803 protein-coding genes, 4 tRNA genes and 35 pseudogenes (2 of these 842 cut by a window edge) are annotated in these 922,746 nt (G+C 65.2%); 378 read left to right on the top strand and 464 right to left on the bottom strand.

The window, feature by feature from the left end:
- Positions 1 to 131, top strand: partial view of an alpha/beta hydrolase gene (locus JQT59_RS16525; RefSeq protein ID WP_213577004.1) — the 3' end only. The gene continues 823 nt to the left of window position 1, outside the view; only the last 131 of its 954 coding nucleotides appear in the window; the start codon falls outside the window, past its left edge; the stop codon is at positions 129 to 131.
- Between the two features lie 62 nt (positions 132 to 193).
- On the opposite strand, the gene JQT59_RS16520 is transcribed toward JQT59_RS16525, so the two are convergent.
- Positions 194 to 1,402, bottom strand: coding sequence for a saccharopine dehydrogenase family protein (locus JQT59_RS16520; protein WP_213577003.1), 1,209 nt, complete (start codon positions 1,400 to 1,402; stop codon positions 194 to 196).
- Positions 1,403 to 1,577: 175 nt separating this feature from the next.
- Here JQT59_RS16520 and JQT59_RS16515 point away from each other — a divergent pair.
- A protein-coding gene (locus JQT59_RS16515; RefSeq protein WP_213577791.1) for an IS3 family transposase occupies positions 1,578 to 2,809 on the top strand; the annotation gives its coding sequence in 2 pieces (ribosomal slippage) (positions 1,578 to 1,899 and positions 1,899 to 2,809; 1,233 coding nt in all).
- A gap of 110 nt (positions 2,810 to 2,919) precedes the next feature.
- On the opposite strand, the gene JQT59_RS16510 is transcribed toward JQT59_RS16515, so the two are convergent.
- From JQT59_RS16510 to JQT59_RS16500, 3 genes are all read right to left on the bottom strand, one after another.
- Positions 2,920 to 3,750 (bottom strand): alpha/beta fold hydrolase, encoded by an 831-nt coding sequence (locus tag JQT59_RS16510; RefSeq protein WP_213577002.1) that lies wholly within the window; start codon positions 3,748 to 3,750, stop codon positions 2,920 to 2,922.
- On the bottom strand, positions 3,747 to 5,282 hold the full coding sequence (locus tag JQT59_RS16505; protein WP_213577001.1) for a flavin-containing monooxygenase: 1,536 nt from the start codon (positions 5,280 to 5,282) through the stop codon (positions 3,747 to 3,749). The genes JQT59_RS16510 and JQT59_RS16505 overlap by 4 nt, the downstream gene beginning before the upstream one ends.
- 153 nt (positions 5,283 to 5,435) lie before the next feature.
- Positions 5,436 to 6,728: an NADH:flavin oxidoreductase/NADH oxidase family protein gene (locus JQT59_RS16500; protein ID WP_213577000.1), complete on the bottom strand. Its 1,293-nt coding sequence runs from the start codon at positions 6,726 to 6,728 to the stop codon at positions 5,436 to 5,438.
- A 107-nt stretch (positions 6,729 to 6,835) separates the two neighbouring features.
- On the opposite strand from JQT59_RS16500, the gene JQT59_RS16495 reads away from it, so the two are divergent.
- Positions 6,836 to 7,444 carry a TetR/AcrR family transcriptional regulator gene (locus JQT59_RS16495; protein WP_213576999.1) on the top strand — a complete coding sequence of 203 codons (609 nt, stop codon included), beginning with the start codon at positions 6,836 to 6,838 and terminating at the stop codon, positions 7,442 to 7,444.
- Between the two features lie 240 nt (positions 7,445 to 7,684).
- Here the strand turns inward: JQT59_RS16495 and JQT59_RS16490 are convergent, their stop codons facing one another.
- The 6 genes and pseudogenes from JQT59_RS16490 to JQT59_RS16465 form a co-directional block, all read right to left on the bottom strand.
- On the bottom strand, positions 7,685 to 8,329 hold the full coding sequence (locus tag JQT59_RS16490) for a maleylpyruvate isomerase family mycothiol-dependent enzyme (RefSeq protein ID WP_213576998.1): 645 nt from the start codon (positions 8,327 to 8,329) through the stop codon (positions 7,685 to 7,687).
- A 270-nt stretch (positions 8,330 to 8,599) separates the two neighbouring features.
- Complete coding sequence (locus JQT59_RS16485; RefSeq protein WP_249354488.1) at positions 8,600 to 9,571, bottom strand: AMP-binding protein; 972 nt, start codon at positions 9,569 to 9,571, stop codon at positions 8,600 to 8,602.
- The gene (locus JQT59_RS16480) at positions 9,568 to 9,783 is read right to left on the bottom strand and encodes a hypothetical protein (RefSeq protein WP_213576997.1); all 216 of its coding nucleotides are present in this window, start codon (positions 9,781 to 9,783) and stop codon (positions 9,568 to 9,570) included. Before JQT59_RS16480 ends, JQT59_RS16485 begins: the two co-directional genes overlap by 4 nt.
- Positions 9,780 to 10,612, bottom strand: a pseudogene (locus tag JQT59_RS16475) (SDR family NAD(P)-dependent oxidoreductase). Before JQT59_RS16475 ends, JQT59_RS16480 begins: the two are co-directional and overlap by 4 nt.
- A complete protein-coding gene (locus JQT59_RS16470; RefSeq protein ID WP_213576996.1) occupies positions 10,609 to 11,550 on the bottom strand; it encodes an alpha/beta hydrolase fold domain-containing protein in 942 nt (313 codons plus the stop codon). The pseudogene JQT59_RS16475 and the gene JQT59_RS16470 overlap by 4 nt, the downstream one beginning before the upstream one ends.
- Positions 11,547 to 13,034, bottom strand: coding sequence for a flavin-containing monooxygenase (locus JQT59_RS16465; RefSeq protein WP_213576995.1), 1,488 nt, complete (start codon positions 13,032 to 13,034; stop codon positions 11,547 to 11,549). Before JQT59_RS16465 ends, JQT59_RS16470 begins: the two co-directional genes overlap by 4 nt.
- A gap of 131 nt (positions 13,035 to 13,165) precedes the next feature.
- Between JQT59_RS16465 and JQT59_RS16460 the strand changes: the two genes are divergently transcribed.
- Positions 13,166 to 14,206, top strand: a complete 1,041-nt coding sequence (locus JQT59_RS16460; RefSeq protein ID WP_213576994.1) for an AraC family transcriptional regulator — start codon at positions 13,166 to 13,168, stop codon at positions 14,204 to 14,206.
- 156 nt (positions 14,207 to 14,362) lie between these two features.
- Here the strand turns inward: JQT59_RS16460 and JQT59_RS16455 are convergent.
- From JQT59_RS16455 to JQT59_RS16435, 5 genes and pseudogenes are all read right to left on the bottom strand, one after another.
- Positions 14,363 to 14,704, bottom strand: a pseudogene (locus JQT59_RS16455) (Lsr2 dimerization domain-containing protein); the annotation flags it as partial.
- A 198-nt stretch (positions 14,705 to 14,902) separates the two neighbouring features.
- Positions 14,903 to 15,472: a dihydrofolate reductase family protein gene (locus JQT59_RS16450; protein ID WP_213576993.1), complete on the bottom strand. Its 570-nt coding sequence runs from the start codon at positions 15,470 to 15,472 to the stop codon at positions 14,903 to 14,905.
- A gap of 163 nt (positions 15,473 to 15,635) precedes the next feature.
- Positions 15,636 to 16,820, bottom strand: a complete 1,185-nt coding sequence (locus JQT59_RS16445) for a hemerythrin domain-containing protein (RefSeq protein ID WP_213576992.1) — start codon at positions 16,818 to 16,820, stop codon at positions 15,636 to 15,638.
- Positions 16,821 to 16,850: 30 nt separating this feature from the next.
- On the bottom strand, positions 16,851 to 17,510 hold the full coding sequence (locus JQT59_RS16440) for a TetR/AcrR family transcriptional regulator (protein WP_213576991.1): 660 nt from the start codon (positions 17,508 to 17,510) through the stop codon (positions 16,851 to 16,853).
- A 101-nt stretch (positions 17,511 to 17,611) separates the two neighbouring features.
- The gene (locus JQT59_RS16435; RefSeq protein ID WP_213576990.1) at positions 17,612 to 18,538 is read right to left on the bottom strand and encodes a LysR family transcriptional regulator; all 927 of its coding nucleotides are present in this window, start codon (positions 18,536 to 18,538) and stop codon (positions 17,612 to 17,614) included.
- 139 nt (positions 18,539 to 18,677) lie between these two features.
- On the opposite strand from JQT59_RS16435, the gene JQT59_RS16430 reads away from it, so the two are divergent.
- Positions 18,678 to 20,063, top strand: a complete 1,386-nt coding sequence (locus JQT59_RS16430) for an SLC13 family permease (RefSeq protein ID WP_213576989.1) — start codon at positions 18,678 to 18,680, stop codon at positions 20,061 to 20,063.
- 100 nt (positions 20,064 to 20,163) lie between these two features.
- On the top strand, positions 20,164 to 21,300 hold the full coding sequence (locus tag JQT59_RS16425) for a PrpF domain-containing protein (protein WP_249354481.1): 1,137 nt from the start codon (positions 20,164 to 20,166) through the stop codon (positions 21,298 to 21,300).
- A gap of 228 nt (positions 21,301 to 21,528) precedes the next feature.
- On the opposite strand, the gene JQT59_RS16420 is transcribed toward JQT59_RS16425, so the two are convergent.
- The 4 genes from JQT59_RS16420 to JQT59_RS16405 all read right to left on the bottom strand — a co-directional run bounded on the left by JQT59_RS16420 (position 21,529) and on the right by JQT59_RS16405 (position 25,090).
- Positions 21,529 to 22,419 (bottom strand): alpha/beta fold hydrolase, encoded by an 891-nt coding sequence (locus JQT59_RS16420; protein ID WP_213576988.1) that lies wholly within the window; start codon positions 22,417 to 22,419, stop codon positions 21,529 to 21,531.
- Between the two features lie 74 nt (positions 22,420 to 22,493).
- Positions 22,494 to 23,234: an SDR family oxidoreductase gene (locus JQT59_RS16415; RefSeq protein WP_213576987.1), complete on the bottom strand. Its 741-nt coding sequence runs from the start codon at positions 23,232 to 23,234 to the stop codon at positions 22,494 to 22,496.
- Between the two features lie 159 nt (positions 23,235 to 23,393).
- Complete coding sequence (locus tag JQT59_RS16410; protein ID WP_213576986.1) at positions 23,394 to 24,410, bottom strand: MerR family transcriptional regulator; 1,017 nt, start codon at positions 24,408 to 24,410, stop codon at positions 23,394 to 23,396.
- Positions 24,411 to 24,424: 14 nt separating this feature from the next.
- Positions 24,425 to 25,090: a HEAT repeat domain-containing protein gene (locus JQT59_RS16405; protein ID WP_213576985.1), complete on the bottom strand. Its 666-nt coding sequence runs from the start codon at positions 25,088 to 25,090 to the stop codon at positions 24,425 to 24,427.
- Between the two features lie 205 nt (positions 25,091 to 25,295).
- Here JQT59_RS16405 and JQT59_RS16400 point away from each other — a divergent pair, with 205 nt between their 5' ends.
- Entirely contained in the window at positions 25,296 to 25,940 is a 645-nt protein-coding gene (locus JQT59_RS16400; RefSeq protein ID WP_213576984.1) for a dihydrofolate reductase family protein, read from the top strand.
- Here the strand turns inward: JQT59_RS16400 and JQT59_RS16395 are convergent, their stop codons facing one another.
- Positions 25,941 to 27,026 carry a helix-turn-helix transcriptional regulator gene (locus tag JQT59_RS16395; RefSeq protein ID WP_213576983.1) on the bottom strand — a complete coding sequence of 362 codons (1,086 nt, stop codon included), beginning with the start codon at positions 27,024 to 27,026 and terminating at the stop codon, positions 25,941 to 25,943.
- 87 nt (positions 27,027 to 27,113) lie between these two features.
- On the opposite strand from JQT59_RS16395, the gene JQT59_RS16390 reads away from it, so the two are divergent.
- The 5 genes from JQT59_RS16390 to JQT59_RS16370 all read left to right on the top strand — a co-directional run bounded on the left by JQT59_RS16390 (position 27,114) and on the right by JQT59_RS16370 (position 30,446).
- Positions 27,114 to 27,578, top strand: coding sequence for a cupin domain-containing protein (locus tag JQT59_RS16390; protein WP_213576982.1), 465 nt, complete (start codon positions 27,114 to 27,116; stop codon positions 27,576 to 27,578).
- Positions 27,575 to 27,979, top strand: coding sequence for a DUF1304 domain-containing protein (locus JQT59_RS16385; protein WP_109332199.1), 405 nt, complete (start codon positions 27,575 to 27,577; stop codon positions 27,977 to 27,979). Before JQT59_RS16390 ends, JQT59_RS16385 begins: the two co-directional genes overlap by 4 nt.
- 80 nt (positions 27,980 to 28,059) lie before the next feature.
- On the top strand, positions 28,060 to 28,926 hold the full coding sequence (locus tag JQT59_RS16380) for an alpha/beta hydrolase family protein (RefSeq protein WP_213576981.1): 867 nt from the start codon (positions 28,060 to 28,062) through the stop codon (positions 28,924 to 28,926).
- Between the two features lie 332 nt (positions 28,927 to 29,258).
- A complete protein-coding gene (locus JQT59_RS16375; RefSeq protein WP_213576980.1) occupies positions 29,259 to 30,098 on the top strand; it encodes a GAF and ANTAR domain-containing protein in 840 nt (279 codons plus the stop codon).
- A 177-nt stretch (positions 30,099 to 30,275) separates the two neighbouring features.
- A complete protein-coding gene (locus JQT59_RS16370) occupies positions 30,276 to 30,446 on the top strand; it encodes a hypothetical protein (RefSeq protein WP_201453441.1) in 171 nt (56 codons plus the stop codon).
- Between the two features lie 33 nt (positions 30,447 to 30,479).
- Here the strand turns inward: JQT59_RS16370 and JQT59_RS16365 are convergent, their stop codons facing one another.
- From JQT59_RS16365 to ychF, 3 genes are all read right to left on the bottom strand, one after another.
- A complete protein-coding gene (locus tag JQT59_RS16365; RefSeq protein ID WP_213576979.1) occupies positions 30,480 to 31,394 on the bottom strand; it encodes an exodeoxyribonuclease III in 915 nt (304 codons plus the stop codon).
- Positions 31,395 to 31,521: 127 nt separating this feature from the next.
- Entirely contained in the window at positions 31,522 to 33,174 is a 1,653-nt protein-coding gene (locus JQT59_RS16360; RefSeq protein WP_213576978.1) for a DUF5677 domain-containing protein, read from the bottom strand.
- 389 nt (positions 33,175 to 33,563) lie between these two features.
- Positions 33,564 to 34,643: a redox-regulated ATPase YchF gene (gene ychF, locus JQT59_RS16355; protein ID WP_109332205.1), complete on the bottom strand. Its 1,080-nt coding sequence runs from the start codon at positions 34,641 to 34,643 to the stop codon at positions 33,564 to 33,566.
- Between the two features lie 267 nt (positions 34,644 to 34,910).
- Between ychF and JQT59_RS37100 the strand changes: the two are divergent.
- The 8 genes and pseudogenes from JQT59_RS37100 to JQT59_RS37065 all read left to right on the top strand — a co-directional run.
- A pseudogene (locus tag JQT59_RS37100) lies at positions 34,911 to 46,757 on the top strand (amino acid adenylation domain-containing protein); the annotation flags it as partial.
- 41 nt (positions 46,758 to 46,798) lie between these two features.
- Positions 46,799 to 47,128, top strand: coding sequence for a condensation domain-containing protein (locus JQT59_RS37725; protein WP_283254090.1), 330 nt, complete (start codon positions 46,799 to 46,801; stop codon positions 47,126 to 47,128).
- A pseudogene (locus JQT59_RS37720) lies at positions 47,092 to 50,091 on the top strand (non-ribosomal peptide synthetase); the annotation flags it as partial. The gene JQT59_RS37725 and the pseudogene JQT59_RS37720, both read left to right, overlap by 37 nt.
- Positions 49,974 to 50,468 (top strand): annotated as a pseudogene (locus tag JQT59_RS38410) (hypothetical protein); the annotation flags it as partial. The pseudogenes JQT59_RS37720 and JQT59_RS38410, both read left to right, overlap by 118 nt.
- Before the next feature lie 83 nt (positions 50,469 to 50,551).
- Positions 50,552 to 54,616: pseudogene (locus JQT59_RS37715) on the top strand (amino acid adenylation domain-containing protein); the annotation flags it as partial.
- A gap of 41 nt (positions 54,617 to 54,657) precedes the next feature.
- Complete coding sequence (locus JQT59_RS37075) at positions 54,658 to 58,545, top strand: non-ribosomal peptide synthetase (RefSeq protein ID WP_502939854.1); 3,888 nt, start codon at positions 54,658 to 54,660, stop codon at positions 58,543 to 58,545.
- Positions 58,476 to 60,557, top strand: a pseudogene (locus JQT59_RS37070) (non-ribosomal peptide synthetase); the annotation flags it as partial. The gene JQT59_RS37075 and the pseudogene JQT59_RS37070, both read left to right, overlap by 70 nt.
- A 3-nt stretch (positions 60,558 to 60,560) precedes the next feature.
- Positions 60,561 to 61,817, top strand: a complete 1,257-nt coding sequence (locus JQT59_RS37065; RefSeq protein WP_249354621.1) for an alpha/beta fold hydrolase — start codon at positions 60,561 to 60,563, stop codon at positions 61,815 to 61,817.
- Here JQT59_RS37065 and JQT59_RS16345 read toward each other — a convergent pair.
- The 3 genes from JQT59_RS16345 to JQT59_RS16335 all read right to left on the bottom strand — a co-directional run bounded on the left by JQT59_RS16345 (position 61,724) and on the right by JQT59_RS16335 (position 66,370).
- Complete coding sequence (locus JQT59_RS16345) at positions 61,724 to 64,744, bottom strand: non-ribosomal peptide synthetase (RefSeq protein WP_213576977.1); 3,021 nt, start codon at positions 64,742 to 64,744, stop codon at positions 61,724 to 61,726. The genes JQT59_RS37065 and JQT59_RS16345 overlap by 94 nt on opposite strands.
- A gap of 85 nt (positions 64,745 to 64,829) precedes the next feature.
- Positions 64,830 to 65,660 (bottom strand): SDR family oxidoreductase, encoded by an 831-nt coding sequence (locus JQT59_RS16340; protein ID WP_213576976.1) that lies wholly within the window; start codon positions 65,658 to 65,660, stop codon positions 64,830 to 64,832.
- Complete coding sequence (locus JQT59_RS16335; RefSeq protein WP_213576975.1) at positions 65,657 to 66,370, bottom strand: thioesterase II family protein; 714 nt, start codon at positions 66,368 to 66,370, stop codon at positions 65,657 to 65,659. The genes JQT59_RS16340 and JQT59_RS16335 overlap by 4 nt, the downstream gene beginning before the upstream one ends.
- 261 nt (positions 66,371 to 66,631) lie before the next feature.
- Between JQT59_RS16335 and JQT59_RS16330 the strand changes: the two genes are divergently transcribed.
- The 3 genes from JQT59_RS16330 to JQT59_RS16320 all read left to right on the top strand — a co-directional run bounded on the left by JQT59_RS16330 (position 66,632) and on the right by JQT59_RS16320 (position 70,494).
- Positions 66,632 to 68,935: a carbon starvation CstA family protein gene (locus JQT59_RS16330; RefSeq protein WP_213576974.1), complete on the top strand. Its 2,304-nt coding sequence runs from the start codon at positions 66,632 to 66,634 to the stop codon at positions 68,933 to 68,935.
- Positions 68,925 to 69,119 carry a YbdD/YjiX family protein gene (locus tag JQT59_RS16325; protein WP_159925256.1) on the top strand — a complete coding sequence of 65 codons (195 nt, stop codon included), beginning with the start codon at positions 68,925 to 68,927 and terminating at the stop codon, positions 69,117 to 69,119. The genes JQT59_RS16330 and JQT59_RS16325 overlap by 11 nt, the downstream gene beginning before the upstream one ends.
- 133 nt (positions 69,120 to 69,252) lie before the next feature.
- Positions 69,253 to 70,494: an AI-2E family transporter gene (locus tag JQT59_RS16320; RefSeq protein ID WP_213576973.1), complete on the top strand. Its 1,242-nt coding sequence runs from the start codon at positions 69,253 to 69,255 to the stop codon at positions 70,492 to 70,494.
- A 7-nt stretch (positions 70,495 to 70,501) separates the two neighbouring features.
- On the opposite strand, the gene JQT59_RS16315 is transcribed toward JQT59_RS16320, so the two are convergent.
- Entirely contained in the window at positions 70,502 to 73,483 is a 2,982-nt protein-coding gene (locus tag JQT59_RS16315) for an AAA family ATPase (RefSeq protein ID WP_213576972.1), read from the bottom strand.
- Positions 73,480 to 74,664, bottom strand: coding sequence for an exonuclease SbcCD subunit D (locus tag JQT59_RS16310; RefSeq protein WP_213576971.1), 1,185 nt, complete (start codon positions 74,662 to 74,664; stop codon positions 73,480 to 73,482). The genes JQT59_RS16315 and JQT59_RS16310 overlap by 4 nt, the downstream gene beginning before the upstream one ends.
- 196 nt (positions 74,665 to 74,860) lie before the next feature.
- Here JQT59_RS16310 and JQT59_RS16305 point away from each other — a divergent pair, with 196 nt between their 5' ends.
- On the top strand, positions 74,861 to 75,736 hold the full coding sequence (locus tag JQT59_RS16305) for a DUF6542 domain-containing protein (protein ID WP_213576970.1): 876 nt from the start codon (positions 74,861 to 74,863) through the stop codon (positions 75,734 to 75,736).
- Positions 75,737 to 75,757: 21 nt separating this feature from the next.
- Here the strand turns inward: JQT59_RS16305 and JQT59_RS16300 are convergent, their stop codons facing one another.
- Positions 75,758 to 76,765: a 4-hydroxy-3-methylbut-2-enyl diphosphate reductase gene (locus JQT59_RS16300; protein ID WP_109332216.1), complete on the bottom strand. Its 1,008-nt coding sequence runs from the start codon at positions 76,763 to 76,765 to the stop codon at positions 75,758 to 75,760.
- 142 nt (positions 76,766 to 76,907) lie between these two features.
- Here JQT59_RS16300 and JQT59_RS16295 point away from each other — a divergent pair, with 142 nt between their 5' ends.
- The 3 genes from JQT59_RS16295 to JQT59_RS16285 are packed head-to-tail and all read left to right on the top strand — an operon-like array spanning position 76,908 to position 79,012.
- The gene (locus JQT59_RS16295) at positions 76,908 to 77,528 is read left to right on the top strand and encodes a lipid droplet-associated protein (protein WP_213576969.1); all 621 of its coding nucleotides are present in this window, start codon (positions 76,908 to 76,910) and stop codon (positions 77,526 to 77,528) included.
- Positions 77,525 to 78,781: an exodeoxyribonuclease VII large subunit gene (xseA, locus tag JQT59_RS16290; RefSeq protein WP_213576968.1), complete on the top strand. Its 1,257-nt coding sequence runs from the start codon at positions 77,525 to 77,527 to the stop codon at positions 78,779 to 78,781. The genes JQT59_RS16295 and xseA overlap by 4 nt, the downstream gene beginning before the upstream one ends.
- A gap of 3 nt (positions 78,782 to 78,784) precedes the next feature.
- Entirely contained in the window at positions 78,785 to 79,012 is a 228-nt protein-coding gene (locus JQT59_RS16285) for an exodeoxyribonuclease VII small subunit (protein ID WP_213576967.1), read from the top strand.
- Positions 79,013 to 79,026: 14 nt separating this feature from the next.
- Here JQT59_RS16285 and JQT59_RS16280 read toward each other — a convergent pair whose 3' ends face one another.
- A complete protein-coding gene (locus JQT59_RS16280) occupies positions 79,027 to 79,596 on the bottom strand; it encodes a DUF4245 domain-containing protein (RefSeq protein ID WP_213576966.1) in 570 nt (189 codons plus the stop codon).
- Positions 79,597 to 79,788: 192 nt separating this feature from the next.
- On the opposite strand from JQT59_RS16280, the gene glpX reads away from it, so the two are divergent.
- Positions 79,789 to 80,829, top strand: coding sequence for a class II fructose-bisphosphatase (gene glpX / locus JQT59_RS16275; protein ID WP_213576965.1), 1,041 nt, complete (start codon positions 79,789 to 79,791; stop codon positions 80,827 to 80,829).
- A 92-nt stretch (positions 80,830 to 80,921) separates the two neighbouring features.
- Positions 80,922 to 82,325, top strand: coding sequence for a class II fumarate hydratase (locus JQT59_RS16270; protein ID WP_213576964.1), 1,404 nt, complete (start codon positions 80,922 to 80,924; stop codon positions 82,323 to 82,325).
- 64 nt (positions 82,326 to 82,389) lie between these two features.
- On the opposite strand, the gene JQT59_RS16265 is transcribed toward JQT59_RS16270, so the two are convergent.
- Positions 82,390 to 83,247 (bottom strand): acyl-ACP desaturase, encoded by an 858-nt coding sequence (locus JQT59_RS16265; RefSeq protein WP_213576963.1) that lies wholly within the window; start codon positions 83,245 to 83,247, stop codon positions 82,390 to 82,392.
- Between the two features lie 166 nt (positions 83,248 to 83,413).
- Between JQT59_RS16265 and JQT59_RS16260 the strand changes: the two genes are divergently transcribed.
- Both JQT59_RS16260 and JQT59_RS16255 read left to right on the top strand, forming a co-directional pair.
- A complete protein-coding gene (locus JQT59_RS16260; protein ID WP_159925234.1) occupies positions 83,414 to 85,018 on the top strand; it encodes a serine hydrolase in 1,605 nt (534 codons plus the stop codon).
- Between the two features lie 23 nt (positions 85,019 to 85,041).
- Entirely contained in the window at positions 85,042 to 85,473 is a 432-nt protein-coding gene (locus tag JQT59_RS16255) for a limonene-1,2-epoxide hydrolase family protein (protein WP_213576962.1), read from the top strand.
- 91 nt (positions 85,474 to 85,564) lie between these two features.
- Here JQT59_RS16255 and phoH2 read toward each other — a convergent pair whose 3' ends face one another.
- The 3 genes from phoH2 to JQT59_RS16240 all read right to left on the bottom strand — a co-directional run bounded on the left by phoH2 (position 85,565) and on the right by JQT59_RS16240 (position 89,828).
- Positions 85,565 to 86,932 carry an RNA 5'-3' helicase PhoH2 gene (phoH2, locus tag JQT59_RS16250; protein WP_109332225.1) on the bottom strand — a complete coding sequence of 456 codons (1,368 nt, stop codon included), beginning with the start codon at positions 86,930 to 86,932 and terminating at the stop codon, positions 85,565 to 85,567.
- Between the two features lie 314 nt (positions 86,933 to 87,246).
- Complete coding sequence (gene glyA / locus JQT59_RS16245) at positions 87,247 to 88,542, bottom strand: serine hydroxymethyltransferase (RefSeq protein ID WP_213576961.1); 1,296 nt, start codon at positions 88,540 to 88,542, stop codon at positions 87,247 to 87,249.
- An 80-nt stretch (positions 88,543 to 88,622) separates the two neighbouring features.
- Positions 88,623 to 89,828, bottom strand: coding sequence for a DUF885 domain-containing protein (locus JQT59_RS16240; RefSeq protein WP_213576960.1), 1,206 nt, complete (start codon positions 89,826 to 89,828; stop codon positions 88,623 to 88,625).
- 169 nt (positions 89,829 to 89,997) lie between these two features.
- On the opposite strand from JQT59_RS16240, the gene coaA reads away from it, so the two are divergent.
- Positions 89,998 to 90,930, top strand: coding sequence for a type I pantothenate kinase (gene coaA, locus JQT59_RS16235; RefSeq protein WP_213576959.1), 933 nt, complete (start codon positions 89,998 to 90,000; stop codon positions 90,928 to 90,930).
- A gap of 12 nt (positions 90,931 to 90,942) precedes the next feature.
- Here coaA and JQT59_RS16230 read toward each other — a convergent pair whose 3' ends face one another.
- Positions 90,943 to 91,710: an isoprenyl transferase gene (locus JQT59_RS16230; protein WP_159925226.1), complete on the bottom strand. Its 768-nt coding sequence runs from the start codon at positions 91,708 to 91,710 to the stop codon at positions 90,943 to 90,945.
- Between the two features lie 161 nt (positions 91,711 to 91,871).
- Between JQT59_RS16230 and trhA the strand changes: the two genes are divergently transcribed.
- On the top strand, positions 91,872 to 92,543 hold the full coding sequence (gene trhA, locus JQT59_RS16225; RefSeq protein WP_213576958.1) for a PAQR family membrane homeostasis protein TrhA: 672 nt from the start codon (positions 91,872 to 91,874) through the stop codon (positions 92,541 to 92,543).
- Here trhA and JQT59_RS16220 read toward each other — a convergent pair whose 3' ends face one another.
- The 3 genes from JQT59_RS16220 to mca are packed head-to-tail and all read right to left on the bottom strand — an operon-like array spanning position 92,544 to position 95,772.
- A complete protein-coding gene (locus JQT59_RS16220; protein WP_213576957.1) occupies positions 92,544 to 94,559 on the bottom strand; it encodes a thioredoxin domain-containing protein in 2,016 nt (671 codons plus the stop codon).
- A 17-nt stretch (positions 94,560 to 94,576) separates the two neighbouring features.
- Entirely contained in the window at positions 94,577 to 94,894 is a 318-nt protein-coding gene (locus JQT59_RS16215) for a hypothetical protein (protein WP_284708783.1), read from the bottom strand.
- A complete protein-coding gene (mca, locus tag JQT59_RS16210) occupies positions 94,894 to 95,772 on the bottom strand; it encodes a mycothiol conjugate amidase Mca (protein ID WP_109335268.1) in 879 nt (292 codons plus the stop codon). The genes JQT59_RS16215 and mca overlap by 1 nt, the downstream gene beginning before the upstream one ends.
- Positions 95,773 to 95,965: 193 nt before the next feature.
- Between mca and JQT59_RS16205 the strand changes: the two genes are divergently transcribed.
- On the top strand, positions 95,966 to 96,391 hold the full coding sequence (locus JQT59_RS16205; protein WP_109332242.1) for a DUF4307 domain-containing protein: 426 nt from the start codon (positions 95,966 to 95,968) through the stop codon (positions 96,389 to 96,391).
- Positions 96,392 to 96,618: 227 nt separating this feature from the next.
- Complete coding sequence (gene greA / locus JQT59_RS16200; protein ID WP_005238978.1) at positions 96,619 to 97,113, top strand: transcription elongation factor GreA; 495 nt, start codon at positions 96,619 to 96,621, stop codon at positions 97,111 to 97,113.
- 75 nt (positions 97,114 to 97,188) lie between these two features.
- Here the strand turns inward: greA and JQT59_RS16195 are convergent, their stop codons facing one another.
- A complete protein-coding gene (locus JQT59_RS16195; RefSeq protein WP_213576956.1) occupies positions 97,189 to 98,553 on the bottom strand; it encodes a C40 family peptidase in 1,365 nt (454 codons plus the stop codon).
- A 254-nt stretch (positions 98,554 to 98,807) separates the two neighbouring features.
- Here JQT59_RS16195 and JQT59_RS16190 point away from each other — a divergent pair, with 254 nt between their 5' ends.
- Together JQT59_RS16190 and JQT59_RS16185 are read left to right on the top strand one after the other, a co-directional pair.
- Positions 98,808 to 98,999: a hypothetical protein gene (locus tag JQT59_RS16190; RefSeq protein WP_109332244.1), complete on the top strand. Its 192-nt coding sequence runs from the start codon at positions 98,808 to 98,810 to the stop codon at positions 98,997 to 98,999.
- A gap of 22 nt (positions 99,000 to 99,021) precedes the next feature.
- The gene (locus JQT59_RS16185) at positions 99,022 to 99,789 is read left to right on the top strand and encodes an FAD:protein FMN transferase (protein WP_213576955.1); all 768 of its coding nucleotides are present in this window, start codon (positions 99,022 to 99,024) and stop codon (positions 99,787 to 99,789) included.
- A gap of 8 nt (positions 99,790 to 99,797) precedes the next feature.
- Here the strand turns inward: JQT59_RS16185 and ilvA are convergent, their stop codons facing one another.
- The 4 genes from ilvA to JQT59_RS16165 all read right to left on the bottom strand — a co-directional run bounded on the left by ilvA (position 99,798) and on the right by JQT59_RS16165 (position 104,272).
- Positions 99,798 to 101,030 (bottom strand): threonine ammonia-lyase, encoded by a 1,233-nt coding sequence (gene ilvA / locus JQT59_RS16180; RefSeq protein ID WP_213576954.1) that lies wholly within the window; start codon positions 101,028 to 101,030, stop codon positions 99,798 to 99,800.
- Between the two features lie 72 nt (positions 101,031 to 101,102).
- Entirely contained in the window at positions 101,103 to 102,275 is a 1,173-nt protein-coding gene (locus JQT59_RS16175) for a cystathionine gamma-synthase (protein WP_109332247.1), read from the bottom strand.
- Between the two features lie 21 nt (positions 102,276 to 102,296).
- Positions 102,297 to 102,818 carry a hypothetical protein gene (locus tag JQT59_RS16170; protein WP_213576953.1) on the bottom strand — a complete coding sequence of 174 codons (522 nt, stop codon included), beginning with the start codon at positions 102,816 to 102,818 and terminating at the stop codon, positions 102,297 to 102,299.
- Positions 102,819 to 102,886: 68 nt separating this feature from the next.
- On the bottom strand, positions 102,887 to 104,272 hold the full coding sequence (locus tag JQT59_RS16165) for a cystathionine beta-synthase (protein ID WP_109332248.1): 1,386 nt from the start codon (positions 104,270 to 104,272) through the stop codon (positions 102,887 to 102,889).
- 135 nt (positions 104,273 to 104,407) lie between these two features.
- Between JQT59_RS16165 and JQT59_RS16160 the strand changes: the two genes are divergently transcribed.
- Together JQT59_RS16160 and JQT59_RS16155 are read left to right on the top strand one after the other, a co-directional pair.
- On the top strand, positions 104,408 to 105,430 hold the full coding sequence (locus JQT59_RS16160; protein WP_213576952.1) for an SGNH/GDSL hydrolase family protein: 1,023 nt from the start codon (positions 104,408 to 104,410) through the stop codon (positions 105,428 to 105,430).
- Positions 105,431 to 105,538: 108 nt separating this feature from the next.
- On the top strand, positions 105,539 to 106,756 hold the full coding sequence (locus JQT59_RS16155; RefSeq protein WP_109332250.1) for an acetyl-CoA C-acetyltransferase: 1,218 nt from the start codon (positions 105,539 to 105,541) through the stop codon (positions 106,754 to 106,756).
- Between the two features lie 66 nt (positions 106,757 to 106,822).
- On the opposite strand, the gene JQT59_RS16150 is transcribed toward JQT59_RS16155, so the two are convergent.
- The 3 genes from JQT59_RS16150 to JQT59_RS16140 all read right to left on the bottom strand — a co-directional run bounded on the left by JQT59_RS16150 (position 106,823) and on the right by JQT59_RS16140 (position 109,679).
- The gene (locus tag JQT59_RS16150; RefSeq protein WP_213576951.1) at positions 106,823 to 107,677 is read right to left on the bottom strand and encodes a Bax inhibitor-1/YccA family protein; all 855 of its coding nucleotides are present in this window, start codon (positions 107,675 to 107,677) and stop codon (positions 106,823 to 106,825) included.
- A gap of 165 nt (positions 107,678 to 107,842) precedes the next feature.
- The gene (locus JQT59_RS16145; protein ID WP_213576950.1) at positions 107,843 to 108,970 is read right to left on the bottom strand and encodes a class I SAM-dependent methyltransferase; all 1,128 of its coding nucleotides are present in this window, start codon (positions 108,968 to 108,970) and stop codon (positions 107,843 to 107,845) included.
- Position 108,971: 1 nt separating this feature from the next.
- Positions 108,972 to 109,679 carry a nitroreductase gene (locus tag JQT59_RS16140; protein ID WP_213576949.1) on the bottom strand — a complete coding sequence of 236 codons (708 nt, stop codon included), beginning with the start codon at positions 109,677 to 109,679 and terminating at the stop codon, positions 108,972 to 108,974.
- A gap of 99 nt (positions 109,680 to 109,778) precedes the next feature.
- Between JQT59_RS16140 and JQT59_RS16135 the strand changes: the two genes are divergently transcribed.
- The 3 genes from JQT59_RS16135 to JQT59_RS16125 all read left to right on the top strand — a co-directional run bounded on the left by JQT59_RS16135 (position 109,779) and on the right by JQT59_RS16125 (position 114,749).
- A complete protein-coding gene (locus JQT59_RS16135; protein WP_283254089.1) occupies positions 109,779 to 113,276 on the top strand; it encodes a serine/threonine-protein kinase in 3,498 nt (1,165 codons plus the stop codon).
- A 46-nt stretch (positions 113,277 to 113,322) separates the two neighbouring features.
- Positions 113,323 to 113,763 carry a Fur family transcriptional regulator gene (locus JQT59_RS16130; RefSeq protein WP_213576947.1) on the top strand — a complete coding sequence of 147 codons (441 nt, stop codon included), beginning with the start codon at positions 113,323 to 113,325 and terminating at the stop codon, positions 113,761 to 113,763.
- 116 nt (positions 113,764 to 113,879) lie between these two features.
- Entirely contained in the window at positions 113,880 to 114,749 is an 870-nt protein-coding gene (locus JQT59_RS16125; protein ID WP_213576946.1) for a class II glutamine amidotransferase, read from the top strand.
- 11 nt (positions 114,750 to 114,760) lie between these two features.
- On the opposite strand, the gene JQT59_RS16120 is transcribed toward JQT59_RS16125, so the two are convergent.
- The gene (locus JQT59_RS16120) at positions 114,761 to 115,066 is read right to left on the bottom strand and encodes a hypothetical protein (RefSeq protein ID WP_109332254.1); all 306 of its coding nucleotides are present in this window, start codon (positions 115,064 to 115,066) and stop codon (positions 114,761 to 114,763) included.
- Positions 115,067 to 115,200: 134 nt separating this feature from the next.
- The gene (locus JQT59_RS16115) at positions 115,201 to 115,995 is read right to left on the bottom strand and encodes an Rv1352/Rv1906c domain-containing protein (protein WP_213576945.1); all 795 of its coding nucleotides are present in this window, start codon (positions 115,993 to 115,995) and stop codon (positions 115,201 to 115,203) included.
- Positions 115,996 to 116,148: 153 nt separating this feature from the next.
- On the opposite strand from JQT59_RS16115, the gene JQT59_RS16110 reads away from it, so the two are divergent.
- The 3 genes from JQT59_RS16110 (at position 116,149) to JQT59_RS16100 (ending at position 118,613) form a co-directional block, all read left to right on the top strand.
- The gene (locus JQT59_RS16110; RefSeq protein ID WP_213576944.1) at positions 116,149 to 116,586 is read left to right on the top strand and encodes a hypothetical protein; all 438 of its coding nucleotides are present in this window, start codon (positions 116,149 to 116,151) and stop codon (positions 116,584 to 116,586) included.
- A 123-nt stretch (positions 116,587 to 116,709) separates the two neighbouring features.
- Positions 116,710 to 117,081, top strand: a complete 372-nt coding sequence (locus tag JQT59_RS16105) for a hypothetical protein (protein WP_213576943.1) — start codon at positions 116,710 to 116,712, stop codon at positions 117,079 to 117,081.
- A gap of 245 nt (positions 117,082 to 117,326) precedes the next feature.
- Complete coding sequence (locus JQT59_RS16100) at positions 117,327 to 118,613, top strand: competence/damage-inducible protein A (RefSeq protein ID WP_213576942.1); 1,287 nt, start codon at positions 117,327 to 117,329, stop codon at positions 118,611 to 118,613.
- Between the two features lie 119 nt (positions 118,614 to 118,732).
- On the opposite strand, the gene JQT59_RS16095 is transcribed toward JQT59_RS16100, so the two are convergent.
- The 6 genes from JQT59_RS16095 to JQT59_RS16070 form a co-directional block, all read right to left on the bottom strand.
- Positions 118,733 to 118,809 (bottom strand) — tRNA-Leu (locus JQT59_RS16095).
- A gap of 49 nt (positions 118,810 to 118,858) precedes the next feature.
- Positions 118,859 to 119,803 carry a Ppx/GppA phosphatase family protein gene (locus JQT59_RS16090; RefSeq protein WP_213576941.1) on the bottom strand — a complete coding sequence of 315 codons (945 nt, stop codon included), beginning with the start codon at positions 119,801 to 119,803 and terminating at the stop codon, positions 118,859 to 118,861.
- The gene (locus tag JQT59_RS16085; protein WP_213576940.1) at positions 119,800 to 120,354 is read right to left on the bottom strand and encodes a DUF501 domain-containing protein; all 555 of its coding nucleotides are present in this window, start codon (positions 120,352 to 120,354) and stop codon (positions 119,800 to 119,802) included. Before JQT59_RS16085 ends, JQT59_RS16090 begins: the two co-directional genes overlap by 4 nt.
- On the bottom strand, positions 120,351 to 121,076 hold the full coding sequence (locus JQT59_RS16080; protein ID WP_213576939.1) for an FtsB family cell division protein: 726 nt from the start codon (positions 121,074 to 121,076) through the stop codon (positions 120,351 to 120,353). The genes JQT59_RS16085 and JQT59_RS16080 overlap by 4 nt, the downstream gene beginning before the upstream one ends.
- A gap of 33 nt (positions 121,077 to 121,109) precedes the next feature.
- Positions 121,110 to 122,396 carry a phosphopyruvate hydratase gene (gene eno, locus JQT59_RS16075; RefSeq protein ID WP_159925184.1) on the bottom strand — a complete coding sequence of 429 codons (1,287 nt, stop codon included), beginning with the start codon at positions 122,394 to 122,396 and terminating at the stop codon, positions 121,110 to 121,112.
- Positions 122,397 to 122,581: 185 nt separating this feature from the next.
- Positions 122,582 to 123,352, bottom strand: coding sequence for a lytic transglycosylase domain-containing protein (locus tag JQT59_RS16070; protein WP_109335274.1), 771 nt, complete (start codon positions 123,350 to 123,352; stop codon positions 122,582 to 122,584).
- A 198-nt stretch (positions 123,353 to 123,550) separates the two neighbouring features.
- Between JQT59_RS16070 and JQT59_RS16065 the strand changes: the two genes are divergently transcribed.
- Complete coding sequence (locus JQT59_RS16065) at positions 123,551 to 124,525, top strand: hypothetical protein (protein WP_213576938.1); 975 nt, start codon at positions 123,551 to 123,553, stop codon at positions 124,523 to 124,525.
- 17 nt (positions 124,526 to 124,542) lie between these two features.
- On the opposite strand, the gene JQT59_RS16060 is transcribed toward JQT59_RS16065, so the two are convergent.
- The 9 genes from JQT59_RS16060 to JQT59_RS16020 all read right to left on the bottom strand — a co-directional run bounded on the left by JQT59_RS16060 (position 124,543) and on the right by JQT59_RS16020 (position 136,708).
- On the bottom strand, positions 124,543 to 125,409 hold the full coding sequence (locus JQT59_RS16060; protein ID WP_213576937.1) for a nucleoside triphosphate pyrophosphohydrolase: 867 nt from the start codon (positions 125,407 to 125,409) through the stop codon (positions 124,543 to 124,545).
- Positions 125,410 to 125,413: 4 nt separating this feature from the next.
- Entirely contained in the window at positions 125,414 to 129,064 is a 3,651-nt protein-coding gene (gene mfd / locus JQT59_RS16055) for a transcription-repair coupling factor (RefSeq protein ID WP_213576936.1), read from the bottom strand.
- Positions 129,065 to 129,209: 145 nt separating this feature from the next.
- Positions 129,210 to 131,054: a sensor domain-containing phosphodiesterase gene (locus JQT59_RS16050; protein ID WP_213576935.1), complete on the bottom strand. Its 1,845-nt coding sequence runs from the start codon at positions 131,052 to 131,054 to the stop codon at positions 129,210 to 129,212.
- A gap of 11 nt (positions 131,055 to 131,065) precedes the next feature.
- Positions 131,066 to 133,201, bottom strand: coding sequence for an Rv1355c family protein (locus JQT59_RS16045; protein ID WP_213576934.1), 2,136 nt, complete (start codon positions 133,199 to 133,201; stop codon positions 131,066 to 131,068).
- Positions 133,198 to 133,968, bottom strand: coding sequence for a hypothetical protein (locus tag JQT59_RS16040; protein ID WP_213576933.1), 771 nt, complete (start codon positions 133,966 to 133,968; stop codon positions 133,198 to 133,200). Before JQT59_RS16040 ends, JQT59_RS16045 begins: the two co-directional genes overlap by 4 nt.
- Positions 133,969 to 134,174: 206 nt before the next feature.
- On the bottom strand, positions 134,175 to 134,600 hold the full coding sequence (locus tag JQT59_RS16035) for a hypothetical protein (protein ID WP_109332284.1): 426 nt from the start codon (positions 134,598 to 134,600) through the stop codon (positions 134,175 to 134,177).
- Between the two features lie 7 nt (positions 134,601 to 134,607).
- Positions 134,608 to 135,060 carry a GyrI-like domain-containing protein gene (locus JQT59_RS16030; RefSeq protein WP_109332285.1) on the bottom strand — a complete coding sequence of 151 codons (453 nt, stop codon included), beginning with the start codon at positions 135,058 to 135,060 and terminating at the stop codon, positions 134,608 to 134,610.
- Between the two features lie 277 nt (positions 135,061 to 135,337).
- A complete protein-coding gene (locus JQT59_RS16025; protein WP_213576932.1) occupies positions 135,338 to 135,979 on the bottom strand; it encodes a ScbR family autoregulator-binding transcription factor in 642 nt (213 codons plus the stop codon).
- 114 nt (positions 135,980 to 136,093) lie between these two features.
- A complete protein-coding gene (locus JQT59_RS16020) occupies positions 136,094 to 136,708 on the bottom strand; it encodes a TetR/AcrR family transcriptional regulator (RefSeq protein ID WP_230990262.1) in 615 nt (204 codons plus the stop codon).
- A 238-nt stretch (positions 136,709 to 136,946) separates the two neighbouring features.
- On the opposite strand from JQT59_RS16020, the gene JQT59_RS16015 reads away from it, so the two are divergent.
- From JQT59_RS16015 to JQT59_RS15995, 5 genes are all read left to right on the top strand, one after another.
- A tRNA-Gln gene (locus tag JQT59_RS16015) sits at positions 136,947 to 137,017 on the top strand.
- A gap of 78 nt (positions 137,018 to 137,095) precedes the next feature.
- Positions 137,096 to 138,595 carry a bifunctional UDP-N-acetylglucosamine diphosphorylase/glucosamine-1-phosphate N-acetyltransferase GlmU gene (glmU, locus tag JQT59_RS16010; RefSeq protein WP_213576930.1) on the top strand — a complete coding sequence of 500 codons (1,500 nt, stop codon included), beginning with the start codon at positions 137,096 to 137,098 and terminating at the stop codon, positions 138,593 to 138,595.
- Positions 138,592 to 139,572, top strand: coding sequence for a ribose-phosphate diphosphokinase (locus tag JQT59_RS16005; protein ID WP_109332289.1), 981 nt, complete (start codon positions 138,592 to 138,594; stop codon positions 139,570 to 139,572). The genes glmU and JQT59_RS16005 overlap by 4 nt, the downstream gene beginning before the upstream one ends.
- A 70-nt stretch (positions 139,573 to 139,642) precedes the next feature.
- The gene (locus JQT59_RS16000; RefSeq protein WP_213576929.1) at positions 139,643 to 140,278 is read left to right on the top strand and encodes a DUF2461 domain-containing protein; all 636 of its coding nucleotides are present in this window, start codon (positions 139,643 to 139,645) and stop codon (positions 140,276 to 140,278) included.
- A gap of 153 nt (positions 140,279 to 140,431) precedes the next feature.
- A complete protein-coding gene (locus JQT59_RS15995) occupies positions 140,432 to 141,106 on the top strand; it encodes a hypothetical protein (protein WP_204164797.1) in 675 nt (224 codons plus the stop codon).
- Between the two features lie 132 nt (positions 141,107 to 141,238).
- Here the strand turns inward: JQT59_RS15995 and JQT59_RS15990 are convergent, their stop codons facing one another.
- The gene (locus tag JQT59_RS15990) at positions 141,239 to 142,726 is read right to left on the bottom strand and encodes an MFS transporter (protein ID WP_213576928.1); all 1,488 of its coding nucleotides are present in this window, start codon (positions 142,724 to 142,726) and stop codon (positions 141,239 to 141,241) included.
- Positions 142,727 to 142,836: 110 nt separating this feature from the next.
- Between JQT59_RS15990 and JQT59_RS15985 the strand changes: the two genes are divergently transcribed.
- Positions 142,837 to 143,448, top strand: coding sequence for a TetR/AcrR family transcriptional regulator (locus tag JQT59_RS15985; protein WP_213576927.1), 612 nt, complete (start codon positions 142,837 to 142,839; stop codon positions 143,446 to 143,448).
- A 67-nt stretch (positions 143,449 to 143,515) separates the two neighbouring features.
- Here the strand turns inward: JQT59_RS15985 and JQT59_RS15980 are convergent, their stop codons facing one another.
- From JQT59_RS15980 to JQT59_RS15965, 4 genes are all read right to left on the bottom strand, one after another.
- Positions 143,516 to 143,824: a hypothetical protein gene (locus JQT59_RS15980; RefSeq protein ID WP_213576926.1), complete on the bottom strand. Its 309-nt coding sequence runs from the start codon at positions 143,822 to 143,824 to the stop codon at positions 143,516 to 143,518.
- Between the two features lie 200 nt (positions 143,825 to 144,024).
- Positions 144,025 to 144,855, bottom strand: a complete 831-nt coding sequence (locus JQT59_RS15975) for an MBL fold metallo-hydrolase (RefSeq protein ID WP_213576925.1) — start codon at positions 144,853 to 144,855, stop codon at positions 144,025 to 144,027.
- 76 nt (positions 144,856 to 144,931) lie between these two features.
- On the bottom strand, positions 144,932 to 146,653 hold the full coding sequence (locus tag JQT59_RS15970) for an acyl-CoA dehydrogenase family protein (protein WP_213576924.1): 1,722 nt from the start codon (positions 146,651 to 146,653) through the stop codon (positions 144,932 to 144,934).
- Between the two features lie 13 nt (positions 146,654 to 146,666).
- Complete coding sequence (locus JQT59_RS15965) at positions 146,667 to 147,449, bottom strand: SDR family oxidoreductase (protein WP_213576923.1); 783 nt, start codon at positions 147,447 to 147,449, stop codon at positions 146,667 to 146,669.
- A 244-nt stretch (positions 147,450 to 147,693) separates the two neighbouring features.
- Here JQT59_RS15965 and JQT59_RS15960 point away from each other — a divergent pair, with 244 nt between their 5' ends.
- The gene (locus JQT59_RS15960) at positions 147,694 to 148,542 is read left to right on the top strand and encodes an enoyl-CoA hydratase/isomerase family protein (RefSeq protein WP_213576922.1); all 849 of its coding nucleotides are present in this window, start codon (positions 147,694 to 147,696) and stop codon (positions 148,540 to 148,542) included.
- A gap of 63 nt (positions 148,543 to 148,605) precedes the next feature.
- Here JQT59_RS15960 and JQT59_RS15955 read toward each other — a convergent pair whose 3' ends face one another.
- Entirely contained in the window at positions 148,606 to 149,589 is a 984-nt protein-coding gene (locus JQT59_RS15955) for a zinc-dependent alcohol dehydrogenase family protein (protein ID WP_213576921.1), read from the bottom strand.
- Between the two features lie 398 nt (positions 149,590 to 149,987).
- On the opposite strand from JQT59_RS15955, the gene JQT59_RS15950 reads away from it, so the two are divergent.
- A complete protein-coding gene (locus JQT59_RS15950; protein ID WP_213576920.1) occupies positions 149,988 to 150,773 on the top strand; it encodes a crotonase/enoyl-CoA hydratase family protein in 786 nt (261 codons plus the stop codon).
- Positions 150,774 to 151,102: 329 nt separating this feature from the next.
- On the top strand, positions 151,103 to 152,008 hold the full coding sequence (locus tag JQT59_RS15940; RefSeq protein ID WP_213576916.1) for an alpha/beta hydrolase: 906 nt from the start codon (positions 151,103 to 151,105) through the stop codon (positions 152,006 to 152,008).
- Here the strand turns inward: JQT59_RS15940 and JQT59_RS37060 are convergent.
- Positions 151,936 to 152,235 (bottom strand): hypothetical protein, encoded by a 300-nt coding sequence (locus tag JQT59_RS37060; RefSeq protein WP_249354698.1) that lies wholly within the window; start codon positions 152,233 to 152,235, stop codon positions 151,936 to 151,938. The two genes, JQT59_RS15940 and JQT59_RS37060, sit on opposite strands and share 73 nt — an antisense overlap.
- Between JQT59_RS37060 and JQT59_RS15935 the strand changes: the two are divergent.
- The 4 genes and pseudogenes from JQT59_RS15935 (at position 152,168) to JQT59_RS37055 (ending at position 155,488) form a co-directional block, all read left to right on the top strand.
- A pseudogene (locus JQT59_RS15935) lies at positions 152,168 to 152,955 on the top strand (MBL fold metallo-hydrolase). The gene JQT59_RS37060 and the pseudogene JQT59_RS15935 overlap by 68 nt on opposite strands.
- A gap of 40 nt (positions 152,956 to 152,995) precedes the next feature.
- Positions 152,996 to 154,468 carry a class I adenylate-forming enzyme family protein gene (locus JQT59_RS15930; protein WP_213576919.1) on the top strand — a complete coding sequence of 491 codons (1,473 nt, stop codon included), beginning with the start codon at positions 152,996 to 152,998 and terminating at the stop codon, positions 154,466 to 154,468.
- A gap of 122 nt (positions 154,469 to 154,590) precedes the next feature.
- Positions 154,591 to 155,280: an LLM class flavin-dependent oxidoreductase gene (locus JQT59_RS15925; RefSeq protein WP_249354470.1), complete on the top strand. Its 690-nt coding sequence runs from the start codon at positions 154,591 to 154,593 to the stop codon at positions 155,278 to 155,280.
- Positions 155,255 to 155,488, top strand: coding sequence for a hypothetical protein (locus tag JQT59_RS37055; RefSeq protein ID WP_249354468.1), 234 nt, complete (start codon positions 155,255 to 155,257; stop codon positions 155,486 to 155,488). The genes JQT59_RS15925 and JQT59_RS37055 overlap by 26 nt, the downstream gene beginning before the upstream one ends.
- Before the next feature lie 116 nt (positions 155,489 to 155,604).
- Here JQT59_RS37055 and JQT59_RS15920 read toward each other — a convergent pair whose 3' ends face one another.
- On the bottom strand, positions 155,605 to 157,626 hold the full coding sequence (locus JQT59_RS15920; protein ID WP_213576918.1) for an NADPH-dependent 2,4-dienoyl-CoA reductase: 2,022 nt from the start codon (positions 157,624 to 157,626) through the stop codon (positions 155,605 to 155,607).
- A gap of 143 nt (positions 157,627 to 157,769) precedes the next feature.
- Between JQT59_RS15920 and JQT59_RS15915 the strand changes: the two genes are divergently transcribed.
- Positions 157,770 to 158,315 carry a PadR family transcriptional regulator gene (locus tag JQT59_RS15915; protein ID WP_213576917.1) on the top strand — a complete coding sequence of 182 codons (546 nt, stop codon included), beginning with the start codon at positions 157,770 to 157,772 and terminating at the stop codon, positions 158,313 to 158,315.
- 162 nt (positions 158,316 to 158,477) lie between these two features.
- Positions 158,478 to 159,383: an alpha/beta hydrolase gene (locus JQT59_RS15910; protein ID WP_213576916.1), complete on the top strand. Its 906-nt coding sequence runs from the start codon at positions 158,478 to 158,480 to the stop codon at positions 159,381 to 159,383.
- On the opposite strand, the gene JQT59_RS37050 is transcribed toward JQT59_RS15910, so the two are convergent.
- Positions 159,311 to 159,610, bottom strand: coding sequence for a hypothetical protein (locus tag JQT59_RS37050; protein WP_249354698.1), 300 nt, complete (start codon positions 159,608 to 159,610; stop codon positions 159,311 to 159,313). The genes JQT59_RS15910 and JQT59_RS37050 overlap by 73 nt on opposite strands.
- Between JQT59_RS37050 and JQT59_RS15905 the strand changes: the two are divergent.
- The 8 genes and pseudogenes from JQT59_RS15905 to JQT59_RS15870 all read left to right on the top strand — a co-directional run bounded on the left by JQT59_RS15905 (position 159,543) and on the right by JQT59_RS15870 (position 168,010).
- Positions 159,543 to 160,330, top strand: a pseudogene (locus JQT59_RS15905) (MBL fold metallo-hydrolase). The gene JQT59_RS37050 and the pseudogene JQT59_RS15905 sit on opposite strands and share 68 nt — an antisense overlap.
- A 150-nt stretch (positions 160,331 to 160,480) precedes the next feature.
- Positions 160,481 to 161,125 (top strand): hypothetical protein, encoded by a 645-nt coding sequence (locus JQT59_RS15900; protein ID WP_249354466.1) that lies wholly within the window; start codon positions 160,481 to 160,483, stop codon positions 161,123 to 161,125.
- Between the two features lie 7 nt (positions 161,126 to 161,132).
- Positions 161,133 to 161,666 (top strand): hypothetical protein, encoded by a 534-nt coding sequence (locus JQT59_RS15895; protein WP_213576915.1) that lies wholly within the window; start codon positions 161,133 to 161,135, stop codon positions 161,664 to 161,666.
- A gap of 209 nt (positions 161,667 to 161,875) precedes the next feature.
- Positions 161,876 to 162,382 carry a hypothetical protein gene (locus JQT59_RS15890; RefSeq protein WP_213576914.1) on the top strand — a complete coding sequence of 169 codons (507 nt, stop codon included), beginning with the start codon at positions 161,876 to 161,878 and terminating at the stop codon, positions 162,380 to 162,382.
- Positions 162,382 to 163,044: a hypothetical protein gene (locus JQT59_RS15885; protein WP_213576913.1), complete on the top strand. Its 663-nt coding sequence runs from the start codon at positions 162,382 to 162,384 to the stop codon at positions 163,042 to 163,044. Before JQT59_RS15890 ends, JQT59_RS15885 begins: the two co-directional genes overlap by 1 nt.
- Positions 163,045 to 163,082: 38 nt before the next feature.
- The gene (locus JQT59_RS15880) at positions 163,083 to 163,628 is read left to right on the top strand and encodes a hypothetical protein (RefSeq protein WP_213576912.1); all 546 of its coding nucleotides are present in this window, start codon (positions 163,083 to 163,085) and stop codon (positions 163,626 to 163,628) included.
- A gap of 229 nt (positions 163,629 to 163,857) precedes the next feature.
- Complete coding sequence (locus JQT59_RS15875; RefSeq protein ID WP_213576911.1) at positions 163,858 to 167,172, top strand: protein kinase domain-containing protein; 3,315 nt, start codon at positions 163,858 to 163,860, stop codon at positions 167,170 to 167,172.
- A gap of 106 nt (positions 167,173 to 167,278) precedes the next feature.
- Positions 167,279 to 168,010, top strand: a complete 732-nt coding sequence (locus JQT59_RS15870; RefSeq protein ID WP_213576910.1) for a TetR/AcrR family transcriptional regulator — start codon at positions 167,279 to 167,281, stop codon at positions 168,008 to 168,010.
- Between the two features lie 59 nt (positions 168,011 to 168,069).
- Here the strand turns inward: JQT59_RS15870 and JQT59_RS15865 are convergent, their stop codons facing one another.
- The 10 genes from JQT59_RS15865 to JQT59_RS15820 all read right to left on the bottom strand — a co-directional run bounded on the left by JQT59_RS15865 (position 168,070) and on the right by JQT59_RS15820 (position 175,966).
- Positions 168,070 to 169,290 (bottom strand): AraC family transcriptional regulator, encoded by a 1,221-nt coding sequence (locus JQT59_RS15865; protein WP_249354465.1) that lies wholly within the window; start codon positions 169,288 to 169,290, stop codon positions 168,070 to 168,072.
- A gap of 406 nt (positions 169,291 to 169,696) precedes the next feature.
- A complete protein-coding gene (locus tag JQT59_RS38035; RefSeq protein ID WP_349307026.1) occupies positions 169,697 to 169,861 on the bottom strand; it encodes a hypothetical protein in 165 nt (54 codons plus the stop codon).
- Positions 169,862 to 169,993: 132 nt separating this feature from the next.
- Positions 169,994 to 170,305, bottom strand: a complete 312-nt coding sequence (gene ppnP, locus JQT59_RS15855; protein ID WP_213576909.1) for a pyrimidine/purine nucleoside phosphorylase — start codon at positions 170,303 to 170,305, stop codon at positions 169,994 to 169,996.
- A gap of 281 nt (positions 170,306 to 170,586) precedes the next feature.
- Entirely contained in the window at positions 170,587 to 170,994 is a 408-nt protein-coding gene (locus tag JQT59_RS15850; RefSeq protein ID WP_213576908.1) for an SCP2 sterol-binding domain-containing protein, read from the bottom strand.
- A gap of 202 nt (positions 170,995 to 171,196) precedes the next feature.
- A complete protein-coding gene (locus JQT59_RS15845; RefSeq protein ID WP_249354463.1) occupies positions 171,197 to 171,397 on the bottom strand; it encodes a hypothetical protein in 201 nt (66 codons plus the stop codon).
- Positions 171,398 to 171,672: 275 nt separating this feature from the next.
- Entirely contained in the window at positions 171,673 to 172,704 is a 1,032-nt protein-coding gene (locus JQT59_RS15840) for an AraC family transcriptional regulator (RefSeq protein ID WP_249354461.1), read from the bottom strand.
- A gap of 34 nt (positions 172,705 to 172,738) precedes the next feature.
- A complete protein-coding gene (locus JQT59_RS15835; protein WP_213576906.1) occupies positions 172,739 to 173,143 on the bottom strand; it encodes an SCP2 sterol-binding domain-containing protein in 405 nt (134 codons plus the stop codon).
- Positions 173,144 to 173,301: 158 nt separating this feature from the next.
- A complete protein-coding gene (locus JQT59_RS15830) occupies positions 173,302 to 173,778 on the bottom strand; it encodes a tautomerase family protein (protein ID WP_349307025.1) in 477 nt (158 codons plus the stop codon).
- A 329-nt stretch (positions 173,779 to 174,107) separates the two neighbouring features.
- A complete protein-coding gene (locus tag JQT59_RS15825; protein ID WP_349307024.1) occupies positions 174,108 to 175,232 on the bottom strand; it encodes an NADH:flavin oxidoreductase in 1,125 nt (374 codons plus the stop codon).
- Between the two features lie 137 nt (positions 175,233 to 175,369).
- Complete coding sequence (locus tag JQT59_RS15820; protein ID WP_213576904.1) at positions 175,370 to 175,966, bottom strand: CGNR zinc finger domain-containing protein; 597 nt, start codon at positions 175,964 to 175,966, stop codon at positions 175,370 to 175,372.
- 320 nt (positions 175,967 to 176,286) lie between these two features.
- Here JQT59_RS15820 and JQT59_RS15815 point away from each other — a divergent pair, with 320 nt between their 5' ends.
- From JQT59_RS15815 to JQT59_RS15785, 7 genes are all read left to right on the top strand, one after another.
- Positions 176,287 to 177,012 carry an enoyl-CoA hydratase/isomerase family protein gene (locus tag JQT59_RS15815; RefSeq protein WP_213576903.1) on the top strand — a complete coding sequence of 242 codons (726 nt, stop codon included), beginning with the start codon at positions 176,287 to 176,289 and terminating at the stop codon, positions 177,010 to 177,012.
- A 213-nt stretch (positions 177,013 to 177,225) separates the two neighbouring features.
- Positions 177,226 to 178,035: a crotonase/enoyl-CoA hydratase family protein gene (locus JQT59_RS15810; protein WP_213576902.1), complete on the top strand. Its 810-nt coding sequence runs from the start codon at positions 177,226 to 177,228 to the stop codon at positions 178,033 to 178,035.
- Between the two features lie 56 nt (positions 178,036 to 178,091).
- Positions 178,092 to 179,276, top strand: coding sequence for an acetyl-CoA C-acyltransferase (locus JQT59_RS15805; protein WP_213576901.1), 1,185 nt, complete (start codon positions 178,092 to 178,094; stop codon positions 179,274 to 179,276).
- Between the two features lie 301 nt (positions 179,277 to 179,577).
- Positions 179,578 to 180,129: a TetR/AcrR family transcriptional regulator gene (locus JQT59_RS15800; protein WP_502939853.1), complete on the top strand. Its 552-nt coding sequence runs from the start codon at positions 179,578 to 179,580 to the stop codon at positions 180,127 to 180,129.
- 148 nt (positions 180,130 to 180,277) lie between these two features.
- Entirely contained in the window at positions 180,278 to 181,501 is a 1,224-nt protein-coding gene (locus tag JQT59_RS15795; RefSeq protein ID WP_213576899.1) for a cytochrome P450, read from the top strand.
- Positions 181,498 to 182,085: a TetR/AcrR family transcriptional regulator gene (locus tag JQT59_RS15790; protein WP_213576898.1), complete on the top strand. Its 588-nt coding sequence runs from the start codon at positions 181,498 to 181,500 to the stop codon at positions 182,083 to 182,085. The genes JQT59_RS15795 and JQT59_RS15790 overlap by 4 nt, the downstream gene beginning before the upstream one ends.
- 141 nt (positions 182,086 to 182,226) lie before the next feature.
- The gene (locus JQT59_RS15785; protein WP_213576897.1) at positions 182,227 to 183,114 is read left to right on the top strand and encodes a cyclase family protein; all 888 of its coding nucleotides are present in this window, start codon (positions 182,227 to 182,229) and stop codon (positions 183,112 to 183,114) included.
- 9 nt (positions 183,115 to 183,123) lie between these two features.
- Here JQT59_RS15785 and JQT59_RS15780 read toward each other — a convergent pair whose 3' ends face one another.
- The 5 genes from JQT59_RS15780 to egtA all read right to left on the bottom strand — a co-directional run bounded on the left by JQT59_RS15780 (position 183,124) and on the right by egtA (position 188,630).
- Positions 183,124 to 184,317: a PQQ-dependent sugar dehydrogenase gene (locus tag JQT59_RS15780; protein WP_213576896.1), complete on the bottom strand. Its 1,194-nt coding sequence runs from the start codon at positions 184,315 to 184,317 to the stop codon at positions 183,124 to 183,126.
- 72 nt (positions 184,318 to 184,389) lie between these two features.
- Positions 184,390 to 185,364 carry an L-histidine N(alpha)-methyltransferase gene (gene egtD / locus JQT59_RS15775; protein WP_213576895.1) on the bottom strand — a complete coding sequence of 325 codons (975 nt, stop codon included), beginning with the start codon at positions 185,362 to 185,364 and terminating at the stop codon, positions 184,390 to 184,392.
- Positions 185,364 to 186,107 (bottom strand): ergothioneine biosynthesis protein EgtC, encoded by a 744-nt coding sequence (egtC, locus tag JQT59_RS15770; protein ID WP_213576894.1) that lies wholly within the window; start codon positions 186,105 to 186,107, stop codon positions 185,364 to 185,366. Before egtC ends, egtD begins: the two co-directional genes overlap by 1 nt.
- Before the next feature lies 1 nt (position 186,108).
- On the bottom strand, positions 186,109 to 187,413 hold the full coding sequence (gene egtB / locus JQT59_RS15765; protein WP_213576893.1) for an ergothioneine biosynthesis protein EgtB: 1,305 nt from the start codon (positions 187,411 to 187,413) through the stop codon (positions 186,109 to 186,111).
- The gene (egtA, locus tag JQT59_RS15760) at positions 187,413 to 188,630 is read right to left on the bottom strand and encodes an ergothioneine biosynthesis glutamate--cysteine ligase EgtA (RefSeq protein ID WP_213576892.1); all 1,218 of its coding nucleotides are present in this window, start codon (positions 188,628 to 188,630) and stop codon (positions 187,413 to 187,415) included. The genes egtB and egtA overlap by 1 nt, the downstream gene beginning before the upstream one ends.
- Before the next feature lie 145 nt (positions 188,631 to 188,775).
- On the opposite strand from egtA, the gene JQT59_RS15755 reads away from it, so the two are divergent.
- The 3 genes from JQT59_RS15755 to JQT59_RS15745 all read left to right on the top strand — a co-directional run bounded on the left by JQT59_RS15755 (position 188,776) and on the right by JQT59_RS15745 (position 192,005).
- The gene (locus JQT59_RS15755) at positions 188,776 to 189,951 is read left to right on the top strand and encodes an aminotransferase class V-fold PLP-dependent enzyme (protein WP_213576891.1); all 1,176 of its coding nucleotides are present in this window, start codon (positions 188,776 to 188,778) and stop codon (positions 189,949 to 189,951) included.
- Positions 189,952 to 190,011: 60 nt separating this feature from the next.
- Positions 190,012 to 190,416 carry a PPOX class F420-dependent oxidoreductase gene (locus tag JQT59_RS15750; protein WP_109332424.1) on the top strand — a complete coding sequence of 135 codons (405 nt, stop codon included), beginning with the start codon at positions 190,012 to 190,014 and terminating at the stop codon, positions 190,414 to 190,416.
- A 116-nt stretch (positions 190,417 to 190,532) separates the two neighbouring features.
- Positions 190,533 to 192,005 (top strand): FAD-dependent oxidoreductase, encoded by a 1,473-nt coding sequence (locus JQT59_RS15745; protein WP_213576890.1) that lies wholly within the window; start codon positions 190,533 to 190,535, stop codon positions 192,003 to 192,005.
- Here JQT59_RS15745 and JQT59_RS15740 read toward each other — a convergent pair.
- Positions 192,002 to 193,228 (bottom strand): GAF domain-containing protein, encoded by a 1,227-nt coding sequence (locus JQT59_RS15740; RefSeq protein WP_208960883.1) that lies wholly within the window; start codon positions 193,226 to 193,228, stop codon positions 192,002 to 192,004. The two genes, JQT59_RS15745 and JQT59_RS15740, sit on opposite strands and share 4 nt — an antisense overlap.
- A 288-nt stretch (positions 193,229 to 193,516) precedes the next feature.
- On the opposite strand from JQT59_RS15740, the gene JQT59_RS15735 reads away from it, so the two are divergent.
- Both JQT59_RS15735 and pth read left to right on the top strand, forming a co-directional pair.
- Positions 193,517 to 194,131, top strand: a complete 615-nt coding sequence (locus JQT59_RS15735) for a 50S ribosomal protein L25/general stress protein Ctc (protein WP_109332428.1) — start codon at positions 193,517 to 193,519, stop codon at positions 194,129 to 194,131.
- Positions 194,132 to 194,236: 105 nt separating this feature from the next.
- Positions 194,237 to 194,809 (top strand): aminoacyl-tRNA hydrolase, encoded by a 573-nt coding sequence (gene pth, locus JQT59_RS15730; protein WP_109332429.1) that lies wholly within the window; start codon positions 194,237 to 194,239, stop codon positions 194,807 to 194,809.
- A 62-nt stretch (positions 194,810 to 194,871) separates the two neighbouring features.
- Here the strand turns inward: pth and JQT59_RS15725 are convergent, their stop codons facing one another.
- Positions 194,872 to 196,506, bottom strand: coding sequence for a fatty acyl-AMP ligase (locus JQT59_RS15725; protein WP_213576889.1), 1,635 nt, complete (start codon positions 196,504 to 196,506; stop codon positions 194,872 to 194,874).
- Positions 196,507 to 196,725: 219 nt separating this feature from the next.
- On the opposite strand from JQT59_RS15725, the gene JQT59_RS15720 reads away from it, so the two are divergent.
- Both JQT59_RS15720 and JQT59_RS15715 read left to right on the top strand, forming a co-directional pair.
- Positions 196,726 to 198,429 carry a peptide chain release factor 3 gene (locus tag JQT59_RS15720; RefSeq protein WP_109332431.1) on the top strand — a complete coding sequence of 568 codons (1,704 nt, stop codon included), beginning with the start codon at positions 196,726 to 196,728 and terminating at the stop codon, positions 198,427 to 198,429.
- 119 nt (positions 198,430 to 198,548) lie between these two features.
- Positions 198,549 to 199,046 carry a hypothetical protein gene (locus tag JQT59_RS15715; protein ID WP_213576888.1) on the top strand — a complete coding sequence of 166 codons (498 nt, stop codon included), beginning with the start codon at positions 198,549 to 198,551 and terminating at the stop codon, positions 199,044 to 199,046.
- A gap of 22 nt (positions 199,047 to 199,068) precedes the next feature.
- Here the strand turns inward: JQT59_RS15715 and JQT59_RS15710 are convergent, their stop codons facing one another.
- The 3 genes from JQT59_RS15710 to JQT59_RS15700 are packed head-to-tail and all read right to left on the bottom strand — an operon-like array spanning position 199,069 to position 200,704.
- Positions 199,069 to 199,767: a pyridoxine/pyridoxamine 5'-phosphate oxidase gene (locus JQT59_RS15710; RefSeq protein ID WP_213576887.1), complete on the bottom strand. Its 699-nt coding sequence runs from the start codon at positions 199,765 to 199,767 to the stop codon at positions 199,069 to 199,071.
- Positions 199,768 to 199,794: 27 nt separating this feature from the next.
- Positions 199,795 to 200,187, bottom strand: coding sequence for a VOC family protein (locus JQT59_RS15705; RefSeq protein ID WP_213576886.1), 393 nt, complete (start codon positions 200,185 to 200,187; stop codon positions 199,795 to 199,797).
- Between the two features lie 40 nt (positions 200,188 to 200,227).
- Positions 200,228 to 200,704, bottom strand: coding sequence for a nuclear transport factor 2 family protein (locus JQT59_RS15700; protein ID WP_213576885.1), 477 nt, complete (start codon positions 200,702 to 200,704; stop codon positions 200,228 to 200,230).
- 307 nt (positions 200,705 to 201,011) lie between these two features.
- Between JQT59_RS15700 and JQT59_RS15695 the strand changes: the two genes are divergently transcribed.
- The gene (locus tag JQT59_RS15695; protein WP_213576884.1) at positions 201,012 to 202,523 is read left to right on the top strand and encodes an acetyl-CoA acetyltransferase; all 1,512 of its coding nucleotides are present in this window, start codon (positions 201,012 to 201,014) and stop codon (positions 202,521 to 202,523) included.
- On the opposite strand, the gene JQT59_RS15690 is transcribed toward JQT59_RS15695, so the two are convergent.
- From JQT59_RS15690 to JQT59_RS15650, 9 genes are all read right to left on the bottom strand, one after another.
- Positions 202,520 to 204,304, bottom strand: coding sequence for an ABC-F family ATP-binding cassette domain-containing protein (locus JQT59_RS15690; RefSeq protein WP_213576883.1), 1,785 nt, complete (start codon positions 204,302 to 204,304; stop codon positions 202,520 to 202,522). The genes JQT59_RS15695 and JQT59_RS15690 overlap by 4 nt on opposite strands.
- The gene (locus tag JQT59_RS15685; RefSeq protein WP_213576882.1) at positions 204,304 to 205,239 is read right to left on the bottom strand and encodes a 4-(cytidine 5'-diphospho)-2-C-methyl-D-erythritol kinase; all 936 of its coding nucleotides are present in this window, start codon (positions 205,237 to 205,239) and stop codon (positions 204,304 to 204,306) included. The genes JQT59_RS15690 and JQT59_RS15685 overlap by 1 nt, the downstream gene beginning before the upstream one ends.
- A gap of 62 nt (positions 205,240 to 205,301) precedes the next feature.
- Entirely contained in the window at positions 205,302 to 205,955 is a 654-nt protein-coding gene (locus JQT59_RS15680; protein ID WP_213576881.1) for an urease accessory protein UreD, read from the bottom strand.
- Positions 205,955 to 206,644 (bottom strand): urease accessory protein UreG, encoded by a 690-nt coding sequence (ureG, locus tag JQT59_RS15675; protein ID WP_213576880.1) that lies wholly within the window; start codon positions 206,642 to 206,644, stop codon positions 205,955 to 205,957. The genes JQT59_RS15680 and ureG overlap by 1 nt, the downstream gene beginning before the upstream one ends.
- Before the next feature lie 51 nt (positions 206,645 to 206,695).
- Complete coding sequence (locus JQT59_RS15670) at positions 206,696 to 207,328, bottom strand: urease accessory protein UreF (protein WP_213576879.1); 633 nt, start codon at positions 207,326 to 207,328, stop codon at positions 206,696 to 206,698.
- Entirely contained in the window at positions 207,328 to 209,049 is a 1,722-nt protein-coding gene (locus JQT59_RS15665) for an urease subunit alpha (protein ID WP_213576878.1), read from the bottom strand. The genes JQT59_RS15670 and JQT59_RS15665 overlap by 1 nt, the downstream gene beginning before the upstream one ends.
- The gene (locus JQT59_RS15660) at positions 209,046 to 209,360 is read right to left on the bottom strand and encodes an urease subunit beta (RefSeq protein WP_109332442.1); all 315 of its coding nucleotides are present in this window, start codon (positions 209,358 to 209,360) and stop codon (positions 209,046 to 209,048) included. Before JQT59_RS15660 ends, JQT59_RS15665 begins: the two co-directional genes overlap by 4 nt.
- A gap of 8 nt (positions 209,361 to 209,368) precedes the next feature.
- Complete coding sequence (locus JQT59_RS15655; protein WP_159925067.1) at positions 209,369 to 209,671, bottom strand: urease subunit gamma; 303 nt, start codon at positions 209,669 to 209,671, stop codon at positions 209,369 to 209,371.
- A gap of 141 nt (positions 209,672 to 209,812) precedes the next feature.
- Entirely contained in the window at positions 209,813 to 210,706 is an 894-nt protein-coding gene (locus JQT59_RS15650; RefSeq protein ID WP_213576877.1) for a YdcF family protein, read from the bottom strand.
- Positions 210,707 to 210,880: 174 nt separating this feature from the next.
- Here JQT59_RS15650 and JQT59_RS15645 point away from each other — a divergent pair, with 174 nt between their 5' ends.
- Positions 210,881 to 211,849, top strand: coding sequence for a helix-turn-helix transcriptional regulator (locus JQT59_RS15645; protein WP_213576876.1), 969 nt, complete (start codon positions 210,881 to 210,883; stop codon positions 211,847 to 211,849).
- 105 nt (positions 211,850 to 211,954) lie between these two features.
- Positions 211,955 to 212,383 carry a hypothetical protein gene (locus JQT59_RS15640; RefSeq protein WP_213576875.1) on the top strand — a complete coding sequence of 143 codons (429 nt, stop codon included), beginning with the start codon at positions 211,955 to 211,957 and terminating at the stop codon, positions 212,381 to 212,383.
- Between the two features lie 87 nt (positions 212,384 to 212,470).
- Here the strand turns inward: JQT59_RS15640 and JQT59_RS15635 are convergent, their stop codons facing one another.
- From JQT59_RS15635 to JQT59_RS15620, 4 genes are all read right to left on the bottom strand, one after another.
- Complete coding sequence (locus JQT59_RS15635; protein ID WP_109332503.1) at positions 212,471 to 212,674, bottom strand: cold-shock protein; 204 nt, start codon at positions 212,672 to 212,674, stop codon at positions 212,471 to 212,473.
- A gap of 317 nt (positions 212,675 to 212,991) precedes the next feature.
- A complete protein-coding gene (gene rsmA / locus JQT59_RS15630) occupies positions 212,992 to 213,897 on the bottom strand; it encodes a 16S rRNA (adenine(1518)-N(6)/adenine(1519)-N(6))-dimethyltransferase RsmA (RefSeq protein ID WP_159925059.1) in 906 nt (301 codons plus the stop codon).
- A gap of 10 nt (positions 213,898 to 213,907) precedes the next feature.
- Complete coding sequence (locus JQT59_RS15625) at positions 213,908 to 215,035, bottom strand: resuscitation-promoting factor (protein ID WP_213576874.1); 1,128 nt, start codon at positions 215,033 to 215,035, stop codon at positions 213,908 to 213,910.
- A 27-nt stretch (positions 215,036 to 215,062) separates the two neighbouring features.
- Positions 215,063 to 216,178: a resuscitation-promoting factor gene (locus JQT59_RS15620; RefSeq protein WP_213576873.1), complete on the bottom strand. Its 1,116-nt coding sequence runs from the start codon at positions 216,176 to 216,178 to the stop codon at positions 215,063 to 215,065.
- A 286-nt stretch (positions 216,179 to 216,464) separates the two neighbouring features.
- On the opposite strand from JQT59_RS15620, the gene JQT59_RS15615 reads away from it, so the two are divergent.
- On the top strand, positions 216,465 to 217,910 hold the full coding sequence (locus tag JQT59_RS15615; RefSeq protein ID WP_213576872.1) for an amino acid ABC transporter substrate-binding protein/permease: 1,446 nt from the start codon (positions 216,465 to 216,467) through the stop codon (positions 217,908 to 217,910).
- Positions 217,907 to 218,671: an amino acid ABC transporter ATP-binding protein gene (locus tag JQT59_RS15610; RefSeq protein ID WP_109332513.1), complete on the top strand. Its 765-nt coding sequence runs from the start codon at positions 217,907 to 217,909 to the stop codon at positions 218,669 to 218,671. Before JQT59_RS15615 ends, JQT59_RS15610 begins: the two co-directional genes overlap by 4 nt.
- Before the next feature lie 51 nt (positions 218,672 to 218,722).
- Here JQT59_RS15610 and JQT59_RS15605 read toward each other — a convergent pair whose 3' ends face one another.
- Positions 218,723 to 219,163 carry a DoxX family protein gene (locus JQT59_RS15605; RefSeq protein ID WP_159925049.1) on the bottom strand — a complete coding sequence of 147 codons (441 nt, stop codon included), beginning with the start codon at positions 219,161 to 219,163 and terminating at the stop codon, positions 218,723 to 218,725.
- 135 nt (positions 219,164 to 219,298) lie between these two features.
- A complete protein-coding gene (locus JQT59_RS15600; protein ID WP_213576871.1) occupies positions 219,299 to 220,141 on the bottom strand; it encodes a TatD family hydrolase in 843 nt (280 codons plus the stop codon).
- A gap of 123 nt (positions 220,142 to 220,264) precedes the next feature.
- On the opposite strand from JQT59_RS15600, the gene metG reads away from it, so the two are divergent.
- Together metG and JQT59_RS15590 are read left to right on the top strand one after the other, a co-directional pair.
- The gene (metG, locus tag JQT59_RS15595) at positions 220,265 to 221,824 is read left to right on the top strand and encodes a methionine--tRNA ligase (RefSeq protein ID WP_213576870.1); all 1,560 of its coding nucleotides are present in this window, start codon (positions 220,265 to 220,267) and stop codon (positions 221,822 to 221,824) included.
- Positions 221,825 to 221,945: 121 nt separating this feature from the next.
- Positions 221,946 to 223,145 (top strand): DUF2786 domain-containing protein, encoded by a 1,200-nt coding sequence (locus tag JQT59_RS15590; RefSeq protein WP_213576869.1) that lies wholly within the window; start codon positions 221,946 to 221,948, stop codon positions 223,143 to 223,145.
- A 19-nt stretch (positions 223,146 to 223,164) separates the two neighbouring features.
- On the opposite strand, the gene rsmI is transcribed toward JQT59_RS15590, so the two are convergent.
- On the bottom strand, positions 223,165 to 223,995 hold the full coding sequence (gene rsmI / locus JQT59_RS15585; protein ID WP_213576868.1) for a 16S rRNA (cytidine(1402)-2'-O)-methyltransferase: 831 nt from the start codon (positions 223,993 to 223,995) through the stop codon (positions 223,165 to 223,167).
- Positions 223,996 to 224,024: 29 nt separating this feature from the next.
- Between rsmI and JQT59_RS15580 the strand changes: the two genes are divergently transcribed.
- Positions 224,025 to 225,578: a dolichyl-phosphate-mannose--protein mannosyltransferase gene (locus JQT59_RS15580; protein WP_213577780.1), complete on the top strand. Its 1,554-nt coding sequence runs from the start codon at positions 224,025 to 224,027 to the stop codon at positions 225,576 to 225,578.
- On the opposite strand, the gene JQT59_RS15575 is transcribed toward JQT59_RS15580, so the two are convergent.
- From JQT59_RS15575 to JQT59_RS15560, 4 genes are all read right to left on the bottom strand, one after another.
- Positions 225,561 to 227,234 (bottom strand): BCCT family transporter, encoded by a 1,674-nt coding sequence (locus JQT59_RS15575; RefSeq protein WP_213576867.1) that lies wholly within the window; start codon positions 227,232 to 227,234, stop codon positions 225,561 to 225,563. The two genes, JQT59_RS15580 and JQT59_RS15575, sit on opposite strands and share 18 nt — an antisense overlap.
- An 85-nt stretch (positions 227,235 to 227,319) precedes the next feature.
- Positions 227,320 to 227,751 carry a DoxX family protein gene (locus tag JQT59_RS15570; protein ID WP_208960814.1) on the bottom strand — a complete coding sequence of 144 codons (432 nt, stop codon included), beginning with the start codon at positions 227,749 to 227,751 and terminating at the stop codon, positions 227,320 to 227,322.
- 47 nt (positions 227,752 to 227,798) lie between these two features.
- Positions 227,799 to 228,173 (bottom strand): GntR family transcriptional regulator, encoded by a 375-nt coding sequence (locus JQT59_RS15565; protein ID WP_159925034.1) that lies wholly within the window; start codon positions 228,171 to 228,173, stop codon positions 227,799 to 227,801.
- A 78-nt stretch (positions 228,174 to 228,251) separates the two neighbouring features.
- Entirely contained in the window at positions 228,252 to 228,935 is a 684-nt protein-coding gene (locus JQT59_RS15560) for an NAD(P)H-binding protein (protein WP_213576866.1), read from the bottom strand.
- A gap of 125 nt (positions 228,936 to 229,060) precedes the next feature.
- On the opposite strand from JQT59_RS15560, the gene arsC reads away from it, so the two are divergent.
- Positions 229,061 to 229,408, top strand: a complete 348-nt coding sequence (gene arsC / locus JQT59_RS15555; RefSeq protein WP_397518008.1) for an arsenate reductase (glutaredoxin) — start codon at positions 229,061 to 229,063, stop codon at positions 229,406 to 229,408.
- A gap of 66 nt (positions 229,409 to 229,474) precedes the next feature.
- Here the strand turns inward: arsC and arcA are convergent, their stop codons facing one another.
- Positions 229,475 to 230,692 carry an arginine deiminase gene (arcA, locus tag JQT59_RS15550; RefSeq protein ID WP_213576865.1) on the bottom strand — a complete coding sequence of 406 codons (1,218 nt, stop codon included), beginning with the start codon at positions 230,690 to 230,692 and terminating at the stop codon, positions 229,475 to 229,477.
- Between the two features lie 105 nt (positions 230,693 to 230,797).
- Here arcA and JQT59_RS15545 point away from each other — a divergent pair, with 105 nt between their 5' ends.
- On the top strand, positions 230,798 to 231,319 hold the full coding sequence (locus JQT59_RS15545) for a heme-binding beta-barrel domain-containing protein (RefSeq protein WP_109332531.1): 522 nt from the start codon (positions 230,798 to 230,800) through the stop codon (positions 231,317 to 231,319).
- Between the two features lie 42 nt (positions 231,320 to 231,361).
- Complete coding sequence (soxR, locus tag JQT59_RS15540) at positions 231,362 to 231,832, top strand: redox-sensitive transcriptional activator SoxR (RefSeq protein WP_109332532.1); 471 nt, start codon at positions 231,362 to 231,364, stop codon at positions 231,830 to 231,832.
- 8 nt (positions 231,833 to 231,840) lie between these two features.
- Here soxR and JQT59_RS15535 read toward each other — a convergent pair whose 3' ends face one another.
- On the bottom strand, positions 231,841 to 232,335 hold the full coding sequence (locus tag JQT59_RS15535; RefSeq protein ID WP_159925029.1) for a DUF2505 domain-containing protein: 495 nt from the start codon (positions 232,333 to 232,335) through the stop codon (positions 231,841 to 231,843).
- A gap of 159 nt (positions 232,336 to 232,494) precedes the next feature.
- Between JQT59_RS15535 and JQT59_RS15530 the strand changes: the two genes are divergently transcribed.
- The 6 genes from JQT59_RS15530 (at position 232,495) to JQT59_RS15505 (ending at position 241,516) form a co-directional block, all read left to right on the top strand.
- Positions 232,495 to 233,949 carry a wax ester/triacylglycerol synthase domain-containing protein gene (locus tag JQT59_RS15530; RefSeq protein ID WP_213576864.1) on the top strand — a complete coding sequence of 485 codons (1,455 nt, stop codon included), beginning with the start codon at positions 232,495 to 232,497 and terminating at the stop codon, positions 233,947 to 233,949.
- Positions 233,950 to 233,966: 17 nt separating this feature from the next.
- Positions 233,967 to 236,222: a glycerol-3-phosphate 1-O-acyltransferase gene (locus JQT59_RS15525; protein ID WP_213576863.1), complete on the top strand. Its 2,256-nt coding sequence runs from the start codon at positions 233,967 to 233,969 to the stop codon at positions 236,220 to 236,222.
- Complete coding sequence (locus JQT59_RS15520) at positions 236,223 to 237,656, top strand: HAD-IB family hydrolase (protein WP_208960808.1); 1,434 nt, start codon at positions 236,223 to 236,225, stop codon at positions 237,654 to 237,656.
- A gap of 105 nt (positions 237,657 to 237,761) precedes the next feature.
- Positions 237,762 to 238,166, top strand: coding sequence for a YciI family protein (locus JQT59_RS15515; protein ID WP_159925025.1), 405 nt, complete (start codon positions 237,762 to 237,764; stop codon positions 238,164 to 238,166).
- Positions 238,167 to 238,178: 12 nt separating this feature from the next.
- Positions 238,179 to 239,402, top strand: a complete 1,224-nt coding sequence (locus JQT59_RS15510; protein WP_213576862.1) for an RNA polymerase sigma factor — start codon at positions 238,179 to 238,181, stop codon at positions 239,400 to 239,402.
- An 80-nt stretch (positions 239,403 to 239,482) separates the two neighbouring features.
- Complete coding sequence (locus tag JQT59_RS15505) at positions 239,483 to 241,516, top strand: ABC transporter ATP-binding protein (protein WP_213576861.1); 2,034 nt, start codon at positions 239,483 to 239,485, stop codon at positions 241,514 to 241,516.
- Positions 241,517 to 241,519: 3 nt separating this feature from the next.
- Here JQT59_RS15505 and JQT59_RS15500 read toward each other — a convergent pair whose 3' ends face one another.
- Positions 241,520 to 242,359, bottom strand: a complete 840-nt coding sequence (locus JQT59_RS15500; RefSeq protein ID WP_213576860.1) for an SDR family oxidoreductase — start codon at positions 242,357 to 242,359, stop codon at positions 241,520 to 241,522.
- 148 nt (positions 242,360 to 242,507) lie between these two features.
- Positions 242,508 to 242,651 carry a hypothetical protein gene (locus tag JQT59_RS15495; RefSeq protein ID WP_201453670.1) on the bottom strand — a complete coding sequence of 48 codons (144 nt, stop codon included), beginning with the start codon at positions 242,649 to 242,651 and terminating at the stop codon, positions 242,508 to 242,510.
- 647 nt (positions 242,652 to 243,298) lie between these two features.
- On the opposite strand from JQT59_RS15495, the gene JQT59_RS15490 reads away from it, so the two are divergent.
- From JQT59_RS15490 to JQT59_RS15480, 3 genes are all read left to right on the top strand, one after another.
- Complete coding sequence (locus JQT59_RS15490) at positions 243,299 to 243,715, top strand: helix-turn-helix domain-containing protein (protein ID WP_109332570.1); 417 nt, start codon at positions 243,299 to 243,301, stop codon at positions 243,713 to 243,715.
- A 177-nt stretch (positions 243,716 to 243,892) separates the two neighbouring features.
- A complete protein-coding gene (locus JQT59_RS15485; RefSeq protein WP_213576859.1) occupies positions 243,893 to 245,311 on the top strand; it encodes a glucose-6-phosphate dehydrogenase in 1,419 nt (472 codons plus the stop codon).
- Positions 245,312 to 245,355: 44 nt separating this feature from the next.
- Complete coding sequence (locus JQT59_RS15480) at positions 245,356 to 245,601, top strand: DUF2630 family protein (RefSeq protein WP_213576858.1); 246 nt, start codon at positions 245,356 to 245,358, stop codon at positions 245,599 to 245,601.
- 6 nt (positions 245,602 to 245,607) lie between these two features.
- On the opposite strand, the gene JQT59_RS15475 is transcribed toward JQT59_RS15480, so the two are convergent.
- The 9 genes from JQT59_RS15475 to JQT59_RS15435 form a co-directional block, all read right to left on the bottom strand.
- Positions 245,608 to 246,624 carry a hypothetical protein gene (locus JQT59_RS15475; protein ID WP_213576857.1) on the bottom strand — a complete coding sequence of 339 codons (1,017 nt, stop codon included), beginning with the start codon at positions 246,622 to 246,624 and terminating at the stop codon, positions 245,608 to 245,610.
- Positions 246,624 to 247,124, bottom strand: a complete 501-nt coding sequence (locus tag JQT59_RS15470) for an ImmA/IrrE family metallo-endopeptidase (RefSeq protein WP_213576856.1) — start codon at positions 247,122 to 247,124, stop codon at positions 246,624 to 246,626. Before JQT59_RS15470 ends, JQT59_RS15475 begins: the two co-directional genes overlap by 1 nt.
- Positions 247,125 to 247,126: 2 nt before the next feature.
- Positions 247,127 to 248,023, bottom strand: a complete 897-nt coding sequence (locus JQT59_RS15465) for a cell surface protein (RefSeq protein WP_249354458.1) — start codon at positions 248,021 to 248,023, stop codon at positions 247,127 to 247,129.
- Positions 248,024 to 248,256: 233 nt separating this feature from the next.
- Entirely contained in the window at positions 248,257 to 248,457 is a 201-nt protein-coding gene (locus JQT59_RS15460) for a hypothetical protein (protein WP_213576855.1), read from the bottom strand.
- 348 nt (positions 248,458 to 248,805) lie between these two features.
- Positions 248,806 to 248,881: transfer RNA gene (locus JQT59_RS15455), tRNA-Ala, on the bottom strand.
- Positions 248,882 to 248,979: 98 nt separating this feature from the next.
- Complete coding sequence (sepX, locus tag JQT59_RS15450; protein ID WP_213576854.1) at positions 248,980 to 249,720, bottom strand: divisome protein SepX/GlpR; 741 nt, start codon at positions 249,718 to 249,720, stop codon at positions 248,980 to 248,982.
- A gap of 275 nt (positions 249,721 to 249,995) precedes the next feature.
- Positions 249,996 to 250,631 carry a GNAT family N-acetyltransferase gene (locus JQT59_RS15445; protein ID WP_109332585.1) on the bottom strand — a complete coding sequence of 212 codons (636 nt, stop codon included), beginning with the start codon at positions 250,629 to 250,631 and terminating at the stop codon, positions 249,996 to 249,998.
- Positions 250,628 to 251,887: a molybdotransferase-like divisome protein Glp gene (gene glp / locus JQT59_RS15440; RefSeq protein ID WP_213576853.1), complete on the bottom strand. Its 1,260-nt coding sequence runs from the start codon at positions 251,885 to 251,887 to the stop codon at positions 250,628 to 250,630. The genes JQT59_RS15445 and glp overlap by 4 nt, the downstream gene beginning before the upstream one ends.
- 22 nt (positions 251,888 to 251,909) lie before the next feature.
- On the bottom strand, positions 251,910 to 252,830 hold the full coding sequence (locus tag JQT59_RS15435) for a UTP--glucose-1-phosphate uridylyltransferase (RefSeq protein WP_213576852.1): 921 nt from the start codon (positions 252,828 to 252,830) through the stop codon (positions 251,910 to 251,912).
- A gap of 107 nt (positions 252,831 to 252,937) precedes the next feature.
- Between JQT59_RS15435 and JQT59_RS15430 the strand changes: the two genes are divergently transcribed.
- The 4 genes from JQT59_RS15430 to mscL all read left to right on the top strand — a co-directional run bounded on the left by JQT59_RS15430 (position 252,938) and on the right by mscL (position 255,293).
- Positions 252,938 to 253,549: a 5-formyltetrahydrofolate cyclo-ligase gene (locus JQT59_RS15430; RefSeq protein WP_213576851.1), complete on the top strand. Its 612-nt coding sequence runs from the start codon at positions 252,938 to 252,940 to the stop codon at positions 253,547 to 253,549.
- An 81-nt stretch (positions 253,550 to 253,630) separates the two neighbouring features.
- On the top strand, positions 253,631 to 253,939 hold the full coding sequence (locus JQT59_RS15425) for an FmdB family zinc ribbon protein (RefSeq protein WP_109332591.1): 309 nt from the start codon (positions 253,631 to 253,633) through the stop codon (positions 253,937 to 253,939).
- A gap of 98 nt (positions 253,940 to 254,037) precedes the next feature.
- On the top strand, positions 254,038 to 254,742 hold the full coding sequence (locus tag JQT59_RS15420; RefSeq protein ID WP_213576850.1) for an SAF domain-containing protein: 705 nt from the start codon (positions 254,038 to 254,040) through the stop codon (positions 254,740 to 254,742).
- A gap of 83 nt (positions 254,743 to 254,825) precedes the next feature.
- Positions 254,826 to 255,293: a large conductance mechanosensitive channel protein MscL gene (gene mscL, locus JQT59_RS15415; RefSeq protein ID WP_213576849.1), complete on the top strand. Its 468-nt coding sequence runs from the start codon at positions 254,826 to 254,828 to the stop codon at positions 255,291 to 255,293.
- Positions 255,294 to 255,369: 76 nt separating this feature from the next.
- Here mscL and JQT59_RS15410 read toward each other — a convergent pair whose 3' ends face one another.
- The 12 genes from JQT59_RS15410 to mrf form a co-directional block, all read right to left on the bottom strand.
- A complete protein-coding gene (locus JQT59_RS15410) occupies positions 255,370 to 256,071 on the bottom strand; it encodes an MspA family porin (protein ID WP_109332599.1) in 702 nt (233 codons plus the stop codon).
- A 66-nt stretch (positions 256,072 to 256,137) separates the two neighbouring features.
- Complete coding sequence (locus JQT59_RS15405; protein ID WP_213576848.1) at positions 256,138 to 256,758, bottom strand: MspA family porin; 621 nt, start codon at positions 256,756 to 256,758, stop codon at positions 256,138 to 256,140.
- 252 nt (positions 256,759 to 257,010) lie between these two features.
- Positions 257,011 to 257,712, bottom strand: a complete 702-nt coding sequence (locus tag JQT59_RS15400) for an MspA family porin (RefSeq protein WP_109332599.1) — start codon at positions 257,710 to 257,712, stop codon at positions 257,011 to 257,013.
- 66 nt (positions 257,713 to 257,778) lie between these two features.
- The gene (locus JQT59_RS15395) at positions 257,779 to 258,399 is read right to left on the bottom strand and encodes an MspA family porin (RefSeq protein WP_109332600.1); all 621 of its coding nucleotides are present in this window, start codon (positions 258,397 to 258,399) and stop codon (positions 257,779 to 257,781) included.
- Positions 258,400 to 259,203: 804 nt separating this feature from the next.
- A complete protein-coding gene (locus JQT59_RS15390; RefSeq protein ID WP_109335291.1) occupies positions 259,204 to 259,764 on the bottom strand; it encodes a MogA/MoaB family molybdenum cofactor biosynthesis protein in 561 nt (186 codons plus the stop codon).
- Positions 259,764 to 261,194, bottom strand: a complete 1,431-nt coding sequence (locus JQT59_RS15385) for a S1C family serine protease (protein WP_213576847.1) — start codon at positions 261,192 to 261,194, stop codon at positions 259,764 to 259,766. Before JQT59_RS15385 ends, JQT59_RS15390 begins: the two co-directional genes overlap by 1 nt.
- A gap of 125 nt (positions 261,195 to 261,319) precedes the next feature.
- Positions 261,320 to 262,798, bottom strand: coding sequence for a sensor histidine kinase (locus JQT59_RS15380; protein WP_213576846.1), 1,479 nt, complete (start codon positions 262,796 to 262,798; stop codon positions 261,320 to 261,322).
- Positions 262,798 to 263,484 (bottom strand): response regulator transcription factor, encoded by a 687-nt coding sequence (locus JQT59_RS15375; RefSeq protein ID WP_213576845.1) that lies wholly within the window; start codon positions 263,482 to 263,484, stop codon positions 262,798 to 262,800. Before JQT59_RS15375 ends, JQT59_RS15380 begins: the two co-directional genes overlap by 1 nt.
- A 65-nt stretch (positions 263,485 to 263,549) precedes the next feature.
- Positions 263,550 to 264,158 (bottom strand): trimeric intracellular cation channel family protein, encoded by a 609-nt coding sequence (locus JQT59_RS15370; RefSeq protein WP_213576844.1) that lies wholly within the window; start codon positions 264,156 to 264,158, stop codon positions 263,550 to 263,552.
- 53 nt (positions 264,159 to 264,211) lie between these two features.
- Positions 264,212 to 264,385, bottom strand: a complete 174-nt coding sequence (gene rpmF, locus JQT59_RS15365) for a 50S ribosomal protein L32 (protein WP_109332604.1) — start codon at positions 264,383 to 264,385, stop codon at positions 264,212 to 264,214.
- A 61-nt stretch (positions 264,386 to 264,446) separates the two neighbouring features.
- Complete coding sequence (locus JQT59_RS15360) at positions 264,447 to 264,701, bottom strand: type B 50S ribosomal protein L31 (RefSeq protein WP_109332605.1); 255 nt, start codon at positions 264,699 to 264,701, stop codon at positions 264,447 to 264,449.
- Positions 264,698 to 265,960, bottom strand: coding sequence for a ribosome hibernation factor-recruiting GTPase MRF (gene mrf / locus JQT59_RS15355; protein ID WP_213576843.1), 1,263 nt, complete (start codon positions 265,958 to 265,960; stop codon positions 264,698 to 264,700). The genes JQT59_RS15360 and mrf overlap by 4 nt, the downstream gene beginning before the upstream one ends.
- A 109-nt stretch (positions 265,961 to 266,069) precedes the next feature.
- Here mrf and rpmB point away from each other — a divergent pair, with 109 nt between their 5' ends.
- Genes rpmB through rpsR form a run of 4 tightly spaced genes read left to right on the top strand, consistent with a single transcriptional unit; the run spans position 266,070 to position 267,052 of the window.
- Positions 266,070 to 266,306 (top strand): 50S ribosomal protein L28, encoded by a 237-nt coding sequence (gene rpmB, locus JQT59_RS15350; RefSeq protein WP_109332618.1) that lies wholly within the window; start codon positions 266,070 to 266,072, stop codon positions 266,304 to 266,306.
- Positions 266,306 to 266,470 carry a 50S ribosomal protein L33 gene (rpmG, locus tag JQT59_RS15345; protein WP_109332619.1) on the top strand — a complete coding sequence of 55 codons (165 nt, stop codon included), beginning with the start codon at positions 266,306 to 266,308 and terminating at the stop codon, positions 266,468 to 266,470. The genes rpmB and rpmG overlap by 1 nt, the downstream gene beginning before the upstream one ends.
- Before the next feature lie 12 nt (positions 266,471 to 266,482).
- Positions 266,483 to 266,788: a 30S ribosomal protein S14 gene (gene rpsN, locus JQT59_RS15340; RefSeq protein ID WP_109332620.1), complete on the top strand. Its 306-nt coding sequence runs from the start codon at positions 266,483 to 266,485 to the stop codon at positions 266,786 to 266,788.
- Positions 266,789 to 266,797: 9 nt separating this feature from the next.
- Positions 266,798 to 267,052, top strand: a complete 255-nt coding sequence (rpsR, locus tag JQT59_RS15335; protein ID WP_005238639.1) for a 30S ribosomal protein S18 — start codon at positions 266,798 to 266,800, stop codon at positions 267,050 to 267,052.
- Positions 267,053 to 267,124: 72 nt separating this feature from the next.
- Here rpsR and JQT59_RS15330 read toward each other — a convergent pair whose 3' ends face one another.
- From JQT59_RS15330 to JQT59_RS15320, 3 genes are all read right to left on the bottom strand, one after another.
- Entirely contained in the window at positions 267,125 to 267,745 is a 621-nt protein-coding gene (locus JQT59_RS15330; RefSeq protein ID WP_213576842.1) for a DUF305 domain-containing protein, read from the bottom strand.
- A 75-nt stretch (positions 267,746 to 267,820) separates the two neighbouring features.
- Entirely contained in the window at positions 267,821 to 268,216 is a 396-nt protein-coding gene (locus JQT59_RS15325; RefSeq protein ID WP_213576841.1) for a DUF6153 family protein, read from the bottom strand.
- 75 nt (positions 268,217 to 268,291) lie between these two features.
- On the bottom strand, positions 268,292 to 269,338 hold the full coding sequence (locus JQT59_RS15320; protein ID WP_213576840.1) for a serine hydrolase domain-containing protein: 1,047 nt from the start codon (positions 269,336 to 269,338) through the stop codon (positions 268,292 to 268,294).
- A 141-nt stretch (positions 269,339 to 269,479) separates the two neighbouring features.
- On the opposite strand from JQT59_RS15320, the gene JQT59_RS15315 reads away from it, so the two are divergent.
- The 5 genes from JQT59_RS15315 (at position 269,480) to JQT59_RS15295 (ending at position 276,794) form a co-directional block, all read left to right on the top strand.
- Positions 269,480 to 270,406: an AEC family transporter gene (locus JQT59_RS15315; RefSeq protein WP_213576839.1), complete on the top strand. Its 927-nt coding sequence runs from the start codon at positions 269,480 to 269,482 to the stop codon at positions 270,404 to 270,406.
- Positions 270,407 to 270,423: 17 nt separating this feature from the next.
- Positions 270,424 to 270,888: a hypothetical protein gene (locus tag JQT59_RS15310; protein ID WP_109332631.1), complete on the top strand. Its 465-nt coding sequence runs from the start codon at positions 270,424 to 270,426 to the stop codon at positions 270,886 to 270,888.
- A gap of 4 nt (positions 270,889 to 270,892) precedes the next feature.
- The gene (locus tag JQT59_RS15305) at positions 270,893 to 272,053 is read left to right on the top strand and encodes an MFS transporter (RefSeq protein WP_213576838.1); all 1,161 of its coding nucleotides are present in this window, start codon (positions 270,893 to 270,895) and stop codon (positions 272,051 to 272,053) included.
- Positions 272,054 to 272,202: 149 nt separating this feature from the next.
- Positions 272,203 to 275,382, top strand: a complete 3,180-nt coding sequence (locus JQT59_RS15300) for an NAD-glutamate dehydrogenase domain-containing protein (RefSeq protein WP_213576837.1) — start codon at positions 272,203 to 272,205, stop codon at positions 275,380 to 275,382.
- Between the two features lie 50 nt (positions 275,383 to 275,432).
- Positions 275,433 to 276,794 carry a flavin monoamine oxidase family protein gene (locus tag JQT59_RS15295; RefSeq protein ID WP_213576836.1) on the top strand — a complete coding sequence of 454 codons (1,362 nt, stop codon included), beginning with the start codon at positions 275,433 to 275,435 and terminating at the stop codon, positions 276,792 to 276,794.
- A 24-nt stretch (positions 276,795 to 276,818) separates the two neighbouring features.
- On the opposite strand, the gene JQT59_RS15290 is transcribed toward JQT59_RS15295, so the two are convergent.
- Positions 276,819 to 278,345 (bottom strand): PucR family transcriptional regulator, encoded by a 1,527-nt coding sequence (locus tag JQT59_RS15290; protein WP_213576835.1) that lies wholly within the window; start codon positions 278,343 to 278,345, stop codon positions 276,819 to 276,821.
- 301 nt (positions 278,346 to 278,646) lie between these two features.
- On the opposite strand from JQT59_RS15290, the gene JQT59_RS15285 reads away from it, so the two are divergent.
- From JQT59_RS15285 to JQT59_RS15255, 7 genes and pseudogenes are all read left to right on the top strand, one after another.
- A complete protein-coding gene (locus JQT59_RS15285) occupies positions 278,647 to 279,897 on the top strand; it encodes an MFS transporter (protein ID WP_249354456.1) in 1,251 nt (416 codons plus the stop codon).
- Between the two features lie 26 nt (positions 279,898 to 279,923).
- The gene (locus JQT59_RS15280; RefSeq protein ID WP_213576834.1) at positions 279,924 to 281,561 is read left to right on the top strand and encodes an amidohydrolase; all 1,638 of its coding nucleotides are present in this window, start codon (positions 279,924 to 279,926) and stop codon (positions 281,559 to 281,561) included.
- A gap of 156 nt (positions 281,562 to 281,717) precedes the next feature.
- On the top strand, positions 281,718 to 283,148 hold the full coding sequence (locus tag JQT59_RS15275; RefSeq protein WP_213576833.1) for a gamma-aminobutyraldehyde dehydrogenase: 1,431 nt from the start codon (positions 281,718 to 281,720) through the stop codon (positions 283,146 to 283,148).
- Between the two features lie 52 nt (positions 283,149 to 283,200).
- Positions 283,201 to 284,541, top strand: a complete 1,341-nt coding sequence (gene gabT / locus JQT59_RS15270) for a 4-aminobutyrate--2-oxoglutarate transaminase (protein WP_213576832.1) — start codon at positions 283,201 to 283,203, stop codon at positions 284,539 to 284,541.
- A gap of 81 nt (positions 284,542 to 284,622) precedes the next feature.
- Positions 284,623 to 286,076 (top strand): annotated as a pseudogene (locus tag JQT59_RS15265) (NAD-dependent succinate-semialdehyde dehydrogenase).
- A 32-nt stretch (positions 286,077 to 286,108) separates the two neighbouring features.
- Positions 286,109 to 286,990, top strand: coding sequence for a universal stress protein (locus JQT59_RS15260; protein WP_213576831.1), 882 nt, complete (start codon positions 286,109 to 286,111; stop codon positions 286,988 to 286,990).
- 55 nt (positions 286,991 to 287,045) lie between these two features.
- Positions 287,046 to 288,620 carry an APC family permease gene (locus JQT59_RS15255; protein ID WP_213576830.1) on the top strand — a complete coding sequence of 525 codons (1,575 nt, stop codon included), beginning with the start codon at positions 287,046 to 287,048 and terminating at the stop codon, positions 288,618 to 288,620.
- Here the strand turns inward: JQT59_RS15255 and JQT59_RS15250 are convergent.
- On the bottom strand, positions 288,547 to 289,191 hold the full coding sequence (locus JQT59_RS15250; protein WP_213576829.1) for a TetR/AcrR family transcriptional regulator C-terminal domain-containing protein: 645 nt from the start codon (positions 289,189 to 289,191) through the stop codon (positions 288,547 to 288,549). The genes JQT59_RS15255 and JQT59_RS15250 overlap by 74 nt on opposite strands.
- Positions 289,192 to 289,354: 163 nt before the next feature.
- On the opposite strand from JQT59_RS15250, the gene JQT59_RS15245 reads away from it, so the two are divergent.
- Together JQT59_RS15245 and JQT59_RS15240 are read left to right on the top strand one after the other, a co-directional pair.
- Complete coding sequence (locus JQT59_RS15245) at positions 289,355 to 290,344, top strand: nitrilase-related carbon-nitrogen hydrolase (RefSeq protein WP_213576828.1); 990 nt, start codon at positions 289,355 to 289,357, stop codon at positions 290,342 to 290,344.
- Positions 290,344 to 291,366, top strand: a complete 1,023-nt coding sequence (locus JQT59_RS15240) for an agmatine deiminase family protein (protein WP_213576827.1) — start codon at positions 290,344 to 290,346, stop codon at positions 291,364 to 291,366. The genes JQT59_RS15245 and JQT59_RS15240 overlap by 1 nt, the downstream gene beginning before the upstream one ends.
- 66 nt (positions 291,367 to 291,432) lie before the next feature.
- Here the strand turns inward: JQT59_RS15240 and katG are convergent, their stop codons facing one another.
- From katG to JQT59_RS15215, 5 genes are all read right to left on the bottom strand, one after another.
- Entirely contained in the window at positions 291,433 to 293,691 is a 2,259-nt protein-coding gene (gene katG / locus JQT59_RS15235; RefSeq protein ID WP_213576826.1) for a catalase/peroxidase HPI, read from the bottom strand.
- Positions 293,692 to 293,739: 48 nt separating this feature from the next.
- Positions 293,740 to 294,159, bottom strand: coding sequence for a Fur family transcriptional regulator (locus JQT59_RS15230; RefSeq protein WP_213577774.1), 420 nt, complete (start codon positions 294,157 to 294,159; stop codon positions 293,740 to 293,742).
- Between the two features lie 254 nt (positions 294,160 to 294,413).
- Positions 294,414 to 295,535: an aromatic ring-hydroxylating oxygenase subunit alpha gene (locus tag JQT59_RS15225; RefSeq protein WP_213576825.1), complete on the bottom strand. Its 1,122-nt coding sequence runs from the start codon at positions 295,533 to 295,535 to the stop codon at positions 294,414 to 294,416.
- A 65-nt stretch (positions 295,536 to 295,600) separates the two neighbouring features.
- The gene (locus JQT59_RS15220; protein WP_213576824.1) at positions 295,601 to 296,764 is read right to left on the bottom strand and encodes an NAD(P)/FAD-dependent oxidoreductase; all 1,164 of its coding nucleotides are present in this window, start codon (positions 296,762 to 296,764) and stop codon (positions 295,601 to 295,603) included.
- On the bottom strand, positions 296,761 to 297,123 hold the full coding sequence (locus tag JQT59_RS15215; protein WP_213576823.1) for a bifunctional 3-phenylpropionate/cinnamic acid dioxygenase ferredoxin subunit: 363 nt from the start codon (positions 297,121 to 297,123) through the stop codon (positions 296,761 to 296,763). The genes JQT59_RS15220 and JQT59_RS15215 overlap by 4 nt, the downstream gene beginning before the upstream one ends.
- Positions 297,124 to 297,682: 559 nt before the next feature.
- Between JQT59_RS15215 and JQT59_RS15210 the strand changes: the two genes are divergently transcribed.
- Positions 297,683 to 298,540: a bifunctional methylenetetrahydrofolate dehydrogenase/methenyltetrahydrofolate cyclohydrolase gene (locus JQT59_RS15210; RefSeq protein WP_109335297.1), complete on the top strand. Its 858-nt coding sequence runs from the start codon at positions 297,683 to 297,685 to the stop codon at positions 298,538 to 298,540.
- A gap of 45 nt (positions 298,541 to 298,585) precedes the next feature.
- Here JQT59_RS15210 and JQT59_RS15205 read toward each other — a convergent pair whose 3' ends face one another.
- Entirely contained in the window at positions 298,586 to 299,389 is an 804-nt protein-coding gene (locus JQT59_RS15205) for an IclR family transcriptional regulator (protein ID WP_213576822.1), read from the bottom strand.
- A 691-nt stretch (positions 299,390 to 300,080) separates the two neighbouring features.
- Here JQT59_RS15205 and JQT59_RS15200 point away from each other — a divergent pair.
- Both JQT59_RS15200 and JQT59_RS37040 read left to right on the top strand, forming a co-directional pair.
- The gene (locus JQT59_RS15200; protein ID WP_249354614.1) at positions 300,081 to 301,658 is read left to right on the top strand and encodes a BCCT family transporter; all 1,578 of its coding nucleotides are present in this window, start codon (positions 300,081 to 300,083) and stop codon (positions 301,656 to 301,658) included.
- A gap of 127 nt (positions 301,659 to 301,785) precedes the next feature.
- Positions 301,786 to 302,073 (top strand): annotated as a pseudogene (locus JQT59_RS37040) (WhiB family transcriptional regulator); the annotation flags it as partial.
- Positions 302,074 to 302,192: 119 nt separating this feature from the next.
- On the opposite strand, the pseudogene JQT59_RS37035 reads toward JQT59_RS37040, so the two are convergent.
- Positions 302,193 to 302,282 (bottom strand): annotated as a pseudogene (locus JQT59_RS37035) (RidA family protein); the annotation flags it as partial.
- Between the two features lie 245 nt (positions 302,283 to 302,527).
- Between JQT59_RS37035 and JQT59_RS15190 the strand changes: the two are divergent.
- Both JQT59_RS15190 and JQT59_RS15185 read left to right on the top strand, forming a co-directional pair.
- Positions 302,528 to 304,990 (top strand): GcvT family protein, encoded by a 2,463-nt coding sequence (locus JQT59_RS15190; RefSeq protein WP_213576821.1) that lies wholly within the window; start codon positions 302,528 to 302,530, stop codon positions 304,988 to 304,990.
- A gap of 111 nt (positions 304,991 to 305,101) precedes the next feature.
- Positions 305,102 to 305,743 carry a cyclodeaminase/cyclohydrolase family protein gene (locus tag JQT59_RS15185; RefSeq protein ID WP_213576820.1) on the top strand — a complete coding sequence of 214 codons (642 nt, stop codon included), beginning with the start codon at positions 305,102 to 305,104 and terminating at the stop codon, positions 305,741 to 305,743.
- A gap of 59 nt (positions 305,744 to 305,802) precedes the next feature.
- Here JQT59_RS15185 and JQT59_RS15180 read toward each other — a convergent pair whose 3' ends face one another.
- Positions 305,803 to 306,468: a GntR family transcriptional regulator gene (locus JQT59_RS15180; protein WP_502939826.1), complete on the bottom strand. Its 666-nt coding sequence runs from the start codon at positions 306,466 to 306,468 to the stop codon at positions 305,803 to 305,805.
- A gap of 212 nt (positions 306,469 to 306,680) precedes the next feature.
- On the opposite strand from JQT59_RS15180, the gene purU reads away from it, so the two are divergent.
- Together purU and JQT59_RS15170 are read left to right on the top strand one after the other, a co-directional pair.
- Positions 306,681 to 307,529 carry a formyltetrahydrofolate deformylase gene (gene purU, locus JQT59_RS15175; protein WP_213576819.1) on the top strand — a complete coding sequence of 283 codons (849 nt, stop codon included), beginning with the start codon at positions 306,681 to 306,683 and terminating at the stop codon, positions 307,527 to 307,529.
- A 102-nt stretch (positions 307,530 to 307,631) separates the two neighbouring features.
- On the top strand, positions 307,632 to 307,805 hold the full coding sequence (locus JQT59_RS15170; protein ID WP_213576818.1) for a hypothetical protein: 174 nt from the start codon (positions 307,632 to 307,634) through the stop codon (positions 307,803 to 307,805).
- Positions 307,806 to 307,972: 167 nt separating this feature from the next.
- Here the strand turns inward: JQT59_RS15170 and JQT59_RS15165 are convergent, their stop codons facing one another.
- From JQT59_RS15165 to JQT59_RS15155, 3 genes are all read right to left on the bottom strand, one after another.
- Positions 307,973 to 308,221, bottom strand: coding sequence for a hypothetical protein (locus JQT59_RS15165; RefSeq protein ID WP_213576817.1), 249 nt, complete (start codon positions 308,219 to 308,221; stop codon positions 307,973 to 307,975).
- A gap of 12 nt (positions 308,222 to 308,233) precedes the next feature.
- Complete coding sequence (locus JQT59_RS15160) at positions 308,234 to 308,842, bottom strand: 5-formyltetrahydrofolate cyclo-ligase (RefSeq protein WP_213576816.1); 609 nt, start codon at positions 308,840 to 308,842, stop codon at positions 308,234 to 308,236.
- 98 nt (positions 308,843 to 308,940) lie between these two features.
- Positions 308,941 to 309,612, bottom strand: coding sequence for a GntR family transcriptional regulator (locus JQT59_RS15155; RefSeq protein WP_213576815.1), 672 nt, complete (start codon positions 309,610 to 309,612; stop codon positions 308,941 to 308,943).
- 128 nt (positions 309,613 to 309,740) lie between these two features.
- Here JQT59_RS15155 and glyA (JQT59_RS15150) point away from each other — a divergent pair, with 128 nt between their 5' ends.
- The 6 genes from glyA (JQT59_RS15150) to folP all read left to right on the top strand — a co-directional run bounded on the left by glyA (JQT59_RS15150) (position 309,741) and on the right by folP (position 316,992).
- A complete protein-coding gene (gene glyA / locus JQT59_RS15150; protein ID WP_502939851.1) occupies positions 309,741 to 311,060 on the top strand; it encodes a serine hydroxymethyltransferase in 1,320 nt (439 codons plus the stop codon).
- Positions 311,057 to 312,292, top strand: coding sequence for a sarcosine oxidase subunit beta family protein (locus tag JQT59_RS15145; RefSeq protein WP_213576814.1), 1,236 nt, complete (start codon positions 311,057 to 311,059; stop codon positions 312,290 to 312,292). The genes glyA (JQT59_RS15150) and JQT59_RS15145 overlap by 4 nt, the downstream gene beginning before the upstream one ends.
- A 34-nt stretch (positions 312,293 to 312,326) precedes the next feature.
- Positions 312,327 to 312,605, top strand: a complete 279-nt coding sequence (locus tag JQT59_RS15140) for a sarcosine oxidase subunit delta (RefSeq protein WP_109332682.1) — start codon at positions 312,327 to 312,329, stop codon at positions 312,603 to 312,605.
- Positions 312,602 to 315,466 (top strand): 2Fe-2S iron-sulfur cluster-binding protein, encoded by a 2,865-nt coding sequence (locus JQT59_RS15135; protein WP_213576813.1) that lies wholly within the window; start codon positions 312,602 to 312,604, stop codon positions 315,464 to 315,466. The genes JQT59_RS15140 and JQT59_RS15135 overlap by 4 nt, the downstream gene beginning before the upstream one ends.
- Positions 315,459 to 316,052 carry a sarcosine oxidase subunit gamma gene (locus JQT59_RS15130; RefSeq protein WP_213576812.1) on the top strand — a complete coding sequence of 198 codons (594 nt, stop codon included), beginning with the start codon at positions 315,459 to 315,461 and terminating at the stop codon, positions 316,050 to 316,052. Before JQT59_RS15135 ends, JQT59_RS15130 begins: the two co-directional genes overlap by 8 nt.
- 73 nt (positions 316,053 to 316,125) lie before the next feature.
- The gene (gene folP / locus JQT59_RS15125; RefSeq protein ID WP_213576811.1) at positions 316,126 to 316,992 is read left to right on the top strand and encodes a dihydropteroate synthase; all 867 of its coding nucleotides are present in this window, start codon (positions 316,126 to 316,128) and stop codon (positions 316,990 to 316,992) included.
- Between the two features lie 100 nt (positions 316,993 to 317,092).
- On the opposite strand, the gene pabB is transcribed toward folP, so the two are convergent.
- On the bottom strand, positions 317,093 to 319,183 hold the full coding sequence (gene pabB / locus JQT59_RS15120; protein ID WP_213576810.1) for an aminodeoxychorismate synthase component I: 2,091 nt from the start codon (positions 319,181 to 319,183) through the stop codon (positions 317,093 to 317,095).
- A 500-nt stretch (positions 319,184 to 319,683) separates the two neighbouring features.
- Between pabB and JQT59_RS15115 the strand changes: the two genes are divergently transcribed.
- From JQT59_RS15115 to JQT59_RS15100, 4 genes are all read left to right on the top strand, one after another.
- A complete protein-coding gene (locus tag JQT59_RS15115; protein WP_213576809.1) occupies positions 319,684 to 320,097 on the top strand; it encodes a glycine cleavage system protein H in 414 nt (137 codons plus the stop codon).
- A gap of 72 nt (positions 320,098 to 320,169) precedes the next feature.
- Complete coding sequence (locus JQT59_RS15110; RefSeq protein WP_213576808.1) at positions 320,170 to 321,552, top strand: L-serine ammonia-lyase; 1,383 nt, start codon at positions 320,170 to 320,172, stop codon at positions 321,550 to 321,552.
- Positions 321,553 to 321,741: 189 nt separating this feature from the next.
- Complete coding sequence (locus JQT59_RS15105; protein ID WP_213576807.1) at positions 321,742 to 322,527, top strand: hypothetical protein; 786 nt, start codon at positions 321,742 to 321,744, stop codon at positions 322,525 to 322,527.
- 141 nt (positions 322,528 to 322,668) lie between these two features.
- Positions 322,669 to 326,148, top strand: coding sequence for a serine/threonine-protein kinase (locus tag JQT59_RS15100; RefSeq protein ID WP_213577766.1), 3,480 nt, complete (start codon positions 322,669 to 322,671; stop codon positions 326,146 to 326,148).
- Between the two features lie 53 nt (positions 326,149 to 326,201).
- On the opposite strand, the gene JQT59_RS15095 is transcribed toward JQT59_RS15100, so the two are convergent.
- The 3 genes from JQT59_RS15095 to JQT59_RS15085 form a co-directional block, all read right to left on the bottom strand.
- Positions 326,202 to 328,175, bottom strand: coding sequence for a vWA domain-containing protein (locus JQT59_RS15095; protein WP_213576806.1), 1,974 nt, complete (start codon positions 328,173 to 328,175; stop codon positions 326,202 to 326,204).
- Positions 328,175 to 329,560 carry an ATP-binding protein gene (locus JQT59_RS15090; RefSeq protein WP_109335301.1) on the bottom strand — a complete coding sequence of 462 codons (1,386 nt, stop codon included), beginning with the start codon at positions 329,558 to 329,560 and terminating at the stop codon, positions 328,175 to 328,177. Before JQT59_RS15090 ends, JQT59_RS15095 begins: the two co-directional genes overlap by 1 nt.
- A gap of 76 nt (positions 329,561 to 329,636) precedes the next feature.
- Positions 329,637 to 329,954, bottom strand: a complete 318-nt coding sequence (locus JQT59_RS15085) for a hypothetical protein (RefSeq protein WP_213576805.1) — start codon at positions 329,952 to 329,954, stop codon at positions 329,637 to 329,639.
- Positions 329,955 to 330,144: 190 nt separating this feature from the next.
- Between JQT59_RS15085 and JQT59_RS15080 the strand changes: the two genes are divergently transcribed.
- Positions 330,145 to 331,113, top strand: coding sequence for an alpha/beta hydrolase family protein (locus tag JQT59_RS15080; RefSeq protein ID WP_213576804.1), 969 nt, complete (start codon positions 330,145 to 330,147; stop codon positions 331,111 to 331,113).
- Here the strand turns inward: JQT59_RS15080 and JQT59_RS15075 are convergent, their stop codons facing one another.
- Positions 331,114 to 332,307 carry an N-acetylmuramoyl-L-alanine amidase gene (locus JQT59_RS15075; protein ID WP_213576803.1) on the bottom strand — a complete coding sequence of 398 codons (1,194 nt, stop codon included), beginning with the start codon at positions 332,305 to 332,307 and terminating at the stop codon, positions 331,114 to 331,116.
- Positions 332,308 to 332,790: 483 nt separating this feature from the next.
- On the opposite strand from JQT59_RS15075, the gene JQT59_RS15070 reads away from it, so the two are divergent.
- The gene (locus JQT59_RS15070) at positions 332,791 to 333,024 is read left to right on the top strand and encodes a hypothetical protein (protein WP_159924921.1); all 234 of its coding nucleotides are present in this window, start codon (positions 332,791 to 332,793) and stop codon (positions 333,022 to 333,024) included.
- Between the two features lie 55 nt (positions 333,025 to 333,079).
- Here the strand turns inward: JQT59_RS15070 and purH are convergent, their stop codons facing one another.
- From purH to JQT59_RS15050, 4 genes are all read right to left on the bottom strand, one after another.
- Complete coding sequence (gene purH, locus JQT59_RS15065; RefSeq protein ID WP_159924919.1) at positions 333,080 to 334,636, bottom strand: bifunctional phosphoribosylaminoimidazolecarboxamide formyltransferase/IMP cyclohydrolase; 1,557 nt, start codon at positions 334,634 to 334,636, stop codon at positions 333,080 to 333,082.
- Positions 334,629 to 335,312 (bottom strand): phosphoribosylglycinamide formyltransferase, encoded by a 684-nt coding sequence (purN, locus tag JQT59_RS15060; RefSeq protein WP_213576802.1) that lies wholly within the window; start codon positions 335,310 to 335,312, stop codon positions 334,629 to 334,631. The genes purH and purN overlap by 8 nt, the downstream gene beginning before the upstream one ends.
- A gap of 53 nt (positions 335,313 to 335,365) precedes the next feature.
- Positions 335,366 to 336,886: a cell division protein PerM gene (locus JQT59_RS15055; RefSeq protein WP_213577764.1), complete on the bottom strand. Its 1,521-nt coding sequence runs from the start codon at positions 336,884 to 336,886 to the stop codon at positions 335,366 to 335,368.
- Positions 336,887 to 337,000: 114 nt separating this feature from the next.
- Entirely contained in the window at positions 337,001 to 338,092 is a 1,092-nt protein-coding gene (locus tag JQT59_RS15050) for a DUF5336 domain-containing protein (protein WP_213576801.1), read from the bottom strand.
- A 126-nt stretch (positions 338,093 to 338,218) separates the two neighbouring features.
- On the opposite strand from JQT59_RS15050, the gene JQT59_RS15045 reads away from it, so the two are divergent.
- Entirely contained in the window at positions 338,219 to 338,845 is a 627-nt protein-coding gene (locus JQT59_RS15045; protein WP_213576800.1) for an IMPACT family protein, read from the top strand.
- Positions 338,846 to 338,904: 59 nt separating this feature from the next.
- Here JQT59_RS15045 and sucD read toward each other — a convergent pair whose 3' ends face one another.
- From sucD to JQT59_RS15030, 3 genes are all read right to left on the bottom strand, one after another.
- Positions 338,905 to 339,807, bottom strand: a complete 903-nt coding sequence (sucD, locus tag JQT59_RS15040) for a succinate--CoA ligase subunit alpha (RefSeq protein ID WP_015889388.1) — start codon at positions 339,805 to 339,807, stop codon at positions 338,905 to 338,907.
- A gap of 16 nt (positions 339,808 to 339,823) precedes the next feature.
- Positions 339,824 to 340,993, bottom strand: coding sequence for an ADP-forming succinate--CoA ligase subunit beta (gene sucC / locus JQT59_RS15035; RefSeq protein WP_109332700.1), 1,170 nt, complete (start codon positions 340,991 to 340,993; stop codon positions 339,824 to 339,826).
- Positions 340,994 to 341,161: 168 nt separating this feature from the next.
- Positions 341,162 to 343,141 carry a hypothetical protein gene (locus JQT59_RS15030; protein ID WP_213576799.1) on the bottom strand — a complete coding sequence of 660 codons (1,980 nt, stop codon included), beginning with the start codon at positions 343,139 to 343,141 and terminating at the stop codon, positions 341,162 to 341,164.
- Positions 343,142 to 343,373: 232 nt separating this feature from the next.
- Between JQT59_RS15030 and JQT59_RS15025 the strand changes: the two genes are divergently transcribed.
- A complete protein-coding gene (locus JQT59_RS15025) occupies positions 343,374 to 344,468 on the top strand; it encodes a M23 family metallopeptidase (RefSeq protein WP_213576798.1) in 1,095 nt (364 codons plus the stop codon).
- Positions 344,469 to 344,548: 80 nt separating this feature from the next.
- Here JQT59_RS15025 and pcrA read toward each other — a convergent pair whose 3' ends face one another.
- Positions 344,549 to 347,032 (bottom strand): DNA helicase PcrA, encoded by a 2,484-nt coding sequence (gene pcrA / locus JQT59_RS15020; protein ID WP_213576797.1) that lies wholly within the window; start codon positions 347,030 to 347,032, stop codon positions 344,549 to 344,551.
- Between the two features lie 273 nt (positions 347,033 to 347,305).
- Here pcrA and JQT59_RS15015 point away from each other — a divergent pair, with 273 nt between their 5' ends.
- Positions 347,306 to 347,602, top strand: coding sequence for a chorismate mutase (locus JQT59_RS15015; RefSeq protein WP_109332711.1), 297 nt, complete (start codon positions 347,306 to 347,308; stop codon positions 347,600 to 347,602).
- A gap of 131 nt (positions 347,603 to 347,733) precedes the next feature.
- Here the strand turns inward: JQT59_RS15015 and JQT59_RS15010 are convergent, their stop codons facing one another.
- Entirely contained in the window at positions 347,734 to 349,188 is a 1,455-nt protein-coding gene (locus tag JQT59_RS15010; protein WP_213576796.1) for an NAD-dependent succinate-semialdehyde dehydrogenase, read from the bottom strand.
- 69 nt (positions 349,189 to 349,257) lie between these two features.
- On the opposite strand from JQT59_RS15010, the gene pgi reads away from it, so the two are divergent.
- The gene (gene pgi, locus JQT59_RS15005; protein WP_213576795.1) at positions 349,258 to 350,910 is read left to right on the top strand and encodes a glucose-6-phosphate isomerase; all 1,653 of its coding nucleotides are present in this window, start codon (positions 349,258 to 349,260) and stop codon (positions 350,908 to 350,910) included.
- A 20-nt stretch (positions 350,911 to 350,930) separates the two neighbouring features.
- Here the strand turns inward: pgi and JQT59_RS15000 are convergent, their stop codons facing one another.
- Entirely contained in the window at positions 350,931 to 351,710 is a 780-nt protein-coding gene (locus JQT59_RS15000) for an FAD:protein FMN transferase (RefSeq protein ID WP_213576794.1), read from the bottom strand.
- 104 nt (positions 351,711 to 351,814) lie between these two features.
- On the opposite strand from JQT59_RS15000, the gene JQT59_RS14995 reads away from it, so the two are divergent.
- The gene (locus JQT59_RS14995; protein ID WP_213576793.1) at positions 351,815 to 353,074 is read left to right on the top strand and encodes a hypothetical protein; all 1,260 of its coding nucleotides are present in this window, start codon (positions 351,815 to 351,817) and stop codon (positions 353,072 to 353,074) included.
- 19 nt (positions 353,075 to 353,093) lie between these two features.
- On the opposite strand, the gene JQT59_RS14990 is transcribed toward JQT59_RS14995, so the two are convergent.
- Both JQT59_RS14990 and JQT59_RS14985 read right to left on the bottom strand, forming a co-directional pair.
- Entirely contained in the window at positions 353,094 to 354,443 is a 1,350-nt protein-coding gene (locus JQT59_RS14990) for an NAD(P)/FAD-dependent oxidoreductase (protein WP_213576792.1), read from the bottom strand.
- A 45-nt stretch (positions 354,444 to 354,488) separates the two neighbouring features.
- The gene (locus tag JQT59_RS14985) at positions 354,489 to 355,241 is read right to left on the bottom strand and encodes an SDR family oxidoreductase (RefSeq protein ID WP_213576791.1); all 753 of its coding nucleotides are present in this window, start codon (positions 355,239 to 355,241) and stop codon (positions 354,489 to 354,491) included.
- A gap of 85 nt (positions 355,242 to 355,326) precedes the next feature.
- On the opposite strand from JQT59_RS14985, the gene JQT59_RS14980 reads away from it, so the two are divergent.
- The 4 genes from JQT59_RS14980 (at position 355,327) to JQT59_RS14965 (ending at position 360,893) form a co-directional block, all read left to right on the top strand.
- Complete coding sequence (locus tag JQT59_RS14980) at positions 355,327 to 356,760, top strand: dihydrolipoyl dehydrogenase family protein (protein WP_213576790.1); 1,434 nt, start codon at positions 355,327 to 355,329, stop codon at positions 356,758 to 356,760.
- A 64-nt stretch (positions 356,761 to 356,824) separates the two neighbouring features.
- A complete protein-coding gene (locus JQT59_RS14975) occupies positions 356,825 to 358,387 on the top strand; it encodes a carboxylesterase/lipase family protein (protein ID WP_109332716.1) in 1,563 nt (520 codons plus the stop codon).
- Positions 358,384 to 359,853 carry a carboxylesterase/lipase family protein gene (locus JQT59_RS14970; protein ID WP_213576789.1) on the top strand — a complete coding sequence of 490 codons (1,470 nt, stop codon included), beginning with the start codon at positions 358,384 to 358,386 and terminating at the stop codon, positions 359,851 to 359,853. Before JQT59_RS14975 ends, JQT59_RS14970 begins: the two co-directional genes overlap by 4 nt.
- 128 nt (positions 359,854 to 359,981) lie before the next feature.
- Positions 359,982 to 360,893 carry an SDR family oxidoreductase gene (locus tag JQT59_RS14965; protein ID WP_213576788.1) on the top strand — a complete coding sequence of 304 codons (912 nt, stop codon included), beginning with the start codon at positions 359,982 to 359,984 and terminating at the stop codon, positions 360,891 to 360,893.
- A gap of 14 nt (positions 360,894 to 360,907) precedes the next feature.
- Here the strand turns inward: JQT59_RS14965 and JQT59_RS14960 are convergent, their stop codons facing one another.
- Positions 360,908 to 361,288, bottom strand: a complete 381-nt coding sequence (locus tag JQT59_RS14960) for a VOC family protein (RefSeq protein WP_213576787.1) — start codon at positions 361,286 to 361,288, stop codon at positions 360,908 to 360,910.
- 144 nt (positions 361,289 to 361,432) lie between these two features.
- Between JQT59_RS14960 and JQT59_RS14955 the strand changes: the two are divergent.
- Positions 361,433 to 362,529: pseudogene (locus JQT59_RS14955) on the top strand (CaiB/BaiF CoA transferase family protein).
- 43 nt (positions 362,530 to 362,572) lie between these two features.
- On the opposite strand, the gene yczR reads toward JQT59_RS14955, so the two are convergent.
- Positions 362,573 to 364,057, bottom strand: a complete 1,485-nt coding sequence (gene yczR / locus JQT59_RS14950; protein WP_213576786.1) for a MocR-like transcription factor YczR — start codon at positions 364,055 to 364,057, stop codon at positions 362,573 to 362,575.
- Between the two features lie 62 nt (positions 364,058 to 364,119).
- Here yczR and JQT59_RS14945 point away from each other — a divergent pair, with 62 nt between their 5' ends.
- Positions 364,120 to 364,380: a hypothetical protein gene (locus JQT59_RS14945; RefSeq protein WP_213578391.1), complete on the top strand. Its 261-nt coding sequence runs from the start codon at positions 364,120 to 364,122 to the stop codon at positions 364,378 to 364,380.
- Here the strand turns inward: JQT59_RS14945 and JQT59_RS14940 are convergent.
- Positions 364,349 to 365,887 carry an alkaline phosphatase D family protein gene (locus JQT59_RS14940; protein ID WP_213576785.1) on the bottom strand — a complete coding sequence of 513 codons (1,539 nt, stop codon included), beginning with the start codon at positions 365,885 to 365,887 and terminating at the stop codon, positions 364,349 to 364,351. The genes JQT59_RS14945 and JQT59_RS14940 overlap by 32 nt on opposite strands.
- A gap of 32 nt (positions 365,888 to 365,919) precedes the next feature.
- On the opposite strand from JQT59_RS14940, the gene JQT59_RS14935 reads away from it, so the two are divergent.
- Complete coding sequence (locus JQT59_RS14935) at positions 365,920 to 366,513, top strand: methylated-DNA--[protein]-cysteine S-methyltransferase (protein WP_204164811.1); 594 nt, start codon at positions 365,920 to 365,922, stop codon at positions 366,511 to 366,513.
- A 92-nt stretch (positions 366,514 to 366,605) separates the two neighbouring features.
- Here the strand turns inward: JQT59_RS14935 and JQT59_RS14930 are convergent, their stop codons facing one another.
- Complete coding sequence (locus tag JQT59_RS14930) at positions 366,606 to 367,895, bottom strand: adenylosuccinate synthase (RefSeq protein ID WP_109332728.1); 1,290 nt, start codon at positions 367,893 to 367,895, stop codon at positions 366,606 to 366,608.
- Positions 367,896 to 368,123: 228 nt separating this feature from the next.
- On the opposite strand from JQT59_RS14930, the gene JQT59_RS14925 reads away from it, so the two are divergent.
- Together JQT59_RS14925 and JQT59_RS14920 are read left to right on the top strand one after the other, a co-directional pair.
- On the top strand, positions 368,124 to 368,777 hold the full coding sequence (locus JQT59_RS14925) for a hypothetical protein (RefSeq protein WP_213577762.1): 654 nt from the start codon (positions 368,124 to 368,126) through the stop codon (positions 368,775 to 368,777).
- Positions 368,774 to 369,550 carry a site-2 protease family protein gene (locus JQT59_RS14920; RefSeq protein WP_213576784.1) on the top strand — a complete coding sequence of 259 codons (777 nt, stop codon included), beginning with the start codon at positions 368,774 to 368,776 and terminating at the stop codon, positions 369,548 to 369,550. Before JQT59_RS14925 ends, JQT59_RS14920 begins: the two co-directional genes overlap by 4 nt.
- A 44-nt stretch (positions 369,551 to 369,594) precedes the next feature.
- On the opposite strand, the gene JQT59_RS14915 is transcribed toward JQT59_RS14920, so the two are convergent.
- A complete protein-coding gene (locus JQT59_RS14915) occupies positions 369,595 to 370,098 on the bottom strand; it encodes a winged helix-turn-helix transcriptional regulator (RefSeq protein WP_213576783.1) in 504 nt (167 codons plus the stop codon).
- 53 nt (positions 370,099 to 370,151) lie between these two features.
- Here JQT59_RS14915 and JQT59_RS14910 point away from each other — a divergent pair, with 53 nt between their 5' ends.
- From JQT59_RS14910 to JQT59_RS14900, 3 genes are read left to right on the top strand one after another with little or no spacing between them, the layout of a single operon-like run.
- Complete coding sequence (locus JQT59_RS14910; RefSeq protein WP_213576782.1) at positions 370,152 to 371,558, top strand: MFS transporter; 1,407 nt, start codon at positions 370,152 to 370,154, stop codon at positions 371,556 to 371,558.
- Positions 371,555 to 372,322: an acyl-CoA thioesterase gene (locus JQT59_RS14905; RefSeq protein WP_213576781.1), complete on the top strand. Its 768-nt coding sequence runs from the start codon at positions 371,555 to 371,557 to the stop codon at positions 372,320 to 372,322. Before JQT59_RS14910 ends, JQT59_RS14905 begins: the two co-directional genes overlap by 4 nt.
- 41 nt (positions 372,323 to 372,363) lie before the next feature.
- Positions 372,364 to 373,533, top strand: a complete 1,170-nt coding sequence (locus tag JQT59_RS14900; RefSeq protein WP_213576780.1) for a thiolase family protein — start codon at positions 372,364 to 372,366, stop codon at positions 373,531 to 373,533.
- 15 nt (positions 373,534 to 373,548) lie between these two features.
- Here the strand turns inward: JQT59_RS14900 and JQT59_RS14895 are convergent, their stop codons facing one another.
- On the bottom strand, positions 373,549 to 374,505 hold the full coding sequence (locus tag JQT59_RS14895; protein ID WP_213576779.1) for a helix-turn-helix transcriptional regulator: 957 nt from the start codon (positions 374,503 to 374,505) through the stop codon (positions 373,549 to 373,551).
- 63 nt (positions 374,506 to 374,568) lie between these two features.
- Between JQT59_RS14895 and JQT59_RS14890 the strand changes: the two genes are divergently transcribed.
- Positions 374,569 to 375,030 (top strand): pyridoxamine 5'-phosphate oxidase family protein, encoded by a 462-nt coding sequence (locus JQT59_RS14890; RefSeq protein ID WP_213576778.1) that lies wholly within the window; start codon positions 374,569 to 374,571, stop codon positions 375,028 to 375,030.
- A 3-nt stretch (positions 375,031 to 375,033) separates the two neighbouring features.
- Here the strand turns inward: JQT59_RS14890 and JQT59_RS14885 are convergent, their stop codons facing one another.
- The 3 genes from JQT59_RS14885 to JQT59_RS14875 form a co-directional block, all read right to left on the bottom strand.
- Positions 375,034 to 375,441, bottom strand: a complete 408-nt coding sequence (locus JQT59_RS14885) for a hypothetical protein (protein WP_213576777.1) — start codon at positions 375,439 to 375,441, stop codon at positions 375,034 to 375,036.
- Between the two features lie 106 nt (positions 375,442 to 375,547).
- Positions 375,548 to 376,474 (bottom strand): cation diffusion facilitator family transporter, encoded by a 927-nt coding sequence (locus JQT59_RS14880; RefSeq protein WP_213576776.1) that lies wholly within the window; start codon positions 376,472 to 376,474, stop codon positions 375,548 to 375,550.
- A 75-nt stretch (positions 376,475 to 376,549) separates the two neighbouring features.
- A complete protein-coding gene (locus JQT59_RS14875; protein ID WP_397517715.1) occupies positions 376,550 to 376,738 on the bottom strand; it encodes a hypothetical protein in 189 nt (62 codons plus the stop codon).
- On the opposite strand from JQT59_RS14875, the gene JQT59_RS38030 reads away from it, so the two are divergent.
- The gene (locus tag JQT59_RS38030) at positions 376,700 to 376,855 is read left to right on the top strand and encodes a hypothetical protein (RefSeq protein ID WP_317745997.1); all 156 of its coding nucleotides are present in this window, start codon (positions 376,700 to 376,702) and stop codon (positions 376,853 to 376,855) included. The genes JQT59_RS14875 and JQT59_RS38030 overlap by 39 nt on opposite strands.
- Positions 376,856 to 376,859: 4 nt before the next feature.
- Here the strand turns inward: JQT59_RS38030 and JQT59_RS14870 are convergent, their stop codons facing one another.
- Positions 376,860 to 377,927, bottom strand: a complete 1,068-nt coding sequence (locus JQT59_RS14870; protein WP_213576775.1) for an FUSC family protein — start codon at positions 377,925 to 377,927, stop codon at positions 376,860 to 376,862.
- Between the two features lie 64 nt (positions 377,928 to 377,991).
- Positions 377,992 to 378,408: a DUF3151 domain-containing protein gene (locus JQT59_RS14865; protein ID WP_109332741.1), complete on the bottom strand. Its 417-nt coding sequence runs from the start codon at positions 378,406 to 378,408 to the stop codon at positions 377,992 to 377,994.
- Positions 378,409 to 378,545: 137 nt separating this feature from the next.
- Between JQT59_RS14865 and JQT59_RS14860 the strand changes: the two genes are divergently transcribed.
- On the top strand, positions 378,546 to 379,688 hold the full coding sequence (locus JQT59_RS14860) for an Rv0361 family membrane protein (RefSeq protein WP_213576774.1): 1,143 nt from the start codon (positions 378,546 to 378,548) through the stop codon (positions 379,686 to 379,688).
- Between the two features lie 59 nt (positions 379,689 to 379,747).
- Here JQT59_RS14860 and fbaA read toward each other — a convergent pair whose 3' ends face one another.
- Positions 379,748 to 380,782, bottom strand: a complete 1,035-nt coding sequence (gene fbaA / locus JQT59_RS14855) for a class II fructose-bisphosphate aldolase (protein ID WP_213576773.1) — start codon at positions 380,780 to 380,782, stop codon at positions 379,748 to 379,750.
- 249 nt (positions 380,783 to 381,031) lie between these two features.
- Here fbaA and JQT59_RS14850 point away from each other — a divergent pair, with 249 nt between their 5' ends.
- Positions 381,032 to 381,715 (top strand): VTT domain-containing protein, encoded by a 684-nt coding sequence (locus JQT59_RS14850; protein WP_249354612.1) that lies wholly within the window; start codon positions 381,032 to 381,034, stop codon positions 381,713 to 381,715.
- Positions 381,716 to 381,740: 25 nt separating this feature from the next.
- A complete protein-coding gene (locus JQT59_RS14845) occupies positions 381,741 to 382,406 on the top strand; it encodes a DedA family protein (RefSeq protein ID WP_213576771.1) in 666 nt (221 codons plus the stop codon).
- On the opposite strand, the gene JQT59_RS14840 is transcribed toward JQT59_RS14845, so the two are convergent.
- The 6 genes from JQT59_RS14840 to JQT59_RS14815 all read right to left on the bottom strand — a co-directional run bounded on the left by JQT59_RS14840 (position 382,403) and on the right by JQT59_RS14815 (position 388,609).
- Positions 382,403 to 383,533, bottom strand: coding sequence for a GTP-binding protein (locus JQT59_RS14840; protein WP_213576770.1), 1,131 nt, complete (start codon positions 383,531 to 383,533; stop codon positions 382,403 to 382,405). The genes JQT59_RS14845 and JQT59_RS14840 overlap by 4 nt on opposite strands.
- 109 nt (positions 383,534 to 383,642) lie before the next feature.
- Positions 383,643 to 384,632, bottom strand: a complete 990-nt coding sequence (locus JQT59_RS14835; RefSeq protein WP_213576769.1) for an IS481-like element ISRhosp6 family transposase — start codon at positions 384,630 to 384,632, stop codon at positions 383,643 to 383,645.
- Between the two features lie 107 nt (positions 384,633 to 384,739).
- Positions 384,740 to 386,095: an LLM class flavin-dependent oxidoreductase gene (locus tag JQT59_RS14830; protein WP_213576768.1), complete on the bottom strand. Its 1,356-nt coding sequence runs from the start codon at positions 386,093 to 386,095 to the stop codon at positions 384,740 to 384,742.
- 64 nt (positions 386,096 to 386,159) lie between these two features.
- Entirely contained in the window at positions 386,160 to 387,275 is a 1,116-nt protein-coding gene (locus JQT59_RS14825; protein ID WP_213576767.1) for a glycoside hydrolase family 76 protein, read from the bottom strand.
- A 34-nt stretch (positions 387,276 to 387,309) separates the two neighbouring features.
- The gene (locus JQT59_RS14820; protein ID WP_213576766.1) at positions 387,310 to 388,008 is read right to left on the bottom strand and encodes a TrmH family RNA methyltransferase; all 699 of its coding nucleotides are present in this window, start codon (positions 388,006 to 388,008) and stop codon (positions 387,310 to 387,312) included.
- A gap of 4 nt (positions 388,009 to 388,012) precedes the next feature.
- Positions 388,013 to 388,609, bottom strand: a complete 597-nt coding sequence (locus JQT59_RS14815; RefSeq protein WP_213576765.1) for a DUF6636 domain-containing protein — start codon at positions 388,607 to 388,609, stop codon at positions 388,013 to 388,015.
- A gap of 101 nt (positions 388,610 to 388,710) precedes the next feature.
- Here JQT59_RS14815 and JQT59_RS14810 point away from each other — a divergent pair, with 101 nt between their 5' ends.
- Positions 388,711 to 389,157 (top strand): hypothetical protein, encoded by a 447-nt coding sequence (locus JQT59_RS14810; protein WP_208960733.1) that lies wholly within the window; start codon positions 388,711 to 388,713, stop codon positions 389,155 to 389,157.
- Here JQT59_RS14810 and JQT59_RS14805 read toward each other — a convergent pair.
- On the bottom strand, positions 389,141 to 389,848 hold the full coding sequence (locus JQT59_RS14805; RefSeq protein WP_213577760.1) for a lysoplasmalogenase family protein: 708 nt from the start codon (positions 389,846 to 389,848) through the stop codon (positions 389,141 to 389,143). The two genes, JQT59_RS14810 and JQT59_RS14805, sit on opposite strands and share 17 nt — an antisense overlap.
- Before the next feature lie 137 nt (positions 389,849 to 389,985).
- On the opposite strand from JQT59_RS14805, the gene JQT59_RS14800 reads away from it, so the two are divergent.
- Positions 389,986 to 390,627 carry a ScbR family autoregulator-binding transcription factor gene (locus JQT59_RS14800; RefSeq protein ID WP_159924838.1) on the top strand — a complete coding sequence of 214 codons (642 nt, stop codon included), beginning with the start codon at positions 389,986 to 389,988 and terminating at the stop codon, positions 390,625 to 390,627.
- A gap of 259 nt (positions 390,628 to 390,886) precedes the next feature.
- On the opposite strand, the gene JQT59_RS14795 is transcribed toward JQT59_RS14800, so the two are convergent.
- From JQT59_RS14795 to JQT59_RS14785, 3 genes are all read right to left on the bottom strand, one after another.
- Positions 390,887 to 391,087 carry a DUF6186 family protein gene (locus JQT59_RS14795; protein WP_213576764.1) on the bottom strand — a complete coding sequence of 67 codons (201 nt, stop codon included), beginning with the start codon at positions 391,085 to 391,087 and terminating at the stop codon, positions 390,887 to 390,889.
- 1 nt (position 391,088) lies between these two features.
- On the bottom strand, positions 391,089 to 391,523 hold the full coding sequence (locus JQT59_RS14790; protein ID WP_213576763.1) for a hypothetical protein: 435 nt from the start codon (positions 391,521 to 391,523) through the stop codon (positions 391,089 to 391,091).
- 118 nt (positions 391,524 to 391,641) lie between these two features.
- Positions 391,642 to 392,154, bottom strand: coding sequence for a DnaJ family domain-containing protein (locus JQT59_RS14785; RefSeq protein ID WP_213576762.1), 513 nt, complete (start codon positions 392,152 to 392,154; stop codon positions 391,642 to 391,644).
- 223 nt (positions 392,155 to 392,377) lie between these two features.
- Between JQT59_RS14785 and JQT59_RS14780 the strand changes: the two genes are divergently transcribed.
- The 6 genes from JQT59_RS14780 (at position 392,378) to JQT59_RS14755 (ending at position 397,169) form a co-directional block, all read left to right on the top strand.
- Positions 392,378 to 392,581, top strand: a complete 204-nt coding sequence (locus JQT59_RS14780; RefSeq protein WP_213578390.1) for a hypothetical protein — start codon at positions 392,378 to 392,380, stop codon at positions 392,579 to 392,581.
- Positions 392,488 to 394,008 carry a SulP family inorganic anion transporter gene (locus JQT59_RS14775; RefSeq protein ID WP_213576761.1) on the top strand — a complete coding sequence of 507 codons (1,521 nt, stop codon included), beginning with the start codon at positions 392,488 to 392,490 and terminating at the stop codon, positions 394,006 to 394,008. Before JQT59_RS14780 ends, JQT59_RS14775 begins: the two co-directional genes overlap by 94 nt.
- A 40-nt stretch (positions 394,009 to 394,048) precedes the next feature.
- Positions 394,049 to 394,459, top strand: a complete 411-nt coding sequence (locus tag JQT59_RS14770; protein ID WP_213576760.1) for a MerR family transcriptional regulator — start codon at positions 394,049 to 394,051, stop codon at positions 394,457 to 394,459.
- Between the two features lie 87 nt (positions 394,460 to 394,546).
- The gene (locus tag JQT59_RS14765) at positions 394,547 to 394,993 is read left to right on the top strand and encodes a DUF4190 domain-containing protein (protein WP_213577758.1); all 447 of its coding nucleotides are present in this window, start codon (positions 394,547 to 394,549) and stop codon (positions 394,991 to 394,993) included.
- Between the two features lie 179 nt (positions 394,994 to 395,172).
- Complete coding sequence (locus JQT59_RS14760; protein WP_213576759.1) at positions 395,173 to 396,717, top strand: flavin-containing monooxygenase; 1,545 nt, start codon at positions 395,173 to 395,175, stop codon at positions 396,715 to 396,717.
- Positions 396,714 to 397,169, top strand: a complete 456-nt coding sequence (locus JQT59_RS14755) for an SRPBCC family protein (RefSeq protein WP_213576758.1) — start codon at positions 396,714 to 396,716, stop codon at positions 397,167 to 397,169. The genes JQT59_RS14760 and JQT59_RS14755 overlap by 4 nt, the downstream gene beginning before the upstream one ends.
- A gap of 75 nt (positions 397,170 to 397,244) precedes the next feature.
- On the opposite strand, the gene JQT59_RS14750 is transcribed toward JQT59_RS14755, so the two are convergent.
- A complete protein-coding gene (locus JQT59_RS14750) occupies positions 397,245 to 401,123 on the bottom strand; it encodes an nSTAND1 domain-containing NTPase (protein WP_213576757.1) in 3,879 nt (1,292 codons plus the stop codon).
- A 359-nt stretch (positions 401,124 to 401,482) separates the two neighbouring features.
- Here JQT59_RS14750 and JQT59_RS14745 point away from each other — a divergent pair, with 359 nt between their 5' ends.
- On the top strand, positions 401,483 to 401,899 hold the full coding sequence (locus tag JQT59_RS14745) for a hypothetical protein (protein WP_213576756.1): 417 nt from the start codon (positions 401,483 to 401,485) through the stop codon (positions 401,897 to 401,899).
- Entirely contained in the window at positions 401,899 to 403,305 is a 1,407-nt protein-coding gene (locus JQT59_RS14740; protein WP_502939824.1) for a condensation domain-containing protein, read from the top strand. Before JQT59_RS14745 ends, JQT59_RS14740 begins: the two co-directional genes overlap by 1 nt.
- Positions 403,306 to 403,374: 69 nt before the next feature.
- On the opposite strand, the gene pyrE is transcribed toward JQT59_RS14740, so the two are convergent.
- From pyrE to JQT59_RS14710, 6 genes are all read right to left on the bottom strand, one after another.
- Entirely contained in the window at positions 403,375 to 403,908 is a 534-nt protein-coding gene (gene pyrE / locus JQT59_RS14735) for an orotate phosphoribosyltransferase (protein ID WP_213576754.1), read from the bottom strand.
- A gap of 20 nt (positions 403,909 to 403,928) precedes the next feature.
- Entirely contained in the window at positions 403,929 to 404,756 is an 828-nt protein-coding gene (locus JQT59_RS14730; protein WP_213576753.1) for an SDR family NAD(P)-dependent oxidoreductase, read from the bottom strand.
- Between the two features lie 67 nt (positions 404,757 to 404,823).
- A complete protein-coding gene (locus JQT59_RS14725) occupies positions 404,824 to 405,606 on the bottom strand; it encodes a TtfA family protein (protein ID WP_249354610.1) in 783 nt (260 codons plus the stop codon).
- Between the two features lie 95 nt (positions 405,607 to 405,701).
- Positions 405,702 to 406,583 carry a DUF5666 domain-containing protein gene (locus JQT59_RS14720; protein ID WP_213576751.1) on the bottom strand — a complete coding sequence of 294 codons (882 nt, stop codon included), beginning with the start codon at positions 406,581 to 406,583 and terminating at the stop codon, positions 405,702 to 405,704.
- Positions 406,584 to 406,756: 173 nt separating this feature from the next.
- Complete coding sequence (gene clpB / locus JQT59_RS14715) at positions 406,757 to 409,309, bottom strand: ATP-dependent chaperone ClpB (protein WP_213576750.1); 2,553 nt, start codon at positions 409,307 to 409,309, stop codon at positions 406,757 to 406,759.
- Positions 409,310 to 409,457: 148 nt separating this feature from the next.
- Positions 409,458 to 410,444 (bottom strand): alpha/beta hydrolase, encoded by a 987-nt coding sequence (locus JQT59_RS14710; RefSeq protein WP_249354608.1) that lies wholly within the window; start codon positions 410,442 to 410,444, stop codon positions 409,458 to 409,460.
- Between the two features lie 306 nt (positions 410,445 to 410,750).
- Here JQT59_RS14710 and JQT59_RS14705 point away from each other — a divergent pair, with 306 nt between their 5' ends.
- Entirely contained in the window at positions 410,751 to 411,902 is a 1,152-nt protein-coding gene (locus JQT59_RS14705; RefSeq protein WP_159927470.1) for a globin domain-containing protein, read from the top strand.
- A gap of 67 nt (positions 411,903 to 411,969) precedes the next feature.
- Positions 411,970 to 412,722, top strand: a complete 753-nt coding sequence (locus JQT59_RS14700) for an FAD-binding oxidoreductase (RefSeq protein WP_213576748.1) — start codon at positions 411,970 to 411,972, stop codon at positions 412,720 to 412,722.
- Between the two features lie 10 nt (positions 412,723 to 412,732).
- On the opposite strand, the gene JQT59_RS14695 is transcribed toward JQT59_RS14700, so the two are convergent.
- Together JQT59_RS14695 and JQT59_RS14690 are read right to left on the bottom strand one after the other, a co-directional pair.
- Positions 412,733 to 413,896: a globin domain-containing protein gene (locus JQT59_RS14695; RefSeq protein WP_159924812.1), complete on the bottom strand. Its 1,164-nt coding sequence runs from the start codon at positions 413,894 to 413,896 to the stop codon at positions 412,733 to 412,735.
- A gap of 111 nt (positions 413,897 to 414,007) precedes the next feature.
- Positions 414,008 to 415,585: an AMP-binding protein gene (locus JQT59_RS14690; protein WP_213576747.1), complete on the bottom strand. Its 1,578-nt coding sequence runs from the start codon at positions 415,583 to 415,585 to the stop codon at positions 414,008 to 414,010.
- A 194-nt stretch (positions 415,586 to 415,779) separates the two neighbouring features.
- Between JQT59_RS14690 and JQT59_RS14685 the strand changes: the two genes are divergently transcribed.
- The 5 genes from JQT59_RS14685 (at position 415,780) to JQT59_RS14665 (ending at position 420,103) form a co-directional block, all read left to right on the top strand.
- The gene (locus JQT59_RS14685) at positions 415,780 to 416,253 is read left to right on the top strand and encodes a CinA family protein (protein ID WP_159924808.1); all 474 of its coding nucleotides are present in this window, start codon (positions 415,780 to 415,782) and stop codon (positions 416,251 to 416,253) included.
- Between the two features lie 84 nt (positions 416,254 to 416,337).
- A complete protein-coding gene (locus JQT59_RS14680) occupies positions 416,338 to 416,745 on the top strand; it encodes a ChaB family protein (RefSeq protein ID WP_213576746.1) in 408 nt (135 codons plus the stop codon).
- Positions 416,742 to 417,923 (top strand): zinc-dependent alcohol dehydrogenase, encoded by a 1,182-nt coding sequence (locus JQT59_RS14675; RefSeq protein WP_213576745.1) that lies wholly within the window; start codon positions 416,742 to 416,744, stop codon positions 417,921 to 417,923. The genes JQT59_RS14680 and JQT59_RS14675 overlap by 4 nt, the downstream gene beginning before the upstream one ends.
- A 100-nt stretch (positions 417,924 to 418,023) precedes the next feature.
- A complete protein-coding gene (locus JQT59_RS14670; RefSeq protein ID WP_213576744.1) occupies positions 418,024 to 419,517 on the top strand; it encodes an FAD-dependent oxidoreductase in 1,494 nt (497 codons plus the stop codon).
- 22 nt (positions 419,518 to 419,539) lie between these two features.
- Positions 419,540 to 420,103: a type 1 glutamine amidotransferase domain-containing protein gene (locus tag JQT59_RS14665; protein WP_109332788.1), complete on the top strand. Its 564-nt coding sequence runs from the start codon at positions 419,540 to 419,542 to the stop codon at positions 420,101 to 420,103.
- Here the strand turns inward: JQT59_RS14665 and JQT59_RS14660 are convergent, their stop codons facing one another.
- The 3 genes from JQT59_RS14660 to JQT59_RS14650 all read right to left on the bottom strand — a co-directional run bounded on the left by JQT59_RS14660 (position 420,104) and on the right by JQT59_RS14650 (position 422,492).
- Positions 420,104 to 420,580, bottom strand: a complete 477-nt coding sequence (locus tag JQT59_RS14660; protein WP_109332789.1) for a DUF4383 domain-containing protein — start codon at positions 420,578 to 420,580, stop codon at positions 420,104 to 420,106.
- Positions 420,581 to 420,667: 87 nt separating this feature from the next.
- Complete coding sequence (locus tag JQT59_RS14655) at positions 420,668 to 421,855, bottom strand: sensor histidine kinase (protein WP_213576743.1); 1,188 nt, start codon at positions 421,853 to 421,855, stop codon at positions 420,668 to 420,670.
- A 1-nt stretch (position 421,856) separates the two neighbouring features.
- Complete coding sequence (locus JQT59_RS14650) at positions 421,857 to 422,492, bottom strand: response regulator (protein ID WP_213576742.1); 636 nt, start codon at positions 422,490 to 422,492, stop codon at positions 421,857 to 421,859.
- A gap of 254 nt (positions 422,493 to 422,746) precedes the next feature.
- Here JQT59_RS14650 and JQT59_RS14645 point away from each other — a divergent pair, with 254 nt between their 5' ends.
- Together JQT59_RS14645 and JQT59_RS14640 are read left to right on the top strand one after the other, a co-directional pair.
- Positions 422,747 to 423,223: a hypothetical protein gene (locus JQT59_RS14645; protein ID WP_213576741.1), complete on the top strand. Its 477-nt coding sequence runs from the start codon at positions 422,747 to 422,749 to the stop codon at positions 423,221 to 423,223.
- A gap of 59 nt (positions 423,224 to 423,282) precedes the next feature.
- On the top strand, positions 423,283 to 423,429 hold the full coding sequence (locus tag JQT59_RS14640) for a hypothetical protein (RefSeq protein ID WP_213576740.1): 147 nt from the start codon (positions 423,283 to 423,285) through the stop codon (positions 423,427 to 423,429).
- A gap of 31 nt (positions 423,430 to 423,460) precedes the next feature.
- Here JQT59_RS14640 and JQT59_RS14635 read toward each other — a convergent pair whose 3' ends face one another.
- Genes JQT59_RS14635 through dnaK form a run of 4 tightly spaced genes read right to left on the bottom strand, consistent with a single transcriptional unit; the run spans position 423,461 to position 427,554 of the window.
- On the bottom strand, positions 423,461 to 423,868 hold the full coding sequence (locus JQT59_RS14635) for a heat shock protein transcriptional repressor HspR (RefSeq protein WP_109332794.1): 408 nt from the start codon (positions 423,866 to 423,868) through the stop codon (positions 423,461 to 423,463).
- Entirely contained in the window at positions 423,868 to 425,040 is a 1,173-nt protein-coding gene (gene dnaJ, locus JQT59_RS14630) for a molecular chaperone DnaJ (RefSeq protein ID WP_109332797.1), read from the bottom strand. The genes JQT59_RS14635 and dnaJ overlap by 1 nt, the downstream gene beginning before the upstream one ends.
- A gap of 22 nt (positions 425,041 to 425,062) precedes the next feature.
- Complete coding sequence (gene grpE, locus JQT59_RS14625; protein ID WP_213576739.1) at positions 425,063 to 425,713, bottom strand: nucleotide exchange factor GrpE; 651 nt, start codon at positions 425,711 to 425,713, stop codon at positions 425,063 to 425,065.
- The gene (gene dnaK / locus JQT59_RS14620) at positions 425,710 to 427,554 is read right to left on the bottom strand and encodes a molecular chaperone DnaK (RefSeq protein WP_213576738.1); all 1,845 of its coding nucleotides are present in this window, start codon (positions 427,552 to 427,554) and stop codon (positions 425,710 to 425,712) included. The genes grpE and dnaK overlap by 4 nt, the downstream gene beginning before the upstream one ends.
- Positions 427,555 to 427,822: 268 nt before the next feature.
- Here dnaK and JQT59_RS14615 point away from each other — a divergent pair, with 268 nt between their 5' ends.
- Positions 427,823 to 428,107 (top strand): hypothetical protein, encoded by a 285-nt coding sequence (locus JQT59_RS14615; protein WP_213576737.1) that lies wholly within the window; start codon positions 427,823 to 427,825, stop codon positions 428,105 to 428,107.
- Between the two features lie 81 nt (positions 428,108 to 428,188).
- A complete protein-coding gene (locus JQT59_RS14610) occupies positions 428,189 to 428,755 on the top strand; it encodes a hypothetical protein (protein WP_213576736.1) in 567 nt (188 codons plus the stop codon).
- 6 nt (positions 428,756 to 428,761) lie between these two features.
- Here JQT59_RS14610 and JQT59_RS14605 read toward each other — a convergent pair whose 3' ends face one another.
- Complete coding sequence (locus JQT59_RS14605; RefSeq protein ID WP_213576735.1) at positions 428,762 to 429,022, bottom strand: hypothetical protein; 261 nt, start codon at positions 429,020 to 429,022, stop codon at positions 428,762 to 428,764.
- Positions 429,023 to 429,109: 87 nt separating this feature from the next.
- On the bottom strand, positions 429,110 to 429,433 hold the full coding sequence (locus JQT59_RS14600; RefSeq protein ID WP_213576734.1) for a cupredoxin domain-containing protein: 324 nt from the start codon (positions 429,431 to 429,433) through the stop codon (positions 429,110 to 429,112).
- A gap of 352 nt (positions 429,434 to 429,785) precedes the next feature.
- Between JQT59_RS14600 and JQT59_RS14595 the strand changes: the two genes are divergently transcribed.
- From JQT59_RS14595 to JQT59_RS14580, 4 genes are all read left to right on the top strand, one after another.
- Positions 429,786 to 430,328 (top strand): DinB family protein, encoded by a 543-nt coding sequence (locus JQT59_RS14595; protein WP_213576733.1) that lies wholly within the window; start codon positions 429,786 to 429,788, stop codon positions 430,326 to 430,328.
- Between the two features lie 111 nt (positions 430,329 to 430,439).
- Complete coding sequence (galT, locus tag JQT59_RS14590; protein ID WP_213576732.1) at positions 430,440 to 431,606, top strand: galactose-1-phosphate uridylyltransferase; 1,167 nt, start codon at positions 430,440 to 430,442, stop codon at positions 431,604 to 431,606.
- Positions 431,603 to 432,796 (top strand): galactokinase, encoded by a 1,194-nt coding sequence (gene galK / locus JQT59_RS14585; protein WP_213576731.1) that lies wholly within the window; start codon positions 431,603 to 431,605, stop codon positions 432,794 to 432,796. Before galT ends, galK begins: the two co-directional genes overlap by 4 nt.
- A 110-nt stretch (positions 432,797 to 432,906) precedes the next feature.
- Complete coding sequence (locus JQT59_RS14580) at positions 432,907 to 434,226, top strand: DUF2252 domain-containing protein (protein WP_208960713.1); 1,320 nt, start codon at positions 432,907 to 432,909, stop codon at positions 434,224 to 434,226.
- Between the two features lie 4 nt (positions 434,227 to 434,230).
- Here JQT59_RS14580 and JQT59_RS14575 read toward each other — a convergent pair whose 3' ends face one another.
- The 3 genes from JQT59_RS14575 to JQT59_RS14565 form a co-directional block, all read right to left on the bottom strand.
- A complete protein-coding gene (locus tag JQT59_RS14575) occupies positions 434,231 to 435,727 on the bottom strand; it encodes a dynamin family protein (RefSeq protein WP_213576730.1) in 1,497 nt (498 codons plus the stop codon).
- The gene (locus tag JQT59_RS14570) at positions 435,724 to 437,523 is read right to left on the bottom strand and encodes a dynamin family protein (protein WP_213577756.1); all 1,800 of its coding nucleotides are present in this window, start codon (positions 437,521 to 437,523) and stop codon (positions 435,724 to 435,726) included. The genes JQT59_RS14575 and JQT59_RS14570 overlap by 4 nt, the downstream gene beginning before the upstream one ends.
- Positions 437,524 to 437,787: 264 nt before the next feature.
- Positions 437,788 to 441,753: an IniB N-terminal domain-containing protein gene (locus JQT59_RS14565; RefSeq protein WP_213576729.1), complete on the bottom strand. Its 3,966-nt coding sequence runs from the start codon at positions 441,751 to 441,753 to the stop codon at positions 437,788 to 437,790.
- A 410-nt stretch (positions 441,754 to 442,163) separates the two neighbouring features.
- On the opposite strand from JQT59_RS14565, the gene JQT59_RS14560 reads away from it, so the two are divergent.
- The 5 genes from JQT59_RS14560 to JQT59_RS14540 all read left to right on the top strand — a co-directional run bounded on the left by JQT59_RS14560 (position 442,164) and on the right by JQT59_RS14540 (position 450,249).
- Positions 442,164 to 443,972, top strand: coding sequence for an Hsp70 family protein (locus tag JQT59_RS14560; RefSeq protein ID WP_213576728.1), 1,809 nt, complete (start codon positions 442,164 to 442,166; stop codon positions 443,970 to 443,972).
- Between the two features lie 9 nt (positions 443,973 to 443,981).
- Positions 443,982 to 445,943, top strand: coding sequence for a LuxR C-terminal-related transcriptional regulator (locus JQT59_RS14555; RefSeq protein ID WP_213576727.1), 1,962 nt, complete (start codon positions 443,982 to 443,984; stop codon positions 445,941 to 445,943).
- A 170-nt stretch (positions 445,944 to 446,113) separates the two neighbouring features.
- The gene (locus JQT59_RS14550) at positions 446,114 to 447,256 is read left to right on the top strand and encodes a hypothetical protein (protein ID WP_213576726.1); all 1,143 of its coding nucleotides are present in this window, start codon (positions 446,114 to 446,116) and stop codon (positions 447,254 to 447,256) included.
- 112 nt (positions 447,257 to 447,368) lie between these two features.
- Positions 447,369 to 448,688, top strand: a complete 1,320-nt coding sequence (locus tag JQT59_RS14545; protein ID WP_213576725.1) for a S1 family peptidase — start codon at positions 447,369 to 447,371, stop codon at positions 448,686 to 448,688.
- A 250-nt stretch (positions 448,689 to 448,938) separates the two neighbouring features.
- On the top strand, positions 448,939 to 450,249 hold the full coding sequence (locus tag JQT59_RS14540) for a S1 family peptidase (protein ID WP_213576724.1): 1,311 nt from the start codon (positions 448,939 to 448,941) through the stop codon (positions 450,247 to 450,249).
- Positions 450,250 to 450,383: 134 nt separating this feature from the next.
- Here the strand turns inward: JQT59_RS14540 and JQT59_RS14535 are convergent, their stop codons facing one another.
- The 4 genes from JQT59_RS14535 to JQT59_RS14520 form a co-directional block, all read right to left on the bottom strand.
- Positions 450,384 to 451,079, bottom strand: a complete 696-nt coding sequence (locus JQT59_RS14535; RefSeq protein WP_213576723.1) for a DUF8020 domain-containing protein — start codon at positions 451,077 to 451,079, stop codon at positions 450,384 to 450,386.
- Positions 451,076 to 451,825 (bottom strand): DUF8020 domain-containing protein, encoded by a 750-nt coding sequence (locus JQT59_RS14530; protein ID WP_213576722.1) that lies wholly within the window; start codon positions 451,823 to 451,825, stop codon positions 451,076 to 451,078. The genes JQT59_RS14535 and JQT59_RS14530 overlap by 4 nt, the downstream gene beginning before the upstream one ends.
- A gap of 169 nt (positions 451,826 to 451,994) precedes the next feature.
- Positions 451,995 to 452,678, bottom strand: coding sequence for a DUF8020 domain-containing protein (locus tag JQT59_RS14525; RefSeq protein ID WP_213576721.1), 684 nt, complete (start codon positions 452,676 to 452,678; stop codon positions 451,995 to 451,997).
- Between the two features lie 300 nt (positions 452,679 to 452,978).
- Entirely contained in the window at positions 452,979 to 453,413 is a 435-nt protein-coding gene (locus JQT59_RS14520) for a hypothetical protein (protein WP_213576720.1), read from the bottom strand.
- Positions 453,414 to 454,062: 649 nt separating this feature from the next.
- Here JQT59_RS14520 and JQT59_RS14515 point away from each other — a divergent pair.
- The 3 genes from JQT59_RS14515 to JQT59_RS14505 all read left to right on the top strand — a co-directional run bounded on the left by JQT59_RS14515 (position 454,063) and on the right by JQT59_RS14505 (position 458,053).
- The gene (locus JQT59_RS14515; RefSeq protein ID WP_213576719.1) at positions 454,063 to 457,335 is read left to right on the top strand and encodes a (Fe-S)-binding protein; all 3,273 of its coding nucleotides are present in this window, start codon (positions 454,063 to 454,065) and stop codon (positions 457,333 to 457,335) included.
- Positions 457,336 to 457,463: 128 nt separating this feature from the next.
- Positions 457,464 to 457,703, top strand: coding sequence for a metallothionein (locus JQT59_RS14510; protein ID WP_109332862.1), 240 nt, complete (start codon positions 457,464 to 457,466; stop codon positions 457,701 to 457,703).
- Positions 457,700 to 458,053: a hypothetical protein gene (locus JQT59_RS14505; protein WP_213576718.1), complete on the top strand. Its 354-nt coding sequence runs from the start codon at positions 457,700 to 457,702 to the stop codon at positions 458,051 to 458,053. Before JQT59_RS14510 ends, JQT59_RS14505 begins: the two co-directional genes overlap by 4 nt.
- Before the next feature lie 12 nt (positions 458,054 to 458,065).
- Here JQT59_RS14505 and JQT59_RS14500 read toward each other — a convergent pair whose 3' ends face one another.
- Together JQT59_RS14500 and JQT59_RS14495 are read right to left on the bottom strand one after the other, a co-directional pair.
- Positions 458,066 to 460,018 carry a S9 family peptidase gene (locus JQT59_RS14500; protein ID WP_213576717.1) on the bottom strand — a complete coding sequence of 651 codons (1,953 nt, stop codon included), beginning with the start codon at positions 460,016 to 460,018 and terminating at the stop codon, positions 458,066 to 458,068.
- Between the two features lie 24 nt (positions 460,019 to 460,042).
- Complete coding sequence (locus tag JQT59_RS14495; RefSeq protein WP_213576716.1) at positions 460,043 to 461,443, bottom strand: carotenoid oxygenase family protein; 1,401 nt, start codon at positions 461,441 to 461,443, stop codon at positions 460,043 to 460,045.
- Between the two features lie 162 nt (positions 461,444 to 461,605).
- On the opposite strand from JQT59_RS14495, the gene JQT59_RS14490 reads away from it, so the two are divergent.
- From JQT59_RS14490 to JQT59_RS14480, 3 genes are read left to right on the top strand one after another with little or no spacing between them, the layout of a single operon-like run.
- Positions 461,606 to 462,868, top strand: a complete 1,263-nt coding sequence (locus JQT59_RS14490; protein WP_109332866.1) for a pyridoxal phosphate-dependent aminotransferase — start codon at positions 461,606 to 461,608, stop codon at positions 462,866 to 462,868.
- 55 nt (positions 462,869 to 462,923) lie between these two features.
- Positions 462,924 to 463,643: a helix-turn-helix domain-containing protein gene (locus JQT59_RS14485; RefSeq protein ID WP_213576715.1), complete on the top strand. Its 720-nt coding sequence runs from the start codon at positions 462,924 to 462,926 to the stop codon at positions 463,641 to 463,643.
- Positions 463,640 to 464,053, top strand: coding sequence for a hypothetical protein (locus JQT59_RS14480; protein WP_213576714.1), 414 nt, complete (start codon positions 463,640 to 463,642; stop codon positions 464,051 to 464,053). The genes JQT59_RS14485 and JQT59_RS14480 overlap by 4 nt, the downstream gene beginning before the upstream one ends.
- A 16-nt stretch (positions 464,054 to 464,069) precedes the next feature.
- On the opposite strand, the gene JQT59_RS14475 is transcribed toward JQT59_RS14480, so the two are convergent.
- Positions 464,070 to 465,287 (bottom strand): MAB_1171c family putative transporter, encoded by a 1,218-nt coding sequence (locus JQT59_RS14475; RefSeq protein ID WP_249354449.1) that lies wholly within the window; start codon positions 465,285 to 465,287, stop codon positions 464,070 to 464,072.
- Complete coding sequence (locus tag JQT59_RS14470; protein WP_213576713.1) at positions 465,250 to 465,765, bottom strand: hypothetical protein; 516 nt, start codon at positions 465,763 to 465,765, stop codon at positions 465,250 to 465,252. The genes JQT59_RS14475 and JQT59_RS14470 overlap by 38 nt, the downstream gene beginning before the upstream one ends.
- 510 nt (positions 465,766 to 466,275) lie before the next feature.
- Between JQT59_RS14470 and JQT59_RS14465 the strand changes: the two genes are divergently transcribed.
- Complete coding sequence (locus JQT59_RS14465; RefSeq protein ID WP_213576712.1) at positions 466,276 to 467,598, top strand: YibE/F family protein; 1,323 nt, start codon at positions 466,276 to 466,278, stop codon at positions 467,596 to 467,598.
- Between the two features lie 8 nt (positions 467,599 to 467,606).
- Here the strand turns inward: JQT59_RS14465 and JQT59_RS14460 are convergent, their stop codons facing one another.
- The 4 genes from JQT59_RS14460 to JQT59_RS14445 form a co-directional block, all read right to left on the bottom strand.
- Entirely contained in the window at positions 467,607 to 467,831 is a 225-nt protein-coding gene (locus JQT59_RS14460; protein WP_213576711.1) for a hypothetical protein, read from the bottom strand.
- A gap of 124 nt (positions 467,832 to 467,955) precedes the next feature.
- Positions 467,956 to 469,440, bottom strand: a complete 1,485-nt coding sequence (locus JQT59_RS14455) for a DUF7159 family protein (protein ID WP_213576710.1) — start codon at positions 469,438 to 469,440, stop codon at positions 467,956 to 467,958.
- 125 nt (positions 469,441 to 469,565) lie between these two features.
- A complete protein-coding gene (locus JQT59_RS14450) occupies positions 469,566 to 470,525 on the bottom strand; it encodes an esterase/lipase family protein (protein ID WP_213576709.1) in 960 nt (319 codons plus the stop codon).
- 31 nt (positions 470,526 to 470,556) lie between these two features.
- Entirely contained in the window at positions 470,557 to 471,879 is a 1,323-nt protein-coding gene (locus JQT59_RS14445) for a UDP-glucose dehydrogenase family protein (RefSeq protein WP_213576708.1), read from the bottom strand.
- A gap of 105 nt (positions 471,880 to 471,984) precedes the next feature.
- Between JQT59_RS14445 and JQT59_RS14440 the strand changes: the two genes are divergently transcribed.
- Complete coding sequence (locus tag JQT59_RS14440) at positions 471,985 to 472,506, top strand: arsenate reductase/protein-tyrosine-phosphatase family protein (protein ID WP_109332878.1); 522 nt, start codon at positions 471,985 to 471,987, stop codon at positions 472,504 to 472,506.
- On the opposite strand, the gene JQT59_RS14435 is transcribed toward JQT59_RS14440, so the two are convergent.
- Both JQT59_RS14435 and JQT59_RS14430 read right to left on the bottom strand, forming a co-directional pair.
- Positions 472,500 to 474,155 (bottom strand): tyrosine-protein kinase domain-containing protein, encoded by a 1,656-nt coding sequence (locus JQT59_RS14435; protein WP_213576707.1) that lies wholly within the window; start codon positions 474,153 to 474,155, stop codon positions 472,500 to 472,502. The genes JQT59_RS14440 and JQT59_RS14435 overlap by 7 nt on opposite strands.
- Positions 474,156 to 474,264: 109 nt before the next feature.
- Complete coding sequence (locus tag JQT59_RS14430; protein WP_249354447.1) at positions 474,265 to 496,476, bottom strand: non-ribosomal peptide synthase/polyketide synthase; 22,212 nt, start codon at positions 496,474 to 496,476, stop codon at positions 474,265 to 474,267.
- 232 nt (positions 496,477 to 496,708) lie between these two features.
- On the opposite strand from JQT59_RS14430, the gene JQT59_RS14425 reads away from it, so the two are divergent.
- Positions 496,709 to 498,574, top strand: coding sequence for a DUF4012 domain-containing protein (locus JQT59_RS14425; RefSeq protein WP_213576705.1), 1,866 nt, complete (start codon positions 496,709 to 496,711; stop codon positions 498,572 to 498,574).
- Positions 498,575 to 498,685: 111 nt separating this feature from the next.
- Positions 498,686 to 499,129: an LbetaH domain-containing protein gene (locus JQT59_RS14420; RefSeq protein ID WP_213576704.1), complete on the top strand. Its 444-nt coding sequence runs from the start codon at positions 498,686 to 498,688 to the stop codon at positions 499,127 to 499,129.
- Positions 499,130 to 499,394: 265 nt separating this feature from the next.
- Here JQT59_RS14420 and JQT59_RS14415 read toward each other — a convergent pair whose 3' ends face one another.
- The 15 genes from JQT59_RS14415 to JQT59_RS14345 all read right to left on the bottom strand — a co-directional run bounded on the left by JQT59_RS14415 (position 499,395) and on the right by JQT59_RS14345 (position 515,703).
- Positions 499,395 to 499,964 (bottom strand): YdcF family protein, encoded by a 570-nt coding sequence (locus tag JQT59_RS14415; RefSeq protein WP_213576703.1) that lies wholly within the window; start codon positions 499,962 to 499,964, stop codon positions 499,395 to 499,397.
- A gap of 39 nt (positions 499,965 to 500,003) precedes the next feature.
- Complete coding sequence (gene rfbA / locus JQT59_RS14410; RefSeq protein ID WP_213576702.1) at positions 500,004 to 500,873, bottom strand: glucose-1-phosphate thymidylyltransferase RfbA; 870 nt, start codon at positions 500,871 to 500,873, stop codon at positions 500,004 to 500,006.
- Positions 500,874 to 500,897: 24 nt separating this feature from the next.
- Positions 500,898 to 501,512 (bottom strand): dTDP-4-dehydrorhamnose 3,5-epimerase family protein, encoded by a 615-nt coding sequence (locus JQT59_RS14405; RefSeq protein WP_213576701.1) that lies wholly within the window; start codon positions 501,510 to 501,512, stop codon positions 500,898 to 500,900.
- A complete protein-coding gene (gene rfbB / locus JQT59_RS14400) occupies positions 501,513 to 502,508 on the bottom strand; it encodes a dTDP-glucose 4,6-dehydratase (RefSeq protein ID WP_213576700.1) in 996 nt (331 codons plus the stop codon).
- Positions 502,508 to 503,827 (bottom strand): UDP-glucose dehydrogenase family protein, encoded by a 1,320-nt coding sequence (locus JQT59_RS14395; protein ID WP_213577753.1) that lies wholly within the window; start codon positions 503,825 to 503,827, stop codon positions 502,508 to 502,510. Before JQT59_RS14395 ends, rfbB begins: the two co-directional genes overlap by 1 nt.
- A 161-nt stretch (positions 503,828 to 503,988) precedes the next feature.
- Positions 503,989 to 505,095, bottom strand: a complete 1,107-nt coding sequence (locus JQT59_RS14390) for an acyltransferase family protein (protein ID WP_213576699.1) — start codon at positions 505,093 to 505,095, stop codon at positions 503,989 to 503,991.
- On the bottom strand, positions 505,076 to 506,245 hold the full coding sequence (locus JQT59_RS14385; RefSeq protein WP_213576698.1) for a polysaccharide biosynthesis protein: 1,170 nt from the start codon (positions 506,243 to 506,245) through the stop codon (positions 505,076 to 505,078). The genes JQT59_RS14390 and JQT59_RS14385 overlap by 20 nt, the downstream gene beginning before the upstream one ends.
- A 110-nt stretch (positions 506,246 to 506,355) precedes the next feature.
- Positions 506,356 to 507,390, bottom strand: a complete 1,035-nt coding sequence (locus JQT59_RS14380; protein WP_213576697.1) for a nitroreductase family protein — start codon at positions 507,388 to 507,390, stop codon at positions 506,356 to 506,358.
- A gap of 9 nt (positions 507,391 to 507,399) precedes the next feature.
- Positions 507,400 to 508,746: an O-antigen ligase family protein gene (locus JQT59_RS14375; RefSeq protein WP_213576696.1), complete on the bottom strand. Its 1,347-nt coding sequence runs from the start codon at positions 508,744 to 508,746 to the stop codon at positions 507,400 to 507,402.
- 139 nt (positions 508,747 to 508,885) lie between these two features.
- Positions 508,886 to 510,034 carry a polysaccharide pyruvyl transferase family protein gene (locus tag JQT59_RS14370; RefSeq protein ID WP_249354445.1) on the bottom strand — a complete coding sequence of 383 codons (1,149 nt, stop codon included), beginning with the start codon at positions 510,032 to 510,034 and terminating at the stop codon, positions 508,886 to 508,888.
- A 56-nt stretch (positions 510,035 to 510,090) separates the two neighbouring features.
- On the bottom strand, positions 510,091 to 510,993 hold the full coding sequence (locus JQT59_RS14365) for a glycosyltransferase family 2 protein (protein WP_213576695.1): 903 nt from the start codon (positions 510,991 to 510,993) through the stop codon (positions 510,091 to 510,093).
- Positions 510,990 to 511,853 (bottom strand): glycosyltransferase family A protein, encoded by an 864-nt coding sequence (locus tag JQT59_RS14360; protein WP_213576694.1) that lies wholly within the window; start codon positions 511,851 to 511,853, stop codon positions 510,990 to 510,992. The genes JQT59_RS14365 and JQT59_RS14360 overlap by 4 nt, the downstream gene beginning before the upstream one ends.
- Positions 511,850 to 512,605 carry a WecB/TagA/CpsF family glycosyltransferase gene (locus JQT59_RS38405; RefSeq protein ID WP_213576693.1) on the bottom strand — a complete coding sequence of 252 codons (756 nt, stop codon included), beginning with the start codon at positions 512,603 to 512,605 and terminating at the stop codon, positions 511,850 to 511,852. The genes JQT59_RS14360 and JQT59_RS38405 overlap by 4 nt, the downstream gene beginning before the upstream one ends.
- Positions 512,606 to 512,743: 138 nt before the next feature.
- Complete coding sequence (locus JQT59_RS14350) at positions 512,744 to 514,264, bottom strand: sugar transferase (RefSeq protein ID WP_213576692.1); 1,521 nt, start codon at positions 514,262 to 514,264, stop codon at positions 512,744 to 512,746.
- A gap of 1,067 nt (positions 514,265 to 515,331) precedes the next feature.
- Entirely contained in the window at positions 515,332 to 515,703 is a 372-nt protein-coding gene (locus tag JQT59_RS14345) for a hypothetical protein (protein ID WP_213576691.1), read from the bottom strand.
- A gap of 445 nt (positions 515,704 to 516,148) precedes the next feature.
- Between JQT59_RS14345 and JQT59_RS14340 the strand changes: the two genes are divergently transcribed.
- The gene (locus tag JQT59_RS14340; protein ID WP_249354443.1) at positions 516,149 to 516,652 is read left to right on the top strand and encodes a hypothetical protein; all 504 of its coding nucleotides are present in this window, start codon (positions 516,149 to 516,151) and stop codon (positions 516,650 to 516,652) included.
- A 595-nt stretch (positions 516,653 to 517,247) separates the two neighbouring features.
- The gene (locus JQT59_RS14335) at positions 517,248 to 518,435 is read left to right on the top strand and encodes a TerC family protein (RefSeq protein ID WP_213576690.1); all 1,188 of its coding nucleotides are present in this window, start codon (positions 517,248 to 517,250) and stop codon (positions 518,433 to 518,435) included.
- A gap of 127 nt (positions 518,436 to 518,562) precedes the next feature.
- Here the strand turns inward: JQT59_RS14335 and JQT59_RS14330 are convergent, their stop codons facing one another.
- Both JQT59_RS14330 and JQT59_RS14325 read right to left on the bottom strand, forming a co-directional pair.
- A complete protein-coding gene (locus tag JQT59_RS14330; protein ID WP_213576689.1) occupies positions 518,563 to 519,006 on the bottom strand; it encodes an SPW repeat protein in 444 nt (147 codons plus the stop codon).
- Between the two features lie 96 nt (positions 519,007 to 519,102).
- Positions 519,103 to 519,459, bottom strand: a complete 357-nt coding sequence (locus tag JQT59_RS14325) for a hypothetical protein (protein ID WP_213576688.1) — start codon at positions 519,457 to 519,459, stop codon at positions 519,103 to 519,105.
- A gap of 307 nt (positions 519,460 to 519,766) precedes the next feature.
- Here JQT59_RS14325 and JQT59_RS14320 point away from each other — a divergent pair, with 307 nt between their 5' ends.
- The gene (locus tag JQT59_RS14320) at positions 519,767 to 520,372 is read left to right on the top strand and encodes a hypothetical protein (protein WP_249354441.1); all 606 of its coding nucleotides are present in this window, start codon (positions 519,767 to 519,769) and stop codon (positions 520,370 to 520,372) included.
- A gap of 180 nt (positions 520,373 to 520,552) precedes the next feature.
- On the opposite strand, the gene JQT59_RS37030 is transcribed toward JQT59_RS14320, so the two are convergent.
- Together JQT59_RS37030 and JQT59_RS37025 are read right to left on the bottom strand one after the other, a co-directional pair.
- Positions 520,553 to 520,783: a hypothetical protein gene (locus JQT59_RS37030; protein WP_249354439.1), complete on the bottom strand. Its 231-nt coding sequence runs from the start codon at positions 520,781 to 520,783 to the stop codon at positions 520,553 to 520,555.
- Complete coding sequence (locus JQT59_RS37025) at positions 520,780 to 521,046, bottom strand: hypothetical protein (protein WP_249354437.1); 267 nt, start codon at positions 521,044 to 521,046, stop codon at positions 520,780 to 520,782. Before JQT59_RS37025 ends, JQT59_RS37030 begins: the two co-directional genes overlap by 4 nt.
- A 171-nt stretch (positions 521,047 to 521,217) precedes the next feature.
- On the opposite strand from JQT59_RS37025, the gene JQT59_RS14310 reads away from it, so the two are divergent.
- From JQT59_RS14310 to JQT59_RS14285, 7 genes are all read left to right on the top strand, one after another.
- Entirely contained in the window at positions 521,218 to 521,943 is a 726-nt protein-coding gene (locus JQT59_RS14310; RefSeq protein ID WP_213576687.1) for an HAD family hydrolase, read from the top strand.
- A 2-nt stretch (positions 521,944 to 521,945) separates the two neighbouring features.
- Positions 521,946 to 524,288 carry a glycoside hydrolase family 65 protein gene (locus JQT59_RS14305; protein WP_213576686.1) on the top strand — a complete coding sequence of 781 codons (2,343 nt, stop codon included), beginning with the start codon at positions 521,946 to 521,948 and terminating at the stop codon, positions 524,286 to 524,288.
- A gap of 167 nt (positions 524,289 to 524,455) precedes the next feature.
- A complete protein-coding gene (locus JQT59_RS14300; RefSeq protein WP_213576685.1) occupies positions 524,456 to 526,441 on the top strand; it encodes a hypothetical protein in 1,986 nt (661 codons plus the stop codon).
- Positions 526,438 to 527,373 carry a hypothetical protein gene (locus tag JQT59_RS37020; protein WP_249354435.1) on the top strand — a complete coding sequence of 312 codons (936 nt, stop codon included), beginning with the start codon at positions 526,438 to 526,440 and terminating at the stop codon, positions 527,371 to 527,373. The genes JQT59_RS14300 and JQT59_RS37020 overlap by 4 nt, the downstream gene beginning before the upstream one ends.
- A complete protein-coding gene (locus JQT59_RS37015) occupies positions 527,370 to 527,909 on the top strand; it encodes a hypothetical protein (protein WP_249354433.1) in 540 nt (179 codons plus the stop codon). Before JQT59_RS37020 ends, JQT59_RS37015 begins: the two co-directional genes overlap by 4 nt.
- Positions 527,903 to 529,411: a glycosyltransferase gene (locus JQT59_RS14290; RefSeq protein WP_213576684.1), complete on the top strand. Its 1,509-nt coding sequence runs from the start codon at positions 527,903 to 527,905 to the stop codon at positions 529,409 to 529,411. Before JQT59_RS37015 ends, JQT59_RS14290 begins: the two co-directional genes overlap by 7 nt.
- Positions 529,408 to 531,045: an ArnT family glycosyltransferase gene (locus tag JQT59_RS14285; RefSeq protein ID WP_213576683.1), complete on the top strand. Its 1,638-nt coding sequence runs from the start codon at positions 529,408 to 529,410 to the stop codon at positions 531,043 to 531,045. Before JQT59_RS14290 ends, JQT59_RS14285 begins: the two co-directional genes overlap by 4 nt.
- Before the next feature lie 5 nt (positions 531,046 to 531,050).
- On the opposite strand, the gene JQT59_RS14280 is transcribed toward JQT59_RS14285, so the two are convergent.
- The gene (locus JQT59_RS14280) at positions 531,051 to 532,133 is read right to left on the bottom strand and encodes a beta-mannosidase (protein ID WP_213576682.1); all 1,083 of its coding nucleotides are present in this window, start codon (positions 532,131 to 532,133) and stop codon (positions 531,051 to 531,053) included.
- Positions 532,134 to 532,239: 106 nt separating this feature from the next.
- Between JQT59_RS14280 and JQT59_RS14275 the strand changes: the two genes are divergently transcribed.
- The gene (locus JQT59_RS14275; protein ID WP_213577745.1) at positions 532,240 to 533,070 is read left to right on the top strand and encodes a sulfurtransferase; all 831 of its coding nucleotides are present in this window, start codon (positions 532,240 to 532,242) and stop codon (positions 533,068 to 533,070) included.
- Positions 533,071 to 533,428: 358 nt separating this feature from the next.
- Here the strand turns inward: JQT59_RS14275 and JQT59_RS14270 are convergent, their stop codons facing one another.
- Both JQT59_RS14270 and dapA (JQT59_RS14265) read right to left on the bottom strand, forming a co-directional pair.
- The gene (locus JQT59_RS14270) at positions 533,429 to 534,457 is read right to left on the bottom strand and encodes a helix-turn-helix domain-containing protein (RefSeq protein WP_213576681.1); all 1,029 of its coding nucleotides are present in this window, start codon (positions 534,455 to 534,457) and stop codon (positions 533,429 to 533,431) included.
- A gap of 241 nt (positions 534,458 to 534,698) precedes the next feature.
- Complete coding sequence (gene dapA, locus JQT59_RS14265; RefSeq protein WP_213576680.1) at positions 534,699 to 535,595, bottom strand: 4-hydroxy-tetrahydrodipicolinate synthase; 897 nt, start codon at positions 535,593 to 535,595, stop codon at positions 534,699 to 534,701.
- Positions 535,596 to 535,665: 70 nt separating this feature from the next.
- Between dapA (JQT59_RS14265) and JQT59_RS14260 the strand changes: the two genes are divergently transcribed.
- Positions 535,666 to 536,661 (top strand): LysR family transcriptional regulator, encoded by a 996-nt coding sequence (locus JQT59_RS14260; RefSeq protein ID WP_213576679.1) that lies wholly within the window; start codon positions 535,666 to 535,668, stop codon positions 536,659 to 536,661.
- A 435-nt stretch (positions 536,662 to 537,096) separates the two neighbouring features.
- Here the strand turns inward: JQT59_RS14260 and JQT59_RS14255 are convergent, their stop codons facing one another.
- The 9 genes from JQT59_RS14255 to JQT59_RS14215 all read right to left on the bottom strand — a co-directional run bounded on the left by JQT59_RS14255 (position 537,097) and on the right by JQT59_RS14215 (position 545,316).
- A complete protein-coding gene (locus tag JQT59_RS14255; RefSeq protein ID WP_249354431.1) occupies positions 537,097 to 537,678 on the bottom strand; it encodes a haloacid dehalogenase type II in 582 nt (193 codons plus the stop codon).
- Positions 537,679 to 538,056: 378 nt separating this feature from the next.
- Entirely contained in the window at positions 538,057 to 538,776 is a 720-nt protein-coding gene (locus JQT59_RS14250) for a maleylpyruvate isomerase family mycothiol-dependent enzyme (RefSeq protein WP_213576678.1), read from the bottom strand.
- A 5-nt stretch (positions 538,777 to 538,781) separates the two neighbouring features.
- Positions 538,782 to 539,609, bottom strand: a complete 828-nt coding sequence (locus JQT59_RS14245) for a fumarylacetoacetate hydrolase family protein (RefSeq protein WP_213576677.1) — start codon at positions 539,607 to 539,609, stop codon at positions 538,782 to 538,784.
- A gap of 7 nt (positions 539,610 to 539,616) precedes the next feature.
- Positions 539,617 to 540,687, bottom strand: coding sequence for a cupin domain-containing protein (locus JQT59_RS14240; protein WP_213576676.1), 1,071 nt, complete (start codon positions 540,685 to 540,687; stop codon positions 539,617 to 539,619).
- 210 nt (positions 540,688 to 540,897) lie between these two features.
- Positions 540,898 to 541,740, bottom strand: a complete 843-nt coding sequence (locus JQT59_RS14235) for an alpha/beta fold hydrolase (RefSeq protein WP_213576675.1) — start codon at positions 541,738 to 541,740, stop codon at positions 540,898 to 540,900.
- Positions 541,741 to 541,832: 92 nt separating this feature from the next.
- Positions 541,833 to 542,972 (bottom strand): cupin domain-containing protein, encoded by a 1,140-nt coding sequence (locus JQT59_RS14230; RefSeq protein WP_213576674.1) that lies wholly within the window; start codon positions 542,970 to 542,972, stop codon positions 541,833 to 541,835.
- A 52-nt stretch (positions 542,973 to 543,024) separates the two neighbouring features.
- Positions 543,025 to 544,008 carry a quinone oxidoreductase family protein gene (locus JQT59_RS14225; RefSeq protein WP_213576673.1) on the bottom strand — a complete coding sequence of 328 codons (984 nt, stop codon included), beginning with the start codon at positions 544,006 to 544,008 and terminating at the stop codon, positions 543,025 to 543,027.
- 100 nt (positions 544,009 to 544,108) lie between these two features.
- Positions 544,109 to 544,522 carry a nuclear transport factor 2 family protein gene (locus JQT59_RS14220; RefSeq protein ID WP_213576672.1) on the bottom strand — a complete coding sequence of 138 codons (414 nt, stop codon included), beginning with the start codon at positions 544,520 to 544,522 and terminating at the stop codon, positions 544,109 to 544,111.
- Between the two features lie 41 nt (positions 544,523 to 544,563).
- Positions 544,564 to 545,316 carry an SDR family NAD(P)-dependent oxidoreductase gene (locus JQT59_RS14215; protein WP_213576671.1) on the bottom strand — a complete coding sequence of 251 codons (753 nt, stop codon included), beginning with the start codon at positions 545,314 to 545,316 and terminating at the stop codon, positions 544,564 to 544,566.
- Positions 545,317 to 545,868: 552 nt separating this feature from the next.
- On the opposite strand from JQT59_RS14215, the gene JQT59_RS14210 reads away from it, so the two are divergent.
- The 5 genes from JQT59_RS14210 (at position 545,869) to JQT59_RS14190 (ending at position 551,312) form a co-directional block, all read left to right on the top strand.
- Entirely contained in the window at positions 545,869 to 547,554 is a 1,686-nt protein-coding gene (locus JQT59_RS14210; protein ID WP_213576670.1) for a flavin-containing monooxygenase, read from the top strand.
- 204 nt (positions 547,555 to 547,758) lie between these two features.
- Positions 547,759 to 548,874: a cytochrome P450 gene (locus tag JQT59_RS14205; RefSeq protein ID WP_213576669.1), complete on the top strand. Its 1,116-nt coding sequence runs from the start codon at positions 547,759 to 547,761 to the stop codon at positions 548,872 to 548,874.
- Between the two features lie 8 nt (positions 548,875 to 548,882).
- Positions 548,883 to 549,083: a ferredoxin gene (locus JQT59_RS14200; protein WP_141472752.1), complete on the top strand. Its 201-nt coding sequence runs from the start codon at positions 548,883 to 548,885 to the stop codon at positions 549,081 to 549,083.
- Positions 549,080 to 550,249, top strand: coding sequence for an NAD(P)/FAD-dependent oxidoreductase (locus tag JQT59_RS14195; RefSeq protein ID WP_213576668.1), 1,170 nt, complete (start codon positions 549,080 to 549,082; stop codon positions 550,247 to 550,249). Before JQT59_RS14200 ends, JQT59_RS14195 begins: the two co-directional genes overlap by 4 nt.
- Positions 550,250 to 550,505: 256 nt before the next feature.
- On the top strand, positions 550,506 to 551,312 hold the full coding sequence (locus JQT59_RS14190; RefSeq protein WP_213576667.1) for an alpha/beta fold hydrolase: 807 nt from the start codon (positions 550,506 to 550,508) through the stop codon (positions 551,310 to 551,312).
- A gap of 902 nt (positions 551,313 to 552,214) precedes the next feature.
- On the opposite strand, the pseudogene JQT59_RS37010 reads toward JQT59_RS14190, so the two are convergent.
- A pseudogene (locus tag JQT59_RS37010) lies at positions 552,215 to 552,860 on the bottom strand (serine/threonine-protein kinase); the annotation flags it as partial.
- 142 nt (positions 552,861 to 553,002) lie between these two features.
- Positions 553,003 to 553,764 (bottom strand): IclR family transcriptional regulator, encoded by a 762-nt coding sequence (locus JQT59_RS14180; protein ID WP_213576666.1) that lies wholly within the window; start codon positions 553,762 to 553,764, stop codon positions 553,003 to 553,005.
- A 640-nt stretch (positions 553,765 to 554,404) separates the two neighbouring features.
- Here JQT59_RS14180 and JQT59_RS14175 point away from each other — a divergent pair.
- Positions 554,405 to 556,702 carry a LuxR C-terminal-related transcriptional regulator gene (locus tag JQT59_RS14175; protein WP_213577741.1) on the top strand — a complete coding sequence of 766 codons (2,298 nt, stop codon included), beginning with the start codon at positions 554,405 to 554,407 and terminating at the stop codon, positions 556,700 to 556,702.
- Positions 556,703 to 557,268: 566 nt separating this feature from the next.
- Here the strand turns inward: JQT59_RS14175 and JQT59_RS14170 are convergent.
- The 4 genes from JQT59_RS14170 to JQT59_RS14160 form a co-directional block, all read right to left on the bottom strand.
- Positions 557,269 to 557,643, bottom strand: a complete 375-nt coding sequence (locus JQT59_RS14170; protein WP_213576665.1) for a transposase — start codon at positions 557,641 to 557,643, stop codon at positions 557,269 to 557,271.
- Between the two features lie 65 nt (positions 557,644 to 557,708).
- The gene (locus JQT59_RS37005; protein ID WP_249354427.1) at positions 557,709 to 557,954 is read right to left on the bottom strand and encodes a hypothetical protein; all 246 of its coding nucleotides are present in this window, start codon (positions 557,952 to 557,954) and stop codon (positions 557,709 to 557,711) included.
- A 78-nt stretch (positions 557,955 to 558,032) separates the two neighbouring features.
- Positions 558,033 to 558,104: a lipase family protein gene (locus tag JQT59_RS37000; protein ID WP_249354606.1), complete on the bottom strand. Its 72-nt coding sequence runs from the start codon at positions 558,102 to 558,104 to the stop codon at positions 558,033 to 558,035.
- Positions 558,105 to 558,296: 192 nt separating this feature from the next.
- Positions 558,297 to 558,638 carry a hypothetical protein gene (locus tag JQT59_RS14160; RefSeq protein ID WP_249354425.1) on the bottom strand — a complete coding sequence of 114 codons (342 nt, stop codon included), beginning with the start codon at positions 558,636 to 558,638 and terminating at the stop codon, positions 558,297 to 558,299.
- Positions 558,639 to 558,932: 294 nt separating this feature from the next.
- On the opposite strand from JQT59_RS14160, the pseudogene JQT59_RS14155 reads away from it, so the two are divergent.
- Positions 558,933 to 559,061: pseudogene (locus tag JQT59_RS14155) on the top strand (ABC transporter permease); the annotation flags it as partial.
- 10 nt (positions 559,062 to 559,071) lie between these two features.
- Here JQT59_RS14155 and JQT59_RS14150 read toward each other — a convergent pair.
- The 7 genes and pseudogenes from JQT59_RS14150 to JQT59_RS37705 form a co-directional block, all read right to left on the bottom strand.
- Positions 559,072 to 559,500 carry an ester cyclase gene (locus JQT59_RS14150; RefSeq protein ID WP_213576664.1) on the bottom strand — a complete coding sequence of 143 codons (429 nt, stop codon included), beginning with the start codon at positions 559,498 to 559,500 and terminating at the stop codon, positions 559,072 to 559,074.
- 379 nt (positions 559,501 to 559,879) lie between these two features.
- A complete protein-coding gene (locus JQT59_RS14145) occupies positions 559,880 to 560,191 on the bottom strand; it encodes a cold shock domain-containing protein (RefSeq protein WP_213576663.1) in 312 nt (103 codons plus the stop codon).
- A 287-nt stretch (positions 560,192 to 560,478) separates the two neighbouring features.
- Positions 560,479 to 561,003, bottom strand: a complete 525-nt coding sequence (locus JQT59_RS14140) for an ATP-binding cassette domain-containing protein (protein ID WP_213576662.1) — start codon at positions 561,001 to 561,003, stop codon at positions 560,479 to 560,481.
- Positions 561,004 to 561,304: 301 nt separating this feature from the next.
- Positions 561,305 to 561,812, bottom strand: a pseudogene (locus JQT59_RS14135) (cupin domain-containing protein).
- A 431-nt stretch (positions 561,813 to 562,243) separates the two neighbouring features.
- A complete protein-coding gene (locus JQT59_RS14130) occupies positions 562,244 to 562,390 on the bottom strand; it encodes a hypothetical protein (RefSeq protein ID WP_213576661.1) in 147 nt (48 codons plus the stop codon).
- A gap of 720 nt (positions 562,391 to 563,110) precedes the next feature.
- Complete coding sequence (locus JQT59_RS14125; protein WP_213576660.1) at positions 563,111 to 563,398, bottom strand: hypothetical protein; 288 nt, start codon at positions 563,396 to 563,398, stop codon at positions 563,111 to 563,113.
- A 6-nt stretch (positions 563,399 to 563,404) separates the two neighbouring features.
- Positions 563,405 to 563,893: a hypothetical protein gene (locus JQT59_RS37705; protein ID WP_283254069.1), complete on the bottom strand. Its 489-nt coding sequence runs from the start codon at positions 563,891 to 563,893 to the stop codon at positions 563,405 to 563,407.
- Positions 563,894 to 564,381: 488 nt separating this feature from the next.
- On the opposite strand from JQT59_RS37705, the gene JQT59_RS14115 reads away from it, so the two are divergent.
- Positions 564,382 to 565,032 (top strand): FHA domain-containing protein, encoded by a 651-nt coding sequence (locus JQT59_RS14115; RefSeq protein WP_213576659.1) that lies wholly within the window; start codon positions 564,382 to 564,384, stop codon positions 565,030 to 565,032.
- A 651-nt stretch (positions 565,033 to 565,683) separates the two neighbouring features.
- Positions 565,684 to 565,977, top strand: coding sequence for a DUF4193 domain-containing protein (locus JQT59_RS14110; RefSeq protein ID WP_213576658.1), 294 nt, complete (start codon positions 565,684 to 565,686; stop codon positions 565,975 to 565,977).
- A gap of 122 nt (positions 565,978 to 566,099) precedes the next feature.
- On the opposite strand, the gene JQT59_RS14105 is transcribed toward JQT59_RS14110, so the two are convergent.
- The gene (locus JQT59_RS14105) at positions 566,100 to 566,417 is read right to left on the bottom strand and encodes a hypothetical protein (protein WP_213576657.1); all 318 of its coding nucleotides are present in this window, start codon (positions 566,415 to 566,417) and stop codon (positions 566,100 to 566,102) included.
- A gap of 229 nt (positions 566,418 to 566,646) precedes the next feature.
- On the opposite strand from JQT59_RS14105, the gene JQT59_RS14100 reads away from it, so the two are divergent.
- From JQT59_RS14100 to JQT59_RS14090, 3 genes are all read left to right on the top strand, one after another.
- Positions 566,647 to 567,243: a hypothetical protein gene (locus tag JQT59_RS14100; RefSeq protein ID WP_213576656.1), complete on the top strand. Its 597-nt coding sequence runs from the start codon at positions 566,647 to 566,649 to the stop codon at positions 567,241 to 567,243.
- Between the two features lie 4 nt (positions 567,244 to 567,247).
- A complete protein-coding gene (locus tag JQT59_RS14095) occupies positions 567,248 to 567,895 on the top strand; it encodes an RES family NAD+ phosphorylase (protein WP_249354421.1) in 648 nt (215 codons plus the stop codon).
- A 309-nt stretch (positions 567,896 to 568,204) separates the two neighbouring features.
- Positions 568,205 to 568,588, top strand: coding sequence for a hypothetical protein (locus JQT59_RS14090; protein ID WP_213576655.1), 384 nt, complete (start codon positions 568,205 to 568,207; stop codon positions 568,586 to 568,588).
- Positions 568,589 to 569,361: 773 nt separating this feature from the next.
- Here the strand turns inward: JQT59_RS14090 and JQT59_RS38400 are convergent.
- The 8 genes and pseudogenes from JQT59_RS38400 to JQT59_RS14050 all read right to left on the bottom strand — a co-directional run bounded on the left by JQT59_RS38400 (position 569,362) and on the right by JQT59_RS14050 (position 574,108).
- Positions 569,362 to 569,550, bottom strand: a complete 189-nt coding sequence (locus JQT59_RS38400; RefSeq protein WP_213576654.1) for a hypothetical protein — start codon at positions 569,548 to 569,550, stop codon at positions 569,362 to 569,364.
- 5 nt (positions 569,551 to 569,555) lie between these two features.
- Positions 569,556 to 570,794, bottom strand: a complete 1,239-nt coding sequence (locus tag JQT59_RS14080) for an Lsr2 family DNA-binding protein (RefSeq protein WP_249354419.1) — start codon at positions 570,792 to 570,794, stop codon at positions 569,556 to 569,558.
- A gap of 290 nt (positions 570,795 to 571,084) precedes the next feature.
- Entirely contained in the window at positions 571,085 to 571,252 is a 168-nt protein-coding gene (locus JQT59_RS14075) for a hypothetical protein (protein ID WP_213576652.1), read from the bottom strand.
- A gap of 295 nt (positions 571,253 to 571,547) precedes the next feature.
- Positions 571,548 to 572,264, bottom strand: a complete 717-nt coding sequence (locus tag JQT59_RS38395) for a transposase (protein ID WP_502939821.1) — start codon at positions 572,262 to 572,264, stop codon at positions 571,548 to 571,550.
- A complete protein-coding gene (locus JQT59_RS14065; protein ID WP_213578388.1) occupies positions 572,149 to 572,439 on the bottom strand; it encodes a hypothetical protein in 291 nt (96 codons plus the stop codon). The genes JQT59_RS38395 and JQT59_RS14065 overlap by 116 nt, the downstream gene beginning before the upstream one ends.
- The gene (locus JQT59_RS38390) at positions 572,361 to 572,534 is read right to left on the bottom strand and encodes a transposase (RefSeq protein WP_397517955.1); all 174 of its coding nucleotides are present in this window, start codon (positions 572,532 to 572,534) and stop codon (positions 572,361 to 572,363) included. Before JQT59_RS38390 ends, JQT59_RS14065 begins: the two co-directional genes overlap by 79 nt.
- Before the next feature lie 139 nt (positions 572,535 to 572,673).
- A pseudogene (locus JQT59_RS14055) lies at positions 572,674 to 573,576 on the bottom strand (LuxR C-terminal-related transcriptional regulator); the annotation flags it as partial.
- A 16-nt stretch (positions 573,577 to 573,592) separates the two neighbouring features.
- Positions 573,593 to 574,108 carry a transposase gene (locus JQT59_RS14050; RefSeq protein WP_249354417.1) on the bottom strand — a complete coding sequence of 172 codons (516 nt, stop codon included), beginning with the start codon at positions 574,106 to 574,108 and terminating at the stop codon, positions 573,593 to 573,595.
- Positions 574,109 to 574,639: 531 nt separating this feature from the next.
- On the opposite strand from JQT59_RS14050, the gene JQT59_RS14045 reads away from it, so the two are divergent.
- From JQT59_RS14045 to JQT59_RS14030, 4 genes are read left to right on the top strand one after another with little or no spacing between them, the layout of a single operon-like run.
- The gene (locus tag JQT59_RS14045; protein ID WP_283254088.1) at positions 574,640 to 575,356 is read left to right on the top strand and encodes an amino acid ABC transporter ATP-binding protein; all 717 of its coding nucleotides are present in this window, start codon (positions 574,640 to 574,642) and stop codon (positions 575,354 to 575,356) included.
- A 35-nt stretch (positions 575,357 to 575,391) separates the two neighbouring features.
- A complete protein-coding gene (locus tag JQT59_RS14040) occupies positions 575,392 to 576,279 on the top strand; it encodes a glutamate ABC transporter substrate-binding protein (RefSeq protein WP_213576649.1) in 888 nt (295 codons plus the stop codon).
- Positions 576,280 to 576,308: 29 nt separating this feature from the next.
- Positions 576,309 to 576,956, top strand: a complete 648-nt coding sequence (locus JQT59_RS14035) for an amino acid ABC transporter permease (RefSeq protein ID WP_213576648.1) — start codon at positions 576,309 to 576,311, stop codon at positions 576,954 to 576,956.
- Positions 576,953 to 577,780: an amino acid ABC transporter permease gene (locus tag JQT59_RS14030; protein WP_213576647.1), complete on the top strand. Its 828-nt coding sequence runs from the start codon at positions 576,953 to 576,955 to the stop codon at positions 577,778 to 577,780. The genes JQT59_RS14035 and JQT59_RS14030 overlap by 4 nt, the downstream gene beginning before the upstream one ends.
- A gap of 174 nt (positions 577,781 to 577,954) precedes the next feature.
- Here JQT59_RS14030 and JQT59_RS14025 read toward each other — a convergent pair whose 3' ends face one another.
- A complete protein-coding gene (locus JQT59_RS14025; protein ID WP_213576646.1) occupies positions 577,955 to 578,737 on the bottom strand; it encodes an IclR family transcriptional regulator in 783 nt (260 codons plus the stop codon).
- Positions 578,738 to 578,945: 208 nt separating this feature from the next.
- Here JQT59_RS14025 and JQT59_RS14020 point away from each other — a divergent pair, with 208 nt between their 5' ends.
- The 4 genes from JQT59_RS14020 to JQT59_RS14005 are packed head-to-tail and all read left to right on the top strand — an operon-like array spanning position 578,946 to position 582,322.
- A complete protein-coding gene (locus JQT59_RS14020; protein ID WP_213576645.1) occupies positions 578,946 to 580,136 on the top strand; it encodes a CaiB/BaiF CoA transferase family protein in 1,191 nt (396 codons plus the stop codon).
- Positions 580,133 to 581,002 carry a citryl-CoA lyase gene (locus tag JQT59_RS14015; RefSeq protein WP_213576644.1) on the top strand — a complete coding sequence of 290 codons (870 nt, stop codon included), beginning with the start codon at positions 580,133 to 580,135 and terminating at the stop codon, positions 581,000 to 581,002. The genes JQT59_RS14020 and JQT59_RS14015 overlap by 4 nt, the downstream gene beginning before the upstream one ends.
- Positions 580,989 to 581,951, top strand: a complete 963-nt coding sequence (locus JQT59_RS14010; RefSeq protein ID WP_213576643.1) for a cyclase family protein — start codon at positions 580,989 to 580,991, stop codon at positions 581,949 to 581,951. The genes JQT59_RS14015 and JQT59_RS14010 overlap by 14 nt, the downstream gene beginning before the upstream one ends.
- Entirely contained in the window at positions 581,948 to 582,322 is a 375-nt protein-coding gene (locus tag JQT59_RS14005) for a PaaI family thioesterase (protein WP_213576642.1), read from the top strand. The genes JQT59_RS14010 and JQT59_RS14005 overlap by 4 nt, the downstream gene beginning before the upstream one ends.
- Before the next feature lie 269 nt (positions 582,323 to 582,591).
- Here JQT59_RS14005 and JQT59_RS36990 read toward each other — a convergent pair.
- From JQT59_RS36990 to JQT59_RS13895, 23 genes and pseudogenes are all read right to left on the bottom strand, one after another.
- Positions 582,592 to 582,922, bottom strand: a pseudogene (locus JQT59_RS36990) (alpha/beta fold hydrolase); the annotation flags it as partial.
- A 370-nt stretch (positions 582,923 to 583,292) separates the two neighbouring features.
- Positions 583,293 to 586,184, bottom strand: coding sequence for an AMP-binding protein (locus JQT59_RS14000; protein ID WP_213576641.1), 2,892 nt, complete (start codon positions 586,182 to 586,184; stop codon positions 583,293 to 583,295).
- Entirely contained in the window at positions 586,181 to 587,125 is a 945-nt protein-coding gene (locus tag JQT59_RS13995) for an alpha/beta fold hydrolase (protein WP_213576640.1), read from the bottom strand. The genes JQT59_RS14000 and JQT59_RS13995 overlap by 4 nt, the downstream gene beginning before the upstream one ends.
- Before the next feature lie 68 nt (positions 587,126 to 587,193).
- Positions 587,194 to 589,002 carry an AMP-dependent synthetase/ligase gene (locus JQT59_RS13990; RefSeq protein ID WP_213576639.1) on the bottom strand — a complete coding sequence of 603 codons (1,809 nt, stop codon included), beginning with the start codon at positions 589,000 to 589,002 and terminating at the stop codon, positions 587,194 to 587,196.
- Between the two features lie 184 nt (positions 589,003 to 589,186).
- Complete coding sequence (locus JQT59_RS13985) at positions 589,187 to 589,981, bottom strand: Rv1363c family protein (protein ID WP_213576638.1); 795 nt, start codon at positions 589,979 to 589,981, stop codon at positions 589,187 to 589,189.
- Complete coding sequence (locus tag JQT59_RS13980) at positions 589,978 to 590,670, bottom strand: Rv1363c family protein (RefSeq protein WP_213576637.1); 693 nt, start codon at positions 590,668 to 590,670, stop codon at positions 589,978 to 589,980. Before JQT59_RS13980 ends, JQT59_RS13985 begins: the two co-directional genes overlap by 4 nt.
- A 33-nt stretch (positions 590,671 to 590,703) precedes the next feature.
- Positions 590,704 to 591,264 (bottom strand): hypothetical protein, encoded by a 561-nt coding sequence (locus JQT59_RS13975; RefSeq protein WP_213576636.1) that lies wholly within the window; start codon positions 591,262 to 591,264, stop codon positions 590,704 to 590,706.
- Complete coding sequence (locus tag JQT59_RS13970; protein ID WP_213576635.1) at positions 591,261 to 591,947, bottom strand: Rv1363c family protein; 687 nt, start codon at positions 591,945 to 591,947, stop codon at positions 591,261 to 591,263. Before JQT59_RS13970 ends, JQT59_RS13975 begins: the two co-directional genes overlap by 4 nt.
- A gap of 2 nt (positions 591,948 to 591,949) precedes the next feature.
- Positions 591,950 to 593,383 carry an MCE family protein gene (locus JQT59_RS13965; protein WP_213576634.1) on the bottom strand — a complete coding sequence of 478 codons (1,434 nt, stop codon included), beginning with the start codon at positions 593,381 to 593,383 and terminating at the stop codon, positions 591,950 to 591,952.
- Positions 593,380 to 594,528 (bottom strand): MCE family protein, encoded by a 1,149-nt coding sequence (locus JQT59_RS13960; RefSeq protein ID WP_213576633.1) that lies wholly within the window; start codon positions 594,526 to 594,528, stop codon positions 593,380 to 593,382. Before JQT59_RS13960 ends, JQT59_RS13965 begins: the two co-directional genes overlap by 4 nt.
- Positions 594,525 to 595,793, bottom strand: a complete 1,269-nt coding sequence (locus JQT59_RS13955) for an MCE family protein (protein ID WP_249354414.1) — start codon at positions 595,791 to 595,793, stop codon at positions 594,525 to 594,527. The genes JQT59_RS13960 and JQT59_RS13955 overlap by 4 nt, the downstream gene beginning before the upstream one ends.
- Before the next feature lie 12 nt (positions 595,794 to 595,805).
- On the bottom strand, positions 595,806 to 597,029 hold the full coding sequence (locus tag JQT59_RS13950) for an MCE family protein (RefSeq protein ID WP_213576631.1): 1,224 nt from the start codon (positions 597,027 to 597,029) through the stop codon (positions 595,806 to 595,808).
- On the bottom strand, positions 597,026 to 598,048 hold the full coding sequence (locus tag JQT59_RS13945; RefSeq protein ID WP_213576630.1) for an MCE family protein: 1,023 nt from the start codon (positions 598,046 to 598,048) through the stop codon (positions 597,026 to 597,028). Before JQT59_RS13945 ends, JQT59_RS13950 begins: the two co-directional genes overlap by 4 nt.
- Complete coding sequence (locus JQT59_RS13940; RefSeq protein ID WP_249354412.1) at positions 598,045 to 599,190, bottom strand: MCE family protein; 1,146 nt, start codon at positions 599,188 to 599,190, stop codon at positions 598,045 to 598,047. Before JQT59_RS13940 ends, JQT59_RS13945 begins: the two co-directional genes overlap by 4 nt.
- 74 nt (positions 599,191 to 599,264) lie before the next feature.
- Entirely contained in the window at positions 599,265 to 600,125 is an 861-nt protein-coding gene (locus tag JQT59_RS13935) for an MlaE family ABC transporter permease (RefSeq protein WP_213576628.1), read from the bottom strand.
- A 5-nt stretch (positions 600,126 to 600,130) separates the two neighbouring features.
- Positions 600,131 to 600,922, bottom strand: coding sequence for an MlaE family ABC transporter permease (locus JQT59_RS13930; RefSeq protein ID WP_213576627.1), 792 nt, complete (start codon positions 600,920 to 600,922; stop codon positions 600,131 to 600,133).
- Between the two features lie 112 nt (positions 600,923 to 601,034).
- A complete protein-coding gene (locus JQT59_RS13925) occupies positions 601,035 to 602,444 on the bottom strand; it encodes an aldehyde dehydrogenase family protein (protein ID WP_213576626.1) in 1,410 nt (469 codons plus the stop codon).
- Positions 602,441 to 604,411 (bottom strand): flavin-containing monooxygenase, encoded by a 1,971-nt coding sequence (locus JQT59_RS13920; protein WP_249354411.1) that lies wholly within the window; start codon positions 604,409 to 604,411, stop codon positions 602,441 to 602,443. The genes JQT59_RS13925 and JQT59_RS13920 overlap by 4 nt, the downstream gene beginning before the upstream one ends.
- A gap of 180 nt (positions 604,412 to 604,591) precedes the next feature.
- Positions 604,592 to 605,686: an oxidoreductase family protein gene (locus tag JQT59_RS13915; protein WP_213576624.1), complete on the bottom strand. Its 1,095-nt coding sequence runs from the start codon at positions 605,684 to 605,686 to the stop codon at positions 604,592 to 604,594.
- 155 nt (positions 605,687 to 605,841) lie between these two features.
- On the bottom strand, positions 605,842 to 607,143 hold the full coding sequence (locus JQT59_RS13910; protein WP_213576623.1) for a TetR/AcrR family transcriptional regulator: 1,302 nt from the start codon (positions 607,141 to 607,143) through the stop codon (positions 605,842 to 605,844).
- 15 nt (positions 607,144 to 607,158) lie between these two features.
- The gene (locus JQT59_RS13905) at positions 607,159 to 608,019 is read right to left on the bottom strand and encodes an alpha/beta fold hydrolase (RefSeq protein ID WP_213576622.1); all 861 of its coding nucleotides are present in this window, start codon (positions 608,017 to 608,019) and stop codon (positions 607,159 to 607,161) included.
- 113 nt (positions 608,020 to 608,132) lie between these two features.
- The gene (locus JQT59_RS13900; RefSeq protein ID WP_213576621.1) at positions 608,133 to 610,340 is read right to left on the bottom strand and encodes a 3-hydroxyacyl-CoA dehydrogenase NAD-binding domain-containing protein; all 2,208 of its coding nucleotides are present in this window, start codon (positions 610,338 to 610,340) and stop codon (positions 608,133 to 608,135) included.
- A gap of 22 nt (positions 610,341 to 610,362) precedes the next feature.
- Entirely contained in the window at positions 610,363 to 611,589 is a 1,227-nt protein-coding gene (locus tag JQT59_RS13895; RefSeq protein ID WP_213576620.1) for an acetyl-CoA C-acetyltransferase, read from the bottom strand.
- Between the two features lie 352 nt (positions 611,590 to 611,941).
- Between JQT59_RS13895 and JQT59_RS13890 the strand changes: the two genes are divergently transcribed.
- Together JQT59_RS13890 and JQT59_RS13885 are read left to right on the top strand one after the other, a co-directional pair.
- On the top strand, positions 611,942 to 612,982 hold the full coding sequence (locus JQT59_RS13890; protein ID WP_213576619.1) for an ABC transporter ATP-binding protein: 1,041 nt from the start codon (positions 611,942 to 611,944) through the stop codon (positions 612,980 to 612,982).
- The gene (locus tag JQT59_RS13885; RefSeq protein WP_213576618.1) at positions 612,972 to 614,300 is read left to right on the top strand and encodes a C40 family peptidase; all 1,329 of its coding nucleotides are present in this window, start codon (positions 612,972 to 612,974) and stop codon (positions 614,298 to 614,300) included. Before JQT59_RS13890 ends, JQT59_RS13885 begins: the two co-directional genes overlap by 11 nt.
- Before the next feature lie 5 nt (positions 614,301 to 614,305).
- Here JQT59_RS13885 and JQT59_RS13880 read toward each other — a convergent pair whose 3' ends face one another.
- Positions 614,306 to 615,010: a nitroreductase gene (locus JQT59_RS13880; RefSeq protein ID WP_213576617.1), complete on the bottom strand. Its 705-nt coding sequence runs from the start codon at positions 615,008 to 615,010 to the stop codon at positions 614,306 to 614,308.
- 215 nt (positions 615,011 to 615,225) lie between these two features.
- Here JQT59_RS13880 and JQT59_RS13875 point away from each other — a divergent pair, with 215 nt between their 5' ends.
- Both JQT59_RS13875 and JQT59_RS13870 read left to right on the top strand, forming a co-directional pair.
- Entirely contained in the window at positions 615,226 to 616,539 is a 1,314-nt protein-coding gene (locus JQT59_RS13875) for an oxygenase MpaB family protein (protein WP_213576616.1), read from the top strand.
- Position 616,540: 1 nt separating this feature from the next.
- Positions 616,541 to 617,692, top strand: a complete 1,152-nt coding sequence (locus tag JQT59_RS13870; protein WP_213576615.1) for a CaiB/BaiF CoA transferase family protein — start codon at positions 616,541 to 616,543, stop codon at positions 617,690 to 617,692.
- Between the two features lie 61 nt (positions 617,693 to 617,753).
- On the opposite strand, the gene JQT59_RS13865 is transcribed toward JQT59_RS13870, so the two are convergent.
- Together JQT59_RS13865 and JQT59_RS13860 are read right to left on the bottom strand one after the other, a co-directional pair.
- Entirely contained in the window at positions 617,754 to 618,893 is a 1,140-nt protein-coding gene (locus JQT59_RS13865; RefSeq protein WP_213576614.1) for an acyl-CoA dehydrogenase family protein, read from the bottom strand.
- 2 nt (positions 618,894 to 618,895) lie between these two features.
- The gene (locus JQT59_RS13860) at positions 618,896 to 620,065 is read right to left on the bottom strand and encodes an acyl-CoA dehydrogenase family protein (protein ID WP_213576613.1); all 1,170 of its coding nucleotides are present in this window, start codon (positions 620,063 to 620,065) and stop codon (positions 618,896 to 618,898) included.
- Between the two features lie 182 nt (positions 620,066 to 620,247).
- On the opposite strand from JQT59_RS13860, the gene JQT59_RS13855 reads away from it, so the two are divergent.
- The 3 genes from JQT59_RS13855 to JQT59_RS13845 all read left to right on the top strand — a co-directional run bounded on the left by JQT59_RS13855 (position 620,248) and on the right by JQT59_RS13845 (position 623,205).
- Entirely contained in the window at positions 620,248 to 621,024 is a 777-nt protein-coding gene (locus JQT59_RS13855; protein WP_213576612.1) for an enoyl-CoA hydratase, read from the top strand.
- A gap of 308 nt (positions 621,025 to 621,332) precedes the next feature.
- Complete coding sequence (locus tag JQT59_RS13850; protein WP_213576611.1) at positions 621,333 to 621,584, top strand: hypothetical protein; 252 nt, start codon at positions 621,333 to 621,335, stop codon at positions 621,582 to 621,584.
- Positions 621,585 to 623,055: 1,471 nt separating this feature from the next.
- Positions 623,056 to 623,205 carry a hypothetical protein gene (locus tag JQT59_RS13845; protein ID WP_213576610.1) on the top strand — a complete coding sequence of 50 codons (150 nt, stop codon included), beginning with the start codon at positions 623,056 to 623,058 and terminating at the stop codon, positions 623,203 to 623,205.
- Here JQT59_RS13845 and JQT59_RS13840 read toward each other — a convergent pair.
- The 13 genes and pseudogenes from JQT59_RS13840 to JQT59_RS13780 all read right to left on the bottom strand — a co-directional run bounded on the left by JQT59_RS13840 (position 623,186) and on the right by JQT59_RS13780 (position 634,566).
- Complete coding sequence (locus JQT59_RS13840) at positions 623,186 to 624,496, bottom strand: cytochrome P450 (RefSeq protein WP_213576609.1); 1,311 nt, start codon at positions 624,494 to 624,496, stop codon at positions 623,186 to 623,188. The genes JQT59_RS13845 and JQT59_RS13840 overlap by 20 nt on opposite strands.
- Before the next feature lie 271 nt (positions 624,497 to 624,767).
- Positions 624,768 to 625,115, bottom strand: coding sequence for a hypothetical protein (locus tag JQT59_RS13835; protein ID WP_213576608.1), 348 nt, complete (start codon positions 625,113 to 625,115; stop codon positions 624,768 to 624,770).
- Between the two features lie 142 nt (positions 625,116 to 625,257).
- Positions 625,258 to 626,023, bottom strand: a pseudogene (locus JQT59_RS13830) (alpha/beta fold hydrolase); the annotation flags it as partial.
- A gap of 68 nt (positions 626,024 to 626,091) precedes the next feature.
- Entirely contained in the window at positions 626,092 to 626,940 is an 849-nt protein-coding gene (gene catA / locus JQT59_RS13825; protein WP_213576607.1) for a catechol 1,2-dioxygenase, read from the bottom strand.
- Positions 626,941 to 627,128: 188 nt separating this feature from the next.
- The gene (locus JQT59_RS13820) at positions 627,129 to 628,334 is read right to left on the bottom strand and encodes an FAD-dependent oxidoreductase (protein WP_213576606.1); all 1,206 of its coding nucleotides are present in this window, start codon (positions 628,332 to 628,334) and stop codon (positions 627,129 to 627,131) included.
- A gap of 135 nt (positions 628,335 to 628,469) precedes the next feature.
- The gene (locus tag JQT59_RS13815) at positions 628,470 to 629,096 is read right to left on the bottom strand and encodes an isochorismatase family protein (RefSeq protein WP_213576605.1); all 627 of its coding nucleotides are present in this window, start codon (positions 629,094 to 629,096) and stop codon (positions 628,470 to 628,472) included.
- A gap of 42 nt (positions 629,097 to 629,138) precedes the next feature.
- A complete protein-coding gene (locus JQT59_RS13810) occupies positions 629,139 to 630,059 on the bottom strand; it encodes a VOC family protein (protein ID WP_213576604.1) in 921 nt (306 codons plus the stop codon).
- A gap of 59 nt (positions 630,060 to 630,118) precedes the next feature.
- Entirely contained in the window at positions 630,119 to 631,225 is a 1,107-nt protein-coding gene (locus JQT59_RS13805) for a zinc-binding dehydrogenase (protein ID WP_249354410.1), read from the bottom strand.
- Positions 631,222 to 632,115 (bottom strand): fumarylacetoacetate hydrolase family protein, encoded by an 894-nt coding sequence (locus JQT59_RS13800; protein WP_213576603.1) that lies wholly within the window; start codon positions 632,113 to 632,115, stop codon positions 631,222 to 631,224. The genes JQT59_RS13805 and JQT59_RS13800 overlap by 4 nt, the downstream gene beginning before the upstream one ends.
- Before the next feature lie 98 nt (positions 632,116 to 632,213).
- Complete coding sequence (locus JQT59_RS13795) at positions 632,214 to 632,960, bottom strand: SDR family NAD(P)-dependent oxidoreductase (RefSeq protein ID WP_213576602.1); 747 nt, start codon at positions 632,958 to 632,960, stop codon at positions 632,214 to 632,216.
- Positions 632,961 to 632,983: 23 nt separating this feature from the next.
- Complete coding sequence (locus JQT59_RS13790; protein ID WP_213576601.1) at positions 632,984 to 633,739, bottom strand: SDR family NAD(P)-dependent oxidoreductase; 756 nt, start codon at positions 633,737 to 633,739, stop codon at positions 632,984 to 632,986.
- Complete coding sequence (locus JQT59_RS13785; RefSeq protein ID WP_213576600.1) at positions 633,732 to 634,097, bottom strand: nuclear transport factor 2 family protein; 366 nt, start codon at positions 634,095 to 634,097, stop codon at positions 633,732 to 633,734. Before JQT59_RS13785 ends, JQT59_RS13790 begins: the two co-directional genes overlap by 8 nt.
- 10 nt (positions 634,098 to 634,107) lie before the next feature.
- Positions 634,108 to 634,566: an SRPBCC family protein gene (locus JQT59_RS13780; RefSeq protein WP_213576599.1), complete on the bottom strand. Its 459-nt coding sequence runs from the start codon at positions 634,564 to 634,566 to the stop codon at positions 634,108 to 634,110.
- 340 nt (positions 634,567 to 634,906) lie between these two features.
- On the opposite strand from JQT59_RS13780, the gene JQT59_RS13775 reads away from it, so the two are divergent.
- Positions 634,907 to 635,656 (top strand): GntR family transcriptional regulator, encoded by a 750-nt coding sequence (locus JQT59_RS13775; protein ID WP_213576598.1) that lies wholly within the window; start codon positions 634,907 to 634,909, stop codon positions 635,654 to 635,656.
- A 127-nt stretch (positions 635,657 to 635,783) separates the two neighbouring features.
- Here the strand turns inward: JQT59_RS13775 and JQT59_RS13770 are convergent, their stop codons facing one another.
- From JQT59_RS13770 to JQT59_RS13755, 4 genes and pseudogenes are all read right to left on the bottom strand, one after another.
- Entirely contained in the window at positions 635,784 to 636,560 is a 777-nt protein-coding gene (locus JQT59_RS13770; RefSeq protein ID WP_213576597.1) for a VOC family protein, read from the bottom strand.
- A 359-nt stretch (positions 636,561 to 636,919) separates the two neighbouring features.
- The gene (locus JQT59_RS13765; protein WP_213576596.1) at positions 636,920 to 637,063 is read right to left on the bottom strand and encodes a hypothetical protein; all 144 of its coding nucleotides are present in this window, start codon (positions 637,061 to 637,063) and stop codon (positions 636,920 to 636,922) included.
- Between the two features lie 42 nt (positions 637,064 to 637,105).
- Positions 637,106 to 637,963, bottom strand: a pseudogene (locus tag JQT59_RS13760) (IS630 family transposase); the annotation flags it as partial.
- Between the two features lie 295 nt (positions 637,964 to 638,258).
- Positions 638,259 to 639,191, bottom strand: coding sequence for an NADP-dependent oxidoreductase (locus JQT59_RS13755; RefSeq protein ID WP_213576595.1), 933 nt, complete (start codon positions 639,189 to 639,191; stop codon positions 638,259 to 638,261).
- An 89-nt stretch (positions 639,192 to 639,280) separates the two neighbouring features.
- Between JQT59_RS13755 and JQT59_RS13750 the strand changes: the two genes are divergently transcribed.
- On the top strand, positions 639,281 to 639,778 hold the full coding sequence (locus JQT59_RS13750) for a MarR family winged helix-turn-helix transcriptional regulator (protein WP_213576594.1): 498 nt from the start codon (positions 639,281 to 639,283) through the stop codon (positions 639,776 to 639,778).
- On the opposite strand, the gene JQT59_RS13745 is transcribed toward JQT59_RS13750, so the two are convergent.
- Positions 639,775 to 640,056 (bottom strand): hypothetical protein, encoded by a 282-nt coding sequence (locus JQT59_RS13745; protein WP_213576593.1) that lies wholly within the window; start codon positions 640,054 to 640,056, stop codon positions 639,775 to 639,777. The two genes, JQT59_RS13750 and JQT59_RS13745, sit on opposite strands and share 4 nt — an antisense overlap.
- A gap of 194 nt (positions 640,057 to 640,250) precedes the next feature.
- Between JQT59_RS13745 and JQT59_RS13740 the strand changes: the two genes are divergently transcribed.
- The 3 genes and pseudogenes from JQT59_RS13740 to JQT59_RS13730 all read left to right on the top strand — a co-directional run.
- Positions 640,251 to 640,592: a hypothetical protein gene (locus JQT59_RS13740; protein ID WP_249354409.1), complete on the top strand. Its 342-nt coding sequence runs from the start codon at positions 640,251 to 640,253 to the stop codon at positions 640,590 to 640,592.
- 511 nt (positions 640,593 to 641,103) lie between these two features.
- Positions 641,104 to 642,326 (top strand): annotated as a pseudogene (locus tag JQT59_RS13735) (IS256 family transposase).
- A 230-nt stretch (positions 642,327 to 642,556) separates the two neighbouring features.
- Positions 642,557 to 642,733, top strand: a pseudogene (locus tag JQT59_RS13730) (Lsr2 dimerization domain-containing protein); the annotation flags it as partial.
- Positions 642,734 to 643,095: 362 nt separating this feature from the next.
- Here JQT59_RS13730 and JQT59_RS13725 read toward each other — a convergent pair.
- A complete protein-coding gene (locus JQT59_RS13725; RefSeq protein ID WP_213576592.1) occupies positions 643,096 to 643,473 on the bottom strand; it encodes a hypothetical protein in 378 nt (125 codons plus the stop codon).
- Between the two features lie 154 nt (positions 643,474 to 643,627).
- Here JQT59_RS13725 and JQT59_RS13720 point away from each other — a divergent pair, with 154 nt between their 5' ends.
- Positions 643,628 to 644,638: a hypothetical protein gene (locus JQT59_RS13720; protein WP_213576591.1), complete on the top strand. Its 1,011-nt coding sequence runs from the start codon at positions 643,628 to 643,630 to the stop codon at positions 644,636 to 644,638.
- A 147-nt stretch (positions 644,639 to 644,785) separates the two neighbouring features.
- Here the strand turns inward: JQT59_RS13720 and JQT59_RS13715 are convergent, their stop codons facing one another.
- Positions 644,786 to 645,715, bottom strand: coding sequence for an alpha/beta hydrolase (locus tag JQT59_RS13715; protein WP_213576590.1), 930 nt, complete (start codon positions 645,713 to 645,715; stop codon positions 644,786 to 644,788).
- Between the two features lie 125 nt (positions 645,716 to 645,840).
- On the opposite strand from JQT59_RS13715, the gene JQT59_RS13710 reads away from it, so the two are divergent.
- Both JQT59_RS13710 and JQT59_RS36985 read left to right on the top strand, forming a co-directional pair.
- Positions 645,841 to 646,392: a TetR/AcrR family transcriptional regulator gene (locus JQT59_RS13710; protein ID WP_213576589.1), complete on the top strand. Its 552-nt coding sequence runs from the start codon at positions 645,841 to 645,843 to the stop codon at positions 646,390 to 646,392.
- 431 nt (positions 646,393 to 646,823) lie between these two features.
- A complete protein-coding gene (locus JQT59_RS36985) occupies positions 646,824 to 647,051 on the top strand; it encodes an RGCVC family protein (protein WP_317745852.1) in 228 nt (75 codons plus the stop codon).
- Positions 647,052 to 647,341: 290 nt separating this feature from the next.
- On the opposite strand, the gene JQT59_RS13700 is transcribed toward JQT59_RS36985, so the two are convergent.
- The 5 genes from JQT59_RS13700 to JQT59_RS13680 form a co-directional block, all read right to left on the bottom strand.
- Positions 647,342 to 648,088: a class I SAM-dependent methyltransferase gene (locus JQT59_RS13700; protein ID WP_249354406.1), complete on the bottom strand. Its 747-nt coding sequence runs from the start codon at positions 648,086 to 648,088 to the stop codon at positions 647,342 to 647,344.
- A gap of 614 nt (positions 648,089 to 648,702) precedes the next feature.
- Positions 648,703 to 649,341 carry a hypothetical protein gene (locus JQT59_RS13695; protein WP_213576587.1) on the bottom strand — a complete coding sequence of 213 codons (639 nt, stop codon included), beginning with the start codon at positions 649,339 to 649,341 and terminating at the stop codon, positions 648,703 to 648,705.
- Positions 649,342 to 649,488: 147 nt separating this feature from the next.
- Positions 649,489 to 650,433: a fumarylacetoacetate hydrolase family protein gene (locus tag JQT59_RS13690; RefSeq protein ID WP_213576586.1), complete on the bottom strand. Its 945-nt coding sequence runs from the start codon at positions 650,431 to 650,433 to the stop codon at positions 649,489 to 649,491.
- On the bottom strand, positions 650,430 to 651,212 hold the full coding sequence (locus JQT59_RS13685; RefSeq protein WP_213576585.1) for a cyclase family protein: 783 nt from the start codon (positions 651,210 to 651,212) through the stop codon (positions 650,430 to 650,432). The genes JQT59_RS13690 and JQT59_RS13685 overlap by 4 nt, the downstream gene beginning before the upstream one ends.
- An 89-nt stretch (positions 651,213 to 651,301) precedes the next feature.
- Entirely contained in the window at positions 651,302 to 653,065 is a 1,764-nt protein-coding gene (locus JQT59_RS13680; protein ID WP_249354404.1) for a CocE/NonD family hydrolase, read from the bottom strand.
- Positions 653,066 to 653,231: 166 nt separating this feature from the next.
- Between JQT59_RS13680 and JQT59_RS13675 the strand changes: the two genes are divergently transcribed.
- The 3 genes from JQT59_RS13675 to JQT59_RS13665 all read left to right on the top strand — a co-directional run bounded on the left by JQT59_RS13675 (position 653,232) and on the right by JQT59_RS13665 (position 656,712).
- A complete protein-coding gene (locus tag JQT59_RS13675; protein WP_213576584.1) occupies positions 653,232 to 653,840 on the top strand; it encodes a TetR/AcrR family transcriptional regulator in 609 nt (202 codons plus the stop codon).
- A 425-nt stretch (positions 653,841 to 654,265) separates the two neighbouring features.
- Positions 654,266 to 654,775 (top strand): MarR family winged helix-turn-helix transcriptional regulator, encoded by a 510-nt coding sequence (locus JQT59_RS13670; RefSeq protein ID WP_213576583.1) that lies wholly within the window; start codon positions 654,266 to 654,268, stop codon positions 654,773 to 654,775.
- Positions 654,772 to 656,712, top strand: coding sequence for an MDR family MFS transporter (locus JQT59_RS13665; RefSeq protein ID WP_397517720.1), 1,941 nt, complete (start codon positions 654,772 to 654,774; stop codon positions 656,710 to 656,712). The genes JQT59_RS13670 and JQT59_RS13665 overlap by 4 nt, the downstream gene beginning before the upstream one ends.
- Before the next feature lie 19 nt (positions 656,713 to 656,731).
- Here JQT59_RS13665 and JQT59_RS13660 read toward each other — a convergent pair whose 3' ends face one another.
- Both JQT59_RS13660 and JQT59_RS13655 read right to left on the bottom strand, forming a co-directional pair.
- Positions 656,732 to 657,796, bottom strand: coding sequence for an IS110 family RNA-guided transposase (locus JQT59_RS13660; protein WP_213573165.1), 1,065 nt, complete (start codon positions 657,794 to 657,796; stop codon positions 656,732 to 656,734).
- A 280-nt stretch (positions 657,797 to 658,076) separates the two neighbouring features.
- Positions 658,077 to 659,492 (bottom strand): alkaline phosphatase PhoX, encoded by a 1,416-nt coding sequence (locus tag JQT59_RS13655; RefSeq protein WP_213576582.1) that lies wholly within the window; start codon positions 659,490 to 659,492, stop codon positions 658,077 to 658,079.
- A gap of 143 nt (positions 659,493 to 659,635) precedes the next feature.
- On the opposite strand from JQT59_RS13655, the gene JQT59_RS13650 reads away from it, so the two are divergent.
- The 3 genes from JQT59_RS13650 to JQT59_RS13640 all read left to right on the top strand — a co-directional run bounded on the left by JQT59_RS13650 (position 659,636) and on the right by JQT59_RS13640 (position 661,486).
- Positions 659,636 to 659,953 carry an ArsR/SmtB family transcription factor gene (locus JQT59_RS13650; protein WP_213576581.1) on the top strand — a complete coding sequence of 106 codons (318 nt, stop codon included), beginning with the start codon at positions 659,636 to 659,638 and terminating at the stop codon, positions 659,951 to 659,953.
- Positions 659,950 to 660,444, top strand: a complete 495-nt coding sequence (locus JQT59_RS13645; protein ID WP_213576580.1) for an SRPBCC family protein — start codon at positions 659,950 to 659,952, stop codon at positions 660,442 to 660,444. Before JQT59_RS13650 ends, JQT59_RS13645 begins: the two co-directional genes overlap by 4 nt.
- A 61-nt stretch (positions 660,445 to 660,505) precedes the next feature.
- The gene (locus tag JQT59_RS13640) at positions 660,506 to 661,486 is read left to right on the top strand and encodes a sigma-70 family RNA polymerase sigma factor (protein ID WP_213576579.1); all 981 of its coding nucleotides are present in this window, start codon (positions 660,506 to 660,508) and stop codon (positions 661,484 to 661,486) included.
- Positions 661,487 to 661,489: 3 nt separating this feature from the next.
- Here the strand turns inward: JQT59_RS13640 and JQT59_RS13635 are convergent, their stop codons facing one another.
- Together JQT59_RS13635 and JQT59_RS13630 are read right to left on the bottom strand one after the other, a co-directional pair.
- On the bottom strand, positions 661,490 to 661,894 hold the full coding sequence (locus JQT59_RS13635; protein WP_109332955.1) for a VOC family protein: 405 nt from the start codon (positions 661,892 to 661,894) through the stop codon (positions 661,490 to 661,492).
- 97 nt (positions 661,895 to 661,991) lie between these two features.
- Positions 661,992 to 662,663: a type 1 glutamine amidotransferase gene (locus JQT59_RS13630; RefSeq protein ID WP_213576578.1), complete on the bottom strand. Its 672-nt coding sequence runs from the start codon at positions 662,661 to 662,663 to the stop codon at positions 661,992 to 661,994.
- Between the two features lie 325 nt (positions 662,664 to 662,988).
- On the opposite strand from JQT59_RS13630, the gene JQT59_RS13625 reads away from it, so the two are divergent.
- Entirely contained in the window at positions 662,989 to 664,383 is a 1,395-nt protein-coding gene (locus JQT59_RS13625) for a WS/DGAT/MGAT family O-acyltransferase (protein WP_213576577.1), read from the top strand.
- 4 nt (positions 664,384 to 664,387) lie between these two features.
- Here the strand turns inward: JQT59_RS13625 and JQT59_RS13620 are convergent, their stop codons facing one another.
- Positions 664,388 to 664,684 carry an Rdx family protein gene (locus JQT59_RS13620; RefSeq protein WP_213576576.1) on the bottom strand — a complete coding sequence of 99 codons (297 nt, stop codon included), beginning with the start codon at positions 664,682 to 664,684 and terminating at the stop codon, positions 664,388 to 664,390.
- 373 nt (positions 664,685 to 665,057) lie between these two features.
- Here JQT59_RS13620 and JQT59_RS13615 point away from each other — a divergent pair, with 373 nt between their 5' ends.
- Entirely contained in the window at positions 665,058 to 665,234 is a 177-nt protein-coding gene (locus tag JQT59_RS13615; RefSeq protein WP_162603283.1) for a hypothetical protein, read from the top strand.
- Positions 665,235 to 665,347: 113 nt separating this feature from the next.
- Here JQT59_RS13615 and JQT59_RS13610 read toward each other — a convergent pair whose 3' ends face one another.
- The 6 genes from JQT59_RS13610 to JQT59_RS13585 all read right to left on the bottom strand — a co-directional run bounded on the left by JQT59_RS13610 (position 665,348) and on the right by JQT59_RS13585 (position 670,844).
- Complete coding sequence (locus JQT59_RS13610; protein ID WP_213576575.1) at positions 665,348 to 665,971, bottom strand: sigma-70 family RNA polymerase sigma factor; 624 nt, start codon at positions 665,969 to 665,971, stop codon at positions 665,348 to 665,350.
- A 478-nt stretch (positions 665,972 to 666,449) separates the two neighbouring features.
- Complete coding sequence (locus tag JQT59_RS13605) at positions 666,450 to 667,262, bottom strand: ABC transporter permease (protein ID WP_213576574.1); 813 nt, start codon at positions 667,260 to 667,262, stop codon at positions 666,450 to 666,452.
- A complete protein-coding gene (locus tag JQT59_RS13600) occupies positions 667,259 to 668,188 on the bottom strand; it encodes an ATP-binding cassette domain-containing protein (protein ID WP_213576573.1) in 930 nt (309 codons plus the stop codon). Before JQT59_RS13600 ends, JQT59_RS13605 begins: the two co-directional genes overlap by 4 nt.
- Before the next feature lie 169 nt (positions 668,189 to 668,357).
- Entirely contained in the window at positions 668,358 to 668,948 is a 591-nt protein-coding gene (locus JQT59_RS13595) for an ATPase (protein WP_213576572.1), read from the bottom strand.
- A complete protein-coding gene (locus JQT59_RS13590) occupies positions 668,945 to 669,328 on the bottom strand; it encodes a TA system antitoxin ParD family protein (protein ID WP_213576571.1) in 384 nt (127 codons plus the stop codon). The genes JQT59_RS13595 and JQT59_RS13590 overlap by 4 nt, the downstream gene beginning before the upstream one ends.
- Positions 669,329 to 669,512: 184 nt before the next feature.
- Positions 669,513 to 670,844 (bottom strand): NAD(P)-binding domain-containing protein, encoded by a 1,332-nt coding sequence (locus tag JQT59_RS13585; RefSeq protein WP_213576570.1) that lies wholly within the window; start codon positions 670,842 to 670,844, stop codon positions 669,513 to 669,515.
- Positions 670,845 to 670,946: 102 nt separating this feature from the next.
- On the opposite strand from JQT59_RS13585, the gene JQT59_RS13580 reads away from it, so the two are divergent.
- Both JQT59_RS13580 and JQT59_RS13575 read left to right on the top strand, forming a co-directional pair.
- Positions 670,947 to 671,810 carry a helix-turn-helix domain-containing GNAT family N-acetyltransferase gene (locus JQT59_RS13580; protein WP_213576569.1) on the top strand — a complete coding sequence of 288 codons (864 nt, stop codon included), beginning with the start codon at positions 670,947 to 670,949 and terminating at the stop codon, positions 671,808 to 671,810.
- Between the two features lie 215 nt (positions 671,811 to 672,025).
- On the top strand, positions 672,026 to 672,991 hold the full coding sequence (locus tag JQT59_RS13575) for an arsenic resistance protein (protein ID WP_213577727.1): 966 nt from the start codon (positions 672,026 to 672,028) through the stop codon (positions 672,989 to 672,991).
- 42 nt (positions 672,992 to 673,033) lie between these two features.
- Here JQT59_RS13575 and JQT59_RS13570 read toward each other — a convergent pair whose 3' ends face one another.
- Positions 673,034 to 673,735 carry a cation diffusion facilitator family transporter gene (locus tag JQT59_RS13570; RefSeq protein ID WP_213576568.1) on the bottom strand — a complete coding sequence of 234 codons (702 nt, stop codon included), beginning with the start codon at positions 673,733 to 673,735 and terminating at the stop codon, positions 673,034 to 673,036.
- Positions 673,735 to 674,052 (bottom strand): ArsR/SmtB family transcription factor, encoded by a 318-nt coding sequence (locus tag JQT59_RS13565; protein ID WP_397517731.1) that lies wholly within the window; start codon positions 674,050 to 674,052, stop codon positions 673,735 to 673,737. The genes JQT59_RS13570 and JQT59_RS13565 overlap by 1 nt, the downstream gene beginning before the upstream one ends.
- A gap of 115 nt (positions 674,053 to 674,167) precedes the next feature.
- Between JQT59_RS13565 and JQT59_RS13560 the strand changes: the two genes are divergently transcribed.
- The 4 genes and pseudogenes from JQT59_RS13560 to JQT59_RS13545 form a co-directional block, all read left to right on the top strand.
- Positions 674,168 to 674,557, top strand: a complete 390-nt coding sequence (locus tag JQT59_RS13560) for an ArsR/SmtB family transcription factor (RefSeq protein WP_213576566.1) — start codon at positions 674,168 to 674,170, stop codon at positions 674,555 to 674,557.
- Positions 674,554 to 675,666, top strand: coding sequence for an ACR3 family arsenite efflux transporter (gene arsB / locus JQT59_RS13555; RefSeq protein WP_213576565.1), 1,113 nt, complete (start codon positions 674,554 to 674,556; stop codon positions 675,664 to 675,666). Before JQT59_RS13560 ends, arsB begins: the two co-directional genes overlap by 4 nt.
- 29 nt (positions 675,667 to 675,695) lie before the next feature.
- Complete coding sequence (locus tag JQT59_RS13550; RefSeq protein WP_213576564.1) at positions 675,696 to 676,106, top strand: arsenate reductase ArsC; 411 nt, start codon at positions 675,696 to 675,698, stop codon at positions 676,104 to 676,106.
- Between the two features lie 15 nt (positions 676,107 to 676,121).
- Positions 676,122 to 676,502 (top strand): annotated as a pseudogene (locus tag JQT59_RS13545) (arsenate-mycothiol transferase ArsC); the annotation flags it as partial.
- 483 nt (positions 676,503 to 676,985) lie between these two features.
- Here JQT59_RS13545 and JQT59_RS13540 read toward each other — a convergent pair.
- The 7 genes from JQT59_RS13540 to JQT59_RS13515 all read right to left on the bottom strand — a co-directional run bounded on the left by JQT59_RS13540 (position 676,986) and on the right by JQT59_RS13515 (position 681,955).
- On the bottom strand, positions 676,986 to 678,116 hold the full coding sequence (locus JQT59_RS13540) for a Gfo/Idh/MocA family protein (RefSeq protein WP_213576563.1): 1,131 nt from the start codon (positions 678,114 to 678,116) through the stop codon (positions 676,986 to 676,988).
- Positions 678,113 to 678,901, bottom strand: a complete 789-nt coding sequence (locus JQT59_RS13535) for an HpcH/HpaI aldolase family protein (RefSeq protein WP_213576562.1) — start codon at positions 678,899 to 678,901, stop codon at positions 678,113 to 678,115. The genes JQT59_RS13540 and JQT59_RS13535 overlap by 4 nt, the downstream gene beginning before the upstream one ends.
- The gene (locus tag JQT59_RS13530) at positions 678,898 to 679,668 is read right to left on the bottom strand and encodes an aldolase/citrate lyase family protein (RefSeq protein ID WP_213576561.1); all 771 of its coding nucleotides are present in this window, start codon (positions 679,666 to 679,668) and stop codon (positions 678,898 to 678,900) included. Before JQT59_RS13530 ends, JQT59_RS13535 begins: the two co-directional genes overlap by 4 nt.
- 24 nt (positions 679,669 to 679,692) lie before the next feature.
- A complete protein-coding gene (locus JQT59_RS13525; protein WP_213576560.1) occupies positions 679,693 to 680,505 on the bottom strand; it encodes a phytanoyl-CoA dioxygenase family protein in 813 nt (270 codons plus the stop codon).
- Positions 680,506 to 680,525: 20 nt separating this feature from the next.
- Positions 680,526 to 680,912: a VOC family protein gene (locus tag JQT59_RS13520; protein WP_213576559.1), complete on the bottom strand. Its 387-nt coding sequence runs from the start codon at positions 680,910 to 680,912 to the stop codon at positions 680,526 to 680,528.
- 238 nt (positions 680,913 to 681,150) lie between these two features.
- Complete coding sequence (locus tag JQT59_RS37700) at positions 681,151 to 681,282, bottom strand: hypothetical protein (protein WP_283254067.1); 132 nt, start codon at positions 681,280 to 681,282, stop codon at positions 681,151 to 681,153.
- A 4-nt stretch (positions 681,283 to 681,286) separates the two neighbouring features.
- Positions 681,287 to 681,955: an IS3 family transposase gene (locus tag JQT59_RS13515; protein ID WP_213576558.1), complete on the bottom strand. Its 669-nt coding sequence runs from the start codon at positions 681,953 to 681,955 to the stop codon at positions 681,287 to 681,289.
- A 286-nt stretch (positions 681,956 to 682,241) separates the two neighbouring features.
- Between JQT59_RS13515 and JQT59_RS36980 the strand changes: the two genes are divergently transcribed.
- Positions 682,242 to 682,613 (top strand): IS110 family transposase, encoded by a 372-nt coding sequence (locus JQT59_RS36980; protein WP_249354592.1) that lies wholly within the window; start codon positions 682,242 to 682,244, stop codon positions 682,611 to 682,613.
- 327 nt (positions 682,614 to 682,940) lie between these two features.
- Positions 682,941 to 683,297: a transposase gene (locus JQT59_RS36975; protein ID WP_249354600.1), complete on the top strand. Its 357-nt coding sequence runs from the start codon at positions 682,941 to 682,943 to the stop codon at positions 683,295 to 683,297.
- Here the strand turns inward: JQT59_RS36975 and JQT59_RS38385 are convergent.
- The 11 genes from JQT59_RS38385 to JQT59_RS13450 all read right to left on the bottom strand — a co-directional run bounded on the left by JQT59_RS38385 (position 683,276) and on the right by JQT59_RS13450 (position 696,901).
- A complete protein-coding gene (locus JQT59_RS38385) occupies positions 683,276 to 683,530 on the bottom strand; it encodes a transposase (protein ID WP_213576557.1) in 255 nt (84 codons plus the stop codon). The genes JQT59_RS36975 and JQT59_RS38385 overlap by 22 nt on opposite strands.
- A 101-nt stretch (positions 683,531 to 683,631) precedes the next feature.
- Positions 683,632 to 684,776 (bottom strand): IS3 family transposase gene (locus JQT59_RS13500; protein ID WP_213576556.1). Its coding sequence is split into 2 segments (ribosomal slippage): positions 683,632 to 684,509 and positions 684,509 to 684,776, totalling 1,146 coding nucleotides; the frame shifts between segments, so codons are not numbered across the junction.
- Positions 684,777 to 685,307: 531 nt separating this feature from the next.
- Positions 685,308 to 685,502, bottom strand: a complete 195-nt coding sequence (locus JQT59_RS13495; RefSeq protein WP_213576555.1) for a ferredoxin — start codon at positions 685,500 to 685,502, stop codon at positions 685,308 to 685,310.
- A 57-nt stretch (positions 685,503 to 685,559) separates the two neighbouring features.
- On the bottom strand, positions 685,560 to 686,774 hold the full coding sequence (locus JQT59_RS13490; RefSeq protein WP_213576554.1) for a cytochrome P450: 1,215 nt from the start codon (positions 686,772 to 686,774) through the stop codon (positions 685,560 to 685,562).
- Positions 686,775 to 687,105: 331 nt separating this feature from the next.
- Positions 687,106 to 688,500: an MFS transporter gene (locus tag JQT59_RS13485; RefSeq protein WP_283254087.1), complete on the bottom strand. Its 1,395-nt coding sequence runs from the start codon at positions 688,498 to 688,500 to the stop codon at positions 687,106 to 687,108.
- A 181-nt stretch (positions 688,501 to 688,681) separates the two neighbouring features.
- Entirely contained in the window at positions 688,682 to 689,413 is a 732-nt protein-coding gene (locus tag JQT59_RS13480; protein ID WP_213576552.1) for an ABC transporter ATP-binding protein, read from the bottom strand.
- Positions 689,382 to 691,142, bottom strand: coding sequence for a branched-chain amino acid ABC transporter ATP-binding protein/permease (locus JQT59_RS13475; RefSeq protein WP_213576551.1), 1,761 nt, complete (start codon positions 691,140 to 691,142; stop codon positions 689,382 to 689,384). The genes JQT59_RS13480 and JQT59_RS13475 overlap by 32 nt, the downstream gene beginning before the upstream one ends.
- Positions 691,143 to 691,160: 18 nt before the next feature.
- Positions 691,161 to 692,051 (bottom strand): branched-chain amino acid ABC transporter permease, encoded by an 891-nt coding sequence (locus tag JQT59_RS13470; RefSeq protein ID WP_213576550.1) that lies wholly within the window; start codon positions 692,049 to 692,051, stop codon positions 691,161 to 691,163.
- Between the two features lie 41 nt (positions 692,052 to 692,092).
- Complete coding sequence (locus JQT59_RS13465; protein ID WP_213576549.1) at positions 692,093 to 693,268, bottom strand: ABC transporter substrate-binding protein; 1,176 nt, start codon at positions 693,266 to 693,268, stop codon at positions 692,093 to 692,095.
- Positions 693,269 to 694,373: 1,105 nt separating this feature from the next.
- On the bottom strand, positions 694,374 to 695,177 hold the full coding sequence (locus tag JQT59_RS13455) for an HpcH/HpaI aldolase family protein (protein WP_213576548.1): 804 nt from the start codon (positions 695,175 to 695,177) through the stop codon (positions 694,374 to 694,376).
- On the bottom strand, positions 695,177 to 696,901 hold the full coding sequence (locus tag JQT59_RS13450) for a helix-turn-helix domain-containing protein (RefSeq protein ID WP_213576547.1): 1,725 nt from the start codon (positions 696,899 to 696,901) through the stop codon (positions 695,177 to 695,179). The genes JQT59_RS13455 and JQT59_RS13450 overlap by 1 nt, the downstream gene beginning before the upstream one ends.
- A gap of 167 nt (positions 696,902 to 697,068) precedes the next feature.
- Between JQT59_RS13450 and JQT59_RS13445 the strand changes: the two genes are divergently transcribed.
- From JQT59_RS13445 to JQT59_RS13410, 8 genes are all read left to right on the top strand, one after another.
- Positions 697,069 to 698,259, top strand: coding sequence for an FAD binding domain-containing protein (locus tag JQT59_RS13445; protein ID WP_213576546.1), 1,191 nt, complete (start codon positions 697,069 to 697,071; stop codon positions 698,257 to 698,259).
- Positions 698,260 to 699,150: 891 nt separating this feature from the next.
- The gene (locus tag JQT59_RS13440; protein WP_249354400.1) at positions 699,151 to 700,269 is read left to right on the top strand and encodes a thiamine pyrophosphate-dependent enzyme; all 1,119 of its coding nucleotides are present in this window, start codon (positions 699,151 to 699,153) and stop codon (positions 700,267 to 700,269) included.
- The gene (locus tag JQT59_RS13435; protein WP_213576545.1) at positions 700,266 to 701,285 is read left to right on the top strand and encodes an alpha-ketoacid dehydrogenase subunit beta; all 1,020 of its coding nucleotides are present in this window, start codon (positions 700,266 to 700,268) and stop codon (positions 701,283 to 701,285) included. Before JQT59_RS13440 ends, JQT59_RS13435 begins: the two co-directional genes overlap by 4 nt.
- 41 nt (positions 701,286 to 701,326) lie before the next feature.
- A complete protein-coding gene (locus JQT59_RS13430) occupies positions 701,327 to 702,664 on the top strand; it encodes a dihydrolipoamide acetyltransferase family protein (RefSeq protein WP_213576544.1) in 1,338 nt (445 codons plus the stop codon).
- Positions 702,665 to 702,785: 121 nt separating this feature from the next.
- The gene (lpdA, locus tag JQT59_RS13425; protein ID WP_213576543.1) at positions 702,786 to 704,171 is read left to right on the top strand and encodes a dihydrolipoyl dehydrogenase; all 1,386 of its coding nucleotides are present in this window, start codon (positions 702,786 to 702,788) and stop codon (positions 704,169 to 704,171) included.
- A 625-nt stretch (positions 704,172 to 704,796) separates the two neighbouring features.
- Positions 704,797 to 705,084, top strand: coding sequence for a hypothetical protein (locus JQT59_RS13420; RefSeq protein WP_213576542.1), 288 nt, complete (start codon positions 704,797 to 704,799; stop codon positions 705,082 to 705,084).
- Between the two features lies 1 nt (position 705,085).
- Positions 705,086 to 705,298, top strand: a complete 213-nt coding sequence (locus JQT59_RS13415) for a hypothetical protein (protein ID WP_213576541.1) — start codon at positions 705,086 to 705,088, stop codon at positions 705,296 to 705,298.
- Positions 705,299 to 705,437: 139 nt separating this feature from the next.
- On the top strand, positions 705,438 to 706,508 hold the full coding sequence (locus JQT59_RS13410) for an IS1634 family transposase (RefSeq protein WP_213576540.1): 1,071 nt from the start codon (positions 705,438 to 705,440) through the stop codon (positions 706,506 to 706,508).
- A gap of 410 nt (positions 706,509 to 706,918) precedes the next feature.
- On the opposite strand, the gene JQT59_RS13405 is transcribed toward JQT59_RS13410, so the two are convergent.
- The 8 genes from JQT59_RS13405 to JQT59_RS13370 form a co-directional block, all read right to left on the bottom strand.
- Entirely contained in the window at positions 706,919 to 708,127 is a 1,209-nt protein-coding gene (locus JQT59_RS13405; RefSeq protein WP_213576539.1) for a cytochrome P450, read from the bottom strand.
- Complete coding sequence (locus JQT59_RS38380) at positions 708,124 to 708,393, bottom strand: ferredoxin (RefSeq protein ID WP_213576538.1); 270 nt, start codon at positions 708,391 to 708,393, stop codon at positions 708,124 to 708,126. Before JQT59_RS38380 ends, JQT59_RS13405 begins: the two co-directional genes overlap by 4 nt.
- Before the next feature lie 350 nt (positions 708,394 to 708,743).
- Positions 708,744 to 709,931, bottom strand: a complete 1,188-nt coding sequence (locus tag JQT59_RS13395; RefSeq protein WP_213576537.1) for a sugar ABC transporter substrate-binding protein — start codon at positions 709,929 to 709,931, stop codon at positions 708,744 to 708,746.
- A 1,009-nt stretch (positions 709,932 to 710,940) separates the two neighbouring features.
- The gene (locus tag JQT59_RS13390; RefSeq protein WP_213576536.1) at positions 710,941 to 712,521 is read right to left on the bottom strand and encodes a sugar ABC transporter ATP-binding protein; all 1,581 of its coding nucleotides are present in this window, start codon (positions 712,519 to 712,521) and stop codon (positions 710,941 to 710,943) included.
- Positions 712,518 to 713,606, bottom strand: a complete 1,089-nt coding sequence (locus JQT59_RS13385) for an ABC transporter permease (RefSeq protein ID WP_213576535.1) — start codon at positions 713,604 to 713,606, stop codon at positions 712,518 to 712,520. The genes JQT59_RS13390 and JQT59_RS13385 overlap by 4 nt, the downstream gene beginning before the upstream one ends.
- 209 nt (positions 713,607 to 713,815) lie before the next feature.
- Complete coding sequence (locus JQT59_RS13380; protein ID WP_213576534.1) at positions 713,816 to 715,012, bottom strand: sugar ABC transporter substrate-binding protein; 1,197 nt, start codon at positions 715,010 to 715,012, stop codon at positions 713,816 to 713,818.
- Between the two features lies 1 nt (position 715,013).
- Positions 715,014 to 716,615: a GMC family oxidoreductase gene (locus tag JQT59_RS13375; RefSeq protein WP_213576533.1), complete on the bottom strand. Its 1,602-nt coding sequence runs from the start codon at positions 716,613 to 716,615 to the stop codon at positions 715,014 to 715,016.
- Between the two features lie 237 nt (positions 716,616 to 716,852).
- On the bottom strand, positions 716,853 to 718,328 hold the full coding sequence (locus JQT59_RS13370) for an aldehyde dehydrogenase family protein (RefSeq protein ID WP_249354398.1): 1,476 nt from the start codon (positions 718,326 to 718,328) through the stop codon (positions 716,853 to 716,855).
- Between the two features lie 478 nt (positions 718,329 to 718,806).
- On the opposite strand from JQT59_RS13370, the gene JQT59_RS13365 reads away from it, so the two are divergent.
- The 3 genes and pseudogenes from JQT59_RS13365 to JQT59_RS13355 all read left to right on the top strand — a co-directional run.
- Entirely contained in the window at positions 718,807 to 719,637 is an 831-nt protein-coding gene (locus JQT59_RS13365) for a phytanoyl-CoA dioxygenase family protein (RefSeq protein ID WP_213576532.1), read from the top strand.
- Positions 719,638 to 719,861: 224 nt separating this feature from the next.
- A complete protein-coding gene (locus JQT59_RS38375; RefSeq protein ID WP_249354396.1) occupies positions 719,862 to 720,425 on the top strand; it encodes a helix-turn-helix domain-containing protein in 564 nt (187 codons plus the stop codon).
- 924 nt (positions 720,426 to 721,349) lie between these two features.
- Positions 721,350 to 721,653, top strand: a pseudogene (locus tag JQT59_RS13355) (transposase); the annotation flags it as partial.
- A 118-nt stretch (positions 721,654 to 721,771) separates the two neighbouring features.
- Here the strand turns inward: JQT59_RS13355 and JQT59_RS36960 are convergent.
- Positions 721,772 to 721,951, bottom strand: a complete 180-nt coding sequence (locus tag JQT59_RS36960) for a hypothetical protein (RefSeq protein ID WP_249354394.1) — start codon at positions 721,949 to 721,951, stop codon at positions 721,772 to 721,774.
- A 105-nt stretch (positions 721,952 to 722,056) separates the two neighbouring features.
- Positions 722,057 to 722,308, bottom strand: coding sequence for a hypothetical protein (locus tag JQT59_RS36955; RefSeq protein WP_249354392.1), 252 nt, complete (start codon positions 722,306 to 722,308; stop codon positions 722,057 to 722,059).
- 87 nt (positions 722,309 to 722,395) lie between these two features.
- Here JQT59_RS36955 and JQT59_RS36950 point away from each other — a divergent pair, with 87 nt between their 5' ends.
- The gene (locus tag JQT59_RS36950; protein WP_249354390.1) at positions 722,396 to 722,620 is read left to right on the top strand and encodes a hypothetical protein; all 225 of its coding nucleotides are present in this window, start codon (positions 722,396 to 722,398) and stop codon (positions 722,618 to 722,620) included.
- Between the two features lie 307 nt (positions 722,621 to 722,927).
- Here the strand turns inward: JQT59_RS36950 and JQT59_RS13340 are convergent, their stop codons facing one another.
- The 8 genes and pseudogenes from JQT59_RS13340 to JQT59_RS13305 form a co-directional block, all read right to left on the bottom strand.
- Positions 722,928 to 724,145 carry a cytochrome P450 gene (locus JQT59_RS13340; protein ID WP_213576531.1) on the bottom strand — a complete coding sequence of 406 codons (1,218 nt, stop codon included), beginning with the start codon at positions 724,143 to 724,145 and terminating at the stop codon, positions 722,928 to 722,930.
- Between the two features lie 368 nt (positions 724,146 to 724,513).
- Positions 724,514 to 725,506 (bottom strand): bile acid:sodium symporter family protein, encoded by a 993-nt coding sequence (locus tag JQT59_RS13335; protein WP_213576530.1) that lies wholly within the window; start codon positions 725,504 to 725,506, stop codon positions 724,514 to 724,516.
- A 97-nt stretch (positions 725,507 to 725,603) separates the two neighbouring features.
- Positions 725,604 to 726,392 carry an SDR family NAD(P)-dependent oxidoreductase gene (locus JQT59_RS13330; RefSeq protein WP_213576529.1) on the bottom strand — a complete coding sequence of 263 codons (789 nt, stop codon included), beginning with the start codon at positions 726,390 to 726,392 and terminating at the stop codon, positions 725,604 to 725,606.
- Positions 726,393 to 727,083: 691 nt separating this feature from the next.
- Positions 727,084 to 727,774 (bottom strand): annotated as a pseudogene (locus JQT59_RS38370) (IS110 family transposase).
- Between the two features lie 256 nt (positions 727,775 to 728,030).
- Positions 728,031 to 729,116, bottom strand: coding sequence for an aldo/keto reductase (locus JQT59_RS13320; protein ID WP_283254086.1), 1,086 nt, complete (start codon positions 729,114 to 729,116; stop codon positions 728,031 to 728,033).
- Positions 729,117 to 729,228: 112 nt separating this feature from the next.
- Complete coding sequence (locus JQT59_RS13315) at positions 729,229 to 730,419, bottom strand: NAD(P)/FAD-dependent oxidoreductase (RefSeq protein ID WP_213576527.1); 1,191 nt, start codon at positions 730,417 to 730,419, stop codon at positions 729,229 to 729,231.
- The gene (locus tag JQT59_RS13310; RefSeq protein WP_213576526.1) at positions 730,416 to 730,634 is read right to left on the bottom strand and encodes a ferredoxin; all 219 of its coding nucleotides are present in this window, start codon (positions 730,632 to 730,634) and stop codon (positions 730,416 to 730,418) included. Before JQT59_RS13310 ends, JQT59_RS13315 begins: the two co-directional genes overlap by 4 nt.
- 1,145 nt (positions 730,635 to 731,779) lie before the next feature.
- Positions 731,780 to 732,682 (bottom strand): HpcH/HpaI aldolase/citrate lyase family protein, encoded by a 903-nt coding sequence (locus JQT59_RS13305; protein WP_213576525.1) that lies wholly within the window; start codon positions 732,680 to 732,682, stop codon positions 731,780 to 731,782.
- A gap of 278 nt (positions 732,683 to 732,960) precedes the next feature.
- Here JQT59_RS13305 and JQT59_RS13300 point away from each other — a divergent pair.
- Positions 732,961 to 733,276, top strand: a pseudogene (locus tag JQT59_RS13300) (transposase); the annotation flags it as partial.
- Here the strand turns inward: JQT59_RS13300 and JQT59_RS13295 are convergent.
- Positions 733,275 to 733,370: pseudogene (locus JQT59_RS13295) on the bottom strand (transposase); the annotation flags it as partial. The pseudogenes JQT59_RS13300 and JQT59_RS13295 overlap by 2 nt on opposite strands.
- Positions 733,371 to 734,142: 772 nt before the next feature.
- Here JQT59_RS13295 and JQT59_RS13290 point away from each other — a divergent pair.
- The gene (locus JQT59_RS13290) at positions 734,143 to 734,454 is read left to right on the top strand and encodes a hypothetical protein (RefSeq protein ID WP_249354386.1); all 312 of its coding nucleotides are present in this window, start codon (positions 734,143 to 734,145) and stop codon (positions 734,452 to 734,454) included.
- A gap of 347 nt (positions 734,455 to 734,801) precedes the next feature.
- Positions 734,802 to 735,296 (top strand): annotated as a pseudogene (locus JQT59_RS13285) (serine/threonine-protein kinase); the annotation flags it as partial.
- A gap of 260 nt (positions 735,297 to 735,556) precedes the next feature.
- Here the strand turns inward: JQT59_RS13285 and JQT59_RS13280 are convergent.
- On the bottom strand, positions 735,557 to 736,330 hold the full coding sequence (locus tag JQT59_RS13280) for an alpha/beta hydrolase family protein (RefSeq protein WP_213576524.1): 774 nt from the start codon (positions 736,328 to 736,330) through the stop codon (positions 735,557 to 735,559).
- Positions 736,331 to 736,479: 149 nt separating this feature from the next.
- Here JQT59_RS13280 and JQT59_RS13275 point away from each other — a divergent pair, with 149 nt between their 5' ends.
- Positions 736,480 to 737,679, top strand: a complete 1,200-nt coding sequence (locus JQT59_RS13275) for a Fic family protein (RefSeq protein ID WP_213576523.1) — start codon at positions 736,480 to 736,482, stop codon at positions 737,677 to 737,679.
- Positions 737,680 to 737,904: 225 nt separating this feature from the next.
- Here JQT59_RS13275 and JQT59_RS13270 read toward each other — a convergent pair whose 3' ends face one another.
- The 3 genes from JQT59_RS13270 to JQT59_RS13260 all read right to left on the bottom strand — a co-directional run bounded on the left by JQT59_RS13270 (position 737,905) and on the right by JQT59_RS13260 (position 741,054).
- The gene (locus JQT59_RS13270; protein WP_213576522.1) at positions 737,905 to 738,804 is read right to left on the bottom strand and encodes an alpha/beta fold hydrolase; all 900 of its coding nucleotides are present in this window, start codon (positions 738,802 to 738,804) and stop codon (positions 737,905 to 737,907) included.
- A 133-nt stretch (positions 738,805 to 738,937) separates the two neighbouring features.
- Complete coding sequence (locus tag JQT59_RS13265) at positions 738,938 to 739,582, bottom strand: TetR/AcrR family transcriptional regulator (RefSeq protein WP_213576521.1); 645 nt, start codon at positions 739,580 to 739,582, stop codon at positions 738,938 to 738,940.
- Complete coding sequence (locus JQT59_RS13260; RefSeq protein ID WP_213576520.1) at positions 739,579 to 741,054, bottom strand: MFS transporter; 1,476 nt, start codon at positions 741,052 to 741,054, stop codon at positions 739,579 to 739,581. Before JQT59_RS13260 ends, JQT59_RS13265 begins: the two co-directional genes overlap by 4 nt.
- 269 nt (positions 741,055 to 741,323) lie before the next feature.
- Between JQT59_RS13260 and JQT59_RS13255 the strand changes: the two genes are divergently transcribed.
- The 4 genes from JQT59_RS13255 to JQT59_RS13240 all read left to right on the top strand — a co-directional run bounded on the left by JQT59_RS13255 (position 741,324) and on the right by JQT59_RS13240 (position 747,810).
- Positions 741,324 to 741,479 (top strand): hypothetical protein, encoded by a 156-nt coding sequence (locus JQT59_RS13255; protein ID WP_249354384.1) that lies wholly within the window; start codon positions 741,324 to 741,326, stop codon positions 741,477 to 741,479.
- A gap of 217 nt (positions 741,480 to 741,696) precedes the next feature.
- Positions 741,697 to 744,567, top strand: a complete 2,871-nt coding sequence (locus JQT59_RS13250; protein ID WP_213576519.1) for a WD40 domain-containing protein — start codon at positions 741,697 to 741,699, stop codon at positions 744,565 to 744,567.
- Positions 744,568 to 744,709: 142 nt separating this feature from the next.
- Positions 744,710 to 745,135 carry a RipA family octameric membrane protein gene (locus JQT59_RS13245; RefSeq protein WP_249354381.1) on the top strand — a complete coding sequence of 142 codons (426 nt, stop codon included), beginning with the start codon at positions 744,710 to 744,712 and terminating at the stop codon, positions 745,133 to 745,135.
- A 77-nt stretch (positions 745,136 to 745,212) separates the two neighbouring features.
- Positions 745,213 to 747,810, top strand: coding sequence for a LuxR family transcriptional regulator (locus JQT59_RS13240; RefSeq protein ID WP_213576517.1), 2,598 nt, complete (start codon positions 745,213 to 745,215; stop codon positions 747,808 to 747,810).
- Here JQT59_RS13240 and JQT59_RS13235 read toward each other — a convergent pair.
- The 6 genes from JQT59_RS13235 to JQT59_RS13210 all read right to left on the bottom strand — a co-directional run bounded on the left by JQT59_RS13235 (position 747,807) and on the right by JQT59_RS13210 (position 762,944).
- Positions 747,807 to 750,374: a LuxR C-terminal-related transcriptional regulator gene (locus tag JQT59_RS13235; RefSeq protein WP_213576516.1), complete on the bottom strand. Its 2,568-nt coding sequence runs from the start codon at positions 750,372 to 750,374 to the stop codon at positions 747,807 to 747,809. The two genes, JQT59_RS13240 and JQT59_RS13235, sit on opposite strands and share 4 nt — an antisense overlap.
- A gap of 79 nt (positions 750,375 to 750,453) precedes the next feature.
- Positions 750,454 to 753,573 carry a DUF4185 domain-containing protein gene (locus JQT59_RS13230; RefSeq protein WP_213576515.1) on the bottom strand — a complete coding sequence of 1,040 codons (3,120 nt, stop codon included), beginning with the start codon at positions 753,571 to 753,573 and terminating at the stop codon, positions 750,454 to 750,456.
- Between the two features lie 163 nt (positions 753,574 to 753,736).
- Positions 753,737 to 755,773 carry a DNA/RNA non-specific endonuclease gene (locus tag JQT59_RS13225; RefSeq protein WP_249354380.1) on the bottom strand — a complete coding sequence of 679 codons (2,037 nt, stop codon included), beginning with the start codon at positions 755,771 to 755,773 and terminating at the stop codon, positions 753,737 to 753,739.
- Positions 755,774 to 755,844: 71 nt separating this feature from the next.
- The gene (locus tag JQT59_RS13220; RefSeq protein WP_213576514.1) at positions 755,845 to 758,814 is read right to left on the bottom strand and encodes a CHAT domain-containing protein; all 2,970 of its coding nucleotides are present in this window, start codon (positions 758,812 to 758,814) and stop codon (positions 755,845 to 755,847) included.
- Between the two features lie 12 nt (positions 758,815 to 758,826).
- On the bottom strand, positions 758,827 to 760,230 hold the full coding sequence (locus JQT59_RS13215) for a lipase/acyltransferase domain-containing protein (RefSeq protein WP_213576513.1): 1,404 nt from the start codon (positions 760,228 to 760,230) through the stop codon (positions 758,827 to 758,829).
- Between the two features lie 83 nt (positions 760,231 to 760,313).
- Positions 760,314 to 762,944 (bottom strand): helix-turn-helix transcriptional regulator, encoded by a 2,631-nt coding sequence (locus tag JQT59_RS13210; protein ID WP_213576512.1) that lies wholly within the window; start codon positions 762,942 to 762,944, stop codon positions 760,314 to 760,316.
- Positions 762,945 to 763,142: 198 nt separating this feature from the next.
- Between JQT59_RS13210 and JQT59_RS13205 the strand changes: the two genes are divergently transcribed.
- Positions 763,143 to 763,565, top strand: coding sequence for a hypothetical protein (locus tag JQT59_RS13205; protein WP_213576511.1), 423 nt, complete (start codon positions 763,143 to 763,145; stop codon positions 763,563 to 763,565).
- 13 nt (positions 763,566 to 763,578) lie between these two features.
- On the opposite strand, the gene dcd is transcribed toward JQT59_RS13205, so the two are convergent.
- Both dcd and JQT59_RS13195 read right to left on the bottom strand, forming a co-directional pair.
- The gene (gene dcd, locus JQT59_RS13200; RefSeq protein ID WP_109333019.1) at positions 763,579 to 764,148 is read right to left on the bottom strand and encodes a dCTP deaminase; all 570 of its coding nucleotides are present in this window, start codon (positions 764,146 to 764,148) and stop codon (positions 763,579 to 763,581) included.
- 17 nt (positions 764,149 to 764,165) lie between these two features.
- Positions 764,166 to 764,813, bottom strand: a complete 648-nt coding sequence (locus JQT59_RS13195; RefSeq protein ID WP_213576510.1) for a TetR/AcrR family transcriptional regulator — start codon at positions 764,811 to 764,813, stop codon at positions 764,166 to 764,168.
- An 86-nt stretch (positions 764,814 to 764,899) separates the two neighbouring features.
- Here JQT59_RS13195 and JQT59_RS13190 point away from each other — a divergent pair, with 86 nt between their 5' ends.
- Positions 764,900 to 765,724, top strand: a complete 825-nt coding sequence (locus JQT59_RS13190; protein WP_213576509.1) for an oxygenase MpaB family protein — start codon at positions 764,900 to 764,902, stop codon at positions 765,722 to 765,724.
- A 96-nt stretch (positions 765,725 to 765,820) separates the two neighbouring features.
- Positions 765,821 to 765,894, top strand: a tRNA-Gly gene (locus tag JQT59_RS13185).
- 205 nt (positions 765,895 to 766,099) lie between these two features.
- On the opposite strand, the gene JQT59_RS38010 is transcribed toward JQT59_RS13185, so the two are convergent.
- Together JQT59_RS38010 and JQT59_RS13175 are read right to left on the bottom strand one after the other, a co-directional pair.
- Positions 766,100 to 766,270 carry an aldehyde dehydrogenase family protein gene (locus JQT59_RS38010; RefSeq protein WP_349307018.1) on the bottom strand — a complete coding sequence of 57 codons (171 nt, stop codon included), beginning with the start codon at positions 766,268 to 766,270 and terminating at the stop codon, positions 766,100 to 766,102.
- 382 nt (positions 766,271 to 766,652) lie between these two features.
- A complete protein-coding gene (locus tag JQT59_RS13175; protein ID WP_213576508.1) occupies positions 766,653 to 767,345 on the bottom strand; it encodes an SDR family NAD(P)-dependent oxidoreductase in 693 nt (230 codons plus the stop codon).
- Between the two features lie 132 nt (positions 767,346 to 767,477).
- On the opposite strand from JQT59_RS13175, the gene JQT59_RS13170 reads away from it, so the two are divergent.
- From JQT59_RS13170 to JQT59_RS13135, 8 genes are all read left to right on the top strand, one after another.
- A complete protein-coding gene (locus JQT59_RS13170; RefSeq protein WP_213576507.1) occupies positions 767,478 to 768,371 on the top strand; it encodes a LysR family transcriptional regulator in 894 nt (297 codons plus the stop codon).
- Positions 768,372 to 768,524: 153 nt separating this feature from the next.
- Positions 768,525 to 769,889: an MFS transporter gene (locus tag JQT59_RS13165; protein WP_213576506.1), complete on the top strand. Its 1,365-nt coding sequence runs from the start codon at positions 768,525 to 768,527 to the stop codon at positions 769,887 to 769,889.
- A 29-nt stretch (positions 769,890 to 769,918) separates the two neighbouring features.
- Positions 769,919 to 770,821, top strand: coding sequence for a shikimate dehydrogenase (locus JQT59_RS13160; RefSeq protein WP_213576505.1), 903 nt, complete (start codon positions 769,919 to 769,921; stop codon positions 770,819 to 770,821).
- Positions 770,818 to 772,767 carry an oxidoreductase gene (locus JQT59_RS13155; RefSeq protein WP_213576504.1) on the top strand — a complete coding sequence of 650 codons (1,950 nt, stop codon included), beginning with the start codon at positions 770,818 to 770,820 and terminating at the stop codon, positions 772,765 to 772,767. The genes JQT59_RS13160 and JQT59_RS13155 overlap by 4 nt, the downstream gene beginning before the upstream one ends.
- The gene (locus tag JQT59_RS13150) at positions 772,764 to 773,561 is read left to right on the top strand and encodes an aldo/keto reductase (protein WP_213576503.1); all 798 of its coding nucleotides are present in this window, start codon (positions 772,764 to 772,766) and stop codon (positions 773,559 to 773,561) included. Before JQT59_RS13155 ends, JQT59_RS13150 begins: the two co-directional genes overlap by 4 nt.
- Positions 773,561 to 774,658 (top strand): Gfo/Idh/MocA family protein, encoded by a 1,098-nt coding sequence (locus tag JQT59_RS13145; protein ID WP_213576502.1) that lies wholly within the window; start codon positions 773,561 to 773,563, stop codon positions 774,656 to 774,658. The genes JQT59_RS13150 and JQT59_RS13145 overlap by 1 nt, the downstream gene beginning before the upstream one ends.
- A complete protein-coding gene (locus JQT59_RS13140) occupies positions 774,655 to 776,379 on the top strand; it encodes an FAD-dependent oxidoreductase (protein WP_213576501.1) in 1,725 nt (574 codons plus the stop codon). Before JQT59_RS13145 ends, JQT59_RS13140 begins: the two co-directional genes overlap by 4 nt.
- Positions 776,376 to 777,203: a sugar phosphate isomerase/epimerase family protein gene (locus JQT59_RS13135; RefSeq protein WP_213576500.1), complete on the top strand. Its 828-nt coding sequence runs from the start codon at positions 776,376 to 776,378 to the stop codon at positions 777,201 to 777,203. The genes JQT59_RS13140 and JQT59_RS13135 overlap by 4 nt, the downstream gene beginning before the upstream one ends.
- A 704-nt stretch (positions 777,204 to 777,907) precedes the next feature.
- Here the strand turns inward: JQT59_RS13135 and JQT59_RS13130 are convergent.
- The gene (locus JQT59_RS13130; RefSeq protein WP_213576499.1) at positions 777,908 to 778,267 is read right to left on the bottom strand and encodes a hypothetical protein; all 360 of its coding nucleotides are present in this window, start codon (positions 778,265 to 778,267) and stop codon (positions 777,908 to 777,910) included.
- 392 nt (positions 778,268 to 778,659) lie between these two features.
- On the opposite strand from JQT59_RS13130, the gene JQT59_RS13125 reads away from it, so the two are divergent.
- The 3 genes from JQT59_RS13125 to JQT59_RS13115 all read left to right on the top strand — a co-directional run bounded on the left by JQT59_RS13125 (position 778,660) and on the right by JQT59_RS13115 (position 781,160).
- Complete coding sequence (locus JQT59_RS13125; protein WP_213576498.1) at positions 778,660 to 779,286, top strand: nucleotidyltransferase domain-containing protein; 627 nt, start codon at positions 778,660 to 778,662, stop codon at positions 779,284 to 779,286.
- The gene (locus JQT59_RS13120) at positions 779,286 to 779,693 is read left to right on the top strand and encodes a hypothetical protein (RefSeq protein WP_213576497.1); all 408 of its coding nucleotides are present in this window, start codon (positions 779,286 to 779,288) and stop codon (positions 779,691 to 779,693) included. The genes JQT59_RS13125 and JQT59_RS13120 overlap by 1 nt, the downstream gene beginning before the upstream one ends.
- Positions 779,694 to 780,128: 435 nt before the next feature.
- The gene (locus tag JQT59_RS13115) at positions 780,129 to 781,160 is read left to right on the top strand and encodes a patatin-like phospholipase family protein (RefSeq protein ID WP_213576496.1); all 1,032 of its coding nucleotides are present in this window, start codon (positions 780,129 to 780,131) and stop codon (positions 781,158 to 781,160) included.
- A gap of 56 nt (positions 781,161 to 781,216) precedes the next feature.
- Here the strand turns inward: JQT59_RS13115 and JQT59_RS13110 are convergent, their stop codons facing one another.
- On the bottom strand, positions 781,217 to 781,990 hold the full coding sequence (locus JQT59_RS13110; RefSeq protein WP_349307017.1) for a TetR/AcrR family transcriptional regulator: 774 nt from the start codon (positions 781,988 to 781,990) through the stop codon (positions 781,217 to 781,219).
- A gap of 43 nt (positions 781,991 to 782,033) precedes the next feature.
- Positions 782,034 to 782,519: a hypothetical protein gene (locus JQT59_RS13105; RefSeq protein WP_213576495.1), complete on the bottom strand. Its 486-nt coding sequence runs from the start codon at positions 782,517 to 782,519 to the stop codon at positions 782,034 to 782,036.
- Between the two features lie 900 nt (positions 782,520 to 783,419).
- Here JQT59_RS13105 and JQT59_RS13100 point away from each other — a divergent pair.
- From JQT59_RS13100 to JQT59_RS13085, 4 genes are all read left to right on the top strand, one after another.
- The gene (locus tag JQT59_RS13100) at positions 783,420 to 784,637 is read left to right on the top strand and encodes an acyl-CoA dehydrogenase family protein (RefSeq protein WP_213576494.1); all 1,218 of its coding nucleotides are present in this window, start codon (positions 783,420 to 783,422) and stop codon (positions 784,635 to 784,637) included.
- Positions 784,638 to 784,683: 46 nt separating this feature from the next.
- Positions 784,684 to 785,763, top strand: coding sequence for a maleylacetate reductase (locus tag JQT59_RS13095; RefSeq protein ID WP_249354379.1), 1,080 nt, complete (start codon positions 784,684 to 784,686; stop codon positions 785,761 to 785,763).
- 35 nt (positions 785,764 to 785,798) lie between these two features.
- Entirely contained in the window at positions 785,799 to 786,722 is a 924-nt protein-coding gene (locus tag JQT59_RS13090; protein ID WP_213576493.1) for a hydroxyquinol 1,2-dioxygenase, read from the top strand.
- Between the two features lie 370 nt (positions 786,723 to 787,092).
- On the top strand, positions 787,093 to 787,503 hold the full coding sequence (locus JQT59_RS13085; RefSeq protein ID WP_213576492.1) for a hypothetical protein: 411 nt from the start codon (positions 787,093 to 787,095) through the stop codon (positions 787,501 to 787,503).
- A gap of 35 nt (positions 787,504 to 787,538) precedes the next feature.
- Here JQT59_RS13085 and JQT59_RS13080 read toward each other — a convergent pair whose 3' ends face one another.
- The 3 genes and pseudogenes from JQT59_RS13080 to JQT59_RS13075 all read right to left on the bottom strand — a co-directional run bounded on the left by JQT59_RS13080 (position 787,539) and on the right by JQT59_RS13075 (position 789,598).
- Entirely contained in the window at positions 787,539 to 788,222 is a 684-nt protein-coding gene (locus tag JQT59_RS13080) for a zinc-binding dehydrogenase (RefSeq protein ID WP_502939850.1), read from the bottom strand.
- Between the two features lie 9 nt (positions 788,223 to 788,231).
- A pseudogene (locus JQT59_RS38005) lies at positions 788,232 to 788,559 on the bottom strand (alcohol dehydrogenase catalytic domain-containing protein); the annotation flags it as partial.
- 394 nt (positions 788,560 to 788,953) lie between these two features.
- Positions 788,954 to 789,598 carry a TetR/AcrR family transcriptional regulator gene (locus tag JQT59_RS13075; protein WP_213576491.1) on the bottom strand — a complete coding sequence of 215 codons (645 nt, stop codon included), beginning with the start codon at positions 789,596 to 789,598 and terminating at the stop codon, positions 788,954 to 788,956.
- A 157-nt stretch (positions 789,599 to 789,755) separates the two neighbouring features.
- Between JQT59_RS13075 and JQT59_RS13070 the strand changes: the two genes are divergently transcribed.
- From JQT59_RS13070 to JQT59_RS13050, 5 genes are all read left to right on the top strand, one after another.
- Positions 789,756 to 790,343, top strand: coding sequence for a flavin reductase family protein (locus JQT59_RS13070; RefSeq protein ID WP_213576490.1), 588 nt, complete (start codon positions 789,756 to 789,758; stop codon positions 790,341 to 790,343).
- 16 nt (positions 790,344 to 790,359) lie between these two features.
- A complete protein-coding gene (locus JQT59_RS13065; protein WP_213576489.1) occupies positions 790,360 to 791,628 on the top strand; it encodes an LLM class flavin-dependent oxidoreductase in 1,269 nt (422 codons plus the stop codon).
- Positions 791,625 to 792,437 carry an alpha/beta fold hydrolase gene (locus JQT59_RS13060; RefSeq protein WP_213576488.1) on the top strand — a complete coding sequence of 271 codons (813 nt, stop codon included), beginning with the start codon at positions 791,625 to 791,627 and terminating at the stop codon, positions 792,435 to 792,437. Before JQT59_RS13065 ends, JQT59_RS13060 begins: the two co-directional genes overlap by 4 nt.
- A gap of 129 nt (positions 792,438 to 792,566) precedes the next feature.
- Positions 792,567 to 794,195 carry an AMP-binding protein gene (locus JQT59_RS13055; protein WP_213577716.1) on the top strand — a complete coding sequence of 543 codons (1,629 nt, stop codon included), beginning with the start codon at positions 792,567 to 792,569 and terminating at the stop codon, positions 794,193 to 794,195.
- A gap of 139 nt (positions 794,196 to 794,334) precedes the next feature.
- The gene (locus JQT59_RS13050; RefSeq protein WP_213576487.1) at positions 794,335 to 795,360 is read left to right on the top strand and encodes a helix-turn-helix domain-containing protein; all 1,026 of its coding nucleotides are present in this window, start codon (positions 794,335 to 794,337) and stop codon (positions 795,358 to 795,360) included.
- Between the two features lie 664 nt (positions 795,361 to 796,024).
- Here the strand turns inward: JQT59_RS13050 and JQT59_RS13045 are convergent.
- The 4 genes from JQT59_RS13045 to JQT59_RS13030 all read right to left on the bottom strand — a co-directional run bounded on the left by JQT59_RS13045 (position 796,025) and on the right by JQT59_RS13030 (position 798,963).
- A complete protein-coding gene (locus JQT59_RS13045) occupies positions 796,025 to 797,275 on the bottom strand; it encodes an NAD(P)/FAD-dependent oxidoreductase (RefSeq protein ID WP_213576486.1) in 1,251 nt (416 codons plus the stop codon).
- Positions 797,272 to 797,466, bottom strand: coding sequence for a ferredoxin (locus tag JQT59_RS13040; protein WP_213576485.1), 195 nt, complete (start codon positions 797,464 to 797,466; stop codon positions 797,272 to 797,274). Before JQT59_RS13040 ends, JQT59_RS13045 begins: the two co-directional genes overlap by 4 nt.
- A 20-nt stretch (positions 797,467 to 797,486) precedes the next feature.
- Positions 797,487 to 798,674: a cytochrome P450 gene (locus JQT59_RS13035; RefSeq protein WP_213576484.1), complete on the bottom strand. Its 1,188-nt coding sequence runs from the start codon at positions 798,672 to 798,674 to the stop codon at positions 797,487 to 797,489.
- Between the two features lie 142 nt (positions 798,675 to 798,816).
- On the bottom strand, positions 798,817 to 798,963 hold the full coding sequence (locus JQT59_RS13030) for a hypothetical protein (protein ID WP_213576483.1): 147 nt from the start codon (positions 798,961 to 798,963) through the stop codon (positions 798,817 to 798,819).
- 1,064 nt (positions 798,964 to 800,027) lie between these two features.
- Between JQT59_RS13030 and JQT59_RS13025 the strand changes: the two genes are divergently transcribed.
- The 3 genes from JQT59_RS13025 (at position 800,028) to JQT59_RS13015 (ending at position 804,190) form a co-directional block, all read left to right on the top strand.
- On the top strand, positions 800,028 to 800,402 hold the full coding sequence (locus JQT59_RS13025) for a hypothetical protein (protein WP_213576482.1): 375 nt from the start codon (positions 800,028 to 800,030) through the stop codon (positions 800,400 to 800,402).
- 683 nt (positions 800,403 to 801,085) lie between these two features.
- Positions 801,086 to 802,870: a S8 family peptidase gene (locus JQT59_RS13020; RefSeq protein ID WP_213576481.1), complete on the top strand. Its 1,785-nt coding sequence runs from the start codon at positions 801,086 to 801,088 to the stop codon at positions 802,868 to 802,870.
- 12 nt (positions 802,871 to 802,882) lie between these two features.
- Entirely contained in the window at positions 802,883 to 804,190 is a 1,308-nt protein-coding gene (locus JQT59_RS13015; RefSeq protein ID WP_213576480.1) for an alpha/beta fold hydrolase, read from the top strand.
- A gap of 57 nt (positions 804,191 to 804,247) precedes the next feature.
- Here the strand turns inward: JQT59_RS13015 and JQT59_RS13010 are convergent, their stop codons facing one another.
- The 3 genes from JQT59_RS13010 to JQT59_RS13000 form a co-directional block, all read right to left on the bottom strand.
- Positions 804,248 to 804,610, bottom strand: coding sequence for a PH domain-containing protein (locus JQT59_RS13010; protein WP_213576479.1), 363 nt, complete (start codon positions 804,608 to 804,610; stop codon positions 804,248 to 804,250).
- A gap of 56 nt (positions 804,611 to 804,666) precedes the next feature.
- Complete coding sequence (locus JQT59_RS13005; RefSeq protein WP_213576478.1) at positions 804,667 to 805,488, bottom strand: class II glutamine amidotransferase; 822 nt, start codon at positions 805,486 to 805,488, stop codon at positions 804,667 to 804,669.
- A 152-nt stretch (positions 805,489 to 805,640) separates the two neighbouring features.
- A complete protein-coding gene (locus tag JQT59_RS13000; RefSeq protein WP_213576477.1) occupies positions 805,641 to 806,651 on the bottom strand; it encodes an AraC family transcriptional regulator in 1,011 nt (336 codons plus the stop codon).
- A gap of 202 nt (positions 806,652 to 806,853) precedes the next feature.
- On the opposite strand from JQT59_RS13000, the gene JQT59_RS12995 reads away from it, so the two are divergent.
- The 11 genes from JQT59_RS12995 to JQT59_RS12945 all read left to right on the top strand — a co-directional run bounded on the left by JQT59_RS12995 (position 806,854) and on the right by JQT59_RS12945 (position 817,983).
- Entirely contained in the window at positions 806,854 to 807,828 is a 975-nt protein-coding gene (locus tag JQT59_RS12995; protein ID WP_213576476.1) for a quinone oxidoreductase family protein, read from the top strand.
- A 34-nt stretch (positions 807,829 to 807,862) separates the two neighbouring features.
- Positions 807,863 to 808,777, top strand: a complete 915-nt coding sequence (locus tag JQT59_RS12990; RefSeq protein WP_502939818.1) for a TauD/TfdA dioxygenase family protein — start codon at positions 807,863 to 807,865, stop codon at positions 808,775 to 808,777.
- 48 nt (positions 808,778 to 808,825) lie between these two features.
- The gene (locus tag JQT59_RS12985) at positions 808,826 to 809,878 is read left to right on the top strand and encodes a beta-keto acid cleavage family enzyme (protein WP_213576475.1); all 1,053 of its coding nucleotides are present in this window, start codon (positions 808,826 to 808,828) and stop codon (positions 809,876 to 809,878) included.
- 106 nt (positions 809,879 to 809,984) lie between these two features.
- The gene (locus tag JQT59_RS12980; RefSeq protein WP_213576474.1) at positions 809,985 to 811,316 is read left to right on the top strand and encodes an MFS transporter; all 1,332 of its coding nucleotides are present in this window, start codon (positions 809,985 to 809,987) and stop codon (positions 811,314 to 811,316) included.
- A 27-nt stretch (positions 811,317 to 811,343) separates the two neighbouring features.
- Positions 811,344 to 811,952 carry an RBBP9/YdeN family alpha/beta hydrolase gene (locus JQT59_RS12975; RefSeq protein WP_213576473.1) on the top strand — a complete coding sequence of 203 codons (609 nt, stop codon included), beginning with the start codon at positions 811,344 to 811,346 and terminating at the stop codon, positions 811,950 to 811,952.
- The gene (locus JQT59_RS12970) at positions 811,949 to 812,707 is read left to right on the top strand and encodes a CoA transferase subunit A (protein ID WP_213576472.1); all 759 of its coding nucleotides are present in this window, start codon (positions 811,949 to 811,951) and stop codon (positions 812,705 to 812,707) included. Before JQT59_RS12975 ends, JQT59_RS12970 begins: the two co-directional genes overlap by 4 nt.
- 1 nt (position 812,708) lies before the next feature.
- Positions 812,709 to 813,356 (top strand): CoA transferase subunit B, encoded by a 648-nt coding sequence (locus tag JQT59_RS12965; RefSeq protein ID WP_213576471.1) that lies wholly within the window; start codon positions 812,709 to 812,711, stop codon positions 813,354 to 813,356.
- Positions 813,357 to 813,391: 35 nt separating this feature from the next.
- Positions 813,392 to 814,963: a long-chain-fatty-acid--CoA ligase gene (locus tag JQT59_RS12960; protein WP_213576470.1), complete on the top strand. Its 1,572-nt coding sequence runs from the start codon at positions 813,392 to 813,394 to the stop codon at positions 814,961 to 814,963.
- A gap of 16 nt (positions 814,964 to 814,979) precedes the next feature.
- Positions 814,980 to 816,677, top strand: coding sequence for a PHA/PHB synthase family protein (locus JQT59_RS12955; protein WP_213576469.1), 1,698 nt, complete (start codon positions 814,980 to 814,982; stop codon positions 816,675 to 816,677).
- Between the two features lie 26 nt (positions 816,678 to 816,703).
- Positions 816,704 to 817,162, top strand: coding sequence for a MaoC family dehydratase (locus JQT59_RS12950; RefSeq protein WP_213576468.1), 459 nt, complete (start codon positions 816,704 to 816,706; stop codon positions 817,160 to 817,162).
- Positions 817,153 to 817,983, top strand: coding sequence for an alpha/beta fold hydrolase (locus JQT59_RS12945; RefSeq protein ID WP_213576467.1), 831 nt, complete (start codon positions 817,153 to 817,155; stop codon positions 817,981 to 817,983). Before JQT59_RS12950 ends, JQT59_RS12945 begins: the two co-directional genes overlap by 10 nt.
- A 21-nt stretch (positions 817,984 to 818,004) precedes the next feature.
- Here the strand turns inward: JQT59_RS12945 and JQT59_RS12940 are convergent, their stop codons facing one another.
- The 5 genes from JQT59_RS12940 to JQT59_RS12920 form a co-directional block, all read right to left on the bottom strand.
- The gene (locus JQT59_RS12940) at positions 818,005 to 819,720 is read right to left on the bottom strand and encodes an alpha/beta hydrolase (protein ID WP_213576466.1); all 1,716 of its coding nucleotides are present in this window, start codon (positions 819,718 to 819,720) and stop codon (positions 818,005 to 818,007) included.
- A 151-nt stretch (positions 819,721 to 819,871) separates the two neighbouring features.
- Entirely contained in the window at positions 819,872 to 820,249 is a 378-nt protein-coding gene (locus tag JQT59_RS12935) for an SHOCT domain-containing protein (protein WP_213576465.1), read from the bottom strand.
- Between the two features lie 30 nt (positions 820,250 to 820,279).
- Positions 820,280 to 820,561, bottom strand: a complete 282-nt coding sequence (locus JQT59_RS12930; RefSeq protein ID WP_213576464.1) for an SHOCT domain-containing protein — start codon at positions 820,559 to 820,561, stop codon at positions 820,280 to 820,282.
- 33 nt (positions 820,562 to 820,594) lie between these two features.
- The gene (locus tag JQT59_RS12925; protein WP_213576463.1) at positions 820,595 to 821,047 is read right to left on the bottom strand and encodes a DUF6325 family protein; all 453 of its coding nucleotides are present in this window, start codon (positions 821,045 to 821,047) and stop codon (positions 820,595 to 820,597) included.
- An 80-nt stretch (positions 821,048 to 821,127) separates the two neighbouring features.
- Positions 821,128 to 823,161: a phage holin family protein gene (locus JQT59_RS12920; protein ID WP_213576462.1), complete on the bottom strand. Its 2,034-nt coding sequence runs from the start codon at positions 823,159 to 823,161 to the stop codon at positions 821,128 to 821,130.
- Positions 823,162 to 823,195: 34 nt separating this feature from the next.
- Here JQT59_RS12920 and JQT59_RS12915 point away from each other — a divergent pair, with 34 nt between their 5' ends.
- Positions 823,196 to 824,017, top strand: a complete 822-nt coding sequence (locus JQT59_RS12915) for an MBL fold metallo-hydrolase (protein ID WP_213576461.1) — start codon at positions 823,196 to 823,198, stop codon at positions 824,015 to 824,017.
- 78 nt (positions 824,018 to 824,095) lie between these two features.
- Here the strand turns inward: JQT59_RS12915 and JQT59_RS12910 are convergent, their stop codons facing one another.
- The 3 genes from JQT59_RS12910 to JQT59_RS12900 all read right to left on the bottom strand — a co-directional run bounded on the left by JQT59_RS12910 (position 824,096) and on the right by JQT59_RS12900 (position 825,711).
- Positions 824,096 to 824,605, bottom strand: coding sequence for a DUF7144 family membrane protein (locus JQT59_RS12910; RefSeq protein WP_249354376.1), 510 nt, complete (start codon positions 824,603 to 824,605; stop codon positions 824,096 to 824,098).
- Positions 824,606 to 824,731: 126 nt separating this feature from the next.
- The gene (locus tag JQT59_RS12905; protein ID WP_213576460.1) at positions 824,732 to 825,067 is read right to left on the bottom strand and encodes a three-helix bundle dimerization domain-containing protein; all 336 of its coding nucleotides are present in this window, start codon (positions 825,065 to 825,067) and stop codon (positions 824,732 to 824,734) included.
- 155 nt (positions 825,068 to 825,222) lie between these two features.
- Entirely contained in the window at positions 825,223 to 825,711 is a 489-nt protein-coding gene (locus JQT59_RS12900) for a hypothetical protein (RefSeq protein WP_213576459.1), read from the bottom strand.
- A 177-nt stretch (positions 825,712 to 825,888) separates the two neighbouring features.
- On the opposite strand from JQT59_RS12900, the gene JQT59_RS12895 reads away from it, so the two are divergent.
- On the top strand, positions 825,889 to 827,361 hold the full coding sequence (locus JQT59_RS12895) for a CYTH and CHAD domain-containing protein (protein ID WP_213576458.1): 1,473 nt from the start codon (positions 825,889 to 825,891) through the stop codon (positions 827,359 to 827,361).
- Positions 827,362 to 827,428: 67 nt separating this feature from the next.
- On the opposite strand, the gene JQT59_RS12890 is transcribed toward JQT59_RS12895, so the two are convergent.
- From JQT59_RS12890 to JQT59_RS12880, 3 genes are all read right to left on the bottom strand, one after another.
- Positions 827,429 to 827,833 carry a DUF7144 family membrane protein gene (locus JQT59_RS12890; protein WP_213576457.1) on the bottom strand — a complete coding sequence of 135 codons (405 nt, stop codon included), beginning with the start codon at positions 827,831 to 827,833 and terminating at the stop codon, positions 827,429 to 827,431.
- A 130-nt stretch (positions 827,834 to 827,963) separates the two neighbouring features.
- Entirely contained in the window at positions 827,964 to 829,292 is a 1,329-nt protein-coding gene (locus JQT59_RS12885) for a diacylglycerol kinase family protein (protein WP_213576456.1), read from the bottom strand.
- Positions 829,289 to 830,719, bottom strand: a complete 1,431-nt coding sequence (locus tag JQT59_RS12880) for a DUF2252 domain-containing protein (protein WP_213576455.1) — start codon at positions 830,717 to 830,719, stop codon at positions 829,289 to 829,291. Before JQT59_RS12880 ends, JQT59_RS12885 begins: the two co-directional genes overlap by 4 nt.
- Positions 830,720 to 830,959: 240 nt before the next feature.
- On the opposite strand from JQT59_RS12880, the gene JQT59_RS12875 reads away from it, so the two are divergent.
- The 6 genes from JQT59_RS12875 to JQT59_RS12850 all read left to right on the top strand — a co-directional run bounded on the left by JQT59_RS12875 (position 830,960) and on the right by JQT59_RS12850 (position 838,709).
- Positions 830,960 to 831,358, top strand: coding sequence for a DUF7144 family membrane protein (locus tag JQT59_RS12875; protein ID WP_213577712.1), 399 nt, complete (start codon positions 830,960 to 830,962; stop codon positions 831,356 to 831,358).
- A gap of 6 nt (positions 831,359 to 831,364) precedes the next feature.
- The gene (locus JQT59_RS12870) at positions 831,365 to 832,774 is read left to right on the top strand and encodes a hypothetical protein (RefSeq protein ID WP_213576454.1); all 1,410 of its coding nucleotides are present in this window, start codon (positions 831,365 to 831,367) and stop codon (positions 832,772 to 832,774) included.
- A gap of 161 nt (positions 832,775 to 832,935) precedes the next feature.
- Positions 832,936 to 833,334: a DUF7144 family membrane protein gene (locus JQT59_RS12865; RefSeq protein WP_213576453.1), complete on the top strand. Its 399-nt coding sequence runs from the start codon at positions 832,936 to 832,938 to the stop codon at positions 833,332 to 833,334.
- Between the two features lie 24 nt (positions 833,335 to 833,358).
- On the top strand, positions 833,359 to 834,201 hold the full coding sequence (ppk2, locus tag JQT59_RS12860) for a polyphosphate kinase 2 (protein WP_213576452.1): 843 nt from the start codon (positions 833,359 to 833,361) through the stop codon (positions 834,199 to 834,201).
- Between the two features lie 28 nt (positions 834,202 to 834,229).
- Positions 834,230 to 836,983 carry a cation-translocating P-type ATPase gene (locus tag JQT59_RS12855; protein WP_213576451.1) on the top strand — a complete coding sequence of 918 codons (2,754 nt, stop codon included), beginning with the start codon at positions 834,230 to 834,232 and terminating at the stop codon, positions 836,981 to 836,983.
- A 10-nt stretch (positions 836,984 to 836,993) separates the two neighbouring features.
- Positions 836,994 to 838,709 carry a SulP family inorganic anion transporter gene (locus JQT59_RS12850; protein WP_213576450.1) on the top strand — a complete coding sequence of 572 codons (1,716 nt, stop codon included), beginning with the start codon at positions 836,994 to 836,996 and terminating at the stop codon, positions 838,707 to 838,709.
- A 36-nt stretch (positions 838,710 to 838,745) separates the two neighbouring features.
- Here the strand turns inward: JQT59_RS12850 and JQT59_RS12845 are convergent.
- The 3 genes and pseudogenes from JQT59_RS12845 to JQT59_RS12835 all read right to left on the bottom strand — a co-directional run.
- A pseudogene (locus tag JQT59_RS12845) lies at positions 838,746 to 840,524 on the bottom strand (glycoside hydrolase family 15 protein); the annotation flags it as partial.
- A 242-nt stretch (positions 840,525 to 840,766) separates the two neighbouring features.
- The gene (locus JQT59_RS12840) at positions 840,767 to 842,371 is read right to left on the bottom strand and encodes an MFS transporter (RefSeq protein ID WP_213576448.1); all 1,605 of its coding nucleotides are present in this window, start codon (positions 842,369 to 842,371) and stop codon (positions 840,767 to 840,769) included.
- 29 nt (positions 842,372 to 842,400) lie between these two features.
- Positions 842,401 to 842,814 carry a DUF7144 family membrane protein gene (locus JQT59_RS12835; RefSeq protein WP_213576447.1) on the bottom strand — a complete coding sequence of 138 codons (414 nt, stop codon included), beginning with the start codon at positions 842,812 to 842,814 and terminating at the stop codon, positions 842,401 to 842,403.
- A gap of 242 nt (positions 842,815 to 843,056) precedes the next feature.
- On the opposite strand from JQT59_RS12835, the gene JQT59_RS12830 reads away from it, so the two are divergent.
- Positions 843,057 to 844,490, top strand: a complete 1,434-nt coding sequence (locus JQT59_RS12830) for an MFS transporter (RefSeq protein ID WP_213576446.1) — start codon at positions 843,057 to 843,059, stop codon at positions 844,488 to 844,490.
- Between the two features lie 127 nt (positions 844,491 to 844,617).
- Here JQT59_RS12830 and JQT59_RS12825 read toward each other — a convergent pair whose 3' ends face one another.
- The 4 genes from JQT59_RS12825 to JQT59_RS12810 all read right to left on the bottom strand — a co-directional run bounded on the left by JQT59_RS12825 (position 844,618) and on the right by JQT59_RS12810 (position 847,560).
- Positions 844,618 to 845,187: a hypothetical protein gene (locus JQT59_RS12825; RefSeq protein WP_213576445.1), complete on the bottom strand. Its 570-nt coding sequence runs from the start codon at positions 845,185 to 845,187 to the stop codon at positions 844,618 to 844,620.
- On the bottom strand, positions 845,187 to 845,945 hold the full coding sequence (locus tag JQT59_RS12820) for a ParA family protein (RefSeq protein ID WP_213576444.1): 759 nt from the start codon (positions 845,943 to 845,945) through the stop codon (positions 845,187 to 845,189). The genes JQT59_RS12825 and JQT59_RS12820 overlap by 1 nt, the downstream gene beginning before the upstream one ends.
- 170 nt (positions 845,946 to 846,115) lie before the next feature.
- Positions 846,116 to 846,367: a hypothetical protein gene (locus JQT59_RS12815; RefSeq protein ID WP_249354375.1), complete on the bottom strand. Its 252-nt coding sequence runs from the start codon at positions 846,365 to 846,367 to the stop codon at positions 846,116 to 846,118.
- Between the two features lie 137 nt (positions 846,368 to 846,504).
- A complete protein-coding gene (locus JQT59_RS12810; protein ID WP_213576443.1) occupies positions 846,505 to 847,560 on the bottom strand; it encodes a C45 family autoproteolytic acyltransferase/hydrolase in 1,056 nt (351 codons plus the stop codon).
- Positions 847,561 to 847,775: 215 nt separating this feature from the next.
- On the opposite strand from JQT59_RS12810, the gene JQT59_RS12805 reads away from it, so the two are divergent.
- A complete protein-coding gene (locus JQT59_RS12805; RefSeq protein WP_213576442.1) occupies positions 847,776 to 849,242 on the top strand; it encodes an aminotransferase class I/II-fold pyridoxal phosphate-dependent enzyme in 1,467 nt (488 codons plus the stop codon).
- 128 nt (positions 849,243 to 849,370) lie between these two features.
- On the opposite strand, the gene JQT59_RS12800 is transcribed toward JQT59_RS12805, so the two are convergent.
- Together JQT59_RS12800 and JQT59_RS12795 are read right to left on the bottom strand one after the other, a co-directional pair.
- Positions 849,371 to 850,393, bottom strand: a complete 1,023-nt coding sequence (locus JQT59_RS12800; RefSeq protein WP_213576441.1) for an NAD-dependent epimerase/dehydratase family protein — start codon at positions 850,391 to 850,393, stop codon at positions 849,371 to 849,373.
- A gap of 103 nt (positions 850,394 to 850,496) precedes the next feature.
- Entirely contained in the window at positions 850,497 to 851,744 is a 1,248-nt protein-coding gene (locus tag JQT59_RS12795) for an MFS transporter (protein ID WP_349307015.1), read from the bottom strand.
- A 357-nt stretch (positions 851,745 to 852,101) separates the two neighbouring features.
- Here JQT59_RS12795 and JQT59_RS12790 point away from each other — a divergent pair, with 357 nt between their 5' ends.
- From JQT59_RS12790 to JQT59_RS38000, 3 genes and pseudogenes are all read left to right on the top strand, one after another.
- Positions 852,102 to 852,920: an SDR family NAD(P)-dependent oxidoreductase gene (locus tag JQT59_RS12790; protein ID WP_213576439.1), complete on the top strand. Its 819-nt coding sequence runs from the start codon at positions 852,102 to 852,104 to the stop codon at positions 852,918 to 852,920.
- A gap of 137 nt (positions 852,921 to 853,057) precedes the next feature.
- Positions 853,058 to 853,378, top strand: coding sequence for an MmgE/PrpD family protein (locus tag JQT59_RS38365; RefSeq protein WP_213576438.1), 321 nt, complete (start codon positions 853,058 to 853,060; stop codon positions 853,376 to 853,378).
- A 20-nt stretch (positions 853,379 to 853,398) separates the two neighbouring features.
- A pseudogene (locus JQT59_RS38000) lies at positions 853,399 to 853,590 on the top strand (hypothetical protein); the annotation flags it as partial.
- On the opposite strand, the gene JQT59_RS36925 reads toward JQT59_RS38000, so the two are convergent.
- Positions 853,584 to 854,174: an FAD-dependent oxidoreductase gene (locus JQT59_RS36925; RefSeq protein WP_283254065.1), complete on the bottom strand. Its 591-nt coding sequence runs from the start codon at positions 854,172 to 854,174 to the stop codon at positions 853,584 to 853,586. The pseudogene JQT59_RS38000 and the gene JQT59_RS36925 sit on opposite strands and share 7 nt — an antisense overlap.
- A 16-nt stretch (positions 854,175 to 854,190) precedes the next feature.
- On the opposite strand from JQT59_RS36925, the gene JQT59_RS12770 reads away from it, so the two are divergent.
- From JQT59_RS12770 to JQT59_RS12760, 3 genes are all read left to right on the top strand, one after another.
- Positions 854,191 to 854,331, top strand: coding sequence for a hypothetical protein (locus JQT59_RS12770; protein WP_213576436.1), 141 nt, complete (start codon positions 854,191 to 854,193; stop codon positions 854,329 to 854,331).
- 232 nt (positions 854,332 to 854,563) lie between these two features.
- Positions 854,564 to 855,070 carry a hypothetical protein gene (locus JQT59_RS12765; protein WP_159924251.1) on the top strand — a complete coding sequence of 169 codons (507 nt, stop codon included), beginning with the start codon at positions 854,564 to 854,566 and terminating at the stop codon, positions 855,068 to 855,070.
- A gap of 211 nt (positions 855,071 to 855,281) precedes the next feature.
- On the top strand, positions 855,282 to 856,472 hold the full coding sequence (locus JQT59_RS12760) for a lipase family protein (protein WP_502939816.1): 1,191 nt from the start codon (positions 855,282 to 855,284) through the stop codon (positions 856,470 to 856,472).
- A 53-nt stretch (positions 856,473 to 856,525) separates the two neighbouring features.
- On the opposite strand, the gene JQT59_RS12755 is transcribed toward JQT59_RS12760, so the two are convergent.
- On the bottom strand, positions 856,526 to 857,083 hold the full coding sequence (locus tag JQT59_RS12755; protein WP_213576435.1) for a TetR/AcrR family transcriptional regulator: 558 nt from the start codon (positions 857,081 to 857,083) through the stop codon (positions 856,526 to 856,528).
- 101 nt (positions 857,084 to 857,184) lie between these two features.
- Between JQT59_RS12755 and JQT59_RS12750 the strand changes: the two genes are divergently transcribed.
- A complete protein-coding gene (locus JQT59_RS12750; RefSeq protein WP_213576434.1) occupies positions 857,185 to 858,024 on the top strand; it encodes an alpha/beta fold hydrolase in 840 nt (279 codons plus the stop codon).
- Positions 858,025 to 858,175: 151 nt separating this feature from the next.
- On the opposite strand, the gene JQT59_RS12745 is transcribed toward JQT59_RS12750, so the two are convergent.
- The 7 genes from JQT59_RS12745 to JQT59_RS12715 all read right to left on the bottom strand — a co-directional run bounded on the left by JQT59_RS12745 (position 858,176) and on the right by JQT59_RS12715 (position 865,129).
- The gene (locus JQT59_RS12745; protein WP_213576433.1) at positions 858,176 to 858,874 is read right to left on the bottom strand and encodes a type 1 glutamine amidotransferase domain-containing protein; all 699 of its coding nucleotides are present in this window, start codon (positions 858,872 to 858,874) and stop codon (positions 858,176 to 858,178) included.
- Between the two features lie 228 nt (positions 858,875 to 859,102).
- Positions 859,103 to 860,677, bottom strand: coding sequence for an AMP-binding protein (locus tag JQT59_RS12740; protein WP_249354373.1), 1,575 nt, complete (start codon positions 860,675 to 860,677; stop codon positions 859,103 to 859,105).
- Complete coding sequence (locus JQT59_RS12735; protein WP_502939849.1) at positions 860,674 to 861,930, bottom strand: bifunctional 3,4-dihydroxy-2-butanone-4-phosphate synthase/GTP cyclohydrolase II; 1,257 nt, start codon at positions 861,928 to 861,930, stop codon at positions 860,674 to 860,676. The genes JQT59_RS12740 and JQT59_RS12735 overlap by 4 nt, the downstream gene beginning before the upstream one ends.
- Positions 861,930 to 862,442, bottom strand: a complete 513-nt coding sequence (locus JQT59_RS12730; protein WP_213576432.1) for a flavin reductase family protein — start codon at positions 862,440 to 862,442, stop codon at positions 861,930 to 861,932. Before JQT59_RS12730 ends, JQT59_RS12735 begins: the two co-directional genes overlap by 1 nt.
- Positions 862,443 to 862,461: 19 nt before the next feature.
- Positions 862,462 to 863,298 (bottom strand): fumarylacetoacetate hydrolase family protein, encoded by an 837-nt coding sequence (locus JQT59_RS12725; RefSeq protein ID WP_213576431.1) that lies wholly within the window; start codon positions 863,296 to 863,298, stop codon positions 862,462 to 862,464.
- Positions 863,298 to 864,227, bottom strand: a complete 930-nt coding sequence (gene dapA / locus JQT59_RS12720) for a 4-hydroxy-tetrahydrodipicolinate synthase (RefSeq protein WP_213576430.1) — start codon at positions 864,225 to 864,227, stop codon at positions 863,298 to 863,300. Before dapA (JQT59_RS12720) ends, JQT59_RS12725 begins: the two co-directional genes overlap by 1 nt.
- Positions 864,224 to 865,129 carry an ornithine cyclodeaminase family protein gene (locus JQT59_RS12715; protein ID WP_249354369.1) on the bottom strand — a complete coding sequence of 302 codons (906 nt, stop codon included), beginning with the start codon at positions 865,127 to 865,129 and terminating at the stop codon, positions 864,224 to 864,226. The genes dapA (JQT59_RS12720) and JQT59_RS12715 overlap by 4 nt, the downstream gene beginning before the upstream one ends.
- 231 nt (positions 865,130 to 865,360) lie before the next feature.
- Between JQT59_RS12715 and JQT59_RS12710 the strand changes: the two genes are divergently transcribed.
- Complete coding sequence (locus JQT59_RS12710) at positions 865,361 to 866,269, top strand: LysR family transcriptional regulator (protein WP_213576428.1); 909 nt, start codon at positions 865,361 to 865,363, stop codon at positions 866,267 to 866,269.
- A gap of 16 nt (positions 866,270 to 866,285) precedes the next feature.
- On the opposite strand, the gene JQT59_RS12705 is transcribed toward JQT59_RS12710, so the two are convergent.
- Positions 866,286 to 867,431: an LLM class flavin-dependent oxidoreductase gene (locus JQT59_RS12705; RefSeq protein WP_213576427.1), complete on the bottom strand. Its 1,146-nt coding sequence runs from the start codon at positions 867,429 to 867,431 to the stop codon at positions 866,286 to 866,288.
- Between the two features lie 277 nt (positions 867,432 to 867,708).
- On the opposite strand from JQT59_RS12705, the gene JQT59_RS12700 reads away from it, so the two are divergent.
- The 7 genes from JQT59_RS12700 (at position 867,709) to JQT59_RS12670 (ending at position 875,491) form a co-directional block, all read left to right on the top strand.
- Entirely contained in the window at positions 867,709 to 868,890 is a 1,182-nt protein-coding gene (locus JQT59_RS12700; RefSeq protein ID WP_213576426.1) for a cytochrome P450, read from the top strand.
- A 6-nt stretch (positions 868,891 to 868,896) separates the two neighbouring features.
- Positions 868,897 to 869,100 (top strand): ferredoxin, encoded by a 204-nt coding sequence (locus JQT59_RS12695; RefSeq protein ID WP_213576425.1) that lies wholly within the window; start codon positions 868,897 to 868,899, stop codon positions 869,098 to 869,100.
- 2 nt (positions 869,101 to 869,102) lie between these two features.
- On the top strand, positions 869,103 to 870,302 hold the full coding sequence (locus JQT59_RS12690; RefSeq protein ID WP_213576424.1) for an NAD(P)/FAD-dependent oxidoreductase: 1,200 nt from the start codon (positions 869,103 to 869,105) through the stop codon (positions 870,300 to 870,302).
- A gap of 13 nt (positions 870,303 to 870,315) precedes the next feature.
- Positions 870,316 to 871,689 (top strand): MFS transporter, encoded by a 1,374-nt coding sequence (locus JQT59_RS12685; protein ID WP_213576423.1) that lies wholly within the window; start codon positions 870,316 to 870,318, stop codon positions 871,687 to 871,689.
- Positions 871,686 to 872,786: a cupin domain-containing protein gene (locus JQT59_RS12680; RefSeq protein WP_213576422.1), complete on the top strand. Its 1,101-nt coding sequence runs from the start codon at positions 871,686 to 871,688 to the stop codon at positions 872,784 to 872,786. Before JQT59_RS12685 ends, JQT59_RS12680 begins: the two co-directional genes overlap by 4 nt.
- A 499-nt stretch (positions 872,787 to 873,285) precedes the next feature.
- The gene (locus tag JQT59_RS12675; protein ID WP_213576421.1) at positions 873,286 to 874,530 is read left to right on the top strand and encodes a cytochrome P450; all 1,245 of its coding nucleotides are present in this window, start codon (positions 873,286 to 873,288) and stop codon (positions 874,528 to 874,530) included.
- 4 nt (positions 874,531 to 874,534) lie between these two features.
- On the top strand, positions 874,535 to 875,491 hold the full coding sequence (locus JQT59_RS12670) for a PDR/VanB family oxidoreductase (RefSeq protein WP_213576420.1): 957 nt from the start codon (positions 874,535 to 874,537) through the stop codon (positions 875,489 to 875,491).
- A gap of 50 nt (positions 875,492 to 875,541) precedes the next feature.
- Here JQT59_RS12670 and JQT59_RS12665 read toward each other — a convergent pair whose 3' ends face one another.
- Positions 875,542 to 876,300 (bottom strand): IclR family transcriptional regulator, encoded by a 759-nt coding sequence (locus JQT59_RS12665; RefSeq protein WP_249354367.1) that lies wholly within the window; start codon positions 876,298 to 876,300, stop codon positions 875,542 to 875,544.
- 163 nt (positions 876,301 to 876,463) lie between these two features.
- Between JQT59_RS12665 and JQT59_RS12660 the strand changes: the two genes are divergently transcribed.
- The 3 genes from JQT59_RS12660 (at position 876,464) to JQT59_RS12650 (ending at position 879,483) form a co-directional block, all read left to right on the top strand.
- Positions 876,464 to 877,615 (top strand): acyl-CoA dehydrogenase family protein, encoded by a 1,152-nt coding sequence (locus JQT59_RS12660; protein WP_213576418.1) that lies wholly within the window; start codon positions 876,464 to 876,466, stop codon positions 877,613 to 877,615.
- Entirely contained in the window at positions 877,615 to 878,640 is a 1,026-nt protein-coding gene (locus JQT59_RS12655) for an acyl-CoA dehydrogenase family protein (RefSeq protein ID WP_213576417.1), read from the top strand. The genes JQT59_RS12660 and JQT59_RS12655 overlap by 1 nt, the downstream gene beginning before the upstream one ends.
- Before the next feature lie 63 nt (positions 878,641 to 878,703).
- Positions 878,704 to 879,483, top strand: coding sequence for an enoyl-CoA hydratase/isomerase family protein (locus JQT59_RS12650; protein WP_213576416.1), 780 nt, complete (start codon positions 878,704 to 878,706; stop codon positions 879,481 to 879,483).
- Between the two features lie 25 nt (positions 879,484 to 879,508).
- Here the strand turns inward: JQT59_RS12650 and JQT59_RS12645 are convergent, their stop codons facing one another.
- Positions 879,509 to 880,669, bottom strand: coding sequence for a glycerate kinase (locus JQT59_RS12645; protein WP_213576415.1), 1,161 nt, complete (start codon positions 880,667 to 880,669; stop codon positions 879,509 to 879,511).
- 237 nt (positions 880,670 to 880,906) lie between these two features.
- On the bottom strand, positions 880,907 to 881,584 hold the full coding sequence (locus JQT59_RS12640; protein WP_249354365.1) for a formylglycine-generating enzyme family protein: 678 nt from the start codon (positions 881,582 to 881,584) through the stop codon (positions 880,907 to 880,909).
- Positions 881,585 to 881,963: 379 nt separating this feature from the next.
- On the opposite strand from JQT59_RS12640, the gene JQT59_RS12635 reads away from it, so the two are divergent.
- Entirely contained in the window at positions 881,964 to 882,950 is a 987-nt protein-coding gene (locus JQT59_RS12635) for an ATP-binding cassette domain-containing protein (protein WP_213576414.1), read from the top strand.
- Positions 882,947 to 883,804 (top strand): ABC transporter permease, encoded by an 858-nt coding sequence (locus JQT59_RS12630; protein ID WP_109333217.1) that lies wholly within the window; start codon positions 882,947 to 882,949, stop codon positions 883,802 to 883,804. Before JQT59_RS12635 ends, JQT59_RS12630 begins: the two co-directional genes overlap by 4 nt.
- Before the next feature lie 16 nt (positions 883,805 to 883,820).
- On the opposite strand, the gene JQT59_RS12625 is transcribed toward JQT59_RS12630, so the two are convergent.
- Positions 883,821 to 884,885 (bottom strand): enoyl-CoA hydratase/isomerase family protein, encoded by a 1,065-nt coding sequence (locus JQT59_RS12625; protein ID WP_213576413.1) that lies wholly within the window; start codon positions 884,883 to 884,885, stop codon positions 883,821 to 883,823.
- A gap of 69 nt (positions 884,886 to 884,954) precedes the next feature.
- Here JQT59_RS12625 and JQT59_RS12620 point away from each other — a divergent pair, with 69 nt between their 5' ends.
- From JQT59_RS12620 to JQT59_RS12590, 7 genes are all read left to right on the top strand, one after another.
- Positions 884,955 to 886,205, top strand: coding sequence for a CoA transferase (locus JQT59_RS12620; RefSeq protein WP_249354364.1), 1,251 nt, complete (start codon positions 884,955 to 884,957; stop codon positions 886,203 to 886,205).
- On the top strand, positions 886,202 to 887,626 hold the full coding sequence (locus tag JQT59_RS12615) for an amidohydrolase family protein (protein ID WP_213576412.1): 1,425 nt from the start codon (positions 886,202 to 886,204) through the stop codon (positions 887,624 to 887,626). Before JQT59_RS12620 ends, JQT59_RS12615 begins: the two co-directional genes overlap by 4 nt.
- 59 nt (positions 887,627 to 887,685) lie before the next feature.
- Positions 887,686 to 888,081 (top strand): DUF1801 domain-containing protein, encoded by a 396-nt coding sequence (locus JQT59_RS12610; RefSeq protein WP_213576411.1) that lies wholly within the window; start codon positions 887,686 to 887,688, stop codon positions 888,079 to 888,081.
- Between the two features lie 46 nt (positions 888,082 to 888,127).
- Entirely contained in the window at positions 888,128 to 889,099 is a 972-nt protein-coding gene (gene ligD / locus JQT59_RS12605; RefSeq protein ID WP_213576410.1) for a non-homologous end-joining DNA ligase, read from the top strand.
- Positions 889,100 to 889,189: 90 nt separating this feature from the next.
- On the top strand, positions 889,190 to 889,507 hold the full coding sequence (locus JQT59_RS12600; RefSeq protein WP_213576409.1) for an ArsR/SmtB family transcription factor: 318 nt from the start codon (positions 889,190 to 889,192) through the stop codon (positions 889,505 to 889,507).
- Positions 889,504 to 890,067: an SRPBCC family protein gene (locus tag JQT59_RS12595; protein WP_213576408.1), complete on the top strand. Its 564-nt coding sequence runs from the start codon at positions 889,504 to 889,506 to the stop codon at positions 890,065 to 890,067. Before JQT59_RS12600 ends, JQT59_RS12595 begins: the two co-directional genes overlap by 4 nt.
- Positions 890,068 to 890,107: 40 nt before the next feature.
- On the top strand, positions 890,108 to 890,455 hold the full coding sequence (locus JQT59_RS12590; protein WP_109335346.1) for a VOC family protein: 348 nt from the start codon (positions 890,108 to 890,110) through the stop codon (positions 890,453 to 890,455).
- A gap of 7 nt (positions 890,456 to 890,462) precedes the next feature.
- On the opposite strand, the gene JQT59_RS12585 is transcribed toward JQT59_RS12590, so the two are convergent.
- Both JQT59_RS12585 and arfB read right to left on the bottom strand, forming a co-directional pair.
- Positions 890,463 to 890,942, bottom strand: a complete 480-nt coding sequence (locus JQT59_RS12585; protein ID WP_213576407.1) for a sigma factor-like helix-turn-helix DNA-binding protein — start codon at positions 890,940 to 890,942, stop codon at positions 890,463 to 890,465.
- Between the two features lie 71 nt (positions 890,943 to 891,013).
- A complete protein-coding gene (arfB, locus tag JQT59_RS12580) occupies positions 891,014 to 891,475 on the bottom strand; it encodes an alternative ribosome rescue aminoacyl-tRNA hydrolase ArfB (protein ID WP_213576406.1) in 462 nt (153 codons plus the stop codon).
- Between the two features lie 137 nt (positions 891,476 to 891,612).
- On the opposite strand from arfB, the gene JQT59_RS12575 reads away from it, so the two are divergent.
- Entirely contained in the window at positions 891,613 to 892,677 is a 1,065-nt protein-coding gene (locus tag JQT59_RS12575; protein ID WP_213576405.1) for a GmrSD restriction endonuclease domain-containing protein, read from the top strand.
- Between the two features lie 126 nt (positions 892,678 to 892,803).
- Complete coding sequence (locus tag JQT59_RS12570; protein WP_201453408.1) at positions 892,804 to 893,091, top strand: LuxR C-terminal-related transcriptional regulator; 288 nt, start codon at positions 892,804 to 892,806, stop codon at positions 893,089 to 893,091.
- Positions 893,092 to 893,094: 3 nt separating this feature from the next.
- Here the strand turns inward: JQT59_RS12570 and JQT59_RS12565 are convergent, their stop codons facing one another.
- The gene (locus JQT59_RS12565; protein ID WP_213576404.1) at positions 893,095 to 894,381 is read right to left on the bottom strand and encodes a lactate 2-monooxygenase; all 1,287 of its coding nucleotides are present in this window, start codon (positions 894,379 to 894,381) and stop codon (positions 893,095 to 893,097) included.
- A gap of 503 nt (positions 894,382 to 894,884) precedes the next feature.
- Between JQT59_RS12565 and JQT59_RS12560 the strand changes: the two genes are divergently transcribed.
- The gene (locus tag JQT59_RS12560; RefSeq protein ID WP_213576403.1) at positions 894,885 to 895,919 is read left to right on the top strand and encodes a hypothetical protein; all 1,035 of its coding nucleotides are present in this window, start codon (positions 894,885 to 894,887) and stop codon (positions 895,917 to 895,919) included.
- Between the two features lie 189 nt (positions 895,920 to 896,108).
- Positions 896,109 to 896,438 carry a hypothetical protein gene (locus tag JQT59_RS12555; protein WP_213576402.1) on the top strand — a complete coding sequence of 110 codons (330 nt, stop codon included), beginning with the start codon at positions 896,109 to 896,111 and terminating at the stop codon, positions 896,436 to 896,438.
- On the opposite strand, the gene JQT59_RS12550 is transcribed toward JQT59_RS12555, so the two are convergent.
- Positions 896,393 to 896,845 carry a hypothetical protein gene (locus tag JQT59_RS12550; protein ID WP_213576401.1) on the bottom strand — a complete coding sequence of 151 codons (453 nt, stop codon included), beginning with the start codon at positions 896,843 to 896,845 and terminating at the stop codon, positions 896,393 to 896,395. The genes JQT59_RS12555 and JQT59_RS12550 overlap by 46 nt on opposite strands.
- A 587-nt stretch (positions 896,846 to 897,432) precedes the next feature.
- On the opposite strand from JQT59_RS12550, the gene JQT59_RS12545 reads away from it, so the two are divergent.
- The 4 genes and pseudogenes from JQT59_RS12545 to JQT59_RS12530 all read left to right on the top strand — a co-directional run bounded on the left by JQT59_RS12545 (position 897,433) and on the right by JQT59_RS12530 (position 900,494).
- Positions 897,433 to 898,080, top strand: coding sequence for a hypothetical protein (locus JQT59_RS12545; protein ID WP_213576400.1), 648 nt, complete (start codon positions 897,433 to 897,435; stop codon positions 898,078 to 898,080).
- Entirely contained in the window at positions 898,080 to 898,721 is a 642-nt protein-coding gene (locus JQT59_RS12540) for an RES family NAD+ phosphorylase (RefSeq protein ID WP_213576399.1), read from the top strand. The genes JQT59_RS12545 and JQT59_RS12540 overlap by 1 nt, the downstream gene beginning before the upstream one ends.
- A 508-nt stretch (positions 898,722 to 899,229) precedes the next feature.
- A pseudogene (locus JQT59_RS12535) lies at positions 899,230 to 899,452 on the top strand (transposase); the annotation flags it as partial.
- Between the two features lie 175 nt (positions 899,453 to 899,627).
- Positions 899,628 to 900,494 carry a short-chain dehydrogenase/reductase gene (locus JQT59_RS12530; RefSeq protein ID WP_213576398.1) on the top strand — a complete coding sequence of 289 codons (867 nt, stop codon included), beginning with the start codon at positions 899,628 to 899,630 and terminating at the stop codon, positions 900,492 to 900,494.
- Here the strand turns inward: JQT59_RS12530 and JQT59_RS12525 are convergent.
- The 5 genes from JQT59_RS12525 to JQT59_RS12505 are packed head-to-tail and all read right to left on the bottom strand — an operon-like array spanning position 900,441 to position 906,303.
- A complete protein-coding gene (locus JQT59_RS12525) occupies positions 900,441 to 901,625 on the bottom strand; it encodes a PucR family transcriptional regulator (RefSeq protein WP_213576397.1) in 1,185 nt (394 codons plus the stop codon). The two genes, JQT59_RS12530 and JQT59_RS12525, sit on opposite strands and share 54 nt — an antisense overlap.
- 43 nt (positions 901,626 to 901,668) lie before the next feature.
- Positions 901,669 to 902,511, bottom strand: a complete 843-nt coding sequence (locus JQT59_RS12520) for an SDR family NAD(P)-dependent oxidoreductase (protein ID WP_213576396.1) — start codon at positions 902,509 to 902,511, stop codon at positions 901,669 to 901,671.
- The gene (locus JQT59_RS12515) at positions 902,508 to 904,277 is read right to left on the bottom strand and encodes an alpha/beta fold hydrolase (RefSeq protein ID WP_213576395.1); all 1,770 of its coding nucleotides are present in this window, start codon (positions 904,275 to 904,277) and stop codon (positions 902,508 to 902,510) included. Before JQT59_RS12515 ends, JQT59_RS12520 begins: the two co-directional genes overlap by 4 nt.
- Complete coding sequence (locus tag JQT59_RS12510) at positions 904,274 to 905,812, bottom strand: flavin-containing monooxygenase (RefSeq protein WP_249354363.1); 1,539 nt, start codon at positions 905,810 to 905,812, stop codon at positions 904,274 to 904,276. Before JQT59_RS12510 ends, JQT59_RS12515 begins: the two co-directional genes overlap by 4 nt.
- Positions 905,758 to 906,303 carry a thioesterase family protein gene (locus tag JQT59_RS12505; protein ID WP_213576394.1) on the bottom strand — a complete coding sequence of 182 codons (546 nt, stop codon included), beginning with the start codon at positions 906,301 to 906,303 and terminating at the stop codon, positions 905,758 to 905,760. The genes JQT59_RS12510 and JQT59_RS12505 overlap by 55 nt, the downstream gene beginning before the upstream one ends.
- A 375-nt stretch (positions 906,304 to 906,678) precedes the next feature.
- Between JQT59_RS12505 and JQT59_RS36920 the strand changes: the two are divergent.
- Positions 906,679 to 906,948, top strand: a pseudogene (locus tag JQT59_RS36920) (transposase); the annotation flags it as partial.
- Between the two features lie 16 nt (positions 906,949 to 906,964).
- Here JQT59_RS36920 and JQT59_RS38360 read toward each other — a convergent pair.
- Positions 906,965 to 907,489, bottom strand: a complete 525-nt coding sequence (locus tag JQT59_RS38360) for a transposase (protein ID WP_502939848.1) — start codon at positions 907,487 to 907,489, stop codon at positions 906,965 to 906,967.
- Positions 907,490 to 907,577: 88 nt separating this feature from the next.
- Positions 907,578 to 907,949 carry an IS110 family transposase gene (locus JQT59_RS36910; RefSeq protein WP_249354592.1) on the bottom strand — a complete coding sequence of 124 codons (372 nt, stop codon included), beginning with the start codon at positions 907,947 to 907,949 and terminating at the stop codon, positions 907,578 to 907,580.
- Positions 907,950 to 908,121: 172 nt separating this feature from the next.
- On the opposite strand from JQT59_RS36910, the gene JQT59_RS12490 reads away from it, so the two are divergent.
- Positions 908,122 to 908,814: a DDE-type integrase/transposase/recombinase gene (locus tag JQT59_RS12490; protein ID WP_213576393.1), complete on the top strand. Its 693-nt coding sequence runs from the start codon at positions 908,122 to 908,124 to the stop codon at positions 908,812 to 908,814.
- A gap of 423 nt (positions 908,815 to 909,237) precedes the next feature.
- Here the strand turns inward: JQT59_RS12490 and JQT59_RS12485 are convergent, their stop codons facing one another.
- The 5 genes from JQT59_RS12485 to JQT59_RS12465 form a co-directional block, all read right to left on the bottom strand.
- On the bottom strand, positions 909,238 to 909,423 hold the full coding sequence (locus JQT59_RS12485; protein ID WP_213576392.1) for a hypothetical protein: 186 nt from the start codon (positions 909,421 to 909,423) through the stop codon (positions 909,238 to 909,240).
- Positions 909,424 to 909,515: 92 nt separating this feature from the next.
- A complete protein-coding gene (locus JQT59_RS12480) occupies positions 909,516 to 910,646 on the bottom strand; it encodes a zeta toxin family protein (protein ID WP_213576391.1) in 1,131 nt (376 codons plus the stop codon).
- A 231-nt stretch (positions 910,647 to 910,877) separates the two neighbouring features.
- Positions 910,878 to 911,027: a hypothetical protein gene (locus tag JQT59_RS12475; protein WP_213576390.1), complete on the bottom strand. Its 150-nt coding sequence runs from the start codon at positions 911,025 to 911,027 to the stop codon at positions 910,878 to 910,880.
- Positions 911,028 to 911,468: 441 nt separating this feature from the next.
- The gene (locus JQT59_RS12470) at positions 911,469 to 911,732 is read right to left on the bottom strand and encodes a hypothetical protein (RefSeq protein WP_213576389.1); all 264 of its coding nucleotides are present in this window, start codon (positions 911,730 to 911,732) and stop codon (positions 911,469 to 911,471) included.
- 247 nt (positions 911,733 to 911,979) lie between these two features.
- On the bottom strand, positions 911,980 to 912,762 hold the full coding sequence (locus JQT59_RS12465; RefSeq protein ID WP_213577682.1) for a DUF3109 family protein: 783 nt from the start codon (positions 912,760 to 912,762) through the stop codon (positions 911,980 to 911,982).
- 810 nt (positions 912,763 to 913,572) lie between these two features.
- On the opposite strand from JQT59_RS12465, the gene JQT59_RS12460 reads away from it, so the two are divergent.
- Positions 913,573 to 914,886, top strand: a complete 1,314-nt coding sequence (locus JQT59_RS12460; RefSeq protein ID WP_213576388.1) for a PucR family transcriptional regulator — start codon at positions 913,573 to 913,575, stop codon at positions 914,884 to 914,886.
- Here the strand turns inward: JQT59_RS12460 and JQT59_RS12455 are convergent.
- Positions 914,840 to 915,046 carry a hypothetical protein gene (locus tag JQT59_RS12455; protein WP_213576387.1) on the bottom strand — a complete coding sequence of 69 codons (207 nt, stop codon included), beginning with the start codon at positions 915,044 to 915,046 and terminating at the stop codon, positions 914,840 to 914,842. The two genes, JQT59_RS12460 and JQT59_RS12455, sit on opposite strands and share 47 nt — an antisense overlap.
- Positions 915,047 to 915,325: 279 nt before the next feature.
- Positions 915,326 to 916,125: pseudogene (locus JQT59_RS12450) on the bottom strand (SDR family oxidoreductase).
- Positions 916,126 to 916,359: 234 nt separating this feature from the next.
- Between JQT59_RS12450 and JQT59_RS12445 the strand changes: the two are divergent.
- The 4 genes from JQT59_RS12445 to JQT59_RS12430 all read left to right on the top strand — a co-directional run bounded on the left by JQT59_RS12445 (position 916,360) and on the right by JQT59_RS12430 (position 921,368).
- Positions 916,360 to 917,835, top strand: a complete 1,476-nt coding sequence (locus JQT59_RS12445) for a class I adenylate-forming enzyme family protein (RefSeq protein WP_213576386.1) — start codon at positions 916,360 to 916,362, stop codon at positions 917,833 to 917,835.
- Between the two features lie 45 nt (positions 917,836 to 917,880).
- Complete coding sequence (locus JQT59_RS12440) at positions 917,881 to 919,644, top strand: DUF3556 domain-containing protein (protein ID WP_213576385.1); 1,764 nt, start codon at positions 917,881 to 917,883, stop codon at positions 919,642 to 919,644.
- Complete coding sequence (locus tag JQT59_RS12435) at positions 919,641 to 921,056, top strand: phytoene desaturase family protein (RefSeq protein ID WP_213576384.1); 1,416 nt, start codon at positions 919,641 to 919,643, stop codon at positions 921,054 to 921,056. The genes JQT59_RS12440 and JQT59_RS12435 overlap by 4 nt, the downstream gene beginning before the upstream one ends.
- 153 nt (positions 921,057 to 921,209) lie before the next feature.
- On the top strand, positions 921,210 to 921,368 hold the full coding sequence (locus JQT59_RS12430) for a hypothetical protein (protein WP_213576383.1): 159 nt from the start codon (positions 921,210 to 921,212) through the stop codon (positions 921,366 to 921,368).
- A 245-nt stretch (positions 921,369 to 921,613) separates the two neighbouring features.
- Here JQT59_RS12430 and JQT59_RS38355 read toward each other — a convergent pair.
- From JQT59_RS38355 to JQT59_RS12425, 3 genes and pseudogenes are all read right to left on the bottom strand, one after another.
- Positions 921,614 to 921,774: pseudogene (locus JQT59_RS38355) on the bottom strand (IS256 family transposase); the annotation flags it as partial.
- 68 nt (positions 921,775 to 921,842) lie between these two features.
- A complete protein-coding gene (locus tag JQT59_RS37695; RefSeq protein WP_283254064.1) occupies positions 921,843 to 921,971 on the bottom strand; it encodes a hypothetical protein in 129 nt (42 codons plus the stop codon).
- Positions 921,940 to 922,746, bottom strand: partial view of a tyrosine-type recombinase/integrase gene (locus JQT59_RS12425; protein ID WP_213576382.1) — the 3' portion only. The gene runs 345 nt beyond the window's last position; only the last 807 of its 1,152 coding nucleotides appear in the window; its start codon lies off the right edge, out of view; it ends in the stop codon at positions 921,940 to 921,942. Before JQT59_RS12425 ends, JQT59_RS37695 begins: the two co-directional genes overlap by 32 nt.

The raw sequence follows: 922,746 nt of genomic DNA, 5'->3' as shown, positions 1-922,746 counted from the left end.
TCCCCGTCACCCACGTGCGTGTCGGGGGCGTCATCCACGACTTCATGATGCTCAACGCGCTCCGCTCGACCCAGGGTGCGTCCGTCGCCATCAAGCTGGCGCAGGACACCCTCCGAACCGCCCTGCATTAACGAGTTACGGGTTACGGGTTACCGGTGGTCGCTCGGCGTCTGTCGAGCGACCATGGCACACCTCAGGTCGCGGGCGGGGTGACCGGATCGACCACGGTGAACGATATGCCGGCGTCGATGAGTCGCGTCAACAGATTCTCGCCCATCGCGGTGGCGGTAGTGACCTGGCCGGACGTGTGCGGGTTGTCGTCGAATGCAAGGGACATGGCGGCCTGCGCGAGCATCTTCGCGGTCTCACCGTAGCCGGGGTCGCCGCCGCGGACCTGGGTGTGGACCTGCCGGCCGCCGCCGTCGCCGATGAAATCGACGGTGAACCAGGAGCGGGCACGTCGCTCCTGCGACGGGCCGTCACCTCGCGGGATCCGCGCTGCGAGGAGACGACGCAGCGGCGGCACCTGAGCGGCAGCGACAAGTCCCGCGGCGGCGGCTCCGGCGCCGGCCAGCGTGACGGTCTTCCGGATGCCGGCGTAGTGGGAGTAGGTGAAGTCGGGGCCGTAGTCGGGACGGGCGACGGCGGATCGCTGGACGATCTGGGGATCGACGGTCGGCAGCGGCAGCAACCAGAGGTCGAGTGCGGCGTCACGGTGCGGACGACGGGCCCGGACGCGTGCTCGCCGGCCATCCGGCCGCGGCTCGGTCTGTGTGCGTTCTGCCCCGGCCTGCCGCATCTGACGCAGGCGCGCCATTTGCCCCAGCCCGGAGTGCAGGGTCCCGCCCGAGATCATCGCGTTGCTGCGCACGACACCGCGGATAGTCAGCGGAACCCCATGGGGCAGTTGCTGGACGGTGAAGAAGGCGCCGAGGTCGTGCGGGATGGAGTCGAATCCGCACGCGTGGACCAGGCGGGCGCCGGACTCGACCGCGGTGGCGTGGTGGGCCAGGTACATCCGATCGATGAACTCCGGCTCCCCGGTGAGGTCGACGTAGTCGGTGCCCGCGGCAGCACATGCCGCGACCAGCGGCTCACCGTGCTCGAGGTATGGGCCGACCGTGGTGGCCACGACCCGCGCGGACCCAGCCACGGCGCGGAGCGAGTCCGGCTCGCAGGTGTCGGCAACGAGGAGCTCCGGGCCGGTGGCTGCAGGGTTGAGATGGGCGAGTCGCTCTTTCACCGCTTCGAGCTTGGCGAGGCTCCGGCCGGCGAGGGCCCAACGGGCGTCGGTCGGGAGGTGGGCAACGAGGTAGTCGGCGGTCAGTCCGCCGGCAAAGCCGGTGGCGCCGAAGAGCACTAGGTCGAGGGGGCGGTGGGGTGTTCGGTCTGAGGTGCTCATGGTCCACTCCAATTGTCGGCGGGTAGGGCGGGTCAGGGACTGCGGGCCTGGCAGCCGGGTGTTGTCGCGACCGAAAGGACGCGCGGCGATGCAAGAGGAGGTGCGGGGGTTCCCCCACAAGTGTGGACATCGTGAACACTGGGTCGTGAAGGTCCCAGAGGAAGAGATGTCACTGATGGCGATGAAGGCGTACTCGGCGGAGTTCAAGGCCGATGCCGTCGCGCTGTACCTGTCCGACCCGAGCCACACCTTCGAGGGCATCGGCAACGACCTGGGAGTCAGCCGCGAGACCCTGCGCAACTGGGTCCGAGCCGAACGCAAACGGACCGGTACCTCCACGGCCGAGCTTCGGGCCGGCGGGACGGCGCGGCCGGCGTCGCAGGCGGGCGCGGTATCGTCCGAGTCCGTGTTGGAGGAAGAGAACAAGCAGCTCAAGGCCCAGATCCGGAAGCTCGAGACCGAGCGTGAGATCCTGCGCAAGGCGGCGAAGTATTTCGCGGGCGAGACGAATTGGTGAGCCGCTTCCAATTCGTTGACGACCACTGCGACACCGTTCCGGTGAAGTGGCTGTGCCAGATCCTCGAAGTCTCCCGCTCGGGCTTCTACCGGTGGCGGACCTCTGCGCCGGCCCGGGCCGAACGCGTCCGCGCCGACGAGGAGCTGGCCGAGCGGATCCGTGCCATCCATGCCGACTCCGACGGCACCTACGGTGCCCCGCGGGTGACCGCCGAGCTGCGAGAGGCCGGAATCGAGGTCAATCACAAGCGCGTCGAGCGGGTGATGCGCGAGCACGGGATCGTCGGCGTGCACCTGCGCAAACCGGTGCGCACCACTGTCCCCGATCCGGATGCGGCGGCGGTGCCGGACCTGATCCGGCGGGATTTCACCGCGAGCGCACCGAACACCCGATACGTCGGCGACATCACCTACCTCCCGGTCGGTGACGGTGAATTTCTGTATCTGGCGACGGTGTTGGACCTGGGTTCGCGACGATTGGCGGGGTGGTCGATCGCCGACCACATGCGTACCGGACTGGTCACCGATGCGCTGCAGGCGGCGGCCGCCGTGCGCGGCACGTCCGGCCTGAACGGATCAATCTTCCACAGCGACAACGGAGCCCAGTATGCATCGGCCGAATTCGCCGACCTCTGCCGCGAGCTGGGGGTGACCCGGTCGCGGCGTGCGGTCGGAACGTCGGCGGACAACGCGGCCGCCGAGTCGCTGAATGCGACGTTGAAACGGGAGACGTTGCAGGGTCGGAGGCGCTGGAACAGCGCGGGCGAGGCACGTGCCGCTGTCTTCCGCTGGATCACGCGCTACAACACCAATAGGAGGCATTCCACCCTCGGTCAGATCTGTCCGATCGAGTTCGAGCAGCGATCGGCTACGCTGGCTACCGCCGCATAGGAATTGGTGTCCACACCTCGGGGGGAACGCCCGTGCCCACCGGGTGGTGGACTCGATCGGTAGCCCGGTTCGGCGTCGGCGGTAGCCACCTCCGGGTTCCCCACATGCGGTCACACGACGTCGCCGCTACCGCCGGATCGTCGGCGCCCACGCCGCGGCGTGCGCCGACCCGGGCCCGGGTCGGTCGCGGTGGCCGCGGTGGTGGACCGCAGGGTTCGGCCGATCACGTCCGCGACCACATCCGGGGCTTCCCAGGGCGGGGTGTGCCCCACCCCGCGGAGCGTTCTCACGGTGGCATGACGAAGTTCGGCGAATTCGCTTGCGGGCGAGGCCACGCGCGCATCGAGTTCGCCGAAGACAAGCTCGGTGGGGACCGGCAGGCTGGTCAACCGGTCGGCGAGGGTGCGGGCACCGAGGTAGGTGTCGATGGCCCGCGTGCTGCGGACGAAGTTGCGCCGACCTCGGGCCCGTAGATCGGCCACGAACTGGTCGGGCACGGTGACACTGGGGCCGAACGCGCTCTGCTGAGCGGCACGTTGCCGCTCCGGGGAGGCCATTGCCCACATCAGCTCACCCACGCCGGGCACGGCCAGGACCCGTTCGCTCGGGGTGCGCGCGCTCAGCCTGCTGGCCTGCGACCAGGGCGGACACAACAGCAGCAGCGCCGAGACGAGGGCGGGGTGGCGTTCGGCGAGCGCGGTGGCGACCAATCCGCCGCGGGAGTGCCCGACGATCACGGTTGGGGATCGGAGCAGCGCCGCCGCGTCGTCGGCGTCACGTTCGATCGAGTGATCCGATTCCAGCTGCGCTGCAACGATGTTCGCTTCCGTCTCGATCTTCGGCACGACCTTGTCCCAGACTCGGTAGGAGCTGGCCAGACCGTGGATCAGCATGACAGTTGGGGCGCCGGGGATTCCGGCGATCAGTGCGCCGGCGTTCACGAGGCGGCTGCCTCGGCGGCAGGGGTCCGACGGCGCAGCAGGTGCCGGGTCGGGTCGAACTGCTGGGTGCGGCGGCGGAAGTCGAGAGTCGACCCGGGCCAGATGTTGGTGTTGCGGCCATCTGCGTTCAGATACCAGCTGGTGCACCCGCCGGTAGTCCAGACGGTGCCCTCGCCGAGACGCTCGACGTCATCGGTGAACGCCTGCTGCGCCGCCGGGGTCGGTTCGACGGCGGCCAGGTCGTGGTCGCGCGCGTAGCCGAGGGCACCTGCGATGTAGTTGGCCTGGGATTCGAACATGTGGATCACCGAGGTGTGCCCCAGGCCGATGTTCGGCCCGTGCATGAGGTAGAGGTTGGGAAATCCCGTGACGGAGGTCCCCAGGTATGCGGTCGGGCTGGTGCCCCACACCTCGGCCAGGCTGCGTCCGTCGCGACCGTAGGTGCGGTCGGTCAGCGGCAGCCGTGAGGTCTGGAATCCGGTGCCGAAGATGATGGCATCGACCCGGTGATGGGTGCCGGTGTCGTCGATCAGGCCGGTGGCCGTGATCTCCCGGATCCCGTCGGTGGCCAGGGTGACGTTGTGCTGGTCCAGCGACCGCAGATACTCATCGGAGATGAGGACTCGCTTGCAGCCGAAGCGGAAATCGGGCACCAGCTTCGCCCGCAACCGCGGATCGCTGACCTGCGCCTCGAGGTGTCGGCGGGCACCGCGCTGCGGCAGTGCCATCAGTGCCGGATTGCGGAAGGCGACCACCTGCCACTCCCGCCGCAGATACAGACGCAGCCGCTCGAGCCGTTGAAACAGCGGGTACCTGCGATACAGGGCCCGGCTCAGGGAGCCGACCGGCCGGTCGTGGCGGGGCACCACCCACGCCGGTGTGCGCTGGAAGACGGTCAGGTGCGCCACATCGGGCTGGATTGCCGGAACGAACTGGACCGCCGAGGGGCCGGTGCCGATCACCGCGACCCGCTTTCCGGCGAGATCGTAGTCGTGGTGCCAGCGTGCCGAGTGGAAGCTGACCCCGTCGAATCGATCGAGTCCCGGTATCGCCGGGATCAGCGGATCGGCGAGCGCGCCGGTCGCCAGCACGACGTGGGTGGCGGTGCGCGGCCCGCGTACGGTGTCCAGGCGCCACAGTTGCGCGGCCGGGTCCCAGTCCAATCGCTCGACCGCGCAGCCGAGTACCAGTCGTGCGCGGAGATCCTGGGTGTCGGCGACGTCTTTGAGGTAGGCGAACAGCTCTGGTTGTGTGGCGTAGGTGTTGCGCCAGCGCGGGTTTGGGGCGAAGGAGAACGAGTAGAGGTTGCTCTGGACGTCGACCGCGGCACCGGGGTAGTCGTTGTCGCGCCAGACGCCGCCGACCTCGCCGGCGCGTTCGAGGATCACGAAGTCGGAAAACCCCGCCCTGCGCAGGCGCACTGCGGCCGCGATGCCACCGAAGCCGGTGCCGATGATCGCGACATGGTTGTGGACGGTGGTGGCGCTACCCGGTTCGGTGCGATCGTGGGACTGTGCGCTGGTCGTGGACATCAATTCTCTTCAGGTGTTGTCGGCGAGGCACCCTCGTCCGAGATCGGCAGGGTCGGTAGGGAATGCGATGGGATGGTGACGACCCGTCGTGTCGAGACGACTTGGTGTGTGCGGCCACCGATCGGGGAGGTGGAGGCGTACCCGATCACGGGTTCAGCGCGCCGGCGTGCTCGGAACCGGCGTCGCGGCCGGTTCACGCCTGGTGGCGGTGAGCCATCGTGAGTAGCGACGCAGGGCCCGGCGCTGCACGCGCTGGTCGGCGACCATTGCCAGCGCCGGGTGCACACCGAGTGCCGGGTTCTTACCGGCCGCCATCCGGCGCATCTGGTAGCGCACCATGGCCATCTCGGTGGCCGCGGCGAGCGCCTTGTCCGACCAGGTCACCGGTTTCATCGCCTTGTCCGCCTCCCATCCTTCGCGCCAACGGTCGGGCAGATCCGGGGTGACCGCCAACGCGGTTGCCATGCCGATCAGCTCGACGTTGTTGGCCAACACGCGTTCGGCGGTCTCCCGGCGCGAGATCCCGCCGGTGAGCATCAGCGGCAGCGTGCTGGTCTTGGCCAGCTGCGCGGCCAGCTCGAGGAAGTACGCCTCGCGGGCAGCGGTGCGGCCATCGGCCGGGCGCCCGGACATGGCCGGGCTTTCGTAACTGCCCCCGGAGACCTCGACCAGGTCGACACCTGCCGACTCGAGCATGCCGATCACCGCATCCGCATCGTCGGCGTCGAAGCCACCCCGCTGGAAGTCCGCCGAGTTCAGTTTCACCGCGACGGCGAACGTCGGCGCCACCACCGCACGGATTCCCCGCACGATCTCGAGCAGTAGCCGGGCACGGTGCTCGAGTGAACCTCCCCACTCGTCGGTGCGGTTGTTGACCAGCGGGGACAGGAACTGCGAGAGCAGGTAGCCGTGCGCGGCGTGAACCTCGATCCCATCGAATCCCGCCAACTCGGCGCGTTGGGCGGTGGTGACGAACCGGGCGATGGTCGCCTCGATCTGTTCGGAGGTCATCGCGACCGGCAGACCGAACCGCTTGGAGTGCCGGCCGAGCTCGACCGCGATATCCGAGGGCCCCCACACCACGCCGGGCATGTTCGACTCAATCTGCCGACCGGGATGGCTGATCTGCATCCACATCGCCGCGCCGGCGGCCTTACCGGCCTGCGCCCACGCCGCGAACGGTGCCAGCGGTGCGGCGGCATCGAGGACGATGCCGCCGGGACCGGTCAGCGCTTCGGCGTGCACCATCACGTTTCCGGTGATCAGTAGCCCGGCACCGCCGGCACCCCACCGGCGGTACAACTCGATCAGCCTTTCGTCGGGCAACTGGGCCGTGCCGGCCATGCCCTCTTCCATCGCCGCTTTCGCGACCCTGTTGCGCAATGTCTGACCGGACCGTAGGTGAAGCGGGGAGAACAACCCGTCCGAGACCCAACCACTCGACATCTACAGACCTTCCCTCGAGAGCAATGTTTACGATGATCACATCATGTGTGCGCCGCTAACATTATGGGGCGATGTAAGCATTGTCAACACTTTGCTAGATTGGAGCCATGGCAACGACGACCCAGCCGTATCACCACGGGAATCTGCACAACGCGCTGGTGTGCGCGGCCGTGGAGCTTCTCGAGGAAGACGGAGCCGCCGAACTCTCGCTCCGCGCCGCCGCGCGCCGCGCCGGTGTGTCCGCTGCCGCGCCCTACCGGCATTTCTCCGACCGCGATGCGCTGCTGTCCGCTGTCGCCGCGGTGGGTTACCAAGACCTGGGCGACCGGTTGGCTGCGGCGCATCCGGCTCCGACCACCGCCGACGATCTCGCCGCGATCGCCATCGCCTACGTTCAGTTCGCACTCGCACGCCCCGGGCTGTTCCGTGTCATGTTCGCCGAACCCTGCGATCCGACCAACCCCGAACGGGTGGCCGCGACAACGGCGATTCACGAGTACGTCAAAGCCATTGTGCAGCAAGCATTTCCTACTGCAGACCCGGACGCGATGGCAGATGCGGTGTGGGCGCTGGTGCACGGCCTGGCGTTCTTGCACCTCGACGGCAAGTTCGATGCCATCTCCACCGGGGCCGTCGCCGACCGGGTCCGCGCCGCGGTCCACGCCATCCTCGGTGCATCGGGCTCCTTCGCGGCCCCGCCCGACACACAGCCCTGAAACCCGTCTACATCCGATGGAGTCGACGATCAGTTGTCGGTGTCGCCACTGACGAATAGTTCTCAACCTGCGAACGTCCCGCAGGAACCTCGCGACAGATCTGCTGGCCTCCACAGTGACGCCTATCGGAACGCCGGATGACGATCCGCTTACGGAAAGAGGGGCGGCCTGCCGCCGGCATGCGCTGGGTCGCCACTTCGTCCCGGTACGGGTCCGTCAGCGGAGGCTTCCTATGCGCAGTCAGGTTGTGCAGCGGTCCCGCAGTGTCGGCACGCCCGGCCCGGTGAGGTCGTCACAGTAGGCACCACGACCGGCCATGGCCATAGTGAGTGCCAGTGTCGTGCCGCTGACCATCGGTCCGGCTCCCGTCGTGAAGGGCCCGTCGGTCGCTTCGAGGCGAAGACCTTCGATGGTGCTCCGGCCGGCCACGGTGAAGTCCCGCCGGGCGTAGAAGCGGGCAACCTCGGTGACCGTCTCGACGGCGGGCGTGCGCACGAGCCCGAGCGGCCGCCGGATGTCCTGGGCATGCACCACCACCTCACCGAGCCACGCCGCGGTGGGCCCCGGCGCTGAGGTCGTGCTGGTGACGACCCGTTGGAACCCCTCGAGAGTTTCGGCGGGGGTCGCGCCTCGGTACTCGGCCAGGCGCCGGTCGTTGTGCAGGTCGAAGTCGAACCGTGCACCCAGGACACTGCCAAACCAACGAAGCGCGCCGATACTCGCCGCTGCCGTGAGGTGAGCAACGACCTCCTCGACCACCCACCGTCCGCACAGCGACTGCTGCGCCCACTGCGCCTCGTGAAGACCAGCGAGGTCATCTGCCAGAGCAACACGTCCGGTTGCGGCCGCAGACCACAGGGTGGCGCGAGTGAGGGCATTACGCACGGCGACCTCCAGGTTGGAACGGCTGACACCAATGAAGACTGCGCGTGAGCGCGAGAATCATCGGTCAATCGGTACCAAGGTAGCGAGTGCATGCGCCGCCGTTGCCGGACTGACCCCGGTATCCGGCTACCGATCCGCTTACGGAACGAGGGCGGTCTGCCGCCGGCATGCGCTGGGTCGCCGCTTCGTCCCGGTACGGGTTCCGCTTCCGGACAGTGATGATCGCCGGATTCTGTTCGGCTCAGGGACTCTATGGTGGTCAGCAAATGACTACAGCAGAAACCTTGTTGGCCGGCCCACGTGGGCGTCGGATGCTGCTCGCCTACGCGAGGGACGCCGATGACCGCAGCCTCGGTTATCTGTGGATTCTCGTAGAGCACTTCTTCGATGTCGCGCGGGTGTTGAACTCGCCTCTCGAAAAATCATGTCGGCCTTCTCTGCGACCGGCATGTCGGTACCCGAACCGATGTGCGGGTCCAGACGCGGCCCGGGCAAGACCAAGCTCGCACCGGCGAGGGCCGCGGCATACGGCAGGCCCCAGGCGTTCGCGTGGAACATCGGGACGACCGGGAGGATCGTGTCGCGTGCCGAGACCGCGAGTTGGTCGGGCAGTGCCGCGACGAGGGAATGGAGCACCAGTGCCCGGTGGGTGTAGGTGACACCCTTCGGCCGGCCGGTGGTGCCCGACGTGTAACACATTGCCGCTGCCCGGTGTTCGCCGAGAGCGGGCCACTGCACCGGTTTGCTGTCCGCGATGAGCGTGTCGTAGTCGAGCATTCCGGCCGGGACGTCGCCGGTGTGCGTGACGACGATGATGTGGGCGAAATTGTGCCCGGCTCCGAAGGTGTCGAACACCTCCAGCAGCGACTCATCGACGACGATGACCGTGTCCTGCGCGTCATCGATGATGAAGGCGAGCTCGTCGGGGAACAGTCGGGGGTTCAGCGTGTGGATGACCGCACCCATGGCCGGGACCGCGAAGTACAGCTCGAGGTGTTCGCTCTGATTCCACAGCAGGGTGGCCACCCGGTCTCCCCCGCGGACGCCGAGTGCGGCCAGCGCACCGGCAAGCCGCCGAGCCCGACCGGCGCAGGCTCCGAGGGTCGTGCGGGTGATCGTGCCCGAGGGGCGAAGTGACACGACCTCGCGGTCGGTGTGAAACCGCTCGGCCCGCTCGACGATGCTCGTCAGGGTGAGCGGATAGTCGTCCATGCTGGTGCCGGTGAGAATCTGTCCGGTCACGATGTTCCCGCCTGACGGATCGAGGACCGGCTCGCCTGCGCGGGGTGGTGTGTGGCGAGATCACCAAGCTCGTCCAGTCCGGCCCGCAGGGCGTCGAGGACGGGCCACGGGTGGCCGTGCTGGGCGTGGTCGTTCTCCAGTGCCGAGAATCGGGCGTGGATGCTGCTCAGTTGGTGCCTGGAACAATCGCAAGTGGTGGTGGCATCGCTCATTTCTTCATCCAGGGCATGAAGGTCGCAAATCCGGTGGCGATGACCCGCTGATACGACGACCCGATGATGCGGGCCAGTACGTCGAGGGCCTTCGCCTCCCAGCCGATCACCACCCGGGCACTGCCCTTGTGGACGCCGTCGAGGATCGTCTTCGCGGCCATTTCCGGGGTGTGCAGGGCGAGCCTCTTGTCGAAGAACTGGGCGAAGGTCTGCGCGTCCTCGCCGTCGGCGACTGTGGCGTTGCGAGCGACTGCGGTCTTGATGCCGCCGGGATGCACGCAGGTCACCCCGACAGGGTGCTTGGCGATCAGCATCTCCTGACGCAGCGACTCGGTGAAGCCGCGCACGGCGAACTTCGCCGCGTTGTAGGCACTTTGGCCGGGCACCGCGATCAGCCCGAACAGGCTCGAGATGTTGACGACGTGTCCGTCGCCGGACGCGATCAGATGCGGCAGAAAGGCTTTGGTCCCGTTGACGACGCCCAGAAGTCGACGTCCATGATCTTCTCGATGTCCTTGAACTCGGACTTCTCGACGGTGCCGTTGTAGGCGATGCCGGCGTTGTTGTAGATCTGGTGGACCGTGCCGAAGTGTGCGACGACGTCGTCGGCGTAGGCCAGCACGGCTTCGCGTTCGGCGACGTCGAGTCGGTCGGACTTGACCTGCGCGCCGAGGGCTTTGGTTTGGCGGACGGTGTCGGCGAGTCCGACGGTGTCGACGTCGGAGAGGGCGAGCTTGGCGCCCCGCTCCGCGAGATCGAGGGCGAGGGCCCGGCCGATGCCGGATCCCGCTCCGGTGATGACGGCGACTTTGCCTTCGAATGTACTCATGCGGATGCAACCTTTGCTGTGTCGGGGTGAATCGGGTCGGAATCGGTGGTCAGGATGTGCTGGCGCAGTGCCGCACCGAGGTCGGTGACCGCCTCGCGTGCCTCGGCGAGGATGCTGACCTGCAGGTGGAAGTCGTGCCACAGGTCGTCGAACCGGCGGTGGCGGAGGATGCCCGCGGCGGCGGCGACGGCTGCTTCGATCTTGTCGGCGTCGACGCAGATCGGATCGTCGCCGGCGGTGTGCATGACCATCGGCGGCAGACCCGTCATGTCGCCGTACACCGGGGAAATCCCAGGCGATCTCGGATCGTGGTCCCCGGCATAGCGCGGGGCCCAGTCGGCTGTCATTGACGGGAGGATCAGGGGATCACGCCGCACCGGTCGCGCCCGGTCGACGTCGATGGCGAGGTCGGCCCACGGGCTGATCAGGCCGAGCGCGGCCGGAGCGGCGATTCCGCGATCGCGCAGTGCCGTCGCGAGCGCCAGTGTCAGTCCGCCGCCCGCGGAGTCACCCGCGATCACGGTGGTGCCGGGGTCGAGGCCGTCGTCGAGCAGCCGGGAGTAGACCGCGACCATCTCCTCGAGCGCAACCGGGTAACGCGCTTCCGGTGAGCGGGAGTAGTCGGGGATCACCGCGGTCGTCCCGGCGGCTGCGGCTAGGTGTGCGACGAGGCCGCGGTACCCCTTCGCGCTGCCGAGGGCGTACCCGCCGCCGTGGAGGTAGATCAGCGTCCCCCCGGTGGTGTGCGGCGGCCGCACCCGCACGACGGGGACGCCGGCGATCGTGTCGCGCTCGAACCGTGTGCCCCGCGGTGGGCGTGCGGCGCCGGTCACCATCTCGACCATCAGGCGCTTCCCCCCGACGGGCACGCGAGGTGATGCAAACAGCGGCCGGGAGCTGCGAAGGCCGGCGCGAATGACACGCTTGTCGATGTTCATGATGCGTGGACGGCTTCGTGTGCTCGTGCCGGTGCTCCGAATTCCAGCAGGCCGTCCTGGATAGGGTCTTCAAGAAGCATCGTGGAATCCTTCTCGTAATCCATGAGGACCTTCCACGGGTCCTTGGACCCCTGGCGAGGCATGACATTCTTGCCGCGCTGCACGTAGCCGGACTGCAGCTGGTCGAGCATGCCGACATCGAGCGCGGAGTTCTCGACGTCGCGGGGCGTTGCGACGGTGTGGCCACCCACGTCCATGTGCCGCAGCAGCCGGCACAGATAGGCACCCGCGATGTCGGACTTCAGAGTCCAGGACGCGTTGGTGTACCCGAAGACCCAGGCCAGGTTCGGAATGTTCTCGACGAGCACACCTTTGTAGGTCATCTGCTCGTGTAGCTCCCGCGCCTCGCCGTCCACGGACAGCGTCATTCCGCCGAGCATCTGGAGGTTCAGGCCGGTCGCGGTGACAATGATGTCCGCCTCCAATTCCCGTCCGGACTTCAGCACGATGCCGGTTTCGGTGAAGGTGTCGATGTGATCGGTGACGATCGAGGCCTCACCGGAGGCCAGGACCTTGAAGAGGTTGCCGTTCGGCACGGCGCACAACCGTTCGTCCCACGGCATGTAGTTCGGGGTGAAGTGGCTCATGTCGAAGCCGGGGCCGACGCTGCGCCGCACCTGCCAGAGCAGCAATCGGCGCATCTGAGCGGGCCAGCGGCGGCACGCTCGGTAGAGTCCGCGTTGGACGGCGATGTTGCGTGTGCGCGCGAACGAGTACACCCACTTTTCCGGGAGGAATCGCCCCAGGACCTGGGAGATCTTGTCGAGGGCGGGGATCGAGAAGATGTACGACGGGGAGCGCTGCAGCATGGTCACGTGCTCGGCGTCGCCGGCCATTGACGGGACCAAGGTGACAGCGGTGGCGCCGCTGCCGATCACGACGACCTTCTTGCCCGTGTAGTCGAGGTCTTCCGGCCAGTGCTGAGGGTGGACGCACCGACCTTGGAATCGGTCAGCGCCGGGGAACGCGGGCAGATGGCCGGCGTCGTAGTCGTAGTAGCCAGTGCAGCTGACCAGGTAGCCGCAGGTGTAGATGCGTCTCTCACCGGTCGCCTCGTGCAGGGCGGTCACGGTCCAGCGGCCCTGGGCCGTCGACCAGTCCGCCCCGACAATCTTCACTCCGTAATGGATCTTGTCCTCGATGCCGTACTCGCGTGCTGTGTCGGCGATGTACTCGCGGATCGAGGCGCCGTCCGCGAGCACCTTCGTGTCGTGCCAGGGGCGGAACTTGTACCCGAAGGTGTACATGTCGGAGTCGGAGCGAATGCCGGGGTACCGGAACAGATCCCAGGTGCCGCCCAGCCGTTCGCGGCGCTCGAGCACGGCGATGGTCTTGTTGGGGAACTCGGCCGTCACCTGGCATGCCGTTCCGATGCCGGACAGGCCGGCACCGATGATCAAGACGTCGAAATGGTTCGTGTTCATGGCTTCCTCGGGCTTGTGTCTGCTGGAACCGCAGAACGTCGTAGAACTAGGATGCGCGTGAGACATGTCACAGGTCTTGACACTTTCGGACACTGTTTTAGCATTTTCCGACATGGGAGGGAGTTGGTCCGATGGGCAGTTTGATCCGGGCCACGAACCTCTGGGGGTACGGCGACCTGGTGCGGGAGCTCGGTGCCGACCCGGCGCCGTTCCTCGCACGCTTCCACATCCCACCGGGGATCGAAGACCAGGAGGACGCGTTCGTCTCCTTCGAACCGTTCGTGCGCATGCTCGAGGCCTCCGCCGCCGAATTGGGTTGTACAGACTTCGGGCTTCGCCTCTCACGCTGGCAGGGTCTGGACATCCTCGGACCGATCGCGGTGATCGCGCGCAACGCCCAGACACTGCTGGGTGGGTTGGAGGCGATCGCCCGCTACCTGTACGTCCATTCCCCGGCCTTGAAACTGACGGTCACCCAGCGCACCGCGGAGACCGATCTGCAGTTCACCTTCGAGGTGACCGAACCGGGACTGGCCGATGTGCCCCAGGGATACGAGCTGAGCATGGCCAACGGCGTCCGCATGATTCGACTTCTCGGCGGGCCGCAGGCACGGCCCCGGGCGATCTCGTTCATGCACGACCAACTGGGCTCGGACACTGCGTACGACGAAGCGCTGGGTTGCCCCGTGCTCTTCGGGCAAACCTGGTGCGGGTTCGAGCTACCCCTGGATCTGGCCAGCAAGCGCATCGACAGCGCGGATCCGGAGACCCGGCGCATCGCCACGAAATACCTGGAGGCGCATTTCCCACCGAGCTCCGCGGCGCTGTCCGAACGCGTGGCAGAACTTGCCCGTCGCCTGCTGCCCACCGGTCACTGCAGCGCCGAGGTCATCGCCGACGAACTGTCGATGCATCCGCGCACGCTACAACGACGCCTGGCTGAGGAGGGAGTGCGATGCCAGGATCTCATCGAACGGGAGCGTCGCGACCAGGCGGCGAGATACCTCGCCGAACCGAGGTTTCATCTCAGCCAGATCGCCGGCCTGCTCGGCTACACCGAACAAAGCACCCTCAACCGGTCGTGTCGACGCTGGTTCGGCAAGACGCCGAGGCAGTACCGAGCGGACCTCCCCGGATCGCAGAGTAACGCCGGGTTTTACCACCCAGCGTGACCGGTCGCCTATCCGCTTTCGGAACGAGGCCGACCTCCGCCGGCGTGTGCTGGGACGCCACTTCGTCCCGGTGCAGGTTCGCATATCGGAGCACCGGATGACGATGGGCTACTACCTCAGTGCGCGGGGCCGCCTCCCCCGGAGACCGGTAGTCACCTACGCCGACAGCCACAACCCGAATGCTTCGGCCGTAGCCGCCTGCACAGTCGTCCCACGGGCGGCTACTTCGATCTTCATCTGCTGCAGCAAGTCTGGGTCCAAGCGGGCAGCGAATTGCACAAGCGTCGTAGCATCCGCAGACGTTGGAGCGGACTTGGATGAAGTCTTCGGCACGAGCGACCGGGTGGCATGCTCGATGAAGTAGCCGACCTGTTTGTGGAACTCGCGGGCGTGCTCGTCCTTCAGGTCGATCTCGTACTCGACACCGTTAACCGCGAAGGTGATCTTCTCACCTTCTTCGCCGAACACTGTCCAGTCGATATCGTCGACGAGTTCTAACGTCCCCGGGAACTACTAGCTAGCCCAGTGCGCGACAGCCTAGGGCATGGGCACGGCCGGTTCCTGTGCAGCGTCTCAAAATGCCACCGGCAGTGAGACGCTCCAGCCATGTAGGGTCTCGCGGCTGACGTCGTAATCTCACGGGCCGCGTCGTACCAGTACGACATCACCGTGAGACTAGCGTTTGGGTGGTGCTGCTCAGCGCCTCGTCTCGTACCTGGTCACGACCACGCCGCCGGGAAATGTCCGCGTCTCCACAAGGTTCAGGTTCACCCAGCTGTCCAGCGCGGTGAAGAACGGCGTGCCGCCGCCCACCAGGACTGGATAGGCGGCGATCGCGTACTCGTCGATCAGCCCGGCGCGCATGGCCGACCCGGCGAGCGTAGCGCCGCCGATGTTCATGGGGCCGCCGTCCTCGGCCTTGAGCCGGGTGATCTCGGCGATCGCGTCGCCGGTGACCAGGCGGGTGTTCCAGTCGACCTGTCTGTCGATCGTCGAGGAGAACACCACCTTCGGCGTGTCCCGCCAGTTCCGCGCGAACTCGATCTCCGCCGGGGTGGCGTTGGGCTGTTGGTCGCCGGTCGGCCAGTAGGAGCTCATCGTCTCCCACAGCTTGCGCCCATACAGCGACAGGCCACTCGCCTGCTCGTGGTCGAGCCACCATTGGAACAGTTCGTCGCTCGGCGGTCCGCCCCAACTTATGTCGTCGCCGGCCGCAGCGATGTAGCCGTCCAGGGTCAAATTCATGCCGTAGATCAGTTTCCGCATGGCACAGCCTTTCCGTCCGTGGGTGCCCGGCGTATAGACCGGCGCGGCGCGAGAAACTCATCGGTGCGCGATCTGGGCTCGCCGGTAGTCCTCGTGCTCGCTGCTCAGCGTGGTGGACGCGGCCGACTCTTGCAAGCCGCCTGATCTCGACCGTCCGGAGTGCCTACGCCGTTCTGGGCAGGGTCGTGCCGGCATGCGCCTGCGTCCGCAGCGCCTCGAGATTCTGTCGAATCTGGGGTCGCATGTCTCGATGCTGCGGGAGCAGACGTAAATAGAGCGCGAGCAGTGGGCGGTACGGCAGTCGGTCGATCCGATACGAATGCGTCACCTGCGTTCCGTCGCCGTCCGCTATGAAGGTGTAGGTCCAGGTTGTCGAGTCGTGGTACAGCGGGTTGCGACGCTCCGAGACCGTATGGAACTCGAACGTCCTACCCGGGTCGGCGACGGTCACCTCGCACAGCCGCGACCAGCGCAGATGATGTGCGCGGTTGTGCCCCCGGAATCGGGCGCCCACGGATCCCGGTGACCGTCCCGGCAACCATGCGCAGCGTCGGCACTCGGGGCTGCGTTCGTCGATGCGCGTGACGTCGGCGACCGCGTCATACAGCTGTCGGGCCGGGGCGTCGATCCACAGCTCCACCGACCCCTCGGTGCGAGGTGGCCGGTGGAGACGGGGGCTGACGTCGAGATGAGGAGCGCCCCATCGGGCGGCGCACGCCCGCCGATAGGGTCGCGCGAACGTGTGGAGCAAGATGAACCGAGTGACGGGACCGACTTTACGGACGGCGACGTCGTAATCCTCGCGATCGACACCGTCGACGATCCAGTGAGCTTCGGTTCCCAACTCCCGCTTGGTTTTCGAGGCGATGAAGACGCGCTGCTCCACCTCGTCCCATTGCCGACCGGTCAGGGTCCGGGCGACGACCGGCATCATCTCGTCCTCTTCACGCTGCAGATGCGGCAGGAGAACGTGCTCCAGAACGGTAAGGGAATGTAGAAGGTCCTGCCGGGCAGCGGAATCGGCACGATATTCGATTGCCGCGGCGGTGACCCGCTCGATCTCTGGGCCGATCCGAGCATGGTCGGCGTCCATCACGTCGAGGAGTGCTCCGGCGGCCGGGTTCAACTGACGGACGAGTGGCCATAGGGCATCGTCCTCGCCGCTGTGGTGCAGGTGAAGGAAATGCATCATCCACACGAGGTGGTCGGCGAGGGCGACCCGCTGGGCTGATGTGGGCGCAGGGGCAGCGCCCAGCACCTGTATCGCGCGAGCAAGATCGCGGCGTAGCGCGTTGTGCACGATGCGCATGATCCGGGTGTCGGCGTGGGGCAGAGTGTCGGTTGTCATGACGGACTCCAGATAAAGGCGCACGAGAATTCAGCTCGGGCGGTTGAGGATTTCTGCGATGCGGTCGATCAGCCACGACTCGTATCGGACGCGAGTCCAGCCGCATTCTTGTACGAACAGGGCATACACCTGGTCGCTGGTCTGGACGCACAGTTCGTCGACCTGACCGGGGTCGGGCTGACGGCCCATGATCATATTTGCGACGTCGGCAGCCGAGCGCCTGCGCTGCCCTTCCAGGTCGACGGACACCGCTGCCAGCGTGGTATCGACCGTCGCACCCTGGCGGACTGCCCCGGCCAGGCGGTAGATGCGCTCGTTGATCGAGGCGATCATGCGCGCAGCGATCTCGATGCGGTCGCCACCCGTGCGCCCCGCACCGATTGCCGTGTAGACGGGCCGGTCGGCCAACGGCACCTGCGCGTCATCGCCGACAATGGCGACCTCGAGCGCCGCCTTCAACAGGTAGGCCTTGGAACCGAACGTCGTGTAGACGGTTTCGACGGACACCGTCGCGGCCTGCGCGACATCCCTGATGCCGGTGCCTGCCCAGCCGTGCTCGGCGAACAACCGCGCGGCGGCCTCCAGTACGGCCGCTCGAGTTTGAGCTGCCTGCATCCGACGCAGCGGAGAACGATACCGGCGGGATTCGGACCCGCTTGGCGCCGCCGAATCACGACCGACCGTGGCCATACCTCAGCCTAGAACGGGCAAGTTTTCGATACAAGAGCGTTCAGGTGATTTCGGTGCTGCCTTCACGCCCGGACCTTCGGCACGTGCACCTCCTCCCGCCGTCAGACGGACGGCGCGGTGGCCATGCGGTCGGCGGCGCCGCGTAGTGCGCGTGAGATCGCGTACATGGCGGGGGTGTACTGGCGGCGGGCGAGAGAGGCGATGTAGATGACGCGCGTCGGCACGCGGTCCTGCTTACGAAACGTCACCGTCCGGACGTCCGGCCGGTGGTAGGCCACGGCGAGCCTCGGAACCATGGCGATTCCGACGCCGGCGGCGACCATCGCTTCGATCTCCTGGTAGTCGTGGGCTTCGTAGACGACGTCGGGTTCGAATCCGGCTGCGCGGCAACTACGGAGAAGAACCTCCCCTGCCGGATGGTCGTTGCTTCGGATGATCCAGCGAGCATCGCGAAGATCCGGTAGCGCGATCTCGTCGTCGCTTTGATGATCGATGGGAAGCAGCAGGACGGTCTCGTCCTCCATCAACGATTCAAGCGACAGCGACCGCTCGGCTTCCTCAGTCCACGAGTAGCTCCACAGCAATGCCAGATCCACCTCGCTCGAGTGCAGCATGTCGAGAAGCTGCGGGCGTACCGCCGAACGCACCCGCACGTCGACTTCAGGCCACCGTGAGTGGTACTCCTTCAGCGCGTCAGAGAGCAGCGACGCGCTGACAGTAGGGAAAGAACCGAGCCGCACCGACCCGCGCTGCAGGCCCCGGATCGCTTCGAGATCGCCGCTCGCGGCGCGCATCTCGCGTCGGAACAGGCGTGCGCGGCTGGTCAGGACTTCACCGGCCTCGGTGAGCTGGACCCCACGGGGCAGCCGGGTGAGCACCGGCTGCTTGATGCTGTGTTCGAGCTTGGCGATGCGCTGCGACGCAGCCGAAGGGGTCATCCGAGCGCGCTCGGCACCGGCAGTCAACGAACCCGCTTCCGCAATGTCGAGCAACAGGAACAGCGTGACGACGTCGAATGAGTGCTGCACTCGACCTCCCGACTTCAGTTGAGCTAAAGGGACCAGTAGCGAAACGGTATTGCACTTAAGCTGGTGCCGTCAATAGTGTGATGTGGACGACGTTCAAGCGCTGAATGTGACCTTCTGCCCACGCCTGGAAAGCTCTCTTATGACCTCCATCGAGATCCTCCCACTCATCGCGCTCGTTGCGATGTTCGCGATCGCCACCTTCTTTCCGATCAACATCGGCATTCTCGGCTTCATCGGCGCTTTCGTCGTCGGCTATTTCGCACTCGGGTACGACGACAAGGAAATTCTTACCGCGTTTCCGAGTTCGATCGTGCTCACCATCGTCGGAGTGACCTACTTCTTCGGCATGGCCAAGCGCAACGGCACCATCGACCTGCTGGTCAACAGCTGCATACGTGCGGTGAACGGACGGGTCACGGTCGTTCCCTGGGTGTTCTTCTTCACCGCATCCGTGCTCACCGCACTGGGAACGTTCAGTCCCGCCGCCGTCGCTCTGATCATCCCTGCCGCGATGGCGTTCGCCGCCCGCACTCACATGAGCCCGCTGGTCATGGGCATCATGGTCATCAATGGGGCCCACGCCGGCGCCTTCTCGCCGATCTCCGTCTCCGGTGTCCTGGTCCGAGACATCGTCGAGTCGAACGGTCTCTCCATCGCCCCGTGGACGTTGTTCTTCTCCAGTTACGGCATCAACCTGCTGCTCTCGGTGCTGACGGTGGTCGGCTACGCCGCGCTCGCCCGCACCCGAGGACTGGAGTTCTCCGCGACCGGATCGACTGATGTAGCGCCCCTCGGCGGTTCACGTGACGGCGCGCCGCACCGGACCATACTGCCCACGGGCGGCGGCGGCAGCAGCTCCGGAGCGCCAGGCACGCGGGTACTCACGCGACCGGTCTCGACCACCCTCATCGATGCACCCGCACCCGTTACCCGCGCCCAAAAGCTGACGCTGTTCCTCATTGGCGCCCTGCTGGTGCTGGTCCTGGTCCTGCATCTGCCGATCAGCTTCATAGCCATCGCGGCGGGAGCTGTCCTGGCGTTCACCGATCTGAAGAAGCAGAACGACGCGATCGCGGACATCAGCTGGTCGACGGTCCTCCTCGTGGCGGGCATGGTCACCTACATCTCCATCCTGCAAGAGGTGGGCACCATCGACCACCTGGCAGAGATGGCCATCACCATCGGCGCACCGCTCATCGTCGCGCTCGTGCTCTGCTACGTCATCGGCGTCACCTCCGCCTTCGCATCCTCCACCGCACTGCTCGCCGCAGTGATTCCGCTCGCCATGCCGCTGCTGGGAACGGGAGCGCTCCCAGTGGTCGGTGTCGTCGCCGCTCTCGCCATCTCCGCCACCGTCGTCGACGTGTCCCCGTTCTCGACGAACGGCGCCCTCGTTCTAGCCAATGCCCAGAACATCGAGCGGCCGCGCTTCTACCGTCAGCTGCTGCTCAACGCAGGCATCATCGTCGCCATCGCCCCGGCGCTGTGCTGGCTGATCCTGGTCGTCGTGCCGGCACTGCTCTAACTCTTAAGCCGCACTGAACGACCACGACAGATTTCTCCATTGTGCTTGATCCTCGCGGACCACAGCCTGGAAGCACAGACACGATCGAAAGGTCCACCCGATGTTCACTCTCCGAGGCACCTGGATGCGAGGCGGGACCAGCAAGTGCTGGCTCTTCAACGCCGTCGACATCGACCCCTACGTCGCCGGCGCCGGCGGACTCGACAACATCCTCACGGCCGCTTTCGGGTCCGGCGATCCGAGGCAGCTCGACGGCGTCGGAGGCGGTAGCTCCACCACATCCAAGGCCGCCATCGTGCGGCGATCCACCGTGCCGGACATCGACGTCGACTACCTGTTCGCTCAGGTGGCGATCGACGACCGGACGGTCGAATGGGGCAGCAACTGTGGCAACTGTGCCACCGCGATCGGCCTCTACGCAGTGCAAGCCGGGTTGGTCGCCATCGACGACACCCTCACGATCGTGCGCATGCGGAATCAGAACACCGGAGCCGTACTGCGGGCAGAGATCGCCACGCCGGGTGGCCACGTCCCCACCGAGGGAAGCGCCTCGGTCCCGGGCACGCCCGCACTCGGCGTGCCGGTGGGTCTGACGTTCACCGGGTTGGACGCCGATCGCACCACCCTGCTGCCGACCGGCCAGGCCGTCAACCGAATCGAGCTCGGCAGCAACATGTATCGAGGAACATTCGTCCGGGCCGGCGCTCCCGCCGCGCTGTTCGACGCGACGGACCTCGGGCTCACCGGCGCAGAGGACAACGCCACCATCGCCGACCGGCTTCCCACGCTCATCGCCCTTCGCCGCGAGGCTGCACTCCTGATGGGACTCGCACGGCCCACCGATCCGATAACCCACGCCATCCCGAAAGTGGGAATTGTCGGACCACCCACGGACTACCGCACCGCAACGGGAAGTCTGGTGCGCGCCGAGGACTACGACGTGTCGGTACGCATGATGTCGATGATGGCGCCCCATCCCGCGATCGGTCTCACCTCTGCTGTCGCAGTGGCGGCAGCCGTCACCGTGTCGGGCGGGACCGTCGCCACCAACGCCCGAATCGGCTGGCCGGGTTCGCTCCGTATCGGCACCGCTGCAGGCGTTCTCGACGTCGACTACACCCTCGACCCTCACGGAATCCTGCAGACGGTGACCCTGCATCGAGCCGTACGACGAATTGCAACCGCAGATCTCTTCGTGGCAATCTCGGCTTCCGCGCTCGTGGGTGCGGGAGCCTGAAGGGAAACGGTTCACGCTCGTCCGGACCTCCTCGGGATGCGTGCCAACGTCGAGAGCGAATCAGACTGCGTCTCGAGTCCGACTCCGATAACGCACACCCGGCGACCACCGTGCTGACCAAGAGAACCGGGGGCATGATCCCTGCGCGCCCTCAGCCCGCCGCACCAGCCATTGGTGTTCTACCACACCCGGGGCGACGCCCGAGAAGTCCTGGCCTGACAGGGAGCGTCAGTTTTCCACGGGTGCAAGGTCACTCGCTACCAGCGCGAGAATGTCGTTCGCGTGGCTGACGGCGATGAAATGACCACCACCACTGATCGGGTGCCAGACGGCGCCCGGGGTCTTGTCCGCTACCGTCTTGTTGATGATCTCCGGCACCAGGGTGTCGGCGCTTCCCTGCCAGAAGTGCACGGGGCGAGACACTGTCGTCATGTCGAACGGCCAGGCCTGGTAGAGCATCGTGGCATCGGCGACGAGTCCGTCCGCGCCATGCCGAAAGCACTCGCGCCCTGCCCTCAGAAACGCGTCGAGGACCTTTTCGTCAGCCAACACCTCCCGATCCGCGGTGCACGCCGACTGCGTGATCGCCTTCGCGTAGCGATCCGCGAAATGGGTGGCACTGATACCGAGGACGTCGTACATGAGTGTGAAACCGGGATGGAAGTGAAGCGCCAGGCGGCCGCCCAGCGCGTCGACGCTACTGAGGTACTTCGCGGCCCAGTTCGATCCGAACGTTCCGTAATTGCCCCCGGCGATGCACACGACATTGACCAGCCGTGCGGGATCCAGATATGCGGCGGCCGCGAGGGCCCACGGTCCACCCTCGGACCAGCCGGTTACTGCGAATCGGTGTGCGCCGAAGGAGTCGGCCAACAGCTGGAGGTCATCGGTCCAGCCTTCGAAGGTGCGGCCCCGCTGAAGATCTGACCCGCCCATGCCCGGCCGGTCCGCGCATACGAATCTCAGTCCATTGGCCTTCGCATACGGATCGAACAGTTCGGCCTCCAGTCGGCTCGAGGGTCCCCCGTGGTTGTGCAGCACGAGTGGTCCGCCCGGGTCACCGGCTTCGAGATACGTGATGGTCCGGTCGCCGACCCGGATACTTCCCTCTCGCGTCACGTGGACTCCTCACCGTGTTGGCCGGAACCCGAACCCGGGTTGGCGGCGTCGAAACCGCAGTTCCCTCGCAGACTTCAGCGACGCTGCTGAAGCCAGTCCCGATAGTGCGTGGGCGCCAGACGAGCGTCTGAACCCGCTGTGAGCACGTCTCCGGTAACTGCGCCGAACAAGCCGGCGTTCTCGTCGAGAGTCACGGTCCGGGCATCGCCCTGCGCCGCCAACGTGATTCTGCCGAGTTCGTCGAGAGGAAAAACCTCCGGACCGGCAATGTCTCGGATACCTCCCAGTGGTGTACCGGTGGAGACTTCGACGAGCGCATCGACCACCTCCGCAGCGGCAATCGGCTGGAGTGGGGTGGAGGGCAGCCGCACTGTGTCACCGTCGGAGGTCCAGGACAAGACGGCGTCGACGAACTCGAAGAACTGGGTGGCACGAAGAATGGAGTACGGTGTCGGCCCGTGCCGGAGCAGGTTCTCCTGGAGGGTCTTTGCCCGGTAGTAATCCAACTGGGGCACTTGATCGACACCGACGATCGAGAGGACCACCTGATGCCGGACACCGGCACGTTCCCCGGCCGCCAGCAGGTTACTCATGGAGGCGCGGAAGAAGTCCAGGGACGCCTCATCGAAGGTCGGAGAGTTCGAGGCATCGATCACCACATCTGCACCCGCGAGTGCGCTGTCCAGACCCTGACCCGAGATCAGGTCGACGCCGGTCGACTGCGATGCGGGAATGGCCTCGTGACCGGCTTCGTTCAGCTTGCGGACCACCTGCGATCCGATCAACCCGGTACCACCGATGACTGCAAGCTTCATCGTCTCACCTTTCACGGCCGTCGCCGACGGTCGGCGCCGAGATGCCGGAGGCCTCTGCCCATTGTCCTCGCTCGGCAACGCGCTGTGAACCGCTATCGCCGGGTTCGTTCGTATCTCGACATCATCGGACGACGGGGACTTTGACCGGATGCGCCTTCATTATCGGAGCGGGCTTCGACCCCGGTCCTGCGCGCTCACGATCGCTGCCGCGGTGGACGCGATCGTCCGGTCGCCGTCGTCGGTGAGCCTGCCGAGTGCCGTCCGTGCCGCCGTGCCGGGAATCTCCGCGAGGGCCTGTGTGATTCGCAACCGGGTGGGCGCATCGTCGGCGTGGTCGAGCTCGCGCTGCAGGGCCTCGACGATATCTTCCGCCGGACATGCAATGGTCGTCAGCAGGCCCAGGACTTCGGCCGCCTCGACATCGCGCCGCCCGTCGACGACCATCTCGAGGAGGGCGGGTATCGAGTCGATGTTTCCACGAGAGCCGAGAGCCAGGGCGGCGTATCCGCGGATGCCGGCATCCGGATCATCGAGGGCTCGTCTCAGATGTACCGTTGCCTCCGCTGTGTGGACAGCCGCTATCGCGGCAGTCGCGCGACGCCGGACGTCGACCTCCTCCGCGTCGAGACCCTTGGCGAGATGCGCAAGTCCGTGACCGGCGACCCTCGCCAACGACCAGTGCAGCGCACCGGCCACATTGGGGTCTTCCTCCGCGAGGGCGGCCTCGACCAGCGCTTCGACGGGTAGCGATGCCTTCCCGCTCTGCGACAGGATCGCTTGTTGACGACGGGCCGCAGACTCCGATTCGAGTGCCCGCAGCAGGGCGACGATGCGCAGCACATCTTCCCACTCCGCCGGGGAGGCGGCGTCTACACGTTCGAGCTTCGCGAGCAGTTCCTCATCGGCAGCGATTCGCTGGCGGGTGTGCCGGATGAGGTCTCCCACCAGATCGGCCGGAGCGAAATCGGGCCCGTCCAATGCTCGTTTGACTTCGTTCAACGACAGCCCCAACGTCCTCAGGCTTTCGACGTGGAACAGCCGTCGGATGTCGTCGGCGGAGTATTCGCGGTAGCCGCCAGTGGTGCGGCCGGTGGGACTGACCAATCCCAACGTGTCGAAGTGACGCAGCATTCGCGTACTGACGCCGCACCGCCGAGAAACCTCGCCGATCAACATCCCCTCTCCTTCCGCTACGTGTCCGGGCCGGCGACCGCGACGCGCGTCGCCATCTCGAGTGCAAGGCTGAATCCGGTGTCGGGGTCGTGACAGAGCTGCTTCGTAGCACCGGCATGCGCACGAATCCGCGGATCGGGACTCGCCCCCGCGTCGTCGAGGACCGGTAGGACAGCGTCCCCGAGTCCGACCAGCGCACGGCTCAGACTGAGCTGCAGGTGCTGATCGCCCCGACCTAGTTCTGTCGCCAGATCGGCCGCGAGCGCGGCCTCCTCGCCCGGCGGCACGAGCACCACGGCCGCCCGCCACGCGCTGCGCGCGACCTCGTCGTGCTCGTCGTGCAGCAGTCCCGACACCCCTGGCCAGGCGAGCCGATCCCCGATCTTGGACAGGGTGTGCAGCGACTGACTACGGGCCTGCGCAGTGTCGGACCCGAGCTCTCGGACCAGTCTCGGCACTGTGAGCTCGCTGGGCAGGCGGCGCAAGGCCCAGGTCAGCATGTCGCGGACGAAGAAGTCCGGTTCGACCGCGCACCGAGCGACGAGAGCGTCCGCGAGCTGGGGGTCTGGGCGCGTGCCGGCAGCGAGCGCCGCCCGAAGCCGGCTCGACGGGCCGCCTGCTGCCAGAGTGTCGACGAGGTGAGCGTTCGGCCCACCGTGGTTGGTTGTGTTCACGACAACCACCTCCTTCGCCGACCATTGGAGTCCTTGTCACTGTGTCAGGGTCAAGCGTTGTCGTCAGGGTGGGCGTGGTTCAACTCGCAGATCCGGTTGCACGAGAGAAGTCGCCGGCATCTCTACTGTGAGGGGTGCGAGTTCCACCGATGAGTTTGTCCGGCTCGCGGAGTCCAACCATCATCACCCTCTTCGACAGTGCAGGAGAAACTGAATGGATCAGCTGCTGAGAGTCCAGAACTTCACGGTGTCTCGTGACGGGTTCGGCGCCGGTGAAAACCAGACCTTCGAGAGACCGTTCGGCCACGCCGACCCCGGTGAGATGTTCGCCTGGGCCGGCGCCACGGCGAGCTGGCCCATGCGGACCGACCCCGGTGGGAGCCGCGGACTCGACGACTACTTCACGCGGGATTTCGCCCGAAATATCGGCGCCGAGATCATGGGCCGCAACAAGTTCGGACCCCAACGCGGGCCGTGGGAGGACCACAGCTGGCGCGGCTGGTGGGGCGACGAACCTCCGTTCCATACCCCGGTATTCGTGATGACTCATCACGAGCGTCCGTCGTTCACCCTCTCCGACACCACATTCCACTTCGTCGGTGGTGACCCTGCCACGGTTCTCGAGCAAGCGCGTGACGCCGCGGGCGGCAAGGACGTCCGACTCGGCGGCGGGGCTACCACCATCCGGCAGTTCCTCGACGCCGATCTCGTGGACACGATGCATGTGGTGGTCTCTCCGGTGCAACTCGGGTCCGGCGTGCGCCTGTGGGACTCCCCCGATGAGCTGCTGGACCGGTTTCACCTCGAGGTTGTGCCGAGCCCCAGCGGTGTGGCACACCACCTGTTCTGGCGCAGGTGATCACTCTGCCCGACGCACCTGCGGGGAACCGGCGCCTGCCGGTTCCGTCGCAGGGCCGAATCGGAGCCGCGCGGCGAGTTCGGCGCGACTGCGAACTCCCGTCTTCGCATAGACGGATTTCAGGTGATCCTGCACGGTATTGGCAGTGATGGCACGACGCTGCGCGATGTCGGACGTGGCGTATCCCGCCACGACGTCGCTACAGATTTCGCGTTCTCGTGCGGTCAACCCATAGGCGGCGAGCAGCAGACCGGTGAGGTCGCTGCCACCGGCCGATTCGAAAGTGACCACGGTCTGCGGTTCGTCGCCACCGAGCATGGCGGTTGCTCGCACCAGAATCCAGCCGCCGTGTGCGTCACGGATGCGGGCCCGGAATACCCCGGAACTGCTGGACCGTGCACCGAATGTCGCGGCTCGTAGCACCACGGTCATCCGCCCGTGGGCGACTTCCTCGACGCGATCCCGCCAGGTTCGGGCCGCGGAGGTGAAGGAAAGGGGTTCGCCCGTGGCACTCGTCAACACCACTGCCGGCCCCTGATCGTCCGGTGGGTGGGTAGCCGGAGCGTGCACTGCCGCTGCCCGGGTCGCGGCCGCCAGCCCCGGCGCCACCAGCGCGAGGAACTCGAGATCGCGGTCGGAAAAATCTGGCCCCGATCGAACGAAGCCAGCTCCACCCCAGCAGGTTCCGTCCACTCGGAAGATGACCCGAACCTCGCGTGGGAGACCGAGGGGCCGCCACACGGAACTGTGCCGGAGACTGCGCGCCACCTCGTCGACGGGCAGGTCGGAGGCACGTGCGACTCCACGACCGGTACAGGCGAGATCGGCGAACGTCGCGGGATCACTTCCGCCGTATTCCGATTCGGCAAGCAGCGGCTCGTATTCCTGAGGAATTCGAGTGCGCCCGCTGGTCATCGAACTGATCGCGAGCGACTCCGGGTCGATCATCGCCCAACACGTCAGGTCACTGCACACCGTCTGCTCGACCAGCTCGATGGCGCGCTCGTGCACCTGCGTGACGCCGGCACCCGATGCCGCCAACGCCACCAATTCCCGGCGGATCCTGTCCGCTCGGATCTCGAGCATGCAGCCAAGTATGCGCTGCTCACACCGTCGCGGCTATCCCAGATTTCTGGGATGGGCCACCGATCATCCCGGTCTTACGGTCGCAGTATGTCTACTGACGTTCACATCCTCCGCTCCTGTGACGGCCCACGCCTCACCATTCCCGACGCCGATATCACGGTGCTGGTACCCGGCGAGGTCACCCGCGGGGCGTACGAGGTCTTCCTGGTCGAGAGTCGGCAAGGCAGACCGGGGCCACTGCATACCGAGCCGTGGCCGAAGTCCTACCACCTGTTGCGCGGCCGGATTCTCGTTCAGGCGGCCGACACCGGTTACGAACTCGCCGCGGGTGAATCCATCACCTTCCCCCCGGGAACGATGAACACCTTCACCGTTCTCAGTGAGTCGGCCGAGTTCCTCCTCGTCACGGCCGGTGCGGACATGAGCGGGTTCTTCACCGAACTCGACGCTCTCGGTCGCGCTCAGCACTCGGAGGAGGACGCCGCGCCCCTTCTCCACAAGCTCGCGAACGAGTACGGGATCACGCTGGCGAGCCAAGCAGGTGCGTCATGATCGTCATCGCTCAGATTGCGACGCTGATCGCGGCGGCCGTTCATCTACTGGCGTTCGTGTGGGAGTCGGTGGTGTTCCTCCGACCGTCGGTGCACGAGCGGCTGTTCCGGATTCCCACCTCCGACGTACCGGCTGTCCGCCTGTGGGCGTTCAACGTCGGGTTCTACAACTTGTTCCTCGGTTCCGGCGCGGTGGCCGGTGTTGTTCTCTGGTGGGCCGGGTCGGACACCGCGGGCCGCACCCTCGTGATCTACACCTGCATCTTCATGTTCCTGGCTGGAATCGCCCTGGCCGTCTCGGACCGTATGGCCTTGAGCCGCCCTCGCGGGTCGGGCGTCGCTGGAGCCCTGTCCCAGAGCACACCTCCACTGGTGGCGTTGGTGGCCCTGGCGATCGGATGAGCACGATCGTCTCGCGATTGCCAGTAAGTTCTCAGGCTCCGAACCCACCCGGGAGCGTCGCCGGGCGGCACCATGGAGTGATGTCACAGATGACCGTGCTCGCCGTCGGTGGCACCGGCGAATCCCGTCCCGATGACCGCCGCACCGAAGTCTCGGGCCTCCTCCGCGAGGTGACCGTCCGACTCGACGACCGTTTTGCGCCCCGATGGGTCGGTTATCCGGCGTCGTACGGGCCGGTCGCGACGGGCGGCCTCAGCTACGTGCAGAGCACCGAAGCGGGAGTCTGCGCGTTACTCGACCGACTCCGGGAAGACGCCGGCCCGATCGCCCTGATCGGCTACTCGCAGGGGTGCACGGTCATCCGGGAACTTCTCGGAATGATTGCTGCGGGCATTGTCCCAGTGGGCCGCATCGTTGCCGCCGGATTCATTTCCGATCCGCAGCAACCGGCCGGGGTGGTGCCGGGCTGCGAGGGACGCGGCGTCGCCGGCGAAGGCCCGCCGCTCCCCGCCGCGGTTTCGGTGATGTGGGTGGCGAACCCGCAGGACATGATCTGCAATGCCAGCGACGACAGCTACGTCCGCGACATTGCGGATCTCACCCGATCGATGTCCTTGCGCACCGTGCACACCTGGTGTGCGCACATGTGGCAGCTGCTCCGCCACAACAGTTTCCAGAACGCGGCGAAAACCCGCTTCAGCCCCCGTCAGTGGCGTACCGACCTCCGGCGTCTGCGTGTCGCACTCGTCGAAATTCTTGGCTACCTCCCGCCACGGCTGGCCTGGCGTGGCATTCGTATCGCCAACCGGCGGGGTGGACGGCACATCGCGTACGCAACCGAGCCCCTCGACGCGCATGGGCTGACCGGATGTCAGGTGTTGGCACGCTGGCTGTGCGACACGGCGGATGACCACACGGTCTCCGAGTCACTGAGCCCCGCCGCCTGAACCGAACGCGCTACGACAGCCATCGACGCTCCCTCACCGACCGCACTGTGCACTGCCATCAGTCCGCCGAGCGAAATGAGAGCCACGCCCGCATCGAGCGCCAACCTCCCGACAGCGAGTGCATCGGTCACCGTTTGTCGCACACTCATCTGGATCTCCCTCCGGTGGTCGACCGCTCTGACACCTTCCTATACAGACGTGCCCGGATACCCGATGGCTCAACCACAGCTTCAGACCTGCGCCTTGAACGCCTCCTCTGGCGCCGACCGCCTCCGCAGTTCTGGAACGCCCTGGTTCCACATCGAAGGGGCGCGGGGTCATAATGGGTCGTTATGGACGCATATCACGCTGATGCGGCCACCGCAGACTCCGTCCTCGCCTCACCCGAGGACGCCCCCGCGGTGGTGAAGAAGGTTGCCCGGTCTGCCGCGACGCTGAGCGTCGAGCGGTTGGCCGCGTTGGTGACCGCTATGGGTGGATCGATCTCGGACGAAGATCACCTGGTGGTTGTACTGCAGCGAGCAGTGGAGATCGCGCACGAGGCGATCGACGGCGCCGACAGCTGCGGCATCACCATCGTGTCCGGCGGCCGTACCTTCACCGCAGTGCACACCGATGCGCGAACACTGCAGGTCGACGCCCACCAGTACGAAATCGGCGAGGGTCCGTGCCTGCATGCGGCCACCACGGGCGAGACCGTGCGCGTAGACGTCGACAGTGCCGACGCACGCTGGCCCCAGTTCATCGCCGCCGCGAAAGAAGAAGGCGTCCGCTCGTTCCTCGCTGCCCCGCTCTACACACCTAGCGAGCGTTTCGGTTCGCTCAACATCTATGGTCGCAGGCCCGACGCCTTCACCGAGCAGGACGAAGCCGTCGTCGATGCCCTGACCGCCGCTCTGGCCCGTGCCATCGGCGACTATGCGCGCTTCCGGCATGCGCGGGATCTCGCCGACGGGCTACGCGAGGCCCTCGAAAGCCGCGCCCCGATCGAGCAGGCCAAGGGCATGCTGATGGCCATCCACCGGATCGACGCCGACGCCGCCTTCCAGATGCTCGCCGAGAATTCACAGCGCAGCAACCGAAAGCTGCGGGTTGTCGCGAAAGAACTGCTGGCCGCCGTCTCCGGAGTCGACGCCGCAACCGCCGACGAGACGGCCAAAGAACCCTCTTGATCCGCTCACTGCAGCACAAAGTCCTGCCCGGCATACGACCACCGAACAGGACCGTGCGCGCCCTCGGAGCTGCTTTCTCAACTCCGCGCGCTGAGCAGATGCACACGTAGGAACGAGCAGCCACTTCCGGACGAGAGTACGCGTGCTTCGGCGGCCCACGCCTGCGACAATGGGACGGTGTACGACGACGTCACCACACTGGGCAGCGAAAAGCTGACCGCCATCCTGGCGGAGCAGCGGGCGCTCCTCGGAGAATCTGTTGCCAACGACTACGGCGAGGCGTACTGCATCCACGCCCGTGAGCGCATCGAAGAACTCGAGGCCGAGGTCGCTCGTCGCGGGTTGTAGTTCTCGCCGCACTGTCCCGGGTACGTGATCTGCTCAGAGCGCATAGTCCACGACCACTGGAGCGTGGTCACTCATCCGGCGGTCCGCCGCCGGATCCCGGTCGGTGCCGGCCGCGACCACGGCCCCCGCCAAACCTGGCGTCGCAAGGTGGTAGTCGATGCGCCACCCGACATCATTCACGAACGACTGACCCAGCCACGACCACCACGAGTACGGACCGTCGACACCCGGATGCTGTCGCCGGACGACGTCGACGAGCGTGCGCGGCGACAGGATGGAGTCGAACCACTCACGTTCCTCCGGCAGATAACCCTCCACCTGGTTGCTGCGGCGCCAGTTCCGAACGTCGTGACGGGTGTGCGCAATATTGAGGTCACCCATCACCAGCAGTTCCCTGCCCCGTGCGCGTGCCGTGCGGCGCGCGCGGGTCAGCTGTCGCGCGAATGCGGAGAGGAACCGCATCTTGCGGTCGTAGCGGGCTCCACCGTCGGGCGCCTCCCGCATGCGCCCCGGCTTCTGCAGGTGCGCCGGAAGGCCGCCCTTCGGGAGGTACATCGACACCACGGTGATCGGCGCCTCGGCAAGGTCCACCTCGAGGTACCGGCCCTCGTTGGCGAACTCCCCCAGCCCACGGGCCAACGGCACCGGGTCGAGTTCGACTGTCTCGGTGTGCGTTTCCCCCGGACGTTGCACGAGAGCCGCACCACTCCACGTTCGAACCGCGAGGGGCGCACACCGGGTCAGGATCGCGACACCGTTGCGGCCCGCGAGCTCCCCCTCGTCGTATGCCAGGTGGTACTCGCCGAAAACACCCGGCGGGATGGCGCTGGCACGAGCCCGCATTTCCTGGATCGCGACCACATCGGGTCGACGATCAGCCAGCCACTCCTCGAATCCGCGCCGCTGCGCCGCGCGGATTCCATTGACGTTGAAGGTCGCGATCCGCACGAGGCACAGTGTAGGGAACCGTCTCGAGCGGCCGAACTCGGCTGGGTGGTCAACGGGTTCTAGACGTTGAAGCGGAACTCCACGACGTTTCCGTCTGCCCCGCTTAGCAACGTCACATGGCGAAACCTTAAGCGGGTTCCACTGATTGTTCGCCAGTGTCGTCCATCCAAGCGAATGCTGTAGCGACTGCGGCCTCGTCAGTGTCGAGAATGCTCAGCCCCGCTCGCACGAGCGAATAGAACTGGTCCACCCAAGAAGCAGCCAGCTCGACGTTGCCTCCGGGGTTCAACGACAGGCTGGGGATTTGGTGCATGCCGTGGAGCACATTCATGCAGAGCTCCATGGCGTGCGCCTCGACTGACCACCATTCCGAGTGAGCTACCCCGCTAGAGAGTGAGTACACCTGCCGGTAGAAATCCAGCAGGCCGGCTTCCTCTGCCATCGTGCGGATCGACTTGCCGTCAGCGAAGGTGTCACGGGTGTCTACCGTCCGATGATCGAGCACGTCATGGTTGTGGCTGAGACGCTGCAACTCCTCGATGCTCTCCCCAAACCCAGCGGTGCGCGCTTCGACAGGCACCTCGTCTACGATCCGCGCGTAGAGCTTGGCCTTGCCAGCTCCGTACTCCTGGAACTGCCGATAGATGGACTGGTCTTGCTGCGCCATCCAATGCAAGTAGATCTTGATCTCCACCAGCATCCGCCCGATGTGTGTTCCGTGCTCAACGCACCACAGGTCGGGAGCACCGAGCACTGCAATCAGGTCACGCCCAGCGCGGGCCACGAGCCCGGAGACGACCTCCTGCCGTGCGTTCGCGTACAGATGGGCTGGGGCAATCTCAAGCGCCTCGACGAAGCTACTCAACACGTCCATCGTGAACCGGCGCAGGTTCTCACCGCCCGTGGGCACGGGAGTTGGCTCCGCTTGGTCGGAGGGGACCGAGGACGTGGCCTGTTCGTCCGGTTCGCCGTCAGCTGGTTCAGTCTGGGCGTCGTCGACGCTTTCGATCTCCCGATTTCGGATACATCTGGAGGTCATCGCGTTCGCTCCCCAGAACACACGTGCCCACTCGAGCGCCTCGTCAAAGTGGTTCGGTTCTGCGACCTGCACCATTGCCTTGTGCGCACCCCAGGAAGCGCGAACTAGTGAATCTGCCGCCGCGCGCTTGGCAATGTCACCCGGGTAGTCCTTCAGAAGCTCGATCGTCTGGGAATCAGAACTGAACGTTCCCGCCTGGACCGTGCTCCAGGTGCGCAGGCATTTCATGAGCGCCTCGCGGTGGCCATCGCGCAGAACCGACAGCAGCGCATCGCGAATAAGTTCCAGGTCGGGCTGCTCTGGAGGTGTGACCTCGATGTCGCCGACAAGCCAGGACGCAGGGCGGAACGGGTAGGACCCTAGCGCGCGAACAACGGCCGGCGAAAGCAGGCCATGGCGGTCGGCCTCCTCTACGACGACCCCAGCCGCGTCCGGGAACTTCTCGGAAATACGAGCCAGGTGGGTGAGGCGTCCATCCAACGATTCCGCGACCCAGGCGACTTCCCCGTGGTGCGCGAGGGCCTCCTGGACCGCCTTCTGCCACCTCACGAATTGTCGGATGCTGTCATTGCCATGCTCAGCCAGGACGAGTGCGGGCCAGACAAGATCCGGAAAATCGTCCTTAATCCAGTTCTCGATGCACAGCACACCGGTCGCAGCGAGCGGGGACTTGTAGATGCGGCCCTTTCTCACATGGCCTGCCATAGGTCCCGCGTGTTGGTTTGGCTTCGGGAGGCTCATGTCATGAAACTACCTTTTGGGTCTGACGCGTCCGACCATTGAAAATGGCCCCTCCGAGCGGCTACAACGTCTCTCCGCATCCGAGTCGAGTTCGGAGGGCCCGCTAGAGAGACTCTGGCCTCACGTGTCCTGGTTCTGCGGTCATTCTGGTGGCGCCCAGAAACGCAGCAAGTAAAGAGGTTCGAGTTGGCAGCGTCGGCTGATGCATGCGGTTGCCAGGACAACGAGTCCCGCATTCTAACTATCCGGCCGACTGCCGTGAGCGTGAGCGCACGAAGTCTGGCCGTCGCACGCCAGCGATTTCAGTCACCCCACTACGGGTGCTTCGCGATGGAAGTGAAGACTCACGACCACTACTTCTTCACACCAGAGGTTAGACCGCACCTCGACTAAACGTTGAAGCGGAACTCCACGACGTCTCCGTCGGCCATGATGTAGTCCTTGCCTTCCATGCGCACCTTGCCTGCGGCTTTGGCGGCGGCCATGGATCCGGCGGCGACGAGGTCGTCGAAGGAGACGATCTCGGCTTTGATGAAGCCGCGTTCGAAGTCGGTGTGGATGACGCCGGCGGCTTGGGGTGCGGTGTCGCCCTTGTGGATGGTCCAGGCCCGCGCTTCCTTGGGACCTGCGGTGAGGTAGGTCTGCAGGCCGAGGGTGTGGAAGCCGGTGCGGGCGAGTGCGTGGAGGCCGGGCTCGGACTGTCCGATGGAGTCGAGCATCTCCTGCCGGTCCTCTTCGTCGAGCTCGAGCAATTCCTGTTCGACCTTGGCGTCGAGGAACACGGCGTCCGCGGGGGCGACGGACGCGCGCAGCTCGGCGACCTTCGCCTCGTCCGTGAGCACTGCCTCGTCGGCGTTGAACACATAGAGGAACGGCTTGGTGGTGAGCAGGCTCAGCTCGCGCAGCAGTGTGAAGTCGAGCTTGTCTTTCGCGCTGAACAGCGTCTTGCCGGTGTCGAGCACCTCCTGCGCGGCCAGTGCGGCCTCGTGCAGGGGCTTGAGGTCCTTGTTCTTCTTCGCTTCCTTTTCGAGCCGCGGCAGAGCCTTCTCCAACGTCTGCATGTCGGCGATGACGAGCTCGGTCTCGATCACCTCGATGTCGGACGCCGGGTCGACGCGGCCGTCGACGTGCACCACGTCGTCGTCGTTGAACACGCGTACCACCTGGCAGATGGCGTCGGCTTCACGAATGTTGGCCAGGAACTTGTTGCCGAGACCGGCGCCTTCGGAGGCGCCCTTCACGATGCCGGCGATATCGACGAACGATACCGTCGCAGGCAGGATCCGCTGGGAACCGAAGATCTCGGCGAGCTTGTTCAGCCGGGGATCGGGCAGTTCGACCAGGCCGACGTTGGGTTCGATGGTGGCGAACGGGTAGTTCGCGGCCAGCACGTCGTTGTTGGTCAGCGCGTTGAACAAGGTGGACTTGCCGACGTTGGGCAGTCCGACGATTCCGAGGGTAAGGCTCACGGTCGTTGGATTCTACGGCCTCGGCCGCGGTGACCGGTCACCAGTTGCGCGGGTCCCCGTTCGGGGTGTAACCCGGTGATAGCCCGGAGCTGCCACACGGCTGCCGAAGCTCCTGGCCGGGACCCGTAACGGGGGGAGTCGGGTTGACGATGTAACAAGGCTAAGCACCACACCGGAAGGACACAGTCAGAACGCGGTCCCGAACGATCACCGCACCGTAACTGAAACCCGTACCCCGGGCCCCTCTGACCTCCACGCCCCACGGGTGTGGCGGTCACCCGCGACCCCCGGTCGTTGAATGGAGGGATCCTCCCCTTGGATTCTTCAACTTCATCCGACCCCCACACCGACAGGTTCGGTGCCGGCTTCCCGCTGTCGTCGGCGCAGCGCGGGATGTGGCTGGCGCAGCGGCTGACGCCCGAGGTTCCCCTCTGCATCGCGCAGTACGTCGAAGTGCACGGACCCCTGGATGTGGCCTTGCTCGACGAGGCGTCCGTGACCGCCGCGCGCGAGTTCCACTCCCCGTACCTCCGGATTTTCGAGGTGGACGGCGAACCTTTCCAGGTGGTCGACCCGACCCTCGAGTTGTCGACCGAGTACGTCGACCTCCGGGCCGCCGCCGACCCGGTGGCGGCGGCGCACACGTGGATGGAGGACGACTACACGAGACCCCTCGACCCCGAGGCGGACATGCTGGCCGCATCAGCGGTTCTGCACGTCGGGGATCAGCATTACTTGTGGTACAGCAGGATTCACCACGTCGCGCTGGACGGATACGGGGCGATGACCATGGTCAATCGCATCGCCGCCCTCTACACGGCTGCCGTGCAGGGGCGCCCCCCGGAACCGAATCCCGCGGCGGATCTGCGCACGCTCTACGCCCTCGACCAGCGGTATCGGTCGTCGTCTCGATTCGAAGCCGACCGCGAATACTGGGCCCAGCGGATCGCCGGGTTCGCGGAGGGGTCGAGCCTGTCCGAAGTGGTCTCACCGGCGGTCGCGAAAAGCATCCTCCTGACTACCTCGCTGTCGGATGCCGCGTCAGAGCGCCTGATGCACTCGGACGAGGTGTTCGGAGTTCCCGCAGCGGGCGTGGTCGTGGCTGCCTTCGGCTGCTACCTGGCGAGAATGAGCGGCCGCGAGAAGGTGTTGCTCAGCCTGCCCGTCTCCGGTCGAACCACCACCATCCTGCGACGTTCCGGTGGAATGCTCGTCAGCCTCGCCCCACTGCACATCAGCGCGCCGCCCGAGGACCGGGTGGACGAGATGCTGCGCCGGTCCCAGTTGGAGCTCATGGGCGCACTCCGCCATCAGCGCTACACCCTCGAGGACATTCGCCGTGATGCCGGCGACCGATCGTCCGGCCGCCGGCTCACCGGTCCGATGGTCAACGTCATGCTCTTCCACCCGGAAATCACACTGGGCCCGGTGACCGGGGAATTCCACGTCGTCACGTCCGGTCCCGTCGAGGACCTCCTAGTGAACGTCTACCGCAGCGGCACACCCGAAAGGACGCTGGTCGAGTTCCGGGGCAACCCACACCGGTACACCGACGAAGACTTGCGTCGGCACCATTCCGCTTTCGTCGCCCTGCTGGAGGAGCTCCTCGAGGCCCGCCGCGAAGACGCGACAGCGGACGTTCATCTCGAATCCGCCGCCGAAGGAGCACGCCGACGGCGGAAGGTGGCTGCGCTCGACTATTGGAAGCAGACCCTCGACGGCCTTTCCGCGAACGACATTTTGCCCACCGACCACCCGCGGCCCGTCGATCGCACAGTCGTGGCGGACGGACGGGTCGATGTTCGCATCCCGGCCGAACTGCACCAACGCATGCACAGTGTTGGCGCCGACTGCCGATTCGCAGCCTTCTCCGCGATCCATACCGGGCTGGTCGCACTGCTCTCGCGACTGGGGAGCACCGACGACATCGCGGTCGGCACCTCCGGCGGTCCGGGCGGTGGGCCGCTGATCCTGCGCACCCTCGTCGACAGCGCTCAGACGTTCACCGCCGTGCTCGGACGGGTCCGCGACACGGAGCTGGGCGCGTACACCCACTCCGACGTCCCCTTTGACGAGATCGCGGCGGCACTGGGCCTACGGGACGAGTCGTCCGGCCGGTACCCATTCCAGATCGGTCTCGAATTCGTGGGTACGGCAACGGACGCGTCACCGACCGACGGCGCGGATCTGTCGGTCGTCTGCTCGGCGCACCCCGACTGTTCGGGCGTCGATATCCAGCTTCTTTTCGCGACGGCCTTGTTCGAACCCGACACCGTGCTGGAGTTCGGGAACCGCTTGGTGCACCTGCTCGATGTCGCCACGCTCGACTCCGGTTCGGCCGTCGGCGATTTCGACGTCCTCACTCCCGCCGAACGCGCGAACCTGGTACCCGCTCTGGGACCACCTGCGCTGCCGCCCCGACTGCTGCCCGACATCCTGACTTCGGCCGCGGAGATCGATCCCGACGCAGTCGCCGTCTCCGAGCGGGGCACGGACGTGTCATACCGCGAACTCGACGAGGAATCGAATCAGTTGGCGCGCCTGCTGATCGCGCGCGGTGCCGGACCGGACACCATCGTCGCGCTCGCACTGCCGCGATCTTCCGAGTTCGTGCTCGCGCTCTGGGCCGTCGCCAAGTCCGGTGCAGCGTTCCTCCCGGTAGACCCGAACTACCCGCAGGCCCGCATCGAGCACATGCTGACCGATTCGGGCGCAGTGCTGGGCGTGACCGATCACCGACACCGCCTGCGTTCGCCTGCCGTGTCCTGGCTCGACTTGGACGACACACGAACCGATACCACCGTCGCCGGGTGCTCTCCTACCCGTGTGACCCAGGCGGACCGATTGCGGCCACTGCGACGTGACCACGCGGCCTACCTGATTTACACGTCCGGTTCCACCGGCATCCCGAAGGGCGTGTCGGTCGGTCACCGGGGCATCGCCGACCTCGTCAGCGCGGAACGCGAAGGTCTGGAAATTTCACCCGAGTCGCGGGTCTCCCATTTCGCCTCGCCCAGCTTCGACGCCTCCATCTTCGAACTGCTCGGCGCATTCGGAGCCGGCGCGCGAGTGGTGATCGTGCCACCGGCCGTCGTCGGCGGCGCCGAACTGACCCGGATACTCGCCGACGAGCACGTCAGCCACGCAATATTCACGCCGACTACTGCGGCGACACTCGATCCCGCAGCCCTCCCCGAGCTGACCGATCTGGCCCTCGCCGGCGAGGCAAGCCCGCCCGAGTTGGTCACGCGGTGGGCGTCTGCCGCCCGGAGGGTCCGCAACGCATACGGCCCCACCGAGGCCACGATCATGTCGACGCTGAGCCCACCGCTCGCACCCGGGCAACGGGTGACCCTGGGCGGGCCGATCCGGGGATTCTCGATACTGGTTCTCGACTCCCGACTCCATCCGGTTCCGCCGGGAGTCGCAGGCGAAGTGTATCTGGGTGGTCCCGGCCTTGCCCGCGGGTATCACCGGCGACCCGGCTTGACTGCAGCACGTTTCGTTGCCGACCCGCACGGTCCACCGGGCGAGCGCCTCTACCGCACGGGCGACGTCGCCGCGTGGCGGAAGTGTGCCGGCCTTCCGGACGGAACACCCACCAGCCTGTCGCTGGAGTACCTGGGCCGCAGCGACTTCCAGGTCAAGATCCGCGGGTTCCGTATCGAACTCGGCGAGATCGATGCCGTCCTGATGCGGCATCCCACGGTGAGCTTCGCTGCGACGGTCGACCGCGCCACCAGCGCAGGCGACCCCACACTAGTCGCGTACGTGCGACCGGTGCAGGGCGCGCAGGTGGACGTCCCCGGATTGGAAACGCTCCTGCGACGCACCCTCCCCCGGTACATGCTTCCGTCGGCCATCGTGCCGCTCGACGAGGTCCCGCTCACCCCCGGTGGGAAACTCGACCGTGCGGCGTTGCCCGCACCCACCTTCCTGCCCGGCAGCACTCATCGGAAGCCGGCCACCCCGACGGAGGCCACCGTCGCCGCCGTCTGGGAGACCGTGCTGGGGGTCAGCGGCATCGGCGCCGACGACGACTACTTCGATTTGGGCGGGAATTCGCTGACGGCGACCCGAGTGGTGGCCCGGGTGAACGCGGCCCTCGGCACCACGATCGGGGTCGCCGAACTGTTCGAGGCGCCGACGGTGGCGACACTGGCTGCGAGACTCGACCGGGACGAGCATCGCGGGCCCGACCGTCCCGCCCTTGCCCCGGTGGCACGCCCCGCCGTCATTCCGCTGTCCTCCGCTCAACAGCGCATGTGGTTCATCAATCAGTACGACACCACGTCACCCGCCTACAACATTCCGCTGGTCGTCCGCTTGACGGGACGACTCGACGTGCCCGCCCTGGTGGCCGCGATCGGTGACATCGTGGAACGGCACGAATCGCTGCGCACCGTGTTCCCCGCATCACCCGACGGCCCGCACCAGGTCGTGCTGCCGGCCGCCGACGCGGTACCCGTCATCGAACCGATCCCCGTGGAGAACGAAAGCGAGCTGGCGCAACGCCTTTCCGAGGTGTGCTCGACGAGGTTCGACGTCGCCACCGCCGTCCCTTTGCGCTGCACCCTCCTTCAGCTCGGCGACAGCGAGTACGTCCTGGCACTGGTTCTGCACCACATCGCGGCGGACGGGGCGTCGACCGCACCACTGGCCCGGGACGTGACCACGGCGTACGCCGCGCGCACCGCCGGTCACGCCCCGCAGTGGCCACCGCTCGCCGTGCAGTACGTCGACTACACCCTCTGGCAGCGCGCACTGCTCGGAAGTGACACGGACCCGGACAGCCTGCTGTCGCGGCAACTCGACTACTGGACCGAAACACTGAGCGGAAGTCCCGCCCTGCTCGAGTTGCCCACCGACCACCCGCGCCCGGACACCCGGTCGCTGCAGGGGGGCCGCGTCGAATTCGCGATCGACCCCGAATTGCACGGCGCCTTACTCGAGCTTGCCCGTACCTCCACGTCGACGGTGTTCATGGTGTTGCACGCCGCACTGGCAGTTCTCTTGGCCCGGCTCAGTGGATCCGACGACGTCGCCGTCGGCACTCCGGTGGCAGGCCGGGGCGAGGCAGCGCTCGACGATGTGGTCGGCATGTTCGTCAACACCGTGGTGCTGCGTACCAAGACAGACCAGTCGACGGGTTTCGGCGACACCCTTCGGCACGTGCGGGACACCGATCTCGCCGCCTTCGGTCACACCGACATCCCGTTCGAACAGCTGGTGGAGGTGCTGGACCCCCCACGTTCATCGGCATATTCACCGCTCTTCCAGGTATTGCTCGAGTTCGAACATATCCTGCCTTCGGGCAGGGAACTGCACGGTCTCGAGCTGCCCGGCCTCCGCCTGGAGCCGGTCGACTACGACGCGGGAATGGCCAAGTTCGATCTGCAGCTCTGGCTCTCCGAACGTCTCGACACCAACGGCTCCCCCCTCGGTATGCAGGCGGGGGTCGTGTATGCCACCGATCTGTTCGACGAGCAGACGGTGCGGAATTTCGCCGAGCGTTTCGTGCGCATACTGGAGGCGGTCACCGACAATCCGCAGATCCCGATCGGTGACATCGACATCCTCGATGCAGCCGAGCGGGACGCCGCGCTCACACGATGGCGGCAGCGCGTCACTCTGAGTGAAAGCCATACTCTGGCAGACGTATTACTCCGCGCGGCGGCGACGTCCTCGAATCAGGGAGCCGTCACCTACACGGGTGACACGGTCTCGTATGCCGAGCTGGCTACCAGCGTCACTCGTCTGGCCCGTCTGCTGATCAACCGCACACTTACCCCCGAAACCGTTGTTGCCGTGGCGATTCCCAGATCCGTCGACTGGGTGGTCGCCGTGCTCGCGGTGATCGCAGCGGGCGGTGCCTGTCTGCCGGTCGAGGTGACCTGGCCTCGCTCCCGCGTCGAGCATGCCCTGACGTCGGCGGATCCCGCGATGATCGTCACTCACCTCGAACTCGCGGCTGAACTCCCCGACACCGGTTCTGCTGTCGTCGTGCTCGACGCTCCCGACACGGTGCTCGAACTCGCTGCTACGTCGGATGCGCCGCTCACGCATGCTGCAACGCCGGACTCGGCTGCCTATGTGCTGTTCACCGCCGGTTCGACGGCGCCGCCGAAGCCGGTCTCCCTCTCGCACCGCACCGTGCTCGCCGCCTTCGCTTCCGCATCCCAGTCTTTCGGCTTCGACCGTTCCGATGTGTGGACGACGTTCCCCACCCACACCGTCGATCTCTCCGTGTGGGAGCTGTGGGGTGCGTTGCTGCACGGTGGGCGGTTGCTGATCGTCGACGAAGACACAGCCCGGTCACCGCGGGAGACCGCAGCACTGATTGCCCACGAACACGTCACTGTCCTGAGCCGGACCCCCACAGCATTCGATCCGATTCTTCGCGCCCTGCCTACGGCGGGAAGCACTCCACTGTCAGCTCCGCGACTCGTCGTCCTCGGCGGCGAGGCCGTCTCCGCCGACCTGGCCGCACGATTGTCCACGCTGCCGGCGTCGACCACCGCCGTGCAGATGTATGCCTCCACCGAGACCGTCACCTGGGTGGCAGCGTCGGAGGTGCTCGCGACCGCACACCAGGCACAGGCCCTCCCGCTGATACCCGCGCCCGGCCGGCCGCTCGTCGTTCTGGATCGTCGGCTGCACATCGTCCCCGCGGGTGTCGTGGGCGAGCTGTATGTGGGTGGTACCGCCCTCGCACGGGGCTATCACGGCCAGGCACGTGCCACCAGCACCCGCTTCGTGGCGAGTCCGTTCGATGGTCCCGGCGAACGGATGTACCGCACCGGCGATCTGGCGCGAACCGACCGGGACGGGGGCCTTTACATCGTCGGCCGTTCCGACTTCCGGTCGTCGCTCCGCGGATACCGTATCCCCCTCGACGAGATCGACGCGGCGATGTCCGCGCACCCCTCAATCGACCAGGCGGTGACGGTCGACTACACCACCCGTTCGGGTGACCACGCCCTGGTGTCCTATGTGACCCCGGCCGCGAGTGCCGAAGTGGAACAGGGCGGTCTGACCGAGTTCGCCGCGACCCTGCTTCCGGCGCACTGCATTCCCGCCGAGATAGTCGAGCTCGACACTCTTCCCGTCGACGATACCGGTGTGGTCGACCGCACCGCCCTGCCTGTGCCCGAGTCCCTCGGGTACGCCGCCGAGTTCCGCGCGCCCAGGACACCACGGGAGGAAGCGGTCGCGTCGGTGTTCGCGCAGGTACTCGGTGTCGAAGGTGTGGGCGTCGACGACAACTTCTTCGAACTCGGTGGCACCTCACTGATCGCCACGAAGGTGGTGGCCCGCCTCAACTCGGCGCTGGGCACCGGAATCGGAGTGCGCGCCCTGTTCGAGGCGCCGACCGTGCAGGCCCTGGCCGCCGTGCTCGACGCCGAAGAAAAGGAGGCGTCCCTTCCACCGCTCCAACCGAGGGATCGCACCCGGCCGGTCCCGGTATCGTTTGCGCAACAACGGATGTGGTTCGTCAATCAGTTCGATACCAGCTCCGCGGCCTACAACATACCGATGGTTGTGCGCATCAGCGGACCACTCGATATTGCCGCTCTCAGCGCTGCCCTGGTGGACGTCGTCACTCGACACGAATCGTTGCGGACGGTGTACCCCCTCACCGACGAGGGACCGGTCCAGGTGGTGCAATCCGTCGACGCGGCACAACTCGAGCTCACGCCGATACCGATCCTCGACGACGAACACCTGCGGGAACGGATCGACGACGTCATCGCCACCACCTTCGACGTCACGGTTCGGGCACCGCTGCGTGCCGAGGTATTCCGCGTGGACCCACTCACCCACGTCTTCGCGCTCGTGGTGCATCACATCGCGGCGGATGGGTGGTCGCTGGTTCCGCTGGCGCGAGACATGACCACGGCGTATGCCGCGCGCACGCAGGGTCACGCCCCGGACTGGAAACCACTTCCCGTGCAGTACGGGGACTTCGCACTCTGGCAACGAGAGGTCCTGGGGTCCGCAGAAGACCCGACGTCGCCACTGTCCGAGCAGCTCACCTACTGGCGGACCACGTTGGCCGATCTCCCTGAGAGGCTGGAACTGCCGGCCGACCGTCCCCGACCCTCGACCGCCACCTACCAGGCGGCCACCGCCCGCTTCACCATGTCGCCGGCGACACACCGTCGGCTGACCGAGATGGCGCGGGAACACGATGCCACTCCCTTCGTCACCGTCCACGCCGCTCTTGCGGTGCTGCTGTCGCGGCTCGGGAACACCGGCGACGTCACGGTGGGGTCGCCGATCGCGGGACGTGGCGAACAGGCACTCGACGATCTCGTCGGCATGTTCGTCGGCACCCTCGTGCTGCGCACGCGAATCGACCCGGCACTGTCGTTCGACAAGGTCCTGGCCCGCGTACGAGAAACGGATGTCGACGCCTTCGCGCACGCGGACATCCCCTTCGAGCGTCTGGTCGAGGAACTGAACCCGGCGCGTTCCACGGCTGCACACCCCCTGTTCCAGGTGATGCTCTCCTTCCTGAACCTGGCGGAGGCGAAACCGGAATTGCCTGGACTGCGCGTGTCCACCCTCGACCTCGACTCGCACCTGTCCCAGTTCGACCTGAATGTCGTTCTGCGCGAGCACCTCACCGACGACGGCGCGCCTGGCGGAATCACCGGCGAGTTCGTGTATTCCACCGATCTCTTCGACGAAGCGACCGTGCGCAGGTTCGTCGACATGTTCCTCCGCGTGATCGACACGGTGTCTTACCTGCCCACCACGGTGGTCGGTGATATTCACTTGCTCGACAGCACCGAGCTCGAGCGAGCGCTCGACCGGAAGTTCGTCACCAGACACGACTTACCCGGTGACACGATCCTCGACCTCTTCGATGCCCAGGTCGCCAGGGCACCCGAGGATACCGCTGTCGTGTTCGAGGGGAATGCCCTGACCTACCGCGAGTTCGACTCCTGGACCAATCAGCTCGCGCGCATCCTGATCGGGCGGGGCATCGGACCGGAGTGCGTGGTGGCACTGGCCTTGCCGCGATCGTTCGAACTGCTTGCCGGAATGTTCGCCGTCGTCAAAGCGGGCGCCGCCCTGCTTGCCCTCGACCTCGGACATCCCCCCGAACGCATCGCCTATCTGCTCGACTCCTCCGCGCCCGCATTGGTGCTCACGGTTTCCGGCGTCGATGTTCCGATCCCTCCCGGCACCGAGGTTCTCGCCCTGGACGTCCTCGATCTCGAGGCTGTGGATGCGCGTCCGGTCACGGACGCCGACCGCATCGCTCCCCTGCACCCGGAGAACCTCGCCTACGTGGTCTATACCTCGGGCTCCACCGGAAGACCCAAGGGCGTCGCAGTGTCCCATGCAGCGATCACCAATCAGCTGGCGTGGTCCCAATCCCAGCTGCCGCTCCTTCCCGGCGACCGCACCCTCCAGAAAGCACCGATCGCGTTCGATGTCGCTATCTGGGAATCGTTCTCGGCATTGTGCGCCGGCAGCGCATTGGTCATTCTCCGGCCCGACGGCCATCTCGATCTCGAGTACCTGACTACGGTGCTGTCGACCGAGAACATCACCGTCGTCGAATTCGTGCCCTCGATGCTCGAGGTGTTCGTCGGCGACCACCGACGCGCATTCCCCTCGTCGCTCCGCCGGGTGTTCTCGGGAGGTGAAGCTCTGCCTGCCCGCACCGCCGACCGGGTGCTGTCCCGAAGCGTCGCGCTCGGGAACATGTACGGTCCGGCAGAGGCGTCGGTGACGGCCACCTATTGCGATGTCACGTCGCTGCCGCTCACACCCGTGATTCCGATCGGCACCCCGGTGTGGAATACCCGGGTGTATCTCCTCGATCACCGGTTGCACCCGGCGCCGCGCGGAGTGGCTGCCGAAATGTACATCAGCGGTGCGCAACTGGCCCGCGGATACCTGGGACGACCGGACCTGACCGCACTTCGGTTCATCCCGGATCCGAACGGTGCCCCGGGGAGCCGGATGTATCGCACCGGTGACCTCGCCCGCCACAACAGTCTCGGACAGATCGAGTATCTGGGACGCAGCGATTTCCAGATACAGCTGCACGGCTACCGCGTCGAACCGGGAGAGATCGAATCCACACTGCTCCGCCACCCAGGGGTTGCCCAGGCCGTGGTGGCACTCCACCGGGACTCCCACGGCGCCGACCATCTGATCGGTTACGTCGTGCCCGAGCCGGATGCGGAGATCGACGGGAACATCCTGATCGACCATGCCGCCTCTGCCCTGCCGTCGCACATGGTGCCGTCGACGATCCTCATCCTGCCGTCGTTCCCGCTGACACCGAACGGCAAGGTCGATCGCGGGGCACTTCCCGCCCCCGACTTCTCCGTCCGTGCAACGAGTCAGCGGATGCCGAGCTCGGAGGTCGAGCGCGTACTCGCGGCCCTGTTCGCAGAAGTACTCGGTCTCGACGCCGTGGGTGTCGACGATTCGTTCTTCGCGCTCGGCGGCGACAGCATCATGGCCATTCAATTGGTCGCGCGGGCACGAACCGCCGGCCTTACCGTGCAACCGCGGGACGTGTTCGAACACAAGACCGTCAGCCGGCTCGCGCGGGCCGTCTCGATCCAGCCGTTCGCCGCACCCACTCTGGAGGAACTGCCCGGTGGCGACATCGGAGAGTTCCCCCCGACTCCTGTCATTGCCTGGCTGCTCGAGCTCGGCGGCGACTTCAGCCAGTTCTCGCAGGCCGCACTGCTGGCCACCCCGGCAGGGGTCGACCAGGAGACGCTCACGCGTACCCTCGAGGCCGTCGTCGAGCACCACGCCGCCCTGCGCGCTCGGCTCCGTCTCACCCCGGGCCGCGACCCGATCATGGAGGTACCCGCGGGACCCGCCCCCGGCGGCGGCGATCTTCTCCGACGGGTCGCGGTCGCGAGCGTCACGGGCCCGGAGTTCCATCGCCTGGCGGTCGCCGAACTGGAGGCCGCAGCCGGCCGGCTCGACCCGGCCCGGGGCGTCATGCTGCAGGCCGTGTGGTTCGACACCGCCCCGGATCACCGCAACGGCGACCTGTCAGCGCACGAGGGCCGACTCCTGCTGGTGATCCATCACCTGGCCGTCGACGGCGTGTCCTGGCGAATCCTGGTACCCGACCTCGCCGCCGCGTGGGAAGACATCACCGCCGGCCGGGACCCCGACCTGCCCGAGAACGGAACCTCGATGCGCCGCTGGGCGCACGCCCTCGTCGACACCGCCCCCGAACGGGCCGGTGAACTCGACCTCTGGCGCCGCATCCTCGACGGACCCGACCCCCTCCTCGGATCCCGGCCACTCGACCCCGTCCACGACACCCGCGCCACGTCCCGCGACCTCACGGTCGATGTGCCGACCGGCGTCACCGAGGCACTATTGGCAGACGTGCCCAAGGCTTTTCACGCCGGCACCGACGACGCACTGCTCACTGCGCTCGCGATCGCGATTGCCGTCTGGCGACACCGCAGGGGCCTTCGGGTGAACGAGGTTCTGGTGACCGTCGAGGGGCACGGCCGGGAAAATAGCCTCATCCCCGGCGCGGACCTCTCCCGCACCGTCGGCTGGTTCACCACCATCCACCCCGTCCGACTCGACCTCACGGGCATCGACCTCGACGACGCCCTCCACGGCGGAGACGCCGCCGGAACCGCCATCAAAACCATCAAGGAACAACTACGCACCATCCCCGACCACGGCGCCGGATACGGACAACTGCGCTACCTCGACCCCGACACCACCGAAGAACTCCGCACCTACCCCGGCCCCCAGATCACCTTCAACTACCTCGGAAGGTTCACCACCGCCGCAGCTGTCGAGGGATGGAACTCGGCGTGGGCGCCGGTCGAGGATGCCGACCTCGGGGGACGTCAGAACGCGGAGATGCCCGCACCTGCGGTGCTGAGCATCGACGCCGCCGCGGTGGGGGCCGCAGGTGCACGAGAGTTGAAGTCCACGTGGACGTTTGCGGCCGGAGTCCTGACTGCCGCGGAGGTGGGCGAACTCGCCGACCTCTTCACCACCGCACTCACCGCCCTCACCACCCACACCCACCAACCCCACACCGGCGGACACACCCCCACCGACTTCGACCTCGTCCACCTCGACCAACACACCATCGACACCCTCGAACACCACTACCCCACCCTCACCGACATCTGGCCCCTCTCCCCTTACAAGCCGGCCTCCTCTTCCACTCCGAATACACCGACCACACCCTCGACACCTACACCGTCCAACTCACCCTCGACCTCCACGGCCCCCTCGACACCACCCGACTCCACCACGCCGCCGAAACCCTCCTCCACCGCCACCCCAACCTCCGCGCCGCCTTCACCCACACACCCGACGGCCACCCCATCCAAATCATCACCGACCACACCCCCTCCCCTGGACCGAACACGACCTCACCCACCAACCACCCCACCAACACCCCACCACCGTCGAAGACATCCTCACCACCGACCGCCACACCCGCTTCGACATGAACACCCCACCCCTACTCCGCTACACCCTCATCACCCGCACCCCACACCACCACCACCTCGTCATCACCAACCACCACATCCTCCTCGACGGCTGGTCCACCCCCCTCCTCCTCCACGAACTCCTCCACCTCTACACCCACCACAACGACACCACCGGACTCGCACCGGTGACCCCGTACCGGGATTACCTCGCCTGGTTGGCTCAGCGGGACTACGCCGAGTCGGTCGAGGCGTGGCGCCGGACGCTCGAGGGAGTCGAGGAACCGACACTTCTGGTGCCCCAGGGTCATCTCCCCTTGGAGCGGGGGGCGCCGGCCGACCACGTCGTGACGCTCGCCGCCGAACACACCGACACCCTGCGGGCACTGGCCCGCGAACGGAACCTCACCCTCAACACCATGGTCCAAACCGCCTGGGGCATCGTCCTGGCCACCCTCACCCACCGCGACGACGTCGTCTTCGGCACCACCGTCTCCGGACGCCCACCCCACATCCCCGGCATCGAAACCATGATCGGACTCTTCATCAACACCATCCCCGTCCGCATCACCCTCGACCCCCACCACACCCTCACCCAACTCCTCGACCACACCCACCACACCCACACCCAACTCCTCGACCACCACCACCTCGGCCTCCCCGACATCCACCGCGCCACCGGACCCGCCACCACCTTCGACACCCTCACCGTCTTCGAGTCCTACCCACTCGACACCGCCGCTCTCGACCCGCACGACAGCGAACTCGACATCACAGGTGTCCATACGATGGACACCACCCACTACCCTCTGGCGATCGCCGCCACCGCCGACACTCGCGTGCACCTGCGTGCCACCTACGACAGCGCCGCTTTCGACACCGCAGCGGTCGACACCCTGCTCGAGCGGGTGATCACCGTTCTCGTCGCCATGGCCGACACACCGGCTCTTCCGCTGTCCCGCCTGAGCGTCCTCACCCCCGAAGAGTCGGCAACGCTGGTGCCCGCCCGCGGTGAGGCCACCGAGCGGCCCCGCACCCTCGCCCACCTCATCACGGAAGCCGCTGCCCGTCATGGCAATTCCACCGCGGTGGTCGACGGCGACGTCCAGGTGACCTATAACGAACTCGACGAACGCTCCACCCAGCTCGCCCGCTTGCTCGTCGACCGGGGGGCCGGTCCGGAAACCGTTGTCGCGGTGGCGGTGCCGCGGTCAGTAGAGTCTGTGGTCGCCGTGTGGTCGGTAGTGAAGACCGGCGCCGCGTTCCTTCCCGTGGACCCCACCTACCCCCGCGCCCGCATCGACCACATGGTGTCCGACTCCGGTGTCACACTCGGCCTGACCGTCTCCGAGCACATCGAAGCACTGCCCGGCACCGTCGCATGGACGAGTGTCGACGACGTACGCACGGACGGCGGCGCGCCTGCCACCGGTTCCGGCGTCGACCTGTCAGGTCCGGGCGTCGACACCCCGGCCTACCTCATTTACACCTCCGGGTCGACCGGTATCCCGAAAGGTGTCGTGCTCAGCCATCGTGGGATCTACGCGCTGGCAGACGAATTGCGCGAGCGCGCCGACGTGACGTCGCGATCGCGCGTCATGCACTTCTCGTCCCCGAGCTTCGACGCATCGATTCTGGAGTACCTGCTGACCTGGTCGGCGGGAGCCACGATGGTTCTGGTCCCCCCCACCGTGTACGGCGGCGAGGAGCTGAAGCGGCGGATGCTCGACGGCGGCGTGACCCATGCCTTCCTCACTCCCACCGCCCTGGCCTCGCTCGATCCGACCGGATTCGACGGGCTCGAATGCATCCTTACCGGTGGCGAGGAATGCCCGACGGAGCTGGTCGCTCGCTGGGCGCCGAAACACCGCATGCTCAATGCGTACGGCCCGACCGAGGCGACGGTGGCCACCAACCTCACCCACGACCTGGTCCCGGGGGAGACGGTCCCGATCGGCGGCCCTGTTCGCGGCGTCACCGAGCTCGTGCTCGACACCCGGCTGCAACCGGTCCCGGTGGGCGCGCCCGGCGAGCTCTATGTTGCCGGCGGCGGGCTGGCACGTGGCTACTACGGGCGCCGCGGCCTCACCGCGACCCGGTTCGTGGCACACCCCTACGGCACGGGCGAGCGGCTGTACCGTACCGGTGACATCGTCCGGTGGCGCGACCACGGTCATACGCTGGAGTATCTGGGCCGCAGCGATTTCCAGGTGAAGGTCCGCGGTTTCCGCATCGAACTGGGTGAGATCGATGCGGTGCTGACCCGCCATCCCGCCGTCGCCTTCGCAGCGACGCTCGCTGACCAGTCGGCTTCGGGTGACACAGCCCTCACCGCCTACGTACTGCCCGCCGCCGATCAGAATTTCGAGGCACGGAGCCTCGTCGCGTTCCTTGCTCAGCGACTGCCCTCGCACATGGTTCCCGCAGCGATAGTGCCGATTGCCGAGATACCGCGCACCCCGACGGGCAAACTCGACCGCGACGCACTGCGGGCCTTGCGCGGTACTTCCGGACGGGACGGGCGTGACGGTACCGGGCGGACAGTCCCCACCACTCCGCTCGAAGACACGCTCACCCGGCTGCTCGCTGCGGTACTCGAGATGCCCAGTCTCGGGGTCGACGACAGCTTCTTCGAGTACGGCGGTAACTCCCTCAGTGCCACCCGGGCGGTGGCCCGCATCAACACGGTGCTGCACACCGACATCGGCGTCCGCGCACTGTTCGACGCCCCCACCCCTCGCGCGCTCGCCCGGGTGGTGGCCTCGGCGGAGAGCGGCACCACCGCCCGGCCTGCGCTGACTGCGGGTCCGCGGCCGCGGTGGATCCCCCTCTCCCCCGCCCAGAAACGCATGTGGTTCCTCAACCAATACGACACCACCTCACCCGCCTACAACATCCCCCTCACCCTCCACCTCACCGGACACCTCGACACCACCGCACTCGAACACGCCCTCACCGACCTCACCACCCGCCACGAAACCCTCCGCACCACCTACCCCTCCACCACGGCCAACCCACCCAACACATCCACCCACCCACACCCCACCACCTCCCCACCACAACCACCACCGAAACCCAACTCCCCCACCACATCACCACCGACACCACCACCGGATTCGACGTCACCACCGACACCCCACTGCGCACCCACCTCTACCAACTCACCCCCCACCACCACATCCTCACCCTCGTCCTGCACCACATCAGCGCCGACGGCCACTCCTCACCCCACTCCTCCGCGACCTCGTCACCGCCTACACCGCCCACACCCACCACCACACCCCCACCTCACCCCCTCACCATCCACTACGCCGACTACACCCTCTGGCAACACCAACTCCTCGGCACCACCGACGACCCCCACAGCCTCATCACCACCCAACTCCACTACTGGAAAAACACCCTCCACGCACTCCCCGACCTCCTCCCCTCCCCACCGACCACCCACGACCACCACAACGCACCCTCCGCGGCGAATCCGTGTACTTCGACATCGATCCGCAGGTCCATCGCCGACTGTCCGCCCTGTCCGGGGATCACGAGGCGACGATGTTCATGGCCTTCCACGCGGCGTTCACCGTGCTGCTCGCCCGGCTCGCCGACAATTCCGACATCGTTGTCGGTGTGCCCGTCGCCGGGCGCGGCGAGCCCGCCCTCGACGACCTCGTCGGAATGTTCGTCGGAACGCTCGTGCTGCGTACTCCGGTGACGGCCGCCGCATCGTTCGCCGAACTCCTCGACACCACCCGGGACGCCGACCTCGGCGCCTTCACTCACGCCGATCTGCCGTTCGAGGTGCTCGTCGAGGAGCTCGCCCCCGGCCGCTCGACCGCGCATTCGCCGTTGTTCCAGGTTCTCATCGAGTTCGGCCGGGCCGAGTCGATCTCTCTCGAGTTGCCGGACCTGACGGTCGAAGCCGTAGACACCGATTTCGGTGCCGCGAAGTTCGACCTGCAACTCACCCTGCGTGAACATCTCGCCGAAGATTCCTCACCCGCCGGCGTATCCGCCGCCTTCACCTACGCCGGTGATCTTTTCGAGCGCGACACGGTCGAGGGCTTCGCGAAGCGCTTCGTCCGGATACTCGAGGCGGTTTCGATTGACCCCACCCTCCCCGTCGGGGACATCGAGATCATTGACGGCAATGAACGCGACACCATCGCACATCAGTGGAACGAGCCCGGCACCGACTCGGGCGCCGACACCCTCGCCGACCGCTTCGCCCGAGTCGCTGCGCAGTTCCCCGCTTCCGGTGCTCTCACGGTGGACGGCTCGACGACGACCTATTCCGCGCTGGCGGCCCGCGTCAACAGCCTGGCACGGTATCTGATCTCGATCGGCGCGGGTCCGGAATCCTCGGTAGCCGTTGCGCTCCCACGCTCGTTCGACTCCGTCGTCGCATGGCTCGCGGTCACGGTGTCCGGAGCCGCGCACCTACCCCTCGACGTCACCTATCCGGCCGAACGCATCGCGTTCGTGCTCGGCGATGCGCGCCCCCTGTGCGTCGTGACGTCCACCGAGATCGACGGGTCACTGCCGGACACCGGCATTCCGCACGTCGTGGTCGACTCCGAAGCGGTGATCACGGCGGCGAGCGGCTTCTCACCGGCTCCTGTGACAGAGACGGACCGACGGAATGCACTGACCCCGGATTGCGGTGCGTACGTGATCTATACGTCCGGGTCTACCGGCCATCCCAAGGGCGTTGTGGTGTCGCACCGAAACGTTCTGACGTTGTTCGCCAACACCCTCGACCGGTTCGGAATCGACGACTCCGACGTGTGGACGCTGTTCCATTCGTTCTCGTTCGACTTCTCCGTGTGGGAACTCTGGGGCGCTCTGCTGAGGGGCGGCAGAGCCGTACTGGTCGACTACTACACAGCACGGTCCCCGGAAGCGTTCCTCGCACTGCTCCGCCGTGAACACGTCACGGTCCTCAGCCAGACCCCCACCGCGTTCTACCAGCTCATCGAGGCGGATGCCAGTGCGCCCGACACCGCTGCGCAACAGGGTGATACGGCGCTGCGCTACGTGATCTTCGGCGGCGAGGCCCTCGATCTCCGTCAACTCGACCGCTGGTACGCCCGTCACGACGACGATGCCCCCACATTGGTGAACATGTACGGCATCACGGAAACCACCGTCCACGTGAGCGCGCTCGCACTCGACCGCACAATGGCGGCAACGGCACGGGCGTCGGTCATCGGCCGAGCCATATCCGGGCTGCGCGTCGCCGTCCTCGATCGCCGACTGCACCCTGTTCCGGTCGGAGTGCTCGGTGAAATGTATGTGTCGGGCAGTCAGCTCGCGCGAGGATATCTGAATCGGCCCGAGCTGACCGCAACCCGCTTCGTGGCGGATCCTGCCGGTCACGGCACCCGCATGTACCGCACCGGTGACCTCGCCCGGTGGAATCGAGACGGGCAGCTGGAGTACCAGGGCCGCAGCGACTTCCAAGTTCAGCTGCACGGTTACCGCATCGAACCCGGAGAGATCGAGATCACGCTGCGACGGCACCCCGCAGTAGTGCACGCGGTGGTCCAGGTCCACACGGACGACAACGGGGTGGACCGGCTCATCGGTTACGTCGTACCCGGGGTCCCCGATGAGGAACTCGACGTCGAATCGGTGCTGGAATCGGCCCGTGCCGAGTTGGCTCCGCACATGGTGCCCGCGACTCTCGTCGTCCTCGACCGGTTGCCGCTCACCGCGAACGGCAAACTCGACAGGAAAGCGCTACCGGCGCCGGACTTCACCGAGCGCGTCACGTCGAGCCGGGCTCCGTCGCTTCCCACCGAGCGAGTACTCGCCGGACTGTTCGCACAGGTCCTCGGGCTGGACGCCGTCGGCATCGACGACTCGTTCTTCGCGCTCGGCGGTGACAGCATCATGGCTATCCAGCTGGTGGCCCGCGCCAAGGCGGCAGGGATGTTCTTCAGCCCGCGCGACGTGTTCGAACGCAAGTCGGTGGCTGCGCTCGCCGAGGTCACCACCATCGCTCAGCCGACGGGTCTCGCGGAGCTTCCCGGCGGGGGCGTCGGCGCGCTCCCGTTGACGCCCATCGCGCACTGGCTGCTGGGCCGTGGCGGCGACATCAGCCGGTTCTCTCAAGCCGCAGTCCTGACAGCACCGCCAGGCCTGTCCCTCGATACGCTCGCTCGAACAGTGCAGGCGGTACTGGACCACCACGACATGCTGCGCGCCCGGCTGTGGCGCTCGGACGCCGGACCGGCCATGGAGGTGCTCGCTGTCGGAGCGATCCAGGCGTCGGACCTGCTGTCGCGCATCGACACTCCGTCGGTCCGCGGCCCCGAGTTCGGGGCGATGATCAGTGACCAGCTGACCTTCGCCGAGGACCGGCTCGATCCGGCCCGGGGCGTCATGCTGCAGGCCGTCTGGTTCGACGCCTCCCCCGACCACCGCAACGGCGACATGTCGGCGCAGGAGGGCCGACTCCTGCTGGTGATCCATCACCTGGCCGTCGACGGCGTGTCCTGGCGAATCCTGGTACCCGACCTCGCCGCCGCCTGGGAAGACATCACCGCCGGCCGGGACCCCGACCTGCCCGAGAACGGGACCTCGATGCGCCGCTGGGCGCACGCCCTCGTCGACACCGCCCCCGAACGGGCCGGTGAACTCGACCTCTGGCGCCGCATCCTCGACGGACCCGACCCCCTCCTCGGATCCCGGCCACTCGACCCCGTCCACGACACCGAGCTGACCACCGACAAGGTCACGACCGAGATCTCGCCGGACGTCACCGAAACGCTTCTGCGCGAACTTCCCCGCGCCTTCCACGCCGGTGTCGACAACGGCTTGTTCACCGCCCTGGCGCTGGCCGTCGCGCGGTGGCGGCGTCGTCACGCTCACCCGTTCGACGAGGTTCTGGTCGGGGTCGAGGGGCACGGCCGGGAAAATAGCCTCATCCCCGGCGCGGACCTCTCCCGCACCGTCGGCTGGTTCACCACCATCCACCCCGTCCGACTCGACCTCACCGGCATCGACCTCGACGACGCCCTCCACGGCGGAGACGCCGCCGGAACCGCCATCAAAACCATCAAGGAACAACTACGCACCATCCCCGACCACGGCGCCGGATACGGACAACTGCGCTACCTCGACCCCGACACCGCCGAAGAACTCCGCACCTACCCCGACCCCCAGATCACCTTCAACTACCTCGGTCGATTCAGCGGGAGCCTTCCGGATCGCTCCGGTGGCGGTGGATGGTTGCCGGTGTCGGGCACCGGACTACATCGCCGGTTCCGTGCGGACATCGGTGCTGCAGCAACTCTCGACGTCAACGCCATGGTCATCGAAACGGACGACGGACCGGTCCTGGAAGTGGGATGGCTCTATCCGACAGGAGTTCTCACCGCTGCGGAGGTGAGCGAACTCGCCGACCTCTTCACCACCGCACTCACCGCCCTCACCACCCACACCCACCAACCCCACACCGGCGGACACACCCCCACCGACTTCGACCTCGTCCACCTCGACCAACACACCATCGACACCCTCGAACACCACTACCCCACCCTCACCGACATCTGGCCCCTCTCCCCTTACAAGCCGGCCTCCTCTTCCACTCCGAATACACCGACCACACCCTCGACACCTACACCGTCCAACTCACCCTCGACCTCCACGGCCCCCTCGACACCACCCGACTCCACCACGCCGCCGAAACCCTCCTCCACCGCCACCCCAACCTCCGCGCCGCCTTCACCCACACACCCGACGGCCACCCCATCCAAATCATCACCGACCACACCCCTCCCCTGGACCCAACACGACCTCACCCACCAACCACCCCACCAACACCCCACCACCGTCGAAGACATCCTCACCACCGACCGCCACACCCGCTTCGACATGAACACCCCACCCCTACTCCGCTACACCCTCATCACCCGCACCCCCACCACCACCACCTCGTCATCACCAACCACCACATCCTCCTCGACGGCTGGTCCACCCCCCTCCTCCTCCACGAACTCCTCCACCTCTACACCCACCACAACGACACCACCGGACTGCCGCACCCGCGGTCGTATCGCGACTACCTGGCGTGGCTCGGGCGGCAACCGATCGAGGACAGCGTCTCCGCGTGGAAGGAAGCACTCGACGGTGTGGAGGAGCCGACTCTTCTCATCGCGGACTCGGACCGGGCAACGGTGGCGAACTTCCCGGAGGAGCTCGGCCTGTCGATCGATCAGGAGGGGACGCAAGCACTACGAACGCTGGCGCGCGAACGAAACCTCACCCTCAACACCATGGTCCAAACCGCCTGGGGCATCGTCCTGGCCACCCTCACCCACCGCGACGACGTCGTCTTCGGCACCACCGTCTCCGGACGCCCACCCCACATCCCCGGCATCGAAACCATGATCGGACTCTTCATCAACACCATCCCCGTCCGCATCACCCTCGACCCCCACCACACCCTCACCCAACTCCTCGACCACACCCACCACACCCACACCCAACTCCTCGACCACCACCACCTCGGCCTCCCCGACATCCACCGCGCCACCGGACCCGCCACCACCTTCGACACCCTCACCGTCTTCGAGTCCTACCCACTCGACACGACGCTCGACGCCCAGAAGTCCGACCTCGAGATCACGGCCACCCGCGGGTCCGACGCCACCCACTACCCCCTGGCCATCGCGGCGTCCGCGGACGACCGGCTCCACCTGAAGTTCGAGTACCTGCCCGACCTGCTCGAGCGGGAGGATGTGGAATCCATTGCTGCCCGAGTCCGCAAGGTTCTCACCGTCATGGCGACCGAACCCGATACGACGCTGGCCGCGCTGAACGTGCTCGACCACGCGGAACTGCGGGACCTCGTGCCCGCACGGGGAGCACCGGCCGTCGAGTACCGCACCCTCGCGCAGATCTTCAGCGCCGCCGCCGCAGTGAATCCCGCGGCACCTGCGCTGTCGTTCGAGGGGCGCACGGTGACGTACCGCGAGCTGGACGAGACGTCGAACCGGATGGCGCGCTTGCTGATCGACTTCGGTGCCACACCGGAATCGTTCGTGGCGTTCGCCCTCTCTCGGTCGATCGACTCGGTCCTTGCCGTCTGGGCAATCAGCAAGACGGGTGCGGCGTTCCTGCCTGTGGACCCGGGGTACCCGCGCACTCGCATCGAACAGATGCTGACCGACTCCGGCACCCTGCTGGGTCTCAGCTGTTCCGAGCACCGCGACCAGCTGCCGGACACCACGTCCTGGCTGTTCGTCGACCGACCCGACTTCCGCACCCGGACGGAAAGCTACTCGGCCGCTCCGGTCGACGACCGGGATCGCCGACTGCCGTCGCGGATCGACCACCCGGCCTATCTGATCTACACATCCGGGTCGACGGGCGTGCCCAAGGGTGTGGTGGTCACGCACCGCGGTCTCGGTTCGTTCGCCGCAGCGCAAGCCGAGCTGCTCACACCGCACACCGATTCCCGCGTGCTGCATTTCTCGTCGCCCACCTTCGACGGTTCCCTGTTCGATTACCTCCTCGCGTTCGGTTCCGCCGCAACGATGGTGATCACGCCACCCGGAGTGTTCGGTGGCATCGAACTGACCCGGCTGATCGAAGCCGAGCGGATCACACACGCGTTCGTGCCCACCGCCGCACTCGCCACAACCGACCCCGCGGACCTCGACACCTTCCGCGACGTGGTGGTGGGTGGCGAGGCGTGCCCACCCGGTCTGGTCGACAGATGGGCACCGGGCAGGAGGCTTCGGAACGGGTACGGGCCCACCGAAACGACCGTGATGTGCAATATCAGTGATCCGATGAGCGTCGGAGCCGACATCACGATCGGAAAACCGATCCGCGGTGTCGCCGAGCTCGTACTCGATGCGCGTCTGCAGCCGGTGCCGGCGGGAGTACCCGGCGAGCTGTATGTCGCGGGTCCCGGATGCGCCCGTGGATACCACCGGCGGCCGGGGCTGACAGCACAGCGATTCGTGGCTGATCCGTTCGGCGGCGGTGAGCGCCTGTACCGCACGGGCGACATCGTCCGATGGCGACGCGAGGACCACTCACTCGAGTACCTGGGCCGCAGCGACTTCCAGGTGAAGGTCCGCGGTTTCCGGATCGAGCTGGGCGAAATCGATGCCGCGCTGACCCGCCACCCCGCTGTCGCGTACGCGGCCACGATCGGAACGACGGGACCCTCCGGCGATACCGTGCTCGTCTCCTACGTCTTGCCTGCCGAAGGCATGGAGGCCGTTCCGGCGCAGCTCACTGCATACGTCGCCGAGTCGCTTCCGGCCTACATGGTTCCGGCGGCCATCGTGGCGATCGAGGAAATCCCGTTGACACGGGTGGGCAAGCTCGATCGCGCCGCGCTACCCGAGCCCCAATTCGACCGCGGCGCGGATACCGCGCGCCACACCGCGACTCCGATCGAGGAGACGGTCGCCGACGCCTTCGCTGCCGCACTCGGACTCGACCACGTGGGCATCGACGACAATTTCTTCGAAGCGGGCGGCAATTCGCTGACTGCCACCCGGGCGGTAGCGCGCATCAACAGTGCTCTGCACACCGATATCGGCGTGCGCACGCTGTTCGAAGACCTGACCCCGCGCACCGTGTCGAGCCACCTCGTTCATCGAACGAACAACGTTCCGCATCCGTTGGTCGCGGGTCCGCGGCCGCGGTGGATCCCCCTCTCCCCCGCCCAGAAACGCATGTGGTTCCTCAACCAATACGACACCACCTCACCCGCCTACAACATCCCCCTCACCCTCCACCTCACCGGACACCTCGACACCACCGCACTCGAACACGCCCTCACCGACCTCACCACCCGCCACGAAACCCTCCGCACCACCTACCCCTCCACCACGGCCAACCCACCCAACACATCCACCCACCCACACCCCACCACCTCCCCACCACAACCACCACCGAAACCCAACTCCCCCACCACATCACCACCGACACCACCACCGGATTCGACGTCACCACCGACACCACCACCGGATTCGACGTCACCACCGACACCCCACTGCGCACCCACCTCTACCAACTCATCCCCCACCACCACATCCTCACCCTCGTCCTGCACCACATCAGCGCCGACGGCCACTCCTCACCCCACTCCTCCGCGACCTCGTCACCGCCTACACCGCCCACACCCACCACCACACCCCCCACCTGGCCCCCTCACCATCCACTACGCCGACTACACCCTCTGGCAACACCAACTCCTCGGCACCACCGACGACCCCCACAGCCTCATCACCACCCAACTCCACTACTGGAAAAACACCCTCCACGCACTCCCCGACCTCCTCCCCTCCCCACCGACCACCCACGACCACCACAACGCACCCTCCGCGGGGATCGCCTCGGGTTCCGCATCGATCCCGCACTGCATCGTCAACTGCGTTCGACGGCGCGCGCGAGCAATTCGACGCTCTTCATGACGTTGCACGCCGCCTTCGCCGCCCTGCTTGCCCGATCGACCGGCACCGAGGACATCGTCATCGGTACACCGATCGCGGGCCGCACCGAACCCGCCCTCGACGACCTTGTCGGGATGTTCGTCAATACGCTGGTACTGCGTACTCGGGTGACGGCCGCCGCATCGTTCGCCGAACTCCTCGCCGACACCCGGGACGCCGACCTCGGCGCCTTCATCCACGCCGATCTGCCATTCGAGCAACTGGTCGAGGCACTGGCTCCCGTCCGCTCCACCGCGCATTCCCCGCTGTTCCAGGTGTCCCTCGAATTCGACAGCAGCGCACCGTACGACCTCGAGATTCCCGGTGTCACTGTCCATCCGGCAGAGAGCACACCGGCGACGGCGAAGGTGGATCTCGAGTTGGTGGTCACCGAGGAACTCGACAGCGCGGGGGAGCCGGCGGGGATCACCGCCGGATTCACCTATGCCACGGACCTGTTCGAGCCGGCGACGATCCGAAATCTCGCGAACCGGTTCCTCCGTGTCCTCGAACAGATCGTCGCCGAACCTACGGTCGTGGTCGGCGACATCCGACTCGGTGACGAGCAAGCACCCACCGCAGGACCGCGCGGGTGTACTCCTCAACTGTGGCCCGAGATCCTCTCCTCCGCCGCGCGGGCCCGTGGAGACGACGTGGCTGTGTCCTGCGCAGGCCGCCACCTCACCTACCGGGAACTCGACGAACAGTCGAACAGACTGGCTCGGTGGCTGGTGCATCGCGGAGCCGGGCCGGAAAGCTCTGTGATATCGGCCCTTCCGCGCTCGATCGAATCCGTGGTCGCTCTGTGGTCGGTGGCGAAGTCCGGGGCCGCCCTGGTGCCCGTCGACCCCACCTATCCCCCTGCGCGCATCTCCCACATGCTCGACGACTGCGGGGCGCGGCTCGGCATCACCGTCTCGGAGTTCCGGGCAAAGCTCCCCGATGAGCTGTCGTGGCTGGTTCTCGACGAACCCGGATTCGACGACCGTCTGCGAGGTTTCCCGGCTGCCGCCGTGACCGACGCCGACCGCGCGGCGACGCTCCGCCTCGACCACCCCGCGTATCTCATCTACACGTCCGGATCGACGGGCACCCCGAAGGGCGTCGTGCTCACCCATCGCGGTCTGGCCGATCTCGCCGAACAGGAACGGGCACGGCTGAAGGTGACCGCCGGAGCGCGGGTGTCGCACCTGGCGTCCCCGAGCTTCGATGCGTCGATCTTCGAGATGATGATGGCGTTCTGCGGCGGTGCCCGCGTCATCATCGCGCCCCCGATGACCTACGGCGGGCCTGCGCTGGCCGAGTTCTTCGTTCGGGAAGGGGTTACCCACGCCTTCATCACGCCCACCGCGCTGGCCACCCTCGAACCCGGCGGACTCGGCACGGTGCGGGTCCTCACCGTCGCGGGCGAGTCGTGCCCCTCGGCCCTCGTCTCCCGCTGGGCCTCCGGCCGTCGGATGGTCAATGCGTATGGTCCCACCGAAACGACCATCATGTCGCACATGAGTGAGCCGTTGACTCCGGGCGACCCCGTCACCATCGGCCTGCCGACCCGCGGATTTGTTGCTGCTGTGCTGGACGACCGACTCCACCCCGTCCCTGCGGGCACTCCCGGCGAACTGTACCTCGCCGGTCCAGGACTCGCCCGTGGATACAACGCCCGGCCCGCGACGACGGCGCACCACTTCGTGGCCTGTCCCTTCACAGAGACCGGTGGCCGGATGTACCGCACCGGCGACCTGGTGCGTGCACATTCCGACGGCACGCTGGAGCATCTGGGACGCACCGACTTCCAGATCAAGGTCCGAGGCTTCCGGATCGAACCGGGCGAGATCGACACCGCGCTCAGCACTCACCCCGACGTCTCCTTCGCTGCAACTGTCAGCAGACCGGGTCCGGGCGGCACCCCCGTCGTCGTCACCTACATACAGTCCGATACCGGATCGGCCGATCCGGAGGCACTGACCTCATACCTGTCCACACTGCTGCCCGCGCACATGATTCCCGCCGCCATCGTTTCGCTCGACCACATTCCGCTCACACCCGCCGGGAAACTGGATCGAAGCGCGCTGCCGGAGCCGGCGTTCCGTCCGGAATCCATCCGGTCCCGCAGTCCTCGAACCGCCACCGAACGCGTCGTTCTCGACGCTTTCGTGGAGGCACTCGCACCGGACAGCGGTGACACCGACGCCGGACGGATCGGTGTGGACGACAACTTCTTTGCTCTGGGCGGCACCTCGTTGACCGCGATCGGCGTGGTCACCTCCTTGGAGAAGCGGCTAGGACGCACGGTGCCTCTGCAGGCGTTGTTCCTCGATCCGACGACGGCAGGGCTGGCCGCGCGGCTCGATGCAGAATCGGAGGCTATCGGCGAGGCCGACACCGTCGACGCGGCACTACGTGTGCTCGTTCCGCTCCGACCGAGCGGATCTCTGCCACCTCTGTTCTGTGTGCATGCCGGGATCGGGCTGGCCTGGGCATACACCTCTCTCGTGCGCCACCTCTCGCCGGACCGTCCCGTATACGGGTTGCAATTGCCCGCCATCAGCGGCGGATCCGAATACGAGTCGATCGACGAATTGGCCCGGCGGTACATCGACGAGATCAAGGCAGTTCAACCGGAGGGCCCCTACCATCTCCTCGGCTGGTCGCTCGGTGGGACGATCGCTCACGCCATGGCCACCGCACTGCACACCGGCGGTGACGAGGTCGCGGCGCTGGTTCTGCTGGACAGCTATCCGGGCAATCCGGACGAGGAACACGCCGCGGCACTGCCGATCCCGGAGTTGCTCGCGGGACTCGGCGTCGACGCCGGCACACGATCACAGGAAGAGGAACTGACGTACGACGAGGCCGCACTCCTGATACAGCGCGCATACGGATCGGCGGTGGCCGGGCTCACCGCCGAACATCTTCGGCGAATCAATGAGGGATACGCCAACTCCACCCGCATGCTGGGCCGGTTCGCGCCCGCATCATTCTCCGGGGATCTGCTGTTCTTCACCGCGAGCGGCACCACACAGAACGGCGCTGCCGTACGCGCCGTCGATGCCTGGCGAACCGCGGTTGACGGCACCGTCCACGAGCATGCGGTCGCGTGTAGTCACAACGACATGATGCAACCGGAACCTGCCCGAGAAATCGGGGCCGTCGTCGAACGCTATTTGTCCACCGAGTTCACCGGGTCCGCCGAGTTCACCGGGTCCGCCGGGTCCGCCGGGTCCGCCGGGTCCGCCGGGTCCGCCGAAGGATAGAGTCTGTCCAGCGTCTGGCAGATTCCCCGGATACTCGGCCGAAGATACAGTTCACGCATCGGCAGTACCGGTAGGCCGAGTCTGCGCATCATGCTGTCGGCCTTGATGGCGCACAACGAGTTTCCGCCGAGCTCGAACAGGTTGTCGTCGGCGCCGACGGGAACGCCGAGGACGGACTCCCAGATGTCGGTGAGAGTGGTAGCCAGATCGTTCGTCGATGTCACCTCCGGTGCCCGGGTGGGCGGCGGCGGGAAAAGCCTATCGGGCACCGGAAGTCGGGCAGTGTCCAATTTGCCGTTGATCGTGAGAGGAAGCGCGTCGACGATGGTGATGGTGCGCGGCAGCATGTACTCGGGCAGGAACGTGGCAGCGCGTTGACGTATCGACGCCGGTGTCCCGCCGCGCGCGACCACGTATGCATCGATGCCCGGTCCTGCCGGATCGTCGTCGGCGTCCGTGGCCACCACTGCCGCAGCCGTGACCTGAGGGTCGTCGAGCAGCACACCCCGCACCTCACCGAGTTCCACCCGAAATCCACGAATCTGCACCTGAGTATCCAGCCGGCCCAGGTGCTCGAGAGTGCCGTCGCCGTGAAGGCGTCCCCGGTCGCCCGTACGGTAGAGCTTTTCGCCGTTTCGCCAGCACACGAACCGTTGCTCGGTCAGCTCGGGCCGGTTGAGGTACCCGAGCGCGACGCCCGCTCCACCGACATAGATTTCACCGGTCACACCTGTGGGCACGGGACGGCCACGATCGTCGAGAAGGCGCACGGACCACCCCGGCAACGGCCTGCCCACCACCTTCGAATTCGACAACGCGTCCCGCCGCGTCACGGTGTGGGCGGTGACGTGCACGGTGGTCTCGGTGGTGCCGTACATGTTGACCAATCGGCATGTCGACTCCGGGTAGCGGTCCATCCACGACACGAGCATGCGCGTGTCGAGCGACTCCCCACCGAAGACGACCAACCGGAGGCGGTTCAAGCTCGGCAGTTCACGGTCGGCCACCATGAGTTGCCCGAAGGCGGAGGGTGTTTGGCTCAGCACGCTCACGCCTTCCTCCGCGAGGAGGGTGTGGAATTCGACGGGTGAGCGGGATATCCAGTACGGCACGATGACCAGCCGGGCGCCTGTGAGCAACGCACCCCAGATCTCCCATACCGAGAAGTCGAACGCCGAAGAATGGAACATCGACCAGGTGTCCTCGGGCGCGAGAGCGAATTCTGTGTCGGTGGCGGCGAGGAGAGCGAGCACATTGCGGTGGGGAATGAGCACACCCTTGGGACGGCCCGTCGACCCGGATGTGTAGATCACGTACGCCACAGCGGCGGCGTCGCCCACACCGGCCTCCGGCCCGGGTGAGCGGGCCCCGTCGGGGTAAGCAGCACTCGCCGCGGCCTCGAGATCCTGCGGAGACACCGCGCGTATTCCGTCACCCCAGCTGATGTCCGGCCGGTCGGTGACGACCAGGCGAATCCCGGCGTCACCGGCGGTGTACTCGAGGCGGTCCGGTGGGTGCCGGAAGTCCATGGGCACAAACGCCGCACCCACCTGGAGAATCGCCAGCATCGTGACGATGAGCTCGATGGATCGGTCCAGGCACACTCCGACACGATCACCGGGCGAGGCACCACATTCCCGGAGTCCGACTGCGGCCCAGCGTGATTGCTCGTCCAATTCGCCGTAGGTGAGTGTGCGGCGGCCCTGCACCAGCGCGACCGAGTACGGCCTCTCACGGGCCCGCTGCCGGAACACGGTGTCGATCCGCTGCGACCGGTCCGGCACGCCGTTCGGTGTTTCGGCCACCCCGAGGTGATCCTCTTCGGACACGAACACGTCGTCATGCTCGGAGCCCGAACCTTCGACGCCGAGCCGGCGGAACATCTCGACCACGTGATGTGCGAATTGCCGTGCCGCCTGCTCGTTCACCACATACGGTTGTGCATGCACCTGCAGCGATGCGTCCCCCGACTTTTCGACGACCACGGCGAGAGTGAGCGGAAACGGTGGGGTCTGGCAGGGCAGCCATCGTCGCTCCGAGCCAGGGTATCCGCAGGCGCCGCCCAGGACGCCGACCGGAACACTGCCGGCGCTCTCCCGGGCAGGGTCCGAAGAGTCGGCACTGGGTTCGGTGCCGTCATCCGCCGCCATCGGTGGTTGCGAAACATGTTCAGGTGCGGAACCTTCGGCACAGTCGACCGACAACACACCGAATTCGTGCTGTCCTCGCAACACATCCACGGGTCTGTCGGGAACCGGCGACCACAGACCGACTCGCACCGTGTCGAGGTCTTCGTAGCGCCCCAGGACCCTCCCGGCCGCGAGTGCGACACGGGCTGCGACCTCACACTGTTGCCGGCCCAGCGATACCTCGACCAGCGGGGGGTGTGGACTCGGTTCCCGACCTGCCATCCAGGCGAACCGGGTGCATCCCCCCGGGATCGTTGTCGGCGGTGGCAGCAGGGCACGCCCGTCGGGGCGCCGCCGCACAGGTTCCGCGGTGAGGGAGTCGGGATCGCGGTTGCCCAGAAGGACATCCACCACCGTGCTCAGCGACGGTGGATCCAGGTCCCGGCGATCCGCAGTGACGACGAGATCGGCCGCGCCGTCTGAGTATCGCAGCAGCACAGCCCGCATCACCGGCCCGTCGATACTCATCGGCCTGCGTAGTTCGGCATCGAGTTGTCGTCGTGCCACCGAGTCGGTGGAGGCAGCGTCGACGCGTTCGATCCACAGCCGCGGATGCGGCACTTCGTTGCCCCACCACCGGTTACTCGCCGCCTCGAGAGTGCGTGCGAGGGTATCGCCGTTCCACCGCTCTCGATTCAAGCCTTCGTCGGCCGAGGAGCCCAGGGAAATGCGCACCGACAGTGCATGGCCGTACGCCGTGCGCGCCAGCCCAGCCCGACCCCAATGGGATTGGTGCATGGGTCGATTCTACCGAAGAAACGTTCCGAGGCGCCTGCCGAGAAGCGCCCGGGCGCACCGCGGACCTGCCCCTGGATGTTCCGCGTCACCGCGCCGAGAAGCCGCCGTCGACCGTGACGACCGATCCGGTGACCCGCAGTGATTCGTCGGACGCGAGCCACCGGGCAGCCGCAGCAACATCCTCCGGATCGATGAGTGCATTGTTCGGTTGGGACTGCACGAACACCGACTCGTGCTCCTCCACTCGAATGCCGAGCGATCGAGCGATCTCGGCGAGCATCCGGCCTTCGAAGGCGGGACTGTCGCGGACCGATCCGGGGCACAGCGCATTCACGCGGACACCACTGGGCGCATAGTCCAAGGCGGCGGCCTTTGTCAGGCCGACCAATCCGTGTTTGGCGGCAACGTAACCGGCGAAGCGTCTGTACCCGACGATGCCCGCCGTGGAACTGATGTTGATGATGCTGCCGCTGCGCTGCGCCACCATGATCCGGCCCGTGGCGGCGATCGCCCGCCACGCCCCCGAGAGGTCGACGTCGATCATCAATTGCCATTCGTCCTCGTCGATCTCGTGGACGAGCGTTCCCGACGGTGCCGCGATTCCCGCGTTGTTGACCAATACGTCGACGTGGCCGAAACGTTCGTGTGCCGCGTCGACGGCAGCGTCGATTTCGCTGCGCACCCGCACGTCCACCGCGCGCGTCAGCACGGCAACTCCGTATCCGCGGCACAGGTCGGCGGTGTACTCGAGCTGGCTCGTGGAGCCCAGTGGGTAGGGAACACCCGGAATGTCCCCGCACACGTCGAGCAGCATGACGTCCGCCCCGCCCGCAGCGAAGTCGATCGCACAGGCGCGTCCGATGCCCCGCGCGGCACCGGTGACGACGGCGGTCTTACCTTCCAGAGAGGGGCTCATCGCGGTTCGGTGACCGAGAGGCGGGACGCGACGAGTCGTAGGAGTGCATGGGGATGGTCGGTGAGGTACATGTGACCACCGTCGAGTTCCACGACCGTGCTCTCGCCGGTGGTGACCTCTTTCCACTGCGCTGCCTGTTCGGCGCTGACGAGATGATCCTCGCGTCCACGAAGCGCGGTGACCGGGATGTCCAGCAGCGGATGCGGCGGCGGCCGGTAGTTCTCGTGCATCTCGACGTCGGCGCGGAGGACCGGAAGGAGAAGTTCCCGCAGTTCGGGATTCTCCAACGCCGGGTGCGAGTAACCGGCGAGTTCGTGCACCTGCGCGAGGAAACCCTCGTCATCCAGCAGCGACGCACGTATCTCCCGGACCGTCGCCGGACCGGGCGACCCGCTCACGAACAGATGGGTGAGCGGCACACCGCCTTGACCGGCGAGTCGATGGGCGAGCTCATAGGCAAGGATCGCGCCCAGGCTGTGGCCGAAGATCGCGACCCGCTCCGCACCGTGCCCGATCGGCAGCACCCGGGGCAGCAGGTCGTCGACCGCCTCCGCGACCTCGGTGAGAGGAGGGTCCACGAACCGCTCCTCGCGCCCGGGCAATTGCAACGGCGCGACCTCCAGTCCTCGCGGAGCGAAACTCCGCCACCCTCGGAAGAACGACGCACCGGAACCGGCATACGGCAGGCATACGAGCACGGTCTCACTCATCGCGCGTCTCCGTTCGACGAAGCTCCTCGGGTCCGGCAGTTCCGGCGCTCCGCCGCGCGGATGCGGGCGAGCCGTCGAAGTGCCGGGCTCTTCCTTCAGCCTGCCCGGGTTCGCGCTCAGATAAACGGGCGACATTTCCCGGGTCGGCTCACACTGACAATGTGGGGGCAATAGGGTGACGGAGGCCATAACACCGGAAGCCGCGCCCACACCGTTCCCCTGCCACACAATGACGGCGGGAACGCTGGAAAGGAGATCGAGATGGCTCTGAAAGCCGCCCCCGAACCCGAGGTCGAATATCTGAGGACGGACCCCGATCTGCCACCGGTGGGAGTCGTGGACCGCACCCCGATTTCCCCGACGACACGGATCGTCTTCATCGTCCTGGGCATTCTCGGCGGCATCGCGTGGGCGATGATCGCGTTCGTCCGCGGCGAGAACATCAGTGCCGTGTGGTTCGTGGTCGCTGCCGTCTGCACCTACCTCATCGCCTACCGTTTCTATGCGCGGCTGATCGAGAGCAGGATCGTCAAACCCCGTGACGACCTGGCGACACCGGCCGAGATTCTGGAGAACGGCAAGGATTACATGCCGACGGATCGGCGGGTGCTCTTCGGGCACCACTTCGCCGCCATCGCCGGTGCGGGACCACTCGTCGGCCCAGTACTCGCCGCGCAGATGGGCTACCTACCCGGCACCCTCTGGATCATCATCGGTGTCGTCTTCGCCGGCGCCGTGCAGGACTTCCTCGTCCTGTGGATTTCGACGAAACGGCGCGGGCGAAGCCTCGGACAGATGGCACGGGACGAACTCGGACTGGTCGGTGGTGTCGCCGCCATGATCGGCGTGTTCGTCATCATGATCATTCTCATCGCCGTCCTGGCCCTGGTGGTCGTCAACGCGCTCGCCGAAAGCCCCTGGGGTGTCTTCTCCATCGCGATGACGATCCCGATCGCCCTCTTCATGGGCGTCTACCTGCGATACCTCCGACCCGGCAAGGTGGCGGAGGTTTCTCTCATCGGCGTGGTCCTCCTGCTCGCCGCCATCGTCGCCGGCGGCTGGGTCGCCGACACCTCCTGGGGCGCCGACTGGTTCACACTGTCCAAGGTCACCATCGCGTGGCTGATGATCGCCTACGGATTCGCGGCGTCGGTCCTGCCCGTGTGGCTTCTACTCGCACCGCGCGACTACCTGTCGACGTTCATGAAGATCGGCACGATCGTTCTTCTGGCAGTCGGAATCCTCGTCGCCCGGCCCACCATCAAGATGCCGGACGTCACCACCTTCGCGATCCAGGGAAACGGCCCCGCGTTCGCCGGATCGCTCTTCCCGTTCCTGTTCATCACGATCGCGTGCGGCGCGCTGTCCGGCTTCCATGCGCTCATCGCGTCCGGCACCACTCCGAAGTTGCTGGAGAAGGAGAAGCAGACCCGCCTCATCGGCTACGGCGGCATGCTCACCGAGTCGTTCGTGGCCATCATGGCGCTCGTCACCGCCTGCATCATCGATCAGCACCTGTACTTCGCCCTCAACGCCCCGTCCACCCTGACCGGTGGAACTCCGGAGACCGCAGCGGATTACGTGAACGGGCTCGGACTGACCAGTCCCGACATCTCCCCCGGCACCCTGTCGGAAGCCGCCGAGAACGTCGGTGAGGAATCGATCATCTCGCGCACCGGCGGTGCACCCACACTTGCCTTCGGCATGTCAGAGGTGCTCAGCCAATTCCTCGGGGGTACTGCACTCAAATCGTTCTGGTACCACTTCGCGATCATGTTCGAAGCGCTGTTCATTCTCACCACGGTGGACGCCGGTACGCGTGTCGCCCGCTTCATGCTCTCCGATTCCCTCGGCAACTTCGGGGGACCGGCCCGCAAGTTCAAGGATCCGTCGTGGCGCGTCGGCGCCTGGGTGTGCTCACTGGCTGTCGTCGGACTCTGGGGTGCCATCCTGCTCATGGGAGTCACCGACCCGCTCGGCGGCATCAACACACTCTTCCCGCTGTTCGGAATCGCCAACCAGCTCCTCGCTGCCATCGCCCTGACCGTGGTCCTCGCCGTCGTCATGAAGAAGGGCCTCTTCAAGTGGGCGTGGATTCCCGGGGTGCCGCTCGTCTGGGACCTGATCGTCACGATGACGGCGTCGTGGCAGAAGATCTTCTCGGGCAACACCTCCATCGGCTACTGGTCCCAGCACGCCGCTTTCAAGGACGCCAAGGAAGCCGGTAAGACGAGCTTCGGTTCGGCGAAGACACCGGACGCCATCGACGCGGTCATCCGCAACACCTTCATCCAGGGAACACTGTCCATCGTCTTCGCCGGACTGGTCCTGGTCGTGGTGGCTGCCGGACTGCTCGTGTGCATCAAGGCGTTCCGGGCGGGCGGTCTACCCACCACCGAATCGCCCGAGCAGCAGTCCAAGATCTTCGCACCCGCCGGTTTCGTGCCCACCACTGCGGAGAAGGGGCTCGAGAAGGAATGGAACGACCTGATCGCCGAGGGCGTCGTCCGCGCGCCCGGTGCGGCCCACACCATTACCGGAAAGGCGCATCACCATGACGAATAGGGTTGTCGGAGCTCTCCGGACGGCCTGGTGGTGGACGGGCTCGTTGATGGGTGATCACGACTATTCCCGGTATGTCGACCACCTCCGCCGATGTCATCCCGGTGCAGCCGTTCCGAGCGAACGCGAGTACTGGCGCGCCCGGTACGCCGACGCCGACGCGAATCCTGGTGCCCGCTGCTGCTGACCGCACATGGCGGCGCTGTCAGTACGATCGGCTGGACGGACAGTCGGCACACGCGGTCAGTGCCGTCACCGGTCCGCCCTCGCGGACCGGGGCGATACGGCGGATATGTCTGCGAGACGAGGGAGGACCAACTGTGGCGGAGCAGGAAGCCCCGGCAGCGCCCGGGCAGGAGATCACCAAACCCGATCGCGGGCATCTCATCGGGCTCGGCGGTATGTGGTTGGCCAAGTGGTCGCTCGTTCTCGTTGCGATCGCGCTCGGAGCGTTGCTGTTCGGGTGGATCATCGAGAAGCTCTGGGTGATCGTCCTCCCAGTGCTCCTCGCGATCGTCGTGTGCACCGTGCTGTGGCCGCCGACGCGGGCAATGACCAAACGAAGCATTCCCCCCGCGGCCGCCGCCGCGACCACACTCGTCCTGTTCATCGCGGTGCTCGCGGGCGTCATCGCCGGCATCGTGCCCTCGGTGGTCAGCCAGGCTCCTGAGCTGGCCAACAAGGCCACCGAGGGCATCAACCAGGTGCAGGACTGGTTGCAGGGTCCGCCGATCAACCTCAAGGACGACCAGATCGACGAGGGTATCCACACCATCATCGCGAAGGTCCAGGAAAGTGGAACGGTCATCGCGTCCGGCGTCTTCACCGGCGTCAGCACCGCGAGCTCACTGCTCCTCACCCTCGGCCTGGTGCTGGTTCTGTCGTTCTTCTTCATCAAGGACGGACCGCGCTTCATCCCCTGGCTCCACTCGGTGAGCGGCGGCCGCGCCGGCCGACACCTCGAAGTCGTGCTCGGCCGGATGTGGGACACCCTCGGCGGATTCATCCGAACGCAGGCGCTGGTGAGCCTCATCGACGCGGTGTTCATCGGCGCCGGACTGCTCATCCTCGGGGTGCCCCTCGCGCCGGTCCTCGCGATCCTGACCTTCATCGGTGGCTTCATCCCGATCGTCGGTGCCTTCGTCGCCGGGGCCCTCGCCGTCCTCGTCGCCTTGGTGGCCAACGGGCTCACCACCGCAGTGATCGTGCTGATCATCATCCTGGTGGTCCAGCAGATCGAAGGCAACGTGCTCCAACCGGTCCTGCAGAGCAAGAGCATGAAACTGCACGCGGTCGTGGTGCTGCTCGCCGTCACCGCGGGCGCGTCGGTATTCGGCATCGTCGGCGCCTTCCTCGCGGTGCCTACCGCCGCCGTGGCCGCCGTCGTGGTGCGCTACATCGGCGAACAGATCGACGAGAAGAGTGCCGAGGCGAATATCCCCGACGACGTCGCCGCCGACGAGGACATCGACGATGCCGAGCGGGAGGGCGTGACGATCGACGAGGCTGCCGTGGCTCCGAAAGGTATCGCTCCCAAAGCGATCACACCGCAGGCCGAGTGATCGGCGCTCAGCCCGCGATCACCTCGAGCGTCGAGCCGGTGCGTCCACGAACCACGTGGAGGCGACTGGGGATTCGCTGACGCATCTCGTCGACGTGGCTGACGATACCGACCACGCGACCACCGTCCCGTAGTTCGTCGAGCACGCCCATCACCGAGTCGAGCGTGTCGGCGTCGAGGGTGCCGAACCCTTCGTCGATGAACATGGTGTCGAGGACGACGCCGCCGGACTCCGCCGCGACCACGTCAGCGAGTCCGAGGGCCAGCGACAGCGAGGCAAGGAACGACTCGCCGCCGGACAGCGTCTTCGCCGACCGCACGACGCCGGTGTAGTCGTCGCGGATATCGAGTCCGAGGCCACCACGACGCCCACGCGGGCCGGCCTCGTCGGTGTGGACGAACGAGTAGCGGCCAGCGGACATCCGGCTCAACCGGGCGGACGCCGACACCGCGACTTCCTCGAGCCGGGCAGCAAGCACATAGGAGCGCAGCGACATCTTGCGTGAGTTCTGACCACGACCGGCGATCACCTCGGCGAGGGCGGCCAGTTCCTCGTGTTCCGCCTGCATCGGGGCGATGGCCGCGGCAGCTCTCTCGAGCTGGCCGACGAAACGCTCGAGGTCGAGTAGTCGTCGTTCGGCCTCCGACGCCACCGCCACCGCGACGTCGACCGCCTCCGTTGCGGCGTCGTGTGCCTGCTGGACGGACCCCAGGTCGACCGGCGCTGCATCTGCGACCGCGGCGATCTCCGGTTCGTCGAGTATTCGGCGGGCACCGACCTCGGCATCACGGGCAGCGGTGAGTCGGGCGTCGATTTCGTCCTGTCGGGCAACGGGACGCACCGCCGCCACCGCGTCGCTCGTTCGGTCGAATCCCGCTTCGCGAGCGAGTAGTTCGGCCTTCGCGGCCAGTTCCTGGGCTGAAGACTCGGCGGCTGCTCCCTCGTCCCGGGCGTCGAGCAGTTCGGACGCGGCGTCCGCCAGCACCGCGATGCGGGCGCGGCGGGCCGCGGGACTCTCGTCCTCGCCTGCGGCCTCCCGCACCCGCGCCCGGATCTCCTCGAGCTGCGCGGCACCCGAGGTGATTTTCTCGGCGACGGTGGCAGCCTCGACCGCAAGGTCGTGCGAACGAGTGTGCAGTTGCGTCTCACGGTCGCGGAGCTCACCGAGATGGCGGGCCCGCGACGCGGCCTGCTCGCCGAGGTCGCTCGCATGGCGCAGTGCCGCCTCCGCGGAGGCGAGTTCGGCCCCGAGGTGGTCGGCGTCGCCGTCCCCGCAACGCTGGACCAGAACGTCGATTGTGCGGTCTGCCGTTGCCAGAGCCTCTGCCGCAGTGTTCACCTGCACCGCGGCCTTCTGTTCCGCTGCGAGGGCCGCATCCTCATCTGCCTTGGTGACCGACAGTTCGGACTCCGCCGCGGGGTCGGGGTGCTCCACCGAACCGCACACCTGGCACGGTTTACCGTCCTCGAGCGTGCCCGCGAGTTCGGCGGCCATCCCCAGAATCCGGCGCTGCAGGAGCGTCAGCCAGTGTTCGCGGGCATCCTGGTGTGTTCGCCGGGCGTCGAGCACGGCGCGCTCGAGTGCGTCGCGGCGGTCACGGCACTGCCGAAGCTCTGCGGCGGCCGCGGCGGCGTCGGCCGCGCGAGCACGAACATCCTCGAGCCCCGGTAACGACACACGAGCCTTCTCGGCCTCGTCGAGCGCACGCTCCGCGACCCGAATGGCGCCGGGCAGCTCCTCGCGTTCGCGGGCAAGCTCCGCGCGGGTGTCGGCCAGCCCGACTTCCCGGGCGCGCAGCCGGCCGAGTTCGACGTCGAGCCGGTCCCCCACTTCCGCCTCTGCAAGCACACCGTCGAGGCGGACGACATCGTCGCGCCACGACCGGATGCAGGTTCGAAGATGTTCACGCTCTTCACTGTTCGGCGGCCACGACAATTGCTCGACCACCTCGGCGCCACCTGCCGTCGAACACAGCCGGTCTGCGATGGCGGCAACCCGCCGCGCCGCGGTCGCCGCCTTGTCGCGGGCAGCGTCCGCTTCGCGGACGACGACGGCAACCGGCTCCGCCCGCCGCGCCGCGGCGACCTCGGCGGCGAGAACCGCCCGTTCCGAAGCTCCGGCCTCGTAGGCGGCGAGTTCGGCCTCTGCCCGGGTACGCCGGTTCTGGAGTTCGAGGATGCGGCGCGCCTGCGCCAGAGCATCTCGCGTCAGGGCCGCGTCCGACTTGACCTTCTCGAGCTCATCGACGGCAACATCGCGGGTGGCGCGCGCCTCTTCCTCCAGTTTGTGCGCCCACGTGACAGGATCGGCGTCCGCACCGCCCTCGATACCCGCTGCCGTCGCGACCTTGGCGATCAGCACGTCGATGGAACGCTGATGCTCGTCCAGGTCATGAGCGCTCGCTCGCCGCCTGTTCAGGAACCACTCCTCCACCGTCCCGAACCGCGTGGTGTCGAACAACCGCTCGAGGAGCTGTCCGCGTTCTTCGTTGTCGGCACGCAGAAATCGGGCGAACTCACCCTGCGGGAGAAGCACCACCTGGAAGAACTGGTCGGCACTCATCCCCATCAACCGGCCGATCTCCTCGGCGATGTCGGGGATTCGGGACAGGTGTTCTCCTCGCCCGTCCAGCCAGGTGAGAGTCGCTTTGGCGTTCTCCTTGATCGTTCCCGAACCGCGACGTTTCGGGCGTTCGAATTCGGGACTGCGGACCAGCCGGAGGCGGCGACCGGAAATGGTCACCTCGAGCGTCACCGTCGGCACGGAACCGGCCGGCGCATGGTCGGAGAGGAGCCGCTTCCCGTCCCTGCGCGCACCGGGAACCGTGCCGTACAGCGCGAAGGCCACCGCGTCGAGCACCGTGGTCTTGCCCGCACCGGTTTGCCCGTGCAACAGAAAGAGGCCGTCGGCGCCGAGTCGGTCGAAATCGACCTCGACCGAATTCGCGAACGGTCCGAACGCCTCGACTTCGAGTCGATGCAGTCTCATGCCGACTGTTCCAGCACCACGACCCCGGCCGTGTCCTCCCCGGCACGGTCGGCATGACCGAGCGCGGCCTCCACGAGGCGGACCTCGCGCGGGGACGGCTCGCCGCGCACATCGGTCAGGAAGCTGCGGGTGATCTGCACGTCGCTGCGCCCGTGTACCTTCTCGCGATACCGCAAATCCTCGGTGCCTGCCGGTCGCTGCCATTCCAGGTGGACGGCGAACGGAAATCGGGTCTGCAGAGAGCGCATGGCGTCGACGGGGCGCTGCGGATCGGTGAGGACCGCCGATACGTAGCACTCCTCCGCGTCCCCGAAATGCTCGCCTTCGAGTAATTCTTCCAGGGTGCCGGTGAGCTGTCGTAGCCCTCGGACCACGGGCAGATCCACCCGCTCGACACGGCGGAGCCCATCCGCGGCAAGGTCGATCAGGAAGACGGACTTGCGGTGACTGCGTTCACCGAAAGAGTACGGCAGTGGCGACCCCGAGTACCGAATGTGCTCGGCCAGCGTCTGCGGTGAGTGCAGGTGGCCCAGCGCGACGTAGTCGACGTCGCCGAACGCCGACGCCGACACGGTCTCGACCCCACCGACCGAGATGGACCGCTCCGACCCTGTGGCCTCGGCCCCCACCACGAAGGCATGAGCCAGCACGACCGACCTCGTACCCGGTGCGTCGGCGGCCCTGGCGTCGAGGTCCGCGCGCACACGATCCATGGCCGCATCGAGAATGTCCGCGTGCGATCGGGCAGCGGGGACGCCGAGCTGAGTGCGGGTGATCTCCGGTTCCAGGTAGGGAATCCCGTAGAACGCGACGGGACCGTGCTCGTCGTCCAGCACGACGGGGGAGGTGATGCCGGCCACCGTGGTCATCAAGTGCAGACCGCCCGCCCGGGAGAAGGCGGCGCCCGCGCCCAGCCTCGCGGCGGAGTCGTGGTTGCCGGATGTCGCGATGATGACGGCACCGGCGTCGCGGATCTCTTCGAAGCCGCGGTTGCACACCGTGACGGCGTCCGCACTGGGAATCGAGCGGTCGTACACGTCGCCGGGAACCACCACGACGTCCACCGAATACTCGCGGACCAGTGCGGCGATCGAGTCGAGCACCCGGGACTGATCGGCGAGCAGATCCACTCCGTGGAACGTGCGTCCGATGTGCCAGTCCGACGTGTGCAGGATCCTCATGTCTCGGACGGTAGAGCACGGTGCCGACAAATCCCGAACACCCCCGCCGCGTGGCGGGAAACCGATCGGCGGCGCCCGGACAGAGGGCGACGTCGTGCCGCCGATTAGTGAGGAACGGCACAATTACCGTGCGAGTCCGGTCTCCGACCGGTCACGCCAACGGCGACAGTCGACATGTTGCCGCTACTGTCGTTGTGTGTCTGCAACCCAACGTGCTCGCTCCGGGGTGCCGCTCGATCGGCAGTCGATTGTCGTGTCGGTTCCCGGTCTTCCCTGGTGGGGTGTCATTCTCCTGGCCGTCGGAGTCACCTGTCTCGGGTTCGTGGCCGATGCGGCGGGCGGGAGCGAACTCACCGCGGCGTTCTCGACGTTCTATTTCCTCGGCTGCGTCCTCGCCGTGGTGGCTGCCGGCAACAGCGCTCTCTTCACCGCCATCGTGCAGCCGCCGCTGATTCTGTTCGTCGGCGTACCGCTGGGCCAGAGCCTGATCGCGGAAGAGAACAGCACAGCACTGCGGGATCTCGCCATCAACGTCGCGTACCCGCTGGTGAACCGGTTCCCGATCATGCTGGCCGCCACAGTCGTCGTCCTGGTGATCGGCGGGCTGCGGCTCTTCCTGCTGCAGCAGCGTCGAACCGGGCCCGCCCGTACGTCGGAACGGCGCCGCACGCCTCGTTCGGTACGCGAGGGCACGCGCACACGTCGAACTTCAGCGGATGCCGACGAGTCGGCCACGAGGCTGCGGCCGAGGCGTTCCGCCCGGGAGCACCCTCGCTCCTCGGCGCGGCGGGCCGACAGCCCGCCTCCGCGTCGGTCGGCGTCTTCGGGACGCCCCACTCCCCCACCGCCGGTATCCGACAGGATCTCGCAGGCACCCCGCTCTACCCAGGTACCGCGCAGCGCACAGCCGTCCCGGTCCACAGAAGCCCCGCGATCGGCACAGACACCGCGATCGACTCCGCAGCGGCCGACGGCCCGCTACCGTTCCACCGACGTGCCTGCTCACCCGATCCCTCAGGTGCGCTACCGGGACCGCTACGAACCACCGTTCGAGACCGAGCAGCCCCGCTGACCCCGGGCGGTCGGCACGGTGTCAGTGCCGGGCGGCGCGAAGCTCCCGGGGGAGCGCGAAGACGAGGGTCTCGTTGGCAGTCGTGACCGGCTGGACGTCGTGGAACCCGTGTTCGGCCAGTAGGTCGATCACACCGCGCACGAGAATTTCCGGCACCGAGGCGCCTGAAGTGATGCCGACCGTGCGAACACCGTCGAGCCACGCCGGATCCACCTCGCGGGCGAAGTCGACGAGGTACGACGCTTTCGCGCCGGCTCCGAGGGCCACCTCGACGAGACGCACCGAGTTGGACGAGTTGCGGGAGCCCACCACGATCACCAGATCGCACTCGGGCGCCATCGCCTTGACCGCCACCTGACGGTTCTGGGTGGCGTAGCAGATGTCGTCGCTGGGGGGATCCTGCAGGTGGGGGAACTTCTCCCGCAGCCGCGCCACGGTCTGCATGGTCTCGTCGACGCTCAGCGTGGTCTGCGACAGCCAGATGACCTTCGACTCGTCGCGGACCGAGACGGCATCCACCGACTCGGGTCCGTCGACCAGTTGCACATGGTCGGGGGCTTCGCCGGCAGTGCCTTCCACTTCCTCGTGGCCCTCGTGGCCGATGAGGAGAATGTCGTAGTCGTCGCGGGCAAACCGTTTCGCTTCCTGGTGCACCTTGGTGACCAGTGGACACGTCGCATCGATGGTGCGGAGATTGCGGGCTGCGGCCGACTCGTGCACGGCCGGCGACACACCGTGCGCAGAGAATACGAGCAACGCACCCTCGGGCACCTCGTCGGTTTCGTCGACGAAGATCACGCCGCGCTCGGTGAGTGTTTCCACCACGTGGCGGTTGTGGACGATTTCTTTGCGGACGTAGATCGGGGCGCCGTGCTTTTCCAGCGCCTTCTCGACCGTCTCGACAGCGCGGTCGACGCCGGCGCAGTACCCGCGGGGTTCAGCGAGCAGCACTCGCTTCTCACCGCTCGCATGCACTCCCGAATCTGCCGAACGTGTGATACCCACATTGAGTGGAACAGCCGAAGACATGGTTCCAGCGTACGGGTCACCCCCCGGCTAGGACACTTTCGCCGGGCCTCGGGAGGGGTACTGTGCGCGTCATCGAGTCGAGTCGTCCACGCTGTGGGCACGTCGGCTACCCAAACGTGCCGATGTCAGGCAGGCTGTGAGCATGATTCGTCCCCCGTTCGTGGCGCGCGTCGCCGCTGGAATCGCCGTGACGGCCGTCGAAGAAGCCAGGAGGCTGCCCACGACGGCGGTCACTCTGCCGATGACTGCGGTCAGCCAGGTGCTGCAGACCACGATGCGTGTCCAGCAGACCATGACGGCGCTGGCCATCAAGGGTGACCAGGCTTTTGCCCTCATCCACTGGACGCACGACGAAGAGCAGCCGTCCTGGGCGGTGTTCGACGAGGACACCGACGGAGAACCCGACATCGAGGACGCGCCGGACGATCGTCCCGCCGGGCCCGGCCGCTTCGCGCTGTACTCCCTCAGCCCTCAGGGTGACGACCTCGACGAGAAGTCCACCGCGGCCGCCGGCCTGAAGGCCTCGAGTACCAACGGTGTGGCGAAGACCACGACCCCGAAGCCCGCCTCCGCAGTCGCCGAACCCGAGATCGCCGCCTACCTCGACTATTCGTCGCTGACCCTTGCCCAGTTGCGGGCCCGCCTGCGCTCGCTGTCCGTCGAGGACCTGACAGCGCTGCTGGACTACGAGACGGCGACCCTTGCCAGGGCACCCTTCCTGACCATGCTGACCAATCGCATCACCACCGCCAAGGCCAAGTGACTTCCGCACAGTCCCGCGCAGCCAGTACAGCACCGAGTACCGCCGACAAACCGTGGCCGGTTCGCACCGTCTCGGCCAAGGTCGCACAGTGGATCGACCGGCTCGGGAGTGTGTGGGTCGAGGGTCAGATCACCCAGATCAATGCCCGTCCCGGTACCCGGACGGCGTTTCTCGTGCTGCGCGATCCGTCCGTCGACATGTCCCTCTCCGTGACGTGCTCACCTCAGCTGCTGCAGAACTCCCCTGTCCCCCTCACCGAGGGCAGTCGGGTGGTGATGTTCGGGAAGTTGTCGTTCTACACCGGCCGCGGATCGGTGTCGCTGCGAGTGACCGAGATCCGCGCGGTCGGAATCGGCGAACTCCTCGCGCGGATAGAGAGGCTGCGCGCGCTTCTGGCCGCGGAGGGCCTGTTCGACCCCCGGCTCAAGCGCCCGCTGCCCTTCCTTCCCGGGACCGTCGGCCTGATCACCGGCCGAGCAAGTGCCGCCGAGCACGATGTCCTCAGCGTGGCGCAGCGCCGCTGGCCGGCCGTCCGGTTCGAGATTCGTAACACCCCGGTGCAGGGCGTCACCGCAGTGCCGCAGATTCTCGACGCGTTGAAGGAACTCGACGCCGATCCGCACGTGGATGTGATCATTCTGGCCCGCGGCGGCGGAAGCGTGGAGGACCTGCTGCCGTTCTCCGACGAGGCCCTCTGCCGGGCGATCGTCGCGTGCACAACCCCGATCGTCAGTGCCATCGGACACGAGCCCGACAGCCCGCTCAGCGATCACGTCGCCGATCTGCGCGCCGCTACCCCCACCGACGCCGCCAAACGGGTGGTCCCGGACGCTGTCGCCGAGCAGGCGCTGGTCAGCGAGCTGCGCTCACGCAGTGCGGCGGCGCTGCGGAACTGGGTACAGCGCGAATCCCACCTGATCTCCCAGCTGCGAAGCCGGCCGGTGCTCGCCGATCCGGTGCGCGCTCTCGACGAGCGGGGCGACGAGGTCGAGCGACTGCGCGAGGCGGGCCGCCGCGACATCACCCGGGCAATCGCCGCGGAGAGCACCACGATCGAGTACCTGCGGGCACGGTTGACCACCCTCGGACCCGCGGCCACGCTCGCCCGCGGCTATTCCGTCGTTCAGCGGATCGTGCCCGACGGCGATCCCGAGGTATTGCGTTCGGTCGACGACGCCCCGCCGGGCACCCAAATTCGCGTTCGAGTCGCCGACGGCGCAATCCGTGCCGCGGTGATGGGAAAGGACAAGTAGGACATGAGCAACACCGGAAACGACACCGACATCGCGGAGCTCGGTTACGAGGCGGCGCGTGACGAACTCGTCGACGTGGTCAAGGTGCTCGAACAAGGCGGCCTCGACCTCGACGCGTCACTCGCCCTGTGGGAGCGCGGGGAGGCTCTCGCGAAGCGGTGCGAGGAGCACCTCGCAGGAGCCCGCAAACGCGTCGAGACCGCGCTCGCGCACGTCGACGACGAGAGCTGACGAATCGGCTGCGATCAAGCCGCGAGGATCGGGGCTTCGGCCGCGGCCGTGGTGAGCTGCTCGAACGCCTCTTCGGAGGCGCTGCCCGTCACGAGGAGCCGGACGTCGCCGAAGTCGGAGACCCAGATCGATTCGACTCCCTCACCGCCGTACACGATCCACGTGTGACCTGCGATGTCTTCTGTACCGGTGGCCGTCCGCGGTCCACCGGCCACGAAGGGCACCAGCACAGTTTCGAGCGCGTTGCTCTGCGTCAGCTGGATGTACCGACCGGCCGGCGTGATGAAGCCGACGGTGCTGGAGTCGCCGCCGCCGTCACCACTGACGATGCTGCGGCTCCCCGAGTTGGGTGTCCAGCCCTCGGGCGTCTCCGGTTGACGAACCGGGAACGGAAGGTCGTTCGCGTCGTACTTCAGCGCAGCGTCGATGTCGAAGCTGGGAATCGGCCCGGTCGTGGGACCGCCGGGGCTGAACGTGCACTGGCTGGCGATACCGGCGATCAGCACGCAGAACAGGACAAGGGGTACGAGCGACCACACCATGTCGCGGTTGTTGTGCAGGATGCGCGGTTTATCGGATGCCACGCACACCAGTATCCAGGGTCGGCCCCCGAACGACGATTCTCGGTCCCCCGATATGTCGCCCCAGCAACGCACGTCACACAACTTTCTGGGAGAATCAGCCCTGAGATTCACTCGACAGTCGGCGGCCGACAGGCCGACCGGCACAGCGTCGACGTACAACGTCGACCGGAACTGCATCAGGAGGCACTGCCCATGACGGCCAGCACCACATCGAGACGCCGCGAGGCCCCGGACCGAAACCTTGCTCTCGAATTGGTCCGAGTCACCGAGGCTGGTGCAATGGCTGCCGGTCGCTGGGTCGGCCGTGGCGACAAGGAGGGTGGCGACGGCGCCGCCGTCGACGCCATGCGCCAGCTCGTGAGCTCGGTCTCGATGCGCGGTGTCGTAGTCATCGGCGAGGGCGAGAAGGACGAAGCCCCGATGCTGTTCAACGGCGAAGAGGTCGGCAACGGCGACGGCCCCGACTGCGACTTCGCGGTCGACCCGGTCGACGGAACCACCCTGATGGCCAAGGGAATGCCCAATGCGATCGCTGTCCTCGCAGTCGCCGAGCGCGGCGCGATGTTCGACCCGTCCGCCGTGTTCTACATGGAGAAGATCGCCGTCGGTCCCGACGCCGCCGATGTCATCGACATCACCGCGCCCGTCGCCGAGAACATCAAGCGTGTCGCGAAGGTCCGCAAGGCGTCTACCTCCGACGTGACGGTCTGTATCCTCGACCGTCCGCGGCACGCCGGGCTCATCCAGGAAGTCCGGGACACCGGCGCCCGGATCCGTCTCATCTCCGACGGCGACGTCGCGGGTGCGATCGCCGCCGCGCGTCCGGAGTCGGGCACCGACATCTTGATCGGCACCGGTGGCACCCCCGAGGGCATCATCGCCGCCGCCGCCATGCGCTGTATGGGTGGTTCGCTGCAGGGCCGGCTTGCCCCGACCGACGACGCCGAGCGTCAGAAGGCCATCGACGCCGGTCACGACCTCGACCGCGTGCTGACCACCGAAGACCTGGTGTCCGGCGAGAACGTCTTCTTCTGCGCGACCGGTGTCACCGACGGTGACCTGCTGCGTGGTGTCCGCTACTACGGTGGCGGCGCGTCCACCCAGTCCATCGTGATGCGATCCAAGTCGGGAACGGTCCGCATGATCGACGCGTACCACCGCCTCGAGAAGCTTCGTGAGTACTCATCCGTCGACTTCGACGGTGAGGACGGGGCGGTTCCGCCGACCTTCTGAGCGCCTTCGCCGCCCGTGCGCCTTTCTGGTAGCTCCTAGCAACCACAACGGCGCACGGGCGCGCAGCGTCCGGAAGTGGCAATGTTTGATTCATGACGGAGAGCAACGAGCAGCAGTACCGGATCGAACACGACACCATGGGTGAGGTGCGGGTCCCCGTGGACGCGCTGTGGCGCGCACAGACGCAGCGCGCCGTCGAGAACTTCCCGATCAGTGGTCGAGGTCTCGAACGCACCCAGATTCGCGCCATGGGCCTTCTGAAGGCAGCGTGCGCGCAGGTCAACAAAGACCTCGGGCTCCTCGATGCCGAGAAGGCCGACGCGATCATCGCAGCGGCAGGTGAGATCGCCGAAGGCAAACACGACGACCAGTTCCCCATCGACGTCTTTCAGACGGGCTCCGGAACCAGCTCCAACATGAACGCCAACGAGGTGATCGCCTCGATCGCCGCCGCAGCGGGTGTCGTCGTCCACCCCAATGACGACGTCAACATGTCGCAGTCGTCGAACGACACCTTCCCCACCGCCACTCATGTTGCCGCGACCGAGGCGGCGGTGAAGAACCTGATCCCGGCCCTCGACCACCTCCGGTTGGCCCTTCTCGACAAGTCCACCGAGTGGAAGACGGTCGTGAAGTCGGGGCGCACCCATCTCATGGATGCGGTCCCGGTGACGCTGGGTCAGGAGTTCGGGGGCTACGCCCGGCAGATGGAAGCCGGCATGGAACGCATCGTGGCGTGTCTCCCACGGCTCGGCGAACTGCCCATCGGCGGCACCGCAGTCGGCACCGGCCTGAACGCCCCGGACGGTTTCGGCCCCAAAGTGGTGGCCGAACTGGTCAAGGCGACGGGCATCGACGCGCTCACGCCGGCGAAGAACAGTTTTGAGGCGCAGGCGGCGCGAGACGGTCTCGTCGAGGCGTCCGGGGCGATGCGCACCATCGCGGTATCCCTCACCAAGATCGCCAACGACATCCGGTGGATGGGTTCGGGTCCGCTCACCGGATTGGGCGAGATTCGGCTTCCCGACCTGCAGCCCGGCAGTTCGATCATGCCCGGCAAGGTCAATCCGGTACTCCCCGAGGCCGCCACCCAGGTGGCTGCGCAGGTAGTCGGCAACGATGCCGCCGTCGCCTGGGGTGGGGCTGCGGGCGCATTCGAGTTGAACGTCTACATTCCGATGATGGCCCGGAACGTTCTCGAATCGTTCACCCTTCTCGCCAACGTCACGCGGCTGTTCGCCGACCGGTGTGTCGCGGGCCTGGTAGCTAATACCGATCACCTCAGGACCCTCGCCGAGTCTTCGCCGTCCATCGTCACGCCCCTGAACTCGGCGATCGGATACGAGGAGGCGGCCGCCGTTGCCAAGCAGGCCTTGAAGGAGAAGAAGACGATCCGAGAGACCGTCGTCGCCCGCGGTTTGATCGGTGACAAACTCAGCGAGGAGGAGCTGGACAAGCGTCTCGACGTGCTCGCCATGGCGAAGGTCCAGGACTGACCTCCAGCCAGACATGACGGTGGCCCGCACTCCTCGGAGTGCGGGCCACCGTCGTTACCGTTCCCTACAGCAGTGCGGACAGTTCCTCGCGGGCCTTCTCGCCCTCGGTCCCGAGGTCGGAACGGCCGGCGATGTTCCACGCCGCGAGAAGCGGTGCGAACACCTTCTCGCGCTGGAGTGCGGGATCGTAGATGCCGGCTTCGGCGAGCACCGCAGTGCTGTTCTTCCCGCCGGGCAACTCCACGCTCGGCACGTCGAATGCGTCGATCCGCGAGGCGATGGCGCGCACCATCTGTTCGGGCGCCACTGCGAACGCGGCTTCGACGACGTTGCGGTAGAACACCGACTGCAGTTCGTCGTCGGCGGCCAGCCGCGTTTCGATCGACGCCACCAGCGGGTCCTCGGCGAGGGCGGCGGTGTTGTGGTGCCGGACGGCCGCGGCCTTCTCTTCGAATGCCGAGTTGGCGAGCATCTCGAGCAGGTGCATCGGCGGCATGGCGTATCCACGCACCATCTCGTCCATCCGAGCGCGCTCGAGTGCGACAGGATCGACCGCGCGGGTCACCATCAGATAGTTCCGGAGCACGATGGAGTGCCGGTTCTCCTCTGCGGTCCAGCGGCCGACCCAACGCCACCACGGGCCCACCATGGCCAGGTGCTTGGCGATCTCCCGGTGGTACGCGGGCACATTGTCGGCGACGAGAACGCCCACGGTGAGCGCAAGTGCCTCCACCTCGCTCAGGGTGGACTGATCGGCCGACCAGTCCGTGCCACCCATGAATGCGAAGTTCTTACCCTGGTCCCAAGGGACCAGGTCGTGCGGCAGCCAGCCGTCGGCCTCGGCGATGTGACGAGCGAGATTCTCCTCGACCACAGGAGACAGTTCGGTGAGAAGGTGCTTGTCCGTGAATTCAGTCGGCATTCGCATACCGTAGCGTCCGCGTGCTCGCGCAGGAATCTCGAGCACGCGGTCACCGGCTCGCCCAGCCCGGACCCGAGCCCGGATCGGCGGAAAAGCCCCAGGTCACCGAGCTTCGTGGTTACGCTGAGAGTTCCCGATTTTCGCCGGCCCGAGCAGAGGACCTCCAATGCGCAGACGTGGGAACTCGATGACACTGTTCTTCGCTGTCCTGCTGGCCGGGTCGCTCGTCACGGGATGCACCGACAATGAGCCGTCCACCGACACCGCCAGTTCTCCCGCGTCGACAACCGCCCCAGACAAGCCGGCCAATCCCGCAACCGTCTCCGGCGTCGACATACCCGACGGCCGAGTCGACGACGCGGTCGGACGCCTGGACGACCTGGTGAAGAATCTCATGGACAGCACACACGTGCCCGGAATGGCGGTCGCGGTGGTGCACGGCGGGCGAACCGTCTATGCGAAGGGATTCGGCGTACGCGAAGAGGGCACCGACGAGATGGTGGACGCCGACACCGTCTTCCAACTGGCATCGCTGTCGAAGTCGGTAGGGTCCACGGTGGTCGCGCACGAGGTGGGAACCGGCGTGGTCGGCTGGGACACGACCGTGGTCTCGAAGCTTCCGGGTTTTGCGCTCGCAGACCCTTGGGTCACCGAGCATGTCACGGTCGGCGATCTGTACTCGCACCGCTCTGGTTTGCCGGATCACGCCGGTGACGGACTCGAGGATCTCGGCAACAACCAGCAGCAGGTACTCGACAAGCTTCGGCTCGAGCCGCTCAATCCGTTCCGTATCACGTATGAATACACCAACTTCGGGGTCACCGCGGCCGCCGAAGCGGTGGCCGCGGCATCCGGAACGGATTGGGCGACGCTGTCCGAACGGGCGATTTACCAACCACTCGGGATGGACTCGACCAGTTCCCGGTTCGCCGACTTCCAGGCGCGGAGTAACCGTGCCATCGGCCATCAGCTCGTCGACGGCAAGTACGTCGCCGACGCCGTCCGCGACCCCGACGCTCAGTCACCGGCCGGCGGCGTCAGCTCGTCCGTGAACGACATGAGCAAGTGGCTCACCATGCTCCTGGGCGACGGCATGTTCGAGGGCAAGGAAATCGTCGATTCGAAAGCCCTGCTCCCCGCGGTCAGTCCGCAGATCGTGTCGAGCCCCCCGAGCTCACTCGACGCCCGGCCAGGGTTCTACGGATACGGGTTCAACGTGTCGACCACTTCTGCCGGCCGGGTCTCCCTCAGCCACTCGGGTGCCTTCCAACTCGGGGCTGCCACCAACTTCGTGGCGATCCCCTCGGCCGACGTCGCGATCGTCGCCCTGACCAACGGCTCCCCCACCGGAATTCCCGAAACCCTGACAGCAGAATTCGCCGATCTCGTCCAGTACGGCGAGATCCGCGAAGAGTGGAGAGATCTGTATTACCAGGCCATCTCCCCGATGCTCGACCCCGAGGGCAGTCTCGTCGGCAAGGACGCGCCCACCAACCCCGCTCCCGCACAGCCACTTCCCACGTATACGGGAACGTACAATAATGCCTACTGGGGTCCGGCCGTCGTCAGCGAGAAAGACGGTCAACTCACCCTGCAACTCGGACCCGCGGGGCAGACCTTCCCACTCGAGCATTGGGACGGAAGCATTTTCACGTTCAGGCCCAGCGGCGAGAACGCCCCGCCCGGCACGGTGTCGGAGGCAACGTTCGCGGGTAACAGTCTGATTCTGGAGTACTACAACACAGATGGTCAGGGAACGTTCGTTCGCTGAACTCACTTCGAGCAGGAAGTACCATGGAACCCACTTCACAGTCTACCGAGACGGTTTCGCCGTCCGACACCGCCAATATTCGCGTGGTTCGCGAATTCCTCGACGCCCTCGTTGCCGGCGACCCGGATACCGCCCGCCAGTATCTGCACCCGGACATCGTGTGGCACAACGTGTCTCTGCCCAAGATTCGCGGGATCGAGTCGGTGATGCGGATACTCCGGGGCATGAGCAGGCCCGGTGTCGGATTCGATGTCCGGTTGCACCACATCGCCGACGAAGGAACAGCAGTGCTCACCGAACGCACCGACATCCTCATCTGGAATCGGCTGCGCAGCGAATTCTGGGTGTGCGGCACCTTCGAGATCGAGGACGGCAAAATCCTCGTCTGGCGCGACTACTTCAGCAACCGGGCATTCCTGTGGGGCACGCTGAAGGGACTGGTTCGAATGTTCTGATCCGGCCCGAAGGCGTCCGCCCAATGTCCCATTCGGTCCAGTTCTTCTGTTCCGATGCGACATTGGGCGGAGCTCGAGCTTCAGCCAGGAGCTACGGCGTGGGCCCGAATTCCTCCAGCATCTCCGTCACGAGTGCGGCGATCGGCGAACGCTCACTGCGAGTCAGCGTGATGTGGGCGAACAACGGGTGGCCCTTCAGCTTCTCGATCACCGCCGCGACACCGTCATGGCGCCCGACCCGCAGGTTGTCGCGTTGAGCCACGTCGTGCGTCAGCACCACGCGCGATCCTGTTCCCAGCCGGGACAGCACCGTGAGCAGAACGTTGCGCTCGAGGGACTGCGCCTCGTCGACGATCACAAACGAATCGTGCAGTGACCGCCCCCGAATATGGGTGAGGGGAAGAACTTCCAGCATCCCGCGACTGATAACTTCTTCCATCACCTCGGGGCTCGCCAGGCCGTCCAGGGTGTCGAACACGGCCTGGGCCCACGGGCCCATCTTCTCACTCTCACTGCCCGGCAGGTACCCGAGTTCCTGACCGCCCACCGCGTACAACGGCCGGAATACCACGACCTTCCGCTGAGTCCGACGCTCGAGCACCGCTTCGAGTCCCGCGGTCAACGCCAGCGCCGACTTGCCGGTGCCGGCCTTGCCGCCCAGCGACACGATGCCCACGCTGTCGTCCATGAGAAGGTCGAGGGCAATGCGCTGCTCGGCCGAGCGTCCGTGCAAGCCGAACGCTTCCCGTTCGCCTCGCACCAACTGCACCCGCTTGTCGGCGTTCACCCTGCCGAGGGCGCTCGACGAACCACCCAGAAGCCGAATTCCCGTGTGACACGGCAGCTCCCGTGCCTCTTCCAGGTCGACGACACCCTCGGAGAAGAGTTCGTCGATCGACGACGACGCCACGTCGAGCTCCGCCATACCCGTCCAGCCGGAGGGGACGACATCGTGAGCGTGGTACTCGTCGGCGGGTAAGCCCACCGCGCCTGCCTTGACGCGGAGCGGGATGTCCTTGCTGACCAGGACGACGTCGCTGCCCTCGGCTTCGAAATTCAGGGCACAGGCGAGGATGCGGGAATCGTTACTGTCCGTGCGGAATCCGACCGGAAGCACTGACGGGTCGGTGTGGTTGAGCTCGACCTGCAGGGTGCCACCTTCCGTGCCGATCGGCACGGGCTGGTCGAGACGGCCGTACTCCAGGCGAAGGTCGTCGAGCATACGCAGCGATTCGCGTGCGAACCATCCCAGCTCATGATGGTGCCGTTTCCCCTCGAGTTCACTGATGACGACGAGAGGAAGCACGACACGGTGCTCGCCGAACCTGGCGACGGCCCAGGGGTCGGACAGCAATACGGAGGTGTCCAATACGAACGTACGAACTCCCGAAGCCGAGTTCTTGCCGGAGGCTGCGGACGTACGTCCTGATCGGGCTGAGACGGAGCGTGATGCAGTCACGTGAGGCTCCTAGGTCTGCGCGGCACCCACGCAAACTCGGTTCGCTGGACCGGTCCGTCCCTGGTGTGTCAAACCACACGAGGGCCGGGCGCCGGCCCCCTCGTACTGAATGTTCCAGTCACGATCAGGACCTCCCGTACAAGCAACTTCCCCGCTGCCTGTTACTTCCGACGGTACTGCCAAACACGCCGGACGGCCGTGCGAGCGGCGGGCGTGTCGGTGAACATCGGGTTACGCGGAGAAGGCGCCTGCGGCGCCCGTGAGTGGTTGACGAGTCCCTGCACTCGCAGACCACGCACGGGCGGCAGAGCCGCCTAGATGAGGCGCCAGTCCTCGAGGCCCTCGTACAGCGGGAAGTCGGCGGCCAGCTTGGTCACGCGGTCGCGCAGTGACTCGACGTCGGACGAACCGGCCAGAGCGGTACCGATGATGTCGGCGACCTCGGTGAACTGCTCGTCACCGAACCCGCGGGACGCGAGCGCGGCGGTGCCGATGCGCAGCCCGGAGGTGACCATCGGCGGGCGGGGATCGAACGGCACTGCGTTGCGGTTGACGGTGATGCCCACCTCGTGGAGAAGGTCTTCACCCTGCTGGCCGTCGAGCTGCGAATTGCGGAGGTCGACCAGCACGAGATGCACGTCGGTGCCGCCGGTGAGGACGCTGACACCCTTGCCGGACACGTCGGAGGCCGTCAGGCGCTCGGCGAGGATCTTCGCGCCGGTCAGTGTGCGCTGCTGACGGTCCTTGAACTCGTCGGTGCCGGCGATCTTCAGCGACACGGCCTTGGCGGCGATGGCGTGCATGAGCGGTCCACCCTGTTGTCCGGGGAAGACGGCCGAGTTGAGCTTCTTCGCCCATTCCTGCTTGGCGAGAATCAGGCCGGAGCGGGGACCACCGAGGGTCTTGTGGACGGTGCTCGACACGACGTCGGCATAGGGGACGGGCGACGGGTGCAATCCGGCCGCCACCAGGCCGGCGAAGTGCGCCATGTCGACCCACAGGTATGCACCGACCTCGTCGGCGATGGACCGGAATGCCGCGAAGTCCTGGTGACGCGGGTAGGCGGACCAGCCGGCGACGATCACCTTCGGCTGCGCGGCGACAGCGACCTTGCGGACCTCGTCCATGTCGATACGGTGGTCTTCCTTGCTGACCCCGTACGACTCGACCTCGTAGAGCTTGCCGGAGAAGTTCAGCTTCATGCCGTGCGTGAGGTGGCCGCCGTGTGCCAGGTCGAGGCCGAGGAGCTTCTCACCCGGGTTCATCAGCGCCATCAGAACGGCGGCGTTGGCCTGCGCGCCCGAGTGCGGCTGGACGTTCGCGAAGTCGGCGCCGAACAGTTCCTTGGCACGAGTACGCGCGAGGTCCTCGATGACGTCGACGTGCTCGCAGCCACCGTAGTAACGGCGACCCGGGTATCCCTCGGCATACTTGTTGGTCAGCACGCTGCCCTGAGCCTGCAACACCGCGCGGGGGACGAAGTTCTCCGAGGCGATCATTTCCAGGGTGTCGCGCTGACGGGCGAGCTCACCAGCCATGGCCTGGGCGACTTCGGGGTCGAGTTCGGCGAGGGGGGCCGTGTTGACGTCGGTACCGGGCACAGCGGTCATCGAGGAATCTCCAAGCTGGATGCGGAAACGAATGCCCCCAGTCTACGAAGAACCTGTGCGTACTTGATAACCGCCCAGTGTTAAGAAGTACTCACGGGGCGGAGGGCACTGGGAACGAGAGGTTCGTCGAGGAGCCGACGAAAGCGTTCCGACCGCTCCGCGCCCACCGGGACCTCCGCCAGCCAGCCGCCGAGCAGGCGGTATCCCTCGACGTAGGTGCTGGTGTAGGCCCGCCACAGGGGCGAGGACAGGAAGCGCAGTGACTGCCGCGCCCGCTCGGGGGTCGAGAGGCTCCACCGTTGCAGGAACAGGGCGACGTCGTCCGCGCTGCGACGCTCGTCGTGCAGCATCAGCGCAGCGTCCTGGCGGACACCGAGCAGCTGACCGGACGCCGCCGACAGACGCTGCGCCTGCTCACCGTCGAATCGCAGTCCGAGGTCTGCGTAGATTTCCTGCGCCCACAGACCCCAGTTCTCGCCGACGATGGATTCGAGCGCGAGGTCGGCAAGACCCTCGGCCATGAGGCATTGCGGGGTGTTGACGAGAAACAGCGTCTGTTCCAGCTGCCCCGCGCCGACGAGCCCGGCTTCCTTACGGCAGTGCTCGGTGTGATGACCCGGGTACGACTCGTGCGCGATGAGCCGGGGCAGATTTGCCATGTGCTGTTTCAGGTCGGAGTTGATGGCGACCGTGGAGCGGTAGTTTCCGAGGTAGTAGTTGAACCCCGACCACGGCTTGTCCCCGACCACCTCGTACTCGACGACCTCGGCGTCGGGCAGGGCGTAGTGCTCGCGCACCAGGTCGCGCAGGGCGCTCGAGAAGGCGTCGACGCAGTCCTTCAACCGGTCGGCCGGTATCTCGTCGGCGGCGCGGTGGGCATGGACCCGCTCGGTGAGTGTGCCGGTTCCGGGCAGCACGGCGTCCATCTTGCGGTGCGCCTCCCGGTACTGGTCCTCGTCGCCGCGTGCGATGCGAACGTCGAAATAGGCTTCCACCTCGTTGATGAATCCGACGTCGTCTCCGGCGAACTTCCGTCCCGAGCATTCGAGTGCCCGCAAATGGACGTCGAGGAACCGCGTCCGCTCCTCCGACAGACCCGCGGACGGCAATTCCGCACGCAGCGTTGCCGCTGTGCGTGCCAGATCCCGCGGGTCCGGCCGCGGCGCGTTCTCGACCTTCCGGCGCAGCGCCGGGTCGCCGGTGTACGCATCGACGAATCCCTCTTCGAGCCGATCGAATCCCAGCCCGAGCAGCAGATATTCGCGAACCAACGAATCCGATTCCATGTCGATCGACCTTAGTCGGACAACCGTGTGCGTGACCCGCCGACAGCTCAGCCTGTGGCACCAAGCACAATCCGACTATGCAACCGCTACTCGCCAGCGCGACGACGACGGCCGAGATTCCGGGCGTGGACGGCTCACTCCCCCAGCCGCTCGAGTGTGAGCGGAACTGATGGCCCGGGCAAGCGAATCAAGCCCGTACGTCGAATTCGACCGGAAGCAGTGGCGCACGCTGCGTAAGTCGACTCCGCTGGTGTTGACCGAGGAGGAGCTGTACGGGCTCCGTGGCCTCGGCGAGCAGATCGACCTCGAAGAGGTCGCGGAGGTGTATCTTCCGCTTTCCCGTCTGATCCACCTGCAGGTGGCCGCACGACAGCGGTTGTTCGCGGCGACCGCGACGTTCCTCGGTGAGAAGCATCCGGATCAGCAGGTGCCGTTCGTCATCGGCGTCGCGGGAAGTGTCGCGGTCGGCAAGTCGACCACGGCGCGTGTCCTGCAAGCACTGCTCGCCCGCTGGGAACATCACCCCCGCGTCGACCTGGTGACGACGGACGGCTTCTTGTACTCCACCGACGAGCTGAACCGGCGCGGGATCATGCACCGCAAGGGTTTTCCGGAGAGTTACGACCGGCGCAAGCTGCTGCGGTTCGTCACCGAAGTGAAGTCGGGCGCCGAGGAAGTAGCCGCACCGGTCTATTCGCACATCTCGTACGACATCATCCCCGGCCAGTACCACCTGGTGCGCCAGCCGGACATCCTCATCATCGAGGGATTGAACGTCCTGCAGACCGGTCCGCGCCTCATGGTCTCGGATCTGTTCGACTTCTCCATCTACGTCGATGCCCGCATCGAGGACATCGAGGCGTGGTACATCCAGCGCTTCCTGGCCCTGCGCCAGACGTCGTTCGCTGATCCGAACGCCCACTTCCACCACTACGCGAACCTGTCGGACCGCGACGCCACCTCTGCCGCTCAGGAAATCTGGCACAACATCAACCGACCGAACCTGGTGGAGAACATTCTGCCGACGCGCCCCCGCGCCACCCTCGTGCTGCGCAAGGACGCCAATCACTCGATCAACCGGCTGCGTCTGCGCAAGCTGTAACCGGGTGGTCGCTCAGACGCCGAATCTGCGATGCCGGGCTGCGTAGTCGCGCAGCGCGCGCAGGAAGTCGACCCGACGGAACTCGGGCCAGTACGCCTCGGTGAACCAGATCTCGGAGTAGGCGCTCTGCCACAACAGGAATCCCGACAGCCGCTGTTCTCCTGACGTACGAATCACGAGGTCGGGGTCCGGTTGACCCGACGTATAGAGATGCCCGCCGATGCCGTCGACTGTGATCGACTTCACCAACTCGTCGCCCGACAACCCGGCGAGGAGCTTCTCGCAGAGCAGCGACTGCACGGCGTCGGCGATCTCCTGCCGGCCGCCGTAGCCGACGGCGACGTTCACATGGGTGCCGGTTCGGCCTTCGGTCCGCTCCGCCGCCTCCCGTAAGCGGCGCGACTGCTCGGCGGGCAGCAGATCCAGCGCACCGACGATCTTCACACTCCAGTTCTTGTCCGGTCCGGAGATCTCTTCGACGACATCGGTGATGATCTCGAGAAGAGTGTCCAGTTCCTCCGCGTCCCGGCGCAGATTCTCGGTCGAGAGGAGATAGATGGTGGCCATCTCGATCCCGGCCGCATCACACCACCCCAGCATCTCCGAGATTTTGAGGGCACCCATCCGGTGTCCGTGGCTGACGTCGGTGAAGCCGTTCTCCCGGGCCCACCGCCGGTTCCCGTCGCACATCACCGCTATGTGCCGAGGGTGCTGCAAACCTTCGAGCCGCGCGAGCAACCGTCGCTCGTAGATGCTGTACAGCAGTCCTCGCACACTCACCGGGAGATCACCATGACAGCCAAGAGTACGCCGCTGCCGATCGCGATTCGCGATGGCGGTCACACGTAGTGCACCGTGGTCCTACCGACGGGTACGCTCTCCCCACAAGCGAACCTACGGTTCCGTAGGTTCGAGTCGCGAACAGCGAGAAGGGGTGTCCTGTGACAGCTTTCGGACTCGACGAGCTCCCGGTCAAGCCGCGTCTGCGGGGGTGGATTCACCTGTGGGCGTTCGGTATCTCGGTCATCGCCGGGCTGGTCCTCGTCCTCGTGTCCGGACTCCGAGTGTCAGCGGAAGCGGCCGTCGCCACAGCGGTCTACAGCGTCACCGTGTGCGGCGTATTCGGGGTCAGCGCAACGTATCACCGCGTGCACTGGAAGACCACGTCCGCCCGCACGTGGATGAAGCGGGCGGATCACTCGATGATCTTCCTGTTCATCGCCGGCAGTTATACACCGTTCGGGCTGCTGGGCCTGCCCTCGACCACCGGGCGCACACTGCTGATCGTCGTCTGGGCCGGTGCCTTCGCCGGCGTCGCCCTGAAGATGCTGTGGCCGACGGCGCCGCGGTGGGTCGGTGTTCCGCTCTACCTGCTCCTCGGCTGGGCGATCGTTCCGGTGGCGCCGGAGCTGACCTCCGAGGTCGGGGTCCTGCCCATGGTGTTGCTGCTCATCGGCGGCATTCTCTATTCGGTGGGTGCCGTGTTGTATGCCACGAAGTGGCCGAATCCCTGGCCGGCCACCTTCGGACATCACGAGTTCTTCCATGCCGCCACGGTGATCGCGGCGTTGTGCCACTACATCGCCGTCTGGCTGGTCGTGTTCGGACAGTAATTACCGGCTCAGCGCCTCGGCCAAGTCGCCGATGGTCGACACCGGACGATCACAGACGAATCCGCGGCACACATACGCGGCCGAATCGCCCCCCACCAGCGGCCGGTCCGCAAGCAGCGGCGACGAACCCGGCTCGCCTCCGACCACCACCGCACCACCCGGAGCGAGTCGGCGAGCAGCGTCGAGCAGCCCGGTCTCGCCGTTCGTTGCCACCGCCACCTGGATCGGCCCGCGCACCGACGCCTCGGCCACGGCGAGCCAGTGTCCCGCCGACCTGGGTGCCCGTTCGAGGAGCAGGGCCACTCGGTCGAGTGACGCGGCGGCCGCGGCGGCGTACCGGGCCGAGGTGCCCGCCTCCGCCACTGCCGCTGCGGTGAGCAGGGCCTCGGCCAGGCACGAGGCACCGGACGGGGTGGCGCCGTCGACCGGGTCGCGCGGACGGGTCACCAGGACTTCCGCATCATCCGCCGTGTCGAACCAGCTGCCGGGCTGCTCGGCGTCCGCGAAGTGCCGCAAGGCGCGCGCCAGCAGGGCCTCGGCGGGTTCGAGCCATTCGGCGTCGCCGGTCGCCTGGAACAACGCGAGGAGTCCGGTGGCGAGGCACGCATAGTCCTCCAGAATTCCCACGGGTTCGCCCACCACCGACCCCAGGGAGGCGCGGCGCAGGCGGCCGTCGACAAGGTGCAGGCCCAGCACCGTCCGGGCACACTCGGCGGCCGCGGAGATCCACTCCGGCCTGCCGAGTCCGGCACCGGCCTCGGCCAGCGCCGTGATGGTCATCCCATTCCAGGCGGTGACCACTTTGTCGTCCCGGCCGGGCTGCGGCCGGGTCGCACGGTGAGCGAAGAGAGCGTTCCGCACGCGACCCCACCGCTCCCAGTCGTCCGGATCCTCGAGGAGTTGCAGCACCGACGCGCCTTTTTCGAAAGTTCCCTCCGGCGTCACGGTCAGCAGGTGCGACGCCCACTCGCCGTCCTCGGCGCCCAGCACGTCGACGAGCTGTGCAGGTGTCCACACATAGGTCAGGCCCTCGACGCCGGCCGTGTCGGCGTCGAGCGCAGACGCGAACGAGCCGTTCTCCGTACGCAGGTCGCGAAGCAGGAACTGCGCGGTTTCCTCGGTGACGCGGACCGCCAGCTCCGAACCCGTTCGCCGACCGAGATGGGCGTACACGCGCAGAAGCTGGGCGTTGTCGTAGAGCATCTTCTCGAAGTGCGGCACGACCCACTCGGCGTCGACCGAGTAGCGGGCAAAACCGCCGCCCAGCTGGTCGTAGATCCCGCCCCGCGCCATCGCGGACGCCGTGCGCTCCACCGTCTCGAGCACCTTCGCGTTCCCGGAACGCTCGTAGGTGCGCAGCAGACCCTCCAGCAACGCAGACGGCGGAAACTTGGGCGCACCTCCGAACCCGCCCCGTGGAATGTCCTCGTCCTTCAACACGGCAGCAGCAGCCGCGTCGAGAAGCGCAGCATTCACCGCGACATCCGCAGTAGGTATGCCGTCGGCTCCGCGGCGCAGTTCCGCCGCCACCGACTCCGCGGCATTGTCGACGTCGCTGCGCCGGTCCCGCCACGTGTCGGCGATGGCGCCGAGCAGCTGGGTGAAGGACGGCATTCCGCCGCGTGGCGCGGGCGGGTAGTAGGTCCCGCAGTAGAACGGTGCACCGTCGGGAGTGAGGAAGCACGTCATCGGCCAACCGCCCTGGCCCGTCATCGCCACGGTGGCGTTCATGTACACGGCGTCGAGGTCGGGACGCTCTTCCCGGTCGACCTTGATGCACACGAAGTGCTCGTTCATCAGCGACGCGACCGCGTCGTCCTCGAACGACTCGTGCGCCATCACATGACACCAGTGGCACGCGGAGTACCCGATCGACAGCAGAATCGGCACATCACGTTCACGCGCCCACTCGATGGCCTCCGGCCCCCACTGCTGCCAATGGACCGGGTTGTCGGCGTGCTGCCGCAGATAGGGACTGGTGGACCCGCCGAGTGTGTTGCGTGCGCGTGGGTCCATGTCCAGCTCCTCTTCGACTACTGCTGCAGCTTCGGTGGATTGTCGGTGGGACCGGAGGGTCCGCTCGTGGTCCCGTTGTCCCCGTGCAGTGCGCCGCGGTCGGTGCCCTCGTCGGCTTCCTGGTCGGGTTCGGGATGGTCCGGTTCGAAGGTCTCGGGGAGATTCTTCAGCTGCTTGTTCATCGAGCGCACCAGTAGCACCACTCCCGCGAGCAGAGCGAGAATGACCACCAGTCCGATAGGCGAGGCCTTACCGAACTCGGGGCCGGAGGGCGTGCTGGGCGTCTGCGCCAGCAGTTCCACCGTCCCGGCGACGACACCGAGCGTCAATGACATCACTGCGACTCGTCCGGGTGAACGCCGGCGAACAGGTCGTTCTCCGGAATGGAGGTGGTGACCCGGGTCTTGGCGAGTTCGAATTCCTCGGTGGGCCAGATCTTCTGCTGGATTTCCAGCGGAACAGCGAAGAACGAACCGTTGGGGTCGATCTGGGTGGCGTGGGCGCGCAGGGCGTCGTCGCGCTGCGGGAAGTAGTCGCCGCAGGTGATCTGCGTGGTGACCCGCGCCATCAGATCACCCTGCTCGGTCTTCCACTTCTTGAGCCACTCCGCCATCGGGAATTCTTCACCGCGGCGTTCGTACTCCTCCTGGAACTGCAGGAGACGTTTACGGATGAACCCGTGCGAGTAGTAGACCTTCTGCACTTTCCACGGCTCGCCCGCGTCGGGGAACTGCTGCGGATCAGCGGCCGCCTCGTAGGCGGCCATCGACACCTCGTGGCAGCGGATGTGATCGGGATGCGGATAACCGCCGTTCTCGTCGTACGTCGTCATGACGTGGGGACGGAATTCGCGGATGGCCCGGACCAGAGCTTCGGTGGCCACCTCGAGCGGCACCAGCGCAAAGCACCCCTCCGGCAGCGGCGGCAGCGGGTCACCCTCGGGCAGTCCCGAGTCGACGAATCCCAGCCACTGGTGCTGGACACCGAGGATGCGGGCGGCCTCGGCCATCTCCTCGATGCGGACCTCGTGGATGCGGTCTCGCACGCCGGGCACGTCCATCGCCGGATTGAGGATGTCGCCGCGTTCACCCCCGGTCAACGTCACCACCCGCACTTCGTTGCCCTCGGCGGCGTAACGGGCCGTCGTCGCCGCACCCTTGCTCGACTCGTCGTCGGGATGGGCATGGACGGCCATGAGACGGAATCCGCTCACGTATTCGTTCACCTCAACTTCGCCAGTAGCCGTTGCCGGCTTGTTCGTGTCGTACGCTCTTCGTCCTCCGCCATCGCTTGACGGCGCACCGACGCACATCCTCTATAGTTCCACCCGATAGTTCCGCTTGCAGCCGTGACCCCGCTCGAGTGCTGGAAGCAGTGAGGAACTGGAGCGGTGTGAGAGCAGAGTGATGACGAGAACGCTTCCCCCCGGCCGATACACAGGTGCAGCGAAGCCTGCACGGCCGAGGCGCTGGATCGCGTGGGCGCTCGGCGCGGTCGTCGTGGTGCTCGGGGTGATCGTGGCATTCTCGGCCTACGACAGGTTCACGATTTCCGACATCGACAGCGAAGCCACATCATTCGATCTTGTCGACGACTCGCGGCTCGATATCACCTTCACCGTCACCCGTGACGACCCTTCACGCCCGGGGGTGTGCATCGTGCGTGCACGCTCCAAGGACGGATCCGAGACGGGACGGCGCGAGGTCTACATCGCCGGAGGGCCGCATCAGACGGTGAAGATCACGGCCCCTGTCTACACGTCCGAGCCGCCGGCCATGGGCGATGTGTACGGGTGCAGCCTGGACGTTCCGGCGTATCTCACCGGCGGCTGACCAGCCGCTCCCCGAGCGACCGTTCGGGTTCTCCGCGGGTTCCGACCGCCGATCGTGCTAGAATCGGCTGATACACGGTTCCGGTTTGGAACCGTGTATTGCTGCATTGGCGGCAAGGTGGATCTGCGTTCGGCCCCGGCCGGCTGATCCGCCGAGCCGTTGATCACTGCTGTTGCAGTGGTCTGTCGAGGGAGCCCGGGGGCTCCAACTACGAGGGAGTGATCGAGATGACCGAGACCCAGGTGACCTGGCTGACCCAGGAGTCACATGACAGGCTCAAGAGCGAACTCGACCAACTCATTGCCAATCGACCCGTCATCGCCGCCGAGATCAACGAGCGACGCGAAGAGGGCGATCTCAAGGAGAACGGTGGCTACCACGCGGCCCGCGAAGAGCAGGGCCAGCAGGAGGCTCGTATCCGCCAGCTCCAGGAGTTGTTGAACAGCGCGAAGGTCGGCGAGGCACCCACCCAGTCCGGCGTGGCGTTGCCCGGCTCGGTGGTGAAGGTCTACTACGACGGCGACGAGAAGGACACCGAGACGTTCCTCATCGCCACCCGCGAAGAGGGCGCACGCGACAACAAGCTCGAGGTCTACTCCCCCAACTCACCGTTGGGTGGGGCACTGCTCGAGGCGAAGGTCGGCGAGACGCGCGAGTACACGCTGCCGAACGGCAGCAGCATGAAGGTGACGCTCGTCAGCGCTGAGCCTTACCACAGCTGATATCGGCTCTGCTTTACAGAACTCCGGTCCGGGCGATGCGCCCGAACCGGAGTTTTTTTGTGGTGCAGTTCGCACTCAGATGATTCTGCGGGCCTTCATGCCGGAGAACACCGCACCGATGCGCACTACGTCACCCGTGGTGGGTGCGTGGAGCATCTGGCCGTTTCCGACATAGATCGCCACGTGCCCGGGACCACCCGACTGCCAGTTTCCGAAGAGCAGGTCGCCCGGTTTCGCCTCCGAGAGCGGGATCTCGACGCCGACGCGCCACTGAGTCTCCGAGGTCCGGGGCAGTTTGATGCCGGTAGCGGCGTAGACGGCGAACGAGGTGAGGCCGGAGCAGTCGAATCCCCCGCCGGACGGTCCGTTGATGTTGCCGCCGCCCCACACATACGGCAGGCCGATGAACCTCATCGCCATCTCGACCACCCGGCTCGGCTCCCCGGCGCCGACGCCGTAGAAGAACGGCGACAACATCCGGGCGAACGATTCTTCGAGCGACCGGATCCGTGCCACATACGGCTGGGTTTCGTGGACGTAGTCCGGTTTTCCGGCGGGCATCCCGCCCGACGTGCGCACCGCACCCGCACCGGCGTTGTAGGCCGCAAGGGTGAGGTCGAGGGTGTCACCCTTGACCACGCCTTGCTTCTTCCAGGCGTCGATCTGCGCGTGGAGGTCGCACAGCATCTGGCCGGAGGCCATCATCGGGTCGGCGACGCCGTTGATGTCCACCTTGCCGTCGCCGTCCGCGTCCTTGCCGTATTTGGCCCAGGTGCCGGGCAGAAATTGACCGGGTCCGCGGGCACCCGCCCTCGACACCGGCGAGGCCGCCCCATATCTGAAGCCGTTCTCGACCGAGTACAGAGCGGCCAGGGTCGGCGGTTTGATTCCTTCACACAACGAGCCGGCCTTGCGGATCCAGGGGGCGAACACGGCGATGGCCCCGATCGGGGCCAGTGAGACCCCGGGAAATCCGGCAGGCACCGAGGGAATCAAGGATCCGAGGCCGCTGATGATGGCGGGGACGCCGGGGACGGCGGCCAGCCCACCGATCATGGTTTGTGCACCCGAGGCCATCGGCGCCGGGGGCTGGTCGAGCGGACTGTCGGGGAGGACGAGTGCCTGCTCGGGTCCAGGGACCTGCGGGGGCGGCGCCGGCGGTGCGTCTGCAGCAGGCGGCGCCGGAATATAGGGATCGGTCGCCTGCTTCACCACCTCGGATGCGTCGGTGACCATTTGCTCGGCTTGCAGTCGTGCTGGTTCCGGGAGAGCCGAAATGGCGTCGTTCACCTGTTTCTGAACGTCGGGAGAAGCTTGCTCTACAACTTGGATTGCTTCCGCCGCTTGGTCTTTCACTGGCTGCGGTATGTCTGCTCCTTGAACCATTGCCCCCGCTGCTGTGGTGATCGCCACGATGATCGCCGCTGCATCAACTGACATACGTGCGCTCCTCCTCCTCGGTATGCCGAACCGAGTAGGTTCACGTTACGACGGGGTACAGCGGGCGCGGGCCGAATTCGGCAGCTTGGGCAGCAGCCATTTCGTGCGGTGAGCAGGCTTCGGGCCGTCGCACACGACCGTGCGTGCGTGTTTCCACCCGGCCCGACTGCACTCCACCCCTCTGAGCCGGCCTCGCATCGCTCTCCGAACTGATTCCCAGGTTGCTCACAGGTTCGTCGTGGAAGGTGGTGGACATGAGTGAAGATCGACGGAATGCCCGCCTGCTTCCCGTTCGGCGTGCGCTCGCCGCAGCCGGGATCGCCGGGTTGGTCGCCGGTGGCGGCATCGCGGCTGCCGCGGACGCCTCTTCACCCGACGCGGCCGTCGCCGCTCCCCTCGTCTCGGCAGGCTCCGGAACACCGGATGCGGTGTCGAGCGGATTCTGAAGACGCGGGGAGTAACCACAGCATGACCGGTGCGCGTAGCGCGACCGAATGGTCGACGTGGGGTGGGCACGTACGTGTCGTCGTCACCGACCCGGCCGCTCTCGATTCGGCTGCCAACCTGGTGCGCGGCTATCTCGCGGCAGCAGACGCCGCGGTCAATCGCGAGCGATCCGACGCCGAGATCCACTCTCTCCGGCACGGGAAGAACACCGTGACCCCACTGTTCGCCCGATTCATCGCCGATGCACTGTCTGCGGCACGGATCACGGACGGAAAGCTCGACCCCACGTCGGGATCCACCACCCACTCCTGGCGCACGGTCGGGGTCGACGGAACCGAGGTGACGCTGCCCGAGGGAGCGCAGCTCGATCTCACGGCCACCGCTCGCGCGAGCTCGGCAGACCACTGCGCCTCGACCACCGCCGAACTCCTCGGCTGCGGCGTGCTGGTGGCCCTGGGCGGCGACATCGCCACCGCCGGACCCACGCCGCCGGATGGGTGGCAGATACAGGTGCAGGACCTGCCGGGCGACCCCACCTGCCAGGTGTCGATTCCGTCGGATGCAGGCGTGGCGACCGCCAGCACCGTGAAACCCCTGCGTCCCGACCCGATGGCGTTGTGGCGCACAGTGTCCGTGGTGGCCGACTGCTGCACCACCGCCCACGCAACCAGTACGGCGGCGGTCGCGATGGGCGGCGGCGCCGTCAGCTGGCTCGCCGAACTGAAGCTACCCGCGCGACTGGTGGATCAGGAGTTCCGGGTGAGCACCCTCAATGGATGGCCACACTAGCGGGGCGCTCAGTGCTGCAGCCGAACGGCGTATCCGGCGGCGTCGAGCGCGTCGAGCAGATCCTGGCGATGTCCCGGGCCACGGGTCTCTACGGTGAGGAAGACCTCCACCTCGTCCAGTGCGAGTGAGCCACCGGTCCGGGAGTGAACAACGTCGACCACGCTGGCCCCGTTCCCGCTGACCACTTCGAGGAGGCCGACCAAACCACCCGGTCGGTCCGGAATGGTCACGTGCACACCAAGATAGCGTCCCGACGCGCGCAACCCGTGGTTGACCACATGGGTCAGCAGTAACGGGTCGACGTTGCCACCCGACAGCACGGCGCAGACCTTTCCGGTGAGGCCGAGCTCGGCCTGGGCGCAACTGATCAGAGCCGCCACCGCCGCGGCGCCGGCGGGTTCGACGATGAGTTTCGCTCGCTCGAGGCACAACAGCAGGGCGCGGGACAACGCGTCCTCGCTCACCGTGACGATGGCATCTACCTGAGTGCCGACGTGCGCGAACGGGACGTCGCCCGGTCGGCCGACCGCAATGCCGTCGGCCATGGTGGACATGTTCGCCAACGGCACGGGACGGCCTTCGGCTAGCGAAGCGGGCCACGCGGCTGCTTGCTCGGCCTGGACGCCGATGATGCGCACGTCGGGACGCAACTCCGACACCGCGGCGGCGATCCCCGCGATGAGGCCACCACCGCCCGTCGGAACGACGATGGTGCCGACGTCCGGCTCCTGCTCTAGAATTTCGAGGCCCACAGTCCCTTGACCTGCCACGATGTCGACGTGGTCGAAGGGGTGAATCAGCACCGCCCCGGTCTCCGCAGCGAATTCCTTCGCCGCCACCAGGGCATCGTCCACGGTGTCACCGGTCAGATGCACGGTCGCGCCATACGCCTTGGTTGCGACGAGTTTCGGTAGGGGTGCGCCCGTCGGCATGAAGACGGTCGACGCGATGCCCAGGTCGGTGGCCGCCCAGGCCACACCCTGGGCGTGATTACCGGCACTCGCGGCGACGACACCACACGCGCGTTCCTCCTCGGCGAGGTTCGCGATCCGGTAATACGCACCACGCGGCTTGAAAGACCCCGTGCGCTGGAGGTTTTCGCACTTGAGCGACACCTCGTGCCCGCATCGCTCGGACAATGCCCTCGATGCGATCACCGGCGTCCGGCGCATCACGGGGGCCAGCAGCCTACGGGCTGCCCTGATCTGTTCGAGCGTGACGGATTCCACGCGGGCCAGCATAGGGCGCTCCGCGCCCCGTGAGTGGTTAAGGAGTCCAGAGACTCGTCAACCACTCACGGGCGGCGAAGCCGCCTACTTCAGCGCCTGCTCGATGTCGCCCACGAGGTCGGCCGCGTCTTCGACGCCGACGGACAGCCGCACGAGGTCGTCCGGGACCTCGAGCAGCGAACCCGCGGTGGAGGCGTGCGTCATCGCACCGGGATGTTCGATGAGCGATTCGACACCACCGAGCGACTCGGCGAGGGTGAAGATCTCGGTTCGCGAGCAGAAGTCCAGCGCCGCCTGCTTGCCGCCGGCGAGCCGGACGGAGATCATGCCGCCGAAACGACGCATCTGCTTCTCGGCGATCTTGTGGCCGCTGTGCGATTCGAGGCCGGGGTAGATGACCTTGGAGACGGCCGGGTGCCCGGTGAGCAACTCCACGACCTTTTCGGCGTTGTCACTGTGCCGCTCCATGCGCAGGGCGAGGGTCTTGATGCCGCGCAGCGTGAGGAAGGCATCGAAGGGACCGGGTACGGCGCCGGCGCCGTTCTGGAGGAACGCGAATGCCGCGTCGAGTTCTTCGTCGTTGGTGACCAGTGCGCCGCCGACGACGTCGGAGTGGCCGCCGATGTATTTAGTGGTCGAGTGCAGGGCGATGTCGGCGCCGAGCTGCAGCGGCTGCTGCAGGTACGGCGACGCGAACGTGTTGTCGACGACGATCTTCGCGTCGGCCGCGTGCGCCACCTCGGTGAGCGCTTCGATGTCACCGATGGTGAGCAACGGGTTGGTGGGGGTCTCGACCCACACCAGTTTGGTGTTCGGCCGGATCGCCTCGCGCACGGCATCCACATCGGACACCGGCACGGGGGTGTATTCGATACCCCACTGGGAGAAGACCTTGTCGATCAGGCGGAACGTGCCACCGTAGGCGTCGTTGGGGATGACGAGGTGGTCGCCCGGGCGGAGAACGGCACGCAGGACACAGTCGGTGGCGGCCATGCCCGAGCCGAAGGCCCGGCCGTACGTGCCCGACTCCAGCGCTGCGAGGTTGGCCTCGAGCGGCCGGCGGGTGGGGTTGCCCGTGCGGGCGTACTCGAACCCGTTACGCATGCCGCCGACGCCGTCCTGTGCGAACGTCGAGCTCGCGTAGATCGGGACGTTGACGGCGCCGGTCTGCGGGTCGGGGTCGAATCCGGCGTGCACGGCCTTCGTGGAGAAACCCTGCCAGCTGATGTTGTCCGCTTTGCTGCGCTGCTCACTCATGTAGGCCAGCGTAGTAGGGACCTAATCTTGCAGATACTTCGCAATCGCGAATGCGACGTCCAGCTTGGTCTCGTCGCTCACGGAGGGGTCGATCGCGTTGACGATGATGCTGTGCGTCGGCGTGAGGAGTGCCATGGCGACGACGTCGAGGACCACGCCGTCCACTGCCGTGGCCCGCGGATCGGGAATCACATTCGTCCCGTTCCTCATCTCCACGATGACCACCGGGTCCGTCGCCTGCGGCTTGACGGACGCCGTGAGGGTGCTCAGCACGTTGGCCGGCCCCTTCGACCACGAGCAGGTGGGATCTGCGGAGCCCGGCAGGACTGCCTCGGTGAGATACGGCCGGTCCGATACCAACGACCCCAGCACCTCCGTCAGGTGGTCGCAGTCGGTCGACCCGGCCACCACCGCCGAGCTGGGTTTCGCTGTCGCCACCGATGCCGGCTGTGCGACGCCGTCGACCGCTTGCCCGCACCCGGCAACCGTCAGTCCGAGGGCGATGATCGGAATTCCCACGACACGACGCAGACGAGCACCCACTGATTTCCCCCCTCGGATGTGGAACGGGCCGCCCGCGTCCGGCGAGCAGCCCGTCCCGATGTCTCGCCCTAGGACCCGGCGCTGAGGAACCCGAGCAGGTCGTGGCGAGTGATGACGCCGGCCGGCTTACCGTCGTCCACCACCATCAGCGCGTCGGTATCCCCCAGTGCCTTCGTCGCGGCCGACACCGGCTCACCCGAACCGATGAGCGGAAAAGGCTTGCTCATGTGCTTCTCGACGGGGTCGGCGAGGTGGGCACGGCCCTCGAACACGGCGCTGAGAAGGTCGCGCTCCGTCACACTTCCCGCGACCTCACCGGCCATGACGGGCGGCTCGGCCCCGACTACGGGCATCTGGGACACCCCGTACTCGCGGAGGATTTCGATGGCGTCGCGCAGCGTCTCGGACGGGTGCGTGTGGACAAGGTCCGGGAGCTCGCCGGACTTGCCGCGCAGCACGTCGCCGACCGTCTTCTCGTCCGGCTTGCCGTCGAGCGGGGTGCGGAGGAAGCCGTAGGAGGCCATCCACTTGTCGTTGAAGATCTTGGACAGGTAGCCGCGTCCGCCGTCGGGAAGGAGAACGACGATCACCGCGTCGGGACCCTCACGCTTGGCGACCTCGAGTGCGGCGACGACGGCCATTCCGCACGATCCGCCGACCAGCAGGCCTTCTTCACGCGCGAGTCGGCGTGTCATCTCGAAGGAGTCGGCATCGGAGACGGCGATGATTTCGTCGGGGATGGACGGGTCGTAGGCGCTCGGCCAGAAGTCCTCGCCGACACCTTCGACCAGGTAGGGACGGCCGGTGCCGCCGGAGTACACGGAGCCCTCGGGGTCGGCGCCGATGATCTTGACCTTCCCGCCCGACACCTCCTTGAGGTAGCGGCCGGTGCCGGTGATGGTGCCGCCGGTGCCGACGCCCGCGACGAAGTGGGTGATCTTTCCGTCGGTGTCGGCCCAGATCTCGGGCCCGGTGGTCTCGTAATGGCTCTGCGGACCGCCCGGGTTGGCGTACTGGTTCGGCTTCCACGCGCCGGGGATGTCGCGGGCGAGGCGGTCGGACACGCTGTAGTAGCTGTCGGGGTGTTCCGGCGCGACCGCGGTCGGGCACACCACTACCTCGGCGCCGTAGGCCTTGAGGACGTTGCGCTTGTCTTCGCCGACCTTGTCGGGGCACACGAACACGCACTTGTACCCACGTTTCTGTGCCACCAGGGCCAGCCCGACGCCGGTGTTGCCGGACGTGGGTTCGACGATGGTTCCGCCCGGCTTCAGCTCGCCCGACGCCTCGGCGGCGTCGATCATCTTGACCGCGATACGGTCCTTCGAGCTTCCGCCGGGGTTCAGGTACTCGAGCTTGGCTGCAACGGTCCCGTGCTCGCCGCCGATAACCGAAGTGAGCTTGACGAGAGGGGTGTTGCCGATCAGGTCGACGACATGTTCCGCGATGCGCATGACTCCATGGTCCCAGATGCGCAGATCGGATGCTCACAGACGTCCGGCACGAGGCATCGGACGCGGCTAGATTGGTACAGACGCAGTCCGCCGGAACCCGTGAGAAACACACCAGGTAGCGGAAAGGTGAGTGCAGTGCCGAAGAGCACCTGGCAGGCCGGAGTGAAGGCCGGCGCCACGGCGGTAGTAGCGGGATCGAGCGCAGGAACACTGTCATGGGTTGCGTACTCGTACCTCATGTCGCAGGCGACGGCGGCGAGAGGCGTCATCGGACGCAATGTCGCGAAACCGCCGGAGGCCGACGGCGTGTACGCCCCTGGCAGCGCGGACGTGGAACGCTGGCGTCGCGGCACACCGTTCGACCTGCACCTGATGATCTTCGGCGACTCGACCGCTGCCGGCGTGGGGTGCCTGACGGCGGAGGAAGTGCCCGGCGTGCAGATCGCCCGCCGCCTCGCCGACGAGACGGGTAAGCGGGTTCGGCTGAGCACCAAGGCAATCGGCGGTGCCACCTCGCGGGGACTCAGCGGCCAGGTTGACGCGATGTTCGTGGCGGGGCCGCCGCCGGACGCCGCCGTCATTCTCGTCGGAGCCAACGACGTCACAGCGAAGAACTCGATTCGCGCCTCGGCCCGCAGGCTGGGTGAGGCCGTCGCCCGATTGAGGGAGCACGACTGCGCCGTTGTCGTCGGGACGTGCCCCGACCTGGGAGTCGTCACAGCCATACCGCAGCCCCTGCGCACCGTCGTCCGCACGTGGGGCCTGCGTCTGGCGAGGGCGCAGGCGGTCGCGGTCACCGCGGCGGGGGGACATCCGGTTGCGCTGGCCGATTTGCTGGCGCGCGAATTCCTGGCTGCCCCCGACCGAATGTTCTCGGCCGACCACTTCCATCCTTCTGCTGCGGGATACGAACTGGCGGCAATGCAGATCGTGCCCGTCCTCGCCACGGCACTGGGCATGTGGCACGGCGGCCCTCTCCCGGACCTGCCCGAGGTCTCGGAAGCAGCCGAGGCACGCAAGTTCTCGACGCGAACACTCGCCTCGCTCAATCGCTTTCTGTGGCGACGTGCCGCGCGACGCCGTACGACGGGTCGCCTCGACGACCTTCTCGGAATCGAGGAGGCGTCGGCGTCGCGAGTCCGGAAGGCCGCCCAGTGAGACGGAGATATCCGCGCACGGACGCGACGACGTAGGTTGTCTGAACAGCCATGAAATCGGTGGCCTGCAACACAGTGCAGACCTCCGCAGCCGACAAAGGAGTTATTGATGCCCGAGGCAGTAATCGTCTCTGCAGTACGTTCACCGATCGGTCGGGCCATGAAGGGCTCACTGAAGTCGATCCGCCCGGATGATCTGACGACGCAGATGGTTGCCGCGGCGCTCGCGAAGGTCCCCGAACTCGATCCCACCGAGATCGACGACCTGCTCCTCGGGTGCGGACAGCCCGCCGGACAGTCCGGGTTCAACATCGCCCGCGTCGTCGCCGTGCAGTTGGGCTACGACTTCCTGCCCGGTGTGACCGTCAACCGGTACTGTTCCTCCTCGCTGCAGACCACCCGCATGGCGCTGCACGCGATCAAGGCCGGCGAGGGCGATGTCTTCATCTCGGGCGGTGTCGAGTCGGTGTCCAGCTTCGTCACCGGCAACGCCGACGGCCTGCCCAACACCAAGAACCCCAAGTTCGCCGACGCCGAGGCCCGGACCGGCAAGCTCGCCGAGGGCGGCGTCGCCTGGACCGACCCGCGTGAGGACGACCTGCTGCCCGACGTCTACATCGCGATGGGCCAGACCGCCGAGAACGTGGCATCCGCCACCGGCATCAGCCGTGAGGAGCAGGACCGCTGGGGTGTCCGCTCGCAGAACCGTGCGGAGGAGGCCATCAAGAACGGGTTCTTCGAGCGGGAGATCACCCCGGTCACCCTCCCCGACGGCACCGTCGTCAGCACCGACGACGGCCCGCGCGCCGGCACCACCTACGAGGCCGTCAGTCAGCTCAAGCCGGTGTTCCGGCCGGACGGCACCGTCACCGCCGGCAATGCCTGCCCGCTCAACGACGGCGCCGCCGCGCTGGTCATCATGTCCGACACGAAGGCCAAGGCCCTCGGATTGACTCCGCTGGCCCGCATCGTATCGACCGGTGTATCGGGTCTGTCGCCCGAGATCATGGGTCTCGGCCCGATCGAGGCCGTCAAGAAGGCGCTCGCACTGGCCGGGAAGAGTGTCTCGGACATCGACCTGTTCGAGATCAACGAGGCCTTCGCAGTCCAGGTCCTCGGTTCGGCCCGCGAGCTGAAGATCGACGAGGACAAGCTGAACATCTCCGGTGGCGCCATCGCCCTGGGCCACCCGTTCGGCATGACCGGTGCCCGCATCACCAACACCCTGCTCAACAACCTGCGTGAACAGGACAAGACGTTCGGCGTCGAGACCATGTGCGTCGGCGGCGGGCAGGGCATGGCCATGGTCCTCGAACGCCTGAGCTGAGGCGGCTCCGCCCGTGAGTGGTTGACGAGTGCAGAGACTCGTTAACCACTCACGGGCGCGAAGCGCCTAGTCGTTGTTGAAGTAACTCAGCAGGCGCAGGATCTCGACGTACAGCCACACCAGGGTGACCGTGAGCCCGAAGGCAACTCCCCAGGCGGCCTTCTCCGGCGCCTGAGCGCGGATCAGCTGGTCAGCGGCGTCGAAGTCCAGCAGGAAGCTGAAGGCGGCGATCCCGATGCAGAGGAGGCTGAAGATGATGGCCATCGTGCCGCCGTCACGCAGTCCGAGACCGCCGTCGACGAAGAAGCTGGCGATCACGTTGCCCAGAGCGAGGACGACGACACCGATGAGAGCGCCGATGATCATTCGCGTCAGGCGGGGCGTGACTCGGATCGCACCCGTCTTGTAGACGACGAGCATGCCGAAGAACACACCGAACGTACCGAGGACTGCCTGGCCGATCAGCGCGGAGCCACCGACTCCACCGAACGTGATGTCGGTGAACATGAACGACAGCGCACCGAGGAACAGACCTTCCGCGACGGCGTAGGCGAGCACGATCGCCGGGTTGTCCATCTTGCGGCCGAAGGTGGCGATCAGCACGAGGACGAGACCGACCAGGCCGCCACCGATGACGAACGGAACAGCCAGGTCCGCATCGTTGCTGACCAGAAAGTAGGAGATGATCGCCGTCACCGAGAGCACACCGAGTGTGATTCCGGTCTTCGTGACGACGTCGTCGATGGTCATCGAACGGTAGTCGGGGCCCGTGCGGTAGGGCTCGGCCTGGGTGTACTGAGGCTGACCGAACTGCTGCGTGACCTGCGCGGCGCCGGCCGTCGTAGATCCGAACGAGGCGTATCCGCCGTTGCCCTCTTGTTTGGGCAGGTTACGGAACACCGGGTTACTGGTGGTGCGCACCGTGCACATCCCTTCTCGTGGCTCGCCGGGTGGATCCGGGTTCTCTCATATGACGAACGTCCGGCACCCCACCGCGAGTTCCCGTTCTTCGCTTCGGGTCGGACAATTCGGACTCTACCGGTGCCGCAGTGGCAGCCGCCAGACGAGTGCCCGGCGGCGCGGCGATCAGGCGATCGACCGGGTCACGGTGAATTTCGCGTTGCGGCCGACCACGTCGGTGCGCCCGACCAGCCGTTGCAGCCGGCCTCGATAACCGAGATGAGAGTTGTACACGGTCCACATTTCGCCGTCGGAACGGAGTACCCGCCCCGCTTCGGCGAACATCTTCAGGGCGACACCGGTGTGTACGGCCGCGCCGACGTGGAACGGCGGATTACAGAGGATGACGTCGCAGCTTCCGGTAGGCAGTGTCGACATCACATCGTCGCGCAGTGTGCTCACCCGGTCGGCGACTCCGTTGGCACGGGCCGTGGCCGAGGCGGATGCGACTGCGGCTGCCGACTGGTCGGTGGCGATGACCGAGATGCCGGGCCGCAGCCGAGCGAGGCTGACAGCCAGGATGCCGGTGCCGCAGCCGAGGTCGACGGCGGTCTGCGCGGCGGGGTTCACGCGCGGGAGGAAGTCGAGGAGGCACCGGGTCCCGATGTCCAAGGTGGAACCGGCGAACGCGGCTCCGTAGGAGACGACGTCGAGGCCGAGCTCGTCGATATGTTCGGTGACCGGGAAACTCGACCGAGCGGACGCCACCGGACCGCTCGCGATCAGCACCCGCGACTTCTGCCGCCCGAGCGTTGCCCGCACGGACGCGAACGTGCGGAGGAGCACCTCGTTCATCCCGGTGGAAATGTGCTTGTTCCGGCCGCCGGCGAAAACCACCACACCGGGGTCGGCGTGGCGCGCGATCGCCTCGGCGATCTCGGCGAGTTCGCTCAGGCTCCGCGGCAATTGCAGCAGGACCACGCGCGCACCCTCGAGTAGGTCCTGTCCGAGGGTGCACTGCCGATAGCACGACGTCATACCTGCCGCCTCGGCATTGCGGGCAAGCGCCTGCTCCCCCGTCAGCGGATCCTGGAACACCCGGATGCCGGTGGAGTCGTGCGTCACCGCGGCGCCGAGTGTGAGCGCACCGTAGTGGTCCCCGATCACGGCGACGGTTCCCGTGGGCGCGCCCGAAAGAGCGGTCGCGGCCTCGTCGAGGATCAGACGGTCTGCGGCGTCGACGGCCACCAGGTTCGGTGCCTCGACATCGGGTCGGCGCCGCAACAGAGCGAACAGTAAATCACGGTCGAGCACGTTACTGCGACACCCACTCGACCACGTTGTCGACGCTTTCGCGGTGGGTACGGAATTGGTTGACCGGGTTCTCGGTGTCGGCGTAGCCGAAGGAGACACCGCAGACGACTTTGCGCTCCTCCGACAGCGAGAAGAAGTCGCGGATATAGGGCGAACTTCCCGCGAGTGCCGCCTGGGGAATGGTGGCGACCCCGAGGCTCTGTGCCGCAAGGAGAAAGCTGTCGACGTACAGGCCGCAGTCGACGGCGCCGTACGTTCCGAGAGCTTCGTGGGTGGTGACGATCGCGACGTGCGGTGCCCCGAAGAGGTCGAAATTCTTCATGGTCTGTTCGGCCGAGGCCGCCCTGTCCCCAGGCGCTATCCCCACACTCGAATACAGCTGCATGGCACATTCCCGGCGACGCAGCTTGTGCTCACCCCGGTACTCGCGGGGAAAGTCGAAGTCCGATTCTTGTGGATGGCTGCGCACGTACTCTGCGAGTCCCGTACGAAACCGTTCGGTTCCTTCGCCCTCCGTGATCGCCACCTGCCAAGGCTGCGTGTTGCACCACGACGGCGTCTGCTGCGCCAACTCGAGGATCCGCTCGATCACCTGACGCGGCACCTGACGGGGCAGAAAGGCCCGGCAACTGATCCGCTCGTCGAGAAGCGTCGCGAAAATGCCTGCGGCCGGGTTCGTGTCGGGTGCCGCAATTCCGGTGTCGGTCACGTAGAAACTCCTCAGGTTCGCTCGCTCTCGAACACGCTCTCGGGAATGTGCGACCGCGATATGCTGGCGTCAGTGCACCGAGAAGGTGATGTCATGAGTGTGCCACGAGGCCCGGAAGGAGAAGCCGGGCCGACCGACTCGGATCCGCGAACAACTGCGCGGGTCGCCGTCACCGACATCGTCGCAGAACTGTCGGCAGAAGGGTTCGACGATGCACGGGAGATCGGCCGGGGCGGGTTCGGGGTCGTCTACCGCTGCCTCCAGAGCGCCCTCGATCGCACAGTGGCCATCAAGGTCCTCTCGTCCGATCTGAGAGACGAGGATCGCGCGCGGTTCCTGCGCGAGCAGCGCGCGATGGGCAAGCTGTCCGGGCATCCCCACGTCGTCGACATCCTGCAATCCGGGGTCACCCCGAGCGGCAGGCCGTACATCGTGATGCCGTACCACCCGCGCGATTCACTCGAGGCCTGGGTACGCCACGAAGGACCCCTGCCCTGGGCGGAGGTGCTTCGGGTCGGGATCAAGTTGGCGGGGGCGCTCGAGACGGCGCATCGCGCGGGGACGCTGCACCGGGACGTCAAGCCGGCCAACATCCTGCTCACCGGCTACGGCGAACCCCAACTCACCGACTTCGGCATCGCCCGCGTGGCGGGCGGATTCGAAACCACGTCGAGCATGATCACCGGTTCGCCCGCGTACACCGCGCCCGAGGTGCTCCGGGGTGAGCCCCCTTCCGTGGCGTCGGACGTGTACAGCCTCGGCGCCGCACTGTTCTGTCTCCTCACGGGACATGCTGCGTTCGAGCGCCGCAGCGGCGAGAGGCTCGTCGCGCAGTTCCTGCGGATCGCCACCCAACCTGTTCCGGATCTTCGGGGGGAAGACGTCCCGGACGACGTGTGCTCCGCGATCGAACATGCCATGGCCGACGATCCGTCCGATCGTCCCGCAGGCGCAGCGGATTTCGGCCGAGAATTACAGGAGGCGCAACGCAGGCACAATCTCGGCGTCGACGAGATGGCACTGCCCTCCACGGTCGGCGAATTCCCGCGTGTGGAACAGTCGGCAACCCCGACCACTCAGTCGGCCGTGTCCGGACGCGGACACAGTTATCGCCGGCGCTCGGGCGCCACACCCCCCAGCGCCGCGGCTCGCTTCCGTCCGCCGACGCCGATGCGGTTGCTGGTTCCGCGGACCCGGCCGCTCGAAATGCTTCGACGAGGTCACCGCCGTCGTCTGGCGTTGATCCACGCGCCCGCCGGGTTCGGGAAGAGCACGGTCGCCGCGCAGTGGCGTGACGAACTCGTCCGCGAGGGCGCCGTCGTCGCCTGGCTGACTGTGGACAACGACGACAACAACGTCGTGTGGTTCCTGTCCCACCTCGTCGAGGCGATCCGCCGGGCCGATCCGTCGCTCGCCGACGAACTGGGGCAGGCACTCGAGGAGAACGGCGAGGATGCCGAGCGGTACGTGCTGACTTCGCTCGTCGACCAGGTCCACGAAGGCCGGCGACATGTGGTGGTGATCATCGACGACTGGCACCGGGTGTCCGACCCGAAAACGATCGCGGCCATGGATTTTGTCCTCGAGAATGGTTGCCACCACCTTCAGATCGTGGTGACGAGCCGCACCCAGGTGGGCCTTCCGCTGGCGAAGCTCCGCGTCCGGGACGAACTCGTGGAAATCGACAGCCGGGCGTTACGTTTCGATCTCGGTGAGTCACAGCGATTCCTCGTCGACATCGGCGGACTCGAACTCGCCGACGCCGACGTCGAGGCGCTCGAAGAGACGACGGACGGATGGGTCGCGGCACTGCAACTGGTCTCCCTGTCGCTGCGGGGCCGATCCGATCCCGGCGACCTCATCCGGCACATGTCGGGGCGGCATCACGCCATCGGTGAGTACCTGGCCGAAAACGTCCTGAGCACCCTCGAACCCGCGCTACTCGACTTCATGCTCGCGACGTCGATCACCGAGCGTGTCTGTGGCGACCTCGCGTCGGTGCTGGCGAATGTGCCGCGGGGGCAGGCTCTGCTCGAACAGGTCGAGTCACGGGACCTGTTCCTGAGGAGCCTCGACGACGACCGGGAGTGGTTCGAATACCATCACCTGTTTGCCGAGTATCTTCGCCGGCGCCTCGAACGTGATCAGCCCGAAAGAGTTTCGGCATTGCACCGCGCCGCCGCGCAATGGTTCGCCGACCACCACTACGTGAGCGATGCCGTCAATCACGCCCTGGCGACGGACGACCTCGACACGGCGGTGACCGTCGTCGAAACGCAGGGAATGCGCCTGGTCGAACACTCCCGGATGGTGGCCTTGCTGGGTTTGGTGGAGAAGCTGCCACCCACTGTCGTGGAGTCCAGCCCTCGCATCCAGATCGCCGTCGCGTGGGCAAGCATCCTGCTCCAGCGGGCGCCGGAAACCCTGCGCGCGCTCTCCCTCGTTGCTGCCGCCCTCGAGCATTCCCCGCTGAGCGAGTCCGAGCGCGTGGACATCCGGTTGGAGGGCGACGTCATCAGGGCCGTCATCGAGGTGTCGGCGGATCGCGTCGCCAAGGTCCCCGAGCTCATCGCCGAGGTGTTCGCACGGCCGGACGCCCTGCGCTCGTGGATCGTATCCGTCGCCGCCAATCTGGCGTCCGCCGTCGCCATCGCCAGATTCGAGTACGGGGAGGCCCGTCGCCTGCAGCAGTGGGCAATCCCCTACCACCGGCAAACCGTCGGCGCGTTCAACCAGATGTACGGCTACAGCTTTGCGGGCCTCGCCGCCATGGAGCAACTCGACATCGCTGCCGCCGAAGAAGATTTCCGGCTGGCCGTGCAGGTGGCGACGAAAGCGAGCGGTGAGCACTCGCACGCCGCACGACTCGCCGGGACGTTGCTCGGCGAATTGCTGTACGAGCAGGGTCATCTCGACGAGGCCGAGCGGCTGCTGGACGAAAGCTACGAGCTCGGCCGGGAGGGTGGGCTGGTCGACTTCATGATCGCCCGCTTCGTGACATCAGCCCGGTTGAAGGCCGGGCGCGGGGATTTCGCTTCGGCGGCCCGGCACCTGGACGAAGGAGCCACGGTGGCCACTACGCTGGGGCTTCCTCGACTCCTGGCCAGGGTTCAGAACGAGCGGGCTCGTCTCGGACTTCCACCGTCTCCGCCAGAGTCGCAACCGCCTGCGACGCCCATGCGCCCACCCGATTTCGGTTATGCCGAGATAGTCGCGCAGCTCGACGATGCGACCGCGATCCGCGGGCAAATGACGGATCAGCCCGGTATCGCATGCGAACGCGCCGAAGCATGGGTGCGCCGAGTCGAAGCGCAGAACAGGCCGAGGGCGACTTTGCAGGCCAAGCGCCTTCTGGTGGCGTGCCTGGTTGCGGCAGACCGCGTCGACGAAGCCAAGCCGATTCTGGCCGAGGTGGTCTCGACCTGCGCTCGAATCGGGTTCGTGCGCTACGTCGTCGACGGGGGTCCCCGAATGATTCCTCCGCTTGCCGCCCTGCTGGCTGACAAGCAGGGCGGACGCTGGCCAGCCGACTGGCCGGAGGTTTCCGCCGACTTCCTCGCCGCCGCGTTGGCAGGCCACACACCTCTGGAAAATTAGCGTTCAGTTTATTGACTACGTCAAGAAACGGTGATGCAGTGTGATCGTGGACACACACACCCGGCTGGCCGGCCTGCTCCGCGGTGCTTCGCTGCGAGTCACGGCGCCCCGGGTAGCGGTCCTCACCGAGGTCCATCGGCAACCGCACTCGGACGCCGACACCATCGCGACCGGTGTGCGCAACCAGCTCGGCTCGGTGTCGACCCAGGCTGTATACGACGTTTTGCGAGCCCTCACCGAAGCCGGGCTGATCCGTCGTATCGAACCGCCCGGATCCCCGGCTCGCTACGAGACCAGAGTCGGTGACAACCACCACCACGTCGTGTGCCGAAAGTGCGGTTCGATACGCGACATCGACTGTTCCGTAGGCGAAGCACCCTGCCTGACACCCGATTCCACCCACGGTTTCGTCATCGACGAAGCCGAGGTTCTCTATTGGGGCACCTGCCCCGACTGCCACGCGCACGCGTCGGCCACCAGCGGGTAACGAATTCGGGGAAGCAAGCAGCGCCGATCCAGCGCGGTACCGGCCTTTCGCCACGACGGCACCGCCGGACGACCTATCGTGGAACGGTTGATGCTGCCTGCCGAGAGGTTGCTCGTATGTGCCGGTTGTTCGGGTTGTCCGCTGCTCCACATCGTGTCCGTGCGTCGTTCTGGTTGCTCGATGCGCCGGACAGCCTGACGCAGCAGAGTCACCGGGAACCGGACGGCACCGGGCTGGGGACGTTCGCCGAAGACGGCACTCCGGTGGTGGAGAAACAGCCGCTGGCCGCCTACGAGGACACCGAGTTCGCACAGGAAGTGAAGCATCGGTATTCGAGTACGTTCGTCGCGCACATACGATTCGCCACCACGGGCGAACTGTTACCGGCGAACACACACCCGTTCACGCTGCGCGGCCGGATCTTCGCGCACAACGGCGTGATCGGGAACTTGGCGGCTCTCGACACCGAATTGGGCTCCGACCTGGACCTCGTCGAGGGTGACACCGATTCGGAGCGCTTCTTCGCCCTCGTGACCCGGCACATCGACCGGAACGGTGGCGACGTCACGGCCGGGATCAGCACAGCGGCGCAGTGGGTGGCGGACAATCTGCCCGTCTACGCCCTCAACCTGGTGCTCACCACCCCGGAGGAACTGTGGGCGCTGCGGTTTCCGGACACGCACGACCTCCTGGTTCTCGAGCGGCGACCCGGCGGCCCGAGCGGAAGCAGGCATCTGCAACACACCAGCAGCTCAGGCCGAGTCCGGGCCCGGTCCGAGCACCTCGCTCAGCATCCCGCGGTGATCGTCGCGAGCGAACAGATGGACGAGGACCCGGGTTGGAGCCCGCTACGGCCGGGCGAGCTGCTGCACGTCGACCGGAACCTCACAGTCAGCCGCGAGGTGGTCCTCGACCGACCACCCCGCGACCTCATTCATCTCGACGACCTCGACAGCCGGGCAGCTGCCGCGCAGCACGAAAACTAGCGAGCAAGCACCTACTGTGCGGAGAGACCCGGCTGGGTGTCGATCCGGCTGGGTCCGCCGTTGAAGGTGCCCGCCTTTCCGAAGGACCATTCGCCATCCTTGCCACAGACCAACACCCCGTTGCGGTCACCCGGGTTCGCGTAACCGATAACGGTGGTGTTGCCGTTGGCGTCGTCCTGCACGATGGGGCACCCCTTTCCGGGGCCATTGTTGGGGTCGACGGGGACGGCATTCGCCGTGGTTGCCGCACCCAGAGCGCCGAGGATCGGCAGGGCTGCGAAGGCGAGAGCGGCAATGGTTCGGCGGGTGTTGATCATTCGGTCTCCAGAAGATGTCGGGTAGGTGTCTTGCTGACAGGTACTACTGTGCCGATTGCCGCGCACTGTTTTAAGCACCCCCAGGGGTGGGATCCGCTCACCTACCGCGCTTGCCGCACACGCCTTCAGCGCACCTACTCGGCCCAGTACTCCAGCATCGGTTCGCTTGCGAGTTGGTTCGACCCCTCGGTGATGACGAGAGCCTCCGGAGACAGCGAATACTGCACACCCGCATTGGTGACCGCGAAACCGGTGTTGGTGCGCACGGGATCGTCGATCTCGACGGATGCCCCGTCACTCAGTCGCACACCCTTGTAGTAGAGCCGGCCCACGCCGGTCTCACAAATGACGACAAGCGACTGTGTGGTGCGGCCGAGCGCCACCGCCGGGTTCGACGAGTTGCAGCGCGCACCCGACACCCCCACGAATCCCTGACCGTCCGTCCCCGACGACTGTGGCGGCGGCGCACCGGTTCCGGCCGGATTCGCGCTCGGAGTGAGGCGCACATTCTGAACGGTGACCGCCACGTCACCGGGAAGAATCGTCAGGTAGCCGTCGCCCTGCACGATGCCATTGGCGAGGATGCACTCGAAGTCGCCTGTCAGGCACGACAACCGTTCCCAGTACCCGTGCGAAGCAGTCGGACTGACGACGTACTCGCCGGGCTGAATGTCGGCACCGACCTTGAAGGTCCCATTGTCGGGTAGCGATTTCGGCGTCGGCGGGAGGGCCGCAGTCGGGGGCGGCTGCACCGGGGCGGGCTGCACCGGGGCGGCGACGGAGGAGCTCGGAGGTGGCACCGCGGTTGTGGCCGCGGGAATCGCGCGGGGATCGTTTTGACCACTGCAGCCGACGAGACAGAGCAACAGGACAGGCACCACGATCGACAGCGTCTTCACCAGGTCACCCTCAGCAGTATCGGGTCCCACGCACGAACGGCGCAGCTACTCGATTGGTCGGTCGACGTCCGCGGAACGTTACGTGCCGTCGTTCGTACATCCAGCGAAGCCGAACTCGAGATGACATACTCCCGGTGGTTCTCGTCTCGTCCCGGTCACCGAGTTCTCCGGAAGGACACACCGATGAACGTTCCTCTTGCCGCCCGATCCGTAGGAATCGCCGCCGCCGTCACCGCGCTGGGCCTTTTTGCGGCACCGACCGCGTCCGCGGAACCCGACGACGTCACCGTCGACATCGTGGGAGAAGACAATGCGGTGGTGATGGGAGTGCGGTACGACGCCCCCGGGGCCGTCGTCTGCATCATGGCCGTCGTACCGGAAGACGGCACCGTTGCTGTGGCGACCGTCGGCCCCACCATCGTGATGGACGGAGACGACGTCGACCTGAAGGCCGCCGTCGAGCCCGGCGACTACACGGTGCAGTGGAGTTGCTCGAGCGTGCCGGCGTTCGAGCAGTGGGGTACCACTCCCCCGATGACCACCGGCACCGCGACGCCCGTCGCCGTCACCGTGACCGGAACGCCGGGGTCCGGCGGCTCCGGGAACCCGTTCGGAAGCTGACATGCGATCAACAAACCGCTGGTGAGCGGGCTGAGCCAGATATTTCCCGGGCGGGGCGTAACGAAATAGGTGTGAACGCGGATTCTCTCTATGGAATCCCGCAACGGACAGGAACCCACCGCCATGTCGACCGTCACACATATCGATACCGCCCGCGCCCGCCGCTCCCGCAAGGTTCTCTTCATCGGGAACCCCACCGGATACAACGAGGTGTCGCAGTGGGCGATGGTCAAGCAGTCGCTGGTGGCGGACGGATTCGAGCCGGTCCGGACCATCGACGGCCCCATCCTCTGCGCGATCGTCACCGATGACGTACTCGACGCCGCCGGCTCACCGCACGACGCACGGACCATCGAGCACGCCCGCGAGCAGGGTGTGGAGTGCATCAGCGTGACCGACACCACCCGAATCTGGCAGGCCACCGCCCGCGTCCGCGCCCGCATCGCCCAGAACGCCCCCGCGGCACGGGTCAGCCCACACCACCAAGGGGCCTGACGGTCCACCGAGAGACCTGGCCGTCTACTGTGCCCCCAGTCGTACTCGAACCGACACTGTGCTGTTCAAGTCCCCGGAAGTGGATCCGCGTGAACTCCAGTGGACTCGATATCTGTTTATTCGCAATGTATTTCGTACATGCTCGTCCGTGCCGATCCATCTCCGTTCGTACCGACTTCTGACACCTCGCGCAACAAACTGTGCGGCCGTCCGCGGCGATTGTCGGTCGCAAGTATGGTCGAGAAATGACTGTGCGAGCGGGTGTGGTGGTCACGGGTACAGAAGTCCTGGCCGGTCGAGTCACCGACAAGAACGGCCCGTGGGTGGCCCAGCGACTACTCGAAATGGGAGTGGATGTCGCACACATCATGGTCTGCGGTGACCGGCCCGATGACCTGACCGCACAACTACAATTTCTCGCGGATCAGCACGTCGACTTGATCGTCACGACCGGGGGATTGGGTCCGACCGCCGACGATCTCACCGTGGCGACCGTTGCCGCTCTGTACGGCCGCGAATTACACCTCGACGAGAACCTCGAGCAACGGATCCACGCAATCGTGCAGCGATGGCGAAGCCGATTGAGTGCTGCAACCGACTCCGAGCCACTACGGGCAGGTATCCGCAAGCAGGCAATGGTTCCGCAGGGCGCGCATTCCATTCCTCCGACCGGAACCGCCCCCGGTGTCGCGATACCTGCCAACGACTCCAAGAAACTGCCCGCTGTCCTGATACTGCCCGGCCCGCCTCGTGAACTGCAGACGATGTGGCCGGAGGCACTCGATAGCGCGCCGATCGTCGAGGTCTTGACCCGGCGCGCGCAGATCCGTCAAAACACCATCCGCGCGTACGGTCTGTCCGAACCCGACCTCGCCGCGACACTGCGGACCGCAGAGCGCCAGATCACGGGATTCGACGATCTCGAGATCACCACCTGCCTGCGGCTCGGAGAGCTCGAAATGGTGACCCGCTACGCAGAGTCGGCGGCAACCGCATACACGGAACTCGCAGGTCTTATCGACGAACATCACGGCTCACAGGTCTTCTCGATTGACGGGTCCACCATCGACGACATCGTGGCGAACCGGTTGGTCGGCCATCAAATCGCCACGGCAGAATCGTGCACGGGTGGCATGATCGCCGCCCGTCTCACCGATCGCGCAGGCTCGTCGGCCTACGTGATCGGCGCGGTGGTGTCCTACGCGAACGAGGTCAAGTCGGAGCTTCTGGACGTTTCCGCCGAGATCATCGAAGAACACGGCGCCGTGAGCGAGCGGGTGGCGGCCATGATGGCTGAAGGCGTGCTGAGCAGACTGGGCGTCGACATCGCGGTATCTACCAGTGGCATCGCAGGACCAGGGGGTGGCACCGACCTCAAACCGGTCGGCACTGTCTGCTTCGCGATCGCCTCCACGGAGCGACCGACCGTCACCCGTACACTCCGGCTCCCCGGCGACCGCGCAAGCGTACGTGCGCTTTCCACCACCGCGGCCATGCACATGCTCGCCGACGCATTGGGGCCTGCCCAATAATCGAAATCGCTCACGCGAGGTGATCAAACAGTAGTCATTTGAGATGTGGCATTCCGTGACACCGAAGTCGGTGTTCGAACAGCTCCATACACAACGTATACCTCTGACCAGCGCTTACATGGTGCCCCCAGTCGGACTCGAACCGACACTGTGCGGATTTTAAGTCCGCTGCCTCTGCCAATTGGGCTATAGGGGCTGCTGTCACCGAGGTGGTGCCTCGGCGACGTTGCGCAGATCAGATTAGCTCAGCCGATGGACATTGCGATTCCGTCGAGGATGTCGTGCTCGCTGACCACGAGTTCGTCGATGCCGGCTTTGCGTTCCAGCGCCTCGGCGAGTGCGAGGGTGACGATCGCGCCGCCGCCGATGACGTCGACCCGGCCTGGGTGCATCGGCCCGAGTGCGGTCCGCTCGTCGTGTGTCATGGCGATCAGCGACTCGCAGACTTCACGCAGCCGGGATAGCGGGACGCGGGAGAGGTGGACCTGCTCGGCGTCGTACTCGGGCAGTTTCTTCGCCAGCGCGGCGATGGTGGTCATCGTCCCGGCGACGCCCACCCAGGTCCGGGCCTGCTCGACGGGCACACGGGCGAATGCTTCGTCGAGGCGCTCCTTCGCGAAGCTACGTGCCGCGTCGACCTGCTCGGCGGTGGGCGGGTCGTTGTGCAGACACCTCTCGGTGATCCGCACACAGCCGATGTCGGTGGAGAACGCCGCGTGGACGCCGGACTCGTCACCGAGCACCACCTCGGTGGAACCGCCCCCGAGATCGACCACCACGAAGGGACCTTGCGCCGGGTCGAGCTCGCCCACAGCACCGTTGAACGACAACCGCGCTTCCTCGTCCCCGGTGATCACCTCGGCTCCGGCGCCCGCTATCACCGACCCCAGCACGTCTTTGGTCATCGAGAAGAAGTCTTCTCGATTGGATGCGTCCCTGGTGGCGGATGTGGCGACCATTCGGACGGCTGTCGCGCCGGCGTCGCTGATCAGCCTTGCGTACTCACTGAGTGCGAGTCGCGTGCGCTCGATGGCCTCGGGTGCGAGTCGACCGGTGGCGTCGACACCCTGCCCGAGCCGGACGACGCGCATCTCGCGGCACACATCGTGCAGTGCGCCGTCGGTGTCGATGTCGGCGATGAGTAGACGAATCGAATTGGTTCCGCAGTCGACGGCCGCTACCCGCGTCACTGTTCTGCACTATCGAGGTCGTCAATACCTGGCCAGTCCGCGGGAATGGCCGTGCCTCTCAGCTTTCCACCGGCCGCCGACGCGGCGAGGGCGACCGATTCGTCGCCGAGCGGATTGACCCCCGGACCCTTCGCGAGCGAATGGGCCATCAGCACATGCAGGCACTTGACGCGGTCGGGCATACCACCGCCGGTGAAGTCGGTTCCCAGCGATTCGATCGCGTCACGCTCCGCCAGATACGACTCGTGCGCCCGCCGATAGGCGGCCGCCAGCTCGGGATCGGAAGCGAGGCGCTCCGTCATCTCACGCATCACGCCAGCCGACTCCTGTCGGCTCGCCTCCGCGGTCAGCCGCGGATCGGTGAGGTAGTACAGCGTCGGGAACGGGGTGCCGTCGGGAAGCTTCGGCGCCGTCTTCACGACACCGGGGCGGCCGTCGGGGCTGCGGTATGCGATGTCGAGCACTCCACGCGGTTCGCGCCCGAGCTGGGCGGCAACGGCGTCGAGGTCTTCCTGCGACACGGGGTGGGACGGGTCGGACGAAGTGGTCACCCGGTGGGTTCTCCTGGTTCTAGCGGTGCGGGCGGCGGGGGCACGGGAGCCGGGGCCGGCGTGGGCTGTACCTCGGGTGCTACCGGAGGTTCTGACACTGTTTTCCACAGGTCGGAGTACCAGGGGCCCGCCATCTCGGCGTCCTTCTCTTCCCGTTTCTCCGGTTCCTTGTAGTCGCCGGGAAGCTGCACCTGGTACGGCGTGTCCCCGGGCCGGACCCAGCGGAGCCGGCCACGTGCCTGCGCCTCGATGTAGGCGGGGTCGGAATAGCGTTCCTCGAGAACACGCAGTTCGGCGAGCTCCTCCTCGAGCTGAACCTGTTCTGCCGCAACCCGGTCGGCCTCACCTCGCTGGGTGAGGTATGTCCGCAGCGGAACCGCGAGGGTAAGCGCGAGAAGGAGCACTACGACGACGAGGATCAGGGCGCGGCCGGTCGACAATCCGAGAATCGTGTGTTCGGAGCGGGGGATTCGGGCTGCTTCGCCGGTGGCGCCGATCCGGCGGGGACGGGCACGACCGGGCAGCACTTTCCCGGTGTCGGCACCGTCGGGAGCTGCAGGCTTGCCTTCTACGGAACCCGGCGGAGTCGACTTGGTGGTGCGGGGTCGCCGTGCACCACCGGGGACCCCGTCGGTCCGGGTTTGCCGCGACCGTTCACCACGCCCGGCGGCCCGGCCGCCCGGACTTGCTCCGGACGACCGCGGCCTACCGCGTTGTGCCACTACCCAGATACCCCTTTACTCGACAGCCGAGAATCAGCCCTCGTAGGCGAACCGCGGGAAAGCGACCTCGCCGGCGTAACGCGCGGCGTCGCCCAAGTTCTCCTCGATGCGCAAGAGCTGGTTGTACTTGGCGACGCGCTCGCTGCGGGCGGGGGCGCCGGTCTTGATCTGACCGCTGCCGACGGCGACGGCGAGGTCGGCGATGGTGGTGTCCTCGGTCTCACCGGACCGGTGGCTCATCATCGTCTTGTAGCCGTTGCGGTGCGCGAGGTCGACGGCGTCGAGCGTTTCAGTGAGCGTGCCGATCTGGTTCACCTTCACCAACAGCGCGTTGGCGGCACCCTTGACGATGCCCTCTTCGAGCCGCTCGGGGTTGGTGACGAACAGGTCGTCGCCGACGAGCTGAACCTTGTTACCGATCTGATCGGTCAGGGCGACCCAGCCGTCCCAGTCGTCCTCGCTCAGCGGATCCTCGATCGAGACGAGCGGGTACGCGTCGATCAGCTCCGCGTAGAAGTCCGCCATCTCCGCCGCGGTGCGGTTACTGCCCTCGAACTTGTAGCCGGCGCCCTCGGTGTAGAACTCGGTGGCGGCGACGTCGAGCGCGAGTGCCACATCGGTGCCCAGGACCAGGCCGGTCTTGCCGATCGCGACGCTGATCAGATCGAGCGCCTCCTTGGTACCTGCGACGTCGGGGGCGAAGCCACCTTCGTCACCGAGACCGGTGGCCAGACCCTTCTCCTTCAGCACCGCCTTGAGCGCGTGGTAGACCTCGGCGCCCCAGCGCAGCGACTCCTTGAAGGTGGCGGCACCGATCGGCGCGACCATGAATTCCTGGACATCGACGCCCGTGTCGGCGTGTGCGCCGCCGTTGAGAATGTTCATCATCGGGACGGGCAGCACGTGGGCGTTGGGGCCGCCGACATAGCGGAAGAGGTCGAGACCCGACGAGTCGGCAGCCGCGCGGGCCACGGCCAGCGAGGCACCGAGGAGCGCGTTGGCGCCGAGGCGGGACTTGTCCGGGGTGCCGTCGGCGTCGAGCAGGGCCTGATCGACGGTGCGCTGCTCGGTGGCATCGATCCCGATGATGGCCGGGGCGATCTCGCTGAGGACCGCCTCGACGGCCTTCTCGACACCCTTGCCGTTGTAGCGGTCGCCGCCGTCGCGCAGCTCGACGGCCTCGTGCTCACCGGTGGATGCACCCGACGGGACCGCGGCGCGAGCGAAACTTCCGTCGTCGAGCAGCACCTCGACCTCCACCGTGGGATTGCCACGGGAATCGAGGATTTCACGGGCTCCGACCTGCTCAATGATGGACACTTACAGACTCTCCTTCTATGGGCTTCGCACTGTGCACCGACGGTCCGATGGTGCCAGGACACCAGATCGTGCCAGCACACAGCGTAACGGCACAGCGTAGGGGGCGCGGGATGGCGCGCCTCGGTCACCGTGATCCGCCGGCGTGCCGCTCGAATTTCCACCTGATGGACCGGCCGGTAACGAGGTTACGGACGGACTCCCACCGAGTACGCCGACGCCCGGTCACGCACGAGGGTGAGGTACTCGCCGGACAGGTTGTACGCCATCAGCGCCGACTGCCACCCTTCCGGTTCGGTGAGGTCACCGCCGCGGGCGCACAGGTAGCGGGCTGCCGTCAGGGCCGCGTCGTCGATGTTGTCGGCATCGGCCACACCGTCACCGTTGGCGTCGACGCCCCATCTCTTCCACGTTTCCGGAATGAACTGGAGCGGACCCATAGCCCGGTCGTGCACGGGGTCGCCATCCCATTCGCCACGGTCGGTGTCGGGAATCTCCGCCACACCTGGGCCTCCGTCGAGGGGAATACCGCGGATCTCCGGGGTCACCTGCCCGGTCGGAGCGACGGAGGAACCCCGATGGGTGCCGTGCCTGCTCTCCACGCTCGCAATTCCGGCGAGAGTGGTCCACCCGATCCCGCATTCAGGAGCGGTGGCGGCAAGAACGGCCGCGGCGTAGCCGTAGGCCTCGAGTGCGGTTGTGCCGATACCCACGGCGTCCGTCAACTCTGCCGACCAACCGCGCAGCTGGTCGGCACTACGTCCCGGTGCCTCGATGTCGATCGGCGGAGTGGGCGCACCCGGACCGGGCGGGATGCCCTCCGGTATCGCGACACGCGGCTCCTGCTCACGCGAGCAGGCACCGTAGGCAACCGTCACGACCACCAGCGCCGCGAGAAAGGCGATCAGGGTGCGGGGCCATCGAGAACGACGCTTCGGCGCAGCGGGATAACGGGTCACCATTCCATCATCCACATGGCGAAGCGGCAGTCCGCGAATTCCGCGCGTGCTGGGAGAGCAGAATCCGCGCCGCTTGTGTACGCGTCGCACCACTCCGCGCGGGCGCGACGCGCACACTGGGTCCGCGGATGTCGGGAGTTATCCACAACCAACGACCCGCACCTTCCGACCTCCCCTGAATACGGGCACTCTGACTGCATGGATTCGGAACCGGCGGGACTCGTCCGACGCTGCACTGCACTCGATCACGGCTATACCGACGGTGAGCTCAACCGATCCCGCAGGCGCGGTGACCTACTCACCGTGCGCCGAGGCGCGTACCTGCGCCGCGACGACGACGCCCGACTCGACACCGTCGGTCGACATCGCGTTCTCGCGCACGCCACAGCGTTGGCATCGCATTCCGACGCCGCGGTGAGTCATGTGTCTGCCCTCGCACTCCACGGAATCGACTTGTGGAACGTTCCCCTCGCACTGGTTCACATGACCGCCAACCGCGCGCAGGGTGGCAAGAAGAGTCGCCGACGCCACCTGCACGCCACGCCGTTCTTGCCCGACGAGGTCATCATGATCGACGGCATACTCGTCACGACGGTGCCGCGTTCCCTCGTCGATTTCGCTCGCACCGTTCCGTTCGAGCAAGCAGTCGTGGCAGGTGATCATGCACTGCGCCTCGGCCTGACGGACCACGACGAACTCGCCGACGCCGTCGGCCGCGCACACCATCGCGCCGGCGCAAAGCGTGCCGAGCGGGCAGTCGCGTTCATGAACGGCCTCAGCGACAGCGTCGGTGAATCACGCAGCCGCGTGCTCTTTCATCGCGAAGAGCTGCCGGCACCCGAACTGCAACAGGTGGTGGCGGGCCTCGACGGCCGTCCGGTCGGCCGGGTGGACTTCTTGTGGCGGGAGTACGGAGTCGTAGGTGAATTCGATGGGATGGAGAAGTACTCGCTGCACCCGACACGCTCGGAGTCGGAGTCGGTGCGGCTGGAGAAGCTTCGCGAGGACGACCTCCGGGCGACCGGGGTCGCCGTCGCCCGCTGGACGTGGAAACACCTCGACGACCCTGCGACCGTTGTGGCCCGGGTCCACCGGGCCTGCGAACTCGGCTGCCGATCCGCGCCGCTGTCGTTCGCGTCGCAGACCCTCTCGCCGGTGCGGCGCAGGCGCTAGGTCCGCGGATCCGGGAATCAGGCCGGCCAGTGGGCGGCCCAGTCCCCCGGCTGGAGTACCTGGGTGCCCTCGGCGCGGGCAGCTTTTTCGGCGGCGCGGATGCGCGCGATGAACTCGTCCGTCACCGCGCGCAGCGTCGTCTCCGCGTCCGCCTGGGCGTGGAGAGCGGCCTCGAGCTCGGCGGGTATCAACTCCGTCGGCAACCCCGCCTTCGCTGCTTTGGCCATCACTTTTGCCGCAAGGGACGCGGCGGGCTGGCTGAGCGCGATGCCGTCGAGGCATGATTCACGGGCTTTTTCGGCCGCCTTCCGGATCTCCCATGCACGTTCCTGCTCCGCGATGTCGACGGGGCCGACGACGTCTTCGCTGAGATGGGGACTGCGGTGGACGAGTTTGGCTACGAGAGTGGCTGCCACGTCGTCGACGTCGAAGTTCCCCGACGCCGACGCGATCCGCGCATGGAACAGCACCTGCAGCAGTAGGTCGCCCAGTTCTTCGCGCAGCTCACCGCTATCGGAAGACTCGATTGCGTCGAGCACCTCGTAGGTCTCCTCCACGAGATAGTGCGCGAGGCTGCGATGGGTTTGCGTCACTTCCCAGCCTCCGTAACCCCACAGCCGGTCCATCACCTCGGCGGCCTCGACCAGGTTGTCTCCCAAGAGTTTCGGCGCCGAGATGACGCGGTCTCCCCCTGCCACGCGGGCGCAGACGGCGGGGTGCTCGCGATCGGTGGTGACCAAGACATCCGACTTCGGCACGACAGTCAGGAACTGCCGGACGCCGTCGGGGACCTCGTCGGTGACCTGCACGCCGTCGCCGATCACCCCGAGGGCTTCCATCGGGATCGTTGTCGGCCGAAGGGGGTCGAGCAGGATCACCGTCATAGGGTCAGGCCTCCATCACCACGGAACCGGCAGCCTTGCCGTCGAGCGCGACGATGAAGTCGGCGATGTACTGCAACAGCTCCACGTCGCGTACGCGGTCGGCGCCGATACCTCCCGAGCCGGCCCGCGGCAGAGGCAGCTGGACCATTCCGGTGGTGGCCCGGTACTGGGCGCTCGGATAAATCCGCTTGAGGCGCAACTGCTTCGAGTCGGGCAGCGGCATGGGTGCGATCTTCAGCTGGGTGCCGGCCACCGCGACCTCCTCGAGACCGTATTCGCGGCACAGCAGGCGCAGCTTGGCCACGGAGACCAGCCGGCGTACCTCTTCGGGCATCGGGCCGTACCGGTCGACGAGCTCGTCCACGACGGCGGCAATGCCGGCATGATCCGTCGCCGCGGCGAGTTTGCGATACCCCTCGAGCCGCAGCCGGTCGCTGGTGACGTAGTCGGGAGGAATGTGCGCGTCGACGGGAAGGTCGATCCGGACCTCCTTGGGCGCGTCCTCCGTGGTGACGGGTCTTCCGTCCGCTGCTGCGCGGAAGGCCTCGACGGCTTCACCGACCAGGCGCACGTACAGGTCGAAGCCGACGCCCGCGACGTGACCCGATTGTTCGGCGCCCAGCACGTTTCCGGCGCCACGGATCTCGAGGTCTTTCATCGCCACTGCCATGCCGGCGCCGAGGTCCGAGTTCTGCGAAATGGTGGCGAGCCGGTCGTACGCCGTTTCGGTGAGCGGCTTCTCGGGCGGATACAGGAAGTACGCGTACCCGCGTTCGCGGCTGCGCCCCACCCGCCCGCGTAGCTGGTGCAGCTGGGAGAGACCCAGGGAGTCGGCGCGTTCGACGATGAGCGTGTTGGCATTGGAGATGTCGAGGCCCGTCTCGATGATCGTGGTACACACCAGGACGTCATAGTCACGTTCCCAGAAGCCCTGCACCGTCCGCTCGAGCGTGTCCTCGTTCATCTGACCGTGCGCCACCGCCACCCGTGCTTCCGGCACCAGTTCGCGGATACGCTGCGCCGCCTTGTCGATGGAGCTCACCCGGTTGTGGACGTAGAAGACCTGACCGTCGCGGAGCAGTTCCCGTCGGATTGCCGCGGCGACCTGCTTGTCGGCGTACGCACCGACGTAGGTGAGGATCGGGTGCCGTTCCTCCGGTGGCGTCAGAATCGTCGACATCTCGCGGATGCCGGCCATACTCATTTCGAGGGTTCGCGGAATCGGTGTGGCAGACATGGTGAGCACGTCGACGTGCGTACGCAGCGCCTTGATGTGCTCCTTGTGTTCGACACCGAAGCGCTGCTCCTCGTCGACGATCACGAGGCCGAGGTCCTTCCACCGGATTCCGGTCTGCAGCAGCCGGTGTGTTCCGACCACCACGTCGATTTCGCCGTCCGCCATCCCTGCGATGATCTCCTTGGAGTCGCCGGGGTCGGTGAATCGGGACAGACCGCGCACCTTCACCGGGAATGCTGCCATCCGCTCGGTGAACGTCTGCAAATGTTGTTGCGCGAGAAGCGTGGTGGGCACCAGCACTGCCACCTGCTTGCCGTCCTGCACCGCCTTGAAGGCCGCACGTACCGCGATCTCGGTCTTGCCGTATCCGACGTCACCGATGACGACGCGGTCCATCGGGACCGCCTTCTCCATGTCGGCCTTGACCTCGCTGATCACCGTCAGCTGATCCACCGTCTCGGTGAACGCGAACGCGTCCTCCATCTCCTTCTGCCACGGTGTGTCCGGGCCGAAAGCGTGGCCGGGCGCGGCCTGGCGCGCCGCATAGAGCTGGACGAGTTCACCGGCGATCTCGCGAACTGCCTTGCGCGCCTTGCGTTTGGTGTTTGCCCAGTCGGAGCCGCCGAGCTTGCTAAGGGCAGGAAGCTCACCGCCGACGTAACGGGAGAGCTGATCGAGGGATTCCATGGGGACGAACAGGCGGTCACCGGGATGACCACGCTTGCTCGCGGCGTACTCGATCACGAGGTACTCACGTCGCGCGCCGCCGATGGTGCGCTCGACCATCTCGACGAATCGTCCGATGCCGTGCTGGTCGTGCACCACCATGTCGCCCGCTGTCAGTGCGAGCGGATCCACCTGATTGCGGCGCTTGGCGGGCAGTCTCTTGCCGTCGCCGACGGCGGCAACCCGGTTACCGGTGAGGTCGGACTCGGTGACGATGACCAGTCCGGGTGTCGAGTCGTCACCCGGCAGCACGAGCCCCTCGTGCAGCGCCCCACGGAGCACCGCCACCTGCCCGCGCGGCGGCTCCCCGCCCGCCGTGAGTTCGGCAGCGGGGACTTCCGCCTCGTGCAGCCGCTCGAGAACCCTGTGTGCGGTGCCTGCACCGGGTACGACGACGACAGCGCGACCACCAGTGCTCACGTGGGCACGCAGGGACACGAACAACTCGGCCAGCAGATCGTCGGATCCGCGCACCTGGGGCGCCGCGGTGACCGCCAGTTCGAGTTCTTCACCGTTTCCCGACGCGAGGGGGCTCAGAGTCCACCAGGGGCGGCCACTGGCCTCCGCCGAGTCCCGGACCTGGCGCAGCGAACGATAGGCGGAGGCACCGAGGTCGATACCGCCCCCTTTCAACGCCGACGCGTCGAGCGGTGCGTCAGCGCCGATCGAGGCGGCCGTCCACGAGGCCTCCAGGAACTCCTGACCGGTGCGCACGAGATCGGTGGCACGGGTCCTGACCTTCTCGGGATCGCACAGCAGGATGTGGGCGTCGTCCGGCAGCACATCGGTGAGGAGCTGCAGTTGACCCGGCCGCAGCACCGGCAGCAGAGCTTCCATGCCTTCCACCGGAATGCCCGCCGACATCTTGTCGAGCATCTCCACGAGAGCGGCGTCGGCTTGATTGTCGGCCGCGAGTTGCGCCGCACGATCACGCACGTCCTGGGTGAGGATGAGCTCCCGACACGGCGGCGCTATCACCGCGTCGAGTTCGACTTCGGGAAGTGACCGCTGGTCCGCCACCGAGAAGGCGCGGAGCTCGGTGACCTCGTCGCCCCAGAACTCGATGCGGACGGGGTGGTCCGCGGTGGGCGAGAACAGGTCGAGGATGCCACCGCGGACGGCGAACTCCCCGCGCTTGCCGACCATGTCGACGCGGGTGTACGCCATTTCGACCAGCCGCTGGACGAGTCCGTCGAAATCGTGCTCGACGCCCACCCGCAGGGTGATCGGTTCGATCTCGCCGAGGCCGGGTGCCATGGGCTGCACGAGGGAGCGCACCGTGGTGACGATCACCCGCAACGGCGCACCGTACGAGACGTCGTCCGGGCGGGCCAGCCGGCGGAGAACCTCGATGCGCTTGCCGACGGTGTCGGCACTCGGTGACAGCCGCTCGTGCGGCAGGGTCTCCCACGACGGGAACTGGGCGACGGCGTCGCCGATCATCTCCTGAAGCTCGGCGGTGAGGTCGTCGGCCTCGCGGCCGGTGGCGGTGACCAGCAACAAGTGGGTGCGCTCGGCGAGCGCCGCGGCCACGAACGGGCGGACGGGCCCGGGAGCGACGATGTCGAGATGACTGCGTCCGAGTACCTCGGCCACTTGCGCGATGACGCCGTCGGCCAGAGCGATCCGTGCCAGGCCGGCGAGCGGACTTCTAGCGGACGAGGGCTCGGCGGCGATGAGCGGGGAAGACAACGACAACTCCTGAGCAGTGATGACGAACTGCCGGCGAACAGCTCGGGCCGAGGCGCTCGGCCAGTTGCGGACTGAGCCAGCCTAGTCGATCCCGGCGACATGCGGATTCTTGTCTGCCTGCTGGCCGGGCAAACAGAAACGGACGTCAGATCGCGACGTCGATACTGCCCTTGACCAGCAGTGCACCGATCGCCGCCCCGGACACCGGGCGGCTGAACAAGAACCCCTGACCTCGGTGACAGCCCAGGTCGATGAGCGCTCGGGCCGCCTCGGCGTTCTCGACCCCCTCCGCCACCAGCTCGAGACCGAACGACTCGGCCAGCCCGACGATCGACTTCACGATCGCCCGGTCCTCCGGGTTCTTGTCCAGATTCATGACGAAACCCCGATCGATCTTGAGCGTCCCCACGGGGAGCGCCTTGAGGTGACTCAGCGAACTGAAGCCCGTACCGAAGTCGTCGATCGCCACCTCGACGTGCAGTTCGTGCAGACCGTCGAGGGCCTCCCGGGTGCGGGTGAGGTCACTCAGCACCGCATTCTCGGTAATCTCCAGACACAGGGCACCCTGTCGCAGATCGAACTCCTTCAGCGCACTCGCGACCACGTCGAGAAAGTCCAGCCCGGCCAGCTGGCCGGGCGAGACATTGACGCGAAGGGTGAGATCCAGGCCTGGTGCCTGGCTACTCCACCGTGACCACTGCGCACACGCGGTTCTGATGACCCAGCGACCGAGTTCCCCGGCCAGGTTGGTCGCCTCGGCGACGTCGATGAACGACACCGGCTGCAGCAAGCCCAGGAACGGATGATGCCATCGCACCAACGCCTCGACCCCGATGATGCGACCGGTGCGCAGGTCGACCTCCGGCTGATACTCGAGGAACAGCGACCCGTCGGCGATGGCGCCGCGCAAGCTCAACTCGATCACGTTGCGCTTTTCGCTCTCCGCCTGCATCTCCTCGGTGAACACGCTGATCGCGTTGCCGCCTTTGGTCTTCGCGGCCATGACCGCCTGGTCGCCCCGGCTGAGCAATGCGCCCGTCGTCACCTTGCCCGGATGCCCGACCGCGACACCGATACTGACGCTGCGACTGACCACCTCGCGCCCGAGTCGCACCCGCTCGGTCACCACGTCACGGATGTGCTGTGCCCGCAGTTCCGCTTCCGCGAGGTCGACGGACCCGCCGAGGACGAGGACGAATTCATCACCCCCGAGGCGTGCGACGAGGTCGTCCGGTGCGCAGCTCGCGCGAAGCCGATCCGCGATCGTGGAGATGAATCCGTCACCTGCTCCGTGGCCGAAGAAGTCGTTGAGCGGCTTCAACCGGTCGAGGTCGAGGAACAGGATGGCCACCGGGCCCGGATCCGCAGAACTCAACCGCGCGTCGAGATGGCCGTAGAGGGCGCGCCTGTTACTGAGCCCGGTGAGGGAGTCGTGATCGGCCGAGTACCGCAGCTGTTCCTCGACGGCGACTCGCGCCTGCACCTGTGCGAGCAGAGCGGCGATAGCCTTGAGGACATCGACCTCCGGGGGCGTCCAGTCGCGATCGCCGAACTTGATGAACCCGAGCGTGCCCGTCGTCGTCTCCCCCGACAGCAACGGAACAGCCGCGAGCGACACCTCGGGTATTCCGGACGCCTCCCGAACACGATCGTTGTAGTCGGGCCCGGACACCTCCGGACGTGTGATGACCACTTCCTTCTGATGTTCGGTCAGCGCGAACATCGGATCCGCGTCCTTGAAGTACACCACCCCGATCGGGTCCGGTTCGGGGATGTGCGGGCGCGGGGGGTATTCGGCCACCAGTACGGTCGCCGCGAGTTCGTGGTCGTTGAAGCGAAGGAAACAGGTATCCACCTCGAAGTGCTCGACCAGGTCCTGGAGGACCAGCTTGGCGACGGGCACGAAGGACACCGCATCTACGGGCGTGAGCCGTGACGCGACGGTCGTCACGAGGGTGTCGAGCTTCTCGGCGTGCTTCTCGGTAGGCACTGCGCCTCCTGTCACGACGTCGTCCGCCGTCCTGTCCGGTCCCGTCGACGCGCACTGCGCACCGAAGGCGCTGGGGCATGACTCAATCTCAGCACCATGATCAGCGACTCCTTCTCTCCCACTCCGATCAGGTCGACGAGTTTGCGTCGAAGACCCTCCAGCGCCCCGGCATAGCGCGGCGACAATTGCTCGAACTCCGCCCGCTCCACACCATAGAGAAACACCGGTGAGATGGGTTGCACTGCGAGCCCGTGCTGCTGTGCCGTGATCCACACACTCTCGGTGGCCTGTCCCCCGCGCACGTAATCTGCCGCACCTCGGCCGCATACCGAGAGCACCGCGATCGCCGAGCTGGACGACACCCGGTCGCGAGTGGAATTGCCGAGCGCCCGGCCCCCGTCCTGCCCGCCCACGTGTTCCATCACGTCGGGTCGACGGAGCAACTCCAGCGTCGACAATTCCGCGGAGTCGAGCTCGAGAGCGCGGACATCGATTCCCACGTCAATCGGATCGGCGGGTGGCCAGCGCAATTCGTCGATCATTTCCCGGTGCAAAGTCGGAGTCAGGAACCGGATGCGGTCGGACTCCGCCAGGATCTCACCGATCGACGTCACGGTTGCTCGCTCGGTGACCAGGCGCAGCCGTCCCGCTTCCTTCTCGGCGTCCTCCACCAGTCGAGCCGCGAGTGCACTGTCGAGGCCGGCGGGCACGCCCATATTCCGGTTGGTCGTGCGCTCACGCATGTGCACGTACCGACGAGCAAGGTCGGGGTCGTGGCCGTCGGCGAACGTCATCGTGGCAACCGGTCGACCCGGGTCGGTACCGCTGTGGAGCCGCACGTCGCCGAGGATCCCGGACGCCGCCGCAGCGATTCGGGCGTTGTGCAGTGCTGCTCCGATAGCCACCAGACTCCCGCGGTGGCCGACGTCCATCTCGGTAGTGTGCTCTCGAGCCAGGAAGAAGCTGAGCGCTTCGTCGTCCGCGACGATCTTCCACGGTTGAACGTTGCCCCCGGACGGTGCGAGGGCCGCGGACTCGAGCACTGCGTCAACCGCGTCGAGGGGCGCAGTGCTCCCGGCATCTTCAGATTCCGTCGCCGCGAACACCGGCTCGGAGGTCGCCGGCTCGGACAGGGTGTCGAGTTGCTCGTCGAGGTCCATGCGGCACCGCCCCGACGCGAGGGACTGTCCGAGCCCGATCCGCCGTACCGCCGCGGCCACCTGGGCGCCACCGAGCAGCACATCACTGCCCAGCTGAGGCCAGGTGGAGATGGTTTCGTCCACCTCTACCAGCGAGGCCGCCATCGCCGTCGACAGCTGACCGGCATCGAGAATGCGCAATACCAGGGGGATCTTCTCGCGGGCCCCCAGACCGGACAGCGACTCGACGTCGACGTCCCCGAGCACCCCGTGGAAGAGCGGACGCTCCGGTTCGAGGTCGAAACGTTCGACATCGACCAGCCCTCTGTCACTCGTGGCCATCAGAACGGGCAGCCGCCTGCGACGCGCCTCCTGCCGCAGCGACAGCTTGACATCTAGCGAATCGCACTCGTCGATCACGACGTCGGTGCCGTCCAGGAACGCCGCCACCGTGTCGGTGTTCACGCCGTCTTCCCACAGAGACACATCCATGTACGGGTCGATCTCGGCGAGCCGACGGGCGGCCACCACCGCCTTGTTCACGCCGAGGTCGAGCACCGTTCCGGGCACCCTGTTCAAGTTCGACAGTTCCATGGTGTCGAAGTCCGCGAGCCGCAGAGCACCACATGCGCCTTCCAGGGTGAGAGCGAGCGCCACCGCGTGCCCGACACTGAGGCCGACGATCCCCACGGTCACGCCCCGTAACCGGTCCTGCTGCTCCGCCGTGATCTTGTTCCGGTTCCTGTCCAGTCGCAGCAACCGAAACGACGCCGGACCGAGGAGACGTACCACCGTTCTGCGCCACGAGTAGTAGGCCCAGACGGGACGCTCCTCCGTGACTTCCGGCCCGGGGGCCGGGACGAGGCTGCGAAGATTCGCCCGCTGCAGTTCCAGCCGATCGACGAAGAGCACGGCCGGATCCTGCCGGAGAAGTTCCAGCAGTGCCGCATCGTCGGGAACCGCCTCGTCGAGGACGAGTGCGGCATAGTCACCGCGAAAATCGTTCACGACACGCTCCGCATCGGCCGGACGACGCTTCCGATGGTCTCCGGCGCCGTCGAAGGCGCCGGTCGGGACGTCGTGAGGAGTAGTTGGGCCAACTGCAAGGATTCGGCGTGGCCCCGGCGCCTCCTCCGATCCCACCACATCAGCCGCGTCTCGTAGCGGTCATCCGGATACGGCACCGGCGCAATATGGTCGGCCACCACACCACCCGAGGAAGCCCACGTCGCCAGCACGTGGGTGCCAGCCGTGGCGAGCATGAACTGCACGTCGAGAAGGTCCATCGAATACGTCGCGAAACGGCCGAGCGCCACACCCAGTTCTCCCCGGTGAGACGCATTCTCCGAGACCCAGGCGCCCTTCGCCTCGACGACCCCGAACGGTAACCGATCCTCGATCATCCGGCGAACCTCCGGGGCACCGGGATGACCCGCCCATTCCGTTATTGCGTGTGCCTCACCTGCGGCGACGTAGGGTCCTTGTGCCCGCACCCCCGCGGCCACGGAACCGTCCGCATCCAGCGCGACGAAAAACACCGCGGTGGTGTCACCGTGTCGAATCCGGCTGTACTCGAGTGCTTTCTCGGCACCGTACCTCCGATAGCCATCCTTCGCTCCCTCGAGATATGCTTCCCAGAGTTGCGGCTCCGCCGACGGCGTGGCTGCAACGAAACGGCACTGAGATCGTGCATCCCAGACGCTCCGAGTTCGGTCCAGCGGTGTGTCGGTCGAGCGAAGTTCGTAGGGCGATTTCGACAATTGCTTCACAGGCATTGGTGTGTCCCATCGTGAGTCGGTGCAGCAGTTCCGAGGGACTCACGGGTTACGAGAGACCCCAAGAACTGGACACACGATCACCGGTCACAGTCCCGCAGTTAGCTATTTTCCGCGCTCACCAGCCATTTGTCACCTACGATGCCACAAAGCAGACCTGAAACAAACTGCAGGTCCGTCTTTTCCGGCATTAACCGACTCTGGGATTACGCCAGCGAAATGAACAACTCCACGCTGCTCGGAGAACGGAGAGACTCAACCTCTTCCGTGAAGGCGCGTTCGATGCGCCCTTCCTTCTCGGCTATTTCAGCCTGAAGCCACACATCCTCGATCGGATCGGACGACCGGCCGTCCGGCAGGAACTTGGCAAAGTATCCGGCCGGCACACGGACCAGCACGTCGCCGATCGCGAGGTCATCCAGTCCGGCACACCGGTATCCGACGACCGCGCTCCACCCGAGGTCGGGAACGGCCACATAGACGGTGGTCAGATCGTCGATTCCGCGCTGATGGATGCGCTCCCGGGTGAACTTCATCAGGTCGGTGGCATGCACCGTCGAGCCCAATTCCCTACGCGGAAGAACCAACCCACCGAAGTCGGCTGCCTCACGCTTGACGATCTCGAAAGTCATTGCGGCCCTACCTCGTAGCGGGTGGCACTATGGCCACATACAGATCGATTCCGAAGGCGTGCGGGTAGAACTCGAAATCGCCCGTGAAGGACCGTTCGATCTGTTTCAACTCTTCCGCTTCACGAATCTGCCCCCACAGCGCGTCGAACAAGTCGGGAAAGGTTCCCACCGACGAGAACTTGGCATACGTGCCCGCGGGCAGCCGAGACACGATGTGTCCCCGCTTCACCTCGTCGAGCGAGGAGCATTGGTACCCGACGATCTGGGTGTAATACGAATTGATGTCGGCTGCGTGGTCGACGTAGGCGGAGGCAAGCGGGCGGTCCACGTTTTGCGCGAGCAGCGTGGACCACGTCTTCTCGAGCGCTGGGTCACGCGCCTCACCGAGTGCACGTTTCGGACTACGCACGGCCAATCCGGCAACTAGCGTTTCTTCACGTTCGACGATGACGAACGGCATCGGGCACCCTCCGGCATCATCGGCGCACTGGGCTTACAACGACACTATCGCTTTTCGCTCCACCTGCATTCAGGCGAACGGACTTCAACCATACATTGCCGGGCCGGGAGCGGTGATTCATTGGTTCCGAAATCACCTGAGCCCCCGACCGCGGGTCCACTGCACTGTAGTGGCGCCTTTTCCTACCAGAGGAGGATGTGACACACATAACACTCTTGGGATACTTCGGCATTGGCGGAACCACTCCCCTGTCCCGGTCAACTCCCCCTGCCCCCTGTCAACGAAGTAGTCGACGCGACGCGAACTGGCGGAAGTACACGAGCTTGGACGGCTCGACGAGACCGGGAAGAATGAAGTACCAGACGCGCTCCATGCGACGCGGAAGCTCGTCGAACGCGTTGGTCGCAGTGGCAACAACATGGGTGCCCAACAGCGAGCCGAGCAGAAACGTCGCGAGCGTCTCGGGAGGGACGTCCTCTTCCGTGCGAATGTCACCCTCGTCGACGGCCCTGCCGACGAGCCGCTCGAAAGCCTGCTGCCACGCGGTCACCACATTGCCGTCGGTGCCCTGGTAGTCGCCGATTTCGTGCTGAAGTCGCAGCATCGCCGCCACGATCGGATCAGAACTGGCCGCCTCGATCGCGACGTAGGAGAGTGCGACGAGCGCCTCCAGCGCGGGCGTGGGCCCGTCGCTCACGGAAGTGACTCCTGCAGTGAGCCGGACCTGACCTTCGTCGATCACGCCCCGAGCGAGGTCTTCCTTGGAACTGAAGTGAAAGTACAGGGCACCCTTGGTGACACCGGACTGCTCGATGATCTCGTTGAGACCCGCATTCGCATACCCGAGGCGCACGAACACGTCGGCCGCGGCCATCAGGACTGATGCCCGAGTGACCTCTGCACGAACCTGTCTCGCCATCGATTGCCTCCCCGACCAACCCCTCCGAGGGGGCACACAACTGCTGCGAACCCTAACACTCGCCACGCTCGAGGCTGACGGTGTTGGACCACGCGTCGGGAAATGAGAACCCGTTCACCCGACAGGAGGCTGTGGCCTGTCCGATCCGAGCTGCGGGTCTGCTTCCAGGTTGGTCAACCCGTTCCAGCAGAGGTTGACCAGATGTGCGGCCACCACCTCTTTGGACGGCGTGCGCTCGTCTAGCCACCAGGTCGCCGTGGTCGACACCATGCCGACCAACGCCTGCGCGTAGAGCAGGGCGAGGTCCGGATCGAATCCCCGCCGCGAGAAGTCACCGGCGAGAATGTGCCCCACCTGACCGATGGCCTCGTTCAGAAGACTCGAATATGTGCCGTCCGGCGCAGCCATCGGCGAGTCACGCACCAGAATCCGGAAGCCGTCGGTGTGCTCCTCGACGTAGGTGAGCAGGGCGAGCGCCACCCGCTCGACCCGCACGCGGGAGCGGTTCTGCTTCAACGAGGACGTGATCATGTCGAGCAACCGCGACATCTCCCGGTCCACGACCACCGCGTAGAGGCCTTCCTTGCCACCGAAATGTTCGTACACGACCGGCTTGGAGACGTGCGCGCGCTGCGCGATCTCCTCGATCGAGGTGGCCTCGTAACCCCGCTCGGCAAAGAGGGCGCGTGCGATCTCGATCAGTTGCTCGCGGCGTTGAGTGCCGGTCATCCGGGTGCGCGCCACCCGCGCCGGGGTCGCATCCACTTCGCTGGGTCGGGGCACCGAGGCACCATCCTTTCCTCACACGCGCGACGGAACAAGTGCCGCGGGCAGCACAGAACGCTGCAGGTAGCACCCACTCTATCGGGACCCCCGAAACAAATTTCCGGAGCGGTTCGACCTACGGCGGGTCGGCATGCGAGGATTCTCTCGCGCAAACGGGCGTGACACCCCGCGAGTGCGGCAATCCGCCGTAGTGTAATGGCAGCACCTCTGATTTTGGTTCAGATAGTTCAGGTTCGAGTCCTGGCGGCGGAGCGAAGCCTGAAGCGCAGTGCGCTGTCCGGGCCGGGCTGCCCAGAGAGCAGCAAGAGTGGAACGACCAGAGGGAGCTTCATGCCAGTGCAGACCGCCGTGGTCGTCCTCGCCGCCGGTGCAGGAACCCGGATGCGGTCGAAGACCCCCAAGGTGCTGCACACCCTGGGGGGACGCACGATGCTGGCTCACTCCCTCCACGCGGCCGCCGAAGTCGACCCCACGCATCTCGTCACCGTGGTCGGTCACGATCGGGAGCGTGTCGCCGCCGCGGTCACCACCCTGGAAGCCTCGCTCGGCCGCGCGATCGCCGTCGCCGTCCAGGAAGAGCAGAACGGGACCGGGCACGCCGTCGACTGCGGCCTGTCTGCGCTACCCGCCGACTTTCAGGGGACCGTGCTGGTCACCGCCGCCGACGTGCCACTGCTGGACGGTGACACCTTGCGGGCGCTTCTCGAGCGCCATCGCGGCGGGACGGCACCCACGGCCGTGACCGTGCTGACCTTCACCGCTCCCGAACCCACCGGATACGGGCGAATCGTCCGGCGGCCCGACGGCGAGATCACCCACATCGTCGAGCAGGCGGACGCCACCGCGGAGCAGGCAGCGATCACCGAGGTCAACTCCGGCGTGTACGCCTTCGACGCCGAATTCCTGCGCACAGCCCTCGGTCGGCTGAACGCGGACAACGCGCAGGGCGAGCTGTACCTGACCGATGTCGTGAAGATTGCCCGCGAGGCCGGTAAGCCAGTGGTTGCCGCCCACCTGACGGATGCCGCGAAAGTAGGCGGCGCCAACGACCGCGTGCAACTGTCGCAGCTCGCCGCCGAACTGAATCGGCGCACCGTGGAGAGGTGGATGCGCGACGGAGTCACCGTCATCGATCCGGCCAGCACCTGGATCGACGTAGACGTCACACTCGGGCGCGATGTCACCCTTCACCCCGGAGTCCAGCTGCACGGCACCACCACGGTGGGTGAAGATGCGGTGATCGGCCCCGACACCACGCTCACCGACGTGTCCGTCGGCGAGGGAGCGAGCGTCATACGCACCCATGGCGCCGAGGCACACATTGGTGCCCGCGCCACCGTCGGCCCCTTCTCCTACTTGCGCCCGGGCACCGTACTCGGCGAGTCCGGCAAACTCGGCGCCTTCGTCGAGACGAAGAACGCCGAGATCGGAGCGCATTCCAAAGTTCCTCACCTGACGTACGTCGGGGATGCCACGATCGGCGAGCACAGCAACATCGGAGCGTCCAGTGTGTTCGTCAATTACGACGGCGTCGCCAAGAGCCGTACCGTGGTGGGGTCGCATGTCCGGACGGGATCGGACACCATGTTCGTCGCTCCGGTACAGGTCGGTGACGGTGCCTACACCGGAGCCGGCACCGTGCTGCGGTACGACGTACCCCCGGGGGCGCTCGCCGTCTCCGGTGGGAAGCAGCGCAATATTGACGGCTGGGTGCAACGCAACCGGCCAGGTACCGCCGCCGCCGAGGCGGCGTCTGCCGCGGAACATCCTCACAGTTCCGACCTGCACGAAACCGACAAGCAAGATTTAAAGGATGGCATAGAGCAGTGACCGCGAATTGGATCGACAACCAGAAGAACCTCATGCTTTTTTCTGGTCGCGCGCATCCGGAGCTGGCCGAGCAGGTGGCGAAGGAGCTCGATGTGCGGGTCACTCCGCAGACTGCTCGTGACTTCGCGAACGGTGAGATCTTCGTCCGCTTCGAAGAGTCGGTGCGCGGCTCCGACGCCTTCGTGCTGCAGAGCCACCCGGCCCCGCTGAACACCTGGGTGATGGAACAGCTGATCATGATCGATGCGCTCAAGCGTGGATCGGCCAAGCGCATCACCGCGGTGCTGCCCTTCTACCCGTACGCGCGCCAGGACAAGAAGCACCGCGGACGTGAGCCGATCTCCGCTCGCCTCGTCGCAGACCTGCTCAAGACGGCGGGCGCCGACCGGATCATCACAGTCGACCTGCACACCGATCAGATCCAGGGCTTCTTCGACGGACCCGTCGATCACATGCATGCGCAGGGACAGCTGGCCGAGTACATCCGCGGCAACTACGGCACCGAGAACATCGCCGTCGTCTCCCCCGACTCCGGTCGCGTCCGTGTCGCCGAGAAGTGGGCCGACACCCTCGGCGGCGCCCCGCTGGCGTTCATCCACAAGACCCGCGACCCGCTGGTGCCCAACCAGGTGAAGTCGAACCGTGTGGTCGGTGAGGTCGAAGGCCACACCTGCATCCTCATCGACGACATGATCGACACCGGCGGAACCATCGCCGGCGCCGTGAAGATCCTGAAGGAGGCCGGTGCCGGAGATGTGATCATCGCCGCCACCCACGGTGTGCTCTCCGACCCCGCCGCCGAGCGTCTCGCAGCGTGTGGCGCCAAGGAAGTCATCGTCACCAACACCCTCCCGATCGACGAGTCGAAGAAGTTCGCGCAGCTGACGGTGCTGTCGATCGCTCCGCTCCTCGCGCGCACCATCAAGGAAGTATTCGAGAACGGCTCGGTGACCTCCCTGTTCAACGGCAACGCCTAGGCGCTCCACGCCTGTGAGTGGTTGACGAGTCCCTGGACTCGTCAACCACTCACAGGCGTAGCCTTCTGTCGTGTTCACCGGGATACCTATCGCTGCACTCGACTTCTACGAGGATCTCGAGGCAGACAACAGCAAGAGCTTCTGGACCGCGCACAAAGCGGTGTACGACGACGTAGTGCGGGCACCCATGACGGCGTTGCTGGCCGAACTCGAGGACGAGTTCGGTGCGGGCAAGGTGTTCCGCCCCTACCGCGACGTCCGCTTCTCGAAGGACAAGACCCCATACAAGACCCATCAGGGCGGCTTCGTCGAAACGCGCCCGGGAGTCGGCTTCTACGTGCAGATCGATGCATCGGGCTTGTTCGTCGCGGGAGGCTTCTACTCGCACACGCCGGTTCAAGTCACCCGGTTCCGCGACGCCGTCGACGACGACCGCCGGGGACGCCAGTTGGTGCGGCTCGTGAAGAAGCTGCAGTCGTCGGGATACGAGATCGGCGGCGACACACTGAAAACGCGGCCTCGTGGCGTTGCCGAGGATCACCCGCGCCTCGAACTGATGCGCCACAAATCGCTGACCGCGAGCAAGAAATACCTCTCCCCCGACTGGATCGACAGTCCGCGTACCGCGCAGGAAGTGCGCACGGCGTGGCGTGAGATGCGGCCACTTGTCGAGTGGCTGACCACGGTGATCGGCGCGGGCGAATGAAACTTACTGGTCGGGAAAAGTAGTGCAGCACACAGCGATTGCACCCCCTCACCCGAGGGCGAACATGATCTTCGTCACGCCCGCCCGCAGAAGCGCAGGTCGCCCGAGGGGCAGTGTGACGCCCGGGCTCGCAGTGCCCTACTGTGGCTCGTCGTGATCGACGCGCAAACTCTCTCGGGCCCTATCGATATCGGTGCAATTCGAAACGTCCGGCGTTGGTCGCCGGGGGCTTGCGTCTGGTGCGGAGACGACCATGCAGTCGAGATGTTCCGCAACGAACCTCGCTGTGGCGCTTGCCGCGAGAAAGAGACCGTGATCGACGAAGCCCGGCGCTTCCTCGGCATGTACGGTCTGCGCCCCCTTGGTGGCACGCTGCAGTCGGACGACGACGAAGAGCGCGAACACCGTGTCAAGGCCCGCGATGCACGTCGTGAACTGAACGAGGTGAAGCTCTCCGAGCTTCCCGACCCCGCGGCCGTGCGCAAGGCGCTGCGCCCCCGGGCCGCCAGCGTCGTCTCGGAGACTCGCACTTCGGCCCACTCCGGAACGTCCTCGCCGTCCACGTCTAGTCGCCCGAGCTCGCCCCGCAGCTCGACCACCCCACCCGTGGCACCCGTGCGCACCGACTCCGTGGACGTCGCCGCGCTCGAAACCCGGGTGACCGGACTTCTCGAGCAGCTCACGTCGATCGACGCCCAGATGAGCCAGATCGGCGAACCTGTCGGGTTGGCGGCACGCGCCCGCCTCAGCGACCTCGAGAAGCAGCGCGCCACCGTGCTCCGTACTCTCGCCGCGCTCGAGAAGGCCCGGATCGCCGCCGGACGGTAGAACTCACGCCGCGCGGTAAGCCCACTACCGACGCCTCGCTCGTCGCCCGAACATTCCTCGCGCGGCCGAACGAGAGCAGCACCACGCCCGCGTCATCGCGACGTGGGCGTGGTGCTGTTCGAGCGGAACAGCTCAGTGCGCCAGCACCAATTCGCCCTCCGAAGGTACCAGAGCTGCATTCGGCACCAGGAACGCCGCGATCACCGCACCGGCCACGAATATTCCGATGCCCCACGTGAACGTGGCCGTATAGCTCGCAACGTGGGCCTGCGCCACGGTCAGCGGGCCGGGCTGGTGCGAGGTCAGGTAGTCGGTCATCGCCGACGCGGCGACGGTAGTCAGTAGCGCCGTACTGATCGAGCCACCCACCTGCTGGCTGGTGTTGATCAGCGCCGAGGCGACACCGGCGTCCTCGTGGTGCACACCTGCGGTCGCGCCCTGGAACGCGGTGGTCATCGCACCACCGAGGCCGATACCCAGCAAGACGAGGCCAGGCAGTACATCGACGACGAAGCTGCTGCCCAATTCGAGCTGCGTCAGCCACACCATCCCGACTGCGGACACCAGGAAGCTACTGCTGATGACAATTTTCGGACCGACCCTGGGCAACAGCAGCGACGGCACCGTGGTCGACGAGAGAACGATGCCCGCGACCATCGGCAGGAACGCCAGACCTCCCTCGATCGGCGAGTAGCCCAGGCTGACAATCAGATAGAAGGTCAGGAACAGGAAAATCGAAAACATCCCCATGCCCATGACGAACACCGCCAAAAATGAACCACCGCGCGTGCGGTCCAGCACCAGTCGCAGGGGCAGCAGCGGATGTGCGACCCTCGCCTCCAGCCAGACGAACACCGCGAGCAGTACGACTCCGCCGATCAGGCACCCGAGCGTGACCGGGTCGGTCCAGCCGGATGATTCGGCGTGCGCGAATCCGTAGACGATGGCGAACAATGCGGCGCTCACCACGAGGGTGCCCGGAATGTCGAGCTTGGGCCGCTCGGTGGTGACATGCTTCGCCAGCAGCAGCACCGCACCGACCAGTGCGACGGCGGCGAATCCGACGTTCACGAACATCACCCAGCGCCAGGACGCCCATTCGGTCAGCATCCCACCGAGCAGCAGACCGATCGCGGCGCCTGCACCGGACAACGCACTGAAAATGCCGAAGGCCTTCGCTCTTTCGGACTTTTCAGTGAAAGTCACAGTGAGCAGGGAGAGCGCGGCGGGGGCCAGCAGAGCACCGAAGACGCCCTGGCCGACACGTGCCGCGACGAGGATCTCGAAGTTGCCGGCCGCGCCACCCACGACAGACGCGGCCGCAAATCCGATCAGACCGACTACGAAGGTATTACGCCGGCCGAACAGGTCACCCAGTCGGCCCCCGAGCAACAGCAGGCTGCCGAACGCCAGCGCGTAACCGGTGATGACCCACTGCCGATCGCCGTCGCTGAAACCGAGGTCCTGCTGGGCAGCGGGCAGCGCGATGTTCACGACAGTCGCATCGAGCGTCACCATGAGCTGAGCCACGCCCAGCACGACAAGCACCCACCAGCGCAAGGCGTGCGAGCCGCGACGGCCTGCTTTATCTGAGGCAGGTGCCCCAATCGTTGTAGTCATGTGTCCCCTTTGTTGCTGGTCATGTGCCAATCAGTTCGAAAACCGATCTGTTTCCAATGAGGAAAACAGATCGGTTTTCAAAGCGCAACTCGAGGGGTAACCTGTTGCCTATGACCAACGCAACACTGCCGTCGTCTGCGGCGGGTGCCGGTGCCGTCTCTTCGCGCGACCGGTTGCTCGACGCCGCAGCGAAGCTGTTCTATGAGCAGGGCGTCCACATCGGCGTCGACGCTGTGTGCCGAGCGGCCGGTGTATCCAAGCGGTCGATGTACCAGCTGTTCGACAGCAAAGATGACCTGGTCGCCGCCAGCCTGCTGGAGCGCACGGCACCGGACTATCAAGGTTCGCTGTTGCCAGCCGACGACGACGACCGTGCGCCCCGGGCACGGATACTGCACGTTTTCGAACGATTCGAAGACCTGGAGCGGACACACGAATTTCGTGGATGCCCGTTCGTTGCGGCGGCCGTCCAAGTCAAGGCGCCCGAGCATCCGGCGAGTGTGGTGGCCCGTCGGCAGAAGGACAAGCTGACCTCGTTCTTCCAGCAGGAGGCCGAGCGCGGCGGTGCGAACGACCCCGCCCGGCTGGCCCGACAGCTCACTCTCGTATTGGACGGAGCCAGCGCCCGCTCCGTCGTTCAGGCAGAGCGCCTCGACTGCCTCGCTGTCGAGACAGCCGGCACACTGCTCGACGCCGCCGGCATCGTCGATTCCTCGGCCTGATCAACGCTTTCGGCAGAACTTTCGGGCGCTCCTCCCGGTAGCCGCGACGGGGGTACCCGACAGAGGATTATCGTGAGCCTGGGACGCCCGGTCCGCGGCGCGGGTGTAGTCGAGCACCTACCGCGGCTTCAAACTGGGCAATCAGCGGAATCGTCCGCGCGAACCGATGCACACCGTTCACAAACATACATACTTGGGAGATTGCGTAGGAGAGCGCACCGACCATCTCGGTCGATTTGTCATTGGTGAGCGCAGTTTCGCTTGGTCGCGGGCCGTCACCTCGCCTGCGACCTTCCTCGAACTGCCAATCGACCAGCGCGTCGATCTCGTCGATGACCCATTGTTCGCGGTTGCGGGCAGGAGTGTGCTCGGTCATGCGGGAGTTGGCCTTTGATAGATAGCGAATCAGATCCGCCTGGGTGGATGTACGGACGAGCACGTCCGATCCGCAGGTGGCGCAACAGCATTCGGCGGACGCGACGGTGATTACGCGTCCGCCGAGGCGATCTCAGCGCGCGAGACGTAAGAGGCACCGAGTCGGTCGAGTCTTCAGCTGGCATGCACGCGATGACGGCGTCACGCGTTTTTCTTCTTCTGTTTGAATGCCGTCACCGCCGACACCACCAGCGTCGAGGGATTGGCATGGTCCGGGAAACGCGACTGCATGTGCGCGACCAGTTCGCGTGCGTTCTCGAGGTCATCGACGTTGGCCACGAATTCCTGCAGGTATTCACGCGTTTCGTCGATGCACGCGGCCGGGTCGTCCAGTTCGGGGCGCTTGTGTCCGGCGACCACCGTGGTGGGGTTCAGCGAGGCGAGGTAATCGACGCTGGCGATCCAGTTGGGCCAGTCGTTCCGGTTGGTCATTGCCAGCATGGGATTGACACCGTTGTAGACGACGTCCCCGGCGATCACCGTGTGCAGGGTGGGGAGATGGATGATCGCGGTAGGCGAGGTGTCGGCTTGCTCGATCTCGATGGCCAGCATTTCCGTGCCATCGACGGTGAGGACCAAGTTGTCTAGCGGTTCGGGTACCGCGGCGTTGTCAAGGGCCTGCCCGCCGAAGAAATCGCGGACATAGGCGCGATCACTCTCGAGGTTGGTGGCGATGGATTTCGCCACGGCCGGTACTGCGACCGCGCGGGCTTCCGGAAATCGGTTCAGCAGCCGCTCCAGGCCGAAAAAGTGGTCGAAATGGCCGTGGGTGATGAAGATTGTGGTCAGCCGCTTGCCGGAGTCCTCGATCTGCTCGATCACCTCGTCGACGTCTGTGGCCAGGAACTGTGTGTCGACGAGTATCGCTTCGGTCGGCCCGGTGATCAGTGTGGAGGTGGTGGGTGAGAACGAACCGCCACCGGGCAGTTCGAAAGCTTGGCAGGTATAGACATCGATCGCGAGGTCGCTCATGGATATTCGTGCTTTCTGTGAGTTCTTCATTCTGCGGCTTTTCCGTGCTACCGGGGATTTGTTCAAGTGCGGCCGCTCATCCGATTTCACCTGCGCGTATCGCCTCGGCCAGCGAATGAACGCGGCTGAGATGATGGGCGCCGTAGAAGTCGGCCTCGGTCAGGCGCTGCTGGTCGGCGGTGGACAATTCGGGGTGGGCGAGCGCAGCCGCGACGATGCGGCCGTGCATCCACGCCCCGACGAGAAGGCTCAGCATCGTCAGATAATCAACCGAGGCGGCGTAGGCGTCACGAGGATTCCTCGCCGCGTGAGACAGAAGTGCCTCGGTGGCGTCACGCGCGGTCTGCAGGGCGCGATCGAGCCGTTCCGCCGTACGCGCCGCCACCGGGTGCTCGATCACCCCAAGCGATCCGACGCTGGAGTCTATCTGATCGAACAAGCGTCGCGCAGTCACTCCCCCATCGCGAATCAGCTTGCGGCCGAGCAGATCATTGGACTGGATCGCGGTAGTGCCCTCGTAGATCGGCATGATCCGAGCATCGCGATAGTGCTGCGCCGCACCCGCTTCTTCGATGAAACCCAATCCGCCGTATACCTGGACCCCGTCGGAGGCGATGCGGACAGCTTCCTCGGTGAACCAGGCCTTGAGGATCGGCACACAGAACTCGGCGAGGTCCGCGGCGTCGGGCGAGTCGGCGCGCTGCCAGCGGTCGAACCACTCGGCAACCTGCATCGAGAAGGCGCGCATCGCCGAAATAGAACTCGACATCGACGTCAGCAGGCGAGCAACGTCGGGATGCTCGGCGATAGGGGAACCCGACGGTCGTCCGACCACCCTGCCCTGCACTCGATGCTGGGCATAGTCGCGAGCCTGCTGGTAGGCGAGGTCCGCCAGCCCCAGGCCCTGCAGTCCGATGCCGATGCGGGCGGTGTTCATCATGACGAACATCGCCGAGAGGCCGCCGTGCAGGTCTCCGACGAGATAGCCTGTCGCGTCGGCATATTCCAGCACACAGGTCGGACTGGAATGAAGACCGAGCTTGTGTTCCAGGGAAAGAGTGGTGACGCGGTTGGGTTCACCAACACCGCCTCGGCCATCGGGGAGGAACTTCGGAACCACGAACAGCGACAACCCGGCCAGTCCCACGGGAGCATCCGGAGTACGGGCGAGCACGAGATGCACGATGTTCTCGGTGAGGTCGTGATCTCCCCACGTGATGAAGATCTTCTGCCCGGTGACCGCCCACGTACCGTCCTCGTTGGGTCGGGCGATGGTGCGGATCGCAGACAAATCCGTACCGGCATCCGACTCGGTAAGGTTCATCGTGCCGGTCCACTCCCCGGACACCACCTTTGCCAGGTACACATCCTTCAGTTCCGGGCTGGCGGCCGAGTGCAACGCCGCGGCTGCACCGGTCGACAACAGCCAGCACACCGAGAACGCCGGATTGGCTGCGGACCACAACTCCGAAACCGCGTTATAGAGCAGGAACGGCGCACCTCCGCCGTCGATTGCGGGATCGAGGCCGAACCCGACCCAGCCGGCCTCGGCAAAGGAACGGTAGGCCTCCTTGTACCCGACCGGGGTCGTGACAGCACCATCGGAGAGCACACTGCCCGCACGATCACCGACAGTATTGAGCGGATGCAGCTTTTCGACGGCGAAATCCGCTGCTGAAGTCAGTACTGCGGCAGCATCAGCGGCCTTGATCTCACCGTGTGTCACGGTCTCGAGAATGTCTGTGCCGAGAACCTCGGTGTAGAGGAAGTCGTACTGGGCAAGTGGTGCTATGTACACGGAAGTGGTCCTTTTAAAATGTGAGGCCGATGGTTGTACTCAGACCGCCGTCGAGCGGGATGACCGCACCGACCACGTAATTCGAGGCACGAGAACTCAGGAAGATTGCCGTCGCAGCAATGTCGGAGGGCTCGCCGATCCGGCCGACCGGAGAGGCGTCTCTCAGCTGATCGCCGACCTCCGTCAACATTGCAGCCGTCATCTTCGACGGGAACGGCCCGGGCGCAATGGCATTGACCAGAATCGCTGGCGCGAGCTCCGCGGCCATGTGGCGAGTGAGGTGGTGGATGGCGGCCTTGGACGCCGAGTAGGAGAAATTGCTGACGCCCGGCACTGCCAGCCCGTCGATCGAGCCGATGTTGATCACGCGGGCAGGGTCGTGTTGCTTGGACGCCTTCTCCAGAAGCGGGCGCGCCAACTTGGTCAATGTGAAAGGAGCTTTGACGTTGGCGGCGAGCACCCTGTCCCACGCGGAGTCGGGGAACTCGTCGAACGGTGCACCCCAGGTTGCACCGGCGTTATTGACCAGCACGTCAAGGCTCGGCTCCCGTGCACCGAGAGCGTCGATCAGCGCCACACACTGCTCCTCGCTGGTGACGTCGCACGGGATGGCATGTACCTCACCGAATTCCGAGAGGCGCTCCGCTGCCTCGACACACGCGGCTTCTTTACGGGAAGAGATGTACACGCGGGCGCCTGCCCGGAGATAACCCTCGGCGATCATGTAGCCGATGCCACGAGTACCGCCGGTGATCAGAACCGTCTTACCTGACACCGCGAACAGTTCGGGGAACATGACGTCCTTTCCGAGACGTGAGGTGGGCGACGCACACACCCATCCGGCAGAAGAAGAGACCGCTCGCGATCGGGGGCCAAGTGTGAGCCTGATAGCGGATCGACCAGAAAGTACCACCACCGGCAACTTTAATGCAACATGTTGCATAATGGGAACTCGAGGTCGATGATCGTTGGGTCCGCTGCACTCCGCCCGGACTGCAAGCCGAGCGCCCACAGTGCGTATCGAACTGGGAGAAGTGAAGATGACTGGAGCGAAACATCTTTCGATGACTGGCCCGACCGAGGCCGAGTTGCAGTCGGCAGGCCTCCGATTCACACAGAGCGGACCGATAGCCGAAATCACGCTGTGCAGACCTGAACGACGCAATACACAGACCCCGGCAATGTGGCGAGCACTCGCCGCATTGGGGCAGACAATGCCGACTGACATCCGCGTTGTCATCGTTCGCGCTGAAGGGCGTAGTTTTTCGGCCGGTTTGGATCGATCGATGCTGAAAGACCCTGCCTCGCCGCACGAGGCTGCCGACGGCGAGACCATTTCCGGCCTACTCGACGGTTCCGACATGACCGTCGCGCGCACCATACGTGAATATCAAGACGGCTTCCTGTTCCTGCGTAACTCGAACTTCATCTCGATCGCCGCCGTCCAGGGACACGCAGTCGGTGCAGGCTTCCAGCTCGCACTCGCGTGCGATCTCCGGGTGCTGGCCGACGACGCAACATTCTGCATGAAGGAGGTCGCACTCGGCCTGGTGCCCGACCTGACCGGGGTCACACCCCTGGTCCGGCAAGTCGGATACGGCCGCGCACTCGAAATCTGCGTCACTGCACGCAATGTTGCTGCCACGGAAGCGCTCTCACTGGGACTCGCACACAGCGTGGTGCCTGTCAACGATCTCGAAAGCGAAACTCGGGCCATGGCTCGCACTCTCCTGCAGGCAGACACCGCCGCCGCGCGAGAGGTCAAGCAGCTGGTGCAGTCGGCCGAGGTCTTGCATGTCGAGCATCAGCGGCAGCTCGAAGCTGCGGCCCAGACGCGTTTGCTGCGCGCGCGCAGCGCTACGGCGGACGGCTCCGACCGAGGGTTCTGAACCGATATCCCGACACATCTGTCGTGTTCGAACAGTGGATCACCATAATTCGCCGCATTACCGTCACCACGCGAAGAGCACCTTGCCGACGCGGTCGGCCTGGGTGGCATGGATCAGGGCGTCCTGGTACTTCTCCAGCGGGTAGGTGGCCGCGATGGGGACCCGCAAGGTGCCGTCGGCGACGAGGGCGGCGAGCCGGGCATAGGCGGCGGTGAACTCCTCGCGAGGCGCTGTGTCGAGCCAGCCCTTCTGCCAGAAGCCCCGGACATGAAGATCGCGGAAGATGAGGTCGCCCGGTCGGACGACGACCGGGGCGCCGCTCATTCCTCCGTAGCTGACGAGGGTGCCCCCATGGACGAGCCAAGGAGCGAGTTCCGCGACCACGTCCCCGGCTGTCGCGTCCAGCAGGAGTGAGATCCGCTCGTCCCCGAGCGCCTTCTTCAATTGCACACCGAGATCCGGTCCACCGACGACGACTGCGTCGGCGCCCAACTCCAGCAGCTCCGCGGCGACTTCGGGGCGGCGCACTACATTGAGAGTGCGGTAACCGGCCTGCTTGGCCAGGGTGATGACGTAGCGGCCCAGAGCAGAATTTCCGCCGGTCTGTCCGACCCATCCACCAGACGGGACATCGACGAAGCGACGGAGCAGGAGGTCGGCCGTCACAGGGTTGACGCCGAGCATCGCCAGCTGAAGGACATCGGCCGCCGGATCGACCACGATGACGTCGTCCTCGTCGATCGCGATCTGGTCCTGCCACGTGGCGTGCTTCAAGGTAGGAATGATCAGGACCCGCTCGCCGATGCGGGCAGGATCGACGGCAGGGCCAACGGCGACGATTCGACCGACGCCTTCGGTGCCCAGGGCTGCGGGCAGGGTCGGGCGATGCCCATAGAGTCCCCTGATGAGAAGCACGTCGGATGGGTTGATCGGGGCGGCTTCCATCGCCACTAGCACCTGTCCTGCTCCGGGTTTGGGAGTCTCCGCCTCGATCAGCTCCGAAGCCATGCTCGGCTTCCCGAACGCCCGCATGTGCAACTTCTTCATCGTGACCTCCGGTTAATGGTCAGCTCGATTCGAGAGATCCTGTCTCCCATTCCCTCCCCTGAAAGCAGGAGACGGAACGGGTCCCGGCACAGTTCGGGCGTCGCCGGTTTCATGACCGATCTCCCGATCTTTGGATGTCCGGCGGTCGCGAGGTGTGGGACGAGCACAAACCTACGAATGCGCGACCGGTGGCTCATAGGACGAGTGCGCCGCGCCCTGGTATGTATGCGCCACCGCCAGTATGCAATGACGAACGGTCACGCCGGGAAGCCCGCGAAGCGGGCGCTATCGCGTGGACGTGTGCGCTGTTGACATTTGACGACAACGACTAGACGATTCAGTCTAGTCGCCGCGTCCACGTCGCCGGCGCGAACTCACCATGGACAAGGAGCCATTTCATGAGTCAAGAGCACACGCCCGGCGAGGTCACCCTCGAGAGGGACGGCAACATCGCGATCATCACGGTCGAGAACGAGTCCAAGTTGAACTCCTACACGCCGGACATGTTGCGCCAGCTCGCCGAGCATCTGACAACATTCGACGAGGACGAATCCTTATGGGTTGCAGTGTTCCGCTCCGCCGGTAAGAACACCACCGCAGGCTTGGACATGCCGAAGTTCTTCGGCCCGGAAGCAGACGCGGACATCGACCCGACTCTGGTCGATCCGTTCGCTCTGGGGCGGCGCGCAACCAAGCCGATCGTGGCCGTGGTTCAGGGCCTCACCTTGACCGTCGGCATCGAGATGATGCTCGCCGCCGACATTGTCGTTGCCGCCGATACCGCGCAGTTCCAGCAGCTCGAGGTCGCGCGCGGCCTCGCACCCCTTGGCGGTGCCCATTTCCGTTACCTGACCCGGACCGGCTGGGGTAATGCGATGTACCACCTGCTCCGGGCTGACAAGTTCGACGCCCAGCGCGCCCTCGAGCTCGGCTTCGTCCAAGAAATCGTGCCTTTCGGCCAGCACATCGAGCGCGGAATCGAACTGGCGCGTGAAATCTGCGCCAATGCCCCGCTCGGCGTTCAAGCCACCAAGGCGTCCGCCCTGAAATACATCGAACAGGGCGAGACCGCCGCCATCGCCGCGATCGACGACGTGAAGGGCGCCGTCTTCCACAGTCACGACTTTCAAGAAGGTATCCAGTCGTTCATCGAGCGCCGCCAGGCCAACTTTCAGGGCAAGTAGTCGCAGCGCAAACCAACCGAACTTCATTATTACCCAACCACCTTCGCCCCAAAGTGTGAGGAAGCGACATGAGTTGCAACCTGTTTTCCATGGCCGGGCAAGCCCGGGAACCTGCCATGACGAATCTGAGCTTCGACTAGACCGGCCGCACCGTGGTCGTGACCGGCGCCGCACAGGGGATCGGCAAGGAGATCGGCGCACTGTTCGCCGGCGCCGGCGGGTTGGCGCACAGGTACCAGTGAAGGGCGCACTCGTTCTATCGGTGCCCGCTCACCGGTTCCTAGGTTGGCAGTGTCCGACACACAACCCGGCGTGAAGAGGAAAAGCACATGAATCGCGAAGACATCGAATTCCAGGGTGAAGGCGACGTCACCCTCCGCGGCTGGTTCTACCCCGCGCAGAACACGACCGACCCCGCACCGGTCATCATCCTCGTACACGGCATGTCCGGCGTGAAAGAAATGCACCTCGACGACTACGCCAGCGTCTTCGCCGAAGCCGGCCTCAACGCAATCGCCTACGACCACCAAAACTTCGGCGACAGCGACGGAACCCCCCGCCAAGAACTCGACCCCGTCCTGCAGTACCGCGACATCCGCAACGCGATCAGCTACGCCATCGCCCGCCCCGAGGTCGACGGAAACCGGGTCGGAGTCTGGGGCACCAGCTTCGCCGGTGGACACGCGCTGATGGTCGCCGCGATCGACAAACGAGTCAAGGCAGTCGTCGCCCAGGTACCCTTCGTCTCGGGACCGGAAACCCTGGTCAGACTGCTACGCGGAGACTTCCTCCTCCACGTCCGCGACAACCTCGCCGCCGACCGCGCCAACCGATTCCACGACGGCGAGCCCGCGATGCTCCCCGCCGTCTCCCCCGACCCCATGGGGCAGGCCGCAATGCCCCAAACCGACGCCTACGAATGGTTCACCAAAACGGCGGCGCTCCGCGCCCCGAACTGGAAAAACGAAATGACCGCCCGCAGCCTGGAACTGGCCTCCGAATACGACCCCGGCAGCTTCATCACCCAGATCTCCCCCACCCCACTGCTGATGATCGTCGCCAACGAAGACACCTCCACCCCCTACGCCCTCGCACTCGACGCCTACGAACGCGCCCGCGAACCCAAACAACTCCTCGTCACACAGGGCGGACACTTCGACTTCTACACCGGCCCCGGCTTCGACCAGGTCTCCGCCGCCGCACGCGACCACTTCGTCACCCACCTACGCGCCTGAACGACCCGCAGCTTCCAGCCGACCACCGCAACCGGAGGTACCCCCATGACTACCGACACCACCACTTCCACGGCCCCCACCCACACCCCCACGGTCCCCATCCGCGCCACCGTCTTCGTCAGCCGCTGGCCCAACGTCCCCGCCGTCGAATTCCCCGGCATCCCGGACGGCACCTTCTCCCCCACCACCGCCATCCTGATCAGCGGCGCAACCGAAATCGTCCTCATCGACGCCCTCTACCTCAAAGACGACGTCCAGGACCTCGGCGACCTGATCGAACGCACCGGCAAAAAACTCACCACCATCTACATCACCCACGACCACCAAGACCACTACCTCGGCATCGGACCCCTCAAGGAACGATTCCCCGACGTCAAATGCGTCGCCCTGCCCCACGTGATCGAGTCCATGAAAGAAACCATGGACCTGCAAACCATGCAATGGAACCTGCTCTTCGGCGACGCCGTCATCCCCGCCGCCCCCTCCCCGAACCCCTCGACAGCCACACCCTCTACGTCGACGGCTCCCCCCTGCACATCATCGAAGTCAAACAAGCCGACGTCCACCCCACCACCATCGTGCACATCCCCGACATCGACACCGTCATCGCCGGCGACTCCATCTACAACGAGATCTACCCCATGCTCGGCCTGTCCACCCCCGCCGAATGGCAGGACTGGCTCGACACCATCGACGTCGTGGAAAAACTCCAACCCAAAATGATCGTCTGCGGACACCGCAGACCCGACGGCGACGACTACGCCGTCGACACCATGATCACCCAAACCCGTTCCTACATCCAAGACTTCATCACCGCCTTCCCCACCGCGAAGGACGCCGACGACCTCGTCGCCACCATGTCCGCGAAATACCCCAACCACGCCAACCTCTGGACCCTGCAATTCTCCGCCATCAACGCAATCGCCGCCCGCGACGGCGCGCAATAACACAAAACACCACACCCCAACCCGACCCGATAGGTACGCCATGCATTTCGCTTCCCTGCCCGACCACCGCGCCGATCTGGACCCGCACGGGCCGGCGATCTCCGACGGGCGGCAGTCGCTCACCAACGCCGAGCTGCTCACGCGCGTACGGGCGGCCTCACATCACCTGCACGAACTCGGGATCGGTGCCGGCGATGTCGTCGCCGTGAAACTGACCAACCGCCTCGAGTTCGTCGTGCTGCTCTTCGCGGCCTGGCGGATCGGCGCTACCGTCACACCGGTCAATCCCAGCATGACCGACATCGAAGTGGAACGCCAACTACGCGATTCCCACGCGCGCCTGCTGGTCATCGAGGACGGCTCGACCACACCGGACACCCCGACTCTCTCCGCCGACGCCCTCTACACCGACCACGCGGGGTTCGATCCGGCACCGATCCTGGACCCGACCGCCCTGTCGCTACTCGTCTACACCAGCGGCACGACCGGCACACCCAAGGGCGTCATGCTCGACCACAGCAACATCGAGGCCATGGCCGAAATGATGGGCGTGGCACTGGCGTTGGAGCCAAGGGACCGTTCCCTGCTGATCCTGCCGCTCTTTCACGTCAACGGCATCATTGTCAGCATTCTCTCTCCATTGCTCGCTGGTGGCAGCGCCGTCATCGTCGGCCGGTTCGACCCGAAAACTTTCTTCGACCTCGTCGAACGTGAACGCCCCACCTACTTCAGCGCGGTACCCACGATCTACAACATGCTCGCCGCGCTCCCCCCGGAGCTCGTCCCCGACACCTCGTCGTTGCGATTCGGGGCCTGCGGAGCCGCACCCGCCTCGGACGTGTTGTTGACCCGGTTCGAGAAGCGTTACGGGTTCCCACTGATCGAGGGCTACGGACTCTCCGAAGGGACCTGCGTCTCCACCTGCAACCCAGTCAACGGCCCCCGCCGCGCCGGCAGCGTCGGACTCCCCCTCATCGGCCAGGAAATCCGGATCGTCGACGACAACGGCACCGAACTGGCCAACGGCGAGGACGGTGAGGTCATCGTCCGAGGCCCCAACATCATGCGCGGCTACCTCGGCCGCCCCGAAGAAACAGCGCGCACCCTCGTCGACGGCTGGCTCCACACCGGCGACGTCGGCCACTTCGACCCCGACGGCTACCTCGTTCTCGTCGGACGGTCGAAGGACATGATCATCCGCGGCGGAGAGAACATCTACCCCAAGGAAATCGAAGATGTTCTGACCACAGACCCCTCGGTCCTCGAAGCCGCCGTGATCGGTGTGCCCGACGAGAAATGGGGCGAGATCGTCGTCGCCTACGTCCAACCACGACCAGGCGCCACCATCGACACCACAGCGCTGACCACACTCTGCGAACAACACCTCACCGGCTACAAACGACCCACCGCGTACATCATCAAAGCCATCCCCAAGAACGCCGTCGGCAAAATCGACAAACCCACCCTGAGAAACACACACACCGAAGTCAGCACAGCCCACAGTGGTAGTTGACGGAGCGTTGGGGTGCACGAGCGACCGCGTTGAGCGGTGCTGAAAGTCCACCGAGACAGAATCTGCGTCGCGTCAGCACTATCGCGTTGTTTCTTCAGGCTGGACGTATCGCCGCCGACATTGTGAGGAGCCCGATCGATGAAGCTAGATCTCTACCTTCCGAACTTCCGCGACCACGTGACACTGCAAGAACTCGAGATCTCACCGCCCTCGCCGAGGACGTCGACTTCGATTCGGTGTGGACGCTCGACCGGATTGTCGTCCCCGAAACCTCCGACCGGGCGGAGCTCCAATACCCGTTCGGCATGATGACCGACCTGCCTGACAGCGTGCCGGTCATTCCGCGAGGCAAGTGGTTTCAAGGAATGACTCTGATCCCATGGCGGGCCCCGAAGACTCGGAAGGTGCAGATCGGCATGAGCATCATCGACACCCCGTACCGTTCCCCCGGGGTTCTCGCCGCTGAACTCGCCACTCAGGACCACCTATCCAACGGCAGGCTCAACGTCGGGGTCGGTGCGGGCTGGATGCCCGAGGAGTTCGCGGCCGCCAGCGTCCCGCACCTGTTTCCCCGCCGACACGGGCACGTGCGCGAGACAATCGAAATCATGCAGGGCATCTGGTTCAACGAGTTGTTCGAGTACCACGGCGAATTCGCCGACTTTCCGCTATCAGGACTCGGCCACAAGCCGATCCAGAAACCTGGCCCGCGGATCTACTTCTCAGGCCTGAAGGATCCGAAGCGCTCGGCAAAGCGGATCGCGAAGTACGGTCTACAGGGCCAGCATGATCTGGTTCGTCATCACCGATGAGCCGGTCGATCAGAGCCCGGCGGGCAAGGCCACGAACTTGCTCGGGGGTACGGCTCAACAAATCGAGGATCGGCTCGAGAGCTACAAGGAGGCCGGCCTCACAATGCCGCTTCTGTGGCCACCATTCAGGGACGTGCCGACCTCGAAGACCATGGACGACCTCGAGCGTCTGACCGAGGAAATCATGCCCAAGGTGAACGCGAGCTGAGCTGTGGAACGTTGAGGGGTGCACCGCTGAACCGGAGACCCTGCAACGACCGATCGGAGGAGCGGTTCGCCGACAGGCGGACCGCTCCTCCCTCATTCGATGAGACCCGCCGCCGATCAGATGCTGGCGGCCAGTTCCGCGCCCTCCCGAATGGCGCGTTTGGCGTCCAGTTCCGCAGCGACCGACGCTCCCCCGATGAGGTGTGTCGGTATCCCTCGTGTCAGCAACTCGTCGTAGATGTCACGCTCGGGCAATTGTCCGGCACACACGATGACCGTGTCCACGTCCAGCGTGGTGGCGCGACCGTTCACGGTGATGTGCAGACCCGCGTCGTCGACGGCCTCGTAGGTAACCCCCGACATCATCTCCACTCCGCGAGACGTGACGTGTGCCCGGTGGATCCAGCCAGTGGTCAACCCGAGGCCCGCACCCACCTTGTCGGTCTTCCGCTGAAGCAAATAGACCCTGCGTGCGGATCCGCGTTTCACCGGTGCCCGCACTCCGCCCGGAACATCCGGATCGACGTCCACTCCCCAGTGCCGGAAGAAGTCCTCACGTGCATGGGTATCGGACGATTCCTCGTTGGTGACGAACGCGGCGATATCGAAACCGATGCCGCCGGCACCGATGATCGCGACTCGGTCACCGATCGGTGCCCTTCCGCGAAGGACTTCGACATAGCTGACCACCGACGGATGCGATGCTCCGGCGATCGAGATCTCGCGTGGTTTCACTCCCGTCGCGAGAACGATTTCGTCGAAATTCTCGGACACCAACAGTTCGGCATCAGCCTGTGTCTTCAGCCGGACCGAGACACCCGCTTCCTCGAGTTCACCCTCGTAATATCTGATCGTCTCGCGATACTCCGACTTACCCGGGATACGCCAGGCCAGATCGAACTGCCCGCCGAGCGTGGGACGACTTTCGAACAGTGTCACCTGGTGGCCCCGTCGGGCGGCGAACGCGCTGAATGCCATCCCCGCAGGCCCGGCCCCCACCACGCCGACGCGTTTGCCAACCTTCGGCGGGGCGACCAGCAACGTGAGCTCATGGCCTGCCCGGGGATTTACCAAGCAGGTCGTCGTCTTTTCGGCCAACGTATGGTCGATGCACGCTTGATTGCAGGCGATGCAGGTGTTGATGCGGTGCGCCCTCCCGGTACGTGCCTTGTTCACGAAGTCCGGGTCAGCCAGCAGCGGACGCGCCATCGATACCAGGTCCGCAGAACCGCTGGCCAAGATGGCCTCCGCGAGTTCAGGAGTGTTGATCCGGTTGCTCGCGACGACCGGAACAGTCACAGCCGCGCGAATCTTCGCCGAGTAGTCTCGGAACGCTCCCGCAGGCACCGGTGACGCGATCGTCGGGATACTCGATTCGTGCCACCCGACTCCGGTGCTCAGAATCGACACCCCGGCCTGCTCGAGTCGCCGCGCCAGTTCGATCGTCTCCGTGAAGGTGGAACCGTCCGGAACCAAATCGGTGACGGAAATCCGGAAAGAGATCAGAAAGTCTTCGCCGACCGATCGGCGGGTGCGGCGCACGATCTCGAGGGCAAACCGTGCCCTGTTATCGAAGTCCCCGCCCCATTCGTCGAGCCGGAGATTGGTACGGGGCGCGAGAAATTCGTTGATCAGATAGCCCTCGGACCCCATGATCTCGACACCGTCGTAACCGGCGGTCTGCGCCAGCACAGCCGCCGCTGCGAAGTCGTCAATGGTCTCTTCGATCTCTACCGGGTCCATCTCGCGCGGAACGAAACGATTGATCGGCGCTCGCACGGAACTCGGCGCCACGAGATCTGGATGCTTGGCATAGCGACCGAAATGCAGGAGCTGCAATATGATTCGACTGCCCGCGTCGTGCACCGATCGTGTCACCAGCTGGTGCCGCCCTACGTCGTTGGCGGTGGACAGTGTCGCGCCCACCTCGAACGGCCTGCCGGCATGGTTCGGAGACACGCCGCCGGTGACGATGAGCCCGACACCGCCCCGTGCACGCTCGGCGTAGAACTCCGCCATCGCCTCGAATCCGCCTTCGACTTCTTCCAAGCCCAGGTGCATCGAACCCATCACTACCCGATTGGGCAGGGTCAACGGCCCCACCTGCAGCGGTTCGAACAGTCTGCGGAAGGCGGTCATCGATCTCGTCCTTTGCTAGCGGCTATGTGCTGTCTCGCTGCGAAGACTAGCTTTTGTGCAACTTGTTGCACAAGTGGTGTGAGCCGCATGAGTAAAGTTGGCAGCGCCATACGTCACACGAGAAACCACGGAGGTCGCAATCGATGTCGCTGAGGTGCGCGATCCTGACGGCGCTCGTGGAGCGCCCCGCCACGGGCAAGGAGCTGACGCGACGCTTCGACTCGTCCATCGGCTACTTCTGGCATGCGACCCACCAGCAGATTTATCGTGAACTCGGGATTATGACCGGGGACGGTCTCATCCAGCCGCATGCCAGCCAGGTCAAAGGCAGGGGCGCACCTCGCACATACGAGATCACCGAAACAGGCGTGCGCTATCTACGAGAATGGGTGGACACCAGGCAAGAGCCGGTGCCCCTCAGGGATCCGCTCCTCGTGCGCATGCGCGCCGCCGCCGTTCTGGGCGACGTCGACCTGACGGACGACATTCACCAGCATTTGGACTATCACCGGTCCCTTCTCCAGACGTACCGCGATATAGAGGATCGGGACTTCAAAGGTCCCCTGACGTCTCGCCGACAACGACTCCAGCACCTGATCCTGCAGGCGGGCATCGACAGTGAACTGTCCTGGACCGAATGGTGCACGAAGGCGGCGAAGCAATTTGCGGCCGATCGGGCCGAGGAGTAGCAGCGTACGTCCTGATCGACGGCGCGTGTCGGTTGTCTGTTTTCGGGTGATGTGTTGGCGCACAGGTACCAGTGAAGGGCGCACTCGTTCTATCGGTGCCCGCTCACCGGTTCCTAGGTTGGCAGTGTCCGACACACAACCCGGCGTGAAGAGGAAAAGCACATGAATCGCGAAGACATCGAATTCCAGGGTGAAGGCGACGTCACCCTCCGCGGCTGGTTCTACCCCGCGCAGAACACGACCGACCCCGCACCGGTCATCATCCTCGTACACGGCATGTCCGGCGTGAAAGAAATGCACCTCGACGACTACGCCAGCGTCTTCGCCGAAGCCGGCCTCAACGCAATCGCCTACGACCACCAAAACTTCGGCGACAGCGACGGAACCCCCCGCCAAGAACTCGACCCCGTCCTGCAGTACCGCGACATCCGCAACGCGATCAGCTACGCCATCGCCCGCCCCGAGGTCGACGGAAACCGGGTCGGAGTCTGGGGCACCAGCTTCGCCGGTGGACACGCGCTGATGGTCGCCGCGATCGACAAACGAGTCAAGGCAGTCGTCGCCCAGGTACCCTTCGTCTCGGGACCGGAAACCCTGGTCAGACTGCTACGCGGAGACTTCCTCCTCCACGTCCGCGACAACCTCGCCGCCGACCGCGCCAACCGATTCCACGACGGCGAGCCCGCGATGCTCCCCGCCGTCTCCCCCGACCCCATGGGGCAGGCCGCAATGCCCCAAACCGACGCCTACGAATGGTTCACCAAAACGGCGGCGCTCCGCGCCCCGAACTGGAAAAACGAAATGACCGCCCGCAGCCTGGAACTGGCCTCCGAATACGACCCCGGCAGCTTCATCACCCAGATCTCCCCCACCCCACTGCTGATGATCGTCGCCAACGAAGACACCTCCACCCCCTACGCCCTCGCACTCGACGCCTACGAACGCGCCCGCGAACCCAAACAACTCCTCGTCACACAGGGCGGACACTTCGACTTCTACACCGGCCCCGGCTTCGACCAGGTCTCCGCCGCCGCACGCGACCACTTCGTCACCCACCTACGCGCCTGAACGACCCGCAGCTTCCAGCCGACCACCGCAACCGGAGGTACCCCCATGACTACCGACACCACCACTTCCACGGCCCCCACCCACACCCCCACGGTCCCCATCCGCGCCACTGTCTTCGTCAGCCGCTGGCCCAACGTCCCCGCCGTCGAATTCCCCGGCATCCCGGACGGCACCTTCTCCCCCACCACCGCCATCCTGATCAGCGGCGCAACCGAAATCGTCCTCATCGACGCCCTCTACCTCAAAGACGACGTCCAGGACCTCGGCGACCTGATCGAACGCACCGGCAAAAAACTCACCACCATCTACATCACCCACGACCACCAAGACCACTACCTCGGCATCGGACCCCTCAAGGAACGATTCCCCGACGTCAAATGCGTCGCCCTGCCCCACGTGATCGAGTCCATGAAAGAAACCATGGACCTGCAAACCATGCAATGGAACCTGCTCTTCGGCGACGCCGTCATCCCCGCCGCCCCCTCCCCGAACCCCTCGACAGCCACACCCTCTACGTCGACGGCTCCCCCCTGCACATCATCGAAGTCAAACAAGCCGACGTCCACCCCACCACCATCGTGCACATCCCCGACATCGACACCGTCATCGCCGGCGACTCCATCTACAACGAGATCTACCCCATGCTCGGCCTGTCCACCCCCGCCGAATGGCAGGACTGGCTCGACACCATCGACGTCGTGGAAAAACTCCAACCCAAAATGATCGTCTGCGGACACCGCAGACCCGACGGCGACGACTACGCCGTCGACACCATGATCACCCAAACCCGTTCCTACATCCAAGACTTCATCACCGCCTTCCCCACCGCGAAGGACGCCGACGACCTCGTCGCCACCATGTCCGCGAAATACCCCAACCACGCCAACCTCTGGACCCTGCAATTCTCCGCCATCAACGCAATCGCCGCCCGCGACGGCGCGCAATAACACAAAACACCACACCCCGACCCGGGGTCAGAGCGCCCTTCTTCAGGATCCACACGCCCCAGGAGGACCAATGTCAGCCGCCATCACCCCCAACCATTCCGTCACGCTCAACGACAGCGACAACCCGGCCGCGCCTGTGCCGGTGGTGTCATGATGGCGGCCATCTCGCACAGGCTCGGCGCCCTCGTGCACCATGGCGCGGAGCCCGAAGTCGGGGCGGACACCACCGTTCTTCGATCGGTGTCGTCCGGATGTGAAGTTTCCCGCAGTACCCGGATCGGTCGTGCTGTAGTGGTATCGGTATTGATCCCACTCGGCGTTTTCTATCTCGGCCCGAGAATCTACGATCTCACCGCAACGCCTGGGCGCCTGCAGCAGTCTGTCGAAGCGGCAGACCGCTACAACCCGTCCCTGACTCGGCTCGTCGAGCACGAGCGCGTGACAGTGAGTGCCTTCGCGGCACTGGACAGGGTGCGTGAGTGCCTGACCGATGTTCTCGGCATGGGCGAAGCGGTGTCGGTTGAGCTCAGCACCCTCGTCGGAACAATTTCGGTAGATCTGCAGGAAATTCTCGACCATACCGGCGTCGACGTCGCCGAGCTGGTCGGTTCACTCGAATCCCTCAGCACTCGCATCGGCGCATTGCAGGCACCGGCGAACGGTGCAGCCACGGCCTTGTCGGAGAATCGCGCGACGATGTCGGCCATCCTGGACGACGTGCGTGTGACGGCCGGCCAAATGCACGACACCCGTCTTTCCGTGGAATCCGCCGCCGCCGATCTGTCCGGAAGGTAAGTAACTGATGGTGTTTTTCGGACGACCTGGTGGACCGGCCAGAACGGTTCTCGCACTGGTAGCCGTCGCCGTACTCGGCCTGTTTTCCATCGTGATCTTCAACCTGAACAGGAGCCTGGACAGCCAGCAACGAGTCAACGCGACCAGTGTCGGTGTTTCCGAGAGCTTCCTCGATGTCAACGATCAGCTCACCGCGGAGCTCGGAGAACTGACTCAGCTGACCGGGACTGCGGAGTCGGCGCTCCAATCCATCAGGGCGTTAGGGCCACTCCTGACGGAACTGCATCACGCAATCACGCCGGTTGCCGGCTCTCTGTCGAGCACCGCTCGAGGCGCCCAGATCACCAATGAGCAACTTGCCGTGATTGCGCACATCCTCGGTGAGGTCCACAACGTCATCCTTCCCCTGGTGGACTCCGCTCAGGCGTTCGGTCATCAGGGCGAAGATTTGTTGGCGGTGATCGAGGGATTGATCGTCGACTTACAGAGTGCGGTTGAATCCGCGGCGACGATCAATCAGATGCTTCCATTGCCGGGCTGAGTACCGACCGGCCCGCCACCCCTGCCTCTCGACCGACTGGACGTGACATGCGACGTAAGAACCGAAGCCCGAATGGTCCTTTCGACCTGACCGCACCTCGAAGTGCCGTGTTGCCCTCGGCTGGCCCGCAATCAGAGGGGTTCGCGGTCACTCACCCTGTCACCAGGTACTCGATTGCCACCGAATGGCTGGGCCGACTAGCGGCGGTCATGTCTGCCGTGCTGCTCGTGCTCGTGCTGAACGCAATTTCCGAGGGGCTGGCGGTTCGGCAAAGCACCCACGCCATCGTGGACAACTTCGGGCAGGCCAATCAGTACTTCGACGAGCGGGCCGATCTGGCCGCGCCTGCCCGTGTGCGAAGCGAGCTTGCAGACCTCAGAACAGTTCTCGCCGAACTGAATTCGGCGACGGCCGTGGACGTTGATCTGCTGGCCGCAATGCTGCCCGACATGCATACGTTGGTGGCTGCCGGTCACAACGACGTCTCTATCGCCCACCAGCTCCATGGCATTTCCTCGTCGCTTCAAGGCGCAGCCGGATCGCTACACGCCATCTCCGCCGACGCGGACGTGGCGGTGGTCAAGGTGAACGATCGGCTTCTGGCTGCCCTGCAAGTGGCCGATCAGCTCAACGCCGAACTCGAGCGTACGACGGTCAAACTCGCGCCGCTTCCGGCGCAGGGAAATCTGATCCCCGCCCCGACGGGAGGGAAGTAATGGTGGGCAGTCGAACTTTCGCCGCGGTTGTGCTGGTACTCGGTGTGGCGCCCGCCATCGGCTTGTGCGTAATCAACGGCTTCTTTCCCACGTTTCGTGATATCAGCGACCCTCTCGGTCGGCCGTCGACCTTGAGCGTGCAGATTATCGATTCGGCCCGACGACTCGACGAACTGACCGTCGAACTGGAACCGAAGCACGCGCGGTTGGCGGCGGACATCCAGGTTCTCGGACCCATGTCTAACGACCTCGCCGTGTTGGTCGGTCGGAGTGTCGAACTGTCGCCGTTGTCAGCGACTTTGAGGGGCAATGCATCGAAGGTCGCGGACATCTCGGCGCCATTGCCGAACGTGGTGACGAGCGTTACCGCGCGTTCCGACGAGGCCGGCGCCACCGTCGACGGACTGTCGACGGCGGTCGGTTCCGTCGCGACGGAGCTGCAGGGAATCCACGAGGGTTTGACCACAATGCAACTCACTGTTCTCGCACTCGGCCCGAAGATGTCGGGGATCGCCTCGACGCTGGCGACGATCCAGGAAGAAGCTGCGCATGTTCGGGAGTTCGGTCCGCTCCTCGCAGTGGTGGGACCTCCGTTCAACAGTCTCGGTATCCCGTCCTTGGGTTTCGAGGCACCACCGTTACCGCCGCTGCCTCTTCCCTGAGCATCCGGATAGCCTTTCTTTCGTTCGACGGAGTGAACATGCAGATGCACATGCAGAAAAGATTTCGGTTGTCCTGGGCGATCACCTTGGCATTCACCATTGCGGTGTTGAGCGGCCTGTTGATCCTCACGAGAGACCTGGGTATCACGAATGACACGTTCAAAAACGGTGTCGTACAGGCGCAAGAGCTCGACGCGACGACCGATGCCGCGCTCGACGGGGCGCATCAATTGCCACCCGCAGCCGAGGCGGCACGGCAAGGGCTGCCGGAGGTGGTCGGCGTCATCGATTCCCTCACCCGAGCGAATCAGGTGCTGGGCACTCTCGGTGACCAACTCGGCACCCTCGGTACCACGCTGACCGAGGCTGACGCCCCTTTGGCAGGCACCATTTCTGCCGGTCGGGGGGCAGGCGGAGAGGCCGGTGCGGCCGTTGTTCCGCTCGGCGGGATAGCGGCAACCCTGGATGATGCGAACGTCAACGCGCAGGCGCTCGGCCAGAAGCTGGATGAGACGCTCACTCTGTCGCAGACGATCGACCAGAAACTACGCGTCGCGTTGCTGCTGCCGAAAGTCGGCAACTGACAGAAATGAGATCACCGTGGGGTCATGCTGTGGGCGGAGGTGACCTCGACGAGGACCTGCCATTGGGCCCCCCTTTGTTGCCCTGATGCTGAATCGCGGTCCCATTTGCCTGCCAGGCGGCGATATCCTGAAGGCACATTCTCCTTCGAGACGAGGCAAGTTGCCTCATCGAGGATCGGATCGTCCAGGTCCTGTTCTCGCTCTGCGGGGAGACGGTGAGGACACTCCGATGGCCGCAGGTGATCCGTTCGAGACCCAGCGCGGCGTGGCCCACACGGTCACGGCGGAGTTGAGCGCTGAGGGGTTCGAGGACGCCCACGAGATCGGCCGTGGCGGGTTCGGTGTCGTCTACCGCTGCGTGCAATCGGCGCTGGACCGCACTGTGGCGGTGAAGGTCCTTGCTGCGGACCTCGACGAGGAGAACAGGGTTCGGTTCTTCCGGGAACAGCGGGCGATGGGTCGCCTCACCGGGCATCCGCACATCGTGAGCGCACTGCATGTCGGAGCCACCGACAGCGGTCGCCCCTATATCGTGATGCCCTACCACTCGCAGGACTCGCTCGACGTCCGGATACGCCGCGACGGCCCACTGTCGTTGGAGGAAGCACTCACGCTCGGGGTGAAGATGGCCGGTGCGCTCGAGACTGCACACGGCCTCGGGGTCTTGCACAGGGACCTCAAACCCGGGAATATCCTGCTCACCGACTACGGGGAGCCGGCGCTGACCGATTTCGGCATCGCCCATATCGCCGGCGGATTCGAGACCGCTACCGGCACCGTGACCGGGTCACCGGCCTTCACCGCGCCCGAGGTGCTCAGCGGCGAACCGCCGACCGAGGCCTCGGATATCTACGGTCTCGGTGCGACGGTGTTCTGCGCCGTCACCGGTCACGCGGCGTTCGAACGCCACAGCGGTGAGCATGTGGTCGCCCACTTTCTCCGGATCACCACCCAACCGGTTCCGGACCTGCGCGAGCACGGCGTTCCCGACGACGTATCGGAGATTGTCGGCCGCGCTATGGCCACCGACCCGCGGCAGCGTCCTGCCACCGCCGCCGACTTCGGCGATGAACTGCGCCGGATCCAGCTCCGCCACGGCTTCCCGGTCGACGAGATGGCCCTGTCCGGGGAACAGGCCGCCTCACGGCGCGATCCGGATCCGGCGCGCGCCCGCCCGAGGTCCACGGCGGCTCCGCCACCTTCACCGTCGATGGCACCCGCCGTGAGGACTCCGGTGAGTAATCTCCCGCTCGAGCTCACCAGCTTCGTTGGGCGCCGCCGTGAGTTGACCGAGGCGAAGCACTTGCTGTCGTCCTCGCGTCTGGTGACGTTGACCGGGATCGGTGGTGTCGGGAAAACGCGTCTGGCGCTTCGGCTGGCCGCCGAGGTCCGGCGGGGATTCGGCGACGGAGTCTGGTTGGTCGAACTGGGCGAGTTGCGGGACGGGTCGCTGCTGGTGGACATGGTGGCCTCCGCGCTGGGGCTCCGGGATCAGCCCGCGCGACAGCTCGACGACGTGGTGGCGGAGTTCCTCGACGCCCGGCACCTGTTGCTTGTACTGGACAACTGCGAGCAGGTGGTGGAGGCTGTCGCGGCATTGGCCGAGATGCTGCTGCGCACATGTCCACAGCTGCGGATCTTGGCCACGAGCCGCGAACCCCTGAGCGTCGGCGGGGAGGCGGTGCTGCGTGTACCGCCGCTGACGGTGCCTGCCCCGGACCGCGAGACGTCGCTGCGCGGGTTGCCCGGGTACGACGCGGTGACGTTGTTCGCGCAGCGGGCCGCTGCCGCCGTGCCCGGATTCGAACTTACCGAGGACAACCGGATGACGGTGGTCCGAATCTGCCACCAACTCGACGGCCTACCGTTGCCGATCGAGCTGGCGGCGGCACGGTTACGGGCGATGTCGCCCGAGCAGATCCTGCAGCGCCTGACCGACCGATACACGCTGCTGACCCTCGGCAATCGTGGTGCACCGACGCGCCAGCAGACCCTGCGACTGTCCATCGACTGGAGTTATGAGCTCTGTACGTCTCGGGAACAGCAGCTGTGGGGCGAGCTGTCGGTGTTCGCGGGAAGTTTCGAACTGGATACTGCCGAGGCAATCTGCGGGGAGGACCTGACTTCGGAGGAGTTGCTCGACACAGTGACGGCATTGGTCGACAAGTCGATCTTGATCCGGGAAGACGCCGGCTCGGCGGTGCGGTTCCGGATGCTCGAGACCCTGCGCGACTACGGCAAGGAAAAGGCCGAGCAGACCGGCATCCATTCGATATTGCGACGACGGCACCGCGATTGGTATCAGCGTTTGGTGTTCCAGGTGGAGGCCGAGTGGATCAGTCCGCAGCAGTTGGAGTCGATAGCGCGGCTCGAGAGGGAACAGTCGAATTTGCGTGAGGCGATGGAGTTCTGCCTGTTGGAGGAACCCGACACCGGCGCCGAGGCCGGTCTCCGGATAGCGGCGGCCCTGTTCCCGTTCTGGCTCTCCCGCGGACTGTTCCGGGAGGGACGGCACTGGCTCGACCGCGCCCTGGCGCACAACCCCGCGCAACCGACCGATTCACGAGTCGGGGCGCTGTACGCCGCCAGCGTTTTCGCGGGCGTTCAGGGTGACCTTCCGGCCTCGAGGGCTCTGGTGGACGAAGCGCAGGCTCTGATCCCGCAGATAACCGACCCGCTGGTGCGCGCACGGGTCACACATGCAGACGGTCTTCTTGGCCTCGTCAGCGGCGACCTTCCTCATGCCTGCACACGTATGGAGGTAGCCCTGGAGGTATTCGGCGACCGCGGCGACCTGTCATTGCGGGTGTGGGCGCTGATGATGCTCGGGTTGGTGTACGAATTGCAGGGAGATGTTCCGCGGGCGATCGAGTGCCATCAGAAGGTTCTGGACATCACGGAAGCACACGGTGAATCGGTATACCGGTCGTACTCCCTGTGGGCGCTGGGAGTGGCGGCCTTGCAGCAGGGCGATCGCGGTCAGGCGGCGGAACTGCTGGAACAGTGCTTGCGGCTGAGCCGGTTGGTGGACGATCCATTCACTGCCTCGATGACCCTGGAGGCTCTGGCGTGGATCGCCGGCACCGAGGACCGCGCACGACGTGCCGTCATCCTGATGGGGGCCGCAGAGGCGCTGGGCCGTGCCCTGGGAAGCACCTCTGTGCTGTTCCCCACCTTGCTCGTACGCCACGAGGACTGCGAGCGGCTCACTCGCACTGCACTGGGTGAGCGCGCATTCGAGGCGGCCAGAAGGGAGGGTGCGCTCATGGGATTCGAGGGAGCGGTGGCCTACGCCCTCGGCGAGCGCACCGAGGCCACGACACAGCCCGCCGGTAGCAGTGCGACGGGCCTGACCAAGCGGGAGCGAGAGGTCGCAGAGCTGGTAGCGCAGGGCCTCACCAACAAGGCCATCGCCGCCAAGCTGGTGATATCGCCGCGCACCGCGCAGGGCCATGTGGAACACATTCTGACCAAGCTCGGGTTCACCTCACGAACACAGATCGCGGGTTGGGTCCTGGAGCACGCGCAGGACAAGCGCGGCTGACCGGTACGGCGACGCCGTTCTGGTCAGCACGCCGCGTGCACCTTCTTGTAACCTCGTTCCCAGGCCCCTCACACGGGGCGATGCGAACTGGGGAAGGTGGACGCGGATGCCGAGCCCCGACAAGGAGGCCACAGTTCGGTTGACGTCCGAACAGATCATCGAGCGGCTGGTCGACGCGGCGACGACTCTGCTCGCGAAGGCGGGCCCATCCGAGATCAAAGCGCGGTCGGTCGCTGAAGCGGCGCAGGTGTCCACGATGTCCGTCTATTACCATCTCGGGGGCCTGCCTGAGCTGCTTCAGGCCGTAGTCGACAGAGGCTTCCGAGATCTCGCCCTTGCCTTCGAGTCGGTACCCGCCAGCGACGATCCCGCCGCGGATCTCTTCGGTATTGCGTTGGCCTGCCGACAACTGGCCCAGGCCAATCCGCATCTCTATGACCTGATGTTCGGCCTCGCGACGCGCCGTGGATACCGACAGCTCAGACCAGCCCGCCCAGGTGCCGCTGCCCAGTCCGAGGCGTTTGGGACTGCGTATTCGCATCTGGTCGGCCGATGTGCCCGTTTCGTAGAAAGCGACCGCATCCGCGGCGGCGAGAATCCGGAAGTTATCGCCACGCAGCTTTGGAGCTGCGTGCACGGATTCGTCACCCTGGAGTTGGGCGGTCACTTCGCCCAGTTCCCCGATCCGGTCGACCAGGTCCTGCAGCCGACAATGGTGAACTTGCTGGTGGGACTAGGCGATACCGCGGAGTCAGCACAGTCTTCGCTTGTGAATGCACTCCGCGCGCATTCGCGCGAGTGGGACCGCAGCGCCGCGGATCCACAGGCGAGAGGGTAACCAGCCGCAGTACCGTGATCAAGTGCGTGAGCGTCCAGTGCTTGCCGCTCCGGCCCGATTCAGCTGGCCAAGTCATCAATTGTCGACGCAGAGTGCGGGTTCAGGGTGTCCGTTTCCGCCTGCATCTCGACACTGGCAATGCCGAAGCACTCCCGATAGTCGCTGGGCGACATCGACAGGAACTTTCGGAATTCGCGACCGAAATGGCTTGCGTCGTAAAACCCCCAACGGTGGGCGATAGACCCGATTGGAATGTCAGTGGCGACCACGTCGCGGCGTGCGCTGGCGAGTCTCTGCATGCGCACAACCGACCCGACGGTGTCGCCCGTGAGGGAGAAGGCGCGATGCACCGTGCGGCTCGAGACGTTGAACGCTCTGGCCATGTCAGCGACGCGGATCGGGCCGCTCCGAAGGTGCTGCTTGATCCACTGATCGAGCTGTGATCGGAGGGCGGGCAGGAGCGTAGGACCGTCACATGCCGCACGGGTGCTGCTCCGGATCACCCCGGCCACCAGCGTGAGCAGCGCCTCTCGCGCCGCCTCTGCGTCTGCGGCGTCCATGGACGATACGTGCGAACCCATGCTTTCTACGAAACTGATCAGGACCCGCGCCAGCGGGCGGGATTGATCGAGCATCACACAATCAGGGATAGAACCGCCGGTGTCGTATGACGCCAGTGCGGACAGGGGGATGACCACACTGCGTTTCCGGAGGCCGGACGATACGGTCGATTTGTACGCCACTCGACCCGTCGAGATGAGGCCGGTTCCAGGTCCCATGCGAGCGGTGCCCGATTGCAGTTCGAAGTGTTGAGTGCCGGATGATGCTGTGAGCAGCATCAGCACCTCGGTGTTCGACGTTTCGATCAAACGCTTCGTGCGACTCACTTTCAGTGTGGGGCAATCCCACTCAGTGACTTTGATGTCGCTCAAATCGAGGGATCGTAGTAATCCGTGGCCTCCACCCTCTGCGTCGGCCGAGATATCGATTCCCATCGGCACGAGCCGCTCAGCCATCACGTTCTCCCAAGCCGACCGGCGGTCCCGACGCTCGACCTGGCAGAGGTCGAGCAGGGGGACCGAGTCGTCTTTCATGACGCTCTGTTCCAGCGGCCCCGAACGAGAATGTCCGTCCGTCCAGCGTTCTTCAGCAGCACGACGTACTTCGGAAACAGCTGTGTGGCCGCCGGAACGACTCTGGGCGAGGTCGTCATATTTCGGTCGATCATTGCGCCTGTAGTCACAGGACCGAGGAGATCCGGCGCTGCGTGAAGTAGACATGTGATCGATTCCAATCCTGAAGGCCGTGGCGCAACTGGACGGCAACGAGGTTGCTCGCAGTCCATAATGAAAGTTGTAACGAAGTTAGGGATAGGCTACGCGGTGCACTTTCCTGTGGCAAGGGTCACATTGATGTGGGTGTTAAGTGATTTTCCGGCACGGGTTCGACGTGCGATCAGATTGCGCTGACGGTCGCGGTCTCGCAAATTCCAATCGCCGTGACGTCGTGTCGAGGACGATTTCCGGGGAAGCGCGTCGAGCATGTTGTGGATCGCGAGCACGGCGCCGAAGGATGTGGGGCGTTCACGCTCGATGATGTCGATAAGACCATGGGCCGAACTGGTCGACGAGGTCGGACCCGACGAAGATGCGGTGGTCGCCGTACCGCGAATCTTCAAAAGGTGGACTACGCACGCTGCGGCGGCATGCTCGGGCCGGACATCGTGTACTCCGGAGAGAACGCGCTCGAGGATTGCGCCGCCGCATCGTTCGAACTGGTCGACGCCACGGACACGCTCTTGATCGCGGGTTCCTCGCTGATGTTGAGGCCGGCCCGCGTTTCGCGCGACATGCAGCCAAACAGGGCGAGGCCGTCGGCATCGTCAACCGCGGCCGGACTCGAGGTGACGACCTCGACGCACTCACTGTTGACGCCTGGTGCGCGACCACATAGGCCGAAGTCTTGGCCGCTACGGCGGCCAGTTCAGCCGAAGTGGCAGACGTAGTGCAGCGTTGTCAGGACCTCGATCTCAAATGAGCTGTTGCCGGGGACGTTGAACGAATCGCCGCCGCGGTAGGTGAGGGTTCCGGGCTGACCGGCGAGCGTGACCTTGCATTCGCCGTCGATCAGTTCCATGATTTCCGGCGCGGCAGTGTTGAACGTCAGGATCGAGGGCTGGATAACACCGACCGACTTGGAGGTGCCGTCGGCGAGCTCAATGTTGTAGCTCACGCATTTGCCGTCGAAGTACACATTGGCCTTCTTGGCCACGCTGACGTTCTCGAACCGCGCCATGATCTCTTTCCCGAGGTGATGAAGGTGGAGCCGTCAGCGTACGTGACCCTGGTCGGCCGCTCGGACGGCGGGCGCGGAGCGTCGCCAACTTCGAACTCCTGCACGACGGATCTTCGCGACCCGAATCGCTGGTGAGCCCTGTCCTCGACGGTGGAAAGTGGAAGGTCCGGGCGACCACGCGCGGGTTGCACGGCTCGCCGATCGCGACGCTCGACCTGACGGAGGTCGAGCGTCGCGACCAGTCGTCTGTCACGAAGTTGCGTTCCATCTTTCGGACGGCATCACTTGACGAGCAGGTCCGTCCGTCCGTCCTTCTTCAGCAGCTCGATGTAGACCGGGAAGAGCTTCGTTTGCGCCGCCACAGCTTTGGCGACGATTGCCATTTTCCCTTCCATGCCGATGTTGCCCTTCATCACAGCCATGGTCAGATTGAGATCGCCCTGCCAGAAGCGGTTCGCATATTCGCCCGTCATCCTGAGGATGGCATCTGCCTCCTCGTCCGCGGCGCCGGGAACGGCGCTCAGGTTCGGTATGTCGATGATCATGCAGCCGTCGGGTTCGGTGGTGAGCACCTTGAAGACCCCCGGCGTGTTCGAGAGCTTTTCGAACAGGTCCGGGTCGCTCTTTGCCTGTTCGAAAGCCATGCCGATGTACTTGTACAGTTCCTCGGCGGTCGGTGTTGCGGACATCTGTTGGTTGTTCCTCTCGTGACGGCCGTAACACGACCGGGCGGCAACGAAGTTGCTTTCTCCATTGGAGCGGGCACTGTGACGAACCAGATATGTGGCCTGGGTCGCAACTTAGGTTAGGAGCGGAACGTGGCGCTCACTAGGACCACGACGACCGGTGGCGGTATTGCCACGCCACTCCAGCGAGTTGGTTCGAACGCGCTTACGCGGTCGACATCAGCGCAATGAACCGAAGAACCGTAATCGGGTGTGCGATCAGCCCCTTGACGATGAGCTCCCTGCGGAGAATTGCGCGGATCACAGCCATACCCTGCCTGCTGAAGAAGCCTGTCGGGATCAGCCCGCCCGCCCGCATCCTCAGCTGTGACACGGCCATCAGCTGATCGCCCGTCGTGTCGATCACGGTGACACTTGGTAACCCGGCTATATCGTTCAGAACCAAGGCCTTGTCGGATCCGAAGAGAATTGTGCATTCTGTCCCGGATCCGCCTTCGCGCAATGCAATCGGCCGTGTCATTCGAGCGGCTGTCTTGCGTCGTCCCGGAAAATTGTCGAAATTCTCTTGGAGAAGTAGTCCAGTCAACGATGCCATGCCGTTGGGATCACCATCAGCGTAGAGTGTGCACTTGTACAGGTCTTCGGTTGTTTGAGTCATGCGGGGAGCCTTTGCAGAGTTGATTAGCTGGCCAAGTCGTTCATGGTCGATGCAAATCGCGGGTTCGGCGTTTCGATATCGGAACGCTTGCCGACATGGGAGGTTCCGAAACTATCCCGATAGTCGCTCGGCGACATGGTCAGAAAAGTCTTGAACTCGCGACCGAAATGGCTGGCGTCGTAGTACCCCCAACGGTGGGCGATAGACCCGATCGGGAGACTGGTGGCGACGACATCGCGGCGGGCACCGGCGAGTCTCTGCATACGAACGACCGATCCGACTGTGTCTCCTGTCAGGGAGAAGGCTCGATGCACCGTACGGCTCGAGACATTGAATGCCTTGGCCATGTCGACCACGCGGATCGGGCCACCGCGTAGGTGTTCCTTGATCCACCCCTCGAGCTGTGACCGCAGGGCCGGAAGCAGGGCCGGTCCGTCGTACGCCGCGCAGGTGTTGCTGCGGATCACCCCGGCCACGAGCGTGAGCAGCGCGTCGCGCGCGGCGTCGACCTCGGCTGGGTCCATGGACGTGATGTGGGTACCCATGCTGTCCACGAAGCTGATCAGCAGGCGCGTCAGCGGACGAGATTGGTCGAGCATCAGGCAGTCGGGAACCGCGCCGCCGGTGTCATAAGGGGCGAGGGCCGCGAACGGGATGACTACGCTCCGCTTCCGAAGCCCGCTCGACACGGTGGAGGAGTACGCGACTCGAGTCGTCGAAATGAGAGCGGACCCAGATTCCATACATGCGGTGCCTGAATCCAATTCGAAGAATTGACTCCCCGCCGATGCGGTGAGGAGAATCAGCGCCTCGATATCCGTCGTCTCGACCATTCGTTTCGTGCGAACGAGTTTCAGCTCAGGGCAATCCCATTGGGTGACTCTGATATCGCTGAGGTCGAGGGATCGGCACATCCCATGGGGGTCGTCGTCCGAGTCGGCCGAGAGGTCGACCCCCATGGGCACAAGCCGACCCGCCATCGCCCGCTCCCACGCTGCCAGGCGGTCTCGGCGCTCGACCTGCCGAAGGTCGAGCGCCGAGACCGAATCGTCCATCACGACGCGGTGTTCCATCGTTCGAAAAGCATCATCACACGAGAAGGTCCGCTCGGCCGGCGTCCGTCAGCAGCTTGATGTACGTCGGGAAGAGTTCCTTGGCTGCCGGAATGGCCTTGGCCAAGGTGGCCATCTTCCCTTCGATGCCGATCGCGCCCGACGTCACGGACAAGAGGAGATTCAGGTCGCCCTGCCAGAAACGGTTCGCATATTCACCGGTCATGCGGAGGGTGCAGTCCGACTCAGCGTCGGCGCTGCCCTGGACGGCGGTCATGCCCGAGATGTCGATGATCACGACGCCGTTGGGCTCGGTGGTGAGCACCTTGAGCACTCCCTTGGTGCTCGAAAGCTTCTCGACGATTTTCGGGTCGCTCTTGGCCTGTTCGAACGTCAGTCCGATGAACTTGTACAGGTCCTCGGCGCTGGGCGATGGGGACATTCTCTTGATTCCTCTCGTGACGGCCGTGGCACGACCGGGCGGCAACGACGTTGCCTGTGAACTCATAGTGAAAGGTTCGGATGTGTTGACGCGGTCGGGTAGTCGAAATGTCCGGCGCGTATCTACGCAGACGCCCACCCTCGATGCGGCTCGAGCCGCTAGACCATCTCCCACTCGGCGGCGGCGTTCAGGCGCACCCATTCCCGCTCCGCGTCCGAATCTGCGGGCGGCGGCTTGATCCCATTGGTCCGCCACAGTTGGATCGGGGTTTCATCCATATGGATCTCCCAGCGGAAACCGCGGTCCTTGACGTGGGGCGCGATTGTGTCCTCGAAAGCGGCCATGGTCATATCCCGGAAATCGTCCGAATCCGGCATACGGCGGGCAATGTGATCGATCGTGATGCGAACGAAATCGTTCGCCGGTTCCCCGCCGACCCAGATGGAGTCGGCCGGCTGGTCGTGGAACACAACCACGACGTAGAACCGCGGCAGCCCCGCGAAGTCCACGTAGGTGTCGGTGATCGCATCCGTGAACGCCTTCTTCTGTTCCTTGCTGTACGCACCTTCGGGCACGTAAATCTTCCACATCGGCATGTCGTTCTCCCTGTCCTTCGAAGCTGGCAACCTGGCCATCGGTGTGGTCTAAGCCACAACCAAGATTACGAACGCCACGTCCCCGTCAATAGGACCAGGGCGACGGGTGACGGTATTTCTACGCCCGGGAACCGCGCCGACGAGGTATGCCAATAACGCGCACAACGGCCGGTCCAGGCGAACTTGCCCGGATCCGGCCGTCGAAGAACCGTTTATTATTTCGATGTAAGCACGTCGGCAATGTGGCCGGCGTCTCGTTGATTCATGCTGCGCGAGAGAGTGATACCGCCAACTCGGTCGTGCAAACCTTGTCGTGTCGAGAAGGCTTGCGGTGCAGGCGTGGATCGAGAGTCACCTTCACGCGGAAGTCAGTAGAGAGACTCGAGGAGCGCAGCGTCGTACGGATCGGCATCGTTCAGGCGACCCGCGAACGCTTTGCGAGCCCACTCGGGGTCGGCGATCAGCGCGCGGCCGACTGCAACGAGGTCGAATTCATCGCGTTCAGCACGGTCGAGCAGTTCAGCGATGTCCGCGACCGCAGACTTCGTTGGCCTGCCATCAGGCCCGGCGAACTCCTTGTCCAGACCGACGGATCCGACCGTAACCGATGCTTTACCAGTGACTTTCTTGGCCCAGCCGGCAAGATTCAGGTCGCTGCCTTCGAACTCCGGAAGCCAGTAGCGGCGAGTAGAAGCGTGGAAAACATCGACACCGGCGTCGGCCAGCGGGGCCAAGATTGCCTCCAGTTCCGTGGGCGTGTGGGCGATACGCGCGTCGAACTGTCCCGACTTCCACTGCGACAGCCGGAAGAAGATAGGGAATCCGGGTGTGACTGCCGCCCGGACGGCCTCGACGACCTCGGCGGCGAAGCGAACCCTGGATGCGAGGTCACCGCCATAGGCATCGGTACGCCGATTGGTCCGTTCCCAGAGGAATTGGTCAACGAGGTAGCCGTGGGCACCGTGCAGTTCCAGACCGTCGAATCCCAGGTCCTGGGCGGCCGTGGCCGCGGTGGCGAAGCTTCCGATGACGTCATCGATGTCAGCGGCACTGAGTGCAATTCCGTGGGGCATACCATCGAGGGCCAAACCGGAGGGACCCACGGGCGGCGCTGTACTGATGGGTCCCGCCCCTTCGGTGCGAGTAGAGCCCACGTGCCAAAGTTGGGGAATTATCTTTCCTCCGGCCTGGTGCACAGCCGACACCACATTCCTCCAACCGGCGAGGGCTTCGCCGCCCCAGAAGCGTGGGACCCGCTCACTGGTGCCTGATGAGGCGTGCTGCACCAACGTCCCCTCGGTGATGATCAGGCCGACGTCCGCGGCAGCGCGACGCGCGTAATACTGGGCCACATCATCGCCGGGGACTCCGCCCGGCGAAAAGTACCGCGTCAGCGGCGCCATGACGATGCGGTTGGGTACTACCAGGTCACCAACACCGAAGGGGCGCCCGAGAACCTGCGCTGTCCGCACGACACCTGGGGTTGTGGTCACGTGTTTCCTCCTGAGGATCCGAAGATGCGGGCTAGGCATGCAAGAAATGACCGTATCAGTTTTGGTCATTTCACACCATGGCACCATTTCATCGCCCAACCTCACGAGCGACTATGCACACTCGCTGTCTCGGCCCACTACGATTCGGAGGTTCGGGCGCGCTGACGGGCCCTGTGCGCACGCAGGTTTTCCGGGTTTCCGCACAGCTTGGCGGAATGCCACACTGCACTGTTATTGCGCGAGGAATCGTAGAAAGCCGCCCCGCAGCGCGTATTTCGGCAGATCTTGAGTCGACGCCACGCGCCCGCCTGTTGGGCCTGGAAGACCTCGAGCAAGACCACGGCGGCGAAGTACCGCCACCCTTGGCCGCGGGGCTCGAGAACCGCGTGTCCACCGCGATCGAGCCGTAGGGCCGCCGCCGCGACATGAACTACCGGTGCATCGTGGCCAACGCCGCCAACGCGCGGCTCGAGTAGCTGCAGCAATTCGGAGCGCAGCCCGACGAGCTCCTCCAGGTCACGGGCGGCGAGACGGACCGGCGCAGCCGACTGCCCTGATCGCGCCGCCCAGGTCGCCAGCGCTCGATCGAGCCAGGCCTGTGCGTCAGGAAGGCTGCCGAGTAGGTCGATCTCTCGCGGGCGTCCGGTCGAGATCGTGTTGACGAAGTCGTGCACCAGCGCCAACCCGGCCGGCGCCGGCGCAATCTCGTACCGCGCGCAGGCAGACCAAGTCACGGCTGAGCCTTCTCCGGGCTTGTGTTCCATTGACATGACTGTAATCGGTTAGGTCACTCGTTCGATACCCCATCGAGCCGACGCTTTATTCACCCTCCGCTCTTGACGGTCTGGTCTAGACGGCATAGTCTAAAGCGCATTCGGTCGGGCGGGGATTGCAGTGCATCGTCGCCCGCGCGGCGGCGCACTTCGAATGCCGAACGCGTGGCCATCGACACCGGCTCAGTGCACTCCATCGGCCGCGCGGCCGCATTTTCGGCAAATGTGTAGGTCCGCCGCTGGCCGCACCATATTTGGGCACCAAACCTCGAAGGAACAAGATGTCCCTCATTACCGATACGGTGGAACCCGGCATTCGCCTGTTGACAATCGACAGACCAGCCAAACGCAACGCCTTCGATATCGAAACCTATGTTGCACTGGCCGAGGGCATTGTGGAGGCCGACCGCGACCACGAAGTACGCGTCATCGTCATTACGGGTAGTGGTGGCGTTTTCACCGCCGGCAATGATCTTGTCGATTTTCGGGATCAGCCCGATTCGATGGCTGCATTCGATCTTCTGCGTACCTTGGTCGCGACAGAGAAACCGATTGTCGCGGCAGTCGAGGGATTTGCGGTCGGCATCGGGGCGAGCATGCTCCTGCACTGCGACTTAGCTTTCGCGGGCAGTTCGACCGTCTTCTCGCTGCCGTTTGTCACTCTAGGCCTGACCCCTGAAGGCGCCACAACACTTGTGTTGCCCCGTATCGCCGGTGTCAAACTGGCCACCGAGTTGCTGATGCTCGGAAAGAAATTCACCTCGAAGCGGGCAGAAGAGGCCGGTCTCATCAACCGTGCAGTCGCCGACGGGACCGCACTCGCTGCTGCCCTCGAGACCGCAAGCTCTCTTCAGGAACTGCCCACCGAATCGGTGCGGATCACCAAACGCCTTCTCCATCGCGACCGACTCGAAATCCTCCAGGTAATCGACGAGGAAGCAGAGTTTTTTCGAAAACGTTGCCATTCAACAGAAGCCAAGGCCGCGATTGCGCATTTTCTCAATTGAGTTGTGGCCGGCTCCCCCGGCGGCGATAAACAAAGGCCTGTCGGACCCAACACTCTGGGCGGCGCAGAGCTGACGGGCCGCGTCATGGCCGATCTCTATTTTCAGTTAGCCGCGTTGCCGATATCGGAAGAACCGAACCGGCGACGTTCGTCCCGCCAACAAGAGCTCGCCCTTGGGTGGGCCGCAGTTTGTCCAACAGAAGGAGCGTAAAGAATGCCTGAATCGACGATCGCAGCTGGCGTGAAGTCCAGCACTATCACTACCGAGGTACGCGGAAACGTGTTGTTGATCGGCCTGAATCGACCGGACAAGCGGAACGCGCTGACCGGAGAGATGCTCGACGCCCTGGCCGAGGCATACAAGCGCTACGACAACGACGACGATCTGCGCTGCGCCGTGTTGTACGGGGAGGGCGGATCGTACTGCGCCGGCGCTGATTTGACGCAGTTGAAGGACCTTATCGAAAGTGACTCACTCTCCTACGGCGAAGGGCAGTACGACCCGTTCGGTCTCGAGGGTGCCCGGTTATCGAAGCCGCTGATCACCGCTGTGCACGGCATGTGCTTCGCAGGTGGGCTCGAGCTCGCGCTCGCGGGCGAGTTCATCGTCGCCGCCGAGGGCACGCTGTTCGGTCAGCCAGAGGTTCTGCGTGGCGTGTTCGCCTTCGAGGGCGGCGCGGCCCGGTGGGCGGCGAGTGTCGGCTACGCGAACGCTCAGCGATACCTGCTCACCGGCCACCACCTGGATGCGACAGAGGCGCACCGGATCGGCCTGGTGCAGGAGGTCGTTCCGGCGGAGCAGCTCTTCGATCGAGCCCTGGAGCTGGCCAACGAGATCGCGGCCGCGGCGCCCAGGGGCGTGCGTCATTCGCTGGCCGTTTCCCGTCGTGCCGCCGAGGAGGGGTTGGCCGCCGCTTTCGAGATGATTCCCCCGCTGCGCACCGAAATCATCGGAACCAGCGATGCCGCCGAAGGCATCGTTTCGTTCAAGGAGCGCCGGGCCGGCGTTTACACCGGCAACTGAGTCGGCACGCACCGAAAAGAACAGCTCGACATCCACCATCGAAGGACAGAAGAATCATGAGAGAAGCAGCAATCGTCTCGACGGCGCGCACCCCGATCGGGAAAGCCTACCGCGGCGCGTTCAACAATACGCATAGTGCGACTCTCGGCGGGCACGCCGTCGAGCACGCGCTGAAGAAGGCCGGACTCGAGCCGTCCCGCGTCCAGGACGTCGTGATGGGAGCGGCGCTTACGACCGGAGTGCAAAGCGGTGACATCGCGCGTCAGATCGCGATCCGCGCCGGAATCCCTGTCACGACACCGGCAATCACCGTCAGTAAGTTCTGCACGTCGGGGTTGGAAGCGATTGTCGCGGGTTCCTATCGCGTGCTCCAAGAGGGGCTTGATGTGGTCGCCGCCGGCGGCGTCGAATCGATTAGCATGATTCAGGTCCCGGGCTACGACTTCATGATCGAAGAGCCGTGGATCAGGCAGAACAAGCCCGACTACTACATGCACATGATTGAAACGGCAGAGGTGGTCTACGATCGCTACGGCGTGAGCCGGGAGTCTCAGGACGAGTTTTCGTTCCAGAGCCAGCAGCGTACGGCCGCCGCCCAGGCCGCAGGTCTGCTGGACAACGAGATCGTTCCGATGGAATCGGTCAAGCGAGTCGTCAACAAGGAAACTGGCGAGGAATCGTTCAGTACCGTGACCCTCACACACGATGAAGGCAACCGGCCCAGCACCACGTTGGAAGGCCTGCAGTCCCTGAAGCCGGTGATGCGTGCCGATGGGTGTGTCACGGCGGGTAACGCAAGCCAGCTCTCCGATGGTGCGTCGGCGGTCATCGTGATGAATCGCGACACCGCGGAAAAAGAAGGTATCGAGCCGCTCGGATACTTCCGTGGCTACACCAGTGTCGGCGTCGAACCCGACGAGATGGGCATCGCGCCCGTGTACGCGGTACCGGCGTTGCTGGACCGTTTCGGCCTGAGCGTCAACGATATCGGTCTGTGGGAGCTCAACGAGGCCTTCGCGGTTCAGGCGGTCTACTGCCGTGACAAGCTGGGCATCCCCGACGAACTTCTCAACGTGAACGGTGGCGCCATTTCGATCGGCCACCCCTACGGCATGAGCGGAGCCCGCATGGCGGGACACGCCCTGATCGAAGGCAAGCGGCGCGGCGCGAAGTACGTCGTCGTGACGATGTGCGCCGCGACCGGCCTGGGTGGTGCCGGTCTGTTCGAGGTTGCCCTGTAATCGGCACAGTTTGATTTCGAAGTCGGCTCACTGGCCGCACCGAGTCTTGCGGCGATCCGGCTGTCGACCCGCCGGATCGCCGCGAACCCAAGTCCCGCGCTTTCCTCAGTACGGGAATGTCGGGAACGTGATTTTCACACCGACCGCGGGGACCTTAACCATCCTTGTCTAGACTGGATGGTCTAGGTCTTTTCGATCGGGACAGGCGGGTGCCACCATGCGGGAGTCGACGACAAAGCACGACAGCCGGAAACCTGACGGCGAGCGGCGCAACCACAAAGACCTCCCACACAAAGAGCGACTGCTCCGACAGGGCATGAGCGAGTTCTATGCCCACGGTTTCAGCGGCACGACCGTCGATGCCCTACTCCATTCGACCGGCGTTCCGAAGGGATCGTTTTACCACCACTTCGGGTCCAAAGAGGCGTTCGGCCGAGCTGTACTGGAGCGATATTGTTCCTTCCAGATGGACTTGCTCGCCTCCTGGGCAGTTCGCCCCGGACTCGGCACGGTGGAGAAACTGACCGGCTATTTCGACGCAATGGCCGACGGTTTCATCGACTCCGGGTTTCAACGGGCGTGCTTGGTCGGCAAATTCTCCACCGAAGTAGCCGCCACTTCCGAGTCCTTTCGGCACCACCTCGACGAAGACCTTCGAATCTGGCACTCCAGCCTCTGCGACATCCTCACTCGAGGCCAAGCCGACGGAGATGTCCGGGCCGATCGGAGTCCCCAGGAACTGGCCGACGCACTCCTCGCCCTGATTCAGGGCGCGTTCGTGGTGGCGCTGTCCACCCGCAATGCCAAGTCACTCCGGTCCGTCTGCGCGACCATCCCGGTCATCCTCACTTAAGCCATCGCGATCGGCGCGTGGACGCGGCCGGTGGCACCTGGTGCCGGGTGCGTCATCCGACATCGGAAGGGCCTGCACGCACAACCGAGCCATTCCTCGACGCATCGTGACGGTTGACACATTTCCCCATGTGTCTCACTATCGATACATGACCGCAAATGTGTCGAACAGCGTGTCCTTCGTGCCGAGGTCGGGCGACTCGTGGCGCGACCCGTGGCAGATGTACGCGCAGTTGCGCGATCACGATCCTGTGCACCACGTCGTTCCTGAGGACCACCCGGGGCACGACTACTGGGTGCTCTCCCGGTACGCGGATGTCTACGCTGCCGCGAGGGACTCTGACACGTTCTCTTCCGCTTCCGGACTCACCACCACCTACGGCGAGCTGGAGAAAATCGGGCTGCAGGACAACCCTCCCCTGGTGATGCTCGACCCGCCCGATCACACCGCGTTCCGGCGGCTGGTGTCGAAAGGTTTCACACCACGCCAGGTCACCGCCGTGGAGCCCGCCGTCCGGGAATTCGCGGTGCAGCGGATCGAGCGGCTCCGCGAGATCGGCGAGGACGACGTGGTGAAGGAGCTGTTCAAACCCTTGCCCAGCATGGTCGTCGCCCACTACCTCGGGGTTCCCGAAGAAGACCGGGACCGGTTCGACGGCTGGACCGAGGCGATCGTGGCGGCCAACGCCCAGGGCGGCACCCTGAACGCGACCGATGCAATCACCGAGTTGATGACGTACTTCTCCACGCTGATCGAGCGTCGTCGCACCGAACCCGAAGACGATACGATCTCCCACCTCGTCGCCGGCGGGATGGGCGCCGACGGCGACGTGGAAGGTTTGCTCTCGGTCCTCGGATTCGCCTTCACGATGGTGACGGGCGGCAACGACACCACCACCGGAATGCTCGGCGGAGCAGTGCAATTGCTGACGGAGCGCCGCGACCAACGGCAACTGCTCATCGACCGCCCCGAACTCATCGGCGATGCCGTCGAAGAACTTCTGCGTCTGACGTCGCCGGTGCAAGGCCTCGCCCGCACCACCACGAGGGACGTCGAGATCGAGGGCACCGTCATCCCGGAGGGGCGAAAGACGTTGCTGCTGTACGGCGCAGCGAACCGCGACCCGCGCCAGTTCGGATCCGACGCCGAAGAGGTCGACGTGCAACGACGACCGAAGCAGATTCTGACGTTCAGTCACGGGGCCCACCACTGCCTCGGGGCGGCCGCTGCCCGAATGCAGGCACGCATCACCCTGGAGGAGCTGCTCGCCCGCTGCCCCGACTTCACCGTCGACATCGATGCCGTCGTCTACGCGGAAGGCAACTACGTGCGCCGCCCGACGAGTATCCCGTTCACGGTGCGCGGATCGTGAACGGGGACTGGATGCGCGACGAACGTCCCCGCGTCGCCGCCGAACGCATCCTCGATGTCGCGGCCCAGTTGTACGTCGAGAACGGCATCAACGCCGTCGGGATGGCCGAGGTTGCCCGGGCCGCAGGGTGTTCGCGCGCCACCCTCTACCGTTACTTCGACAGCCGTCAGGCTTTGCAACTCGCCTTCGTCCATCGCGAGGCCCGCCGCATCGGTGCGCTGATCGCACAAGACGTCTCGGGCACCGCCGACCAGCAGACCGTGATCGTCGAGGCGATGCTCACGGCGATCCGGCTCGTCCGCCGCGACCCCACCTTGGCCGCATGGTTCCAGTTGGGCGACTCGGGACTTGCCGCACAGATTGCGCACTCCTCGGAGGTCATCGAGTCGCTGGGCGCCGCCTTCCTCGGGCAGACGGGACTGGGTGGCGAGGAGACGTCACGCCGAGCACGGTGGCTCGTGCGCGTCATCGTCTCGCTGCTCACCGTTCCCGGAATCGACGACGACGACGAGCGCGCCATGATCGAGCAGTTCGTCGCGCCCGTCATCGCCGGCCCACACGAACGGGACGTTCGTTCGATCTGACGCAACGAACGTCCCGTTCGTGCGGTCCGGATGGGGGGCAGGGCAGGGCAGGCCTTGGGTGGACTGACGCGGAATCGGAGGGAACCTGCGCACCAGCGCTTATGATGCGTCGGAAGCGCGTCCCCCACCGAAGGAGCCGTGATGTGCTCACCACGGATCATGAACCACGTGTACGGAGCGATCGAGGGCCGCGGCCCGCAGATGACTCGTCGTGCCATGTTCGGGGCGTTGGGTGCGGCGGCGCTCGCGTCGTCCACGGCAGGTTCGGTGTCCGCTGCGCCCGTGCCTCAGGTGGCGCCGCCTGAGGGGCCGATCGTCGATCTCACGCACGTACTCCGGGCCGGCTTCCCGGTCTGGCCCGGCTCGCAGGGCTTCGAGATGCGAAATTTGGCGCAGATCGGCGGTGGCACGGGATCACTGGGGTCGCTCGCCCCCGGAGCCACAAGCGTGTTCTACAAGAACGAATTACGCCTCGACGAGCACACCGGCACCCACATCGACGCTCCGGCCCATGCGAGCGCGGGCGGCATCACAGTCGAACAGATTCCGCCCCGCGACCTGGTCGCACCGATCGCTGTCATCGACATCGCTGGGCGTGCACACACCGACAACGACGCCCTGTTGACCCGGCAGGACATTGTGGACTGGGAGTCCGACCACGGCACGCTGCCCGACCGCTGCCTCGTGGCGATGCACTCTGGGTGGGCGGATCGCGTGGGACAACCAGGAGCATTCGTCAATGTGGACGCCGCAGGCGTCCAGCGCACACCCGGATTCGACCCGGACGCCGTCGACTTCCTGCTTCGCGAGCGCGACATCGTCGGGCTCGGCTCAGACACCCTGAGCATCGACGCCGGGCGCAGCACCACGTTCGGCGCCCACCTCGGCGCGCTGGGCGCCGGCAAGTACGCGGTGGAAGTGCTCGCCAATCTGTCACAGATACCGCCGGCGGGCGCCACCGTCATGGTCGGCGCACCTACCCATGCCGGTGGGTCGGGGGGACCGTGCCGAGTCCTCGCCTGGATCTGAACCCCGCCGTCACCCCTGCGGTGTCACCCGGAGTACCTGGTCGGTGTCACCGTTGTCGGTGGTGACGAGCAGCGAGCCGTCCGGAGTGGGGGTGACGGAGCGGAGCCGACCGTACTGATCCTGCAGTCCGAACGTCTGAGCCGTCACCGACTGGCCGTCGGCGGCCAGGCGAAGGAAAATCAGCTGCTTCGTCTTGAGCCCGCCCATGACGAATGCGCCGTTCCACGGTCCCCAACCCGAACCGGAGACGAATGCGCCACTCCCCGTAGCCAGCGTCGTGCTGCCCGAACTCCACACCGCGGCAATCGCACCCGGTACCCGGACCGGGTCGGTCATGGGTACGGATTCGTCGTAGATGCCGGGGATGCGGTCCGGCTTGTATCCGTAATTGCCACCGGCGACGAGCAAGTTGACCTCGTCGTCCCGAGTTGTGCCCTGGTCGACGGCATAGACACGGCCCGTGCCGGGTTGCTGCGCGAGACCTTGGGCATTGCGATGACCGAGTGTGTAGACGGGACTGTCGGCATTCGGATTTCCCGCGGCCGGTGTCCCGTCCGGGTTGATGTGAAGGGTTTTACCGCCTAACGAGTTCGGGTCCTGAGGCACGCCCGGTGCTGCGGTATCTCCCGTGCCCACGAAAAGGGTGCCGTCGGCGGCAGTCAGAATTCGGCATCCCCCATGGCGCCCGTCCTGGACGGGTATACCGGTGAGCACCGCGGCACCGCGGGTCAACTCCGTCCATGCCGAGTCGACGGTCCACGATTGGATCCGGATGTCGGTGACCCCGCCACCCTGGAATCCCTGGCAGGTGTACAGCCTTCGGGACTGCGCGAAATCCGCAGCCAGCGCGATCCCCATCAATCCCGTCTCACTCTGCACGTACAGGTCGGCGAGGTCCGCGGCGACCGGACCGGTCGATCCGTCGGCGCGACGGACGAAGAAACCACCCGACCGCTGGCCTGTGAGCACGGCACCGTCCGGGGCCTGCACCGCATCCCAGGGATGATCGAGTCCCTCGAGGAGCGGGGTGACGGTCAGGTCCGGGAGGGTGTCCTCCGTCGGAATTTCAGGGTCGCCACTGCCGGACCCGAGGCTGCCCGTGTCGAACGGGAACGGCGACGGCTGCGCCGAAGCCTGCGCTGCCGGAAGACCGAGAACGGCTGTGGTAGCGAGAGCGAGGGCGGCGAGCTTGGACTGACGCACGGATACTCCTCGGGTCGACTGCGGTATGCCGGTCACTATAGGCGTGCAGAGACCCGAAGTTGATCTTGTCGGTCAGGACCGTGTTGCGCACACCAGGGCGAAGCGGTCGTCCGGGTCGCTCCACGTGCGTTCGACCTCGAAACCGGCCGCGGCCAGTTCCCCCGTGATTCCGGGGAGCGTGAACTTCGCGGAAATCTCCGTGCGCATCTGCTCGCCGCGAGCGAACTCGACGTCCAGGTCGAGTGCCGCAACCCGGACGGACAGGGCGCGCTGAGCTTCGAGCCTCATCTCGATCCACTCGTTACCGGCGTCCCACAGCGCTATGTGCCGAAACGCGTCCAACGGGAAGTCTGCGTCGAGCTGACCGTTCAGGACCCGCAGCACATTGAGGTTGAACTGCGCCGTCACACCGGCCGCGTCGTCGTACGCCGGGACCAGGACTGCAGGGTCGGTGACCAGTCCGACTCCGAGGAGCAGATGTTCCCCTGGCTCGAGCACGTCGGCGATTCCGGCGAGAAACTCGGCCCGCTCGCCCGGGACCATGTTACCGAGTGTGCCCCCGAGAAAGGCGATCATGCGGCGACCGCCCCGCGGAAGGTGATGCAGCGACTCGGTGAAGTCGCTGACCACGCCGTGGACGGTAAGGCGGGGGAATTCGGTCCCGATCTGCTCGGCGGCGCCCTGCAGCGCCGACACCGAGACATCCTGCGGCACATACGTATGGAGGGTTCCGTGTCGGGTTCCTGCTTCGAGTAGCAACCGCGTCTTCTCGGAGGAGCCGGAACCGAGCTCCACCAGAATTTCCGGTGCCGCCACCTCGGCGATCTCCCCCGACCGTTGCCGGAGCAGTTCTCGCTCGGTGCGCGTCGGGAAGTATTCCGGCAACGCGGTGATCTGTTCGAACAGCTCACTTCCGCGCGCGTCGTAGAACCACTTGGGCGGCAGCCACTTCGGATTCGACGTCAGCCCCACGGTCGCATCCTTGCGGAGTGCGTCCTTCAGCTGATCCGGTTCCAGATACACCTCGAGGGTCGGTGCGGTGGTCATCAGACTCCCATCTCGAGCGGCGTGATCATCAGATGTCCTGGGCGGGCGTACACGATGTGCCGATCCGGTACCGGCTGCCACCCGGGATCGTCGTCGAAGGGTTCGGACATGACGATTGCCCTGTCGTCGTCGACGAGCACTGACAGTGAGTGATCCCAGGTGGTGGCCCACAGCTCGCGGCCGTCACCGAGCAGAAAATTCAGGCGCGACTTCGGTGCGGCCGCGTCGACGGCACGAACCAGCGTGGTGAGTGCCTTCTCCGGTCCCTGCTCCGCGAGCGCTCGTTGCAGCAGTAACCACAGCGCAGCCGAATCGGTCGGCGCCTCGAGTTGCAGGAGGTCTGTCACCGGAAGCTGCTCGGCGAGCGGTCCGAGTGTCTCGGGCCACCCCTTCACCAGACCGTTGTGGCTGAACGCCCACGTCCGATCGGTGAACGGCGCGCAAGCCGTGGCCTGCACGGGCATACCCACCGTTGCCGACCTGGTCGCGGCCACCACTGCGCCGGACCGTATCTGGGGCAGCGTCTCCCGTAGTACCGGATCGGACCACAGCGGCTGCTGGCTGCGGTAGCGGGAGAAGGCGTCCTGTCCCCACCACCCGACACCGAATCCGTCCGCGTTGATCGTTCCGCCGTGGCGCATGTCCCGAGGCGCCCATGACTGGCGCAGCAGCGAGTTCTCACCCCAGCCGATGAGCTCGCCGACGGATACATCCGGTCCCAGATATCCCAGGTGGCGGCACATATCAGCGTTCGTCTCCCGAAATATCGCGTGCACACCGGAAACCAGAGAAGATCTGCCGTCGGATCGGGTGGTCCCAGTTCCGGAACGTGCCGCGGCATGCCACAGGATCGGTACCGAACGAACCACCACGCAGTACCCGGTAATCCCCGCCGTAGAACACCTCCGAGTACTCGCGGTACGGGAACGCCGTGAATCCGGGATACGGCTCGAAGGGTGAGGACGTCCATTCCCAGACGTTACCGACGAGTTGGTGGACACCGAGAGGCGACGCCCCCGACGGGTACGCTCCCACCACAGCCGGTCCGAGGAATCGCTGTCCGAGATTGGCCGACGAGTCGTCCGGATCGCTGTCACCCCACGGAAACCGGCGGGAGCGTCCCGTGGTGGGATCCCATCGAGCAGCTTTTTCCCACTCGGCCTCGGTAGGCAGTCGCTTGCCGTCCCACCGTGCGAACGCCTCGGCCTCGAAGAAGCAGACATGTACCACCGGTTCCTGCGGGTGAAGTGGTTCGGGCACCCCGAACACCCGGCGCCACCAAGCGCCCCGGCCGTCGCTCTCCCAGAACTGCGGCGCTTCGAGTGCCGCCTCACAGCGGTGCGCCCACCCACGCTCACTCCACAGTTCGGGGCGACGATATCCGCCGTCGTCCATGAACTCGAGGTAACGACCGTTGGTGACGGGAACGGCGTCGATTTCGAAGGCCGGCACGTACACCGAGTGTGCCGGGCGCTCGTTGTCCAGCGCCCAGGGGTCGTCCGACGCGCCCATCGTGAATATTCCAGCTGGGATGATGATTTCGTTCTCGGTCACCGGCACCCCGACACGCGGCGCGGCGTCCGCAGTGAGAACCGGCGCTCCGGAACGCAGTTGGTGGGTGGCGAGCATCGTCTCGGCGTGCTGCTGCTCGTGCTGGGCGATCATACCGAAGGCGAATCCGTGTTCCTCGAGCGGCCTACCCCGAAAGGTGCTGCTGTCGAGGACATCCCAGGCCTTGTCCCGGACTGTACGGACGTAGTGCCGCGCTTCGGCCGGATTCAGCAGTGGCAACGAGGGGCGGGAGCGCCGGGAATGCTTGAACGCGTCGTACAACTCGTCGATGTCACTACGGACCGGTTCACGGCCTCCGACATCGCGCACGAGCCACAATTCCTCTTGATTACCGATGTGGGCGAGGTCCCAGACCAGTGGGCTCATCAGCGGCGAATGCTGCGCGACGAGGTCGGAGTCGTCCAGGCAGTCCGTCAGTCCGGCGGTTCGCCGACGTGCACGGGTGAGCACAGCCTCGACCTTCTCGCGGGTTCCCATCAGCTCTCCTCGCCCGGAGCGTGGCCCCGGCAACATCGTTCGGCGGCGGCATCGAGAAGTCGGACGAACTCCGGGTCCGGCGAATACGACGCCGCCAGCGACAACAGAGCCGTTGCCGCTGCGCGCAATTCGAGGTCGGCCAGGCCGAACTCGGCGGCATCGCGCCAACGCTCCGACGTCGGAAGAGCGGCGGCAAGCGCCTCGGCCATGACACCCGGACCCGAGAGCAACGCGTCGATTGCCGCGACCGGCACCCGCCACAGATTTCCTGGCTGCGCGTCGAGGTAGCGCACCTCGAGGTAACCGGCGGCCCGGACAGGAGGGAACAAGGTCGTGAGGTGGTAGTCGAGATCCGCGAAAGTCGGGGAGCGTCCGATCACGTCGTCCAGGGCCCCGTCCACCCAGTCGCCGAATGTCGCCTCCGGCGGCGCCGTCCAGTCGGCGCCGTCGCCCCGGACACACAGCAGCGGTACATCCAGCACCCAGCGGGCGTAGTCGCCGCTGTTCCGCGTTCCGGCGGTCCGAGGCGAATCGAGTTCGAGCCACGTTCGCATCCGCTGCGACGCCCACTGCCCGTCCGGCACCCCATACAACCGAGGGGAGCACGCGAAGGCCGCGATGAGTGCAGGCCCGATAGCGTGCAGTAGCTGCCAACGCTGCTCCACGCCCGCTGAGTCTGCGCCTGCGTCGACGCTGACCTGCGTGGCCGCGGTATTGCACATCATGAGTTTCCCGTAGGGGCCGATTTCCCGGAAGCGCGACTCCATCGCGCAGTAGCGCGGCAATTGAAGGAGCCGGTGGGCAGGACGGCGCGTGTCCGCCGCCTCGGAGGACATGAGAATTGCCCGGGTAGACAGCAGATCGGTGAGAACGGCGTAGTCCGCGGAGAGGTAGTCACACAGTTCGCGAGCGGAGCGGCAGGGAGCGCTGGACAGTTCGATCTGTCCGCCCGGTTCGACAGTGACGGCGCTGCCGCCGGGGAGGGGCTCGGCTGGTGACGAAGGGTCGATGGTTCGTGGAGTGTGCGGCCCGAGGGCGTCCGCAAGAGCTGCCAGATCGGGACGCACGAATTCGGGCACCTGCGCGGTGAGCCACTCCAACTCCGCGCCGATCAGCTGCGGGGGACCCAATTTGAAGCAGACGCCGCCTATGTAGGCCTCCGCGGCAGGTCGAGACGTGACACCGACTCCCTCGACGGACTGGATCGCAGTACCCATTCCACCCTCCCTTTCGGGCGCCGCCTGAACGTCGTTATCGACGATAGAGCGCCGGGCCCACCTATGCACGTGCGAACGGCAATACTTTTCGTCAGTCCGCCGCGGTACGTTCGACACCATTCGCATTGAACAGGAGGTATCCGACATGCTCGACCTCGAGCGCGCGCGCAGGGACACCCCCGGCTGCCTCGACAAGGTGTTTCTGGACAGCGCCGGGTCTTCGCTTCCGCCCACTCCGGTACTCGACGCGGTCTTCGCTCATCTGCGCCGCGAGGCCGACGTCGGCGGATACGTCGCGGCCGCGGAACGCGCTGGTGACCTCACCTCGGTGAAGACCTCCATCGGCCGGTTGATCGGCGCGAGCGCAGATACCATCGCACTCGTCGACAGCGCCACCACCGCATGGAACGACTTCTTCCAGGCCGTCCCGTTGAAGCCGGGTGACCGGGTCCTTCTCTCCGAAGTCGAGTACGCCAGCAACGCGATCGCGGTTCTTCAACGGGCACGGTCCACGGGCGCCACCGTCGACGTGATTCCGAGTGACCCGTCCGGCCAGATCGACCTCGTCGCTCTCGAAAAGCTTCTCGACGACCGCGTCCGTCTCGTGTCCTTGGTGCACGTGCCCACCAACGGCGGGTTGGTCAACCCGGTCCGCGAGGTGGTCGACCTGGCACACGCCCGGGGAGCTCTCGTGCTTCTCGATGCGTGCCAGTCCGTCGGACAGATCGCACTGGACGTGGCCGAGCTCGGCGTTGACGCATTGTCCGCAACCGGCCGCAAGTGGTTGCGCGGCCCTCGAGGCACCGGGTTCCTGTACATCGCCGATGAACTGACCACGACCCTCGAGCCGGCGGCACTCGACCTGCACAGTGCCGAATGGACCGGGGCCGAGGACTACCGGATGGCTGCGGACGCGAGTCGGTTCGAGTTCTGGGAATGCGACGTCGCGGCCCGGCTGGGCCTGGGTGCGGCAGTGGACTATCTCCTCGACCTCGGTGTGGACCAGGTCGAGGCGGCTGTGGTCGACGGCGCCGAGTACCTGCGTTCGGGGCTGTCCGAGATCGACGGCGTCACGGTGCGCGACCTCGGGACCCGCCGCTGCGGGATCGTGTCGTTCACCGTCGACGGTCTCGATCCGCGGGATGTGCGTGCGCAATTGGCGAATCGCCGGGTGACCGTCACCGCCAGCCTGCGCGGATCGACCTTGCTCGACATGAGCGCCCGCGATCTGGACGCCGTCGTGCGCGCCTCCCCGCACTATTTCTGTTCGCGGGACGATCTCGATCGGGCACTGGCGGAAGTGGCAGCGCTGGCGAAGTAGTGGTTCCGGCTGGGGCTGCGACGTAATCTGGGAGCACCGACAAGCCAGGACGCGAGAAAAATGACGAATCCGGCATCGACGGCGTTGCCCCGCTTCGCCGCAGAGAAGGTCGTGCAGCTGCAGACCCGCAAGCGGGATGGGACCTGGGTAGACACTCCGGTCAATCTGGTGGTGGACGGCGAACGTGCCGTTTTCCGCACTCCGGGCAAGGCGTCGAAGAACAAACGGCTCCGCAACTTCCCCGAAGTCCGGATCCGCCCGTGTACCTGGGCCGGGAAGCCGACCGGGCCTCCGGCCCGGGCAACGGCTCGTCTGCTCAGCGGCGAGGAGTCCCGCGCCGCCGGCGTGCTCATCGACAAGCGGTATCCGGTTCTGCAACGAGTTTTCGTTCATCTCGCCCACCGGCTGATGCGGACGGAAACGCTTCATTACGAGCTGACCGATGTGCGTGATCTGGAGCTATAGGCACAACGTGAAAATCGCCTCCCACTCAGCGAGACGGCAGGTCGACTCCCGGCTATAACAGGTTACAGTTCGGATAGCCGTGCATCGTCACATCCGAGCGCCCGAGAGGACCACCCATGGCCGAACCGACTCCGATCCGCCCGCGACCCATTTCCGAGATCGCCGCGTGGGACTACCAGGCCGACGTCGTCGTCGCGGGGTACGGGATCGCCGGTGTGTCCGCGTCGATCGAGGCGGCACGGGCGGGCGCCGAAGTGCTGGTCCTCGAGCGCACCAGCGGCTGGGGTGGTGCCGCCTCGCTGGCGGGGGGATTCATCTACCTCGGCGGCGGTACACCCCTTCAGAAGGCCTGTGGCTTCGAGGACTCGCCCGAGAACATGAAGAAGTTCATGGTGGCAGCCCTCGGCCCCGGCGCCGACGAGGAGAAGATAGCCGACTACTGCGACGGCAGCGTCGAGCACTACAACTGGCTCGTCGAGTGCGGCGTGCCGTTCAAGGCGAGCTTCTGGGGAGAGCCGGGCTGGGAACCGCCGTTCGACGACGGCCTCATGTACTCGGGTGGTGAGAACGCGGCACCGTTCAACGAAATCGCCACACCTGCACCTCGCGGACACGTTCCGCAGATGGACGGCAAGCGCACCGGCGAGAAGGGTGGTGGCTACATGCTGATGAAGCCACTGGTGGAGGCCGCCGAAAAGCTGGGTGTACGGGCCGAATACGACATGCGCGTGCAGACTCTGATCACGGACGACACCGGTCGGGTCGTCGGGATCATCGCCAAGCAGTACGGCAAAGAAGTCGCCGTCCGGGCCCGACGCGGCGTGGTCCTCGCCACCGGGAGCTTTGCATACAACGACAAGATGATTCAGGCCTACGCTCCTCGCCTCATCGGCCGGCCCGGTGCTGCGATCGAGGAACACGACGGCCGGTCGATCCTGATGGCCCAGGCTCTCGGCGCCGACCTGGCCCACATGGACGCCACCGAAGTGGCCTTCGTGTGCGATCCCCAATTGATAGTGCGAGGCATTCTGGTGAACGGTCGCGGACAGCGGTACGTCCCGGAAGACACCTATTCGGGGCGCATCGGTCAGATGACGTTGTTCCACCAGGACAATCAGGCGTTCCTCGTCATCGACGAAGCGGCCTACGACGAAGGTGTTGCCGCCACCACCGCGACCCCCTTCCTGCGCGTACAACCCAAGTGGGTTGCCGAGACCGTCGAGGAACTCGAGTCGGACATGGGGCTGCCCGAGGGTGCGCTCCGATCGACCGTCGAGGTCTACAACAAGCACGCCGCCGACGGCATCGATCCCCTGCTGCACAAGAAGTCCGAATGGGTGAAGCCGATCGGCTCCCCCGTCGCCGCACTCGACCTGCGCGGGTTCACGCTGGGCTTCACTCTGGGCGGGCTGCGGACCACCCTCGACTCCGAGGTACTACACGTCTCCGGGGAGCCCATTCCCGGACTCTTCGCAGCCGGCCGCTGCACGTCGGGTGTGTGCGCGGGCGGATACGCCAGCGGAACGTCGCTCGGCGACGGCAGCTTCTACGGTCGCCGGGCGGGCGTGGCCGCCGCGAAGCAGAGCTAGTCGAGCACCCGCACGCTCACGCCGTCCGCGAAACGGTAGGGCTGCGTGCTCAGCACCGCGCCGAGAGTCTTGCGCAGACGCGAGACTTCGGCGCGGACGGCCACCACGTGCTCTCGGTCGCCGAACAGTGCCTCGCTGAGGGAAGCAGCATCGACACCCCCCGTTCCCGCCACCGCCAACACCCGGAGTATCTGCGCATGCCGCGGCGAGAGGGCTTGCGTCCAGTTCGCATCTCCGCACACCGTCACCCGCGGTGACGCGCCGAGGTCGAGTTCCACCTGCAGTCCCGCGCCGTCGACCCGGCGACGCACCAGCCATCCGTCGCCCAGCGGTTCGGGCACGCAGATCCCGAGCCCGGGGACGAGGAGCGGTTTGCCCTGACTCGGCGTAGCCAGCCGCTCGGGTGCAGCGATCCCGGTCGCGCCCGCCACCCAGCCGTGCTGATCGACTACGAGAGCCGGACCACCCGCCGACGCCAGCAACGGGGCGGCCCGTCCGCGCAGCTTCTCGAGTTGCGCGGTGTGCTCACGCCACAGGGTGGCCTCGGCGAGGCGAACCGCGGTGCGCACGAGTGCGACCGTGGTCGGATGAACCGACATTGCCGAACCGCTGATATCCACCACGCCGAGAATGTCCCCCGTGCGCGGATCGTGGACCGGCGATCCTGTGCACGACCACCCGTGATGCGACGGCGCATAGTGCTCCGCTGAAAAGAGTTGTACCGCGGCATCTTCGACGAGAGCCGTACCAATCGCGTTGGTGCCCACCGCCTGCTCCGCCCAGCGCGCGCCCTCCGTGAACCCGAGCGCATCAGCTGCTTTGCGCACTCCGCGTGATCCCTCACGCCACAGCAGCACGCCGTCGGCATCGGCGATGACCACGATGAAGTTGGCGTCGTCGGCCACCTGCGTCAGCGTGTTGCGCAGCTCGGGGAGAACGGACCTCAGCGCGGTGCGCGTCCGGCGCTCCTCGATCTCCGCGAAGTCGGCCGGTTCCACGTCGGCACAATGGTCGGGGGTCACCCCACCTGCCTGCAGTCGCGACCACGAACGTGCCACCACGTCCCGCGGCATCACCGGCGGCTGTTGCCCGGACAGCACCGCGTCGTGCACCCTGCTCAGCAATCGGGCATGCCGTGACAGATCCACGCCGCTGGCCACCGCGGTCAACCGGTCGGCGCTCCGGGGTTCTGTGCTCACAACGCCGAGGCTACCCCCGGCCATGTGAGCCACACCACTAGTCCATTAGTGGGCCGGCGGCAGGACTGGGCCCGACATGGTGAGGCGTCATCGAAACGACGACCCGATTAGCAGGCCCGGCAGCCATCCGGTAGAGTTCCGTAAGTTGTCTCGGCGAGGGTGAACCGGCTTGTTCGATACGCTGGATTACCGTGATCGACGCGGCTACGGCTCAGCTCGAGCGTTTCGCTCCTGGCCCGTGCGCCCGTTCGTCCCTCACCGACGACAAGACGCCAGCCAGTAACCACCGTGAGTTGTAGGAGCCGTTTCACCATGTCTGACGAAAACACCCTCGTAGCCGCCGTACGCACCGAGTTCGGCAAGGGCGCCGCCCGCCGCGCCCGCCGCGATGGTCAGGTTCCCGCTGTTCTGTACGGCCACGGTGAGGATCCCCGCCACCTGAACCTGCCGTCGCGCGACTTCGCCGCGATTCTGCGTGCGCACGGCACCAACGCCATCCTGAACCTCGACATCGACGGCACCCCCCAGGTCGCCCTCACCAAGTCGGTCGTGATCCACCCGATCCGCAACTACATCGAGCACGCCGACCTCCTCGTCATCAAGAAGGGCGAGAAGGTCACGGTCGAGGTCCCCGTCGTCGTCACCGGTGAGGCAGCGTCCGGCACCCTGGTCGCCCAGGACGCCGCCACCATCGCCCTGGAAGCCGACGCGCTGCACATCCCCGAGCAGATCGAGGTTTCGGTCGAGGGCCTCGAGGCCGGCACGCAGATCCTGGCCAACCAGCTCGAGCTGCCCAAGGGTTCGACCCTGCAGGCCGACCCCGAGCTGCTCATCGTCAACGTCGTCCCTGCCCCCACCGCAGCCGACCTCGAGGAAGAGACCGGCGAAGCAGCCGGCACCCCTGCCGAAGAGGGCGCCGAGAGCTGATCCTCTCGCAACCGCACTGAACTCGGCGGCGCGTCGTCCCGGACAATTCCGGGGTGACGCGCCGCTCTCGTGTGACGAGAACCTGCCATAGGGAAGGACCTGTCGGTGAGTGAAGACACGGCTCTGGTGGTCGGCCTGGGAAATCCGGGACCGCAGTACGAGAAGACGCGGCACAACATCGGCTTCATGGTGGCCGGTGTGCTGGCCGGTCGCATGGGAGCAAAGTTCAGCGCACACAAGAAGAGTGGCGCCGACATCATTCAAGGGCGGCTCGAAGGGCGCCCGACGATCCTGGCGAAGCCGCGTTCGTACATGAACCTGTCGGGAGGCGCCGTAGCCGGGTTGGCGCGATTCTTCTCCGTCGACCCCGACAACATCGTAGTGATCCACGACGAGCTCGACCTCGACTTCGGGACCGTCCGCTTCAAGCAGGGCGGCGGCGAAGGCGGCCACAACGGTTTACGGTCAATCTCCAGTTCACTGGGCACCAAGGATTACCTCCGCACCCGCATCGGGATCGGACGACCGCCCGGACGGATGGACCCCGCGTCGTATGTGCTCAAGCCCTTCTCCTCGGTGGAACGCAAGGAGCTCGACATCCTCTGCGAGGAAGCGGCGGACGCCGTCGAACTCCTGCTGAAGGTCGGCCTCGAGGCTGCGCAGAATCGCCTGCACTAGGCGCTCCGCGCCCGTGCGCCTTCCTGGTTGACCCAGAAAGGCGCACGGGCGCCGAAGGCGCCTCAGTCGCGGACCAGCGACGCCGAGGTGGTCCGGCGCAACTTGCCGGACGACGTCTTGGGGATGCTGCCGGGCCCGAGGACCGCGACGGTACGCGGACGCACTCCCACTTCCGAGACCACCGCGTGCACGACCTCGTGTTCGATCCGCTTGACCTCGTCCGGGTCCTGATAGTTGTTGGTTTCGACCGCGACCGCGAAGCTTTCCCGCTTCTGGCCGGCGTCGAGTCGCACCGCGACCGCGTTGCCCGGGCGGACACCGGACACGGTGCCGGCTGCCCGCTCGATGTCGGTGGGATAGATGTTGCGGCCACCCATGATGATCACGTCCTTGATGCGACCGCACACCACGACGAGACCCTCCTCGGTGAAGTAGCCGATATCACCGGTGTTGAGCCAGCCGTCCGGATCCTGCGCCGGCTTGTGGCCCTCGAGAGTGACGTATCCGGGGGTCACAGCCTTGCCGCGCACCTCGATGATCCCGACTCCACGGGTGGGGAGCAGTTCCCCGTCGCCGTCGACGACCCGGCCTTCGAGGTTCGGAACCATCTTCCCGAGGGTGGCGAGGGGACGCGCATTCGGCTTGCTCGACGGGACAGCCCGGGACATCGCCTCCAGAATGTCCGGGTCGACGAAGTCGAGTACCTGACCCTGATCCGGGTCGGGAATCGACACCGCGAGGGTGGTTTCCGCCATCCCGTACACGGGGGCGAGTGCGGACGGATTCAGTCCGAACCGGGCGCCGGCCTCGGCGAGCGCCGTCATGGTGTCGGGGTCGACCGGTTCGGCCCCGTTCCACATGTACCGCACGCTGGACAGATCGACCGCACCGTCCTCGGCTTGCCGAAGACGACGGGCCAGCAGCGAGTACGCGAAGTTGGGCGCCGCCGTGACCGTGCCCTTGTACTTGCCCATCAGCTGCGCCCACAACAGCGGGGTGCGAAGGAAGTCCATCGGGGTGATGCTGACGACCTCGGCACCGACCTGCATGGGCACACTGAGGAAGCCCACCATCCCCATGTCGTGGAACAGCGGCAACCAGCTGACCATCACGTCGTCGTCGAGGGAGAACTTGATGCGATCGATCATCGCGTAGGCGTTGGTGTAGAAGTTCTCGTGGGTGATCTGCACGGCTTTCGGCGACCCGGTGGAGCCGGAGGTGAGCTGCTGCAAGGCAATGTCGTTCTCGAAGGTCTCGACCGGTTCGGTCTCCGGACCTTCGTTCAGTTCGGCCACCGTCACCACCGTGATGCCGCGTTCCTCGAGTAGCGGCTTGGCCGCGTCGAATGGCGCACCGAGGATCACTGCCTTCGCATCGATCATCCTGATCACGGTTTCGGTGTCTTCGGCCCATACCGCCAGATCGGTCCGCGGGGTGGGCTGATGCAGCATCGTGACGGAGGCACCACGCATCCAGATTCCCTGACAGGACGGCGCGATGTCGACGGGCTGACCGGCCAGGATGCCGATGGCGTCGCCGTGGCCGATTCCCGCCGCCGCGAGCGCACCCGCCATCCGCCGCGCCGCCCGATGAATTTCGCCCCATGGCTGTCGCAATGGCGCATCCGGCTCACCGGTGACCAACCCGCGGTTGCTGGTGACAGCGGTGGCATACATCTCGTCGGTGAACTTGCTCAAGATTTCTCCTCGTGCAGATACGGGTGTCCGAACGCAGTAGACGTAACTCCGGAGCGCCCCGACGACTCACGCTGATTAAATATCCGAACCCGAGCTGAGTGTTACGTCAGGTCAGTGTTACCTCTCGCCGGATGTGCTGTAAATCCCTCCTCGGCCCCCGGGTAACCTGGTATGCGGCCACCTGGCCTTTCCGCATCCAGTCCCCCGAGAGGTTCTTCGTTGACTACCCCGTCCGACTCGGCCGACATCATCCCAGCCGAGGCGGAGTCTGTCGCCACCACTGCCTCGTCGCAGGACAAGCTCGACAAGGGCGTCCGCGCGGAGGCTCAGCGTCGCCGGACCTTCGCTGTGATCTCACACCCCGATGCCGGTAAGTCGACGTTGACCGAAGCTCTCGCCTTGCACGCGAAGGTGATCTCCGAGGCGGGCGCCGTGCACGGGAAGGCAGGGCGCAAGTCGACGGTGTCCGACTGGATGGAGATGGAGAAGGCCCGCGGTATCTCGGTCAGCTCCACGGCCCTCCAGTTCAACTACCGTTCCACCGAGGCGTCGCCGGACGACCTCACCGACAACGTCATCAACCTGGTCGACACTCCCGGTCACTCTGACTTCTCGGAGGACACTTACCGAGTCCTGACCGCTGTCGACGCCGCCGTCATGCTCATCGACGCCGCGAAGGGTCTCGAACCGCAGACGCTCAAGCTGTTCCAGGTATGTCGTCACCGGGGGATCCCCGTGATCACGGTCATCAACAAGTGGGACCGCCCGGGTCAGACGCCGCTGGAACTGCTCGACGAGATCCATGAGCGGATCGGCCTCACCCCGACTCCCCTGTACTGGCCCGTGGGAATCGCGGGTGACTTCCGAGGACTGTTGCGCCGCGGCGAGGACGGCGCCCCCCGCGAGTACATCCGGTTCACCCGCACCGCGGGCGGCGCCAAGATCGCCCCGGAAGAGGTGATGGACGCGGACGCCGCTCTCGCGAAGGAGGGCAGCGAGTGGGTCACCGCCGCGGAGGAGAGCGAGCTACTCTCGGCCACCGGCCAGGACCACGATCAGGAATTGTTCCTCGGCGGTCAGACCTCGCCGGTGATCTTCGCGTCGGCGATGCTCAACTTCGGCGTGCGGCAGATCCTCGACACTCTGGTGGAGCTTGCGCCGCCGCCCCGCGCCCGTGAGGACGTCACCGGCACTCCCCGCGAGGTCACGGACCCGTTCAGTGCCGTCGTGTTCAAAGTGCAGGCCGGGATGGATACAGCCCACCGCGACCGCCTCGCGTTCATGCGGATCGTCTCCGGCGTCTTCGAGCGCGGCATGGTGGTCACCCACGCCCAGACAGGTAAGCCCTTCACCACCAAGTACGCGCAGACGGTGTTCGGTCGTGAACGGTCCACCGTCGAATCCGCCTACCCGGGCGACGTGGTGGGACTGGTCAACGCCACGGCCCTCGCCCCTGGGCACACTCTCTATTTCGAGAAGAAGGTGGAATTCCCGCCGATCCCGTCGTTCGCTCCCGAGCACTTCTCCATCCTGCGGGCCGAGAGCGCGGGCAAGTACAAGCAGTTCCGCCGCGCGGTGGATCAGCTCGACTCCGAAGGTGTCGTGCAGATTCTGCGCAACGACCTTCGCGGCGACGCGTCACCCGTCATGGCGGCGGTCGGTCCCATGCAGTTCGAGGTGGTTGCGGCCCGGATGAAGGCCGAGTTCAACGTCGAGGCCCGGATGGAGCCGCTTGCCTACGCGTTGGCCCGACGGACAGATCCGCAGTCCGTCGACGAGCTGAACCGTCAGCGCGGCGTCGAGGTGTTCACCCGATCCGACGGCGTCCTACTGGCGCTTGTGAGTGACAAGTGGCGACTGCAGTACATCCAGAAGGAGTTGCCTGACCTCACGCTCGAGCCGCTGGTAGCCGCCGCCGACTGAAGTCGGCCGCCCGCCGGATCCGCGGCGGAACCTCGGGTGCTGGTAGCTTTCACGTTCGTATCGAGCAAACTGGCGGGCTGGTGCGAGAACCCGTTTGTCTACGAGCAGGAAGCGACACGATGGAGAACGGCATTTCTACCAATGGATCGGGCAGCAACGGCTCCAGGGGCAACGGCTCGACCGCCGAATCACCCTTCGCGGAACCGGGCAGCGGAGCACTGACCGGCAACGGCGCGTCGACGCCCAGCTCCGCCGAGACGTTCACCTTTCCGTTGCCGACGCGCAGCTCGGGCTCCCACAGCACCGAGGAGGCAGCCGAGCCGGTTGACACCACCTCGTCCCTCGAGTCCCGTGGACGCACCGTGAAGCGACGCAACGCGATGGGAGTGGCAGCCGTGCGGGTCGCGGGCCGTCTTGCACACACCGAACTCCTCGAGGACCACCTCGCGTCCGCGAGCAGCCACTCCGCCGACCCCACCGTGGACGCCGACGAACTGCTCGAGCTGCTCGGTGAGTACCTCGTGGCGGCCGGATTCGAACGGCCGGAGATTCACGCCCAGCTGAACGGCCAGTCGATCGTCGTGGACCTGCGCTCCCCCTCCACGACCCTTCGCTGACCGTCCCGCATCCGGCAGGCGCCTACGGCCACAGAATCGCGCGCGTCCACCCTTCGCCCGAGGGCTCTCTTCGGTAGCTCCAGCGCTGATGCCGGCGCCCGGGATCGGCCTGCCAGAATTCGACGCTGTCGGGCACTAGGCACCAGGCTCGCCACGTGCTCGACACGAAGTCGGGGTCGGCCTCGATGCTCGCGGCCGCCGCCGTGACAACCCGTTCGTACTCCGCGGGATCGGTGAGTACCTCGCTCTGGCGACTCGCAGTCGCGACGGCGCGGGCGGTCACCGACCGCTCCCGGAAGTCGCGGGCCGACATGTCCGGACCGCCGTCGACCACGGTCCCGCGCACCCGGATCTGACGCCCTCGTTCCCGCCAGTAGAACGTCAGCGCAGCAACAGCGTTCGACGTCAGATCACGCCCCTTCGGCGAACGCGTGTCGCCGGAAAACCAGAAACCTCGCTCCGTGACGTCCTTGAGTAGAAGGAACCGAGCGTCGGGCCGACCGCCCGGGTCCACCGTCGACAACGCGGCGGCGTGCGGTTCTGGAACACCGGCCGCCGCCGCCTCGGCGAGCCAGTCGAGAAAGAGGACCTGCGGCGCGTCCGGCAACGCATCGACGGGCAGTGGTTCGGGAGGCGCTGGGTCGACGACGGTGAGCGCGGGCAAAGCCCGTATCCACGCCCGGGTGTCCGGGAACGACGACGGGTCCGGTGCGATCGGCATGTGCCGACAGTAGCGGGCCGGTGTGGCCTACGGCCCGACGAGCATCCAGCGGTGCCCGAACGGATCGATGAGGGTGGCGTTGCGATGCCCGTGCCCCTCGGAGATCCACCGCTCCACGGTCCCTCCGGCATCGCGGGCACTCAACAGGACGGCGTCGGGATCGTCGACGGCGAGCATCAAGCTGACCGATGTCGAACCTGCCTCCGGCGCAGTCAAACCCATTTCCGGGAACTCCTCGGCGAGGTAGATCATCCCGGTGGGGAGCTGCAACTCCACGTGGCCGATCCTGCCGTCGTCCAAAACGATCGGCTCCCCGACCACTCGCGCGCCGAACACCGCCGAATACCACTCGACAGCTTCGGTGCCTCTTCGCACCGTGAGGTACGGCACCGCACCGGGAACGGGCACTGCAGACGACATCGTCACCTCCCGCCTCGTCGTGGCAACCTCCGGTGCTCGGTCAGGCCGAGGCGGGGGGTTGCAACATCGCCCATTTGTTGGAAGTCAGCCGGAAACTCGGGAAGTCCGACAGCGCAGCCACCGATTCCCAAGTGCGCTCGTACCCGGTGGAAGTGATCCGCCACGCACCATCCGGGCACCGGACGTAACTGTCGTGATAGTAGGCCGACCCCCGCAGCAACATGCCGTCCTCGGGGATGAGCGTGGTGTCTGCAAGAAACCACACGCCGACAGCCGTGTCACCGGTGACGGTGATCTCGGGCTGCCCGCACTGGTGCTCGGTGATCACATGGGTGCCCAACGTGTTCTCCAGAAAGGACACGAAGGAGTCACGGGAATCGAACGTCAGGTATTCGCTGTACGTGGCCTTGACTTCGGGAACCATGGTGTCGGCGAATTCTTCCCACGACTTGGTATCGAGTGCACGAGAGTAACGGTGCTTGAGCTGCTCGATCTGTTTGATTGCTTCGAGATCCATGACCCCCGCCTCCTGTGCAGCGACATGCATGCCCTGGACTGCAGATTAGTCCGAACATCTGCGGGCTCGCCTTGGATTCCCCCCTTTTGCCCGGATCATGCATATTTGCGCCGTGATTCGGGACACGAAAAGGTCACGAATCGACTTCCCACCCGCACCCGTCGACAAAGCGCCGATCGACTTCCCGGCCACACTCGTTCTCCGATCCCGCCCAGGGTGAATGTGACCCGACATCTACATATAACGCGTTCAACACTAGGGTGTCGCTGACGAGGTTCTCGACCGTCCGGACACCGAAGGGGTTTCCATGCTCGATCCAGCGCGCATACCCGTCATCGTCGGTGTCGGTGACGTACGGTCCGGACGAAGTGGGGTTCCTGCGGGCCCGCGGGAGCCACTCGATCTCATCTCGGAGGCCGCGCAGTCAGCGATTGCCGACTGCGGTGTCGCAGCGCTGCGGTCCCGGATCGACGCGATACACGCGGTCAAGACCGTCAGCTGGTCCTACGACGATCTTCCGGGATTGCTCGCGGCCCGGCTGAAGGTGCCGGCGCCCATCACCGCGAGCACCTCGCCGATCGGCGGCCATTGGCCTGCTGCTCTTCTCGACCGCATCGGTGATGACATCGCCGGAGGTCGAACGTCGGTGGCACTGCTGGTGGGCGGTGAGGCGCAGGCGACCATGACGGCGCTACAGAAGTCGGGCACCGATCCGGTGTCGCTCGGCTGGGTAGCGGCACCGGGTGGGCCACCGGCCTTCGATGCCTCCGATCTCGGAAGCCCCGGCATGCAGCGGGCTGGGCTCATCGTGCCGACCCGCGTCTATCCCTTGTTCGAGAATCGCTTCACCTACGACTCGGGCCGCACACCCGAGCAGTCCTCGGCGTGGTCGGCCCGCATGTACTCGGCCTTCTCGGAGCTGGCGGCGAAGAATCCGGCGTCGTGGACGTCGACGGTGTATACCCCCGAAGACATCGCGACCACCGGACCGGGCAATCGCATGGTCTGTGAACCGTATCCCCTGATGCTCAACGCCATGCCGTTCGTGGATCAGGCGGCAGCGGTCGTGGTGTGCTCCCTGGCGCTCGCCCGCGAACACGGCATCGCCGACGACCGAGTGGTCTATCTGTGGGGTGGCGCCGGAGCGACCGACCCGGTGGATGTGCTTGCCCGCAACAGCTTCGGGACCTCCGCGGCGATGAACCGGGCCGTCGGCCGGGCACTGGCCCAGGCCTCCCTCGAGGCGTCCGCCCTCGACGTCGTCGACGCCTACAGTTGCTTCCCGGTGGTCCCGAAATTGTTGATTCGCGCACTCTGCCTACCCGAGGACACCGTCCCCAGCGTGACCGGTGGGCACTCGTTCTTCGGCGGCCCGCTCAACAGCTACACCCTGCACGCCATCGCCGAAGTGACCCGCCGCGTTCGTGAGGGCGCCGGCCCGGCCCTCGTCCACGGCAACGGCGGATATCTGACGTACCAGCACGTCGTCCTGCTCTCGGGCACGCCGCACCGGAACGGCTACATCGGCACCCCCGAGCCGGAACAGCTCGGTTCGGACGCTCCCGAACTCGTCGCCGGATACGCCGGCGAAGCCGAGATTCTCACGACCACTGTGGAGTACGGCCGCGACGGTGTCCCCGCCACCGGATTCGTCGTCGCACACACGTCCGACGGACGGCGTCTCGCCGGACGCACCGGACCCGAGGACGCAGCAGCCCTGTCGGCGTACACCCGCACTCCCCCGCGGTCGGTGATCGGCCGGACGGTCCATGTCACCGACCGGGACGGTGTGCTGACCGTTCGGTTTCCGACCGGCTAGTCCAGATCGGCGGCCAGTTCCATCCACTGCTCCTCAGCCGCTTCCTTCTCGGCCACCACTTGCTTGAGCTCGACGTCGAGCTTCTGCAGCTTGTCCGGATCCGTCGCCGCCTCGGCCAGCTTCTCGTGCAGCTTCCGCTCGCGCTCGTCCAGCTTGGCGACCGCACGCTCGAGGCGAGAAAGTTCTTTCCGCGCAGCACGTTCCGCCGCACCGTCACGCGCCTGTTTGGGCGCCGACGCACCCGTCGCCGTCGACGCGACGGACGGTGCGCCGACGTCACCCATCACCGCACGGCGTCGCAGGTAGTCCTCGATGCCACCGGGGAGGTTGGTCAGCTTCCCGTCACCGAACAGTGCCCACGTCGTGTCACAGATACGCTCGATCAGGTAGCGGTCGTGGCTGATGACGACCATCGTGCCCGCCCAGCCGTCGAGGATGTCCTCGAGCTGCTGCAGGGTGTCGATGTCGAGGTCGTTGGTCGGCTCGTCGAGAAGAAGGACGTTGGGCTCGGCCATCAGCACTCGCGTGAGCTGGAGGCGGCGCCGCTCACCGCCCGACAGGTCACCGACCGGTGTTCGCTGGCGAGCCGGCGTGAAGCCCAGCCGCTCGGCCAGTTGTCCGGCCGAGACCTCCTTGTCGCCCAGAGTGATTCGCTCCGCGACGTCCTTGACGGCCTCGAGGACCCGCATGCCGATGGGGAGGTCGTCGAGTTCCTGGCGCAACCATCCGATGTGGACCGTCTGTCCCTGGATGCGTTTGCCCGCCGCGGGTTCGATTTCCCCGGCGAGCGTGCGGAGCAACGTCGTCTTGCCGGAACCGTTGACCCCGACCAGACCGACACGTTCACCGGGCGCGAGCCGCCACGTGAGGTCGTCGACGAGCACCCGGCCGTCGGGCGTCTCGAGACGGGCATCCTCGAGTTCGATGACCACCTTGCCGAGCCGGCGCTGCGCGAACGACGCCAAGGCCACGTTGTCGCGGGGCGGCGGCACGTCGGCGATCAACGCCTCCGCGGCCTCGATCCGGTACTTGGGCTTCGACGTGCGGGCCGGAGCACCGCGCCGCAGCCACGCCAACTCCTTGCGGGCCAGGTTACGCCGGCGCTCCTCGGACGCGTCCGCCTGCCGGGACCGCTCCGCCCGTGCGAAAACCCAGTCGTTGTAACCACCCTCGTAGCTTTCGACCCCGCCGCCCACCACTTCCCACGTGCGGTTGGCGACGGTGTCGAGGAACCAGCGGTCGTGGGTGACGACCACGAGGGCGCTACGGCGGGACACCAGGTGCTCGGCCAGCCACTGCACCCCCTCGACGTCGAGGTGGTTGGTGGGTTCGTCGAGTACCAGGAGGTCGAGGTCCTGCACCAGCGCCGCCGCCAGCGCGACACGCCGTCGCTCGCCACCGGACAGTCCGTCGACGGTGACTTCCAAGCCGAGGTTGTCGATTCCGATGCCCGCGAGGACGGAGCGGATGCGGGCGTCACCGGCCCATTCGTGAGCGGCGACGCCGAGCGGTCCGAGAACCACGTCGCCGACACTGGAGCCGGGCGGCAGGACGCCGCGTTGCGTCACCACAGCCATCCGCAGGCCGCCGACCCGGCTGACGCGTCCGGAGTCGGGCGCCTCCACACCGGCGAGCACCTCGAGCATCGTGGTCTTGCCGCCACCGTTGAGGCCGACGACGCCGATGCGTTCGCCTTCCTGTACGCCGAGCGACACCGAATCGAGCAACGGCTTGATGCCGAACGACTTCGATACCTGTTCGAGATTGATCAGATTCGCCATCAGTGCGATCCCTCCGCCGCGTCATTGATTATTCGGGCGCCCGGCACCGGTCCGCTCGCGACCCGCACGGTGCGACACACTCCCGCACCTGCGAGTTCTGCGCTGACACGGACCGCGGCATCCGCGTCAGCGCACAGAAAGGCACAGGTCGGCCCCGACCCGGAGACGATGCCGGCGAGTGCGCCCGCGGCGACTCCGGCGCGCAACGTCCGCCGCAGTCGTGGCTCGAGGGACAAGGCAGCGGCCTGCAGATCGTTGCCCAGCAGCGGCGCGAGCGTTGCAGCGTCGCCCGTCGTGAGCGCATGCATGAGGTCGTCCGCACCGCCGAGCTTCGGTGGTGTGCCGGCGGCGCGCAGGCGGTCGAGTTCCCGGAACACCGTGGGGGTGCTCAACCCACCTTTCGCGAGCGCGAGTACCCAATGGAAGGTGCTGCGCGAGAGAACCGGCAGGAGTCTCTCGCCGCGTCCGGTTCCGAAGGCGGTACCACCGTGCAGCGCAAACGGCACGTCACTACCCAGTTTCGCTGCGAAAGAATGGAGGTCCTCACGAGAGAGGTCGAGATGCCACAGCGCGTTCAGGGCCACCAGCGTCGCGGCGGCGTCGGCGCTGCCGCCCGCCATGCCACCGGCAACCGGGATGCCCTTGTCGATCGAGATCTCGATGTCGGGACGCCGGTCGGCCTCGACCGCAAGCATCTCGGCGGCTTTCCAGACGAGGTTGCGGCTGTCGGTGGGAACCACGCGGGCATCTTCACCGCGGACCTTCACGGTCAGCGCATCCGCAGGCGCGACCGACACGGTGTCGCCGAGGGAGAGCGCCTGGAAGACCGTGTTCAGCTCGTGGTAGCCGTCGGCGCGTTGGTCCCCGACGGCCAGGTGGAGATTGACCTTGGACGGGGCCCGGACGACGACGGGGCGAGGAACGACGGAAAGCACAAGGATAGAGCTTAGGCGCTCGCAGTACGGGGGTGGAAATGCGTGGCACCCCCGCCCTCAGCTCACAGTCGCGGGCCGAGCTGCGTCGTGAGGCTGCCTCCTCGTGCGAGCGGAAGACGTGTTCGGGCTGTGCGGGCGTCGCCCGACACCTCGGCGGGACGATCGTCGGGATAGCGGAGCTCGCTGGTGAGGGCGGCGGGCGCGTCGAGAACGTCGTGGGAGACGGTGCCGGCGCCCAACTCCAGCCGGTGCCGGAGCAGCGGAACGTTCCCCAGATCGGCGTCGGTCGTCCCGATCCAGATTCCGGCGCGTTCCCCCGTGCGGCCGATCTGTACCCGCTCACGCAAGACCAGCGTCGACGTCGGTGCGAGGAGCACGGTCGATTCCACCCGGTGCTCGGCCGCGCCGGCCACGACGGTCGGCTCCAGGGCGCAATCGAGGGCGGCGTCGTCTTCCACATCGACCGACCAGTGCGCCGTCGACACCGTGCATCCCCGGCCGGGCAGCGCCAGGGACGCAGCGACGCTGCGGAGCGACAACCGCGCCCCCGACAGCACCCGAACGGTGATGTCCCAGTGGTCACCGCCGAGCGGGGTGGCGGCCGTGCCGATCACGTGTACCGTGTCGCGCCCGGTGATCCGGGCAGCGAGCCCGCCGACGGCGGAGATCCGGGGGCTCCGGCCGGGAGTCGCCACGATGGTCAGCTCGGTGCGCACTACCCGTGCACGTCGGCGAGCGTGCGTACCTGCTCGCGCACCCACTCCAGAGCCGGCCCGGACGACGGGTCCTCGGTCAGCGAGATCAGCACGGTGGGCCTGCCCTCACGAACCTGCTCGGCGTCCCGCTGCATGACCGACAGATCGGCACCGACCATCGGCGCCAGATCGGTCTTGTTGATCACGAGCAGGTCCGAGAACGTCACCCCCGGACCGCCCTTGCGCGGAACCTTGTCGCCACCGGCGACATCGACGACAAAAATCTGCACGTCGATGAGGCCGGACGAGAACGTGGCCGTCAGGTTGTCGCCGCCCGACTCGACGAGAATCAAGTCGAGCGGTGGGTTGGTGTCGATCAAGTCGTCGATGGCGTCGAGATTGGCGGTGATGTCGTCGCGGATGGCTGTGTGCGGGCAGCCACCGGTCTGCACGGCGGCGATCCGCTCGTCCGGAAGCACGGCGTGGCGACGCAGGAAGTCCGCGTCCTCGGTGGTGTAGATGTCGTTGGTCAGAACGGCGAGGGACAGTTCGTCGCGCAGTTGCCTGCACAGTGCTGCCACCAGAGCCGTTTTGCCCGACCCCACCGGCCCGCCGATGCCGATCCGGACCGGCTCACCCGCTACTCGTGTCCGCTTCGGCCGATCGTGTAGATGATCGTGCGGCTCACCGTCGATGACATGCGGTGGCATGGTTGCTCTCCTTACTCAGGGCTCGTTCAGTGTATTTGTCAGGCTTACTCGTCAGGACGCGAACAGTGGTCGGTCTCGTTCCATGTGGCGCTGGGCGACGACATCGAGAAGCGGATCGGACACGCTCGCCAGCCCGGTCGCGCAGTCATCGGCGACGGCATCGCACAGATCCGCCAAGGTGAAGGTGCAGGCGGCGACCTGCGCGGGATCGAGCGCGAGCAGCCGTTGCGCGGCGATCGCGGATCCGGTCATGGTGGTGTAGACGACGACAAGCGCCGCCTCACGGGCCGAGACACCGGTGAGACGCCCGACCACTCCGGTCACCACCGGCAGGTGCGGACGCGTTCCCAGCAGCGACCAGTTCTGTTCGGGCCAGGTGGTGCGGGACAACCGCAGCAGGCCCCTTCCCTGTGCGCGGGACGAGGTACGCGCCGCCGGCGACGGGGTGCGTGCATCCATCTCGAGGTCGCCCTGGTCGATGGAGAGCCGGCCGTCGCACACAGCCGCGGCGATCGACCCGGCGACCAGCCCGGACGCCCGGATTCGCCTGCGGAGGAACGCGTCCATCGTGGGGATGTCGCGGACCAGACCACTGGTGACGGCCTCTTCCATCCCGCCCGAGTGCACATGCCCGCCGGTCGGCAACCTGGAGTCGGCCAGCGTGAACAGATGGGCGAGGCGCATCAGAACAGGAAATAACGTTGTGCCATCGGCAATTCCGATGCCGGCTGTTCCTCCCACACCTCACCGTCGATACGGACGGTGAACGTATCCGGATCTACCTCGATGCGGGGTTGCGCGTCGTTACGGGGCATGTCGGCCTTACCTCTGGACCGCACGTTCGCGACCGGAACCAGCCGCCGGCCGAGCGCGAGCCGATCGGCCAGACCGTCCTCGAGTGCGTGGGGAGCGACGAAGTGCACCGAGGTCGCCGCGGCGGCCCTGGGCGCCGCCCCGAACATGGGCCGCGGCAGCACCGGTTGCGGCGTCGGAATAGAGGCGTTGGCATCCCCCATCGCCGCCCACGCGATCATGCCGCCCTTGATCACCGCGTGCGGCCGCACTCCGAAGAACGCCGGCTCCCACAGCACCAGGTCGGCCAGTTTGCCCACCTCGACGGAGCCGATCTCCTCTTCCAGCCCGTGCGCGACTGCCGGACAGATGGTGTACTTCGCGACGTAACGCTGGACGCGTTGGTTGTCTGCCCCGTTGTCGCCGGGAAGAAAGCCCCGGCGCCGTTTCATCACGTGGGCGGTCTGCCAGGTACGCATCACTACCTCCCCGATGCGCCCCATCGCCTGCGAGTCGCTGCCGATCATCGAGATCGCACCCAGATCGTGGAGCAGATCCTCCGCTGCAATGGTCGACGGCCGGATGCGGCTCTCCGCGAATGCCAGGTCTTCGGGGATCTTGGGATTGAGATGGTGGCACACCATCAGCATGTCGAGGTGCTCGTCCAGTGTGTTGACGGTATGTGGCCGAGTCGGATTGGTGGAACTCGGCAGGACGTTCGGGTGTGCGGCCACCGTGATGATGTCCGGCGCGTGCCCGCCGCCCGCACCCTCGGTGTGATAGGCGTGGATCGCTCGGCCCGCGATGGCGGCGAGGGTGTCCTCCACGAAACCCGCTTCGTTGAGCGTGTCCGAATGCAGGGCCACCTGCACTCCGGCGGCGTCGGCCACCGTGAGACACGCATCGATCGCGGCGGGCGTCGAACCCCAGTCCTCGTGCAGCTTGAAACCGGACACTCCGCCGCGCAACTGTTCCCACATCGACTCGGAACTGACGGTGTTTCCCTTGCCCAGCAGGGCAATGTTCATCGGCCAGCCGTCGAGCGCCTCGAGCATCCGTGCGGTATGCCACGACCCCGGTGTGACGGTGGTGGCCTTGCTGCCCTCGGCCGGTCCGGTGCCGCCGCCGACGAGCGTGGTGATGCCGCCGCCGAGCGCCTCTTCCAGGATCTGCGGTGCGATGAAGTGCACGTGGCAGTCGATCCCGCCGGCAGTGAGGATCTTGCCGTTCCCGGCAATGATCTCCGTGGAGGGACCCACCACCAGGTCGGGGTGCACCCCGGACATCGTGTCGGGGTTGCCGGCTTTCCCGAGAGCCACGATGCGGCCGTCGCGAATACCGATGTCTGCTTTGATGATTCCCCAGTGATCGACGATCACCACTCCGGTGATCACGGTGTCGGGGGCACCGTCGGCCCGCGTCGCACGGCCCTGCCCCATCGACTCCCGCAACACTTTTCCGCCACCGAACACCGCTTCCTCACCGGCGAGGCCTGGTCCCCCGCTGCGGTCCTCGGTGATCTCGATCAGCAGGTCGGTATCGGCGAGCCGGATACGATCGCCGGTGGTGGGGCCGAACAGCTCGGCGTACCGGGCACGGCTGAGTTCGGTCAAGACGGGTCCAGCTTTCCGGGAGGCGTCAGGTTCAGCCCGTGCACTTCGCGCCTGCCACCGAGGGGCACCAACGAAACAGTCTGCGCGATGCCCGGTTCGAACCGCACTGCCGTGCCTGCGGGGATGTCGAGCCGCAAGCCGTGCGCGGCCACGCGGTCGAAGTGCAGAGCGGAGTTTGCTTGCGGGAAATGGACATGGCTACCGACCTGTACGGGTCGGTCGCCGGCGTTCACGACCTCGAGCCGCGTGCGGGGCGCGCCCTCGTTGAGCGCTATCACGCCGTCGGCGCAGAACACCTCACCTGGAATCACGGTGTCTCCTATGCAATCGGATCGTGGACGGTGACGAGCTTGGTGCCGTCCGGAAAGGTCGCCTCGACCTGCACGTCGTGCAGCATCTCGGGGACGCCTTCCATCACGTCCGACCGGGTGAGCACTTCACGCCCGGATACCATCAGCTCTGCCACCGAACGTCCGTCCCGCGCCCCCTCGAGGATGTGGTCGGTGATGATCGCGACGGCCTCCGGATGATTGAGCGTCAGGCCCCGCTGCTGCCGCCGGCGCGCGAGTTCGGCGGCGTAGCTCAGAAGCAGACGCTCCTGCTCGTGGGGCGACAAGCGCATGTGTCCTCCTGCGGTCGGTGCGTCGCAATACTGCCACGATCTGCAGTGTGGCACCTCCCACGCCTGCGCCGACTACCGTTCTCGTCGCGGAAACACCGATGACACGAAATCGTCACAGCACTGCCCTATCGGGCCGCACACCTAGTAACCGGCGGGGATGCCGAAGACCCGGATCGCATCTCGGTACATGCCGAGTTGCTGGTCCTTGGTCAAGGGCGCGACTTCGGCGATCAGCTGCCCCGCACTGGTAACGGCGCTCATTGCGCCGACCACCGGAAGCCTGGCAACGTTGAAATCGACCGTTGCCCTACGGATATGGTTGGCCGACGTCACAATGATCGCGCCACCCGCACCGAGCGAGCGCGCCAGCGGAACCGAGTTCAGCGCGTTGGCTACCGTCGATCCGGCACGGTGCTCGGCGTGGATCCGCTGGGGTGCAACACCGTTGGCTTGCAGCCACCCCTGCATGGCGGCTGCCTCGGTGATGCCGTTCTGTGGGTTGCCGCCGGTGACGATGATGGGCGAGAACGGCGACACGAACGACTGGATCACCGTGGCCTGTAGCCGGTTGATCAACTCCGGGCGCATGCTGCCGTCGGGCAGCAGTCCGTAACCGAGAACGATGATGGCGGTGGACGGGCCTTGGATTGCCGGAAGCGGGTTCGGTGGCGTGAACGACGCAGTCCTGACGGCGTCGAGCAGGCCGTGCACGCCGGCCCGCATGCCTGCATCCATCGCTCCCAGTCGCGCGAGCGCGGCCTCGCGGGTGATCAGGTCGGAGGCGGCATCGGCATAGATCGCTTGCAAAGCCACCGCATTCGGGTCGCCCGGGTCCTGGGCGACGGCTCCGCCGATGTCGGCGAGCGCACCTCGGGCGTCCCCGTCAGCAAACTTTCCCTGGGCACTGTTGAAGAGATCCGCCGCCGAGGCCGAGGCCGTCGCGGTCGGTGAGACGAGGAGGACGAACGTGAAGAGGGTGGACAGGAGAGCGGCCAGTACCGCTCTGGCCGGATACGGCCGGACACGCGTGTGCATTCTCAACGAGGACCTTTCCGTCGGATTTTCACTACAAGACTCGTGCGATGGTCCGTGGAGCGTCGGCGGCCAGTGTAGTGGCCCGCCCGGGGGCCCTGCCGGGATTTCGTACCCGGCGGTTTGCTCCCCTAATCAGGACAGGACCCGTCCGCAATCGGTGGCATTCTTGTCGTCATGCGAGAAACTTCGGCACGACTCCTCCGGATGCTCTCACTCCTGCAGACCCGGAAGGAGTGGTCGGGAGCCGAACTGGCCGATCGACTGGGAATCACAGCGCGCACCGTTCGCCGGGACATCGACAAGCTTCGCGACCTCGGTTATCCGGTCGACGCGACCGTCGGCGTCGGCGGCGGATATCAGCTCGGTGCCGGCGCCGAGATGCCGCCTCTACTACTCGACGACGAGGAGGTCCTGGCGGTCGCACTGGGACTCCAATCCGGCTCCACCGGTTCGGTGGTGGGCATCGGCGACGCGTCGATGCGCGCCCTCGCCAAGCTCCGGCAGGTGATGCCGTCGCGGCTTCGGCACCGCCTCGAGACGTTGCAGGTCGACGTGGTGCACCGAGAACCTGCACGGAGCGCCGTGGACGCACAGGTGCTTTCCAGCGTCGCATCTGTGTGCCACAACCACGAGCGTCTCCGCTTCGACTACAGCACCCACGACGGCACCGAGAGTCGTCGCGAGGTGGAGCCCTATCGACTCGTTCGGTCCGGTGTCCGCTGGTATCTGGTGGCATGGGATCTCACGCGCGCCGACTGGCGTTCGTTCCGGGTGGATCGGATGACGCCGAAGATTCCGACAGGACCCCGCTTCACGCCGCGTGAGCTCCCACCGGGTGGCGCCGCCGATTTCGTCGCCCGCGGAATCACCCGCGCCGTCACCCGGGTACGCGCGCGAGTGCTGTTGCACGCTCCGATCGGTGAGATCGCACCCATGGTGCACGAAGACTGGGGCACTCTCGAGGAACTGCCGGACGGCCACTGCGCGGTCGCGCTCGGCGGCGACTCCCTGGCGTCGATCGCTCACTGGCTCAGCGCTTTCGGTACCGACTTCACCGTCGTCGATCCCCCTGAGCTGCGCGAAGAGTGCCGACGGGTGGGCGAGCGCCGTCGCCTCTTCGCCGACCGCTACGGTAACGCCTGACCAAGACGCCGTGCGGTGGTCACCGTGTCCCAGATAACGACGGAGCGACACGGCCGTTGTTCGGCGTCCGAGCAGCGACGAGACGAAAGGTCGGGGTTGTCGGGGATGCAGCACACGATTGCCGAGGAGGGGCGCGCTCGCGCGCCGTCAGGGCCCGAAAACAGCGCGAAAGTGCTTGTGGGGGCACATGTGGCGCTCGGCGCCGCAACCGTCGTCACCATGGTGTTCTCGCTGGCGTTCCTCTGCACACTCGACAACGGAAACGATCCGTGGACCTGGCCGGCACGGTACTCGTCGGCATGGTATGTCTGCGCGGCGATTCTCGCCTCGACGGTGTGGGCACTTCTCGTCACCGGTGTGCTGATCTTCCGGCCGGCACGCCGACGCGGACTGGGCACCGCAACCTTCCTCGTCGCCGTGATCCTCGGTATCTGCGCCGTCGTCGGTCTCTTCGGCCCGAATTCTGCGCTTCAGCTCTGGCTGGTGTGCGCGATCAATCTCGCGTATCAGGCTGCGCATCTACGTTCGGTGTGAGATGGAAACGAGGCAAGGCCCCACTCCTGCGGAGTGGGGCCTTGCTCGAACGTCATGTCCCGGCGAACCGGGAAGTCATAGCCGTTCTCAGACCAGGGTGACGCCGGTGGCCTGCGGGCCCTTGTTGCCCTGGCCGATCTCGAACGAAACACGCTGGTTCTCCTCGAGCGTGCGGAAGCCGCCGCTCTGGATCTCCGAGTAATGGACGAACACGTCAGCGCTGCCATCCTCGGGGGCGATGAAGCCGAACCCCTTCTCGGAGTTGAACCACTTCACGATGCCCTCTGCCATGTAAATCTCCTCTAACACAGTTTCTTCTTCAGGTAACCGGCTCGGTTACCTGGGTCATCTGACACGACCGCTTATGACAATTCCTGTGGAGGACGTCCAAACGCTCGCAACCATCGATTTGCGAGCGTGGGAAACACAAACACAAAACTTACGACCTCCAATAGTGAACCACATCGGCGCCCGCTTGTCTCCCCCACCCCGGGATCCGGGTCGATCGGCGCCCACCTGATGGGATTCGACGCCTCTCGTGCCGGTACCCGCCTCGGCCTCATCCACTACTCCACTGCCGGCATCCTCCGCAGGACGCGGAGCCGCGGCTACGGACGGGTGGCAGCAAGACGCACGAATGCCGCAGCGTCGAGCCTCTCCCCGCGCGTGGACGGCTCGATCCCTGCCTCGACGAGCCTGCGCTCCGCTTCGGCCGGCGATCCGGCCCAGCCACTGAGCGCCGCTCGTAATGTCTTGCGGCGCTGCGCAAATGCCGCGTCGATCACGGCAAACACTCGTCGCCGGTGCTCGTCGTCGATCGGCCACGGAGGTTCTGCGTAACGATCGATCCGCACCAGTCCCGACTCCACCTTGGGAACAGGCCAGAAGACCGCTTTGCCCACGGACCCCGCACGGCGGACCGAACCGAAGAAGTTGGCCTTCACGCTCGGCACTCCGTAGGTCTTGCTGCCGGGCGGTGCCGCCAAGCGATCCGCCACCTCTGCCTGCACCATCACCAGAGCCGTTCGCAGACTGGGCAATTCCGCAAACAGGTGCAGTAGCACCGGCACGGCCACGTTGTAGGGCAGGTTGGCGACGAGCGCGGTGGGTTCACCGGGGATCTCGGACGGCTGAACGCGCATCGCATCCGCCCCGACCACGGTCAACCGGTCCGCGAGCCCCGGAGCGCGGGCGGCGACCGTGACCGGCAGCCGGGCGGCGAGGTTGGGATCGATCTCGACCGCAATCACCTTGTCCACCACGTCGAGTAGCGCCAGGGTGAGCGACCCTAGACCGGGCCCGACCTCGAGAACGATGTCGCTGCTCCCCACGCCGGCGGTGGCCACGATACGACGAACGGTGTTGGCGTCGTGAACGAAGTTCTGCCCCAGCTGCTTCGTGGGGCGCACACCGAATTCCTCGGCTAGCGAACGCACTTCGGCGGGGCCGAGCAGAGCAGCCTGCCCTCGGGGAGACTGGCCTCGTTCGACATGGGGTGATTCGGCGTCGGACACCAGGGGAACTTTAACGGACTCCGAGCCTGCCCGAACACGTCGGCCATGCTCCCCAGCCCTGCGTCTGCTGCGTTCGGGAAGCGATGGCGATCTGCTCCTCGCGGGTGGCGAGGTCGGCCCGCGGTGCGTACCTGAGACCGCCCTGACGCTCCCAGGTGTTCTGATCGAACTGAACGCCGCCGAAAAAGCCGTTGCCCGTGTTGATGGCCCAGTTCCCGGTGGCTTCACACTGCGCGAGCGCATCCCAGACGGCGCCGTTCTCGACGGGAGGCACCTCCGTGCCCGGTTTCGCGCCGACTCTGATCACCTTGGGCTGCGCGGGCGTGGTGACCGTGGCCGCCACCTGGTTGCGGCCCACTTCCCTGCCGTTGACCGTGTTGACCGCAAAGGTGACGTCCTGCACACCCGGCATGCCCGGGTTCTCCACCACGGTGCGGCTCATGTTCATCGTGGGGTCTTCGATCCGCTGCTCCGGCGGCGCCAACGGCAGGGTCTCGACCTTCGTCTCGACTCGGTCGCGGGTGACCGTGACGCCCATACCCTCCGCCAGCGGCGTGTCCGCGGGGGGCACGACCGTATCGGACTGTTCGAGAGGCGCACCGTGCGCGGTGAGGAACTCCCCGACCGTCGGTGCCGCCAGCCGCACATCCGTCACCGGCGACGCGCCGTCGGTCAGCCTGACCACCATCGGGTTGAGTACCTCCAGCGCGGCGCCGTCGAGAGGCAGGCGCTGCGAACGCGACGCGGACACGTGCACGTCCTCGGCGAGTTCCAACTGCTTCAACGCATCCTCGACGGTGAGCGCCGTGGTCCACACGGTCTTGGGCTGACCGTCCACGGTGAGGGACACCTCGCGTGCGCGGCGCAGAACCACCGTGTCACCGTCGGACAGGGTCGCGTCCCGTTCGGGTGCCACCACGTCGCGCTCGTCGAGCGAGTACCCGGCGTCGGACAGCGCGGCATCGACACTGGTACTCATGGTGCTCAGCGAGACCTTCTCACCGTCCACGTCGAGTGTGACGGTCTTGTGCCGGACCACGGCCATCACTCCGCCGGCGATCAGTGTGGCGAGAAGCAGCGCGACCACGGTGTATAGCAGCGGCGAGCGGGCCGAGTTGATCTTGGCGAAGGGCGACATCGTGTTCCTTTACTCGAGCCGAGCGGGTCAGCGGAGTCCGAGCTTGCTGGTGCAGGCGGGCCAGGCACCCCAGCCCTGCGTCGCTTGGACCTTTTCGGCAACGGAGATCTGCTGCTCGCGCGACGCGAGGTCGGCGCGAGGGGCGTAGGCGGTGCCACCGAAGGCTTCCCAGGTGCTCTGCGTGAACTGGAGTCCCCCGTAGAAGCCGTTCCCGGTGTTGATGGCCCAGTTGCCGGTGGCCTCGCAGTGCGCAATGGAGTCCCAGGTCGACGCGTTGGAGATGGCGATCTCCTTCACGCCGACACGGACGACTGCGGGCGCCGGTTCACGCAGGATCTCCGACTTCAGTTCCTGGCGGCCTGCCTCGACCCCGTTGACGGTCTTCACTGCGGCCGTCACGGTGCGCTCACCGGGAACGCCCGGGTTCTCGACGACGGTCTTGCCCTTGTCGAGCGCGGGATCGTCCACGCGGTTCTCGGGGGGCGCGATCGGCAGGGTCTCGGTGCGGGTCTCGGTGCGGTCGCGGGTCACGCGGATCTCGGCGCCGTCGACCAGGGGGCTGTCGGCGGGAGGTACGACGGTGTCGGCCTGCTCGAGCGGGGCACCCTTGGCCGCCAGCAAATCGCCCACTGTGGGGGCGGCGAGGCGGACCTCGGCGATCGGCGCGGCGCCGTCGGCAACCTTGACGAGCTTGGGTTCGACGACGTCCAGCTCGGCACCTTCGAGCGGAAGGCGCTGCGAACGCGACGCCGAGACGTGCACGTCGTCGGCCAGTTCGAACTGCTTCAGGGCGTCGTCGACGGTGAGCGCCGTGGTCCACACCTTCTTCGGCTCGCCGTCGACGGTGAGCGTGACCTCACGGGCGCGCCGCAACACGACGGTGTCACCTTCGGAGATCGAGGCGCCGGCAGCAGGCGCGACAGCGTCACGCTCGTTGAGGGTGTACCCGGCGTCGTCGAGGGCCCCGCTCACATCGGTAGCCATGGTGCCGAGCGACATGCTCTCGCCGTCGACGTCGATGGTGACGGTCTTGTGCCGGGCTACGGCCAGGGCGCCACCGACGACGAGGGTCGCAAGCAGTGCGGCGACCACCACGTAGAGAAAGGGCGATTTGGCGTTGTTAAGTCTGGCGAGTACTGACACATCAAGTCCCAAAGGCTGGCGAAAGTTTGATCACGGTACGGTAACGAATCGGCTTTGCTATGGCAACTTTGCAGCCTGCACCTGCTACCTAGATCACAAAAAGATTGAGATCGGACATGGTTTTCGACTGGGACGCGAAAACGCGTCGAATTCGGGCCACCCGCGGTGACGCAGTATCTTGCGTCTGCACCAAGAGCCCGGAAGCGACCGGGCACCTGTCATAGAAAGCTGGGGTTCCGTGCACAGCAGATCCGATCGACTTCTGAGACACGTCAGACGTCCGAGAGTGCCCGCGGTGATCGCCGCGCTGACGCTGCTCGTCACACTCGTCGCGCCAGGCCTCGCGGGCGCGCAACAGCCCGATCCGAATGGCGCGCAACAGCCCGCCCCGGGCAACAACTACATCATCGCCACCGATATCACGTTCGCGCCGTTCGAGTTCCAGGACGAGTCCGGCAAGCTCGTCGGCATCGACATGGATCTGCTCGCAGCTATCGCCGAAGACCAGGGATTCGACTACACCGTCAACGCGGTCGGATTCGACGCCGCACTACAGGCGGTCACGGGCGGGCAGGCCAACGGAATGATCGCCGGGATGTCGATCACCGACGCCCGCAAGGCCACATTCGACTTCTCCGACCCGTACTTCGAGTCGGGCGTCCAGATGGGCGTGCTCGAGGACGACGACTCGATCGCCTCGTACGAGGATCTGCGCGGCAAGTCGGTCGCAGTCAAGAACGGCACCGAAGGTGCCACGTATGCGGAGTCCATCAAGAATCAGTACGGCTTCACCACCAAGTACTTCGCCGACTCGTCGAGCATGTTCGACGAGGTGCGCACCGGTAACTCGGCCGCCGTGTTCGAGGACTACCCCGTACTGGCCTACGGCATCAAGCAGGGCAATGGATTCAAGACCGTCACCGACAAGGTTCCGGGCGCAAGTTACGGCTTCGCCGTGGCGAAGGGCCAGAACGCGCAGCTGCTGCAGCAGTTCAACGCCGGGCTCGCCAACCTGAAGGCCAGCGGCCAGTACGACGAGATCCTCGCCCGGTACCTCGACACCGACGCGAGCACAGACGACAATTCCATTCTCGGATTGATCAAGAGCACCTACCCGCTGTTGCTCGAGGGACTGTGGCTCACGATCGTCCTCACCGTGGTCTCGATCGCGATCGCTCTCGTGCTGGGTGCGATCTTCGGCCTGTTCCGGGTGTCGACCAACATCGTGCTGCGCGGAATCGGCACCACCTACGTCGACGTCTTCCGCGGAACGCCGTTGCTGGTGCAGGCCTTCTTCATCTACTTCGGCATTCCGGCGGCACTCGACTTCCAGATGTCGGCGTTCACCGCCGGCATCATCACCCTGAGTCTCAACGCGGGCGCCTACATGGCGGAGATCGTGCGCGGCGGCATCCTGTCGGTCGACAAGGGCCAGATGGAAGCGTCGCGAAGCCTCGGAATCAGTTATCTGAAGTCGATGCAGAAGGTGGTGATGCCGCAGGCCGTGCGCACCATGATCCCGTCGTACATCAATCAGTTCGTGATCACCCTGAAAGATACGTCGATCCTGTCCGTGATCGGGCTCGCCGAGCTCACGCAAACCGGGCGCATCATCATCGCCCGCAACTACCAGTCCTTCAACATGTGGCTGATCATCGGCGTCATGTACTTCATCATCATCATGGCGTTGACCAAGCTGTCGAACCGCCTCGAGAAGAGGATCAATCGATGACCGAATCGAACCCGACCCCGACGGCCACCACCGAGCCGAAGATTCGCGTGCGCGGTCTGAAGAAGTCGTTCGGTGACAATGAGGTACTCAAAGGCATCGACGTCGAGATCCAGAGCGGCGAAGTGGTCTGCGTGATCGGCCCGTCCGGCTCCGGCAAGAGCACCTTCCTGCGCTGCCTCAATCGGCTCGAGGACATCACCGGCGGCAGCGTCGTCGTCGACAACTTCGACGTGAGCGACAAGAAGATCGACATCGACCGGGTGCGTCAGCACATCGGCATGGTGTTCCAGCACTTCAATCTGTTTCCGCACATGACGGCAATCGAGAACGTGATGCTGGGACCCGTCCAGACAAAGCGGGCAACCAAGGAGGAAGCACGGGCAACGGCGGTCCGCCTGCTCGATCAGGTCGGGCTCGCCGAGAAGGCGGACGCCAAGCCCGCGAGCCTGTCCGGCGGGCAGAAGCAGCGGGTCGCGATTGCGCGCGCTCTCGCCATGAACCCGGACATCATGCTGTTCGACGAGGCCACCAGCGCCCTCGACCCGGAGATGGTCGGGGAGGTGCTGCAGGTGCTCCGCGACCTCGCGAAGGGTGGCATGACCATGGTGGTGGTGACGCACGAGATGGGCTTCGCCCGGGAGGTCGCGGATCGGGTGATCTTCATGGCGGACGGTTACGTGGTGGAGGAGGGCACACCCGAGCAGATCTTCGGGAGTCCACGTGAGGCCCGTACGCAGGACTTCTTGAACAAGGTCCTCTGACACGAAAGTGGCAGAGGACGCCCGAGGCGTCCTCTGCCACTTCCAGCGAGGTCAGACGCGCGCGGTGTCCTTCGCCGCCCAGGGCAGCTTGGCACCGAGGAGCCCGTCGACGCCGTACGCGCCGGACCCGACCACTGCAAGAAGCAGAGAGCTGACACCGAGGGCGAGGACCAGTTCGTATCCGCCCTCACTGGCGAAAATGCCCTTGTCGATGTGCGCGATGAAGAACGCGCCCACCATGTCGAGGAACAGCAGGATGCCGAAGATCGGCACCGCCGCGCCGACGATCAGCGCGAGACCGCCGATGATCTCGAGCCAGGTGACCACGAAGGCCGAGATACCGGGGAGTGGGACACCCATGCTTTCGAATCCGGCCGTCTGCTTGTCCAGCCCGTTGGTGAAGGCCTTCTGCCAGCCGTGAGCGAGGAAGATGATTCCGATGCCCACCCGGGCGATGAGAATTCCGAGATTGCGAACTGCGGGGTTGTTCATGACCGTGCCTTTCATCGAGGCGTCCCCGCGGATCGGGACGACCGTTACGTGACGGCCATCAGCCTAGAATGTCTTAGTTGAAACTTCAACCTAGGGCCTGCGGCCCTGTGAGTGGTTAACGAGTCCAGGGACTCGTCAACCACTCACGGGCCGAAGGCCGTAGACCCGCTCGGCGGTGACCGTCGACGCCCGTGCCAGCGCTTCCGGCTCCTCACCGCGAACCTCTGCCAAAGCACGCACCGTGTAGGGCAGGCAATACGGCTCGTTGGGCGCGCCCCGGAACGGGTGCGGGGTGAGGAACGGGGCGTCCGTCTCCACGATGAGCTGGTCGGCGGGTACGAGGGGAGCCGCCTCTCGCAACGCCTTCGCGTTCTTGAAGCTGACGGTGCCGGAGAAACTGAGCACGTACCCCGCGTCGATGCACTTACGCGCCATGGCCGCATCCGACGAGAAGCAATGGAAGACCACCGTGTCGGGCGCCCCCTCCGCGCGCAGCACGTCCAGCAGCGCCTGATCTGCGTCCCTGTTGTGGATCATCAGCGTTTTTCCGAGCCGCTTCGCCAGGTCGATGTGCCATCGGAAACCCTCTTCCTGCTCCGGCACGGTGGCGCAGCCGTCGAGCTTCCCGGGCCAGTAGAAGTCGAAGCCCGTCTCCCCGACCGCCACCACCCGCGGATCGCCGGCCAATCGCTCGATCTCCGCCTTCGTGACATCGTCGAGGACGTTTGCCCTCGTCGGATGAATGGCGACGGCCGCATACACCCGCGCATCCCAGTTGGCCGCATCGACGGCGAACCGTGCGGCATCCAGGTCGTCGGCCACGGTGACCACGCGCTCCACACCGACAGCGGCAGCCCGGTCCACGATCTTTCGGACACTCGCCGCGTCCGATGCTCCGCATGCGTCGAGATGAGTGTGAGCGTCGACGAGCGGAAACAGTGGCTGGGGCGCTTCGGGTGCGGGACGGTCTTTGCTCATGCGCACATTGTCGACGGCGACACCGCTCGAACGCCAACGCCCTCGTCTCACGGCCGGTCGAAGCGGCGTTTACACCAATCTGCGCGTCGCGGAACCGCGGGGCGCAGATAGAGTGGTCGCACCATGAATGCTGCTGACTCCACCGCTTCGCGGCCACCTTTCTATCTGACGACGGCGATCGCGTACCCCAACGGCGTCCCGCACATCGGTCACGCGTACGAGTACATCTCCTCGGACGCGCTGGCACGGTTCAAGCGCCTCGACGGGTTCGACGTCTTCTTCCTGACCGGAACCGACGAGCACGGCCTGAAGATGCAGCAGACGGCGATCAAGGAAGGTATCGACGTCCGCGAGCTCGCCGCCAGGAACTCCGACGTGTTCGAGGCTCTCGACAAGACCTTGAACATCTCGTACGACCGGTTCATCCGGACCACGGACACCGACCACGAAGAAGCCAGCAAGGCGATCTGGCAGAAGATGCTCGAGCGAGGTGACATCTACCTCGACACCTACTCGGGCTGGTACTCGGTGCGCGACGAGGCCTTCTACACCGAGGCCGAGACGACACTTCAGGAGGACGGCTCGCGGTTGTCCACCGAGACCGGGACGCCGGTCGAATGGACGGAGGAGTCGACCTACTTCTTCAAGCTGTCCGAGTACCAGGACAAGCTGCTGCGGTTGTACGAGGAGAACCCGGACTTCATCGCGCCGGCGACACGTCGCAACGAGATCGTCAGCTTCGTCAAGGGCGGCCTGAAGGACCTGTCGATCTCACGCACCACCTTCGACTGGGGTGTCCCGGTTCCCGGCCACCCCGAGCACGTCATGTACGTGTGGGTGGACGCCCTCACCAACTACCTCACCGGTGCGGGCTACCCCGACACGGAGTCGGAGCAGTTCGGCAAGTTCTGGCCCGCGAATCTCCACATCATCGGCAAGGACATCACCCGGTTCCACACCGTGTACTGGCCGGCATTCCTCATGTCGGCGGGAATCGAGTTGCCGAAGCGGGTCTTCGTGCACGGGTTCCTCTACAACAAGGGCGAGAAGATGTCGAAGTCGGTCGGCAACGTCGTCGACCCGGTCGCCATGGTCGAGCAGTACGGACTCGACGCCGTCCGTTTCTTCCTGCTGCGGGAGATCTCGTACGGGCAGGACGGCAGCTACAGTCACGAGGCCATCGTCACGCGCATCAACGCCGACCTGGCCAACGAGCTGGGCAACCTGGCGCAGCGCTCGCTGTCGATGGTGGCGAAGAACTGTGACGCCCAGGTTCCGGTGCCGGGTGAGCTGACCGACGAGGATTCGGCGATGCTCGCCTCGGCGGACGCCCTGCTGGCCAAGTGCCGTGCCGAATACGACGTCCAGGCGTTGCATCTCGCGCTGGAGGCGATCTGGTCGGTTCTCGGTGAGACCAACCGGTACTTCTCGAAGCAGGAACCGTGGGTGCTGCGCAAGACGGACCCCGAGCGGATGGCCACCGTGCTGTACGTGACGCTCGAGGTGGTGCGCATCGTCGGAATTCTGGTGCAACCGGTGATGCCGGATGCGGCGGAGAAGATTCTGGACCTGCTGGGCCAGAAAGCGGAGGCCCGCCAGTTCACCGACCTCGCCACCCGCATCGTTGCGGGCACGCCACTGCCCGCACCGTCGGGCGTTTTCCCTCGTTACGTGGACGAGTGAGCCGTGCAGGGCCGAGTTGTCGGACCCTGCATGCACACTCTCCTCCATGACGGCGAATAGAACATACATTCGATCTCTACACGGCGGATTCGGCAGTAGTGGATCCGGAAGGGGAGCGCGCGTGTTCGACGACGAAGTGAGTCCGCCGGCGGCGGCCGCCGTCCACACCCTTCTGGGAGAGTTGTCGGCCGCGTACGAGCGCGGCTGGCAACCTGCCGACGTCCTCCATCTGGCGCGGAGATCGAAGGAGCCGGCCGACGCGCCGCTCGCCGCAGCACTCGTCCTGCACGAGGCGGAGCGGACCCGCGCCCAGGATCGGGCGCCCCACGACTGGCTCGACCAACTCCGTTCCATCGCCGAGCAGTACCCCGCCGCTTCGGATCTGGCGCAGCGCATTTCGGATCGAGTCGGTGATGCGATGGACGACATGTCCGACGACGCGGGCGTGCGCGCCCTGGCGGCGGGGTTGCTCTTCGAGGACCCTTACCACTCGGTCTACCAGTTGACCGACCTCTCCTTGGCCTGGACCGATCTGCCCGGGTGGACCGTCCTCACTCCCCCGCCGTCCACCTGGCCCTGCGTTCGGGTCGAGGTCACCGGGTCGGTCGCGAACACCGAGGCCGACGCCAAGGTGCTCAACAGGATTCGGGGATTGCTCGCCAAGGCAGAGGCCACCGACTTCGCCGAGGAAGCCGAAATTTTCACCGCGAAGGCCCAGGAGTTGATGACCCGCTACGCCATCAATGCCGCCCTCCTCCACACTCAGAACGGCTCGGGAAACACCGCTGTCCACAGTCGCCGGATCCATCTCGAAAATCCGTACGTCAAGGAGAAGGTGCACCTGCTCACCGAGATCGGTGACTCCAACCGGGTGCGGACGGTGTGGTTCAGTTCGCTGGCCATCGCCACAGTGGTGGGAACACCACTCGACCTACAGCAGGTCGACATGCTCTTCACTTCACTGCTGGTGCAGGCCACGCGGGCAATGCAATTCGCTGATGCGCAGAGTCGCAGCGGGTCCCGCACCACGTCGTTTCGCAAAGGTTTCCTCGCAGGGTTCGCGAGTCGGATCGGTCAGCGGTTACGCGACGCCGACAGCAGAGCGACAGCCGAGGCCGCGGACGAGGCGTCGATCCCGGTCGGCGACCTCCTGCCAATTCTCGCCACGAAATCCGAAGCGGTCGACGCGGAGTTCGACCGCCTGTTTCCGCGTACTCGCAAAGCCCGCGGAAGGGCGGTGGACGCGCACGGTTGGTACGCCGGGCAGGCGGCCGCCGACGATGCCACCCTCGCACCCGGCGAGCGGGCACTTCGGCGGTAGTGCCACCGTCCCGGTGGCCCTACTCCTTGCGCGAAGCCAGGACGGTTTCGTACAACTCGCGTTTCGACACACCCGGGGTCGCAACCAACGCGCAGGCGTCCTTCAGCCGGGTGCCGTCGGCAACGAGTCGTTCCACCTCGACGACGAGGTCTGCGGGATCCGAAGCCACGATGGTGGCGCCTTCCACCACTACGGTGATCTCGCCGCGCACCCCCTCGGCCGCCCATTCGGCGAGTTCCGAGAGGGTGCCGCGGCGTACCTCCTCGTAAGTCTTGGTCAGTTCGCGGCAGACGGCAGCTCGCCGTGTGCCGCCGAGAACCTCGACGGCGTCGGTGAGACAGTCGGCAAGCCGGTGCGGTGCCTCGAAGAACACGCACGCCCGGGGCTCGTTCACCAACTCCCGCAACCACGTCTTGCGCTGGCCCTGTTTGCGGGGCGGGAAGCCGTCGAAACAGAAGCGCTCCACCGGGAGCCCGGAGAGGGCCAGTGCCGTCGTCACCGCCGACGGTCCCGGCAGGCAGGTCACTGCCAGGTCCTCGGCGACACACGCCGACACCAGCCGGTAGCCGGGGTCACTCACCGAGGGCATCCCCGCGTCGGTTACGAGGAGCACCGTCTTACCCGCCGCAACATCGGCGACGAGCGCAGGCAGTCGTGCCACCTCCACCTGGTCGTAGAAACTGACCACCTTTCCCGTGATGGTCACGTCGAGAGCCGAAGCCAGAGCCTTGGTGCGACGGGTGTCCTCGGCGGCGACGACGTCGGCGGTTTCCAGCGCCGTACGCAGCCGGGGCGAGGCGTCACCCACGTCCCCCATCGGCGTTGCGGCGAGTACGAGGCGACCAGTCATGCCCCACAGCCTACGATTGCCGCGTGACGATGTTGACGGACGAGCGACCGACGCCCTCCGCACGACACTCGGCGGTGGTCAGCCCGGCACCCCTCACCCCTCCCCGCAGCTTCGGTCCCGTGGACCGGGCCCGCGGCTGGGTAGTGACCCTGTTCGTCACGGCGATCGCGGCGATCACCCGGTTCACCATGCTGGGATACCCCACGGACGCGGGCACACCCGTGTTCGACGAGAAGCATTACGCGCCACAGGGCTGGCAGGTTCTCACCGGCGGCTGGATAGAAGACAACCCCGGGTACGGCCTGGTGGTGCATCCGCCGATCGGGAAACAACTGATCGCGATGGGCGAGGCGATCTTCGGCTACAACGGCTGGGGGTGGCGGTTCGCGTCGGCGGTGGCGGGCACGATCCTGGTTCTGCTCGTCATTCGCATCGTCAGGCGGTTGAGCCGGTCCACACTCCTCGGCGGTCTCGCGGGCATCCTGCTCGTCGCGGACGGTGTCACCTTCGTGTCCTCCCGGCTCGGCATGCTCGACATCTTCCTGGCCCTGTTTGCCGTCGCCGCCCTCGGTTGTCTGGTCGTGGACCGCGACCAGGTTCGCGAACGAATGGCCCGCGTGCACGACGAAGGACGGATCGGCGACAGCGACTGGGGGCCGCGTCTGGGTGTGCGGTGGTGGCGTTTCGGTGCCGGAATCATGTTGGGCCTGGCGTGCGGAACCAAGTGGTCGGGCATCTACTTCATCGTCTTCTTCGGGTTGCTCAGCGTGTTGTTCGATGTAGCGGCCCGACGGACCTACGGGGTGCAGCGGCCATGGTTCGGCGCCGCTCTCCGCGACGTCGGCCCCGCACTGTATGCGCTCGTCGTGGTCCCACTGTTCGTTTATCTCGGCAGTTATTGGGCATGGTTCGTGAGCGAGACCGGGGTCGATCGGCACGCAGTGGGCAACGAGATCGGAACCGGTGGAACCTGGTCGTTCCTCCCGTCCGCGCTGCGGTCGCTGTGGTATTACAGCGGCAACGTCCTTCAATTCCACGAAGGTCTCACCAACTCTGCGGGCAACCATCACCCGTGGGAGTCGAAACCGTGGACGTGGCCGATGGGTCTTCGCCCGATGCTCTACTACTTCGCCGAAGGCGGCCACGTGTCCGGATGCAGCGCGTCCAGCTGCGTCAAGGCGGTCATGCTCGTCGGCACGCCCGCGATGTGGTGGCTGGCGGTGCCGATGCTCGCCTGGGCGCTGTGGCAAGCAGTGATCCGCAAGGACTGGCGATATGCCACCGTGCTCACCGGCTACGGCGCCGCCTTCCTCCCGTGGCTCACCACCCTCGACCGCCAGATGTACTACTTCTACGCAGTAGCCCTTGCGCCGTTCATGGTGATGGGTATCGCCCTCGTTCTCGGCGACATCCTCGGCAGGGCCACGTCGTCCTACGAACGACGCGGCACCGGTCTCCTCGCCGTCTGCCTCTACGTGGGACTGGTGGTGGCCAACTTCATCTGGCTGTGGCCCATCCTCACCGGTTTGCCGATCACACCCGAGATGTGGCAAAACCAGCTCTGGCTACCCAGCTGGCGCTGAACCGGAACCCCCGCGTCGGTTCTTCACGGAACTGGGCGAGCGGCGTCGCTTCGCCACCGCTTTCCGGAGTTCCCGCCGCATCTCCCTGGCGTCGACCACGATCGGGTCGCGCGAGAGATCCTTGTACAGCGACACGCACAGACCGATCATCACGATCACGAACGGCGCGGCCGCGATGATCGTCATCGTCTGCAGGCCGTCGAGGGCGGTATCACCACCGGTCCACAGGATCAGGGCAGCCACCCCACCGGTCAGCGAACCCCAGAAAACGACCACCCAGCGCTGCGGATCGAGCGAACCGCGCTGCGAGAGGGTACCCATCACCATCGATGCGGCATCCGCGCCGGACACGAAGAAGATGGCGACGAGCACCATCACCAGAACGGTGGTGATGCCGGTGAGCGGCAGGTGGTCGAGCATCCCGAACAGCTGCCCTTCCTGGGTGTCCTGCCCGGCGAGGTCGATACCGTCGCGCTGCTCACCGATACCCGCGCCACCGAAGATGGCGAACCAGACGAGGCTGACCACACTCGGAACCAGAATGACTCCGAAAACGAACTGGCGAATGGTCCGGCCGCGGCTGATGCGTGCCAGGAACATGCCGACGAACGGGGTCCACGAAATCCACCACGCCCAGTAGAAGATGGTCCACGACGACAACCACTCACCGGTCGCTGGATCGGAGGACGCCCCGGTTCGCGCCGACATCTGCGCCAGTTCGGCAGCGTAGGCACCGATCGTCGTCGGCAGCAGGTTCAGGATCAGGACCGTCGGACCCACCACGAACACGAACAGCGCCAACACGACGGCGAGCACCATGTTGGTGTTGGACAGCCACTGGATGCCCTTCGCGACACCCGACACCGCGGAGGCGACGAACGCCAAAGTCAGCAGTGCGACGATCGCGACGAGCAGGAAGGTGCTCACCTCCGACATCCACCCGACGACCTGAAAACCAGAGCCGATCTGGAGGGCCCCCAGACCCAGCGAGGCAGCGGTACCGAACAGTGTCGCGAAGATCGCGAGCACATCGATGAACTTGCCGATCGGACCTTCCGCGCGCCGACCGAGCAGAGGTATGAACGCCGAGCTGAACAGCTGCTTGCGACCCTTCCGATACGAACCGTACGCGATCGACAGGCCGACCACGGCGTACATCGCCCAGGGGTGCAGGCTCCAATGAAACATGGTGGTAGCCATCGCGGTTCCGATTCCACCGTCGCTGCCGGGGGGCGGCGTGACATAGTGCGCGAGCGGCTCGGCGACACCGAAGAACATCAGCCCGATACCCATGCCCGCGCTGAACATCATCGCGATCCAACTGACCGTCCGAAACTCCGGCCTTTCGCCGTCCTTGCCGAGCGGAATGTGGCCGAATCGGCTGAATGCGAGCCACAACGAGAAGAGCACGAAGCCGGACGCCGACAGAACGAACAGCCATCCGAGATCGGTGACCAACCACGAAAGGGCCTTGCCGGTGGTCGAATCGAGATTGTCGGGGGCCGCGAGACCCCACACGACGATCAGCGCCACCGCCGCGGCAGCGACGGAAAACACGACGTAGTCGGTGCGAACACCGATCCGCTTCAGCCCACCGGATGCGAGCACATTCGGAGACTCGGATGGTTGATCCGGCAGATCAGTATTCATCGCCATGAACAACTACGTTGGTCACTGACGGAAGTAAATGCAAGCTGGGGTGCGCGCCGACCCCTGAACGAGAGCCGCCGTGCGCGTGCAGTCACACCGCGGCTTTGCCCCATCCCGAACCCCGCCCGATCAGGCCGTCGATACCGAGGCGCCCCGCGCCGATGACGGCGAGAAGCAGCGAGCCCACACCTAATGCCACCACGAGTTCGTAACCGCCCTCCGAAACGAAGACACCCTTGTCGGCGTGCACGAGGATCAGCGCACCGAGCATGTCGAGGAACAGAAGAAATCCGGCCACCGGTGTGGCCAATCCCACGATGAGCGCGAATCCGCCCGCAAGTTCGATCGTCGCTGCCGCTATCGCCGAGATGTCGGGAAGTGGTACTCCCATGTCGGCGAACGACTCCTGCGTCGCGTTCACCCCGAATTCGAAGAACTTCTGCCAGCCGTGCGCGACGAAAACGACGCCCAGACCGATGCGTGCGATCAGGATCGCGAGGTCACGGAACAGTGCGGAGGCCATACCGAGTGTTCCCCTTTCTGGAATCGCTTCTTCTGGATGAAGCCAGCTCAACCGGCGCCGCGGAGGGCCGACTGCACGAAGTCGAGGATTTCGTCGTCGGAGACGCCCAGCTTGCGCAGTTCCTGCACATATCGGGTGGCCGCCTTCTCGGCACCGACACGGATCGGGTCGCCACCGCCTGCGATGAAGGTGCCCTGCTTGCCCCGGCTTTCGATCACACCCTGCTCACCGAGTTCGCGGTACGCCTTCGCGACGGTATTGGGGGCCAGCCCTACCTCGACGGCCAGGGCGCGGACCGTCGGGATTTTCGTGCCGGCGATCAGCCGACCGGTGCGCACCTGCTCGATGATCTGTAGCCGCAACTGGTCGAACGGGGCGGTCGACGAATCCGGATCGATGTCGATGTGCACGGCCGCCGCCACCTCCGTTGTTCCAGGCGTTGTATCAGACCGTAGTGGGGAGGGCACGGCGCCGCAATGGCTGGCGGCGAACGCCACCGGTCACAGCGCCGCGACAGCGTCCTCGACCGGGGTCGGCCCGGACGTCAACATGAGGGTCTTCCTCGCAGTACTCGGATCGTCGAGAAGCGCCACGACCACGGCCGCGACATCGGCACGCGGCACGGTGCCACGTTCGAGCGGTGGGGCGGCGAGGGTGACGTGCCCCGTCGGTTCGTCGTCGGTCAACCCACCGGGCCGCAGAATCGTCCAGTCCAGGTAGGTGCGCGCCCGTAGATCTTCTTCGGCCGAGGTCTTGGCGACGAGGTAGGCGGCGAACACGTCGTCGGTGCCCTCCGGAATCGGCTCACCGGCACCGAACGAGCTGACCTGAACGAACCGGCGCACCCCGGCCTTCTCGGCGGCTTCGGCGAGCAGCACCGCGGCGCCGCGGTCGACGGTGTCCTTGCGCTCCGCTCCGCTGCCCGGGCCGGCGCCGGCCGCGAACACGGCGGCGTCCGCGCCGAGCAGCACCTTCGCGACGTCGTCGACGGTCGAGTTTTCGAGGTCGATGACTACCGGCTCTGCGCCCAGCGCTGCCACGGCGTGTTCGTGATCCGGATTGCGGATCAGGGCCACCGCGCGGTCTCCTCTCGCGGTCAGCAGCTTGGTCAGGTGGCGGGCGATCTTCCCGTGCCCACCCGCGATGACGATGCGGCGGGGTGTGCTGTTCGAGTGCTCGGCCATGGTCGATCTCCCTCTGTCGTCGACTGATCCACGTATGCGACTGTTCCACTGACGCACAGTGTCTATTGACGCACAGTGCAGCGCACGGTACCGGCTCATTTGTTCCCGGGTGCAGAATGTTCTGCATGGCGAACACCGCGACGATCTACCACAACCAACGCTGCAACACCTCCCGCACCGTCCTGGGACTGATCCGGGACGCCGGCATCGAACCCACCGTCGTGAAGTACCTCGAGACGCCGCCCACACGGGACGGTTTGCGCAAGCTGCTCGACGACGCCGGGCTGAAGCCGAGCGAGGCGATCAGGAAGAAGGAAGCGATCTACAAGGAGTTGTCGCTGGCTCAGGCGTCGGAGGACGAACTGCTCGATGCCATGACGGAGCATCCCATCCTCATCGAGCGTCCGATCGTCGTGACGGACAAGGGCACTGTCCTGGCTCGCCCGGCCACGAAGGTCACCGAGGTCCTGTAGGCGCTGCGCGCCCGTGCGTGGTTAGCGAGTGCAGAGACTCGTTAACCACTCACGAGCCCGGAGGGCCTACAGCGGGTCACGGGCCACGGGACAGGACATGCAGCGCGGCCCACCGCGGCCCGACCCCAGTTCGGAGCCGGCGATCCGCAGCACCTCGATGCCCGACGCTTCGAGGCGGGCGTTGGTCTCGGCGTTGCGCTCGTAGGCGACGACGACACCCGGGGCGAGCGCGAGGGTGTTGTTTCCGTCGTCCCACTGTTCGCGTTCTGCGGTGACGTTGTCGAGTCCGGTATCGATGACCCGCAACTTCCCGATGCCCATGGCGTCGGCGGCAGCGAAGAGGAAGGGGTCGGCCCCACGGATGGACACACCCTTGTCCTCGCGGTGAATGGTGAACGCCGACAACGTGTCCTGGATGACGGGGTACATCACGACCGCGTCGTGGTCCACCATGGTGCAGACGGTGTCGAGATGCATCGACGCCCTCGACTGCGCGATCGGCACCACCAGTACCGTATGGGCGAGCTCGTCCTCGAATACGCTGCGCGCCAGTGCCTCCGCACCGGCCGGGGTGGTGCGCTCCCCGACCCCCACGGCGATGACACCGGGCGCGAGCAGCAGGACGTCGCCGCCTTCGACGGGGGCGGTGTGTGATTCGTAGGCGCGCCGGGCGCCACGGAACCGCGGGTGGTGCGCGTAGATGATGTCGGTGAGCGACGTTTCCCGCACACGTGCCGGTAACGCCAGCGAGGTGATGGCCACCCGCGGGCCGATCCAGACCGACGAATCCCGGGTGAACAGCAGATTGGGCAGCGGGTCGATGACGAAGTCGCCGCCGTGATGCATGCGCCGGACCAGCGACGCACTGCTGGCCGCGACCGGTAGTTCGTCGAAGGTCATGCCCGCGGTGAGAATGGTGGACAGGTCCTTGGCCGGCACACCGCGCAGGTGGGCGGCCAGTTCCTGGGCGAGCGTATGCCCGAGCTTGCGGGGATCCACCGCAGCACCGATCCCTTGCATGCGCGCCGCACCACTGGCGGCAAGGGTCTCGGTGAGCAGTTCGGACAACAGCAGTACCTCGACACCCCGGCTGCGCAGCACGTCGGCGAACGCATCGTGTTCCTCCTGCGCGCGGTCGACCCAGGGCAGCCCGTCGAAGAGCAGTTGGTCGTTGTTGCGGGGCGTGAGCCGCTTCAGTTCGTCGCCGGGCCGGTGTAGAAGGACGGCACGAAGCTGCCCCACTTCGGAGTTGGCTCCCAACGGCGCAGAACCGGACGCGTTCATGCCTAGACGGTAATGCGGCAGGGCCCCGTAGGCACGTCAAACACTCCGCCGCCGAACACGTCACAGCGTGCCGGAGCGAGTAGCGTGAGACGGCGGAGGTAACTCATGGAGGAAGAGTCGAGGCGATCGACTGCGACGGCCGGTCCACCGGTTTCGGCGACCGCTGCCGGACCGGCTGTGCCACCTGCCTTGGCCCCGTTCGCGGGACGGTGGGTGGGAGCCGGCGAAGGTGCCTATCCCACGATCGACGACTTCGGCTACACCGAGGAGATCGAGTTCACGGCGAGCGGTAAGCCGTTCCTCGCGTATCGGTCCCGGACGTGGGCGGCCGACGACGGGCGTCCGTTGCATTCCGAGTCCGGTTTCCTGCGGCTCGTCGCCGAGGACGAGGCAGAACTGCTTCTTGCCCAGCCCACCGGTTTCGTCGAGATTCATCGGGGCCAGATTCGGGAGGGGACCATCGAGTTGTCGATGTTGTCGCTGTGCGCGTCTCCGGACGCGAAGCCGGTGCACAGTGTGCGGAGGAAATTGTCGGTGCGCGGTGGCGACCTCACGTACGACCTGTGGATGGCGCACGGTCCCACTCCGCTCACCCACCACCTGCACGGTCACCTCCGCCTCGACTGACCTCGAGTATTGTTCGGGTATTCCTGGTGAAAGGTGCCCGATGTGGAGATGCCCGAATGGAAAGCCAAGGAGCTCACACCCGGCCAGCTGTCGGAGCGCAGCGGTGTGGCGGTGTCCGCTCTGCACTTCTACGAGCGTGAAGGCCTCATCAGTAGTCGCCGCACCAGCGGCAACCAGCGGCGGTACCGTCGGGACACGCTCCGGCGGGTCGCGTTCATTCGCATCGCCCAGCGGGTGGGAATACCCCTCGCCGAGATCCGGGACGCCCTTGCCACTCTGCCGGAGGGCCGGACGCCGACCCGCAAGGACTGGGAGAGGTTGTCGACGCGGTGGCATGCGGACCTGGATCAGCGAATCGAGCAACTGGTCCGCCTACGCGACAACCTGACGGGGTGCATCGGGTGCGGATGCCTCTCGCTGGGCAGTTGCGCGATCGTCAACAGTCACGATCGACTCGGTACTGCAGGGCCCGGGGCGCGGACGCTCGACGTCGAGCTGAACACCTGCCCCTAGGGACGTGGTCAGCTGTCGCCGAGCCACTTCTCGACGGCATCGCGGTCCTGACCCACCATGTCGCGGACGAGCTTCTTGATGAGTGACTCGATCTGACCACCGACCAGAGGGATCTTCACCTCGACCGACCCGATGAGCTCCAACACCGAGCCTTCCCCCGACGCACGGAGCACCGAGGCACACTCGATGCGGACCGGAATGCCGGTGGAACTGCCGCGAATCCGTCCGTCGGCCCGGTTGCCGTCGAGAGGTCCCCATTCGTCGGCGCGTTCGACCCTCAGCTCGCCCGAGACCACTTTGCGGACCAGCCCGGGAAGCGAAGAGGCACTGATGCTGTCGCGCATCGTCGCCGTCAGGGTTCCGGGCCCACCACTCTCGTCCAGGGTCAGCTTCTCGGGTGCCTCTTCGAACCGGTGCCGCCAGAACACCGGGTCGGTCAGCGTCGCGTGGACGCGGTCCACGGGGTACCCGATGTCTTCCGAATATTCGAAGCGTTTCGCCATGACGGCAGCCTACGACAAGCGCACTCGTCGAGCAGGGGTGTGAAGGCGTCACCCGCCGAGTCCGGGCCAATCCGTCGAATCAGGGGTGTGAACTACGCGTCGGGTCCACACTGGAAAAGCACCAGTTGAGGCAACTCGATCAACCGAATGAGGGTGGGCATGGCCGATGGCGAACCGCTGATATCACCGAGTGCCGTCGACGTCGATTTCTCCGACATCGCCTGGGGAGCGGACCGTACGATGTCCGACTTCGAGACCGGGATGTGGCGGATGGAGGAGGTACAACCGAAGCTGCGTTCGCCGATCGTCGCGGTGGATGTACTCGACCGACCGCCGGACTGGGACCGGTTGGTGCGCGCGCACGAGTGGGCCTCGCACATGGTGCCCCGGATCCGGATGCGCGTGGTCGAGCCCACGCTGCGGCTGGGTAACCCGATGTGGTCGGTCGACCCGGAATTCGACCTCGACTATCACCTCACCCGGGTGCGCCTACCCGAACCCGCGACCTTCGACCACGCCCTGCGGATGTGCCGGCGGATGGCCACCGAACCCTTCGATCGCGCCCGGCCGCCGTGGAGCGCCATGCTGATCGAGGGGCTCGACGACGGTCGCGCCATCTACGTGGTGAAGACGCATCACAGCATCACGGACGGTCTCGGCGGCATCCAGTTGATGACGCTGCTGCACAGCAGACGTCCCGAGCCGTCGCCGGACAAACCGGACCGCCCGCCACCTCTGCCGGAGCGGATGTCGGGCGGCGGTGCGTTCTTCGAGCAGGCGCTCGGGAACGTTCGCCGGGCGCCGGGTCGACTCGGTGGCCTGGTACGCGGCACCACCCGCACGGCGATCACCGCCGTAACGAACCCGATCGGGGCGGTCACCGACGTCGCCGGTTACGCCAATTCGATCCGCCGGGTGGTCACTCCTCCCCCGGCCACCGGCTCACCGTTGTTGCGGGACCGGGGCCTCGGCCGCTGGTTCGGCGTGCTCGAGGTAGGCGTCGACGAGCTGAGGACGGCTGCGCACCGAGCGGAAGGATCACTCAACGACGCCTATATCGCTGCCCTGCTGGGTGGATTCCGCCGTTACCACGAGTCCTTCGGCCACGACATCGACACCATCCCGGTCGGCATGCCGGTCAGCCTGCGGGTGGCGTCGGATCCGACCGGGGGGAACCGATTTGCCGCAGCACGCTTTGCGGGACCGGTCGGTGAGGTCGACCCGATCGAGCGGATCAAGAAGGTACGCGCGATCGTCCTCGGCTTACGGCAGGAGCCGGCGCTCGGCCTCCTCGACTCTGCGGCGCCGATTCTGGTTCGGATGCCGACGGTGGTGCTGGCAAATTGGTATCTCTCCCAGTCGAGCGGTCTCGACCTGCAGGCCAGCAACGTCGCCGGTGTACCGGTGCCGGTCTACCTCGCAGGGGCCCGGATCGAGAGGATGTTCCCCTTCGGTCCCGCACCGGGTTGTGCCGTCATGGCCACACTGGTCTCGCACGTCGGCACGTGCTGCATCGGCGTCAACCTCGACACCGCCGCGGTGACCGAACCGGCCCGTTTCATGATGTGCCTACAGGAGAGCCTCGACGACATCGTCGAACTCGGCCGTGGATGAACGAAAGGACCACACGAATGGACGAGCAGACGACACGGCCACGCGTCTACCTCATCGAGTCGATGAGCGACATCGAGGAGACGACCCTGCGCGCGTGGCTGGAACGACAGGATGGAAGCGACGGGCGTCCGCCGCAGGCCGTCCGCGTCTCGGGTGACGAATTCGCCGACGTGTGCCGACGCGAGGACGATCCCCTTCTGGTCCCGCTCCGGGTGGTGTGGCGGCCGAGGACCGATCAGCCCGAAGGTCTGCAGCGGGTCCGGGAGTCGCTTCTGCGTGATCCCCTTCATCCCGGCCCGAACATGCAGCGCAAGATCCTGCGTCGAGAACCCGGCCGTTGCGAGGTGATCGAAGGTGCCCCGGCCCCCTTGAGCGATCTCCGTCGCCGGCTTGCCGAGAAGGGTGGCGGATCGCTGCCCGATTTCGTACGCCGCCAGGCCGCGCTGACCCTCGAGCGTGCCGAACGATCCTTGCTGGGAACGCAGTACAAGGTGTCGCGGTTCGTGGTCGACGAGATGACCGACACCAGCCGGTTCCACACCGGCATCCACGAACTGGCTGCGCGCCTGGACCTCCCCGCCGCGGAAGTCGAACGTCGCGCTCGGGGCGCCCTCGACGAGATGGTTGCCGCCCAGAGCCGACGCGCGATCGCGTTGTGGGATCAACTGGGCCGCTACTTCTCGCGTGCGTACCGACTCGACGTCGACACCTCGCGCCTCGACGAACTCCGCGAGCTGAACAAGGAATACTCTCTGGTGTTCCTGCCCAGCCATCGCTCCTATCTCGATCCTCTGGTGCTGCGTCCTGCTCTCCTCGCGAACGACCTCCCCCTCAATCACGTGATGGGGGGATTGAACGTCAGCTTCTGGCCGATCGGTCCGATCAGCAAGCGCAGTGGCACCGTCTTCATTCGGCGCAAGTTCGACGACGACGAAATCTACAAGTGGTCGCTGCGCGAGTACATGCGCTACCTGCTCACCAAGCGGTTCAACCTCGAGTGGTACATCGAGGGCGGCCGCAGCCGTACCGGAAAGTTGCGGCCGCCCCGCTTCGGGCTCCTCACCTACTTGGCGAAGGCATTCCAGTCCAGTGGGATGTCCGATGTCTACCTCATTCCGGTCTCCCTCACCTATGACCAGCTGTACGAGGTCGGTGCGATGGCGGCCGAGGCCCACGGTGAGGCCAAGACGAAGGAAGGACTTCGCTGGCTCGTCGGATATGTGCGCGCCCAGGGGCAGCGGCACGGGGTGGCCCATGTCAATTTCGGCAGACCTATGTCGCTGGCGGAGTATCTCCGCCAGGAGGACGACCTGCGGCTGGCCGTGCAGAAGACCGCGTTCGAGGTGTCGCACCGCATCAACGAAGTGACACCGGTGACGGCCACGTCGCTGGTGATGCTCGCGTTCCTGGGTATCGAGGACCGTGCGCTCACCGTTTCTGAACTACGCGCCATCCTCGGACCGCTCGTCGACTACATCACCGTCCGGCGGCTACCGACGGCAGGCGATGTCGACCTCACCAACCCCGAGGTCATTCGCACGGCGCTGCGCACCCACCTCGACTCCGGCGTGCTGCGCTGTTTCGACCGGGGCAGCGAGCGTGTGTTCTACCTCGGGCGGGACCAGCACCTCGTCGCAGCGTTCTACCGCAACAACACCATTCACTTCCTGGTGATGAGAGCCATCGCAGAAATGGTTCTGCGCGCCGCGGCGGACCAGCCGTTCGGTAATCCGCTCGAGGACGGGTGGGAGGAGGCGTTGCGCATCCGTGACCTGCTGAAGTTCGAATTCTTCTTCAGCGACAAGGACGCCTTCCGCGACCAACTCCGGACCGAACTCGAGATCATCGACCCCCTGTGGCGGGAGAACATGCGTGACCCCGCGCATGCCGAGAAGCTACTGTCGACAGCGCAGATCCACTTGGCCCACCGCGTCCTGCAACCCTTCCTCGAGGCCTACGCGGTGGTGTCCGATCAGCTGTTACGCACACCGACCGACGAAAGGTTCGACGAGAAAGTATTCATCACCGAGTGCCTTTCGCTGGCCGAGCAGCGCCGGTTACGCCAGCAGATCGGAAGCCGGGAGTCGATCTCTGCCGAACTCTTCACGACCGCACTGAAATTGGCGCGTAACCGGGGCCTCGTCGAACCGGGTGCGGAGAATCTCGAGGCTCGGCGAATCGAGTTCGACGCCGAGATCCGCACCCAGGTCAACCGGGTCCTGCGCATCCGGACCCTTGCTCACGACACCCTCGACCAGGTGGTGGGTGAGTAGATGACTGATTTGCGCAGCCTCCACGATGCCATCGCCGCCGCCCCGCCCGGACCCGGAACGCTTGCCGCCTTCGACCTGGACGGGACTCTCATCAGTGGGTATTCGGCCAGTGTGGTCTACCGGGATCGTCTGCGGCGCTTCGACATCAGTGTCGCAGAACTGTTGCGCACCACCGGGGCCGCCATGGAGACCCGATTTCGGGGCGCCGATGTGAGCGGCCTGATGCGTATCGGCGTGCAGAGTCTGGCCGGGCGCATGGAGGACGAAATGCAGGAATGGGGGCAGCGCCTCTTCCGGCAGGAGATTGCCCGGATGATCTACTCCGAGGTCCGCGGGCTACTCGCCGCGCACCGGCACGCGGGACACCAGGTGGTGATGGCCACGTCGGCTACTCCCTACCAGGCGCAGTCGGTGGCAGAGGACCTCGCCATCGAGGACGTCCTGTGTACTCGCCCCGAAGTCCTCGACGGCATGCTCACCGGTCAGCTGGCGTCCCCTCCGCTGTGGGGTCCGGCGAAAGCTGAGGCCGTGCGCACGTACGCGGAACAGCACGGCGCAGACCTGAAGAGCAGCTTCGCGTATTCCAACGGTGCCGAGGACCTTCCGATGCTGACGTCGGTGGGTCATCCGGTGGCCCTGAATCCGGATCGGAAGCTGGCGGCCACCGCCCGGCAGAACGGGTGGCCTTCGGTGAATCTGCGGCCACCGCAGAGCGGCAACGACCCGGTGTCGATCGCGCGCACCACCACGGCAATCGGCGCGCTGATGGGCGCCGCCGCGTTCGGTGTCTCGGCCGGTCTGGTCACGAGGAACCGCCAGACCGCCGCCAACCTGGTCGGTAGCTTCGGCCCCGATATCGCCCTGGCGATCTGTGGTATCGGGCTGCGGGTGAGTGGCAAGGAGAACGCCGAAGCCGCACGACCTGCGGTGTTCATGTTCAATCACCAGAGTTCACTCGACATGCTGGTGGTCGGCAGCGTCATCCGTCACGACGTGACCGGTGTCGCCAAGAAGGAGGCCGCACGCGACCCCCGATTTCTTCCCGTCGGTGCACTGCTCGACGTCGCGTACATCGATCGGTCGGACAGCGCCAAGGCCAGGGCCGCGCTGCAACCGGCGGTGGAGAAGCTGCACTCGGGCATCTCCATCGCCATCGCCCCCGAAGGCACGCGCACCCCCACTCCTCGTCTCGGCAAGTTCAAGAAGGGTGGGTTCCATCTCGCGATCTCGGCTGGGGTGCCGATCGTGCCGATCGTCATCCACAACGCCGGAGAGCTGATGTGGCGCAACTCGCTGGTCGCACACTCCGGGACCGTCTACGTCGACGTGCTCGAACCCGTCCCCACTGACGGGTGGGATACCTCCGACCTGGACAAACACGTCGAGGAAGTCCGCTCCCTGTTCGACGAGTGCCTGCACGGCGGGCACCGCTGACAAGATTCTTCAGAAATACTTCGGCTGGATGTAGAGAAACCGGAATGTGCTCCGTCCTCTTCGCGAAAGGCGTCACAATGGGCGCCACGAGATGAGGAGAAAACAATGCCGAAGTTCATGCTGCTGCAGAACTACGAGGGCGGACCCGGGTGCACGGTGCCGATGAGCGACTGGGATCCGGCCGACATCAAAGCCCATATCCAATTCCAGCACGACCTCAATGCCGAACTCGCCGCCAACGGTGAATTGGTCGACGCGCAGGGCCTCGCCGGGCCCGACGTCGCGAAGCGTGTCACATTCGACGGCAGAAGCGTTCCTGTGGTGACGGACGGCCCGTTCCCCGAAACCAAGGAACTGCTTGCGGGATATCGCTTGATCGATGTGGAGTCCGAAACCCGCGCACTCGAGATCGCCGCGAAGGCCTCGGCCTCACCCGGACCGAACGGCGTGCCCATCCAGCAGCCGATCGAGGTTCGTCAGGTGATGGGCGCACCGGACACCGACTTCTGAGACCACCCGACGATGGAGATCGGAGCCGCACTCGAGGACCTGCTGCGCGAACTCGCGCCGCAGGTCCTCGGTGTGCTCGTCCGGCGTACCGGCAACTTCGACGCCGCCGAGGATGCCGTTCAGGAGGCGCTACTCGCCGCGGCGCAGCGTTGGCCGCGCGACGGCGTGCCCGCGAACCCCCGCGGCTGGCTGATCCAGACCGCCACGCGCAAGATGACCGATTTCATCCGCAGCGAGATCGCCCGACGCACAAGGGAGCACACGGTCGCCCGGCAGGCGCAGACCGATGCAGAAACCGTCGACAGCGACGACACGCTGATATTGCTCTTCATGTGCTGCCACCGGGCGCTGACGCCGGCGTCGGCCATCGCGCTGACCCTGCGTGCCGTCGGGGGACTCACCACCGCCGAAATCGCGAACGCCTTTCTGGTCCCGGAAGCGACCATGGCACAACGCATCAGCCGCGGGAAGCAACGCATCACCGCGTCGGGCATCCCCTTCCGGCGGCCGACGGAAGAAGAGTGGACGGAGCGGCTGCGCTCGGTTCTCCACGTGCTCTACCTCGTTTTCAACGAGGGCTACGCGAGCAGCATCGGCAACGATGTGCACCGCACCGAGCTGTCTTCGGAGGCGATCCGGCTCACCCGCGCCGTCCACGCGATACTGCCCGGCGACGGCGAGGTCGGTGGTCTGCTGGCGCTCATGCTGCTCACCGATGCCCGCCGCCCGGCACGCACCGGTCCGGACGGTGAGCTGATCCCGCTCACCGAACAGGATCGCACCCTGTGGAACAGCGACTTGATCGCCGAAGGCCAGCGGGTGGTGATGGACGCCGTGGCCGAAGGGGCGGTGGGCCAGTATCAGCTGCAGGCGGGAATCGCGGCCGTCCACGACGACGCGGAACGTGTCGAGGACACCGACTGGGCCCAGATCCTCGCGCTGTACGGACTGCTCGTGCGCATGTCCGACAATCCGATGGTGCGATTGAACCGCGCCGTCGCTGCAGCCATGGTGCACGGTCCGGCCACCGGACTGGCGATGCTCGAAGAGCTCGACGGCCCACTCCGTGGGCACTACCGGCTCGATGCCGTCCGCGCGCATCTCCTCGACATGGCCGGGGACACTCGATCGGCGGCGGCGCACTACCGTGCGGCGGCGCGGCGCACCACCAACGTCCCCGAGCAGCAGTACCTCGCCGCGCAGGTGGCCCGGCTCGGTGTCACTGAATCGGGCTGAGACAGCACTTCATACAGCCCTCGCGCACAGCCCACCCGAATCGCCTCGCCAGAATCGCGACAGGTGGGCACGATGGACGAATGCGCTCCGCCCCACCGACGTCCTCCCCGGAGATCTCCGACTCCGAGTCTTCGCTGCTGCCCCGGATCTGGGCGCTGCTGCGGCCCTATCGGGGTTGGCTGGTCCTGGTCGGCGCGGCGATCGTCGTGTCGTCACTCCTCGGCGTCGTCCCCCCGTTCCTCACCAGGGCAGTCTTCGACCGCGCACTGTTTCCCACCGACGGCAGCGGCGTCCATCTCCCGCTGCTGATGTGGCTTGTTCTCGCGATGATCGGGGTGACGTTGGTGAGCTCGCTCATCAGCGTCGGCCAGAGCTACCTCACCACCAAGGTCGGCAACCTGTCGATGGCCGATCTGCGCGAGCGGCTCTTCGCGCACCTCGAAAAGATGGAACTGGCCTTCTTCACCTCCACCAAGACCGGGTCGATCCAATCGCGACTGGCCAACGACGTCGGCGGGGTCCGCTCCGTGCTCACCTCCACGGCATCGAGCATCCTGTCCAACGCGGTCACCGTCGCAGCATCCCTCATCGCGATGGTGCTGTTGTCCTGGCAGTTGACGCTTCTCGCCGTGGCACTGCTACCCGGATTCGTCTACCTCCAGCGCCGCGTCGGCGCGCGGCGGCGGGCGCTGGCCCGAAAAACCCAGGAGTCGCTGTCGGACATGACCGCCATCACGGAAGAAGCACTGAGCGTCTCCGGTGTTCTCCTGACCAAGGTCTTCAACCAGTCGCAGGCCGAACTCGCGCGCTACAGCGCGGAAAACGCCCGGCAGACCGAGCTCCAAGTACGTCAGGCCATGGCAGGCCAGGGATTCTTCGCCGTGGTGGGTACCTTCATGGCCATCACCCCGGCCCTCGTGTATCTGCTCGCCGGCTATCTGATCAGCGGTGGGTACGGCCCGGCCATTTCGGCAGGGACCCTTGTCGCGTTCTCGACCCTGCAGGCCAGACTGCTGCAGCCGCTCGTGTCCCTGATGCGGGTCACGCTCGACGTCCAGACGTCGATGGCGTTGTTCCGCCGCATCTTCGAGTATCTCGACCTGCAGCCGGCGATCGTCGATCGTCCCGGCGCCGTCGCGCTACCCGCCGACTCCCCGGGCAAGGTGGAACTCGACGACGTCTATTTCGCCTACCCAACTCCGGTGCGCCTGGCCACCGCCGACCCGGATCCCGTGGCTCTGCGAAGCCTCGGACGCGGCGGAGTCGGCGGCGGGATACGCGGCTTCTCGGCACCGACCACCCGCACCCCCGTAGTGGCCGACGAGGAGGTGATCGAGCCGCGCCGCCCTCGACGCTGGGCGGTGGCGGGCACCTCTCTCGAGATCGAGCCGGGTCAACTCGCCGCCTTCGTCGGACCATCGGGCGCGGGCAAAACGACCCTCTGCTACCTGGTACCGCGGCTGTACGAAGTGGACCGCGGCGCCGTCCTCGTCGACGGATACGACGTACGCGACCTGACCATGAGTTCACTTGCCGACGCCGTCGGGATGGTCACCCAGGACCCGTATCTGTTCCACGCCTCCATCGCAGACAACCTGCGGTATGCCAAGCCGGATGCCACCGACGCCGAACTGCACGATGCGGCTACCGCGGCCAACATCCACCACCGCATTCTCGCTTTCGACAACGGTTACGACACGCTCGTCGGCGAACGTGGCTTCCGGCTCTCCGGCGGCGAGAAGCAGCGTCTGGCCATCGCACGAGTGCTGCTGAAGAACCCGCGCGTTCTCATTCTCGACGAAGCCACCTCGGCACTCGACACCGTGTCCGAGCGGCTCGTCCAGCGAGCACTCGCCGAGGTGATGCGCGGGCGGACCACACTGGCGATCGCGCACCGGCTATCCACGATTCAGCATGCCGACGTCATTTTCGTGATCGACGAGGGTCGCCTGGTGGAACGCGGCACCCACACCGAACTCCTTGCACGTCAAGGCCTCTACGCGAGACTGCATGCCGAACAGTTCGGCGGCGGCCAGGTGGAGTGTCGCTGCACCGACGGCATTCGATTCACGGACGGCACAGTGCTGGCACCGAGCAGCAGCCTCGAGAACTAGTCGCTACAAGAACTTGCTGAACTGGTCGTTGGCCTTCTGCATCACGAAGTCGTATGGCGGCGAGAACTTACGGGCCCACCAGTATCCGAACCGGATGTCGGGCGAGGTGTACACCAGATAGCGGTTCTTCTTGATTCCCGTGAGGATGCAGGACGCCACCTTCTCCGGGCTGACCGCTCGCTTCTCGAATCGGTGGATCGCCTTCTCGATCCGCGGGTCGTTCCGATCCACCCCGGCGATCTCGACAGTGCCCACCAGCGGAGTCTTCACGGCACCCGGAACCACGAGACTGACGCCGATACCGTGCCGCTTCAGGTCGAATCGCAGAACCTCGGACACCCCGCGGAGCCCGAATTTGCTTGCGCTGTAAGCAGCATGCCAGGGCAGCGCCAGCAGTCCCGCAGCAGAGGACACGTTGACAAGGTGACCACCCCGCCCCGCCCGCACCATCGGAGGGACGAAGCTTTCGATGATGTGGATCGGCCCCATCAGGTTGACGTCGATCATCGACTTCCAGTGGCGGTGCTCGAGGTTTTCGACCGTGCCCCACGCGGAGATACCGGCGACGTTCATCACGACGTCGAGGCTGCCGAATTGATCGTGAATATCTGCTGCGAACGCCGTCACCGCGGCGTAATCAGACACGTCGAGCGCTCGTGAGAAGCTCACGGTTCCGCCCTGATTTCCGACCTGCTCCACCGTGTGAGCCAAGCCGACTTCATTGATGTCGGTGAGAAAGAGTTCGGCGCCTTCCGCGGCGGCCGCCAACGCCGTGGCGTGCCCGATCCCACTACCAGCACCTGTGATCAGGCACTTCTTGCCGTCCAGCGTCGTGATCGCCATTGTCGTGCGAGCCCCCGTCCTCACCGATCCGTGTCGGCTGGAAGTCTACGCACGCACAACGTTTGCGCGCACGCCCCCGAGGCGGGATCACCCGGTCCTCGGCAGCGTCGCGACAGAGCTGAGCCGGCTCTCCCCGAGCCGGCCCACTTCACAACCGCTGCGCCATTTCTTCCTGATATGTCCGGATCGTCCGTTCGATTCCGTTGGCGTCTTCTTCCCGTCCCCTGTGCCGGGCATCGTCGGCGCGCTCGCGCAGAACTCGAATCGCCTTCCGAAGCTCGGCGTCACTCATTCTGTGTTCCATATCACAATCATTCCCGACGACTTCCGGTTTGGCCAGGCATCGCGGGCGGTCAACGAAGACACCGAGGTAGAGCCGCTGCCGGCGAGCGCACCAGTCAGACCGCATGATCGGCCGTCCTGCGGAGGCCACACCGGAAGGCTTCTGGCGCCGCCGCACGGCGGTCGGGCGGTGCAGACACACCCCATTCGCAGTAGTGTTCACGGCGCCGTCGCGGCCGAGCGACCTGCCGTAGTTGCAATGCACAACGCAACACAATGGCCCTGAACTGCGAGTACAGGCCCCACGCACTGCCGGATGCCGGCAACTCGAGGCCGTCAGCAAACTCCCAGTGATTGAAAGAGCAATCAGCATTTGCGGCCGGGCAGCCGATCCGCCACATCTGCTGGAACGATCAACTGGACACTCGGCCCTTGAACCGCCAGGAGACGCGCCGGTATGACTTGCACGGAGTCCGAACGGCTGAGCAGCGAGAAGTGCGCGATGCGCCGACCGTCGTCGAAACCTGCATGACGCCGTCAGCGAGCGAAAGCGCACCGTTTCGCACGTCTGGCTGTGAGTTATCAATCGGTTATCATCATGGTACTGTGTCGTTCACACGACTGACGCGCGCACGAGAGAGGACCCGGCGGCTCACAATGGCAGATTTTGCTGCGCGGTTGAACAAGCTCTTCGACACGGTCCACCCTCCGGGACGTAAACCGCACACCAACGCAGAGGTAGCTTCGGCGCTCATTGCCGACGGGCATCAAATCTCGAAGCCCTACATTTCGCAGCTCCGCTCCGGGCAGCGCACAAATCCTTCGGACGAAACCGTCGCGGCATTCGCCCGCTTCTTCAAGGTGAAGCCCGAATATTTCTTCAACGACATCTACGCAGCCAAGATCGACCACGACCTTGAACTCTTGTCGCAGCTCCAGGGCTACGGACTACGCAAACTGTCGAGCCGCGCCTTCGACTTGTCCGAGGAGTCGCAGAATCTGCTTACCACGATGGCCGAGAAGCTTCGCGCCAGCGAGGGTCTGCCCGAAGTACCGCCGGACGCGTCCCGGTAGCACCGATTTTTCGCGCTGGATACGGAACCTCTTCCGGCACTGCGCTATACATGACCACGCCGCTCGTATGCCGAGCGTACTGGACGAGCCGAGCCCGGGTACCGACCTTCCTGTCCGAGCGCTGAGCCCACCCGGGAATCGCACGCGCGGCGACTCCCGTTGGCGCATGATGGAGCAATGCCTGACAGACCGCAGCTCGGTCCCACGATTTTCGTGCTCTTCGGCGCCACCGGGGACCTGTCCAAACGGATGGTGCTCCCGGCCTTCTTCCAGCTCGCACGATCAGGTCTTCTCGGTTCTCGGTGGATGTTGATCGGCACCGGGCGGGGCACGGTCACCGATGATCACTTCCGCGCCCACGTGCGGGACTCCCTCACCCAGTTCGGCGGCGGGCACACCGACGACGGCTGGGACGACTTCGCGCAGCGCCTGCGATTCGCCGGTGGCGGTTTCACGCCCGAAGACCCCGGGACGCTACCGAGCGCCGTGCAGGACGCGCGGGATTCGCTCGGCGTTCCCGACGCTCAACTCGTCCACTATCTGGCACTTCCCCCGAGCACCTTCGCCGACACCACACGAGCTCTCGGCGCGCACGACCTGGCGCGCGGTTCCCGGGTCGTCTACGAAAAGCCATTCGGTACCTCACAATCCGCTTTCCGTGAACTCGACGCCGCAGTACACGAGGTTCTCGACGAGAAGCAGATCTATCGCATCGACCATTTCCTCGGCAAGGAAAGCACCCAGAATCTGCACATCCTGCGATTTGCCAACGGGCTGATCGAGGGAGTCTGGAACCGCGAACACGTCGAACAGGTCCAGATCGACGTCCCCGAAACCTTGGACATCGACGACCGCGCCCGCTTCTACGACGCCACCGGTGCGGTCCTCGACATGCTCGTGACTCACCTGTTCCAGGTCGCTGCGGAGATCGCGATGGAGCCGCCACAGAGCCTGGGCGCCGACGACCTCCAGTCTGCGCGCGAATCGGTGATCGGAGCGTTCCGCCCGCTCGACCCCGCCGAAGTGGTCCTCGGCCAGTACGAGGGATACCGCGACGTCGACGGTGTCGCCGACGATTCGGAGACGGAAACTTTCGTCGCCGCACGGTTGTGGGTCGACACCGACCGCTGGCGGGGTGTGCCGTTCCTGCTTCGGACGGGCAAGATGCTGGGCGTCGCGAAGCAACGCGTGAGCCTGGTGTTCCGGAGCCCGGAAGGCCCTCTTTCCGACATCCCGCCGGACGGCGCCGTGCTGACCTTCGATCTGTCCGGGGACGGCGAGATCGACATGTCGATGGTGGTCAAGGAGCCCGGGCCCGACGACGAACTATCGGTGGGCCACCTGAGTCTGCCTCTCGACACGGTGCCACTCGGCCATGCTCTCGCACCGTATTCGCGCCTCGTCCTGGACGTGCTACACGGCGACCGGTCGCTCTTCACCCGCCCGGACGGGCTTGCCCACGTCTGGGACGTCGCCGACCCGTTGCTGAACAGGCCGCCCGCCGTCAAGCTGTATCCGGGGGGATCCATGGGACCGCCGGAGGCCGACAAGCTCGCCTCGCCGTGTGGATGGCTGGTCACGCAGTCGACCGGATGAGCCGCCCTCCGCGACAAGTGGACTCGGACCGAAGAGGAGACGACATGGGCAACGAAGAGATCGAGAAGCGTATTCAGGCTCTCGTCGAGCAGGAGCACGAACTGCGGGCGCAGTTGCAGGACAGCGAGCTGGCGCCCGAGGAGGAACGCGCACAGCTGGCCGCGTTGGAAACCTCACTCGATCAGTGCTGGGACCTTCTGCGCCGACGCCGGGCTCGTCTCGACGCAGGACAGAACCCGGACGACGCCTCGGTCCGTCCGGCGTCGGAGGTCGAGGACTACCTCCAGTAGAAACGGTCAGGGCACCGACTCTTCCGATGCCGGCTCCGTGGCCGCGACCGGCACGGGCGAGTGACGGATTTCGGCGTACGCCTCCGCGAGTTGCAGCACCCATCGGCGCGGTGACATCCCCTGCGGTGGAGCTATCCACTCGGTGTCGAGCACCTCGGAACCGGCTGGGTCGTCGATCCAGCGGGCCAGAATTCTGCTGCGCTCGGTAGTCGACTCGGGCAGATTCTGCGCCCGCGTCTCGAACATGCCCGCGCCCGCCTGCAGATACAGCGCGTCCATGACGTGAGCGATCGAATCAGACGCCCGCAGAACGGTGGTGCTGCCCTTGCCGTCGCCCTCCACGACTTCGGGGAACCGGGAGACGAGCACAGAATGCAACGCGCTCATCCGGCGAAGATCGCGGCGTGCGCGCAGCCAGGTCTCCACCAGCACCCACACCGTGCCGGCCGAAACCACCACAGCGGCGGTCGTGTACGCACCCGAGGATCCGATGATCCACGTCTCCCCCGCCACCTCCCGGACGAGTCCCACGACCGCGGCGACGAGAACCATCGCCGATCCCACCACGACGAGGGCGATGCCGCGGCCGAGAGGGGTCCATGCGACGTGCCAGATACCGGTGATCACCACCGATGCCAGCGCGAGCACGATGAACACCAGGGCCGGGACGGGGTAACCACCGGCCAGGGCCGTTCCGACCAGGACCGCGGCCGCATAGATCACGGTGGCGACAGCGCGTAGGGCGCGGCGCGGCAAAATCGGCCAGACCGACACCGCACCTACGGCGCTCGCGGCAGCGAAGAGGGTCCACGCCAACTCGAGGAGGATCTCCGACAGCCCGGCCGTCGGCGCCAGCGCGTCGAGACGCAAGGCGACATCCGGGACGGCCAACGTAGACGCGCACGCGGCGCTGGACACCGCGATCACCATTGCGATCCGCAGCGGTGTCGGCTGGCGTGCCGCGACCCTGCCTGCGCGGGCGCCGGCTGCGATCCAGACGACGAGCGCGACAACCCAGCCCATCAGCCGATCGCCTCGTCGTAGCGGAGCACCGACACCGGCGTTCCCCTGCCCTTCATCGTCCTGAGCTGCAGGAGCAACATGGACGCGAAGGTCTCCGCCTCCCACTCCGCCACGTCACCGGAAGTCTGCTCGCCGCCACGCATTCGCGAGCGCTGACTGAGCATGTACGCGATCAAGTCGTCGCCGGCTTCGAGCGTTGCCGCGACAATCTCGGCACCCTCATGCCGAAACACGATGTGCCCCAGTTCATGTGCGAGAGTTCGTTCGACGTCGGGAAGTCCCGGGGCGAGCACGATGACGTCCCTGTCCTGATAGGCGCGTCGCTGACCACAGACTCCCGGTGCCATCGGTGTCGTGAAGTCGAGTTCGATGGGACGCTGCCGTTCGCGGGCAACTGCGTCTACGACATCCCCGAGTGAGACCGCTTCTGCCCGGGCGGCAGCGTCACAGACCGCATCCACGGCTGCTGCCACCCGTCGATGAGAACGGCTTCCTGCCACGACTACATCCCTCCCGTAGGTGCGGGCGGGAAGAACTCCACCCGGGCGGCCGCGATGCGCGCCTGCTGTGCGCGCGCACCCTTGAAGGTCAGCGCACCGGCCCCACCCGCGCAGCCGAGAAGGAGTCCCACACCGCCGAGCACTGCAAACGCAGGTAGTGGCTCACTATGGACGACCGGCGCGACTGCCGGCGGTGCGGAGTCCGGAACTGCGGCGGGTGCCGGTCGCACGTCGGGCGGCACTCGGTCCTGCGACGGTACGTTCCCATCCGCCGCATCGCCGGGAAGGCTCGTTCCATCGGAGTGTGGTGGCGCGTCCGCCACCGGCGGGCCCTGGGGACCTCCCGGCGAGGTGCCAGGCCCGGGACCTTCCGGTCCACTTCCCGAGGCAGGGGGTACCCCTACTGCCCCACCTCCGTCGCCGGATTCGGGATCGCTCGACGTGTCGGGACGGGTGATGCTCGGCACCGGGTCCGACGGTAGGTGCCCGTACGGGGGAACGACCACCTGTGGAGCGGGAGGGGTCGACGGCTCACTGGTCTCGGACGGCTCCGTCGTCTCCGGAGGATCGGTGGTTTCGGATGGCTCGGTGGTTTCGGAAGGCTCGGTGGTTTCGGAAGGCTCGGTGGTTTCGGAAGGCTCGGTGGTTTCGGAAGGCTCGGTGGTTTCGGAAGGCTCGGTGGTTTCGGAAGGCTCGGTGGTGTGGGGGTTATGGCCGCAGTCGTGATATCCCTCGCACGGGTGTGACCCCATACCTGGATGCGTCGAGCCGCCGCCGACGTCGGGATCTGCAGATGCTGTCGACGGGAACACCGAGAAAGTGCCCCATCCGAGAACGGAGAGAAAGGCCAGCGCGAGCCCCAGCATGATCAGGTTCCGGATCACACGACGTGCTGCCACTGCGCACCCCCCTCTGGTATCGATCCAACACCTCAGGCGGCGTCGACGCTGCCATGGTAACGAGCGGACGGTCCGGAGGGTGCTGGTGGTGCCGGAGTCGGGGGCCGGCACCACCAGCGATGCCCGAGCCAGGTGGGACTCGGGCGGCTTTCTCGGTGAACCACCGAAGGCACGCGTGCGTCGGATGGTTCGTCGCAGGGACAGCGTCGGTCGGCCGCCCCGGAACGTCGACGTCAGAACGTCCCGGCGACCGTCACCTCGGACGGCTGCACGGCAGTGTTCGGTGTCGGCTGGACATCGGTCGCGAACGAGCTGGCGTGGCCCATCATCGCCGCCCCCGCACCCATTGCGACGGCCGCCGCCGCCGTGCCTATTACGACGGCTTTCGCCGCTGCAGTGAGCGCAGCACGGGCGGCACCGGATGAGCGCCTCACGTTCACAGCACGTTCACCAGCAACATCGTCGCAGCAATCGTCGCCACCACGGTCGCTGACGCGAGCGCATCCGAGATTCTCCGCCTTGCCTGCATGTTCTTTACCCCGATCGATTGACCCCTCGATGACCTGTGATCAGTAGACCTTGCCCAGTTACTATTTAGCAACTTACCTGTCCCAAACGTGACGCGGCACACTGCCGCACGACGCTCTGGCGCACACCGGCTCCCCCGATACGGAAGAGCACGGCGACACGAAGAAGCACTGCGATACACAAAGAGCACTGAACACAAAGAGTGCGAACACACAAAAGAGCACTCCCTCCGAAGGGAGGAAGTGCTCTTGCGATGGTGGAGCTGAGGGGAATCGAACCCCTGACCTCTTCGATGCGAACGAAGCGCGCTACCAACTGCGCCACAGCCCCTGATGCAGACCCTGCGATCTGCTCGGCAAACTCTAGCAGGCCACCCACACAGGGGGCGAATCGCCTATCCGATTGCGGCTTTCGGCTCCGGCGACGGACTATTCACCGGCGGCACGACGCATCGTGGCGTGCTGCATGCGCTCGTCGTCGAAGCGCTCGAGATGATCGAACTCGGGGTCCTCGTCGTCTACTTCGAGCACAACGGCGCCCGGACGCCGCAGCCGGGCGGGGATGAGACGCAGTTCCTCGTCGCTACGGGACTCGACCCCCAGCCGGGAGCGATTGAGCCGCGCGGTTCTGCGCCTCCGGATCTCCTGCTCGATCCGGACCTGACGGCGGAGGTAGGCGAGATAACCGACGAGGCCGACGACGCCGGCCACGAAAATCCACCACATCACCGGGGCAATGATCAGCGCGAGCGCCGCGGACATGATCGTGCCGAACACGAGGCCGAGCACCGAGCGCTGGCGGAAGGCGTATCGGGCCTCCCGCGCGATCGCATCGGCCTCCGGGTCGAAGCCACCCCGCCCACGTCGCACCGGCACGTAGTCACCGACCGGGGCCCGGCCGGTGTCGAAATCGTCTTCGTCTGCGTGAGTATCCACAAGGTCCTCCGCGTCGTAGCCGTAGTGGTCCGGTTCCGGTTGCCAGTAAGGGTCGCTGCGGTGTCCTGCCGCGGGACCGCGCTGCACGGGGCGCTCGTCACCGCGGTGCAGCACGCGCGTCGCGAGGGCAGCGTCACTGGTTTGCCGGATCCGGGGGCGGTTGTTGACCAGCATCGGGACCAGGACGAAGAGCCACACGACGACGAGCCCGATCCAAAGAAAAGAGTTCGGCATACGGCAGCCTCCTCCCAATCGTCTACCAGCACGGATACCGCTGTTGACACTCCCAGGCTAATCGCATGGACACGCACATCTTCGCAGACGCGCCGATCTCACCATACTCAGGTGTCACATGCGTAACGCGAAAATGTGGCGCTCGACATGCTCGAAAGCGACGTGAATTCTTCTTCCGCCGGGAGTGCCCGAAACGGCGACCTCGACCGGCAACGTTTGATACCGTCAGATAACTGCTGTGTAGCTGGACGATTGTCCAGACGCTTTTGCGGCTGTTACGCCCACGTCGCTTTGCCGCTGCGGACGAGGGAATCGGCGACAGTGCCCATCACGTCCTCGACCGTCATGCCGACCAGGATGTGGTCACGCCACTGGCCGTCGACGTCGAGGTACCTCTTCAAAAGACCCTCTTCACGGAATCCGACATTGCGGAGCACCGCCTGGCTCGCCAGGTTCTCCGGGCGCACGGTGGCCTCGATGCGATGCAGTCCCACCGGACCGAACGCGTGATCCAGCCCCAGCGCGAGGGCTCCCGTGGCCACGCCGAGTCCGTTGACGTCGCTGGCCACCCAGTACCCGATCCACGCCGAACGCAAAGCACCGCGAACCACATTGCCGATCGTGATCTGCCCGCAGAAGTTTCCGTCGAGTTCGATCGCCATCGGCAACATGCGACCCTTACGCGCCTCGGAGCGCAGGCTGCTGCACAGTCCCGGCCACCCCGAAATATGGTGCCGCGCATCCCATGGCGCTTCGCCGGTCGGTTCCCACGGCTCGAGATGGGCACGGTCGCGGATGCGCAATCGACTCCACGCCGCGGCGTCGCGCAGTCTGATGGCACGCACGGTCACCACTCCGCCGTTGACGCGGAGTGGGCCGAGGTGCGGCGGCCAGCCCGGATGCTGGGTCATCCCCGTTGCGCCAGGAAGGCCACGTCCACCTGATCACCGGTACGCACCTCGGTGACTTCCGGGTCGATCAGCACGAGACAGTTGGCTTCGGCGAGCGTGGCGAGAAGATGCGAGGACGCTCCGGGCGCACCGCCGAGCGCCTGGACCAGGTATTCACCGGTGGCTTCGTCGCGCATGAGCTGGCCCCGCAGGAATCCCTTGCGGTCCTCGATCGACGTGATGGGTGCGACTGTGCGCGCGGTGACGACGCGGCGCATCGGCTGCCGACGTCCCAGCGCGATCCGAATGAGGGGACGGACCATCACCTCGAAGACCACCAGTGCACTCACCGGGTTCGACGGGAGAAGAAAGGTCGGGACCTCGTCACGGCCGAGCTGGCCGAATCCCTGCACCGACCCGGGATGCATCGCGACCCGGTCGACCTCGAGATCGCCGAGATCGGCGAGTGCGTCGCGGACATCCTCGGAGGCCCCTCCCCCGACCGCACCCGCGATCACCACGATCTCGGAGCGAATCAATTGCCCTTCGACCACCTCGCGTAGGCGCCGCGCGTCGGCGCTCGCGATGCCGACGCGATTGACGTCGGCGCCCGCATCACGCGCGGCGGCGGCAAGCGCATAAGAGTTGACGTCGTATACCTGACCGGGCCCAGGGGTCCGATCGACGTCCACGAGTTCGCCGCCCACGGAAATGACGGACAACCGCGGCCGTGGGTGCACCAAGACCTTGTCGCGACCGACTGCCGCAAGTAGTCCGACCTGAGCCGCTCCGATGATCGTGCCGGCCCGAACGGCGACATCTCCGGGCTGGACATCGTCGCCCGCTCGACGCACGTAGTCGCCGGAGCGGACCGGTTTGTAGATCTTGACGCGTGCGCGGCCGCTGTCGGTGCGGTCGAGCGGCAGCACTGCGTCGGCGAGCGTCGGGAGCGGGGCCCCCGTGTCCACCTTGACCGCCTGTCGCGGCTGGAGACGGATGGGCTGCCGGGAGCCGGCCGACACTTCCCCCACGACGGGAAGTGTCAGCTCGACGGGGGCGCCGTCGTCGTCACGAAGATCGGTGCCGGCGGCCTGAACATCGACGCTGCGAACGGCGTACCCGTCGATGGCCGCCTGGTCGAAACCGGGAAGCGGCCGCTCGGTGACCACTTCCTCGGCACACAGCAGTCCCTGCGCTTCGGAGATCGCGACCCGGACCGGCCGCGGCGCCACCGCAGCCGCGGTCACAATGGTCTGTTGCTCCTCGACCGACCGCATGTAGTTCGTGCCTCCCGAGCTTCTAGGAATCCGCCCGCTTCAATCGGTCGGTCAGCCATTCACGCAGCGACGGGCCGTACTCGTCGCTGTTCAAGGCAAAGTCAACAGCAGCGCGGATGTACCCGCCGGGATTTCCGAGGTCGTGTCTCGTTCCGCGGTGCACGACCACGTGCACGGGATGGCCGTCCTTGATGAGGAGGGCGATGGCGTCGGTGAGTTGCAGTTCACCACCCGCTCCCGGTTCGATACGGCGCAAGGCGTCGAAGATGTCCCGGTCGAGGATGTAGCGGCCGGCTGCCGCGAAGGTCGAGGGCGCGTCCTCGATGGCAGGCTTCTCCACCATTCCGGTGACCTTGAGGACGTCCGGGTTGACGGCATCAGGCACCGTTTCGACCTCGAATACGCCGTAGGAGCTGACCTGATCCTTGGGTACATCGATCGCGCACAGGACGGTGCCGCCGCGTTTGTGGCGCACCCGGGCCATGGTCTCCAGTACGCCCCGGGGCATCACCAGGTCGTCGGGCAGGAGTACGGCGATGGCGTCCTCGTCGTCGTCGAGAACCGATTCTGCGCAGCTGACGGCGTGACCGAGCCCGAGAGGCTGATCCTGGACGACGGATTCGACTTCGAGGAGGCCCGGAGCCTTCCGAACCTTCTCGAGAAGGTGATACTTGCCGCTCTCCTTCAGCTTGCTCTCGAGGACGAGATCCTCGACGAAGTGGGCAACCACACCGTCCTTGCCCGGCGACGTCACGATCACGAGGCGTCCGGCCCCGGAATCAGCAGCCTCACCGGCGACGAGCTCGATACCCGGGGTGTCGACCACCGGGAGCAGCTCTTTCGGCACGGTCTTCGTCGCCGGCAGGAATCGGGTACCCATTCCTGCTGCGGGCACGACCGCGGTGCGAAAGGCGCTGTTGGTGGGCGGAACGGCATCTGTCATGCCCCACACCATAACTGTGTAGAGCTACTCAGCAGTCACCAAGCGGCCGTGAACGGCCACGGAGAACCCGCCGAGAATGCCCGCTCGGGTGCTCCTACAGTGGTCGCATGCAGGCGCGAAGCAAGACCGAGTGGCGGGAACAGGTACTTTCCGGCCGACGTGCACTGGACTCGGGCGTGCGAGCGGCCGAGGATCGGGCACTCGCCGAACTGGTCACAGTCGGTGTCGCGGCCGATTCGGTGGTCTGTGCGTACGTTCCCACGGCACTCGAGCCGGGGTCGGTGGATCTGCTCGACGCCCTCACCGGCATCGTTCGACGCGTCCTCGTCCCCGTCACCCGCGGTCCCGGGCCACTGTTCTGGTCCGAATACACCGGGGCCGGGCAGCTGGTCGATGCACCATACGGCCTGCTCGAGCCGACCGGAGCCGTCCTCGATCCCGAAGAAATCCGGACGGCCGAGATCGTTTTCGTGCCCGCTCTGGCAGTCGACCTCCGGGGCGTCCGCCTCGGGCGAGGAGCCGGCTTCTACGACCGCACGCTCGGACTCGCGACACCGCAGACCCGTCTGATCACGGTGGTCCGCGACGAAGAACTGGTGGCAGAACTCCCTGAAGATCCTCATGACGTGCGGATGGGCTGGGCACTCACACCAGGTTCCGGACTCGTCCGCCTGGGCGAGGACGTCGAGTCCTACCCGCGCAGAAATGCCGCGGAATAAGGTGCTGATTAGCGTTGTTGGCACTGTCGACTGTAGAGTGCTAACACCTGCGGTTTGACTACACAGTGCGGAGGAGCCCCAGTGCCCACTTATTCATACGCGTGCACGGAATGCGATAACCGCTTCGACATCGTTCAGTCGTTCAGCGACAATTCGCTGACCGTCTGCCCTGCATGCTCGGGCAAGCTTCGCAAGCTGTTCAACTCCGTCGGAATCGTCTTCAAGGGCAGCGGTTTCTACCGCACCGACAGCCGCGGATCCTCGGGAGCCGCCAGCGAGCCCGCCAAGACCGAGTCCGCGCCCGCCGCGAAGGCGGAAAGTTCGTCAACGGCGTCTTCTAGCTCGACGAGCACCGCGACCGCTGCGCCGGCCAAGGCTGCAGCCAGCTAACTTCACTCGCGGAACCTCTTTATCCACAACTTCTCGCCTATCCACAGGCAGGCCGTTCGCTGCCCCTCGAGGGCCGGGTGGGGTCCTAGCGTCGAATCATGTCACGCAACCCCGCCCGGAATCGAGTCACCCGGGCGCACCGAAGCCTCGGTCCCTCCTGGTTCGATCGCCTGTCCGACCTCACCCACCCGAGCTGGGCACGCACCCTCGTCGCACGACGCGTAGCAGCAGCCGGTCTGGCGTGCCTTGCCGTCGCGCTCGGAATCCGAGGCGACCCCGACTCTGCTCACTCTCCCGTCGTGGTCGCTGTGCGCGATCTTCAACCGGGACGAATCCTCGTCGATACCGATCTCGAGGTACGGCAACTCGAAGTGCGGAGCCTTCCCGACGGAGCCGTCACCGCACTGTCGGATGTCAGTGGTCGCACACTCGCCAGCCCAGCTCGCGCAGGCGAAACGCTCACGGACGTGCGAGTGCTGGGACCACGCCTGGCAGCGACGGCCGCGGGTATCGAGGATGCGCGCATAGTCCCGGTTCGCCTCGCTGATCCGGCGGTGACGGAACTTCTCAGGGAAGGTGATCGCGTCGATGTCCTGACCGTCGACTCGGACACACCAGCACACTCGGCGCGGCCGCAGAATGCCACCGTGTTGGCCTCCGACGCCGTCGTCGTGCTGGTCACTCCGACGGGGAACGGCCGTGACCAGCGCGATCGCGTGGTGATGCTGGCCCTGCCGGCAACCGAGGCCACCACGGTGGCCGCTGCCTCGCTCACCAATGCGATCACCGTGACATTCCAGTGATCCGCCACCTGTGCCGCCTCTGATCTAGGCTTTTGCCGGAAAGAGTGCCGACTGACGTGCCACCGACTGGAGGAGACATCGACATGCTCAAGGGATTCAAGGACTTCCTGCTTCGGGGGAACGTCCTCGACCTCGCCGTCGCAGTAGTCGTCGGGGCGGCGTTCACCGCCATCGTGACCTCGTTCACCAACAACGTGATCAACCCGCTCATCGCAGTCGCGGGTGGAGCCAACGATCTCGGTTGGGGCTACCAAGTCCTCTCGGACAACCCCGCAACCTTCATCAATGTCGGGGCCGTGATCACTGCCGTCATCAACTTCGTGATCATCGCGGCGGTGGTCTACTTCATTCTGATAGTTCCTGCCAACGCCGCGAAGAAACGGTTCATCACCGAACCCGCCGACAAGAAGGCAAGCGAGGCCGACCTCTTGATTCAGATTCGCGACATCCTCGAGGCGAGCCTCGAAACCGACTCCTCGGGAACCACTGCCGGCGGCGCGCACTCCATGCCCGCCGAGAAGGCCGCAAACCTGGAGAAGACACGACAATAAGTTCCGTCACCACACGGACGCGGGCCCGTGCACAGTCCAAGTGCACGGGCCCGACGTCTCAGCGCGACAGAAGAAGTCAGCCGAGGCTGAAGGGCTGTCCCCACAGGGTGACGGTGCCATCGACCGACTCGGTCGAGACACTCACCTTGGCGTAGGAACGAGCCTGGGCGTAACCGGCGCAACCGGACACGCCGAAGGTCTCGTCCGCGTAGGAGAAGCCGCCGCTGTTGCCCTTGAAGCTGAAGCTGCTCTTGTGCGCCTCGGCGCCATAGTCATCGGTGTACTCGATGTCGAGGATCGGCACGTTGGTGGCCTTACCGGGGCCGATCGAGACGCCGCTACCGGCACCACCCTCGACCGGGATGCTGGCGGGATCGCCACCGGCAGCCGCACCGACGACCTCGGACGGAACGAGCGACGCACCGGCCTCACCGCCGACCTCGCCACCGAAGTTCAACTGGCACGCCACGATGTAACCGGCATCGATGCTGCCGCCCTTGGCGGTGCCACCGTTGATCGACACGTCGATCGTGCCCGACGTCCACACGTTGCGGTGCAACGGAGTCGAACCCATCGACGGGCTGATGTTCGCCGTGTTACCGGTCTGACGCACGGTCACCACGGTGCCGTCGAGCAGCGTCTGCGTGATCTCGCCGTCCTGCAACGGAACGAAGGTGTCGGCATTGGCCGCACCGGTGGAAAGGAGGCCGATCGCGACGGTGGCCGCGGCGACCACGCCGGCAGCCTTGGCGCCGTGGCGCAGGGTCTTGCTGTTCATGGTTCCCCTCTAGGGTTACTGATCGCTTACGCGAGAGTCGTGAATGGAATCGATCGGGAGCGGCAATCAGCCGATGCTGAACGGCTGCCCGTAGAGGGTGGCCTTGACGTAGTGGTTACCCGGAACCTCCACCACCGTGTACGCCCGAGCCTGCGCGTAACCACCGCAACCCTGCACCTCGATCTGCTGATCGCGGTACTGAATCGCCGACACACCCGGCTTCAGATCGGTCTTCGACTTGATCTTCGCGAACTTGACCTCGCCGGCCTCGATCGGCACCGACAACGAGCCACCCATACCCAGCGCATCGAAACCGAGATCCGCGCTGAGCTTGCCCTCGAGACCGGTGATGTCGACCTGGCAACCCACGATGTACCCGGTGGTCAGCGTCGCACCCTCCTCGGGGATCTCCCCACCGAGCTCGGCGAACACATCACCCGACACCCACGCCGTGCGGCCAGCACCATTAGCGGCCAGCGACGGAGAAACCAGAGCACTCTCAGCATTACGGGCGATCTTCGCGCTCACACCACCGGCGTTCACGACCTTCTCACCACCCGGCAGCGGCACAAAAGTATCTGCATTCGCAGCACCCGTCGACATCAGGCCGAGCACAACAGCCGCAGCGGCACCCAGGCCGGCAACGCGGACTCCACGGCGCAGACCGGTCTTTCGGTTCTCGCTCATTCGTTCCCCTCATCAGGTACCGCCCAACCGGCTTTCGGTTAGGCAGTCATTACCTCGTGACGGAATAAAGTTAGCGGAAACAACATAAAAATGTGATGTCTACGTGTCCTGTTCGATGTCCACGCCCGGCCGTCGTGACCGAACTGTGACATGCAACAGGACGCATAGAGCGAGGTTGGGGGCGTGCGGAAGTCACCGCACGCCCCCAACTGCGAGGTTCTACACCGTGTGAAATTTTTTGGACTTCACAGGTCAGCCGAGGCTGAAGGGCTGTCCCCACAGGGTGACGGTGCCATCGACCGACTCGGTCGAGACACTCACCTTGGCGTAGGAACGAGCCTGGGCGTAACCGGCGCAACCGGACACACCGAAGGTCTCGTCCGCGTAGGAGAAGCCGCCGCTGTTGCCCTTGAAGCTGAAGCTGCTCTTGTGCGCCTCGGCGCCATAGTCATCGGTGTACTCGATGTCGAGGATCGGCACGTTGGTGGCCTTACCGGGGCCGATCGAGACGCCGCTACCGGCACCACCCTCGACCGGGATGCTGGCGGGATCGCCACCGGCAGCCGCACCGACGACCTCGGACGGAACGAGCGACGCACCGGCCTCACCGCCGACCTCGCCACCGAAGTTCAACTGGCACGCCACGATGTAACCGGCATCGATGCTGCCGCCCTTGGCGGTGCCACCGTTGATCGACACGTCGATCGTGCCCGACGTCCACACGTTGCGGTGCAACGGAGTCGAACCCATCGACGGGCTGATGTTCGCCGTGTTACCGGTCTGACGCACGGTCACCACGGTGCCGTCGAGCAGCGTCTGCGTGATCTCGCCGTCCTGCAACGGAACGAAGGTGTCGGCATTGGCCGCACCGGTGGAAAGGAGGCCGATCGCGACGGTGGCCGCGGCGACCACGCCGGCAGCCTTGGCGCCGTGGCGCAGGGTCTTGCTGTTCATGGTTCCCCTCTAGGGTTACTGATCGCTTACGCGAGAGTCGTGAATGGAATCGATCGGGAGCGGCAATCAGCCGATGCTGAACGGCTGCCCGTAGAGGGTGGCCTTGACGTAGTGGTTACCCGGAACCTCCACCACCGTGTACGCCCGAGCCTGCGCGTAACCACCGCAACCCTGCACCTCGATCTGCTGATCGCGGTACTGAATCGCCGACACACCCGGCTTCAGATCGGTCTTCGACTTGATCTTCGCGAACTTGACCTCGCCGGCCTCGATCGGCACCGACAACGAGCCACCCATACCCAGCGCATCGAAACCGAGATCCGCGCTGAGCTTGCCCTTCAGACCGGTGATGTCGACCTGGCAACCCACGATGTACCCGGTGGTCAGCGTCGCACCCTCCTCGGGGATCTCCCCACCGAGCTCGGCGAACACATCACCCGACACCCACGCCGTGCGGCCAGCACCATTAGCGGCCAGCGACGGAGAAACCAGAGCACTCTCAGCATTACGGGCGATCTTCGCGCTCACACCACCGGCGTTCACGACCTTCTCACCACCCGGCAGCGGCACAAAAGTATCTGCATTCGCAGCACCCGTCGACATCAGGCCGAGCACAACAGCCGCAGCGGCACCCAGGCCGGCAACGCGGACTCCACGGCGCAGACCGGTCTTTCGGTTCTCGCTCATTCGTTCCCCTCATCAGGATTCTTGCTGGTTCCCAGTCACGACCTTCGAGACTGAGGAGTGGTCCATGTCGGGCCCAGAGCAGCATTCACGGCCGTCATGACCGCGGAGTGAATTCCGGGTTATCACAACCTGATTACCGCACTGAAGTCGAAATCACTGACAAAGCATCAGAGTTTCGACTGGGCAACGGCACACGACCCTGCCCTCCATCTCCAGTACTGACTCGCCGAGGACAGTAACCGGGAGTTGGTTGCTTAAGCAATTAATTCCTGAGGAAACGGAATCGTGATGTATGCCACATCGCAAAACGTGTCCACCGTGTGGGATTTCGGCGAGAATTCGGACCTCGCGCCGCTTCGCTGACCAGCGCATTCATGCGGCGTTCACGTGAAGTTCGGTAACGTTAACACCTGGTTCACGAGCTAGAACGATGTCTGTTCTGGGCGAAGAAAACCGTCGATGTCGCAGCAAAGTGTGGCCTGGGCCACGAGTGCCCCGGTCCGCCGCCGGATACAAAAACTTCGGCTGATTCCAGAGGCAGACCGCAGATCACGATTGCCTTACGGTAGTTCTTTCCGACGATAACTATCCGTGATGGGGAGGTTTCTGGCGGCGCAGCCACTCGTCGGATTCACTGCCCCGTTCATCCCGACTCGAGGCGTCGTCGGGCCCGCGTTCGTCGGCGGTGGTGTCGGGGAAGACGTCCCCGAAGATGCGCGCGAGCCGGGCCCTGTCGATCGGGGCCCGGCTCGGTGCTGCGTTCTCGGTCGGCTCGCCGTCCGACGGAGGGGAAGTGGAGATGGCTCAGCCTTCCAGACCGGACAGCTCGGTGATGACGTGCGACGCGAGAGGCGTCAGCGTAGCCATACCGTCTCGCACGGCAGCGCGCGAAGACGCCAGGTTGACCACCAGCGTGCTCCCCGACACACCCGCGAGACCGCGCGACAAACCGGCGTCGAGGGAACCTGCTGCGAGGCCGGACGTGCGCAGCGCCTCGGAGATTCCCGGAATCTCCCGGTCGAGTACCTCCGCGGTGACGTCGGGCGTGACGTCACGCGGCGAGACACCCGTACCGCCGACGGAGACGACGAGGTCGACCCCGCCGATGACGGCGGTGTTGAGGGCGTTGCGAATCTCGACCTCATCGGCTGCCACCGCGACGATGGCGTCGACGATGAACCCGGCCTCGTTGAGCAACTCAGTGACCAGCGGACCGATGGAGTCCTTGCCGTCACCGTGGGCGGTGCGGTCGTCGACGATAACTACCAGCGCGCGGCCGGCCAGCGAGGCTTCGATATCCATGGTCCCTACCGTAGTGGCCCCGTTCAACACGGACTCGACCTGCCCGAGGATCCCTGCGTTCATCATCGGCCGCCCTGTTCTGCGGTTCCCAGCGTGACATCGACGGTCTTGGTGTTCGACCCGTTTCCGTCCGAGTACGTAATGGACACTGTGTCTCCTGGTGCGTGGGAACGGATGGCAGCGATGAGGGCGTCACCGCTGGTGATGACACGGTCGTCGACCTTGGTGATCACCGACCCCTTCGGAATTCCGGCCTTCTCGGCCGGGCCGCCCGGCGTCACCTCGACGACGGTGGCACCGTTGGCGGCATCCTGCGACGGAACCTGGATGCCGATGATGGCCTGCGTGGCCTTGCCGGTGTCGACCAACTCGTCGGCGATGCGGCGGGCCTGATCGACCGGAATCGCAAATCCGAGGCCGATGGAGCCGCTCTGCTCCCCCGCTCCGGTTCCGCCGATACTCGCGATCGCCGTGTTGATCCCGATCAGTTGCCCGTCCATGTTCACGAGAGCGCCACCCGAGTTGCCCGGGTTGATCGCCGCGTCGGTTTGCAGGGCATCGATGACGGTGTTCTGGTTGCCCGACTCACCGGAGGTCGACACCGGACGGTTGAGGGCGGAGATGATTCCTTCGGTGACCGTGCCTGCCAGCCCGAGCGGCGAACCGATCGCCACCACCTGCTGGCCCACCTGGACGTTGGCGGACGTTCCCAGTTCGATGGGTGTCAGATCCGTTTTGCCCGATGCCTTGATGACAGCCAGGTCGGAGACCGGGTCGGCGCCGACCAGGGTTGCGTCCGCGGTACTGCCGTCCGAGAAGGCCACCGTCAGCTTGCCTCCTCTCGCCGCCGCGCCGGCGACGTGATTGTTGGTGAGGATGAGACCGTCGGAGGACAACACGACCCCCGACCCTTCCCCACCGGATCCGCCGGCGGTTGCGACCTCGATCTGGACGACACTCGGGACCACCTTGTTCGCGACGGCCTGCACGGAGCCCGCCGGGGCGTTGGCCGCGGGAGTTGCGGTGTTGTTCTTCGGAGCGTCGAGTGAGTTGGTGACCGCCGCGCCGTTGCCGTCCCGTTGGGTAGCGAGTGAACCGACGGCACCGCCGATGCCGCCGCTCACCAACGCCAGTGCGACGGCCCCGACGACGATGGCCGTCCGCGCGGGACGCTTGGCCGTCGCTGCCGACGCCGGCTGTCCCGGCCCGTAGTGACCGGAGAACGACCCCGTGGGCGCTCCCTGCTGCGGGGCGGCCTGCTGTGGTCCCGCACCGTGTTGCGGCTGCCCGAATTGCTGTGTGGACTGATGTGGAACGCCGTACGGGGCGCCCTGCTGGTAGCCAGCCGATCCGTAGGCCTGCGGGCCCGGCCCGGCCGGGCGGTGCGGCGTGGCCGGGAACTGCTCGGTCGGCTGGTAACCCGGAGCGGGCCGGGCAGCCTGGTCACCGATGTCGCGACTGTTGCTGTCGGAACTGTTTCGATCTTCGGTCATCGCATCACTTCCATCTCCCGCGGCCACCCGCAGGGGCAGCCGCACCGTCTCTGTGTACGAGACTGCCCGGTGGGACTGAGAAGGTCCTGAGACCGGCCTTTGAGTTTGCCCAACCCTTCCCCAGGTTATTCCGACTCCGGTTCCCCGGGAAGCACGATGCGGATGAGTGCACCGCCCCGCTCGGAGACGTCCACGGCAATGGTGCCTCCGTGCTTGACGACTACCTGCCGCACGATGGCGAGCCCCAATCCCGAGCCGGGCATCGAGCGCGACGCCATGGAACGGTAGAAGCGGTCGAACACCAGCTCGCGGTCTTCCTCGAGGATGCCGGGGCCGGCGTCGTCCACCGTCAGCTCGAGCAAACCCTCGCCGGCAGGCTTCATCATCACACGCACCTGCTCACCGGTGGGACTCCACTTGGCCGCGTTGTCGAGCACGTTCAATACCGCCCGGGACAACCCGGCGTGATCGCCGTAGACGAACCACGGAACGGTGACGGCGGTGAAGTCGATCTCGTTGCGGCGGCGGCGCGCCCGCTCGAGGCAGCGTTCCACCACCTCACTGAGGTCGACGCGCTCGAACACCGTCTCGGGCGCATCCTCGCGGGCGAGATCGACGAGATCGCCCACCAGGGTGGACAGCTCCTCGATCTGCGCTACCACGTCGGTGCGCAGTTCGGCCATGTCCTCGTCCGGAATGTGCGGAGCGCCAGGGCGGCTCGACGCGATCAGCAATTCCATGTTGGTCCGCAACGAGGTGAGCGGTGTCCGCAGTTCGTGACCGGCGTCCGCCACCAACCGGCTCTGGCGCTCACGTGATTCGGCCAGCGCCCGGAGCATCGTGTTGAAACTCTCGGTCAGCCGCGCGAGTTCGTCGTTACCCGTCACCGGCATGGGGGTCAGGTCATCGGTGCGAGCCACCCTCTCGGTGGCCGCGGTGAGCCGCGCGATCGGCCGGAGCCCGGTGCGTCCCACCGTCGTTCCGGCGACCGCCGCGAGAACGACACCGCACCCACCGACCACGAACAGCACCCACGCCAGTCGGTCCAGCACCGCACCGGTCGGTGCGAGGCGCTGGGCAATCACCAGGGTGCTGCCGTCCTGGGTGCGCTCGGCCAGCACCCGCTGGTTCTCGGCAGTACGCAGCGACGTGCCCTCCTCACCACGGGCGACCGCCAACTCGGGCTCGCCGATGGGAACACTCGAACCGGGCGGCGTGTACGTGTCGAGGTCCGGGAAGATCAGCGCCACACTGATGTCCGTCGTGTACAGCGTCGCACCCGCGATGTAGCGCGGGTCGAACGTCACCAGATTGCTGTCGATCAACGCCGATGCGCGCGTGCGCAGCTGATTGTCGACGTCCGCGTAGAGCGCCCGGGACACCACCGCGTAGGCGGCAATCGCCATCACGGCCACCGCGATTGCCACTACCGACGCCGCGAGGAGCGTGACACGCCAGCGCAGCGACACCGACCGCGTCAACGGCATCGGTGGACGCATCTCCGGCGGCAGCGGAATCGGTCCGGTGTGGTAGCGGCCGGTGGCGTGCGGTTCGTGCCCCGGCAACCCCGGCTTGTCGGCGGTTCGGTGGAACGGCACAGCCATCACGGCGGAGTCTCCCGCAGCACGTAGCCGACGCCCCGGACGGTATGTAGCAGGCGCGGCTCCCCATCAGCCTCCGTCTTGCGACGCAGATACCCCACATAGACCTCGAGGGCGTTGCCCGACGTCGGGAAGTCGTAACCCCACACTTCTTCGAGGATGCGGCCACGGGTGAGCACCCGGCGCGGGTTGGCCATCAACATTTCCAACAGCGAGAACTCGGTACGGGTGAGGCTGATGGACCGATCGCCGCGCGTTACCTCCCTGGTGACCGGGTCGAGGGTCAGGTCCTCGAAGGTCATCTTCTCCGAGTCGATTCCCGGTTCGGGCGCCGCCCGGCGTAGCAGAGCGCGCAGCCGGGCGAGCAGTTCCTCGAGGGCGAACGGTTTGGGAAGATAGTCGTCGGCTCCCGCATCGAGTCCAGAGACCCGCTCCGACACGGAGTCGCGGGCGGTGAGAACCAGGATCGGCAGGTCGTCACCGGTACTCCGCAGCCGCCGGCACACTTCGAGGCCGTCGAGGCGCGGCATCATCACGTCGAGCACCAGCGCATCGGGTCGTGCGGCCGCCACCTTCTCGAGCGCATCGATACCGTCGACGGCCAGTTCCACCGAGTACCCGTTGAAGCTCAGGGACCGCCGCAAGGACTCCCTCACGGCCCGATCGTCGTCGACCACCAGAATGCGCATACCCGACAGTTTGACCCGGCCGACTGAGTAATGGCTGAGAAGGGTCGGTACGGAGCCGGATGTGATCACTCCACGATGCGCGGTCCCGGCAGGCTCCACTTTCGCCAGAGTGCGAGCAGACGGAGCACCGAGGCCAGCGCCGTGCCCGCGATCAGAGCGGCGTTCGGACCGGACCCCAGTTCACTCGACACGACCACCAGCGCCGACCCCAGGAGCGCGGGGATTGCGTAGAGATCCCTGTGGAGCAGCAGCGGAACTTCATTCACCAACACGTCGCGCAATATTCCCCCACCGATGGCCGCCGTGCCACCGATCAGGCACGAGGCCAGGGGGCTCGCGCCGTGGTCGAGGGAAATCACCGCACCCGTACTCGCGAACAGGCCCATACCCACCGCGTCGAGCACGAGGATCTCTCGGCGCAGTCGGCCGAGCGCCGAGTGCAGGAAGAACACCAGCAACGACGTGCCGAGGGCAGTGCCGAAGTTGGGCCAGCTCCCCAGCGACGTGGGCGGATGGATGTCCAGCAGGAGGTCGCGGACGATGCCACCACCGATACCGGTGAAGACACCGACCACGCACACCCCGAAGATGTCGAGCCGCTTCGTCACGCCCACCAGGGCACCCGACGCCGCAAACGCCGCGATGCCCACCAGTTCGAGGATGTAGAGCAGCACCCGCCAAGGTTCGCACGCGGGCCTGCCGCCGTTTCGTCCCGGCCTGGCCGGGCCTACCTGTCAGCCGGGTCCAGCAAGCCCAGCTTCACGGCCTTCACCAACCGGCGGGGTACACGATGGGTGGTTCCCCCGACAGTCACCTCCACCAGCTCGGGAACCTGAGCCTTCCACTGCGACCTGCGACTACGCGTGTTGGACCGCGACATCTTGCGCTTGGGTACTGCCATCTTTCTCTCTCCTCATTCGTCGCCTGTGAGTACTTCTCAACCACGGAGTGTTAAGAAGTACTCACAGGCGCTTGCGCACTCCATATCGGCGTTCGAACTTCTCGACGCGGCCCGCGGTGTCCATGACGCGTTGCGCGCCGGTCCAGAACGGGTGCGACTCGCTGGTCACGTCGACCACCACCAGCGGATAGGTGTTGCCGTCCGCCCACTCCACAGTGCGGTCGCTGGTCACCGTCGACCGCGTGAGGAACGTGGTTCCGGTGCTGGCGTCCTGGAAGACCACGGGGTGATAGTCGGGGTGAATGTTCGGTTTCATTCGTGTCCCTCTCTCGAGCTGTCGGGTTCTGCGTACGGTGATTCGCTGCTGTCGCAGGGGTCTTCGTGGAACTGGCCGAACGGGTCGGGCCACGACTCCCACGCGGCCTCGTCGGCGAGTTCTTCGTCGGTGACCAGCGCCCACTGGAGCGTCCGGTCGATGTCGCTGGGGTCGGCCGCGTGCACCAGAACCACCATCGAGCTGTGCCGGTCGCCGAACCGTTCGTCCCAGCACAGAGCCGCCATTGCTCGCCGCGCCGTGGGGAGTTGATCCTGTTCGGCCGGGGTCATCGCGGCCAGCCATCGATCCGCACTCGCCACCCGCAGTCCCCCACCGGCGGATTCGAGCCACAGCGCCTCGTCGGGCTGCGTGGCCACCCACACCCGGCCGCGCGCCGTGACCACACCCTCCAGAAGAACGTCGATGGCCTCGTGCAGTCGCTCGGGGTGGAAGGGCCGGTTCGCCGAGAACTCGACGATCATGACCCCGCAGTCGTGCGACAGCGGAGGTTGCCCCCGCAGCAGAGGTGAGTGGGCGTTCGTCAGCTCGCCGCGCCGGGCACCGGAGGGGATTTCCAGGAGTAACCGCTCGACGTCGAGTCCGTCGACGTCCCAGGCGATCGGTGCGCCGGGAGCGAGCCGCGCGAGGACGGCGTGGAGCCTGGCCTGCTGCCACCCGTCGCCGGCGCTGCCCGATACCACCAGGGCGTCGGCGAAGTCGACCTGCCCGACGGCGACCTGCGCGACGGTCCGGTCGTCGTCCAGAGCCTCGTCACCGGTCGCGTCGTCGAGCCACGTCTGGGCGTCGATGCACGTGATCACGGCCTCGACACGGACATCGCGTGAGGCGGTTCCGTCAAGCTGGCCGACCACCCCGGACACCACCACGTGCTCGATTGCCCAGCACACGGCCTCGGGTTCGAGCCGGCGGTCGAGGTGCAACACGATGCGCTGCACGGAGCTGCGCGCATGAAGGCGGCGGAGCAACGGGAGCAGGTCTTCCCGGAGTGTGCAGGAGATACAGCCGTGCGCGAGCTCGAGGATTCCGACGCGGGTGCGCTCTCGCCCCGACTCCATCGTGGTGACGGTGCGCCGCACGACGCCTTCGTGCACGAGGTCGAGGTCGTGATGCACGACCACGGTGTCGTCACGGAGCAGCGACCGCGCGACGGTGTCGGTGGGGCCGCTCCATCCGGATACCAGGACGAGCGGCGTCCGGTGAATCTCACTCACGAGCACCCTTTCGATAACGATTGTCATTGCTTACCGAGAAACGCTACATTGGTTTTTCGTCGTTGTCGAAAATGATTGTCATCACCTTGCTGACCGGTAGTCGCCTGGATGCGGGAGGAGACAGAAAGGAATGCCCATGTCGGCACATTGCCAAGTGACCGGACGCCGGCCAGGATTCGGCAAGTCCGTATCGCACTCCCACAAGCGCACCAATCGGCGCTGGGATCCGAACATTCAGAAGAAGACATATCTTCTGCCCAGCGAGGGGCGGCGGATCACTCTCACCGTCTCCGCCAAGGGGATCAAAACCATCGACCGGGACGGAATCGAGGCCGTGGTTGCCAAGATCCGGGCCCGCGGAGAGAAGGTCTGATGGCCCGGAACGAAATCCGTCCGATCGTGAAGCTGAAGTCGACGGCGGGTACGGGATACACCTACGTCACCAGGAAGAACCGCCGCAACGACCCCGACCGACTGGTGATGAAGAAGTATGACCCCGTCGTCCGGCGCCACGTCGATTTCCGAGAAGAAAAGTAGAAGACACCCCCGATGGCGAAGAAGTCGAAGATCGCAAAGAACGAACAGCGCAAAATCATCGTTGCGCGCTACGCGGAGCGGCGGGCCGAACTGAAAGAGGTCATCCGCCGCCCGTCGAGCAGCGATGACGAGCGCGCGCAGGCGCAGACGGCACTGCAGCGTCTGCCCCGGGACTCGAGTCCGGTACGATTGCGCAATCGAGACGCTGCGGATGGACGTCCGCGCGGCCACCTGAGGAAGTTCGGGCTCTCTCGCGTGCGTGTTCGCGAGATGGCACACCGCGGGGAGCTGCCAGGCGTCCACAAGTCGAGCTGGTAAAGGAAGAAGATGGCAGTCAAGAGAGCACCGTCGAAGAAGCCGCGTCCCGTCGAGGGACGCAAGCCGAAGAAGAACCCGTTGTTCGCGGCGAAGATCGAGTACGTCGATTACAAGGACATCAACCTTCTCCGCACGTTCATCTCCGATCGCGGCAAGATCCGTAGCCGCCGCGTGACGGGCCTGACTCCGCAGCAGCAGCGTCAGGTTGCCGTTGCCGTCAAGAACGCTCGCGAGATGGCGTTGCTGCCTTTCACCAGCCGGTAGCAGCTTCTTCACAGACACCCGAAGGCCGCGTAGTCCACGGACTACGCGGCCTTCGGCGTATTCCGAGCGGAGCTAGCCGAGCATCGCCTGCATCTCGGCAATTTCCCGCTGCTGAGCGCTGACGATGCCGGTGGCGAGTTGCTTGGCATCGGGATTCTCGCCCTCCGCCAGTTCGGTGTCGGCCATCTCGACGGCGCCCTCATGGTGCTCGATCATCATCGTCAGCCACATCCGGTCGAACTCGGGCCCCGACATGCCCATCAAGGTGGACATGTCGTCTTCGGACATCATTCCGTCACCCGACCCGTGGTCCATCCCTTCGTGACCGGTTGACGTCGGAGCGGTGTCACCCGCCTGAGCGAGCAACCCGGTGATCTGATCCATCTCCGGTGCCTGAGCGGCCTCGATCCGCTGGGCGAGCGCCAGCAGTTCGGCGTTGTCGGTGCGGCCGTCGACCATCTCCGCCATCTGCACCGCCTGCGCATGATGCGGATACATGCCGCGCAGGAATGTGACATCGGCGTCGTTGAACTGTGCTTCGGCCCCGCTACCGGCGTCGGCCGAGGTCGACAGGGAGTGGGACGTCGCCGAGGCGCCCGAGCTGCTCGGGTCGGACGAGTCGGTGCCGCAGCCGGCGAGGACGAGCGCGGCGCCGGCCGCCGCGGCAATGAAAGCTGCATAGGTGGAACGCATGGGAAATCTCCTCATGGACATGCTTCGGGAAAGTGGCAGCAAGCTCCGCCGGAGCCCTGAGCTCCGGACTCCCCGTCACACCCGCAGTATCGACAGCTGCGCCAATGACAACACGGTCCACGCCGGTGGTCCAAGTCCGGACTGCACCCGGTCGACACTCACCCGCGACGTCGGCGACGGCGCCTCGGCACCGGCCACGCAGGGCACCGTCGCACGAGTGAGCACCGGTGCCACGACGACCACGCCGGCGCAGTGATGCCCGTTGGGGTGCGACTGTTCGCACTCGTTTCCGCAGTCGTGGCCGTGGTTCGTGCCGGGGTCGTGCGAGGCGGCCACGGCATGCAACGAACCGTCATGAGCCGGAGCGGAAGCGGCGGTGACACTGTGCATCACAAGGACCGCAGCCGCCACCGTGACCAGTAACGCAATGCGTGCGGTGGGCACACGCCTTCGTCTCGCCGCCGGGGTCATGACTTCCACTGTAGCGGCACATACCCGCCAGGGGTATGACGGTGACGCCGAGCCTTTGGTCGCACTCGCATGAGCTCAGAGCGACGACAAGATGTCGAGTCCCTGCTGCTCGAGGCCACCGATGGTGTTGGTGAGGATGACCAATCCGCGCTCACCGCGCCGATCGAGAACCACGGTGCACTGGAAGCCGCCCGTCGCCCCGCCGTGGAGCGTGTACTCGCGGCCCTCGAACGGCACCACCGACCACGTCAATGCCCGGTAGGTGTTGCCGATCCACCGCTGATCCATCGCGGCGCTGCCCGGCACCGTGCCGTCGATAAGCTGCCGAACGTAGCCCGCCATGTCCGCCGCCGTGGACCGCAGCCCACCGGCGGGAGCGTAGGCGTCGAGCGGCCACGGGGCCTGCGATCGGTGCAGCACGTCGAATCCGCGGGTGGCGTCGGCGGGCAGGTCTGCCGCAGTCAGCGGTAACCAGGTATCCGACAACCCGAGCGGTACCAGCATCCGTTCGCGTAGGAGCGACGGATAGTCGGTGCCGACTGCTGCGGCCAACGCCTGTCCGAGCAACGCGAAACCGACCGTCGAATACGCGTAGATTCCGCGACTGCCGAGCTGCGCCGACTGCACCTGCTGCAGCAGCGCCTCCCGGTCGTATGTGAAGGGATTGGTCGCGGACACCCAGTGGCCCACCGCCACAACGGCATCGGTGGTCATCGGAAACTGGGCCAGTCCCGACGTGTGCGAGGCCAATTCGAGCAGGGTCACGTCGGCGACCGGCGCACCACGCAACGGCAGCAATTCTCCGACGGTGGTGTCCTCGCGCACCTCACCGCGCGCCACCGCGTCGACGAACAGCTGCGCGGTGAACGCCTTGGTGAGAGAACCTATCTCGTACTCGGTGTCGTCGGCCGCGCCGAAGTGGGCGAACCGGGTTCCGGTGACGTCCACGTATGCGACACTGGCGTTCTCACGATAGCTGCGGCTCAGAACCTGTCCGGCGAGCGACACCAATTGCGGGTCGCCGCTCGATGGGGGCGCCAGCGCAGACGTAGCGGGAGCCGTGACCGCCGTGAGAACGCAGGCGCAGAACAGCGCGCACAGAATGGTCGTCCGACGCAGCATCGCAACTCCTCGTCCACGTCCGAACGCACGTGCCTCTCCCGTTTCCCGCTCGAGCCTATTGTCACCCACCGGAAAGGCGCCCACTAGACTTCGGACGGTTTGCCGACAAGAGGCTCACCGGTCGAGGAGGTGCCCCGCAGCGTGTCGGGAATAGTTGCGGGGTTCACCGTCATCTTCGTGATCATTGCGATCGGCTACATTCTCGGCCGGCGTGGAACGCTCGGAGCGGAGGGCGAATCCGTCCTGGGCAGGCTGGTGTTCTTCGTCGCGACACCAGCGCTGCTGTTCGATTCGCTTGCATCGTCCGACCTTTCCGTGATCTTTTCGCCGACGCTGGCCGTCGCTGCTGCGACCGCTTTGACAGTCGGCGCACTGTACATGGTGGTGGCGCGGGTATGGCTGCGCAGGTCGCTACCGGAGCTGACGATCGGGGCGTTGTCGGCGTCGTACGTCAATTCCGCGAACCTGGGCATTCCCATTGCGGTGTTCGTGCTCGGTGACGCGTCGTTCGTGGCCCCACTGCTCCTGTTCCAGATAATCGTGTACTCGCCGATCGCGTTGACCATCCTGGACATCACCACGTTGCGCAGGAGCGCATCGCGACTCGAGACCGTGACCGCCCCGTTCAAGAACCCGATCGTCGTGGCCGGCGCCGCGGGACTGATACTTGCCCTCGTCGACTGGACCCCGCCCGAAGCGGTGATGCAACCGTTCCGGCTCATCGGCGGCGCCTCCGTACCGGGTGCCCTGCTCGCCTTCGGTATCTCGCTGTACGGGGTGCGCGTCCTCGAGAAGGGAACGAGTCCACGCCGGGACGTCGCACTGGCTTCGGTGCTCAAGATCGGCGTGCAACCCGTCCTCGCGTACCTGATGGCGCGATACCTGCTCGGCCTCGAGGGACACGAATTGTTCGCGATCGTGGTTGTGTCGACCCTGCCGACGGCGCAGAACGTCTTCGTCTACGCCAGCCGGTACCGGTGCGGAACCGTGCTGGCGCGGGACACGGCCTTCGTCACCACTTTGGCGGCGATTCCGGCAATTGCGCTGGTCTCAGGACTGCTCGCGTGACGGGGTTACCGTGGCTTATGCGCGTAATCGCCCTCGCAGTGCTGGCCTGCCTTGCCGTCGCCGGATGCGGGTCCACCTCGAGTACCGACGAACCGACGATTCCCCCCGAGATCGCATCCGCCGTCGACCCGAGCCCCACCCATCCGTCGTCGGGGATGCCCGTGCCCAGCGAGGTACCCGGCGAGGAATTCGGTACGGTGTTCACCGCCCGGCCCGACATCGTCCGCGCCCATCCGACCCCGTTCGAGTCGTGGTCCCGCGCCGACGGCAACAAGGTCGCGATCCATTTCGTCACCGGAACCCCGGAGTGTTACGGCGCCGATGCGACCGTCACCGAGACGGACACCACCGTCACCATCTCCCTACGCACCGGAAGCCTGCCGGAGTCGGCCGACAAGATGTGCATCCTGGTCGCAGTGTTCGGCACGCTCGAGGTGCCTTTGCAGGCGCCGCTCGGCGATCGTCGGGTGATCAACGGGTGATCCGTTGAAGCACTGGTTCCTCAACGTCTGCATCGCCACCGCACTACTACAGGCCGTCTATCACGCCGTCCGCGTTCTCGTCTCGTACCGTGTCCTCGCTCTCGGCGGTGACGCGGTCACTATCGGAATCGTGACGGCCCTGTTCTCGCTGGCACCCCTGCTCGTCGCGGTCCGCATCGGGCGGGCGGTCGACCAGCGGCACGCGGCCGCAGTCCTGCGTACCGGCGTCGCGCTCACGACACTCGGTGTCGTGGTGATCGCGCTCAGCAACGACCTGATCGTGCTCGGCGTGGGCAATGTGGTCCTCGGGTTCGGCCAGATCCTCGTCACCGTGGCCGGGCAGGGATTCATCACCTTGCTGTCGAAACCGGGCGAGCTGGACAAGGGGTTCGCGGGCCTGACCCTCGGCGTGTCGGTCGGTCAGGCCGTCGGCGTGCCGGTCGTGGGGCTGATCGCGGCCCGCAGCTCGGACGGCGGACCGGTGCAGACCACTCTCGCGCTGGCGGTCATGGCCGCGGTGTCGCTGGCGTCGATTCCGTTCGCGTGGCCGATCCGCGAGCGTCCGCAGTCCAGGAAGCCGGCCGCGAAAGACCAGCAGCAATCCGTCGCGAGCATGATCTCGACGCCCGGTATGCGACCCGCGGTGTTCAGCAGCCTCATCGTCCTCGCCTCCGTCGACGTCGTCGTGGCCTATCTGCCCGTCCTGGGCCACGAATTCGGTTTCAGCGTTCTCCTGGTGTCGTTGCTGCTCACCGCGCGCACCGCGGCATCGATCGTGTCCCGGGCGTTTCTGCCGTGGCTGCTCACCCGGGCACCGCGACAGCGACTGCTCATCTCCGCGACTTTGTGTTCGGCGCTGCCCACCGCGCTCCTGCCGTTCGTCCGCGATCCGTGGTGGATGGCCTTGCTCCTGGTGGTGGCCGGCTTCTTCTGGGGCATCGGGCAACCGCTGACGATGACCTGGGTGACCGGCCTCGTCACCGGCCCCAACCGGGCCGCCGCGTTGTCTCTGCGCCTGACCGGTAACCGCCTGGGCCAGGTGCTGATCCCCTTGGCCGCAGGCGCTATGGCCGGTGTCGCGGGTACGGCGTCGATCTTCGTGATCACCGGAGGTCTTCTGGGCACGGCGGCGGTGTCCACCTGGCGAGCCGTGCGTACTTCATAACCACCCGCGGTTAATAAGTACTCACGGGTGCCTAAATGTCGCACCAGCCGCTGCTCGACGCTCCACTTCGTCGGCTGTGGCGTGCGTCTCTCCTCGGCAGACTTGTCCCCAGTCACGCGTTTGCCAGATCAGGGGTCAGGAGCCACACGATGAGCTTTACCGGTGTCATTCCGAGCACGACCGACACTCCTCGTCCACATCAGGACGAGCGCGCCGTATCGAGCGCGGTACAAGCATCGGGCGACACCGCACCGCAGCTACGTTTCCTCGACCCCGCCGACACCGGGTCCGGGCGGGCGGCCGTGATGGTCTGGCCGCAGGCTCCCCTGCTCGCGGAACTCGTCGCGCTCTTCGCCGACCTCGGTTTGCGGGTTGCTTCCCATGAGCAGCTTCCCGCCGCTGAATCCGGCGAGACGGTAGTGCACCGCTTCGATTTCAGCACCGACGGCTCCGCCTGGGACAGCACGACTCCCGGCCTCGTCTCCGCCGCGTTCGGGGCCGCGGCAGCCGGCCAGTTGGAGGTGGACGGATTCACCCGTCTCATTCCGGCCGCCAATGTGTCGTGGTCCGACGCCGTCCTGATCCGTGCGGCCTGCCGTTATCTCCGCCAGGTGGGACTCGGCCTGTCGGAGCCGAACATCGTGGCAATCCTGTTGCGCAACAGCAGTTTCGTGCGCGGGTTCGGCGCACTGTTCGCGGCTCGCTTCGATCCCGCGCAGACCGATCGGGGCGCGGCCGTCGCGGATGCGGAGAAGATCCTCCTCACCGCCATCGAGAAGACCACGACGTTGGACGAGGACCGCCTGCTGCGCGGCCTGTTGTCGTTCATCTCGGCCGTACTGCGCACCAACTGGTTTCAGCACGACCGCACGGCGGGAACCGGCACCGCGGCGGCGTTCAAGATCGATCCTGCGCTGCTCTCGCTGTCCGCTCCCGTCACCCCTTACCGGGAGATCTTCGTGCACTCTCGAATAGTCGAGGGCAGTCACGTGCGCAGCGGCACGGTGTCCCGCGGCGGTCTGCGCTGGTCGGACCGCAAGGACGACTTCCGCACCGAGGTACTGGGACTGATGAAGACGCAGCACGTGAAGAACTCGCCGATCGTTCCGATGGGCGCGAAGGGCGCGTTCGTCGTGCGCACCGATCCGGCTCCCGGTGCTGTGCGGCAGGCGTACACGACCTTCATCGAGGGATTGCTCGACGTCACCGACGACATCGTCGACGGCGAGGTGGTGCACCCCCGCGACACCGTGCTCTACGACGGCGACGATCCGTATCTGGTGGTGGCCGCCGACAAGGGGACGGCGCGGTTCTCCGACCTCGCCAACAGCATTGCGGTGCGCCGCGGTTTCTGGCTCGGCGACGCCTTCGCCTCCGGAGGTTCGGCGGGTTACGACCACAAGGCGATGGGTATCACCGCACGCGGTGGATGGGTTTCGGTACGTAGACATTTCGCCGAGATGGGCAAGAACGTCGACACCGACGCGTTCACCGTGGTGGGGATCGGCGACATGTCCGGGGACGTCTTCGGCAACGGCATGCTGCTCAGTCGCGCGATCCGCCTCGTCGGCGCCTTCGACCACCGGCACATCTTCCTCGACCCCGACCCGGATTCCGAAGCGTCCTACCGCGAGCGCGAACGACTGGCCGGGTTGCCGGGAAGCAGCTGGGACGACTACGACCGCGACGTGGTGTCCGCCGGTGGCGGGGTGTGGCCCCGAACCACCAAGACGATTCCGCTGTCTGCTCGGGTGCGCGAACGGCTCGGCGTCGAGGAAGCCGAACTGCCCCCGCACGAGGTGGTGAAGGCCCTGCTCACGGCCGAGGTCGATCTGTTGTGGAACGGCGGAATCGGAACCTACGTCAAGGCGTCCGCGGAAAGCAACGCCGACGCTGCCGACCCGGCCAACGACTCCGTCCGCGTCGACGCCGACATGCTGCGCGCCGCAGTGGTCGGCGAGGGCGGGAACCTCGGGTTCACCCAGCGGGCCCGCATCGAGTATGCGCTGAGGGGCGGCCGCATCAACGCGGACTTCATCGACAACGCCACCGGTGTCGCCACCTCCGATCGCGAAGTGAACCTGAAGATCGCGGTGGACGCGGCGGTAGCGGCCGCAGAACTGCCTGCCGCGGAACGGAACTCGCTCCTCGCTCGCGTCCAGGACGAGATTGCCGAGTCGGTCCTGGCCGACGCGTCGGCCCAGACCCTCGCGATCAGTCTCGCCGAGGTGCACGCCCCCTTCCTTCTCGGACGTCATGAACGGCTGATCGAGAACCTCGAACGGGACGCAGGACTCAGTCGGTCCGCCGAGGTCCTCCCGACCGCAGCGGAACTGACTGCACGACACCGCGCCGGGCAGGGACTGGTCCGTCCCGAGATCGCCGTCCTGTTGGCACAGTCCAAGAATCTCGTCGTCACGGAACTACTCGCCTCCCCGGTCCTCGACGACGCGGTGTTCGACGGTGTCCTGGCGGACTACTTTCCCGCACCGATCCGGGAGCGGGTACCGCAGCAGATCAGCGGTCACCGATTGGCCCGCGAGATCGTCGCCGTGCTCGTCGCAGGCGACATGATCGACCGAGTGGGACCCGGACTGATCCATCGCTTGGAGGAGCGCCTCGGTGTCGGCACCCCCGACATCACCAGCGCCTACGCGGTGGTGCGGCAGGTGTTCGACATCGATCGCCTGTGGGACCAGGTACTGGCCTTGCCGGGTGCCTCCCACCGCACGAGGTTGAATCTGCATTTCGGCATCCAGGACCTGATCGAGCGCACCACGTCGTGGCTCCTGCGGCACCGCACCGCGGACACCGACGCTTGCGCGTCGATCGAGCGATTCACCGACCCCGTCCGCGAACTGGCTACCGCCCTGCCCCGGCTGACCGGTGCACCCGCGCAGGACTTGAGCACGCTGCGCATCCTCGCGCAAGCGTTCGCACTCGAGGACACCGCACGCACACTCGGCTTGCCGATCACCCAGGTTGCGGAAACCTACCGAGAATTCGGCAAGGTCATCGGCCTCGACTGGCTGTCGGAACGATTCTCCGTCGGCGAGACCGGGACCGCCTACTGGGAGACGATGGCGGCGGCCGTCCTCGTCGACAACCTGCAAGAGCACTGGCACGCGCTGATCGGCTCGGTTCTGCAGGACGCCTCCCCCGACACCTCCGCGGCGGACGCCGTCGCCGCCTGGCTCGACCGGCATCCGACGGCCGCGGAACGGCTGTCACACATGCTCGGCGAGCTCCGCAGTCGCGATCGGGTGGACAATTCGAGTATCTGCGTGATCGATGCCGAGCTCACTCTCGCACTGACCCGCTGCCGATGACCCCAATCGCCGTAACCCCATACCTCACCACCGATCGAAGGAGTTCGAAAGTGCCCACTCTCCAGCGAGATGTCGCCATTGTCGGTGCCGGCCCGTCCGGGCTGGCCGCCGCGACCGCACTGCGCAAGGCAGGCCTGTCCGTCGCAGTCCTCGAGGCGCGCGACCGCGTCGGAGGACGCACCTGGACCGACACGATCGACGGGGCCACGCTCGAAATCGGCGGCCAATGGGTCTCGCCCGATCAGACGGCGCTGATCTCCTTGCTGGACGAGCTCGGCCTGGAGACGTTCGACCGCTACCGCGAGGGCGAATCCGTCTACATCTCGGCCGCCGGGAAGCGCACCCGCTACACCGGTGAATCGTTTCCCGTCGACGAGACGACGCGGAAGGAGATGGACCGCCTGATCTCCATTCTCGACGACCTCGCAGCGCAGGTCGGCGCAGAGGAGCCCTGGGCGCATCCCCGTGCCCGCGAGCTCGACACCATCTCGTTCAAACACTGGTTGATCGAGCAGTCCGACGACGCCGAAGCCCGCGACAACATCGGCCTGTTCATCGCCGGCGGCATGCTCACCAAGCCCGCGCACGCATTCTCCGCGCTGCAAGCCGTCCTGATGGCCGCGTCCGCCGGCTCGTTCTCGCACCTCGTGGACGAGGACTTCATCCTCGACAAGCGCGTCATCGGCGGCATGCAGCAGGTGTCGATCCGGATGGCCGCCGCACTCGGGGACGACGTGTTCCTGAACGCACCCGTGCGCACCGTGCAGTGGAGCGAGCAGGGTGCCGTCGTTTTGGCCGACGGCGACGTCCGTGTGGAGGCGTCGCGGGTCGTGCTCGCGGTGCCGCCCAACCTGTACTCCCGGATCTCCTACGATCCGCCGCTGCCGCGCCGCCAGCACCAGATGCATCAGCATCAGTCACTCGGACTCGTCATCAAGGTGCACGCCGTGTACGAGACGCCGTTCTGGCGCGAAGACGGTCTGTCCGGCACCGGCTTCGGGGCCTCGGAGATCGTGCAGGAGGTGTACGACAACACCAATTACGAGGACACCCGGGGTACCCTCGTCGCGTTCGTGTCGGACGAGAAAGCCGACGCGATGTTCGAATTGAGCGAAGAGGAGCGTCGCGCCACCATTCTCGGCTCGCTCGCCCGCTACCTCGGACCGAAGGCGGCCGAGCCGGTGGTGTACTACGAGTCCGACTGGGGCTCCGAGGAATGGACGCGGGGCGCGTACGCCGCCAGCTTCGACCTCGGTGGCCTGCACCGGTACGGAAAGGACACGCGGACCCCGGTGGGGCCGTTCCATTTCTCCTGCTCGGACATCGCGGCCGAGGGCTACCAGCACGTGGACGGCGCCGTCCGGATGGGTCAGCGCACCGCCGCGGATATCGTCGCGCGCCTCGGACAGTAGACCGCGTCGATCATCGCCCGGCAGTCACGACTGCCGGGCGATGATCGCGAGCAGTAGTTCGGCGCGCACCCGCGCAACGTCCAGCCTGCAGTCGATCAGGGCTTCGATCCGCGCCATCCGGCTGCGCAGGGTGTGCCGGTGCACGCCCATCGCGGCGGCCGCCGACTCCCAATGCCCGTTCGCCTCGAGAAACGCCCGTAACGACGCCAGAAGCTCTGTGCCGTTGACGCGGTCGTAGTCGTCGATGGGCGCAATCATCGTGTCCGCCAGCGAATTGAGTACTTCGCGGGTCGCGCTGAACGCGAGTAGGGCACTGCCGGTGAGCGCCGCGAATTCCAGTGGTTCGGCCCCGGCTTCGGCCGCCGACGCCGCGAGTTGCGACTGCTCGATCGCCGCCACGACACCGGACAGCTCCCGTCGCCCGCTCAACCCGGCTCGGACCGCCTTGCGCGTGCCCGGGGGCAGCGCGCTCAGCATCGACCGTGCGAAGTCCACGTCGTCGGTTCCACGGAGAAGAACTGTGATCCGGGTGTCGTGGCGACGCGAGAAGAGCTGGCGCCCAACCGTGTCCATCGCCGCGGCGACCGCCGACTCCACCCGCTGCGCGAGTTCCAGAGTCTCGGCGACCACCGTCAGACCTCGCACCATCCCGTCGGCATCGGTCGCGCCCCGAATCTGCTCCCACGCAGGCGCCAGATCGCGATCGTCGGTCAGCAGCAGACCGAGCGCGTGCGAATTGAGCTGATTCTGCGCGACGCGCAAGCGAGCGGGCTTCTCGAAGTCCAGCGCCAGCAGCGAATTGGCGTGACCCAGCAGAATCTGATCGACGTGGCTGAGCGCCGTCGGACTGATCACCGCCAAATGCCCGTGCGGGGTGCTTCCGACACTGATCTGCTGGACGGTGATCGAGGCCCCCGACCGCGCCAGCGACACGCTGCTCGACGCTCCACCCGTTCCTGCCGCCAGCACATCGCGCACTTCGTCGAGTACCTCGTCGTCCGGTCGCGCGGGATGGTGTTCGAGTACCCTGCCGGACAGATCGAGAAGTAGCACCGTGGCGGAGGTGGCCATCGCGAGTTCACGGACGGTGGCGCCGGTTCCACCCGAGATGACGGCCCGCGTCATCCGTGGCTGTGCCCGGGACGCCCGCAGGACCGACTCGTATTCTTGTTCGGCCAGACGGTTCATCACGCGTTTGACGACGGCGGCGAACGGGGTCGGCAACGGCACCTCCAGCAGCGGAAGACCGAGGTCGTCGGCCACAGCGACGAGGTCCTCCGGCACCTCCGGGTGCGACAGCCCCGTGCCGAATCCGACGGCGGCCACTCCCACGCCGTCGAGTCCGCGTAGATACCGGGCCCGGTCGGCCGCTGTCAGGGGCAGTCGCAGCCCTGTGGTGAGCAGCAGTTCCCCACCGGAGAGCCACCGGAACGGATCGGACAATTCGGTGGTGATGGCGAAGGTGATCTCGTTACCGAGGCCGGCGGCTCCGCCCCGGAGTTCGAGAGCCAGATCCGGCTGGGACAACATCCAGCGGACGGGAACGGTCATGTCGGGCTCCTGCGCGTTGCGGTCTGGTGTGTGCCACCCTGACCCGTCATCCCGGGAACGTGGCTGGACAGATCGGCCATCGGAACCCGAGCATCGACTCCATTCTGTCAGAGGATTCGGTACCGGTGACCTGTACGGACACCGAAACACAACATTAACGAATTTCGTTCGTTTGAGGTCTTGCACCCGAACCCGAGGCTCCGCATACTTAACGAATATGATTCGCTAAGTGATCCGTATCTCACCGGGAGGACGTCCCGCGAGCGGTCCGGCACACTACTCGAGACACGGAGTTCTCCTCGTGCAACCACCGGAAACCCCAAAAATTCACGGCCTCCGCGTCCCACTGACGGCCAGGAGCGGAATCGCCACGTTCAGCGTCTTCGTGGTCGGATACATGACCGCCAACCTCGTCCCGCTCATGATCATCGCGATGGTCGACGATCTCGGCGTGTCCCAGACCGTCGCCGGTGCCGTTCTGACGGGATCGTTGCTGGCATGTGCGCTGGTATGCCTCGCCACCACCCGATGGGCGGCCGGACAGTTCCGGCGGCGGCTCGGCCGGGCGGGCCTCGTCGTCATGGCCTCCGGATTCGGGGCGGCAGCCGTCGTTCCGTCCGCACCGATCGCCTGCATCGCGATCGTCGTCGGAGGCCTCGGGGCCGGCGGTGCCGTCGCCGTCGGCGGCGCGGCGATGGCGGCGTTCACCAACCCGAACCGTGTCTCCGGACTGAGCGGTCTCGTCAATCGCGTGGCCGTCACCGGTGTCCTCGCGCTGATCCCGATTCTCGGCACACGGATGACCAACGCCTTCGGCATCGTGGCCGTACTCGCACTGGCCACTGCACTCACCATGACCTGGTTGCCGACCGCCCCCGACCTCGGGGCAGGCACGACGAGAACCCGCGCCGAACTGCCCGAAGGGGTCACCCGGAAACGCGTCACGGTCGCCGGAGCATCGCTGCTCGTGCTGTTCGCCGTCTGGGCGATCGGTGAGGACTCGTTGTGGGCGGTGTCCGGCATCATGGGATTCGAGCACGCGGGGCTGACCGAACAGCAGATGGGCTTGGCCCTGTCCGCATCGACTGCAGGTGGTATCGGTATCGCACTGATCCTCACCGCTCTGGGCTCCCGTCTCGGGCGCACGGTTCCCGTGGCCGTTCTGCTGACACTCGGCGCCGCCCTCAAACTGGGCGCGTGCCTGACCACCGAGCCCACCACCTACCTGGTGCTCATCATTACGTGGAACACCGTCTACGCGGCGGCCTTCATCTACGTGGTGGCCATCGCGGCCGCACTGGATTCGTCCGGCCGCTGGTCCGCCCCACTACTCGGGACCTACCTGGTCGGTTCCGCGTTCGCCCCGCTCTTCGGCACTCTCGTCACCGAGGCCGTCGGCTATCCGTCGTTCGGTGTCATCGTGGCCGGGATCAGTCTCGTTGTGCTGCTGCCGATTACGGCGATCGCCGCTCTCTCTGCACGTACCGAAGCCACATCCCTCGCCGTAGGCCAGGATCCCACCGTGCGTTACACCACCTCGGTGATCGTCTGATGAATTCGATGGACAGGAAGAACACCATGACAGCGAAGGCCACCCACTACCGAGGCGGGCGATTCTTCACTGCGGCCGAGCCCGCGTGGGCGGAGTCGATGATCGTCGAGGACGGCCGGCTGACGTACGTCGGGGATACGGTCACCGCAGACGCGCTGACCCGCGACGCCGACATCGTCGAACTCGACGGCGCTTTCGTGCTGCCCGGGTTCATCGACGCTCACACCCACCTGCTCATGATGGGGCAGTCGTTGCAGAAGGTGGATCTCCAGAGCGCCGTCGATCTGGCCGGCATCCAGGATCGCATCGGGCGTTTCGCCGCCGGCAATCCGACGGCACCCCGAATTCTGGGGCGCAGCTGGCTGTTTCCGGCCGTCGGCGGCCGGCCGCCCACCCGGCAGATGATCGACGCGGTCGAAGCGGACCGCCCCGTGTACCTCGATTCCAACGACGCCCATTCCGTGTGGGTGAACACCGCAGCACTCGACGAACTGGGGATCGACGACCACACGCCCGATCCCCTCGGCGGCCGGATCGAACGTGATCCGGCGACGGGCCACGCCACCGGGATGTTGTACGAAACGGCGGTGACCCAGATCGTGTGGCCCACCCTCGCGAAGGTGGTCACCGACCACGAACGTGACGTCGCGCTCGCGGCGGCGTTCGAGCGGTACCTGGCCGACGGCGTCACCGGAGCCGTCGACATGGCACTCGGTGCGGACGAGGTGGCGGCGCTCGAGCGAGCCCTGGCAGCCGGGGGCGGCACGTTGCCGCTTCGGGTAGCCGGGCACTGGCTCATAACCCGAACCGATTCGACGGAGGAGAACGTCCGTCAGGTCCGCAAGGCCGCGACGTACGCCCAGCGTCTGCAGGGGCCGTGGCTGCGGATGGCCGGGATCAAGATCCTCATCGACGGTGTCATCGACAGCTGCACCGCCACCATGAAGGAGCCGTACTCCGACGGCACCAATGCCGAACCGATCTGGGATCTCGAGTCGCTGGCACCCGTGGTCACCGCGGCTGATGCCGCGGGACTCCAGGTGGCCATGCACGCCATCGGTGACGAGGCCTCGGAGATCGGGCTCACCGCGCTGGAGAAGGCAATCGCAGCCAACGGAATCCGGCCGCGTCGACACCGCATGGAACACCTCGAGACGATCACGAAGGACAACGTGCAGCGTCTGGCACGACTCGGTGTCGTCGCCTCGATGCAGCCGGTGCACGCCGACCCGGCGATCCAGGAGAACTGGCGCGCCGTTCTGGGTGACCACCGGGTCGAGCGGGCGTACCCCTGGCCCGAGATGACCTCGGCGGGCGCGGTCCTGGCGCTGGGTTCCGACGCCCCCACCGCACCGCATCCGCCGCTGCCCAACATGTACGTCGCGACGACGCGCAAGTCCGCGATCGATCCGACTCTGCCACCCAACCTGCCCGAGTACGCGCTCCCGATGGCGGACGCACTGGCGCACGCGACCCGTGACGCTGCCTATTCCTGCTGTTGGGACGACCTCGCCGGGCAACTCGTCGCCGGCAAGGCGGCCGATTTCGTCGTCCTCGACGGAAACCCGTTCACCGAGGGCGCCGGCTCGTTGCTCACCTCCCGCGTGGGGCTCACCGTCGTGGCGGGCCGGATCCGCCATCGAACCACTCACCGGCCGCTCTGAAGGCTGGACAACTCGGCGCGCCCAACGGCCTTGCTTTCACCATTTCGTCAGCTGCCACCACCTTGTGAGGCAGCGCACACTGACTACCAGATGCACTACGGACCCCGGCGAACGCTTGCCGGCGGGCCGTTCGACCCCACGAGAGGAACGGTACGGATGTCGATCGACGTACTCCAGAACTACATCAATGGCGAGTTCGTCGCCTCGTCGACGACGGAGACCCTCGACTTGATCAATCCGGTGGACGAGAGTGTCGTCGGCCGTGCGCCGGTGTCCACCAAGACCGATGTGGACGCTGCCGTCGAGGCGGCGGAGCGAGCCTTCGTGTCTTGGGGCAAGACCACGCCGAGCGTGCGCCAGACGGCACTGCTGAAGCTGGCCGACGCGATCGAGGCGCACAGCGACGAACTCGTCGAGGCGGAGTGCCGCAACACAGGGCAGCCCAAACAGGTCATTGCCGACGAGGAGATCAAGGTCGGGGCAGATCAGCTCCGGTTCTTCGCCGGGGCTGCCCGCATGCTCGAGGGCAAGGCCGCCGGGGAGTACGTGGAGGGATTCACGTCCTATGTGCGCCGCGAACCGATCGGTGTCGTCGGACAGGTGACCCCGTGGAACTACCCGTTCATGATGGCGCTGTGGAAGATCGGCCCCGCCCTGGCCGCCGGCAACACCATCGTCCTCAAGCCCAGCGACACCACCCCGAACAGCACTCTCGTGCTTGCCCGGTTGACCAAGGGCATCCTGCCGGATGGCGTGTTCAACGTGGTGCTGGGCAACGGGGAGACCGGTGCGACCCTCGTCGAGCACCCCGCGCTCGGACTCGTGTCGATCACCGGGTCGGTGCGCGCCGGCATCGCGGTGGCCGTTTCTGCCGCCCGCCAGCTCAAGCGCGCGCACCTCGAATTGGGCGGCAAGGCGCCGGCAATCGTGTTCGGTGACGTCGACATCGAGAAGACCGCCGACGGAATCGCCGAAGCGGCGTTCTTCAACGCCGGCCAGGACTGCACAGCGGCCACCCGCGTCCTCGTCCACGAGTCGATCCACGACCAGCTCGTCGATGCACTGGTCCGTAAGGCCGAGACGTTGAAGCCGGGGCTCCCGGACGACCCCGACACGTTCTACGGTCCACTCAACAACATCAACCACTTCAACACCGTCAGCGCGAAAATTGCGGATCTGCCCGCCTCCGCCAAGATCGCCACCGGCGGCAGACGTTCCGGCGAGCAGGGCTTCTTCTTCGAGCCCACCGTGATCACCGGAGTCGACCAGCGCGACGACATCGTGCAGGAAGAGACATTCGGGCCCATCCTCACCGTGCAGAGCTTCTCGGACGAGAAGGAGGCCGTGACCCTCGCCAACGACGTCCGATACGGTCTGGCGTCGAGCGTGTGGACGCACGACCACGGTGTCACGCAACGACTTTCGGCCGCACTCGATTTCGGCGCCGTATGGATCAATTGCCACATCCCGCTCGTCGCCGAAATGCCGCACGGCGGATTCAAGTACTCCGGCTACGGCAAAGACCTTTCCGGCTACGGCGTCGAGGACTACACCCGCATCAAGCACGTCATGAGCTCACACGACTGACCTCGACTCCCGTTTTCCCATCTACCGTCACGACCCTGAGGACTGCACCCTGATGAACGACATCCAGTACCGGCTGCCGCAGAAGCGAGCACTGGTCACCGAGCTTCCCGGCCCGAAGTCGGCGGCCCTCACCGCTCGCCGCCGCGCCACCGTGGCCGCGGGCGTCGGCTCGAGCGTGCCCGTGTACGCCGCGGACGCGGACGGTGGCGTCATCGTGGACGTCGACGGCAATTCGCTCATCGACCTCGGCTCCGGCATCGCCGTCACCAGCGTGGGAGCCTCGGATCCCGCTGTGGCCGAGGCAGTTCGGGAGCAGGTCGGACATTTCACCCACACCTGCTTCATGGTCACCCCGTATGAGGGTTACGTGCGGGTCGCGGAGGAACTCGCCGCCCTCACCCCCGGCGATCACGAGAAGCGGACCGTCCTGTTCAACTCGGGCGCCGAAGCGGTGGAGAACGCGATCAAGGTCGCCCGCCTCGCCACCGGACGCGACGCCGTCGTCGCATTCGACCACGCCTACCACGGCCGCACCAATCTGACGATGGCCCTGACCGCCAAGTCGATGCCCTACAAGGCCCACTTCGGTCCCTTCGCTCCCGAGGTCTACCGCCTCCCGATGTCGTACCCGTACCGCGATCAGGACGGGTTGACCGGCGAGCAGGCCGCCCAGCGGGCCATCAGCCAGATGGAGAAGCAGATCGGCGCCGATTCACTCGCGGCGATCATCATCGAGCCGATCCAGGGCGAGGGCGGATTCATCGTGCCCGCCGAGGGATTCCTCCCCACTCTGGTCGCCTGGGCGCGCGCCAACGGCGTCGTCTTCATCGCCGACGAGGTGCAAACCGGGTTCTCCCGCACCGGCGCCTGGTTCGCGTGCGAGCACGAGGACGTGGTCCCCGACATCATCACCATGGCCAAAGGCATGGCCGGCGGTATGCCCCTCTCCGCGATCACGGGACGGGCCGAACTTCTCGACAAGGTCCACCCCGGCGGACTCGGCGGCACCTACGGCGGCAACCCTGTCGCCTGTGCCGCCGCGCTCGCCGCCCTCGACACCATGCAGACATTCGACCTGCCGGGCCGGGCTCGGCACATCGCCGACCTCGTCCTGCCGCGGTTGCACGCCCTCGCCGCCGAGGTCGGTGTAATCGGTGACGTGCGCGGTCGCGGCGCCATGCTCGCGATGGAATTCGTCAAGCCCGGAACCACCGAACCGGACGCGGAGTTGACCAAGGCCATCGCGGCCCAGGCTCTCGAGCACGGCGTCATCCTGCTGACGTGCGGTACCTACGGCAACGTGATCCGCCTGCTTCCCCCGTTGGTGATCGGCGACGACCTGCTCGAGGACGCGTTGACGGTCATCGAGCAGATAGTTCGTTCCCTCGTCTGACCCGTGCGCCTTTCTGGTTGCCACCTCTACCAGAAAGGCGCACGGGCGCGAAGCGCCCGCACCCCGACCAGAAGGACTCCCATGACAGATTTCGAACGGCTCCGCACCACCCTGCCCACCGGCCTGTGGATCGACGGCGCCCAGACCGACCCGATCGATGGCGGCACCTTTCCGGTGTACGACCCCGCCACCGGCGCCCACCTCGCCGACGTCGCCGACGCCGGCGGCAAAGACGCACTCCGCGCCCTGGACTCCGCCGCCGCCGTCCAGGACGAGTGGGCCGCCACCGCACCCCGGCAGCGGTCGATCATCCTGCGTTCGGCGTGGGAGAAGGTGATCGAACGCACCGACGACCTCGCCCTGCTGATGACGATGGAAATGGGCAAGGCGCTGCCGGAGAGCCGCGGCGAAGTGAACTACGGCGCCGAGTTCCTGCGCTGGTTCAGCGAGGAAGCCGTCCGCATCCAGGGCCGCTACACCACCTCCCCCTCCGGCAACGGACGGATCATGGTCACCAAGGTCCCCGTCGGACCCACCCTGGCCGTCACCCCTGGAACTTCCCCCTCGCCATGGGCACCCGCAAGATCGGCCCCGCCCTCGCCGCCGGGTGCACCATCATCGTCAAACCCGCCGAGGACACCCCACTGACCATGCTGCTGCTCGCCGAGATCTTCGCTGACGCCGGCCTGCCCGCCGGTGTGCTCTCGGTGCTCCCCACCCTCGACGCCGCTGCCGTCACCGCGCCTCTCCTCGCCGACCCGCGACTGCGGAAGGTGACGTTCACCGGCTCCACCCGCGTCGGCAAGATTCTCATCGAGCAGTCCGCCCAGCAGGTGCTGCGCACCTCGATGGAACTCGGTGGCAACGCCCCGTTCGTCGTGTTCGACGACGCCGACATCGATGCCGCAGTCGACGGTGCGATGGCCGCGAAGATGCGCAACGGCGGCGAGGCCTGCACCGCCGCGAACCGCCTGATCGTCGCCAACTCGGTACGCGAGGAATTCACCACCAAGCTCACCGAGCGGATCGCTGCACTCACCGTCGGGCCGGGCAGCGAAGACGGCACCGACGTCGGGCCCCTAGTCAACGACAAGCAACGTCGCAACGTGGCATCCCTCGTCGACGACGCCGTCGCCGCGGGGGCCCGGGTCCGCACCGGCGGCAAGTCCGTCGACGGGCCCGGCTACTTCTTCGAGCCGACCGTCCTCGACGAGGTACCCGCCGGCGCCCGCATCATCCGGGAGGAAATCTTCGGACCCGTCGCCGCCATCACCGGTTTCGACACCGAGGCCGAAGCTGTCGCCGCCGCGAACGACACCGAATACGGACTCGCCGCGTACATCTACACGCAGGACGTCGATCGCGCGTTCCGCGTCGCCGACAAGCTCGAGAGCGGCATGGTCGGCGTCAACCGCGGGGTGATTTCCGACGTCGCAGCACCCTTCGGCGGCGTCAAACAATCCGGGCTCGGCAGCGAAGGCGGCACCGAGGGCATCGAGGAATACCTCGAGACCAAATACATCGGCTTCGCGTAAACACCCCGCCTCGAGCCAGATCGGAACCGTCAATGAAGCGATTGGTCGTTGGATATCTCGCCACCCCCAGCGGGGAGGACGGTCTGGCCCTCGGGGTGCAGCTCGCCCGCAGTCTCGGTGCCCAGCTCGACATCTGCATGGTGCTCCCGCCGGACCGTACCGTCCCGGCCGAGACAGGCTACGACGACATCCTCGCCTCCCGTGCCCAGCGCTGGCTGGAGGAGGCGAAGTCGTCGACGCCGAGCGACATCGACGTGGACGTCCACCTCAGCTTCCACGAGTCATTCGCGCAGGGTCTCCTCGACGAGGTGACCCGGCTCGGCGCACAGGCCATCGTCGTCGGTGCCGCCGGCGACGGACTCCTGGGGCGGCACTCCGTCGGTTCGGTGTCGACGGAGCTGCTGCACTCGGCACACGTTCCGCTGGCCCTGGCTCCGCGCGGTGCCCGGCATTCCACGGCCAAGCAGATCCGGGAGATCACCTGCGCACTCGGTACCCGCGCCGGCGCCGACGTGCTGCTGCGAACCGCGGTGAGAACCAGTGAACTCATGCAGGCACCCCTACGCCTGGTGTCGCTGGTGGCGCTGGACCCGCGGAACGACCTCCGCGACCACCGCGACACACCCGAGGACATCCGCGAACGCGCCGTCGCCCACGCACAGAGCACTCTCGACACGGCACGTTCCGCTCTGCCCGAGGAGTTTCCGATCTCCGTGCTGATAGCCGACGGCTCCACCGTGGAATCGGCGGTCCGCACACTCGACTGGCAGGACGGCGACCTCGTCATGGTCGGCTCCAGCCGCCTCGCCCAACCTCATCGACTGTTCCTGGGGTCCACCGCCGCCAAGATGCTCCGTGTCCTGCCGGTACCCATGGTCGTCGTACCGAAGCAGGAGTTCCCGCACAGTGAGTAGACCTTCCACCACACCCGCCCCGGATCCACGCTTGTTCCCCACCGGAGGTTCGACCATGACGAACAACGAAGTCGCACAGGGGCCCACCGCGGGCGGGGTGAGCGCCAAGGGCCTGGCCACCGGCACGGTGGGGACATTGTCCGGTGCGATTCTCGGTATCTCCTCCGTCGCACCGGGTTACACCCTCACGGCGAGCATCGGACTGATCGTCGCCGCGGTCGGACTGAAGATGCCCGCCATCTTCATCGCCGGATTCATTCCCATGTTCCTCACCGCCTACGCATACCGTGAGCTGAACTCCGAATCACCGGACTGCGGTGCATCTTTCACCTGGTCGACCAAGGCGTTCGGTCCGTACGTCGGATGGATGTGCGGCTGGGGAATGGTAATTGCCACCATCATCGTGCTGTCGAATCTGGCGGCGATCGCCGTCCAGTTCTTCTACCTTTTCATCGCCCGACTGTTCGACAGTCCGGGCATCGCCGATCTACCCGGCAACAAAGTGGTCAACGTCGGCACCACACTCGTCTTCATCGGCGTCGCAACGTGGATCGCGAGTCGCGGCATCACCACCAGTGAGCGCCTGCAGGTCGCACTCGTCGGCTTCCAGATGGTGCTCCTCATCGCCTTCGCCGTGGTCGCCCTCGTCCACGTCGGGGCAGGCGACTCGCCCGCGAACCTGTCGTTCGACCTCAGCTGGTTCGATCCCTTCTCCGGACTTGCCATCGGCGCCTTCGTCATCGGTGTCACCGGTTCGATCTTCGCCTTCTGGGGATGGGACACCTGCCTGACCCTCGGCGAGGAATCGAAGAACCCCAAGAAGACTCCCGGTCGCGCGGGACTGCTGTGCGTCGCGACGATCCTGCTGACCTACCTGCTGGTGTCGGTCGCGGCGATGATGTATGCGGGAGTCGGCGAAGAGGGCCTCGGCCTCGGTAACCCGGAGAACTCGGAGAACGTGTTCGGTGCTCTCGCAGATCCCGTTCTCGGCAACTGGGGTGGCATGCTGCTGTTCCTCGCCGTGTTCGTCTCCTCGATCGCGAGCCTGCAGACCACCTTCCTCCCGGCAGCGCGCACGATGCTCGCCATGGGCGCGTACGGTGCGTTTCCGAAGAAGCTCGCCGAGGTGTCTCCCCGGTTCCTGGTGCCGTCCTACGCCACCGTCGTCGCCGGTGTGGTGACGGCCGTGTTCTACACGGTGGTCACCTTCCTGTCCGAGAGCGCCCTGCTCGACACCATTGCCGCGCTGGGAATCATGATTTGCTGGTACTACGGCATCACCGCGTTCGCCTGCGTGTGGTACTTCCGGGGACGGCTGTTCACCAGTGTCCGCAACGCTGTCTTCCGCTTCGTATTCCCGCTGCTCGGCGGACTCATGCTGCTCGCGGTCTTCGTCATCTCGGTCGACGAGAGCATGAACCCCGAGAACGGGAGTGGCGCACAGATAGGCGGTATCGGACTCGTGTTCTACCTCGGGTTCGGCATTCTTCTCCTCGGTGCCCTCCTGATGGTGATCATGCGTTTCCGCAACCCTGCGTTCTTCCAGGGCCGAACCCTCACCCGCGAGACATCGGCGCTGCGGGACGAGAGCGATCTTGCTCTGGAGCCTGCGCCACCAAGCCTGCGATAAGGGTGCGCAGTCCGAACTCGAATGCTGCGTCGGCCCGTCCGGGGTTCGGTCCGGACGTGGCCAACGCTGCCCGCATCGGCTCGTTCGCCTCCGGGGCGGTCGCCCAGACCACCTCGGGGGCAGCGAGGTCGAGCGCGGAGCCCAGAACGAAGCTGTCGACCGTCGTGATGGCGTGGAGAACGTCCTCCGGTGAGAATCCGCCGTCCGAAAAGGCTTGCGCCAGCGCGTTGTACATTCCGAACGCCACACCGGATTGCACCGTGTGCGCGGTGAACAGAGGAATCAGCCGAGGATGCTCGGCGTAGTTGCGCCGATACTCGCGCGCCAGGGAGGCCACCGTCTCGCTCCACTGGCCGTCGGGGTCCGCCACCACGATGCCCGCCATCACGCTGGCGCGCATCAATTCGATGATCTCCGCCCTCCCCGACACGTGGTTGTACAGCGAGGAGGGCCGCACCTTCAGCCGCTCGGCGAGACCCGGCATCGTGAAGTCACCGGTGAGGTCCACCAGGCGAATGGCCGCTTCCGTGATGATCTCCGGTGACAGCAGCCGCTGTGATGGCCGTGGCATGAGTGCGCCCCTCTGGTCGATGTTTCGCTGCCGATGGCGGGGTCGAGCGAGAAAAAGTCGAATTCGACACGTCCCACCCCTTGATCGTCGAGCACTCACCCACCATACTTAACGAATCGCATTCGTTTTAGACAGTCGCCGAACCGGACATCCGAGGACCACAATGTTGACGATCACCGCACCGACCCCTCCCGCGCCCCTTTCGAGGACGCCGATCACGGGGGCGCGGACGACCGAACGCCCCCCGCTCCGCGTCGGGCTGGTGCAGCACCGGTGGCACGAGGACGAGCAGGACCTCCGCGCCGAACTCGACGAAGGAATCGCCGCGGCGGCTCGACTCGGAGCTCAGGTCGTCTTCCTGCCCGAGCTGACGCTGAGCCGCTATCCCGCATTCGTGGAAGGCGGTGACAACCCCGGCCGCCAGGCGGAAGACCTCCTCACCGGCCCCACATTCACCTTCGCGGCCAAGGCGGCGGCCGAACACGGTATCCCCGTCCACGCCTCGCTCTACGAGCGCGACGACCGCGAGAGCGGTGACCACTACGACGACGGCCTCGGGTTCAACACGGCCATCCTCGTGTCCCCGTCCGGCCGACTGCTGGCACGCACCCGCAAACTGCACATTCCGGTGACCGCCGGCTACTACGAGGACACCTACTTCCGCGGCGGACCGGCCGCCGATCCATACCCGGTGCACACTGCCCTCGACGGTGTGAAACTCGGCATGCCGACCTGCTGGGACGAGTGGTTCCCCGAGGTTGCTCGCGCGTATTCGCTCGGTGGCGCCGAAGTTCTGGTGTACCCCACCGCCATCGGCTCCGAACCCGACTTCCCCCAGTTCGATACCCAGCCGCTGTGGCAACAGGTGATCGTCGGGAACGGGATCGCCAACGGCACGTTCATGGTGGTGCCCAACCGCCACGGCAACGAAGGCCTCATCACCTTCTACGGGTCGTCGTTCATCTCCGACCCCTACGGCCGCATTCTCGTTCAGGCACCGCGTGACGAATCAGCCGTCCTGGTCGCCGATCTCGACCTTCAGCAGCGAGAAGACTGGCTCGCACTGTTCCCGTTTCTCACGACGAGGCGACCCGACACCTACGGTGCCCTCACCGAGCCCGTCGATCACGCCTCCCCCTTCGGGAAATCCTGATGGGCTGGCGCATGCCCGCGGAGGGCGAACCTCACGAGCGCACCTGGATGGCCTTTCCCAGCGAGGGATACTCGCTCGGGGACACTCCCGCAGCCCACCACGAGGCCCGCAGCACCTGGGCCGCGGTGGCACACGCGATCGCCCGGTTCGAACCCGTCACCGTCGTGGTCGACCCGGACGAGATGGCCGTCGCGAGGGAATACCTCTCCCCTCACATCGACGTCGTCGAGGCCCCGCTGAACGACGCCTGGATGCGCGACATCGGTCCCACGTTCGTGGTGTCCGAGGACGGCAGGCTCGGAGGCGTCGACTGGGTGTTCAACGGGTGGGGCGGCCAGGACTGGGCGCGGTGGGACCGCGATTCCAAGATCGGCAAGATGGTGGTCGAGCGGTCCGGCGCCGAACTCGTCGAGTCGACGCTCGTCAACGAGGGCGGCGGAATACACGTGGACGGCCTCGGCACCGTGTTGGTCACCGAGACGGTGCAACTCGATCCCGGCCGCAATCCGGGACTGTCCAAGGCCGATGTCGAGGCCGAACTCGCGCGCACCCTCGGCGCCACTAACGTCATCTGGTTGCCCCGCGGACTCACCCGCGACTCCGACACGTTCGGCACGCGCGGACACGTCGACATCGTGGCCGCCATCCCGTCTCCGGGCGTCATCCTGGTACACGATCAGCGCGACCCGGAACACCCCGACTTCGAGGTCAGCAGGACCGTCATCGACCTGCTGAAGCAGACCACGGACGCCCGCGGCCAATCCTGGCAGATCATTCCGGTGCCCGCGCCGACGGTGCTCCGCGACGACGAGGGATTCGTCGACTACAGCTACATCAACCATCTCGTCGTCAACGGCGGAGTGATCGCCTGCAGTTTCGACGATCCCGCAGACGAGGAGGCCGTCGCGCTCCTGTCGGCCGCCTACCCCGGACGTGACGTGGTGACCGTCGATGCACGACCCCTCTTCGCCCGCGGCGGCGGAATCCACTGCATCACGCAGCACCAGCCCGTGGTGCGCTGACGCACCCGTGAGTACTTGTTAACCGCGGGGGGTTAACAAGTACTCACGGGTGGCGGAGCCGCCGGGTTAGGCGAGCTCGAACCGGTCGAGGTTCATCACCTTGTCCCACGCGGACACGAAGTCCCGCACGAACTTCTGCTTCGCGTCATCGGAGGCATACACCTCCGCGAGAGCGCGCAGCTCGGAGTTCGACCCGAACACGAGGTCGACGCGGGTTCCGGTCCACTTCACCTCCCCGGTGACGCGGTCGCGGCCCTCGTAGATCTCCGAGTCCGTGGACCTCGGCGCCCATGTCGTGCCGAGGTCGATCAGGTTCGCGAAGAAATCGTTGGTCAGTGTCCCCGGCTTCGACGTGAAGACGCCCGCTTCCGACCTGGTGTTGTAGTTCGCGCCGAGCACGCGCAGGCCCCCGACGAGAACCGTCATCTCGGGAGGAGTCAACGTCAGCAAGTTGGCCTTGTCGACCAACAGGAATTCCGCCGGCAGACGGTTGCCCTCGCCGAGGTAGTTGCGGAAACCATCCGCAGTCGGCTCGAGCGCAGCGAACGACTCCACATCGGTCTGTTCCTGTGTGGCATCGGTGCGACCGGGAGTGAACGGCACCTCGACATCGTGTCCGGCATCCTTCGCGGCCCGCTCGACGGCGGCAACGCCACCGAGCACGACGAGGTCGGCAAACGAGACCCGCTTGTTTCCGGTCTGGGCGGTATTGAAGGACTCCTGAATTCCCTCGAGGGTCTTCACCACCTGGGCGAGCTCGGCCGGGTTGTTGACCTCCCAGCTCGCCTGCGGCTCGAGACGGATACGGCCGCCGTTGGCGCCGCCGCGCTTGTCGCTGCCCCGGAACGAGGAGGCCGACGCCCACGCGGTCGAGACCAACTCTGCAACAGTCAGTCCGGACCCGAGGATCTGACTCTTCAGCGACGCGATGTCGTCGGCATCGACGAGCTCGTGAGTGACCGCGGGGATGGGGTCCTGCCACAGCAGGGTCTCCTCCGGCACGAGCGGGCCGAGGTAACGGACGATCGGGCCCATATCGCGGTGGGTCAGCTTGTACCACGCCTTGGCGAAGTCGTCGGCGAGCTGATCCGGGTTCTCCAGCCAGTTGCGGGTGATCTTCTCGTAAGCCGGGTCGATTCGCAGGGCCAGGTCCGTCGTCAGCATCACCGGCACATGAGTCTTCGACGCATCGTGCGCATCGGGCACGGTGCCCGCACCGGCGCCGTCCTTCGGGATCCACTGCCACGCACCGGCGGGACTCGTGGACAGCTCCCACTCGTACCCGTACAGGGTTTCGAGGAAGCTGTTGTCCCACGTCCGCGGGGTCGGCGTCCAGGCACCCTCGAGACCACTGGTGATGGTGTCGCCACCCTTACCCGTGCCGAAGGCGCTCTTCCAGCCCAGACCCTGTTCCTCGAGCGGAGCAGCCTCGGGCTCGGGACCGACCAGATCGGCCGGTCCGGCGCCGTGGGTCTTGCCGAAGGTGTGTCCGCCGACGATCAGTGCAGCGGTTTCGACATCGTTCATCGCCATCCGCGCGAACGTCTCGCGGATGTCCCGTGATGCTGCGACGGGATCCGGGTTGCCGTTCGGGCCTTCGGGATTGACGTAGATCAGTCCCATCTGGACCGCACCGAGCGGCTTTTCGAGGTTCCGGTCACCGGTATAACGCTCGTCGCCGAGCCAGGTGAGTTCCGGGCCCCAGTAGACGTCTTCCTCGGGCTCCCACTGATCAACCCGGCCCGCGCCGAAGCCGAAAGTCTCGAAGCCCATCGACTCGAGGGCACAGTTGCCGGCGAAGACGATCAGGTCGGCCCACGAGATGGTCTTGCCGTACTTCTTTTTCACCGGCCACAGCAGGTGCCGTGCCTTGTCGAGGTTGGCGTTGTCGGGCCAGCTGTTCAGCGGCGCGAAGCGCTGCATTCCGGCGCCGGCACCACCGCGGCCGTCGGTCACGCGGTAGGTGCCCGCGGCGTGCCACGCCATCCGGACGAACAGCGGGCCGTAGTGGCCGTAGTCGGCGGGCCACCAGTCCTGCGAGGTCGTCATAACCTCCTCGATGTCCCGTTTCAGGGCCTCGAAGTCTAGGTTCTCGAGTTCCCGGGTGTAGTCGAAGTCCTCGTCCATGGGATTACGCACGGCGGGGTTCTTCTGCAGGATCTTCAGGTTGAGCTGGTTCGGCCACCAGTCACGGTTACCGCCGCCCCGAGTCGGATGCTCGAGCCGACCGTGCGCGACAGGGCAGCCGCCGCTCTCCGCAGGTTCCGTTTGGGCCTCGGCGATGGGCGGGTGCTCTTCTGCGAGAGTCCGGGTGGTGTCAGACACGGCTTTCCTTCCAAAAGGGGATAATTCGGGCTGTTGATGAGATGAGCGCTACGAGGTGAGCGATGTCGAGCAGTTGGCGCACAGGCCCCAGAAGATGACCTCCGCCTCGTCGACATGGAATCCGTTGTCGTGGACAGTGGGCAGGCACGGCGACTCACCGACAGCGCAATCGACGTCCGCGATGGCTGCGCAGGACCGGCAGACCACGTGATGGTGGTTGTCACCGACCCGCGTCTCGTAGCGAGCCACCAAACCCGCCGGCTGGATTTTGCGCACCAAACCGGCAGCAGTCGTCGTGTGCAAAATGCCGTACACCGCCTGCTGAGACACACCGGGAAGCACTGCCCGCACTTCTCCGAGGATCGTCTCCGTATCGGCGTGTGGATTTTTTTGCACTGCCTCCAGCACTGCCAATCGAGGACGCGTCACACGCAGCTCGGCCGCACGCAATTGCTCTGCGTACACTATGACCTACCAATCTGGAACGAGTCAAGACTTTGCGAAAATATCTGGCACTTCATGCAACTCGGATGCCAGGCAGGACAACGACATGGTGCCGCATCCGTTCGAATCACGAAGAACGTTCAGCTGCATCGAATTTGGCATAGCGCGGCGTCGCGAACCAGCAACTGCGGGCCGCGGTACCCGAAGGTGCAGTATCGCAACCGCGTGCCCGCTCCACGGATCTCTCGATCCGTGGAGCGGTCAGCGTTGCGCGGCAATCAGTGGGCGATCTTTTCCTTCAGCCAGTCATGGAACTCGCCGATGTGGTGCTCGCTGGGCACGAGCACACCACCGTCGCGGTAGCGGCGCGAGGCCATCGCGGGCTGGCACCGCTCGCACGCGTCGAAGTCCTGCTGATTGACCCGGTGGAACAGTTCCACGGAGCGGTCGAGATCCTTTCCGCTCGCGACGACGTCGGGCAGGTACAGCCAGTCGCATTCGACGATGGTGTGGTCGGCCGCCAGTGGGAACATCCGGTGGACGATGACGTGATCGGGGACGAGATTGACGAACACCGTCGGTCGCACGGTGATCGCGTAGTAGCGCCGGTCCTGCTCCGGGGCGATACCGGGGATGACGTCGTGACCGGCCGAGCCGTCGACGGTGAACCCTTCGACATCCTCACCGAACTCGGCACCGTGCCCGACGTAGTACTGCGCCGCATAGCCGTCGGCAAATTCCGGCAGAACCTCGGTCAATTCCGGGTGGATCGTCGCGCAGTGGTAGCACTCCATGAAGTTCTCGATGATGAGCTTCCAATTGGCCTTCACGTCGTAGACGATGCGTCGGCCGAGATCCAAGTCAGCGATCTGGTATCGATCGATCGATTCCACGTCGCCGAGTCGGTCGCGAATGTCCTGAATGACCGTCCGATCGAAGGACTCGGGCTCGTCGGCGAGATTGAGCCAGACGTAGCCGAGCCATTCCTGCACTGCCACCTTCTTCAGTCCGTACTCGACACGGTCGATGTCGGGCATCTTGGTCAGGTTGGGCGCCGCGATAAGCTTGCCTTCGAGGTCGTACGTCCATGCGTGGTACGGGCACTGGAAAGACCTCTTGACCTCTCCGCTCTCTTCCATGCACAGCCGGGCGCCGCGGTGGGCGCAGATGTTGAGGAAGGCACGGATCTCGCCGGTCCTGGATCGTGTCACGATGACGCTTTCACGACCGACCTGAACGGTCTTGAAAGCCCCGGGCTTGTCGAGATCACCCGACCGTACAGCGCAGAACCACATCTGCTCGAAGACCTTCTCCTGTTCGAGCGTGAAGATGTCGCTGTCGGTGTAATAGGTTCCCGGGAGCGTGGAGATGAGACTCTCGGGCAGGTGCGTGGTTGTCACTGTGGGGTCTCCCTTAGTGGTTGATCTCGTGGATCTGCGGGCTGGAAGAAGGTCTACAAGAAGGATCAGAGCGGTGCCGGCAGCGCGCAGAGTTGGCGGCGCCAGCGGGTGAACAGGCGGACCTGGTCGACGCCGAGGACTGCAACGGGTTGCCCGTCTCGGCGGTAGACGGCGAGGAAGCTTCCCGCTTCCAGACTTCCCTCTTCGATGGTGAATTCGGTGTCGGGCCCGGCGATTCCAGCGAATTGGATACGCGAACCGTACTGATCGGACCAGAAGTACGGTGGCTTGACCTGCTGACCCTGATACTCACCCGAGAGGAGAGACGACACTGCGATCGCCGGGCGTTCCGAGGCGCCGGTCCAGTGCTCGACGCGGCGGTGGCCGCCGGATGTGTCCATCCAGGCCGCACAGTCGCCGACTGCAACAACGCCTGGGATCGAGGTGGTGCCGCCACGGTCACACAGAACACCGTTACCGAGTTCGATGCCGCTCCCTGCGAGCCATTCGGTGTTCGGGATCCCGCCGATGCCCACGACGACGACGTCAGCGGGCAGGTGACGGCCGTCGACAAGGTCGACGCCGGTCACACGGTGTGCACCGGTCAACCCGGCGACGCCGACTCCGCAGTGCAGTCTGGTGCCGTTGTCGCCGTGGAGCCGGGCGACGGCGGATCCCAGTTGCGGACCGAGTGCGCCGATGAGCGGTGAAGGGGCAGCCTCGACCACTGTGACGTCCAGTCCCAGCTTGCGCGCTGTGGAGGCGACCTCGGCGCCGATGAAGCCGGCGCCGATGACTACCAGTGTGGCGCCGGGGATGAGTTCTGCGCGCAGCCGGTCTGCGTCGTCGATCGTGCGTAGAACATGGACGCCGGCTAGATGCTCGGTGTCCGGCCACGCCCTCGCACGTGAACCGGTCGCGAGGACGAAGCCGTCGGCGGTCAGCTGTGAACCGTCACTGAGCGTGACGCTGCGGGTGCCGGCATCGAGGTGTGTTGCGGACAGTCCGAGCATCCAATTCGCCTGGAGGTCTTCCCCTTCCGGTTCCAAAGTGAGGCAGGTTTCGTCGATGTCTCCGGCCAGATACTCCTTCGACAGCGGCGGCCGGTCGTAAGGCCGGTTGCGCTCCGCTCCGACAATGTTCAGCTCACCTTCGAAACCCTGTGCGCGCAGGGCACGCGCGGCACTGAGACCGGAGAGGGATGCCCCGATGACGGCGATACTTTTCATGCGTTCCCCTCCGCGTTGAGGCGGCTACGAATATCGGGCGGCAGGTTCGGCGCTTCGGTGCTGACCTCCACGTAGATCACCTCGTCCTTGATCAGGACCTCATGGGTTCGCACGGGCAACTTCGCGGGTGGCGCATCGACCGCCCCGGTTCGAAGGTTGAACTTCGACGCGTGCAGTGGGCACTCGACCTCGCATCCCTCGAGCCAGCCGTCTGCCAACGAGGCGTCCTGGTGCGAGCAAGTGTCGTCTATTGCGAACACCTCGCCATCGTCGGTGTGAAACACGGCGATCGGCGGGGTGGTGTCGACGCGGCGTGCGTCACCGCGAGGTAAGGAGGCTAGCGGACAGACCTCGAGCATAAGATGCCTCTCTGTAGCGCGATGCGAAACAAGTCCTGCGTTACGCAACAGTGTGACAATGGTCATAGCGCAGTGTCAAGAGGAGCTGCGCGTCTCGCCGAACTGATGGGCGCTCGCAACAACTCAGCAACTCCGAGGGAACAAGGACACGGGAATTTTTACTGAAACTCCTGGTCACACTATGAATAGCAGGGACCCCATGTTGTCAGCAGCCCGCAACGTCGACACACCCTTGGGTCCACTGGAAGGCGATCCACGACCGATGAAAGCCGAGCGACCCATGAGCCCCACGAACTGCCCCGCAGGGCGTTGACCCGCCGGTTCAGCCGGTCTAAGCTATTCTGCGTCTGATATATCAATTGTCGTCACGGTAATCCATCCGTTATTGCGACGACTCCTCCCGGTCCGACGACGTATCTCTTCGTCTTCTCGCCCATCGAGACCGACCACCGCACCCCACGCGACTCCAGTCGCCAATCGGGTCAAGCGTTTCGTGCACGACCGACAACTGGCCGCACTGGTCCACTTGACCTCTTCGTCACCCAGAAAGGCATATTCCGTGGCAACTGCGACACTGCTCGACGGCAAGGCCGTCAGCGCGCAGATCAAGGACAACCTGGCCGACCGGATCGCAGTGCTGCAATTGCAGGGAATCCGGCCTGGCTTGGGAACTATCCTCGTCGGCGACGACCCCGGCAGCCATGCCTACGTCGCCGCGAAGCACCGCGACTGCCGAAGCATCGGATTGAATTCCCTCGAGGTCCGCCTGCCGGCGACCGCTGCACAGGAAGATATCGAGGCGGCCGTCCTGCGGCTGAACGCGGACAATTCGTGCACCGGCTTCATCGTTCAACTGCCGTTGCCGAAGCACATCGACACCCACCGGATCCTTGCGTTGATCGATCCCGCGAAGGATGCGGACGGGTTGCACCCGACGAATCTCGGGCGTCTGGTGCTCGGGATGCCGGGACCGTTGCCGTGCACCCCCCGCGGCATCATCGAATTACTTCGTCATCACGATGTCCCGATCACCGGCGCTCGGTTCTGCGTCATCGGGTGTGGTGTGACCGTTGGTAGGCCACTCGGGCTGATGCTGACCCGCCGCAGCGAACATGCCACGGTGACCCTGTGTCATGAAGCGACGGTCGACACGGCTACTCACACGCGCGATGCCGACGTCGTCATTGCTGCGGCGGGAGTTGCCAACCTGGTGCAGCCGGACTGGATCCGAGCAGGCGCCACTGTGTTGTCGGTCGGTATCACCCGCACGGTGGAGGGAATTCTGGGCGATGTGCATCCCTCGGTCGACCGCGTCGCAGGAAAGCTCAGCGGAGCAACAGGCGGTGTCGGTCCGATGACGCGGGCAATGCTGCTCACGAACGTCGTCGAGATGGCAGAGGGCATCGGACCGGGCTGACGCGTGGTGGCTCTCCGCTCCGAGGCAGTGTCAGATCGAGCGAGCTCAGGCGCTGGGCGTGACGGATTGCCGGAAGCCCATCCGTTCGCTGATCTCGGCGGCCGCCGCGATGACATCGGGCACCACGAGGCGCATCCGGGCCTCGGTGAAGCGGTATACAGGTCCGGAGACGCTCAGCGCAGCCGCGACTCTGCCGTCGTAGTCCCGGACCGGCGCCGCGATGGCATTCAGCCCTTTCTCGTACTCTTCGACGACTACGGCGTAGCCGAGGCTCCTGGCCGCGTCCAGTTCCTCGTCGAGCGCCTCGACCGACGTGATGGTGTCCTCGGTAAACCGCTCGAGCACCGTTGCGCCTAGGACTTCATGCCGTTGGTGCACGTCCAAGTGGGCAAGGAGTATTTTTCCGCTTGCCGTCGCGTGCACCGGTGTCGGCTCGCCGATCCAATTCTGTGTGCCCACGGAGGCGGGCCCTCGTACCTGGTCGAGGTGGATGGCATAACGGGAACGTAGAACGGCCACATTCACGGTTTCGCCGAGTTTCGCGGCGAGTCGCTCGCATACGGCGTGGCCCTGCTCCGTTATCTCGAGCCGTTCGGGAACAGACGCGGCGAGGCGCAGGATGCCTAAGCTCAGGCGGTATTTTCCCCGGTCGTAGGTTTGCACAACCATTTCGTGCTCTTCCAGCGAAGCCAGCAGACGGGACACCGTGGACTTGTGCACCCCAATTTCCGCGGCGATCGCACTGACCCCGACCTCACCATTGCGGGCGAGAACCTCCAGCACTTGAAATGCCCGGTCTACCGACTGGACACCGCCGTCAGTAGCCCGCGCTCCGTTGCTGTTGGTCATGGATCAACTATACGAAAGTTCTCTTGGTGCGGACGGCCGCCCTGGTGCCGGGCATAGACCCCACACGTGGGTCACCGATCAGTGTGGTGACCCATCCGATCAGCGTGTCGACCGAGTCGACACCCTCGCCGACGCTCTCCACGAGGCCCGCCGCCCCCTGGCCGACCCGACACCCGTCGTACCAATCTGGCAATACTAATATATCAATCGGCGTCGAACATGCGAGGTTCGGCATGTCCATGGCTTACCCATGGCTCATTCGCGGTCCGACGAACCAGCGAACGAGGCCGCTCCAACGACCTTCAGAGAGCGGAGCGCGTGACGAATCGACCTCGTCCAGGCGCTGGCCAGCCGATGTCCACTTCTCGCAAAGAGCGCAAGTTCACCATTTAGTGATCTATGTCATTTCGGTCGTCGGACTTGACATAGATCACAGTTGGCCGCAGTGTTGTTCCCCATAGAAAACGTCGTTGCGCTATAAGCAACACCATTCGGGACCGGGACGCCTCGCACCGGGCAGTCCGGACTCCGTTCACAAACCTACTCAGCGATGTGCTGCAGGGAGACCGATGTGACAACAAATGGCAACTCACTCGATGCGGATACGGAAGCGACCCCCCACCAATCACGCCGCTGCGAGGTAGTCGACCCCCGCCCCGTCGACGGGCCCACCGCCCCCCGCGCGGACGACTTGGCCACCGATCCTCGCGCCGTCGACGAGGCGGAGGGCCTCGCACCCGAGAAGAAGACCGATCGCGTGGTGTTCGGAATTACAACCGCCATCGTGGTGGCGATCCTGGGGTGGGGACTGTTATGGCCGGCCAGCCTGACGACCACGATGTCGTCGATCCTGGACTGGGTAGTGACAAACCTGGGTTGGCTGTTCGTTGTGTCTGCCACAGGTTTCGTCCTGTTCGCTCTGTGGCTGGCACTGAGCCGGTACGGGCGAATCCCGCTCGGCAAGGACGGGGAGAAACCAGAGTTCAACACCGTCAGCTGGATTGCGATGATGTTCAGCGCCGGGATGGGGATCGGTTTGATCTTCTGGGGCGTGACGGAACCGCTGACACATTTCGTCCAGCCGCCACCGGGAATCACCGATTCCACGGTGGGTACCGCGATGGCGACCGCACTCTTCCATTGGGGACTGCACCCGTGGTCGATGTACGCAGTGGTTGGTCTGTCGATCGCCTACGGCACATACCGGATGGGACGCAAGCAACTCATCAGCTCGTCCTTCATTCCGCTCATCGGCCGCCACGCTGAAGGGCCGATCGGTAAGGTCATCGACATCCTGGCCATTTTCGCCACAATGTTCGGCACCGCCGCCTCACTTGGCCTTGGAGCACTCCAAATCGGCTCCGGGATCAAAGTTCTCGGATGGATGGGCGAGGCCGGAACTCTGCTGCTCGTCTCGATCGTCGCCATACTCACACTGGCCTTCGTGGCCTCGGCGGTGTCGGGGATCTCTCGTGGAATTCAGTGGCTTTCGAACATCAACATGGTGCTCGCACTTCTTCTGGCCGTCTTCGTATTCGTCGCCGGCCCCACTGTGTTCATCTTGAATCTGTTGCCCACCACGTTGGGCGACTACGCTTCCCAAATTGCCGGCATGTCGGCGCGCTCGGCAGCATCCGGCGATGCGGCGACCGAAACCTGGCTTTCCTCCTGGACCATCTTCTACTGGGCGTGGTGGGTCTCGTGGACCCCGTTCGTCGGGATGTTCCTGGCCCGGATCAGCCGGGGCCGGACGATTCGGCAGTTCGTCGTCGGGGTAATCCTCATCCCGAGTTCCGTGAGCCTTGTCTGGTTCGTCATCTTCGGCGGGGCAGCTATCGGCGAGCAACGTGGCGGTAACGACCTGTTCTCCCGCGGTACTCCGGAATCGCAGCTGTTCGGCATGCTGGATCATCTGCCCCTCGCGGGCGCCTCATCACTTCTGGTGATGGCTCTCGTCGCGATCTTCTTCGTCTCCGGCGCGGACGCTGCTTCGATAGTGATGGGAACGCTGTCCCAACGGGGAACGCTGGAACCGACCCGCCCGACCGTAGCGTTCTGGGGTGTTGCCACCGGAGGCGTTGCCATGCTGATCCTGTGGACCGGCGGCTCGGACGCGCTGAACGGCCTGCAGACGATGACGATCATCGTCGCCGCTCCGTTCGCCGTTGTGATGATCGGCATGTGTGTGTCGCTGTATCGCGACATCACCCGAGATCCACTGATCGCAGCCCCTCGGAAGCCGCGGCGGGTGAATACCCCGCAGAGGTAGACCAGCACAACGTCAAGGCCCGCCCTGAATCCACCGGATAAAGTCCGGGCCTTGACGATTGGCTCGGCGCTCATATTCATACATCGCATCCAGCTCGCCTGAGCGCCACGACATCGACGTCGGAGGGATGCTTACCCGTCGCTTCTGCCGCGCACTACAAGGGAGCCGAATGTCCTTGCACAACGTCACCACAGTCGCCGCGCCCCCGCAAGAAACGGATTGGCGCCTACAGGCACGGTGCCGGTCGGAAGGCATGGAGGTGTTCTTTTCGCCCTGTGGGGAAAGTAAGCCACGGCGCGCTCAACGAGAACGAGCGGCAAAGGCCATCTGCGCCGCATGCCCGGTCATTGATTGGTGTCGCGATTATGCACTCACCACGAGGGAACCGTATGGGGTGTGGGGCGGGATGTCGGAATCCGATCGCCGTAAGAGCGCCGAGATCGGTACAGAAATCAGGGTTCGAAGCCTGCATTTTCTGCAATGCGATCGGCAGGAGCGACCGGCGAAATCGACAGCTCCACTCATTCGATCGCTTCACTCGACTTCGATGACGACCTCCACTTCTACCGGTGCATCGGTCGGTAGCGCGGCCTCTCCGACCGCGGAACGCGCATGAATCCCGGCGGGCCTCCGCACCGGCCAGGGTTCGTGCGGCCAAGCTTCGAGTCAGGCAATACCACCCAAAGGCAGGGGTTGACCGCCCCTGTGACACACACTACTGTGATTGATATATCAGTTGTCGACTTGCCCCGCGGCTGCTGGTCATCCGTTCTCACTGAGCACATCGACTGTCGGCCCACAGCGACAGCGCATGCCGAGGCGATCCGCGGGGAGCAGGCGATCGCACAACCACTCCAGGAAGGACCATCATGGGTTCACCGCGCGTAGTGATCATCGGAGCCGGCATCGTCGGCACGAACCTGGCCGACGAGCTCACAGCTCGGGGCTGGGACAAGATCACCGTCCTCGACCAAGGGCCGCTGCCACTGACCGGCGGCTCGACGTCGCACGCACCGGGCCTCGTGTTCCAGACCAACGCGTCCAAGACGATGACTGAATTGGCTCGATACACCGTCGAGAAGTTCATGAGCCTTGACGTCGACGGCGAATGGTGCTTCAGCCAGCTCGGTGGACTCGAGGTCGCCACCACCGAAGAGCGACTCGCGGACCTGCACCGTAAACAGGGCTGGGCCACCTCCTGGGGTATCGACGGCAGCATCCTCGACCCCGCCGAATGTGCGAAGCTCCACCCGCTTCTCGACGAGAAGCGGGTCCTCGGCGGCTTGTACGTCGAGACCGACGGACTCGCTAAGGCCTCCCGCGTCGTGGTGGCACTTGCCCGGCGCGCCGAAGCGCGCGGCGCGGTGTTCCAGGGTTCGACCAAGGTAATCGGTATCGAGCACTCCGGCGGCAAGGTCACCGGAGTCACCACCAATCACGGCGTAGTACCCGCCGACATCGTCGTGTCCTGCGCCGGCTTCTGGGGGCCCGACGTCGGTGAGCTGATCGGCATGGACGTGCCCTTGCTTCCCCTGGCGCACCAGTACGCGAAAACCGGTCAGATTCCCGAATTGGTCGGTCGCAACACCGAACTCGCCGAGGCGGGCTTCCCGATCCTGCGGCACCAGGATCAGGACCTCTACTTCCGCGAGCACGTCGACCGCCTCGGCATCGGCACCTACGCGCACCGTCCGATGCCGGTAGACACCCGCGGGCTGACCGACAGCGACGAGATTTCCGACTCCGACATGCCGTCGATGCTGGCGTTCACGGAAGAGGACTTCGCACCGTCGTGGGAGCAGTCCAAACTGCTGCTTCCCTGCCTCGAGACCGCGAAGATCGAGCACGGATTCAACGGGGTCTTCTCCTTTACCCCTGACGGTGGACCGCTCATCGGCGAGTCCCCCGACATCGCCGGATTCTGGATCGCCGAAGCAGTCTGGGTGACGCACTCGGCCGGTGTCGGCCGGGCCGTCGCGCAGCTGCTCGTCGACGGCCGCTCCGAGGTCGAGCTGCACGGCTGCGACGTGCACCGCTTCGAGGAGTTCCAGCTCGACCCCGACTACGTCAGCGAGACGTCTCAGCAGAACTTTGTCGAAATCTACGATGTCCTGCATCCCCTGCAGCCCAAAATTTCGCCCCGTGACGTGCGGGTCAGCCCGTTCCACGCTCGGCAGAAGGAGCTCGGCGCAGTCTTTCTGGAGGGAGCCGGCTGGGAGCGCCCGCACTGGTACGAAGCAAACGCCCACCTGGTCCAGCAGCTTCCCACCGAGTGGCAGCCGCCGGCCCGCGAGCCCTGGGCAGCGAAGTTCCACTCCCCCATCGCCGCGGCTGAGGCGTGGAAGACCCGCACCTCGGTGGCGATGTACGACATGACACCGCTCAAGCGTCTCGAGATTTCCGGCCCCGGCGCCCTTGCCCTGCTCGAGCGCCTGACCACAAGCAAGATGGACAAGTCGATCGGGTCCGTCACCTACACCCTCGCCCTCGACGCCACTGGTGGGGTGCGCAGCGATCTCACCGTTGCACGGTTGTCCGACAATATTTTTCAGGTCGGCGCAAACGGCAACCTCGACCTCGACTACTTCCGCCGCCAGGCGCCCGACGACGGTACCGTCCAGGTCCGCGACATCACCGGCGGCACCTGCTGCATCGGCCTGTGGGGCCCTCGTGCCCGGGATCTGGTGCAGGCGATCAGCCGGGACGACTTCGCGAACGAGAACTTCAAGTACTTTCGTTCCAAGCAGGTCCGGATCGGCGGAATCCCGGTCACCGCGATGCGGCTGTCCTATGTCGGCGAACTCGGCTGGGAGCTGTACACCTCGGCCGATTACGGGCAACGTTTGTGGGACGTACTCTGGGCGGAGGGGCAGAAGTACGAGGTCATCGCCGCCGGCCGTGCAGCGTTCAACAGTCTGCGGATGGAAAAGGGGTACCGCTCGTGGGGCTCCGATATGACCACCGAGCACAATCCCTATGAGGCCGGTCTCGGTTTTGCGGTCCGCCCGCAGAAGGGTGACTTCGTGGGCCGCGACGCACTCGAGGGTGTCTCCGATGCCACCGTGACCCGGCGGCTGGCGTGCTTGATGATCGATGACCGCACGTCGGTCGTGCTGGGCCACGAACCCGTCTTCGTCGACGGCAAGCCAGCAGGCTATGTCACCAGCGCTTCGTTCGCCCACACTGTCGGGGCGCCGATCGCCTACGCGTGGCTGCCCGCCGGCGCGACGGTCGACACCGCGGTCGAGATCGAGTACTTCGGTCGGCGCATCCCGGCCACCGTTGTGGCCGAACCGCTCGTCGACCCCGAGATGAAGAAGATCCGGTCGTAACTCTCCCTGTCGGGGTGCCGGCTCGCTGTTCAGGGGCCGGCACCCTCGCTCGGTTACGTGGTGCCCTTTGCTTCATCTCAGCCCTTCCCCACCGACAGGACGACCCCACTCATGCGACATGACACGATCAGCGCATTTCTCGCGTCGCTCGCGGACCGCGTACCCGCACCCGGCGGCGGTGCCACCGCTGCGCTACACCTCGGTCAATCCGCTGCGCTCGTAGCGATGGTGGCTCGATACACGACCGGTGATCGGTACGCCGAACACAGCGCTCTGATCGAGCGTGTGTGCACCGGAGCGGATACGGTTCGCGAGCGGGCACTGGAGCTTGCCGAGGACGATATGGCCGCATTCAGTTCCGTAATCGACTCGTACACGCTTCCCAAGAGCACTGATGCGGAGATCGCCGCACGATCGGCAGCGATCGAGAACGCTCTCGTGAGCGCGGCGCGAGTTCCGGCCGAGGTCATCAATGCAGCAGGGGTGGTGGTCGCGCTTGCCGAGGAGCTCGTACCGGTCGGCAACCGCAATGTCGTCAGTGACGTCGCGGCTGCCGCAGAGGCGGCCCGAGCGGCAGCCACAACAGCTCGGGTCAATGTCGAGATCAATCTGCCCGGCATCACCGATGCGAACATCCGACAGTCCCTCATCGACGCTGCCGCCACTGTCGATGCCCTCACCGACCGCGCCGATGCCGTCACCGCCCGAGTGAGAAAGCAATTGAACCTCGTCGGAACGCCCAGCAGCGAATGAGGTCTTCGTGGGTGAACTGCTGTCTCCCGAGGGGAAGCTGATCGCCCGCCCTCCGAACGCTAAACGACTGCCCGGACGGCTTTTTCGAACCCCGTGACATGTTGGCGCGCGATTTCTCCGGCGAGGTCACCGTCACCGTTGGCAATAGCCCGCAATAGCTCCCCGTGTTCACCGACGTGCTGGGGCACCGACGGTAGCCGCTCGAGGTAGAGACAGAAGATTCGGGTCGCGAGATTGTCGTATCGGACGAGGACGTCCTCGAGATGCGGATTGCGCGCGACCCGATAGATCGTCCGATGCACCGTAAGGTCCCATCGCATCAATTCGTGCCGTTCCATACCGGAAACATCGAGTCCATCTGTCTTGTCCGCCATGTCGAGAAGCAGCTGGCGGAGAGTAGGGGAAGCCGCCTCCGCCGCTCGTCGCGCGGCTACGGGCTCGAGATGAGCCCGGATCTCGGAGATATGACCGAGGTCGGAGACGTCGACACCTGTGGCGAACGTTCCCTGCCTAGGGAACGAAATGACCAGACGCTCCCCCTCGAGTCTCTTGAGCGCTTCCCGGACCGGTGTTCGCCCCACACCGAGCTCCTCGGCGAGAGCACTCTCAACGATTGCCTCGTTGGGGCGGATATCGAGCATGATCAACTTGTCTTGAATCGCGGAATAGACGCGATCAGCGCGAGAGATCACGCCAGCATCGACCTCTATCGCCTGCAGCCCCATGGGCGTCATCTTAGCGTTCCACTCCGCCTCTTGACCCTTTCGCCGCAGCCTGAAATACTAATACTCATCTGATATATCACTTCTCTGCTACTGACACTCTAGCCGTCGAAGCCATCGAGACACGATGGTCTCGTTCGCCGCAACAACAAGCCCGATATCCACCCGAGACGCCGCCGTTGCCAGGGAGAGCGTCCAGCACCGAGGAGACGCACATGACCGAGACCTTCACCTTGACGCTCAGCTGCGCTCAGCGGCCCGGAATCGTCCACGCAGTCAGTTCTTTCTTGTTCGAACAGAACTGCGACATCGCCGAACACCAGCAGTTCGATGACACACAAAACGGCGCATTCTTTCTTCGCACATCGTTTGTCGCGGCGGGCGCCCTCGACGTGGAAAGGCTCACCGCCGAGTTTCGCAGTGTCGCTGACAAATTCGGTATGTCATTCAACTTCAACGGGTGCAGCGAGCCGCGCGTCGTCGTGATGGTCTCGAAGATGGGTCACTGCCTCAACGACCTCATTTTTCGTTGGCGTGCCGGCAATCTCGGTGGAGAGCTGGTCGCCGTGGTTTCCAACCACGAAACCCTGCGCCCAATGGCCGAAGCCGCCGGTCTGCCCTTCATCCACATCCCCGTGACGGCGGCGACCAAACCGCAGGCCGAGGCACAGCTCCTCGAACTCGTGGGTCAGTACAACGCCGACCTGGTCGTGCTCGCGCGGTACATGCAGGTGCTGTCCGATGACGCATGCCGGAAGTTACACGGCCGTGCGATCAACATCCATCACTCGTTCCTGCCCGGATTCAAGGGCGCCAAGCCCTACCACCAGGCATTCGATCGGGGCGTCAAGCAGGTCGGGGCTACCGCCCACTACGTCACGCCGGATCTGGACGAGGGGCCCATCATCGAGCAGCAAGTGATCCGCATCGATCACAGCTACGATCCCGCCCGACTCGCCACCGTCGGCCAGGACGCAGAAGCGCTGGCATTGTCCCGGGCTGTTCGTTGGCACTGCGAGAATCGTATTCTTCTGCACGGGCACAGGACCGTCATTTTCAGCTGACGGCCTTCGGCTGCCGCAGAGTCCCTCAGCCATGATGTTCTCTGCGGCAGCACATTCCGAGTCCGATCGCCTAGGCAAAGCGTCGAGCTGAAAGGTGCTGCGATGAGACGACTGTCCGTGCAGTGTGGCACGAGAACTGACGAATACTCAGCGGGATTCACCGGTCATGTGCTCGATGGTGGGGCGCTTCGCATTCTCGCTCCCGACAAGCAGATCGCCGCGTCCTATCCGGCCGCCAGCTGGACCATCCTCGCCGCCCTGCCACACGACGAGTGACGGCGGCCAGGCCATGCTCTGTCATGGCCGAGTGGCGCAGAGGGTGCATGTTTGCTGCATCTCCTGTGCTGCGAAACGCAGGCCGCCATCAGCAAAGTGCAGGCCGCCGCACATCATCAGCGGCGGCCTGCACTGGCGCGGAAAATCTTCGAGTGGTGAATCCACGGTCACTCTCGCCGGTAAGCCCGCGCACGCGAACTCCCCCGAACGACACAGATGCGCTCGAGCGGGGCGAGAAGATCTGGGGCAAGGTCAATATCGGGGTACATCCACGTGTTGCGCTCGAGTACGGAGGCCAGGCGGCTGAGGTACTGCTCGGAACTCGGTCCGAACTCGCGGAAGATGTCTCCGGGGGTGCCCCCACCCCAGTGACGCCACTTGATCGCGAGGTCGATCAGGTCTGTTTCGGACGTCATGCCAATCCCTGTCTATGAGTAGATCGCGAAGAATGGCGGCGGGTCGAGCAACTGAAGACCTCCCGCGGGGGTCAAGACGTGTGTCGTCCGGACGTCGTGCGGCTCGTCAGGAAGTGCGCTGACGAACTCCTCGTCATTGACCACAGCGATCAGTGGGATATCGCCGTCGACCATCGCCAGACTCCGGTCGTAGTAGCCGGCTCCTCGCCCCAATCTGACGCCCCGCCGGTCGACCGCAAGCGCGGGAACGATGATCGCGTCGACAAGCGAGAGCCTGTCTGGCTCGAGTTCCGGACCGGTCGGCTCGAGCAGCCCGAAGGCGGCCGGGACCAGATCGTCAGCTCCGCTGTAGACGGCCCACGACAGTGGTCTGTTCGCGCTGGTGAAAGGGAGCAGTACCTGAGCGCCACTGTCCTTCAGCGCATCCAGCATGGACACCGATCCTGGCTCGCTGTCCATAGGTACGTAGGCGGCGACAGATCGTCCTGGCTGTAGTAGGTTCCGCACGTGGTCGGCGATGCACTGGTTCGCGCGGTGCATTTCGTCGCCGCTCTGCTGTCTACTGGCCTGGAGAACTCGGCGTCTCCACTCTGCCTTGCTGTCGATGTCGTGAAGAGTCATCTCGAAATCCGCCGGTCAGGAGTCGGGTGAGTGAGCGACTCGCGCACCACGAAATCCTTAGGAAGTTGGCAGATCCTTCCGCTGAGGCAGAATCGGCACTAGAGCAGGTCGCGGATGGCTTTCTCGAAGCCGGTGACGTGGGCGCGGGTGAGGGACGAGGCGGTGTCCTCGTCCCCGTCGACGATGGCGTGGAGCAGCGCTACGTGCTCGCGCACGTGGCCGGCGACGTCCGGCAGCCGATCGAGGAAGAGACACCAGATGCGGGTGGCGTGTGCGTCGAGGCTGACAAGGATGTCCTCGAGGTGAGGATTTCCGGATGCGCGGTAGATCTCGCGATGGACGCGCACGTCCTTGCGCAGGACTTCGCGTGGATCCTCACTGTCATCGATCTCGGCGATCTCGTCGGAGAGCAGGGACAGCCGCGCCCGCGCGTCCTGGGACGCGCTCCGTGCCGCGCGGGCGGCCGCGGTGGGTTCGAGTTGCTTACGGATTTCGGAAATGTCGGCGAGGTCGGTCATGTCGACGGCGGTGGCGAACGTGCCGCGACGCGGGTACGCGACGACGAGACGCTCCCGCTCGAGCCGCTTGAGCGCTTCCCGCACCGGTGTTCGTCCGAATCCGAGTTCCTCGGCGAGCCGGTCGTCATTGATCGGCTCACCAGGGCGGATGTCCAGCATGACCAGGCGTTCGCGCACGATCTCGTAGGCACGGTCGGCATTGGTGCCGCTTACGGATTGAACTTCCATCACCGGCGGCTGCGCCACGCTCATGTTCATCTCCCAAACAATTCCGGTAGAGCCTTGACTGCGATCCATCGCTGACCCTACTCTACCTTCAAGTTGATATATCAGTCTACAAGTCACTGATCTCTCAGAAGGGCGAACTCTTGACTCTCGACATCGACGGCCGCACGACAGCCGCACCGGCAGGCAATCCGACGCTGACCGATCAGCTCGCCGACCTCGACCCCGCCGTCCACCAGGCGATCGCAGCCGAACTCGAGCGCCAGCAGGGCACCCTGGAGATGATCGCCAGTGAGAACTTCGCCCCGCTCGCAGTGATGCAGGCGCAGGGCTCGGTACTCACCAACAAGTACGCCGAGGGATACCCCGGACGCCGCTACTACGGCGGTTGCGAACACGTCGACGTCATCGAGCAGCTCGCCATCGACCGCCTCACCGACCTTTTCGGCGCGAAATACGCCAACGTGCAGCCGCATTCGGGGGCGCAGGCCAACGCCGCCGCGATGGCGGCACTGCTGAAGCCCGGTGACGGCATCCTCGGACTGGACCTCGCACACGGCGGTCACCTCACGCACGGGATGAAGCTGAACTTCTCCGGCAAGCTCTACGACGTCGCCGCCTACCACGTCCGCGAGGACGATCACCTGGTCGATATGGACGAGGTGGAGCGTCTGGCCCGTGAGCACCGCCCGAAGCTGATCCTGGCCGGCTGGTCCGCCTACACACGCCAGCTCGACTTCGCCGCATTCCGGCGCATCGCCGACGAGGTCGGCGCGTACCTCATGGTCGACATGGCCCACTTCGCCGGACTCGTCGCCGCCGGACTGCACCCCTCCCCCGTCCCGCACGCCCACGTGGTCACGTCGACGACGCACAAGACCCTCGGCGGTCCCCGCGGCGGCGTCATCCTCACCAACGACGAGGCTCTGGCGAAGAAGTTCAACTCCTCGGTGTTCCCCGGACAGCAGGGTGGCCCGCTCGAACACGTGATCGCCGGCAAGGCCGTCTCGTTCAAGCTCGCCGCCGAGCCGGAGTTCCGCGAGCGCCAGGAACGCACCCTCGCCGGGGCGAAGATCCTTGCCGACCGATTGCTGCAGCCCGACTCCCGCGACGCCGGGATCAACGTCGTCTCCGGCGGCACCGACGTGCACCTGGTGCTGGTGGATCTGCGCGAGTCCGAACTCGACGGAAAGCAGGCCGAGGACCGGCTGCACCGGGTCGGAATCACGGTGAACCGCAACGCCGTTCCGTTCGACCCGCGGCCGCCGATGGTCAGCTCCGGTGTGCGGATCGGCACCCCCGCCCTCGCGACCCGCGGTTTCGACCTGGACGCGTTCACCGAGGTTGCCGACATCATCAGCTACGCGCTGCGGCCGGCCACCGACGAGGCCGATCTCGACGAACTCCGCGGCCGCGTCGACGCCCTCGCCCTGCGTTTCCCGCTCTACCCCGACCTGACGGAGGCGAACCGATGAGTGCCACCCAGCCGCCCGGCGCCCACCTGCCCGATCACCCCGACTTCCTGTGGCGTAACCCGGAACCGAAGAAGTCGTACGACGTCGTGATCGTCGGCGGCGGCGGACACGGCCTGGCCACCGCCCACTACCTCGCCAAGAATCACGGCATCACCAACGTCGCGGTCCTGGAGAAGGGCTGGCTCGCGGGCGGCAACATGGCCCGCAACACCACGCTGATCCGCTCGAACTATCTGTGGGACGAGAGTGCGAAGATTTACGAGCACGCCCTCAAGCTGTGGGAGGGTCTCGAGGACGACCTCGACTACCCGATCCTGTTCAGCCAGCGCGGCGTCCTCAATCTCGCGCACAGCCTGCAGGACGTCCGCGACAGCGTCCGCCGGGTGGAGGCGAACAAGCTCAACGGCATCGACGCCGAGTGGGTCGGACCCGACGAGGTCAAGAAGCTGTGCCCGCTGGTGAACATCTCGAGCGACATCCGCTACCCCGTCCTCGGCGCGACGTATCAGCCGCGGGCCGGCATCGCCAAGCATGACTACGTGGCCTGGGGATTCGCGCGCCGCGCCGACGAGGCAGGCATCGACATCATCCAGAACTGTGAGGTCACCGGATTCGTCACGGACGGCAACAAGGTGACCGGGGTGCGCACCAACCGCGGCGACATCGCGGCCGGGCAGGTCGCGCTGTGCGCGGCCGGGCACACCTCGACGCTCACCGACATGCTCGGCATCCGCACCCCGGTGCAGAGTCACCCGTTGCAGGCACTGGTTTCCGAACTGCTCGAGCCCGTGCACCCGACCGTCGTGATGTCCAACGCGATTCACGTCTACGTCTCGCAGGCGCACAAGGGTGAGTTGGTGATGGGCGCCGGTGTCGACTCCTACAACGGCTACGGCCAGCGCGGCGCGTTCCACATCATCGAACGGCAGATGGCGGCCGCGGTCGAGTTGTTCCCCGTCTTCGCCCGCGCGCACCTGCTGCGCACCTGGGGCGGCATCGTCGACGTGTGCCCCGACGCCTCCCCGATTGTCGGACGCACCCCGTACGACAACGTGTACCTCAACTGTGGTTGGGGCACTGGTGGATTCAAGGCAACCCCGGGATTGGGCTGGTGCCTGGCGGACACGATCGCCAACGACGAACCGCACGAGTTCATCGCGCCGTTCAGCCTCGACCGGTTCGTCACCGGCGCCCTCGTCGACGAGCACGGCGCCGCGGCCGTCGCGCACTGATCCCCCCCGTCGCGCACTGAAATCAGGAGTCACCATGCAACTCATCGAATGCCCGTGGTGCGGACCCCGTGAGGAAACCGAGTTCCACTACGGCGGCGAAGCCCACGTCGTGTACCCGGAAGACCCCGAATCGTTGACCGACGAACAATGGGCACACTTCGTGTTCTTCCGTGCGAACCCGAAAGGTCTTTTCGCGGAACGGTGGAACCACAGCGCCGGCTGCCGGCGCTGGTTCAACGCCGTACGTGACACCGCCACCTACCGATTCCACAGCGTCTACCGCTTGGACGAGCAGAAGCCGACGATATCGTGAACGCACCCTTCCGCACCCGCAAGGGCGGTCGCCTCGACCGCGACACCTCCTACACCTTCACGTTCGACGGCCGGGAACTGACCGGTCACCCCGGTGACACGCTCGGTTCGGCCCTGCTCGCGAACGGCGTCCACCAGATCACCACCAGCATCAAACTCGGCCGGCCCCGCGGGATCACCGCGGCGTGGGCGGAGGACACCGGCGGCCTCGTGCAGATCGAGGAGCCGTTCCCCGAGCCGATGCTGCTCGCGACCACCATCGAGTTGTTCGACGGCCTCGTCGCCCGCGGCATCCCCGGTCAGGGACGTCTTGCCACGATCGCCGATTCGGCGAAATACGACGCCACGCACGTCCACACCGACGTCCTGGTCGCCGGCGCCGGCCCGGCGGGTCTCGCCGCGGCGCTCACCGCCGCCCGGGCGGGCGCGCGGGTGGTGCTCGTCGACGAGCAGAACGAAGCCGGCGGAGACCTGCTCGGGTCCACCGACCTCATCGACGGCGCCCCCGCCCTCGACTGGGTGGCCGCCGCGGTCGCCGAGCTCGCCACCTTCCCGGATGTGCTGCACCTGCAGCGCACCACCGCGTTCGGAAACTACGACGACGGTTTCGTCCTCGCGCTCGAGCGTCGCACCGACCATCTCGGTGCCGAAGCCCCCACCGCGCTGAGCCGGCAACGCGTGTGGCGGATCCGGGCCCGGCACATCGTCGTCGCGGCCGGCGCCCACGAGCGTCCCGTCGTCTTCACCGACAACGATCGGCCCGGCATCATGCTCGCGCACGGTGCCCGCACCTTCCTGCACCGCTACGGCGTCAAGGTCGGCGAGCAGGCCGTCGTGTTCACCACCAACGACAGCGCCTACGAAGCGGCGATCGACCTGCACGACGCCGGTGTTCGCATCAACGCGATCGTCGAGGCCCGCGACCAGGCACCCGCCCACTGGCAGGCCGAATGCGACAAGCGGGGCATCACCATCCGCACTGCATCGGTGGTGTCCGGCACCCGCGGCAACGGCCGGATCAGTCACGCCGTCGTGTCACAACGCGCGGACACCGGCACCCCAGTTCCCCTCGCCTGCGACGTCCTGCTCGTCAGCGGCGGCTGGAACCCGGCCGTGCACCTGTTCTCCCAGGCCCGCGGCAAACTCCGCTACGACGACAACCTGGGCGCCTTCGTCCCCGGCGAGACCCTTGACGGAGTCTCCGTCACCGGATCCGCGAACGGTGTGTTCGATCTGGAGGGGTGCCTGCGCGACGGCCAGCACGTGGGCGCTGCTGCCGTGCGCGATCTCGGGTTCACGGCCTCCGTCACCGATGTCGATACTGTCGACCGTCATGCGGCGAACGACAGTGGCTTGGCGCCGCTGGTGTTGTGGCGGGTGCCCGACACCGCCGGCGAGGACACCCAGTTCGTCGACGTGCAGCGTGACGCGACGGTCGCCGACCTCGCCCGCGCGGTCGGTGCCGGGATGACGTCGATGGAGCACATCAAGCGCTACACGACCATCGGCACCGCACACGATCAGGGCAAGACCTCCGGGGTGATCTCCTCCGGCATCACGGCCGAACTGCTCGGCAGGCCGATCGAGACATTGGGCACCACCACATTCCGACCGCCGTACACCCCGGTCGCGTTCGCCGCCCTCGCCGGCCGCAGCCGCGGCGCCCTCTTCGACCCCGAACGGGTGACGGCACTGCACGATTGGCACGTCGGACGCGGCGCGGTGTTCGAGGACGTCGGCCAGTGGAAGCGTCCCCGCTACTATCCGCTGCCCGGGGAGGACATGGATGCCGCCGTGCTGCGCGAATGCGCCGCCGTGCGCCGCAGCATCGGCATCCTCGACGGCTCGACCCTCGGCAAGATCGACGTTCAGGGTCCCGACGCCGGGGTGCTGCTCGACATGGTCTACACGAACATGATGAGCACACTGAAGGTCGGCATGGTTCGTTACGGCGTCATGTGCGGCGTCGACGGCATGGTCATCGACGACGGCACCGTGATGCGCCTGGACGACGACCGGTTCCAGGTCTTCACCACCACCGGCGGCGCCGCGAAGATCCTCGACTGGATGGAGGAATGGCTGCAGACGGAATGGCCCCACCTGAGGGTGCGGCTCACCTCGGTCACCGAACAGTGGGCCACGTTCCCCGTAGTCGGACCGCGCTCCCGCGACGTGATCGGTGAGGTCTTCCCCGACCTCGACGTCACCAACGACGCGTTCCCGTTCATGGCGTGGCGCGACACCTCCCTCGGCGACGTCCACGTGCGGGTCGCGCGGATCAGCTTCTCCGGCGAACTCGCCTTCGAAGTCAACGTCAACGGCTGGCACGCACCCGCCGTCTGGGCACGACTGATCGCCGCGGGCGAAAAGTTCGACATCACCCCGTACGGCACCGAAACCATGCACGTGCTGCGCGCCGAGAAGGGGTACCCGATCATCGGTCAGGACACCGACGGCACGGTCACTCCGCAGGACCTCGGGATGAGCTGGGCCGTGTCGAAGAAGAAGCGCGACTTCATCGGGAAGCGCTCCTTCTCCCGTGAGGAGAACCAGAACCCGCTGCGCAAACAGTTCGTCGGGCTGCTGCCCCTCGACAAGCAAACCGTGCTGCCCGAGGGCGCGCAGATCATCGAAGAGATCCGCGACGGCGTCCTGCCGCCCCCGCCGGTGCCGATGCTCGGCCACGTCACGTCGAGCTACCTCAGCGCCGAACTCGGCCGCCCGTTCGGACTCGCCCTCGTCAAGGGTGGGCGTGCCCGGCTCGGCGACACCCTGCACGTCCCGGTGAACGGAAACCTGGTCGCCGTCGAGGTCACCAGCTCCGTCCTCGTTGATCCAGAAGGAGCACGTCGCGATGGCTGACACCCTCGTCCCCCTCAGCCCCCTGCACGGCTGGGACCAGAAATTCTCCGAGCTCCCCGAATCGGTGAGCCTCACCGAGGAACCGTTCGTCACAATGGTCGACCTATGGGTGGACCCTGCCGGGCCGGGCGGCTCTGCGGCATCGAACATACTGGGGGTGGACCTGCCCACTACCCCCTCCACCTGCATCGAGGGCGATGCAGCGACCGCGATCTGGCTCGGCCCCGACGAGTTCCTGATCACCACCCGATCCCAGGCACCCGAAGAGGTCGAGGCTCAGCTCCGCAGCGCGGTGACCCCACACGGTGGCGCCGCGATCGACGTCTCCGCACAGCGCACCACCCTGCGCCTGCGCGGAACCCACGCCCGAGATGTCCTCGCGAAAGGCTGCTCGATCGACCTGCACCCCAAGGTCTTCGGGCCTGGCGCCGCGGTCCAGACGATGCTCGCTCTTGCCGGCGTCGTCCTGATCCCGCTCGACAGCACCGGCACCGACTACCGGATCCTCGTGCGGTCGTCGTTCGCCCGGTACCTCGCGGAATGGCTGATCGACGCCGCCGAAGAATTCGGCATCGTTCCCGTGTAAATGACAGCATCGGTCCGGTGGACGCATGACCCCGTCCACCGGACCGGTGTTCCCTTCGTGAAGGAGTGCCCGGATGGTTACGTCCCCGACGCTCACCGCCACCCGCACCGACCGACTGCTCGATGCTCTCGCACGCGATGTTCCCCTGGTCTGCGGCATCGTCAACGTGACCCCGGATTCGTTCTCCGACGGCGGCCTGTACCTCGACACCGCTGCCGCAGTCGAGCACGCCTTGACTCTGGTCGCCGAAGGCGCCGAACTCCTCGACGTCGGGGGCGAATCGACACGCCCCGGATCCCGTCCGCCGTCCGTCGCCGACGAGATCACGCGCGTGATCCCCGTCGTCGCGGAACTCGCCAGACGCACAACGGTTCCGATCTCCGTCGACACGTCGAGACCCGACGTGATGCGCGAGGCAGTCGCGGCGGGCGCGTCGCTGATCAACGATGTTCGCGCCCTGCGACTTCCGGGCGCCCTGCGCGCCGCCGCCGAGCTGGACGTGCCCGTGTGCCTGATGCACATGCGCGGCGATCCCGACACGATGCAGAATTCGCCGGAGTACGGCGACGTCGTGACCGAGGTGCGCGGGTTCCTCCTCGACCGTGTCGCCACTTGCCTCGATGCGGGAATTCCCCTCGAGCACATCATGGTCGACCCGGGCTTCGGATTCGGTAAAACCCTCACCCACAATCTCGCGCTATTGTCCGAGCTCCGACAGATCACCGACCTCGGTGTTCCCGTGATGGCCGGACTGTCTCGCAAAGGCATGCTGGGCACCATCACCGGCCGCGGCGTCGACCACCGTCAGGCCGCCTCGGTTGCCGCAGCCATGATCGCCGCGCAGAACGGAGCCGCCGTCCTGCGTGTCCACGACGTCGCAGCGACCGTCGATGCCGTTGCTGTACTCGCCTGTGTGCGCGGCGCCACGGTGCGACGTTGACATTCCACTGGGCGCCGCCCGAGTACGCGGGAGAAGTGAGTTGATCCGAGGCTTCTGTCGCCTGGTCCGCAAGCCGCGGCCATGGCCATGGCCACACAGATCACCTTCCCGTGCTGATAGTCGTACGATCGTCGACTTCGAGTACTTTGCACGATGAGGCCGCCTTGACCAGGGTCTCCTCGTACTCCTCCATCTGATCGGAGAGTGCGGTAATTGCGCCGCCGACGCCGAATTGAACGTGCGCATCGGTAACCACCATCGTTCGGATCGCTACCGACAGGTCCGCGGTTCCCGACAATGAAATGTATCCGATTGCACCGGAGTACACCCCGCGCGCACCGCTTTCGAGTTCGTCGATGATCCCCATCGTCCTGATTTTGGGGGCTCCGGTCATCGATCCGGCAGGAAACAAGGCACGTATCGCGTCGATGACATGGACATCAGTGCGAAGCACACCCCGTACGGTGGAAACCATCTGATGAACCGACGCATACGTCTCGATTCCGAACAGGATTGGTACGTGCACTGTGCCCGGCGCACACACCCTCGACAGATCGTTGCGTACCAGGTCGACGATCATCAGGTTCTCAGCCTGGTCTTTCTCGCTCAGGGCGAGGGAATGCATCAGGGCCGTGTCCTCGTCGACGGTGGCACCGCGCGGACGGGTCCCCTTGATCGGTTTCGACTCCGCCGACCGGTCTGCCCTGACACGCAGGAACTGCTCCGGGGACGCACTGACGACCGAGAGATCACGCAAACAGAGAAGCGCGGCGTGCGGCACCGGATTGAAGCGCAGGATGTTAGAGAAGATTCGGCGCGGCCCGACACCAGCATCGACGGTTGCCGTGTTGGTCAGGCACACTTCGTACGTCTCACCGGCCCGGATCAGTTCTAGGCACTCGTCGATCAGAGCACGGTATGCCATCTCGCCGTGCCGTAGTTCGAATTCCGCGCCCGTCGGACGTGCGAAGACAATCGGCGGGTCATCCCGGTCGTCGACCTCCTCCTGATCCTCCAGTGCGTCGCCGACCGTGGCGAACCAAGCTTCGCTGCGCCGATCATTCGGTGTCGGGCTCAATGCGAGCGTGTAGGTACATCTTTGTTCGTGATCGATCACCACAGCTCGGTCGGCAAAGACCAACGCCGCATCGGGGTGCGGGGAGGTATGGGCCCGCACGCCGCCCGTTTCTCCTTTCAGCTCGTACCCGAGGTAGCCGACATAGCCAAGATGGAAATCGAAGGGAAGCGCGGGGTTCGGTTCCACGGCCCGAAGGCGAAGCTGCGCTTCGACGTAGTCGAAGATGGATGCCGAAATCTGCTCGTCGCGAAGATTACTGCGGCTGACGTTGACAGTCGATGTGTTCAGGTCGTAGGTGATGTACTCGCCGTACGGTCCTGAGCAGTCGCCCATGATGGTAAACCGGGAAGCGAGATCCGATTTGACACTGCCATCGAGCCAGAAGGTGCCCGATCGACCGCCGAAGAGACTGTCGAAAAGCTGCGCAGCGTCCGGATATCGGTCCAGCCGACGGTAGTCGACGACGAGGCAAGGATGCCGACTACCAGGCGGTGGCCGTCGTTCGAGAGCTGGGCCGGGCCTGTGAACGTGCACCGCGGCAGGGACACTGAGATCCCGGAAGTTGGCCAATAACTCCCGTCCGTATTCACTCGAGATCGATTCCGGATGGAATTGGACACCCCATAGTGGCCTGCTTCGGTGCCGCACGGCCATGACCAGTCCGTCAGAAGTCGTTGCCAGCACCTCGAGCTCTTCCGACAGTTCCACTGCGACGAGCGAGTGATAGCGAACCACATTCATCGGCGAAGGAAGCCCGCGGAAAAGGTCTTCGCCGGTATGCACGATGGAGGAGAGCCTGCCGTGCATGGGCTCTGGGGCACGAGCAATGCGAGCCTCGAACAACGCGCACAATCCTTGATGCCCCAGGCAAACCCCGAGCACCGGCAACCCCGATTCAGCGATGACACGAGCACTGATACCGAAGTCGGCAATGCTGGTCGGCGTGCCCGGACCGGGAGAGATCACCGCGTTGTCGAAGGCCGTGAAATCGATCGACTCCCACGACACATCATTCGTCACTACCGTCGGACACACACCGTTGACCGCGGTGAGCAATTCGAAGAGGTTGTAGGTGAACGAATCGTGGTTATCTATCAACAGGGTTCTGACCATCTACAGATCTCCTCGGTGCGCCCGCTATCTCAGCTACCCATTCGCTCTAGTATACCATTTTGCCTGAGACTGATATATCAATATGCCTCGAGCGAGCTCGGACCGGCTTCCCTGTACCGGACCGCGTCATCCCTTACCGCAGCAACCGATTACCTCTTCGAGCTACTCACCCGGATCGCCGAAGTCGGCTCAGGCATCCGGCTTCCAGCCGCCCAGGGAAGCCGTCAGACGATACTTGACCACCACCGAGTTCTGATCTACCGTGATGTCCATCACTGATATATCAATCGTCTGTTTTTGTCCGGTCAGGTGATCAACAGGTACCTACGGGAGGTGCGGTGAGCGACGTCCACGTTCGGGTCAACGCTGCAGAGTGTACGAACCGGGGAAGCCAGCGCGTCGGCACGTCGATCTCGATAGCCCCGCCGGCAAAGCTTCCGCCTGCGGCGAATTGCGCCGGCCAAGCATCGCCCTCCACGCCGATATGCGAAGGAAATGCCATGGGAGATATGCAGTTGCCCACAGGTCGGATGTACACCTCATCGCACAGCTGGTTGGCGCTTACACCGGGAGAAGCCCTGTCGGACTATCCCTTGAGAGCGGGCATCACTGCAACCGCTCTCGATGGTCTCGATGTCGTGGGACTCGACCTTCCCGCAGTGCGGAGCACAGTGAACGCCGGCGCTCCGTGTGCGTTGATCTGGTCGTCGTCGCGGACGGTGGTCACGATGTACGCTCCCCTCAGTGGCCTGGTCACGCTGACCAATATCGCTGCGATCGAGGATCCCCAGCTAGTAGCTCGCGACCCCCACTACGCGGGATGGTTGTTCGCCATCCTGCCCTTCCACACATCGTCCACGAAGGACTTGCTCGCTCCCGCTCAATACACCGATGAGCTCAGCGAAGCGGTATGAGCGCGCATTCCTGCTGCCGTCCCTGCTTCCACCGCGCGCCCTCGAGGTGCACAGACACAGGATTGTGATTTCATGACCATTAGCGTGTTCGACCTATTCTCCGTCGGTGTCGGCCCGTCGAGTTCGCACACCGTCGGTCCCATGCGAGCCGCCGCACGATTCATCTCCGACCTGCACACCCTCGGAGCATTCGACGACGTCGTCGACGTGAAGGTAGACCTGTACGGTTCACTCGCGGCAACCGGTGCCGGACACGGCACGATGTCCGCGGTCCTGCTCGGACTCGAGGGGTACCGTCCCGAAGATATCGAGACCGACGAGATGGAAAGCCGGCTCGAGATCATGCGCAGCACCCGCCACATCTCACTCGGCGGATCCCGCGACATCGCGCTCGCCGAGGACGAGATCATCCTGCGTCCGTTGACCGTCCTGCCCTTCCATCCCAACGGAATGACACTTACCGCCTACGCCGACGGAAACGTCGAACTACACAAGGAGACCTACTTCTCGGTGGGCGGTGGCTTCGTCGTCACCGAGGCCGAAAGCATCGAAACCACCACCACGCCGGCTGGCGGCTTGAATTACGGATCTGCGAAAGAACTTCTCGAACTCTGCGACCGCTACGAGTGCAGCATCAGCGACCTCATGCTCTCGATCGAGCACGAATCACGGTCCACCCTCGAAATACACGAACAGTTGCTCCACATCCGAGATGTGATGGTCGAGTGCGAGCAGCGTGGTATCTCGCGCGACGGGTATTTGCCGGGTGCACTGAGGGTTCGCCGGCGCGCCCGCGACTGGTTTCTGCGACTGGACCGAGAAGACCCGAATCGTTCACCAGAATTCGCCGAAGACTGGGTCAACCTCGTCGCCCTTGCGATCAACGAGGAGAACGCCTCCGGTGGCCGCATCGTCACAGCTCCCACCAATGGGGCGGCCGGAATCATCCCCGCTGTCTTGCACTACGCCGTGCACTACACCCCGGCCGGCAGGGCAGACCCCGACAAGACCGCGATTCAGTTCCTGCTCACTGCCGGGGCCATCGGCTCCCTGTACAAGGAACGGGCCTCCATTTCCGGCGCCGAGGTCGGTTGTCAGGGGGAGGTGGGCTCCGCCGCATCCATGGCGGCGGCCGGTCTGGCCGAAATCCTCGGCGGCACCCCAGAGCAAGTCGAGAATGCGGCCGAGATCGCAATGGAACATAGCCTTGGGTTGACCTGTGATCCCATCGAGGGCTTGGTCCAGATCCCGTGCATCGAACGTAACGCCATTTCTGCGGGTAAGGCCATCAATGCTGCGCGGATGGCGCTGCGCGGCGACGGTACTCACCGAGTCAGCCTCGACCAGGTGATCGAGACGATGCGCTCGACCGGCGCCGACATGCTCTCGAAGTACAAAGAAACCTCTACCGGTGGGCTCGCGGTCAACGTCCCTGTCAACTACGTCGAGTGCTGACACCGTTGTCGACACTGCACAATGCACACACGGTGCCGCACTAGCCCACCACTGGAGCCGAGTGGGTCCCCGCGGCGCGACTCGTAGTGGTTTCCGGGGTACAGCGCCGAACCAGTGAGGATTGTCAGTTCGAGTAACCAGGTTCTTCGGTCGTGCCGAGGAGATTCCCTGGAAAGAAGGATGCTTGTGATGCTGGAGAATGTGGTCACCGACGAGCTCCGGCTCCTCCCAGCGCGAGCCGCGCAGTTCGTCCGCCGGTATCCGGTCCCCCCTCGGGGAACTTACGCACCGGAGCTGCGAATCTCGATCCTCGGTGTTCTCATCCATTGCGCCGCCGTTCGTGGCGAAGCATTCGTCGCGTTCCAGCTGCTGCGCCGGTGCGGGCTGCCCGGTGATTACTACCTGCATGTCGACGTTGTCGACGAGGCGCTGATGATTCTCGATCAGTTCGAGGTCACCGAAGATGCGTGCAACCACGCCTTCGGACCGAACTGGCGACAGGTCATCCGGCACGCCATTGACGTCGCCGAAATTTTGCACAGCGACTTTCACTCACTGACCCGCACCGAGAGTCTGGTCGGCAGTCACCGACGACTCAGCGCATGGATCGCTGCCCGTGATGCGGCCTGGGAAGCCGGACGAATCAAGAGTTGGTACCGCGCACAGGATGCGGCATGGGAACGCGAGTACATGGACGACGCCACCGTTCGTCTCGATGACCGTCTCTGCGCTGATACGGCGGCCGCGGTGCGCGACGCGGCAGCGGCAGTCGCACTGGCCGACCTGGTCGGCACGGCCGACTTCACTCGGGTCCATTACGAGACTCTGATCGCCCCCTGGTGTCGGGCCCGTAACGACATGGAAACCACGCCGGTAGACCTGACGGAAGGTGCGACTTCGCAGGCAACAGCGACGAGCCAACCCGATCGCCTCTGCGCCGTCACCGCCGGGGTCGCCGCGCCGACCACGCTGTGACTTCATTGGTCACCGACAACGGTGCGCACCCCCCGCTGGACTCTCTGCAGCGTTCATTTCCATTCGCTCTGTCCCACTACTTCGCGTCGCCGTGAAGATGCGCGGACTATTCTGGGGAGAGCGTAGAGGTGGTGTATGCCAATGGCGGACGACCGGTGGGCCACTCGGCGCGAGCCGGATATCGTGGCCGAGCTGTCTGCCGCTGGCTTCGACGACGCTGTGGAGATCGGACGGGGCGGGTTCGGGGTCGTTTACCGCTGCCTCCACGAAGCGGTAGACCGCACGGTCGCCGTCAAAGTCCTGACAACAGAACTCGACCACGAGAACCTCGCCCGCTTCGTGCGCGAACAACGAGCAATGGGCCGGATGTCCGGACATCCCAACATCGTCGACCTGTATCAAGTAGGGGTTACGCGGAGCAACCGCCCCTTTCTGGTCATGCCCTATCATGAGCACGGATCTTTGGACGCGCAGATTCGGAGTACCGGCCCGATCGGATGGGAACCGACCGTTCGGCTCGGGATAAAGATCGCCGGCGCTCTCGAGACCGCCCACCGAGCCGGTACCTTGCACCGGGATGTCAAACCAGCGAATATCCTGCTGACCGAGTACGACGAGCCGCAGCTGACAGACTTCGGTATCGCACGAGTTTCCGGAGGCTTCGAAACCGCCTCTGGGTCGATCACCGGGTCCCCCGCCTTCACCGCGCCCGAGGTCCTCGAAGGCCGACCGCCGACCGCCGCGTCAGACGTATACAGTCTCGGATCGACCCTGTTTTGCGCGCTCACCGGGCACGCCGCGTTCGAGCGACTCAGTGGTGAACAAGTCGTTGCCCAGTTCCTCCGTATCTCCTCGCAGCCGATCCCGGATCTGCGAGAGTCCGGAATACCAGAGGACGTGTGCGCGACGTTGGAACGGGCGATGGCCCGTGCCGTGGAGAATCGGTTCGACAGCGCCGCCGATTTCGGCAACGAACTTCGCGCCGTGGAGCGCAGACATGACTTGGCTGTCGATCGAATGCAGCTACCACCGCAACGTTCCCCTCTCCCGGACAGAGGCGCGGAGTCCACCGGAACGGCACAATGGCGACCTCCAGACGCCGCACCACGGTCTCGTCCGCGCCCCTACAGGTTGCAAGCGCCACGAACGCCCCCTTCCCCGCTGACCAAGTTTCGTCCACCCACGACGTCCCGAAAACTGGTGTGGCGCCACCGCTTGCTCGACACACTGCGCGCCGGCCAGGGCCGCAGACTCACCCTCGTCCACGGACCGGCAGGATTCGGCAAGAGCAGCCTGGTTGCACAGTGGCGGGAGGAACTCGTTTCCCAGGGAGTGTCAGTGGCATGGCTGACCGTCGACCGTGACGATGACAATGTGGTCTGGTTTCTGTCGCATCTAGTCGAAGCGATCCAGAGGGTTCGCGCCGAGTTGGTCGGTGATCTCGGTCAATCACTCGAAGAACAGGGCCAAGCAACTGAACGTTTCGTGCTCACTTCCCTGATCAACCGACTACACGAGAGCGGGGAACCGCTCGTCGCCGTGATCGACGACTGGCATCGGGTCTCCGCGCCCGAATCCATCGCGGTGATGGAGTTTCTTCTCGACAACGCCTGCCACCACCTTCAGATCATCGTGGCCAGCCGTACCCGGTCGGGGTTACCGCTCAGCCGTATGCGGGTTCGCGACGAACTACTGGAAATCGACTCCGCAGCACTGGGTTTCGATTCCTCCGAGTCAAGGCAGTTTTTCACCGACCGAATGCAGATACCTCCGGCCGATTCCGACGTCGAGGAATTGCGAGCCTCGACGGATGGATGGATCGCGGCGCTACAGCTGGCATCGCTGTCGCTGCGGGAATCCGAGGGCCCCGAGACCTTGTTGGGCCAATTGCGCGCCGGGACCGACGCACTCGGCGAGTATCTCGCCGAGAACGTGCTCGACGCCCTCGAGCCCGACTTCCTCGACTTCATCCTCGCGACCGCAGTACCGGACCGGGTCTGCGGAGAACTGGCTTCAGCTCTCACAGGCGTCCCCGATGGGACGACGAAGCTCGATCAGGTCGTCGCCCGCGACCTCTTTCTCACCCGAACAGTGGAGGACCGCAGATGGTACCGCTACCATCACCTGTTTGCGCAGATTCTGCGGCAGCGCCTCGAACGTGACCATCCGGACCGGATCGCGGCACTGCATCGCAGGGCGGCCGCGTGGTTCCGTGAGCGGCACCTACTCGGCGAGGCGCTCGATCACACCCTTGCTGCCGGTGACCGAACTGCAGCAGTCCGACTGCTCGAGAACGACAGCTTGTACTTACTCGATCGGTCCCAGATGTCCACGCTCCTCGGCCTGATTGCCAAGCTGCCGCCCGATCTGGTGTTGTCCAGTCCGCGCCTGCAGCTGACGATCGGCTGGGCGAACACTGAACTACAGCAACTCGACGTCGCAACGAAGGCCCGACACCGGACGCTCGAACTCCTGAACACACTCGACCTCCCCGACGACCAACTCGCCCAACTGAGGGTGGAAGCCGATGTCCTGCAGGCTGATACCACCATCACCGCTGACCGCGCAGCCGGTGTCAAAGATCTCGTCGCTCACTGCCTGGCCCATGCCCACGAGCACCACCCCTTCGTCGTGTCGATGGCGGCACTCATCGACACCATCGTCGATACCTACGAGTTTCGATTCAGTGATGCCTACGACAGGCAAGTGTGGGCGACCCCATACCACCAGAAGGCCACCGGACCCTACGCCGTTGCCTACGGATACTGTTTCGCCGGTATGGCCCGAGCCGAACAACTCGACATCGCTGGGGCGAGCGAGTTGTATCACCGAGCATTCAATCTCGTACGGGACGCCGGCAACACCCAATCCCAGCACGCGCGACTCACCCGCGTGCTGCTCGCCGAGGATCTCTACCAGCAAGACCGAATCGACGAGGCTGAAGAATTACTGGACGAGACCAGCGACGCAGCGGCACTGGGTGGCTCGTCGGACTTCATGATCCGGCACTACTGCGCGAGTGCCCGGATCAGGTCGATACGCGGCGACCATGACAGCGCGGTCGCCCAGCTCGATGAAGGCATCCGAACCGCCAACAAATACTCTCTCCCTCGGCTGCGGGCTGCGGTGGACTGTGAACGTGCCCGACTGGGGTATCCGCCTCGCTCCGGTGTCGTACCCCTCACCCGCCGATCACGTCAGGAGCCTGCAGACGGAATCGAACGGGTCACCGCCGAGATGGAGAACGAGGCCACGATCTTGCTGTTGCTTCGCAGCGGTGATCCTGAGCAGCTCAGCCTCGCATGCGATCTGGCCGAGAATTGGGTACATGCACTCGCCGGAACCGGACGTGAGCTTGCGCGACTCGGAGCCACTCGGCTGCTGGCAGCCTGCCTCCGGGCGGCCGGCCGGAAGGATGAGGCCCAGCAGACGCTGATTCCTGTTGTGGCCCAATGTGAGCGGCACGGGTTGATACGCTTCCTCCTCGACGGCGGACCCCATGTCGTGTCGGTTCTCAGAGAATTGCGTGAGCAGTTGAACGAGGGCGGGGCTGCCATGCATCCGGACGTGTTGCTGCCCTTCATAGACAACGTGCTCCACAGTGCGCTGACACGCCCGTGAGTACTTGTCAACCGCCCGCGGTTAACAAGTACTCACGGGCGGCGGAGCCGCACTCAGCGCCTGCGCCGCATGAAGTCGCTCACGACCGCCGCGCCGAGACCGTCCAGGCCGGGTGCGACCACCCGTCCCCCGACGCGTTCGGCCATGCGATCCACCACTCGCGCCAGGCCGGGGTCGTCGCCGAGCCGGAAGAACGTCACACGGGCACCGAGCCGAGCGAGGGTGTCGAGTTCGCGCACAGTGAGGCCCAGCGTGCGCGCGCTCGGCGGGTAGTCGAAGTACGCGAACCCGTCCGGCTCGAGGTGCGCCGTCGGCTCGCCGTCTGTGACGATCAGGACAACCGGCTGCGCATTCGGGTGCCGACGCAGATGTCGCGCCGCGAGCAACAGCGCATGGTGCAGATTCGTACCCTGATCCCAGGCGCCGTCCAAGCCCGCCAGTTCCGACGGCGTCAGCACCTGCGCGTGACGGCCGAACGAGATCAGCTGCAGCTCGTCGCTGCGGAAACGCGTGCTGATCAGATGATTCAGTGCCAGCGCGGTGCGCTTCATGGGCACCCATCGGCCTTCCATCACCATCGAGAAGGAGGTGTCCACGAGCAGCGCTACCGCCGCCTGCGACCGCTGCTCGGTTTCCATCACCTCAACGTCGGAGACGGACAACCGGACCGGGACACGGGGTCGGTCCGACACCTCGGCCGCCGCCCTCAGCACGGCGTTGGTCATCGTGCGGGTCACGTTCCACGGCTCGGTGTCCCCGAACGCCCATTCTCGGGACGCTCCCGTCGGCTCACCCATCGCGCCCGCCCGCCGGGTTTCCCGCTGTCCCCCACGTGAGGACAGCTGCTGTGCCACATCCCGTAGCGCCGTCTGCCCGAGTTGCCGCATCGCCTTCGGGGACAGCCTCCATTGACCATCGGCACCGCGGTCGAAGAAGCCCTGATCACGCAACGCCTTCTCGAGGTCTGCCAGGGTCCGCGCGTCCGCGGCCGCCTCGTCACCGAGTTGCCGGGCCAGTGCCTCCGCGTCGATGTCGTCCAGTGCCGCCCCGGCGTACTGCTGCGACAGCTGTTCGGCGAGCGATTCGAGTTCCGCGATGTCCTGCAGGGCACCGGTCCCCTCGCCCAGTCCCATGCCCTGGTCGCCGCGGAACCGTTGCGAGCCCTGCCAGTCCTCGCCGGGCCGAGCCGCCTGCAAGTGCTGATCGAGCCGATCCAATTGTCCGATCAGGGACGGGTCGCCGAATGCCTGCTGGGCCAGCGCGTCCAGTTCGTCGCGTTGTTCCTGCGACAGCGAGTTCCGGAGACGCTGCGCGGCCGCTGCGCGCTGTGCCAGCGAATCGAGTAACTCCTCGACGTTGCGCGGGTTCTCGGGGAAGTACTCGCCGTGCTTGTTCATGAAGTCGTCGAATTGTTCCTGCGTATCCTCACCGCGGGCATGCTTGTCGAGTAGGTCGTTGAGATCGGTGAGCATGTCGCGAATGCGTTCGCGGTCTTCCTCCGTCGCACCTTCGAGGGCCTGTTTCATGCCCGCAAATCGCTGATCGAGCACCTCCCGGCCGAGGAGATCCCGGATCTTCTCGTAGTCTGCGCGCGCCTCGGAGCTACGCCAGTCGTAGTCGGCCAACTCCTGCACGGCCTGCGCCGTCGACGGCGGTAGTTCCGCCAACCGCATCTCCGCAAACCGGGCGTCGTCGTCGAGTGCGCGGGCCAGCGCCTTGCGTTCCTCGAGGACAGCGTGGTCGAGGAGCTCCCGCACTTCTTCGAGAGTGCCGCTCAGATTGTTTCGTTTCAGCAGTTCCCGTCTGCGTCGATTGGCCTCGGCTGCCAGGTCGTCGAGTCCCCGCATATCGCGATTGCCACGCCGGAGCATTTCCCGCAACGCCTGACGCGGCGAACTGCCCGACAGCACGTCGTCACCGATCGCGGCCAGGGCTTCCCTCAGGTCGACGGGCGGCGCAAGCGGATCACCGCCTTCGTACGGCCCGTACCGCGCATTATGCGACCCGCGCTCCGCCTTGCGGGTCATTACGAATACACCGTCTGGCCGTTGATGTCGGGGTTCTTGGAGATCCGGCGCGCCAGGTACAGCCCCTCGAGCGCGAACTCGGCCGCCGCGGCGCGTTCCCCATCCGATTCGGCGCCGAGCCGCTCGGCCAGTTCGTCCAGGACGTCGAGTTCGGGCAGCTCGTTCAGAAGCACCTTGGCGGTAATGCGCTCACCGGTGACGACGGGCTCACCCTGTTCGACTGCGGCGACCAACGGGGCCAGATCGATGCCGCCGAGCCTGGCCCGCACGGTGTCGGCCGTTGCCCGGCGTAGCAGGTGCTCGAGAACCTCGATCTCCCGCCCTTCCTCACCGGACTCGAATTCGACCTTGCCCCTGAGCACGTCGACGACGGTCTCGAGGTCCACCGGCCGCGCGACCGGGTCCGCCTCTCCGAGAACAGCTCCCCGATGGACCGCCGCGGCACTCACCGTCTCCGCCCCGGCCACCGCGAATCGCGCGGACACACCCGATCGCTGGTCGACCGACGTCGACTCGCGCAGCAGGCGGGTGAAGCGCGCCAGAATTTCGAGCAGATACTCGGGCACCTCGGCGAGGAGATGCGCTTCCTGAAGGATGACCTCGACCTCGTCGTCGAGATGGTTCGGATAGTGGGTGCGGATTTCGGCGCCGAACCGGTCCTTGAGCGGAGTGATGATGCGACCACGGTTGGTGTAGTCCTCCGGGTTCGCACTCGCCACCAGCAGAACATCCAGGGGAAGCCGCAGGGTGTACCCGCGAACCTGGATGTCGCGCTCCTCCATCACGTTGAGCAGCGATACCTGGATGCGCTCGGCGAGGTCGGGGAGTTCGTTGATGGCGACGATGCCGCGGTGAGCACGGGGCACCAATCCGAAATGAATGGTCTCGGGGTCGCCGAGGCTGCGGCCTTCCGCCACCTTGACGGGGTCGACGTCACCGACGAGGTCCGCCACGGAGGTGTCGGGCGTGGCGAGTTTCTCCGAATACCGTTCGCTGCGATGCCGCCACAGAACGGGCAGGGCGTCACCCAGTTCGCGCGCCCGACGGATCGAGGCAGGGGTGATGGGCTCATAGGGATGCTCCCCGAGTTCGGAACCGGCAATCACCGGAGTCCATTCGTCGAGGAGCAGGTTGAGTGTGCGGAGCAGTCGTGTCTTGCCCTGTCCACGTTCGCCGAGGAGCACCACGTCGTGCCCGGCGATCAGGGCACGCTCGAGTTGCGGTGACACCGTCTCCTCGAACCCGACGATGCCGGGCCACGGATCACGTCCGTCACGCAGGGCCGCGAGCAGATTCTCGCGGATTTCTTCCTTGACGGTGCGTTGAACATGGCCCGACTCACGGAGCTCGCCGAGTGTGGAAGGTCTCTGTTGCGATGACGTCACCACTCCAAGCTACGAGTGTTCGAGACAATCGGCACGCCTTGACGTGGCGAAGCGACGAGATTTCGTCACACCCGCGTCACGCGTACGCGGCCGAACCGACCGTCGCCACCCTGTCCAGCGCCTGCCAGGCGACGTCGTAACGTTTGCGTAGCACCTCGTCCGCGTCGGCGAGAAGGGCATCGAGCAGCGATCGCGGATCGTCTCGCCACGACTGGACCGCTTCGGCCACGGCACGGTTCCCGAACAACCCGGTACGGGCCAGGGCGAAGGCCCATTCGTCGACCTCGCCGCGATGAATGCGCTCGACGGCATCGCCGCGGAAGGCGCCGTCGACGAAATCGAGCGACAACAAGGCGGCGACATACCCACCCGTGTTCAGCTGTACGACGTTCATGGCGTGCACCTTCCTGGAGTCGGATCTCGATCCGGCGCAGCGCCGGCGGGGGATGTGCTGACCTGAACGCTATTCGCCGTTCTTGTGAGGACTGTGTTGCATCTCTGAGAAACTGGGGTCGGCTCCGCCTCACGGAACTCGGTGCGCTTGCGCCTCGCGACCGTTCGTACGGAACTGGTAGACAGTCCCCATGCCTGACGCCGAGATCACGTTCGAGAGCGGTGCCGTCACCTACTACGGCAGCCTGCGCACCCCCGAGCACACGACCGGGGCGGCCGCACCCGGGGCGCTCCTGCTCGCCGGTAGCGGACCCACCGATCGAAACGGTGACAGCGGCCTCCTCCCCGGCGACATCGGAACCCTCCGCTTTCTCGCCGATCTCCTCGAGCAGCACGGCATCGTGAGCCTGCGCTACGACAAGATCGGCAGCGGGAGAACCGCTCTCGGCCCCTATGAGGTGGACGAGATCGGCGACCTCGGATTCACCACGTTCGTCGACGCCGCATCGGCGGGGCTGGACTTCCTCGCGGCGCAACCCGGTGTGGACCCGTCGAGGCTCATCGTTATCGGTCACAGCGACGGCGGACTCGTCGCCTTGGCGCTCGCCACCGCCATCGGCGAGAACCGGGTCCGTGCCGTGGGACTTCTGGAACCGCTCAGTGTCCGCCTCCTCGACCTGCTGACGACCCAGATTTCCGCCCAATTGGACACCGTTGTGGGCGCAGGGCAGTTGCCGGTGGAACTGGCGGACGAGCTCCGGCTTGCCCTGGCGGACACCGTCGAGTCGCTCCGCACAGACGGAACGATCCCCGACAACCTGCCCGAGCCACTGCAGAACGCGGGTCTGGTCCACGCCAACGCGAAAGCCCTCGCCGAGGAGGACGCACTCGACCCTCGAACGCTCGCCGGCCGCCTCCCTGCCGGCTTCCCTGTTCTGACGAGCTGCTCGGCGAAGGACATCCAGGTGCAGCTGGCCGATGTCGATGGACTCGATGCCGCACTGGCGCACACTGCTCTCACGTCGGTGCGCATGGTGAACGCCAGCCATGTCCTCAAGGACGTCGGGAACCGCCCGTCCACAGGCCCCGATTACGTCGAGCCCCTCCCCTATTCGTCGGAGTTCGCCGAGCCGTTCAGCGCCTGGGTGGCCACCCTGTAGTCAGTTCGACCGGGCGTCGTTCAGCATCGCCATCAGTGTCCGGGCCAGGTCGGAGACGAGCCCCAGGTTCTCGTTGTCCACCAGATCCTCGAGACCGTCCACTCCGTCGACTTCGAGAAGCGGTCGCAGCGTCTCGAGCAGCCGCGACAGTTCCGTCGATTCCCCGGCCGGCGCCGGTGCGGACGGTGTCGTGGTCGTCGGGGCCGTGGTCGTGGTCGTGGCAGATGCCGAGGTTGTGGCAGCCGTCGTGGTCGGGTCTTGCGCTGCCGCGGCCGATGGCGCCTTCGGTGTCGTGGTGGTGGTCGGCGACCCTGACGACGAGGCCGCAGTGGTGGTGGTCGCGTCCGCTTCCGTGGTCGCGGCGGCCGACTGTACGGCGTCGAGTTCGGATCCTACGGACGATCCGGTGAGCAGATACGTGACGATGCCCGTGGTGATGGCGATCGCGTGCTTCAACTGACCGTCGGCACTTTCGAGCTGGGCTGCGTCCTCCGGATGGGAACCGTTACCCATCTCGACGAACACCAGTGGAACCTTCGTGAGCGCCGGTCCCGCCACGTCGGCGCGGGTCTGGATGCCGTCGACCACCCCCGCGTAATTGGCAGGGACGAATCCGTCGGCAACATAGGCGTCGCGCATCATCTTCGATGCTTCGAGGCCGCCCCCGCTTTGGGCCGCGTTCGCCGCCTCGTCCGGTATCGGCAGGGTAGGGACGATCATGTGGAAGCCATGTTTACCGGCGTCCTCACCCGACGCCGTCGAGTCGGCATGAATACTCACGGCCACGTCGGCGTTCGACTCGCTCGCCGCGCGCGCTCGTTCGTCGACGCATCCGCCCCAGCCGGTGTCGTTCTGCCTGCTCTGCACCACCGACGCGCCCAAGGTTTCGAGACTGCTCTTCACCAGCTGCGCCACATTCCAGTTGATCGTGTGCTCCGGTACCCCGCCCAGTGAGGTCATTCCACTCGTCTGGCAGTCCTTGGTGCCGCCTCTGCCGTCGTCGACCTGCCGAGTGAGGTCGTTCCCCTCGTCCGAACCTTGATGACCGGGGTCGAGGAAGACGGTGAGGTCGGCGAGTTCGGTGCCGGTCGCTGTCGGCGCCGGTTCCGGCTGCGCCGAGACATGGGCGGGAATGAGTACGGAGGCGCCGAGGACGCAGGCACCGAGGCCGGCCTTGATTGCAGTTCTGTTCATACCGGGGATGGGCGCACGTCGCAGTGCGGGCGCCACTCTCCTTCCACAGGTGCCACACGAGTCACATCAGCCCCGAGTGAAGCAGCTGCAACGAACGAATGTGCTGCTCGAAACCGAATCGAGAGCAACCTGTGACCGAAGCGGCGAATCGCGAGAAGGTGAACAGCACGGCAACTCTGCACGAAAGATCGCTGCTCAGCTCGGCAGTGAGCGCGGCGGACCCGATAATGGAAGTGCACAACCCTCGATCGGTGCTGTACGGTCATCTACCAACCAGCAACGTCACGCAGAAAGGTACGGACATGATGCAGCTTCACGCGCTCTTCGCATCCGTACCCGCATGGCGTCACTGCACCGCCGACAAGCACATCTCCAAGTACGGCGCACCCCGAGAATGACGAGAATCCATCCAGTTCTTCTCGGGCACCCAGGGCAAACCCCTCGGGTGCCTTTTCTTTTACCCTTCACCTGCAGGAGCACTCCATGAAACTTCGGATCAACCAACTGTCCACCGAGCCCCCGTATCCAGGCCTGCCCGACGACCTCACCGGATACGCGGTCACGCTCGACCTGTCGCACTGCGACGCCGCACACGAAGCGACCCTCGGCGAGCTGATCAGCGAGATCCGCAGCCGAGGTGCCGCACGCGTGGTCATCACCGGTTCGCCGCGCACACTCGAAGGCACCGGCCGGGGACACGCAGCCGCAGCGGCCTGACAACCACGAACGGGCCACGGCAGGAAGCCGAGGCCCGTTCGCGAAGCGCCGAACGCTAGTGCGCGAAGTGCCGCGCGCCCGTGAGATACATGGTGATACCGGCTTCCTTGGCGGCGTCGATCACCTCGTTGTCGCGGACCGAACCGCCCGGCTGCACCACAGCCTTGACGCCTGCGTTGGCGAGAACCTGCAAGCCGTCCGGGAACGGGAAGAACGCGTCGGACGCACCCACCGACCCGACGACCCGGTCGCCTGCACGCTGCACGGCCAGATGCGCTGAGTCGACACGGTTGACCTGACCCATTCCAACGCCGACCGACGCACCGTCGCTGGCCAGCAGAATGGCATTGGACTTCACGGAACGGCAAGCCCGCCAAGCGAACTCGAGATCTTTCAAGGTCTGCTCGTCGGCAGCGTCTCCGACCGCGAGAGTCCAGTTGGCGGGGTTGTCACCTTCGGCGTCGAGGACGTCCCGTTCCTGGAGCAGCGCTCCCCCTGACACCGGACGCAGCTCGATCCCGGTGGGGTTCGGCGCCTTCGCGAGGAGCACGCGAACGTTCTTCTTCCGCTGCAACACACCGAGTGCTCCGTCTGCGTACGACGGCGCGATGATCACCTCGGTGAAGATCTCGGCAACCTGCTCCGCCATCTCCACGGTGACCTCACGGTTGGCAGCAATCACGCCGCCGTATGCGCTCACCGGATCACACGCGTGCGCCTTACGGTGCGCCTCGGCGATGTCGCCGCCGACCGCGATGCCACACGGATTCGCGTGCTTGATGATCGCGACCGCGGGATCGCTGAAGTCGTAAGCGGCACGCCAAGCGGCGTCTCCGTCGGTGTAGTTGTTGTACGACATTTCCTTGCCGTGCAGTTGCTCCGCCTGAGCGAGGCCTGCGGAAGCGGCGGGATTCACGTACAGCGCGGCGGCCTGGTGCGGGTTCTCGCCGTAACGGAGCACCGCCGAACGGTCCCACGTCGCACCGGCCCACTCGGGGAACTGCGAGTCACCACTGTCGACCAGCGTGGACGTCATCCAGCTCGCCACGGCGACGTCGTACGACGCGGTGTGCTGGAATGCCTGCGCGGCGAGAGCGGTCCGCTCACCGAGCGTGAAACCGCCGCCGTCAACCGCCGCGAGCACGTCCTCGTAGCGGGCGGGATCGACGACGACCGCAACCGACGGGTGGTTCTTCGCGGCAGCGCGGACCATCGACGGACCGCCGATGTCGATCTGCTCGACGCACTCGTCGGGAGTTGCACCCGAGGCGACCGTCTGGGTGAAGGGGTAGAGATTCACCACCACCAACTGGAACGCCTCGATGCCGAGTTCGTCGAGCTGGGCGAGATGCTCCGGCTTACGGGTGTCGGCGAGTACACCGGCGTGCACCCGCGGGTGCAGGGTCTTGACCCGTCCTTCGAGGCACTCGGGGAACCCCGTGAGCGCCTCGACCGGCGTCACCGGAATACCGGCGTCGGCAATCTTCGCGGCCGTCGACCCGGTCGACACCAATTCGACACCCGCCTTGTGCAGGCCGGTAGCCAGCTCGACCAGACCGGTCTTGTCGTAGACGCTGACGAGCGCTCGGCGCACAGCCTTGCGTTCACTCACTGGGGATCACGGCCTTTCGTCCATCGGATACAACTCCACGGGTGGCGACGGCGGCGATGACATCCGCCAACAACCGTCGCTCCACAGTCTTGATTCGCTCGTGCAGGGTCGACTCGTCGTCGCCGTCGAGCACGGGCACGGGTTCCTGCGCGAGAATCGGGCCGGTGTCGACACCGGCATCCACGAGGTGCACCGTCGACCCTGACACCTTGACGCCGTACGCCAGCGCATCGGGCACGGCGTGCGCACCGGGGAAGGCGGGCAGCAGCGCGGGGTGGGTGTTGATGATGCGGCCACCGAACCGGTCGAGGAAGGCCGGGCCGAGGATTTTCATGAAGCCCGCCGACACCACCAGCGACGGCTCGTGTGCCGCGACAGCCTCGGTGAGTGCCTTGTCCCACGACGCACGGTCCGGGTGGTCGCGCAGGCTCACGCGGAAGTGGGGAATTCCGGCTGCCTCCGCGTGGTGGATCGCGTCACAGTTCCGGTCGACGCCGACCGCCACGACGTCAGCGGGATATCCGCCGGTCCGGGAGGAGTCGATGAGCGACCTCAGCAGGGTGCCGGCACCGGATGCGAGTACGACGACCCGGGCCGGTGCCGTCGATGACGTCCCGGTCGCCGCCGTCGGCCTCAGGTGGTCACGCGAGGAAGTCAGCGCTCTACTCCTGAACAATCGAAAGGCTGGTGAAATCGAACGGGCGGTCACATCGTCGACCGAGCAAGAGCCTAGTCGCTGGGGGTTGCGGACCCTCGGGGCAGGTCGCCTTCAGCTCCGTGATCCGCTTCGCCGGACGCATCCGATCCCGTAGTCGCCGGGTCTTCCTCCACCTCGGCGTCCACCACGACCTCGGCCTGGGCCTCGTCGTCCTCGGGTGCCGCGGCGCCTGCCGGTGTCTCCGGGTCCTCCACGAGCTCCGCCTCGATAACCCTGCCCGGAGCTTTACCCGCCGGGATGGGAGATGCATCGGGAACGGGAGCGGCGATGGCGGGCACCTCTTCCTCACCCGGGAGATGGGGTTCCTCCTCGTCGGTCGAGGCCTCGTCCGCGTCGTCGTCAGCGCCCCGCCCGCGGAACCACGCGATGACGACCGCGGTGATCACTCCGACGAATCCCAGCCAGGCGAATGTCAGTCCGCCGAACACCCACCACGTGATCCGGACGGTGCCGAAGGCCCCCAGCTCACCACCGGCGACCAGACCGAGAATCGCGGTCACCACACCCACACCCGCGGCCGCGGCCAACACCGTGAACAGAGCTTCCTGCCCGGCCACGCGCCGCCCGGAGTCGCGGCCGAGCATGACACCGATCAGCAGGGGAATCATCAGCAGAGCGGGCCAGGCACCGCCCGCAGCGCCGTCCGGAACGGCGCCGAGTACCGGCAACGGAGGCAGCGAGCCGCCCACATTCCCGAACACACTCACCGACACGTCCCCGATGTCCGCCGTGCCGCCCATCGCGGCGGCCGCCGCACCGATCACGACGTTGGGCAGGTACAGCACCGAGAGCACGGTCAGCCCGAGGAGGCCCACCACACCGTCGCCCCGCTCGAGCAGCCCACCGACCGTCGACCACTCCACCAGCAACGACACGGTGACCAGAGCGGCACCTGCACCGACAATCGCCGTCGCCGCGCGCAGTCCCGGCCGCACCGCGTTCCGCGCCCATGCCGGAAGATCCGCAGACCACGTCGGCCCCATCGTGACCGCGACCCCGAGCCCGGCGGCCAGCAGGTGCACGAACAACACCCAGCCGAACGCGGCGAGAGTATTCGGTGGCCACAACGCGATGACCGCCGATGCGTCCGCGATTACCGCCAGGCTGATCGCGGTGATGACCAAGGGGCCGCACACCGCGGCTCCCACGACTCGGAGAACCCGGCGGCGCGACGACGCCACGTCGACGGCCCCGGCGCACCCGCGGGCGACAGCCCACACCATGCCCGCGGTCGGGATCAACGGAAGGACACCGAGCACGGTGCCGTCGACGGTGACCGGAACCTGGTGAATCGCCAGCCACGACGCAGCGATCGCGCCGAACGTCCCGGTCAGGTCGCTGTTCGCGGCGACCAGCGTGACCACGATCAACGCCGACAGCAGAACGATCGTCACCGCGGCCGGCCGGAACGCCACCGCCAGCAACGCCCACGCCTCGTCGGGGTCCGGCACCCGGGCCTGCGGACCCCGCCCAGTTTCAGCGGATCGCCGCTCATCACCTCGTGCGGCCCTGCGCTGAACACGATCAACCAAAGAACTCATCCCCTCGAGAGTGGCACCTCGGCGCCGCGACCGCGGTCAGGCGCGCCGCACAGAAGTGGCCTCCGACCATGGGCGGTCGAAGGCCATCTGCTTGGTTCTGTCCCGTTACTTGTCGTCCCGGTCGGAACGGGTGTCGAAGGCCTGGGTCGGGGCACCGGGGCCCTCGGACTCGGACGACTCACCCGAGTCGGCATGCTGCGACTCGGAACGCGACTGCTCGCCGTACTCCAGGGTGCGCTCTACCGGCGACGATCCGGACTGTGCGCCGTAGGCAGGAGCGGCGTGCTGGGCCGAACCGTAACTGGTGCCCGCCGGTCCCGTCGGGTACTGCGAGGCGGGGGTTGCACCCGGCTGCGAATACCCCTGGTACTGCGGCTGCTGATATGAAGTCGTCGGAGCGTCGTACGGCGCCGACCCTGCCCCATAGCCCTGCTGCTGCCCGTAGCCCTGACCGTAACCGGACTGGCCTGGCGAAGACTGCGTCTGGCCGGGCTGCTGCTGACCGGGCTGCTGCTGACCGGGCTGGCCCTGCGGGCCGAAGCCCTGCTGGCCGTACGGAGACTGACCCGACTGCCCGTATCCCGGCTGCGGCTGACCGCCCTGCGGACCGAAGCCCTGCGGACCGCTGTACCCCTGTGAAGGCTGCTGACCGTAGCCCTGCGACGGCTGCCCGTAGGACTGTTGCCCGCCCTGGCCGTAGCCGCCCTGCCCGGACTGGCCGAAAGCACCAGCGGCCGAAGGACTGCGGACCGGCTGCTTCACGATGCCGATGTCGAACAGCAGCGCAGCGACCGCCAGTGCCGACTGGATGAAGCCCAGCACGAGGATCAAGATGGCGCCCCAACCCGAATCGGCGTCGAAGTTGAGGAAGATGAGCAGGGCGAGAACCCAGCCGGAGATGGACGCCGCCGCCGCGGCACCCGCATAGTTCTGTTTGGGGAGAAGAGATACCGCAGCCAGCAGACCGCCGAGGAACAGCAGCCCGAGACCGTGCGACCCCGCCTCGAAGGAATTGAGCGGTTCGCTGACGACGGTGACGTACGGGGCGAACCCGAACAGCAGGTTCAGCAACCCGAGGACGGCGACACCGATCAGGAGGAAAAAGCCCAGGCCTTTGGAATCTCCCCCTGTATTCTCCTGCGCTGCATTCTGTTGCGCGGGCGGACCGTAGCTCGGTCCGCCGGGCGGGAACGTCATGACTTCTCCTCGTCGACAAGTGGTCGTCTGCGTGCGCTCTTCCGACGCTAGCCTACGTATACCCGTCGGTCACTGCCCTCGGTAGCGGCCCACACCGCCGGGAATGGCGCGGGAGACAATGGGTCGATGCCGTACACGCTCGCTCCCCGCGCTACCGATCTCACCGTCGAAACAGAGATCAAGCATTCCCGCTTCATCGCAGCCCTGCGGCGAGTGGAGGATGCAGAATCGGCACAGGATTTCGTGCAGTCGCAGCGCCGCGCGTATCCCGATGCGCGGCATCATTGTTTCGCCTACATTGTCGGGAACGGACCCAGTGAACGGCTCGAGCGTTCGAGTGACGACGGAGAACCCGGCGGAACGGCGGGGATACCCATGCTGCAGGTCCTGCGAACACGGGACCTCGTCGACGTCGCAGTGGTGGTCACGCGATACTTCGGCGGAATCAAACTGGGGGCGGGCGGGCTGGTCCGCGCGTATTCGGGCGCGGTGGCCGCGGCGATCGACGCGTCACGCCTCGTGGCACGGGAGCGTCGACAACTTCACACGCTGGCAACTCGTCATGCAGATGCGGGTCGGGTGGAGTCGGAACTGCGGATGCGCGGCGTGGTGGTCGTGGAGACGACGTACGGCGAAGAGGCTGTACTCACGCTCGCGGCTCGCGATTCGGAGGACTTGGCGAAGCTGGTCGCGGAAGTCACGGCAGGCGCGGGAACACTACATCCGGCCGGAGAGATCTGGATAGACGCCTAGCGGCCCGTGCGTGGTTGACGAGTCTCTGGACTCGTCAACCACGCACGGGCGCGGAGCGCCTAGGCCTGGACGGTCAGGCTCTGCAGGATCTCGCGAGCGAGCGCAGCGGTCTCGGACGGCGTCTTGCCGACCTTGACGCCGGCCGCCTCGAGGGCGTCCTTCTTGGCCTGCGCGGTTCCCGAGGAGCCGGAGACGATGGCGCCGGCGTGGCCCATGGTCTTGCCCTCGGGCGCGGTGAAGCCGGCGACGTAGCCGACGACCGGCTTGGTCACGTTCGCCTTGATGTAGTCGGCGGCACGCTCTTCGGCGTCGCCACCGATCTCACCGATCATGACGATGACCTTGGTCTCGGGGTCCTTCTCGAACGCCTCGATGGCGTCGATGTGGGTGGTACCGATGACCGGGTCGCCGCCGATGCCGATGGCGGTGGAGAAACCGAAGTCACGCAGCTCGAACATCATCTGGTAGGTCAGCGTGCCCGACTTGGAAACGAGACCGATGGGGCCGCTGCCCGCGATGTTGGCGGGGGTGATGCCGACCAGCGACTCGCCCGGGGTGATGATGCCGGGGCAGTTCGGGCCGATGATGCGGGTCTTGTTGCCCTTGGAGACGTTGTACGCCCAGGCGTACGCCGAATCCTGCACGGGGATGCCCTCGGTGATGACCACGAGGAGCGGGATCTCCGCGTCGATGGCCTCGACGATGGCGTCCTTGGCGAAGGCCGGCGGAACGAACGCGATCGAGACGTCCGCACCGGTCTTCTCGATCGCCTCGGCGACGGTGCCGAAGACGGGGAGCTCGACGCCGCCGTCATGGGTGACGGTGGTGCCGGCCTTGCGGGCGTTGACGCCGCCGACGACCTGAGTACCGGCCTTGAGCATCAACGCGGTGTGCTTGGTGCCCTCGCCGCCGGTGATGCCCTGGACGATGACCTTGGAGTCCTTGGTCAGGAAGATAGCCATGTTGTTTTAAGTCCCTTTACTTTGCGGCGAAGGCCAGCTCGGCAGCCTTGTCGGCGGCCTCGTCCATGGTTCCGACGACCGTGACCAGCGGGTGAGCGGCCTCGGCGAGGATACGGCGACCCTCTTCGACATTGTTGCCGTCCAAGCGGACGACCAGCGGCTTGTTGGCCTCGTCTCCGAGCGTCTTCAGGGCGCCGACGATGCCGTTGGCGACCGCGTCACACGCGGTGATGCCACCGAACACGTTCACGAACACACTCTTGACCTGCTCGTCGTTCAGGATGACGTCGAGCCCGTTGGCCATGACCTCGGCGGACGCACCGCCGCCGATGTCGAGGAAGTTGGCGGGCTTCACGCCGCCGTGCTTCTCACCGGCGTAGGCGACGACGTCCAGGGTCGACATGACCAGGCCGGCGCCGTTTCCGATGATTCCGACCTGTCCGTCGAGCTTGACGTAGTTGAGGTCGTTTTCCTTGGCCTTGAGCTCGAGCGGGTCGGTGGCGTCCTTGTCCTCGAACGCCTCGTGGCCGGGCTGACGGAAGGCAGCGTTCTCGTCCAGCGTGACCTTGCCGTCGAGCGCGAGGATCTGGTCGTCAGGGGTACGGACCAGCGGGTTGACCTCGACGAGGAGAGCGTCCTCCTTGATGAAGACGTCCCACAGCTTCTGGATCGTGACGGCCGCTGCGTCGAGCACCTCGGCGGGCAGCTTTCCTGCCTCGGCGATGCTGCGCGCGAACGCGAGGTCGACACCCTTCACGGCGTCGACGGGGATCTTGGCGAGGGCGTCGGGGTTCTCCTCGGCGGTGACCTCGATCTCGACTCCACCTTCCACCGAACACATGGCCAGGTAGGTGCGGTTGGTGCGGTCGAGCAGGAATGAGATGTAGTACTCCTCGGCGATGTCACTCGCCTCTGCGACCAGGAGCTTCTTGACGACATGGCCCTTGATGTCGAGGCCGAGAATCGCCTCGGCGTTCGCCTGGGCGGCGTCGACGTCTGCGGAGTACTTGACGCCACCCGCCTTGCCGCGGCCGCCGACCTTGACCTGTGCCTTGATCATCACGGGCTTGCCGATTTCTTCGGCAATCTCGCGCGCGCCGGCGACCGTGTCGGTAACACGCCCAGCCGAAGTCGGCACCTCGTGCTTGGCGAAGAGTTCCTTCGCCTGGTATTCGAAGAGATCCATCTGCTCACCGTCTCGTCTGCGTTGACACCCGCTCGAGGGGTAGGAGCGGGTCTGTTTTGGACTTTAACCAGTTGCCGGGCCAGGTCTGCGCCCGCGTGCATGGTATGTGGTCCACATCACGCGATACGCCCCCCTGAGGTGCGCCTCACCGATTTTTCGGCGGGGTGCTCACCGTTTTCCGGTGCGTGCTGTGAGGGCCGCGGCAGCCGCAACCAACACTATGCCCACCGCGGACGGGATGACACCGGCCCCCATTTCCGGGGCCTCCAGCCGCGCTCGGGTGAGAGGCCAGGACAGCAAATACACCCCCATGGCGACGCCTGTCCCCAGGAGTAGTGCGCATGCCCGGACGGGCCTCGCACGCGCGGCCACGATCACGGCGAGGACGACCGTCGCGCCCAGCAACGCCCGGCCCCACACGTCGAGCCCCCAGGGAAGTTCCCCGAAGGTGGCGGCAGCGGTGTGTTCGCCCACAGCATCGGTGCCGGAGTAGAGCGGAAGTGCCAGTCCGACGAACGCGGACAGGGCGCCGAATCCCCCGACCACGAGGACCGCGAGATCGGTCGAGCGCTCCTCGGAGGTATCGATCTCCTCCCGTTCCGCGGAACCGGCGAACCAGGTGAGCACCCCGGTCACGACGGCGGTGACCGCGGCGCACCACAGCAGAACCGAGCCGGCGCCGGCACTGATACCCGGTACATCAATGGCGAGCACCACGGATTGGGTCACCGCCGCGACGGAGAAGGGAATCGTCACCCACAGAATCCCGACCGCGGGTCGCACCGCCGAAGCGAACTCGGAGAAGAACAACCAGATCGTTCCGACGGCGAGAACGATGGCGGCGACGAGGACGACCCGGGTGGCCAGAACGTCGGGACGCGCCAACGAGGCGGGCGTGTCCAGTACCGGAAGCAATGCCCCGGTCGCGGCGAGGACGGCGGTGAGGGCTCCGGCGGTTCCGGCGGCGAGGTGCCATCGGGCGAGCCGTGCGCGAGCTGCCTCGGCTTCCGCTCGGGCGGCGGCCTTGGCAACGCCTTTTCCGGACGGTGTGACAGCCCCCGTCTTCCCCGTGGCCGGTGTCACCGTCCGATCCGTCGCGGCGCCGGCCAGCGCCTGCAGGATGCGCCCGTCGCGGGCGCGGTCGATCGCGGGGACACACAGCCCCGCCAGTACCAACGCGCCGGCCCCGACGGTTCCCCACACCGAGCCCGGCCCGACCCCGATGCGTTCGCCCGCGGCCAGTCCTGCCACGAGGCGCGTCCCGACTACACCCAGAGCAGCGAGCCCGGACCCGATCAGGACTCCCGCCGACACGGGCGGGGAGATCGACGCCAACGCGGACGCGACGGCGATCAGGACGGCGACGGCCATCGCCGCGGCCCCGATCGAGGTCGCGAGATCGGATTCGACCACGGTCGGCACGAGGATGACGGGATCGGAGGATACGAGGGCGGGCGCGAACAGTGCTCCGACCAGCACCACGGCCGCTGCCACCGTCACCACGGACAAGAGGAAACCGACTCGCGCGCCGGTCGCGCGTCCCACCTGTTCGGAACTGCGCGCATCGCCGTAGCCGTCGAGGAGGGAGCAGCGGTGGACCGTCACCATCCCGAGAAGGCCGGCGAGCACGATCAGGATGTGACCGGCCACGAGCGTGTAGGCGCCGGTACCCGCGGTGAGTTCCGCCGCCGTTTGCGGACGGAACAGCTCCAGTCGGTTGGCATCGATTGCGTCCGTCCACAGCTGAACGTCCAGGATGGCAGGGCCGATCGAGACCGCACCCGCGCCCGCGAGGAGGCCGCCGGCGAATGCCGTCCTGCGCGCGACGAGGGCGGCGGCCGCCACGATCGGCGCTGCGAGGGCGAATACTGCCGCCCACACGGCCGCGGCGCCGACTCCCGGCAACTCCGTGGCGCCTACCGCCGGCCGTGCCGCTTGTAGGACGGGTGCGGCAGCGACACCCAGTCCTCCGACGAAAGCCAGGATGGCAGCGGTCGTGCACCCTCGACGCGCCTTGTCGGGATCCGGCTCCTCGACCGCGGCGGATCGAGCGCCGCCTCCCGAGGAAGGGATACGTTCGGGCTCGGCTCTGGGAATACGTTCGGGCTGCGCCCGGGGGCCTTCTCCGGAACGAGTTGATGACGCCACGGACCGACGCTAACGCCTCGCACCCGGCCCGCGGCCGGTGTGACACGCGCTTCTCCCCTGGAGATCGAATCGAGACCGATTACCCGCGCCCACATTCCCCCAGCTCACGTTGTGATGCCCGTCACAAGTAGCTGTTCATTCGCGTTACAGGTTGCGCGCATCGCAACCGTTTCGTTACCGTCGCCAGGGTCTAAGTCACAGGCAGGTCACGAGCAGGAGGTTGGACGGGCGTATGCACCACCGCAGCCAGTTCACGGCCAGCCGTTTTGTGAATCACCACGCTGACGAGGAACGTGAGCCTTCGTTCTCGGTTGGTCACAACGACGAGGTCACGCCCACGTATCCCCCACGATCGGTCGAGCGTTACACCGAGACCGATAGTTCTGAGATTTCCACAATGTTCTCCCGTGATTCGCATTCTCCCCGCTCCAGCAGGCACAACGCTCCGCGTTCCGGCCATCACCGCGTCGACGCTGTGAGCAGTTACGACTCCGAGTTCGACATCCCCGGCTTCATTCCCCGCAGCGGTATCGAGTCCCCCGAGGGCACGCCCTCCCACTCCCGCCGCGGAGCGCACCGACTTCCCACTCCCCCCTCAGCCCTCAAGGGCCGCGCAGCTGTTCTCGCAGTCGCAGCGGGCGCCGTCGTCGCAGCAGGTCAGGCCGCAGTCAGCGGCTCTTCGTCCAACTCCACCGATCACTCCGAGGTCGCCCTCGCCAGTGACGAGTCGAGCGTCATCGGCACCACCGCCGAGCCGCAGGCGGCCCAGTTCTCCACCGTCGCCGACACCGTCGCATCCGAGTCGAACGCCCCCCAGGTCCTGAACGTCGCGAATCCCACCGACCTGTCCCAGTTCAGCAACCTCCTCGCCAAGGGACAGCGCTTCAGCGAAGAGCGCGCCGCCCGCGAGGCTGCGGCCCGTCGGCCGTTGTTCGTTCTCCCCACGATCGGCACCTTCACCTCGAACTTCGGATCGCGCTGGGGCACGCTCCACGCGGGCGTCGACATCGCCGCCCCCATCGGCACCCCCATCGTGGCCGTGGCCGACGGCGAGGTCATCGACTCCGGGCCGGCTTCCGGGTTCGGCATGTGGGTCCGCCTGAAGCACGCCGATGGCACCGTCACCGTCTACGGGCACATCAACACCTCCAACGTCACCGTGGGCCAGAAGGTTATGGCGGGTGACCAGATCGCCACCGTCGGCAACCGCGGATTCTCCACCGGCCCGCACCTGCACTTCGAGGTTCACCTCGGCGGCGAGAACAAGGTCGATCCCCTGCCGTGGCTGGCCTCGCGCGGCATCAGCCTCGGCCCCGAGATGGACTGAGCGGAAAACACTCCGGAACGTAACCACAGACGACTGCGGCGCATGCACAGTGCATGCGCCGCAGTTGTCTGTGTGCAGCCCTACAGCTTGGTCATGGGAACTCCACCGATCAGCATGAGCCGGACCTTGCCGGCGCTTCCGAAGTCGATCGTGACGGTGGCAGTCGGTCCGGCACCCTTGGTCTCCAGCACCGTGCCGAGACCGTATTTGTCGTGGGTGACACGGTCGCCGACGGCGAGGACCAGGTTGTTGTTGCGCGAGCGGGCCGCACCGAAACTCGGCGTACCGGACGAACTGCCGCCGTAACTGTGGCCACCGTAACCCTGGCCGCCATAGCCGGAACTTCGGGCGCGGCCGCCACCGATCGCGCCGCCGGAACCGATTCCGGTTCCCGGGTCCTCACGACGCCAATGCACCAGATCGGTCGGAATCTCCTGCAGGAACCGTGACTCCGGGTTCTGGATGGGTTGCCCCCACGCCGACCGGATGACTGCGCGGGTGAGATACAGCCGCTTCCGGGCACGGGTGATGCCGACGTAGGCCAGCCTGCGTTCCTCCGACAGTTCGGTGGGGTCGCCGAGCGCCCGCATGTGCGGGAACTGGCCGTCTTCCCACCCGGTGACGAACACGATGGGGAACTCGAGCCCCTTCGCCGTATGCAGAGTCATCATGGTGACGACGCCCTCGTCGGAGTCGGGCAGCTGGTCCGAATCGGCGACCAGCGACACTCGCTCGAGGAAGGCGGCCAGGGAGCCGGGGTCGGGTTCACCGTCGCGCGCGTCGACGTCACCGTCCTCGGGGGTGTCGATCAGCCCGGCAGCATTACGGGCGTCGGAGCTGAACTCCCGTGCAACACTCACCAATTCGTTGAGGTTGTCGAGCCGGGCACCGTCCTGTGGGTCGCTGCTGGCGGCAAGCTCGGCGCGATATCCCGTCCGCTCGAGCACCGCCTCGACGACGTCGCCGATGTCGCCCAGCTGATCGGGGACCACTTCGTCCGAGCTGAACTCGGGCGGCAGCATCATCCGCAATCCGTCCATCAACTCGAGGAAGGACGCGATGGCCTTCTGTGAGCGGGTGTTCAGCAGCGGCACCCGGCCCTCGCCGCCATCGCGCAGCGCCTCCGCGAAACTGATTCCCCGTTGCTCGGAATGCACCGCCACGCACGCCTCGGCCCGGTCCCCGATGCCACGGCGCGGGGTATTGAGGATACGACGCAGACTGACAGTGTCGTCCTCGTTGGCGAGCACCCGCAGATACGCGACGATGTCGCGAACCTCCTTGCGCTCGTAGAACCGCACGCCGCCGACCACCTTGTACGGAACACCGAGGCGGATGAAAATTTCCTCGAGTGCACGCGAGGAGTTGTTGGTGCGGTAGAACACCGCAACATCAGCGAACTTGGCTTCTCCGGAATCGACCAGCTTGTCGATCTCCGACGCGACGAAGGACGCCTCGTCGTGCTCGTTGTCGGCGACATAGCCGGTGATGAGCTCGCCCTCGCCCGAGTCGGTCCACAGCCGCTTCTCACGACGGCCCGTGTTCTTGGAAATCACGGAGTTCGCCGCGGAGAGAATGTTCTGCGTGGACCGGTAGTTCTGCTCGAGCAGGATGGTGCGGGCGTCGGGATAGTCACGCTCGAACTCTTCGATATTGCGGATGGTGGCACCACGGAACGCGTAGATCGACTGATCCGCATCGCCCACCACACACAGTTCGGCAGGAGCGATGCTGTGCTCGGCATTCGGGTCCACCGTTGTGCTGCCCACCAGTTCGCGGACCAGCATGTACTGCGCGTGGTTGGTGTCCTGGTACTCGTCGACCAGCACATGCCGGAACCGGCGCCGATAGTACTCAGCGACCTGCGGGAACGCCTGGAGCATCGCGACGGTCTCGCCGATCAGGTCGTCGAAGTCGAGGGCGTTGGCCGAGCGCAGCCGCTGCTGGTAATGGCCGTACACCTTCGCGACGAGACGCGGCAGCTCCGCCGGATCCTTGTCGGCATCGGCAGCGGCCTGCTCCGGGTCGACCAGCTCGTTCTTCAGATTCGAGATGTGGGTGGCGAGAAGCCGCGCGGTGTATCGCTTGGTGTCGAGGTTCAGATCCTTGGAGATCATCGTCAACAGGCGCCGCGAGTCGTCCGCGTCGTAGATGGAGAAGTTGGAGTTGAGCCCCGGAAGCAGCGCGGCCTGGGCGCGCAGGATACGTACGCAACTCGAGTGGAACGTGGACACCCACATGTTGTTGGCACGCGGACCGACCAGGTGCGCGACCCGCTCGCGCATCTCCGCCGCGGCCTTGTTGGTGAAGGTGATGGCCAGAACCTGGCCCGGCATCACACCACGTTCCGCGAGCAGGTACGCGATACGGCGGGTGAGCACTGCCGTCTTCCCCGACCCGGCACCCGCGACGATGAGAAGCGGAGAACCAGCGTGCACGACAGCCTCGCGTTGCTGCGGATTGAGGCCCTCGAGAAGGGTGTCCGAGCCGGCGCGCGCGGGCGTGGATGCGCGCGGCGTGGCCACGGCACCGGTGTGCGAAGCAGTACGCGAAATAGTATTCATCGTCCACTAAACCTACCGGCGTCCACCGACAGCGTCACAGCCGCTTGGCCTGCGTGGTACCCCCGTGGCAAACTGGTACACGTGTTCAGTCAGCCATCGCGCCCCCAGTGGCGATTTTTTTATGGGTACCGGCCTCCGGTGCCCGTGAACTGAACAGCTCACGAGCCCCGAGGTCCACACCGGATCCGGGGCTTTTTTCGTCAAACGAGCCTGGATCGGTAACGACTCGAGCCGAAACAACGATCCACGTTCTGACAAGAGGGAGACGAACCAATGAGCACTCAGACCGTCGCATCAGCCGCCAAGGACACCGCTGTTCCCACCAGCGAGGCCGAGATCGAGGTTCTCCGTCAGGAGATCGACAAGCTCGACGCCGAGATTCTCGCCGCGATCAAGCGCCGGTCCGAGGTCTCGCAGATCATCGGTGCCACCCGCATGGCATCCGGCGGCCCGCGCCTGGTCCACAGCCGCGAGATGAAGGTGCTCGAGCGGTTCAACGAACTCGGCCAGGAAGGCCACACTCTCGCGATGCTCCTGCTGCGCCTCGGGCGCGGCCGCCTCGGTCACTGAGCCCCTTCGGTCTCTGAGCCCGACTCGCTCACCGAGCCTCTTCGGTCACCGAGTCGCCCCGACCGAGTCGCCTCAGGCGCGGCCGCCGTCGGTTCACGACAGCGGCCGCCTCACCCGGTGCCCCTCGATCTCTACGACTCGAGTGCCACGTACTTGGTCTCCAGGTACTCCTCGATACCTTCACTGCCCCCTTCGCGCCCGAAGCCTGATGCTTTGACGCCGCCGAAGGGGGCAGCGGTGTCCGAGATGACGCCCCGGTTGACGCCCACCATGCCCGTTTCGAGGAGATCGGCGACGCGAAGCGCACGGTCGAGGTCCCGGGTGAAGATGTAGGCAGCGAGACCGTATTCAGTATCGTTCGCTGCGGCGATGCCCTCGTCTTCGGTGTCGAAACCGCTGATCGCGGCAACCGGGCCGAACACTTCCTCCTTCAGGATTCGGGCCTGAGGTGGGACGTCGTCGAGGACGGTGGCCGGATAGAAGTAGCCCGCCCCTTCCGGCGCCGCACCGCCCAGCCGGACGCGGGCTCCCGCACCGACGGCGTCCTGCACGAGTTCGCTGACGGTCTCGAGCTGATCCGCGTTGATCAGCGGGCCGAGTGTGGTGTCGGGGTCCTGCCCCGGTCCGAGTGTGTACGACGACATCTTGTCGACGAGCTTGGCGGTGAATTCCTCGCGGACACTGTTCGCGACGTGGAAACGGTTGGCGGCCGTGCACGCTTCGCCCCCGTTGCGCATCTTCGCGAGAACGGCGCCCTGTACCGCTGCGTCGACGTCAGCGTCATCGAAGACCACGAAGGGCGCGTTGCCACCCAGTTCCATCGACGTGCGCAGCAGACCCTTGGCCGACTTCTCGATCAGCATGCGCCCGACCCCGGTCGAACCGGTGAACGTGAGCTTGCGCAGGCGCCGATCGTCCAGCAACGGACCCGTCACTTCCCCGGACTTCGACGTGGGCAGTACGGACAGGACACCCTTCCGCAGTCCCGCGTCGGCCATGACCTCGGCCAGCAACAGCATGGTCAGCGGCGTCTCGGAGGCAGGCTTGACGATCATCGTGCAGCCCGCGGCCAGCGCAGGACCGATCTTTCGGGTGCCCATCGCGAGGGGGAAGTTCCACGGGGTGATCGCGAGACACGGACCGACCGGCTGTTTGGTCACGAGCACCCGTCCGTTGCCGGCGGGGGCGGGTGTGTAGCGGCCCGAGATCCGCACCGCCTCCTCACTGAACCAGCGAAAGAACTCGGCGCCGTACTTCACCTCCGCCTTGCTCTCCGGTAGGGCCTTGCCCATTTCCAGGGTCATCAACAGGGCGAAGTCGTCGGCACGCTCGATGATCCTGTCGAACACGGCTCGCAGCAGTTCACCGCGGGCGCGGGCCGGCGTGGCCGCCCACTCGCTCTGAACCGCCACTGCGGCGTCCAGAGCTTTCATCGCGTCGGCCGGACTGGCGTCCGCCACCTCGGTGAGGGCCTCACCGGTGGACGGGTCGAAGACGGTGAAGGTGGCACCGTTTTCGGCGTCGCGCTGCTCACCACCGAGGAAGAGGGTCGTCGGAACTTGTCGAATGAGTTCGCGGGAATCCATGGGGTCCATCATGCGCCGCACCAGACTTCACACGGAAGTTTCGACGCGCGGGCACTAAGCTCGAACCTCGTGAGCTCAGACATCACCGAAACCGCTGCCTGGCAGAAATTGCGCGATCATCACGCCCGAATCCAGTCCGTTCATCTGCGGGAGCTCTTCGATCAGGATCCGGCTCGGGGCCGCGAACTCACCGTGTCTGCGGGCGATCTGTTCATCGATTACAGCAAGCACCGCGTCGATCGCGCGACCCTCGAGTCGCTGGTCGATCTGGCGCGCAGCGCAGACCTGGAAGCCCGCCGGGACGCGATGTTCGCGGGCGAGCACATCAACACGTCGGAGGATCGCGCCGTCCTCCACACCGCTCTCAGGTTGCCTGCCGACGCGTCGCTCACCGTGGACGGCCAGGACGTGGTGGCGGACGTGCACGAGGTTCTCGATCGCATGGGCGATTTCACCGATCGGTTGCGGTCCGGGGAATGGCGAGGCGCCACAGGCGAGCGGATTACGACCGTCGTCAACATCGGCATCGGCGGGTCCGATCTGGGGCCGGTGATGGTGTACCGGGCCCTGCGGCACTATGTCGATGCCGGGATCAGCGTGCGTTTCATCTCGAACATCGACCCGTCGGATCTGGTGCGCACGTTGCACGGTCTCGATCCGGCCACGACGCTCTTCATCGTGGCGTCCAAGACATTCTCCACACTCGAAACCCTCACCAATGCCACTGCCGCCAAGCGGTGGCTTCTCGACGGCCTGGGTCTCGGGACCGATGCTGTGGCAAAACATTTCGTTGCGGTCTCGACCAATGCCGACCGCGTGGCCGACTTCGGTATCGACACTGCCAACATGTTCGGATTCTGGGACTGGGTCGGGGGACGGTACTCGGTCGATTCGGCGATCGGACTGTCGGTGATGGCTGCGATCGGCAAGGAGCGTTTCGCGGAGTTCCTCGCCGGGTTCCACGCGGTGGACGAGCATTTCCGGACGGCTCCACTGGAGGAGAACGCGCCGGTTCTCCTGGGGCTCCTCGGGCTCTGGTACTCCAACTTCTTCGGCGCCGAGTCCCGTGCGGTGCTGCCGTATTCCAACGATCTCGTGCGCTTTGCGGCCTACCTGCAGCAGCTGACGATGGAATCGAACGGCAAGTCGGTGCGGGCCGACGGGTCCCCCGTTCCCGCCTCCACCGGTGAGATCTTCTGGGGCGAGCCGGGCACCAACGGCCAGCACGCCTTTTACCAGCTTCTGCATCAGGGGACGCGGCTCGTTCCCGCCGACTTCATCGGCTTCGGTGAACCCACCGACGATCTGCCCACCGCGGACGGCACGGGCAGCATGCACGACCTGCTGATGAGCAACTTCTTCGCCCAGACCAAGGTCCTGGCGTTCGGCAAGACCGCGGAGGAGATCGCGGCGGAGGGAACCCCGGAGCACCTGGTGCCACACAAGGTGATGCCCGGGAACCGGCCGTCCACCACCATCCTCGCGCCCAAGCTCACCCCGTCCGTCATCGGGCAGCTCATCGCGCTGTACGAGCACCAGGTGTTCGTCGAGGGCGTCATCTGGGGCATCGACTCGTTCGATCAGTGGGGCGTCGAACTCGGGAAGACGCAGGCCGTCGAATTGCAGCCGGTGCTCACCGCCGCGGAGTCACCTGCCGCGCAGAGTGATACGTCGACGGACAGCCTGGTGCGCTGGTACCGCCGTCAGCGCGGTCGGGCCTGACTTACCAGTTCTCGCCTGACTTACCAGTTCTCGGTGGTGTAGACGCGGCCCGAGCGATCCGCCAGCCGGGCGCGTAGCTCCTGCTGTTCGATCCAGCGGATGGCGCCGATGCCCCGTGCGAGAGCGGCGACACTGGCGGCGTAGGCCCACAGCGCGTCGTCGGCGATCACCGTGACCGATTCCCATTCGGTTTTCGACGGCGGTTCGCTGACGGGCGGCGCGAATGCCGTCGCCATCGCCGTTCCGTTCACCAATTCGACGTCTCCGTTTCCGGGCACCGAAATCTGCCAGCCGCCGGCCGGGCAGTGACCCGCCGTAGCGATCACGTCGCCGATACGCACCGCTGCGCCGCACTCGAGTTCGCGCGCGACGAGCGCCGCCGCACGATCGACCGTATCGGCCTTCGCGGTGTCGGTGATGTCCAAGGATGCGCCCCACGGCGCGAACACCACGTCGTCGTCGATCTGGATGTCACGGAAACTCGGCACCGGATGCACGGTGGGAATGAGGGTGTCGTCCGCCATCTCGGAGGCGAGCGGATTGACCACACCGTCGGTCATCCGCGCCGCCCACAACGCGGAACGAAGCAGCGCCGACATCCGCCGGCTCACCTTCACCGGTGCGCCTTGTGACAGGTTCACGGCGTGAATCTCGGCATCCCCGCGCTGAAGGTCGCACACCGCCTCGGTTTCCTCGATGACACCTGCGATCAGCGCGGTCGCCTCGGGCAGTGCAGCACCCTCGGTGACGTCGACTTCCACGACGGAACCCCAGACCTTCCACTTCTCGACACTCACCATGGCGTGCTCCGTGTGCAGTTCCTTCACTGTGCTGCAAATCCAGTATGCGCCGGTTGTCCAGGAGGTCGTGCGCCTGTGTTGCCGGCGGTCGTAGACTCCGGCAGGTGAGCGCCCGGTTGAGCGTTGTCGACGAGATGTTTCTCCGCACCCATCGGGGGTGGGGGACGCCGATCGTGATGCAGGGTCTGTGGCGCACCGACGGCCGGATCGACGAAGAAGTCCTGGAGTCTCTCCGCGTCCTGCTGTCACGCGGTCCGCTGGGCAGGCGGGTGATCCGCTCGCGGGTCCCCGGTGCCCGGCCACGGTTCGCGCCCAGCTCGGGAGCATTCCCCGTCGAGTACGCCACCGTCCCTGCCGCGGCGTTGCTCGAATGGGCCGACGAGCAGGCCGCCTTGCCGGTCGACCCCGAACGGGGCCCCGGGTGGCGGCTGGCCTGCGGGCGTCTCGACGGCGGCGGCACAGTGCTGTCGCTGGTGTGTTCACATGTGCTCGCGGATGCGAGGGGCCTGACCGCCGCCATCGCGGACGCGTTGCAGGGCACGCCACCGTCCGCTGCGCCGCGTCACCGTGGACCGATCGATGACGTCTGGGACGCGGCCCTTCTGACCCGACGGGTCACCGAAGGAACGGTGCGCGCAGTTGCCGGCCTGCTGATCGATTCCGACCGCCGCGCCGAGCTGCGCGACTTCGTACGCGCGGACAGCACGGTGCACCCCGAGGTGTTCCACCGTAGGGCCGCTTCGGCGGTGGTAGACGTGGACGCGGGTGCCTGGGATGTCGCCGCCGAGGAGTCCGGCGGGACGGCGAACAGTCTGTTCCTGTCGGTGGTCGCCGAGATCGCCCGCCGCGACGACGAGTCGGCGCCTCTGACGATCAGCGTGCCGATGGATGTGCGCGGCGGCGGCGACTCCACCGCGGCCGCGAACTCGGTGGCAATGGTCGAGGTGGTGGTGGCACCGGGCGACACCGTCGCCGATGTCCGTGCGTCGAGTCGTGCGGCGTTCACCTCGACGCCGATGACGAGCCCGGCAGGTTTCCCGGAAGAAATGCTGCAGCTGATCCCCGACCGGCTCGCCCACGCGCTGACAGGCAACCCCGGTGAGCGGGACGTTCTGTGCTCGAACATCGGGCCGCTTCCCGACGCACTCGGTGTCCTGGGTGGACATCACACAACGGGTATCGCCACGCGGGCCGTGCACCCCGGCATCGTCTCCAGCCGCACCAGAATGTCGGCTTACCTGAGCAAGTTCGACGGGCGCTACACCCTCGCCCTGGAATCACTCGATGTCCCGAGCCGCACCGCTCTCCGTGAACGTGCCGAGGACGTGCTGACCCGGCACGAACTCCGGGCCCGCGGCTGGTGACGTCCCGGACGGTCGGCGGTCAGGCGTCGTAGGGCTGGCGCGCCGACTGCGGATCGCCGTAGGTGATGGCCCGCTCCCGCCGCGCCCCCGACGCGAGCGTTGCCGCCCAGTTCAGCAACGTGCCGAATCTGTTGCGGTAGCCCGCGAGGAAGGCGATGTGGATGACTCCCCACGATACCCACCCGACAGCACCGGACATCTGGACAGGCCCCGCCTGAACGAGCGCGTGCCTGCGGGCGATGTACGCCGCGCTGCCGAGATCGCGGTATTTGAACGGTTTCCGGTCGGGTTCGCCACGCTCGACGGTGCGGGCAATGCACCCGGCGGCGTGCCTGCCACCCTGCATCGCCACCTCGGCCACACCGGGAAGTTCTTTCAGCGCCATCATGTCGCCGACCACCCAGACGTTGGGATGACCCGGCACGCTGAGGTCGGGATTCACCTCGATGCGACCACCCGCGGCCTGCTTCACGCCGAGCGCCTGTGCGAGTACGGAGGCGAACGGGACCGCCTCGACGCCGGCCGTCCACAGGATGGTCCGGGCGTCGAACCGGTTCTTCGTCTTCCCCCCGTCCTTGGACGTCGTCTCGACGCTCGTCTCCGACACATCCGTCACATGCACGCCCAGATGTGTTTCGACACCGATCTTGTCGAGTGTGGCCTGCGCTGCCGCCGACAACTTGCGGTTGAACGACGGCAACACCCGGTCGCCGCCGTGCAGGAGCAGTACCCGCGCCTCACCGGGATCGATGGACTGGAATTCGTGAGCGAGGGCCCGCAGTGCGAGTTCCCTGATCTGCCCGGCCAGTTCGACCCCGGTGGGCCCACCGCCGGCGACGGCGAAGGTCAGCCACGGCTTCCGCTCTTCGGGGGTGGGAAGCGACTCGGCCATTTCGAAGGCCGAGATGAGCTTTCGCCGGATCGCGAGGGCGTCGTCGAGAGTTTTCATCCCGGGCGCCCACTGGATGTACTCGTCGTGACCGTGATACGCCTGGCGCATCCCGGCAGCGACGATCAAGTAGTCGTAGGGAACGTCGAAGGTGGAGCCGTCGAATCTGCTTGCGGTCAAGACCTTTTGTTCGGCGTCGATCGACTGCGCTTCCCCGAGGGCGACGTGAATGTTGCTGTAGCCGCGGAGCAGGTGCCGCAACGGTGTGGTGATTTCCCCTTCGGACAGGAGTCCCGTGGCGCACTGATACAGCAGCGGCTGGAAGACGTGGCTGGTTCCCCGATCGAGCAGAGTGACGTCGACGTCCACACCCCGGAACCGCTTGGCGGCGTGGACGCCACCGAATCCGCCGCCGACGATCACCACCCGCGGCCGCGAGCGCTGCAAGCCGAGAGACGAAGATTCCTGGGTTGTCGTCACTGTGGACACCTCACGCTCGTCGTCACTGGCCGGCACAGCTCAGTCCTACACGAACCGTGATGTCCATGCATGCGGAAGGAACCTCAGCGCCACGTCGATTGCTTTCCACTTGGTGCCGGGCAACGCCACCCGGCGGGATTCCTTGTCGATCGCGTCGACCATCGCGGTGACGCCCTCGTCCAGGCTTGCGGTCATCGAGTCGCTGTCACCGGCCTTGCCCGACATCTCGGTAGCGATGTATCCGGGCAGCAGTGTAGTAACCGCGATGGGACTCTTCACCAGTTCTGCCGTCAACGCCTCCCCGAGTGCGGAGACGCCGGCCTTGCTGGCCGAATAGGCCGCCTTCGGACCGGGCAGACCGCGATCGGCACTGATCGACGACACGAGCACGAGATGACCGAAATTCTGTTCCCGAAATATCTGGAGGGCGGCCTCGCACTGCGACAGCGCGCCGACGAAGTTGGTGCGGGCGGTGGCGAGATTGGCGTCGGCACGGCCCGTCCCGATCCTGGCTCCCTTGCCGAGTCCGGCGTTGACGATTACCCGGTCGAGACCACCCAGCTCGTCGCGTAACTCCCCGAAGACGCGTACCACCGCTTCGTGATCGGTGACGTCGAGTTCGCGGATCGCAACGGTCACTCCGGGATGGGCCGACCTCAGTTCGTCGCGTAAGGCTTCGAGGCGGGGGCCGCGCCGCGCGCAGAGCGCGAGGTCTCGCCCTTGGGCGGCGAATCGGCGGGCCATTTCCTCGCCCAGGCCCGAGCTGGCTCCGGTGATCAAGATCTTGTTGCGCATCATCCGGTCACGATACTTGCAGCCACACACACCGCAGGCGTGCTCGAAGTTCTGACAGCCGACCCTCGACCGGCCTACCGTGACAGGCATGACTGACTCGGTGGACGACGCGGAAGAGTACGACGTCATCGTGATCGGAGGCGGCCCCGCGGGGGAGAACGCGGCGAGCTATGCCATCGCGGGCAGCGAGCGCACCGCCGCACTGATCGAGCACGAACTCGTCGGCGGCGAGTGTTCCTACTGGGCCTGTATGCCGAGCAAGGCGTTGCTGCGTCCCGGAGAGGTCCTGGGGGCCGCACGCAACATGGCCGGTGTATCCGCCGGAGCCCTCGATCCGCAGGCCGTACTCGCCCGGCGGGACTCGTTCACCAACAACCACGACGACTCGTCGCAGGTGATGTGGGCCGATGCGCAGGGAATCGAGGTGATCCGCGGCTCGGCGTGCCTGACCGGTGAGCGGACGGTGACGGTGGGCGGCTCCCGCCGTATCCGCGCCCGGCACGCCGTCGTCGTGGCGACGGGAACCACGGCAGCGATTCCGGACACACCCGGGCTCCGCGCAGCCTTGCCGTGGGCCTCGCGGGATGCCACCAATCTGCGGGAGGTTCCGCGCCGGGTCGCGGTGATCGGCGGCGGCGTCGTAGCCTGCGAGAGCGCGTCGTGGCTGCTCGACCTCGGTGTCGAGGAACTCACCATGGTGGTGCGAGGCCGAGGGCTACTCGCGAAGAACGAGCCGTTCGCCGGGAAGCTGGTGGCCGAGGGACTCGAAAAGAAGGGCGCCCGACTCCTCTTCGGCGCCGAACTCCGCCGTGTGGAGCGGCCCGATCCGCAGGACACCGGTATCGGCCGGGTCCACGGCGGCCCCGCCACGCTCGACGTGGCCGGGCAGGACCCGTTCGAGGTCGACGAGATCGTGGTCGCGACCGGCCGCACCCCTGCGACTTCGGGGCTGGGGGTCGACCCGCGACTGCTCGACGCGCGCGGTTACCTTCCCACCGACGACCACATGACGACACCGGACGGATGGTTGTACGCCGTCGGTGACGTCAACGGGCGGGCATTGCTCACTCACATGGGCAAATATCAGGCGCGGGTCTGTGGTGACGTGATCGCGGCGCGCGCGGAGGGAAGACCGCTCGACGGTTCCCGCTACAGTGCGTCCGCCGATCACGGTCAAGTTCCCCAGGTGGTGTTCTCGGACCCCGAGGTCGCTGCTGTGGGGATCACCGAGAAGGAGGCCCGCGACGCAGGCGTGGACGTCGAGACGGTGGAAGTCGATATCGCTGTCGCAGGCTCGTCCCTCTCTCGCGACGATTTCGCCGGCCACGCGAAACTTGTCGTCGACCGAGGTACAGACACCCTGTTAGGTGCGACTTTCGCCGGCACGGACGTCGCCGAACTGGTACATGCCGCAACGGTCGCCGTCGTGGGAAGGGTGCCGCTGGACGCCCTGTGGCATGCAGTGCCGTCCTACCCGACGGTGAGCGAGGTGTGGCTGCGGCTGCTCGAGGCACGGCGCTGAGCGGTCCCGGCGCGAGAACGCCGTTCAAATCGGTTTCTCAGGAGGTCTACGTATAGTCGCCGACATGGCGTCCGACATTCGCACGACAGGCACAGTCGCGACCGACAGGGCAGCGACCGACACAGTGGTGAAGACGACCGACGGGATGGTGCGCGGCCGACGGCTCGACGACCTCGTGGCCTGGCGCGGGATTCCCTATGCTGCCCCGCCGGTAGGTCCGCTGCGACTGCGGGCGCCCCAGCCGGTCACCCCGTGGAGCGGGGAACTCGATGCCACCGAGTTCGGGGACGCGGCCGTGCAGCACAAGAAGTTCACGGTGCTGCGGCCGGGCAAGTACCAGCCGAGCAGTGAGAACTGTCTGACCCTCAACGTTCTGGCCAGGCCCGGCACCTCCGGTAAGCCCCGCCCGGTGATGGTGTTCGTCCACGGCGGCGCATACACACTGGGTATGTCTGCGACCGCACTGTACGGCGGTCAGTCACTGGTACGCCGGGGCGACATCGTCTACGTGTCGATCAACTACCGGCTCGGTTCGCTCGGCTACCTCGATTTCACCCAGTTCTCCACCCCCGAGCGGCCATTCGATTCCAACCTCGGGCTGCGCGACCAGGTGGCGGCACTCGAGTGGGTGCAACGCAACATCGCCGGGTTCGGCGGCGACCCCGACAATGTCACCCTGTTCGGTGAGTCCGCAGGCGGAAACGCCGTCACCACCTTGATGACCACACCTTCCGCTCGCGGTCTGTTCGCTCGTGCGATCGCCGAGAGCTCGGCGCCCGGTCTCGTCACGACGGCCGAGCGGGCCGCCGGGTGGGCCGCCGACTACGTGAAACTCCTGGGCGCCGAACCGGAGAACGCGGCCGAGGCCTTGAGTACCTCACCCGTCGGAGCGCTCGGTCGAGCGGGAAACCGGTTGGGGGCCAAGGTTCTGGTGGAAACTCCCGGGCTTCACCCGTTCGGTCCCGTGATCGACGGGGATTTTCTTCCGAAGCCACCGCTCGACGCGTTCTCCGACGGCTCCGCGCACCGTGTCCCGCTGATCATCGGCACCAACAGCCGTGAGGGCACACTGTTCCCTAAGGTCTTGGACGCCCTGCCCACCGATCCTGCGCGGATCGGCCGGATGTTCGAGCTCACCGACCCGGCAGCACAAGCCCGGGTCACCGCAGCCTATCCAGGCTATCCAGCCCCCGACGCCGCGGTGGACCTCGGTGGTGACCTGACGTTCTGGAAGCCGTCGGTGGAACTGGCCCAGGCGCATTGCGCCTACGCGCCGACGTACAGCTATCGGTTCGACTTCGCTCCGCGGATCATGACGTGGCTCGGACTCGACGCCACGCACGGATTCGAATTGCTCGCCGTCTTCGGCGTCGCCGACACTCGTTTCGGTCGCGCGCTCACGTTGGCGGGGGGCCGACGCGGCCTGAAAGACGTGACCGATACGGTGCAGAGGAACTGGTTGCAGTTCGCCACGCACGGAACACCTTCGGCTGCGTGGCCGAGATACGACACCGATCGGAGGGCAACGCTCGTGTTCGACACCGTCACCACAGTCCAGGACGATCCGCGCAGGGAACGTCGACTGGCGTGGGAAGGGTACGAGGGCTACTACGGGCAGGGCCTGTGAGTCCACTCGAAGTCCACACCGAGAGCGGCGCCGTCGGAGGGCGTCGACTCGACGACTTGATCACCTGGCGCGGCATCCCGTACGCGGCTCCCCCGGTGGGCCCGTTACGGTTACGTGCCCCGCAACCGGCCGAGCCATGGTCAGATGTCCGGCGGGCCTTCCACTATGGGGCAAGCGCGCCCCAAGGTAGCGGGCCGTGCGACGAAGACTGCCTGACTCTCAACGTGGTGGCTCCCGCGGAGCCGTCCGCGACGCCGCGCCCGGTGATGGTGTTCATCCACGGAGGCGCGTACTCGGGGGGAAGCTCTTCGTCCTCGCTTTACGGTGGCCACTCGCTGGTACGGCGCGGCGACATCGTCTATGTGTCCATCAACTATAGGCTCGGCGCCCTGGGATACGTCGATTTCAGCCAATTCTCTACGCCGGAGCGGCCTTTCGACTCGAATCTGGGCCTCCGCGATCAAGTGGCTGCGCTCGAATGGGTGCAACGCAACATCGCCGAGTTCGGCGGCGACCCCGACAATGTCACGATCTTCGGTGAGTCGGCCGGCGCCAACGCCGTCACCACCCTGATGGGCACACCCGCCGCGAAAGGACTGTTCAGCAAGGCCATCGCACAGAGTCCTCCGGCGGCGTCGGCATACCATCCCGAGCGGGCGGCACGGTGGGCACGCGAATTCGTCGAGATCGCGGGAGTGCCCCTTTCCGAGGCCGCGACCTGGCTGCAGACTGCGACGGCCTCCGACTTCGTCGAGGTGGGAACCACTTTGGCGGATCGGGGCGCCGACGAGGAGCCCGGAACACGAGTGTTCGCGCCGGTAGTAGACGGCTTCCTACTTCCCGCTCACCCGCTCGATACCTTCGCCTCCGGTTCCGGTCACCCGGTTCCCTTGATCATCGGCACCAACCAGTACGAGGGCAGGGTGTTTCCGCGGTTCCTCGATATCCTGCCCACCGACGCCACCCGCATCGAGAAAATGTTCTCGCATGTGGACGAGTCCGTGAAGAAGCGGGCGATCTCCGCGTACCCCGGCTATCCCGGTCGGCGTGCTGCCGCGGACCTCGGCGGTGACGTCACGTTCTGGGAACCATCCCTACTCTGCGCCGAGGGCCATGCCGCCGTAGCGCCCACCTACAGTTACCGATACGACTTCGCTCCCCGCCTCCTCCGCCTCGCCGGGCTCGGCGCCACGCACGCCACGGAGATGTACGCGGTGTTCGGGCTGACCGGACCCTGGGCGCGGGCACTCACCGCACTCGGTGGGTGGAAAGCGCTACGCACCGTCACCGACACGGTGCAGTCGCACTGGCTGCATTTCGCACGGCACGGCACGCCGGCGCCCGGCTGGCCCACCTACTCGCGGGAGAACAGGGAAACCCTCATCATCGACGAGAGAAGTCGGGTCGAGAAGGATCCGCTCGGCGAGCGTCGTCGCGCCTGGCTCGGCTACGAACACCGGCGCTAGTCCACTTCCGGAACGTTGTCGCGAGTCGCGCAGGGCCTGCGGTTTCACCCCCGCAGGCCCTGCGGTGTGTCCTACTCTGAAACACCCGCACACTCGCACGCCTGTTCTCCGCGGTACCGGAGGTGAACATGATCGAACACGACGATCTCGCAGGACTCACCACGGTGGTCACCGGCGCCACGTCCGGACTGGGCGCGGAGACGTGCCGTCAGTTGGCGGCCCGCGGTGCGACGGTCGTGCTGGTCGGCCGCGACCGGGCGAAGGTCGACGAGACGATCGCCGAGTTGACGTCGGCATACGACCCTGGCCGGTTGAGTTCGGCAACGGCCGACCTGTCCTCCCTGGCACAGGTGCGGAATCTGGCCGAAGAACTCCGGCACCGATTCGTCCGCATCGACGTGTTGATCAACAATGCGGGGATCGATGTGGGAGTGCGTCGCCTCACCCCGGACGGCATCGAGTCGACCTTCGCGGTGAACTACCTCGCACCGTTCGTACTCGGCACCGCCCTGGCCGACGCCATGGCGCAGGCCGCCACCACGGATGCCGCCGGCTTCCGCCACCCCGCGCGCATCGTCAACGTCAGCTCGTCGGGGCATCGCGGTGGGCACCTCGACTTCGACGACCTGCAGGCCTCGAACGGCAAGTTCCGCGGCCAACGCGTATATAACAATTCCAAGCTCGCACTCACCCTGTTCAGTAACGAATTGGCGCGGCGCTTCGACCCCGCACGGCTGGTGGTGAACTGCGCGGATCCAGGCTTCGTCAAGGGGACCAGCCTCGGCCGCGACCTTCCGTTCGGCTACCAGGTGATCGGAACCCTGCTCACTCCGTTCATGGCCGATGCCGAGAAGGGCGCGAAGACGATCGTGTGGACCGCCACGGCTGCCGAGGCGGGCAAGTTCACCGGCGCATACGTCAAGGCCTGCAAGGTGGTTCAGCCGAGCAAGGATGCACGGAACCCCGAACTCGCGGCCAGGTTGTGGGAGGCCACCGAGGCGCTGGTGGCCGGACGTGGCGGCGCCGACCTAGACGCGTGAGGTCCGGGTGGTACCTATCGGTTCGGGTACTCGAACAACGACAGCACGTTCCCGTGCGGGTCCCGGAACCATGCCACGCGGATGCCGTCCGGCGCGGTCCAGGCGGCGTGCTCGTCCTGGTCCATGCCGGGATACTCGGTGAACGAGATTCCTTTGGTCCGGAGTGAGTCGACCACACCGTCGAGATCGGGGACCTTCCATCCCAGCACCGTGTATCCGGTGTCGGCACGCGACTGGACCAGCGTGACCCGCAGCAGTGATCCGTTGCATTTCAGGGCGAGCGCGAATTCGTCGCGGGAGTCGAGCTCGAGCCCGAGGGTGTCCACGTAGAACATCTGGGAGACGTCGAGGTCGGTGCTGGGAACGAAACTGACGAGCTCACCCGGAAAACTCATACATCAACTTTGCGCCGCCCACCCACCACGGGGCAAGGGAGAGGCGTGACACGACGGCTGTGTCGTGACCCGCGGCACAGCTCCCTCACCCGACAAGTTAACGTCGATTCGACAGGTTGTCCCGCATCGGAATGAGGAACTCGAGTGTCTGCTCCCGTTACAGAGAAGAAGGGCCCGCTCGCGGGCATTCGCATCGTCGAATTCGCAGGTCTGGGACCCGGCCCCCACGCGGCCACCCTGCTCGCCGATCTCGGTGCGGACGTCGTCTGCGTGCAGCGCCCCGGCGTGATCCCGCAGGACGGACCCTACGACCAGATTCAGCGCGGACGTCGCGTCGTCGAAGCCAACCTCAAAGACCCCGCGCAGGTCGAGAAGGTGCTGGACCTGATCGCGCGCGCCGACGTCGTCATCGAGGGCTTCCGCCCCGGCGTCACCGAACGCATGGGCCTGGGCCCCGACGTCTGCCTCGAGCGCAACCCGCGGTTGGTCTACGGCCGGATGACCGGCTGGGGACAGGAAGGCCCGCTGGCCAATGCCGCCGGCCACGACATCAACTACATCTCCCTCACGGGTGTGCTGCACGCCATCGGCCGAAAGGGTGAGCGCCCGGTCCCCCCACTGAACATGGTCGGCGACTTCGGCGGCGGTTCCATGTTCCTCATCTTCGGCATCCTGTCCGCGCTCGTGGAACGCCAGACCTCCGGCAAGGGTCAGGTTGTCGATACCGCGATGGTGGACGGCGCCCTGGCGCTGTCGCACATGATGTGGGCTTTCCGAGGCCGCGGTGTCTGGTCGGACGAGCGGGGCGTCAACCTCCTCGACACCGGCGCGCCGTTCTACGACACCTACGAGACGGCCGACGGCAAGTACATGGCCGTGGGATCGCTCGAGCCGCAGTTCTACGCCCTGTTGCTGCAGGGACTCGAACTCGACGCCGCCGACCTGCCGCACCAGATGGACGTGTCGGCGTGGCCGCAGATGAAGAAGGTCTTTGCCGAGAAGTTCCTGTCGAAGACCCGCGACGAGTGGGCTGCCATCTTCCTCGGCACCGACGCCTGCGTGTCCCCGGTCCTCACCTTCTCGGAGGCGCCGTCCAATGAACACATCGCCGCCCGCGGGTCACTGATCGAACTCGACGGCGTAACCCAGCACGCCCCGGCCCCCGCTTCTCCCGGACCCCCGCCGGCGCACCCACCCCACCGGCACGCGAAGGCGTCGACATCGACACCGTCTGGACCTGAGCTCAGTGGCAGAGTACGTTTCCACGTCCTCTGCCACTGCCTCTCAGACGACGAGGGACGGTTCGGCCAACTCCGGTCCGACGGCCAGGGTGGCGTACGCGGCGGCGATACCGTCGACACCGCGTCGCAATTGATCGGGTGTCCGGGCGTACGGCAATCGGATGAATCGCTCGAAGGCGCCCTCCACGCCGAACCGTGGTCCAGCGGCGAGCAGCACGCCGAAGTGGGGTGCCGTCGCGGCCAGCGCGGTCGACACCGGAGCCGGAAGCCGCAGCCACAGCGACATGCCGCCGGAGCCAATGGTCGGGACCCAGTCGGGAAGCCGATCGGCCAGGGCGTCGAGCATGGCACTGCGCTGGTCGCGCAACTCGGCACGCCTGCGGGTGAGCACCGCGTCGTCGTCGGTGAGCAGGTGTGCGGCCGCCAGCTGGTCCATCACCGGTGTGCCGAGATCGACCGCTGCGCGGGCGCCGACGAGCCGTGAGATCAACGACGGATCGGCGCGTATCCACCCGACCCGCAGCCCGCCCCAGAACGACTTGGCCGTCGACCCGATGGTCACCACTTCCGTTTTCGCCGTTCCCCGGCCGTACGCGGCGACCGGCCCCGGCGACGGCTCGTCGAGCCACAGGTCGACCATCGTCTCGTCGACGATCAGCGTCATCCGCGTCTCACGGGCGATCTTCGCGAGTTCCGCTCTGCCGGGTGCGTCGAGGCACAGACCGGTGGGGTTGTGGAAGTCGGGAATCAGATACGCCATTCGCGCCGCGGTCTGCCGTGCGGCGCTCCGGATTCCGTCGAGGTCCCAGGCCGCGGAACCGCCTCCCTCGGGACGGACGGGAACGGGCACCGGCCGCGCCCCCACTCTCCGGATCGCCTCCAGCGCATTGGGATAGGTGGGATGGTCCACCAGCACCCGCTCCCCCGGCTCTGTCAGCACGTTCAGCAGCAGTCGCAAGGCGTGCTGCGCGCCCGAGGTGACCATGATCTGTTCAGGTGTCGTGTCCAGTCCGCGTGCCCGATACCGGGCGGCGATCACGTCGCGCAAGGCGCCGATGCCCACCGGTTCCATGCCGTGCGTCGGAAGGAACTGCGGAAGAGACTGCAAGGCAGACGAGTACGCATTCTCGACCGCCTCTCCCGGCGCTGCCATCGCCGCATAACTGAGATCGATCATCGCACCCTCCGGCCCGGGCTGATGCGCGCGGAACATGAGGCCGTTCTGGCGGGATCCGGGCGGCAACGCCACCGTGCTCCGCGATCCCTGTCGGCTGATCAGGTACCCCTCGTCGCGCAGCACCGAATACGACGACGTGATCGTCGTGCGGCTCAGTTCCAGCACCGACGCCAGTTCGCGTTCGCTGGGGAGTGCCACACCGAGGGGGACGCGGCCGTCGTGCACGAGCAGCCGGATGCTGTCGGCGAGCGCCCGGTATGCCGGCCGGACCGCCGAACGACGGGTGCTGTCGTCCTGCCAGTTGCCGAGGTCCCTCGCCAGCGAACGCGCACCGAGTACACGGGTCATCATGCAGTCCAGTATCGGCCCTGTGGCTATTCGATCCCAAGCCAGTCGGGCGCAGAGTTGACCCCATGACGACACTCCTCACCCTCGCCTGCATCCTCCTCCTGGCCGCGACCGTCGCCCGATACGGCCCCAAAGAAGGAGGTGAAGGCCTGTTTCGCGTGGAGCAATTTCGCCTGGGCGCACCTCTCGGTGGCATATTCGCCGATCCACCGAGCAGTCCAGAATCTGCCGACTGGACCGCTCGCCCGATGAGCACCGAAGGTAGTTCAGGGCGCCTTGCGGATTCCCGCGATGTCACCGGGCAGGAGGCGCCAGGACCTGACTGAACAGCACCGTCCCGGCCGCGTCGAGCAGGTCGACTCGCAACTCGGACGTCTCCCCGTCGATGAAGACCTCCCCGAAATGCTGGTACCCGTCGAGGGGTGAGGAATTCGGGGCAGTCGGTGCGTGCACGAACACGGCCTCGGGACCGAACGTCGGATCGAGGTCGTTGGGGCCGAAACCACCGGCGTTGAGCGGGCCCGACACGAACTCCCAGAACTCGTCGAAATCCTTGTACGCGGCACGGTCCGGCGAGTACCGGTGCGCGGCGGTGTAGTGCACGTCCGCGGTGAGCCAGACCGTTCCCGTGACGCCGCCCGCCTTGATCGCGGACAGTACCTGCGCGATCTCGGATTCACGGCCCGACGGTGGTCCCGGATCCCGGTTGGCGATGCCCTCGAACGCGGTGTCGCCGTCCGGCACCACCACCCCGAGGGGAAGGTCGTTGGCGATGATCTTCCAGGTCGCCGTCGACGCACCGAGTTCGCGAATCAGCCAGTCCTTCTGTGCTGCGCCGAGGATCTGTCCGGCCGGACCGGTATTGACACCGTTCGCATCCTTGTAGGTGCGCATATCGAGCACGAAGACGTCGAGAAGAGGTCCGTAGCCGATCTTGCGGTACACGCGCCCGTCCACCGCCTCGGTGGGCTCGATCGGAAGCCACTCGTGGAACGCCTGGAAAGCTCGCTGCGCCAGAACGTCGACGCTCTTCTCCGAGTAGGCCTCGGCGCTGAGGAGTTCGCCGGGATACCAACTGTTGACCGTTTCGTGGTCGTCCCACTGAACAATCTGCGCAACAGAGGAATTGAAGGTTCTGTAGTGCTGGTCGCTGAGGTTGTAGGCGTACTGACCGCGGTACTGGTCCAATGTCTGTGCAAGCGCACTCTTGGCCTCGGTCACCGTGTTCCGCCAGATTCGGCCGTCCGGCAGCGCAACCGACTCCTTCAGGGGTCCGTCGGCGTAGACGACGTCACCGGAGTGGAGGAACAGATGCCGGTCGCGTGCGGCCATCGTTTCGAATATCCGCATACCGCCGAGGTCGGGGTTGATTCCGTAACCCTGACCCACCGTGTCTCCGGACCACTGCAGTCGGACGTCGCTTGCGGCGCTCGGCGCGGTGCGGAAGACACCCGTCACCGCCTCCGAGGTGGCGCCGTCGTCGCTTTCGAGGGTCACCCGGTAGTGCACCTTTTGCCCGGCGGGTAGTCCGGTCACACGCAACCGTCCGGTGCCGTCCGTGTCCGGGGTGAGCAGTCCACCCTCGAATCGCACCGGGTCGGTGAACGACTCGGTGGCCGCCGTCTCGACGATCATCGTCGCCGGCCGGTCGGACCTCGCCCAGATCACTGCGCCGTCGGCACGCATATCGCCGGCGGCAACTCCATGGGTCAGCGCGGGCCGGGGGCGAAGGAGGGTGGGACTCGAACCGGCCGAGCCGGAACACGCGGCGGCGGGAACAGCGAGTACGCCGAGAGCGGTGGCGCGGAGCAGGGTACGGCGCGACAGGTGCACGGGACATCTCCTCGGTGGTGGGATCCTCGAGGATGTCCAACCGTGGCCAACAGACGGTAAACGTCGGATGTGGGGCGCATACTGGGTTGGTGACCACAGGATTCTGCCTGTTCGACACAGCACTCGGCACGTGCGCCATTGCCTGGCGGGCCGCCGGGATCGTCGGTGTGCAACTGTCGGAGGGTTCACCCGAGGCGACACGGGCCCGCGTCGAGCGCTGCTTTCCGGGTGCGGTGGAGCACTCCCCGCCCACACCGGTCCAGCAGGCGTTGGACGCCATCAGGGAACACCTCGGCGGCGCACTCGACGACCTGCGCTGGATCGACCTCGACTTCGAGGGCGTCCCCGAGTTCGACTGCAACGTATACGAGATCGCCCGGGCCATCGACCCGGGCGACACCCTCACCTACGGAGAGGTGGCTGCAGCACTCGGCAAACCCGGCGCCGCGCAGGCCGTCGGCCAGGCACTCGGACGCAACCCCTTGCCGATCGTCGTCCCCTGCCACCGCGTCCTCGCCGCCGGAAACAAGGTCGGCGGATTCTCCGCGGGCAGCGGCACCCTCACCAAACGCGAACTACTCGCCCTCGAACACGCACCCGGATTCGACGACCCCGTGCTGTTCTGAGCAACCGCACGGGCCAGACCGACGTCACAGCCGTTCGACGTCACAGCCGTTCAGCGTCACAGCCGTTCAGCGTCACCGTTCAGTCCGACTGGTCAGCGCACCACGTCGCGGCGCACGATGGTCTCGTCACGGCCGGGGCCGACACCGATGCACGAAATGTAGGCGCCGGACAGCTCTTCGAGACGCAGCACATAGTTCTGCGCATTCTTCGGCAGTTCCTCGAAGGTGCGTGCGTGCGAGATGTCTTCCCACCATCCGGGCATCTCTTCGTAAATGGGGGTGGCGTGGTGAACATCCGTCTGCGACATCGGCATTTCCTCGTGTCGTACACCGTCGATGTCGTAGGCGACGCAGATGGGGATGGTGTCGAGGCTGCTGAGCACGTCGAGCTTGGTGAGGAAGTAGTCGGTGATGCCGTTGACGCGAGTTGCGTAGCGGGCGATCACGGCGTCGAACCAGCCGGTGCGGCGGGCGCGACCGGTGGTGACACCCACCTCGCCACCCGTCTTGGCCAGGTATTCTCCGTGCTCGTCGAACAGCTCGGTCGGGAACGGACCGGAGCCGACTCGCGTGGTGTAAGCCTTGAGGATGCCCAGCACCGTCGTGATCTTGGTGGGTCCGATGCCCGAACCGACCGCCGCGCCACCGGATGTCGGGTTGGACGAAGTCACGTACGGGTACGTCCCGTGGTCCACGTCGAGGAGAGTTCCCTGCGATCCCTCCAGCAGAACCGTTTCGCCACGCTCGAGGGCCTCGTTGAGCTGCAACCGGGTGTCGGCGATGCGGTGCTTGAATCCGTTGGCCTGTTCGAGCACCTCGTCGACCACCTGCTGCGGGTCGAGCGCCTTGCGGTTGTAGATCTTGGCGAGCACCTGGTTCTTGAATTCCAGTGCCGCCTCCACCTTCTGGGTGAGGATCTTCTCGTCGAGCACGTCCTGCACCCGGACGCCGACACGGGCGATCTTGTCCTGGTAGCAGGGCCCGATGCCGCGGCCCGTGGTGCCGATCTTCTTGGCGCCCAGGAAGCGTTCGGTGACCTTGTCGATGGCCACGTGGTACGGCATGATCAGGTGCGCGTCAGCCGAGAGCAGCAGCTTGCTGGTGTCGACGCCCCGCTCGTCGAGTCCGGCGAGTTCGGTGAGCAGCACTCCCGGATCCACCACCACACCGTTGCCGATGACGTTGGTGACGCCCGGCGTGAGGATGCCCGACGGGATCAGATGCAGCGCGAACTTGTCGCCGTTCGGAAGAACGACGGTGTGTCCAGCGTTGTTTCCGCCCTGGTAGCGCACCACCCACTGCAGGCGTCCGCCCAATAGATCGGTCGCTTTGCCCTTGCCCTCATCGCCCCACTGGGCGCCGATCAGGACGATTGCCGGCATGACGTTGTCTCCTACGGTCGACGTACAGTCGTATCCGACTGCGTGGTTCTGCCGTTCGTAGGCAGTGGCCGGGGGAACAGTCTAGCCGAGCGCACAGAGAACAGACCCCACAGTACGACCGGAGTGGCTTCGGGGCCGGTGTCGGGCATACAACTAGGATGGCCGGATGGAAAGCTGCGGCAGCCGTAGCGGGACATATCCGGGCGAGGAGTGGCGTTGACCCCCGTTGTGCTCATATGCGGTGACGTGCCGCTTCCCCTGCCCTTGGGGTCGATCTCGGCGTCGAGCGCTCCCACCGTGCCGGACAAGGACGACTTCGACGAGGTCTTCTCCAAACTCCAGGTCGTCACGCATCCGCGGCTCATCGTGGTCGGTAGCGATGCCGCACTGGCCGCGACCCTGACCCGGCTGATGCGGACCGACCGGTTGCATATCGAACTCGCCTACGTCGCCGAACACAGCTCACCGGCGACCGACGCCTATCACCTGTCCGCGGGCGCACGGGCCGCCCGCACGGCACTGAAAGGAACGGCCAAGCCGGTACCTCTCATCCGCGACGACGCGGGCATCGCACTGGTCGGACTCGCCACCGTGACGGCGCCCGGCGGTGAACCGTTGGTCGGCGAGGCATACGTCGACGACACCCGGCTGTTCTCCGGTACCGCCACCAACATGCACGTCACCCCCACTCCACGGATGCCCGGGCTGCGCGCCTCGATCGATCCCCGGCGGCGCTGGTTGCCGCGTCGATGGATCGAGGGGCGCGCGGTCCAACTCGGGTCGCCGGCCGCCGCGCTGACCCGTGACGACGTGCCCAATCCGCGCGCGGTGAAACGTTCGACCTTCTACCGTCACGACCGCGAGTGGTTGCTCGTTCGATGAACCTGCCCAGAACGCGGTCCACCGCCGTCCGGCCCAGCCCGGTCTTCCTCCTCGTCGTCGCCACCGCCGTCGCCGGTGGAGTACTCGCGTGGGGCGCCCGGGCCGAGTCCGTCGTCGGCCACGTCGGGGTCTTCCTCCTCGTGGTGGCCGGCTGGGTGGTGACGCTGTGCCTGCACGAGTTCGCGCACGCGTACACGGCGTGGCGGCACGGCGACACCGATGTGGCGGTGCGCGGATACCTCACCCTGAACCCGCTGAAGTACAGCCACCCCTTGCTGTCGATAGGCCTTCCGGTGCTGTTCATCGCCCTCGGCGGAATCGGGCTACCGGGCGGTGCCGTCTACCTACGGACGGGGTTGTTCCCGCCGAAGGTCCAGGCGAAGGTGTCGCTCGCGGGGCCGGCCGTGAACCTCGTGTCGGCAGTGGTCCTGCTGACCGTTATTCGCGGGTGGGGCCTGGGCGGCGATCATCGGGTGTTCTGGACGGGCCTGAGTTTTCTGGCTTTTCTGCAGGTGATGGCGACGGTACTCAACCTCCTCCCCGTTCCGGGGCTCGACGGCTACGCCGCGCTCGAGCCCTTCCTTCCGCCACGGACCCGCCGGTCCGTCGATCAGTACAAGCCCTACGGACTGCTCGCCCTCGTGGCCCTGCTCTTCGTGCCGTCGATCAATACCGTGTTCTTCGACGGCATCTACTCGCTGTTCGAGCTGTCGGGTGTGCCGGCGATCTACGCGCAGTACGGCAACTACCTGATGCGTTTCTGGCTTTCGTGAGTACCCCCGTGAGTACTTATTAACAGTGGGCTGTTGACAAGCACTCACGGGAGGGAGCGGCGACCCTGCTCCTCGGTGAAGTTGGGCGTCAACCGCAATTCGGTCAACGGCACCTCGCGGTCGGGACTGCGCACCTCCACGCGGACGGGTTGACCCGTCGCGTCGTCCCGCAGTCCGATCGGCGCGCCGCGTGATCCCTGCAGGTACTTGTCACCCCACTGCATGAGTGCCAGCACGGCAGGCAGGAGATCGCGACCCTTCTCTGTCAGCACGTATTCGAAGCGGGTCCGTTGTCCAGGTTCCTTGTAGGGCTGCCGCTCGAACAATCCTTCCGCGGTGAGTTCCCGCAGGCGCGCCGCCGCCACCGCCTCGGTGACCCCCACACGCTGGACGAAGTCGTCGAACCGCGTGGTCCCGTAATAGGCCTCTCGGAGGATGAGAATGGCCGAACGCGTGCCCACTACATCCATCGCCTTTCCGATCGAGCAGTGCGTGGCCCGCCAGGTGTCGCGATCGCCGAGGAAGCCGTCCAGTCGTGCCGCATTCATGCCACCATGATAGCTGACTTGCAAAAAGCAAAGCCAGGTGTACATTGCTGGCTATGGTATTCAGCAGTCAGGTTCGAGGGGATATCCGTCTGCGTCCTCTTCTTTTCGTCCTGTGTGGCGCCCCGTTCGTCGCGAGCCTCGATCTCTTCGTCGTGAACATCGCCCTCGGCGACATCGCCGCCAGCTACGCCGGTTACTCCCTCGGCGACCTGAGCTGGGTACTCAACGGCTATGCGATCGTCTATGCGGCACTACTGGTTCCACTCGGCCGGTGGGCGGATCGCATCGGTCACCGGCGCGGATTCATGCTGGGACTGGCGCTGTTCACGGCAGCGAGCGCCGCCTGCGCGCTCAGCCCCTCCCTGTGGTTTCTCGTCCTCTTCCGCCTGCTGCAGGCTGTCGGCGCCGCCGCCCTCACCCCCGCAAGCCTCGGATTGCTGGTCGGAACCGTCCCCGCGGAACGACGCGCCGGCGCAGTCCGCATGTGGGCGGCGTCTGGTGCGGCAGCCGCCGCGTTCGGCCCCGTCGTCGGCGGAATCCTCGTCGAGGCCTCCTGGCGCTGGGCGTTCCTCATCAACATTCCGATCGGAATCGCACTCCTGATCGCGGCGACCCGTGTCGTGCCCGACGTCCGCCCCAGCGCCACCGACACCGAACTCGACTTGATGGGGGCGGCCCTGCTGATTCTCGGGATCGGCGCACTGTCGCTCGGGATGGTCCAGGGGCCGGAATGGGGATGGGGGGACCCCCGGATCACGCTCGCTTTCACCCACGCCGCCGCCTGCCTTGCCCTGTTCTGGTGGAGCAACAGCCGTCACCGGGCACCCCTCATCGAACCGGCCCTGCTGAAGGTGCGCACGTTTGCGTGGTCCAACGCGACCGCCCTGGTGTTCAGCGCAGCGTTCGCGGCGGGACTGCTGTCAAACATTCTCTGGCTGCAGAACGTGTGGGAGTACACGGCGATCAGGACGGGACTCGCCATCGCTCCCGGACCGATCCTCGTGCCGGTCTTTGCGATCGCCGGTCAGCTCCTCGCCCGCCGGTTCTCCCCCGGCACCATTGCCGCTGCGGGAAGTCTGCTGTGGGCGGCGGGCACGCTACTGATCCTGGCGTCGGTAGGGGCGGAGCCCCACTACGTCACCGATTTTCTTCCGGGTTTGCTGATCGGCGGAGTAGGCGTCGGCCTCGCACTCCCCACCATTCTCTCGTCCGCCACTGCCGGGCTTCCGCAGTCCCGGTCGGCGACCGGGAGTGCGATCGTCAACATGAATCGGCAGATCGGCACCGTGATCGGGGTCAGCGTGCTCGTGGCGGTCCTCGGCACCACCGTGGGCTACGACGACACCCACTCTGCCTTCATCGTCGCCTGGTGGGTGATCGCGGCAGTCGGCGTCGGTGCGGCGGCCACATCCATCGGCATGAATTCCCAGAACCCGCTCACCGTGGAGGTACCGGCATGACCCCGCTGACCGCACTTGCTTTCCCCACCGAATTCGACTCCACCTGGCGTGGTTTCGGCGGTATGCACGGCGGACTGGTCGTCGCATCGATGCTGCACGCGGCCGAGGCCGAGACGGCAGCGACACCGGTCACCGTCTCGGCCCACTTCACCCGGCCGGTGGACCCGGGCCCGGTGGACCATCAGGTCGAGGTCGTGCACGGCGGGCGGACACCGAGTGTCCGCGTATCGATGCCAGGTTCCGCCGGTGCCCTGATCCGCCTCACCCGCACGCCCAGTGCCATCACGTGGCCTCTCGATGCACCCGATCTCGGCGACGAAGATCCGGAACTCCTCACGCCCTTGGTGATTCCGGTCGACTACATGCCCTTCGCCCAGTACCTCGACATCCGCCCGATCAACTCGGCACGTCCCTTCGCCGGCGGCGCCGACCCTGAATTCGAGGTGTGGATTCGTCTGCTCTCATCGATCGATTTCAGCCCTTCGGAACGCGCGGCGGTATTACTCGACGCGTTACCGCCGGGGTTGTTCGCCGTACTCGACGCGCCGGTAGCCATCCCCACCGTCGAGTTCAGTGCCCACTTCCCTGTGAGTACTTATCAACAGCCCGGTGTTAACAAGTACTCACGGGAGGGGTGGTACCACCTGCGTCACCGCACGGTCTGGGCCACCGAAGACTCGTGCGTCGACGAGACCGAACTGCGCACCGCCACAGGACACCTCGCGGGTCAGGCGCGTCAGCTCCGCAGAATCCTCACCCCCTGATCGCCAACCACAGCTCAGCAGCACAGAGAAAGGGAACTCCCATGAGAGACGCCGTCATCGTCGAGGCCGTCCGCACACCGATCGGCAAGGGCAAACCCTCGGGGGCCCTCCAAGATGTGCACCCCGTCGATCTCCTCGCACACAGTCTGTCGACCCTCGTCGAGCGCACGGGGATCGATCCCGCACTCATCGACGACGTCATCGGCGGCACCGTGACGCAAGTGGGCGATCAGGGCCAAAACCTCACCCGCACCGCACTTCTCGCCGCCGGGTATCCCGAGTCCGTGCCGGGCACCACGGTCGACCGGCAGTGTGGCAGTAGTCAGCAGGCCGTCCACTTCGCCGCGCAAGGCGTGCTGTCCGGGGCCTACGACATCGTGGTCGCAGCCGGTGTCGAGTCGATGGGCCGGGTCCCGATGGGCTCGAACGTGGTCGGCCGGGAGTCGCTGGGTCTGGGATTCGAGCGCCGTTACCCCGACGGCCTCGTTCCCCAGGGCATCAGTGCCGAACTCATCGCCGCCCGCTGGGAACTGTCGCGACAGCAACTGGACGAGTTCGCGTTACGTAGTCATCAGAAGGCCGCCGCGGCAACGAGCGCGGGAAACTTCGCGAAGGAACTCGCCGTCCTGCCGGAACTTGCCGTCGACGAAGCGATCCGTCCGGACACGACACTCGACGTCCTGGCCGGGCTGCGTCCCGCCTTCCACAATGAGCACTACGCAAATCGGTTTCCCGACATCGACTGGTCGATCACCGCGGGCAACAGCAGTCCACTCTCGGACGGGAGCGCCGCTCTGATGATCACGACCTCGGAGATCGCGGGCCGACTCGGATTGACACCCCTGGCCCGACTGCACAGTTTCGCCGTCGCCGGTGACGACCCGCTGATGATGCTCACCGCGGTCATCCCGGCCACCCGTAAGGTGCTGGCGCGCAGCGGGCTCGACATCTCCGACGTCGATCTGTTCGAGGTCAACGAGGCGTTTTCATCGGTGGTCCTTGCATGGGCGGCCGAGACCGGCGCCGACCTCGATCGGGTAAACGTGCACGGCGGCGCGATCGCACTCGGTCATCCGCTCGGTGCCAGCGGGGCGCGCATCATGACCACGCTGGTGAACGCCATGGAGCAGCGCGGCGCGCGATACGGCCTGCAGACCATGTGCGAGGCCGGCGGGCTCGCCAACGCGACCCTGATCGAGCGCCTCGGGTAGAGGTGTGGCTGCGCGTCACCGGTGACGGTTCATCATCGCCTCACCGGTGTCGCGCAACGCCGCCCGCAGCGACGCAGGTGCGAGTACCTCGACCCCTGCACCCAGCGCGGTCAACTGTTCGAGGGCCACGTCCTCGGCCTCGAGCACCAGGTCGACGGCCACCCAACCGTCCTCGTCGGGAGGTCCCGCCTCGACACGCGCAGCCTCCACACCCACGATCCGGGGCAACTGACGCCACGACCGCGGTGACAGGCGCACCCGGCACCGGAACCGGAGCATCGCGCGATCGAATTCCGCGACGGAGGCCGACCACCACGCGCCGAGATCGAACTGTTCCGGCCGCAGTGCCTGCTCCGTGAGGACCGTGGCGTCGCTGATCCGGGACACCCGATACGACAAGGTTCTGCTGCGATGCTGCGCAACCAGGTACCAGACACCCGCCTTGGCCACCAGACCGAGTGGATCGAGCGTCCGCGTCACCACGCCGGCACCTTTTCTGTAGTCGATACGCAGGCGCCGTCCCTCGAGCACCGCGGCGGCGACGTCGGGTAGGTTCTCGTTGTCGCGGGGTGGCGTGAACCATCCCGGCACGTCGACGTACAGACGATCGCGCCACAACTGTGCACCTGCCCGCAGCGGAACAGGCAACGCGTGCAGCAACTTCGACTGCGCCGCCGCGGTCACCTCACGCAGACCGAGGTCGTCCGCGAGCGAAGGCACACCCAGCAGCATCAGCGCCGACGTCTCCGCCCCCGTCATCCCACCGAGTTTCGACTGCCATCCGTCGAGCAACCGAATACCGCCACCGGGACCACTTTCGGTCCAGAGGGGCACGCCCGCCGCGGACAGCGCCGTGACATCCCGGTACACCGTGCGCACCGAGACACCCAGCTCCTCGGCCAGCTGCCCAGCCGTGACACCGCGGCTCCCCTCCAGCCGCAGCATCAGTTCGACGAGCCGACTCGAACGCATTGCCCGAGTCTAGAGAAAATGACTGACAGAAGGTGTCAGGGATAGGCGCGCACACTGACGTACATGACGCACTGGACACAGTTCGAGACCGAAGCGCCCGACCTCGCCAAAGCCGTGATCGCCCGCTTCGAGGCACACAAACACCACGTTCTCGCGACCGTCCGCAAAGACGGCTCACCCCGAGTCAGCGGCACCGAAGTCGAGTTCCACGAGGGCACGTTGCTGCTCGGTTCGATGGTGGGAGCCCGGAAGGTGCTCGACCTGCGGCGCGATCCACGGTTCGCCCTCCACAGCAACCCCGGGCACCACACGATGGAGGGCGGCGACGCGAAGATCAGCGGCCGCGCCGAGGAGATAGTCGGCGAGAGGAAACAGCAGATCGTCGACCACTATCCCGACGAGATCGGCGAGGCAGACGTCTTCGAACTCTCCGTCGACGAGGTGGTACTCACCACCGTCGACGGCGAACACCTCTACGTCGACCTGTGGAAGCCGGGTCGGGGCGTCACCCGCTTCACCAAATAGAAGTCACTGGGTGACGGCGAATCCGAAACCGAGGGCGCAGGTTGCGGCCTCCCCCTCGGTGCCGTCCGGGTCGTAGGTGCCACCGGGGACGAGGTGGATGGTGAACCCGGGCAGGGCCCTCTCGGTGCCCTCACCATTGACAAGCGCACCCGACGATCCAACGGTGGGGCCGGCCTGCCCGATATTGAGGTACGTCACCTGGGCGTCAGTGGTCGCATCTACCGGTCCCTCGAACTCCCACTCGACCTCGTCGCCCTCCTTTTCGACATCGAGCGTTGCTGCAGGCTTGCAGTTTGCCAACGGATCGGGCATGAACGGCGCGGCCGACGCCACGGCGGGCGCGGAGAGGAGGGCGGCCGCGCCGATGGCTACGGCTGCTGCGGATTTCGTGAGCGCTCCGAGAGTGGACATGAATCTGGCTCCCTTGCGAGACGGCACCGACGGTTCCGGTAAGTCTGACCCGCCGACTGCGCCGGCGCCACGATTGTTAGCGGAAAGAAACCAACCATCCTCTCGCTTACCAGGTCACGTTCTTTTCGCAGTGACGTCCGTTCGCCGTGGATTCCACCTGCACTGTGGCGTGTGAGAGCTGGTGCGTTTCGAGGACCGTGCGGGCCGATTCGAGGACGAGGGCCGAGTCGGATTCCGTGGTGAGGTGCACCGTCGCCACATCCATGCCGGTGGTGAGAGTCCACACGTGGAGGTCGTGCACACCGATGACGCCGGGGACTGCCGCCAGGTCGGCTTCCACTGCTTCGACGTCGACGTCCGCGGGGCTCGCCTGGGTGAGGATCCGCAGCGATGCGGCGGCGAGTTTCAGTGCGCGGGGCACCACCCACAGCGAGATGAGGACACCGACGACGATGTCGGCGTAGGTCCAGTTGAACGCGATCACGACTGCACCGGCAATGAGGACGCCCACACTGCCGACCGCATCCGCGAGAACTTCGAGGTACGCTCCGCGCACGGCCAGGCTCTCCTTGGAATCGGCCCGCAGCATGAGCATGACGACGAGGTTCGCGGCCAGACCGGCGGTAGCCGTGAGGACGAGTGCGAGACCGGGAAGGTCGGGTGCGTCGCCGATGCGGGAGATCGCCTCGTAGAACACCCATACCGCGACGGCGAGAAGCATTGCGGCGTTGGCCATTGCGGTCAGCACCTCGGCGCGGTGCCAGCCGAAGGTGCGTGCGGCGGCGGCGCTGCCCTTGCGCGCGAGCACAAGCGCGACGAGACCCATCGCCATGCCGACGACGTCGGTGAGCATGTGCCCGGCGTCGGCAAGAAGCGACAGCGAGTTGACCGTAAGGCCGACTCCCGCCTCGAGGACGAGGAACGCGAAGAGGATGACGAGCGCGATCGCCATACGACGGACCCGCCCCTTGGATGGCCCTACCTCACCCCCGCCTTGCGTATGGCCGTGCGAATGACCGTGGCCGACTCCCATGTGTAGAGCTCCTCCCGAAGTTCTGCCGATCATATGCGTACTTGTGCATGTGTATCAACAGCGTCGTGTCGGCGACTACGGCGACTCAGCCGTTGCCTGCGTCCCGGGCGGCGCGATCGAGCCGGCTCCGATAGGTCTCCCACCAGGCCTGATCGACCGACGGCATGTTGTCGTAGTCGGCCCGCAGCCCCACCTTTCCGTGACGAGTTCGCGGACGATGTCGGCGTGTCCGGCGTGGCGATGAGTTTCGGCCACCCCGTGCACCAGGATGCGGTGACGAGACGGTCCGCTGCTCTTCCGGCCATCCCGGCACAGTTCCGGTCGCGTCCAGCGCCGTACGTCGTACTCGCCGGCTTCCAGGCTCGCATCCGTGACCGCTGAGACTTCAGAGTTCCGGACGGTACGCCGGCTTCTGCACCGTCGGGGGCAGATGCGCGATGGCAGAGATGCGTTTCAGCCCTGCCACCTGCATCAGATCGACGGTGAGCGAACGGATCTGGGCGAAGACGACGGTGGCCGACAGACCTGCATTCTCCACCAGTTCCGGTTTGAGTCCGGACGCCACCGAACGGAGCACGCGGGCAGCCTCGGCCTGGTCGGGTTGCTGACCGGGGTCCGCGAGCACCATCAGGCGCAGCGTTTCGATGGCCTGGGCCAATTTCTCGACCTGGTCGACCAGTCGCGGGTTGAGGATCTCGTCGTCACGTACCAAAGTGAGCGAACGCCGGGCCAAGACACGAATGTTGCGCAGAGCGTTGTCGAGCGGGTCGGCAACGGCGCTCAAGCGTTCGAGTCTGCCGCGGGTGTTCCAGTACAGCGGCGAGATACGGCTGACCTCACGGCCGCCCGCGAGGTGCGTCCGCAGGTTGTCGATGGACGACTGGGTGGCTCGCGCCTTCCGCAGCGCCTCCTCGATGGGCTTGTCATCGTTGGCGACCAAGCCGTCCGCCACCAATTGCATCACTTCGGCGGCAGTTCCGAGGACTCCGGCGGCGTGGCGCCTCGCCCGGCCCACGGGATGCGTGGGAATCAACGCCACCACCGCGATGCCCACCAGGCCACCGGTCAGTGCGTCCACCATGCGATTGATGCCCGCATTGCCGCCGGGTGGAAGCAGGGTTGCGACGAGAACAGCGGAACTACCCGCCTGCATCGACAGGACCGGGCCGCTGTTCAGGAGCACCGCCGCGGTCATGGCCAAGGCCACCACGAGGGCGATCTGCCAGGTACCGCTGCCGATGAACGCGATGAGGAGGTCCCCGACCCCGATCCCAATGGTCACACCGGCCACGAGTTCGACGGATCGACGCAGCCGCGCGCCGAGCGACAGTCCCAGCGACACCACCGCGGCGATCGGCGCGAAGAACGGGGCCGTGTGACCGATCACCACCGTGGCAACCCACCACGAGGCACCCGCCGCGACGGCGCACTGCAGGATCGGCAGGGCCGACACTCGCAGCCGTTGGGCCGAAGTCTTCAGTCCGTTCCGAACTCGAACCGGCGCTGCGGTGACGGCGCTACCCGAGGCCAAGCGCTTCGGCGGCTCGGGGGTCGCTGTCCTCGAGCAAGTCGAGGCAACGGGCGTATTCGTCGGTTTCGCCGATCGTCTTCGCGGCCTTCGCGAGAACGGCGACGCAGCGCAGGAATCCGCGATTCGGCTCGTGGCTGTAGGGAACGGGGCCGAAACCCTTCCAGCCGTTGCGGCGCAGCTGGTCGAGGCCACGGTGGTATCCGGTGCGTGCGTAGGCGTACGCGGCGATCGTCTCGCCGGCGTCGAGAGCTGCCTCGGCGAGGTACGCCCACGCAATGGAGGCGGTGGGGTGTGCGGCCGCCACGGAAGCCGGCTCCTCGTGGTTCAACAGGGCCGACTCGGCCTCGTCGTCACCGGGAAGCAGTGTGGGCTGGGGTCCGAGAAGGTCACCGAAAGAGGTCATGCGCCTATTGTGCCCCCGGCGGGACTGCTCCTCCGCCCCGCCCCGTAGGCGAAGCGCCCTGTGGTGGTCTGCATTGCCGCACGTTGTCGTTAGGCTTCGGTCCAACGTTCATTTCTCTGCAGACCGAGGGGCAACGCGTGCAGGACCCGAAGAAAGACGAACCGACCGAGAAGCCGACTACGGATACACCGGCAAACGAGACCGCCCGGCCGGTCACCGCCGACACCGACAAGGCCCGGCCGGTCACCGCCGACACCGACAAGGCCCGGCCGGTCACCGCCGGTACCGACAAGGCCGCGACCGGAACCCCGGCATCTGACGCGAAGAAGCCGGCCGACAACACGCCGTCCGCCACACCCTCTGCGAAGACTCCCGAGTCGGCACAGTCCTCTCCTGACAGCGCCGCGTCCGAGGCGGTGACGAAGGCGATTCCGACGCAGAAGCGTCTACAGGAGAAGCGTCCGCCGGAGAAGCCTGATGCGGCGACGGTGAAGATGCACCCGAAATCCCCGCCGCAGGCTGTGCAGGGGGCGAACGGGCAGGGGAAGCAGGAACCCGGCAAGGCGGATCCCGCCGACACGGAGACCGTCGCCATCCCGGTCACGAAGTCCCCCGTACCGCAGACGCCGCCACCGCCCCGCCCCGCACAGGCCCAGCAGCCCGCTCGTCCCCAGCAAGCTGCCCCGCCCCGACCAGCGGCATCCGCCCAGCAGCCACCCGCGACGCGTCCGACTCCGCCACCCGCTTCTCCGCCACCCACGCCCAAAGCGGCGCCCCAGCGAGTGCTCCCGACCCAGCCGAGCGCCCCGCAGCGGGTCGGGCCCGTAGCTCCCGCGGCCAGGAAGCATGGCAAGGCCTGGCTCCTGGCGGCCATTGCCGCAGGCGTCCTCGTGATCGCCGCCATTGCCGTCGCCGGTGTGGTGGTCTACAACAACAATCGGGCCGAGAACTCACCCGAGGCGCAGGTACAGGGCACCATCGATACGTTCGTGGCGGCGCTCACCCAGGGCGACCTCGCGACCCTGCGCACCAGTACCTGCGGCGGTCTCGCCGAGTATTACCAGGGCATCTCGGATCAGGACTTCGCCGAGGTCCACCAGGTCGCGATCACTCAACAGAACATTCCGGTGGTCGGCGAGGTCGACGCCGTCCAGATCACCGGCGACACCGCCATCGCCCAGGTGAAAGCCCATACCGCCGCCAACCCGAACGAGCAGTCGTGGCGCACGTTCAACCTGGAAAAGGTCGATGGCACCTGGAAGGTCTGCGACCCCCGATAAACGACTGTGCGCCTTTCTGGTAGCGGTAACTACCGGAAAGGCGCACGAGCCCGAAGGGCCTATCCGGAGACCGAGCGTCCCGCGGACTTGAGGTCGTTGCAGGCCTCGATGACACGGGCGGTCATCCCGGCCTCGGCCTTCTTAAGGTAGCTGCGCGGGTCGTAGACCTTCTTGTTGCCCACCTCGCCGTCGATCTTCAGCACTCCGTCGTAGTTGCTGAACATGTGGCCGACGATCGGACGGGTGAAGGCGTACTGGGTGTCGGTGTCGACGTTCATCTTGACGACGCCGTAGCTCAGCGCCTCCTCGATTTCCGACTTCAGCGAACCCGACCCGCCGTGGAAGACGAAGTCGAACGGCTTCGCGCCGTCCCGCAGGCCGAGCTTCGCGACGGCGACCTTCTGGCCGGTCTCGAGCACCTCGGGACGCAGCTTCACGTTGCCCGGCTTGTAGACGCCGTGCACGTTGCCGAAGGTCGCTGCCAGCAGGTACTTGCCGTTCTCGCCGGTGCCCAGAGCGTCGATGGTCTTCTCGAAGTCCTCGGGGCTGGTGTACAGCTTGTCGTTGATCTCGGCTTCCACACCGTCCTCTTCACCACCGACGACGCCGATTTCGACCTCGAGGATGATGTTCGCGGCCTTGGAGATAGCAAGGAGTTCTTTGGCGATCTCGAGGTTCTCGTCGATCGGCACGGCCGAGCCGTCCCACATGTGGGACTGGAAGAGCGGGTTGCGGCCGGCGCTGACGCGCTGCTGAGAGATTTCGAGCAGCGGCCGGACGAAACTGTCCAGCTTGTCCTTGGGGCAATGGTCCGTGTGGAGGGCGATCGTGACGTCGTACTTCGCGGCGATCACGTGTGCGAACTCGGCCAGCGCGACAGCGCCGGTCACCATGTCCTTGACGCCCAGGCCCGAACCGAACTCCGCGCCACCGGTCGAGAACTGGATGATGCCGTCACTGCCCGCATCCGCGAAACCCTTGATAGCGGCGTTGATGGTTTCGGACGAAGTGCAGTTGATGGCTGGGAAGGCAAAGGAGTGCTCCTTGGCTCGACCAAGCATCTCGGCGTAGACCTCGGGAGTCGCGATTGGCACGGCGGCAGTCCTCCATAAACGTGTCGATTTCGCGCACGCGATCAGCGCAGCGCGCGATGTGGTCCTAGCAGTATGGCAATACCGGTAGCCTACGTCGCCCGGTGGCTGTCGTGGCACCTCGTTTCCGGGCCGTCCGAGACCGGACAGGAATCGTTGACCTGCAGTATTCCGATACTCCGCGCATACGCCGGTACGCTGAGGGCCGTGATTGTGCAGGCAGCATCAAATTCCGTGACCAACCTCGCGTTGATGCCGGGGTTCCTCGACCCGGTGAACCTCCTCAACTCCTTCGGCACGTGGGTGCTCGTCGGACTTCTCCTGGTCGTCTTCATCGAGTCGGGATTGCTGTTCCCCCTGCTCCCCGGCGACTCGCTTCTTTTCACCGCGGGTCTCATCGCGGCGTCGAAGTCGACGGAGATCGAACCGTTCGCCCCCATCTGGGCACTATTGGTTCTGATCCCGATTGCCGCGATCCTCGGCGACCAAGTGGGCTTCTTCATCGGTAGCAAGGGCGGAACGGCGCTCTTCAAGAGCGACGACGCCCGGTTCTTCAAGAAGAAGTACATCGACGAGTCGCACGCGTTCTTCGAGAAGCACGGCCCGATCACGATCATCCTGGCCCGCTTCGTGCCCATCGTCCGCACGTTCGCACCGGTGGTCGCGGGCGCATCGCGCATGAAGTATTCGCTGTTCCTGACGTACAACATCGTGGGCGGCATCCTCTGGGGTGCCGGCGTCACGCTGCTCGGCTATCTGCTCGGCCAGATCGAGTTCATCCGCGACAACGTCGACATCATCTTCTTGTTGATCGTGTTCGTGTCGGTGCTCCCGATCATCGTCGAGGTCGGCAAGCGTGTCCTCAAGGCTCGCCGGGGAGAGACGGCTGCTCCCGAGGCCGCACGGCCTGTCTCCACCCCCACCGATCCCTCCTGATCGAGATCGAGGCAATGCGCTGACCATGGTCGTATCGGCATCTGGCACCTTCGGGCCCCTCGTCTCCGCCGGCCCTGCGCTGGTATGGGTCATCGTGCTGGCGTTCGTCTTCATCGAATGTGCCGTCATCCTCGGGCTCTTCCTGCCAGGTGACTCGATGCTGATCACCGCGGGCATCGTGCTCGCGGGTCACGAGTCGGGAGCAGGTCACGTGTGGGCCCTGTCGGTCGGCGCGATGGTCGCTGCTATCTGCGGAAATCAGGTGGGGTACGTCATCGGGCACCGCACCGGCAACCGCATCTTGGCGCGCAAGGGCGGCAAGTACCTCAACTACGCCAACCTCCACCGGGTGAACATCCTGTTGGAACGTCACGGGTTCTGGGCTGTGCTCATCGCCCGCTGGATCCCGTGGGTACGTACCCTTTGCCCACTCGTTGCGGGGGCAGCGAAGATGAACCACACCAAGTACACCGTCGCCAGCAGCATCGGCGCCGTGTTCTGGGCGCCGGTGCTGCTGCTGATCGGGTTCTACTGCGGTTCCTTCCTCGACCGGGTGTCGTGGTTGATGCCGGTGGTGTTGGGCGGCATGGTTGCACTGCTGGTGATCGGCACTGTGGTCGGCATCTGGCACTACCGCCAGGAAATGGCCCGTCCGCCCGAAGAGGTGGAAGTCGAGGAAGTTCTCGACTAGTGCTGATGCACCGCTTCCCACTCGGGCAGCGGGTCGTCGAAATGCACCCACTCGGCCGGACCGGACGCCCATTCGTCGTCGGTGAGGAGCGCCGAATCGAGGATGCGCGCAGGCGCCTCCGGGTCGAGCCGGACACCGATGAAGACGATCTCCTGACCGGGCGTCTCCTCCGCGCCCGACCACAGCTGCGCCGGTTCGATCACCAGATTGGGTCCCGCCTGCGACCAGATCGCCGCAAGGTCCGGGCGGCTCGCTATCCAGCAGGACCCCTTGCTTCGTAGCAGTCCGGTGAACTGGCCCAGAGCCTGGTCGAGCCGTGCGGGATGGAACGGCCGCGTCGCCCGGTAGGTGACACTTCGGATCCCGTACTCCTCCGTTTCAGGTGTGTGGCCGCCCGCAAGCTCCTCCGCCCACCCGGGCGCCAGGGCAGCCGACTCCGGGTCGTACAAACCGGTGTCGAGAACGTCGGCCAGGTCGACCACACCACGTGTGGTGCGCCGGAGTCTCGCCGTCGGATTGAGTCTGCGCAGGAGGGCCTCGACCGTGCCGGCTGTGCGCTCGCTCACCAGATCGGTCTTGTTCAGCAAGATCACGTCGGCGAACTCGACCTGGTCGACGAGTAGGTCGGAAATGCTGCGCTCGTCGCCCTCTCCCGCCTCGAGGTCGCGCTCGTCGAGGCGCTCACCCCTCGCGAGCTCGCCGACGAACGTCGACGCGTCCACCACTGTCACCATGGTGTCGAGCGCCGCGACCGTGCCGAGGCTGAAGCCGTCCTCGAATTCCCAGTCGAACGTGGCGGCGACGGGCATGGGTTCCGAAATGCCCGTCGACTCGATGACGAGGTGGTCGAACCGTCCCTCCTCGGCCAGGCGGGCGACCGCCTCGATCAGGTCCTCGCGGAGCGTGCAGCAGATGCAGCCGTTGGTGAGCTCGACCAGCTTCTCCTGCGTCCGATCGAGATGTCCCTGCCCTGCGACGAGGGCGGCGTCTATGTTGACCTCACTCATGTCGTTGACGATCACGGCGACACGCCGGCCGTCCCGGTTGGCGAGGATGTGGTTGAGAAGAGTGGTCTTGCCCGCGCCGAGGAAGCCGGACAGGACGGTGACAGGAAGTGGACGAGTCATCCGGAAATGATAACTGTTTTCATAAACGAGCGATTCGAGCAGCCACTCCACCCGATGCCACCGTCGTCGTCAGGGACAGAAGCGCGGTGGCATCGGACGAAGGACGGGACTAGATGTACTGACCTGAGAGGTTGGGTACGCGGGTGGCGGGTGGTTGGCCGCCGAGTGCGGTGTGGCCTCGGTGGTAATTGTAGGTGTGCAGCCATCGCGGGAACTCGTCGCAGCGTTCGCGGTCGCTGGTGTAGAGGCGGGCGTAGGCCCATTCGTCGGCCAGGGTGCGATGGAAGCGTTCGACTTTGCCGTTGGTTTGGGGTCGGTAGGGGCGGGTTCGGCGATGCTTGATCTCACCGAGTGCGTCTCGGAACGCGTGTGATCGGTAGCAGGAACCGTTGTCGGTCAACACCTTTTCGACCGTGATGCCGTGCTCGGTGAACCACGCGTTGGCGCGTAGCCAGAACGCGGCGGCGGTGGCTTTGCGTTCGTCGCCCAACAGTTCGGAGTAGGCCAACCGTGAGTGGGCGTCGATCGCGGTGTGCAGGAAGTGGTAGCCGCGGACCGGACGGTAGTACTTGTCGACCTCGCCGCCGCTTTTGTCGGCCCGGGCATTGCGGCTGCCTGCCGAGCGACCGACCTTCCGCCATCCGCCGCCGGCGGGGATCTTGCCCAGTTTCTTGACATCGACATGAACGAGATCGCCGCAGTGCGGTGAGTGCATGCGACGGATCACCCGTCCAGTCGGGCGGTCGAGCCACCGCAGTCGAGCCAACCCGTACCGGCTCAGGACCTTGTGCACTGTCGAAACATTCAGACCCAGCAGATACGCGATCCGGGCTGGACCCCAGCGACGGATGACACGGACCTTGATGATGCGCCGCTCGGTGCGCGTCGGGGTCTGGTTCGGGCTGCGATGTGGCCGTGAGCTGCGATCGGCCATCCCGGCCGGCCCCTCGGCGCGGTAACGAGCGCTCCAGCGTGCTGCGGTGGTGACCGCGACCTGGAACCGTTCGGCAGCCCGCCGCAGCGGCCACCCATCATCAACGACGCATTGAGCAAGGCGCAGGCGACCCGTTTCGGACAACGGGGCATTACGGTGGACCACGAAGACCTCCTGAGTGAGTGATGCGTTCCTAGACAGCTCGCACTTCACTCGGAGGTCTTCTCTGTGTCACCTCGCCACGCCGTCACCAACGTCCGTGGTCAGTACAACTAGAGGGCCACCCTGCCCGACGTCTGCGCGTACTGGCTGGCCGGACGTTCCAGCCCGAAGTGGTCGCGCAGCGTCGTACCCGAGTATTCGGTGCGGAACAGACCCCGCTCCTGCAGGATCGGCACCACCTTCTCGGCGAACACCTCGAGACCTCCCGGGTAGTACGGGGGCATCACGTTGAAGCCGTCGGCTGCTCCCTGGGTGAACCATTCTTCGATGGTGTCGGCCACCTGCACCGGCGTTCCCACGAACACTCGGTGTCCTCGGGCGCCCGCCAGGCGATGCAGCAGCCCTCGCAGCGTCGGACGCTCCCGCTGCACGATGCCTGCGACCACCTGCAGCCGGCTCTGCTGGTTGTCCGTCACGTCGCCGGCGTCGCCGAACAACTCGGCGGGCACGGGGGCATCGAGGTCGAGGTGGCGCACCTGAGTTCCGGTGATGCTCTCGAGCTGGGCGAGGCCGTACTCGGGGGAGGTCAGCTCGTTGAATTCGCGTTCGAGATCCTTTGCCTGCGCCTCGGTGTCGCCGATGAACGGGCTGATTCCGGGAAGGATCTTCACGTGGTCGGGGTTGCGTCCGAACTGCGACGCACGTCTCTTGATGTCTGCGTAGAACGCCTGCCCGTCCGACAGTCGCTGATGGGCGGTGAAGATGGCCTCGGCGTACTGCCCTGCGAAGCTGCGTCCCTCGTTCGACGCACCCGCCTGTACCAGCACGGGGTGACCCTGCGGCGAGCGCGGCGCGTTGAACGGTCCGCGGACCCGCAGGTGGCGTCCAACGTAGTTGATCTCATGAATTTTCGACGTGTCGGCGTAGACACCCCCGGCGGTGTCGAGAACGATGGCGTCGTCTTCCCAGCTGTCCCACAGCTTGACCGTCGCATCGACGAATTCGCGTGCCCGCGCGTATCGGTCGGCGTGGTCGGGATGACTGGAAAGGCCGAAGTTCGCCGCCGCCAGATCCGTTCCGGTGGTGACGATATTCCAGCCGGCCCGGCCCTTCGAGATGTGGTCCAAGGAGGCGAACAGACGCGCGAGGTTGTAGGGCTCGAAGTACGTCGTGGACGCGGTGGCGATCAGCCCGATCCGTTCCGTGACTGCGGCGATCGCCGTCAGCAAGGTGATCGGTTCCAGCGCTCCGGCCGCGCCGTGCCCGGCATCGCTACGCAGCGCGGGACCGTCCGCGAAGAAGAGTGCATCCAGTTTCGCCGCCTCCGCAGTCCGCGCGATCTCCTGGAAGTAGTCGACGTCGAACAACCGCTCCGGTGAAGTCAGCGGGTGACGCCAGGCCGATTCGTGGTGCCCGGCCGGATAGATGAACGCATTGAGACTCAGCTTCCGCTGTTGATCTGACATACCGAGATGTCTAGCAGCGCGGAAACCGCCTGCCCACGGTTAAGTTTCGTGTGATCGAAACGCACTACCGCCGGGGATACCCGGCGGCCGAGACCGCGTGCGCCGCCTCCATCAGCATCCAGCCACCCAACTGGACGGAGAGGTCGCGCTCGGGGATGTCGGACGAACGCACCGTGCCCCCGGTGAACGCCGCGATATTCCTGCCGAGACCGGGAAGCCGGGCCTGCTTGCCCCAGTCGGCGCCGAACAAGGGCTGACCCTCGATCTGCAAGCGGTTCTCCCACGCAGCTTCGGCAGAGGTGAGCACGATCTGCGCTGCGATCTCACGCGCGCGGATGTCGTCATGGTTCTCCCAGGGCAACATCACCGCGGTCAGCGCCAGATAGCGGGCGAGGATACCGTTGAACAGACCACCGTCTCCCCCGCCACCGCCGCGAATGACCCCACCCGGAGCCAGGTGCTCGTCGACGGCGTCGACCAGCCGGTGAATGCGGCCTCGATGCCGCGGCGCACCGAGACGCACCGCCAGCTCGGTTTCGAGCCCGAGGACGACCCCCTGGCAGTACGAATAGATGACCCTTTCGGCCTCACCGCCGCGATGGATCCCATCGATGACGAGGCCGGTGTTCTCGTCCAGCAGTGTGTCGTCGATCCAATCCGCGGTGGCCTGTGCCCGCCACAGTTTGCCTGTGCGGGCCAGCATGATTCCGGCCGGGCCGTTGGCCGGAGCGTTGTAGAAATCCGAGCCCTTGCGCCAGGGCAGCCCGCCACCGTCGGGATCCCAGGCGTCGAACAGCTGGGATTCGAGTGTCTGCACCGCATTCCGGTTGTCGATCAAGTGCGTGCGCTGCGCGCGCTCGAGCGCGATGCCCAGCCACGCCATGTCGTCGTAATAATTGTTGGTCCAGCCCGTAATGTTCCGAAGGCGGTGACTACGAGCCAGTTTCACGATCCGACGGCGACGACGCGGAGTGGGGTCGCGTTCGAGTGCGTCGACGGCGCAGTCGATGAGGTGCGCCTGCCACCAGTAATGCCAACTGACGAACAACCGTTCACGTTTGACCGCCGGCCAGGCCACCACGCCCAGCGTGGTGCCCGGAAGACCCCACAGCCGGCGAAGATGCCTGCTCACCACCGCTTCTTCAGCGGCGTCGGCGCGCGCCGACCACTCGTCCTGCATGAAGGTTGATCTTGCCTATTCTCCGGGCGATCCGCTACCACGCCCGACCGAGGTCGGCGTGCTCCCGCACCCACGCATGCATGGCAATGCCTGCCGCGACACCCGCATTGATGCTCCTCGTGGAACCGAACTGCGCAATCGATACGGTCATGGCTGCAACCTCTTTCGCCTCGTCGGTGACTCCGGGACCCTCCTGACCGAACAGCAGCATGCAGTCCCGCGGCAGGCTCGCGGTTTCGAGCGGAACGGAGCCAGGCGTGTTGTCCACGGCCACGATCGTGAGACCCTCCTCACGCGCGAACTCGACCAATTCGTCGATGCTCGAGTGGTGCCTGACGTGCTGGTACCGATCGGTGACCATCGCCCCGCGCCGGTTCCAGCGCCGCCGTCCCACGATATGAACTTCCGCGGCGGCGAAGGCGTTGGCCGTCCGCACCACGGTGCCGATATTGGCGTCGTGCCCGAAGTTCTCGATCGCCACATGCAGCGGGTGGCGCCGGCTGTCGATGTCGGCGACGATGGCTTCACGTGTCCAATAGCGGTAGGCGTCGACCACGTTCCGTCGGTCACCGCCGGCCAGCAGTTCGGGATCGTAGCGGGGATCCGTCGGGACCGGTACGTCGTGTTCTTCCGTCCACGGACCGACACCGTGAGTATTCTCGCCCCACTCGGTAGGGCCCGGCTCGCCCGACTCGGCCAGGACCGGAAGTGAACCCACCTCTGCGCCCATCATGAAATCAGAACGTCTCGTTGGAGTCGGGTGAGACCGTGAATCCGTGGGACGTCTCGTCGTTGACACACGTCACAGCGGTCGCTGTGGTGCTGCAGGAGTAGCCGAGTTCGGTGAGCTTGGATCCGGCAGGCAACACCGGATCAGGTTCGGCATCGCCCGAGGTGTACACGAGGCCACCGGCACACATGAACGCTCCCTCACCCTCGTTCTCGACGCGAATGCCGTGGCCCCAGTCGACCATGCAGTCTGCCGGCCGCGGCGGGACCGGACTGGTCGACCCCTGGCATCCCGCCTCCGTGCGACTCGGCAGCTTGATGATGCCGCACTGGAATGCGCCGTCCGGGGAGGTGAAGAAGTACGACTCGTTGTGCTCGTACGGAACGTCGACGAGGGTGGTGGTCGGTGCTTCCGTCGTCGTGGTCGGCGCGATCGTGGTCGTGGTGGTCGTGACTGGCGGAACCGTGGTGGTGGTAGTAGTCACCGGCGCTGCGGTGGTGGTGGTCGTCGGCGGAGCCACCGCCTCGGACGAACCCCCACATGCTGCGAGCGTCAGAGCAGCACCAATGCTCAAACCTACCAACGACACCCGACGCCACGCCATACGGCCACCTCCACATACTTGCCTGCTGCCGACACTGCACTCTAACGGCACCACTGCCCGGCGTCCCCGCGGCGGTCTACCCTGGACACGGAGGCACAACGATGAATCATCAGCGAATCGTGCGTACGGTCTGCTTCATCACAGCCGGTTACGTCATCGTCCTCGCAGTCTGGCTGGGATGGTTGATCGAGCACACCCCCGAGGCCACGATTCCGTACCAGATCATGGGACTGGTCGCCGCCTTCGGGTCGGCGCTCGGGTTCGGCATGATGGCCGCCGAACGACCCTCCCGGGCAGACCGCCAACTCGCGCGGCGCGGGCTCGAAGGATGGGCCAGCATCGAGCGCGTGACACCACTTCGCCGCACCCCCGACAACGGCGAACTGACCGAACTGGATCTGCGGTTGACCGTGCCGGGGTCCGAGAGCTACTCCGGACGCGTCGTGTACGAGGTGCGGCGCGAGGAGGCCACCCGTTTCGTGCCCGGCGAAACCATCACAATCCTGGTGGACCCGAACAATCGGGACCGCATCATGCTGTGCCCGTGACCCGGCGACCTGTGTTCCGGCGGCGCAGCGCGAGCATCCCCTCGACCAGCAACAGTTGCGCGGCGGCGTAACTGGCGAGGATCAGTCCTTCGGAGGCAGCCCTGCCGCGGCCACTTCGCACGAACAATCTCCGCACCACGATCAGCCCGTCCGACGCCGTGAACAGCACCCCGCCCAGACCGAGCCAGCTGCGCCGGTCGCCGCTCGGTATCGCCACGCTCGCAACGACGCCTGCGCCGGGGGCGAGGGACGGATCGGCAGCCAGTGTGGACGTCGTAGCCAAGGCTGATCCATAAGCAGTGAGGGGTGCAGCGACACCGGCGGACCGAGCCCGCAGCAACACGGCCGCCCCGAGCCAGCCGGCCAGCCGCGGACCCCACGCCGCCGGAATGGGACGCGCACCGTTGCGCAGCAACAAAGCCGAGTAGCACGCCTGCATGACCGCGAAGGCCGAAGCGCCCCGCACCAGGCGGGCCTCGTCATCCGGGTCGATCATGAAGACGTCACCGACCGTCGCACCCGTGAGCCCGGCCAGCAACAGCGCCGCGTCCACGGAGTCGGTCGCGCCTCGCCGGCGCACGACCCGGGCCGCCAGTGCCGGAGCGATCAGAGGCTTCGCGAACTTCTGCAGTCGCTCGCGTCCGGTCACAGCGCCGACCACGGTGGCCACAGTCGCCCCCGCGAACACCATGTGCTCCAGACCCCAGTCATCCTTCGACGTCACATCTTCCTCCCACACTTGCGGTCGCGCCGAGGGTACCGCGCGCTCGAGTGGTTGACTGGAGGTTGGAATGCGACGGCGACGAGGGCGATCGGGAGGCAAAGGTCATGGCAGTACAGGCACGCGCGGCAGCCACCCGCCATCAGGTCCTGGAAGGCGCCGCGCTCAGCTTCGAGAAGCTCGGCTACGGCGGCGCCAGCCTGAGCCGGATACTTGCGTACTCCAATGTCACGAAGGGTGCCTTGTACTTCCATTTCGAGTCCAAGGAAGCCCTCGCCTGGGCGGTGATCAAGGAGCAGCACGCCATGTCGATGCTGGCGGCGCAGCGAGTGCTCGCCACGGCCCAGTCCCCGATGGAGGCTATCGTCCTGTGCGCCAAGGAAATGGCGCGGCAACTGCTGACCGAACCGATCGTCCGGGCGGGGGTCCGTCTCACCCTCGAACTCGGCAATTCTCGCGGACCGGCCACCGATCCCTACATCGACTGGACCGACACGCTCGTGGCACTGGCCGTCAAGGCGACAGCCGCGGGTGAGCTTCGGGCGACGGTCGATTCCGCCGCTCTTGCCCGCTTCCTGGTGAGTTCCTTCACCGGGATGCAACTCGTGTCCGAGGCACTGAGCGGTCGAGCCGACCTGTACGAACGCCTCGCCGACATGTGGGCGCTGCTGCTCCCCTCGATCGCCGCCCCCGACATGTTGCCCCGATTACTCGAGCTTGCCGCCGCACGTGACGACCTCGCCTCCTGATTGCCGAGGCACAAAGCGAGCGCACGACGGCTCGCCACCCCGGACTCCGATGACGTCGATTCGGCCCCATTCATTTCTTCGGCAACATCATTCGGTCTGCTTGGGATGCCCCGTGCCCTGTTGCCGCATCGCCGGTTGCGAACCGCAGGTCCCACAGCCCTCGGCCGCCAGCGGCGCGACGCACTCACCCGCTTCGGGCTCACAGCTCCGGCACCGGCACGGCCCCGAAGTCGCACTTGGACGGCGGTTGACCAGGCGATCAGGGCAGGGTGTACCGGGCGAACATGTGCCACCCAGCGAAAGCCCAGAGGCCGACGAGAAGTAGTCGTCCGGCGGGCCGGGCCCACAGCGCGGAGACGACGTTCGCAAGGCTCGACCACCGTCCGCCGGCCCGGCGGCTGTACAACTCGATGCCGATGCCGGTGCCGATCAACATCAGCCAGATGATCGTGACTATCACCTCACCCTCCCGCGGAAGAATGGGGTCGCACCCACCTGTGGTACATCCGGACGACTGGGCCTCCGCCGACAGCAAGCCATCCGCAAAACAGGACGAATCGAACCGGATGCCACGCCAGCGCATGATCGATCACCGTGCTGAGTGTGGGAACGGTGGTGGACCGGCCACCCAGGGCGAGACCGAGTCCTTCGAGGCCGGCGGCAACAAAAAGCAAAACCAGCCACGGGAGCACCGAGCGTAGCGTGATCTCCCCTGCCCGTGGCATGCCGTTGTCCCGAGGTTCGGGAGCGCCGCCGATGACGGCCACACCGGCCAGCAGAACAACGGGTATTCCGACGGCGATGTAGGCAAGGCCCGTGAACGGCTCCAGTCCGGTTGCCCAGTATGCGTAGAGCGCCGTGATCACCAGCCCGGCTACACCAACAGCACTGGGCACATCAACTTTTCGGAGAAGCGATTTCATCGCACCAGCCACCCCCACCCTGGTCCGTCGCGTGCTGCTCCGGCCGCCAGGGTCGCACCCGCGCAACCCTGGCCGCCCGGCGCCTGACCGGTCACCGTCCCCGACGCCACCACCGCCGCGGTCGCGGCGTCGGCGGCTGGTTCTCTGCGAACGGCGGGTTCTCTACGGACGGCGGCAGCGATGGGGGCGGCGTGCGCACCGCGCGGCGGTCCATTCGCCACTGCGACACCACCTCGTCCGCGTCGACGGGGCTGACCGGCACTCGCGGACCGGACGGCGCGCGCAACCAGGCCACGATTTCGAGGTTGAGCTGATGCACGATCTCGCGCACCGCGTCCTCCGACGGTATTCCGCGGACCGTCTCGGGGAGCCGCTCGATCTGCTTGCGCAACTGCAGCGGCGTGGGTAGCAGTGCGTCGAGGGGCAGGTTCTCGCGCCGCAAATAACCCTTGACCCACCACAACTCGTCATCGACGTCGCCGGACAGTGGTATCGGTTTACCTGCTCCGGGAAGGTTGTCGAAGTCGCCGCGCTCCTGCGCCAGCCGGATCTGCTTGTCGATCCAGCTCTCGAAGCTCACCTCGGGAGGCTTGCGCTCGGTCATACACCGATTCTCCCAGGATGTGCGGCACTGCGGCAGCAAGTCGTGGGTCGCCGAATCTCCCCGAACTCGGCGCGGACCACGTCACCGACCCGTGGCAGACGCTCTGCATCCGCGCACCGATTCGCGGGACTCGCCGGCCAATCCCTCAGCATCCGGCCAAAGGAGTCTTGAATCTATCGACCGGTTCAAACTCTACCCTCCCGTGAGGGTAGAGTCTGCGCGGGTGGACGAAGGATTCGCGCGGATCGTCTTCGTCCGCAGACCGACCCTCGGCGCCACGGCGGCGCTTCGACTCGACAGCACTGTGCGCCTGCACTGGTGCGAACGGAGTGAATGGCAGTGCCCCAGAACGACCGGCCCCGGCACGACGACCGCGTCCTCGACGAAGGGTCTGTTCGTGATGCCTTTCGATCTCCTCGCCGATTGAAGACTGAGGTACTGGCCGGACTGGTGGTCGCGCTGGCCCTGGTCCCGGAGGCGATCTCGTTCTCGATCATCGCCGGGGTCGATCCCCAGGTCGGGTTGTTCGCCTCCTTCACCATGGCGGTGACCATCGCTTTCGTCGGCGGCCGCCCCGCGATGATCTCGGCGGCGACCGGTGCGATCGCCCTCGTCGTCGCGCCGCTGTCGCGGGAATACGGCATGGACTACCTGATCGCCGCCGTCCTGCTGGCCGGTGTGCTGCAGATCGTCCTGAGCCTGCTCGGTGTCGCGAAACTGATGCGATTCATCCCGCGCAGTGTGATGGTCGGCTTCGTCAACGCTCTCGCGATCTTGATCTTCACCGCGCAGCTGCCGCACCTGATCGAAGTCCCCGCCCTGGTCTATCCGATGGTCGCGGCCGGACTGCTGATCATGGTGTTCCTGCCCAAGCTCACGACCGCGATCCCCGCCCCGCTGGTGGCCATTGTGCTGCTCACCGCTGCCACCGTGATCTTCGCGTTGAACGTCCCGAACGTCGGCGACGAAGGCGAGCTACCGTCTTCGCTGCCGTCCTGGGTGATCCCGGACGTGCCGTTCACCATGGACACGCTGTCGATCATCGCGCCCTACGCGTTGGCGATGGCCCTGGTGGGCTTGCTCGAGTCGTTGATGACCGCGAAGCTGGTCGACGACATCACCGACTCCCACTCGGACAAGACCCGCGAAGGCTGGGGGCAGGGTGTGGCGAACATTGTCACCGGAATCTTCGGCGGCATGGGCGGCTGCGCCATGATCGGCCAGACCATGATCAACGTCAAGGTCTCCGGAGCCCGCACCCGCATCTCCACCTTCCTGGCCGGGGTGTTCCTGCTGATCCTCGTCGTCGGACTCGGCGACATCGTCGCGCTGATCCCGATGGCTGCCCTGGTCGCGGTGATGATCATGGTCTCGGTCGGCACCCTGGACTGGCACAGCATCGCCCCGAAGACGTTGCGGCGCATGCCCCGTAGCGAAACATTGGTCATGCTTGCGACCGTCGCGGTCACCGTTGCCACCCACAACCTCGCCTATGGGGTGATCGTCGGTGTCGTCACCGCAATGGTGCTCTTCGCCCGCCGGGTCGCGCACCTGACCGAAGTGGTGGACGTTGCCCACCCCGACGAGAACACCCGCATCTACAAGGTGCGCGGCGAACTGTTCTTCGCCTCGAGCAACGACCTCATCTACCAGTTCGACTACGTCGGCGATCCGGAGAACGTCATCATCGACCTGTCCGACTCCCACATCTGGGACGCCTCGACCGTCGCGACCCTCGACGCGGTCACCACGAAATACGCTGCCAAGGGTAAGAACGTGGAGATCGTCGGCCTCAACGCCGCCTCCGCCGAACGCCACGTGCGCCTGAGCGGGCAGATGGGTGCCGAGCACTGACATCATCAGTGCCCGGACGAATGCAGAGAAAGGTGAGCAGATGACGGACCGCATCGAGGGTTCGGCATTGCGGCACATGCAGATCGGTGAGGTCGCCGAACGCACCGAACTGTCGATCAAGACGATCCGCCACTACGACGAGGTCGGCCTGGTACGGCCTTCTGAACGCAGCGCCGGCGGCTTCCGCCTCTACACAGATGCTGATGTCCAACGCCTGCTCGTCATCCGGCGGATGAAGCCGCTCGGATTCACCCTCGACGAGATGCGCCAGCTCCTCGACTCGCTCGAGATTCTGGCGTCCGACCCCGCAGCCGACGAACGCGCCAACGCCCAGGCATTCGTCACCGACTGCCACACGCGGGCGGAGGAAAGCTGCCGCAAACTCCGCACACAAGTCGCCTACGCCGAAGAGTTGACCGCCCTGCTCGCCGACCACGCCGCGACCGAGTAGGCACCCGGCCCCTCACCGATACGGTTTGAAGGCCACCGAACCGGGCATGCGTTGTACACCTTAGATCGACTACGCCCGGAGGCAATGATGAGCAGACCACTGACAGGCCGCGGCGACGAAAACGACCCGCATCGAGTGACCGATATCGACGGTCGTTCCGTCGACGTCGAGCAACGAGTAGTCACCAAACCCGCACGTACCAGTACTGCTGCCGCATTCGCCCTCGCTATTGGTGTTGCCGCCCTCGTCTGCGTGCTGATCGTGATCCTGTCTCCGGTCGGACTGGTGCTGGGCATCATCGGGCTGATTCTCGGCATCCTCGGACTGAGGGCGTCCCGCAAGGTGGGTATCACCGGTAAAGGCGTGGCGATTGCCGGCACTGTACTGAGCGCGCTGGCGATCGTCATCTCGATAGCTTTCGCGGCCGGAATGGTCACTGTGCTCAACAACGACAGTGCCGTCGAACGAATCGAGCAGGAACTCGACAAGATGCGGGACAAGCTGCCCGATAGCGTCGAGGTCCCTCAGCCGTAAGTTTCCCGAGCCATCTCTCGAGCTTTCCAGCCGCTCCGTGCGCCTTTCTGGTTGCCACCGCTACCAGAAAGGCGCACGGGCGCGGAGCGCCACTTGCCATTGCGCCTTCTTCCTTTTACTGTGACATCGAGTCTCAGTTAATTATCGGTGACCGTTCCACCTCGGCCCAGGAAGAGGACATGACAGTGAGTGCCCCGCAGCAGGCCGGCGTCGCCTCCCAGGCCTCCGAGGCCGAACGGCATCTGTCGGCCGCCGTAGTCGGCGCCGGTCTGTCCGGCGTCGCCGCAGCGGTCAAGCTGGAAAAGGCCGGAATCACGGACTACCTCGTGCTCGAGAAATCAGCACGCGTCGGCGGCGTGTGGCGGGAGAACACCTACCCCGGCTGCGGTGTCGACATACCCGCACCGGTGTACTCGTTCTCCTTCAATCCCAACCCGCAATGGCGGAGCAACTTTGCACTACAGCCGGAACTGCTGTCGTATATCGAGAAAACGGTCGACAAGTTCGGCGTCCGATCCAAGATCTCGATGCACACGGAGCTGATCGAGGCAGCGTGGTCCGAAGACCGCCGACGCTGGGTCCTCGACACCACCCAGGGCACGATGGTCGCCCAGCACGTCATTTTCGCGGCAGGACCGATCACCGAACCGAAGACACCAGAACTCCCCGGAATCGACGGCTTCGCCGGCGAGATCTTTCACTCGGCGCGCTGGAATCACGATGTCGATCTCACCGGCAAAAGGGTGGCGGTGGTGGGAACGGGCGCGTCCGCCGTGCAGTTCATTCCGGAGATCCAACCGGACGTGGCGCAGCTGTACGTCTTCCAGCGCACTCCCGCCTGGGTCGTCCCACGTCTCGACTTTCCGTTCCCGCGCATGGCGCAATGGGTGTTCGGTCGAGTTCCGGCCGTACAGCAGGCATTTCGGCACGTTCTGGACGTGGTGCTGCGGACCCTCACCCTGGCGATGCGGCGCGAACGGACCGCACGCCTACTCAACCCCATCGGCACCCGCTGGCTCGCGGCCCAGGTGCCCGACCCCGAGCTCCGAGCGTCGCTCACCCCGGACTTCACCTTGGGGTGCAAGCGACTCCTGCTGTCCAACACCTATCTGCCTGCACTGACGAAGCCGGGCGTCGAGCTGATTCCCCACGCGCTCGTCGCGGTCGAGGGGCAGTCGGTGGTGGCCGCCGACGGCACTCGACGCGAGGTGGACGTCATCATCTTCGGTACCGGATTCGATGTGAGCCACCCACCCATCGCGAGCCGCATTCGCGGACGCGACGGACGCCTTCTGTCGGAGAAGTGGGCAAAGAGTCCCGAGGCCTATCTGGCCACCACCACTCCTGGCGCACCGAACGCCTACATCATGCTCGGCCCGAACATCTTGGTGTACAACTCGTTTCTCGGACTGGCCGAGACCCAGCTCGACTATGTCATCGACGGCTTGACCAAGGCCGAACAGCAGAACATCGAAGTACTCGAGGTCCGCGAGGAGCCGTTCCGCGCATTCAACGACGCCGTCCAGAAGGGCCTGGCCCCCACGGTCTTCAACAACGGCGGATGCAGTAGCTACTACCTCGACGCCGACGGCAAGAACTTCGCGGCCTGGCCGTGGTCCACCGGATCACTGCGACGCCGCCTCGCCCGATTCGACCTCGAGAACTACGCGGTCCGGCCTTACCGGCACTCGTCGTCCGCCCATTCCACAGGAAAGTCGTCATGATCGAGATTCATCACACCGCCGTAGCCCAAGCTCCGCTCGCCGCCTGTTTCGCGTATCTCGACGACTACACGCACGTGCCGTCCTGGCTTTTCGGGATCACCCAGTTCGATCCCGTCGGCGAACCCGTCCGCGGACTCGGTGCCGTCTACAACGCGGCGATGCGGGTCGGCCCCAAGACACTGGGCTCGGTCGTCGAGATCACGGCGTGGGAAGAGAACGCACTGATCCAGCTCGATTCGATCGACGGCCTCACCACCCACTCGCAGTGGCGATTCGAGCCTGTCAGCGAAGAAGCGACCCGACTGACCGTCGACTTCCACTACGAGCTTCCCGGCGGACTTGCCGGGAAGGCGCTGGCGCGGATCGTCGAACCGTTTGTGGCGCAGGCAATCCGACACACCGATGCCACCCTGCGACGTCAGGTGGAACAGGCGGCGCAGCGCTCGTCCTGACCCGGATGGCGGGCATCTTGACCCGAGAACAAAGGTCGTCACGGCCGCGGATGCCGACTGATCTGTGCTCTGGTGTCAGCCACAGGGCGCTGCCACTGGCCCGTGAGCAAGCTGCTGCCACGATTCGACTGTCGAGGGATCGGGTGTGTTCGCGCACACCCTGGCCTCGGCAGTGTGCGGGTCGAGGTCGAGTACTCGAACGGCGCCGGCTTCCCCCGTCGCCATCAGCACGTCAGACCGGGCACCGAACGCAACTCGCCATCGGACCGTTCCATCCGGTACCAGTGAACCGCCCAGCGCGCGCAGGTGTAAGACGTCCCAGATGCGCACGGACTGGTCGTCGCTCCCGGTGGCCAGGATCCGGCCGTCGGGACTGAACGCGACCGAGCGGACGGTGCTCGTGTGACCGGACAGCACCGCGGCTTCACCTGATTTGTCGCCGGTCTCCGCGGTGAGGGGCCACACGCGGATCGTCTGATCGTCGCTGCCACTGGCCAGGGTGCGCCCGTCAGGACTGAAGGCGATGGCGTTGACCGCACCGTGGTGACCGCTCAAAGTCCGGACAGCACCGGGCCTTTCGGGGCGGGACACGTCCCACAATCGCACCGTCTTGTCACTACTGCCCGCCGCGAGGACACGTCCGTCGGGGCTGAAGGCAACGGCGTTGATCCATCCGGCGGCGCCGGAAAGCGCACTTCCCACCTGGACGGGACGCGCCCTGTTCGCGAGGCTCCAGAGAGTGAGCGACTGGTCGTCCGCAGCGGTGGCAAGCAACGCCCCGTCCTGACTGAAAGCCAACTCGTGGGTGTAGCGCGCGGCGATCTCGAGGGGTGGTCCGGCCGGAACGGCCGTGCCGCCGGCGACGTTCCACAGCTGCACCTCCCCCGTGCCCACGCCCGCGGTCGCGAGCACCGAACCATCCGCCGACAAAGCGACGTTCTCGACTCCCACACCGCCCCCCGACAGTAGCCGTGCAGTGAGCACTGGCGGATGCCCGTTTCCCATCCGCCACAAGGCAATAGTCCCGTCCCGGGACGCCGTGACGGCGACGGTTCCGGACCCGTCGAGCACGGGTGTCGTGACCCGCAAGGTGTGTCCGGCAACGACTGCGGTCGGTAGCGCCCACTTTCGCACAGTCCCGTCCTGACCTCCGGTAACGACCGCCTTGCCGTCTCGGGTGAACACCGCAGTCGTGAGTCCGCCGCTGCTTCCAGCAAGGGGTTTTCCGAGCAACGTCGGCCGGTCCGGGTCGATCAGCGACCAGACCCGGGCGGTTCCGTCCCAGCTCGCGGAGACAAGCGACGAACCGTCCGGACCGAAGGACACCGACCAGACCGCGGCGTTGTGCCCGATCAGGGGTTCTCGGGTGGCGACCGGCGAACCCGGGCGGTCGAGGCGCCACAGCCGAACGCTGTGATCGTCGCTCCCCGTCACGAGAAGTCGCCCGTCCGGGCTGAAAGCGACCGAATGCACGGTGTCGGCATGCCCGACCACCCGGCCGGACGCCACGGGGTGCGCCGGATCGCTCAGATCCCAGAGCATCGCCGTGTGATCGTCGCTTCCCGTGGCGAGCGTTCGCCCGTCGGCGCTGAAAGCCACTGTGCGGACAGCGCCCGTGTGACCGCTGAGCGGTGCTGCACGGTCCCCTACAGCCCTCGGATCTTCGATGTTCCACAGCCGGGTCGTTCCATCGTCACCGGCGCTCGCAAGGGTGCGCCCGTCGGGGCTGAAGGCCACCATGTACACAGCTCCGGAGTGCCCGACGAGCGGCTGCCCCAGTTCGGTGGGCCGGGCGGGATCGCGGATGTCCCACAGCCGGACTGTGCTGTCACCACTGCCGCTGGCGAGCATTCGCCCGTCGGGACTGAAGGCCACGCTGGTGACCCAGCTCGTGTGCCCGGTGAGGGACGCCGCGAACGAACCGCGGGTCCCGGTGGCCGCCGGGTTCCACAATCGGATCGTTCGGTCGTAACTGGCGGACGCGACTACTCCGCCGGGCCCGACAGCCACGGAATAGACTGCACCGTCGTGGCTTCCGAGTCGGTCGGCGAGCGGGGCATTCTGTGACGCGAGCAGCATCGACCTTGCGGTGTCGTCCTGAGGCCGCAGCTGGGTCGCGAGCAACGAAAGCCGGGCCGACATGGACGGATCGGGGTTCTGCGTGCGCGCGGCCTGCGCGAGAATTTCCGCGAACTGTGCCGTCGTGCGCTCCTCGTCGGCAGACACTCGCTGCGCGTGCGCCGTGAGTGCCGCGATCGTGGTGAGGACGGTCAGCAGTGCCAGCGCGGTGACAGCTCCTCGGCGTCGCAACCGGGCGAGACGGTCGTGTCGCCTTCCCGCCGCCAGGAAAGAACGCGTCGACGCACCCATACGGCCTGTGCGACTGTCCGCTTGCCACCGAAGCGCCGCATCCAACCGCACGCCCCGGTAGAGCAGCGAACCGTCACGGTCATGCCTCTCCCACTCCAGGGCGTCCTTGTCGATCCGCTGATGCAGGACGGCGACCGCCCGATCCTCGCTCAGCCACACGGCAAGCCGAGGCCACGCCTCGAACACCGCGTCGTGCGCGAGTTCGACCCCCGACGCATCACGGGTCACCAACCGCGCAGCGGTCAAGGCATTCATCGCGCTGGTTCCGGCACTGGTATTCGAACATCCCTCGAGGACCTGCGGGGGGCTCAGGCTGCGCCGAGTATCCGGACCGTCATCGCCGACGGCGACGAGCCGCATCAGTATCTGCCTCGCCGCCACCTGTTCCGCGGGGGTCAGCGCTTCCCAGACCGCCTCGGCGGTACGCGCGACAGCACCGCGTACCCCGCCCACGGACTCGTAGGCCCTCACGGTGAGGGAATCACCTGCCCGTGCCTCCCACGTTGCCAAGAGGGCGTGCCCCAGCAGCGGCAGGGCACCCGAGCTGTATGCAGCGCCGTTTCCGTCGCCGAGGTCGCGCACGATGATGTCGACGAGGCCGGGCTCGAGCGGAACACCCACCAAGGCGGCAGGACCGCTGACGGCCGTCCGAACCTCGTCACGCGTCATGGGTCCGAGAACCATCTGGCCCTCTTGAAGACGGACCGCCAGATCGGGGTAGTCCACACACCGCTCGTAGAAATCGGCGCGCACGGCCACCACCACCGCGTCGACCGGCGTTTCGGAATACGCGCGGCTTCGCGCGGTCTGCACGAGCACACCGACGAAGCGCCGCCGAACATCCTCGTCCCGGCACTGTGTGAAGAGTTCCTCGAACTGGTCGACGATAAGAACGCACGGCGTCTCCCGCTCCTCGTCGAAGGAGCGTTCGAGTGTGCCGACGGGGTCGCGGCCCGGAGTGAGGGTCACGACGGAACGGCCCCGTTCCAGCGCCGGGACGAGCCCGGCGTGGAGCAACGACGTCTTCCCCGAACCGGACGCCCCCACCAGAACTGTCAGCGCGACGTCGTCATCGCTGTCGAGGACCGCGGCGAGGAGAGCCGAGGTCGCCCGTTGCCTCCCGAAGAAGTACCGGCTGTCCTCGACACCGAAGGCTGTCAGCCCGCGGTACGGGCATTCGGCGGTTTCGGGCCCCCGGTCGGTGGCCCCCGCGGGGCAGTCGCGACCCGCGTCACCGCGCGCCGGTTCGCTGCGCTGCGCCCGCTCCCAGAGCACCTGCCACTGCCGGATCGAGTAGAGCCCGTCCGAACGGGGGCCGGGATGTCGGGTCCGGGCCGCACCGATCAGGACCCGCAGGGTCGGGACCAGACCATCGAACCGGGCCGGCACATTGCGACCGGTACGCCAGTCGGAGAGGCGTTGTGCGGACACGAACACGGCCCGTCTCGACTCGGTGACGGGAATCGTGGAGTTCGCGCGATCGGCGAGCCGTTTCAGAACGGGGCGACCGGCCAATTCGTAGAGCAGCGCGAATCGTTCAGCGAAAAGCACTCGGGGGTGATCGTGGTCACCGGGATATTCCATCAGCGCTCCGAGTTCGAATTCCCGCACACCCGCGGACACAAAGGTGCGCAGTTGTTATCGCAGATTCGGGACCGGCAATCCAAGTAATTGAGACCGAAATCATAGAACTACCACTCCGCCGCGATCTCGCCGCCACCGGGCCGGATCCGGTCCGGATGGAATTTTATGCCCTGCTACCAGGATCGATGACTTCGGTGTCCGTTTCGGAGTGAGCCAAGACCAGCTCTACGGACAAAGCTGGTTCCGTTCACCGATCAATGGCCAAGAATCAACGGGACACATCGGGATTCTCATCACACTCGGCATTTTTCGAATAATGCCCAGCACTCCATTCTCCGCACGAAAGGGCATATCCAGATATGAGGCAATTCTTCGTCATCCTCGCCGCTGCACTGATCGCAATGGCCGCAAGCACCGGCTCGGCCGGTGCAGTGGAAACGACACCCCAGACCAGCACAACCACGGCGGCCCTCACCTCGGACACGACCGTTTCCGCCGGCGTGATCGGGGTCGCAAATCCTGCCGACGCCGAAACCGCTGCGCCGTCGGCGGCCGGGTCGATCATCGTGCGGACGATTCGGGAATGCGGGATCGGAGCGCTCGTGGGAAAGACGACCGACGAACTGTCGTTGCAGAACGTCATCGTATTCGTCAACGCCGTAGGGCAGAGGCTGGCCGCGGTCGCCGCGGGCCCGCTGGCCATCATCACCGTCGCCGCCTACGGCTGCATCGAACGCGCCCTCACGAGCCTGCGCCCGGACAGCGGAGAACGCTGATGCACGTGACCTCGATCGATCGCTACGACATCGAACCCGGCACGCTCACAGAATGGACCCTGCTACCAACTGCGGCTTCACTGAAGTCGGATATTCCGCCCAGCTACAACCAGCGTTTCCACCTCGACACCGCCCGGGCACACGGATTCGGTCGCAGCGTGTGGATGGCAGGCAGCCTGGATCTGCCGGGCACACTCGACCGCAGCGCTGTACGGCGCACATTCGAGATATTCATCCGTAGGCACGATGCACTGTGGACGGGCTTCGACGTCCATCCCACACGCATCGAGCGCCTCATGGTGCCACCTGATGCCGTTGCGCTGAAAGAATCACATCCCGTCCGGTTCGACAACCCCGTGTCGCTCCGCGCACACCTGCGCACCCGCTTCACCGCGGAGTGCGACCCCCTGACGTTTCCCGCCTATCTTTTCGCCATCGTGCAAAGGCCCACATCGAGCACCGTCATCGCGGCGTTCGACCACACCATCGTGGACGGGCTGTCCCTCGTGATCGCGTTGCGCGAATTACGGCAGATCTACGACCTGATCACGTCAGCACCGGCGACGGACGACACGCAGATCGGAAAGGTGCTCGGCGACCCGGGAAGTTTCATTTCGTACTGTGAAACGGAAGCCGTGGATACGGCCATCGACGACAGCGATCCGAGAATCCGGGCGTGGTCGAACTTCTACGAGCGCTGCGGTGGGACAGCTCCCACATTCCCCTTGGACCTCGGCGTCGAGCAGGGAAGACCGGCGCGGCAGGCGTCCGATGTCCGGGTGATCCTCGACGGTCCCAGCACCGCACGGTTGGAAGAGAACTGCCTACGAGCAGGAGGCAGCATGTTCACTGGTGTGCTGAGCGCAATCGGCACCGCGTTGCAACGGGAAGGCGGCCCGCTCCACCTGCCACTGCAGTTTCCCCTGCACACCCGCCACAATCACCGGTGGAAGGACTCCATCGGGTGGCTCACTGCCACTGCCCCGATCGTGGTTCCGGTGTCAGCGGACGGGTCGTTCGAGTCGACGCTGACCGGCACTCACGCGTCGTTCCGCACCGCACTCTCGCTGAAGGGGCTGTCCATGGAACAGGTGCGTCGTGGAGTGGGTGACGGATACCGGCGAACCCGAACCGACCTGTTCATGGTCTCGTACATCGACTACCGCAAAGTCGCCTGCCCCGAAGAGCTTCGGGCGATGAACGCACACCACATCAGCAATGTGACGGTGTGCGATGACGCTCAGTTCTGGGTGTCGCGTACCGGAGAGGGGCTGTCGTTACGTTCGCGATATCCCGATACGGCGACGGCGCATTCCACGATCTCCCGGTTCCTCGATCAACTGGAATCGGTGTTCACCGAGGTCGTCCGCAACGACATCACGACACCGGTCCCCGCGTATTCGTAATACGCACCGACTCGCTCCCCGAAGTGGCAGCGACGGGGTGATCACCCATCTTCCCGTCGCTGCCCTGAGTCAGTTCAGTCCGAGATCTGCGAGGCCGAGCAGCGACCGGTACTCCAGCCCCTCGGCCGCGATCACGTCGTCGGCTCCGGTGGCGCGGTCGACGACGGTGGCAACACCGACCACGGTGGCGCCCACGTCACGGAGCGCCTTCACCGCGGTCAGGGGGGAATTGCCGGTGGTGGTGGTGTCCTCGACGACGAGAACCCGCTTGCCGACCACGTCCGGTCCCTCGATCTGGCGCTGCATCCCGTGCGCCTTGGCTGCCTTACGGACGACGAACGCGTCGATCGGCCTGCCCGCCGCGTGCATGACGGCCATCGCCACCGGGTCGGCTCCCATCGTGAGTCCACCCACCGCGTCGAAGTCCCAATCCGACACCAGCTCACGAAGCAATTTCCCGATCAGCGGGCCGGCCTCGTGATGCAGCGTCGCGCGGCGCAGGTCCACGTAGTAGTCGGCTTCCTTGCCCGAGGACAACGTCACTTTGCCGTGCACTACAGCCAGCTCCCGCACCAGCGCGGCCAAATCCTCGCGATCACTCATGACAGAAACCCTACCCACCGCTACGTGCGGCCACGGCCCCGGCCGACCACGTTGGTGAGGCGACGCACAACGCTCTTCGGGACCAGCCGTCCCACCGAAGTAAGCACCTTGTACTGGGCGCCCGGGACGCTGACGACCTTTCCCTTCTCGAGATCCGCCAGGGAGGCCGCCACCACTTGCTCGACGCTGAGCCACATGACCTTGGGGATGGAAGTCATTTCGATTCCGGCGCGTTCGTGGAACTCGGTGCGAATGAATCCCGGGCACAACGCCTGCACGCGAACACCTGTCCCCGCCAGACCTCCCGACAACCCCTCGGAGAACGAGATGACATACGCCTTGCTTGCCGAGTAGGTGGAGCCGCGGCCGGAGAGAAGCCCGGCCACACTGGCCACGTTGATGACAGTGCCGTTGGCCGACGCGATCATTGCCGGCAGCGCCGCCCGGGTGAGCTGCATGACGGCAGTGACGTTGACATCGAGCTGAGCTTGCAGCAGCCCGGGGTCGGCGGTCCAGAACTCACCGGAGGTGCCGAAGCCCGCGTTGTTGACCAGTACATCGACGCCCTGGTTCAGACGCCCGGCCACTTCCAAGCGACCCGCGGTCGTCGCCAGATCGGCGGGAAGGATCTCGCACTCCGTGTCGAACCTCGCCTTGGTCTCGGTGGCGAGCTCGCGCATCCGCCCTTCGTCACGGGCGACCAGCACCAGGTCGTAACCCAGCGAGGCGAACTTGCGGGCGAACCCCGCGCCCAGCCCGGAGGTGGGGCCGGTGACGAGGGCGACCGGTCGCGTGGGGGTGTCGTCGGAAGCGGACGGGAGGTCGGCGGAACTCGAAGGCGTCGACATACCGGTGACGGTAGCAAGGCGCGGCACGCCTGTGCGCGGTTAACGAGTCCCTGGACTCGTCAACCACTCACGGGCGGGCGCGCCCCTGGGGAGGACGACCACCGGCCGGCGGGTGCGGCGCCGAGGCACGCCCTTCGGCTGGGCGCCCCTCGGCTGGGCGCCCTTCGGCTGGACGTCCCGCGGCTGGGCGTCCTTCGCGCAGTCGCGGCCGGCCCGGGTCGTGAGGTTGACGATCGAGTTCGCGTGGCTCGATGACCGGCGGGAGGACGTGCAGCAGACCGGACAGCCGGGCCACCGCCTCGATCGCCGAATCCCATTCGCGCCCGGTGCTGTTGATGGGCAGCGAACCGAGGGTCCACTCCCCCTCACTCCACAGCATGTTCACGTGCGGAGGAACCGACTCGGTGAAGGCGACCATCCGCTGATCGCAGACGCGGCGCGCGATCTCGAGGTCAGTGGCGAAAACGACCCGCGGCCCGATGGCCCCCAGCAACTCGAGGTCCGCATCCTTGGGCGGCGGCGTCGACTTGAGCCGGAGGTCGATGTCGACATCGGAGCCCACTTTGCGGTGCACCGCGACGATGGTCGCGGTTTCCTCCAAGTCGAACAGGATGAACGACTCACCCCGACGTTCGCCCCGCACGACATCGAGGGCGCTGAGGTACTCCTGCTTGGCCATAGCGGCGCGGTGGAATTGGGCCGGCAACCGTTCTTCGACGCTCTCGTAGGTGTAGCCCTGAGCCTTCGCCCAGATCTGCCGCACACGGCCGGTCTGATCGCGCCGCGAGCGATCGAAATAAAGCAACACACACGCGCCTGCGAGTGCGATCAACGCCAGTACGAACCACATTCCCGTCATCGGTGATCAGCCTAGCGAGTCGACGGCGCAATCGGACCATGCGGTACCGGGACACCCCGTGTCGGACGGCCCCGAGGACACGATGGTCAGTTGCCACCGAGCCGGGGCAGCTCCGTGCTGATGATCGTCTCCGCCATCATCGAGCCGTTCTCGATCTTGGTGCCCTGAACCATGACGGTGAATCCGGGCTTCAGATCGGCGACGGTGGCCCCGTCCAGGGCGATCACGTTGGTCTGGGGGTTGGTCTGCACCGTCACCTGTGATCCGCCGATGGCGTCGAGGGTCAGCGTCGTGCCGTCGTTGGCGCTGATCGTTCCGAAGGCAGCACCCGCCTCGCCGATGGCCTCGCCGATTCCGCCGGGGAGTTGGTCGAGCGGCGACTCGGATGTCGTGGACGGGGGCGCGCTGGTCCTCGGCGGTGCGGTGGTCGCAGGCGGGCGTGACGTGGTTGGTCCCGCCACCGTCGACGACGAGGAGTTGTTCGGCGCCGACGTGAAGAGCGCGATACCGAAACCGATGACGGCGATCAGCAGCAAGGCGGCTGCAGCGCCGGCAATCCACGTGGCGACGCGGCGCGGCTTCTTGTCGTCAGGTTCCTCGCCCGGCGGCTGAGGCGGGTACTGGGGGTTCGGGTACTGGGCATGGGAATATTGCCCGGTGGGATACCCGCCGTAGTACTGCTGCGCGTCGTACGGCGGATAGGCCTGCGTGGCGTTGGGAGGCGGCGCCCCCGAGTCGAATCTGGGGTCGTACGGCGGGAGCGCCTGCGTGGGGTTCGGCTGGTTCTGCCCGTACGCCGCGGTGGGGTCGGACGTGTAGAACTGTTGCGTGGGCTGTTCGGGGGTGCTGCCCAGGTACTCCGTCCGCTGCTCGTCTCGCGACCACGACTCCGTGCCGTCGGGTCCCGATGTCGCCGAGTCGTCGTACGCGCGTTCCTGAGGAGTACGCGGATCGTCGGAGTTCGTCATGGTCGGGGCCCCTCCCTCGGGGTGTGGTTGCCGGTCGAACATGCTCGTGCGGCCTTCACGCGCAGCGCGGCCCGTTCGGGGGTTCAGGGTAGTAGCGCAACTTAAGACGGCCCTGTGAAAACAAGGCGTGAGCGGCAAGGCGCGCCGGGCGCACCTCGCCACTCACGGGCGGGTCAGCCGAGGACCAGCGAATCACCGTTCTCGGACACCTTCACCGGCACGGTGTCACCGTCTTTGACCTCACCGGCGAGGAGCTTCTTCGCCAACTGGTCGCCGATGGCCTGCTGAATGAGTCGCCGCAGCGGCCGGGCACCGTACATGGGGTCGTACCCGCGAACCGCCAACCAGAACCTCGCGGAGTCGGAGACGTCCAGGGACAGCCGCCGCGCCTCGAGGCGGTGGGACAGCTGGTCGAGCTGGATGTCGACGATCGCTTCGAGCTGTTCCTCCGACAGGGCGTCGAAGATCACGACGTCGTCGAGACGGTTGATGAACTCCGGCTTGAACGCGTGCCGCACCGCATCCATCACCTGTTCCTTGGTTCCACCCGACCCCAGGTTGGAGGTGAGGATCAGGATGGTGTTGCGGAAGTCGACGGTGCGCCCCTGCCCGTCGGTGAGCCGGCCGTCGTCGAGTACCTGGAGCAGGATGTCGAAGACGTCGGGGTGGGCCTTCTCCACCTCGTCGAACAGCACGACCGTGTACGGGCGTCGGCGCACGGCCTCGGTGAGCTGGCCGCCCGACTCGTACCCCACATATCCGGGCGGGGCACCGACGAGACGGGCCACCGAATGCTTCTCGCTGTACTCCGACATGTCGATGCGCACCATGGCGCGCTCGTCGTCGAACAGGAAGTCGGCCAGCGACTTCGCGAGCTCGGTCTTACCGACACCGGTGGGGCCGAGGAACAGGAACGAACCGGTGGGCCGGTTGGGGTCGGCCACCCCGGCGCGGGCCCGCCGGACGGCGTCGGACACCGCTTGCACAGCCTCCGTCTGCCCGACCACACGTTTACCCAGTTCGGTTTCCATGCGCAGCAGCTTGGCGGTTTCGCCTTCCATCATGCGGCCGGCGGGAATGCCGGTCCACGCTGCCACCACGTCGGCCACGTCGTCGGGACCCACCTCTTCCTTGAGCATGACGTCGCCGTCGCCGGCGGCGCCGGACTCACGGGCCGCCTGCTCGAGTTCCTTCTCGAGCTGCGGAATCTTGCCGTACCGCAGTTCGGCTGCGCGGCCGAGGTCGCCGTCGCGTTCGGCGCGCTCTTCTTCTCCGCGCAGGTTTTCGAGCTGCTCCTTGACCTCGCGGACGGAGTCGATGGCCTGTTTCTCGTTCTGCCACCGCGTGGTGAGCTGGTTGAGCTTCTCTTGCTCGTCCGCGAGTTCCTGGCGCAGCTTGTCGAGCCGTTCCTTCGACGCCTCGTCGGACTCCTTCTGCAGCGCCATCTCCTCGATCTCGAGGCGACGGACGATACGTTCGACGGTGTCGATCTCCTCGGGACGGGAGTCGATTTCCATCCGCAGCCGCGACGCCGCCTCGTCGACGAGGTCGATGGCCTTGTCGGGGAGGAACCGGGAGGTGATGTAGCGGTCGCTGAGGGCGGCGGCGGCGACCAGCGCGGAGTCGGTGATGCGCACACCGTGGTGCACTTCGTACCGTTCCTTGAGTCCGCGCAGGATGCCGACGGTGTCCTCGACGGAGGGTTCGCCGACGAGGACCTGCTGGAAACGCCGTTCGAGGGCCGCGTCCTTCTCGATGTGCTTGCGGTACTCGTCGAGCGTGGTGGCGCCGACGAGCCGAAGTTCACCGCGGGCCAGCATCGGCTTGATCATGTTTCCGGCGTCCATCGCGGATTCACCGGTCGCACCGGCGCCGACGATGGTGTGCAACTCGTCGATGAACGTGATGACCTGGCCGGCCGAGTTCTTGATGTCGTCGAGAACTGCCTTGAGCCGTTCTTCGAACTCGCCGCGGTACTTGGCGCCCGCCACCATCGAACCGAGGTCGAGGGAGATGACGGACTTGCCGCGCAGCGATTCGGGAACGTCGCCCGCGACGATGCGCTGAGCCAGCCCTTCGACGATGGCGGTCTTACCGACACCCGGCTCGCCGATCAGCACCGGGTTGTTCTTGGTCCGGCGGCTCAATACCTGGACGACTCGACGGATTTCGTTGTCGCGCCCGATCACGGGGTCGAGCTTGCCTGCCCGTGCCGCGGCGGTGAGGTCGGTCGAGTACTTCTCGAGCGCCTGGTATGTCCCCTCGGGGTCGGGGCTGGTGACGCGAGCGCTGCCACGGACGGTGGTGAACGCGTCGCGCAGGGCCTCCGGGGTGGCACCGTGCCGTCCGAGGAGGTGAGAGACGTCCGAGTCGCCGGACGCGAGCCCCACCATGAGGTGCTCCGTGGACACGTACTCGTCGTCGAGTTCGGTGGCGAGATGTTGCGCAGCGGTGATGGCGCCGAGGGCTTCGCGCCCCAACTGCGGTGTGGTGGTGGCCCCGGATGTCTTGGGCAGCCGGTCGACCAAGTTCTGAGCTTCGCGATGGACCGCGGTGGGATCGACCCCGACCGCTTTGAGCAGCGGTGCGGCGATGCCGTCGGTCTGATCGAGCAGGGCCACGAGTAGATGCGCGGGCCTGATGTCGGGGTTACCGGCCGACGACGCCGACTGGAGCGCAGCGGTCATCGCGGCCTGGGTCTTGGTGGTCGGATTGAACGAGTCCACTGGTCACCTCTTCTGGCGAAGTAGAGCGGTCCGTCGCCGGAGCCGGGAGGGACCTGGCGACGCTGTCACTCTTCTTAACGCACGAAAGGTTGAGTCTGTTCCGCTCAACTTTGGATTTTTTGGAGTTCCTCCACCATCGTGCCCACTTTCAGGCGCCGATCGCAGCTGCCATCATCGGCCACGAGGTGTAGAGGTCCTCTTTCCAATACTCCCAGGAATGGGTGCCGGCCGGCCGGAGGTCGACCGTGACGGGGATGCCGAGCGTGTTCAGCTTCTCGGCCAGCCGAACCGTGCAGTCATTCGTGACGGCCTCGATTACTCCGCCGACCACCACCTGGGTGGCGAGGGTGCCGCGGTCGCCGCCGACCGTGCGGGACTCCAACGTGTCGTGCTTTCCGGGGAATCCGGTTCCGTTGGACAGATAGAGGGTGGTGCCCCGAAGTCGTTCGGCGTTGACGAACGGATCATTGGCGATCCACAGCGGGTCGTCGGCGGGGCCCCACATGTTCTCGGGGTTGCCACCGAAATCCGCGACGGTGATCTCGACGTATCGGCGGGCCACGGGATTGCTGGTCATCGCGCAGCCGCTGTAGGCGCCGACGCTTCGATACAGTCCCGGCCGCGCGATCGCGAGATTGAGCACGCTCGTGGCGGACATCGACAGCCCCGCGACCGCATTGCTTCCGCTGGCATCGAGGGCGGAATCGAGGATGGGCGGCAGTTCCTCGGTGAGGAAGGTCTGCCACTTGTTCCTGCCCAGCTTCGGGTCGTCCCGCTTCCAATCGGCGTAGTAACTGGACTCGCCGCCGAACGGAATGACCACATTGACGTCCTTGTCAGCGAAGAAGCGCCCGACGTCTGCCCGGGGTTCCCACCCGTTCTTCTCGGAGTTACCCTCCACGCCCCCGAGCAGGTAGACGGTGGGACGCTGCGCCGACGCGGCCGGAAACACGCGAACGGTGATGTTCTTGTCCATCGCGGCCGAATGGACGATGAAGTCGGCCTGCGCATCCCCCACCGACCTGACCTCGACCAGCCGCGATCCGTCCGCGGCCTGGTCGGCCGTGATCGTCTCGATAGCTCCGCGAGGCTCCGCCGCTGCTGTCGGCAGGCCCGTCAGGGCCGCGAGCACCATGGCCAGCACCCCCGCGGCCACCGTCGACGGCCGCCTGACGACACCGCCGCGCCGCCGTGGACCGCCCAGTATTGCACCGTCAGCCCGCATGGCCCCCCCTGATTTCCTCCCGACCGGTACCGGATGCATATCGTGCCTTGTCGGTCACGATCGCCCACGCGCGACCCGCCGAATCGGCCTGCGGTTCGCCGGAAGTGAGTTTTGCCGTAACCCGGAGTCCCGTCGACCGAAGGCTAGAATGCAGTGGTTCGTATCGACACGCACGACACAGGGGACGGCTTGACACGAGATTGCCTCGATCCGCTCGTGATTTCGCGTCTGCGCGCAAGCTTTTCGTCGATCCTCTCCACCGAGCAGGGGCGCACTCGCCTCGCCACCACCTTCTACTCCACGCTCTTCGCCGAGCATCCCGAGTTCCGGTCACTTTTCCCAGCGGCGCTCGATCAGCAGAAGCACCGACTGTTCCAGGCGCTCGAATTCGTCATCGACAATCTCGAGGACCAGGACCGCGTCCTCGGATTCCTCGCCCAGCTGGGCCGCGATCACCGCAAGTACGGCGTCGAAGGCCGGCACTACTCGGCGTCGGCGAGAGCCTTACTCGTCGCTGTCCAAGATTCGTTCACCCGGGCGATCTGGACCCCGTCCCTCACTACCGCCTGGTCGGAACTGATCGAGTTACTGCTCCACACGATGGCCGATGCCGCCGACAACGACGACCTCCCCGCAGCGTGGGGAGCCACCGTCGTCGGCCACGAACGACTCCTCGACGACCTTGCGGTGGTCCGGCTCGAGGCCGACTCCCCGATCCCTTACGCGGCCGGCCAGTACCTCAGCGTCCAGATCCCGCAACGCCCTCGCCTGTGGCGGTACTTGTCCGCGGCCATTCCCACCAACCCGTACGGGCAGATCGAGTTCCATGTGCGTCGGGTGTCGGGCGGCTGGGTCAGCCCGGCCATCGTCAACGAGACGCAGGTGGGTGACCGTTGGCTGCTGAGCTCACCACTCGGCGGGCTCGAGGTCGATCGCGCCGGCGGCCGCGACGTACTCATGATCGGTTCGGGGACCGGTATTGCTCCCCTGCGCGCGCAAGTGATGGACATGGCCATGAAGGCCCAGAATCCGCGCGTGCACCTGTTCGTGGGCGGCAAGTACCCCTGCGACCTCTACGACATCGAGACGCTCTGGCAGCTGTCGCTCAGCAATCCGTGGCTCACCGTGGTGCCCGTCTCCGAGGAAAACGAGAACCCGTGGTGGCATGCCGTACCCGTTCCCGACGAGCCACCGGGCCTGCATCGACGACTACAGGGGCGGCTCGGGCAGGTGGTCGCCCGGTTCGGGTCGTGGGCCGACCGGCAGATCCAGATCTCCGGTTCGCCCGCAATGATCAAGACCACCGTGTATGCGTTGCAGGGCGGCGGCACACCACCGGAACTGATCCGACACGATCCCCTCGTCTAGGTCCTCGGCCCGCCGATTCGCCAGCCACATCCGAAGTCCGGTTCCACGTCGGGAGAACAGCACACACATGCACGCCACGCAGACCACCTGGACCAGCACCGTCGTCGAACATCACCGCCTGCGACAAGATCTTGCGGTGATCCGCCTCGTCGGCGAGTACGTCCCGTTCCGGCCGGGTCAGTATGTCGACGTCAGCGTGCCCCAGAACCCGCGATTGCTGCGGAGGCTGTCGCCGGCGCTGCCCCCGTCACTGGACGGCAAGCTGGAGTTCCATGTGCGGACCGTGCCCGGCGGCTGGGTGAGCGGCGACATCGTGTCGGATACCGAACCCGGCGACCAGTGGCAGATCCTCGAACCTCGCGGAACGATGTCGGTCGACGAGGACGGGCCGGACGTGATCATGATCGCCGGAGGCACGGGGTTGGCCCCCTTCCGGTCCATCTTGCTGGACCTCGCGCGGAACCCGAATCCGCCGCGGGTCTTCCTGTTCGTCGGCGACCGGACGCCGCGGGACCTGTACGCGTCCGACATGCTCTACCTGCTGCTGCAGAACCTGCCCTGGCTCACCGTGGTCCCGGTGGTGGAGAGCATCGCGAATCCCGACTGGGCCGACGAATGGCACGAGCGGACGAGGGTGGACGTCGGGTTCTCCGACGACGACCTCATCGAGGGCACCCTTCCCGACGTCGTGACGTCCTACGGGGCCTTCACCGACCATCAAGTACTGGTGTGCGGGTCGGCAGCCATGGTGCGCGCCACCCTGGACCGCCTGCGAGATACCGGAACACCGGCCGAGAACATCCAGTACGACCCGTACTGACCGGGCGGGATCAGTACGACGGATCGTGCCGGATGTTCTCCGGCGGAGTTCCCGCCGCCTGCAGCCGGAACCTGGTGGTATTGATCATCGCCTCGGAACCGACCAACTGGATGTCGCGCTCGGACCACGTCCCGAAGTCCGCGACGACCTGGCCGACCTTGCCGGTGAGCCTGCGGTGCATGCCGGGCAGCGTCGCGCTGCTGGGACCGGTGTACCACCAGGGGTCCTCGTCTTCTTCGGTGACGGGCACGACGGTGAGCCACGGATTCTGTTCGGCAAGAGCCCACAGCGTGCCCAGGTCGTACAGGTCGCAGGGATAGCGGCCTGCGAAGAACAGATGTACCCGAAGATTCTGCGGGCGCCGGGCCATGTCGAGTATCTGGGCGCGCAGCGGGGCGATGCCGGTACCCGAACCGATCATCAGGACGTCGCGGCCGTTCTCGAACCGGACTCCGAGGTCGCCGAGCGGTGATCCGACCACCCACCGCTCACCCACCTGTGTCTGGGTGACGATGGCCGGACTGACCCAGCCGCCGGACACCCGGCGTATGTGGAATTCGATGATGCCCTCGTCGTTGGGCGGGTTCGCCGGCGAGAGATAGCGCCACATCCTGGGCCGTGAGGGCACCTGCACACTCACGTACTGGCCTGGGTTGTAGCTCATCGGCTCGTCGAGTCGGAGCCGGACCACCGAGATGTCCTTGCGAACCGGTAGATGCTCGATGACGGTGGCACCCCACGCCGGCGGCCCCGACTCGGCGTTCGCGGCGTCCATCATGGTGGCGGCGATGACGGAGAGCACGTCACGCCACGCCTGCTCGAGTTCGTCGGTCCACGGCTCGGTGGACGGAAATTGTTCCACCGCGGCGATCAGGGAATTGCCCACCGCGACGTAGTGCGCGTCCTGGACGCCGTACTTGCGGTGGTCGCGGCCGAGCTGCGCCAGATAGGTGAGGATCTGCCCGGACTGCTCGAGGCGGTCGATGACGTACTGGACAGCGGAGATCAATCGGTCGCGCTGCACATCCATCGCCGCAGGGAAGAAGTCACGTGTCTCCGGATACCGTGCAAACAACAGGGCATAGAACGACCCCGACAGCGTCTGCGGCCCGTCCGGTACTGCTGCAATTGCTTTGAAGCTCGACCGGACCAGGGATATTGCCTGTGAATCCACCGCGCATCCTCGTCACCGACTGAACGCGGCCACGCCGCGAAGTACTTGGGCAGACTATCGGTGCGGCGGCTGTGCCGCCGACCAGGTCCCTCGATAGATGCCCAGGTCCCGCTAACCGACCGACCGGTCCGACGTCTCCCAGTAGCGCGCCCGCAGCGCCTTCTTGTCCAATTTGCCCAGAGCCGTCACCGGAATTGTCTCGACGAAATCGACCGACTTGGGCGCATGAACCGACCCCTTCGCCGCCCGCACCCTTTCGACGAGTTCCGCCGCCTCGACACTCTGCCCGGCGCGCAGAACGACACAGGCCTTGACTGCCTCGCCCCACTTCTCGTCCGGAACGCCCACGACGGCGACCGAGCCGACGGCGGGATGCGCCGAGATCACGTCTTCGATCTCCCGGGGGAACACGTTGAAGCCGCCGGTGACGATCATGTCCTTCTTGCGGTCGACGATGGTCATGAAACCGTCTTTGTCCTTGCGCGCGATGTCGCCCGTGTGCAGCCATCCACCGCGGAACGCCTCGGCAGTCTCCTCGGGCTTCTTCCAGTACCCCTTCATGACGAGTGGACCGCGGACACAGATCTCCCCGAGTTCACCTTGCGGAACTTCGTTGAGATCGTCGTCGAGCAGCGCCACCTTCAGCCACGGCACCGGCCGGCCGCAGGTGGCGAGCCTGCTGGGGTCGTTGGGTAGATGCTCCTCTTTACGCAGAACCGCAATGGTCATGCCGCATTCGGTCTGGCCGTAGAACTGAAAGAAGATCGGCCCGAACTTCTCGATACCTTCCTTCAGCCTCGCCGGCGACATCGCCGAGGCGCCGTAGAACAGTGTCTCCAGGCTCGACACGTCGCGCCGGGCGAGGTCGGGATGATCCATCAGGAGGTAGATCATCGTGGGCACGAGCATGGTGGCCGAGATCTTGTGTTTCTCGATTGCTTCCAGCACGGCACCGGGCTCGAACGCGGGCAGCACGATCAGCGCGCCACCGCGCAGCAGGGTGGGAATGAAGAAGGCGGCGCCGGCATGCGACAGCGGCGTGCAGATGAGGAAGCGCGGCTCTTCCGGCCATTGCCACTCCGCCATCTGAATTTGATTGAGGGTGGCGCCGGACTGGTAGGACCCGACGACGCCCTTGGGCTTGCCCGTCGTGCCGCCGGTGTAGACCATGCTGCTGTTGTCGTCGGCGTCCACCTCTGCCGCGCGCAGGCGTTGCGGAGTAAAAGTGGCCGCGAGCGCCAGGATGTCGATACCGACCTCGGACGGCCCCAGCGACAACACGTTCTCGATGGAGGAACACTGCTCCTCCAGCTGTGCCGCGCGGTCCTCGAAAGCGTTCGGGTCGAAGATCAGAGTTTCGATCTCGGCGTCACCGACGATGTAGAGATGGTCGTCGAGCGAACCCATCGGGTTGAGGGCACTCGCGCGGCAGCCGGAGATCATGGTGGCGCCCATGCTGATGAGAACCTCGGGCCGGTTCTTGGACAGCATCGCCGTGCTGGTGCCCTTGCCGATTCCGAGCGAGGCCAGTGCCTGCGCGAAGCAACTGATCTGATCGCGCATCTCACCGCCGGTGAGCACGACGTCGCCGAGGTACAGGGCCGGCTTGTCGGTGTTGCGTTCCAGCGCGGTGATGAGGAGATCGGCCGCGAAGGCGGGGCGATGCAGTTGTGCGAGCTCGTCGGTCATCAGTCGTCCTTTTCGTTCCCGCGACGCCGAGGCGCTTGGTCCGGCGACCTGGTGTCCGTTGTCCTCCGGTCCCCGACACCATAACCGGATTTCGGCAAAACTGGAACCTGTTCCACTGATGCGATGGGGTCGTCGTCGGCCACCGCTTCCCCTTTACCCGAGAGCATGCGGGGCGGTTCCGTTAACGTGAAGACATGGGTTCGAACGAGACGACCGCCGAACGTATCGCCGACGCGGCCGGGCGCGCACAGGTGTCCGTCGCGACTGCCGAATCACTGACCGGCGGCCAGATTTCCTGCGTCCTCGGAGCCGCGCCGTCGTCGTCGGATTGGTACAAGGGCAGCATCGTCGCCTACTCCAGCGAAGTGAAGCATCGGGTACTGAAGGTGCCGGAGGGCCCAGTCGTGAGCGAGGCCAGTGCCCGCGCCATGGTGGCAGCGGTCGCCGAGATACTCGACGCCGACGTCGCTGTTGCGGTGACGGGTGCCGGTGGACCGGACCCGCAGGACGGTCAGCCGCCCGGCACCGTGTGGTTCGGCGTCATCGCAGGCGGCGAGGTCAGCGCCGAGTTGCAGCACTTCGACGGCGACCCGAAGGACGTGGTCGACGCCACCACCGAGCATGCGCTCTCGCTCCTCGCGAAGACCCTCGACGGACTGTCCGACTGACGCCTGCGGGCGCACGCCCCGATTGAGCCCGTCCTCCCCGGGTACCCGTGCTCGAAAGGGCACCACCCACGTGAGGAGGATCCCGTGCCGAAGACCACCCAGAGTGGAAAGCCGAAGAAGAGCGAACTTCCCTCGACGCTGCAGAAGTCACCGGACAAGGCCCAGCGCACGTTCACGAAGGCCTACGACTCGGCGATGGACGAGTACCACGACGAAGAGCGCGCCCACCGCGTCGCCTACGCGGCGCTCGAGCACAGCTTCGAGAAGGTGGGAGACCACTGGGAAGCGAAGGACGAGAAAGGCCCTTCGGACAAGCGGGCCGAGAACGGCGGCCCGAACGCGTCGGGAGAGACCGCCGAGGGAGTCGACGCCAACGCCAGCAAGGACCACCTCATGGACATTGCCCGCAGGCTCGATGTTTCCGGTCGATCGACGATGAAGAAGGACGAACTGGTGGAGGCCATCAAGAAGGCGAATCGGAGAGCGCGATGAGGGCGGTGACCTGGCAGGGCAAGCGGAAGGTCAGCGTGGACACCGTCCCTGATCCGGTGATCGAACAGCCCACCGACGCCATCATCGAAGTCACGACCACGAACATCTGCGGGTCCGACCTCCATCTCTACGAGGTGCTGGGCGCCTTCATGAAGCAGGGCGACATCCTCGGTCACGAGCCCATGGGCATCGTCCGTGAGGTGGGGTCTGCAGTCACCAATGTTCGGGTCGGGGACCGCGTCGTCATCCCGTTCCAAATTTCTTGCGGCGCTTGCTACATGTGCGATCAGAAGTTGTATACCCAGTGCGAGGTCACACAGATTCGTGAGCACGGGTCGGGTGCGGCCCTGTTCGGGTATTCGAAGCTGTACGGCAGCGTGCCGGGCGGCCAGGCGCAGTACCTTCGGGTCCCGCACGTGGCGAACACGCACATCACCGTGCCCGAAGGACCTCCGGATTCGCGGTTCGTCTACCTGTCCGACGTGTTGCCGACCGCCTGGCAGGCGGTGGAATACGCTGCCGTACCCGACGGCGGTTCCGTCGTCGTTCTGGGGCTCGGCCCGATCGGGGACATGGCGGCACGCATCGCAGCGCACAAGGGTTTTCGGGTCATCGGGGTCGATTTCGTCCCCGAGCGCCTCGCCCGTGCGCAGGCACGGCAGATCGAGACGGTGGACTTGAACGATGCCAAGGACGATCTGGGTGACGTGATCCGCGAGATGACCGATGGGCGTGGCCCCGACTCCGTCATCGACGCGGTGGGTATGGAAGCACACGGGTCGCCGGGTGCGAAGCTCCTCCATCAGATGACGTCCTTATTGCCGGACGCCATCGCGGGACCGCTGATGACGACGGCCGGAGTGGACCGGTTGCACGCGCTGTATTCGGCCATCGACATCGTCCGCCGGGGCGGCACGATCTCCCTGAGCGGTGTGTACGGCGGAATGGCGGACCCCATGCCGATGCTCCGTTTGTTCGACAAGCAAATTCAGCTCCGCATGGGGCAGGCGAACGTCCTGCGGTGGGTCCCGGACATCCTTCCGTTGCTCACCGACGACGACCCACTGGGCGTCGACACCTTCGCCACTCACGAGCTTCCGCTGGATCAGGCGCCGCACGCCTACGAAATCTTCCAGAAGAAGCAGGACGGCGCAGTGAAGATTCTGCTGCGGCCGTAGTCCGTCCGGCCTTCTTGCACGAAAACCCTTCGGGTGCTACGCCGCCCGGCACCCGAAGGTGCGTCGTTTCAACGACAGATCAGAAGGGAAAGCGCACACCATGACCTCTCTGTGGCTCGACCGCGCCGAACCGTTCAGCCTTTCCGTCGACGCCGAGCAGTCCTGGAACGAGCGCGGAAGATACGACACGGTGGTGGTGGGCGGCGGCCTGGCCGGCCTCGTCACGGGGTTGCTGCTCGCGCGTTCCGGCCAGCGGGTGGCCGTCGTGGAAGCCCGGACTCTCGGTGCCGTCACCACCGGAAACACCACGGGCAAGGTCAGTATCCTGCAAGGCACCCGGCTTGCCGAGATCGCGCGCCGGCATGCCACGCACACACTCCGCTCGTACGTCGAAGGCAATCTCGAGGGCCAGCAGTGGTTGATCCGCTACTGCCACGAACGCGACATCCCCGTCGGCATCGCACCGGACTTCACCTACGCGCAGACGTCCTCGGGCACCGAATCCGTTCAGGCACAGTACGCCGCGTGCCGCGCCGCCGGACTGTCCGCGCGACTCGTCAGCGACCTCGACATCCCGGTGCCGAATGCCGGGGCGGTCACTCTGGACGATCAGGCGTACATCGATCCGATGCCCGTACTGCAGGCACTCGCGCGAGACATCCTCTCCCACGGCGGGAACGTCTTCGAACGTCGGCGGGTGACCGGCGCACGCTCGGTGCCGAAGTCGCACGTTCTCACCACCGACCACGGCGACATTCGAGCCGACCGGGTGGTTCTGGCAACGGGTATACCGATACTCGACCGTGGCGGCTTCTTCGCGCGGCTCTCGCCGGAGCGGTCGTATGCCGCGGCATTCGACATCCCCGGCGGCGCACCCGACGCCATGTATCTGAGCGCCGATCAGCCCACGCGCTCGCTGCGCCCCGCCGCGGACGGAACGAAGCTGCTCGTCGGCGGCAACGGTCACGAAGTCGGGCGCACCGACTCGGCTCAGGGTGCCGTCGACGATCTGATCGGTTGGACGACCCAGCACTTCCCCGGCACCACCCTCACCCACCGCTGGTCGGCCCAGGACTACTCGTCACTCGACAAGCTGCCCTATGTCGGCCCGCTCGTACCGGGACAGGAGGGCATTCTCGTCGCGACCGGATTCGCCAAGTGGGGCATGACCAACGCCGTCTCCGCCGCTCTCGTACTGTCCGCACGCATTCTCGGCGGGCACATCCGCTGGGCCGACGCGTTCCACAGTTGGTCGCCCCACCAGGTGTTCGACGTGACGGCCGCCGCCAAACTCAACGGCTCCGTCGCCGTCCACCTCGCCTCGGGATGGGGCGGTGCGCTCCTCGGTCGCCGCACTGCGGACGACCCGGCACCGTCCGCCCGCGTGATCCGGGAAGGACTGGTCCCCGTCGGTGAGCACACGAAGGACGGCCACACCGAGCGCGTCTGCGTGGTGTGTCCCCACCTGGGCGGGGTGCTGAAGTGGAACGACGCCGAAGAAACCTGGGACTGCCCCCTCCACGGTTCCCGGTTCGCCTCCGACGGCAAGGTTCTGGAGGGGCCGTCGACCCACGACCTACGTCGCGTTACCTGAAAATCGAACGAAGGGAGTAGCCATGACATCGGCTGAAACACTGCGCGGCCGGAAGGTTGCCATCCTCGCCACCGACGGCGTCGAAGAAGTCGAGCTCGTCGAACCACGCAGGGCAGTCGAGGACGCCGGCGCGGAAGTACGTTTGATCTCGCTGTCCCCCGGCCGTATTCAGGCCATGAAGTCGGACGTCAACGAAGCCGGAACCTACGAGGTCGACGCCGTTGTCGGTGATGTGTCCGTGGAGGACTTCGACGCGTTGATCCTTCCCGGCGGCACCACCAACCCCGACCACCTGCGCCAGGACGAGTCGGCGGTCGGCTTCGTCCGCGACTTCGTGAACTCCGGCAGACCTGTCGGCGTCATCTGCCACGGACCCTGGACCCTGGTCGAAGCCGACGTGGTCCGCGGCCGCACACTCACGTCCTATCCGAGCGTGCGCACAGATATCCGCAATGCGGGCGGCAACGTCGTCGACGAAGAGGTCGTGGTCGACAACGGATTGGTGTCGAGCCGCAACCCCGACGACCTCCCCGCCTTCTGTTCGAAGATCGTCGAGGAGTTCGCCGAGGGTCGCCACGACCGGTGATCAGTCCATGGGCGAGTGCGGACGGGTCGCGTCGGTTGCCGGCGTGGCCCCCATCCGTGCCGTCAGCACACCCAGTCCGATCATCCCGACACCGAGCACGAAGTGCAGCCAGTTGTCGGCCGTGTTGACCGGCACGAAGTTGGCGGAACTTTCCTGATCGATCAGGAGCCCGTAGATCCACAGCACGAGATAGATCACGCCACCGCCGATGAGGAACAGGCGTGCGGTGTGTGCCGCCCGGGCCAGGACGATGCCGGCCACACCGAACAGCAGGTGCACGACGTTGTGCAGGATCGACACCTGGAAGATCCCGAGCAGCTTGGCTTCCGAGTGGTGGCCCGCACCGCTGAGGGCGTCGTAGTCGGTGGTGATTCCCGGAATGAACCCGAGTATCCCGACGAGCAAGAACACCGCACCCACGGCGAGGGCAGCGATCTGCACCGGCGAACGGGTGACAGACGCATCACGTGTACTCATAGCACTCCTTTTCTAGGCGACATCTTTGAGGCGACATCGGATGCTCACCGTTTACCCAGCGTGGAATGCCATCAACCGATTGGGCGTTCAGTCTGCGTCGGGCACGGTCACCACCACCCGCGTTCCCCTTCCGGGCGCCGAGGTCAGATCGAACGAGCCGCCGAAACTTTCTACCCGGACGATGTGTGACGCCAGCCCGATGTGGCCCTGCGCCACCCGCTTCGGAACGACGGCGGGGTCGAATCCGGCGCCGTCGTCCTCGACCGTCATGACCAACCGCCCGTGCTCGCGGGTGAGCCGCAACTCGACGGTCTTGGCCTGAGCATGCCTGCCCACGTTCGCCAGAAGTTCACTGGCCACCCGGTAGAGCAGTTCCTTCGCGGCCGGATGCCCCACCTCGTCGAGGGCCGTCCGCACCTCGAGGCCACCGCGGCGTGCATGCGCGTCGGCCAGTTCGCGCAACGCCGCGGTGAGTCCGAGTTGGGCGAGCACCTGGGGATGCAGCGTCGTCACCGTGGAGCGCAGTTGGCCGGCGGCCTCTCGTAACGCGGACTCGGCAGCGGTGAGTCTGACGTCCGGATGCCTCTCCAGGGCCTCCTCGACGTCGAGGCGGGCGGCGAGGACGTTCTGCAACGGGCCGTCGTGCACATTCTCGGCCAGCTGCCTGCGTTCACGTTGTTCGGCGTCCATCGATTCGGCGACCAACTGTTTACGGACGTCGAGCAGTGAGATGACGGTGGCCGAACGCCGGACGAGGACATAGGACAGCGCAGTGGTCGCGGCCGCGAGCCACAACAGGAAGCCGACATACAGGTACACCTCGTCCGGGAAGCCGACGGCATCGTCGCGCTTGGAGTACACGATCCAGACGGCCTGATAACCCACGGCCGTACAGAGTCCGACTATCGCCGTCAGACGGGGCCGGTACTGGAACGCCACCGAGATCGGCAGCAGGAAGAACACCGGCAGCAACACCGACGTCGCACCGCCCGAGGCGATACACAAGGCCAGCACTGCGGTGACGTCGACGGCGGTGGACGCCCACCCCGCCCACGGGCCCACCTCCCGGATGAGCACGACGGCGAGCCAGATCACGGCGACGAGTGCGTAGACGATGAGCAGACCGGTGAAAACATCCGGCTGCCAATGCGATACGTGAATCACCGGACCCAGTAACGCCATGAGCCCGATGAGCGGCAACCGGAGCAGGGCCGTGACCCGAACCGCTTCGGTGGTGTAGCGCCGGACTACGCGCCGCTCGAAGGGAGCCGGCACGTCACTCCAACAGCCCGCGTCGCATCGCCTCGGCGACGGCGGCGGCCCGATCGCTCACACCCAGCTTGTCGTACAGACGTTGTACATGCGTCTTCACCGTCGACGGAGCGAGATACAGCTCGCGGGCGATCGTGGGGATGCTCTGCCCCCGGGCGATCAACGCCAGCACCTCCCGCTCGCGGCCACTGAGTGCGGGCCCGGCCGGTTCACTGCGGCGACGAACTTCGCCTGCCAGTCCCACGGCCAGGGACGCCGGCAGCACGTCGCGGCCCTGCGCGCACTCGCGTACCGCCCGGACGATCTCGGCGCGGGTCGACTCCTTCGGCAGGAATCCCGCGGCCCCCTCCTGCAGCGCGTGATAAACGATCGCCGACTCGTCATGGGCCGACAGCAGAAGCACTCGCGTGGTCAGTTCGGCATTGCGCACCGCCGCCGCCACCTGCGCACCGTCGAGTGCGGGCATGCGGTAATCGAGCAGCGCCACATCCGGCACCAGGTCGCGGATGAGTGCGAGGGCCGCGGCACCGTCGTCGGCCTCCCCGACCACCTCGATGTCCTCGCTGGCGACGAGCGCCCGGACCACTCCGTCCCGAAAGATCGGATGGTCGTCGCCCACCACGACACGCACGATGCTCACGGCGCGGCTCGATGCGATGTGACTCCGGCGAAGCCCATTGCTCACTTTCTCACGAGACGAGGCCCGCGCGGAGCACTTCGCGGCGAAGGTGTCCCCCGATCGGTGGACCTCGAGTTCATCCCGCTCTCCGTCCTGTCGGTGGACAGACGTCGGCCCTGATCCGCGACATAGTCGATGCACACCGGAAACGGGACGCGGAAACCGAGTTCCACTCCCCCACCGAATCTTTCCCACCGAGCCCAGGAGAATCCACCATGCGTACCCCCACCCGCCGCCGCGTAGCCCTGTTTTTCGCCCTGCCCGCCACGGTACTGACCGTCGCCGGTCTCGCCGTGGCCGCAACCGGTGTCGCCACCGCCGGAACGATGCCGACGTCGGGCCCCACGATCGCGATGACGATCAGCAACGACACCGACCTGCCGATGGTCCTCGCGGGTTCGTCGAACCCCTACGGGCAGTGGATTCAAGCGCCGTCGGACTACCTCGCCCCGCACAGCAGCCAGATCGTGAAGGCATTCTCCAACGACCCGAACGGCGTCGAGGTGGACACCACCTACTCGCTACCCGGTGGTGCTCAGGCCGTGTTCCGCGCCGACAACTACAGCAACACCACCGACGTGGACGGCACTCGCGTGGACGCCGACTTCGGCCACACCTACGGCATCAGCAGCTGGATCGACTCCGGCTACCCGAACATGAACGTCGGCTACCACCTGTACGGACATCCCTGACGATCCGACCAACTACCGATCCCTATCGACCACCGAACTTTCGACGAAAGCCAGAGACCATGATCATGCACGTCGACAACACCCCCACCCCGACAGTCTCCCGAACGATGTGGACCACCGAGGAGATCAAGGCACGTCTCGAGGACATGGACATTCCGCGCACCCGCACTCGCCGCGTGTCCCGCTGGGGCAACCGCGACCGATAACCGCTGGGCCAGCGCTTGTGTCACCGCTGGGTCAGCGCTTGTGTCTGGGCTTCCAGACTACGAGTGCGTTGCTGCGGGGGATGGGAACGAGGTCACGCCGGTAGCCGGCGTGTACCTGAGCGAGTTCCTCGGCCAGCTCCCGCACCCGGTGTTGTAACGCTTCCACCTGATTGGTGAGTTCGATGATGCGCTTGATACCGGCGAGGTTGACACCCTCGTCCTGGGAGAGTCGCTGGACCTCGCGGAGTAGTGCGACGTCGCGCGGGGAGTAGCGTCGGCCGCCACCCTGGGTGCGGTGTGGGGTGACGAGGCCGAGACGGTCGTAGTTGCGCAAGGTCTGGGCGTGCATCCCCGCAAGCTCCGCCGCCACCGAGATCACGAAGATCTGGGCATCGGGGTCAACGGACGCGTCGTGTGGTTCCTGAGTTGTATCGGTCATCACGCACCTGCCCACCCGGCCCTGGGGTCGAACCCACTGGCCTTTTCGGCTTCCAGATAGGTTTTCAATGCGTCGACAGCGGGGTCGTCCAGTTTCTGCGGTACCGCAATCTTGACGGTGACCAGCAAGTCACCTGCCCCGCCGCCACGCTTGGGGACGCCTCGGCCACGGACGCGGAGGATGCGTCCGTCCGCTGTTCCCGCCGGAATCTTCACGCCGACACGCCCCTCCAAGGTGGGGACGGAGACGGTCGTACCGAGCACGAGTTCACCGTAGCTGACCGGCACCACGACGGTGAGGTCGTCGCCGTTGCGGCCGAACACCTTGTCGGGTCGCACCCGCACGGTGACGAAGAGATCGCCCGACGGCGCACCGCGCAGGCCCGCTTCCCCTTGCCCGGCCAGCCGGATCTTCTGGCCGTCACTGACACCGGCCGGAACGCGGACCGTGATGGTGCGGGTGCGGTTGGTCACCCCGTTGCCGTGGCACACCTCGCACGGAGAATCGATGATGGAGCCGGTACCGCGGCAGTCGTCACACGGTTCGCTGAAACCGAAGGCGCCCTGGTTGCGGCTGACGATCCCGGTTCCGTTGCAGCGGGGGCATACCCGCGGGCTGGTTCCCGGCTTGGCTCCGCTGCCGTGGCACGTGGTGCACGGCGATGGGCTGGTGAGGCGCAGCGGAACCGTGACACCGAGAGTGGCCTCGCGGAATTCGAGCGTCGTCTCGGTCTCCACGTCGCTTCCACGGCGCGGACGACTGGACGTGCGGGTGGCGCCGCCGCCGGCACCGCGATTGAACAGTCCTCCGAAGAGGTCACCGAGTCCGTCGGCCGCGGCACCGCCACCGCCGAACAGGTCGTTGATGTCGAAACCGCCCTGGCTGAAGCCGCCACCGGCGCCGGGGCTGAATCCACCCCGGCCGAAACCGCCGCTGGCGAACAGGCGCCGGGCTTCGTCGTACTCCTTGCGTTTGGCGGGATCCGACAGCACGGCGTGCGCCTCACTGACGGACTTGAACCGCTCCTCCGCCTTGGTGTCGCCGGGGTTCGCGTCCGGGTGGAGGTCGCGGGCGAGCTTGCGATACGCCTTCTTGATCTCGTCCGCGGACGCGTCGGACGAGACGCCCAGCTCCTTGTAGAAGTCCTTCTCGATCCACTCCCGTTGGCTCACTGGGCGTCTCCTCCTCTCGCTCTTATTCTTGTTCCGACTCGGCGGGCTGTGCAGCCTCGTCGGAGGTGTTCTCGCCGCCTTCGACGCGATCGATCACAGCTACCATCGCATGCCGCAGGACGCGGTCACCGAATTTGTAGCCCTTTCGCATCACAGTGCCCAGCACGGGATCGTGGCCGTCTCCCTCGTGCTGCACTGCCTCGTGCAGCGACGGGTCGAACGGATCGCCCTCCGCGCCGAACTCGCTCAGACCCAGAGAGGTGAGCGCGCCGGTGAGCTTGTCTGCCACAGCCTTGAGCGGCCCCGAGTCGAGGTCGCCGTGGCTGCGTGCCCGATCGAGATCGTCGAGCACACCGATGAGTTCACCGACCACCGACGCCTTGGCCGACTCGATGTCGACCTGCTTGTCACGCTGGACGCGGCGACGGTAGTTCGCGTACTCGGCCTGCAGTCGCTGCAGGTCGGCGGTGCGCTCGGCCAGCTCGTCCCTCTCGGGCGCAGCAGCCTGCTCCTGCACTTCCCCTTCGTCCACCGAGCCGGGCTGCGGAGCGGCGGCGGCGCCCGCGAGGGACTCCGCCACCGGTTCCGCTTCCCGCACCTGACCGGTCTCGGGGTCGATCTTCCGCTTGTCCACGAAAGTGACCGGTTCCTGCTCGGTGTTGTCGGACGTCACTTCTTCTCCGCGTCGGAAGGCTCGTCCACGACCTCGGCGTCGACCACGTCATCGGAGCCGTTGCTGCCGGCGCCGTCGGTGTTCGCCGCCTCTTCAGCAGCGCTCGCCTCGTAGATCGCCTGGCCCAGGGCCTGCGACTCCGTGGCCAGCTTCTCGACCGCGGCCTTGACCGCTGCGATGTCCGTGCCGGCCAGGGCGTCGTTGGCTTCCTTGATGGCAGCCTCGACCTTCTCCTTGACGTCTCCGGACACCTTGTCCTCGTTGTCCTTGATGAACTTCTCGGTCTGGTGCACCAGCGACTCGGCCTGGTTGCGAACCTCGGCCTCCTCGCGACGCGCCTTGTCTTCCTCGGCGTGCGCTTCGGCGTCCTTGATCATGCGGTCGATCTCTTCCTTGGACAGACCGGAGCCGTCCTGGATCTTGATCGTGTTTTCCTTGCCGGTGCCCTTGTCCTTCGCGGTCACGTGCACGATGCCGTTGGCATCGATGTCGAAGGTGACCTCGATCTGCGGCACGCCTCGCGGGGCGGGCGGCAGTTCGGTGAGCTCGAAGGAACCGAGGAGCTTGTTGTGCGAGGCGATCTCGCGCTCGCCCTGGAATACCTGGATCTGCACCGACGGCTGGTTGTCGTCGGCCGTGGTGAAGGTCTCGGATCGCTTGGTCGGGATGGTGGTGTTGCGCTCGATGAGCTTGGTCATCACTCCACCCTTGGTCTCGATACCGAGGGACAGCGGCGTGACGTCGAGGAGCAGCACGTCCTTGACCTCGCCCTTGAGGACACCGGCCTGCAGGGCAGCGCCCACGGCGACGACCTCGTCCGGGTTCACGCCCTTGTTGGGCTCGCGTCCGCCGGTGAGCTCGCGCACCAGGTCGGAGACGGCGGGCATGCGGGTGGAACCACCGACGAGCACGACGTGGTCGATGTCCTTGACGGCGATACCGCTGTCTTTGATGACTGCCTGGAACGGGGCGCGGGTGCGGTCGAGCAGATCGGAGGTGATCTTCTGGAATTCGCTGCGCGAGAGCTGCTCGTCGAGGAAGAGCGGGTTCTTGTCCGCGTCGACGGTGATGTAGGGCAGGTTGATCGAGGTGCTCTGCGAGGAGCTCAGCTCGATCTTCGCCTTCTCCGCCGCCTCACGCAGGCGCTGCAGCGCCATCTTGTCCTTGGTCAGATCGATGCCGTTCTGACTCTTGAACTTCTCCACGAGCCAGTCGACGATGCGCTGGTCCCAGTCGTCACCACCGAGGTGGTTGTCACCGGAGGTGGCGCGGACCTCGACGACGCCGTCGCCGATCTCGAGCAGTGAGACGTCGAAGGTGCCGCCACCGAGGTCGAACACCAGGATGGTCTGTTCCTTGTCGCCCTTGTCGAGGCCGTAGGCGAGTGCCGCGGCGGTGGGCTCGTTGACGATGCGCAGCACGTTCAGGCCGGCGATCTGGCCGGCTTCCTTCGTGGCCTGACGCTGGGCGTCTTCGAAGTAGGCGGGAACGGTGATCACGGCGTCCGTGATGTCCTCACCCAGGTATGCCTCGGCGTCACGCTTGAGCTTCATGAGCGTGCGCGCGCTGATTTCCTGAGGGGTGTACTTCTTGCCGTCGATCTCCACGTTCCAGTCGGTGCCGATGTGGCGCTTGACGGAGCGGATGGTGCGGTCGACGTTGGTGACCGCCTGGTTCTTGGCGGGCTGGCCGACCAGCACCTCACCGTTCTTGGCGAAGGCGACGATCGACGGGGTGGTGCGAGAGCCTTCGGCGTTGGCGACCACTACGGGCTCGCCGCCTTCCAGCACAGACACGACCGAGTTCGTTGTACCGAGGTCGATACCGACCGCACGAGCCATAGTGTTCCTCACTTTCGTTTTGCAGTTCCGGGGGCAGAGTATTTTCGTACCGAACTGCGATGTTGGCGCTTGGTGAGCGCCCTCGGCTCAAGTTTGCACCCGAACCGCGTCGGGAGTCAATTCGAACTTGAGTCCAGGGCACTCAAGGTTGTCAGAAGGCTCAACGGGCCGTACTCCGGATTTGTTCCCAGTCGCTGCGGACAACTTCCCGGCCGTCGACAGCACCCCGCTGTCCGGCGAACACTGGACCTGAGGGAAAGGACCCGTCATGCCAGTACTTCGAGTGGAACATTCAGTCAGCGACTACGACGCGTGGAAGAAACTATTCGACGACGATCCGATCGACCGCAAGGGCTCAGGCGTTCAGCGCTACCGCGTCGGACGGTCCGTCCACGACCCCGCTTACGTGACGATCGATCTGGAGTTCGCCACGACGGAGGAGGCAGACGGTCTGCTCGAGAAGTTGCGCGGCCTGTGGGCCGGCCCGGGTAAGGAAATGATGCGCGACCCCCGCGCCCAGGTCGTCGAGACGGTGGAGGACGTGACACTCTGAAATCTTTTGGGCGTCGGCTACAAGCGTGCGACCGAGCGAGTCGCCCCAGGACGCTCGCGACATCTCGATAGGATTCCCACCGTGACGACACCCGAACAGCCGCCACGGCGCCCGGCCCCGCCGCGGCCCGTCCCGCCCCGTCCGGAGTTCGCGGTTACGCCCCTGCGCACCGCGCCGACCGACTCCACCCCGAAGGCAGTGACGGTCTCACTGACCGCGTGGATAGGTTCGTTCGTCGTTCTCGCCGGCATCGCGGGTGCCGTGGCTCTGGACCTTCGCGCCGTGCGTGATGCACTAGAGGCCTCGGTGGCCGCGGAGAATCCCGCTGACTCCGCACAGGACATCACCGACACCGTGAACTTCACGCTGATTGTCAGCGGCGCCATCGCGGTCGTGCTGGTTCTCCTGGCACTCCTCGGCATACAGCTCCTACGGGCCCGAAAAATGGCGGGCCTCGTCACGCTGGTGGTGATCGGTCTCCTCAGCGCGGCCGGTGGCGTCGGATTCTGGACCCTTCTGTCGGACGCCGGCGACGCCACGGCCGGGGTGTTGCAGTGGGCGCCGCTGGCCTACAGCGCACTGGTCGCCGTCGGCGTCGTCGCCCTGTTCGCGCCCGGCGTGTCCGCGTGGTTGCACCGACGCCCCTGATCGGGCTCAGGCCTGGCACGAATCCGTGCTGCCCGCGAACTCGGGATCGGGGTCGTATTCCTTGTTCGACGTGCCGGAGTACTCGGGATCGGGGTCGTACTCGTCATTGGTCGTCCCGGTGAAGTCCGGATCCGGGTCGTACTCGTCATTGCTGGTTCCCTCGTAAGAGGAGTTGCACGCGGGAGCTGCTGCCGCCACCTGTGTGACGGATGCGGCGCCGAAGAAGAGTGCCGCCGCCGCCAGGGCAGTGAGCGTGGTACGGAACATGATTGGGACCTTTCAGAGATGACCGAGTGAGGTAACCGAGCGAGGTGAACCGGGCAGCGCGGGCCGATCGAACGAGAAGACGCGGCATCACAGCAGAACGAGACGGGCAGGCGGCGACGTACACCGGATCTGTGGGGGCGGCCAGTGCGCGGGCTCCTCGGTGCCCCACCCCGGATATTGCACACCGGAAGCGTGAAAGCCGTGTACGTGACCGTTCATATGGCGCACTTCCCACACCTCGGTGGAGACCGGCTCCACAACCTCGTCGACTCGTCCCAAGTCCATCGACCGTTCGTTGGCCCGACTCGAGTTGGTGATGTCGAAGTGGCGCGTCACCGAGGGGATACCCAATTTCTGACGGAAAAACAGTTGTCGGCGAACTTCTTTTCCGCGACGGGCACTGTGTGCCACCGTGGACCTCGACGCCCGGCTTCGCCTCACTGCCGAACGGGTCCGCGTCACCGAGGAACCGGCCGCCTTCGGTGGGACGAATATCACCGGACATCCTGTCCCCCAGCAGATGTCGTCGGTACCGAGGTGTTGCCGCGACACGGTCGATCGCCTCACCCTCAACGCACCGGCCCCACGACTACGCAGTGGCCGCGGCTCCGATGTCGGCAGAAGTTTCATGGTTGAAATCCTGCGCTGCAGCCGGTGTCGGCACATCCAGGAAGGCACCCAACTTCGACCCCGAGAAACACCCCGAGACTGCCCTGCCTAACAAGGACCGTTTCTGACCGCAATACCGCCTATCGTTCTTTTCATGACCACTTCGGAGAAGCCCTCGATCACCGGCGAATGCGCGGACATCCTGCAGATCCTGCAGGAGCAGCGAGCCACGTTACTCATCACCGTGCGCGGCATCGACGACGCACAGGCACGTCAGCGCTCCACCGTCAGCGACCTGACACTCGGCGGGCTGATCAAGCACGTGTCCCACACCGAAAAGCACTGGGTCGAAACCATTCTCGAACCTGACGAGAACGCGGAGTTCGACATGGAATCGGCGATGGAGCTGTACTACATGCGAGAGGACGAAACCCTCGAGGGGCTTCTGGCCGATTATGCCGAGGTGGCCCGCGCGACGGAGACCGCGCTGGCGGGCCTGAGCGACCTGGACGTACTCATCCCGCTCCCCACCGCGCCGTGGGCACCTGAGCGGCAGTGGTGGACAATCCGCCGGACCCTGCTCCACATCATTCGGGAGACCGGCCACCACTCGGGTCACGCCGACATCATTCGCGAATCCCTCGACGGTGCCAACACGACGAAGACGATGGGCACCGACGCCGGTATGGAGTTCTGAGAGGTCGACGCATCACCCATCGTCCCTCGACGCCGGGATACCGTGAGGAGATGCCCTCGAAGCAGCGCGTTCGGGGTACTCGGTCGTTCGGCAGGAGGGAAGGAATGCTCGATGGCGGTGCGTGACGAGGAAAGCGCGCTGCGAGCGCCTGCCGGGAGCAGGGTACGTAAAACCCGGACGAGGCTGGCAGACGGGCGCGAGCTCATCTACTTCGACGACTCGGAGCCGTACGTTTCCGGTGCGGCCACCCGTGAACTGGTCGATTCCAGGCCTCTTCCACCCGCCGTCTCGCAGTCGCAGATGCGTTTCGACGTCCTCACGGGTGAATGGGTTGTCATCGCGGCGCAGCGAATGGATCGCACGTTCCTCCCACCTGCCGACGCGTCACCACTCGCCCCGAGCCGGCCCGGTAAGCCGCCCACCGAAATACCCGCCGACAACTACGACGTCGTCGTCTTCGAGAACCGCTTTCCTGCCTTGGCGACCGTTGCAGAGGAACAGCACCTTCCCGGGTGCGTCGATGAGGAACCACTGTGGCCGCTGGCCCCGGCGACGGGCCGATGCGAGGTGGTCTGCTTCAGCAGCGACCCCGACGCCCGGTTCTCGTCCTTGGGCCCCGGCCGGGTCCGCACCGTGATCGACGTCTGGGCCGACCGCACCGCCGAACTGTCTGCGCTGCCCGGGATCCGCCAGGTGTTCTGCTTCGAGAACCGCGGTAGGGAGATCGGGGTGACGCTGACCCACCCTCATGGGCAGATCTACGCCTACCCGTTCCTGCCGGCGCGCACCGCCATCCTGATCCAGCGGTCGCGCGCACACGTCGAGCGGACGGGCAAGCTGTTGCTGTCGGACGTGCTCGACGCGGAAAAACGCGCGGGTCGGCGGATCGTCCTCACCGCCGAACATTGGACGGCCTATGTGCCCGCCGCCTCCCGGTGGCCGCTGGAAGTGCACCTCGCGCCACACAGCGACGTCCGAGACCTCGCCGAACTCGACGACGCCCAACGTGACGAACTCGCGCTCGTCTACCTCGAACTGCTGCGGCGGGTCGACCGCTTCTTCGACGGCGTCGACGCCGTCCCCTACATCGCCGCATGGCATCAGGCGCCGGTGGGCGATGATCGCCCCTTCGGGCGCCTGTACCTCCAGCTGTACTCGATGATGCGGTCGCCGGGCCGGATGAAGTACCTGGCGGGTTCCGAGTCGAGCATGGGCGCCTGGATCAATGACACCACCCCGGAACGCATCGCCGACCGCCTGCGCGAGGTGGCCTCGTGACGGCACCCTCTCGGGTGGAACCCGCCGACGCCTACACCGTCGCTGCGGGCGCGGAAGCCTTGTTCCGCAGCACCTTCGGTGAAGCCGCTGACGGCGTGTGGGCCGCACCCGGGCGAGTCAACCTCATCGGCGAGCACGTCGACTACGCGGGCGGGCTCGTACTTCCGTTCGCACTCCCGTACGTCACGGTGGTGGCCGCCCGCATCCGGAACGACGACCGGATGCGCTGCGTCTCCACCCACACGACAGACAGGTGGCAGGGTGCAGTGTCCGAGGTGGTGCCGGGACGTCCGTCCGGGTGGGCCGCCTACCTGGCGGGTGTGCTCTGGGCGCTACGAGATTCGGGCATCGCGCCGGCAGGAAGAGGCTTCGACATCGCGGTGCACTCCACGGTTCCCGTCGGTTCAGGGCTGTCGAGTTCGGCGGCGCTGGAATGCGCGTTCGCGCTCGCCGTCGCCGACTCGCTCGGGCTGCCCACGAACACGGACGGACGCCGGACGCTGATCGACGCGTGCATCCGCGCGGAGAACGAGATCGTCGGGGCCGCGACCGGTGGAATGGATCAGTCGGTCGCGATGCTCGCCCGCCTCGGGCATGCCCTGCTGCTGGATTGCCGCAGCGGCGACAGCCGCCTCGTTCCCCTCGACTTCGCGTCGGCGGGCGCCCAACTCCTGGTGATGGATACCAACGCTCCGCACAGACTGGCCGACGGGCAGTACGGCGCGCGGCGGGCGACGATCGAGCGGGCATGCGCGAACCTGGGTGTGGACACGCTGCGAGACATTCGCGACGTGAACGGCGCACTCGCCGCGCTGACGGTGCCACAGTCGGTGCCGCGGGTGCGGCACGTTCTCGCCGAAATTCGGCGCGTCGTCGAGGTGACCGATCTGCTGGCGCAGAACCGTATCTCCGACATCGGGGACGTCCTGACCCGTTCCCATCGCTCGTTGCGGGACGACTACGAGGTCAGCTCCGTCGAACTGGACTGCGCCCTCGAGGCCGCCCTCGAGGCCGGAGCGTGGGGAGCGCGAATGACGGGGGGCGGTTTCGGCGGCTCGGCCATCGCCCTCGTTCCGCTCGACCGGGTCGAAGACGTGGTCGCACACGTACTCCACAGGGCCGCATCCGCGGCGTTGCCCACCCCGCAGTTCCTGTCCGCCACGCCGTCGTCCGCGGCGCGCCGACTCTGAGACGGGATGGTGCGAGTCCTTTCGCCAGCGGCGGTACGAGCAGTGTCGCTAACGTGGGTAGTCCGGTGACGCCCACGTGCGGGTATCGGACTCGCGACAAGGAGGGCATTGTGAACGATGCCGATTCGACCAGGCAGAAGCAGATCGTCGGCGCCCTCGTCGAGGCGTTCGCCGATCTCATGGAGGCGGACCCGAGCGCTTTCCGTACCAAGTTCCGGAAGATGGCGGCCAACCCGTTCGCCTTCTACCGGGGCAGTGCCTGCCTGTTCTACAACGACATCCGGGACTTCGACGACCCCTGGGCAGATGACCGCACCAGCAGGGTGTGGATCCACGGCGACCTGCACCTGGAGAACTTCGGAACCTACATGAACTCGGAGGGCACCCTGGTCTTCGACGTCAACGACTTCGACGAGGCCTACGTCGGGCACTTCAGCTGGGACCTTCGGCGCTTCGTGGCCAGCCTCGCGCTGATGGGCTGGCAGAAGGCTCTGCCCGAGAGTGATGTCCGAGCACTGGCAGAGACCTATCTGCGTACGTACGTCGAACAGGTCATGCATTACGTACAGCAGGAGGCGGACGACGCGTACGCGCTGCGGCTGGACAACTCCCGCGGCAGCATCCACGACCTTCTCCTGCAGGCCCGCCTCGCCACCCGTGTCAGCCTCCTCGACTCGGTCACGGTGCTCGACGATTACGACCGGCACTTCCGCCGCGGTCGCGGGGTCCGGGAACTGGACGAGAACGAACGCGACACCGTGTGCGAGTCGCTGGACGCCTACATCGAACGAGTGCCCCCCAACAAGAGGTCGGAGCGACCGGTTTTCTATCGCATCAAAGATGTGGTGGGGCGCAAGGGGTTCGGAATCGGCAGCGCTGGACTTCCGGCGTACAACGTGCTCATCGAGGGCGCAACCCAGGCACTGGAGAACGACATCGTGCTGTCCATCAAACAGGGCAATGTCGCGGCCCCGAGCCGCATCGTCGACGAGCCGGCCGTCCGCAACTATTTCGAGCACGAGGGTCACCGCACCGTGGTGAGCCAGCGCGCCCTGCAGGTCCACACCGATCCCCTGCTCGGCTACACCGAGATCGGGGACACCGGATTCGTGGTCGCCGAACTGTCACCGTACGAACTGGACCTCGACTGGTCCGACCTCACCGAACCGGAGGAGATCGCCCCCGTGCTCGAAGACCTGGGCCGGGCGACCGCGAAGGTTCACTGCGTCTCCGACGAGGACAGTGATCAGACCCTGGTCACATTTCAGACCGAAGACGCCATCCATGGTGTGATCGAGGGTCGGCTCGACCAGTTCGTCGAGGAGATCATCGACTTCGGCCTCGCGTATGCGGAGGTGAGCCGCAAGGATCACCAGCTGTTCGTGGAGGCATTCCGGGAAGGCGAAATCGCGGGCGTCTCGGCAACCTGACGCGCTACAGAAGTACCGAGTTCAGCTCTTCCAGGACGCCTTCCGCGCTTCGTGCGGCAACGGTGCACGCCCGGGCGGTGAACTGGTCCAACAACGGGTGACGAGCGCGTTCCCGCCATTTCCGGACGGCGGCGAGTGCCCTCATCCGCTGCAACTCCACCGCGTCGTCACCGTCGGTCCCGAGCCGCTCGGAGATCGAGATCCCGAATCCGCCGATCAGTCGCTGCAGCTCGGCCAGGTCGTCGGGGGGTAGCCCCACCTCGGTGGACCGCAGGCGCCCGAGGAGCCGCAGTTCCTGGAACCCGTGCACATCGGACAGCAGACGCTCGGCAGCCAGCAGGATCCCGCCTGCGCCCTGCACCGGATGGGCGGTGAGCACCCGCTTCAACGCAACCAGCGCGGAGTGTGTCTTCAACTGGTCGGCACGCTGCCCGAACTGGATGTCGATGACCTGACGCAACTCGTCGAGCCCACTACGCTCCACCAGTTCAGCGGCCAGCGTCGGCGAGTCCCGGGTGCCCAGCCGAATCAACGTGACGGCCATTCGAATGCCGAACAGCCCGAACCGGTCGGCCAGCTGCGCCCGCATCCGAGCATCGACGGGCAGCGGGCTGTCTTCCCGGGCGAAACGGTCGGCCGACAGCATGGCCATGTTCAGGTCGTCCACCGACACCTCGGCCAGGTGCTGGAATGCGGCGAACTCGGCCTGCCGCATCGTACGGGCACCCAAGGCCAGCAGACCTGCGACGGGAACCACCGCCTGGCACAGCCCGGTGCGTTCGAGCTCGCCCGCGAACCGGGACGCCACTTCCTTCGCCGACATCATGGCGTCGAGGCGTCCCGCCCCTACCTCGTCGGCCCGGGACACGACACCGACGACACCGAGCGGACCCGACTCGTCCCCCACGTGGTCCCCGATCTGGCCGAGGAACTGCACATCCGTCGCGTTCAGGGTGCGCAGAAGGTAGACGACGGCGTCGGCACCGGAAGCCTCGTTGTCGGGGGTGAGCATCTCGAGGGTGCGCGCCGACACGTCCCGCGACAGCGAGGAGGTGCCGGGCGTGTCGATGATGGTGGTGTGGGCCAGCGCCGACGAGGGCCACTCCACATCGAGTCGGTCCACCTGCGCGGCGGTCAGATGCCCGAGGTCGAAAGTCAGATGTCCGTCCCGGCGCAACACCGGAACGTTCGCCGAGGCCAACGCGCCGTCGGGGCCGTCCGCCTGGTACCAGGCGGTGACGGCGGGCGTCGACCCGCTGCGATACCAGGTGACGACACGGGTGCACTCCGTCGCATCCGTGGGGGCGATGTCTTGGCCCACCAGCGAATTGAGCAACGTGGACTTACCGGCTTTCAGAGAACCCGCCAGCGCTACCCGCAGTGGTTGTTCGAGGCGGCGAGCGCATTCGGTGAGCTGATCGCGAATCTCGGGCCGGCCGGCGTAGAGCTGCCTGGCCGACGCGATCAGCCTGCGGGCCTCCGGAAGTGGCGCTGCGGTCATGCCGTGATCGCTCCGGCGTCGCCGACGACGAGCTGGGCTGCCCGCTCCTTCAGTTCGGAGGCGATGTGCAGATCCTTCTCGAGTTGCGCGATCCGGCGCGTGCGCTCGGTGGACTCGAGGTTGGCCGCCTCCTGCGCGGCACGCAACGAATCGTTGATCGAGCGCAATGCCTGCTCGGCGATGCCTGTGAAGTGATCGCGCAGCAACCGCTGGATCGAGCGGAGCCGGTCTTTCGACTCCTTGCCCACCTGGAAGCTGGCGTCGTCCGCGAACCGGCGGATGGCCGCCTTCGCCTCGCCCCGCCGCTTGAGGACCCGGCTCTCCTTGTCCTCTCGATACGCTTTGGTACCGAGAAGGACGCCGGCCCCGATCGAGATCGGGTTGACCAGCGCCATGCCCATCATGGTGGTGATGAGCCCGAACATCAGCACACCACCGTACGAGCCGCGCATACCGACGAGCACCTTCTGGGTGATGCCGATCCGCCCCGACTCGAGATCTGCGAGCGAAGCGACGGGCTCGAGGACCCCGTCGACGTTCGCGATGTCGAGGTGCGGAAGCTCCACGGCACCGGTTTCGGCGAAGTGTTGAGCCACCACCTCGGCGAGCCACAGCGCGCGGTCGTGCGCCCACACGAAGTTGTCACCGATAGCGGTGGCGAACTCCTGCTCGAGCCACTGCCCCAACGCGTCCCAGTCCTTGCCCGGGTCGCCCTGGTCGACGGTTTCCTCGGCTTCCCGCGTCACGCGGCGCAGCCGGTCGCGGAGATCGTGATCGATATCCGCGGCCAGGTCGGCGATACCGTCGCCGAGGGTCTGCTGCCACAGCGACGTCCGCTTGTGCAGATCTTCCGCCGCGGCCTTCGCCTTCTGTAGCTCGGCGACGGCAGCGACACCCTTGGCCGGATCACGAAGAGCGGCAAGCTCACTGCCGATTCCCAGGGTCAGATGCTCGGCCACCGAGGACACGTCGAGCGACACCGCGCGGCGCGTGTTCGACTCCGCGCGGGCCACCACCCGATCGCGGAGGAAGGCGTAGAGCTCGACGAAGCCCGATTCGGTGTTGAGCTCCTCGTCCTGCAGCCGCAGCGCGTGGGATCGGAGGAGTGAGGAAATGGGAATCAGCGGTACGTCGAGGCCGGCGCGCGCGAGGTGCCCTCGATCAGCCTCGACGATGTCCCGCCAATGGGGATACAGGTCTGTCTTGCTGATCAGGCAGGCCACCGACGGGCACAGGCTCGTGACCTGCCTGATGAACCCGAGCTCCGGTTCGGTGAACTCCTGGCTCGCGTCGGAGAGAACGAAGACGGCGTCGGAGGCGGGAATCAGTCCGAGCGTGCTCGCGGCATGTGGGTTGCCCGCGCCGCCCACGCCGGGAGTATCGACCAGGACCAAGCCGTCCGCCAGCAGGGGACTCGGCACGTTGACCTCGACCCGCAGTACCTCCCGACCCCCGGCCCGGGGTGAGGCGGGCGTAATGCCGGTCAGCTCCTCGAGAGGCAGCGGGACCCGAATCGGATCTGCGCCGGGATCGGCGAGGACGAGTTCCGCCGATGCAGTCTCCGCATTCTGCACGAGGGTGGGAATAGCGGTGGTCTCGTCGTCACCGACCGAGCACACGGTCAGGTTGAGCAGTGAATTCACGAACTGGCTCTTGCCCTGCTTGAGCGGGCCGACCACCACGATGCGCATCCGCGGATCGAGGACGCGGTTCCGGGCCTGGTCCAGCCGCTGCGCCAGATCTCCGCGTCCGAACCGCCGCGCGACGTCCAGAGTCTGCTCCAGCAGAGCGGTCATGGATTGCGCAGAAGTGGCGCCGTGCTCGGCGGTTGCACTGCGCTCGGCGGCACTGTGCTTGGCGGCACTGCTTCTAGCGGCTGCACTGTCCATGAGTTCCGTTGACCCGCAATTCTTCCGACCTCGTGCGCGCACCGAACTTCGGTACACGTACACCCGACTGTGGAATCAGCCCCGACCGCATAACGCGTCCGGGGCTGATTTCGTTACATCGTACGGCGGTTCCGGCCGCCCCGTCTGGGGGATGCCGGAACCGCCGTCTCATCACGGTTCGAAGTGATCGACAACGTCCGTGACGTGCTGCGTGGGTGCCACCGAGGAGTCGGTGTCGGCAAACAGGGAGCCTTCCGAATCACCGGTCAGGCTCGACTCCGCACCGAAGGCGTCCTGGGCGTCGATCGAGGACCAGGCGTTGGAACCCGCATCGACAGTGCCGCCCAGCGTCGACTCGAGGCCGCCGCCGATCTCACCGGTGGTGTCGGCCACAGCCCCGCCGACCGCTCCGATGTCGGCCGAACCGCCCGTGGTCGCGTCCGCTTCGGCCGATCCACCGGCCGAAGCGCCACCGTCGATCGCACCGCCCACTCCGGCGGCACCATCGACAGCTCCGTCGAGGGCTCCACCGACCGAGGTGCCGAGCGAACCGAGGCCACCCACGCCACCCGACAGTCCGGCACCGAGGTCGGTCACCGCATCGGTGGTGGCGTCGAGGCCACCGGTGATACCTGCGGTGGCGTCGACCGCGCTGTCCACGCTGCCTTCGATTCCACCGGCGACGTCGCCACCGATTCCGGTCGCGGCGTCCACCGTGCCACCGAGGGTTCCACCGACGTTCGCCGCCGTGTCCAGCGCGCCTTCGACGGTTCCGCCGAGGTTCGCCGCGGTGTCGAGCGCACCGCCGAGGTTGGCGTCGACGTTCGCGCCTGCGTCGGCCACGGCACCGACCGTGGCACCTGCTTCGCCGACCGCGTCGACGGCACCGTCGACAGTTCCGGTCACCGCGGTGCCCAGGCCTGCGCCGGTATCGAAGATTCCGCCGAGACCGCCGGTGAGGCCGCTCGTCAGACCGGCGCCGAGGCCACCGGCCGTCTCCAGACCGCCGACCAGGTTGGTTCCGAGGTTGCCGCCGAGGTCGGCGCCCGCGTCGGCGACCGCACCGACACCGGCCGCCACTCCGGCACCGATGCCCGCCGCGGTCTCCGCACCACCGGCGACACCGCCGCCGACAGCTCCACCGACGTTGCCCGTCAGCTCACTACCTGCGTCGATCAGTCCACCGAGGGCGCCGTCGATGCCGCCGGTCAGGCCGCCCGCGAGGTCGGTACCCGCGTCGAGAGCACCGTCCAGGGCCCCGCCCACACCGGCACCAGCACCGAGTCCGAGGTCGGCATCGAGAGCCGAGTCGAGATCGAGTCCACCGCCGGCCTCGAGAGCGGTCTCCAATGCGGAGCCGAGCGTGGCGCTGAGGTCACCGTCGGCCCCGAGGACACCACCGAGAGCGGTACCGAGAGTGCTACCGATGCTTCCTTCGCCACCGAGGACGGTGTCGAGGTCCAGAGCGCCGCCGGTTTCGAGTGCGCCACCGAGGACGCCGCCGAGAGCTGCACCCAGATCGGCTCCTGCGCCGCCACCGACACCGAAGGCGCCGCCGAGCAGACCACCGAGATCGGTCACCGCATCGAGGTCGACCCCGCCACCGGCTCCGAGCGCCGCATCGAGGGCTGCGCCGAGGCCGGCGGTGGCGTCACCGTCGACTCCGAGGGCCCCACCGAGTGCACTGCTGATTGTGGTTCCGAGATCCGCACCGCCTTCGAGGATGCCGCCGAGTCCGAGACCGCTCTCCAGGGCACCGCCCAGAACGGCTCCGAGATCCGCACCGGCCTCGCCGCCCAATCCGAGGGCACCGCTGAGCGCCGTCGTCAGCTCGGAAGTCAGTTCGCCACCGAGTCCGAGGTCACCACCGAGTCCGAGACCCAGATCGCCACCCAGCAGGCCGCCGAGGTCGATGTCCGTCACACCACCGGCACCCAATACCGCTTCGAGGGTGCTGCCCAACTCGGTGGCCAGGCCACCGTCGAGCCCGAGCGCCCCACCGAGGACCGTGCCGAGCGCGGCATCGAGTCCCAGACCGCTCTCCAGCGCAGCCGACAAGGCGCCACCGAGACCACCCTCGAGATCCAGGGCGCCACCGAGCAGACCACCCAGCGCACCACCGAGATCGGCACTGACATCGCCACCGGCACCCAGCACACCACCGAGCAGACCGCTCAACGCACCACCGAGGTCACCATCCGCACCGAGAACCGCACCGAGGTCCAACCCGCCACCGGCACCGAGAACCGCCTCCAAGGCGGTACCCAGGCCAGCGGTCAGATCGCCACCGACACCGAGCTCGCCGCCCAGCAGACCACCGAGAACCGCACCGAGACCACCCTCCGCACCCAGAACCGCGTCCAGGTCCAGGCCACCACCGAGATCGGCGATCGAACCGAGAGTCGCACCGAGCGCACCACCGAGATCCGCACCGAGGTCACCACCGGCACCGAGAACCCCACCCAGCGCGCCACCGAGCACACCACCGAGATCCGCACCGAGCACACCGTCGAGCGAACCGGCCACATCACCGAGCAGATCGCCACCCAGCAGGCCGCCGAGGTCGATATCCGTCACACCACCGGCACCCAATACCGCTTCGAGGGTGCTGCCCAACTCGGTGGCCAGGCCACCGTCGAGCCCGAGCGCCCCACCGAGGACCGTGCCGAGCGCGGCATCGAGTCCCAGACCGCTCTCCAGCGCAGCCGACAAGGCGCCACCGAGACCACCCTCGAGATCCAGGGCGCCACCGAGCAGACCACCCAGCGCACCACCGAGATCGGCACTGACATCGCCACCGGCACCCAGCACACCACCGAGCAGACCGCTCAACGCACCACCGAGGTCACCATCCGCACCGAGAACCGCACCGAGGTCCAACCCGCCACCGGCACCGAGAACCGCCTCCAAGGCGGTACCCAGGCCAGCGGTCAGATCGCCACCGACACCGAGCTCGCCGCCCAGCAGACCACCGAGAACCGCACCGAGACCACCCTCCGCAGCCAGAACCGCGTCCAGGTCCAGGCCACCACCGAGATCGGCGATCGAACCGAGAGTCGCACCGAGCGCACCACCGAGATCCGCACCGAGGTCACCACCGGCACCGAGAACCCCACCCAGCGCGCCACCGAGCACACCACCGAGATCCGCACCGAGCACACCGTCGAGCGAACCCGCCACATCACCGAGCAGATCGCCACCCAGCAGGCCTTCGAGCGTCGCGCCGAGGCCGCCGCCCGCACCGATCGCAGCATCGAGTGCCGCGCCGAGAGCGCCACCGAGACCGGCGTCCACTCCGAGCACACCACCGAGCGTCGAGCCGAGTGCGCCACCGAGGTCCAGTCCACCGCCGATGCCGGCGAGGATGTCACCGCCGAGGTCGCCGCTCACGTCACCGACCACACCGAGAACCGCGCCGAGGGCAGCACCCACCTCGGCACCCAGGTCGCCGCCGATGGCCAGCGCCGGAGCGAGGATCGCGGTCAGTCCACCGGTCAGATCGATTGCCGGGACCGCGGAGACAGCTGCCGTCAGAGCAGCGGCGAGCTGGGCCGTGATCTCGCCGCCGAGGCCGAGGAAGCCGTCGAGTGCACCGCTGATGACGCCGCCGATGTCGAGGGCGCTACCGAGGTCGAGGCCACCGGTGAGAGACAGCGCAGCGTCGAGTGCCGCACCGAGTGCAGCACCGAGCTGCGCACCGATCTCGCCCCCGATCTCGAGCGCCGCACCGAGTGCCGCGCTCAAGGCTGCGGTCAGTTCTGCCGCGAAGTCGAAGTCGCCGCCGAGACCGGCGCCGAGGCCGAGGCCGGCACCCGCTCCGACGCCTACTGCACCGCCGAGTCCGCCACCGAGTCCGAGGCCACCGCCCAGGCCACCGCCGATTCCGGCACCGATCCCACCGGCGACGTCACCGACGACGCCGGTGCCGGCGTTGACGATGGCAGCCAGGTCGGCTCCGCCGCCCGCGAACAGTCCGGACTCGGCCACCATCGGGGCGACGGACACGATGTCGGCGTGGGTCACACCCTCGAGGCCTGCGGCGCACAGTGCGTCCGTCGGGTTGGCGCAGTAAGCGGCAGCAGCCTGCTCGTCGCGAAGAAGGCCGAGGATGAACTCGAGGACGGCGTTGGTAGCCATGGCAATCTCTCCTGTGGTCGAGGATCGGGGAGTTCGGGTGGCCACCACAACAGCTGTGACGGCGAGTGAAACCCACGTTATGGATCGGCGGCCCCCTTCCCAACGGGGAGCGGCCCCCCACTCCCGCACCCTCGATCGGGGATGCCCCCTCGGGGGGAACCGGCACCTCGTTAGGGGGTAGGGGGCCGTTAGGGGATCGTCCCCGTCATGTGCGGCGACCTGCACTGTCGACGTAACGAAACAGCCATTGCACGCGACAAGCCGGGTAACGACACGACGACGGTGCCGTCTGAGAACACGACGGCGGTGCCGTCTAATGGACACGGCGGCGGTGCCGTCCAGATGACACGGCGGCGGTGCCGTCCAGATGACACGGCGGCGCCCGCCCGCCCGGACCACAGGAGTGGAACATGGCTGCAGCGCTCGGCATCGGTGTCGGATCGGTCAATACGGTGGCCGCAGTCGACGCGGACGGGACGGGTGTTGCGGAGGCCTCGGACCTCACCGTCCTGTCACGGGCCAGCATTCTCCACCTCTCCCCCGATCGGGCACCGGTCCTCGGCACCGATCCTGAGGAGCCGGACGCCATCGCGGTCTCCGATTTCGCGAACCGTGTCGGGGATCCGGTGGGGATACTCGCCGACGACGGCTCGACCTACTCCGGCGAGGACCTCGTCGCCACGGCGGTCAGCTGCATCGTGCACGAAGCCGCATCGGGCAGACACGGGATGCCGACCACGGTGGTCACCCACCCCACTGTCTGGTCGCCGTACACGGTCGGTGTGCTGGCGTCGGCGCTGGAACAAGCCGGTGTCGCGGACGCCACCCTGGTATCCGAAGCGCAGGCCGTGACGGCATGGCTCGAGAGAACCCGTGGCACGCTCCGCGACGCGGTGACCGTGATCTACGACCTCGGCGGCACCTCCCTCGACATCACCTTGTTCCGTTCCACCGAGAACGGTGAGGGTGCCGGTGTGCTCGGTAAGCCGGTCCGCTCCGAAGACTTCGGTGGCGCACATTTCGACCACGCCACCATGCAGTACGTACTGGGTAACGTCGCCGAGCAGTTCGGGGACATCGATCCGTTCGCTCCGGACACCGTGGCCGCACTGACCTTGCTGCGCGCGCGCTGCACCGCCGCGAAAGAGGCTCTTTCCTCCGACACGGAGGCCACTATCAGTATCGAGCTTCCCGGAGTCTCCACGGACGTGCGGCTGGTGCGTTCCGAGCTCGAGGACCTCATCGGCGAACCACTTCAGGAATCGGTGACGCTCGTCCGCGAGAGCATCCATGCTGCCGGCCTCGAGTCCAGCGACATCACCCAGGTGGTGCTCACCGGGGGAAGTGCCGCCATTCCGCTGGTCGCCGAGCTGTTGTCCGCGGAACTGCGCGTCCCGGTGATCGCCGCGGAACGTCCGGCGCACACCGCCGCGCTCGGTGCGGCCCTACTCGCGGGCGAGCGCAATGCCGGACGCGCCGCCGCCCCGACCGTCGCCCGGATGCCTGCAGGCGTGCCCGTCGCCGCGCCCGCCGCTGCGGCAGTTCCGGTCGCTCACGTCGACTCCGACGCCGAGACCGTCGCCTTCACACCACGAACACCGGCACCGGTCCTCGCCGATCCCCTACCCACTGGAATGTCCAGGAAGAAGAAGGCCGGCATCATCGCGGCGTCCGCGGCGGCGATCGTGCTACTCGGCGCCGGCGGGCTCTCGCTCGGCACCGCGTTGACCGCCCCGACGACCGAGTCGGACTCGGCCACCTCCCAGTTGTCGAGCACCTCGGGCGGCTCGGCGACGACCTCCGGCACCCCCGCCGAGGCGGCCGCCCCCGGCACGTCGGCAGCGGCAGATCCCGGTGCAGCAGCCGGTGTCGCGGCGACGGGCGTGCCCGGAACCGCCGCTGGTGTCGCCACTCCGGTAGCAGCACCCGGAGCCCCGGCTGCGCCGGCACCGGTCGGACCGGCCCCCGTCCCGGCCGCCCCCGGCGCTCAGCCCGTCGCACCTGCCCCTGCCCCTGCCCCTGCCCCTGCGCCGGCACCGGCACCGGCACCGGCTCCCGCTCCCGCGCCGGCCCCCGCGCCGGCACCTGTTCCTGTCCAGCCGGACGGCGGCGAAATCGCGAATTCCTTCATAGAGGGAGCGCAGATCGTCGGAGGGTACATACCGACGGCGCCTCAGCAATTACCTGTGCCCAACTTTCCATCCGGCAACGGCGGATAGGGACCGCCGGTGTCCACACGACCTCCGTCGCCTGCACCCGCCACCCACCGCGACCTCGCGTCGCTCGATGCTTCCCAGCTGTCGGTACTCGGATTGCTGCTGCTCGGGAGCGACCCCGACGAGATCGTGGTCGCCGCCGTCCTCGGCATAGAACCCGACTCCGCACGCAGTGTGATCGAGGTGTTGCGCGCGGACGGTTTCGTCGACGACCGTGACACCCTCGTCGAGCCGCATCGCCGCCGTCTCGCCGGTGTCCTCGGCGAGAACCGCGTACACGCGTTGGCTCGCCGCCTGCTCACCCATCATGTCGCCGCGGGTACGCTCACCCTCCCCGTCGCCCGGGCAGTGGCCAAGACGGGTGTCCGCAGTAGCGAATTGTCCGAGTTCCTCTGCAGCCGAGCAGAACTGGCCGATCCGGCCGAGGCGGTGTCGCTGTACGGCGACGCCGAACGCGTCGGCCGGCTCGACGACGCCGCCGTTCTCGGTTACGCGGAGGCCTGCGCCCTCAGTGGTGACCTCGACACGGCCGTGGGTCTGGCCGATTCGGTTCTCGAGCGGTCTGCCTCCGTCAGTGATGCGGATCTGGCTGCTGCCGTGCGCGTGTCGGCCGCCGGAGCCGCCTACTGCGGGATGATCGACCGCAGTGCCGAGTTGTACGCCTGGCTGGGCCCGAGCCGGGTGGGTTCGGACGCCTCCGTCGCCGCCTCCGTTCTGGTCGTCGCCGGCCGGCTCGACGAGGCGCAATCCGTCCTCGCCGCGAGCGCCGGTGCGCCTCCGACGGCCACCACCGCCGGTGCCGCCCTCGTCGCAACCGGGCTCGTGCACTCGGTGACCGGTTCCGCGAATGCGGCACTGAACTCCCTCACCCGAGCGCTGTCGTTGCCGGGCCGCGCCGCGCGGCCCCGCGTGCTGCCCGACTCCCCAGCCGCGATCACGGCTCTGGCCGCCCTCCATTGCGGTGAACTCGCCCACGCGGAAGCCGTGCTCGCTCGTGCCCGGGAGAGCGACCGGCCCGGAAGTGTCACCGCGAATCGACACCACCTCCTGACGGCGTGGACGTCCATGGTGCGCGGTGACCTCCCGTCGGCGCAGGCCCGGCTCGATTCGCTCGACGTCGACACCATGCACCAGCGTGATCTTCTGTTCGTCCACGGCCTGCGGGTCGGTTTGGCACGGCGGACCGGTGACAACGCCGCACTGTTGCAGGCGTGGGCCGGAGCGCAGGGGGTTCTCGCCGAGTATTCGGTGGACCTCTTGAGCTTGCTACCCCTCGGTGAGCTGTGGTTGACGTCGATCCGGGTGGGCGAGGCGGCCCGCATCACCCATCTGGTCGAAAACGCGCAGTCGCTGGTACGCACTCTCGGCGAACCCGCCATGTGGGCGTCGGCCCTGCACTGGTACGGCGTCCAGGCCTCGATCCTGGCCGAATGCCCCGCCGATCTGATCCCGCACGCGCGGGCCCTCGGTGAAGCCTCGAAGGTCAGCGCCTACGCCGCCGGCCTCGCCGGTGCCGGGCGGGCCTGGTTGCGGGTGCTGCAGGGGGATATCGATGTCGCAGCCGTCGAGGACGCTGCCCGGATCCTCGACCGGATCGGACTTCCCTGGGATGGTGCGCGCCTGGCCGGAGAGGCCGCGCTGCGCGCCTCCGACACCAGAGTGGCCACCGCGTTGCTCCAGGTGGCGCGGGCCCTCCGCCAGCCGGCAGCGACAGCGACGGGCGCGGAGCCCGCAACAGTTGCCGGTCCGAGTGCCCCGGGCACCCTCACCGACCGCGAAGCCGAGGTGGCCGAGCTGCTCGTCCAGGGCCTGACATACAGGGAGATCGGAAGCCGGTTGTACATCTCCGCCAAGACGATCGAACATCACGTGGCACGGATTCGGCGGCGCCTCGGCGCCGAGTCGCGGTCGGAGCTGCTGTCGATGCTGCGGGCCATGGGACATGGGACCACGTCGGACACCGCACGCTCCTGACGCCGGGAGCGGTGTAACCATTCGACCTCGTCGGGCGACACACTGTGCAGTGGTGCGGTGACGCACCTCATGTAATAGTGCGGTGACGCACCTCATGTACTAGTGCGGTGACGCACCCAAAGAATGGTGCGGTGACGCACCCACGACCGTGCGCCCAGTAAGGATCTGCGATGACCACCGGAGTCGGACTCACCGTCGGCCATTCGGTCTCCACTGCGGTGGTGACCGCCTCGGGCACCGATGTGAGAACGATCGAGCATCCGTCCGTCCTGTTCACGGCACCGGACGGCACAGTGCAGCTCGGTGACCCCGGTACGGAGTCGACGGGGTCGGTGCAGGATTTCCTCGCCCGAGTCGGCGAGCCTGCCGGGATCGAGTACGCGGGCACGCTCACCCGGGCGGAAGATCTCGTCGCCACCGCCATGTTCTGTCTCTTCCGCGAGGCGGCCGAGGGGCTGACGGGGACGGTGAAGGTGACCGCCACTCATCCGTCGGACTGGGCCGCGGACACGGTGACGAAGCTCCGCGAATCCCTCGACTACATGGGGCTGCAGGAGGCGACCCTCGTCGCAGAGTCGGTGGCGCTGGCCGCCTCGGACGAGTCCCCGGCCCACGGCGCGGCCCTGCTTGCCGCCGGCTTGGCATTGACTCCCGACGACACCCAGGCCGACACGGAGTCGATCCCGGTGATCGCACCTCCCGTGCACACCGCGTACTCCGCCGTCGCGGATGTGCCCGCTGTCGTCGCCGCGCCGGTCGTCGCAGGTTCGGCCGCGGACCCGTCGGTCGCCACCGGGCCGGCCGCTGTACCGACCGGCTTCACCCCGCCGGTACCCGCCGCGAAGCGCACCACCCGCAGACCGTTGATCTTCGTCGGTGCCGCCGCGGCCGCACTGATCGCCATCGGTGGTGCGGTGGCCTTCGCCCTCACCGACACCGGCAGCACGGCCGTTCCCGCCATCCAGGACGCCCAGACCGCGTCGCTGCTGCCGTCGTCGACAACGACGGCGGTGAAGGCGCCGGTCGTATTTCCCACTGCGGTTTCCGAGGAAGTGCCGGCGACCACCGACGTCGCCCCGCCTCCGTATACGGCGGTCGAGCCGACACCGGTGGCGACGACGTCACAGTTCGTGCCACCGCCCCCGCCGCCGGCGGTTATCACGCTTCCGCCCGTCACCATCGTGACGACGACGACGGCACCGACGACGGTGACCACGGCGCCGACTACGACCACACCGACTACGACGGAGACGTCGACGGAGTCGGTCACGACGACGACCACGACCACGACGGTGGCGGGAGCGGCCGAGTAGAGGCTTCGGTCACACCTCACCGACATGTTTATGCGTTCGTAGCCTAAGGTGGGGCGCTGATACCCACCCAGAAGGAATCCCTCGACATCGGGTTCCGTGCAGAAGGGATTTCATGCGTAACGTGCTGGCGCACCGCGCCGCTGTAGTAGGCGCCTCGGCGATGCTTCTCCTCTTTCCGTTCTCGACCGCCGCCCAGGCAGACCCCGTTACGCAGCCCGACAGCACAACTCAGCTGAGTGCGGACGCGTTGCCGGCCGAACTCGTCGAAGCGATCACCCGCGATCTGAAGATCAGCCCGCAGGAGTACCTCGACCGCGCCGCGAAGGCTCAGGAGCTGGGTAGTTACGCCGAGGATTTCCGAGCCGAGCACCCGGACGGCTTCGCAGGTGCCTGGATCGGGCTCGACGGACAGCCCGTCGTTGCGGTCACCACCACGGAGGCTGCCGCGAAGGCGGCTGAGGCCGGGTATACGACGCGCATCGCGCCGGTCTCCGCGAACGGCCTCGAGAAGACTCTTTCCGACGTGAACGGCTGGATCGCGGGCCTCCCCAAGGATGTCGCCTCGCAGATCAACTCCGCGTCGATCGACGTACTCGAGAACCGCGTCGTCATCGACGTCGTCAATTCACCCATCGGTCAGGCGCTCAACCTGCCGACTCTCCTCGCCAACGTCAAGGTCATGCTGAGTCCCGGCGGCGGTCCGGTCGAGAGGGGCCCCCTCGGCGGCGACACCTACATCACGACGGTGGGTGAACTTCCGAAGACGCCGATCGGCGAGATTTCCGTGTGCTCCCTCGGTTTCAACGGAGTGGACGACAGCGGTCAGTCGTACAACATCAGCGCAGGCCACTGCAATCCTGCGGAAGGCCAGCCGTCCCCCGTATTCCTCCCGAATCACCAGAACGTCGACGACAGCCAGCAGATCGGAGCGTTCTCCCACTCCTCTGTGGGTAACCCCGCCGACAAGCTGGACTACTCGCTCATCAAGCTCAACGACGCCGGCGTTCAGGCCGGCCTCGACCGTCCCGCGATCCGCGGCGCGAACGGCACCGCACTGCAGATCACGGGCACTGCCCGGCCCGTCGTGGGTGCCCCGATCTGCAAGTCGGGACAGACGTCGTCCTTCACGTGTGGTGTGGTGGCCGCCGACCACGTCGAGACGCAGCTGTTCATGGCGGATGGCAGCAATCGTGTGATCAACGGGTTCGCCGGCACCGCCTGCACGCTCGCCGGTGACAGTGGCGGTGCAATCGTCACCGGAACGCTTGCTCTGGGAATCACGAGTGGATCCAACGCCAGTGGGGCGCCGAACTGCACGGAGGCCAACCTGGTCCTGGCCCCCGAGGGCGGTACGGCCAACCTCGGGATACCGGTGGCAGACATCGTCGCGGCAGCGGGTTCCGGCCTGCAGGTCCGCACCAACGCCGACTAGTTCCGCTGTACTTCCACCTCGCCCGGTATCCGTCACTCGGATGCCGGGCGAGGTCGTTTTCGCGGTCCGGGGCTCGAGTCGGATTGTGTGTGTGCCCGTCGGCCGATCGGCCGCAGCCGACAGTGTTACAGGTGGGATTAGACGGCCGGAACCCATATAGTCGACTCCGACTGTGTACGGCCCCACCCGCGGGGGCCGTATTCGTATGCGCCGCGAGCGCCTGCGAACAAACGAACTGAGAAAGGCCCCTATGCGTAGCTCCATCGCACGTCGTGCCGCCGTGTTCGGCTCGGCAGCGCTGCTGCTCCTCGGTCCCGTGACCGCCTCCGCCCAGGCTGATCCGGTCGAACCCGAAGTCTCCGATCAAGCTGCGGCGCTTCCGGTCGAACTGATCGACGCGATCCAGCGTGACCTCGCGTTGAGCCCGGACCAGTACCTGGAGCATGCGGAGCTGGGCCAGAAACTCGCCGAGTTCGCCAAGATCACCCGCATCCAGTTCCCGGACGCCTTCGCCGGTACCTGGCTCGATGACGCAGGCAACGCCATCGTCGGTGTGGCCGACGGCGCCGACAAGGATGCCGCGGTGGCCGCCGCCCATGAGGCCGGCTTCCAGGTCAAGGACGTGGCCCAGAGTGAGAGCAGCCTGCAGGCGCAGCTGAAGACCCTCGACGGCTGGCTCGACACGCAACCGCCCGCGGTCGCCGACCTCGTTCGCGGTGTCACCATCGACATCGTCAACAACGGCTTGGTACTTCGCGCCGACAACGCAGGTGGCTTGCAGCTTCCCGACTTCCTGCAGGGGGCACGGGTGGTGCAGTCACCGGCCACTGCTGCCCCGCAGCCGTCCACCGACCTCGCACCGATCGCAGAGGTCATGCCCGCCGACTCCCTGCTGGGCGGTGACGCCTACGGGTCGCTGGGTGGTGGCATCGGTCTGCGCTGCTCGCTCGGTTTCAACGGCACCGACAACTCGGGTGGACCGGTGAACATCACGGCCGGACACTGCGACCCCAACCTCGCCGCCGCCGGTACCGCCGACGCGTCCGAGGCGTTCGCGCTCGCCCCGGGCGGGACGGGTCCGCGTGTGGGCACCTTCGCCAAGACGAGTCTCGACATCCACGATTACGCGATCATCCGTGCCGACGCGGGCGCTGCGCACCGATTCGAGAACAACGGTGTCCGGGTACCCGGCGCCGCTCCTCTGGCGATCACCGGAACAGCCGACCCCGTCGTCGGTGCTCCCGTCTGCAAGTCCGGTCTCACCACCGGCTACACCTGCGGTGTGGTGAAGGCCGTCGGCCAGACCGTCACGGTGGGTGAACGCACCCTGGCAGACAGCTTCTCGACGAGCATGTGCGCGTTGCAGGGCGACAGCGGTGGCACCATCGTCACCGGCACTCAGGCCTTGGGCATCTCCAGCGCCTCTAACGTGGGCCAGTACCCCGTGTGCCAGGTCGCGGACGTCGTCACCTTCGTCCTCGGCGAAAGTCCCGAGTTGTTCGCCACCCCGATCAATACGATCCTCGCGGAGAACCCGGGTCTGCGCGTGCGCACGTCGTAACACTCGGCACCAGACATACGACTACGGCCCGTCTCCTCGAGGAGGCGGGCCGTAGTCGTATGTCGAGAATCGTGGGGACTGGCCGTCCAGCGGGACCTCGCGTCGTATCTTTTCCGACGGTCGGTCGCGGTGATTCAGGCGGTCGGCGCAGGCGGCACGAAGGGCGTGTTGACGGTCACGAGGTACTGGATGCCGAGGATCGCGAGAGCGGCGCCACCCACGACGATGGTTCCGACGAGGCCACCAGCGGCGAAACCTGCCATCAGGCCGCCGAGGCAGCCGACCGGTGCGCCGACGAGTGTCACCGCGAAGAGCCCGCAGCCCACGACCAGACCCACGACCCCGAAGACGACGCCGAAGATCAGGCCACCGATCAGGGTGGCGTATCCGAGGTAACTGTTGAAGTCGGCCAGTGCCTTGTCATCGCGTTCGTCCTGCGTGTCGAAACCCTCGTCGGCCACGGACTTCAGCGACTGCGCGACATCAGCCGGGACGCGGGGCGTGAGACGCAGGGTCCGCTCCGCGAGGTCGACATCGATCGGATAGACCGCCTCCCCCACACGGATGGTGAGCGGAAGCGCGGCGACGACGGTTCCACCGTCGTCCACCACCTCCACCGCGTCCTCGGAGTCGGTGATGCGGAACGTTCCCGCGTCGATGGAGGTGACGACGGATGCGCCCTCGGCGTGGGCCGCGTACCCGATGTCCGGGGAGTCGGCGGTCGGAGCCGGCGCCGCGTGTGTGGTTCCTGCCGAGATCGCGAGCGCTGCCACGACCAGGATCGCGCCGCTGGTGACGGTGCGCAGAGAACCGGCGAAACGGCCGCTCATGCGGCCGGAGCCGGAGCGGCGGGGGGAACGAAGGGGCTGTTGATCGTGTTGAAGTACTGAATCCCGAGCACGACGAGGGCGCCACCGCCCACCACGATGGTGCCGGCGAGTGCGACCACGGGCGCGACGATCAGGGCACCGCCGATGCATCCGGCAACCGGGCCGGCCAGTCCGAGGAAGGGAATCACCAGGCCGGCCGTGCCCGGGATGACGCCGATCGCGCAGCCGATGCCACCACCGATGATCGCCGCGACGATGGCCGTGATAGCCGTCGTGATTCCCAATTGCTGCTGGAAGTCGTCGAGCGCCCGCTTGTCGCGCTCAGCCTTGTCTTGCGGCGCGGCGACATCGTTCAGAGTCAGTCGTTCCGCGACAGGAACGGGGGTCGCGGCCGCGGGATCCATGTTGGGGACCAGCCGAAGGACCTTGGCGGAGTGGTCGACGGCAACCTCGAACGGGTGCTGCAGGTCGTCGACCCGGAAGAAGGTCGGAATGGAGGCCACCACGGCGCCCCCGTCATCGACCACGTCGACCGTGTCGTTCGCGGCGTTGATCGAGAAGAACCCCGCGTCGATGGTTGCTACAGCCGCGTCTCCGTCGCGCGCGGTCTGGTAGTTGATGTTCGGGACGCCCTGCTGCGCGGCCGGCGCCGGTCCCGGCGCGGGCTCGGCGGCCGACGGCGCAGCTGCCAGGGCCATCGCCGCGACGACGAGCATGGAAGTGGCGGTAAACCTTCGAAGAATCATCGAGATCCGTTTCAATGAGCGCAGCGATGGGACGCACGAAGGGTAGCCTAAGCATTCCCCAGATCCGCTAGTCGGCTCAGCAGGTGTGATTGAGCTCACTCACCGAAACGGGAACCGCCCGCCCTCCAGGTAACGGGGGCGGGCGGCGAGAAGAGGGGACGGACGCCTCCTACTTCACCCACTTCGTGGTGCCGGGAGGCGCGTTCAGCGTGTTGATCAGATCGATGCCCGCGACTACCAGCGTGGGACCCCCGACGACAATGGTGCCGATGATGGCGCCGATTCCGGCTCCGGTGACACCGAACGGGAGGCATCCGAACACCGCGACGGGAGTGCCGATAGCGCATCCGACGGCGAATCCGAGGATTCCGCCGACGATCGTGCCGCCGAGACTCCCGACCGTGGTGGCAATTCCCAGTTGCTGCTGAAAGGCCGATTGAGCTCGGGTGTTCTCGTCGATCGAAGCGACGTCGTGCAGCGCGATGGCCTCGATCCGGTCGTCGGGAGCGACGGGCGTGGCTTCGGCCTTGTCGACGCTCGGTGTCAGTCGGAGCGTCTTACCGTCTTCGGTGATCTCCTCCTCGAACGGAAACTCGAGCCCATCAAAGCGGTACGCGAGAGGAAGCGACACTACGGTCGCCCCGCCTGCATCCTTGATCGCGACCGACTCCCCGTCCGAGGAGAGCTCGAACACGCCGGCATCGAGTGTGGTCACGACGGCACGGTCCTCGATGTGCGCCTCGTACCCGATATCGTCGCGAGATTCTGCCGGGTCCGCGACCGCTACCCCTGAGCCCGTCGCCAGGACACCAACCAATAGAGCCGATGTCGTAACGAAACGACGCAACTTCATTCCATCCCCTTAGAGTTTCAACCCCATCCATAAAGAACAGTAACGTGCGCCTGTGACAGATCCCAATTGAGGCACTATTCGATAAATTCGTGCAATCCGATAATGCCGATACCGAGTAGGGACCGACGACCATTCACGAGAATGGAAACCCGGCCAGTCGCCATTTACCGAGCGCGCATCCAGATAATCTCCAGCAAACAGACCGGGAGATGGTTTCGTTGTGGAGCAGCTCTCCGAGCCCGGGCAGCGAACAGCCCCGCCGTGAACGAGCCACGACGGGGTGAAGCAGGGAGACCGGGACTACTCGTCGCGGTCCGCGTAGATGGAGGTGCCAGGAGCGGCGTTGTACGTCTCCCACAGTTGATAGGCGCTCACACCCAGCGTCGGACCACCGGCGACGATAGTCCCGACCACTCCACCAATCCCGGCACCGGTCACTAGACCAGGAAGGCACGCGGGTAACGTTGCTACACAACCAATTCCAGCGCCAGCGATGGTCCCGACCAAGCTCCCGACGGTAACCGCGATACCGACCTGAGTACCGAACTGGGCGAAGGCCCGGTCGTTCTCCTCCCGGGAGGCGACGTCGTGGAACGGTAGCGACGACACTGCCGGTGCGCTCGACACCGGCGGGGAAGCGGGCACCGCAACGGGTTCCGCCTGGGAAACTCCAGCAGCTGAAACGATGGCCAGTGCCGTCATTCCCGCTGTGGCTACAGCTTTTCTCACGATCATGGATGCCTCTTTCAGGAACGTCCCGATGAAGTTCTGGAAAACCGTGTTCTGGAAAATCGTGTTCTGGAGAACCGTATTCTGGATCGGATTGCGCGCTGAGCCCTCCCCGCACGACCCTGAGCAGAGCCGGAAAACACGCTCAGAGTAACAGCGCAGTCACGACCGGAACGTTCAAAAAAGGAAACGCGTTACCGGTTCCATGTTACCGACGGGTAATGACCGGTGTTTCGTAATTCAGTCGAATGACAAGAGCCGCCGATCGATGGAACTCCGCCCGAAAGCCCCAACCAAACTGCAGCAATTGTTATTCGATTGCAACGCCATCGCATCGCCTCCGTGACAGCGGCCGCCCGGTGATGTTCCCGCAGGAGGCCTAGCGAGTCCACATTGCCGCACGCCTGGAAAGTGAAGTTAGGACGACCTTGGGAGCGGGGTCACTTTTCGACCACCTAACGTGACTTTCAGTTACGTCCGGTCGGTGCTTCCTCTCAGGCCGATTGGATACCCCGACGATGCTGGTAGACCGTCGAAAAACTCTGGTTACCGGTCAGTAGGATGTTAGTGTTACTGACGGGTAACTTACGACGGGTTACGATCTTGAGCATTCCCGTGGTGGCCCCCGCGCCGCCCTGAAACGAAAGGCCGCGACATGAATGCCCTGACGATCACGTTGGGCACCATCGGCGTGCTGTTGAGCCTCGTGTGTTGGTTCGCCTTCATCGGTGGCGTGCTGAAGACGGTGAGCATCGTCCGGCTGGGTCAACCGGCACCCGACCGCTGGCGACCCTTCCTTCCCCGCTTCAAGCAGATGTGCGTCGAGTTCATCGCCCACACCCGCATGGCCAAGTTCCGCACGGTCGGCTGGGCCCACTGGCTGGTCATGGTCGGGTTCATGCTGGGCGCGGTCGTCTGGTTCGAGGCTTACGGCCAGACCTTCGACCCGGCTTTCCACTGGCCGCTCGTCGGTAACACCGCCGTCTACCACTTCATCGACGAGGTCCTGGGCCTCGGCACGGTCATCGGTATCACCACCCTGATCGTGATCCGGCAGCTCAACCACCCGCGCAGGCCGGAGCGGCTGTCCCGCTTCGCGGGCTCGAACTTCCGCGCGGCGTACTTCGTCGAGGCGGTCGTCCTCATCGAGGGTCTCGGCATGATCTTCGTCAAGGCCGGGAAGATCGCCACTTACGGGCATGCCAACGCGTGGACCGACTTCTTCACGATGAACCTGGCAAAACTGCTGCCCGCGAGCCCCAACCTGGTGGCGGTCTTCGCCTTCGTCAAGCTGATGTCGGGCATGATCTGGCTGTACATCGTCGGCCGCAATATCACCTGGGGTGTCGCCTGGCACCGGTTCGCGGCCTTCTTCAACATTTACTTCAAGCGTGAGGACGACGGCGGCGTCGCCCTCGGTGCGGCCAAGCCCATGATGTCCGGCGGCAAGCCGATCAACATGGAGGATGCCGATCCCGACAACGACACGTTCGGCGCCGGCAACATCGAGGACTTCTCGTGGAAGGGCTGGCTCGACTTCAGCACCTGCACCGAGTGCGGCCGCTGCCAGTCGCAGTGCCCCGCCTGGAACACCGGCAAGCCGCTGTCGCCGAAGCTCCTCATCACGTCGCTGCGCGACCACGGGTCGGCGAAGGCCCCGTACCTGCTGGCCGGTGGCCGCAAGGACATGGGCGGCGACGAGATCGGGCTGGTCGACGGCGACGGCGGCGTGGACGAGGCGAAGCTCTCCGCCATCCCGGAGAGTGCCCGCCGTGAGGCGGAGCGCAAGCTTGTCGGCGAGACCGTCGAGGGCGAGTTGGCGCCGGTCATCGACTCCGAGGTTTTGTGGTCGTGCACCAACTGCGGTGCGTGTGTCGAGCAGTGCCCGGTGGACATCGAGCACGTCGATCACATCATCGACATGCGCCGTTACCAGGTGCTGATCGAGTCGGAGTTCCCCTCCGAGCTCGCCGGACTCTTCAAGAACCTCGAGAACAAGGGCAATCCCTGGGGTCAGAACGCCAAGGACCGTCTCAACTGGATCAGCGAGATGGACTTCGACATCCCGGTCTACGGCCAGGATGCGGACAGTTTCGAGGACTACGAGTACCTGTTCTGGGTTGGCTGCGCCGGCGCCTACGAGGACCGCGCGAAGAAGACCACGAAGGCCGTTGCCGAATTGCTTGCCACGGCGGGCGTCAAGTTCATGGTTCTCGGCGCCGAGGAAACCTGCACCGGCGACTCCGCCCGGCGTGCGGGCAATGAGTTCCTGTTCCAGCAGCTGGCCATGCAGAACATCGAAACGCTGAATTCGGTGTTCGACGGCGTCGAGCAGAACAAGCGCAAGATCGTCGTCACCTGCGCCCACTGCTTCAACGCCCTGGGCAACGAGTACCCACAGGTCGGTGGACAGTACGAGGTGGTTCACCACACTCAGCTGCTCAACCGCCTGGTCCGACAGAAGAAGCTGATCCCCGTCGCCTCGGTCGGCGAGGACGTCACCTACCACGACCCCTGCTTCCTCGGCCGTCACAACAAGGTGTACGACGCCCCGCGTGAACTCATGGAGGCGTCTGGCGCGAAGCTGAAGGAGATGCCGCGGCACGGCGAGCGTTCGATGTGCTGTGGTGCCGGTGGTGCCCGCATGTGGATGGAAGAGAACATCGGCAAGCGCATCAACGTCGACCGGGTGGACGAGGCGCTGAGCACCGCAACCACCAAGATCGCGACCGGCTGCCCGTTCTGCCGGGTCATGCTCAACGACGGTGTCACCGCGCGCCAGGAGTCCGGTCAGGGCGAAGGCGTCGAGGTCGTGGACGTCGCCCAGCTGATGTTGTCGTCCATCACGCGTCTCGACGCGGACAAGCTGGCCGAGAACATCAAGGTGATCCCTCGTGAGAAGCCGGCCGAGCCGCAGAAGCCGGTGGAGCCGGTGAAGGACGAGGCGAAGGCCGAGGTCGTCGAGAAGGAGCGGGTCCAGGAGATCGAGGAGGCGGCCGACTCTCCGGCCGCCAAGCAGGCTCCCGCCGGTAAGGGCTTGGCGATGAAGGGCCTGGCCAAGGCGCCCGGCGCCGCAGCACCTGGTGCGAAGGCTCCCGGGGCCAAGGCTCCCGGGGCGAAAGCTCCCGGCAAGGGGCTTGGCATGGCAGGCGGCGCCAAGGCGCCCGGCGCGAAGAAGACCGCAGCGCCGGCGGCCGAGAGCGCCGAGGCACCTGCCGCAGAGGCTCCGAAGCCCAAGGGCCTCGGACTTGCCGGCGGGGCCAAGGCTCCCGGTGGCAAGGGTCTGCAGATGAAGGGTGCTGGAAAGGCCCCCGGTGCCAAGGCCTCTGCTCCCGCTGCCGGCTCTTCGGCGTCGTCCGAAGCTCCCGCCGAGTCAGCCCCGACCTCCGAGGCACCTGCCGCAGCCGAGGCACCCAAGCCGAAGGGACTGGGACTCGCCTCCGGAGCCAAGGCACCGGGCGGCAAGGGTCTGCAGATGAAGGGCAAGGCGAAGGCGCCCGGCGCCAAGGCCGACGCCGCTCCGACGGCCGATTCCGCACCGGCACCGGCTGCCGAACCCGAGGCACCGTCGACCGCCGAGGCACCTGCCACGGCCGAGGCACCTGCCACCGAAGCGCCGAAGGCTCCCCCGGCTCCGAAGGCCGGCGGCCTCGGTTTCAAGGGCGGCGCCAAGGCGCCGGGCGCCCGTCGGGCAGCGGCTCCCCAGGCCGCTGCTCCCCAGCAACCGGCAGGCGAGGCGGACACCGCCGCAGCGTCCGAGGCTGAAGCCGTGAAGACGACAGCGACGAAGGTCGATGCCGTCGATACAGCCCAGGATTCGGCGTCGAACGGTGACGGATCGAACGGCCAGACGCCGGCACCGCCGAAGGCGAAGCCGGGTGGGCTCGGCTTCAAGTCCGGAGCCAAGGCACCGGGTCGCAAGAGCTAGCTCCACTCAGCACGACAACCAGCGCCCCCACCGGAAACGGTGGGGGCGCTGGTTTCGCGGTGTGACCGCCTGATTCGCGTCAGCGACCGGGGGTAACCGACTCTCGTGTCCGCGAGGAAGGAGTCGACATGGCCACGTGTGAGACCTGCGGAAACGAGTACGACAAAACATTCACGGTGACCCGGGGCGATCGATCCGCCACCTTCGACAGCTTCGAGTGCGCGATCTCGGCGATGGCACCCGAATGCTCGCATTGCGGGTGCCGCATCATCGGTCACGGCGTCGAGGTAGAGGAAGTGATGTTCTGTTGCGCCCATTGCGCGGGCGCCGCAGGACACAGCGAGCCGGTCGATCGGGTCGCTCGATGACGACGGACGAAAGTCGAGACACCGATCGCACCCTTCGAAGTGCTGTCACATTCACGTTGTCGGTACTCGGTGCCGCTCTACTGACAATGGTGGTGGCACTCGTGTGGATGTCGACGCAAGCCGGGGGCTGCACGGACTCGATGATGGAGTGTGCCGGAGACGAAAAGTACCTTCTCGTCTTCGGCCCTCCTCTCGTGCTGCTGCTCGGCGGTGTCACGGCCTTCGTCCGCACCTATCAGGTGTGGCGTGCCGGGGGCAGATGGTTCGTCTGGCAGGGCGCCGGCTGGATGTTGTTCGTGCTCATGCTGATCTATGCCGCCGCGTCGTCGCGCGCCCTGCTCGACGTCTGACCGGTTGCAGTCTTACTGTTCTGCGTCCGGACGCCAGAGTTCGAGACGCGGAATGTCGGGCGGTTCGAATCCGAGCACCTGACCGTAGAACGAGAGCTCTGCGTTGCGCGAACTGATCAAGGTGGCGAGTCTCCGGAACCCGTGCGCCTCGCCCTCGTACGCGAGGTAGGCGTGGGGTATGCCCTTGGCGACGAGCGCATCCCGGAATCGCTCCGCCTGCGATGGCGGGACGATCGGGTCGTCGAGTCCCTGGAGCAGCAGGACCGGGCAGTTCAGTCCGTCGACGTTGTTCAGGGGAGCACGCTCGGCGTAGAGGTCGGCCGATTCGGGGAGCGGTCCGATCAACCCGTCGATGTACCGGGACTCGAAGTCGTGTGTCTCCTTGACGAAACCGTCGAGCTCGGCCACACCGTAATAGGATGCGCCGCAGGCGAACACGTCGGAGGTGGTCAGCGCCGCCAGCACGGTCCAGCCGCCGGCGGAACCACCCTCGATGGCGAGCCTGCGCGGATCCGCCAGTCCGGCGTCGGCCAGACCGGTCACCGCCGTGACCACGTCGTCGACGTCGACCACACCCCACTGGCCTCGGAGCCGGTTCCGGTACTCACGCCCGTATCCGGTAGACCCGCCGTAGTTCACATCGACGACGCCGATTCCGCGGCTGGTGAAGAACGCGAACACCGGATTGAGGGTCGGTGTCACGCGGGAGGTGGGCCCGCCGTGTACGAACGCCACGTACGGCGGCAGCTCGCCGTCCATGCCGCTGTACAGCGGGTGACGTGGCGGGTAGGCGATCACGTGCACCTCCCTCTCGGGACCCTGGAAGGTCAGCTGCTGCGCCTCGGGGAGGTACGCGGCCTCGGGGAGCTCGGTGACGGACAGGCGGACGGTGCGGAGTGCCCCGGTGTCGAGGTCGAGCTCGCGTAGGCCCGACGGAGCTTTCGCGCCCCCCGTGAGCAGCAATAGGCGATTTCCCTTGCGGTCGGACAAGCCGACCGTGGTGAGACCCTCGAGGGGGATGTCCGTCAGGGAGCCCGTGTCCGGATCGAGCACCGCCAGGGTGTCGGTCCCGAAGGTACGGACGGTGAGCAGAGTGCCGTCTTCATGTCGGGTGTGCCAGCGCGCGCCCAGCATCCACAGCGGACCACCGAAATCTGCGTTCATCGGGCACAGCGCCACGGGGTCCGCACCGTCGGCGCCGAGGCGGTACATGTTCCACCAACCACTGCGGTCGCTCACCACGTGGAGCTCGTCCACTCCCACCCATTCGGGCTGCAGCACCGATTCCTCGGGTCCGCCGAGAAGTGTCCTCACCTCGCCGACCACGCGGCCACCCGCAAGGTCCGCAACCCTGAGCTCGGTACCGTCCCAGGGCATCTGAGGGTGGTTCCACGCGATCCACGCGAGGTGGCGTCGGTCGGGAGACAGTCGCGGATACGCGAGGAAGTCGGACCCGGCCACGACCGACCGAACACGGTCGGGGTCGTCCGCGCCCGACCCGTCCAGAGGAACGACGCAGATGTCGCGGGTGACGCCGCCCTCGGTGTCGTGCATTTCCCGCACCGCCCACACCGCTCCGTCGACGACCGACAGGTCGCCGTAACGCAAGGAGCACGGGTGCGGCGGAACAGGGGTCAGGGGTACGGGCGTCGCACCTTCGAGGAGGTAGAGCCGTTGATCACCGAACTCGGCGAACACGAGATGGCCGGAGTCGGTCACCGTCCAGGCGCCACCGCCGTATTCGTGTACCCGTGTCCGCGCGTTCCACGGGGCAGGCAGCACGTCCTCCGGCTCGTCGTCCAGGCCGAGACGGCGCACGGCCACACGCCCACCTTCGCTGGGGCGCAGCTCCGACCACCACACGTCGTCACCGACGTACCGGCCGCCCTCCACGGGGTGGCCGCTGGACGCGAGGTCCGCCGCCGCGATCGGAGAGGGCCAGGATCCGTAGGGCGCAGAAGTCATTGGCCGAGGATATTCCGCCTCACCTCACTGTGCCGGCAGCCACGCCCCGTGAAGTCCTGCAGGCACCCGGATAGGCAACCGCACCTTGGCCATCGGCCCGGATCCGGGGTCTTCGGCGGGAAGCACGAAGAACCACGACGACATGTCGTTCCGGTCGGTGCCGATCATTCCCCAGTATTCGTGCTCGGCGCCCGGCATGAAGATCGGTTCGCCCACCGACACACTGCCCGGGTCCCAGTGACACTGCGTGCCGCGGACGGTGTCGAAGAACCACAACGAATCCTGCCTGCCCCGGCTGACGTCGAGCTTGCCGACGGTGGCGATCGCGCGATGCGGTGCGGCGAGTTCGCGGTCGTCGACTCGGGGGAACTCGACGTCGCGGTCGGACATGACGTCCTTCGTCAGGTGTCCGGTCTCGGGATCGATGACGACGCGGACCAGTGACCCGGTCGACGGCGCCGGCGCCTTGGCGAACCCACCGGGGTACGTCCACTCCACGTAGTCGACGGACACCTTTCCGTCGGGCAGATCGAAGGCATTGGCGAAGTGCCACACCCAGTACGCGTCACACGTCAGCCAGCGCACGCGGCCGCCGTCGCGCGGAATCAGCGCGATACGCGTTCCCTCCTCGGGCCGCCAGTCGAGCACCGAACCACCGGTCAGCACCGCGGCCATGTCGAAGACGAGGGGGCACAGCATCAACACGATGTACCGCCGCGTCAGGGCCATGTCGTGGATCATCAACGGCGTGTCCACGCCGTCGACCGCCGTCGGCGGGCGGGCCGCCGACCCGTCCGCGGCCACCACCGACCAGGTGAGATACGGGGCTTCGAGCATGTAGTTGAACAGCACCATCTCGCCGGTCACCGGGTCGATCTTGGGGTGGGCGGTGCTCCCCACGGACATCGCGCCGTCGCAGTTGTCCGGTCCGAGCGTGCTCAGGTCCTCGGGATTCAACCGGTACGGCAGACTGGTCTCGGCCATTGCCAGCAGTCGCCCGCCGTGCCGCACCACGTTGATGTCCGGTAGTTCGCGCGGTCTGCCGGCGAGTTCGGGCCCTACCTCCTCCACGCCGGGCGTGTACAGGTCGGTGACGCCCGGCCAGATGACGTGCCCCGCCTTCTCCTCCGCCTCCACCATCGGCGTGCGGACGAATCGGTTGGTGTAGCGCGCAGTGCCGTCGGTCACTTCGACGCGATGCACCATGCCGTCGCCGTCGAGGGGATAGATGTAGCTGCCGATCGGGTCGAAGCGCGGATTCGGTCCGTTGCGGAGGTAGGCACCCTGAAGATCGCCGGGCAGTTCGCCGATCACGTCGAGGCCGCCCACGTCCACCTCCTCGCGTTGGGGCTCGAATACGCCCGTGAGGTGGGTGTGGTGCACGACGTCGACGGGTGCGGGACGGGTAAATTCCGGTGCGGACATCTTTCGCGTGCCTCCGGGTGACTGTGGGCGTCGGCCGAATCGGACCTCTCGTCGAGGGTACGGTGACCTTCCTCACATGTGCCTGCTTTTTCGCGGGTCGACCACCTCCGACCAGGGCGCTCGTACCGACCAGTAGAAATCGAGTTGCCCAGGGGTGGGAGAATGGCGGTCGTGAGCAACCCAGACCACGGCCATCACCGCACACCGCCACGCACGCTGGAGCAGTCGACCAAGCTCCAGAACGTGCTGTACGAGATTCGTGGACCGGTACACGCCCACGCCGCCCGGCTCGAGGCGGAGGGACACCGGATCCTCAAGCTCAACATCGGCAACCCCGCGCCGTTCGGTTTCGACGCGCCCGACGTGATCATGCGCGACATGATCGCGGCGCTCCCCTATGCGCAGGGTTACTCCGAGTCGAAGGGCATCCTGTCGGCCCGTCGGGCGATCGTCACCCGCTACGAACTGGTCCCCGGCTTTCCCGAGCTCGATGTCGACGACATCTACCTGGGTAACGGTGTCTCCGAGCTCATCACCATGACGATGCAGGCCCTGCTCGACAACGGTGACGAGGTGCTGATTCCCGCACCGGACTACCCGCTGTGGACGGCCATGACCAGCCTCGCCGGTGGCACTCCCGTCCACTACCTCTGCGACGAGGGCAACGACTGGAATCCCGACATCGCGGACATCGAGTCGAAGATCACCGAGAAGACCAAGGCGCTGCTGGTCATCAACCCGAACAACCCCACGGGTGCGGTGTACTCGATGGAGGTGCTGCAACAACTGGTCGACCTGGCGCGTAAGCATCACCTGCTGCTGCTCGCGGACGAGATCTACGACAAGATCCTCTACGACGACGCCAAGCACATCTCGCTGGCCACGCTCGCGCCCGACCTGCTGTGCCTGACCTTCAACGGCCTCTCGAAGGCGTACCGGGTGGCGGGTTACCGCTCCGGTTGGGTCGCCGTCACCGGTCCCAAGGCGCATGCTGCGGGCTTCCTCGAGGGGCTGGACCTGCTGGCGTCCACCCGACTGTGCCCCAATGTTCCGGGTCAGCACGCCATCCAGGTGGCGCTCGGCGGTCACCAGAGCATCGAAGATCTGATTCTGCCCGGCGGGCGACTGCTCGAGCAGCGGGACGTGGCGTGGGAGCGGCTCAACATGATCCCCGGGGTCTCCTGCGTCAAGCCTCGAGGTGCGCTGTACGCGTTCCCCCGTCTGGACCCCAACGTGTACGAAATTTACGACGACGAGAAGCTGGTCCAGGACCTACTCCTGCAGGAGAAGATCCTGATGGTGCAGGGCACGGGGTTCAACTGGCCGGACCACGACCATCTGCGGATCGTGACACTGCCGTGGGCTCGCGATCTCGCTGTGGCCATCGAGCGGTTCGGTAATTTCCTCACCAGCTACAAGCAGTAGGATCGAGGCACAGCAAGCGACACGCGCGTCGCTTGCGTGTCTTCCGGGGGAACACATGGTCACCAGCACCCGCGCGCGTTTCGGACAGTTCGTCTACAAGCGACGGCGTTTGCTGAACCTCACGCAGGACCAGGTCACGGCTGCCGGTGGCCCGTCCGACGCGGCGCAGACCCGCGCCGAGAACGGGACCGGGCCGGACCCGAGCATCGAGACTCTCCGCAAACTGGATGTCGCGCTGCGCTGGGCCCCCGGGAGCGCGGCCCGGACGCTCGAGGGCGGCAGTCCCACTCCCCTCGAGGCCCTGGACGCTGATGAGCGGTCGGCGCCGTCCCGCCCGCTGACGCTGGGGCCGTCCGAGATACCGCTGAGCCTGGACACGATCATCGAGATCCTCGGCCCACACACCCGGATCACCAAGCTGAGTGCGGCTCATCCGGAGGTGCCGGGATTGGCCGACGCGGCGGCCGACCTCAGCCGGGTGGTGTCGAAAATCACCGGCGCTTACGTCACCCGTTTGCTCGAGGTCAACGGAGGTCCGGCCGGCCCCCGACAGCCACTGATCGAGTTCGCCTTCGGCCATCTGCTCGAGGAACCCTCCACCGCGGACGACCCGCACGAGCGGGAGGAAGCCCTCTACCGCCGCTTCCTCTACGGGCGGGGAGAGGGCCTGGATGCCGCCACGCGCGAGCGCTTCTGGCGCCGATGGGAAGACGCGGTGAGACTGAAAGACACCGACCACCCGGAACGTAGCGGCGACACGGAGGTGACAGCATGAACGGCGTGCCACTGTCGGTGCGGGTCAACCGCCTCTTCGCGCTTGCCCACGAACTCGACGACCCGGAACCCGGGACAGAGGTCGTCGCCGCGAGTGTTTCCCGCATACTCGGGAAAACCGTGGAGCCCTCGGTCATCGATTCGTTGCGGCGCGGCGAGGAGCACGCGGCCCAGGCAGAGGTGCTCCGGGCGGTCGCCCAGCACTTCTCCGCACCCGAGCAGTACCTTGCCGCCGACGGGTACGGCGATTACGACACCCTCGTGCGCTTCAAGATCGCCGTCCGGGACGCCGGCGTGCAGCATCTGTCGATGCGCTCGCTCGATGCCGCCGCGCTCCCGACTGCAGACGAGATGGAATCCTTGATCCCGATTCTGGAGAACTTGCGGCGAACCCCCGGCCGCCCGGCGTAGCCCTGTCCGGCGGTCGTCACACGGTCATCCGGGACGGGAGCTGCTTGCGCCCACCGAACTGCGGTAGCCGCCGCTCCCACAGTGTTGCGGCCACCTGTTCGGCGTCGTGCCAGTGATCGGCCAGCTTCGCCAGCTCCCACGGTTCGCCGCCGATGTCGGACGACCACGAGTGTGCGAGCACGCCGGTGCCGTGCGCCGAGTGGCCGGCGATGCGGGCTCTGCACGCCAGGTGTAATCGGGTGGCCACGACCACCGGCGCTGCACTGCCCGCCTGGTGGCCCAGTTCGAACACCACATGCCGGTCCAGGATGAGGATTGCGTCTCGGATCTCGACGCCCATTCGGTCCAGACGATCGTCGGCCGACAAGGTGCGGCGGTCTTTGCGGCGTAGCTCGAGCACCACTTCCGGGACGGCTTCCGTCAACGTTCGCCACATCGGCAGTAGCCGCCTGGAAACTCGCCACGAACGGTAACGGCGACCGGCCGCCCGCAGCGCGGGTCCCAACGCGATCAGGGCTCCGGCCGACACCGCGAACAGCCGGATGAAGGCTCCCGAGTCGTAGTATGTTTCGGTGAATGTGGTGCCGTCGCTGACGGCCTTGCTCACGCCCGTCACCATGACGGTTGCCATGTCGGCCATTTCGAACAGGGACAATCCGATGACGGCCAGGAATATGCGGCGCTCGCGCCCGGCCACCGCGCTGCGCACCGCTTTCAGCGAGATCCACAGATTGAGGCTTGCGGCCCCGAAGATCGGCGACGCATAGGTGAGGCAATATGCCGCAAAACGCCAGCCGCCTTCGTCCGCGAGAGAAACTCCACGCGAACGCGCAGGCGCGCTCAGAACGACCATGATGGCCCCCGCGACGAGCGCCGCCGACAACGCGAACACGTGAATTCGGGGAAGTCTCTCGGAACCCAGCGCCCACACGGAGAACAGGCTGATCAACGATGCCGCGGTCAGCATGATGCAGACATTGCCGAGGACTCGCGTGAGTCCGTGACCGAATTGGCCGTCGACGAGGTCGCGGATCGCCGGACGCCCGAGAACGAGCGACAGCGACGCGAAGACGAGCGCCGCATTCAACCTGCGCTCGGCGACCGTCGATCGGACGAGGATCAGCCGGAGAAGGGTTGTCGCCCAGGCAATCGACAACAGAGGCAACGTCACGTAGGCGGGAGGCGCGTACACGAGGTCAGAACGTTCCGAGTATCCGCGAGGCCCGCGGGTCACCGCCGGTATCGCACAGCGTCGATCGCCGGCCGCTCATGATCAGCGTGGCGAGAAGTTCTGCGTCGTACTCCTGGTCGTTCGAATAGTTGGAGCGACCGAACACCTTGACCACGTCCGTCGTGTCCACAGACGGCGCCGCCTCGGCGAGGACTCTCGAGTCGACGGAGGTATCACCGATCGCAGTGCGATCGTGGCCGAGTTCCATGTGTGCCAGCTCGTGGCAGATGATGTGCGTGGCGTGTACGTCCGACGTCCCGGCAGCGTAGAGGATGACGTCGTCGGTGGCCCGTGCCAGCCAGAGGCCGAAATGACCGCCGCGGACGAGCGCGTGCGCAACCGGAACGACGAGGATGGGGCGTCCGCGGCGCCGCGCGACGCTGTTCACCAGTTCGTCCCTGTTCCAGGGCACGGGAAGGTCCATCTGCGCCACGATCCGGCGAAGATGGTTCCTGGACCGCGGCAGCCGCGAAATACGCATGGGGACACCTCCGAACGGCTGTAATCCTAGGCCGTCGGGTCGGCAGGTCACGACACGGTGCGCTAATTGACCGACCCGGTTGACGAATACCCCCACCGTGTCGGTAGATTGGCAGACGGCACCTCGAGTGCCGCGAGCACCTGTCGCCCCTCCCCCTGTGGGCGTCAGGTCGGTGGCGGGGTCAACCCCCTGTACCCCGCCACCCAGCTCGGCACTTCTCCCGGCAGAACACGAGGCTCTCGTCAGGGCCAGCCGGAACCCACCCCTCGTTTCGGGATTCCAACCCTTCCTTCGCAGATCTCAGCGTTCGCTGCGTAATAACTGCAGCGCGCCACGCATCGATATCTAACCACACTGGCGACATCTAGGCGACACGAGAGCAATACCAACCAGATATCGCAGCAACAGATGCATCTCTGGTCACTCCAGTCACAAAAGAGAGCGATTGATCTCCGGCTACCCTGTGTGCGTGCGGAGACTATCCAGCCGGCAGCCGACGCGGTACCGCCGATGAACGACTTTCACGGCCACGGCCACGGCCACGGCCACAGCGGCGGCCCGGTGCCGGTGGGGCCCGTCGCCGCGAAGGTGGTGATCGGGCTCCTGGTCGTCATCGGCATCGCCGTGCTGATCGGTGCGATCGCGCTGTGGCCGAGCAAGCAGGACGTCGCCGTGGACCTCCCTTTCCAGAGCGCACAGGGCGGCGTGGCGGTCACCGAGGCAGGCACGGTGACCATGCAGAACATCGGCCCCTGCGGCAGTTCCTCCGCGGGGCGCGCGTTCACCGGTTCTCCCGTGCCCCCGCCGACGGACGCGTACGAGTGCCAGCGAAGCATCGTCGACATCGAGTCCGGTCCCAACGCCGGCACCCAGACGTTGCTCGAAATCATCCCCGGCCCCGGGCAACCCGACCTCAGGGTCGGGGAAAGTATTCGCCTCTCCCGGCAGACCGACGTGAACGGGACGACGGAATATTCGTTCGAGGATTACGCCCGCGGCTGGCCCGTCACACTCATCGCGCTGGCCTTCGCCGTCGTCGTCATCGCCGTGGCTCGGTGGCGGGGACTCCGGGCGCTGGTCGGCATCGTGGTGTCGTTCGGGGTGCTCGTCCTCTTCATGCTTCCCGCCCTGCTGGACGGCAAGCCGGCGATACCGGTGGCCCTCGTGTCCGGAGCGATCATCCTGTACGCCGTGTTGTATCTGGCGCACGGCGTATCGCTACGGACCAGCTCCGCGCTGCTGGGCACACTCGCATCGATGCTCCTCGCCGCGGTCCTCTCCTACCTCACGATCGTGATGACACAGCTGACAGGACTTTCCGAAGAGCAGAACACCAACGTCCAGGCCTATATCCAGCACGTCAGCATCACGGGTCTTCTTCTGGCGGGCTTCATCATCGGCTCGCTCGGTGTGCTCAACGACGTCACGATCACCCAAGCCGCGTCGGCGTTCGAACTCGCCTCGCTCGACCCCGACGCATCACGACGCCAGATCTTCGGTTCGGCGATGCGCGTGGGCCGCGACCACATTGCCAGCACGGTGTACACGCTGGTACTCGCCTACGCCGGTGGTGCTCTTCCACTGCTACTGGTGTTCAGTGTCGCGGGGCGGTCGATCCAGGACGTGTTGCTCAGCGACGCGGTGTCCATCGAGATCGTGCGCTCGGCGGTCGGCGGTATCGCGCTCGCACTGTCCGTGCCGTTGACGACCGCCATCGCGGTGGTACTGGCACGCCCGCTCGGATCTCGGAGCGGCGGAAACAGGAACAGCGGCAGGGGCAACCCGCAGTTCCGCACCGCCGCACCTTCGCGAGGCGGCCGCCACTCGAAGTGAGGCCGGCTTCAGTTGAGGATGCCGGCCACCTGCAGCGCGATGATCAGGAGGGCCGCGGCCATCAGCCCGTAGACGGTGAGCATCGCCACCTTTTCCACGGTCTCGCTGGTGGGCGGAAACATCCTGAGGATCGGCTTGTAGTACGCGACGGGAAGACTGCCGTCGCGCGTGCTACCGGACGAGAAGTTTCGTGTATTCGGGGTGTGGTACGACCCCGCGGGGGTGACAGTCACTGCACACTTCCTTCCTGCGCGACCTGGGTTCGACGCCGCCCGGACTCGGACAGTGCGAGAACCACATTCCATGGTAGGCGCGCAGAGTGCCTCGCCACCAGGGAAAAGTCGCGGAGTGCGGAGGTTACGTGCCGGGGATCCTCGGCAGCGGGGGAAGCTGCAGGGGTGGCAACTGGAACTGCGGAAGCCCCGGGAACACCGGCGCGGGCGGTGGCGGCGGGGGTTCGGGCTCCGGCTCCGGGATCTGGATCCGGGACGCGGTTGCCGCGGGCTCCTCGACGGCTTCGGTCGGAGTCGGCGGCGGCGCTGTCGGTGACGGAGTCGCCATCTCGGTTACCGCGGGGGGCTTCGCTTTCGGCTGAGTGGTGACGGGCTGGGACGTGCCCTCCGTGCTGTTGAGCAGGGTGCTGCCGTAACCGAGTCCGAGGCCGACCAGTGCGATGACGGCCAATGCCCCACCGGCCAGTGCTGCGCCCCGGATCTGGACCTTCGCTACACGCTGACTCGGTGGTGGTGCCGCCGCACTCAACCACGACGGCGTACTCGAGACCCCGCTGCTGCGTCCGCCCGACGGACCCGGCGCTTGGCGCGCGAAGGAGGCGTCGTCGTACTCGAGGGGCGGCACGGCAGGGCCGGCGGGAACAGCAGCATAGGGACTCATCGTGGAGCCGACGAAGGGACCGAACGTCTCCGCCGGCGGCGGGAGGACAGTGACGCCACCGGGCGCCTGCTGTTGCTGCGCCTGTTGCGCCAGGAGCGCTGCGCCCTGTGCTGCGACGAGTTCGGGGTGGTCCGGCACGATGACGGGCAATGCCAGCCAGGATTCGAGGACGGACCGCACCAGCGGGATCCGCGCCCCACCGCCGGTGAGAACCACGGCGTCGGGGATCCGCCCCGACCGGGCGATCACATCCCGAGCCAGGCGGGCAGAGGACTCGACGGTGACGCCGATGAGAGAGTCGAACACATCGCGCGACAGCAGCAGCAAGCCGCCGTCCCCGGGCACCGCGACAGCGCCGCCGACGGACAGCCGTTCCTTGGCCTCCCGGCAACGGAGGTCCAGTGCGTGACTCGCGGCCGCGTCGTGCGGCGTGGAGATGCGCTTGTTCACCAACTGGTTGTCGCGGATCAGCCGGTCGAAGAGGTCACCGCTCACAGTGTCGGTGCGGGTGCTTTCCACCACGGCGCCGGTTTCCCGGTCGACGACGCTGACGGTGAGTCCGGAACTGCCGAGGTCGTAGAACACCAGCGTCGCGTGGTCACCCAACGCGCCCGCAGCGTCGAGCACTGTCAGCGCCGCGGAAGCCTCGGGAACGAGCTGGTAGTTCCCGAGCTGTTGGCGTGCCATCGCCGCCTGCACGGCTCCTGCCTGCGCCTCGTCGCGATACGCAACCCCGGTGGCATGCACTTCGCGGTTATCGAATCCCCCGGCCAGTACGACGCCGATCGATTCGGCGGCGAGGTCCTCGGGCAGTTCCCGCCCCGCGGCGACCACCTGGGAACGGAAGTCGGGCAACACGTGGTGTCCCGAGTCCTCGCGGGTCACGGAGTCGGGTCGTGCCAACCGCACAGCGCTTGCACCAACCGAAACTCCGAGAACCGAACTCATGGGCCGCCTTACTCGACTGTGCACGGGTCCGTGTGATGGAATCCCCCACTCCATTGCCCCGCAGTCTAGCGAAAGGCATCGCCGGGGCAACCGAGCAGCTGGAGAGGGGGCGGGGAGCCGGCTGCTCAGGAGTTGCTCGCGATGATCACCCCGGCGATACCCGTGCCGAGGGGAACAACCGTGCACGGGGGCACGGCCGCGTGAGCCGGATCGAGACTGTTGAGGACGAGCTGCTGTGTGAAGGAGTCGTACGGCAGGTTGAAGTGCCCGGTCTGGTCGAGCGGGCACAGGTCCTGGACGAGGATGTTTTTCGCGCCGGGGTCGCGCAACGCCACATTGGTGTACGGCTGGATCACCTCGTCGTACCGCGTCCCGATGGTCGTGTACTCGACGCCGGGCACGGTGTCACCGCCACTGTTGAGCCGCGTGAGGAATTCCGAGCCCTGCACCTGTTCGGCCAGCGCTTCGGAGCCGAACCCTTCGATCAATTGGGTGCCGCCCGGCAGTGACACCACAGCGGTTGCGATACCGAAGAAGGTTCCTCCGTAGGAGGGCGAGGCCAGACCGATCCACCGATCAACTTCGGCCGCTCCGCCGAGCTCTTTGATGTAGTACCTCGCTACGGTCGCGCCCTGGGAGTGTCCGACGATGTCGACCTCGTCGGCGCCGGTCGTGGACAGCACGTCGTCGACGAACTCCGCGAGCTCGTGTGCGCCGACCGTCATGGGCTGCATCCCGAAGTGGTCGGTTCCGGCCTTGCGGCCATAGTTCAGCGCGAAGAGGCAGAACCCGGCGGCCTTCAATTTCGGACTCAGGCCCGCCCAGTTGGAATATGCGCTGCCGTCGCTCCCGTGCACGAGGACCACCGGGGCGGGATGTTCGGGACCGGGACGGCAAGAGAAGTCGTTGACACCGGGCGGCGTGGAACCGGGGTTGTCCTTCGAGTACCGGATGGCCGCGCCGGCGTCGGACTGTGCCGGACCCGGCCGAGTCGGGATTTCGGCCGCGTGGACGGGGACCGCACCGAGCAGGCAGACGAGGGCACCGAGCAGTGCTGTTGCGAATCCGACCCGGAACTTCGCCATCGCCTCGCCCTCCGTAGCGGCGAGATCAACGTTATCCCCTGCCCAGCCCCCGGTACACCCATCCCGCGTTCCGCCAATGCTGGGCGTCGAGGCAGTTGCGGCCGTCCACCATCACGCGGGCTCGGACTACTCCGGCGAGATCGTCCGGCTTCAAAGCCGCGAATTCGGCCCATTCCGTGAGAACCAGTACCGCATCGGCGTTTTCGCAGGCTTCGGCCACCGAGGTGGCGTAGTTGAGAGTCGGGAAGAGGCGCCTCGAGTTGTCGAGCGCCTTGGGGTCGTAGACGCTGACGACTGCGCCGTGTAGCTGCATCATCCCCGCGACATTGAGGGCGGGAGAATCACGGACGTCGTCGGACTCGGGTTTGAATGCAGCGCCCAGCACCGCGACGTTGGCGCCCAGCAACGAGCCGCCACACACCTGCGCTGCCAGTTCCACCATCCGCGTACGTCTGCGCATGTTGATGCTGTCGACCTCGCGAAGAAAATGCAGTGCCTGGTTGGCGCCGAGTTCACCGGCTCTGGCCATGAAGGCGCGAATGTCCTTGGGCAGGCAACCGCCGCCGAATCCCAGTCCGGCGTTGAGGAAGCGTCGGCCGATGCGCGCGTCGTAGCCGAGCGCATCGGCGAGCTGCGTGACGTCGGCGCCGGTGGCCTCGCACACTTCCGAGATGGCGTTGATGAAGGAGATCTTGGTGGCCAGGAACGCGTTCGCCGAGACCTTGACCAGCTCGGCGGTTGCCAGGTCGGTGACCAGAAAGGGAATGTCCTCGGCGAGCAGTGGGGCGTACAGCTGACGCAACTGCGACTCCACACTGCCGGGTCGGTCCCGGTCGACTCCCAGCACCATTCGGTCGGGGTGCAGGGTGTCTTGGACGGCGAACCCTTCCCGCAGGAACTCGGGGTTCCACGCCACCTCGACGGTGTCCCCTGCAGGTGCCAGCGCCCGCGCCCTCGCGCCCAGTTCTGCCGCGGTTCCGACGGGCACAGTCGACTTGCCGACGATCACCGCAGGTCGGTCGAGGAGGGGCGCCAAGGTGTCGATCACCGAGTGCACGTGCCGCAGATCGGCGGCGTACTCCCCCTTCTTCTGCGGGGTGCCGACTCCCAGGAAGTGGAGGTCGGCGAACGCGGCGGCCTCGGTGTAGGAGGTGGTGAACTGCAGCCGCCCCGCCTCGATGTTGCGGCGGAGAACCTCGGCCAGGCCCGGCTCGTAGAACGGCACCTCACCGGCGGAGAGTTTCGCCACTTTTCCGGGATCGATGTCGACTCCCAGCACGTCGTGCCCCAGTTCCGCCATGCAGGCGGCATGGGTCGCTCCCAGGTATCCGGTTCCAAAGACGGTGCAGCGCATGCACCGTTGATATCCGGCGCGGGTGAGCAGGGCATTTACCCGACTGATGTTCCAAGCCAACAGTGCGTGTACGCGCGGTGCGGAGCGAGACCCTATGCTTCGCCCATGCATGTTCTCTTCGTCTGCACCGGAAACGTCTGTCGTTCTCCTACGGCCGAGCGCCTCACCCTGGCATTCGCCGAGGAGCTCGGACTGACCGATCTCACCGCCGAAAGTGCAGGTACCCGCGCCATGGTGGGTCATCCGATGGAGCCGACCGCGGCCCAGGTTCTCGAAGGCCTCGGAGGCGATCCCAGCGGCTTCACGGCTCGGCGACTCACCGAGGATCTGGCGGTCGACGCCGACCTGGTACTCACCATGACCGAACGTCAGCGTGAGAAGGTGCTGGCGATGGCTCCTGAGCAGTTGAAGAAGACCTTCACGTTGAGGGAGGCCGCACGACTTGCCGTGGCCGCAGATGCAAAGACCGTTGCCGATCTGGCCGCAGCGCGGCCGAAGCACAGATCCGCAGACGGACCTGAAGACATCTCGGACCCGATCGGTCAGGACGAGGAAACGTTCCTGGCCGTCGGGTCCGAGATAGCCGACCTACTGGGTGTCTTGACGCGCAGCGTCCGGAACTACTGACGCGGAGCGTCCGGCCCGGACGCATCCTCCCCGTCTTCGCGGTATCGCCGAGCGCGCCGCGGAGCGGGGGGCTGCGCGGTGTAGGCGTGCGAATTCACTCGCTCCGCCCAATCGGTGTCGTGTTCTTGTTCGAGCACCTGGTGGGCCTGCGTTTCCACATATTCGGAGCCCGAGTGGTGTCCGTTTCCGGCCGGCGCGGAGTTGCGGGCCGGCGGCGCCGCCGGAGCCGGGGCGGCGTGGACCGGCTGCGATGGAGTCTGCACCGCGGCCTCGGCCCGCTGCATCTGCGGCAGCGACTTGTCCGTCTCGTAGTAGTACTTGTATTCGTAGACTCCCTTGCCCCGGCTCGGCGTCATCGTGATGATCGTGCCCAGGATGGTGGCGCCCACGCTGTGCAGGTTTCCGACGGCGCGGGTCAACTGCTCGCGCTTGGTTTCGCCGTGCCGGGCGATTACGAGCGCGCCGTCCGACATGGCGGTGAGAACGGTGGCGTCGGTCACCGGGAGGAGCGGTGACGCGTCGACGATGACGTAGTCGAAACGTTCGCGTAGGTCGGCGAGAACCTGTCGCGCCGTGGCCGTTCCGAGCAACTCGCTCGGGTTCGGGGGAATCGGCCCGGACGCGAGGACGGTCAATCCCTGGTACGAAGTGGGCTGGAGCACCCCGTCCAGAGTGGCCTGCCCCGCCAGCACACTACTGAGACCGACGGAACCGACAACGCCCATATACTTGGACACGCGGGGCTTTCGGAGATCGCCTTCGACGAGGCATACAGACTTGCCGCCCTCGGCGAGGACCAACGCAATGTTGATGGCTGTGGTCGTCTTGCCCTCTGTGGGAAGCGAACTGGTGACCACGATGACCCGGGGCGGGTTGTCGACCTCGAGGAACTGCAGGTTGGTACGAAGTTCTCGGTATGCCTCCGCGCTCGACGAGTGGCCCTCCGCGAAATTGATGGCCTGCTGAGTCTGCCGATCCTTGTCGAACGGGATGGTGCCGATCATCGCGGAGCCGGCCAGCTCTTCCACCGTACGACGGTCTTTCACTGTGTTGTCGAGGCGATCACGCAGCACGGCGAGGGCAATACCCAGCAGGAGTCCGACTGCGGCACCGAGCGCGAGATTACGCAGTGTCTTCGGGGAGACGGGCGTCGACGGCGTCTGCGCCTGCTGTTCGACGACAACGCGCGCGGCCGGTGCGCCGCCCCGTTCGGGTGTTTCGAGTTCACGGACCATGACCACGAATTCGTCGGACATCGCGTTGGCGATGTCGCGGGCACGCTCGGGTGAGGGGTCCTGCACCTTCAGGTCGACGAGGACGGTGTCGGGTGCGGAGGTGGCCTTGACCTGATTGGCAAGCTCGGCCGGTGTCTCGGTGAGACCCAGCTTGTCGATGGTGCGCTGCGCGAGAGTCTGACCGGTCAGCAATTTGGTGTAGGACGCCACGCGTTGCTGCGAGTACAGGTTTCCCTGGTAGAGCTCATTGACCGACGAGCCCGCCGAGGTGGAGACGAACAACCGGGTGGAGGCTTCATACAGGGGCGTGGTGAGCAGTGAGGCACCGAGCGCCCCGAGGATCGCCACCACCGTGGTGATGGCGATAATTTTCCATCGTGCCTGCAGAATGCGCAGGTAGTCCTGGATTTCCATGTTCGAGTCTCCCATCGAGTTCACGCGCCGAGCGCCGTGATCGCGTTGTCATTCGTATGTCCTGACCCGATCGACCTCCTCGTCTCGAAGGATGCGGGCCTCGGCTTGCTCAGGTTCCAGGGGCCACTGTGTTCCCCCGATCCCGTAACACTCGGCCGATCTCGGCGAGCGGTTCCTTGTCCGCCAGGGCGGCGTGGGTGGCGTCGACGTCGAACTCGATGACGTTCTCGCCGAGCCGGCCCCGCCACATCTGTGGAGGACGCGCATGAAGTTCGAGGTCTGCTGCCGCGGTGAAGAACTGGATCTCTCCGTCGTAGCGGCGCGGTTGGTGCCGGGCATCGAGGAGGCCGAGTCGGTCGATCACGTTCCCGAGTCGGCGGAGGGCGTCGGCGGTGAGGAAGCTCAGACCCGGATGCTCGTCGCCCAGTACCCGCGCCGCTTCCTCGTAGTCGATCCCGCCGTCCGTCAACCGGTCTGCCGGGACACCGAGTTCGACCAGCGCGTCACGGATCGACGGCTGCTCGCCGCGGATGTCGTCCCGTTCGTGGAATTCCGGCGGCAGGGTGTCGAGCATCGCGAGTGTCGCGACACTCTCGTTGTTTTCACTCAACTGGACTGCCATCTCGTGAGCGATGATGCCGCCCAACGACCAGCCCAGCAGGTGGTAGGGACCGCGGGGTTGCACGGCCCGGACGGCCGCGACATAGGAGGCGGCAAGCTCCGCGATGCTGTCGGGGACGGCGGCGGCCCCCGTGGCCTGGAGACCGTAGAGGGGCCGGTCGCCGAGGTAGTCCGTGAGTCCTGCGTAGCACCAGGACATTCCGCTGGCCGGATGGACGCAGAAGAGGGGTGGGCCTTCCCCCGTTCCACCCAGCCGCACTACGGTGTCGAGCACACTTTCGGACAGTTCGGGGCCGGCCTCGATCCGGGCGGCGAGTTGCTGCACGGTGGGGTCGGTGAAGACCCACTGGATCGGCACCTCGCGGCCGAGGCGGCGGCGTAGTTCACCGGCCACCGTTGCCGCACCCATCGACGTTCCGCCCAGGGTGAAGAAGTCCGCGTCGGCGGGCACGGTGTCGACACCGAGCGCAGCGGCCATCGCGTCGGCCACATCCTGCTCGATTCGTCCGGCCGGGAGGACGGCCGCTTCGGTGTCGAATACCGGTGCGGGGAGGCCGTTCCGGTCCACCTTGCCAGACGGCATCACCGGCAACCGGTCCAGGACGGTGACAGCGGAGGGGACGAGGTGCCGGGGCAGCAGGCGACGCGCGTGGGCGCGCACCGCAGCCGAGGAGAGGTCGGTGTCGCCGCTGACGTAGGAAACCAGGACCGTGGCGCCGTCACCCGCGGTGTGGGGCACGGTGACGGCGGACTGGACATCGGGGTGACGGAGCAACGCCGAATCCACTTCGGCGGGTTCCACCCGGATCCCGGCGATCTGCACCTGCGCGTCGCCGCGGCCCAGGTACTCCAGTTCGCCGTCTGCGGTGCGCCGCACCAGGTCACCCGTGCGGTACATCCGTTCGCCGGGTTTGCCATAGGGATGGGCCACGAATCGGGTTGCGGTGAGGTCGGTACGGCCAACGTAACCCCGTGCGACGCTGGTGCCGGCCAGGTACAGCTCCCCCACCACACCGTTCGGGACCGGATGCAGACGCGCGTCCAGCACGAGGGCGGCACCGCCGTCGATCACGGTGCCGATGTTCACGCGGCCCGGGCCCAGCGGTCCGGCGAGCGACCCGAGGATGGTGAATTCGGTGGGCCCGTACGCGTTGAAGAGTCGGTGCCGCCGGGACCACCGTCCGGCGAGTTCGGTGGGCAGTGCTTCACCGACGGCCACGACGGTACGCGGCGACAGCGTCTCGGCATCGAGGGTGGCCAGCACACTGGGTGTCGCAATGAGGTGGGTGATCTGTGCGTCGACGACCGTCTTCGCCAGTTCGTCTCCGGCATAACCGAATTCCGAGGACATCACCAGGGTTCCGCCGGAGGTCAGTGCGTAGAGCATTTCGAACAGCGATGCGTCGAAAGTGGGTGAGGCGAGTTGCAGCACGCGGATGTCCGATTCGGTGCCGAGAACCGGAGGCTGTGCGGCCACCACGTTCACCAGACCCCGATGCGGCACCACGACACCTTTCGGTTGTCCGGTGGATCCGGAAGTGTAGATGAGGTAGGCCGCGTGATCGGGTTCCGTCACCTGCGCGTATCCACGTCGACGGATCCGTCGATCCCCTCGGGCCGGTGTCTGCTCGTTCCACTGCGCATCGGACAGGTCGAGCCAGTCCACGGAGCCGGTCAGCGTAGAAGTGAGGTCGCCGACCGTCAGGCCGAGCACCGCCGCCGAATCGGTGATCATCCAGGCGACGCGTTCCTCGGGATGCGCCGGGTCCACCGACAGCCACGCCGCACCCGACTTCGTCACAGCCCACACGGCCAGCACCCAGTACCGGCCGCGGGGTGTCGCGATCACCACGACGTCTTCGGGTCCGACACCCCGGTCGATCAGTTGTCCTGCCCAGCGTTCCGCTTCGGCGTCGAGTTCCGCGTAGGTCAACTGCAGGTCGCCGTCCACCACCGCGACCGCGTCCGGGGTCGCCCGGACCTGGGCCTCGAACACGTCGGCGAGCGTGCGGGGCGACGGTGTGCGCAACGGCCCGCGGACGAGCTCGTCGTACTCGGATTCGGTGAGGACTGGGAGGTCGCCGACCGGAATCGACGGGTTGTCGGCGACGGCGTCGAGGAGGCGACCGAAGCGTCCGGCGAGCCCGCGGGCGCTCGCCTCGTCGAACAGGTCCGTGGCGTACACCAGACGGAGTGTGAGCGCCTCCGCGGTGTCGACGACGTCCCACACGAGATCGAATTCGATTCGCGGTTCGTCGACGTCGACCGGTGCGGCGCCGGGCAGGCTGACGGGCTGCGACGGCACCCGCCGATAATTGAGGACCACCTGGAACAGCGGGTTGTGGGCAGGTGAACGCTGCGGCGCCACCCGCGCGACGACGTCGTCGAACGGGACGTCCGCGTGCGCGAAGGCCTCCAGATCCACCGTGCGTACCCGGTCGAGCAGTTCCGCGAACGACAGGGCGGGCGGCACCTCGGTGCGCAGCGCCACGGTCCCGACGAACATGCCCACCAGCCGGTCCAGCAGGGGGTCGGGTCGTCCACCGACGGCGGTGCCCACCACGACATCGGGGTGGCCGCTCTCCCGCGCGAGCACTACGGCGAGCGCGGCATGCAACACCATGAAGACGGTGACGCCGTGGACACGAGCCAGGGCATGCAGCCGAGCGCGTAGTTCCTCGTCGACAACCCAGTCCACGCGGGAACCGTTGCGGCTGGGGTGGCGCGGCCGCGGACGGTCCGTCGGGAGCGACAGCGGTGCGTCGACGCCGTCGAGAACACGTCCCCAGTAGTCGAGTTGAGTGTGCGCGACACTGCCGGGATCGGCGGCGTTCCCGAGGAACTCGCGCAGCCACAGGGTGTAGTCACTGTAGTCGACGGGAAGCGGATCCCACTGGGGTGCTGCACCTTCCACGCGCGCCCGGTAGGCCTCGGCGAGGTCGGCGAGCAACGGGTCCATCGAGCCGCCGTCGAGTGCGATGTGGTGCACTGCCGCGGCGACCATGTGGCCACCGGCAGGTTCTGCCCACATCCGCACGCGCAAGGGTGGTTCGTGTTCGAGGTCGAATCGTTGTCTGCCGTATTTCTGGAGGTCTGCGTCGCCCTCCTGCACGAGGCTGTCGACGACGTGTGCGGTGGGAACGATCACCTGGTGCGGACCGTCAGCGTCGGCGGGAAAGACGGTCCGCAGCACCGTGTGCCGCTCCACCACATCGGCGATCGCCGCCCGGAGAGCGGCCGGGTCCACGCCTGCGTCCAGCCGGGTACCGAACATCATGTGATGGACGGAAGCGTCGGGATCCGCCTTGTTGAGGAGCCACATGCGTTGCTGCTGCGGGGAGAGGGGAACTCGGGTGTTCGGGTCCCGGCGCACGAGTGCCGGGCGCTGAGCTGCTCCGGTCGATCGCGTGTGGTCCAGCCAGTGCGCGAGTCCGGCGGCGGTCGGGTTCTCGAACAACACCCGCCATGCCACGCTCACCCCGAACGCCGTGGAGAGCCGGCCGGCCACCGCGGTGGCGGAGAGCGAATCACCACCGAGGTCGAAGAAATTGTGGTTCGCGCCGGGCAGGTCGACACCGAGGACATCGGCGAAAACACCTGCCACCAACTCTTCGGTGATGGTTCGCGGCGGCAGCACATCCACCGGCTGCGTGGCAGGAAGCTGCAGCGCGCGTACATCCAGTTTGCCGTTGGCGGTCAGCGGTAGGGACTCGAGCACCACCATTCTCGATGGCACGAGGTACGCAGGCAGTTGTTCGGCCAGGCGCTCCGTCAACGACGCCGGGTTCAGGTCGGTGCCGGTGACGAAGGCGGTCAGTTCCCCGTCACGCAGAAGCACCGCGGCCTGCTCGACTCCGGTGAGTCGGAGCAGCCCGGCCTCGACCTCGGCGGGTTCGATCCGCATGCCCCGCACCTTCACCTGCCGGTCCACGCGGCCGACGAAGGACAACGTGCCGTCTGCGCGGCGATGCACCAGGTCGCCGGTGCGGTAGCTGCGCGAACCATCTTCGGCGGCAACGAAGCTCGCCGCCGTGAGGCCGGGTTCGTCCAGGTATCCCCGGGCCAGACCGGGACCCGAGAGATACAGTTCGCCGATGCCGCCCACCGGTACCGGCTGCAGTCGGGGATCGAGCACGGTCGCCGTGGTGCCGGCAATGGGTGCGCCGATCGTCACGTTCCCGTCCACCGCGGCGAGCGTGGCCACCACGGTGGATTCGGTCGGCCCGTAGGCGTTGAGCATCAGTCGCCCGGCACTCCACATTTCGGCCGATTCGGTGCGCAGCGCCTCACCACCCACCGCTACCACGCGCAGCGAGTCGAGCCCGTCGGGATCGAGGGTTGCGAGCACTGCGGGCGTGGAGAGGTAGTGGGTCACGTGCCGGTCCGACAGGAAGCGCTGCAACTCGGGGCCGGCGTACACGTCGGGCGGGGCGCACACCAGGCAGGCGCCCGATCCGAACGCCAGCAGCATCTCGAGGAGCGCCGCATCGAACGCGGGATTATATCCGTGCAGTACGCGCGAATCGGGCGTCACTCGGTAGCGCTGCACGACTTCGGCAGTCAGTAATGCGAGCCCGCTGTGGGTGACGGCCACGCCCTTCGGGGCTCCCGTGGATCCGGAGGTGTAGATGACGTAGGCCAGTCCCCGTGCGGAGTCCCGGTACGTCGCGGTGGCGGCGATTGCCCGGTTCGGGCTGGGCACGTAGGCGGCGCCTGTCTTGGTGACGGCCCATAACTCGGTGATGAAGTCGACGGATCGCGGCAGGTCGATCGGCAGCATCCAGCCGGGGCCGAAGCCCTCGGCAACCAGTTCGCGGGCGCGCGCGTCCGACTGCCGGTCGAGTTCGCGATACGTCAGCGTCCGAGTGCCGTCGGTGACCGCGGGGCTGTCGGGGTACGCGGCAGCGGTCGAGGTCAGGATTTCGGCGAGCGTGCGTTCCTCCGCGGCGGGCCCTCCTCCGAGCGGTTCCGCGCCGGTGAGCGCGATGTCGCCGGTGGCCACCTGTGGGTCGTCGGCGACAGCTTCGAGCACCCGGACGAGTTCTTCGGCCAGCGACTGAACGGTGGCGTGGTCGAACAGATCCTGTGCGTACGCCACGGCGCCTGTCATTCCGGCGGGGTCGGCGCCGTCCCACTGCTCGGCGAGGGTGACGTGGAGATCGAATTTGACTGTCCCGGTGTCGACTTCCTGCGCCTGCACGTCGAGGCCGGACACCCGCACGGTGGGGGGCCGCAGGTTTTCCAGTGCCAGCGCGACCTGCGGAACACGGCCACCGAGAAGGTCGGCGATCACCTCGAACGGAACCTCGGCGGTGTCGAAGGCCTCCACGTCGAAGTCTCGTACCTGGGCCAGGAGACCGGTGAACGGCATGTCCGGCTCCACCTGCGCGCGCAGGGCGAGGGTATTCACGAACATCCCCACCGCCGCGTCCAGCGCCGGGTCCCCGCGGCCGGCGACGGCGGTGGCGATGGTGATGTCACGCTGGTCGCCGAATCTGGCGAGCAGCACGGCGAGCGCGGCGTGCAGCACCATGAACGGAGTGGCCCGGTGTTCGTGCGCCAAACGGTGGACCGCCTGCTGCACCGGAGCCGGGACGGAGAACCGCACCAGCCCGGCCGTGTCCGTGGACGCGCTCGTACGGGGCCGGTCCACCGGGAACGGCGCGACCGATTCGGCATCTGCCAATGCGACCCGCCAGTGCTCGACGCCGCGGGCCGCATACGCACTGCTCAGCAGCTCTTCCTCCCAGAGCGCATAGTCGGCGTACTGCACGGCCGGCGGCTCCCACTCCGGTGCGGTACCCGCGCGGCGAGCCGCGTAGGCGGTGAGCACGTCGGCCACCAGCGGAGCGAGGGACCAGCCGTCGGCGGCAATGTGGTGCAGGACGATCACCAGCACGTGGACGTCAGGTGCGACTCGCAACAGTTGCACCCGCAGCGGTTGCTGGGCGGCGAGGGCGAATGGTGCGCGTGCAAGTCGCGTGACCGTGTCGGCCACATCGGAGGCGTCCACGTCACGAGGCGTGAGGTCCAGTGCCACGCCGGGCGTGATGTCCTGCCAGGGCGACTCCCCCGGCTCCGACGGATACCGGGTTCGCAGCACCTCGTGGCGGGCGGTCACGTCGCCGAGTGCGGTGGCCAGCGCCGTCACGTGCAGGTCACCTTCGAGCCGCACCGTGGCAGGAAGGTTGTAGGTGGCAGATTCCGGGTTCTGGCGGTTCCACACCCACATGCGGTATTGGCTCCGGGACAGCGGGATCCGGTCCAGGCGCGGCCGGGCTCCCAGTGCGGGGCGCAGGCCCGCCGCGGGCACCGACGTGTCGAGGGACCCAGCGAGCTCCGCGACGGTGGGATGGGCGAAGAGAGTGCGCAGCGGAACAGGAGCGCCGACCGCGTCGGTGAGCCGCGCCGCCAATTGTGTTGCAAGCAAGGAATTTCCGCCGGCATCGAAGAAGTGCGTTCCCCTGCCCGCCTCCTCGATCCCGAGAACGTCTGCGAACACGTCGGCGACCGTCCGCTCGGTGTCGGTGTTCGGCGGCTCGAGCTCACCGGACCCGAGGTCCGGGACGGGGAGCGCACGGACGTTCAGCTTGCCGTTGATCAGCGGAGGCGGCGAGTCGAGCACCACGACAGAGGCCGGAACCAGATACGACGGCAACACTTCGGCGAGGCGGCGACGCAGGGCCACGGTATCCAGCTCGGTGCGCGGCAGGACGTACGACGTCAGGGTGTCGTGGCCGGTGGGCGTGGTGCGCACGACGGTGGCGGCGAAGTCCACGTCGACGAGCCCAGCGATGGCACTGTCGATCTCACCGGGTTCGATGCGTACGCCGCGCACCTTGACCTGAGCGTCGTTCCGGCCGAGGAATTGGAGTACATGGCGGTCACCGGCCGCCTTCCACCGCACGAGGTCACCGGTGCGGTACCGGCGGCGGCCGTCGGCGGAGGCCACGAACCTCTCGGCCGTGGGCCCCGGTTGCCCGGCATAGCCACGGGCGAGGCCCGGGCCCTCGAGGTAGAGCTCGCCGGGCATCCCCACCGGAACCGGACGCAACCGCTCGTCGAGCACGACGACCTCGAAGCCCGGCACGGGCTCACCGATCGGCACGGACTCGCCCCGACGGAGGGGGCCGGTCGCGGTCGCGTACATGGTCGCCTCGGCCGGTCCGTAACCGTTGACCATCCGGCGGCCGGGCGCCCACCGATCCACCAGGGCGGTGCCCAGACGTTCCCCGCCGAGCATGATCATCCGCAGGTGCGGCAACTCGCGCGAACCGATGGTGGCCAGCGCCGTCGGGGTGATGCAGGCGTGTGTGATGTGCTCCCGTTCCAGTAGATCGCCCAGTGCGGGGCCTGCGAACTCCGCTTCGGAGGCGACGACCAGGGTGGCCGCCGACGCACCCGCGACGAGGATCTCGAGCAACGCCATGTCGAAGCCGGCGGCCGCACGGTGCAGCATCCTGGACCCGGGGCCGGCGGCATAGCGCTGGGCGACGTCCATGTCGAGTGCGGCGAGGCCGGCGTGCGTCACCACCACTGCCTTGGGGGTGCCCGTGGTTCCGGAGGTGAACACCACGTAGGCGGGCTGGTCCGGGTGGACGTGGGGGCGGACCATCGCACCCGCCGACGTGTCCGCGTGCGCGTGCGGTTCCACCCAGGTGATGTCCCCGCCGAGGGTCACCGAGCCCACGCCGAGAGTGGTTCCCGCCGCGGCGAGCATCGCGTGTATTCGCGCGCTCGGCAGATCGGGATCGACGAGTACGGGGGCAGCACCGGTTTTCGCGATCGCCCACAACCCCACCACGGACTCCGTCGATCGCGGCACCGACCATGCCACCGTCGTGCCGGGACGGGCGCCCAGTGCGTGCAGCTCCCGCGCCAACCCCTCCGACTGCAGGTCGAGCTGCCGGTAGGTGACGGCCCTCTCGCCGTCCTGCACCGCGACTGCGCCGGGAGCCAGCACGGCCCCGCGGGTGAGGATGTGGTGCAGCGGGACCGGCGCGGGTGCGTCGGGGCCACGGGCTGGGGCGAGGGCTGCACGCTCGGCGGGACTCGACAGGTCCACGTCGCCGACCCGCTGATCGGGGTCTGCGGTGACCGACCCGAGTAGCCGGACGAGCTGGCAGGCGAAACCGATGATCGTCGAGCGGTCGAACAGCGCTGCGTCATACCCGAATTCGAGGTGCATGCGTGTACCCGGCGCTGCCTCGGTGGCGGTGAGCTGGAGGTCGAAGTTCGCGGGATGCGCTGTCGGCGTCATCGGTGTGACGTCGAGGCCGGGCAACGTGAAGTGTCCCGGGCGATGCCGCTGCATCGACAGCGCCACTTGGAACAGCGGATGGTGTGACGTCGAGCGGGCGGGATTGATCAGTTCCACCAGGGTCTCGAACGGCATGTCGGCGTGCGTGTATGCGGCGACGTCCTGGGTGTGAACGTGGGCCAAGATCTCGGCGAAGCTGGCGGAGGGATCGATCTGCGTGCGCAGCACCAGCGTTCCGGCGAACATGCCGACGACGTCGTCGAGTTGCGGGTCGGTGCGCCCGGCAACCGCGGTGCCGATCGGAACGTCCCGGCTGCCGCTGTACCTCGAGAGCAGCACGGCCAGCGCGGCATGCAACACCATGAACGTGGTTGCCCGTCCGGTACGCGCCAAGGCGGCGATGCCGTCGTGCAGGGCCTCGTCCAACTCCACGCTGTGGACGGCTCCACGGCCCGAGGGTGCCGCGGGACGGGGGTGGTCGAGGGGCAGGGTCACCTGTTCCGGCAGGTCGGCCAGCGTCTCGAGCCAGTACTCCCGGCCGGGCTCGTTCAGCATGGTGCGCTGCCACACGCTGTAGTCGCTGTACTGCACCGGCAGCGGCGGCCATTCCGGGCTGCGAGCCTCGAGCCGTGCACGGTACGCGACGGCGGTGTCGCGGATCAGCGTGCCGAGCGACCAGGCGTCGGCGGCGATGTGGTGGACAACCAGCGCGAGCACGTGCGAATCGGCACCGACGCGATACACACGCCCGCGAACGGGCGGTGCGGCGGCGACGTCGAATCCGGTGTCGACGAGTGCCCGCACGTGGGCGTCGAGTGCGTCGGCGGGAATGGCGACGGGAGCCAGGTCGAGGGGTACCGCATCGGCCGCGAGCAGTACCTGGTGCACCCCCTCGGCGTCGGACGGGTACACGGTGCGCAGGGTCCGGTGCCGCTCGAGCAGGTCCCGGGCCGCGGCCGCAAAGGCTGTGGTGTCCAGTTCGCCGTCGAGGCGGAGGAGGATCGGAATGTTGTATCCGGCTGCGTCGGTGTCGAATTGGTTGAGCACCCACATCCGCTGCTGTGCGGGCGAGAGCGGCACCCGGCCGTGCATCCGATCCGGTAGCAGAGCTGGTCGCCGACGCCCGGTGTGCGCGCGGTCCTCCACGCGGGCTGCCAGTTCGGCCACGGAGGGTGCTTCGAAGAGGTCGCGCACCGTGATGTCCGTGTCGAAGACGGCACTCACCCGAGTCGCGACCCGGGTGGCGATCAGCGAGTTGCCGCCCAGTTCGAACAGGCTGCGGCGGATGTCCACCTCGGGCGAGCCGAGCAGTTCGGCGAAGACTCCGGCGACCACTTCCTCGATCGGGCCGTGCGGCACCTGCCACTCGTCGGCGGTCACGTCCGGTTCGGGCAGTGCGCGCCGGTCGACTTTGCCGTTGTGCGTCAGAGGGATCGACGGCACCGCAATGATCGCTCCGGGCACCATGTACTCGGGCAGGAGTGCGCGTAGGTGCCGCGTGAGTGCGGCCGGCTCCGCGTCGGCCACCGCGTACGCCACCAATTGTTCGCCGATGCTCGTGGAGCGCAACACAACTACCGCACCGTCGACGTCGTCGTGACGCAGCAGTGCCGCCTCGACCTCGCCGGGTTCGATGCGGTAGCCGTGGAACTCCACCTGCGAGTCGGCCCGGCCGAGGTAGTCGAGTTCTCCGTCGGCACGCCGGCGGGCGAGGTCTCCCGTGCGGTACATGCCGTCACCGGGCGTGAAGGGGTCGGCCACGAACCGCTGGGCGGTCAGGCCCGGCCGGCCGAGATAGCCGCGGGACACCTGCGGGCCCGCGACGTACAGTTCGCCGACGGTTCCCGGTGGCACGGGCCGCAACGAGGTGTCCAATACGTACGTTCGCATTCCCGGGATGGCCCGGCCGAGCGAAGCCCTACCGTCGCCGACACCGAGATCGGTGTGGGTGACGTGCACGGTGGTTTCGGTGATCCCGAACATGTTGACGGCGCGAACCGACGGGTGCCGCGCGAGCCACGGTGACACCAGCGCGAGGTCGAGTGCCTCACCACCGAAGATCAGCAGTCGCACGGTGTCGGTCACGTCGTAGTCGGCCAGCTGGCCGAACGCGGACGGCGTCTGATTGAGCACCGTCACTCCCTCGCGGCTCAGCAGTTCCGCGAAGTCGCGCGCCGAACGGGCCACGTCGTGATCCACCAGCACCAGCCGCCCGCCGGTGGTGAGCGCTCCCCACATCTCCCACACCGAGAAGTCGAAGGCGTGGGAATGGAACATTGTCCACACGTCATCCGCGCCGAAGCCGAAGTCCCGGCACGTATTCGCCAGCAGCCACAGCACATTGGCGTGGGACACCAGCACACCCTTGGGCTCTCCAGTGGAGCCGGAGGTGTAGATCAGGTAGGCGCCCTGCGCCTGTGAGTGGTTAAGGAGTCCCTGGACTCGTGAACCACTCACAGGCGCAGCCTCGAGGAGGACAACCGGGCACGACACCTCGGGCAGGTTCGCGGCGTCTGCGGCTGAGGTCAGCAGCACGGTGGGTGATGCGTCCGAGAGGAGGTAGCGCACGCGTTCGGCCGGGTAGTCGACGTCGACGGGGAGGTACACCCCGCCTGCGCGTACCACCGCGAGCAGCGCCGCAATGAGTTCCGCCGACCGCGACAGCGCCACGGCGACGACGTCTTCGGGCCCCACCCCGGCCTCCGACAGCGCTGCGGCCAGTTCGGCGGAACGCCGGTCCAGGTCCCCGTAGGTCAGGGTGGTGTCACCGTCGGTGACGGCGACGGCGTTCGGGTTCTCGGCGGCACGCTGGGCGAAGAGTTCCGCCAGCGACTCCACCGTCGGTGCGACGCCTTCGGTGCCTCCGACGAGGGCCCTCTGCTCGTCCGCGGTCAGCACGTCGATGGCGCCGACGTCGATATGGGGTCGGTCGGTGACCGCACGCAGGATTCGCTGGAGTCGCTGCACCCACTGCTCGACGGTGTGCTGATCGAACAGTTCGGTGGGGAAGGTGAACACGCCGTCGAGGCCGGCGGGGCTTCCGTCGGGTGTGCGCCGGTCGCGCAACGACACCTCGAGGTCGAATCGGCTGATCCCGGTGCCTGCCTCGCGACCCCGGACGACGAGGCCGGGCAGTTCGGGCAGCCGGTCTGCGCCGCCGTCTCCGAAGTTCTCGAACGCCAGCATCACCTGGAACAACGGGTGGTGACCCGCTGACCGCGCCGGGGCGAGGGCGTCGACCACGAGGTCGAACGGCACCTCGGAGTGCGCGAACGCGGCGATGTCGGTCTCCCGCACGGACGCCAGCAGTTGCGCGAACGTCGAGCGCGCATCCACCCGACTGCGTAGGGCGACGGTACCGACGAACATTCCGACCACGTCGTCCAGCGCGGGGTCGGTGCGACCCGACGTGGGGGTTCCCACAGCGAAGTCGTCCGCCCCGGTCAGTTTGGACAGCAACACGGCCAGCGCCGCATGCATCACCATGAACAGGGTGGAGTTCTGTTGATGCGCAAGCTCTTCGAGCGCCTGGTGCAGTTCGGCAGGCACAGCGAACGGGACGATCCCGGCGGTCCCCTGCAGAGTGCCGGGACGCGTCCGGTCGGTGGGCAGCGGCAGAAGCGTGGGCATGTCCTGCAACGCCCCAGCCCAGTAGTCGAGCTCGCGGTGCGCGAGGCTGTCGGGATCGGCGGGGTCGCCGAGCACCTCACGTTGCCATTGCGCGTAGTCGGTGTACTGCACGGGCAACGCCGGCCACGAGGGCGCCTGCCGGTGAAGCCGGGCCGCGTACGCGGTGGCGAGGTCTCGGACCAGTGGGACGAACGACAACCCGTCGACGGCCACGTGATGCAGCACGACGGCAAGGGTGTAGCGCTCCGGAGCCCTTTCGAACAGGGCCAGGTGCACGGGCCGCTCGACCGCGAGGTCGAAGCCCTCGGCGGCGAGGGAGGCGATGGCCTCGTCCACGGCTTCTTCCGTGATTCGGATCGGTGTCAGCTCCACTTCGGGCGGGCCGACGATCTGGACGACGCCGGCGTCGGTGACCGTGAACACGGTGCGTAGCGTGGCGTGCCGCTCGACGACATCGGTGAGCGCCCACCGCAGTGCGTCGACATCGAGTGCACCGTCGAGGTCGACAGCGAATGGCACGTTGTACGCGGCAGACCCCGGCGTGAGCTGGCCCAGCAGCCACAACCGTTGTTGCGCGAAGGCGGCCGGTGCCGGACCGTCGGTGTCGCGGGGCACGAGCGGCGGCCTCGCGTCCCCACCCTCGGCAATCAGGGCGGCGAAGCCGGCGACGGTCGGCTGGTCGAACAGGTGACGCACCCCGACGCGCACTCCCGTCACCGACGACAGCCGCGACACCACCCGGGTGGCGGACAACGAGTTGCCGCCCAGCGCGAAGAAGTCGGTGTCGGCTCCCACCTCGGGCACACCGAGCACCTCGGCGACCGCGTCGGCCACCACCTGTTCGAGCGGGGTCTGCGGTGAACGCGTCGACGACGTCGGCAGTTCCGGGTCGGGAAGCGCGGACCGGTCGACCTTTCCGCTCACCGTCAAAGGCAACTGGTCGAGCACGGTGATGGATGCGGGCACGAGGTAGCGCGGCAGTCGCTCGGCGACGAAGGCGCGCAGTGCCGCCGGCTCCAGGGCACTGCCGCTGACGTACGACGCCAGTTCGCCGCGGCGCGTCACCGTTACCGCCGAGTGGACTCCTGGCGCTGAAGCCAGCACCGCATCGACTTCGCCGGGTTCTACGCGGAACCCCCGAATCTTTACCTGACGGTCGACGCGCCCGACGAACTCGAGCTCGCCGAATCGGTTCCAGCGCACCAGGTCACCGGTCCGGTACATGCGTCCGCCGCCGTACGGGTCGGCCACGAAGGTGCCCGCGGTTGTACCCGGCCTGCCGACATATCCCTCGGCCAGACCGGGGCCCGAGAGGTACAGCTCCCCCACTACCCCGACGGGAACCGGCCGAAGTCGCGGATCCAAGACCACAGCCGACATGCCGTCGACAGGACCACCGATCGTAATGCGCGAGCTCGACAGTTCCGCCGCCGTCGCCCAGATCGTCGTTTCCGTGGGGCCGTAGAGATTCAGCACCCTGCGTCCGGTTGCCCACCGGGACACCAGTTCGGGCGGGCACATGTCCCCTGCCAGCGCGAGAACCTCGAGGGCGTCGAGTTCGCTCGGGTCGATCGTCGCCGGCACTGCCGGGGTCGATGTCCAATGACTGATCCGCTCGCGCCGCAGTAGCTCGCGCAGTTCGTCGCCGCCGAAGACGCCGGGTGGGGCGATCACCAGCACGGCACCGGTGGTGAAGGCCAGGAGCATCTCGTGGATCGACGCATCGAACATCGGGGATGCTGCGTGCAGCACCCGCGACTGCGGGGTGGCCCCATAGAAGCGGCGCAGGGCGGCGGCGTGACCGGACAGGCCGCGGTGGGTGACGACGACGCCCTTGGGTGTGCCGGTCGAGCCGGAGGTGTAGATCACGTAGGCGGGATGATCCACGGACAGCGGCCGAACCCGCTCGTCGTCGGACACCGGAATCGGATCCGCGCCGGTCCCAGAGAGGACCAGCGGAGTGATACCGCCGGGTACCAGCGAGGCGTCGAGTGTCAGCGCCGTGGTGACGCCCGCGTCGGCAAGAATCCGTGCGGTGCGTTCGGCCGGCTGGTCGACGTCGAGGGGCACGAATGCGGCACCGCTGCGCGCGATCGCCCACACCGCGATCACCGAGTCGAGCGAGCGCGGAATCATGATCGCGACACGGTCACCGGGCCCGACACCGACGGCGATCAGGCGGCGGGCCCACCAGTTGGACCGGGCATCCAGCTCGCGGTAGGCCAGTTCCTCGTTGCCGCACCGGGCAGCGATCCCGGTCCGGTCAGCTGTCAACAGCTCCGGGAGCGTCTGTGCTGCTGGGGCTTTCGGGCCACGGGACGGCACCAGGGCGGCCGCCTCGGCGGGTGTCACCCACTCGAGGTCGCCCAGTGCCCGGGACGGATCCGCCACCACCGTGGACAGAATGTGGTGCAGCAGCTCCGACCACCGGACGACGGTGGAGGAGTCGAACAGCTCCGCCGGGTACACGAGGTCACCGGTGAGTCCGGCAGCTGCCCCGTCGTCGGCCCGCATTTCGCTCAGCGACAGTTCGAGGTCGTACCGGCTGACGGCGCTCTCGATACTGCGACGGCGGACGGCGACCTCGTCGAGTTGTAGCTCGGTTCCGCCGAAGTTCTGGTACGCGAGCATCACCTGGAACAGCGGGTGGTGGGTTGCCGACCGCACGGGAGCAACGGCGTCCACCACCTGATCGAACGGCAGGTCCGCGTGGGCGAACGCCTCGAGGTCGGTGTCGCGAACAGCCGCCAGGAATTCGGTGAACGTCTGTCGCTGATCGACGCGAGTGCGCAGCACTACCGTTCCGGCGAACATCCCCACCAGGTCGTCCAGCGCCGGGTCCGGTCGTCCGGAGGTCGGGGTGCCCACGGCGATGTCTTCGCTTCCGCTGAGCACGGCGAGCGTCAGCGCCAACGCGCTGTGCACCACCATGAAGGGAGTGACCCCGCAGCTACGGGCCACAGCGTCCACGGCGCCGTGCAACGCGGCGTCCACCGCGAACGCCACCCGTCCGGCAGTCCGGGTGGCCGCCGGGATCCGCGGGCGGTCGGTCGGCAGCTCGAGCATCTCGGGAGTTCCCTGCAGTCGCTCGGACCAGTACGCGACGTCCGCCGGCGCCGTGGTGGCAGACACCGATCGCTGCCACTGCGCGAACCGCCCGTAGTCCACCGGCAATTCCGGCCACCCCGGTTCGCGTCCGGCACGTCGTGCCACATACGCCGTCATCATGTCTCGGGTCAGCGGGCCGAACGACAGTCCGTCCACCGCGATGTGGTGCGCGGCGACGGCGACGGTGTAGCGCTCGGGTGCGTGTTCGAAGATCCGGATCCGTATGGGCGCTTCGCGGGTGAGGTCGAATCCGTGGCTGCCCAGGGCTGCGAGTGCGTCGTCGAGCGTGCCGGGGGCAACGGCGATCGGCGAAAGGTCCAGCTCGACCGGCCGCGTCACCTGCACCACACCGGATGCCGTGTCCTCGAACACCGAATGCAGCGGCTCGTGCCGTCCGACCACGTCGCGTACGGCTGCGGCGAGAGCACCCACATCGACCGGTCCGTCGAGGTCGATCGCGAAGGGGACCACGTAGTCGGGTGAGCCGGGGTTCATTTGTTCGTGCAACCACAGCCTCTCCTGCGCGGGCGCGAGACGCGAGGCGGCTCGGTCTCCGGTGGGAGGTCCGTCGACGAGTGGTGGCAGAGCGACGGTGGTGCGCGCGTCCTCCAGTCGGCCCGCAAGTTGGGCGACGGTCGGTGCGTCGAACACATCGCGGACGCTGATCCGGCGGTTGAGCGCCGCCCTCAGTCGCGACACCAATCGGGTTGCGGTGAGCGAGCTTCCGCCGAGGGCGAAGAAATCGGCGTCCGCATCGATCGAGGGCAGACCCAGCACGTCGGCGACCACTCCGGCGACGAGCTCTTCGAGTTGCCCGCGCGGTGCCCGGGCGGGAACCGGCGCGAGTGTGGGTGCGGGCAGAGCCTTCCGGTCGAGCTTCCCGCTGCTGGTCAGTGGCACCTCGTCGAGCACGGTCACCGACGCGGGCACCATGTAGCCCGGCAGGCGTTCGCGCAGGAACTCCATTAGGGCCTGCGCATCGAGTTCTGCGCCGTGAACGTAGGACGCGAGCACCGGTTCACCCGCGGCCGACGTACGTACCACCGTTGCCGCGGTGTCGACTCCGGGTGCGGACGCCAGCGCGGCGTCGACTTCGCCGAGTTCGACCCGGAATCCGCGAATCTTTACCTGGTCGTCGGTGCGGCCCGCGAATTCGAGCCGATGGTCGCTGGTCCACCGGACCATGTCACCGGTGCGGTACATCCGGGAGCCCGGACTTCCGTATGCGCTTGCGACGAATCGGCTGGCGGTCAAGGCGTATTTGCGGTGATAGCCGCGGGCCAGGCAGTCACCCGAGAGGTACAGCTCACCGACTGCGCCGACGGGTACCGGCCTCAGTCGCTCGTCGAGCACCACGGCCGAGGTTCCCGCGTAGGGCTTGCCGATGGTGATTCGGTCGCCGACATCGAGCGGTTCTGCGCTGGTGCAGACGACGGTGGTTTCGGTGGGGCCGTAGCTGTTGAGGAGTACCCGGCCCGGTGCCCATCTGGTCACCAGTTCGGGTGGGCACGGCTCGCCGCAGACCTCGAGGACGCGGAGGTCGGCGAGGCTCTCCGGGTTCATCAGGCGCGGCACCGTGGGAGTGGTGAGGAAGTGGGTGACGCGTTCGCGGCGGAACAGTTCGGTGAGGTCGTCACCGTAGGTGTCGGGAGGCGTGATCACCACGGTGGCGCCGGCCGTGAAGGCCAGGAGTAGTTCTCCGACGGAGACGTCGAAGGACGGTGAGGCGACGTGCGCCACCCGGGAGTCGCGTCCGAGGTTGCGGTACTCGGCGTTTGCCGCCACGAGGGCGGCGAGTCCACGGTGAGTTACCGTGACGCCCTTCGGCATTCCGGTGGAGCCGGAGGTGTAGACGACGTAAGCGGGATGGTCGAGGTGCAACGCGCGGGTGCGGTGCCGGTCGTCGATCGCGGCGCTCTCGCCCGTGAGATCCGCTGTGCCGATCCAGTCGATACCGTCCGGAACCACCGATGCATCCCGCGCGAGCGCCACGTCGACTCCGGAGTCGCGGAGCATGTGCGTGATGCGCTGGGCAGGGTAGCCGGGGTCTATCGGCACGAACGCGGCACCGGATTTCGCGACGGCCCACATGGCCACGACGGATTCGACGGATCGGGGCACCATCACCGCCACCAGATCTTCCGGCCCGATGCCCCGCGCAATCAGTCTGTGGGCCAAGCGGTTCGAACGCTGCTCGAGTTCCGGGTAGGTCATGTCGTTGCCGTGGAACCGCAGTGCGACGCCGTCGGGGTTGAGCCCGTCGTGCAGGAGTTGCGGCAAGGTTCGCGCGGGAACCGAGGCGCCGCCGGACGCGGGCACGAGTGCCGCCCGGTCGGCCGGACCGAGGAGGTCGATGTCACTTACCGGACGGGTCGGGTCGCTCGCGACGGCGGCCAGGATCGTCTCGAGTTGCCCCGCCCACCGGTTCACGGTGCCGTCGTCGAACAGTTCACGTGGATACGTCATGACACCGCGCAGACCGCCCGGATCGCCGTCGCCGGCCGGGAGTTCGTCCACGGTGATGTCGAGATCGAAGGCGCGGACGTGCGGTTCCTGTTCCCGCACACGGGCCGTGACCCCGTCGAGCTGGATCTCCGGGCCGATCGAATTCTGGTAGGCCAGCATCACCTGGAACAGCGGGTGTGCGTCTGTGGTCCGGGTGGAGAGCACCTCCTGTACCACCGAGTCGAACGACACGTCGGCGTTGGTGAAGGCTTCGAGGTCGGCGCGGCGGACGGTGCGCAGTAGGTCGGTGAAAGTCGCGCCTGCCGCTACCGGGGTGCGCAGTACCACCGTGCCCACGAACATGCCGACGATGCCGTCCAGCGCGGGGTCGGGGCGTCCGCCGGTGGCGGTGCCGACCGCGATGTCCTCGGTTCCGGTCAGTCCGCGCAGCAGTACGGCGAGCGCGGCGTGCAGCACCATGAACGCCGTGACGTCGTGGTCGCGCGCGAGGGTGAGCAGGCGCCGGTGCAGCTCGGGGTCGACCCGGAACTCGGCGCTTCCGGCGGTAAGACTCTGTGCGGACGGCGGCCGGGGACGATCCAGGGGCAGCGGGAGCACCTCGGGCAGACCACGCAAAGTCTCTGCCCAGTAGTCGAGTTGGCGGCGGACGAGGCTGGCGGGGTCGTCCGGATCACCGAGAATATCTTGCTGCCACCACGCGTAGTCGGTGTACTGCAGCGGTAACGGCTCCCACACCGGCGCTTGGCCTCGACGACGGTCGGCGTACGCGGCCGAGACATCCCGGACGAAGAGAGGAAGGGATAGCCCGTCGATTGCAATGTGGTGCACCACTACCGACATCGTGTACTGATCGGGGGCTACTCGGCGCAGCCGCATCCGGATTGGCACCTCGCGCGTGAGGTCGAACACGGCGGCGGTTTCTGCATCCGTCAGCTCGACGTTCGCGCTGCGCACGACCTGTCGTGGGCCGACCCCGTCATCGGGAAACACGGTCCGCAGCGCCGGATGCCGCTGCACCACATCGTCGATCGCGGCACGAAATGCAGCGGCATCCAGATCGCCGGAGAGGTCTACGGAGAACGTCACCACGTACGGGTCGCGCTCGGGGTTCCGCTGATTCACCAGCCACAGGCGTCGCTGTTCCGCGGACAGCGGCGCCGCTGCGTCCACGGCCCGCGGCACCAGCGGTGGTCGCGACCCGGTGTCGGGCGCACCGAGGTGAGCGGCCAGGGCTTCCGCGGTCGGGTGGTCGAAGATGTCGCGCACCGTGACCCGGCGGCCCAGCACGGCGCTCGACCGCGAGGCGAGACGCGCTGCGCCCAGGGAGTTTCCACCCAGTGCGAAGAAGTCGGCATCGATACCGACGGTGGCCAGTCCCGTTTCCGAGGCGAATGCTCCGACGAGAAGTTCCTCGATCGGTGACCGCGGTGCGCGATCACCGGTCCCGCGCGGTGACGGGGTGGGCAGTGCTGCCTTGTCCACCTTGCCTGCCGGTGTCAGCGGCACCGAATCGAGCACGGTGATCGACGACGGAACGAGGTGGTCCGGCAAGCGTTGCGCGAGATAGTCGCGCATCCGCGCGGGCTCGAGGTTCCGCCCGTGCACGTAGGTCGCCAACTGCGGGCCGCTCACACCCGGGGCAGCGACGGTCACCGACAGGTCCAGACCGGGATACGTCCGCAGCACGGCGTCGATCTCACCGGGCTCTACTCGGTGACCACGGATCTTCACCTGGTCGTCGGCGCGACCGATGAACTCGAGCGTCAGGTCGGGGGTCCAGCGCACCAGGTCGCCGGTGCAGTACAGGCGCCCGTCTCCGTAGGGATTGGCGACGAATCGGGTGGCGCTGCGCCCCGGTTGTCCCAGGTATCCGCGCGCGACCCCGGGCCCGGACAGGTACAACTCCCCTACTGCGCCGACTGGTAACGGCCGCAACCCGGTATCGAGCACCAGCGCGGATACACCCTCGATGGGGGCACCGATCGTGACGGCGTCGCCGGGTGCGAGTGACAGTGTTGCAGTGGACCACACGGTGGCCTCGGTGGGCCCGTAGAGATTGAGCAGCGTCCGGCCGGGGGCCCATCGCGTGAGCACTTCGGGTGGGCATACGTCGCCCGCTACGGCCACGACCTGTAAGTCCTCGAGCCCGTCGGGGTCTGTGACGGCCGGTACGGCGGGAGTCACCGTCCAGTGCGTGATTCGCTCCCGGCGCAGCAACGCGGTCAGCTCGTCGCCGCCGTACACGTCTGCCGGGGCGATCACCAAGGTGGCGCCGGCGGTGAAGGCCGACAGCAATTCGTGGATGGACGCGTCGAAGCTCGGCGACGCGAATGCGAGTACCCGCGATTCCGGAGTTACCCGATAGAGCCTGCGCAGTGCTGCCGCATGGCTCGACAGTCCGCGATGAGTGACCACCACACCCTTGGGAGTTCCGGTCGATCCGGACGTATAAATCACGTACGCCGGGTGATCGACGTGCAGCGGTCGTACACGGTCTGCGTCCGTGATCGGCGCGGCGGAGCCGTCACCGTCAAGCAAGGACATCCACTCGACGCCGTCCGGCACGACGTCGGAATTCACGGCGAGCGCGAGGGTGACCTTGCTGTCGGCCAGCATGTGCGCAACCCGTTCGGCCGGATAGCTGGGGTCGACGGGGACGAAAGCCGCACCCGCCTTCGCGACGGCCCACAACCCGACGATCGATTCGACGGAACGGGACGCGATCACCGCGACTCGATCTTCGGGCCCGACTCCTCGTTCGATCAGCCTGCGCCCCAGCCGGTTCGACGACTCATCGAGTGTGAGATATGTCACATCCGTTTTCCCGCAGCGGATTGCGGGGCGGGTCGCGTGCTCCGGCACGGTCAGCAGGGCGGCGAGGGTCGTCGGTTCGGCGGCGCTGGGCCCCGAGGCCGGCACGAGGACTCCGCGCTCGGCATCGTCGAGAACCTCGAGGTCGGTGACCGGTCGATCGGCCCGGGCTCCGACGAAGTCGGTGAGGTAGGCCACGAATCGCTCGAGAAGCCGTTCTACTTCGTCCTGTTCGTACAGGGCGGGGTTGGCCTCGAAGCAGACGCGCGGCGGGCCGCCGCCGACTCCGGGGTAGATGTCGACGGCGAGATCGTCGACCGGTCCAGCGGAAAGGAGGTGCACTTCGCCTGCCTCGTCACCGAGGGTGACGTCGTGCAGGAATGCCATGATGTTGACCACCGGCCCGAACGCAGCACGCGACTGGAACTCGAGCCCCAGCTCGCGCAGCATGTCTTCGTATCGATACCGCTGGTGACGCAATGCTCCGGTGAGTTCCAGTTGCACCCGGCGCACCACATTCTCGGTGTCATCTTCTGCACCGATTGCCACGCGCACCGGGACGAGGTTGGACACCATGCCCGCCGATCGGCGCATGGCCGCGGTGGTGCGCCCGGACACCGGAAGGCTCAGCACGATGTCGGTGTTGCCGGTCATCCGAGCCAGAAATGCCGCGAAGGCGGCGACCACGATCGGCACTTCGGACGAGTTGGATCGGCGCGCGAGTTCGTCAATCAGTTCGGTGGATTCGCGCGTGAGAGAACGGCTGGCGATCCGGGAGACGGCGGCGGGCGGAGCCTCACGACGAGTCAGCCGCGACGGCGCGGGCAGCTCGGTCAGCCGCTTTGCCCAGTGTTCCCGGTCGACGGCCGCCCTACTAGAACCTTCGTACGCAATTTCGGCGTCGAATATGTCGCGCACCCCCAGCGCCCGCGGTTCCGGTGGCTCCGTCCCGCGCACTGCGTGGGTGTACAGCTCCGCGATGCGCTCGACCACAGTCATCGCGCCGTACCCGTCCACGATCAAGTGATGCGCGAACGTGTTCCAGTAGAAGTGGTTTTCACCGAGGTGCAGGAGTGTCGACGCGATCATCAAATCGGCGGTCGGATCGAGCCGGCGGCTGTATCGCTCGGTCATCCGCCGCCTGGCCTCGGCCTCGGGATCCCCGGATCCCCGCAGGTCGAGGTAGCTGAGGGCGTTCGGGTCGAATGGATCGAACGATTGCGAGGGCATCCCGTCACGCTCGACGATGTGGACGAATGGAGACTGCAGTTCGCGCGCCGCACGGGTGGTCGCGTCGGTCAACGCATCGACGTCCACCCGCCCACGAACCTCGACATACAGCGCCACGTTCAAAGGGACGTCCGGGTCGAGTTGCTGGGCGAACCAGAGCCCCTGCTGGGCACGCGAAAGAGGGAAGGCACTCACAAAGCGCCACCCCCTTGTCAGCGATGCACCGCATCGAGCCGTCACCCCGTCACCGAACCCCATCTATTTCTTTCGCCACCGGCTCCCGTGGCACGCCTTCCCGTTATCGGAAGAAGTGCGGGTTCTATTAGGGGCACAATACTTTGCCGAGGAGCCGTCCTCTACCTGAGGTCGGACGAGTATCGCACTTCACGCTACGCTCAGCCCACCGACTAGACAGGAGCCGATCTGCATGGATGACAACGTCACGGGCACATCGGGAGACGAGATTCCTGACCCCCAGGACGCGACTCGCCCAGCAGACGCCCCCAGGCGTGTACGTAAGCGCACCACGGTGCGCAGCAAAACCTACAAACGACGGCGCCGGATTATCGCTGGCGGCTCAATTGCTGCCCTGGTCGTGGTGGCTTTCGGGGCCTGGCTCGGCTACACCGCCCGCGTGGCACAGGCAAATCTGACCGAGGCTCGGCAGCACGCCCAGCTCGCGAAAGACGCCCTACTGGACGGTAATCCAGTTGACGCGGAGCGTTCGTCGGCAGATGCGGACAAGTACGCGTCCCGCGCGTTCGACAACACCCACTCGATCCCGTGGAGTATCGCGGCGGCCGTACCGTGGCTGGGAAGCCCGTTCGAAACGTCGCAGCAAATCTCGGCCGTCGTAAGGGGTCTCACGTCGGAGGTGCTCACACCGGCGGTCGCCGCAGGAACCTCTCTCGCCCCCAATGAGTTGATCGCTGCCGGCGGGAAGGTAAACCTGCAGCCGCTCCGGGATGCCGCCCCCGTACTCGGCGAGACAGCCGATGCCGCTGAGCAATTGGATATCGAGGCACAGAATATCTCCGAGCCCACGTACCTCGACGCTGTTATCGATGCCAGAACCCAACTTCAGGTACAAACCGAAGAATTAGCGAAACTTCTTGGTAACACCGCAATTGCCGCCGAAATCGCACCGGGCATGCTCGGTGCCGACGGCCCCCGCAGCTATTTCATGGCATTCCAGACCAACGCTGAGGCTCGCGGTACCGGCGGCCTGCTGGGTGGATACGGCGTCGTTCGCGCGAACGACGGGGTGGCGCGGGTAGACAGCCTGGGCCGCAACTCCGACCTGCCCATGAATAGTCAACCGCTCGATCTCGGTCCGGAGTTCGCCGCCCAGTACGGTCGTAGCCGCCCCACCACGGATTCGCGCAACAGCAATCTCAGCTCGCACTTCCCGTACGCCGCGCAGATCTGGAAGTCGCTGTGGGCGCAGGATTCGGGTGAGCAGGTAGACGGCGCCATCGCGACCGATCCGGTAGCCCTCAGTTATGTGCTCGGGGCCATCGGACCGGTCACAATGCCGGACGGCGAGGTGATCAACGCCGACAACGTCGTCGAACTCACCGAATCAACCTCCTACGTGCGCTTCGCGAACGACAACAACGCGCGTAAACAGTATCTGCAGACCGTCGCCGCGCGTGTAATCGACAAGATGACCGGCCAGATCACTTCACCGCAGAAGTTGCTTGACGCACTGGGCCGCGGCGTGAATGAGCGCCGCATCGCAGTGTGGAGCGCGCACGCGGACGAGCAGGCTGTACTGGCGGACACCCCGCTCGGGCACACTGTTCCCGAAGACCCCGCCCCTTTCGCCGGCGTGGTGATAAACAACCAGGCGGGCGGCAAGCTCGACTACTACCTGACGCGCGAGATCGACTACACGGCGGAGAGCTGTGAGGGTGACACGCGACGGTCCACGGTGACGGTGCGACTGACCAACACCGTGCCTTCTGCGGACTTCCCCGACTATGTGGCGGGCACTTTCATCAACACCCTCAACGTGCCCAAGGGCACCAATGTGTCTGCGTTGTCGCTCCTCGCCACCCAGGGCGCGCAGCTCCGGAATGTGACCATCGACGGGAAGCCGACGATGTTCCTCACTGGCAAGGAGCTGGGGCATCCGGTGTTCGACACCCTCGTCCCGATCCGGCTGGGCGCCACGACCGAGGTGAAGTACGAGCTGACGGAACCGACCGTGCCCGGTGAGGCGCGTGTGCCTGTCCAGCCGTTGGTGGATGATCCGACGGTGACCGTCAACGTGCCCGTCTGCGGAGGTTGAGCGATCGCTACGAAGCTGCGGCCCGCCACGCTGCTCGCCGGATACGCTAATCGAAGTCCTCACCTGGTAAGTCAACGAGCACGACAGGACCCGACACGGCATGATGCTTTCATGAAACCCGAGCGTCTTTGGCTACTCAGCATACGACTGCACCGTTCAGGTTGGCGCCGTTCAGCACGAGCGCTGAAGGCTGTCAACGCTCTCATCTACAGCAATGCACTACCTCCTGAGGCAACCGTGGCCGATGACGTCCGACTGTGGCACAACGGCCTCGGCGTAGTAATTCATCCAGACACCACGATTGGTCGCGGCGTTCAAATTGCGCATCAAGTGACGATCGGAGCTGGGTCGTCGGCAATTGGCACACCCTTCGGAGTCATAGTTGAGGATGGCGTGATCATCGCCACCGGCGCAGTCGTGGCCCCTAAGCACGGTGCCACCTTGATCATTGGCGCGGGAAGCAAGGTAGGTGCGAACGCTGTAATAACGAAGGATGTGGCCCCAGGCACGACTGTGGTCGGCGCGGACAGGGTTGTCCGCAGCGAGGCAGTGTGATGTGCGATCGACGCGGTGGAACGAGCCGCGCCCTTGCTAAGTCGAACTAGGGCTGAAGTGGATCGAGCTCAAACTGAGTCTCGCCTATCGCTGGATCCCCAGTCGCAGTTCCGATTCAACGGATATCTCAGCGCAAAACATGGTCACGCCTGGCCCTATCCAATATGGGGTTCACCGTCACAAAGTCTTTGTTGGTGTGCAACAAACGTGCTGCCATTGCAATGGAGCTTATTCGACGGCACGGCAGTCGGACATTCCCCCGCCCCTATCCGCAAGGTCCTTGCAAGAACGCCTTCACAAACCCGACTGTCTGATACAGGTATGTGTACTCCCACTCGGCCAGGCTGAAGTCGTAGCTGCGTGGGACCGCACGCATCGAAACATCGCCGTCGAAGCACTGCGAGAATATATACCGCGCCCGGGGCAAGTGGTAGCGCCAGCTCACTACGAGCACACTGTCCCACCCGTTCTCCGCGGCAAGCTCACGAGTGAATATTGCCTCGCCGCGAGTTGTTGGTGGTTGTGGTGGAATACACCTGACGGTCAGTCGCGAATCCTTCAGGTCGCAATAGGCCGACATCGTCCTATCGCCTTCAAAATGAGGGTTTGATAGGACCACGTGCCTCGAAACACCTCTGCGCGCAAGGTCGATCCCATACTCCTCGCGGCCGTCGTGCTCCCCTGCAAGCACGATGATGGCATCAACCGGCTTCAAGGGGTCAATTCGTGACTTGGTATAGATGAAATAGCCTGCGAGACCGAGGCCAACAGCCGCTATCACGAGACCGCACAAAGCACCGACGAAGAACAACAATATCCATCGGATGCGAACCATGTCTACAGTCCTCTTGCGTCATCGACTCCCGAGTTTCGGTCAGCGTCCCCGTTCTAAAAGCCCAAGGAGGTAGGCCCCATAACCCGATTTTACTAAGTTGCCGGCGCGCGATCTCAACTCGTCATCAGAGATGAATCCCTGCCGCCAGGCCACTTCCTCCGGGGCACCGATCTTTAATCCTTGTCGGTGTTCAATGGTACGAACATAATTCGAAGCTTCGAGCAGGGAATCGACAGTGCCGGTGTCAAGCCACGCCGTGCCACGCGGGAGCACCTCAACATTAAGTCGAGCCTCCTCGAGGTAGGCCCGGTTCACGTCGGTAATCTCGTACTCCCCTCTGTCTGAAGGACTGAGATTCTTCGAGATCTCTACAACGTCGTTGTCGTAGAAGTAAAGGCCTGGAACCGCATAGTTGGACTTAGGCGTAGAAGGCTTCTCCTCGAGCGACAGAGCACGACCTCGATCATCGAACTCGACCACGCCGTATGCAGATGGGTCGGCAACCCAGTAGGCAAAGACGGAACCGCCATCCAACTGGCTGAATCTAGTAAGCTGGTGACCCAGTCCCGAGCCATAGAAGATATTGTCACCGAGCACCAATGCTGCAGAATCGTGACCGATGTGGTTCGCGCCGAGGACGAACGCCTGAGCGAGACCATTGGGCTCCCTCTGCACCGTGTACGTGAGGTTAATCCCGAACTGCGAGCCGTCACCCAGTAGGCGCTGGAACTGCCCCGCGTCATGTGGCGTAGTGATGACCAGTATGTCACGGATTCCCGCGAGCATCAGCGTGCTAAGCGGATAGTAGATCATCGGCTTGTCGTAAACCGGAACCAGCTGTTTACTGATGCCGACCGTGATCGGGTGCAGCCGCGTTCCCGAACCACCGGCCAGAATGATGCCTTTCATCCACATACCGCCCTTCTGAGGTAGTCAGCCGAGTGCATCGATCCACTTCCGTACTTCCGAATACTGCGGAAGTAGGCCGACGCGCGAAGCCTCCGCGAGCGACGGAGCCACCCTGTCCTTTTCGGAGAGCTTTATCTCAAGCGTTTGCCCCGAGAGAGATCTGGTCGGCCACTCAATGCCGACCTCGGGATCGAGTGGATTTATGCCGTGCTCACGCCCGGGGGCATACCCGGACGAGCACAGGTACATCACCGTTGAGTCGTCCTCGAGTGACAGGAATGCGTGCCCCAATCCCTCGGAGAGATAGACGGCGCGACGGTCCACATCGTCGAGCAGAACCGAAGCCCACTTACCGAGTGTTGGTGAGCCGTTCCGAACATCGACCACGACGTCGAGAACCGCCCCTTTGGTGCAGGTAACGTACTTGGCCTGACCCGGTGGGACGTCGGCAAAATGGATTCCGCGCAAAACACCGGCCGACGATACCGAACAGTTCGCCTGAGCGAGATTGAATCGATGTCCTACTGTCTCCGCGAATGTCGGCTCCTTGAACCACTCGAGGAACACGCCGCGCTCGTCACCATGCTGAGTCGGTGTAATTTCCCACGAGCCGCTGACACCCAGTTCACGGATCTTCATCTAAGCTCCCTGTGCCTTGTAACGCGCCTCAACCGAATTCTTGTCGCCTTCCCACCATTCGCGGTTGGTTTCATACCAGTCGATGGTTGCGCGCAATCCCTCACGAAAAGTCGTGTATTGGGGTTCCCAGCCAAGTTCATCGCGCAGTGTCGACGAGTCGATGGCGTACCGCAGATCGTGGCCTGATCGGTCATTCACGTAGTCGAAGTCGTGTGACTCTTTGCCCATCAACTCCAGAATGAGACCGACGACAGAAACATTGTCCAGTTCACCATCCGCACCAATGAGGTATGTACGGCCAAGTTCGCCCGAGTCCAGTATCCGCCACACTGCCGCGTTGTGATCGTCGACGTGAATCCAGTCCCGAACGTTTTGCCCCGCGCCATAGACCTTCGGGCGAGCGCCGCTCAGGATATTCGTAATCTGACGCGGAATGAACTTTTCGATGTGCTGATAGGGCCCATAGTTGTTGGAGCAGTTCGACAGAGTTGCCTGGATACCGAACGACCGCACCCAGGCACGGACCAGCATGTCAGAAGCCGCTTTGGTGGCCGAGTAGGGACTCGAAGGGTTGTAGGGCGTGTTGACGGTGAACTTTGCCGGATCGTCGAGCGCAAGGTCGCCGTAAACCTCGTCGGTCGAAATATGGTGGTATCGAACGCAGTGCTTGCGCACCGCCTCCAACAGCGTGTAGGTACCGATGATGTTGGTTTGCAGGAAGGGGCGGGGATCCTTTAGCGAGTTGTCGTTGTGGGACTCGGCCGCGAAGTGCACAACCGCATCCGACTCAGACACCAACACGTTGACGAGACCAGCATCAGTGATGTCACCTTCGACGAACTCGATGGAAGTCTCAATGTCGGCCAGAGACTGTCGCGACCCCGCGTAGGTCAAAGCATCGAGAACGGTGACATTAACGCCCGGCCGATCGCGGACGGTCGTGCGCACGAAGTTAGCTCCGATAAATCCGGCACCGCCGGTAACGAGAATCTTCACTATGGGCGCCCAAGCCCGCGGTATGTCCAACCAGCGCGCCGCCACTCTTGCGGGTCGAGACAGTTGCGGCCATCAATGAGCACTTTCCTGCGCACCACGGCATCGAGGTCGGCCGGCTGCAACTTCGCGAACTCCGACCACTCAGTCAAAAGAAGTACAACATCCGCCCCCTCGCAGGCGTCCAGCGTAGTCTCCGCGTACCCGAGTGTTGGGAAAAGCGCCCTCGAGTTGTCCATCGCCTTCGGATCGTAGACGCTGACGGCAGCACCTTGAAGTTGTATCTGCCCCGCAACATTGAGGGCGGGCGAATCGCGAACGTCGTCCGAATCCGGCTTGAACGCCGCACCCAGCACCGCAACTCTCGCCCCAAGTAACGAACCACACGCTTCGCGCGCCAGCTCGACCATCCGAGTCCGGCGTCGCATATTGATGTTGTCCACCTCCCTCAGGAACGTCAGTGCCTGATCCGCTCCCAGCTCGCCGGCACGGGCCATGAACGCTCTGATGTCCTTAGGGAGGCAACCCCCTCCAAACCCGACACCGGCATTGAGGAAGCGCCGTCCTATCCGAGCATCGTGACCGATCGCATCCGCCAAAACCGTTACGTCAGCACCGGCTGCCTCACAGACTTCTGAAATAGCGTTGATAAACGAGATCTTCGTAGCAAGAAAAGCATTGGCAGACGTCTTCACCAACTCAGCCGTTGCCAAGTCTGTCACAATGAACGGAATATCTTCTGAAAGTAGCTGTGAATAAAGCTCACGCGCGACCTCCTCCGCACGTCCTGGACGGTCACGATCAACACCCAGAACGAGCCGATCGGGGTGAAGCGTGTCCTGCACCGCGAACCCTTCCCTCAGGAACTCGGGATTCCATGCAACCTCAACCTCGGAGGCCGCAGGAGCCAATTCGCGCGCCCGCCGACCCAGACGTTCAGCGGTCCCAACCGGAACCGTTGACTTTCCAAATATGATCGCGGGTCGCGTGAGCAAAGGCGCGAGGGTTTCAACTACGGCGTCAACATACTTCAGATCAGCCGCGAACTCACCCTTTTTTTGTGGAGTGCCGACGCCTAGGAAGTGAACGTCTCCAAACTCGGCAGCCTCCTCGTATGACGAGGTGAAACGCAATCGCCCCGCCGCAATATTGCGCCGAAGCACTTCCTCGAGACCAGGTTCAAAGAAGGGAACACCGCCGGACTCGAGTATCGCCAACTTTGCGGCGTCAACGTCAACACCGAGAACATCGTGCCCTAACTCTGCCATGCACGCTGCATGCGTAGCACCAAGATAGCCTGTGCCGAACACTGCAATCTTCATCATTGCTCACTTTCCGTATTCAACACAATATCGTCTTGGCCATCCAGCCTGACGTAGCCGCCTAGGAATGCACGCGTTATGAAAACACCAGGGTGGAAATCTCAATCGATCGCCGAAGCTTTGAAATGTCACAATCGCGGAAGCGTCGGTTCGTTGATCGGTCATACTGCAACACTCCTATTTCTCCGCGCCTTCAGCCGCATAACTGGCACCTCGATATAAGTGTATAACAAGTAGCCCGCACCCACTCCAATGAAGACTAAAAAGAACAAACTTATAGGCATGGGCCAAGATTTGGTAACTTCATATAGTTGACTCATTAAGACAAGGTGAACCAGGTAAATGCTGTAGCTCGCCAGTCCAATTTTCGAAACCACCGACGACTGCGCTATACGATAAAAAAATGACCTTACAAATCCGCCGCCTGGCATGAGTCCATAAACGATGATCAGACATGCACTCACGCTTTGCAAGGAAAACCGCAAGGTGTCACGGAAGAAGTCATCCCTGATAGCCAAACTTAAAATGTATAGAAAAATCGCAAGCAACAATGACGACGGATGGCCGAAGAATCTAGCCACACGACTGGCAGCACCTCCCCGCCGTAGCCAGGAGTGATACACAATAGCGACCAGAATTCCCCAAGCGATTCCGTCAAGACGTGTATCTGAGCCATAGTATATTCGTGATGACTCCGACCCATCTGAACTCGCAATTAAGAACCGCAACAGAGTCGACGAAAAAATCGCGAAAACAGTGATACAAATAAGTACTTGCTTCCAGTATCTAGCTTTAACCAGCAGCATCCATACTAGCGCAAACACGATGTAGAACTGTTCTTCGATCGAAAGGCTCCATACGACTCCGCTTCCGGGGAGAACGGCTCCTCCCCCCTCAGCCTTGATCCAGTTGTAGTAGAAAAATATCTCACCAGCGAAATCTGCCCAGATAATCGGTTTCCACGCCTGATAAATCAGAGTAGGAATCACGATTGCGACCAGGAGCGGCGGCAGAATCTTCGCAACTCGTCGACTGTAAAAAGATCCGATCGAAAAGCTGCCTGACTTATCGCGCTCCCTTAGCACTAGGAAAGTGATAATGAAGCCGGATATGGAGAAAAAAACCGTGACACCGGAACCGCCTGGCACTATATGGCCAAGCCCTGCGTGCGCGAACACAACCACCAGAACGGCAAAGGCACGCAGCGCATCGATATGTGCGAACCGATTCGCCCCGTTCACTGGTGGTTCAAAGTAGGATCCGGCCATTTGCCCCCACCGTTCTATTTGAATGAACTCTCAAAATAACTGACTGATACGCAGCAACACACAACTGACTGCCGGCGACGGTCCAGGCCGCGCCGAGTTCTGCAAAGGCGGAGACAAGCGGATAGATGGCGCTTACTGCAACACATGTACCAATTGCGGCACTTATAGTAATGTGACGCTCCAGTTTGAGCGGTAGCAAGCAGGCAACGCCGGTCGTCAAGGACACGATGTTTGCCCCGAAAGCGATAGCGATTGGGACGCCCAACAAGAAACCGATTGGAAGATCCCCTCCGCTGAATATGTCGGAAGCGAACGATATAGATACACCAAAGACAACGCCACCGAGGAGGCCGGTCATCAAAGTAAGGAGGTAAGCTTTCCGAACACGTTGGATAACTAGGGATGGACTACCCTTCGGTGTCCATCCCTGAACCGTCTGAGAAATAGGACGATACATTGTAAGCGCTTGCTGTTTCAGCTTGTCGGCGAGGGCATAATATGCTGCAGTTGAAGGGACCAGTGCCTGGACGACGAGCAGAGGGAGCGATAGATACACAGCCGATAGCAGCGCGGTGCCTATTCCATGTCGCTGCCGCCTGAGGATTACCAGAAGCTCACGTGCACGCAATTGCCTGAATGGAACACGCCCGTACCGTCGCTTTATATCGAAAGTCGACAGCAGAACGGCGGACGCCGAACCCAAAACGACAATGACAGAATATACTACTAAGCTCGCCCCCAGGCCAAGGGCTACTGTAGCGACGATAATAGATATCGACCGCGGGACCGCATCGAAGAATAGCAAGCCTCGCGGGTTCGACTCTCCAACATAGAACCAGTTTGCGCCGAGATTTATTACGAGGATAGCGCACGCAGCAAGCATCGTAGCCGCCGGAGCAGCAGTATCTAGGAATATTGAGCCCATCGCTGTTACTGGAACAGTAAATACCATGGAGAGGCTGCGAACGTAGAGGCTGTTGAAGAAATATCTTCCTCGGTCTGTGTCACCTCTCTGAGCGACGTCTGTAGGACCTGACTGCCCCCACCCCAGGAGTGTGAAAATTCCCGTTATTGCCCCTAGACTCTGCCCGACAGCAACTGCTGCCCATCCATCGGCTCCTGCATGAACGATGATGAATGGTATTGACACTAAACTGACGATCCCTGTCAGTAGCACCGACGCGCCAAATCCCCCTACCCGCATCATTCCGCGGGTAAGTGCGCTGGTTCTCGTGCGGCCGCCATTCACTAACTGATCCATCAAACAAGCGAAACGGGCGGGTCTAGAGTTAAAACAGACTCGAGTGACTGCCTCGGCGAGGTCGCTACTTTGTATTCATCACGAAGCCTCCCAAATCCGACCAACATGACGATTACCTCTTCCTGAGAAATACCAGTCGTAGTGCGCATCTTTTGATCCAGCTCGGGGCCTTTGCTCCAGTTGAGGGCGACCGTTCCAATTCCCTGAGCATGCAGGCCCAAAATGAAGCTCATCGCAAAGAGGCCGCCGTCCACCCAGGCCTGGTTCCTTTGGCCCTCGTTCCAGTAACTTCGCAGGTTCGTAGTTATTATTGCGAGGCCCGTCAATTGATCACTAAATCCGTTTGCTCCACCTTGCACCCGCAAAACCTTGTCGATCGATTCTCGTTCCAAATACGAGTAGACTCTGCTAAATTGCCGGTTGCAGACAGCGGGTGATTTGAGCGCTGCCGCTGCTGCGAATTCCACAGCATCCGTTTCGACAGGCTCGGGCGCGTATTGTCGGACCGAGTGTCGAGTCAGAAAGAAGTCGAGCCCAACTCCGGAAATCGCCACGTCGATGTCCTGTCGACTTATCTCGCGGACACCTGCGCTGTTTGGAATTGAACCAATTTTACCGAGTAACGCATTTATCCGGTCGAACTGAGGCACGTCGGCCTGCCCAACACCTGCCTCACGATTGAAGTCCAAGTACGCCGATAACACAGACCCGACAGTCTCCAGGAATTCATCCGCACCGAACCGTGTTAAGTACTCATCTACGTGCCCGAGAAGTGTCCTTATGGTGTTGGCCCCAAAGCCTGGGCGGGGACTTGGCAACGAGAGTCCCTTTTCAACACTGTGGTAGCGCTCAGTTATTAGCGCCCGCAAATTGTGCTGATGCTCCGTCGCAACGATCGACGACGAATACTGTTTGTAACGGTTGAGGTCGTAGTGGAACGCCGACCTCAACTTCCTCGAGACGACGGCCGACTTCAGCCCCTTGACTGCCGCCGCCGGAAGGAACTTCTTGGCGGCGTTCTTTACAGCGTCCATCCTCACACCTCAACTATTCTGCTTCTGCAAGTCGTATCCCGCGGCCGCGACGATCGGCTCACGAGTGCGATGCGGACTCGGTTTGCCGCCCTGACGTCGATCAACAGCAGATGCGCCTGCGCATGCCCCTATCACCAGGCCCAGTAGGACAGCCGTCGGGGATCCCAGTGGCATCGGTGCAACAATGGAGACGGCGAGCAGTCCCGCTGCGGCTGCACCGGTTGCAAGCCGGACCGGACCGCCGCCTCTCAATGCCGCACCGAGAACACGTGCTATTGGAATTAGCATGAGCAAGAACCCGACTAGACCCGCCTTCACCAGAATCCAAAGGTAAAAATTGTGAGCATAGTATTGTAAATTTTCGCTCTTGTCCGAAATCGCTCGTCCCGTGTTGATTGGTTTATATGCGAAGCCAAATCCGTGGCCCCACAACGGCGACTCATAAATCTCGGCAACGAGGTAGGCATTCTCCTGTTGGAATCTAAATTGGGCGGAGCCATCTTGATTTATGGCTTGGCCGCCGATTCCACCTACCACTCTTATCAAGAACCCGTCTGCCTGTGCTTGAATCCAGGAAACGCCCGGAATTCCGGCTAACCCAGACAGGGACCAATACAGGAGTCCTAGCCCCAAAACCGTGACTACCACGGTCCGGATCAACCTCACAACCGCCGGCCAGGAACGTGATGCTACGAGTGCGAACAGTCCTGCGACGAATATGGAAATCAAAATATTTCGGCTAAAACTCAAGAGCATTAGCGGTAGGGCAGGCGTCCAGTATATCCACGTTTCTCGGATTGTCGCGTAACCGCCGATTACCAATGCAATAACACCGCTTACGACAACAACTGCGGCGTATGTCGCTGGGCCTATCAGTCGAGTTGCCTCGGCTGTCGATCCAGCGGCCTCGGATTGCATCTGGGCCAATTTACTACCAAGCGCTGACGCTGCGATTGTTGAAATCGCCGAAATCCACAGCACCCAGGGAATCATCCGCAAGACCGCTCTGGTATTCACAATGACGAAGAACCGAGACGCGACAAAATACGCCATCGGCAAGTAGATAAACAGTCGCGTGTCTATGTAGATTCGTGAAACTGGATTCGACAGAAGTATGGCGAGTACAACGCCGAAGGCAATTGCGAGTACGATGCCGGTTACGCCGAAACGACTCCTACGTCGGTAGCGCAATGCGACGTAACACACTGACATAACCAAGAACGGTTCATAAAACCGAACTTGCACACCCATAACGTAAAAGCTCGTCGGGAAAGAATTCGGCACCGATAAGAATGCAAGAAAAATCGTTGCATATACGATACGGTCAGGATTCTGCGCCAGAAGGAATGCTCCCACGACGATCACGATAAGGACGTATAGAAGTCGAGGCTCGACAACAACGGCCGCGCCCAGCACGCATGCCGAGCAGATACTGATTGCAACGACTATTGCCGAGTATGTCCGCATAGGGTTGCCGATGCCCTCGGTAGTAACTCTAGCCAATAGTCTCACGATCCTTCGAATAGAAGGATCCAATCACAGTGGACGCCTCCTCGAGCCGATCGTGGGCGAGGGTTAATATATCCTGCAACTGGCGCTCTTTCTCCGCCCAATCCGTACCCATGATCATCGCAACTGTGGTGTGAGCCGGGTGGGGATCTGCACGAAGATCAACTGTCATATGCCAATCGAGGTCTTCCAATAGCGGTTTAAACTTCCGCGAATAAGCCCAAGGTATTGCCGGCGTCCCAACCGAAATTGCGTTCAAGCATGCGTGCATTCGTGCACCCACCACGAGTCCTGCTGCAGCTACCATATTTCGCGCCTCAGCGAGGTCACCCGGAACGAGGACTTGTACTTGATGTCCAGCTTGATTCTTGATCTTTTCGACAGCCTCCAGGCACGCATCCACATCATCGTTACCGCTCGGACTATGCACGACATGCGCGAAAAGCGAAACACCCTTCTGCAAACTGATGAGCTCGGAAACGAGAGATACGACCGATTCCTTGTACTTCGTCGAGTCAACATGGCTGTCTGAAAACCACAACAATCCCGACACATTTACAAGCACATCGCTGCCTGGGAACCCGCGAGGTTGGGGGGCATCCAACGCGAACACGACGTCCGTGACCGTGAGGTCCGCTTCCCGACCTAGTCGCTTACTGAAGTCGGTACTCGCACTGTCCCGAGTAAGGACGAGCTGCGCCTGCTTCAGCGATTGCCGCGCTAGGAGACGACCGAGACGGGAGTTGAACGGCCCAATCGTCTGTGGACCCATAATCATCGGAATTCGGAGAAGTCGGATCATCAGATGCGCATATACAATGAAGCTAAACCTTTTGAATCCATAGATGTCGGCGAAGCTGTCTCCCGCGCCAGAGTCAATGACCAGGTCGTATGCTCGGAGCTTCGATTTGATCGGACCGCGATTCCGGAACGCATCTCGCAGAATCGCTTTTGTCCCGAATGACACCGGCGAGTCTCCCGGGCCGAAATCCTGAAAGTCGACGTCAACGTCCATCCCATGAAATGCACGCTTCACTATCTCGGCATTGCCTTTCGCGAGCACTCGCAAGCCGTAATTGGCCGCTCTGCTGTCTGCCCAGAGGACAAGAACCCTGACTTTGTTATCGACGACCACGATGTTCAACCTCTCCCAGGGCGACGTGCTATGTCTCGACGTACGTTCGATGACAGCTACTTACTCAGAAGCTCTTGTGTAAGTGGGCCAGGATCAAAGTAATTCGCTTCTCGCCATCGGCGCGCCGACCACGCATTCGCACTCCTCGGCGAGGAACGACCCAGTAGGTACTTAATGCCGTCGAGCAGCCACTGATCTATTGCGAAGAGCAAGGCACCTGGTCGACCGAAACGTCGGTATGCAACTCTAAGGGACCCGTCGGCTTTACATCGCGCTACTAGCTCTGACACTGACTTGCCACTTTCGCCGCCGATGTGGGTGATGCGCACATTTCTCAGAAGCGTGATAGGAATCCCGGCGGCTCTGACACGGTCGGTCATATCGCGGTCCTCTGCATACAGAAAGAAGGCTGTGTCGAATGGAGTGCCGAGCTGAAGCGCGACCTGCCTCTCCATGCCGACGAATGCCCCTGAGATTTTGGCGTACTTCGGTAGCCGCGGCTCGTTGATCGCGGAAAGTCTCCGACATAGCCTGGCCGAAAGCATTCTCCCAGGTGTGAAGGTCCAGTTCTCGTACGGCATATAATCGAACTCCCCGATGGAGTTATAGAGCATCGGGATGGCGATTCCTCCGTCGAGACGCACTTCACTCAAGAATCTTTTAAACTCTTCAACGTTCGTTTCACAGTCAGGATTTACAAAAACTAGGTACTCACCTACAGATGCGAGTACGCCTTTTTCAATACCCGCGGCAAATCCGACGTTTCCGTGACCTTGAATTACAGTCACGTTAGACGTACGCGGAAACGCCGGATCATCGTTGAGCACTAAGAGAACCTGCGCTGGCATTTTGAGTGAATCTGCAGCGACCAGCAAGCTCTCGCATAGCCTTACTAGATGATCGACGTTATTTCGGAAGGCTACGATCACAAAAGAAACAGACCGGATCTCGTGGGTCATGGCGTGATCCCGTAGGTTTCGCGAATCCACCTTCGGGGAGCTTTGACCGCTTCCCGAAGCTTCCTCCGTTGTTCAGCTGCATGCGCCGAGGTCAGCTCGTGCGGATACGGCCCCGGCGGTGCAGTCAGATAGCCATGCACCATGGCTATCGCCCCGACGAAGTAGGGCTTTCGAGCGGCGTAGCGGAGAGCATGGAGAGCGAAGTACGGTGACCAATACCCGGTCCATCTACACACTAACCCGTTTCTGCGCCGACCGTGTACCAACCCCTGACTGGCTCCAATTGCTCTGCGAACGGTGAAGGGAAGGTCCCTCCTCACACGAATCTGCATGCCTGCCGCTTTAATCGCCAGCTCATCCATGACGTCGAAGCCAACCACGCGAGGTACGTCGGCCAAAGCCTTGTACGCCGCCGCGGAATAGAGTTTCACGGGACCTGGCACATGAATCGTCTGTTCGCGGTGCCCCTTTCCAACCAGAACACCTCCGACCAGTCCCGCATTCGAGCCATTTTCGAAGTCGGCGAGTGCCTTCTCCAGGTATTGGCTCGGGAGCTCGACATCCGCGTCCAACTTCATCACGTAGTCGAACTCACTGCGTCTGGCGAGTTGGTAGTCCACGCCGTACTGCCATGCCGTGAATGCCGACCCACCAATCAGGCCACCCTGATTGGACCGCGTCAAGACGATGGTCTCCATGGGCAGGTCTAAACCCCGAACAATATCAGCCCCGCGATCGGTGCTCCCATCGTCGACGACGATCCAAACGTCGGGTTTACGTGTTGATATCGAGAGCTGTTCCGCTAGCTTCCCAATATTCTGCTCTTCATTGTGTATTGGCGTTACAATAATTAAGCTCACTTAGAACCTCTGCGATTTTCGGCGACTAGTGGTATCAAGGCTTGCGCATCGCGCGCATACCGCGGGAAGAGGCGCCTTGGTTCTTGAGATATACGGTGTGCCCACTCGAGATTCAGGTGCTGGACCCAACCAGGCGCTCGATGCGATTTACCAGCACTGAAGTTGATAGCCATTCCGAGGCAAAGGATAAATCCTGCTCCGGCATGGCGCTTGAGTTCATTAGCAAACTTCTCTTGCTTCGGAGCTCCTAGGCCAAGTATCACCAGACCTCCAGAACCGTTCTCTGCTATTCGCAACATAAGACGCCGCCGAGATTTTGCGTCCTCGACCTCATTGGATGGTGCGGGTTCCGTAAACACCCTCCACCCCTGCGCTTCGCCTCGTCGGCGAATTCCTACGAGTTCCTCCCCACCTTGCCCACCAACTAACACGAGAGGGCGATCTTCGCCGGGAGACTCGAGAAGTCGCTCCAAAATGTCGGATCCGGCGACGCGCTCGATTCGCCGACCAGCGTTTCGTGACAACACGGCGGCAACGGGCCATCCGTCGGGAAGGAGTATGTCAGCATCTTGGTAGATGCCCGTTAGGCTCGGATCCCGGCGTATGAGGGAGATGTGGTGCAAATTGGGCGTTATCACGGTGCGCCAGCCGCCCGGGACTTCCTCCAGAAGTTGGCGGCAGATCTGATCGAGATTCGCCACACTGAACGAGATCGTGGCGCTCTTGACACTAAGATCAGCTAGCTGCCTCATCGACTGTCCCCTTCCCTTCCCGGTGCGGCATTGCACACGGATGCGTGGGGCGAATTCGCCTTAGGCGTCAAGACTTCGGATCTGTCGCCACCTTCTGTGCTGGACCCTCGGTATGACGTCCGATTCTCAGAACTGGGGTCAATACGCTCCATCACCCGCCACCACCGCCTTCAGTGTCTTGCCGATGATTAGTACGTCCCCGGTCATTGACCAGTTCTCCACGTAGGAGAGGTCGAGCCGCACGGTCTCCTCCCACGACAGGTCCGACCGGCCACTCACCTGCCACAGCCCTGTGATTCCAGGTTTGACGAGTAGCCGGCGCCGTACCGTTCCGTCGTATGCCTCCACCTCTCGGCGGAGAGGCGGACGGGGGCCGACCACACTCATCTCACGGCGGAGAACGTTGATGAACTGCGGGAGTTCATCAATGCTGAACTTCCGCATGATCCGACCGACCTTAGTGACTCTCGGATCCTCACGCATCTTGAACAGAACGCCGGCGCCCTCGTTCGACTTCATCAGCGAAGCAACCTGCTTGTCGGCGTCCACTACCATGCTTCGGAACTTGAACATCGGGAACGGTCTCCCGTCCAACCCCATTCGCTCAGACTTGTAGAACACAGGACCCTTGCTCGTCAGTTTGATCGCGACTGCGACCGCAAGCATCACCGGACTGATCGCGATCAGCGCCAAACTCGCGAATACGAGGTCGAATCCGGTCTTCATGAACTTTTGTGCCCCGTGGTACTGGGGCTTCTCCACATGTATCAGGGGAAGGCCCGCCACCGGCCGCATCGACAGACGCGGACCGGCAACATCCATCATCCCGGGGGCTACCACCAAGTCGACATGGTGCGGCTCCAGTGCCCAGGCCAGCGCGCGCATCCCGTCATGACCGAGATGTTCGGTCGCCGTGACCGCCACGGTGTCTGCGCCGCAGAACTTCAGGGCGCTCAACACGTGCCGTTCGTCACCGAGCACTGGGATCTCGCGTCCACCGACCACAATGCTCTGCCCGAACTCGACGCCACGGCCGGGTGTGCAGACTCCGACAACGCGGTATCCGTCGGCGGTACCACGCGAAAAGGACTCCGCGAGGCTTCGAACCGCTCGCTCGCCGCCGACCACCAGCACGGAAGTTTGGAACTCGCCCTGCGCCCGCTTGCGCGCGATTACACGACGCCAGCACCACCGGCTGACGACAAGCGCCGCCAATCCAACTGGAAAGGCGATGCCGAGGTACAGACGCGCCAGATCAACTCGGAACAGGAGGGACACGATCGCGATCAAACCGAAGAGACGAATCGTCGAGGAGAAAATTCGTCGGTACTCCTCCGGGCCGCTCCCGATCACACGAATTGTGCGGGTTCGGAAGATCACCAAGGTGGCGAGCCACATGATGATCAGTGCCGCTGAGATGAACGAGTAGCTGAGATCCGGGATCGAGCTCGACGACGCCAGAACCTCACGGTCGCCGAAACGAACCCACTGCGCGATCGCGACGGCCGCGATCACGATCAGGGTGTCCGAAATTCTCAGTCGTCGAATGTATGTTGCCTGCCAGTCCCTGCGACTGCCGACCCTCCCGGCCCCTGGCACAGTCGCCGAACCCTCCACACCCACCGCGGGGCTGAGGGGCACATTGAATGCCGTAACCATCACACACCTTCCACCTGAAGCCGTTACGCGTCGGCAGCCCGTATGACTTGTGATGTGTGACGGAAAAGAGAAACCGTCCCCCCGGATTGCTGCCGTCTAAATGATCGCACCCGTGGGGCGTCCGTTACCTATCGAGCGCAGACTGCTCCCAGATCGGCGAGGTAATGCCATCGGGCAGAAAAGTGCTGGTCAAGCCGCTTTCGCTATCGTGAGCCGCGCCAGAACCGCGCTGCATCGTTATGGATTGTGAGGCGAATCACAAGCGGTAAGGGAACTTTCGCGCCGGCTACGTTCCGCCTACTCGCGAGTAGGGGTCTAAATACCCTTGACGCCAGACCTATTCGGGGATTCCTGGACCACCGTCCAGGAACGCGAATGAGATACCCGCCGAAGGAGCACGACGCGTGTAGCCGGGATTGAGCTTGGTCCGCCCTTCCTTTGTACACCCGGACAATGGAACACAGCAGCGATTGCGGGCGCTGAGCGGGATGAGCCGCCAATCCGGCGCCTGTGTTTGTGTTTTCACGTCTCAGATAGTTCACCGCCGCGTTAAGCGTTCGAAACCGCATCCCGCGTCACGTTCTTCGGCCGTGAACAGGTTCTCATTTTGTTTACGATGATGAGGTACAGCTGCGGCAGATTCGACCGTGCGGATTGGCGCGCCTCGGCAGTGGGTGTGGCCGGCCTCGCTCGAGGCCAGCGGAGACGTAGGGACGACGGCCGGGTGAGCTTCGCAAACGGGCGGGTACAGGTTCCGCCCGGCCGTCGAGTCAGAGTTTCCACAGGATATGCACAGGCGCGAGGTCTTTAACGAGCGTCCAACCGCGGGCATACTCGAAGGGTGTGGTGGTGGATTCTAGGGGTTGCAGTGCTTCTGTGGGTGGCTTTGTCGGTACCGCTCGCGATAGTGCTCGGCCGAGCGGCCCGGCTAAAGGATGTGCGGGAGCAACCGGCCCCGCTGAGGGATGACCACCGACACGATCCGCCAGACCAGACGGTGGCATGACACCACCCGCTTCTCACGAGCCAGGCCAGACAAGCCGGAGACAACCCGTCGTTGGGTACGCCTATGCCCCTTCGTGACGGGTACGGGCAAGCGGGCCGTCGACGACCTGGTCAATGCGCGCTCGCGCGCGAGCGGTGAGCTCCCAGATGCGTCCGGTCTCATGGACACCGACACAGGGAACGCCGGCCACTCGCGCACGTTGCATCATCGCGAAATCCTTCGCAGACCCGACACCATCCATGACGTCGACCGTCGCGACTACACAGAGGACGTCACCGTTGAATTCCCGTATCGGCTTCAAACCGTGGGCCGTCACCCATTGGCGTAGCTTCGCCCACTCGGTGACTTCGCGATAGCTCGTCGGGTTACCGACGAACAGAACCAATCGAGAACGTCGTGCACGTGCCACCTCTATGCGGGAAACAGTCGGCATGGTGAGGTTCCTTTCGACGAGCAAGCTCCACGGCGCAGCAGAGGGCTGGGTATGCCGCCAATACATACGTCGTCGTTGACGGCGTGCGTTAACTGGAATCAAGCCCCATGCTGGAGTGCTCGGCTTGTCGTCGAATCAACCGACGACCACCATGCCACTCGATCGTCTCGGGGTAACTCACGCTCATCCTTCAGTCGTGCCGCCGAACCGAACAGAACGGCAAGCGGTATCGCCCCGAGTCCCCATATCACGACTATTCCTATGACCCACCACATGCCGTCCAGTATGCCGATAAACATACGTCCGGTCTGTTTTTTTGCCAAAACGAGACTTACTACCTAGTTAGGTCTCGTTTTGTTACAAGCAGCGAATAGGGGCCTTTATGCGGACATCGACGGAGCCGAACGGAGGGTGATCTTCGCCGGCCGGTGGCACGATCGATGGCGTGACCGAAAATCGTCGTCTCAGAACTGCTCCGAAGCGGACTCGACTACATCGTCTACAGACCGCGTGGCGGAAGAACCTCGATTCCAGCGAGCAGTCCGCCGTCGTGGCGTGGACTGCGTTCACCGTGACCTTCGGTGGGGTGCGTGCGTTGACCCATTGGATCAAGGACGGGCATGGGCCCAGCGGCGGCGGGATGACACTCGGCGGCCGCCATTTCCACCATTACAATCTTGGAATCGGGGCACTGGCGGGCGTGGGGGCTGTCGCGGTACGCGGCTCCGAGAAGCAGCGGCGGCATCCGACCGTCCCCCTGTCGTACGGCGCCGGACTCGCGCTCATTGTCGACGAACTGGCGTTGCTACTCGACCTGGAAGACGTGTACTGGGCCAAGGAGGGACGTACCAGTGTCGACGCGGCAGTGATCATCATCGGGCTTGGCGGGCTGATGACGGCAGGACTGGAGTTCTGGCCCGCCGCCCAGCGCGCGATGACAAGGCCGTAACCCATGTGTCACCCGAAACCTGAACTGGGGCCCACACCGCGTGAGCCCCAGTTCAGAAAGATGCGGACTTATGCGCCGCTGGATCCAGCTTCTGAACCGAAGGTGAGGAACTGCGCGAGAAAGGTGACCAGTTCCGTGAGGCTGCCGAAGGCTGAAGACATGTTTGCTCCTGTCGAGGCGTTTAGGGGGAGAACTCTCGATCTGCACCCTGTCGGGCACTCGTTCTTTCTACACGACCAGCCGAACATCGCAACCGCAACGGCCAAGTGCCGCAGTAGAACACGTGGCATTCAGCTCAGCACTCAATGCCCTCCCGCCCCAAAATTTGGATCGACTCACGAGTCGATGAGTGGAGAAACTGCCGTAAAGAAAACTGGATCCGCTTGCTGCGGGCCGCAATCCTGTTTAGGTGGCGGACACTGGGCCGTTAATCGATCCTTCGGTATGTTCTTGCGCTTCACGAAATATTCTTCCGGTGGGCAAGGCTGGTTCGACCAGTTGCTCTGTGTGAGTTCCGCCGGGCGGAGGACTATCTCGTCCCGCCGCGGTTAGGCTGACGAGCAGCAACCGCGTTCCCGGCTGGAAGGCAGAGACGATGCATGTAACTCCGCTCGCCTGGGGCCTGACGATCGTCGTGATCGTGGCTCTGCTCGCGTTCGACTACTTCTTCCACGTCCGCCACGCCCACGTTCCGACCCTTCGGGAAGCGGCGATATGGTCGTCGATCTACGTGGGCCTCGCGCTCCTTTTCGGTGTGGTCGTCCTGATCTTCGGTGGCACCACCATGGGTTCGGAGTATTTCGCCGGTTACGTGACGGAGAAGGCGCTCTCCGTCGACAACCTCTTCGTCTTCCTCATCATCATGTCCAGCTTCCGCGTGCCACGAGAAGACCAACAGAAGGCGCTGTTGTTCGGCATCGTGTTTTCGATTTTCGCGCGCACCGCATTCATCTTCCTCGGCGCCGCGCTGATCAACTCGTTCGCCTGGGTGTTCTACTTCTTCGGGCTCATCCTGCTCATCACCGCCGGCAACATGCTGCGCCCCGAGTCCGAGGAGTCCCACTCGGCCGACAACTTCATCATTCGGATCGCGAAGAAGTTCATGCACACCACCGAGCACTACGACGGCGACAAGCTCTTCACCATCGAGAACGGCAAGCGGGCCATGACGCCGATGCTGTTGGTGATGGTCGCCATCGGTGGCACCGACATCTTGTTCGCCCTCGACTCCATCCCAGCGATCTTCGGCCTCACCCAGAACGTCTATATCGTCTTCACGGCCACCGTGTTCTCCCTGATGGGTCTTCGGCAGCTGTACTTCCTGCTCGACGGGCTGCTGGACCGTCTCATCTACCTCTCGTTCGGGCTGGCGGCAATCCTGGGCTTCATCGGCGTCAAGCTGATCCTGCACGCGCTGCACGAGAACAACCTGCCGTTCGTCAACGGCGGTGAGCCCGTCGACGTGGTGGAAGTGAGCACCATGGTGTCCCTCGGGGTGATCATTGGGGTCCTGGTGATCACCGTCATCGCCTCCCTGTCGAGTCAGAAGGGCAGGGCCCAGTCGGCGATCGCGGGCGCCCGCCGCCATGCAGCGAACTACGTCGATCTCGACTACACGGCCGATGCCGAGGAACGCGAACGGATCTACAACAAGCTGGTCAAGGAGGAGCAGCAGCTCAAGAGCCTCGACCCCAAGTTCAAGAAGATGGTGCGCGAGGAGACCGCGCTGCTGGAGCTCATCAAACGCGCGCACGCGGACCACGACGCGTTCCTCAACCGCTGAGAATCCCCCCTGCCGCCGCGAAGCCTCCTCCGCCGGCGGCTCTGAGGAAGACCGCCCACAGGCGGCAGCGCCCGCCGTTGATGGGCGGGCGCTGTCTCCGAATTTCCTTTCGTACGTAGTCGACCAGTTACTTCATGCGGTCTCCGCGGTCTTCGCGCATCCCCATCGCTGTGACACCGAGACCGAGCAGGCACACGATGGCGCCGCCGAGCACGTTCGACCAGATCATGCCTGTGGTTGTACTGACGTCGGCCACCAGCCATGGGCTGACGATCATCCACAGACCCAGCAACGGCGCGACGAAGGTCATCCCGTGGGTGCGGCCGTACGCCGATGTGAATCCGACCGCGAGCAGTGCAACAGCGATGCCCGCGATCAGGTTGCACATCGCCAGCCCCATTTGATCGCCGAAGCCCACGATCCACGGCGACGCCGCCACATACAGCGCCGCGATCAACATCAGACCCTCGGCCATCTGCGTGACGGGCCTTTCCGCGACTCTGTCGTAGCGATCGCGCAATGCAGCAATGTCGGGGTGTCTCTCGATCGACATTCCGGATGTCGTCGACATGACTCATTCACCTCCAAGAACGAAACGGTTCCCCACCGTCGGAGTGCCCGCGCCGAAACCTTCCAAAACCTCTGTGAACAGGAAATACACCCAGTTTCACGCACCTTCCAGCGGCGTCTCGTTCGAGAGCGACATACGGGCTCGCACCCGGGCCGTCGTGTGCCAGATCGTGGTGGTGTCGTGGACGCTGATGCAGGGCACAGCGCTGTCCCGGGCCTGCCGCACGACGAGCGACTCCGCCGACGAACACCGGCCGTCGAGCACATCCTCGGTCACGATCACGCAGAGCACGTCGTCGCCGAAAGACCGGATGGGTTCTAGCCCCTGAAGAACAACCCACTGCCGGACCATCGCCCACTGCGACACGTCCGAACGTCGAGTGGGATTACCGACGAACAGCACGCGCCGCGATCGACGGCACCGCGCCGCCCGGATATCGGATATGAGTGCCATGACGGTGTTCCTGTCCACGAGGATGAGTGATCCGATGCGCGGTAGCGCATGGCACAACTCTCCCGCCGTTGCCGGTCGGCGTCTGTCCACCGATCGGGCGCCATTCGGGTGGAACTGTTCGTCCCCCGATCGACCGACCCGAGGTGGGCGCGAAAGTACAGGCGAGCGCCTCATTTCACCGGGTTGACGAGAATCAACGACACAGCGACAGCGGCCTGCCGCGTCTTCCGGCCCGTACATCGACCGTGAAACGACCGCGGTGCGGTCAGCGATATTCCAGGCATACTGCTGAGCGGAGATCGACCTCATGTCCACAATCCGTGCCCTAGTGACGGTGCTGTTCCTATGCATTTTCGCGGTTAGCGGCTGCGCCGGCAGCGACACCAGCGTCCCGAATGTCACCTCCACTGGGACGCCACCCACCACCACGGCACTCCCCACTACGACCAGCGCGCCTCCACCGCCCGTGGTCGAAGAGCCGGTCCCGGCCCTCGCTCCGGAACCAGAGTTCACATCCGAGCCGATCACTTTCGAATGCGGCGACCCCACGCTGTACCAGTACGGCACGGCCCTGCACTCGGACGGCACCACCGGATACGAACCGAGCTGCGATACCTCGCCTCCCGGTCGGGAGCTGCGGTACTGCGACTACGGCGGGACTGCTGTCTACACGGACGGCAGCTACTCCACCACCGACCCGGCGTGTCACCAGCCAGTGCCTGCACCATCAGGCGGCGAGTCAGGTTACCCCTACGACCCCAGCCAGGACCGCAACGGCGACGGTGTAGTCAGTGGCTACGAACGATGTGGCACCGCTTGCGGCGAAGCGCCGACCAGCGGCGAGATCCAAATGCAATACGGTTGCGAAGAAGGCTGGATCGACCCGGAGACGTGTGCGCTGGCCGGTTACTGAACTGAGAACCCGACGAGTATCGACTGCGAAAAAGTGTTGCGTTACGACAGCCCAGCACATGGCAGGAGCAGCCATGGCGAGCAAGACCGTTGGTGGAGATGACCCTTCCCGCGGACACGGCATGATTCATGCGTATCCGTTGGAAGGGTGCGTCGTCGAAGAGGTGCCTCAGTTACCGCCCTAGGCTGGCGGATCCTCACCCTCGGCAGGAGGCGGATCCTCGCCCTCCGCGGGCGGGTCTTCACCCTCGACCGGCGGGTCTTCACCCTCCACCGGCGGGTCCTCACCCTCGACCGGCGGCGGATCCTCACCCTCCGCGGGCGGAGGCGGGATCACGGGCGGAGGCACGACGGGCGGAGGCGGGATCACGGGCGCCGGCGGCGGCACGACGACTGCGGGTGGTGGATTCACGGGCGCCGGCTGACCCGCGGCAGGGGCTTGCCCGCCACCACCCCCGGCCCTGCGCCCGGTGCACCGCCGCCCCCGTCGCTCGACCCGGGCGGCACTTCGGGCGGGACCGACTCCGAGGTCTTCGTCGTCGAGGTGGCCGAGGTCGTCGTGGCCTTGGTGGTGGAGCTGGAGGTTTCGGAGGTCGGTGTCGGTTCGGTGTCGGATCCGCACGCCGACAGGGTGAGGAGTGCGCAACTTGCCGCGGTTACCACCAAGCGTTTCAAGAACAGCTCCTTCGTTTGCACATCTATTTACCGGTCACCGCGGAACCTACAGTCCGAACGGTATGGTTTGTCCGGTTTCGGTCGAAATCGAGATCGACCCGTTTCCGATCCGCCGACACTCGCGCGCGCCTCGGCGAAACCATCGACGACGGCGGTACCGTCGAGAAGGTGATGGGACTGCCTGATGCGATCTCGGCCTGTTTGTTCGATCTCGACGGTGTGCTCACCGGCACGGCGGTGCTGCACCGCAAAGCCTGGAAACGCACGTTCGACGAGTTTTTGAAGCATCGCGAGGGCCCGAATTTCCGGCCGTTCACCGACCAGGACTACTACGACTATGTCGACGGCCGGCCCCGCGCCGACGGGGTGCGCACCTTCCTCGCCTCCCGCGCAATCACGCTGCCGGAGGGACTCCCCGACGATCCGCCGGGCGCCGAGACGGTGAACGGTGTCGGCAACACCAAGAACGTCCGCCTTCTGCGGGTGATCGACGAGGAGGGTGTGAGCCCGTACCCCGGCTCGGTGCGATACATCAAGTCCGCGTACGACGCCGGCTTGAAGATCGCTGTGGTCACGTCGTCGGCGAACGGGAAGCAAGTCCTCGACGCCGCCGATCTCAGCCGATATGTGCACGTGCGGATCGACGGCGTGGTGATCCGCGATCAGGAACTCCGCGGCAAGCCTGCACCGGATTCCTTCCTCGCCGCAGCGCGCGCCCTCAACGTGCATCCCGATCAGGCGGCCGTGTTCGAGGACGCCCTGTCCGGGGTGGAAGCGGGACGCGCCGGTGAATTCGGATTCGTTGTCGGCGTGAACCGCAACGATCAGGCCGAAGCCCTCCGCGAGCACGGCGCCGACGTGGTGGTCAATGACCTGGCCGAACTGCTGGAAAGGTGAGCATGGCAGACGACAAGGGCTACGAGATATCGCCGTGGCAGCTTCGCTGGCGCGGACTGGACCTGCAGGCACTCCACGCCACCGAGTCGACCTTCGCACTCTCCAACGGGCACATCGGCATTCGGGGCACCTTCGAGGAGGGTGAGCCACGGGGCCTGCCCGGCACCTACCTGAACGGCTTCTACGAGCAACGCCCGCTGCCCTACGCCGAGGCCGGTTACGGCTATCCCGAGGACGGCCAGACGGTAGTCAATGTCACCGACGGCAGCATCATCCGGTTGCTGGTGCAGGACGAACCACTGGACATGCGGTACGGCAGTGCCACACACCACGAGCGAGTGCTCGACTTCCGGTCCGGCACACTGCGCCGCACCACCGAATGGACTTCCCCGACCGGCCGACGGGTGCGCATCCATTCGGAGCGACTGGTGTCGTTCACCTCCCGTGCGGTTGCCGCCATCCACTACGAGGTGGAACCACTCGACGGGGACATCGAACTCGTCCTGCAATCGGACCTCCTGGCGAACGAGCCGATCCCGGCGCGGACGGACGACCCGAGAGTCGCCGCAGCCCTGGACAACCCGCTGGTGTCCGATTTCGCCGCCGCCCACGACTTCCGAGCGGTACTCGCCCACCACACGCGGAGCTCGGGTCTGCGTATGGCCGCAGGCATGGACCACGAGATCGACCTCCCGGCAAATGCCCGCTGCGGCATCGAGACCGAAGAAGACCTCGCCCGCCTCACCGTTGCCGCCGATGTGCCGAGCGGACAGCGACTACGGGTCACCAAGTATCTGGCCTACGGATGGTCGGCCCGACGGTCCACACCAGCATTGCGCGGGCAGGTCGAGGGCGCCTTGGCCGGTGCGCTCGAAACCGGGTGGGACGAGCTGCTGCGCCGCCAACGCGAATACCTCGACGACTTCTGGGAAACCGCGGACGTGGAGATCGACGGTGACGCGGAACTCCAGCAGGCGGTGCGTTTCGCCCTGTTCCACGTGCTGCAGGCCGGTGCCCGCGGTGAGTCGCGCGCGATTCCCGCGAAGGGCCTGACCGGCCCCGGCTATGACGGGCACGCGTTCTGGGACACCGAGACGTTCGTGCTGCCGCTGCTCACCTACACCGTGCCCGACTCGGCCCGCGACGCCCTGCGCTGGCGACATTCCACCCTGGACAAGGCGAAGCGGCGGGCCCTGCAACTCGGCCAGGGCGGTGCCGTCTTTCCGTGGCGGTCGATCACCGGCGACGAGTGTTCCGGGTACTGGCCCGCCGGAACCGCCGCGTTCCATGTCGGCGCCGATGTGGCGGTGGCGACGTCGCGGTATCTGGCCGCCACCCACGACGCCGAGTTCGAGGAGGAATGCGGGCTCGAGCTGCTGGTCGAGACGGCACGGTTGTGGGCCACTCTGGGCCACCACAATTCACGCGGCGAATTCCGCATCGACGGTGTCACAGGACCCGACGAATACACGGCCATCGCCGACAACAACGTGTTCACCAATCTCATGGCGCAAAAGAATCTGCGCGACGCGGCCACCGCGTGCGAGCGGCGACCCGCAAAGGCGCGCGAGTTGGGCGTGGACGACGAGGAAGCGGCACGGTGGCGGGACTCGGCCGAGCACATGCGCATTCCGTACGACGCCGCACTGGGCGTGCATCAGCAGTCCGAAGGCTTCACCCATCACGACGAATGGGACTTCGAAGGCACCCCGCCCGAGCACTACCCCCTGCTCTTGCACTACCCGTACTTCGACCTGTACCGCAAACAGGTGGTCAAACAGGCAGACCTGGTACTGGCGATGTATTTGCGGGGTGATGCCTTCACCCCCGAGCAGAAGATCGCCAATTTCGCCTACTACGAGGCGCTCACGGTCCGCGACTCGTCCCTGTCGGCGTGCGTCCAGGCGGTCATGGCCGCGGAGGTCGGGCACCTGCAACTCGCCTACGACTACCTGGCCGAGGCCGCGCTCACCGATCTCCACGACCTCCATGCCAACGTGGAGAACGGACTTCACATCGCCTCACTGGCGGGTACCTGGACGGCCTGTGTCGCCGGATTCGGCGGCATGCGGGACCACGACGGTGACGTGACGTTCGCCCCCCGGATCCCGCCGCAGTTGACGCGATTGTCGTTCCGCATGACCGTGCGCGGCAGCGCAATACACGTCGATGTCCGTCCGCTGGTGGCGACGTATCGGCTGATCTCCGGCGAACCCCTCCAGTTGGCGCACCACGGAAGCACATTCACGTTGGACGCCTCCCCGGTCACCAAACCGATCCCCGCCGCACCGAGCAGCCCCGCCGTCCGGCAGCCGTACGGTCGTGCGCCCGTTCATCGCGGGTAACGGCCCTCGGAAGCTCACACTCCGCCCCGGTGGAATGACATTCGGCGAGGTAGTGATTCAGGTTCGGTAGGCCGGGGTATGAGGTCACAGGGTAGCGTCCTGCACGAACGTCCCATTTGCACCGAATGCCCTACCTACTGATTCGTCCTGCACCGAAAGAGTCGCCGATGCCCGTCGCAGTGTCCGCACGACCGCGTGTTGCCCGACTCGTTGCTGTACTGGGCGCGTGCGGACTCGTCCTCCTGCCGATGCCGGTTGCGCACGCGCAGGACCCGCTGGACCAGCCCGCACCCGCGGAGTCGGTCACTCTCGGTTCCCGTGCACTGGGTTTCGGTGACGCCGTTCCGTTCCAGGGCAATCAGGACGCGGTCACCGTCACGGTGCCCGTCCCTCAGGGTCTCACCCCCACATCGCTCGAGGCGGTGGCCGATCTTCCGGGCAACCTGGGACGTGCCTGGATCGACGTCGAATCGGCAGACCGGTCGCTGGCCCGGGTGGATCTTCCCGGTGCTCCCGCTGCCACCGCGCCGGTATCCGTGCCGCTCACCGGCGCCGAGGTCACGGATCAGGCCGTGGCGGTCACCCTGCGCAGCACGCTCATCCCGATCGACAACTTCTGCCCCGAGGCCTGGTCGAGCCGCGGCCTCACCCTGCGGGACGTCACGGTCCGCTACAGCGGCGCACCCACGGATCCGGCCGTGGTGGCCGATTTCCTGCCGCCGGTTCTGCAGCAGCTCGTCCTCTACATCCCGGGCGACCCCACCGAGACCGAGAGCGCCGCCGCCCTCGACCTCGCCGGGGCGGTCGTCGCCTACTACGGTGCCCAACCAGTACGCGTCGACGTCCGAAAACTACCGGAGGGCCTTCCATTGCTGCCTGCCTCCGGCGGCCCGTTCGAGCGGTCGGTGATCATCCGGGAGAGCGGCGAGCCCTCAACAGAATTGGTTCCCCTGCCCGGTGGCGGTTCGGCCTTACGTCTCAACGGAGACGACGCCACCCTGCAGGATCAGGTTCGACTGGTCACCAGCAAGGTCGCTGCGGTGGCCGTCGATGCCCGCGCCATCGCCGGGTCGATGGACCGTCCGCCGATACTTGCTCCCACCTCCACCACCTTGCGGAATCTCGGCCAAACGAACCTCGTCGCCACCTCCAGCGGGCGGGCAGAGGTGGCCGTGGGCGTGGATCAGAGCCGACTCGGCCGGGCGTCGGGATCGTTGCGGGTCAACCTGCAAGGCTCCTACACCCCACTGCCCGAGGACCGAAGCGGACTCCTGTCGGTGACCGCGGGCGATTACATGCTCGACAGCTGGGCGGCCGAACCCGGTGGAGTCATCGATCGCTGGATCGACGTCCCCGACGACGCCCTGCGCCGGGTCACCACCCTCATCGTCGCCTTGAACACCACGGGCGCCACCAACCACTGTGGCACAGAGCAACCCGTAACCCTCACCATCGACCCCGACAGCGAGGTCACCAGCGAACCGTCGAAAGTGCCGAACCCGACGGGCTTCCAAGCTCTGCCGCAGTCATTGCTGCCGGGCGTCGACGTCGCCGGCACGGTCGGTGGGTTCGACGACACTGCCCGCGCGGTAGCCGTCGTCACAGGACTGCAGTCGTTGACCACCATCCAACTCGACCCCCGCTGGGTGTCCCTGGACGAGGCGATCGAGTCCGCTGAGCCCGCCATTCTCATCGCGGCCGACGGCGCTCTGCCCGACAGTGTGCGGCTACCACTCGAACGCACCGAAGACACCACGCTCGAGCTCACGGACCCGTCGACCGACGAATCCGCGGCGGTCACCCTGGGGGCACCCATCGACTTCGCTTCGCTGCAAACATCGTTCGACGGGAAACGGCAGCTGGTCGTCGCCGGCTCCACAGGTGTGCCGGGGGAACTCGACCGCACGCTCGAGTGGCTGCGTAGCTCACCTGACCGATGGGCCGGCCTCGACGGCGACGTCCTGTTCACGGCCGCCGACCGGGACCCCGTCGAACTGTCCGTGCCTGAGAGCGGCAGCAGTTCCACCTCGTCGGGGATATCCGCGGCCCTGGTGTGGGTACTTGCGGTAGGCGGGGCGCTCTTCCTGGCGGGCGTCGTGGTGGCCGTGGTGGCGCTCCTGCGGTCTCGCCACTCGCGCACGGCTCCGCGGTGACGACTCCCATGGTCACTCGACATCCCGCGTTCGACGCATCCTGGCGCCTGGGCGTCCGCTGGATCCTGATCGGCGCGGCCACGGTCCTCGGATTCTGGAAGACCTGGCAAGACGTCTGGTTCAGCGCGGCCGAGGGCACGGCCATCGGTTATGTCTTCGTCGTGCCCTTCCTGTGCATCACCGCGGCCATCGGAATTTCGTTACGACGGAACAACGAGTTGCCGATCCACGACCGTCAGACCGACAAGATCGTGGGCGGCATCGGCCTGCTCGTGTCGCTGGGTATTCGCATGCTGCTGATGCCCCGGTACGCGGAGAACTACCAATTGATGCACCTCGACGTGGTGGCGGCGTGGGTGTTCCTGTTCAGTGCCGCGGTCCTGGTGTTCGGACTGCGGTCGGTCAGCCGCTTCTGGCCTGTGTGGTTACTGGGGATCGGGCTGTTTCCCCTTCCCTACCGCACGCTCGGGGTCCTGCTCGGAGGCAATCGATTCGCGTTCGGGATCATCATGGTGGTTCTCGCTTCCGGGGCCGCGGCCATCGCCGTCAACCGCAGCAACCGGCGGGCGGTCGCCGGCTTCGCCGCCTCCGTTCTCCTCGGCACGATCGCCCTCTACTTCACGGTGCAGCGCTTCCCGACCGCACCGCTGTTCCTCGTCCAGCTCGGTCCGGCCTTGGGCAGTGCCATTCTCGTCGGGATCGCGTTCTACGTGTACACGCGGCGCGGTGGCCCGATGACACCGCTCGACCGGCCGGTGCGGCGTCCCACGACACCGACGAGCGGGTTGACGACGGTCGCCGTCTTCGCAGTGGCGCTCGTGATGTTCATCCCCCCGCTTCCGGACCAGAACCTCACCCCCGTCTCCCCGGCCCACCGCCGGCCGCCGCCGCGCAAATTCTCGTTCCCGGCGGATGGGAGCAACGCGCGGTGACCGAATATTCGTGGCCCCGTCGATACTTCGGTGTCACTTCGGAACTCACCCGCCAGACCATCCGCACCACCGAGCCGAACCCCGCGTGGGATACCCAGAATCGCAACCGCACCGTCCAGGTCGACGTGCTCTCGGTCCGCAGGCCCAGCACACTGGAGGTGTATCCCAGCCAGACCATGTACGAACTCGAAAACGCGCGGGTCAGCCCCAAGGTCGCGATCGACATCGGGCGGGGTGTCGTGGCGGAGATGTACACCATCGTCGACGACGACCTCCTGCTCACCTGGAGCAACCTCAATTTCGTGTGGGTGCGGAGCCCGGAGCTGACCCAGCGCATCACTCTCGTCAGCGTCGACAACCACGAGCCCGACGCGCAGTTCCCCGAACCGGCGCCGTCCATGGCGACCAACGGTGCCAATACGCTGGCCGTGCTGCTCCGCGGACAGAACGCGGTGTCCGACACCGAGCCGGAATACAAGGACCGCGACATGCTGGTGACCTTGGCGGGGGAAATCGTGAGGGAGCAGCAATGGTGACCCGGGAAAATGCGTACGCCCTGGACGACAACGTTCACTCCGACGCCGAGTTTCGGGCGGCGGCCCTGCACGATGCCGTGAACGGGCTGCGGGAGAAGCATCCGCTCTCGTCGGCATCGGTGGCGTTCTACCCGTGGCAGCGCAACACGCTGCTGGCGCTAGCGGCCCTGACGATCCTTTCTGCCGCGTTCTTTCTGACACCCACGCTGATCGTTCTCACCCTGCTGTGCACCCTCGGCTATGTGGGGACGATGATCGATCGCCTGCTGCTGTTCAGCCGCGGGCTCGACGGCAGCACCATCGTCTCCGTCAGCGACGACGAAGCGCTCGCCGTCCCGGACGAGCAACTGCCGCCCTATACGATTCTGGTGCCGGCGTACGACGAACCGGAAGTGGTGGCCGACCTCATCGGAGCGATGGGCGCGCTGAAATATCCTCGCGACAAACTCCAGGTTCTGTTGCTGCTCGAGGAGGACGACGACGTCACCATCGAAGCGGCCAGAGCAGCACGCGTCGGCGATGTGGTCACGATCCTCCTCGTGCCGCCGGCCGACCCGCGAACCAAACCGAAGGCGTGTAACTACGGGCTGCACTTCTCCACCGGCGAGATCATCACGATCTTCGACGCCGAGGACCACCCCGATCCGCTGCAACTGCGGCGAGTGGTCGTCGCCTTCGACCGACTGCCCGACGATACCGCCTGCGTGCAGGCCAAACTGGCGTTCCACAACGGAACCCAGAACCTGCTCACCGCCTGGTTCACCGCGGACTACGCCCTGTGGTTCGGGTTCATCCTTCCCGGACTGATGCGCAGCAACGCCCCCATTCCGCTCGGTGGGACGTCGAATCATCTGCGTCGCAGCGTGCTCGACGAGATCGGCTCCTGGGACCCGTTCAACGTCACCGAGGACGCCGACCTAGGTGTGCGCATCGCCGAATCGGGCTATCGCACCGCCGTACTGGACTCCACCACTCTCGAAGAGGCCAACAGCGACCCCATCAACTGGGTGCGGCAGCGGTCCCGCTGGTACAAGGGGTATCTGCAGACCTGGCTGGTTCACATGCGCCGTCCGATCGGGTTGTGGCGCGGACTCGGCCCGGTCGGGTTCTTCCGGTTCACCACCCTCATGGCCGGCACTCCGCTCATCGCCTGCCTCAACATGGTGTTCTGGTTGACCAGTCTCGCGTGGATCCTGGGGCAGCCGTCTGTGATTCAGCAGATCTTCCCCGCCTACGTGTATTTTCCGGCGCTGATCTCGCTCGTCTTCGGCAATGCGGCCGTGCTGTACATGAATCTGATCGCCTGCCGCGAGACACACAACTCGGCGTTACTCGTGGCCGCACTCACCACACCGCTGTACTGGGTGATGATGAGCGTCGCCGCCCTCAAGGGCACCTACCAGTTGGTGCGCAACCCGTCGTACTGGGAGAAGACGTTCCACGGTCTCAGTGCGCCGAACACATCCGGTTCGACGGGGTCCGGGGCGGGGGACGCTTCTTGAGGCCGACGCGCTGGTTGTTCTGGGGGTGTACCGCGCTCTATCTCGGTGTCGGCCTGTATCTCACCGTGGGGCAGGGTTTCGTCCTCGGTGATGCGCTCAGCCGGGTGTCGGCCGCGCGCAGCGTGTGGTTCAGCCGCGACCCGCATCTGGCGGCCATCGGGTTCGTGTTCACTCCACTCACCGCACTCGTGCAGTTACCCGCCGTCCTGCTGAGCCACTGGTGGCCGGGCCTCACCTCGTGGGCGGTAACAGGGGTGCTGATGTCGGCGCCGTTCATGGCCGGCGCGGTGGTGCAGATCTACAAGATCGGTGCGGACCGCGGCTGCCCGGTCTGGCTGATCTGGACCGTCACCGCCGTGTTCGCGCTCAACCCCATGATCGTCTTCTACGGGGGCAACGGGATGAGCGAGGCATCGTTCCTGGCCATGATGTGCTGGGCCACGCGGCGGCTCATTCGCTGGTGCACCACCGACGACATCCACGATCTTCTTGCCGCGGGATTCGCGCTGGGCCTCGCTTACCTCGCACGATACGACGCCTTGGCCGCCGGGCTGGCCGTAACCGTCTTCGTCTTCGCCGTCACTGTGCTGCGCCGCGGGTGGCGCAACCGCCGTGCACAGATGCGGCCCGCCCTTCTCGACGCCGTTCTCGTCGGGTTACCCACCGCCATGGCCTTCTTCGTCTGGGCCACCGTCAGCTGGTTGATCACCGGCCAGGCGTTGCAACAGTTCTCGTCCACCTACGGCAACGCGAGCATCCTTGCTCAGAGCGGTGGCGGCTCCACCGACACCGTGGACGCGGTGCTCTTCTCGGCCGCCGAGAGTCTCGTGCTCGGGCCCGCCCTCCCGCTGCTCGTCCCGATCGCGGCCGCCCTGGCGTGGCGTCGTCGTGATCTCGAAACGCTGGCGGCGGTGGTGGTCCTGACCTCCGTCCTCGGCTTCGCCACCTACAGCTACGCACACGGTATGACCTTCCCCTTTCTCCGCTTCTACCTGTGCGCGTTGCCGTTGATGGCCGTGCTCGCGCTGCAACTGGTACCCGCCGGGGACCCGCTGGTCGAACGGCGCCGCGGCCCTTCCGGTTTCGTCCGCGCCCGGTTCGCCGGCGCCCCAACCGTTCCGGCCGCCCTCGCCGCAGCACTCGTCGTCCTCACGCCCGCAGTCACCGGGGCGTCGATGCTCTCACCCACGCTGTCGAGTCAGCAGTACGCGCTACGGTCCGTCGTGTTCCCGTCGAGCACCGACACCTCGGACCGCCGCGAGACGGAACGGCGCATTTTGGCCTCCTTCAGCACCGAGCGTGAACTGGCCCGATACCTCGATGCTTTGGCGCTGCCCGAGGGCTCGGTCCTGATGGATACGGTCTACGGCTTCGCGGTGTACACCGCGACCGAACGTCCCCGCACCTTCGTGATCCCATCCGATCAGGACTTCACCTCGGTGCTGAACCGTCCCGCCGAGCATGGCGTGCAATTCCTCCTGGCGGTACCCAACAGCGGTCGCGGCGAATCGGATGCCGTCAACCGTCGCTACCCGACGCTGTACGAGACCGGCGCAGACATCGCGACCCTCGAACTCGAGGTGCCCAACGACGGGCAAGACCAGCCGACGTGGCGGCTGTACCGGGTGCTGTAGTCACGTCAGCGGATGCCGTTGCGCTCGCGGAGCACCCGCCGGAGCGGGTCGTCGGGGCCGATGTCGTAGGTGCATTCGGCGGGGCGGGGGTCGGGGACGAACGCCCACAACAACGCTCCGGCAGTACCGGCCTCGCGCTGCCCGTCCAGCTTGTTCGCGACGTCGCGCGCTCGATCCCCCACGGAACCGCAACCGGCCCGCGCGCTTTGACCGATCTCCGCAACGAGAAGCGGCTTACCGAGACCGCGTGCCTGCTGAAGATGCACCGCCAGGCCGTTGTAGCGGTCGCCCGGCAGCGGTACTCCGTCGGCGCCGTAGTCGTGGTATTGCAGGACATCGAGTGCCTCCGAGGCCCCGACATACGCGTAATCTTCCCCCGCCGTGCCACATTGGCCACCGCCGATCGTCCCGAGGGTGATCGGGTGCTCGGCGTCGAGCGCGCGGACACTGCCGCCGACCTCGTCGACGAACGCGCGCAACAACCTCGCTGCCTGCGGCGTGCACGAGCGGTCCGGCAGCAGTGGTTCCGGCTCACCGATCAATTCCCACATCGCCAGCGACGGCGAGTCCCGCCATCTGCCGACAGCCGTCGTCACCCAGTCCTGATAACTCATCACCGAGCCCGGCGCGACGGTCTTCCAGTCGCCGGCATACCAGTTGCTGGTCTTGAAAATCTCGTCACCGCACGCGCCGTCCTGGGCGGCCAGGACCGGAATCAGCAGTTGTCGGTGTGCCTCGGCGGCCCGGAACACGGCGTCGATTCCGGTGAAGTCGAGTGCACCGGTCTTCTTGTCGATCGCGAGCCATTGGAAGGCGTTGAACCGGGTGAGCGAGGCGTCGGGCAGGCTCGCGAAGAACGAGTCGGTGTCGACCTCGGCGCCGCACCCACGATTGACCGACCAATCGGTCGCCAGTTGATACGCGTTGAGACCGGCCGGCCACCACGGGGAGCCGTCGAGCGTCAGCCCGTCCGCGGTGGCCTGCACCCGGGCCGTCGGCGTTTCGGTTCGTTCGGACGTCCCCGCGTCGCAGGCGCCGACCCCGAAGAGAACGACCAGGATGAGGGCCGCCCACCGTCGTCTCGTCATTCATCCGAGGATGCCAGCCGCTTCTGCTCTCGTACACCGCTCGGTGACGTGTCACAGTGGTCCGGACATCAGTGGACCGACCGGAAGGGGACAAATGATGCGACCTGTGGTGACCGTGGACGAACTGAAGAAGGCGATGACCGGTGACGCACCGCCGGTGCTCCTCGACGTTCGATGGGCACTCGGTGACACCGAAGGCCGCCGGCACTATCTCGAGGCGCACGTGCCCGGTGCCGTGTTCGTCGACCTCGACACTGAACTCGCCGGCCCCGCGATACCGGCAGACGGTCGCCACCCACTCCCCTCGGTCGGCGCGCTCCAGGATGCGGCGCGCCGTTGGGGTATCTGCGCCGGGAGTGCCGTCGTGGCGTACGACGACACGGGCAACCTCGCGGCGGCGCGCGCGTGGTGGTTGCTCCGATGGGCCGGTCTCACCGAGGTCGCGTTGCTCGACGGCGGTCTCCGCGCATGGACGGAGTCCGGCAATCCAACCCGCTCCGGAGATGAACACCCGCACGCACCCGGTGACGTGGTGCTCGAGGCGGGACATCTCCCGACATTGACGGCCGACGAGGCCGCCGCTCTCGCCGTCGACGGCGTGCTGCTCGACGCCCGGGCGGCCGAACGCTACACCGGCGAGACCGAACCCGTCGACCCGCGAGCCGGTCATATCCCCGGCGCGATCAGCGCTCCCACCGCCCAGAATCTGACTGCCGACGGACGATTCGCATCCGTCGACGTGCTGCGAAATCGATTCGCCGCAGTGGGAGCGGAACAAGGCGCACCTGTGGGCGTTTACTGCGGTTCCGGGGTGAACGCCGCCCATCAGATCGCGGCACTGGCCCTCGCCGGTGTAGATGCGGCGCTGTATCCGGGGTCGTGGTCGCAGTGGTCGAACGACCCCGACCGTCCAGTGGCCACCGGGCCCGAACGCTAGCCGACCGACTCCGTGTCGTGCGCAGGGTAGGCGTGGAACTGTTCCGGGATCGATGTCGAGTCCGGCGTCGGCGTGCAGTCGATGTCCGATCCACCGCGTGGTCGCATCACATCGAGAAGGCCGCTGCTTGACACCCAGCTCCTGGGATGTCTTTTTTCTGTGCTGAACGAGTTAACCCCCTGCACGCCCTGCCACCGAATCCTCGATCGGGTAGAGCCGGCGACCAAGCATGGTTCCGCTGCCCCAGCGATGCCCCCACGGCGAAGAATCCCGTTCGCGGGTTCAGGACGCCGATCCGAGCCGATCGCCGTCAGAAGGCGTTCGGCGCCTCCGGCGGCGACCATTCGTAACTTTTCGTCTATTCGTGCGATTCGTGCGCGGAATTTGCTTCTCGTGCGCTGCGCGAAGGGGCAGCAGTCATCGACAGCAGGTAGGCGCGTGCCTCGGGCGGGCACAACGCCTCGGGGATGCACGCCGCACGTCCCATGCCGCCACGAACGTAGAGATACACCAACCCATGGTCGACCTCGATCTTGGCGATCGAGCCGTGCCCGATGACTATCTGGGCGACAGGGTCTTCCAAGAGCATTCCGAAGGAGTTGATGCCGCTGGCCCACCGCGCTCCCGGCCCCACCATTGTCCGTTGCGCACGCATGACCACAACGAATACAGCCAGTGGCAGCGCGATAACAATCCCCGCAAAGAATCCGGTCAGTTCAGCTTCACCACCCCACAGGGCCACCGCCATTGCCACCACCATCATGGCGAAAAAGAGCACAATTCTCGGGCGACGGAGAAATCGCCACAGGGCGAGCCGGGAGAACCGGCTCACGTCTCCGCGTTGGGCGGTCCAGGTGTACTGCACGGCGGGCACCGAAACATCATTGGTGTGCAAAGGTCTTGCCTCTCTGTTGTGACTTCTGGGGTGCCGCCCTGGACGCCAGGATTTCCAGGTCAGCGACACCTCACGACAACTGGTGCTTCCTCGCGGTTGCGGTGGCCGGCGCCTTCCGTGCCGTGGCCGCACGCTTGCCACTGTCCCACGTCGGGCGGACTCAGTCTTCTTGACCGCCTTCGCCCGTGCGATGGTGGTGCTCTTCGCCGTTGCCTGTGCGACGTGAGCTGCGCGGATCGCCCAGGTGCTGCCGATCTTGATTGCGGGCAGCTCGTGGGCGGCGATCATCTGCTGTACGCGCTGGCGGGTCATGCCGAGCCTGTGCGCTGTTTCCTGCACCGACAGCAAGGCGGTCTCGCTCGTGTCGACTTCGCGGTCGTAGTCCTCGGTGGTCAGCACCCGCAGCGATCGCACCGTCCAGGTGTAGGTATGGAGCACCGCAAGTGCGGTGGTGGTGGCCTGTCGGAGCGATTTTTCGGGCAGCGTGAACACGATCTCGGTGTAGCCGAGGTCCGATCGTCCGGCCGCGCCGCTGTACTCGGCGATCCGCCAGGTGTAGACCGTTCTCGGTCAGTAGTGGTATCGGGCCTGCTGGGCAACGACGGTGTCGTCGACGACCGGTAGACCAGAGACCGGTCAGGTCCACCAGGCGCTGATCGAAGCACTGGCCGGCGCGGTCGAACATGAGGTGACCGTTCCCCCGGTGTGGCCGAGACGGTGCGCGAGCTTTTGGCTATCTGCGTGGCCTCAGCGGAATGTGTTGGAGTGCCTCTCTGATCGCAGAGGACCTAGCGGGTAGCAACGGCAGCCGGACAGTCGGAGTGGATATGCGGCCCTGGGCATGGAGAACGGCCTTGATCACGGTGGGATTGGGATCAGCCATGAGGGCGCACGCGGGGCCGACGAGCTGGTTTCCCAAATCTCGTGCTTGCGGGGTGTCCCCGCTGCGCCACAGCTGGAACAGGTCGACGAATTCGCGTGCGCACACATTTGCGGTCGCGAGGATCGCTCCCTCTGCACCCATCGCCAGGAGCGGCGAGACCAATGCGTCTTCCCCCGCGAGAACGGAGAACGCATCCGATGGTTCCGCGAGTAGTCGCGCGGTGTCGGTGTCCACCGCGCCGACCGCCTGCTTGATGCCGACGATCTGCGGATGGGCGGACAGGCGTACAAGGGATTCGAAGCCCAGGTATTGGCCGGTGCGGTAGGGAACGTTGTACAGAATCAGCGGGAGTGGGCTGCGCTCGGCGACGTACTCGAAATGCGCCACCACCCCTGCCTCGGACGGGCGGGTGTAGTACGGGACCACCACCAGTGCGCCGGCGACATCGGCCTCACTGTGGAGTTCGTCGAGGGCGCGAACGGTGCCGGCCGTGTCGTTCGAGCCTGCCCCGACCAGCAGCGGAACTTTGTGCTCGCGGCACACCCTGCTGCAGATCTCAACGACCTCGCCGCGTTCCTGCGTGCTCAGCGTGGCCGCCTCCGCCGTGGTCCCCAACGCGACGATCCCGGCGGCACCCTCTTCGATCACGGTGCGGGCAAGTCGTTCGAGGTCGCCGACACCGAGTGCGCCATTGTCGGTAAAGGGTGTGATGAGGGGGACGAAGATTCCTGACGGACGGAAGGTCATGGGCCCAGTCTCACCACCCTGATCATGAAGATCCAGTTACTATTCTTGAGGTTCGCCGTAAGCTCATCTTATGCTCGATCTTCGTAAGCTCAGACTTCTCCGGGAGCTCGCCCACCGAGGCACCATCGCTGCAGTCGCAGAAGCAGTCGCGTACACGCCTTCCGCGGTGTCGCAACAGCTCGGCGCTCTTGAACGTGAGGCGGGCCGGGCCCTGCTCTCGCGCACCGGCCGTCGGGTCACCCTGACACCGGCCGGGGAGGTACTCGTCGAGCACATCGAGGTGATTCTCGCCGACGTGGAACGAGCCGAAGCCGCGCTCGCCGACAGTGGGGCCGGTTTGCCGGCAACGGTTCGCTTGGGTGCATTTTCGACCGCCCTATGCACGATCGTGCTCCCCGCGATGTCTGACATCGACCGTGCCGGACAAGGCGTGGAGCTGACGGTGACCGAGGTCGACCCCGCCAATGTGCCGGACCTTCTTCGCGGAGGACAGCTGGACATCGCACTCGTGCACGAATATGACAACGTCCCCTCCACCATGGGCCCGGGCATCGAGATCGAGCCGCTGCTCGACGAAGCCGTGTACCTGGCCTCACCCGAAGGCTCGGTGGCGGACGGCATGGCAGTGGTCCGCAGCCACGCCGAAAGTCGTTGGATCGTCGGCAACCCCGGCACGCTGTGTCACACCATGGCCGTGCGGACCTGCCAGTCCCAGGGTTTCGAACCGCACATAGCCCACCGGGTCGACGACTTCGCGACCGTCCTGCGGCTCGTTGCCGCGGGAGCCGGTGTGGCGTTGGTTCCCGAGCTCGGGGCAACCGACGTCCCGGCCGGGGTAGTGCTGACCGCGCTTCCGATCGGCCGGCGAACCCGGATCGCCTACCGGCACGGAAGCCGGTCCCGGCCGGCGTTCACGGCCGTGACCGGCGAACTACAGCGTGCGGCGCAGTCCTTCCACGGCACCGCCAATGGTCGAGGGAGTGCACATCGCGGTGGTGAGATCACCACCGAGGGCTTGCAGGCTGGCCATGCCATCAGACGTCCCCGTCCCGATCGGTATCGGTGAGGGGCAGACAGGCCACGCCGCGACGCGGCCGTAAGGCCAGGCGTGATGTTTCGGAAACGTCGTTTGTCCATCGATGACCGGAGCCCGATCGCGACTGGCGGAGGTGACGTCTAAGTTGGGCTCCGGTCCGATGCCGGGCCGCGAAGTGCGTCGAAGGTAGCGTGCACAATATGTGACCGACGCCGCCTGCTTACAGCAGTGGTCGTAATGATGGCATTGGTAGGCGGTTGCAGTCTGGTCCGCGGGCCAGCCCTGAGCGCGATCCCGCCGACATCGTGGACACAGCGGTCTGTCGAATGCCGCGAGGCAGTGAGTTGTGGGGCCTCACTCCACCGGCCGAATTGATGCAGACGCCGGCGCCGCGCCCGGAACGGTGCCGTCGGACTTCGAGCCGGTCGCGGCCATCACCTGCGACGAATAATTCACGAATTGTGGTCAGGGAAGGTTGCGAATGTCGTCGATCCGATGGTCGAACTCTCGGTCGTTGTCGTCGACGGCGTCCTCGATTCGCCCGAATTCTTGTGGCCTGTAGACGAAGACGGTGTTCATGCCTACCTTACGTGCGGCCCTGAGGTCGTACGGGTGGGAAGCGACCATCGCCGCCCGTGCCGGTTCCACGCCGAGGTATCGGCATGTTCGCTCGTATACAAGGGGTTCGGGCTTGAATGCCCCGAACACCTCGGCCGTGAGAACGGCATCCCACTCGAGCCGTTCGGTTTTGAACAGGTGGACCATGGTCGACATGTCGGTGTTCGACAAGCTGGCCACGATTGCCTCACGCCGGATTCTGCGCAGACCGTCGGCAACGTCGGGCCATGGCGTAAGCCTTTTCCACGCCTCGGCCAGTTCCCGGTGGTGGGCGGTCGGGATGGGGACACCGAGTTCCGTGCATACCGCTGCCAGCCCCTCCGTATAGGCGTCCTGCACCGGGCGCCATCGAGCTACGGACTGGTGGAGGGCTGCGACACGGGAGAAGTAGTCGCGGCGCCAGCCTCGTACGATATCGCCGACGGGCACGTTGCCGTCGTCAACCAGTCAACGCTCGGACACTCGGGCGACTGTGGAGTTGCACGAGGTCTGGATAACTCATCACAGACGGTCGACCCTCATTACCTGCGATAGACTCGGCAGCGCGAAATGCCGGGGTCGCTCGTCGTGCCATTGCGTTTCCGGCACCACGACACGCGCCCACAGCGTCAGAGTTGCCCAACCGACCTGACCTCTGTCGCACAAGATGGCTCTCCATCGATCGCGATAGAAGAACCTCTCTCCCTCGACCAGCCTGCTGAGGCATACGATCGAGTCGATTGCGGGACCCGAAAACGAATCATGCTGACAGTCACCGAATGTTCGCCTAGAAATCCAAGGCGCTGCCAGTGCCGATGGATCAAAAGATCAAAGCCAACGCGGCGGTTCCCCGACTCCACCGTCGATGTTCACGTCAACGGCGCCGCGTCCGGCGGCCCACCGCACGACGGCGGCGAGGGGCCCGGACACCTTGTCGGCGGGCGGTGAATCCGGCTGCACCGCAACCGGTTCACGCCCGTCGACCGCGAGCATAAGGCCGGTGCCGAGGTCCTTGCGCCGCCACATCCCGACGATGTCGGCGAGCAGCGAGTCCAGGACGACGTCGGGGAAGTCGCCGAACCGGCCGCCGTCGCCGAGGTCGACGGCGTGGATCCACACCTCCCGGGTGCGCATCCACGCCGTCTCCGACACCGGCACCATCCGGCCCTGCGCGGTCCGCACCTGCGCATCCCACGCCGAGGCCGGGAGGTTGCGCCACTTCTCGTCGAGCCTAGCCACGGTGTGGTCGAACAGGTTCCGCAGCGCCGCCGCCGACAGGGTGGCACCCTCGGCGATCTCCCGGCCCCGCTGCACCGCCGACGCATACATCGGGGTCTCCACGCCTGACGCCGCCCAGTCCAGCAGCCGGCACAACGCGGCCGCGTTGTAGCCGACGTGCGCGACCAGATGTGCCCGCGACCACCCGTCCAACGCCGTCGGCTCAGACAGCTGCTCGTCGGACAGCTCCGCCAGACGCTGGGCGAAATACGCGGTGCCGCGGCGGGCGATCAGCAACCGCTCGCCCAACAGCAGATCGTGAAAGCTCATGGCCGCTACTTGATGATCGTCGTGTTGCGGACGGTGCCCAGGCCCTCGATGCTGACCTCGACGGTCTGCCCGTCCTGGATGTAGAGACCGGGTTTGCGGGCGTGCCCGACCCCACCGGGGGTGCCGGTGATCACCACGTCCCCGGGCTGCAGCGTCACGATGTGTGAGATGTACTCCACCAACTTCGCCGGGGTGAACACGAGATCGTCGGTGGTGGTGGTCTGCACCACCTGCCCCTCGAGTGTGGTGACCAGGGTGCCGCCGAAGGTGTACGCGTCGGTGGTCGTCAGGAACGGGCCGAAACCGCTGGTCTTCTCGAACGTCTTGCCCTGATCCCACTGCAGGGTGCGGTACTGGTAGTCGCGCATCGTGTAATCGTTCATTACCGAATACCCGGCGATGTACTGCTCGGCGTCGGCCTCGGACACCTGGTACGCCTGCTTGCCGACGATGAACGCCAGTTCCCCTTCCCAGTCCAGTTGGGCGGCGGCATAGGACGGGACGATCACGTCGTCGTACGGACCGGTCAGCGCTTCCCTGAATTTGGCGAACAAGGTGGGGTACTCGGGCAGGTCCCGGCCCATCTCCTGGATGTGGTTCGCGTAGTTCAAGCCGACGCAGATGATCTTGCCCGGGTTCGGGACCACCGGCGCATAATCTGCACCCTCGAGTGTGACCACGTCACCGGACGCGTTCTGGGCGAGCGCCTTCCATTCCGGGTCGGCCAGCAGGGCGGACAGGTCCGGGTACCCGTCGATGATCGTGGCGGTGGTGTCGGAATCGACGCGGACGGCGACGGTGGCACCGGCGCGGCGCAGGGTGGCAAGCTTCATGGGATTGTCAGGCTCCTTCGGAGATGTACGTGCGATCAAAGTGCAGGCGCTCGACGATGGGGGCGTCGGAGAACGCGAACAGGTCGAACTCGGACTCGGCCTCGATCGACCACTCGGTCCAGGACGGGACGACGATCATGTCGCCCTTGGCCACGGTGCGGGCCTCGCCGCCGAGGACGAACCGCCCGGAACCGTCGAACACCTGGTAGACGGTCGAACCCACGTCGCGGCGGGGCCGGGTGTGCGCACCTGCCCTCAGCCGGTGGAACTCCGCCCGGATCGTGGGCATCACGTCGCCGCCGGTGGTCGGGTTGGTGTAGCGGACCGCGGCGTGACCGGGTTCGGTGGTCGCCGCGTAGCCCTCGTCCTCGAGTTGGAGTTGCTCGCGCAGTGCGGCGTCGGTGTGCTCCCACCGGTACGCCGTGATCGGCGAGGACGTCTTCGCGTCCAACCCGACCAGTGGCCGCAGCCCCGGGTGCGCCCACAACCGTTCCGACCGGGACACGTCCGGGGTGGAATCGTCGGTGACGTTCTCCGACCCGAACTCGAAGAAGCCGGTGTCGGTGTAATGCACGAACGGGATGTCGAGGCCGTCGATCCAGGCCATCGGCTGATCGGTTTCGTTGTGATGACCGTGGAAATGCCAGCCCGGGGTCAGCAGGAAGTCGCCGCGCCGCATCGCGACCGGGTCCCCGTTGACGACCGTCCACACCCCCTGCCCCTCCACCACGAACCGGAAGGCGTTCTGCGCGTGCCTGTGCTCGGGGGCCACCTCCTTCGGGCCCAGGTACTGGATCGCCGCCCACAACGTCGGCGTCACATACGGCACCCCACCCAGGCCGGGGTTCGCCAGGGCGATCGCCCGCCGCTCCCCACCCCGGCCGACCGGCACCAGATCCCCGGCCCGCCGCGCCAACGGATACAACGTCGACCACTTCCACACGAACGGCACCGCCCGCGACATCGGCGTCATCGGCATCAGATCACCGAGCTGGGTCCACAACGGATTCAGGTGCTCGGCCTCGAAATCAGCGTACAGCCGATCCAGTTCTGGAGCGTTGGCGTGGGCGGTAGTCATGAATTCTCCTCGTGAGCACTCGCGTGCGGCGTCGTCGGACAGCCGAAGCCTTGGAAGTTTGGGGACCCTCGCCGCAGCGAGGGAAATGCGCAGAGTTCAGTAGCTATCGACAGTCAACTTACTTATGCCACATTGCATTAGAAACCGCTGTTCTTGCTCGCCGAATCGTCGTCATCGGTTGTCGAGCGGCGGCGAACGCGCCGACCGACGTCAATGCTTTGCGAGGAACTCGTTCACCGCGTGGTTGAATCGGTCGGGGTGTTCGATCTGGGGAAGGTGTCCGCATTCGGCGAAAGTCAGAAGTTCCGCTCTAGGTATGCGGTCGACGAGTTCGTCGGCGTAGCCGGGTTCTCGCAGTCGGTCGTCGGCGCCCGCGACGAGTAACGTCGGTGCATTGATGCGTTCGTAGGCGAGGGTGTCGCGGTGACCGAATTCGTTGCGGCCGGTGGCGAGCGGTGATTTGAATCGGGCCGCTGCGACCGCCTCCCAGGCTCCCGGCCGGATCGCTGCCTCGTAGCGGGCCTGGACCAGGCGATGGTCGTCGAGCAGGGTCTGGTCGTGCACGAAGTAGGAGACGATCTTCCTCATCCCTTCCAGGGTGCAGTCGTAGTCGAGTGTCGCGGCCCGGGCCTCGTTGAAGGGGATGAACCCGCCTCCCGAGACCGAGACGATCGCTCCGATATGCCAGTCGAACTCGTCGCCGGCGGCGACTGTGAGCAGTAGTGTCGCCCCCATCGAGACCCCGCAGAACGTCGCGATCCCGACATCCAGGGTCTCGAGGAATCGGGTCATGTGCGCAAGGCGCCGACTGCGTCCGCCGTTGAAGTCGTGCAGTTTGTCGGTTCCGCCGAAGCCGAGCCAGTCCGGGGCGATGACGCGATGCGACCGGCTGAGAGCGTCGATGGTGGGATACCAGGACAGTTCCGCCGACGAGCCGTAGCTTCCGTCATGCAGGAGAACGACCGGCGGCCCTTCCCCGCATTCCAGGTAGTGCGTGCGGATCCCGTCGATCAGGATTGTACGGCTGCGCGCCGCGGGAATGTATCTGGACAAGGGGTTCGAACCGATCTGCAGTGAATGGAGTGAACAGTCACGAGATGGTCTCCGGCGCCGAGTTCGGCGCCGGAGACAAGGTCATTGCAGGCTCACTGTGTCTCTGCCGCAGCGACTCCGGGCGCCGGTAGCGCTCCCGGCCATTCACCGGGGGGGAGGAAGAACTGTCCGGACGTCTTCGCTGACCAGTCCGCGAATTCCGCGAACTTCTCATCGGTCGACAGGTCGGATCCTCTGCCTTCGACCGCGATGCCGTAGAAGTACTTGACGAAGCCGGAGCCACCCGGCACCAGGCATGTCAGGACTCGGGCGCCGTGTGCTCCGGTGATGTGGTAGAAGTGCGGCAGGTCCCGGGGCCCCCAGATGAAGTCGCCGGGATGTCCGACCTGTTTGGTGATCCCGTCTGGCTCGGACACATAGAGGGTGAACTCCCCCTCCAGGATGTAGAAGCCTTCTTCCTCGAGGGTGTGTACGTGGGGGTACACGATGTCGGGTTTGGTCCAGGCGACCTCGATCAGCTCGAACAGGTCGCCGGTTTGGTGGCCCCACGCATGGAACTTGAGTTCGACATCAGTCATCATGTTGCGGTCGATGTTCATCGTGTACTTGGCCGATGCATCGGACTTGAACGGTGCGTTCACCATTCGGTCGCTCTCGCTCGGCATCAGCAAACGTGCGTCGGGCGTCACCGGGCCCCGGGAGGCGGCGGTCCTCGTCGACGGCGGAGGGGCGTCGGGCCCGTAGATCCGAACTCCGTAGTCGCGGAACGACTTTTCAGCCAATGCTGCCATTTGTTCAGCAGTGTCGAGCTCGAGTTCGGCGGCCTCCTGGAAGAACCCGGGGATGAGTTCGGTTCCCGGCACCAGGTACTGGAGAATCTTCACCGGGGTGTCGCCCGCCGTGAAGCTGTGGGCCCGCCCGACGGGGTGCCACACGAATTCACCAGGGCCGGCTTCGATGACGCAGTCGTCGTGGGGCATGAAGAAGGTGACGTTGCCCTCGAGCACGAAGAAGCCTTCGTCCTCCAAGGTGTGCATGTGCATGCCGGATTCCTCGCCCGGCTCCAACTCGTGGAGGGTGACGGTCAATCGGCGGTTGGTCTGAGAGGCGTCGGCGAGGACGTACATGGCCTTCTCGTCGCCGGGCCCTATCCTGTATCGCAGCTCCCGGCCCGGGGCCGGGGTGCGGAAGGCTCCGTTGGTCACAGCCGGGCGGTGCTCTGTAGTGGTCATTACTCATCCTTGGTTGTTGAGCGAAGATTTCTTTGACGGTCCTGCACCGAATTCACCGTGTGGTGACGTCGATCTGAACCTTTCCGAAGGTGTTCCTGTCGGCCAGGGCGTCCTGCGCCTCGCGCGCGTGTTCCAAGTCGAACAGTGGCCCCTCCTGGGTGCGTACCTCACCACGGCCGTGAAGTTCGAAAAGCGTGTCCAGGGCGGGGCCGGCGAGCCCGGCGTCGACGAAGTTGGGCAGCCACACACCGGTGACGGAGTGGGATCCGAACGCCAAACTTACCGTCTCGAGGGTCGGCGAGTCGCCCGACGCTGTGCCGAAGACGACGATGCGTCCGAACGGTGCCAATGCTGCTCGCGCTTCCTCGAACACCTTGCCGCCGACCATGTCGAAGACCACGTCGACCGGCGCTCCGCCATTCGCTTCGACGAGACGGTCGGCGAGTCTGTCGGCGGAGCTGTCGGTGACCGCATGCGCACCCAGATCCTGGGCGAACTGCCGCTTCTTTGGAGTCGACGCCAATGCGATTACCCGACCCGCACCGCGGCATACTCCCAACTGGACTGCGATCGAACCGAGCGCCCCCGCGGCGCCGGTGATGACTACGCTCTCACCCGGAGCGATATGCGCCGCCTCGTACAGGAACCACGCCGTCAGCCCCGATGCCATCAGGGTCAGCGCATCGGCGTCATCGACATGGTCGGGGACCGGGAACACCCGCGTCTCGGACACGGCGACCCACTCTGCGTATCCCCCGGCCCCGCACAGCGCGACCACGCGCTGCCCGGTGTCCTCGCGGACACCCACGACCTCACCACCGGGGATGACGGACCCCGAGAGGTAGGTGGACGGCTGACCGGTAAACGGATTGAACCCCGTGTCGAGCAGGATCTTGTCCGCGGCGTTCACCCCGACCCGACTGACACGGATCAGGACCTCTCCCTTTGCGGGTGTGGGAACGGGCTCGTCGATCAGTTGGATGTCCTTCGGTCCGTCGAGCCCGGTGTATGCGACCGCGCGCATGGTGGACCCCATCACCCGATCCCGTCATCCGTGTCGTACTGGAATTCGGTCAAGGTACGTCCTCCTGGTAGCGCCTCATGGTGTGCTGCACATGGGCAAAGGAAGCCGGCGATCACTGTCGGTCCGCCAATTGTTCGACATAGGCGAGGACCTCGAAGGGGTCCAGGGCCTCCGTCACTTCGGCGAGCTGCCCGTCCTCGAGCCTGAACATGAGGAGGGGGTTGTTCGTGTACTCCGCGTCACCCGGACCGACTCCGTGTGCCGTCGCTTCGACTGCGACTCGATCGTTCTCGGCAGTCACGCTACGGACGACGAAGCTGAACTCGGCGAAGCCGCCGAGAAAGCCCTCGAGCGTAGCCCGGGCACCGGCCTTGTTCTTTCGGCCGCCGTCTCGAAACCGATCGGATCTGATCGGATACGTCCACGTTCCGTTGTCTGCCATGAGGTCGAACAGTGCCGTGAAGTCCCGGTCGTCGATGCATCTGCAGGCGTCTAGCACGATCTTTTTGTTCAATTCCACTGACATGATGTTCCTTCAGCTCAGACTCGATTGGCTACGAAATCCGATCACGGCATGACCGATCCACCATTGACAGGAAATGTTTGACCTGTGATCCACGCGCTCGCGTCGGACAACAGGAACGACGCCATCTCTGCATGATCTCGTGGGTCCCCGAGACGACCCAGCGGCGCGTGCTGAACCCAGTCATCGATGAATTCCTGAGGCGCCGTGACTTGTAGGAGCGGTGTGTCGGTTGCACCTGGAGCGATGGTGTTCGCCCGAATCTGGTGCTTTCCGAGTTCGAGCGCGAAAGTCTTGACGAGGCTGATCAAGCCGCCCTTCGACGCGACATAATTACCACCTCCGACCTGGCCCGTGATCGCTAGGTCGGACGTGATGGCAACGATGGAGCCCCCGTCTCCTTGCGCGACCATTTGACGAGCGACCGCCTGCATGACGTAGAAGGCGCCCGACAGGTTGACATCCAGCACGAAGTGCCAGTCGTGGTGGCTCATCTCGAGAATGGGCGCGCCGCGGGTGATGCCCGCGGAGACCAGCAGCCCGTCGATGCGGCCGAACTCCTGGACTCCCCCGGCAACGTAGTCGGCGACGTCCTCGGGGCTGGTGGCGTTCATCTCCACGGTGTGCAGCCGTCCCGCGAGATTCTCCGTCTCGTCGGCAAGGGCCTTCAATGCAACGCCGTTCATATCCCCGGCCACGACGTTCGCACCCTGAGACAACGCTTCAAGGACTGTCGCACGGCCGATACCGCTGGCCCCACCGGTGACGGCGATAACCTTGGCCTTCAAGCTCTGCATAGCGGTTCCTTCTCGTTCGGGGAATTAGGAGTGGGATCGAACGTGCACTGAATCTGGGAACTGGATCCGCACTTTTACCGGCAGTGGGAGTGCGAAGACCGAGTTTCGATCGTCCCAAAGGTCTTTAGTGCCAGGGGTGAAGCACCGCGACACGATGACCACCACTGTCCGACGAATCATGCCTCTCCGAGACTCAGGCACGGTGCGACTGTTTCCATACGCTAGATCCCGCGGACCTGTGTGCGCACGGTCACAAGCCTGAGATTCCGCTCCGCGGAACGGCGGCCCAAACGGGACGGGAGTGCCAAGCCTCAGGGATCCCGCGAGCGTTCCGCAGGGCGGAATCCGGACACAGACATCTACACCGGCCGACGTCCTGTCCCTTAGGTTCAAGATCTCGCGGCCCTGTGATGGACGCCATAACGAATCGAGGGGTAGTCCCTGGATTGCGAACTGCCTTCCAGCGATCCCGTCCGGCGCACAGCCATTTCGGTTCACGAAGCGTCAATCGATCTCCGCCCGATTTCATCAAACATCATGGAAAGAAGCGACATGGCACATCTGGACATTCCCGCGAAACAGCCCTCTCGGCCGGACGTCGACGCAGTTGTGGTCGGGGCCGGCTTTGCCGGGCTGTACACACTGCACAAACTTCGTGATCAGCTTGGACTACACGTTCGTGTGTTCGAGGCCGGACACGGGGTCGGCGGGACGTGGTTCTGGAATCGATACCCTGGCGCGCGGTGCGACGTCGAGAGCCTGCACTACTCGTATTCGTTCTCGGCGGACCTGCAAGAAGAATGGAACTGGTCCGAAAAATATGCCGGTCAACCCGAGATCCTGGCTTACCTGAACCACGTGGCGGATCGTTTCGATCTTCGCTCGGACATCACCTTCGAAACCCGGGTCACCTCGGCTGTATGGAAAGACGATGAACGCAGATGGGAGATCGGCTGTGACGACGGATCCACCGTGACCGCGAAGTACCTCATATGCGGCTCCGGAAACCTGTCGGTGCCGAAGGAGCCCCGTTTCGAGGGTATGGAGAACTTCGACGGAGAAATCTATCTCACCGGAAAATGGCCGCACGACGGCGTGAATTTCGATGGCAAAAACGTTGCGGTTATCGGCACCGGATCCAGTGGCATCCAAGTGATCACCGAGATTGCGAAAGAAGCCGCTCACCTGACAGTTTTTCAGCGCACCCCCAACTACGCTACCCCGCTGAGAAACGCGCCTTCCGATCCCGAACGTACTGCCACGATCAAAGCGAACTACTCGCAAGTACGAGCGAATGCCCGCAATACCAGAGGAGGCGTTCCGGACTACAACCCCCTGCCGTCCGCACTGGCTGTCACACCCGAGGAGCGTCGGCGGGTCTTCGATGAATGCTGGACCGCGGGCGGATTTCAGCTTTATGTCGGGTCATTTCAGGACATTCTGATCGACAAAACGGCGAACGACACGATCTCCGAATACATCCGCGAACGAATCAGCGAACAAATCGACGATCCCGTGCTTGCCGAGAAATTAATCCCGACGGACTACCCTTACGGAACCAAGCGCCCACCGTTCGAGTCGGGCTACTACGAAATCTTCAACCAGCCGAACGTCACGTTGGTCGACGTCAGAGAAACACCGATCGTGTCCGTCACGTCCGGCGGAGTACTCACTACCGATTCCGAACACAAAGCCGACATCCTGGTACTCGCCACCGGCTTCGATGCCATCACCGGACCCGTGTTGGACATGGGCATCGTCGGACGTGACGGTGTGACTTTGAACGACAAGTGGGCGCACGGTCCCCGGACATATCTGGGTCTGTCCGTCCACGGCTTCCCCAACCTGTTCCTGGTCACCGGTCCGCAGAGCCCGTCTGTGTTGTACAACATGCCGCTGGCCATCGAAGACCATGTCGACTTCATCGCCGATGCCATCGAGTACTGCCGACAGAACGGGTGGGAGACGATCGAAGCGCAGCTTCCAGCAGAGGACGCCTGGGTTGCACACACTGTCGAACTGTCGGATGCGACCCTGCTCCCCGAGACAGACGCCTGGTGGATGACAGGCGGGGCCAACGGGACGCCGCGGGTGTGCATGCTCTACATCGGCGGGGCCGCAGCGTACCGGGAGATCTGCGCGAAGGTCGTTGCCGACGGCTACGACGGCTTCGATCTCTCGGCGCAACGTTCAGCATCACTGGCAGGGTCATCTGGGCACCGCCACCAACGAATCTAACTGCGACCGAATCTAACTGGCCTTTCCGCTCGTGGTTACGGCAATCATCCAGCGGTCCGTCAGGACCACGATTTCAATTCATGTACACAAAGACGGAGCACAGCTATGACGAGCGACAACGATTCGTCCACCGTTCTGACACACGGCGGGCCGACAAGCGAGATCAGCATCTTCGACGAGGACAACGTCCGTAATCCCCACCCGATGTGGTCGACGCTCCGCGAACTCGGCAGCGTGGTCTACCTCTCGACCAGCGACACCTGGGTCATCACCCGTTATGACGAGGCGCGAGCAACCCTGGCCGACTGGCAGACCTTCTCTTCCGCTGCCGAGACCGTCTACGGCAAGGAAATGGGCGCGCTCCTCGGCGCAACACCGCTGACCACGGACCCGCCGCTGCACGACACGCTCCGCGGAGTCCTCAGCGCGAGGACGGCGCCGCGCGCATTGAAGCAGTTGGGCGAGCAGGTGGCCGCGCACGCTGACGATCTGGTTGCCGAGGCCGTGGAGGCCGGCTCAATCGAGGCGATGGAAGCCCTGTGCCAACGGATGCCGGTCGACACCGTCGCCGACCTCATCGGCCTACCCGACGAGGGACGCGAGATCCTGCTACCCGGGGGGGAACGGATGCTCATGACGTTCGGCCCGCATGGCGACCGCTACGCCGACGGGATGCCCACGGTCGTGGAGTTCGCCGATTACATCAAAAATGTCACGAACCGCGACGTTCTCAAGCCCGACAGCTGGGGCACCGCCATCCTCGACGCCGTCGACGACGGACGCATCCAACCCGAAAACGCGGCGCCGCTGATGAGCTCCTACCTGATCGCCGGCATGGGAACCACCGTGCACACTCTCGGCTTCTACCTGAACAACTTGGCACGCAATCCGGAGGCCTGGGCAGCATTGAAGGCCGATCCCTCGCTCATCGGCAGTGGCTTCGAGGAATCCATACGGCTGGATGGACCGGCACAGGTGCTCTATCGAGGCACCACCCGCGAGGTCGAGCTTGATGGGCATGTTATTCCTGACGGTAAACGCATCATCGTCAGCATTGGTTCGGCCAACCGCGACCCCCGGCACTACAGCGACCCCGACACCTTCGACATCCACCGCAATCCCGTCGACCACCTCGGACTGGGTTACGCCACCCACGGTTGTGTCGGTCAAGGCCTCGCCCGCCTGGAGGTACGGGCCGTGATGTCTTCCCTCCTGCGCCGAGTAGCAACCATTACCCCGACCGGTGAACCGGAACTGACCCACCACATCCCGGGCTTTTCCGGCATAACCAGACTCCCCATTACCCTAACGAGCGAATAGGAACAGACATGAGCCACGTAGAACTGGACCGCGAGCGCTGTGAGGGCCACGGCACCTGCGAACAGATCGCCCCGAACATCTATCGACTCGACGACGAGGGTGAACTCGACATTCTCGTCAACCCGTTGACCGATGATGTCGCCAAGGCCGCCGAAGCTGGAGCGCGAGTGTGCCCCGTCGCCGCGCTTCGAGTGGTGGGCAACCCGTGACGGCCGTTGCGGAGCGCCGAAACATCGTCATCGTCGGCGGATCCATCGCCGCGGTCACCGCCGCTCAAGTCCTGCGTGCCGAGGGGTATGGGGGTGAGCTGACGATGCTCTCGGCCGAGATGCAGTTGCCGTACTCCCGGGTGCCTCTGTCCAAGGCGGTGCTCTCCGGGTCGGCCGATCAAGCCAGCTGCGCATTGCCGATGTCCACCGACGACATCGACGTCCGTCTGGGACAGGAAGTAGTCGGACTCGACGACCAGGCCTACACCCTCCACGTCGCGGACGGCGGCACCATTCCGTTCGACGGACTGATCGTGGCCTCCGGAGCGCGCGCGCGGCGGTTGTCGCAGCCTGGGCAGTCCGGCGAGTATGTGGTTCGGGATGCCGCCGACATCCCCGCTCTCGCGGAACGCCTCTCCACCGCACGGACCGTGGCAGTAGTCGGCGCGGGGTTCCTCGGCATGGAGATCGCTTCGACGTGCAGCAAGCTGGGACTCGACGTCACGGTGATCGACCGCGATCCGCCGCTGCGGAGACTACTGGGGGCCTGGCTGTCGGCAGTGGTCGTAGCCGAGGCGGAATCCGCCGGTGTGCGGTTCGTCAGGGCCGTCGACGGGGTGCGCATTCTCGGCGATGGCGAAGTCCTGGGCGTCGGGTACGGCGATACCGAACTTCGGGCCGAGGTTGTCATCTCGGCCGTCGGAGACATCCCCAACACCGAATGGCTGGCCGGAAGCAGCTTTCACACCAGAGGTCCAGTCATCGTCGACGAAAATTGCTTCGCGATTACCGATGTCGTCGCTGCGGGGGATGTAGCGGCCGTACGGCAGCCCACCGGTGAAATCACGCGACTTCCCCACTGGAACAACGCCGTGCGCCAAGCCCGCACCGCTGCCCTATCCTTGATGCACGGTCGAGATGCACCGATCGCCACACCCGATCACTACTTCTGGACCGAGGCGTTCGGCAAGCAGATCAAGGTGTGCGGACGGATCCCCGACAACGACACCCCGTTCATAGTCGACCACGACGACGCGACAGGGGCCTATCTACTTCAATGGTCCACCGCCGACGGCCGACCGGTAGCAGCGGCAACCATTAATCGCAAGATGCCAGTGGTGAAGTTACGCCGGATGGCAGCCGATGGTGTCGTGACAGCTTCCTGACATCGCGTCGTACGGCGCACGTTCCATGTCGCACGGTGTAGACCAGACCTTTGATTTGAGCCGGCCCTGATGAGTCGGAACGTGTTCCGACGCAGGACTCAACGACTCGAGTGACCGAGAAGCAGTGGGGCAAGACCGCGTCCATCCTGCGCGGGCCCGAACGAGACAGGTAAATCCCAAGGGGTCCCTGTAGAGAGCTTGTGCGCAACGCTCTCCCGATCCCGAGATTCTTTCCCTCAATCCAGAGAGATCCAGCATGACCACCAAGACCGCAGAAGTTACCTATACCGACATGTCCGTACGCGGCGGTGAGCTCACGATGAGCGTCCAGGTCCTCGGCAGCGGTCCACCGCTGGTCTACTTCCACTCGGCGGGCGGCCTCGTCGTCGACCCGTACGTCCTCAGCCTCGCCGATAAATACACCGTCTACGCGCCGTATTTCCCAGGGACCGCCCCGGGCAGACCGAACGACATCGACAAGCTGGACGAGCTGTGGGATGTCGTCCTGACCTACCAGGAGTTGCTGACAAAACTCGAGCTTGTCCGGCCTGTCGCCGTCGCCCAGTCGTTCGGCGGCATGCTGGCGGCCGAGATCGCAGCCACGTTCCCTGGCATCTTCAGCAAACTTGTCATCCTCGACGCCGTGGGACTGTGGAACGACGACCATCCGGTCACGAACTGGATGGCAACCCCTCTCGAGAAGTTCCCGGAACTGATGTTCAGCGACCCGACCGGCCCCGCGGCAACCGCGACGTTCGCCATGCCAGACGACCCGGCCCTCGTCGCCGAAATCGTGGAAGGCATGACCCAGGCCATGGAATGCACCGGCAAGTTCGTGTGGCCAAAGCCCGACAGGGGCCTGCGGCGACGGTTACACCGCATCACAACCCCCACGCTGCTGATCTGGGGAGAAGACGACAAGCTCTCACCCGCGGCCTATGCGGACGAGTACGCCGAACTGATCCCCCACTCGACCAAGAAGATCATTCCCGACTGCGGCCACATCCCGCAGGTCGAGCAGCAAGCGACGGTGACGGCTCTTGTCGACGACTTTCTCTCGTAGGGCACGACCCTCCGTCAGTCCGTGCCCTGACGTCGTTCAAAAACTGTCCGCTGCCATTCGATCGACGGCACGAGCATGCTGTTGACCTGAGCTGTCTCGGAAATGCGAGCGGAGCGGCTACGCAGGACTCCCAAGAGGGGGTCCAGCCATTCCCCCGGGGGTCCATGAGGCGCCCCCGGGAGCGATAGGTGGCCAGAGACACTCGCCTCATCAGAGCCGTTGCCCCTCCAGGTCGGCGAGATAGTCGTCAAAGCCGATTGAACCGGTCGTGTCGGGGGATTCACGTAGATATGTTTGTAGATTTCGAACCAGTTGGGTGTCCGCAGGTCCGGTGTCGAGGACCGGCCGGATCAGTCGGGCGCAGTGCTCGACTAGCGGAAGCAGTTCCTTGCGGGGGGAGCTTCGTCGCCTTCGACGGCTAGCGCTTCTACGCGTAACAATGCGGCGGTCAGAAATGCCCGCGGACGGGCACGCCGATCGATCGACTCGACGAGTGCGTGCGCTCTCTGGCTTGCGGGGCCAACACCCTGTAGATCGGTTCGGGGATAGAGGATCCCGCGGATCGCCGAGTCTTCGTTCACTTCTGCGGTCACGGTGGCCAATCCGTTGTCCCGGTCGTGGAGGTTCAAGCCTCCTTCGACGGTGTCCGGGTGATTGGCGGCCCATCCGGTCCCGGCTCGGATTCGTTCGTTGGCGATGCGGGCTGCCAAGCGGGGCAACCGCAGTTGGTGCGCCGGCCGGGCGCCCTCGTCCAGGCGCTCCTTCGCCGCGTCGCGCTGCCCGAGTAGGCGCTTCAGTCGTGCTCCCGTTCCGTAAGTGGCGAGCATGAAGTCGACGGTGCCACCCTCGGCGCCCAAGGTGTGACTGCGGTCGAGGAGATGGTCGGCCTCGGTGAGGTGTCCCTGGTCGTAGAGCAGGTCACCGAGCAGGGCAGAGGTCAGTCGGGTTCCGTTCGTACCGCTGAGCAGCTCCGGAGCGGTGTAGGCGGGAGATCCGGCCACCAGAACCCGGGTGGTCTCCTCACCACCGGTGATCCGGGCGATACCGAAGTCGGTCAACTGCGGTTCGCCGTACTCGGTCAGCAGAATGCTGGCCGGTTTGATGTCGCGATGCAGCACTCCCCCGCGGTGCGCGGTCTCCAGGCCCCGGCGAGTTTGACGCCGATGGCCAGTGTCTCGGCGACCGTCAACGCTCCGTGGGTGGTGATCCAGGAGTCGAGGGAGTCGCGCCGATGAAACGGCATCACGATGTAGGGACGTCCGGTGTAGGTGATCCCGGCTTGCAGGACGTGGACGATGTTCAGGTGCCCGGACAATCTCCCCATCACCTGCTGCTCGCGCAGGAAACGCGCGCGATCCATATGGTCCGGATCCGGGCTCAGAACTTGACGGCGACCAACCGGTCGAGGGCGGGTTGCCGGCACCGGTACACGATGCCGAAACCGCCACGGCCGGCGATGCACGCATCCTCGAAACCCTCGGCCGCCAACTCCGCGACAAGGTCCGAATCGACCTGGCGTCGAGTGTGCTCGGTGGCATCGTCCGGCATGACTGGCCCCTCAGCGCGCCGCCGTGACCGGTTCGTCGATGCACCCAATTCGGGCCGACCAGTCAATGCGTGGTTGTCGGGCCGACAAGTCCGGGACGGACGGATGCTCGACGAGCGGTGCGCCGCGATCGGCTGGCACCACTTATCCCAAGCCTTCGTGGCGCGAAGCAAGATTCGATTCGATCGCGTTCACCGTGTCCATGAGGTGTACGGCAAGTTTCTCAACGTCGATTCTTGGAACGCGTGCAGTGGGAGCGGCCACCGCAATCGCGCCGACCGTGCGACCTGACTTCTCGTGCACGGGCGCCCCGACCGCAATCACTCCAGCTTCGATTTCCCCGACGTTAATCGCGTACCCACGGCGACGAGTTGCCACGAGTTCTCGATGCAAGGCCAGCATCTTAGCTGGCTCGGTGGGCGCGGACGCCGTCGAGCCAGGAAGTCCGAATGGGAACAGCCCTCGAACATTTTCTGCTGACATCTCGCTGAGAATCGCCTTACCGATTGCGGTTGCGTGGGCGGGCAGAAGGATTCCCACCCGTGACCCCACGCGTGGCAGCTTTTCGCTGCTGACCCCCTCGATAAAACGCGCACTATTGCCTTCGAGGACCCCCACATGGCAGGTCTCGCCACTGCGACTAGCCAACTCCCGCAGATGAGAGTGAATACCGAGTTGCCAGTCGGGCAAAGAGTCTCCAGCCAACCCTGCACCCGCAAAGGCTGGTCCTATCCGATATACGTGCGCGGCGTCCTTCGTAACAAAGCCCTGTTTACCGAGCGCATCGAGAAGACGGTGGGCCGTGGATCTAGAAACCCCCAGATAAGACGCCACCTCTACTACTCGCACGCTCTTCGCCTTGCCTACCAGCCTGAGGATCTGCAAGGCATTGTCGACAGACCCCATACTACGAGCTCCTCGAGGGCTGAATGGAATGTCAGCTGGCGGTACGGCAGCGACGGTCACCCCACCCACCCCCGGAACATGCTCGCCGAGTAGCTGTGTCGAGTGCCACCGGTACTGCAACGAGAAACATGCGTCGGACAGGACCGAATCTCCGGTGCTAGAGAGAGGAACCCAGTCGACATTGCCGACGCGGTTTGCTTGTCGAGATACCGCATGGCGCCGAGGGCCGTTGTCGTGACCGAATATGTTGACGAACCTCGGCGACTTCGCACGTTCAACTCCTCGAGTAGATTCTGTACTGCGGCATTGATCGGCATTACTTTGTCCTATACGGAACGGACGGTCACGGTTTGCGAGCGTTCGGCGCAGAGGTGACGCCGTCATAGCCCTACGCCTTTGGCGGTCGACGCAGATTTCTCGGTAAACTCCCGCTCCGCCAAGGTGGACCATGCACCACCGAGGCCAGTCTCGGGAAACAGGGCCCGGTCCGCCGGGGCATTGCTGCTTACGTGAGATCAGGATCGCGCTCCTCGATACCCGGCCGCATGGGGGAGATCACCCCATGACCTACCTGTGTTGACAGTCACAGCCCGGCGGTATGGGGTGAACATGTGCAAGCTGCCGACCCACCCCCGAGTCGATCGGTTCCCCGAGACGTCCCCGCGCCGCCCTCACCAGCTTCGTCGGACGCCGGCGGGAACTGTCCGACGTCAAACGCCGGCTGACCGAAACACGCCTGGTCACCTTGACCGGGCCCGGCGGCGTGGGGAAAACCCGCATCGCGCTCGAGATCGCGGAACGCTCTCGCCGTGCCCTGCGCGACGGTGTGTGGATCGTGGAGCTGGCAAGTCTCAGGGATGCTCTGCGACTGCCCCAGGTGATTGTCTCCGCACTGGATGTGCCGGACCGATCGAATCGCGATCCGCTGGACAAGCTCGTGCACTACCTGCGCGACCGGCAGATGATGATCGTGCTCGACAACTGCGAGCATCTCCTCGCGGACTGCGCACGGGTGGTCGAAACACTGTTGAGCGCCGCCCCCGGGCTCCGCGTCCTCGCCACCAGCCGCGAGCCCCTCGGTCTCCACGGCGAGGGCATTTGCGTCATACCTCCCCTGACTACGCCATCCACCCGGCACTCGCACACCGCCGAGGCGGTCATTCACTACGAGGCGGTCAGCCTCCTGGTCGACCGCGCCCGATACGTCCTTCCCGACTTCGAGGTCACCGATGACAATGTCGAGGCGGTGGTCCAACTCTGTGGACGCCTCGACGGGATCCCTCTGGCCATCGAACTCGCGGCCACCCGATTGAGGTCACTGTCGGTCACCCAGATCGTCGAGCGACTCGACAAGCGGTTCACCTTGCTGACCGGCGGCGACCGGGTCGCCCTGCCGCGGCAGCAAACCCTGCGGGCCCTGATCGACTGGAGCTTCGACCTCTGCACCGAACATGAGCAACTGCTGTGGGCGAGGCTGTCGATTTTCCCCGACAGTTTCGACCTCGACGCTCTGGAAGAAACCTGCGGATTCGCCCCCCTGAGTGCCGAATCACTCATCGACCTTCTGGATCGATTGGTGGCGAAGTCGATCGTGCTCACCGAACGGACCGGCGAACGGGTCCGCTACCGGCAGTTGATGACCATCCGGGAGTATGGCGCGGAAGTGCTCGAGTCCTCCGGCGAGTCGTCGACACTCAAACGGCGCCACCGCGATCACTACCTACGTAAGGCCGCGGTGATGGTCGAACGGTGGTGTGGGCCCGGCCAGGCCGACGCACTGGCGGTGATGAACGAAGACCACCCGAACCTGCTGTCCGCCCTCGAATGGTCCGCCAGCACCGCCGCCGAAATCGGGACGGCCGCCGAACTCGCATCCCTTCTCCGACACCACTGGACTGCCAGTGGCTACCTCAGCGACGGTCGCCGCTGGCTGGATCAATTCCTCGAGTCCGGTGCGATATCCACCAGCCAACGCGGACAGGCGTTGTGGGTCAGTGCCTGGATCGCACTCATGCAGGGCGATCGCGACGATGCTGTCGAGAAGCTGATCGAGTGCGAAGAAATCGCCGAGAAGCTCGGTGACCGCAGATTGGGGGCACATGCCACTCAATGGCGGGGATATCACGACTTCGCCACCGGTGACGTTACCGCCTCGATCGCGCGGTACGAGAAAGCCATAGAAATCCACACCGACTTCGCCGATACCGCGTCGGTACTGACCGCCTTGTTCCAACTCGCGACTGCTCAGGCATACAACTCGCAGGACGAGGCAGCACTGCAGACCTGCCGAAGAACGATCGAGATGAGCGAACAATACGGCGAACAGTGGAATCGCTCCTACGCCCTATGGATCACCGGCCTGTGCCGCTGGCGGCAAGGCGAATCAGAATCGGCGAGGACAGCGGCCCTCCAAGCACTCCGACTCGCAAGCGAATTCAAAGACAGCATCTGCATCGCACTGACGATCGAACTCCTGTCTTGGATCGCCGCATCGGCGGCAGAATTTCGAACCGCGGCCGCACTCGCCGGTGCCGCGGCCGCGGCCTGGGCTGGGCTCGGGACCGACGTCAAGGCCTTCGGGCCGCACCTGCATCATGACTCGATCCGCTCCTCCCAGAAAACCGCAGAGGCACTGGGAGAGCACGCCGTCACGCTGGCGCGGCGGAACGCGACCATGACACTCGACGCCGCAGTCTCGCTGGCCCTGGGCGGGCCCGAGCAAACCCGTAGTGACAGCTCATCCGAGAAATCCCCGTTGACCGAACGCGAGAATGAGATCGCGAACTTGGTAGCGGAAGGCCTGAGCAACCGTGCCATCGCCCAATCCTTGGTGCTATCTACCCGTACCATCGACGGCCATGTCGAACGAATACTCACCAAACTCGACTTCACATCACGCACCCAAATCGCCTCCTGGATCGCATCCCAACGGGCCTGACCCTCTTCGACGGCAGCACGCTGGGCATCTCTCATCCGCGGCACCGCCCCCGCAGGGTGTCTGGAAGCACCCGTTGAGACGGCGTGCAGGCCCGGGACCTCGTCCGGTAGATCGAGGAAATGACGCAGACGAGCGAGCTTCAGGAGGTACTCGACTAGGAGCCCATTCTCTCCCCGTGGATCATCAACCGAGGCTCATCCGGGTCGTGATCTCTGCGTACCCGACCTCGGCCCGCTGGCTCCAGGCCATTCCCCGAGTGACACGATCTCCGGAAAGTGACCGCGAGTGACACGAAATCTAGAAAGTGACGCCGCTCCGCGGAACCTAATGGGAGTGTAGACATCCCAGGAGTTCCGGGTGTCAAGCAGAAGCCTTCTCGGCGTGATGTGACCACGCGGTCGTTTCGTCGTAACGGGTACAGGTCTCGAGGCATCCGTGCAAGATGCCGACGAGCCGGTTGGCCAGTTGCCTCAGGGCGGGACGTTGATCGAGACCGCGGTCGCGTTGTTTGTCGTAGTAGGCGCGGGCGCCGGGTGAAGCTTGCAGGGCCGAGAACGCCTGCGAGGTCAGCGCATCGACGAGCCGATCGTTGTGGACGAACCAGGCTGGGACAGGATGATCTCAGCGTCCGGGTGCCTGCCAAAATGCGCATCGACCTGCCCATGCAACGCCTTGATCTCGGTGTTCAGCGTTGTCAGGACAGCTACCGCGGAGCGGGTGGTAGCCGTGTAGGCGGTGGTGATTACCGACGCACGGCCCAGCTGCTCATCTCGCATGGCTGCCTGGATCCGATCGGTCTCGGTCTCGGTATCGCGGCGGCGGGCGTTCCCTAGCGCCGCGGTGATCTGACCGCGTTTCAGTCGCGCCGCCGAGGCCGGGTCGGGCGCCTTGCCGAGCATCTCGAGGGCATCGACTGCGTCGAGGTCGTCGAATGCCTCCAATGCGGCAGGGAAGCACTCGCGCAGCGCGTGCCGCAGTCGCTGGGTGTGGCGGGCGCGTTTCCAGATCAGGGTCTTGTGGCCCGGGCGACGACTTTGATCGCCTCGGCCTCGGGACTGTCGCCGGCGCTCGTACAGCTGTAAATCTGCGATGCAATCAGTTCGACCGTGCAGGCCGCGCTGCTCGCGTGCATGGCCGCTCTGCCTTCGCCGGTGAACAATTCGCTCAGTCGCTTCTCGGGATACGCGCGATCGATACCGGTCACTCCACCGAAGGTGAGTCCGAAGCCGTATCCGCCGTCGACATTCCGCATTGTCGCCTCGAGGTCTGCCGGTAACCCACCCAACGCTATGGCGTCCAGATCCAGCTCGGGAGCGTGCGCCTGCTGGAGCTAGGCTGCCCATGCTGTCGCGAAAGCGCCACCCGAATACCCCCACAGACCCTTCGGCGCATCCGGACTCAGCCCGCTCGGCCCGAACTGCGAGGCGGCGCGGATGCCGTCGAGAACCGCGTGAACCGGCTTGCAGACCGGCGAAGAACTCGGACTGCGGTCCTTCGTAATCGGCGGTGACGACCGCCCATCCGCGGGACAGCAGATTCGCGGTCATCACCGTCTCGGACGCGGCGTTCGACGTCGCGGCCGCGAGCCCCGCCGTCAGCGCGTACGACGGTGCGCACTGGGATGTGGGTAGCCGAGGACCTGTTCGGCGTGGCCGAGTTCGATAGGGTCCGCAGCGATGATCTTGGTGGCGAGGTCGAGCCGGGCCGCCGACACCCCCGCCGCCCACGCGCTCTGCTCGTCGAGGAAGGCCGCGGCGGCCACCCCGGTGAAGTCGTCGAGCACCTCGAACATCAGCAGGGAGATGCGGCGAATCTCGGCGCCGCTCTCGTTCTGCGCGACCAGCCGGGTGGCTCCGTCGAGAAATGCGGCCGCCAGCAAGCCGTGACTGTCTGACACCCGCGCCTGGGGTCGCGGCTCGGCTTCCCCGGGTGCCACCCGATGAGACACCTCCGCTGGTGTCCTGTTTGTCGATGGTTATCCGGGTTCGGGCATACCATCGATAGATGGGCCGCCGCTCTGTGTTCGACAAACAAGTCAGCGCGGAGCGTTGTCGCGACAACACCGCATTCTGGCGTGAACGCATGCATGCATTAATTCACTCACTCATATTCGGAGATGCTGCCAACTGGCGACGATGAGACCCGACTACGCCTTGGTTGCAACCCTTCCTACGCAGGGAAACAACGCGTGCAACAACGTCCCCCGCGACTGCAACGATTGGGATCTCGGGCCCCTCCTGTTCCCGACGCGTGGCCGCTGCAGCACCCGGTCATCGCTTCACTGGCGTGGTCGGCGGTGCTGCTGGTGATCTTCGTGCCGTTCGCGATCCGGTGGTACAAGAAGGCCGTCAGCCGCTGAAGGGTCGACATCACTGCGCCGCGGCGGGGATCACCCCCAACTGCTGGAGCATGGCGAGGACGTCCTTGTCCGACCATTTCTCCGCGATCCGCCCGTTCTCGATACGGTGGATGACGGTGGCGGTCATCTCCATGCGGTTCCCCGTCGCGGGAATTCCGGGAAGATCACCCGTGTGCGTCCCGGTGCACAGCAGCCGGGTGACCACCTTGTCGCCCTCGGCCACCTGATCCTCGATCCGGTGCGTCCCCGGGGTGGCGTCCCAGAACATCCGGAACGCCTGTTTCAGTCCCTCGCGCCCCGGTGCTTCGAGGCCGGGAAACGGCGCCGGTGAATGGTCGAGATAGTTCTCGTCGACGAGTTCGTCCAGCACATCGATGTTGCCTTCGTCGATCTCGGTGTAGAAACGCCGGATCAATTCCTTGTTCGTTTCCAATGACATGGCTCCATTGTCTGCCGGTCGCGTCGCGGCGTACACCCACCTCCGCCGGACAAACGGGGCGCCCGTTGCCCCGTCCGCTCCCGGCGTCGCGTCGTATCGAGCTGTCCGGCGCTCTCAACGTGTTGGAACCTGCCGATCGGACCGATGGACGACGGATCCGGTCCCGGGTGCCTCCGACCATCGGCAAAGTAAGCCGCATCCGGATGTTGACGTCGCGGTCGGGGTTCCTGCCGACGCTCCCGACGGATGGGTCGCGAGCCAGTATCTGCCGGGAACTGCGCGCGAGTACGAACTCCGTCGCAGCCTAGTGGGCGTGTACACCTATCCAACGGCTAAAGGCGACGAGGGGGATTACGGCAAGGAACTCCTCGTCGTCGATCTAACGTGCGGGGGGACGAGTTCCTCGGCGAGAGCGGTCACCGTAGGTCCGCCGCTCCGGATCTCCCCGTAAGCGAATCGTTAATCGGCTTGGACAAGGGCGTACAAGAGTGGCCACGAATGCGAAGCCCTCTACCGGGCCGGTGGGCTTCTGCCACTCGAAGTCGACCTCTTGGCCAGGGTCGAGCGCTCGGAATCCATCGATCTCGACTTCACTGAAATGCACCCAGCAGCCACCCGGGGTCTGCACACAGTCGATGGCGCCCCACCCGTCTTCTCCCTTCCAGAACCGGACAATGCCCCGTGAAGTCATCTCCCGATGATGCAGGAAGTTGCGCCGGTCAGCGATCCACTTTCGGGAGAGGCATCCGATTGCCGCCACCTCGGTTCTGATGCCGGCGCTGGTGGTTGCTTCCCGCGGGTTTATTTCGGGGTGCCGATCAATTGGTGATGGGCGAGTCCGCGGTAGAGCGCGCTGGTGCTGAGCAGTTCGTTGTGGGTGCCGACCTTCGCCGATCTGCGCGTTCAAACCGTCTGCCTCGGTGTCGATCCGGTCGCGCAGGTTGACCGTGTCCAGGGCCGCCCAGCACTCCACATCCGTCACCTCCGGGGCCGCGAGGGTGAGGTTCTCCCGGACGGTGCCCGAGATCGCGGGCGCGTTCTGTTCCACATACCCAGTTGCGAGCGCAGGACGGTTCGCGGCAGGGCGGTGATGTCCACCCCGGCCAGTTCGATCCGGCCACCGTCGAGGTCGTAGAACCGTTCGATGAGGGCGAGGAGGGTGGATTTGCCGGCACCGGAGAGCCCGACGATCGCGGTCCGGGAGCCGCGTGCGACGGTGAAGCTCACCGAGTCGAGAACGGGATGGTCGGGGCGGTATCCGAACCGGGCGTCGCGGAATTGGATCATCGGCGCCGCCGACGGGGCCGGGAGTGTCGGGTGCGTGATGATGTCGGTGGCGTCCTCGGCGGGAATCTGCTGGATGTCGGTGATGCGTTGCAGGGCGCCGAGGGCGGCGGCGAGGAACTGCACCGCGGTGAAGGCGGTGTTGACCGGGCCCATGAACAGCAGCATGAACAGGATGAACGTGACCAGTTCGGCGACGGTCAGATGCCCGGTGGCCACCCGGTAGCCGCCGACAACGAGGACGACGAGCAGCGAGGCGTGGCCGGTGGTCTGCCGGATCGGTCAGTTCGGTCACGACCGTACGCAGCGGTTGGATCGCGGCGCCGGATCGAGCCGCGCGGATGCCGGCGTCGAACGCTGATCGGACCCGGGTGCCGAGCCGAGCCTGCGCGCGGTCGGTGGCCCCGTTGGCGCGGATGCCGCTGATCGCCGACAGGGTCTGGTTCAGATCACCCGTCAGGTCTCCGAGTCGGGACTGGGTTTCGAAGTCGGGCACAGAGGGTCGACGATTAAGCGGGGCTCACGGCGGTGTGAGGGCGTATCGGGCGATCACGTCGGGCAACCAGTCGGGTTCGCCGAATTGCAGACCGTAGCGCTCGGCAATTGCGGCGATCTCGGCGATATCCGGTTCACCGGCGGCGATCAGTTCGGACATTTCCAGGAAGCAATGTTCGAAGCCGTGCCGGACTGATGATCTCGATCATCCGCGCCGGAACGGTGCCGGCGTTCCACATGGCGTGCATCTCACCCCGGGGCTTGATGATATATCCGCCGGATTCGAGAACGGCTTCCCGATCGCCAGAGCGGAATCCGATCGCACCCTGGGTAACTATCGAGAATTCGTCCTCCCGCGTATGTAGATGCGGCGGCACCAGCGCACCGACCGGGAACGGGTGCTCGACGACCGACAACACCCCACCGGTGTCACGGCCCCAGAGCTTGAATTCGACCCCGATCGGACCCAGATCACCGGTCTGCCCGGTCCCCGGCGGCACGACGACCAGCGGTGGGGGATCGATTTCGCTCACGCTTCTCACCTACTCACCGACGTGGACAGATCGGGTCACTAAGGTCTCTGCTCAACATTTCGCCCACGGCGCCGACATTGTCAACGTTCCGGCGCATAGCCGATCGATAATCCTGGCTCCGTGATCGATGCGCAGGCGATGCAAGAATTCGAGGATGGTCGTGGCGGCCATTACCGGCACTGCTCGCAAGGTCCGGCAGTGATGCGAATCAGCGCATGACGCTGATTCGTACCAATATGCCGAACCCGCACCGGGAGAAGTTTCCTGGCTGATCGATGCCGAACCCGCACCGGGAGAAGTTTCCTGGCTGATCGATAGGGCGCTGACCGGGCTCACGGGACATCGCCCGGGCGATCACCCGGACATATCATCCACCATCCCCTGGTCGCGCAGGTCGGACACAACTCTCGGCATCGGCGGGGACCGACAACTCAGTGTGAGCGACGGCGCTTCTGACGTAACTTGGTAACCAGATCCCGGGCCTTGCGCTGGTTCTCCGGCTTGGACGCCTCCCGTTTGACGACCTGAATGGCCTTGATCGCGACGCCGCTCTTGAAGGCCTTGTCGAGCATTCCCATCGGGGCACCTTCCTGTGTTCGTACCGAAAACTACGAACGTGAAACAGTACGTCGGGCTCTCGGTGACGGAGCCGTACCGGCGAACAATCTCGGTGGCCACCGGTTTGTCCGGCACTGACGAGCGCTCGGCGAAAGTTCGTCAGCAAGCATCATCAGGCCGACTTGTCGGTTATCTTGCTCATCGTCCCTCTCGAGACCGATGCGCAGGTACCGAGTCGGTGAAGAAGCTGTTGGGCCCCGCCTAAATCGCCGTCACGCTCGACACGTACGGGCATTTCACCGTTGAGGACGCCCGCACAACCCTGGAAACGGCTGGGTGGTTCACCGGCCAAGAGGTGCGGCTGTGACCACCAGCGCCGCCGCAGGAGCTGCCGATCGGACCGGTTTGTTGCAGAAGTGCCGCGGAGTCGGCGCCACCGCCCTTCGGGGTGGTCCAGCACCGCTACGGCATCGCCGGCCGCCGGGTGACGCCGGGTATCCCCTGGGGCGAAACACGCGAGATCATCCCGATGACAACAGTGGCGATGAGCAGCAACGGAAACGGCATCGGTGCCCCGATATCGCTACATTACCCACCCGCAGGCCGGTGGCCGGCGGGCGGCGACGACCGGCCAGCCCCCGGACACATCCAACCCGGCCAGTACCGGTGAGTCGCTGGTGGTAGTGAGTCGATGGCAATGGTGAACGGTGGGAAGAGTCGCTCACCCCGAAGGCCGGCGGTTATCCGGCGTCGCCGCCCGCGCCGCCCGTGCCGTTGCCGCCGCGGTTGCCGACACCGTCACCGGCAGAGCCGCCGACACAGTCACCGCCGTCCCCACCCCGGGTGCCGCTCCCGGGCGCACCCGGCTGACAATCCGCGCCGCCCGCGGTATCTGGAACAGCAACCCCGGCCACCGCGCTCCGGCCCAGAATCAGGCCGTCCGCGTCGGCGGCGGACCCCGCCCCGCAGGCGAGGACCGCCGCCGCGGCACACGCACCGATCACCCCGATCGTGGACCTTCTCGACATGACGCGTTACCTGGTCCCGACGCCGCCGCCGGCACCACCGGTTCCGTTGCCACCGGTATTGCCGTTCCCGTTACCGGCATTACCACCGGTGCCGTTGCCACCGTTGCCGCCCTGCTGGTTGTTCTCGAACCCGACGTTGATTCCGCCGCCGCCGACGTTGCCGCCCGCACCACCGGTTCCGTTGCCACCGGTGTTGTTGTTCCCGTTACCGGCATTGCCGCCGGTGCCGTTGCCACCGTTGCCGCCCTGCTGGTTGTTCTCGAAACCGATATTGATCGGCACATCGAACGGGAACGGGGCGGCGGACGCGGCACCCGCCCCGAAGATCAGCATCGGCACCGCGGCGGCGCCGACGAGAAGAGCGCGAACAGTGGACTTGCCGGACCTGGCGGACGCGGTGGACGTGGTGGACGTGGTGGTGTTCGACATGGTGTGGTTCTCCGATGTGTCAGTGGGGGTGGTGCTTTCGATGCCGTCAACGATGCCTGGCGTCATGGGTGCGTCTCATCCCCTTCAGGGGTGAACATCGCCCCACCCCGCGGATGCCTGGAAAGGCGTTTTACCGCAGCGCATTCGGACGGACCATGGGGGTGAGCGCACACCCACCCCGAAGGGGATGCGGCCGAAGATCGGCGTGGCCCAATGTGGACATCGCACGCACCGCACACACCCCCAGGACGACCCCGATGACCCGGCCGGAACTGACCACACCGCACTCCTTGCAGTACCCGCCGCCTCGGCGCCCTCTCCACCGCCTGGTGCCTGTCCTTCGTCTTCACCTGACCGAACCCGAATCACACACGCAATAGGCGCACCCACCCTGGGGGTGGCCACAGCCATCCCCAGGGTGGCTAACGCGAACAGCCCCAGCCCACCACAATGGAAGCACCGGAACACCCCACCCCCGCAAGCACCCACGACACCACGACACCGCGACCACGACCGCCCGCCACGACCAGCCCCTACGCAAGGTTCACCCCCCAGTGACAGACCCGACCCTGACCTACACCGACCACCAATACACCCACCAGATACCACTGATCCCGGACCGCTCCCCCATCACCGTCGGCCGCGCCGCCGATGCCGACCTGTCACTACGGACCGACCCGGACATCTCCCGCCTCCACGCCACCCTCGAACGCATCGGCGACTACTGGACGGTCATCGACGAAAGCCTCTCCCGCAACGGCACCTTCGTCAACGGAAAACGGATACGCGGACGCCACACCCTGCACCCAGGAGACATCATCCGGATCGGCGCCACCACCCTCACCTACCACGGGGAACCCGCAACCGACTGCGGCATCACCAACATCGGCGACACCCCCGACGGCCCCCTCGACCTCACCCCCGCCCAACACGCCGTCCTCACCGAACTGTGCCGACCCTTCCACCACGGCACCGACCACCCCATCCCGGCATCGAACCAACACATCGCCGACGCCCTGCACCTGAGCACCGAAACCGTCAAAACACACCTGCAAGCCCTCTACACCAAATTCCAACTCGACGACCTCCCCCGAAACCAGAAACGGTCCCGGCTCGTCGCCCGCGCCCTCACCAACAACCCCACCCCCGCACACCCCCGGACACCCGCTTCGATCAAGGCGGCCCCGCGGGACCTGCACGGGTAGTGCGCCGAGGAGCGCCTCTCGCCACTGAGCGGACTCGATGACGCCGACGACCCCGCTCGCTTGCCCGGTCCGCGACTGCGGAATCCGGGGAACGAGTACAAGACCGGGTACGCGGACCTTCCGAAGGGAAACCAAACCCGCGACGCACTCTCGCCCACAACCGAACTGATGATCGCCACCGTCATAGGAATCTGCGGTCTTTACAGGCTCATGCCACGCGATCGCCCTCTCGCAGATCGGCCGCACCGTGACCTCCCCGTCATCGGTGGCCGGGTCCGCTCCGAACCCGCCCCTCCGACGACCGATACCCGAAGGGTCCTCGGACACACAACCGAATACCATCCCAACCCCGGACGAACAGCAGCGGATCGCCGACCTCGGACACCCAGACCCCGGTTCTAGGCAGCGACCGGCGGGATCATTCCCGCGGTGCCTGCGGGCCGCGCCGCTGCTCCTCCGGAGTCTTGACTCCTTCACCCATTCAAATTTTGGTATTCACGAATCGGGCCCTGCCCAACAAGGACACCTGCTCAGCCGCGGACCGGGCGGGCCACGAAATCCTCGGCCCCGGGCGCATGTCACACCAGCGTGCCCTCTAATCTGACGGGCCGACACCCAGGAATTCACCCCGAGCATGAGGTACGAACAGCCATGGCCACCGACTACGACGCTCCCAGAGTCACCGAATCCGACGACACGACGGATACTTCCCTCGAACAGCTCACCGCCAGTAGGAAAGACACCCAGTCCCCCGTCGTCGACGTCGAGGACACCGACACCGCCGAATCGTTCGAACTGCCCGGCGCCGACCTGTCCGGCGAAGAACTCACCGTCCGCGTCCTCCCCAAGCAGGCGGACGAATTCACCTGCACCAGTTGCTTCCTCGTCCACCACCGCAGCCGGCTCGCCGACCCCGCGCAGCTGATCTGCCGAGACTGCGCCTAATCGACACCGAAACCCTGGGTGCCTCGGACGCCTCCGGGCTCACACAGCACGAGGAGCACCCCGCATCCCGACATCTCGCGGACCGGAACCCGCCTGAGGGCTGCGCGGGCGGTGTGCCGCCGTCACTCTCCCCGGTGCCGGCCAGGTGCCCGCACTGCCGAATCCGAGTTCGGGTCCGGGTCCGGGTCGGAGCGGTAGGAGCCCGGATCGATGGTCAGGTCTTCGGTGTCGGCGAAGACCAGTCGCCCGTCGTCGAGCGCGACCGCCCACCGATGCACCGGCGCCCACTCGTGCCCACCACCGCCGGGATCGGTCACTGTCGAGTAGTCCTCGACGATCTCACCGGTGAGATCGGCCTCGGCGGTCCTGCGGACCAGCACCCGGACACCGACCCTCAACTCCGGGCCATCGACCGGCCGGTTGCCGCTGTTTCGGGCCATGTTGATGTACCTCTTCGCTCGGCGGAACTCCCGAAATCGAGCATAAGCACCGACCGGTCCGCTACGCGACCCGACCTGCACGAACTCAATCCGCGCACGGACGGCTGCCGCAGTGGCTGCCGTTACGGCGCAGTCGGCGGCCACCGAGATGCTGGACCACTAAACTCGTCGATGCGACAAGAACGACAAGAGAGTACATTGTCAGTACTGTCGCAACGGAGGAGTTGGCATGAGCATCGACCACGATCTCGGTGCGGAGCTACGCGCCCTCCCCGACGGCGAGTTCTTCACCCTCCTCGCCCGGGAAGTGGCCAGCCGGGAATCGATGAGCTCGGTGCGTGAGGCCCTGCTCTCGCTGGTCGCCTCCGGCCCCACGCTCAGCGCCTCCATCGCCGCGGCAGTGCCCTCGCACGCGGTGACGGCATCGATCGCGCGGGCCCGGATCGAGACCGCGGCCCGTCAGGCAATCTTCGACCACCCCCACCTCGAGGCAGCCGACGTGGCCGACGTGCTGCGTTCACGCGACAGCAACCGGCGCAGCCCCGCCAGCCGGTTACGCGAACGCGGCGACATCGTCGGATACGAGATCGGTGGCCGCTACCTCTACCCCAGCTTCCAATTCGACGCGGCGACCGCGAAGGTGCGGCCTGTCGTCGCCGAGATCAACCATCTCCTCGATGCGAAGCACGACCCGTGGGGTGTCAGCTCGTGGTGGCTCAGCCCGTCCGGGTGGCTCCCGGAGGGGCAGTCGCCCGCCGACCTCGCCGTCGTCGAGGGGCACGACGATCAGGTCCGGGCCATCGCCCGCGACCTGTTGGCGGACTGAGGCGGTGCCCGCGGCACCACCCCCGACCGATCTGTCCGGGAAACCCGTCCTGGTCACCCTGTCCCGGGGAACCGAACTGTGGCGGATCCACAGCGCCAGGTATGCGGCCCACTTGGTGAATCGGACGCCGCAGCCCACCGTTCCCGGCGGCGCCCGCTTCGACAGCCTCACCGGTGACTACGCCTACACCTACCTCGGGGACTCACCCGAGGCGGCGGTCGCGGAAACCCTGTGCCGGGACCTCGCCGTCACCGGCAGCCCCCGATTGGTGCCGCGCGCCCGGATCACCGGCCGGGTGCTGAGCCGGCTCACCGTCACCACCGACGTCACCGTGATCGCCCTGCACGGCCCGCACCTGTCCGCGGTCGGCCAGGACACCTGGCTCACCAAATCCGATCCCTCCGACTACCTGCACACCCGAACCTGGTCCCGAGCCCTTTTCGCCGCGGCCCCCGCCGCCGACGGACTGGTGTACCGGTGCCGCCACAACGAGGACCAGTTCGCCTGGATGCTCACCACCGATCCGGCCAACCCGAGTCATCCCGCTCTTGAGATCGTCGGTGCCTCCCTGGACCTCCACAGCCCCGCGGGTCTGGTTCTCGTCGAACGGATCCTGGCGCACTACAACGCGACCCTCGCCTCCACGATCTGATCACCAGCGCCACCGCTGACACCCCGATAAGCAGATCGTGGGAATCGTGTTCCTCGACGAACACCTCAGGCGATCCCCAGGCGCTCGGACCGGCCGCCGCTCTCACCGCCTCAACCCGCACAGCTGTGAGGTGAACCCGATACCAGCCCGCGCAGCGCCTCATCGACTCTTCCAGATCCAGCGTGCAGGTCCGGGCCCCTCCGCCGCAGGAGCACTGTCGACCGGTCAGCCACGCGAGCGGCAACTCGATGTGGGACAACGGCTAACGTGAGGACACGCTCTCGCACGTTCCCGATCAAGGAGTCCGACATGGCCCTGCCGATCCCCTCCGGACGGCGTACCGGCGCCGCTCTCGCTCTGGCCACTGCAACGGTTCTGATCGGCTCAGCCCCCGCCGGCGCCGACCCCGCCACCCCGCCGATTCCTCGCGGCTCCCTCGTATTCGTCAACGACGTGCTCGGCCCGCAGGACCCCCGCTTCTGGAACCCCGACCTCCCGGGAACCCGCGTTCTGACTCCACTCGAACCCGGGGTGAGCGTGCTGTGCACAAGCGGCTTCGAACCGACCCCCGGCTGCTCGACACTCGACATGCGCGACTGGACCTCGCCGCAGCGCTCCCTCGTATTCGTCGACGTACCCATCATCGGACGCCCACCACTGCGCGTGTGGATGGACATCCTCCCCCGCCTGTGACGAGGGCGCCCTGGGCCAACTGATGGAACGCTTCTTTACTCGGTGACACAGGGCCTTCCCCGGTGCGTGCGAGCCGCCACCCTCGGCGCCCTACGAGGAGCACTGTGCGCCACCCCTCGTCGCTCCAACGAGAGCGAAAGCGATGACCAGATACAGCCGCGGGTAGCCGCCAGGGTCGTGTCCGCTTCCCCGTCGCGAACAGATTCACAGGCGAACAGCCTCCGCGGTGGTGGGTGGACACCTCACTTCTGGTGACGCTTCACCGCCGGCAACAACCGTTGATACGCCCGTCCGAGCAATCTGGTCACCACATCAACCACCCGAGCATTCGGGCCAACCAATACCCGCGCCTTGCCCCGCTCGCCACCCCGCAGGATCACCCGTGCAGCCTCGCCGGGATCCGTTCAGGCAATACGTACCTCGAACCACCGCGCAACCTCGTCACCATCGACGCCCACCGCATGACCAGCCGTACGACCGATCGAGGGGCGAATGCCACCGGGAACGACACGCGCCACCTTCACCGGACGTCCACCTACCTGCCTCTCTTGGCGCAGCGATCTCACGAGATCGTTCGACACTGCTCAGCTCACCGAGAACCGATCGTCGGGGATGCGGAAGTCCTCACCCTCCCGACGCACGAAGTCGTCCGCGTAGAGGCGAGCATGGCGAGTCCACACCCGAGGTCCGCTGCGGTTCGATCGCCCACAACCTCATCCTGCCCTGAGCGGGCGTCATCAGAGCGCGCCGCTCGACACACACGAGAGGCACCGTCAGTGCGGCGCAGCATCCTGGTCACGGGGAGGGACTTGGCGTTCGAGCAACTCAGCAAGCTCCTCGATGGTGACCTCCACGGTGCCGAACATGCGATCACCCTCCATGGCGGCGCCGGCGACGGCCCGGCCGAGACGGCATACCGCGGCAACAGCAGTCGGTCGGTCACGCTCATCAGCGGACCCCACCCCTTTCAACCGAGCGGGAGCGGCAACTTTGCCGCAGCGTCATGGAATGCGCGCACAATCGCGGCCGAGATCCGACCACGGAACGACACTTTACGACCCTCCCCGATTGCCCAGTCGCGAATCTCCTTGGTCGTCGCCTTCGCCGGAGCGGTGCCCGCCGCCGCTCCCGTCACCGGAGCATTCTTCACGGCCGTCGCTTCCGCAGCCGACTCCGCCACCGTCGCCTTCGCCTTCGCCTTCCTCGCGACCATCTTCTCTGCGGCCGCAGCCTTCGCCACCGTCGCCTTCGCCACCGACGTCTTCGCCGGGGCCTTCCTGACGACGTTCTTCTCCACGGCCATCGTCTCCGCGGCCGTCGCATCCGCAGCCGACTCCACGGCCGCCGTCTTCACCCCTGCCGTCTTCGCGCCCGACGTCTTCGCAGGAGCTTTCCTCGCGACCTTCTCCTTCGCGACCTTCTTCTTCACGGCCGTCTTCTTCACGGCCGTCGTCTCCGCGGCCGTCGTCTCCGCGGCCGTCGTCTTCGGCGCTGTTGTCTTCGCCGGAGCCTTCGTCGCAGCCACCTTCTTCGCCGCCGGTGCCTTCTTCGCGGCCGTCTTCTTCCCGTCCGTCTTCTTCGCGACCGTCGTCTCCGCGGCCGTCGTCTTCGGCGCTGTTGTCTTCGCCGGAGCCTTCGTCGCAGCCACCTTCTTCGCCGCCGGTGCCTTCTTCGCGGCCGTCTTCTTCCCGTCCGTCTTCTTCGCGACCGACGTCTCCGCCGGAGCCTTTTCCGCAACTACTTTCTTCACAGGCGTCTTCTTCGCCGGCATCGCTTCTGCCTGAATCTCTTTTGCCTGAGCGTCATGGAAGGCTCGCTCGATCTCGGCCGAAACCCGACCGCGGGACGACACTTCACGACCCTCTCCGGTCGCCCACTCGCGAATCTCTTTGGTCGTCGTCTTCGCCGGAGCCTTGCCGACCGCCGCCGCACTCTTCGCCGGCGCCTTCGCGGCGACTATCTTCTCCGCGGCCGTCGTCTTCGGCGCTGTTGTCTTCGCAGCAGCCGTCTTCTTCGCGGACGATTTCTTCGCGGCTACCTTCCTCGCTCGCGCCGTTTTTGCCTGAGCGTCATAGAACGCTTGCTCGATCTCGGCCGAAACCCGACCGCGAGGCGACACTTCACGACCCTCTCCGATCGCCCACTCACGGATCTCCTTGGTCGTCGTCTTCGCCGAACCTGCGGAATTCCTCGGTGATACCGCCATCGTGCTCTCCTTCTTCATCGGCAATCGTCGACCGCACACAGTATCGGCAGGTCCGTCTCGGTAATGAGGAAGCTCACCCGAACTGACATTTCAATGCCTGAAGAAGTGACCGGTGCGGACACGAATCAGCCGATACGTTGCATCCCCGCCGATGGTTGCCATGTCCGGGCACGAACTCCTTTGCGGCTCGGGGTGACGAACACACCCGCGCCTACACAGCCGGCCAGAACCTCGACACCTCCGGTCCACGACCGCATCACCGACGCCCTCAGCCAACGCGAATAGCGCGTTCAGTCGGGGGTGAAGAACAACTCCGTCGACATGAAGAACCACGCCACCAACGCCGCCATCGGCACAAACGCGCCCACCAACGGCGCAGCGAACTGCCGGGCGGGCCGCCACGGAACTGTCATCAACCCGCACAGCACCACCAGCACCGCTGGTTCCGCCGAACTCACCCATACTCCTCGCAACGCTGGCTGAGCGGCATCGCTGGCAACGCGTGTCACAGTAGCCGCTGACCGACATCTGTCGTTTTCTGTATGTACCGCTACGTCCGGCGTATTGCATCGGCGCCGATCCCATCTTCGACCTGGCTATGTTCGACGGGTGCCACTACCTGAGAGGCGGTTCCGGATCAGCCCGGACGACGTGCAACCAGTGCTGGACGAGGCGATTTTGGCCGGCGGCGGATCAAACCCTACGCAGCCTTCCCGGCGCTAGGAATCCAATGCATGAGCCGCTTCCTTTCGTCTACGAGCATGGGCGATCACGTTGTCGGCCCGCGAGTTGAGTCCGGTCGTGAAAGGCGGGCGTAACTCGGGGAATCGCTGATGGATGACCGCTCGAACCCCTTTCCGGCCGTCGAACAGCGCGTCGAACTCCCGTACGATTGCACACGTCGTCGATCTCGGGATAAAGAATTGCGAGCAACTTTCGATTGGTCTTAGAAGGCGTAGCGAAAGTGTCACGCCGCGCGGGTCGACTGGTCGACTGCCCCAGGCGCCGTGCGCGTGCGGGGACGGGTCGTCGGCTCATCAATCCGATCATTGCCCATTTGATTATCGCCTCCGAGTGCTCCGGGAGACGTTCGTAGTCGTGGCCAAGTCGACGGCAACGCACAATCCACGCCAGCGTCCGTTCGATTAGCCAACGGTGGGGAAGCACACTGAATCCTTGCTTCCCCTTGGGTTTCCGCACGATATCGAGCGTCATCCGGCAATGCTCCGCGACCCACGCGACGAGACGTACGGCGTAGCCGCCGTCTGCCCACACCAACACCATCGACGGCATCACTGTCTTCGCCCGGGACAACGCCCGGCGCCCGCCGTCGCGGTCTGCACACTCGCCGCGGTCACCAGCACGACCACCAACAGGCCAGCGCGTCCGTGACCACGTGTCGCTTCCTGCCGTTGACCCGTTTCCCGCCGTCCCATCCGCGGGTATACGTTCCGACCGTGTCGGCGCCATTGACCGCCTGCACGTCGACCATCCCCGCCGACGCCATCGGATCCCGGCCGCTACGGTCACGGAACTTCGCCCGCAGCGCGTCGTGGATGCGGTCGGTCACCCCGGACTCGTTCCATCGCTGGAAGTTCCCGAAAACGGTCTGCAGGGCGGGAAGTCGTGCGGTAGCTGCCGCCACGAGCAACCGGTGCGGTTGACGTAGAGGACCGCCTCCACTATCCGCCGTCGATCGTGGATCGCCGGGCGACCGCCCGGCAGCACCGCAGGCACCATCGGTGCGATCAACTTCCATTGGGCATCGGTCAGATCAGACGGATACGGCGTCGGCTTACGACGTTTCCTGCGAGCAACCACGATCATGCCGCCGCCGGCCGGTCCGCCACGCCCGAATCGAACACTTTCAAACACTCTCTCAGTCGTGCGTGTGCTCCGCAACCCAGGCCGCGACCTGGGTCCGGGAGGTAAAACCGAGTTTGGCCAGGATGTGCTCCACGTGTCCTTGTGCCGTGCGCGGTCAGATCACGAGGCGACGAGCGATGGCCTGGTTCGTCAGGCCTTCGCCGATGAGATCGGCGACCTGCCGTTCCCTCTTCGTCAGTCGCACCGATGCATCGGTGTCGGACGTGGGGGCGGCCGGCGGTTGCTCGTGCAGGGCATAGGCGATGGCCGCGGCGATGTCGAACTGCTCACCACGGCGATGCGCAGCCTCGAAGGCGTTGTCCCCGAGTTTCTCCCGGGTCTTCCGGACACACTCCTCGTGGTGAACAACCTGATTGGAGTGAATGAGTGCGGAGCTGCCGATCGCCTGTGCCAGCCCCTCCGCGGCGCCCATCAGAATTGCAGCCCGACGTGCATCGTGCTGGTCGACGCTGATCCAGGCCAGCGCCTCGAGGCAGGCGGCAGCGCCGCGGGGACTGCGCACCTGACGGGACAGCTCCAGCGATTCTTCGAGAAGCCGGGCCGCGCGATCTGAATCACCCTGCTGCCACCGGCCAATTCCCAAGGACCACAGCGAGTACATTTGGTAATTCGTCTCGCCATGAGTTTTCGCGATCGCCCGGACCTGCTCATGATATTCGATTGCCTGCTCTGTGAGCCCGGACAGTCCATAAACCATCCCCAGCGAGGACAGGGTAGCTATCTCGAGCGTCCGGTCTCCGCGTGCACCGAACTCTGCGAGTGCGGATTCCAGGTCGGAGCGCACATGGTCGAGATCACCGCGGAAGAGGCCGAGCAATCCGTCGGCGAAGGACACGAACGCGCGCATCAAAGGGTCGGTGGTCTGCGCGGCGAGGGTGTGTCCCGCCTCCACGACCGGACGTTTGCATCGATCAGCAGATGCCAGACCACGACAAGGATCGAACGGGCGAAGGCGACGAGGCCTTTGAGCTTCCGCGACGTTTGACGATTCGCCGGCAACGTTCGCCGAGGAAGGTGTTCGTCTTGGCGGCTGCTCCGGCGGCCTCACCGAGCACGCCCTTGAGATAGGGGTTGGCCTTCCCGGTCCGGCCGCCGCGCTGGATCGGGCCGGACTGGATGGTGGGCGGGCACAGTTTCGCCCACGACATCAGGTGCGCGGCCGTGGGAAACACCGTCATGTCCGGCCCGACCTCGGCGAGAATGATCTGCGCGGCGTTGGACCCAACGCCGTGAATCTCGTCGAGCCGCTCGATCACCGTGAGCCCAAACCCGCCGCGCCTCGCGTCCGGGTCGTCGGACGTCACCGGGTCACCGGGCCCCTCGATGGTGGTCGCCAGCAGGTCGTCGATGCGGGTGGTGAGCCTGGCTATCTGTGCGTTGAGGGTGTGGTCAGCTGTCCGGGCTGGTCCGGATCCAGGTGGAGCCAATCCACGGCGAGGTCAGCGCGTTGATGCGCGGCCTCGGCGCGAGTGGTGGGCTCGTGCCCGCACCTCGGGCAGATGCGCGCGGACCGTAGAGGCGGCGAAGGTTCGGGCGGTGCCGTGGGATCTTCTTTCCCTTGCCCAGATGTCCATACATCGTGGTGCGCGACACTGTCAGCATGTCGGCGATCTGGGCTCGAGCACTTCCAGGCCGATGCCGCGCTCGCGTAGGTCGGCGCCGGAGGCGGTTGTCGGATAACCACGATTCTCAACAAGCGGATTGTGAATCTGCCATGCCGGAAGGTCTGGCAGAGCCAACCCACACGATCCACTAGACGATTTATGTAGACCGCCTGACGGTTTATATGCTAGCTTCGTGTTATCGGAACATGACCTGGATCACTCCCCACCCCAGCCGGTGGGAGTCCGTCACAGACATGGCCTGTCGGGCTGTTTTTACGGAGGAGCACCATGCACTCGACCATCGATCAATCGTCGCTCTCGTCGTCGTCCTTCGAGGCGCCGGTTCTGGTTCGCATGGAGGGCGTGAACAAGTACTTCGGCACCCACCACGTGCTGACGGACGTCGACCTCGACATCACCGCCGGCGAGGTGCTGGTGGTGATCGGCCCGTCCGGGTCGGGAAAGTCGACCCTGTGTCGCACCATCAACCGCCTCGAGCCGATCAGCTCCGGCCGTATCCTGCTTGACGGCGTCGAACTGCCGCAGGAAGGCAAGCTCCTCGCGCGGCTACGTGCCGAGGTCGGAATGGTGTTCCAGTCGTTCAACCTGTTCTCCCACATGACGATCCTGCAGAACGTCATGCTCGGGCCGACCAAGGTTCTCGGCGTTCCGAAGAAGGAGGCCGAGGCCACCGCCCGCAGGCTCCTCGACCGGGTCGGGGTGGGAAATCAGGCGGAGAAGATGCCGGCCCAGCTTTCCGGCGGACAGCAGCAGCGCGCGGCGATCGCGCGCGCCCTGGCGATGAAGCCGAAGGTGCTGCTCTTCGACGAGCCGACGTCCGCCCTGGACCCGGAGATGGTCAACGAGGTCCTCGAGGTGATGAAGGAACTCGCCGAGACCGGTATGACGATGGTCGTGGTCACCCACGAGATGGCCTTCGCGAAGTCGGCAGCAAACCGGGTGATCTTCATGGACGCCGGACGCATCGTCGAAGAGGCCGATCCGCACGAGTTCTTCGCCAATCCCCAGACCGAGCGCGCCAAGGACTTCCTGTCGAAGGTCCTGCACTGACCGCCGCACCGTCGACACGAAAAAGGTTGTCTGTCATGAGGTTTTCCCGTAAGGCGATCGTGCCGCTGGTGGCCGTGGTCGCCATCGCCGGCATCGCCCTGTTCGGTACCCGCTCGACCGTGACCACGGGCATCACCCCGACGGTTGCTCAGTCCCCGCAGTTCGCACCCGGCACGACGATGGACAAGATCGCTCGCGAGGGGGTGTTGCGGGTGGGAACCCGGTTCGATCATCCCGGGCTGTCGGCGCGCAACCTGCGCGGCGAGCAGGAGGGATACGAGATCGATCTGGTCCGGTACATCGCCGGCAAACTCGGTGTCCCCGCCGACCGGATCGAGTGGACCGAGGCAAACTCCGCCAGCCGCGAGCAACTACTGCAGCAGGACAAGGTCGACGTCGTGGTCGCGACGCTGTCGATCAACGACAAGCGACGTCAGGTGATCAGCTTCGGCGGCCCCTACCTCGACATCAACAACGACCTGGTGACGGTGAAGGGCAATCCGAAGAACATCACCGATCCCCAGACCCCGAACGGGGTGACGGTGTGCTCGACCCTCGGTGGGGCGGTGTCGGCGTCGCTGCGCAAGCACTTCCCACAGACGAACCTGATCGAGTTCGACGTCTCGTCCAAGTGCATCGATGCCCTCAAGAACGGGTCGGTCGACGCGCTCGCCACCCAGGGGCCCATCGGCGCGGGGTACGTCAGTAAAGATCAGAAGGACATCGAACTGATCAACAAGCCCTTCGCGGTCGAGTCGTGGGGGGTGGGCATCGCCAAGGGCGATGTCGCGTTCTGCGAGTTCCTCAACAGCGCGATCACCGACTACTACAGCGACGGCTCCGCCGAGGAAGCCTGGGCCGACAGTCTCGGCCGTTACACCAAGCAGCAGCCGGTCATGCCGGAACTGCAGCCCTGCACCTAGATCGTTCGTCTCACTTCCGAGGACATCCCATGCACACCGTAGTCGACCATTTCGGCGCCCTGATGGAGGGTTTCGCGGTCACGCTCGCGCTGATCGGCGTCTCCACCGTCCTGGCGCTGATCGGCGGAACGATCCTCGCGTCGTTCCGTGTCTCCCCGATTCCACTCCTTCAATCGATCGGGTCGGGGTACGTCGAGACGTTCCGTAACGTCCCCACCGCCGTCATCTACTTCATGACCCTGTTCGCGTTCCCCCAACTCGGCATCAAGATCCCGTTCTTCTGGGCGGCCGTCGCCGCCCTGGCGATCTACTACTCCGCCTTCTTCTGCGAGGCCGTCCGCTCGGGCATCAACGCGATCCCGGTCGGGCAGTTCGAAGCAGGACGCTCCATCGGCCTCACCTTCGGCGGCTCCTTGCGCTACATCGTGCTCCCGCAGGCGTTCCGCAGTGTCGTGCCCCCGCTGATCAACGTGTTCATCGCACTGACCAAGAGTTCGGCGATCGCAAGCGCGTTCGGTGTCGCGGAACTGCTCACCCGCGCCGAAGGCGTGATCGCCGAGGAGAGCCAGGCGGTGCTGTGGATCCTCGCGGCCACCAGCCTCCTGTACCTGGTGATCACCATCCCCGCCGGGACCATCGCCAACATCGTCGAGAAGAAAGTTGCGGTGGCACGATGACAACGACAGCAACCAAACCGGCAGCTACCAAACCCACGCTCGCCATGTACGACGTACTCGGACCGCAAGGTCAACGGAAAGTCCGCAACGCCACCTGGGTCGGTGCCGCCGTGGTCGCGATCATCGTGGCCCTGGGGCTCTACCAGCTCGGCTCCCACGGTCAGCTCAGTCCCGATCTGTGGTCGGTGCTGCTCGACCGGGACCTGATGCGCAGTGTCCTGAAGGGTCTGCTCGCCACGATTCAGTGCGCGATCGTCTCCATCGTGCTCTCGGTGGTGTTCGGCATGATCCTCGCGGCAATGCGGATGTCCGACAGCAGACTCCTGCGGGGCGTTGTGCGGGTATGGGTGGAGATCTTCCGCGGTCTGCCGCTGCTGGTGCTGATCTTCTTCATCTTCCTCGGCGCACCCCAATTCGGGGTCATCGTCCCGACGTTCTGGGCATTGGCCATCGGCATCTCGCTCTACAACAGCGCCGTGATGAGCGAGATCTTCCGCGCCGGCATCGCGTCGTTGCCCCGCGGGCAGGCCGAAGCGGCGGCCGCCATCGGCATGCGCAAGACCCAGATCTTCCGCATAATCCTGCTGCCGCAGGGCATCCGAATCATGCTGCCCGCCCTGATCAGCCAGGTGGTGACGATCGTGAAGGAAACCTCCCTCGGTTTCGTCATCGGCTACACCGAACTGCTGCGCAGCGGCCGGGTCGCAGTGGAATACCTCGGCGGACAGTACGCCATCCCGGTCTATGTCTTGATCGCGAGCATCTACCTGCTGATGAACGTCGGGCTGTCGAAGCTGGCGCGCCGAATCGACGCCCGCTCGTGAGGTAGAAGACCCCTCTCCTTCGGCCGAATCTCTCGTCCGAGCGGAGAGCGCGATCAACGCCGGTATCTCGACCGCCCGTACCCCGGTCGAGATACCGGCGGTTCTCCATGCCCGCCGGTACAGCGCAGTCCGCGCGCCATGGGCCCCGGCGCGCAGAGGCGGGGCCGGTGGGATTCAGTCCAGGCCGGGCAGGCCGATAGCCGAAATCTTCTCGGCCGCAACCCGGGTGCACTCGATGTAGTGAGGGGTCCGGTCGTCGGTGAACCGGCCGGTGGGCCCGCCCAGGGTCAACGCGGCCACGACCGTGCCGCGGCCGCCGATGAGCGGGAACGACAGCCCGGACGAGCCGAGCTCACGCTCACCGTGCACCAGCTGGTAGCCGCGGTCACGCCCGGCCTCGACCTTCTCTCGCAACCGGTCGGCGAAGTCGGGGCCGTGCGGGGAGTCCGCGGCCACCTCGTCGATCAGTTCGGGAGCGGCCAGCAACAGGATCTTGCCGGCGGCACCGGCCCACAGCGGGTACGGCACGCCGAGCGGGATGACGCTTCGGACGGTCGCGGTGCTCTCGCACTGGGCGACCACCACCCGGGACAGGCCCTGCCGGATGTACAGGTTCACCGTCTCGCCGGTGTCGGCGCTGAGCTGGCGCATGATGTCGACGACCTCTTCCGGCGGCGCCCAGGTCTTGCCCGCCAGGCGCACCCAGCGCAGCATCTCCGGGCCGAGGCTGTAGGACCCGTCCGCGCGGCTGGTCAGGACGCTGCGCGCACACATCGTCGCCACTAGGCGGACGACGGTCGTTTTCGGCAGTTTCGTCCCCTCGACCAGTTCCTTGAGGCTGCGGGTGGGGTGCGCTGAGTCGAACAGTTCGAGCAGGTCGATCACCCGGGTGACGCTGCGGACACCCGCGTCGGCGCCGGCCGGCTTCTCCGCTGAATCCGTAGGTACTGCAGTCACCCTCTGGTCCTTCCTACTCAGCAACTCTTCCGATGCACCACTCTACGGTTCGGAGAAACCGATCACCACGGATACGGGTGAATAGAAGACCGATCTAAACCATCAGGCGGTGCCGTTAGACCGCTAGATGGTTTGGATGCTAGGGTTAGGCACGTCACATAACGACACTTCTTGTTTGGTGGGATTCGCCCACGGAAAGGATCTTCCGATGAAGCTGCTCGACGGAATCCGAGTCTTGGATCTCACCAACGTCCTTGCCGGCCCCTACGCGAGCTACCAGCTCTCACTGATGGGTGCCGACGTCATCAAGGTCGAAGTACCCGGCAGCGGCGACCTGGCTCGACAGCTCGGTGCCGACACCGCGCTGTCGAGCCAGAAGCTCGGCGCCTCGTTCGTGGCCCAGAACGCCGGTAAGCGCTCGATCACGGTCAACCTCAAGAGTGCGGCCGGCCGGAACGTGTTCGACCGGTTGATCGCCGGCGCCGACGTCCTCGTCGAGAACTTCCGCCCAGGCGTGCTCGCCCGGCTCGGCTACTCCTGGGACGAACTGCACGCGATGAACCCGCGGCTGGTGTACTGCGCCATCTCCGGCTTCGGGCAGACCGGGCCGATGCGGGAGCGCCCGGCGTACGACCAGATCATCCAGGGACTGTCCGGGATGAGCGCGGTCACCGGCACACCCGACACCGCACCGTTGCGCGTCGGTTTCCCCGTGTGCGACACCCTCGGCGGGATGACCGCCGCCATGGCCATCAACGGCGCTCTCGCGTCCCGCGCCCGGACCGGCGAGGGCGTCTACCTCGATGTGTCGATGCTCGAAAGTTCACTGACCGCACTGGGCTGGGTGGTCTCGGACTACCTCATCGCCGGACGGCAACCCAGCGCGAACGGCAACGAAAACCCCACCGGCGCACCGTCGGCGACCTTCCAGACCGGATCAGGTGCTCTCAACATCGCGGCCAACAAGCAGGAACAGTTCGAGATCCTGTGCAAGCTGATCGGCCGCGAAGACCTCATCGACGACCCCCGGTTCGCCCTGCGCGACGACCGCAAGAACCGTCGCCCGGAACTGCGCGTCGAAATCGAGGCCGCCCTCGCCGCCAAGTCCGCCCGCGAGTGGGAGCCCCTTCTCAACGAGGCAGGGGTGCCCGCGGGACTGGTCCTCGACGTCACCGACTCCCTCGACCTCGACCAGATCACCGAGCGTGAACTGGTCCACCAGGTCGACCTGCCCGACCGCACCGTCAGCGTCCTCGGCACCGGCTTCCACGTCAACGGCCGCCCCCTCGCCCCGGCGTCGGCGCCCCCGACACTGAGCGAACACACCGACGAACTGCTCACCGATCTCGGCTTCACCGCCGACGAGATCACCGAACTGCACACGGAAGGCGCGGTATGACCACCACCGAACGGCGCCCGGTCCCCGGCGCGGCCGAGACCACCATCGACGACGTCACCGGCTGGTGGCACACCGAGATCAGCGACATCTCACCCGGCGTCATCCGCTACCGCGGCTACGCCATCGAGGACCTGATCCCGACCACCTCCTACGCCGGCATGGTCTGGCTGATGATCCGCGGGCAGCGCTCCACCCCCTGGCAGGAACGACTTCTCGACGCCGCCCTGGTCGCTGCCGTCGACCACGGCCCGCAGGCACCCTCGATCGCGGCCTCTCGCATGGCCGCCACCTGCGGGGTCGGCCTCAACAACGTGATGGCCACCGGCGTCGGAATGCTCGGCGACGTCCACGGCGGCGCAGGGGAGCAATGCATGAGCGTGCTCACCGACATCGTCGAGCAGGCCACCGACCCCACCGATCTGCGCCCCGTCGCCGACCGCATCGTGGCCGACTACCGTTCAGCCAAACGGTACGTGCCCGGGTTCGGGCACCGATTCCACCCCCGCGATCCGCGCCGCGACCCGCTGCTATCGCTGGTCGCCGCGGCCCGCGACGACGGCGCGGTGTCCGGCCAGTACCTACACGCCGCCCTCGCCCTCGAGCAGTCCCTCGCCGCCGGACGGACCCGACCGGTCCCGATGAACATCGACGGCGCCACCGCCGTGGTGTACGCCGAACTCGGCTTCCCGCCGCCCCTCGGCCGCGGACTGTTCGTCCTGTCCCGCTCGGTCGGCATCCTTGCCCACGGCTGGGAACAGACCCAGCAGGGCGGCCGCAACAAGGGACCGATTCCCCGCACATTACTGCCCACCTACACCGGCCACCCCGCCCGCGCCGTTGAGGACACCACCCATGCCGATCGATAACCCCACCACCGGCACACCGGCCGCGCCGACACGCTCGACCTGGGGACAGTTCCAGACCACGCCCGATCGAGGAATGGCAAACTACGCCGGCCCCGACCACGTTCGCGACGCCGCAACCCTGGTCCAGCGGGGAACTGTCTTCGGCCTCGACTACCCCCTGGATGCGTTCGTGCCGTCCCTGGCGACGCTGCGCAGCGCCCCCGAACATCACGTGGTCTCCCGGCACCGCGACCACCGCGACGACTACCTGGACGGATTCTGGCCGCAGGCCGCCAGCCACCTCGACGGGTTGCGGCACCGCCGCCACGCCGAGCACGGCTTCTACAACGGCACGCCCGACGATGCGATCGTCGCCGGCAATCCGGTCCTCGGCATCAACCACTGGTCCCAGCACCCGATCGTGGGCCGGGGAGTTCTCATCGACATCGGCCGCCACCGCACCCACCTCGGAAAACCGATCGATCATGCCGGCGGCGAAGCCCTCGACATCAGCGAACTCGACGACACCTTGGCCGCCCAGGACGTACAGCTACGCACCGGTGATCTGTTACTGATCCGCACCGGCTGGGCACAGTGGTTCCTCGACGAGGCCACCGACGACCAGCGCGCACGGATCCACACCAGCAAGACCTGCACCGGCCTCGCGCAGTCGCAGGCCGCGATCGACTGGTTCGCCGACCATCAGGTCGCCCTCGCCGCCTCAGACACCTTCGCGCTCGAACGCCTGCCCGCAGTAGCTGATTCACCGTTCGGCGGCGACACCGACCACGGCATGATGCACCAGGAACTCATCGCCCTGCTCGGTCTGCCCATCGGCGAGCTGTGGAAACTCGACGAACTCGGCGAAGACTGCGCCCTCGACGGCCGTTACGACTGCCTGCTGACCGTCAAACCCCTCAACCTCACCGGTGGCGTCGGCTCACCTGCCAACGCCACCGCCATCAAGTGACCACCGGGTACCGTGCCGCGGCGCTGCCAACCGCGGACGGATGGACCGAGGTGATCGACGACGGTTTCATCGCCCTGGTCGGCCCCTTCTACACCCGCACCGACGGGACATACACCGAGGTGGCGGTGGTCTGCCAAGACAAACACCGCAACCGGCGGGGCGTCGTCCAAGGAGGGCTTGTGATGAAGTTCGCCGACCGTGTCCTGAGGATCAGCGCCCGCGCGCACAGCGGCGCCCCCACCACGGCAACGGTGCACCTCGACGTGCACTTCGTCGCCCCCGTCCACGTCGGCGACGTCCTGCGCGCCCGCCCAAGAGGTCTGCTGCGGTTCGGTCGCCCACGTACTCATCCTTCCCCGAGCGGGCGGTGATCAGAACCGTCGGCTGACCGCCTCAGTGAAATTGTTGAATACCGTTACCTCACACAATATTTCGATATTCCATAACCGAGAGGGCGCGCGAGGGCTTCGAGCTGACGTCGAGCACCTGGTACACGCCACGAGCGGGAAGGGACCGGAGGCATTCGGTCGGACAACGACCAATTCCGGAGCGAATCCGGTCCGCCGATGCAACCGGCACAATGTAGATCCGAGATGAGCCGGTTGAGCCCATGGCCGGCTACTTCGAGGGTCTCGCGCCTTCAGTGACGCGCTGCGACAACGTCCTCGTCGAGAAAACCCTTCAACCCGCCACTGAAGACATCGTGTCGTCACCAGCGACCATATGCCCGGCCCCGGCAACGTCAATCAGCTTGGCGGTCGGGATCAGCTCGAGAAGCTCCGTGGCGCCCTTCCTCTCTGACCACATGGGACCCCTTGCCACGCACCGAGCAACGTGGGAACCGTGACCGCCGCCGCCGCCTTCCGGGCGCGTTCGTACCGCACGATCGAATCCGCCTGACGAGTAGGTTCGTCGCCCTGGCGAAGGAACGCCGGATCCCAATGCCAGAACCAGCGCCCATCACGCAGACGCGGGCCAGGTGTAGCTGGCCTGGTTCATGGAGTAGTTCGCACCGCGGAGCAGTCCTGTCATCAACTACACCAAGGTGCACGACCGGGTGCTGCGCCCGCTGCTCGCCGCCGATCAACAGCCGGCTCCCTCCGAAATCCGTAAAACTCTGCACATCAGAAATATTCACACCGAACAGTGCATCGATAACACCAGGCTGCTGCCCACAGCAGCTTGAAACTCGAGAAAACTCTCGTACACCTAGCGACCAAGGTTCGCTAGGATGCGGCGGCTGAAGCGGTCACGCACGGGGAGCGAACCGCTGCTCGTTGGCCAGGGCCTAACGCCAGGCTGGTTTTCCGTCGAACTATTAACCGGTTCCCTCTTGGGTTTTCACGAACTCTGCGCAGCGAGGAGTGCGCGGTCCGGCCGGTACCAGCGGGTGAGCGGGATCGCTTCGACGACGCGCACCGCGACGTCCGCTGTGGCGGGCCGCAGTCCCGGAGTGTGTGCGATAGCCGGACCGGCGGTATCGCTGCGGCTCAGGGCATCGCGGGCGTCACCCTCGTCGAAGGGCACGGGACCACCCGCGGTGACGAGGGCGACGGCGCCGTCCCCCTCGGGGATGCACACGACCTGGTCGACCCCGGATACGCCCGAAAGGATCTGCTCGACCTCACGCGGCCACACCACTCCGGACGGCGTCCGAATCTCCTCCCCGTGGCGGCCACGCGGCCACAGGTCGCCATCCGCGTCTCGAACGAACATCTCGCCGGTATCGATCCAAGCGCCCTTGGGGCCGAATACGCCCCGCATCGGCGCGTCCTCCCAGGCAGGCTGCTCGCGGTCGACGGCAACCAGCAGCCGGCCTGGTAGCCCTCGACGGGCTCTGAGAACGTACCCGTCGGAATCGTGCCGGAACGCGCCGGTGACGGGGTGGACAGCGGCCAGCTCGATCGCCGCCGTACCTGGCAGCGGACGTCCGACCGAACCCACCTTGCGCCCACTGACATTCGCAAGGATGGCATCGGTGCGCGCGGCGGCGAACATCTCGACGACAACAGCCGGCCTGAACCGGTCGAGCACCCCGCGCCATACCGCGGGCGGCATACCGGAGCCGATGAACAGGCGCACCGGGTGGTGCCGCTCGTCCGCCTCGACAGGCCTGGCGAGCAGCAGCGACAGCATGCTCCACGTGTAGGGCACCACTGTCGCGCCGTAGCGGCGTACATCCGCCCAAAACGTGTCCGGGTCAAATGTGTCGGTCAGCGCAAGCCGTGCGCCCGACGCGACCGGGGCCGCGGTCGCGAGCAACAACCCAGACGGGTGATACAGCGGGTTCGCTGAGTAGACGGTGTCCGCCGCGGTAAGCGATGCCGTCGACGCGGCGCCATAGGCGGACAGCGCCCAGCGCCGGTTCGTCACGGGCAGCGGGCGGATTCCGTCGCTGCCGTCGCTGAACAGGATGAACGCGAGGTCCCGGCCGCGGCCCGGGTCCGGGCGGTACCAACTGGGAACGCGCACCTCCTCCGTCGCGATCGTACCCAGATGGTTTGGGCCGCCGTTGGTCCCGGAGCCGAGTAGGTGGACGGTGACCGCGGAGCCATCGATCTCGCCCGCATGAGCCTGATCAACCACCACGCGTCGCGCACGCCCAAGCCGCAACTCGGTGGCAGTGTCCCCGCCGGGCCGCAGCAGAACTACGACGGCGCCGATCCGGCTCAGCGCAGCGGCGGTGGACAGCAGGGCGGAGCCGGAGTTGCACAGCACTCCTACGTGCTCGCCGCGGCGAACCCCTACCGCCAGCAACCGCAGCACGAGATCGTCGACCTCCCGGGTGATGTCAGCTCTGGTGAACGCGTGCCCGCCGTACAGCAGTGCCACGGCCTCAGGGTCGTCCGCGCAGGCCTCGGCGACCAGCTTCCCGTACGAGACCTGCGTCGTGGCGCCGACACGCTCGAGCCGCAGCAACCTCGGCACCTGCTCAACGGTGCCGGTGGTGACCTCGGCGATCGTTCCGGCCACCCGATCGACGATGGTCTTGGCGATACCCGGTGCCGCGACCGCGGAGGCCGTCGCCACGTTGACGACCTGCCGGAGCGCACTCGGGGGTTGCTCGGCGCGGTCCTCGACGCCGACCTCGCGGGCGTCCTGCACGCCCTCGGGCGGACCGTCGGCGGACGAGGCGCCGGCGTCGACCCACTCTGCCCAACGCGCCACCGTCGGCCACGTCTGCCGGTTCGCACGCCCGCCGACGCCGAGACCGAAATGCCCGGTGGGCATGGAAAACTCCCACACCTGCGCGCGCGGCATCCCGCGGACCACGTCGCGCACCGCGCGGGGCGGCGCGAACTCGTCGAGCTGCCCGGTGAAGATAAGTACGGGGCAGGTGATGTCGGCGAGCGACACGGTGCGACCGTCGAAGACGAGGCCGCCGCGCACGAAGCGTTCGTTGGTCATCGACTCCATGACCTCGGCGATCGCGGGCCCGGGAAAGGTGATCCAGCCGTCGCCGGCGAGGAATTTACGCTGCCGCTCCCGCGGGAGCAGGGCGTCCCGGTCGCGCAGCGCGAGCAGGTACTGCAACCGCCCCTTGGCGGTCGCGACGGGGCTGGTCCAGCTGAACAGGTTCGCCGACGCCCAGCCCGGCAGACCCGTCCTGCTCAGTACGTCGATGGTGGCGCGGGTAAGCGCCTGCATCAGCTCCTCGGGCAGATCGATGCCCGGCAGCGACAACGGCTCCATCGGGCTCCCGAGCGCGAAGATGCTTGCCACATCACGGCATTCGCGCAGTGCGGCCGCCTGGTAGCAGAACAGCCCACCCTGGGAGTATCCACCGATGTGCACGGGGTGGCCGGTAGAGGCGGCAACACGCGCGATGGCGTCCGACACGGCGAGCACGTGGTCGGTGACGTTGCGCGCCTTGCCGCCCGGCTCCTGTGCGGGATCGCCGAAATCGACCACCCACGGGTCGAGCCCGCTGCGACGGAGGTGCGCGACGGCACTCGCCGAGGGAGACACGTCCCACACGTCCGCGCTGAGCATAAGCGGTGGCACCAGCAGGATCGGGGTGCGCTCCCCCGTCTCGCCGGTCTCCTGCGCGAAGTAATGGCGCAGCGTGAGCACCGGTGTGCGGGCCGCGATATCGTAGGGCGACGCTTCCTCGCCGGTCTCGAGGCCGCCGAACCGGATGTATTCGACGACGTTCATCGCAGTCCGAACCACATGCCCGACTCGTGCCCCGACGCCCGTGGCCTCCCCGAGCTTTTCGTCCTTCGTGCTCATACGTGACCTTCCTTCCCCGTTCCAGTTTGGCCAAGCGCCGCGATCACGTCCGCGACGACCGCGGGTTGCTGCACCTGGGGGACGTGCCCCGCACCTTCGAGCATGACCAGCCGTGCCCCAGGCACGTGGTCCAGCAGAGCTTGAGCGGCGGTCACGTCGCACACCTCGTCCTCGGTGCCCCACACGAGCACCACCTCACCTGCCATATCTGCGAAGTCCAAGGCGCCGTCCTCGACCTCTCGCATGAGGACCAGCCCGAGGGCGCCCATGCGCCGGATGTCCTTCATGCCGTGCACGCCGGCACCGAAGCGCCATGCGTTCACCACACCGGGCGCGATCCGGGCCCGATAGTAGGCGGCGACCGCCAGCTGGACGGCCAACTGCGGGTAGGGAATCCGATACGCTACGCGCAGCATCGGCACCAGCGAACCCAATGTACGGTCCGCGACGTGCAGCACGCGATGGAAGCCGAGCCCGGCCGGGGCGAGCGCCGCCACCGCGGCGACGTCGGGGCGACCGGTGGCCGCTCGCAGGGCGACGGTGCCGCCCATCGAGTTACCCACGACCACCACCGGACGGGAACCGCCCAACTCAGCGATGAGGTCCGTGAGGAAGGCGTCATACTGCGGAAGCATGGCGCCGCGGTTCAGCGGCGACGCCTCGCCGAACCCGGGCAGGTCCGGGGCGACAGCCCGGCGCCCCCTGCGCCCGAGCTCGACGAGCACCGCGCGCCAGGTGTCGGCGTTGTCGCCGAAGCCGTGCAACAACACGATGAGAGGTGCGTCGACGAGCGATTCCCCGGCGCGGGGCAACCGTCTCACCTCCGACGACGCGAGCACGTTCTCCAAGACGCGGGTGCAATGCCCACCGACCCTGACTTCCCGGCTCATCATGCCGCGAGTGGTGCGCTGCATTCTCGCTCCCATCGGTCCCAGTGTCATCGGATCATCCTGACGGTTGCGTGGTGCCGACGAAGGAACTCCGGCGGGGACCAACGTCGCAACAAATCTCAGCGGTAGAGGGTCTCGATCACATCGGTGTACTTGCCCGCGATCGAACGGCGCTTGAGTTTCATCGTCGGCGTGAGCTCCGCTCCGTCCGGCAACCACTCCTCGTCAAGGAGTTCGTACCGTTTGATCTGCTCGACCCGGGACAGTTGACCGTTCGCATCGTCTACGGCTTTCGCTATCGCTGCCTGCACCCGGGGATCCTGCGCGACTGCGTGCGCCGACGAGTCGGGCAGACCGTGCTCGGACGCGAATGCCGCTGCGGCGTCGGGGTCGAGCACGAGCAGCGCGACGTTGTAGGGTCGCCCGTCACCGACGCAGCACGCCTGCCCGATGAGCGGGGACGCGCCCTTCAGCGCGCTTTCGATGTTGACGGGCGACATGTTCTTGCCCGCCGCATTGATGATCAACTCCTTCTTGCGATCCACGATCCGGACGAAGCCCTCGTCGTCGATCGTGGCGATATCACCGGTGTGCAGCCAGCCGTCGTCGTCGATGGCCTCCGCGGTCTTCACCGGATCCTTCCGGTATCCGCGCATGACGTGCGCCCCGCGGAGCAGGAGTTCGCCGTCCTCGGCGGTACGCGCCTCGGTGCCGGGCATCGCTTTGCCGACGCTGCCGAGCCGGATATCGCCCGGCAGGTTGGTCATACCCAGGGCGCCGGTCTCGGACATGCCGAATCCCTCTGCCAACGGCAGTCCGATCGCGAGGAAGAACTCGTGAACGACGGAGGGAATGGGAGCGGCTCCGGTCATGAGGAGAACGACGTCGTCGAGACCGAGTTGTGCACGCAGAGGCGCGAACACGCTCGAGTCGGCTTGTGCGTAGGTGGCAGCGAGGTCTTCGGGTACCGGCTCTCCGGACTGTTCGGCTCGGACCTTTCGCAACCCGGCGTCGAGTGCGGCGTCGATCGCGGCGCGTCGTTCGGGCGGATTCGACGCGAATCGAGCGAGCAGTGCCGACCGCAGCTTCTCCCAGATACGTGGAACCCCGAGGAACCAGGTGGGATGGACCTCGGCGACCGCAGCGAACAGCTGCGCCGGGTTCTGCACGGTGGTAATGGTCCAGCCGGTGACCATTTGGAGGTAGTGCGAGAACACGCGGTCGGCCATGTGCGCGGTGGGCAGGTAGGAGATGCACTGCCCCTGAGCGGGAAACGGAAAGCGCTCGTGGCATGTTCGGAGAACGAACGTCAGATTCGCGTGCGTGAGCTCCACACCCTTGGGTGGGCCGGTGGTCCCGGACGTGTAGATCAGGGTCGCGATGTCGTCAGGTTGAACGGCGCGCCAGGAGGCCTCGAAGTCGAAGCCCTCGGGCCTTCTGGTGCGTAAGTCCTCGAGCGAGAGCACATCTGTGTCCTCCACCGCGGGGTCGATGACCACGATGTGTTCGAGATGCGGTGTCGTGGCCGCACGGATTTGATCCAAGAATTTGCGCTCGCAGACCATGACCCGATTCTCGGCGTGCCCGAGAAGGTATTCGATCTGATCCGGAGCAGAGGTGTTGTATATCGAGAACGGTATCGCCCCGAGGTGCAGTGCCGCGGTGTCGACGAGGTGGAACTCCGGCCGGTTCGTCACCATCAGGCCGACGGTGTGGCCGTGCCCGACCCCGAGTCCGGCGAGCCCGCCTGCGATCGCCTCCACCGCGTCGGCGTATTCACGACGGGTCAGCGCGGTCGCGTCGCCGTGGGCGCGCAGTGCCGCCGATTCCGGGTTCTTCGACACGGTGTATTGGAAAGCGGCGCAGAGGGTTGCCGCATCAACGCCGGGTGCGGTCGGCGATGCCGACGGGGCTGCTGAGGTCGTCATGATTCCTGACTATACAGTGTGTTCGTACTATATGAATGGACAATTCGTCGGATCATGGGGTCAGGCCGGCGGCAGATGTCCGCGCAGCAGCAGCCACGCGATCGCTGTGACGAGATTCTGAACGGGATCGACGAGATCGATGAGGACCATGAGAGTTCTCCTTTGTGCAGTGAGGGTTGATGGGTTAGAAGAGCGGGTCGAAGCCGGAGATCAACCAGGCGCCGTCGATATGGCTCAGCGTCACGCGGACGACATTCTGGGTCTGTGACGGTTCAGGGGTCTCGGCCATCGTGGTCGTCTGGTTCACGTACACGAGCACACGCGCGGTATCGGTGGTCACCGACTCCACCGAGGCACCGACCGGCACTGCCTGCATCGTGACGCCCTTGTCTTTCGCGGTGGGACCGACGACGTCGTCGGCGAGCTGCCGATACGAGTTCAGGAGGTCACCTGTCAGCAGTCCCGAGGCCCGGTCGAGATCCTCGTCCACCGTCTCGGGGGTATACGAGAGGAGCGCGGCGGCGCCGTCCGAGGCCAATTGGGCCGTCGCCGCACGGGCGTCCGAGATGCTCACGTCGTCCGCCCGCTGTATCCCGATCTGCACGGCGACGAGCGCACCGACCGCGACGACCGGCGCCGCACACAGCGCCAGACCTTCCGCCCGGCTGAGTGTTCCGTGCACGCCGATTCCGAGGACCGCTCGCCCGGCGGTGAATCCGGCGTGACGGCGACGGACCACACTGTTCCACCCGACGTACAGAAGCGCGCCGCCGATCGCGACCACCGCGGCCGCGATCCCCCAGACCGCGAAGTTCGACACCGCCGCCAGCGCGAGACCGGCGACACCGACAACGAGTGCGGGTAGCACGTCGACGGCCGCCGCCGCGATCCGTCTGGCCGCCGAGGAGCCATCGGCGTTCGGTGAAGGGTCGCTACTTACGTCGAGGTCTTCCTGTTTGACGTCCACTACGATGCTCATTGGACGAATCCGACGCTCGAGAGCTTGGGCTGGTCGTCGACCATGGTGACTCCTACTCGGATCTGGTATTGCTGAATCTGCGGCGGCGGTGCGGCGACGGGGTCGGCCATCGCGGGAGTGGTCTGCGCCGTCGCGGAGACGAGGACCGTCGTGGTCTCGTTCTCTCGTCCTTCGATTCCCGCTTCGAGCGTCCGGCCCGCGGTCCGGTTCCCGGCTTGCCGCATCGTGTCGATCGTTGCCGACTTCCGTTGTTCGAATTCACTGCGCCAGTCACCGGTCGAGTCCGCGAGGACGCGCTCGACGTATGCCTCGGCATTCTCGGTATCGGTCGAGAGCAACCGCGCCACTGCTTCCTCGGTGAAGGCGAGGACTCGCGTGTCGGCGGTGACGCTGCGCTGGGTCGCCCGGTGATCGAGAGTGGTCTGTACCGCAAGGGCGCCGGCGCCGAGGCAAGCGGCGGCTGCCGCGGCGACCGCCGCCCGATAGCGGGTCGACCAGCGCCCCGTCGGCAGGGTCTCCAACAGCTCACTCGCGTCGTCGTCGCCTCGTTCGTTCTCGGCGTCTTCGGCGGCTGCTCGGGCCGCTGCTGCGGCCTTGTCCGCCGCTGCTCGTGCGCGTTGCACCTGCTCCTGCAGGTCTTCGATGCCACCTGGTCGTTCCGTGTGTCGCCTGAGCCGTCCGAATTCCATCTCTGCTCAACTCCTTCTCATGATCTAGCGCCTTCACAGCGGCTCGAGGTCTGAGATCGACCAGGATTGGCCGGTCCGTTCGGCGCGTACCCGCACGCTGCTCGACAGTTCCTCGGTGTGGGGGGTCGCACCGCTCGTCACCGTGCCGTGCAGAAGCACCAGCACGGTGGCGGTGTCGGCTTCTGCGGTGACCAGGGACGTACCGATCACGTCCCAGTGCGCGCCGATCGCGTCCTGCTTGGCGCGCGGCACCACCTCGTTGGCGCCGAGGTCGCTGAACTCGGTCAGAAAGTCCCCGGTGAGGCGTGATTTTGCCGTCTCCACGTCGGTCTCGACGGTGTCGGGTGAGTAGCTGAGGATCATTGCGGTCAGCTCTCCGATCTCCTCGGCGGCACCGGAACGCACCTGTTCGAGGCTGCGGTCCTGAGCGCCGATGGCGAAGTGCATGATCGCGCTGTAGCCGAGGAGTACCAGTGTGATCGTCGCGAGGACCATCACAGCCCGGGCCGAGCGCCATCGGGGCCGCACCGCCTCGGGGGGACATGTTTCTTCGCAGGTGCTGGTGTCTCGTTCGAGCATCTGGTCCACGGTCATGGCACTACCTCGATCTTCGCGAGTTTGTAGAGATCCCCGTCCTTGCCGACCTGCACGCGCAGGCGCCACGTCCGGGGTTCGTCCTTGGCTCCCGCGGCGTTGGTTACCTTGGTCACGGCGGCCACCATGACTGAGGTCGTGCCGTCGTCGTTCGCGCGTTCGATTCCGGCGCCGAGGATTTCCCCTGCCGATTCGGTCTTGGACTGCGCGATGGTGTCGATGAACTCCGTTTTGGTGCTTTCGAATTCGGTCTTCCACTCCCCCGTGGCACCATCGAGAATGCGCTGCGCGCTTCCCGCCGGGTCGGCGGCGCTCGGGGTGATGAGGTTCATCACCGCCTGCCGGGTTCCCTGCAGAAGTTCGAGGTCATGGTCGGCGGCGGCGTCACGGGCGGCGTGGGAGTGGGACAGCCCAACGGACGTCGACGCGAGGGCGACCACGGCAACGGCCGAGACGACGGCTCCGGCGAAGGCACGCCGTGGACGCTTCCGGACCCGCCGGACGGATTCCTCGGCGTCCGCTGAACCCTCGTCCGCGACTTGGGACTCGTCCTCGGCGAGAGCCCGGGCGAGGGCCGCCTCGGCCTCGCGCGCCGCCGTTTCCGCTTCGGCGGCGGCTCGAGAGGCCTGGGCCGCGGCGTCTGCCGCGGTGACTGCGGGTCGGGAAGTAGCGCGTCGCACCATGATCAACGTCCTTGGGTCAGCAGATTTTCGAGAGTGGGCACCCCGGCGGACACCAGGTCGGATTGGCGATAGACCTGTCCGTCTGCACCCCGGTATTCACCGGTGGAGGGGTTGTAACTCGCAGTTCCCACCGACGCCGGCGCGGCGGCAGGTTGTGGGACACCGATCGCGTCGAACGCGGCGTTGCCCTCGGCGGCGAGGGGGTTGTCGGTGGTCGGGGTGGGATTACCCACCCAGGGGTTCGTGCCCTTGGGCACGTATTCTTCGTCGCTCTTGCAGATTTCGACGGTGGGTGCCCGTTTACCCGGCTTGTCCATGCAGGGCATGTTCCGGGCCCCACGTGCGGCGACGTCGGCATCCTGCGGAACCGCGCAGTAGATCGCATCGGAGGTCCGAACCGGCGAGTCGACGGCCGATCCGTCGCGTCGCTCGGATGCCGGGAGGAATCCTGTGGTGCACGGCGGGGAGGTGTTGAGGTTGAGGTTGAAGTCCATCAACGCCGCTCCCGTCGTGTCCTCGTTCGGGACGGTCATCGTCTTCATCAGTCCGACGCTCGGTGGTACCAGCACCAGCGCCTGCTCGAGCGACCGGTTGTAGGTGACGGCGACCTGGCCGAGGCTCGTGAGATTGGCCAGCAGGATCGGGGTCGTCGGGCGCAGTCGCCGGAAGAGTTCGGTCAGCTCCGTCGACGCCGCCGGTGCGGTGGCGAAGATGCTGCGTACCTGCGCGTCACGTCCGGCCGCTTGTGCGCTGACCTCGCGGAGATGGCGGACCCATTCCTGCAGGGCCGGGCCGCTGTCCACCTGGGATCGGAGGAACGGCGCTACATCTTCGATGAGACGGGCGGTGGGATCGGCGGTGTCGGCCGCCGTGGCTGCCACGGCGCTCGACGACTCGAGCAGGCGTTGAATGTCTTCTCCGGTTCCGTTGAAGGCGTTGTAGCTTTCGTCGATGAGGGTGGCGAGCTTGTCCTCGGGGATGGCCTCGAGGCCCTTGTTGACGGTGTCGAACATCGGGGCGATGTCCTGCGGAACCGAGGTACGGTCGACGGGGATCAGATCGCCGTCCTGCAGGTACGGGCCGTCGATCCCGGCCGGGACGAGATCGACGTACTGCTCGCCGATCGCCGACCGGCTGTGCACCTCGGCGTGCGCGTCGGCGGGAATCTTCGTGGAGCTGTCGACTCGCAGGGTGGCCCGGGCGCCCGAGGCCGTCGGTACGACATCGGTGACCGTACCGATCGTGGCACCGCGGTAGGTGACGTTGGCGGTTCCGTACAGGCCACCGCTCGTGGGCAGGTCGACGGTAAGTGTGTACTGGCCGATTCCGGCGATCGCGGGAAGGCGCATGTAGTGCAGACCCATCACCGCCAGCGCGACTACGGTGAGGATGCTGAAGATGGTCAATTGGATGCGGACGAAACGGGTGAGTATCACTGGCCACCTCGGATCACGACCGACTCGAGCGGAGCGGTCAACGGGTTCTTGTCCGCGGTCGGCATCCGGCCGACGGTGCGGCCCAGGGCGGTTTCCGCGTTGTAGAGGGTGCCGGCGAGCGGCGTGCCCTGGAGGAAGTTCGCATCGATGCGACCCAGAGTGAGGTCGAGGGTGGCGGAGAGGTTGCCCGCGTCGCCCTGGATGTATTTGGGGAGACCGGCCAGCGGCCACGGGAAGGTGGGAAGCATGCCCAGTGAACCGGCGAGGCCCGGTCCGGCGTTCGCCAACTCGCGCAGGGTCGGCGCGAGATCCCGCAGGTTCTGCTGAATGTCCACCGAGCCGGCCGTCACCGTCCGGTTCGCGACGTCGGCGAAATTGCCGACGGAGGTCACGGACCCGGTCAGGTTCTCCTTCTGCCGGTTGAGGGTCTCGATCGCGGGCGGTATCCGTTCGAGAGCGCTTTCGAGGGTCTGGGTCTGCTCGTTCGCGGTGAGCGCGAGCCGATCGAGTCCTTCCAACGCCGTCAGGATGTCGTCCTTCTGGGTGTTCAGTGCGCTCGTGAACGTGTCGAGTTGGGTCAGGAAGGTGCGCACGTCCGATTCGCGTCCGCCGAGGGCGGCGTTGAGCTGGGTGTCGATCTCCTGTAACTGGCCCAGACCGCCGCCGTTGAGCACCACCGACACGGCCGCCAGTGTTTGCTCGGTGGTGGGGTACTGCCCCGCGTGATCGAGCGGAATCGTGTCACCGTCGCCGAGCGACCCGCTCGGTTCCTCGTCGATCGGTTCGGCGAGCTCGACGTGGAGCGAGCCGAGCAGACTGGTCTGCCCGATCTTCGCGGTCGCGTTCTTCGGCATCGCGACACCGCCGTCGAGCCGCACGGTGACCAGGGCGTGCCAGTCCTGCAATTGCACGTCGGTGACGTTCCCGACGGTCACGTCGTGTACCCGGACCCGGCTGTTGCGCTGGATCGATGTCACGTTCGGCATCTCGATGGTCACGGTGTACGAACCGTCTCCCGATCCTTCGGTGCCGGGGAGCGGCAGTGAGTTGGCGCCTTCCCAGCCGCAGCTGGTGAGCAGTGCCGCCGACAGCCCGGCCAACGTGAGACCGATCGACCGTCGTAGGGGTCTGTACCTGAGCATCATCGGCCTCCACTAGTGATGGGTACGGCCAGCCCGAGTAGGCCCGGGATACCGGCGCGGGCGTCGACGGTGCGCACCGGCGGGGTCGTCGGCACCGTCCCGCGCAGCGAGTCCTGGCTGTAGTCGATTTGGTCGGGGCGCACTTGGACGCTGGTGATCGGATTGGCGCCTGCGGGCGGGTAGTTCATCTGGATCAGGTTCAGGACCGGGGCGAGGTGTTGGACGCAGAGTTTGGCGGACTCCGCGGCGCCCTTCTGGCTCGCGGCCTGGATTGCGCCGCAGATGAACTGGATGGGGTTCTGCATCTGTGTCACCGCCAACGCACCGGTCATCGACCCCTGAGCGGGTTGGTAGATGTTGTAGAAGTTCTGCAGTGTGTTCGGCAGGACGTGGAGAAGTTGCTCGATGTCGGGCCGTGATTCGTTCAGCATTGTTGTCACCGCGGCGAGGTCGTCGACGGACTTGCCGAGCCCTTCCCTGTTGTCGCCGATGAACTGGCCGATGCGGTGGACGAGGGCGTCCACGCTGTCGAGCGACGTGGCGAGTTCCTGATCGGAGTTGGTGAGTACGCCGGAGACCGACGCGAGATTCTGGTTGAGTTGGACGATCTGCTGGTCACTCGCGGCGAGCGCCGAGACGAACACCTGCAGATTGCGGACGGTGGCGAACACGTCGTCCCGACCGTCGGACAGTGTCGACATCGCCTCGGAGAGCTTGGTCAGGGTGGTGTTGATGTCGGTTCCCTTGCCGCCGAGTGAATCCGCGGCATCGTTGACGAACTGACCGAGCGGGCCGTTGGCGCTGTCCTCGGTGGGGCCGAGCGACTCCGACAGGTGCTGGAGCTGTGCGCGGAAGTCGTCCCACTCGATCGGCACCGCGGTGCGCTCGAGCGGAATCTCGTCCTGATCGGCGAGGGCGGGACCTCCGGTGTAGGCGGGGGTCAACTGGATTGCCCGTGAGGTGACCAGGCTCGGGGAGAGAATCGCGGCCTTGGCGTCCTGCGGGACCTGATACTGCGAGTCGTAGTGGAAGGTGACCTTCATCCGTTCGCCGTCGGGTTCGATCGCATCGATCTTGCCGACGTCGACTCCGAGGATCTTCACCTGATCGCCGACGTAGATTCCGTTGGTGTTCGTGAAGTACGCCGTCACCGTCGTCGTGGAACTCGTGCGGTAGAAACTCCACCCGGTGGCCGCGACGACGGCCACGGCCACCACGACGAGCGCGGAGATCCAAACTCGGCGTGAGCCTCGGAGTGCGTGCAACATGGTCGACATGTCCTATCCGCCCAATCCGGGTAGTGGGGGCAGTCCGGGAATCGAGATCTGCGGCAGCGCCGGCAGAGCGGGCGCCGTGGGTGTTTGGGTCGAGTTCGCGACTGGTAGCTCACCCGGTTGGACCGGGCAATTGCTCGGGTTCGGCAGCGGTGTCGTGCTGCCGGGGGGAACGGCGCCCGGTGCGCTGTTGTCTCCGCAGGTCACCGGGAAGGTGTTCTGCCCGTTCAGAGTGCCGGGATTGATGCCCTGTTCTTGGAACGCGGCGTCGATGAACGGCTGCAGGTACTGCCCCGGCAGCAAATTCATGATGTACGCCTTGAAGAACGGACCGGAGGCCACGGACTCACCGAGCGAGGTCGCATACTGCGACAACGGCTTCAGTGACGCCGCGAGGTTGTCCTTCTGCTGGTTCAGCAGGCCGGTTGTCGTGTTCAGCTGGTCGAGGACGGGCCGCAGCTGCGCCTCGTTGTCGTCGACGAGCGCATTCACCTGCGCCGTCACCGCCGTGACATTGCCGAGCAGTGTGTCGATTGCCCGGCGGCGCTGCTCGAGCGCGGCGAACAACGTGTTGCCGTCGACGAGCAGCTTGTCGATCTGATTACTCCGCTCGGACAGCACCCGCGTGACCGATTCGGCGTTGTGGGCCAGGTCCTGAATCAGCTGGTCCCGGGAGCTGACGGTGTCCGAGAACCGGGACATTCCGTCGAGTGCTGCACTGAGGTTCGGTTGGGTCTGATCGAGCGTCTCGCCCAGCGTGTCCAGTGCGCCGGTCAGTTTGTCGGTGTCGAGTCCACTGATCGTCGTCGTGAGGTCGCCGAGGGCGTCCGTGAGCAGGTACGGCGTGGTGGTCTGGGCGAGGGGGATGACGTCGCCGGTCGCGAGGAGATCGTCGTCGCCGCGCGGCGTGACCTGAAGGTACTTGTTGCCGAGCACCGTCCGCGTCTTGATCGACAGTTCCGTTTTGCTGCCGAGGCGAACTCCGTCCGCCGTGAATTCGACGAGAACCTTGTCGCCGTCGAGTTCGACGGAGTGGACCTTGCCCACCTCGACCCCGGCGATCATGACCTTGTCGCCGCTGAGCAGGCCGCCGGTGTCACCGAAGTGGGCCGAATAGTGGGAGGACGTCGTCAGATACTGCAGTTTCTCGAAGTTCATGGAGGTGAGGACGACGATGAAAGTGATCGCAATGCCGATCAGGCCCATTCGTGCGGTCTTGGAGCGAATCATTGTGGAGTGCACCTCCCGGCCCGCTGGCCGACGATCGGTATGTATACGGGGTCTCCGTTCGGACCGTTCACTTTCAGCTGCACATCGCAGAGGTAGAACGTGAAGAAGTCGCCGAACAGGCCCAGCCTCGACAGTTTGTTGTAGGCCGCGGGAAGGGAATTCAATGCCCAGTTGATGTAGTCCTGATCTGCGACCACCTGGTCGGAAAGCCGGCCGGCCTGGGTGATGTCTTCCTTGATGTCCGGACGCGTCGACTCGAGGAGCGCCGCCATCGAACTCGACGCGCCGTCGATGTGGACGAGGGCGTCACCGAGCGGGTCCGACTGCTCCCCCAACCTGGTGACGAGTTGTTGGAGTTGGTCGATGCCCTGATTGAACTCGGCGTTTCGCCGGTCGACGGTCCCGAGCAGGGTGTTGAGGTTGCCGATCACCGCTCCGATCAGCTGGTCGCGGTCGGCCAGGACCGACGTCAGCTGTCCGGCTTGCTGGAGGAAGTGGTCGATGGTGCCACCCTGCCCTTGGAAGACGTCGACGAGTGAGGTCGACAGCGCATTGACCTGTTCGGGATCGAGTGCCTTGAACAACGGCCGGAAACCGTTGATCAGCGCGTCGAGGTCCAGCGCAGGAGCCGTGCGTTCGACGGGAATGGTGTCGCCCTCGGCGAGCGGTGTGAGCGGACCGGACCCTTCGACGAGTTCGAGGTAGTGATCGCCGATGAGGTTGCTGAACTTCACTGCGGCACGGGTCGACTCGGTGAGCGAAACGTTCTTCGTCAGCGCGAACGTCACCATCGCCGTCGAGTCCTCCCGCACGTCGACCGATGTCACCTTGCCGACCTCGACGCCGGCCACGCGGACGAACTCATTGTCCCGGAGGCCGGACACATCGGAGAACACGGCGCTGTACTGCTTTTCGCTGCCGAAGCGGAATTGCCCGAAGACGATGACGACCGCTGCGGTGAACATCACCATCACGATGGTGAAAATCGCTAGTTTCGTGGCAGTTGCGGAGATATTCATCGCGGAGCCACCCCTCCCACAGCGGCGCCGAAGAGGTACTCCACGAAGCTCGGGGAACCCGCCCGGGGTGCGGTGGCATTCGCAATGTTCGCACCGCCGTCGACTACCAGGTGCGGGGTCGGGAACATCTCCTTGGTGATCTCCGGGTAGCAGCCGGGTGCGCCGCCGGGGCCACCCCGACCCTGCACGATCGGGAGATTCTCGGGATACGAGTAGTTGTCATCGCCGGGCATGATGCCCGCATCCAATTCGAGTGAGTAGCCGGTGTTTCCGGCACCGAAGCGCTGTTCAGCTTCGGCTGTCGTTGCGGCCTGCTGGAAAAGGCATGCGTACTCGGGGCTGTATTCGGCCAGGAGCGCCGTGGTGGGTACGAACAGTCTCATGGTGTCGAGGAAGTTCTTTTCGTTCTCGGAGGCGATGCCGAATCCCTCGTCGCCCATCGCCCGGAAGGCCTGCAGCGTGGACTCGAGCGGCTTCTCCTCGGCGACCAGGGTGTCCGAGGTGACGCTTGCGTTGCCGAGCAGTGCCATGAAGTCGGGCACCGCCTGTGTGTAGGTATTGGCGGTGATGGCGGTGTCGCGCCAGTCGTTCGCGAGGGTCGGGAGGGTCGGATTGACGGCCGAGAGGAAGGTGTTGGCGTCGGTGATGGTGGTGCCGAGTTGATTTCCTCGACCGCGCAGGCCGGTGGCCAGCGCGCCGAGTGTCGCGTTCAGCTTCGCTGCGTCGACGTGTTCGGTGACCGAGGTCAGGTTCTCGAACACCGTGTTGATCTCGGTCGTCACGTTGCGCGAGCGCACCTCCTGTCCTGCCTCGAGCGGCTCGCTCGACGCTCCGTCCGGAATCTCGAGCGCCACGTACTTCGACCCGAATGCGGTGGTGGCCTTGATCTCCGCGATGGTATCGGCGGTGAGGAGTCCGAACCACTGCTCGTCGATGTCGAGTTGGAGACTCGCTCCGTCGGCGACATGATCGATCTCGCTCACCTTGCCGATCTGGACTCCGTTCAGCTGCACCTTGGCTCCCTGATCCATCACCAGGCCGGAACGGTCCGACACGACGGTCAGCGGAACTGTGCTGTTGAATGCCCCCTTGAAGGACAGCAGGCAGCCGAACAGAATTGCCGCGAGTCCGACAACGAGCACCGTGCCCTTCGTTTTCAGAGGCGGTGGATGATAGTGCGACTTGGCACTTCTTCTCGAGATCATGATCTTTACCCTTAGCCCGCAAGATTGAAGTTGCCGGACGCTCCGTAGATCGCCAGGGATGCAATGAGGGTGACCGAGACAACCGCGATCAGCGATGTCCGGACCGCGCGTCCGACCGCTTCTCCCACACCGGCGGGCCCCCCGGACGCGTGGTAGCCGTAGTAGCAGTGGATGAGCATCACCACCAGCGCCATGACCACCGCTTGCAGGAACGACCAGAACAGGTCGGTGGGCCGCAGGAAGGTGGTGAAGTAGTGGTCGTACACGCCGGACGACTGTCCGTACACGTACGTGGTGGTGAACTGGGACGCTACGAACGACATGATCACGGCCATCGAGTAGAGCGGGACGATCGAGATCATGCCGGCGATCAGGCGCGTCGACACGAGATACGACATCGACCGGATGCCCATCACCTCGAGGGCGTCGATCTCCTCGCTGATCCGCATCGCACCCAACTGTGCTGTGGCGCCCGCACCGATCGTGGCAGCGAGCGCGATGCCCGAGATCACCGGCGCAACGATGCGCACGTTGATGAACGCCGCGAAGAATCCGGTCAGAGCCTCGACACCGATGTTCCCGAGCGAGCTGAAACCCTGGATCGCGAGAAGGGTTCCGCCGGACAGCGTCATGAATCCGACGATGACGACGGTGCCGCCGATGATCGCCATCGCGCCCGACCCCATGCCGATCTCGGCGATCAGTCGCACGGTCTCCTTTTTGTAGCTGGAGATTGCGTGCGGGGCGAGCCGGATGGTCTTGCCGAAGAAGTCGGCCTGATGCCCGATCGCCCGGAGGATCCGGACCGGGACACCCGCCGCAGCGGCCAGTTTGGGGTGGTGAGTTCCGACAACGCTCTTGTGCACTGTCATGACTGTCAGGCTCCCGTTCCGAATTTGACGCCGATGGCGGTGACCACGACGTTGACCGCGAACAAGGCCATGAATGCGTAGACGACGGTCTCGTTGACCGCGTCGCCGACACTTTTCGGGCCGCCTTTCACGGTGAGCCCGCGGTGGCAGGCGACCAGGCCGGCGATCAGCCCGAACAGGGTGGCCTTGACTTCCGAGATGACGACCTCGGGTAGCCCGGTCACGAACGTCAGCGAAGACACGTACGCGCCGGGGGTGACGTTTTGGATGTAGACCGAGAACAGAAACCCACCGATGAGCCCGATCGTGATGACGAGGCCGTTGAGAAGAACTGCCACGAACATCGACGCCAGCACGCGCGGGACGACGAGCCGCTGAATCGGGTCGATTCCGAGCACCCGGACCGCGTCGATCTCCTCCCGGATGGTGCGGGCACCGAGATCGGCACAGATCGCCGTCGCACCTGCGCCCGCCACGATGAGCACGGTGACGAGTGGTCCGATCTGCGTGACCGCGCCGAGTCCGGCCCCGGCGCCGGATAGGTCTGCTGCGCCGAACTCCACCAGCAGGATGTTGAGGGTGAACACGACGAGCACGGTGAACGGCAGCGCGACGAGCAGCGTCGGCAACAGCGCGACACGCACGATGAACCACGACTGCAGCACCAGCTCCCTCCACTGGAAGGGACGCTTCGTCGTCGCACGGAATGTCTCACCGCACAACTCGAAGAAGCCGCCGACCGCGCGCAGGCCGGTGTCGACACGGTCGGCGAGCTTCGCACGAACGGGTGTGGTCATGACCGGCCCTTCCTGGACGACGAGGCTGTGCGGACACAGCGTGATACACGAAACGGCAACGCTCTGTTTCCTTTGCTACAGAGAAGAGTTCGATAGCGTCACTACCTTGGAATCAGCCCATGAGTCGGCGGAGCAGTCGGGTCGCGAAAGCTCCGTAGGGCGGGTAGGCGAAGGACGGATCGGGATTGGTCGGCTTGCGCAGTACGGACTTTCGATGGCTGAAGGTGGTGAAACCGTGCTCGCCGTGGTAGTCACCCGTCCCGGAGGCACCGACGCCGCCGAACGGGAGGTCGGGGACGAGTAGCTGGTAGAGGAGGTGATTGACACCGACGGAGCCGGAGGAGGTGTTATCGAGGACGGTCTGCACGGTGTCGTTGTTCTCCGTGAACAGGTACAGCGCGAGTGGCTTCGGCCGGCTGTTGACGAGTTCGACGGCGTCGTCGACCGAGTTCACCGTGACCACCGGCAGGATCGGCCCGAAGATCTCCTCGGTCATCAGCGGCGAGTCGAGATCGGGGTCCGTGACCACCGTGGCGCCGAATCGGAGGGTGCCGCGATCGTGCTTCCCGCCGGTCGTGTCGCCGCCGTGCCCGTCCAGGAGCGCGGTGAGGCGATCGAAGTGGTTCTCGTTGACGATGCGGGTCGGTTCCGCACGCCACGCCCTGTCGAGCTCCCGCAGTAGCCGTTCGATGAACGCAGGTCGCACCGAGTCCTCGACGAGAACGTAATCGGGTGCGATGCAGGCTTGTCCGCTGTTCACACATTTTGCCCACGCGATGCGCCGGGCGGCGACATCGAGGTCGGCGTCGGCTGCCACGATCACCGGGCTCTTGCCGCCCAGTTCGAGCGTCACCGGGGTGAGGTGCTCGGCGGCCGCTGTCGCGACGAGGCGGCCGACACGCGCTGATCCTGTGAAGAACACGTGGTCGAACTTCTCCTTCAGGAGCGCGGTGCTCATCTCGGCGCCTCCGGTGGTGACGACGACCGCGGACGGGTCGACGTACTTCGGTAGCAGGTCGGCGAGCACCTGCGCGGTGCGCGGGGCCAACTCCGACGGCTTGACCAGCACCGCATTGCCGGCAGCGAGCGCGCTCACGAGTGGTTGGAGGGTGAGCAGAAGCGGAAAGTTCCAGGCACCGATCACCAGGACCACACCCTTCGGCTCCGCCACGGTCCACGCCTTCCCCGGTTGCTGCGTTACAGGCAGCGCGGTGCGTTGCGGCCGTGCCCACCGCTCGAGGTTCTTCAGCGTGTGACGGATCTCGGCCCGCACCGGGGCGAGGTCACCCATGAACATCCCGATCGCCGACCGACCGAGATCTTGTTCGACTGCGGCGGCGAGGTCCTTCTCCCGAGCCGAGAGCAGCCGGGCGAGACCCTCGAGTTGGGCGCGACGCCAAGTGAGCGAGCGGGTGCGTCCGCTGCGGAAGGTTGATCGCAGCGAGGCGACCTGGCCGGCGGCGTCTACCGCCGCTACGGCGGATCGGGTGGGAGGGGTGGAGGTGCGGGTTGCGGTCTTCATGCTGAGCGTCCATCCATGCGGGCTGCCGGCGACAGCGCTGATTCCACGTCGAAGTCGTTCATGTCCGGCTGGTGCGTGCGTCGCCAGTACTCGATGTACTGCCAGGGACTGTTGGTCACCACACGTCCCCGACTGTTGCGGTAGTAGGTGGTCATGCCGGGGTGGGTCCAGATGGTCCGCGACAACGCCTCACCGAGTTCCTCGTCGTACGTGTCGAAGGTGTCCTGCCGAACCTCGACACTCGCGAGACCCTCGTCGATCATCTCGGCGAGGACGCTCGTGACGTACTGCACCTGTATTTCGGTGCCCGCGACAACGGTGCCGCCGTGACCGGTGTTGGTGTTCGGACCGTAGAGGCAGAAGAAGTTGGGGAACCCGGGGACGGTGATGCCCAGGTAGGCGCGACCGTCGTCATGCCCCCAGTACTCCCGCAAGGACCGTCCGTCCCGACCGCGGATGTCGACCGAACCGAGCACCTGGACCGCATCGAAACCTGTCGCCAGAACGATGATGTCGGCCTCGTACTCGGTGCCGTCGGCGGTGCGGACACCACGCGGGGTGACGGTGTCGATGTTCTCGGTCACCAGGTCCACGTCGTCGCGCCGGATCGTGCGGAACCACCCGTTGTCGATGAGCAGACGCTTCCCATAGGGCGGGTACGAGGGCAGGCTCTTCTCGAGCAGGTCCGGGCGGCCGTCGAGTTCGCTCTCGATGTGCGCGGTGAGGATTTTGCGCAGTTTGTCGTTACTACGGTTGATCGCCCGGTCGGCGTGCGGGTACTCGGGATCGATCTGCAGGAGTCCGTGCAGTTTGTCGCCCATCCGCCAGAACAGTCGGAGGCGGTACCAGCCCTGGTAGTGCGGGACATGGCGGTTCAGGAAGGCGACGCCCTCGGGGATGTCCCGACGGTAGTTGGGGTGCGGCATGGCCCATTGCGGGGAACGCTGGAAGACACGCACGTTGCTCGCCACTCCGGCGGCGGCGGGCACGAACTGCATGGCGCTCGCGCCGGTGCCGATCACCGCGACGCGTTTGCCGGCGATGTCGATGTCGCGGTCCCAGCGCGCGGTATGCAGGCAGGGGCCCTCGAAGGTGTCGAGACCCGCGATGGCGGGGACGCTGGGGCGGTTCAGCAGACCCACTGCGCTGACGAGGATGTCCGCGTCCAGTTCGTCCTCGAGTCCGTCGGCGCCGCGCGTGACGATCTTCCAGAGCGCTTGCTCTTCGTCGTAGTCGGCCGACACCGCTTCGGTGGAAAACCGGATGTTCCGGCGAACGTTCCACCGGTCCGCGAGCGAGCGCCAGTACTCGGCGAGTTCGTCGCGCCCCGCGAAGAAACGCGTCCAGTCCGGGTTCAGCGCGAACGACAGCGAGTACAGGTTGCTCGGAGTGTCCACACCGCAACCCGGATAGACGTTCTCGTGCCACGTGCCGCCGACGTCGTCGTTCTTCTCGATGATCACATAGGGGATGCGGGCCTGCTCGAGGCGGATCGCCAGGCACAGCCCCGACAGCCCCGCCCCGATGATGGCGACCCGCAGTGGGGCCTCCCCGTCGAATGTCGTCGTGGGGACCGACGCCCGGGGGTAGATCCCGAGTTCCTCGCCGAGGAGGTTGCCGTAGTCGGCGGGCAATTGCTCACCGAGCGCCACGCTCAGTATCCGGACCAGACGCGCAGGGTCCGGCGTTGGACCGGGCTCGAGTTCGCCGTCACGGTGTCGGCGCAGTACCTCGAAGGCCTCCCCGCGAATACGGTCCTGGATTTCGTGAGTGAATCCGCCGGAGTCGTGATCGCCGAGGTCCACCGGCGGTGTCGGAACGTAGGGTTCTTCGATCCAGCGGTCCTCGCCGGTCAAGTGCGCGAGCGCCGCGAGCAGGGTGGGCAGATTCGCCGACGCGAGCGCGTCGCGGAGGTCTTGGTCAGTGAAGGAATCGGGCGCCGGTCCCGGCGTCGTGGTCTGCTGCATAGAGTGACCATACAAAGTGTTCATACGTGATGTCAATCACTGGGGGTTGAGTAATTCCGGACACGAAAATGGGGATGGGCCAGTAAGAGTCCTGATGCACACAGCAGTAAGACCTTCTCCGGCCCATCCCCCTCGAAGCGCGATGGAACCTTCGACCGGCAACGGGCCGGCGACGGGAAGTCAGTCCTTGAAGAGCAATGCGAACGGGTCGTGATCCTCGATGGCCGCCGCGTATCGATGCGCCATGGCCGCAACGGTTTCCGATGGCTGCATCACCGTCGGAACACACATCCACGCGAACCCGTGCAGCGTGTGCCTACGATAGTCGTCCCATGCATCGTCTCGTGAAATATGCGGACCGCCATGAGCTTTCAAGGCGTCGAGGTAGTGAGCCAGGAGATCACGTTCGTGCGTGCGGCGATCCTCGATGCTGAGCGCCGAGCCGATGAAGTAGGTGACGTCGTGTGACCACGGTGCCAGGCATGCCGTCTGCCAATCGAGGAACGCCGGTGCCTGCCCCGGAATCCGGTACAGCTGAGCGAAGTGTGCGTCCCCGTGGTTGATGGTGTGCACCGCGTTGTCGTCGTGCTCCCACAGCGCGCGGAATGCGCGTCGGACTCTTTCGTCGTCCCGCAGGCCGGGCGACAGTTCGGGAACCTCGTCACGACCGATCAGGGGGTAAAACTGTTCGGGGCTGAGCATGACCTGGAACGCCTGTCGGGCCGCTTCGACACCGATCGGGAGCCACTCGTACCGACCCTTGGTGCTTCCCCACAGCGGTCCGTGCCAACTGGCCTGCACTTCGAGCGTTTGGGCGACGCTGTCGGTCGACCAAAGGTTGGTCGCTTCGCCGAATTCGGCTCCACGCGAGGTGAGATCTTCGAGGATGACGATGCCCTGCTCCGGTTCGGCGGCCGCGTAGTAGCAGGACGGCACCTCCGCCTGCAGGTTGGGTGCGAGGTCGCGGTAGAAGTAGCCCTCCAGTTCGTAGGCGGCCCCGAGTCCGAACGCGCGACTTCGCTCGTCGAAACCACCCTTGATGCACACCCTTTCGGGAAGTCCCTGCGAATCGCCGTCGAAGGTGAGCCGTGCGAATGCCTTGGTTGCCGAGCCCCAGATGACGCGATCGATATCCACTGCGGTCACTCGCACGCCCGGTCGGCCGGCACCGAGAGCTGCGGTCATCCATTCCGGTGTGAGCTCTTCGATGGCACGGGCGAGGCGGGCCGTAGTAGCGCCGGCGTCGACAGCAGGAGTGGTAACTGTGTGAGTCATGTCACCGACAATACAAAGTGTTCAGACGCGATGTCAATGACAACTGAGACGGCGCCAACTGCTCCCGAAACACAAAAAGGCACGCTTCGCGAGGAGGCGTGCCTTGCGGCCTGTGAGTACTTATTGACCGCCGACGGTTAATAAGTACTCACAGGTCAGAGACCGTATATGGCGGAGACAAGCAATTCGCCGAGCAGTTTGGTCACGGCGCCGAGGTCTTCGAGGTGCTCTTCCTTCGCCATCGAACCGGCGACGGTTCGTTCGATGGTCCATATGATCACGGCCGCGAATTCCGCTGCGGGAGGGCCGTCCACGGCGATACCGGCCGCGCGGTCGGCTTCGATCATGGCCTGTAGCGCGGTAGTCATCCGGCTGACCGTCTCGAGGTAGAGGCGACGCAACTCCGGACGTCGGGGCCATTCGTGGACGGCGTTGCGGGCGACCGCCAGGGTGGCCTCGTCGAGGTCGAGCCAGTCGGCCACCAGATCCCGGATCCGGGCCGGGTCGTTCCGGTCCACCTGCACCAGCAGTTCGAATCCGCTTGCGATCCGCTCGGCGAATTCCTTGAACAACGCTACGAATGCGTCGTCTTTGCTCCCGAAGTAGAAGTAGAACGTTCCACGGGACGCGTCGGCCCGTTCGAGGATCTGGGCGACACTGAGTTCGTCCAGGTTCTCCTCCTGAAGCAGGTCATTGACCGCTTTCAGGATGGTGGCTGCGGTGTCGGTGTTCGCCGTGACCTCTCCGGCGGCGGTGGGAGGGGTGGTGGGCACTGCCGTCTGACTCTTCGCCGCCGACCTTTTCCGCTTCCTGCGTTTGACCGGCCGCTGATTGCCGTAGATCGCGGCAAACGTCAGTGCCACGATCGACTCGACCGCACTTTCGGCGGACGGCAACCGCTCGTCCAGGCCCTTCGAGCCGACATAGAATGTTCGCTCGACACCACCGACGAGCATGGTGGCGATCATTTCCGCCGGTGCACCGTCGGGTGCGGCACCGTTGGCACGCTCGTGGGTGATCTGTTCCGCGACAGCGCCGACGAACTGCTCGAGCATCACCTTCCACGCCGCGGCGACGGCAGGCACGCTGTGCATCTGCTCCACCGCGGCGCAGATCACCCCACCGTGCCCGGACCACATGTCGATGGTGCCCCGCAGGCTCGCATCCATCGACTTGGCACGGGTCCTACCGGGTGGGGCCTGCCAGGGAACGGCCTCCGAATACGCGTCGCCGAACAGTCGCGCGATCATCGCGACGAGGACGTCGTACTTGGATGCGAAATAGTGATAGAAGTTTGCCCGCGACAGGCCGGCGCGCTTGATGATCTGCGCGACGGTGAGATCCTGCATCGAGGTTTCCTGCAGCAACTGCTCCGTCGCCTCGAACACTGCCACCTCGGCGCCACGCTGCCCGTCGTGGGCGCGTGGTCGTTGTCGCGCTACCGGCCGTGTACTCACGATTTCGAGAATATCCTATGTCTGGACACTATGACTGGACGGGCCCTCGGCCAGTCGAACGTGCGGCTCCTTCACCAAGGTCACCGCGCGGAACAGCGCCTCGTCGAACAGGTCCGGCTGCTCCAGCATCGGATAGTGCCCGCAGTCGAGTTCCACCAAGGTGCTGCCGATCCGCTCCTGCACCCAGTACGCCCCACGGACGGACAGCGCCGGGTCGGAGGTCCCGATGATCTGGGTAACCGGAATATCGAGGTCGTCCAGGACGAACGCCTGGGACGTCCGCAGGAGTGTGGTCATGCACGCGTTGGCCGCCCAGCTCGGCGTCTGCAAGGAGATGCGCTGCAGCCAGTCGAGGGTCTGAGCGTCCGGCGGTGTTCCGAACGGATCGCCGACAGCCCGTCTCCGGTAGTCCAAGCGCCCCGAGTGCTCAGCCGCATGCATGCCGCCCTCGACTGCATCGGCCGGCACGCCGAACTGGTAGTCGGGCTGACGGGCGCCGGCCACCCCGTTGGAGGCGACGAGTACGAGGCGATCCACCAAATTCGGGTAGCGGTGGGCCATCCGCAGTGCGGTCATACCGCCCAGCGACCAGCCGACAACGGTCGCGCTGCGGACATGGAACGCATCCAGGACTGCCGCGCCGTCGTCGGCGAGACGGTCGATGTCGTAGCGACCCCACGGCGCGTCGGATCCACCGTGCCCCCGCAGGTCCATCGCGAGCACGCGGTGCCCCGCTTCTGCGAGCACGCGGATCTGGCGGTCCCAGACCGCGGAGCTCAGGCTCCAACCGTGGATCAGCAGCACCGGGTCGCCGGCACCCAGCTCGAGTACCTTGACCCGCACGCCGGGCTCGACCTCCACCATCGTCGAACTCATTTCTCTCCTTCTTCGTGCTTCGCGGCCGATCTTCGTGCTTCGCGGCCGCGCGGCCGGCAGACGTGGAAAAGCCGGGCGGACGGGGCCTGATCGGCTCCCGCCCGCCTGGCCGCCTAGGGGGCGCCGACCAACTCGGCGGACCGGGACCGCGCGAGCGTCGTGCCCGCGTCCACCAGTTGCAGCAGCGATTCCGGAGGGGCGAAGCGCTCGCCGTAGGTCTCGGCGAGGTACCGGGCTCGGGCGACGAAGCCCGCCACACCGCCGTCGTATCCGTCGACGAACTGCAGCACTCCACCGGTCCACCCGGGGAATCCGATGCCGAGGATCGAGCCGACGTTGGCGTCGGGGACCGCTTCGAGGACGCCCTCGTCGAGGCACTTGACCGTCTCGATCACCTCGGCGAACAACAGCCGCTCCACCACGTCGCCGAACGGGACGTCGGTGTTCTCGCCGCCGAACGCGTCCGTCAGTCCGGTCCAGAGTCGAGTGCGTTTGCGGTTCTCGTCGTACTCGTAGAACCCGGCTCCAGCCAGCCGGCCCGCCCGCCCGAACTCGGACAACATGCGGTCGAGAACGGCCTCGGCGGGATGGCCGATCCAGGCCAGGCCGGCGTCCTCGGCGGCCTGCTTACCCGTGTCGCGGACCCGGCGCAGCAGTTCGAGGTTCAACTCGTCGGTCAGCTGGAGCACGGGAGCGGGGTACCCGGCTTGGGAGCTCGCCTGCTCGATCGTCGTCGCCGGCACCCCCTCCCCGAGCAGCGCCATGGCCTCGTTGATGAATGTGCCGATCACGCGGCTCGTGAAGAATCCGCGGCTGTCGTTGACGACGATCGGGGTCTTCGCGATCTGCTTCGCCAGATCCAGTGCCCGCGACAGCGTATCGGCGGAGGTCCTCTCCCCCTTGATGATCTCCAGCAGGGGCATACGGTCGACCGGGCTGAAGAAGTGGAGTCCGATGAAATCTTCGGGTCGGCCGACGTTCTCGGCGAGCCCCGTGATGGGCAGGGTGGACGTGTTCGATCCGATGAGGGCGCCGTCTGCGAGGTGGGGTTCGATCTCGGCGAGCACCTGGGCCTTGACGGCGGGATCCTCGAACACGGCCTCGATCACCAGATCGGCGCCGTCGGCTTCCTCCGGGCGGTCGGTGGGCGTGATGCGCGCGAGGAGCGCGTCACCCTTCTCCGTCGACGTCCTGCCCGTTGCGATCTGCTTGTCGATCAGCCTGCGCGAGTAGCCCTTCCCTCGCTCCGCGGCGTCGAGTGTCACATCCTTCAGGACGACGTCGATTCCGGCTCGGGCGCACTCGTACGCGATTCCGGCACCCATCATGCCTGCCCCGAGGACGACGACCTTCTGCGCGCGCCACGGCGTGCGATCGGCGCTGCGACCGCGAGCGCCGTTCACGGATTGCATGTCGAAGAAGAACGCCTGAATCATGTTCTTGGCGATCTGCCCGGTCGCGAGGTCGAGAAAGTAGCGGGCCTCGATCCGCAACGCGTTGTCGAAGTCGACCTGCGCGCTCTCCACGGCTGCCGCGACGATGTTCTGCGGGGCCGGGTAGTGCGCTCCCTTCAACTGCTTGCGCAGCAGCGCGGGGATCGCGGGGAGCCGGGAAGGCAGTTGTCCGCTGCGGTCACCGGGCGCTCCACCGGGAATGCGGAATCCCTTCACGTCCCACGGCTGGACCGCGTCCGGGTGCGCGAGAATCCACTTCTTCGACGCGACAATCAGGTCCGGCCTCGACTCGACGAGCTCGTCGATGATCCCGAGTTCGTGCGCCGATCGGACGGTGCGGCGCTGTCCCTGCAGCAAAAGTTCCGACAGTGCACGTTCGACGCCGAGCATCCGCACCGAGCGGACGACGCCGCCGGCTCCGGGCAGCAGACCCAGCGTCACCTCCGGCAATCCGACGAAGGTGCGCGGGCCGTCCAGCGCGACGCGGTGGTGCGCAGCCAAGGCGAGTTCGAGTCCGCCGCCGAGCGCGGAACCGTTGACCGCCGCGACGACGGGCCGTCCGATTGTTTCGAGGCGGCGCAGCAGCGCGCTGTTGCGGTCCACGAAGGTCGCGAACTCGTCGATGCGATCTTTGGATGCGTCCCGCAGATCGTTGAGATCTCCCCCAGCGAAGAAGGTGTCCTTACCGGACGTGACGACGACACCGGTAATGGTGTCGCGCTCGTTCTCGATGCGGTCGAGTGCCGCGCCGAGCGCGTCGACGAATCCTGCATTCATCGTATTGACGCGTTGAGTCGGGTCGTCGATCGTGAGCACGACGATGCCGTCGTCGTCACGTTCCCAGCCGATGATGGTGTTCTGGCTCATAGCCTTTGTGGTCCTTCCGGTTTCAGCTTGCCTGGAGTGCTTCGACCACGGTCGCGATGCCGATGCCACCGCCCACGCAGAGGGTGACCAGGCCGTACCGTCCGCCGGTGCGATGCAATTCGTCGAGGAGCGTGGACACGATCATGCCGCCGGTGGCACCGAGTGGGTGCCCCATCGCGATGGCGCCGCCGTTGACGTTCACCTTGTCGAGGTCGAGGTCGAGATCACGCACGAATCGCAGGACGACCGAGGCGAAGGCCTCGTTGATCTCGACCAGATCGAGGTCGGCCGGCGTGAGTCCGGCCTTCGCCAGCGCCTTCCACGAGGCGGGCGCAGGGCCGGTGAGCATGATGGTGGGATCGGCACCGGACACCGCGGTTGCCACGATGCGTCCGCGCGGCGTGAGCCCGAGTTCGCGCCCGACGTCCTCGCTTCCGATCGCCAACAGCGAAGCACCGTCGACGATTCCGGAGCTGTTACCTGCGTGATGAACGTGGTCGATGCGTTCGACCGTGTGAAACTTCTGCAGCGCAACCGCATCGAACCCGGCCGACTCGCCCAGGGCGGCGAACGACGGTTTCAGACCACTGAGCGATTCGACCGTCGTACTCGGCCTGATCATCTCGTTGGTATCGAGCACCACCCGGCCGTTCAGGTCACGGACGGGGACGGTCGAATGGTCGAATCGCCCCTCCTGCTGAGCCCGGCTTGCGCGCTGGTGGGAACGAACGGCGTAGGCGTCGACGTCCTCGCGGGTGAAGCCTTCGATCGTCGCGATCAGGTCGGCACCCACGCCCTGCGGCACGAAATGGCTGGCGAAATTCGTGGCCGGGTCGTCCATCCACGCACCGCCGTCGGACCCCATCGGTACCCGGGACATCGATTCGACTCCACCGGCGAACACGAGGTCTTCGAATCCCGAACGGACCTTCTGAGCTGCGATGTTCACGGCTTCGAGACCCGAGGCGCAGAAACGGTTGATCTGCACCCCTGCGACCGTGTCGGGCAGACCGGCAGCGATACTCGCTGTGCGAGCGATGTTTCCACCCTGCTCGCCGACCGGGGAGACCACACCGAGCACGAGATCGTCGACACGATTCGGATCCAGGCTGGGATTGCGGTCGAGGAGATCACCGATCAACCCGACGGTCAGATCAATCGGTTTGACGGTGTGCAGAGCACCGCCCGGCTTCCCCTTCCCCCGTGGCGTCCGGATCGCGTCGAAGATCAGCGCTTCAGTGGTCGGCATCGAAAGACTCCTTGTTCTCGCTGAATGGCTGCTTCGCCGCAGCACATCGCGACCATACATTGTGTTCATATTCTCTGTCTATACCCTTCAGGAATGGCGGGCCGAAGACACGAAATCGCTCGCCCCGTCGAGAGAGCCTTCGATGCAACTGGATCCGCATATCGGCAAATTGGTCCTTACGCCGAGACGACGTGTGGTGGTATATCTCGGTAGTCGATCAACGCTGGGCATTCGCCACAGTGGACGAGCCCCATGCAATCCCATGGCGCCGCTTCGTCCTGCGTGCACACTCGTCGCCCAGCCAACCCCGGTCCGAGCCATTCGGACCGGTCCCTAATCACTGGAGGTTGTCGTGGGTGTCGAAGTATCCGTCGAAGGACTGACCAAGTCGTTCGGCTCGCAGAGGATCTGGCAGGACGTAACGCTGACGCTTCCTGTCGGTGAAGTCAGTGCGTTGCTGGGCCCGTCGGGTACGGGTAAGTCGGTGTTTTTGAAGTCGTTGATCGGTCTGCTCCGCCCGGAGCAGGGCTCGATCGTGATCGACGGCACCAACATTCTCGAGTGCTCGTCCAAGGAGCTCTACGACATCCGGAAGTTGTTCGGTGTGCTGTTCCAGGACGGCGCTCTGTTCGGGTCGATGAACCTGTTCGACAATGTGGCGTTCCCGCTGCGCGAGCACACGAAGAAGTCCGAATCCGAGATCCGCAAGATCGTGATGGAGAAGATGGAACTCGTCGGCCTGCTCGGGGCCGAGGAGAAGCTGCCGGGGGAGATTTCCGGTGGTATGCGCAAGCGTGCCGGCCTGGCCCGCGCCCTGGTCCTCGACCCGCAGATCATCCTCGTCGACGAGCCGGACTCGGGTCTCGACCCCGTCCGCACTACCTACATCTCGCAGACGTTGATCGACATCAACGCCGAGATCGACGCAACAATCCTGATCGTCTCGCACAACATCAACCTCGCCCGTACGGTGCCGGACAACATCGGCATGCTCTTCCGCCGGAAACTGGTGATGTTCGGACCCCGCGAGGTGCTGCTCACCAGCGACCAGCCAGTCGTCAAGCAATTCCTCAACGGCACGATGATCGGCCCGATCGGCATGTCCGAGGAAAAGGACGAAGCCACCATGGCCGCCGAGCAGGCCATGGTCGACGCCGGCCACCACGCGGGTGGCGTCGACGACGTCGAGGGCATCGTCCCGCAGATGAAGGCCACCCCGGGGATGCCGTACCGGCAGGCCGTCGCCCGCCGGCAGGAGCGGGTCCGGCACATCATGCACACGTTGCCGGAGAACGCTCAGATCGCGATCCAGGAAAGCCTCGACGAGAATTCCGGTGGCTGGTTGTACGACGACAGCACCGCGCCGTTGGAAGGTGCGGTCGATGTCCGTTGATCCGTCGACCCTGATCGTCGCCGCGGTCGCGGCAGCAGGTGCGTTCATCCAAGGCACCGCTGCCCCAACGGAAATCAAGGATCAGGCGACGCAGACCCTCGAGTCCTATTCGCCGGCCACCGCGGGCCAGCAGGTGTCCGACCTGATTTCGGCGCTGCCCGAGCCGGTACGCGCCCCGACGCAGCAGGCGGTGGACGACATCGCTGCCGCAGCAGCGGCTGCGCTCGAACCACATCTGCCACCCGGTGCCCTGACTCCCCCGGCACCCGCTCCTGAACCGGCGGCGCCTGCGGAGCCGGTCATGGAGACCCCGGTGCCGGACCCCGCTCCGCCGGCGCCGATGTTCCTGTCGAGCCCGCCCTCACCGGACGGGGATTCGATCGGCAACGGTGCTGTGCTGCAACCGGTTCCGGCCGCCTTTCCGCGCGCCTCGCTCGCCCCGGTGGGGGCGATCGCACTGTTCGCACCGTGGCTGCGCAAGGCCGGTGCGATCTGTGACGGAATCAAGCCCGCGACCCTCGCGGCGCTGTATGCCGCCGAGAACGGATTCCGGTACGGGCCCACCGCACCGGTGTCCCCGGCCGGCGCACTCGGGCCGGGACAATTCATGCCCGGCACCTGGGCGATCTACGGCAAGGACGCCGACGAGGACGGCAAGGCGGACGTGCTCGGCATCGCAGACCCCGTGATGGCCTCGGGAAACCTGCTGTGCGACACCTACGAACAGATCGACGCCTGGAAACGCCAGGGCCGGGTATCCGGGGACACCCTCGACCTCACCATCGCGGCGTACAACGCCGGATCGGGTGCCGTATTGCGGTCGGGCGGAATGCCGTCCGGCAGCCCGGACTACGAGAACCAGACCAAGCCGTACGTCGCAAAGATCCGCGGCAGTGAACTGTCCTTCGCGCAGCTGCTCGCGCCGCTCATCGGGATTCCGCTGGGCGACGGCGTGGGTGGGCGGGTGGTCGAATCGGCCGTCCGCTACCTCGGTCTGCCCTACGTGTGGGGCGGCGGCAACGTCAACGGCCCCTCCGGGGGTGGATTCGACTGCTCCGGCCTGACGTCGTTCGCGGTCCATGCCGCCGCGGGCATCGCGCTGCCACGGACATCCGAGACCCAGTGGAACGTCGGGCAGGAGATACCGATGGATCAGGCGCGGCCCGGGGACCTGCTGTTCGGCAACTGGCAGTCCGGCGGTCCCGGGCACGTCGCCATCTACATCGGTAACGGTCAGATGATCCACGCCCCCACCACGGGTGACGTCGTGCGCATCGCCGACGTCTTTCCCGAGATGAAGGCCCGGCGCATTTTCTGACCGGCTCAGCTCTCCAGCCAGGTCACGACTTCGTCGCTCGACTGCCGCTCCGTCCGATACGAATTGATCGGATGGTCCGTGTCCGGGTATCCGAAGGAAATCCCCAGAAGCACCTGACGACCTTCCGGGATGTCGAAGAACTCGCGGATGAAGGGTGCCTGGCTGGCGAGCGCGGCCTGGGGAATCGTGCCGATACCGTGACTGTGCGCGGCCAGCAGGAAGCTGTTGACGAAAACCCCACAGTCGACGGCGCCGTACGTCCCGAGCGCGGCCTCGGTGGTGACGATGGCGACGTGCGGCGCATCGAACAACTCGAAGTTGCGCATCATCTGCCGCGCGGACGCGATCCGATCCCCCTTGGCAATACCCACGCTTTCGTACAGTTGCCATCCACTGGCACGCCGGCGCTCCTGGTAGACCCCCTCGTATGCCTTCGGGAAGGGGATGTCCGGGTTCTCTGCCGGTGCCTGCCCGACGTGTTCGGTCAGTGCTGCGCGGAAGCGGTTCGTCGCCTCCGCCTCCGCGATATGGAGATGCCACGGCTGCGTGTTGCACCACGAGGGGGCCCGCCGGGCAGTGTCGAGGATCGCGGTGATCACCTCCCTCGGCACGGGGTCGGGCCGAAACCCCCGGCAACTCCATCGACTCTCCATGAGAGTGTGCAAAACCTCGTGACCGGCGGTGACGGGCTCGACCAGATGTCGTGTCATTACTGTGCCTCGTTTCTCCGATGGTGACGACCACCTACGACCGAGCTCGGATTCGAGCTCGCAGTACCACTGAATAACAGCACCATACAGTGCGTGTAGACAAGGTGTTCAGTTTGCCCTACGCTGTTTGTAATGGAGGTCACAGGGGGCGGGCCGGGCGGAAGTGCCCGCCCATCCGTCCGGCCGAATACACAGCTCAGACGTGAGGAGTAGGGATGACTGCCACCACCGAGACACCACGACGCGAGGGCGCACTCGACGTGCCAGAGGGTCTGCCACGCGGCATCGATCTCGGCCGGATCAACAATCGGGACAGGGCAATCGCCATGTACGGCCGCGAATTCGCCGAGAAGCTGACCGATCACGCGCTTCTCGCGGACGACGCCGCGTACCGGGCCATGCGCGACTTCCGCGACAAGTCCACGGGCGCCAACTGGCGCACCTTCGACACTGCGCTCGAGCACGGCATCGATGCCCTGGACGACCCGCCCGCCGGCATGGTGGAGCTGTTCCGGCAGCTCGATCACATCCCGGACTGGGTCGACTTCGACCAGCTCTACCGCGGCGCCGTCGCCTTCTGGCGGGCCGGGCCCATCGTTCCGCCCATCCTCGCCTGGGCCACCATCGCCGGCGGATTCTCGATGTACAGCGCCACCCGGCCGGTCCTGTTCAGTGGCCGGTTGCGGAAGGCCGACCATGTCGGTACCCGTCTTGTGGAGAGCTTTCGTTACGTCGTCGCCGCTTACACACCCGGCGGCATGGGCCGTTTCGAGGAGGGATTCCGACTCACCGCGAAGGTCCGCATGATTCACGCGGCAGTCCGTCACGGCCTGAGCCGATCGGACGCCTGGGACTGGGAAAACTGGGGTATCCCGATCAACAATCTCGACTCCATGGTTACCCAGGCCGGCCAGTTCGGCGTGAAATTCCTCGATGCCGTGCACAGCTCCGGAATCCGGTTCACCGATAGGGAAATCGAGGACATCTTCGCCCTCAGCCGCTACGTGGGATGGGTGATCGGGGTACCCGAAGACATCCTGCACACCGACTACGACGACGCCCGGAAGAAGACGGACTTCCACACCCTCGTCGAGCAGCCCGCCGACGACCTGTGCCGTGACGTCGTCCATTCCGTGATCAAGTTCAGCGTGGAGAATCCTCCGGGAGACGTGGAGGTGCTGCCCGCACCCGTCGCCAAGTTCATGACCACCGACCGCCGCCTCAAGCTCGCCTACGGAATGTTGTCGACCTGGCTGCCGGCGAGTGTCATCAAGGACCTGCACATCGAACCTACACCGTGGCGTTTCGTATTGCCGGCGGTCAAGCCTTTGCTGACCTTGTCCAACCGCGTCGGACGTATCCTTCCGCACGACGACGAGGCGGCCACCTTCCGAATCCTGAAGCAGTTCAACGCCGCGATCGCAGTTCCGGAGTCGGAGAAGGCGAAGGCCGTCGCCAATCCCGACGAGGTCGGGGCCGATGCCGCAGCCAACAAGGGCGGAATGCCCGTCGTCGCGAAGGCAGGCTGACGTGGCAGATACGACTCAGGCTCCCCTCGCCGGTGTCCGGATCGTCGAACTCGCCGGGATCGGGCCCGGCCCGTTCGCCGGGATGATGCTCGCAGACCTCGGCGCGGAGGTGATCTGCGTCGACCGCCCCGGCGGAAACCCCTGGGCCGCCAGCGGACACGGGGTGATGTTCCGTAGTCGCCGGTCGATCGCGGTCGATCTCAAATCGTCCGACGGCGCCGAGATCATGCGCCGGCTCTGCACGAGTGCGGACGGGGTCATCGAGACGTTCCGTCCCGGTGTGGCCGAGCGCCTCGGCGTCGGACCTGCCGACTGTATGGCGGCCAATCCTGCACTGGTATACGGCCGAATGACCGGATGGGGTCAGGACGGCCCACTGGCGTCGATGCCCGGACACGACATCAACTACATCGCGCTCACCGGCGCACTGCACGCGATAGGACGCCGGGGCGAAGCACCGGTCCCGCCGCTGAACCTGGTCGGCGACTTCGGCGGCGGCGGAATGCTCCTCACCGTGGGCATGCTCGCCGGAATCATGTCCGCGCGGACCACCGGTGTGGGACGCATCGTCGACGCGGCCATGATCGACGGCGCATCGGCCCTCATGGCAATGTTCCACGGCCTCCGGGGCGAGGGAGCGTTCAGCGAGAACCGTGGCACCCACCTCCTCGACACCGGCGCGTTCTTCTATGACGTCTACCGCACCCGGGACGAGAAGTGGGTCAGCATCGGCGCCATCGAGGATCAGTTCTGGCACGACCTGTGCGACGCGCTCGACCTCCCGGACGAGGTCCGCCACAACCAGTTCGACACCACCCGATGGGACGACTTCCGCGACATCCTCGGCCGGCGGATCGCCACGTTCGACCGGTCCGAACTCGACAACCTGCTACTCGGCCGAAACACCTGCTACGCCCCCGTCCTCACACTCGCCGAGGCGGCCGCACACCCCCACCACGTCGCCCGCGGAACGTTCGTCGAGGTCGACGGAATCGTGCAAGCCGCCCCGGCTCCCCGCTTCGACGGGGCCCCGGCCACCAAACCGGGACCGCCGCGCAAACCTGGTGCCGACACCCGCCAGATCCTCATCGACGCCGGCTACGGCGCCGCCGAGATCGAGAGGTTCGTCTCCAGCGGCGCTGCTGCAGAATAGTTTTCGCAACCACATGAGGGCGGGCCGGGAATTCTTCCCGGCCCGCCCTCATGTGGTGTTCTCACAGTCCCAGGGAGCGTCCCACGATCTCGCGCATGATCTGGTTGGTACCGCCGTAGATCTGCTGTACCCGCGCGTCCCGCCAGCGCCGGGCCACCTCGTACTCCTCCATGTAGCCGTACCCGCCGTGCAACTGCAGACACGTGTCCAGGGCCTCGAATTCGAGCTCCGTGGTCCAGAACTTGGCCCCTGCCGCATCGGCCGCGGTGAGCTCACCGTTCCCATGCGCGTCGAGACAGCGGTCGAGATAGATCCGCGCAATCTGCACCTTGGTCGACAATTCGGCCAATGTGAACCGATTTGCCTGGAAGCTGCCGATGGGACTGCCGAAAGCGCGCCGCTCCTTCGCGTACGACAGCGCCAGCTCGAGGGCGTACTCGGCGCTCGCCACCGCGACAACGGCCATCGACAGCCGCTCCTGGGCGAGGTTCGCCATCAGATAGCGCAAACCCTTGCCCGGTTCGCCGAGCACGTTCTCGGCCTGCACCTCGACGTTCTGAAAGAACAATTCGGCCGTGTCCTGGGCCTTGCGCCCGATCTTCGACAGCTTGCGTCCGCGTTCGAAGCCCGGCTGCCCATCCTCGACGACGAAAAGGCCGAAGCCGCCGCCGTCCTCGTCGGGGATCCGTGCGGCGACGATCACGAGGTCGGCCTGCATGCCGCTGGTCACGAACGTCTTCGACCCCGTGATCCGCCAGCCGGGTCCCTCGCGGCGCGCGGTCGTCTTGATTGCGCGCAGATCCGATCCGGTCCCCGGTTCGGACATCGAGACAGCGATGGTGCGCTCGCCGCTCACGATGTCGGGTAGCCAGCGTTTCTGCTGCGCCTCGTCGGCGAGGTCGAGGAAGTACGGGAGGACGATATCGTTCGTCAGGGAGAACCCGTCACCGACAGTCCCGGTCCGCACGACCTCCTCGTTCAGCACCGCATTGAACCGGAAGTCGCGCAGTCCGCCGCCCCCGAATTCCTCGGGTGCGGCGAATCCGACGAGACCCTGTGCCGCCGCCCGGCGCCAGAAATCGCGGTCGACCATCCCCGCTTCTTCCCACTCGTCGGAGTGAGGCACTGCTTCTTTGATCAGGAAGGCGCGAACCGCCTCGCGGAACTGTTCGTGTTCGGGTTCGAAAATGGTGCGCTTCATGATCACAGGCCCATCGATCGGCCGATGATTTCCCGCATGACCTCGCTCGTGCCCCCGTAGATGCGCCCGATCCGGGCATCGACGTAGGCCCGCGCGATCGGGTACTCGGTCATGTAGCCGTAGCCGCCGAACAACTGCAGGCAGCGGTCGGTGGCGGTGCCCTGCAGCTCGGAGGCCGCGAGTTTGGCCATCGCTGCCCGTTCCGGCGTCAACGTGCCGGCGACGAGTTCGGTGACGCAGCCGTCGACGAAGGCCTGCATCACCTCCACCTCGGTCTTGATGCTCGCGAGCACGAATCGGGTGTTCTGGTAGCTCCCCACGCTGCGCCCGAAGACGCGGCGCTCTTTCACATAGTCCACTGCCCACTCCAGGGCCTGCGCGGCGGACGCGATACTCGCCACGGCGATCGTCATGCGTTCCTGGGCCAGATTTGAGACGAGCGAGCGGAAACCGCTGCCGGGCTTGCCGAGCAGGTTCGCCGCGGGAACCCGGGCGTTGTCGAAGAACAGCTCCGCGGTGTCCTGCGCGTGCATACCGATCTTCTCGAGGTTGCGCCCCCGCTCGAAGCCGGGAGTATCCCGCTCGACCACGATCAGCGACAGACCGCCGTGGCGGTCAGCCTCGCGCTCCGTGCGGGCCGCCACGATCACCAGATCGGCGTTGTGCCCGTTGGAGATGAACGTCTTGTTGCCATTCAGCACGTAGTGGTCACCGTCGAGGATCGCCGTGGTGCCGATGCCCGCAAGGTCCGAACCCGTGCCCGGTTCGGTCATCGCGATCGCCGCGATCAGCTCACCCGACGCCAGCCCGGGAAGCCAGCGTTTTCGCTGGTCGTCGTCGGCGTACGCGAGGAAATACGGGACGCAGATGTCGTTGTGCAGATTGATGCCGACCGAGACCGTCCCGGTGCGAGCGATTTCCTCCGCGATCACCGCGTTGAAGCGGAAATCGGACACTCCGCCACCGCCATACTCCTCCGGGATCTCCATTCCGAGAAAGCCGAGGTCGCCGGCCTCGCGGAACACCTTTCGAGGCACGATGCCGTCGCGCTCCCACTGGGCGTACTGCGGCACCACCCGCGATTCCAGGAAGGCGCGGAAGCTGTCACGGAAGGCTTCGTGTTCGTCGTCGAACAGGGCGCGGCGAGCGCGCGCGGGTTTGTCATTACTCATGACCAGCATCGTACAAGTAATCCATACACGGTGTATAGCCTTGATGTATGCTGCGTTCACGCGTAGAGCGGTCGTCACCTTTTCGGCGACGGCTTCGGTGTCGGCGATGTCCGGTACCAGTTTCCGATCATGCCGTCGCCCGCATCAACCGACTAAAACTCCACTACTTGAGAAGGATTCTCATGACCTCCGGGATCCCCGGCATCGACACGACCGTCGACAACGGTCTGCTCCGCGTCACCCTCAACCGACCGGCGCGACCGAACGCGGTCACGACAGAATCCCTGGACGCGGTCGCCGACGCCTTCGAGTCATACGCCAGCGACGCCTCGGCCCGGGCGGCCGTCCTCACCGGCACCGGCCGCGCGTTCTGCACCGGCGCAGACCTGGCCACCGAGGAGAGATCCGCGTCTGCCTCGGCAGCGACGATCGACGCCGCGAACCGGTCGGTGGCGGCGATCCGTGCGTTTCCACGTCCCGTCGTCGGCGCGGTCAACGGCCCTGCCGCGGGAGTGGGTGTGTCGCTCGCGCTCGCGTGCGACCTCACCGTCGCTACCGAGTCCAGTTACTTCCTCCTCGCGTTCACCAAGGTCGGCCTCATGCCCGACGGCGGTGCCACTGCCCTCGTCGCCGCGTCGATCGGTCGCGCCCGTGCACTGAAGATGGCTCTGCTCGCCGAACGCCTTCCCGCCCCCGAGGCCCTTGCGGCCGGGTTGATCGCCGACGTGTACCCCGACGCCGAATTCGTTGATAGTGTCGATACTCTCGCACGCGGTATGGCAAGCGGCCCCTCTCAGGCGTACTGCTGGACGAAGAACGCCGTCAACGACGCGACCCTCGCACAACTCGGCAGCGCCTTCGCGCGTGAACGGGAAGGACAGCTCGAACTGCTCTCCTCCGCCGATTTCACGGAGGGAATCGCGGCCTTTCTCGAGAAGCGCCAAGCCACCTTCGGCTAGTTGTCGAGACGTACACCGCACCAGTCGACGGAGAACGACGCTGGTCGTCGGGGCTGACTCGGGAACACGGCCGGAAGCTGTGCCTTCAAACAAACCCGAGACCTCGCACAGTCAGAACGATTCTTCGCCCTTTCGCTCCACTACCCAGGCCGCGGTCTGCGTCCGGGAGTGGAACCCTAGTTTGGACAGCAAGTGCTCGGCGGGCACTGTCACGTAAATCGAAAAGTTTAGCGCTGCAGTTGGTTCTGTGCAGGTTACTACGGGGACACCGCCGGGCCCTTCACTTACAGAACGAACATCTCGTCGGGATGCTCCGACTCACCCGCAGCGAGCAGGTACCGTTCTACACGCCATCTCTCAGCCGCCTGTCCCGTGATTCCCTCACCCTGCACTACGTGGTGGAGTTCCTCCTCAGCCACAAAGTGCCGATCGCAACCACCAACTGCCGTATCCGACCGTCCGACGTCTGGGTGCGCACCGGTGCTCTCGTGCCGACGGACACACAGAACGTCCGAGCCGGCCTCGACAATCTCAACGGCCTGACCAGCAGCCACCGTTAAACCATCGAGATAATCAGGAGGACTTACCCCGGGTAAACGTCGACGTCAAGGAGTCGATGAGGTCGGACATCGGCTATCAGCGCCCGCGATCGCCTACGTTTCAATCATCGAATTCCACTCGTGCGCAATCTAATTCCTGACTACACCGACACCGACCTCCCAATTGTGGGGAGATCTTGCGGCGGGAGGCTCGTGAGAGGGTCCAGCCGTCGGCATCGCCGGCACCCGTTGCGGCCAATGCCCAAACGACCAAGACAAACCGCTGGTGTGACGAGCATGGGCCGAAGGGCCGGCGGTCGGAACGGATACGGGGACCGCCGGCAAGGACATCCGCGTCGCGTCCGGGACCTCCCTCGCCATCCCCAACCCGGCGTCGCATTCGCGGCCGCGGCCAGCAGCAGGGAGCCGACCATGACGACGGCGCCACCCCGCCAAACGCCACCACCGCGGTCCGACCATGGGTGGTGCCGCTGTCGGGCAGAGGCGAGCAAACCTCGGCGACTCAGCCGTCGCCGGCCAGGGCGCGAGAATGCCCGTCTCTGATGGTGTCCGCGGACCTCGCGCGGACTCGGCCGCGAGCGCGGGTGCGACGAACAGCAGGATCACCGTCCCGCATCAGGTACAGATGCCACGGCCAGCGTCTCCACCGCCACTGATGCTCCGTGTCTGTTCTCCGTCCAGGCCTTGCCCGGTCCCGGCGCCCCGATCATGGTGGAGCGGAACGGGCCTTGTCAGCTGCTCACGACGAGCTGGGACACAACTGGGCCAACGAATGGGCACCATCTTTTGACCCCATCTCTCCGGCCGTGTGGAACGACCTCGATTCTCGGCAGGCTAATCGATCAGTTGCGGTCAGTTCGGGCCGCTGCAGCCCTATGCCGTCCTCTTGACCAGAGGGATCTGAGACCGAGCAGACACCGACGGGGAAGGACCCGGAGCTTATGTCTTCACCCATCCGCCCAACGACAAGAATGTCAATCGCAACTCGCAAGCCAAACCCGACTCCCCATTCCGCGCCCGACGCCCTCCGCACCGCATGGTCACAACTCCCCACCGACACAACTGAACTCCTTCGCCGCGCCTCCTTCCGCGGGCACGCGACGCGAGAAAATGGCAGTGCGGCGACCCGACGCCGGGATCCCGTTCACGGTCCCAGAATAAGGTCGGAAGCCAGGCGTCGCATCGGCACGACCCAAGGTCAGCTCTGGGTCAGGTAACAGAGCCGGCCTCAGTCGGCGCGAAGCACCACTGCCGCGACCGGCGTCGACACCAGAGATGTCGTGACCGCGGCCCGATTGCCGTATATGTGCGCACCGCGATCGGCAGGCGCCGTCGGTCGAGGTCGGTTGCGTCCAGCAGAGTGGTGTACGGACGGGATTTGGATCTGACCGGCGTGTCGTAGCCCAAGAAGGCGGCCATCGCGTGACTCTTCGAGAGACCGATCAAAGTCACTCGGGTGTTGGACCACGCGATGACCACTGCCCACGATATCGACCTGCACCAGATCCTGACCGACTGCCTCACCGACGCCAGTCCCGACCTGCTGCGCAGGATGCCTCCGTCTGTGGGGAGGGTGGCATCGATCGATATCACCGACACCTCTACCGGGAAGCGTCTGTAGAGGCAGGCTGCCCGAGATCCACAGGCAGCGAAGCCCAGCCGCGTAGGACTCGGGTGTCACGCCGGATTCCCTCACCTGTCGATCGCAAGTGGGGGAACCGGTCGAACAGGGTCTTCAATCCCACTTCCGTCTCCGCCTTGGCGAGCGAGGCGCCGAGGCAGTAATGCCGGCCGCCCGAGAACGACAGGTGCTTGCCCGCGTTCTCACGGGTTACGTCGAAGCGATACGGATTCTCGAACAGTTCAGGGTCGCGGTTGGCGCCTGCGAGAACCAGGATTACCAGCTCGCCCTTCGTCAGAGGCACACCCTCGACCGTCACGTCGTGTTTAGCCCGACGCGCTGTCAGCTGCACCGGTGATTCCAAGCGCAGCATCTCCTCCACCGCAGTCGGCCACTGCGACGGATCCTGCTGCAGGATCTCGAGCTGGTCGGGGTTGTCCAGGAGCAGCCGGATACCACTGCCCAGCAGGTTGACCGTCGTCTCGAAACCCGCGGCCAGGACCAAACCCGCCGTCGCGCGGAGCTCTTCGTCGTTCAGCCCGACGCCGTCCTCGGTGGCCCGGATCAGCTCACTCATCAGATCATCACCGGGATTGCGGCGAAGCTCGGCGAGGTGACCGGCAAGCCAGACATCGAATTGCTCGAGCCCGTCCTCGACGCGGGTGAACTGCTCCCACGACAACCCGATATCGAGACTAGGGGCGGCCATCTCCCCGAACTCGAGCACCCGCTGCCGGTCCGCGTCGGGGACGCCCAGGATCGTGCTGATCACAGCGACAGGAAGCTGCGCGCAGTACTTGTCGACGATATCGACCTCACGTCCGGCCGCCACAAGCTCATCGAGGAGGCTGTCCGCCTTCTCCTGCACCATCACCCGCATCTTCGCGACTGCGCGCGGGGTGAACACCGACGCCACGAGCTTGCGGTAACGGGTGTGCTCGGGCGGCTCGACCGAGAGCAACGACGGCGGCCTCAGCGGATGCAGCGCTTTCGGGCGGGTCTTGTTCTCGATCCACCGCAGTGGCGTCGGGAGACCGGCACCGAACTCGATCACCCGGAAATCGTCCGAGCGCAGCAGACCATGCACGACGCGGTGCGTGACGGAGATGTTCGCCATCCGCGTCTTCACCAACGGCCCGGACGCCCGGATCTGCTCGAACACCTGCCGCGGATTCGCCCGCGTAGACGGGTCTGCGACCAGCATCGCCTGCAGATCACCTCGCTGCGCCGCCTTCTTCGCTCCGTAACGCACGATCCCGTGCGCGGCGACCCACCTGATCCGAGCCCTCATGTTCCCCACCCCTTCCGGTGTCAAGTGTGGACCTCCTCAGGCGAGAGGGAAGCAACAACCCCCTTTTCGTGCCCTATGCCCGGGCCAATGCCTCTCCGCCTCAATTCCGTGAACCTGCCGGTATCGCGGACGTCCCCTACCTCTCCAGAGCGCACGGCCCATCGTCACGAGTTCTCGAATGCGTTCTCAGTGAGATCGGTGACCGTGGTCGCGGGGGTCGCGGTGCTCGCCGCAACGGTGGTGTTGCGTGGGCTAGGCGATCGACCCGGGTTCACGATTCCTCGAGCACGCGGCCACGCTCGTCGTCGGCGCGGGCCTCGTCCTCGGCGGCGGCGAGTCCGGCGGACAGGTCGGCCAGGGTGTGGGCGGCGTCGCGCAGCGCCTGCACGGCGTCGTCGATCTGGGTGCGGGCCCGGGTGTAGGTCTGCTGATCGTCGAGGGCGAATGTCCGCGGATCGGTGTCGGCGGCCGCGGTGATCGCCTCGTGCAGTTCGGTAGCGGCGAGGACCCGGGTCCCGAGGTCCGACATGGCCACCCGCAGGTCCAGGTCGGTGAACATCCCGTCCCGGAACGCCCGGGAGCCCTTGATCTCCTCGACGGCCAGGACGGCGTCACTCATCAGCTGCCGCAACTCGTCCGGCGAGTGTTGCAGTCGTGCGCCGGTGATCCGGGCTGGCTGACGCCATCACCGAGGTGTGGCGCCTGCATTCAGAATGCCACCGAGCAGCTGGCGGATCGCTGGCCTCGTTCGACAGAGAACGCTGAATCCAGTCGGTGATCTCGCGGATCACTACGGCGGGCGCTTCAGGCAATAGTGCGTGCCGGGCGTTCGGGAAGATAGCGACAGTCACCAGATCCCGCAACTGGTCACGTAGCTCGTTTGCGGTCTCGCGGGGACGGAACGGGTCGAGGGCCGCCTGCAGATCGAGGATCGGGTGTCGGGCGACCGGCCACCACTCGTTCATGTCGGTCGCGTCCGACGCAGCGAGCTGACTGCGAGCGATGTCGGGATACCACCCGGTGAGCAACCCGGACGCGTCGTTCCCCGGCGCGAAGAAACCTTTGTGGAAGGTAGCCGAGGCGCTCCTCATCCGGGAGGGAGGAGTCCGCGCAATTTACGGCGAATTCCGTCAGTGTGGACGGATAGTTCTTCGCCCCAGCCGCCGCAACGACTACCCCGAGGACGAGAGCGAGCCGGTCCGCTGCCAGAGTCCTCGCCACGTAGTGGCCGTATGCGTGCCCGACGACCACTGCGGGCCGTTGTCCTGGTCTTCGATCACGGTCGCAATGTCAGCGGCCAGGTCGTGGAGTGTGATCGCCTCGAGTGGTCCCCCCTGATCTCGCGAGGTCGGGGACGTGACACGTGGAAGTTGTGGTCCGCGAGTCCCGCTGCGACGGGGTCGTAGTCGTAGGAATCCCGTCCGAGCGATGGCAACAGGACTACCGAGGGACCCGTACCTTCCCTGACCACTCGCTCATGGAGTCCGACGTACGCACAACCTGAGTTGTCCTGTCTGTCGTCTGCATTCTGTCCCTAATCGCGGTTGCCGCGGGAGGGTATCGGAACGGTGTCGCCCGGAGGATTGTTCGGGCCGTCAGTCCACGGCGGGGTCGAGTGCGAAGTTGTAGGTCACCACCTTCCGCCCGGTGTCGTCGAGTCGGGGGTCGAGGAGAAGTTCGGGCTTCGTGGCACCGGCGACGTCGTCGTCGATCCAGTCGCCGCCGGCGAAGTACAGTTGCGTGATGATGGGCTGTTTGCCCGGTGCCGTCACCCGCAGGTGTAGATGCGCAGGTCGCCACGGGTGCCAGCCTGCCGCGGCGATGAACTGTCCGGTGGGACCGTCGGTCGGGATCTGGTATGGCGCAGGCGCAATCGTGGTGATGTCGAAGTGGCCCTCGGTGTCGGTGACGATGGTGCCGCGCAGGTTCCATTCCGGCAGGTGCGGGGCGAACTGCGAGTAGAAGCCGTCGCTGTCGGCATGCCAGAGTTCGATCACCGCCCCGCCGAGGCCGGCGCCGTCCAGGTCGGTCACCTGCCCGCGCAGAACGAGCGCGGTGTGCACGCGGTCTTCGTCCCGCATGGGAAGGGTGCACTGCGCTGGAAGTTCCGGTGCGCCCGGCACGTAGTACGGTCCCTCGATGCTGCCCTTGGTGCCTTGGAAGTTCCGGGAGTTGACGTCTTCGATCTCGTGCTCGACGAATACGTCGAGCAGCAGTGGCCACTCGCCGCCTTCTCCGACGTCGATGAGCCATTGCTTGAGGACCCGGTATTCGGGGTAGGTGATGGCGTGCTTCTGGATCAGGGCGCCGAGATCGGCGAGGGCTTCGGTGGCGATGGCGGACAGGCGTTCCGGGGAGGTGTCGGCGGTGAACCGCTCGCCTGTGAACTTGTCGGTGGCGGCGTTGCCGGATCCGGCAGCGCTCGGTGTCGTCGTAGTCGTCATACTCTGTCCTTTTGTGAGCGGGGTGGTCGGCTCGGTTGGGTCATCGATGGGCTGTGGAACCAGCACGGGTGCGTCCCGTCCGGTGGGCCGGGTTCGAGGGCAATCGTCGTCCGACACTGCGCTTCTCTTTTGCCATTGGCGCCTCGCAGCGGCTGGAGCTGTGGTCGCGTGTCCGCACCTGTGAAGGCTCAGCGCTGTGCGGCGGGGGTGGTGGCGACCTGGTTCGGGTCGTGACTGTGAATCCACTGCAGGACGTCGGGTACTCGTGTCATGGTGTCGGCGAAGTCCGCTCCGTCGTCTTGATCACTGATGCGCATCATCTGACCGGTGACCCACGAGGCCTGTTGTACCGCGCGTGTGTGGCCCCGTCGGCGGCGTTCGTAGTCACCGAACGCGGTTTCGGGTGAGGTGGACGCGAGATCTTCGAAGGCGTGCGCGAGTGCCGCGGCGTCCTCGAGGGTCTGATTGGCACCCTGGCCTTGGTGTGGCACCATCGCGTGCGCGGCGTCTCCGAGCAGAACGGTCCGTCCTCGGCTCCACCGCGGAAGGGTGTCTCGGACGAACAGGCCCCAGCGGGGGCTGACCGGGACCGCGGACAGCATGCGCAGAACATCGGGGTGCCAGCCGTCGAATGCGCCGAGCAGCTCGTCGAGTGTTCGGCCCGGCATCACCCATTCCGGCGAGTTCCATTCTGCTGGTGCATCGATGACTGCCAAGAAGTTGATCGTGCGGCCCCCGTCGATCGCGTAATGCAGGACGTGCCCGTTCGGGCCGACCCAGAACTGGATGGCCATCGGGTCGGGAAGGTTCGGGACCTTCTCGGTGGGCACCAATCCGCGGAACCCGCTCTGTCCCGAGTAGCGGATGTAGGATTTGCCGTTGACGTGCTGCTGGACGATGGACTTGGCGCCGTCGGCGCCGACGACGAAGTCGGCGTCCACCTCGGTGCCGTTGGTGAACGTCAGCCGAATCCGCTCGCCGATCTCGTCGAGTGAGTCCAGCCGGTGACCGAGGTGCACCCGGTCATGTCCCCACGCGTCGATCAGCACTTTCTGCAGGTCCGCGCGGTGCAACCCGTAGTAGTTCGAACCAAAGTCCTCGCGGTACTCTGCCCGGTTGCCATACTGGTACAAGGGCTTACCCGAGCGGCCGTGCCGGATGATCAGTCCAGTCGGCACCGTCGCGACTTCCTGCAGTCGCTCACCCAGCCCCAGTCCCTCCAAGACTCGGACCCCGTTGGAGGAGAGCGCTACCGCGGCGCCCACCGCCACCAATTCCGGTGCCTGCTCGAATACCTGCGCGTCGATTCCCCGGCGCCGCAACGCGATCGCCAGCGTCAGTCCGCCGATGCCGGCACCGATGATCGCCACCGTCGCCGTTGTAGATGTTTTCATGTCAATCCCAGTTTCTAGTTTCGGTATTCCCACCGTGTGGCAGTAGATTCCGCGATCGGAAGGTCGGTGCGGTTTACCGGTGACCGTGCGGGCGATCGGTTGGGACGACCCGTCCGCACGGTCGAGCGAAGGCCGTCAGCGGGTCGCGAAGCTCACGAGTGAGCCGTAGAACGGAAGTGCACTGTCGGAGAACACGGCCGCCAGTTCCGCTCCGCCCGGGTTCCGCCAATCCCGTTGCAGTTCGGCTGCGACGGCGACCGTGCTGTTGAGCACGACGCCGGCAGTCTGCATTCGGGCCGCCGCTGACTGGGAAGCCAACGCGCTCCACGTGCCTGACGCATCGAGCACCGCGTGCGCGTGGTATCCGCGCGAGATCGCGGACAGCGCCGCGAACGTGACGCAGACGTCGGTGCTGATACCGGCGATGATCAGGTGCGATCGACCTGTAGCTCGGATGGCTGCCTCGAAGTCCTGGTTGTCGAAGGCATCGATCTCGCCGGGCCGTCGAATGAGTGTTGCGTCCGGCAGCAGCCGGGACAGCTCGGGCAGCAGGTCCCCGTTGGGGCCGTCGTCCGCGCTGGTGGTGATGACTACGGGGATGTCGTAGGCGGTAGCGAACCCGGCCAGGGAGACGACGTTTCGGCGGAGTTGCTCCTGGTCTTGGTCGTGGACACCGAGGATCAGTCCGAGCTGGTGGTCCACCAGCACCAGGGCGGAGTTCTCCCGGGTGATGCGATTGTCGGGGTACTGCGTGTCGGTCATAAGAGTTTCCTTACTGAAGATGCCGGTTGATGTTCGCGAGGATCAGTGTTCGATTTCCTGCTCGTTGATCGGCCCCCAGATGTTGATGGTGGCGACGTCGACCTCCCAGGTCCGCGGACCCTGCGGGTACGTCTCGTGCCACGGGCGCGGTTCCCAGTACCCCTTGGACTCGTCGTGGATGACGTCGAGTTGGGTGAACAGTTCGATGGTGTTGCCGTCGGGGTCCTTGTGGTAGGTGAACAGGTTGTGCCCGGGACCGTGGCGGCCCGGACCCCAGTGCAGCCGGAAATCGTTCTTGGCGAGGTGGTCGATCATGGTGATCAGGTGGTTTGGGTCGCGCATCTCGTAAGCGATGTGGTGCATGCCCGACTTCGTGGTGCTGGCCAGGAAATTGGCCGCGTGGTGATCGGCGTTGCACCGCAGGAACACGAAGAAGTCGCCGATGGTGTCGGACCACTTGAAGCCGAGGAGGTCCTGGTAGAAGTTCTGCATCCGCTCCAGTTCCGGGGTGAAGGCGGCGACGTGCCCGAGCTTGGTGGGCCGCAGCGGGGCGCGCCCGTCGACACCACTGGGGTCCTGGCCCTCGATCAGGTGCAATTCGATGCCGGTGCCCGGTTCGGTCATGACGACGACGTCGGGGGTGCCGGGCGCGATGTCCGAGCGGCGCTGTGCCTCGTAGCCGGCGTTCTTCAATCGTTGCTGGGCGTCGGTGAGCGAGCCCCAGACCTCGTAGCCGACGGCCGACCGGGCCTTTTTCTGGCCCTTCTTGATCACCACGCAATGGTGATCGGCGCCGGTGGTGAGGAAGGCTGCGTCCGCGCTCTGTTCGACGGTTTCGAAGTCGAGGACCTGGGTGTAGTACCACACCATCCGCTCGACATCGGGGGTATCGAAGGTGACGTAGCCGAGCTTCGACACAGGGGCGGCGGGTTCGACGGCACTGGGGTGGGGGGTGGTGCTCATGGGTTTTCCTTTAGCTCGTAGGTGCAGTTTGCTTCGTCCCCGTCATCGGGGTCGGCCGTTCAGTCGACCAGGAGGGCGACACGGCCAACGTTGGCGCTCGATTCCACGTAGCGGTGGGCCTCGGCGGCGGCGACCAGGGAGAAGGTGCGGTCGATCACGCTGCGGAACCCGGCGCGGACCTCTTCCCACAGCTGGACGGCGGCGGCGCGGTTGCCGGTCCGTACCCCGATAATGCGCAGCCCCCGGGAATAGAGTCGTTGCAGATCGACGGTGACGTCGTGCCCGAGGAACGCCCCGGAGCTGACCATCGCCCCGCCCGGTGCGAGGGCGGCCATTCCCTTCGACCAGAGCTGCGGGTCGCCGAGGTTGTCGATCACGATGTCGGCGCCGGAGCCCGCGAATGCCGCGCGTACGTCGTCGGCGAAGGTGTGCGATGCCGAGTCGAGGACGTTGTCGAACCCTAACTCGCGCAGACGGTCTCGTTTCGCCGGTTGCCGCGAGCTGACGATCACCTCGGCCCGGAGGTGTTTCGCCAGGAGCGCGGTTGTGGAGCCGAGCGCCGACGTGGCGCCTTGCACGATGACCCGTTGCCCGGTGCGGTAACCGGCACGCAGCAACTGGTTCATCGCGACCGGGCCGGCGAGAGCGACGGCGACCGCGTCGGCTGGACTCATCTGCGCCGGCACCGGGAACACGTTGACGGCGGGCACCGCGACGTACTGCGCGTAGGCGCCCGGTCGGTGGGTGCCGATGATCTCGAGGGTCGGGGACAGTTCGTCGTATCCCGATTGCACCAGGGGGCAGGAGGGGTCGGTGATCACCGGAAACGTCGCGACTCGGGCGCCGAGCGCGACGGTCGAGACGTGCGCGCCGGCCGCCACCACCACGCCGGCGTGCTCGGCGCCGAGGATGTGTGGAAACGTAAAGGTCGCGTAGGGGTGGTGTCCGGAGCGGGCAACGAGATCGAGCAGGCGTCCGACGCTGACCGCGCCCACCCGAATGAGGACCTCATCGGGGCCGGGGATGGGGGTGGGCACGGTCTCGACGGTCAGGACCTCGGGGCCGCCGAATTCTCGGAATGTCACGGCGGTCATGGTCGGTCCGGTGCGGGTCGGAGTCGGCCAGGCGCCGGGGTGCGGTGGTGCGGTGTGCTGGGGGGTGCTCATTTGACGACAATCGTGTTGGTGAGTCGGCCGATGCCGTCGATGTCCACGGTCACGACGTCACCGTCTCGGAGGAAGTCGTGGCGGGGCATCCCGACACCGGCGGGGGTGCCGGTGAGGATGATGTCCCCCGGTGCGAGGGTCATGATCCGGCTGGCGGCGGCGACCAGGTCGAATACGCCGGTCACCATCTGGGCTGTGTCGGAGTCCTGCTTGACCACCCCGTTGACGTCGAGGCGGATCTTGAGCGACTGCGGATCCGGGACCTGCCAGGACGGGACGATGCCCGGGCCGAGGGGGCAGAAGCCGTTCTGGCTCTTGTGCCCGACCCAGTCCCATTCGAAGGCGGGAAAGACGGAGTTGTCGCGGTGGAAGACGCCGCGGTCGGAGATGTCGTTCGCGACGACGTAGCCGGCGATGTGAGCGGGCGCCTCGGCCACCGTGATCGCGGTGCATTCGGTGCCGATGACGACGCCGAGTTCGGCTTCCCAGTCGACCTTCGAGCGACCGTCGTCGAAGATCGCGATTGCGGAGTCCGGTCCGACGACAGAAGTGGTGGGGGATTTGAGGAAGAAGAAGGGTTCGGCGTCGGGGTCGGGGCGAGCGGTGCCCATCTCCTCGGCGTGGTCGTAATAGTTGGCCCCGGCGCACAGCACCGCGTTGGGGTAGGTGATCGGCGCCAGCAGGGAGGCCCCGTCGACTGGAGTGAGGGCTTCGACGTCCAGATCGAGCAGAAGCGGTCGGTGGGTTGACCATTCCCGCAGCAGGCTCAGGGCATCGAGGTCGCGCAGAGCGTCCGGGACGGTGCGGAGGAGCCCGTCGGCGGCGATGCCGAGGCGGGTGTCCTCGCCGGTGGTGGTGTACTGGACCAGGGACCAGAGGGTGGGGGTCATGTTCGTGCTTTCCGTTTGCGGCGCCCGGGGCGCTCATGTCGTGGTGTGCTGCGAAAGGGGACCGGCGAGCGCCCCGGGCAAAACCCTGACCGGTGGAGTCAGCCGGCGAGCCAGCCGCCGTCGACGGGGAGAATCGTTCCGTTGACATATGAGGCAGCGTCCGAGCACAGCCAGGCCACCGCCTGCCCGACCTCGTCCGGTTGTCCGTACCTCCCGGCGGCGGTCCTGTCGACGACATGGTTCATCACGTCGCTGGGAACCGCGGCTGTCATGGCCGTGGCGATCGGGCCCGGTGCCACCGCGTTGACGCGGATACCGGCCCCGCCGTAATCGAGGGCCGCAGTCTTGGTCAAGCCGACGACACCGTGTTTGCTAGCGGCGTAGGCGCCCTGGCTGGGAGCGCCGGCCATAGACCAGACCGAGGCAGTGTTGACAATCGCACCCCGCCGACGGGAGAGCATGCTTCGCAGTTGGTATTTCATGCAGAGGAATACGCCGGTCAAATTGACCTCCAGCACGCGCGCCCAGTCATCGTCCTTGAGGTCGGCCAGCGGGGCGGGATGAAAGGTTCCCGCGTTGTTGTGCGCATAGTCGAGCGGTCCGAACGTGTTCTCGGCGTGGCGGATTGCCGCCTGGACCGAGGCGGAGTCGGAGACGTCGGTGCGAATGTACGATGCCTGTCCCCCGGCGTCGGTGATGGCTGTCACCGTGTTGCCCGCGTCGTCGTCGAGCAGATCGCAGATCACCACCGCCGCGCCCTGCGCGGCGAGGGCTTTCGCGGAGGCCGCGCCAATCCCGCGGGCTGCGCCGGTGACCATGGCGACCGTGCCGTCGAGTGCGTTCATGATTGTCCTGTCCATGTGGTGTGTCAGCTGGCGGTGTAGGCGCCGTCGACGCTGAGCGCAGTTCCGGTGACGAACGAAGACGAGGGAGAGGCCAGCCAGAGCACGGCGTCGGCGATCTCGCTCACCTCGGCGATTCGCCCGATGGCGTGCATAGCGTGCATCTTGTCCATGAATGTGTCGTCGGTGGCGGCGACCTCGTCGATCATCGCGGTACGCACCACCCCCGGGCAGATGGCGTTGACCCTCACCCCTGCCGCCGAGTACTCGAGCGCGGCCGCCTTCGTCAGGCCGACGACCCCGTGCTTGGAGGCGATATACGACGCCTGGTTCGGCAACGCGACCAGCCCGAGCGCCGAGGAGGTATTGACGATCGAGCCTCCGCCGGAGGCCATGATCGCGGGGAGCTCGGCGCGCATGCAGTGAAAAACTCCGGTGAGATTGACGTCGATCACCCGCGCCCAGTCCGCGTCGGACATTTCGGCGAGTGGGTGGCCGGCGGCCTCGACGCCGGCGTTATTGTGCGCGATGTGTAAGGCTCCGAAGTTGTGCAGGGCCGCGGCAACCATGGCCTCGACCGATTCGGCGTCGGTGACATCGGTTTCGACGAAAATCGCCGGGCTCGCCGGAGGCAGGTGGGTGATCGTGGCCTTACCTGCCCGCGGATCCCGGTCCGCGGCGATCACCGATGCACCGGCGTCGATCAGCGCGCTCACACAGGCCCGGCCGATACCGCCACCGGCCCCGGTGACGAGGGCCACCCTTCCGCTCAGCTCACGCATAGACCGGCTCCAAATCGAAGTAGACCCGATAGTCGTCGATCAGACCCGCCGGCGTTCGGCTCCAGATGCTCACGACCGGGATCCGGGCCGTGTTTCCGTCGAGCCGGTCGTACGTGACGTCGAGTTCGACGATTGTGGTCGAATCCACGGTCCATTCGTGGACGATGGTGTGATGCAGACCGGCGATCGTCGCGAGGAAATCGGCAGTGCCCTTTTCGATTTCGACGTGACCGATCAGCGGGGCACAGTTGGCGAACACCAGTCTTCCGGCGTCGGTGAAGAGCGCCGCGAAGGCGGCGGCATCGAGGGAATCGATGACGGCGAAGACCTCGCCCGCCGTCCGTAGTGTGGCTGTCATCGGCCGTCCCCTAAGCGATCTGCGCCGAGCGGGACCGCACGGCGTCAAGGGTGGTTGCGACGGCGGAAAGGTAGTCGGCCTCCATGCGCTCGGCGAACTCGGCCTCGGCGGCGCTGCCCGCCTCGACACCGTCGAGCACGATCCGGAAGGTGAAGGTCAGTAACAGGTTGCCGTCCTCGGCGAATTCGATCTCGTTGTCGATCGTGCCCTTCGCCGCTCCGTGGGTGCGCACGAAGTGCACCCGCCGCTGCGGGTAGAGAGTCACGACCTCTCGCACGGTTTCACCGCCGAGGACGATCTCCCGAACGAGTCCGCCGTCGAATCGGTCGGTGACGGTGCAGGCAGTAATGGCCGGCACGAACGGCAACGGGTTCTCCGCCTTCATCACCAACCCGTCCCACAGGTCGTCAACCGTTAGGTCCGCCGTATCGGGGGTGTTCACCGCCAGCGTCTTGCTCACTTCGATCATGTGCGTGGCCTCCTGGGGCGCGAGATATGCGTTTCCGCATGCGATGAAGATTTTGGGGTTGCGCTCCCTGAGCGCATAACCCAATAGTGTCGACACTTTATGGCTGTGTCAAGGGTCACTTTTGCTGATCTGGGACATCGCTAGGCATTGTTCATTCGAAACTCCTCTCCCTGATGACATCCTCCGACTTGGGATTCCGCACGTCAGCCGCTTCACGCATTGATGCGCGAGGCGCACGACTACCGCAAAAGTGTCGCCACTGTACGATCGGTCGTACCGCACGAGCGACGTCGATGGAGAGTGGGGCCGTATGAGCAGGCCGGCAGGGACCAGACGAACTATGGGTGAGCTTCCCCGGCCGGTATTCACCGACCGCCGGTCCACGAGCATTCAGGTGCACAAACACCTACGCGATCTGATTCTCGACAGCACACTGCCACCGGGAACCGTTCTCAAGCAGGCCGAACTGGCGCGGCAATTCGGGACCAGCCGGGCCCCGCTCCGCGAGGCATTCCGCATGCTCCAGGAAGAAGGCCTGATCGAAGCGGATCTCAACCAAGCCGGTCGCGTGCGCGCACTCGACGCCAACGAGCTCGACCAACTCTATGGAGCACGGATCGCCCTCGAATCACTCGGCGTACGGGTCACCACCGGTCGACTCACCACCGCAGAGGCCACCCACGCACAGCAGCTGCTCGACACCCTGGAGCAACTGAGGGCCGACAACGACCTGGCTCGGTGGGGCGAAGTGCACCGGCAATTCCACGCCACCTGCATGTCCCGGATCGCCGACCCGCTGCTGCGGACGGTCAACTCGTTCGCCGAACGCAGCGAACGCTATCTACGTCTCTACCAGGTGTGGCACCCACAGTCATTTGCCGGCGCACACCAGGAGCACGAAGCCATCCTGGCAGCGGTCCGAGGCGCCGATTCCGACAAAGCCGCGCGCCTGATGGCCGGGCATCTCGCCCACACCGCGCTGGCGATCCTCCGAGACCTCTCACCCGACACGTCTCACCACGCTGCGTGCGAGGCCGTGGCCATGGTGACCGGCGTAAAGGTGTCGACACAAGCCGAACTAGACAGGTAAGCGTTTGGGGGTTTGTTCGAATCCCTCATGCCCCGACAGACCGGCACGTCCCTTGCCTCACTCGGACGCGACGCGTCGACCGGCGCCGGCACTTCCCGAACCGGATAACTACCTCCCCGAGACCCCGCTACCCCTGCCCACCCGGCAGCGGGGAACCCACCGTGAACGTCGCCCCGAACGGATCGGTGACATCGGCGGTCCGCCCGTACGGCATGTCCGTCGGGTCCTCCGCAGTGCCCCCGTGGGCCCGGGCGGCGGCAACGGTCGCGTGCGCATCGGCAACCTGGAAGAGGGTGCCCCAGGAAGACTCCGAGGCGGCCGGGTCGCCCACGATGCCACCGACCTCGTGCCCATCGGGTCTGCGCAGAAAGGTGAAATCCACTCCGGGCAGGTCGTCGTTCCCGTCCAGCGTGAAGTCGAACACCGCCGAGTAGAAGTCCCGCGCCGGGCCGGGATTCGGTGTCACCAAGTCGTTGCGCAACAACGTGTTCGGCTCGTTCACCAACTCGCAGCCGACGTGGGCCCGCCCCTGCCACAAGCCGAACTGCGCACCCGACGGATCCCGCACCATCGCCATCCGACCCTGGTCGGCGATGTCCATGGGCTCCATCAGCAGCGTGCCGCCCGCGTCCGCGGACCGAGCGAGAGTCGCCTCGAGATCGTCGGTCGCCAGGTAGACGTTCCACCAGAACGCGGCGGCGTTCTCGTCGGGATTCGGCATCAGCGCGGCGACCTTCTTGCCGCCGACCAGACACATCGTGTACCGCCCGTACTCCTCGGGACCCACGTCGAATTCCCAGCCGAAGACCGAACCGTAGAAGGTCATCGCCCGGTCGAGGTCGGGAATGCCCAGATCGATCCAGGTGGGGGTGCCGAGTGGTTGATTCGTCGTGACCGCGCTCATCGCTGCTCCTCAGCTGTCGGGTACCAACTCGAGGCTAACCTGCGGCACCGACATTCGACGCCAGAGCCGCGATTCGCTGTCCGCTCCGCGACCCCACTCTGCAATCGACAGGACGGAGTCCTGGGTGCGGTCGCTTGTGACGTCCTCGCCACGTCACGGTCCGACGGGCCCGAAGACGAAGCGGCATCGCTGCCATCGCTGTCTCATGACCGTAAAGACCCTCGGTCTCGGCCGTCAGTCGTCGCCGTTATTGCGTGGAGCCTTTCATTGACCATTGCCATGTCTCGCCGCCGAGCTGGGTGCTCGTACGCGGCGTGGCAAAGGCGACCTGTTGAGGCGGAATCTGACGATCGTTTTGATCAGATCGATGTCGGGACCACGACGAGTCCCCAGACCAGCAGCGGTGCGGTGGCGACGATCAATCCGCAGTGACCGTCCCGCTGGTTGATTCCGCCTGCGGGGCGCCCCTCGCCTAGCGTCCCCTGAAATGCATAGAAAAGCATCTATACCGGTGCACATCGGAACGTATTGATATCCCGAACATACTAGTGGCTTGTTGTTGAAGTCTCTTGACGGTTTGCCTTGGTAAGGACTTGGTCGGCAGTCCTGGTCCAGACGAACGGCGCGCATCGGGTGTTCCATCCGTTGATGAAGGCGCGGATCTTGGTGGTCAGATCCTTGACGGAACCGAAGGTTCCGCGGTGGATGGCCAGACGTTCGATGATCCCGAACTACACCTCCACCAGGTTCATCCAAGATGCCGAGGTGGGCGTGAAATGCGCATGAATACGGGGATGTTCGGCCAGCCAGGCCCGGACTTCGACCTTCTTGTGAGTGGCGTAGTTGTCCATCACCAGATACAGCTCCCGCTCCGGGTAGGCGCGGGCGAGGTGCTCGAGGAAGACGAGGAACTCCTGGTGACGATGCCTCGGTTTGCACAGCCCGGTGACCTTTCCGGTAGCGATGTCCAGGGCTGCAAACAGGGTCGAGGTGCCGTGTCGGACATAGTCGTGGGTACCTTTCTCGACCGAAACGATCCTCATCGGCAGCATCGGTGCCGTCCGGTCCAGGGCCTGGATCTGCGACTTCGCGTCCACGCACAGGACGATCGCGTTGTCCGGCGGATTCAAGTACAGCCCGACGATGTCGGTGACCTTGGCGCCCAACTCCGGGTCGGTAGAGAACTTGAACGTCGCACTGCGCCAAGGCTTGACACCGTACTCGCGCCATGCCGCCGCGACCGTGGTGTTACTGATCTTCAATCGGTCGGCGAGCAACCGGCTGCTCCAGTGCGTCACCCCGAGATTCTTCGGCGGCGGAGCCAACGTCGCGGTCACAGTCGCGGCGTGGTCGACCTTCCGAGGCCGCCCCGACCGCAACTCGTCCTCGAGCCCCGCGGTCCCCGGTCCCGAACTTGCTCGAGCCTTCGACGTCCTCACCTCATCTTCCCAGGAAGCGAACGTCAAAGTTCGCGGCGTGGCCGAACAACTTCTCACCCGAGTGGCGTCTGAGTTCCACGTTCCCGGCGCCCTCCGTACCGGTTCGATCACCTTCTCCTCCACAGCCGAGAAGGGCACCCTCGTTATTGACAACTGACTACACAAATGCTCAATTTGTCGAAGACGTGCTTGACAACGGCCCGCAACAACAGACACCTGTGGCGTCGTTCGCAAGGGTCACGATGCTCCTCGCGGGGCTTCACTCGGCAAGAACGACCACCTTGCCCGGAACACGGTCCGTGCTGGCTTGGGCGTGAAGTGCGGCCAGCTCAGTGAGGGGAATTCGCCGCGTGACTTCCACGACGAGCTCGCCGTCGTCAACGAGGGAAACCAGCTCGGTCAGTCGTTCACGGTTCTGCAGCACGAAGACGGTGGCTGCACGCACCCCACGATCGTCGTCACCCGGAGTGGCCATGAACGCGGTGGTGCTGACCACTGCGCCGCCATCGCGCACGAGCGCGACCAGCGAGGCGAAGTCCTCGGGCTCGATCGGGGCCAGGTTCAGCAGCACATCGACCTGACCCTCGACGGCGCTACGCAGGTCGGTACCGGTATGGTCGATGATCTCGTCGGCGCCGGCTGCGCGCACTGCGTCGATGCTGCGCGGGCTCGCGGTCGCGACGACGTAGACGCCGGCCCGTTTCGCGAGCTGGATCGCATACTTGCCGACGACGCCGCCTGCGCCGACGATGAGCAGCCGCTGCCCCGCTTCGAGCCGGCCGGCGTCGAAGAGCGCCTGCCACGCAGTCAGTGCCACCGAGGGCAGAGCCGCGGCATCGACGAGCGGGATACTCTTCGGGGCAGCCACAACAGCGTCGGCCGGGGCGATGACGTACTCCGCAGCGCCACCGTCGCGCTCCATGGGCAGGAATCCGATAATCGCATCGCCCACAGCGACCTCGTCGACACCGTCACCGATCGCATCGACGACGCCGGAGACGTCGTAACCCGGCACGTGCGGCAGCACCACTGGGATCGGCAGAAACCCGGCCCGCATGCCATTGTCGGCGGCATTGAATGCGGATGCTGCAACACGCAACCGGACCTGTCCGGTCGCCGGCTCCGGTGTCTCGATCTCCTCGTACCGGAGCACGTCGGGTCCGCCCACCTCGTGAAACCTCAGTGCCTTCATGGTTTTCCCTTTCGCCATTTGCTTCGAATTTGAAGCAATAGAACGAACGTAGCACTGCTTCGAACTCGAAGCAACATATGATGTGGCACATGACCGACACACCCCCAGCACTCTCAGAGACACAGCTCGAGGCGTATTTCGCCTTCACGGAGGTGAGCAGTCTGCTTCGCCATGCCGTCGAAAAGCAGCTCCGCGATGCCGGCGACCTGAGCTACGTACAGTTCCAGCTCCTGGCCCGCCTGGGCGACGCGCCCGACGGGCGACAGAGCATGACAGACCTCGCCGACGGGGTGGTCTACAGCCGCAGCGGACTGACATACCAAGCGCAACAACTCGAACAACGCGGGCTCGTCACCCGCACACCCTCACCTGAGGACGAGCGCAGCATCGACGTCGCCATCACCAACGCCGGCCGCGCCGTCCTGACGACGGTATTCCCCGGGCACATCGAAGCTCTTCACCGCCTGCTCTTCTCGGCTCTGTCCAACCAAGACGTGGACGAGCTCGCGCGTATCCTCGGTCGAGCCGCAGATCACCTCCGCGCGAATCCACCCCGCTCCGCGAACCCCCGCCGCCGGAAGCCCTAGCACACCCCACGCGGCGTGCACGATGCATCGGGCTGGTGGAGCACGTCCCACACGAAGCTTTCGACCGGCCAGGCCAGCATGCGCTGCAGCTCAGCGTCGTCGCCGTCACGCCAGTCCGGCCACCTTTCCCAGAGGGGCAGCGCAGTCTTCAACAGATCCAGATGATCACAGGCGAAACAGGCATGAACAGAATCAATCTCGGAATCGGTGAGTCCAGCAGCAAGTGTCACGCCTGCCTCTTGGAGCACCGACACTGCGACATCGCCGACCGCGCCCATGAGGTGAGTGTTTCACCCAAGCAGCAGCATGGGCGAGACAATTTCGCTGGACGGCACCGTGCGGACGCCGGCGTTCGTCGGTGACCGTCACCGATCGCCAATTGGAACTCCAGATGGAGGTCAAACTATCTTCCCTGCATCTCCTTTCGGAGTCCAACCACGACCACAACTCAGACTGTCTATCGTGACTGCATATGAGGCAGAGACTGGGTCAGATCGCGGGCGCGGCCACGGCAGCTGCCGGAGTACTGATCCTGACGAGCTGCTCGACCACAACCGACGTGCCGGAAACCTCCGCCGCCACGGTGACCGTCACCGGCGAAGCCAACCTGGCATCGGCCGAATCCGGCGAGTGCACCATCGGAGCGAATCGTGTTGCCCCGGGCGACAGAGTGGTCATCTTCGGAGACACTGGTTCCGTCACCTCCGACGAAGTCAAAAACGGTGCTGCTACCTACCGCCTACTTCAGAACGCATCGCCGCCCGCCGGCGACGGCATCGGATCTGAAGTGCAGGACAGTGACGGCACCCCCTGAAGCGGGCACCAGTGGCACATCAACCGACGGTTTCGAGTATCAACCGGCCCCGCCGCCGCCTGCTCCTCCACCACTGCTGTTGAAGGGAAAGATGTCGGTATGCGAGCCGTCCATGCGTCGAGGAGAAAGTGACGAGTAAGGACTCGGCTTCCGGTCCTGCATCAACCCTCGAAGCGTGATCCCCAATCCCTGGAGGGTCCTCCAGAACCGATTTCCCGAACGAACCGGGGCAGCCGCAGACCCGTACGGAATAGGTTCCTTGCGAACGTAGTGCTCCATACCCCCAGCGTAGCCAGCAACCTAAACCTGCTTATTCGATAGCGTGACCTGCAACAACACCGAGATCTCCATGCGGTGGCCTCAGCCGACACTGCCGAGGTGGAGGGTTGCGTCCACGATGATGGTGTACGAACCGGATGCGCATCGGAACGGCGTGTCGTAGCCCAAGAAGGCGGCCATCGCGTGACTCTTCGAGAGACCGACCAAAGTCACTCGGGTGTTGGACCACGCGATGACCAGTGCCCACGATATCGACCTGCACCAGTTCTTGACCGATCGCCAAACCGACGCCAGCCCTGACCTGCTGCGGAGTTTGTTGTCCACGTTCATCGATGCGCTGATGGGCGCCGAGTCCGACAGCCTGTGCGGCGCCGGTTTCGGTGAGCGCTCGGAGAACCGCACCAACTCCCGGAACGGCTATCGCCACCGGGATTTCGCTCCCCCAAGCACTTCGTGCAGGGAGGTACCCCCACCCGCGCCGGGACTCTCGACGTGGCGATCCCGAAGCTGCGGTCCGGCTCGTACTTTCCGGACTGGTTGCTGCAGCCGCAAGCGTGCCGAACGCGCCCTGACGTCGGTGGTGGCCACCGGGGGTGCCTCCCTGCACGAAGTGCTTGGGGGCGTACCTGCTCGGCGTCTCGACCCGACGGATGCGAAACTGGTCGACTCGCTCGGTATCACCTCACTGTCGAAATCCCAGGTGTCGGTGATGGCGAAGGACCTCGACACCCAGTCCGGGAGAACGGGCGGGTGGTGAACGTGCACGCCCTGGTCGCGGTCGGAGTGAACGCCGAGGGTTACCGGGAAATCCTGGGAATCGAGGTGACCTCCGCCGAGGACGGGGCCGGTTGGTTGGCGTTCTTCCGGTCGCTGGTCGCCCGCGGCCTGTCCGAGGTGCGGTTGGTGACCTCCGACGCCCACGCCGGCCTCGTGTCGCCGATCGGCGCCTCCCTGCCCGGGGCCGCTTGGCAACGGTGCCGGACGCATTATTCGACCAATCTCATGTCCCAGACGCCGAAGAATTCGTGGCCCTGGGTGCGCGCGCTCCTGCACTCCGTTTACGACCAGCCGAACGCCGATTATGTTCGTGCTCAATATGATCGGGGGATCGACGCCTTGTCGGAGAAGCTGCCAAAGGTAGCCGATCATCTCGACTCCGCGCGGGCCGACCTCCTCGCCTTCACGGCCTTCCCGAAGCAGATCTGGCGGCAGATCTGGTTCGACAATCCCCAGGAGAGGCTGAACAAGGAGATCCGCCGCAGAACCGATGTCGTCGGGATATTCCCCGATCGCACCGCCCTCATCCGGCTCGTCGGAGCCGTCCTCGCCGAGCAGTACGACGAGTGGATCGAAGCCCGCCGCTATCTCGGCCTCGACGTGCTCGCCCGCTCCCGCGGCACCCACGCAACACCCGAACCTACCGAGGAGGTGACGCCGGCGGCTCTGACCGCATAACCCCACGAGGAGTCACGCGACGACCGTCGTACACCACGCCCTGGGACTTGACCACTGCATCTCCGCAAGTCACCTGGAATTTATAGCTGCATCGGTCTGCTTCGCAGGCGATCATTCGTGCAGTTCACCACCCATTCCCGTTCGGACACGTCCCTCAGCGGTCAACCCGTTTTCGCGCAGCTCCCAATGCTGTGGCTGTATCAAGACGTCCATGAGGCATTGGGAGAACTGTGGCGCGCAAGGTGGTTGTCGAACTCGTCGACGATATGGACGGGACAGTGTTCGGCGAAGAAGGTGAGAAGATCACCTTCGCGGTCAACGGTGTCGAGTACGAGTTCGACCTGAAGGACGAGCACGCCCGCGAGTTCCACAAACAGGTCGGCTACTTCATCGAGCATGCCACCCGGTCGCTCGTGCCGAAGACCTCATTCCAAGTCCGCTCCAACGTCTGCGGATGCTACGACGCTTGTGCAATTCGCTGCCCGCTTGGACCCAGACTTGCTGCAGCAGATGAAGATCGAAGTAGCCGCCCGTGGGACGACTGTGCAGGCGGCGACGGCCGAAGCATTCAGGTTGTGGCTGTCCTCGAAGGTCGCTACTGGTCCCCGGAGGAGGCGGCCACGCGCACTGAGGTAGTAGCCCATCGTCATCCGGTGCTCCGATAGGCGAACCTGTACCGGGACGAGATCGGCGCCCAGCGCGCATCCGCACGGGTCGGCGCTCGTGCCGAGAGCGGATCGACAACCGGTGAGGGATCGGTAAACGGTCATCAATCCCGATCGGCTGAGTATTGCCCGAACGTGAAGCGCAGGTTCGCGTTGATGAGTTCGTTCACTCGCTTGCGCATGCGGACGGTCGTCTCCACGTCCGGGACCGGGTCGTCGACGATCAACGTCCAGGACAGAGTGGTGCTGCCGTGGGGTGGGCCAACGATGTCGAAGCGGATCCGTGCGTCCGGACGCCACGGCCAGATCGAAGTCCATACGACGAGGTTCGGTTCGACCGCTTCTGTGATCGTGGGACGTTGTTCGTCGTTGTGCAGGATCAGCCACCGACGAACGGGGTCACGGTCAGGGTCGGTGAGGGCTTCGTAGACGATGTGAGGCGGCGGTGGTTGGGTGCAGCGCCGCCTGGCAATTTCGGCCACCACCGAACCATATCGGTGCCTCTCACTTTTCGATTGCCGATCTGTGCCCGCTCATCGATCCACTTTCGAGACGAGGGCGGGTCGCCGCCGAACGTGCGCTGGCACGCTACCTCAATCGGATCCGCTTGCGGGGTGGGTTCGATAGCGTTCACTGATGGACCTGGTCACTCTCGTTCTCGCGTCACCACGCGGGCGATTCTTTTGCGCGAACGTCGCGTACATGTGCCGTACGGACCAGCGAGCCGCCCGTCCACGAGCGCCTGCAGACGTGCTCGAGGTCATCCAGGCAGTCGATGTTCAAGCCATCTCGCGGCTGTCCGAACTGGGCCTACTCAACGCTCTCGCGTTCGCGACCGACTGGGCACGGTACTGGCAACCGCCGGACGAGCAGGACGTGATGTTCGCCAGACCGGACACCGTGGCGGCTTTACATCCGGTAGCTGCCGCCGTTCTGGACTCCCCGCATACCCGGTGGTGGGCGGATCCGGTCGATCTCGGCAACCAGCGGATGGTTGGCCATCTGCCTTCGAACGAGGAGTGGCCGGAATCGACGATGCCATACCGCAGTGCTGCCGTCGGCCTCGATCACTGGCGTGACCACGTCCTCGCGGGCGAAGCACGGTTTCGTACTTGGCGCGCGGAGCGTCCGGACAATGCCATCGGTGGTGAATGGTGGTCGATACCGTTACCCAGTGCCGCCTTGGTAACCAGCCGGTCGCGGGATGGGGTGGGCGCACTGGAATTGCTGCTGGAGGAGGACTCGTTCGGCGGGGACGAAGCGCGGGTCTGGCCGGTCTCGGTCCGTAGTACACCGCGGGTATACGAGATCACGAATCCGACGGACTGGGCGCGTTTGGTCGACGCGTATCCCCTGTTCGTGCCCGAGTCCAAGCGCTCCGATTGGTTCGACACCACCGGCGAGTATCACGACTGGTTCATTCCTGACTGGGTTGCGGTGACCGACGACTACGACGCTGTGCACCTGACTTTGCACGGCTACCTGACCACACCCGGTCTCGCAATCCCATTGGCGAACAACGAGGGTGCAACTGTCCTGGCCGGTTGGAACCCGGACGCAACGTGGTGGCTGAACAACGACGTCGCTCACGTCGAAGACGAGCCAGCCTTGTGGCGACGATGCGACGATCACTGGGTACGAGTCTGAGCTCCGGAGAAGGATCCCCTTGTGGTGTCTCATGTGACCAGCTCCCGATAACGGTCGTGCCAGAGACGCTCAACGGTGAGACGCCTCGCTCTTGTCGTATGTCCGGGTGTCCCCGGCATTCGGCCTTCTCGGGAGGGGTTGCCACTTTCAGGGCGTCAGCGGCACTGCTGTCTTCAGGAACGACAGCTGCTCGTCGATCACGATCGGGAACATCGGTTCGACGTAGGGGTCGAAGTGGCCACCGCGGTGCACGTGGACGGTCGCGTGCGGGATCCTTGATGCCGTCTTCTGCGCGACCGAGGCCGGGGTGACCGCGTCGTCGGCCATGATCTGAACCAGTGTGGGGCACGAAATCGCACCCGCGGTGCGGCCGGGGGAGTACAGACCGATCTTCAGAAGAATGCGTGCGGCCACGGTCTCGAGGTAGTCGCCATCCTTCAGGCCGGATTCAGCAAGGAGCCGGTCGCGCCCGTCCATCGCGTCGGGCGAGGTCATCACGGCCGTATCTCCCGGTCGACCTATGGAGTCGATGTAGCGCGGTGATCGCTTCAGTAAAGCCCGCGTCTGGTCGATGACGGCGGACGGCAGAACGCGCAGCGTGTTGCGCAGGCCGGTTGCGCGCACGGCCGCAGGACCACTGACGTGTGGGACCTGCGCGATGACGGCCGCGAAGTCCTCGCCCGTTCCCGCCAGGGCGAGCACGTGACCGCCCGCGAACGAGGTGCCCCAGCCGACGATGCGCCGCGCATCTACCCCGTCCAGCGATCGGGCGTAGGCAACGGCGTTGCGGTAGTCCTGGTGCTGCTTGGGAATATCGAGAAGCTGGCGCGGCTCGCCTTCGCTTTCACCGAAGTGCCGATAGTCGAAGACGAGGACCGTGTACCCGGCACGGGCGAAAACGTCCGCGTACGCATAAAGGCGCAAAGCGCGGGGAGTGCCGAAGCCGTGAGCCATCACCACGGCGGGCGTTTCGGTCGTGGCGGCAGCGGGACGGAACACCGTTACCGCGCAGCGCACGCCCTCGGATTCGAACCATTCGTCAGTGCGCGAGTATGTGGCATCGTCCCCGGTGGGCATGGCGCGACTCTCGTTTCTCGGTGAGGGCTGTTCCGGTGGCATCCGCCGCGCGGTCCAGCGTTCTTGATTGACATTCAAGGGGACGGTAGCAGCGTCTTGATCGGCAATCAAGCTAAAGTTTCCGCATGCCCCGGAACCGCGCGCCCGTCGACCGAACCGAGAAGCGGGCCGAGATCGTCACGGCTGCGACCAGGTTGTTCGTCGACGACGGTTACGACAACACGACGATGGGCAAGATCGCGGCCGCGGCTGGGGTGACCGCGAACACCATCTACTGGTACTTCCGAGACAAGGACCAGTTGCTGATCGGTGTGCTTGACGACGTTCACGCCCAGACCCTCATCCGCTTTACCGCCCTGGGTGAGCTGCCGCTCGGAGACCGCATTCTCTGGGCGGTCCGGGAGCTCACCGGATACCACCGACTGGTCGACACCGTTCATGTGCGCAAGGCTCAGTCACCTGAAATAGACGACTGGCACAACGCTTTCCATTCGACATGGGAAGGATGGCTCGCGTCTAATCTCACCCTGTTGGGCGTGTCCGAAGCCGACATCGAGCCGATGACTCGCGTGATCGTGTTCGTCATCGAGAGCATGCTCACCCACCCGAACACGGAGCTCGAGAACCGAGCAACCGTCGACGTCCTTCTACGCATGGTCGATCCGCCGACAAGCTAGAGATCCGCCGACAAGCTAGATAGGCAGTCCCTTATCCAGTCGCGTGCGAAAGTCGCCCGTTCCAAGCGTCAGCGGTCGCCCGTCGCCGTTGCGCGGCCCGCAGCACTAGACCACTAGCCAGTCAGCGATCCGCTTACGGCGAAGATTCCGCAAGGAAGCATCGAGGACTCGTTCGAGTGCAATTGCGACAGGATCACCGAGGGTCGAAAGGGGTCGTCGGGACGTTGTGAACCGTCGACGCGGCCCCGCATCACGGTTCGTGCGCTGACACCTCTGCTGTGTGAGGGTCGTTCACCCGCGGAGCTAAAAGTGCGGCGGGAAGTGTAGCCTCGAGGATGTCGAGGGCCATTCGAACATGCGCGGTCAAGCCATGTCGTCCTCGGCGCCCAAACCGGTCCTAAGTCAAAAGGGCCGAGAACTGGAGCGCCGCCATGGCGTCGAACCCGACCGATGTGTCGAACTCTCTAGCAGTTTCCGAGTCACCTAGCCCTGCACTGGCAATGGAATCGACGCTGTCCTGCACGGCATGTCCGCACAGCCCGGATTCCCACGATGCGCTCGGTATTCGGTTTTGCGCCGTGACCTCGGACCGAAAGCTCGACCGAAAGTGCATCTGCGCTGGTGAACAGGCGACTGGACAGCACTACTCCCGGTACTGAACGAGAAGTTCACCCAAACGGGAGCTTCACCGGTGGTACCGGGAGCACGGCATGTTGGGTGGATTGAGGATCTCGATTTCGCCAGTTTCTCCGAACCCACGCCGCTCCAGCTTGGACTGAGCTGGCAACCGACCGTGTGTCAGAGCAGGACCACGACGGCGATGAGCGTTAGTCGATCGTGGACAGGTGCAATCACCGGTCCGAATGGGCCAGCAGGCGAAGTCCACCTGTCGGCGTGCGTTCGCTAGCGCGCTGACGAGACACGCCCCGGCCGCTCCTCGACGATCGACTCATTCAGGGGAAACGGCCTCGATGGGGACTGTCGCACGCGCGTACCAGGCGCGGGCATCCAGAGAGAAGGGCCCGGGAGGGAGGGCTGCCCGGCACGCCTCGCGCACACTCGCCCGTCGCTCACCGGACAGGGACTGCAGGTACTGGCCGGCGGGGCCCACCGCAAATGTGAATGGCTCCCAGAAGTCGTCGAAGTCGACGTAGTCCGCACGGGCGGTGAGTTGGCCGCCGACCACGTTCGTCAGGTCGGCTCGGCGAAACCGCTCCGCGATGTCGCCTTCGGCGGTACCCGCCATCTGGGACTCGCCCTCCACGCCGGCGTCGAACTGGCACACCGCGGTCCAGAACACCCGGAGCATCGTCATACCGCCTGTCGCGGTGTCCCACATGCAGGCAGCAACGGTGCCGCCCGGCCGCGTGACGCGTGCCATCTCCCGCACGCCTTGCTCGGCATCGCTCATGAAGCCGAGCACCAGCGAGGAGAGCGTGATATCGAATTCTGCGTTCGCCCAGGGCAGCTGTTCGGCCACGCCCTCGCGGACGTCGACACCCGGATTGCGCTCGCGGCACGCCGCCGTGAATTGTGGTGCCGGGTCGATTGCCGCGACGTTCGTCGCACCTACCCGTGCGACGAGTTCCCGTGTGAGGCCGCCCGGCCCGCAGCCCACGTCACAGACTCGCTGATCCGACGTCACGCCGGCGGCATCGGCGAACACTGCTGCCAGTGACGGCGCGTAGCGCCCCATGAAGCGGTCATAATGCTCGGCTGGCGCGGCGAACTGCATGAAGCAAATCAAGCCGACGCGGACGCTCACGTCAAGGGCGGCTCTGGGATAACGCGAGGTCATTCCCGACGCACGCCTGTGCCTCCAGCGCGCGGCGCCACGAGCAGGGAACAGGCACACGCGTTACATCAACACGGATTCAGCCAGCCGCCAATGACCTTCCGCAAACGGAACCGGCACCGGGACGAAGTCGCGCCCCAGCGCACGCCGGCGGCTGTTCCGGTCCCGTTCCGCAAGCGGATCGATGACCGGTCACCGTTCGACTCGCGGGTCTCAAAACGATGACAGATCGCCAAGACCTGGCGGCGTTCCACTTACCGTAGGTTGATGGAGCAACCCCGCCGCCGATCAGATCACCCGACTATTGGTTGAGCGAGACCAGCTACTGCTTGATGTAAGAGAGCTCGAGGGCCGGTTGGAGAAGGAAAAGCGGCGGCTCGACGACGTGACCGCGAAAATCACCTCGCTCCGCCGAGTGGAACATGAATTGCTGCGGCGGCACCCGGAGCTTGAGTAGGACTGACCGATACGCGGTGGCCTCAACTTCCCGGTACACGATAGCCGATCGGAACGACCTAGGACGCTGACTCCTGCGCGCCGCCGTCAGTGTGCGCGGCTCGTAGATTGGCTAGAAGTAGCACGCTTCCCACTGTGAGGCTGGCGGCGGCACCCACGCCGGTGAACGTCACCCAGGTCGGACCCACGTCGTAGTGAATGAGGTTCGAGTCGGGATAGGGATTTTGAGGGTCACGCGGCTCTGACTGAACGACTGAGTAGGCCCGCGGCTGGGCGACTCGACCAGCGATCGATACCGCGAGGCCGAAGAGCCCGCCGAATGCTAATAGGGCGGTAACGATCGGCCACCGTTCCCCCGGCTCTCCCGATGCGCCATGGACGAGCCTCCAGCCCGTTCGAACCAGTAACGCCGAGATAGTGAACGCTACTGCGGTTCCGGCTAAGAGGAACCAGGCAGTTGCCGGGAACCAGTGAGGTCCATCGATATAGGCATAGCCATCGATGATGTACATGTAGCCGATCTTGCCGTCATCCATGGGCGGCGGTGGTGGCGGTGGAATGCCCACGTCGACGGGCCTACCCAGGGGAGTCGCGTGCCGCCATGCAAAGAGTCCGAGCACACTAAGCAGCGCGCCGAGCCCAGTGAAAACCAAGACCACAGACGCCGCTGAGCGCTCTCGAAAAATTGTCAGTCTCACTTGACGATGATGTCACCGGCCCAATCCACCTCGTCGGCGAGAGCAGCTATCCCGATTCAGGAACCAGCACCGGGACGAAGTGGTGCGCATGCCGGCGGCTCTTCGGTCCCGTTCCGTTAGCGGATCCCTGAGCGGCGCGATCCTCAACTAGGCGTCAGTTGAGCGGGTCACTTTCCGGCGGGCCGGTGGAACTGTGTGTAGGGGTGGGCCGTCGACCACGGTGTTGTGGATCGTGCCGATCCCTTCCACGGTCATGGTGACGGTGTCCCCGATGCGCAGGGGTGGTGGATGCTGTTCGCCGCGCCATCCCCATAGTTCGGCGAGACAGCCAGCACCGCAGGTTCCGGAACCGAGCACGTCGCCGGGTCGCACCCAGGTGCCGCGGCTGGCGTAGGAGATCAACTCGGCGAAGGTCCATGCCATGTTCGCCAGGGTGTCGCCGCCGATGCGGGTGCCGTTGACGAAGACATCCATGTCGAGGTCGAAGCGACCATCGACCTCGTGGTCGACGAACTCGTCCACGGTGACCAGCACCGGCCCGAGGGTGGTGGCGGTGTCCTTGCCCTTGGCCGGTCCGAGCCCGACGCGCATCTCTCGGCCCTGTAGGTCGCGGGCCGACCAATCGTTGAGGATGGTGAACCCGGCAACGTGATCGAAGGCTTCATCCACGGAAAGGTTGTAGCCGGCTTCGCCGATCACCACCGCGACTTCCAGCTCGAAGTCGAGTACCTCGCAACCCGGCGGCATCGGCACCGTGGCGCCCGAGCCGATCGCCGCATGCGGGTTGGTGAAGTAGAAGGCGGGTGCCTCGTACCAGGCGTCCGGGATCGCGTCCGCCCCGGTGACCGCGCGCAGCGAGCCTGCCGTGTGCTGTTCGAAGGTGATGAAGTCACGGATGCTTCCGACCGGAACCGGCACCGCCAGTTCGGTGGTCGGATCCCAGGGCAGCCGGTGACCGGTCAGGGCCGCCTTCGGGTCGCCGGCGGCGAGCACGCCGAAGACGTCGGCGGACTCCGCCAGCAGGGTGATGTGGTCACCGTCGACGATGCCGTAGCGCTGGACACCGTCGACGACCAGGGAACCGATTCTCATGCCTGCTCCTCATCGAAGATCGCCACTGCGCGGGTCCATCCGGCCGAGGCCTGGTGGATCTTCACGGGGAAGCACGCCACCTGGAAACCCGAGGACGGGATCGATTCGAGATTGCCGAGCTTCTCGATGTGGCAGTACCCGATTTCCCGTCCGGCGCGGTGGCCCTCCCAGATGATGCCGGCGTCGCCGGTTTCGGCGTACCGGCGGGCGGTATGGACGAAGGGCGCATCCCAGCTCCAGGCATCGGTGCCGGTGACCCGAACGCCCTGGCGGAGCAGGTGCAGTGTCGCCTCGCGGCCCATGCCGCAGCCGCTGTTCACGTAGTCGTCGTGGCCGTACCGGGCGCCGGCGCTCGTGTTGACCAGGACGATGTCGAACGGGGTCAGGGTGTGTCCGATCCGGTCCAGTTCGCGGTCGATGTCCGCGGCGGTGACGACGTAGCCGTCGTCGAAGTGCCGGAAGTCGAGTTTGACGCCGCGCCCGAAGCACCACTCGAGCGGGACCTCGTCGATGGTGATGGCCGGTTGGCCGTCGTCCATGGTGGTCGCGTAGTGGTAGGGGGCGTCGAGGTGGGTGCCGTTGTGGGTTGACAGCCGGACGCGTTCGATTGCCCACCCTTCCCCGGCGGGCAGGTCGTCGACCCGAGCGCCGGGAAAGAACTGCAGCAGGTCCTTACGGGTGTGTTGGTGGTCGAGGTAGTCGATCTCGGGCAGATGACCGGGTGGGTCGGAGGCGATGCCTGCCTGCAATGACACGGACAGGTCGACTATTCGTCGCATTGTGCGTTCCTAGTTGGTTGGGGCGGAGGAGAAGTCGGATGCACGAGCCTTGCTGGACGGCCGAACCGGCGCGACTCGACGCAGTCGGCTCATACCTGAGCGGGTATCACGGGCAGCAGCAGTGAGGTTCCCGAGTCCGGGCCGGTGTGCAGGGTGGTTATCCCGTCGAAGATCCCGGCGGGGCGATCGTCCGGGTCGTCGTGCACGAAGACCCCGTTTCCGCGTTGCTCGATGCCGTAGATCACCGGCCACGGTCCGTCGCCGGGCATCTGGAAGTCGCGGCCCGACAGGGTAACCCCGAGCCGGTAGCCGGGTGGGACGACGAGGGAGGTGGGCCAGATCTCGACGTCGAGGTCGACGGCCTGACCGGGGATCAGCGGCAGGGTGCGGGTGTGCGGATGCCGCGGCTGGTGGGGCACGCTGCGCTGCTCGTCGAGTTCACGGTGAGAGGCACGCAACCATCCCACCGCGAGCACACCGTGTTCGTCGATGGCGGACACCAGCGAAACCTCGTTTCCGTCGGGGTCTTGCACGCGCAGGGTGACGAAGAGGTCGGCATCGGTGGTCGAGGACGCGAGGCGCACCCGGGCGGAGGCCGGTCCGGTGATCTCCAACGGTTCGGTCAGCGGCTCGGTCCAGAAGTCCACCCCCGGTCCCAGCGCCGGGAACTCGATCGTGTGGTCGGCGCTCGGCTCGGTGGTGCTCAACGCCCGGGAATCGGCGTCGAGGTGGAAGCGGGTCCACCGGGTCCGGGCCAGCGGCCACTCCTGTTCGTCGCGACCCTCGAAGGATCCGTCGACGTGGCGCACGTTCAGCCGCACCGGGGGTTGCTGGTCCCAGCCCGTAGCTTCGTCTTTGAGGAAGTGGCCGAAGAACCGCTTCTGCAGCGAGACACCGTAGTCGGTGTAGAACTCGGCGTAGTGCTCGCGACCGTGCACTTCGAGCCATTTCTGCGGTGACGACACCTGGGCATAGCCATCGAAGTTGCCGCGGGTATGCAGGTGGTGCGCCCAGTTCGCGGCGGACAGCACCGGCACGTCGATGCGGGTCAGGTCCGGGGTGCGGACCCGACTGAACTCGTCGAGCAGCTCTCGGCGTTTGCCTTCGCCGATCGTTTCGACCCGGTTCGCGGCGAGTTCGTCCTCGCTCAGTGTCGGGGGGCCGGCGACGAGTTCGCCGGTGTTGGGGTTGCACCGGCCGCGCTCACCCACCCCGTGTTGGACGGTGAAGATCTGGTGGTCCTGCCAGACCTGCCCGAACCGACTCAAGATGCCACCGTGCCGATTGAGGTCGCGGTAGAAGTCGGTGAATCCCTCCCACGGGCAGATCGCCGTCAGGTGCGGCGGCCGCAGCGCCGCGACCAGCCACTGGTTGGCGGCATAATACGAGATCCCGAGCAGGCCGACCCGACCGTTCGACCAGGTTCGGGTGGCGGCCCACTCGATCGCCTCGTAGTAGTCACGGGCCTCCTGCTCACCGAGCATGTCCAGCAGCCCGGCGGAACGGCCGGCGCCGCGGGAGTCGACCCGGATGCAGATGTATCCGTCCGGAACCCACTTCTCCGGATCGACCGTTTCCCACACCTGATAGGCGTTGGTCGAGCCGGCCAGCGCGTCGGGATACGCAGCGGCCAGGCGTTGCCACATCGGGGCGAAACCCTCCTGGAACGCGAGGCCCTTGCCGTACGGACCGAGGGTCATCAGCACCGGGTACACGCCGTCGTCATCTGGGCGGAACACATCCGCCCGCAGTACGACGCCGTCCGACAGGGGCACGGGCACGTCCCAGTCGATTTGCATCCCGTTCGTTGTCTCGCTGCGTTCGGCGATCTGGTCACCGACAGGCGCGGTCATGCCAGGTGCCCGGTGACGCACCGCGCGTAGCGCACGGCGCACCCGATGTGGGAATGGATCGATTGCGGTGAACACATCACGGCCTCCTAAAAGCAAGTTGCTTGCATTAGTGAGTATGCGCCGCGTCACAGCATTAACGCAAGAGTCTTGCGTTAAAGTGTGGGTCATGACCGAACCCCGTACCCGGCCTCGTCCCGGCGGCCGATCCGCGCGGGTCCGTCGCGCAGTACTCGATGCCGCCCTCGAGCTGCTGCACGCGCACGGCATGGACGGGTTGACCGTGGCCGACGTCTCGACCCGAGCCGGCGTGCACGAAACCTCGATCTACCGCCGCTGGGGCACCCGCGAGAACCTGATGATCGATGCGTTGCTCGAGGAAGCCGAAGAACTGCTCCCGGTCCCCGACACCGGATCGCTGCGCGAGGACCTGACCGCCTACCTCACCTCGCTGACGGCATACCTGAGCACCCCCCAGGGCAACGCCTTCGATCGAGCGCTCGCCGCAGCCGGCGACGACACGGCGGCCAGCGATGCGCGAAAGAGGTACTGGGACACCCGCTATGCACACTCCGGTGAGATCATCACCCGGGCAATCGACCGCGGCGAACTACCAGACACCACCGACCCCCGCCTCGCGGTGGAAATGCTCGTCGCCCCCCTGCATTTCAAGGTCGTGCTCACCCGAGAACGGCTCGACCCGGCTCTTTCCGAACGTCTCGTCGACTCACTTCTGTACGGGCTCACTGACACCGGCAACCACAATTCAGCGCCTTAATCCCTGGTCGCCCCTCGAAACAGATTCGCGACGTGGTCATCTCCGGTAACGGACCGCTGACCGGTACGTCCCGAAAGGCGCCCCCTGACCGAAACTCGCTGACCAGCACGAACCCGATAGCCCCGTCCGGTGATGATTTTGCTTTCGGGCCGTCAAACGGGACATCTCCGAACGGTCGGGATCCCGCCGTCAGCTACTCGAAACCAACGTGGAACCACGGGACAGGCAGCTGGTGGGGGCAAAGGTGCGCTGAAGAAGTGGCATCAGGTTGAGGTCGTCCGTCTCGAAATGTCATCGGCCACGAGACACAGAAACACCTCGTCCAACGCTCTGTGACGCGAAAGACAGCGAAATCAGTTACTTGCTTGGGGTAACGATGTATATAGTTGCATGCAGAAAGTAACTCGTCCTCAGGGGTTGTTGCCATGTCCACGCCATCCGCGTCTTCCGTGTCGTCCGTTTCGCTCGGCACGACCGAAGCTCTGATCGACGAGGTGTTCCTCTTCGGTCGGGTGCTTCGTGATGCCCTGGCGTCGGAAGCCGACGACCACCTCCCCCGCGCCCTGACAGGAGTTCTCCTCGTCCTGGCCGGGAGGGGTGAATGCCGGCAGAACGAACTGGCCACGGAAATGTGCGTCAGTCAGTCTTCCCTCAGTCGCCAGATCACCGATCTGGTCGACGCCGGGTACGTCACCCGGCATCCGGACCCTGCGGACGGACGTGCCTTCCGAATACGCGTGTCGGACGACGGCTCGGCGTACGTGAAACACGTACGGACACGACGCGCCGCACGCATGCAAAAAATGCTGACCGGATGGAACGAAACCGAGGCAGCCACGGCCCTCGACTCGATCCGGCATCTGAAGGAAACACTCTTCGATGCCGAGCACCGGATCGTCTCGAGCTCGAACCCGATTGGAACACAAAGCGTATGACCGAAACAGATATCCGCACGCCGGTCGGCGAACCGCAGGCCATGAGCCACCGTCAGATTCTCGAAGCCCTCACCGGCCTGCTCGCAGCCCTCTTCACGGCGTTGCTGAGCACCACTATCGTCTCCACCGCCCTGCCGACGATCATCGGTGATCTGAAAGGGACGCAGACCGCGTACGCCTGGGTCATCACCAGCGCGTTGCTGGCCAACGCCGCCTCGACGCCCATTTGGGGCAAGCTCTCCGACCTGTTCAACAAGAAGGTCCTGGTCCAGAGCGCGATCGTCATCTTCGTCATCGGTTCGGTGATCGCCGGATTCGCGCACAACGTGCCGCTACTGCTGACCGCACGGGTCATCCAGGGCGTCGGCATGGGCGGTCTGACCGCGCTCGTCGTCGCCATCATCGGCACCATCGTCTCGCCCCGCGAGCGCGGCCGGTACTCCGGCTACATGGGTGCCGTCATGGCGGTCTCGATGTCGGGCGGCCCGATCCTCGGCGGAGTCATCGTCGACAGCCCCCTCGGCTGGCGCTGGACGTTTTTCGTCTGCGTCCCGCTCGCCGTCGTCGCACTGTTCCTGCTGCAGCGCACACTGCACCTCCCGACGGAGAAGAAGGACGACGTCTCTATCGACTGGCTCGGAGCGCTGCTGCTCACCGCGGGCGTGTCCATCCTGCTCATCTGGGTGTCGTTCGCAGGTAAGGCCGGCTACTACGAGTGGTTCTCCCGCGAGACGGCGCTGTACGTCGGCACCGGTGTGCTCCTCCTCGTGGCAACCGTCCTGGTCGAAGCCAAGGCGAAGGCTCCCATCATTCCGCTGAAGATCGTCACCGAGCGGACCACCGGCCTCGCGATCATCGCGTCCGTCGCCGTCGGTGTCGGAATGTTCGGTTCCACCACCTTCCTCGGGCAGTACTTCCAGACCTCGCGGGGCTACACCCCCACGATGGCCGGCGTCCTCACCATTCCGATGGTCGCCGGGATGCTCATCGGCACGGTCGGCTCCGGGCAGCTCATCACCCGGTTCGGGAAGTGGAAGTCGTTCGTCGTCGGCGGCGCCGTATTGATGATCATCGGTTTCGGGCTGCTGAGCACCCTCGATCACGAGACGAGCCTGACCCTCGTCAGCCTCTACATTGCCATCATTGGTCTGGGCATGGGCATGCTGATGCAGAACCTGGTGCTCGCCGTGCAGAACACTGTCAGCGTCCAGAACATCGGTGCGGCCTCGAGTTCGGTCGCCTTCTTCCGAACCTTCGGTGGCGCCATCGGCGTCTCGGTTCTCGGTTCGGTCCTGGCGACACGGGTCTCGGACCTCTCTGCCGACGGATTCGCCAAGCTCGGCATCCCGGCCGGGTCGAGCAGCGGTGGCGGCAGCCTGGACCTCACGTCCATGCCCGCACCCGTGCAGAGCGTCATTCGTGCTGCATACGGAGACGCGACCGGCCGGATCTTCCTCATCGCCGCACTCGTCGCCCTCGTCACCCTGCTCGCCGTCATCCTGCTGCCCAACCGCCCGCTGCGTCGCACCATCGACCTGTCGAGCGACCAGGATCCGGTGCAGGAACCGGACTACGCCATGGCGGCCGACCGGGCATCGGAGTCGGATACCACGCCGATCCCGTCCGCCGATTCCCGCGGAGGCAGGCACGAGGCGCCCGCCGACCAGCAACCGTTCGCAGGCCTCAGCGCGGACGCTCGTGACCGGCTCCTTTCCCTGCTCCTGCCTCAGCCCGAGCAGACCCTCGAAGCAATCGACGAGGCCGAAAAGATTCGTGACGAGGTGAACCGCCTCCGAAACGATCTCAACGCCAAGCTCATCGAATTCGATGCGGTCTGGGATCGCCTGCGCGACCTCGGACTCAGCGAAGACCAGGTGGCCGGCGTGCTCGGCGGCACCCCGGTCACGGACACCGGCAACGGCGTTCTCCTCCGCTGAATGACCCCCTGTGATGCTCCTATGAGGAGTCAACTTGGGTGGGGTGTAGGACTCGGTAGATTTCGCGGGCGACGTAGCGTTTGAGGCAGCGGATGATCTCGCGTTTGGTTTTGCCTTCCTCGGTGCGGCGGGCCATGTAGTCGCGGGTGCGGGTGTCGGTTTTGAGGCGGCTGATCACGATGGTGTGCAGGGCCCGGTTCGCCTGCCGGTTCCCGCCACGGTTGAGCCGGTGCCGGCAGATCTTGCCGGAGGAGGCTGGCAGGGGTGCGACACCGCAGCTGGTGGCGAAGGCGGCTTCCGAGCGGAGCCGGTCGGGGTTGTCGCCGACGCAGATCAGCAGTTCGGCGGCGGTGACGATCCCGATGCCGGGCGCGGCGAGCAGTGCGGGTGCCGCGCGTCGGGTCAGCACTGCGAGGTCGGTGTCGAGGGCGTTGATCTCCTCGCTCAACGCGGTGATGCGGCGGGCGGTCGAGCGGAGTGCGGTCTTGGTTGCGGCGAGGATGCCGCCGGCGGCGACCGGGTCGGGACGCAGGCCGGCGCAGGTGCCGATCAGGTCGGTGCGGGTCAGGTGCCGGAGTTGTCCGCGTAGTGGTTCGGGTGCGGCGACGATCATCGAGCGCAGGGCGGTCAACGCCTCGGCACGGGCCTTGACCGCCAATGCGCGGGTCCGGGAGAGGAAGCGCAGGGCCTCGCTGTCGCCGTCACGGGTCTTGGGGATGGTGGTCGCTCGCCCGGACAGGGCTGCGGTGGCGGCGGCGTAGGCGTCGACCGGATCGGACTTGCCGCGGGCGCGTCGGGCGCGGCGGTCGGGTTTGTCGACCTCGACCACCGGCAACCCGGCCTCGGTGAGCACCCGGGTCAGGCCGGCCCCGTAGGTGCCGGTGCCCTCGATCCCGACCGAGGCGATGACTCCGGCATCGGTGATGAAGGACAACAGTTTCCGGTACCCGGCCGGGGTGGCGTCGAACTGGTGATCCGCGACCGGGCGGCCGAGGTGATCGATGATCGCGGCGTGGTGGGTGTCTTTGTGGGTGTCGACCCCGACGAAGATCTCGAGGCTGACAGCGGTGGAAATATCGGTCATGCTGGACACAGGTCATCCCTTCATCGCGGTGGCCACGTGCCGGTCGAGGCTGGGTGGACAACACAGTGATGGGACTTGGTCGCGTCAGGCTCCTATCAGGTCACACCCGCCCGGCCGGCCCGTATCAGGCACGGGGGCTGGTCCGGTCGATACGAGGCCGACACATCACAGCAAAGACAGTCCGCGGTGGACGTCGGAGTACTTGCGAGTCAGATCTCGTACCGGCCGGACTGCTCCAGTATCACTGAGTACTTGTTAACACCCCGCTGTTAACAAGTACTCACAGCACGGGGCGGCGCCACGGACCACGGATCGCCAGAAGCAGCCCGGGCGACTGAATGCTCGCGAACAGCGTCTTCCCGTCCGCACTGAACGACGGACCGCAGAACTCGCTGTCGTTCAATTCATTACGGGCCAGCGCAAACGGCTCACCCTCCGCCGTGACCCCCACCAGATGGCTGATGCCGTCGCCGTCCTCGGCGAGGATGACACCGCCGTGCGGTGACACGGTGATGTTGTCGGGGCCGTCGTAGTTTCCGGTGTCCACGGCCGGGTCCGGGTTGACGCCGAACAACGTCTTCAGCGTGATGGTCTCGGTCGCCGGGTCGTAGAACCAGACCTGGCCGTCGTGCTCGGCGGCACTGCCGTCCCCGGTACGCGCGAAGCTGGCGACGAAGTAGGCGCCACCGTCACCCCACCACTGCCCCTCCAACTTTCGGCTGCGCGTCACCTGGTCGTCGGTGAACTGCTTGCGCACCGGGGTGCTCTTGGCGTCACGGTCGGGCACGTCCACCCACTGCACCGCGTACCGGACACCGGGTTCCGTCGCCTGCGACAGGTCGCGTACGTGGACGCCGTCCTGGAAGCACGCCATGGCCTGTAGTGCGCCTGCGGTATCCCCGCCCGACGACTGCGCTAGTCCGCGGAGCGCGCCGGGTCCCCCGCGGAAACCCTGCGGCGGCGTCCACCGGTAGTACAGGCCGTTCGGACCGGAGGCATCCTCGGTCAGGTAAATGGCATTGGTCGCCGGATCGACGACGACTGCCTCGTGTGCGTACCGGCCCAGGAATTTGTAGGGCACCGGGCTTTTGCCTCGGTTGGCGTCCTGTCCGGCCGGATCGACCTCGAAGACGTACCCGTGGTCGAGGAGAAATCCGCCCGTTCCTGCGCGGGCCTCGGTTTCCTCGCAGGTCAGCCATGTGCCCCACGGCGTGATCCCGCCGGCGCAGTTATTCACCGTCCCCGCCACACTCACGTACTGACCCAGCCACTTCCCTTCCGCGTCCACCGTTGTGGTGGTGGTACCGCCGCGCGCACCCGTGTCGTAGGTGAGCCCCTCGACTGCGGGCACGCCGAACGGCTCGTCCTTGCCGATCTCGTGGTTGCTGACCACAGTGGATCCCCCACCTTGCCGGGCGAACACTCCGTTGGCGTCGAAGTCGCTGGGCACGGACTCACCGCTGTCCAACCTGGTGTCGCCCGATCGGGACACCACCGTGTACGAGAAGCCGGCCGGGAGCGCGAGAATTCTGTTCGGGTCGGGAATCAGCGGCCCGTAGCCGATCGCCCGACCGGGCACCGCGGACGCCACAGCAGGTCGGACGAAGGCCTCGACACTACCGGCGAGCGCCACGCCCAAGCCGGTCAGCGCGGTCCGGCCGAGGAAGCCGCGGCGATTGAGTGGTGCTGTGGTCACTGTCTGTTACCTCCATGCATGCCAACGGGACATCCGGACGCTAGGGAGCGAACATGTCCGACTTCGGCGTCGCACCGTGTCACCGAGGTGAACTGGACGCGAATTCGTTGACATGTGACCATATGGTCACCTATCGTGGACCCATGGACGACGATCACGTCTTCAAGGCGCTGGCCGATCCGACGCGCCGCCTGATCCTCGATCGATTGTTCGCCCATGACGGTCAGACGCTGACCGAACTCGAGTCGCAGGTCGAGATGACCCGGTTCGGGGTCATGAAGCATCTGCGCGTACTCGAAGACGCGGGCCTGGTGGTCACGCGTCGTGCCGGCCGGGAAAAGCTGCATTATCTCAACCCCGTGCCGATCCAGCTGATCCACCAGAGGTGGATCGACAAGTACACCGAGCACCATGCCGCGGCGCTCGCTCAGCTGAAAGCCGATCTGGAGGAAGAGAAATGACTGAACTCGTGCAGGTTTACGCCGTGTACATCAAGGCAACGCCCGAGGCGATCTGGGAGGCCGTCACCAAGCCGGAGTGGTCGGAGAGGTACGGGTACGGCGGACACGTGCATTACGACCTCCGGCCCGGAGGCAAGTACGAGTCGCGCGCCAGCGATGAGATGAAGGCCCACCCCGGGGTGCCCGACGTCGTCGTCGACGGCGAGGTGCTCGAGTGCGATCCGCCGAAGAAGCTCGTCCAGACGTGGCGCATGCTGATGGACCCCGACAACATCGAAGGATTCACCACTCTCACCTACGACATTGCGCCGTCGAGTCGACCCGGAGTCACGAAATTGACTGTGACGCATGATCTCACCAACGCCCCGCAGATGGCACGGATGGTCGCGGGCGAGCACGAAGCGGAAGGCGCCGGTGGCGGCTGGAACGAGGTCCTGAGCGGATTGAAGACACTCCTCGAGACGGGAGAGCCGATGGTGAACTGGGGCTGAACATCGGGTCGGTGCGCGCGAGTGCCGACACTCGTCGGTGGGCAGCAGTAAGCTGCCCACTATGACGGCCGCGCAGTCGCTCGACGAGGATTTCCTCGCCCTCGCCGACCCTTATCGACGTGAGTTACTGGCCCATTGCTACCGCATGATGGGCTCACTCCACGATGCCGAAGACCAGATGCAGGAGACGTTCATCCGCGCGTGGCGCGGGTACGGGGGCTACAAGCAGCAGTCGTCGCTGCGCACCTGGCTCTACCGGATCGCCACCAACACCTGCTTGACGGCCTTGCAGAGCCGGTCCATGCGACCCCTGCCCAGCGGGCTGGGTGCGCCCGATTCGGATCCCACTGCCGAGCTGGTACAACGACACGAGGTGCCCTGGCTCGAGCCGATTCCCGATACCGTGTACGACGACGCAAGCGACCCCGCGAACATCGTCACCTCCCGCGAATCGGTGCGGCTGGCGTTCATCGCCGCCCTGCAGCACCTGCCTCCCCGCCAGCGCGCCGTCCTGGTTCTGCGCGACGTGCTGCAGTGGAAGGCGTCCGAGGTCGCCGCGGCTCTCGACAGCACGACTCCCGCGGTCAACAGCCTGCTGCAACGGGCCCGCGCGCAGCTCGAACTGGCCATGCCCACCACCGACACCCTCGTCGAACCGGAATCCCCGGAGGAAAAGGCCCTCCTCGAGCGGTACGTCACGGCCTTCGAGAACTACGACGTCGAGGCGATCGTGGAGATCTTCACCAAGGACGCCGTGTGGGAGATGCCGCCCTTCGACGGCTGGTACCTCGGTGGTGAGAACATCGGCCGGCTCATCAGCAACAACTGTCCGGCGCAACGCGCCGGCGACATGCGCCTGCTCCCCTCGTGGGCGAACGGCCAGCCCGCCTTCGGCCTCTACATGCGAGGCGAGGACGGCGTGCACCGGCCGTTCCAGCTCCACGTCCTCGACGTCACGGCCGGTGGAGTCGCGCACGTCGTCTGCTTCTTTGATCTCGACCTGTTCGAGAAGTTCGGGCTGCCGCAGACTCCACCGACCTGATCCTTACGCGGGTACGGCCGTCGGATCCATCCACATGACCTCCCAGACGTGACCGTCGAGGTCGCGGAACGCCCGGCCGTACATGAAGCCCTCGTCCTGCAACTTGCCCCATGCACTTCCGCCTGCGGCGAGGGCCTTGTCCACCAGGGCGTCGACCTCCTCGCGGCTTTCGGCCGAGATGCACAAGAGGGCCTCGACCGCTTTCGAGGTGTCGCAGATGTCGACCTCGATGAAGTCCCGGAACTTCGGCTCGACGAGCAACATCACCGACGTGGATTCGTTGATCACCATCGCGGCGCACGAATCGTCGCTGAAAGTGGCATTGAACTCGAACCCGAGATCACCGAAGAACTTCTTGGTGGCGTCGAGATTCTTGATCGGCAGGTTGACGAAGAGCATCCGGGACATCGCAATCTCCTTCTCGAAGTCCTTCCCCAGCGGAAGGTCATCGATACAGACTGCCGTCGTCCTCGAAACTCATCGGTGAACCGGAAAGTGTTTCTTCTCAGCTCTCGGCGAGGTCCAGGAACGCGCCGATCACCACTCGCCCGACGGCAGCCACTTCGTCCATATGCTCTCCGGACGGTGCCGTGCCCGCGGGCATGTGGTTCTGCATCACCGATAGGTGCTCGCGCGTCAGCTCCACATGGAACTGCAACCCGTATGCGCGGCGACCGAGCCTGAAGGCCTGGTTCTCGTAGGCGTCACTACTCGCGAGCCGTGTCGCCCCCTCCGGAAGATCGAAGGTGTCGTTGTGCCAGTGAACGACGGCAAACTGACTTCCGGCCGAACCGAACACGGGATCGCGGGCGCCCTCGTCGGTCACCGTCACCAGTCCGGCACCGTGCTCCGGGACCGGACCGGTCCGAACTTCACCGCCGAAGGCAGCGGCGAGAAGTTGGGCGCCGAGGCAAATTCCGAGCACCGGGAGCCCGGCGGCGACTGAATCCCGGATGAATTTTCGCTCTCGCGGAAGTTGCGGGTGGGTAACATCGTCCAACGCACCCATCGGACCGCCCATCACCACGAGACCGCCGATGTCGGCGGCGGCGGGAAGTTCGAAGGCGCGATACATCGGGTACTCGACGTAAGAAATCCCGCGGTTCTTCAAAAGGGCCCCAACCAATCCCGGCCCCTCGAACGACACGTGTTTCACTACCGCCCACTGCTTGTCCATGCCGCGATTGTCGCTGATATGGGACTTTCGACTCTAGCCAGGGCACACTCAATCGAATTCCGCACTGAGTGCACAATTTTCGCGTGTTCACGTGGGTGTCACATACCCCGCGCAGCCACCTGGAGTTGGACGCTTGTCTAGTGGCATGGCTCACCGAAAACCTGGTACAAATACCAGCGTCACTGATTCGTGACCCGTCCCATATCGATTAGTTATTTAGTGGTGGCGCCCGACAAGGGTGGCCACCGTCCCCGCCGTCACCTCAAACCAGAGACGAAACCTCCCGCGATCCGGGAAACCGTCCCCGGGATGGAAAGGGCAATAGATGCCGCTCCCCATGTCACCTCTCGACTCGATGTTCCTCCTCGGCGAGTCTCGCGAGCATCCAATGCATGTCGGCGGTGTCGAAATCTTCCAGCCGCCGGAGGGTGCCGACACGCACGACATCCGCGCCCTGCTCGACCGCGCGCTCGCCGAAAGCACCGGGACAATTGCCCCGAAACTGGCCAAGCGTGCCCGCCGGTCCCTGTCCTCGTTCGGTCAGTGGAGCTGGGAGACGGTCGACGAACTCGACCTCGAGCACCACATCCGCCACGACGCCCTGCCCGCTCCGGGCACCGAGGCCGAGTTGATGGCGCTGTGCTCGCGGTTGCACGAATCGCTCCTCGACCGGAGCCGGCCGTTGTGGGAGATGCACCTCATCGAGGGCTTGAGCGACGGACGCTTCGCTGTCTACACCAAGATCCATCACTCGGTGGCCGACGGCGTCACCGCGATGAAGATGCTGCGCAACGCGCTCAGTGAAAACTCCGAGGAGCGCGATATGCCCGCTCCGTGGGAGCGGGCACACACACGACCGCCCCGCGCGCAGTCTTCGGGCGGATTCAGCCTCTCCAACCTTGCCGGCGCTACGCTGCGCACCGCGCGCGACACCGCCGGAGACGTTGCCGGACTCGTTCCCGCACTCGCCGGAACGATCACTCGGGCGTTCCGGGACAAGGGTGGTCCGCTCGCCCTGTCCGCTCCGAGAACTCCCTTCAACGTTCCGATCACCGGTGCACGCCAGTTCGCTGCCCAGTCGTGGCCGCTCGAACGCCTGCGCCTGGTGGCGAAACTGTCCGACTCCACCATCAACGACGTCGTCCTCGCGATGTCATCGGGTGCGCTGCGCAGCTACCTCGAGGATCACGACGCGCTCCCGGCGGAACCCCTGGTCGCGATGGTGCCGGTGTCCCTGCAGAACCAACGCCAGGCGGCGACGGGGAACAACATCGGTGTCCTCATGTGCAACCTCGGCACGCACCAGCCGGATGCCGCGGATCGGTTGGACACGATTCGCACCAGCATGTGCGAAGGCAAAGAGGCGCTGGAGTCGATGAGCGCCACCCAGATCCTGGCGATGAGCGCTGTCGGTGCGGCGCCGGTCGGTGCGAGCATGCTCTTCGGGCACAACTCGCGGCTGCGTCCGCCGTTCAACCTCATCATCTCGAACGTTCCCGGGCCCAGCTCCCCGCTGTACTGGAACGGTGCACGGCTCGACGCCATTTACCCGCTGTCCATTCCGGTGGACGGTCAGGCGCTGAACATCACCTGCACGAGCAACGACGACACCATCTCCTTCGGAGTCACCGGTTGCCGCAGCGCGGTGCCCGACCTGAAGTCGATTCCGGCCCGGCTCGGCCACGAGTTGCGCGTCCTCGAGGAGTCGCTGGGAATCTGACCGGTCAGGTTTCGGCGCGGTCGCTGTGCCCGAGGTGGCGGTCGGGAGCCACCCGGTCACGGACCAGTTGCTTCAGGACGGTGATCTCGGGGAATCCGCTTTTCTCCTTGCGGTCCCAGATGAGTTCACCGTCCACGGCGATACGGAAGATTCCGCCCGTGCCGGGTACGAGCGCGACTTCGCCGAGGTCTTGTCCGAAGGTGCCGAGAAGTTCCTGCGCCATCCATGCTGCGCGTAACAACCACTGGCACTGCGTGCAGTAAGTGATCTCGACCCGGCTACCTGGGCTGCTCGTCGTCATCGGGCCAATGTAGCCGACCAGGCGCCCCGAACTCACTCGGACGCTTGCCGATTGGTGAGCCGACGAATCTACACCGATGCCATCGTCTCGTCATCTGGATGTCACCGACGAACTGCACAATGTCGATCGTCAGACCGTGCCCGTCTTGTGAAAGGAATTTCCCATGTCTACTGCACTCGAAGAATCACGTCGCCACGCCATCGAATTGACCAACGAGAAGATTCAGGCCATCAAGGATTTCTTCACCAACATCTTCCGCCTGGACACCGCGAAGTAGCGCACCCGTCCGACGCCACCGTCGTGGCAGCGTTGCGTCCTTTCTCGTCCTGCTCCGTCTGATCTGGTACCCATCCCTACGGATCAAGGAGTCACCATGACGGGCACCAACGAGTTCGAGACCCCGACGACGGATCGGACGGACGCACCATCCCAGGCTGCCGCACCGACGTGCTGCAGCACCGAACGGCAGACCACCTGCTGTGATCAGAGCGAGAAGTCGACGTGCTGTGGTCCGGCGGCGACGGCCGGTGGCGGATGCGGCTGCCAATAGCTCTCGACCAGTCGACACGGCGGTGCGGTGCGAGCGAAAGTGGGCTCGCACCGCACCGCTGTCTGTGCGTGGTGATGCGCGGATGACCGGAGTTGACCCACTGGATTGCAGGCCTACTGATCGTCCGGTGGCGTGGTTCCGCAGGCGCAGGCTCCGCCGCGCGGCTGGTAGTCGTGTACGTGACCGGTGCGGTCCTGGCTGATCTGACAGCAAGCGTGCAGCCGAGCTTGAAGAGTTGCACGGCCGCGCTGGACCCGGGACTTCATCCCGGACACCGAAATTCCCGCCTCGCTGGCCGCAGCGGCATGGGTTCGGGCGTCGAGGTCGACCATCTTCACCGCCGCAGCCTGCTCGGCGGGCAGCCCGGAGAGCATCGGCACCAGGCACGAGGCGAGCTCTTTCGCCGCCGCCTCGTCGGGATCGGGTTCGCCGGCGAGTGGGTTGTCCGGGACGGCGTCGACGGCGAGTTCCCGCCGATGAGGCGCCGACCGGTAGTAGTCAGTAATCGCGTTACGGGTGATGGCATACATCCATCCGAGGAGACGGTCCTGCTCCCGTAAATTGTCCAGACTCTTGGCCATCCGCAGAAACACGATCGACAGAATGTCGTCGGCGTCCTCGGGACGCGAGACCCGGCGGGCGATGAAGGCCCGCAAGTCGCTCGAGAAGCGGCGCCAGAGCTGGTCCAGATCAGCCGGCGCCTGGGATGTCGTCGTGGTGGAAGTGTCCTCGCTCATGATGTTCCGGTTCCTCTCCGTCTCCAGCATCCTCGCCTGACGGCGCGGTGACGACCCTCTGAGTCATCTTTCAGGTACGGACGACAGTCATCGCCTTCGGACGCATCGTGCGTCCGAAAGCCAGGTTCCTCGTCTGTATGGGTGTCGATGTCGATGACGGGTTCTCCGCTTCGACGTACCAGTTGAAGCGGGTGAGGAGGTGAGAGCGATGCTGACCACACATTTGTTTTCGGGTCTGACCAGTGAAGAGGTCGATCTGATCGTGGCGGAGGAACTGCATCTGCTCGGCGCCGCCGCATGAGCGCTGTCGTCGCCCCGCTCGGGCGTATCCGCTGATTCCAGCACCCCCGAACTTGCCCCTACCCTCTCGCAGGGTGGGGGCAAGAAGAGTGCCCGGCTCCGGACCAGCAGTGCACATGACGAACCCGCCCCGCCCTTTCCCTGCGGAAGGGAAAGGGCGGGGCGGGTAAGTCTTCGTTCAGCGGGCGCGCGCTGACCGAACCAGGCGGGTGAGAATCGGGACGGCGGTGACCACCGCCCACAACCCGATCGCCGCGACCAGGGCTGCAGCGGTGTCACCGAGGGTCGCGGCGCCGAGCACGTGCCCGCGCAGCGCGTCGGTGGCGTGCGCGACCGGATTGACCGTCGCCATAGCCTGCATCCAGCCGGGCATGGTCTCGATCGGCGCGAAGGCACTCGAGATGAACATCAGCGGCATCATCACCATCATTCCGGCGAACTGCACCACATCCGGGCGGCGGAGCCGGTCCCCGATGAGCCCGAACAAGGCGCTCATCGCCCCGGCCAGCACCACCAGCACGACGACCGCGGCGGCGGCATCGAGCGCGGTGCCGTAGAACTCGAATCCCAAAGCGACCGCGGCGATCCCGAGCAGCGCGGCCCGGGCGAGAGTGAAGACCGCCTCGTTGACGGTGCGGGCCACCCCCGGCAACACCGCGCGCATCGGCAGGGCCGCGAAGCGATCGTGCAGGCCGTTGGTGTGATCGATCGCCGCAGACACTCCGGCATTCGTGCCGGCCATCACGGTGGACACGGCTAGCATGGCCGGGGTGAGGAAAACGATGTAGCTGACCCCGGGTGGAAAGCCCGGCCCGGCGGCGACGCTGCGGAAGACCTGGCTGAACAGGACGAGCATCGCCATCGGCATGGTCAACGAGAACATCAGCAGCTGCGGAACGCGGGCGCTGGTGCGCAGGTTGCGGACGGTGAGGGCGGCGAGCTGGTCCCCGATCGGGAACCGCCCCGTCGTGGTGGTGCGAATGGTGGTCATCGGTGGGCTCCGGTGTGGGCGAGGTGGGTGAAGACGTCGTCGAGGCTCGGGGACGTGACGTCCAGGTCGGTGACCTCGACGCCGCCTCGGTGCAGGTGAGCGACCACTTCGGCCGCGGCGGGCGCGTCGTCGACGGTGACCGACACCCGAACTCTGCCGTCGTCGAGACGGTGATCGGTGTCCGGGATGAACGGCAGGCTGCCGAGTTGGTGGGCGGGGACGGTCGCGGTCAGGACCTTGCCGCCGACGATCCGTTTCAGCTCGGCGGGGGTGCCGCGGGCGGCGACGCGACCCCGGCTCAGGACCACGATGTGGTCGGCGAGTCGGTCGGCTTCCTCCAGATACTGGGTGGTGAGCACGACGGTGGTGCCGCTGATGGTCAGCTCGTCGACGACGTCCCACAGGCCGGCGCGGGCAATCGGGTCGAGACCGGTGGTCGGTTCGTCCAGGAACAGCACCGACGGGGATCCGACGAGGCTGACGGCCAGGTCGACCCGGCGGCGGGAGCCACCGGACAGTTCCCCGATCCGCCGAGTCGCGTACTCGTGCAACCCGAGTCGGTCGATCAGCGCGTCGGCCCGTGCGCGGGCGGCGGTGCGGCGCAGCCCGGTCAGGCGGCCGATCAGCTCCAGATTCTCTCTGGCGGTGAGAAATTCGTCGAGTCCGGCGTATTGGCCCGTCACCCCGATCCGGCGGCGCACCTCGGTAGCGTCGGCGACGACGTCCAGACCCTCGACCTCCACCCGGCCGATGGTGGGGCGCACCAGGGTGGTCAGAGTACGGATCAAGGTGGTCTTACCGGCGCCGTTGTGGCCGAGTACCCCGAGGGTGGTCCCGGCCGCGGCAGCGACGTCGACTCCGTCGAGGGCCCAGGTTTTGCCGTAGGCGACATGCAGGTCCTCGACGAGGACAGCGGGGGCGGTCATCGCACACCCCCGGCGTGACCGGCGTCGGGATGGGCGGACAAGTGGGTGGTCATCGGAAGGGTCCTCTCGCGGAGAATGCGCTCCCACCCGGTGGTGGGTGGAAGTCCGCTTCCTCAGACGAAGCAACCGAGAGTTGGACGCAACAGGATCCGCCAGGCTATTGCTGCGCCTATAGTTGCTCACTTCGGCTCGTGTGCGAGGTCAGTTCTGCGGGTGTCCATGCAGGCCAGGTGGCTGCGCCGACGAGGTGTCCGTCGGTGAACTGTGCGACGATGCGCGGGCCTGTGATCGAGCTGTTGTCGTACACGGTCGCATGATCGCAACGTGGGAATGCCTGAGCGACGAGACCCCACAGTCTTCGGTATCGCTGGCGGATCTTGTCTTCGGGCACATCGTGCCCGCCGGCTCGCACCCGGTAGCGCACACGCTGGACCGCTAACTCCTCGGGAATCATCACCACGTGCAAGACGACGGTGTACTCGTGTGTGCGCGCTTCGTCGATCAGCTCCAGCTTCGACGGATGGGAGAACACCGTCTCGGCGATGAACGATTTCCCCAGGGCCAGGAGGTGCGTCCGGGTCTTCGCGGCGATCTCTGCCGCGTCGTAGGAGTGGGCAGCCGGATTCTCCGGCCATCGTTGTTTGGCGATCTCGTCGGCATTGACGAACGGTTGGGCCGGGAGCAGGGGAGAGAGGGTGAGCGCCACGAAGGTGGACTTGCCGGCGCCGTTGCAGCCGACCACCAGGTCGAGACGTTTCACTCGGGCAGGACTGCGTGTGTGCCGTCGGGACGGTACTCGACGATCTGACCATCCTCGGACAGCGCGACGGTGGTGATTCCCTGGGCCGCGAGCGCGGTGCCGTAATGGGCGGTGGCCAGTTGTTCCTCGATCGCCGCGTTGATCTCGGCGTTGAACACCGTGCCTTCCTCGGTGCCGAGTTCACCGATCGGCACCCGGCCGGCGAGAGCGTCTTCTACTCGGCGGCGAGCCGCGGTCTGCCGGCTCGAGACCGCACGCCCCACCCGGGCCCAGTGTTCGAGTTGCTGGCGTCCTGTGCGGTGCTGCCGTTCTCCCTCGGCCATGGCGCTGGCTACCAGGTCGGCTGCCAGGCGGGTGACCTTGTCCGCACTGCTTTGCATCGCTTCGCTCCCCATGTGGTGTAGCTGTTTGCTACAAGCGTAGCTGATAGCTACATCATGTCGGGGATCGCGGACGCTCACCGGCCTTCCCGGTTCGGTTGACCGATCGTGGATGGCGGGGCGTCAACCTAGGGGCCCCTCAGCTGCATGTTTCCGCTCGACCCGATGCGATCTCGGTCACGGACTATCCGTTCGGACGGGCAGACAGAGTCACCAGCTGCGGAGTCGGTGCGCCGCCGCGGCCACCCACGGTGGCGGGTTCGGGTTCGTCGAACACCCCGGCGCCCCCGCACACCCCGGTCTCGGGCAGGGTCAGCTCGACTCGGGCCGCGGCGTCGTGATCCCCGCTCAGGGCGGCGGCGATACTGCGGACTTGCTCGTACCCCGTCATTGCCAGGAAGGTCGGGGCACGGCCGTAGCTCTTCATCCCGGCCAGGAACACATTCGGCTCGGGATGTGACAGTTCAGCGACCCCGTGCGGGTAGACGGTGCCGCAGGAGTGCACGTTCGGGTCGATCAACGGCGCCAACTGGGTCGGGGCCTGCAGCACGGGATCCAGCCCGAGTCGGATCTCCGACAGCCAGGACAGGTCCGGCCGGAACCCGGTGAGCACCACCACCCGGTCGACGTTCTCGATGCGGGCCCCCGTGTCGGAGACCAACGCCGCCTGCTCACCGGCGGGTTCGACTGTCGCGGTGCGGAACCCGGGAACCACCTGCAACAGTCCGGCATCGACGGCCGCCTTGGCACGCAGGCCGAGGGCGCCGCGGGCGGGTAGCTGGTCGTCCTCGCCGCCGCCGAACGCGGAGCCGACGTCACCGCGGCGCAACACCCAGCTGATGCGGGTGCCCGGGGCCTGCTTCTCCAGATTGGCCAACGCGACGATCGCGGTCAGCGCGGAGTGGCCACTGCCGGCGATGACGGTGTGTTTGCCCGCATACCTTGCTCGCACTGCGGCGTCGGCAAGGTTCGGGACCCGGTACTCGATCCGGTCGGCGGCAGCCTTCTCGCCGAGTGCCGGCAGGCCTTCGCCGCCGAGCGGGTTCGGGGCGCCCCAGGTTCCAGAGGCGTCGATGACCGCCTGAGCGATGATGCGGTCCTCGGTGCCGTCGGCGCGGCGAAGGTGCACCGACAGTGGTTCGGTGTCGCGGCCGGCGTCGACCACCCGGTCCCGGCCGCGGCGGGCCACCCCGATCACCTCGGTGCCCAGCTCCACCACGTCGTCGAGCGCGGATGCCAGCGGCTGCAGATAGTTCTCGGCCCAGTCCTGGCCGGTCGGATATGCGTCATTGTCCGGGGCTGCCCAGCCGGCCGCCTCGAGCAGTCGGCGAGCGGCGGGGTCGATCAACTCCCCCCAACGGGAGAACAATCGCACATAATTCCACTCGGCGACGGCAGCACCGGCTACCGGGCCACGCTCGAAGACCAGCGGAGTCAGGCCGCGCTCACGCAATTCGGCGGCGGCGGCGAGGCCGATCGGCCCTGCACCCACTACGACCACAGGCAAAGCACTCATCTCGAAATCCTTTCATCGACGTTCATCGATCTACCGATTTCGGAGAGTATCGATGCTCGTCGATGAATTCAACCATCGATGTATATCGATATAGTGAAGTTCATGAGTTCCGTGGAGATGCCGGCCGCCCCGACCACCCACCCGAAAGATGCGCTGGCGACCGAAGATGCGGTCACCTACGCCGGCTGGTTCGCCTGCCTGGCCGACCCCACCCGGGTCCGGCTGCTCCACCAGGTCGCATCCCGGCCTGCCGGGATCACGGTCGGCGAGCTCGCCGACGCCCTCGACATAGGACAGCCCACCGTCTCGCATCACGTCCGCAAGCTCGCGGACGTCGGCTTCGTCACCGTGAACAAAAGCCGCACAAGCACCGTCGTCACGGTCAACCCCTCCTGCTGCACCGGACTGCCACACGCCGCGGACGCGGTCATGGGCGTGCTGACCTCGCGTCCGTGCTGCCCGGACGACCTACCCGGCGATATAACCGTCCGCCCCATGACAGACGAGGACTGGAAGGACGTGCGCCGGATTTACGGCGAGGGCATCGCCACCCGCACCGCCACCTTCACCACCGAAGTGCCCACCCGGGAATCCCTCGACGCACAGTGGCTCCCCGATCATCGGTGGGTCGCCGAGATCGACGGCACGGTGGCCGGCTGGGCCACGCTGAGCCCGACGTCCGGACGGGACTGCTACCGAGGCGTCGCCGAAAACTCGATCTACGTCGCCGACGGCATGCGCGGGCGCGGCGTCGGCAAGACCCTGCTGCGCACCCAGGTCATCGCCGCCGACGACGCCGGAATCTGGACGCTGCAGACATCGATCTTCCCGGAAAACCGAGCCAGCATCGCCCTGCACCACTCCGCCGGATTCCGCACCATCGGCGTCCGCGAACGCATCGCCCAACTCGACGGTGTGTGGCGCGACACCGTCTTCCTCGAACGCCGCAGCGCAACGACGACCTGAACGGTGTCTGCGGCGCCCTGGTGTCGAGTGTGCGCGCCCCCGAGGCGGCCGAACCGCTGGTGACCGAGTTGTTCGGAGTGAGGGCATGACGGCGACCGCCGACGATGACCGATCGCCGACCCAAGTGCGCGACAATGACCGCGCCTTGGGCGTAGGCAAAAAAGAACCGACGAGGGAGACGAGCAGTGGCACAGCCACAGGGTGTGGTCGCGCGAATGGAACAGCACCAGGTGGCGATCTACCTCACGGCGATGGTCGCCGGCGCCGGGATCGGCTGGGCCGCACCGGCAGCGGGCCCTGGCCTCGAGCACGCGATCAACCCGGTCCTCGGCGCGCTGCTGTTCGTGACATTCCTGCAGGTGCCGGCCGCCGAACTGCTGCAGTCACTGCGTGACGGCCGGTTCCTGGCGGCCATTTTGGCGGCCAACTTCCTGCTCGTCCCGCTCGTCGTCGCCGCGATGTTCACCTTCCTGCCCGCCGACCAGGCGGTGCGGATCGGTGTGCTGCTGGTGTTGCTGTGCCCGTGCGTGGACTACGTGATCGTCTTCTCCGGGCTGGCCGGCGGCAGCAGCCGCCGTCTCCTCGCGGCGACCCCGCTGCTGCTGCTCACCCAGATTCTGCTGCTCCCGGTGTTTCTCGTGCTGTTTCTCGGTTCGGACCTGTCCGATATCGTCGACGTCGGACCGTTCGTCACCGCGTTCATCGTCTTGATCGTCATCCCCCTCGCGCTGGCGTGGGCCACCCAGTTCTGGTCGGCGCGTACGCAATCGGGGCGGAGCGCATCGGCGGCGGCGACCGCACTGATGGTTCCGCTGATGGCGGCCACCCTGCTGGTGGTGGTCGCCTCCCAGGTGCCGAAGCTCGAGGGCCAGGTTGCCGATGTGGCCGCGGTGGTCCCCTTCTACGTGGCGTTCCTGGTGGTGATGGCGTTCGCGGGACTGCTGGTCGCCCGGTTGTGTCGGTTGGACCCGCCGGCCGGGCGGGCCGTGGTGTTCAGCGGAGCGACCCGCAACTCCCTGGTCGTGCTGCCCCTCGCGCTAGCCCTGCCCGACCATCTCGCGGTCGCCGCGGTGGTCGTGGTCACCCAGACCCTCGTCGAGGTCGTCGGCATGGTGATCTACGTCCGGTTGGTGCCGCGTCTGCTTCCCGCGGCCACCGATACCTCTCCCGCACCGGCCTGAGCCGGGATTACGCCACGGCGGCGCGGATTCGAGCGCCTCAGTTCACTCGCCGCAACACTCGGAGTCGTGCGCTGCGGTATCGGGGGTGGGATTGACCGGTGCGGCGCAGCAGCTCTCGCCCTTCCAGGCGTTGAGCCCTTCCTTGACGGCGATCACCGCGATCACCAGCGCGGCGATCGGATCCGCCCAGGACCAGCCGAACAGGCTGTTGACCAGCAGGCCGACCAAGAGGACGGCGGACAGGTAGGTGCACAGCAGGGTTTGCTTGGAGTCCGCGACCGCCGAGAGGGAGCCGAGTTCACGTCCGGCTCGCCGTTGCGCCCAGGACAGCACCGGCATGACCGCCAAACTCACAGCAGCCAAACCGATTCCGACAATCGAATGTTGCGCTTCGCCCAGCCCCATCAGTGACCGGAGAGCGTCGACGCTCACATACAGCGCGAGTCCGAAGAAAGAGAAAGCGATGATCCGCAGCGCGATCTTCTCGCGCGCTTCGGGATCTTTGCCCGCGAACTGCCAGGCCACGGCGACCGCCGAGGACACCTCGATCACGGAGTCCAGCCCGAATCCGATCAGCGCGGCAGACGACACCCGAGTGCCCTCGGTGAGCGCGATGACCGCCTCGAGCACGTTGTAAGTAATCGTCGCGGCCACCAACCACCGAATCCGGCGCGAGAGCAACTGGCGACGATCCGCCGAGAGACTGGGTGGCCGCATCCCCGGTGTACCGAGATCGGAAGCCATCAGCAGCACCCTTCCGCATCCGCTGTCGGGCAATGGGACGGATCGACGGCCAGGACCAGACCGATCAAGTCGTCGAGCGCACGCCCGATACGAGGATCCGCCAGTTCGTAGCGAGCCCGTCGCCCTTCGGGGACGGCGACCACCAGTCCACAGCCTCGCAGGCACGCCAGATGATTCGACAGGATCTGCCGCGACACCCCGATCTGCTCGGCCAACTCGGACGGATAGCCCGGCGCTGTCCGCAGACGCAGCAGGATCTGCGTGCGTGTCGAATCCGAGAGCGCGTACCCGAAACGGGCAAGTGCATCACCGTGCATCAGAGTGTCCACACCCAAACGATACATCTGATTCTGTATCCAGAAAAGCATGTACCCACGCCCATTCATCGACTGTTCATTTGTGGACTGATTCGATGTCTGTCAATATCGACCTATGTCGAATCAGGAACTGCCGGAGAGTGGTGCGTGTTGCTCACCGCTGGTACGCGAACCGTTGACCGAGGACTGGGCCGGCGATCTGGCCCGGATGTTCAAGGCCCTCGGTGACCCGGTCCGCCTGCGCCTGCTCAGCCTCGTGGCCTCTCATGCAGGTGGGGAGGCGTGCGTGTGCGACATCTCCGAAACGTTCGACCTGTCCCAGCCGACGATCTCCCATCACCTGAAGGTGCTCCGGTCGGCGGGACTGCTGGACTGCGAACGCCGCGGCACCTGGGTCTACTACTGGGTGGTTCCGTCCGCGTTGCAGCAGCTGTCCGCGGTGCTGCTCACCGAAGGTGGACCCGTCGTACCGTCCGAGACGTGCGCGGCGGAGGTGCCGGCATGAGCGAGGCAACCACCACCGAACACCACCCGGCCGTCGTCGGAAAACTGTCTACCCTCGACCGGTACCTGCCGGTGTGGATCGGCGTCGCCATGGTGGCCGGGCTGCTGCTGGGCAGGATGATCCCCGGTCTGGGTGATGCCTTGTCCGCGGTGGAGGTCGACGGAATATCCCTGCCGATCGCCCTCGGTCTGCTGATCATGATGTACCCGGTGCTGGCGAAGGTCCGCTACGACCGTCTCGACACCGTCACCGGCGACCGCAAACTCCTCGTCGGGTCCCTCGTACTGAACTGGGTACTCGGCCCGGCGTTGATGTTCGCCCTGGCCTGGCTGCTGCTGCCGGATCTGCCCGAGTACCGCACCGGCCTGATCATCGTCGGGCTGGCCCGCTGCATCGCGATGGTGATCATCTGGAACGACCTCGCCTGCGGTGACCGCGAGGCCGCCGCCGTGCTGGTGGCGATCAACTCGGTGTTCCAGGTGATCATGTTCGCCGTCCTCGGCTGGTTCTACCTTTCGGTCCTGCCCGGTTGGCTCGGCCTCGAGCAAACCACCATCGACACCTCGCCGTGGCAGATCGCGAAGTCGGTGCTCATCTTCCTCGGCATCCCGCTGCTCGCCGGCTACCTCACCCGCCGCTACGGCGAAAAGGCAAAGGGCCGCACCTGGTACGAGTCCAAGTTCATCCCCCGCATCGGGCCGTGGGCGCTCTACGGGCTGCTGTTCACCATCGTCATCCTCTTCGCCCTGCAGGGCGAGCAGATCACGTCCCGGCCGCTCGACGTCGTCCGCATCGCGATCCCGCTACTCGCCTACTTCGCCATCATGTGGGGTGGTGGCTACCTCCTCGGCGCCGCAATGGGTCTCGGGTACGAGCGCACCACCACCCTGGCGTTCACCGCAGCGGGCAACAACTTCGAACTCGCCATCGCCGTCGCCATCGCCACCTACGGCGCCACCTCCGGCCAAGCCCTCGCCGGTGTCGTCGGCCCACTGATCGAGGTGCCCGTCCTCGTCGGACTCGTGTACGTCTCGCTCGCTCTGCGTGGGAGATTCGCCGAGCAGCGCACGCCCACGCCGGCCGTGACGCTCGACAATCACGACTCCTGATCGACACCTACCTCCGAAAGGCATTTCGCATGGCTTCCCGACCCAGCGTGTTGTTCGTCTGTGTCCACAACGCCGGCCGCTCCCAGATGGCCGCCGGATTCCTCACCCACCTCGCCGGCGATCGGATCGAGGTCCGCTCCGCCGGATCCGCCCCGGCCGAGACCATCAACTCCGCCGCCGTGCAGGCGATGGCCGAGATCGGCATCGACATCTCCGGCCAGTCCCCGAAGATCCTCACCCCCGACGCCGTCCACACCTCCGACGTGGTCATCACCATGGGCTGCGGCGACGCCTGCCCCGTCTTCCCCGGGGTCAGCTACCGCGACTGGGCCCTCGAGGACCCGGCCGGCAAGGGCGTCGAGGCGGTCCGTCCGATCCGCGACGACATCCGCTCCCGGGTCGAGGCGCTGATCGCCGAACTCGTTCCCGCCACCGCCTGAGACGGGGACAGACCGATGACGAAACCCTCCGTGTTGTTCGTGTGCGTGAAGAACGGCGGCAAATCCCAGATGGCAGCCGGGCTGATGCGAAAAGTCACCGGCAACGGCGTCGACGTGTACTCCGCCGGAACCAAACCCGGTACCGCCGTCAACGCCCTGTCCGCGCAGTCCCTGCTCGAGGTCGGTGTAGACATCACGGGTGAAACACCGAGATCCGTTGATCCGCAGGTGGTTCAAGACGTCGATGTGGTGGTCACCCTCGGCCGCGAAGCACACGTCGACCCCGTGGACGGGACCCGGTTCGAGAACTGGGACACCGATGAGCCGTCCGACCGCGGCATCGACGGGATCGAGCGGATGCGCCTGATCCGCGACGACCTTGCCGCCCGCGTCGATCATCCTAAGCGGGTCCACTGTCCGAAATTCTTGGGCCGATCAATCCCCTTCCTGTTGGAACTTCGAGTGCGGACGCCTCGATTCGCTCACAGCTTTGATTGGCGAGTTGAATTCGCTCCAGTGTGCCCGCCTCTTGCACAGGATTCTCGACCCGCGCGTTCACCTGCAGCAGCGTGTGTGGCTTCTTCGAGCAGCACGTAACCTCCGAAGCCAATTCCGGTGAGCCCGAGAATCCCTGCATAGAGTTTGTCGAGCATGGGGCATCGTCTCCTTGATTCCGATTTGGACCTCCTGATCTCGAACCATCTCTGATCGGCCCGAGGATTCCGGCGTCGCACACATCAGCCAGCGTGATCGCCCGTTGGCACCGCCAGCGGGATCCAGTCACCACCTGCGCGGGGGCCAGCCAGCGGCATCACCAGGTAGGCCCCGAATAGGGCGGTGACCACGAGCGGGCGCAAAAGGACCGCGCGGTGAAACACTTCACCACCGAGAGGTCGCCGCGGAAATGGCAGCGGCCGGCGCTGCGATCCAGTCGCCACTAGAAGCGCTAGCATAACTCGACATCACCAAGCCTTGGGTTGCCAGATTTCCCTTCACCGAGGAAGCCGGCTCCACTTGCTCGATGACCGCCTTAGAGAAGTCTTGGTGGCTACGCGAAAATCCGCTATCGCGTGTGTCTGCCGGGAAGCGATATCGCTGAACCTTCCCGCTAACTGGATGCCATTCGACCCACTTACCCGCATACGCGGTAATCATCCCTTTACTACCACGTATTAGAAGCGACTCGCCATCGATATTATCCGGAGTCTCAGGACCCGGCATACTCCAGTCCAGCAAGACTTCCGCCATGAAGCCATACTTCAACTCGATGAATGCCGAGTCTTCTCCAATAAGATCTGGATTTGATCGCCCCAGAGTCGCCCTGAGCTCTTTAGGCTCGCCGAACCATTCGCGAAGCATATCGAGGATATGAACACCATACTCGAGTACGATAAGCTGCTTCATGGTAGAAAACCGCGGCATCAACGCATCCCGATTAGCCACACTCGGCCGGTCGGGAATCTCTTCAAAAATCGAGGCATCGCGTCGCGGAAGGAGAAGATTGGAATGACCAGTAAACTTTACGAATTGAATTTCTCCAAGCTGATTAGATTTGAGTAGGCCCCATATATGTTCATACGCCGGAATCCACTTCCACATTTCATTAATTGCGAATACAATTTTGCGCTCTTCTACTATTTGAGCAATACGCAATGAGTCTTCGATTGTGGCAGCCAAAGGCTTCTGGCAAAGAACATGGATTCCTCGCGCGCTTACCTTGTCGATCACATCCAAATGATATTCGGGCGGCACACATACATCCACAAAATCTAGCTCGCTCCCCAATGCGTCGAGCAGATCATCTACCGATGTGAACTTCTGTTCTACGCGCGCCGCCGATGCCGCGCTGGTCACACGATCGATGTCCGTATCGCAAACGGCGATCAATTCCGCCGACTCTGTCTGCCCCCAAGCGCGGATATGCCTCGGTGAAATATACCCACATCCGATCAGTGCACCGCGCAGCCGCGTCTGATCATCGCTGTCGTTTGAAAACGTCTTTTTGATCATACGGTTGCCTTAACGGACTCGAGTTCATCGGCGAGGTTCTTCACACCAGTCATCCCGTCGATCAGGAAAAGTGAGTCAAGGCTCACGAACAGGAGCTGACAACCACGGGCAGCATACTTAGCGGTGGCCTCAGGAGACCATGCCTGTGCTGCCATGAACAGGCCGGCGCCCACTGTGGCGTCGATGACACGGTCAACGTGCGCGGTAACTTCTGGATGCGTCGGTCCGATCTGGGCGCGACCGAGTTCCACGGCCAAATCCCACGTCCCCACCATCACACCGTCAATCCCCGGCACCTGAACGATCTCTTCGATGTTCGAGACCCCTTCCTTGTCCTCAACCATAATGAAGACCAGCGCATCCTCGGCGTCTGCGTAGTACTCGTCCCAATCTCGCACCCCGTATCCGGCACTGCGGACTACCGGAGCTGCCCCACGGAGACCGACGGGCGCATAACGTGCGGCAGCGACAGCCGCACGTGCTTCAGCCGCAGATCGGACGTGCGGTATGAAGATGCCCTCGGTCTTGGTGTTAAGAGCCCGATTGATTGCCCCAGGGATATTCTCAACAACACGAATACAGCTGGAGATTTGGGCAGCGTCTGCAGCACGGACCAGGTTCTCGATGCTGGAGCCGTAGTTGTCCCCAGCAACTTCCTCACAATCCAGTACGAGCATGTCGAAACCGGCTGCACCGACCAGATCTACCCATACCGGCTCAACCAGCATCCCATAACAGGAATAGACAATCTCACCCGCAGCAAGCTTTCGGCGAAGATTATTCATGCGGTCACTGCACCTTTCAGTACGCCCAGCGCATTCTTCATCGCACCGAGTGCCACCCTGGTGTCACTTTCAACGACAACCAGATTGCAACCAGCGTCTTTCCATTCCCTCGCGAATTGATCACCCTGCACTACTGCGGCACAAGTCGACCCATTTTGTTGAGCGGCACTGACGGCCGCCACCGCATGGGGGAGGCCAGCCGCCGCCGCGGTTTCAGCGCCTACCTCACGAGCAAGGGTAGCGATATCCAACGCGACTCCGTCAATCCCCGGAATAGCCAGAATCCCTTCGATGTTTTCCGTCGCTTCCTTGCTACTCAGAAGACAGAGAACAATGCGTCGATTTGTCGACTCGTCCTTATAAACGTCCCAATCTCGGACGCCGTATCCAGCGGCACGAACGACGGGTGCTGCTCCGCGCTTTCCAACAGGTGGGTACCGAGAGGCATCTGCCACCGCCTGCGCATCCGCTACCGTTGTTACATAGGGAACAATGATTCCCGCCACTCCATCGTTCAGCGCCCTGTTGATGCAACCAGGCGTTGATTCTGGTAGCCGCACAAACACCGGGGTGCCGACCGTATCGGCCGCCCGGACCATTCCGGCCATCTCGTGTGAGTACGGGCTCACCGGTCCATGCTGCGCATCAACCACTAAGGCGCGAAACCCGAGGCTAGCGGCGATCTCGACGGCGATTGGGCTGCCAGAAGTGATCGACAGCGCGCAGGTGATGTCGCTGCCAGTTATATCCTTTAGACGTACGGTCATTGTGTGTATTCCTCGGGTCGATCACTAAGCGTGGCTGATACGGGGCACTTGAGCTGAATCAGCGAAGAGCTCCCCCGGCGTCAGTTTGAATGCATCGAAGTGACGATGGGGTGCACCCGTATACACCACATCCGTAGGCATATAGCGCAGCGTATATGCGGCGCGCGGATTTGGAGTGGCGTTCTGATCGGCGCCGTGAACTGTGAGGTCGTAATGGACAGTGGCGTCGCCCGCCTTCAGGGCGGTGCCGCCAGCGAAACCATACTTGTCTTCGAGATACGGGTAGGTGTTACGGATATCATCACCCGGAGCCCGACTGAACCTACCCAAAGGTCCTTCGCGATGTGAACCCGGCATAAATTTCAGTATGCCCATGTCGGGCGTCAAGTCTGTGAGCGCAATCCAAATTGTGAATGCGCCCTGCCTATCGAATGGCCAAAAGGGGAAGTCCTGATGGAAAGGAGTCGGAGCCCCTTCATTTCCCGGCTTGGTGAATGTCATGTCGTGAATGAAAAGACCTTCGGGCCGATCCAGCAGATCCAACGCCAGGTTAGACATCCGAGGTGACAGCGCCAGGTCGCGGAACCAATCTTCGGTCCATGCCATTCCATCGTGGCTTTGCAGTACCTTCGCGTATTCGTCTGATGTCATCCACTTTTCAGTCTCCGACGGCTGCACTGGGGCAGCATACTTCTCGACTTGCTCGCGGATGATCTCGACTGCGCCTGCGGTGAGTAGCCCAGGCAGCGGAGCCCAACTGTTCTGACGTAAGTGATCGACGGTACCTTCAGGAACCTCATAGATCTTATCGAGCTCGGGAATCAACGGGTCGATCATCTACCCACTCCGTTCGTTAGTTAGTTATACACGCAGAATTCGATCATGTTCCCATCGGGGTCCGCAACGAAGTACTGCCAGCGTGCGGCCGGCGAGTCCTTCAGTTCATGACCGTCGACACCGTGCGCTTTCAAATGCTGAAGAAACTCTTCGGGCTCAACACCAAGTGTGACGGCAAAGTGAGGGTGGTTCGGACGAAGTGGCCGTTCCGGTCCTGGTGTTGCACCGCCAGTGGTCAGGTGTACCGGAGTGCCGGACATCTCTAGCCAAACGCCATCAAATCCGAAATCTGGCCGTTCGATCTGATTGAAGCGCAGCACGTCGCAGTAGAACCTCCGCGCGACGTCTAGATCGCTTACCGATACACTCACGTGATCGAACTTCATTCCCCAATGCGAAACGCTCATGGCCATTATGTTGCCTCGTGTGTGATCTGATACCTATGTAGTTGACAACAACCTAGACGGAATATGTTCAACGTTCTCACAAGAGAAGTTAAGGTGGCAGGTCCCCAATAGTCGGACCACGTCGTTCTAGAGTCGCGATTGTGAGTTCAGTCGATCTCGTACCCGTCCACCGGTTGGTGGGTGTGGGTGCAGTGGGCAGCGTACGCCCCCGCAAGCGGGAGGGACCCCCGGGCGGGCGTCAGGTAGCCCAGCGATGAGTGCCGGTGCCGGTGCCGGTGCCGGTGCCGGTGCCGAGATTGTGGTCGTCCTTGAAGTCCTCGACCAACACCCGAGCTTCGAGCAGGCTTGTCCATGATTCCGGTTCACGCATTTCCTTAGACGTCTATTGATCCCCCACGGACTTCGTCCAGGGAGATACCCCCAGATTCCATGTGTCCGTTGTTCCACGGCGTCCCTGGCGGAATGTACGAAAGGCCGACGCGGTCCCTATAGAACCATTGCAGCACTGTCGAAATAAACTCCGGTACGTTGTCCATCCTCAGCACCAGCGGCGGTCCGCCCCACATCGCGAATGCCTTGTACAACTCGTCTTCTAGGGGCTGCGCGGTAATCGATCGCTCGACGATGTTCAGCAGCGACCGCCTCGTGTGCTCGTCGATCATCGAGGCGATCTTGATGGCCTTGCCGTCGATGGTGGAGTCGAACTGGAAGTCCACTGCCCACACCACATGCGGGGCGTCGGCTTCGATCTGCGGGCACGAGCCGACACCGGACCGTGTGCGTGGATGATGAATCCGAACCTGAAGGCCTTCCTCCTTCCACAGCCGGTGGACCTTCTTCTTGTTCACCACGACGCCCTGGTCGTGCCTCAGGTGCGCCCAGGCGCGACGGAAACCATGCAGCGGGTGCGTGCGGACGTACTCGCGCAGCGTCGCTCTCAGAGCGGCATCGGGCTCTGCTGGTGTCTGAGCGAGAGGTGTTCGGGCGTAGGTGGAACGGGCGAGCCCAACCGCTCTGCAGGCCAACCGCTTCGACATGCTCATTGTGGAGACGAGCATGTCGACAGCGCGGCCCTTGTCAGCTGGATCAGAATTTTCCCGAGATAATCGAACCAACCCGCCTGGCGAGACGGTCTGACCAAAAATTGGCCTGGCCACCGAATTGCCTTTCGAAGGACCCGTCGACCCGAACGCCAGCGGGCCACCACAACAGAAAAAAGCGGAGTACGCGATGTCCGTGACCTCATAGGAGTCTGCCGCCCCACTCGGCCCGTCACTGGCCCGTCCGAACGTCGCGTCCCCCGCATCAGAGGAAAGGCACTACGTGACAATGGTCCCAACGCCACCACGCGTCTACTGCGGTATCGACACGCACGCCGACACCCACCATGCAGCCATCCTCACCGACACCGGAATCCTGCTCGCAAATCGTCAATTTAACACCACCACATTGGGATATGACGACCTGGTCGCATGGGTCCGCGACCACGGTGACCCGATCGCAGTCGGCGTCGAAGGCACCTCCTCCTATGGCGCCGGCATCACCCGACACCTACGTCACCACGACAATGCCGTCGTCGAAGTACCCCGACCGAATCGCAAACTACGCCGAAGCAAAGGCAAGAGCGACCCTATCGACGCTGGAAGCGGCAGCACGTGCCGCTCTGGCCCGACACCAACTCTCAGAACCCAAAAACGGTGACGGACCCATCGAAGCAATCCGTGCGCTGCGGGTCGCCCGATCCAGCGCGGTCAAAGCCGCAACCGCCTCGATGAACGCCATCCGCTCGATGCTCGTCACCGCACCCGAACACTGCGCACACACCTACGCGGACACAGCACGACAGCTCTCCTCGAAGCCTGCATCGCGCTCGAACCCGACACCGCCGCATTGGCAGATCCGACCAACGCCACGAGCGTCGCGTTACGGTTACTGGCGAGACGGACACGCGAACTACGCTGGGAAGCAAAAGAACTCAAGAAACGACTCGCGCTACTCGTCGGCGCAGTCGCGCCACGAACCTCGGACGTGTTCGGACTTGGACCCGACACTGCAGCGGCATTGCTCGTCACCGTCGGAGACAACCCGCAGCGGCTACGGTCGGAGTCCTCCTTTGCTCACCTCTGCGGCGTGGCACCCATCCCTGCATCGTCAGGAAAGACAAATCGGCATCGACAACACCGCGGCGGCGATCGCCGTGCCAACCAAGCCCTCCACACCGCTATCGCCGTACGCCTGCGATACCATGAGAGCGCCCGCAACTACGCTCAACGCCGCACGTCAGAAGGCAAATCCATGACCGAGATCATCAGATGCCAGAAGCGCTACCTCGCCCGAGAAGTGTTCACCGCACTCCGGCGGGACTATCGAGCTCTCGCCACTTGACATCTAGGAGCGTCATTCGCGACCTCCCGCAGCGCGCCCTTCTGCAGTTCGGCCTCAGCGAGCAGCCGCTCGAGCTTGCCGTTCTGCTCGCACAGCTCCATGAGTTCCTTCGCTGCGTCGGTGTCCATCCCGCCGTACTGGCGGCGCCAGTAGTACAGCGTCACAGCCGCCGCGATCTTCTCCTGCGTCTTGCTTGCAGCAGCGAGCTCGTCGGCACGGCGCAGTTTGCGCACGTGCCCTCTGCGGGATTCCGCTTCGCCACCATGTGCTCAATCTGGCAGGTCCCCGATAGTCGGTCCGGTTGTTTCTAGAGCCGGTTCCTACGTGCAGTCGATCAGTCGATCTCGCACGCCACGGGCTGGTGCCGGTGGGTGCATCCGGCAGCGTACTCGGCAGGAGTCTTGTAACCCAGCGCCGAATGACGGTGTCGATGATTGTGGTCGTTCTTGAAGTCCTCGATCACCACGCGGGCCTCGAGCAGCGTAGGCCAGTAGTTGCGGTTCAGGCACTCATCGCGCAACCGGTTGTTGAACGACTCGATGAACCCGTTGTGCCACGGCGTGCCCGGCGGAATGTAGGACACCCCCACCGACCCAGCGCAGAAGGCCCGCAGTGCCTCGGAGATGAACTCGGGCCCATTGTCCATGCGCAATACCAGCGGCGGACCACCCCACATCGCGAATGCCTTCTCCAAGCCCTCGATCAATCGGTCTGCGGTGATCGAGCGGTCCACGATGTTCAGCAACGACATCCGGGTGTGCTCGTCGACCATTGACGCGATCTTCACCGTCTTGCCGTCGACGGTCGAGTCGAACTGGAAATCCACTGCCCACACAACATGCGGAGCATCCGCGTCGACGATCGGAACGGAGGAGTGGCCGGCACGTTTGCGGCGTGGGGCACGCCGGACTTGCAGTCCTTCCTCCTTCCACAGGCGGTGAACCTTCTTCTTGTTCACCAGGGCGCCCTGGTCGTAGCGCAGCCACGCCCACGCCCGTCGGAGCCCATGCCGCGGATGCTTGCGGGGATACCCGCGTAGCTCTGCGCGCAGATCGGCATCCGGGTCGTCCGGTGTCTGCGCCAACGGCAGCCGCCGGTAGGAGGATCGGGAGAGCCCAACGACCTTGCACGCGAACCGCTCCGACATCTGCATGGTGCCGGTGAGCAGGGTGATCGCGGCGCGTTTGGCGGTCGGGCTCAGAATTTTCCCTTGGCGATCTCCCGCAGCGCGTCCTTCTCCAACTCGGCATCGGCGAGCAACCGCTTGAGCCGGCTGTTCTGCTCCCGTAGCTCTTTGAGTTCCTTCGCGGGGTCGGCGTCCATACCGGAGTACTGGCGACGCCAGTTGTACAGCGTGGCCGCCGACACCTCGAGTGCGGCGGCGATCTCTTCGCCGTTCTTGCCTTCCGCGGCCAACTCGTCGGCTCGTCGCAGCTTGCGAACGTTGTCCTCCGCCGAGTGACGTTTGCGTCCCGCCATGATCCCTATCGTCCCTTCTTCGCCCTCACCAGGGCAATCAGGACTCTAGAACAACCCGGACCTACTCAAGGGGGACACGCCACATCGTCCTATCCGCCCAGTTCACTGGCAATAGGACTCTAAAACAGAGTGGCCCCGTTCACCGGGGACACGCCACGACCCCTTCGTACGTTCCAGACCCTCGACGTATTCCTGCACCCGGGACCAAGGCTTCGACCGAACGCACCGACCAGAGATCCGCTCATTGCAACGCTTCACACTCGGCAGCAACCACATCAATGACCACCCACCACGTATAGCCAGCCTATCGAGCAAGTGCCGTTGCGTACTAATCGTCAACCTGGTGGGCGTCAGCAACCACATGGTCACGCGGCACATCGTATCCGTGGTCGGCCATAGTATGTTCGCGCGCAGCCAGATAGAGCTCCTTAAGATTCACTCCTTCAGTGATACCGCCGCAAGCGGGACACTCGACCTCGAACATCTAAACCTCCAAGACGCAGGTAGCGACGATATCGCGTTCTGGCGCGGTCATTCGTCGTGGACCTGGATGACAGCAGAAGGGCAGGCATCAGCTGCATCTTCCACCGATTCTCGAAGATCCTTTGACGGTGTTTTAGTCAGTACCACCACGATACCCTCGTCGTCTTGATCGAAAACTTCGGGCGCTTCTAGAACACACGCACCACAGGCGGTACATTTCTCGAGCTCTACGGAGACAAGCATGATCGATCCTGCACTTCCAGCTGGTTCAATTGAGTACTGAAGTTTGAGTTGAATTCTTCACTTGTGCACTGACGGCACCGAGAGGGGGATCTCGATAGGTCCACGAATCATTGGTCCTAGGCCGAAATCTACATCGTGAACTTCCCAGTCCGGGATCGCGTCGAGGAGTGTGTTCAGCACAGTCGCGATCTCGAGGCGCGCCAAGTTCAGGCCCATGCAGGTATGCGGACCCGTACCAAATCCCAGATGGGCCTTCGCGGGGCGATGAATGTCAAGAACTTCCGGGTTCTCCCAGCGCTCCGGGTCCCGGTTAGCGGCTGCCTGCATGGCCATGAGCGACGTTCCCTCGGGGAGTTCCAAGCCGCCAATTTCCGTCTGCTTCTTCATGAACCGGATACTCCAGTTTTTGACACTGGTCCAACGATGAATCTCTTCAACCGCCTGCGGAATGAGGCTGCGGTCGTTACGCAACTCTTCTCGCTGACCTGGATGCTGCGCGAGTGCGATCAGACAGAGGCCCATCAGCTTTGATGTTGTCTCGTTCCCGGCAAACACGAGCTGTGTGCTGGCCGAGACCATTTCAGATTCCTCGATCGGCACATCAGTGTAGACAAGCCTGCTCACCAGATCCTCACCGCGATTTACTTTGCGATCCTCGATCACCGTGCCCACGAAGCCGTTCATCTCAGCGGTTGCCGCAACTCCGTTCGCGACAAGCTCGCGGCCGCGTGGTGAAGGATCGTCACGACCCTCGAGGATTCCGCCCATCGTGTCGGTCCAGTTGATGAACTCGGAAACCCTCTCGGACGGGAGATTCATCATATGTGCGATCACGATCGTCGGAATGTTCCGAGTGAATCCGGTGACGGCATCCACTACTTCACCCGAACGCGCGCGCTCAATCGTTTCCGCCGTTGCATCACGCACGATCTTTTCGATCACCACAGTATGCTCGGCGATTGTCTTGCGCCTCAGGTCGTGTGCCCAGATGCTCTTGAACTGCATGTGTCGTTGGCCCTCCATCCCGGCGAAGGGCGGTCCACCGAACAACGTGCCAATAGATTCGACGTCTGCGGCGAACAGATTTCCTTGCCCCATCGCGCGGGCACAGTCTCGGTAGCCGGTTAGGATATAGTGTCCGAGAGTTTCGTGCCGGACGATACGGCCGGCGGATCGAATCTTCTCCAAGGTCGGATACGGATCATTTACGAACTCGCGATTGAAGAAGTCGAAGTCGACCGTTGGAACGTCGTTCAGAACCGAGTTGCTCATGGCTGGAATTACCCCTTGCTATTCGATGGGTAAGGCGCGGGCGTCCACGCTAGGTCGGTTGTTCGAATCCCAGATCAAGTCGCCACAAGTTTGCGAGCGACTGGGTTGCCCGCAACGGCATTAATGTGCCTTCTTAGATCTAGGTCACTGATATTTTAACCAGGCGCAAGCTGTCTTGGAGTGTGCCGCAGCACAATTTGAGTTTGCGATCTTGAGTTACGTCACACCACGACAGATTGTCGTGGCACCCATGGGTGGGAGGCCGGCGACGCCGAGGGTGGGATACACGCAATCTAGTACACCGTAACAACCTAGCCCCGGGCAAGGAGAGCTATGGCGGTGCTACCTCGACTGCTTGCCTTCTTTTGATCCGGGAACCAGAGGCAACGATGCCTGCGCCCAGGGCAAGCAACGCTGCGCAGAGAAATGCCACACGGTAGCCGTCGGCTATGGCGCTGCCACTGAACTCGCTGGCGATCGCGGCCAGTATCCCCACTGCAAACCCTCCACCTACCTGGCAACTGGCATTGAATACGGACCCCACCATTCCCATCTCACTGACCTCCGCGACCGACAGGGCTACAACATTCAGCGATACGAACGCCACTGTCTGGCCTCCTACGACAAGCGTCAAAAGCAGCACAATAGCCCATGGACTGGTGAGTCCGGGTGTGGCCAGTAGCGTAATCGATGCCGCGCATTCAATTGAGCCCACGGCGATCAATATCGCCGGACTCGAGACTCTCGGAAGAATCATTGCCGCGATGCGTGAGCCTGCGGCAGCACCAAATGCAAGCGGCGCCATGACCAAAGCTGCCGCTGTGGCGCTCAAGCCCAGAGAATCCTGCAAGAACAGTGCGGCAAAGTAGTAGGCACTGACCCAAGCCCCGTAGATCAACGCGGTTGCGATAATGCTTAATGCGAAATGCGGCCGCGCCCACAACTCCGGCGGCATGATCGGATCACTCGCGCGCACTTGACTCCTTACAAATATTGCGAGAAGGCATGCCCCTGCCAGGGCTGCGACGAGTGAGGCCCGGCCCATACCCTCGCTGGACGGTCCGATGGTCACGGCGTAGGCGATCAAGACCAAACCCACCGCGGCCCAGATGCTTGGCCAGATGTTGAGTCGACTCTGGCTTCGCTTAGTACGCTCGACGAAGACGAAAGTTAGCGCCACGAGGAGCGCCGACAGAACCGCAACGCACCCGAATAACCAGCGCCATCCCACGGTGTCTGCCGCAAGACCGCCGGCAGCGAGTCCCAACCCGAAACCGATTCCTCCGGACGCAGCGAATAGGGCAAGCACGCGTGAACGTCCAGACAATCCACGCTGGGATGTCGCAAGGATGGCCAGAGCCGCGGGCACTGTTATCGCCGCTCCCACCCCTTGACCTATTCGCGCGCCGATCATGATGGCGGTTGAGGGTGCGATGGTAGCTGCGCACGCGGACAGCATGGCAGCGGCATAGCCCAGCATGAGTGTACGTCCGCCCCCGAAAACATCGGCGAGGCGTCCCCCCAGGAGCACAAACCCAGCAAATGCGAGGGCGTACCCCGAGACTACCCACGCCTGACCAACCGGACCGAACCCGAGGTCAGCGGCCACGCTCGGAATCATGAGTGGACCGATGCCCATGTTGAGTGCACTCAGAAATTGAGCCGTACACGCCAGGAAGGCGGCAATGCCACGACGCTGAGCATGCGCTCGGAGCTCACTGAACATCGCCAGTTCCCTTTCGTCCGGTTTGCGCTGTGGTCGTCGGACTAGGAACACCAACCTGGCGAGTTCCTTCCGAGCTATCCGCAGGTCATTCATTCCTGACGGTCCTGCAGGCGGTCACACAGCCCTGCGTGCGTGACCATCAAATGGAATCGATACGCGCACCGACGAGCGAGCGACGTACTCACCCTCTCAGATACGCGGAGGCGACCTTCTCTTTGTCCAATTCGACCGAAAGTCCGTCGAATACCATCCGGCCTCGTGCCAGCACATACGCGCGATCAGAGACCGAGAGCGCTAATGCCGCGCTCTGCTCCGCGAGGAGAATGCCGCATTCAGCGAGTGTCCCCATCCGTTGACCGAGAAACTCGTAGATTTCCTCAATCACGATCGGAGCGAGGCCCATACTGGGCTCGTCCAGCAACAGAAGATCGGGACTCGACACAATACCGCGCCCAATCGCAAGCATCTGCTGTTCGCCACCGCTCATCAAGCCGGCCGGCTGGTCGCGACGTTCGAGAAGTCTCGGAAAGTACGTGTAAACCTCGTCCAGGAGTCCTGGGATCTCGCGCCGCTTACTGCGCCGCGAGGCGTGCGCCGCGAGCAATAGATTGTCAGCCACAGAAAGCGTCGGAATCACTCGCCGACCTTCCATCACGTGGGCGACACCCCGACGGGCGACTCTGTAACGCGGTCCGTCGAGAAGGGAGCGACCCTCAAAGCTGATCGTGCCCGTCCGCTGCCCCCCGGCTCCATTGATTGCGCGGAGTAGGCTCGACTTCCCGGCACCGTTCGCACCTAAAAGAGCGACCACCTCCCCACGGCGCACGGTCATGCTGACACCATCAACAGCCGTGACGTGCCCGTAGGTCACCGACAGATTGTCAAGCTCGAGCAGCTCGTCCGATGTATGCATCGATCACTGCCTCCTCTTTAATCACATCTTCCGAAGGCCCGAATGCAAGGACCTGGCCAAAGTTCAGCACGACCAGCCGGTCACAATGCCGGGTCATGGACCCGACGTCATGCTCGACAACCACTACACTGGTCCCCTCTGCCCGAATGGACTGAACGACATCAAAAATTTCGTCACGCTCGGTCGGAGTCATTCCTGCGGTCGGCTCATCGAGGAGTAAAACCTCAGGTCGAGCAACGAGCCCACGGGCAATCTCAACCTTCCGCTTCAAGCCATACGGCAGAGATGCGACATCCAGACCGGCGATGTCCGCAATGCCGACCCGCGCCATGGCATGGCGCACTGCTTCTTCCGAGGCGTTGTGATCCTGCCCACCATGCCTTAATCGGCCAAGCCCGAGCCGACTCAGGAGATCGTCACCTGATGCCTCCACATATGCCCCGATGCGAACGTTCGCGGCGACCGACGCCCCATCGATAAGCCGGATATTTTGGAATGTCCGGGAAAGGCCGGCACGCATTATGTGGTTGGGCCTACCCCACATGCGACGGAACGGGTGTGACGCAAGGACCCCATCACCGCTGTCAGGCACATACACGCCGGACAACAGGTTGAGCACCGTCGTTTTTCCCGATCCGTTAGGACCGATGATTCCGAGCACCTCGCCCGGCTTCACGTCGAGACTGACACCTCGTACGGCTTTGACACCACCGAAGGTCTTGACCAAATTGTCGACGCGAAGTATCGATTCTTCACAGTCTATTGGCTTACGCAACGCACGACTCGTCGCTGCCTGAGCCTCCGAGACGCCATCTGCTGGCGCAAGATCTGCAAACGATACTTTGTCGACCGCGATCGGCTCCGGCTTCCGAACCAGCCCAACCATGTTGGCCAGCGACAGCAGACCGTTCTTAAGGAGCAGATAAACACCTGACGGCACGAAGGCGACGATAAGAACGATAAGCGCACCGTTGATCAGATGGCGATACTCCTGTAGATCGCGCAGCCCTTCGGCAAGGCCGAACATCAGCGCCCCACCCACTAGCGGACCCGCAACCACGGTGATGCCACCGACCACTGTGGCCGCAAGTACATCGCTCAGCAGCTCGAAAGAGAACACCGACGGTTCGACGAACCCAGTAATGTGTACCTGCATACCGCCTGCGAGTCCAGCCAAGGCGCCCGACGCGGTGAACAGGGCGAGTCGATACATACGCGTGCTGATCCCCTGGTGAGCTGCCATCAATGAATCCTCACGGATAGCAGTCATTGCCCGGCCGTGGCGCGTTTTCGCAACCAGAGCAAGGATAGTGAACACGACCACGACTATCACTACCAGGTGGAGGTCAGCGAGTGAACGGTCCACACCCACCAACCCAGTAGCACCGCCTGCAAATTCAAGATTTCGAATGGTCACCCGGACCATTTCACTGAACCCTACGGTTGCAATCGCAAGGTACACACCGTTCAATCGGGCTAAGCCCGCTCCGAGCAGAACGCCGAATGCTGCCCCCATGAGGATCGCGCAAATCAAGGACAAGAACAGAGGAAGTTCCAAGTGCATGGAGACTAGGGCCGACGTGTATGCGCCAATAGCCATGAAACCGATTTGAGGTACCGCAAAGAATCCCGCGTTAAAGAGAATGTAGATGCTGGCGCCGACCAGGATCAGCACAAGACTGTCACGGACCAGGAAATCATAGGCACCAAAATTCGAAAAGAAGTCCATGGTTACCTTTCAGTATATTTAAGCACGATTGGCAACCTTGGCCGCCGGGGAGATCCCGTCGGGCCTAAAGACCAAGAATGCGAGCAACAAACCAAACACGATCACATCCCGATAAGAGGACGAAATATATCCGGTAGTCATTGCGGATACGAGACCGACCAAAAGGCCGCCAGCCAATGCCCCCGATACGCTCCCGATTCCACCAATAACAAGGATCGCCATCGCGATGACAAGATAATTATGACCGAGGTTGCCATCAACAATATTGAACGCCAGCGCGACCAGGGATGCACCCACGCCCGCCAATGCACCCGACAGGAAGAACACCGAAACACTGATACGCTCAACATTCGCCCCGAGAACGCCAGCTGCTTCTCGATCCGCTGCAACTGCAGTGACTTCGCGACCGAACTGTGTCGATCCAATCAACCAGCGAAGTGCTACGAACATCAAAGCCACTGTTCCGAGCATCAGTAGCTGCATGCTAGAGATTGTCAGGGGACCCACTGACCAGGTGTGTGCCGCGACCAGGCCAAAAGGCAATCGAACGACTTTGTTGTCCAATAACAAGATTGCACTCTCGGTCAGGACAATACCGGCACCCAGACTGGACACGAAGATGAACATGTCGGCATTCTTTCTCCCTTGGAGATGCCGTATTGCAACATAGTAGGTCAGGCTGTTGAGCACGCCGGCGAAAATCGCAACCAACGGCATCGCAATGTAGAACGGCCACCCAAGGTTCTCCGTGAGTTGCCAAGCAAAGACAGCACCCCATGTGAATATAGCCGCGTGCCCCACATGGAAGACCTTCATGTTGGCGAACACCATACTGAATCCAAGTGCGTATAGGGCAAACACTGCACCTAAGGCAAGCCCATTAATAACTTGCTGGAGAAAAAAACCCATCTCAAACCTCTATTTCGCCGCTTCTACGAGCTAACTACTCGCTATGAGCTAACCACTACGGAAGAACCATCCTTGGCGAACTCGACCGACGCGCCGGCGAAACTCGCAGTATTGTTTTCGCGCAGCTTCCATCCCGGATAAATACCGTTCTCCGCGAGAATCTTGCTTTCTGCAACCTCATGCATGTGTTTCGCAAGCGACTTACCCGACAGATCGTCGCCATTATCTCGAGCCAGATTGGCCGCTGAGGCAATGACCCATGCTGACTGATAACCGTTGGCCGCAAATGCATTTGGCGCTTCGCCGTAGGCCTCAATGAACTTCTTCTCGAACTCGCCGGTGGGATCAGGCGCCCAGTACACCGCGTACTGTGCACCCGTTGCCGCCGGCCCAGCCGTATCAAAAACCTGCTTCTGCCACGAAGATGCGCCAGCAAATTGTGTGTCGTCGAACCCACCCGATTGATTCATCTGGGTCAGGAGATTTCCGCCAGTTTCCGAAAGCGTTGAGAACATGATGAGGGTGGGATTACTGGCCTTAACCTTGGTAATAACCGGCGCGAAGTCGCTATCACCAGCCGAGATTGTGACCTGGTCGACTACGTGGCCACCCGCTTCGGTGTACCCCGTCTTGAACGACGACGCAAGGGAGGTGAAAGCCGGGTTATCTCCGTCGACGATCAGAACCGCCCGTTGGGTCTCTTCGTCAGCACCGAGCCGTCTGCCAAAATTCTCATCCGGCGTGTTTCCGTCATTTGTTACGAATACCCCAGGCACCTTTTCAGCATTCATGTCGCCGACGGTCGAACTCATCAGCATGGCACCGTCTTTCTCGACGTACGGGCCTAATGCCATCCGGATCTGTGTCGAGCTGGGACTCACGAGCACTGTAACATCGTCCTGGATGAACTGATTGTATTGAGTGACCGCGGCCGGTACCTGAGATCCCACGTCTTGTGAGTCGACCACGAGCGTCAAATCACCCAAGACGCCGCTGCTGTTCACTGCGTCTACGCCCATTTCGAGTCCCTTCTGGAAGGGCAACCCGTATGGGCCGGCACTTGCCCCGGTCAGGTGTGCGAGGTGACCGATCCTCAACTCGTTCTCATCTGCAGAGGAGCCCGAGCTACATCCCGCAACTGCCAGGAGCGTCGCCGCAAAAGTTGCCGTTACTATAGTTCCCGGTCCGAATCTATGGGTCCATGTGAGCTGCTTCATACCAATCATTCTGCGGCGGTGAGTTCTTAAAAAATACGTGCGTTGCCACAATCACGACAGCGAAATCTGTGCGCAAATCATAAGGTAGCTAGATATCTGACGAGAATGTCGTCTGTTCTCTGTGATGCAACGACTGCGGTGACCATCAGTAATTGATCTGCTGCCACCGCTTTGAAGACGACGTCCGAGAGTCTGCGTTTTGAGGATGCGGAGTGCTTCCATACCACCATCGCCGCTAGCGTTGCGACGTGCCAACAGTGCTCGCGCGTCGGGACGGCAGCCGGCCTTAGTGAGCTCAATCCGGTGAATTGCGGCGTTGAGCTGAGGGTTCACGATGCAAGAGTCGATGGCGAGCGCGGTTCGACAACCATACCGGAAGCGGCGGCGCAACCCCGTCGTGCCATCGCTGCACTGGGCGGTCCGCACCCGGCATTCGTCACAACGAAGGCCAGCACAGCGGTCCGAGAGGTGATCTTGCTGTGGGTTCGCCGATCCCGACAGTGAGGCGGTGTAGGGCTCGACGAGCCTGGCCGCGAGTTCGGCTACCAATCCGGAGAGTCGACAGATGTGCTTGTACCCTATCGAAGGTGCTGCTACGTTCCATTTTGCTGGCACCTTCCACGCTGGGTCGAATTCCCGAATGTGCCAGCGCAGCCGTGCGATGACCAGAAGCCGGACCGAACGTTCTGCGCCGTAGAGCCGGGCTTCAGCAACATCCGCTCGCAGGGCCACGCGTGCGACTGCGAGTGTGCCTCGATCAGATCCGACTTACCGTAGATGCGGGCGGTGTCGCGATTTTCGCCATCAACTTCGGCGGGACACGAACTATTCGCTGTCCGGCGGCGAACAGATCCCGTTCGAAGCGCAGCTCAGGTGACGGCAATCCGTTACAGCCCAAAGTCGATCACCACATTGTTCAGTCGCCCAACGCAGCAGCGACAGGCAGTTTTGCTGCTCTACGCCCGAGTCTGGACCAGTGAGCAGCAGCTCTCGCAAGCCCTCGAAGTGTGGCCCTACAACTATCATCGTCCTCACACTGCCGCCCCAGCCCGGCCACCGCGAGTAAGCTCCACGCCAGTGTCATAGCGTCATGGCGCCCCATACATTAGTGGTTAGCCACGGCCGCCTCTGCAAGGCGGCGGCATTCAGTGACCCGCTGTTCTATTGCAGCCTTGAATGTGTGAAAGTCGGTGCTGCAACAGATGGTCCGGTGGCCTTCCAATAGCGCATTCTCCACCTCAGCCAGGCTGCCAGGAACTGGGACCACGGGGATCGACCTCTTGAGTGCTGCGTCGTTGATGACCTTGATCGCCGCAGTTACCTCGACCGGTATCCCCTCGGACGGTCCGTATCGCAAGGAATAGCCCATGGAACGTGCGAGGTCGATGTGTCCGGGCATAACCGCATCAATGCCCTCGACGTCCAAGATAGATTCCAGGTTTTCCAATGCGTCCACGTGCTCAATCTGAACTACACACGCCACGTCATTGTCCGCCACATCCAAGTAGGCGTCTCCCCGGTACATCAGGTTACGCACGGCCCCAATGCTACGACGCCCCTTAGGCGGGTACCTGCAGGCGTCGACTGCTCGTCGTGCGTCGTCACGCGAGTTCACGAGCGGTACCACCACGCCGTGTACGCCCATGTCAAGAATCCACCCAATCTCGTCGGGGCGTCCGGGGTGTACTCGGGCAAGTGGGCTGCATGAGGTTCCTACGCAACTCCCGATCACTGACTCGACCCGCCTGAGGTCAAATGGGGAATGCTGCAAATCGATTACCAGGAAGTCGTATCCAGACCTAGCCAGCAACGCTGAACTGAGCGAACTGTCGAGCATTGCGAACATTCCAAACGAAATTTTTTCGCCGGCAAGCCCGGCTTTGAACGTGCTCGGGTCAAAGGTCGTCATTATCGGTCGTTCGCTCCTTGATTGTGCGGCGGTGTGACTTGCGATTGATCGGCGTCGAGAACGTCCCGGATCAAGATGGCCAGAGTAAAATCCAGAATGTGTTCGGTGTTCTCGAGGGATTTCCCAGTCAGCTTCGAAATTCGTTCGAGCCGGTTTGCGACCGTGTTCTGATGAACAGAAAGTTCTTGCGCGGTTACGAGCGTGCTCCTGTTATTCGCGAGATAGCTCCGCAACGTCGGCAACAATGACTCGCTGGCGCGAGACCCAGCATCGGTCAGCGGTGCCATCAGGTTATCACTGAACCGAACTGTCTCGTCTGAGAGATTCGGCAGAAGTAGCCCGAGTGCGCCAATTTCGTCTAGCTGCAACATCTTTCCATGAATGCTCCGCTTCTGTCGCATTCGCAACACAGCACTCGCCAATTTGAAACTAGATGCGAGATCTTGAGGCGTGGCACACGGCGGACCCAGCACTGACGATACTGTTGTTGCCGAGATGTTTTGGTTCACTGTTGTGTGTAGAAATCTGGCTGCGCGCTCATGATCCACGGTTTCTGGTACCAGGACGACGGTGAGATCACCGCGGTAGGAAGCTATCAGTTGGAGCTTAGCCCCCTCTGCTGCGGACCGCACTATTTCCGCCACACGCCGGGCGATCTTGGGCACGGGGGTATCAGTTCTGAACACCATCACTGCGCTTGCCAGGTCCAAGCGAAATCCCAGTCGGAGCGCACGATCGTTCAATTCGTCTACGTCAACCGACTGATCGCTGGTGAGGATCTCGTTCAATAGTTCTGTCGCGTGGCGATTCCCCACTTCATCGGCAACTTGCAGGCGCCTACGTTCGAGCGCGATTACCAGGCCGACCGACTCGAGGGCACGCCGTGACCGATAATCAAGCGGCTCTTCGGCTTCTATGGATCCAAAATGCTCCCCAGCCACGGATATTACGACTCGCTTGTCGGACGGTGCGTGGTTCGAACCATGCGTCAGCTTCAATCCGAGCGATTGCGCGGCAGACTGCAATATGTCCTCGTCAGATCCGCCGCCCAGCACGAGTTCCATCAAGTCCCGGTGCAGACTGCGGTCGCGACGCAGCTGGTCCATGGCTTCGGCCATCTGCTCGACTACCTCAGCCTGTTCTCGCCGCAACTGAAAGGACTCGAGTGCCAGCGCAGCATGATCCGCTAACAACTCGGTGAGCTCACGCTGCGCCGGGGTCAGGCGTCCGACCGCGTCGTTGTAGCACACCAGCACTCCCAACGTGCTCTTACTGGTGACCAACGGTGCCGCAAACATTGACCGGAACCCCTCTGCTTCCGCGGAAGCTTTCCAGGGAGCGAAGCTTGCACTGGTATGGATGTCTGCAATCGACAGTGATCGCCGGCCCCGGAACACCCTACTGGATGGAGATCCGGTGAATAAACTTGCGGTGGGGTCGATCTCAATCGGAATCTGATTGTTGACCTTCTCAACGTAGTCAGGTGACAATCCCGTTGCCCCGACAAGTCTGAGCGTATTCGCTTCCTTGCCACGGATCTGCACCGCCACCCGGTCGACACCCACAAGTCGCGCACACGCACGAGCGATGAGATCGCCGACTCCGCGCTCAGGGAGATCGTCGTTGACCGCACGTGTTATCGAAGCCAAGGCTTCTACCCACTCGCGGTAAGAAGCTGCACCAGCCAGGTATGCGGGCGGCGTTTTCAGGCCTGTCGTATCCACCAACAGTGCGTCTCCATCCAATAGTTGCGTCCACCGCAATGAACACCTGCTTGTGTCTAGTGTCACACCACTATATCCAGTCGGCAATGTGGCGACCCACAACGAGGGTCCAATATGCGGTGATTGGCCCCATTGACGGCGAACGCACAGTGTCCGATGCTTCAGTCATGACCTCACGCATCGAAACCAACCAGACCGCAGGGCGTGCGGTCGTCGTCGGAGGCTCACTCGGAGGGCTGCATGCGGCTGTCGTCCTGCTATCAGAAGGCTGGGATGTAGATGTTTACGAACGGTCCCCACGTCTGCTCGATGGCGCTGGCGCCGGCATTGTTGCCCATCGAACGCTCCTCCGCATCATCAACGAATACCAGGGCGTAGCACTGGACCAGGTCAGCTGTCCGGCCATGAAGGTGCGGACCTATGCGCCTGCTCGCGAGACCGTGACCACCCCAAAGAACGCCTACCGATTGACCAGCTGGACCACTATCTACCGTGAGTTGCTCAAGATCGTCTCCACGGATCGTTACCACCTGGGCGAAACACTGACATCGATCGAGCAAACTCGGGACGCCGCGATCGTGGGTTTCGAATCCGGACTTCGTACGGAGGCCGATCTTGTGGTGTGTGCGGACGGTATATCGTCGACTGCCCGCGATCTCCTTGGAATTACCGTTAAAACGGCTTATTCCGGCTATATCGGGTGGCGAGGTGTGGTTGACCCAGATGCGCTCGATCCGGAAGTGGCCGAAACGCTGATCGACTCCATTTCATTCGGCACGACCGAAGGAAGCCACATAGTCGCGTATCCAATCCCCTTCGCCGGCGCAGATGGGAAACGACTACTCAACTTTGTTTGGTACCGGGACGTAGCTGATGGACCTGAACTGGATTCCCTGATGACCGATAACGCCGGACAACGACGCCCGTTCTCACTGCAGGATGTCCAACCCGGTCATATCGAGGTAATGCGCGCCGCAGCAAAGGAATTTGACAATCCGCTCGCTCAGATGGTGATTCGGACCCCGAAGCCGTTCCTGCAGGTGATCGTCGATCAGACTCCGTCACAGATGGCGGTCGGGCGTGTTGCCGTCATCGGTGATGCGGCAAGTGTAGCCCGCCCTCACGCCGCCGCAGGAACAGCCAAAGCTGCCGAGAATGGCTGGCAACTGGCGGCACATCTGCAGGAGTTTCCGGGTGATGTCCCGCTTGCCTTGTCTTCATGGGAACGAACCCAACTTGATCTCGGCGAGTCGCTTGTCGCCCGCGCACGTGAACTTGGCACTACTGCACAACAATCATTGCAATGGGGTACAGATGATCCGGCGGCGGAGTTTGGCCTGTATGGCGCCGGTCAGTAGTGCTTACATCAACACCTCCGATCATCCGAACCTCACCATGAATTCAATATGACTTTCGTCTTGGTTCCGGCGACCCACGCACTACGGAGTAGACGACACGCTGAAGGTGGATGCTCGCCGCTCCAACGCGGGCGATCGCGTCGGGATCACCGCAATGGTCCAGACTTCGACCACCTCAGGGCACTCGCAATAACTGCCACAGTTTGTGACACTTGGCAATATCGCTAAGGAAGCTTGTTGCGTAATCTTGCATGAGTCGCGTTACTTCTCGTTTCTCTTGTAATTGGGGAGAAGCAAACTCGAGCAAGTTCGACTGACATTGCTGGAAGGTGAGTTACGTGCAGGAATTCGCTATCCGAGTGATCACTTCAGCCGGTATACAGGTCGCCTGCCGCCTGTGCACTCAGCTCATTCCTGCGGAGATGCAATTGATTGGATTAGAATTCCAGCAGCCTCCGGGTTCGGAAACAGCATGCCTACACCTCACTGTCCGAGCTGCATCGAGAAATAGGCTTGATCTCTTTCTCCGACGCCTCGATCGAATTGTCGACGTGTACCGCGCTACAGTAATTGAACCTGACGTTGGGAATGCGCATTCAATTTATGTGAGTCTGTGTCCAGACGGCTCGGATTTGGAGCACGTCGACGGACTCCTGCGCTGGTATAACGCGGAGCAACTTGATCTACCCGGATTCCGAATGGTGGTTCACCTCAATGCACGTGCCCCCCAGCACGCTGGCCTGGTCGCAGCCCTTCGCCCATTTCACGTCGTATCGGTAACTACCGAACCGCCGAGCGCCGACACGATCGCCGCCGCCGCCGGAGAGGCGTACACGCCTCCAACCGCCAGTTAGCGTGCCACCAAACAACGCAGCCCGATTAAGGAGACCGATGATGACCGAACTAGTCGAGCGATCCCTGACACATCCTGACCGAAACGCCCTCTTCTCTGCGGTTCAATTCGTCAGCCCCGAAGGTGAGCTCCTTCCAGAAGCTAACCGCCAAGGCGTAGATCCGGACCAGGTGCGCGGATTTTATCGAGATATGTTCCTTGCTCGTCGATTCGATCGTGAAGCCTACAACCTTCAGCGCCAGGGCGAGCTCGGACTGTGGCTGTCTTGTCAGGGGCAGGAGGCGGCCCAGGTCGGGAGCATCAGGGCAGCCCGTGAATCCGACTATGCCTTCCCCGCCTACCGCGAACACGCAGCGGCCTTGTGCCGGGGCCTGTCCCCCGCGGAATTATTGACACAATGGCGGGGCACCGCGCATGGTGGCTGGGACCCGGCTGCCTATCGTTTTCACATCAACTCGCTTGTTCTATCAACCCAGCTTCTGCACGCAACCGGCTATGCCATGGGGATCACCGCGGATCGTCGGAAAGACCCCACTATTGACGAAGTGGTGATGTGCTACTTTGGTGACGGCTCGTCCAGTCAGGGTGATGCCAACGAGGCTTTGAACTGGGCGGCAGTTGCCAAAGCGCCCTTGATATTCTTCTGCCAGAATAATCAATGGGCGATCTCCACACCCTCGAGCGCCCAAACCAGCACCCAACTACACGTACGTGCAGCGGGTTTCGGTCTGACCACGACACTCGTTGATGGAAACGACGTTCTCGCAGTTCATGCCGTCACTGCAGCTGCATTTGCCCGGGTGCGCGCAGGTGGACCGCCTGAGTTTATCGAAGCGATCACCTACCGAATGGCTGGTCATTCGACATCCGATGATCCCACTCGTTACCGCCAATCTTGTGACGTGAAGTTTTGGGAGGAACGTGATCCACTGCTTCGAGTGCGCCTGCTCTTGGACCAGTCCGGGTGGGGAACCGATGACTTCTACAGTTCCATTCAGGATGAGGCCGACGATCTAGCTGAAGCGACTCGACTCGCATGTCGCTCATTAGAGAATCCGCTCCTGGAATCTACCTTCAACAACACCTTAGTGAACGAGACGGCGGCCGTGGAGCAAGAACGTGAGCTCTACACCGCATGGAGGACGTCATTCGCATGAGCACCCTGACTAGTCAGCCCTTGACGGGGACCCCTGAGACCTTGACGTTGGCGAATGCCCTGAATGCTGGTCTCCGGCGTTCGATGTCCGAGGACGACTCAGTCGTTCTGATGGGTGAGGACATCGGTTCGCTAGGTGGTGTCTTCCGTGTAACGGAAGGGCTGCAAGACGAGTTTGGTTCCGACCGGGTAGTTGACTCCCTGCTGGCAGAATCTGGAATAGTCGGTACTGCCATCGGAATGGCAATGCGCGGGTACCGCCCAGTCTGCGAAATTCAGTTCGACGGGTTCATCTATCCGGCGTTTGACCAGATCGTCTCGCAGTTAGCCAAGCTGCGTGCGCGTTCGGGCGGACGACTTACCGTTCCAGTAACGATCCGGGTTCCGGTCGGTGGAGGAATCGGCGCGGTAGAGCACCATTCGGAGTCGAACGAAGCGTATTTCTGCCATACAGCCGGATTGCGTGTCGTTGCGTGTGCGAATCCGGACGACGCCTACTGGATGATTCAACAGGCAATCGCATGTGACGATCCGGTGATCTTTTATGAGCCGAAGCGCAGGTACTGGGACAAGGCTCCCGTCGACGTCTCGATCTCGCCTTCTGCCGCTTTCCCTTTCGAGCGGGCAAGGACTGTCCTACCGGGCAGCGATGTGACGGTGCTGGCCTACGGCCCAACGGTACGCGTGGCATTAGATGCAGCCACGGTGGCAAGGTCAGAAGGTACCTCGTTAGAGGTCATCGATCTCCGCTCGTTGTCGCCGATCGACGTAGAGACTATTAGTGCTTCCGTTCGTAGAACCGGTCGGGCAGTAGTCGTCCACGAAGCGCCGACGTTCGCCGGATTGGGTGCCGAAATCGCTGCAACCATAACTGAACGGTGCTTCACCTTTCTTGAAGCACCCGTCCAGCGAGTCGGAGGCTGGAATACGCCGTACCCCCCGGCGCGTGTCGAGGACCAGTACTTGCCGAACATCGACCGACTTCTCGACGCCGTCGAAATCACTGGCCGGTACTGACACATGAACTTCCGCGTTGCCATTGAGATATGAAGGAACCAATGACTGAGACTAACGCGTTTGCCATGCCAGACGTCGGCGAAGGGCTAACCGAAGCGGAAATCGTCACATGGAGAGTCAAGCCAGGTGATACGGTCGCAATCAATGACTTGCTCGTCGAAGTAGAGACCGCGAAATCTCTGGTCGAATTACCATCTCCTTACGCCGGGACGGTCTCCCAGCTACATGCCTCCGAAGGAGAGACCGTCGAAGTCGGCACGATCATCGTCAGTTTCGGTGATGCAGCCGGCCCCACCGCGCCGCCCTCGCCGACGACAGAGCGTGTCCCAACTGGTGACGATTCCAAACTGTCACCGGAAGCCGCGGCCGACGTCTCTCAAGCTAACGAGGACGACGCCGACCATCCCCCGGAAGAGAAGCGGCAACCGGTGTTGGTGGGCTACGGTCCAAGTAAGGCCAAAGTTCAGCGTCGCGCGCGTAAACCTGGCTATCGTGTGCCCGACCCTCAGATCGAACGCGACCTCGAGTCCAAGCGCCCACATGCGACCCCTCCGGTGAGGCTGCGGGCCAAGGAACTGGGTGTCGATCTGACTAAGGTCACGCCGACGGGCTCGTTCGGCAATATCACGAGGGCCGACCTCGAATCGTCGGCTGTACGCCGTTCGGTGTCGGATTCTGTCAGCTCAGAGATTCGTACGCCGATTAAGGGGGTCCGCAAGGCCACCGCTGCCGCGATGGTCAGCTCGGCATTCTCAGCCCCGCACGTCACCGAGTGGGTAACCGTCGACGTCACCGAAACACTCAAGCTTCTCGACAAGCTTCGATCTGACCGCGCGTACACCGGGGTACGGCTGACTCCATTGGCGCTCATCGCTCGAGCTGCTCTGTCTGCGTTACGGACCTACCCCGCGATGAACGCGAAGTGGGACGATGATGCCGGAGAGATCGTCCAGTACAGCGACGTGAACTTGGGGATCGCAACCGCTACGCCTCGTGGACTATTGGTTCCGAACATCAAGTCCGCCAATGCAAAGAGCCTTCGTGAGATCTGCGATGACTTAGCTGCTCTCATCGAAGAAGCACGATCGGGAAGGACCCAACCCGCGACCATGGAGGGGGGAACCTTCACTATCACTAATATCGGGGTGTTCGGCGTCGACGGTGGCACCCCTATCCTGAATCCCGGCGAAGCTGGCATCCTTTGCGTCGGGCAGATTGCCGAGCGCCCTTGGGCTCACGAAGGTGCAGTTCAGCTACGGAGCCTGTGTACGCTGTCCTTGTCCTTCGACCACCGACTGGTCGACGGTCAGTTGGGTAGCGAGGTTCTCAGCCACATTTCGCGCTTGCTGACGAACCCCTCCCTCGCGCTCGCTTACTGACCTCACTTACTGACGCGTCGGCCGCTTGCAGAATCGCCGCCTGCGTCAGAGCAGAGGACTTGGGCATCAACATTGTCAGATGTGCTCTAGGGCCATCGATTAACACCTGAAAGGAAATTCGATGCCGGACGTGACTGCGGACGTCGTGATTCTCGGAGGTGGTTCCGGCGGCTACGCCTGCGCTCTCAGGGCGGCACAACTAGGTCAATCTGTAGTCCTCATCGAGAAGGACAAGCTTGGCGGAACGTGCCTACATAGTGGTTGTATCCCAACAAAGGCACTGCTACACGCAGCCGAGATAGCCGACGCGGCTCGCGACGGTGCCGAATTTGGGGTCAAGACCGAGGTTATCGGGATCGACATGAATGTCGTGAACCGGTACAAGGACACGGTCGTGAACAAGCTCTTCAATGGGCTGCAGGGCCTGGTCAAGTCTCGGTCCATCCAAGTTGTCACCGGTACAGGGCGATTCATCGGTTCAAAGTCGGTCGTAGTGGATGGACAGATCTATAGCGGCCGGAACGTCGTACTGGCAACCGGCTCCTATGCCAAAACGCTCCCCGGCGTCGAGACCAATGATCGGATCATCACTTCCGACCAGGCGCTACATCTCGATGAGGTGCCGAATCGTGTCGTCGTCCTCGGTGGGGGTGTAATCGGCGTGGAGTTTGCAAGCGTCTGGCGGTCATTCGGCGCCCATGTAACCATAGTTGAGGCACTTCCACGGCTCGTCCCAAATGAGGACGAGTTCGCATCCAAGCATCTCGAGCGTGCACTTCGTCGACGTGGGATCGATATCAAGACCGACACTCAAATGGTCAGTGCGAAACGGTCGCCGGGTTCGGTCGATGTCGTCCTAGGCTCCGGCGAAAAGATTTCCGCAGACCTGTTGCTGGTCGCCATCGGCCGCAGACCCAACACTTCGGGTGCTGGCTTCGAAGAAGCCGGAGTAGCAATGGTCAATGGCTTCGTGGTCGCCGACGAAAGCCTCCAGACGAACCTACCCGGGGTATACGCAGTGGGCGACATAGTCCTCGGACTTCAACTCGCTCACCGCGGGTTCCAGCAAGGCATTTTTGTCGCCGAACACCTAGCAGGAGTCAACCCAAGAGCGATCGACGAGGACGGTATTCCACGTGTGACCTACTGCGAACCCGAGGTTGCTTCTGTAGGGCTGACCGAAGAAGCTGCACGGGCAAAATACGGGAACGTCGACACTGTCACCTATGACCTTGCTGCTAACGGGAAGTCTCAGATACTCCAAACGCAAGGAGCGATCAAGCTTGTGCGAGCACGCGCGGTGCAGGAGAACCGCGGGCCCATCGTTGGGGTCCATATGGTCGGGTCCCGGGTCGGTGAACTGATCGGCGAAGCACAACTGATCTACAACTGGGAAGCCGAAGCCGACGACGTGACACCGTTCATCCATGCACACCCGACTCAAAACGAGGCATTGGGCGAAGCCGTCTATGCCTTGGCTGGACAGCCGCTGCACGCGCATGGATAACCCGGAAGCGCAGCCAATAGGCCGTTAGCGCCCTGACCCATATGTGCCGTTTCGAATTAGTCGCAGGACTTGGCGTGTCGTCCTGACCCATGGGTGGATCATGCGCAAGCTGCGCCGGGGTGACGAGATGCCTACTGACCAGCTCCCACACGCCAACAGGAAGGTCAGAAATCACGTCTCACACACAACCACCCGAAATGCAACAGATAAGTGCGCCGACCCTGACCCGCGATTCGGGATTCGGGATTCGAGAGCACCGGCGATGCTCACGCCATCATCGCTGTGTGGGGCGACGGCGGCGTGCTCGTGGCCGGCGATCGACACCGTGATTTTCTGCAGTAGACGCGGTGTGCGCACAATCTGCGATCGACATCCCGGTGCGTGGATTGTCCATCACCGGTGCGACTAATGCGGATTCATTACGTGCCAGGACGATTCGTTACATGATATTTGAGGCCGGCGAGGGAGCGGTGATGGCGCTCGCGATCCCCGCAGTATCGAGGGCTTGCTCTTTGACCTGAGTTGCACCAGGTTGGCCGATTGTCGGCGTGGTCCCGGCGTTTGCACAGGTGACAGCGGTGCCATCCTGGAGATTGGCGCACTTATCAGTCGGTAGGCTCCGCCCGTGGCCGCCTACATCCGCAAAGTCCGCACCGCCTCAGGAGCAACCGCGGTGCAGTTCGCAGCCAAGCAGGGCCGCCGAGACAAGGTGCTCGAGCACCTCGGCTCCGCCCATACCGACAGTGAACTGGCCGCCCTGCTCGAGACGGCCCGGGAGCAACTGCTCGCCGGCCAGCAGCAAATCGACCTCGACCTCGGCCCGGTTACGGGGCGGAGCACCGATGATCACCGGCAAATGTCCCGCTGGCTGATCGAAGTCATCGACACCGCGTGGCGGCGACTCGGGTTTTGACGTGACCGACAACGAGGCATTCTTCCAGCTGGTGGCGGCACGTATTGTCGAGGCAACTTCGGTCAACGTCGCCGGCAGAGTCTTGGGCGAGATCGGCATCGTCCCTGCGCACCGCAACACGTTCGTGCGGACCCTGCGTCGTTGCACCGCCCATGGCTACCGCGATCAGGTCGCGCAACGCTGCTTCGAACACTCTGCCGCCGCGGGGATCTGAACCTGCTGCGCTACGACGTCACCACCTTGTACTTCGAAGCCGAGAAGGAAGACGACCTGTGCAAGGTCGGCTACTCGAAAGAGCGTCGAGTCGACCCGCAGATCGTGGTCGGGGTCTTGGTCGACCAGACCGATTCCCCTTGGAAATCTGCTGTTTCGAAGGAAATCATGCTGAGATCCGCACGATTGTGCCGATCGCGCGCCAGTTCCAGGAGCGTCACGGCATCGAGGGCGTGGAGATGATCATCGCCGCTGATGCCGGCATGCTGTCGGCGACGAACCTCAAAGACCTCGACGCTGCCGGACTGGAGTTCATCGTCGGGTCACGAGTGATGAAAGCGCCATCGGATCTGGCCAGTCATCTCCACTGGAACGGTGATGTGTTCTCCGATGAGCACGTCATCGACACGGTTACCCCGCGACACGCAAAGAGCGTCGTCAACGACATAGCACGCCGTGCCGAGCCCCGGTGTGGGAGCCTTCTGACACGTCCGCGTGTCGGGCGATCTGGGCGTACTCGAAAAAACATGCCGTGGGTGACAACCAGACGCTCAACGCTCAGGAGGCTCGGGCCCAGGCCGTCATCGACGGTAGTCGAGCTGCCCGATCGCCACGGTTCGTCAAGACGACGACGAAGGGCAATCCTCGATACCGAAGGCAACGCCAGGGCTCCTTCCTTCGTTGTCCTGAAGGGCTACTTGACCAATCTTTCTGTTCCGCTGATGAATCCGCATGAGGTCATGGCGAAGTATCACGACCTGTGGCAGGTCGAGCAGTCGTTTCGGATGTCAAAAACCGACCTGCGAGCGAGGCCGATTTTCAGTCACACCCGGGACTCAATCGAGGCGCACTTGACTATCGTGTTCGCCGCGTTGGCGATCTCGCGCTACCTGCAGGCCGAGACCGGGACGTCGATCCCCAGAATTGTGCGCACCCTGCGTCCGTTGCAGGAAATCACTGTCTCGATCGCCGGCCACGAGCACGCCGCCGCCGATCCACTCACCGATGATGCCGTGAGCATCCTCGATGCTCTCGAAATCTCGAATCCCCGGTCGGTAAGGGTTGGCACACTAAACTGGTGCAACTCAGGAGCGGGCCCTCGCGATCCCTGCAGTATCGAGGGCTCTTTTGACAACAGAATGCGTGCCGCCGAAACTGGCTTTTCAAGTTTCGTAAACGGCAATTCCCGCTCGTCGTTCGTCCGATCTTAGTGCGCCAGTCTGGCGCCCGTGCCGAGAATGGGTCAAAATCTGACTCCGCCACCACAGCCACTTCGCCTTTTGCCCTGCGATTCATGTTAGGCTCCGCTGCCGCTCGTGAAGCGAGATCGCAGAAACCCGGTGCAAGTCCTCTGAGAAAAAGCTTCCTCGACCGTCGGCCTCAGCGCTACTACTAGCTTGTGGTGCGCAGTTGCAAAGCCCCATACTTTCTTTCGAGGAAGCTGGCATCGCCTTTGGGTTGCGCAAGAATGCACAACTCTTACAGGGCGTACGCGAGTATCTGCTCATCCGAATATTCCAGGCCCGGATGAAGCTCACGCAAATGACGACGGACCAGTTCCAGTAATACGATCTCATCGGCTGCTTCAAACCCGTTCCCGCAGGGACATACTAGTCGACGTTTAGGCATAGGAAGCAGCCTCAGACTGTTCAACCACTATGGACAGCCCGGTAATTCCCTCAACATGGCCACAAGACCACTCAACGCGTTTATTTGGGTGCACCCTGAAGGCCGGTATCCGGTCTAATAGCGCTTCCAGCGCGACACTCAACTCCAGGCGTAGAAGATGCATGCCCAGACAGCGGTGGATTCCCGAACCTAGTGCGAGATGTCGGTTTGGAAATCGGTCTGCAATGAATTGGTCCGGATTCTCAAATTCTCTTGGATCGCGATTGATAATTGGAAGCGCGAAGTGCAAAATCTGCCCTGGCAGCATAGTAACTCCACCGACCTCGACCCGCCGCTGAACAACCCTTGCGGGTTTCCCCGGTGAGTAGAACCGAAGAAACTCCTCGATCGAGGATGGAATCAGATCCCTTTCGGCAGCTAATCGCTCTCGCAGGCGATCATCGTTGGCCAAATGCCATACAATGTTTGCCAACAGTAAGGCAGTATTGTCTAGTCCTCCGATTAGGAGGATCGAAAAGAAGTCCAACAACTCCCTATCGCTCAAGGCATCGCCGTCAAGTCGAGCGTGCACAAGATCCGACATAATTTGGCCATCGGGGTTTCGCCGCTTGTCCGCAATCAGCTTGTCGAAGTACGGCTTCATACCGCTAAGGATTTTTTCTGACTCCTCAGGGTGGAGGTGACTGTCAGCCATCGCATCGACCCACGACCTATATATCGAGCCATCCTCTGCAGGCACGCCGAGCATCAATGCAGTCACTGCGGCAGGGAGACGGGTACCCAATGAAGCGCGCACGTCGATTGTAGGCGCTCCCTCGACGGAGTCGAAGAGTTGATCGACAACGTGATGCATCTGCTGTTTCAGAGTGCGCACATTCTGTGGTGAAAATGCGGACTGTGCGAGACTGCGGTAGCGCTGATGATCTGGCGGGTCGATCTCGGCTAGCATCAGCCGTTGTTTAGTCGCGGTCTCGTACAGCGGGAAGGAGGACTGTCGGCTCGAGAAATTCTCTACATCACGGTAAATCGTTTGAGCTTCTTCACGGCCGGCGACAACCCAAAATCCACCGAGTTCCTCGCTCCATCCAATAGGGGTCTTATTCTCAAAAGCCTCGTCGCGAAGGTTTTGATAGAATTCAATCGGCGTTCCGTCTGCACCAAGTGGGAGGCTAGTGTGATCGTAATGGGTGAAGAGGCTCATTTCAGATCGCCCGCGCTTTCGGAATTATTCGAACCTCTGGTTTCGTCTCTCTGCAGATAATCCGGTCGACCTCGCCACACCAGTGCCTGCTCTGGGCACGCCCGTTCAGCAACGACCATCCCGTCGTGCATCTTCGGGTCTGCTGCGTCTACGGAATCTAGTAGTTGCGCCCGTCCATCGTCATCAAACGGCTCGAAAATTTCTGGTTGCAAGTCGTAGCAGCGTCCATGCCCGGTGCAACGCTCTAGGTCCACTTCAATCCGCATATCTGCCTCCCTGTACATGGGGCCGATCTATTTCCCGTACTTTCAAATGTTGTCCATTGGAGGGTGATCTTCAAGGAAGATCGACCCAATCTCGATCCGTACATGTGTGGTGGAGCACAGTTTTAACTGTTGTGACCCGGCGAACTTCTCTGTAAGCGAGTACCTCGTCAGTCGCTGGGGGACGACGCAGTTGATATTCGACGTTCGCTGACTCCACCTGCACCGTGCCGTCCTGATCCAGGAGCGCTGTATAGCTTCGCCGACGCGTCTGGCTTTTCACGTGAGAACTTCCACCAGCACGTAGTGCCGTCTCCGGGCTCGATCGTGGGAAGACCGTCGCGTGTTATCGATTATTTGATGCCCCAGAGCTTTTTGTAATCGTCACCGGTGGCGAGGTTGCCGAAGATCAGTGTCCGATTCTCGATCATGCTGTTGTCTGCGCTGAGACCCAATGACTCTGCCATCTCCGATGTCACCATCCTCGCCGGACCCTCCTCGATGACTGCAGCCTGACCGCTGACCAGTCTCAATGCCTGATCGAACGTCGGCCAGGCCAGGCCGCCGAACGAGGTGCCGACGTCGGCCCTGATCTCACCGGACTTCAGCGGCTCAAACAGCGCCGACTCCAAATCGAACGAACTCACCTGGATTTCGCCCCTGGGATCGATACGATTCATCGTCGGCAGGACCGGTACGACCATGCCACCAAAAGCCGGCATCAGGTAGTTCAGGTTCGGATTCTTCTGCACCAGACTGGTTGTGGCTGAGGCCAAGCCGGTTGCCCAGTTGGCGGAGGGCACGTTGGCCGTCACGATCGAGCAGTCGTCGGTGCAGAGTTCATCGAACTCGGCTTGCATGCCTTCCATCAAGTACTTCCCTGTGGGCAGATCGTCCGATGAGATGAGGCCCAACTCGAGGTGACCGTTCGTGTCGCAGATGGCCTTATCCATCCGCCATTTGCCGCCTTTGATGTAGTCCCAGGAGACTCGGCCGTCGACGCCTTCAGGTGCCTTTTCGTCGGGCTGCCCGTTCACCACATCGATGACCTTGATGCCGGCGGCCTGTGCCTTGAGCATCGGCTCCTTGACGAGGTCCGATTGTACCGCGACGTTCACGATGACATCAGCGCCACGAGCGATCGCCTGGTTGAAGGCAGTCACCGCCGCGGGAATACTGCCCTTCGCATCGATCGTGACGACACTGGCCCCCAACAGCGCACCCCCCTCCTCCATTTGCCTGGTGTACTCGGTGACGGTCCCCGTGTTGATGATGGGGATCACGTAAATCGACTTTCCCTCCAGCGCGGTACCATCGACCGCCCCTCCCGGCGCCTTGAACTGCACCTCAGCAGTACCTGCCTCGGCCCGGTCACAGGCGGTTTGGACCTGGGCCGACCGGGGACCGTCTGTCACCCCATCAGAAGATGAGCTGCCACCCGAGGTGCACCCCGCGAAACCGAGGGTCAGCACAACAACAGCAGCACAACCCGACAACTTCTTCAATCCTGGCAAAAATCGGCGTCGTGAATATGAACTCATCAAGGCTCCTCGATTAGGGGTTCCCAGCGGGGTTTGTGGTTGCATCCGCGGGCGGCGGACTTGGAGATCGGGGGCATCGTTGGTGGCCGAGCGACCGGATCGCGGCGGACACTGATCGCCGGAGCCACAAGGAAGCCGACTCCCGGTTTCATGTCTGCGTCAGGAGGTCAAGGCTGGCCGGTGGTGACCGCATACAAGCCGGGGTCCATGATGCGACGTTCGTGTCGGGCGCTCGAGCCGTTGATCGATCCTGACCAGGCGATCCAATTTCGCCGGTGTGGTCGACTCCCAAGTCGATCCGCGCCCTGACCCAGGCGTTGGGGACGACGGGTCATCGGGGTCAGTGATATCGTGGCGCACCGCAGGACCACCGAGGGTGCTCGGCATCTCGACCGTGGCGTCCACTTCGTCTACCTCAACGATCAGGCCACCGACTTTCGGGTACCGGGGACCCGGAAATCAGTGTCGCGCCCAGAAGCAGGAGATGGTCGAGTCCTCGCCAAATAGGTGGGCGCGAGTGGTAGCCCCGAAAGTGAACCCGAGCAGCTCAACTCCACAACTTCATCGACCAAGAGCTAGGCAAGGCGAACCCATACTGGGTCTACGACGTGGGAACCGACACCGGGTGGACGTCTCGGGTGGGTACACGGACCACGACACCGCTGCGCTCGCGATCAACACCATCAAGACCTGGCGACACAGCACCGGGAAGTTTCTGCATTCCAACGCTTCCGGCTACTCTTCAGTGCCGACGGCGGCGACTCCCACGAGTTCCGCACCCGACTGTAAATGACCGAACTCGGCGCGGACACCGCCTAGCGATCAGCGTGTGCCACCTGCCGCCTGTCCACGCCGCACTCGAACAAGGCAGCTACCCCATCTCCGTTGCGACTAACGACAAAGTCATGAAAGTCCCTGGGCCGACGGTATTGACCCGACAGCATCTCCATCGCGGATGAACATACAAGCTCCACCGGGACCGCAACACGCAGAAGCAGGCTGATCGTAGCTAACACATTGCACTGTTATCGCTGGAATTCAGCGTCATTCCTGGATCACGCAGACACGCTTCCGCGATCAGGTCTTCGGTCAGGTCCGACCCGTGCAACTCGGCAACCACAGACCCGTTACGGAATACAAGGACTCGGTGACATAGGGCGGCAAGATCGGCGCCGTCAGCTGACGCCAGTAACACCCCCGACCCACGATCTGCATGGTCGGCTATCAGGTCAAATAGCTGCCGACGCGAGCCGACGTCAACTCCTTGAGTCGGCTCGTGAAGCAAAAGCACTGATGGTGACATTTCCAACCACTTCGCCATCAACAACTTCTGTTGATTCCCACCACTCAATACAGACAGCGGACGTCCGGCAGAACCGGCCGGGCGGACGTCGTACCGCGTCAGCACCTCCCGCGCAAACGCTCGCTCACAACGACCGTCAATGAAGGGCCCTCGGCGGCGCCCGTAAAGGTTGGGCAAGGTGAGATTCTCAATCAATGACAGACTCGCGACTCCCGCCTGTCCGATCCGTTCGGCTGGAACCAACGCCAGGCCAGCGTTGACCGCATCACTGGGACGCCGAACTACCAACGGATTCGCATCGAGCAGCACCTCACCATCGGACTCGGTAGCGCCGAAGATCCCATACGGCAAATCCTCAAATCCTGCTCCGATAAGCCCGGTGACACCGACGATCTCACCTTCATGAATGACCAAATCCACGTCCTCCGCAGATCCGCAGCTGTAGCCGCGTAACTCGAGCAGAGGTCGGCTCCGCGACTCATTCACTACCGGGTACTGATTACCGAGAGCTCGTCCCAGCAACAGCTCAATCAATGAATCATGATCCAACCCCCTAAGGACTCGGGTCTCGATCAACGCCCCATCACGCAAAACCGTGACTCGGTCCGCATACTCGAGAACCTCTTCCAGCCTGTGCGTCACGATCACGATCGCGACGCCCTGCCCGCGCGCCGCATAAACCGCACTCATCATCCTCTTGACATCAGCCATCGGAAGGTGCGCTGTCGGTTCGTCGAGGATCAAAACTCGTGTCGCTGCGTGACCCGCATGATCTTTCATCGCCCGCGCGATCGCGAGCACCGCACGCTGAGCCGGATTCAGACTCTCGACGTGGGCATCCAGGTCCACATCCAGTTCGAACGCACGCAGCACCTCCCGCGCCTCGCGCCTCGCGGCTGACCACTCCACGAAACCCACACGATTCCGCGGATAGCCATCCACGAACAGGTTATCCAGAACCGTCAAATCCAATGCAAGGCCAAGATCCTGGTGCACAATCCGGATACCAAGCTTCTCCGGCTGGCCTGGAGCCAACGGCAACCCAACTTCCTCACCATCAATCACCAGCCTGGCACCCTGATCTGGGTGGTGGTAGGCAGCCAGAATCTTGATGATCGTGCTCTTACCTGAACCATTCTGACCACACAGCGCATGAATTTCACCGCCAAGCAGATCAAGATCGACATCCTTGAGGGCACGAGTTTCACCAAATGACTTGGACATACGCCGAATCGCCAGTCTCACTGTGCCGCCAGGCTCCTGCGCCCGCACACCGTCAACGCTCATGGGTTCACCCCCGCTGTTGAACGACCGCTGCGGGTCGCAAGACGGGTGACAGCCACACCGACAATGAGCGCTCCACCGTTGAAGACGTCCTGGACCCATGAACCGGCTCCTAACAATTGCAGACCGGTGATCCCGACGATGAGAGCGTAAAGGGCAATAACCGTTCCCCACGCATTCGATCGACCCGGCTTAATTGTGGTCGCGCCGAGGAAAACACCCGCGAATGCCGGCAAGAGATACGAGTTACCGATGGTGGGATCTGATGCGCCCAACTGACCGGCAAGGACAAGCCCCGCAAGGCCCGCTATCGTTCCGGATGCGATAAGCGCACCTGCCCGAACCCGCTGCACCCGCACTCCGGCCAGCCGTCCCGCCTCACGCCCAGCCCCTACAAACAGCAGCCGACGGCCCACGGGCATGTGTTCATAAACCAACCACAGCACCACCGCAAGGCCGAGCCCATAATAGACAGGCAGCGGCAGACCAAGAAACTGCGAGATAGCGGCGGTGACGAGCGGCTCGGGCAAACCAGGAATTACCGCAGAGTTACTCAGCAACGTCGCAAACCCCATAAGAACCGTGCCAGTACCGATCGTTGCAATAAACGAGTTAATCCCAAGACCAACGACAAGCACCGCATTGACCGCACCCACAAGTGTTCCCGCTAAAATGCAAACAATAAGCGCTGGAACGAACGGCCACTCCTTCAGCACCGTCAGATAACCGATCAGAACCGTCGTAAATCCGAGAGTATTTGCCACCGAAACGTCAAACTCACCAGCAAGAACGGGCAGCGTGAGCCCGAGCGTCACGATCATGAAAATCGCCTGCGAGCTCAGAATATTTTGAAAGTTCGACACCGTCGGGAACGTATTTGGCGCGAGAAGGCTAAACACCACCAATTCAATGACCAACATTCCAAGTAGCCCGAACTTCGCCAAAAGATTAGCCGCCGAAAACCCGGCCGATATACCACCGCGATTAGACCCACCAGCTGGCGACTCCGATGACGGAAGGGATAGCCGCGAGTCCTCGATATCCTCATTGTGCGCGACTCTCGTGGTCGGACGTACAACTTCAGTCATAGAGATCCCCTCTAATGATCCAGGTTGCAGTGGGATGTGATGTAACTTAGATACCCGCCGCTGACATTGTGTAAGACCTTTACCTGCCAAGAGTAAGTGTTGATGTAGTACCCCTTCGCCACGACCAGGGCCCATGTTTTCTCGGCCCCAACGGTTTTGGGCCTTCGACGATCACCACGGCGGATAGGGGCTGTGGGACCACGAGGGTTTTATCGACTATCGATTCCCCAAAGCTTCTTGTAATCGTCACCGGTGGCGAGGTTGCCGAAGATCAGTGTCTGATTCTCGATCATGCTGTTGTCTGCGCTGAGACCCAATGACTCTGCCATCTCCGATGTCACCATCCTCGCCGGACCCTCCTCGATGACTGCAGCCTGGCCGCTGACCAGTCTCAATGCCTGATCGAACGTCGGCCAGGCCAGGCCGCCGACCGAGGTGCCGACGTCGGCCCTGATTTCACCGGACTTCAGCGGCTCAAACAGCGCCGACTCCAGATCATTCGAACTCACCTGGATTTCGCCACTGAGATCGATACGATTCATCGTCGGCAGGACCGGTACGACCATGCCACCCCAAGCTGGCATCAGGTAGTTCAGGTCCGGATTCTTCTGCACCAGACTGGTTGTGGCTGAGGCCAAGCCGGTTGCCCAGTTGGCGGAGGGCACGTTGGCCGTCACGAGCGAGCAGTCGTCGGTGCAGAGTTCATCGAACTCGGCTTGCATACCTTCCCTTAGGAACTTCGTCATTGGAAGATCATCCGATGAGATGAAGCCCAACTCGAGGTGGCCGTTCGTGTCGCAGATGGCCTTATCCATCCGCCATTTGCCGGCCTGCATGGTGTTCCAGGAGACTCGGCCGTCGACGCCTTCAGGTGCCTTTTCGTCGGGCTGCCCGTTCATCACATCGATGACCTTGATGCCGGCGGCCTGTGCCTTGAGCATCGGCTCCTTGACGAGGTCCGGTTGTACCGCGACGTTCACGATGACATCAGCGCCACGAGCGATCGCCTGGTTGAAGGCAGTCACCGCCGCGGGAATACTGCCCTTCGCATCGATCGTGACGACACTGGCCCCCAACAGCGCAGCCCCCTCCTCCATTTGCCTGGTGTACTCGGTGACGGTCCCCGTGTTGATGATGGGGATCACGTAAATCGACTTTCCCTCCAGCGCGGTACCATCGACCGCCCCTCCCGGCGCCTTGAACTGCACCTCAGCAGTACCTGCCTCGGCCCGGTCACAGGCGGTTTGGACCTGGGCCGACCGGGGACCGTCTGTCACCCCGTCAGAAGATGAGCTGCCACCCGAGGTGCACCCCGCGAAACCGAGGGTCAGCACAACAGCAGCAGCACAACCCGACAACTTCTTCGGTCCTGGCAAAAATCGGCGTCCTGACGTCTTAACCGCCATGTCAGTGGTCCTCGAGGATCATTCGGGAGGCGATATGGGCCATGGCCATGGTCGGGCCGTTGCAGTTACCCGACACCATCCGCGGAAACACCGAAGCATCGACAACGCGTAGACCATCGACGCCACGTACCCGCAACCGCGAGTCCACAACATCCTCGTCATTCGGGCCCATCGCACAGGTACCAAGCGTGTGATAACCAGCTCCCCCGTTCACGACTGCCTGGTAGAGGAACTCCTCCTCGGTATTGACCTGTTTACCAGGAGACTCCTCCGCGATGACCATGTCGGCCAACGGCCCGGTGGCAAGGAGCTCGCGAACCTTCGGCAAGATCTTGGCCGTCACATTCTGGTCATACTCACTTGTCAGGTAGTTCGGGTCAATAACCGGGGCATCTCCCTCATCGGGGCCCGAAATGTGAACCGATCCCTCACTTGTCGGCCGCAACGCCATACCGATAAACATCAGACCCGGCTCTTTCGCCACATGGACCTTACCGTCGGTCACATTGCCGGCCGCAGTCGACTGCGGCGCGATCAAACCTTGAAAATCGGGCCGGTCAAGCTCAGGCGACGATTTCGCGTACGCAATAACGTCGTAGCCGCCGACCGCCATTGTGCCATTCCGCTGGACAAGGTACTTGGCTCCAGTCAGGGCCTGTCGCGGCATCGATGACAGTAACTTGTTGTATCCAAGGCCCTTCTTCAGTTTCGCCTGTAGCGTTATCCCGCGGTGTTCCAACATCTTCTCGCCGACGTTCGGACTCTCAACCCGCATCTCCACACCGGCATTGGCCAAGACTTTTCCGTTGCCGATGCCCGATCGTTCCAACGCCATCGGGGTCTCCAATGCGCCCATAGCGAGGATGACTTCCTTGCTCGCCCGGAACTCGACCACCGACCCATTGCGCTTCGCTTTTACACCGACAACCCGAGTTCCGTTGAAGAGCAACTGGCCCACGGCGGTCTTTTCAAGCACCGTCAGGTTCGGCCGGCGTCGTACCGGCTTGAGAAAGGCGCGAGCGGAACTGACGCGGAAGCCATTCTTGATGGTGGAGGGCACGTAGCCGATCCGCTCGTTATCGCTCGAGTTGACATCCAAGCTGCGTTCCCAACCGAGACGCATACCCGATTCCATCATAGCCTCACATACAGGTTCCCTCTTGGTGGCCACCGAGACACCGAGTGGACCGCCTGCGCCGCGGAATTCGGACGCACCGAACTGGTGATCCTCGATCGTCTTGAACGCATCAAGGAACGCCGACCAATTCCAGCCAGGGTTGCCAGCCTCCTCGATCGCGTCGTAGTCCGGGGCCCAGCCGCGGTTGTAGATCATGCCGTTAATCGAACTCGACCCGCCAATCATCCGCCCGCGTGCCCAACTATCCACGGCTCCGGTCGGACCGAAAGGACGCGTCTCGAAGTGCTTTGAGTAACGCTCGTCCTGCATTGTGAAGAAGAACCCCTTCGGGATCAGTACGAGCGGACTTCTGTCCGATCCTCCTGCCTCGAGAAGTAACACCTTGGTCTGTGAATTTTCCGAGAGCTGGTTGGCCAGGACACACCCTGCCGAACCCGCTCCTACGATGATGTAGTCGTACTCCATGCGACAAAAGCCTTTCTGAACCAAACTACTAACGCGACAGACGTCTCAGGGCCCGAGGCCCGAGGCCAGATATCAGAATCAGCCAACGCCTGCACGATCGGAGTGTTTGCGATACGTGGAGCGGGCCGACCCGAGGACGTGCCCACCGTGCTTGTGGTCGACCTTGCACTGTTCGAACAGAATTTTTCCGTGGCCCACATCAGGACCATGCAAAATCGAATCTGCTCAAGTCTTCACCTACTGACCTGCTGGTAGCACGATCTGCTTGACGTTGGTGAGTTCAAGCAATCCTTCGGCACCACCCACACGCCCATACCCGGATGCCTTGACGCCGCCGTAGGGGGCCGTCAGGCAAGGAGAGGACCCATTGATGGCGAAGGCACCGACCTGCACACGCCCCGCGACATCCCACGCCACCGCATCGTCGTTGGTGAAGATCGCGGAAAGGAGGCCGTACGGCGTGTTGTTCGTGATACGCACAGCATCATCAATGTCTCTGTACCGCATGACGGAGAAGACTGGGCCAAAAATCTCGGTCTGAGCGACTTCCATGTCCTCGGTTACGTTTGTCAGCAGCGTCGGTTCCAAGTAGAAGCCGCCTTTGAATGCGGCCGGCCGACGCCCTCCGGTAGCGACCACAGCTCCCTGTTCGACTGCCCGCTTGATGAAGCCCTCCGATCGATCCCGGATTCGGGCACTCGGCATTGGCCCGTAGGAGATCTCAGGGTTCAGTGGGTCGCCGATCTCAATGGCTTCCAACCCTTTGATGAGCCGCTCGACCAGCTCGTCGTGACGCTCGTCCGACACCAGAATCCGAGTCAAGGCCACGCACTGCTGGCCTTGGTAAGTGGCCATACCGCCGAGCAGCAATGGAACCGCCTGGTCTAGCGGAATATCGTCGGCTACGATCGCGGCCGACTTGCCTCCCAGCTCGAGCGTGACCCTCGCCAGGCGCTGTGCGGAGACTGCTGCGACGTCGGCGCCGATCTCGGTGCCACCGGTGAAGTGGACAAGAGAGATATCCTTGTGTGCCACAAGATGTTTACTGACTTCTGTTCCGGCAGTCATGACTGACACCAGCCCATCCGGCAGGCCTGCCTCCTCGACCGCGCTCGCCAGGAAATGCCCAATCATTCGGTTTTCGGGCGGAAGCTTCACGATCACGGGATTACCGACAAGAAGTGCTGGGATGGCCGTGAATGCGAACTCGATGAGCGGTCCGTTGTAGGTCAGAATTCCCAGCATGACTCCGACCGGCTCATGGCGGATCTCTACCTCGCCGAGGGCGGTCGTCCGCCGCTCGCGAAGTTTCACCGTTTTCGCGATGTTGATCGCGTCGTCGATGAGGACCATGATCGCCTCACCAAACGCCGACCCCGTCGATACCGGCATCCCTGCCTCCAAGGCCCAAGCCCGGGTAATATCCGGCAACCGAGCTTCGATCGCCCTGCGCAGCAGGAGCACGCTCTCAATCCGCTCATCGACCGACATCCTGGGCCATGGTCCGCTCTCAAAAGCTGCGCGGGCCCGTGCTACCGCAAGATCGGCATCCGCCACTGACGGTTCCGGCAGCGAGCTCAGCACTTCCCCGTTGGCCGAATTAAGGACGTCCACCGACTCGCTCGATTGTGGCACTTCCCACCGTCCCCCGATGAAGAGATGGTTCGGGTGCGGAATTTCGATCTCGATGTTCGACAGAACTTTTGCGCTCATCTGCGGTGCCTCACTTGTCACGTTGTACTTTCACTCGCTTCTCGTGAACGGTGTCACAGAGGCCGCGCGCTGTCGCTGTGATCACACACAAATTCCGCAGTACAAATAGTGAGCTGCCCGTGCAATCTCAGGCTGGGCCTTGTGGACGGTAAGTGTGAGGCACGGGCGTGTGCGACGGTGCTATCGCGAGCCCCTGTTGCCCGGCGGCGTCACACCCGGCTCCAATCGACCTGGACAATGTGGCGCGTTTCGGCCACTTAGCCGACAGGGAAATGTGAGAACGTCGAACATTTGGCGCCTACCTTGTAGAACCGAACATGGCTTTGACACATCTCGAGCGACAAGATGGGTGGCGTAGGTTACTGTGAAGCGGTGGCGCTGGTCCGCCACTCTCCAGTGGTATCTACATCGGTCCTTCGAATCCAAGCAAAAAGTTGGAAAAGCTAGGTCGTCGTTACCTACCGAATGGAGTGAAATCATGACTGAAGTCCTATCGCCCGATAACTCGACAGAAATTGCGGAACTCGCCGAGAACTACGAGCTTCCTACGGGCACTGTCGAACACCTGCGCACCCATAGTTGGGCGCCGCTCCCCGGTCTGCTCAGCGCTGCTGCCGTCGCGACAATCCATGACCAGGTCGAAAAGTACGCGGCACCCGTCCAACCGTCGGAGACTGAGAAGTGGATGACATCGGATGAGTACGCGCGAGTGCTGCGGAGCCACGACGGCATGGCCTGGACCGACGATTGGTTCCGGGACCTGGCGCTGTCCCCCCGACTGTCCAATCTGGCACTGGACCTGCTGGATCGATCCGAAGGCCTGTTCATTCACGACATGACCTTCACCAAGCCCGGCAACGAGGGGGGGCCGACGCCCTTCCACCAGGACTTCCCATTCTGGCCTTTCGATCGTCAAGGTGCCTTCACCATCTGGATCGCGCTGACCGATCTGACCCCCGACATGGGAATTCTGCAGTTCATGCCAGGATCACACGCGGAAGGTCCCCTGGGACGATTTAGTCGCGCTCCCGGTGACGACATCCGCAAGACCTACACTGACCTTGAAGAGAAGTACGGTTTCGCAGGTGGAACTGCGCTCAAGGCCGGCGATGCTACGGTCCATTATGACCTGACCGTTCATGGGGCAAATCAGAACAGCACGCCCGATCCACGGGCCGCCTACACTCTGCGTTACATGCCAACAGATGTTGTATACACCGGTGCACCGCATCGGCATTTCGACAAATTTCGTCTGGTCCCCGGGGAGCTGTTCGCGGACTCACCGCATGTGCCCCATATCAGCCGCTGATCGACCAGATCCGACGCGAAGGCGAAAGTCGCATACGGGCTATGTCAGATCCACGGGCGAGGGCGGGTGCCGTTAAGACTTATCCTGCTCGCTCTCGCCCGCGGGCCGGTGAGGCGGCGTGAGCAGTAAGACTAGTGCCGCGCCCGTGAAGGTTCGCCCTGTTGTCACCCGACACGCCGGCAGTTTGCCGAGACTGCGGGAGGCGTGTGAGTCACGCTGTGCTGGTGGCAGAACGCGTGCGGGTCCGAGACATCGATGACGACGAAGGAAGACAGCTGCTGCGGATCGTGCGTCGCGGGAGCGGGTCGGTGGTGACCTGGCGGCGAGCGCAGATGATCTTGCTGTCCGCGCAGGGCATGCCGGTGAGCAGAATTGCCGAGGTCACCTTCACCAGCGCCGACCGGGTCAGGGACGTTATCCACAACTTCAACACGGACGGTTTCGCCGCACTGTACCCGAAATACAAAGGCGGCCGCCCGAAGACGTTCACTCTGCCCGAACGCCGGGGGATCAAGAAGATCGCCAAGTCCACCCCGACCGAGCACGACCTGCCGTTCTCGACCTGGAGCCTGTCCAAGCTGGCGGACTTCCTGGTCGCGGAGGGGGTGGTCGACGACATCAGCCATGAGGGCCTTCGGGTTCTGCTCCGAGAGGAGGGCGTGTCGTTTCAAAAGGTGAAGACATGGAAGGCGTCCCGGGACCCGGATTACGCGGTGAAGAAGGCCCGCGTCGAGCACCTGTACGCGATCGCCGACCGAGAGGTCGTTCCCGAACCCGGTGAGCCGTAGGTGGTGTTCTGCCTCGACGAATTCGGCCCCTTGAACCTGCAACCGCACCCGGGCCGGCAGTGGGCCGAACGCGGCGGCAAGCACAAAGATCCGGCGGCAGCCGCGGCGCCGACGGCGCGCCACGTTCAACCGCTCGCACGGTGTGCGGCACTTGTTTGCGGCCTATGATCTGGCCACGGACAGGCTCTACGGGCATGTCAAGAACCCAAAACCCGCACCCAGTTCCTCACCTTCTGCCGATATCTGCGCAGTCTCTACCCGATCGGTGTGCGCCTGGCGATCGTATGTGACAACTTCTCGCCACACCTGACCACGAAGAAGTGCCGTCGCGTCGCCGACTGGGCGAAGGCGAACATCGTCGAGATCGTCGACACGCCGACGAATAGTTCGTGGGTTGAACCGGATCGAGGCGCAGTTCACCGCACTGCGCTACTTCACGCTCGACGGCGCCGACCATGCCTCTCATCGCGAGCAGTCCAGCATGATCCGCCGCTACATCATCTGGTGAACAAGCACGCCGCCGACGAACGACTACGCGAGATCGTCGATAAGGCAAACGTTGCCTGATGCGGCACTAGGTAGCGGTGTTGCAAACCGGGAAAGTAGACGTTGAGGTACATCCGTTCGATGCATTCAACCTCGAAGAGCGTGTGCGTAGTCAGCACGTCGGCGACCCTGCGCGGTATGGTCATGATGACCTCCGGACGTTCGGGCGGCCAGTAGCCCAACCAACCGCTACGACGGTTCATACACCCGATCAACGACGTCGACCAGGGTCAACACCCGACCGGCCGGGCCCCCGACGGCGGCCCGGCCGCTACACGACTCGTCGGGCTAGGACGCAGCCGCGGTAGTACTCCAACGACACTTACGGGACGTGTCCACGAGTTAGGGAATGGCAGTCAGATTTGGAAAGTACGGGTCACGTTCGACGGCCCGGTGTTTGAGGCTGCGAGTTGTGCTGTGTGCGGCACCGGTTTGGGTGAACACTCTTCAGGATCGCGTCAACAGCGGCACGGGTACCGGCACCGCGACTTCGATACTTCGATACCCGTGCCGGCACACTCGACCTTGCGATCTCGAAGCTGCTTGAGGGCTCGTATTTTCCGGTGCTTTAGGGCTCGTATTTTCCGGATTGGCTGCAGCGCCGCGAGCGTGCCGATGGGCCCTGACGGTGGTGGCCACCTGCCACCCGCTTGGTGTCTCGACCCGGCGGATGGAGAAACTCCGTCAGATCTGGTCCAACAATTCCCGATTGGTTAGCCGGCCCTTGGGCGAACCAATCCTGTCCGCCGCGTGAGGTCCGGGGCCGATGGCCGGATCGGGCGCATGCTGAAGGTGGCGGCTCAATCGGAGAGGGGCAGATGATGGCCGTTCGGGTGCACGCAGTGGACGACGGTCATGTTGATGAGGTAGTCCGCGAACGGCAGCAGATCTTTGATCAGTGATTCGACGGATTTTGGGCGAAACGCAACGACTCGGACGGTGACATTCCCCAACAACGTCTCGCGGCTGGCGTCCGCCATCGGAACGTCGGCGAACGGTTGGGCGTAGCTGCGGGCCCCGACGCGGCGCCGTGGTGGAAAATCGGCGACGATGTCGCTAGTGATGCCGCTGACGAGTCCGCCATACTAGGCGAGCAGCACCGCCAGGCACTCGCCGAGAACGGTCTCGGCCCACGACGGTACCGAGCCCAATGCCAGTCCAGCCGTCCGGGACGCGGCGGACCCGAGCGGGTCGCGGGCCTCGATGTCACTCCCGAGCCCCGTGAGGTTCTTGACGGCGGCGAACTCGAGGTCCAGTCGCAGCTCGGCTCGACCGATGACGTGACACAACAGGGGCCAAGACCCGGTGTTGGGGCTGGACCGGGGAGCAGGCACCATCGCGCTGGCTGGTCTTCGCCGCCGACGTCCCTAAGCTCGACTAACCATTGCCGCGCGCCCCTCGCACCCGACGTCGACACCGCGGTGATGGACGCTGTTGCCGAGTTGAAGGATCCGTTCGCCCGCCTCGGGTTGACGTTGCTCCGCGCGGCGCGGTTGCGCGTCGGGGAACTGCTCGATCTGGAGTTCGGCAGCGTCGCCGACTACAGCCGCCCGGGCCGGGAGCTGGTTGCGTCCGATGCCGAGTTGCCGGCACGCCTCGATGCTGCACTCGGACAACGCGGGCGAGCCTGTCCCGCAGATACTCAATAGCTGGGCATTGCGCACAGGCTTCGTCGTCCGCGATGCCGAGTAAGCTACCCGCCTTCCCGGTGCGCCACGATAGTCAGAGCCAGCCGCGAGTGGCCGCGTCCCGACGCAACTCTATTGTCAGAAGCATCTCAGACGCACAGGGTCAGCTTACTTCGTATGCTGCGTCATCAATATGCTCGCGCGGCACGTCATACGAATGTTCATCGATTGTATGTGCGCGCGCCTCCAGGTAAAGCTCGTCACGATCGTTTGCCTCCGAGATCGCACCGCACGCTGGGCATATCACCTCGAGCAAGTAGCTCTCCTGTCATTGCTGTGCTGGTAGGTGGACTGGCAGCTTCACCGGTCCTCGGATCATCGCATTCAGACCGTAGTCCACATCGTTCACTTCCCAGTCCGGCACCTCGTCTAGGAAACGATTGAGGACCGTCTCGATCTCTAAGCGTGCGAGGTTCATACCCAGGCACGCATGCGGACCAATTCCGAAGCCCAGATGTGATTGTGAGACACGATGGATGTCGAACACCGACGGTGCATCCCAGCGTTCAGGATCGCGGTTGCCCAAGCCCTGCAGCGCCATAACCGTCGCTCCCTGCGGTAGGACCACGCCGGCAAGCTCCGCTTCCTCTGCCTTGACAAAGCGAATGTTCCAGACCTTCACGCTCGTCCAGCGGTGTACCTCCTCGACAGCCTGCGGAATGAGGCTACGGTCCTTACGTATTTTCTCTTTCTGCTCTGGATGAAGTGCGAGTGCAACGAGGCAATGTCCCATGAGCTTAGAAGTGGTTTCGTTGCCAGCGAAGATCAGCTGCGTATTCGCAGCAACCCTTTCCGCTTCTGACATCTCCACCTCGGTCACAACCATCTTGCTCACAAGATCGTCGCCGGGGTTCCGTCTCCGCTCCTCGATAACGGTCGCAACGAACTGATTCATCTTGCCGGTTGCCGCCATGCCCATCTCGATTAGTTTTCGACCTCGCGCAGTGGGGTCGTCCCGCCCCTCCATGATCCCGCCCATGTCATCGGTCCAGGTGATGAATTCGGGAACGTTCGCGCTGGGGACGGCCATCAGTTCGGCGATCACACGAGTGGGGATAGGGCGAGTGATCCTAGGAACTACATCGACGACCTCTCCGGCTTTCAACTGCTCGAACACGGAATCGGTTTGCGCGGTCACGATCTCGTTGACGAAGTCCGCGTATTCCGAGACCCGCTTGCGCATGAAGTCGCGGGCCCAGATGCCACGGAAATCCGCGTGTTGCTTTCCTTCCATCGCGGTAAAGGGCGGACCACCGAAGAGCCTGCCGATCTGTTCGTGGTCCGAAGCAAACAGCCGGCCTTGCCCCATCGCGCGTGCGCAATCACGATAGCTGGTTATCAGATAACTGCCCAGCCTTTCATGCCGCACGATTCGCCCGGTTTCCCGAATTTTTTCCAGAGTCGGGTACGGATCTCGAACGAAGTCGGGATCGTAAAAATCAACGTCGATGGTCGGAAGGTCATTCAACGTCATTGCGATGGTCATGGTTTCGTACCTCTACTCGATTGGGTTCCTGTCTGGCATCTAGCAAACGTCATATTCGGCTCTCAACGGGAGGAGCCGTCATACCCGGTGGTCACCATCCCGGTGTTATGACCGCTACCACATCATCCTGGTTTCCAATCTAACTGTGCACCATATGGTTCTTCACAATTCCAACCGTCTCGTTCGTGGCGTCGACAACAAGAATTCGATACACGGGCCGACTCGGGATACGGATAGCGCATGTCACGATGTTTCCTCCGACCAGTTCGGGCTCCCTAGCCGACCGCTACGTCCGGCGCACTAGCCGATCTCGTGATGCCACGCCCGTTTTGCGCTGGAGAGCCTGAAACGAGGCAGGGGCAAACCAGTCAATCTCGGGTTAGCTCAGGTTCGTCATTCGTCACGACAGAGGCGTCTGTGGTCGGGGCCTCCTCTTCGATGGTGCGAGCGGCCCAGAAGCGCGCGAGTGTAGATCCGGTAAATACGTGAACCGCTCCGGACACAGCACTTGGCAACACAGCTATCGGATCAAAGTACGTTTGTGCCAGGACTATAGCGACGCCACCGTTCTGCATGCCGGTTTCCAAGGTGACTGCGCGGGTCGCTCCCTCAGTTCGACGAGTAAAGCGACTGATTAAGTATCCAAGTGTGAAACCACCTAAGTTGTGCATAAGTACTGCTGCGATGATGATGAAACCGCTCGCCAAAAAGGCTGATTGTCCAGCAGCGAAGTTGGCACTGCAGATGAAGACCAATGCAATACCCGAAGCCGGCCCCACGAACGGGATGATGTGCTCACACAGTCGCGGTAAGAAGGTCTTCATCAACAGACCGACGGCTATGGGCGCCACCACCATCTTCGCGATATCGAGTGCCATTGAAGACGCAGAGATCGACACGAGCTCGCCGATGAGGAATTGCACAAGGAGCGGTGTCAACAAGATTGAAGCAAATGTCGACACGAGCCCTAATGATACAGCGAGTGTCAGGTCACCCTTTGCCAGGTAGACCATGACGTTGGATGCCGAGCCGCTCGCCACACATCCCAAGAGCACCAGGCCGATCGTGAGCTCTGGCCCGAGGTTTAGCAGCCAGGCCACCCCGTAGGCGAGTAGCGGCATCACTGTATAGTGACAGGCGGTCCCTATCAGGATTGAAACCGGCTTCTTGGCAATACTCGTGATGTCTTTTGGTGTGAGGGTGATCCCCATCAGCAGCATCAATCCCATCACCACATAAAGCGAGTAGGGCGACCCTCCAGCGAGGCTATCTGGTATCCAGAGTGCGATTCCTAGCCCAATCAGTATCCATATCGGAAGATACTTGGTAATGAGATTTCCGATTGCGCCGACTGCGTTCATGGTCGTGTCTCTTTCGCGATGCTGTTCTTCTAGAACTCTGACTTAGCGGGGAGGTGTGTACTACGTAAAGCATTAATGGCCTCAACGGGAACTTCGGTTAGTCCGCATCGCTGACGCGCTCGACATTGTAAGTTGTAGCGTTTAGTCCACCGTCAACCGGGAGATCGATTCCGGTCACAAATCCGCTTTCGTCTGAAATCAGCCACTTCACTGCCTGCCCAATGTCCCGTGGCTTCCCCATATGGCCCATCGGTAGCCGGGCGACATATGCATCCCAGTCCATTCCCGCAAAATCCGGGTTCACTACGCTCATCGGTGTTTCGATCGGTCCGGGGCAGACTGTATTAACCCTGATGCCGCGTGCGCCCAGCTCCACAGCTGCGACTTTTGTCAGACCACGTACGGCGAATTTCGATGAAGCGTAACCGGCGAAGTTGGCGCCGGCCTTCAGCCCGCGTATCGAAGAGATATTGACCACCGACCCAGTTTCCGGCCCGGGCATCGCGTCTCTTGCCCGCAGGAATGACTGGATCCCGAGCAGCGGCCCGTACACGTTGACTTGCATCATCCGGTCGAAGGATGAGACTGCGATCTTGTCGATCGGGTCCATCAGCAGCAAGCCGGCGTTGTTGACGAGAGCGTCGGGTCGACGGCCGGTGCTGACCAGCCACTCAGTGAGAGCGTCCCACTGGTCGGGTACGGCGACATCGAGCGCATGGCCATATGCAGCGTCACCAAGAGCGTCGGCCGCTTCCATCACATCGCCTTCGAGGCGGTCTGTCAGAATTACCGTCGCACCGGCTTCGATGCAGGCACGTCCGGTTTCCAAGCCCATTCCGCGGGCTGCGCCAGTGATAATTACGATCTTGTTCTCGAGCATTGGCATACGGCGTCCTATTGTTTGGTTTGGGAGCTGAGCGCTAGCAGGACCGGGACATCGGCGCCTTCTAGTTCATATTCCACATCGACGTTGATTGCTGAGTTAGCGACTACCATAGGCTGCAGAGGTCCGGCCGGCTACTTCGGGTCTGTGACGGGCACCACTTCAGTCTTCTCCTTGTGTGCAGTAATGGCCGTGTGGGTTGTCACAATTTCGACCGAAGTATCAGGGTCCACGCACATCAGTGCGTATCCGACGGTGGCCGGTTCGGCTAGCTACCGGCTGGAGGCCAGGGACCTGTTTGTCATCCCTGTAGGAGCGGCACCTGTCAATGCTTGCGATTTGGCGTTTCGGCCTTCTATTTGGGCGGCGCAGAGTGAAGGTCAGGGTCAATGCGGAGCGCCCGGAGCGTAGCGAGGACGAACGGCGTTCACGATGACCCGAGCCGGCGCAGACTCAGTGGGGGCGATCGAGGCCAGCGCACGCGGGTGGCCATGTGGGGTTGAGGGTTTGCTTCTCCAACTGACGATGCATGGGTGTGGGTAGGCCGGGGTTCTCGGCTACCGGTTATCCCTTCGCCCGGCGATGCGGGCATGGAGCGTGCGGTGGCAACACGCGAGGTCAATCAAGCGTACGACCACGCCGTTGGTACGGGGATCATGACAAACAGCGGCCACGCGCGTGTTGCGTCCCGTGCTCACGCCGCCCGATCCCGGGTCAGCGCGCGGATGTGGCCGTCGCGGAGCCCGTAGTAGACGAGCGTGAGCAGCTTGCGGGCCGCGGCGACCTTGGCGATGTTCTTGCCGCGGCGGGCCTCGATGCGATCTTTGTCGGCGGAGATTTTCGCCGTCGTGGGATGTCGTTGGACGGCCTCGACCCGCGGCCACCGCACCAGCTTGGAGCCCTGCTTCGTAATATGCCCCGGCCTTGGCGAGCACGGCGTGCACCTGTGCCTCGAGCCCGGAGCGCAGTGCGACCAGCTTCGCCCTGTAGCGCACCAGTTCGCGGAGTTCACGCACCGGTGGCGGGGCGATCCAAGCTTCCGGTAGTCGGTTCATCCGCAGCAGGTCCGCCAGGTCACCGGCGTCACGCACGTCGTTCTTCACCCGTCGGTACCGAAATCCTTTGACACCCAATGGGTGTGCGAGGTGGACCGTGGCGCCTGCCGCTTCGAGTGCGTCGACGGCCCAGTACCAGCCGTACGTCGCCTCGAGCACTACCTCCTGGTTCGGGCCAGCCTTCTCGATCTGCGATCTTTGGCGCCACCGGATCGTTGACGATCCGTACCGCCGACAATTGTTCACCCTCCGCCGTCTGGGGGACGACGATCACCACCGTTGCCGGTGCAGATCGATCCCGACGACCTGCTTTCCGTCATACTCGCTCATAGGGGCCTCCTCTATCGTGTTGAAGTGATACCCCCGACATTCGCCGGGACCCACGAGAGCGGGGAGGCCCCGCTCCTACATCGCATCAAGCGATCGCCGTGCAGCGCCACCGGGTAAGACAAGACTCCGAGTGGTGAGAGCTTATTCTGGGAGCTCACCGATCTCGGAGGTCTTCATTCCTTACTGCAATGTTCAGTTGCCTGACCTGACAGATGCCGCCCGTCCGGGCGTGGTCACATAATCAGATTGTGAATCATCATGCCTGAGCCGCGAGCCGCTGCGCGCGTCGTCCGGGACTTTCTTTTCCTGCCATGACTCTTCCGTCATGTCCACGGCGACGGTCCTCGGTGTGAATACGATTGTGCCACTGTGGATATGGGAGTTTCGGCTCCGACACTGCATCAAGTCGGGTAATCTCTTCCGTGGTCAATTCCCAGCTTGCTGCGCCGAGGTTGTCCAGCAATTGTTCCTTGGTCCTCGCGCCGACGATCACGCTGCTCACCGTAGGTCGTGAGACTACCCAGTTGAGAGCAACCTGGGCTACTGAGCAACCCCGATCATTAGCAATATCGGTAGCAACATCGACAATGTCGAGTATCACGTCATCGTCCACCGGAACGGTATCGCCGAACCCGCGTGAGCGCCTCGTGTTTTCGGGATTCTGCTCATCGCGCCGGAACTTTCCGGAGAGCAGGCCGCCTGACAAGGGACTCCAGATTGTATGGCCTACTCCAGCGTCAAGTGCGCTGGGAACCAGATCGCTCTCGATGTCGCGACACGCAAGCGAGTAATGGACCTGGTGGCAAATGAATCGTTCCCATCCTTTTGCGGCAGAGATTCCAGCCGCTTTAGTCACCATCCAGGCCGGGAAGTTCGATAATCCGAGATAGCGAACCTTGCCGGCTCGCACGAGATCATCGAGCGCGCGCATAGTCTCTTCAAGGGGAGTCGCGGGGTCGATGTTGTGCAGGTACAAGATATCGATATGCTCGGTTCCGAGTCGTCGAAGGCTTGCTTCGCATGCTTGGATCACGTGGTGTCGTGAGAGCCCAGCATCGTTTGGTCCCGACGCCATAGGATATCGAAGCTTGGTAGCGATCAGCACCTCCGAACGCCGGCTGCCAAGTGCCTGTCCAAGCGTCTGCTCGGACTGGCCGGAGGAGTAGAAGTCCGCAGTGTCAAAAAGGTTGACTCCCGCATCGATCGCAGCCCGCGCGATATCGGTCGCCTCCGCTAGTTGTTGCACCCCAATCTTGCCGAAGTAGGGATCGGTGCCACCAAACGTCATGGTCCCGAAGCTGAGAGCGGAAACTTGCAAGCCTGATGAGCCTAGGAAGTTCATTCGCATGATTACTGGACGACCATTCTTTTTCTAGAAAAGACTCGTACACCAACGTTAATTCCCGGTGATAGCCGGAAACGTTGGTTCGCTAAAAGAACGACTCTTACTGCGTTTACCCACGCGACGCTTTTAGCAACAGCTGACGGTATCGGCTTACCTCACGTGGGGCGTTCCAGCCGAGCACTGCAGATAATTCATCACCTTCATGAAACAGAATCGCTGACGAGTCCCGTTGATGGGAGTCCAGGTCAACCGGGGTCCCTGAAACTTCTGGAGGAATGAGACCTGCAACCTGGATTCGCACACCGAAATGATCCGTCCAGAAGAACGGTACGGGCCGGTAGGGCTCAGGATTGCCCATGATAGCTCCGGCGACAGCACGTGCTTGCTCGGTTGCGTTTGTTCGGTGCTCGAGCCGGACATGGCTCTCGCGACGGTCGTCCCACCAACACGCCACGTCTCCAACCGCCCACACGCCCAGCGCTGCTCGAGAATGCGAATCGCATATGACACCGTTATTCAGTTTGATGTCGGTGCCCTCGAGCCATTCGGTCTGCGGAATAGATCCAATGGCAACCAGAACCTCGTCGGCATCAATCGTCGATTCGTCACTCAGCTGGAGCGTCCACGTCTCGGACGACGTATCCCACTGGCCGTCGACGACAGTCGTCCCGGTTCGAAGCTCCACATCTCGATCTCGGTGTAATGCCAGTAGTCGAGACGAGGTCTCCATTCCTACACGGTTCGCCAGTGGATGCAGCGCCGGCTCGATCACGGTAACTTGGGCCCCGAGGGCCCTTGCGGTGGCGGCGGTCTCGAGGCCGAGGAAGCCGCCGCCGATGACGACGAGCCGGGTACCCTCCCGAAGAGCCTTACGCAGCCTGTCCGCGTCGGCAAGGGTACGCAGGACGTGCGGTTCCCCACCCCTCAAAGCGTTCAGACGCCGTGGCCGGACGCCAGTCGCAATCACCAGCGCATCAAACCCATGTTCCCGACCCATTTCGTCATTAACGTGCCGGCCTTCAAGGTCCAGTGAGACAACTCGCGCGCCCAGGACGAGGTCCAGGTCAAGTTTGTCCACCTGGCCCGGCTTCATCAGCGACAGTTGATCGGAGCCCCAATCCCCAGAAAGGAACTGCTTCGACAGCGGCGGCCTGTCGTAGGGTTCCGCATCCTCGTCGCCGATCATCTTCAGCCGCCCTGAATAGCCCTGGCGCCGCAACTGTGTCGCCGTTGCCAGTCCGGACGCAGACGCTCCAACGATGACAATCGACTCTGGGGACTGCCCTACTGGCACGGTCATTGGCCGGTAACCTCGATTACGGCGGACGGGCAAGCGTCGGCGGCGTCCTCTACCGATTCTGCCAAGTCCGGAGACAAGCCGCCCTCGAGCAGAACAACGATGCCGTCGTCGTCCTGAGCGAACACTTCGGGGCACTCCAAAACACAAGCACCGCAGGCCGTGCACTTGTCGAGATCAACGGTGACCGTGAGGTCGCCACTTGCCAACTTTTCCATTCTAGATGGGATTGTCATTGTCTTAGACCGGCCTTCCGTCCAGGGTGTGGATTGGTCAGTGTGATCGTCATATGGCTGGAACCCCTACTTCGCCCCAATTAGCGCTGACCGCGTTGTGCGACCATGGCTCATGCGTGGCTGCATCTATCGATGTGATCGACCGGCTGTAACACTGTGACCGGTACCACCCCAGTTTGGCTACCTCGGTTACAGTTGGCCATGGGAATCCTCACAATTTCACCGTCGTCAGCCGTGGCGTATGCACAATGTCTCGTGGGGCGTCGCGGAGTGTGATTCACGCGAGGCGGACAGCGGAGTCGAAGATTTTGGACTCGTGACGATCCGAATTGGCAGCAGCGTCTCAGCTATGGGCCCCCTGCCTGCACGCGCACGTTTTCAAGCTCCGCAGGGCGAGGGGCACCGCCAAAAGTCGGTCACGCGCCCGACAGCCTGAGATCTGCACCGTCGTAAACGCTGCGGTATCCATTGATCGGAGTTCGGGTCCACGTCCGCCAGCAGATTCCCGATCAGAACGATCCTGATGTATAGCCGGTCGGATACGACTTCGTGCCGCCGACCTCGACGTACAGGGTCGGCTATCGATGCGCTTGGGTACGCTCGCGAAGGCCTCAGATCCCGGCAGCGCCGTGCTGGAGTTGGGAGAGGATGTCACCGTCGCGTATGAGCCGGATCGGATGCTGTGGCGTACCGGAAGTTCGTGCGAGACCGGCTCGGGGCGGTGTTACGAGTCAGCCGCGGTGCGGCAAGTGGCCGACACCGCGATCCGAAAAGGCAGTGCACCCGAGAGACAATCCGGCGGATCTGATCAACGTAGCGTTGAAGGAGCTGGTGCGTGTGGATGTTCGAACTCGGCTGCACAACCGTCATTCCTGTTCGTAGTCATCTGCAACGGCGGGTGGAGATTCTGGAATGGCTGACCGGCTCGAGTGTGAAAACCCGGGGGTTCGGGCAGCGTCGGCACAGCGTGTGCACACACCGTTGCGCATCCGTGCAGACGACTTCGGACCTTGACACCCGCCCTGGCCACCATTGATCCACACTTCCAGGCATCATCGACCATGCGCGCTTGCCGAACGTTGCCTGAAACTCGAATCTCGCTAGAGACTCACTGCTCCTGAGGAGCCCTAGGCACCACGTCTAGGCCCGTCGTCCGTGAAGACGTCGCGTCCCGATGCACGAAGAACGTCCTTCGCACGTTCGACCGTCGGGACGTCCACAATGACACCTCGCGCGACCACCTGGCCCTGTCCCGCATCGAGTGCGCACTGATAGGCGTGCACGATGGCGAGGGCGTGATCGATCTCAGCGTCCGTGACGCCGAACTCATCCATAACGACTTCGACGTCCTGGAGAGTCAGGCACAACTTCGAGGTGAATCCCATGCGCTTTGCGAGCCGGCACTCGTCACGCAGGAAGTCCGTGTCGCCGACGAATAGCGAGGCCGTGTCGATTGGGGCGGTGAGACTATGTGCGGCGGACGCTTCCACCAGCTGGGCACGCACGTAATTCTCAAACTCTCCGATTCCTGTGTACTGCGTGTTCGTGTCGCGGGTGAGGTCACCGATACCGGCAACCAGGGCGAGCGGCGGCTCGCCCTGGCTGCAGATCCTATCGAGGTTGCGCAGCCCACGGGCGGTCTCGACCAGCGCAACCAGTCCAACGTCCTCCGCTCCCGCGTCATGCAACGCGGTGCCAACTCGCGCTAGCTGGTCAGGACTTTCGACCTTCGGGACCATGACTATCGAGGCTGTTGCAGCCGCGACGCGGATGTCCTCCGCCCATCCAGCATGGTCCTCGTGGTTGATTCTCACCCACGTCCGTTCTCGCGGCACGTCCACGTCCAGGATCTGCTTGCGACGTGCGGCCTTCTCGGACTCGGGGACAGTGTCCTCGAGGTCGAAGAGCAGAATCGAGGCCGCGGAGGCGACTGCCTCGGACCGGCGCGGAACTTGGGACCCCGCCGTGGGTGCAGCCTCGTGCGGCGCGGCAAAGAGCACTGAGCGGAAGGCGGATGATGTGACAGGCAAGAGTGTCTCCTCGGATCATGTTAGGGCGAGAGTTGCGGCATCGAGCGAGGCGTGGACAGGTCCCGACCGGTGCGGCGCCCTCGCCGCACCGGAAGGCCAGACCTGAGCCTGTCTAACACCTCGTAGCGAGCCTGCCCGAGAGTGCCGGTGCAGTAAAGGTGGGATCCCTGAAATATCGAACTCGCCACTGTGTTGGAACACAGCGGGGAGCCCTTATCGGTTGCGTCCAGCAGATGGTGTACGGACCGATTCGGATCTGACCGACGTGTCGTAGCCCAATGAAGGCGGCCATCGCGTTGGACCACGCGATGATCACTGCCCACGATATCGACCCCACGTTCATCGACGCGCTGATGGGTGCTGAGGCCGACAGCCTGTACGGCGCCGGATTCGGTGAGCGCTCTTCAGGACCGCTTCACAGCCGGAACGCTATCGCCATCGGGACTTCGATACCCGCGCCGGGACTCTCGACGTGGCGATCCCGAGCGGTCCGGCTCGTACCTTCCGGACTGGTTGCTGCAGCGCCGCAAGCGTGCCGAGCGGGCCCTGACGTCAGTGGTGGCAACCTGCTACCTGCTCGGAGTCTCCACCCAACCCGCCCGTTCTCCCGGAGCTTCAACACGAGGGCATCGGCGGCGACGAACGTGTGGGGGAGGCCATCGAGCGGGCGGCTACGGAACGCCTCCACCTATGTCGGCTCAGGTCGGCGAGATAGCGTTCCAAGAGTCTGCGGTCGATCCGCTCGATCGTCTCGATGCCGGCGTCGCCGACGAACCCGGCGGCCCTGATCAACGCTCGCAGTGGCCGACCGCCGGCTGCTTCCAGCCCGAGACCGCGGGAAAGTTCGCAGCCGGATCCAGCGTTTGGTGGCTCGCGCAGCCAGGGCTGAGGAATGCGGTCGAACCGCACGGTGATCCGACCCTCGAAGCCGAGTCGGTGCATCCGCCAGATTTCACGGTGATACGGCACGTAACCGTCCGAGGGACTGGCGATGCCGACGGCGTAACCATGGTCGGTGACGTAGTCGAAGAAGTGCGTCAGTTCACCGAGCCACGGCCCGGTGCGATAGCCGACCTTCTCGTACTCTCCGATGTTGGTGACGGTGATCAGAATTTTGTTCGTGGCCATCGAGACCCAGCCGCTCAGCGACCCAGCGCCTAATCACATCGTGAGAGCTCATACCGATTACCAACAGGTGGTAGCTGTAGCTCCCCTAACCCGTGGCTCATTAGGAAGATGAATTAGTTAGCAAAAAGAGTTAGCACTCACCGGTCGTGAGTGCTAAGTTCTTATGGTCTACGTCACAAGCTGAAAAACCCTCATTAAGTCGCGACCATGGACCACCACAGAAGGCTCGATCATGCCCCCGAGTTCGTGGACCGAAGCCTCACGACGATGCCGACCTCAGAATACCGGCATCTGCCCACCGACCCGACGCGTCATCCGCACGAAGGAGGATCATGACCGCCGCCGTCCCCCACAGGCCCCGCGCCCAATGTTCCTCCGCCCGCGGCATACGGAAGCAGCATGGTTCGCGGTTGCCCGCCGTGTCGATCGCCCTCGGGGCGCTGTCCGTTGCGTCGTTCTGGGTGGTCGGGCTCGGCTTTCTTTTCGGAGTGGGCGCGGTGGCCTGCGGCGCTGTCGCCACATCGCGGTCCGCAATAGCCGAGGACGAGGCGGCATCGTTGCGCGCCCTACTGGGCGTTATTGCCGGCACCGCGGGGATCACCGTCTCCGCGATCGCCCTGTTCCCCATGCTGACCCAGCTGTAACCGCGAACGTGGCCGCCGCCTTCCGGTCGATGCAGGAGTAATTCAACCCGTGCCTGCCGGGAACCGGTTCCTCCGGCTCACAAGCGACCTGCATCGGTCCAAAATCGCCTCCGGCACTGCGCGGGCGCAATCAAGGCGGATCCCACGGTAATCATTGAGGCTGTTGAGCTCATCGAGAACCTGATCGACGGCGGCGTCTGGATCCGCCACTCTCAGCGTTCGACTCGAGCGTAGGCCCGCACCCGTCCAGAGCCTCGGACAGCGATACCCTGGGAAGCACGTCGCCGAGAGGCTAACCGTGCGAATTTTGTCGAACGTATCGCGGAGCGGATGAATCGAGCTGAACGATGTCCGATATCGATCCGTTTGAGATTCACCGCGATGTGACCCCGTCGGTCACCGCGGAGCTGAATGCTGGCGTATTCGATGATGCCCGGGAGATTGGGCGTGGTGGATTCGGCGTTGTGTTCCGGTGCACACAAACCTCTCTCGACCGGACCGTCGCCGTGAAGGTGCTCACAAACGATGTTCCGGAGGAGAACCGGGAGCGATTCTTCCGCGAACAACGCGCAATGGGCCGGCTGACCGGCCACCCCAACATCGTTACCGTGCTCCAGGTCGGTGTCACCGATTCATCGTCATGCCGTACCACGTACCTGGACAAACGAATTCGACGGCATGGTCCATTACCTGTGGACGAAGTGTTGCGGCTCGGGGTGACGCTGGCCGGCGCGCTGCAGGCCGCCCGCAACGAGGGCATCCTCCACCGCGACGTCAAGCCCGCGAACATTCTTCTCACCGATTACGGTGAGCCGGCACTCTCGGACTTCGGGATCGCTCATAGCAGGAATCACGCCGTGGGCGTGGATAATCAACAACTCCCTTGCCGCCGCACAACCGATGTCCGACCTGCTCCGGCGGCGGGCTGCGGCGGAGCAATCGGAAATCGATGTGGTCGCGCACCCGCGGGTCGCGGTCGTTCCGATGCAACCCACAGAGCCGGTCGGCGAAGCAGCGTTGACCGCGTTGGTCGAAGCTGAGGTGTTCGGACTCGCGACCTAGCCGCCTGGGATCGGCCAACGGTCATAGCGCTATCGCATGCTCACGACTGATTCGTGAAGAAGGCCACGATGTCGTCGACGCGGAAGTGGTCGGGCGACACGTGTTCGCCGCCCACGACGATCAACTCCGCGGCCATCGACGCGGCGCGCAGCCGTTGCACCCACGGCCCGGTCACTTCGGCGATGTTCGCCACCGCATCCTCCGGCGACGCGTACACGCGGATCGGCACGCCCGCATAGGCGTCCGGCTCGTGGCGGACGACATCCCATGCTTCAGTCTTCGACTCCAGGTCGTGCCCGTCGGCCGACAGCCCGTACGCAGCCGCGAGGGTGACGCGGCCGTGCTCTCCCCGCTCCCAGACCGCTCGCATCGACAATGACGGAGCGACCAATACAGCTCCCTCCCACTGCATTTCCCGCAGGCGGATCGCGTTGGCGGCGGTGGTGGCGCCCATCGACTCGCCGATCAGGAACCGGCGCGAGAGCGGCCACCGGCACGACACCCAGTCGTGGAGGGCACCCAACGCGTCCTGGGCATCTCGGTTTCCCCACAGATCGCCGTGCAGGTAGGGGCTGACGACGAGAAACCCGCCGTCGAGCAGACCGTCGCGTACGCCGGCCCGTTCATCGATCGACGTTTCATCGGCCGTGCGTCCGTGAAGGTAGTAGACGGCTGCAGACGGTGCCACTCCCTGCGGCACCAGGACGAGCGCGCGGTCACCGGATGCCGGAATGGTTACCGCGTACTCGTCGTACCGCGTGAGGCCGGCCGTGCACCGCTCGAGCGGCACAGCTGATTCCTCACGAGCTCTCACGCTGTCACGCTAACAAGGAGGCTCTGATCCCGCTGGGTCACAACCTGGCGAACACCCAGCGGTTTACGCCTGTTCATCATGATCCGTTTCTCACCGGGTACTCCACACATACCATTGGATAAATTGCTAACCAATAGTATGGTCCGGGTATGACATCGGTTGATGACGGACAGCGATGGCCGCCCGTCGCCGACGAGGACCATCCCTGGGTCAGCACCACCGGCGACTACGGATCTCGACGCGAACGTCGCCTCACCGCCGGCTTCTACCGCGCGGCGGTACCGCCATTCATCGCGAACCGGACCATCTCACTGACCGGCGAACTGCAGGCGCTGACGGAGGAAGCGGCGACCGAACTCACCCGCTTCGACGCCGAGGTCGGCCACATCACCGCTCCGTTCGCATCCATTCTGCTGCGCACCGAGAGTGCATCGAGCTCGGAGATCGAGAACCTCACCAGCGGGGCACGCCAGATCGCGCTGGCCGAACTCGGCGAGCACACCTCCCACAACGCCCGCCTGATCGTCGGAAACGTCCGGGCCATGCAGGCCGCATTGGAGTTGTCCGACCGCATCGACGCCGACGCGATCCTGCAAATGCACCGGGCACTGCTCGAACACGTCGATCCGAACACCGCCGGCCGATGGCGCCAACAGCAGGTCTGGATCGGCGGCGGAAGCCTCGGACCCCACACCGCACAATTCGTCCCCCCACATCACGACCGCGTTCCCGAACTGATCGACGACCTGATTGCCTTCGCCAACAGGGTCGACGCACCCGTGGTCGCTCAGATAGCGGTCGCACACGCACAGTTCGAAACTATCCACCCGTTCCCTGACGGCAACGGGCGCGTCGGTCGCGCCCTGATCCAGGCGATGCTGCGCGGCGGGCAGCTCACCCGCAGCGTCGCCGTACCGGTGTCCGCGGGCCTGCTGCACAACACCGCCACCTATTTCCAAGCCCTCGGCGAGTACCGGTCGGGCAACCTCGAGCCGATCGTGCAGTCGATCGCGGAAGCATCGTTCGCCGCCGTCGCCAACGGCCGCACCCTCGTCCGGGACCTGGAAACGGTTCGAGCTGACTGGCGCACCCGGGTGACGGCGCGACGAGACGCGGCGGTACACCGCCTCGCCGACCTCCTCCTGCGCCAACCGGTCGTCGACAGCAAGCTCGTCACTTCCACGCTGGGGGTCACCGGCGCCAACGCGCAAATCGCGATCGACCGCCTGGTCGACGCCGGAATACTCACCCAAATCACCGACGGACGACGCAACCGGATCTGGCAAGCCAAGGACGTCGTCCGCGTCCTCGACGAATTCGCCGCCCGCGCCAAACGCCGCCGAGGATGAATGCGGTGGGTGCTCACTCCGCCGGTGACTGGCAACTCGACGCACTCGCACGAACACACCACCCAATTGCCACGCTGGGCTGTGTGCGACAGGTACCGCGTTGTGGGCGTGCCCCAACGCCGCGCGAGTTCGTGAACCGAACAGTCCTGACGACGCCCCCGACTCTTGTGCAGCGGACCGTGCTGGCGCACCTGTAAATCCCCACCGTGGCCGCTGTATTTTCTATCAGTGACGCGATGCGGCAACGTCCTCGTCGAGAAATTCCTTCAATCCCCCACTGAAGACATCATTGTCGTCGCCGGCAACCATATGACCGGCCCCGGCAACGTCGATCAGTGTGGCGGTCGGGATCAGCTCGAGTAGTTCCTTGGCGCCTTCTTCACTGACCACATTGGATTGCTTGCCACGCACGAGCATCGTGGGCACGGTGATCGCGGCGGCGGCGTCCCGGGCGCGTTCGTAGCGCATGATCGAGTCGGCTTGGCGAGTGGGTTCGTCACCCTGGCGTAGGAACGCCGGATCCCAGTGCCAATACCAGCGACCATCACGCAGGCGAAGGTTCTTGCGCAACCCTTGCGGGTTGGGCTTGCGAACCCGGTTCGGGGTATACGCCGCGATCGCCGCTGCGGCGTCGTCGAGGCTGCCGAATCCATCGAGGCCGCTGCGCATGAAGTCCATGATTTCCGCGGTGCCGGCCGTTTCCACCTTCGGTGCGATATCGACCAGAACCAGACCGCGCGCGAGATCCGGGTTCTCGCCTTCCCCGATCAACGACGTCATCCCGCCCATCGAGGCACCCACGAGTACCGGCTTCTCCCCCAGCTCGCCGATGATCGAGGTCAGGTCGGCGACCAGCGCATCGATGCCGTAGTCCCCGTCCGGCGCCCATTGGCTGTCTCCGTGCCCACGTGCGTCCACCGCGACGGCGGACCACCCGTCCGCCGCGAGGCTGCGTCCGGTGTTTCGCCAGGAATGCCGGGTCTGCCCGCCGCCGTGCAACAACAGGACCAAGCCTTTCCTGTCGACGCCTGATCCGCCGGCATCAGCCGTCGGTGGATCCCACCGGTCGGCGGCAAGGGTGACACCGGCACCACGGAATTCGGGTTGTGTGACTACGGGATTCATCAAACTTCCTCACCAACATCGTCGAGTCGAGCGTTCTCTACCAATGGTGCACCAAGGGTGAACAGAGATTCACCTCGCATTCGTTGCGACAAAAGATTTCGCCGCGCACCCCGGCCGGGACCGGACACAGCCGTTACCGAGTATCGAGCAGTTCCTTGATGTGCGCGACGTGCTCGGAGCTCATCGGCGGCACTTCGAGTGTCTCTGCGCCGGGCCGCAATCCCGCGATCATCACGGCCAGGATTCTCCGCCACCCCGTGTCGGTGACGCCGCGGGTCGTCGCGACGACACCGCGTAGCGACCACAGGATCAACTCCAGGTCCGCGTCCGTGGCATCCTCGCGGATGCGGCCGTGCCGCTTGGCCTGCGCCAGCAACTCGATCAGGATCCGACGATATTCATTCTTGAGAACTGTGGTCTCGTCGTCGTTCCACATACGCGACAGGCATCCGCGGTTCGACGCCAGGATGGCACCGCTGCCGTAGAGCAGCTGCTCGAGACCCTCGCCCTCCGGCGCGGAACGGGCCTCCCGGGCCAGGGCGACGAAGTCCTCGAGCACCTGGCGAACCAACTCACTGATCAACGCATCCTTGGTGGGGAACCGGCGATAGAGGGTGCCGACGCCGACGCCGGCAACCCGGGCGATCTCGTCGACACCGACATCAAGACCGCGCGCACTGAACACGGTCGCCGCCGCATCGAGGAGCCGTTGTCGGTTCTCCGCGGCGTCGCGGCGCAGCGCCTTGCCGGTCTCCTGAACGCTCACATCGGACCTCATTCGGATTCGTCGCCCACCAGCGTGCCTCCCGCGACCATCGCGAGCTCCGGGTGTCGCAACCCGGGCGACTGCTCGAGATTGGTGGTCGTGTTCCGCTGCATTGCCGGGATGAACAGGGCCGCGACGGCACCGAGACCAACTGCCACACCCAGCATGAGGAATCCGTTTGTGTAGCCGGATTCATGCGGCACCCCCGACGAGGATGCCCCGGCGGTGACAACGGTGGCCATGCAGGCCGCCCCCAGTGCGCCGCCGATTGTGCGGATATTCGCGTTCATGCCGCTCGCGACACCGGTCTGTTCCGGTGGCACCCCGGCGACGACAACATTCGACATCGCTGAGAAGGCCAGGCCGAAACCGATACCGACCAACGACATGGCGAGGTAGATGTCCACTTCGGTGTTGTGCTGAAACGCCACCACGAAGTACCCGGCCGCACTGACAATCGACCCGGCGATCAGCAGGTTTTTCGAACCCAGTCGCGCCGCCAGGCGGCCGGAGGCGAGTCCGAGCGCGAACATGCCCACGCTTACCGGCAGCAGCATCAGACCCGACTCGGTGACCGAGGCACCGAAGCCGTATCCGGCGGACGAGGGTGTCTGGAGAAACTGCGGCAGGAAGCCGAACGCGGCGTACATGCCGACCCCCATCAGCAGCGCCAACAGGTTGGCGGCCCACACGCTGCGGATCCGCATCATCTTCATGTCGATCAGCGGATTGGCCGACCGCGATTCCACCGTCACCCAGACCGCCACGATGACCGCGGCAGCCACCAGCAGCCCGATGACGATCGGAGAACCCCAACCCCACGCGGGTGCCTGACTCACCCCGAGCAACAACGCGACCAGCCACCCCGACAGCAGCAGTGCGGTGAGCCAGTTGATCTTCCCGGCAGTGCGAACACGGGATTCGGGGACCAGGATCTGCGCGGCCAACCCCGCCAGCACGACCATGATCAGCGGAATCCAGAACAGCCAGTGGTAACCCAGCACGGTTACTATAGGACCAGCAAGGACGATGCCGAGACCGGCGCCGACAGCGGTGAGCGCGGCGATCATGCCAACCGCTCCCACCACCTTCCCCTCCGGGAACTCGTCACGGATGATCCCGAACGCCAACGGCAGCACCCCGCCACCGATCCCCTGTATCACCCGAGCCGCGATCATCACCGACAGCGACGTGGCCAGGGCCGCCAGCACAGACCCCACCGCCAGCGCAACAAGGGCAACCACGAACACACGCTTCTTGCCGTGCATGTCACCGAGGCGTCCCATCACCGGAGTGAAAATCGACGCCGACAGCAGGTACGCGGTCAACACCCACGTGACATTGGTCTGTGTCGTGCCCAGCGCCGACTCGAGGGTAGGCAGCACCGGCATCACCAGTGACTGCAGAAGGGCATAGGCGCCGACCCCAACAGTCAGAACCGCAAACGTCAGCTGATAATGCGCCCGCCGTGAAGCGGTTTCCATAGATTCTCCCTACAACAACCGGAGCGCTCACTCCGCATACAGGGAAACTTAGCAGGCCTAATCGACTCTCTCCTGTTCAGAGATCAGCGTCACATAGGCGCTTCATCGTCTGGGCGACGCCTATTTCCGCGGAGTTTCACCAACCCCTATCCGAGTCTGGTTCTCGACCGCGGCCGCGAGTCGTTGATCTCGTCGTCGGGAGCGCTGCTGCTGCGCGAGTCCGTCCGGGTCGCGGGGTTGGACCGTGCCTTGTCCGCAGCGTTCGCTCCGTGGCGGCCATCGCGATCGATCCACGATCCAGACGAAGTGACGCCGGAATACTCACCCAAATCACCGACGGACGACGCAACCGGATCTGGCAAGCCAAGGACGTCGTCCGCTTCCTCGACAAATTCGCCGCCCGCGCCAAACGCCGCCGAGGATGAATGCGGTCGGTGCTCGCTCCCCACTGTGGATTCAGGGCACCGCAACTGCGCCGATCCAGATCCTGCTGGGTCACAACCTGGCGAAACTCACCAGCGGCAAGCACTCCGCGAAAAGCCGAGTAGTCGACTACTCGCGATATCCGGGCTCGTTTACGCCAGGCTCAAAATAGTCCCGTCCACGTGACTCGGCACCGGCTCGAGAGCGGAGGAATCACCCATGTGTGCTCAGGCTGCGCAGGCTCCGCGGCAGCGGCAGACCCGCGGGGAAGAAGAGCGGTTCGAATACGACGCCTTCATCTCCTACGCCCACGATGATCGACCGGTCGCCGCCGGCATCCAGAAGGGTCTCCACCGCATCGGCCGTCGAATGGGACAGCTGCATGCCTTGCGGGTATTCCGCGATGCCACCGATCTGATCGCCAGTCCCGACCTGTGGGGCAGGGTAACCGAGGAGATGGGCCGCGCCCGGTACCTGATCGTGGTGCTGTCGCCCCATTCGGTCGCGTCGGGCTGGGTGAACAAGGAGGTCACCCACTGGCTCGAGCGGCATGGACCGGACCGGCTGCTGTTCGTCGTTACCGACGGGCATCTGATCTGGGACGAGGCATCCGGACGGTTCGACCCGGACCGGTCGGATGTTGCCCTGCCGGTCTTGACCCAGCCGGGGATTCTCGCCGCCGAGCCCTTCTACGTCGACGTCACCGAGGACGCGCCGTGGGATCCCGCGTCACCGATGTTCCGGGAAAAGATTACCGATCTGGCCGCTCCCATCCACGGCAAGCCCAAGTACGAACTTGCCGGTGAGGATCTACGCGAACAACGACGCTTCCGGCGCCTACGGCGAGCCGCCATCACCGGTCTGGTCCTGTTGACTGTCCTCGCGGTCGCCGCGGCGACGCTCGCATTCGTGCAACGGCAGGAGTCGATACGTCAGCGGAACCAGGCGATTGCCGTGCGGCTGGTATCGGAAGCCCAGTCCATGCTCGCCGGCGCCCGACCCGGCGGCGACGCACGCGCGCTGAAACAGATATTGGCCGCGCAGTCGATCGGCTCCGAATCAGAACAGGCTGCCTTGCTCGACGCCGTGCTCGCACGGAAGGAACTACTCGACATCGCCGAGACCACAGCAGCGGGTGTGAAGGACATTGCGCTCTCGCCGGACGAGCGCCGCATCGTCACCGGCGGTGTCGACGGCACCGTACGGCTGTGGGAAGCCGATACCGGCAAGCCGATCGACGCGCCCATGACCGGAAACCAGGGCGAGGTGGTCATTGTGAGGTTCAGTCCGGACGGGCGGCGCATCGCGTCCGGCGGTGCCACCACGGTGCGGGTGTGGGATGCGGACACCGGAGCACCACTCGGCACACCGATGACCGTGGCCCTGGGCGAGGTGTCGAGCGTGGAGTTCAGTCCGGACGGAAGGCGGATCGTCATTGGCTCGAGTGAGGTGACTTCGAGCGGTTTAGTCAATCGCGGTGCAGTTCAGGTATGGGACGCGAATACCGGAGCACCCATCGGCGCACCCATGACCGAGCATGACGGCATGGTCGTGAGTGTGGCATTCGCCCCGGACGGGCGCCGACTCGTTGTCGGTTCCGGCGGACCCGTCCACGGCGCCGTCCGGGTGTGGGATGCAGACACCGGAGCACCCATCGGCGCACCCATGACCGAGCATGACGGCATGGTCGTGAGCGTGGCGTTCGCCCAAGACGGTCAGCGCATCGTCTCAGGTGGTGCCGACGGCACCGTACGGCTGTGGAATGCCGACATCGAAGCACCCATTGGGGAGCCCATGACCGGACACGCGGGTGCAGTAGCGAGTGTGGCCTTCGCTCCCGACGGGGCACGGATCGTCTCAGGCGGCGCCGACGGCACCGTACGGCTGTGGGACGCCGATACCAAAGAACCCATAGGCGAACCTTTGACGGGACACGAAAGTTGGGTCTTGTTTGTGACATTCAGCCCTGACGGCCAACGGGTCATCTCCGGTGGTGGCGACGAAGGCACGGTGCGGGTGTGGGATGTCGAAATCGGTTCGGCCGGCCAAGGCAGTGTTATGAGCGTCGCGTTCGCCCCAGACGGGCGGCGCTTCGTCTCCGCCGGTGCTGACGGCACCCTGAAGTTGTGGGACGCGGATACCGGTTCGCCGATCGGCGAGCTGACGGCCGAACAAGGCGTGGTGATGAGCGTGGCGTTTTCCCCGGACGGGCGGCGCATCGTCTCTGGCACTTTCGCCCCAGCGTCAGACGGCACGACTGCCCAGTCGGGCACCGTGCAACTGTGGGATGCGGATACCCGCCAACCCATCGGCGAACCGATGACCGGACACCAGGGCCACGTATTCAGCGTGGCGTTCGCGCCGAACGGGCTGCGCATCGCCTCCGGCGGCAGCGACGGCACCATCCGACTGTGGGACGCCGACACCCGCCAACCCATCGGCGAACCGATGACGGGACACCGGGATGCAGTGGTGAGCGTCGCGTTTGCCCCGGACGGGCGGCGCATCGCCTCTGGCGGCAGCGACGGCACCATCCGACTGTGGAACCCCGACACTCGCCAACCTGTCGGCGAACCGATGACCGGACACCAGGGTGAGGTCACCACAGTGGCATTCGCCCCGGATGGGCAGCGCATAGTCTCCAGCGGTCTCGACGGCACTATCCGGCTGTGGGACCTCGATAGGCGGCAACCGGTCGGCGAAGCTGTAACCGGACAGGGGGGTCCGCTTGCAAGTGTGGCGTTCGCGCCAGACAGCCGCCGCATCGCCTACGCGGGTTACGACCGCTCGGTACGGCTGTGGGATACGGACACCGGCATGCCGATCGGCCCGCCCATGAGTGGACATACGGATGCGGTGCGCAGTGTGGCATTCAGCCCGGACGGAGGGTCTGTGGTCTCCGGCGGTGTCGACGGCCAGATCTGGCAATGGGCCATTACACCTGCAGATTGGACAGCCACTTTATGCGGCAAGCTCACGATGAATATGAGCCACCGGCAGTGGCGCGAGTGGGTTTCCCCCGACATCGACTATGTCGAACTCTGCCCCGGACTTCCGATTCCCGCCGACGACACCTCACCCGGGAACTGATGGCACGCACAATCCGGCCGATGCCGGTAGGAGGTAGACGATGCAAGCCGACGGTCACCGATCCGAGCTGTGTCACCGACTCTGGAACGACCCGCAAGACAAGACGGGACCTCATGGCCGCGCCATCCCTTATGAAAGCGCGGTGCTCGATCAATACCGGATCTACGTAGAGATGGCCGACCGGGTCAGCGCCCGACGAGGCTTGACGAACTCGTTTTTCCTGAGCCTCAACACCGGCATCTTCGCCCTCGTCGCCGCCTTCGGAAAAATCCCACTTCCGGACAGGACGTGGTGGCTGGTGATTCCGCTGATCGCGGTGCTCGGTCAGTGTTTCGCCTGGTTCTATCTGGTTCGGAGTTACCGCCTCCTGAACAGCGCGAAATATCAGGTCGTCGGCGCCCTCGAGGAACGCCTCCCGGCCTCGCCGTTCTGGCGTGCTGAATGGTGGGCCTTGGGTGAGGGGAACGACCGGTCCCGGTACTGGCCCCTGTCCCATATCGAGCAGTGGATCCCGATTCTCTTCGGGCTTGCCTACATCTCCGCGTTTCTCGCCATCACTTTCACGTGAGTTAGCTGCGTCGGATTTGGCTTCCACCGAGGTCGGCACAGTTTCAGACTTGAAACAAACCGACTAGGCTCGTTGGTATGCACCAGCCGTGGCCGGTGATCGAGAGGCGCGCGGAGGCACAAGCGATCGCCGAGGCCACAGGCTGCGCCACCGGCCCCTGGGGAGTGATCGTCGACGGCGTCTCGGGCGCGGGAAAGACGACACTTCTGTCGGAATTCCTGAAGTCTTGTGTCGGCCCGACAACCTGGCTGGCCGGCAACGCGACCACGAGTAGCACTCCGTTCGGGGCCTTCTCTCGTGTGATCGACAGCCCCGACGCCTGGGATGTGGCAGTGACCTTGTCGACGATCTGCCGGACGGTCACAGATGGAAATAGGGACGGGACCGTCGTGGTGGATGATGCCCACCTGCTCGACCCGCTATCCGCCGACATTCTGAACCAAATTGCCACCACGCACACCCTCTCATTGGTGATCACACTTCAGACCGGAAATCCGGTACCCGAGGCGATTTCGGCACTCTGGAAGGACCGCGGATTCTCCCGAGTCACCCTGGGCTGCTTCAACCTCGACGAGATCGATACTGTCCTGGTCGCCGCACTCGGGGGCCCTGTGGACAGCAAGACTTCGGTGCGGATCGCGGCGGCATCGGAGGGAAATCCCCGCTTTCTCCGTCACCTGGTGGAGGGTTCGTTGGCCGACGGCCGCCTGATTTGCTGCAACGGAATCTGGCAGCTGCGCGGCGAGCCGACCATCACCGAGGAATGCGCACTGCATCTGCGTCACCTGTGTGCAGCAGTACCGGCGGCGGCCGAGCGGGCTCTGGCGGTAGTAGCCTTCGGTGAACCTCTAGACGTGGCAGTTCTCGAGGCGCTGACCAGCACAGAGTCGATGCTGGCGGTCGAATGCACCGGATTGGTCCGTTTCGGCACAGAAGGCGGGATTGTTGTGGCTCGGCTGGCTCAGCCCTTCCTCGGGGAGGTTGTGCGACAGCAGGTGGATGGTGCGGAGGCACGCCGCATCCGTGGAGAACTCGCGACGCTACTCGGCGCGGACGCCAGGGAGCCGCTCACGCGAATTCGGGCTGCTGCACTCTCCATCGGTACCGACCATCATCGAAGTCCGCAGTCACTCACCGCGGCTGCCGCGGATGCGACTGCGCTCTGCTCCTTCGCCAGCGCAGAAGAACTCGCGCGTGCGGCCTCGGCCGAGGGCGCCGGCTTTCGGGCTCAGCTCCTTCGCGCAGGCGCACTGGCGTGGACGGACCGAGGCGGCGAGGCGGAACAAGTCCTGGCCTCACTCGATCCGGTGAACAGGCCGGAATCCGACTACACCCGGTGGGCAGTGCTGAGGGCGGTAAACCTGTTCTGGAACCTCGACGCGCTCCCCAGCGCATACAGGATCCTGAGAACTGCCTACGCACATGTCACCAGTCCAGCAGGACGCCACTGTGTAGAGGCGGCGCGCGCGGCCATCGACGTTTCGGCCGGCCGGGTAGTCGCCGCAACGAAGGCCGCAGCTCGGGTTCGCCACGCTCCGAACGCTCCCTCAGCCGCGAAAATGTGGGCGGCGAGCGCGAGCTGCATGGGTCTCGCGATGATGGGGCACGGAGACGAGGCGGCCTCCCTGGCCGATGAATCGCTCCACCTCACTCAACCCGACACAGCTGTGCTGCGGTTCTCCATCGGCCACGGTCATATCACGGCGCTCATCTACACAGGTCGATTCACAGAGGCAGAACTGGCTGCCGACCGCTACCTAGAGCTGGCGCGACACCACGATGCCGCATGGTTCGGCATCAGCTCGCTGGTCGGGAAACTCAGCTTGACCCGGGGACGAATCGGTGACGCACACAAGAGGTTGTCAGAAGCCGCAGCGGTCCTCGACACATCCAGTCCCGAACGGCGGGTCGTCACCAACCTTCTCCTGGCCCGAGTCCTCGCTGTCTCGGGACAGACCCAGGAGGCAGTTGGCGCGCTCGAGCAGGCCGAGACGTCGTTGGGCGAACACCGACATCTCTACCGATCCGACGTTGTGATCTCGCGAGCCTGGATCTCGGCCGCTTCCGGTAACCTCGGCCGCGCGATCGGTTTGGCACGTCGTGCTGCCGCCGACGCCGAGGAGGCGGGCCTTCTCGCCGTTGCCGCGGAGGCAGCGCATACGGCCGTCCGGTTCGGGGACAGCGCTTCGGTCGTTCAGCTGCGCGCACTCTCGACTGCCGTCGACGGGCTGCTGATCGGTCCGATGGTGGACCACGCGTCCGCACTCGCCGACTCTGACGGTGATGGATTGCTTGCTGCTGCCAGGAAATTCGAATCCCTGGGTGCCTATCTTCTGGCTGCGGACGCGTACGCCCACGCTGCGGGGGCATACCGTCATGTCGGTAATCGCCGTGACGAACTTCGCGCATCCACGCGGGCCTACGCACTGGCGCAGAAGTGTGACGACGCCTGGACCCCCGCAATATTCGCCTCGGCGGCCCCGTTCCCGCTGACACCCCGCGAAAGGGCCGTCGCTGCACTTGCAGCCGGCGAGCTCACGAATAAGGAAATCGCTCACCGACTAGGGGTTTCGGCACGCACGGTCGAAGGACACGTCTACCACGTGCTGATGAAACTCGATGTGCGCGATCGCGAAGAGATGGCCGAGACTGTCGCGATGGGGACCTGCCGCTAGGCGTCGGGGCCGATCATGAGTCTGCTCACCAGCGATTTCCGATTGTCGACGCCGAGTTTTGTGGACATCCGATACACGTGACCTTCGACGGTGCGTACCGACAAGGTCAATCGTTGAGCGATCTCCCGGTTGGTCATACCGATCACGACGAGCGAGGCGATGCCGACTTCGCGAGGTGTCAGCCACGAAGGACTATCAAGTGCACGCAACGCGGGTGTCCTCGCACCTGGGCACAGGCCGGCGAGTCTACGGGCTGCTGCCGTCGACAACTGTCGACTGGCATCGTCACCATGCCGCCGATGCACGATTGCAGCCTGCGCGGCCGCATCAGCTGCGAGCAGGTAGGCATGCATCCTTTCGAGATTCGCTGCTACGCGGTCTAATCCATGACCATCCCGCACACCGAAGCTGTGCGCCTGAGCGGCAGCCACGCGCACCAAGGGACCATCCACCGAATGGGTCAGTGCCCGCAGTCGGCCCGTGGCGGATCGGTCTCCGAATCGAACCGAGGTGTGCAACGCCACCGTCTCGACACCGAACATCGACCCGGCGTGAGCCAGCCTCGCCGCCTTGCGCGCAGCCGCGATTGCCTCACGTTGCTCGCCACGCGCCGCCAGCATCCACGCGCGTGCGAGCAACAGGTCGGGTTCGAACGACGCCATGTGGACACCGAACGACGACTCCGCAGCAGCAAGTGCTTCAGTGGCATCATCGGTCCGCTCCTGCATGCCCAGAGCTTGGCACAAACCGATTAGGCTCAACGTCAGCCAGATCGGGGGTCCCCCGCCCATCGCCGCGGCCCGACCGCGCCGGAACTGATCCTCTGCGTCGGCCGCTCGACCCACTGCGAGATGAGCAAGACCGCGAATGTACATGTCGACCACCCAGTTCGATCTGCCCGGGCGGGTCGTCACGTAGCGTTCAAGCACCGAATCGAGGGTGTCGAGCTGTCCTGATACGGTGGCGGCGAACACCTCGGCAACACCGATCTGCGTGTGCCCGAGCATGAATCCCACCGCCTTCGCCGCCTCCGCACCACACGTGGTGACACCCGGGACCTGATCTGTGCGGCCCGCCCGTGCCAGCGCTGCGCCACCGGTGGACGCTGCCAGCGCCAAAGCCGACGGTGTACCTCCTTCGGGCCCGAAGAGGGCTCGAGTCAACTCGAGCGATCGCGGCACGTCATTGGCGAAGAAGTCGAAGGTCAACTCCACGGATGTGACAACATCCCGTCCGTGGCGGCCCGTCACGCGAGCACGCATGTCGGCCAGTTTCTCCCGCGCGGCGGCCTCGCGGTCGGCGAAAAACAAGGCCGTGGCACGCCACATCCCCCACGTGAGCGATTCGGCTTCGGACATCTCCGCAGGACTAACGGCGGCGAGCAGCGTGTCGGCATCGTTCACCCGTCCTTGCCACGTCATCGCCCGCGCCGCGACCATGGCCGCTCTGATTCCGCCCCCTCGGGACAGGGCCGCCTGGGCGAGGCGCTCGGCGAGCGCATACTCACACAGGTCGAGCGCGGATTCGGCCGCCTCGATCGTTCGAGCGACATCGATCTCGGCGTCACTGTCGAGCGCGAGCGTCGCCAGCCGCAACGTGTCGCCCGGCAATTCACTTGCAAGGTGGGCGCGAACAATCCGTCCTCGCAGTACGCGGGCGGCCAGCACGCCCGTCTGCTCACGCAGCACCTCCCCCAGGATCGGATGGCTGAGTGTCGTGACGCAGCCCAGGCCCTCGGAGCGAAACCGCAGAAGTCCGCTGCAGTGTGCGGCAGCGACGGCGTCAGGTGACGTAACGCGCTGGAGGACGTCGACGTCGATGCCCTCTTCCAGAGCCACCAGCCGGAGGACGTCGAGCACGTCGGGAGGCACGTTCCGTAACCGCGACCCGAGCAGCGATGCCAGCTCAGTGCTGACAATGGGCCGCGATCGCAATCTCCACACGCCGTCGGACCGCTCGAACAGGCCGGACTTCCATGATCCTTCGACGAGATGCCGTAGGTAGAGCGGGTTTCCCTCCGACATATTCCACAACCATTGCGCGCCGACGTCGTCCATCGGCCCGCCGAGAGCAGTTTCGATCACCCGCACCGCTTCGACACGAGTGAACGCGTCGAGTTCGACTCGATGCAGGACGCCGTCGGCGAGAAACGCGGTGGTCGGGCTTGGGCCACCGCCGCCGAGCGTCACCACGAGTCGAACACCGCCATCGTCGATCAGACCTCGGAGCAGAGTGGTGGACAGCGGATCGAGCCGGTCCGCATCGTCGACGACGAGGGTTGTCGTGAATCCTTGGAGTGCGATTACAGCGCTCGTGAGTGCGGTGTCCGGATCGGGTGCCGCACCGATATTCACCACCGGAGCGAATGCACCCAGCGGGACGCCACGTAACGAGTCCGTCCCGACGACCCAGACTGCCTCGCAGTCACGTTCGCACACGATCTTCTGCGCCAAGGTGGTCTTTCCCACCCCAGCCGCGCCGACGATGACGATACCGCGCGTCGAATCCCGCGCGAGGGCGCTGATCTCGGACCCCCGCGGGATGGATGGCCACGTCAGGACCATGAAACTCAGTCTAGGTGTGGCAGAAGCGCGGGGGAAGGAGGTGGGTTGCCTCCCGATCCGCAGATCGGGAGGCAACCCGTTACCGGCCGTCGTGGGGGTTGACGCCCCCGTCGTCACGGAACCCGGGGCTCGACACGGGGATCTTGAACTGCAGCACCCTGTACGGCCATCCCTTGTCGGGGCCCTCCGTCTTCCACTGACTCACGAAGATATGGAACCCACCGTCCAACTTCGAACCGGGGACGATCGACGGACCGTAGAGCTGTGCCACGGCGTCGTCTCCCTCCTGTCCCCAGCCGACCCCGCGCAAGGGCGTGCTCTTGTGTGCCTCGTAGAGGTTGTCCGTGATCTCCGAGAACACGCGCACGTCGATGTCGTAGCCGCCCGCGTCGGAGCTGTCGAACGTGACCAGTACCCACTTACCCTGGATTGCCCGCAGACACATTTCACCGAACTTGGCGGCTGAGTGCGCTCTCTCCAGCACCGGGGTCGGCTCGTTGCCCCAGCGCCACGCGCCGTCCTTCCAACCCCACCCCTCGTACGCATTCCGGTCGGTGATCCTGTCCTCGCGCACACGCCTGAGGATCAGGGGTTTGTCACGCTGGAAGCCGGTGGAGAACACGTAGACCCATCCGTCCCCGGGAGCATCCCACGTCCAGAGCTGGGCAAGCCCGCGGTGGATCCCCGCATCGAATTTCGCCCCGGTGTGCTGCCAGGTGTGTCCGTCGTCGGTCGACTTCCAGATTTCGGTCCAGACGACGTTGCCGAGGCCCTTGTTGACCATGGCATGCAGGTACATCGTGTCACCGATGGTGACGACGTCGGACGGGAGAACTGTCGAGAAGAACGGATTGTCGTGTTGGTAGTCCCAGAGCTGTCGCGCATAGCGGGGGTCGCCGCCGGCGGCCTCACTCCACACGATTCCCTCGTCGAGCTTCTTGGTGTCGGAGAACAGCGCTACCGGCGAACGCCAGTCACCTTCACCTACTCGGGGTCCGCGGAAGGTGTCGCCGAATATTGCCAGTAGTCGTCCCGACGGCGTGCGTGCCATCACGCCGAGATCGGTTGCGGCCATGCCGAACCTGTCGGTCAGCCCCGGACCCGTCACCTCCTTGATCTTCTTGGAGTGGTGCACCTTGGGCCCGGCCTCGATCGGAACCGCCGGCCGGGGTGGTTCCGGTGCCGGCAACCGCCACCCGTTATGGATGACTTCGTTCCATTCACCCTCATAGACGTTCCCGGTGACCGGCCATCCCCACAGCTGCTGCATTCGCGTCGCTACATCTTGGGTGGCCTTGTCGAAAATGCTGGTGCCGGGAATACCGATGGTCTGCTGCCAGCGCTTCAGGCCGTCTTTCGAGGACTGCGGTTCGTTGCCGAAGGTGTTCGACCACGATTCGGTGGGCCCGTCCAGCGGCCCCCAGTAGTGACCGGGCGGTAGCGGAAAGCGATCGGGATCGTCGGGGAGTCCCGCGTACCGCTTCGCCGCGGTCAGCACGACGTCATAGGGAAAGGTGTCGGGGACGTCCCAGTGCGTCCCATCCTTGAAACCTTTGAGAACGCGCGAGCCGTACGTGTAGTTGTTGTGGCTGCTCACTCCCTTGCGATTGTGGCCCACCCCGCCGATGTCGACGCGCTCGATCGGAATGTCGTACTCCGTGGCGACCTTGGCGATGACGAAAGCCACCATGTCGAGCATCTTCGTGTGAGCGAGCCACTGCTCGCGCGACTTGGGCCGTTCCTCGCGGTTCGGATTGGCGCCACTCCAGGTTTCAGTGTTTCCCGAAGTGCCCACCATCGCGATCTGGACGCTGACACGGTTGTCGCTGAGCACGCCCCAAGCGGTGTTCTTGGTGCTGACGGTGTTGATGATGTGGTGATCGTCGATCAGGTAGTGGTAGCTGCCGTTCTGCGCTCCGGCCTGGTAGTTGGCGATATTCTCGGCACGGGCCACCCAGTCCTGGTTCTCGGTGGTGTGCAGATAGATACGCAGATATGCACCGTGACCGGTGTCATACCCCGGGCCTCCGTACCACGCGATCGGGTATCCAGTGGGCGACGTGACCGGCTGCGGTTGCACTGGTTCGACGACCGGGGTCGGAATGTCCGCGGCGACACCGTCCCACTGGCCGAATCGCTCTTTGAGGATACGGTTCCGGTCGATGCCGACGCCTCCCACCTTCTGCTTGTCGATCTCGAATTGGTGCAGGTGCGCCGCGGGGTGTACACGACCGTTGCTGCCCCAATTGTGCATCCAGAAGTAGGTGCCGACGCCGTCGCGGAGCGCCCACTCGATGGTCGGGTAGTTGCAGTAGACACCCATCCTGGTCTTGCCGAGCCGTTCCTGCCACGCGAGCAGGTACGGGCGAACCAGCGTATTCCACTGTTCCTCGCTGGGCGACGCGTCAACCGACACATAGATTGCCGCCGTCTCGGGGCCACCGGCCTCACGGTGAATCTGTATGCCCCGCTCGGCGTCCCGTCGACCCTGCTCCGCTCCACCGAGCCAGTCGGACTTACCGAATTGGAAGTTGGAGACGACGACCATACCGCGTGCGCGCAGGGCGTCGGCCTCCTCCCTCCGCAGCGGTTTGCCGAGCATCCATTCCGCCCTCGGGTCGGAGATGTAACGAATGGCACCGGCGAATCCGCCCGACTGGATCTGAGCAGCTGTGGGGACACCAGCGGAGAAGTCGACCAGGAGCTTGCCTACCAACGAGGTGTGTCCGTTGTCCTTCGGCGCCTCACGCGGATCTTTGGCCTCCTTCAGCCATGTCGAGTCGGGATCCAGATCGGGTCCGCCGAAGCGGCCCGGCGCACCGAATGTCTCGAAATGCAGATGAGGGCCGCTCGAACCACCCTCCGAGCCGACCACGGCTATCTGCTCACCCGCGTGCACTGGATCGCCGAACTTCCACTGTTGCCCAGTGTGTGGGTTGATGAACGACGATGGGGGCGTGTGGCCGAACGTGAAATCCAAACCCCATTGAGTCTGGGAGTCGATCACCAGCCAGGAGCCGTAGCCCTGAGGGTCGTCGTCGATTCCCACATGAGCGATGGTGCCGTCTGTCGGTGCATAGATGGGCGTGCCGTTGTTCGCCGCGATATCGACGCCGCGATGATCCGGCCGGTCCGGAGTTCGGTAGCCGCTGCTCACGCCGGTGTAGGTTCCGGGGGCCAACGGATGGTAGCGATTCATGATTTCCTCACCAGTGAGATGGAACTGTGGTCCGCGACAACGCCGGGGTGCTCCATGTCGGACCAATCACCCCACTGCGCTGAATAGTTCGATCCTCTCCCCTGCCGCGTGGGTTCGTCGTGAGTAGTCCGGTACTCGATTCTCGAGCCAGTTGTCGTCGACGTCAGAGGATGAGGTCCTGGGGGCGGATCAATTCGCGGGGCAGAGTGGTGCCCTCGACCTGTTCGAGTGGATCGGCCGCCACGTAGGCGTCGAGGTCGAGCCCGGTCAACTGGGCGATCCTCCGCACCGGAACCTGAAACGTTCGATACGCGCCGTAGGAGAACGACTCCTCCCCTTCCGTGAACTCGTCCAGCAGTGCCGCCTGCGTGAGCAGGTAGCCGGTCACCGAGAGGCCGCCGTCTCGTTTGGCCATCGCCACGGTCTTCCAGAACTGACGCGGAAGCGCCACCCCACGGTAGCGGGGGTCGTCGGCGGCGAGCACCGGACCCGTCAGGACGCTCACGGCAAGATCGGCGTTGTCGGCGTTCTTCAGCACGTAATCTTCGAGTCCGAGCCACAGCGTCTTGCCCGCGTTGAAGTCATGGTGCTGCGGAGTGCAGTTCGTAAAGTGGAACGTGTCGTCGTTCGCTGCTTTCGCATTCGGGCCCCAGGCGGGGTCCAGTCGGCGCACGAGGTGCCCTCGGTCGAGCGGGTTGTCCTCGTACACACGCTCACCGGTCTGTTGGTGTGCCGGGAGCCGAGGGTCGAGTATCCAGCGGTCACGGTCCCGCTTCGGGTTCTGTGACTGCTTGCCGTCGATGTTCACAGCCGTGAACAGCGCAAGAGCCCGCTCTGTGTGCATGACTACGCTGAAGTGGTGGTAACGGAGCTCTTCGGACGCAATCGAAGCCACTTGCGGGCCGGGCACCGGCAAGGGTAGATGAACTCGCAGGAACCCCGGGTCGTAACCACGGCGGTTGCTGTAGTCGGGGTCGATCGAAATAGCCTCGGAGTCAACCGGTTCACCGCCGACGGCCCTGCGAGGTTCGGCGGAACCGAGGCGGACAGTAATCTCCAACGGAACGCGCACGATGATTTCCTCCCTGGACACTACGTCCAGCCGGAGCGATGAAGAGGAAGTCGCTAATTCCTGCTGCGCGCTGACGATCTCGTCGACGAGAGCGCGCCAGTCACGAGGCATGTCCTGGTCGGCGACGAACTTCAGGATCCGACTGATCCGCACCCCCTCGTTGAGGATCCCGCCGAACTCGGTGTGCTGCGGTGCTCGTACGCTCGCGTGGTGGAGCGCAACCACTTCCCACTGGTCGTTGAACACCGGCGAGCCCGAGGAGCCCGGTTCGGTGTCCGCCGCATAGTGCAGGAATCGTTCGGGAATATCGACGATACGATTCTCCCGCAGGGCAATTGACTTCTTGTCTCCGCGCGGATGCTGCACGATGGTCACGAACTCTCCGATGACAGCCTTGCCCTCGGCTTCGAACAGCCGGTTGAATCCGAACTGGGCGAGAACCCGCGCAGGTGCCCGAACCGCCACCAAGGCGAAGTCGCGCTCCCGATCGGCGAGGAAGAACCGGCCCGGGTCCAACGGGAAGACCTGCACCGGAAGCGGGTTGCCGTCGATACCGTCCTGATAATCGAACTCGATCACGCTACTGCGTGCCGTATCGGCGCTCGGCAGCACATGGTGATTCGTCAGAAGCAAGGTCGGTGAAACGAGAAAGCCTGTCCCGTAGCCCTGCAGTTTTCCCCGAACATCGCGGATGTTCACCCTTCCGATCGACCGTGCAGCCGCCACCCCGGCATCGAGATAGCGCACTCCCACGAAATCGGAGGTGTTGATGATTTTCTCTAGCACCTGATCGGCCGACGCGTCATTATCCACCCACTCGCTTACCCGGTCGAGTGCCTCCTCCACGAGGACACCCGACGCTGCGGTGGGGGTCTCCTGCGGTACATCCTCGCCCGTGTAATAGCGGGTGAGCCGATCCAGGCGTGCGGCGATTCGTTCGGGACTCTCGACGGCCGCGATTCCACCGGGACCGGCGAGCGCGTCCACATTCTCGCGTCTCTGCGAGGCCCTCTCCCGTGCGCGGTGCTCGGCCGCTTCGGCCTGCCGCTGTTTCTCGCTCGCGAATGTCGCTGCGGGCGAATCGTGTCGAACTCGACGGCTTCCCATGCTGTTGACGGTGGTCATCATTTTTCCTCGGGTAGTACTGGCCGGTTGCTACCAGCCTTGTCCCGTCAGGTATGGCAGTCATGAGTAGTCCGCTACTCGTACTTCGGCGTGACCGCGGAATCGCTGCGCTCGAAGTGCTCGACACCGTTGCGGACCACCTTGCGGACGGCACCGCCCTCGGCCACGAGGGCGTCGAGGATCGGTACCGCCAATTCTGGGCGGATCGGCGTTTCGGCGAGTAGTTGCCCGAGTTCGAGCGCCTCCGATCCCAGCGCACCGACGATGAGCCTTCGGCGGGCTCGGTCCAGTGCAGCTTCCATGTCCAGCCGCTTCGCGGACTCACCACGCCCCGCCGGTATCGGGGATGCCGTATCCAGTAGCAGCGCACGGACCTCGGAGGCCGTCAGATTCCGGTCGGTTGCCCACACCAGCATGGCAGCGACAGCCACGTACAGCGCGGCGAAGGTCGTCCCCTCCATTTCCGGTTCATCGACAATCTGTTCGCAGGTGGTCCCGGAGATTGTTCTCGGCGCGAAGATATCCGGCTTGCCCTCTCGGGAGAAGTACGGCGTCTCGTGGGTGAGGGTGCCGTCGTCCTCGACCGCACCGACCGCAAGTGCGTCGATGCTCCACGCAGGGAAGCTGGGTTCGTCCGAGTGATCACCTGCTGCGATCACCAGTCGACCCTCTCCGACCAGATCGGCGATGATCGTGTTCTGGGTGTCGCTCGGCTCCGCGTTCCCGTAGTCGAGGACGATGATGTCGGCGCCGGCTCGCCCCGCCTCTTCCAACCACAGACAGACTTCGCGCTCCGACGGCGCGCCGTCCGTAAACGCCAACTCGTGTGAAAGCAGTTCGGCAAGAGCAGATTCATCAACTCCTGTTTCGCCGGCGACGACCCGCCCTGGTACTCCATGGTTGATGGCGCACTGAGTGAGTGCGACGGCGACCTCCTGACGGCGCCGGGCAGTGAACGGCCCGGCGACCGCCAGCTGCAATGGGCGCTTTACCGGAGTCGCGTGTGACAGTCGTCCTACGTCGGCTTCGAGTTCGGTCGACGTCCCGAAGAAGTCGCTGCCGATCGCCGCTGCCGTAGAAACCTTGCCGGGTGGAACCGCGACTTGCTCGACCAGGGCCGGCAGATCGTCCGCATCGAACGAATTGCTCTGGCCAACCAGATCGGCCAGCTGTTCCCACAATTCGAGATGGCGCAGTTGGCCGTACAGTTTCGACAGTTCCGTCTCGGAGAATCGAGTGAGTGTCGGCAGATTGCGGCGGATCCATTGCCACACCTCGGGCCAGGAGAGTGCCTCGAGGCGGATCGTGCGCACTTCGGACGGTCGCAGCGACTGCGTCAGTTGATCGAGATCGTTCGTGGTGGCCACCGCCAACCTTGCGCGGCCGCGTCGTCCGGTGAGGGTGACGAGTGCGTTCAAGAGGTCAGATGCTCCGGCGGACTCGCTTGCGAGCAAGTCCGCATCGTCGATCACAATCGCGGCCGGCACGGCCCCGAGATCCCCGATCAACCGTTCCCACCAGTCGTCGGCGCTGAACCGACCCGCAGGCACCGCGCGAAGACCTTTGCCGTCGATCAGTTCCTTGACGAGGCAGGCCAGTTCGCGGACCGGGTCGGGTTCCGCGAGCAGACGTTTGGCGCTGATGAAAAGCTGCGCGATGTCCGGATCGAGTTCTTCGAGCACCCTGTCGAGAAGTGAGGTCTTCCCGGTGGCCGGCATGCCGACCACCTGCAGAAGCCGCGCCGATGTATTTCCGGACAACACGTCCACGGCCTCACGCAACTCGGTGAGCCGGGAGATGAAGCGCAGTTCACCTTGACGTACGCCCAGATGGCGACTGACCTTGCGCGGTGCGGGCCTCGGCCGGGCCTTCGCGTCCGGGTCGATGACCGCACCGGGATCGCTTCCGCCGACGAACAGACAGGGCACGGCCCAGTTCAGCAGAGGATCACCGCTGTTCTCGTCGCCGTTGATCGCGAGACGCGCCAAACGCAGTGCCTCGGCTACGGATTGCCCGGCGGTAAGTCCCTGATAGAAGAAGCGGGTGAACAGTCGCTCCGTCCCGAAGGGCAACACGGCTTGCATCCCGATTACCATCGGACATGCATCCCGCACGCAGTAGTCCGCCGAAGACAGCTGGCCCGGCCACGTTTCGTCCGCCGCCGAGACACCCGGTGCGCGTGCCGTCTCACATCCCGCGAAAACAGCGAGCCGAAGATCCGGAAGCTGTTGCAGCAACAGGGCGAAATCTTCGCTCCGCAGAAGCGTTCCACGACCGTTGCGGCGTTCCAGCTTGAGTCCGTGGGGATTGGCATGCCCGAGGTAGTGGAACAGATGAAAGCCGCGGCGTTGCATCCCCATCCGAGTCCGCAGACGCTCGACCGAGGGGCGATCCTCCACCACCACACGCAACAGGCCTCGATCGACCATCGGCTGCAACTCCGTCAGCAGACTGCGTTTTTCTGCATAGAGGTCGAACGGTGCCTCGGACTCGTCCGGGCCCGACCGAAGGGGACTCGACATGACCAGCAACAGATTGAGTGGTGGATCGATCGGCGCGTGCCGGATCGGGTAGGTGCGCGATCGTCCCGACCGCACCACGTGGACGTCCCTCGCCATGGACAGGAACCTTTCCGGGCGCTGAGGATCGAGCAACAACTCCCACGGCCATGCGGCGATCCGGCTCGGCGCCGCGAGTACCCGAATGAGCAACTGGTTCCCCGCGGTCCCTGCCGTGCCACGTGTCTGCTGCAGAAGCGTGACGATCTCCGGCACACCGAACACCAGGTCCGTCAGCACCCTGCCGACCTCGAGCGCTTCAGGGCCGGCGTCCGGGCGAGCGGACCGGACGGCATCGGTGAGCCATTCACCCGGTTCATCCACCGGCCTGCCGGTGACATCGCGGGGTAGCTTCCACTCGGGTAGGGGTCGTTTCACCGCGAATACCGAACCCTGCGGGGATCTCGCCGAGAGCCACATGTGGTCCCCGGCTTCGAGGACACTGATTTCCAGCTCTTCGAAACCGCGCCTCGATAGCGGGATCATGCCTTTCAGCTCCTACATATCCGCTGTCCGTGCTATTTCGTCCAAGTCGACAACGCTCACCAGGTCCGTGACGGGGTGCACTCCCGGGGCACCGACCGTGATGCGGTAGTCCTGAGCTGCGAGGTCCTCGACAGTCGCCTGCTGCCAACCGTCGACTGAAGTCGAGAGCCGATGCTCCCGGACCGGCCCGCCGACGGTCGGCTCGACGTGTGCGACGAGTTCGGCGCCAGGGTCGTCGGTCCGCGCGCGGATCACCAGTGGTTCGGCGGTCGTCACGTCGTCGACTTCGAGCGACACCGATTCGCTCACCGCAGGAAATACGTTCGGTGGGGTGATCACCGCAATGTTCAATACCCCGCCGACGTGGTCGAGCACCGGGTCGTCGTTCTGCAGCGAGGCATGTTTCTGGCTGAAGAAGGCGGCGTTCTTCCACCCCTTCATGAGTTCGGGTGGGGTCGCCGACAACTTCGGCACTGTGCCGTCGCCGCCGCTTTCGCCCGGTCCGCGCACGGACAGCGATACGATCTTTCCGTCCATCAACCGGGCAGCCCAGTGTGTGCGCTGGAAGTCGCCGATGATGGGACGGATGTCGTAGCCCCCGTCCCTGTCTGCTTCGAGTCGCTCCTGCACCTGAGTGCGCAGCTGCCGGTGCAGCGTCACCGCGTCCTTCATGCGGGCGGCGTCCAGCCCGGTCCCCGTCCAGTCGTCCATCTTGTCGTCCAGGTTCGACCACGACGCATTCGGGCCTTCGAGACATCGATAGGACGGCAGCAGCTGATAGGCGGAGGTGAAGGAACCGATGAGGTTGCCGAGATCGACGGTGAACGGGCCCCATCCTTTGCGGAAGCCGTTGACGAGGAACTCGAGCGCGTTGATCGACCCGGAGTACGGCGTGCCGAACGTGATGAGTGTCCGGGTGTCCTTCCACCCCTCGAGCAATTCGAGGTAGAGGCGGGCAACGATGCCACCCATGGAGTGACCCACGAGGATCAACTGTGCATCGGAATTGCCCGACTTCTCCCGCCAGCGCGTCAACCATCCGTGAGCTTGCCGCGCCAGCTTGCGGGCTGCCACCCGATTGTCACGCCGCCAGTCATACGGAAGCTCGAAGTAGTTTTCGCCCGGTACCACCCCGAACCGGCGCACCAGATCAACGCGGAACTTGGTGTAGCCGTCGATCTTCCAATCCAAGCCCGGTAGCACATGGAAGTCCGGCATCACCCGGGTCGCTACCACGCCGTCACCGAGATCGTCGACCTCTGGATCGTCCCCGTCGAGCTGCAACCGCTTGATGTTGTTGCCGAGCGAGAGCACTCCCCGCAGTGCAGCCCCCGGAGTCGACGCCCACACGTCCTTGCCGTCCCGTGCCAGAACTGATCCCGTGATCCCTGGTATCAACACAACGACGTCTTTCATGGCGGCCTCCACACCGAACACCGGCAACGGTCCGTTCCGACCCCAGTGTTCTCAGGTCTGCGAAGGAGCACACGAGTAGCCGACTACTCGTTTTTAGTTGGTCGTGTGGTGAGGTTCATCAATTGGGCGAGCCCGTTACGGTCCTCGACACCTAGCTTGATGCACGCGTGGTAGATGTGTCCCTCGACCGTTCGGACCGACAGAAAGAGACGGTCGGCGATGTGCCGGTTCGATAATCCTGCCGCAACCATCGATGCGATCTCACGTTCCCGAATCGTGAGCGGAAGTGGATGTGCAGCCTCCGCGAGAGCGGGAGACAACATCCGGTCGCATTCGTCCGCCAGTGCTGCGGCCGTGGCGGCGCACTCGACCGAGGAACGTTTGACGCCCGCGCGGTGGAAGGCGATCGCGGCCTGCGCATAGGCATCGGCGGCATCGGGAAGTGCACCGACCGTTCGAAATCTGTCCGCTGCCGCCGCCAGCCCGGGTCCGTCGGCGGATGCTGACGCGGATGCTTGTGCTGCCGCGATTCGGACGAGTTCGCCGTCGCACTGTTCGGCGAGCGCCGCCAGTCGTGGAGCAGTGGAATGGTCACCGAATCGAGTGCCGAGGTGCAGTGCGGCCGCCTCGACACCGAACTGTCCTGCAGCGGCCGCTGTTTCGGCGGCGGACCGTGCGAGCGCGATGGCCTGCGAAGTCTCACCCTGTGCCGCGGCGAGCCACGCGGCAGACAGTTCGAGTTGGGGGCCGAACACTGCCACGTGCCGTCCACTGCGGGCTCGCGCCTCCGAGATGACGCGCTGCCCCTCGTGGATGCGGCCGAGCACGGCGTATGTCTGCCCCAGAGCAATGTAGGCGGGGACGCTCCAGGACACCGCGTCGGCGGTATCGCCCACGTCGAGTGCTGCGATCGCCTGTTCGAGACGCTGAGCCGCGGCGGTGAATCGTCCCCGGACGAGTTCCACCGTCCCGACCAGGATATTTGCCAGTCCCCATGCCAGGTAGCGGCCACTCGACGCGAAGGCGAGATACTGTTCGGCTCGGCGCTGCGCCCTATCGAACTGCCCGGTCATGGTTAAAGCCAGAATTTCGCCGTGCCCGGCGGGAAAGCGCAGCAATCCATCGATCTGTTCGGCAACGGCCGCGCTCCGCGCCGCCAACGCGGGAACCTCGTCGCCGCGTCCCATCAACGCCAGCGCCAGTCCCCCGCCGAAGAACGCCCATTCGACCGCCCACGGCCGCTCTGAGGCGAGAACAACGCACGCGGCGTCCACCGCTTCCTGCGGTCGATTCTCGAAGACCGCGCACACAGATCCGATTCCCTCGACGACCGGAAGAAGACTTGGTTGGGTGACGCGCTCGCGTAGCACTGCGAGCACGTCATCCGCCTTCTCCGAATCGCCGAGTGCCCAGAAGAGGTTCGCGATACGTGATGTCCCCCAGCGCACCAACTGTGCTTGAGTCAACGAGTCGGGGGAAAATGCGAGCAACAGTGCCTCGGCTTCGGCCGCGTGCCCCTGCCACAGCAATGCCCGGGCAAGGAGGTCGGCCGCTCCGAAATCACCGGTTTCTTCGAACGCTGCACGTGCCAGACGTTCACCGAGCGGGACATTGGCCAGCCCGATGGCATCCGCAGCCGCCGACGCGAGCAGTGCCGGGTCCACGGAGCGGTCGCTGTCGAGTGCAAGCTCGGCGAGACGTATCCGATGTGCCGCACCCGTCACCGGACCATTACTGAGCTCTTGCACCAGCTTCCCGCGTAACCGGCGTCCTGCCGCACGACCGACCCGTCGGCGAATCACCTCGGCGAAGAGCGGATGGGTGTAGCGCACATCGAGATGGTGTCGCTCCTCGGCGATCCTGACCAAGCCGCGTCGTTCCGCCTCTTCCACTGCGTTCTCCCCGGCGAGAGCACACAGAACATCGAGATCGAGCGGCTCGCAGAAGGTCAGCAGTTGAAGAGCTTGCAGCACATCGGGCGGAATTTTCTCGATCCTGGTTTCCAGCAGCGACGCGAGCTCGGAGGTGATCGCGGCGCGCCCCCGCAGCTGCCACACTCCGCCGGACCGGCGGAGTGTCCCCGCTTCCAGAGCACCCTCGACGAGATGCCGGACAAACAGGGCGTTGCCCCCCGACGCCTCCCAGATCATGTCGGCACTCAGCCCCTCGAGCGGGCCGTCCAACACGGACTCGACCAGTTCGATGCTCTGCTCCCGCGTGAACGGCATCAACTCGAGCCGGAGAAGGTGCCCGTCCTTCCACAGCGACGTGATCGCGTCGGGCACGGTCTCACCGCTCCGGACGGTCGCGACGATATTGACCACCCGATCGAGGGCCAATTGGTGCAGGAATGTTGCCGAGAGCTGATCGAGCAGGTGGGCGTCGTCGACACCGATCACCATGTCCTGGTTGGTGTCGCCGTCGTGAATGAGGGCCTGCCGTGCCGTGGAAAGTAGCGTGACCGGATCCCGGGAGGTCGACGCGCCCACCAGGTGAGCGAAAACGCCGAGCGGGATGCTTCGGGCGGATTCCGTCCCGGCAACCCAGCGCACCTCGCCGGGCAGTGATTCGGTCGCGAACCGGGCGAGGGTGGTTTTCCCCACGCCAGGATCGCCGGTAAGGACCACCCCGCAACACTCGGACCGAGCCTTCAGCGACGCGGTGATGGCGTCGAACTCGGCTTGTCTTCGAATCAGGGGCCACCTCTGACTCATTCTCGAAGTCTAGTTTGTCGACGCCCTCGTTCTCAGCCCCTCCGCTGCAATTCATAACGAATGTACGGTCTCATTACGACCTCGTATGGCACCCATACACAGAGAACAGGTAGTCCACTACCCATGATTGGACTGGGTACATTCGGCAGACTGGGCTCAGGACCCCACAGAGGGACTTCCGAGGTGCAGGAGATGGTCATGAACACTCTGCCTGAGCGAATCTCCAGTGACACGGAGCGGCCAGCCGACCGCGCCGCGTACCGTGAAACATGCTCGGCTCCATGGATACTCGACCAGTCGATACGATTGGGCGACAACGACGCACGATTGATCGTCGTCCGGGACGAGTACACAGATACGAGTTACCTCGCGCTCCTCGTCGGCAACGTCACCGGCAGTGCGCCCGTCACCGTGCGAGCAGTCGACGAGGAGGCTCTGCTCATCGAGGGCAGCCGCACCATGTTTCCGGAAATCTTGATCGGCGTTGCCGAGTCACCGAGTGCGTCCGACATCGGCCGTCGGAATCCCGAAAGCCGGACAGCCGTCGAGGGGTCACTCCGATCGACGATCGACTCGATCGGAGTGCACTCGGTGATCGCCGAATGGAACGCGCGGGCGTGAGGTCCGCGAGCGCTCAGTCCTGTGCGAAATTCAGGTACGCCTTGGACGGGGTCGGGCCCCGCTGCCCCTGATACTTGGAGCCCGCGGCTGAGCTGCCGTACGGGTGCTCCGCCGCGCTCGACAACCGCAGAAGGCACAGCTGCCCGATCTTCATTCCCGGCCAGAGCGTGATGGGCAGGTTCGCCACATTGGACAGCTCCAAGGTGATGTGGCCGTTGAACCCGGGATCGATGAACCCGGCGGTCGAATGTGTGAGCAGACCCAGGCGACCGAGTGACGACTTGCCCTCGAGTCGCCCGGCAAGGTCGTCGGGCAGCGAACACACCTCGAGCGTGGAGCCGAGAACGAACTCGCCGGGATGCAGAACGAAAGGCTCTCCCTCTGCCGGTTCGACCAGCGTGGTCAGTTCATCCTGCCGCTGAGCTGGGTCGATATGGGTGTAGCGGGTGTTGTTGAACACCCGGAACAAGCTGTCGAGGCGCACGTCCACGCTCGAAGGCTGAACCATCGAGGGATCGAACGGGTCGATGCCCAGACGTCCAGCGGAAACTTCGGCACGGAGATCGCGGTCGGAGAGAAGCACAGGTAGAGGTTAACGGGTCAGCGGGTGTGGATTGCCATCGAGAGCAGCAGATCGGTGCAGGTGTTCACGAGGTCTTCCTCGGGCAGTGTCACGGTGCCGTTCAACCAGGCCGTCAGTGTCTGTGCCAGGCCCCCGACCATGAAATGCGCGGCGAGGTCGAGACGGGGACTCTCCGTTACCTCGTAGAACCCGACGGTCTGCTTGGTAACCAGGCCGGCGAACAGGCGCGAACTGTCGAGCCGTCGCTGCGCCAGCACCTCACTCGACTGCGCCACCGAGAACATGAGACGGCCGTGCCGGGGATCTTCGGCGACCGCCCGGACGATGTTGCGCACGCCTGCTTCGACGATCTCGCGTTCGCCGGGCCCCGCCGTCGACACAGCTTTTAACGTGCTGGTGGCGATGCGTTGCACGACATGGTCGTAGACGGCGACGATCAGCGCGTCGCGGTCGGTGAAGCTTTCGTAGAAGTAGCGAGTGGCCAGTCCGGCCCGCTTACAGACTCCGCGTACCGACAGCGTGTGGTCGCCGTCGTCGCTGCCGAGTAGGTCGAGTCCGGCCTCGATCAGCTGCGCACGACGCTCGGCGCGGCGCGCATCGCCCTCCTGACCGCCATACATGCGACCACCTGTCGAACCTGACGGTGCCGTAACCATGGCGACCATCTTTCCACCGAACTCTGGACGGCGAACATATATGTGAGTACGGTCGTATTCAGATCACGTCCCGTGGATGGATAACAGGAGCAACTATGTCGACGTCACTCGACGCACCCGACCGCCTCGACCAGGTCATGGACGGTGCCGGCCTACTGGCGGGCGCCGCCAACATCATCATGCAGTTGGCACATCCCGGAGTCGGGTACGGCGTGTACGAGAGTCGGGTCGAGAGCGGGCAGCTCTTCCGGCATCCGATCAAACGATCCCGCACCACGCTGACCTACCTCGTGGTCGCCGCACGGGGCACCGACGAGGAGAAAGCCGTCTTCCGTCGAGGCGTCGACCGCGCCCACGCCAAGGTGCGGTCCACCGCAGACAGCCCGGTCCAGTACGACGCTTTCGACCCCGAACTGCAGCTCTGGGTGGCCGCCTGCATTTACCGCGGATTCGAGGACGTCACCCGGGCCCTGCACGGCGACCTCTCCCCGGAGGCGTCGGCGTACTTCTACAAGGAAGGCGCCACTTTCGGCACCACCCTGCAGGTCCCACCGGAGATGTGGCCAGCCGACCGCGCCGCCTTCGAGGAGTACTGGAACCGTTCGCTGGCCAACGTGTCGATCGACGACACCATCCGTGAACATGTCCTCTCCATCGCACGACTCGAATTTCTGCCCACAATCATCTCGCGCCTCTTCGGCCCGATGAACCTGTTCTTCACCAGAGGCTTCCTCCCCCAACACTTCCGCGACGAAATGCAGCTGACCTGGAGCGAGAAGGACCAGCGACGTTTCGACCGCATCCTCCGGACCATCGGCGCCGTCAGCCGCCGCCTGCCCAACGCCCTGCGCGAACTCCCCTACAACCTGCTCATGCGCGACCTGCGGTGGCGAATCAAGTCCGGCCGACCACTCGTCTGAGCATCGGCGTGTGCGCCTCCAGCGAGACCGACATCATCTGCTAATGTTTGCCCCGCAGGGTGTTGGGCCTGCCTACGGGCGCCCAATATCATGCGCGCCGATGTAGTTCAATGGCAGAACATCAGCTTCCCAAGCTGAATACGCGGGTTCGATTCCCGTCATCGGCTCCACCAAAAGGCCTGGTCAGAGCGATTCCGTACCTGGACACTGCAGCCAAGGCTGTAGCCAGTACCTCCACTCAGATCAACCAATTACCGGACAGTCCCCGCTGGGTTCGTCAGACGGGCTACACCGGCATCGTGCTTTGCGCGGTGACCCACTGTGTTTCGGTGAGAGCATCGAGATTGGCGCCGATGCCGCCGACCCGACCGCCATTTACCGGAGGACCACTCCGCCGAACGGGACGACTGCCTCGTCACCGACGGTCTGGTCGTTGATGTGCACCAATCCGGCCGAGATCCGCTGCGCGAGTTCGAGACCTTTCATGGCATCGGCTGTCAGGATGCTCAATGACAGTCCGTAATCGGAGCTGTTGGCGATCGCCACGACTACCTCGACCGAGGTGCACGCGGCCGCTGGGGCCGCCGGGCGGGCCGAAGACCTCGTCTTGGAATGCAGGGGCAGTCAACGGTGTCTGTGCGAGCACGGTGGGCCGGTAGAAATGATCGTCGTAGACACCGCCCGCGGCGAGGGTTGCGCTCGCGCTGATGCTTTCCGTCACCAGGGACTCCAACACCCGCGGACTGGGTGGTACGGGCTGCCCGCCCTCAGCGGACGGGTCGGTGCATGGTCGGCTTCGCCTCCCACGTAGCGCCGGGAAGGCGGCGATGCGGGTCGACGGCAGATCTCGAATCCTCAGAGAAGGCAAGCTGTTTTCTGTGGGCAAGTATGCGATCAAGACGGTCCGCACGACCCTGCAAGCATCCCCTCAGTTCGACGCCCGGCCACCGCTGGCGTCGTAGACGGCGCCGGTCGAGAAGCTGAGCGCTTCCGAGCACAGCCATGCGACGAGTTCGGCGATCTCCTCGGGCCGTCCCATCCGGGCCATGGGGGTCAGGCTCCGCGACCGCGCGAGAATTGCCGGGTCGGTGCCGGCATTCATCGGGCTCTCCACCGCCGCGGGTGCCACCACGTTAGCCAGGACACCGGTTTGCGCGACCTCCTTGCCGAGTGATTTCGTCAGCACGATCACGGCTGCCTTCGACGCCGAGTAGGCGCTCTGGGTGGGATTACCATCCTTCGCGGCGATGCTCGCCAGATTCACCACCCGTCCCCAGCCGGCGTCGGCCATGGCCGGCACGAATGCGCGGCAGAGGAGGAACGTCCCGTCGACGTTGATGCGGAACGTGCGGCGCCAGTCCTCGAGGTCGACGTCGACCAGAGGGGCGGACGGTCCCACGACACCGGCGCTGTTGACGAGGATGTCGACGCGGCCGAGCCGGGCGGCGAGCTTCTCGACGGCGTCGGCGTCGGTGACGTCGAGGCGCTCGTCGGCCCCGGCTGCGACGTCGGCGGTGACGACGCGAACCCCGGCGCCGGCGAGGCGTTTCGCGCACGCCGCGCCGATTCCGCTCGCGCCGCCGGTGACGAGCGCAGTCGCGCCCTCGGGATAGGTGGCCATGGGTTTCTCCTCGCGACTGTGTGCGCATTAGTCTTTTTCTATGTGCGAAATCAGAATGATTGGTTACGCACTGTGTATGAATTGGAATATATGGCCTGGACCACTCTTGTCCAACTCGTCGAAGGGAAACCGATGGAGATTCGCTGGCTGCAGGCGTTCGTCGCCGTCGCCGAAGAACTGCATTTCGGCAGGGCTGCCGCGCGACTCCAGATGGCCCAGTCGCCGCTGAGTCAGACGGTGCGCAAACTCGAGAAGGACATCGGCGTGCCGCTATTCGAGCGAAGCACCCGCAGTGTCGCGCTGACGTCGGCCGGCCATGCGTTTCTGCCGCACGCCTACCGCATTCTCGAGAGTGTCGACATCGCGCGGCAAGCCACCCGAGCATCCGCCGGGGGCGTGTACGGCCGGATCAAGATCGGCTTCACGGGCGTGCTCAATCACCTGTCCCTGCCCCCGCTCACCCGCGCGCTCCGGCAGCGCTATCCCGACATCGAACTCACCCTCGTCGGGCGCATCATGACTCGTGAAGCTCTCTCTCAACTAGATAGTGGCGCACTCGATCTCGCGTTCGTCGGACTTCCCGTCGAGACTGCCTCGGTGTCGACCCGATTGATCCGCCGCGAGCCATTCGGGGCGGTGCTCCCGGCGGACCACCCGCTCGCGTCGGAGTCGGAGATCAACTTGCGCGACCTGGCCGAGGACGGGTTCGTCACGACACCGCTGTCGGCCGGCTCGGCGTTGCAGGAGGTCGCGATGCGAGCCTGTGTCGATGCGGGATTCCGTCCCCGCGTGGTGCAGGAGATCACCGACCCGTACATGATCCTGATGCTGGTGGCGACGGGTGTCGGCGTGGCGCTCATGACGTCGGGCATTGCAGCGCTCACGCCCCCGGGCACGGTGTTCGTGCCGCTCACCGGCGAGCCGATCTACATGAACCACGGACTGGCCTGGTCACCGCGTCGGGTATCCGACGCGCTCCGGGTGGCCCTCGCGGTGTCGGAGGACATTCTCCCCACCCCCGATTAGGACATTTTCGATCTATATCTAAGACTTTTTTTGCGCTGGACTGCGCATAGTCCGCCATGACACGCTCGTCACGGTCCGAAACTTCGTGTGAGGTGGATCACCCCCGAAGAAGCGCTTCACGGCGCACCGGACCCCTGGGACGAAAGGAACACCATGGCAAGCACGTCTACTCGTGACACCGGGGGACAACCGAACGAGAACGCCCGCCGGGCCGCCGTCTCGGGGTTCCTCGGCAGCACGCTGGAGTACTACGACTTCTTCATCTACGGGTCCGCGGCCGCGCTGGTCTTCCCGCGGATCTTCTTCCCGGGCGGAGGAGCCACGGCGACCCTGCTGTCGATCGGCACGCTCGGTGTCGCATATATCGCGCGTCCGCTCGGCGCAGTGCTGTGGGGACATCTCGGGGATCGATACGGGCGCAAGAATTCGCTGCTGGCGTGCCTCCTGCTCATGGGTATCGCGACAGTGGTCGTCGGCTGCCTGCCCACATACGACCAGATCGGCATCGCCGCACCCATCATCCTGGTGTTTCTGCGATTGCTGCAGGGCCTGTCGGCAGGCGGCGAATCGCCGGGATCCTCCGCGTTGACTCTCGAGCACGCGCCGGACAACCGTCGTTCGTTCTACACCTCGTTCACCATGAGCGGCATCATGTTCGGCATCGTGATCTCGAGCCTGGTGTTCATTCCCGTGGCCGCGCTGCCGGATGACGCGCTCTACTCGTGGGGCTGGCGTGTGCCCTTCCTCCTCAGCATCGTCGTGACGGGTGTAGCGGTTTGGCTGCGTCGCAAGCTCGACGAACCGGAGGTCTTCGAAGAGTTGAAGGAACACGACGATACGGCGGGCATTCCCGTGGTCGAGATGTTCCGCTCACACTGGCGCACCGTGATCCGCATCAGCCTCAGCGCAACGTTTGCGATGATCAACACCATCGTCAACGTCTTCGCGTTGGCGTATGCGGTGCAGGTCGCCGGGCTCGAACGCTCCACGATGCTGTGGGCCATCGCCGTCGCCAACTTCGTCGCGGTCCTCACCCAGCCGCTGTTCGGAATGCTCGCCGACCGGATCGGCCGCAAACCGGTGTTCGTGACGGGCGCCGTCGGTGCCGCGGGCATGGTGTTCGTGTTCTTTCACGCGATCGGAACGGGCAGCGCGCCAATGGTGTTCGCGGCCGGCATCGTTCTGATCGGCCTGTTCTACGCAATGCCCAACGGCGTGTACCCCGCGTACTTCCCCGAGCAGTTCCCCGCCAAGGTCCGGTACACCGGAATGGCCGTAAGTCTCATGCTGGGACTATTGGTCGCCGGCTTCACCCCGGCCATCGCGCAGTGGCTGTCGGCGGGTGACACCGCGAACTGGGCCCCAGTCGCCTGGATGTGCCTGGGCTTCGCGCTGCTGTCGTCGGTCGCCGCGCTCACCGGTCCCGAGACGTACCGCACACCCACCGAGCAGCTCGGCGAACCCGGTACGACAACGGCCGGCACGCGGCACCAGGCGCTCGTCCGCACCGACGCCTGACCGGACCTTCACCACTGCAGGAGATTTTCATGCACCCCCTATCCACCCGGCACCGGATCCGCCTCGTCGGGGCAGGGATCGCCACGTCCCTGTCGCCGGCGCTGCACGAACACGAGGCCGCCGCCGTCGGCCTGACCGACTACCGCTACGACCTGATCGACGTCGCGGCGGAGGGCATTCCCGTCGACCGTTCCGGCGAGGCGCTGCGCCAGGCCGTCGCAGCGGGTTGCACCGGACTCAACGTCACCCATCCGTGCAAGCAGGTGGTCGTCGACTCCCTCGACGAATTGTCCGGCAACGCGCGACTTCTCGGTGCCGTCAACACCGTCGTCGTTCGTGACGGGCGGTTGATCGGTCACAACACCGACCACAGCGGATTCCTCGCGGCGCTGCGCCGGGGACTGCCCGAGGCCAGGCTCGGCCGCGTCGTCCTCGCCGGTGCGGGCGGTGCCGGTTCGGCCGTCGCCTACGCGCTCGCCGCCGCCGGAGTGACGGACCTGCAGGTCGCCGACCTCGACCCGGCCCGTGCGGCGAATGTCTGCGCGCGCCTCGCGGCGGGCTTCCCGCAGACGCGGGTCACGGCCATTTCCCTCGACGCGATAGAAGCGAACCTGGAACACTGCGACGGCGTCGTCAACGCTTCCCCGATCGGCATGGTCGGACATCCTGGAACGCCGTTCGACACCGACGCGCTCCATCCCGGATTGTGGGTCGCCGACATCGTCTACCGCCCGCTGCAAACCGAACTCGTCGCGGCAGCAACCGCTCTCGGCTGTGATGTGCTCGACGGCGGTCAGATGCTCGTCGCTCAGGCGGCCGACACGTTCGCCCTCCTCACCGGCATCACGCCCGACCCCGACCGCATGCGACGTCACCTCGGCGAACTACTCACCGATCAGTGCGCCCCGACCGTTCTCGAGGAGTCCCGATGACCGCGCGTCCGTTCGCCGCACCACTCGACCTGGGTAACGTGCGACTCCGCAACCGCTTCGTGTCGGCGCCGATGGAGCGCAACTACTGCGAGGTCGACGGCACCATGACCGACGAGTACATCGCGTACCTCGAGCGCCGTGCGGCGGGCGGCGCAGCTCTCGTCTTCACCGAGGCCAGCTACGTGCGGGCCGACGGCAAGGGCCGTATCCGGCAGATGGGTGTGGACGTCGACGAGCGCATCCCGGGCATCGCGAAGATGGCCGAGGCGATCCATGCGCAGGGCGCGCTCGTCGGCGTCGAACTCAATCACGGCGGCCGCACCGCGCAGGGTTCCGTCAGCGGATTCGTCCCCGTCGCACCGTCACCGATCCCGTGCGCGGTGGTCGGCGGCGAAATGCCCGAGCAACTCGACGGCGACGACATCTTGCACATCATCGAATGCTTCGGCGAGGCCGCCGCGCGCTGTCAACAGGCCGGGGTCGACGTGATCTCGCTGCACGGCGGCCACGGCTACCTCATCCACCAGTTTCTCTCGCCGGCGTACAACCACCGCGACGACGAGTGGGCCGATCCGGCACTGTTCGTCAACAAGGTAATCGACGCCGTGCGAGCGATGGCGCCGGGTATCGCTCTCGGACTGCGGTTCTCGGCGTTCGAGGCCGTCGACGGCGGTCTCGACGCGGAGACGACTCGCGCCCGGATCGACGCGATCGACACCGACCGGCTCGACTTCCTCGACGTCTCCGCCGGCAACTACGAATCCGGGCAGTGGATCATCCAACCCGGCGAGTGGCCGCGCGGGCTCCTCGCCCCGTTCTCCGAGCAGTACACGCGGGACTTCAACCTCCCCGTCGGAGTCGCAGGCCGGATCAGCTCACCCGAGGTCGCGGCGCAGATCATCGAAGCCGGGCAGGCCGACTTCGTCAGCATGGCCCGCACTCTGCACGCCGACCCGGACTTCCCGAACCGCGCCCTGGACGGGGGCCGGTACCGGCCCTGCATCGCCTGCAACTACTGCATCGACAGCCTCGCCGCCGGACCCGTTCCGTGCTCGGTCAATCCGTGGGTGGGCCGAGAACTCGAGGAGCCGGCGAAACCGGCGGCCGCGGCGGTGCGTGTCGCCGTCGTCGGCGGCGGGCCGTCTGGGATGGCGGCCGCCCGCGACCTCGCGCTCGCCGGGCACCGTGTCGACCTTTACGACGAACGCGGCAGTCTCGGTGGAGATTTCGCGTTGGCCTCGCGACTGCACGAGTACCCCGAGTACTCACGGATCGTCGACTGGTACGTCGCCGAGATCGCCGACCTCGACATCACCTGCCACACCGGCACCCGGGTCGATGCCGCCGCACTGGCCGGCCTGGACTTCGACGCCGTCGTGCTCGCGACGGGCGGCCGCGGACCCGAGGTCGACGTCCCCGGGGCCGACACCCGGAGGATCCGCGACGTCCGCGAGTTCCTGCAATCCGGAGACCCCGCACCCGCGGCGATCACGATCTTCGGCGCCGACCGGGAAGCGGCCGCGGTCGCCGACGACCTGCTCCAGCACGGCACGAAAGTGGTCATGATCGGCCCGCAGGAGACGATCGCCCACGACGTCGGCCGGCGTGGAAAGATCGTGCTGCTGCCGCGGCTCGCGGAGAGTGCGAACCTCACCACCCACCTGTCGTCGATCGTGACGCGGATCGAGAAAGACCGGGTGGTGATCTCGACCGCCGGAGACGAACGGGTGGTGGACGCTCCCGGCGAACTGCTGATCTCGCACGGCGTCGAGCCGCGCACCGACCTGCTCGCCGCAGTGCGGGCGCTGGCACCGCGACTCGGCGTTCACACGGTCGGTGACGCGAGTGGCGACGGCGGCTCCATCCACGCCGCTCTCGTCACCGCAGCCGACGTCGCCACGAAGATCACCGCGGCCGCCGAAGCTCGCGAGGAGGTCAGCGCATGATGGACATCCCGCCCCTCGGTCTCGGGACCTGGCCACTGACCGGCCCGGACGCCACCCGGGCCGTGCTGTCCGGCATCGAGGCCGGCTACCGGCTCGTCGACACCGCCACGATCTACGACAACGAGGAGGCAGTGGGTGTGGCGCTCGCGGAGTGCGGTCTGCCCCGCGAGGAACTGTTCGTCACCACGAAACTGCGTGGGAGCGATCACGTGTCGGGCGACATCCGCGGCGCGGTCGAGCGCAGCCTGAAGAACCTGGGACTCGATCGGCTCGACCTGTTCCTCATCCACTGGCCGCTGCCACGCCACGACAGGTACGTGGCGGCGTTCGAGGCGATGCTCGCGTGCCGCGACGCCGGCCTCGTCCGCTACGTCGGCGTCTCCAATTTCCTGGAGACGCACCTGCGACGCGTCGTCACCGAGACCGGGGAAGCGCCGGCAGTCAACCAGATCCAGATGGACCCGTCGCTCGCCCGGCTACCCGTCCGGCGCGTGAACGACGAACTCGGCGTGTTCACGCAGTCGTGGAGCCCGCTGGGCCGCGGCGAGGCGCTCGACTCACCTGTGGTCACCGACATCGCCCGGCGTCTCGACGGCACCCCCGCACAGGTGGTCCTGGCCTGGCACTTCGCGCAGGGTGTCGTGCCGATCGCGAGATCCGCGAATCGTGCGCGCCAGGCCGAGAACCTGGCCGCCCTCGGCGTGCGGCTCACCGCCGACGACGTGGCCGCCCTGAACCGTCTCGACCGCGGCGAGTCCGCGGCCCGGGACGTCGAAACCGAGGAGCACTACTGATGGCCCTACGTATCGGCATCGTCGGCTGCGGCAAGATTGCCGGCAACCACGCCCGGGCCTTGCAGCAGGTACCCGGCGTCGAGCTGGTCGGCTGCTGCGACAACGACGTCGACCGCGCCCGCGAGTTCGCATCCGCGCACGGCATCGCGCGGGCCGTCGATTCGGTGGAGGAGTTGACCGACCTCGGCCTCGATGCGTGCACCGTCTGCACCCCGCATCCGGTGCACGAGGAGGTGGTCGTCGCGGCTGCCGAGGCCGGGATCCACGTGCTGTGCGAGAAGCCGGTCGCGGTCGACGTCGCCGCGGCCGACCGGATGATCGCGGCCGCCGACCGCGCGGGCATCACGTTCGGGGTGCTGTTTCAGCGCCGGTTCTGGCCTGCCGCGAGGCGTATCAGGACGGCCATCGACGACGGCCGCATCGGTATTCCGGTGCTGGGTGAGGCGTCGGTGCTTCTGCGCCGCCCGTCGTCCTACTACTCCGCCGACGAGTGGCGCGGACGGTGGGACACCGACGGCGGTGGTGTCCTCATGACACAGGCCGTGCATCAGATCGACCTGCTCCAGTGGTTCATGGGTGAGGCCGTCTCGGTGAGCGGCTCCATCCGCACCCACACACACGGCGACCACATCGAGACCGAGGACAGCGCGTCCGCCGTCGTCTCGTTCGCGTCGGGCGGCACGGCTACCGTCACCGCGACCACCGGCGCCAACCACAACCTCGGCAACCGGGTCACCGTGATCGGGCAGACCGGTGCGATTGCGAGCGTCCTCGAGTTCCCGGAGGGCAGGGAGGGAGTCAACGAGATCTGGACGGTCCCCGGCGAAGTGGAGTTCCGCGCCCCGTTCACCCCCGACGTCCGCGCCAATCTCGACGTCACCGAAGTCAATGCCGGGCTCGCGGACTTCCACACACTCCAGGTGCAGGACTTCGCGGACGCCGTCCTGACCGGTCGCGACCCTGCCGTCACCGGACGTGACGCGCGCGCCTCGCTGGCGATCATCGCGGCAATCTACGAGTCTTCACGCACCGGCCGGGTCGTCGACCTCACGCCCGCACCGACTTTCGCAACGACATCCGCTCAGGAGACGCTATGACCCCCGAACACACCATCGCCACCTATGACGTCGTCGTCATCGGCTCCGGAGCGGGCGGTCTGTCCGCCGCCGTCGCCGCAGCCGACGGGGGCGCCTCCGTCCTCGTCGTCGAGAAGGCGGACACGTGCGGCGGCGCGACGGCATGGTCCGGCGGCTGGATGTGGACGCCGCGGAACCTGTTCGCGCACGCGGACGGCGTGAACGAGGACAGCTCGCTGCCGCGCACCTATCTCGAGCACCGACTCGGTGAGAACTTCGACGCCGCCAAGGTCGACGCCCTGCTCGACGGCGCACCGGAGATGGTGGAGTTCTTCGAGAAGAAGACGGCGCTGCAGTTCGTTCCGGGCGCGAAGATCGCCGACATCCACGGCGACACACCGGGTGCAGGCACGGGGCACCGCTCCGTCGGGCCGAAGCCGGTGAGCCTCCGGAAACTCGGCCCCGACGTCGCGGCGCTCCTGCGTCGCCAGCTCTACGAGACGTCATTCCTCGGCATGGGCATCATGGCCGGTCCGGACCTCCAGGCCTTCCTGCACTCGACCCGCTCGGCGAAGGCGTTCGCGCACTGCGCCCGCAGGGTGTCCACGCACCTGCTCGACCTCGCCACGACACGCCGCGGCCAGCAACTGGTCAACGGCACCGCGCTCGTCGGCCGGCTACTGCGGTCCGCGCTCGACGCCGGCGTCGAGATCCGCGTGAGCACGGCGGCCACCGCGCTGACCACCGACTCCGCGGGCACCGTCACCGGTGTCCGGCTGGAGGGCCCGGATGGGGCCTACTCCGTGTCCGCCCGCCACGGAGTCGTCCTCGCGACAGGCGGCTTCAGTCGCGACGTCGACCGGCGCCGCGAACTTTTTCCCCGCACACCCACGGGCCGTGAACACTGGACCCTCACCCCGCCCACGACCACCGGCGACGGCATCACCCTCGGCGAATCGGTCGGCGGCCGACTCGACCGCTCGGTCGCGTCCCCGGTGGCGTACTGCCCGGTGTCGATCATCCGGTACCGCAACGGCAAAGAGGGTGTGTTCCCACACATCCTCGACCGCGGAAAGCCAGGCGTCATCGGCGTTCTCGCCGACGGCCGCCGCTTCGTCAACGAGGCCCTCGGCTACCACGACTACACCCTCGCGATGGTCGAACAGGTCCCCGACGGCGACGAGGTCTGCTCCTGGTTGATCGCCGACCAGCGGTACCTGCGGTACTTCCCGCTCGGCATGGCCAAGCCGCTGCCGATCCCGACGTGGCCGTACCTGAAATCCGGCTACCTCACCCGCGGCCGCACGGTGCGCGAACTGGCCGAGAAGATCGGCGTCGACCCCGACGGCCTGGAGAAGACGGTCGCAGCGTTCAACGAGGGCGCCCGCGACGGCGTCGACCCCGAGTTCGGCCGCGGCACCACACCCTTCACCGTCGGCTCCGGCGACCCCGACAACCCGTGGCCCAACCCCTCCCTCGCACCGCTCGAAGAAGGCCCGTTCTACGCGGTCAAGGTGGTGCCCGGCAGCTTCGGTACGTTCGCCGGTCTGGTCACCGACAGCATGTCCCGGGTACTGAACGACGAAGACCAGCCGATCGACGGGCTGTTCGCCGTCGGGGTCGACCAGTCCAGCGTCATGGGGGGCCACTACCCGTCCGGCGGTATCAACCTCGGCCCAGCCATGACCTTCGGCTACCTCACCGGTCGCCACCTCGCCTCGCCGACAGGAGATCTGCGATGACCGCCCCACTCGGACTCGCCGCACTCACCGTGCTCGACACCGCGCCGCTGCAGCAGGTGGACCTCGCGGAGAAGCACGGCTTCGACACCATCGGGATCCGGCTGCTGCCCGCCGCGCCCGGCACCACCGCCTACCCGCTGCACGAGGACGACGCCGCCCTCGATGCACTGATCCGTCGCCTCGACGATTCGCCGATCGAGGTGTTCGATCTCGAAATCGTCCGACTGGGAGTCGATTTCGACCCGAAGTCGTACGTTCCGCTGCTCGAGGCGGGCGCACGCCTCGGCGCGAAGGCCGTGCTCGTCGGCGGCGACGACCGCGACCGGGCCCGGCTCACCGACTCCTATGCCCGGCTGGCGGAACTGTGCGGGCAGTACGGCATCGTCGCGAGCCTCGAGTTCATGCCGTGGACGGCTGTGCCCGACGCGACCACCGCGGTCGAGATCGTGTCGCAGGCCGATGGGCCGGCGCGAAGCGTACTGATCGACGCTCTGCATGCCGCCCGTTCTACGACGACCCTCGGCGACCTGGCGGCGATCCCACGCGAGTGGCTGCATTACGCGCAGATGTGCGACGGTTCGGTGCCTGCACCGACCAACGACGCCGAACTCGTCCGCCACGCGCGGGAGGAACGGCTCGTGCCCGGCACCGGGGGCATCAACCTCACCGACATCTGGTCGACACTGCCCCCCGACCTCCCCGTGAGCGTCGAACTGCCCAACGAACCCCTCCGCCGGGCGGTCGGCACCGATGCGTGGCTCGACCGACTCGTCACCCAGACACGAAGAGTTCTCGACACGAATCGCACCACTCCAGCCCACTGACCACAATCGATGCGACACGAAGGCGGCCCTGCATCTCGCGAGCTGGGGACCGTCGACGACGTGCTGTGGGATTGCGCGGGGCCAGGCCGAGGATCAGGCGGATCACATCAGCCAGAGCGAACTTCACGGTGCGACAAGTGCATAGAGGGGAACGGACCGAGTAGCCGGCAATGTAAATCCACCTGATGAGTGTTCACAGTCCCGGGATCACACTTAGACATGGCACCGATCACGAAGTACTGCAGTGCGCATCCACTCGGAACAGGTGGTGCGTGCTGCATGTGCGGGCGCCGCGGTCAGGGACAAGGCGGCGGCCACCGTGGACGCGGTCAGAGTCAGCCGCAGAAACCGAGACATGGAATCCTCCGGTGGTGCGGGCCCCGACCCACGCACCATCCTCGCAGTCAAGCCCCATCGCCGTGGCCTGTTCGGCGCCTACGCTCGCGACGGGCATATCTGGAGATCAGTTTCTGCCGGTTATCGGGGGCTCGCTACATCTCGTCGAGCATCCGGGTCTCGATGTCGGTGTGGTGCCGGAGGAAGCGTGTGGCTGCCAGGTACACCAGTCTTGCCGGGTGGAACCGAGCCAGCCAAGGAGGGCGTCTAGGAGTTCTCCGTCGAGGGCTACGGCGATCCTGGCCTTGCGGCTGCGGGCGCAGACCAATGATCACGGTCGTACCCTCAGGATGCGCGGGTTCTGGTGGTCAGCCGTTATCAATTTTACCGTCGTCCACTTGCAGGAACGCGGCCTGAACTCGCAACAGATGACCTTCTGGGCTCAGCTCTTCATACCGCTCCATCACTTCCGACCAGCGGCCTGCCGCAAACAGTTCTGCACATTGAGGGTCTTCGTCCATACCGGCTTCCATCGCCAGGACGGCACCCGCTCGAAGTGCGTCGGCCTGTGTTCGGTAGGCCCACACGTCGAGGCGACCAGACCCGCTGTATCCGCGGTGAGCCAGGGTCCAGACCGCCGGATCTCGGGTCGTTTCCACTGCCCCGTCCGGGCGGTAGAGCGTCGAGGAGACCACCTGCTTGATGAAGTCGGCTGCGCGCACCATCATCTGAGCCTAAGTCGACCAGGCCGCGATCGTTGGATGACACGGCCATGACTCCGCTATCACGTCTCATTGCTCATCCGCCAACACCTGAAATCGAGGCACCCGAAGTCGTACACAACGTTTTTGACGCTAACCTGACATGCCCCGGGCCCCGGCGATCTTCGTCGACGGCCGATTTACGGCGCAAAGCGGACAGAACGCGTACTGCTCGTGAGTGGCGGATAGATGCCTAATAGGTTCGCCCGTCTGATCTCTAGAGCGGTCGCGCTCGATCTCGCTCTGCGGAGTGCGTGGTTCGACGAGTGACACCAACATTCCACCCCGGGGAATCCCGTACTATAGTACGGGTAGACGTACAATAGTACGTTCGCGCGAGTCGTTAGGGAAACGGAACTATGGATCTGAGCCGCCCGCTACAGACAGTGACGCCCACGCTCGACGGTGATGTGCTCGCTGCGCTGGCAGCCGCGTCCGAGGCGACTTTCACGACCGGCCAGCTGCACCGGGTGCTGCCGCGCCATTCGGAAGAGGGGATACGAAAGGTGTTGCAACGATTGAGCAAGCAGGGCACCGTACTGTCTTCCAGGGTGGGTAACGCGTTCGTGTATCAGCTCAATCGTGAGCACTTGGCCTTCCCTCATGTCATCGGTCTCGCCGGTTTGTCAGGGGAATTCCTGCACAGGTTGGAGGCGCGGTTGGCCAGCTGGGAGATTCCCCCGGTGTATGCCGCCGTGTTCGGCTCCGCTGCACGCGGAACGATGTCGATCGACAGCGACATCGACATCTTCCTTGTCCGGCCGGATGCCGTCGCAGACGAGGAGTGGGATGAACAGGTGGCAGAGCTGATGGCCGAGGTGATCAGATGGACCGGCAACGACGCGCGAGATCTCCAGTTCATGCAGAGTGAGATCGCCGGCCGCGGCACGGAGGAGCCAGTCTTGCGAGATGTGGCGAAAGAGGGGCTGACGGTGGCCGGTTCGCGGGCTGGTTTCACCCGGTTGCTGCGTCAAGGTAATCGGTAGTGGGGCGGACGCGGCCGTGCGACCAGGCAGTCCGCCGCGGGCGGCTGAGAAAAGCCGAACAGTTCTTTCACCTGGCCGAGATCGGTCGCGACTTCGCCGACGAGCCGGAGGGTGTCGATGATGCGGTCGTGACGCTGTGGGTGCACGCGGGCATCGCAGCCTCGGACGTCATCTGCTGCGCGCGACTGGGTGAGCATGCGCAGGGCGAGGACCACAAGGATGCCGTCACGCTGCTCCGGTCCGTCGACCCGGCCACGGCGAAACACCTCAGCGTGCTACTTGACCTGAAGACACGGTCCGGTTACACGGATAGGCCGACCAGCCGTACCGAATCGAAGCGCGCCGAAAGTGCCGCAGAAGCGCTCATCGAGGCGGCCCGTCGAGCGCACGCTCAGGCCGGAAACTGAACAGAAGACTCGCGATTGAGCGCCTGATGGGGTACGGGTCCGCGGCACCGAACGAGTACGTCGATGTTGCGCAACCCCGCGAAGGCGCAATGGACTCTCGACCAGCTCGGCTGGACGCTCTCAGCGGCAGGCGATTACAGGAAGTGAGACGGACGATTCTGCCGTCTTGGTGAGATTCCACGATGATGCGACTGTGCGAGTGCGCTTGCAGACGTGCCAGACACCGGACGATGTGAGTGTCGGCCTGTCCGGTGATACTGGTGGACCGGAAGATCCGGAGGCCATGTACGGAAACTCTCGAATCCGCCCTTCCCCGGCGACGGAGCGAGGACGATAGCAACAGAGCTTAATTTTGCCACTCCGGCGGCACCAGCGCGGTCACCAGCGTCCGCGTCAGGTGCGACCGGGACGGATCTACAAGCGGCCAGGGGGTAGATGGATGTGACCGCGTCAGGGGACAGCAAAGAAGCCGACCTCGTCCTAGCAGGTGGCGGCGTCAAGGGAATCGGGTTGGTCGGCGCCGCCTCTGCGCTCATCGATGCCGGTTACACGATTCATCGCGTGTCCGGTACCTCGGCGGGCGCGGTGGTGGGTGCCATCCTCGCGGCCGTCACCGCCAGCGGGGAACCTGTGACCGGCGAACAGCTGAAGAGGCTCACCCATCTCAACTATCGAGAGTTTCTCGATCCTGGCCTCCTCGAGAACATCCCGATCGTCGGGCAATCGTGGGCGCTGCTGCGGGGCACCGGACTCTACCGGGGCGATCGTGTCCACCAGTGGATCAAGGACACGCTCGAGCGCCTCGGTGTCTCGACCTTCCACGATCTGCAGATCGACGACGACACCCTGCCCCCGAACCAGCGGTACAGGCTGGTGGTCACCGTCACCGACGTGACGACCGGGCAACTGGTGCGACTGCCTTGGGACTTCGAACGGGTCTACGGCCTCGACCCCAACGCACAGTCCGTAGCCGACGCGGTACGGGCGTCCATGGCAATCCCGTTCTTCTTCCGTCCTGTCTCGTTGACCAGTGCCGCCGGAATGACCTCGACGCTGGTCGACGGCGGAGTGCTCTCGAACTTCCCGATCGATTCTCTGGATCGGACCGACGGACAGTTGCCGCGATGGCCCACCTTCGGGGTCACCGTCCTGCCCAATCTGCCGGCCGGAAACGATGACGTCATCCCCGCTCTCAGACTCCTGCGCCTTCTCGGACCACCGCACCTGTTCGAGAGCGTTCTCAGCACCATGCTCGTGGGTCGCGATCAGGCGTACCTGAACCAGCCGTGGGTGAGTGCCCGTGCAATTCGGGTGGACTCCACCGATGTGGGGGCTCTCGACTTCGACATTCACCAGGAAGACGTCGAGGCTCTCCACCGGAACGGATACGAAGCGGCACAAGCCTTCCTATCCACCTGGAATTGGAATTCCTACGTTCAGAGGTTCCGGCCGATGCCGCCCGGGTAGCTCCCACAAATTGCGCTCCGCCCGGGAACCGGCCTCGGTCACACTCCGCGGCGGCGTCATCCGGCGTTGGTTTGCTCCACCAACCGGTCTATGCCATCGAGCATGCGGTCGAGGCCGAAGCAGAAGTCGTCCTCGAGCCAATCTGCGTCGTCGCTCCCGCCCGGATCGAATGCTCCGGCGGCGATCGCGGACAACAGCGCGGGAAATCGCTCCCGGTCGAGCAGGAGTGGGAGCATCTGCGAATAGTCGACCGGTGTGGTGGACACCGCCGACCGCTCCAGGTCGTTGACGAACCGGGCGCGCCCAATCACGAACAGTGAAACATTGAGCACCACTTGCACCTTCGTATCCTCGGGCAATGTTGTGTCCGCGAGGGTGCGCAGTCCCGCCTCGAGCCACGACAGGTTGTTCGGCCCGGTCGGAGGCGCCGAGATGGACAGTTCCGCCCACCAAGCATGGACGCGTGCGCTCCGGTATTCGGCCCGGCCCAGGCCTCGAGCCGGTCCCGACACCGACCGGATACCGGCAGCTCGGCGGGCGGGGCGCCGATCGCGCGGTCTGCCATCAGCTCGATCAGGTCGTCCCTTGCTGTCGACGTACCAATAGAGCGACATGGTGGTGAACCCAAGTTGCTTGGCGACGCGGCTCATCGACAGCCCCGCGAGACCTTCGACGTCGGCCACCTCGATCGCGGCGTCGAGCACCCGGTCGAGCGTGAGGCCCTTACGGGGACCGCGCGACCCGACCTCCTCCAAGCCCCAGGCCAGCCTCATTGCTTTGGGCAGGTCGGCGGGCGTGCGGCTTGTCGGGCCTTCGAGGGGCTGTGTCATCGGTATTCCACTTCGTCGGGGTCTAGCCCACCGGGAGCTACGCCTACCTGCCCAGAGAAGAGCGCAAGCGCGTCGCACAGCCCGAAGTGGTCCACCAGCCGGCCGAGGGCACTGTCGAGCGCGGTAATCTGCGCGGAGTCTGCGTCGGGATCTGAGTCGAAGCCGGGGTCCGGGTCAGGGTTGGCGCACAGAGCACCGGGTAGGGCCACATCAGCACCATCCCGGTGGGCAGCATCCGATGAATCGCCTCAGCCACCAGCCACAGGCCCAGATCGTGGCCCCGCAACGGTTCGGTGACGAACGCGATATTCGGGATCAGGACCGCCTCGGTGACGACGGTCAGGGTCTCGAACTGTTCCTCGACCTGCTCGGCGAGTTGATTGCCGTCGAACAACCCGGCCAGCATCTCGTGATCGCCATCGAATTGGTCCAGGCACAACCCGATCGGATCCTCGATGCCGAGACGGATCACCGTGAAGTCGAGTGAACCGACGACCACGTCGTCGGCGTCGTCGATGTCCACCGTCATGACCAGTTCGGCGAACCAGTCCAGGCACGCGTCGAGGTCGCTGTGGCCCCACTCCAGAATCGCACCCGCGGCGCAAACAGCTCGACGGTGCCCTGGCCCTCCTCTTCGGTCAAGTACGCCAACGCGGCCAGCGACATTGACACCAGAAGACCCCCTTCATCGGGCGGACCGAGTCCGAACCCTGCCACTATCGCGCATCACCGTGCCGTGGCCGAACAACCCCGGCCGCGCCCACGAGGCTCCACCGCGACCGGCTGCAGCGCACCCGGTACGAACCGTTGCCCGGTGAACTTCTCAGTGCAACCTGCTGGACACTCGTCGGATGGTCAGCGACTCCCGCGACCTCGCGCCCACCACGCGCCACAGGTGATGCATGCCCCTCGGAAGGCAATCCAAATTCGTTGTACCACAGCAATTTTCGAACTACCAACGACGTAGTGTGCGTCTGGTTCAGTTGCCGTCTGACGGGACGGCCCGAACGGGCCCAATCTTCGGTAGAGGGTGGCTGAGACGACAGATTGCCGCTCGGTCCGGTGGCGCTGATACCGGCCCCACCGCTTCCGCCGATACTCAACCCGATCCGAAGTGACCGATTCGAGCTGCACCGCGCAGCCGATCATGTACCGCGCTTCGAGTTCACCGGTGATCGAGGAGCCGGACTGCTTTACCCGCGGGTGTGAGTAACCGTTCTGCGAGCGTAGCCCGGAACTGCATGCGAGTCGTCGAACCGTGGCGTTCCGTCGCGGCGGCTCCGTCGTGACGCCGTCTTGCCCGAGACGGACATCACAGTGTGCGGGGACGGACGCGTTCGCCCACAACCAACCATCGACCCGAGTTCTGCCGTGGACTCGAGCATGAGGCCGTTCGACGACGGCGGAAACCCGGTAGAAAGGCAGGTCGATGACCGCAGTGGCACATGCTCCGTCCGAGCAGCAGGACAGGCGAGGACGCCTGCACGTCAGCGACCGGTTCGACGAGATGATGGCGCGGCTCGACTCCATCGAGGAAACGGTCCGGGCGAACGGCGCACAGCACGACGCAGATGGTCGACTGGCCCCCAGTACGGTCGAGGCACTCAGATCGGCTCGCGTCTTCGACATCGGCGTGCCGGCCGAGTTCGGGGGCTTGGAGTTTTCTCCGCGCCAGGTGATCGCCGTGATCGAGCGGATCACCGAGATGGACGCCGCAACCGGATGGGTCGTCATGGTCCTGCAGATGATCACGGGGACGACCGCCGCCTACCTAGGGGACGAGGCCACCCGGGAGCTGTTCTCCGGTTCCGATTACCCGTTGATGGCTGGGCAGGGAACCAAGTTCGGTGAAGCGAAAAAGGTCGACGGCGGCTACCGGCTCAGCGGCCAGTGGCATTTCGCCTCCGGTTCGCAGCTCGCCGACATGATCCACACGGCAGCCGTTGACGAAACGGGCCGCCCGCTCATCTTCACGCTGCCGAAGTCCGAGTGCACAATGGTCGACAACTGGGATGTGATGGGACTTCGGGCAACCAGTTCCGACGACTACACCGTCGAGGACGTCTTCGTTCCGGACGCCTACGTCTACGAGGTGACCACGAAGACGCCACTCCACGGCGGCGCGATCTACGAGGTCGGCCTGGCGAATATGTCTGGCATCCAGCACGGGGGTTGGGCGCTCGGGATGGGAAAGCGCTTGCTCGAGGAGATGCGAAAGCTGGCCAAGGTGAAGTCGCAGCGCGCTGGAGATGGGACGACGACGGACCAGTTCTACGCGGAGTACGCGCAAGCGGAGGCCAAACTCCGGGGTGCGCGGGCTTTTCTCATGCAGACATGGGCTGACAATGAGGAGACGATCGACCGTGGTGAGCCGCTCTCCACGCATCAGGAGAGTTTGACTCGGTTGTCGCTCAACAACGCTACGTGGACCGCGCACGACGTCTGTATGACCGTGTACAAGTGGGCGGGAACGACCGCCTTACGCGAGGGGGACCTGCAGCGCTACTTCCGCGACATGCACGCAGGCACCCAGCACATGAGCTCCGGCCCCGGAGTGCTTCAGCAGTGCGGCCGCCAACTCGCGGGCCTCGCCGAGGGCTCGCGGTGGGTCTTCTTCTCGCTCGTCGAACCGGACCCGGCGCAGTGAGAGCACTCGCAGACCAACCGATCCGTATGGGTGAGCCCTGCTGAGCATGAATTCAGAACGGACCGAGCCGATGCAGTTCACCCACGAGTCCCTCGCGCAGAGGGTGATGTTCGCCGCTCACCAAGCCTCCACTGCGGTCGCCGACGAACTCGAGGCGATCGGCGCCACGAGAGTCATGCTGATCGCCTCCGCCCGGGAGCGCTCGCTCGCGGCCACGATCGCCCAGCGGGCACCGGTCGTGCATCATCACGACGAGGTGGTGATGCACGTGCCTGTCGAGGTGGCCGAGCGTGCCCGAGAAGCGGCCGTGTCGGCTGGTGCCGACGCACTGGTGTCACTGGGGGGCGGGTCGGCCACCGGGCTGGCCAAGGCGGTGGCCCTGTCAACCGGGCTGCCGATCGTCGCGGTACCCACGACCTATGCCGGCTCGGAGGCCACCAACGTCTGGGGGATGACGAGGGGAACGACCAAGACGACCGGTGCCGATGCCCGCGTGCTCCCCCGCACTGTCGTGTACGACGCCGCCTTGCTTGCCACGCTGCCCGGGCCCATCGCGGTGTCCAGCGGACTGAACGCCATGGCCCACGGCATCGACTCGATGTGGGGACCACACGCAGATCCGATCGACCGCGCCCTGGCGCAGGAGGGCATCCGCGGCCTCGCCGCCGGGCTTCCCATCGTGGCTACGGACCCGGGCAGCATCGAGGGAATCGAGCACACTCTGTACGGCGCCTACCTCGCCGCAGTGGCCTTTGCCTCAGCAGGGTCGGGAATGCACCACAAGATCTGCCACGTGCTGGGCGGAATGTTCAATCTGCCCCACGCGCAAACCCACGCTGTCGTGCTCCCGCACGTGTTGGCCTTCAACGCGTCCGAGGCACCGGAGGCCGAAGAGCGGATCGCCGCTGCATTGGACAGCAAGACAGCCGTGACGGGCTTGGCCGACCTATACGCTTCGTTGCACGCGCCACGAGCGCTGCGCGACTACGGCATGCCGCAGGACGGAATCGCAGAGGCTGCGGCCAAGATTCTCGAGGCGATCCCGGCGGGCAACCCGGCCCCCGTCACCGAAGTCGGCGTCACCGCCTTGATCCATGCAGCCTGGGCCGGCGACCAGCCGGTCTGAGCAGCCGACCGAGACCCGAGAGAAGGAAGTGCGAGATGCCCAGCTTCGTCAACGACGCTGCCCGCGGCAACATCTACCGCGACGTCACCCCCGCGCAGCGGACCATCGAGGACCAACTCGTGGAGAAAGTGGTGCAGTCCTTCGACCACACACCGGATCCCCGCCTCAAAGAGGTCATGGTCTCGCTGGTCCGGCACCTGCACTCGTTCATCCGCGAAGTGCGGCTCACCGAGGCGGAATGGGGTGCGGCGATCGAGTTCCTCACCCGGGCGGGCCACATCACCGATGACGTGCGTCAAGAGTTCGTGCTGCTCAGCGACACTCTCGGCGCCTCCATGCAGACGATCAACATCAACAACGCGGCATATCAGGACGCGACCGAGGCCACCGTGTTCGGGCCGTTCTTCGTCGAGGACAGCCCGCGCGTCGAGCGCGGCGGAGACATCGCCTTCGGCGCCCCGGGCGAGGCCTGTTGGGTTGAGGGAAACGTCACGGGCACCGACGGAAACCCGCTGGCCGGCGCCCGCATCGAGGTCTGGGAAGCCGACGAGGACGGTCTCTACGACGTCCAGTACGACGCCGGTAAACGATCGGCCCGCGGCCACCTGCACTCCGATACGGATGGCAGCTACTGTTTTTGGGCTCTTACCCCCACCCCTTACCCCATCCCTGACGACGGTCCCGTCGGGCAGCTGCTCACCGCGGTCGGCCGCTCTCCACTGCGGGCCTCGCACCTGCACTTCATGGTCACACGCGAGGGCCGTCGCACGCTTGTGACCCACATCTTCCCCGCGGGCGATCCGATTCTGTGGGACGACTCCGTCTTCGGTGTCAAGCAGTCGCTGATCAAGAGGTTCGAGCAGCAGCCCGCCGGCACACCCACTCCCGATGGGCGGATCATCGACGGCGCCTGGACCCGCGTGCGTTTCGACATCGTGCTCGCCCCCTCGGACGCGTAAGCTACCCACCCAGAGAGGGAAGGGCCGGAAGAGATGTCACAGGAGCGGGCCCCTGCCGGAGCGAGTACGGACGAGGCCGACGTCGCAGGTGCCCCGCCGGTACCGCGCTGGTGACTCGATCCCCCCACCGCCTCATCACCCGCACCCGCACTCCGAGCAACACCACCGGCCCAGCAGGTACCGCAAGGGCCAAGAAACCCGAGCCAGCGCACTGGAAGACCCACGCACGGCACGAGAAGGCGAAGAGCAGTGCACGCGCGGCCGGCATGCCCGGGCCGGCACCAGCTACGGCGCGTTCGGTCGAAAAGCGAGCATTTCGTCCGAGGTGGTCTCAATCGATCGTTGCAACACGCACCTGAATCTCGAGGTCGTGTTGTCATCGACTCGACGTGTCAAGAAGGGCCCGGCGGCGCCCAATGTCCGCCAAACGACGGCGGTTCATGGAACTGCGCGCCCAGGATGGGGCATCCATGCCGCCGCCCGGGAAGTCGAGGCCTCACCGGCCGCCGGCCAGAACTGGGCCAGCGGCTACACGCTCTACCGAGACGGTAAAACGGTCAAGACCGTCGCACCGCTCGACCGCCTCGCCGTCCGCAAAATCAGCCCGCGCTACCTGTCCGAGGACGAACGGATCCAGATCGCCGACCTCCGTCGAGACGGTGTCAGCGTGGCCGGAACCAAAGGACGGCGTCAGGCGCGTGGTCCACATGTCGGGCAGGCAAACGGGCCTGAGGCCAGCCACATAGCGGCGGACGACATATTCGTGGGTCCGGCGGCATAGTCGCTGCCTCGATCCTCGGCCGTTGTGGCGAGCTCTCAGGGAACGAGAACAGCTCGACCGGTGATGCGGCCTCGGTCCAGGCGGTCGAACACCTCGTTGATTTCCGACAACGGAAACCGTTCGATGGTCGAGACCAGATCGACGCTACGCGCGAGAGCCAGCACCTCCGCCAACTCGTTGCGTGACCCCCAGTTGCTCGAGGTCAGCATGGCTTCCGGAGCGAGCCCCAAGAATGAGAACGGCACCGTGCCGCCTGCCAGCCCGACGAGCACGAACAGGCCGCCGCGTCCGAGGACAGCTGAACCGAGCGCCATGGTCGAGTCGACACCGACGAAGTCGAGCACGACGGCCGCACCGTTCTCGCCGCTCTCCACTTGGATCGCGTCCAGTGCGCTATCACGGTGCGGGTCAACGACCACGTCAGCACCCAATGTCTTCGCCAGAGCACGCTTGTCGGGATCGGACTCGACCACGACGACCTTGGCCGGCGAGAGAAGCTTCAGGAACTGCACCCCGTACTGACCGAGCCCGCCGGCTCCGATCAGTACGGCGCTCGTGCCCGCAGTGAGATGAGGCAGGGTCTTCTTGACCGCTGCGTAAGGGGTGAGCGCCGCGTCAGTGAGAGGCGCGGCGAGGACAGGATCCAGCCCGCCGGCAGGCAGAAGATGCCGGATCGAGGGAACCAGGAGGTACTCGGCATAGCCGCCCTCGGGCCCCATCCCACCCCACCGGAACGTGTCGCACATCTGTTCCTTGCCGCCGAGGCAGAAACTGCAGTGTCCGCAGCCCCAACCACCGAAGACCACGACCGCATCCCCGACCTCGAGGCCTTGTCCTTCAGCGCCGTCGCCGAACGACTCGACCCAGCCGGCGTTCTCGTGCCCGAGAGTGTGGCAGGACCACGCCTTGCACTTCGCCCGACTTGATGTGCAGGTCGGAATGGCACGCGCCCGCGCCGGCAACCCTGATCAGGACTTGTCCTGGGCCGGGAGTCGGCGTGGGTACCTCCTCGATGACAAAGTCGGTGCCGAAGGTGTGTAATCGTGCGGCTTTCATGACGCGCCTTCCATGATGTCTCTCAATGTCATTCGCCGCTGGTCTCAGCTACCTGGTTCAGGTGCAAGCGGCGTAATGGTCGGTGCCAAAGTAGAGGGAAGTCAGCGAGTCCGCCGCGAGGATGAGAGGACATGTCCGAGACCGACTACTGCGATGTCCGTCTCGGACAAGACGCCGCAACCCGTGCGCCGGGCTACCGGGCGAGAGCCAAGCCGGATGTCGGTCGTCGCCGGGGAGCTGTCGTGAACCGTATCGGCACAGTTCCGTGCCGACGCCCACCGTTGCCGCACCGAAGGAAGCTGGACGCGTGCGGCATGTCACGACTCCGACGTGGACGGCATCGGACGAGTGAGCGTGATGGGCGTTGTCGGGCGGCCATCGGCGGGCGTTGGTCTCAGCTGTCGGCGGTGAAATAGGCGCACAACGCCGTGGTCATCTCGTCGATGAGCGCAGGCCAGGGCGCCGGCCTGGTGGACTCGACGTTTTCGCCGAAGAGCGCGCGGAAGGCGCACATCGAGTAGAGCATGCGGTAGGCGTAGTCGATGGCCTGCTCCGGATGGGGCCGCGTGATCTTGTCTGCGACGCCGAGCAGCAGCTCCCGGAACATGGCGCCGCACTCGATTGCTCCGCGAGACCCCACCTCGAACACTGCTGGGTTCTCCGTCGAAACCAGCATCAGCTCCCGCAAGAGGCGCTGGCGGGTTTCGAAGGTCCCGGCAAAACCCTGCACCGCGACGCGCACGACGTCGTTCAACGACGCATCCGGCTGCAAGTGCTCTCCGTTGAGCCTGCTCGCCATCTCGGCCTTGAATTCCTCAATGAACTCGTGCTGGATGACGGTGAGCAGTTGGTCCTTCGAGCCGAACCGGCGGTAGATGCTGCCGGTCGAGACCCCTGCTGCGGCTGCGACGTTCGCGATCGTCACGGCGCTGGGCCCTTGTTTCTCGAGGACTTCGGTGCCCGCCCGGTATATCCGCTCGAGCGTCCGCTTGCTGCGCTCCTGCATGGCGGGAGGTACGTCAGGAACGGATGAGGTCATTGACCGATTCTAGCGAGACGTCGTGATGTGACCGTTGACACAGCCCGCAAAGTATGAAAATGTAACGGTACATTCACATTCATGGTCGGTGGCAGGCCAATCGCTTAGACACCCCCTGTCGGTAACGGCCAGGCGCACAGCAATCAGGAGCAGTGCCATGTCCCCCAAACCCCCTCCTAGCCCCGAGCAACTCGCTCTCCGCAAATGCCTCGGATCCTTTCCCACCGGCGTCGCGGTGATCACCTACGACAGCCCCGAAGGTCCGCGCGGAGCCACCGTCAACTCGTTCGTGTCGGTATCGCTGGACCCAGCTCTCGTCCTGGTGTCCATCGCCAAGACCGCCCGCTCACGCGAAGGTTTGGATAACGCCTCGTTCGCGGTCAATGTCCTGGGAGCTCATCAAGACGACATCGCCATGCACTTCGCGGGGCGGCCCAGTGCGAGCCTTCGCGTCCCCTGGCACCAGGACACGGACGTGCCACGACTGCGGGAATGCGCCGCCTGGTTGCAATGCACGCCGTGGCGAAGTGTCGAGGCTGGTGATCACATCTTGTTCATAGGGCAGGTCGTCGCCTACGGACACGATGCCGCTGACCCTCTGATCTTCCATGCCGGCGCTTTCCGCACCGAAAAGCCGGCAAACCGCCATTCTCGGCTGCCTTCCCCGGTGGACCGGCTCGACCGCCACCGCGATCTCGAACTGTGGAGCGACGCCGGCTCCAGTAACCAATTTGTCCCCGCCTGACTGAGCAGAGGAATCGATGAAACTCACATACGTCCAGCAAATCCCGTACCGGCACCTGCCGGACAACTTCGCGAAACGTCACAACGAGTCGGTGGTGACGAACCCGTTTTACGAGCTCGCCGACCGGGATCTCATGCACACCGACCTGCGCGACGCTCTCGACGAATCGATGCACGCTGCCCGCGCCGGTTTCGACGCGGTGGGGTTGCAAGAACACGGAAGCAGCTCCTACGACATCAATCCCAATCCTGACCTCGGTGCTGCCGCGCTGGCGTACGCGACGGAGGCCGAGGGCCTGCGGGTCGGCATCTACACCCTCGGACGGTCGTTGGGAAAGAGCCACGAGCCGGTGCGAGTTGCCGAAGAACTCGCATGGATCGACTCCCTCAGCGGCGGTCGGCTGATCTCCGGATTCCCCGTGGGCCTGGCGTACGACGCCAACGTCAATGCAGGCGTCCCCCCCATCGAGACTCGGGGGCGCTACGACGAGAACCTCGAGCTGATCCTGCGAGCGTGGACCGAGCGCGAGCCCTTCGCCTGGAACGGCCGCTACTCCCAGTCGATGAACGTGAACATCTGGCCCCGGCCGTACCAGAATCCGCACCCGCCCGTCAGCATCACCGGCATCGGAAATCCCGCGACGACCCGCTTCGCACTCGAGCGAGACCTGGGATTCAACCTCGTCACGCTGGGGAGCGACCCGAAGATCGCCGCCGCACCGATCTTCGACAGCATGTGGTCGATGGCCTCGGACATGGGGTTCGACGCCAACCCCTATCGGGCGGCGATGGCAGTGACGGTGCTGGTCGGCGAGACCGACCAGGATGCCGAGAAGCTCTACAGCAAGCACCTCGAGTACCACCTGTCTCGGGGGCTCGGGCACATCCCCATGCATCGCCTTGCGCTACCCGGCGGAATCAGCCCTCAGGGACTGAAGGTTCTGTTGGCGCAGCCGGCGCCGCCCGCCAACCTCCCGGCCCCGTCCTACGCCGACGCGGTGCGGTCGGGCCTGGTCGTCGCCGGAAGCCCGGCCACAGTCCGAGAAAAGCTCGCGGACTACGCGCGCAGCTTCCGGATCGGCCAACTTCTGATTTTCCTCCAGGTCGGCTCGATGCCGATCGAGCTCACCAAACACAACATCGACCTGTTCGCGAGCGAAGTGGCGCCGCATCTGCGACCACTCTGGTCGGAATACGACGGTGACAATCGCTGGTGGCCCGTCGCTCTCGGGGGTCAGCCGGCATCCAGCAGGCAAGCGGACACGGCAGGAGCACGACTGAAATGACATCTCAGATCACCATGGAGACCCAGACCGTCAGCGTCTGGGGCGGCCAGATCAACCTGCAATTCAAGGTTTTCGGGACCGGACCCGCTCTGGTCTACCTGCATCCGCTCGGCGGATTCGTCCGCGACGACTTCCTCGACGAAATCGCCCACACCCACACGATCTACGCACCAGAGTTGCCAGGAACCAGTGAGGACGACCCGTTCGCCATCCACAAGGTCAACGACATCCCCGAACTCGCGCTGATCTACGAAGAGGCCCTTGGCAAGCTCGGCCTCCGCGGATCGCCGGTCATCGGTCAGTCCTTCGGCGGCATGCTGGCCGCCGAACTCGCATCCTTCTTCCCGGACCTCTTCGAGAAGGTGGCTCTACTCGGCCCGGCGGGACTGTGGTTCGAGGACAAGCCCTGGACGCTCGACATCCTGACCGCGCCGCCGTCGGAAGCGCCAAACCTGCTGTTCAGCGACCCCTCGGCCGATCGTCCTCGTGCCATGTTGGCGCTTCCCGACGACCCCAAGGCCGCCGTGGACGCGCTGGCCCACCTCACGTGGACCATGGGCTGCGGCGCCAAGTTCCTGTGGCCCGTTCCCGACCGCGGCCTTTCCCGTCGTCTGCACCGGATCACCGCTCCGGTCCTCGTCGTCTGGGGTGAGGACGACCGGATCATCCCGTCCTCCTACGCCGCCGAATACGGCGCCCGGGTCCCGGGCAGCACGGTGCACGTGCTGCCCAAGTCCGGGCACATCCCGCAGGTCGAGCAGATGGAGGAGACGCTGGCGCTGGTGTCTGACTTCCTCTCGAACCCGTGACGAGAACCATCGAACTCTGCGGGGCTTGTTCGTGAACGTCCGGGGTCGCCAGGTCCCTGAAGGACCTAGCGACCCGGACGTCCTGAACCGGCCCCTGTCCTGCCGAAAGCTGAAATCGGAGGTATGAAAATGCTGTCTTTCGCCTCAGGGGAAACACATCCGGCGCTCCTCGTGGAGACGATCGGCGCGAACCTCGAACGCACGGTGGCGATGCGTCCCGACCGCGAAGCGCTGATCGAAGTCGCGAGCGGCCGACGATGGACCTGGGCCGAGTTCGACGCCGACGTCAACCGAGTCGCCCGCGGAATGGTCGCCGCAGGCATCGTCAAAGGCGACCGAGTGGGGATCTGGTCGCCGAACTGCGCGGAATGGACGCTCACCCAGTACGCCACCGCCAAGATCGGCGCGATCCTGGTCAACCTCAATCCGGCTTACCGCACGCACGAGTTCGGTTTCGCCGTCAACCAGAGCTCGATGTCCCTGCTCATAGCTGCCACCAGCTTCAAGACGTCGAACTACCGCGGCATGGTCGAGGAGACGCGCGAGGACTGCCCCTCGTTGAAGCAGGTCGTCTACCTCGATACCGACGACTGGGCCGACCTCCTTGCTCAGGGGGAACCCTTACCGCCGGACACCCTCGCAGAGAAGATGGCGGTCCTGGACCCGCTGGACCCCATCAATATCCAGTACACCTCGGGCACAACCGGGGCCCCCAAGGGTGCCACCCTCACCCACCGCAACATCTTGAACAACGGGTTCTTCACCACCGAGCTGATCAATCTCACCGAGGAGGACCGGCTCTGCATCCCGGTGCCCTTCTACCACTGCTTCGGGATGGTGATGGCGAATCTGGGCTGCACCTCCCACGGCACCACGATGGTCATCCCCGCGCCGGGCTTCGACCCCGGCGTTACGCTGCGCACCATCGAGGCCGAGCGCTGCACGGGCGTGTACGGCGTCCCGACGATGTTCATAGCCATGCAGAACCACCCGGACTTCCCGTCATACGACTTGACCTCCCTGCGAACCGGCATCATGGCCGGGTCGCCCTGCCCGGTGGAGGTGATGAAGCGATGCATCACCGACATGCACATGACTGAGGTGTCGATCGCCTACGGCATGACAGAGACAGCGCCTGTCTCCTGCCAGACCCGCGCCGACGCCGACCTGGACCGGCGCACAGCCACAATCGGGCGCGTCCACCCGCACCTGGAGATCAAGATCGTCGACCCGAATACCGGTGAGACCGTCGAGCGCGGCGAGCCGGGAGAGTTCTGCACCCGAGGCTATTCGGTGATGTCGGGCTACTGGGACGACCCGGACAAGACCGCCGAGTCGATCGACGACGAGGGCTGGATGCACACCGGCGACCTAGCCACAATGCGGGAGGACGGCTACTGCCAGATCGTCGGCCGGATCAAAGACATGGTCATCCGCGGCGGGGAGAACATCTACCCCCGCGAGATCGAGGAGTTCCTCTACGCCCACCCCCACATCGAGGATGTCCAAGTAGTCGGAGTCCCCGACCAGACGTACGGCGAGGAGCTGTGCGCTTGGATCAAGCTCCGCGCAGGTGCAGAATCCCTGACCCCCGAAGCGGTGCGTGCGTTCGCAACCGGCAAGCTGGCGCACTACAAGATCCCCCGCTACGTCATGGTCGTCGATGAGTTCCCGCTGACAGTCACCGGCAAGATCCGCAAGGTTGAGATGCGAGAGCAATCGGCACGTGCCCTCGGGTTGAGCGAGCAGAAGCCGTGACGTCCTCGGTGCACGGTCTGCCGGCGGCACGCGCCTGTCCGATCACTCGCACGGTCACCAGTGTCCCCAGCACACCGAAGACGATGTGTGCCTCCCTGTCGTTGACACAAGCCGCGGCTCGGCAGAGGCAAACCCGAAGATGATGAGTCACGCCAAGATCGACTCCGAGCTCGAAGACGCTCTCCGCTGCGACGAGCACGGTACGGAGATCATCAGCACGCTCGACGTACGGCCGAATCTCCGCAACGCGGTGTGGGAGGCCCGCAACCGCAGTCACCTGATAGGCCTCAGGGCAGGGTCGCCAACGCCGTCCGGGCTGATCGGCACGATGCGTAGCGCCGTGGTCAACGGAATGTCGATCGCCGACATCACCGGCAACGCCCATACCGTGGAGCGCACACCTACCATGGCCGACCAGCTACCGATCGATTCGGTGATGTTCACGTTCGTCATCTCCGGGGAGTCGTTTCATTTCAACGGGACGATGCCTCCCGTGCTGGTGAAGCAGGGGGAAGTGGCGATCTACGACTCCGACAGCCCTTTCATGCTCGGATTCACCGAGGCGATGCGCGCGGTCGTGGCTAGTGTGCCGCGCCACCACCTCGCGGATATCGGGATGCAGGACTGTTTCCGTCGACTCAAGGTGATGCGTCATGCCGGTACCGGCGCGGAGACGAAGACGGCGCGCGACCTACTCGACGTTCTGCAGGGCGCCTTCGAGCGGCCAGTCGACGTCGACGTCCACGAGTTCGGTGACACATTTCTCGCGAACGCTCTACGGACGCTCCGACGGTTGTCCGTGCAGCCGATGCAAACCAGCGACCACTACTTCACCGCGGCTACGGCATTCATTGAGAGCCACCTTGACGACCCGGGGCTCTCGATCGCGGACGTCGCCTACACGCTGAGCCTGAGTCAGCGACATCTCGGCCGCATCTTCGCCGCGCGCGAGACCACCGTTGCCCGACACATCCAGAAGCTGCGCCTGCAGCGGGCCCTTCGGCTCCTGGTCTCCACCGAAGGCCACCACATAACGGTGGCAGAGGTCGGGCGTCGCTGCGGTTTCAGCTCGGCATCTCATTTCTCCAGGGTCTTCCGTGACCGGTTCGGCGTCACTCCGAGCGAAGCCCGCCGTGGGTGCTTCGTCGACATGCTATCTGCGTGACCCGGCCCAGGTTTCGGCATGGGTACAAGCGGCAGCACGTGATCGCCTCGCTGGGTTGTTGGTCCGTCGCGGCCGCTTAGCCCACGTTTAGCCCTGCTCCGGGATCGCGGGCGATGTCGCGAGCACGGACTGGTTCTAGCTACTCTTCTTCACGGCGGTCCCTTGCTGTTGGTGTGTCTTGGCAGACGCCCGATGCCTACCGCACGGCAGGAAACGAGCGCGGGACCGCCACCTCAACTCCTACGACGTCCGGGACAGCCTCGGCTTCAACGAGTCGCGCGCTGCCGGTGTCATCGACGCGAATGTCGCGGTGGTCCATGACGACAACGGGATTCTATATGTATTGTACGACAACGAATTCCGGTATTCGTGCAGTTTCCTGTCCGGAGTCGAGCATCCACATACCCCAGCGCGACTCTCGAAAGTTGATCTGGCTACTCGCGGACGTGACTGCGAGTCGGTGCGCTGCGTGGACAGAGCGCCTGAAGGGGATCGGATCATCCGTTGAGCGGACACTGCTGCGGGTCGACGCTGTGCAGTTCGATTTGTGCGGGACAGATTGTCGGGCATCGCGCGATGTAGTTCTGGCGGAATGGGCTGACCATCGCGCGATGCCCTATATCTCTCCGCCGGAAGGGACTCTTTCAGTAAGGATCTCTCGGCGTCAGATGGTGGACCCAGAGTTGCGCGGAACGCGGGCATCTATCAACGCGCGTGCTGCGCGCACATTCGACCGTTGCTCTGTTGCTTTTCGCAGAAGAAGCGTCGCTCGCGGCCAGTTGACGATGAAGCTGCCGACAAGGCGCTGTTCTTCGTCGGAGTACAGGACGGCTGCCCTCGTGTGGGCTCCGTCGAAATCTCCGACGATCTCGCTTCGACAGCCATGCCTAGGCTGGCCGACTATCTGTATCTTCCAATCATAGAGATCGCTCCAGACGTAATCCACTTGCCGATCCATGTTTTCGATCGAGACGCCACAGAGTCGGCGACCCACCAAGTTAGCCTGCTCCACCGCACGGGTCCAGTGCTCGCCCCGACGTGCAACAGGCGCGTGAGACCTCGTCCAGCAAGCCACATCGCCGACAGCAGAGATATCTGACCCGCCGCTTGCGCGCCCTTGTTCATCGCACATCACTCCATCGCCGAGTGTGAGGCCCGAGTCCTTAAGCCACTCCACATTCGGCGTTGCGCCGATCCCCACGACGACCGTAGTTGCGGACAACTCCGTGCCGTTGTCGAGCAGTACGTGGATTCCGTCCGCGGAAGAAGTCAGAGACGACACCGCGGAACCGAAATGTGTCTCCACGGAGTGACGCTGATGAAGTTTGGTCAACTCCATTCCCACTTCAGGGCCCAGATTCTGAACCAGCGGCGTGGCCGAAGGGGCCACGACCGAAACTCTGAGACCGAGCGCCCGTGCAGCCGCCGCCACTTCGGAACCGATGAACCCTGCTCCGATGACAACCACATGACCGGAGCCGGATAAGGCATCGCCATGAAGTGCCTTTCTCAGCCCCAGGCAGTCGTCGAGCCCACGCAACACGTGAACTCCCGGCATCTGTCCCCAGGGCGATGGACGGGCCGAAGCCCCGGTTGCGATGACCAAATGGTCGTAAGGCACTTCTCGATGATCCGCCAGCGCAACTCGTTTCGCAGTCGTGTCCAGGCCGACTGCTGGTGTACCGAGCAAGAGTTCGATGTTGTCCGACGTCGCTTCGTGCTTGGTCAGCAGTGGTGTCGGCGAGATTTCAGTACGATCAGTCAACATCTGTTTCGACAGGGGTGGCCGATCGTAAGGCAGGTGGGGTTCGTCGCCTATGACGACGATGCGGCCGAGCCAGCCCTCCGTGCGGAGCGACTGAGCTGTGCGAATGCCCGCCACGGAGGAACCGACGATCAGTGCAGTGCCGTTCATCTGTCCACCCGTAACGCATTCACCGGACATGCACGTGCGGCGCTCTCCGCTTTCCCGACATCGACCTCGCCGACTCGTTCCCTGACCACTACGACCACTCCATCGTCGTCCAGATCGACGAGGTCGGGGGCCGCCATCACGCAGTTTCCGTAGCCCTCGCACTTATCTCTGTCCGCGTGTATCTGAGGCATTCCCCGATCCTTTCTGAAACTCACCGATGGGCCACAACCGGTAGCCGGTCCAGCGAACGGGTGATGTTTGTGAATCTCCGTCGCGGTTCTCCTGCGGACTCCCATGTCCTGACGTGTCGGGTGAGTGACTCGAGGACCGCGTGAGCTTCCATCCGCGCAAGCCCCTGACCTGGGCAAGCGTGAGTTCCTAGCCCGAACGCGACATGGTCGACGTTTTCGCGCCGGACATCGAATCGATCGGGGTCAGGGTATTTCCGCTCATCTCGGTTCGCGGCTCCGTAGAAGATGACTACCCGGACGTTCTCAGGTATCGAAAAGCCCTCTGTTGTGTAGGTTCGCCGAGTGACCCGAGAGAACGCTTGAATCGGGGATTCCAGGCGAATAACCTCATTGAACGCGCCGGGAATCAGTGCCGGGTTCTCGCGTAGTGCTTCCCACTGGTCCGGGTTGTCAACAAACAGCTGGATTGCACTACCGAGGGCGCTGATAGTGGTGTCCATTGCCGGAAGTGCGTAGCTAGACATGAGTGGGACTACTGCTTCTTCAGGGATATCCCCGCGCTCGGCGGCCTCGTGAATGGTAGTGGCAAAGCCTCCAGGGATCATCCGGTCGCGAGTGCAGGTGGTTGCCAACCAACCGAAGAGTTCGTCCACCGCCGGCAGGGCTGCTTGCATCCGTTCATTGGCAGGGCCGTTAATATCACCGAAACGCTCAGCCCAACTCAACAGTTGATCGCGCCCTTCCGGTGGGAACCCCAGCAGGTCCAGGACAACCGCGACCGGTACCGCGCGGGCCAGATCCGCTATCGCGTCAAAAGAGCCTCTTGACACCAAGTCTTCGACGTGTCGGTCCACCCTGGCCTCGATGTCGGTCTTCAACTCACGAAGCGATCGGGGCGCGAGGCGTTCGGCCAGGACAGCACGGTAACGAGTGTGCTCTGGGGGGTCCGTTCCGATAAGGGTGCCTTCAAACGAGTTGTTCGCCACATCGTTCAGCCCAACGCCGTCCGCCGAAGAAAACGTCTCCGAGTCAGTGAGGGCATCCACCACCTGTGCATGTCGAGAGAATGCGACAACACCGTGGCGAGTCAACTCGACTAACGGACCCAAGTCCCGGAGCTGTTGGAAAATCGGGTACGGATTAGCGAGTGCCTCATTCGAAAAGGGATCGATATCAGTGGTTGGCAGACTTAATTCGATCGTAGTCATCTGAAGCTCTTTCTGTACGTAGGGGAGTGGAGTGCTTGGAGCTGGCGCGCCCTTGACGGTGGATGTGAACCGGCATCGGTCAAGCTCGCGGGAGCAACAAAATGTGTATGTGCGATTACATTCGCATTTTATGTAGTGGGTGTCAAGCGTCACACTTCGATAGCCGAGTCTCGAACAGCGATCGAACGCCCCCGTTCGGGGTTTTACCGACCACGGCGTCGAGCAACGTCCGCGTGCGGGTGTTGGTGCCTTGCCGGAGGCGGACATCGCGGTAGTCAATATCGGACATGTTCGCCACTGTCGTCCGCAGAGTCGGTCGACCTCCCTTTACTGGGCACCGGCCATCACGCCGCTCGCCCATGCAGCTGACCCCAGGTAGGAGCCTCAGTCACGTGCACCCGCGCCCGCGAGTGACTGCACATTCGTGTCCCGACCGATGCCGTAATGGACTACAGGGCACCAAACACGGCGTCAGTGGGAGTCGTGCTCGACCTCGGCACCATCGCCTTCCGAATGCGATGTCAATCGATCGCACCCGTTGCGATGGGCCAGCGGATACGTCCACATCGAGTGCTGGGATGTGCGTATCGACAGACCCGTATTGTCACCAGTTCGATTTTCAATTCCGCAGGCTGCTGCGCGAATTCAGCGCCATTCCGAACTCTGTTCTTGCACAGAGGTTCAGGTTCCAGTCTGATCGACGCATCGAGAGCCTGCTTGCCCAAGGACAGCCGACCGTTCATCGAGACGACGTCCAATCCATCAACGAGCTGTTAACACGCACAAAGGGTGCAATATGAACAAGAACGACTTATTCGACCTCACGGGTTCTGCCGCGCTGGTCACCGGGGCTGGCCGGGGCCTGGGTGTGCAGTTTAGTACGGCAGGTCGGTGGTAATCGTTCACCATCAGCCGTGGCGGGGGGCCTTGCTGTCCGGCTCTTTCAGAGGGCAGCGGGACGAGGATTGTGTTGGAGTCCAGCCTCGATGATGACGGACTGGCGTGGCTGGCGCACAAGCGCGGCTACGGTACGTGTGCTGCCAACGCCTGCGCACCCGTTCTGAACCCTTCCATTCGAAATAACCGAAACATCTTTCGATTCTTTCGAAGAGTCTGCGACTGTGCTCCGCACCCCCTATGTGTGATCAGCGAGCTCTACGGCCCGGTCAGCCACTCCGCCTGCCGAGCCGAAACAGACATTGTGCGATCTCCCGCGGAACCCCTCCCAGGGGTACTTTCTTTCCCCCTCCGGGTCACCGACCACCCCCTCCGGGGAGTTATCGAACGCCGGCTTCCGGCGAAAACTAGTAGTCGTCCGAGAACACCAAAACCCCGAACTTCAGGAGCCACAGAATGTCCTCGACCACAACACGCACCGCAGCCGCAGCCGCGGCCGGCGTTGCCCTCGCATTCGGTGCCGTGCTGGCCCAGAGTGCCACCGCCGCAGCAGTACCCACCGATGCCGCCGGACCGAATTTCCCGCACACCTTCCAGGTGCGCGACCGCATCGGGTGCGCCAATGCGTGGCCCATGGTCGCCTGCGATGCCCCCGACGAGGACGTTCCCGAGCAGGTCGAACTCTATGAGCCGGGCACCTCACTCACCCAGCCGGGCGGCGTCGACCTCTTCGGCAACTCCAGCGCCAAGTACCACGCCGCGAACTACCCCCTCGAACCCGACGACGGTGTGATCTCCCATTCCCTCGACCCCGACATGCCCTGGATCTGACCACTGCCGGGCTCCGGCGCCGAGTCCCCTCGCCGCCGGAGCAGCGCCGTCACGTCGTCGCGGACGGGACGCAGGGCCGACCGGCGGGAGAGTTCCTCGGCCAACAGCTCGACGAGGTCCCGATCCGACAAGGCCCGTATCGAGTCGCGTGCCCGATCTCGGTCGACGGGCAATGTGCATCACCTCCGCTTGTGCCAGACATGTACCGGGAACCACCCGTTTCCCGGCGAGGGACCGTGAAATGGACTCTCGACACGGGGCGCCCACTCGCCGCAGCGAGAGTTCGGTTGATGCGGGAAGCGCCCCCTACAGGGCGCATGTGTAGTAGTCACCAGGCAGCGTCCAGGTCGCCTGACTGTATCGCCCTCCCTATCCACGAGGTCACCCGTTGTGAGTGACCCAGGCCCCTAATCGGAGAAGGCAATGGGTCGTCGCTGCCCGGCTCGTCCACATCGTAAGTAGTTAGAGCGCCGAACCAACGCTGACACCCGCATCCCCGGAGAGGACGATGGAAACATACCAACCGGCCTTTGCTCCTGCTGCATTGGATCGCAGCGGCAGCTCATGGGAAAGGGTGGAACGTAAGACGGCGCACGGAATGCATGCGCCCGGGACATTTTCTGAGCCACAGTGGATTCGGTGTTCTGCCGCTCGTCGAATCCAGACCGGAATATAGGTGAGGAATGACCGAGCCGAGATCTCGAGGCACCGACGGCGGATCCAGTCGGGATGATTTCTCGGGCGAGCGCCTCGACCGGCAGACCGCACCGCCCGAGCTCGAGGATGTCAACAATCGCCGGCGATGGGGTTTGGGCACAGTCCCCGAAGACCGCGGTCCGTACCTCGTCGAGCTGAACGTCCTGCACATCGACGGTCTCTCCGGTGCCACCAACGCCTTTCGTCAACTCTTCACCGATGTTTTCCGTGCGACGTCCGCGGACAGAGGAGAAGATGCGGACCCGTGGCGGCTGACGAGAATCTCGAAAGGCTATTTCCGCTGCGAGATGACGCTGGCCGAGTGGAAGCAGTTGGTGGCGGTCGATCAGGAACGCGCGCTCAGGGCGGCGACCGACGCGGCGGCCCGTCGGCAACCTCCCGCATCAGGCACGGTCGGGGTGCCGCCGTCCGACTTTCCGTACCGCACAATCTACCGACTGTGGCCCGACTTCCCGGTTCGCGCCCATATCGCCAAGTCCGTCTCCACCATCAAGGCGGACGCCGCCCTGCGTTCCTTCGAGGCCAGTGGCGAAGGCATCTGCTGGGCAGTCCTAGACTCGGGGATCGACGCCACGCATCCGCACTTCGGCGACATCAACGGAGAGCACCTGTTGTTGGACGCCGGGGTCCGCAATCTGCACCGATGTTTCGTCGACGTGCACGGTCACCGGCTGCCCGACCCGGACGAGGACCCGGCCGACAGCGGACCGATGTCGAAGGAGGACCGCGACCAGCGCATCGACCTTCACCGCACCTCGGCACTGACCGATCCCCTAGGTCACGGAACCCACGTGGCCGGCATCATCTCCGGGCGTGCCTCGAACTCGGTGACCAACGTCGTCCTCGAACGCCAGGACCGGATCGTCGCGGGCGACGAGGACGACAACCAACCAACCCGGATGACGGTGACCAATGCGCGCGTGATCGGCACCGACCGCGAACGCGAACGCTTCCACGGTGTGGCGCCGGGCTGTCACCTGGTGAGCCTGCGCGTCCTCGACGATCAGGGGGCGGGCAGGTCCAGCGACATCGTCCGGGCCCTGGAATACATCCGCGAGAAACTCAACGACAATCCCAAACTTCTGCGGGTGCACGGGGTAAACCTCAGTGTGGGATACGACTTCGATGCCGAGATGTTCGCCTGCGGTCAAAGTCCGCTGTGCACGGAGGTGAACCGTTTGGTGCAGGCCGGTGTCATCGTGGTCGCCGCGGCCGGCAACACCGGCTACTCCACCCTTCCGACCAGCACCCGCGTGACGAAGGTAGGGCTCTCCAACACCATCAACGACCCCGGCAACGCCGCCGGTGCGATCACCGTCGGATCAACTCATCGCGACTCCCCCCACACCTTCGGAATTTCGTATTTCTCGTCGAAGGGACCCACGGCGGACGGGCGCCTCAAGCCGGACCTCGTGGCACCCGGAGAACGCATCGTCTCGTGCGCGGCCGGGACCAAGCAGGCAACGGCGCTGTCGAAGCTCGCCACGATGCCTGGAACCGGGCCTACCAGCGCCCTCAGTACCGCGCCCACGTCGCTCACCGCGTACTACCTCGAAGACAGCGGCACGAGTATGGCGGCACCCCATGTATCCGGGGCCATCGCCGCGTTTCTTTCCATCCGACAGGAATTCATCGGGCGTTCCGACGAGGTCAAGCGCATCTTCCTCGCCAGCGCGGTGCCCCTGGGCCGCGAACGCTACTTCGAAGGCCATGGTCTCGTCGACCTGATGAAGGCCATTCAATCCGTGTGAAAGGCATACCCGATGATCACCGGACAATTCGAGATCGAGTTCACCAAGGACGGACTCGTTCACGACGACAACCAGGTCGTCCGGCTCCTCGACGGCCTCGCCGACAGCACCGACCTGCTCGTCCTCGCGCACGGCTGGAACAACGACAAGGCCGAAGCCACCACGCTGTACGACACACTCATCAGCTCGCTGGAGGTGGTCGGACTGCCCGAAAACGGATCCGGATCCCGCGTGGCCGTGATGAGAGTGCTGTGGCCGAGCAAGAGGTTCGCACTCGAATCGCTCATACCCGGCGGAGGAGCCGCCTCCGCGACCGCAGCCAACGATGCAGCGCTTCTCGTCGCGTTGACGCAGCTCGAGCAGGACCCTGTGCTGCTGGGCGCCGACGGAAGCGACCCGACGCGAGGAGACATCGTGGAACGCGCGCGAGCCCAGATCGAAGACCTGGACACGTCCGCAGACGCGCGGCGCGAATTCGTGCTGCAGATACGTACCCTCCTGGACCCGAGCCAGGCACATGACGACGACGCATCCAGAGAGTTCCTCGACCTCGATCCCGAGAAGCTCTTCCAGAAGTTCACCGGCGAGGTGCCGGTCCTACTGTCGACCGGTCCCGGAGGCGCGGCCGGAAACACCAGCGGCGGCGCCGCCTTTCTCGGAGACTTGTTGTCCGGCGCCAAGGCCGCCGCCCGCCGTATCGCGAACTTCGCCACCTACTACACGATGAAGACCCGCGCCGGCGCCGTCGGCCAAACAGGTGTGGCCGGGGTTCTCGGCCGAGTCCGAGAACGACATTCCCAAATTCCTATCCATTTGACAGGACACAGCTTCGGCGGACGGCTCGTGACCGCAACCGCTGCCGCGCTCCCACCCTCCGATGCCCCGCTCAGCCTCATCCTGTTGCAGGCCGCCTTCTCCCACAACGGCCTTGCGCAACGATTCGACGGACAGCACGACGGCGCGTTCCGTACCGTCCTCGGCGAGCGCCGTGTCAACGGGCCGGTCGTCATCACCCACACCAAGAATGACCTCGCCGTGGGCGTCGCCTACCCCCTGGCCTCACGCATCGCCCGCGACAACGCCGCCGCGCTCGGCGACCAGAACGACCCCTACGGCGGCATGGGACGCAACGGCGCCCAACACACTCCCGAACTCGACAGAACCGAACAACTCCTACGGAAGCCGACCCCTCAGCACCAGTACACCTTCACGCACGGCAAGATTTTCAACCTCCAGGCCGACGCGACGATCACCGACCACGGCGACGTCGCCAACCCAGCCGTAGCGCAAGCCCTGCGCGACGTGCTCCGGGTGCGTTGATCCCGGTCGCAAGGCACGTCACCTTGCGAGGTCGAAGAACATACAGTTTCCGCTACATCACGTGATGTTTCCGAGGATCACCGTGTGCACGTGGTGGGCCTTGTCGACGCCGCGGAAGTCGGCTTCGTATGTGGTCCCGGCGACCGCGAGGGCGATGCTGCTGGAGGAGAAGAATTGGCCGGCCCACGACTTGTTGCTGAGGAATGAGATCGACCGGATGTGCTTGTAGGGGATGGACGTGATCGCGGTGCGTTTCCCGACGAAGCTCCTGTCCTGGATCACGACACGCAGGTTCGTCATCCCGAGGAAACCGGTACCCGCGCCGATGCAGTCGTAGACGGCGATGATTTGCTCACCAGGAAGGATTCCCTGTTCGACTTGCTTCAGCTGCTCCGACTTGTCGAAGATCGGTTCAGTCATGGCGACTCCTTCGATGTCGGTGCGGCAGTCCATTCTCGCAGAAAGAAGCCCTGCACTCAGCCGGGTGAAATCGGCTCGAATGGGCGGATTTCGTCCTGCCCAGGTCGAACGACCCCGGCGGAAGACTCGGGCACCTCGTTCCACGCGCCTTCGAGGTCGCGGAGGGGTTCGGAGACCACGAAACGAGTCTCCCCACCTAGTTCGTGCAGGACCTCGACTTCGGGGTGCAGTGCGCGCAGCTTCGCGATCTCGGTGGAGAAGAACAGCGACCTCGACTGCCGTTCACTCGAGTACCGGAAAACCCACAGCGATTCACCCTCGGTGGTGGCGACGGTCATCTGCACCGGATGGTCGACACCGTGTGCACGGCCGACGTCTTCGACGAAGCCGACCGCGCGGGCAACCGCACCGAAGGGATCGTCGGCGAGGCCGAATGTCAGGGCGAGGAAAAACAACGTTTCGGAATCTGTCGAACCCTCGATGTCGAGGAACAGGGCCGGGTCGACGGCCATCACCAGGTCGCGTCTGACCTCGTGGAAACCTCGCAGGGCGCCGTTGTGTACCCACAACCATCGCTCGTGCCGGAAGGGGTGACAGTTGCTGCGCTGCACCGGTGTTCCCGTCGAGGCCCGCACGTGAGCAAGCAACATTCCCGTTCGCACCTGACCGGCGATCTCCCGCAGGTTGCTGTCATTCCAGGCCGGTTCGATGCTCTTGTACACCGCCGGCTCACTGCCTTCGCCGTACCAGCCGACACCGAATCCGTCACCATTGGTGGTCGTCGCCCCGAGACGTGAGTGCAGACTCTGATCGATCAGCGAGTGTTTAGGGCGGAACAACAGGTCCTCCGCGAGGATCGGTTCACCCGAGTAGGCCATCCACCGGCACATACCTCAATCCAAGCACTCGCCACCGGCCGCGGGGCCGGAACCGGGAAATCCTCTTCGACAGCTGGCTCTCCTGTGGTGCGCGTCGAGCTGGGCACCATCAACGGACGCCCCTTCACCTGCCCGAGCCCGGAAGGCATGGGCTAACCGCGCTCACCCGTTCGCTGCTCCCGCCAACGGCTGGGGCTGACCCCGAAGTGGCCGCGGAACCATCGTGAGAAGTTGCTCGGCGCCGAGAAAGCGAGCACATCCGCGATCTCGGTGAGACTCAGCCGAGGGTTCGCCACCATCCGTTCGGCGAGCTCGGCGCGGGTGCTGTCGAGGACCGTCGAGAACGACTCCCCACTCTCCGCGAGCCTGCGGTGCACGGTCCTCCGATCCACACCCAGACTGCGGGCCACCTGCTCGACGGAACAGCGGCCGGTGGGGAGCAGCAGTTCGATCAGCTCGCGGACCCGACTCACGATCGTCACGTCGTCCACCGGTTCCCAGGAGTCCAGCAACTGCTGCGTGTAGGGGCGCAGGAGCGGGTCGGACATCTTGTTCGGCGCGTCCAGGTCGGTCGCCTCGATGACGATCCCGGCGAACTCGTTTTCGAACGTCACGACCGGACCGAACAATCTCCGATGCGTTGCCGTGTCCGCCGGGGCCGTGTGCGGAAAACACACCGTGAGTGGTCTCCAGCCGCCGCCGAGGAAGTCGCGCAGCAACCGGTGCAGCACGCCGACCGCGAGTTCGATGGACTGCCGAGTCTCGAGTGCCTCTCCGAGATCGAGTTCGATGCGGAGGGTCACCAGGCCGTTCACCTCGGACATCCGCGTCCGCAACGCCTCGTTGTACGTGTGTGCGTACCGGGTGAGCACGCGCAGTGCGCTGCGGACGTCGGGTTCCTCGCGGACGACGAGGCTGAGCGGGCCGAGGTTGGAGAACTGTCTGCGTTCGGCAAGGCGCACCCCGAAGTCTTCGCGCCCGGACTTCTCTACCGACTGCTCGAGGAGGCGCGCGATCGCCGCGGCCGGGACCCACCGGTCCTGAAGTGCCAGACCGGACGGATCGAGACCCGCGGATCTCATCAACGGCGCCGGATCGATCCCGAGCGACCGGCACAGCTCCAGGTAGCCGTTCAGCGACGCGTAGCGAGCAAGGGGTTTCATGCCACCTCCGATTGCCTGTCCCAGAATGATAGGCCGACTGTCCCGTCAGGATAAGCGCATGGCCCAAAGTAGCCGTACTGTTAGGTGCATCACAGAAGCGGTGCGGAGAGGTGATCGGCCACACCGGATCATCCCCGTCAAACGGCCGCGATCGTCCGGCCGCGGCACCGCACCGATCAGCACATCGAAGAGGAGAAACATTGTGGCACAAGCAGTTCGGTTCTACGAGCACGGTGCTCCGGAGGTCATGAAGTGGGAGAACGTCGAGGTGGGAAAACCCGGCCCCCACGGCGTCCGTATCCGGCACGAGGCCGTCGGACTGAACTTCGCTGACACCTACTTCCGCACCGGTCTCTACCCAGCCGAACTGCCCGCGGGCATGGGTGTGGAGGCGGCCGGCGTCGTCGAAGAGGTCGGTTCCGGGGTTACCCACGTGCAGGTCGGCGACCGCGTCACCTACACGGGCAGCCCCCTCGGCGCCTACAGCACCGAACGCGTCATGCCGGCCGCACCGCTGATCCCGCTGCCGCGGGCTATCCGCTTCGACACCGCGGCGGCGATGACGATGCGGGGTCTGACCACGGCGTACCTGCTGCGCCGCATTCATCCGCTGAAGGCGGGCGACACCGTGCTGCTGCACGCGGCCGCCGGGGGCGTGGGTCTGATCTTCACGCAGTGGGCGAAGCTGCTGGGCGTCAACGTGATCGGCACGGTCTCCACCGACGAGAAGGCGACGATCGCACGCGCCCACGGGTGTGAGCACGTGATCGTCTACACCCGCGAAAAAGTCGCCGAGCGGGTTCGAGAGATTACCGGCGGCGCCGGCGTCCCGGTTGTGTACGACAGCATCGGTGAGTCCACGTTTCAGACCTCCCTCGACTGCCTCGCCCGGCGCGGCCTGCTGGTGTGCTTCGGAACGGCCTCCGGACCGATTCCCCCGATCAACGCGATGCAGTTGGCAGTCAAGGGTTCGCTGTTCGTCACCCGCCCCGCGCTCGCCGACTACATCGCCGACCCTGCCGAGCGCGCCGAACTCGCCGGTGAACTCTTCGACCACGTCGAGGCGGGACGAATCCGGATCGAGATCAACCAGAGCTACGGACTAGAGGACGCGGTCCAGGCACACCGGGATCTCGAGTCCGGCCGCAGCATCGGCTCCTCCGTGTTCCGCCTCTGAGCGCAACACCTTTCACCACGACGGAGACACCACCATGAACGACACTGCGCAACTGACGCATTCACCCGAAAGGCACACGATAATCTCCCCGTCCGGTTCCTTCCGGCTGGCACCGATGACGTGTTCCCTCGGCGCCGAACTGTTCGACGTGAACCTCGGCGACGCCTCCCGCGACGACGCACTGTTCGCCGAACTTCGGGAACTGCTTCTCGAATACAAAGTCCTCTTCCTCCGCGACCAGGACATCACCCGCGGTGAGCACGTGGCGCTCGCCGAACGGTTCGGTCCGCTCGAAGATCACCCCGTCGCGGGCAGCGACCCGGATCATCCCGGGCTCGTGCAGATCTACAAGGACCTCGACAGCCCGGCCGAGCACTACGAGAACGCTTTTCACTGCGACGCCACCTGGCGGGAGAACCCGCCCATGGGTTGTGTTCTCCGCTGCGTGGAGACGCCCCCGGTCGGCGGCGACACCATCTGGGTGAACATGGCCGAGGCCTACGCGAAACTCCCGGACGCGGTGAAGAAGCAGATCGACGGACTCCGTGCCCGGCACAGCATCGAGGCGTCGTTCGGCGCCGCACAGCCAACGGAACAGCGGCACGCATTGCACCAGCGGTTCCCGGACGCTGAGCACCCCGTGGTGCGCACGCACCCCGAGACCGGTGAAAAGATTTTGTTCGTCAACGCTTTCGCGACCCACTTCGTCAACTACCACACCCCCGAGAACATCCGGTACGGCATCGACTACGCACCCGGCAGCAGCAATCTGCTCAACTACCTGATCAGCCAGGCCGCGATCCCCGAGTACCAGGTGCGGTGGCGATGGACCCCGAACAGCGTCGCGATCTGGGATAACCGGTCCACCCAGCACTACGCGGTCCAGGACTACTGGCCCGCCGTCCGCAAGATGGAACGTGCCGGGATCATCGGCGACCGGCCCTTCTGAAACCTTCTCTCCCCTTCTCATCCGACTGATTTCGAACGGAGAACACCCATGCACTTCCACGACGACGCCCTCTTCCCCGAGACTCAGGAGAAGCTGGTCATCACCTGTGCCCCGTACGGTCCCGAGTGGGAGCCGGACGACTTCCGCGAAGACCTGCCGCTGACGATGGACGAGCACGTCCAAAAGGCTGTGGACTGCTACGAGGCCGGCGCCACCGTCCTGCACATCCACGTCCGCGAACTCGACGGCAAGGGCTCCAAGCGGCTCTCGAAGTTCAACGAGTTGCTCGCCGGACTGCGCCAGGCGGTGCCGGACATGATCCTACAGGTCGGTGGATCGATCTCCTTCGCACCCGAAGGCGAAGGCGCGGACGCGAAGTGGCTCTCGGACGACACCCGGCACATGCTGGCCGACCTCGATCCCGCACCCGACCAGGTGACGATCGCGATCAACACCTCGCAGATGAACATCATGGAACTCATGACCGCCGACGACATCGCCGGCACCTCGATGGAGCGGCCCGAGCTCGCCGAGGCGTACCGGGAGATGACGGTCCCGGCAGGCCCGGCGTGGGTCGAGGAGCATCTGCGTCGCCTGCAGACGGCCGGAATTCAGCCGCACTTCCAGCTCTCGAGCATCCCCCAGCTCGAGACCGTCGAGCGGCTCATCCGGCGCGGGATCTACACCGGTCCGCTCAACCTGACCTGGGTCGGCATCGGCGGCGGCTTCGACGGCCCCAACCCGTACAACATCATGAACTTCATCCAGCGAGTCCCGGATGGCGCCTGCCTGACCCTCGAGACCCTGATGCGCAGCGTGTTGCCGGTTAACGCGATGGCGATCGCGATGGGCCTGCACCCCCGCTGCGGTAACGAGGACACCCTCTGGGGACGCAGGGGCGAGAAGATGACCTCTGTCCAGCAGGTCGAGCAGTTGGTCCGCGTCGCCGGTGAACTGGGCCGCGAGATTGCTACCGGCAAGGAGGCCCGCGACATCTACCGGATCGGTCAGACCTACGCCGATGCCGACGAGACCCTCGCCAAGCTCGGCTACGCACCGAACCGCCGCCGCGGCCAGGTGGGCTTCACCCACCACGCCTGAGTTCCGGCGCCGGGGATCTCGGTCACGATCGGGGAGAGAGCGGGTAGCCCGCTGCCCGCTCTCTCCCCCAACCCCTATTTCACTCCTGACGGCCATAGGAGGCCTCATGGGACTGCCTGCCACCACAGCCCTGAACACCACCACCCCGAAGACCACCGCCGGGAACACCGCCCCGGCCTCCCGGTCCCGGTTCTATCCGTGGATCGTCTTCGCACTCACCTTCGGTCTGCTGCTGTCGGACTACATGTCCCGTCAGGTCCTCAGTGCCGTCTTCCCGCTCCTCAAAACTGAATGGACGCTGACTGATTCGCAGTTGGCGTCGCTCAGCAGCATCGTCGCACTGATGGTCGGGTTGCTGACGCTCCCGCTGTCGCTGCTGGCCGACCGGTGGGGCCGGGTGAAGAGCCTGGTCCTGATGGCCGTGCTCTGGAGCATCGCCACACTGCTCTGTGCGGTGGCAAGCAGCTACGAGCAGATGCTCGGAGCCCGGTTCCTGGTCGGCGTGGGCGAGGCTGCCTACGGCAGCGTCGGCATCGCCGTGGTCCTCAGCGTGTTCGCCCCTCGGGTGCACTCCACGCTCAGCGGCGCCTTTATGGGCGGCGGATCGTTCGGGTCCGTGATCGGCGTCGCACTCGGTGGCGTGATCGCCGTCAACCTCGGCTGGCGCTGGTCGTTCGCTGCGATGGCCGTCTTCGGGCTCATGCTCGTCGCGCTCTTCCGGGCCGTCGTCTCCGAACGTAAGCTGGCGCAGCATGCGGCCGACGACGACCCGGCCGACGCACCTGGTCCCACCGGTTTCCGAGCTCCGATCTCGAGCCTGTTCACCACTCCCGCCGTCGTATTCGCCTACATCGGTGGCGGTCTCCAGATGTTCACCGCAGGTGTCCTGCTCGCGTGGCTGCCGAGCTTCTTCAATCGGTCCTACGGCCTCGCACTCGACAAGGCCGGTGCGATGGCGTCGATCTTCGTTCTCCTCGTCGGCAGCGGGATGGTGGTGTGCGGCATCATCACCGACCGGGTGAGCCGCAACGACCCTGCTCGGAAATGGACCACCGCGGTGGTCTTCGGAGTGATCTCCCTCGTCTTCCTCAGCGCCGGATTCCAGCTCCCCACGGGGACCCTCCAATTGGTGCTGATCGGCATCGGTGCCTTCTTCTCCGCCGGCTCGTCCGGCCCCATCGCCGCGATGGTCGCGAACCTCACCCACTCGTCGGTGCGCGCCTCGGCCTTCGGCACCCTCACCCTGGCCAACAATCTCCTCGGACTGGCACTGGGACCCTTCGTCGTCGGGGTGCTGGCCGACCGTTTCGGTCTCGTCACCGCCTTGCAGATCGCGCCCCTGATCTACATCGTCGCGATCATTGCCCTCGTCCTCGGCAAGCGCGCCTATCCCGCCGGACGCCGCAAACTCGCCGCCCTTACCGCCATACCCGCCTGATCCACCTCCGAAGAACTGGAGTCGACCGTGACCACCTCCACCTCCACAACACCGACCGTGGTGATCGTGCCCGGACTGCGCGACCACGTCGCCGACCACTGGCAGACGCTGCTCGCCGAGAGACTCGACACAGTGCGGACGGTGCCGCCGCTCGAACGGGACAAGTTCAGCCTCGCGGCCCGGGTCGCCGCCCTCGACACTGTCCTCGCCGAGATCGACGGCTCGGTCGTGCTGGTCGCGCACAGTGCGGGCGCGGTAATCACCGTCCACTGGGCGCAGCGGTGCACCCGCCCGGTTCAGGGCGCCCTTTTGGCCACCCCACCGGACCTCGAGGAACCACTGCCCGCGGGGTATCCCACCCCCGAGGACCTCGAGCAGGGTGGCTGGGAGCCCGTCCCCCGGGGCCGGCTGCCGTTCCCCAGTGTCGTCGCCGCCAGCACCAATGATCCGATGGCCCGATTTCGTCGGGTCGCCGGAATGGCCGAATCGTGGGGCAGCAAACTCGTCGACCTCGGTGCCGTCGGCCACCTCAACCCCGCCGCCGGCTACGGGTACTGGCCGTACGCCGAGGAACTGCTCCGAGACCTCATCGAGAGTACGGTCGTCCCCGGCCTCGCGAATGCAGATGCCCGATGACGCGCAAGGTCTACGGTTCGGCCGCCGACGCCGTCGCGGACATCGGGTCCGGTGCGTCGCTGGCGGTCGGTGGGTTCGGGTTGTGCGGCATCCCCGACGAGCTGATCGCCGCGATCGCCGCCGGTGACGCCACCGACCTGGAGGTGTTCTCCAACAACTGCGGTGTCGACAGTCACGGACTCGGTATCCTGCTCGCCCGCAACCGCATTCGACGCGTCACCGCGTCATACGTCGGGGAGAACAAGGAATTTGCGCGCCAATACCTGTCCGGTGAGCTCGAAGTCGAACTGACGCCGCAGGGAACCCTGGCCGAGAAGCTGCGGGCAGGCGGTGCTGGGATCCCCGCGTTCTTCACCCCTGCCGGGGTCGGAACTCCAGTATCCGACGGCGGGCTGCCGTGGCGGTACGCTGCCGATGGATCGGTGGCAGTCGCGTCTCCGCCGAAGGAGGTCCGCGAGTTCGCCGGCCGCCAGTACGTGCTCGAGGAGTCGATCACGGCCGACTTCGCACTCGTCCACGCCCGCATCGGCGACGCCGAGGGCAACCTCGTCTTCGCCAAAGCAGCGGCCAACTTCAATCCGCTTGCCGCTATGGCCGGCCGCATCTGTATCGCCCAGGTCGAGCAGCTCGTCGAGCCCGGGGTCCTCGACCCGGCGCAGGTGCACCTGCCGGGAATTTTCGTCGACCGGATCGTCCACACCGGGATTCAGGACAAGCAGATCGAGAAGCGCACCGTCGCCGCGAGGAAGGACTGACATGACCACCACCGTCGAGACGATCGGCTGGACACGCGAGGGCATGGCTGCCCGTGCCGCCGAGGAACTGTCGCCGGGCGAGTACGTCAACCTCGGTATCGGGCTACCCACCCTGATCCCGAGCTTCCTCCCCGCCGGGGTCGAGGTGACGCTGCACAGCGAGAACGGGGTCCTCGGCACCGGTCCCTACCCGGAGGAGGACGCCGTCGACGCGGATCTGATCAACGCCGGCAAGGAAACGGTCACCGTCAACGCGGGCGCGTCGTTCTTCGATTCGGCGCTCAGCTTCGGGATGATCCGCGGCGCCCACATCGACACCGCCGTCCTCGGCGGTATGCAGGTGTCCGCGGCCGGCGACCTCGCAAACTGGATGGTTCCCGGGAAGATGGTCAAGGGCATGGGTGGCGCAATGGATCTCGTGCACGGTGCCCGCAAGGTCATCGTGGTCATGGAGCACTGCGACAAGTCCGGTGCCCCGAAGATCGTCGAACGCTGCACCCTGCCGCTCACCGGCCGCCGAGTCGTACACCGGATCATCACCGACCTGGCCGTCATCGACGTCACCGGTTCCGGTCTCGTGTTGCGCGAGTGCGCACCCGGGGTCACCGAAGACCTGGTCCGCACCGCCACCGCTGCTCCCCTGTCGTAGCGATTCTCCCCCGTCCCACCACGAGAAAGTCTCCCGTGCTCAACCTATGCGTACTCCTCGAAGACTCCGCCCGCCGGTTCGGCGACCGTGACGCCCTGATTCTCGGTGACGAGCGGATGACCTACGCCGACCTCGATGCCCGGTCGAATCAGGTCGCGAACCTGCTGGTGGCGGCGGGCATCGAACCCGGCGACACGGTCGCCCTCTCCTGCCCCAACATCCCCCAGTTCCCCGTCGTCTACTACGGGATCCTCAAGGCCGGCGCCGTGGTCGTGCCACTCAACGTGTTGCTCAAGGACCGCGAGATCGCTTACCATCTCGCAGATTCCAAGGCCAAGGCGTACTTCTGCTACGACGGCACCCCCGACCTGCCGATGGGTGAGTACGGGCGCTCGGCGTTCACACAGAGTCCCGACTGCCGCACCATGTTCCGCATCGCCGCCGACCCGACCACCCCCGCCACGATCGACGGTATCGGAACGCTCGCGGATGCCGTCGCCGATCACCCCACCCAGTGCGACACCGTGCCGCGCGAGCCCGTCGACACCGCCGTCATCCTCTACACCAGCGGGACCACCGGAAAGCCGAAGGGCGCCGAGCTCACCCACTCCAACATGGTGCTGAACGCGCTGACCGCCAACCGGCTCTTCGACAGCACACCAGCCACCCACGACCGGTACCTGGTGACGCTGCCGCTGTTCCACTCGTTCGGCCAGACAGTCACCCTCAATGCCGGAATCTCGGTAGGGGCGACCCTCGTGCTGCTACCTCGGTTCGAGGCCGCCGCCGCACTCGACCTCATCGAACGGGAGAACATCACCGTCTTCGCCGGCGTGCCCACGATGTACTGGGGTCTGCTCGGTGCCCTCGACGAACACCCCGCCGACATCGATCGTATCGCCGCCAACATGCGTCTCGCGATCTCCGGCGGCGCCGCACTGCCGGTGGAGATCCTCACCCGGTTCGCCGAACGCTTCGGGGTGCAGATCCTCGAAGGATACGGATTGTCCGAGACGTCGCCGCTCGCGACTTTCAGCGACCCCGGCAGCGAGCCCCGGCCCGGATCGATCGGCGTCCCCGTGTGGGGCATCGAGGCCCGGCTCGTCGACAAGGACTGGAACACCGTCACCGGCGCCGACCGGATCGGCGAGATCGCGTTGCGTGGCCACAACATCATGAAGGGGTACTACAACCGTCCGGACGCCACCGCGGAAGTGCTGCGTGACGGCTGGTTCCGGACCGGTGATCTCGCCCGCGTCGATGACGACGGCTTCTACTACATCGTCGACCGGGCCAAGGACCTGATCGTGCGCGGCGGATTCAACGTGTACCCCCGCGAAATCGAAGAAGTCCTCCTCGGCCACGACGCCATCTCCCTCGCCGCCGTCGTCGGCGTCCCCGACGACAGCCACGGCGAGGAGATCAAGGCGTACGTCATCCTCGAGCCCGGCGCACAGGTCACCGAGGACGAGTTGATCGCCTGGGCCAAGCAGCAGATGGCGAGCTACAAGTACCCGCGCACCGTCGAATTCGTCGCCACCCTTCCGATGACCGCCACCGGCAAGATCCTCAAACGCGAACTCGGCCGCGCCCCGGCCGCACTCTGATACCGAAAGCACCAGCGTGAGCAACACTCCCCTCCCGACCGTCCCCGACGAGCTCACCGCTCCCCTCGACCTTCTCCTCACCAGCGGAACGCGCGGTGTCGCCGCCCGCATGCTCCCCGACAGCTCGTGGACCCGCCTCGGGCGAAGCCTCGCCGGCCGCCCGCGTACTGTCGCCCGGCGCGGCGGAGCCCTCGTCCGCGAACTCGGCGCCATTGCCGCCGGCACCTCGGACCGATCTCCCGCGAAGGCCGACAAGCGCTTCGGCGACGCCGCCTGGCAGCAGAATCCGGCCCTGCGCCGTGCGATGCAGGCGTACCTCGCGACATCGCACACCGCCGCCGCCCTGCTCGACGACGCCGAACTCGACTGGCGTGACCACGAGCGGATGCGGTTCGTTCTCGACAACCTCGTCGAAGGTCTGTCTCCCACCAACAATCCACTTCTCAGCCCGCTGGGCTGGAAGGCAATGGTGGACACCGGCGGTCTCAGTGCGGCACGCGGCGTCCGCGCGCTCGTACGTGACGTGCTGTCGAAACCTCGTGTGCCTGCAATGGTCGAACCCGACGCGTTCGCCGTCGGGGAGGACGTGGCTACAACGAAGGGCGCCGTCGTCCTGCAGACCCGCACCTTCGAACTGATCCACTACACGCCGCAGACGGAAAAGGTGCACGCCACACCGCTGTTGATCGTCCCGCCCGTCATCAACAAGTACTACATCCTCGACATCGCACCGGGCCGCAGCCTGATCGAGTACCTCCTGCAGCAGGGGCAGCAGGTCTTCGCGATCTCCTGGCGCAACCCCCACGCCCGGCACCGGGACTGGGATGCCGACACGTACGGCGCAGCGATCGTGGAGGCGCTCGACACGGCGCAGTGCATCGCCGGGACCGACAGCGCCCACGTTCTGGGCACCTGCTCGGGTGGGATTCTCGCGGCGATGGTCGCCGCGCATCTCACCCAGGTCGGCGAGGGCGACCGCGTCGCCGGCCTCACCCTGGCCGTCACCGTCCTCGACCAGACCCAGGCCGGTACGGCGGCGGCCGTCTTGAGCGAGCGCGCCGCCGCAGCCGCGATCCGCGACTCGGCCGCCAAAGGATATCTCGACGGCCGAACCCTCGCCGAGATGTTCGCCTGGCTGCGTCCGACCGACCTGGTCTGGCGGTACTGGGTGAACAACTACGTGCAGGGCCGGGCTCCCGCCGCCTTCGACGTGCTGTTCTGGAACTCGGACACCACCCGCATGGCGGCGGCACTGCACCGTGATCTCGTCCTGCTCGGACTGCGCAACGCGCTGACGACGCCGGGCGCGGCGACCATGCTCGGCACACCCGTCGACCTGGCCACCGTGACCGCCGACGCGTACGTCGTCGGCGGCTCCGCCGACCACCTCTGCCCGTGGCAGTCCACGTACCGGAGCGCTCGCCTGCTCGGCAGCAAGGACTCCCGGTTCGTGCTGTCGTCGAACGGTCACATCGCCTCGCTCGTGAACCCGCCGGGCAACCCGCGAGCGTCCTTCCGATTCGGGCAGCCCACCCCGGAGACTCCGGACGAGTGGCTGGCCGCGGCGGAGACCGCACCGGACTCGTGGTGGCCCGACTACGCCCGGTGGCTCGCCGAGCGCAGCGGACCCGACATCGACGCCCCCGGCGGCCTCGGCGCCCGGCAGTTCCCCCCGCTCGGGCCCGCCCCCGGCACCTACGTCCACCACAGCTGACCCGCATGACACGTCTGAGGCACACCATGACCATGAACCTGGCCCACCCCACCGATCTCCTCGGTCTGGTCGGACAGACCATCGGAACCACCGGCACGCTGAAAATCGCCCAGGATCAGGTGAATCTGTTCGCCGACGCGACCGGGGACCACCAGTGGATCCACACCGATCCGGAACGCGCTGCCTGTGGTCCCTTCGGCAGCACCATCGCGCACGGCTATCTCACGCTGTCACTGGCCCCGAGTGTCCTCGCCGAAGTTCTCACCGTCGACGGGGTGCACGCCGCCCTCAATTACGGCCTGAACAAAGTGCGGTTCCCGGCGCCGGTGCCCGTCGGTTCGGCGCTGCGCGTCACGGTGTCCGTGGCCGCGGCGCAACGGAAACCGGCTGGTGTCGAGGCGGTCTTCGGATTGACCTACCAGGTCGACGGCGGGACCCGCCCGTTCTGTGTCGCGGACGTCGTGGTCCTCTACACGTGGCCGTGACCGACATATTCTGCAGAAGCGACCGATTCGAGGACAGCGTCGTGACGGTCGGCGGGTGGCGGATCAGGGTACGGGTCCGCCGGGGCACCGGTGTGCCGCTCGTCCTGTGCAACGGGATCGGAGCGAGCCTGGAAGTGCTCGACCCACTGGTCGCCGCGCTCGATCCGTGTACGACGGTCATCCGTTTCGACGTCCCCGGCACCGGCGGTTCACCGGCATCACCTGTGCCGTACGGACTTCCCGCACTCGCGTGCGGTCTCGGCCGGCTTCTCACCAAGATCGGCTGCGGTGTCGTCGACGTTCTCGGCCTGTCCTGGGGTGGCGCGCTCGCCCAGCAGTTCGCCTTGCAGAATCCGCGGCGCTGCCGCCGCCTCGTCCTCGTCGCCACCGGGACCGGTGCCCTGATGGTTCCCGGCCATCCTCGGGTCCTCGCGAAGATGCTGACACCGAGGCGTTTCACCGATACCGGCTACGCGGCGGCCATCGCCGGCGACCTGTACGGCGGCACCGCACGACGGGGCGGTGCCGACATTGCGCGGATTTTTCGGATACAGAACCATTCAGGGTCTCGGATCGGCTACATCCACCAGCTTCTCGCGGGGGCGACGTGGAGCAGCCTTCCGGTGCTGCCCTTTATCCGGCAACAGACACTCATCGTCGCGGGCACCGACGACCCGATCATTCCCGTCCTCAACGCTCGCATCATGGATGCGCTCCTGCCGCACGCGACTGTGCAGGTGCATGCCGGGGGCCACGTCGACATCCTCACCAGGGCAGTCGAACTCGCACCCACTGTGACGTCATTCCTCACGGAACGCTAGCTGGTCGAGCCGGGACTCGGGTCAACCGTCGGCACCCATCTCGGCGAGCTCGGTCCGCAGGCGCTCGTTGTCCGCCGAAGTCCAGCCGTCGGGCGGCAATATCGCACTCCACGCATCGGCGATATCGACGACGTAGGAATGTCCGTGTCCGTCAGGGACGCCTGTGGATACCGCCATGTCCGCGGCGACCTGGAAGAACGTCACGAACGGGAACCACTGCGTGCTGTCGAGAACGTCGTAGCCGCGCTCCTCCTTCAGCCAGTCCGGCTCGCGCAGTAGCAACTCCGGCGACCACCAGACGATCGGGTCCGACGGGTGCTGCAGATAGACCATCCGCGGCTGCCCCCACGGGGCATCGGGACGCGGCAGATCCTCCGCCGCCCGCGCCCCGAAGCGCACGGTCTCTCCTTGCTCGTAGACCGGAAGCCATTCGGGCGAGCCCGGATCGCGGTTCGTGGTGACGTCGGTCCAGATCTCGTTCGCATTCGGCGGTCCCGTGAATAGCACACCGTCGGTGCGGGCCTCTACGTCGTCGACGTTGCCGAATGCGCTTTCGCCACCGAAGGAGCCGAGGCTTTCACCCATCACGACCAGCTTGGGACGGGATTCGACTGGCAACTTCTTCCATTTGTCGTATACGGCGTCGAACAATGCCTCCCCGGCCTGGTGGGCGCGTTCCTTGTCGACGAGGAAGGACAGCCAGCTGGGCAGATACGAGTACTGCAGCCCGACCATCGCGGTGTCACCGTTGTACATGTACTCCAGCGAGGAGACGAGACTCTCGTTGATCCACCCTGTACCGGTTGTGGTGGCTACACCCACCACCGCGCGATCGAACCCGCCGGCACGTTCGAGTTCGTCGGCTGCCACCTGAGCGTTCTCGCGGATCGAATCGCCGCCGCTGGCGAGCCCCGCGTAAGTGCGGATCGGCTCCACCGCGGCTCGACCACCATTGAACGCGGACAGCTCGTCGACGGACGGACCCCGCGAAATGAAGGAGCGGCCCTGTCTCCCCAGCGAGTCCCACGTGACCAGCGACTCCGGTCCACCCGACCGCAACGGTGATGTGGGCGGCTCGTCGCCGGCCTTGGTCTCCTGGTTGACGGCGGCGAACGAGGAGTTGAGGCCCGACATGATCGCACGTACGGCAGCCCCGTTGATCAGTGCGAAAACCAGCGCCACCACCAGTACTCCGATCACGGTCGCCGAGATTCGCCGGGGTACCACACGGCTGATCTTGCGTTCGACCCACCGCACGGCCCTCAGCAGTACCCGCGCTGTGGCTACCAACCCGACGTACACCAGCAACGCCACGACCCCCATGGCGAGATAGCCCCACCACGGGAAGGGCGCGGCGCTCATGATTTCTCGCAGTTGGTCCTGCCAGTTACCGAACCACACCAGCATCACTGCGGTCCCGACGAGACCGATAACCGCCGCCGTCCGGCGAACCATCGTCTTCACAGGGTCCGATGCCTCGCGCCCCACGAGGTAGCGCACGAACTTGGAGCCGAGAAAACCGACGGCGTAACCGATTGCAGCCGACACACCGGTGACCAGTCCCTGGAAGAACGGCCCCCGGGGCAGAAGCGTCGGCGTCAACGACAGCCACACGAACAGCACTGCGATTACCAGTCCGCCGAATGCGTACCTGTCGGGAAGCCAGCGTCGACGCCGGGGCGGCCGGGACGCGCCGGTGTCGCGTCCGGGTGCACTGTCGATCACATCGGTCGCCATGGCTCGTCGCGTCCTCTCCATGACGGGCGGACCCTCGGGTGACCTCGTCCGCTGGTAACCATTCTCCGTCATGCAAGGGTCGGGGCCTATCGAATCGACCGAGAAATCACTATCACGGACATGCCCGTGATACTGGCGCCACCCACCGAATCTACGCCAGTGTCTTCGCCTTGATCGCCTGGAACTCGGCGTCGGTGATCGTCCCGGAGTCGAGCAACGCCTTCGCATCCGCGATCTGCTGGGCAGGAGACTGCCCCGCGACGTCCCGGATGTAGGAATCCTGGGCCTGCTTGACATGCTGGGCAGCGGCCATCGATCGCTTCGCCATGCCGTCACTCCTGACGATCAGGTAGATCAGCGCCGACAGGAAGGGAATGATGAAGAGAAAGAAAATCCAGATCGCCTTCACCCACCCCGAAGTCTCATGGTCGCGGAATAGATCGGTGATGATCGAGAACAGCACCGTCAGGTACGCCGCGAAGGCGAAACAGACGAAGATGAACCAGAAGAATTCCCAAAAGCCTTCCATTTTCGGAGCTCCGTCCACTCACGGTTGCGGTCAGGAGGCCAGGATTTTGGCCTTCTCGGTGTTGAACTCCTCCTCGGTGAGAACTCCCTGATCGCGGAGTTCACCGAGTTGCTTCAGGGCGGCAATGCGATCCATGCCACCGGAGGGCGGTGGGGGCTGGTTCGACGGAGGAAGTGGCGCCGCTTCCTGCTGTGGGGCAGGCTGGTTCGCCGCCCACCGCTGTCCCTGCCGTCGCGATACCCGGTTGGAGACTGTGGTCGCGGTGCCCGCCACGACGGCGGTCCGCGCCATCCCGCGCAAAAGTCCTGGCATGATATTTCCTCAGCTCTTTCAGTATTCGGTGCGTCAGCGTGCGGTGTCGTCGAGCGCGTCGAGCGCTGCCAGAATGCCTTGGACGGGGATGCGCCCGGACGCGACGAGCTGGGCGCCCTCGCGCCGCAGTGCCGAGGCGAACGGTGCGGCCCAGCGATTCTCGTACACCAGGATCGCGCCGGAACAACCTGGCTGTAGTACGGCGGCCGCCTCCTCGAGGTCCGTTGGGTCGACCAGGCCCGTCGCCGCCTCGGCGAACAGCGTCACGTCGACGCCGCCCTCGAATCCGAGATCCTCGATCTCGATACCGGATATCGATCCGTCGGTTTCCTTACGGACGAAGACGAGATCGTACACCCGGATGATGTTTCGCTCGACCAGGTCGATCAGGTGAGGTAGCGCCGATCCGTCGGGTTGCCGATCACTGGGGAACTCCACGACGAGGTAGTCGATGGGCCCGAGTTCGTCGATATCGGTGTCATTCACTGCGAGACCTCTCTTCTGAAGACGGCAGCGACAGCCGCGCGGGGCGTCATCTCAGTATCACCCTGCCGGGGACGGCGGCGCTAGAGCACGGCCTCGCCTGTGAGTGTCTGCTGCCCGCCCTCGAGGGAGAGATCCCGCCATCCGACGAGCACCTTGTGCACGGCCTCGGCGCCGTGCAGCGAGTCGGGCGGTGCGGGCAGGTCTGCTGGATAGATGAGAAACGGAGTGCTTTGCGGTCCTCCCATGCCGCCGTGCGAGCCGACCTGCTCCTCGAACGCCGCGACCTCGTCGGTGTCGGGCCAGTAGGCACCGCCGACCATGATGTCGGCAACGTTGTCGAAGTTGTCGGTGCGGCGCACCTTCTCCAGCGCGTCAGGGCCCATGACCGCGAGCGGGTTCTCCCCTGTGACCTCCCCTGTTGCGACGTCGACCTGACCTCGAGGCCCGAGAACGACGGACCCGCCGGGCGCAGCGACCAGCAGGAAACCGATTCCTGGATGTTCCCGCAGACCGGTGAGCAGGCCGGGGTGGGCGGCTTCGATGGCGTTGACATCGGCTCGTCCGGGCAGGTCCGGGAAGTAGATGAGACCGAGGTTGCCCGAGCCGAGCACGATCGGCTCGCCGGCAGGAGCGTGCGCCTCCTCGCCGGCCGTCGAGGCGTGCACGCTTGCCGCGGCGTAGCCCCGCCCCTCCGCCCCGGGTTGTGCGGAGACGTCGGGTTCGCGCTCGTACCAGTGATGCTTGACCGCGGTCGGTTCTCGCTGCGCACCAAGCCGGATGACTGACTGCCCCAGTGTTTCCCCGTAGCGTTGCAGAAAGGTCGCGCCCTGGCTCTGCCCGTGATCGGACAGCACGACGACGCGGTAGGGCCGGTCGGCCTGTTCCACGACGGCGAGCAGCATCTCGACGATGTCGTCGAGTTTGGACAGCACCGCGAGGGTCTCGGGCCGGGAGATGCCGGAGTGGTGCGATACCTCGTCGTAGCCGATCAGGTCGACGTAGACGACGCTGCGTCCCTTGATCAGATCGCCGACCACTGCGGCGACGGAAACGTCGGTGGCGAGCACGGTAGCGAACGCCCGCACGAACGGATAAACGCCGCCCCGCGGCACCCGCGGTTGAATGTCCTTACGCTTTTGCCGTAGTGCCTGGCGTATTTCCCGTTGCACCTCGCCGAACATTCGTAGCGACGTGCGCAGCGCACTCGCCGGGTCGGCGAAATAGTCGCTGTAGCCGGCACCGCCGCCGAGGCGCGCGCCGCGCATGCGGCTCACGACCAGCACGTTGTCGTTCGCACCGCCGGTGAACAGGTTTCCGCGGCTCGATCCGTCGTGTGCCAGCAGGCCGGGGATGTCGGTTCTTTCGAGTTCGCGCTGCTCGTTGTCGGCCGGATTGCTGAATACCGAAATGTGCCCGGTCGCCTTGTCGTACCAACGAAACGCCGGCACGTTGTGGTTGGAACCGTGCAGCACACCCAGCTGGGTGGCACCCGTCTGACTGCTCCAATCGGTGTGCCAGGGACGCAGCCTGTGCGTGTGGCGCACCAACTTCGCCAGTCCGGGCGTGACGCCATCGGCGATCGCGCGACGCAGCACGTCGTAACCGAGGCCGTCGATCTGGATGCACAACAGCCCCGGGGACGCGTTCCCGAGGACGACGTTGCGCCGCAGCCGAAATCGCTGACGCCGCACCTGCATTACTCGGTACGCGGTATCGGAGCGAGACGCGATCGCACCCGACACTACGGAGGTGAACAACGAGAGCAGCGCTGCGAGGACGAATGCATCGCGCGGTTGGTCCACGACCGCGACCGGTACCAGGTACAGCGCCAACAGCATGATCACGCCGCCGGCGAGGAACACCCCGACGAACAGCAGCACCGGACCGATCCACGACATCAGCCACATCATCACCGGCCACAGGGCGGCACTGAGTACGCCGAACACCAACGCGAGAACCAGCGCAGCCGGCAGGGTCGGTATCGGAGTGAAGCTCGACCCGTCGAGGGAAATCCCGCCGAGGAGGCGGTCGAGCACGATGATCGCGAGCGCTGACGACCCCCAGAGCACGAGGAACTCGACGAACACTCGCACCACACCGCTCACTGTGCGCATCACAGCTCCTTCGTCATCTGGAATCGTAAGGGTTATGAGCGCAACGGCGGGGCCGGACGACAGAGCTTTCGGTCTGCGCTGGCTCGGGCATGCCAGCGCATTGATCGTGGACCGCGGGACGGTCATCTTGACCGATCCGGTGCTGACCGACCGCGTCGCCCACCTGCGCCGCCGCACCGGCCCCACCCCGAGCGGAGTTCACGTGCGCCACCCGGATGCAGTCCTGCTCTCACACCTGCACGCCGACCACACCCACCTGCCGTCACTGCGGCTGCTCGATCCGGACGTTCCGATCGTGGCGCCATGGCGAGCGGTCGACGGCCTGCCCGCGTTGCGCGAGTTCGCCGATCGCCTGCTACCGCTGCGGCCCCGCGAACAGATAGCGATAGGCAAAGTAACGGTGCGCGCCGTGCCCGCCCGACACGACGGCCGGCGCTGGCGCCGCGGCCCGCAGCTCGCGCCGGCGCTCGGGTATGTCGTCGAAGGAGATCGGCGAACATACTTCGCCGGTGACACCGACCTGTATCCGGACCTCGCCGACCATGTCGGCCCGGTAGATCTCGCCTTGCTACCCGTCGGGGGCTGGGGCCCGACACTCGGCAAGGGTCACCTCGATCCACCACGGGCCGCGGTCGTCGCACGTCTGGTGCAGGCCGGCCTGGCTGTACCCATCCACTACGGCACGCTGTGGCCCATCGGCCTCGACGCCGTCCGCCCGCGGCTGTTCTTCGGTCCGGGCGCCGAGTTCGTCCACCACGCCGTCCGGGAAGGGGTGGTTGCGGTGGAGTTGCGTCCTGGTGGCGATCTCGGCGAGCCTGGTCCCGGCTTCGGTTCGCCGAAAATCCACCGCGTCTGACTAGCGCGTCCGTGCCCTGCACCATCGGCAGGGTCGCTGCTGCGGAACGCGTTTCAGCACCCGATCACACTGGTCGCATCACCGAGTGGCAGTGCCGGTGCCGGTGGCAGTGCCCGTGCCCGTGCCGGTGCCGGTGCCGCGAAGGTGTGCGTCGCTGATCTCTCTCTCCGGATTCCACGTCGAAACAGCCCAGATGATGACGATATCGAGAGCGATGATCAACAGTGACCAACCCGGGTAGTAGGGCAACCACAGGAAGTTCGCCACTATCGAGATGGCCGCGACGATGATTGCCGACACTCGGGCCCACCCGGCGCCCGTGAATAGGGCGAGGCCGACGATCGCGACAAGGACGCCGAGGATGATGTGGATCCAGCCCCACGTCGTGAGGTCGAATTTGTAGACGTAATTTATGCCGCTGACGAATACTTCGTCCTCGGCGACCGCCGCGATGCCTTGGAAGAACTGGATGATGCCGACGGTGACCATGATGACGGCGGCCGCCATCGACGTGCCGGCCGCGAAACCTTGTTTTCCGGAGGGATACTCAGAACTCGCTGGATTCTGCCCAAAGCTACGATCGGACATGGCTGACCCTTCCCGAGCTACGATGTACCGGTACCACAATTATCTTCCGCCGCGTGGTGCGTTCGCGGCGAAATTCGAATTCCCACTCGGCGCGCCCCAGTGACCTCGCCATTAATTCGTCACCGTTTACAACAGGCGTGGTGAGCGACGTGCGAACACACCCCACACTCTCCCGCTGCTCGTCGCCGGGCCTGCAACCGGCTCAGGAGGCGAGACAGCGAAAAATTCGGATGCGAGCACGGAGTCCGCGGGAAGCGTCGGAGCACGGCTGTACGTGGCGTCGAGCATGCGTATAGCTGCACGTTCGACCAGCAAAGGGACGAAGTCCCGGATACGGCATCCGTCGAATCGGTGGAGCATGGCCACGACCAGGTCCTCGATCACACCCGGCTCGAGGTCCGGGAACCGCTGAATCAGTCGGGTACGGACGACGTCGATGTCGCGTTCCTCAGTGTCGTCCATGAGAAGAATTGTCCCGCTCGGCCGGCTTGGCGGGAACACTTTTCGATATCATTTCTACGGCTTCTACGTCAGTGTGGGCGCGGGTCGGCCTCGGTTTCCCTTGTGTGCGCATCGACCCAGAAATGCCGGCAAGTGGGCGGCAACGACTGCGGCAGTTATCGTCCCGCGCCGGATTCGGAGGTGGTGGTGAAGGGGCTGGGGCCGAGAGCGACGGTAAACGAGGCCGGGCGGAGTCCGATTTCGGTCCAGCTGGTGGTGACGGTCAGCGACCCGGTGTGAGGGTAAATGCCGATCCAGTACCACGGCGTCGTCCGGTACGGTCCGGACTCGCCGACGGGTGGTTCGCTCGAATGGATCGGGTCGGCAGGGCCGTCGAGTTCGTCGGCGCTGACCAGCACGGTGAGATAAGACCACCGCGCCGACCAGTCGTGGGGGTCGGTCAGGGGGCGAGTTTCATAGCGGGCGAAGTCGGCGCGGATCCCGGTTACTTTCATCGCGAATTGCAGCAGCAACCCGGACGCGAATTCGGTGACCGCGGACAACTCCAGGGTCAGGTCTTTCTCGGCGGCGATCGGCATCGGGGCCTGTATGCGAAGGCCCCGATCCGTGGGTGGCGTGAGAGCCGACCAGCGATGGCGGCGCATGCCTCATCATCGCATCACTCACGTTTCATCGTGGTGAATTTGCGCACAGACAAGAGATTTCGTCGACAGTGAGCCGACTCGCGGCGGGTATCCGGCTGGCCCGGGCCCTACACTGACCACCCTAAGTGATCGACGCCATGCGTGGTTAACAGCTGGGCGGTATGGGAGTCTGGATTCATGAACTCCGCACAGCGAGAACGGGACGACAAGTACGACGCTGACGCCGATTTCGCGGTACCGGACTTCGCTGATGTGGTTCCACCCGGCGGCAAAGTCGACAAGGATACTGTCACCCTCCACAGTGAGTATTTCGACACTTCGGCTCGGGATCTGCTCGCTCATCATGTGAGCTTGCGCCGCCGGTCCGGAGACCTCGGCGGGGAATGGCGCCTGAAAGTGCCCGATCACAAAGCCCACACCGAGATTCGATTGCCGCTGATCACAGACGACGCGGTGCCCGACGAGTTGGCAAACCTGGTCTCGGGGGTCGCGCTGGGAAAACCTGTGCACCCGGTAGTGACGGTATCCACCGTCCGCCGCCGCCACCGCATCCTCGATGCGGACGGGAACCTGCTCGCCGAACTCTCCGACGACACGGTGAAGACTACCGCGGCCGGTGCCTGCGCCGGGGAGGCGGCGATTGCCGCGAACTGGCGCGAGGTCCTGGTCGAACTGGGCGCTGCCGGCGATCGGACCCTGCTCCGAAAGATCGGCAAGCGGCTGACCCGTGCCGGTGCCCGACCCTCGCAGTACTCATCGAAATTGTCTCGGGCGCTTGCGCCTCACGGCACCGGAGGCAGTGTCACTTCCGGCGCGGACCCGGTTCGGGAATCGTTGACGGCGTACCTCGACACCCAGGTCCAGGAGATAGTCGGTGGCGACGTGCAACTGCGCCGCGGTCTGGACCCGATCCATCCCACCCGGGTCGCTATCCGGCGTTTCCGAAGCACTCTGCGGGTGTTCCGGCCCCTCCTCGACCCCGACGCGGGTGCGCATCTCGACGAGGAACTGTCCTGGTACGCAGGAGTGCTCGGTGAGGTCCGGGACCGGGAGGTCCAGCGCGCCAGGTTCGTCGCCGCGGTGACCGACCTGCCCGAAGAGCAGGTACTCGGTCCGGTCGCGGCCCGTATCGAGCGCGACCTACTCGCCGAACAACTCCGATACCGGGCCGAGGTCACGGCGACCCTCGACACCGAGCGATACCGGGCGGTACTCGCCGAACTGGCGCGGTGGCGCAGCGCACCCCCGCTGACCGACGACGCCCGATCCGGGGCAACGGTACTGAAGAAAGCCGCCAGGAAGGCTCGCCGCAAGGCCGACAGAAGATTGGCGTCCGCCCTCGACGACGGAGACGACGAGGGCCTCCACCGCGCCCGCAAGGCCGCGAAACGCGCCCGCTACGCCGCCGAGCTCACCCGCGGAGTTGTCGGGGAGAAGAAGGGGAAGAAGAGGGTGACTCGATACAAGAAGATCCAGCAGGTTCTCGGCGACCATCAGGACAGCGTGGTGGCGCTCGGCACGCTCCGTGCCCTCGGCGCCCGCGCGGGGACCACCGAAGGCGAAAACGGTTTCACCTTCGGGCTGCTCTACGGGCTCGAGCTACTGGCTGCCCAACGTGCCCGCGAGGACGCCGCCCAGCTCGCCACCTGATCTGCAACCCGGCTTGGTGATCGGCGCGAACCACCACCGGTACGACAGTAAGCGTCGAGTGCCCATATCAGTGCCAGTCGGAGTCGGGAATCGCAGTCATGACCGCCCAGATCATGGCCGTGTCGAGGGCGATGATCAGAATCGCCCACGCCGGGTAGTGGGGCAACCACAGGAAGTTGACGACGATCGATGCTGCCGCGATCGTGACCGTCAACGTGCGCGCCCACAGTCCACCGCGGAACAGGGCGCCGCCGACCAGGGCGACCAACAATCCGAGCACGATATGGATCCAACCCCACACGGTCAGGTCGAACTCGTAGGTGTACTCGGGGCCGGCCGTGACGACGGCGTCGTTGCCGACCGCGGCGATCCCCTGAACGATGTGCAAGACGCCGATGGTGATCAGCAAGATCGCGGCACCAATCATCGTGTCGGCCGCGATCTCCTGCCTGCGGATCGACTTGTCGGTCACGACGGTCACCTCTCGGGCTCGGATACTGCGAAGTTCTTTTCCAGTGTGCGCCGCACACCGGGGACGCCATCCCCGAATTCGCGCAATTCACGACAGTCGCTCATCGGCCTCGGCTCAGGTGCCACAGGTGTCAGCCGGGTCGCCGATGCCACGCCAGTTCGCGGAGTCGGACCCAGTCGACGGTGGGTGCGGCCGGGCGCACTCCCGGGCGGTCACGCGGAACCCGGACCCGGAGGGCCCCGGGCTCGATCGTGCAACGCACCGGCGTGGGCAGGAGGAGTGATTCGCCGTCGACACCCACCGGCGTCTGGGGTGTGTCCGAGTCGACGATCACCTCGGTGGTCGTGTGCTGGGTCAATCCGCGCACATTGGCGCGTCGCAACAGCCCGATTGCCTGGCGGGCGCTCGCGACCGAGACGGTCACAGCGCCGAGGACCCCGCGGTCCAGTCGGTCTCGTCGGTTCAGGCCGGCGAGATCGCTGGTGCCGTACGGGTTGTTGCTCACCAGCACTGCTTGCGGGTTTCGCACCGTGACGTCCCCGATCCGGGTCACGAGTGGGGCTCCCGATTGTCCGGCGAGCAGATCCGGGAGCATCTGCAGCACGGTGCCGGCCTTGTCGTCGCGGTACGCCGGGCTGCGGACCACCTCGGCGTAGACGCCGAAGGAGGCATTGTTGACGAACGGGCGACCGTTGATCCGGCCGAGGTCGACCGCAACCTCGACGCCGTCGACTAGGGCGTCGAGGCACCGGCTCGGATCGGTGCGGTCGAGGCCGAGGTCCATCGCGAAGTGGTTTCGGGTCCCCGCGCTGATTACCAGGAAGGGCAGGTTGTTCTCTGCCGCGATCCCCGCTACGAGTGCCTGCGTCCCGTCTCCACCGGCGACACCGAGCAGGTCGGCTCCACGCTCGACTGCCTGCCGGGCCAGGTCGGTGACATCGACGGCGCCTGCGCCTTCGAGCAGGACCACCTCGGCGCCCAGTTCCTCGGCCTTGCGTTGCAGGTCGAACTTCGCGACCTTGCCCCCACCGGAGCGCGGGTTCATGATCAGCACCGGATGTCGCGCCGGCGGGGCGGCCACCTCTCGGACTGTGGTGTCCGACGGCCGTCCACGCAGGGCCGCGCGGGCGCAGAGCACCGAGAGGAACGCGAGAACAACGGAGGCGACCACGAAGACCAGCAGGTCGGCGCGAGTGAACAGAATCAGCACAACGATCGGCGACAGCACCGCGACTGTCAGCGACACCCAGCGCAGGAGACCGCGGCTGGCGATGAACCAGTACAGGGCGGCGACTGTGACGACGACCCCACCGACTCCGACGAGGAGCAGCCCAACGGTGCCGAGTAGACCGGCGAACACCAGTGGAGTCGCCGCGGCGAGGAACGCGAACGCGAACGCTGCCCGCGCCCACCAGCGCCGGGAACCGGCCACGGCGGAGCTTTCGTCGCTCACCATCATGTCCCCGAGTGTGCGGTGATGCGGCCGTCCTCGATTGCCTTCCGCAACACCGCGAAATCGCGTTCATTCTGGTCGGCGTAAGCCTCGGCGAAGGCGGCCAACGCTTTATCGAACTTCTCGTCCGAACCGAGGTACCCGGCGATGGTGAACCGGTCGCCGGCGCGTGCGTGCGCATACGCAAGCACCCGGGCGCACAATCGGCCGTACATCATCATGAGGTCGGGTTTCATGGTTTCCACGACCGCCGATCCCTTGCCGTCCCGCAACTGGCGCACGTAGAAGTCCCGCATCACACCGGCGGCGTCGGGTCCTTGCTGCCAACCGAGGAAGATGTCACTCGCCGCTTGCATCAGCTGCTGCCCGGTCACGACGCGCTCGCCGTTGTTCGCACATGATTCTCCGGCGACGTACTTCTCGAGGACCGACGGTTGCGCCTCCTTTGCCTGCAGGAACAGTGGGTCACCGCCTTGGCCGCGCAACAGGACGATCCAGGCCCGGGTACCGACACTGCCCACCCCGACTACCTTCCGTGCGGTCTGGACGTACTCGTATCGATCGAGCAGCACGCGGCGGGCGGGCGGCAGGGTGCCACGGTACTCGCGCAGTCGTCGGTTCAGCTCCCGGTCGATCTCGTGGGCTTCGGTGCCGGTGAAGATTTCTTCGATCGGTACGACCAGGGGCGGTGTGCTCACTATCCGCGGCCGACCGTCCACCATGGTCGTCAGCCTCGCCAGTGCCTGCACGCTGTCGCGGCCCCGGGACTTGTCGATCGTCTTCTGGACGCGTCTGCGAGTCGAGGAGTCCAGGACGTCGCGGAGCTCGTCCAACTGGGCAGCGGCGTCGATGTGGGAGTACCACACCTCCAGCTCACCGCGCTCCGCCTGAGACGACATGGTTTCGCGGTATTCCGCGGCGCAGGCGAGCGCGATTCGTTTGCGTTGTTTACCGCTGAACGCGTTGCTCCGTCCGGCTACGGCGAGACTGGCGACCAGTCGCTTGACGTCCCATTCGAACGGGCCGGGATGCGTTTCGTCGAAGTCGTTGACATCGAAGGCGAGTGTGCGCTCGGGTGTGGCGAAGAGTCCGAAGTTGCTCAGGTGGGCGTCCCCGCACAACTGGGTGCGCAGGCCGGTGGTCTGGGCTCGGGAGAGGTCGTCGGCCATCACCAGCGCAGCGCCGCGGTAGAACGCGAACGGCGACTGAGCCATCCGCCCGTACCGGATGGGAACCAGATCCGGAACCCGGGTCGCCGCCTGAGATTCGAGCAAATCGACAGGGTCTCGGTCGCGAACCGGAACGTGTTCGGCCATTCCGTCGAACGGAACTCGGCGCCGAACGTTCTCGCCGTGTTCGATGCTCTCCGCCCGCGTCGGCTGATCGACGACCCCTACGAGTCCCGCGTCGGGAAAAGTGTCTCGCTCTGTCATGGCGTGGTTCCTCGTGTCGAGAACGGCCCGGGTTGGCGGTGGCGGTAGCTCCATGATCTCGCGCAGTTCGCCCCCGCGTCATCGTTTCGGGTGCAATCGGTGTCGTGCCGGATATTGCGGCCCGCACACACCTGTCCAATCGGAAGTCGGGTCGGCGAAAATGCAGCCACGGTGTGCGGTAACGGAGGACACTGATGTCCAGTACGACCACTTCACACGTCGCCCGGGGAAGGAACCATGATGTCCGAGGACTCGTTGGTCAAGCAGGGTGTGGCAAAGGGAACGTCGATGGGCGGGGCAGTCCTGCTCGTCACGGTCGGGGTGCTCGAGTTCCTTCAGGGAATCTCCGCGATCGCCAAGGACGATGTAATCGTCGTCGGCATCGAATACACCTATCAGTTCGACGTCACCAGCTGGGGATGGTTCCACCTCGTATTCGGCGTGATCGTCGCGGCCGTCGGTGCGGTGCTCTTCACCGGGGCCACGTGGGCCCGAGTCGGTGCCATGATCCTGTGCGGCCTCTCGATCTTCGTGAACTTCCTCTGGCTGCCCTATTACCCGCTGTGGGCGATCACGATCATCGCCCTGAACGCCGTCGTGATCTGGGCTGTCGCAACCTGGAACCCCGACGAGATCTGACGGGCGATGACCGACGGCAGCGGCACTCCCGCCAGCGGCTCACTCGACAACGACGAACGCGCCGAACTCCTCCGACTACGTGAGGAAGTAGCGACGCTGCGCGGACACACCCCGGGCACCGCCGCCGACGTTCCTACCCAACCGGTTCCGCGTCGACCCCGGCACGGGCTGCGGTGGGTGGGCGTGACGATTCTGCTGGTGTTGGTGGCCGTTCTCGCAATCGCGTCGGTCACCGCCCGCTTCACCCGCAGCCAGATCCTCGACACCGACCGCTACGTCAGCACGGTGGCACCCCTGGGCGACGACCCGGCTCTCCAGGCCGAGATCAGCAACCAGATCACCGACGAAATCTTCACCCGAGTCGACGTCGAGGGTCTGACCGAAGACGCCCTCACCGCACTCACCGATGTCTCGAACCTGGCCGCGAACGCCCCCCGCCTCGACCGGGCCGTCATCGGTCTCGCACCCGTGCTCACCAATCAGGCGAGGACCTTCGTCCACGACACCGTCAGCTCTCTCGTACAGTCCCAGCAATTCGAAGACCTCTGGATCCAGGCGAATCGGGCCGCCCACAGCACGCTCGTCGCGGTGATGACGGGAAATTACGGCCTCAGCTCCGTCGAAGTCGACCAGAGCGGCACCGTCAGCATCTCACTCGGCACCGTGATCGACAGGGTGAAGGCGGCGCTGAACGAGAGAGGTTTTGCGTTCGCGGACAAGATCCCGTCTGTCGACAAACAATTCGTACTGTTCCAGTCGCCGGAACTCGTGAAGGCGCAGCGGGCCGTCGCCGCACTCGACAGGGCGGCGACAATCCTGCCGTGGCTCGGAATCGCCTGCGCTGCAGCAGCTGTCGCCATCGCGCCGACCGGCCGCCGGCTCCGCGCCCTTGCCCTCGTCGGGCTGTCGATAGCGGTGGGGATGCTTCTCCTGGCGATCGGTATTCTCATCGGACGAGCGATCTATCTCGACAGCGTCCCACCCGACGTCCTCTCGCCCGATGCGGCCACAGCCGTCATCGATACCGTGCTGGTGCCGTTGCGCACGAGTCTGCGCGCCGTCGCAGTCCTCGGCCTGGTGATTGCCCTCGGCGCCTACCTCACCGGCGGTTCGTCATCCGCCACCACCGTGCGCCGCGGCTTCGGACAGGCGCTGGATTTCGCGCGGCGAACCGGCAGCGGCCGGCCACCGAACGAGATCGAACGATGGGCTCATCAGCTTCGAGTACCACTGCGGTGCGCCATCATCGGTATCGCAGCCGTGCTGCTGATGTTCTGGCGCTACCCCACCGGACTGGTCGTCTTGTGGATTGTCCTCGGCGCCCTGCTGGCACTCGGGGCACTCGAACTGCTCATCCGTCCCGCCCGCACAGACACTCAGCAGACCGTGGAATCTACGCCGGTACCTTCGCCGTGATCACCGACTGTCCGCGGGCGAGACCGCCGAACGCCGAATAATCCGTCGCTCGATATTTTCGACCGGCCTGCCGGGATTGCAGGTTTACCACCACGGCGGCGTAGAAACGGCGGACAATGTTCGTACCGGGCCGCCCGGTTCGGTAAAGGAAGGGGACGGTCATGTCCGAGACAAGGTCGGTCAAGCAGGGTATCGCAGCAGGCACTTCGATCGGGGCGGCCATCATCATGGTGACCGTGGGCATTATTCAGTTCTGCCAGGGGATCGCCGCGGTCGCCGAAAACGAAGTGTTCGTGGCGGGAGTCGACTACGTCTACAAGTTCGACCTGACCACGTGGGGCTGGATTCACATCGTGCTGGGTGCGCTCGTCGCGGTGATAGGCCTCGCCTTGATCACAGGTGCGGGATGGGCGCGGGTGTCGGCGATCGTGATTGCGGCGATATCGATTCTCGCCAATTTCCTGTGGCTGCCCTACTACCCCTGGTGGTCGGTGCTCATCATTGCCCTCGACGTTGTCGTGATCTGGGCGGTCTCGACCTGGAAGCCGGACCGGGTCTGACCGCTCCGCGGCCGGAGAGTGACCGTGGGTAAGAAGTCGAAACACGACAGGTCCGGGCTCGACCTGCCCCGGCCGGATGCCGGTGCCGCCCCCACACCTATGAAGGACAAGGAGTACCGGCGGCTGCTCCGTCCGCTGCACGGTGAGCTCGTCGCGTTGCAGGAGTGGGTGAAATCGTCGGGTGCGAGGATCTGCATCGTGTTCGAAGGCCGCGACACCGCGGGCAAGGGCGGGGTTATCAAGGCGATCACCGAGCGAGTCAGTCCACGAGTGTTCCGTGTCGTCGCCTTGCCCGCCCCCACGGCTCGCGAGAAATCGCAGATGTACGTTCAGCGGTACCTGCCCCACCTCCCGTCCGGCGGGGAGGTCGTCATCTTCGACCGAAGCTGGTACAACCGCGCGGGTGTCGAACGGGTACTGGGCTTCTGCACCGAGGAGGAAGCGCAGAATTTTCTCCAACTCGTTCCGACGGTCGAACGCGCGATCGTCGACTCGGGCGTCATCCTGCTGAAGTACTGGCTCGAGGTAAGCCAAGAGCAGCAGACGCTGCGCCTGCAGAGCCGGATCGACGATCCACGGAAGATCTGGAAACTCTCGCACCTCGATCTCGAGTCGTACACTCACTGGTACGACTACTCGCGCGCACGGGACGATATGTTCCACTTCACCGACACCGGCTGGGCACCGTGGTATGTCGCGGTGAACGACGACAAGAAGCGCGGCCGCCTCAACGTCATCAGCCACCTGCTGAGCCAGATTCCCTACGAACCGCTCGAACTCCCCGACATCACCTTGCCGAAGCGGCATGGCCCGCACGGTTACGAGGCGCCGAGGCAACCACTGCACTGGATCCCCACTCCCTACTGAGGATCAGAGCCGGAAAGGACGAGCGGTCATGGTCTCGACGGAACACGCGCAGCCCCCGAAGGCTTGGCACGCCCAGGATCCCGACGCCGTCGTGGCCGCCGCAATGTCCGATCGGCAGTCCGGTCTGACGGACGGGGAAGCGGACGAACGGCGCAGGCGGCACGGTCCCAACGAGATCGTTTCCGAGCCAGGGCCGTCGATGTGGACGATTGCGCTGGCCCAGTTGAAGGATCTGATGAACCTGATGCTGGTCGCGGTGGCCGTCGTCAGCGTCGTCATCGGTGAGGTTCCGACCGCGATCGTGGTAGCGGTGCTCGTCGGGCTCAACGTCGTATTGGGCACGCAACAGGAACTGAAGGCACGCGCCAGTGTCGACGCGCTCGCGAAAATGCAGACGCCCCAGGCAAGGGTGACTCGAAACGGAACGCTGATCCAACTCGACGCGACGGACCTCGTACCAGGTGACATAGTGCAACTGGAGGCAGGCGACATCGTTCCCGCCGACGGCCGCTTGCTCACATCTGCCACGCTCGAGACCCAGGAGGCCGCGCTGACGGGCGAAAGCGCACCCGTCCCGAAGGACCCGCGGACCCTCGGCGCCGAAGACGTCCCCCTCGGCGACCGTGCCAACATGGTTTTCCAGAACACCTCGGTTACCCGAGGCACAGCCACCATGGTGGTCACCGAGACCGGTATGCACACCCAGATGGGTCAGATCGCCTCCATGCTCTCGGCCGTCGCACCGGGCAAGTCTCCCCTTCAGCGCGAACTGAATTCGCTCACCAAGGTACTCGGCATCATCGCGTGGTCGGCGGTCGCTCTCATCGTGGTACTCGGAGTACTCCGCGGGCAGAGCCTGGCGACGGTTCTGCTGCTGGGCATCTCCATGGGTGTGTCGGCGATCCCGACAGGCCTGCCGACCTTCGTACAGGCAATGCTGGCCTTCGGGGCCCGTCAACTCGCCGACGCGCAGGCCGTCGTGAAGAATCTCACCGACGTCGAAACCCTGGGCGCCACCAGCGCAATCAACTCGGACAAGACCGGCACGCTCACGATGAACCAGATGACGGTGCGCTCGCTGTACTTTCATTGCCGGTGGTATCTCGTCGACGGTGAGGGATACAGCAAGACGGGTCGGATCACCCAGGCCGCGGGTGAGGCCACTCCTGACTTCACCCTGCTCGCATACGGGCTGTGCCTCGACAGCGATGCCACCGTCTCCGATGCCGGAGAGGTCGTCGGCGATCCGACTGAAGCCGCGCTGGTGGTGCTCGCCGCCAAGATCGGTGTCGACGCCCCACTTACCCGCAGGACATATCCTCGCGTCGCCGAGGTGCCGTTCGACTCCGCATACAAATTCATGGCGACCTTCCACCATCTCTCGGTCGACGGCAGCACCCGGTTCGTGGAACTCGTCAAGGGGGGACCTGATGTGGTCCTCGCCCGATGTGCCACCGCCTATCGGCCAGGCAGGCAGGTGGTGCCACTCGACGAGTTCCGAGAGGAACTGACTGAAGCGAACCGTGCACTGTCCGAGAAGGGTCTGCGCGTATTGGCATTCGCCACCCGACGACTGGACGGGCAGGAGGAAGCTGCGGTGGCCGACCCCATGTCGTTCGTCGACGAGCTCACGTTCGTCGGCATGGTCGGCATCATCGACCCACTGCGGCCGGAGGCGGTCGACGCCGTCCGCACTGCCCAGACCGCCGGCATCGAGGTTCGCATGATCACCGGGGACCACGCGATCACCGCATCCGCGATCGGCGCCGAACTCGGGCTCGGACCAGGCGCCATCGGCGGCCCCGAACTGCAGACGATGACGGATGACGACCTCGCGGCCGCGCTTCCGAACCTGCACGTATTCGGCCGGGTAACCCCGCAGGACAAACTCCGCCTTGCCGACATCATGCAGAAGAACGGTGCAGTCGTGGCGATGACCGGCGACGCCGTCAACGACGCCGCCGCACTGAAGAAGGCCGACATCGGCGTCGCCATGGGATCGGGCAGCGAGGTCACCAAGCAGGCCGGAAAGATGATTCTCACCGACGACAACTTCGGCACCCTTGTCACCGCGATTCGACTGGGACGCAATATCTATGAGAAAATCGTCTCGTACATTCGGTACCAGATGTCGAAATTGTTCTCGCTGGTGCTGCTCTTCCTCGCCGCGAGTATCTTCGATATCAACGACGGCGTCGCGCTCACCCCGCTGATGGTGCTGTTCCAGCACTTCTTCATCACGCTGTTCCCGGTCGCCGTCATCATGACGGACCCGCCGGCGCCGGACCTTATGAACAAACCACCGCGCGACCCCAAGAGGCCGATCGCAAACCGAACGGCATTCCTCCAGTGGCTGGCGTACGGCGTCCTGCAGTTCGTCGTCACGCTGGCCGCGATGCTTCTCGCGCCGGGAGACATGAGCACCACCGAGGCGAACGTCCCGATGACGACGGCGTTCGTGGTGTTGTCGTTCGGGTCCATCCTTGCGGGACTCGTCATGCGGCGCGACCCCGAATCCGGCCTTACCGCACCGATTCTCACAGCGCTGAAGATCCTGTCTGTCCCGGTCGTGGTCACCGTGTTCGCTGTCGAGATCGGCTTCCTCCAGAACCTGCTCATGACCACATCGCTGACCGGCGGCCAGTGGCTCGCCTGCCTCGGCTGGTCGCTGATCATTCCGATCGTCGTGGAAGCGGAGAAGGCCGTGCGTCGCCGGCGGCACGCGCCTCCGAGCGCACCGATTCCCGCCACCGCCGCCGTCGGCCCGCAGCGCGCACGCTGAGGCCCGAACCATGTCCTGGACAGGGAGTCTCGCGCAGCTACCGGGCATCGCGACCGCACGGGCATACCGCCGGGAGTGGCTGCGCCCCGATATCATCGCCGGACTCGTCCTCACCGCCCTGCTGATTCCCGCCGGGATGGGGTACGCGGAGGCCGCCGGGTTGCCCGCCTACGCCGGCCTCTACGCCACCATCATCCCGCTCCTGGCCTATGCGCTGGTGGGACCGTCGAAAATCCTCGTCCTAGGCCCGGACTCGTCACTGGCACCACTCATCGCCGCGGCAGTGTTGCCCCTCGCTGTGGCCGACGACCCGGAAAGTGCCCTCGCACTCGCCGGAATCCTCGGGGTTCTCGTCGGGTTGATCCTGCTCGTCGGCGGGTTCCTGCATCTCGGCTTCGTGACCGAGCTGCTGTCGAAGCCCATCCGGCTCGGCTACCTGAACGCGATCGCGCTCATAGTCGTGGTCGGTCAGCTTCCCAAGCTCCTCGGGTTTTCAGTCGACGCGTCCGGTCTGATCAGGGAGATCGGGGAGATCGGGCAGTCCGTGGTCCGGGGAGAGATCGACCCCGTCGCCGCCGCGATGGGCATCGGTTCCCTCGCCGTCATCGTCGGGTTCCGCATCTGGCTGCCCCGCATCCCGGGCGTCCTCGTGGCCGTGATCGGGGCGATCATCCTGTCCGCTGCGCTCGGACTCACCGACGACATCGGGATGGTCGGAGCCCTGCCCGCGGGCCTGCCACTGCCCTCATTCGGCGGTGTCGACTGGGGAGACGTGGGACAGCTCGTCGGTCCCGCGGCCGGCATCGCGCTGATCGCGTTCGCCGACACCGGGGTGCTATCCCGCACGTTCGCCGCACGGCGCGGTGACGACGTCAACGGCAGCACGGAGATGAAGGCGGTCGGCGTTGCCAACATCGCGGGCGGTCTGTTCGGCGGGTTCCCCATCTCCGCCAGCGGGTCGCGGACCCCGGTGGCCGAACAGAGCGGTGCCCGTACCCAATTGGCGTGCGTCGTCGGCGCACTCGCCGTGCTGGCCTTCGTTCTCGTCGCCCCCGGGGTCACCACCTACCTTCCCGACGCGACACTCGGTGCCGTGGTGATCGTCGCCGCCACTGCACTGGTGGACGTGGACGGCATGGTCCGGATGTGGCGCATGAGCACTGTCGAGTTCGGTCTCGCCATCGCCGCATTCCTCGGGGTCGCCCTGGTAGGAGTTCTGCAGGGAATCCTCGTCGCGATCGGACTGTCCTTCGTCGCTGTCGTCGCGCAAGCCTGGCAGCCGTACCGAACCGAACTCGTCCGGACCGCGGACCGTCCTGGCTTCCACGACGTCGAACGCCACCCCGAGGGGCAGCGCATCCCCGGACTCGTGTTAGTGCGGTTCGACGCCCCCCTCTTCTTCGCGAACGGCGAAATCTTCGATGAGTACGTGCGCTCGGTCGTGGCCACAGCGCCAACCCCGGTGGAATGGGTGGTCGTCGCCGCCGAACCCATCACCGGACTCGACACCACTGCCGTCGACGAACTCGTCGACCTCGACACCTATCTGGAAAGCAAGGGGATCCGGCTGGCTTTCGCGGAAATGAAGGGACCGATCAAGGACCGGCTCATCCGGTTCGGCGTCGGTGACCGGTTCGATTCGACCCATTTCTATCCCACTGTCGAGTCCGCCGTGACTGCATTCCGCAACCGAGCCGACAACCCTGCCGATCCGGCCGACGAATAAACCCACCGCACCGGTCCAGCTCGACAGCATCTCCCGTCACGCGTCGGCGACAGTACCGGCGATGGCATAGGCCGCGCCGATGAGGGTGAGATGGCTGAACGCCTGCGGGAAGTTTCCGACCTGTCGTTGCAGGCGGACGTCGTACTCCTCGGCCAGCAGGCCCAGGTCGTTGGACAGTGAGGTGAGCCGCTCGAACAATGCTCGCGCCTGGTCGGTGCGCTTGTTGAGGGCCAGTGCGCTGACCAACCAGAACGAGCAGGCAAGGAATTGTCCTTCGTCGCCGGGTAGTCCGTCGTCGGTCTGTGCAGTCGAGTATCGCGAGACGAACCCGTCGCGGCCGAGTTCCCGGGTGATCGCGTCGATCGTTCCGCTCACGCGGGAGTCGGTGCCGGGTAGAAACCCGACGAGAGGAATGGTGAGCACGCTGGCGTCGAGTTCCTCGGACCCGTAGAACTGGGTGAAGGTGTTGCGTTTGGCATCGAAACCGTGTTCGCAGACCTCACGATGAATCTCGTCGCGCACCTGCGCCCAACGTTCGACGGGAGCATCGAGCTCGAATTCCTCGGCGAGGCGCACGGCCCGGTCGAACACCACCCAGGCCATGACCTTGGAATGGGTGAAGTGTCGGCGTGGCCCGCGGGTCTCCCAGATGCCGTCGTCGGGTTCGCGCCAGATCGTTTCGATGTACTCGACCACGGTGCGCCACCGTGGCCAACGCTGGGGGTCGATCCGGCCGAGGAGTTGCGCACCGGCGTACAGCATGGCGACGACCTCGCCGTAGACGTCGAGCTGGAACTGTTCGGAGGCGGCGTTGCCCACCCGGACCGGTGCGGAGCCTTCGTAGCCGGGGAAGCCGTCGAGGTCGAATTCGGTCAGGCGCCGCTCCCCGCTGATTCCGTACATGATTTGAATGTTCGTCGGGTCGCCGGTACCGACGCGGGTGAGGAAATCGCGGAAGGCTAGAGCCTCGTCGGTGTATCCGGCAGCAAGCAGCGCCTCGAGGGCGAGCGCGGAGTCACGCAGCCAGCAATAGCGGTAGTCCCAGTTCCGCACGCCCCCGATATCCTCCGGCAGTGAGGTCGTGGGCGCGGCGACCATTCCGCCGGTATTTTCCGACGTCATCGCCTTCAAGGCGATCAGTGAGGTCAGCACCTCATCGCGGTAGGGGCCCGAGTAGGTGCAACGCCCACTCCACTCCCGCCACCACGCTTCGGTACGGGCCAGCGCCGAATCGGCGTCCTCGATGATCGGTGCCGGTGCAAAGGAGGAGTGCCAGCACAGGGTGAAACGTGCCCGACCTCCCTCGGTGACGACGAACTCGGCCCCGACGGTGCCCTTGCCGATGTGCAGCGGCACGGGTGTGCTGAGGCGGAAGGTGTCCGGTCCGGCGGTAGCGCGGATCCCGTCCGGAGCCGGTTCCACCCACGGGGCGATGGATCCGTAGTCGGGGCGAATCACCAGTTCCATCCGCATCGGCACCCGGCCACGCACACCCTGCACGATTCGCATCACCCGCGGTGGACCGTCGCCACGGCGCGGCATGAAGTCGATGATGCGCACCATGCCATCAGCAGTCTCGAAGTCCGATTCGAGCACCAGCGTGCCAGCACGGTAACGACGGGCACTGACCCGCGTTTCACCGGTCGGCGCAAGGGTCCACCGGCCGTGCCGTTCGTCGCCGACCAGAGCGGCGAAACACGACGCGGAGTCGAAGCGGGGCAGGCAGAGCCAGTCGATGGCGCCGTTGTCGCCGACGAGCGCCGCGGTCTGCAAATCTCCGATCAGCCCGTAATTTTCGATACGCATGATCGATCCCCTATCCCACCGTCGTCCTCATTCGTCACCGAAAAATTCTGTTGCAGCCCACATCAAAGCGTGAGGAGAACGATCATCTGATCTCCCCTCATAGATGCACGCTCGAGAGCGGACGACTGTGCGTCAGGCTTTCAGAATATCGCGCGTCGTAGGGCAAGCAGGGGAAGTCGACGAGATCGGCACCCGGTGACGAGAACACAGAGAAGGGCGTACGTCCCATCCCGGCGCCTGGTGACTGCGAGTCAGTCTTCCTGTGGGCTTTCACCGGAATTCTTCGGTGCGAGGTCCAGAATGCGTCTCATGCGGAACGAGTTGAACACCCCGATCAGGCCCGCGAAAATAGGAATGAGTAGGGCGAATTGCAGGGCAAGAGGTCGCGCGTCGGTGTTGATGCGGATGATCTCCTCCTGGATTTCGGGGGGTTGGCCGACGAGCAACTGCTCCAGCTGGGTGTTGCTCATGACCTCGGCGTCGTCCTCGAGCACCCGCGCCACCTGTTGCTGTTCTGCGGGCGGGAGCACGTTGCTCGACTGCGCCATCGCGGTGAAGGTGAGGGACAACGTTGCCAGCATGATGGCGCCCGCGAACGCCAGCCCGAACGAGAGCCCGAACGATCCCGCCGCGGAATTGACGCTGGCGGCTTCACTGATCCGCTCCTCCTCGATCGGTGCGAGTGTGTAGTTGTTGAGTTGTGACACCAGCAATCCCAATCCGGATCCGGCAATCACCAAAGGAATCACCAAGCCCCAGCCGAACTCGGCACGCGGCACCAGCGGGATCAGCGCCGCGATCCCGACCGTCAGAAGCACGAATCCCCACCGGATGATGCTGCTCGGGCGTCGATCGCCCGCCTTCTTGCCTGCGAGCAACGCCACTGCGAACATGCTGAGGGAGAGGGGTGCGAGGGACAATCCCGCCTGCATCGCGTTGTACTCGAGCACCATCTGCAGGTAGATCGGCAGCGCGATCATCGTGCCACCGAGGGCGATCTGCTGGAGCATCTGCCCGGTGATACCCAAGCGAAAGACTTTGGAGCGAAACAGATCAGGGTCCAACAGTGTCGGCTTACCGCCACGTTTGCGCCGCACGAGCCAGTACGCCAGCCCGGCCATCGCTACTGCACCGAGCGCCAGTAGCGCACCTACGGCTTCGCCGCCCTCCTGCCACACCAAAATGCCCAGCACGATACCGCCCATGCCCAGGACGGAGAGGGCCGCGCCCACCATGTCGATGACCCGGGGTCCGGTGTACCGAACATCCTGGACGAGCCGAACGCCGGAAAGCACAACGGCGATGATGACGACTTCGAGCATGAACCCGACGCGCCACGACAGATAGGTGGTGATGAATCCGCCGAGCAGCGGTCCGACGGCGGCGGCAATCGCAGCGGCCGCCCCGACCAGGGCGTAGACCTTCTTTTGGGCGGCCCCTTCGAAGTTACCGTGGATCAGGGACTGCATGGCGGGCAGGAGGAGTGATGCGCCGATGCCACCGAGTATTGCCCAGAAGATGATTATCGCGGTGAGGCTCTGCGCGAGTGCCATCGCCGACGCACCAATTGCATAGCCGAGCAGGCCCAACACATAGGCGCGTTTGCGTCCGATGAGATCGCCGACCTTGCCGCCGATCAGGATGAACGCCGCAGATACCAGCGCCTCGAGTGCAATCGCCGCCTGAACGCCGCTGACGGTGGCCTCGAGGTCGCGAACCACCGAGGAGATCGACACGTTCATCAGTGACGTGTCCACGACAAGCACGAACATCGCCATCGCCAGCAGTAGTCCCAGCATGCGCTGTGAGCCCGCTGCTTTCTCCGACGAATTGCTGGTCTTCGGTCCTCCGGTCATCGATCACACCGTTCTCTCGTCGAAGAACGTCATCTGGCGATCTGACCGTTCTGCACGGTATTACGGTGCCAGGCCGATACGGCCCAGATCACCACGGCGTTGAGGGCGATGATGGTGATCGCCCACATAGGGTAGTAGGGCAACCAGAGGAAGTTGACGAGGATCGACACGGCGCAGATCACGATGGCGCCCACTCGCGCCCAGCCGGCACCGGCGAACAGGGCGATCCCGACTGCGGTGACGATCGCCCCCAACACCAGGTGCGTCCATCCCCACGAGGTGAGGTCGAATTGGTAGGTGTAATCGGTTCCGCTGACGATCACCTCGTCCTTGGCGATCGCGGACAGGCCCTGGAGTACTTCGAGGACACCGACGGTGACGAGCAACACCGCCCCGCCCATCACGGTTCCCGCACCTTGCCTGACCAGAGATTTCTCGGACATGACCGTTCCCTTCCCGGGCAGATGCGTGAAGTGTTCCGGCGAAATCATTGTCCTCCGAACCGGCCGGTAATGGTGGCACTTCGCGGCAGGGGTGCACCACCGCCAACAACCGGTCATGGCAAGTTCCGTGCAGGTAGGGTTATCGAGCAATAGATCCCCACGCACGGACGGACCGTTCGCGGTATCGGATTCGTGGAGTGCGTCGGTTGTTCGACACCGCTGCGACCCGAAGCAGGTGCGAGATGGACTCACGAGACCAGGCAGCTCACCGCTCGGCCGCCCTGCGCCGGGTGCTGATCCCGCTGGCGCTTGCCCAGTTCATCTGCAGCTTCGCCGGCTCCAACATGAACGTGATGATCAACGACATCAGCGAAGACCTCGACACCAGCGTGCAGGGTGTGCAGGTCGCGATCACCATCTTTCTACTGGTGATGGCGGCACTGATGATTCCCGGCGGAAAGCTGACCGACAAATACGGGCGCAAGCGTTGTTTCACCGTCGGCTTGGTTGTCTACGGTGTCGGTGCCCTCATGAGCGCGGCAGCCCCCGGTCTGGGTGTGCTCATTCTCGGCAACTCCATTCTCGAAGGTGTGGGCACGGCGCTCCTGATCCCGCCGGTCTACATCCTCACCACCCTGTTGTTCACCGAAGTCACCTCCCGAGCACGCGCCTTCGGGGCGATCAGTGCGATGGGTGGCATCGGTGCGGCTGCCGGGCCGCTGATCGGTGGTCTGATCACCTCGGCGATCAGCTGGCGGGCGGCGTTCGTGTTCCAGGCGCTGGTCGTCGCGGTCATCGTGGTGCTGGCCCGCAACATCACCGATCCGCTGCCGCCGGACCGCAGCCGTCCGTTCGATGTCGGCGGGGCAACCCTCTCCGCGGTCGGCCTCATCCTTGTTGTGACCGGAATCCTTGCCGCGGACAACAATATCTGGTTGACGATCATTCTGATACTTGCAGGTGCCGTCGTGCTGGTGTGGTTTTTCTGGTCGGTGCGCGCCAAGGAACGCGCCGGCGCGGAACCGTTGCTGTCGAGCGCCTTGTTCCACAACCGCACTTCCAACCTGGGCCTGATCACCCAGAACACCCAGTGGCTGCTGCTCACCGGCGTCTCGTTCGTGGTCGCGGCTTACCTTCAGGTCGTGCGCGGTTACGACGCGATCGAGACGGGCGTGATCTTCACTGCGGAAACGGCGGGTCTGCTGGCCGCCTCCCTCGCTGCAGAACGGTTCGCGAAGCGCCGCGCGCAACGCACCCTGATCCTCGCCGGATTCCTCGTCGTGATCGGCGGCATCGCCGTCCTGTTGGCGCTGGTGAGCGGCACCCCGAACGTCTGGGCGTTCGCGCCGGGACTGCTGCTGATCGGGCTAGGTCTCGGTGTCATGCTGACCCCGTCGGTCAACGTCGTGCAGTCGAGTTTCGCCGAGCAGCTACAGGGCGAGATCTCCGGGCTCTCGCGCAGCGTATCCAATCTCGGGTCCTCCCTCGGCGCCGCAATCGCCGGCACCGTTCTCGTCGCCGGGATCACCACCACCCCCGAGCGTTCGTACGCGCTCGCCATGATCGTCCTCGCGGCCGTCGGATGTGTCGGGCTCGCCGCGTCCGTCCTACTCCCCCGCACGCTGTCGCCGCCGCTCCAGCCCGACGGCGACCCCCCACGACCACCCGCAACATAACGCTGCCAGCCGATAGAGCAGGCGCTCGAGACCGACCTACACATTTCGGAGACTCCAGGGTTCCTTCACGGAAAGCGGTTCACTGCAGAGCATTCCGTGATTCTCCCGCCTGGCGCGATTGGCGGGACTACCCCCGGACGAGTTCGGCGTTGCGCGGCGGGAAGGGTTCGCCGTTGTTGTACTTGCGTGCGAGAACTGCCAGGTAGTGGGCGAGGGCTTCGTCGACGAGGTTGGACCAGCTGTTGGGGGCGCCGGCGATGTGGCCGATGGCGGCGACGGCATTCTTGCCATCCTCGACCTTGGCGCGCTTGATGTAGACGGATTCCTGTTTCTTGTCTGCGGAGACCCGTGTGGGAGTCTTCCTCTCCTCCCCAGGAGCCACCGGTTCGGCGGTGGCGGCTGCTTCCTGTGCGACGCCCACTCCCTGTTCGACGAGGTTCGGCAAGCGTCGTCTGCGGCGTTCGAAGGGATTGTTGGCCGGTCCTGCGACGTCCACCCCCTGCTCGACGAGATTCGGCAGTCGTGGTTTGCGGCGTTCGAGGGGGTTGTTGGCGAGTCCCGGCTTACGTGCGACGCTCGTCAGCACGTCCATGCGACGAGTTCTCGAGTACGTCCCCTCCGGGTGAGCGCCTGCGGGGGTCTGGTGGCGGCGTTCGAGGGGGTTGTTGGCGAGTCCGGGCTTACGTGTCGCGCTCATCACGAGGTCCTTTCGACGAGTTCTTGGGCGGCATCGCGGTAGGCCCGTGCTGCGGACGAGGACGGTGCCCATCTGACGACGGGTTCTTCGGCGCTGTAACTTTCGCTGACACGGACGGACTTCGGGATAATGGTGCGCATCGTCTGGTCGGGATAGGTCTCGCGGAGCGCAGCGAGGACCTGCTGGTCGATGACCTGTCCGAGTTCGACGCGGCCGCACAGGATGTGATTGAGCTTTGCAGTGGGGTTGAGCAGCTCGACCTGCTGGGTGATGTAGTTCTCGATCCGCATGAGCGCTTCGAGTTCCATGGCCCCCGTCATGACAGCGGCGAGCACTTCGGTGCAGGCGACGAGTGCGCTGATGGTCAGGTGGTCGAAGTCTCCGGGGCAGTCGATCAGGTTGAAGTCGACGTCGGGGGCGCCGGCGAGGGCTTTGCGCAGGATTCCGTGGGCACCGGGCTTTTTGAGGAAGTAGGGCCCGACGGAATCGAGTTCCTTGGTGGCAGGAACGAGGTGGATCCCGGACGCGGTGATGGTGGTGGCGTCTTCGATGCTCGACACCAGCATGAGTACCGACAGGACATCGTTGTCGACGGCTTCGGGCGTGGCGCCGAGCCAGGTGGTGGCGTTGCACTGTGGGTCGAGGTCGACGACGCGGACGGTGTAGCCGGCTTCGACGAGGGCTTGGGCAAGGTTGACCGTGCTCGTGGTTTTGGTGGAGCCGCCTTTATGGTTGACCACTGCGATGGTGCGGGTCATGGGCCTGTCCCTTCGTGAAAATATTGTGACGTAAAAGTACTCATCCGTGACGGCGTACGTGTCGCGTTGAGTTTTTTTCAGTCCTGAGACCGTCTCTGGCCGAGGACAGACTTACTGTGACTATCGCGACGAGCTACCGGCCGCCACTGACTGCCCAGACCGGTGATCCGTCACGGGCCTGACCTCCGCGGTTCCACAGATTGGCGTGTGGCGGAACGTTTCTCGTGAATCGATGCCAATAACTCGGTCAGGCCGGTGTCGGCCGCGATCAACCCCGCGATGTAGTCGTTCGCAGTCATGCCGTGCGCCTTCGCGGCGCTGGCAGCTGCTTCTTTGAGCTCCGGTGGCACCAGCGCCTTGACTACAGCACGGGTTCCCTTACTGGGCCGCCCTCGGCGGCGGGAAGCAACAATCTCGGCCATGCCCGTAATTCTGGGACCAGAAAGTCGAACGACCTAACCGACACGCCGCATCCCACAGAATTCCTCACACCCGGTCATCGCTTGCACGGCCGCAGACCCCGACGACCCGAGGCGTTTCGCTCAGTGGTGTCTGCGGTCTATGCGGAGTGGTCGGTCGAAGGTGGCGCGTGCCATCCGGGTTCGATCCAGGGTTGCTGGTCCGGGAGACCGAGGCAGAAGCGTGCCGTGGGCGGAGTTGTGCCGAGCTCGAAGGAGACGGCCCCGAACGTCTGGGTCCGGCGTCCCTGCCGGGGTGTGACGCACAGGGGTGCGGTGCGGTCGGCGAGAAGCACCTCGGCGGTGATGTGAGCACAGGCCCTGTTGGTGTTCGCCTCGAGGAAGTCGAGGCGAGCCACGGAATCGGCAATCCGTCCTTCCCTCGCGAGTTCTCGCTCGGCGTCCGGATCGATGTCGCCGTTGGCCAGCGGGTGATTGGTGTGCAACAAGAGCGGTGAGCCTGCGGGGCAACTGACCACCACCTCATCGGCCGAACACTCGACACCGTGGAATCCGTTCACATCCCCCACGGCGTAGTGCTGACCGCTCGCATGTGAGATGCGGTGCAGGAAGTCGACCGCTTGGTCGAGGGATGAATGAGCAAGTGCACCCCGAATCGCAGCGGCCACCGGCAGCCCGGCGGAGTTGTGGCGCAACATGCCGAGGGCGTTGACGCAGACGCCGACGCCGGCATCGTTGACTCCGGTCAATCCGATCATTCCCGCCGAACTGAGCACGAGTGCCGCGGGCCCTACGTCCGGACGGATGCGCAGAACGATCTGGGATCCGTCCATGAAATCGGGTAAGTCCATGTTCTGGGCGAGAAACACGCCATCGGTGCCAGCCTTTCCGAGGATACTGCAGCCGAGTTCCAGGTGTTCCCGGTGCACCCACCACTGTTCGTCCATGAAGTTGTAGGCAAGGACTTCCGCGAACGGGACCCCTGCCGCCTCCGCGATGCCGCGCATCTCCTCGGCCAGGTCGGGAACCGCGGCCTCTACCGTGGCAAGCAGCCCCGTCGCCGCGAGGTGCCGACGACTCCGAGCACTCGTACCCACTCGCCACCGATCGAGTGCAGCATGTACCGAGTCGCGGGCCTGCTCGCCGTGGGCGCGGCCGCGTGCCCGCCCGTTTCCGGCGCAATCGATGACCGTCATCGGACCTCCTCTCGATCATTCTCGACCGCCCGCGCGGTGAACGGCGGCACTCAGGCATGCAGCCCCCACGGGATCCCGAAGTCACTGTCCGACTGCGGTTGTACACGAAGTCGGGACCACGACGCACGGTACGCCGGCCACGCGACCGGTGGGTCTGGCAGGAGCATCCGACGCGTCGGTGTTCAGGACTTGACGGTGCGGGTACACCTCTCGGTATGGATCAGTCGCAGACACCGTTGTTGGATGCGTTGGAGGAATATCATCGGCTCGACCGATACGGATTCTCCCCGCCGGGGCATCGTCTGGGGCGGGGCGCGGACGAGCGGGTGACGAAGGTCCTCGGCGCCGATCCGTTCCGTTCGGACGTGCTCGCTTCCGGCGGTCTGGATGACCGGAAGTCGAGTAATGGTTACCTGTCCAAGGCTGAGCAGCTGATGGCGGAGGCGGTAGGGGCGGAGCAGGCTTTCTTCTCGACGTGCGGCAGCTCGCTGTCGGTGAAGGCCGCAATGATGGCCGTCGCGGGCAATGATCCCGGCGGGATGCTGGTCTCACGTGATTCGCACAAATCGATCGTGGCGGGATTGGTGTTCAGCGGTGTGACGCCCCGGTGGATCACCCCACGTTGGGATGAGGAGATGCACTTCTCTCATCCTCCGTCCCCGGACCAGGTGGGGGCCATGTGGGAGAAGTATCCCGACGCGGCCGGTGCCCTGATCGTGAGTCCCAGCCCCTACGGCACGTGTGCGGACATCGGAGCCATCGCGCAGGTGTGCCACGAGCGCGGCAAGCCGCTCATTGTCGACGAGGCGTGGGGTGCCCATCTTCCCTTCCACGACGACCTGCCGACCTGGGCGATGGACGCCGGTGCCGATGTGTGCGTGGTGAGCATCCACAAGATGGGAGCGGGTTTCGAGCAAGGCTCGGTCTATCACGTGCAGGGTGACCTGATCGACGGCACTCATCTGTCCGCCTGCGCGGACCTACTGATGACGACGAGCCCGAACGTGATGCTGTATTCGGCCATGGACGGGTGGCGGCGGCAGATGGTAGAGCGCGGCGCGGACCTTCTCGGCCGTGCTCTCGCGCTCGCCGGCCGCACCAGGGAACGGATCGCCGAAATCGACGGACTGACCGTGCTCGAGGACCGGCTACTCGGTGAGGAAGCGTCGCACGACCTCGACCGGCTGCAGATCCTCATCGACGTCAGCGAACTCGGTGTGTCCGGATTCCAGTGCACCGACTGGGTGCGCGAGAACTGCCACCTCGACCTCGGCATGCACGATCATCGCCGAATCATGGCGACCATGTCGATGGCCGACGATGACGACACCGCCGACCGGCTGGTCACCGCGCTCGACCAAGTGGCTCGAGCCGCAACCACATTCGATCCACCACCGCCTATTTCGTTGCCGGGACCCGAAGAATTGCAGCTCGAATCGGTGATGTCGCCCCGGGACGCGTTCTTCGGTAAGGCCGAGATGGTCGACGCCGGTGAGGCGGCCGGCCGAATCGCAGCCGAGCAGATCACTCCGTACCCGCCGGGTATCCCTGCGGTGGTGCCGGGAGAGCGGCTCGATCAGACCGTCGTCGACTATCTGCGCAGCGGTGTGGACGCGGGAATGAACATTCCGGACGCAACCGATGCCTCACTCCAGCAATTCCGGGTCGTTGTGGACACCTGATGTAGGACAACCCGTCCCGCCGTCCGTTAGGGTGACGACAAAGGGTGTACCGCTACGCCCGCTGGTCGACCTGCGGATCGGATGGCCATCGAGCGGGTGTGCGAGAGACCCTTGTGCTGTGTGCGGTCTCATACAGAAGCGCGAAGGGCGGTGTGCACGATCTGCGCGATCGCACGGCTGCAATCTGCGCGTGTGTAACCGAGCAGCCTTGTCTCGGTTGCGTCAGGCTCGTAGTGCATGGTGTTGCCCCGGCCCTGGACGATCAGGGCGTCGGGCAGCAGGGGGTGCTCCTCGTCCCGTTCGTCGATGCTGCGTGTACCGCCCGCTGCGTCGACGAGCATCTGGAGGTATTCGCGAAAGGTCAGATTCTCGTCGCCGACGAGGTACGCCTTGCCCGGTTCAGCGTGTTGAAGTGCGCCCCAGATCGCCTGTGCAAGAGAATCAGCCGACATATAGTTCGATCCCCCGGGCGGCGCGAAGTCCGGGATGTCGGGCAAGTCACCGGCTGCCCACGCGATCATCCGCCCATACCGCCGCGCGGAGACTCCGGAGATGGCGCCGAGGATCGATGGTGGATTGAGAGTAGAGACGTTGAACGACGCGTCGGCAAGCGCCCGAGCACCCTCGTCGGCAGCACGCCGAGCCGCGATATAGGGGACGGTTTCGGCGAGGTCTGGACGCAGGTGGTGGTAGTAGCTGCCCACCTGGACGAAGCGCGGTACACCGGCGCGCTTGGCGAGCGCAGCGAAGCGGGGAATGCCGGAGATCTGCGTCTTCTCCCAGAACGCCGCTTGATCAACGTCTCCGCTCATGTGGCGCACGTCTTGGCCGGCGGCGAAGACTATGGCGTCGAAAGGGGAAAGCTGCTCGACGGTGAAGGTCTGCTCGGTGTAGTCACCGAGCAGGGCCGGGAAGTCTCGGACCGGGGACTCGTCGCCGAGAGCGTTACGCGCTGCCACGGTGACGTCGTTGCCCTGCTCACGCAGATGTAGTGCGGCGTAGGCGCCGATCATTCCGGTGCCGCCGACGATGAGAACCTTCTTCGTGTTCGCCCTTCTCGCGTTCGCGCCCGCGCCCAGCGCTGCTGACTGAGGGAGCAGCGGGGTATGCGTGTGAGTTTTCTGGGCCTCGGCGTGGATGGCCGGGTGCATCGCCCAACCTAGCCGTTGATCACGGTGCTTCTATTCGGATTCCCACTCAGTGGTCATCGGTGGGGCGTGTGGCTGGTCCCTGGATATGGATGCTGCAGTAACACTACGGTACGAGATTCTGATTCAGATCACGCCCATTGGTCTCGGGAGTGAGTGCGAGTGCTCCAATCGAGGCGAGAGCGGTGGTTGCGGCAATCAAGCTCAACGGCACACTTGACCCGGTTGCCGCGACCAGGCCGCTGGCGATCAGGGGAGTAAATCCGGCACCGAGAAGGGCTGCGGTCTGGTAAGCCATGGAAACACCTGTGTAGCGCACAGGGGTAGCAAACATTTCGGACAGCAGCGGCGTCAGCGGCGCGTACATTGCATTCTGCAGGAGCTGCGCAAACATCAAGGCGCCGACCATGACCAACATGGATTTCGTGTTGATCATCGCATACAGAGGAATCGCGAACAACACCGTTCCGATGGCCCCGGAGATCATGACTCGACGTCGACCAAGCCGGTCTGAGAGGGTCGAGAACAGGGGAATAAAGACGATCGATATGGCGACCACTGCGAGAAGCGCACCCATGACATCGGAGACCGCATAGCCAATTCCGGATGCGTAAGCCACAACATGCGTACTTGTCAGGGAGGTCAGGGCAAACGGAGCCAGGCCGGCGGCCACCGCCAAGACGAGTTGCTTCGGACGGCGGAGCACCTCCAGGGCGGGACTGCGCCGGTCCTTTCGTTTGGCTGATGCCTCGACGAAAATGGGGCTCTCGACCACGTGGAGTCGGACGTAGAGTCCGATCACCATCAGGATTGCGCTCAACAAGAAGGGAATTCGCCATCCCCAGGTCAAGAGCGCGGATTCCGGGAGGAGGGTCACGGCCGCAATCGCTGCCGTCGACAGAAGAAAGCCGAACGGTGTTCCGAGTTGCATGATCCCGGCCCACCGCCCGCGGCGGTCCGCGTCCGAGTGTTCGACGACCATGAGCGCCGCACCTCCCCATTCCCCACCCACCGCGATGCCTTGAATAACGCGAAGGACGATAAGCAGGATCGGCGCGAGGATTCCTATCCCCTGGTATGTGGGCAGCATTCCGATCAGCACACTGGCAATACCCATCGTGGTCATGGTGATCACCAGCATCGACTTTCGGCCGAGCTTGTCACCGAAGTGCCCGAATATCACACCGCCGAGCGGTCTCGCGACATAACCGGCCGCGAGGGTACCGAATGCGGCAACTGTACCGACAGCCGGATTCGAGGCAGGAAAGAACAGTTGCCCGAATACAAGGGCAGCCATGGTGCTGTAGAGGAGAAAGTCATAATACTCAATCGTTGTTCCCAGGAGGCTCGACAATGCGACCTTGCGGAGCAGGGATCCGTCGTGCGAGGAAAGGCGGTTCTCGGTGGGTGTCGCTAGGCGTGCGGGCGGCACTTGGGGCGGATTCGCCATCAGGTGCTCCTTTCAGATTTGAAGCTGACTGGCGATGGGCACCCGAACCGATCGGATCGGAGGGTAATTTCGCCAGTAGGGTTAAGGCAAACGTCATTTCACCGATTCACCATCGTCGGTCAACGTAATTCACGTTGCACGGAGTCCGGCGTGCTTTTGCATTGCCCACGGGCTCGATGAAATCCGAAAGACCGTGTGGAGCGGTGTAATCCTCCCGGTGACCGGGAGCAAAGGGGCATCGCGGCACCGACATGTCCTGAGATGACAAGCATGACCCTCACTTTCACACCAGGCGCACTGTTGCGCGGCCGGCGTGCCGTCGTCACCGGCGGTGTGGCCGGCATCGGAGCCGCAATCGCGCGCGGCTTCGCGGCCCACGGCGCGCATGTCCTCATCGCTGACGTGAACCCCATCGGAGACGTCGACTTCGACGGTGCCGCCGGTGGGCGACTGGACGCGATCGTGGCCGACGTCTGCTCTTCGCAGGTAGAACCAGCACTGGTCGAGCACCGACCGGACATGATGGTCAACAACGTCGGGCACTTCGTACGCGCGCCCCAAGAATTCACCACCGACACCGCCGAGCAGTGGGCCGGCCTACATGAAGTGAACTTCGCCCATGCGCTGCGGCTCACGCATGCACTACTTCCGGGGATGACCGAGCGCGGGCGCGGAGCGGTAGTAAACCTCACCACCGTCGAGGCGCACCGAGCAATTCCGGGGCACACCGTCTACTCCGCGTACAAGGCGGCCCCGATGCAATTCACCCGCTCGCTCGCGGCCGAGGTGGGTCCAGCGGGAATCCGGGTCAACGCGGTTGCACCGGACCTGATCGAGACAGCACAAGTTCCTTATGGGAACCTGGTGCCCGAGCCGGACCGCGCACTGTGGCCGTTGTGGTCACCGCTCGGCGGACCCGGTAAACCCGAGGACGTCGCGGGTGCCGCGCTGTTTCTGGCCTCCGACCTGTCCCGGTTCGTCACTGGCAGCACTATCCACGTCGACGGCGGCACGCACGGTGCCGGAGGCTGGGTGCCGCGCCCGACCGGTGGCTGGACAAACCGCCCCCGAAACCCTTGACCAGAAACGGAATAGCCGCCGGCCGCAGTCGTCCAGCCCGAGCCGGATTACGAATGTAGAGCGACCGGGTGTTCGGTAGCGCTGTCATCGTCGTGATCCGGCGGTGAGACTCGGTGCCCGCAAGCTCGTCAAGGAAAATGAGTCCTTTTTGCGCCCAGTCGATCTCGGACCGACTCCGGGAGCCTTCCACACCGCTCGAGGGAAAGTTCAGCCTGCGGTTCACTACTGCCATGGCGTTTGTGACGGGCGATCTCAGCGAACAGGCCTTCTCGCCGGTGTCCCTGATCGACCCGCAGGTGGTCGCTCTGCGCGATCGAGTCCAGATCGACGCCCGCACGTCACTTGGATCGGCGCTGGGACACCCTCGTCACCAAATTCCACTCGCTCGTCGACCCTGTGATGGGTCGAGCTGCCGCACACCGCATCGTGGAAGATGTCGCCCGCCTCCCCTCAGCTGAAAGCCCTGAATCGCTGCTGAATGCTCTGTCAGCACGGACGCGGTGAGTGTACGACATCGCGGAGCAGCCCTGCCGCATCGATTTATCTGAGGGAGGAGACACACAAGATGCCAGACACCAGCAATGTTCGACCCACCGAAAAGGCGCGAATCCTCGGGTTCGCGCTCCAATGGCAACACTACGGCGGTGGTTCCAACGAGGATATCTACGTAAACTTCGGACTCTCCCCCAGGCAGTACTTCATGCGCCTGCTCAGAATTCTCCGCGGCCCCACCGAGCTGGAGATCAGAGTGATCTCAGAACTCAACGAGCTCTGCGCCAGTCGCCTCGGCACCGAACTATCCTGCCACGACGACACAGGTCGACCTCGAGCGGAGGAGTAATCGCACCTTCCTATTCCGTGGCGGTGTCGAGCACGGGCAACAGGCACCGTCATCGCCGGAGCGTTGCCGATGGCGTCTCGCCGAACTTCTCTCGGTACTGCACGGAGAAGCGCGGCCGCGTCGGCAACGCTCGCGGTCACGGCCTCGTCGGTGTTGCAGAACCGCAGCCCGTGACGGGCCAGGTCGTCGCCGAGCGCCGTGTGCGCGGGGCCCGACACGAACAGCGGATACCAGGAAGAGAACGTGTCGTGCACATAGCCGGGCACCGTGCGCTCACCGCTTCCGACGAACCCACCGATCTCCGGATTACTCTCCAGGAGTGCCACTTTCCAGCCAGATCGCGCCAACATGGACGCGGCGACGAGTCCGTTGATTCCGGAACCGACGATGACGGCATCGAATTCGTTGTGCATCACATCTCCTTCGAGCGTGAGCCACAACACTATTGACTCCGAAGCGGTGAAGCTGTCCTCTTTGCGCGCGTCTTATCCGAATGCCGCTCACTTCTGCGACGACCGGGTGCCGATGTGGGTGACGCGCCCCTGGCTGGATGTCGAGGGGCACCTGTGACTACTTATTAACCGTGGGCGGTTAATAAGTACTCACAGGTCTCATGGTGACCCCTGTCACATCTGTTGACTCCAGGCAGCTTCACACCATCTACTTAGGCAGCCCTCACAGAGGGCAGGCTAACCGTTCTTGTGCTTCAGCCGAGCTCACCCCCGGGTGATCCGGAGCTGGCACGCAAGAATCACATGCGCCGCGTGCGGGGGCCCGGCGACCAACGACAAGGACAACTCTCGTGGCTTCTTCCACCAAGCGGCGCCTGGCCGGCGCCGGCATCATCGCCGGACTCTCCGCGCTCACGCTGATCGCAAACCCCGCCATCGGTTCCGCAGCGATCACCGGTGCGGCGACCGTGACCGCGGACGCCGGTGCAGGCACGATCACCACTTCGATCACCGGACTGAACACCACCAAGCCGTTCGTCAAGTGCGAGGGCACCGTCTACAGCGCCGACGCAACGGTCCTCGACTCCACGACGAAAGTGGGCCAGAGCTTCCCCGTGACCGGTCCGACCATGGTGGCCGGTCAGGTGCTGACCAACGCGTCCGGCGTCGGCACCTCGGCTGTTTTCCCCGACGGCGAGTACCAGGTGCGCACGAAGTGCAAGGAGGAGGGCGACGTCGACTACCAGGACCCCATCGCCCCCGTGCGGGTCACTGTCAGCTCGACCACCCCGGGCGGCGGCGGCCTGGACTTCGGTCTCGACGGTCTCCTCGAGCTGTTCAGCGGATTCGGTAGCTAACAGCTGGAGCGGCGGTGGCGACGTCTCGGACGTGGCCACCGCCACCCGCTGCGTCGACCGACAGTCATCTGCCCGGGTGACAGCGCATTGTCGGGCGTTCGTCCACATGCGTGTCGGATGGTTCGTGCCGTGACCACATTTGTAACGGAGCCTCTCTCTGCTCGTATACAGTCACAGCGTCTTGACGATACGGCGCAGAGGGAGCAAATTCATGCGGCGAGCCTTCAGGGCATTGATGGCGGCGATGCTCGGTGCCATCTTCCTTGCAATGACAGTTCCGGTACCGGCAAGCGCCGAACCGCTCTATCCCTGGCCCGACCCGGATCCGTTCTACCTCGCTCCCGCCGATCTCGCGGCAATTCAGCCGGGCGACGTGGTTCGCACTCGACGGATCGACACGTGGATGTACGCCAACTCGGACGGCTGGCAGATCGCGTTCCGTTCGACGAATTCCGCCGGAAATCCCATCCTGGCGGTCACGACGGTGCTGCTCCCCCGGGGCGTCGCGAATCCACCGCTGGTGTCGTATCAGGCGATCGTCAATTCACTGGGCACCAAGTGCGCGCCCTCACGGGCTCTGTTCAACCTGGAGATGCAGGAATCGCCGGGGATGTATCTGGGCCTGCAGCGGGGATGGGCCGTTTCGGTGCCGGACCACCTCGGCCCGACCGGTGCGTACGGTGCCGCCAAACTCGGCGGCATGATTACCTTGGACAGCATTCGCGCGGTTCAGCGAGTATCCGAATTGGGCCTCACGAACAGCCCCGTAGCTTTGGCGGGCTACTCCGGCGGCGGAATGGCGAGCGCCTGGGCGGCGGCGCTCGCGCCGACCTATGCTCCCGAGCTCGAGCTTGCCGCTGTGGTGCAGGGCGGAATCCCGGCGGATCTCGAACAGATGGCCGAGGGGCTCGGGTTCAACCCGCACCCCGGGTTCGGGCTCGCTTTCGCGGCGGCCGTCGGCCTCGAGCGTGAGTACCCGGAGCGGCTGCCGGTGTCGTCGCAGCTCAACGAAACAGGTCTGTGGCTGCGCGAATGGATGAGCAACGAGTGCCGGCGATTCCTTCTGTTCCACGGCGCTTTCCGGAACGCCGGGCAGCTGGCCGCGTCGACCAGTCTTATGGCGAGTTCGACCGCACGCCAGGTATTACGCGAGAACAGTCTCCGCTATTTCGAGGGTGTGCCGACGGCGCCGGTCTACATGTGGCACGGCACGCTCGATGGGCTCACACCCTTTGATTCGGTGGCAGAGGTGGCCCGTCGATACTGCTCGGCCGGAGCAAACCTGACGTTCGTGCCGTACGAAATCTCGGAGCACATGACCACTGCCGTGGTGGGTTTCCCGGATGCGTACGAGTTCATCGCGGCGCGATTCCGAGGCGAGCCCGCGCCGACGCGGTGCTGAGGCGGGGCTTCGACACAGCGAGGTGAGCCGAACAGTCCTGGCCTTCAGCCTCGTCACGGCGCACAGTTGTCGAGGAGGATGGCCGCGGCCGCTTTCGCGGCGATAGCAGATTCGGGCGACTCGGAGATGGCGGCGGTTGTCTGCGCCCCCTCCGCGAGCAACGCGATTTGGAGCCCGACAATCGGCGCGCATCCGGCCTGTACCGCCAGGTCGGTGACGTAGTCGATGAACTGCTTCTTGTGACTGTGTGCTGCCGCCGCGACCGCGGGCATGGTGCTGCCTAGCTCACCGAAGGAATTGATGAAGGCGCAACCGCGGAACTCGTCCTCGTGGAACCAGGCGTCGAGAAAGTCGAATATCGACAACAGTTTCTCGCGCGGAGTGTCGTATCGGCTCGCCTCCGCGCGAATGCCGTCATTCCACATTGCGGTACGCCCTTCGAGGACTCCGGTAACGATGGCAGCCTTGGACGGAAACAGTGCGTACATCCGCTTGAGGGAGATCCCGGCGGCGGTGCGTAACTCGTCCATGCCGACCGACTGGATGCCGCGCGCATAGAAGAGCGCATCGGCCGATTCGAGCACCGCTGCCTTCGCTGCGTCTACATCCACGTCACTTACCCCTTGCCCAGAGAACCAGCGTTCTCTAGAGTAGTCCACGCACCGGAGAACGCACGTTCTCGGTGAGTCGAGGATCAGGGAAGGGCGTCACCATGGCATATATCGAGGTCGGCACCGAGAACAGCACTCCCATCGAGGTGTACTACGAGGATCACGGCACAGGACAACCAGTCGTTCTCATCCACGGCTACCCGCTCGACGGCCATTCGTGGGAGCGCCAGTCGGCAGCTTTGCTGAAAGCCGGATACCGGGTGATCACGTACGACCGTCGCGGGTTCGGGCAGTCCAGCAAGCCGACCACCGGCTACGACTACGACACGTTCGCCTCGGATCTGAACACCGTGCTGACCACACTGGACCTGAACGACGTCATTCTCGTCGGATTCTCGATGGGCACTGGCGAGCTCGCCCGGTACGCCAGCATCTACGGCACTGATCGCGTCGCCAAGTTCGCCTTCCTCGCCTCCCTCGAGCCCTTCCTCCTGCAGACCGACGACAACCCGACAGGCGTGCCGCAGTCGGTATTCGACGGCATCGAGGCCGCAGCCCGCGAAGACCGATTCGCCTGGTTCGACAACTTCTACAAAGACTTCTACAACCTCGACGAGAACCTCGGCAGTCGGATCAGCGAAGCCGCCGTACGCAACAGCTGGAATGTTGCGGCCGGAAGCGCTCCCGTTGCGGCGTATGCCGTCGTGTCCAGCTGGATCGAAGATTTCCGTGCCGACATCAAGAAGGTGCGCGAGTCGGGCAAACCTGCCTTGATCCTGCACGGGACGAAGGACAACATTCTCCCGATCGATGCCGCCGGGCGTCCGTTCCACGAAGCGTTTCCCGAAGCGCAGTACGTCGAGGTCGAAGGCGCCCCGCACGGCCTGCTCTGGACCCACTTCCAGGAGGTCAACGACGCCCTGCTCGACTTCGTGAAGTAGTCGAAGCGGGCGTCCTTCCGCATCCGGCGCCGTCGCAGATCCGTGAAGAGGCCGACAGCCGCTTCACGGTCTCGGCGGGCCGGTGAAGTGACAGTAGGCACACAGTAGGAATGCTCTTCGACAAGACGGAGGGGCACCGAACATCAGGGCGCTATCGGGTGTGGAGCCTCTTCACCACTGCTTCCGCCACAGCGCGGGCGCTCCCCGGGTTCTGCCCCGTGATCAGCGTCCCCTCCTCGACCACATAGGTTGCGAACGGTTCGTCGGCGATGCTGTAGTTCGCTCCCAGCTTTTTCAGCTCGTCCTGAAGACTGAACGGGACGGCGTCGGCCCGTTGTGCCGCCTCCTCTTCCGGCCAGGAGAAGCCGGTGACATTCTTGTCTTTGACAAGTGGGGTGCCGTCACTCAGGGGAACGTTGAGCAGGCCGGCCGGTCCGTGACACACCGCCGACACGATCCGGCCGGATTCGTAGAATTTCGCCGTCACTGCACCGAGGTCGTCACCGCCGAAGTCGAACATCACACCATGGCCGCCGGTGAAGTAGATGGCGTCGTATTCCTCGACGTCGACGTCTGTGACCTTCTTCGTGTCACGGAGAAGATCCATGAACTCGCGGTCGCGGTAGCGCTTGTCGGTGCCGAGGTCACCGAGCACGTCGTGAGCGAGGCTCTCCGGGTCGATCGGTACGTAACCGCCTGCAGGACTGACAATGTCGACTTCGTAGCCGTTATCGGTGACGTAGTCGTAGAAGTGCGTCAGTTCGCCCAGCCACAGACCTGTCCGGTAGCCGACCTTCTGGTACTCGGCGACGTTCGTCACGACGATGAGGATGCGGTTCTTGGTGGCCATTGCGGTCTCCTGATCGGGTGCGAGGTCTCAGCGGCGTCGGGCACTGCGGCCTCACCCACATTCGGTACCACGGTGCTTCTCCCCTCAGGGAAAGTGTCGCCGCCTTCAACTGCACGTTACCAAGAGTTCGGCGGATGAGCCTGTGTTCGTACGCGACCCAGTAGTCGTCACAGGACTTGTTTCGCGTAGGGGTCGGTGGCCCTTTACGGCGGAGAGCAGCGAGCCGCGCTATTCGACGGTCGCTGGCAGCGCCTGCGGAGCTTCCGGTGAAATGAGCTCGCGGAGCCGGTGCTTGAGGATCTTTCCGGTCCCAGACTTGGGCAATTCGCGGAAGTAGACGTGCTTAGGCGTCTTGAAACCCGCCAGTTGGGTGCGGGTGAAGGCGATGAGTTCCTCGGTCGACACCTCCGCGCCCGGCCGGAGCGTGACGACAGCCACCGGGACTTCACCCCACTTCGGGTCTGCGATTCCGATGACGGCCGCCTCGGCGACCGCGGGATGGGAGGTGAGTACGTGCTCGACTTCGACCGTGGCGATGTTCTCTCCGCCCGAGATCACGATGTCTTTCGCCCGGTCCCGAATCTCGACCGATCCGTCTGGATGCATGACGCCGAGATCGCCGGTCTTGAACCACTCGCCCATGCGGGCTGCCTCGGTCGCAGCGTCGTCGTGGTAATAGCCCAGCATTACGGTGTTTCCGCGAACAGCGATCTCCCCGAGGGTTGTGCCGTCAGCGGTGACGTCGACGACCGGGGCGTCGTCGGTCTTGCCGACGGTGTCCAAGACCCGGATACCTGTGCCGACGATATTGGAGTTGCCCTGCACGGCCATCGCTTTGGACAGATCAGTGTGACTGAGACTGTTCCATTCGGGGCGTGGTTCGTTCACCACGGCAGGGCCGAAGGTTTCCGTGAGTCCGTACAGGTGGGTGGTGTGGATGCCGAGTGCGGTCAGTTCCGACAGGAGGGTGGGCGACGGCGGCGCTCCCCCGGTCCCTACCTCGACGGTTCTTCCCAGCGGTCCGTTTGCCGCCTCACGATGTTGAGCCAGATTGGTGAGGACGGTGGGAGCGGCGTTGAAGTGGGTGATGCCGCCACCGCGGAGGTGCTGCCATACCGTGTCGGGGTCGGGTCGATCGAGACAGACCTGTGTTCCTGCCGCGGCGGTGAGCGCCCAAGGAAAACACCAACCATTGCAGTGAAACATCGGCAGCGTCCACAGGTAGACGGTGTCGAGACCGAGTCGGGCGTGGTGGATCATGGCAAGCGCCTGCAGGTAGGCGCCGCGGTGGTGATACATGACGCCCTTGGGCCGGCCGGTCGTGCCGCTGGTGTAGTTCAGCGAAATGAGGCTGCGCTCGTCATCAACCGAGCGGGCGTATTCGGGTCCGCCGGCTTCCAGCACCTCGCCCACCGCAAGGGTCCGGATTCCGAAGGAGTCTGCGAGGGAACGAAATTCGTCGTCGAATAGGACGAGAGATGCGCCGGAATGCTGAACGATGTACGCGAGTTCCGGTCCAGCCAGGCGGTGGTTCAGGGTGACGAGCACACCGCCTGCCAAGGGAACGGCGAAGTGTGCGAGCAGCATCAGTGGGGTGTTCGATGCCAGGACGGCGACGCGGTCACCGGGTGTGACTCCGTGGCCTGCGAGGGTGCCGGCCATGCGGCGGGCAGTGACCGCGAACTCACCGTACGACCACGACCGGGAGCGGTAGGTCATGGCGGTGCGATCGGCGTGGATGGCCTCCGCACGTTCGAGAAAGTTCAGGGGTGTCAGAACCTGATCGCCGAGATCTGCGGTCACAGCACACTTCTTTCAGAGTCGATGACATCGGGGATGTCGAGGAGATGGCCCATACGGTCACGTTTGGTGCGGAGATAACGCACGTTGTCGGTGGTTGCGTTACTCGAGAGTCCGACGCGGTCGACGACCTCGAGCCCATAGCTGGTCAAAGCCGCGCATTTGGCCGGATTGTTGGTCAAGACGCGAACTCTGCCTATGCCGAGGTCTTCGAGAATATGGGCTCCGACCGCGTACGAGCGGGCATCGGCGGAGAGACCTTGCGCCAGGTTGGCGTCGACGGTGTCCAGACCACTGTCTTGGAGCGCGTAGGCGTTGATCTTGTGTGCCAACCCGATGCCACGACCCTCGTGCCCCCGTAGGTAGATCACCGCGCCACAGTGCTCCTGACTGACCGCCACCAGTGCCTGCTCGAGTTGGCTACCGCAGTCACACCTGGTGGAGGCGAGAATGTCCCCTGTCAGGCATTCACTGTGTAGGCGAACGAGGGCACCGGGTTCGCTATCGGCGGCCGCGGCCACGTCGCCCATGACCAACGCCAGATGCTCGACTCCGTCGTCGCTCGCGCGGTAGGCGATTGCTTGGAATTCGCCGAAGGCGGTAGGCATTCGTGAGGTGGAGAGTCTCTCCACGGGTGTTGCTTTCGGTCGCAGGAACTCTGCGAGATCGGCGATCGTGACCAAGGGCAATCCGTGGTTGTTCGCGAATTTGCGCAGATCCGACCCCCGGCGCATCGAACCGTCCTCTGCCACGATTTCCCCGATCACGCCGACAGGAGCACGGTCAGCGAGTGTGAGTAAGTCGATTGTGGCCTCGGTGTGCCCGGGCCGCTCGCGGACCCCTCCCGGTCGCGAGCGAAGCGGGAAAACGTGTCCGGGGCGACGGAAATCACCGGGCACACTGGTCGAGCAGGCGAGGGCCCGCACGGTCATCGCGCGGTCGCCGGCCGACACACCGGTTCCGGCGCCTGTGTGGTCGACTGTGACGGTGAAGGCGGTCTGGTGGGGGTCGGTATTCATCGGCACCATCGGTGCAAGCCCTAGCTGATCAGCTCGTTCGGTCGTCATCGGGACGCAGATGATGCCGGTGGTGTGGCGGACCATGAAGGCCATCTGGTCGGCGCTGACGGTGTCGGCACCGGCCACGAGGTCGCCCTCGTTCTCGCGGTCCTCGCTATCGACCACGACGACCATGCCGCCGGCCCGCAAGGCCGTGACGGCCCGGTCTACCGCGTGATCACCGGAGCGTGACGGAATCACCGGTGCTCCTGAGCGAGCAGCATGTGCGTGCCGAAATCGCGGCGGAAATAGGTGAGTGGTGGTCCGTCGTGAGCTACCGCCTCACGAACCTCACCCAATATGAGAATGTGGTCTCCGCCCTCGACGAAGGAGGACGCGTCACACACCACCCATCCCGGAGCCCCGTCCAAGCGGGGAACACCACTGACCCGTGTCCACGGTGTGTCGGCGAATTTGTCGGCCCCTTTGCAGGCGAAGGCCGTGGCCGCCGCCGACTGGGCGCTACCGAGGATGTTGACGCCGAATCGTCCGCTGCGTCGGATGATTCCGAGAAGCGCCGAGGAGCGATCGAGAGAAACCAGGACCATGGGAGGCGCCATCGACAGAGACGTGAAAGCACTGACAGTAGTCCCGTGGGGTCGGTCTCCGTCCATGGCCGTCACGACCGAGACCGGGGTACAGACAGCAGCCATGACCTCCTTCAGCGATGCTGCGATGTCCTCGTGCTGAGCGATCGAGCTTGTTGCCATTTTCTTCCTCCTCGCTACGTCATCTGACGTGGTTGACGAGTCGAGTGACGCCGGGGATGTCGATGGTCAACACTTCCCCGGGCTGTAGGTACCGGGGTGGGTCCTGTCGGAAACCGATCCCCGCGGGCGTGCCGGTGGCAATGATGTCTCCGGGGGTCAGTGTCGTCCATGTACTCACGTACTCGATGACGGTGGGAACGTCGAAAACCAGATCCGCGAGAACTCCGGACTGCACTCGGCTGTCACCGAGATAGGTCTGCACTCTCAGGGCTTTCGGGTCGGCGATCTCATCCGAGGTGACCAGCCACGGGCCGATCGACCCGGACCGGTCGAAGTTTTTCCCCGCCGTGGCCTGGGTTCCATGAAGCTGGTATTCCCGAACACTGTTGTCCGCGAAGGCCGTGTAACCCCAAATATGATCCGCCGCATCCTCGGCGCGGATGTTGCGGCCACCGCGGCCGATGACGATCGCGATCTCCCCTTCCCAGTCCAAACTGTCGGACATCGGGGATCGTTCGATCGGCTCTCCGTGCCCGACGAGCGACGAGGGGAAACGGACGAAGAAGGTGGGGTACCGAGGGGGTTCCTTGTCCATCTCGACGGCGTGGTTATGGTAATTGAAGCCGACGCAGAGTATCCGCCGCGGATCGGTGACCGGTGGTAACCAACGGGTGATCTCGTCCAGATCGATCAACGGGCATCCACGGAGATCCTGCTCGGTCAGAGAAGCGAATTTCTCGATGTCGACGTCCGCGGCCACCACACCGGTGAGCCCGGTGACGTCCCGTGAGCGGCCGTCTGCGTCGAGGACGACTGTCCGCCGATCGCCGCCGTGTTCGACCGTTGCCACGCGCATCAGAAAGCCTTCTCTTCGGTCAGGATGGTCGAGGCCTGACCGAGCAGGGTCTCGATCTTGTCGATGCCCGCCGGTGTGGGCGTGATCAGCGGAGACCGCACGTGCGGTGAGGCGATCCGCCCCTGCTGGTGCAGGACCCACTTGACCGGCGCCGGATTGGTCTCGACGAACAGCAGGTCGACCAGCGGATGCAGCGCATAATGCAGTGCGCGGGCCCCGTCGTGATCACCTGCTGTCCACAGCTCGTACATCCGAGCGACCGTGTGGGGTGCGATGTTGCTGGCGGCACTGACGAACCCGACACCGCCGAGTGCCAGCAGCGGCAGACAGAGCAGTTCGATGCCGGACCACACCGAGATACTCTCTCCCGCTTCGCAAATTACCCGGGAGAAGTGTTCGAAGTCCTTCGTCGTTTCCTTGATACCGACGATGTTGTCGAAGTCCCGGTGGAGGCGGGCGACCGTGGTCGGATCCAGGTCGACGGCGGTCCGCGACGGGACGTTGTACATGATGATCGGCAGGTCCGGGAACTCCCCTGCGATGGTGCCGTACCACCGGTAGAGCGCCTCTTGGGTGGGGCGCGCGTAGTAGGGGGTGATGATCAGCGCCGCGTCGGCGCCGGCGGCCCGCGCGGCCGCGGTGATCTCGAGGGTTTCGTCCAGCTTGGCCGAGCCGGTTCCGGGGATGAACGGAACTCGATCATTGTTCTCGTCGGCAACGGTCTCGATCGCCTCGATCCGCTCGGCGACCGTCTGAGCGCTGGGCTCTCCGGTGGAGCCACCGATCGACAGGCCGTGCGATCCGGCGGCGATCTGCCACCGGACCAGCCGACGTAGGCTTGCTGTGTCCAAGGCTCCGCTATCGGTGAATGGGGTGATCAAGGGCGCGATCGATCCGTTGATCAGTGCGGTGTCGGTACGGAATCTCATGCCAGTGCTCCTTCGCGGTGGGTCGACTCGAGCACCGTTGCAGCGACAGCCAGATCGGCCAGCCCCATCCCGAGTCCTTTGAAGATCGTCAAAGCAGGGTTCAGCGGCCTCACCACCGCACCGGTGAGAAGATCACCGAGCGTCTTCACCGGAGCCCAGTCTTCGCCGTAGTACTCGGTCAACTCGCGAGACGATCGACGCGCGTTGGCGAGGCTGTCGACGACCGTCAGATCGGAATCGGCCAGCAGCGCAGGATCGAACTCGGCTGTGTGCGGCAGAATCGCCCCGACCGCATTGAGGTGTGTTCCCGCAGACAACACTCCTGGGTTGAGGAACGGTTCCGTCGCCCGCGTGACAAGGGTGACGATCGGCGCTCCGTCGACCGCCTCCGCGAGTGTCGGGGCCGTGACGGCATCCACCCCCAGTGTGTCGCGCACGGTGGCGGCGAATCCGATCCGGCTGCTTTCGGACCGACTCCACACCCGGACCCGGGTGATCGGGCGCACTGCACATACCGCGGCAACCTGGCCCAACGCCTGACGACCGCTGCCGATCACAGCCAGCTCAGCGGCATCGGGAGCACTCATCAGGCGTGTCGCCAACCCGGAAACCGCCGCGGTACGCAGTGCACCGAGCGCGCCGGCCTCGAGTACCGCGCGGGGGGTACCGGTAGTGGCGTCGAACAGCGTCAGCAGCGCCGATGCACCCTCAGGGGTATTGACCCAGGTTTTGAAAGCGACGAGACCGCCTCCCTCGTCATAGGCGCCGAGCGCGTGGGCGCTGCTGGCCGGCTCCCAGGTCGTCATCGTCTTGGGGATGTTTCGGGCGGTCCCGTCGACCTCACGGGTAATCGATCCGGCGATCGCTTCGATCGCATCGGCTATCGAGACCTTTTCTTGCACTTGCTGTTCCGTTATCCACGGTACTTTCATCGTCGTCCTTGCCAGTTGTGTGTTCGAGGGGGCTGCACCGATGCGCGCCCGTGGACTCACGGCGCTGGGTCCTCGTTCCCGCGGAACGGATCGCGATCCAAACCACTGCGGCTGTGATGCAGTTAACGATAGAGATCACGTGATATAAAGCAAATATCAAGATTTCGATATACGCATCACCTATTGCTTATATGAGGAGTTATGGAAGCACAGCTCTCACTCAAGCGTCTGGAAGTCTTTCGCCTCGTCGTCGAAGAGGGCAGTGTCACTAGGGCCGCAGAAGTGCTGATGGTGGCCCAGCCGGCCGTCTCGGGGCAGTTGCGCGCTCTCGAATCATGGCTCGGCGCCAAGCTCTTCGTCCGCCGCGGAAACCGCATGCTGCTGACAGAAGCGGGGGAACGCGCGAATCAATGGGCCAAGGAAATGCTGGCCTCGGCGGCGCAGATCAGGCGCGACGTCGACGAACTCGGCTCGGGGCGCGGTGGCGCCGCGTCCATCGCGTCGAGCATGGCGGTGGGGAGCTACCTTCTACCCCCGATTCTGAGCCGGTTCCAGCGTGGCCGACCCGGTGCGGACCTCACCCTGTCCAGCTCGCAACCCAACGAAGCGTTGCGCGCGGTCGAAACCGGTGAGGCGGACTTCGCGGTGGTGACCTGGGACCAGCGGCACCTACCGGACACCATGTCCTCCGAAGTCGTTCGCACCGAGCCGATCACCCTCTGCGCCGGACCGGGCCTCGTCGCCCCCTCCACAACGCTGTCCCTCGACGGGGCCTTGGCATTGCCTTTCGTCGGCGCGCCACGCGAGGTGATCTACCAACGAAACCTGATGGAACAGCTCACCCGACTGAGTGACATCGAACCAAATTTCGTCATCCGCTTCGGACATGCCGAGCCGATGAAGCAGGCAGCCGCCGACAACGCCTGGGCGATTTTCGCTCCGCGTTACGTCGTCGAATCCGACCTTGCTACAGGTCGACTACAGGAGCTGATCGTTCCCGGCCTCGAACTTTCCGAGCGTATTGCGTTGCTGTGGCGGCGAGACAAGTATTTCTCCCCACTCCAGCAAGCGGCCGTCGACGAAATTCGTGCCGCACTTCGCTCCCGGTGACGCCACCGAACGCACTTCACCACGACCAGTTGCGGTCCTGCGGTGGCGACCAGACCCCCGCTTCACGCAGATACGGCAGCACGGAGGAGAATGATTCCAGCTCGTGCGGGCTCCACAGCGGGAAGTTGATCAGCACATTCGTTGTCGCCGTGGTGCTCTTCAGGGAAATGATTTTCTCCGCAACCTGTTCAGGGGTTCCGATCAGCTGCAAGACCGATCCGGCGCCGCCGAACGCGCGGGTTGCTTCTTCCTCCCCCATCTTCTCGTACATCGACCGGGAGGATTCGATCGATCCGAGCACATCGGCGGCGATCTCCTTGGTGGCCTCGACGTTGAGAGACTGCAACAGTCGCGCATATTCCTCCTCGGCCTCGCCCTCGTTCGGGCGCACGATAGCCATCGAGAACGGACACGTTCCCACCACTCGTTTACTCTTTTCGGTCAGCGCAGCCAATCGACGATCGACTTCACGCACCAGCTCCTCGGTGTTGGCCAACGTCACCAACTGATCGCAGAACCTTGCCGCGAACTCTGCGCCCGCCGGGGATGCACCCGCGCTGACCAGCAAGGGGTGCGGGTCCTGCACGGGCCGAGGGGTTTTGATCCGTCCGGTCACCCGGTAGTACTTCCCGTCGACGTCGATAGGTTCCTGCTCGGTCCACAACCTCTTGACGATGTCGACGAATTCCGCTGCCATGACGTAACGCTCGTCGTGATCGATGAACGGCTCACCGAACAGTGCCGCCTCGTCGGCACTGAATCCCGTCACCACGTTCCAGCCCCACCGCCCGTCGCTGAACGCATCGAGTGTGGCGCCCATCCGGGCGACGTGGGCGGGCTTGTGGTGAGTAGTGTGGAACGTCGAAATGACGCCGATGTGTTCTGTCGTGGCCAGCAGTGCCATAGCCAGTAGTGGCGCATGGAATGCCGGCGACTGGTGCCCGAACTCCTCGGCGACCCGCTGGTGCCCGGACCAGTTGTCGGCGATGAACAGGGAATCGAAGCCAACCCGTTCGGCTGCCTGCGCGAGGGCGACCAGGTTCGCTTTCGTCATCGCCGGTGTTCGCCGAGCAGCTTCGTCCGAATACAGGAAATTAGTCTTTCCGCTGGGAAAGAAGTACCCGAGGCTCAGCTGCGAAGGGTCTTCGGTTCTCGGCTTCATGGGGTCCCCTTCGAAGACTGCTGCACGGAACTCCCCGCACAGCGATTGACAGTGATAGCAATCACACTATCGCCCCTTCCCCATAAGGCAAAGACGATGTTCCTGATGTGCGCATAAGCGAACCATTATTTAGGTGACTGCTGCGGAATAAGCAGAGAGTTATGTTCCTATCTCCAATTCGGTAATTGTTTATATAACGGCGCCCTCCTACTGTGACGTGAAGCACTGATTTCGAGGAGGGGTCGTCATTACAACAAACACCACCGAAGGCGAGCAAATGGCCTCGCCGATCGAAAGATTCGATCACCTGAGCCCGAGCTGGAATGACTCGACGCTCTGGGACGCGTACGAGCGCTTGTTGTCGGCCGGCCCTGCGATCTACTCGCCACTCCACGGCGGATACTGGATCATCAGTCGCTACTCGGACGTCAAGGCGGCGCTTCGCGATCATCAGACCTTCTCCTCGGCCTCCGGACACCGGATCCCGATGGTGGACGGCATGTCATCGATACCGATCGACTATGACCCCCCGCTACACACCCATTACCGGTCGTTGCTGACGCGGGCGTTGACTCCCGACTCGATACGGGATTTACAGCCGTGGCTCACCTCGATGATCTCCGAGGTGCTCGCATCGTTCCACCAGTCCGGTGGAGGCGACGCGGTGGCCGACGTTGCGCTGTCGATTCCGCTACGCGTGCTCACCAAGATCGTCGGTTTCTCCCCTGCGACCGTGGCACGCTTTCGTGAACTGACCGAGGAGATTTGGAGGCACGGGACGGCCGAGTCCCAACTTCGAGGCCGCGCAGCGCTTGTCGAGGCCGTCGACCGCGACATCGACGAGCACCGCGCCCGTCGGCCCGACGACTACCTCACCTGGCTACTCGATGCCGAAGTCGACGGACGCCCGATCGACATCGGAGAAATACACTCGGTGCTGTTGACTCTTGCCGTCGCCGGCCATGAGACGACGTTGAATTCGGTGAGCACACTGCTGTATTTACTGGCTTCGGATTCATCGTTGCAGCAGCGCCTTCGCGCGGACCCCGGTGTGGCGCCACTGTACGTCGAGGAGATGCTGCGACTCCGCACTCCTGCACAGATGTTTGCTCGCCGCACCACTCGCGAGGTCGAGGTCGGCGGTACCACCATCCCGGAAGGCTCATGGGTGCTGCTTCTCAATGCCGCAGCCAATCGTGACTTCCGGCAATTCGAGCACCCGAACGAGTTCGATATCCACCGTTCCGCAAGAGGCCACTTGGCGTTCGGGTGGGGCATTCATCAATGTGTCGGATCTGCACTTGCCCGATCCGAACTGCGCATCCTCCTCGAAACCCTTTGCCAGTATCCGCCGATCACGCTGGCGGCCGACCCCACCTTCACGGCCATCGAGGCCGGGACACATTTCGGATTACGAAAGCTCCCGCTGTCTTTCGCCGACTCTGCACCCAGGAGCTGAAACACTATGACACCGCGCATCCACATCGACACTGCGGCCTGCAACGGTTACGGGAACTGCTTGGTCGCCGCACCCGACGTGTTCGACCTCGACCCCGACACCAACATCGCCTTCACCCGGCCCGGCCACCCCACGGACGCAGACCAGGACACCCTTCGAGAAGCCGAAGCCGACTGCCCCGTCCGGGCGATCCGGATCTCCGGGTCCTGACCATGCACGCCGCGGCCACCACTGTCATCGTCGGTGCCTCCGTTGCCGGAATCCGAGCGGCGGCGGCGTTACGACACAACGACCCTCACCACCGCATCATCCTCGTCGACGGGGAAAACGAAGAGCCGTATGACAAGCCGCCACTGTCGAAGGCAGTGTTGTCGAACACCGACCTCCCGTCACCGCATCTGACCGACCACTTCGGACACGGCATCGACTACCGCAAGGGAACACCGGCCGTCGCCGTGGACACCGCGGCGTCGACACTGTCCCTCGGTGACGGGAGCGTCATCCGCTACGACAACGCCATCCTCGCCACCGGCTCCGCACCACGCCATCTGCCCGCACTCGAGGGCATACCTTGCGTGCACTATCTGCGAACCTTTGCCGACGCAACTGCGCTCCGCAACGACCTGCGTCGCCGCCCACGCGTCATCGTCGTCGGCGGCGGATTCATCGGCTCCGAAGTCGCCTCCAGTGCGCGCGAACTCGGCCTCGACGTCACCATCATCGAAGCCGGAGAACGGATGGCCGCCCGGGTGCTGCCGGAACCGGTCTCCCACGCGCTGGCGGCACTACACGCACTCCATGGCGTGACCGTGCGATGCCGAACGGTCGTGCACGGTGCGTCCTATGACGCAGACCGGCGAGCCGTCGAGTTGAACCTCGACGACGGGGACACCGTCGTCGGCGACGTAGTGGTGGTGGGGATCGGGACCACGCCCTGCACCGACTGGGCAGCCGACTCCTCGCTCCCCATCCGGGACGGCTTCGTGTGCGGCCCCGACCTGCGGGTAAAGGGCACATCGAATCTCTACGCCATCGGTGACGTCGCGCGCTGGTTCAACCCCCGTTACGGCGACGAGATGCGGGTGGAGCATTGGACCAACGCCCGCGAGCACGCCGCGGTCGCCGCGCACAACATCGTGCATCCGCACGCGCCACGCCACGCGTCGACGGTGCCGTTCGTCTGGTCCGATCAGCACGGCACCCGAATTCAGCACGTAGGCGACCCAGACCTGACCGCCGTGGACATCGACGCGGTCGAACTTTCCCACTCCACTCGTGTGTTCACCTACTCGCGCGGCGGAATCACAGTGGGAGCCACCGGCTTCAATGCACAAGGCGCCCTGGCGAAGATTCGCAAACAACTTGTCGACCAGCGCGCACCTTCGCTGCACCGCGACCACACCCATCACTGAACGAGGACGTGCCATGACTGCACCGCCCACCGATCGTCCTGACCCGAGTACGACTCAGGTGACCGGACACCCCGCCGAGACGCCTGACAGTACACTGCGGCGACGGCGCAGCCTGATCGGCGTCACACTCGGGAACGGTCTCGAGGTATTCGACTGGACCTGCTATGCCGTGTTCGCGCCCTTCTTCGCCAAGGCACTGTTCAACCCGGCGAACGCCACCTCGGCACTGCTCTCCACCCTGGTGGTATTCGGCGTCGGATTTGCAATCCGCCCCTTCGGCGGGCTCCTTTTCGGATGGATGGCTGATCGATTCGGCCGCAAGCACTCACTGCTCGTAGCCATCGCTTGTGCCTCGACCGGGATGCTTCTCATCGGTCTCACCCCGACCTACGCCTCCGTCGGTGTGCTCTCCGGCGCAATCCTTCTCGCCGCTCGACTGCTGCAGGGCCTCGCACATACCGGGGAAGTCGCCGCTGCCTACACCTACATCGCCGAAGAAGCGCCTCCCGCCCGGCGAGGCCTCTGGTCCTCCTCGATTTACGTATCCGGCTTCCTCGCGATCATGGCCGCCACCACCATGGGCGCCCTTCTGACCACCGCACTCAGTGACCACCAGATGGCCACGTGGGGTTGGCGCCTGCCCTTCCTCATCGGTGCTGCCCTCGGCCTGATCACCCTCTATCTCCGCCGCGGCATGGAGGAGACCCACGCCTTCACATCCGCTGCGGCGAAGGCTGTCTCGTCATCCTCTCTCATTGCGAATCTGTGGACCTACCGCGCCGCCGGGACACGGGTGTTCCTTCTCATGGCGTCGGTCACCGCGATGTTCTACGCCTGGGCAGTGAGCGGACCGACCTGGGCAATCTCCGTCGCCCACATCGACCCCACGGCAGCGTTGTGGGGCGGAGTGATCGCGCTCGCCGTCAGTGCGTCGGTCCTGCCGCTCCTCGGTTCCCTGTCGGACCGTATCGGTCGACGCCGGAGTTTTTACATCTACGGCTTCGGCGTCGCCGTGACTGCATTCCCCCTCGACCACCTCGCCCGACAAGGCGCATGGCAATTCGGTATCGCCATGACGATCGCGCTCGTGCTGTTCGCCTTCGTCGCCTCGATCCTGCCCGCTGTCCTGTCCGAACTGTTCCCCACCGGCGTACGCGCCTCAGGCATCGCCATGCCCTACGCGCTCTCCGCCGTCGTGTTCGGCGGCACCGCCCCTTATCTGCAGCAATGGACCGCACAGAACAACGTTGCCTTCTTGTTCGTCGGCTACCTCGCGTCGGCCGCTCTCCTCGGCGCCCTCGTCATGCGGTTCACCCCCGAGACCGCCGGCATATCGCTCGAACCCACCACACCCGACACCACCGATCAGATCCAGGAGAAGAAATGAGCCCGCACGCCCACCTGCTCGACAGTCGCCAGACACCCCGATACCAGCGGGAACAGTGGTCTCCGCTGATGATCAGCGCCACCGAGATCGACACCGCCTTCGCCGCACTCGAGGCAGGCGAACCCGATGACCGCGGCCGCCGCGAAATGCTGATCGTGCATCCGCAGGCGCCGAAAGGTGCCCGTGGCCTTGCCCCCGCCACACAGGTCAGCCTCGGTATGCTGCTGCCCGGAGAATCCACCGTCCCTGTCCGCGCCAATACCACTGGCCTGACGATGTGCCTGGCGGGCAGCGGCACGGTTCACATCGGAGCCCGCACGATGCACGTGGTCCAGCAAGACGTGTGGACCAAGCCGTCGATGAATCTCGAGGCGTTGACCAACAACGGCACAACCGCCTTCCGGTATCTGCGTTACACCAATGCCGCCCTGCTGGAATCGATTTCTGCCTACTACGAAGACTTCGGCAGCACGGTCGACACTCATGCCCACGAAGCCGCTCCTGCATCGGGGCGCCGCGCGAAAGACCTGGCACCCGCCATCGCACTAGGCGATGACGGCAGCCAACTTCTCCCCTACGAACACATCATCGACCCAGACCCGATCACCGACTCACCCCTCCTCTTCGCCTGGTCGGAGGTCAGCCAACACCTCACCGGGGTCCTTGGCCTCAAGACCGGATACACGGGTCGGCCACTGTATTGTCTGTACAACCCCGCGACCGGACGCCTCAACGGCACCACACCGTCATTCTTCGCCACCATCACCGCGATCGGCGGCGATTTCGCCGGCGGAACCCACCGGCACATGAGCTCCGCCATCAACTACCACTTCGCCGGCAGCGGATACAGCATCGTCGAAGGCCAGCGCTTCGACTGGGCCGCAGGCGACCTGATGCTGTCCGCACCCGGATGGGCGGCGCATGCACACACCATCAGCGGGGAAGGAGCCCGCATCCTCACCGTTCAAGACCATCCTCTACACGCCTCGACGGGATCGCTCGTCTGGCAAGAAGACATCGACAACGGTGAAGTCTTAGCTCTTGGAACACAAACCGGCTTCGAGACCAACCTCGCCGAGTACGCCACACAGGAATAGGCCCCGAGTTCGCGACAACGCAAAAGTCATTCCGACGCGACCCGCTCGTAGTAGCCGCGCCGGCCTTCGACTTCTGGTCGTCGATCCCCCGTGGACGCCTCACAGATTGAACATCCGTATGAGTAGTAGACATCAAAACAAGGGCAGTAGTGGCAGAGATTCGAAGGCTGCCGCTCGCCCTTGCGAGGATCGACTGTTCCTCGAACTCGCCATTGAATGGTTGCCGTTCAACGGACCCTCGTCAGAGGACATCTGGGTTCGATTCGGCATGGATGGAACACAGTTCTGGGAACGCATCTCGAGTTTGCTCGGCTATCGACGATGGACGTGGTTGCTCGATGAACCCACAGTTCGCGCTCTGTCAGAGCGAGCCACAACAGCGCTGCGCGTGTGGGGTGTGCGCGACGGTCGGCATTGTCCCGACCTGACACCCACGTCGGCCACGTGCACCGCGTCAGGAACGCTCCACTATCCGCCCTATACGAGAGTGAATGAGAAAATGTCACACGCGGAAGCCCACCCGGCGACCTTTCCGATCGACCTTTCCGATATTGATTTCCTCACTGGAGACCGCACAGAGCAGTACCGGGAGATCAGGGACGCCGGTGCCGCCCTACCGCTCGATCTGGGGCCCGGCTATCCCACCTGGGTGGTGAGCCGTTACTCCGACGTACGTGAGATTCTGCGCCTGCCCGAGGGACGGATGCAGCCCCTGGGCACGGCAAGTCCGCCGTGGCTCGAAGGGCCGGCACTGGACCGGTTTCGAGCCAATCTGGTTCAGATCGACGAGCCTGACCATAGTCGGTTGCGCACTGTGGTGGGACCGATGTTCATCCCACGTCGCGTCGAGCAGTTCCGCCAGTTCGCGACAGAATCCGTGCGCCGCGCGATTGCGGATGTCATGAGTCAGGACTGCTCGGTCGACGCAGTGCAGAGCCTCGGGGTCGCCATCCCCAGGGGTGTGATCTGCCGGCTCCTCGGCATCGCGGAGGACGACTGGGAACGGCTGACAGCCAACCAGCACACCTTTCTGCAGATCTTTTCTCCGGTGCCGCTCGACAGCGCTCAGCTCGCTGCCCTGAACCACATCACCCGGTTCTACCTCGACTACTTCGACGAGTTTCTGACCAGCCGCCCGGCCGAGCAGCACAGCCCGTTCGTGCAACTCTTGCTCGAGGCGGAGCGGTCGGGCGATCTGAGCCACCTCGAGGTGCTCTCTTTGATGCACACGATCCTGGACGCAGGCTATGAAACGACCCGCACGTCAATTTCCAACCTCGTGGAGATATTGGCACAGCAACCCGATGTGCTCGACCAACTTCGAGCCGACCCGGACCTGGTGCCGGGCGCGGTGGAGGAGTTGCTGCGGTTCCGCACACCGTTACATGTCCGGGAGCGCTACCTCGTCGAGGAGTTTCGGACCTCCGATGGGACGGTCCTACCCGCCGGTGCTCGGGCGCTCGTTCTGCTTTCTGCCGCGAATTGGGACCCCGACACATTCGTCGAACCTGATATTCTCGATCTCCAACGAGTAAACGCGAAGGCGCACGTAGCCTTTGGTGGCGGGATGCACCATTGCCTCGGTGCCCCGATTGCCCGCATCCAACTGCAGGAGACGATTCGCGGCTTGATCAACACCTTCGAATCCATCGAGTTGCGGAAACCCGGGCAGCGCTTCCCAGATCTGATCTTCCCGGCACTGATTTCACTTCCCGTGACGCTGCATCCGCTGAAGACCCGGTGACGCCATGACGACTGTGCAGGACCAAGCTACCGACCTCCCACTCACCGTCGTTTCCAAGATTCGACTGTCCACCGATGTCGTCGGGATCACCCTCGCCGGCGCCGGCGCCGAGCCGCTGCCGCAGTGGGAGGCAGGCGCACACATCGATGTCCAGTGCGGTGATCTCCGACGCCAGTACTCGCTGTGTGGAGACCCGGACGACCGGCAGCGCTACCAGATCGCCGTGCTCCGAGAGCCGGACGGCCGCGGCGGGTCGACGTACCTGCACGACACACTGGAACCGAGCGACATTCTGTGGGTCTCGCGACCGCGCAACACCTTTGCATTGGAGCCGGCATCGCGCTACGTCTTCATCGCCGGAGGCATCGGGATCACGCCCATCCTGCCGATGCTGGCCGGGGCCGAACGCCGCGGCGCCGACTGGATGTTGCACTATGGCGGCCGCACCCGCGCCGGCATGGCCTTCGTGGCGGAACTTGGCCGTCACGGCAACCGGGTCAGGATTCACCCCCAGGACGAGGTGGGACGAATCCCGCTGGCCGACGCCCTCGGGAAACCAGACCGCGACGCCAAGATCTACTGCTGCGGTCCGACGCCGTTACTCGACGCGGTGGCCGGCGCCAGCGAGCACTGGCCCGACGGCTCCTTGCACGTCGAGCGGTTCAGCCGCGTTGCGCTCGACACAGACACCGAGCGTGGCTTCGACGTACGTCTCGCAAGCAGCGGCGGCACATATCACGTGCCACGTGACCGCACGATCCTCGAGGTTCTCACAGACGCGGGCGTCGACGTGGTTTCATCCTGCGAGGTGGGCACCTGCGGCACCTGCGAGGCGACCGTGCTCGAGGGTGTACCCGACCATCGCGACTCGGTGCTGACCCCACAGGAGCGTAAAGAAGGGCAATACATGATGCTCTGTGTTTCCCGGTGCCTCTCCGACACCCTCGTCTTGGATTTGTGAGCGAGGAATTCAAGCCGTCACGCAATGGCCGGCTCAGTCCGATGCAAGGTTCACCACTGAACGCTGCGTTGATCCCAGCTCCGGGAACACTCCGTGAGAACGTCCACCAGCGTGTCGCGCTGCTGAGTGATCACTTCGTGCGACGCGATGACGCCCACGGCAGCAACGGTCTTTCCATTGTCTCGTACTGCAATGGAGACACCGTCACCTTGCTCGGAGGCATTGGGGGAAGCGCAGATCCCGGTTTGTTCGATCTCGGGCAACGCCGCGAAAAACCTGTCGACGAGGGGTTGCTCATCCTCGCTGACATTTTTGAGGTACGCCCAGAGATCCCGCTTCTCCATGCCCGCGAGCAATACCCAACCGCCGGACGTGCGGATGAGGGAACGCCGCACGTAGTTCTCGGCGAGGTAGGCGAACCGGGGGTCGGACGAGCAGTAGTCGACGTAGAAGATGTCCGGTCCGACTGCAATGGACAGCACGGTCGTCAGGCCGGCCCGTTGGTGCACCTCTTCGAGGTCGGCATGCGTCACCGTCGAGACGGGCTGCCGCCCTGCCAATCGGTTGAGCAGATACGGCGCACTGCCCAGGGAGTAGCGCCGGTCGTGTTCGCCCAGATATCCGGTGGCGACGAGACCATTGACCAAGCCCTGAACCGAACTGATCGGGGCTGACAGCTCTTTTGCTATCTCGCTGAGGGTGATTCCGCCACGAGCCCGCGCAACGCATTCGAGGATCGAGGCGATGCGATCCACGGTGCGATGACGAGCGCGGGCCCGCGCCCCTGTTGCGCCCTCCGGTTGCACCACGACAATTCCTCCTCGGTAGTCGCCCGGCGCGACTGCGGCCCACCCTATCATCTACGTATATACGTAATCAACTCCAGTATTGCGTAGACGTGGCTCGAGGTGCCATAGTCGTTGAAGCCACCTCGAACGAACCCATGTCGGCTTGAACGGAAAGACCACCACCATGACCACCCTCAGACTGGTTCCCCCGGTCTCCGCCGATCCCCACGCCGCGGACGCCCTGCGCGCCGAGGTTCGCGAATTCCTCGCCGGCCAACGCGCCGAGGGCAAGATCGGCCGGGACGTCGACTGCTGGCTCACCGGATGGGACGAGGACTTCTCCCGCGCCCTGGCCGCCCGCGGCTGGCTCGGCATGACTGTGCCCGTCGAGTACGGCGGACACGGCCGCAGCCACCTCGAGCGGTTCGTCGTCACCGAGGAATTGCTGGCTGCCGGGGCACCCGTCGCAGCGCACTGGATTGCCGATCGGCAGATCGTTCCGTCACTTCTGAAGTACGGCACCGAAAATCAGAAGCATCAATACCTGCCGGCCATTGCGAGTGGTGAGTGCTATTTCGGTATCGGTATGAGCGAACCGGATTCCGGTTCCGATCTGGCGAGCGTTCGCACCAAGGCCACCCGGGTCGACGGCGGCTGGTCGATCGCCGGCACCAAGGTATGGACCTCGGGCGCACACCGTGCTCACGCATTCTTTTGCCTTGCCCGCACCACCGCGGTCGATCCCGCGCACCGGCACGACGGACTGAGCCAGTTCATCGTCGATCTTCATTCCCCGGGTGTCGACATTCGGCCCATTGTGTCGATGAACGGCGAGCACCACTTCAACGAGGTCATACTCGACGACGTCTTCGTCGCCGACGACATGGTGTTCGGCACCATCGGCGACGGCTGGCAACAGGTGACCTCCGAACTGAGCTTCGAACGCAGCGGTCCCGAGCGATTCCTGTCCACGTTCACCTTGCTGGCAGAAACCGCCGAGCAGATGCGCGGCAATGCGGTCCCCCGGCATACCGACCTCGGCCGTTATGTCGCCCGCATCGCCGGTCTGCATCAGATGTCGACCGCCGTCGCCGGCGCGCTCGAACGCCGCGAACCGGCCGATACAGCTGCCGCCGTCGTCAAGGTCCTGGGCACGTCCACCGAGGGCGACATCGCCGATTTCGCCGACCTGCTCACCGGTGACTACTCGCCGGATCGGGCCGAGTACCACGACATGCTCGACGACGCCGTCGTGCAACGCCCCGGATTCACTCTCCGTGGCGGAACCAACGAAGTTCTGCGCGGCGTGATCGCGCGAGGATTGGGGATGCGCTGATGACTGCACCGTTCGTCGACCACGACCTCGTCGAGATGATGTCTGCGGTCTTCGAGAACCACCGCGAACAGAACGAGCCGGAGAGCGGCACCGCCCCCTGGGATGCGGGCTTGTGGAGCCGGCTGGACGAGCTGGGTTTGGTCCGGCTCACCGGCCGGGAAGAAAACGGGGGCAGCGGCGCGGGCTGGTTCGAGGCCGCCGAGCTGATCCGCGCGTCCGCCTCGAACGGCGTCCGAATCCCGTTGGTCGAACACGATTTGCTGGCCGGGTGGCTTCTCGAGGTCACCGGCTCTCCTGTCGATGCAGCGCGCCGCACGGTATGCGTGCTCGACAACGAAGGAATGGCCTCCGGCGTGCCCTGGGCGGCCCAGTCCGACAAGGTCGTTCTCGTCTGGCGCAACGGCGACACCTACCACGTCGCCGACGTCGAAACCTCGACGCTGGACATCGCTCCCGGCACCAATGTTGCCGGCGAACCGCGTGACACCGTCACCGCCGACACCACCGTTCTGTCGGGCACCCCGATCGCGGATGCCGTCGTCGACCAGTTACTGCTGCGCGGCGCACTGGCACGCGGACTGCAAACGTGCGCCGCACTCGCACGCATCCTGGACCTCTCGATCACCCACACGACCGAACGCACCCAGTTCGGGCGTCCACTCGCCAAGTTCCAGGCCGTCCAGAACCTGGTCGCCGACATCGCCGCCGAAGTCGCCCTTGCCCGCGCCGCTACCGACGCCGCCCTCATCGAAGCTGTCCGCACCGACTGGTCCGGACCCAACCTCGAGTTCCTCGTCGCCGCTGCCCGATCCTGCGCAGGCCACGCCACCTCCGTGGTGGTACGCAACGCCCACCAGGTGCATGGCGCGATCGGCACCACTCGCGAGCACCGACTGCACGAATTCACCACACCCGCTCTCGCCTGGCGTTCGGAGTTCGGCTCGGTCCACTACTGGGACGAAAAATTGACCGCGGCCGCCCTCGAAGCAGGGCGCGAGGGCCTCTGGGCCCTCGTCACCGCCTGAACACCTGGCTCCGCCTCGCCGACACCCTGCGCGTCGACGCTCGACTCTGACAAGGAATACAACATGGCTGACCTGGAATACACCGTTACCGGCGGCGTCGGCACCATCGTGCTCAATCGCCCACACCGTAAGAACGCCTTCACCTTCGACATGTTGGATGCCTGGGCCGAGGCGCTGCGGTCGGCACGCACCGACCCGGACGTGCGCGTCGTGCTCGTCACGGGTGCCGGAGGATCGTTCTGCGCCGGAGTCGATCTCGACGACTTCTCGGAGATCACCTCCACACTCGGTCGTCAGCAAGTACTGCAGGACCGCGTTCACCGCGTAGCCGCGGCTGCCCTCGACCTCGACAAACCACTGATCGCCGCCGTCGACGGTGTCGCGGTCGGCGCAGGCATGGATATGGCCCTGGCCTGCGACATCCGTCTCGCCTCGACTCGGGCGCGCTTCTCGGAGGCGTATGTACGGGTCGGGCTGATCCCCGGTGACGGTGGTGCCCACCTGCTGCCCCGCATCGTCGGTCAGGCACGCGCTCTCGAGCTGCTGTGGACCGGACGCTTCGTCGAGGCCCAAGAAGCCCTCGACCTGGGAATCGTCCTGTCAGTACACTCCACGGAGGAACTGCCCGAAGCCGCGCACGATCTGTGCCGACGCCTTGCCGACGGTCCCCCGGTCGCGATCCGCGCCATCAAGCGTCTCGTGCGGAATGGGGAGAACGTCGACTTCAGAACGTCGCTGTCGATGGTGGCCGCCGAGCAAGCCGTCGTGCAGTCGACCCAGGACTCCGCAGAGGCAGTCGCGGCCTTCCGTGAGAAGCGCGCACCCGCCTTCGTCGGCGAGTAACAGAAGTCACCGAACGCATCGGCAGTCACTCACGAGCGCCCAGAGCGGCACCGAGGAGACCACCGATCTGCGCCGAAACTTCGCGAACGAGGTGGGCGCTGTTCGCGACCATGTCCGCGAGGCTCGAAGGCCCCTTGGCGATGGAGAACGCCGAAAGGACTCCAGACGAGGCAATTTCGGCAGCCGACAGCTGAACCGTTCCCGCGATCACGACGACCGGGCAACTCGGTGGGGTGACGTCGAGGACGCCGCGGACGACCTTCCCGCGCAGCGATTGCGAGTCGAACGAACCCTCGCCCGTCAGAACCACGTCTGCATTAGAGCAGAGGTCGCGCAGGCCGACGACGTCGGTGACCAACCGGGCTCCGGGTGTGAGTTCGGCTCCCAGAAGTGGCACCAGGCAGGCCGGCATTCCACCAGCGGCGCCCGCTCCTGGATGCTGGGCGATGTCGATACCGGTCTCGGCTCGGATGATCCGCGCAAGGTGCTCCAGCCCGGCGTCGAGGTCGATCACGTTCCGTGGTGTCGCCCCCTTCTGCGGACCGAACACCGCTGCCGCGCCGGATGATCCGCACAATGGGTTGTCGACGTCTGTGGCGACGCGCCACCGGACGTGACGGGCGCGCGGATGAAGCTGGGAATCATCGACAGACGCGATACCCACAAGGCCGGCTCCACCGGGTTCCACCTCACGACCGCCGGAATCGAGGAACCGCATCCCGAGTGCTCGGAGAAACCCCGTCCCGCCGTCCGTGCTTGCCGATCCGCCGATGCACAGCACGATTTCGCCGACACCCTGGTCCAGCAGCGTATGCGCGATGACACCGACGCCGTAGCTGTCTGCGCGCATGGGCTGCAGGGGAATATCGGACACCTGCGGAAGACCATTCGCTTCGGCGGCTTCGATGATGCCGACCACTCCGTCATTCGAAATCCCGTATCGAGCCGTCCGTGCCCGCCCCACCGCGTCGATCGTATCGAGAAAACGAGGAACGGCGTGCCAGTTGGCGAGCAGTGCATCCAGGGTGCCCTCGCCGCCGTCGGCGAGGGGGCACTCGATGATGACCGCGTCCGGACCGAGCGCACTTCGCACACCTTCGGCCATCGCTGCGGCCACCTCGGCAGCCGTCAGACTCCCCTTGAAGGAGTCGGGCGCGATGACGACCGTGGGGTGACGACGAAGCATGCGACGGAGCCTAGGTCACTATCGGAACCTTCGCAGGGGCAGAGGAACCAGATTTCATCCGGCCGGACGAGGCTCGAGGCATCGAGGCATCGAGGCATCGAGGCATCGAGGCATCGAGGCATCGAGGCATCGAGGCATCGAGGCATCGAGGCATCGAGGACAGTAGCTGTCCTGAATGGCTCATAGCCTGATGCCAACCGAATGAAAGGAGATCCGATGACGCTCGCTCCGCGCAGGTCAGAGCGACCGTGCCACTCGAAATCCGAGATCGTCGATGGAGAACGACGGGTGACTACGACGACGGCACGTCGCCCCACAACCTCGGGCTTCCTCGGCCCAGCTCCCGCCGCGGAAGGTTCGGTACGAGCCGTACACCTCGGCGTCATAGACATCCCAGCACCACTCCCACGCGTTCCCCAACATGTCATGGAGGCCCCACGCGTTGGGCGCTTTTCCGCCCACCCCATGGATGTGTCCGCCGGAATTGCGGCTGTACCAAGCGATGTCGTCGAGCTCGCCGTATCGGTATCCGGATGTTCCCGCTTTGCAGGCGTACTGCCACTCCGCTTCCGTGGGCAGGCGGTATCCGTCGGACTCGGGAGTGCACGAAACCTGCCGGCCGCCGTCGGTCACCGAGTAGTACTCCGTCAGCCCCGATTCCCGCGACAGCACATTGCAGAAATCGACGGCGTCGTGCCAGGAGACGTCGACCACCGGCGCGGCGCCATTGGAGGAAGACTTCGCGGAATCGTTCATGATGCGGGAATACAGCGAAGCGGTGACGGGACTACGCGCGAGGAGGAAGCTCTCGAGTTCCACCGTCCACCCCGTCTTCCTTCGGTCGTCTCTCAACGCAACTTCGCCGGCAGGGATTCGGGCCATCGCGACGTCGAGGCCGACCCTCGGATTCGACATGAAACGACCCTTCGCAATCAGCTGGATTACCGTGCAACATTCTTCAAGGCATTAGACCCAGCGGGCATCACGCGGTCAAGGCTTCTACTCGGCCGACCTGTCCGTCACCGGTACAGGAAGGCCGCCGTTCCCTTGACCTCGAGTGAACTCGAGGTATTAGCGTCCGAGCATGATCATCAGGTGTTCAGCCGTCCGAAATATACAAGCGACATCGTCCGGACAACCTGTAAGTTGGTCTGCGATCGACGGGGGACGACGTGATTCGTAACAAACATCGAAGCGTGCGGGCTTCACCGTGCGCCGCCGCTGCGCTGCGGCACACACATTCAGGCGCACAACACTGTGACGGTTCGCCGTCACTTCAGGCAGGGAGATTCTCATGACATCCGAAGCGGCGATCGAGGCAATAGAGCTGGTCAAACGATTCGGCGACAACGTGGCCGTCGATGGGGTGAGCTTCACGGTTCCGCAGGGATCCGTTCTCGGATTGCTCGGCCCCAACGGCGCGGGCAAGACCACGACAGTGCGGATGATGACCACCCTGAGTATCCCCACCAGCGGAACTGCGCGGGTGGCCGGTCACGACGTCGTCACCGACCCCGGGGCGGTGCGGCTGAGCATGGGACTGACCGGCCAGGCAGCGACCATCGACGAACTGCTGACCGGACGTGAGAACATCCGGATGATCGGCGAGCTCTACGGGCTGTCGGGCAAGGCAGCACGCCGTGCCAGCGACGAACTCCTCGAACGGTTCTCCCTCACCGCCGCCGGTGACCGGATCGCTCGAACCTATTCGGGTGGAATGCGCAGGCGCCTCGACCTCGCCGTGAGCCTCGTTGCCACACCACCGGTGCTGTTCCTCGACGAACCCACCACCGGACTCGATCCGGCCAGTCGGATCGAATTGTGGGATGTACTCCGGGAACTGGTCGAGGACGGCACGACACTACTGCTGACGACGCAGTACCTCGAGGAAGCCGACCAACTGGCCGACAAGATCGTCGTCATCGACAAGGGCAAGGTCATCGCCTCGGGCACGCCGGTGCAGCTGAAGGACCAATCCGGCAAGGCCAGTCTCGTTCTGACGGTGTCGCACGTGGCCGATCTCGACGAGGCCGAGCGCATGCTCCGCCAGCACGTCTCGGACGTGCGGGTCGACAGGTCGGCCCGGCAACTGTCGGCGCCGACCGACGGCCTACGCGACATGACGCGTATCGCGAATCTTTTCGACGACAGCACCATCCTTCTCGATGACATCGGTCTCAAACGTCCGAGCCTCGACGATGTCTTTCTGAGCCTGACCGGTCACCGCGCCGAGACGGTCGAAACCGCACGTACCTCAGATGACCTGGAGACAGCCAGATGACCACCACATCCACACTGAACCCCACCGCGATCGGTACCCGGCTGACTCGTCCCGACATCAAGCCTGCGGGACTGGCACGTCAATCGTGGATCGTGGTGCGGCGGAACCTCACCCACATCAAACGAATGCCGGAGATGCTGCTGGATGTCACCATCCAGCCGGTGATGTTCGTTCTGCTGTTCGCCTACGTTTTCGGTGGGTCGATCATGACGTCGGGCGCGAACTACCGCGAATGGTTGCTCCCGGGCATCATGGCTCAGACCATGGTGTTCTCCTGCTTCGTGGTCGCCGTGGGATTGAATTCGGACCTCGACAAGGGCATCGTCGACCGCTTCCGGTCACTACCGATCTCGCGGTCGTCGATCCTCATCGGCCGGAGCGTGTCCAGCATCATCCACTCCAGCATCGGCGTCGTCGTCATGTCGCTGACCGGCCTCCTCATCGGCTGGCGCATCCACAACGGCTTCGGTGAGGCGGTACTCGCGTTCGCGCTGCTGTTGCTGTTCGGCTTCGCGATGATCTGGTTCGGCATCCTCGTCGGATCGTTGATGCGCTCGGTCGAGGCGGTCCAGGGGTTCATGTTCACCTCGATGTTCCCCATCACGTTCCTGGCCAACACCTTCGCACCCACCGAACAGATGCCGACCTGGCTGCGGACCATCGCGGAATGGAACCCGATCTCCGCGCTCGTGCAGGCCATGCGCCAGCTCTGGGGCAACGCTCCCGCAGCACCCGCCGGCGCGGCGTGGCCGCTGCATCACGCGGTTCCGGTCACGATCGGCTGGTCACTGCTACTGATCGCGATCTTCGCGCCCCTCGCGGTGCGAGCCTTCCTGAACCGGACCCGTGACTGACCGATACGGACGGCAGCTAGCCCGACACCTCGTCCACCAGCTCCCACACCATCGCGGTCTGCGCGTCGAGGGCAACGCCGGTCACGCACAGCCAGAAGGCACGCCAGCGTCCGATCCGCCGCGGCACGCTGACGGTGCCGCCGGCACCGGGGATCAGCCCCATCGCCACCTCGGGAAGCCGGAAAAGGGAGTCCGGCCGGGCGACGATTCGGTCGGCGAACGCGGGAACCTCGATTCCTGCCCCCACGCAGCTACCGTGCACGCGGACCTCGATCCGGTCGGCGAGCTGCGCGACAAGCCGGCCGGCGCCCGCCCGGGTGCGGATCAGATGGGCGGTGGCCAGGTCGGGTGTCGTGCCGAATTCGTCGAGGTCACCCCCCGCGGAGAAGGAAGGTCCGGAGCCGTCGAGCACGATTTTCGTGATGGTGGTGTCCACGAGTGCGAGCCGCAGCGCCTCGACCAGACCGTCACGGACCTCGGCGCCGTAGGCGTTGCGGCGTTCGGGCCGATTCAATGTGACAAGAAGCGCGTCGTCTTCCCGCCGGACGAGCACCGGTTCCTGCGGCGAGGGCGGCGGCAACGGGCGCGGCCCGCGCTGCTCGAGCCATCGACGAAACTCCGGGCCCCCGAGCAAGGTGGAATACGCGAGCGATTCGACGTCGATCGCGGCAGGCACCGTCAGGTGCTCGGAGAGCTTCAGCACCTGGGCCAGTACCAGCGTCGAGTGCGGGTTGTCGGCGACCTTGCGGTGCAATTCTCCGACTGCCACATCCGGGTCCGGCACGGACACCGCGACGCGGTTGCCCGGCGCCGACTCCGCGACGATCGTCGCATCGAGGGCGGACGCCACCTTCTGCACATCTGGTGACAACTCATGGCCGCCGTGGTGCAGGCCGACGAGTATCCGGTCACTGACGCGTGCCCTGTCCGCGGCGCGCACGCAGGTGACCGACTCGGCGGCGCCGTCGAGGTTCACCGTGAGCATCGGGCTGTCGATTTCGGCACCCACGGACAGCAGCGGGCGGTCCGCAGCACCGTCGGCCAACTGCTCGAGCGTGATCGTTCGGACGTCGTTACCCATGAATACAGCCTGCCAGCTCCATATCGGTTGCGTGCAGCCGGGTTTCGTCGACCGCGTAGCATCGACGCCGTGCCTTCCCCCTCGACGACGGATCCCTCGGACCCGGTGCGAGACTGGGCCGACAGTGGCGTGGTCGCACTCACCGGCCGCCACGGCGGTCCCCCAATCGTGCCGCCGGGGCGGGCAGCGACGGTGGCGCAGGAAAGGGCCTCGTGGATCGCCGAGGTCACGGAACGCAGCTCGCATCCCGTGCTTGTCGACGGTCCGCGACTCCTGTCCGAACGGGCCGCGTTCACCGGACACAGCCGGAGTGGAGACATCTCGGTCGGCGGCAGTTGTCGCCTCCTGCCCACGTCCGACGGGTGGGCGGCGGTGTCCTGTGCGCGACCCGATGATCCCAGCCTGTTGGGGGCGCTGATCAGCCGCGCCGTCGACGAGTCCGATCCGTGGCCCGCTGTTGCCGAGTGGCTGACGACCCACACCGGATCGGAGTTGGACGAGCGGGCGGAACTGCTGGGCGTCGCGGCGGGTTCGCTCCGGTCCACGGACACGATCCCTGGTCCTCTCGTGCCGCTGGCACCTCGTTCGGTGCAGGGATTGCTGGTCGTGGACTTCAGCGCCCTGTGGGCGGGACCGCTGTGTGCTCATCTCCTCGGGTTGGCCGGCGCCCGCGTCGTCAAGGTCGAGACACCGACCCGCGCGGACGGCGCCCGCCGTGGCAACGCCGACTTCTACGCCCTCCTGCACGGCGGGCACGAGGCGGTGGTTCTCGACCCGGATACCGTCGAGGGCAGGCGGTCGTTGGCCCTGTTGGTCGAGGCGGCCGACATCGTCATCGAGGCATCCCGGCCGCGCGCGCTCCGGCGCTTCGGCCTCGATGCCGACGAAGCGGTGGCGCGGGGAACCACGTGGGTGTCGATCACCGCGGCCGGGCGCGGGTCGGATCGGATCGGCTTCGGCGACGACCTCGCGGCGTCCGCCGGCCTGGTCGCGCACGATACCGACGGTTCCCCGTTGTTCGTCGGTGACGCGATCGCCGACCCCCTCACTGGTCTCACCGCCGCCGCACTGGCGATGTCGGCCCCTGCCGACGGATCGGGATACCTGTGGGACATCTCGATGTCCGCGGTCGTGGCGGCCACGTTGACTGGCGAGCCCGAGGTGCAGTCCGAACGACGAAGCGGTCATTGGGTCCTCGTGACGGAGTCGGGTGTGGCCGAGGTCGCGCATCCGCACCGCCGGACACCGCGAGGGCGGGTCGCGAATGTCGGAGAGAACACTGTCGACGCTCTCCGCAACCTCGGAATTCCGGTGCCATGAGCGACCTCGTCATTCGCAACGCGGAACTGGGCGGCGTGTCCGGTGTCGACATACGTATCTCCGGCGGAACGGTCACCGAGATCGGCCACGGAATCACCCCGGCAGGAGCCGAGGTGATCGACGCCGACGGTGGCGCTGTGCTGCCCGGACTCACCGACCATCACCTGCACCTGCACGCCATGGCCGCCGACGCCGTCTCGGTTCGGTGCGGGCCTCCCCACGTTCGCGATCGCGGGGATCTCATTCGCGCACTCGAACGTGCCCAGGCCGACGACAACGGGTGGGTGCGCGGCGTCGGATACATCGAAACCGTTGCCGGCGATCTGGATTCCTCTGTTCTCGACGCCCTGCACGGGCAACGGCCGGTGCGGATTCAACATCGGAGCGGGGCGATGTGGGTGCTGAACGGCGCCGCTACGGCGGCCGCGCGCCTCGCAGAGGCCGACCACCCAGGAGTCGAGCGCGACCGCTCCGGAACCCCGACCGGGCGCGTCTGGCGCGCCGATACCTGGCTGCGCGAACGCCTGCCACGCTCACAACCGCCCCGGTTGGCAAACATCGGTGCGGCGCTGGCCCGTTTCGGGATCACGACCGTCACCGACGCCACCCCCGACCTTTCCGCCGAGTCGCAGCAGGCCATCGGATCGGCCGTCCGCTCTCGCGAACTTCCCCAGCGGGTGTATCTGCTCGGCGCGCCGCTTCGAGGCGACCCGGACACCGTGGCGGGACGCGTCAGCGTGGGCCCGTACAAGATCGTGCTGGCCGATTCGGGTTTTCCGGACCTCACGGAGTTGGCCGACCTCATCCGCGACGTTCACGCGCTCGGCCGCGCCGTCGCCGTCCACTGCGTGAGCCGGGAAGCGCTGCTCATTCTTCTCAGCGTGTTCGAGGAGGTCGGCACAGTTCTGGGTGACCGGATCGAACACGGCGCACTCATCCCCCGCGAGAGCCTCGACGACGTTCGCCGACGGGGATTGCGGGTGGTCACTCAGCCGGGCTTCCTCGCCCACCGCGGCGACGACTACCTGCGCGACGTCGACCCACGGGACCTCTCGGATCTCTACCGCTGTCGCTCGCTGATCGACGCCGGCGTCCCCCTCGCGCTGTCGAGTGACGCCCCCTACGGTCCCCTCGACCCATGGCAAGTGATCGCAGCAGCCGTCGACCGCCGCGCACCCACCGGCGACATCGTGGGCATCGACGAGCGCATCACCGCTGCCGAAGCCCTGGACCGCTACCTCACGCCCGCCGGGGACCCGGGTGGCCGGCCCCGCGGACTCACCGTGGGAGAACCCGCCGACGTGGTGCTGTTGCACGTTCCGCTCGAGGAAGCGTTGCGAGTACTTAGCTCCGAGGTCGTTCGGAGCACCGTGCTGGACGGAATCGTCACTTGTGCTGCGTCCGTGGACAATTCCGACTGAGTTCAGGAGTCGATCCGGATTCGCCGCCGATCGGGCATTTCGGCGCTATCGTGTTTTCGATGACGTACACACCCGATCCGCGTGTCGACGCCTACATCGATGCCTTGCCGGAGTGGCAGCAGACGATCTGCAGCGAAGTCCGGGAGCTCGTACACGAGGCGGATCCGGAGGTCACCGAAACAATCAAGCGCACCGTCCAGCCATACTTCGTGCTGCAGGGCAATGTGTGCGCACTGCTGGCCGCGAAAGATCATGTCAACGTGTTCCTGTACGACGGCGGTATCGTCCCCGATCCGGACGGAATCATCACCGCCGGCCACGACAACAAGACCGCGCGCACGGTGGCCTTCCGGGAAGGCGAGAAGATCGATGCACCGCCGCTGCTGGCGATGTTTCAGCAGATCATCGCTAATAACCGTGCGGGCGGGTGGCGGAAGTTGAAGCGGGAGATGTAGCGCGGAAAGTGCGCGAGTGGTGCCTTCTGCGGGTTAGGTTGGCTGCATGGCGACCGGCAAGAGCAAGTCTCCCGCTGTCGAGCTGGCGGTCGGTGATCGCACCGTGCGAATTTCTCATCCGGAACGCGTGTATTTTCCGGCCACGGGGGCGACGAAACTCGATCTCGCGAACTATTACCTGAGCGTCGGCGACGGCATCGTGCGCGCGCTCCGGGAGCGGCCCTGCATGACCCATCGCTTCCCGGACGGACTGAGCGGGGAGAAAGTTCATCAGAAACGGTTGCCGCGCGGCGCACCGGATTGGGTCCAGACGGTGCGGGTGACGTTCCCCCGCTATGGGCGTCACGCCGACGAGTTGTGCGTGACGCATCTGGCCGACGTGATCTGGTCGGTGCAGATGTCCGCAGTGGAGTTCCACCCGTGGAACTCCCGCCGAGCGGACGTGGAGAAACCCGACGAGTGGAGGATCGATCTCGATCCGATGCCCGACTGCGGTTTCGACAGGGTGCAGCGCGTCGCCGGTGTCGTGCACGAGGTGCTCGACGAACTGGGGGCGACGGGCTGGCCGAAGACCTCCGGCGGATCCGGCGTGCATGTGTACGTGCGCATTCAGCCCCACTACGGATTCGACGACGTGCGCCGGGCGGCGCTGGCCTTCGCCCGTGAAGTCGAGCGGAGGGCGCCGGAAGATGTGACCACGACGTGGTGGCGTAAGGACCGCGACCCCGAGAAGGTCTTCGTGGACTACAACCAGAACGCCCGCGACCACACCATCGCCAGTGCGTATTCGGTGCGGGGTGTGGCCGAGGCAACGGTTTCGACGCCGGTGTCCTGGGACGAGATCGACGATGTCGACCCGAGGGAATTCACCATCGCCACGGTTCCCGCCCGCTTCGAGGAACTCGGTGACCTACACGCCGGAATCGACGATGCGGTGTTTTCGCTGGCGCCCCTGCTGGAATGGGCGGAGCGGGACGAAGCCGCCGGCCAACCCGATCCCGGTGGCGCCGAGGACTGATCGCCGACGCCATCAGCCATCCGGCGCGATGGTCGCGAGGCGCACTCATATGCCTTGACGCGTATATACCCAAAGAGGCATACTCGAATCATGGCGCTCGATGTGTTTACCGTGGTAGCCGAGCCGCAGCGCCGCCGGATTCTGGAACAGTTGCGCCGCGGCCAGGCGAGCGTCGGAGAGTTGGTCGACGTGCTCGACCTCTCGCAGCCCACGGTGTCGAAGCATCTACGGGTACTGCGCCAGGCGGGGTTCGTCACGTGCCGCACGGCGGCGCAGCACCGTATCTACAGCTTGCACCGCGACCCGTTCGACGAACTCGAGGCGTGGCTCCGGCCGTACCGCCAACAGTGGGATCGCCACCTCGACGCACTCGGACATCACCTCGATTCGAAGGAGAACAGGACATGACAGAGACCAATCGCCGGAGCGCGTACCGCCCCGGACCACTCGGTCGAGTCGAGACCACACCGGAGGGCGACCGGTGGACGCTGACGTTCGTTCGCGAATTCCCACATTCCCCGTCAGCGCTGTGGACAGCGCTGACCGATCCGGCGGAACTGCCGCAATGGGCGCCGTACACGGCGAGCCGCAACCTCGGAACACTCGGCCCTGCCACGCTCGTCATGGTCGATGGGGAAGAGCGAACCGAACTCGACGGCAACGTCACACGCGCGGACGCCCCGCACGTCCTCGAACACGCGTGGGGCGACGACGTCCTGCATTGGCAGATCGACGAAACCGAGTCGGGAACGCGACTGACACTGCGCCACACGCTCGACGACAAACGCACAACTGCAATGACGGCCGCCGGCTGGCACATGTGCTTCGACGTGGCCGAAGCACTCTTGGGTGGCAGCCCGATCGGGCCCATTGTCGGCGGTGACGCGATGAACTACGGCTGGCGCGAACTCAACGAGCAGTACTCCGCACTGCTCGGAGTCGAGCCGATCGACCCGACACTCGAGTGAACCGCTGACAGTGCCCGACTGCGCCAGTACGGTCGAAACCATGAGACTGCAATGGGAATCTGTTGTCGTCAACGCGGTGAATCCGGCCGCTCTCGGACAGTGGTGGGCAGCCGCCCTGGGCTGGGGGCTGGTTACCGACATCGAAGGGGATGTCCATATCCGGCCGACACCGGAGAGCCATCCGGAAATCCTGTTCGTCGCCGTTCCGGAACCCAAGCAGATACAGAACAGGCTGCATCTCGACTTTCGGCCCGACGATCAACAGGCCGAGGTCGAGCGACTCCTCGCCCTGGGCGCCAGACACGCCGACGTCGGTCAGGGACAGGAGAGTTGGGTCGTGCTCGCCGATCCGGAGGGCAACGAATTCTGCGTTCTCCGAAGTCGGTAACGCTCACTCACACAGTCGCCCCGCGCAGATCCCGGAGAGCCTCGTGTTGAACGACGAGTACCCGACCCACCGGGACGCCGACGACCCCCGCCGTGTCGTGAACGGACAGTCCGTCGATCACTCTCAGCAGCATGATCTCCCGAGCAACGGGGTGTAGGCGCTGCAGGAGCTGCGATACCTCCCGAGGTGCGTCGACAATGCCGAATTCGGCGTCGGCGCGCGCACGGTTCACCGTCCCGGCCATCCGTCGATACACCTCGCGCACCGGAAACTCGTGAGCAGCAAGCGAAGATACGTCGCGGGCGACGACGAGCAACGCCTCCTGCGCCACCTCACCGACCCGACGCGATGCCTCACGACCGTTCCCCAACCTGGCACGGCAGTAACGCACCACGTACGGCCACAGCAACGTGGTCAACCGTTCGACGCCGGCACGATCCCCTGATGTAGCGGCAGTTGCCGCGGAACGCACATCGTCACCGAACATACGTCCATCCTCTGACACGTCCGACGGCGACACATCAGGGATTATCCCCATCTCGAGATGCGTAGAAGTCCCTATAATTCGGGCTTGCGTCGCAGGTTCTTCACGTGTCCGCGTTGCTTCTTGGCCTCGAGCCTGCGCCGATGGGAGCCCTTGGTCGCGGTTGTCGGCCGCCGCCGGCGGGGTTCGGCCAAGAGTGCCGCCCGCAACAGGGACGACATCCGAGCCCGTGCCGCTCGGCGGTTTCGCAACTGAGACCGAGTGTCGGAGGCAGTCACCGTCACCACCCCGTCGACGAGTCGGTGCCCCAGACCGATCTGCAATTGCTCGTACTGCCCCGCCGTGAGAATCGACAACGCACGCACGTCGATCGACAGCTCCACCCGCGAATCCGTCGTATTGACGCCCTGCCCACCGGGACCCCCCGAGCGAGAGAACCGCCACTGCAACTCTGCGGCAGGAACGATCAGCGATCGAGTGATCTCGAGGTCGTCGGTGACGTCACTCCCTGGAAGTGCCCGGGGTCCGTCGCTCATGATCACAGTGTGCCCGAGGGGACGACAACGCACACATCCCAGAACCCGCGCACGAGTGCCGGTAGCGGCACACCGACGTAACAGAGAAGCCCCGAGCCGCGATATCCCCCGGACTTCCAATATCTCCGAAGGACCGAATGACTCACGTTCCGCCACCCGTATCCGCGACCCGGCGGAAGTGGCCATGGATCACCGGCGCGATCGTCGCGGTGATCGCCGCGATCACCTTCCTCAGTCCGACCGAGGACGACCACTCGGCCGGCGCCGCGGCGGTATCCGCCTCCGAAACTTCGGTAGCGTCGCCGACCACGACTGCACCGGCCTCCCCGCAGGCGGCGCTGCCGTCGGATCCTGATCTGTCCGCCGTCGAACCCCGGATGGTCGACGGAACTCGAGCGAGCGATGCGCTTCGCCTGCTCGATACCCTGGCGATAAAGGGCCGCGCCCCGAAAACGGGTTACGACCGCGAACTCTTCGGACAGTCGTGGACGGACGACGTGACGGTGGAGGGCGGCCACAACGGTTGCGACACACGCAACGACATCCTCCGGCGCGACCTTCGGAACATCGTATTCAAACCCGGATCCCGCGACTGTGCGGTGCAGAGCGGGACCTTGCACGACCCGTACACCGGGAACACCCGCTTCTTCGTGCGTGGCGAGACCACCTCGAGCGCCGTGCAGATCGACCACGTCGTCGCGCTCTCCGACGCGTGGCAGAAGGGCGCCCAGCAGCTCGACACCGCCACACGTCGCAACTTCGCGAACGACCCCCGGAACCTCAGAGCGGTCGACGGACCCACCAACCAGCAGAAGTCCGATGGTGACGCCGCGACGTGGCTGCCGCCGAACCGAGGTTTCCGCTGCACGTACGTGGCCGACCAGGTCGAAGTCAAAGCGGCCTACGGGCTGTGGGTCACCCAGGCGGAGCACGACGCGATAGCGCGGGTCCTCCAAGATTGCGGCGGAACCTCTCCCGTCGTAGCGCCTGTGCCAGCCCCCGCACCCGCCCCTGCGCCAGCCCCCGCCCCTGTGCCGGCTCCAGCGCCCGTCCCCTTCGCCGAACCCGCACCCCCCAGCGCGGTGTATTACAAGGACTGCTCGGCGGCCCGGGCCGCGGGCGCCGCTCCGGTGCGCGCGGGTGACCCCGGCTATGCGTCACACCTCGATCGTGACGAGGACGGCGTCGGCTGCGAGAACTGACCCGAAATACGCCTGCGACCCGAGCCTGACGAGGCACGCGTCCACGGCACCCGTTATCGTGAAGTGGCCTGCAGGGACGTCGGGTACCTGTAGATCTGTTGTACATGTCAGAAAGATGAGATCGGCATGACCGCTGCACCCGACGAAGTCGGCACCCCCTCTCCCCCGACGGCCCCCGCCGCGCTGACCAGGCCTGCTCTGTCGGCTCGTGAGGTGGAAGTCCTGCGCCACTGGTTGCGCAGCGATTCCAAGCTAGCCGTCGCCGGTGACCTGCACATCGCTCTCGGCACGGTCAACACGCACCTGAGCCGCATCCGCGAGAAGTACGCGCTGGTGGGGCGTGACGCGACCACCAAGACGGCGTTGCTGGTCCGGGCGCTTCAGGACGACATCATCACCATCGCCGAACTCTGAGGCCTACGCCCTCCGCAGGGCATCCCGATTGATCTCACCGACCGAGGTGAGGCCGCTCAGCCCCAGCGTGAGGTCGAATTCGGCGATCACGTTCGCGGTGGCGTCGCGGACGCCGTCCCGGCCTGCGAGGGCCAGACCGTAGAGGTGTGGCCGGCCCAGGGTGACCGCGTCCGCCCCCAGAGCCAACGACTTGAAGACGTCGGCCCCCGTACGGATACCGCTGTCGAGGAGCACCGTCATCCTGCCGTCCACAACAGGCGCGATGTCTGCGAGAGCGTCGAGCGCCGAGACGCTGCCGTCCACCTGCCGCCCACCGTGATTGGACACCACGATGCCGTCGACACCCGTGTCCAGAGCGCGCCGGGCGTCGTCCGGATGAAGCACACCCTTGAGGAGGACGGGAAGGCTGGTCCGCTCACGCAGCGTCTCGATGTCGCTCCAGCTCAACGACGGCCGAGAGTAGATGTCGAGGAAGGTCTCGACGGCCGCACGGGGCTCCGGTGACCGGAGATTGTCGAGGAACCGGCCCGGGAATCGCCGGGTCATCGACACGAGGGATCGGATCGCGCCGAGTGTCACCTCGACGTCGGGCTTGGCCGCTGCCGCCGCGATTCGATCACGCACGATGCGGCGGAATACGGGGTCCGAGGTGTACTGCGCGATGCCTTGCCCCTGCGCGAACGGAAGCGAACCGAGATTGAGGTCCTCCGGCCGCCAGCCGAGCATCGTCGTGTCCAGGGTGACCACCACAGCATCCGCCCCGATCTTCTCGGCACGGTGCAGAAGGCTGTCGACCAGCTCGTCGTCGGTGCTCCAGTACAACTGGAACCAGCGGGGCGCATCACCCATCACCGCGGCGCTGTCTTCCATGGGCGCGCAGCCCTGGTTCGAGAAGATGTACGGGACACCCAGTTCGGCCGCCGCCGCCGCGATCGCGACGTCACCCTCGGGGTGCGCCAGTTCCGCGGCGCCCACCGGTGCCAGCAGGACCGGTGCGGGTAGCCGTCGTCCGAACACTTCGACGCCGATGTCGCGGCGGGAGACGTCACGCAGCACGCGCGGAACGATCTGCCATGAGTCGAACGCCTCACGGTTGGCCTGCATGGTCCGGCCCAGCCCGGCGCCGCCGTGAACGTACGCCCAGGCCTTGGGACTCATCTTCCTGCGGGCACGGCGTTCGAGCGTCGCGAAGTCCGTCGGGACAGTGGGTGTGCGTCCCAGAACACCGTCACGGTAGATCACGTTCTGGCGGGCCCGGCCCGGGTTGTCCTGGTTCTCGCTCACAGCCATGCGCCGAGTCTTGCACAGAGCACGAAGGCGCAGAGTCGATCGGACGCGTATGTTCAGTACCGGCACCACTTCCTGCAGACCTGTCTCACCACAGCACTGCCGCGTCCAACACCACCGACGTTCCAGGAGTCCGAGATGCCCGATCGCCAGTCCCTCACCGGCGCACCCTGTTGGATCGACCTCACCAGTTCCGACCCCGCACAGGTCAGTCCGTAGCGGTCCACCTCACCCTTCATGCGAATCGCCTCGATCATCTTCGGGTTCTCCGCACTGCCTCGTATGAGCGCGTAATGCCCGTCACGGCGAAGATCCGCGCCCACGCCCGGCGGCGCGGGAGCGCGTGGCCGACGGAATCTCTTCGCCTTCGGAAGAAAGTGCCGCCCGTACACCGGAGTCGGCCCTCTCCCAGATTGTGGGCACCGCGGTCACGCCGCTCATGCGGTACGCCCCCGGCGGCACGGAACGGGTGGTGATCCCGGAACGGCCACGGCGGAGACCGGACGGTGTTTCTGATCAACGATCCCACCTCACTCCACGAGGCCGTGATCGAGACCCCCGACGTTCCACCGGGCGGATCCATCCGAACCAATCAGGACGGCACCGCATCAATCCTCGACGCCACCGGCAACGAAGTCTCACAGATGGCCGCGCCCTGGGGGTACGACGCGAACGGACACCCGGTCCCCACCCACTATGTGGTCCGCGACGGGCAACTGATCCAGCAGGTTCACGCCGACGCCCACACCGCTTACCCCATCCTCGCCGACCCGCCACCGACCGGCGAACGGCAAGACGTGGCGGCGAGCAAAAGTAGGTTCGGCAAGACGCGGAGTACATCCGATTCCGACACCGAAGGCGGGTACCCGCAGCGGGCGTTGGACAACCTCAACCGCGACCCCCATGCCACGGAAGCCGAAGAGGCCGACATTCCCCTACCCTTCGACGGTGCTGCCGCCGTGCAACACGACGGAAACGGCCAAATCGACCTTGGAATGGCCTCATCCTCTGACTCCGCTGCGAGTGATGCCGAGCCGAACCCCACGCCGCCAGGAAATGCGGCAACGTCGGCGGCGGCAGGGCTTGCCATGGCCTCAGCGGGTACAGCAGAAACCGGAGTAGGGATACCAGTTGCCGTGGCCCTGGGAATTCTGGCGGCCGGTGCACTCATTTACGGAATGGCCGCCGACCGGGGAGACGGCCGCGACGAACTCGGGCACTACGCGGATGGAAATCCCGGTATCAGCGGTAAAGCAGAGGAGCAAGCGGCGCTTGACCGTTACGAAGACCAGACTGGCCTGAGTGTGGAACGACAACAAGTACGAGCAACAACTCCCGACCGCCCCAGCGGTCGCTACTATGACGGCCTCGTCGAGAAGGCGGATGGAACATACGTAGGGATAGAAGTGAAAAGTGGAACCGCCACCAAGAGTAGGAGCCAACGAAGCTTCGACGAATCTGTCAGTGCCGACTATCCAGCTACGGCGAGGATCGGCGACCAAATCATCAAGATCACCGAAGTCCTCGAGATACCTGGGTGAGCAATGCGACCGACACACTTATTGACCTATAGCGGCAGTTTCCAGACCGCATTCTCGGCAGACAATGGGCCCGAGGACTTTCTTCGGCCGTTGCGTCGACTCAATGGAGAGGAGCGCTTTTCGCTCAATCTCATGAAAATCCCCAGGGGGAAGTGGCTCGAGGACTTGTCTGAGGCGGAGAGACGAGAGATGGCGGAAACCTATCTGCAGTGCGCCGGATCCGCAAACGCATTGTCCATCGAACTCCGTCAGAAGGCCGCTGGGGCATATCACCTGTATACGGTGGGACGCCCGGGGGTGCGGCGAGGTAAACCGGGTGTCGCGATACCGTTCCAGCACGGCAACCGCACTCTTCAGGTGTATCCGGATGAGGTGTTCGTCGCCGAGGAAGCTGCCGAAATTTTCCATCGATACTTCAAGACCGGTGAGGTCGACACCCGCTACCTATTGCGAGAGATCGACCTGAACGCGTTCTATCGTGAACTCGAATCCGATTCTGACCCACCTGACGGCCTGTAATCAGTGAGGAAGTAGATGTGGTGCCCGGCGACGAACATGGCGTTGTCTACGCGGGTGATGGCATCGGCAAGCGAGAACAGGCATTCCAGCGCGATCGCCATCGTGCCGACCTTCAGGACTGGCGATGCCGCCCCATGGAACGATTCGAACGCCAGCAGGCCGGCAGCGGTCACCGCCACGATGGTCGGCAAGGTGTACAGCAGCATGTAGGCGATGACCTGCCATCCTCCGTACTGCTCGAGTATTTGTCCTCCCGCGCGGGAAGGCTCGGACAGCCAGAAGAGTGCCAAGCCGAAGACGACGATCGCGGCATAGATGAAAGGGTTGCGGGTCGAGCCGCGCTCTACTCGTCGGCTCCGTGGTCCAGGTGTCGTCTTCGCTTCCAGTGCCCCAGATGATGACAACACCGAGCATTGCTCCACTGGCGAGCATCGCGAAGCAATGCGTGACCTGGCGGATCAACGACAGATCGGTCAGATGCGGTGCGATCCAGCTCTGGAAGTAGGGGTCGCGGGTTACGGCGGCGAAACCCCAAAGGACCAACATGACGGTCAGGCGTCGTTCGAGGAGCGGGTCGCGGATGAACAGTAGCCGCAGGATTTTCATAGGGCCAACAGCACCAAGCACAGCGGCATCGCGGCCGACAAGATCACGCAAGCCGACCAACACACGAGCGCTGCCTGCTGCCATCGCCGGGCCACGACACGCGAACGCGCGGTGTGATGACGTTCGAGGGCCCTCGCGCGGGACTCGGACAGAACCGCGCGCGGGTGCCATGAGCAGCAGAAGCACGCACCCCGCCATCACATACAGGGACCACGGCAACATCTCCAACATGCCGGTGATGGTGCCGTGCGGGTTCTCCGCTTCAAATAATGCCTGTTCTGAGCGTTGCGCAGTGAGGCGGTGCGCTGTCATCCCCGTGTGACGGCATCCGCGGTAGCTAGAGATCAACGCCGGATTACACTGTTAACAGGCGTTAGGAGAATATCTCATGACCGTTGCAGACGATCGACGCGCACGGGCCGCAGCCGAGCAGTACACGCGCGGTGCACTCTCGTTCGAGGACGCGCTGACCCGCACCGTCGGGCACCCCATCGAGCGCGCCACCGTCGCCTGCGCACTCGAGTACCTCGCTTCCCTCGGCGCGCTGCAACCGCAGGGAGCGCTCTCACAGCACGACAGCGACCTGCTCGACGACGCCGGCTTCACCGATGACGGCGAACGCGCCAGCCTCGCCGTTGCCCTGGGCCGGGCGCAGACCATGACCGACCTCCGGCGCACCGCGCTCACTGCCTCCGACGTCGCTGATCTGCTGAAGGTGAAGGCTCCGCGGGTGCGCCAACTCACCTCCATCGAACGCAAACTCTGGGTTCTCGACGACATCGACAAGCGGGGACGCCTGTACCCGAAGGCGCAATTCACCGACACCGGAATGGTTCCGTACCTCGACCACATCCTGCCCCGGCTCCCCAGAACCCTGCACCCCCTGACCGTGCACGCGGTGCTGACAGTGTCGCGCGAAGACCTCACAGTCGACGGACACCCTGCATCGGTCGTCGAGTTCCTCACCTCGGCCGCAACGGAAAAGGACCTACCCGACGTGCTCGAGGTCGTCGAACGCGCGACGAGTCTCGGATAGTGGCCACCACCACCCCGCCCCGGATCGAAGACTTACGCACCGCAGGAATCCTCGCCGACGAACTGGTCACCATCCCCGCTGCCACACATCGTCTCTGGCGCATCCACGCCACCGACGGCACCCACGTTCTGCCGTGGAACGGCTTCCGCACACACGGTCCGCTTCTGCGCTTCGATCACCACCCACGACCGCGGGGGGACCACCCCGACTACGGCATCTGGTACGGAGCCAGTAGCCCGCGCGGCGCATTCGCCGAGGTCTTTCAAGGGACCCCAGTGATCGATCGGACCGACCGTGTCCCGTACCTGTCCGCGTTCACCCTCGATCGAACGCTGACACTGTTGGATCTCGGAGGATTCGCCGGCGGCACCTGGCCGACCCGACTCGGATGCAACCACTCCCTCGACTCGGGCCCACACACCCAGTCCCAGGCGTGGGCTCGCTCGATCCGCCGCGCCCACCCTCACCTCGACGGGATCGCATACCGCGGAAAATTCGCCGGTGAACTGTGCGTGGCGCTGTTCGAACCAGCAGCGGACGCCTTCCCCACCAACCCGGCACTCTCTCTGCCACTGTCCCATATCGGTCTCGCACGCCGAATCGACAGCGCTGCAGTCGCGCTGGGCTATCACGTCGTCTGAGCGAGGAGGGTGGGATCGCCTGGCCGCGGGGTGATCATCGTCGAGGGCAGTAGTCGCCGTCGATGTCACCGGCAGAAGGATGCGCACCTCGAGAGCCACCTCGTCATCGCTGCACAACCCAGATATCCACGTGCGCAGTGCTTCAGGTCGGCAATCCACACGGCCGACGTCGCCTATCACACCGTCTTCGACCATCGCGATCTGAGCGAAGTCACGGTGCACATCCATGCCGATATATCGGACCACCACAGCCACCTCCAACCAGTCTCGAGGATTCGAGGAAAGGGTGGGCAATCGACACCTACGGATTCGCGCTCGCAGCGCAGCCGGACAAGTCGCAAGGGCGGCCATGTACTAACACGGGCTCGCGGCCCATCGAACAAGAACGGCCTGCCCATACCGATTCCTCACAGATGCCCCAGTTCCGGACGGTCTCACCGTACGACCGGGAAAACACACCCCGGCCAGCCGGCCGAACTACGCGAGGCACCTATTAAATTTCATGTCAGATACGAATGCCATCGAGCGCCTCAATGCCCGGTACCGGCGGGCGATCCGGGCACGCGGGCACTTCCCGACGGGCCAATCGGCGCTCAAGTGTCTGTATCTCGCGACCCGAGCACTTGGACCCGACAGGGAAAGGCAGAGCACGAGGGGCAGTGAGATGGAAGCCGGCACTGAACTCATTCGCGATCACGTTCGAAGGCCGGCTCACCCCGAGCGAGAACTAAACCGATGTGCCAGATCCAGATCCACCGAATAACTGATAGTCCCGTCCGAGGTCGGGGACCGGGGTGTGCACACGCACAGCCTCGTGCTCGGGTCGATGGAACCACGCACCTTCCACGGCGTCCTGCCGTCCGTGACGATCGTGGGTGACAGAAAACACGAGTCGAGGGCGGAATCATGACGTCAGTTGCAGGCAAGGTTGTTCTCATCACCGGTGGCGCGTCCGGTATCGGCCTCGAGACTGGACGTCGACTCGCCGGCCTCGGTGCTCACGTCGTGCTCGTCGACCGTACCGAGGTGCCGGCGCCGGTTATGGCGAGTCTCGACACGTCACGCAACGGACGTCACCTGTCCATCGGCGCCGACGTTACCGACACGGAGTCACTCGAGCGCGCCGTGTCCACGGTGCTCGCCGAGTACGGCTGCCTTGATGTCGTGGTCGCCAACGCCGGTATCGCGGAGGCGGGAACGGTCGCCATCAGCGACGTGGAGACGCTCGCGAGAATCGTGGACGTCAATCTCATCGGCGTCATCCGCACGGTTCATGCGACGCTCTCCGCGGTGACGGCTCAACGCGGCTTCTTCCTGCTGGTCTCCTCGGCGGCCGCCCTGAAGAACGTTCCGGGTCAATCCGCCTATGCCGCTGCCAAGACGGGTGTGGAGGCGTTCGGTGGGGGGCTTCGCCTCGAGGTCGCGCACAAGGGTGTCGGTGTGGGGGTGGCTCATCCAGCCTTCGTTCGCACACCCATGTTCGACTCGCAGCACAGCATCGACGCGGTGCGCGCGGGCATCGAGAAACTTCCCTGGCCGTTCGACGTGGTCACCGAGCTCGGCGACTGCGCCGATGCCTTCGTCGATGCCATCGTAAAGCGGCGTCGAAAGGTGTACGTGCCCGGCGCACTTCGGGCCGTCGACACAGTACGGGGTATATTCACCGGTCGTCTGTGGGACGCGATTCTTCGACCGAAGGTGAAGAAGACCGTTCCCGCGTTAGAGCGCGGGATCCTGGAGAGTCGCGCGAGTGGTACGCTCCCGCGTCAATAGCCACCACGCCAACACCAGATCGGTGGTCCTGTCGATGTCGAGACCGGTGAGGTCGCCAAACCTAGCGACACGGTTGCGGACGGTGTTGCGATGTACGAACAACACTGCGGCCGTGTCGTCTACGCGGCGGTCGTTGTCCAGGTACGTCGCCACGGTGTCCATGATCTCGCGGCCAACGGCTCCACGCTCCACCAGAGCGGTCAGGTGCGCGGTCGCGAGGTGATCCGCGGCGTCCTCCCCCAGCGCCAGCAGGGGGAGGGGCCCGAGCGCGGCCAGGTCGAGGACGCCTGTCTTCCCGAATGTCGTGGCGAGTTCGAGTGCACGGTGCGCCTGACGGTGCGACGAACGTGCCTCGGCTGCCGGCCGGGCGTCACCGATCCCGACGGGTACGGCGGCGTCGCATCGGTCAGGAACCGCGGGGAGCAGTGCCACGAGGTGGCGGTCGATGACCGCGTCGATGACCGCCAACTCATGTGTGCTGCTGCGGATCCGCAGCATAGCGCGAACGTCGGACACGACGGACGAATCATCCCACGCGACGCACGCCACATGGTACGGGTGGTCGAGCACGATACCGTGTTCGCGCGCATCCGCGTCGAGTGACGCAGGAACGTAGGAGCCCTCGACCAGTTGACGGATGAGGTCGGCGCGGCGCGCGGCGCCGGACACTGCCCGCTCCTGCATGACGGTGTTCACGGCGGCGGAGTACGAGGTCGCCCACTCCCACATCATGTCCTGCATGTCGTCGACGGCGTGACTCGTCAACCCCTGCTCGGCAGCGTTGTGCCGAATAACCTTGAACAACTCGCGCGCACCGAGTTGGATGCTGTGGGCGATCAGTTCCAGGGGAATCTTCTGATCGGCCCACCGTCGGACGAGATCGCTGACATCGTGCTCGTTCACGGCGGGAGAGTCACTGCGTACCCGCCGCACCACGATGTCGAGCACCGCGCGGGTGTTCCGCTGGACCTCGTCCCGGGCGACCGAGTCGTACACGGGGATGTTCCTACGGTACAGCTCGGTCAAGTCGGCTGCCACGGTGTCCATCTGGGCGTCACTGTCCGAGATGAGCGACGCGATCCGCGCAGCGATCTCACGTTCGCGCAGTACCGTACTGTCCTCCTCGGTCATCGGCTCCGCCTCTCCTGTGTCACGAGCATCGCGCATCCGGGCGTTACGCATCCGGCGTTCGTACTTCCAGGCCGGCGAGTCGGCGAATCTCGGGTGCGGCGGCGCGGCTGCGCGCGGTGAAGGCACGTGTGGGCAGGAATGAGCGCAGAGCGAGCAGTATCCGACCCGACCGCGGGTACACCATGCGCGAGGATCGCTCCTCGAGTGCGCGGACGAAGTGCGGGACGATCTTCTCGACCGGTGTCACCGCTCCGAACGGACCTGGCAGGGCGTCGAGCAGGGCCGCGAAGGCCGGTTGCGCCATCTTGCCGGTAACCAACGTCGTGTCGATCCAACCGGGATGGAATGACCCGACTCGCACGCCCGTTCCACTCAGTTCAAGGCGCAGCGAGTTCGCGAACGCCTCGAGGCCTGCCTTCGCCGCGGCGTACGCGGCGTGGCCGGGTTGGTGGGCGAACGACGCCCAGGAGCAGGTGAACGCGACATAGCCGCCCGACTCGAGGACCGCGGGCAGTGCTGCCCTGACGATGTTGTGCGCACCGATCAGATTGATGTCGATGATGCGCTTCCATGCCCCGTCCGGAAGAAGATCGATGGGCCCGTACTCCGAGACACCGGCATTCGCCCAAACGATGTCGATTGCTCCCCGCTCGACGAGAATCGACTCGACCACTCGCTCGCACGCATCGGCGTCTCGAACGTCAAGCACATGTGTGGCGCACGGACCCGTCATCGTAGCGGCAACTCGGGCCAGCCCCACTGCGTCCACGTCGAGGAGCACCACCACGGCGCCGCGGCGCGAGCACTCGACTGCGGTGGCGGATCCGATTCCGCCTGCGGCACCGGTGACGACGATGACCGATCCGGCCAGGGGGGAGGAACTCATGTGCCGACTCTCTTCGAGAACGTGGAGGGGAGATCGATGACAGCGAGCGCCGATTCGGTGATGCTGCCCAGAACGAGGTGCGGCCCGCGGCGCACCACGCTGGTGACCATGGAGTACTCGGGCGACGAGGTCTGCAGATCGTGCACGACGGCGCCCTGGCCGTCCACCGCGATGACCCACGTTGTGGACGCGCCGGAGCGCACGCGCTCCGGCAGCGAGTAGGCGAGCCTGCGCAGGACGCCGGGGAGCGGTGCCACGCGATCGAACAGAGCGCTGCGCGGCGTCGCCATCGCCACCCACGTCAGGTCGCCGTCGACGGACATGTTGTCGGGGAAGCCCGGAAGGTTGTCGACCAGCACACGCGGTGTGCCGACGGCACCGTCGGCCAGCGGATACGTCATGACGCGAAAGTCTCCGGTCTCGCAGACAATCAGCAAATCCTCGGCGTCGGACACGGTCAGTCCGTTCGCGAACTGGATCCCCTGGTGCAACACCCGAGCGCTGCGATCCGGCTCGAGCACCACGATGCGTCCCGTCCCGGAGTGTTCGAGGAGATCCCCGAGGAAGTCGTGAAAACCGAAGCGGCGCGTCGACACCGTGAAGTAGACACGACCCGACGCGGCGCGAACGACGTTCGACGCGAACGTGATCGGCTCACCGTCGAGCGAGTCGAGCAGGACGTCGACCGCACCGGTGTCGAGATCGACCCGGAGCAGACCACGTTCGCTGTCGCACACCAACAGGGTCGCGTCGTCCACGACCGTCATGCCGAGGGGTCGTCCGCCCGTGTCTGCGAGCGTCTCGACCGTGGCGTCGCCGTCGGTGATGGTGACGCGAAGAATCCGGCCGTCCTCCACCCCCGTGACGATGCGGCCGAGCGAGTCCACTCGGACGTCCTCCGGTCCGCGCCCAGGAAGCTCGATGCGTCGGATACCTCTGACTGGGTCCGCGCTCGCCGTCTCGCGCGCACGAGGAGTGGCCCGGGGCGGCGTCCACCGGACGGGGTGCAGTCGCGGCGGCAACTTCTCGGCCTGCCCGGCAGCCGCCGACGGCCAGGCCCGGCCCGTGATCACCGCGGCGACAGCACCCGCCGAACTCCACGGTGCGCCGTGCCCCTCGTGTCGGAGCGGAAACGCATCGATTTCCGGACCCGCCGCACACCGTGCCATCGCGACAGGATCGACACGACGGTCGTCGAGTCCGTAGACCAGCTCGATCGGACATGTCAGTGCCACGAGACGGTCGGCGAGATCGCTCTCCTCCAGGTAGTGGTCGATCGCCGTCGTGGACGACCGGAATCGCCCGATACCCGTCTCGGCCAGGTCGCGCACCGCGAAGTCCGGTACCGGCCCACCTGGTGCGAATGCGGACCTCAGACCACGCCGTAAGGAACGGGCGGGCAGCGCTTTCCACACCGCGGCGCCCAATGCAGGCACACGCAGGATCGCCTCCGACAGCTCGTGCGCGGTGAGCCTGCTCGCCACGGTAGGGGGCGTCGACACCAGCACGAGGCGGTTCACGAGCGCCGGGAACTGTTCCGCGAGGGACGTCGCGACCAGTCCGCCGCGCGAGTGGCCGACGACCGTCGCCGATGTATGGCCCGCGGAGCGCATCGCACGCGCGACGTCGAGTGCGTCCTGCTCGATCGACACGGCGCCGCTCACTCGGGGTGTGAGCACCGACCCCGGGAGGAGCGGGCGGACACGGTCCCACGTCGAGGGAGAGCCACCAAGACCGTGAAGGAGAACGACGGCGTCGGAACTCATCGCGCCACTGCCCGTATCCGGGTCGTGTGGCGACTGCGATCGAATCGCATCGCTCTGCTGCGATACCCGAGAATGCTGCCGGGCCACAGATTGCTGTTGCGTCCGGCCGGATCGAGGTACCAACTCGAACATCCGCCGCTCGTCCATACCGTTCCGTCGGTGAGATCGTCGATCTTGTCGGCGTACTGCGCCTGAGCCGTCACAGTGGGTTCGACCGAACCACCGGTGCGTAGTGCATGAGCCATCACCCGTTCGATGTAGTGGATCTGCGACTCGAACATCAGGATGACGGACGTGTGTCCCAGCGCGATGTTAGGTCCGTGCATGAGATAAAGATTGGGGAAATTGGCCACCATCGTGCCGAGGTAGGCGCGCGGGCTGTCTCCCCACCCATCCGCCATCGACCGGCCTCGACCGTCGAACACCCTATCGGTTAACGGAAGTCGGCTGGTCTCGAAACCGGTGCCGAAGATGATCGCGTCCACCTCGTGCGCGGTGCCGTTCGCATCGACGACGCCGCGGGGGGTGACCCGGGAGACACCAACGGTCTCGACGTTCACGTTGGGCTGCGCCAGTGCCGGGTAGTACTCATCGGACAGCAGGATACGCTTGCAGCCCATGCGGTAGTTCGGGGTGAGCTTGTCCCTGAGCTCGGGGTCGCGCACCGCGTGGTGTAGATGCGCGCGCCCTTCCTTCTCCCCGATGGCCATCAGGAACGGGTGCCGGAACGCGAGCAGCTTGATCTCGCGTTCAGCGTAAATGAGTGCTCGCAGCGCTCGCTGATAACCGGGGATCGTCCGCAGCAACGCACGCCTGGTCGAGGAGATCGGCTTGTCCTCGCGCGGCATCACCCATGGAGCGGTGCGCTGGAACACTGTCAGCGAGCCGACGATCGGCTGGATCTTCGGCACAAACTGGATAGCGGAGGCTCCGGTTCCGACGACCGCAACACGTCGGCCGGACAGGTCAGTCTCGTGATCCCACTGCGACGAGTGGAACATCACTCCCTCGAAGGACTCGATACCGTCGACGGCGGGGAGCGTGGGATCAGCGAGCGATCCGGTAGCAAGGACCACGTGATCGGCGGTGGACGTCCCCCGTGCCGTCTCGAGAGTCCAGCGCGCGGTCGAGGGGTCCCATGTCATGGACGTCACCGCACACTCCGCGCGCAGACGGGGCAGCAGACCGTTCTCGCGGGCGACACGCTCGAGGTACTCACGAATCTCGGCCTGTCGCGCGAACGTGTGTCGCCACCGGTGGCTCGGCGCGAACGAGAACGAGTACAGCAGGCTCTGGACGTCGCACGCCGCCCCCGGGTAGTCGTTGTCGCGCCACACTCCGCCCAGAGTCGCGGCGCGTTCGAAGATGACCACACTGCCCTCGTGGAGCTTCGAGAGGCGCACTGCTGCACCGATTCCGGCGAAGCCCGATCCGACGATCGCCAGCACGTGGTGATCGGGGCTCGCGGTCGTCTGGGCAGTCACCATGGTCGTCTCGCGATCTGTGAGTTCGGGTTTCGGGAGAACGCCGACCATGCCGTGACACTGGTCGGGAGTTCGGTCGGGAGGGCGAACGAGCCGCCCAGGGCCAGAATATCCTTCGGCGGAACGGAGGTGCCGGATCCAGACGTCACACGCACCGACACCAACGCCGACGCGTGGTTGACGTCGCCGCGGTGAAATGCCTGCTCGAAGTACAGGTTCTTGCTGTCGACTCCCAACAGGACCGTCCGGACTCGGTAGGCCTGACCTACGGTGAGCGGGCGCGTGTACGTGATGGTCTGGGCGGTGACGACCGGACTCCATCCGCGGGCCCTGAACTGGCGCCACAGGCCCGTTCTCGCGTAGTACGAGATCCGAGCCGCGTCGAGGACGGACAGGTAGCGGCCGTTCGTCATATGCATCAGGATGTCCAGATCGAACACGAGTACGCGGAACCGCGACACGAGTGGATCACCGACTCGGGCAGAGCGCCGCAGCGTCACCATTCGGAGTAGCCAGCGGATCGTCATGATCACCGAAATCACCCGCTCTCGTGCCTCACTGCCGCGATTCGGCAGTCAGTTCATCGTCCGCGTGAGTCGACGCCATCGGAATGGCTGCCGTGACATGCCAGCGACGGGCGCTCTGTGCATGCGCACAGGCGCGGGTAGGTCAGAGGCCGGGCAGGATGGATGGGCAGGCCTGAGGCCGGTCGGGACACAGCATAGTTTCGGCAGATCCCAGGTCTCGGAGCCGGCGCATCACGCCGAGGCGGACCATGTCGGATTCGCACGATACCGGTACATCGCGCGGAACCGGTTTCCGGACAATCCGGCCTTGGCGTGTCCCCCTTGAGTAGGTCCGGGTTGTTCTAGAGTCCTGATTGCCCTGGTGAGGGCGAAGAAGGGACGATAGGGATCATGGCGGGACGCAAACGTCACTCGGCGGAGGACAACGTTCGCAAGCTGCGACGAGCCGACGAGTTGGCCGCGGAAGGCAAGAACGGCGAAGAGATCGCCGCCGCACTCGAGGTGTCGGCGGCCACGCTGTACAACTGGCGTCGCCAGTACTCCGGTATGGACGCCGACCCCGCGAAGGAACTCAAAGAGCTACGGGAGCAGAACAGCCGGCTCAAGCGGTTGCTCGCCGATGCCGAGTTGGAGAAGGACGCGCTGCGGGAGATCGCCAAGGACGCTCCTATAGATGTCAAGTGGCGAGTGCTCGATAGTCCCGCCGGAGTGCGGTGAACACTTCTCGGGCGAGGTAGCGCTTCTGGCATCTGATGATCTCGGGCATGGATTTGCCTTCTGACGTGCGGCGTTGAGCGTAGCTGCGGGCGCTCTCGTAGTATCGCAGGCGTACGACGACAGCGGTGTGGAGGGCTTGGTTGGCACGGCGATCGCCGCCGCGGTGTAGTCGATGCCGATTTGCCTTTCCTGACGATGCAGGGATGGGTGCCACGCCGCAGAGGTGAGCAAAGGAGGACTCCGACCGTAGCCGCTGCGGGTTGTCTCCGACGGTGACGAGCAATGCCGCTGCAGTTGAGTTCTTTTGCTTCCCAGCGTAGTTCGCGTGTCCGTCTCGCCAGTAACCGTAACGCGACGCTCGTGGCGTTGGTCGGATCTGCCAATGCGGCGGTGTCGGGTTCGAGCGCGATGCAGGCTTCGAGGAGAGCTGTCGTGCTGTGTCCGCGTAGGTGTGTGCGCAGTGTTCGGGTGCGGTGACGAGCATCGAGCGGATGGCGTTCATCGAGGCGGTTGCGGCTTTGACCGCGCTGGATCGGGCGACCCGCAGCGCACGGATTGCTTCGATGGGTCCGTCACCGTTTTTGGGTTCTGAGAGTTGGTGTCGGGCCAGAGCGGCACGTGCTGCCGCTTCCAGCGTCGATAGGGTCGCTCTTGCCTTTGCTTCGGCGTAGTTTGCGATTCGGTCGGGGTACTTCGACGACGGCATTGTCGTGGTGACGTAGGTGTCGGGTGATGCCGGCGCCATAGGAGGAGGTGCCTTCGACGCCGACTGCGATCGGGTCACCGTGGTCGCGGACCCATGCGACCAGGTCGTCATATCCCAATGTGGTGGTGTTAAATTGACGGTTTGCGAGCAGGATTCCGGTGTCGGTGAGGATGGCTGCATGGTGGGTGTCGGCGTGGGTGTCGATACCGCAGTAGACGCGTGGTGGCGTTGGGACCATTGTCACGTAGTGCCTTTCCTCTGATGCGGGGGACGCGACGTTCGGACGGGCCAGTGACGGGCCGAGTGGGGCGGCAGACTCCTATGAGGTCACGGACATCGCGTACTCCGCTTTTTTCTGTTGTGGTGGCCCGCTGGCGTTCGGGTCGACGGGTCCTTCGAAAGGCACTTCGGTGGCCAGGAAAATTCTGGGTCAGACCGTCTCGCCGGCGGGTTGGTTCGATTATCTCTGGAAAATTCTGAGCCCGACCGCCAAACGCGCCGCGATCACCCTGCTCACCGGCACCATGCAGATGTCGGAGCGGTTCGCGTGCAAGGTCGTTGGGCTCTCCCGATCCTCCTACCGGCGGCTGCCGTTGGCGCAGACACCGGACGACCCGGATGCCGATCTGCGCGCAGAGCTACGCGGGTATTCCCGCAAGCATCCGCGGCATGGGCTCCGACGGGCGTGGGCGTGGCTGCGCTACGACCAGGGCGCCCTGGTGAACAAGAAGAAGGTTCACCGCCTGTGGAACGAGGAAGGACTGCAAGTCCGGCGTGCCCCACGCCGCAAACGTGCCGGCCAGTCCTCCGTTCCGATCGTCGACGCGGATGCTCCGCATGTTGTGTGGGCAGTGGATTTCCAGTTCGACTCGACTGTCGACGGCAAGACGGTGAAGATCGCGTCAATGGTCGACGAGCACACCCGGATGGCGATGCTGAACATCGTGGACCGCTCGATCACCGCCGACCGATTGATCGAGGGCTTGGAGAAGGCGTTCGCGATGTGGGGTGGTCCGCCGCTGGTATTGCGCATGGACAATGGGCCCGAGTTCATCTCCGAGGCACTGCGGGCCTTCTGCGCTGGGTCGGTGAGGGTGGTGTAGTCGGCGACGATCTCACCGACGGCAGTCCCGGCGATATCCTTCGTCCGGGCCACGAGGACTCGGGTGCCCACGGCCATCCGGGAGCACACCCCGGTCGCACCTGATCCCCGGCCCCCCCGAACGCATGAAAGAGCATTCCGTGTCGGCGTGGTCAAGCGCACCTGGTCGGTGATGCGAGTCCGCCCCTGCGCCCGCCGGGTGTTGTCCACCCACCTTCGGCGTTCGCGTTACGCGGGAAATCAGTCTTCCGATACGAATCCGCGAACCACAACGATCTCCCGTTGTGAAGCAGGCACGTTGGTGTACGGAACGGATTTCGATCCGACCGACGTGCAGTAGCCCCACGACGACGGTCCTCGCGGGTCTCTCCGGGAGACCGACCCGCAGTCCGCACGCAGACATCAGACCAGAGGCGTCCTGTCGTCAGTCCACGGCACGATACTGCGCGGCGATCTCACCCGTCTCTCGGGCGAGCCAGGTCAACTCCCCCACCAGATCCCCGACCGTCATCAGATCCGCCCACCGGCACTGCGGCCCGCGAACACACACCAACGCCACATCGTTCTCCGCCAACGCCTGCCACAGCTGTTCTACCGCGGACGACACCATGGGCCCATTCAACCCCAGCTCCACACCGAACGGGTGGACCACAACCACATCGGATATCGACAGCGCGTTACGGCGTGGGCAGCGATAACCGGTCAGCGAACCCCCATGCGCATCAGCCCCCATGCGGCTGTCGCGCGTGCGGGTTCCCCAAGGATTCCACCCGTCGTCGACGCCGATCCACTCGCCCAATCAGCGGCCACCCGCCCACCCCGATGGCCGATGGCCGATGCCAGACGGCCATCGCTGCAGACCCACCGGATGAGCCGTCGTGACCCCACCACTGTGCGGCGGTGTCCCCCGCAGATCTTCTCTCTCGCGCGACGCTCGGCGTCCAGACGCACACTCGGGCCTTTCGCGGGCGGTGGGTTACGTTCCTTCGACCAGCTTGCCCTCGACGCGCCGCGAAACCAGCGGCTCGGCGCCGAGTCTGCGGTCGATGTGACCTGGGTGATCGCCGCGGCGAGGGAACTTTCGAACGCCGCCCGGGCATGGGTAGCACAGCGACTCACCGGACCCTCCTCGTAAAGTCGGGCGATCGCCACTGGTGGTGTGATCCGGCCGCCCATCCGGTCGTGCCCGCTGATCCCTCGGAGCCGGCCCTCCCACCACCGTCGCACCGCCTGCTCCTGGGCGATCGATGCGGGTACTTCGATGTCGACGATGTGTACATCGGTGTAGTCGTGCTCGCTGAGCTGGGCCATGAGGATGTCCCCGAGCGGACCCCATTGCAGGGCGCCCTCGATGACGACGTTCTCGCGTCGTTGCAGGCGCACCTCCCGGACGTCGTCGATGACTTCGGTGGATTCGGCGTGGACCAGGGCCGCGAGTTCCCGGGGGGCTATCGGGTGCGTATCGGCGAGCGTCGTCGACAGCAGATCCGCGTAGTGACCGTCCGCGATGGCGCGGCGCAGGAGTTCGTCCTTGACGATGTCCGCGTCCAGATATCGGGAGCTGGTATCGACCAGGTGACGTTCCCGCAGCGCCGTCGACTTACCGGCCCCCGGTGGGCCCGCGGAAATTATGGCGGCGCAGCGCCCGTCGCGGTCGGGCTCGGCGAGGTCGAGGTACCACTCGATGACCTCATGCAGGGTCCGGTCCCGCCGGCGATCATCCGCGTACAGGTCGAGGGTGCTCCGGCCGCTGTTCGGGTGCAGCGGCCGCCCGTGTTGACCCAGGTGCACCAGTTGTCGAGAAACAATGTCGCGCAGTGGTTCTCGGGTCACGCTCACTCTCGGGCCGCGGCGCGGTGCGCCTGTCGTGCGGTGCGGGTGCAACTTGCCGGCCCGCGTCCGTGAAAAGCTCGAACTTCGCAGCCATCGCCCCTCCCCGGCGTGAGCCCACGCCGGTCGCGGACACCGCCCACTCACGGCAGGCGCACCAACCCTCATCGGCGGCGGAACCGCCGTTACGGCCAGGCGCGTGACCCCCTTCCGGGGACATGTCATCTTCGCAGGTCAGTCGACGTGTTCGGCCTCGGCCTCCACCGCGCCCGGGCAGAACCACCGCAGTGGGAGATTGGGCCACCCCATCAACAAGATCGAAAATAATGTGATGGTGTGGATCACAATCCCTGGACTTCCCCACCGCTCACGAAGATCACTCATGCGCCGCTCGTCACTACGTGCAGGTTGACCGTGTAGCGCCCCTGCCAGCTGATATCCCTCGTTGGCGGGGGCTGCGCTTGACTGTCCCCCAACACAACCCACACCGCCACCGGCTGCCACCGATGTCCCCGGCCCCCGACTGCCCGCCGACAGTGTCACTCACGAGACGGTCGCCGCCGCCCGCGACCGGGGCCCGCCCACTCGGCGCTCGACCGACCAGCCGACACCCACTCCTCCGGCAGTGTCAGGGTGCACCCAGCTCGGCAACCCGATACCCCAGGACCAGCGACGAACTCCCCGTCGCCCTCCTGGACTACGTACCGTCAGGAGGCGGATCAGTTCAACACCTGGTCAGTCCTGCCACCACGGGGAGAACCCTGCAGCCCGGTCGCCCCTCGGGGGCGCGGCCCCCATGTGGTTCTTCCACCGGCCAGGGTCGGTCTACCCGGCGAATCCTGACGTGCTCGGATCGGCAGTGAGGTCGTCGGTGTCGGCGAAGACCAGGCGACCGTCGTCGAGGGCGACAGCCCACCGATGCACCGGAGCCCAGGCATGCCCGCGCTCCTCGGTGTCGGTCAGCTCGGCGTAATCCTCGACGATTCGACCGTTCTGCGCCGGCTCGGACGGCAGGCGCACCAGCACCCGCGCGCCCGCGCCGAGCGGACCGGGTTCGGGTCGCGGACTGTGATCCTTCTTCTCGGGCATCGGTCTGCGCCTTCCTGTCGGCTACACGCCCGGATCATAAGCAGCTCACCGACGAAACCTCCTGCTCGCCGCTGACCGGGCCTAGCGATCGATAACGAACCGACCGAACTCCGGGTCTTGCGACTGCGCCAACGGTGGCTCCCATCGCTCGGCGAGCACCAGCTCATTACCTCAGCACCGGCCCCGGGCGCCGTCGACACGCACAACGCTGTCACCGGGGTCGACGTCGTCCGGGACCGCCACTCCGTTACCGGGGATTCTTCTCGGTGACCGCGGTCGCCGGGTGCACGGCGATCAGACCGAAACCTTGGCGCCGCGTGCACAGCCGCGCCAGCTCGCGATACGCGGCCTCACCGAGCAACTCGGTCAGCTCCGGCGCATACGACTGCCACACCGGTTTGGCGCCGACGTGCGCGTCCGGCGAGCCCGAGCAGTACCAGTTCAGGTCCGCGCCGCCCTCACCCCAGCCACGGCGGTCGTACTCGGTGATCGTCGTCTTCAGAATCTGCTCGCCGTCGGGTCGCTCCACCCATTCCTGGGTGCGCCGGATCGGCAGCTGCCAGCACACGTCCGGCTTCACCTCAAGCGGCTCGATCCCGCGCTCGAGCGCCATCGAGTGCAGCGCGCACCCGATGCCACCCGCGAAGCCGGGACGGTTCAGGAAGATGCACGCACCCCGGTAGCGGCGGGTCCGCAGCGCCGGCTCGTCGTCGAGCTCGTCTTCCTCGATGTACCCCTTTTTCCCGAGACCCTGCTTCATGAACTGCCAATCCTGAGGTCTGAGCAGCTTCACGGACTCGTGCAGCCTTTCGACGTCCTCCTCGTCGGTGAAGAAGGCGCCGTGCGAGCAGCAGCCGTCGTCGGGTCGGCCCGCGATGATGCCCTGGCAGGCCGGGGTACCGAACACGCAGGTCCAGTGCGAGAGAAGCCACGTCATGTCCGCGGCGATGAGATGCCCGGAGTCGTCGGGATCGAGGAACTCCACCCATTCCCGAGCGAAGTCGAGCGCAACCTCGGGGCTCGGCGTCATCTTGTGCGCATGCCCCGCACTACCTGCTGTCACAAACCCCCACGGTAGCCGACCCAGATAACAGACAAGGACCGATCCGATCCCGCCCGGGAACGAAGATGTTCGCCCCGGCTCTCGCCGATACACCTGTTTCATCACCGCGGTGAATGTTCGGTCAATCAAACCCCGGTGCCGTTGCCGCGCAATGGAATCGACGTCGATTTCGCCCGGGGTGCGGTGTCCGAGCCTCGACCCCCGGAACCCCTCGCCGCCGCGTCGATAGCCAGCTGGTTACGCCTACAGCGCCGACCGTTACCGGTCGGAACGAGCCTGTGTCGACTGGCAGGTCACACCCGATGAGGACCAGCGGGACGGTTCGACGTGTACACCGTCGGACAGACACTGCATTCGACGTCGTCGTATAAATTTGGGACGCGCACGACTAGGTCGAGGCCAAAGTAGACAAGGTAGACCCTTTGTCGTGTCGAACGCTGACATCATCACGCACGAACTTCCCACCCGAGCGAAAGGCGGCCGGCCCGGACGAAACCGGCACTCCGAAGCTGACCGGGCCTCATCCGTCCGAGATGCACGTGCAGATCCACCACGGTCGCATGATCAAGTTGGCCGAGCACTCCTGGAACAAACTACAACGACATGGTTCGCCCGCGAGCAACGACGACAGGTACATCTGCGCGTGATCTGGCGAAGCAAGCGAGATCGTGGCGCACGCAGGACCCTCGGACCGGCTAGCGAGGCGGATTGATACGGGGGTTTATGTTGGTTCAGCAAGGTTTCAGTGGTCTGTGTTCGATGATGGAGAGATCAGGGATGAGCGAGGAAGTCGGTGACTTCATCCCCGCGGTCGCGCGGGAGATGCTGAGCCGCCGCGACGAGTTCATTGGCGACCTGTTGTCGGTGACCCGCTCCCAGATTCACGCGTTGGACCTCGATCCGCGGCTGCGGGGCCTGCTCGAGGCCAGTGTTACCGAGAACATCGTGGCGGCCGTGCATTTCCTGGAGAACGACACTCCTGAAGAGGACCTCGAAGCCCCCACCGCGGCGATTGTGTACGCGCGAACGCTGGCTCAGCGCGACGTGCCGTTGTCGGCGCTGATCCGCGCCTACCGAATCGGGCATGCCCGTTTTCTCGATGCGGCGATGCGGTACGCCGTCGAGATGGATGGCGGCAGCAGTTCGGCCACCATCATCCGGTTGGTCAACAGGTCGGCGCAGTACATCGACCGGGTCTGCGAGCAGGTTGGGCTGGCCTACGAGCAGGAGCGGGACCGCTGGGTGGGTAGTCGCAGCGGATTGCGGCAGCAGTGGGTCGTGCAACTGTTGGATGGGTCGGTCACCGATATCCGGCAGGCCGAAGAAGCGTTGGACTATTCGCTCACCGGGACGCATGTCGGGGTCGATGCTTGGGCGGATCCCACGGTGTCACCACACGAAGCGGTGACCGTGCTGGACCAGTTGCGGGCGTTGCTGTTTCCCGTGCTCGGGGCGGTCGGGCGGCCGTTGATGGTGCCCACCGACGAACGTGAGGTTCGGATGTGGTTCTCGGTTGCCGGCACCGCGGAGATCGATGTCGATCGGATCGCGCAGGTGTTGGCCGGCGCTTCGCTGCCGGTGCAGGTCGCCGTCGGATGCCCGGAGTCAGGGGTCGAGGGGTTTCGGCGCAGCCTGGAACAGGCTGACCGTGTCCGTGAGATCGCCATGGCATCCGGCGCTGGTCCGCGGGTTATCTCCTACGCGCAGGTGGCGTCGATCGCATTGATGGTCGGCGATCTCGACGCGGTCCGAAGGTTCGTCATCGGATGCCTTGGCGATCTCGCGGTCGACGACGACCGGAATATGTGGTTGCGTGAGACGCTGCGGGTGTTCCTAGCCAAGAACCGCAGTTTCGCGGCCGCTGCCGAGTCGATGACGCTGCACCGCAATACCATTCAGTATCGGGTGCAACAGGCGATGGATCTGAGCGGGCACAACTTCGATGACAGCGAGCGCACCTTGGATGTGCAGTTGGCCCTGCAGGCGGCGCGGTGGTTGGGATCGGCCGTGCTGCGCGCACCGAACACAGGTGAGGGTGGAGGTGTCACCGCCGGTCGCGTGGGTCGCCGCCGGGGGCGCCGGCGAGGTTGATCGCGGCACGAACCCGGGTGTCTGCCGCGAGCCGGGAGTCGAGCAGTGAGAGCGCACCGCGGGCGAACAGTCCCGAGGTGACCCACCAGGGCATGGTGGCCCGCGCCGATCGCCGTTCGATTCCGCGCACGATCTTCGCGCCGGCGGTATCGAGTTCCATGGGTTCGGTAATGAACGAGGGAAAGGCGTTGCGTAGTGTTGCGGCCTGTCCCCGCAGCGCCCGGCCGAGATGCTCGACCCGGCCTTGCTCACCGCTTACGAGGCGTTGAGCGCGCCGTTGAGAAAGGCGTAGATCGACTCGATCAGCAGCAGGGGCCACCGCGGTCGATCACGTGCGGAAAGGTGGCTTTCACCGGCGGCGGCAGGGTGCCCGGCCCCAGTCCGGATCGGTCACAAGCTCGGTTCCTGTCTGCGTTGCCATCGGAGTCGGTGAGGAGGGTCAGCTGTGGCTGAGGGTCTTGTTCATCAGGCGGTTGACCCAGGCCGGTGCGAAGCGGGAGCCGGTGGCGAGCAGCTCGCCTGTCTTCCGACCGGGTGGTGCACTTTGGGTAGCCACCGCCGTGCCGGGTGGGTGGTGAGGTCGCACAGGTCGCGGGCGACGTCGTCGGCGGTGAGGTGGACACCGAGCTAGCAGGTCGTGCCGGTGCTGACCCCGGCGACCATGCCGGTGTCCACGAACAGCGGCCAGAGCGCCAGGACCCGGATATCGTATGTGCGCCATTCGAGTTCGAGTGCCGCGGTCAGCCCGCGGAGGGCGAATTTGGTGGCCGAGTAGGTCGCGAGTTCGGGTTGGCCGTAAATCGCCGACGCCGAGCACATATTGACGACCTGAGCACCGGGGGTGTCGCGCAGGTAGGGGAACGCGATGTGGGTGCCGATGAGCGCACCCCGGAGGTTGATGTCGAGCATCCGGGTATGTGCTGTCAGGGGGATGGCGTCGAATCGGCCGGCGGTCAGCACGCCGGCGTTGTTGACGAGAAGGTCGAGTCGGTGCGTGTCGGCGGTGAAGTCGGCCAGTCGGTTCGTCCAGTCGCTGGGATCGGTGACGTCGAGGTGGCCGATGGTGGGATCACAGCCCTCCGAGTTGATCTGCTCGAGCAGACCAGCGAGGCCGCTCTGGTCGATGTCGTAGGCGCCGACGCGGTAGCCGCGGCGGGCGAAGGTCACCGCCGTGGCACGTCCGATGCCGGAGGCGGCGCCGGTGATCAGGACCGTCCGGGCAGCGGGGAACGAAGTCATGGTTACCTCACGGGATCAGGGGTGGGGCGGGGGCGCTCGTCGAAATGCCCGGCCTGGCGGGTCGGGTCACCGTAACCACGGGACGAGACCAACCGGGAGACTTTCCCTCAAACTTCATGCGGGCCGCACAAAAGCTGAGGTGAGTTTCGGGCGACGAACATATGGTGCGCGTCACACCACGGGCCGTAGCGTGGTGTCAGCGCAGGTGAGCACCGCGCGATCGAAGGAGACCTCATGCATTTCGCTGCACTGCCAGATGTGCGTGCCGACCAATCGCCCACTGCGCCGTGTGTCGCCGACGACACCACCGGACGTGTCGGCAACGCCCAGTTCCACGACTTGGTGCGCACCTACGCCGACCGGTTGTCGGTGGCCGGTGTGGCCGCCGGAGATGTCGTCGCGGTGATGTTGCCGAACCGCCTCGAACTGATCGTGGCGTTGTTCGCGGCATGGCGCCTGGGCGCTGCCGCGACCCCGATCAACCCGTCACTGACCTCCGCCGAGGTCGGCTACCAGTTGACCGATTCCGGGGCGCACGCGCTGATCTGCAGCGACGGGGCAGGTGAGGACACTGCGGTTCCGGTGCTGCTGACCTTGTCGGATCTGGACCGGCACACGGGAACCGGTCCCCCGGTGACACCCGACGACTTCGCCACCGACACACTGGCCCTGCTCGTCTACACCAGCGGCACCACCGGCAAGCCCAAGGGCGTCGAGCTCACCCACGCAAACATCACTGCGATGGCCGAGACCATGATCGCGGCGATGGCGTTGACCGCCGACGATCACAGCCTGCTGATCCTGCCCTTGTTCCACGTCAACGGCATCGTGGTCAGCGTCCTGTCACCGCTGCTCGCCGGCGGGCAGGCCACCGTGGCGGGGCGTTTCGCGCCGACCACCTTCTTCGACAAGGTCCACGCGGCGAAGCCCACATACTTCTCCGCCGTCCCGGCGATCTACGCCATGCTCTCCACCCTCCCCGACAAGGTGCAGCCGGACACCTCCTCGCTGCGATTCGCGGTCTGCGGTGCGGCGCCGATGCCGGTGGAACTACTCATCGGGTTCGAGCAGCGCTACCACATCCCGGTCATCGAGGGCTACGGCCTGTCAGAGGCCACCTGCGCCAGCACCAGCAACCCCCTCGGCGGGGTCCGCAAGCCCGGCACGGTCGGCCCCGCCCTGCCAGGTCAGCAGATCGCGATCGTCGACGGCCACGGCAACTTCGTCACCGACGGCTCCGCCGGTGAGGTAGTCGTCAAGGGCCCCACCGTCATGCGCGGCTACCTCGGCCGCCCCGAGGAAACCGCGCGAACCGTCACCGATGGCTGGCTCCACACCGGCGACGTCGGACGACTCGACGAGGACGGCTACCTGACCCTGGTCGACCGCAAGAAGGACATGATCATCCGCGGCGGAGAGAACATCTACCCCAAGGAGATCGAGTCCGCGATCTACACCCACCCGCAGGTCCTCGAGGCCGCCGTCGTCGGCCGGGCCCACCCGGTGTTCGGCGAAGTGCCGGTCGCATTCGTCTCCTACCGGGACGGCGCCGAGATCAGTGCGGAGCAGATGCTCGATCATCTGCGGAAATCGTTGGCCAAGTTCAAACTTCCCGCCGAGATCGTCAGTCTCGACGAGGTACCGAAAAACCCGGTCGGCAAGATCGACAAGCCCACCCTGCGCACGCGGCTGACCGAGTCGTCGGTCTGATCCCCTCCCCTTCGTTCCTCCCATCACCACGAGATAGGCCCCACCATGGGATTCACCACCCCCGACCTTCCGGACATCGAGTACAGCGACTGGAAAGCCCGCACCCGCGGCGAACGTCTGAAAATCGCCGCCCAACACTGGGTCGAGCACGGCTTCGGAACCCCCTACGCGGTATATGTGCTCTACATCGTCAAATGCGCCTTCTACGTGGCCGGCGCCGCCGCCGTGATCGCCCTGACCCCGGGCCTCGGTTCGCTCACCGACATCGGATCATGGTGGACCGAACCCATCGTCTACGAAAAACTCGTCATCTGGACGCTGCTCTACGAGATTATCGGGATCGGTTGCGGATTCGGACCGCTGACGTTGCGGTTCCTGCCCCCGATCGGTGGCTTCCTCTACTTCCTGCGCCCCGGCACCCTGCGCCTGCCCCCGTGGCCGACCAAGATTCCACTCACCCGCGGCGACCAACGCACCCTGGTCGACGTCGGCCTCTACGTGATCGTGCTCGCCTCCGGCGTGTGGGCACTGCTGCAACCCGGCCAGGGTGGACCGGTCACCGAGGCCGGTGACGTCGGGCTGATCGATCCGGTCGCCGTGATCCCGCTGATCGCTGCCCTCGGCCTGCTCGGTCTGCGGGACAAGACGGTCTTCCTCGCCGCCCGGGCCGAACAGTTCTGGCTGACCCTGTTCGTGTTCTTCTTCCCCTTCGTCGACATGATCATCGGCTTCAAGCTCATCATGCTTGCCCTGTGGTGGGGCGCGGCGACTTCCAAGCTCAACCACCACTTCCCCCACGTGGTCGCGGTGATGATGAGCAACAGCCCCCTGATGCGGATCAAGTGGCTCAAGCGGAAGATGTACCTCGACCCGCCGACCGATCTGCGGCCCTCGCTGCTGCCGAAGATCCTCGCGCACACCGGCACCGCCGTCGAGTACCTCGTACCCGCCTACCTGGTGTTCCTCGGCGACGGCGGCCCGCTGACCTGGGCGGCGATCATCTTCATGGCCCTGTTCCACCTGCACATCATCTCCACCGTCCCGATGGGTGTGCCGCTCGAGTGGAACATCTTCTTCATCTTCTCCCTGTTCTACCTTTTCGGGCACTACGGCTCGATCAGCGTGTTCGACCTCAGCTCCCCCCTGCTGCTGGTCATCCTCCTGATCGGTCTTCTCGCGATCCCCACCCTCGGACACATTCGTCCGCAATGGATTTCGTTCCTTCCCGCGATGCGCTACTACGCCGGCAACTGGGCGACGAGCGCCTGGTGCTTCCGCGGGGACGCCGAGCAGAAAATCGACCAGCACGTGAAGAAGGTCGCCGCGCTGCCCTCCACCCAGCTGGCCCGGCTCTACGGACCCGAGATCGCCGACATCATGCTCACCAAGGGCCAGGTCTGGCGGTCGATGCACACCCACGGGCGCGCCCTCAACGGGTTGATCACCCGCGCAGTCGACAATGAGGACGACTACACCATCCGCGATGGCGAATTCATCGCCGGCCCCACCCTCGGCTGGAACTTCGGCGAGGGCCACCTGCACAACCAGCAGCTCCTCGCCGCACTGCAGCGCCGCTGCCACTTCGACGCAGGGGAACTGCGCGTGGTCATCCTCGAATCGCAGCCGATGCACCGGCAGCGGCAGGCGTACAAGATCGTCGACGCGAAAACCGGAGTCCTCGAAGAGGGATACGTGCTGGTCGAAGACATGCTCAGCCGCCAACCGTGGCCCGAGGCCGCCGACTCGTTCCCCGTCTACCGCACCAGCCGCAACGACGGGCCGGACCGCCACACCGCAGGGCTGCGATGAGCACCGCCGTCGTCGTCGGATCCGGCCCCAACGGACTCGCCGCCGCCCTCACCCTCGCCGAAGCCGGACTCGAGGTGACCGTCCTGGAAGCCAAACCGGTCATCGGTGGTGGCACCCGGACCAGTGAGCTGACCCTGCCCGGGCTGCTGCACGACGACTGCTCCGCCGTCCACCCGATGACCGTGGCCTCCCCCTTCATCCAGTCCCACGACCTCGCCCGGCATGGGTTGCGGTGGGCGTGGCCGGAGGTGGACATGGCCCACCCCCTCGACGGCGGCCGCGCCGCCACCCTGCTGCACTCCCTGGATGCGACCAGTGACCTGCTCGGCGCCGACGGACCCGCGTGGCGCCGCCAATTCACACCTCTGGTCGATCATTTCGACGAGCTGCTGCAGGATCTGTTCCGGCCGATGCTGCACCTTCCCCGCCACCCCGTTTCCCTGGCCCGCTTCGGGGTGCAGGCCCTGCTTCCGGCCACCACCCTGGCTCACAGGTGGAAGAGCGAGGAAGCGCGCGCCCTCTTCGGTGGCGTCGCCGCCCACGCGTTCTACCCGCTGACGATGCCGTCGACCTCCGCGGTCGGACTGATGATCACCGCCGCCGGCCACCGCTACGGGTGGCCGGTCGCCGAGGGCGGATCCCGCGCGATCTCCGACGCCATTGCCTCCCGCCTGTCCGAACTCGGAGCGAAGATCGAACCCGGCATCACCGTGCGCTCGCTCAACGAACTGCCTCCGTCGGACATCGTCATGCTCGACACCACCCCGAGGGCGGCGGCCGAGATCGCCGGCGACCGATTACCCACCCGGGTGCGCCGCGCCTACCAGCGATACCGGCACGGCCCCGCCGCATTCAAACTCGACATCGCCCTCGACGGCGACATCCCGTGGACCCACCCATCCTGCCGACGGGCCGGCACCGTCCACGTGGCAGGCACATTCGAGGACATCGTCGCCGCCGAGAAAGCAGTAGGCAGGGGCATCATGCCGGAGCGGCCCTTCGTCCTCGTCGGCCAGCAATACCTCGCCGACCCCAGCCGCTCCGAGAACGGCAAGAACCCGATCTGGGCCTACGCCCACGTCCCCCACGGCTACGGCGCAAACGCCACCGACGCCATCGTCGACCAGATCGAACGCTTCGCCCCCGGATTCCGCGACCAGATCCTCGCCATTCACCTCCGCTCCGCCACCGACATGGAAACCTACAACCCCAACTACATCGGCGGCGACATCCTCACCGGCCGCAACGACCCCCTCCAGGTCGTCATGCGACCCCGGATCAGCCTCGACCCCTACCGCACCGGCATCCCCGGCACCTACCTGTGCTCGGCCGCCACCCCACCAGGCACCGGCGTGCACGGAATGTGCGGCTACAACGCCGCCACCTCCGCACTGAAAACCCTGCACCGCTAGCCCGACACGGCAAACCACCAACACAACCTGCGAGCCTCCCTCGCGGCCACGACCACGCGCGGACACCACCGACCGCGCAACACAGGACACCGCGTCGACCTGTCGATCACACCGCCGCTCCACCGGACGACTCGAATCACAGAGAGGCCCACCATGACCGAGTTCATTCTCTGGATCCTCCCGCTGGTGATCTTCATGCTCTCCCCAGCACTGGCCCCGACTCTGATCCACGGATGCGGACACCTCTACGACAAACTGCGACCAACCGCCACAATCGAGAACGCACGAGACGGAGACTGTGATCGGATGTAACTGTGGGGTAGGGGAACTCACGAAACGCCAGAACTTCACCGCCTCCACCCACGATCTGGACCGCTATGCGCACCCACAGATTTCGGTTCACGCTGCGGACCACACCCTCACTCCCCCTATTACAGGGCTTTCGACACTGAGCTCCGACCCGACTCGTTTCCAGACCGAGCCGCCAGCCTGCTACCCGGCCTCCTGGCAGCTACCCGGGGGCTGTCAAAGTAACGGTGTATTTGGTTGATTTGTAGCTACTTTCGTCCGGCGGACAGGCGTCCGTCGAAGGTGATCTCGAAGGCATGCAGTGCCGCCTTCCAGCGGTTGAACAGCGCTGGCGGGCGGTGCCTTTGGGGTCGAGGCTCATGATGGCCAGGTACACGCAATTCAGGGCCGCTGCCTCAGTCGTTCTGTGGAATCAGGAATGTCAAGTGCGTCCTGGTCGGCCATGGTTGACAGCGACGATTGGCAACGGGTTGGCGGTCAATTGGCGTGGTGTTGTTCCAGCCGGGACGGAACGTCGGCGAGGCGTAGCAGTAGCTGGTCGAGGGCGGCTTCACCGTCTTCGACGGCTGCTTGTTCATCGTCGGTGAGTGGGATGTTGACGAGCATCCGCTGAAGGTTCGATTTCGCTTGCAGAAGTTGGCTTTTGCTGGACTCTTTGGGAATGTAGAAGTCGCAGCGAGCAGGCCATGCGGTGCGGGCATTGCTCGAAGAAGGTGTAGCTGCAGAACCCGTGGCCGAGGTCGTAGTGCTGCCAAGGTTCACCAGCGGCGGCAGCGCCGGAGGTCGCCCCGTCGCGGTCAACGAGGACTTCGATGGTGCGGACGTTGCGGGCGAAGTAGCCAGCGTCGTTGTATGCCTTGGCCAGGGTGTTCGGGGTGATTTCGGCGTAGTGCTGGGTCGATTCCGGGCTGCGGTGCCCGAGCCAAGCCTGCAGCTCGAACAGCGTCATCGGTTCCTTGGCGTTGTAGAGCTGTGTCGCGATGGTGGAGCGAGCGCGGTGGCTGGTAATCGGTCCGCGAACGTCGGCGGACGGGATGTCGGCCTTGCGGCAGAGCGCGAGGATGATCGTGTCGTTGATGTAGTTCTTGCTGATCCGCCCGGCCCGGACAGCAAACAGGAAGTGCACCTTCTCACCGGTTTTCCGGTCCAACATCGGTGGTTGCGCGGGGCGCAGGGCCTGCCATGCTTCGATCGCCCGGCCCAACAGCGGGTCGACGGGCTTGGTGAACGCGGTGCCGGTCTTGTGGGTAGGGATATCGATCAGACAGACCGATGAGTCGGTCTGCTGTGGGTCGTCGCCGACGGCGGGCTGATCGTGTTGCCAGCGGATGCAGCCGAGCCGAAGCCGGGCGATTTCGTCGCTGCGCTGGCCGGCGAACAG

The sequence above is a fragment of the Rhodococcus sp. USK13 genome (genome assembly GCF_018343855.1).
In the GTDB taxonomy this organism is placed as follows: Bacteria; Actinomycetota; Actinomycetes; order Mycobacteriales; family Mycobacteriaceae; genus Rhodococcus_F; species Rhodococcus_F oxybenzonivorans.
The sequence above is the reverse complement of the archived record's forward strand: the minus strand, read 5'-3'. Positions and strand labels throughout refer to the sequence as shown.

Coding starts and splice junctions, on each gene's coding strand:
- JQT59_RS16520 (WP_213577003.1), bottom strand. CDS start 1,402: ATGAGCACCTCAGACCGAACACCCCACCGCCCCCTCGACCTAGTGCTC.
- JQT59_RS16505 (WP_213577001.1), bottom strand. CDS start 5,282: ATGTCCACGACCAGCGCACAGTCCCACGATCGCACCGAACCGGGTAGC.
- JQT59_RS16500 (WP_213577000.1), bottom strand. CDS start 6,728: ATGTCGAGTGGTTGGGTCTCGGACGGGTTGTTCTCCCCGCTTCACCTA.
- JQT59_RS16495 (WP_213576999.1), top strand. CDS start 6,836: ATGGCAACGACGACCCAGCCGTATCACCACGGGAATCTGCACAACGCG.
- JQT59_RS16480 (WP_213576997.1), bottom strand. CDS start 9,783: ATGAGCGATGCCACCACCACTTGCGATTGTTCCAGGCACCAACTGAGC.
- JQT59_RS16470 (WP_213576996.1), bottom strand. CDS start 11,550: ATGAACATCGACAAGCGTGTCATTCGCGCCGGCCTTCGCAGCTCCCGG.
- JQT59_RS16465 (WP_213576995.1), bottom strand. CDS start 13,034: ATGAACACGAACCATTTCGACGTCTTGATCATCGGTGCCGGCCTGTCC.
- JQT59_RS16460 (WP_213576994.1), top strand. CDS start 13,166: ATGGGCAGTTTGATCCGGGCCACGAACCTCTGGGGGTACGGCGACCTG.
- JQT59_RS16450 (WP_213576993.1), bottom strand. CDS start 15,472: ATGCGGAAACTGATCTACGGCATGAATTTGACCCTGGACGGCTACATC.
- JQT59_RS16445 (WP_213576992.1), bottom strand. CDS start 16,820: ATGACAACCGACACTCTGCCCCACGCCGACACCCGGATCATGCGCATC.
- JQT59_RS16440 (WP_213576991.1), bottom strand. CDS start 17,510: ATGGCCACGGTCGGTCGTGATTCGGCGGCGCCAAGCGGGTCCGAATCC.
- JQT59_RS16430 (WP_213576989.1), top strand. CDS start 18,678: ATGACCTCCATCGAGATCCTCCCACTCATCGCGCTCGTTGCGATGTTC.
- JQT59_RS16425 (WP_249354481.1), top strand. CDS start 20,164: ATGTTCACTCTCCGAGGCACCTGGATGCGAGGCGGGACCAGCAAGTGC.
- JQT59_RS16415 (WP_213576987.1), bottom strand. CDS start 23,234: ATGAAGCTTGCAGTCATCGGTGGTACCGGGTTGATCGGATCGCAGGTG.
- JQT59_RS16410 (WP_213576986.1), bottom strand. CDS start 24,410: ATGTTGATCGGCGAGGTTTCTCGGCGGTGCGGCGTCAGTACGCGAATG.
- JQT59_RS16400 (WP_213576984.1), top strand. CDS start 25,296: ATGGATCAGCTGCTGAGAGTCCAGAACTTCACGGTGTCTCGTGACGGG.
- JQT59_RS16395 (WP_213576983.1), bottom strand. CDS start 27,026: ATGCTCGAGATCCGAGCGGACAGGATCCGCCGGGAATTGGTGGCGTTG.
- JQT59_RS16390 (WP_213576982.1), top strand. CDS start 27,114: ATGTCTACTGACGTTCACATCCTCCGCTCCTGTGACGGCCCACGCCTC.
- JQT59_RS16385 (WP_109332199.1), top strand. CDS start 27,575: ATGATCGTCATCGCTCAGATTGCGACGCTGATCGCGGCGGCCGTTCAT.
- JQT59_RS16380 (WP_213576981.1), top strand. CDS start 28,060: ATGTCACAGATGACCGTGCTCGCCGTCGGTGGCACCGGCGAATCCCGT.
- JQT59_RS16375 (WP_213576980.1), top strand. CDS start 29,259: ATGGACGCATATCACGCTGATGCGGCCACCGCAGACTCCGTCCTCGCC.
- JQT59_RS16360 (WP_213576978.1), bottom strand. CDS start 33,174: ATGAGCCTCCCGAAGCCAAACCAACACGCGGGACCTATGGCAGGCCAT.
- JQT59_RS37065 (WP_249354621.1), top strand. CDS start 60,561: ATGATTCCCGCCGCCATCGTTTCGCTCGACCACATTCCGCTCACACCC.
- JQT59_RS16345 (WP_213576977.1), bottom strand. CDS start 64,744: ATGCACCAATCCCATTGGGGTCGGGCTGGGCTGGCGCGCACGGCGTAC.
- JQT59_RS16340 (WP_213576976.1), bottom strand. CDS start 65,660: ATGAGCCCCTCTCTGGAAGGTAAGACCGCCGTCGTCACCGGTGCCGCG.
- JQT59_RS16335 (WP_213576975.1), bottom strand. CDS start 66,370: ATGAGTGAGACCGTGCTCGTATGCCTGCCGTATGCCGGTTCCGGTGCG.
- JQT59_RS16330 (WP_213576974.1), top strand. CDS start 66,632: ATGGCTCTGAAAGCCGCCCCCGAACCCGAGGTCGAATATCTGAGGACG.
- JQT59_RS16325 (WP_159925256.1), top strand. CDS start 68,925: ATGACGAATAGGGTTGTCGGAGCTCTCCGGACGGCCTGGTGGTGGACG.
- JQT59_RS16315 (WP_213576972.1), bottom strand. CDS start 73,483: ATGAGACTGCATCGACTCGAAGTCGAGGCGTTCGGACCGTTCGCGAAT.
- JQT59_RS16310 (WP_213576971.1), bottom strand. CDS start 74,664: ATGAGGATCCTGCACACGTCGGACTGGCACATCGGACGCACGTTCCAC.
- JQT59_RS16300 (WP_109332216.1), bottom strand. CDS start 76,765: ATGTCTTCGGCTGTTCCACTCAATGTGGGTATCACACGTTCGGCAGAT.
- JQT59_RS16295 (WP_213576969.1), top strand. CDS start 76,908: ATGATTCGTCCCCCGTTCGTGGCGCGCGTCGCCGCTGGAATCGCCGTG.
- JQT59_RS16285 (WP_213576967.1), top strand. CDS start 78,785: ATGAGCAACACCGGAAACGACACCGACATCGCGGAGCTCGGTTACGAG.
- glpX (WP_213576965.1), top strand. CDS start 79,789: ATGACGGCCAGCACCACATCGAGACGCCGCGAGGCCCCGGACCGAAAC.
- JQT59_RS16270 (WP_213576964.1), top strand. CDS start 80,922: ATGACGGAGAGCAACGAGCAGCAGTACCGGATCGAACACGACACCATG.
- JQT59_RS16265 (WP_213576963.1), bottom strand. CDS start 83,247: ATGCCGACTGAATTCACGGACAAGCACCTTCTCACCGAACTGTCTCCT.
- JQT59_RS16260 (WP_159925234.1), top strand. CDS start 83,414: ATGCGCAGACGTGGGAACTCGATGACACTGTTCTTCGCTGTCCTGCTG.
- JQT59_RS16255 (WP_213576962.1), top strand. CDS start 85,042: ATGGAACCCACTTCACAGTCTACCGAGACGGTTTCGCCGTCCGACACC.
- glyA (WP_213576961.1), bottom strand. CDS start 88,542: ATGACCGCTGTGCCCGGTACCGACGTCAACACGGCCCCCCTCGCCGAA.
- JQT59_RS16240 (WP_213576960.1), bottom strand. CDS start 89,828: ATGGAATCGGATTCGTTGGTTCGCGAATATCTGCTGCTCGGGCTGGGA.
- coaA (WP_213576959.1), top strand. CDS start 89,998: ATGGCCCGGGCAAGCGAATCAAGCCCGTACGTCGAATTCGACCGGAAG.
- JQT59_RS16220 (WP_213576957.1), bottom strand. CDS start 94,559: ATGGACCCACGCGCACGCAACACACTCGGCGGGTCCACCAGTCCCTAT.
- JQT59_RS16215 (WP_284708783.1), bottom strand. CDS start 94,894: ATGTCATTGACGCTCGGTGTCGTCGCCGGGACGGTGGAACTGCTGGCG.
- JQT59_RS16205 (WP_109332242.1), top strand. CDS start 95,966: ATGACGAGAACGCTTCCCCCCGGCCGATACACAGGTGCAGCGAAGCCT.
- greA (WP_005238978.1), top strand. CDS start 96,619: ATGACCGAGACCCAGGTGACCTGGCTGACCCAGGAGTCACATGACAGG.
- JQT59_RS16195 (WP_213576956.1), bottom strand. CDS start 98,553: ATGTCAGTTGATGCAGCGGCGATCATCGTGGCGATCACCACAGCAGCG.
- JQT59_RS16190 (WP_109332244.1), top strand. CDS start 98,808: ATGAGTGAAGATCGACGGAATGCCCGCCTGCTTCCCGTTCGGCGTGCG.
- JQT59_RS16185 (WP_213576955.1), top strand. CDS start 99,022: ATGACCGGTGCGCGTAGCGCGACCGAATGGTCGACGTGGGGTGGGCAC.
- ilvA (WP_213576954.1), bottom strand. CDS start 101,030: ATGCTGGCCCGCGTGGAATCCGTCACGCTCGAACAGATCAGGGCAGCC.
- JQT59_RS16175 (WP_109332247.1), bottom strand. CDS start 102,275: ATGAGTGAGCAGCGCAGCAAAGCGGACAACATCAGCTGGCAGGGTTTC.
- JQT59_RS16165 (WP_109332248.1), bottom strand. CDS start 104,272: ATGCGCATCGCGGAACATGTCGTCGACCTGATCGGCAACACCCCTCTC.
- JQT59_RS16155 (WP_109332250.1), top strand. CDS start 105,539: ATGCCCGAGGCAGTAATCGTCTCTGCAGTACGTTCACCGATCGGTCGG.
- JQT59_RS16125 (WP_213576946.1), top strand. CDS start 113,880: ATGTGCCGGTTGTTCGGGTTGTCCGCTGCTCCACATCGTGTCCGTGCG.
- JQT59_RS16120 (WP_109332254.1), bottom strand. CDS start 115,066: ATGATCAACACCCGCCGAACCATTGCCGCTCTCGCCTTCGCAGCCCTG.
- JQT59_RS16110 (WP_213576944.1), top strand. CDS start 116,149: ATGAACGTTCCTCTTGCCGCCCGATCCGTAGGAATCGCCGCCGCCGTC.
- JQT59_RS16105 (WP_213576943.1), top strand. CDS start 116,710: ATGTCGACCGTCACACATATCGATACCGCCCGCGCCCGCCGCTCCCGC.
- JQT59_RS16100 (WP_213576942.1), top strand. CDS start 117,327: ATGACTGTGCGAGCGGGTGTGGTGGTCACGGGTACAGAAGTCCTGGCC.
- JQT59_RS16065 (WP_213576938.1), top strand. CDS start 123,551: ATGGATTCGGAACCGGCGGGACTCGTCCGACGCTGCACTGCACTCGAT.
- JQT59_RS16060 (WP_213576937.1), bottom strand. CDS start 125,409: ATGACGGTGATCCTGCTCGACCCCCTTCGGCCGACAACGATCCCGATG.
- JQT59_RS16040 (WP_213576933.1), bottom strand. CDS start 133,968: ATGCCTGTGAAGCAATTGTCGAAATCGCCCTACGAACTTCGCTCGACC.
- JQT59_RS16035 (WP_109332284.1), bottom strand. CDS start 134,600: ATGACTTTCGAGATCGTCAAGCGTGAGGCAGCCGACTTCGGTGGGTTG.
- JQT59_RS16030 (WP_109332285.1), bottom strand. CDS start 135,060: ATGCCGTTCGTCATCGTCGAACGTGAAGAAACGCTAGTTGCCGGATTG.
- JQT59_RS16025 (WP_213576932.1), bottom strand. CDS start 135,979: ATGGCGAGACAGGTTCGTGCAGAGGTCACTCGGGCATCAGTCCTGATG.
- JQT59_RS16020 (WP_230990262.1), bottom strand. CDS start 136,708: ATGACCGGCACTCAACGCCGCGAGCAACTGATCGAGATCGCACGCGCC.
- glmU (WP_213576930.1), top strand. CDS start 137,096: ATGCCAGTGCAGACCGCCGTGGTCGTCCTCGCCGCCGGTGCAGGAACC.
- JQT59_RS15990 (WP_213576928.1), bottom strand. CDS start 142,726: ATGACTACAACGATTGGGGCACCTGCCTCAGATAAAGCAGGCCGTCGC.
- JQT59_RS15985 (WP_213576927.1), top strand. CDS start 142,837: ATGACCAACGCAACACTGCCGTCGTCTGCGGCGGGTGCCGGTGCCGTC.
- JQT59_RS15980 (WP_213576926.1), bottom strand. CDS start 143,824: ATGACCGAGCACACTCCTGCCCGCAACCGCGAACAATGGGTCATCGAC.
- JQT59_RS15975 (WP_213576925.1), bottom strand. CDS start 144,855: ATGAGCGACCTCGCGATCGATGTCTATACCTGCCAAGCTTTCGAACTG.
- JQT59_RS15965 (WP_213576923.1), bottom strand. CDS start 147,449: ATGTTCCCCGAACTGTTCGCGGTGTCAGGTAAGACGGTTCTGATCACC.
- JQT59_RS15960 (WP_213576922.1), top strand. CDS start 147,694: ATGACTGGAGCGAAACATCTTTCGATGACTGGCCCGACCGAGGCCGAG.
- JQT59_RS15955 (WP_213576921.1), bottom strand. CDS start 149,589: ATGAAGAAGTTGCACATGCGGGCGTTCGGGAAGCCGAGCATGGCTTCG.
- JQT59_RS15950 (WP_213576920.1), top strand. CDS start 149,988: ATGAGTCAAGAGCACACGCCCGGCGAGGTCACCCTCGAGAGGGACGGC.
- JQT59_RS15940 (WP_213576916.1), top strand. CDS start 151,103: ATGAATCGCGAAGACATCGAATTCCAGGGTGAAGGCGACGTCACCCTC.
- JQT59_RS37060 (WP_249354698.1), bottom strand. CDS start 152,235: ATGAGGACGATTTCGGTTGCGCCGCTGATCAGGATGGCGGTGGTGGGG.
- JQT59_RS15930 (WP_213576919.1), top strand. CDS start 152,996: ATGCATTTCGCTTCCCTGCCCGACCACCGCGCCGATCTGGACCCGCAC.
- JQT59_RS37055 (WP_249354468.1), top strand. CDS start 155,255: ATGATCTGGTTCGTCATCACCGATGAGCCGGTCGATCAGAGCCCGGCG.
- JQT59_RS15920 (WP_213576918.1), bottom strand. CDS start 157,626: ATGACCGCCTTCCGCAGACTGTTCGAACCGCTGCAGGTGGGGCCGTTG.
- JQT59_RS15915 (WP_213576917.1), top strand. CDS start 157,770: ATGTCGCTGAGGTGCGCGATCCTGACGGCGCTCGTGGAGCGCCCCGCC.
- JQT59_RS15910 (WP_213576916.1), top strand. CDS start 158,478: ATGAATCGCGAAGACATCGAATTCCAGGGTGAAGGCGACGTCACCCTC.
- JQT59_RS37050 (WP_249354698.1), bottom strand. CDS start 159,610: ATGAGGACGATTTCGGTTGCGCCGCTGATCAGGATGGCGGTGGTGGGG.
- JQT59_RS15900 (WP_249354466.1), top strand. CDS start 160,481: ATGATGGCGGCCATCTCGCACAGGCTCGGCGCCCTCGTGCACCATGGC.
- JQT59_RS15895 (WP_213576915.1), top strand. CDS start 161,133: ATGGTGTTTTTCGGACGACCTGGTGGACCGGCCAGAACGGTTCTCGCA.
- JQT59_RS15890 (WP_213576914.1), top strand. CDS start 161,876: ATGTCTGCCGTGCTGCTCGTGCTCGTGCTGAACGCAATTTCCGAGGGG.
- JQT59_RS15885 (WP_213576913.1), top strand. CDS start 162,382: ATGGTGGGCAGTCGAACTTTCGCCGCGGTTGTGCTGGTACTCGGTGTG.
- JQT59_RS15880 (WP_213576912.1), top strand. CDS start 163,083: ATGCAGATGCACATGCAGAAAAGATTTCGGTTGTCCTGGGCGATCACC.
- JQT59_RS15875 (WP_213576911.1), top strand. CDS start 163,858: ATGGCCGCAGGTGATCCGTTCGAGACCCAGCGCGGCGTGGCCCACACG.
- JQT59_RS15870 (WP_213576910.1), top strand. CDS start 167,279: ATGCCGAGCCCCGACAAGGAGGCCACAGTTCGGTTGACGTCCGAACAG.
- JQT59_RS15865 (WP_249354465.1), bottom strand. CDS start 169,290: ATGTCTACTTCACGCAGCGCCGGATCTCCTCGGTCCTGTGACTACAGG.
- JQT59_RS38035 (WP_349307026.1), bottom strand. CDS start 169,861: ATGTCGCGCGAAACGCGGGCCGGCCTCAACATCAGCGAGGAACCCGCG.
- ppnP (WP_213576909.1), bottom strand. CDS start 170,305: ATGGCGCGGTTCGAGAACGTCAGCGTGGCCAAGAAGGCCAATGTGTAC.
- JQT59_RS15850 (WP_213576908.1), bottom strand. CDS start 170,994: ATGTCCGCAACACCGACCGCCGAGGAACTGTACAAGTACATCGGCATG.
- JQT59_RS15840 (WP_249354461.1), bottom strand. CDS start 172,704: ATGGACGATTCGGTCTCGGCGCTCGACCTTCGGCAGGTCGAGCGCCGA.
- JQT59_RS15835 (WP_213576906.1), bottom strand. CDS start 173,143: ATGTCCCCATCGCCCAGCGCCGAGGACCTGTACAAGTTCATCGGACTG.
- JQT59_RS15830 (WP_349307025.1), bottom strand. CDS start 173,778: ATGGCCAGGTTGCCAGCTTCGAAGGACAGGGAGAACGACATGCCGATG.
- JQT59_RS15815 (WP_213576903.1), top strand. CDS start 176,287: ATGTCCCTCATTACCGATACGGTGGAACCCGGCATTCGCCTGTTGACA.
- JQT59_RS15810 (WP_213576902.1), top strand. CDS start 177,226: ATGCCTGAATCGACGATCGCAGCTGGCGTGAAGTCCAGCACTATCACT.
- JQT59_RS15805 (WP_213576901.1), top strand. CDS start 178,092: ATGAGAGAAGCAGCAATCGTCTCGACGGCGCGCACCCCGATCGGGAAA.
- JQT59_RS15795 (WP_213576899.1), top strand. CDS start 180,278: ATGACCGCAAATGTGTCGAACAGCGTGTCCTTCGTGCCGAGGTCGGGC.
- JQT59_RS15785 (WP_213576897.1), top strand. CDS start 182,227: ATGTGCTCACCACGGATCATGAACCACGTGTACGGAGCGATCGAGGGC.
- egtD (WP_213576895.1), bottom strand. CDS start 185,364: ATGACCACCGCACCGACCCTCGAGGTGTATCTGGAACCGGATCAGCTG.
- egtC (WP_213576894.1), bottom strand. CDS start 186,107: ATGTGCCGCCACCTGGGATATCTGGGACCGGATGTATCCGTCGGCGAG.
- egtB (WP_213576893.1), bottom strand. CDS start 187,413: ATGGGAACCCGCGAGAAGGTCGAGGCTGTGCTCACCCGTGCACGTCGG.
- egtA (WP_213576892.1), bottom strand. CDS start 188,630: ATGGGTACTGCGATCCAGTCCGTCGAGGGAGTCGGTGTCACGTCTCGA.
- JQT59_RS15755 (WP_213576891.1), top strand. CDS start 188,776: ATGCTCGACCTCGAGCGCGCGCGCAGGGACACCCCCGGCTGCCTCGAC.
- JQT59_RS15750 (WP_109332424.1), top strand. CDS start 190,012: ATGACGAATCCGGCATCGACGGCGTTGCCCCGCTTCGCCGCAGAGAAG.
- JQT59_RS15745 (WP_213576890.1), top strand. CDS start 190,533: ATGGCCGAACCGACTCCGATCCGCCCGCGACCCATTTCCGAGATCGCC.
- JQT59_RS15740 (WP_208960883.1), bottom strand. CDS start 193,228: ATGGCCGGGGGTAGCCTCGGCGTTGTGAGCACAGAACCCCGGAGCGCC.
- JQT59_RS15735 (WP_109332428.1), top strand. CDS start 193,517: ATGTCTGACGAAAACACCCTCGTAGCCGCCGTACGCACCGAGTTCGGC.
- JQT59_RS15715 (WP_213576888.1), top strand. CDS start 198,549: ATGGAGAACGGCATTTCTACCAATGGATCGGGCAGCAACGGCTCCAGG.
- JQT59_RS15710 (WP_213576887.1), bottom strand. CDS start 199,767: ATGCCGATCGCACCGGACCCGTCGTCGTTCCCGGACACCCGGGCGTGG.
- JQT59_RS15705 (WP_213576886.1), bottom strand. CDS start 200,187: ATGTCGTCTGCAGTGCCCGTTCCCGGTGCGGTGCCGTACCTCACGGTG.
- JQT59_RS15700 (WP_213576885.1), bottom strand. CDS start 200,704: ATGGATCTCGAAGCAATCAAACAGATCGAGCAGCTCAAGCACCGTTAC.
- JQT59_RS15695 (WP_213576884.1), top strand. CDS start 201,012: ATGCTCGATCCAGCGCGCATACCCGTCATCGTCGGTGTCGGTGACGTA.
- JQT59_RS15690 (WP_213576883.1), bottom strand. CDS start 204,304: ATGGCGAATCTGATCAATCTCGAACAGGTATCGAAGTCGTTCGGCATC.
- ureG (WP_213576880.1), bottom strand. CDS start 206,644: ATGCCACCGCATGTCATCGACGGTGAGCCGCACGATCATCTACACGAT.
- JQT59_RS15670 (WP_213576879.1), bottom strand. CDS start 207,328: ATGCGCCTCGCCCATCTGTTCACGCTGGCCGACTCCAGGTTGCCGACC.
- JQT59_RS15655 (WP_159925067.1), bottom strand. CDS start 209,671: ATGCGCTTGTCGCCCCACGAGCAGGAGCGTCTGCTTCTGAGCTACGCC.
- JQT59_RS15650 (WP_213576877.1), bottom strand. CDS start 210,706: ATGCACACGCGTGTCCGGCCGTATCCGGCCAGAGCGGTACTGGCCGCT.
- JQT59_RS15645 (WP_213576876.1), top strand. CDS start 210,881: ATGCGAGAAACTTCGGCACGACTCCTCCGGATGCTCTCACTCCTGCAG.
- JQT59_RS15640 (WP_213576875.1), top strand. CDS start 211,955: ATGCAGCACACGATTGCCGAGGAGGGGCGCGCTCGCGCGCCGTCAGGG.
- JQT59_RS15635 (WP_109332503.1), bottom strand. CDS start 212,674: ATGGCAGAGGGCATCGTGAAGTGGTTCAACTCCGAGAAGGGGTTCGGC.
- JQT59_RS15625 (WP_213576874.1), bottom strand. CDS start 215,035: ATGTCGCCCTTCGCCAAGATCAACTCGGCCCGCTCGCCGCTGCTATAC.
- JQT59_RS15610 (WP_109332513.1), top strand. CDS start 217,907: ATGACCGAATCGAACCCGACCCCGACGGCCACCACCGAGCCGAAGATT.
- JQT59_RS15605 (WP_159925049.1), bottom strand. CDS start 219,163: ATGAACAACCCCGCAGTTCGCAATCTCGGAATTCTCATCGCCCGGGTG.
- JQT59_RS15600 (WP_213576871.1), bottom strand. CDS start 220,141: ATGAGCAAAGACCGTCCCGCACCCGAAGCGCCCCAGCCACTGTTTCCG.
- metG (WP_213576870.1), top strand. CDS start 220,265: ATGAATGCTGCTGACTCCACCGCTTCGCGGCCACCTTTCTATCTGACG.
- rsmI (WP_213576868.1), bottom strand. CDS start 223,995: ATGACTGGTCGCCTCGTACTCGCCGCAACGCCGATGGGGGACGTGGGT.
- JQT59_RS15580 (WP_213577780.1), top strand. CDS start 224,025: ATGTTGACGGACGAGCGACCGACGCCCTCCGCACGACACTCGGCGGTG.
- JQT59_RS15575 (WP_213576867.1), bottom strand. CDS start 227,234: ATGGCGATGAATACTGATCTGCCGGATCAACCATCCGAGTCTCCGAAT.
- JQT59_RS15570 (WP_208960814.1), bottom strand. CDS start 227,751: ATGGCCTCCGCACTGTTCCGTGACCTCGCGATCCTGATCGCACGCATC.
- JQT59_RS15560 (WP_213576866.1), bottom strand. CDS start 228,935: ATGGCCGAGCACTCGAACAGCACACCCCGCCGCATCGTCATCGCGGGT.
- arsC (WP_397518008.1), top strand. CDS start 229,061: ATGGCGAACACCGCGACGATCTACCACAACCAACGCTGCAACACCTCC.
- arcA (WP_213576865.1), bottom strand. CDS start 230,692: ATGAACGCGTCCGGTTCTGCGCCGTTGGGAGCCAACTCCGAAGTGGGG.
- JQT59_RS15545 (WP_109332531.1), top strand. CDS start 230,798: ATGGAGGAAGAGTCGAGGCGATCGACTGCGACGGCCGGTCCACCGGTT.
- JQT59_RS15535 (WP_159925029.1), bottom strand. CDS start 232,335: ATGGCGAAACGCTTCGAATATTCGGAAGACATCGGGTACCCCGTGGAC.
- JQT59_RS15530 (WP_213576864.1), top strand. CDS start 232,495: ATGGCCGATGGCGAACCGCTGATATCACCGAGTGCCGTCGACGTCGAT.
- JQT59_RS15525 (WP_213576863.1), top strand. CDS start 233,967: ATGGACGAGCAGACGACACGGCCACGCGTCTACCTCATCGAGTCGATG.
- JQT59_RS15520 (WP_208960808.1), top strand. CDS start 236,223: ATGACTGATTTGCGCAGCCTCCACGATGCCATCGCCGCCGCCCCGCCC.
- JQT59_RS15515 (WP_159925025.1), top strand. CDS start 237,762: ATGCCGAAGTTCATGCTGCTGCAGAACTACGAGGGCGGACCCGGGTGC.
- JQT59_RS15510 (WP_213576862.1), top strand. CDS start 238,179: ATGGAGATCGGAGCCGCACTCGAGGACCTGCTGCGCGAACTCGCGCCG.
- JQT59_RS15505 (WP_213576861.1), top strand. CDS start 239,483: ATGCGCTCCGCCCCACCGACGTCCTCCCCGGAGATCTCCGACTCCGAG.
- JQT59_RS15500 (WP_213576860.1), bottom strand. CDS start 242,359: ATGGCGATCACGACGCTGGACGGCAAGAAGTGCCTGATCACAGGTGCT.
- JQT59_RS15495 (WP_201453670.1), bottom strand. CDS start 242,651: ATGAGTGACGCCGAGCTTCGGAAGGCGATTCGAGTTCTGCGCGAGCGC.
- JQT59_RS15490 (WP_109332570.1), top strand. CDS start 243,299: ATGGCAGATTTTGCTGCGCGGTTGAACAAGCTCTTCGACACGGTCCAC.
- JQT59_RS15485 (WP_213576859.1), top strand. CDS start 243,893: ATGCCTGACAGACCGCAGCTCGGTCCCACGATTTTCGTGCTCTTCGGC.
- JQT59_RS15480 (WP_213576858.1), top strand. CDS start 245,356: ATGGGCAACGAAGAGATCGAGAAGCGTATTCAGGCTCTCGTCGAGCAG.
- JQT59_RS15475 (WP_213576857.1), bottom strand. CDS start 246,624: ATGGGCTGGGTTGTCGCGCTCGTCGTCTGGATCGCAGCCGGCGCCCGC.
- sepX (WP_213576854.1), bottom strand. CDS start 249,720: ATGCCGAACTCTTTTCTTTGGATCGGGCTCGTCGTCGTGTGGCTCTTC.
- JQT59_RS15445 (WP_109332585.1), bottom strand. CDS start 250,631: ATGACCCAGCATCCGGGCTGGCCGCCGCACCTCGGCCCACTCCGCGTC.
- glp (WP_213576853.1), bottom strand. CDS start 251,887: ATGCGGTCGGTCGAGGAGCAACAGACCATTGTGACCGCGGCTGCGGTG.
- JQT59_RS15435 (WP_213576852.1), bottom strand. CDS start 252,830: ATGACAGATGCCGTTCCGCCCACCAACAGCGCCTTTCGCACCGCGGTC.
- JQT59_RS15430 (WP_213576851.1), top strand. CDS start 252,938: ATGCAGGCGCGAAGCAAGACCGAGTGGCGGGAACAGGTACTTTCCGGC.
- JQT59_RS15420 (WP_213576850.1), top strand. CDS start 254,038: ATGTCACGCAACCCCGCCCGGAATCGAGTCACCCGGGCGCACCGAAGC.
- mscL (WP_213576849.1), top strand. CDS start 254,826: ATGCTCAAGGGATTCAAGGACTTCCTGCTTCGGGGGAACGTCCTCGAC.
- JQT59_RS15410 (WP_109332599.1), bottom strand. CDS start 256,071: ATGAACAGCAAGACCCTGCGCCACGGCGCCAAGGCTGCCGGCGTGGTC.
- JQT59_RS15405 (WP_213576848.1), bottom strand. CDS start 256,758: ATGAGCGAGAACCGAAAGACCGGTCTGCGCCGTGGAGTCCGCGTTGCC.
- JQT59_RS15400 (WP_109332599.1), bottom strand. CDS start 257,712: ATGAACAGCAAGACCCTGCGCCACGGCGCCAAGGCTGCCGGCGTGGTC.
- JQT59_RS15395 (WP_109332600.1), bottom strand. CDS start 258,399: ATGAGCGAGAACCGAAAGACCGGTCTGCGCCGTGGAGTCCGCGTTGCC.
- JQT59_RS15390 (WP_109335291.1), bottom strand. CDS start 259,764: ATGAACGCAGGGATCCTCGGGCAGGTCGAGTCCGTGTTGAACGGGGCC.
- JQT59_RS15385 (WP_213576847.1), bottom strand. CDS start 261,194: ATGACCGAAGATCGAAACAGTTCCGACAGCAACAGTCGCGACATCGGT.
- JQT59_RS15380 (WP_213576846.1), bottom strand. CDS start 262,798: ATGGCTGTGCCGTTCCACCGAACCGCCGACAAGCCGGGGTTGCCGGGG.
- JQT59_RS15375 (WP_213576845.1), bottom strand. CDS start 263,484: ATGCGCATTCTGGTGGTCGACGACGATCGGGCCGTGAGGGAGTCCTTG.
- rpmF (WP_109332604.1), bottom strand. CDS start 264,385: ATGGCAGTACCCAAGCGCAAGATGTCGCGGTCCAACACGCGTAGTCGC.
- JQT59_RS15360 (WP_109332605.1), bottom strand. CDS start 264,701: ATGAAACCGAACATTCACCCCGACTATCACCCCGTGGTCTTCCAGGAC.
- mrf (WP_213576843.1), bottom strand. CDS start 265,960: ATGACAATCGTTATCGAAAGGGTGCTCGTGAGTGAGATTCACCGGACG.
- rpmB (WP_109332618.1), top strand. CDS start 266,070: ATGTCGGCACATTGCCAAGTGACCGGACGCCGGCCAGGATTCGGCAAG.
- rpmG (WP_109332619.1), top strand. CDS start 266,306: ATGGCCCGGAACGAAATCCGTCCGATCGTGAAGCTGAAGTCGACGGCG.
- rpsN (WP_109332620.1), top strand. CDS start 266,483: ATGGCGAAGAAGTCGAAGATCGCAAAGAACGAACAGCGCAAAATCATC.
- rpsR (WP_005238639.1), top strand. CDS start 266,798: ATGGCAGTCAAGAGAGCACCGTCGAAGAAGCCGCGTCCCGTCGAGGGA.
- JQT59_RS15330 (WP_213576842.1), bottom strand. CDS start 267,745: ATGCGTTCCACCTATGCAGCTTTCATTGCCGCGGCGGCCGGCGCCGCG.
- JQT59_RS15325 (WP_213576841.1), bottom strand. CDS start 268,216: ATGACCCCGGCGGCGAGACGAAGGCGTGTGCCCACCGCACGCATTGCG.
- JQT59_RS15320 (WP_213576840.1), bottom strand. CDS start 269,338: ATGCTGCGTCGGACGACCATTCTGTGCGCGCTGTTCTGCGCCTGCGTT.
- JQT59_RS15310 (WP_109332631.1), top strand. CDS start 270,424: ATGCGCGTAATCGCCCTCGCAGTGCTGGCCTGCCTTGCCGTCGCCGGA.
- JQT59_RS15300 (WP_213576837.1), top strand. CDS start 272,203: ATGAGCTTTACCGGTGTCATTCCGAGCACGACCGACACTCCTCGTCCA.
- JQT59_RS15290 (WP_213576835.1), bottom strand. CDS start 278,345: ATGACCGTTCCCGTCCGCTGGATGTTGTCCCAGCCGGATCTGGCTCTC.
- JQT59_RS15280 (WP_213576834.1), top strand. CDS start 279,924: ATGACAGCGAAGGCCACCCACTACCGAGGCGGGCGATTCTTCACTGCG.
- JQT59_RS15275 (WP_213576833.1), top strand. CDS start 281,718: ATGTCGATCGACGTACTCCAGAACTACATCAATGGCGAGTTCGTCGCC.
- gabT (WP_213576832.1), top strand. CDS start 283,201: ATGAACGACATCCAGTACCGGCTGCCGCAGAAGCGAGCACTGGTCACC.
- JQT59_RS15260 (WP_213576831.1), top strand. CDS start 286,109: ATGAAGCGATTGGTCGTTGGATATCTCGCCACCCCCAGCGGGGAGGAC.
- JQT59_RS15255 (WP_213576830.1), top strand. CDS start 287,046: ATGACGAACAACGAAGTCGCACAGGGGCCCACCGCGGGCGGGGTGAGC.
- JQT59_RS15250 (WP_213576829.1), bottom strand. CDS start 289,191: ATGCCACGGCCATCACAGCGGCTGCTGTCACCGGAGATCATCACGGAA.
- JQT59_RS15245 (WP_213576828.1), top strand. CDS start 289,355: ATGTTGACGATCACCGCACCGACCCCTCCCGCGCCCCTTTCGAGGACG.
- JQT59_RS15240 (WP_213576827.1), top strand. CDS start 290,344: ATGGGCTGGCGCATGCCCGCGGAGGGCGAACCTCACGAGCGCACCTGG.
- JQT59_RS15220 (WP_213576824.1), bottom strand. CDS start 296,764: ATGAAAAGTATCGCCGTCATCGGGGCATCCCTCTCCGGTCTCAGTGCC.
- JQT59_RS15215 (WP_213576823.1), bottom strand. CDS start 297,123: ATGCTCGAGGTCTGTCCGCTAGCCTCCTTACCTCGCGGTGACGCACGC.
- JQT59_RS15205 (WP_213576822.1), bottom strand. CDS start 299,389: ATGACCAACAGCAACGGAGCGCGGGCTACTGACGGCGGTGTCCAGTCG.
- JQT59_RS15190 (WP_213576821.1), top strand. CDS start 302,528: ATGGGTTCACCGCGCGTAGTGATCATCGGAGCCGGCATCGTCGGCACG.
- JQT59_RS15185 (WP_213576820.1), top strand. CDS start 305,102: ATGCGACATGACACGATCAGCGCATTTCTCGCGTCGCTCGCGGACCGC.
- JQT59_RS15180 (WP_502939826.1), bottom strand. CDS start 306,468: ATGGGGCTGCAGGCGATAGAGGTCGATGCTGGCGTGATCTCTCGCGCT.
- purU (WP_213576819.1), top strand. CDS start 306,681: ATGACCGAGACCTTCACCTTGACGCTCAGCTGCGCTCAGCGGCCCGGA.
- JQT59_RS15170 (WP_213576818.1), top strand. CDS start 307,632: ATGAGACGACTGTCCGTGCAGTGTGGCACGAGAACTGACGAATACTCA.
- JQT59_RS15165 (WP_213576817.1), bottom strand. CDS start 308,221: ATGACGTCCGAAACAGACCTGATCGACCTCGCGATCAAGTGGCGTCAC.
- JQT59_RS15160 (WP_213576816.1), bottom strand. CDS start 308,842: ATGACTCTTCACGACATCGACAGCAAGGCAGAGTGGAGACGCCGAGTT.
- JQT59_RS15155 (WP_213576815.1), bottom strand. CDS start 309,612: ATGAGCGTGGCGCAGCCGCCGGTGATGGAAGTTCAATCCGTAAGCGGC.
- JQT59_RS15145 (WP_213576814.1), top strand. CDS start 311,057: ATGAGTGCCACCCAGCCGCCCGGCGCCCACCTGCCCGATCACCCCGAC.
- JQT59_RS15140 (WP_109332682.1), top strand. CDS start 312,327: ATGCAACTCATCGAATGCCCGTGGTGCGGACCCCGTGAGGAAACCGAG.
- JQT59_RS15130 (WP_213576812.1), top strand. CDS start 315,459: ATGGCTGACACCCTCGTCCCCCTCAGCCCCCTGCACGGCTGGGACCAG.
- folP (WP_213576811.1), top strand. CDS start 316,126: ATGGTTACGTCCCCGACGCTCACCGCCACCCGCACCGACCGACTGCTC.
- pabB (WP_213576810.1), bottom strand. CDS start 319,183: ATGGTCAGAACCCTGTTGATAGATAACCACGATTCGTTCACCTACAAC.
- JQT59_RS15115 (WP_213576809.1), top strand. CDS start 319,684: ATGGGAGATATGCAGTTGCCCACAGGTCGGATGTACACCTCATCGCAC.
- JQT59_RS15110 (WP_213576808.1), top strand. CDS start 320,170: ATGACCATTAGCGTGTTCGACCTATTCTCCGTCGGTGTCGGCCCGTCG.
- JQT59_RS15105 (WP_213576807.1), top strand. CDS start 321,742: ATGCTGGAGAATGTGGTCACCGACGAGCTCCGGCTCCTCCCAGCGCGA.
- JQT59_RS15100 (WP_213577766.1), top strand. CDS start 322,669: ATGGCGGACGACCGGTGGGCCACTCGGCGCGAGCCGGATATCGTGGCC.
- JQT59_RS15095 (WP_213576806.1), bottom strand. CDS start 328,175: ATGACCCGCAAGGCGGAGCGCGGGTCGCATAATGCGCGGTACGGGCCG.
- JQT59_RS15085 (WP_213576805.1), bottom strand. CDS start 329,954: ATGAACGTCGTACAGCTGAACACGGGTGGGTATGTCGCCGCCTTGTTG.
- JQT59_RS15080 (WP_213576804.1), top strand. CDS start 330,145: ATGCCTGACGCCGAGATCACGTTCGAGAGCGGTGCCGTCACCTACTAC.
- JQT59_RS15075 (WP_213576803.1), bottom strand. CDS start 332,307: ATGAACAGAACTGCAATCAAGGCCGGCCTCGGTGCCTGCGTCCTCGGC.
- JQT59_RS15070 (WP_159924921.1), top strand. CDS start 332,791: ATGAAACTTCGGATCAACCAACTGTCCACCGAGCCCCCGTATCCAGGC.
- JQT59_RS15050 (WP_213576801.1), bottom strand. CDS start 338,092: ATGACGTTCCCGCCCGGCGGACCGAGCTACGGTCCGCCCGCGCAACAG.
- JQT59_RS15045 (WP_213576800.1), top strand. CDS start 338,219: ATGCCGTACACGCTCGCTCCCCGCGCTACCGATCTCACCGTCGAAACA.
- sucD (WP_015889388.1), bottom strand. CDS start 339,807: ATGGCTATCTTCCTGACCAAGGACTCCAAGGTCATCGTCCAGGGCATC.
- sucC (WP_109332700.1), bottom strand. CDS start 340,993: ATGGATCTCTTCGAATACCAGGCGAAGGAACTCTTCGCCAAGCACGAG.
- JQT59_RS15025 (WP_213576798.1), top strand. CDS start 343,374: ATGCACCACCGCAGCCAGTTCACGGCCAGCCGTTTTGTGAATCACCAC.
- pcrA (WP_213576797.1), bottom strand. CDS start 347,032: ATGAATACTATTTCGCGTACTGCTTCGCACACCGGTGCCGTGGCCACG.
- JQT59_RS15015 (WP_109332711.1), top strand. CDS start 347,306: ATGAGCACTCAGACCGTCGCATCAGCCGCCAAGGACACCGCTGTTCCC.
- JQT59_RS15010 (WP_213576796.1), bottom strand. CDS start 349,188: ATGGATTCCCGCGAACTCATTCGACAAGTTCCGACGACCCTCTTCCTC.
- JQT59_RS15000 (WP_213576794.1), bottom strand. CDS start 351,710: ATGGTGAGTGTCGAGAAGTGGAAGGTCTGGGGTTCCGTCGTGGAAGTC.
- JQT59_RS14985 (WP_213576791.1), bottom strand. CDS start 355,241: ATGATGCGCAACAAGATCTTGATCACCGGAGCCAGCTCGGGCCTGGGC.
- JQT59_RS14980 (WP_213576790.1), top strand. CDS start 355,327: ATGACTGACTCGGTGGACGACGCGGAAGAGTACGACGTCATCGTGATC.
- JQT59_RS14975 (WP_109332716.1), top strand. CDS start 356,825: ATGGCGTCCGACATTCGCACGACAGGCACAGTCGCGACCGACAGGGCA.
- JQT59_RS14965 (WP_213576788.1), top strand. CDS start 359,982: ATGATCGAACACGACGATCTCGCAGGACTCACCACGGTGGTCACCGGC.
- JQT59_RS14960 (WP_213576787.1), bottom strand. CDS start 361,288: ATGAGTTTTCCGGGTGAGCTCGTCAGTTTCGTTCCCAGCACCGACCTC.
- yczR (WP_213576786.1), bottom strand. CDS start 364,057: ATGATGACCCGTGTACTCGGTGCGCGTTCGCTGGCGAGGGACCTCGGC.
- JQT59_RS14945 (WP_213578391.1), top strand. CDS start 364,120: ATGACGACACTCCTCACCCTCGCCTGCATCCTCCTCCTGGCCGCGACC.
- JQT59_RS14935 (WP_204164811.1), top strand. CDS start 365,920: ATGTCCAACCGTGGCCAACAGACGGTAAACGTCGGATGTGGGGCGCAT.
- JQT59_RS14930 (WP_109332728.1), bottom strand. CDS start 367,895: ATGCCGGCAATCGTCCTGATCGGCGCCCAGTGGGGCGATGAGGGCAAG.
- JQT59_RS14920 (WP_213576784.1), top strand. CDS start 368,774: ATGAACCTGCCCAGAACGCGGTCCACCGCCGTCCGGCCCAGCCCGGTC.
- JQT59_RS14915 (WP_213576783.1), bottom strand. CDS start 370,098: ATGAATGCGGCACGACTGGACGGCTTCCTCGGCGATCGCGACACCTGG.
- JQT59_RS14910 (WP_213576782.1), top strand. CDS start 370,152: ATGGTATTCAGCAGTCAGGTTCGAGGGGATATCCGTCTGCGTCCTCTT.
- JQT59_RS14905 (WP_213576781.1), top strand. CDS start 371,555: ATGACCCCGCTGACCGCACTTGCTTTCCCCACCGAATTCGACTCCACC.
- JQT59_RS14900 (WP_213576780.1), top strand. CDS start 372,364: ATGAGAGACGCCGTCATCGTCGAGGCCGTCCGCACACCGATCGGCAAG.
- JQT59_RS14895 (WP_213576779.1), bottom strand. CDS start 374,505: ATGCGTTCGAGTCGGCTCGTCGAACTGATGCTGCGGCTGGAGGGGAGC.
- JQT59_RS14890 (WP_213576778.1), top strand. CDS start 374,569: ATGACGCACTGGACACAGTTCGAGACCGAAGCGCCCGACCTCGCCAAA.
- JQT59_RS14885 (WP_213576777.1), bottom strand. CDS start 375,441: ATGTCCACTCTCGGAGCGCTCACGAAATCCGCAGCAGCCGTAGCCATC.
- JQT59_RS14880 (WP_213576776.1), bottom strand. CDS start 376,474: ATGGGAGTCGGCCACGGTCATTCGCACGGCCATACGCAAGGCGGGGGT.
- JQT59_RS14865 (WP_109332741.1), bottom strand. CDS start 378,408: ATGACCTCTTTCGGTGACCTTCTCGGACCCCAGCCCACACTGCTTCCC.
- JQT59_RS14850 (WP_249354612.1), top strand. CDS start 381,032: ATGCCGGGGTTCCTCGACCCGGTGAACCTCCTCAACTCCTTCGGCACG.
- JQT59_RS14845 (WP_213576771.1), top strand. CDS start 381,741: ATGGTCGTATCGGCATCTGGCACCTTCGGGCCCCTCGTCTCCGCCGGC.
- JQT59_RS14840 (WP_213576770.1), bottom strand. CDS start 383,533: ATGACTCGTCCACTTCCTGTCACCGTCCTGTCCGGCTTCCTCGGCGCG.
- JQT59_RS14830 (WP_213576768.1), bottom strand. CDS start 386,095: ATGTCAGATCAACAGCGGAAGCTGAGTCTCAATGCGTTCATCTATCCG.
- JQT59_RS14825 (WP_213576767.1), bottom strand. CDS start 387,275: ATGCAGGACGAGTGGTCGGCGCGCGCCGACGCCGCTGAAGAAGCGGTG.
- JQT59_RS14820 (WP_213576766.1), bottom strand. CDS start 388,008: ATGATGGGCGCAGAGGTGGGTTCACTTCCGGTCCTGGCCGAGTCGGGC.
- JQT59_RS14815 (WP_213576765.1), bottom strand. CDS start 388,609: ATGGCGTGGCGTCGGGTGTCGTTGGTAGGTTTGAGCATTGGTGCTGCT.
- JQT59_RS14810 (WP_208960733.1), top strand. CDS start 388,711: ATGAATCATCAGCGAATCGTGCGTACGGTCTGCTTCATCACAGCCGGT.
- JQT59_RS14805 (WP_213577760.1), bottom strand. CDS start 389,848: ATGGTGTTCGCGGGGGCGACTGTGGCCACCGTGGTCGGCGCTGTGACC.
- JQT59_RS14800 (WP_159924838.1), top strand. CDS start 389,986: ATGGCAGTACAGGCACGCGCGGCAGCCACCCGCCATCAGGTCCTGGAA.
- JQT59_RS14785 (WP_213576762.1), bottom strand. CDS start 392,154: ATGACCGAGCGCAAGCCTCCCGAGGTGAGCTTCGAGAGCTGGATCGAC.
- JQT59_RS14775 (WP_213576761.1), top strand. CDS start 392,488: ATGGCAGTGCCCCAGAACGACCGGCCCCGGCACGACGACCGCGTCCTC.
- JQT59_RS14770 (WP_213576760.1), top strand. CDS start 394,049: ATGACGGACCGCATCGAGGGTTCGGCATTGCGGCACATGCAGATCGGT.
- JQT59_RS14765 (WP_213577758.1), top strand. CDS start 394,547: ATGAGCAGACCACTGACAGGCCGCGGCGACGAAAACGACCCGCATCGA.
- JQT59_RS14760 (WP_213576759.1), top strand. CDS start 395,173: ATGACAGTGAGTGCCCCGCAGCAGGCCGGCGTCGCCTCCCAGGCCTCC.
- JQT59_RS14755 (WP_213576758.1), top strand. CDS start 396,714: ATGATCGAGATTCATCACACCGCCGTAGCCCAAGCTCCGCTCGCCGCC.
- JQT59_RS14750 (WP_213576757.1), bottom strand. CDS start 401,123: ATGGAATATCCCGGTGACCACGATCACCCCCGAGTGCTTTTCGCTGAA.
- JQT59_RS14745 (WP_213576756.1), top strand. CDS start 401,483: ATGAGGCAATTCTTCGTCATCCTCGCCGCTGCACTGATCGCAATGGCC.
- JQT59_RS14740 (WP_502939824.1), top strand. CDS start 401,899: ATGCACGTGACCTCGATCGATCGCTACGACATCGAACCCGGCACGCTC.
- pyrE (WP_213576754.1), bottom strand. CDS start 403,908: ATGAGTGATCGCGAGGATTTGGCCGCGCTGGTGCGGGAGCTGGCTGTA.
- JQT59_RS14730 (WP_213576753.1), bottom strand. CDS start 404,756: ATGTCGACGCCTTCGAGTTCCGCCGACCTCCCGTCCGCTTCCGACGAC.
- JQT59_RS14725 (WP_249354610.1), bottom strand. CDS start 405,606: ATGTGGTTCGTACTGGCGTTGATCGCACTCGCAGGCGCGTGTGTGTTG.
- JQT59_RS14720 (WP_213576751.1), bottom strand. CDS start 406,583: ATGACGAACTCCGACGATCCGCGTACTCCTCAGGAACGCGCGTACGAC.
- JQT59_RS14710 (WP_249354608.1), bottom strand. CDS start 410,444: ATGGTGCTCGCGGCCCTGACGGGCCTGCCGACAGCAGCGGCGGAGCCT.
- JQT59_RS14700 (WP_213576748.1), top strand. CDS start 411,970: ATGCACGCCACGCAGACCACCTGGACCAGCACCGTCGTCGAACATCAC.
- JQT59_RS14690 (WP_213576747.1), bottom strand. CDS start 415,585: ATGACCGACGAGCTCGCACAACTGCATCGCCCCGCCTTCGCGGCCGAT.
- JQT59_RS14685 (WP_159924808.1), top strand. CDS start 415,780: ATGGGTTCGAACGAGACGACCGCCGAACGTATCGCCGACGCGGCCGGG.
- JQT59_RS14675 (WP_213576745.1), top strand. CDS start 416,742: ATGAGGGCGGTGACCTGGCAGGGCAAGCGGAAGGTCAGCGTGGACACC.
- JQT59_RS14670 (WP_213576744.1), top strand. CDS start 418,024: ATGACCTCTCTGTGGCTCGACCGCGCCGAACCGTTCAGCCTTTCCGTC.
- JQT59_RS14665 (WP_109332788.1), top strand. CDS start 419,540: ATGACATCGGCTGAAACACTGCGCGGCCGGAAGGTTGCCATCCTCGCC.
- JQT59_RS14660 (WP_109332789.1), bottom strand. CDS start 420,580: ATGAGTACACGTGATGCGTCTGTCACCCGTTCGCCGGTGCAGATCGCT.
- JQT59_RS14645 (WP_213576741.1), top strand. CDS start 422,747: ATGCGTACCCCCACCCGCCGCCGCGTAGCCCTGTTTTTCGCCCTGCCC.
- JQT59_RS14640 (WP_213576740.1), top strand. CDS start 423,283: ATGATCATGCACGTCGACAACACCCCCACCCCGACAGTCTCCCGAACG.
- JQT59_RS14635 (WP_109332794.1), bottom strand. CDS start 423,868: ATGACCGATACAACTCAGGAACCACACGACGCGTCCGTTGACCCCGAT.
- dnaK (WP_213576738.1), bottom strand. CDS start 427,554: ATGGCTCGTGCGGTCGGTATCGACCTCGGTACAACGAACTCGGTCGTG.
- JQT59_RS14615 (WP_213576737.1), top strand. CDS start 427,823: ATGCCAGTACTTCGAGTGGAACATTCAGTCAGCGACTACGACGCGTGG.
- JQT59_RS14605 (WP_213576735.1), bottom strand. CDS start 429,022: ATGTTCCGTACCACGCTCACTGCCCTGGCGGCGGCGGCACTCTTCTTC.
- JQT59_RS14595 (WP_213576733.1), top strand. CDS start 429,786: ATGACCACTTCGGAGAAGCCCTCGATCACCGGCGAATGCGCGGACATC.
- galT (WP_213576732.1), top strand. CDS start 430,440: ATGGCGGTGCGTGACGAGGAAAGCGCGCTGCGAGCGCCTGCCGGGAGC.
- JQT59_RS14575 (WP_213576730.1), bottom strand. CDS start 435,727: ATGACCGCAGCGCCACTTCCGGAGGCCCGCAGGCTGATCGCGTCGGCC.
- JQT59_RS14570 (WP_213577756.1), bottom strand. CDS start 437,523: ATGACCGCTCTGCTGGAGCAGACTCTGGACGTCGCGCGGCGGTTCGGA.
- JQT59_RS14565 (WP_213576729.1), bottom strand. CDS start 441,753: ATGGCTACCAACGCCGTCCTCGAGTTCATCCTCGGCCTTCTTCGCGAC.
- JQT59_RS14560 (WP_213576728.1), top strand. CDS start 442,164: ATGGCTGCAGCGCTCGGCATCGGTGTCGGATCGGTCAATACGGTGGCC.
- JQT59_RS14550 (WP_213576726.1), top strand. CDS start 446,114: ATGACCACCGGAGTCGGACTCACCGTCGGCCATTCGGTCTCCACTGCG.
- JQT59_RS14545 (WP_213576725.1), top strand. CDS start 447,369: ATGCGTAACGTGCTGGCGCACCGCGCCGCTGTAGTAGGCGCCTCGGCG.
- JQT59_RS14540 (WP_213576724.1), top strand. CDS start 448,939: ATGCGTAGCTCCATCGCACGTCGTGCCGCCGTGTTCGGCTCGGCAGCG.
- JQT59_RS14535 (WP_213576723.1), bottom strand. CDS start 451,079: ATGAGCGGCCGTTTCGCCGGTTCTCTGCGCACCGTCACCAGCGGCGCG.
- JQT59_RS14530 (WP_213576722.1), bottom strand. CDS start 451,825: ATGATTCTTCGAAGGTTTACCGCCACTTCCATGCTCGTCGTCGCGGCG.
- JQT59_RS14525 (WP_213576721.1), bottom strand. CDS start 452,678: ATGAAGTTGCGTCGTTTCGTTACGACATCGGCTCTATTGGTTGGTGTC.
- JQT59_RS14520 (WP_213576720.1), bottom strand. CDS start 453,413: ATGATCGTGAGAAAAGCTGTAGCCACAGCGGGAATGACGGCACTGGCC.
- JQT59_RS14515 (WP_213576719.1), top strand. CDS start 454,063: ATGAATGCCCTGACGATCACGTTGGGCACCATCGGCGTGCTGTTGAGC.
- JQT59_RS14510 (WP_109332862.1), top strand. CDS start 457,464: ATGGCCACGTGTGAGACCTGCGGAAACGAGTACGACAAAACATTCACG.
- JQT59_RS14505 (WP_213576718.1), top strand. CDS start 457,700: ATGACGACGGACGAAAGTCGAGACACCGATCGCACCCTTCGAAGTGCT.
- JQT59_RS14500 (WP_213576717.1), bottom strand. CDS start 460,018: ATGACTTCTGCGCCCTACGGATCCTGGCCCTCTCCGATCGCGGCGGCG.
- JQT59_RS14495 (WP_213576716.1), bottom strand. CDS start 461,443: ATGTCCGCACCGGAATTTACCCGTCCCGCACCCGTCGACGTCGTGCAC.
- JQT59_RS14490 (WP_109332866.1), top strand. CDS start 461,606: ATGGCGGTCGTGAGCAACCCAGACCACGGCCATCACCGCACACCGCCA.
- JQT59_RS14485 (WP_213576715.1), top strand. CDS start 462,924: ATGGTCACCAGCACCCGCGCGCGTTTCGGACAGTTCGTCTACAAGCGA.
- JQT59_RS14480 (WP_213576714.1), top strand. CDS start 463,640: ATGAACGGCGTGCCACTGTCGGTGCGGGTCAACCGCCTCTTCGCGCTT.
- JQT59_RS14470 (WP_213576713.1), bottom strand. CDS start 465,765: ATGCGTATTTCGCGGCTGCCGCGGTCCAGGAACCATCTTCGCCGGATC.
- JQT59_RS14465 (WP_213576712.1), top strand. CDS start 466,276: ATGAACGACTTTCACGGCCACGGCCACGGCCACGGCCACAGCGGCGGC.
- JQT59_RS14455 (WP_213576710.1), bottom strand. CDS start 469,440: ATGAGTTCGGTTCTCGGAGTTTCGGTTGGTGCAAGCGCTGTGCGGTTG.
- JQT59_RS14450 (WP_213576709.1), bottom strand. CDS start 470,525: ATGGCGAAGTTCCGGGTCGGATTCGCAACAGCACTGCTCGGTGCCCTC.
- JQT59_RS14445 (WP_213576708.1), bottom strand. CDS start 471,879: ATGCGCTGCACCGTCTTTGGAACCGGATACCTGGGAGCGACCCATGCC.
- JQT59_RS14440 (WP_109332878.1), top strand. CDS start 471,985: ATGCATGTTCTCTTCGTCTGCACCGGAAACGTCTGTCGTTCTCCTACG.
- JQT59_RS14435 (WP_213576707.1), bottom strand. CDS start 474,155: ATGGAAATCCAGGACTACCTGCGCATTCTGCAGGCACGATGGAAAATT.
- JQT59_RS14425 (WP_213576705.1), top strand. CDS start 496,709: ATGGATGACAACGTCACGGGCACATCGGGAGACGAGATTCCTGACCCC.
- JQT59_RS14420 (WP_213576704.1), top strand. CDS start 498,686: ATGAAACCCGAGCGTCTTTGGCTACTCAGCATACGACTGCACCGTTCA.
- JQT59_RS14415 (WP_213576703.1), bottom strand. CDS start 499,964: ATGGTTCGCATCCGATGGATATTGTTGTTCTTCGTCGGTGCTTTGTGC.
- rfbA (WP_213576702.1), bottom strand. CDS start 500,873: ATGAAAGGCATCATTCTGGCCGGTGGTTCGGGAACGCGGCTGCACCCG.
- JQT59_RS14405 (WP_213576701.1), bottom strand. CDS start 501,512: ATGAAGATCCGTGAACTGGGTGTCAGCGGCTCGTGGGAAATTACACCG.
- JQT59_RS14395 (WP_213577753.1), bottom strand. CDS start 503,827: ATGAAGATTGCAGTGTTCGGCACAGGCTATCTTGGTGCTACGCATGCA.
- JQT59_RS14390 (WP_213576699.1), bottom strand. CDS start 505,095: ATGGCCGGATCCTACTTTGAACCACCAGTGAACGGGGCGAATCGGTTC.
- JQT59_RS14380 (WP_213576697.1), bottom strand. CDS start 507,390: ATGGACGCTGTAAAGAACGCCGCCAAGAAGTTCCTTCCGGCGGCGGCA.
- JQT59_RS14365 (WP_213576695.1), bottom strand. CDS start 510,993: ATGACCCACGAGATCCGGTCTGTTTCTTTTGTGATCGTAGCCTTCCGA.
- JQT59_RS38405 (WP_213576693.1), bottom strand. CDS start 512,605: ATGAGGCAGCTAGCTGATCTTAGTGTCAAGAGCGCCACGATCTCGTTC.
- JQT59_RS14350 (WP_213576692.1), bottom strand. CDS start 514,264: ATGGTTACGGCATTCAATGTGCCCCTCAGCCCCGCGGTGGGTGTGGAG.
- JQT59_RS14345 (WP_213576691.1), bottom strand. CDS start 515,703: ATGCCGACTGTTTCCCGCATAGAGGTGGCACGTGCACGACGTTCTCGA.
- JQT59_RS14335 (WP_213576690.1), top strand. CDS start 517,248: ATGCATGTAACTCCGCTCGCCTGGGGCCTGACGATCGTCGTGATCGTG.
- JQT59_RS14330 (WP_213576689.1), bottom strand. CDS start 519,006: ATGTCGACGACATCCGGAATGTCGATCGAGAGACACCCCGACATTGCT.
- JQT59_RS14325 (WP_213576688.1), bottom strand. CDS start 519,459: ATGGCACTCATATCCGATATCCGGGCGGCGCGGTGCCGTCGATCGCGG.
- JQT59_RS14320 (WP_249354441.1), top strand. CDS start 519,767: ATGTCCACAATCCGTGCCCTAGTGACGGTGCTGTTCCTATGCATTTTC.
- JQT59_RS14310 (WP_213576687.1), top strand. CDS start 521,218: ATGGGACTGCCTGATGCGATCTCGGCCTGTTTGTTCGATCTCGACGGT.
- JQT59_RS14305 (WP_213576686.1), top strand. CDS start 521,946: ATGGCAGACGACAAGGGCTACGAGATATCGCCGTGGCAGCTTCGCTGG.
- JQT59_RS14300 (WP_213576685.1), top strand. CDS start 524,456: ATGCCCGTCGCAGTGTCCGCACGACCGCGTGTTGCCCGACTCGTTGCT.
- JQT59_RS14290 (WP_213576684.1), top strand. CDS start 527,903: ATGGTGACCCGGGAAAATGCGTACGCCCTGGACGACAACGTTCACTCC.
- JQT59_RS14280 (WP_213576682.1), bottom strand. CDS start 532,133: ATGACGAGACGACGGTGGGCGGCCCTCATCCTGGTCGTTCTCTTCGGG.
- dapA (WP_213576680.1), bottom strand. CDS start 535,595: ATGACCTTCCGTCCGTCAGGAATCTTCGTCCCCCTCATCACACCCTTT.
- JQT59_RS14260 (WP_213576679.1), top strand. CDS start 535,666: ATGCTCGATCTTCGTAAGCTCAGACTTCTCCGGGAGCTCGCCCACCGA.
- JQT59_RS14250 (WP_213576678.1), bottom strand. CDS start 538,776: ATGAGCTTTCACGATCTGCTGTTGGGCGAGCGGTTGCTGATCGCCCGC.
- JQT59_RS14245 (WP_213576677.1), bottom strand. CDS start 539,609: ATGAAGCTTGCCACCCTGCGCCGCGCCGGTGCCACCGTCGCCGTCCGC.
- JQT59_RS14240 (WP_213576676.1), bottom strand. CDS start 540,687: ATGACTACCGCCCACGCCAACGCTCCAGAACTGGATCGGCTGTACGCT.
- JQT59_RS14230 (WP_213576674.1), bottom strand. CDS start 542,972: ATGACCACTACAGAGCACCGCCCGGCTGTGACCAACGGAGCCTTCCGC.
- JQT59_RS14225 (WP_213576673.1), bottom strand. CDS start 544,008: ATGGGGTCCACCATGCGCGCGGTCGCATACACCGGGCTCGACGGACCG.
- JQT59_RS14220 (WP_213576672.1), bottom strand. CDS start 544,522: ATGTCAGTGGAATTGAACAAAAAGATCGTGCTAGACGCCTGCAGATGC.
- JQT59_RS14215 (WP_213576671.1), bottom strand. CDS start 545,316: ATGCAGAGCTTGAAGGCCAAGGTTATCGCCGTCACCGGTGGGGCCAGC.
- JQT59_RS14210 (WP_213576670.1), top strand. CDS start 545,869: ATGGCACATCTGGACATTCCCGCGAAACAGCCCTCTCGGCCGGACGTC.
- JQT59_RS14205 (WP_213576669.1), top strand. CDS start 547,759: ATGTGGTCGACGCTCCGCGAACTCGGCAGCGTGGTCTACCTCTCGACC.
- JQT59_RS14200 (WP_141472752.1), top strand. CDS start 548,883: ATGAGCCACGTAGAACTGGACCGCGAGCGCTGTGAGGGCCACGGCACC.
- JQT59_RS14190 (WP_213576667.1), top strand. CDS start 550,506: ATGACCACCAAGACCGCAGAAGTTACCTATACCGACATGTCCGTACGC.
- JQT59_RS14180 (WP_213576666.1), bottom strand. CDS start 553,764: ATGGGGTCTGTCGACAATGCCTTGCAGATCCTCAGGCTGGTAGGCAAG.
- JQT59_RS37005 (WP_249354427.1), bottom strand. CDS start 557,954: ATGCGGAATGTCGACGGCGGATACGGCTTCGGACTCACCTTCGGTGGA.
- JQT59_RS14150 (WP_213576664.1), bottom strand. CDS start 559,500: ATGTCATTGGAAACGAACAAGGAATTGATCCGGCGTTTCTACACCGAG.
- JQT59_RS14145 (WP_213576663.1), bottom strand. CDS start 560,191: ATGACTTCACGGGGCATTGTCCGGTTCTGGAAGGGAGAAGACGGGTGG.
- JQT59_RS14130 (WP_213576661.1), bottom strand. CDS start 562,390: ATGGGAATGCTCGACAAGGCCTTCAAGAGCGGCGTCGCGATCAAGGCC.
- JQT59_RS14125 (WP_213576660.1), bottom strand. CDS start 563,398: ATGTCGAGAAGGTCCACGATCGGGGTGATCGGTGCGTGTGCCGCGGCG.
- JQT59_RS37705 (WP_283254069.1), bottom strand. CDS start 563,893: ATGACGCCAGGCATCGTTGACGGCATCGAAAGCACCACCCCCACTGAC.
- JQT59_RS14110 (WP_213576658.1), top strand. CDS start 565,684: ATGGCCACCGACTACGACGCTCCCAGAGTCACCGAATCCGACGACACG.
- JQT59_RS14105 (WP_213576657.1), bottom strand. CDS start 566,417: ATGGCCCGAAACAGCGGCAACCGGCCGGTCGATGGCCCGGAGTTGAGG.
- JQT59_RS14100 (WP_213576656.1), top strand. CDS start 566,647: ATGAGCATCGACCACGATCTCGGTGCGGAGCTACGCGCCCTCCCCGAC.
- JQT59_RS14090 (WP_213576655.1), top strand. CDS start 568,205: ATGGCCCTGCCGATCCCCTCCGGACGGCGTACCGGCGCCGCTCTCGCT.
- JQT59_RS14080 (WP_249354419.1), bottom strand. CDS start 570,794: ATGGCGGTATCACCGAGGAATTCCGCAGGTTCGGCGAAGACGACGACC.
- JQT59_RS38395 (WP_502939821.1), bottom strand. CDS start 572,264: ATGGCGCCGACACGGTCGGAACGTATACCCGCGGATGGGACGGCGGGA.
- JQT59_RS38390 (WP_397517955.1), bottom strand. CDS start 572,534: ATGGTGCCTGCGGTGCTGCCGGGCGGTCGCCCGGCGATCCACGATCGA.
- JQT59_RS14045 (WP_283254088.1), top strand. CDS start 574,640: ATGGAGGGCGTGAACAAGTACTTCGGCACCCACCACGTGCTGACGGAC.
- JQT59_RS14040 (WP_213576649.1), top strand. CDS start 575,392: ATGAGGTTTTCCCGTAAGGCGATCGTGCCGCTGGTGGCCGTGGTCGCC.
- JQT59_RS14035 (WP_213576648.1), top strand. CDS start 576,309: ATGCACACCGTAGTCGACCATTTCGGCGCCCTGATGGAGGGTTTCGCG.
- JQT59_RS14030 (WP_213576647.1), top strand. CDS start 576,953: ATGACAACGACAGCAACCAAACCGGCAGCTACCAAACCCACGCTCGCC.
- JQT59_RS14020 (WP_213576645.1), top strand. CDS start 578,946: ATGAAGCTGCTCGACGGAATCCGAGTCTTGGATCTCACCAACGTCCTT.
- JQT59_RS14015 (WP_213576644.1), top strand. CDS start 580,133: ATGACCACCACCGAACGGCGCCCGGTCCCCGGCGCGGCCGAGACCACC.
- JQT59_RS14010 (WP_213576643.1), top strand. CDS start 580,989: ATGCCGATCGATAACCCCACCACCGGCACACCGGCCGCGCCGACACGC.
- JQT59_RS14000 (WP_213576641.1), bottom strand. CDS start 586,184: ATGAGCACGAAGGACGAAAAGCTCGGGGAGGCCACGGGCGTCGGGGCA.
- JQT59_RS13995 (WP_213576640.1), bottom strand. CDS start 587,125: ATGACACTGGGACCGATGGGAGCGAGAATGCAGCGCACCACTCGCGGC.
- JQT59_RS13990 (WP_213576639.1), bottom strand. CDS start 589,002: ATGACGACCTCAGCAGCCCCGTCGGCATCGCCGACCGCACCCGGCGTT.
- JQT59_RS13985 (WP_213576638.1), bottom strand. CDS start 589,981: ATGAGCATCGTAGTGGACGTCAAACAGGAAGACCTCGACGTAAGTAGC.
- JQT59_RS13980 (WP_213576637.1), bottom strand. CDS start 590,670: ATGGAATTCGGACGGCTCAGGCGACACACGGAACGACCAGGTGGCATC.
- JQT59_RS13975 (WP_213576636.1), bottom strand. CDS start 591,264: ATGACCGTGGACCAGATGCTCGAACGAGACACCAGCACCTGCGAAGAA.
- JQT59_RS13970 (WP_213576635.1), bottom strand. CDS start 591,947: ATGGTGCGACGCGCTACTTCCCGACCCGCAGTCACCGCGGCAGACGCC.
- JQT59_RS13960 (WP_213576633.1), bottom strand. CDS start 594,528: ATGATGCTCAGGTACAGACCCCTACGACGGTCGATCGGTCTCACGTTG.
- JQT59_RS13955 (WP_249354414.1), bottom strand. CDS start 595,793: ATGTTGCACGCACTCCGAGGCTCACGCCGAGTTTGGATCTCCGCGCTC.
- JQT59_RS13950 (WP_213576631.1), bottom strand. CDS start 597,029: ATGATTCGCTCCAAGACCGCACGAATGGGCCTGATCGGCATTGCGATC.
- JQT59_RS13945 (WP_213576630.1), bottom strand. CDS start 598,048: ATGAATATCTCCGCAACTGCCACGAAACTAGCGATTTTCACCATCGTG.
- JQT59_RS13935 (WP_213576628.1), bottom strand. CDS start 600,125: ATGACAGTGCACAAGAGCGTTGTCGGAACTCACCACCCCAAACTGGCC.
- JQT59_RS13930 (WP_213576627.1), bottom strand. CDS start 600,922: ATGACCACACCCGTTCGTGCGAAGCTCGCCGACCGTGTCGACACCGGC.
- JQT59_RS13925 (WP_213576626.1), bottom strand. CDS start 602,444: ATGAAGACCGCAACCCGCACCTCCACCCCTCCCACCCGATCCGCCGTA.
- JQT59_RS13920 (WP_249354411.1), bottom strand. CDS start 604,411: ATGCAGCAGACCACGACGCCGGGACCGGCGCCCGATTCCTTCACTGAC.
- JQT59_RS13915 (WP_213576624.1), bottom strand. CDS start 605,686: ATGACTCACACAGTTACCACTCCTGCTGTCGACGCCGGCGCTACTACG.
- JQT59_RS13905 (WP_213576622.1), bottom strand. CDS start 608,019: ATGAGTTCGACGATGGTGGAGGTCGAGCCCGGCGTGCGGGTCAAGGTA.
- JQT59_RS13900 (WP_213576621.1), bottom strand. CDS start 610,340: ATGAGCCAGAACACCATCATCGGCTGGGAACGTGACGACGACGGCATC.
- JQT59_RS13895 (WP_213576620.1), bottom strand. CDS start 611,589: ATGCCGACCACTGAAGCGCTGATCTTCGACGCGATCCGGACGCCACGG.
- JQT59_RS13885 (WP_213576618.1), top strand. CDS start 612,972: ATGTCCGTTGATCCGTCGACCCTGATCGTCGCCGCGGTCGCGGCAGCA.
- JQT59_RS13880 (WP_213576617.1), bottom strand. CDS start 615,010: ATGACACGACATCTGGTCGAGCCCGTCACCGCCGGTCACGAGGTTTTG.
- JQT59_RS13875 (WP_213576616.1), top strand. CDS start 615,226: ATGACTGCCACCACCGAGACACCACGACGCGAGGGCGCACTCGACGTG.
- JQT59_RS13865 (WP_213576614.1), bottom strand. CDS start 618,893: ATGAAGCGCACCATTTTCGAACCCGAACACGAACAGTTCCGCGAGGCG.
- JQT59_RS13860 (WP_213576613.1), bottom strand. CDS start 620,065: ATGAGTAATGACAAACCCGCGCGCGCTCGCCGCGCCCTGTTCGACGAC.
- JQT59_RS13855 (WP_213576612.1), top strand. CDS start 620,248: ATGACCTCCGGGATCCCCGGCATCGACACGACCGTCGACAACGGTCTG.
- JQT59_RS13850 (WP_213576611.1), top strand. CDS start 621,333: ATGCTCCGACTCACCCGCAGCGAGCAGGTACCGTTCTACACGCCATCT.
- JQT59_RS13845 (WP_213576610.1), top strand. CDS start 623,056: ATGACCACTGCCCACGATATCGACCTGCACCAGATCCTGACCGACTGC.
- JQT59_RS13840 (WP_213576609.1), bottom strand. CDS start 624,496: ATGAGGGCTCGGATCAGGTGGGTCGCCGCGCACGGGATCGTGCGTTAC.
- JQT59_RS13835 (WP_213576608.1), bottom strand. CDS start 625,115: ATGAGTGACGCCGTCCTGGCCGTCGAGGAGATCAAGGGCTCCCGGGCG.
- catA (WP_213576607.1), bottom strand. CDS start 626,940: ATGACGACTACGACGACACCGAGCGCTGCCGGATCCGGCAACGCCGCC.
- JQT59_RS13820 (WP_213576606.1), bottom strand. CDS start 628,334: ATGAAAACATCTACAACGGCGACGGTGGCGATCATCGGTGCCGGCATC.
- JQT59_RS13815 (WP_213576605.1), bottom strand. CDS start 629,096: ATGACCGACACGCAGTACCCCGACAATCGCATCACCCGGGAGAACTCC.
- JQT59_RS13810 (WP_213576604.1), bottom strand. CDS start 630,059: ATGAGCACCACCCCCCACCCCAGTGCCGTCGAACCCGCCGCCCCTGTG.
- JQT59_RS13805 (WP_249354410.1), bottom strand. CDS start 631,225: ATGAGCACCCCCCAGCACACCGCACCACCGCACCCCGGCGCCTGGCCG.
- JQT59_RS13800 (WP_213576603.1), bottom strand. CDS start 632,115: ATGACCCCCACCCTCTGGTCCCTGGTCCAGTACACCACCACCGGCGAG.
- JQT59_RS13795 (WP_213576602.1), bottom strand. CDS start 632,960: ATGAACGCACTCGACGGCACGGTCGCCATGGTCACCGGCGCAGCCCGC.
- JQT59_RS13790 (WP_213576601.1), bottom strand. CDS start 633,739: ATGCGTGAGCTGAGCGGAAGGGTGGCCCTCGTCACCGGGGCCGGTGGC.
- JQT59_RS13785 (WP_213576600.1), bottom strand. CDS start 634,097: ATGACAGCCACACTACGGACGGCGGGCGAGGTCTTCGCCGTCATCGAT.
- JQT59_RS13780 (WP_213576599.1), bottom strand. CDS start 634,566: ATGATCGAAGTGAGCAAGACGCTGGCGGTGAACACCCCCGATACGGCG.
- JQT59_RS13775 (WP_213576598.1), top strand. CDS start 634,907: ATGGGTGAGCTTCCCCGGCCGGTATTCACCGACCGCCGGTCCACGAGC.
- JQT59_RS13770 (WP_213576597.1), bottom strand. CDS start 636,560: ATGAGCGCGGTCACGACGAATCAACCACTCGGCACCCCCACCTGGATC.
- JQT59_RS13765 (WP_213576596.1), bottom strand. CDS start 637,063: ATGCTTTTCTATGCATTTCAGGGGACGCTAGGCGAGGGGCGCCCCGCA.
- JQT59_RS13755 (WP_213576595.1), bottom strand. CDS start 639,191: ATGAAGGCACTGAGGTTTCACGAGGTGGGCGGACCCGACGTGCTCCGG.
- JQT59_RS13750 (WP_213576594.1), top strand. CDS start 639,281: ATGACCGACACACCCCCAGCACTCTCAGAGACACAGCTCGAGGCGTAT.
- JQT59_RS13745 (WP_213576593.1), bottom strand. CDS start 640,056: ATGGGCGCGGTCGGCGATGTCGCAGTGTCGGTGCTCCAAGAGGCAGGC.
- JQT59_RS13740 (WP_249354409.1), top strand. CDS start 640,251: ATGAGGCAGAGACTGGGTCAGATCGCGGGCGCGGCCACGGCAGCTGCC.
- JQT59_RS13720 (WP_213576591.1), top strand. CDS start 643,628: ATGGACCTGGTCACTCTCGTTCTCGCGTCACCACGCGGGCGATTCTTT.
- JQT59_RS13715 (WP_213576590.1), bottom strand. CDS start 645,715: ATGCCCACCGGGGACGATGCCACATACTCGCGCACTGACGAATGGTTC.
- JQT59_RS13710 (WP_213576589.1), top strand. CDS start 645,841: ATGCCCCGGAACCGCGCGCCCGTCGACCGAACCGAGAAGCGGGCCGAG.
- JQT59_RS36985 (WP_317745852.1), top strand. CDS start 646,824: ATGGCGTCGAACCCGACCGATGTGTCGAACTCTCTAGCAGTTTCCGAG.
- JQT59_RS13700 (WP_249354406.1), bottom strand. CDS start 648,088: ATGGGGCGCTACGCGCCGTCACTGGCAGCAGTGTTCGCCGATGCCGCC.
- JQT59_RS13690 (WP_213576586.1), bottom strand. CDS start 650,433: ATGAGAATCGGTTCCCTGGTCGTCGACGGTGTCCAGCGCTACGGCATC.
- JQT59_RS13685 (WP_213576585.1), bottom strand. CDS start 651,212: ATGCGACGAATAGTCGACCTGTCCGTGTCATTGCAGGCAGGCATCGCC.
- JQT59_RS13680 (WP_249354404.1), bottom strand. CDS start 653,065: ATGACCGCGCCTGTCGGTGACCAGATCGCCGAACGCAGCGAGACAACG.
- JQT59_RS13675 (WP_213576584.1), top strand. CDS start 653,232: ATGACCGAACCCCGTACCCGGCCTCGTCCCGGCGGCCGATCCGCGCGG.
- JQT59_RS13670 (WP_213576583.1), top strand. CDS start 654,266: ATGTCCACGCCATCCGCGTCTTCCGTGTCGTCCGTTTCGCTCGGCACG.
- JQT59_RS13665 (WP_397517720.1), top strand. CDS start 654,772: ATGACCGAAACAGATATCCGCACGCCGGTCGGCGAACCGCAGGCCATG.
- JQT59_RS13660 (WP_213573165.1), bottom strand. CDS start 657,796: ATGACCGATATTTCCACCGCTGTCAGCCTCGAGATCTTCGTCGGGGTC.
- JQT59_RS13650 (WP_213576581.1), top strand. CDS start 659,636: ATGGACGACGATCACGTCTTCAAGGCGCTGGCCGATCCGACGCGCCGC.
- JQT59_RS13645 (WP_213576580.1), top strand. CDS start 659,950: ATGACTGAACTCGTGCAGGTTTACGCCGTGTACATCAAGGCAACGCCC.
- JQT59_RS13640 (WP_213576579.1), top strand. CDS start 660,506: ATGACGGCCGCGCAGTCGCTCGACGAGGATTTCCTCGCCCTCGCCGAC.
- JQT59_RS13635 (WP_109332955.1), bottom strand. CDS start 661,894: ATGTCCCGGATGCTCTTCGTCAACCTGCCGATCAAGAATCTCGACGCC.
- JQT59_RS13630 (WP_213576578.1), bottom strand. CDS start 662,663: ATGGACAAGCAGTGGGCGGTAGTGAAACACGTGTCGTTCGAGGGGCCG.
- JQT59_RS13625 (WP_213576577.1), top strand. CDS start 662,989: ATGCCGCTCCCCATGTCACCTCTCGACTCGATGTTCCTCCTCGGCGAG.
- JQT59_RS13620 (WP_213576576.1), bottom strand. CDS start 664,684: ATGACGACGAGCAGCCCAGGTAGCCGGGTCGAGATCACTTACTGCACG.
- JQT59_RS13615 (WP_162603283.1), top strand. CDS start 665,058: ATGACGGGCACCAACGAGTTCGAGACCCCGACGACGGATCGGACGGAC.
- JQT59_RS13610 (WP_213576575.1), bottom strand. CDS start 665,971: ATGAGCGAGGACACTTCCACCACGACGACATCCCAGGCGCCGGCTGAT.
- JQT59_RS13605 (WP_213576574.1), bottom strand. CDS start 667,262: ATGACCACCATTCGCACCACCACGACGGGGCGGTTCCCGATCGGGGAC.
- JQT59_RS13600 (WP_213576573.1), bottom strand. CDS start 668,188: ATGACCGCCCCCGCTGTCCTCGTCGAGGACCTGCATGTCGCCTACGGC.
- JQT59_RS13590 (WP_213576571.1), bottom strand. CDS start 669,328: ATGCAAAGCAGTGCGGACAAGGTCACCCGCCTGGCAGCCGACCTGGTA.
- JQT59_RS13585 (WP_213576570.1), bottom strand. CDS start 670,844: ATGAGTGCTTTGCCTGTGGTCGTAGTGGGTGCAGGGCCGATCGGCCTC.
- JQT59_RS13580 (WP_213576569.1), top strand. CDS start 670,947: ATGAGTTCCGTGGAGATGCCGGCCGCCCCGACCACCCACCCGAAAGAT.
- JQT59_RS13575 (WP_213577727.1), top strand. CDS start 672,026: ATGGAACAGCACCAGGTGGCGATCTACCTCACGGCGATGGTCGCCGGC.
- JQT59_RS13570 (WP_213576568.1), bottom strand. CDS start 673,735: ATGGCTTCCGATCTCGGTACACCGGGGATGCGGCCACCCAGTCTCTCG.
- JQT59_RS13565 (WP_397517731.1), bottom strand. CDS start 674,052: ATGCACGGTGATGCACTTGCCCGTTTCGGGTACGCGCTCTCGGATTCG.
- JQT59_RS13560 (WP_213576566.1), top strand. CDS start 674,168: ATGTCGAATCAGGAACTGCCGGAGAGTGGTGCGTGTTGCTCACCGCTG.
- arsB (WP_213576565.1), top strand. CDS start 674,554: ATGAGCGAGGCAACCACCACCGAACACCACCCGGCCGTCGTCGGAAAA.
- JQT59_RS13550 (WP_213576564.1), top strand. CDS start 675,696: ATGGCTTCCCGACCCAGCGTGTTGTTCGTCTGTGTCCACAACGCCGGC.
- JQT59_RS13540 (WP_213576563.1), bottom strand. CDS start 678,116: ATGATCAAAAAGACGTTTTCAAACGACAGCGATGATCAGACGCGGCTG.
- JQT59_RS13535 (WP_213576562.1), bottom strand. CDS start 678,901: ATGAATAATCTTCGCCGAAAGCTTGCTGCGGGTGAGATTGTCTATTCC.
- JQT59_RS13530 (WP_213576561.1), bottom strand. CDS start 679,668: ATGACCGTACGTCTAAAGGATATAACTGGCAGCGACATCACCTGCGCG.
- JQT59_RS13525 (WP_213576560.1), bottom strand. CDS start 680,505: ATGATCGACCCGTTGATTCCCGAGCTCGATAAGATCTATGAGGTTCCT.
- JQT59_RS13520 (WP_213576559.1), bottom strand. CDS start 680,912: ATGAGCGTTTCGCATTGGGGAATGAAGTTCGATCACGTGAGTGTATCG.
- JQT59_RS37700 (WP_283254067.1), bottom strand. CDS start 681,282: ATGCGTGAACCGGAATCATGGACAAGCCTGCTCGAAGCTCGGGTGTTG.
- JQT59_RS13515 (WP_213576558.1), bottom strand. CDS start 681,955: ATGAGCATGTCGAAGCGGTTGGCCTGCAGAGCGGTTGGGCTCGCCCGT.
- JQT59_RS36980 (WP_249354592.1), top strand. CDS start 682,242: ATGGTCCCAACGCCACCACGCGTCTACTGCGGTATCGACACGCACGCC.
- JQT59_RS13495 (WP_213576555.1), bottom strand. CDS start 685,502: ATGCTTGTCTCCGTAGAGCTCGAGAAATGTACCGCCTGTGGTGCGTGT.
- JQT59_RS13490 (WP_213576554.1), bottom strand. CDS start 686,774: ATGAGCAACTCGGTTCTGAACGACGTTCCAACGGTCGACTTCGACTTC.
- JQT59_RS13485 (WP_283254087.1), bottom strand. CDS start 688,500: ATGTTCAGTGAGCTCCGAGCGCATGCTCAGCGTCGTGGCATTGCCGCC.
- JQT59_RS13480 (WP_213576552.1), bottom strand. CDS start 689,413: ATGCATACATCGGACGAGCTGCTCGAGCTTGACAATCTGTCGGTGACC.
- JQT59_RS13475 (WP_213576551.1), bottom strand. CDS start 691,142: ATGGACTTCTTTTCGAATTTTGGTGCCTATGATTTCCTGGTCCGTGAC.
- JQT59_RS13470 (WP_213576550.1), bottom strand. CDS start 692,051: ATGGGTTTTTTTCTCCAGCAAGTTATTAATGGGCTTGCCTTAGGTGCA.
- JQT59_RS13465 (WP_213576549.1), bottom strand. CDS start 693,268: ATGAAGCAGCTCACATGGACCCATAGATTCGGACCGGGAACTATAGTA.
- JQT59_RS13455 (WP_213576548.1), bottom strand. CDS start 695,177: ATGACGACCTTTGACCCGAGCACGTTCAAAGCCGGGCTTGCCGGCGAA.
- JQT59_RS13445 (WP_213576546.1), top strand. CDS start 697,069: ATGACCTCACGCATCGAAACCAACCAGACCGCAGGGCGTGCGGTCGTC.
- JQT59_RS13440 (WP_249354400.1), top strand. CDS start 699,151: ATGATGACCGAACTAGTCGAGCGATCCCTGACACATCCTGACCGAAAC.
- JQT59_RS13435 (WP_213576545.1), top strand. CDS start 700,266: ATGAGCACCCTGACTAGTCAGCCCTTGACGGGGACCCCTGAGACCTTG.
- JQT59_RS13430 (WP_213576544.1), top strand. CDS start 701,327: ATGACTGAGACTAACGCGTTTGCCATGCCAGACGTCGGCGAAGGGCTA.
- lpdA (WP_213576543.1), top strand. CDS start 702,786: ATGCCGGACGTGACTGCGGACGTCGTGATTCTCGGAGGTGGTTCCGGC.
- JQT59_RS13405 (WP_213576539.1), bottom strand. CDS start 708,127: ATGAGCCTCTTCACCCATTACGATCACACTAGCCTCCCACTTGGTGCA.
- JQT59_RS38380 (WP_213576538.1), bottom strand. CDS start 708,393: ATGCGGATTGAAGTGGACCTAGAGCGTTGCACCGGGCATGGACGCTGC.
- JQT59_RS13395 (WP_213576537.1), bottom strand. CDS start 709,931: ATGAGTTCATATTCACGACGCCGATTTTTGCCAGGATTGAAGAAGTTG.
- JQT59_RS13390 (WP_213576536.1), bottom strand. CDS start 712,521: ATGAGCGTTGACGGTGTGCGGGCGCAGGAGCCTGGCGGCACAGTGAGA.
- JQT59_RS13385 (WP_213576535.1), bottom strand. CDS start 713,606: ATGACTGAAGTTGTACGTCCGACCACGAGAGTCGCGCACAATGAGGAT.
- JQT59_RS13380 (WP_213576534.1), bottom strand. CDS start 715,012: ATGGCGGTTAAGACGTCAGGACGCCGATTTTTGCCAGGACCGAAGAAG.
- JQT59_RS13375 (WP_213576533.1), bottom strand. CDS start 716,615: ATGGAGTACGACTACATCATCGTAGGAGCGGGTTCGGCAGGGTGTGTC.
- JQT59_RS13370 (WP_249354398.1), bottom strand. CDS start 718,328: ATGAGCGCAAAAGTTCTGTCGAACATCGAGATCGAAATTCCGCACCCG.
- JQT59_RS13365 (WP_213576532.1), top strand. CDS start 718,807: ATGACTGAAGTCCTATCGCCCGATAACTCGACAGAAATTGCGGAACTC.
- JQT59_RS36960 (WP_249354394.1), bottom strand. CDS start 721,951: ATGGCGGACGCCAGCCGCGAGACGTTGTTGGGGAATGTCACCGTCCGA.
- JQT59_RS36955 (WP_249354392.1), bottom strand. CDS start 722,308: ATGGTGCCTGCTCCCCGGTCCAGCCCCAACACCGGGTCTTGGCCCCTG.
- JQT59_RS36950 (WP_249354390.1), top strand. CDS start 722,396: ATGGACGCTGTTGCCGAGTTGAAGGATCCGTTCGCCCGCCTCGGGTTG.
- JQT59_RS13340 (WP_213576531.1), bottom strand. CDS start 724,145: ATGACCATCGCAATGACGTTGAATGACCTTCCGACCATCGACGTTGAT.
- JQT59_RS13335 (WP_213576530.1), bottom strand. CDS start 725,506: ATGAACGCAGTCGGCGCAATCGGAAATCTCATTACCAAGTATCTTCCG.
- JQT59_RS13330 (WP_213576529.1), bottom strand. CDS start 726,392: ATGCCAATGCTCGAGAACAAGATCGTAATTATCACTGGCGCAGCCCGC.
- JQT59_RS13320 (WP_283254086.1), bottom strand. CDS start 729,116: ATGAACTTCCTAGGCTCATCAGGCTTGCAAGTTTCCGCTCTCAGCTTC.
- JQT59_RS13315 (WP_213576527.1), bottom strand. CDS start 730,419: ATGACCGTGCCAGTAGGGCAGTCCCCAGAGTCGATTGTCATCGTTGGA.
- JQT59_RS13310 (WP_213576526.1), bottom strand. CDS start 730,634: ATGGAAAAGTTGGCAAGTGGCGACCTCACGGTCACCGTTGATCTCGAC.
- JQT59_RS13290 (WP_249354386.1), top strand. CDS start 734,143: ATGACCGCCGCCGTCCCCCACAGGCCCCGCGCCCAATGTTCCTCCGCC.
- JQT59_RS13275 (WP_213576523.1), top strand. CDS start 736,480: ATGACATCGGTTGATGACGGACAGCGATGGCCGCCCGTCGCCGACGAG.
- JQT59_RS13270 (WP_213576522.1), bottom strand. CDS start 738,804: ATGAATCCCGTAGTCACACAACCCGAATTCCGTGGTGCCGGTGTCACC.
- JQT59_RS13265 (WP_213576521.1), bottom strand. CDS start 739,582: ATGAGGTCCGATGTGAGCGTTCAGGAGACCGGCAAGGCGCTGCGCCGC.
- JQT59_RS13260 (WP_213576520.1), bottom strand. CDS start 741,054: ATGGAAACCGCTTCACGGCGGGCGCATTATCAGCTGACGTTTGCGGTT.
- JQT59_RS13250 (WP_213576519.1), top strand. CDS start 741,697: ATGTGTGCTCAGGCTGCGCAGGCTCCGCGGCAGCGGCAGACCCGCGGG.
- JQT59_RS13240 (WP_213576517.1), top strand. CDS start 745,213: ATGCACCAGCCGTGGCCGGTGATCGAGAGGCGCGCGGAGGCACAAGCG.
- JQT59_RS13235 (WP_213576516.1), bottom strand. CDS start 750,374: ATGGTCCTGACGTGGCCATCCATCCCGCGGGGGTCCGAGATCAGCGCC.
- JQT59_RS13230 (WP_213576515.1), bottom strand. CDS start 753,573: ATGAATCGCTACCATCCGTTGGCCCCCGGAACCTACACCGGCGTGAGC.
- JQT59_RS13225 (WP_249354380.1), bottom strand. CDS start 755,773: ATGATGACCACCGTCAACAGCATGGGAAGCCGTCGAGTTCGACACGAT.
- JQT59_RS13220 (WP_213576514.1), bottom strand. CDS start 758,814: ATGATCCCGCTATCGAGGCGCGGTTTCGAAGAGCTGGAAATCAGTGTC.
- JQT59_RS13215 (WP_213576513.1), bottom strand. CDS start 760,230: ATGAAAGACGTCGTTGTGTTGATACCAGGGATCACGGGATCAGTTCTG.
- JQT59_RS13210 (WP_213576512.1), bottom strand. CDS start 762,944: ATGAGTCAGAGGTGGCCCCTGATTCGAAGACAAGCCGAGTTCGACGCC.
- JQT59_RS13205 (WP_213576511.1), top strand. CDS start 763,143: ATGAACACTCTGCCTGAGCGAATCTCCAGTGACACGGAGCGGCCAGCC.
- JQT59_RS13195 (WP_213576510.1), bottom strand. CDS start 764,813: ATGGTCGCCATGGTTACGGCACCGTCAGGTTCGACAGGTGGTCGCATG.
- JQT59_RS13190 (WP_213576509.1), top strand. CDS start 764,900: ATGTCGACGTCACTCGACGCACCCGACCGCCTCGACCAGGTCATGGAC.
- JQT59_RS13175 (WP_213576508.1), bottom strand. CDS start 767,345: ATGGCCACCTATCCCGAGGGCGCGACTGCGCTCGTCACCGGCGGCGCG.
- JQT59_RS13170 (WP_213576507.1), top strand. CDS start 767,478: ATGGAGATTCGCTGGCTGCAGGCGTTCGTCGCCGTCGCCGAAGAACTG.
- JQT59_RS13165 (WP_213576506.1), top strand. CDS start 768,525: ATGGCAAGCACGTCTACTCGTGACACCGGGGGACAACCGAACGAGAAC.
- JQT59_RS13160 (WP_213576505.1), top strand. CDS start 769,919: ATGCACCCCCTATCCACCCGGCACCGGATCCGCCTCGTCGGGGCAGGG.
- JQT59_RS13155 (WP_213576504.1), top strand. CDS start 770,818: ATGACCGCGCGTCCGTTCGCCGCACCACTCGACCTGGGTAACGTGCGA.
- JQT59_RS13150 (WP_213576503.1), top strand. CDS start 772,764: ATGATGGACATCCCGCCCCTCGGTCTCGGGACCTGGCCACTGACCGGC.
- JQT59_RS13145 (WP_213576502.1), top strand. CDS start 773,561: ATGGCCCTACGTATCGGCATCGTCGGCTGCGGCAAGATTGCCGGCAAC.
- JQT59_RS13140 (WP_213576501.1), top strand. CDS start 774,655: ATGACCCCCGAACACACCATCGCCACCTATGACGTCGTCGTCATCGGC.
- JQT59_RS13135 (WP_213576500.1), top strand. CDS start 776,376: ATGACCGCCCCACTCGGACTCGCCGCACTCACCGTGCTCGACACCGCG.
- JQT59_RS13130 (WP_213576499.1), bottom strand. CDS start 778,267: ATGATGGTGCGCGCAGCCGACTTCATCAAGCAGGTGGTCTCCTCGACG.
- JQT59_RS13125 (WP_213576498.1), top strand. CDS start 778,660: ATGGATCTGAGCCGCCCGCTACAGACAGTGACGCCCACGCTCGACGGT.
- JQT59_RS13115 (WP_213576496.1), top strand. CDS start 780,129: ATGGATGTGACCGCGTCAGGGGACAGCAAAGAAGCCGACCTCGTCCTA.
- JQT59_RS13110 (WP_349307017.1), bottom strand. CDS start 781,990: ATGACACAGCCCCTCGAAGGCCCGACAAGCCGCACGCCCGCCGACCTG.
- JQT59_RS13105 (WP_213576495.1), bottom strand. CDS start 782,519: ATGACGGTGGACATCGACGACGCCGACGACGTGGTCGTCGGTTCACTC.
- JQT59_RS13100 (WP_213576494.1), top strand. CDS start 783,420: ATGACCGCAGTGGCACATGCTCCGTCCGAGCAGCAGGACAGGCGAGGA.
- JQT59_RS13095 (WP_249354379.1), top strand. CDS start 784,684: ATGAATTCAGAACGGACCGAGCCGATGCAGTTCACCCACGAGTCCCTC.
- JQT59_RS13090 (WP_213576493.1), top strand. CDS start 785,799: ATGCCCAGCTTCGTCAACGACGCTGCCCGCGGCAACATCTACCGCGAC.
- JQT59_RS13080 (WP_502939850.1), bottom strand. CDS start 788,222: ATGGGGCCCGAGGGCGGCTATGCCGAGTACCTCCTGGTTCCCTCGATC.
- JQT59_RS13075 (WP_213576491.1), bottom strand. CDS start 789,598: ATGACCTCATCCGTTCCTGACGTACCTCCCGCCATGCAGGAGCGCAGC.
- JQT59_RS13070 (WP_213576490.1), top strand. CDS start 789,756: ATGTCCCCCAAACCCCCTCCTAGCCCCGAGCAACTCGCTCTCCGCAAA.
- JQT59_RS13065 (WP_213576489.1), top strand. CDS start 790,360: ATGAAACTCACATACGTCCAGCAAATCCCGTACCGGCACCTGCCGGAC.
- JQT59_RS13060 (WP_213576488.1), top strand. CDS start 791,625: ATGACATCTCAGATCACCATGGAGACCCAGACCGTCAGCGTCTGGGGC.
- JQT59_RS13055 (WP_213577716.1), top strand. CDS start 792,567: ATGCTGTCTTTCGCCTCAGGGGAAACACATCCGGCGCTCCTCGTGGAG.
- JQT59_RS13050 (WP_213576487.1), top strand. CDS start 794,335: ATGATGAGTCACGCCAAGATCGACTCCGAGCTCGAAGACGCTCTCCGC.
- JQT59_RS13045 (WP_213576486.1), bottom strand. CDS start 797,275: ATGAACGGCACTGCACTGATCGTCGGTTCCTCCGTGGCGGGCATTCGC.
- JQT59_RS13040 (WP_213576485.1), bottom strand. CDS start 797,466: ATGCCTCAGATACACGCGGACAGAGATAAGTGCGAGGGCTACGGAAAC.
- JQT59_RS13035 (WP_213576484.1), bottom strand. CDS start 798,674: ATGACTACGATCGAATTAAGTCTGCCAACCACTGATATCGATCCCTTT.
- JQT59_RS13030 (WP_213576483.1), bottom strand. CDS start 798,963: ATGTCCGATATTGACTACCGCGATGTCCGCCTCCGGCAAGGCACCAAC.
- JQT59_RS13025 (WP_213576482.1), top strand. CDS start 800,028: ATGTCCTCGACCACAACACGCACCGCAGCCGCAGCCGCGGCCGGCGTT.
- JQT59_RS13020 (WP_213576481.1), top strand. CDS start 801,086: ATGACCGAGCCGAGATCTCGAGGCACCGACGGCGGATCCAGTCGGGAT.
- JQT59_RS13015 (WP_213576480.1), top strand. CDS start 802,883: ATGATCACCGGACAATTCGAGATCGAGTTCACCAAGGACGGACTCGTT.
- JQT59_RS13010 (WP_213576479.1), bottom strand. CDS start 804,610: ATGACTGAACCGATCTTCGACAAGTCGGAGCAGCTGAAGCAAGTCGAA.
- JQT59_RS13005 (WP_213576478.1), bottom strand. CDS start 805,488: ATGGCCTACTCGGGTGAACCGATCCTCGCGGAGGACCTGTTGTTCCGC.
- JQT59_RS13000 (WP_213576477.1), bottom strand. CDS start 806,651: ATGAAACCCCTTGCTCGCTACGCGTCGCTGAACGGCTACCTGGAGCTG.
- JQT59_RS12990 (WP_502939818.1), top strand. CDS start 807,863: ATGAACGACACTGCGCAACTGACGCATTCACCCGAAAGGCACACGATA.
- JQT59_RS12985 (WP_213576475.1), top strand. CDS start 808,826: ATGCACTTCCACGACGACGCCCTCTTCCCCGAGACTCAGGAGAAGCTG.
- JQT59_RS12980 (WP_213576474.1), top strand. CDS start 809,985: ATGGGACTGCCTGCCACCACAGCCCTGAACACCACCACCCCGAAGACC.
- JQT59_RS12970 (WP_213576472.1), top strand. CDS start 811,949: ATGACGCGCAAGGTCTACGGTTCGGCCGCCGACGCCGTCGCGGACATC.
- JQT59_RS12965 (WP_213576471.1), top strand. CDS start 812,709: ATGACCACCACCGTCGAGACGATCGGCTGGACACGCGAGGGCATGGCT.
- JQT59_RS12950 (WP_213576468.1), top strand. CDS start 816,704: ATGACCATGAACCTGGCCCACCCCACCGATCTCCTCGGTCTGGTCGGA.
- JQT59_RS12940 (WP_213576466.1), bottom strand. CDS start 819,720: ATGGCGACCGATGTGATCGACAGTGCACCCGGACGCGACACCGGCGCG.
- JQT59_RS12935 (WP_213576465.1), bottom strand. CDS start 820,249: ATGGAAGGCTTTTGGGAATTCTTCTGGTTCATCTTCGTCTGTTTCGCC.
- JQT59_RS12930 (WP_213576464.1), bottom strand. CDS start 820,561: ATGCCAGGACTTTTGCGCGGGATGGCGCGGACCGCCGTCGTGGCGGGC.
- JQT59_RS12920 (WP_213576462.1), bottom strand. CDS start 823,161: ATGCGCACAGTGAGCGGTGTGGTGCGAGTGTTCGTCGAGTTCCTCGTG.
- JQT59_RS12915 (WP_213576461.1), top strand. CDS start 823,196: ATGAGCGCAACGGCGGGGCCGGACGACAGAGCTTTCGGTCTGCGCTGG.
- JQT59_RS12910 (WP_249354376.1), bottom strand. CDS start 824,605: ATGTCCGATCGTAGCTTTGGGCAGAATCCAGCGAGTTCTGAGTATCCC.
- JQT59_RS12905 (WP_213576460.1), bottom strand. CDS start 825,067: ATGGACGACACTGAGGAACGCGACATCGACGTCGTCCGTACCCGACTG.
- JQT59_RS12900 (WP_213576459.1), bottom strand. CDS start 825,711: ATGCGCCGCCATCGCTGGTCGGCTCTCACGCCACCCACGGATCGGGGC.
- JQT59_RS12895 (WP_213576458.1), top strand. CDS start 825,889: ATGAACTCCGCACAGCGAGAACGGGACGACAAGTACGACGCTGACGCC.
- JQT59_RS12885 (WP_213576456.1), bottom strand. CDS start 829,292: ATGATGGTGAGCGACGAAAGCTCCGCCGTGGCCGGTTCCCGGCGCTGG.
- JQT59_RS12880 (WP_213576455.1), bottom strand. CDS start 830,719: ATGACAGAGCGAGACACTTTTCCCGACGCGGGACTCGTAGGGGTCGTC.
- JQT59_RS12875 (WP_213577712.1), top strand. CDS start 830,960: ATGTCCGAGGACTCGTTGGTCAAGCAGGGTGTGGCAAAGGGAACGTCG.
- JQT59_RS12870 (WP_213576454.1), top strand. CDS start 831,365: ATGACCGACGGCAGCGGCACTCCCGCCAGCGGCTCACTCGACAACGAC.
- JQT59_RS12865 (WP_213576453.1), top strand. CDS start 832,936: ATGTCCGAGACAAGGTCGGTCAAGCAGGGTATCGCAGCAGGCACTTCG.
- JQT59_RS12855 (WP_213576451.1), top strand. CDS start 834,230: ATGGTCTCGACGGAACACGCGCAGCCCCCGAAGGCTTGGCACGCCCAG.
- JQT59_RS12850 (WP_213576450.1), top strand. CDS start 836,994: ATGTCCTGGACAGGGAGTCTCGCGCAGCTACCGGGCATCGCGACCGCA.
- JQT59_RS12840 (WP_213576448.1), bottom strand. CDS start 842,371: ATGACCGGAGGACCGAAGACCAGCAATTCGTCGGAGAAAGCAGCGGGC.
- JQT59_RS12835 (WP_213576447.1), bottom strand. CDS start 842,814: ATGTCCGAGAAATCTCTGGTCAGGCAAGGTGCGGGAACCGTGATGGGC.
- JQT59_RS12830 (WP_213576446.1), top strand. CDS start 843,057: ATGGACTCACGAGACCAGGCAGCTCACCGCTCGGCCGCCCTGCGCCGG.
- JQT59_RS12825 (WP_213576445.1), bottom strand. CDS start 845,187: ATGAGCGCGACACGTAAGCCCGGACTCGCCAACAACCCCCTCGAACGC.
- JQT59_RS12820 (WP_213576444.1), bottom strand. CDS start 845,945: ATGACCCGCACCATCGCAGTGGTCAACCATAAAGGCGGCTCCACCAAA.
- JQT59_RS12815 (WP_249354375.1), bottom strand. CDS start 846,367: ATGGCCGAGATTGTTGCTTCCCGCCGCCGAGGGCGGCCCAGTAAGGGA.
- JQT59_RS12810 (WP_213576443.1), bottom strand. CDS start 847,560: ATGACGGTCATCGATTGCGCCGGAAACGGGCGGGCACGCGGCCGCGCC.
- JQT59_RS12805 (WP_213576442.1), top strand. CDS start 847,776: ATGGATCAGTCGCAGACACCGTTGTTGGATGCGTTGGAGGAATATCAT.
- JQT59_RS12800 (WP_213576441.1), bottom strand. CDS start 850,393: ATGCACCCGGCCATCCACGCCGAGGCCCAGAAAACTCACACGCATACC.
- JQT59_RS12790 (WP_213576439.1), top strand. CDS start 852,102: ATGACAAGCATGACCCTCACTTTCACACCAGGCGCACTGTTGCGCGGC.
- JQT59_RS38365 (WP_213576438.1), top strand. CDS start 853,058: ATGAGTCCTTTTTGCGCCCAGTCGATCTCGGACCGACTCCGGGAGCCT.
- JQT59_RS36925 (WP_283254065.1), bottom strand. CDS start 854,174: ATGCACAACGAATTCGATGCCGTCATCGTCGGTTCCGGAATCAACGGA.
- JQT59_RS12760 (WP_502939816.1), top strand. CDS start 855,282: ATGCGGCGAGCCTTCAGGGCATTGATGGCGGCGATGCTCGGTGCCATC.
- JQT59_RS12750 (WP_213576434.1), top strand. CDS start 857,185: ATGGCATATATCGAGGTCGGCACCGAGAACAGCACTCCCATCGAGGTG.
- JQT59_RS12745 (WP_213576433.1), bottom strand. CDS start 858,874: ATGGCCACCAAGAACCGCATCCTCATCGTCGTGACGAACGTCGCCGAG.
- JQT59_RS12730 (WP_213576432.1), bottom strand. CDS start 862,442: ATGGCAACAAGCTCGATCGCTCAGCACGAGGACATCGCAGCATCGCTG.
- JQT59_RS12725 (WP_213576431.1), bottom strand. CDS start 863,298: ATGCGCGTGGCAACGGTCGAACACGGCGGCGATCGGCGGACAGTCGTC.
- dapA (WP_213576430.1), bottom strand. CDS start 864,227: ATGAGATTCCGTACCGACACCGCACTGATCAACGGATCGATCGCGCCC.
- JQT59_RS12710 (WP_213576428.1), top strand. CDS start 865,361: ATGGAAGCACAGCTCTCACTCAAGCGTCTGGAAGTCTTTCGCCTCGTC.
- JQT59_RS12705 (WP_213576427.1), bottom strand. CDS start 867,431: ATGAAGCCGAGAACCGAAGACCCTTCGCAGCTGAGCCTCGGGTACTTC.
- JQT59_RS12700 (WP_213576426.1), top strand. CDS start 867,709: ATGGCCTCGCCGATCGAAAGATTCGATCACCTGAGCCCGAGCTGGAAT.
- JQT59_RS12695 (WP_213576425.1), top strand. CDS start 868,897: ATGACACCGCGCATCCACATCGACACTGCGGCCTGCAACGGTTACGGG.
- JQT59_RS12690 (WP_213576424.1), top strand. CDS start 869,103: ATGCACGCCGCGGCCACCACTGTCATCGTCGGTGCCTCCGTTGCCGGA.
- JQT59_RS12685 (WP_213576423.1), top strand. CDS start 870,316: ATGACTGCACCGCCCACCGATCGTCCTGACCCGAGTACGACTCAGGTG.
- JQT59_RS12680 (WP_213576422.1), top strand. CDS start 871,686: ATGAGCCCGCACGCCCACCTGCTCGACAGTCGCCAGACACCCCGATAC.
- JQT59_RS12675 (WP_213576421.1), top strand. CDS start 873,286: ATGTCACACGCGGAAGCCCACCCGGCGACCTTTCCGATCGACCTTTCC.
- JQT59_RS12670 (WP_213576420.1), top strand. CDS start 874,535: ATGACGACTGTGCAGGACCAAGCTACCGACCTCCCACTCACCGTCGTT.
- JQT59_RS12660 (WP_213576418.1), top strand. CDS start 876,464: ATGACCACCCTCAGACTGGTTCCCCCGGTCTCCGCCGATCCCCACGCC.
- JQT59_RS12655 (WP_213576417.1), top strand. CDS start 877,615: ATGACTGCACCGTTCGTCGACCACGACCTCGTCGAGATGATGTCTGCG.
- JQT59_RS12650 (WP_213576416.1), top strand. CDS start 878,704: ATGGCTGACCTGGAATACACCGTTACCGGCGGCGTCGGCACCATCGTG.
- JQT59_RS12645 (WP_213576415.1), bottom strand. CDS start 880,669: ATGCTTCGTCGTCACCCCACGGTCGTCATCGCGCCCGACTCCTTCAAG.
- JQT59_RS12640 (WP_249354365.1), bottom strand. CDS start 881,584: ATGTCGAATCCGAGGGTCGGCCTCGACGTCGCGATGGCCCGAATCCCT.
- JQT59_RS12635 (WP_213576414.1), top strand. CDS start 881,964: ATGACATCCGAAGCGGCGATCGAGGCAATAGAGCTGGTCAAACGATTC.
- JQT59_RS12630 (WP_109333217.1), top strand. CDS start 882,947: ATGACCACCACATCCACACTGAACCCCACCGCGATCGGTACCCGGCTG.
- JQT59_RS12625 (WP_213576413.1), bottom strand. CDS start 884,885: ATGGGTAACGACGTCCGAACGATCACGCTCGAGCAGTTGGCCGACGGT.
- JQT59_RS12615 (WP_213576412.1), top strand. CDS start 886,202: ATGAGCGACCTCGTCATTCGCAACGCGGAACTGGGCGGCGTGTCCGGT.
- JQT59_RS12610 (WP_213576411.1), top strand. CDS start 887,686: ATGACGTACACACCCGATCCGCGTGTCGACGCCTACATCGATGCCTTG.
- ligD (WP_213576410.1), top strand. CDS start 888,128: ATGGCGACCGGCAAGAGCAAGTCTCCCGCTGTCGAGCTGGCGGTCGGT.
- JQT59_RS12600 (WP_213576409.1), top strand. CDS start 889,190: ATGGCGCTCGATGTGTTTACCGTGGTAGCCGAGCCGCAGCGCCGCCGG.
- JQT59_RS12595 (WP_213576408.1), top strand. CDS start 889,504: ATGACAGAGACCAATCGCCGGAGCGCGTACCGCCCCGGACCACTCGGT.
- JQT59_RS12590 (WP_109335346.1), top strand. CDS start 890,108: ATGAGACTGCAATGGGAATCTGTTGTCGTCAACGCGGTGAATCCGGCC.
- JQT59_RS12585 (WP_213576407.1), bottom strand. CDS start 890,942: ATGTTCGGTGACGATGTGCGTTCCGCGGCAACTGCCGCTACATCAGGG.
- arfB (WP_213576406.1), bottom strand. CDS start 891,475: ATGAGCGACGGACCCCGGGCACTTCCAGGGAGTGACGTCACCGACGAC.
- JQT59_RS12575 (WP_213576405.1), top strand. CDS start 891,613: ATGACTCACGTTCCGCCACCCGTATCCGCGACCCGGCGGAAGTGGCCA.
- JQT59_RS12570 (WP_201453408.1), top strand. CDS start 892,804: ATGACCGCTGCACCCGACGAAGTCGGCACCCCCTCTCCCCCGACGGCC.
- JQT59_RS12565 (WP_213576404.1), bottom strand. CDS start 894,381: ATGGCTGTGAGCGAGAACCAGGACAACCCGGGCCGGGCCCGCCAGAAC.
- JQT59_RS12555 (WP_213576402.1), top strand. CDS start 896,109: ATGGCGGAAACCTATCTGCAGTGCGCCGGATCCGCAAACGCATTGTCC.
- JQT59_RS12545 (WP_213576400.1), top strand. CDS start 897,433: ATGACCGTTGCAGACGATCGACGCGCACGGGCCGCAGCCGAGCAGTAC.
- JQT59_RS12530 (WP_213576398.1), top strand. CDS start 899,628: ATGACGTCAGTTGCAGGCAAGGTTGTTCTCATCACCGGTGGCGCGTCC.
- JQT59_RS12525 (WP_213576397.1), bottom strand. CDS start 901,625: ATGACCGAGGAGGACAGTACGGTACTGCGCGAACGTGAGATCGCTGCG.
- JQT59_RS12520 (WP_213576396.1), bottom strand. CDS start 902,511: ATGAGTTCCTCCCCCCTGGCCGGATCGGTCATCGTCGTCACCGGTGCC.
- JQT59_RS12515 (WP_213576395.1), bottom strand. CDS start 904,277: ATGAGTTCCGACGCCGTCGTTCTCCTTCACGGTCTTGGTGGCTCTCCC.
- JQT59_RS12510 (WP_249354363.1), bottom strand. CDS start 905,812: ATGGTCGGCGTTCTCCCGAAACCCGAACTCACAGATCGCGAGACGACC.
- JQT59_RS38360 (WP_502939848.1), bottom strand. CDS start 907,489: ATGCTCGTCACCGCACCCGAACACTGCGCACACACCTACGCGGACACA.
- JQT59_RS36910 (WP_249354592.1), bottom strand. CDS start 907,949: ATGGTCCCAACGCCACCACGCGTCTACTGCGGTATCGACACCCACGCC.
- JQT59_RS12485 (WP_213576392.1), bottom strand. CDS start 909,423: ATGGTGTCGTCCGCGGTAGAACAGCTGTGGCAGGCGTTGGCGGAGAAC.
- JQT59_RS12475 (WP_213576390.1), bottom strand. CDS start 911,027: ATGAGTGATCTTCGTGAGCGGTGGGGAAGTCCAGGGATTGTGATCCAC.
- JQT59_RS12470 (WP_213576389.1), bottom strand. CDS start 911,732: ATGCCCGAGAAGAAGGATCACAGTCCGCGACCCGAACCCGGTCCGCTC.
- JQT59_RS12465 (WP_213577682.1), bottom strand. CDS start 912,762: ATGACGCCGAGCCCCGAGGTTGCGCTCGACTTCGCTCGGGAATGGGTG.
- JQT59_RS12460 (WP_213576388.1), top strand. CDS start 913,573: ATGAGCGAGGAAGTCGGTGACTTCATCCCCGCGGTCGCGCGGGAGATG.
- JQT59_RS12455 (WP_213576387.1), bottom strand. CDS start 915,046: ATGGAACTCGATACCGCCGGCGCGAAGATCGTGCGCGGAATCGAACGG.
- JQT59_RS12445 (WP_213576386.1), top strand. CDS start 916,360: ATGCATTTCGCTGCACTGCCAGATGTGCGTGCCGACCAATCGCCCACT.
- JQT59_RS12440 (WP_213576385.1), top strand. CDS start 917,881: ATGGGATTCACCACCCCCGACCTTCCGGACATCGAGTACAGCGACTGG.
- JQT59_RS12435 (WP_213576384.1), top strand. CDS start 919,641: ATGAGCACCGCCGTCGTCGTCGGATCCGGCCCCAACGGACTCGCCGCC.
- JQT59_RS12430 (WP_213576383.1), top strand. CDS start 921,210: ATGACCGAGTTCATTCTCTGGATCCTCCCGCTGGTGATCTTCATGCTC.
- JQT59_RS37695 (WP_283254064.1), bottom strand. CDS start 921,971: ATGCTCGTCAACATCCCACTCACCGACGATGAACAAGCAGCCGTCGAA.